The organism is Pseudomonas idahonensis (assembly GCF_037903935.1).
GTDB lineage: Bacteria > Pseudomonadota > Gammaproteobacteria > Pseudomonadales > Pseudomonadaceae > Aquipseudomonas > Aquipseudomonas danubii.
Genome location: NZ_CP149586.1, coordinates 639,706 through 1,549,996, shown reverse-complemented (window position 1 = coordinate 1,549,996; position 910,291 = coordinate 639,706). Strand labels below are relative to the sequence as shown.

828 protein-coding genes, 9 tRNA genes, 3 rRNA genes, 1 other RNA gene and 7 pseudogenes (2 of these 848 running past the window's edge) are annotated in these 910,291 nt (G+C 62.3%); 376 read left to right on the top strand and 472 right to left on the bottom strand.

Going from position 1 to position 910,291, the window contains the following annotated elements:
- From WIN67_RS07065 to WIN67_RS07050, 4 genes are all read right to left on the bottom strand, one after another.
- Positions 1–25, bottom strand: partial view of an Ldh family oxidoreductase gene (locus tag WIN67_RS07065; protein WP_339070827.1) — the 5' end (the start) only. It extends 986 nt beyond the left edge of the window; only the first 25 of its 1,011 coding nucleotides appear in the window; it begins with the start codon at positions 23–25; its stop codon lies beyond the left edge, outside the window.
- A gap of 10 nt (positions 26–35) precedes the next feature.
- Positions 36–1,655: an aldehyde dehydrogenase (NADP(+)) gene (locus WIN67_RS07060; protein ID WP_339071690.1), complete on the bottom strand. Its 1,620-nt coding sequence runs from the start codon at positions 1,653–1,655 to the stop codon at positions 36–38.
- Positions 1,656–1,687: 32 nt separating this feature from the next.
- Entirely contained in the window at positions 1,688–3,259 is a 1,572-nt protein-coding gene (locus tag WIN67_RS07055; RefSeq protein ID WP_102878697.1) for an APC family permease, read from the bottom strand.
- A 143-nt stretch (positions 3,260–3,402) separates the two neighbouring features.
- A complete protein-coding gene (locus tag WIN67_RS07050) occupies positions 3,403–4,323 on the bottom strand; it encodes a dihydrodipicolinate synthase family protein (RefSeq protein ID WP_102878696.1) in 921 nt (306 codons plus the stop codon).
- A gap of 264 nt (positions 4,324–4,587) precedes the next feature.
- Here WIN67_RS07050 and WIN67_RS07045 point away from each other — a divergent pair, with 264 nt between their 5' ends.
- From WIN67_RS07045 to WIN67_RS07025, 5 genes are all read left to right on the top strand, one after another.
- A complete protein-coding gene (locus tag WIN67_RS07045) occupies positions 4,588–5,520 on the top strand; it encodes a 4-hydroxyproline epimerase (RefSeq protein ID WP_213664868.1) in 933 nt (310 codons plus the stop codon).
- On the top strand, positions 5,517–6,638 hold the full coding sequence (locus tag WIN67_RS07040) for an FAD-dependent oxidoreductase (RefSeq protein ID WP_339070826.1): 1,122 nt from the start codon (positions 5,517–5,519) through the stop codon (positions 6,636–6,638). Before WIN67_RS07045 ends, WIN67_RS07040 begins: the two co-directional genes overlap by 4 nt.
- The gene (locus WIN67_RS07035) at positions 6,635–6,868 is read left to right on the top strand and encodes a (2Fe-2S)-binding protein (RefSeq protein ID WP_102879082.1); all 234 of its coding nucleotides are present in this window, start codon (positions 6,635–6,637) and stop codon (positions 6,866–6,868) included. The genes WIN67_RS07040 and WIN67_RS07035 overlap by 4 nt, the downstream gene beginning before the upstream one ends.
- Positions 6,865–8,133 carry an FAD/NAD(P)-binding oxidoreductase gene (locus tag WIN67_RS07030; protein WP_339070824.1) on the top strand — a complete coding sequence of 423 codons (1,269 nt, stop codon included), beginning with the start codon at positions 6,865–6,867 and terminating at the stop codon, positions 8,131–8,133. The genes WIN67_RS07035 and WIN67_RS07030 overlap by 4 nt, the downstream gene beginning before the upstream one ends.
- A gap of 113 nt (positions 8,134–8,246) precedes the next feature.
- Positions 8,247–9,023 carry an AraC family transcriptional regulator gene (locus tag WIN67_RS07025; protein ID WP_102861566.1) on the top strand — a complete coding sequence of 259 codons (777 nt, stop codon included), beginning with the start codon at positions 8,247–8,249 and terminating at the stop codon, positions 9,021–9,023.
- A gap of 7 nt (positions 9,024–9,030) precedes the next feature.
- Here WIN67_RS07025 and WIN67_RS07020 read toward each other — a convergent pair whose 3' ends face one another.
- The 8 genes from WIN67_RS07020 to WIN67_RS06985 all read right to left on the bottom strand — a co-directional run bounded on the left by WIN67_RS07020 (position 9,031) and on the right by WIN67_RS06985 (position 16,152).
- Entirely contained in the window at positions 9,031–9,804 is a 774-nt protein-coding gene (locus WIN67_RS07020; RefSeq protein WP_339070823.1) for a GNAT family N-acetyltransferase, read from the bottom strand.
- A 207-nt stretch (positions 9,805–10,011) separates the two neighbouring features.
- The gene (locus tag WIN67_RS07015) at positions 10,012–11,097 is read right to left on the bottom strand and encodes a type I restriction endonuclease (RefSeq protein ID WP_339070822.1); all 1,086 of its coding nucleotides are present in this window, start codon (positions 11,095–11,097) and stop codon (positions 10,012–10,014) included.
- Positions 11,098–11,347: 250 nt separating this feature from the next.
- The gene (locus WIN67_RS07010) at positions 11,348–11,872 is read right to left on the bottom strand and encodes a DUF4142 domain-containing protein (protein WP_339070820.1); all 525 of its coding nucleotides are present in this window, start codon (positions 11,870–11,872) and stop codon (positions 11,348–11,350) included.
- A gap of 157 nt (positions 11,873–12,029) precedes the next feature.
- Entirely contained in the window at positions 12,030–13,379 is a 1,350-nt protein-coding gene (locus WIN67_RS07005) for a sensor domain-containing protein (RefSeq protein ID WP_339070819.1), read from the bottom strand.
- A gap of 108 nt (positions 13,380–13,487) precedes the next feature.
- A complete protein-coding gene (locus WIN67_RS07000) occupies positions 13,488–14,126 on the bottom strand; it encodes a LysE family translocator (RefSeq protein ID WP_102878689.1) in 639 nt (212 codons plus the stop codon).
- A gap of 126 nt (positions 14,127–14,252) precedes the next feature.
- Positions 14,253–14,669 carry a fosfomycin resistance glutathione transferase gene (gene fos / locus WIN67_RS06995; protein WP_213664862.1) on the bottom strand — a complete coding sequence of 139 codons (417 nt, stop codon included), beginning with the start codon at positions 14,667–14,669 and terminating at the stop codon, positions 14,253–14,255.
- Positions 14,670–14,672: 3 nt separating this feature from the next.
- The gene (locus WIN67_RS06990) at positions 14,673–15,404 is read right to left on the bottom strand and encodes a hypothetical protein (RefSeq protein ID WP_213664861.1); all 732 of its coding nucleotides are present in this window, start codon (positions 15,402–15,404) and stop codon (positions 14,673–14,675) included.
- Positions 15,405–15,414: 10 nt separating this feature from the next.
- On the bottom strand, positions 15,415–16,152 hold the full coding sequence (locus WIN67_RS06985; protein ID WP_213664860.1) for a hypothetical protein: 738 nt from the start codon (positions 16,150–16,152) through the stop codon (positions 15,415–15,417).
- A 200-nt stretch (positions 16,153–16,352) separates the two neighbouring features.
- On the opposite strand from WIN67_RS06985, the gene WIN67_RS06980 reads away from it, so the two are divergent.
- Entirely contained in the window at positions 16,353–16,592 is a 240-nt protein-coding gene (locus tag WIN67_RS06980; protein WP_339070818.1) for a CopG family ribbon-helix-helix protein, read from the top strand.
- Positions 16,582–16,866, top strand: coding sequence for a type II toxin-antitoxin system RelE/ParE family toxin (locus WIN67_RS06975; RefSeq protein WP_339070817.1), 285 nt, complete (start codon positions 16,582–16,584; stop codon positions 16,864–16,866). Before WIN67_RS06980 ends, WIN67_RS06975 begins: the two co-directional genes overlap by 11 nt.
- A gap of 51 nt (positions 16,867–16,917) precedes the next feature.
- Here the strand turns inward: WIN67_RS06975 and yiaY are convergent, their stop codons facing one another.
- On the bottom strand, positions 16,918–18,066 hold the full coding sequence (gene yiaY, locus WIN67_RS06970; protein WP_102878685.1) for an L-threonine dehydrogenase: 1,149 nt from the start codon (positions 18,064–18,066) through the stop codon (positions 16,918–16,920).
- Between the two features lie 157 nt (positions 18,067–18,223).
- On the opposite strand from yiaY, the gene WIN67_RS06965 reads away from it, so the two are divergent.
- A complete protein-coding gene (locus WIN67_RS06965; RefSeq protein WP_102861727.1) occupies positions 18,224–19,243 on the top strand; it encodes a DUF4917 family protein in 1,020 nt (339 codons plus the stop codon).
- A 77-nt stretch (positions 19,244–19,320) separates the two neighbouring features.
- Here the strand turns inward: WIN67_RS06965 and WIN67_RS06960 are convergent, their stop codons facing one another.
- A complete protein-coding gene (locus tag WIN67_RS06960) occupies positions 19,321–19,863 on the bottom strand; it encodes a helix-turn-helix domain-containing protein (RefSeq protein ID WP_110651880.1) in 543 nt (180 codons plus the stop codon).
- 161 nt (positions 19,864–20,024) lie between these two features.
- Here WIN67_RS06960 and WIN67_RS06955 point away from each other — a divergent pair, with 161 nt between their 5' ends.
- Positions 20,025–20,807, top strand: coding sequence for an aldolase (locus WIN67_RS06955; protein ID WP_102878683.1), 783 nt, complete (start codon positions 20,025–20,027; stop codon positions 20,805–20,807).
- A 31-nt stretch (positions 20,808–20,838) separates the two neighbouring features.
- Positions 20,839–21,726 (top strand): dihydrodipicolinate synthase family protein, encoded by an 888-nt coding sequence (locus tag WIN67_RS06950; RefSeq protein ID WP_170002652.1) that lies wholly within the window; start codon positions 20,839–20,841, stop codon positions 21,724–21,726.
- A gap of 69 nt (positions 21,727–21,795) precedes the next feature.
- Here WIN67_RS06950 and WIN67_RS06945 read toward each other — a convergent pair whose 3' ends face one another.
- The 19 genes from WIN67_RS06945 to WIN67_RS06855 all read right to left on the bottom strand — a co-directional run bounded on the left by WIN67_RS06945 (position 21,796) and on the right by WIN67_RS06855 (position 42,821).
- On the bottom strand, positions 21,796–22,329 hold the full coding sequence (locus tag WIN67_RS06945; RefSeq protein WP_339070816.1) for a hypothetical protein: 534 nt from the start codon (positions 22,327–22,329) through the stop codon (positions 21,796–21,798).
- The gene (locus tag WIN67_RS06940; RefSeq protein ID WP_110595044.1) at positions 22,329–22,973 is read right to left on the bottom strand and encodes a hypothetical protein; all 645 of its coding nucleotides are present in this window, start codon (positions 22,971–22,973) and stop codon (positions 22,329–22,331) included. Before WIN67_RS06940 ends, WIN67_RS06945 begins: the two co-directional genes overlap by 1 nt.
- A 263-nt stretch (positions 22,974–23,236) precedes the next feature.
- Complete coding sequence (locus tag WIN67_RS06935; RefSeq protein ID WP_102878679.1) at positions 23,237–23,575, bottom strand: YegP family protein; 339 nt, start codon at positions 23,573–23,575, stop codon at positions 23,237–23,239.
- A gap of 63 nt (positions 23,576–23,638) precedes the next feature.
- Positions 23,639–24,970 carry an LLM class flavin-dependent oxidoreductase gene (locus WIN67_RS06930; RefSeq protein ID WP_339071689.1) on the bottom strand — a complete coding sequence of 444 codons (1,332 nt, stop codon included), beginning with the start codon at positions 24,968–24,970 and terminating at the stop codon, positions 23,639–23,641.
- A 13-nt stretch (positions 24,971–24,983) separates the two neighbouring features.
- Complete coding sequence (locus WIN67_RS06925) at positions 24,984–26,411, bottom strand: MFS transporter (protein ID WP_339070815.1); 1,428 nt, start codon at positions 26,409–26,411, stop codon at positions 24,984–24,986.
- A 129-nt stretch (positions 26,412–26,540) separates the two neighbouring features.
- Positions 26,541–27,290: a tRNA-dependent cyclodipeptide synthase gene (locus WIN67_RS06920; protein WP_110723695.1), complete on the bottom strand. Its 750-nt coding sequence runs from the start codon at positions 27,288–27,290 to the stop codon at positions 26,541–26,543.
- Between the two features lie 4 nt (positions 27,291–27,294).
- Positions 27,295–28,071 (bottom strand): 2OG-Fe(II) oxygenase, encoded by a 777-nt coding sequence (locus tag WIN67_RS06915; RefSeq protein ID WP_115581770.1) that lies wholly within the window; start codon positions 28,069–28,071, stop codon positions 27,295–27,297.
- A 293-nt stretch (positions 28,072–28,364) separates the two neighbouring features.
- Positions 28,365–29,351, bottom strand: a complete 987-nt coding sequence (locus WIN67_RS06910) for an aliphatic sulfonate ABC transporter substrate-binding protein (protein WP_268561205.1) — start codon at positions 29,349–29,351, stop codon at positions 28,365–28,367.
- 3 nt (positions 29,352–29,354) lie between these two features.
- On the bottom strand, positions 29,355–31,823 hold the full coding sequence (locus WIN67_RS06905) for a TonB-dependent receptor plug domain-containing protein (protein ID WP_273922346.1): 2,469 nt from the start codon (positions 31,821–31,823) through the stop codon (positions 29,355–29,357).
- 25 nt (positions 31,824–31,848) lie between these two features.
- A complete protein-coding gene (locus WIN67_RS06900; RefSeq protein ID WP_273922345.1) occupies positions 31,849–32,346 on the bottom strand; it encodes a RidA family protein in 498 nt (165 codons plus the stop codon).
- A gap of 88 nt (positions 32,347–32,434) precedes the next feature.
- On the bottom strand, positions 32,435–34,012 hold the full coding sequence (locus WIN67_RS06895) for a flavin monoamine oxidase family protein (RefSeq protein ID WP_339070813.1): 1,578 nt from the start codon (positions 34,010–34,012) through the stop codon (positions 32,435–32,437).
- Positions 34,013–34,380: 368 nt separating this feature from the next.
- Positions 34,381–35,592 (bottom strand): dipeptidase, encoded by a 1,212-nt coding sequence (locus tag WIN67_RS06890; protein ID WP_339070812.1) that lies wholly within the window; start codon positions 35,590–35,592, stop codon positions 34,381–34,383.
- A 236-nt stretch (positions 35,593–35,828) separates the two neighbouring features.
- Positions 35,829–36,791, bottom strand: a complete 963-nt coding sequence (locus WIN67_RS06885) for an ABC transporter substrate-binding protein (protein ID WP_296411115.1) — start codon at positions 36,789–36,791, stop codon at positions 35,829–35,831.
- 12 nt (positions 36,792–36,803) lie between these two features.
- Positions 36,804–37,613 (bottom strand): class II aldolase/adducin family protein, encoded by an 810-nt coding sequence (locus tag WIN67_RS06880; protein ID WP_110595036.1) that lies wholly within the window; start codon positions 37,611–37,613, stop codon positions 36,804–36,806.
- A 335-nt stretch (positions 37,614–37,948) separates the two neighbouring features.
- Entirely contained in the window at positions 37,949–38,887 is a 939-nt protein-coding gene (locus WIN67_RS06875; RefSeq protein WP_110595035.1) for a D-isomer specific 2-hydroxyacid dehydrogenase family protein, read from the bottom strand.
- Positions 38,884–40,089 (bottom strand): acyl-CoA dehydrogenase family protein, encoded by a 1,206-nt coding sequence (locus WIN67_RS06870; RefSeq protein ID WP_339070811.1) that lies wholly within the window; start codon positions 40,087–40,089, stop codon positions 38,884–38,886. Before WIN67_RS06870 ends, WIN67_RS06875 begins: the two co-directional genes overlap by 4 nt.
- Positions 40,086–40,865, bottom strand: a complete 780-nt coding sequence (locus tag WIN67_RS06865; protein WP_296411119.1) for an ABC transporter ATP-binding protein — start codon at positions 40,863–40,865, stop codon at positions 40,086–40,088. Before WIN67_RS06865 ends, WIN67_RS06870 begins: the two co-directional genes overlap by 4 nt.
- A 2-nt stretch (positions 40,866–40,867) precedes the next feature.
- The gene (locus tag WIN67_RS06860; protein WP_339070810.1) at positions 40,868–41,689 is read right to left on the bottom strand and encodes an ABC transporter permease; all 822 of its coding nucleotides are present in this window, start codon (positions 41,687–41,689) and stop codon (positions 40,868–40,870) included.
- Between the two features lie 244 nt (positions 41,690–41,933).
- Entirely contained in the window at positions 41,934–42,821 is an 888-nt protein-coding gene (locus tag WIN67_RS06855) for a LysR family transcriptional regulator (protein ID WP_016964584.1), read from the bottom strand.
- Positions 42,822–42,927: 106 nt separating this feature from the next.
- Here WIN67_RS06855 and WIN67_RS06850 point away from each other — a divergent pair, with 106 nt between their 5' ends.
- The 8 genes and pseudogenes from WIN67_RS06850 to WIN67_RS31060 all read left to right on the top strand — a co-directional run.
- The gene (locus WIN67_RS06850) at positions 42,928–43,557 is read left to right on the top strand and encodes a cysteine dioxygenase (protein ID WP_268561197.1); all 630 of its coding nucleotides are present in this window, start codon (positions 42,928–42,930) and stop codon (positions 43,555–43,557) included.
- On the top strand, positions 43,554–45,137 hold the full coding sequence (locus tag WIN67_RS06845) for a rhodanese-related sulfurtransferase (protein WP_110595030.1): 1,584 nt from the start codon (positions 43,554–43,556) through the stop codon (positions 45,135–45,137). The genes WIN67_RS06850 and WIN67_RS06845 overlap by 4 nt, the downstream gene beginning before the upstream one ends.
- A gap of 259 nt (positions 45,138–45,396) precedes the next feature.
- Positions 45,397–45,945, top strand: coding sequence for an RNA polymerase sigma factor (locus tag WIN67_RS06840; protein WP_339070809.1), 549 nt, complete (start codon positions 45,397–45,399; stop codon positions 45,943–45,945).
- Complete coding sequence (locus WIN67_RS06835) at positions 45,942–46,904, top strand: FecR family protein (protein WP_110595028.1); 963 nt, start codon at positions 45,942–45,944, stop codon at positions 46,902–46,904. The genes WIN67_RS06840 and WIN67_RS06835 overlap by 4 nt, the downstream gene beginning before the upstream one ends.
- A 120-nt stretch (positions 46,905–47,024) precedes the next feature.
- Complete coding sequence (locus tag WIN67_RS06830; protein ID WP_339070808.1) at positions 47,025–49,586, top strand: TonB-dependent receptor; 2,562 nt, start codon at positions 47,025–47,027, stop codon at positions 49,584–49,586.
- Between the two features lie 210 nt (positions 49,587–49,796).
- The gene (locus WIN67_RS06825) at positions 49,797–50,087 is read left to right on the top strand and encodes a hypothetical protein (RefSeq protein WP_306383277.1); all 291 of its coding nucleotides are present in this window, start codon (positions 49,797–49,799) and stop codon (positions 50,085–50,087) included.
- A 9-nt stretch (positions 50,088–50,096) separates the two neighbouring features.
- Positions 50,097–50,717, top strand: a complete 621-nt coding sequence (locus WIN67_RS06820; protein ID WP_265074294.1) for a hypothetical protein — start codon at positions 50,097–50,099, stop codon at positions 50,715–50,717.
- Positions 50,718–50,729: 12 nt separating this feature from the next.
- A pseudogene (locus WIN67_RS31060) lies at positions 50,730–50,852 on the top strand (GntR family transcriptional regulator); the annotation flags it as partial.
- Positions 50,853–50,981: 129 nt separating this feature from the next.
- Here the strand turns inward: WIN67_RS31060 and WIN67_RS06815 are convergent.
- From WIN67_RS06815 to WIN67_RS06785, 7 genes are all read right to left on the bottom strand, one after another.
- Entirely contained in the window at positions 50,982–51,287 is a 306-nt protein-coding gene (locus WIN67_RS06815) for a ribbon-helix-helix domain-containing protein (RefSeq protein WP_047302295.1), read from the bottom strand.
- A 14-nt stretch (positions 51,288–51,301) separates the two neighbouring features.
- On the bottom strand, positions 51,302–51,883 hold the full coding sequence (locus WIN67_RS06810; RefSeq protein ID WP_102878666.1) for a DJ-1/PfpI family protein: 582 nt from the start codon (positions 51,881–51,883) through the stop codon (positions 51,302–51,304).
- A gap of 96 nt (positions 51,884–51,979) precedes the next feature.
- A complete protein-coding gene (locus WIN67_RS06805; protein ID WP_339070807.1) occupies positions 51,980–53,197 on the bottom strand; it encodes an SAM-dependent methyltransferase in 1,218 nt (405 codons plus the stop codon).
- A gap of 281 nt (positions 53,198–53,478) precedes the next feature.
- Positions 53,479–54,096 carry a TPM domain-containing protein gene (locus WIN67_RS06800; protein WP_110595023.1) on the bottom strand — a complete coding sequence of 206 codons (618 nt, stop codon included), beginning with the start codon at positions 54,094–54,096 and terminating at the stop codon, positions 53,479–53,481.
- Positions 54,097–54,125: 29 nt separating this feature from the next.
- Positions 54,126–54,884, bottom strand: a complete 759-nt coding sequence (locus WIN67_RS06795) for a TPM domain-containing protein (RefSeq protein ID WP_102878663.1) — start codon at positions 54,882–54,884, stop codon at positions 54,126–54,128.
- Between the two features lie 33 nt (positions 54,885–54,917).
- Positions 54,918–55,844: a TPM domain-containing protein gene (locus tag WIN67_RS06790; protein WP_339070806.1), complete on the bottom strand. Its 927-nt coding sequence runs from the start codon at positions 55,842–55,844 to the stop codon at positions 54,918–54,920.
- Entirely contained in the window at positions 55,844–56,452 is a 609-nt protein-coding gene (locus tag WIN67_RS06785; protein WP_110595020.1) for a LemA family protein, read from the bottom strand. The genes WIN67_RS06790 and WIN67_RS06785 overlap by 1 nt, the downstream gene beginning before the upstream one ends.
- Before the next feature lie 240 nt (positions 56,453–56,692).
- Between WIN67_RS06785 and bglX the strand changes: the two genes are divergently transcribed.
- Positions 56,693–58,984 carry a beta-glucosidase BglX gene (gene bglX / locus WIN67_RS06780; RefSeq protein WP_102878661.1) on the top strand — a complete coding sequence of 764 codons (2,292 nt, stop codon included), beginning with the start codon at positions 56,693–56,695 and terminating at the stop codon, positions 58,982–58,984.
- Between the two features lie 240 nt (positions 58,985–59,224).
- On the opposite strand, the gene WIN67_RS06775 is transcribed toward bglX, so the two are convergent.
- The 9 genes from WIN67_RS06775 to WIN67_RS06735 form a co-directional block, all read right to left on the bottom strand.
- On the bottom strand, positions 59,225–60,382 hold the full coding sequence (locus tag WIN67_RS06775) for a phospholipase D-like domain-containing protein (protein ID WP_102878660.1): 1,158 nt from the start codon (positions 60,380–60,382) through the stop codon (positions 59,225–59,227).
- 1 nt (position 60,383) lies between these two features.
- Complete coding sequence (locus WIN67_RS06770; protein WP_102861522.1) at positions 60,384–60,965, bottom strand: YceI family protein; 582 nt, start codon at positions 60,963–60,965, stop codon at positions 60,384–60,386.
- Positions 60,966–61,065: 100 nt separating this feature from the next.
- Positions 61,066–61,836, bottom strand: a complete 771-nt coding sequence (locus WIN67_RS06765) for an IclR family transcriptional regulator (protein ID WP_102861521.1) — start codon at positions 61,834–61,836, stop codon at positions 61,066–61,068.
- Positions 61,837–62,064: 228 nt separating this feature from the next.
- On the bottom strand, positions 62,065–63,507 hold the full coding sequence (locus WIN67_RS06760; protein WP_339071687.1) for an amidase: 1,443 nt from the start codon (positions 63,505–63,507) through the stop codon (positions 62,065–62,067).
- Positions 63,508–63,524: 17 nt separating this feature from the next.
- The gene (locus tag WIN67_RS06755) at positions 63,525–64,835 is read right to left on the bottom strand and encodes an MFS transporter (protein WP_110595017.1); all 1,311 of its coding nucleotides are present in this window, start codon (positions 64,833–64,835) and stop codon (positions 63,525–63,527) included.
- A 98-nt stretch (positions 64,836–64,933) separates the two neighbouring features.
- Positions 64,934–66,109, bottom strand: coding sequence for a M20 aminoacylase family protein (locus WIN67_RS06750; protein WP_110651866.1), 1,176 nt, complete (start codon positions 66,107–66,109; stop codon positions 64,934–64,936).
- Between the two features lie 173 nt (positions 66,110–66,282).
- Positions 66,283–66,612 (bottom strand): amidase, encoded by a 330-nt coding sequence (locus tag WIN67_RS06745; protein WP_102878657.1) that lies wholly within the window; start codon positions 66,610–66,612, stop codon positions 66,283–66,285.
- Positions 66,609–67,706, bottom strand: coding sequence for a serine hydrolase (locus WIN67_RS06740; RefSeq protein WP_339070805.1), 1,098 nt, complete (start codon positions 67,704–67,706; stop codon positions 66,609–66,611). Before WIN67_RS06740 ends, WIN67_RS06745 begins: the two co-directional genes overlap by 4 nt.
- A gap of 153 nt (positions 67,707–67,859) precedes the next feature.
- The gene (locus WIN67_RS06735) at positions 67,860–68,759 is read right to left on the bottom strand and encodes an acyl-CoA dehydrogenase (protein WP_339070804.1); all 900 of its coding nucleotides are present in this window, start codon (positions 68,757–68,759) and stop codon (positions 67,860–67,862) included.
- A 140-nt stretch (positions 68,760–68,899) separates the two neighbouring features.
- Here WIN67_RS06735 and olsB point away from each other — a divergent pair, with 140 nt between their 5' ends.
- Together olsB and WIN67_RS06725 are read left to right on the top strand one after the other, a co-directional pair.
- On the top strand, positions 68,900–69,655 hold the full coding sequence (olsB, locus tag WIN67_RS06730; protein WP_102861515.1) for an L-ornithine N(alpha)-acyltransferase: 756 nt from the start codon (positions 68,900–68,902) through the stop codon (positions 69,653–69,655).
- Complete coding sequence (locus tag WIN67_RS06725) at positions 69,655–70,449, top strand: lysophospholipid acyltransferase family protein (RefSeq protein WP_339070803.1); 795 nt, start codon at positions 69,655–69,657, stop codon at positions 70,447–70,449. Before olsB ends, WIN67_RS06725 begins: the two co-directional genes overlap by 1 nt.
- Before the next feature lie 104 nt (positions 70,450–70,553).
- On the opposite strand, the gene WIN67_RS06720 is transcribed toward WIN67_RS06725, so the two are convergent.
- Positions 70,554–71,135 (bottom strand): ACP phosphodiesterase, encoded by a 582-nt coding sequence (locus tag WIN67_RS06720; RefSeq protein ID WP_339070802.1) that lies wholly within the window; start codon positions 71,133–71,135, stop codon positions 70,554–70,556.
- A 153-nt stretch (positions 71,136–71,288) separates the two neighbouring features.
- On the opposite strand from WIN67_RS06720, the gene WIN67_RS06715 reads away from it, so the two are divergent.
- Genes WIN67_RS06715 through WIN67_RS06705 form a run of 3 tightly spaced genes read left to right on the top strand, consistent with a single transcriptional unit; the run spans position 71,289 to position 73,859 of the window.
- The gene (locus WIN67_RS06715; protein WP_016965050.1) at positions 71,289–71,591 is read left to right on the top strand and encodes an ArsR/SmtB family transcription factor; all 303 of its coding nucleotides are present in this window, start codon (positions 71,289–71,291) and stop codon (positions 71,589–71,591) included.
- An 18-nt stretch (positions 71,592–71,609) separates the two neighbouring features.
- Positions 71,610–72,776, top strand: coding sequence for an MFS transporter (locus tag WIN67_RS06710; protein ID WP_110651862.1), 1,167 nt, complete (start codon positions 71,610–71,612; stop codon positions 72,774–72,776).
- Positions 72,777–72,809: 33 nt separating this feature from the next.
- The gene (locus tag WIN67_RS06705) at positions 72,810–73,859 is read left to right on the top strand and encodes an alkene reductase (RefSeq protein WP_102878651.1); all 1,050 of its coding nucleotides are present in this window, start codon (positions 72,810–72,812) and stop codon (positions 73,857–73,859) included.
- Positions 73,860–73,923: 64 nt separating this feature from the next.
- On the opposite strand, the gene WIN67_RS06700 is transcribed toward WIN67_RS06705, so the two are convergent.
- Together WIN67_RS06700 and emhR are read right to left on the bottom strand one after the other, a co-directional pair.
- Positions 73,924–74,808 (bottom strand): DMT family transporter, encoded by an 885-nt coding sequence (locus tag WIN67_RS06700; RefSeq protein WP_102878650.1) that lies wholly within the window; start codon positions 74,806–74,808, stop codon positions 73,924–73,926.
- A gap of 162 nt (positions 74,809–74,970) precedes the next feature.
- Positions 74,971–75,603, bottom strand: a complete 633-nt coding sequence (gene emhR, locus WIN67_RS06695; protein ID WP_102861509.1) for an efflux system transcriptional repressor EmhR — start codon at positions 75,601–75,603, stop codon at positions 74,971–74,973.
- A 265-nt stretch (positions 75,604–75,868) separates the two neighbouring features.
- Here emhR and emhA point away from each other — a divergent pair, with 265 nt between their 5' ends.
- Genes emhA through adeC form a run of 3 tightly spaced genes read left to right on the top strand, consistent with a single transcriptional unit; the run spans position 75,869 to position 81,630 of the window.
- Entirely contained in the window at positions 75,869–77,026 is a 1,158-nt protein-coding gene (emhA, locus tag WIN67_RS06690) for an efflux RND transporter periplasmic adaptor subunit EmhA (RefSeq protein ID WP_102861508.1), read from the top strand.
- Between the two features lie 3 nt (positions 77,027–77,029).
- Positions 77,030–80,173: an efflux RND transporter permease subunit gene (locus tag WIN67_RS06685; RefSeq protein WP_102861507.1), complete on the top strand. Its 3,144-nt coding sequence runs from the start codon at positions 77,030–77,032 to the stop codon at positions 80,171–80,173.
- Positions 80,170–81,630, top strand: coding sequence for an AdeC/AdeK/OprM family multidrug efflux complex outer membrane factor (gene adeC / locus WIN67_RS06680; protein ID WP_339070801.1), 1,461 nt, complete (start codon positions 80,170–80,172; stop codon positions 81,628–81,630). The genes WIN67_RS06685 and adeC overlap by 4 nt, the downstream gene beginning before the upstream one ends.
- A gap of 66 nt (positions 81,631–81,696) precedes the next feature.
- On the opposite strand, the gene WIN67_RS06675 is transcribed toward adeC, so the two are convergent.
- The 4 genes from WIN67_RS06675 to WIN67_RS06660 all read right to left on the bottom strand — a co-directional run bounded on the left by WIN67_RS06675 (position 81,697) and on the right by WIN67_RS06660 (position 85,661).
- Positions 81,697–83,643 (bottom strand): DUF692 family multinuclear iron-containing protein, encoded by a 1,947-nt coding sequence (locus tag WIN67_RS06675; protein WP_339070800.1) that lies wholly within the window; start codon positions 83,641–83,643, stop codon positions 81,697–81,699.
- A 15-nt stretch (positions 83,644–83,658) separates the two neighbouring features.
- The gene (locus tag WIN67_RS06670) at positions 83,659–84,819 is read right to left on the bottom strand and encodes an aKG-HExxH-type peptide beta-hydroxylase (RefSeq protein ID WP_339070799.1); all 1,161 of its coding nucleotides are present in this window, start codon (positions 84,817–84,819) and stop codon (positions 83,659–83,661) included.
- 20 nt (positions 84,820–84,839) lie between these two features.
- Complete coding sequence (locus tag WIN67_RS06665) at positions 84,840–85,310, bottom strand: GNAT family N-acetyltransferase (RefSeq protein ID WP_339070798.1); 471 nt, start codon at positions 85,308–85,310, stop codon at positions 84,840–84,842.
- 93 nt (positions 85,311–85,403) lie between these two features.
- Positions 85,404–85,661 carry an Os1348 family RiPP precursor gene (locus WIN67_RS06660; RefSeq protein WP_253127396.1) on the bottom strand — a complete coding sequence of 86 codons (258 nt, stop codon included), beginning with the start codon at positions 85,659–85,661 and terminating at the stop codon, positions 85,404–85,406.
- Between the two features lie 622 nt (positions 85,662–86,283).
- On the opposite strand from WIN67_RS06660, the gene WIN67_RS06655 reads away from it, so the two are divergent.
- Complete coding sequence (locus WIN67_RS06655) at positions 86,284–87,546, top strand: OprD family porin (RefSeq protein WP_339070797.1); 1,263 nt, start codon at positions 86,284–86,286, stop codon at positions 87,544–87,546.
- 584 nt (positions 87,547–88,130) lie between these two features.
- The gene (locus WIN67_RS06650) at positions 88,131–89,252 is read left to right on the top strand and encodes a muconate cycloisomerase family protein (RefSeq protein WP_306398311.1); all 1,122 of its coding nucleotides are present in this window, start codon (positions 88,131–88,133) and stop codon (positions 89,250–89,252) included.
- Between the two features lie 7 nt (positions 89,253–89,259).
- On the opposite strand, the gene WIN67_RS06645 is transcribed toward WIN67_RS06650, so the two are convergent.
- Positions 89,260–90,144 (bottom strand): LysR substrate-binding domain-containing protein, encoded by an 885-nt coding sequence (locus tag WIN67_RS06645; protein WP_306398310.1) that lies wholly within the window; start codon positions 90,142–90,144, stop codon positions 89,260–89,262.
- Between the two features lie 18 nt (positions 90,145–90,162).
- Here WIN67_RS06645 and WIN67_RS06640 point away from each other — a divergent pair, with 18 nt between their 5' ends.
- Together WIN67_RS06640 and WIN67_RS06635 are read left to right on the top strand one after the other, a co-directional pair.
- On the top strand, positions 90,163–91,047 hold the full coding sequence (locus WIN67_RS06640) for a class I SAM-dependent methyltransferase (RefSeq protein WP_339070795.1): 885 nt from the start codon (positions 90,163–90,165) through the stop codon (positions 91,045–91,047).
- A gap of 64 nt (positions 91,048–91,111) precedes the next feature.
- Positions 91,112–92,455 (top strand): short-chain fatty acid transporter, encoded by a 1,344-nt coding sequence (locus WIN67_RS06635; protein WP_339070794.1) that lies wholly within the window; start codon positions 91,112–91,114, stop codon positions 92,453–92,455.
- 194 nt (positions 92,456–92,649) lie between these two features.
- Here the strand turns inward: WIN67_RS06635 and pcaC are convergent, their stop codons facing one another.
- The 11 genes from pcaC to pcaR form a co-directional block, all read right to left on the bottom strand.
- Positions 92,650–93,042 carry a 4-carboxymuconolactone decarboxylase gene (pcaC, locus tag WIN67_RS06630; protein ID WP_159896427.1) on the bottom strand — a complete coding sequence of 131 codons (393 nt, stop codon included), beginning with the start codon at positions 93,040–93,042 and terminating at the stop codon, positions 92,650–92,652.
- 22 nt (positions 93,043–93,064) lie between these two features.
- On the bottom strand, positions 93,065–93,853 hold the full coding sequence (pcaD, locus tag WIN67_RS06625; RefSeq protein ID WP_102861500.1) for a 3-oxoadipate enol-lactonase: 789 nt from the start codon (positions 93,851–93,853) through the stop codon (positions 93,065–93,067).
- An 11-nt stretch (positions 93,854–93,864) separates the two neighbouring features.
- Complete coding sequence (locus WIN67_RS06620; protein ID WP_339070792.1) at positions 93,865–95,229, bottom strand: 3-carboxy-cis,cis-muconate cycloisomerase; 1,365 nt, start codon at positions 95,227–95,229, stop codon at positions 93,865–93,867.
- A gap of 48 nt (positions 95,230–95,277) precedes the next feature.
- Positions 95,278–96,573: an MFS family transporter gene (locus WIN67_RS06615; RefSeq protein WP_102878644.1), complete on the bottom strand. Its 1,296-nt coding sequence runs from the start codon at positions 96,571–96,573 to the stop codon at positions 95,278–95,280.
- A gap of 251 nt (positions 96,574–96,824) precedes the next feature.
- Positions 96,825–97,391: a protocatechuate 3,4-dioxygenase subunit alpha gene (gene pcaG, locus WIN67_RS06610; protein WP_339070790.1), complete on the bottom strand. Its 567-nt coding sequence runs from the start codon at positions 97,389–97,391 to the stop codon at positions 96,825–96,827.
- Position 97,392: 1 nt separating this feature from the next.
- Complete coding sequence (gene pcaH, locus WIN67_RS06605) at positions 97,393–98,097, bottom strand: protocatechuate 3,4-dioxygenase subunit beta (protein ID WP_102861496.1); 705 nt, start codon at positions 98,095–98,097, stop codon at positions 97,393–97,395.
- A 37-nt stretch (positions 98,098–98,134) separates the two neighbouring features.
- The gene (pcaF, locus tag WIN67_RS06600) at positions 98,135–99,340 is read right to left on the bottom strand and encodes a 3-oxoadipyl-CoA thiolase (protein ID WP_339071686.1); all 1,206 of its coding nucleotides are present in this window, start codon (positions 99,338–99,340) and stop codon (positions 98,135–98,137) included.
- Positions 99,337–100,116, bottom strand: coding sequence for a CoA-transferase subunit beta (locus WIN67_RS06595; protein ID WP_102861494.1), 780 nt, complete (start codon positions 100,114–100,116; stop codon positions 99,337–99,339). Before WIN67_RS06595 ends, pcaF begins: the two co-directional genes overlap by 4 nt.
- The gene (locus WIN67_RS06590) at positions 100,116–100,973 is read right to left on the bottom strand and encodes a CoA transferase subunit A (protein ID WP_102861493.1); all 858 of its coding nucleotides are present in this window, start codon (positions 100,971–100,973) and stop codon (positions 100,116–100,118) included. Before WIN67_RS06590 ends, WIN67_RS06595 begins: the two co-directional genes overlap by 1 nt.
- 307 nt (positions 100,974–101,280) lie before the next feature.
- Positions 101,281–102,627 (bottom strand): MFS transporter, encoded by a 1,347-nt coding sequence (locus tag WIN67_RS06585; RefSeq protein ID WP_221809234.1) that lies wholly within the window; start codon positions 102,625–102,627, stop codon positions 101,281–101,283.
- A gap of 289 nt (positions 102,628–102,916) precedes the next feature.
- Positions 102,917–103,759 carry a pca regulon transcriptional regulator PcaR gene (gene pcaR / locus WIN67_RS06580; protein ID WP_016962563.1) on the bottom strand — a complete coding sequence of 281 codons (843 nt, stop codon included), beginning with the start codon at positions 103,757–103,759 and terminating at the stop codon, positions 102,917–102,919.
- A 686-nt stretch (positions 103,760–104,445) separates the two neighbouring features.
- Between pcaR and WIN67_RS06575 the strand changes: the two genes are divergently transcribed.
- Both WIN67_RS06575 and WIN67_RS06570 read left to right on the top strand, forming a co-directional pair.
- Positions 104,446–104,646: a hypothetical protein gene (locus tag WIN67_RS06575; RefSeq protein ID WP_102861491.1), complete on the top strand. Its 201-nt coding sequence runs from the start codon at positions 104,446–104,448 to the stop codon at positions 104,644–104,646.
- 376 nt (positions 104,647–105,022) lie between these two features.
- Positions 105,023–106,498 (top strand): inorganic phosphate transporter, encoded by a 1,476-nt coding sequence (locus WIN67_RS06570; RefSeq protein WP_170002626.1) that lies wholly within the window; start codon positions 105,023–105,025, stop codon positions 106,496–106,498.
- Between the two features lie 127 nt (positions 106,499–106,625).
- Here the strand turns inward: WIN67_RS06570 and ccoM are convergent, their stop codons facing one another.
- Together ccoM and WIN67_RS06560 are read right to left on the bottom strand one after the other, a co-directional pair.
- Positions 106,626–106,742 (bottom strand): cytochrome c oxidase subunit CcoM, encoded by a 117-nt coding sequence (gene ccoM, locus WIN67_RS06565; protein ID WP_015634423.1) that lies wholly within the window; start codon positions 106,740–106,742, stop codon positions 106,626–106,628.
- A gap of 144 nt (positions 106,743–106,886) precedes the next feature.
- Entirely contained in the window at positions 106,887–107,048 is a 162-nt protein-coding gene (locus WIN67_RS06560; RefSeq protein WP_162884110.1) for a hypothetical protein, read from the bottom strand.
- Positions 107,049–107,253: 205 nt separating this feature from the next.
- Between WIN67_RS06560 and WIN67_RS06555 the strand changes: the two genes are divergently transcribed.
- From WIN67_RS06555 to WIN67_RS06545, 3 genes are all read left to right on the top strand, one after another.
- Positions 107,254–108,120, top strand: coding sequence for a LysR substrate-binding domain-containing protein (locus WIN67_RS06555; protein WP_422394720.1), 867 nt, complete (start codon positions 107,254–107,256; stop codon positions 108,118–108,120).
- A gap of 88 nt (positions 108,121–108,208) precedes the next feature.
- Entirely contained in the window at positions 108,209–108,679 is a 471-nt protein-coding gene (locus WIN67_RS06550; protein WP_102878640.1) for a RidA family protein, read from the top strand.
- On the top strand, positions 108,676–109,884 hold the full coding sequence (locus tag WIN67_RS06545; protein WP_339070788.1) for an aminotransferase class V-fold PLP-dependent enzyme: 1,209 nt from the start codon (positions 108,676–108,678) through the stop codon (positions 109,882–109,884). The genes WIN67_RS06550 and WIN67_RS06545 overlap by 4 nt, the downstream gene beginning before the upstream one ends.
- On the opposite strand, the gene WIN67_RS06540 is transcribed toward WIN67_RS06545, so the two are convergent.
- The gene (locus tag WIN67_RS06540) at positions 109,881–110,222 is read right to left on the bottom strand and encodes an aspartate-semialdehyde dehydrogenase (protein ID WP_339070787.1); all 342 of its coding nucleotides are present in this window, start codon (positions 110,220–110,222) and stop codon (positions 109,881–109,883) included. The genes WIN67_RS06545 and WIN67_RS06540 overlap by 4 nt on opposite strands.
- Positions 110,223–110,440: 218 nt before the next feature.
- On the opposite strand from WIN67_RS06540, the gene rapA reads away from it, so the two are divergent.
- Complete coding sequence (gene rapA, locus WIN67_RS06535) at positions 110,441–113,290, top strand: RNA polymerase-associated protein RapA (protein ID WP_265074284.1); 2,850 nt, start codon at positions 110,441–110,443, stop codon at positions 113,288–113,290.
- Positions 113,291–113,354: 64 nt separating this feature from the next.
- Here the strand turns inward: rapA and WIN67_RS06530 are convergent, their stop codons facing one another.
- Positions 113,355–114,701 carry a spinster family MFS transporter gene (locus tag WIN67_RS06530; protein WP_110595004.1) on the bottom strand — a complete coding sequence of 449 codons (1,347 nt, stop codon included), beginning with the start codon at positions 114,699–114,701 and terminating at the stop codon, positions 113,355–113,357.
- Positions 114,702–115,029: 328 nt separating this feature from the next.
- Between WIN67_RS06530 and WIN67_RS06525 the strand changes: the two genes are divergently transcribed.
- Both WIN67_RS06525 and WIN67_RS06520 read left to right on the top strand, forming a co-directional pair.
- A complete protein-coding gene (locus WIN67_RS06525; protein ID WP_102861484.1) occupies positions 115,030–115,398 on the top strand; it encodes a YkgJ family cysteine cluster protein in 369 nt (122 codons plus the stop codon).
- Positions 115,399–115,540: 142 nt separating this feature from the next.
- Entirely contained in the window at positions 115,541–117,817 is a 2,277-nt protein-coding gene (locus WIN67_RS06520; RefSeq protein ID WP_339070786.1) for a putative bifunctional diguanylate cyclase/phosphodiesterase, read from the top strand.
- On the opposite strand, the gene WIN67_RS06515 is transcribed toward WIN67_RS06520, so the two are convergent.
- Complete coding sequence (locus WIN67_RS06515; RefSeq protein ID WP_339070785.1) at positions 117,708–118,604, bottom strand: NAD(P)-dependent oxidoreductase; 897 nt, start codon at positions 118,602–118,604, stop codon at positions 117,708–117,710. The genes WIN67_RS06520 and WIN67_RS06515 overlap by 110 nt on opposite strands.
- A 197-nt stretch (positions 118,605–118,801) precedes the next feature.
- On the opposite strand from WIN67_RS06515, the gene WIN67_RS06510 reads away from it, so the two are divergent.
- Entirely contained in the window at positions 118,802–120,982 is a 2,181-nt protein-coding gene (locus WIN67_RS06510; protein ID WP_102878634.1) for a hypothetical protein, read from the top strand.
- A 289-nt stretch (positions 120,983–121,271) separates the two neighbouring features.
- Here WIN67_RS06510 and WIN67_RS06505 read toward each other — a convergent pair whose 3' ends face one another.
- On the bottom strand, positions 121,272–121,577 hold the full coding sequence (locus WIN67_RS06505; RefSeq protein ID WP_102878633.1) for a DUF2288 domain-containing protein: 306 nt from the start codon (positions 121,575–121,577) through the stop codon (positions 121,272–121,274).
- Positions 121,578–121,916: 339 nt separating this feature from the next.
- Here WIN67_RS06505 and WIN67_RS06500 point away from each other — a divergent pair, with 339 nt between their 5' ends.
- The 9 genes from WIN67_RS06500 (at position 121,917) to WIN67_RS06460 (ending at position 129,567) form a co-directional block, all read left to right on the top strand.
- Positions 121,917–123,044 carry a branched-chain amino acid ABC transporter substrate-binding protein gene (locus WIN67_RS06500; protein WP_102861479.1) on the top strand — a complete coding sequence of 376 codons (1,128 nt, stop codon included), beginning with the start codon at positions 121,917–121,919 and terminating at the stop codon, positions 123,042–123,044.
- Positions 123,045–123,274: 230 nt separating this feature from the next.
- On the top strand, positions 123,275–124,198 hold the full coding sequence (gene livH / locus WIN67_RS06495; RefSeq protein ID WP_102861478.1) for a high-affinity branched-chain amino acid ABC transporter permease LivH: 924 nt from the start codon (positions 123,275–123,277) through the stop codon (positions 124,196–124,198).
- Positions 124,195–125,451 carry a high-affinity branched-chain amino acid ABC transporter permease LivM gene (locus WIN67_RS06490; protein ID WP_102861477.1) on the top strand — a complete coding sequence of 419 codons (1,257 nt, stop codon included), beginning with the start codon at positions 124,195–124,197 and terminating at the stop codon, positions 125,449–125,451. Before livH ends, WIN67_RS06490 begins: the two co-directional genes overlap by 4 nt.
- Positions 125,448–126,215: a high-affinity branched-chain amino acid ABC transporter ATP-binding protein LivG gene (livG, locus tag WIN67_RS06485; RefSeq protein WP_016967588.1), complete on the top strand. Its 768-nt coding sequence runs from the start codon at positions 125,448–125,450 to the stop codon at positions 126,213–126,215. The genes WIN67_RS06490 and livG overlap by 4 nt, the downstream gene beginning before the upstream one ends.
- Positions 126,216–126,917 (top strand): ABC transporter ATP-binding protein, encoded by a 702-nt coding sequence (locus WIN67_RS06480; protein WP_025127774.1) that lies wholly within the window; start codon positions 126,216–126,218, stop codon positions 126,915–126,917.
- Positions 126,918–127,066: 149 nt separating this feature from the next.
- Positions 127,067–127,372 (top strand): DUF2282 domain-containing protein, encoded by a 306-nt coding sequence (locus WIN67_RS06475; protein ID WP_102861476.1) that lies wholly within the window; start codon positions 127,067–127,069, stop codon positions 127,370–127,372.
- 22 nt (positions 127,373–127,394) lie between these two features.
- Positions 127,395–128,288 (top strand): DUF692 domain-containing protein, encoded by an 894-nt coding sequence (locus WIN67_RS06470; protein ID WP_372820913.1) that lies wholly within the window; start codon positions 127,395–127,397, stop codon positions 128,286–128,288.
- On the top strand, positions 128,285–129,055 hold the full coding sequence (locus WIN67_RS06465; RefSeq protein ID WP_110595000.1) for a DNA-binding domain-containing protein: 771 nt from the start codon (positions 128,285–128,287) through the stop codon (positions 129,053–129,055). The genes WIN67_RS06470 and WIN67_RS06465 overlap by 4 nt, the downstream gene beginning before the upstream one ends.
- Before the next feature lie 2 nt (positions 129,056–129,057).
- Positions 129,058–129,567 carry a DoxX family protein gene (locus tag WIN67_RS06460; protein ID WP_339070784.1) on the top strand — a complete coding sequence of 170 codons (510 nt, stop codon included), beginning with the start codon at positions 129,058–129,060 and terminating at the stop codon, positions 129,565–129,567.
- Between the two features lie 71 nt (positions 129,568–129,638).
- On the opposite strand, the gene WIN67_RS06455 is transcribed toward WIN67_RS06460, so the two are convergent.
- Positions 129,639–130,547 (bottom strand): LysR family transcriptional regulator, encoded by a 909-nt coding sequence (locus WIN67_RS06455; RefSeq protein WP_339070783.1) that lies wholly within the window; start codon positions 130,545–130,547, stop codon positions 129,639–129,641.
- Between the two features lie 102 nt (positions 130,548–130,649).
- Here WIN67_RS06455 and WIN67_RS06450 point away from each other — a divergent pair, with 102 nt between their 5' ends.
- The 3 genes from WIN67_RS06450 (at position 130,650) to WIN67_RS06440 (ending at position 133,847) form a co-directional block, all read left to right on the top strand.
- A complete protein-coding gene (locus tag WIN67_RS06450) occupies positions 130,650–131,249 on the top strand; it encodes a short chain dehydrogenase (protein WP_102878627.1) in 600 nt (199 codons plus the stop codon).
- Between the two features lie 194 nt (positions 131,250–131,443).
- Positions 131,444–132,121, top strand: coding sequence for a hypothetical protein (locus tag WIN67_RS06445; protein WP_339071685.1), 678 nt, complete (start codon positions 131,444–131,446; stop codon positions 132,119–132,121).
- A 112-nt stretch (positions 132,122–132,233) separates the two neighbouring features.
- Complete coding sequence (locus WIN67_RS06440) at positions 132,234–133,847, top strand: NAD(P)/FAD-dependent oxidoreductase (protein WP_102861470.1); 1,614 nt, start codon at positions 132,234–132,236, stop codon at positions 133,845–133,847.
- Between the two features lie 132 nt (positions 133,848–133,979).
- On the opposite strand, the gene WIN67_RS06435 is transcribed toward WIN67_RS06440, so the two are convergent.
- Positions 133,980–135,074, bottom strand: coding sequence for a PLP-dependent cysteine synthase family protein (locus tag WIN67_RS06435; RefSeq protein WP_102878624.1), 1,095 nt, complete (start codon positions 135,072–135,074; stop codon positions 133,980–133,982).
- A gap of 319 nt (positions 135,075–135,393) precedes the next feature.
- Between WIN67_RS06435 and nhaA the strand changes: the two genes are divergently transcribed.
- Positions 135,394–136,581, top strand: coding sequence for a Na+/H+ antiporter NhaA (gene nhaA / locus WIN67_RS06430; protein WP_213664830.1), 1,188 nt, complete (start codon positions 135,394–135,396; stop codon positions 136,579–136,581).
- 78 nt (positions 136,582–136,659) lie between these two features.
- Here the strand turns inward: nhaA and WIN67_RS06425 are convergent, their stop codons facing one another.
- A complete protein-coding gene (locus WIN67_RS06425) occupies positions 136,660–137,124 on the bottom strand; it encodes a glycine zipper 2TM domain-containing protein (RefSeq protein WP_025127763.1) in 465 nt (154 codons plus the stop codon).
- Between the two features lie 173 nt (positions 137,125–137,297).
- Between WIN67_RS06425 and WIN67_RS06420 the strand changes: the two genes are divergently transcribed.
- Positions 137,298–137,534: a hypothetical protein gene (locus tag WIN67_RS06420; RefSeq protein ID WP_102878622.1), complete on the top strand. Its 237-nt coding sequence runs from the start codon at positions 137,298–137,300 to the stop codon at positions 137,532–137,534.
- A 10-nt stretch (positions 137,535–137,544) separates the two neighbouring features.
- Here WIN67_RS06420 and pdxH read toward each other — a convergent pair whose 3' ends face one another.
- From pdxH to dinG, 5 genes are all read right to left on the bottom strand, one after another.
- Positions 137,545–138,192 carry a pyridoxamine 5'-phosphate oxidase gene (pdxH, locus tag WIN67_RS06415; protein WP_110594995.1) on the bottom strand — a complete coding sequence of 216 codons (648 nt, stop codon included), beginning with the start codon at positions 138,190–138,192 and terminating at the stop codon, positions 137,545–137,547.
- A gap of 23 nt (positions 138,193–138,215) precedes the next feature.
- Entirely contained in the window at positions 138,216–139,460 is a 1,245-nt protein-coding gene (locus tag WIN67_RS06410; protein ID WP_339070782.1) for an OmpA family protein, read from the bottom strand.
- A gap of 140 nt (positions 139,461–139,600) precedes the next feature.
- The gene (locus tag WIN67_RS06405; RefSeq protein WP_102878620.1) at positions 139,601–140,746 is read right to left on the bottom strand and encodes a serine hydrolase domain-containing protein; all 1,146 of its coding nucleotides are present in this window, start codon (positions 140,744–140,746) and stop codon (positions 139,601–139,603) included.
- Positions 140,747–140,858: 112 nt separating this feature from the next.
- Positions 140,859–143,258 (bottom strand): beta-galactosidase, encoded by a 2,400-nt coding sequence (locus tag WIN67_RS06400; protein ID WP_306398297.1) that lies wholly within the window; start codon positions 143,256–143,258, stop codon positions 140,859–140,861.
- 93 nt (positions 143,259–143,351) lie between these two features.
- A complete protein-coding gene (gene dinG / locus WIN67_RS06395) occupies positions 143,352–145,496 on the bottom strand; it encodes an ATP-dependent DNA helicase DinG (protein WP_102878618.1) in 2,145 nt (714 codons plus the stop codon).
- A 99-nt stretch (positions 145,497–145,595) separates the two neighbouring features.
- Here dinG and WIN67_RS06390 point away from each other — a divergent pair, with 99 nt between their 5' ends.
- Positions 145,596–146,060: a CopD family protein gene (locus WIN67_RS06390; protein WP_102861461.1), complete on the top strand. Its 465-nt coding sequence runs from the start codon at positions 145,596–145,598 to the stop codon at positions 146,058–146,060.
- A 56-nt stretch (positions 146,061–146,116) separates the two neighbouring features.
- On the opposite strand, the gene WIN67_RS06385 is transcribed toward WIN67_RS06390, so the two are convergent.
- The 4 genes from WIN67_RS06385 to WIN67_RS06370 all read right to left on the bottom strand — a co-directional run bounded on the left by WIN67_RS06385 (position 146,117) and on the right by WIN67_RS06370 (position 148,799).
- Positions 146,117–146,875 carry a collagen-like protein gene (locus tag WIN67_RS06385; protein ID WP_306382884.1) on the bottom strand — a complete coding sequence of 253 codons (759 nt, stop codon included), beginning with the start codon at positions 146,873–146,875 and terminating at the stop codon, positions 146,117–146,119.
- Complete coding sequence (locus WIN67_RS06380; RefSeq protein WP_102878616.1) at positions 146,868–147,149, bottom strand: DUF1145 domain-containing protein; 282 nt, start codon at positions 147,147–147,149, stop codon at positions 146,868–146,870. The genes WIN67_RS06385 and WIN67_RS06380 overlap by 8 nt, the downstream gene beginning before the upstream one ends.
- Before the next feature lie 139 nt (positions 147,150–147,288).
- Entirely contained in the window at positions 147,289–148,017 is a 729-nt protein-coding gene (locus tag WIN67_RS06375) for an OmpA family protein (protein WP_110651998.1), read from the bottom strand.
- A gap of 89 nt (positions 148,018–148,106) precedes the next feature.
- On the bottom strand, positions 148,107–148,799 hold the full coding sequence (locus WIN67_RS06370; RefSeq protein WP_110594989.1) for an OmpA family protein: 693 nt from the start codon (positions 148,797–148,799) through the stop codon (positions 148,107–148,109).
- Positions 148,800–148,989: 190 nt separating this feature from the next.
- Here WIN67_RS06370 and WIN67_RS06365 point away from each other — a divergent pair, with 190 nt between their 5' ends.
- From WIN67_RS06365 to WIN67_RS06350, 4 genes are all read left to right on the top strand, one after another.
- Positions 148,990–149,487 (top strand): DUF6231 family protein, encoded by a 498-nt coding sequence (locus WIN67_RS06365; RefSeq protein ID WP_102861456.1) that lies wholly within the window; start codon positions 148,990–148,992, stop codon positions 149,485–149,487.
- Between the two features lie 4 nt (positions 149,488–149,491).
- Positions 149,492–149,968: a YchJ family protein gene (locus WIN67_RS06360; protein ID WP_102861455.1), complete on the top strand. Its 477-nt coding sequence runs from the start codon at positions 149,492–149,494 to the stop codon at positions 149,966–149,968.
- 63 nt (positions 149,969–150,031) lie between these two features.
- Complete coding sequence (locus tag WIN67_RS06355; protein WP_102861454.1) at positions 150,032–150,517, top strand: LEA type 2 family protein; 486 nt, start codon at positions 150,032–150,034, stop codon at positions 150,515–150,517.
- A gap of 6 nt (positions 150,518–150,523) precedes the next feature.
- Positions 150,524–150,724, top strand: a complete 201-nt coding sequence (locus WIN67_RS06350) for an SEC-C metal-binding domain-containing protein (RefSeq protein ID WP_007923047.1) — start codon at positions 150,524–150,526, stop codon at positions 150,722–150,724.
- Positions 150,725–150,773: 49 nt separating this feature from the next.
- Here the strand turns inward: WIN67_RS06350 and WIN67_RS06345 are convergent, their stop codons facing one another.
- Positions 150,774–151,322, bottom strand: a complete 549-nt coding sequence (locus tag WIN67_RS06345; RefSeq protein ID WP_102878614.1) for a cysteine hydrolase family protein — start codon at positions 151,320–151,322, stop codon at positions 150,774–150,776.
- Between the two features lie 266 nt (positions 151,323–151,588).
- On the opposite strand from WIN67_RS06345, the gene WIN67_RS06340 reads away from it, so the two are divergent.
- The 6 genes from WIN67_RS06340 (at position 151,589) to WIN67_RS06315 (ending at position 158,560) form a co-directional block, all read left to right on the top strand.
- On the top strand, positions 151,589–154,030 hold the full coding sequence (locus WIN67_RS06340) for a penicillin acylase family protein (protein ID WP_339070781.1): 2,442 nt from the start codon (positions 151,589–151,591) through the stop codon (positions 154,028–154,030).
- Between the two features lie 335 nt (positions 154,031–154,365).
- Complete coding sequence (locus WIN67_RS06335) at positions 154,366–155,148, top strand: transporter substrate-binding domain-containing protein (RefSeq protein WP_102878612.1); 783 nt, start codon at positions 154,366–154,368, stop codon at positions 155,146–155,148.
- 56 nt (positions 155,149–155,204) lie between these two features.
- A complete protein-coding gene (locus WIN67_RS06330; protein WP_339070780.1) occupies positions 155,205–155,933 on the top strand; it encodes an ABC transporter permease in 729 nt (242 codons plus the stop codon).
- The gene (locus tag WIN67_RS06325) at positions 155,930–156,640 is read left to right on the top strand and encodes an ABC transporter permease (protein ID WP_102861449.1); all 711 of its coding nucleotides are present in this window, start codon (positions 155,930–155,932) and stop codon (positions 156,638–156,640) included. The genes WIN67_RS06330 and WIN67_RS06325 overlap by 4 nt, the downstream gene beginning before the upstream one ends.
- A gap of 23 nt (positions 156,641–156,663) precedes the next feature.
- Complete coding sequence (locus WIN67_RS06320) at positions 156,664–157,782, top strand: succinylglutamate desuccinylase/aspartoacylase family protein (RefSeq protein WP_267269483.1); 1,119 nt, start codon at positions 156,664–156,666, stop codon at positions 157,780–157,782.
- A gap of 13 nt (positions 157,783–157,795) precedes the next feature.
- Positions 157,796–158,560 carry an ABC transporter ATP-binding protein gene (locus tag WIN67_RS06315; RefSeq protein WP_339070779.1) on the top strand — a complete coding sequence of 255 codons (765 nt, stop codon included), beginning with the start codon at positions 157,796–157,798 and terminating at the stop codon, positions 158,558–158,560.
- 69 nt (positions 158,561–158,629) lie between these two features.
- Here WIN67_RS06315 and WIN67_RS06310 read toward each other — a convergent pair whose 3' ends face one another.
- Complete coding sequence (locus WIN67_RS06310) at positions 158,630–158,842, bottom strand: hypothetical protein (RefSeq protein ID WP_102861446.1); 213 nt, start codon at positions 158,840–158,842, stop codon at positions 158,630–158,632.
- 105 nt (positions 158,843–158,947) lie between these two features.
- A complete protein-coding gene (dcd, locus tag WIN67_RS06305; RefSeq protein ID WP_016965530.1) occupies positions 158,948–159,514 on the bottom strand; it encodes a dCTP deaminase in 567 nt (188 codons plus the stop codon).
- Positions 159,515–159,866: 352 nt separating this feature from the next.
- On the opposite strand from dcd, the gene WIN67_RS06300 reads away from it, so the two are divergent.
- Positions 159,867–160,076: a cold-shock protein gene (locus tag WIN67_RS06300; protein WP_002554837.1), complete on the top strand. Its 210-nt coding sequence runs from the start codon at positions 159,867–159,869 to the stop codon at positions 160,074–160,076.
- 116 nt (positions 160,077–160,192) lie between these two features.
- Here WIN67_RS06300 and WIN67_RS06295 read toward each other — a convergent pair whose 3' ends face one another.
- The gene (locus WIN67_RS06295; protein ID WP_339070778.1) at positions 160,193–161,200 is read right to left on the bottom strand and encodes a DUF481 domain-containing protein; all 1,008 of its coding nucleotides are present in this window, start codon (positions 161,198–161,200) and stop codon (positions 160,193–160,195) included.
- 129 nt (positions 161,201–161,329) lie between these two features.
- On the opposite strand from WIN67_RS06295, the gene WIN67_RS06290 reads away from it, so the two are divergent.
- The 4 genes from WIN67_RS06290 (at position 161,330) to WIN67_RS06275 (ending at position 166,132) form a co-directional block, all read left to right on the top strand.
- On the top strand, positions 161,330–161,713 hold the full coding sequence (locus WIN67_RS06290) for an MGMT family protein (RefSeq protein WP_375106565.1): 384 nt from the start codon (positions 161,330–161,332) through the stop codon (positions 161,711–161,713).
- Positions 161,714–161,755: 42 nt separating this feature from the next.
- Positions 161,756–163,321: an AmpG family muropeptide MFS transporter gene (locus WIN67_RS06285; RefSeq protein WP_102878606.1), complete on the top strand. Its 1,566-nt coding sequence runs from the start codon at positions 161,756–161,758 to the stop codon at positions 163,319–163,321.
- 127 nt (positions 163,322–163,448) lie between these two features.
- Complete coding sequence (locus WIN67_RS06280; RefSeq protein ID WP_102861442.1) at positions 163,449–165,164, top strand: proline--tRNA ligase; 1,716 nt, start codon at positions 163,449–163,451, stop codon at positions 165,162–165,164.
- A gap of 17 nt (positions 165,165–165,181) precedes the next feature.
- Positions 165,182–166,132: a hypothetical protein gene (locus WIN67_RS06275; protein ID WP_102878604.1), complete on the top strand. Its 951-nt coding sequence runs from the start codon at positions 165,182–165,184 to the stop codon at positions 166,130–166,132.
- A gap of 77 nt (positions 166,133–166,209) precedes the next feature.
- On the opposite strand, the gene dinB is transcribed toward WIN67_RS06275, so the two are convergent.
- Complete coding sequence (gene dinB / locus WIN67_RS06270) at positions 166,210–167,277, bottom strand: DNA polymerase IV (protein ID WP_213664823.1); 1,068 nt, start codon at positions 167,275–167,277, stop codon at positions 166,210–166,212.
- Between the two features lie 294 nt (positions 167,278–167,571).
- Here dinB and WIN67_RS06265 point away from each other — a divergent pair.
- The 5 genes from WIN67_RS06265 to WIN67_RS06245 all read left to right on the top strand — a co-directional run bounded on the left by WIN67_RS06265 (position 167,572) and on the right by WIN67_RS06245 (position 172,865).
- Positions 167,572–167,648: transfer RNA gene (locus WIN67_RS06265), tRNA-Met, on the top strand.
- Positions 167,649–167,850: 202 nt separating this feature from the next.
- Positions 167,851–167,927 (top strand) — tRNA-Met (locus WIN67_RS06260).
- A gap of 278 nt (positions 167,928–168,205) precedes the next feature.
- Entirely contained in the window at positions 168,206–170,854 is a 2,649-nt protein-coding gene (gene mprF, locus WIN67_RS06255; protein ID WP_102878602.1) for a bifunctional lysylphosphatidylglycerol flippase/synthetase MprF, read from the top strand.
- Entirely contained in the window at positions 170,854–172,152 is a 1,299-nt protein-coding gene (locus WIN67_RS06250; protein WP_110594982.1) for a virulence factor family protein, read from the top strand. Before mprF ends, WIN67_RS06250 begins: the two co-directional genes overlap by 1 nt.
- Before the next feature lie 437 nt (positions 172,153–172,589).
- Complete coding sequence (locus tag WIN67_RS06245) at positions 172,590–172,865, top strand: DUF3077 domain-containing protein (RefSeq protein WP_339070777.1); 276 nt, start codon at positions 172,590–172,592, stop codon at positions 172,863–172,865.
- A gap of 168 nt (positions 172,866–173,033) precedes the next feature.
- Here the strand turns inward: WIN67_RS06245 and WIN67_RS06240 are convergent, their stop codons facing one another.
- Positions 173,034–174,875 carry a potassium transporter Kup gene (locus WIN67_RS06240; protein WP_372820914.1) on the bottom strand — a complete coding sequence of 614 codons (1,842 nt, stop codon included), beginning with the start codon at positions 174,873–174,875 and terminating at the stop codon, positions 173,034–173,036.
- Positions 174,876–175,256: 381 nt separating this feature from the next.
- Here WIN67_RS06240 and rimO point away from each other — a divergent pair, with 381 nt between their 5' ends.
- The 5 genes from rimO to tsaA all read left to right on the top strand — a co-directional run bounded on the left by rimO (position 175,257) and on the right by tsaA (position 179,258).
- Complete coding sequence (gene rimO / locus WIN67_RS06235) at positions 175,257–176,594, top strand: 30S ribosomal protein S12 methylthiotransferase RimO (protein WP_047284184.1); 1,338 nt, start codon at positions 175,257–175,259, stop codon at positions 176,592–176,594.
- 97 nt (positions 176,595–176,691) lie between these two features.
- Positions 176,692–177,165: a GNAT family N-acetyltransferase gene (locus WIN67_RS06230; RefSeq protein WP_102861435.1), complete on the top strand. Its 474-nt coding sequence runs from the start codon at positions 176,692–176,694 to the stop codon at positions 177,163–177,165.
- Between the two features lie 82 nt (positions 177,166–177,247).
- Entirely contained in the window at positions 177,248–177,958 is a 711-nt protein-coding gene (locus tag WIN67_RS06225) for an rRNA pseudouridine synthase (RefSeq protein ID WP_339070776.1), read from the top strand.
- A 66-nt stretch (positions 177,959–178,024) separates the two neighbouring features.
- A complete protein-coding gene (locus WIN67_RS06220; RefSeq protein WP_110594980.1) occupies positions 178,025–178,486 on the top strand; it encodes a DUF1456 family protein in 462 nt (153 codons plus the stop codon).
- Between the two features lie 76 nt (positions 178,487–178,562).
- Positions 178,563–179,258 carry a tRNA (N6-threonylcarbamoyladenosine(37)-N6)-methyltransferase TrmO gene (gene tsaA / locus WIN67_RS06215; protein WP_339070774.1) on the top strand — a complete coding sequence of 232 codons (696 nt, stop codon included), beginning with the start codon at positions 178,563–178,565 and terminating at the stop codon, positions 179,256–179,258.
- 122 nt (positions 179,259–179,380) lie between these two features.
- Here tsaA and fpr read toward each other — a convergent pair whose 3' ends face one another.
- On the bottom strand, positions 179,381–180,160 hold the full coding sequence (gene fpr, locus WIN67_RS06210) for a ferredoxin-NADP reductase (protein ID WP_016966062.1): 780 nt from the start codon (positions 180,158–180,160) through the stop codon (positions 179,381–179,383).
- A gap of 119 nt (positions 180,161–180,279) precedes the next feature.
- Here fpr and WIN67_RS06205 point away from each other — a divergent pair, with 119 nt between their 5' ends.
- The gene (locus WIN67_RS06205; protein WP_102861432.1) at positions 180,280–181,206 is read left to right on the top strand and encodes a LysR family transcriptional regulator; all 927 of its coding nucleotides are present in this window, start codon (positions 180,280–180,282) and stop codon (positions 181,204–181,206) included.
- Here WIN67_RS06205 and WIN67_RS06200 read toward each other — a convergent pair.
- Together WIN67_RS06200 and erdR are read right to left on the bottom strand one after the other, a co-directional pair.
- On the bottom strand, positions 181,203–181,565 hold the full coding sequence (locus tag WIN67_RS06200; protein ID WP_011059587.1) for a diacylglycerol kinase: 363 nt from the start codon (positions 181,563–181,565) through the stop codon (positions 181,203–181,205). The genes WIN67_RS06205 and WIN67_RS06200 overlap by 4 nt on opposite strands.
- Before the next feature lie 73 nt (positions 181,566–181,638).
- Positions 181,639–182,289 (bottom strand): response regulator transcription factor ErdR, encoded by a 651-nt coding sequence (gene erdR, locus WIN67_RS06195; protein ID WP_102861431.1) that lies wholly within the window; start codon positions 182,287–182,289, stop codon positions 181,639–181,641.
- Positions 182,290–182,526: 237 nt separating this feature from the next.
- On the opposite strand from erdR, the gene WIN67_RS06190 reads away from it, so the two are divergent.
- Positions 182,527–183,435 (top strand): DMT family transporter, encoded by a 909-nt coding sequence (locus tag WIN67_RS06190; RefSeq protein WP_170001053.1) that lies wholly within the window; start codon positions 182,527–182,529, stop codon positions 183,433–183,435.
- Here WIN67_RS06190 and WIN67_RS06185 read toward each other — a convergent pair.
- A complete protein-coding gene (locus WIN67_RS06185) occupies positions 183,419–184,129 on the bottom strand; it encodes a tRNA-uridine aminocarboxypropyltransferase (RefSeq protein WP_339070773.1) in 711 nt (236 codons plus the stop codon). The genes WIN67_RS06190 and WIN67_RS06185 overlap by 17 nt on opposite strands.
- Before the next feature lie 191 nt (positions 184,130–184,320).
- On the opposite strand from WIN67_RS06185, the gene WIN67_RS06180 reads away from it, so the two are divergent.
- The gene (locus tag WIN67_RS06180) at positions 184,321–184,746 is read left to right on the top strand and encodes a quorum-sensing-regulated virulence factor family protein (RefSeq protein ID WP_102861428.1); all 426 of its coding nucleotides are present in this window, start codon (positions 184,321–184,323) and stop codon (positions 184,744–184,746) included.
- A gap of 1 nt (position 184,747) precedes the next feature.
- Here WIN67_RS06180 and WIN67_RS06175 read toward each other — a convergent pair whose 3' ends face one another.
- On the bottom strand, positions 184,748–184,942 hold the full coding sequence (locus tag WIN67_RS06175; RefSeq protein ID WP_110594975.1) for a hypothetical protein: 195 nt from the start codon (positions 184,940–184,942) through the stop codon (positions 184,748–184,750).
- A gap of 453 nt (positions 184,943–185,395) precedes the next feature.
- On the opposite strand from WIN67_RS06175, the gene WIN67_RS06170 reads away from it, so the two are divergent.
- A complete protein-coding gene (locus tag WIN67_RS06170; RefSeq protein WP_102878593.1) occupies positions 185,396–186,514 on the top strand; it encodes an LOG family protein in 1,119 nt (372 codons plus the stop codon).
- A 40-nt stretch (positions 186,515–186,554) separates the two neighbouring features.
- Here the strand turns inward: WIN67_RS06170 and recX are convergent, their stop codons facing one another.
- The 42 genes from recX to WIN67_RS05960 form a co-directional block, all read right to left on the bottom strand.
- Positions 186,555–187,022, bottom strand: a complete 468-nt coding sequence (gene recX, locus WIN67_RS06165; protein WP_102861425.1) for a recombination regulator RecX — start codon at positions 187,020–187,022, stop codon at positions 186,555–186,557.
- An 8-nt stretch (positions 187,023–187,030) separates the two neighbouring features.
- Positions 187,031–188,083 carry a recombinase RecA gene (gene recA, locus WIN67_RS06160; RefSeq protein ID WP_011059579.1) on the bottom strand — a complete coding sequence of 351 codons (1,053 nt, stop codon included), beginning with the start codon at positions 188,081–188,083 and terminating at the stop codon, positions 187,031–187,033.
- Positions 188,084–188,166: 83 nt separating this feature from the next.
- Positions 188,167–188,667, bottom strand: coding sequence for a CinA family protein (locus WIN67_RS06155; RefSeq protein WP_110594973.1), 501 nt, complete (start codon positions 188,665–188,667; stop codon positions 188,167–188,169).
- A 245-nt stretch (positions 188,668–188,912) separates the two neighbouring features.
- On the bottom strand, positions 188,913–189,245 hold the full coding sequence (locus tag WIN67_RS06150) for a hypothetical protein (RefSeq protein WP_102861423.1): 333 nt from the start codon (positions 189,243–189,245) through the stop codon (positions 188,913–188,915).
- Between the two features lie 5 nt (positions 189,246–189,250).
- Entirely contained in the window at positions 189,251–189,445 is a 195-nt protein-coding gene (locus tag WIN67_RS06145) for a Com family DNA-binding transcriptional regulator (RefSeq protein ID WP_181433922.1), read from the bottom strand.
- Between the two features lie 77 nt (positions 189,446–189,522).
- Positions 189,523–190,029 (bottom strand): hypothetical protein, encoded by a 507-nt coding sequence (locus WIN67_RS06140; protein WP_339070772.1) that lies wholly within the window; start codon positions 190,027–190,029, stop codon positions 189,523–189,525.
- A gap of 156 nt (positions 190,030–190,185) precedes the next feature.
- On the bottom strand, positions 190,186–190,749 hold the full coding sequence (locus tag WIN67_RS06135; protein WP_339070771.1) for a glycoside hydrolase family 19 protein: 564 nt from the start codon (positions 190,747–190,749) through the stop codon (positions 190,186–190,188).
- Positions 190,750–190,796: 47 nt separating this feature from the next.
- On the bottom strand, positions 190,797–191,225 hold the full coding sequence (locus WIN67_RS06130) for a phage tail assembly chaperone (RefSeq protein WP_268561171.1): 429 nt from the start codon (positions 191,223–191,225) through the stop codon (positions 190,797–190,799).
- A 12-nt stretch (positions 191,226–191,237) separates the two neighbouring features.
- Positions 191,238–192,515 (bottom strand): phage tail protein, encoded by a 1,278-nt coding sequence (locus WIN67_RS06125; RefSeq protein ID WP_339070770.1) that lies wholly within the window; start codon positions 192,513–192,515, stop codon positions 191,238–191,240.
- A 98-nt stretch (positions 192,516–192,613) separates the two neighbouring features.
- Entirely contained in the window at positions 192,614–192,976 is a 363-nt protein-coding gene (locus WIN67_RS06120) for a tail fiber assembly protein (protein ID WP_339070769.1), read from the bottom strand.
- Positions 192,973–194,760, bottom strand: a complete 1,788-nt coding sequence (locus WIN67_RS06115) for a phage tail protein (RefSeq protein ID WP_339070768.1) — start codon at positions 194,758–194,760, stop codon at positions 192,973–192,975. Before WIN67_RS06115 ends, WIN67_RS06120 begins: the two co-directional genes overlap by 4 nt.
- A 15-nt stretch (positions 194,761–194,775) precedes the next feature.
- Entirely contained in the window at positions 194,776–195,375 is a 600-nt protein-coding gene (locus tag WIN67_RS06110; protein WP_110596503.1) for a YmfQ family protein, read from the bottom strand.
- Positions 195,363–196,403: a baseplate J/gp47 family protein gene (locus tag WIN67_RS06105; RefSeq protein WP_339070767.1), complete on the bottom strand. Its 1,041-nt coding sequence runs from the start codon at positions 196,401–196,403 to the stop codon at positions 195,363–195,365. Before WIN67_RS06105 ends, WIN67_RS06110 begins: the two co-directional genes overlap by 13 nt.
- Positions 196,393–196,791 carry a phage GP46 family protein gene (locus WIN67_RS06100; protein WP_102861417.1) on the bottom strand — a complete coding sequence of 133 codons (399 nt, stop codon included), beginning with the start codon at positions 196,789–196,791 and terminating at the stop codon, positions 196,393–196,395. Before WIN67_RS06100 ends, WIN67_RS06105 begins: the two co-directional genes overlap by 11 nt.
- A 2-nt stretch (positions 196,792–196,793) precedes the next feature.
- Entirely contained in the window at positions 196,794–197,300 is a 507-nt protein-coding gene (locus WIN67_RS06095) for a phage baseplate assembly protein V (protein ID WP_265074262.1), read from the bottom strand.
- A gap of 108 nt (positions 197,301–197,408) precedes the next feature.
- The gene (locus WIN67_RS06090) at positions 197,409–198,449 is read right to left on the bottom strand and encodes a phage baseplate assembly protein (protein ID WP_296414565.1); all 1,041 of its coding nucleotides are present in this window, start codon (positions 198,447–198,449) and stop codon (positions 197,409–197,411) included.
- 3 nt (positions 198,450–198,452) lie between these two features.
- Positions 198,453–199,697: a DNA circularization N-terminal domain-containing protein gene (locus WIN67_RS06085; protein WP_339070766.1), complete on the bottom strand. Its 1,245-nt coding sequence runs from the start codon at positions 199,695–199,697 to the stop codon at positions 198,453–198,455.
- Positions 199,687–201,408, bottom strand: coding sequence for a phage tail protein (locus WIN67_RS06080; RefSeq protein WP_339070765.1), 1,722 nt, complete (start codon positions 201,406–201,408; stop codon positions 199,687–199,689). The genes WIN67_RS06085 and WIN67_RS06080 overlap by 11 nt, the downstream gene beginning before the upstream one ends.
- Positions 201,409–201,538: 130 nt before the next feature.
- Entirely contained in the window at positions 201,539–201,835 is a 297-nt protein-coding gene (locus WIN67_RS06075; RefSeq protein WP_102861412.1) for a phage tail assembly protein, read from the bottom strand.
- Complete coding sequence (locus WIN67_RS06070) at positions 201,832–202,179, bottom strand: phage tail tube protein (protein WP_011059564.1); 348 nt, start codon at positions 202,177–202,179, stop codon at positions 201,832–201,834. The genes WIN67_RS06075 and WIN67_RS06070 overlap by 4 nt, the downstream gene beginning before the upstream one ends.
- Before the next feature lie 66 nt (positions 202,180–202,245).
- Entirely contained in the window at positions 202,246–203,742 is a 1,497-nt protein-coding gene (locus WIN67_RS06065) for a phage tail sheath subtilisin-like domain-containing protein (protein WP_102878580.1), read from the bottom strand.
- A complete protein-coding gene (locus tag WIN67_RS06060; RefSeq protein ID WP_047302105.1) occupies positions 203,742–203,924 on the bottom strand; it encodes a DUF2635 domain-containing protein in 183 nt (60 codons plus the stop codon). The genes WIN67_RS06065 and WIN67_RS06060 overlap by 1 nt, the downstream gene beginning before the upstream one ends.
- Positions 203,921–204,505: a phage tail terminator protein gene (locus tag WIN67_RS06055; protein ID WP_339070764.1), complete on the bottom strand. Its 585-nt coding sequence runs from the start codon at positions 204,503–204,505 to the stop codon at positions 203,921–203,923. The genes WIN67_RS06060 and WIN67_RS06055 overlap by 4 nt, the downstream gene beginning before the upstream one ends.
- 197 nt (positions 204,506–204,702) lie before the next feature.
- Entirely contained in the window at positions 204,703–205,203 is a 501-nt protein-coding gene (locus WIN67_RS06050) for a fimbrial protein (protein WP_339070763.1), read from the bottom strand.
- A gap of 181 nt (positions 205,204–205,384) precedes the next feature.
- A complete protein-coding gene (locus tag WIN67_RS06045) occupies positions 205,385–206,536 on the bottom strand; it encodes a glycosyl hydrolase family 18 protein (protein WP_339070762.1) in 1,152 nt (383 codons plus the stop codon).
- Positions 206,537–206,641: 105 nt separating this feature from the next.
- Positions 206,642–207,685, bottom strand: a complete 1,044-nt coding sequence (locus WIN67_RS06040; RefSeq protein WP_339070761.1) for a phage late control D family protein — start codon at positions 207,683–207,685, stop codon at positions 206,642–206,644.
- A gap of 61 nt (positions 207,686–207,746) precedes the next feature.
- Positions 207,747–207,953 carry a tail protein X gene (locus tag WIN67_RS06035; RefSeq protein WP_047302087.1) on the bottom strand — a complete coding sequence of 69 codons (207 nt, stop codon included), beginning with the start codon at positions 207,951–207,953 and terminating at the stop codon, positions 207,747–207,749.
- Positions 207,928–208,773 carry a phage tail protein gene (locus tag WIN67_RS06030; RefSeq protein ID WP_103741615.1) on the bottom strand — a complete coding sequence of 282 codons (846 nt, stop codon included), beginning with the start codon at positions 208,771–208,773 and terminating at the stop codon, positions 207,928–207,930. Before WIN67_RS06030 ends, WIN67_RS06035 begins: the two co-directional genes overlap by 26 nt.
- 9 nt (positions 208,774–208,782) lie before the next feature.
- On the bottom strand, positions 208,783–211,338 hold the full coding sequence (locus WIN67_RS06025; RefSeq protein WP_339070760.1) for a phage tail tape measure protein: 2,556 nt from the start codon (positions 211,336–211,338) through the stop codon (positions 208,783–208,785).
- Between the two features lie 141 nt (positions 211,339–211,479).
- The gene (locus WIN67_RS06020; protein WP_102878572.1) at positions 211,480–211,785 is read right to left on the bottom strand and encodes a phage tail assembly protein; all 306 of its coding nucleotides are present in this window, start codon (positions 211,783–211,785) and stop codon (positions 211,480–211,482) included.
- Between the two features lie 12 nt (positions 211,786–211,797).
- Entirely contained in the window at positions 211,798–212,307 is a 510-nt protein-coding gene (locus tag WIN67_RS06015; RefSeq protein ID WP_016965333.1) for a phage major tail tube protein, read from the bottom strand.
- Positions 212,308–212,319: 12 nt separating this feature from the next.
- The gene (locus WIN67_RS06010) at positions 212,320–213,486 is read right to left on the bottom strand and encodes a phage tail sheath subtilisin-like domain-containing protein (protein ID WP_102878571.1); all 1,167 of its coding nucleotides are present in this window, start codon (positions 213,484–213,486) and stop codon (positions 212,320–212,322) included.
- A gap of 101 nt (positions 213,487–213,587) precedes the next feature.
- Complete coding sequence (locus WIN67_RS06005) at positions 213,588–214,019, bottom strand: phage tail assembly chaperone (RefSeq protein ID WP_339070759.1); 432 nt, start codon at positions 214,017–214,019, stop codon at positions 213,588–213,590.
- Positions 214,019–215,254, bottom strand: coding sequence for a phage tail protein (locus WIN67_RS06000; RefSeq protein WP_339070758.1), 1,236 nt, complete (start codon positions 215,252–215,254; stop codon positions 214,019–214,021). The genes WIN67_RS06005 and WIN67_RS06000 overlap by 1 nt, the downstream gene beginning before the upstream one ends.
- Positions 215,251–215,859, bottom strand: coding sequence for a phage tail protein I (locus WIN67_RS05995; protein WP_339070757.1), 609 nt, complete (start codon positions 215,857–215,859; stop codon positions 215,251–215,253). Before WIN67_RS05995 ends, WIN67_RS06000 begins: the two co-directional genes overlap by 4 nt.
- Position 215,860: 1 nt before the next feature.
- The gene (locus WIN67_RS05990) at positions 215,861–216,742 is read right to left on the bottom strand and encodes a baseplate assembly protein (protein ID WP_102861400.1); all 882 of its coding nucleotides are present in this window, start codon (positions 216,740–216,742) and stop codon (positions 215,861–215,863) included.
- Entirely contained in the window at positions 216,739–217,065 is a 327-nt protein-coding gene (locus tag WIN67_RS05985) for a GPW/gp25 family protein (RefSeq protein WP_102861399.1), read from the bottom strand. The genes WIN67_RS05990 and WIN67_RS05985 overlap by 4 nt, the downstream gene beginning before the upstream one ends.
- 4 nt (positions 217,066–217,069) lie before the next feature.
- On the bottom strand, positions 217,070–217,273 hold the full coding sequence (locus WIN67_RS05980) for a hypothetical protein (RefSeq protein WP_339070756.1): 204 nt from the start codon (positions 217,271–217,273) through the stop codon (positions 217,070–217,072).
- A gap of 103 nt (positions 217,274–217,376) precedes the next feature.
- Positions 217,377–217,967 carry a phage baseplate assembly protein V gene (locus tag WIN67_RS05975; RefSeq protein WP_170001070.1) on the bottom strand — a complete coding sequence of 197 codons (591 nt, stop codon included), beginning with the start codon at positions 217,965–217,967 and terminating at the stop codon, positions 217,377–217,379.
- Entirely contained in the window at positions 217,964–218,485 is a 522-nt protein-coding gene (locus tag WIN67_RS05970) for a hypothetical protein (RefSeq protein ID WP_339070755.1), read from the bottom strand. The genes WIN67_RS05975 and WIN67_RS05970 overlap by 4 nt, the downstream gene beginning before the upstream one ends.
- A gap of 86 nt (positions 218,486–218,571) precedes the next feature.
- Positions 218,572–218,922, bottom strand: coding sequence for a phage holin family protein (locus WIN67_RS05965; RefSeq protein WP_110596488.1), 351 nt, complete (start codon positions 218,920–218,922; stop codon positions 218,572–218,574).
- 519 nt (positions 218,923–219,441) lie between these two features.
- The gene (locus WIN67_RS05960) at positions 219,442–220,188 is read right to left on the bottom strand and encodes a LexA family transcriptional regulator (protein WP_102861394.1); all 747 of its coding nucleotides are present in this window, start codon (positions 220,186–220,188) and stop codon (positions 219,442–219,444) included.
- A gap of 186 nt (positions 220,189–220,374) precedes the next feature.
- Here WIN67_RS05960 and mutS point away from each other — a divergent pair, with 186 nt between their 5' ends.
- The gene (gene mutS / locus WIN67_RS05955; protein ID WP_102861393.1) at positions 220,375–222,954 is read left to right on the top strand and encodes a DNA mismatch repair protein MutS; all 2,580 of its coding nucleotides are present in this window, start codon (positions 220,375–220,377) and stop codon (positions 222,952–222,954) included.
- Positions 222,955–223,096: 142 nt separating this feature from the next.
- Positions 223,097–223,420, top strand: a complete 324-nt coding sequence (gene fdxA / locus WIN67_RS05950; RefSeq protein ID WP_102861392.1) for a ferredoxin FdxA — start codon at positions 223,097–223,099, stop codon at positions 223,418–223,420.
- 516 nt (positions 223,421–223,936) lie between these two features.
- On the opposite strand, the gene rpoS is transcribed toward fdxA, so the two are convergent.
- From rpoS to WIN67_RS05910, 8 genes are all read right to left on the bottom strand, one after another.
- The gene (gene rpoS / locus WIN67_RS05945) at positions 223,937–224,944 is read right to left on the bottom strand and encodes an RNA polymerase sigma factor RpoS (RefSeq protein ID WP_016964675.1); all 1,008 of its coding nucleotides are present in this window, start codon (positions 224,942–224,944) and stop codon (positions 223,937–223,939) included.
- 106 nt (positions 224,945–225,050) lie between these two features.
- The gene (locus tag WIN67_RS05940; RefSeq protein ID WP_102878564.1) at positions 225,051–225,911 is read right to left on the bottom strand and encodes a peptidoglycan DD-metalloendopeptidase family protein; all 861 of its coding nucleotides are present in this window, start codon (positions 225,909–225,911) and stop codon (positions 225,051–225,053) included.
- 212 nt (positions 225,912–226,123) lie between these two features.
- Positions 226,124–226,759 (bottom strand): protein-L-isoaspartate(D-aspartate) O-methyltransferase, encoded by a 636-nt coding sequence (locus tag WIN67_RS05935; protein ID WP_170001073.1) that lies wholly within the window; start codon positions 226,757–226,759, stop codon positions 226,124–226,126.
- A 41-nt stretch (positions 226,760–226,800) separates the two neighbouring features.
- Positions 226,801–227,550, bottom strand: a complete 750-nt coding sequence (gene surE / locus WIN67_RS05930) for a 5'/3'-nucleotidase SurE (protein WP_102861388.1) — start codon at positions 227,548–227,550, stop codon at positions 226,801–226,803.
- Positions 227,538–228,596, bottom strand: coding sequence for a tRNA pseudouridine(13) synthase TruD (gene truD, locus WIN67_RS05925; protein WP_123393582.1), 1,059 nt, complete (start codon positions 228,594–228,596; stop codon positions 227,538–227,540). Before truD ends, surE begins: the two co-directional genes overlap by 13 nt.
- Positions 228,593–229,066, bottom strand: a complete 474-nt coding sequence (gene ispF, locus WIN67_RS05920; protein WP_102878561.1) for a 2-C-methyl-D-erythritol 2,4-cyclodiphosphate synthase — start codon at positions 229,064–229,066, stop codon at positions 228,593–228,595. Before ispF ends, truD begins: the two co-directional genes overlap by 4 nt.
- A gap of 52 nt (positions 229,067–229,118) precedes the next feature.
- A complete protein-coding gene (fghA, locus tag WIN67_RS05915; RefSeq protein WP_123393584.1) occupies positions 229,119–229,964 on the bottom strand; it encodes an S-formylglutathione hydrolase in 846 nt (281 codons plus the stop codon).
- Between the two features lie 87 nt (positions 229,965–230,051).
- The gene (locus WIN67_RS05910) at positions 230,052–231,164 is read right to left on the bottom strand and encodes an S-(hydroxymethyl)glutathione dehydrogenase/class III alcohol dehydrogenase (protein ID WP_102861385.1); all 1,113 of its coding nucleotides are present in this window, start codon (positions 231,162–231,164) and stop codon (positions 230,052–230,054) included.
- Positions 231,165–231,268: 104 nt separating this feature from the next.
- Between WIN67_RS05910 and WIN67_RS05905 the strand changes: the two genes are divergently transcribed.
- Positions 231,269–232,168, top strand: coding sequence for a LysR substrate-binding domain-containing protein (locus WIN67_RS05905; protein ID WP_339070754.1), 900 nt, complete (start codon positions 231,269–231,271; stop codon positions 232,166–232,168).
- A 98-nt stretch (positions 232,169–232,266) separates the two neighbouring features.
- Here the strand turns inward: WIN67_RS05905 and ispD are convergent, their stop codons facing one another.
- The 23 genes from ispD to rpsB form a co-directional block, all read right to left on the bottom strand.
- Positions 232,267–232,974 (bottom strand): 2-C-methyl-D-erythritol 4-phosphate cytidylyltransferase, encoded by a 708-nt coding sequence (gene ispD, locus WIN67_RS05900; protein WP_253083805.1) that lies wholly within the window; start codon positions 232,972–232,974, stop codon positions 232,267–232,269.
- Positions 232,971–233,249, bottom strand: a complete 279-nt coding sequence (gene ftsB / locus WIN67_RS05895; protein ID WP_102861382.1) for a cell division protein FtsB — start codon at positions 233,247–233,249, stop codon at positions 232,971–232,973. Before ftsB ends, ispD begins: the two co-directional genes overlap by 4 nt.
- 173 nt (positions 233,250–233,422) lie before the next feature.
- Positions 233,423–234,712: a phosphopyruvate hydratase gene (eno, locus tag WIN67_RS05890; RefSeq protein WP_102878558.1), complete on the bottom strand. Its 1,290-nt coding sequence runs from the start codon at positions 234,710–234,712 to the stop codon at positions 233,423–233,425.
- 157 nt (positions 234,713–234,869) lie between these two features.
- Complete coding sequence (gene kdsA, locus WIN67_RS05885; RefSeq protein WP_011059542.1) at positions 234,870–235,715, bottom strand: 3-deoxy-8-phosphooctulonate synthase; 846 nt, start codon at positions 235,713–235,715, stop codon at positions 234,870–234,872.
- Positions 235,716–235,720: 5 nt separating this feature from the next.
- Positions 235,721–237,352, bottom strand: a complete 1,632-nt coding sequence (locus WIN67_RS05880) for a CTP synthase (protein WP_102878557.1) — start codon at positions 237,350–237,352, stop codon at positions 235,721–235,723.
- 274 nt (positions 237,353–237,626) lie between these two features.
- The gene (gene tilS, locus WIN67_RS05875) at positions 237,627–238,943 is read right to left on the bottom strand and encodes a tRNA lysidine(34) synthetase TilS (protein WP_339070753.1); all 1,317 of its coding nucleotides are present in this window, start codon (positions 238,941–238,943) and stop codon (positions 237,627–237,629) included.
- 115 nt (positions 238,944–239,058) lie between these two features.
- Complete coding sequence (locus WIN67_RS05870) at positions 239,059–240,006, bottom strand: acetyl-CoA carboxylase carboxyltransferase subunit alpha (protein WP_016964689.1); 948 nt, start codon at positions 240,004–240,006, stop codon at positions 239,059–239,061.
- Positions 240,007–240,145: 139 nt separating this feature from the next.
- Positions 240,146–243,667, bottom strand: coding sequence for a DNA polymerase III subunit alpha (gene dnaE / locus WIN67_RS05865; RefSeq protein WP_123393590.1), 3,522 nt, complete (start codon positions 243,665–243,667; stop codon positions 240,146–240,148).
- Between the two features lie 69 nt (positions 243,668–243,736).
- Positions 243,737–244,369 (bottom strand): ribonuclease HII, encoded by a 633-nt coding sequence (gene rnhB, locus WIN67_RS05860; RefSeq protein WP_339071684.1) that lies wholly within the window; start codon positions 244,367–244,369, stop codon positions 243,737–243,739.
- 11 nt (positions 244,370–244,380) lie between these two features.
- On the bottom strand, positions 244,381–245,511 hold the full coding sequence (gene lpxB / locus WIN67_RS05855) for a lipid-A-disaccharide synthase (protein WP_422394661.1): 1,131 nt from the start codon (positions 245,509–245,511) through the stop codon (positions 244,381–244,383).
- Positions 245,512–245,513: 2 nt separating this feature from the next.
- On the bottom strand, positions 245,514–246,290 hold the full coding sequence (gene lpxA / locus WIN67_RS05850; RefSeq protein ID WP_102861375.1) for an acyl-ACP--UDP-N-acetylglucosamine O-acyltransferase: 777 nt from the start codon (positions 246,288–246,290) through the stop codon (positions 245,514–245,516).
- The gene (fabZ, locus tag WIN67_RS05845) at positions 246,287–246,727 is read right to left on the bottom strand and encodes a 3-hydroxyacyl-ACP dehydratase FabZ (protein WP_007924058.1); all 441 of its coding nucleotides are present in this window, start codon (positions 246,725–246,727) and stop codon (positions 246,287–246,289) included. The genes lpxA and fabZ overlap by 4 nt, the downstream gene beginning before the upstream one ends.
- 109 nt (positions 246,728–246,836) lie before the next feature.
- Entirely contained in the window at positions 246,837–247,892 is a 1,056-nt protein-coding gene (lpxD, locus tag WIN67_RS05840; RefSeq protein WP_213664805.1) for a UDP-3-O-(3-hydroxymyristoyl)glucosamine N-acyltransferase, read from the bottom strand.
- A 3-nt stretch (positions 247,893–247,895) separates the two neighbouring features.
- Positions 247,896–248,399, bottom strand: coding sequence for an OmpH family outer membrane protein (locus tag WIN67_RS05835; protein WP_102861373.1), 504 nt, complete (start codon positions 248,397–248,399; stop codon positions 247,896–247,898).
- A 44-nt stretch (positions 248,400–248,443) separates the two neighbouring features.
- Positions 248,444–250,834: an outer membrane protein assembly factor BamA gene (gene bamA / locus WIN67_RS05830; protein WP_102861372.1), complete on the bottom strand. Its 2,391-nt coding sequence runs from the start codon at positions 250,832–250,834 to the stop codon at positions 248,444–248,446.
- 74 nt (positions 250,835–250,908) lie between these two features.
- Positions 250,909–252,261 (bottom strand): sigma E protease regulator RseP, encoded by a 1,353-nt coding sequence (gene rseP, locus WIN67_RS05825; protein ID WP_110596481.1) that lies wholly within the window; start codon positions 252,259–252,261, stop codon positions 250,909–250,911.
- Positions 252,262–252,309: 48 nt separating this feature from the next.
- Positions 252,310–253,500, bottom strand: a complete 1,191-nt coding sequence (gene ispC / locus WIN67_RS05820) for a 1-deoxy-D-xylulose-5-phosphate reductoisomerase (protein WP_339070752.1) — start codon at positions 253,498–253,500, stop codon at positions 252,310–252,312.
- Positions 253,497–254,303: a phosphatidate cytidylyltransferase gene (locus WIN67_RS05815; protein WP_123393595.1), complete on the bottom strand. Its 807-nt coding sequence runs from the start codon at positions 254,301–254,303 to the stop codon at positions 253,497–253,499. The genes ispC and WIN67_RS05815 overlap by 4 nt, the downstream gene beginning before the upstream one ends.
- The gene (gene uppS, locus WIN67_RS05810) at positions 254,303–255,058 is read right to left on the bottom strand and encodes a polyprenyl diphosphate synthase (protein ID WP_339070751.1); all 756 of its coding nucleotides are present in this window, start codon (positions 255,056–255,058) and stop codon (positions 254,303–254,305) included. The genes WIN67_RS05815 and uppS overlap by 1 nt, the downstream gene beginning before the upstream one ends.
- Positions 255,059–255,073: 15 nt before the next feature.
- The gene (gene frr / locus WIN67_RS05805; RefSeq protein ID WP_102861367.1) at positions 255,074–255,631 is read right to left on the bottom strand and encodes a ribosome recycling factor; all 558 of its coding nucleotides are present in this window, start codon (positions 255,629–255,631) and stop codon (positions 255,074–255,076) included.
- Entirely contained in the window at positions 255,628–256,371 is a 744-nt protein-coding gene (gene pyrH / locus WIN67_RS05800; RefSeq protein WP_011059526.1) for a UMP kinase, read from the bottom strand. Before pyrH ends, frr begins: the two co-directional genes overlap by 4 nt.
- Before the next feature lie 207 nt (positions 256,372–256,578).
- Complete coding sequence (gene tsf / locus WIN67_RS05795; RefSeq protein ID WP_016962579.1) at positions 256,579–257,445, bottom strand: translation elongation factor Ts; 867 nt, start codon at positions 257,443–257,445, stop codon at positions 256,579–256,581.
- 203 nt (positions 257,446–257,648) lie between these two features.
- Positions 257,649–258,386 carry a 30S ribosomal protein S2 gene (gene rpsB, locus WIN67_RS05790; RefSeq protein WP_011059524.1) on the bottom strand — a complete coding sequence of 246 codons (738 nt, stop codon included), beginning with the start codon at positions 258,384–258,386 and terminating at the stop codon, positions 257,649–257,651.
- A 407-nt stretch (positions 258,387–258,793) separates the two neighbouring features.
- Between rpsB and map the strand changes: the two genes are divergently transcribed.
- The 3 genes from map to dapC are packed head-to-tail and all read left to right on the top strand — an operon-like array spanning position 258,794 to position 263,565.
- Positions 258,794–259,576 carry a type I methionyl aminopeptidase gene (map, locus tag WIN67_RS05785; protein WP_102861366.1) on the top strand — a complete coding sequence of 261 codons (783 nt, stop codon included), beginning with the start codon at positions 258,794–258,796 and terminating at the stop codon, positions 259,574–259,576.
- A 48-nt stretch (positions 259,577–259,624) separates the two neighbouring features.
- Complete coding sequence (locus WIN67_RS05780; RefSeq protein WP_123393597.1) at positions 259,625–262,327, top strand: [protein-PII] uridylyltransferase; 2,703 nt, start codon at positions 259,625–259,627, stop codon at positions 262,325–262,327.
- Positions 262,328–262,365: 38 nt separating this feature from the next.
- A complete protein-coding gene (gene dapC, locus WIN67_RS05775) occupies positions 262,366–263,565 on the top strand; it encodes a succinyldiaminopimelate transaminase (RefSeq protein ID WP_110596478.1) in 1,200 nt (399 codons plus the stop codon).
- A 72-nt stretch (positions 263,566–263,637) separates the two neighbouring features.
- Here dapC and WIN67_RS05770 read toward each other — a convergent pair whose 3' ends face one another.
- On the bottom strand, positions 263,638–265,284 hold the full coding sequence (locus tag WIN67_RS05770; RefSeq protein WP_102861360.1) for a Na+/H+ antiporter: 1,647 nt from the start codon (positions 265,282–265,284) through the stop codon (positions 263,638–263,640).
- Between the two features lie 237 nt (positions 265,285–265,521).
- On the opposite strand from WIN67_RS05770, the gene WIN67_RS05765 reads away from it, so the two are divergent.
- The 4 genes from WIN67_RS05765 (at position 265,522) to WIN67_RS05750 (ending at position 268,641) form a co-directional block, all read left to right on the top strand.
- Entirely contained in the window at positions 265,522–265,884 is a 363-nt protein-coding gene (locus tag WIN67_RS05765; protein WP_267269456.1) for an ArsC family reductase, read from the top strand.
- A gap of 33 nt (positions 265,885–265,917) precedes the next feature.
- Positions 265,918–266,952 carry a 2,3,4,5-tetrahydropyridine-2,6-dicarboxylate N-succinyltransferase gene (gene dapD / locus WIN67_RS05760; protein ID WP_102861358.1) on the top strand — a complete coding sequence of 345 codons (1,035 nt, stop codon included), beginning with the start codon at positions 265,918–265,920 and terminating at the stop codon, positions 266,950–266,952.
- Between the two features lie 76 nt (positions 266,953–267,028).
- A complete protein-coding gene (locus tag WIN67_RS05755) occupies positions 267,029–268,234 on the top strand; it encodes an aminotransferase class V-fold PLP-dependent enzyme (protein ID WP_102878546.1) in 1,206 nt (401 codons plus the stop codon).
- Positions 268,231–268,641, top strand: a complete 411-nt coding sequence (locus tag WIN67_RS05750) for a SufE family protein (protein ID WP_110596476.1) — start codon at positions 268,231–268,233, stop codon at positions 268,639–268,641. Before WIN67_RS05755 ends, WIN67_RS05750 begins: the two co-directional genes overlap by 4 nt.
- A 125-nt stretch (positions 268,642–268,766) precedes the next feature.
- Here the strand turns inward: WIN67_RS05750 and tcdA are convergent, their stop codons facing one another.
- A complete protein-coding gene (tcdA, locus tag WIN67_RS05745) occupies positions 268,767–269,576 on the bottom strand; it encodes a tRNA cyclic N6-threonylcarbamoyladenosine(37) synthase TcdA (protein ID WP_372342423.1) in 810 nt (269 codons plus the stop codon).
- A gap of 217 nt (positions 269,577–269,793) precedes the next feature.
- Between tcdA and WIN67_RS05740 the strand changes: the two genes are divergently transcribed.
- The 4 genes from WIN67_RS05740 to WIN67_RS05725 all read left to right on the top strand — a co-directional run bounded on the left by WIN67_RS05740 (position 269,794) and on the right by WIN67_RS05725 (position 274,997).
- A complete protein-coding gene (locus tag WIN67_RS05740) occupies positions 269,794–272,385 on the top strand; it encodes a glycosyltransferase (RefSeq protein WP_110596474.1) in 2,592 nt (863 codons plus the stop codon).
- A gap of 185 nt (positions 272,386–272,570) precedes the next feature.
- Positions 272,571–273,722, top strand: a complete 1,152-nt coding sequence (dapE, locus tag WIN67_RS05735; RefSeq protein ID WP_339070750.1) for a succinyl-diaminopimelate desuccinylase — start codon at positions 272,571–272,573, stop codon at positions 273,720–273,722.
- Positions 273,722–274,531: a putative RNA methyltransferase gene (locus tag WIN67_RS05730; RefSeq protein ID WP_102861353.1), complete on the top strand. Its 810-nt coding sequence runs from the start codon at positions 273,722–273,724 to the stop codon at positions 274,529–274,531. The genes dapE and WIN67_RS05730 overlap by 1 nt, the downstream gene beginning before the upstream one ends.
- Before the next feature lie 88 nt (positions 274,532–274,619).
- Positions 274,620–274,997 (top strand): hypothetical protein, encoded by a 378-nt coding sequence (locus WIN67_RS05725; protein ID WP_102861352.1) that lies wholly within the window; start codon positions 274,620–274,622, stop codon positions 274,995–274,997.
- A gap of 100 nt (positions 274,998–275,097) precedes the next feature.
- Here WIN67_RS05725 and WIN67_RS05720 read toward each other — a convergent pair whose 3' ends face one another.
- Positions 275,098–275,307 (bottom strand): cold-shock protein, encoded by a 210-nt coding sequence (locus WIN67_RS05720; RefSeq protein WP_011059510.1) that lies wholly within the window; start codon positions 275,305–275,307, stop codon positions 275,098–275,100.
- A 253-nt stretch (positions 275,308–275,560) separates the two neighbouring features.
- Here WIN67_RS05720 and plsB point away from each other — a divergent pair, with 253 nt between their 5' ends.
- Genes plsB through WIN67_RS05705 form a run of 3 tightly spaced genes read left to right on the top strand, consistent with a single transcriptional unit; the run spans position 275,561 to position 279,229 of the window.
- The gene (gene plsB, locus WIN67_RS05715; RefSeq protein WP_102878541.1) at positions 275,561–278,065 is read left to right on the top strand and encodes a glycerol-3-phosphate 1-O-acyltransferase PlsB; all 2,505 of its coding nucleotides are present in this window, start codon (positions 275,561–275,563) and stop codon (positions 278,063–278,065) included.
- A gap of 51 nt (positions 278,066–278,116) precedes the next feature.
- Positions 278,117–278,515, top strand: a complete 399-nt coding sequence (locus WIN67_RS05710) for a YbaY family lipoprotein (RefSeq protein WP_339070749.1) — start codon at positions 278,117–278,119, stop codon at positions 278,513–278,515.
- A 24-nt stretch (positions 278,516–278,539) separates the two neighbouring features.
- Positions 278,540–279,229 carry a DUF4197 domain-containing protein gene (locus WIN67_RS05705; protein ID WP_025127623.1) on the top strand — a complete coding sequence of 230 codons (690 nt, stop codon included), beginning with the start codon at positions 278,540–278,542 and terminating at the stop codon, positions 279,227–279,229.
- A gap of 365 nt (positions 279,230–279,594) precedes the next feature.
- Here WIN67_RS05705 and WIN67_RS05700 read toward each other — a convergent pair whose 3' ends face one another.
- Both WIN67_RS05700 and WIN67_RS05695 read right to left on the bottom strand, forming a co-directional pair.
- Positions 279,595–282,651: an efflux RND transporter permease subunit gene (locus WIN67_RS05700; protein ID WP_110596471.1), complete on the bottom strand. Its 3,057-nt coding sequence runs from the start codon at positions 282,649–282,651 to the stop codon at positions 279,595–279,597.
- A gap of 6 nt (positions 282,652–282,657) precedes the next feature.
- On the bottom strand, positions 282,658–283,746 hold the full coding sequence (locus WIN67_RS05695; RefSeq protein WP_102878537.1) for an efflux RND transporter periplasmic adaptor subunit: 1,089 nt from the start codon (positions 283,744–283,746) through the stop codon (positions 282,658–282,660).
- A gap of 94 nt (positions 283,747–283,840) precedes the next feature.
- Between WIN67_RS05695 and WIN67_RS05690 the strand changes: the two genes are divergently transcribed.
- Positions 283,841–284,476, top strand: a complete 636-nt coding sequence (locus WIN67_RS05690; protein ID WP_102861347.1) for a TetR/AcrR family transcriptional regulator — start codon at positions 283,841–283,843, stop codon at positions 284,474–284,476.
- Between the two features lie 148 nt (positions 284,477–284,624).
- Here WIN67_RS05690 and WIN67_RS05685 read toward each other — a convergent pair whose 3' ends face one another.
- On the bottom strand, positions 284,625–285,407 hold the full coding sequence (locus WIN67_RS05685; protein ID WP_102861346.1) for a class I SAM-dependent methyltransferase: 783 nt from the start codon (positions 285,405–285,407) through the stop codon (positions 284,625–284,627).
- A gap of 93 nt (positions 285,408–285,500) precedes the next feature.
- Between WIN67_RS05685 and WIN67_RS05680 the strand changes: the two genes are divergently transcribed.
- Entirely contained in the window at positions 285,501–286,118 is a 618-nt protein-coding gene (locus WIN67_RS05680; protein WP_213664797.1) for an energy transducer TonB, read from the top strand.
- Positions 286,119–286,127: 9 nt separating this feature from the next.
- Here the strand turns inward: WIN67_RS05680 and WIN67_RS05675 are convergent, their stop codons facing one another.
- From WIN67_RS05675 to ppc, 7 genes are all read right to left on the bottom strand, one after another.
- Positions 286,128–286,826, bottom strand: a complete 699-nt coding sequence (locus WIN67_RS05675) for an extensin family protein (protein WP_102878534.1) — start codon at positions 286,824–286,826, stop codon at positions 286,128–286,130.
- Positions 286,827–286,839: 13 nt separating this feature from the next.
- The gene (locus WIN67_RS05670) at positions 286,840–287,670 is read right to left on the bottom strand and encodes an isocitrate lyase/PEP mutase family protein (protein ID WP_102878533.1); all 831 of its coding nucleotides are present in this window, start codon (positions 287,668–287,670) and stop codon (positions 286,840–286,842) included.
- Between the two features lie 33 nt (positions 287,671–287,703).
- Positions 287,704–288,564: a DUF72 domain-containing protein gene (locus WIN67_RS05665; RefSeq protein ID WP_170001234.1), complete on the bottom strand. Its 861-nt coding sequence runs from the start codon at positions 288,562–288,564 to the stop codon at positions 287,704–287,706.
- On the bottom strand, positions 288,561–288,863 hold the full coding sequence (locus tag WIN67_RS05660) for a hypothetical protein (protein WP_102878532.1): 303 nt from the start codon (positions 288,861–288,863) through the stop codon (positions 288,561–288,563). The genes WIN67_RS05665 and WIN67_RS05660 overlap by 4 nt, the downstream gene beginning before the upstream one ends.
- A 186-nt stretch (positions 288,864–289,049) precedes the next feature.
- A complete protein-coding gene (tsaB, locus tag WIN67_RS05655) occupies positions 289,050–289,724 on the bottom strand; it encodes a tRNA (adenosine(37)-N6)-threonylcarbamoyltransferase complex dimerization subunit type 1 TsaB (protein WP_296412808.1) in 675 nt (224 codons plus the stop codon).
- Positions 289,725–289,814: 90 nt separating this feature from the next.
- Entirely contained in the window at positions 289,815–290,462 is a 648-nt protein-coding gene (gene adk / locus WIN67_RS05650) for an adenylate kinase (protein WP_339070748.1), read from the bottom strand.
- Between the two features lie 289 nt (positions 290,463–290,751).
- A complete protein-coding gene (gene ppc, locus WIN67_RS05645) occupies positions 290,752–293,382 on the bottom strand; it encodes a phosphoenolpyruvate carboxylase (RefSeq protein ID WP_339070747.1) in 2,631 nt (876 codons plus the stop codon).
- Between the two features lie 204 nt (positions 293,383–293,586).
- Here ppc and WIN67_RS05640 point away from each other — a divergent pair, with 204 nt between their 5' ends.
- The 3 genes from WIN67_RS05640 to WIN67_RS05630 all read left to right on the top strand — a co-directional run bounded on the left by WIN67_RS05640 (position 293,587) and on the right by WIN67_RS05630 (position 295,469).
- Complete coding sequence (locus WIN67_RS05640; RefSeq protein WP_102878530.1) at positions 293,587–293,931, top strand: pilin assembly protein; 345 nt, start codon at positions 293,587–293,589, stop codon at positions 293,929–293,931.
- A 285-nt stretch (positions 293,932–294,216) separates the two neighbouring features.
- On the top strand, positions 294,217–294,630 hold the full coding sequence (locus tag WIN67_RS05635; RefSeq protein WP_016967758.1) for a DUF4398 domain-containing protein: 414 nt from the start codon (positions 294,217–294,219) through the stop codon (positions 294,628–294,630).
- Between the two features lie 50 nt (positions 294,631–294,680).
- The gene (locus WIN67_RS05630) at positions 294,681–295,469 is read left to right on the top strand and encodes an OmpA family protein (RefSeq protein ID WP_110596467.1); all 789 of its coding nucleotides are present in this window, start codon (positions 294,681–294,683) and stop codon (positions 295,467–295,469) included.
- 112 nt (positions 295,470–295,581) lie between these two features.
- Here the strand turns inward: WIN67_RS05630 and WIN67_RS05625 are convergent, their stop codons facing one another.
- The 14 genes from WIN67_RS05625 to WIN67_RS05560 form a co-directional block, all read right to left on the bottom strand.
- Positions 295,582–295,908 carry a hypothetical protein gene (locus WIN67_RS05625; protein ID WP_102878528.1) on the bottom strand — a complete coding sequence of 109 codons (327 nt, stop codon included), beginning with the start codon at positions 295,906–295,908 and terminating at the stop codon, positions 295,582–295,584.
- Positions 295,905–296,819 (bottom strand): alpha/beta hydrolase, encoded by a 915-nt coding sequence (locus WIN67_RS05620; protein ID WP_339071683.1) that lies wholly within the window; start codon positions 296,817–296,819, stop codon positions 295,905–295,907. The genes WIN67_RS05625 and WIN67_RS05620 overlap by 4 nt, the downstream gene beginning before the upstream one ends.
- Positions 296,820–296,872: 53 nt before the next feature.
- On the bottom strand, positions 296,873–298,150 hold the full coding sequence (locus WIN67_RS05615) for a flavohemoglobin expression-modulating QEGLA motif protein (protein ID WP_102878527.1): 1,278 nt from the start codon (positions 298,148–298,150) through the stop codon (positions 296,873–296,875).
- Between the two features lie 243 nt (positions 298,151–298,393).
- Entirely contained in the window at positions 298,394–299,110 is a 717-nt protein-coding gene (locus WIN67_RS05610; protein ID WP_102878526.1) for a TetR/AcrR family transcriptional regulator, read from the bottom strand.
- Positions 299,111–299,215: 105 nt separating this feature from the next.
- Complete coding sequence (gene lysS / locus WIN67_RS05605) at positions 299,216–300,718, bottom strand: lysine--tRNA ligase (RefSeq protein WP_102861335.1); 1,503 nt, start codon at positions 300,716–300,718, stop codon at positions 299,216–299,218.
- Positions 300,719–300,833: 115 nt separating this feature from the next.
- Positions 300,834–301,929, bottom strand: a protein-coding gene (gene prfB / locus WIN67_RS05600) for a peptide chain release factor 2 (RefSeq protein WP_102861334.1) whose coding sequence is annotated in 2 segments (ribosomal slippage) — positions 300,834–301,856 and positions 301,858–301,929 — 1,095 coding nt in all. Because the reading frame shifts where the segments join, the coding sequence is not laid out codon by codon here.
- 236 nt (positions 301,930–302,165) lie between these two features.
- Entirely contained in the window at positions 302,166–303,167 is a 1,002-nt protein-coding gene (locus tag WIN67_RS05595) for a response regulator (RefSeq protein WP_102861333.1), read from the bottom strand.
- Positions 303,168–303,215: 48 nt separating this feature from the next.
- Complete coding sequence (locus WIN67_RS05590; protein ID WP_110652336.1) at positions 303,216–304,226, bottom strand: chemotaxis response regulator protein-glutamate methylesterase; 1,011 nt, start codon at positions 304,224–304,226, stop codon at positions 303,216–303,218.
- Positions 304,223–306,541 carry a hybrid sensor histidine kinase/response regulator gene (locus tag WIN67_RS05585; protein ID WP_339070745.1) on the bottom strand — a complete coding sequence of 773 codons (2,319 nt, stop codon included), beginning with the start codon at positions 306,539–306,541 and terminating at the stop codon, positions 304,223–304,225. Before WIN67_RS05585 ends, WIN67_RS05590 begins: the two co-directional genes overlap by 4 nt.
- Positions 306,538–307,224: a chemotaxis protein CheW gene (locus WIN67_RS05580; protein WP_339070744.1), complete on the bottom strand. Its 687-nt coding sequence runs from the start codon at positions 307,222–307,224 to the stop codon at positions 306,538–306,540. The genes WIN67_RS05585 and WIN67_RS05580 overlap by 4 nt, the downstream gene beginning before the upstream one ends.
- Entirely contained in the window at positions 307,221–308,498 is a 1,278-nt protein-coding gene (locus WIN67_RS05575) for a protein-glutamate O-methyltransferase CheR (RefSeq protein ID WP_339070743.1), read from the bottom strand. Before WIN67_RS05575 ends, WIN67_RS05580 begins: the two co-directional genes overlap by 4 nt.
- Positions 308,495–309,031 carry a chemotaxis protein CheW gene (locus WIN67_RS05570; RefSeq protein WP_110596464.1) on the bottom strand — a complete coding sequence of 179 codons (537 nt, stop codon included), beginning with the start codon at positions 309,029–309,031 and terminating at the stop codon, positions 308,495–308,497. The genes WIN67_RS05575 and WIN67_RS05570 overlap by 4 nt, the downstream gene beginning before the upstream one ends.
- Entirely contained in the window at positions 309,031–310,653 is a 1,623-nt protein-coding gene (locus WIN67_RS05565) for a methyl-accepting chemotaxis protein (protein ID WP_102861327.1), read from the bottom strand. The genes WIN67_RS05570 and WIN67_RS05565 overlap by 1 nt, the downstream gene beginning before the upstream one ends.
- Before the next feature lie 214 nt (positions 310,654–310,867).
- Positions 310,868–311,593, bottom strand: coding sequence for a tellurite resistance TerB family protein (locus WIN67_RS05560; protein ID WP_110652331.1), 726 nt, complete (start codon positions 311,591–311,593; stop codon positions 310,868–310,870).
- Between the two features lie 402 nt (positions 311,594–311,995).
- On the opposite strand from WIN67_RS05560, the gene WIN67_RS05555 reads away from it, so the two are divergent.
- From WIN67_RS05555 to WIN67_RS05545, 3 genes are all read left to right on the top strand, one after another.
- Entirely contained in the window at positions 311,996–312,406 is a 411-nt protein-coding gene (locus WIN67_RS05555) for a hypothetical protein (protein WP_339070742.1), read from the top strand.
- Positions 312,407–312,441: 35 nt separating this feature from the next.
- Positions 312,442–313,464 (top strand): hypothetical protein, encoded by a 1,023-nt coding sequence (locus WIN67_RS05550; RefSeq protein WP_339070741.1) that lies wholly within the window; start codon positions 312,442–312,444, stop codon positions 313,462–313,464.
- A 184-nt stretch (positions 313,465–313,648) separates the two neighbouring features.
- Entirely contained in the window at positions 313,649–314,842 is a 1,194-nt protein-coding gene (locus WIN67_RS05545) for a DUF418 domain-containing protein (protein WP_339070740.1), read from the top strand.
- Here WIN67_RS05545 and WIN67_RS05540 read toward each other — a convergent pair.
- A complete protein-coding gene (locus tag WIN67_RS05540) occupies positions 314,839–315,372 on the bottom strand; it encodes a GNAT family N-acetyltransferase (protein ID WP_339070739.1) in 534 nt (177 codons plus the stop codon). The two genes, WIN67_RS05545 and WIN67_RS05540, sit on opposite strands and share 4 nt — an antisense overlap.
- A 199-nt stretch (positions 315,373–315,571) precedes the next feature.
- Between WIN67_RS05540 and WIN67_RS05535 the strand changes: the two genes are divergently transcribed.
- The gene (locus tag WIN67_RS05535; RefSeq protein ID WP_102878516.1) at positions 315,572–317,191 is read left to right on the top strand and encodes a glucan biosynthesis protein D; all 1,620 of its coding nucleotides are present in this window, start codon (positions 315,572–315,574) and stop codon (positions 317,189–317,191) included.
- Between the two features lie 153 nt (positions 317,192–317,344).
- On the opposite strand, the gene WIN67_RS05530 is transcribed toward WIN67_RS05535, so the two are convergent.
- From WIN67_RS05530 to WIN67_RS05515, 4 genes are all read right to left on the bottom strand, one after another.
- Positions 317,345–318,451 carry an NADH:flavin oxidoreductase/NADH oxidase gene (locus tag WIN67_RS05530; protein ID WP_102878515.1) on the bottom strand — a complete coding sequence of 369 codons (1,107 nt, stop codon included), beginning with the start codon at positions 318,449–318,451 and terminating at the stop codon, positions 317,345–317,347.
- Between the two features lie 244 nt (positions 318,452–318,695).
- Positions 318,696–319,079, bottom strand: coding sequence for a DUF6124 family protein (locus WIN67_RS05525; protein WP_179597942.1), 384 nt, complete (start codon positions 319,077–319,079; stop codon positions 318,696–318,698).
- Positions 319,080–319,433: 354 nt separating this feature from the next.
- Positions 319,434–321,143, bottom strand: a complete 1,710-nt coding sequence (gene recJ, locus WIN67_RS05520) for a single-stranded-DNA-specific exonuclease RecJ (RefSeq protein ID WP_110596457.1) — start codon at positions 321,141–321,143, stop codon at positions 319,434–319,436.
- 57 nt (positions 321,144–321,200) lie between these two features.
- Positions 321,201–321,743 (bottom strand): YaeQ family protein, encoded by a 543-nt coding sequence (locus WIN67_RS05515; RefSeq protein ID WP_011059467.1) that lies wholly within the window; start codon positions 321,741–321,743, stop codon positions 321,201–321,203.
- A gap of 219 nt (positions 321,744–321,962) precedes the next feature.
- Here WIN67_RS05515 and WIN67_RS05510 point away from each other — a divergent pair, with 219 nt between their 5' ends.
- Together WIN67_RS05510 and WIN67_RS05505 are read left to right on the top strand one after the other, a co-directional pair.
- A complete protein-coding gene (locus WIN67_RS05510) occupies positions 321,963–323,699 on the top strand; it encodes a hypothetical protein (RefSeq protein ID WP_339070737.1) in 1,737 nt (578 codons plus the stop codon).
- A gap of 139 nt (positions 323,700–323,838) precedes the next feature.
- Positions 323,839–325,569: a hypothetical protein gene (locus WIN67_RS05505; protein ID WP_339070736.1), complete on the top strand. Its 1,731-nt coding sequence runs from the start codon at positions 323,839–323,841 to the stop codon at positions 325,567–325,569.
- A gap of 29 nt (positions 325,570–325,598) precedes the next feature.
- Here WIN67_RS05505 and WIN67_RS05500 read toward each other — a convergent pair whose 3' ends face one another.
- From WIN67_RS05500 to WIN67_RS05475, 6 genes are all read right to left on the bottom strand, one after another.
- Complete coding sequence (locus WIN67_RS05500) at positions 325,599–326,288, bottom strand: phospholipase D-like domain-containing protein (protein ID WP_102878510.1); 690 nt, start codon at positions 326,286–326,288, stop codon at positions 325,599–325,601.
- A gap of 39 nt (positions 326,289–326,327) precedes the next feature.
- On the bottom strand, positions 326,328–331,472 hold the full coding sequence (locus WIN67_RS05495) for a DNA repair ATPase (RefSeq protein ID WP_339070735.1): 5,145 nt from the start codon (positions 331,470–331,472) through the stop codon (positions 326,328–326,330).
- Between the two features lie 192 nt (positions 331,473–331,664).
- Positions 331,665–333,740, bottom strand: coding sequence for a flotillin family protein (locus tag WIN67_RS05490; protein ID WP_102861315.1), 2,076 nt, complete (start codon positions 333,738–333,740; stop codon positions 331,665–331,667).
- Between the two features lie 36 nt (positions 333,741–333,776).
- Entirely contained in the window at positions 333,777–334,418 is a 642-nt protein-coding gene (locus WIN67_RS05485) for a hypothetical protein (RefSeq protein ID WP_339070734.1), read from the bottom strand.
- A gap of 66 nt (positions 334,419–334,484) precedes the next feature.
- The gene (locus tag WIN67_RS05480) at positions 334,485–335,180 is read right to left on the bottom strand and encodes a PspA/IM30 family protein (RefSeq protein WP_102861313.1); all 696 of its coding nucleotides are present in this window, start codon (positions 335,178–335,180) and stop codon (positions 334,485–334,487) included.
- A 15-nt stretch (positions 335,181–335,195) separates the two neighbouring features.
- Positions 335,196–335,816, bottom strand: coding sequence for a YjfI family protein (locus tag WIN67_RS05475; RefSeq protein WP_102878507.1), 621 nt, complete (start codon positions 335,814–335,816; stop codon positions 335,196–335,198).
- A gap of 318 nt (positions 335,817–336,134) precedes the next feature.
- On the opposite strand from WIN67_RS05475, the gene WIN67_RS05470 reads away from it, so the two are divergent.
- Positions 336,135–337,334, top strand: coding sequence for a CaiB/BaiF CoA transferase family protein (locus WIN67_RS05470; RefSeq protein ID WP_102861311.1), 1,200 nt, complete (start codon positions 336,135–336,137; stop codon positions 337,332–337,334).
- 76 nt (positions 337,335–337,410) lie between these two features.
- Positions 337,411–338,262 carry a TIGR02285 family protein gene (locus WIN67_RS05465; protein ID WP_372820911.1) on the top strand — a complete coding sequence of 284 codons (852 nt, stop codon included), beginning with the start codon at positions 337,411–337,413 and terminating at the stop codon, positions 338,260–338,262.
- A gap of 168 nt (positions 338,263–338,430) precedes the next feature.
- On the opposite strand, the gene WIN67_RS05460 is transcribed toward WIN67_RS05465, so the two are convergent.
- Positions 338,431–338,718, bottom strand: coding sequence for a DUF3509 domain-containing protein (locus tag WIN67_RS05460; RefSeq protein WP_102861309.1), 288 nt, complete (start codon positions 338,716–338,718; stop codon positions 338,431–338,433).
- Positions 338,719–338,936: 218 nt separating this feature from the next.
- Between WIN67_RS05460 and WIN67_RS05455 the strand changes: the two genes are divergently transcribed.
- Positions 338,937–339,590: a response regulator transcription factor gene (locus WIN67_RS05455; RefSeq protein ID WP_180988524.1), complete on the top strand. Its 654-nt coding sequence runs from the start codon at positions 338,937–338,939 to the stop codon at positions 339,588–339,590.
- Between the two features lie 18 nt (positions 339,591–339,608).
- On the opposite strand, the gene WIN67_RS05450 is transcribed toward WIN67_RS05455, so the two are convergent.
- The 6 genes from WIN67_RS05450 to xerD form a co-directional block, all read right to left on the bottom strand.
- Entirely contained in the window at positions 339,609–340,874 is a 1,266-nt protein-coding gene (locus tag WIN67_RS05450) for an EAL domain-containing response regulator (RefSeq protein WP_102878504.1), read from the bottom strand.
- A 90-nt stretch (positions 340,875–340,964) separates the two neighbouring features.
- Positions 340,965–344,579, bottom strand: coding sequence for an ATP-binding protein (locus WIN67_RS05445; protein WP_268561134.1), 3,615 nt, complete (start codon positions 344,577–344,579; stop codon positions 340,965–340,967).
- A 91-nt stretch (positions 344,580–344,670) separates the two neighbouring features.
- A complete protein-coding gene (gene thrC, locus WIN67_RS05440) occupies positions 344,671–346,080 on the bottom strand; it encodes a threonine synthase (RefSeq protein WP_102878502.1) in 1,410 nt (469 codons plus the stop codon).
- Positions 346,081–346,187: 107 nt separating this feature from the next.
- On the bottom strand, positions 346,188–347,492 hold the full coding sequence (locus WIN67_RS05435; protein WP_060842565.1) for a homoserine dehydrogenase: 1,305 nt from the start codon (positions 347,490–347,492) through the stop codon (positions 346,188–346,190).
- A 135-nt stretch (positions 347,493–347,627) separates the two neighbouring features.
- Entirely contained in the window at positions 347,628–348,359 is a 732-nt protein-coding gene (locus WIN67_RS05430; protein WP_102861304.1) for a thioredoxin fold domain-containing protein, read from the bottom strand.
- 149 nt (positions 348,360–348,508) lie between these two features.
- On the bottom strand, positions 348,509–349,405 hold the full coding sequence (gene xerD / locus WIN67_RS05425) for a site-specific tyrosine recombinase XerD (protein ID WP_102861303.1): 897 nt from the start codon (positions 349,403–349,405) through the stop codon (positions 348,509–348,511).
- A gap of 107 nt (positions 349,406–349,512) precedes the next feature.
- Here xerD and WIN67_RS05420 point away from each other — a divergent pair, with 107 nt between their 5' ends.
- Positions 349,513–351,315 carry a sodium:proton antiporter gene (locus WIN67_RS05420; RefSeq protein WP_339070733.1) on the top strand — a complete coding sequence of 601 codons (1,803 nt, stop codon included), beginning with the start codon at positions 349,513–349,515 and terminating at the stop codon, positions 351,313–351,315.
- Positions 351,316–351,372: 57 nt separating this feature from the next.
- Here WIN67_RS05420 and WIN67_RS05415 read toward each other — a convergent pair whose 3' ends face one another.
- Positions 351,373–351,786, bottom strand: coding sequence for an acyl-CoA thioesterase (locus WIN67_RS05415; protein WP_102861301.1), 414 nt, complete (start codon positions 351,784–351,786; stop codon positions 351,373–351,375).
- Positions 351,787–352,113: 327 nt separating this feature from the next.
- Between WIN67_RS05415 and WIN67_RS05410 the strand changes: the two genes are divergently transcribed.
- Positions 352,114–354,240: a DUF4132 domain-containing protein gene (locus tag WIN67_RS05410; RefSeq protein WP_339070732.1), complete on the top strand. Its 2,127-nt coding sequence runs from the start codon at positions 352,114–352,116 to the stop codon at positions 354,238–354,240.
- A gap of 58 nt (positions 354,241–354,298) precedes the next feature.
- Here WIN67_RS05410 and rplS read toward each other — a convergent pair whose 3' ends face one another.
- The 5 genes from rplS to ffh form a co-directional block, all read right to left on the bottom strand.
- Positions 354,299–354,649 carry a 50S ribosomal protein L19 gene (rplS, locus tag WIN67_RS05405; RefSeq protein WP_007927677.1) on the bottom strand — a complete coding sequence of 117 codons (351 nt, stop codon included), beginning with the start codon at positions 354,647–354,649 and terminating at the stop codon, positions 354,299–354,301.
- Between the two features lie 45 nt (positions 354,650–354,694).
- Positions 354,695–355,468, bottom strand: a complete 774-nt coding sequence (gene trmD, locus WIN67_RS05400; protein ID WP_170001093.1) for a tRNA (guanosine(37)-N1)-methyltransferase TrmD — start codon at positions 355,466–355,468, stop codon at positions 354,695–354,697.
- Complete coding sequence (rimM, locus tag WIN67_RS05395) at positions 355,450–355,986, bottom strand: ribosome maturation factor RimM (protein ID WP_102861299.1); 537 nt, start codon at positions 355,984–355,986, stop codon at positions 355,450–355,452. The genes trmD and rimM overlap by 19 nt, the downstream gene beginning before the upstream one ends.
- Before the next feature lie 5 nt (positions 355,987–355,991).
- The gene (gene rpsP, locus WIN67_RS05390) at positions 355,992–356,243 is read right to left on the bottom strand and encodes a 30S ribosomal protein S16 (RefSeq protein ID WP_007927680.1); all 252 of its coding nucleotides are present in this window, start codon (positions 356,241–356,243) and stop codon (positions 355,992–355,994) included.
- 249 nt (positions 356,244–356,492) lie between these two features.
- Positions 356,493–357,869 (bottom strand): signal recognition particle protein, encoded by a 1,377-nt coding sequence (gene ffh / locus WIN67_RS05385; protein WP_339070731.1) that lies wholly within the window; start codon positions 357,867–357,869, stop codon positions 356,493–356,495.
- 208 nt (positions 357,870–358,077) lie between these two features.
- Here ffh and WIN67_RS05380 point away from each other — a divergent pair, with 208 nt between their 5' ends.
- From WIN67_RS05380 to WIN67_RS05370, 3 genes are all read left to right on the top strand, one after another.
- Positions 358,078–358,890 carry a cytochrome C assembly family protein gene (locus tag WIN67_RS05380; protein ID WP_110596447.1) on the top strand — a complete coding sequence of 271 codons (813 nt, stop codon included), beginning with the start codon at positions 358,078–358,080 and terminating at the stop codon, positions 358,888–358,890.
- A 9-nt stretch (positions 358,891–358,899) separates the two neighbouring features.
- Complete coding sequence (locus WIN67_RS05375) at positions 358,900–360,129, top strand: HlyC/CorC family transporter (protein ID WP_123393639.1); 1,230 nt, start codon at positions 358,900–358,902, stop codon at positions 360,127–360,129.
- A 302-nt stretch (positions 360,130–360,431) separates the two neighbouring features.
- Positions 360,432–361,748: an MFS transporter gene (locus WIN67_RS05370; RefSeq protein ID WP_265074221.1), complete on the top strand. Its 1,317-nt coding sequence runs from the start codon at positions 360,432–360,434 to the stop codon at positions 361,746–361,748.
- A gap of 77 nt (positions 361,749–361,825) precedes the next feature.
- Here WIN67_RS05370 and purT read toward each other — a convergent pair whose 3' ends face one another.
- From purT to WIN67_RS05345, 5 genes are all read right to left on the bottom strand, one after another.
- Positions 361,826–363,007, bottom strand: coding sequence for a formate-dependent phosphoribosylglycinamide formyltransferase (purT, locus tag WIN67_RS05365; protein WP_102878495.1), 1,182 nt, complete (start codon positions 363,005–363,007; stop codon positions 361,826–361,828).
- A 99-nt stretch (positions 363,008–363,106) separates the two neighbouring features.
- Positions 363,107–363,574: a preQ0 transporter gene (locus WIN67_RS05360; protein WP_339070730.1), complete on the bottom strand. Its 468-nt coding sequence runs from the start codon at positions 363,572–363,574 to the stop codon at positions 363,107–363,109.
- A 132-nt stretch (positions 363,575–363,706) separates the two neighbouring features.
- Entirely contained in the window at positions 363,707–363,922 is a 216-nt protein-coding gene (locus WIN67_RS05355) for a DUF1289 domain-containing protein (RefSeq protein WP_102861292.1), read from the bottom strand.
- Positions 363,919–364,443, bottom strand: coding sequence for a gamma carbonic anhydrase family protein (locus tag WIN67_RS05350; protein ID WP_102878493.1), 525 nt, complete (start codon positions 364,441–364,443; stop codon positions 363,919–363,921). Before WIN67_RS05350 ends, WIN67_RS05355 begins: the two co-directional genes overlap by 4 nt.
- A 56-nt stretch (positions 364,444–364,499) precedes the next feature.
- Positions 364,500–365,099, bottom strand: coding sequence for a CoA pyrophosphatase (locus WIN67_RS05345; protein ID WP_102878492.1), 600 nt, complete (start codon positions 365,097–365,099; stop codon positions 364,500–364,502).
- Positions 365,100–365,245: 146 nt separating this feature from the next.
- On the opposite strand from WIN67_RS05345, the gene WIN67_RS05340 reads away from it, so the two are divergent.
- From WIN67_RS05340 to nagE, 7 genes are all read left to right on the top strand, one after another.
- Entirely contained in the window at positions 365,246–365,797 is a 552-nt protein-coding gene (locus WIN67_RS05340) for an NUDIX hydrolase (RefSeq protein ID WP_102878491.1), read from the top strand.
- A gap of 49 nt (positions 365,798–365,846) precedes the next feature.
- On the top strand, positions 365,847–366,350 hold the full coding sequence (locus tag WIN67_RS05335) for a L,D-transpeptidase family protein (protein WP_102861288.1): 504 nt from the start codon (positions 365,847–365,849) through the stop codon (positions 366,348–366,350).
- Positions 366,351–366,624: 274 nt separating this feature from the next.
- Positions 366,625–367,356 (top strand): GntR family transcriptional regulator, encoded by a 732-nt coding sequence (locus WIN67_RS05330; RefSeq protein ID WP_102861287.1) that lies wholly within the window; start codon positions 366,625–366,627, stop codon positions 367,354–367,356.
- Between the two features lie 29 nt (positions 367,357–367,385).
- Positions 367,386–368,492: an N-acetylglucosamine-6-phosphate deacetylase gene (gene nagA, locus WIN67_RS05325; protein WP_110652316.1), complete on the top strand. Its 1,107-nt coding sequence runs from the start codon at positions 367,386–367,388 to the stop codon at positions 368,490–368,492.
- Positions 368,473–369,495 carry an SIS domain-containing protein gene (locus WIN67_RS05320; protein ID WP_253083721.1) on the top strand — a complete coding sequence of 341 codons (1,023 nt, stop codon included), beginning with the start codon at positions 368,473–368,475 and terminating at the stop codon, positions 369,493–369,495. Before nagA ends, WIN67_RS05320 begins: the two co-directional genes overlap by 20 nt.
- A gap of 27 nt (positions 369,496–369,522) precedes the next feature.
- Positions 369,523–372,045 carry a phosphoenolpyruvate--protein phosphotransferase gene (ptsP, locus tag WIN67_RS05315; protein WP_339070729.1) on the top strand — a complete coding sequence of 841 codons (2,523 nt, stop codon included), beginning with the start codon at positions 369,523–369,525 and terminating at the stop codon, positions 372,043–372,045.
- Between the two features lie 22 nt (positions 372,046–372,067).
- The gene (nagE, locus tag WIN67_RS05310) at positions 372,068–373,774 is read left to right on the top strand and encodes an N-acetylglucosamine-specific PTS transporter subunit IIBC (protein WP_339070728.1); all 1,707 of its coding nucleotides are present in this window, start codon (positions 372,068–372,070) and stop codon (positions 373,772–373,774) included.
- A 123-nt stretch (positions 373,775–373,897) separates the two neighbouring features.
- Here the strand turns inward: nagE and WIN67_RS05305 are convergent, their stop codons facing one another.
- Together WIN67_RS05305 and purL are read right to left on the bottom strand one after the other, a co-directional pair.
- Positions 373,898–374,209, bottom strand: coding sequence for a YqfO family protein (locus tag WIN67_RS05305; RefSeq protein ID WP_016967836.1), 312 nt, complete (start codon positions 374,207–374,209; stop codon positions 373,898–373,900).
- Positions 374,210–374,214: 5 nt separating this feature from the next.
- Positions 374,215–378,111 (bottom strand): phosphoribosylformylglycinamidine synthase, encoded by a 3,897-nt coding sequence (gene purL / locus WIN67_RS05300; RefSeq protein WP_339070727.1) that lies wholly within the window; start codon positions 378,109–378,111, stop codon positions 374,215–374,217.
- A 286-nt stretch (positions 378,112–378,397) separates the two neighbouring features.
- Here purL and mltF point away from each other — a divergent pair, with 286 nt between their 5' ends.
- Positions 378,398–379,858: a membrane-bound lytic murein transglycosylase MltF gene (mltF, locus tag WIN67_RS05295; protein WP_102878484.1), complete on the top strand. Its 1,461-nt coding sequence runs from the start codon at positions 378,398–378,400 to the stop codon at positions 379,856–379,858.
- Positions 379,859–379,922: 64 nt separating this feature from the next.
- On the opposite strand, the gene pdxJ is transcribed toward mltF, so the two are convergent.
- The 8 genes from pdxJ to lptF form a co-directional block, all read right to left on the bottom strand.
- The gene (pdxJ, locus tag WIN67_RS05290; RefSeq protein ID WP_047301928.1) at positions 379,923–380,669 is read right to left on the bottom strand and encodes a pyridoxine 5'-phosphate synthase; all 747 of its coding nucleotides are present in this window, start codon (positions 380,667–380,669) and stop codon (positions 379,923–379,925) included.
- 132 nt (positions 380,670–380,801) lie between these two features.
- Positions 380,802–381,491 carry a DNA repair protein RecO gene (recO, locus tag WIN67_RS05285; RefSeq protein WP_102861279.1) on the bottom strand — a complete coding sequence of 230 codons (690 nt, stop codon included), beginning with the start codon at positions 381,489–381,491 and terminating at the stop codon, positions 380,802–380,804.
- Between the two features lie 118 nt (positions 381,492–381,609).
- The gene (gene era / locus WIN67_RS05280) at positions 381,610–382,512 is read right to left on the bottom strand and encodes a GTPase Era (RefSeq protein WP_016967829.1); all 903 of its coding nucleotides are present in this window, start codon (positions 382,510–382,512) and stop codon (positions 381,610–381,612) included.
- Positions 382,505–383,194, bottom strand: coding sequence for a ribonuclease III (rnc, locus tag WIN67_RS05275; protein ID WP_102861278.1), 690 nt, complete (start codon positions 383,192–383,194; stop codon positions 382,505–382,507). The genes era and rnc overlap by 8 nt, the downstream gene beginning before the upstream one ends.
- A gap of 216 nt (positions 383,195–383,410) precedes the next feature.
- A complete protein-coding gene (lepB, locus tag WIN67_RS05270; protein ID WP_102861277.1) occupies positions 383,411–384,265 on the bottom strand; it encodes a signal peptidase I in 855 nt (284 codons plus the stop codon).
- 5 nt (positions 384,266–384,270) lie between these two features.
- Positions 384,271–386,070, bottom strand: a complete 1,800-nt coding sequence (gene lepA, locus WIN67_RS05265) for a translation elongation factor 4 (RefSeq protein WP_102861276.1) — start codon at positions 386,068–386,070, stop codon at positions 384,271–384,273.
- Between the two features lie 168 nt (positions 386,071–386,238).
- Positions 386,239–387,300 (bottom strand): LPS export ABC transporter permease LptG, encoded by a 1,062-nt coding sequence (lptG, locus tag WIN67_RS05260; RefSeq protein ID WP_339070725.1) that lies wholly within the window; start codon positions 387,298–387,300, stop codon positions 386,239–386,241.
- Complete coding sequence (lptF, locus tag WIN67_RS05255) at positions 387,293–388,411, bottom strand: LPS export ABC transporter permease LptF (protein ID WP_102878482.1); 1,119 nt, start codon at positions 388,409–388,411, stop codon at positions 387,293–387,295. The genes lptG and lptF overlap by 8 nt, the downstream gene beginning before the upstream one ends.
- 307 nt (positions 388,412–388,718) lie before the next feature.
- Here lptF and WIN67_RS05250 point away from each other — a divergent pair, with 307 nt between their 5' ends.
- From WIN67_RS05250 to rlmF, 5 genes are all read left to right on the top strand, one after another.
- Complete coding sequence (locus tag WIN67_RS05250; protein WP_102861273.1) at positions 388,719–390,209, top strand: leucyl aminopeptidase; 1,491 nt, start codon at positions 388,719–388,721, stop codon at positions 390,207–390,209.
- A gap of 60 nt (positions 390,210–390,269) precedes the next feature.
- Positions 390,270–390,698 (top strand): DNA polymerase III subunit chi, encoded by a 429-nt coding sequence (locus WIN67_RS05245; RefSeq protein WP_102861272.1) that lies wholly within the window; start codon positions 390,270–390,272, stop codon positions 390,696–390,698.
- Positions 390,699–390,705: 7 nt separating this feature from the next.
- Positions 390,706–391,173 carry a DNA polymerase III subunit chi gene (locus tag WIN67_RS05240; RefSeq protein WP_102878481.1) on the top strand — a complete coding sequence of 156 codons (468 nt, stop codon included), beginning with the start codon at positions 390,706–390,708 and terminating at the stop codon, positions 391,171–391,173.
- 119 nt (positions 391,174–391,292) lie between these two features.
- Positions 391,293–394,139, top strand: a complete 2,847-nt coding sequence (locus WIN67_RS05235) for a valine--tRNA ligase (RefSeq protein WP_265074215.1) — start codon at positions 391,293–391,295, stop codon at positions 394,137–394,139.
- 175 nt (positions 394,140–394,314) lie between these two features.
- Entirely contained in the window at positions 394,315–395,340 is a 1,026-nt protein-coding gene (gene rlmF / locus WIN67_RS05230) for a 23S rRNA (adenine(1618)-N(6))-methyltransferase RlmF (RefSeq protein ID WP_265074214.1), read from the top strand.
- Between the two features lie 94 nt (positions 395,341–395,434).
- On the opposite strand, the gene WIN67_RS05225 is transcribed toward rlmF, so the two are convergent.
- On the bottom strand, positions 395,435–395,716 hold the full coding sequence (locus tag WIN67_RS05225) for an HU family DNA-binding protein (protein WP_003440137.1): 282 nt from the start codon (positions 395,714–395,716) through the stop codon (positions 395,435–395,437).
- Between the two features lie 394 nt (positions 395,717–396,110).
- Between WIN67_RS05225 and yejK the strand changes: the two genes are divergently transcribed.
- The gene (yejK, locus tag WIN67_RS05220) at positions 396,111–397,115 is read left to right on the top strand and encodes a nucleoid-associated protein YejK (RefSeq protein WP_060837659.1); all 1,005 of its coding nucleotides are present in this window, start codon (positions 396,111–396,113) and stop codon (positions 397,113–397,115) included.
- Positions 397,115–397,468 carry a glutaredoxin family protein gene (locus WIN67_RS05215; protein WP_102878478.1) on the top strand — a complete coding sequence of 118 codons (354 nt, stop codon included), beginning with the start codon at positions 397,115–397,117 and terminating at the stop codon, positions 397,466–397,468. Before yejK ends, WIN67_RS05215 begins: the two co-directional genes overlap by 1 nt.
- Before the next feature lie 102 nt (positions 397,469–397,570).
- Here WIN67_RS05215 and WIN67_RS05210 read toward each other — a convergent pair whose 3' ends face one another.
- From WIN67_RS05210 to WIN67_RS05190, 5 genes are all read right to left on the bottom strand, one after another.
- The gene (locus WIN67_RS05210; RefSeq protein WP_102878477.1) at positions 397,571–398,506 is read right to left on the bottom strand and encodes a glutathione S-transferase family protein; all 936 of its coding nucleotides are present in this window, start codon (positions 398,504–398,506) and stop codon (positions 397,571–397,573) included.
- An 87-nt stretch (positions 398,507–398,593) separates the two neighbouring features.
- On the bottom strand, positions 398,594–398,914 hold the full coding sequence (locus WIN67_RS05205; protein WP_102861714.1) for a GIY-YIG nuclease family protein: 321 nt from the start codon (positions 398,912–398,914) through the stop codon (positions 398,594–398,596).
- Between the two features lie 54 nt (positions 398,915–398,968).
- Positions 398,969–399,439: a nuclear transport factor 2 family protein gene (locus WIN67_RS05200; RefSeq protein WP_110652306.1), complete on the bottom strand. Its 471-nt coding sequence runs from the start codon at positions 399,437–399,439 to the stop codon at positions 398,969–398,971.
- 99 nt (positions 399,440–399,538) lie between these two features.
- The gene (locus WIN67_RS05195) at positions 399,539–400,810 is read right to left on the bottom strand and encodes a CynX/NimT family MFS transporter (RefSeq protein ID WP_102878475.1); all 1,272 of its coding nucleotides are present in this window, start codon (positions 400,808–400,810) and stop codon (positions 399,539–399,541) included.
- A 13-nt stretch (positions 400,811–400,823) separates the two neighbouring features.
- Entirely contained in the window at positions 400,824–401,483 is a 660-nt protein-coding gene (locus WIN67_RS05190; protein ID WP_110652305.1) for a FadR/GntR family transcriptional regulator, read from the bottom strand.
- 165 nt (positions 401,484–401,648) lie between these two features.
- Between WIN67_RS05190 and WIN67_RS05185 the strand changes: the two genes are divergently transcribed.
- Positions 401,649–401,960, top strand: a complete 312-nt coding sequence (locus tag WIN67_RS05185) for a type II toxin-antitoxin system MqsR family toxin (protein WP_339070724.1) — start codon at positions 401,649–401,651, stop codon at positions 401,958–401,960.
- Complete coding sequence (locus tag WIN67_RS05180; protein ID WP_110652304.1) at positions 401,957–402,439, top strand: type II toxin-antitoxin system MqsA family antitoxin; 483 nt, start codon at positions 401,957–401,959, stop codon at positions 402,437–402,439. The genes WIN67_RS05185 and WIN67_RS05180 overlap by 4 nt, the downstream gene beginning before the upstream one ends.
- A gap of 65 nt (positions 402,440–402,504) precedes the next feature.
- Here the strand turns inward: WIN67_RS05180 and WIN67_RS05175 are convergent, their stop codons facing one another.
- From WIN67_RS05175 to WIN67_RS05160, 4 genes are all read right to left on the bottom strand, one after another.
- Positions 402,505–403,269: an amino acid ABC transporter ATP-binding protein gene (locus tag WIN67_RS05175; protein WP_102878472.1), complete on the bottom strand. Its 765-nt coding sequence runs from the start codon at positions 403,267–403,269 to the stop codon at positions 402,505–402,507.
- A gap of 10 nt (positions 403,270–403,279) precedes the next feature.
- Positions 403,280–404,377, bottom strand: coding sequence for an amino acid ABC transporter permease (locus tag WIN67_RS05170; protein ID WP_102861261.1), 1,098 nt, complete (start codon positions 404,375–404,377; stop codon positions 403,280–403,282).
- Between the two features lie 10 nt (positions 404,378–404,387).
- Entirely contained in the window at positions 404,388–405,569 is a 1,182-nt protein-coding gene (locus tag WIN67_RS05165) for an amino acid ABC transporter permease (RefSeq protein ID WP_102861260.1), read from the bottom strand.
- Positions 405,570–405,634: 65 nt separating this feature from the next.
- Complete coding sequence (locus WIN67_RS05160; protein WP_102878470.1) at positions 405,635–406,663, bottom strand: amino acid ABC transporter substrate-binding protein; 1,029 nt, start codon at positions 406,661–406,663, stop codon at positions 405,635–405,637.
- A gap of 475 nt (positions 406,664–407,138) precedes the next feature.
- Here WIN67_RS05160 and WIN67_RS05155 point away from each other — a divergent pair, with 475 nt between their 5' ends.
- The 5 genes from WIN67_RS05155 to WIN67_RS05135 all read left to right on the top strand — a co-directional run bounded on the left by WIN67_RS05155 (position 407,139) and on the right by WIN67_RS05135 (position 412,347).
- Positions 407,139–407,795, top strand: coding sequence for an alpha/beta hydrolase (locus WIN67_RS05155; protein ID WP_102878469.1), 657 nt, complete (start codon positions 407,139–407,141; stop codon positions 407,793–407,795).
- A 97-nt stretch (positions 407,796–407,892) separates the two neighbouring features.
- Positions 407,893–409,389 (top strand): ATP-dependent RNA helicase RhlB, encoded by a 1,497-nt coding sequence (rhlB, locus tag WIN67_RS05150; protein WP_102878468.1) that lies wholly within the window; start codon positions 407,893–407,895, stop codon positions 409,387–409,389.
- A 122-nt stretch (positions 409,390–409,511) separates the two neighbouring features.
- Positions 409,512–410,465 (top strand): ornithine cyclodeaminase family protein, encoded by a 954-nt coding sequence (locus WIN67_RS05145; RefSeq protein WP_339070723.1) that lies wholly within the window; start codon positions 409,512–409,514, stop codon positions 410,463–410,465.
- A 34-nt stretch (positions 410,466–410,499) separates the two neighbouring features.
- Positions 410,500–411,627, top strand: coding sequence for an NAD(P)/FAD-dependent oxidoreductase (locus tag WIN67_RS05140; RefSeq protein WP_110596429.1), 1,128 nt, complete (start codon positions 410,500–410,502; stop codon positions 411,625–411,627).
- A gap of 90 nt (positions 411,628–411,717) precedes the next feature.
- On the top strand, positions 411,718–412,347 hold the full coding sequence (locus WIN67_RS05135; protein ID WP_339070722.1) for a transcriptional regulator: 630 nt from the start codon (positions 411,718–411,720) through the stop codon (positions 412,345–412,347).
- A 93-nt stretch (positions 412,348–412,440) separates the two neighbouring features.
- On the opposite strand, the gene WIN67_RS05130 is transcribed toward WIN67_RS05135, so the two are convergent.
- The 4 genes from WIN67_RS05130 to moaC all read right to left on the bottom strand — a co-directional run bounded on the left by WIN67_RS05130 (position 412,441) and on the right by moaC (position 414,602).
- On the bottom strand, positions 412,441–413,217 hold the full coding sequence (locus WIN67_RS05130; RefSeq protein WP_102878464.1) for an ABC transporter substrate-binding protein: 777 nt from the start codon (positions 413,215–413,217) through the stop codon (positions 412,441–412,443).
- A gap of 218 nt (positions 413,218–413,435) precedes the next feature.
- Positions 413,436–413,888 carry a molybdopterin synthase catalytic subunit MoaE gene (gene moaE / locus WIN67_RS05125; RefSeq protein ID WP_102878463.1) on the bottom strand — a complete coding sequence of 151 codons (453 nt, stop codon included), beginning with the start codon at positions 413,886–413,888 and terminating at the stop codon, positions 413,436–413,438.
- 1 nt (position 413,889) lies between these two features.
- A complete protein-coding gene (locus WIN67_RS05120; RefSeq protein ID WP_103740995.1) occupies positions 413,890–414,132 on the bottom strand; it encodes a MoaD/ThiS family protein in 243 nt (80 codons plus the stop codon).
- Positions 414,129–414,602, bottom strand: a complete 474-nt coding sequence (gene moaC / locus WIN67_RS05115; protein ID WP_110596428.1) for a cyclic pyranopterin monophosphate synthase MoaC — start codon at positions 414,600–414,602, stop codon at positions 414,129–414,131. The genes WIN67_RS05120 and moaC overlap by 4 nt, the downstream gene beginning before the upstream one ends.
- Positions 414,603–414,835: 233 nt before the next feature.
- Between moaC and WIN67_RS05110 the strand changes: the two genes are divergently transcribed.
- Positions 414,836–415,282 (top strand): DMT family transporter, encoded by a 447-nt coding sequence (locus WIN67_RS05110; protein ID WP_339070721.1) that lies wholly within the window; start codon positions 414,836–414,838, stop codon positions 415,280–415,282.
- A gap of 251 nt (positions 415,283–415,533) precedes the next feature.
- Positions 415,534–416,175 carry a serine acetyltransferase gene (locus tag WIN67_RS05105; protein ID WP_339070720.1) on the top strand — a complete coding sequence of 214 codons (642 nt, stop codon included), beginning with the start codon at positions 415,534–415,536 and terminating at the stop codon, positions 416,173–416,175.
- Between the two features lie 71 nt (positions 416,176–416,246).
- Here the strand turns inward: WIN67_RS05105 and WIN67_RS05100 are convergent, their stop codons facing one another.
- Positions 416,247–417,173, bottom strand: a complete 927-nt coding sequence (locus WIN67_RS05100) for a LysR family transcriptional regulator (RefSeq protein ID WP_339070719.1) — start codon at positions 417,171–417,173, stop codon at positions 416,247–416,249.
- A gap of 46 nt (positions 417,174–417,219) precedes the next feature.
- Here WIN67_RS05100 and WIN67_RS05095 point away from each other — a divergent pair, with 46 nt between their 5' ends.
- From WIN67_RS05095 to WIN67_RS05085, 3 genes are read left to right on the top strand one after another with little or no spacing between them, the layout of a single operon-like run.
- A complete protein-coding gene (locus WIN67_RS05095; RefSeq protein WP_339070718.1) occupies positions 417,220–417,633 on the top strand; it encodes a VOC family protein in 414 nt (137 codons plus the stop codon).
- Positions 417,634–417,663: 30 nt separating this feature from the next.
- Complete coding sequence (locus WIN67_RS05090) at positions 417,664–418,815, top strand: efflux RND transporter periplasmic adaptor subunit (protein ID WP_339070717.1); 1,152 nt, start codon at positions 417,664–417,666, stop codon at positions 418,813–418,815.
- A complete protein-coding gene (locus tag WIN67_RS05085) occupies positions 418,812–421,874 on the top strand; it encodes a MexW/MexI family multidrug efflux RND transporter permease subunit (RefSeq protein WP_339070716.1) in 3,063 nt (1,020 codons plus the stop codon). Before WIN67_RS05090 ends, WIN67_RS05085 begins: the two co-directional genes overlap by 4 nt.
- Before the next feature lie 59 nt (positions 421,875–421,933).
- Here WIN67_RS05085 and WIN67_RS05080 read toward each other — a convergent pair whose 3' ends face one another.
- Together WIN67_RS05080 and WIN67_RS05075 are read right to left on the bottom strand one after the other, a co-directional pair.
- Positions 421,934–423,328 carry a PhoH family protein gene (locus WIN67_RS05080; RefSeq protein ID WP_016968495.1) on the bottom strand — a complete coding sequence of 465 codons (1,395 nt, stop codon included), beginning with the start codon at positions 423,326–423,328 and terminating at the stop codon, positions 421,934–421,936.
- 347 nt (positions 423,329–423,675) lie between these two features.
- A complete protein-coding gene (locus tag WIN67_RS05075; protein WP_102878458.1) occupies positions 423,676–424,800 on the bottom strand; it encodes a polysaccharide deacetylase family protein in 1,125 nt (374 codons plus the stop codon).
- 149 nt (positions 424,801–424,949) lie between these two features.
- Between WIN67_RS05075 and yaaA the strand changes: the two genes are divergently transcribed.
- The 14 genes from yaaA (at position 424,950) to WIN67_RS05005 (ending at position 444,067) form a co-directional block, all read left to right on the top strand.
- Positions 424,950–425,729 carry a peroxide stress protein YaaA gene (gene yaaA, locus WIN67_RS05070; RefSeq protein ID WP_102861246.1) on the top strand — a complete coding sequence of 260 codons (780 nt, stop codon included), beginning with the start codon at positions 424,950–424,952 and terminating at the stop codon, positions 425,727–425,729.
- An 814-nt stretch (positions 425,730–426,543) separates the two neighbouring features.
- A complete protein-coding gene (locus WIN67_RS05065; RefSeq protein ID WP_102878456.1) occupies positions 426,544–427,860 on the top strand; it encodes a nucleotide sugar dehydrogenase in 1,317 nt (438 codons plus the stop codon).
- A 142-nt stretch (positions 427,861–428,002) separates the two neighbouring features.
- Positions 428,003–429,484 carry a mannuronan synthase gene (alg8, locus tag WIN67_RS05060; protein ID WP_102878455.1) on the top strand — a complete coding sequence of 494 codons (1,482 nt, stop codon included), beginning with the start codon at positions 428,003–428,005 and terminating at the stop codon, positions 429,482–429,484.
- A gap of 35 nt (positions 429,485–429,519) precedes the next feature.
- A complete protein-coding gene (locus WIN67_RS05055; RefSeq protein ID WP_102878454.1) occupies positions 429,520–430,689 on the top strand; it encodes an alginate biosynthesis protein Alg44 in 1,170 nt (389 codons plus the stop codon).
- Positions 430,690–430,691: 2 nt separating this feature from the next.
- Positions 430,692–432,086, top strand: coding sequence for an alginate biosynthesis TPR repeat lipoprotein AlgK (gene algK, locus WIN67_RS05050; RefSeq protein ID WP_339070714.1), 1,395 nt, complete (start codon positions 430,692–430,694; stop codon positions 432,084–432,086).
- A 179-nt stretch (positions 432,087–432,265) separates the two neighbouring features.
- Positions 432,266–433,702 (top strand): alginate export family protein, encoded by a 1,437-nt coding sequence (locus WIN67_RS05045; protein WP_339071681.1) that lies wholly within the window; start codon positions 432,266–432,268, stop codon positions 433,700–433,702.
- Between the two features lie 41 nt (positions 433,703–433,743).
- A complete protein-coding gene (gene algG, locus WIN67_RS05040) occupies positions 433,744–435,318 on the top strand; it encodes a mannuronan 5-epimerase AlgG (protein ID WP_372342436.1) in 1,575 nt (524 codons plus the stop codon).
- A gap of 11 nt (positions 435,319–435,329) precedes the next feature.
- Positions 435,330–436,778 (top strand): alginate O-acetyltransferase, encoded by a 1,449-nt coding sequence (locus WIN67_RS05035; RefSeq protein ID WP_102879070.1) that lies wholly within the window; start codon positions 435,330–435,332, stop codon positions 436,776–436,778.
- An 8-nt stretch (positions 436,779–436,786) separates the two neighbouring features.
- Positions 436,787–437,911, top strand: coding sequence for a mannuronate-specific alginate lyase (locus WIN67_RS05030; protein ID WP_273922235.1), 1,125 nt, complete (start codon positions 436,787–436,789; stop codon positions 437,909–437,911).
- 211 nt (positions 437,912–438,122) lie between these two features.
- The gene (locus tag WIN67_RS05025; protein ID WP_339070713.1) at positions 438,123–439,688 is read left to right on the top strand and encodes an MBOAT family protein; all 1,566 of its coding nucleotides are present in this window, start codon (positions 438,123–438,125) and stop codon (positions 439,686–439,688) included.
- 11 nt (positions 439,689–439,699) lie between these two features.
- A complete protein-coding gene (locus tag WIN67_RS05020) occupies positions 439,700–440,875 on the top strand; it encodes an alginate O-acetyltransferase (protein WP_339070712.1) in 1,176 nt (391 codons plus the stop codon).
- A gap of 15 nt (positions 440,876–440,890) precedes the next feature.
- Positions 440,891–441,559 carry an alginate O-acetyltransferase AlgF gene (locus tag WIN67_RS05015; RefSeq protein ID WP_253083702.1) on the top strand — a complete coding sequence of 223 codons (669 nt, stop codon included), beginning with the start codon at positions 440,891–440,893 and terminating at the stop codon, positions 441,557–441,559.
- 176 nt (positions 441,560–441,735) lie between these two features.
- Positions 441,736–443,187 carry a mannose-1-phosphate guanylyltransferase/mannose-6-phosphate isomerase gene (locus tag WIN67_RS05010; protein ID WP_339070711.1) on the top strand — a complete coding sequence of 484 codons (1,452 nt, stop codon included), beginning with the start codon at positions 441,736–441,738 and terminating at the stop codon, positions 443,185–443,187.
- 604 nt (positions 443,188–443,791) lie between these two features.
- Positions 443,792–444,067, top strand: coding sequence for a hypothetical protein (locus tag WIN67_RS05005; RefSeq protein WP_015634231.1), 276 nt, complete (start codon positions 443,792–443,794; stop codon positions 444,065–444,067).
- 597 nt (positions 444,068–444,664) lie between these two features.
- On the opposite strand, the pseudogene WIN67_RS05000 reads toward WIN67_RS05005, so the two are convergent.
- Positions 444,665–444,799 (bottom strand): annotated as a pseudogene (locus tag WIN67_RS05000) (YhfG family protein); the annotation flags it as partial.
- Positions 444,800–445,269: 470 nt separating this feature from the next.
- Between WIN67_RS05000 and WIN67_RS04995 the strand changes: the two are divergent.
- From WIN67_RS04995 to WIN67_RS04980, 4 genes are all read left to right on the top strand, one after another.
- Positions 445,270–445,734 (top strand): multidrug transporter, encoded by a 465-nt coding sequence (locus WIN67_RS04995; RefSeq protein WP_102878445.1) that lies wholly within the window; start codon positions 445,270–445,272, stop codon positions 445,732–445,734.
- Positions 445,735–445,769: 35 nt separating this feature from the next.
- Complete coding sequence (locus tag WIN67_RS04990) at positions 445,770–446,594, top strand: SDR family oxidoreductase (RefSeq protein ID WP_253165000.1); 825 nt, start codon at positions 445,770–445,772, stop codon at positions 446,592–446,594.
- A 176-nt stretch (positions 446,595–446,770) separates the two neighbouring features.
- Positions 446,771–447,799, top strand: a complete 1,029-nt coding sequence (locus tag WIN67_RS04985) for a sel1 repeat family protein (protein WP_339070710.1) — start codon at positions 446,771–446,773, stop codon at positions 447,797–447,799.
- Positions 447,800–448,072: 273 nt separating this feature from the next.
- On the top strand, positions 448,073–449,098 hold the full coding sequence (locus tag WIN67_RS04980) for a sel1 repeat family protein (protein WP_253165003.1): 1,026 nt from the start codon (positions 448,073–448,075) through the stop codon (positions 449,096–449,098).
- Positions 449,099–449,192: 94 nt separating this feature from the next.
- Here WIN67_RS04980 and WIN67_RS04975 read toward each other — a convergent pair whose 3' ends face one another.
- Genes WIN67_RS04975 through WIN67_RS04960 form a run of 4 tightly spaced genes read right to left on the bottom strand, consistent with a single transcriptional unit; the run spans position 449,193 to position 453,984 of the window.
- Entirely contained in the window at positions 449,193–450,053 is an 861-nt protein-coding gene (locus tag WIN67_RS04975; protein WP_339070709.1) for an HlyD family secretion protein, read from the bottom strand.
- A gap of 10 nt (positions 450,054–450,063) precedes the next feature.
- On the bottom strand, positions 450,064–450,264 hold the full coding sequence (locus WIN67_RS04970; RefSeq protein WP_007930063.1) for a DUF1656 domain-containing protein: 201 nt from the start codon (positions 450,262–450,264) through the stop codon (positions 450,064–450,066).
- Positions 450,254–452,461, bottom strand: coding sequence for an FUSC family protein (locus WIN67_RS04965; protein WP_339070708.1), 2,208 nt, complete (start codon positions 452,459–452,461; stop codon positions 450,254–450,256). Before WIN67_RS04965 ends, WIN67_RS04970 begins: the two co-directional genes overlap by 11 nt.
- 11 nt (positions 452,462–452,472) lie before the next feature.
- Entirely contained in the window at positions 452,473–453,984 is a 1,512-nt protein-coding gene (locus WIN67_RS04960; RefSeq protein ID WP_339070707.1) for an efflux transporter outer membrane subunit, read from the bottom strand.
- Positions 453,985–454,250: 266 nt separating this feature from the next.
- On the opposite strand from WIN67_RS04960, the gene WIN67_RS04955 reads away from it, so the two are divergent.
- Entirely contained in the window at positions 454,251–455,219 is a 969-nt protein-coding gene (locus WIN67_RS04955) for a LysR family transcriptional regulator (protein WP_102878433.1), read from the top strand.
- A 210-nt stretch (positions 455,220–455,429) separates the two neighbouring features.
- Positions 455,430–456,404 (top strand): 2-hydroxyacid dehydrogenase, encoded by a 975-nt coding sequence (locus tag WIN67_RS04950; protein WP_102878432.1) that lies wholly within the window; start codon positions 455,430–455,432, stop codon positions 456,402–456,404.
- Positions 456,405–456,494: 90 nt separating this feature from the next.
- Here the strand turns inward: WIN67_RS04950 and WIN67_RS04945 are convergent, their stop codons facing one another.
- Positions 456,495–457,442 (bottom strand): DMT family transporter, encoded by a 948-nt coding sequence (locus WIN67_RS04945; RefSeq protein ID WP_102878431.1) that lies wholly within the window; start codon positions 457,440–457,442, stop codon positions 456,495–456,497.
- Between the two features lie 155 nt (positions 457,443–457,597).
- On the opposite strand from WIN67_RS04945, the gene WIN67_RS04940 reads away from it, so the two are divergent.
- The 3 genes from WIN67_RS04940 (at position 457,598) to WIN67_RS04930 (ending at position 461,103) form a co-directional block, all read left to right on the top strand.
- Positions 457,598–458,473: an AraC family transcriptional regulator gene (locus WIN67_RS04940; protein ID WP_110596049.1), complete on the top strand. Its 876-nt coding sequence runs from the start codon at positions 457,598–457,600 to the stop codon at positions 458,471–458,473.
- Between the two features lie 475 nt (positions 458,474–458,948).
- Complete coding sequence (locus tag WIN67_RS04935) at positions 458,949–460,223, top strand: OprD family porin (RefSeq protein WP_339070706.1); 1,275 nt, start codon at positions 458,949–458,951, stop codon at positions 460,221–460,223.
- Positions 460,224–460,338: 115 nt separating this feature from the next.
- Positions 460,339–461,103, top strand: coding sequence for a phosphatase PAP2 family protein (locus WIN67_RS04930; RefSeq protein WP_339070705.1), 765 nt, complete (start codon positions 460,339–460,341; stop codon positions 461,101–461,103).
- 34 nt (positions 461,104–461,137) lie between these two features.
- Here WIN67_RS04930 and WIN67_RS04925 read toward each other — a convergent pair whose 3' ends face one another.
- From WIN67_RS04925 to WIN67_RS04875, 11 genes are all read right to left on the bottom strand, one after another.
- Entirely contained in the window at positions 461,138–463,576 is a 2,439-nt protein-coding gene (locus WIN67_RS04925) for a TonB-dependent receptor (protein WP_339070704.1), read from the bottom strand.
- Between the two features lie 315 nt (positions 463,577–463,891).
- Positions 463,892–465,595 (bottom strand): bifunctional metallophosphatase/5'-nucleotidase, encoded by a 1,704-nt coding sequence (locus WIN67_RS04920; protein ID WP_339070703.1) that lies wholly within the window; start codon positions 465,593–465,595, stop codon positions 463,892–463,894.
- 147 nt (positions 465,596–465,742) lie between these two features.
- Positions 465,743–466,381, bottom strand: a complete 639-nt coding sequence (locus WIN67_RS04915; RefSeq protein WP_102878425.1) for a MotA/TolQ/ExbB proton channel family protein — start codon at positions 466,379–466,381, stop codon at positions 465,743–465,745.
- A gap of 28 nt (positions 466,382–466,409) precedes the next feature.
- Positions 466,410–468,650, bottom strand: a complete 2,241-nt coding sequence (locus WIN67_RS04910) for a TonB-dependent receptor family protein (RefSeq protein WP_213664759.1) — start codon at positions 468,648–468,650, stop codon at positions 466,410–466,412.
- 43 nt (positions 468,651–468,693) lie between these two features.
- Positions 468,694–469,464, bottom strand: coding sequence for an energy transducer TonB family protein (locus WIN67_RS04905; RefSeq protein ID WP_102878423.1), 771 nt, complete (start codon positions 469,462–469,464; stop codon positions 468,694–468,696).
- A gap of 4 nt (positions 469,465–469,468) precedes the next feature.
- Positions 469,469–469,876: an ExbD/TolR family protein gene (locus WIN67_RS04900; RefSeq protein ID WP_060837609.1), complete on the bottom strand. Its 408-nt coding sequence runs from the start codon at positions 469,874–469,876 to the stop codon at positions 469,469–469,471.
- A 168-nt stretch (positions 469,877–470,044) separates the two neighbouring features.
- Complete coding sequence (locus tag WIN67_RS04895) at positions 470,045–471,034, bottom strand: FecR family protein (RefSeq protein ID WP_123393713.1); 990 nt, start codon at positions 471,032–471,034, stop codon at positions 470,045–470,047.
- Positions 471,031–471,606 (bottom strand): RNA polymerase sigma factor, encoded by a 576-nt coding sequence (locus tag WIN67_RS04890; protein ID WP_102878420.1) that lies wholly within the window; start codon positions 471,604–471,606, stop codon positions 471,031–471,033. The genes WIN67_RS04895 and WIN67_RS04890 overlap by 4 nt, the downstream gene beginning before the upstream one ends.
- A 14-nt stretch (positions 471,607–471,620) precedes the next feature.
- Positions 471,621–471,947, bottom strand: a complete 327-nt coding sequence (locus tag WIN67_RS04885) for a DUF3325 domain-containing protein (RefSeq protein WP_102878419.1) — start codon at positions 471,945–471,947, stop codon at positions 471,621–471,623.
- Entirely contained in the window at positions 471,947–473,512 is a 1,566-nt protein-coding gene (locus WIN67_RS04880; protein ID WP_339070702.1) for a PepSY-associated TM helix domain-containing protein, read from the bottom strand. Before WIN67_RS04880 ends, WIN67_RS04885 begins: the two co-directional genes overlap by 1 nt.
- Positions 473,509–473,814, bottom strand: a complete 306-nt coding sequence (locus WIN67_RS04875) for a DUF3649 domain-containing protein (protein WP_102861711.1) — start codon at positions 473,812–473,814, stop codon at positions 473,509–473,511. The genes WIN67_RS04880 and WIN67_RS04875 overlap by 4 nt, the downstream gene beginning before the upstream one ends.
- Before the next feature lie 220 nt (positions 473,815–474,034).
- Between WIN67_RS04875 and WIN67_RS04870 the strand changes: the two genes are divergently transcribed.
- The 3 genes from WIN67_RS04870 (at position 474,035) to fecA (ending at position 477,991) form a co-directional block, all read left to right on the top strand.
- On the top strand, positions 474,035–474,523 hold the full coding sequence (locus WIN67_RS04870) for a sigma-70 family RNA polymerase sigma factor (RefSeq protein WP_339070701.1): 489 nt from the start codon (positions 474,035–474,037) through the stop codon (positions 474,521–474,523).
- 8 nt (positions 474,524–474,531) lie between these two features.
- Positions 474,532–475,497 (top strand): FecR family protein, encoded by a 966-nt coding sequence (locus WIN67_RS04865; RefSeq protein WP_339070700.1) that lies wholly within the window; start codon positions 474,532–474,534, stop codon positions 475,495–475,497.
- A gap of 133 nt (positions 475,498–475,630) precedes the next feature.
- Positions 475,631–477,991, top strand: coding sequence for a TonB-dependent Fe(3+) dicitrate receptor FecA (fecA, locus tag WIN67_RS04860; protein ID WP_102878415.1), 2,361 nt, complete (start codon positions 475,631–475,633; stop codon positions 477,989–477,991).
- A gap of 67 nt (positions 477,992–478,058) precedes the next feature.
- Here fecA and WIN67_RS04855 read toward each other — a convergent pair whose 3' ends face one another.
- Both WIN67_RS04855 and WIN67_RS04850 read right to left on the bottom strand, forming a co-directional pair.
- Entirely contained in the window at positions 478,059–478,466 is a 408-nt protein-coding gene (locus WIN67_RS04855; RefSeq protein ID WP_102861208.1) for an HPF/RaiA family ribosome-associated protein, read from the bottom strand.
- A gap of 213 nt (positions 478,467–478,679) precedes the next feature.
- Positions 478,680–479,627, bottom strand: coding sequence for a LysR substrate-binding domain-containing protein (locus WIN67_RS04850; protein WP_102861207.1), 948 nt, complete (start codon positions 479,625–479,627; stop codon positions 478,680–478,682).
- 135 nt (positions 479,628–479,762) lie between these two features.
- Here WIN67_RS04850 and WIN67_RS04845 point away from each other — a divergent pair, with 135 nt between their 5' ends.
- From WIN67_RS04845 to WIN67_RS04835, 3 genes are all read left to right on the top strand, one after another.
- Positions 479,763–481,139, top strand: coding sequence for an L-serine ammonia-lyase (locus WIN67_RS04845; protein WP_339070699.1), 1,377 nt, complete (start codon positions 479,763–479,765; stop codon positions 481,137–481,139).
- A gap of 63 nt (positions 481,140–481,202) precedes the next feature.
- Positions 481,203–482,498 (top strand): serine/threonine transporter, encoded by a 1,296-nt coding sequence (locus WIN67_RS04840; protein ID WP_102861205.1) that lies wholly within the window; start codon positions 481,203–481,205, stop codon positions 482,496–482,498.
- Positions 482,499–482,717: 219 nt separating this feature from the next.
- A complete protein-coding gene (locus tag WIN67_RS04835) occupies positions 482,718–483,035 on the top strand; it encodes a DUF3509 domain-containing protein (RefSeq protein WP_102861204.1) in 318 nt (105 codons plus the stop codon).
- On the opposite strand, the gene WIN67_RS04830 is transcribed toward WIN67_RS04835, so the two are convergent.
- Positions 483,032–483,532, bottom strand: a complete 501-nt coding sequence (locus WIN67_RS04830) for a phosphate-starvation-inducible protein PsiE (RefSeq protein ID WP_102861203.1) — start codon at positions 483,530–483,532, stop codon at positions 483,032–483,034. The genes WIN67_RS04835 and WIN67_RS04830 overlap by 4 nt on opposite strands.
- Positions 483,533–483,798: 266 nt before the next feature.
- Here WIN67_RS04830 and WIN67_RS04825 point away from each other — a divergent pair.
- Positions 483,799–484,053: pseudogene (locus tag WIN67_RS04825) on the top strand (YebG family protein); the annotation flags it as partial.
- A gap of 177 nt (positions 484,054–484,230) precedes the next feature.
- Here the strand turns inward: WIN67_RS04825 and WIN67_RS04820 are convergent.
- From WIN67_RS04820 to WIN67_RS04810, 3 genes are all read right to left on the bottom strand, one after another.
- The gene (locus tag WIN67_RS04820; protein ID WP_339070698.1) at positions 484,231–484,656 is read right to left on the bottom strand and encodes a hypothetical protein; all 426 of its coding nucleotides are present in this window, start codon (positions 484,654–484,656) and stop codon (positions 484,231–484,233) included.
- Positions 484,653–484,919, bottom strand: coding sequence for a hypothetical protein (locus WIN67_RS04815; RefSeq protein ID WP_272753407.1), 267 nt, complete (start codon positions 484,917–484,919; stop codon positions 484,653–484,655). The genes WIN67_RS04820 and WIN67_RS04815 overlap by 4 nt, the downstream gene beginning before the upstream one ends.
- A gap of 98 nt (positions 484,920–485,017) precedes the next feature.
- On the bottom strand, positions 485,018–486,037 hold the full coding sequence (locus WIN67_RS04810) for a Leu/Phe/Val dehydrogenase (protein ID WP_306394709.1): 1,020 nt from the start codon (positions 486,035–486,037) through the stop codon (positions 485,018–485,020).
- Between the two features lie 182 nt (positions 486,038–486,219).
- On the opposite strand from WIN67_RS04810, the gene WIN67_RS04805 reads away from it, so the two are divergent.
- Both WIN67_RS04805 and WIN67_RS04800 read left to right on the top strand, forming a co-directional pair.
- The gene (locus WIN67_RS04805) at positions 486,220–487,023 is read left to right on the top strand and encodes a SirB1 family protein (RefSeq protein WP_110596037.1); all 804 of its coding nucleotides are present in this window, start codon (positions 486,220–486,222) and stop codon (positions 487,021–487,023) included.
- A gap of 59 nt (positions 487,024–487,082) precedes the next feature.
- Positions 487,083–487,550, top strand: a complete 468-nt coding sequence (locus WIN67_RS04800) for a GNAT family N-acetyltransferase (RefSeq protein ID WP_300246425.1) — start codon at positions 487,083–487,085, stop codon at positions 487,548–487,550.
- Positions 487,551–487,562: 12 nt separating this feature from the next.
- Here WIN67_RS04800 and WIN67_RS04795 read toward each other — a convergent pair whose 3' ends face one another.
- From WIN67_RS04795 to hmgA, 4 genes are all read right to left on the bottom strand, one after another.
- Complete coding sequence (locus WIN67_RS04795; protein ID WP_339070697.1) at positions 487,563–488,933, bottom strand: aromatic acid/H+ symport family MFS transporter; 1,371 nt, start codon at positions 488,931–488,933, stop codon at positions 487,563–487,565.
- A gap of 138 nt (positions 488,934–489,071) precedes the next feature.
- Complete coding sequence (gene maiA / locus WIN67_RS04790; RefSeq protein ID WP_213664749.1) at positions 489,072–489,710, bottom strand: maleylacetoacetate isomerase; 639 nt, start codon at positions 489,708–489,710, stop codon at positions 489,072–489,074.
- Positions 489,711–489,721: 11 nt separating this feature from the next.
- Positions 489,722–491,023, bottom strand: a complete 1,302-nt coding sequence (gene fahA / locus WIN67_RS04785) for a fumarylacetoacetase (RefSeq protein ID WP_339070695.1) — start codon at positions 491,021–491,023, stop codon at positions 489,722–489,724.
- Positions 491,024–491,026: 3 nt separating this feature from the next.
- Positions 491,027–492,331: a homogentisate 1,2-dioxygenase gene (gene hmgA, locus WIN67_RS04780; RefSeq protein WP_268561090.1), complete on the bottom strand. Its 1,305-nt coding sequence runs from the start codon at positions 492,329–492,331 to the stop codon at positions 491,027–491,029.
- Between the two features lie 167 nt (positions 492,332–492,498).
- Here hmgA and WIN67_RS04775 point away from each other — a divergent pair, with 167 nt between their 5' ends.
- A complete protein-coding gene (locus WIN67_RS04775; RefSeq protein WP_102861192.1) occupies positions 492,499–493,299 on the top strand; it encodes an IclR family transcriptional regulator in 801 nt (266 codons plus the stop codon).
- Positions 493,300–493,309: 10 nt separating this feature from the next.
- Here the strand turns inward: WIN67_RS04775 and WIN67_RS04770 are convergent, their stop codons facing one another.
- The 9 genes from WIN67_RS04770 to WIN67_RS04730 all read right to left on the bottom strand — a co-directional run bounded on the left by WIN67_RS04770 (position 493,310) and on the right by WIN67_RS04730 (position 504,174).
- A complete protein-coding gene (locus tag WIN67_RS04770) occupies positions 493,310–495,865 on the bottom strand; it encodes a LuxR C-terminal-related transcriptional regulator (protein ID WP_339070693.1) in 2,556 nt (851 codons plus the stop codon).
- Positions 495,866–496,013: 148 nt separating this feature from the next.
- Positions 496,014–497,381 carry a DUF1329 domain-containing protein gene (locus tag WIN67_RS04765; protein WP_339070692.1) on the bottom strand — a complete coding sequence of 456 codons (1,368 nt, stop codon included), beginning with the start codon at positions 497,379–497,381 and terminating at the stop codon, positions 496,014–496,016.
- A gap of 24 nt (positions 497,382–497,405) precedes the next feature.
- Positions 497,406–499,196 (bottom strand): DUF1302 domain-containing protein, encoded by a 1,791-nt coding sequence (locus WIN67_RS04760; RefSeq protein ID WP_123393735.1) that lies wholly within the window; start codon positions 499,194–499,196, stop codon positions 497,406–497,408.
- A 484-nt stretch (positions 499,197–499,680) separates the two neighbouring features.
- Positions 499,681–500,040, bottom strand: coding sequence for a hypothetical protein (locus tag WIN67_RS04755; RefSeq protein WP_102861188.1), 360 nt, complete (start codon positions 500,038–500,040; stop codon positions 499,681–499,683).
- 162 nt (positions 500,041–500,202) lie between these two features.
- On the bottom strand, positions 500,203–501,114 hold the full coding sequence (locus WIN67_RS04750) for an SDR family oxidoreductase (protein WP_102879066.1): 912 nt from the start codon (positions 501,112–501,114) through the stop codon (positions 500,203–500,205).
- A 168-nt stretch (positions 501,115–501,282) separates the two neighbouring features.
- Positions 501,283–502,185: an alpha/beta fold hydrolase gene (locus WIN67_RS04745; RefSeq protein WP_102878398.1), complete on the bottom strand. Its 903-nt coding sequence runs from the start codon at positions 502,183–502,185 to the stop codon at positions 501,283–501,285.
- The gene (locus tag WIN67_RS04740) at positions 502,185–502,967 is read right to left on the bottom strand and encodes a class II aldolase/adducin family protein (RefSeq protein WP_102861186.1); all 783 of its coding nucleotides are present in this window, start codon (positions 502,965–502,967) and stop codon (positions 502,185–502,187) included. Before WIN67_RS04740 ends, WIN67_RS04745 begins: the two co-directional genes overlap by 1 nt.
- Before the next feature lie 144 nt (positions 502,968–503,111).
- On the bottom strand, positions 503,112–503,798 hold the full coding sequence (locus WIN67_RS04735; RefSeq protein WP_102878397.1) for an LrgB family protein: 687 nt from the start codon (positions 503,796–503,798) through the stop codon (positions 503,112–503,114).
- On the bottom strand, positions 503,788–504,174 hold the full coding sequence (locus WIN67_RS04730) for a CidA/LrgA family protein (protein ID WP_339070691.1): 387 nt from the start codon (positions 504,172–504,174) through the stop codon (positions 503,788–503,790). The genes WIN67_RS04735 and WIN67_RS04730 overlap by 11 nt, the downstream gene beginning before the upstream one ends.
- 98 nt (positions 504,175–504,272) lie before the next feature.
- Here WIN67_RS04730 and WIN67_RS04725 point away from each other — a divergent pair, with 98 nt between their 5' ends.
- Positions 504,273–505,169 carry a LysR family transcriptional regulator gene (locus WIN67_RS04725; protein WP_102878395.1) on the top strand — a complete coding sequence of 299 codons (897 nt, stop codon included), beginning with the start codon at positions 504,273–504,275 and terminating at the stop codon, positions 505,167–505,169.
- On the opposite strand, the gene WIN67_RS04720 is transcribed toward WIN67_RS04725, so the two are convergent.
- A complete protein-coding gene (locus tag WIN67_RS04720) occupies positions 505,150–505,605 on the bottom strand; it encodes a flavodoxin (protein ID WP_102861183.1) in 456 nt (151 codons plus the stop codon). The genes WIN67_RS04725 and WIN67_RS04720 overlap by 20 nt on opposite strands.
- 159 nt (positions 505,606–505,764) lie before the next feature.
- Between WIN67_RS04720 and WIN67_RS04715 the strand changes: the two genes are divergently transcribed.
- On the top strand, positions 505,765–506,238 hold the full coding sequence (locus WIN67_RS04715; RefSeq protein WP_102861182.1) for a PAS domain-containing protein: 474 nt from the start codon (positions 505,765–505,767) through the stop codon (positions 506,236–506,238).
- 53 nt (positions 506,239–506,291) lie between these two features.
- A complete protein-coding gene (locus tag WIN67_RS04710) occupies positions 506,292–506,897 on the top strand; it encodes a hypothetical protein (protein ID WP_102861181.1) in 606 nt (201 codons plus the stop codon).
- A gap of 18 nt (positions 506,898–506,915) precedes the next feature.
- On the opposite strand, the gene WIN67_RS04705 is transcribed toward WIN67_RS04710, so the two are convergent.
- Complete coding sequence (locus tag WIN67_RS04705; protein ID WP_102878394.1) at positions 506,916–507,875, bottom strand: MerR family transcriptional regulator; 960 nt, start codon at positions 507,873–507,875, stop codon at positions 506,916–506,918.
- A gap of 209 nt (positions 507,876–508,084) precedes the next feature.
- Between WIN67_RS04705 and WIN67_RS04700 the strand changes: the two genes are divergently transcribed.
- The 6 genes from WIN67_RS04700 (at position 508,085) to WIN67_RS04675 (ending at position 511,154) form a co-directional block, all read left to right on the top strand.
- Positions 508,085–508,654, top strand: a complete 570-nt coding sequence (locus WIN67_RS04700; RefSeq protein ID WP_339070690.1) for an antibiotic biosynthesis monooxygenase — start codon at positions 508,085–508,087, stop codon at positions 508,652–508,654.
- Between the two features lie 136 nt (positions 508,655–508,790).
- Entirely contained in the window at positions 508,791–509,501 is a 711-nt protein-coding gene (folM, locus tag WIN67_RS04695; RefSeq protein WP_110596027.1) for a dihydromonapterin reductase, read from the top strand.
- A gap of 23 nt (positions 509,502–509,524) precedes the next feature.
- Positions 509,525–510,085 (top strand): GTP cyclohydrolase I FolE, encoded by a 561-nt coding sequence (gene folE, locus WIN67_RS04690; protein WP_102861177.1) that lies wholly within the window; start codon positions 509,525–509,527, stop codon positions 510,083–510,085.
- A gap of 2 nt (positions 510,086–510,087) precedes the next feature.
- Entirely contained in the window at positions 510,088–510,468 is a 381-nt protein-coding gene (gene folX / locus WIN67_RS04685; protein ID WP_102878391.1) for a dihydroneopterin triphosphate 2'-epimerase, read from the top strand.
- Between the two features lie 58 nt (positions 510,469–510,526).
- Positions 510,527–510,823 (top strand): DUF1244 domain-containing protein, encoded by a 297-nt coding sequence (locus tag WIN67_RS04680; protein ID WP_110596025.1) that lies wholly within the window; start codon positions 510,527–510,529, stop codon positions 510,821–510,823.
- The gene (locus tag WIN67_RS04675; protein ID WP_102861174.1) at positions 510,816–511,154 is read left to right on the top strand and encodes a HopJ type III effector protein; all 339 of its coding nucleotides are present in this window, start codon (positions 510,816–510,818) and stop codon (positions 511,152–511,154) included. The genes WIN67_RS04680 and WIN67_RS04675 overlap by 8 nt, the downstream gene beginning before the upstream one ends.
- A 67-nt stretch (positions 511,155–511,221) precedes the next feature.
- On the opposite strand, the gene trxB is transcribed toward WIN67_RS04675, so the two are convergent.
- Positions 511,222–512,184: a thioredoxin-disulfide reductase gene (trxB, locus tag WIN67_RS04670; protein WP_060837566.1), complete on the bottom strand. Its 963-nt coding sequence runs from the start codon at positions 512,182–512,184 to the stop codon at positions 511,222–511,224.
- A 310-nt stretch (positions 512,185–512,494) separates the two neighbouring features.
- Between trxB and cysZ the strand changes: the two genes are divergently transcribed.
- Together cysZ and WIN67_RS04660 are read left to right on the top strand one after the other, a co-directional pair.
- A complete protein-coding gene (gene cysZ, locus WIN67_RS04665) occupies positions 512,495–513,244 on the top strand; it encodes a sulfate transporter CysZ (protein WP_102878389.1) in 750 nt (249 codons plus the stop codon).
- A 45-nt stretch (positions 513,245–513,289) separates the two neighbouring features.
- On the top strand, positions 513,290–514,570 hold the full coding sequence (locus WIN67_RS04660; protein ID WP_102878388.1) for a glycosyltransferase family 4 protein: 1,281 nt from the start codon (positions 513,290–513,292) through the stop codon (positions 514,568–514,570).
- Here the strand turns inward: WIN67_RS04660 and WIN67_RS04655 are convergent.
- From WIN67_RS04655 to WIN67_RS04645, 3 genes are all read right to left on the bottom strand, one after another.
- Positions 514,567–515,670 (bottom strand): NADH:flavin oxidoreductase, encoded by a 1,104-nt coding sequence (locus WIN67_RS04655; protein WP_102861171.1) that lies wholly within the window; start codon positions 515,668–515,670, stop codon positions 514,567–514,569. The two genes, WIN67_RS04660 and WIN67_RS04655, sit on opposite strands and share 4 nt — an antisense overlap.
- A gap of 186 nt (positions 515,671–515,856) precedes the next feature.
- The gene (locus WIN67_RS04650; protein ID WP_102861170.1) at positions 515,857–516,339 is read right to left on the bottom strand and encodes a glutathione peroxidase; all 483 of its coding nucleotides are present in this window, start codon (positions 516,337–516,339) and stop codon (positions 515,857–515,859) included.
- A gap of 122 nt (positions 516,340–516,461) precedes the next feature.
- A complete protein-coding gene (locus WIN67_RS04645) occupies positions 516,462–516,947 on the bottom strand; it encodes an FKBP-type peptidyl-prolyl cis-trans isomerase (protein WP_102861169.1) in 486 nt (161 codons plus the stop codon).
- On the opposite strand from WIN67_RS04645, the gene WIN67_RS04640 reads away from it, so the two are divergent.
- Genes WIN67_RS04640 through WIN67_RS04630 form a run of 3 tightly spaced genes read left to right on the top strand, consistent with a single transcriptional unit; the run spans position 516,916 to position 520,317 of the window.
- Entirely contained in the window at positions 516,916–517,254 is a 339-nt protein-coding gene (locus WIN67_RS04640; protein ID WP_102879065.1) for a DUF3565 domain-containing protein, read from the top strand. The two genes, WIN67_RS04645 and WIN67_RS04640, sit on opposite strands and share 32 nt — an antisense overlap.
- A gap of 57 nt (positions 517,255–517,311) precedes the next feature.
- A complete protein-coding gene (gene pta / locus WIN67_RS04635; protein ID WP_102878385.1) occupies positions 517,312–519,411 on the top strand; it encodes a phosphate acetyltransferase in 2,100 nt (699 codons plus the stop codon).
- The gene (locus WIN67_RS04630; protein WP_102878384.1) at positions 519,412–520,317 is read left to right on the top strand and encodes an acyltransferase; all 906 of its coding nucleotides are present in this window, start codon (positions 519,412–519,414) and stop codon (positions 520,315–520,317) included.
- Between the two features lie 120 nt (positions 520,318–520,437).
- Here WIN67_RS04630 and cysN read toward each other — a convergent pair whose 3' ends face one another.
- The 3 genes from cysN to WIN67_RS04615 all read right to left on the bottom strand — a co-directional run bounded on the left by cysN (position 520,438) and on the right by WIN67_RS04615 (position 524,257).
- Positions 520,438–522,336: a sulfate adenylyltransferase subunit CysN gene (gene cysN / locus WIN67_RS04625; protein ID WP_110653379.1), complete on the bottom strand. Its 1,899-nt coding sequence runs from the start codon at positions 522,334–522,336 to the stop codon at positions 520,438–520,440.
- 9 nt (positions 522,337–522,345) lie between these two features.
- On the bottom strand, positions 522,346–523,263 hold the full coding sequence (gene cysD / locus WIN67_RS04620; protein WP_102861165.1) for a sulfate adenylyltransferase subunit CysD: 918 nt from the start codon (positions 523,261–523,263) through the stop codon (positions 522,346–522,348).
- Positions 523,264–523,498: 235 nt separating this feature from the next.
- A complete protein-coding gene (locus WIN67_RS04615) occupies positions 523,499–524,257 on the bottom strand; it encodes a Nif3-like dinuclear metal center hexameric protein (protein ID WP_110596022.1) in 759 nt (252 codons plus the stop codon).
- Between the two features lie 102 nt (positions 524,258–524,359).
- Here WIN67_RS04615 and algW point away from each other — a divergent pair, with 102 nt between their 5' ends.
- From algW to WIN67_RS04600, 3 genes are all read left to right on the top strand, one after another.
- On the top strand, positions 524,360–525,514 hold the full coding sequence (gene algW, locus WIN67_RS04610; protein ID WP_102878381.1) for a Do family serine endopeptidase AlgW: 1,155 nt from the start codon (positions 524,360–524,362) through the stop codon (positions 525,512–525,514).
- Between the two features lie 85 nt (positions 525,515–525,599).
- Positions 525,600–527,705 (top strand): TonB-dependent siderophore receptor, encoded by a 2,106-nt coding sequence (locus WIN67_RS04605; protein WP_110653378.1) that lies wholly within the window; start codon positions 525,600–525,602, stop codon positions 527,703–527,705.
- A 12-nt stretch (positions 527,706–527,717) separates the two neighbouring features.
- Entirely contained in the window at positions 527,718–528,446 is a 729-nt protein-coding gene (locus WIN67_RS04600; RefSeq protein WP_339070689.1) for a DUF4198 domain-containing protein, read from the top strand.
- Positions 528,447–528,528: 82 nt separating this feature from the next.
- Here WIN67_RS04600 and hisC read toward each other — a convergent pair whose 3' ends face one another.
- The 10 genes from hisC to WIN67_RS04550 form a co-directional block, all read right to left on the bottom strand.
- Positions 528,529–529,581, bottom strand: a complete 1,053-nt coding sequence (gene hisC, locus WIN67_RS04595) for a histidinol-phosphate transaminase (RefSeq protein WP_110596057.1) — start codon at positions 529,579–529,581, stop codon at positions 528,529–528,531.
- Between the two features lie 2 nt (positions 529,582–529,583).
- Positions 529,584–530,912, bottom strand: coding sequence for a histidinol dehydrogenase (gene hisD, locus WIN67_RS04590; RefSeq protein ID WP_047283941.1), 1,329 nt, complete (start codon positions 530,910–530,912; stop codon positions 529,584–529,586).
- Between the two features lie 154 nt (positions 530,913–531,066).
- A complete protein-coding gene (gene hisG / locus WIN67_RS04585) occupies positions 531,067–531,702 on the bottom strand; it encodes an ATP phosphoribosyltransferase (protein WP_016968619.1) in 636 nt (211 codons plus the stop codon).
- A 129-nt stretch (positions 531,703–531,831) separates the two neighbouring features.
- Positions 531,832–533,097, bottom strand: coding sequence for a UDP-N-acetylglucosamine 1-carboxyvinyltransferase (murA, locus tag WIN67_RS04580; protein WP_102861160.1), 1,266 nt, complete (start codon positions 533,095–533,097; stop codon positions 531,832–531,834).
- A gap of 22 nt (positions 533,098–533,119) precedes the next feature.
- Positions 533,120–533,359, bottom strand: a complete 240-nt coding sequence (locus WIN67_RS04575; RefSeq protein WP_011059280.1) for a BolA family protein — start codon at positions 533,357–533,359, stop codon at positions 533,120–533,122.
- 117 nt (positions 533,360–533,476) lie between these two features.
- Positions 533,477–533,782: an STAS domain-containing protein gene (locus tag WIN67_RS04570; RefSeq protein WP_102878377.1), complete on the bottom strand. Its 306-nt coding sequence runs from the start codon at positions 533,780–533,782 to the stop codon at positions 533,477–533,479.
- Positions 533,779–534,432, bottom strand: a complete 654-nt coding sequence (locus tag WIN67_RS04565; RefSeq protein ID WP_102861158.1) for an MlaC/ttg2D family ABC transporter substrate-binding protein — start codon at positions 534,430–534,432, stop codon at positions 533,779–533,781. Before WIN67_RS04565 ends, WIN67_RS04570 begins: the two co-directional genes overlap by 4 nt.
- An 11-nt stretch (positions 534,433–534,443) precedes the next feature.
- Complete coding sequence (gene mlaD / locus WIN67_RS04560; protein WP_011059277.1) at positions 534,444–534,911, bottom strand: outer membrane lipid asymmetry maintenance protein MlaD; 468 nt, start codon at positions 534,909–534,911, stop codon at positions 534,444–534,446.
- Entirely contained in the window at positions 534,911–535,708 is a 798-nt protein-coding gene (gene mlaE, locus WIN67_RS04555; RefSeq protein ID WP_102861157.1) for a lipid asymmetry maintenance ABC transporter permease subunit MlaE, read from the bottom strand. The genes mlaD and mlaE overlap by 1 nt, the downstream gene beginning before the upstream one ends.
- Positions 535,708–536,517 carry an ATP-binding cassette domain-containing protein gene (locus WIN67_RS04550; protein ID WP_102861156.1) on the bottom strand — a complete coding sequence of 270 codons (810 nt, stop codon included), beginning with the start codon at positions 536,515–536,517 and terminating at the stop codon, positions 535,708–535,710. Before WIN67_RS04550 ends, mlaE begins: the two co-directional genes overlap by 1 nt.
- A 264-nt stretch (positions 536,518–536,781) precedes the next feature.
- Here WIN67_RS04550 and WIN67_RS04545 point away from each other — a divergent pair, with 264 nt between their 5' ends.
- The 10 genes from WIN67_RS04545 to WIN67_RS04500 all read left to right on the top strand — a co-directional run bounded on the left by WIN67_RS04545 (position 536,782) and on the right by WIN67_RS04500 (position 543,852).
- Positions 536,782–537,756 (top strand): KpsF/GutQ family sugar-phosphate isomerase, encoded by a 975-nt coding sequence (locus tag WIN67_RS04545; protein WP_102878376.1) that lies wholly within the window; start codon positions 536,782–536,784, stop codon positions 537,754–537,756.
- Entirely contained in the window at positions 537,756–538,280 is a 525-nt protein-coding gene (locus WIN67_RS04540; protein ID WP_102861154.1) for a KdsC family phosphatase, read from the top strand. Before WIN67_RS04545 ends, WIN67_RS04540 begins: the two co-directional genes overlap by 1 nt.
- A gap of 9 nt (positions 538,281–538,289) precedes the next feature.
- Positions 538,290–538,862: an LPS export ABC transporter periplasmic protein LptC gene (lptC, locus tag WIN67_RS04535; RefSeq protein ID WP_102861153.1), complete on the top strand. Its 573-nt coding sequence runs from the start codon at positions 538,290–538,292 to the stop codon at positions 538,860–538,862.
- Entirely contained in the window at positions 538,849–539,394 is a 546-nt protein-coding gene (gene lptA, locus WIN67_RS04530) for a lipopolysaccharide transport periplasmic protein LptA (RefSeq protein ID WP_102861152.1), read from the top strand. Before lptC ends, lptA begins: the two co-directional genes overlap by 14 nt.
- Positions 539,394–540,119 (top strand): LPS export ABC transporter ATP-binding protein, encoded by a 726-nt coding sequence (lptB, locus tag WIN67_RS04525; RefSeq protein ID WP_011059270.1) that lies wholly within the window; start codon positions 539,394–539,396, stop codon positions 540,117–540,119. Before lptA ends, lptB begins: the two co-directional genes overlap by 1 nt.
- 182 nt (positions 540,120–540,301) lie before the next feature.
- Positions 540,302–541,795 carry an RNA polymerase factor sigma-54 gene (locus WIN67_RS04520; protein ID WP_102861151.1) on the top strand — a complete coding sequence of 498 codons (1,494 nt, stop codon included), beginning with the start codon at positions 540,302–540,304 and terminating at the stop codon, positions 541,793–541,795.
- Between the two features lie 125 nt (positions 541,796–541,920).
- A complete protein-coding gene (gene hpf / locus WIN67_RS04515; protein WP_016966642.1) occupies positions 541,921–542,226 on the top strand; it encodes a ribosome hibernation-promoting factor, HPF/YfiA family in 306 nt (101 codons plus the stop codon).
- Positions 542,227–542,238: 12 nt separating this feature from the next.
- Positions 542,239–542,703 carry a PTS IIA-like nitrogen regulatory protein PtsN gene (gene ptsN, locus WIN67_RS04510; protein ID WP_011059267.1) on the top strand — a complete coding sequence of 155 codons (465 nt, stop codon included), beginning with the start codon at positions 542,239–542,241 and terminating at the stop codon, positions 542,701–542,703.
- A 2-nt stretch (positions 542,704–542,705) separates the two neighbouring features.
- Positions 542,706–543,563 carry an RNase adapter RapZ gene (gene rapZ, locus WIN67_RS04505; RefSeq protein WP_016966640.1) on the top strand — a complete coding sequence of 286 codons (858 nt, stop codon included), beginning with the start codon at positions 542,706–542,708 and terminating at the stop codon, positions 543,561–543,563.
- A gap of 16 nt (positions 543,564–543,579) precedes the next feature.
- The gene (locus tag WIN67_RS04500; protein WP_110653374.1) at positions 543,580–543,852 is read left to right on the top strand and encodes an HPr family phosphocarrier protein; all 273 of its coding nucleotides are present in this window, start codon (positions 543,580–543,582) and stop codon (positions 543,850–543,852) included.
- 29 nt (positions 543,853–543,881) lie between these two features.
- On the opposite strand, the gene WIN67_RS04495 is transcribed toward WIN67_RS04500, so the two are convergent.
- The 6 genes from WIN67_RS04495 to pmbA all read right to left on the bottom strand — a co-directional run bounded on the left by WIN67_RS04495 (position 543,882) and on the right by pmbA (position 549,246).
- Complete coding sequence (locus WIN67_RS04495) at positions 543,882–544,775, bottom strand: ZIP family metal transporter (protein WP_102878375.1); 894 nt, start codon at positions 544,773–544,775, stop codon at positions 543,882–543,884.
- Between the two features lie 33 nt (positions 544,776–544,808).
- Positions 544,809–545,420 (bottom strand): superoxide dismutase, encoded by a 612-nt coding sequence (locus tag WIN67_RS04490; protein WP_102861149.1) that lies wholly within the window; start codon positions 545,418–545,420, stop codon positions 544,809–544,811.
- A 1-nt stretch (position 545,421) separates the two neighbouring features.
- Positions 545,422–545,871 (bottom strand): hypothetical protein, encoded by a 450-nt coding sequence (locus tag WIN67_RS04485; RefSeq protein ID WP_102861148.1) that lies wholly within the window; start codon positions 545,869–545,871, stop codon positions 545,422–545,424.
- A gap of 27 nt (positions 545,872–545,898) precedes the next feature.
- The gene (locus WIN67_RS04480; protein WP_102878373.1) at positions 545,899–547,275 is read right to left on the bottom strand and encodes a class II fumarate hydratase; all 1,377 of its coding nucleotides are present in this window, start codon (positions 547,273–547,275) and stop codon (positions 545,899–545,901) included.
- The gene (locus tag WIN67_RS04475; protein WP_102861146.1) at positions 547,268–547,663 is read right to left on the bottom strand and encodes a FagA protein; all 396 of its coding nucleotides are present in this window, start codon (positions 547,661–547,663) and stop codon (positions 547,268–547,270) included. Before WIN67_RS04475 ends, WIN67_RS04480 begins: the two co-directional genes overlap by 8 nt.
- A gap of 236 nt (positions 547,664–547,899) precedes the next feature.
- Positions 547,900–549,246, bottom strand: a complete 1,347-nt coding sequence (gene pmbA / locus WIN67_RS04470) for a metalloprotease PmbA (RefSeq protein ID WP_339070688.1) — start codon at positions 549,244–549,246, stop codon at positions 547,900–547,902.
- Positions 549,247–549,354: 108 nt separating this feature from the next.
- On the opposite strand from pmbA, the gene yjgA reads away from it, so the two are divergent.
- Positions 549,355–549,876, top strand: coding sequence for a ribosome biogenesis factor YjgA (gene yjgA, locus WIN67_RS04465; RefSeq protein ID WP_102861144.1), 522 nt, complete (start codon positions 549,355–549,357; stop codon positions 549,874–549,876).
- Between the two features lie 48 nt (positions 549,877–549,924).
- Here yjgA and tldD read toward each other — a convergent pair whose 3' ends face one another.
- The 8 genes from tldD to mreB form a co-directional block, all read right to left on the bottom strand.
- Entirely contained in the window at positions 549,925–551,367 is a 1,443-nt protein-coding gene (tldD, locus tag WIN67_RS04460; protein ID WP_102861143.1) for a metalloprotease TldD, read from the bottom strand.
- Between the two features lie 26 nt (positions 551,368–551,393).
- A complete protein-coding gene (locus WIN67_RS04455) occupies positions 551,394–552,233 on the bottom strand; it encodes a carbon-nitrogen hydrolase family protein (protein WP_102861142.1) in 840 nt (279 codons plus the stop codon).
- A gap of 58 nt (positions 552,234–552,291) precedes the next feature.
- Positions 552,292–556,095 (bottom strand): YhdP family protein, encoded by a 3,804-nt coding sequence (locus WIN67_RS04450; RefSeq protein ID WP_339070687.1) that lies wholly within the window; start codon positions 556,093–556,095, stop codon positions 552,292–552,294.
- Positions 556,096–556,170: 75 nt separating this feature from the next.
- The gene (gene rng / locus WIN67_RS04445; protein WP_102861140.1) at positions 556,171–557,628 is read right to left on the bottom strand and encodes a ribonuclease G; all 1,458 of its coding nucleotides are present in this window, start codon (positions 557,626–557,628) and stop codon (positions 556,171–556,173) included.
- 56 nt (positions 557,629–557,684) lie between these two features.
- On the bottom strand, positions 557,685–558,290 hold the full coding sequence (locus WIN67_RS04440; protein ID WP_102861139.1) for a Maf family protein: 606 nt from the start codon (positions 558,288–558,290) through the stop codon (positions 557,685–557,687).
- Between the two features lie 43 nt (positions 558,291–558,333).
- Positions 558,334–558,825, bottom strand: a complete 492-nt coding sequence (gene mreD / locus WIN67_RS04435; RefSeq protein WP_102861138.1) for a rod shape-determining protein MreD — start codon at positions 558,823–558,825, stop codon at positions 558,334–558,336.
- Positions 558,825–559,919, bottom strand: coding sequence for a rod shape-determining protein MreC (gene mreC / locus WIN67_RS04430; protein WP_339071680.1), 1,095 nt, complete (start codon positions 559,917–559,919; stop codon positions 558,825–558,827). The genes mreD and mreC overlap by 1 nt, the downstream gene beginning before the upstream one ends.
- Positions 559,920–560,061: 142 nt before the next feature.
- Positions 560,062–561,099, bottom strand: a complete 1,038-nt coding sequence (mreB, locus tag WIN67_RS04425) for a rod shape-determining protein MreB (protein WP_002555108.1) — start codon at positions 561,097–561,099, stop codon at positions 560,062–560,064.
- Between the two features lie 211 nt (positions 561,100–561,310).
- Here mreB and gatC point away from each other — a divergent pair, with 211 nt between their 5' ends.
- From gatC to WIN67_RS04395, 6 genes are all read left to right on the top strand, one after another.
- Complete coding sequence (gene gatC, locus WIN67_RS04420; protein WP_011059250.1) at positions 561,311–561,598, top strand: Asp-tRNA(Asn)/Glu-tRNA(Gln) amidotransferase subunit GatC; 288 nt, start codon at positions 561,311–561,313, stop codon at positions 561,596–561,598.
- Between the two features lie 16 nt (positions 561,599–561,614).
- Positions 561,615–563,066, top strand: a complete 1,452-nt coding sequence (gene gatA / locus WIN67_RS04415) for an Asp-tRNA(Asn)/Glu-tRNA(Gln) amidotransferase subunit GatA (RefSeq protein ID WP_102878367.1) — start codon at positions 561,615–561,617, stop codon at positions 563,064–563,066.
- A gap of 10 nt (positions 563,067–563,076) precedes the next feature.
- A complete protein-coding gene (gene gatB / locus WIN67_RS04410) occupies positions 563,077–564,522 on the top strand; it encodes an Asp-tRNA(Asn)/Glu-tRNA(Gln) amidotransferase subunit GatB (protein WP_102878366.1) in 1,446 nt (481 codons plus the stop codon).
- A gap of 82 nt (positions 564,523–564,604) precedes the next feature.
- Positions 564,605–564,985, top strand: coding sequence for a septal ring lytic transglycosylase RlpA family protein (locus WIN67_RS04405; protein ID WP_110596015.1), 381 nt, complete (start codon positions 564,605–564,607; stop codon positions 564,983–564,985).
- Between the two features lie 50 nt (positions 564,986–565,035).
- On the top strand, positions 565,036–566,100 hold the full coding sequence (locus tag WIN67_RS04400) for a calcium/sodium antiporter (RefSeq protein WP_102878364.1): 1,065 nt from the start codon (positions 565,036–565,038) through the stop codon (positions 566,098–566,100).
- The gene (locus WIN67_RS04395) at positions 566,097–566,477 is read left to right on the top strand and encodes a carboxymuconolactone decarboxylase family protein (RefSeq protein WP_102861132.1); all 381 of its coding nucleotides are present in this window, start codon (positions 566,097–566,099) and stop codon (positions 566,475–566,477) included. The genes WIN67_RS04400 and WIN67_RS04395 overlap by 4 nt, the downstream gene beginning before the upstream one ends.
- 68 nt (positions 566,478–566,545) lie before the next feature.
- Here WIN67_RS04395 and WIN67_RS04390 read toward each other — a convergent pair whose 3' ends face one another.
- A complete protein-coding gene (locus tag WIN67_RS04390) occupies positions 566,546–567,487 on the bottom strand; it encodes an AEC family transporter (protein ID WP_102878363.1) in 942 nt (313 codons plus the stop codon).
- 166 nt (positions 567,488–567,653) lie between these two features.
- Here WIN67_RS04390 and WIN67_RS04385 point away from each other — a divergent pair, with 166 nt between their 5' ends.
- Both WIN67_RS04385 and WIN67_RS04380 read left to right on the top strand, forming a co-directional pair.
- Positions 567,654–569,294 carry a phospholipase gene (locus WIN67_RS04385; RefSeq protein ID WP_339070686.1) on the top strand — a complete coding sequence of 547 codons (1,641 nt, stop codon included), beginning with the start codon at positions 567,654–567,656 and terminating at the stop codon, positions 569,292–569,294.
- Between the two features lie 13 nt (positions 569,295–569,307).
- Positions 569,308–569,499: a hypothetical protein gene (locus tag WIN67_RS04380; RefSeq protein ID WP_123393756.1), complete on the top strand. Its 192-nt coding sequence runs from the start codon at positions 569,308–569,310 to the stop codon at positions 569,497–569,499.
- Between the two features lie 181 nt (positions 569,500–569,680).
- Here WIN67_RS04380 and WIN67_RS04375 read toward each other — a convergent pair whose 3' ends face one another.
- From WIN67_RS04375 to WIN67_RS04365, 3 genes are all read right to left on the bottom strand, one after another.
- On the bottom strand, positions 569,681–571,408 hold the full coding sequence (locus tag WIN67_RS04375) for an ABC transporter ATP-binding protein/permease (RefSeq protein WP_110653057.1): 1,728 nt from the start codon (positions 571,406–571,408) through the stop codon (positions 569,681–569,683).
- A gap of 97 nt (positions 571,409–571,505) precedes the next feature.
- On the bottom strand, positions 571,506–572,066 hold the full coding sequence (locus WIN67_RS04370; RefSeq protein WP_025132017.1) for a response regulator transcription factor: 561 nt from the start codon (positions 572,064–572,066) through the stop codon (positions 571,506–571,508).
- A complete protein-coding gene (locus WIN67_RS04365) occupies positions 572,059–573,321 on the bottom strand; it encodes an ATP-binding protein (RefSeq protein WP_102861127.1) in 1,263 nt (420 codons plus the stop codon). The genes WIN67_RS04370 and WIN67_RS04365 overlap by 8 nt, the downstream gene beginning before the upstream one ends.
- A gap of 239 nt (positions 573,322–573,560) precedes the next feature.
- Between WIN67_RS04365 and WIN67_RS04360 the strand changes: the two genes are divergently transcribed.
- The 11 genes from WIN67_RS04360 to WIN67_RS04310 all read left to right on the top strand — a co-directional run bounded on the left by WIN67_RS04360 (position 573,561) and on the right by WIN67_RS04310 (position 586,601).
- Positions 573,561–574,277 carry an SIMPL domain-containing protein gene (locus WIN67_RS04360; protein ID WP_273922208.1) on the top strand — a complete coding sequence of 239 codons (717 nt, stop codon included), beginning with the start codon at positions 573,561–573,563 and terminating at the stop codon, positions 574,275–574,277.
- A gap of 222 nt (positions 574,278–574,499) precedes the next feature.
- The gene (locus WIN67_RS04355; protein WP_102878358.1) at positions 574,500–575,063 is read left to right on the top strand and encodes a helix-turn-helix domain-containing protein; all 564 of its coding nucleotides are present in this window, start codon (positions 574,500–574,502) and stop codon (positions 575,061–575,063) included.
- 263 nt (positions 575,064–575,326) lie between these two features.
- Positions 575,327–575,764: a hypothetical protein gene (locus WIN67_RS04350; protein ID WP_213664732.1), complete on the top strand. Its 438-nt coding sequence runs from the start codon at positions 575,327–575,329 to the stop codon at positions 575,762–575,764.
- Between the two features lie 113 nt (positions 575,765–575,877).
- Entirely contained in the window at positions 575,878–577,503 is a 1,626-nt protein-coding gene (locus tag WIN67_RS04345; protein ID WP_273922207.1) for an ABC transporter substrate-binding protein, read from the top strand.
- 307 nt (positions 577,504–577,810) lie between these two features.
- Entirely contained in the window at positions 577,811–579,397 is a 1,587-nt protein-coding gene (locus WIN67_RS04340) for an ABC transporter substrate-binding protein (RefSeq protein ID WP_102878355.1), read from the top strand.
- A 166-nt stretch (positions 579,398–579,563) separates the two neighbouring features.
- A complete protein-coding gene (locus WIN67_RS04335) occupies positions 579,564–580,970 on the top strand; it encodes an OprD family porin (protein WP_110596009.1) in 1,407 nt (468 codons plus the stop codon).
- 78 nt (positions 580,971–581,048) lie between these two features.
- Positions 581,049–582,644, top strand: coding sequence for an ABC transporter substrate-binding protein (locus WIN67_RS04330; protein WP_110596008.1), 1,596 nt, complete (start codon positions 581,049–581,051; stop codon positions 582,642–582,644).
- Positions 582,645–582,717: 73 nt separating this feature from the next.
- On the top strand, positions 582,718–583,728 hold the full coding sequence (locus tag WIN67_RS04325) for an ABC transporter permease subunit (RefSeq protein ID WP_102861119.1): 1,011 nt from the start codon (positions 582,718–582,720) through the stop codon (positions 583,726–583,728).
- Positions 583,729–583,739: 11 nt separating this feature from the next.
- Positions 583,740–584,651, top strand: a complete 912-nt coding sequence (locus tag WIN67_RS04320; protein ID WP_011059232.1) for an ABC transporter permease subunit — start codon at positions 583,740–583,742, stop codon at positions 584,649–584,651.
- A 10-nt stretch (positions 584,652–584,661) separates the two neighbouring features.
- Positions 584,662–585,630 (top strand): ABC transporter ATP-binding protein, encoded by a 969-nt coding sequence (locus WIN67_RS04315; protein ID WP_110596007.1) that lies wholly within the window; start codon positions 584,662–584,664, stop codon positions 585,628–585,630.
- On the top strand, positions 585,630–586,601 hold the full coding sequence (locus WIN67_RS04310; protein WP_102861117.1) for a peptide ABC transporter ATP-binding protein: 972 nt from the start codon (positions 585,630–585,632) through the stop codon (positions 586,599–586,601). Before WIN67_RS04315 ends, WIN67_RS04310 begins: the two co-directional genes overlap by 1 nt.
- A gap of 106 nt (positions 586,602–586,707) precedes the next feature.
- On the opposite strand, the gene WIN67_RS04305 is transcribed toward WIN67_RS04310, so the two are convergent.
- Together WIN67_RS04305 and WIN67_RS04300 are read right to left on the bottom strand one after the other, a co-directional pair.
- Positions 586,708–586,953 carry a hypothetical protein gene (locus WIN67_RS04305; protein WP_170001157.1) on the bottom strand — a complete coding sequence of 82 codons (246 nt, stop codon included), beginning with the start codon at positions 586,951–586,953 and terminating at the stop codon, positions 586,708–586,710.
- Positions 586,954–587,288: 335 nt separating this feature from the next.
- Positions 587,289–588,872 carry a peptide chain release factor 3 gene (locus WIN67_RS04300; protein ID WP_339070683.1) on the bottom strand — a complete coding sequence of 528 codons (1,584 nt, stop codon included), beginning with the start codon at positions 588,870–588,872 and terminating at the stop codon, positions 587,289–587,291.
- 349 nt (positions 588,873–589,221) lie between these two features.
- Here WIN67_RS04300 and WIN67_RS04295 point away from each other — a divergent pair, with 349 nt between their 5' ends.
- From WIN67_RS04295 to WIN67_RS04275, 5 genes are all read left to right on the top strand, one after another.
- Positions 589,222–589,938 (top strand): ABC transporter permease, encoded by a 717-nt coding sequence (locus WIN67_RS04295; RefSeq protein WP_102878350.1) that lies wholly within the window; start codon positions 589,222–589,224, stop codon positions 589,936–589,938.
- Between the two features lie 24 nt (positions 589,939–589,962).
- Positions 589,963–590,859: a glycine betaine ABC transporter substrate-binding protein gene (locus WIN67_RS04290; RefSeq protein WP_339070682.1), complete on the top strand. Its 897-nt coding sequence runs from the start codon at positions 589,963–589,965 to the stop codon at positions 590,857–590,859.
- Between the two features lie 15 nt (positions 590,860–590,874).
- A complete protein-coding gene (locus WIN67_RS04285) occupies positions 590,875–591,528 on the top strand; it encodes an ABC transporter permease (protein ID WP_102861112.1) in 654 nt (217 codons plus the stop codon).
- Positions 591,525–592,682 carry a betaine/proline/choline family ABC transporter ATP-binding protein gene (locus WIN67_RS04280; protein ID WP_102861111.1) on the top strand — a complete coding sequence of 386 codons (1,158 nt, stop codon included), beginning with the start codon at positions 591,525–591,527 and terminating at the stop codon, positions 592,680–592,682. Before WIN67_RS04285 ends, WIN67_RS04280 begins: the two co-directional genes overlap by 4 nt.
- Positions 592,683–593,336: 654 nt before the next feature.
- Complete coding sequence (locus tag WIN67_RS04275) at positions 593,337–594,500, top strand: type III PLP-dependent enzyme (RefSeq protein ID WP_102861110.1); 1,164 nt, start codon at positions 593,337–593,339, stop codon at positions 594,498–594,500.
- A gap of 51 nt (positions 594,501–594,551) precedes the next feature.
- On the opposite strand, the gene WIN67_RS04270 is transcribed toward WIN67_RS04275, so the two are convergent.
- From WIN67_RS04270 to WIN67_RS04260, 3 genes are read right to left on the bottom strand one after another with little or no spacing between them, the layout of a single operon-like run.
- Complete coding sequence (locus tag WIN67_RS04270) at positions 594,552–594,740, bottom strand: hypothetical protein (RefSeq protein ID WP_102878347.1); 189 nt, start codon at positions 594,738–594,740, stop codon at positions 594,552–594,554.
- A 26-nt stretch (positions 594,741–594,766) separates the two neighbouring features.
- A complete protein-coding gene (locus WIN67_RS04265; protein ID WP_339070680.1) occupies positions 594,767–595,552 on the bottom strand; it encodes a tetratricopeptide repeat protein in 786 nt (261 codons plus the stop codon).
- A gap of 3 nt (positions 595,553–595,555) precedes the next feature.
- Positions 595,556–596,236, bottom strand: a complete 681-nt coding sequence (locus WIN67_RS04260; RefSeq protein ID WP_060842472.1) for a Fe2+-dependent dioxygenase — start codon at positions 596,234–596,236, stop codon at positions 595,556–595,558.
- A gap of 207 nt (positions 596,237–596,443) precedes the next feature.
- Between WIN67_RS04260 and WIN67_RS04255 the strand changes: the two genes are divergently transcribed.
- Complete coding sequence (locus WIN67_RS04255) at positions 596,444–598,696, top strand: TonB-dependent siderophore receptor (protein ID WP_339070679.1); 2,253 nt, start codon at positions 596,444–596,446, stop codon at positions 598,694–598,696.
- A gap of 155 nt (positions 598,697–598,851) precedes the next feature.
- Positions 598,852–601,383 (top strand): sulfite reductase flavoprotein subunit alpha, encoded by a 2,532-nt coding sequence (locus WIN67_RS04250; protein ID WP_339070678.1) that lies wholly within the window; start codon positions 598,852–598,854, stop codon positions 601,381–601,383.
- A 191-nt stretch (positions 601,384–601,574) separates the two neighbouring features.
- Here the strand turns inward: WIN67_RS04250 and WIN67_RS04245 are convergent, their stop codons facing one another.
- The 5 genes from WIN67_RS04245 to ptsP (WIN67_RS04225) all read right to left on the bottom strand — a co-directional run bounded on the left by WIN67_RS04245 (position 601,575) and on the right by ptsP (WIN67_RS04225) (position 610,027).
- Positions 601,575–603,116, bottom strand: a complete 1,542-nt coding sequence (locus WIN67_RS04245; protein ID WP_339070677.1) for an alkaline phosphatase D family protein — start codon at positions 603,114–603,116, stop codon at positions 601,575–601,577.
- 324 nt (positions 603,117–603,440) lie between these two features.
- Positions 603,441–603,821: a DUF6124 family protein gene (locus WIN67_RS04240; RefSeq protein ID WP_123393766.1), complete on the bottom strand. Its 381-nt coding sequence runs from the start codon at positions 603,819–603,821 to the stop codon at positions 603,441–603,443.
- Between the two features lie 646 nt (positions 603,822–604,467).
- On the bottom strand, positions 604,468–606,213 hold the full coding sequence (locus WIN67_RS04235; RefSeq protein ID WP_273922201.1) for a PTS fructose-like transporter subunit IIB: 1,746 nt from the start codon (positions 606,211–606,213) through the stop codon (positions 604,468–604,470).
- A gap of 11 nt (positions 606,214–606,224) precedes the next feature.
- Positions 606,225–607,166 (bottom strand): 1-phosphofructokinase, encoded by a 942-nt coding sequence (pfkB, locus tag WIN67_RS04230; protein WP_267269368.1) that lies wholly within the window; start codon positions 607,164–607,166, stop codon positions 606,225–606,227.
- Complete coding sequence (ptsP, locus tag WIN67_RS04225; protein WP_253083646.1) at positions 607,166–610,027, bottom strand: phosphoenolpyruvate--protein phosphotransferase; 2,862 nt, start codon at positions 610,025–610,027, stop codon at positions 607,166–607,168. The genes pfkB and ptsP (WIN67_RS04225) overlap by 1 nt, the downstream gene beginning before the upstream one ends.
- Before the next feature lie 302 nt (positions 610,028–610,329).
- On the opposite strand from ptsP (WIN67_RS04225), the gene cra reads away from it, so the two are divergent.
- Together cra and WIN67_RS04215 are read left to right on the top strand one after the other, a co-directional pair.
- Positions 610,330–611,325 carry a catabolite repressor/activator gene (cra, locus tag WIN67_RS04220; RefSeq protein ID WP_102861097.1) on the top strand — a complete coding sequence of 332 codons (996 nt, stop codon included), beginning with the start codon at positions 610,330–610,332 and terminating at the stop codon, positions 611,323–611,325.
- Between the two features lie 3 nt (positions 611,326–611,328).
- Positions 611,329–612,120, top strand: a complete 792-nt coding sequence (locus tag WIN67_RS04215; RefSeq protein WP_339070676.1) for a TatD family hydrolase — start codon at positions 611,329–611,331, stop codon at positions 612,118–612,120.
- A gap of 18 nt (positions 612,121–612,138) precedes the next feature.
- Here the strand turns inward: WIN67_RS04215 and WIN67_RS31055 are convergent, their stop codons facing one another.
- The 5 genes and pseudogenes from WIN67_RS31055 to WIN67_RS04195 all read right to left on the bottom strand — a co-directional run bounded on the left by WIN67_RS31055 (position 612,139) and on the right by WIN67_RS04195 (position 618,056).
- Positions 612,139–612,843, bottom strand: coding sequence for a methyl-accepting chemotaxis protein (locus WIN67_RS31055; RefSeq protein WP_422394719.1), 705 nt, complete (start codon positions 612,841–612,843; stop codon positions 612,139–612,141).
- 153 nt (positions 612,844–612,996) lie between these two features.
- Positions 612,997–613,200: pseudogene (locus tag WIN67_RS31050) on the bottom strand (HAMP domain-containing protein); the annotation flags it as partial.
- Positions 613,201–614,370: 1,170 nt separating this feature from the next.
- The gene (gene ampE, locus WIN67_RS04205; protein WP_102878335.1) at positions 614,371–615,207 is read right to left on the bottom strand and encodes a regulatory signaling modulator protein AmpE; all 837 of its coding nucleotides are present in this window, start codon (positions 615,205–615,207) and stop codon (positions 614,371–614,373) included.
- The gene (gene ampD / locus WIN67_RS04200; protein WP_102861093.1) at positions 615,204–615,764 is read right to left on the bottom strand and encodes a 1,6-anhydro-N-acetylmuramyl-L-alanine amidase AmpD; all 561 of its coding nucleotides are present in this window, start codon (positions 615,762–615,764) and stop codon (positions 615,204–615,206) included. Before ampD ends, ampE begins: the two co-directional genes overlap by 4 nt.
- 63 nt (positions 615,765–615,827) lie before the next feature.
- Positions 615,828–618,056 carry a DUF1631 domain-containing protein gene (locus WIN67_RS04195; RefSeq protein ID WP_110595990.1) on the bottom strand — a complete coding sequence of 743 codons (2,229 nt, stop codon included), beginning with the start codon at positions 618,054–618,056 and terminating at the stop codon, positions 615,828–615,830.
- A 363-nt stretch (positions 618,057–618,419) separates the two neighbouring features.
- Between WIN67_RS04195 and nadC the strand changes: the two genes are divergently transcribed.
- Complete coding sequence (gene nadC, locus WIN67_RS04190; protein WP_102861091.1) at positions 618,420–619,268, top strand: carboxylating nicotinate-nucleotide diphosphorylase; 849 nt, start codon at positions 618,420–618,422, stop codon at positions 619,266–619,268.
- Between the two features lie 40 nt (positions 619,269–619,308).
- Here the strand turns inward: nadC and WIN67_RS04185 are convergent, their stop codons facing one another.
- From WIN67_RS04185 to rlmE, 18 genes are all read right to left on the bottom strand, one after another.
- Positions 619,309–619,605, bottom strand: a complete 297-nt coding sequence (locus WIN67_RS04185; protein ID WP_047283892.1) for a DUF6388 family protein — start codon at positions 619,603–619,605, stop codon at positions 619,309–619,311.
- Positions 619,606–619,874: 269 nt separating this feature from the next.
- A complete protein-coding gene (locus WIN67_RS04180; protein ID WP_339070674.1) occupies positions 619,875–620,396 on the bottom strand; it encodes a hypothetical protein in 522 nt (173 codons plus the stop codon).
- Positions 620,397–620,879: 483 nt separating this feature from the next.
- Positions 620,880–620,955, bottom strand: a tRNA-Thr gene (locus WIN67_RS04175).
- Between the two features lie 117 nt (positions 620,956–621,072).
- Positions 621,073–623,178 (bottom strand): polyribonucleotide nucleotidyltransferase, encoded by a 2,106-nt coding sequence (pnp, locus tag WIN67_RS04170; protein WP_041115943.1) that lies wholly within the window; start codon positions 623,176–623,178, stop codon positions 621,073–621,075.
- A 197-nt stretch (positions 623,179–623,375) separates the two neighbouring features.
- On the bottom strand, positions 623,376–623,645 hold the full coding sequence (gene rpsO / locus WIN67_RS04165) for a 30S ribosomal protein S15 (RefSeq protein ID WP_011059205.1): 270 nt from the start codon (positions 623,643–623,645) through the stop codon (positions 623,376–623,378).
- A gap of 115 nt (positions 623,646–623,760) precedes the next feature.
- The gene (gene truB / locus WIN67_RS04160; RefSeq protein WP_011059204.1) at positions 623,761–624,678 is read right to left on the bottom strand and encodes a tRNA pseudouridine(55) synthase TruB; all 918 of its coding nucleotides are present in this window, start codon (positions 624,676–624,678) and stop codon (positions 623,761–623,763) included.
- 3 nt (positions 624,679–624,681) lie between these two features.
- Positions 624,682–625,083, bottom strand: coding sequence for a 30S ribosome-binding factor RbfA (gene rbfA, locus WIN67_RS04155; protein WP_016967778.1), 402 nt, complete (start codon positions 625,081–625,083; stop codon positions 624,682–624,684).
- A 159-nt stretch (positions 625,084–625,242) separates the two neighbouring features.
- Entirely contained in the window at positions 625,243–627,759 is a 2,517-nt protein-coding gene (gene infB, locus WIN67_RS04150; RefSeq protein WP_102878332.1) for a translation initiation factor IF-2, read from the bottom strand.
- Positions 627,760–627,786: 27 nt separating this feature from the next.
- Positions 627,787–629,268 (bottom strand): transcription termination factor NusA, encoded by a 1,482-nt coding sequence (nusA, locus tag WIN67_RS04145; protein ID WP_011059201.1) that lies wholly within the window; start codon positions 629,266–629,268, stop codon positions 627,787–627,789.
- Between the two features lie 47 nt (positions 629,269–629,315).
- Positions 629,316–629,774, bottom strand: coding sequence for a ribosome maturation factor RimP (gene rimP / locus WIN67_RS04140; RefSeq protein WP_041120545.1), 459 nt, complete (start codon positions 629,772–629,774; stop codon positions 629,316–629,318).
- A gap of 130 nt (positions 629,775–629,904) precedes the next feature.
- A tRNA-Met gene (locus WIN67_RS04135) sits at positions 629,905–629,981 on the bottom strand.
- A 96-nt stretch (positions 629,982–630,077) separates the two neighbouring features.
- Positions 630,078–630,163, bottom strand: a tRNA-Leu gene (locus WIN67_RS04130).
- 29 nt (positions 630,164–630,192) lie between these two features.
- Positions 630,193–630,576 carry a preprotein translocase subunit SecG gene (gene secG / locus WIN67_RS04125; protein ID WP_015634120.1) on the bottom strand — a complete coding sequence of 128 codons (384 nt, stop codon included), beginning with the start codon at positions 630,574–630,576 and terminating at the stop codon, positions 630,193–630,195.
- 4 nt (positions 630,577–630,580) lie between these two features.
- On the bottom strand, positions 630,581–631,336 hold the full coding sequence (gene tpiA, locus WIN67_RS04120) for a triose-phosphate isomerase (RefSeq protein WP_102861086.1): 756 nt from the start codon (positions 631,334–631,336) through the stop codon (positions 630,581–630,583).
- Positions 631,337–631,402: 66 nt separating this feature from the next.
- On the bottom strand, positions 631,403–632,740 hold the full coding sequence (gene glmM / locus WIN67_RS04115) for a phosphoglucosamine mutase (RefSeq protein ID WP_102861085.1): 1,338 nt from the start codon (positions 632,738–632,740) through the stop codon (positions 631,403–631,405).
- Between the two features lie 16 nt (positions 632,741–632,756).
- On the bottom strand, positions 632,757–633,608 hold the full coding sequence (gene folP, locus WIN67_RS04110) for a dihydropteroate synthase (RefSeq protein ID WP_110653077.1): 852 nt from the start codon (positions 633,606–633,608) through the stop codon (positions 632,757–632,759).
- A gap of 8 nt (positions 633,609–633,616) precedes the next feature.
- Positions 633,617–635,521: an ATP-dependent zinc metalloprotease FtsH gene (gene ftsH / locus WIN67_RS04105; protein WP_102861083.1), complete on the bottom strand. Its 1,905-nt coding sequence runs from the start codon at positions 635,519–635,521 to the stop codon at positions 633,617–633,619.
- 201 nt (positions 635,522–635,722) lie between these two features.
- Positions 635,723–636,352: a 23S rRNA (uridine(2552)-2'-O)-methyltransferase RlmE gene (gene rlmE / locus WIN67_RS04100; protein ID WP_047283886.1), complete on the bottom strand. Its 630-nt coding sequence runs from the start codon at positions 636,350–636,352 to the stop codon at positions 635,723–635,725.
- 104 nt (positions 636,353–636,456) lie between these two features.
- Between rlmE and WIN67_RS04095 the strand changes: the two genes are divergently transcribed.
- Positions 636,457–636,765: a YhbY family RNA-binding protein gene (locus tag WIN67_RS04095; protein ID WP_253083640.1), complete on the top strand. Its 309-nt coding sequence runs from the start codon at positions 636,457–636,459 to the stop codon at positions 636,763–636,765.
- Positions 636,766–636,777: 12 nt separating this feature from the next.
- On the opposite strand, the gene WIN67_RS04090 is transcribed toward WIN67_RS04095, so the two are convergent.
- The 8 genes from WIN67_RS04090 to grpE form a co-directional block, all read right to left on the bottom strand.
- Positions 636,778–637,182, bottom strand: coding sequence for an MFS transporter (locus WIN67_RS04090; protein ID WP_339070673.1), 405 nt, complete (start codon positions 637,180–637,182; stop codon positions 636,778–636,780).
- 28 nt (positions 637,183–637,210) lie between these two features.
- Entirely contained in the window at positions 637,211–637,687 is a 477-nt protein-coding gene (greA, locus tag WIN67_RS04085; RefSeq protein ID WP_011059193.1) for a transcription elongation factor GreA, read from the bottom strand.
- Positions 637,684–640,905, bottom strand: a complete 3,222-nt coding sequence (gene carB / locus WIN67_RS04080) for a carbamoyl-phosphate synthase large subunit (RefSeq protein ID WP_102878329.1) — start codon at positions 640,903–640,905, stop codon at positions 637,684–637,686. Before carB ends, greA begins: the two co-directional genes overlap by 4 nt.
- Before the next feature lie 130 nt (positions 640,906–641,035).
- Positions 641,036–642,172, bottom strand: coding sequence for a glutamine-hydrolyzing carbamoyl-phosphate synthase small subunit (gene carA / locus WIN67_RS04075; RefSeq protein ID WP_110595985.1), 1,137 nt, complete (start codon positions 642,170–642,172; stop codon positions 641,036–641,038).
- A 256-nt stretch (positions 642,173–642,428) separates the two neighbouring features.
- A complete protein-coding gene (dapB, locus tag WIN67_RS04070; protein WP_339070672.1) occupies positions 642,429–643,235 on the bottom strand; it encodes a 4-hydroxy-tetrahydrodipicolinate reductase in 807 nt (268 codons plus the stop codon).
- Between the two features lie 10 nt (positions 643,236–643,245).
- A complete protein-coding gene (gene dnaJ / locus WIN67_RS04065) occupies positions 643,246–644,370 on the bottom strand; it encodes a molecular chaperone DnaJ (RefSeq protein WP_102861077.1) in 1,125 nt (374 codons plus the stop codon).
- Positions 644,371–644,691: 321 nt separating this feature from the next.
- Complete coding sequence (dnaK, locus tag WIN67_RS04060; RefSeq protein ID WP_102861076.1) at positions 644,692–646,608, bottom strand: molecular chaperone DnaK; 1,917 nt, start codon at positions 646,606–646,608, stop codon at positions 644,692–644,694.
- A gap of 102 nt (positions 646,609–646,710) precedes the next feature.
- Entirely contained in the window at positions 646,711–647,277 is a 567-nt protein-coding gene (gene grpE, locus WIN67_RS04055) for a nucleotide exchange factor GrpE (protein WP_102861075.1), read from the bottom strand.
- 249 nt (positions 647,278–647,526) lie between these two features.
- Between grpE and recN the strand changes: the two genes are divergently transcribed.
- A complete protein-coding gene (gene recN / locus WIN67_RS04050; protein ID WP_339070671.1) occupies positions 647,527–649,200 on the top strand; it encodes a DNA repair protein RecN in 1,674 nt (557 codons plus the stop codon).
- Positions 649,201–649,294: 94 nt separating this feature from the next.
- Here the strand turns inward: recN and fur are convergent, their stop codons facing one another.
- Positions 649,295–649,699, bottom strand: coding sequence for a ferric iron uptake transcriptional regulator (gene fur / locus WIN67_RS04045; RefSeq protein ID WP_011059185.1), 405 nt, complete (start codon positions 649,697–649,699; stop codon positions 649,295–649,297).
- A 98-nt stretch (positions 649,700–649,797) separates the two neighbouring features.
- On the opposite strand from fur, the gene WIN67_RS04040 reads away from it, so the two are divergent.
- Positions 649,798–650,325 (top strand): outer membrane protein assembly factor BamE, encoded by a 528-nt coding sequence (locus WIN67_RS04040; RefSeq protein ID WP_102861073.1) that lies wholly within the window; start codon positions 649,798–649,800, stop codon positions 650,323–650,325.
- Between the two features lie 59 nt (positions 650,326–650,384).
- On the opposite strand, the gene WIN67_RS04035 is transcribed toward WIN67_RS04040, so the two are convergent.
- Genes WIN67_RS04035 through WIN67_RS04025 form a run of 3 tightly spaced genes read right to left on the bottom strand, consistent with a single transcriptional unit; the run spans position 650,385 to position 652,537 of the window.
- Positions 650,385–650,699 (bottom strand): RnfH family protein, encoded by a 315-nt coding sequence (locus tag WIN67_RS04035; protein ID WP_110653079.1) that lies wholly within the window; start codon positions 650,697–650,699, stop codon positions 650,385–650,387.
- Entirely contained in the window at positions 650,692–651,126 is a 435-nt protein-coding gene (locus WIN67_RS04030; RefSeq protein WP_016967218.1) for a type II toxin-antitoxin system RatA family toxin, read from the bottom strand. Before WIN67_RS04030 ends, WIN67_RS04035 begins: the two co-directional genes overlap by 8 nt.
- A 7-nt stretch (positions 651,127–651,133) precedes the next feature.
- Positions 651,134–652,537: a sodium-dependent transporter gene (locus WIN67_RS04025; RefSeq protein ID WP_102861071.1), complete on the bottom strand. Its 1,404-nt coding sequence runs from the start codon at positions 652,535–652,537 to the stop codon at positions 651,134–651,136.
- A gap of 117 nt (positions 652,538–652,654) precedes the next feature.
- On the opposite strand from WIN67_RS04025, the gene smpB reads away from it, so the two are divergent.
- Complete coding sequence (smpB, locus tag WIN67_RS04020; protein WP_047283878.1) at positions 652,655–653,137, top strand: SsrA-binding protein SmpB; 483 nt, start codon at positions 652,655–652,657, stop codon at positions 653,135–653,137.
- Between the two features lie 81 nt (positions 653,138–653,218).
- Here the strand turns inward: smpB and WIN67_RS04015 are convergent, their stop codons facing one another.
- Complete coding sequence (locus WIN67_RS04015) at positions 653,219–653,986, bottom strand: GntR family transcriptional regulator (protein ID WP_102878322.1); 768 nt, start codon at positions 653,984–653,986, stop codon at positions 653,219–653,221.
- Positions 653,987–654,247: 261 nt separating this feature from the next.
- Here WIN67_RS04015 and WIN67_RS04010 point away from each other — a divergent pair, with 261 nt between their 5' ends.
- The 9 genes from WIN67_RS04010 to WIN67_RS03970 all read left to right on the top strand — a co-directional run bounded on the left by WIN67_RS04010 (position 654,248) and on the right by WIN67_RS03970 (position 665,567).
- A complete protein-coding gene (locus WIN67_RS04010) occupies positions 654,248–655,942 on the top strand; it encodes a lactate permease LctP family transporter (RefSeq protein ID WP_273907979.1) in 1,695 nt (564 codons plus the stop codon).
- A gap of 141 nt (positions 655,943–656,083) precedes the next feature.
- Positions 656,084–656,908, top strand: coding sequence for a (Fe-S)-binding protein (locus WIN67_RS04005; protein WP_110653081.1), 825 nt, complete (start codon positions 656,084–656,086; stop codon positions 656,906–656,908).
- Positions 656,905–658,359, top strand: coding sequence for a LutB/LldF family L-lactate oxidation iron-sulfur protein (locus WIN67_RS04000; protein ID WP_110653082.1), 1,455 nt, complete (start codon positions 656,905–656,907; stop codon positions 658,357–658,359). Before WIN67_RS04005 ends, WIN67_RS04000 begins: the two co-directional genes overlap by 4 nt.
- Entirely contained in the window at positions 658,359–659,030 is a 672-nt protein-coding gene (locus WIN67_RS03995) for a lactate utilization protein (protein WP_339070669.1), read from the top strand. Before WIN67_RS04000 ends, WIN67_RS03995 begins: the two co-directional genes overlap by 1 nt.
- Positions 659,027–661,837, top strand: a complete 2,811-nt coding sequence (locus tag WIN67_RS03990) for an FAD-binding and (Fe-S)-binding domain-containing protein (RefSeq protein WP_339070668.1) — start codon at positions 659,027–659,029, stop codon at positions 661,835–661,837. The genes WIN67_RS03995 and WIN67_RS03990 overlap by 4 nt, the downstream gene beginning before the upstream one ends.
- Before the next feature lie 210 nt (positions 661,838–662,047).
- Positions 662,048–662,335 (top strand): hypothetical protein, encoded by a 288-nt coding sequence (locus WIN67_RS03985; RefSeq protein WP_016967212.1) that lies wholly within the window; start codon positions 662,048–662,050, stop codon positions 662,333–662,335.
- An 87-nt stretch (positions 662,336–662,422) separates the two neighbouring features.
- Positions 662,423–662,816, top strand: a transfer-messenger RNA (tmRNA) gene (gene ssrA / locus WIN67_RS03980).
- A 495-nt stretch (positions 662,817–663,311) separates the two neighbouring features.
- Complete coding sequence (locus tag WIN67_RS03975; RefSeq protein WP_339070667.1) at positions 663,312–664,964, top strand: ATP-binding protein; 1,653 nt, start codon at positions 663,312–663,314, stop codon at positions 664,962–664,964.
- Positions 664,965–665,189: 225 nt separating this feature from the next.
- Positions 665,190–665,567 (top strand): DUF6124 family protein, encoded by a 378-nt coding sequence (locus WIN67_RS03970; protein ID WP_306394798.1) that lies wholly within the window; start codon positions 665,190–665,192, stop codon positions 665,565–665,567.
- Positions 665,568–665,716: 149 nt separating this feature from the next.
- On the opposite strand, the gene WIN67_RS03965 is transcribed toward WIN67_RS03970, so the two are convergent.
- The 4 genes from WIN67_RS03965 to WIN67_RS03950 form a co-directional block, all read right to left on the bottom strand.
- On the bottom strand, positions 665,717–666,709 hold the full coding sequence (locus WIN67_RS03965) for a TerC family protein (protein WP_339070666.1): 993 nt from the start codon (positions 666,707–666,709) through the stop codon (positions 665,717–665,719).
- Positions 666,710–666,971: 262 nt separating this feature from the next.
- Positions 666,972–667,427, bottom strand: coding sequence for a GNAT family N-acetyltransferase (locus tag WIN67_RS03960; protein ID WP_339070665.1), 456 nt, complete (start codon positions 667,425–667,427; stop codon positions 666,972–666,974).
- A gap of 70 nt (positions 667,428–667,497) precedes the next feature.
- Complete coding sequence (locus WIN67_RS03955) at positions 667,498–669,138, bottom strand: hypothetical protein (RefSeq protein WP_339070664.1); 1,641 nt, start codon at positions 669,136–669,138, stop codon at positions 667,498–667,500.
- Between the two features lie 258 nt (positions 669,139–669,396).
- Positions 669,397–670,281, bottom strand: a complete 885-nt coding sequence (locus WIN67_RS03950; RefSeq protein ID WP_213664711.1) for an EamA family transporter — start codon at positions 670,279–670,281, stop codon at positions 669,397–669,399.
- A 115-nt stretch (positions 670,282–670,396) separates the two neighbouring features.
- On the opposite strand from WIN67_RS03950, the gene WIN67_RS03945 reads away from it, so the two are divergent.
- Positions 670,397–671,179, top strand: a complete 783-nt coding sequence (locus tag WIN67_RS03945) for a helix-turn-helix transcriptional regulator (RefSeq protein WP_339070663.1) — start codon at positions 670,397–670,399, stop codon at positions 671,177–671,179.
- Positions 671,180–671,205: 26 nt separating this feature from the next.
- Here WIN67_RS03945 and WIN67_RS03940 read toward each other — a convergent pair whose 3' ends face one another.
- Positions 671,206–671,523 (bottom strand): hypothetical protein, encoded by a 318-nt coding sequence (locus WIN67_RS03940; RefSeq protein ID WP_011059155.1) that lies wholly within the window; start codon positions 671,521–671,523, stop codon positions 671,206–671,208.
- Positions 671,524–671,890: 367 nt separating this feature from the next.
- On the opposite strand from WIN67_RS03940, the gene WIN67_RS03935 reads away from it, so the two are divergent.
- The 5 genes from WIN67_RS03935 to WIN67_RS03915 all read left to right on the top strand — a co-directional run bounded on the left by WIN67_RS03935 (position 671,891) and on the right by WIN67_RS03915 (position 675,806).
- On the top strand, positions 671,891–672,361 hold the full coding sequence (locus WIN67_RS03935) for a hypothetical protein (RefSeq protein WP_222933437.1): 471 nt from the start codon (positions 671,891–671,893) through the stop codon (positions 672,359–672,361).
- Between the two features lie 88 nt (positions 672,362–672,449).
- The gene (locus WIN67_RS03930) at positions 672,450–672,974 is read left to right on the top strand and encodes a hypothetical protein (RefSeq protein WP_213664709.1); all 525 of its coding nucleotides are present in this window, start codon (positions 672,450–672,452) and stop codon (positions 672,972–672,974) included.
- A gap of 126 nt (positions 672,975–673,100) precedes the next feature.
- Complete coding sequence (locus WIN67_RS03925) at positions 673,101–674,567, top strand: ArnT family glycosyltransferase (RefSeq protein WP_339070661.1); 1,467 nt, start codon at positions 673,101–673,103, stop codon at positions 674,565–674,567.
- A gap of 147 nt (positions 674,568–674,714) precedes the next feature.
- Positions 674,715–675,263, top strand: a complete 549-nt coding sequence (locus WIN67_RS03920) for a hypothetical protein (RefSeq protein ID WP_249735472.1) — start codon at positions 674,715–674,717, stop codon at positions 675,261–675,263.
- 84 nt (positions 675,264–675,347) lie between these two features.
- Positions 675,348–675,806 carry a hypothetical protein gene (locus tag WIN67_RS03915; RefSeq protein ID WP_102878303.1) on the top strand — a complete coding sequence of 153 codons (459 nt, stop codon included), beginning with the start codon at positions 675,348–675,350 and terminating at the stop codon, positions 675,804–675,806.
- Between the two features lie 42 nt (positions 675,807–675,848).
- On the opposite strand, the gene WIN67_RS03910 is transcribed toward WIN67_RS03915, so the two are convergent.
- Positions 675,849–676,406 carry a pesticin C-terminus-like muramidase gene (locus tag WIN67_RS03910; RefSeq protein ID WP_102878302.1) on the bottom strand — a complete coding sequence of 186 codons (558 nt, stop codon included), beginning with the start codon at positions 676,404–676,406 and terminating at the stop codon, positions 675,849–675,851.
- Positions 676,407–676,574: 168 nt separating this feature from the next.
- Between WIN67_RS03910 and WIN67_RS03905 the strand changes: the two genes are divergently transcribed.
- The 3 genes from WIN67_RS03905 to WIN67_RS03895 all read left to right on the top strand — a co-directional run bounded on the left by WIN67_RS03905 (position 676,575) and on the right by WIN67_RS03895 (position 678,352).
- Positions 676,575–676,958 (top strand): transcriptional regulator, encoded by a 384-nt coding sequence (locus WIN67_RS03905; RefSeq protein ID WP_102861053.1) that lies wholly within the window; start codon positions 676,575–676,577, stop codon positions 676,956–676,958.
- Between the two features lie 81 nt (positions 676,959–677,039).
- Positions 677,040–677,696, top strand: a complete 657-nt coding sequence (locus WIN67_RS03900) for a DUF2589 domain-containing protein (protein WP_102878301.1) — start codon at positions 677,040–677,042, stop codon at positions 677,694–677,696.
- A gap of 71 nt (positions 677,697–677,767) precedes the next feature.
- Positions 677,768–678,352, top strand: coding sequence for a DUF2589 domain-containing protein (locus WIN67_RS03895; RefSeq protein ID WP_102878300.1), 585 nt, complete (start codon positions 677,768–677,770; stop codon positions 678,350–678,352).
- Between the two features lie 38 nt (positions 678,353–678,390).
- Here WIN67_RS03895 and WIN67_RS03890 read toward each other — a convergent pair whose 3' ends face one another.
- Positions 678,391–679,065 (bottom strand): histidine phosphatase family protein, encoded by a 675-nt coding sequence (locus tag WIN67_RS03890; RefSeq protein ID WP_170001229.1) that lies wholly within the window; start codon positions 679,063–679,065, stop codon positions 678,391–678,393.
- Between the two features lie 493 nt (positions 679,066–679,558).
- Between WIN67_RS03890 and WIN67_RS31045 the strand changes: the two are divergent.
- Positions 679,559–680,437 (top strand): annotated as a pseudogene (locus WIN67_RS31045) (methyl-accepting chemotaxis protein); the annotation flags it as partial.
- Between the two features lie 42 nt (positions 680,438–680,479).
- Positions 680,480–681,343 carry a methyl-accepting chemotaxis protein gene (locus WIN67_RS31040; RefSeq protein WP_372342433.1) on the top strand — a complete coding sequence of 288 codons (864 nt, stop codon included), beginning with the start codon at positions 680,480–680,482 and terminating at the stop codon, positions 681,341–681,343.
- 262 nt (positions 681,344–681,605) lie between these two features.
- On the opposite strand, the gene WIN67_RS03880 is transcribed toward WIN67_RS31040, so the two are convergent.
- Positions 681,606–681,998, bottom strand: coding sequence for a DUF3077 domain-containing protein (locus WIN67_RS03880; protein ID WP_102878297.1), 393 nt, complete (start codon positions 681,996–681,998; stop codon positions 681,606–681,608).
- Between the two features lie 563 nt (positions 681,999–682,561).
- Here WIN67_RS03880 and WIN67_RS03875 point away from each other — a divergent pair.
- The gene (locus WIN67_RS03875; RefSeq protein ID WP_110595961.1) at positions 682,562–683,590 is read left to right on the top strand and encodes an AraC family transcriptional regulator; all 1,029 of its coding nucleotides are present in this window, start codon (positions 682,562–682,564) and stop codon (positions 683,588–683,590) included.
- Between the two features lie 6 nt (positions 683,591–683,596).
- On the opposite strand, the gene WIN67_RS03870 is transcribed toward WIN67_RS03875, so the two are convergent.
- The 8 genes from WIN67_RS03870 to WIN67_RS03835 form a co-directional block, all read right to left on the bottom strand.
- The gene (locus WIN67_RS03870; RefSeq protein WP_110595960.1) at positions 683,597–683,965 is read right to left on the bottom strand and encodes a glyoxalase superfamily protein; all 369 of its coding nucleotides are present in this window, start codon (positions 683,963–683,965) and stop codon (positions 683,597–683,599) included.
- Positions 683,966–684,081: 116 nt separating this feature from the next.
- Entirely contained in the window at positions 684,082–685,548 is a 1,467-nt protein-coding gene (locus WIN67_RS03865; protein WP_339070659.1) for a D-aminoacylase, read from the bottom strand.
- A gap of 1 nt (position 685,549) precedes the next feature.
- Positions 685,550–686,410 carry a MurR/RpiR family transcriptional regulator gene (locus tag WIN67_RS03860; protein WP_102861044.1) on the bottom strand — a complete coding sequence of 287 codons (861 nt, stop codon included), beginning with the start codon at positions 686,408–686,410 and terminating at the stop codon, positions 685,550–685,552.
- Positions 686,411–687,760: a gluconate:H+ symporter gene (locus tag WIN67_RS03855; RefSeq protein WP_102861043.1), complete on the bottom strand. Its 1,350-nt coding sequence runs from the start codon at positions 687,758–687,760 to the stop codon at positions 686,411–686,413.
- Positions 687,761–687,976: 216 nt separating this feature from the next.
- Positions 687,977–689,422 carry a SulP family inorganic anion transporter gene (locus tag WIN67_RS03850; RefSeq protein ID WP_339070658.1) on the bottom strand — a complete coding sequence of 482 codons (1,446 nt, stop codon included), beginning with the start codon at positions 689,420–689,422 and terminating at the stop codon, positions 687,977–687,979.
- Between the two features lie 212 nt (positions 689,423–689,634).
- Positions 689,635–691,302, bottom strand: a complete 1,668-nt coding sequence (gene ggt / locus WIN67_RS03845) for a gamma-glutamyltransferase (protein WP_339070657.1) — start codon at positions 691,300–691,302, stop codon at positions 689,635–689,637.
- A 217-nt stretch (positions 691,303–691,519) separates the two neighbouring features.
- On the bottom strand, positions 691,520–692,431 hold the full coding sequence (locus WIN67_RS03840) for a LysR family transcriptional regulator (protein WP_339070656.1): 912 nt from the start codon (positions 692,429–692,431) through the stop codon (positions 691,520–691,522).
- 75 nt (positions 692,432–692,506) lie between these two features.
- The gene (locus WIN67_RS03835) at positions 692,507–693,097 is read right to left on the bottom strand and encodes an NAD(P)H-dependent oxidoreductase (RefSeq protein WP_102861039.1); all 591 of its coding nucleotides are present in this window, start codon (positions 693,095–693,097) and stop codon (positions 692,507–692,509) included.
- A gap of 203 nt (positions 693,098–693,300) precedes the next feature.
- On the opposite strand from WIN67_RS03835, the gene WIN67_RS03830 reads away from it, so the two are divergent.
- On the top strand, positions 693,301–693,615 hold the full coding sequence (locus WIN67_RS03830; RefSeq protein ID WP_102861038.1) for a putative quinol monooxygenase: 315 nt from the start codon (positions 693,301–693,303) through the stop codon (positions 693,613–693,615).
- A gap of 9 nt (positions 693,616–693,624) precedes the next feature.
- Here WIN67_RS03830 and WIN67_RS03825 read toward each other — a convergent pair whose 3' ends face one another.
- Positions 693,625–694,389, bottom strand: coding sequence for a sulfite exporter TauE/SafE family protein (locus tag WIN67_RS03825; RefSeq protein ID WP_339070655.1), 765 nt, complete (start codon positions 694,387–694,389; stop codon positions 693,625–693,627).
- 238 nt (positions 694,390–694,627) lie between these two features.
- Here WIN67_RS03825 and WIN67_RS03820 point away from each other — a divergent pair, with 238 nt between their 5' ends.
- The 3 genes from WIN67_RS03820 (at position 694,628) to WIN67_RS03810 (ending at position 696,575) form a co-directional block, all read left to right on the top strand.
- Positions 694,628–695,509, top strand: coding sequence for a LysR substrate-binding domain-containing protein (locus WIN67_RS03820; protein ID WP_110653100.1), 882 nt, complete (start codon positions 694,628–694,630; stop codon positions 695,507–695,509).
- 56 nt (positions 695,510–695,565) lie between these two features.
- The gene (locus WIN67_RS03815; protein WP_102878286.1) at positions 695,566–696,141 is read left to right on the top strand and encodes an NAD(P)H-dependent oxidoreductase; all 576 of its coding nucleotides are present in this window, start codon (positions 695,566–695,568) and stop codon (positions 696,139–696,141) included.
- Between the two features lie 62 nt (positions 696,142–696,203).
- A complete protein-coding gene (locus WIN67_RS03810) occupies positions 696,204–696,575 on the top strand; it encodes a MerR family transcriptional regulator (protein WP_102878285.1) in 372 nt (123 codons plus the stop codon).
- 525 nt (positions 696,576–697,100) lie between these two features.
- On the opposite strand, the pseudogene WIN67_RS03805 reads toward WIN67_RS03810, so the two are convergent.
- Both WIN67_RS03805 and kynU read right to left on the bottom strand, forming a co-directional pair.
- Positions 697,101–698,514 (bottom strand): annotated as a pseudogene (locus tag WIN67_RS03805) (amino acid permease); the annotation flags it as partial.
- A 110-nt stretch (positions 698,515–698,624) separates the two neighbouring features.
- The gene (gene kynU, locus WIN67_RS03800; protein WP_339070654.1) at positions 698,625–699,875 is read right to left on the bottom strand and encodes a kynureninase; all 1,251 of its coding nucleotides are present in this window, start codon (positions 699,873–699,875) and stop codon (positions 698,625–698,627) included.
- 188 nt (positions 699,876–700,063) lie between these two features.
- Here kynU and WIN67_RS03795 point away from each other — a divergent pair, with 188 nt between their 5' ends.
- Positions 700,064–700,537, top strand: a complete 474-nt coding sequence (locus tag WIN67_RS03795) for an Lrp/AsnC family transcriptional regulator (protein ID WP_102878281.1) — start codon at positions 700,064–700,066, stop codon at positions 700,535–700,537.
- Positions 700,538–700,543: 6 nt separating this feature from the next.
- On the opposite strand, the gene WIN67_RS03790 is transcribed toward WIN67_RS03795, so the two are convergent.
- Positions 700,544–701,557, bottom strand: a complete 1,014-nt coding sequence (locus WIN67_RS03790) for an AraC family transcriptional regulator (RefSeq protein ID WP_102878280.1) — start codon at positions 701,555–701,557, stop codon at positions 700,544–700,546.
- Between the two features lie 348 nt (positions 701,558–701,905).
- Here WIN67_RS03790 and antA point away from each other — a divergent pair, with 348 nt between their 5' ends.
- The 5 genes from antA to WIN67_RS03765 all read left to right on the top strand — a co-directional run bounded on the left by antA (position 701,906) and on the right by WIN67_RS03765 (position 707,701).
- A complete protein-coding gene (gene antA, locus WIN67_RS03785; protein ID WP_110595949.1) occupies positions 701,906–703,294 on the top strand; it encodes an anthranilate 1,2-dioxygenase large subunit in 1,389 nt (462 codons plus the stop codon).
- Between the two features lie 2 nt (positions 703,295–703,296).
- Positions 703,297–703,788: an anthranilate 1,2-dioxygenase small subunit gene (antB, locus tag WIN67_RS03780; protein WP_102878278.1), complete on the top strand. Its 492-nt coding sequence runs from the start codon at positions 703,297–703,299 to the stop codon at positions 703,786–703,788.
- Between the two features lie 18 nt (positions 703,789–703,806).
- Positions 703,807–704,829 (top strand): anthranilate 1,2-dioxygenase electron transfer component AntC, encoded by a 1,023-nt coding sequence (antC, locus tag WIN67_RS03775; RefSeq protein WP_170004356.1) that lies wholly within the window; start codon positions 703,807–703,809, stop codon positions 704,827–704,829.
- Between the two features lie 79 nt (positions 704,830–704,908).
- The gene (locus WIN67_RS03770; protein ID WP_170004358.1) at positions 704,909–706,309 is read left to right on the top strand and encodes an amino acid permease; all 1,401 of its coding nucleotides are present in this window, start codon (positions 704,909–704,911) and stop codon (positions 706,307–706,309) included.
- A 183-nt stretch (positions 706,310–706,492) separates the two neighbouring features.
- Positions 706,493–707,701 (top strand): benzoate/H(+) symporter BenE family transporter, encoded by a 1,209-nt coding sequence (locus tag WIN67_RS03765; protein WP_339070653.1) that lies wholly within the window; start codon positions 706,493–706,495, stop codon positions 707,699–707,701.
- Between the two features lie 14 nt (positions 707,702–707,715).
- Here the strand turns inward: WIN67_RS03765 and WIN67_RS03760 are convergent, their stop codons facing one another.
- The 3 genes from WIN67_RS03760 to kynB form a co-directional block, all read right to left on the bottom strand.
- Positions 707,716–709,215 (bottom strand): PLP-dependent aminotransferase family protein, encoded by a 1,500-nt coding sequence (locus WIN67_RS03760; RefSeq protein ID WP_170004361.1) that lies wholly within the window; start codon positions 709,213–709,215, stop codon positions 707,716–707,718.
- A gap of 266 nt (positions 709,216–709,481) precedes the next feature.
- A complete protein-coding gene (kynA, locus tag WIN67_RS03755) occupies positions 709,482–710,333 on the bottom strand; it encodes a tryptophan 2,3-dioxygenase (protein ID WP_102861023.1) in 852 nt (283 codons plus the stop codon).
- Between the two features lie 105 nt (positions 710,334–710,438).
- On the bottom strand, positions 710,439–711,080 hold the full coding sequence (gene kynB / locus WIN67_RS03750; protein WP_102861022.1) for an arylformamidase: 642 nt from the start codon (positions 711,078–711,080) through the stop codon (positions 710,439–710,441).
- A gap of 276 nt (positions 711,081–711,356) precedes the next feature.
- On the opposite strand from kynB, the gene WIN67_RS03745 reads away from it, so the two are divergent.
- The 3 genes from WIN67_RS03745 (at position 711,357) to WIN67_RS03735 (ending at position 712,825) form a co-directional block, all read left to right on the top strand.
- Positions 711,357–711,701: a cupin domain-containing protein gene (locus WIN67_RS03745; protein ID WP_102861021.1), complete on the top strand. Its 345-nt coding sequence runs from the start codon at positions 711,357–711,359 to the stop codon at positions 711,699–711,701.
- Between the two features lie 123 nt (positions 711,702–711,824).
- Positions 711,825–712,310 (top strand): type II toxin-antitoxin system Xre/ParS family antitoxin, encoded by a 486-nt coding sequence (gene parS / locus WIN67_RS03740; protein WP_102861020.1) that lies wholly within the window; start codon positions 711,825–711,827, stop codon positions 712,308–712,310.
- The gene (locus WIN67_RS03735; RefSeq protein WP_102861019.1) at positions 712,307–712,825 is read left to right on the top strand and encodes an RES family NAD+ phosphorylase; all 519 of its coding nucleotides are present in this window, start codon (positions 712,307–712,309) and stop codon (positions 712,823–712,825) included. Before parS ends, WIN67_RS03735 begins: the two co-directional genes overlap by 4 nt.
- Positions 712,826–712,977: 152 nt before the next feature.
- Here WIN67_RS03735 and mmsB read toward each other — a convergent pair whose 3' ends face one another.
- Positions 712,978–713,865: a 3-hydroxyisobutyrate dehydrogenase gene (gene mmsB, locus WIN67_RS03730; RefSeq protein WP_339070652.1), complete on the bottom strand. Its 888-nt coding sequence runs from the start codon at positions 713,863–713,865 to the stop codon at positions 712,978–712,980.
- A gap of 10 nt (positions 713,866–713,875) precedes the next feature.
- On the bottom strand, positions 713,876–715,402 hold the full coding sequence (locus WIN67_RS03725) for a CoA-acylating methylmalonate-semialdehyde dehydrogenase (RefSeq protein ID WP_102878272.1): 1,527 nt from the start codon (positions 715,400–715,402) through the stop codon (positions 713,876–713,878).
- A gap of 148 nt (positions 715,403–715,550) precedes the next feature.
- On the opposite strand from WIN67_RS03725, the gene WIN67_RS03720 reads away from it, so the two are divergent.
- Positions 715,551–716,501 (top strand): LysR family transcriptional regulator, encoded by a 951-nt coding sequence (locus WIN67_RS03720; RefSeq protein ID WP_110595943.1) that lies wholly within the window; start codon positions 715,551–715,553, stop codon positions 716,499–716,501.
- Between the two features lie 46 nt (positions 716,502–716,547).
- On the opposite strand, the gene WIN67_RS03715 is transcribed toward WIN67_RS03720, so the two are convergent.
- From WIN67_RS03715 to WIN67_RS03655, 13 genes are all read right to left on the bottom strand, one after another.
- Positions 716,548–717,042: an OmpA family protein gene (locus WIN67_RS03715; protein ID WP_102878270.1), complete on the bottom strand. Its 495-nt coding sequence runs from the start codon at positions 717,040–717,042 to the stop codon at positions 716,548–716,550.
- Between the two features lie 14 nt (positions 717,043–717,056).
- Entirely contained in the window at positions 717,057–718,325 is a 1,269-nt protein-coding gene (locus WIN67_RS03710) for a diguanylate cyclase domain-containing protein (protein ID WP_267269338.1), read from the bottom strand.
- Complete coding sequence (locus tag WIN67_RS03705) at positions 718,322–718,903, bottom strand: YfiR family protein (RefSeq protein WP_102861706.1); 582 nt, start codon at positions 718,901–718,903, stop codon at positions 718,322–718,324. Before WIN67_RS03705 ends, WIN67_RS03710 begins: the two co-directional genes overlap by 4 nt.
- A gap of 116 nt (positions 718,904–719,019) precedes the next feature.
- Positions 719,020–721,101, bottom strand: coding sequence for an exodeoxyribonuclease V subunit alpha (gene recD / locus WIN67_RS03700; RefSeq protein ID WP_339070650.1), 2,082 nt, complete (start codon positions 721,099–721,101; stop codon positions 719,020–719,022).
- Entirely contained in the window at positions 721,098–724,790 is a 3,693-nt protein-coding gene (gene recB / locus WIN67_RS03695; protein ID WP_339070649.1) for an exodeoxyribonuclease V subunit beta, read from the bottom strand. Before recB ends, recD begins: the two co-directional genes overlap by 4 nt.
- Positions 724,787–728,239, bottom strand: a complete 3,453-nt coding sequence (gene recC / locus WIN67_RS03690) for an exodeoxyribonuclease V subunit gamma (protein ID WP_110653107.1) — start codon at positions 728,237–728,239, stop codon at positions 724,787–724,789. Before recC ends, recB begins: the two co-directional genes overlap by 4 nt.
- 164 nt (positions 728,240–728,403) lie before the next feature.
- Positions 728,404–728,519, bottom strand: a 5S ribosomal RNA gene (gene rrf, locus WIN67_RS03685).
- Positions 728,520–728,665: 146 nt separating this feature from the next.
- Positions 728,666–731,557: ribosomal RNA gene (locus tag WIN67_RS03680) — 23S ribosomal RNA — on the bottom strand.
- A gap of 221 nt (positions 731,558–731,778) precedes the next feature.
- Positions 731,779–731,854: transfer RNA gene (locus tag WIN67_RS03675), tRNA-Ala, on the bottom strand.
- A gap of 10 nt (positions 731,855–731,864) precedes the next feature.
- Positions 731,865–731,941: transfer RNA gene (locus tag WIN67_RS03670), tRNA-Ile, on the bottom strand.
- 123 nt (positions 731,942–732,064) lie between these two features.
- A 16S ribosomal RNA gene (locus tag WIN67_RS03665) occupies positions 732,065–733,603 on the bottom strand.
- The 16S, 23S and 5S rRNA genes sit together here with 2 tRNA genes alongside, the layout of an rRNA operon.
- 627 nt (positions 733,604–734,230) lie before the next feature.
- Positions 734,231–735,724, bottom strand: coding sequence for a CoA-acylating methylmalonate-semialdehyde dehydrogenase (locus tag WIN67_RS03660; RefSeq protein ID WP_102863050.1), 1,494 nt, complete (start codon positions 735,722–735,724; stop codon positions 734,231–734,233).
- A gap of 74 nt (positions 735,725–735,798) precedes the next feature.
- Positions 735,799–737,148, bottom strand: a complete 1,350-nt coding sequence (locus WIN67_RS03655; RefSeq protein ID WP_102881904.1) for an aspartate aminotransferase family protein — start codon at positions 737,146–737,148, stop codon at positions 735,799–735,801.
- Between the two features lie 124 nt (positions 737,149–737,272).
- On the opposite strand from WIN67_RS03655, the gene WIN67_RS03650 reads away from it, so the two are divergent.
- The 6 genes from WIN67_RS03650 to WIN67_RS03625 all read left to right on the top strand — a co-directional run bounded on the left by WIN67_RS03650 (position 737,273) and on the right by WIN67_RS03625 (position 743,954).
- Complete coding sequence (locus WIN67_RS03650) at positions 737,273–738,193, top strand: LysR family transcriptional regulator (protein ID WP_102863048.1); 921 nt, start codon at positions 737,273–737,275, stop codon at positions 738,191–738,193.
- 364 nt (positions 738,194–738,557) lie between these two features.
- Positions 738,558–739,226: a TetR/AcrR family transcriptional regulator gene (locus WIN67_RS03645; RefSeq protein ID WP_339070648.1), complete on the top strand. Its 669-nt coding sequence runs from the start codon at positions 738,558–738,560 to the stop codon at positions 739,224–739,226.
- A 5-nt stretch (positions 739,227–739,231) separates the two neighbouring features.
- Complete coding sequence (locus tag WIN67_RS03640) at positions 739,232–739,813, top strand: IMPACT family protein (protein ID WP_102881906.1); 582 nt, start codon at positions 739,232–739,234, stop codon at positions 739,811–739,813.
- 531 nt (positions 739,814–740,344) lie between these two features.
- Complete coding sequence (locus WIN67_RS03635; protein WP_339070647.1) at positions 740,345–741,910, top strand: ABC transporter ATP-binding protein; 1,566 nt, start codon at positions 740,345–740,347, stop codon at positions 741,908–741,910.
- Between the two features lie 11 nt (positions 741,911–741,921).
- Positions 741,922–743,028 carry an ABC transporter permease gene (locus WIN67_RS03630; protein WP_339070646.1) on the top strand — a complete coding sequence of 369 codons (1,107 nt, stop codon included), beginning with the start codon at positions 741,922–741,924 and terminating at the stop codon, positions 743,026–743,028.
- Entirely contained in the window at positions 743,028–743,954 is a 927-nt protein-coding gene (locus WIN67_RS03625; protein ID WP_213664682.1) for an ABC transporter permease, read from the top strand. The genes WIN67_RS03630 and WIN67_RS03625 overlap by 1 nt, the downstream gene beginning before the upstream one ends.
- Here WIN67_RS03625 and WIN67_RS03620 read toward each other — a convergent pair.
- On the bottom strand, positions 743,951–744,388 hold the full coding sequence (locus WIN67_RS03620) for a hypothetical protein (RefSeq protein WP_102881910.1): 438 nt from the start codon (positions 744,386–744,388) through the stop codon (positions 743,951–743,953). The two genes, WIN67_RS03625 and WIN67_RS03620, sit on opposite strands and share 4 nt — an antisense overlap.
- Positions 744,389–744,573: 185 nt before the next feature.
- On the opposite strand from WIN67_RS03620, the gene WIN67_RS03615 reads away from it, so the two are divergent.
- The 3 genes from WIN67_RS03615 to WIN67_RS03605 all read left to right on the top strand — a co-directional run bounded on the left by WIN67_RS03615 (position 744,574) and on the right by WIN67_RS03605 (position 747,939).
- On the top strand, positions 744,574–745,257 hold the full coding sequence (locus WIN67_RS03615; RefSeq protein ID WP_102863041.1) for an SDR family oxidoreductase: 684 nt from the start codon (positions 744,574–744,576) through the stop codon (positions 745,255–745,257).
- Positions 745,258–745,461: 204 nt separating this feature from the next.
- Positions 745,462–746,820, top strand: coding sequence for an 8-oxoguanine deaminase (locus tag WIN67_RS03610; RefSeq protein ID WP_253084190.1), 1,359 nt, complete (start codon positions 745,462–745,464; stop codon positions 746,818–746,820).
- 111 nt (positions 746,821–746,931) lie between these two features.
- Positions 746,932–747,939 (top strand): formylglycine-generating enzyme family protein, encoded by a 1,008-nt coding sequence (locus WIN67_RS03605; RefSeq protein ID WP_258010430.1) that lies wholly within the window; start codon positions 746,932–746,934, stop codon positions 747,937–747,939.
- On the opposite strand, the gene WIN67_RS03600 is transcribed toward WIN67_RS03605, so the two are convergent.
- Positions 747,936–749,024, bottom strand: coding sequence for a calcium:proton antiporter (locus tag WIN67_RS03600; protein WP_110595508.1), 1,089 nt, complete (start codon positions 749,022–749,024; stop codon positions 747,936–747,938). The two genes, WIN67_RS03605 and WIN67_RS03600, sit on opposite strands and share 4 nt — an antisense overlap.
- A gap of 327 nt (positions 749,025–749,351) precedes the next feature.
- On the opposite strand from WIN67_RS03600, the gene WIN67_RS03595 reads away from it, so the two are divergent.
- From WIN67_RS03595 to WIN67_RS03585, 3 genes are all read left to right on the top strand, one after another.
- On the top strand, positions 749,352–750,434 hold the full coding sequence (locus tag WIN67_RS03595; protein ID WP_170001541.1) for a BMP family ABC transporter substrate-binding protein: 1,083 nt from the start codon (positions 749,352–749,354) through the stop codon (positions 750,432–750,434).
- Between the two features lie 65 nt (positions 750,435–750,499).
- A complete protein-coding gene (locus WIN67_RS03590) occupies positions 750,500–751,465 on the top strand; it encodes a 2-oxoglutarate and iron-dependent oxygenase domain-containing protein (protein WP_339070645.1) in 966 nt (321 codons plus the stop codon).
- A gap of 179 nt (positions 751,466–751,644) precedes the next feature.
- Complete coding sequence (locus WIN67_RS03585) at positions 751,645–752,598, top strand: adenosine deaminase (protein WP_339070644.1); 954 nt, start codon at positions 751,645–751,647, stop codon at positions 752,596–752,598.
- Positions 752,599–752,674: 76 nt separating this feature from the next.
- On the opposite strand, the gene WIN67_RS03580 is transcribed toward WIN67_RS03585, so the two are convergent.
- Positions 752,675–754,051 (bottom strand): MFS transporter, encoded by a 1,377-nt coding sequence (locus WIN67_RS03580; RefSeq protein ID WP_265074138.1) that lies wholly within the window; start codon positions 754,049–754,051, stop codon positions 752,675–752,677.
- Positions 754,052–754,187: 136 nt separating this feature from the next.
- Complete coding sequence (locus WIN67_RS03575) at positions 754,188–755,096, bottom strand: LysR family transcriptional regulator (RefSeq protein WP_102863034.1); 909 nt, start codon at positions 755,094–755,096, stop codon at positions 754,188–754,190.
- A gap of 118 nt (positions 755,097–755,214) precedes the next feature.
- On the opposite strand from WIN67_RS03575, the gene WIN67_RS03570 reads away from it, so the two are divergent.
- The 3 genes from WIN67_RS03570 to WIN67_RS03560 all read left to right on the top strand — a co-directional run bounded on the left by WIN67_RS03570 (position 755,215) and on the right by WIN67_RS03560 (position 756,873).
- Positions 755,215–755,508 carry a putative quinol monooxygenase gene (locus WIN67_RS03570; RefSeq protein ID WP_102881919.1) on the top strand — a complete coding sequence of 98 codons (294 nt, stop codon included), beginning with the start codon at positions 755,215–755,217 and terminating at the stop codon, positions 755,506–755,508.
- 30 nt (positions 755,509–755,538) lie between these two features.
- Positions 755,539–756,552, top strand: a complete 1,014-nt coding sequence (locus WIN67_RS03565) for a zinc-binding alcohol dehydrogenase family protein (RefSeq protein ID WP_110595502.1) — start codon at positions 755,539–755,541, stop codon at positions 756,550–756,552.
- A 144-nt stretch (positions 756,553–756,696) separates the two neighbouring features.
- Entirely contained in the window at positions 756,697–756,873 is a 177-nt protein-coding gene (locus tag WIN67_RS03560; protein WP_162884107.1) for a hypothetical protein, read from the top strand.
- A 1-nt stretch (position 756,874) separates the two neighbouring features.
- Here WIN67_RS03560 and WIN67_RS03555 read toward each other — a convergent pair whose 3' ends face one another.
- Both WIN67_RS03555 and WIN67_RS03550 read right to left on the bottom strand, forming a co-directional pair.
- Positions 756,875–758,071 carry a multidrug effflux MFS transporter gene (locus tag WIN67_RS03555; RefSeq protein WP_102863031.1) on the bottom strand — a complete coding sequence of 399 codons (1,197 nt, stop codon included), beginning with the start codon at positions 758,069–758,071 and terminating at the stop codon, positions 756,875–756,877.
- A 92-nt stretch (positions 758,072–758,163) separates the two neighbouring features.
- Complete coding sequence (locus tag WIN67_RS03550) at positions 758,164–758,361, bottom strand: heavy-metal-associated domain-containing protein (RefSeq protein ID WP_102863030.1); 198 nt, start codon at positions 758,359–758,361, stop codon at positions 758,164–758,166.
- Positions 758,362–758,506: 145 nt separating this feature from the next.
- Here WIN67_RS03550 and WIN67_RS03545 point away from each other — a divergent pair, with 145 nt between their 5' ends.
- The 3 genes from WIN67_RS03545 (at position 758,507) to cueR (ending at position 761,839) form a co-directional block, all read left to right on the top strand.
- Positions 758,507–758,890, top strand: a complete 384-nt coding sequence (locus WIN67_RS03545) for a hypothetical protein (protein WP_110650842.1) — start codon at positions 758,507–758,509, stop codon at positions 758,888–758,890.
- 151 nt (positions 758,891–759,041) lie between these two features.
- The gene (locus tag WIN67_RS03540) at positions 759,042–761,438 is read left to right on the top strand and encodes a heavy metal translocating P-type ATPase (protein ID WP_110595501.1); all 2,397 of its coding nucleotides are present in this window, start codon (positions 759,042–759,044) and stop codon (positions 761,436–761,438) included.
- Positions 761,435–761,839, top strand: coding sequence for a Cu(I)-responsive transcriptional regulator (gene cueR, locus WIN67_RS03535; protein ID WP_060837378.1), 405 nt, complete (start codon positions 761,435–761,437; stop codon positions 761,837–761,839). Before WIN67_RS03540 ends, cueR begins: the two co-directional genes overlap by 4 nt.
- A 252-nt stretch (positions 761,840–762,091) precedes the next feature.
- On the opposite strand, the gene WIN67_RS03530 is transcribed toward cueR, so the two are convergent.
- The gene (locus WIN67_RS03530) at positions 762,092–762,988 is read right to left on the bottom strand and encodes a PA4780 family RIO1-like protein kinase (RefSeq protein ID WP_102863027.1); all 897 of its coding nucleotides are present in this window, start codon (positions 762,986–762,988) and stop codon (positions 762,092–762,094) included.
- 456 nt (positions 762,989–763,444) lie between these two features.
- On the opposite strand from WIN67_RS03530, the pseudogene WIN67_RS31035 reads away from it, so the two are divergent.
- Together WIN67_RS31035 and WIN67_RS31030 are read left to right on the top strand one after the other, a co-directional pair.
- Positions 763,445–764,533, top strand: a pseudogene (locus WIN67_RS31035) (cache domain-containing sensor histidine kinase); the annotation flags it as partial.
- 90 nt (positions 764,534–764,623) lie between these two features.
- Positions 764,624–765,391, top strand: coding sequence for a methyl-accepting chemotaxis protein (locus WIN67_RS31030; RefSeq protein WP_371826197.1), 768 nt, complete (start codon positions 764,624–764,626; stop codon positions 765,389–765,391).
- A gap of 84 nt (positions 765,392–765,475) precedes the next feature.
- Here the strand turns inward: WIN67_RS31030 and WIN67_RS03520 are convergent, their stop codons facing one another.
- Entirely contained in the window at positions 765,476–766,753 is a 1,278-nt protein-coding gene (locus tag WIN67_RS03520; protein WP_339070643.1) for an acetyl-CoA C-acetyltransferase, read from the bottom strand.
- 133 nt (positions 766,754–766,886) lie between these two features.
- On the opposite strand from WIN67_RS03520, the gene WIN67_RS03515 reads away from it, so the two are divergent.
- A complete protein-coding gene (locus WIN67_RS03515) occupies positions 766,887–768,239 on the top strand; it encodes a 3-oxoacyl-ACP reductase (protein ID WP_339070642.1) in 1,353 nt (450 codons plus the stop codon).
- Between the two features lie 2 nt (positions 768,240–768,241).
- The gene (locus tag WIN67_RS03510; protein ID WP_102881926.1) at positions 768,242–769,096 is read left to right on the top strand and encodes a MaoC family dehydratase; all 855 of its coding nucleotides are present in this window, start codon (positions 768,242–768,244) and stop codon (positions 769,094–769,096) included.
- 7 nt (positions 769,097–769,103) lie between these two features.
- Here WIN67_RS03510 and WIN67_RS03505 read toward each other — a convergent pair whose 3' ends face one another.
- Positions 769,104–769,553: a DMT family transporter gene (locus WIN67_RS03505; protein WP_339070641.1), complete on the bottom strand. Its 450-nt coding sequence runs from the start codon at positions 769,551–769,553 to the stop codon at positions 769,104–769,106.
- Between the two features lie 420 nt (positions 769,554–769,973).
- Between WIN67_RS03505 and WIN67_RS03500 the strand changes: the two genes are divergently transcribed.
- A complete protein-coding gene (locus tag WIN67_RS03500) occupies positions 769,974–771,662 on the top strand; it encodes a collagen-like triple helix repeat-containing protein (RefSeq protein ID WP_339070640.1) in 1,689 nt (562 codons plus the stop codon).
- Positions 771,663–771,854: 192 nt separating this feature from the next.
- Positions 771,855–773,531 (top strand): ShlB/FhaC/HecB family hemolysin secretion/activation protein, encoded by a 1,677-nt coding sequence (locus WIN67_RS03495; RefSeq protein ID WP_339070639.1) that lies wholly within the window; start codon positions 771,855–771,857, stop codon positions 773,529–773,531.
- Between the two features lie 74 nt (positions 773,532–773,605).
- Here WIN67_RS03495 and WIN67_RS03490 read toward each other — a convergent pair whose 3' ends face one another.
- Positions 773,606–774,019 carry a response regulator gene (locus tag WIN67_RS03490; protein WP_306399059.1) on the bottom strand — a complete coding sequence of 138 codons (414 nt, stop codon included), beginning with the start codon at positions 774,017–774,019 and terminating at the stop codon, positions 773,606–773,608.
- A gap of 187 nt (positions 774,020–774,206) precedes the next feature.
- The gene (locus WIN67_RS03485; protein ID WP_102863018.1) at positions 774,207–774,413 is read right to left on the bottom strand and encodes a Flp family type IVb pilin; all 207 of its coding nucleotides are present in this window, start codon (positions 774,411–774,413) and stop codon (positions 774,207–774,209) included.
- Between the two features lie 329 nt (positions 774,414–774,742).
- Between WIN67_RS03485 and cpaB the strand changes: the two genes are divergently transcribed.
- Genes cpaB through WIN67_RS03445 form a run of 8 tightly spaced genes read left to right on the top strand, consistent with a single transcriptional unit; the run spans position 774,743 to position 782,209 of the window.
- Positions 774,743–775,678 (top strand): Flp pilus assembly protein CpaB, encoded by a 936-nt coding sequence (gene cpaB, locus WIN67_RS03480; RefSeq protein WP_102881932.1) that lies wholly within the window; start codon positions 774,743–774,745, stop codon positions 775,676–775,678.
- 19 nt (positions 775,679–775,697) lie between these two features.
- Positions 775,698–776,951, top strand: a complete 1,254-nt coding sequence (locus WIN67_RS03475; protein WP_123391192.1) for a type II and III secretion system protein family protein — start codon at positions 775,698–775,700, stop codon at positions 776,949–776,951.
- A complete protein-coding gene (locus WIN67_RS03470; RefSeq protein ID WP_110595493.1) occupies positions 776,948–778,135 on the top strand; it encodes an AAA family ATPase in 1,188 nt (395 codons plus the stop codon). The genes WIN67_RS03475 and WIN67_RS03470 overlap by 4 nt, the downstream gene beginning before the upstream one ends.
- Complete coding sequence (locus WIN67_RS03465; RefSeq protein WP_102863014.1) at positions 778,132–779,412, top strand: CpaF family protein; 1,281 nt, start codon at positions 778,132–778,134, stop codon at positions 779,410–779,412. The genes WIN67_RS03470 and WIN67_RS03465 overlap by 4 nt, the downstream gene beginning before the upstream one ends.
- Positions 779,413–779,428: 16 nt before the next feature.
- The gene (locus WIN67_RS03460) at positions 779,429–780,310 is read left to right on the top strand and encodes a type II secretion system F family protein (RefSeq protein ID WP_267269321.1); all 882 of its coding nucleotides are present in this window, start codon (positions 779,429–779,431) and stop codon (positions 780,308–780,310) included.
- 1 nt (position 780,311) lies between these two features.
- Positions 780,312–781,196, top strand: a complete 885-nt coding sequence (locus WIN67_RS03455; protein WP_102863012.1) for a type II secretion system F family protein — start codon at positions 780,312–780,314, stop codon at positions 781,194–781,196.
- Positions 781,197–781,206: 10 nt separating this feature from the next.
- Positions 781,207–781,941 carry a tetratricopeptide repeat protein gene (locus tag WIN67_RS03450; RefSeq protein WP_339070636.1) on the top strand — a complete coding sequence of 245 codons (735 nt, stop codon included), beginning with the start codon at positions 781,207–781,209 and terminating at the stop codon, positions 781,939–781,941.
- A gap of 1 nt (position 781,942) precedes the next feature.
- Complete coding sequence (locus tag WIN67_RS03445; protein ID WP_102881936.1) at positions 781,943–782,209, top strand: DUF3613 domain-containing protein; 267 nt, start codon at positions 781,943–781,945, stop codon at positions 782,207–782,209.
- A 56-nt stretch (positions 782,210–782,265) separates the two neighbouring features.
- Here the strand turns inward: WIN67_RS03445 and WIN67_RS03440 are convergent, their stop codons facing one another.
- Both WIN67_RS03440 and WIN67_RS03435 read right to left on the bottom strand, forming a co-directional pair.
- A complete protein-coding gene (locus WIN67_RS03440) occupies positions 782,266–783,054 on the bottom strand; it encodes a response regulator transcription factor (RefSeq protein ID WP_110595489.1) in 789 nt (262 codons plus the stop codon).
- 126 nt (positions 783,055–783,180) lie between these two features.
- The gene (locus WIN67_RS03435; protein WP_110595488.1) at positions 783,181–783,651 is read right to left on the bottom strand and encodes an A24 family peptidase; all 471 of its coding nucleotides are present in this window, start codon (positions 783,649–783,651) and stop codon (positions 783,181–783,183) included.
- Between the two features lie 74 nt (positions 783,652–783,725).
- Here WIN67_RS03435 and WIN67_RS03430 point away from each other — a divergent pair, with 74 nt between their 5' ends.
- Together WIN67_RS03430 and WIN67_RS03425 are read left to right on the top strand one after the other, a co-directional pair.
- Positions 783,726–784,163, top strand: a complete 438-nt coding sequence (locus tag WIN67_RS03430) for a TadE/TadG family type IV pilus assembly protein (RefSeq protein WP_110595487.1) — start codon at positions 783,726–783,728, stop codon at positions 784,161–784,163.
- On the top strand, positions 784,160–786,922 hold the full coding sequence (locus WIN67_RS03425) for a PAS domain-containing sensor histidine kinase (RefSeq protein WP_110650862.1): 2,763 nt from the start codon (positions 784,160–784,162) through the stop codon (positions 786,920–786,922). The genes WIN67_RS03430 and WIN67_RS03425 overlap by 4 nt, the downstream gene beginning before the upstream one ends.
- Here the strand turns inward: WIN67_RS03425 and WIN67_RS03420 are convergent.
- From WIN67_RS03420 to WIN67_RS03400, 5 genes are all read right to left on the bottom strand, one after another.
- The gene (locus WIN67_RS03420; RefSeq protein WP_339070635.1) at positions 786,907–788,925 is read right to left on the bottom strand and encodes a pilus assembly protein TadG-related protein; all 2,019 of its coding nucleotides are present in this window, start codon (positions 788,923–788,925) and stop codon (positions 786,907–786,909) included. The two genes, WIN67_RS03425 and WIN67_RS03420, sit on opposite strands and share 16 nt — an antisense overlap.
- Positions 788,926–789,102: 177 nt before the next feature.
- The gene (locus WIN67_RS03415; protein ID WP_102881942.1) at positions 789,103–789,660 is read right to left on the bottom strand and encodes a DUF4136 domain-containing protein; all 558 of its coding nucleotides are present in this window, start codon (positions 789,658–789,660) and stop codon (positions 789,103–789,105) included.
- A gap of 41 nt (positions 789,661–789,701) precedes the next feature.
- Complete coding sequence (locus WIN67_RS03410) at positions 789,702–790,310, bottom strand: DUF4136 domain-containing protein (RefSeq protein ID WP_102863003.1); 609 nt, start codon at positions 790,308–790,310, stop codon at positions 789,702–789,704.
- Positions 790,311–790,321: 11 nt separating this feature from the next.
- Positions 790,322–791,071: a methyltransferase gene (locus WIN67_RS03405; RefSeq protein WP_110595483.1), complete on the bottom strand. Its 750-nt coding sequence runs from the start codon at positions 791,069–791,071 to the stop codon at positions 790,322–790,324.
- Entirely contained in the window at positions 791,068–791,373 is a 306-nt protein-coding gene (locus WIN67_RS03400) for a MazG-like family protein (RefSeq protein ID WP_102863001.1), read from the bottom strand. Before WIN67_RS03400 ends, WIN67_RS03405 begins: the two co-directional genes overlap by 4 nt.
- A 189-nt stretch (positions 791,374–791,562) precedes the next feature.
- On the opposite strand from WIN67_RS03400, the gene WIN67_RS03395 reads away from it, so the two are divergent.
- From WIN67_RS03395 to WIN67_RS03385, 3 genes are all read left to right on the top strand, one after another.
- Complete coding sequence (locus tag WIN67_RS03395; protein WP_102863000.1) at positions 791,563–791,856, top strand: hypothetical protein; 294 nt, start codon at positions 791,563–791,565, stop codon at positions 791,854–791,856.
- A gap of 67 nt (positions 791,857–791,923) precedes the next feature.
- Complete coding sequence (locus WIN67_RS03390) at positions 791,924–793,270, top strand: MATE family efflux transporter (RefSeq protein WP_110595482.1); 1,347 nt, start codon at positions 791,924–791,926, stop codon at positions 793,268–793,270.
- Between the two features lie 216 nt (positions 793,271–793,486).
- Positions 793,487–794,296, top strand: a complete 810-nt coding sequence (locus WIN67_RS03385) for a hypothetical protein (RefSeq protein WP_306399050.1) — start codon at positions 793,487–793,489, stop codon at positions 794,294–794,296.
- A 45-nt stretch (positions 794,297–794,341) separates the two neighbouring features.
- Here WIN67_RS03385 and WIN67_RS03380 read toward each other — a convergent pair whose 3' ends face one another.
- The 5 genes from WIN67_RS03380 to WIN67_RS03360 form a co-directional block, all read right to left on the bottom strand.
- Positions 794,342–795,217, bottom strand: coding sequence for an alpha/beta hydrolase (locus tag WIN67_RS03380; protein WP_102881945.1), 876 nt, complete (start codon positions 795,215–795,217; stop codon positions 794,342–794,344).
- 174 nt (positions 795,218–795,391) lie between these two features.
- Positions 795,392–797,305, bottom strand: coding sequence for an arginine decarboxylase (speA, locus tag WIN67_RS03375; RefSeq protein WP_102862997.1), 1,914 nt, complete (start codon positions 797,303–797,305; stop codon positions 795,392–795,394).
- Between the two features lie 222 nt (positions 797,306–797,527).
- A complete protein-coding gene (locus WIN67_RS03370; RefSeq protein ID WP_015634001.1) occupies positions 797,528–797,899 on the bottom strand; it encodes a translation initiation factor Sui1 in 372 nt (123 codons plus the stop codon).
- Positions 797,900–798,100: 201 nt separating this feature from the next.
- The gene (locus tag WIN67_RS03365; RefSeq protein ID WP_092319250.1) at positions 798,101–798,637 is read right to left on the bottom strand and encodes an NUDIX hydrolase; all 537 of its coding nucleotides are present in this window, start codon (positions 798,635–798,637) and stop codon (positions 798,101–798,103) included.
- 3 nt (positions 798,638–798,640) lie between these two features.
- Positions 798,641–799,708 carry a DUF2333 family protein gene (locus tag WIN67_RS03360; protein WP_102862996.1) on the bottom strand — a complete coding sequence of 356 codons (1,068 nt, stop codon included), beginning with the start codon at positions 799,706–799,708 and terminating at the stop codon, positions 798,641–798,643.
- A gap of 288 nt (positions 799,709–799,996) precedes the next feature.
- Between WIN67_RS03360 and WIN67_RS03355 the strand changes: the two genes are divergently transcribed.
- From WIN67_RS03355 to WIN67_RS03280, 16 genes are all read left to right on the top strand, one after another.
- Entirely contained in the window at positions 799,997–801,667 is a 1,671-nt protein-coding gene (locus WIN67_RS03355) for a response regulator (protein ID WP_102862995.1), read from the top strand.
- A 53-nt stretch (positions 801,668–801,720) separates the two neighbouring features.
- Positions 801,721–803,682 carry a methyl-accepting chemotaxis protein gene (locus tag WIN67_RS03350; RefSeq protein WP_339070632.1) on the top strand — a complete coding sequence of 654 codons (1,962 nt, stop codon included), beginning with the start codon at positions 801,721–801,723 and terminating at the stop codon, positions 803,680–803,682.
- A 235-nt stretch (positions 803,683–803,917) separates the two neighbouring features.
- The gene (aroQ, locus tag WIN67_RS03345; protein ID WP_025130565.1) at positions 803,918–804,373 is read left to right on the top strand and encodes a type II 3-dehydroquinate dehydratase; all 456 of its coding nucleotides are present in this window, start codon (positions 803,918–803,920) and stop codon (positions 804,371–804,373) included.
- Positions 804,374–804,397: 24 nt separating this feature from the next.
- Positions 804,398–804,859, top strand: coding sequence for an acetyl-CoA carboxylase biotin carboxyl carrier protein (gene accB / locus WIN67_RS03340; RefSeq protein WP_015633997.1), 462 nt, complete (start codon positions 804,398–804,400; stop codon positions 804,857–804,859).
- A gap of 17 nt (positions 804,860–804,876) precedes the next feature.
- On the top strand, positions 804,877–806,238 hold the full coding sequence (gene accC / locus WIN67_RS03335) for an acetyl-CoA carboxylase biotin carboxylase subunit (RefSeq protein ID WP_015633996.1): 1,362 nt from the start codon (positions 804,877–804,879) through the stop codon (positions 806,236–806,238).
- 250 nt (positions 806,239–806,488) lie between these two features.
- The gene (prmA, locus tag WIN67_RS03330) at positions 806,489–807,367 is read left to right on the top strand and encodes a 50S ribosomal protein L11 methyltransferase (protein ID WP_339070631.1); all 879 of its coding nucleotides are present in this window, start codon (positions 806,489–806,491) and stop codon (positions 807,365–807,367) included.
- 30 nt (positions 807,368–807,397) lie between these two features.
- Positions 807,398–808,711, top strand: coding sequence for a DUF3426 domain-containing protein (locus WIN67_RS03325; RefSeq protein WP_102881948.1), 1,314 nt, complete (start codon positions 807,398–807,400; stop codon positions 808,709–808,711).
- Between the two features lie 196 nt (positions 808,712–808,907).
- Positions 808,908–809,921, top strand: a complete 1,014-nt coding sequence (dusB, locus tag WIN67_RS03320; RefSeq protein WP_016968220.1) for a tRNA dihydrouridine synthase DusB — start codon at positions 808,908–808,910, stop codon at positions 809,919–809,921.
- Entirely contained in the window at positions 809,918–810,238 is a 321-nt protein-coding gene (fis, locus tag WIN67_RS03315; protein ID WP_007921650.1) for a DNA-binding transcriptional regulator Fis, read from the top strand. Before dusB ends, fis begins: the two co-directional genes overlap by 4 nt.
- Positions 810,239–810,320: 82 nt before the next feature.
- Positions 810,321–811,928 (top strand): bifunctional phosphoribosylaminoimidazolecarboxamide formyltransferase/IMP cyclohydrolase, encoded by a 1,608-nt coding sequence (gene purH, locus WIN67_RS03310; RefSeq protein WP_102862991.1) that lies wholly within the window; start codon positions 810,321–810,323, stop codon positions 811,926–811,928.
- Between the two features lie 189 nt (positions 811,929–812,117).
- Complete coding sequence (gene purD / locus WIN67_RS03305; protein WP_102862990.1) at positions 812,118–813,407, top strand: phosphoribosylamine--glycine ligase; 1,290 nt, start codon at positions 812,118–812,120, stop codon at positions 813,405–813,407.
- 100 nt (positions 813,408–813,507) lie between these two features.
- On the top strand, positions 813,508–816,294 hold the full coding sequence (locus WIN67_RS03300; protein ID WP_102881949.1) for a hybrid sensor histidine kinase/response regulator: 2,787 nt from the start codon (positions 813,508–813,510) through the stop codon (positions 816,292–816,294).
- 63 nt (positions 816,295–816,357) lie between these two features.
- Positions 816,358–816,954: a MarC family protein gene (locus tag WIN67_RS03295; RefSeq protein WP_003171467.1), complete on the top strand. Its 597-nt coding sequence runs from the start codon at positions 816,358–816,360 to the stop codon at positions 816,952–816,954.
- 56 nt (positions 816,955–817,010) lie between these two features.
- Entirely contained in the window at positions 817,011–817,463 is a 453-nt protein-coding gene (locus tag WIN67_RS03290; RefSeq protein ID WP_296414646.1) for a hypothetical protein, read from the top strand.
- 23 nt (positions 817,464–817,486) lie between these two features.
- The gene (locus tag WIN67_RS03285) at positions 817,487–818,032 is read left to right on the top strand and encodes a CPCC family cysteine-rich protein (protein ID WP_339070630.1); all 546 of its coding nucleotides are present in this window, start codon (positions 817,487–817,489) and stop codon (positions 818,030–818,032) included.
- Complete coding sequence (locus tag WIN67_RS03280) at positions 818,029–818,493, top strand: SMI1/KNR4 family protein (protein WP_339070629.1); 465 nt, start codon at positions 818,029–818,031, stop codon at positions 818,491–818,493. The genes WIN67_RS03285 and WIN67_RS03280 overlap by 4 nt, the downstream gene beginning before the upstream one ends.
- A gap of 54 nt (positions 818,494–818,547) precedes the next feature.
- Here the strand turns inward: WIN67_RS03280 and cobJ are convergent, their stop codons facing one another.
- The 4 genes from cobJ to cobG are packed head-to-tail and all read right to left on the bottom strand — an operon-like array spanning position 818,548 to position 822,932.
- Positions 818,548–820,269 (bottom strand): precorrin-3B C(17)-methyltransferase, encoded by a 1,722-nt coding sequence (cobJ, locus tag WIN67_RS03275; RefSeq protein WP_273907912.1) that lies wholly within the window; start codon positions 820,267–820,269, stop codon positions 818,548–818,550.
- Positions 820,269–821,000: a precorrin-2 C(20)-methyltransferase gene (locus WIN67_RS03270; protein WP_102862984.1), complete on the bottom strand. Its 732-nt coding sequence runs from the start codon at positions 820,998–821,000 to the stop codon at positions 820,269–820,271. Before WIN67_RS03270 ends, cobJ begins: the two co-directional genes overlap by 1 nt.
- A complete protein-coding gene (locus WIN67_RS03265; protein WP_102862983.1) occupies positions 821,000–821,626 on the bottom strand; it encodes a precorrin-8X methylmutase in 627 nt (208 codons plus the stop codon). Before WIN67_RS03265 ends, WIN67_RS03270 begins: the two co-directional genes overlap by 1 nt.
- The gene (gene cobG / locus WIN67_RS03260) at positions 821,619–822,932 is read right to left on the bottom strand and encodes a precorrin-3B synthase (RefSeq protein ID WP_339070627.1); all 1,314 of its coding nucleotides are present in this window, start codon (positions 822,930–822,932) and stop codon (positions 821,619–821,621) included. The genes WIN67_RS03265 and cobG overlap by 8 nt, the downstream gene beginning before the upstream one ends.
- A 131-nt stretch (positions 822,933–823,063) precedes the next feature.
- On the opposite strand from cobG, the gene cbiE reads away from it, so the two are divergent.
- From cbiE to WIN67_RS03125, 27 genes are all read left to right on the top strand, one after another.
- Positions 823,064–824,278, top strand: coding sequence for a precorrin-6y C5,15-methyltransferase (decarboxylating) subunit CbiE (gene cbiE / locus WIN67_RS03255; RefSeq protein WP_123391215.1), 1,215 nt, complete (start codon positions 823,064–823,066; stop codon positions 824,276–824,278).
- 93 nt (positions 824,279–824,371) lie between these two features.
- On the top strand, positions 824,372–825,469 hold the full coding sequence (locus tag WIN67_RS03250; protein WP_102862980.1) for a cobalt-precorrin-5B (C(1))-methyltransferase: 1,098 nt from the start codon (positions 824,372–824,374) through the stop codon (positions 825,467–825,469).
- Complete coding sequence (locus WIN67_RS03245) at positions 825,466–826,194, top strand: cobalt-precorrin-6A reductase (protein ID WP_213664658.1); 729 nt, start codon at positions 825,466–825,468, stop codon at positions 826,192–826,194. The genes WIN67_RS03250 and WIN67_RS03245 overlap by 4 nt, the downstream gene beginning before the upstream one ends.
- A gap of 182 nt (positions 826,195–826,376) precedes the next feature.
- On the top strand, positions 826,377–826,679 hold the full coding sequence (locus tag WIN67_RS03240) for a type II toxin-antitoxin system RelE/ParE family toxin (RefSeq protein WP_123391220.1): 303 nt from the start codon (positions 826,377–826,379) through the stop codon (positions 826,677–826,679).
- A gap of 3 nt (positions 826,680–826,682) precedes the next feature.
- Positions 826,683–826,973 (top strand): addiction module antidote protein, encoded by a 291-nt coding sequence (locus tag WIN67_RS03235; RefSeq protein WP_102881959.1) that lies wholly within the window; start codon positions 826,683–826,685, stop codon positions 826,971–826,973.
- A 99-nt stretch (positions 826,974–827,072) separates the two neighbouring features.
- Entirely contained in the window at positions 827,073–827,471 is a 399-nt protein-coding gene (locus WIN67_RS03230; protein WP_110595469.1) for a DUF2946 domain-containing protein, read from the top strand.
- Positions 827,472–827,520: 49 nt separating this feature from the next.
- Entirely contained in the window at positions 827,521–828,015 is a 495-nt protein-coding gene (locus WIN67_RS03225; protein WP_422394654.1) for a copper chaperone PCu(A)C, read from the top strand.
- 18 nt (positions 828,016–828,033) lie between these two features.
- Complete coding sequence (locus WIN67_RS03220; protein WP_102881962.1) at positions 828,034–828,480, top strand: DUF2946 domain-containing protein; 447 nt, start codon at positions 828,034–828,036, stop codon at positions 828,478–828,480.
- 88 nt (positions 828,481–828,568) lie between these two features.
- Positions 828,569–830,701: a TonB-dependent copper receptor gene (locus WIN67_RS03215; protein ID WP_339070626.1), complete on the top strand. Its 2,133-nt coding sequence runs from the start codon at positions 828,569–828,571 to the stop codon at positions 830,699–830,701.
- Positions 830,702–830,800: 99 nt separating this feature from the next.
- On the top strand, positions 830,801–832,183 hold the full coding sequence (locus tag WIN67_RS03210) for a PepSY domain-containing protein (protein ID WP_339070625.1): 1,383 nt from the start codon (positions 830,801–830,803) through the stop codon (positions 832,181–832,183).
- A gap of 154 nt (positions 832,184–832,337) precedes the next feature.
- A complete protein-coding gene (locus WIN67_RS03205) occupies positions 832,338–834,473 on the top strand; it encodes a TonB-dependent receptor (protein WP_339070624.1) in 2,136 nt (711 codons plus the stop codon).
- 41 nt (positions 834,474–834,514) lie between these two features.
- The gene (locus WIN67_RS03200) at positions 834,515–835,303 is read left to right on the top strand and encodes an ABC transporter ATP-binding protein (RefSeq protein ID WP_102881966.1); all 789 of its coding nucleotides are present in this window, start codon (positions 834,515–834,517) and stop codon (positions 835,301–835,303) included.
- Entirely contained in the window at positions 835,300–836,259 is a 960-nt protein-coding gene (locus tag WIN67_RS03195; RefSeq protein WP_339070623.1) for an ABC transporter substrate-binding protein, read from the top strand. Before WIN67_RS03200 ends, WIN67_RS03195 begins: the two co-directional genes overlap by 4 nt.
- On the top strand, positions 836,256–837,266 hold the full coding sequence (locus tag WIN67_RS03190) for a FecCD family ABC transporter permease (RefSeq protein WP_102881968.1): 1,011 nt from the start codon (positions 836,256–836,258) through the stop codon (positions 837,264–837,266). The genes WIN67_RS03195 and WIN67_RS03190 overlap by 4 nt, the downstream gene beginning before the upstream one ends.
- A gap of 148 nt (positions 837,267–837,414) precedes the next feature.
- Positions 837,415–837,714, top strand: coding sequence for a hypothetical protein (locus tag WIN67_RS03185; protein WP_102881969.1), 300 nt, complete (start codon positions 837,415–837,417; stop codon positions 837,712–837,714).
- Between the two features lie 268 nt (positions 837,715–837,982).
- Positions 837,983–839,248: an urea ABC transporter substrate-binding protein gene (gene urtA, locus WIN67_RS03180; protein ID WP_102862967.1), complete on the top strand. Its 1,266-nt coding sequence runs from the start codon at positions 837,983–837,985 to the stop codon at positions 839,246–839,248.
- 170 nt (positions 839,249–839,418) lie between these two features.
- Positions 839,419–840,921, top strand: a complete 1,503-nt coding sequence (gene urtB / locus WIN67_RS03175; protein ID WP_110595463.1) for an urea ABC transporter permease subunit UrtB — start codon at positions 839,419–839,421, stop codon at positions 840,919–840,921.
- Positions 840,921–842,000, top strand: a complete 1,080-nt coding sequence (urtC, locus tag WIN67_RS03170; protein ID WP_339070622.1) for an urea ABC transporter permease subunit UrtC — start codon at positions 840,921–840,923, stop codon at positions 841,998–842,000. The genes urtB and urtC overlap by 1 nt, the downstream gene beginning before the upstream one ends.
- A complete protein-coding gene (gene urtD, locus WIN67_RS03165) occupies positions 841,997–842,857 on the top strand; it encodes an urea ABC transporter ATP-binding protein UrtD (protein WP_102881972.1) in 861 nt (286 codons plus the stop codon). The genes urtC and urtD overlap by 4 nt, the downstream gene beginning before the upstream one ends.
- A 139-nt stretch (positions 842,858–842,996) precedes the next feature.
- Positions 842,997–843,695, top strand: a complete 699-nt coding sequence (gene urtE / locus WIN67_RS03160; RefSeq protein WP_102862963.1) for an urea ABC transporter ATP-binding subunit UrtE — start codon at positions 842,997–842,999, stop codon at positions 843,693–843,695.
- 30 nt (positions 843,696–843,725) lie between these two features.
- A complete protein-coding gene (locus WIN67_RS03155; RefSeq protein ID WP_102881973.1) occupies positions 843,726–844,565 on the top strand; it encodes an urease accessory protein UreD in 840 nt (279 codons plus the stop codon).
- A gap of 42 nt (positions 844,566–844,607) precedes the next feature.
- A complete protein-coding gene (locus tag WIN67_RS03150; protein WP_102881974.1) occupies positions 844,608–844,910 on the top strand; it encodes an urease subunit gamma in 303 nt (100 codons plus the stop codon).
- Between the two features lie 9 nt (positions 844,911–844,919).
- On the top strand, positions 844,920–845,453 hold the full coding sequence (locus WIN67_RS03145; RefSeq protein ID WP_110650908.1) for a GNAT family N-acetyltransferase: 534 nt from the start codon (positions 844,920–844,922) through the stop codon (positions 845,451–845,453).
- Between the two features lie 7 nt (positions 845,454–845,460).
- Positions 845,461–845,994 (top strand): GNAT family N-acetyltransferase, encoded by a 534-nt coding sequence (locus tag WIN67_RS03140; RefSeq protein WP_110650910.1) that lies wholly within the window; start codon positions 845,461–845,463, stop codon positions 845,992–845,994.
- Complete coding sequence (locus WIN67_RS03135) at positions 845,991–846,296, top strand: urease subunit beta (protein ID WP_102862959.1); 306 nt, start codon at positions 845,991–845,993, stop codon at positions 846,294–846,296. Before WIN67_RS03140 ends, WIN67_RS03135 begins: the two co-directional genes overlap by 4 nt.
- A 108-nt stretch (positions 846,297–846,404) precedes the next feature.
- Complete coding sequence (gene ureC, locus WIN67_RS03130) at positions 846,405–848,105, top strand: urease subunit alpha (RefSeq protein ID WP_213664651.1); 1,701 nt, start codon at positions 846,405–846,407, stop codon at positions 848,103–848,105.
- Between the two features lie 99 nt (positions 848,106–848,204).
- Positions 848,205–849,332 carry a sensor histidine kinase gene (locus WIN67_RS03125; RefSeq protein ID WP_102862957.1) on the top strand — a complete coding sequence of 376 codons (1,128 nt, stop codon included), beginning with the start codon at positions 848,205–848,207 and terminating at the stop codon, positions 849,330–849,332.
- A gap of 174 nt (positions 849,333–849,506) precedes the next feature.
- On the opposite strand, the gene WIN67_RS03120 is transcribed toward WIN67_RS03125, so the two are convergent.
- Both WIN67_RS03120 and WIN67_RS03115 read right to left on the bottom strand, forming a co-directional pair.
- On the bottom strand, positions 849,507–849,809 hold the full coding sequence (locus WIN67_RS03120; protein ID WP_102862956.1) for a chaperone modulator CbpM: 303 nt from the start codon (positions 849,807–849,809) through the stop codon (positions 849,507–849,509).
- A gap of 23 nt (positions 849,810–849,832) precedes the next feature.
- On the bottom strand, positions 849,833–850,771 hold the full coding sequence (locus WIN67_RS03115; protein WP_339070620.1) for a DnaJ C-terminal domain-containing protein: 939 nt from the start codon (positions 850,769–850,771) through the stop codon (positions 849,833–849,835).
- Positions 850,772–851,068: 297 nt separating this feature from the next.
- Between WIN67_RS03115 and WIN67_RS03110 the strand changes: the two genes are divergently transcribed.
- Entirely contained in the window at positions 851,069–852,334 is a 1,266-nt protein-coding gene (locus WIN67_RS03110) for an Hsp70 family protein (RefSeq protein WP_339070619.1), read from the top strand.
- 66 nt (positions 852,335–852,400) lie between these two features.
- Here the strand turns inward: WIN67_RS03110 and WIN67_RS03105 are convergent, their stop codons facing one another.
- From WIN67_RS03105 to WIN67_RS03085, 5 genes are all read right to left on the bottom strand, one after another.
- Entirely contained in the window at positions 852,401–853,411 is a 1,011-nt protein-coding gene (locus tag WIN67_RS03105) for an AI-2E family transporter (protein ID WP_102881980.1), read from the bottom strand.
- 125 nt (positions 853,412–853,536) lie between these two features.
- On the bottom strand, positions 853,537–854,409 hold the full coding sequence (locus tag WIN67_RS03100) for a hypothetical protein (protein ID WP_339070618.1): 873 nt from the start codon (positions 854,407–854,409) through the stop codon (positions 853,537–853,539).
- 11 nt (positions 854,410–854,420) lie between these two features.
- Entirely contained in the window at positions 854,421–854,885 is a 465-nt protein-coding gene (locus tag WIN67_RS03095) for a hypothetical protein (RefSeq protein WP_123391277.1), read from the bottom strand.
- A 214-nt stretch (positions 854,886–855,099) separates the two neighbouring features.
- Positions 855,100–855,399, bottom strand: a complete 300-nt coding sequence (locus WIN67_RS03090; protein ID WP_047283716.1) for a PsiF family protein — start codon at positions 855,397–855,399, stop codon at positions 855,100–855,102.
- Positions 855,400–855,470: 71 nt separating this feature from the next.
- Complete coding sequence (locus WIN67_RS03085; RefSeq protein WP_102862949.1) at positions 855,471–856,259, bottom strand: AraC family transcriptional regulator; 789 nt, start codon at positions 856,257–856,259, stop codon at positions 855,471–855,473.
- Between the two features lie 96 nt (positions 856,260–856,355).
- Between WIN67_RS03085 and WIN67_RS03080 the strand changes: the two genes are divergently transcribed.
- A complete protein-coding gene (locus WIN67_RS03080) occupies positions 856,356–857,261 on the top strand; it encodes a DMT family transporter (RefSeq protein ID WP_110595456.1) in 906 nt (301 codons plus the stop codon).
- A 3-nt stretch (positions 857,262–857,264) separates the two neighbouring features.
- Here the strand turns inward: WIN67_RS03080 and WIN67_RS03075 are convergent, their stop codons facing one another.
- Both WIN67_RS03075 and WIN67_RS03070 read right to left on the bottom strand, forming a co-directional pair.
- Complete coding sequence (locus WIN67_RS03075; protein ID WP_102881985.1) at positions 857,265–858,155, bottom strand: esterase/lipase family protein; 891 nt, start codon at positions 858,153–858,155, stop codon at positions 857,265–857,267.
- A gap of 171 nt (positions 858,156–858,326) precedes the next feature.
- Positions 858,327–858,965 (bottom strand): FMN-dependent NADH-azoreductase, encoded by a 639-nt coding sequence (locus WIN67_RS03070; protein WP_102881987.1) that lies wholly within the window; start codon positions 858,963–858,965, stop codon positions 858,327–858,329.
- 125 nt (positions 858,966–859,090) lie between these two features.
- Here WIN67_RS03070 and WIN67_RS03065 point away from each other — a divergent pair, with 125 nt between their 5' ends.
- Together WIN67_RS03065 and WIN67_RS03060 are read left to right on the top strand one after the other, a co-directional pair.
- Positions 859,091–860,014, top strand: coding sequence for a LysR substrate-binding domain-containing protein (locus WIN67_RS03065; RefSeq protein WP_185021119.1), 924 nt, complete (start codon positions 859,091–859,093; stop codon positions 860,012–860,014).
- A gap of 121 nt (positions 860,015–860,135) precedes the next feature.
- Positions 860,136–860,666, top strand: coding sequence for a ferritin-like domain-containing protein (locus tag WIN67_RS03060; protein ID WP_102881989.1), 531 nt, complete (start codon positions 860,136–860,138; stop codon positions 860,664–860,666).
- Between the two features lie 66 nt (positions 860,667–860,732).
- Here WIN67_RS03060 and WIN67_RS03055 read toward each other — a convergent pair whose 3' ends face one another.
- Positions 860,733–862,808, bottom strand: coding sequence for an AsmA family protein (locus WIN67_RS03055; protein ID WP_102881990.1), 2,076 nt, complete (start codon positions 862,806–862,808; stop codon positions 860,733–860,735).
- 384 nt (positions 862,809–863,192) lie between these two features.
- On the opposite strand from WIN67_RS03055, the gene WIN67_RS03050 reads away from it, so the two are divergent.
- The 7 genes from WIN67_RS03050 (at position 863,193) to WIN67_RS03020 (ending at position 868,423) form a co-directional block, all read left to right on the top strand.
- Positions 863,193–863,576, top strand: a complete 384-nt coding sequence (locus WIN67_RS03050; protein WP_339070617.1) for a hypothetical protein — start codon at positions 863,193–863,195, stop codon at positions 863,574–863,576.
- Positions 863,577–863,744: 168 nt separating this feature from the next.
- Positions 863,745–864,377 carry a TetR family transcriptional regulator gene (locus WIN67_RS03045; RefSeq protein ID WP_102862940.1) on the top strand — a complete coding sequence of 211 codons (633 nt, stop codon included), beginning with the start codon at positions 863,745–863,747 and terminating at the stop codon, positions 864,375–864,377.
- A gap of 282 nt (positions 864,378–864,659) precedes the next feature.
- A complete protein-coding gene (gene ureE, locus WIN67_RS03040; protein WP_170001570.1) occupies positions 864,660–865,160 on the top strand; it encodes an urease accessory protein UreE in 501 nt (166 codons plus the stop codon).
- Positions 865,157–865,831 (top strand): urease accessory protein UreF, encoded by a 675-nt coding sequence (locus tag WIN67_RS03035; RefSeq protein ID WP_213664648.1) that lies wholly within the window; start codon positions 865,157–865,159, stop codon positions 865,829–865,831. The genes ureE and WIN67_RS03035 overlap by 4 nt, the downstream gene beginning before the upstream one ends.
- Before the next feature lie 9 nt (positions 865,832–865,840).
- Entirely contained in the window at positions 865,841–866,455 is a 615-nt protein-coding gene (ureG, locus tag WIN67_RS03030) for an urease accessory protein UreG (RefSeq protein ID WP_047301379.1), read from the top strand.
- A 37-nt stretch (positions 866,456–866,492) separates the two neighbouring features.
- Entirely contained in the window at positions 866,493–867,065 is a 573-nt protein-coding gene (locus tag WIN67_RS03025; RefSeq protein WP_213664647.1) for a HupE/UreJ family protein, read from the top strand.
- Between the two features lie 218 nt (positions 867,066–867,283).
- On the top strand, positions 867,284–868,423 hold the full coding sequence (locus WIN67_RS03020; protein WP_339070615.1) for an AGE family epimerase/isomerase: 1,140 nt from the start codon (positions 867,284–867,286) through the stop codon (positions 868,421–868,423).
- Positions 868,424–868,496: 73 nt separating this feature from the next.
- On the opposite strand, the gene WIN67_RS03015 is transcribed toward WIN67_RS03020, so the two are convergent.
- The 9 genes from WIN67_RS03015 to WIN67_RS02975 form a co-directional block, all read right to left on the bottom strand.
- Complete coding sequence (locus WIN67_RS03015; protein WP_102862935.1) at positions 868,497–869,402, bottom strand: cation diffusion facilitator family transporter; 906 nt, start codon at positions 869,400–869,402, stop codon at positions 868,497–868,499.
- 236 nt (positions 869,403–869,638) lie between these two features.
- Complete coding sequence (locus tag WIN67_RS03010; RefSeq protein ID WP_123391289.1) at positions 869,639–870,400, bottom strand: SDR family oxidoreductase; 762 nt, start codon at positions 870,398–870,400, stop codon at positions 869,639–869,641.
- 895 nt (positions 870,401–871,295) lie between these two features.
- Positions 871,296–872,012: an ABC transporter ATP-binding protein gene (locus tag WIN67_RS03005; RefSeq protein ID WP_339070614.1), complete on the bottom strand. Its 717-nt coding sequence runs from the start codon at positions 872,010–872,012 to the stop codon at positions 871,296–871,298.
- On the bottom strand, positions 872,009–872,881 hold the full coding sequence (locus WIN67_RS03000; RefSeq protein WP_102862933.1) for an ATP-binding cassette domain-containing protein: 873 nt from the start codon (positions 872,879–872,881) through the stop codon (positions 872,009–872,011). Before WIN67_RS03000 ends, WIN67_RS03005 begins: the two co-directional genes overlap by 4 nt.
- The gene (gene livM / locus WIN67_RS02995) at positions 872,878–874,173 is read right to left on the bottom strand and encodes a high-affinity branched-chain amino acid ABC transporter permease LivM (protein ID WP_102862932.1); all 1,296 of its coding nucleotides are present in this window, start codon (positions 874,171–874,173) and stop codon (positions 872,878–872,880) included. The genes WIN67_RS03000 and livM overlap by 4 nt, the downstream gene beginning before the upstream one ends.
- Positions 874,174–874,175: 2 nt before the next feature.
- Positions 874,176–875,090 (bottom strand): ABC transporter permease subunit, encoded by a 915-nt coding sequence (locus tag WIN67_RS02990; protein ID WP_102862931.1) that lies wholly within the window; start codon positions 875,088–875,090, stop codon positions 874,176–874,178.
- A 161-nt stretch (positions 875,091–875,251) separates the two neighbouring features.
- Positions 875,252–876,388, bottom strand: coding sequence for a branched-chain amino acid ABC transporter substrate-binding protein (locus tag WIN67_RS02985; protein ID WP_102881998.1), 1,137 nt, complete (start codon positions 876,386–876,388; stop codon positions 875,252–875,254).
- A 364-nt stretch (positions 876,389–876,752) separates the two neighbouring features.
- Positions 876,753–878,036 (bottom strand): FAD-binding oxidoreductase, encoded by a 1,284-nt coding sequence (locus WIN67_RS02980; protein WP_339070613.1) that lies wholly within the window; start codon positions 878,034–878,036, stop codon positions 876,753–876,755.
- A 113-nt stretch (positions 878,037–878,149) separates the two neighbouring features.
- Positions 878,150–879,640, bottom strand: a complete 1,491-nt coding sequence (locus WIN67_RS02975; protein ID WP_253084231.1) for an aldehyde dehydrogenase family protein — start codon at positions 879,638–879,640, stop codon at positions 878,150–878,152.
- A 171-nt stretch (positions 879,641–879,811) separates the two neighbouring features.
- Here WIN67_RS02975 and WIN67_RS02970 point away from each other — a divergent pair, with 171 nt between their 5' ends.
- From WIN67_RS02970 to nadE, 3 genes are all read left to right on the top strand, one after another.
- Positions 879,812–880,714 (top strand): LysR family transcriptional regulator, encoded by a 903-nt coding sequence (locus tag WIN67_RS02970; RefSeq protein ID WP_110650928.1) that lies wholly within the window; start codon positions 879,812–879,814, stop codon positions 880,712–880,714.
- Between the two features lie 193 nt (positions 880,715–880,907).
- Positions 880,908–882,122: a nicotinate phosphoribosyltransferase gene (pncB, locus tag WIN67_RS02965; protein WP_102882000.1), complete on the top strand. Its 1,215-nt coding sequence runs from the start codon at positions 880,908–880,910 to the stop codon at positions 882,120–882,122.
- A gap of 3 nt (positions 882,123–882,125) precedes the next feature.
- On the top strand, positions 882,126–882,953 hold the full coding sequence (gene nadE, locus WIN67_RS02960) for an ammonia-dependent NAD(+) synthetase (protein ID WP_102862925.1): 828 nt from the start codon (positions 882,126–882,128) through the stop codon (positions 882,951–882,953).
- A 152-nt stretch (positions 882,954–883,105) separates the two neighbouring features.
- Here the strand turns inward: nadE and azu are convergent, their stop codons facing one another.
- Entirely contained in the window at positions 883,106–883,552 is a 447-nt protein-coding gene (azu, locus tag WIN67_RS02955; RefSeq protein WP_226522554.1) for an azurin, read from the bottom strand.
- 352 nt (positions 883,553–883,904) lie between these two features.
- On the opposite strand from azu, the gene WIN67_RS02950 reads away from it, so the two are divergent.
- Both WIN67_RS02950 and WIN67_RS02945 read left to right on the top strand, forming a co-directional pair.
- The gene (locus WIN67_RS02950) at positions 883,905–884,492 is read left to right on the top strand and encodes a TIGR00730 family Rossman fold protein (protein ID WP_110595446.1); all 588 of its coding nucleotides are present in this window, start codon (positions 883,905–883,907) and stop codon (positions 884,490–884,492) included.
- 68 nt (positions 884,493–884,560) lie between these two features.
- Complete coding sequence (locus WIN67_RS02945) at positions 884,561–884,737, top strand: hypothetical protein (protein ID WP_339070612.1); 177 nt, start codon at positions 884,561–884,563, stop codon at positions 884,735–884,737.
- Positions 884,738–884,829: 92 nt separating this feature from the next.
- Here the strand turns inward: WIN67_RS02945 and WIN67_RS02940 are convergent, their stop codons facing one another.
- From WIN67_RS02940 to rnr, 11 genes are all read right to left on the bottom strand, one after another.
- Positions 884,830–885,720 (bottom strand): transglutaminase family protein, encoded by an 891-nt coding sequence (locus tag WIN67_RS02940; RefSeq protein ID WP_102862922.1) that lies wholly within the window; start codon positions 885,718–885,720, stop codon positions 884,830–884,832.
- Positions 885,720–888,206, bottom strand: coding sequence for a circularly permuted type 2 ATP-grasp protein (locus tag WIN67_RS02935; protein WP_339070611.1), 2,487 nt, complete (start codon positions 888,204–888,206; stop codon positions 885,720–885,722). Before WIN67_RS02935 ends, WIN67_RS02940 begins: the two co-directional genes overlap by 1 nt.
- 87 nt (positions 888,207–888,293) lie before the next feature.
- Entirely contained in the window at positions 888,294–891,569 is a 3,276-nt protein-coding gene (locus tag WIN67_RS02930; protein ID WP_339070610.1) for a transglutaminase family protein, read from the bottom strand.
- 308 nt (positions 891,570–891,877) lie between these two features.
- Positions 891,878–894,175, bottom strand: a complete 2,298-nt coding sequence (locus WIN67_RS02925; protein ID WP_102862919.1) for a YgiQ family radical SAM protein — start codon at positions 894,173–894,175, stop codon at positions 891,878–891,880.
- Positions 894,176–894,360: 185 nt separating this feature from the next.
- A complete protein-coding gene (gene dnaB / locus WIN67_RS02920) occupies positions 894,361–895,758 on the bottom strand; it encodes a replicative DNA helicase (RefSeq protein WP_007921486.1) in 1,398 nt (465 codons plus the stop codon).
- A 123-nt stretch (positions 895,759–895,881) separates the two neighbouring features.
- Complete coding sequence (gene rplI, locus WIN67_RS02915; protein ID WP_020299422.1) at positions 895,882–896,328, bottom strand: 50S ribosomal protein L9; 447 nt, start codon at positions 896,326–896,328, stop codon at positions 895,882–895,884.
- Between the two features lie 19 nt (positions 896,329–896,347).
- Complete coding sequence (locus WIN67_RS02910; RefSeq protein ID WP_102862918.1) at positions 896,348–897,241, bottom strand: hypothetical protein; 894 nt, start codon at positions 897,239–897,241, stop codon at positions 896,348–896,350.
- 36 nt (positions 897,242–897,277) lie between these two features.
- Entirely contained in the window at positions 897,278–897,508 is a 231-nt protein-coding gene (gene rpsR, locus WIN67_RS02905) for a 30S ribosomal protein S18 (protein ID WP_002551829.1), read from the bottom strand.
- Between the two features lie 28 nt (positions 897,509–897,536).
- On the bottom strand, positions 897,537–897,962 hold the full coding sequence (rpsF, locus tag WIN67_RS02900; RefSeq protein ID WP_011058949.1) for a 30S ribosomal protein S6: 426 nt from the start codon (positions 897,960–897,962) through the stop codon (positions 897,537–897,539).
- A 249-nt stretch (positions 897,963–898,211) separates the two neighbouring features.
- Entirely contained in the window at positions 898,212–898,979 is a 768-nt protein-coding gene (rlmB, locus tag WIN67_RS02895; protein ID WP_016964328.1) for a 23S rRNA (guanosine(2251)-2'-O)-methyltransferase RlmB, read from the bottom strand.
- On the bottom strand, positions 898,976–901,603 hold the full coding sequence (rnr, locus tag WIN67_RS02890; RefSeq protein ID WP_339070608.1) for a ribonuclease R: 2,628 nt from the start codon (positions 901,601–901,603) through the stop codon (positions 898,976–898,978). The genes rlmB and rnr overlap by 4 nt, the downstream gene beginning before the upstream one ends.
- Before the next feature lie 226 nt (positions 901,604–901,829).
- On the opposite strand from rnr, the gene WIN67_RS02885 reads away from it, so the two are divergent.
- The 4 genes from WIN67_RS02885 (at position 901,830) to WIN67_RS02870 (ending at position 904,945) form a co-directional block, all read left to right on the top strand.
- Positions 901,830–901,916: transfer RNA gene (locus WIN67_RS02885), tRNA-Leu, on the top strand.
- Positions 901,917–902,081: 165 nt separating this feature from the next.
- Positions 902,082–902,168, top strand: a tRNA-Leu gene (locus tag WIN67_RS02880).
- Between the two features lie 186 nt (positions 902,169–902,354).
- Positions 902,355–903,380: an extracellular solute-binding protein gene (locus tag WIN67_RS02875; protein WP_339070607.1), complete on the top strand. Its 1,026-nt coding sequence runs from the start codon at positions 902,355–902,357 to the stop codon at positions 903,378–903,380.
- A complete protein-coding gene (locus tag WIN67_RS02870; RefSeq protein ID WP_339070606.1) occupies positions 903,380–904,945 on the top strand; it encodes an iron ABC transporter permease in 1,566 nt (521 codons plus the stop codon). The genes WIN67_RS02875 and WIN67_RS02870 overlap by 1 nt, the downstream gene beginning before the upstream one ends.
- A 64-nt stretch (positions 904,946–905,009) precedes the next feature.
- Here the strand turns inward: WIN67_RS02870 and WIN67_RS02865 are convergent, their stop codons facing one another.
- From WIN67_RS02865 to hflC, 4 genes are all read right to left on the bottom strand, one after another.
- Positions 905,010–906,944, bottom strand: coding sequence for a methyl-accepting chemotaxis protein (locus WIN67_RS02865; RefSeq protein ID WP_102862914.1), 1,935 nt, complete (start codon positions 906,942–906,944; stop codon positions 905,010–905,012).
- Positions 906,945–907,083: 139 nt separating this feature from the next.
- The gene (locus tag WIN67_RS02860; RefSeq protein ID WP_339070605.1) at positions 907,084–908,376 is read right to left on the bottom strand and encodes an adenylosuccinate synthase; all 1,293 of its coding nucleotides are present in this window, start codon (positions 908,374–908,376) and stop codon (positions 907,084–907,086) included.
- A 54-nt stretch (positions 908,377–908,430) separates the two neighbouring features.
- A complete protein-coding gene (locus WIN67_RS02855; RefSeq protein WP_339070604.1) occupies positions 908,431–909,618 on the bottom strand; it encodes an ATP phosphoribosyltransferase regulatory subunit in 1,188 nt (395 codons plus the stop codon).
- A 292-nt stretch (positions 909,619–909,910) separates the two neighbouring features.
- Positions 909,911–910,291 carry the final stretch of a protease modulator HflC gene (gene hflC / locus WIN67_RS02850; RefSeq protein ID WP_102862912.1) on the bottom strand. The gene runs 489 nt beyond the window's last position, so only the last 381 of its 870 coding nucleotides appear in the window; its start codon lies off the right edge, out of view; its stop codon occupies positions 909,911–909,913.

The window sequence follows — 910,291 nt, the reverse complement described above, 5'->3', positions numbered from 1 at the left end:
ATGACAGGGTGATGTATTCAGACATGGTGGAACCTCTATGAGCGGTGAGTGAAAGCTCCTGTGGGAGAGTGTGTTGTGGGGCTGATCGGCCCCTGGCCATCGATCAGTTGCGGTACGTGCAACCGATTGCCGCTGGACAGTTCGGCAGGCAACAGCGCCTCGGGCAGATCCTGGTAGGACACCGGACGCAGAAAGCGCTGGATCGCCAGGCTGCCCACCGAGGTGCTGCGGCTGTCGGAGGTGGCCGGGAACGGACCGCCATGAACCATGGCGTGGGCCACTTCGACCCCAGTGCCGAATCCGTTGACCAGCAGGCGTCCGGCCTTGCGCTCCAACAGCGGCAGCAGCGTGCGGACCTGGGGGTGATCGCCATCGCTCAGGTGCAGCGCAATGGTCAACTGGCCCTCCAGGCTCTGCAGCACCTGTTGCAAGGCGGCAAAGTCCGGGCACCTAACGATCAACGAGGCCGGGCCAAAGACCTCTTCCCGCAATTGAGCGCAGCCCATGAAGGCCTCGGCCGAGGTGGCGAACAACGCGCCTCGGGCCTGAGTGCCCTGCCCCGCCAAGCCCTGGGCCAAGGTCTGCACCTGGGCATGGGCCGCCAGGGCGGCAACGCCCTGGCAGTAACTGCGGTGAATGCCTGGGGTAAGCATGGTCTGCGCTGCCTGTGTGGCTAGGGCAGCGGCAGCGGCGCTTTCAAAGCGCTGCAATGCCGGGCCTTCCAGGGCCAGGATCAAGCCCGGGTTGGTACAGAACTGCCCGGCACCCTGGGTCAGCGAGGCAACGAACGCCGGGGCAATCTGCTCCGCCCGCGCCTCCAGGGCTTGGGGCAACAACAGCACCGGATTGATGGAGCTCATCTCGGCATACACGGGAATCGGCTCAGGACGTAATGCGGCGATCTGCATCAGCGCGACCCCGCCCGTGCGCGAGCCGGTAAACCCCACTGCCTTGATCCGCGGGTCCGCCACCAGTCCCTGGCCGATGGCCCGACCGCTGTCGAACAGCAGCGAAAACACCCCCTCGGGCAATCCCAGGCTCTGCGCGGCCCGGGCAATGGCCTGCCCCACCAACTCTGATGTACCGGGGTGCGCCGAGTGGGCCTTGACGATCACCGGACAACCCGCCGCCAGGGCCGAAGCGGTGTCGCCGCCGGCCACGGAAAACGCCAGGGGAAAGTTCGACGCGCCAAACACCGCCACCGGGCCCAGGCCGATATGCCGCAGGCGCAGCTCGACCCTGGGCAGAGGCTGACGCTCAGGTTGCGCCGGGTCGATCCTGACCCCGAGAAAACCACCGTCACGGACTACCTGGGCAAACAGGCGCAATTGGCCGACGGTGCGCCCCCGCTCACCTTCCAGGCGAGCCCGGGGCAAGCCGGTTTCCAACTGACAGCGCTCAATCAGCTCCTCGCCCAAGCCCAGAACATGGCTGGCAATGCTCTCCAGAAAGGCCGCCCGCTGTGCAAGCGGCAACTGGCGATAAGGATCGAACGCCGCCTCCGCCAGGGCACAGGCGCGCTCAAGTTCAGCGGCCGAGGCGCCACCGAAAGCCGGTTGCAACACCTCGCCACTGGCGGCGGCCAGCCCATGAATCGAGCCCTGGCCGCCAAGCACGGCGGTGTGACCTATCAGCATCTGTCCGGTAACAGTCATGGATAACCTCGTCTGCATGAAAGTGGTCATGGTCATTCCACCTCATCGCCGTCCAGCACCAGCTTGGCACTGGGCACTCCGGTATTGGCGCCCCAGTAGTAGATGCACAGGGCCATGAGGGTGACGGTGAGGGTGTCGTAGGGATGAGTCAGGGCGCCGATGCCGCCGAAGCTGCCCAGGTAGGAAATGACAATGGTCAGCCCATAGAAGGCGATCAGCCACAGCGATGAGCGCACCTGCTCGCCCAGGCTCAGGTGGTCGGTGGGCACCAGGCGTTTGCACAGCAGGTAGATCACGAACATCAGGATCTGCAGCCCCAGCAGCCAGGACACCGTGCCCCAGCCGGACCAGTAGACGATCAATGCCGCGATCACGAAGGACACCGGGCCCAGCACTGCAAAGGCGCGGACCCGAAACGGCCGCGCCAGTTGCGGTGCACTCTTGCGCAACGCCGCGACGCTGATGGGGGCCACTGCATAACTGAGCACCAGGGCCGCTGACACCACGTTGATCAACGCCTCCCACGAGGGGAACGGCAGGGTCCAGAACACCGACAGGCCGAAGGTCAGCCACAGCGCCGGACGCGGGATGCCGGACTCTTCATCGATGCGGGTGAAAACTTTGAAGAAGGTCCCGGTCCGGGCCCAGCCGTAGACCACCCGCGGCGTGGCGTTCATGTAGATGTTGCCGCAGCCGCTGGGGGAGATCACCGCGTCGGCCACCACCAGATAGGCCAGCCAGCCGACCCCGAGGGTCAGGGCAATGTCGCGGTACGGCAGAGAGAATTCCTTGCTGATGCCGCTCCAACCATTGGCCAGCATTTCCGTGGGAATGCTGCCCAGAAAGGCCAGTTGCAGCAGGCCGTAGATCAAGGTCGAAAGCAACACCGAGAGAATCAGCGCGATGGGGATGGTGCGCTGGGGATTACGCACTTCACTGGCCACGGAGATGATCGGCGTCAGCCCCAGGTAGGCGAAGATGATGCCCCCCGCCGAGACCGCCATCTCGATCCCCGACAGGCCGAACGGGGCAAAACCCTGGACATGGAAGTTGTCGGGCTTGAAGAAGGTGAACAGCACCGCGATCACCAGCAGCGGCACGATGAACTTGAACAGGCTGATGAAGTTGTTGGATTTGGCGAAGGTCTTGACGCTGTAGTAGTTGAGCCAGAAGAACAGGCACAACAGGGCAAACTGCACCAGCCAGCCGATGATGGTCGGGTTGCTGGAGCCTTCATGGGTCAACGCCGGGAACCAGGCCGCGGCGTATTGCCGGGCCGCCACCACTTCAATCGCCACCAGGCTGGAAAAGGCGATCAGGGTGATGAACCCCATCAAATAGCCCAGCAGCGGGCCATGGGAGAACACCGGGTAGCGCACCACCCCACCGGCCCGGGGCAGAGCGGCCCCCAGCTCGCAGTAAACGATGCCCAACAGCAGCACGGCGAACCCGCCCAGCAGCCAGGAAAAGATCCCCGCCGGCCCGGCAATCGCCGAAACGTGACTGGCCGCGAACAGCCAGCCGGAACCGAAGATCGCACCCAGACCGATAAAGGTCAGGTCCACCAGAGAGAGTTGTTTCTTGAATTTGCCTTTGCCTGACATGGGGCTGCGCCTTTTTTGAGGTTATTGGAATAGGCAAGTCGAATGTCACGTCGGCGGAGCCGCTCGACGCTTGCAGCACATGGGGTATTGCAGAAGCGGGTGCCCCCACCCAGGGCACCCGACCAAGTCCTGCAGGCCCGTTTCTACAGACCGACGTCCGGCAGGCTCGGGCGCGTGGCCAGGGCCTTGGCGACCAGGGCTTTGACTTCGGCCAGGGTTTCACCCTGCAGCGCCAGACGCGGCGGCCGGGTAATGGACGAACCACGGCCCACCAGTTCTTCACAGAGCTTGATGCACTGCACCAGGTCCGGACGAGCGTCCAGGTGCAGCAGCGGCATGAACCAGCGGTACAGGGCCAGGGCCTCCTCGAAGCGTTTTTCCTTGGCCAGGCGGAACAGGGTCTCACCCTCCTTGGGGAAGGCCACGGACATGCCCGAGACCCAGCCCTCGGCCCCCACCGCCACGCTCTCGACCACCACATCGTCGAGACCGGCGAACAGCACGAAGCGATCGCCGACTGCGTTGCGCAGGTCGATGAAACGCCGGGTATCGCCGGAGGAATCCTTGAAGCAGACGATGTTCTCGCAGTCCTGCAGGGCGATCAGCACCTCGGGGGTGACGTCATTCTTGTAGATCGGCGGGTTGTTGTAGACCATCACCGGCAGGTCGGTACCGGTGGCCACCGCACGAAAATGCGCCGCGGTTTCATGAGGCTTGGCCGAGTACACCAGAGCCGGCATCACCATCACCCCATCGACCCCGACCCGAGCCGCTTCGCGCACCGTATGGCGGGCGAACTCGGTGGTGAATTCGGCCACCCCGGCGATCACCGGCACCCGACCGCCGGCGGCGTCCTTGGCGACTTCGATCACCGACAGTTTTTCCGCGGTGCTCAAGGAGGTGTTTTCCCCCACGGTGCCGCACACCACCAGGCCGGATACGCCGTCGTCCACCAGGTTGCGCATGACCTTGTGGGTGGCCTGCAGGTCGAGGGAGAAATCGGCTTTGAATTGAGTGGTCACAGCGGGGAATACACCGCTCCATTGGATGGCTTTACGGCTCATGGTCTTGTCCTTGTTTGAGGTCGGCCGGGCCGACTGACGTTGAAAACCCAGACCAGAGTCGCCTTTTATCCCCCTTGCAGCTTGAGGCTTTTCGCCCCTGCAAGAGACGAAATCGGCACACTCGCCCCTCACCCCATTGCGGCTCCAGCGCCACAGCGGCCATCGCGAGACTGTGCTGATTTCGTCATCCGCCACAGCGAAAACCCACAAGCAACGCCGCCCCCGCCAAGGCCACTCTGTAGTTCTTTCCCGTCAGGTGCCGCCATGAAAAAAATAACCGTGATCGACTCACACACCGCAGGTGAACCCACTCGCCTGGTGATCGACGGCTTTCCCGAGCTGGGCCGTGGCTCCATGGCCGAGCGCCTGCAGACCCTGCGCAGCCAGCACGATCACTGGCGCCGCGCCTGCGTCCTCGAACCCCGGGGCAGCGACGTGCTGGTCGGGGCCCTGCTCTGCGAGCCACAGGCCAGGGATGCCTGTGCCGGCGTGATCTTTTTCAACAACAGCGGCTACCTGGGCATGTGCGGCCACGGCACCATCGGCCTGGTGCGTTCGCTGTACCACCTGGGACGCATCGACTACGGCGTGCACCGCATCGAAACCCCGGTGGGCACGGTGGAGGCCACCTTGCACGACGATCTGTCGGTGAGCGTGCGCAACGTCCCCGCCTATCGCTACCGCACCCAGGTGGCGCTGCAAGTGCCGGGGCACGGCACGGTGCATGGCGATATCGCCTGGGGCGGCAACTGGTTCTTCCTGATCAGCGATCACGGCCAGGACATTGCCCTGGACAATGTCGAAGCCCTGACCCAATTCACCTGGCGCGTGCGCGAGGCCCTGGAAGCCGCCGGGGTGACCGGGGCCGAGGGCGAAGTCATCGACCACATCGAACTGTTCGCCGACGACCCACAGGCCGACAGCCGCAACTTCGTGCTCTGTCCCGGCAAGGCCTACGACCGCTCCCCCTGCGGCACCGGCACCAGCGCCAAGCTGGCCTGCCTGGCGGCGGACGGCAAGCTCGCTCCGGGCCAGACCTGGCGCCAGGCCAGCGTCATCGGCAGCCAGTTCAGCGCCCACTACGAGCAGGCCGGCGAGCGGATCATTCCCACCCTGCGTGGCAGCGCCCATATCAGCGCCGAAGCGACCCTGCTGCTCGATGACAGCGACCCGTTCGCCTGGGGCATCGGCTCGTGAATGCCCAGGGCGAGGCCGACGTGATCGTGGTCGGCGCCGGCATCATCGGTGCCGCCTGCGCCCATGAACTGGCAGGCCGCGGCCTGCGGGTGCAGGTGCTGGACGACGCCCGTGGCGGCGCCACCGGGGCTGGCATGGGCCATCTGGTGGCCATGGACGACAATCCGGCGGAGCTGGCCCTGAGTCATTACTCCATCGGCCTGTGGCGGCAGTTGCGCGAACGTCTGCCCGAGGCCTGCGCCTATCGCAACTGCGGCACCCTGTGGCTGGCCGCCGACCGCGAGGAAATGGACCTGGCGCGAGCCAAGCAGCAGGCCCTGGCAGACCACGGCGTCACCGGCCAACTGCTCGACGGCCCGCAACTGGCGGCGCTGGAGCCGATGCTGCGCCCGGGCCTGAGCGGCGCCCTGAAGATCCCCGGAGACGGCATTCTCTACGCCCCGGCCACCGCCCACTGGCTGCTCAGCAGCCATCCACTGATCCAGCGCCAGTACGGCCATGTGCGTAGGGTGGCCGGCGATCAGCTGGAGTTGGACGACGGCCGGGTCCTGCGCGCCCCCCGGGTGCTGCTGGCCAACGGTTTCGCCGCCCGGGAACTGCTGCCGGCCCTGCCCCTGCGACCGAAAAAGGGCCACCTGCTGATCACCGACCGCTACCCGCAACAGGTCCAGCATCAACTGGTCGAACTGGGCTACGCCGCCAGTGCCCACGCCAGTGACGGCACCTCGGTGGCCTTCAACGTCCAGCCGCGTCCGACCGGCCAGTTGCTGATCGGCTCGTCCCGACAGTTCGACACCCTCGATCCACAGGTCGAACCGGCCGTGCTGGCGCCCATGCTGCAACGGGCAGTGGAATACCTGCCGGAGCTGGCAACGCTCAACGGCATCCGCGCCTGGACCGGCTTTCGCGCCGCCACCCCGGACGGCCTGCCAATCCTGGGTGAACACCCGCAACAGCCGGGCCTGTGGCTGGCCGTCGGCCATGAAGGCCTGGGCGTGACGACCGCCCCCGGCAGCGCGCGGCTGCTGGTGGACCTGATGCTCTGCGAATGCCCGGCAATCGACCCGCGCCCCTATCTGCCCGGACGCTTCGCCGCCCTGACTGGAGAATGCCCGTGATCATCTACCTGGATCAGCAAGCGCTGGAGGTCCGCGGCGGCCTCACGGTGGCCGCTGCCGTAGCCAACAGCGGCGTGCCCTATACCCGCACCGCCTGCAGCGGTGCTCCACGAGCGCCGTTCTGTGGCATGGGCATCTGCCAGGAATGTCGGATGACCATCGACGGTCGCCGTCAACTGGCCTGCCAGACCCTGTGCCGGGATGGCATGCAAGTGGAGCGCAGCCAATGAGCGCCCAACGCCTGCACTGCCAGATCGTCATAGTCGGCAGCGGCCCGGCGGGGCTCGCCGCCGCCCAGGCCGCCAGCCACAGCGCCACCTCGATCCTGATGATCGACGACAACCCGCGGCCCGGCGGACAGATCTGGCGCAATGGCCCCGGGCACCCGCCCACCGCCCTCCAGGCCGAGCGTTTCAAGATCCTGCAGCACCCGGCGCTGCGCTACCTCAGCGCCACCCGCATCATCGCCGCCCTGGGCCCGCAACGCCTGTTGCTGGAGGACGCGCAACAGGCCTGGCAGGTGGACTTTGAACAACTGATCCTGTGCTGCGGCGCCCAGGAGTTGCTGCTGCCCTTTCCCGGCTGGACCCTGCCCGGGGTCACCGGCGCCGGTGGCCTGCAGGCCCTGCTGAAGAATGGCCTGCAGGTGAATGGAGAAACCCTGGTGATCGCCGGCAGCGGCCCCTTGCTGCTGGCCAGCGCCGCCACCGCGCGCCAGGCCGGCGCCCGCGTGGTGCGGGTGCTGGAACAGGCCCCCGCAGCCTCCGTGCTGGGTTTCGCCGGCCAACTGTGGCGCTGGCCAAGCAAGCTGGCCCAGGCCCTGAAGCTGGCCACCCCGGCCTACCGCTGCAACGCCCATGTGGTGGAGGCCCTGGGGGACCGGCACCTGGAAGGAGTACGCATCCGCCAGGGCCGGCGCAGCGAGGAAATCCCCTGCGACTACCTGGCCTGCGGCTTCGGCCTGGTGCCCAATACCCGTCTGGCCAGCCATCTGGGCTGTCATCTGGAACACGGCGCCATTGCGGTCGACCAGCAGCAGCGCAGCAGCCTGCCCCAGGTCCTTGCCGCCGGAGAATGCACCGGCATCGGTGGCAGCGAACTGGCCCTGATCGAAGGCGAGATTGCCGGCTGCGTGGCCAGCGGCCAGAGCGCCCGCGCCGCCGGCCTGATCCGCCAGCGCCAGCACTGGCAGGCCTTTGCCAGGCAGTTGCAGCGTCACTTCGAGCTGCAACCGCAGATCCTCGAACTGGCCCGACCCGAGACGCTGCTGTGCCGTTGCGAAGATGTGCCCTACGCTGCGGTGGCGGCGGCAGCCGATTGGCCCAGCGCCAAGTTGCACAGCCGGTGCGGCATGGGGGCCTGCCAGGGCCGGGTCTGCGCCAGCGCCGCCCAGCGCCTGTTCAACTGGCCCACAGTCGCCCCGCGAACGCCGCTGGTGCCGGCCCGGCTCGCCACCCTGATGCTCGACGAGACCTGCCACGACGCCGCAGACTGAGCCCCTGAACCCACCCTGGCCGGGAACACCCGGTCAGCTTGCACAGCCCTTTTGTACCCCCTGGCTTTATCGACACAGATCCATCCCCCAAGCCCCCTAGAGAGAGGCCGACGATGATCGATAGCGCACAGCTCCACCACTTGCCCAGGGCCATCGCCGCCCAATCCCTCGGGGACATCAACAGCCTGCTGGCCAGCATGGCCCCGATCACCCCCCTGCTGGACTGCATTCCCAGCGCAGTGTTCTTCATCAAGGACCTGCAGGCCCGCTACCTGATCGCCAACCTGACCCTGGCCCAGCGCTGCGGCTTCAAGAACATCCGGCCATTGCTCGGCAAGACCTCCGCCGAAGTCTTTCCGGCGGTGCTCGGCCCGGTCTACACCGAGCAGGACCAGCGCGTTCTGCGCCAGGGCATCACCATCAAGGGCCAACTGGAATTGCATCTGTACGGCAGTCGCGAACCCGGCTGGTGCCTGACCCACAAACTGCCGCTGTATGGACACGACCGACAGATCATCGGCATGGCCGGCATCTCCCTGGACCTGCAGGCAGCCCGTGACACCCATCCGGCCTACGAGCGTTTGGCGGCCGTGGACCGGCATATCCGCGAGCACTACAGCGAAGCCATCCGCCTGCAGGATCTGACCCGCATCGCCAACCTGTCCACGGCGCAGCTGGAGCGCTACTGCAAGCGCATCTTCCACCTCACGCCCCGGCAGATGATCCACAAGGCACGCCTGGAGCACGCCTCACGGCTGCTGCTGACCCAGGAGCCGATCACCGAGGTGGCACTGCAATGCGGCTACACCGATCACAGCGCCTTCAGCCGGCAGTTCAAGTCCCTGACCGGACTCAGCCCACGGCAGTTCCGGCTCAACGCCACGACGTAGCCAGGACTTACGCCTGGCAGAAGGTGCAATAGTCGAACAAGCCCGTGAAGCCGACCTTGCGGTAGATCGACAGGCCGTCGAGAGAGGCCTCGAGCACACAGATTTTCGCGCCCCGGGCCTGGATCAGGCGCAGCACCGAGTGGATCAGCGCCGTGGCATAGCCTCGCCCCTGGCACTCCCGCAAAGTGCCGATATCATCCAGCCGCGCCACCCCCGGCCCCAGGGACAGCGTCAGGGCACTGACCGGACGCTGGTCGACATACAAAGTGAAATGGCGCAGTGCCCTGCCGGCCAGCAACGCCGCCCGGTGCCGCTCCAGGTACAGCTCAATGCCTCCGCCATCGGGCTCGAACGCGCTCTGCACCGGCAGCCCCCAATCTTCCAGATGCTCATCGGTGCAACGCACATCCGCCAGTGGCGCCAGTCCCTCCTGCACTTCGTAGGTCGCCAGATCCAGCACCATGCAAGTGGTCTTGTCCGCGGCCATCAGGTGCTGCTGTTGCAACTGCAGACTGACCCGCGACACCTGCGCCTGAGGGATCACCACACAGAACGGCATGCCGGTGCGCTGCAGGAACGCCACGCCCTCGGCCAGTTGCTGGCTGTTGTCGCCAGGCCGGTCCTTCATCATCAACAGATTCAGGCTGCTGGCTTCAAGCCCGGTGCAATAGGCACTCAGGTCGGCGCCGAAGCGCCGATGGAACTGCGAGATGGAAACGAAGAAATAGTCTTCCGCCTGGTGATACAGATCGATGATCGACGCGCTGGGCACCTGCACCATCTGCTACCTCCTTGAGCCTCGCGACGCGCCATGCGCCGCCTGACCCGGGCCACGTTAAGCCCACAGGCCCAGCGGCTCCAGCACAATCCTGTTTTATTGTGCGAAGGGATGTTCTGAGGTGTAAGCAAAAAGCGGAGCGCCTTGCTCATGTGGCGAGTTCCGCCGCCACATGAGCTGCAACAGTGCAGTTCTCAGCGCACGGACGGCCTATTCGTAATAACCCACAGTCTTCTTCAAGTGATCCGCATACTCGTAGATTTCGTCGACGGAACTGATCGGATGACGTGTCTCGACTTTGTCCTGGTCGAAAATGCCGATGTACTTCTGGGCTCGATTGAAATGCAAACGGCAGATGGGCTTGCGATTGTTATCGTCGAGCAAAATGCCGAAGTAGCTCTGGGTATCACGCTGGACAATACGCTTGGCATCAACCACTGAACGCACCACCGCCCGCACAATGTGATACGCCTCCAGCTCCTCCAGCGTAGTGAAGATCTTTTCCTCCGATCCGTCCGCCTCAGTGGTCTCCTGCACATCGTTGATAGGTGCCGAGTGCTGATTAATGACCACCTGGCTGGAGCCACTCATTGCCGACTTGAGACGATCATTGATCTGGTCATTGAGAAACTGCCCGAGCGCCTTGCGGGTCAATTCATAAAACTGCTCCCGCACTTTTTGGGTGATCACACCTTCATAGACCCGGGACGCAAAAACCTTCACCAAGTCGTCGTCGGGTTTGCTCACCTGAGACGCAATGACCTTCTTGATCTGGCTGACGTACTTCAACTCCCCCGCCGCACTAAGAACCGATTCAACGTCAAACGCCGACTTGGTCAACTTGATCAATTCAGGGACGGAGTATTCGTCGATATCCAGCAGATCAAGTTCAAGGAAGGGCTTTTCATCCATCTTGTTCGGCGCATCCAGATCAGTGAAGAACTTGTAGACCTGACCATTAGTAAGAATGGAAATGCGCGCACTGGTGACATGAAAATAACGAAACAACTGAGAAGCATGATTGATGTGCAGCGGCTCACCGATTTTCTTGCACTCGATGAGTATCTGCACCTCGCCATCCTTGATGATCGCGTAATCGATCTTCTCGCCCTTCTTGGTTCCAACATCACAGACGAATTCAGGGGTCACCTCCATGGGATCGAAGACGTCATAACCCAGAACCGTATTGATAAAGGGCATTACGAAAGCGTTCTTCGTTGCCTCTTCAGTTTGAATGGCTGCGCCTTGCAAACGCACCTTGGCAGCAAGATTGGTTAGTTTTTCGAAAAATTCCATGAGCGACCTCTGACTGATTCCGATCCGTGAGTTAGCGTGCTGGCACTTTGACCGCCAGTAGATACTAGACACAAACCGTCACCTAGACAGACATCCACATCAAGTGAGGCGCACTTCAGTCAAGGGCAGCACTAAACCGCGGACGACATCAACGATGCTTCAGCAAGTCTCATAAACAGACAGAGGTGCGGGAGGAACGCTGAACAGCCGCTTTGCGCTCCTCCAACAATCAGGAGTGGCTGATCATCACTCAACCATCCATACGCTCGGTGTGACGTCCGGCCTGGATGGCCTTGGCCATTTGCAGGTGGTTCTCCAGCTTGGGCAGGGTTTCCTCGGCGAAGGCCTTGAGTTGCGGCACGTCACTGGTTTGCGCCTGTTGCTGGATCTGTCGGATCGCCGCTTCAGTGGCCTTGATCTGGTTGGCGGCATAGGCGCGGTCGAAATCCGTCCCCTCGGGTAGCTGCGGCATCAAGCGCTTGGCCTGGTCCATGACCTGCTCTCGGGGGGCCACCGGCAGGTCCAGTTGCCTGGCGATTTTGGCCAGGTGCTGGTTGGCCGTGGTGCGATCGTTGATCACCTGAATGGTGTATTCCTTTACCGCCCTGGACGAGGTGTGCCGATGCGCCAGGCGGCTGGCTTCGATATCGGCCATGCCCTTGGCCGAGGCGTCGTCGATAAAGGCCGCGGGGGACTGGGCCAGGGCGTTGCTGGCGCCAAGGCCGAGCAACAGGGCCAGGCCGGCACGACCGAGGATGGTGGCCATGGGGTTCATGCTGGGAGTCTCCTCTTGCAAGTCAGTACGGCGGGAGCCACAGCACCCGCCTGCATAGGGAAAACCCGAAGCCGCAAAGGTTTAGAAAAATCGCCAGTGGAACGACGAATGGCGAGTCGTTCAGGCCAGAAGCAGAGCCTCGCCCCTGGCCAGGACCTCAGGCGCTGGAGCGGCTTTTGCGCTCGCGCTTGACCGCGTACATCGCCTCATCGGCGTGCTTGAACAGCTGCTTTTCTTCCAGGCCATGTTCGGGGTACAGGCCAATGCCGATACTCGGCAGAATATTCAGCGAATGGCCATCCAGGCGCAGCGGCTCGTTGAGCGCGCGGCGAATCTTCTCGGCGACATGCTGGGCATCGTCGCTGTGCTGCACGCTCTCCAGCAGCACCACGAATTCATCGCCGCCCATGCGTGCCACGGTGTCGGTTTCCCGTACGCAGCCTTTGAGGCGATTGGCCACCGCTTGCAGCAGCATGTCGCCTACAGCATGCCCACAGGTGTCGTTGACCTCCTTGAACTTGTCCAGGTCGACATACAGCAAGGCCATGCGTCCCGAGTCGCGCCGGGCCCGAGCCAGGGCTGAACGCAAGCGCTCGCGCAGCAGCTCGCGGTTAGGCAGGTGAGTCAGTTGATCGTACTCAGCCATGTAATGCAGGCGCGCATGCAATTGCGCCCGTTCGATGGCCGCGGCGAGCTGGGCGCTGACGTACTGCAGCAATTCCAGCTCTGCCTCCCCGTAGCCCTGGGCACCGGGTGCACTTTTGACCATGAGCACGCCGATGGTGCCCTTCTGCGAATTCAGTGGCACGCCCAACCAGCAGCGAGGACCTTGAACGACGGCGAACTGGTTCCACAAATCCCGGCTCAACGGACACTCCGGTGCCAGCAGCAAGGACTGGCCGTGCCGCAGCACCTGCGCGCAGAAACGCCCGATCAGGGTCCCGGGCAGTTCCGGGCTGCTTTCGCAGTCATCGACGTGATAAGGAAAGTTCAGGCTATCGCTGCGCTCGTCGTACAGCGCCAGAACGAAATTGAGCGCCGGCAGCCACTCACCGATGATCCGATGCACATGCTTGAACAGCACCAGCAGGTCCTCGGTGGCGTGGGCCGCTTCGGAAATGGCATACAACGCCGCCTGTTTCGATTCGGCCTGTTTGCGCTCGGTAATGTCCCGGGCCACGGCGATGCGCAACTGGTCCACTTCCGACCAGCGCGCCGACCAGAGGATGTGCGCCACCCGCCCGTCCTTGCGCAGGTAACGGTTCTCGAAATTGGGCTTGGGCACGCCCCCCATGATTTCCCGGGCGGCCTCCAGGGTGCGCTCACGATCGGCCGGGTGCACCAGCTCGATCATCGGCCGGCCGATCAGCTCGTCGGCGGTGTAGCCGAAGACCCGCTCGCAGGCGGCACTGACAAATACGAAACGACCCTGGCTATCTACGGCGCACACGACGTCCAGAAGCAGATCGATGAAACTCGCCAGAGGCGCGGAGTTCTTGGTTGCCATCAGAGAAAGCTACTACCCATGAAAAATGCACTGAGTACCCATCCCTTGAGCCCGGTCAGCCAGTGACGAACACCGGCTGAACACCACCCTCGCACTCCGCGAGCGGCGTTATGCCTTGTTGCCGATCAGCCCCGGCACCGCATGCAGCAGGGCATTGATCGCGAAACCGATGAACATCACCCCGCAGACCCGGGTGATCGCCAGCTCGTGACGCTGATACCAACTGCGTACCTGCCGCGCACCCACCACGCCGATGAGAATAGCGTAAGCGCCGAGGCCGCCCAGGAAGCTCAGGGCAATCAGGCCGGGAAGCATGGACCAACTGAGCAGCTCCGCACGGCTGGACAGCAGGGCGGTGAACGTCGCCACCGCCACCGGATAAGCCTTGGGGTTGGTCAGGCCGAAGATGATCCCGTGCCAGAACGGATTGCGCGCTGCTCCCTGAGGCTCATCGCCATTGCCACCACGACTGCGGATCGCCCGCAGCCCCAGCCAGAACAGGTACAGACCGCTGAGCACCCCGAGAATGTTGAAGGCGTCGCTGCCGATTTCCCGGGCGCCGACAATGGCGATCAGTGCCGTACTGCACCAGACCACATCCCCCAGCAAGTGCCCGCAGAGAAACCCTGCGCCAGCCTGTCGACCACGGGAAGCGCCAATACCGAAGACCGCCAGGACCCCGGGCCCGGGGGTGATCGCGTAAATGAAACCCGAGGCGATAACAGCCAGCAACAGCGATGAGGTCATCAGCAAGACTCCAGAACGGATGCACCTCACGGCAACGCCAGGCACAGAACGAATCTGGCGGATTCTGCACGATCAAGGCACCTTGCCACCAGCGGCTTTCGTCAGCTGCTTCCCGGTAGCGGCGCCTCAGTCGGCGGGGTAAAAGCGCATTCCTGCGTAAGGATGTTCGCGACAGGCCCGTAATCGCGAAGCCAAGTCACCGACATGAGCCTCCAGTCGATGCCCATCGGGATCGAGAAAATAAAACGACGCGCCCTCGCTGCGGTTGTCGCGCCACTCCGGCACTCGCGCCTCACGCAGGCGCTGAATCAGCGCTGCAAAATCTGCAGCGCCGACGCCAAAGGCGTAATGGGTGTAATCGGCAACTGCCGGTGCCTGCCGTTGCGGGTCCAGGGACAGGCACAGCCACAGTCCCGGCAGTGACAGGTAGGCTCCCGTATCCCAGGTGGCCTCCAGACGCAGTTGCAACAGCGAGTGATAGAAGGCCAGGCTGCGGGGCAAGTCGCTGACCGCCAGGGTCAGGTGATTGAGGCCGGTGAGCATCGATTACTGTCCTTTCAGGGCTTTGCTCAGTGCATAGCGCTGGCCGTCATAATGCAGGGTCGCCACCGTGTTCCTGGGCGGCAGATCACGGCTTTCACAGCCATCACGGCCCTTGAAATGCTTGGTGCTGACTTCACGGGTACGCACGATCAGATCGGCGTAACCGTTGCGCTGGCCACTGCCGACTTCCAGGGTCCGGTGCAGGGTCCGGGAGCGGCCCTCGCACTCACTGCCCCAGCCAAACTCGCCGTGGCTCTCATCCATCACCAATCCTTCCAGCAGCGGCAGGACTTCCTTGTCTTCATGTCGATACAGGGTCAGCACGCTTTTCTCGTAGGGCATGGCACTGGAGCTGTGGTGATAGAGAACCCGCAGGCCAAAGGCTCGCTGCTCTTTATTCAAACGGTAGCGCCCGGTGTCGATCTGCAGCCCCTGCAGGGCCACGGCATCGGAGAACAGAGCAGAATCCTTGTAGTTGCTGGCCAGGGTCCAACCGGAGTCGATGTCCTGCAGCGATACGTCCAGGCTGTAGCTGCTGACGTCGCCAGTCTGGCTCCCGGGCATGGGCGTCGCCCGGGCACTGATGCTCAGCTCCGGCTCCGCGGGCCAGGGCTTGCAGACATAGAACTCTCCGGGAACCCCCGTCGTGTTGTCGCACCCCGCCTGCGCCGCCGTGACACCCCCCAACCCGGCACAAAGGGCCAGGCCCAGGCCGCATGATTCAAGCCATTTCATCAAAACTCCCTCAGATACCGCTGTAGCCATTGGGCAGCACGTAACGCTGGCCGTCGTAATGCAGAGTGATGAGCACCGGCTTGGCGGTCACGGACTTGGACTGGCACTCCTCCCCGACTTTTTCGCTCCGGGTACTGACGCTGACCGAACGCACGATCAGGTCGGCATAACCATGGCTGCGGGTCTTGGCGATCTCCAGGGTACGCGTGGTTTCAGTGCCCTCGCCGGCGCACTGGCCATCCCATTCGCCGTTGTAGGAATGGGCCAGGAACTTCTCCAGCACCGGGCGCAGGGTGCTGCCTTCGCGCACATATAGGCTGAGCCAGATCTGATTGAAAGGGTTGACCCGGGACGAGCCCTCGAACCCGGCCCGAACCCCGAAGGCCCGCACTTGTGGCGCCAGTTGGAAGCGCCCGGTGTCGAGCTTCACGCTTTCCAGGCGGAAGGCGTCGGAGACGAAAGCCACAGGCTGCCTGTAACTGGCCAGGGGCTTGCCGCTGTTGCGGTCCAGCACCGCCAGTTGCAGGTTGTAGGTGCCGTCACCGTCGCCGGTGTCGCTGGGGTCCGGAACCTGTTCCGACAGCAGGCTGATGCTCTGGTCGTCAAAGGCCGGCCAGTCCTTGCACAGGGAAAAGCCCGGAACCTCGGCGTTGCGTGGCGGCGGCAGGCACTGGGCCGCGACGGATGTGGTGCCGGCCAGCAGCGCCAGGCTGCCCAGAAGCGGGATCAAAGAAGAGCGACGGAACATTCACGACTCCTTGTGACAGGCGGATACAGCGCGATTTCAGGTCGCACTATCCTCTGCCCCGTCGACGCTTTCAACGCTGGGAGCACGCGCGTGGGAGTGACCTTGCCTTGTAACAACTGCAGGCCTGACGAATGGCCGGACCTGGGCTAGGGTATGACGAGGTAATATGTTGTATTACACATCACTACAACGAGACTGCCATGTCCATCATGTCCCTGCGCTTGCCCGATGAACTTGCTGAAACTCTGGCCCTGCTGGCAAAAGCCACCGGACGCAGCAAGTCGTTTCTCGCCGTGGATGCCCTGCGTGAATATCTGGCGCGGGAAGCCTGGCAAATCGAGGAAATCCAGAAGGCCCTGAACGAGGCCGACGCAGGTGACTTCGCCAGTGCCGAAGAAGTGGCGGCCATCGCCGGCAAGTGGACCGACAATGAGCATTGAATGGCTACGCAGCGCCCTGAACAACCTGGACGCTGAGGCCCGTCATATCGCCCAGGACGATCCCCGGGCCGCCGGGGAATTTGTCAGGGCGCTGTTGATCAGTATCGAGCAACTGGCCAGGTTCCCCTCAAGTGGCCGCGAAGGCCGCCTGCCCGGCACCCGGGAATGGGTAGTGCCGGGCTGGCCTTACCTAATTCCCTACCGGGTGCGCGGGGACCGGCTACAGATTCTGCGAATTTTCCATACCCGCCGTCAGCCCCCGGCACGTTGGTGAACGCTTCACTTGTAGGAGCTGGCTTGCCAGCGAAACGGACCTACCCGTTCCTCAAAACGCGCTACGGAAAATCTCTTCGATCTGCCGTTGCTCCGCCGGACGCGGGTTGGTCAGGCCGCAGGCGTCTTTCAGGGCATTGGCCGCCAGCAGTGGAATGTCCTGCAACTTGGCGCCCAGTTCCCGCAAACCGGCGGGGATTTCCACGTCCCGAGCCAAAGCGCGAATCGCCGCGATTGCCGCCTGGGCCCCCTCCTCCGGACTGAAGCCTCGAATATCCGCCCCCAGGGCGTGGGCCACATCGGTCAGGCGCTCGGCACAGACGCTGGCGTTGAAGCTCTGCACATGGGGCAACAGCACCGCATTGCACACACCATGGGGCAGATCATAGAAGCCACCCAACTGGTGAGCCATGGCATGCACGAAGCCCAGGGAAGCGTTGTTGAAGGCCATGCCGGCGAGGAACTGCGCATACGCCATGTTCTCCCGGGCCAGCAAATCGCTGCCGTCGTGCACCGCCTGGCGCAAGTTCGCGCTGATCATGCTGATGGCTTTGAGCGCACAGGCATCGGTGATCGGGTTGGCGGCGGTGGACACATAGGCCTCCACCGCGTGGGTCAGGGCGTCCATGCCGGTGGCGGCGGTCAACCCCTTGGGCATCGCCACCATCAGCGCCGGATCGTTGACCGACAGCAGTGGCGTGACGTTGCGGTCGACGATGGCCATTTTCACGTGGCGCGACTCGTCGGTGATGATGCAGAAGCGGGTCATCTCGCTGGCGGTGCCAGCGGTGGTGTTGATGGCAATCAACGGCAGTTGCGGCTTGCTCGACTGGTCGACCCCTTCGTAGTCGCCAATGTGTCCGCCGTTGGTTGCACACAGGGCAATGCCCTTGGCGCAGTCATGGGGCGAGCCGCCGCCCAGGGAGATGACGAAATCACACTGCGACTGCTGCAACTGCGCCAGCCCTTGCTCGACGTTGGCGATGCTCGGATTGGGCTTGGCGCCATCGAAGATCACCGAATCGATGTCCTGCATGGCCAACTTCTCGGCGATCATGCCCGCCACCCCGGCCTTGGCCAGGCCGACGTCAGTGACGATCAGCGCCTTGCGAAACCCATAATTGCGAATGGCGCTCATGGCCTCGTCCAGGCAATTGATGCCCATGATGTTGACGGCTGGGATGAAGAAGGTGCTGCTCATGAGGAAGTCTCCAGGCGAATGCCCAATGCGGGGTGTCGATTCATGTCTGCCCGACAGGATCGACTCATCGGTCACGGGCGATCTTGATCTGGCTCAAGGGTCGGTCGTGATAAAGTCGGCGCCCTGATGACCTTCTGCCTTGAGACCAATGACCGCGATGACGGATTTCCAGGAATTTGACGCCGAACTTGAAGACTGGAACGCCCTGGGCACGAGCACACCGTTCAATGGCCTGCTGATCGGCAACGGTGCCAGCCGTGCCGTCTGGGAAGACTTTGCCTACGACTCGCTGTTCGAAAACGCTCGCACAGTGGAAGAAAAGCCCCTGAGCCAGTCCGAGCTCAGCGTCTTCGAAGCCCTGCAGACCCGCAGCTTCGAACAGGTACTGGGCGCGTTGAAAACCACCAGCCGGGTCAACAAGGCCCTGGCGGTCAGCTCGGCGGCGCCGCGCAACCGCTACTACGCCATCAAGGAAGCCCTGATCAACACCGTGCATGCGGTGCACATCCCCTGGCGCCTGGTACAGCCGCAAAGCCTGGCGGCGATCAACCAGGAACTGCGACGCTATCCCACGGTGTTCACCAGCAACTACGACCTGCTCAACTACTGGGCGGTGCAGCACGACAACCAAGGCATCGATGACCTGTTTCACGGCGCCGATCCGGCCTTCGCACTGGGCACCACCTCCAGCGCCGCTACTCGCTTGCTCTACCTCCACGGCGGCCTGCACCTGGTGCGCAACCTGGACGGCAGCGCGCGCAAGCTGAGTTCCACCGAAGGCACCCTGCTGGGCAGCTTCGCCATCAACAACACCCTCAAGACCCTGGATGACGTGCCGCTGTTCGTCAGCGAAGGGCCCCTGGCGGACAAGCTCAAGACCATCCGCAGCTCGGACTACCTGTCGTTCTGCTACCAGCAACTGCTAGACCACAGCGGCGCCCTGTGCATCTTCGGCCACAACCTGGGGCCCCAGGACCAGCACCTGGTGCAGGCGATCCGCCAGTCGGCCGTCACGACCCTGGCGATCTCCATCTACCCGCGCAGCGCGGCGTTCATCCAGCACCAGAAGCGCCACTACGCCAAGCTGTTCGAAGGGTTGGAGTTGAACCTGCGCTTCTTCGATTCCAAGACCCACGCCCTGGGCAACCCGGCCCTGTCGGTGCCCGTGGAACGCTGATTGCGCCGGGCTTGGGCGTCCTTGGGATCGTTGCGGGCCTGCGGCCCGTTCGCAGCCTGCGGCAGCGGCTACAGGGCTCATTCTTCGTTGCTGTGTACCACCACTAGCAGCTGCGCCTGCTCGTCGCCCAGGGAGCGGATGCGATGGGGCTTCTGGGCATTGAAGTGCAGCGCGTCGCCACGGTTGAGAATCACCCGCTCGGTCATGAAGTCCACTTCCACCTGGCCTTCATGGACAAACAGGAACTCCTCCCCCAGGTGTTCCTTGAAGGTCTTGTCACTGAACTCTTTGGCCGGGTAGATGATGAACGGCAGCAGGTTGCGCTCGCTGACCTGATGGGCCAGCACCGCATATCCCGGCGTCTGGTCGTTGGCCGCCAGTGACTGGCGCTCATCGCTGCGCACCAGGCTGTAGCTGTCCAGGCTGATGCTGTCCTCGGCGAACAGTTCCTCGACCTTGACGTTCAGCGCCTTGGCCAGCTTCAAGGCGGCGGCGATCGACGGGGTGTTCAACCCGCGCTCGACTTTCGACAGGTAGCTCTTGGTCATCCCGGATTTTTCGGCCAGGGCCTCCAGGGTCACGCCAAGTTTTTTTCTCAGTAATTTCAAACGGATAGACATGTGGAGCGATTAATCCATCTAGAAAACAACGATTGGCGCTTGCCAATGACACAAAGTGTCATATAGCATCTTTAGTGTCATAAGCGCTCACCCAACGACCTTGCAAGTAACAGGTGAAGTGCAGACCCGACGTCCATTGCAGCCTCACCAAGGACCCCGATATGGCCAAGACATTAGCACTGCCCAAGGACCAACTGATCAAGCAAGCCCTGACCCAGATGCAAAACACCCTGGCGGATAATACGTGGACCGACCGGCAAAAGCTGGCCCTGACCTGTCGCATTCTGTTCGAGAACGGTCACGACTCGGGCCTCGCCGGGCAGATCACCGCCCGCGGTCCGCAGCCAGGCACCTACTACACCCAGCAACTGGGCCTGGGTTTCGATGAAATCAGCGCCAGCAACCTGCTGCTGGTCAACGAAGACCTGGAAGTCCTGGAAGGCCACGGCATGCCCAACCCGGCCAACCGCTTCCACAGCTGGGTGTACCGCGCCCGGCCGGACGTGAACTGCATCATCCACACCCACCCGACCCACGTAGCCGCGCTGTCGATGCTGGAAGTGCCGCTGGAGGTATCGCACATGGACCTCTGCCCGCTGTACGAGGACTGTGCCTTTCTCGAAGCCTGGCCCGGGGTGCCGGTGGGCAACGAAGAAGGCGAAATCATCTCCGCGGCCCTGGGCGACAAACGCGCGATCCTGCTTTCCCACCACGGTCAGCTGTCCACCGGGGCCAGCATCGAGGAAGCCTGCGTCATCGCCCAACTGATCGAGCGCGCAGCCAAGCTGCAACTGCTGGCCATGGCGGCCGGCACCATCAAGCCGATCCTCCCGGAGCTGGGTCGTGAAGCCCACGATTGGATTTCCAAGCCCAAGCGCCACGGCGCCGCCTTCAACTACTACGCGCGGCAGAACCTGAAAAAACACGCCGACTGCCTGAACTGATTCCCCCTTATGCCTTGCTAGGAGTTGCACCATGTCCACACCCGATATCCACGGCATCATCGGCTACACCGTTACCCCTTTCGGCGCCCATGGCGAAGGCCTGGACCTGGACGCCCTCGGGCGTTCCATCGACCGCATGATCGACGCCGGTGTCCACGCCATCGCGCCCCTGGGCAGCACCGGCGAAGGCGCCTACCTCAGCGATGCGGAATGGGACCAGGTCGCCGAGTTCAGCATCCGCCACGTCGCCAAGCGCGTGCCGACCATCGTCAGCGTCTCCGACCTGACCACCGCCAAAGCCATCCGCCGCGCGCGCTTTGCCGAAGCCCAGGGCGCCGACGTGGTGATGGTGCTGCCCACCTCCTACTGGAAACTCAGCGAAGCCGAGATCCTCACCCACTACCAGGCCATCGGCGCCAGCATCGGCGTGCCGATCATGCTCTACAACAACCCGGCCACCAGCGGCACCGACATGTCGGTGGAGCTGATCCTGAAGATTTTCCACACCGTGGAGAACGTCACCCTGGTCAAGGAAAGCACCGGCGACATCCAGCGCATGCACAAGCTGCACCTGCTGGGTGAAGGCCAGGTGCCGTTCTACAACGGCTGCAACCCCCTGGCCCTGGAAGCCTTCGCTGCCGGTGCCCGCGGCTGGTGCACGGCGGCGGCGAACCTGATCCCCCAGCTCAATCTCGATCTGTACCAGGCCGTGCTGGAGCATGACCTGCAACGAGCCCGGGAGCTGTTCTACCGCCAGCTGCCGCTTCTGGATTTCATCCTCAAGGGTGGCTTGCCGGCCACGGTCAAGGCCGGGCTGGAACTGGCCGGACTGAACGCCGGCGAGCCGCGCCGGCCGGTGTTTGCCCTGAACGAGGGCGCACGCCAACAGTTGCAGGCGCTGCTGCAGACCCTGGGTTGAAGCCCTGACAAAAAAGCCCGGGCGGCTGACACCGTCCGGGCTTTGGCATGGGCCGCGTTCACGCGTGGCTCAGTGACTGTTCTGCACCACTGGGGCCTGGGCCTTGAACTGCGGGTCCTGCAACATCTGCGCGATGAAGTCGTCGGTGATGCGCTGCACATGCTGGTATTGGCCACCATCGGGATTGGCCCAGCCGCGCCAGGAGCGGGTCTGATTGCTGACCCGATACTTGGCCAGCGGCTGGTCACCACGGCTGACATGGAACATCACCTGGCTGTCCCAGGTGGCCCGGCCCGGCACGATAAACAAGGTCATCGCACTGAGCAGCCCCATGGGAATGTTCTGCCAGCCAAAGTAATCACTGTTGGCCATTACGATCACGTTGTAGCCATCGACGCTGAACCCCGACTGCACCTGCTCGAAGGTGCCGCGACGACGCAGGTTGTCACGGATCAGGCCGGCGGGGATGGCTCCCATCACACTGACGCTGATCGCCGGCAACCGCTGCTGATAATCCACCTCGGCCGGCTTGAGACTATGGCTGGTCTGGCAACCGCCAAGTCCCAGCATCAGCACCAGCAACAACCACAACCGACCGCTCATTACAGATCCCCCGACAGCATGGCTTTGAGCATCGACGCCTTGGGCCCCTGCTCCTTGACGATCAACGACGTGACGTCTTCCATCTTCTCTAGATCGACCCGCTGCAGGCTCGGCACCTGCGGGTACTTGGCGCGTACCAGGGCGGCGTCGCGCTCCAGGTGGTCACTGTGCAGAAACACGCACTTGGCCCCTGCCGCCGACAGGCAGCCGGCGCGGAAATCACCGACGTAATAGGCCTTGCCGGCTTCCAGTTCCAAGGGGATGGAGAAGTCTTCGCGGCTCCAGGCGGTGGCGTTACCGCGGTCGAAGTGCAGGTTGTAGATCTCGTAGCGCCCGGGTTTGAGCGGCATCACGAACAGGCTGCCGATGCCGTGCCAGGTCTCGCGCACATCCCGTGGCGTGCGGCCGTAGATCTGGTTGTACAAGCGTGCCGAGGCGAATCCCTCACCACCTCGTGGGCGAATCAGCAGCATCTGTTCGTTGGCGGTGTGCACCGCCTTCGGCCAAATGCCCACCACGCCCACCACATAGGCCACCCCCGACTGCGAATCGGGGCGCATGCTCTCGGCGATTTTCGTGGAAGGCAGGCTGTAGCAACCGCTCAGCGCCAGCAGCGCAGCGAGTAATACGAGAGGGCGAATCATGAGGTCGCAGATCCCTTGGACAATGATCGATAACGTCACCCAAGGTGCCTGGCATGCCGAGCGCCCGGTGACGGGCGCGGAGGATAAAGCAAGTAATATCATTTCGCCATAATTCAGTCGCCAAACGGCTGGCGTCCGCCAGGGGCTCGAACCAAAGCTTGCCGCCATCACGGGCGACAAGCTTCAGCTGGGCAAATGGCGGCGCAGCCGTGCGGCCTTGCCCCTGATCAGGCCGAGCGGCCTCAGGCATTACCGAACCGGGTTCAAACGGCTGTCAGGTCCTTGATGTTGTGGCTCGGACCGTTGGCCTTGACGCTGGCGATGCCCTTGTCCCGGGCCGCTTCCGATGAATAGGCTTCACTGCTGCCGATGATCTGGTGATTGGCCGCCTTCAGCGTGAAATAGGGCTGGCCGTCCTTGGTGCTCTTGCGCTCGTAGCGCTCCTCCAGGGGACTGTTGGCCTGCACCGAGGCAATGCCGTTCTCCGCGGCCGCGCGAGTGGTGTATTGCTCGCTGGTGAGAATGGTCTCGGCGTTGGCCGCCTTGAGCACGAAACGAAATTGACCGTTGCTGCTTTTCTTCAACTCATACCATCCGGACATGCTGTTGTTCCTTGCGTTGATTGATGGGCGTTGCGCCTTGAAAGTAAAGACTCTTTGCGCGATTCAGCCATTGCCCCGATGACTGAAAAATCGGTTTTCCACTCGCGCAAGCCCCAGGTGTTCGCGCAGGGTGTGTCCCGTGTAGCGCTGGCGAAACAGGCCCCGGCGTTGCAGCTGCGGGGTGATCAATTGCACGAAATCCTCGATGGCTCCCGGCAAATGGGTAAACAGCACATTGAAGCCATCGGCGGCGTACTCCTCGTACCAGGTCGCCAGTTCATCAACGATCTGCCCTGGCGTCCCCACCAGTACCTTGTGTCCGCTGGCGGACAGGCTGCGCAGCAGCTGCGCCAGGGTCGGCCGCTCCCGGCGGACCAGCTCCACCACCAGTTGCCGGCGGCTCTTGTGGCGCTCGGTGGGCGCCGCGTCCGCCAACAGCGGCACTGGGGCATCCAGGGGCAGTGTCGACAGGTCGATGCCCAGGTCCAGCAAGTAGGACAGCGCCCTGAGCTGGGCCTCCGGGTCCTGCAGCTCCTGCAACTGCTGATACTTCTCCTCGGCCTCGTTGAGGGTCCGGCCAACCGTGGGTGCAATCCCCGGGAAGATCTTCAACTGCCCGGCATGGCGACCGTAATGGGGAAGTCGTTCCTTGAGCCCGACGTAGAAATCCTTGGCCTGTTGCAGGTCGGTCTGGGCGGTGAACACCAGCTCGGCACAGCGGGCCGCCAGCTCACAGCCCGGGCCCGAAGACCCGGCCTGGGCGATCACCGGCCAGCCCTGCAGCGGACGCGGCGCATTCAACGGTCCCTGCACCTGGAAGTGCCGGCCACGGTGCTCCAGCAGGTGCATCCTGTGCGGTTGCAACCACTGGCCGCTGGCCTTGTCCCGGGGGAAGGCGTCATCGGCCCAGCTGTCCCACAGGCCGCTGACCACCGCGAAAAACTCCTCGGCCCGGGCATAACGTTCGGCATGGCTGGGGGGCTCGGGGTGATTGAAGTTCTCCCCGCCGATCAGCCCCGTCACCAGGTTCCAGCCGGCCCGGCCCTCGCTCAAGTGATCGAGCGAGGCGAACTTGCGTGCCAGGTTGTAGGGCTCGTTGTAGGTGGTGCTGGCGGTGGCGATCAGGCCGATGTGCCGGGTCACCACCGCCAGGGCCGGCAGCAGGGTCAGCGGGTCCCAGCGCAGGCTGTGGGAACTGCGAGCCAGCACCCGCGGATCGAGATCCCCCACGGCCACGTTGTCGTTGAGAAACAGCGCGTCGAAACAGCCCCGCTCCAGGGTCTGGGCGTAGTGTCGGTAGCGCTGGAAATTCAACGAGGCATCGGCATCCGCCCGGGGATGGCGCCAACTGCCGCCATGGGCGCCGGAGCCGGAGAGAAAGGCCCCCAGCCCCATCTGCCCGCCGCGCTCAGCCACGGCTGGCGCCCTCCTCGGCCGCCGCCACCGGCAGCGGCGCGGCGCGCAGCAACAGGCTCACCGCAGTCCAGACCAGCAACGTCGCCAATGCCAAGAACAGCATCACCCCGCGATAACCGTTGAGAAAGGCGCCCTGGGCATCGTCCAGCGGCGTCGCGGAAAAGTAGTGAAACAAGCCCACCCCCACCGCCAGCCCTACGCCACCGCCGACGTTGTGCAGGGTCATCAGCGAACCCATGGCCACCGAGCCCACTTCCTGGGGCACCGAGGAAATCCCCAGCACCGTCGACGGCCCGAGAATGCTGGCCCAACCCAGGCCCATGATGACGAAGGCCCCCAGCAGATAAGCCAGCGACGTCTGCCGATCGAACCCGGCCTGCAACAGCGCCGACAGCACGAACAGCAGCAACCCAGTCTTGATCAAGAGCGCCGGACCCTTGCGGTCCACCAGCCGTCCCACCAGCGGCGACAGCAACGCCACCCCCAAGGTGGTGGGCAGTAACAGCAAGCCGCTGGCCTGCACCGACTCGCCACGGATCTGCGCCAGATACAGCGGCATGACGAAAAACGCCACGCAGTAGAACAGCGCCAGGCCGAAGCTTGCCGCGACCCCGGCGACAAAGCGCCGATTGGCGAACAGCTTGAGATCGATGATCGGCGCCGCCACTCTTTTCTCTACCGCCAGGAACGCCACCAGAGCCAGCAGCGCCAAGGCGATCAGGCTCAGGGTCAGGCGTGAACCCCAGCCCCAGGCTCCGCCCTGGACGATCACCAGCACCAGGCTCGGCAAGCCGATCAGCAACAGCAAGGCGCCCCAGCCATCCAGCCGCGCACCGACCTCGGCCGAGCGCGATTCCTTCACACTGAAACTGCAGATGCCCAGACTCAGCAGCACGAAAGGCACGTTGATCAGGAAGATCCACTGCCAGCCAAAACCACTGGTGATCAGCCCGCCCAGCACCGGCCCGACAGCCAGCCCCACGCCGTTGACCCCGAACAGCACGCCAAAGGCCTTGCCCTGTTCGGCGCTGTCGAAGGTACTGGAGACAATCGCCCCGGAGGCGGTGTAGAGCACCGCGCAGGCCAGCCCCTGGATCACCCGCGCGCCGATCAGGGTGTCGATCTGCGTCGCCAGTCCGGCCGCCAAGGACGCCAGGCCGAACAGGCTCAAGCCGATGAACAGCACCCGCTTGCGTCCATGCAGGTCGGCCAGGCGCCCCACCAGCACCATGAAACTCGACAGCGTCAGGATGAAGCCGTTGATCACCCACTGCAGGCTGTCCACCGAGGCCCCGAGATCGGCCTGCAGCGCCGGTAGCGCGGTGTTGACGATGGTGAAATCCACACAGCCGAGAAAACTGGCGATGCTCACACCGAGCAATGCCCACCACTTGCGTTGCTGTTGCGCAAAAACGCTCATGGAAACTCCTTGTCAGTCAAAAAAATCGCTCTGTAGGCGCCCGCTTGCCGGCGAACAGGCCCTTGAGTCCTGCATCGCCGGCAAGGGCGCTTTCGCTGGCAAGCCAGCTCCTACATTGATCGCGGTGGGTCAGATGGCAATGGCGCCGCTGGTCCAGTTGGGGTGGATGGCGCCGGGCAAGGTGAACGGAATCGGAATCCCGCGCTTCTTGAACTTCAGCGGCAGCCAGCGCACCCGGTCCGGGCTGTGGGGCTCGATCAGCAGCTCGCGGCTGGTGGCCATGGCCGTGGTCATCTGCTGCGGATAGAGCACGTAGTGGTAACCCTCGTCGGCCCACAGCGGCAGGATGATGGGGATCTCTTCCAGGATGTATTCCCGGCACTGGGCCGCCGCCCGTTCGATGTCCGCCTGTTCATCCCGCAGGCGCAGACGCTCGGTGAACACGCCGATGGTGCTGTCGATGGCCTGGCGCAATTCCTCGCGCTGCTGATAGATCTGGTCCAGTTGCTGGCGCAGTTCGGCATAGCGGTCGCTGGCCAGTTCCTGGTTCCAGCGGGTGATGTGGTACGGCACCCGCAGGCCATCGAGGATGCTCTGGTTGCGCGCCAGCCAGGCATCGCCGTCGCGGATCGACGCCGACAGCGCCTCGCCGGGGGATTTGCCGTGCTTGTTGTGGCGTTGCAGGGTGTCGGCCACCACCACCTTGACGTGGCTGAAGCCGGACTGGTTGATCAGGTGAATGGTGGACCGCAGCTTCTGGTCCTCGTGGTATTCCTGGCCGACGCTGACCGCCAGGACCACGCGCTTGCCATCGAATTCGTGCTCCTCGCCGCCCTTGTTGAAGTAGGCCTTGAGATTGATTTCCTGCACCTTGCTCATGAGTTCAGCTCCAGTAGGCCAAAGGCTGGTGTTCGCCGTAGTAACCGATAAAGACCCCGAGGGTGACCCGGGTGCTGCTGGCCGAGGGGCGTACCGCGTGGATCAGCCGCGGATTGAGCAGGATCAGGTCGCCGGGCTCGGGCTTGACCACGAAGTCCGGCGGCGGCAGCAGGTGGCGCTCGATGCCGTAGGCCCGCTCGCCCTTGAGGCGGTTGTACTCCTCCTCGTCCGGCTCGATGCCCCAGATCTCCAGCTCTCCGCCGTCCTCGGGGATTTCCAGGTAAATGTTGGTGGACAGTTGGGTCAGCAGTGGCGGGCTGTGGCCCTCCGGCGCGTTGCGTTCGAGCTTGTCGGTGTGGGGCGTGAGATCGACCCCCGAACCCTGGAAGCGGGCGATGCCGACAAAGCACTTCTGCCCGTCCACCTGCAGCAGGTGCGCGCCCTGGGGCCAAACCTCGTCGAGCAACAGGCGCAGCTCGTCGATGGGCGAGGCCAGGGGCCGGAACAGGTTGCGGATCTTGCGGATGTTGGGCAGGGCCAGGGCGTGGTATTCGGCCCGGCTCTGCTCGTCCTGAATCTCGATGTAGGCCTTGCCGACGCGGACGAACTCCTGCTGCTGGCTGAAAGCGCTGCGCAGCTCCTGCTGGTACAGATGATCCCGCGCCACCTGCAAGGTGTCCGGCGGACAGAAACCTTTGAGTTGGACGCCATAAGAGCGTTTTTCAACGACATCGAGGATATGCCGCGCTTCAAGTTTGTCGGCCGTAGTGACTGTGAACATGCAAGCTCCCTTAATTCCCTGGAAGTAGCGACGAAGTTGTGGTTTTGCAGAAGGTAATAATTTGTTTCAAGGCCACCTTAGGCAGTTGCGAAAGCCTTGTGAAATATCCTTTACCTCTAATCTCCAAACTTAAAAATGTATCGAAAAACAGGCGAATAGCGGCCATTACCGGCACTTTCACAAGTACCGACAGAGGATTATTAAATTCGCTGATAGTTAACTTAAAAGAAGCACATCATTGCTATTTATTTATTCAACACCTCCCGAGCTTAATTAATAAAAGTGCCATCACTTCATTCAACTTCATTGAATGAAGCATCCATGTAAGCTGCCGCATCGAACGACTGGTGGATGATGCCTTCTTCACGGTACAGATCGGCGGTGTGCTGCACGTCCTCGACCACGGCCGGGCCCACGGCGATACGCCGGGGCAGCGAGTAGCGATTGGAGCGTTCATGCACCTCCAACGGCAGGCCGCTGTAACCGGCCTGGATCTTTGAAAACTCGCGCTGGTGCTGGTTGGCCCAGGCATAGGCACGGTCCAGGCGCCGGAGGAAATCAGCGATCTGCCGTGGTTTTTCACGAATCGCCTGGTCATTGGCCACCAGCAGCATGTGTCCGGCAAACAGCCCCTCACCACTGACCAGCACCCGGGTTCCACCTTCCATCTGCACCATGCTGGTGTAGGGGTCCCAGGTCGACCAGGCATCGGCCTGACCGTTGCTCAGCAAACTGCGGGACTCGGCCGGCTGGAGAAAGATGAACTGCGCATCCGCGCCGTGCAGGCCCACCGAACGCAGCGCCGCCAGGGCCAGGAAATGGCCGATGGAGCCGCGCGTGGTGGTGATGCGCTGGCCCTTGAGGTCGGCGGCGCCCCGTAGCGGCGAGTCGTCCTTGACCAGCATCGCCACTGCCGTCGGCGTGACCTTGAGCTTGATCACCCCCACGGTCTTGATCGGCGCCCCGGCGGCGGCAGCGAACACGAACGGCGCATCCCCCAGGCTGCCGATATCCACCGCCCCGGCGGCCAGGGCCTCGGCGGTGGGCGCGGCGGCGGCGAAAGAGGCGAATTCGATGGGGTACGGCACCTGCTCCAGCTCACCGGCGGCTTGCAGCAGGATCTTCAGCGACTGCTTCTGGCTGGACACCCGCAGCGCCGGCTGCGCCAGGGCATGGCTGCCGAACAGAAGCAGCGCCAGGATCGCCAGCCGCCGTCTGCTGCGCAGCCGATCGCAGCCTGCGGCAGCGGCTACAGGGTGCTCGTTCGCCTGCTTGATCATCGTTCAGAACGCCAGGCTGACGCGGCTGTAGTAATAGCCACCGCCCAGGCCATAGGGCGAGAACATCCCGTACTCATAGGTCCCCGCCCAGGCCTTGAGGCCGATCTTGTCCGGGTACACGTCGAACAGGTTGTTGGCCCCCACCGCCACGGTGAGGTTCTGGGTCACGTCGTAGGCCACGTCCAGGTCGGTGATCCACTTGGCGCTGTAGGTGCGGTCGTTGGCCGGGATGTTCGAGCCTTCGGTGTACTCGCCAAAGCGGGTCAGTTGCAGATTGGTGGTCCAGTCGCCGACCTTGTAGTTAGTGGAGAGGATCCACTTGTCCTTGGGCGTGGATTTAGTCAGGTCGATCTGCTGCTGGCGGTCGAACAGCACATAGCCGGCCCCAAGGCGCGACAGGGCCGCGGGGGTGTCCGCCAGGTCGCGGATGGTGGTCTTGTTGTGGTTGTAGGCGACGCTCCACTTGGCCGTGCCGTACTCGCCGAACGATTGGCTGTAGTCCGCCACCAGGTCGACGCCCTTGGTCCGGGTGTCCGCGGCGTTGGTGTAGTACTGCCCGGCGAGGTTCGGCGACAGGCCGTTCTCCACCAGGATCTGCGACACCGCCGGGCCCTTGAGGATGCCGGTCTGGAGGATGCGCTTGTCGATATCGATCAGGTAGAAGTCAGCGGTCAGGCGCAGGCGCTCGGTAGGCTCGGCGGTGAAGCCCAGGCTGTAGTTGCGCGAGGTTTCCGGCTCCAGGTCCTTGGCCCCCAGGGCGATGGCTTCCGGCGAGTTGGGGCGCATCTGTTTGGTGCGCACTGAGCTGGTGGTGCCGCCGGCGCCGAACTGGGTCACGGTGCTGGTGGTGGAGAACACGCTCTGGGCCAGGGACGGCGCGCGGAAGCCGTTGCTCACCGCCGCGCGCACCGCGTAGCCGGGGAGGAACTCGTAGCGCGTGGTCAGCTTGCCGCTGGTGGTATCGCCCACCCCGAGGTTGTACTTCTCATAGCGCGCCGCCGCGCCGACGTACCAGTTGGGGGTGATGTTCAGGCCGAAATCCACATAGGCGGCTTCACTGTGGCGCTTGAGGCTGTAAGCGTCTTCCGGCGTGGTGCCATTGACCGAGAACAGCCCCGGGTCCGGCACCACGCCGGCAAAGGGACCGGTGGCCGGGACGTAGCTACCCTGGTTGTAGGAGTTGGGTTCGCCCTCCTCCAGCGCGTATTTCTCCCAGCGGTATTCCACGCCGAAGGAGGTTTCCAGCGGGCTGCTCCAGCCGATGTCCAGGGCCCGGGAGAAGTCCAGGTTGTTGGTCCACTGGTCAAACACCAGATTGCCCAGGTGGAAGTCGTGCTGGCCGTAAGGACCGTTGGAAATGTTCAGGTTGTTGGCGGTATCCAGTACCCCGCGATCCTTGCCATAGGTGCTGGACAGGTCCCAGTCCCAGCCGCCCAGCAGGCCCTTGGCCCCGCCGGCGACCTGGAAGTCGGTCTCGCGGATCTCCCGCCGCGCCTGGCCGCCATTGGGATACGGCGCGTTGGGTACTCCCGCCAGGCTGGTGATGTCGGTGGGTTTGCGATGGCCCAGGTTCTTGTTGCTGTTGCGGTAGCTCAGGGTCGAAAACGAATACAACTTGAGGTCGTCGGCCAGGGGCAGCTCGGCGTTGTAGGCCAGGCTGGTGGTGCGGTCGCGGCCCAGGCCGTATTCAGTGCCCCAGCCCTGGCGATTGCTTTCCCGAGGGTCCGGCGAGCCATTGGGCTGATTGAAGTACAGCTGGCCGCTGGCCGCGCTGGAGCGCTCGTAAGGCTCCTGGAGCTTGGCGTCCCAGGACAGGTTGATGAAGCCGCCGTTCTCCCCCAGCTTGCTGCCCCAGTTGAAGGCTTCGTGGCCGGTGGTGCCGTCGCCGTCGTAGTACTGGCCCAGGGTGGTGTCCGAGGTCAGGCCCTCGGCGTTGCGCTTGAGGATGATGTTGATCACCCCGGCGATGGCGTCGGAGCCGTACTGCGCTGCAGCACCGTCGCGCAGCACTTCGATGCGTTCGATGGCGGCCGTGGGAATCAGGTCCAGGTCCACCGGCACCGAGGCGTTGCCGACTCGGGCCCCGTTGTTGATCAGTGCCGAGTTGTGCCGACGCTTGCCGTTGATCAGCACCAGCACTTGATCACCGCCCAGGCCACGCATGCTCACCCCACGCACCAGGAACGCCGTGCCACCGCCGTTGATGGTGGGCACGTTGAACGACGGCAAGAGGCGCCCGAGCATTTCTTTCAGGCCGTTCTGGCCGATGCTGCGCAGCTGTTCGCTGTCGATCACATCGATCGGCGCCGGGCTGTTGGTGACGGTACGTTGCTGGCTGCCGCGCACGCCGGTAACCACCACCGTGCCCAGGGTTTCATCGGCGGCCAGCAGCTCCACCGGGGTTGCCAGGCTCAGCAGGCCAAGGCTCAGGGGCGCGGCGCCGCGAACGATTTTATGCAAGGAAATACTCATGACTTCAGATCCTTTGACAGGCGCCTCAGCGCGCTCGGGCGGCGACGGTTTCGACTTCGATCAAGGCGCCGGGCAGTACCAGCCCCGCCACTTGCACCGTGGTCCGGGCAGGTTTGAGCGGCTGTTTCTCGGTGCCGAAGAATTCGCGAAAGGCCACTTGCAGGCCGTCGAAATCCAGCTTGCCGCCCAGGGCCGGGTCGCCCACCAGGTAGATCCGCAGTTGCACCACATCCCCCAGGGTCAAACCCTGGCTGGCGAGGATCGTTTGCACCTTGCGCAGCACCTCCCGGGCTTGGCTCTCGGTGTTGCCAGCGGCGTGGATCTGCTCCTTGGGCGCCTTGGGGTCCACCGGGTCCGGCAACAGGCCGGAGAGGTAGGTCAGCTCGCTGTTGGCGGGCAAGGTCACCGATTGCAGGATCGGTGAATTGGGATAGGTGGACGGCACGCGCTGGATTCCCGCAGCCCAGCTGCTGCTGGCGGCGCACAACAGGCCCAGCCCTACGACGGTGTTTTTCAAAGACATGCAAAGACGCTCCAAGGTTGTGTTTGCCAGCCTCGGAGGTCCGCTACCCGGCAATGGGTGACTGCTGTTTTATGAGTGCTCGGCTTTTTCAGGCCGTTTGCTGTAGCGACGAGCCTTGCGCCCGTTGAAAAAGTTGCCGCACCACCCGCCGCGCCGCACCGGCAGCGGCTTCCTGCCAGATGCCCACGCCGCTGTGGGCCAGGCCGTCGCTGGTCAGGTAGACCCGCCCCTGGGGCTGGTTGAGCAGGCTGTAGTCCGGCTCGGCCACTTCATGACTGATCCAGGGGCCGAAGTTGTAGGGGATCTTGCCCCAGGCAATCACCAGTGGCTTGCGCAGTTCATGGCTGTGGCCGGGGTGCAGCAGCTCCACCGCCTGACGGGAAATCTCGATCTGCTCGGCCAGGGTTTTCTCCCCGAACTTGCGCGCGGTTTCACCGTTGTTGTAGGCCGCCACCAGCACCCCCTCGGCCTGGTTGAAACCACCGCTGGGGTACCACAGCCCAGAGGCTTCCTGATTGATGAACGACAGCCCGCCGTAGATCTGATACTGGCTTTCCCAGAAGCGCCGCGACTGCCAGGCCACCTTGTTGGCGTAGCCGAACTGCACCGCAGCAATAGCTTCGCGTACCGGTGCGCTGAAGTTGTTCTGCACCTTGGCCAACAGCGGCAGGGGCAAGGAACTGATCACGTAGTCGGCCTTCAGGCTCTGGGTGCGGCCGCTGCGGCGATCCAGGTAGACCACCTCGGCACCGTCGGCCCGGTTGGTGATGGCGCGCACCTCGCTGTGCAGCCGCAACTGCCCTTGTAGGCGCCGGGCAAAGGCCAGGGGAATGCGGTCCATGCCACCCACGGGCTGGAACATGGTGGGCGAGAATTCCGGGTATTCATCGATCATCAGCGCGGTGGTCAGCGCCGGGTTGAGCAGGGTCTGCAACGGCAGCGGATCGTTCTTCTGCGCCAGTTGGTCACCGGCGCCGGGCCAGACCTTGTAGCCGGAGCGGGCCGATCCCAGGTATTCCAGCTTGTCCGAGAGATCGCCCCAGGTTTTCAGGAAACTCAGCAGGTTGCTGCGATCGGCCACCGTCAACTCCTGGTCCAGGGCATGACGATTGACTGCCTTGGCCAGCAGCTCGGAAAAGTGCCCGCGGCTGTCATTGACCGCTTGGCGGATCTGCAGGGCCGGCTGGTTCAGGTCCGGACGCACCAAGGCATTGCGACTGGTGTTGACCAGCACCTCCAGTTCGACCCCCAGCTCGCGGCAGTAGCCGAGCATCAGTTGATGGTGACTGGGCAAGCGACCGGCCCCGGCATTGAGATAGAAACCGTCATCGAACTCGGCGACCTGCGCGCTGCCATCGCTGTATTCCACCCGATCGCCACCGCGCACCGTCCAGTTGCGCCCGCCGACCCGGTCCCGGGCTTCCAGCAGCGTGACCTTGAACCCGGCCTTGTTCAGCTCATAGGCGCTGACCAGGCCACCGATCCCGGCGCCGATCACCACCACCGAAGCGCCCTTGCCCACGGCGGCTGTGGGCAGCGACGCATAGTTCTCCTCGAAGGCCTCGGCGTTGCCCGGCACGCCGAACAGGCCCATGACCGCACTCGCCGCCTGCACCCCGCCGACAGCGGCGATACGGGTGATCAATTGTCTTCTGGTCAGTGGCATGCCAGCGCTCCCTGCTGCGGATGGATAGTGCGTTCGGTTATAGCCCGTGGACTTATGCAGTCACTTGGGTCTATGGGAAGCCATCCTAGGGGCGCTCATTTAATAAGAGAAATACATTTTAAGCATATGCAAATATTACTTTGTTTCATATTCAAGCCAGAAGATTCTGCGCTCTGCGCATAGCCCAAAAAGACCAGACACTCCCCCTCCCCCGGTAGGAGCTGGCTTGCCAGCGAAGACCATCTCCAGCACCCCGCAAGCCTCAGGGCCCCTTCGCCGGCAAGCCGGCTCCTACAACAAGGGGTATCCCCAGCTTTTCTGTAGGTGCTGGCTTGCCAGCGAAAGCCTTCTCCAGCCCCCCTCAAGCCTCAAGGCCCATTCGCCGGCAAGCCGGCTCCTACCCGTTGGGCGGCGTTGAGGACTCGCAGCAGATTCCCACCCCAGATCTTCGCCAGATCCGTTTCGCTGTAACCCGCCGCCAGCAGGCGTTCGGTGATTCGCGCCAGTTGCGTCACATCCTCCAGCCCCTGCACCCCGCCGCCGCCATCCCAGTCGGCACCAATGCCCACATGGTCCGGCCCCACCACGTCCAGGATGTGCAGCAGGTGGCGCATGTAGTCGTCCAGGCTGGCCCTGGGCTGCGGGTAACGCGCCTCGACCTGACGAATCCGCTCGGCCAGGTCCGCCACCTGCGCGGGGCTCAGGCTCGCCGCCAGGCGAAACTCGCGGTACAGCGGTCCCAGGGCCTTGTCGCGTTCGGGGTTGGGCGGGCGGTCGATCAGGTCGCTGGGGAAACTGTTGACCTGCACTACTCCGCCCTTGGCCGCCAGCTGGCGCAGGCGCTGGTCATCCAGGTTGCGCGGATGGGCGGTGATCGCCCGGCTGCTGGAGTGCGAGGCAATGATCGGCGCCCTGGACAGGGCCAGGACCTGGTCGAATACCTGATCCGAGGCATGGGACACATCCAGCAGGATGCCCAGGCGATTGGTCTCGGCCACCAGTTCGCGTCCCGCCGGGCTCAGGCCGTGCCACTGCGGCAAGGCGGTGGCCGAGTCGGCGAAATCGTTGTTGGCCGAGTGCACCAGGCCGAGCATGCGCAGGCCCTGGCGATGGTAAGTGAGCAAGCGCCCGGGATCGGCTGCCAGGGGCTCGGCGTTTTCCATGCTGATAAACACCACGCGCTGGCCACGGGCGATGATCGCCGGCACATCGGCGGCGCTCAGGGCCAGGGCAAAGTCCTCGGGGTGGGCGGCGATCAGGTCGCGAATCCGCGTGAGCACCGCCAGGCCATGCTCGCTGGCCAGGGTCCGGCCTTCGGCATTGAGCGGGCCCTGGGGGGTGAAGATGGCCCAGAACCCGCCGTCCAGGCCGCCCTCTTTCATCCGTGGCAGATCGACCTGGGACAGATCATCCCGGTAGTCATGGCGCTGGGTGATGTCCCAGCCAGGGCGGGCCAGTTGCATCGGGGTATCGAGGTGGCTGTCGAGCACCGTCAGGCGCTGGTGCAACGATTGCGCCGGGCTCGCGGCCAGCGCCCAGGGGCTGACCAGCGCCAGGCACAGCAAGGTTCGAGAAAACATCGGGCCTCCTGGCCAATCAAAGAAATCGCCCCATCGGACCGTAGGAGCCGGCTTGCCAGCGAAGGCGGCCCAGAGATCGACGCAAGGCTCAAGGGCCTATTCGCCGGCAAGCCGGCTCCCACGGAAATATCAACATGGGCGTGAACCTGTAGGAGCTGGCTTGCCAGCGAAGGCGGCCCCGAGATCGTTGCAGGGCTCAGGGGCCTATTCGCCGGCAAGCCGGCTCCTACAAGGGGTCAGGACCAGTGGAAACTGCGGTCCCACAAGCCGGAAACATCCAGTTGCTGGGGCAGGACGCCGGCTTCGAAGAACAGGTCGGCAACGTCCTGCTGGGATTTCACGGCCGCGTCGTCCACCGGTTGCAACAATCGTGGGCCGCTCTGGGCGCGGTATTGGGCCAGGAACACTTCCCGGGGCATGCCAAGAATCTTGGCGCTCTTGGTGGCCCATTCCTCGGGGTGGCTGGCGATCCATTGCCAGGCGCGGTACTCGCGCAGGATGTAGTCGGTGATCGCCGCGTGCTTGAGCGGATCGGCAATGCTCTGCTGATTGGCGGCAATCACATAGTTGCCGGACAGGTAGCCCTGGCCGGTCTTCAGCACCCGGGCCCCGGCCCGCAGTTCCGCCAGTTGGATGAAGTAGCCGAAGCTGACCCAGGCATCCAGGGCGCCGTTCTGGAAGGCGGCGAAACCGTCTTGCGGGGTCAGCGCCATGGGCACGATGTCGGCAAAGCCCAGGCCCTGTTCCTTCAGCGCCTTGAGCAGAAAGTAGTGCGAGCTGGTGGAGCGGATATAGCCGATGCGCTTGCCCTTGAGCTCGGCCACCGACTGCACCGCAGAGCCCTTGGGCACAATGAAGGCCTGGTTGTTGACGTCGCCGGTGAGCACCGCGATCAGTTTCACCGGGGCGTGGTTCTTGATGCCGAAGATCGGCGGGATCTCGCTCATCGGCGAGATGTCCAGGGTGCCGCTGACCAGGGCCTCGAAGCTCAGGTTGCCGCCGGTGAACTCGGCGTACCTGACCTTGTAGGGCGGCGGCTCGATGCCCGCCTCGGCGAAGAAGCTCGGCGCCGCGCCCTTGTAGGTGGCGACATTCAGGGTGACCCCGGACAGGTCCACGGCGGCCCCCAGGCCCAGACGCGGCAAGGCGGCGGCCAGGCCGGCCAGGGCCGAGAGTTGGAGAAAGTGACGACGCTGCATGGGCAAGGATCCTTAATCGAGAAAATCCGGTTCTTCGCGCACGATCCGCTCGCGGTAAGGCTGGAAACTGAACCAGCCACCGAACTCGCTGCCAACCTGGCGCGCGGTGTGGCGCGCCACCTCGTGGGGAATGAGTCGCGGGGTGCCGGCGGCTTGCGCCAGCAGTTGGGTCTGGGCGGCGTTGTCCATGGCGATGAAACGCCACACCGCCGCCTCGACGGTTTCACCCACGGTGAGCAGGCCATGGTTCTGCAGGATCAGCGCCTTGTGCCCCTGCAACGCGGCGGCGATCCGCGCGCCTTCGCTGGCCTCCAGTACCACCCCGGAGAAGTTGTCGAACAGCCCGTGCCTTTCATAGAAAGCGCAGGCGTCCTGGGTCAGCGGGTCCAACAGACGCCCCAGGCTCGACCAGGCCTTGCCATGCAACGAATGGGCATGGGCTGCGGCCACCACTTCGGGATGGGCTTCGTGCAACGCTGCATGAATGGCGAACGCGGCGAGGTTCAGCGCGCCCTCGCCTTCGATCACCGCGCCTTCGGGATTGACCAGCAGCAGGTCCGACACCCGCACATGGCCGAAATACACCCCCACCGGGTTGACCCAGAAATGGTCCGGGCGCCCCGGGTCGCGCACGGTGATATGCCCGGCGCCGCCCATGTCGAAGCCCAGCCGGGCGAACACCCTAAAGGCCGCGGCCAGGCTTTGCTTGCGCTGCCGGCGCTCCAGCTCGACCGTGGCCTGCTGGGGCGGGTGCTCCCAGCGAAACACCGTATGGCCATCGCGGGGCAAGTCATACACCGCGGGACGAAAATGTGCGGTCATGTCCGCTCTCCTTGAAGTTGTCTTCAACACCCTGTGCGAAAAGGCCCGCAGGGCCTTGCTTGGCGATCTCCCGCCGAACCTTCAGCGACCTTGAGAACCTCGCGTCCCTTCGGGCCGTTCGCAGCCTGCGGCAGCGGCTACACAAATCCCGTCCCGGCACTGCACCTGTAGCCGCTGCCGAGCCCGCGAGGCTGCGAAAAGGCCCGCAGGGCCTTGCTTGGCGATCTCCCGCCGAACCTTTAGCGACCTCAAGCCCCCTGCGTCTCCTGAGCAGCCGTGCGCAGCCTGCGGCAGCGGCTACACGAAGCGCTGCAGGCCAAGGCTGGAACCGTGTGTTAGTAGCCACGCTGGATCTCCACCGGGTTTTCCAGGGGTAAACCATCGCTCCAGCGCTGCAGATTGCGCCCCAGCAAGCGGGCGATATTCAGGTAGACCCGTGGCGAATTGGCCGAGGTGTGGGGCGAAAGGCGAATCCGCGGGTGGCGATAAAACGCGTGGCCCGCGGGCAGCGGTTCGGGGTCGGCCACGTCCAGGCTGGCCAGGCCGATGCGCCCCGTATCCAGGGCTTGCACTAACGCCGGCTGATCGATCAGCGCGCCACGGGCGATATTGATCAGGTGCAACCCCGGCTTGGCCGCCGCCAGGACATCGGCGTCGATGATCCGCCGGGTCTGCTCGGTCAACGGCACCGCCAGCAGCAGGTGATCGGCCCGGGCGAACAGTTGATGCAGGTCGGCCACCGGTTGAACCCCGGGCACCTCGAAAGGCTGCGCCGAACGGCGCAGGGCCAGCACCTGCATGCCCAGGGCCTGGGCCTTGGGTGCCAGTTCGCGGGCGATGCTGCCAAAGCCGAACAGCCCCAGGGTGCTGCCGGCCACCGAGGCCAGCGGCCGTTGCTGCCAGTGTTCGGCGTGCTCGATCCACACCTGGGGCAGTTGCTTGGCGGCGGCGAAGATCGCCGCCAGGGCAAACTCGGCAATGCTCTCGGCGGTGCTGCCCCGGGCGCTGGCCACCGGCAGATCCTGGAACAGCCAGCGGGGGAAATAATCCAGGCCCGAGGTCACCAATTGCACGAAGCACAAACCGAAGGGCCAACCCGCAGGCGGCTCTGGAGCATCACGAAAATCGGCATGGGGCGCCGCCAGCAGCACCTGAATATCCCCGGGCAGATCACTGGGCAGCCCTCGGGGCAAGCTCAGCACCTCGACGCCTGGCAGCGACTGGCGCAGTTGCTGGTTGAAGCCCTCGTCGAGCTGGCTGGCAATACGCGTCACACCTGGGCTCCCCGGCTGGGCAAGGCAAAGGCGGCGCGGCCCACGGCGCCAAGGATCGCGTCGTTCTGCGGCGTGTGAATCCGGCTGCACAGCACATCACGGTAATGCCGCTCGATGGGGTTGCCCCGGGCCAGCCCGGGATTACCGATGGCCTCGATGCCCAGCTCCACGGCGCTGATGGCGTTACTGGTCACCAGGTACTTGATCTGGGTCGCCTCCCCCGGGGCGATCCGCCCTTCGGCGGCCGCATCCAGCAGCACCCGGTTATTGAACAGCAAGGCATCGATGCGCCCGATCAGTTCCTGGAAACGCGGCAGGCTCGACAGCGGCGCACCAAGGTTGGCCGGGGTGCGCTGGGCCAGCCAGCCCAGCAGCCAGTCGCGGGCGGCCCGGGCCACGCCGTCATAGATCGCCGACAGCAGCACCGCCAGCCAGAGCACACCCTTGCTGTCCAGTTCGGAAGGACGAGGAACGTTGGCCGGCTGGATGTCCACCGCCTGCTCCAGGGGCACGAACACCTCGTCGAAGATCACGTCGTGGCTGCCAGTGGCGCGCATCCCCAGGTGGTCCCAGGTTTCCTCGATACGAATCCCGGGGCTGTCGCGGTGCACCAGCCAGGTGCCCACCTGCGGTTCCGGGTCATCGCTGCGGGCCCAGACCGCCAGCCAGGTCAGCCCGGGAATGCCGGTGGAGTAGATCTTGCGCCCATTGAGCCGCCAGCCACCTTCGACCCGCCGCGCCAGGGTCGCGGGCAAACCGCCGCGGGCCGGGGTGCCCAGATCCGGCTCGACCCGCAGGGCATTGATCAAGGCGCCGTCCTGTACCGCTTCACGGGCCAGTTGCTGACGCAGATGCAGGGGCCAGGCGTTGTTCTGTTGCAGCCGCGTGTGCTGCAGGTACTGCATCACCAGCACCAGCGCGGTGGAAGGTTCGCCCTGGGCCACGGCGCCGATCACCCGCCGCGCCTGGGCCAGGGTCGCCTCACTGCCACCCAGGGCCCGGGGCACGGTCAATGCCAGCAGGCCATGCTGGTGCAGGCGCTGCAGGTTGGCGTGGGGAAACTCGCTGTGGCGATCGTAATGGGCCGCAGTGGCGGCGAACTCTTCGCTCAACTGCTGCAGCAGATCGGCGAACTCGCTGGAATCCGGATCAGGCACGCGACGGAACACGGACGGAGACGGTTGCACGCTGGAAAGGCTCATCGGCTGGCAGTCCTGCTCAAGGGGTGGGAGACGCTGACGGCCGGCTCGGCCTCGGTTTCGACCCCCAGCAGTTGCAGCAGCCGCGCGCGCAGTTGCTGGAACCCCGGGGTGGACGCCTGACGCGGACGCGGCAGGCGGATCGGCAGTTGTTCGGCGATTTGCCCGTTGGCCAACACCAGCACCCGGTCGGCCAGCAGCAAGGCCTCGTCGACATCGTGGGTCACCAGCAACACGGCCGGGGTATGCACCCGCCACAGGCGGATGATCAGTTGATGCATGCGGATCCGGGTCAGGGCGTCGAGGGCGGCAAAGGGTTCATCCAGCAGCAACAGCTGCGGTTCGCGCACCAGGGCCCGGGCCAGGGCCACGCGCTGGGCTTCGCCGCCGGACAGGGTGCCGGGCCAGGCGCCCAACCGATGGGCCAGCCCGACCTCGCCCAGCGCCGCCTCGGCCCGCTCGCGGACCCCAGCCCCGCGCACGCCCAGGGCAACGTTGCGCCACACGCGCTTCCAGGGCATCAGCCGTGGCTCCTGAAACACCGCGGCCATGGCCGCGGGCACCTGCAACTGCCCCTCATCGATGGGCTCCAGCCCGGCCAGGGCCCGGAGCAAAGTGGTCTTGCCCGAACCGCTGCTGCCTAGCAGGGCGACGAACTCCCCCGGGGCAATGTCCAGGTCCAGGCCGTCGAGTACCGCCTGCCCGGCAAAACGTCGGGTCACCCCACGGCATTCAACGGCGGCGCGCACGGGGCGCGGCTGGGGCAATGACACAGTCATGGTCAGTTCCTGATAAAGGTCGGGCGCCAGGCCAGGGCGCAACGTTCGAGGCCGCGCACCAGCCCGTCGATGCCCAGGCCGAGCACGCTGTAGACCAAGAGGCAGATGACGATCACGTCGGTACGCATGAAGTCCCGGGCGTCGTTGACCAGGTAGCCGATACCGGCGCTGGCGTTGATCTGCTCCACCACCACCAGCCCCAGCCAGCTGATGCCGAAGGCGTAGCGCAGGCCGACGAAGAACGCCGGCAAGGCCCCGGGCAGGATCACGTGGAGAACCAGCTCCCAGCGCTTGAGGCCGAGCAGGGTAGCCGCCTCCAGCAGCTTGGGATCCAGGCTGCGGATACCGGAGAACAGGGTGAGGTAGATAGGAAAGGTGGTGCCCAGGGCGATCAGCGCGATCTTCGGCGTCTCGCCCACGCCGAACCAGAGAATGAACAGCGGCACGATGGCCAGGAATGGCAGGGTGCGCAGCATCTGCATCGGCGAGTCGATGGCGATCTCGCCACGCCGGGACAGGCCCGCCAGCAGGGCCAGGACAGTGCCCAGGCTGACGCCGATGGCCAGTCCGCTGAGGGCGCGCTTGAGGGACACCCACAGATGCCCGCCCAACTCGCCACTGCCGAGCATCTGCCACAGGGTGTCGCCGATGGTGCTGGGAGCGGCGATGATCCGCGCCGGCAACAGCCCGCTGCGGGAAGCCAGTTCCCAGAGCAGCAGCAACAACAGCGGGCTGATCAGGCGCAGCGACAGATTGCCCAGGAACTTCACTCCGGGGCGCTCGGTCCAGCGGGCATACAAGGAGAGCGGGGCTTGCGCAGGCATTTCAACATCCCTATTTCAGCGCGTTCGAGCCCCATGCTAACTACATAAAAAACGTCCGTGAAATTCGTTTTGGTTCTAACTTAATATACAAAAAATGCATTCATCAAATAGATATATATGCAAACAAAGGATAAACCCGTAGGAGCCGTCTTGCCGGCGGAAAAGCCGTAGAGCCTTGTGCCGCCCTTGCCGGCACCTTCGCTGGCAAGCCAGTTCCTACCGCCGATTTGCGCCGCACCCTTGGCTAGCCGACGCGAGCTGCGACCATTTCGCCGAACAGACTCACCGGCTCCTGCAGGTTGCCAAGGAAGCGCGGGTGCACCAGCCACAGGTCGATCACCGGCTTGAAGTCGCTGACCGGGACGATCTCCAGCTTGTCCCGGTGGCTGCTGTTTTCCAGCAGCGGCAGCGGCACCAGGCCGTAACCCAGGCCATTGGCGATCAGCCCCAGTTGCAGCTCGGTGCCGAAGGTTTCCAGGTTGATCTGCAAGGTCAGGCCCTGGGCACTCAACGCTCGTTGCAGTCCCGCCCGGAAACCGCAGCCATCGGGATTCAACACCCAGCCGCGCTGGTAACAGTCGGCCAGCTTGCAGGAGCGCTTGCGCACCTCGCCCTTGGCCGCTACCACCACCAGATTCATGCTGCCCAGGGAGCGCCCCACCACCCCTTCGGGGAACACCTTGCCGGCGGGAAACAGCGCCGCCACCACGTCCAGCTCACCGTTCTCGACCTTGCTCAGCAGGTGGCTGCCCCACCCCGTGGCCACCGAGGTCTGCAACTGCGGATAGAGGTTCTTCAGCTGGCTCAGGGCATCCAGCAGCACCACATCGCCAATGGTCTGCGGCACACCGATGCGCAAGGCGCCGCTGGGGGCGCCGTCATTGGCCACCAGCTCGTTCAGGGCATCGATGCTGCGCAGCACTTCCAGGCACTGGCCGTAAACCCGCAAGCCCATGCTCGTGGGCTTGAGCGGCTTGGTGTTGCGGTCCAGCAACTCCACCCCCAGGGCTTCCTCGAAATTCTGCACCCGGCGGGTGATGGCCGGCTGGGTCAATTGCAGGGCATCGGCCGCCTGGCTGATGGTCTGGCAGCGGATCACCGCCACGAACGCGTTCAGATCATCTATCTTCATTCTTTTTTCGCATAATAAATGACTGGAAAAATGTTCGAGAAGAATAATACCTTTTAGCTCGCCCGTGTAGTTCGCGTCATTTGCCTTGTGTCCACGGAGGGAGCCCATGCCCCACAACGCTGCAACAGTCGCTATCGATACACCCAACTTCGCCCGCCTGCGGGACTTCATCGCCGCCCTGGCCGAGCTGCTGGACGGCCATCCCGACGAGGCCCGGATACTGGAGCACGGCGCCGACCTGCTGCAGCGCCTGGTGAGCCAGGACGACTGGCTGCCCGATGATTTCGCCCAGCCCGACCCGCAGCGCTACCAGCAATTCCTGCTGCATGCCGACTCGCGCCAGCGCTTCTCCATCGTCAGTTTTGTCTGGGGTCCGGGGCAGCGCACGCCGATCCACGATCACCGGGTCTGGGGCCTGATCGGCATGCTCCGCGGCGCCGAAGACTCCCAGGGGTTCGAACGCCTGGCGGACGGCCGCCTGCAACCTGCGGGGGCTCCGATTCGCCTGGTACCGGGGCAAGTGGAAGCGGTGTCGCCGCGCATTGGCGACATCCATCAGGTGAGCAACGCCTACGCCGACCGGGTGTCCATCAGCATCCATGTGTACGGCGCCAATATCGGTGCGGTACGCCGTGCCGTATACGATCCGGACGGTCACGAGAAGCCCTTTGTCTCCGGTTATTCCAACCGCTTGCTGCCTAACCTCTGGGACTTGTCGAAGGAGCCCCTGCAATGACCGATTTCCCTACCCGCAGCCCGGCGCAGATCCGTCAGGCCCTGCTCGAGCGCCAGGAACTGGCGCTGATCGATGTCCGCGAAGAGGCGCCTTTCGCCGAAGCCCACCCGCTGTTCGCCGCCAATATCCCGCTGTCGAAACTGGAGCTGGAGGTCTATGCGCGCATCCCCCGGCGCGACACCCCGATCACCCTCTATGACCAGGGCGAAGGGCTGGCCCAGCGCGCCGCGACCCGCCTGGGGCAACTGGGCTACCGCGACGTCGCCCTGCTCGAAGGCGGCCTGGAGGGCTGGCGCGCCGCCGGTGGCGAGTTGTTCAAGGACGTCAACGTCCCCAGCAAATCCTTTGGCGAACTGGTGGAAGCCGAACGTCATACCCCATCCCTGGCCGCCGAAGAACTCCAGGCGCTGCTCGACCAAGAGGCCGACCTGGTGGTACTGGATGCCCGGCGCTTCGACGAGTACCAGACCATGAGCATCCCCGGCAGCACCAGCGTGCCCGGCGCCGAACTGGTGCTGCGGGTGCGTGAGCTGGCCCCCGATCCACGCACCCGAGTGGTGGTCAACTGTGCCGGACGCACCCGCAGCATCATCGGCACACAGTCCCTGGTGAACGCCGGCATTCCCAATCCGGTGGCGGCCCTGCGCAACGGCACCATCGGCTGGACCCTGGCCGGACAGAAGCTGGAGCACGGCCAGAACCGCCGCTTCAAGGCGGTGAATGAGGACCAGCGGGCGCAGGCGCAAACAGCAGCGCGGGCGGTAGCGGATCGGGCTGACGTGGCACGCATCGACCTCGCCCAGTGGCGGCGCTGGCAAGCCGATCCCAAGCGCACCAGCTATCTGTTCGATGTACGCACTCCGGAGGAATTCGCCGCCGGCCACCTGCCGGGAGCTCGCTCCACGCCCGGGGGACAACTGGTGCAGGAAACCGATCACTTCGCCAGCGTTCGCGGTGCGCGCCTGGTGCTGGTGGACAACGACGGCGTGCGCGCCAACATGAGCGCGTCCTGGCTGGCCCAGATGGGCTGGCAGGTGGCGGTGCTCGACGGTCTGCGCGACAGCGACTTCAGCGTGCGCGGTCCCTGGCAGGCGCCGCTGCCGGATACCTCGCCGGCCGAAGAAATCAGCCCTCGGACCCTCGCCGCCTGGCTAGAGAAACCCGGCACCCTGGTGCTGGATTTCACCGCCAGCGCCAACTACGTGCAACGTCATATCCCCGGCGCCTGGTGGGCCCTGCCCAGCCAACTGCAGGAATCCCTGGCCCGGTTGCCCCAGCCCGAGCGGTTTGTCCTGACCTGCGGCAGCAGTCTGCTGGCGCGCTTTGTGGTGCCGCAATTGCAGGCCCTGACCCAGCGTCCGGTGTTTCTCCTGAGCGGTGGCACCGCGGCCTGGATCGAAGCCGGCCTGCCCCTCGAGGAAAGCCGTCAGCAACTGGCCTCGCCGCGGATCGACCGCTACCGCCGGCCCTATGAGGGCACCGACAACCCCAGGGAGGCCATGCAGGGTTACCTGGACTGGGAGTTTGGTCTGGTAGAACAACTGCGGCGCGACGGCACCCACGGTTTTTTCGTGATCTGAGCCTTAGTGGGGGCTTTCGCTGGCAAGCCAGCTCCTACAGGCCTGCTTCCCCTTGTAGGAGCCGGCTTGCCGGCGAAGAGGTCGCAAGCCTGGCATCGCTCGCAAGGTCGCCTTCGCTGGAAGACCGCTCCTGCGAGGAGGGGTATTTCGGACGCTTAGGCGGTGCCGGTTGATCGTCAATCTGCCCAAGTGACAAATAGCAATAATTCTCGATATCATTCGCGACCTTGTGCTCACCGCGTCGTCAAGAAGGATATCCATGTCTCGCTCCAAGACCGACTCTGCGTTGGCGGACTCTGTTCGCGGGTTCTATGCGGACATCCTGCATTTCCTGCGTAAACGCACGGACAACGCCAGCGACGCGGCGGACATGACCCAGGACGTGTTCACCCAATGGCTCGATTACCGTGATCGGGCCCAGGTCGAGCAGCCCCGGGCCTTCCTGTTCCAGATGGCGCGCAATCTGTTGCGCGATCATTGGCGGCGCCAGCAAGTGCGCTCCAAGGTGCACCACGAGGCCCGCCACGAGGAAAATTTCGACAGCGAGCCCCTGGCCGACGAACAGCACGAGCCGCTGCCCGCCGCCCAGCGCCTGCAACGCCTGGAACAATTGAAAGAAGTCCTCGCCCAACTCTCGCCGCGCCGCCGCGAAGCCCTTATGCTGCACCGCTTCGAAGGGCTGAGCCAGGCGCAGATCGCCGAACGCATGGGGATTTCCGTGAGCATGGTGGAGAAACACATCGCCTTTGCCCTGCTGCACTGCAAGCAGCACCTACAACGAGAAAATGGCAAGGAGCAGCCTGAATGACCCGCTTTCCCGGCACCCACGACGACCTCGACAGCGAGCAGATCGATGCCCAGGCCGCCAGCTGGTTCGCCCGTAACCGCAATGATCCGGACCGTGCCACGCGCAAGGCCTTCGAGAGCTGGGTCAGTGAACCGGCCCATGCCCGGGCCTACGCCGAATTCGAGGAGCTGTGGGACGACCTGGCGCAGCTGCAACAACTGAGCCGCCCGGTGCCACTCCCCCGGCGCAAGGCGCCGCTCTGGCGCCCGGCCCTGGCAGTGGCCGCTGCTCTGCTGTGCGCGGTACTGGCGGCCAACCTGGGCACGCCCCAGGCCCCCTACCGGCAGCAGATCGCGGCCCAGGAACAGGGAGCGCGAGCCTTCAAGCTGCCGGACGGCAGCACTTTGTACGTCAATGCCAATACCCAGGTGAGCGTCGATTTCAGCGCCCATCAGCGCAACATCTACTTGCAGGCGGGCCAGCTGTACCTGGAAGTCGCCGCCGACAAGGAGCGTCCGCTGTGGGTGCACAGCGGCGAAGCCAAGGTGCGGGTGGTGGGTACCGCTTTCGACGTGCGGCGCGGCCAGCGCCAACTGGTGGTCAGCGTAGCCCACGGCCAGGTGGCCTTCAGCCCGGACGGCAAGCCCGGGGAGCTGACCCTGCTGGGCGCTCGGCAACAGGCCACCTATGACCTGCAAAAAGGCACCTTGCGCCAACAGACCCTGGACCGCGACGAGGTGGCCGACTGGCGCAGCGGGCGCCTGGCCTTTCGCAACCGCGACCTGGCCAGTCTGGTGGACGAGCTGAACCTGTACCGCCAGCAACCGGTACAACTGGCCGAGGGCCCGCTGGGTGCCTACAAGGTTTCCGGCAACCTCGACGTCAACGATCCGGATGCCCTGGTCAAGGCTCTACCGGCCCTGATCCCGGTGAAAACCCGGGTCCAGGCCAACGGTCAGCTGAAGATCGAAGCCCGCTAATTTTTTATATGAGAATATTTTGCATTCGCATATGAGGTTTTTTTTCACTGCCGCGTCTTCCTCCTGTCTGCGATCTGTCCGCAGCGCCTTTTTGGCCTTTAAGCCGCTCTGGGGGAAGTCATGTTTCGCGCGTTCTTGCCTGTTCCGTTAGTCCGTACCCGCCCGACCCTGCTCGCCGCCTGCCTGGCATTCAGCCTGCAGGCCCATGCCGGGCCGCTGCATTTCCAGTTGCCGGCGCAACCTCTGGCCGCCTCCCTGAGCCAGATCGCCCAGCAGGCGAAAATCCAGCTGCTGTTCGATGAACAACTGCTGCGCAATGCCAAGGCCCCGGCCCTGCAAGGCGACTACAGCCCGGAAGAGGCGATCCGCGCCCTGCTGCAGAACGGCCAGTTCAATCTGATGAAGGTCGACAACACCTACATCGTGCGCCCTGCCGAGACCAGCCTCAGCAGCGGTTCGGCCCTGCAGTTGGGGGCCATGAGCGTGATCGGCAACGGCACCGAAGTGGACGCCGCCAGTGTTGGCCGCTCGACCTTGAACCAGGCGGAAATCGATCGCCATCAGTCCAACAACGTGGTCAGTCTGATCGACACCCTGCCCGGGGTCAGCCTGGGCGGCTCGCTGAAACCCGGCGGCCAGACCATCAACATCTGGGGCCTGGGTGATGCCGAGGACGTGCCGATGAGCGTCGATGGCGCCACCAAGAGCGGCTTCGAACGCTACCAGCAGGGCTCGGTGTTCATCGAGCCGGAACTGATCAAGCGCCTGGAGGTGGAAAAGGGCCCGCACTCCCCCGAGACCGGCAATGGCGGTTTCGGCGGCACCGTGCACATGGAGACCAAGGACGCACCCGACCTGCTGCAAGACGGGCGCAACAGCGGCGCCATGCTCAAGTACGGCTACAGCAGCAACAGCCACGAACAGGCCTACACCGGCGCGGTGTACGGCCGCACCGATGATCAGCGCTTCGATGCCCTGGCCTACTGGACCAAGCGCGACGGCGATGACATGAAGATCGCCAGCGCCCAGCCCGACCCGAAGAATGCCTACCCGATCAACCCCAAGCGCCTGCCCAACACCGCTCAGGACATGGAGGGCGAGCTGTTCAAGCTAAACATGCAACTGACTGACGAGCATCGCCTGGGCTTCAGTTACATGCGTTCCAACAGCGACATCTGGGCGCCCTTCTCGGCCAAGAGCTACCCGACGCCGCCGAGCCAGAGCGACATCGACAAGTACGGTTATGACGGCGCCACCCGCCGTTTCCTGGCCCAGCGCAATACCATCGACACCACCTGGATCGCCAAGTACCAGTACACCCCCGTGGACAATCCCTGGATCGACTTCGAGGCCAAGTACTCCGACTCCACCACCGACCAGACTGACGAACGCGGGCCGAACGCCTATTTCCAGCCGACATCCGGTGGCCGCAAGATCACCGTGGGCTATGACGACAAAATCCTGGCCCTGAAAAACACCAGCCGCTTCAGCACCGGCCCGCTGGAACACGCGCTGACCAATGGCATCCAGATCCGCAAGCACACCCGCGAAGTCGACATGTGGATGCCGGGCAAGACCTATGAAGTGCCCAAGTACAACTACGGCCACTACCAGCCGGGCTTCATGCCCCACGGCAAGGTCGACAACAATGCCTTCTACATCCAGGACGCCATCACCCTGGGGAATTTCACTCTGACCCCGTCCCTGCGCTACGACCATGTGCGCAACCGCGGCCAGAAGAACGACGCACCGTTCTACAACAGCCCCGACCCGGTGGCGGGCCATGATTACGGCGACAAGACCTACACCGGCTGGTCGCCTCGGCTGTCGGCATTCTGGACGGTAACCCCGCAATTCGCCCTGTTCGCCGACTACAGCAAGACCTGGCGTGCACCGGTGATCGACGAGCAGTACGAGGTCCAGTCGGCCGCCTCCACCCGCTCCGCCACCAGCCGCGACCTCGACCCGGAACGCATCACCGCCCTGCGCGCCGGCAACATCACCAGCTTCTCCGATGTGTTCAGCAAGACCGACCGCGTGCAGGTGCGTACCACGCTGTTCCACAACACCATCAAAGACGAAATCATGAAGAACCTCGGGATCGGCTGCCCCGAGCAACTCACCAGCGGCAAGAACATCGGCCAGGTGTGTAACCAGCCGACCATCGGCGTCTACCGCAATATCGGCGACCTGACCATCAAGGGCTTCGAGGTGGAAAGCTTCTACGACTCGACCTACCTGTTTGGCTCGCTGTCGTACTCGTGGATCACCGGCAAGCATGAAGGGGCCTACACCAACCCCTGGGGCCCGAATGTCTGGGCCCGGGACATTCCGCCACGCAAGTGGGTGGCCAGCCTGGGGGTGAAGATTCCACAGTGGGATGCGCAAGTGGGCTGGCAGGGCCAGTGGGTGCGCCAGACTGACCGGGTACCCAGCGACATCTATGCCGGCGGCCCGGCCAGCGTCTTGGGCGACTCCGCCTGGGACCAGTACAAGAACGACCGCTACAACGTGCACGGCCTGTTCGCCAACTGGAAACCCCAGCAGCCTTACCTCAAGGGCACCGAAGTCAACTTCACCCTGGACAACATGTTCAACCGTGACTATCGCCCACCGCTGAGCGGCGAGAACGCCTCCAGCCTGGGACGCAACGCCAAGATCAGCGTGACCCGCTTCTTCTGACGGCAACTGGCTGCGGTGCATCGGACGCACCGCAGCAGGCCAGCCGTTGGCCATCACGGATGTATTGCAAGCCTTTAGCCAAGCCCTGCCGCCCGCTCCTGCCGGGCTAAGATCGGCTCCCCCCTGAAAACCGCTGAAATGCCTTTGGGCGCTTTCAGTCGACTTCCCATTGATTGCGTACGACATCTGTCGTACAACCGAGAAAGCATCATGGACAGAGGCTTCAGGAAGGTCAGGCGTGACCTGATCAATGCACTACAGAATGGCGACTATCTGCATGCCGCGCGCGGCTCGATCGAGGTCAAGAACCTGCTGGCCACGGGCGAAGTCTCGGTCGGTCAACTGATCGAGGTCATAGGCGCCTGCAAGGGCCAGAACCACAGTTGCAGCGCACATCACAGCGTCCCGGGCATCGCGGTCCACGTGCTGAAAAAGGCCGGCTGGTACATCAAGTTCTACTTTATCGAGCCAGATGTGTGGTTCATCAGCGTTCACCGATGAGGACAACCCATGAAACTCTTTCTGCAAGGCGACCGGGGCAAGGCGCTCTGCGAGCATTGCCAACAGATCGTCGGCATTACCTACCTGCGGCGCGACGTCCCCTTCAGCGACGGCAACGGCCTGGCCCGGGACATCCTGGTGGGAGTCTGCGATCAGTGCGCCACCACCGTGGCCATTCCGCCTCAGTCGACGCCGGCGATCAAGGACGCGCGCCAGCACCCGTTGACCTCCATCGAGGCGCGGCTGCCCGCGGTCTATCTGGATGTTCTGGATGCCGCCATGCACTCGGTGATCCAGGACGCCGGGGTGCAAATGCGCAAACTGTTCTTCAGCTACTACTTCAGCGCCCGGGTCGCCCCGTGCCTGGAACGGGTGCATAGCACTTTCACCGCCTACCTGGCCGAACAGGCCGAGGCCCGCCAGCTGCCGGCGGTCCATTCAATGAAACGCCTGTCGCTGAAGGTCAACCATTATGTGGCCGAGGATCTCGCGCGCCTGCTGCAGGCGACGCGGATGACCCAGACCGAGCTGCTCAAATCGCTGATCGCGCAAATGCGCCTGGATGTGCTCGAAGGCGGCAACCCGGCGGTGATCGCCGACCTGCGCCAGCTGGCACGCCTGGGGCTCTAGCCCTCAGCCTTTGCCGCGGCCCTGAACCTTCGCGAACACCTGCAACGCGCCCGCCAGCGGATGCTGAAATGCCTCAAAGTGCTGTCGGTGCTCCCGGAACCGGAACTACCAGGCTTCCTCAGCAAAATCAGCTGAGCCCTGTAGCCGCTGCCGAGCCCGCGAGGCTGCGCAAAGGTCCGACCTTGCTTGGCGATCGCCCGCCAAACCTCCGGCGCCCTGCAGAACCCCGCGTCCCTGCGGGCCGTTCGCAGCCTGCGGCAGCGGCTACAGTGCGTTGCGCCGTACCAGGCTGAGGTCAGGGGCGGCGGTGCGCCGCTGGCTCAGGTAGCGGGTGCAGCTGACCCGCAGGAAGGAGGCGAAATTCACCACTTCGCCGCGGTAATCCATGACCTCTTCATACAGCTTGGCGATCAGCTGGTTGGTGGTCATGCCGTCCACTTCGGCAATTTCGCTGAGGATGTCCCAGAACTGGTTTTCCAGGCGCAAGGTGGTGACCACGCCACAGATGCGCAGCGAGCGGGAACGGGATTCGTAGAGAATCGGGTCGGCCTTGACGTACAGCTCGCACATGGCGTGGTCCTCGCTTACAGGGTGATCTGGGTGCCCAGCAGGCCGAGGAAACCCGCCAGCCAGCTGGGGTGCGCCGGCCACGCTGGAGCGGTGGCCAGATTGCCCTGGACGTGGCCTTCGGTCACCGGGATATCGATGTAGGTGCCACCGGCCAGCCGCACTTCCGGGGCACAGGCCGGGTAGGCGCTGCACTCGCGGCCTTCGAGGATGCCCGCCGCCGCCAGCAGTTGCGCGCCATGGCACACCGCGGCAATCGGCTTGCCGGCCTGGTCGAATTCCTTGACCAGTTGCAGCACCTTGGCGTTCAGGCGCAGGTACTCCGGAGCACGTCCGCCGGGGATCAGCAGGGCGTCGTAATCAGCGGAGCTGACCTGGGCGAAGTCGTAGTTGAGGGCAAACAGGTGACCCGGTTTCTCGCTGTAGGTCTGGTCGCCCTCGAAGTCGTGGATCGCCGTGCGCACCGTCTGCCCGGCGATCTTGTCCGGGCACACGGCATGCACCGTATGACCGACCATCAGCAGGGCCTGGAACGGCACCATCGCTTCGTAGTCTTCGACGTAATCGCCAACCAGCATGAGGATCTTTTTCGCGGCCATGGAGTGGACTCCTTTCAGGGAAAGACGTGGGCGGAAGGAGTACTCAAGGTAGTCCCATTGCGCCAGCCCGGGTAATAGCCTGGTACTACAGCGGCTTCAACCCAGATAGCCGTCGGCCTTGAGCAGGGTTTCCAGGCAGTGTTCGCTGATCTGGTAGAAGGCCTTGAGTTCTTCGATCCTGGCCAGCAACTGGGTCGGGTCAACCGGCTCGGCGCGCTTGACCGCCAGGATCATCTTGTTCTTGTTGGTGTGTTCCAGGGAGATGAACTCGAAGACCTTGGTTTCATAACCGCAGGCTTCGAGGAACAGCGCCCGCAGGCTGTCGGTGACCATCTCCGCCTGCTGTCCCAGGTGCAGACCGTATTGCAGCATCGGCTTGAGCAGCGCCGGGCTCTGGATCTGCAGGCGGATCTGCTTGTGGCAGCACGGCGAGCACATGATGATCGCCGCGCCGGAGCGGATGCCGGTGTGAATCGCGTAGTCGGTGGCGATGTCGCAGGCATGCAGGGCGATCATCACGTCCAGCTGGCTGGGGGCCACGCTGCGCACGTCACCGCACTTGAATACCAGGCCCGGGTGTTCCAGGCGGTGCGCGGCGGCGTTGCACAGGGTCACCATGTCCTCGCGCAATTCGACGCCGGTGACTTCGCCCTCGGCCTTGAGGGTGTTGCGCAGGTAATCGTGGATGGCGAACGTCAGGTAGCCCTTGCCGGAGCCGAAGTCCGCGACCCGCACCGGCTGATCGAGCTTGATCGGCGAGCTGCCCAGGGCGTGGCTGAAGACCTCGATGAACTTGTTGATCTGCTTCCACTTGCGCGACATGGCCGGGATCAGTTCGTGCTGCTTGTTGGTCACCCCAAGATCGGCGAGGAAAGGCCGGCTCAGGTCGAGAAAGCGGTTCTTCTCGCGGTTGTGCTCGGCCGACGGCACATCGCGCTGGGTTTGCGGCTTGCCCTTGAACAGCGAACTCTTGCCCTTCTTGCTGTATTCGAGCTGCACTTCGTCGGTCAGGGTCAGCAGGTGGGCGTTCTTGAACGAAGCCGGCAGCAGCCCAGCGATGGCGGCGATGCCTTCGTCCAGGGAGAAGTTCTTGGTGATGTCCCGGGTCTTGTAGCGGTAGACGAAGGACAGGCACGGCTGCTCCTTGACCGTCAGTTGCTTGATGATCAGGCGTTGCAGGTCCGCCTCCGGGCCCACGTGCTTGGCCAGTACCAGCTTGATAAAGGCGTTTTGCGTGAGGCTGGTGTCGAGCAATTGCAGGAACTGGGCGTGATGATCCGGCGCGGGACGGGCGGAAGGTGCGGTCACAGACATGGGGGCAGGTGCCTCGGGCGATGCGGGGTGTGAATCAGGGAGTGGCAGGTATTTTAGGGAGCTAGCCCCGTCGGGGCACGAAGTTATTCACTCGACGGTAAAAAATCCTCGCCCGAGGGCGGTGCAAGGCTCAGGGGCCATTCGCCGGCAAGCCGGCTCCTGCATGAACAACAGCGATATCGCACCGCTGTAGGAGCTGGCTTGCCAGCGAAGGCGTCCTCAAGGGCGGCGCAAGACTCAGGGGCCTGTTCGCCGGCAAGCCGGCTCCTACGGCGGTGGGCTCAGTTGAGCACCACCAGGCGGTTGGGCAATTCGTTGCGTATCTGGGTCAGGGGCACATGGGTCTTGAGCAACTCGCCGCTGGCTTCAATACAGTCGAGGAAGCCCTGCAGGGTCTGGCCCTGGCGGACTTGCTGGGTAAAGTTGCGCACGATGCCATTCCACTGCTTGTTATCCAGACGCTTGGAAATGCCCTCGTCCACGAGGATTTCCACGTAACGCTCGGCTTCGCTGACAAAGATCAGCACCCCGGTGCCGCCCACGGTGTGGTGCAGGTTCTGTTCGAGAAACTGCCGTCGGGCCAGGTTGGAAGCCCGCCAATGGCGCACCGAGCGCGGGATCAGCCGGGTGGTGATCCAGGGTAGGCGAAACACCAGGCACAGCACGATAAAGGTCGCCCATTGCGCCAGCAGCAACAGGTGCATGTTCAGCCAGCCAGTGGCGTAGTGCACCAGCCCCGGCACCACCAGCGCCAGCAGGCTGGCCCAGAGCAGCGGGATATAGGCGTAGTCGTCGGCCCGGGCGGCCAGCACCGTCACCAGTTCGGCGTCGGTCTGCTGTTCCACCCGGGCAATGGCTTCGGCCACTTGCCGTTGTTCGTATTCACTGAGTAATGCCATGTCGTTGGATTTCCGCTTCTTATTTTGAGTTACCAGCCGCCGGAGGAACCGCCGCCGCCAAAGCTGCCACCGCCACCACTGAAGCCGCCACCGCCGCCGGACCCACCACCAAAACCGCCGAAGCCACCGCCTCCGTCACCGCCGCGCCCGCTGGTGGTGGTGATGAACCCGAGCGCCTGCGCCACTATCACCACCAGGATGAACAGCAGCACCATGAAGATGAACAGCCACGGGTGACGCTGGACAAAATCGTCCTGGTCGCTGCTCTCGCCGCCGCTGTCATAGGCCGTGGCCGGCTCGTCCAGCGGCGTGCCGCCGAGCACCAGGAGCATGGCCGAAACCCCGTCGCTGATGCCCTTGCTGAACTGCCCGGTCTTGAACGCCGGGGTGATCACCTGGTTGATGATCACCGAGGCCTGGGCGTCGGTCAGGCGCTCCTCCAGGCCGTAGCCCACTTCGATGCGCAGCTTGCGCTCGTCCCGAGCGACGATCAGCAGCGCGCCGTTGTTCTTGTCCTTCTGGCCGATGCCCCAGTGGCGCCCCAACTGGTAGCCGTATTCCTCGATGCTGGCGCCTTGCAGGTCCGGCAGGGTCACCACCACCAACTGTTCGCCGGTGGCCTGTTCGTGGGCTTGCAGTTGCCGAGTCAGCAGGGCGCTGATGGTCGGCTCGATCATCTGCGCGTCGTCCACCACCCGCCCGCTCAGGGCCGGAAACCTCAGCTCGGCCTGGGCCGTGACCGCAAAGACCCAGAGCAACAGCACCAGGCCGATTTTATAAAGTCGCATCAGCACCTCATCCTTAATGTTTGTCCGCGTGTGCTACCAACTGCCGGACGCCCCGCCACCGCCAAAACTGCCGCCGCCCCCGCTGAAGCTGTCCGAGCTTGAACTGGAGCTGGAGCTGGAGCTGCTGGAATCGAACCAGTCGAACGCACTGCTGCTCGAACCTGCGTCGCGCTCGACCCTGGTTTCGCGCCTGGCCGAATCGCCGCTGGCAACAACCGGCGAATCATTGCCGCTGCGCCATTGGGTCAGGAACCCGAACAACGGTACACCGACGAACACCAGGTAGAACAACCTCTCGAACCACCACATCCACTCGATGTCCTGGTACCAGCTTTTCTCCACCGAGCGGTACACCAGCCTCGGCCGGTCGGTGGACGACAGCACGTTCACGATGGACGTGGCCCCGGCAATGATCCCCGAGGAATACAGGTCGTCCTTGAAGTACGGAATGATCGAACCATCGATGATGAAGTGGGCCACTATGTCGTTGAGCCGCCCCTCCAGGCCGTAACCGACCTCGATCCGCACCTTGCGATCGTCCTTGGCCACCAGCAGCAGGACGCCGTTGTTCTTGTCCTTCTGGCCAATCCCCCAGTGCCGGCCCAACTGCAGGCCGAACTCCTCGATGCTGTGGCCACCCAGGCTCGGCACCGTGGCCACCACCACCTGGTCGGTGGTGGTCTGCTCGAGCCGTTCCAGCATCTGCGCCAGGTAGACCTGCGCGGATGGCGTGAGCAACTGCGCGGTGTCCACCACCCGCCCGGTCAGCTTGGGAAACAGCCGTTCGATCGGTGCCGCTGTCGCAGTGGTCGGTGCGGGCTCGACCTGGACAGCGGGTTGCGACGAACGCAACGGCACCCCATCCGTGGGTGTGGGCCCGGGTTGTTGCGCCAACACGGCGCCACTCACCAGCCATAGCCACAGCAGCGCGCCTCGCAGCACGCGCCGCCCGTGGCTCATCAGAATTTCACTTGCGGCGCTTTGTCGGCGTCGGGGCTGGTGGCCTCGAAGGATTCACGCACCGGCAGGTCGCTGTACATCAGGCTGTGCCACAGGCGGCCGGGGAAGGTGCGGATCTCGGTGTTGTACTTCTGCACCGCCAGGATGAAGTCGCGACGGGCCACGGCGATGCGGTTCTCGGTGCCTTCAAGCTGGGATTGCAGGGCCAGGAAGTTCTGGTTGGCCTTGAGGTCCGGATAACGCTCGGAGACCACCATCAGACGGCTCAGGGCTCCGCTCAACTGGTCCTGGGCCTGCTGGAACTGCTTGAGTTTTTCCGGGTTGTCCAGGGTGCTGGCGTCCACCTGGATCGAAGTGGCCTTGGCCCGCGCCTCGATCACCGCGGTCAGGGTGGCTTCCTCGTGCTTGGCGTAGCCCTTGACGGTCTCCACCAGGTTGGGGATCAGGTCGGCGCGGCGCTGGTACTGGTTCTGTACCTGGCCCCAGTCGGCCTTGACCTGCTCGTCCAGGGTCGGAATGTTGTTGATGCCGCAGCCGCTGAGCAGGCTGGTAAGCAGCAACAGGGCAGCGATGGGCCAACTCGAGCGCAGGCTTTGGGTGATGTTCATGGGTGGGGCTCCTTGCACAACCTGATGGAAAAGAATCTTTTGCCCGGTTTCACACATCCTGTGGGGCAAAATCTGCCTGCGCCACTGGAATGCATCGGGCTGATGGGCTAAAAGATGCCCAGCGCGAAAAAGAGTTCAGAAGTGTGCTGGATTTATCTGAACAACAATAGCCGCTCCCTAAATTTTGGCTGTTCGACGCGTCACTCATGCGTCGGTCTTGAGCCCTTGAGAACACTATTCATGAATAAGCTGTGTTTGCTGGGCCTGCTGGTCAGCCTGGCCAGTCACCCTGTGTTGGCCGAATCTGCCCCGGTCCCCCTGGAAAACAAAGAAGCCTTTATCAGCGATCTGCTCAAGCGCATGACCCTGGAAGAGAAGATCGGCCAGTTGCGCCTGATCAGCATCGGCCCGGAAATGCCCCGTGAGCTGATCCGCAAGGAAATCGCCGCGGGCAATATCGGCGGCACTTTCAACTCCATCACCCGCCCGGAAAACCGGCCGATGCAGGACGCGGCCATGCGCAGCCGGCTGAAGATCCCGATGTTCTTCGCCTATGACGTGATCCACGGCCACCGGACCATCTTCCCCATCAGCCTGGCCCTGGCGTCCAGCTGGGATATGGACGCCATCGGCCGCTCCGGGCGCATCGCCGCCAAGGAGGCCAGCGCCGACAGCCTGGACATCACCTTCGCGCCGATGGTGGACATCTCCCGCGATCCTCGCTGGGGCCGTACCTCCGAAGGCTTCGGCGAAGACACCTACCTGGTCTCGCGCATTGCCAAGGTCATGGTCAATGCCTACCAGGGCCAGAGCCCGGCCTTGCCGGACAGCATCATGGCCAGCGTCAAGCACTTCGCCCTGTATGGCGCAGTAGAGGGCGGTCGCGACTACAACATCGTCGACATGAGCCCGGTGAAGATGTACCAGGACTACCTGCCGCCCTACCGCGCCGCCATTGACGCCGGTGCCGGCGGAGTGATGGTGGCCCTGAACTCCATCAACGGCGTGCCGGCCACCTCCAACACTTGGCTGATGAACGACCTGTTGCGCAAGGAATGGGGCTTCAAGGGCCTGGCGGTGAGCGACCACGGGGCGATCATCGAACTGATCCGCCACGGCGTCGCCAAGGACGGTCGCGAGGCCGCCAAGCTGGCAATCAAGGCCGGCATCGACATGAGCATGAACGACTCGCTGTACGGCAAGGAACTGCCGGGGCTGCTCAAGTCCGGCGAGATCGAGCAGAAGGACATCGACAACGCGGTGCGTGAAGTGCTGGCGGCCAAGTACGACATGGGCCTGTTCAAGGACCCTTATGTGCGCATCGGCAAGGCCGAGGACGACCCGGCCGACACCAACGCCGAAAGCCGCCTGCACCGCAGCGACGCCCGGGACATCGCCCGCCGCAGCCTGGTGCTGCTGAAGAACCACAACGACACCTTGCCGCTGAAGAAAACCGCGAAGATCGCCCTGGTCGGCCCCCTGGCCAAGGCCCCCATCGACATGATGGGCAGCTGGGCCGCCGCTGGCGTACCGGCGCAGTCGGTGACGCTGTACGACGGCATGCGCAACGTCCTGGGTGACAAGGCCCAACTGGTGTACGCCCGGGGCTCGAACATCACCGCCGACAAGAAGGTGGTGGACTACCTGAACTTCCTCAACTTCGATGCCCCGGAAGTGGTGGACGACCCGCGTCCGGCGCAGCAGATGATCGACGAAGCGGTCAAGGCGGCCAAGCAGGCGGACGTGATCGTGGCCGCTGTGGGTGAGTCCCGTGGCATGTCCCACGAGTCTTCGAGCCGCACCGACCTGCACATTCCCGCCAGCCAGCGCGAGCTGATCAAGGCCCTCAAGGCCACCGGCAAGCCTCTGGTGCTGGTGCTGATGAATGGCCGGCCGCTGTCACTGCTGGAAGAAAACCAGCAAGCCGACGCCATCCTGGAAACCTGGTTCAGCGGCACCGAGGGCGGTAACGCCATTGCCGACGTGCTGTTCGGCGACTACAACCCGTCGGGCAAGCTGCCGATCACCTTCCCCCGCTCCGTGGGCCAGATTCCCACCTACTACAACCACCTGACCATTGGCCGGCCGTTCACGCCGGGCAAGCCGGGCAACTACACCTCGCAGTACTTCGACGACACTACCGGCCCGCTGTATCCGTTCGGCTATGGCTTGAGCTACACCAGCTTCAGCCTATCGGACATGGCGCTGTCCTCCACCACCCTGAACAAGAGCGGCAAGCTCGATGCCAGCGTGACCGTGAAGAACACCGGCAAGCGTGACGGCGAAACCGTGGTGCAGCTGTACATCCAGGACGTGGCCGGCTCAATGATCCGCCCGATCAAGGAATTGAAGAACTTCCAGAAAGTCATGCTCAAGGCCGGCGAAGAGAAGTCCATTCACTTCACCATCACCGAGGACGACCTGAAGTTCTACAACGCGCAGCTCAAGTACGCCGCGGAACCGGGCGACTTCAATGTACAGATCGGCCTGGATTCCCAGGACGTGAAGCAACAGAGCTTCGAACTGCTCTGATGCCTGTCAGCGGCCGGCGCAGGACCTGCGCTGGCCGCCTCCTTCTGCAATCCCCGCAATCCCCACAATCGCTGCAATATCTGTAGCCGCTGCCGAGCCTGCGAGGCTGCGCAAAGGTCCGCAGGACCTTGCTTGTCGATCTACCGCCAAACCTCCATCGGACTCACGACCGCCGCGACCGCTTCGCGCTCGTTCGCAGCCTCCGGCAGCGGCTACAGCCAGCCATGTCAGCCGTGACGGTCAGCCGCGCCGGTCCAGCAGGTTGACCACCAGGCGGTCGACCCAACCCCAGATCCGCTGCTTGACCCGCCGCCACAACGGCCGGTTGCGCCACTGTGCCAGGCTGATCTCTTCACTCTGGGCGAAGTCCGCCTCGAAGCTCGCCGCCACGGAGTGGGTCAGTGGCGGGTCCAGGGCCTCCAGGTTGGCTTCCAGGTTGAAGCGCAGGTTCCAGTGGTCGAAATTGCACGACCCCACACTGACCCAGTCGTCCACCAGCACCATCTTCAAATGCAGAAAACACGGCTGATACTCGAAAATCCGCACACCGGCCTTGAGCAAGCGCGGGTAGTAACGGTGCCCGGCATAGCGCACGGCCGGATGATCGGTGTGCGGCCCGGTCAGCAACAGGCGTACGTCGACACCCCGGGCGGCGGCTTTGCGCAATGAGCGCCGCACCGACCAGGTTGGCAAGAAGTAAGGCGTGGCCAGCCAGATGCGCTGCTGGCCGCTGTGCAGGGCACGAATCAGTGAATGCAGGATGTCGCGATGCTGACGCGAGTCGGCATACGCCACCCGGCCCATGCCCTCTCCCGAGTCAGGCACACGGGGCAGATGGGGCAGGCCGAAATCCACGTCAGGCCGCCAGGCGCCCTTGCGCAGGTTGGCGCTCCACTGGCGATCGAACAGCCTTTGCCAGTCCAGCACTGCGGGCCCGGCGATCTCCACCATCACTTCATGCCAGTCGCAGCTGTTGTCCTCGGGCCGCCAGAATTCATCGGTAACCCCAGTACCGCCCACCACGGCCAGGGACTGGTCCACCAGCAACAGTTTTCGATGGTCGCGATACAGATTGAGAAAGCCCTGGCGCCACTTAAGGCGGTTGTAGAAACGCAGCTCGACACCAGCCGTGGTCAAGCGCAGGCGCAGGGCCTGGGTAAAAGCCAGGCTGCCATAGTCATCGAACAGACAGCGCACCCGCACCCCGCGCTCGGCAGCCTGGACCAGGGACTGGACCAGAGCGTCGGCACATGCGCCGGCTTCCACCAGATACAGCTCCAGCTCCACCTGCTGCCGGGCGCGGGCAATGGCCACCAACATGCGCGGAAAGAACTGGGGACCGTCGATCAACAGCTCGAAGCGGTTGCCTTCACGCCAAGGGAACACCGCTCCGCGCATTTCAGCGCGCCGTGAAGATCAGTACCGCACCCACCGGTACCGAGAAACTGATGGCCGACAAGCCAGCCACTTTGCGCAGGCTGTCGAGGCCCGGTGCCAGGTTGAAGTCTTCGGCATTGAGAACCAGCGGTTCCAAGGTCACCACCTGGAAACGCCGCTCATCCAGGCGAGTGGCCAGCAGCTCGGCGTTGTAGGTGTGTTCCTGGCCGTGCAGGGCCACGGTGACCGGCAACAGCAGCTCGATCTGCGCCCCGGGGGCCAGGTCGTTGATCGGCCGCAGGTTGATCTGCGTCGTGATCTGCGCCTCGGGAAACTGCTGGACCTGGAACAGCTCCTGGCGCATGCGCTCATCGCGCAGGGGAATGCCGCTGCTGATCGAGTCCAGCTCGATCTGCAACCGGGCCTGACCCTTGGCGTCGACCTTGCCGTGCAACACCAGAAAGCGCTGGACCTCGGAAATACTGGCGTTCTTGGTGGTCACGAAGGACACCCGGGAAGACTCGTTGTCCAGGTACCAGTTGGCCTGGGCCGGCAGGGCGAGTACCCCGAGCAGGCTGATAAGAAGGCGGATCGGCGTACGCATGCAAGCTCCCGTGAACAGAAGGCGCCACCTTAACCGGCTGCCAGGGGGCTGGCAAACACCGCGCTCAAGTGGGGCCCAGCCGTTGCAGACGGGGAATGGCTCAGGCAATGGACTTCTGCAATTGCTCGATGGTGTCGGCCAGCAATCCCAAGTGACGATTGCGCACCTGCTCGACACAGCTCAGATCCATCGGCCAATGCAGAGCGATGCTGCCGATCACCCGGCCTTCGGCCTGCAACGGCAGGGCCACGGCACGAATCAGAAAAGGCAGGCGCACCGGATATTCCCAGTGGCCCTCGGTACGCTGACCGAAGCCCAGATGCTGGGACTGGGCGCAAGCTTGTTGCTGGTCTTCGGCCGGTACTCGCTCACGCTCGGCCAGACGCTCGACTTCATCACTGGCCAGGGCCCCCAGGCAGGCCTTGCCCATGGCCGAATGAAACAGGCTGGCATGCTGGCCGACAATCCGGCTGTTGTTCGGGTAGCGCTTGCGCAACACCGCAGGCACCGCACTTTCCAGGACCTCAAGGTGCTCACCGTCAAAACTCGACAGGTCGCTGACCAGTCCGGTGCGTGCACTCAACTCCAGCATCCAGGGCGCCGCCTGCTCCACCAGATGGCGCTTGAAGCGTTGCCGGCTGTCGCCGAACAGGCTGCGGGCGCTCAGGCGATAACGCCTGTCGCTCAGGCCACGGTAGATCCAGCCCTGCTCCTGCAGGGTCAGCAACATGCGCGACACCGTGGCCTTGGCTAGCCCCGTCAGGTAGTGCAACTCCTCCAGGCCCAAGGCCTGGTGCTGGCCCAGCAACTCGACGATGGCCAGGGCCCGTTCCACGGAACGCACGCTGCCGGTTTCTACCTTGCTGGCCATAGTCCGAACTCCCTGACTGAAGATGGGTAAAGGTTTTTCCCAGCAAGATGCGGGCCTTAGGCTCTGTACGAAAAGTTTTGAGACGAAGGTCAGGCAAGGCGAAAACGGTCGAGGAAGCGGAGTTTACGGGTTGTAAATGAGCATTCCGAGACCGTTTTCAACGCAGCATCACCGAGTATCAAGGCTTTTCGTACAGAGCCTAGAACCCTATCAACGGCATTTGCCTGGTTACAGCAGGTTACCCGGAGGGCATTGCCGCACCCAGTGCGTCAGTTGTTCGTGGGCATAGGCCAGTTGCAGCACGGCGTGGTCGGCCTGGGCCGGCCCGATGATCTGCAAGCCCATGGGCAGGCCCGCCAGATTGAACCCCACCGGAATGCTGATACTGGGCAGGCCGGCCAGAGTCGGACCGATCACCACTTCCATCCAGCGGTGATAAGTGTCCATTTCCTGCCCATCGATCTGCCTTGGCCAGGCCTGCCGTGCATCGAAAGGGAACACCTGGGCCGTGGGCAGCAGCAGAAAATCGTAACGTTCGAACAGCCGCAGCAAGGCGCGATACCAATCGCTGCGACTCTGGGAAGCGCGATACACGTCCGCGGCACTGAGGCTGGCCGCGCCCTCCACTTCCCAACGCGCCTCGGGCTTGAGCCAGCGGCGCTGGTCCGGGTCGTTGTGCAACAGCCCCAGGGAACCCTGGACCAGCCAGTGCCGGTGCACCAGCCAGCAGTCCCACAATTGCGCCATGGAAAACTCCGGCTGGCAGCTTTCCACTTCACAGCCCAGATGGGTGAAGTCGGCCAGGGCCTTTTCGCACAGGCTCAGGACGCCCTGCTCCATGGCCAGGTAGCCGTTGTAGTCACCCAGCCAGCCCAGGCGCAGGCCGCGTACATCCCGTTGCAGAGGCGCCTGCAACAGCGCCGGATCGTCCTTGAGGGACAAGGGCACTCGCGGATCGTATCCGGCCTGGGTGCTCAACAACCGCGCCACATCAGCCACCGTGCGCCCCATCGGCCCTTCGGTAGCCAGTTGCTGCACGAACAACTCAGGGGTCGGGCCGAATGGCACCCGCCCCTGGGAGGGGCGCATGCCGAACACGTTGTTGAAGGCCGCCGGATTGCGCAGCGAGCCCATCATGTCGCTGCCATCGGCCACCGGCAGCATGCGCAAGGCCAGGGCCACCGCCGCCCCGCCGCTGCTGCCGCCGGCGCTCAGGCTGCGGTCATAGGCATTGCCGGTGGTGCCGAACAGCTGGTTGTAGGTATGGGAGCCCAGGCCGAACTCCGGCACGTTGCTCTTGCCGACAATGATCGCGCCGCTGGCACGGACCCGGGCCACGCTGATGGCATCCACCTGGGGTACCTGATCGGCGAACAGCGGCGAGCCCATGCTGGTGGCCAGCCCTGCGGTGGCTGCCAGATCCTTGATCGCCTGGGGCATGCCATGCATCCAGCCCATGGACTGTCCCCGATCCAGTTGCCGATCACGCTCATCGGCCTGGGCCAGCAGATCCTGCGGATCGCACAGTGAGACCAGGGCATTGACGCCCGGGTTGTAACGCTCGATCTGCTGCAGATAAGCCAGCATCACCTCGCGACAGGACAGCTCGCGCGCATGGATCGCCCGGGATAGTGCCAAGGCATCCAATTCGACGATGGACTCGTTGGCCATTGCTTCGCTGTGCTTGATCAAGACTCGCCTCCCAGGGTCACGGCATCGGGTTTGTCGTCTCTGACCGCGTCATGCATGCAGTAGATACCCAGCAGGCTGAGGATCGAGGTCAGCAAGACATAGAAGGATGGCGCCACCGGCGTGGCCATGACCTTGCTCAGCCAGGTCACGATCAAGGGCGCAAAGCCACCGAACAGCATCACCGTGACGTTATACGCCACCGACACCCCGGTGGAACGCACCTCGATGGGAAACTGCTCGGCCAGGGCCGTAGGACCGGGACCGAAAAAGCCGCCAATGGCACCGCACAGCAACATTTGCATCACCAGCAGGCGCTCAATGGACGGCGCCGCGGCGACCCACACATACAAGGGATAGACCATGACGAAAAACGCCAGGGTGAAGGCCATCAGCACTGGGCGCCGGCCGATGCGGTCCGACAGCGCCCCGGCAAAGGGAATCACCACGGTCATCAGGGCCACGGCGAACATCTGCACCAGCAGCACCTGATCCAGGGGCAGGCCGAGGTTGGTGTGGGCGAAGGTCGGCATGTTCACCAGCACCACATAGAAAGACACCGTGCTGCCGCAGCACAGGCCCATGGAGATCAGGATCGCCCGGCGATGGGCCGACACCACCTGCCACAGCCCTGGCCCCTTGCCACCTGCCTGCTTGCGCGCCTCGATGAAGGCCTCCGGCTCCTCCATGTACTTGCGAATCCACAGTCCCACCGGACCGATCAGCAGGCCGATCACGAACGGCAGGCGCCAGCCCCAGAGATCCAGGGTCTGCGGCGAAAAGAGGTGGGTCACCGCCGCCACCATCGCCGCTCCACTGAACACCGCCAGGCACTGTCCTACCAACTGCCAGGAGCCATACAACCCCTTCTTGTCCACCGGGGCACTTTCCACCAGGTAGGCCGTGGCGCTGGCGTACTCCCCCCCGGTGGCAAAGCCCTGGAGCATCCGCGCCACCACGATCAGCAACGGCGCGCCCAGGCCAATAGCCGCGTAGTTGGGGGCAAAGACGATCATCGCAATGGCCACAGTCATCAGCTGGATGATCACCAGCATCGCCGCCTTGCGGCCTTTGCGGTCGGAATACATGCCCAGCAGCACGCCGCCCACCGGGCGCATGAAAAAGCCCACGCCGAAGGTGGCCAGGGCCATCAGCAGCGAGGTGTACTCGTCTTCAGCCGGGAAAAACTGGCGGGCGATAAAGCTGGCGAGAAAGCCATAGACGATGAAGTCGTACCATTCCAGGGCGTTGCCAACAACGGCGGCAACCACTTGCCGGGTCTTGGAAACAGCAGGTGTCGAGACGCTCATGGGAGGTTCCTTGATACTTTTGAGCCTTCTTGCGGGCTCGGAAAAGTGCCGGACGCATGGCACGCCCGGGCCGCACAGCGCTACAGGAACAGGAGGGCTCAGACGGGCTTGAGCCAGCTCTCCGCCAGGGCGCCCCAATAGGCCGCACCGGTGAGCAGGATGTCGTCGTTGAAGTCGTAACCCGGGTTATGCACCATCGGTTGCGCTACGCCATTGCCGATGAACAGGTAGCTGCCGGGGCAGCGCTGCAGCATCCAGCCGAAGTCTTCGCTGCCCATCAGCTTCGGCGTATTGCCATTGACCGCCTCGGCCCCCACCAGCTCGACACCGACCCGCCGGGCAAACTCGGTTTCTTCCGGACTGTTGACCAGCACCGGATAAGCCGGGCGATGGTCGATGCTGGCGCTGCAGCCAAAGCTTTCGGCCTGGGTGCGGATGATCGACTTGACTCGCTCCAGCATCTGCTCGCGCACCGGTGCGTTGAGGGCCCTGAGGCTCAGGCGCAGTAACGCCTGCTGGGGAATCACGTTGGCCGCCTCACCCGCCTGCAAGGCCCCCACCGTCACCACCGCCGCTTCCTGCGCGTCGATATTGCGCGCCACCACCGTCTGCAAGGCCATGACCATGCTGGCCGCGGCCACCAAGGGGTCCACCGCCAGGTGGGGCATGGAGCCGTGACCGCCGACGCCTTCGACAATCACCTCAAGCAGGTCCTGGGACGCCATCATCGGCCCCTCGCGAAAGCCCAGGTGACCAGCCGGCAGCCCAGGCATGTTGTGCAGGCCGAACAGCGCATCACAGGGGAAGCGTTCCAGCAGGCCATCGGCAAGCATCGCCTCGGCACCGCCCTGGCCTTCTTCCGCGGGCTGGAAGATCAGGTTCAGGGTGCCGTCGAACGCTCGGGTCGCCGCCAGGTAGCGCGCCGCCCCCAGCAGGATGGTGGTGTGGCCGTCATGCCCGCAGGCGTGCATGCAACCGCCATGGCGGCTGCTGTAGGGAACCCCGGTGTTCTCGATGATCGGCAAGGCGTCCATGTCCGCCCGCAGGCCCAGGGTGCGTGTGCCCGTGCCGTTGCGCAGAACACCCACGACCCCGGTTCGGCCGACGCCGGTGTGCACTTCATAACCCCACTCCTGCAGACAGCGAGCCACCAGCGCCGAAGTGCGTTGCTCTTCGAAACCCAGTTCCGGGTGGGCATGAATATCCTGGCGGATGGCCCGCAGATCGCTGGCAATGTCGTTGAGCCAGGCAAGGATGTGCTGGTGTCGGGTCATGGCGTATCTCCTCTGGGCCGGGTGGCTTCCCGTTCTTTTTTTCGGAGCGTTGCACGAGGCGCCGGAGCGTGCTCGAAGCTCGGCGTCAGATAACCGCGAGCCGGAGCACAGGACAATCAAATGTGGTTCCACTGGATGGAACACATAATCTGCAGCGCTGCCTGATCCAGGGATCAGGGGGCGAGGCGACAGCCTTCCCGGGGGCCTAGCCAGAGCGCGCTGTGGGTACGCCCCAGGGCGCTGGCGGTAACACGTCGGCTCTGCGGCTCATCGCTGAAACCGTTGATGGGCAGGTACTGGCGCACATAGGCGCGGCAGTAGTCGGCAGGTTGTTGCATCACGTAGCGGCAGGAGCAGTACTCCTTGGCGGTGTAGGCACCGAGGATATCCGGGAAGGCTTGCAGGGCCACCCGGTGCTGCCAGCTCCAGCCCAGCAGCAGGAGCAGCGCCACCAACACCAGGCCGAGCAGCGGATGACGGCGGAAAAAGGCCCGACGCTTCATGGCCGCCCCTGGCTGGAAAACGCCGCCAGGACTCGCTTGAGCAATTCATTGTGCCGATAGCAGCCATCGCGATCATCGCCGTAACGCACGATCACCAGGCGCTGCGCCGGCAGGACATACAGTGCCTGTCCCCAGTGCCCCAGGGCCGCATAGGTATCCGCCGGAGCATCGGGCCAGGGCTGAGGAGCACCGTCCACCGAGCGGTTGAGCCACCAGTGCCCGCCCGCCACCGCCTCATCCTGGTTGGCCCGATAGCCGGCAAAGGGCGTGCGGCTGAACTCGACCCAGGCCCTGGGCAGCAACTGCCGATCACGCCAGCGACCCTCGCGCAGCATCAACAGGCCGACACGGGCCAGATCGCGGGCCGTCAGGTAGAGGTAGGAAGACGCGACGAAGGTGCCGGCGGCGTCGCGTTCCCACACCGCCTGGGTGATGCCCAGCGGTTCGAACAGGGCCTGCCAGGGGTAGTCCGCGTACTGGTCTGCCCCGACCATCCCCCGCAGGCTGGCCGCCAGCAGGTTGCTATCGCCGCTGGAATAACGGAAGACCTGCCCCGGTGGGGTGGAGCGCGCCTGCTGTGCAGCAAATGCCGCCATGTCCCGATGCCCGCGGGTGTAGAGCATGGCCACCACTGAGGAATTGAGGGGGGCGTACTCGTAGTCTTCCTGCCAGTCCAGACCCGAGGCCCAGTGCAACAAGTCACCCAGGGTGATGGCCGGATGCGGCTGCAGCGCCGGGTAATATTTTGCCGCGGGGTCCTGGAGCTGGAAGCGGCCTTCACCGTAGGCAACGCCCAACACCACCGCCAACAGGCTTTTGCTGGCGGACCAGATGAGATGGGGCGTCTGTGGTCCGGTGGCGCCGGCGTAGCGCTCGTAAATCACTTGGCCATCGCGGATCACCAGCAAGGCGTCAGTGCGAATGCCTTTTTGGGACTGGTCGTCCCTGGGCACAAAGGCATAGTCCTCCAGAGCCTTGAGCGCCGGGCCACTGACAGTCGGCCCCCGACTCCATTGCTGCGCCGGCCACTCCTCGGCCCAGGCCGGCAAGCAGAGGTACACCAGTAACGCCAGCAGAATCGGAGCCTTGACCATGGATGACACTCGAACAACGTCAGTGGCCGAGCCTAGTCCAGGCTGATGACAATTTCACTGCAAGTGGCCCCGTTTGTTGGAGCTGGCTGGCCAGCGCAGACGTCATCGAGCCTTGTGCGAGGCCCTCGGGCCCTTTCGCCGGCAAGCCGGCTCCTACGCAAGGGGAGGCCGCTGCTGAAACGAGGCCAGGGCTTTGGCCAGGCGTTGTTCCCGGGCGCTGGCCGCCAGGTCCAGCAGGGCCTGGTCACGGGACCATTGGTTGCGCCAATGCTCGGGGCCATTGGCGAATGCGACGTCGATTTCAGGCCGCAATACCTGGAACTGCGTGAACAAACCAGCCAATAGAATGTGCCCGCCACTCAAGGAGGGATTCTGCCGACTGACTTCGGCACAACCTGCAAGCAACCCCAGCACCTGCAGTTGCAAGGGCTGCGGCCAGCCGCTGTCCTGCCCCACGCCATACAGCCAGGCGAGCATGGCGCTCAGGACATAGATGTCCTCCAGGGTGCGGAAGGGTTTGACATAGGCGTCCCAGCCATCGCCGGCCAGCAGTTCGCAGGCGGCGTTTTCCAGCAACAGGCAGCCGTGGCTGATCTCTGGCATCAGGGCGATGGCGGGCAGGGTCTGGACCTTGACCCCAGGTTCCCCGGTATAGACCACGGTCAGGCGCAAGGCCGCCCGCTCACCCGGGGCCTCGCTGCGGGCCGCCACCAACAGCCAGTCGGCGGCATCGCCGGCAGTCACGAAATCCTTGCGCCCCTGCAGGCGCAGATCCTCCAGCCGGGTCTGCATGTCCGCCGGACGCAGACTGCGGCGTTCGGTCGCGCACATAGCACCCAGGCTTTGCGGCGCACTGGGCCACAACATGCGCAACGCCGCCTGGTAACCCACCAGGAACGCCAGCCCCGGAGTCTCCATCAGGCGGCCGCCGAGCACCGCCAGTTCGAAGGGCGTAACACTGCCCAAATGGGCCAGCAAAGCCCCGTAGCCCTCGGCCAGATCGGGGTTGACGGGCAGTCGGTCACGGCTCTCGAGCAAGGCTTGCCAGGGCATTCGAAGATCCTCAGGGGCTGTCATATAAGCATCACCAAAGCTTCATGGCGATGACACCGGGGCTACATAGCCTGACTTTGCACAACAAAGTCGATTGGCTGCAACCCAAGGCGGGTCGGTAGCCCGCACGGAGATTCACGATGACTCAGATCGCCCGCATCAGCGACACCGGCACTGAACGCCGCCTGCAAGCCGAACGCCTGATTGGCGCCCAGGCCCTGCAAGAAGCCCAGGCCCTGCGTTTCAACGTCTTCAGCGGCGAGTTCAACGCCAAGCTCAAGGGCGCGGAATGGGGTCTGGACATGGATGACTATGATGTTCACTGCAGCCACATCGGTGTACGCGACTTGAACACCGGGCGTCTGGTGGCCACCACCCGCCTGCTGGACCATCAGGCCGCCAGCAGCCTGGGACGCTTCTACAGCGAGGAAGAGTTCAGCCTGCACGGCCTGGCGCACCTCAAGGGCCCCATCCTGGAAATCGGCCGCACCTGTGTCGACCCGGCCTATCGCAACGGCGGCACCATCGCCGTGCTCTGGGGCGAGCTGGCCGAAGTGCTCAACCAGGGCGGCTACAGCTACCTGATGGGTTGCGCCAGTATCCCCATGCAGGACGGCGGCATCCAGGCCCAGGCCATCATGCAACGGCTGCGCGAGCGCTACCTGAGTACCGAACACCTGCGGGCCGAGCCGAAGCACCCGCTGCCCAGCCTGGATATTCCTTCCAATGTCATCGCCGAGATGCCGCCACTGCTCAAGGCCTACATGCGCCTGGGGGCGAAGATCTGCGGCGAACCCTGCTGGGACCAGGACTTCCAGGTCGCCGACGTGTTCATCCTGCTCAAGCGCGACGAGTTGTGCCCGCGTTATGCCCGGCACTTCAAGGCGGCGGTCTGATGCGCCGGCTGCGGGTCTACGGGCGCATCGCCCGGGTACTGCTGGTGGTCGCGCTGGGCCTGAGCATGGCCAGTATCTTCGGCTTGCTGGAACGCCTGGGGGTCGCCAACTCCATGGTTCGGCGCCAGCGCTGGTCGCGGTTCTTCATGGCTCGCCTGAGCAATGCCCTGCCGTTTCGGGTCACGGTGCACGGCGAGTTGCCTCACCAGCCGATGCTCTGGGTCAGCAATCACGTGTCCTGGACCGATATTCCGCTGCTGGGCATGTTGACGCCGCTGTCGTTCCTGTCCAAGGCCGAGGTGCGCACCTGGCCGGTGGCGGGCTGGCTGGCAGCCAAGGCCGGCAGCCTGTTCATCCGTCGTGGGGCCGGTGACAGCCAGCTGATCCGCAAACAGATGACCCGCCACCTGCAAGAGCAGCACCCGCTGCTGCTGTTTCCCGAAGGCACCACCACCGACGGCCGTGGCCTGCGCACCTTCCACGGGCGCCTGCTGGCCAGCGCCATTGATGCCGAGGTGTCCCTGCAACCCGTGGCGATCCGTTATTTGCGCGATGGCCAGATCGATACCCTGGCCCCCTTCATTGGCGACGACGACCTGCTCTCGCACCTGATGCGGCTGTTTGCCAACGATCAGGGCCGAGTGGAAATCCATGTGCTCAAGCCCATTGCCTGCCAGGGCCAGGAACGTGCGGCGCTGGCCTTCCAGGCTCAGCAAGCCGTGCAGAAAGCCCTGTTCGGTGATGTCGTGCAGCCCGCCGAACCACGCCGCAACGGCGAACTGGTCGCCGCCTGAAACTCTCTGTAGGAGCCGGCTTGCCGGCGAAAAGGCCTTCAAGCCTGGCGCCATTCATGAAGGCGCCTTCGCTGGCAAGCCAGCTCCTACCGGGGGAACGTTCGTCAGGGTAACTGGGTGTGCTGCGCGGCGAATGCCTGCAACTGCGGGTAGAAGGCACGGAAATCTTCGCTCAACGGCTGATACAGCCGCTCCAATTCGCCCATCGCCGCGGTCAGTTCCTCTGGCCGTGACAGGCGCCGGGCAATGCCCCGCAAGACCTGCTCCAACACCGCGAAATCCCGATAGGAACCCAGCCAGTCATCAGCAGCCATGTACGGCGCAATCTGTGCCAGGCGCGCCGGCAGTTGCGGCTCGGCCGCCAGCACCCGGTACACCTCGGCGGTGAACAGCGGCAAGGGACGATCGGCGTAATGAGCCCAGTCACGGGCCAGGCAGTGGTCGAAGAACACGTCGATGACGATGCCGGCATAGCGCCGCCGGGTCAGGGAGAAACGCGACAGTGCCGCCGTCACCAGAGGATGGCTGTCGGTGTAGGTATCGATGCGCCGATGCAGCTGGATCGCCGCCTCGACCTCGGGGGCAAACTGCCCTTGCAGGCGGCCTTTGACGAAATCGCCATACAGGCTGCCGAGTAATTGACCCGGACGCTGGCCGCCAAGGTGTAGATGTGCGAGATAATTCATTCGCGCAGCTTAGCACCGCGCCCAACATATCGTTATAACCCGATATACCGATAAGTGATGATTTAAGATCAAAATCATATTGGTATATCGCGAAATAACGATTTAAATTTCGCCTCATCGCGATACAACGTTTTATGGAAAACGAGCACCGCCATGTCCCTCGACCTCGACGAAATAATAAAAGCCCTGGCACATCCGGTTCGCAGGGAAATCCTGCACTGGCTGAAAGACCCGACAGTCGAATTTCCCGATCAGGCTCACAGCAATGAGCACGGCGTCTGTGCCGGACAAATCGATCAACGCTGCGGCCTGTCGCAGTCGACCGTGTCCGCCCACCTCGCCACGTTGCAACGCGCAGGCCTGATCAGCAGCCGGAAAGTCGGCCAATGGCATTTTTTCAAACGCAATGAGGAAGTCATCCAGCAGTTCCTCACGCAAATGAGCCAACAGCTCTGATCTGACAAGGACCCGACAATGCCCCTTTCACTCATCATCCTGGCCTTGAGTGCCTTCGCCATCGGCACCACCGAGTTCGTCATCATGGGGCTTTTGCCCGATGTGGCGGCGGACCTCGGGGTGTCGATTCCCGGTGCTGGCTGGCTGGTGACCGGCTACGCCCTGGGCGTGGCCATCGGCGCGCCGTTCATGGCCCTGGCCACCGCACGGCTGCCGCGCAAGGCAGCCCTGGTAGCACTGATGGGGATCTTCATTGTCGGCAACCTGCTGTGTGCACTGGCCAGTGATTACAACGTGCTGATGTTCGCCCGGGTAATCACGGCGCTGTGCCACGGTGCCTTCTTCGGTATCGGTTCAGTGGTGGCCGCCGGCCTGGTGCCCGCCAACAAGCGCGCCTCGGCCGTGGCCCTGATGTTCACCGGCCTGACCCTGGCCAACGTACTCGGCGTGCCCCTGGGTACTGCCCTGGGCCAGGCAGCCGGCTGGCGTTCGACCTTCTGGGCGGTGACGGTCATCGGTGTGGTGGCGCTGATCGGCCTGCTGCGCTTTTTGCCGGCCAAGCGCGATGAGGAAAAACTCGATATGCGCGCGGAACTGGCGGCCCTCAAGGGCGCGGGGATCTGGCTATCCCTGAGCATGACCGCACTGTTCGCCGCGTCGATGTTCACCCTCTTCACCTACGTTGCGCCGCTGCTCGGCGATGTCACCGGCGTCTCGCCCCGGGGCGTGACCTGGACCCTGCTGCTGATCGGCCTGGGCCTGACCCTGGGCAACATCATCGGCGGCAAGCTGGCGGACAAGCGCCTGGGCGCCACCCTGATCGGCGTGTTCGCGGCCATGGCCGTGGTCTCCACCGTACTGACCTGGACCAGCGTGGCGTTGATTCCCACCGAGATCACTCTGTTCCTCTGGGCCACCGCTTCGTTTGCTGCGGTGCCGGCCTTGCAGGTCAATGTGGTGACCTTCGGCAAAGCCGCACCCAACCTGGTTTCGACCCTGAACATCGGCGCTTTCAACATCGGCAACGCCCTGGGCGCCTGGGTCGGCGGCAGCGTCATCGCCCACGGTTTCGGCCTGACCAGCGTACCCCTGGCGGCGGCGGCCCTGGCGATCCTGGCCTTGCTGGTGACGCTGATTACCTTCCGCCAGGGCGGCAACGCCGAACTGGCTGCTGCAACCCACTGATCCGTTCCTTTCCTATATAGAAGGCTGTATTCCATGACCACTCTCTTTGATCCGATCAAGATCGGCGACCTCGAGCTGTCCAACCGCATCATCATGGCCCCACTGACCCGCTGCCGCGCCGACGCCGGCCGCGTGCCCAATGCGCTGATGGCCGAGTACTACGTGCAGCGGGCCTCCGCTGGCCTGATCCTCAGCGAGGCCACCTCGGTGACCCCAATGGGGGTGGGCTACCCGGATACCCCCGGCATCTGGTCCAACGACCAGGTGCGTGGCTGGGCCAATGTAACCAAGGCCGTGCACGGCGCTGGCGGCAAGATCTTCCTGCAGCTGTGGCACGTGGGGCGGATTTCCCACCCGTCCTACCTGGACGGTGAAACGCCAGTGGCGCCAAGCGCCATCCAGCCCAAGGGCCATGTCAGCCTGGTGCGTCCACTGGCCGACTACCCAACCCCGCGAGCCCTGGAAACCGCTGAGATCGCCGACATCGTCGACGCTTACCGGGTCGGTGCGGAAAACGCCAAGGCCGCCGGTTTCGACGGTGTGGAAATCCACGGCGCCAACGGTTACCTGCTGGATCAGTTCCTGCAAAGCAGCACCAACCAGCGTACCGACCAGTACGGCGGTTCTCTGGAGAACCGTGCCCGCCTGCTGCTGGAAGTCACCGACGCCGCCATCGAGGTCTGGGGCGCTGGCCGAGTGGGCGTGCACCTGGCACCCCGTGCCGACTCCCATGACATGGGCGACGACAACCTGGCAGAGACGTTCACCTACGTAGCCCGCGAGCTGGGCAAACGCGGCATCGCCTTTATCTGCTCCCGCGAGAAAGAAGGCGCCGACAGCCTGGGCCCGCAGTTGAAAGCGGCTTTCGGTGGCCCCTACATCGCCAACGAGCGCTTCACCAAGGACAGTGCCAATGCCTGGCTGGCCGCCGGCAAGGCTGACGCCGTCGCGTTCGGTGTACCTTTCATCGCCAACCCAGACCTGCCGGCCCGCTTGAAGGCCGATGCTCCCTTGAATGAGGCGCATCCGGAAACCTTCTACGGCAAGGGCCCAGTGGGCTACATCGACTACCCGGCGCTGTAAGCCTGCCTCTGTAAATAGAAAGCCCCGACTCTCGCGAGCCGGGGCTTTTCTTTGAGTGCCAGGATTAACGCTTGCGTTGAGTCCAGGCCACCGCCAGCCCGCTCAGGCAGATCACCGCAATCCCGATAAGGCCGTAGCGGTCCGGGGTGTGGTCGAAGATCAGGTAGCCATAAAGGCCAGCGAACAGTATCTGTCCGTAGCTGAAAGGCGCCAGCATCGCCGGGGCGGCATGACGGAAGGCCTGGGTCAGCAGCATATGGCCAAGCATGCCGCAGGTGCCGAGGCCGATCATGAACAGGCCGTGGACAAAGCTTGGCGTGCTCCAGAAAAACGGCAACAACGCGCTCATGATCAGGCTGTTGAAGATCCCGGTCAGGAAGTTGCTGGTGGTCGGGCTGTCGATGCCGCTGAGCTTGCGGGTGAGCAACTGATAAAAGCCGAAGCACAGCGCCGACCCCAGGGGCAGCAGGATCGCCGGAGTGAAGAGAACGCCACCAGGGCGCACCACGATCAGCACCCCGACGAAGCCCGCGAGCACCGCCAGCCATTGCCCGCGGCTGACCCGCTCGCCCAGGAACGGCACAGACAAGGCCGTGACCAGCAAGGGCGCAAGAAAGTTGACCGCGGTAGCTTCCGCCAGGGGGATATAGCGCAGGCCAGTGGTGAACAGCAGGCTGGTGCCGATCAGGCACAAGGCCCGGAGCAGTTGCAGGCCGGGACGCTTGGTTCGTACCACCGCGGAAAAACCGCTGCGAGGGACGAACACCACCAGCATCATCAAGGTATGAACCACGTAACGAGCCCAGACCACCATGACGATGGGGTAAAAGGCCGAGAGATATTTGGACAGCGTGTCGTGACTGGCGAAGAGCAGAACCGCCAGACAAATCAGGGCGATCCCCTTGATTGGCTGTTCTGCGCCTTTGAACGGTGAAGGGTTCACACTCATTCACACACCCGCAACAAAATCACTACAAAATACGTAGCTCGCTATCTATCAAGATGCAGCCAGCCCGTATATAAAAGCACCCCATCGCGATCCGGCGAGCGGGGTAATGAATCTCCCTCGCCGTAAATCTTGACATAACTGGACTCAATTACGCATTTTGTCTTAATGACGCAGGTTCGGGCTCAAGCGCAGCATGTCCAGCCCGATGTCGATCCAGCGCTCTGCCTCGGTGTGCAGAGCGAAGCTGTCAGGGGCCAGCAGCCATTGATAAAGGATGCCATCGATAAAGGCCCGCATGCTGATAGCCGCTCGCATAGTGTCGAGGTTTTCGGGCAATTGCCCACGATTCACTGCATTGGTCAGCGCCAACTCGATACGCAGGTTGCAGTCCAGGCTGGCGGCACGACGCTGGCGACGCAGGTCGCACATTTCATCGGTGAATTCGCACTTATGAAACAGAATTTCATTAATGCGTCGGGTTTTCGGGTCCAGGGCAACTTGATGAAACAAATGAATGAGCAACTTGCGCATCCAGCCCAACGGATCCATTTCATCTACATTTTCACTGGCGGCAGCCATCTCATCCAAGGGTTCACGCAGGCTGTCGAGCATGGCCTGTACCAGATCGGCCTTATTGCTGAAGTGCCAATAGATGGCACCCCGAGTCACCCCTGCCAGCGCCGCGATATCGGCCAGGGTGGTACGCGCCACGCCACGCTCGTAAAAGGCCTTTTCGGCGGCCTCGAGTATCTGGCTGCGAGTTTCTTGAGCTTCCTCTTTGGTACGACGGACCATGGCAGTAAAACCTCGATCAGGATCTTTCAGCGATGCGTGAAGACCTTCTGAATAAATATGGAACGGCATCTCGAGTGCCGTTTGCCCAACCTACAATTCAACACCTACAGGGGCTTTTGTAACCGGATGGGTACGCCGCCAGGGTATTTACAAACAACCATGAACGTAAGTATATTCCTTAGCAAGCTACTAATCCACTCAGCCAACTCTTTTTACCCTTCCACTTTTCTTGTGCGCATCTTGCGTGCCTGACCCGAGGATCTTCATGCAACTCAAGCCAGCTGTTACCGCTCTGGTCACTGCCGTCGCCCTGGCATCGCTGCTCAGCGGATGTAAAAAGGAAGAGGCGGCGCCAGCCCCTCAAGCCCCTCAGGTCGGCGTCGTTACCCTGCAACCACAAGCCTTTACCTTGACTTCCGAACTCCCGGGCCGGACCACTGCTTTCCGCATCGCCGAAGTTCGCCCACAGGTAAACGGGATCATTCTCAAGCGTCTGTTCAAAGAAGGCGGAGATGTTAAGGAAGGTCAGCAGCTTTATCAGATCGATCCATCGGTCTATGAGGCAACGCTGAAGAGCGCCGAGGCCAATCTGCAATCGACCAAGTCAATTGCAGATCGCTACAAGCAATTGGTCGATGAGCAGGCCGTGAGCCGCCAGGAATACGACACCGCCGTGGCCAACCGTCTGCAATCGGAAGCCTCCCTGCAAAGTGCCCAGATCAACCTGCGCTTCACCAAAGTGCTGTCGCCCTTGACCGGCCGCATTGGCCGCTCCTCGGTGACCGAAGGCGCCCTGGTCAGCAACGGCCAGGCCAATGCCATGGCGGTGATCCAGCAGTTGGACCCGATCTACGTCGACGTCACCCAGTCCTCGGTTGAGCTGCTGGAATTGCGCCGCGAGCTGGAAAGCGGTCGCCTGCAGAAAGTCGGCGACAACGCCGCCAAGGTCAAACTGACCCTGGAAGACGGCAGCCAGTACAAGCTCGACGGCAAGCTGGAGTTCTCCGAAGTCTCGGTGGATGAAACCACCGGCTCGGTGACCCTGCGCGCCGTGTTCCCCAACCCCCAGCACACCCTGTTGCCGGGCATGTTCGTCCACGCCCAGCTGCAAGCTGGGGTGAACAGTGCGGCGATCCTGGCCCCACAACAAGGCGTGACCCGCGACCTGAAAGGCACCCCGACCGCCCTGGTGGTTGGCCCGGACAACAAGGTCGAACTGCGCCAGCTCAAGGCCAGCCGCACCGTCGGTAGCCAGTGGCTGGTGGAAGATGGCCTGAAAGCTGGTGATCGGCTGATCACCGAAGGCCTGCAATTCGTCAAGCCAGGCATTGAAGTCAAGGCCAGCGAAGCGACCAATGTAGCAACCAAGAACCCGGCCCCTGCACAGGCAACTGACAAAGCTGCAGGCGGCAAAGGGGAGTAAACCATGTCGAAATTTTTTATCGACCGTCCGATTTTCGCCTGGGTAATTGCCCTGGTGATCATGTTGGTCGGGGCTCTATCGATCCTCAAATTGCCGATCAACCAGTACCCGAGCATCGCCCCTCCGGCGATTGCGATCTCCGTGACCTACCCAGGCGCTTCTGCACAGACCGTGCAGGACACCGTGGTCCAGGTGATCGAACAGCAGCTCAACGGTATCGACAACCTGCGTTACGTGTCCTCGGAAAGTAACTCCGACGGCAGCATGACCATCACCGCCACCTTCGAGCAGGGCACCAACTCGGACACCGCGCAGGTCCAGGTACAGAACAAGCTCAACCTGGCCACCCCGCTGCTGCCGCAAGAAGTGCAGCAACAGGGTATCCGCGTAACCAAGGCAGTGAAGAACTTCCTGCTGGTGATCGGCGTGGTTTCCGAGGACGGCAGCATGTCCAAGGACGACCTGTCGAACTACATCGTGTCGAACATGCAGGACCCGATCTCGCGGACCGCGGGTGTGGGTGACTTCCAGGTGTTCGGTGCCCAGTACGCCATGCGGATCTGGCTCGACCCGGCCAAGCTGAACAACTTCAACCTGACCCCGGTGGACGTGAAGACCGCGGTTGCCGCGCAGAACGTCCAGGTGTCCTCCGGCCAGCTCGGTGGCCTGCCCGCCCTGCCCGGCCAGCAGCTGAACGCCACCATCATCGGCAAGACTCGCCTGCAGACGGCCGAGCAGTTCAAGGCAATCCTGCTCAAGGTCAACAAGGACGGTTCGCAAGTACGCCTGGGTGATGTTGCCGATGTAGCGCTGGGCGGCGAAAACTACGCCATCAGCGCCCAGTTCAACGGCAAGCCGGCTTCCGGTCTGGCGGTGAAACTGGCCAACGGCGCCAACGCCCTGGACACCGCCAAGGCGCTGCGCAAGACCATCAGCGACCTGGAACCCTTCTTCCCGCAAGGCATGAAGGTGGTGTTCCCGTACGACACCACGCCAGTGGTGACCGAATCCATCAAGGGTGTGGTTGAAACCCTGGTGGAAGCGATTGTCCTGGTGTTCCTGGTGATGTTCCTGTTCCTGCAGAACTTCCGCGCCACGGTGATCACCACCATGACGGTGCCGGTGGTACTGCTGGGGACCTTCGGCATCCTCGCGGCGGCCGGCTTCAGCATCAACACCCTGACCATGTTCGGCATGGTACTGGCCATCGGCTTGCTGGTGGACGACGCCATCGTCGTGGTGGAAAACGTCGAACGGGTGATGCACGAGGAAGGTCTGTCACCCAAGGAAGCGACGAAGAAATCCATGGGCCAGATCCAGGGCGCCCTGGTGGGTATCGCCCTGGTGCTGTCCGCGGTACTGCTGCCGATGGCGTTCTTCAGCGGCTCCACGGGCGTGATCTACAAACAGTTCTCGATCACCGTGGTGTCGGCCATGGCCCTGTCGGTGCTGGTGGCCCTGATCTTCACCCCGGCCCTGTGCGCCACCATGCTCAAGCCTGTGGTTGCGGGGCAGAATCACGAGAAGCGCGGCTTCTTCGGCTGGTTCAACCGCACCTTCGATCGCAGCGTGAAAAGCTACGAGCGCGGCGTCGGCAACATGCTTCGCCACAAGGTCCCGTACCTGCTGGCCTACGTATTGATCGTCCTGGGCATGATCTGGCTGTTCACCCGCATCCCGACCGCGTTCCTGCCGGAAGAAGACCAGGGCGTTCTGTTCGCCCAGGTACAGACCCCAGCCGGCTCCAGTGCCGAACGGACCCAGGTGGTGGTGGACGAGATGCGCGCCTACCTGCTGGACAAGGAAAAGGACACCGTGGCCTCGGTGTTCACCGTGAACGGCTTCAACTTCGCCGGTCGCGGCCAGAGCTCGGGCATGGCCTTCATCATGCTCAAGCCCTGGGGCGAGCGCTCCGCAGAAAACAGCGTGTTCAACCTGGCGGCCCGCGCCCAGCAGCACTTCTTCAGCTTCCGTGACGCGATGGTGTTCGCCTTCGCCCCTCCGGCGGTACTGGAGTTGGGTAACGCCACCGGTTTCGACGTGTTCCTCCAGGATCGCGCCGGTATCGGCCACGAGAAACTCATGGCGGCACGCAACCAGTTCCTCGGCATGGCCGCCCAGAGCAAGGTGCTGTCCCAGGTACGTCCGAACGGTCTGAACGATGAACCGCAGTACCAGTTGACCATCGATGACGAGCGCGCCAGTGCCTTGGGCGTGACCCTCACCGATATCAACAACACCCTGTCGATTGCCCTGGGCAGTAGCTACGTCAACGACTTCATCGACCGCGGTCGAGTGAAGAAGGTCTACATCCAGGGTCAGGCCGGTGCTCGCATGAGCCCTGAAGACCTGAAGAAGTGGTACGTACGCAACAGCGCCGGGACCATGGTGCCGTTCTCCGCCTTCGCCAAGGGCGAGTGGATCTACGGTTCGCCGAAACTGGCCCGTTACAACGGCGTGGAAGCCATGGAAGTCCTCGGTGCTCCAGCCCCTGGCTACAGTACCGGTGAGGCCATGGCCGAAGTCGAAGCCATTGCCGCCAAGCTGCCGCCGGGTGTGGGCATTTCCTGGACCGGTCTGTCCTACGAGGAACGCCTGTCGGGTTCCCAGGCCCCAGCGCTGTACGCCTTGTCCCTGCTGATGGTGTTCCTGTGTCTGGCAGCCCTGTATGAAAGCTGGTCGATTCCGATCGCGGTCATGCTGGTGGTGCCTCTGGGGATCATCGGTGCACTCATGGCCACCAGCCTGCGGGGTCTGTCCAACGACGTGTACTTCCAGGTGGGGCTGTTGGTGACCATCGGCCTGGCGGCGAAAAACGCCATTCTGATCGTCGAGTTCGCCAAGGAACTGCACGAGCAGGGCCGCTCCCTGGTGGACGCGGCGGTGGAAGCCTGCCGCATGCGTCTGCGGCCGATCATCATGACTTCCCTGGCCTTCGTCCTCGGGGTTGTGCCACTGGCCATCTCCACCGGCGCCGGCTCGGGCAGCCAGCATGCGATCGGTACCGGGGTGATTGGCGGTATGCTCACCGCGACGATCCTGGCGATCTTCTGGGTGCCATTGTTCTTCGTCACCGTGTCGTCCATGGGCCGCAGGAAAGCGGACCAATCAGAAACTACTGCAACTGCTAATGAGGCTGGCCAATGAGCAAGTCGCTACTCTCCCTGGCAATCACCGCCATCGCGCTAAGTGGTTGCTCGCTGATACCGGATTATCAGCAACCGCAAGCGCCGGTGGCGGCGCAATTCCCCCAAGGTCCTGCCTACTCGCCCAAGGAGGCCGCCAACGTGGCGGCCGCCGAACAGGGCTGGCGGCAATTCTTCCATGACCCGGCGTTGCAGCAGCTGATCCAGACTGCACTGGAAAACAACCGCGACCTCAAAGTCGCGGCGCTGAACATCGATGCCTACGCCGCGCAGTACCAGATCCAGCGGGCTGACCTGTTCCCTGCGGTTTCGGCCAACGCCAGCGGTAGCCGCCAGCGTACTCCAGCACGCATGTCGCAGACCGGCGAAGCCGGGATCACCAGCCAGTACTCGGCCACCGTGGGCGTCAGCGCCTATGAGCTGGACCTGTTCGGCCGGGTACGCAGCCTGAGCGAACAAGCCCTGCAGACCTACTTCTCCAGCGAAGAGGCCCGGCGCAGCACCCAGATCAGCCTGGTGGCCAGCGTGGCCAATGCCTACATGACCTGGCAGGCCGACAAGGAACTGCTGAAACTGACCCAGGACACCCTCGCTGCCTACGAGGAAAGCTACCGGCTGACCTCCCGCAGCAACGAAGTGGGCGTGGCCTCGGCACTGGACCTGAGCCAGGCGCGAACCTCGGTGGAAAACGCCCGGGTTCAACTGGCCCGTTACACCCGCCAGGTGGCCCAGGATGAAAACAGCCTGACGCTGCTGCTGGGCACGGCGATTCCGAGCAATCTGCCGGCGGCCCAGCCGCTGTCGGCCAATCTGTTGAGCGAGCTGCCGGCCGGTCTGCCGTCGGAACTGCTGCAACGGCGTCCGGACATCCTCGAAGCCGAGTACAAGCTCAAAGCAGCCAACGCCAATATCGGCGCGGCGCGGGCGGCGTTCTTCCCGAGCATCAGCCTGACGGCCAACGCCGGCACCTTGAGCCCGGACCTTTCCGGGCTGTTCAAGGGCGGTTCGGGAACCTGGCTGTTCCAGCCGCAGATCAATCTGCCAATCTTCAACGCCGGCAGCCTGCGGGCCAGCCTGGACTACTCGAAGATCCAGAAAGACATCAGCGTCGCGCAGTACGAGAAGTCCATCCAGACCGCCTTCCAGGAAGTCTCCGATGGCTTGGCCGCACGCCAGACCTACAACCAGCAGTTGCAGGCCCAGCGTGACTTCGTCAACGCCAACCAGGACTACTACCGCCTGGCCGAGCGTCGCTATCGCATCGGGGTCGACAGCAACCTGACCTTCCTCGACGCCCAGCGCTCGCTGTTCAGTGCCCAGCAGGCCTTGATCACCGATCGCCTGTCGCAGCTGACCAGCGAGGTCAACCTGTACAAGGCCCTCGGCGGCGGCTGGAGCGAACAGACCGCGAAGAACGAGCCACTGGCTAAAAAGGCCCCGGCGCTGCACCTGTTCTGAAGCACAGTCTGCCTGTATGAAAAACCCACCTGACGGTGGGTTTTTTATGCCTCGCGCGCCCTCCCCTCAGCCGCCGGCACCATTGAGCAGGAACACCGGCTCGCGCAGGTAATCCAGGCCCAGTCGGGTTTCGAAGGTCTCGTCGCGCAAGGCTGCCGTGGTGCAGCTCTTGAGCCCCAGCGCCGTGGCCACCAAGGCGAAGCTCTGGCTCAGGTGGCCGCAGTCCATCAAGGCCACGCGCAAGGCCCGGCTGCCCGGGTATTTCCAGGCCAGGCGCTCAAGCCGCGCGGTGGACAGAAACACCACGGCGGCCTTGCTGATCCAGTCCTGCTCGCCACAGGCTGCGCCAATCCACGCCCTGGGGTCCTCTCGCGACAGCAGTTCAAGCCCGTGCCGACGCACCGAATAGTGGTACAACCCTGCCTCGAAGCCCTGCACATTGAGCAGGATCGGATAGACCTCGATAGCATGCAGAGAGCCGCCGGAGGCCGAGGTTTTCTTCAGGAAGAAGTCGCCCATGGGGTTGCGGCGCATCTGGGTAGCGCCCCAGGTGTAATACAGCAGCAGGGACAACTGCCGGGCGCTCAAGGGCGAACCGTCGAAGGTCCGGCAAGTCTCGCGATCGCTCAAGGTATCCACCAGGCCCTGCTGACCCAACGCCGGTGCAGATGCCAACAGAGGATTGTCCAGGGCAAGGAACGGGTGTGAAAAGTAGTCCTTGAACGCCGATGGCTGACGCTGCTGCAACGCCTTGCCAGCCAGCTGTTCTTCCATCTGCGCCACACTGATGTAGGGCGTAGCGGTTTGAGTGCGAGTCCCCAGGTAGAAATCCAGGGCGTCCTGCCAATGGGCCCAGATATCGCCGGCGTCCTCGGGCTCGGCAAGGCCCTGGGACTGCCCGGGCTGCAACAGGCCCAACTCAATCAGCTCCTGGAGTACCGCCAGGCTCTCGCCCTGCAACGCGCCGGGTAGCAAGAGTGCGCTGTCCAGGGTCCGCGGGCAGAGAAAATGCCGTACCAGCGGCAAAAACTCCGTCGATAACTCCAGGTCCAGGCCGCGCCGACGATCGCGCAGGGAAAAGACCTGATGGGCGAAACCGAGCCAGGTCCCCGGCCGCAGTTCGAACAAGCTCTGGCCATCCACCGCGCCAACCGTCGGGGCCGGCGCGCTGGCAACAGGCGCGGCCTGCCAGAACAGAGGTTCGGGCCGCAGGGCCTTGATCTCCTTGATCAGCGCCGACAACTGCGGGTCCTCGGCTCGATCGGCAATGTCCCACTCGATGGTGACCGCCTTGAGCGGCGCACACTGCAAGAGTTGGCGCAATATGTCCCAGTCCCGGCGCGGATCGCCGATATGCACCTCAATCAGACGTTGCAGCGGCAATGAGCGCAGGTAATCGCGCAAGTCGTAGCCCAGGGCCCTGGCCGTGCTGATGGCGCTGTCCAGGTCCAGAAGAAAGCCACTGTCACTGCGCTCGACCACACTGCAAATGAACCCGCCTTCGGAGAGTTCCTGGCCAATGTCCATGGAAAACAGCCGGGGGGCGTTCTCCAGCACCAGGGGGATCCGGGTGAAGGCCTGCAGCTCGATAGCATTGGCCACCACCGTATCGGCCACTTCACGGGCCAGGCTCGGCAGAATGAAATGCTGGGTATCACCACCCTGAAACCGTGACCAGGAAATATGCTCGGCCAGCCAGGGGGATGAGGTTCGGTCGCACAGACGACGGGTCATGCGCAAAAACTCCCGGTCCATCTCAATGCCGACGCTGCCCAGGGACAGGCTGGAAGAATGCAGCAGCACCGGCACCCGTCCGCCCAGCTCGTTCAGCCGCGGCTGCAGAATGCAGTGGGTGGGCTGGAACTCCAGGTAATCGAAGTACGGCAGCCCTTCATCCAGAATCCGCTCGATGGTGGGATCAAGCCCTGCTGAGCCGGCCCCGGCGCCATGTGGCAAATGGTATTCCAGCCCCACCCCGGCTTCGGGGAAACGCGAAGAATCGAAGTTTTGCATGTCCGCCTCCCTGGCTCAGGCCGTCAGGTGCAGGGGCGCGGCAACGGTGCTGGCACCCTCGCCCCGACTCAGCAACCCGGCATGACGACGCTCCAGCCGATGCACTTCCTGCATCAGGTTGCCCAGCAGTTCCCGCCCTTGCGCGGTGAAACCCGGTGCGGTTTCGAAATCTGCCAGCGCCTTGCTCAAGCCCCGCAGGATAAACAGCATGCGCTGCTCGGCCCGGCGCAATTCCTCTGCCGGACGGGCCTGGACCCGCTCCAGGTACTTGACCAGGGCGATGTAGACGTAGAAGGCGTGGAAGTAGCCATACAAGTCCCGCTGCTGCCCCGACCAGGGCAAGGAATACAGGGCCTCTTTGGAGGCGTGGGGCTCCACCACCGCAGCGACTTCGACGATGTTGTACAGCAGCTGGTGGGTCGCTTCATGCACCAGCGACTCTTCCATGTCGAGTATCGAGTTGTCCCGGCTCGACAGCAGGATCACCCCGGTATAACGGGACGCCGAGCAACTGCGAAAACTGCCGTCGGGCAAATAGCACACGGCCTTGACCAGCACTTGCCACTGTTCATGACAGGCCGGCCAGGTGTGCTTGATCCGCAGCAGGGCAAGCTGCATGACGTCCTTGAAAAAGGCTTTGGAATAACCCGCCCGCTCCAGCTGACGCCGGGTTTGCTCATCTGGCGGATAGTCATAACTGGGCGGCGTGACCTGGGTGATCAGCGGGTCGACATCGAATCGATAAACCGGCGGGTATTGCTCATCGACCTGTGCATCCTGCGAAGCTTCGATCCGTTGCAGTACTTGCGCAAACTCCAGCAGCCTGGCTTTAACTTCAGCATCATCCAGCGTCGTTCCGGTCAACAGATAGTTAACATCACGAAACGTCAGAATGTTCCAGATCTGAAACACTGGATGGGCGATAAGTTTGGCGCGAACACTGGGTGGAGACAGAATGATATCCAGCGCCTGTTTAAAAAAAAGATTCAACGCAGAATCGGCAGCAAACAACTTTGACAGCTCGGCATATAACGCGACAAACATCGTATAACGATTCTTTTCGACTTGCTCCTGTAACTTTAAAAAACGTTCCGGCTCGCTGTCCGGGAGAAAAGTAGTGCCCTGAAATAGCTCATCAATGGAAAGTTCTGGTTGCTGACTGTTAACACTGTCCATGGTTCAACCTTCCCTTAAGGTCACGGCAAGGGCTTGCTCATCGTCAGGCTGGCGACTTCATAGCCCAGCAGTTCATAAAGACGACGCGCCCCTTGGTTGTGCCCGAAGACATGCAAACGCATCTCGTCACACCCCCACTCACGCGCCGCCGACTCACCGGCCAGCAGCGTCTGCCTGGCGTAACCCCGGCGACGTTCGATCGGTTCGATATAAAGATCGAGGATGAAGGCAATCCGTCGAGAGCCCACCTGGCGCTCGGCGATCCACAACTCACCCACCGCCCGTCCCGCACACAGCGCCCGCCACAAGTGATTGTGCATACTCAGACGCCCCTGCGGCAGCAACTGACGGAACACCTCTGCCGCCTGGAGCGACGCCTGCTCAGGCAACCATTCCCCGGCCGCCACCATGCCGGTGGCGTATTCATCCAGGGCTCGCTGGGCGAAACGACTGAAGTCGGCTTCCTGCATCGACACCAGGGTGATGGACACGGACAGGCACTCCACGATGACCTTGAATCCCGGTTCCGGTGTGCCGCACTGATGAAAACTTGAGCGCGGCACACCGGACTGCACACGCCTGGCTCAGTCCATGCGCGCCTGTTGCTGTTGAGTGTCAAAGATTGCCGCGACACCAATTTTGTCGCGAATCGCCGAACCGGCGCTGGTCAGTTTTGCCGTATCGATACTTTTCACTGCACCCACTTCGGTAACACTCAAGTGCACACCGATGCCTTTGGCCGCGGCCTCTGGGTCCTTCTGCAACTGTGCGGCGAACTCCTTATCCAGAAGTGCGCGACCGACTACCGACGCCAAGCGTTCCTGATTGACTTTCGTACTCATGGTGTTTCTCCTTGTATATTCACAACACGATAAAAAACCCTCTCCCGACGAAACTTTAAACTTATCCTTGTCCGCCTTGAGGAACTTCAATATAGCAAGGCAAACCTGCTTTTCCAGCGAGCACAAACCTTTCACTTAAACCTTTTTACGATAATCGATAACACCGAATATCAAGTTTAACTGGCGATTAGTCCTATATCCTTTTATATAAGAACAACACCCAACAACAAGGATTTATTACTAAAGCAATATGTCCTTTTTATTAACTAGTTGATGCCGCCCGCTGCGTCATGAAAATAGCGCAACTTCCAGCATTGATCGCCCAGCGAGGACAACCTCAGGATTCATCAGGGATATATCCCCTGGCGCCCCACCACATCCAGCCCGATAACTGTTCGTTAATCGCCCAGAACCCGCATTCGCCAATTGATCGGCCCTGATCCGCGACGCACCATTCCCGGCACCCGAACACACCAATAACAACAGGTTCGATGCCATGCCCTCACGTCCTGCCCGCTCCGGCTGATCCTGCAAGCGCCACCTCCCAGACCTTGAAAGCTGTCCGCATGGGCTTTTTGCGGCAGTGGATCGTTGCACCCCTAACAATTAGAGAGACCGACGAATGAAGCCAATCACCCCGCCGCAACACCTTCTGCCCAGCCTTCTGGCCCTGGCGCTGACCAGCGCCGCCCTGCCGGTCATGGCCGCAGAGTCGGGCTTTCTCGAAGACGCCCAGGCCAACCTGAACCTGCGCAACTTCTACATCAACCGCAACTTCACCAACCCGAGCAAGGTCCAGGGCAAGGCTGAAGAGTGGACCCAGAGCTTGATCCTCGACGCCAAGTCAGGATTCACCCAGGGCACGGTAGGCTTCGGCATGGATGTATTGGGCCTGTACTCGCTGAAGCTCGATGGTGGCAAGGGCACCGGCGGCACCCAGCTGCTGCCCCTGGACCACGACGGGCGCCCGGCGGACAACTTCGGGCGCCTGGGAGTGGCCTTCAAGGCCCGGCTGTCGCAGACCGAGGTCAAGGTTGGCGAATGGATGCCGGTGCTGCCGATCCTGCGTTCGGATGACGGTCGCTCGCTGCCGCAGACCTTCCGCGGCGGCCAGATCACCTCGAAGGAAATCGCCGGCCTGACCCTCTACGGCGGTCAGTTCCGTGGCAACAGCCCCCGCGACGACAGCAGCATGAGCGACATGACGATGTTCGGCAAAGCGGCCTTCACCTCGGATCGCTTCAACTTCCAGGGGGCCGAATACGCCTTCAATGACAAGCGCACCCAGATCGGCCTGTGGAATGCCGAGCTCAAGGACATCTACAGCCAGCAGTTCGTCAACCTGATCCACACCCAGCCGCTGGGCGACTGGACCCTGGGGGCCAACCTGGGCTTCTTCTACGGCAAGGAAGACGGCAGCGCCCGGGCCGGCGATCTGGAAAACCGCACCTGGTCCGGCCTGTTCTCGGCCAAATACGGCGGCAACACCTTCTACGTCGGCCTGCAGAAACTCACCGGCGACAGCGGCTGGATGCGGGTCAACGGCACCAGCGGCGGGACCCTGGCCAACGACAGCTACAACGCCAGCTACGACAACGCCAAGGAAAAATCCTGGCAACTGCGCCATGACTACAACTTCGCCGCCCTGGGCGTGCCTGGTTTGACCCTGATGAACCGCTACATCAGCGGCAGCAACGTGCACACCACCACCGTCAGCGATGGCAAGGAATGGGGCCGGGAAAGCGAGCTTGGGTACACGGTGCAGAGCGGCACCTTGAAGAACCTCAACCTGAAATGGCGCAACTCCACCATGCGCCGTGATTTCAGCAACAACGAGTTCGACGAGAACCGCCTGATCGTCAGCTATCCGCTGAGCCTGCTATGACCTCGCCTGGCTGATAGATCCATTCCACCAGCAAGCCGGCTTCTGCAACAACAGAAAAACTCGATCCGTATTTTGCAGGAGGAGCCCCAAATACGATTGCAGACGATTTTTTCACGCCCGTACGCTGGAGTTATGACGGAGTGTGCAAGCTCCTCTTGGGAAGGTCAGGCTCTATGTCCCTGGCCCTCCGGCCCTCCCTCCTTCCTTGCTTGGTTTTCCGGCACAGAGTGATGGCTCTGCTTGATACAAGGTCACAGCAGTTCCCGGTAGTGCCCAAACCAGGAACAGGCCAAGACAGGGTGCCAAGTGAGACTCTGAACTTTTCCCTTCAAGGCTAAAGACTCTACTTAATAACCGACAGAATATTCTTAATAAGTTTGTGTCTATTGCTCTAAAAAAGCCTTGAGCAGCTTATTTAGCCTCACGATAAATCTCTCGCCCCCTGTCTTTCCCCAATCAATCCAGAGCATTGCGTGCCCTGCATAGTTTTTTACCTGCCCGGTAGGCTGTTGACCCTGGCCGAAGGTCAGCAACAACATTGCCCGGCGATTCAACAGCCCAATAACCCAAGGAACGGGAAAGCCATGTCCTCTCATCACATCGAACATGTCGAGGCCCATCTCGTCGGCCTGCCTCTACTGCGGCCGCACAAATTAGCCATGCACACCATAGAAACCCAATTGACAGTGATTCTGCGCATTCGCTGCAGCGACGGAGTTAGCGGAATCGGCGAAGCAGCCACCATTGGCGGCCTGTCCTATGCCGGAGAGAGTCCGGAGAGCATCAAAGTCAACATCGAGCGCTACTTCACTCCACTGCTGATCGGACAGAATCCCTACAACCTCAACGCATTGATGGAGCGCATAGACAACTCGATAAAGGGCAATACCTTCGCCCGCTCTGCAGTTGAAAGCGCATTGCTGGATGCTCAAGGCAAGCACCTCGGCCTGTCGGTGGCCGAAGTGCTCGGAGGACCGCTAGTCGACGCCCTGGAAGTCGTCTGGGTCCTGGCCAGCGGCGATACACACCAGGACATCGATGAAGCCGAAAAGATGCTGGACCTACATCGCCACCGGCACTTCAAGGTCAAGCTGGGAGCGACCTCGCTCGCCCGGGACGTCCAGCACGCGGCCACGATCAAACAAGCATTGGGCAATCGTGCCAGCGTGCGCGTCGACATCAACCAGTCCTGGAGCGAGTCGCTGTGCATCGGTGCGGGTGCCCAGTTGGCCGCAGCCGGCGTCGAGATGATCGAGCAGCCCGTCCCCCGTCACGACTGGCGGGCCTTGGCACGGCTGAGCCGCCACCTGCCCATTCCATTGATGGCCGATGAAGCAATCGAATCCGTAGCCGACAGTTTCAACCTGGCTAGCGCCGCCTGTGCGCCAATCTTTTCCCTGAAGATCGCCAAGACCGGCGGCCCCCGTGCAGTCTTGCGTACGGCAGCTATCGCTCAGGCCGCAGGAATCGATCTGTATGGCGGCACGATGCTCGAAAGTAGCATTGGCACACTGGCCTCTGCCCATGCATTTGCAACCTTGCCACCACTGGCTTGGGACACTGAACTGTTCGGCCCCTTGCTGCTGGCCGAGGACGTGGTCAGCGAGCGCCCGCAATACCACGACTTCAAGCTGTGGTTACCCAAAGGGCCGGGGCTGGGGGTGCAGATTGATGAAAACCAATTGGCGCGGCTCATCCAACGTTGAAACCTGCTCAAACCTGACTGGAAACGGCCTGAATCAATCTCGATACCTCTTGCTGGAGGGCCGTCTCCCGGCGCTGCGGATGACGCATCAGAACAGCCGTACGGGTGGCATCTGGATTTTGAATAGGAATATGCACCAACAATGGGTCTACACGCAGCTTGTGTTCGAAATGCACCAAGGCAATCTGCGGGTTCGACCGTACAAGACTCAACAAACAGTCAAGAGAACCTAACTCGACCTTTATACTTTCGTCGATAAAATGCCCAAGCAATTCATCGATCAGTTTCCTTGAGTGATAACGCGAGGTCTGCAACGCTAGGTTCATGGATGTAAGCTCAGTGGCATCAACAACTGTTCTAGATGCAAAAACATGAAGAGTCGATACCGTCAGCACCAAGGATTCGACAAATAGTGGCAACACTTGAAAATCGAGCTTAAATGATTCCGAGAATGAAATACCCAAATCGATCCCACCGGACAACAATGCTTCTGCAACCTCACCAGCCGATAGTTCCTCGGCAACTACTCGAACATTTGGATATCGCCTATTCAAAGAGGAAACCACCTTGGGCAACAAGCTATCGATATAACTACTGATACCACCTATGCGTATAAGACCGTGGGCTGGAGAGTCTATGTCGCGCAGCGCCAGCGCCCCCTCCTCGACCTCCCTCAATGCGCGAATGGCATATTCCAGAAACGCTTTTCCGGAAAAGCTCAACTCAACCCCACGGCCAACTCGATCGAAAAGCTGTACCCCCAACAATGTTTCCAACTGTTTTATTTGATGCGAAAGAGTGGACTGGGTCACACATAAAGATTCTGCCGCACGAGTCATATGCTGAAACTTGGCAATCGCAATAAAATAACGAAGATGCCTTAACTCAATCATGATCAATCACCAGCATCGATGAATATGATGGAAATATACCATTGGTTGTCTTCTACAACGCTGCCATACCATTTCCAGCCGCTGCGCAACTGTGCGCAAAGTCAGGAATATTTTCCAGGAGGAACGACGGCAGTGAACAATCATCCACGTATAGAAAAACATAAGAACTTCCTTCCCATAGAAACTCAAAGCAACCACATCTCGCATTTTAATTACCCCAATGAGTTTTACGATTTCATCCGGGACCAAGTACCAACCTGTGGCCATGCCTGGGACTGTGCCACTGGCCGAGGCCAGGTAGCAATCAACCTGGCAGTGTTCTTCGAAAGGGTGACTGCTACCGATATCAGCGCGCATGAAATTCACAATACCCCCTATATCTCCAACGTGAACTTTCAGGTTCTCGCAGCAGAAGACGCCTGCTTCGCAGCTAATCTCTTCGACACTGTGTGCGTGGTCCAGGCCATTCACTTGATCGATACGCAAGCCCTCTATCGTCAGGTCGATCATTGCCTGAAAAGCCAGGGGCTGTTGCTCATCGCTGGCTATACCTTCAACAAGCCGTTGAGTACCGCATTGGAACAGGTAGTCGAGCATTTCCGCTGTGTAGTCCTGCAGAAATACTGGCCAGCAAATCACCTGCTATTGCTTGATGGGCTGCAGCACCTGCCCTTTCCCTACGAACGCATTCACACCCCCAAACTCCTTATTCGCCAACGCTGGAACCTACAGGACTACCTCCGTCACATCCGAACCTGGTCGGCGACCCAACGCTATGTCGAACGCTGCAGGCTGGACCCGATGCCAAGACTGGCCAGGGAACTGGCGGCCGTGTGGCCGGCAGGCCGGGAATACCTGGAATTCGAATGGGAGTTGTCCCTGCTGGCAGGCAAGAAGCCCTGAACAGGACAGCCCCGAAAGTGCCTGGCAATACCTCGAACAATAGGTCCACACTCAAGGAAGAACCATGAACTCAATCGTCTCTTTTTTCACCGAACTGATGCGGCGTTTCCTGCCAGATCCGTTTGTCTTCGCCATCGTGCTGACCTTTCTGGCACTGCTGTTGGCGATACTGGTCGAGGGCGTTCCTGCTGTTGAGTCACTGCTGCAATGGGGCGATGGTTTCTGGAACCTGCTGGCCTTTACCACCCAAATGGCGGTGATCCTGGCGATGGGCTATGTGCTCGCCACATCACCTCTGGTGAACCGTACCCTGGACGCCATAGTGCTACGGGTGAGTACGCCACGGAACGCAATCATCATCGCCACGCTGGTGGGAGGCCTTGGCAGCTATCTGAACTGGGGATTCGGCCTGGTGGTAGGGGGCATCGTCGCGCGCAAACTGGCAGTGCATATCCGCGGCATTCACTATCCATTGATCATCGCCTCCGCCTATAGCGGCTTCACTCTCTACGGACTTGGCCTGTCGGCAACCATTCCAGTGCTGATCTCCACCCCAGGGCATCCGATGCAGCACAACCTGGGGCTGATCAGCCTTAGCCAGACCATATTTTCCTGGCCAATGCTGCTCACGGCACTGGCCGTGCTGATCACCTTGCCGCTGCTCAATGCCGCACTACACCCCGCACCTGGCACCCCGATAGTTGAAATCGATATTGGTCAATTCGAGTCGCAGCAAACACAAAAGCAAGGCGCGCCCTTGCTTGGAGACCACACTCTGGCGACCCGCCTCAACAACAGTCGGCTGCTGAGCCTGGGTATCGGCCTACTGGGGCTGAGCTATCTGGCCGTAAGCTTCTATCGTGGTGCGAGCCTGGACCTGAACAAGGTCAATGGACTGATTCTGTTTCTCGGCATACTGCTGTTGCGTACGCCCGCGCAATACATCATCCGCCTCAACGACGGTATCAGAACCATCAGCGGCATCATTCTCCAATACCCCTTCTACGCGGGAATCATGGCGATCATGGCGGGGTCTGGCTTGGTGGACAGCATCTCCAGGGTCTTCGTGGATATCTCCACTCAACAGAGCCTGCCCTTCTGGGGACTGATCAGCTCATTCCTGATTAACTTCTTTGCCCCTTCGGCCGGCGGACATTGGGCAATCCAAGGCCCCTTCATGATCGAAGCCGCTAAAGCCCTGGACAGTTCCCTAGCGCAAACCTCGATGGCGGTGATGCTGGGCAATGCCTGGAACGATCTGGTACAGCCCTTCTGGATATTGCCCGCCCTGGCGCTTTCCCGCCTGCAGCTCAAAGACATCATGGGTTACACCGTGATCAGCATGTTCTGGGTAGGTCTGATCTACATCACCAGCGTGCTGCTCTGGGGCTATATGGGCCAAGGCTGAGAGGACTCGACCCAATAGCCTAGGCGTCGGGCCACCGTGCCTGGACCTGGTTGTTCTCGGCCAAACACGCTGCCAACAACGCCCATAGCTAACGGCCCTTTTCGCCGGCAAGCCGGCTCCTACAACGACAGCATCAGCACCATCTGCTCTGCGTAGGAGCGAGCCTGCTCGCGAACAGCAGCAAAGCCGTTCGCCTACAGCCGCGACTCGATGCCCAGTTCATCCCAGATCGATTCAGCCAGATGGAAGGTACTGTTGGCTGCCGGGACCCCGCAGTAGATCGCGCTGTGCATGATCAACTCCTTGATTTCTTCACGCTTTACACCGTTGCTCGCCGCAGCCCGCAGATGCATTTTCAGTTCGTCATTACGATTAAGGCCGATCAGCATGGCAATGGTGATCAGGCTGCGGGTATGCCGCGGCAGGCCCGGACGGGTCCAGATATCACCCCAGGCATGGCGGGTGATCATTTCCTGGAACTCCGAGTTGAACTCGTTCAGGGCATTCAGGCTGCGGTCCACATGGGCGTCGCCCAGTACGGCGCGGCGGACCTGCATGCCTTCGTCATAACGTTGTTTCTCGTCCACAAAGGGCTCCTTGAATCCGGGGTCAGGCCAGCAGGAATTCCACGACACGGTCGCTGAACGCGTCACCGGCCTGGACGTTGGACAGATGCGCGGCATAGAACTCGGCGTACTCGGCGCCGGCCACGTGCTGCTGGATAAAGTGACTGCCAGAAGGCGGCGTCACCGCGTCTTCGCTGCCGGCAATCACCAGGGTCGGCACCTTGATCGCTGCCAGTTGCTCACGGAAATCCGCATCCCGCACCGCTGCGCAGTTGGCGGCATAACCCTGGGGCGAGGTGGCGGCGAGCATGTCGGTGATCAGTTTGGCCTGATCAGGACGCGCGGCGGCAAAGTCCTCGGTGAACCAGCGGGCAATGGAGGCATCGCGTAGCGCCACCATGGCGGCCTGGCCGTCACGCAGCACGGTCTCGATCCGTGGGTTCCAGATGGACGGGTCGCCGATCTTCGCCGCGGTGTTGCACACCACCAGCTTGTGCAGACGCTCGCCGGCATTGATCCCCAGCCACTGGCCGATCAGGCCGCCCATGGACAGACCGCAGAAATGCGCCCGGCGGATATCCAGGGCATCCAGCAGTGCCAGCACATCCTGGCCCAGTTGCTGGATGCTGTAAGGCCCCTCGGTCACCAGCGAACGGCCATGGCCGCGCGTGTCCATGCGCAACACCCGAAAGTGCCGGGTGAACGCCGCGATCTGCTTGTCCCACATGTGCAGATCGGTGCCCAGGGAGTTGGACAGCACCAGTACCGGCGCGCCCTCTGGTCCTTCGAGTTGATAGTGCAGATCGCCCTCGGCGAGTTTCACGAATCCCACAGCAGTCTCCTTCAGGCCTTCAAGGCAAAATGTTCAGCCACGGCGCGCTCGACCCAGGCCTGGGCCTGACCGAGGTAATGCGCCGGGTCCATCAGACGATCCAGCTCTGGCGCCGACAGCTCGGCGCTGACCTGGGCATCGTCCGCCAATACCTCGCGCAGATGGCGTCGTTCGGCCACCGCACGCTTGCAGCATTGTTCCAACAGGTGATGGGCCGTCTCCCGCCCCAGGCGCTGGGCCAGCTCAATGCTCACCGCTTCCGCCAGAACCAGGCCCTGAGTCAGGTCAAGGTTGCGCGCCATGCGTGCGCTGTCGACCTCCAGGCCCTCGGCGACCAGCAAGGCCTGCTGCAGGGCTCCAGACACCAGGCAGCAGATCTCCGGCAGGGTTTCCCATTCGGCGTGCCACAGGCCGAGGCTGCGCTCGTGCTCCTGGGGCATGGCGGCAAACATCGTCGCCAAGAGGCCCGGAACCCGGGTCGCGGCGCTGATCAATACCGCCGCGCCCACCGGATTGCGCTTGTGCGGCATGGTGGACGAACCGCCCTTGCCCGGCGCCGAAGGCTCGAAGACTTCCGCCGCCTCGGTCTGCATCAACAGGCTGACATCCCGCCCCAGCTTGCCCAGGCTGCCAGCCAGCAGGCCCAGCACCGAGGCGAACTCCACCAGACGGTCGCGCTGGGTGTGCCAGGGCTGTTCCGGCAGGCTCAGTTGCAGTTCTTGCGCCAGGGCCTGGGCAATCGGCAGGGCCTGTTCGCCCAGGGCCGCCAGGGTTCCGGAGGCACCGCCGAACTGCAGCACCAGCAGACGCGGCTTGAGTTGCTGCAGCCGTTCGCGGCTGCGGGTCACGGCCCCCAGCCAACCGGCGATCTTCATGCCCAGGGTCACCGGCGTGGCATGTTGCAGCCAGGTACGGCCGGCCAGGGGCGTGTCGGCATAGCGCTGGGCCTGGGCCGCGAGTATGCCGCCCAGACGGTTCAGGTCCTGCTCCAGCAAGTCCACGGCGCGGCGCAATTGCAGCACCAGCCCGCTGTCCATCACGTCCTGGCTGGTGGCGCCCAGGTGCACATAACGCTCGGCCTCGGCATCGGTCCGGGCGATCTGCTTGCCCAGGGCCTTGACCAGAGGAATCGCCGAATTGCCGGCCGTGGCGATCGCTTCACCCAGGGCCTGGAAGTCATAGAGATGGGCGTGGCAAGCCGCCTCGATGGGGGCAACCGCCGCGCTTGGAATCAACCCGGTGCGCGCCTCGGCCCGGGCCAGGGCAGCCTCGAAGTCGAGCATGGCCTGGACTCGCCCCTGGTCACAGAACACCCCACGCATTTCCCGGGCAGTAAAGTAGGCATCGAACAACTGGTTGCTCGCAGGTAAGGTCATAAACAGTCCTTGGTGCGCCTGTGCCCTGGGCGGGCACAGGCGTACGGGTCAAAGGTCATGGTGCAAGTATGCAGCCTGTTTCGGCAGACGCAGGCTGAACAGGAAAGCAATCGCCATCATCGCCGTGACATACCAGTAGAAGGTGTTTTCCATGCCCATGTTCTTGAAGTTCAGGGCCACCCATTCTGCCGAGCCACCGAAGATCGCATTGGCCACCGCATAAGCCAAGCCTACCCCCAGCGCCCGCACTTGTGGCGGGAACATCTCCGCCTTCACCAGACCGCTGATGGAGGTGTAGAAACTGACGATGGCCAGGGCCAGGGTGATCAGTACAAAGGCCAGGAACGGACTGGTGACGGTCTTGAGGGTCATCAGAATTGGCACCGTGAACAGGGTGCCCAGGGCGCCGAACCAGAGCATCGAGTTACGCCGGCCAATCCTGTCCGCGAGCATTCCGAACAGCGGCTGCATGCACATATAAAGGAACAGCGCGCCGGTCATGATGTAGCTGGCGGTCTTGGCGTGCATGCCCGCGGTGTTCACCAGGTACTTCTGCATGTAGGTGGTGAAGGTGTAGAAAATCAGCGAGCCGCCAGCGGTGTAGCCCAGCACGGTGATAAAGGCCGCCGAGTGATGCTTGAACAGCGCGGCGATGCTGCCGGCGTCCTTGTTCTCACGCATTTCCTTGCTGGTGGTTTCCTTCAGCGAACGCCGCAGCAGCAACGAGATCACCGCCGCGATGGCGCCGATCACGAAGGGAATGCGCCAACCCCAGGCCTTGAGCTCGGCCTCATCGAGGAACTGCTGGAGGATCACCACCACCGACACCGCCAGCAGTTGTCCGCCGATCAGGGTCACGTACTGGAAGGACGCGAAGAAACCGCGCTGGCCCTTGAGCGCCACTTCACTCATGTAGGTGGCGGTGGTGCCGTACTCGCCGCCCACCGACAAGCCCTGGAACAGGCGCGCCACCAGCAGCAGGAACGGCGCCCAGGCACCGATGCTGGCGTAGGTTGGCAGGAAGGCGATGACCAGGGAGCCGGCGCACATCATCAGCACCGAGATCATCATCGAGTTCTTGCGCCCATGACGATCGGCAACCCGGCCGAACAGCCAGCCGCCGATGGGACGCATCAGGAACCCCGCAGCGAATACCCCGGCCGTGTTGAGCAGTTGCACGGTGGGATCGTCAGAGGGGAAGAAAGCCGGAGCGAAGTAGATGGCACAAAAGGCATAGACGTAGAAGTCGAACCACTCCACCAGGTTGCCGGAGGACGCACCGACAATGGCAAAGATCCTTTTGCTGCGCTCCTCTGCGGTGTAGTGACTTGTCGTTGTAGTCATGGTTTTTCACTCATGGGGGACAGTGCGAATCTAGACACACTTTGCAACAACCCCGTTCCCTACGGGACGTGGGCCCTGTGGTTCTGCCCTGTAGCCGCTGCCGAGCCACGGCGAGGCTGCGAAAGGCCGGGCCGCGTTCGGTACGCAGGGCCTTGCTCGGCAATCTCTCGCCAAACTCGCCGCAACCTTGAGAACCCCGCGCCCCTTCGGGTTGTTCGCAGCCTGCGGCAGCGGCTACACAGTGCTCCGGCTCAGTAGTCGAAGAACACGGTTTCGGCGTCGGTGCCCTGGAGGATCACGTTCCACTGATAGCGGCCCTCGGCATCGGACTTGGCCAGCAAGGTGCTGCGGCGTTCCTCGGGTACACAGGCCAGCAAGGGGTCAGTGGCATTGGCCGGTTCACCCTCGAAATAGATCCGGGTCAGCAAGTGCTTGACCAGGCCCCGAGCGAACACCAGCACCACCAGGTGCGGCGCCTGGGTCGTGCCCTTCAGACCCGGCACCGCGCCCGGCTTGATGGTGGTGAAGCGGAAGCGCCCTTCGCCATCCACCGGGACCCGGCCAAAACCCTGGAAGCTCGGGTCCAGAGGTTTGTCCTGGTCGTCCTCGCAGTGGCGGTACTTGCCGGCAGCGTTGGCTTGCCAGACTTCCAGCATGGCGTCGTTGACGAAGTTGCCGTTGCCGTCCACCACCTGGCCGGTGATTGCCACTCGCTCGCCCAGGGTGCCTTCTTCGGTCAGGTCTTCGCGGTTCAGCCAGGCCAGGCCGATGTGGTAGTAGGGGCCGACGGTGTGGGAGGTAGTCGCGGTCAGGCTCATGTTATTTCTCCATCGGCGTGGCATCGCGGCCGCGCAGGACAATGTCCCAACGGTAACCGAGGGCGTAGGAAGGAATGGTTTTCTCCAGGTCGAAGCGGGCGATCAGGCGTTCCTTGGCACGGGTGTCCGGCACGCAGTTGTAGATCGGGTCATATTCCAGCAGCGGGTCCCCGGGGAAATACATCTGGGTCACCAGACGGGTGAGGATGCTCGGGCCGAACAACGAAAAATGGATATGCGCCGGACGCCAGGCATTGTGGTGGTTGCCCCAGGGGTAGGCGCCGGGCTTGATGGTCTGGAACTGATACCAGCCCTCAGCATCGGTGACGGTACGCCCGGTGCCGGTGAAGTTCGGGTCCAGGGGCGCGTCGTGCAGGTCGCGGTCGTGGTTGTAGCGACCGGCGGCGTTGGCCTGCCAGATCTCCACCAGGATGCCCGGCACCGGCAGGCCGTTCTCGTCCAGCACCCGGCCGTGGATGATGATCCGCTCGCCCTGGGGCTGGCCTTGGTGCTGGGCCGTCAGGTCGTTGTCCCGCTCCTGGATCGACTCGGCGCCGATGCTCGGGCCAGTGATTTCCGACAGCGAATGGGGCAGGAACACCAGCGGCTTGGACGGCGAGCGGGTGTTGGTCGACTGGTAGGCCGGGTGCAGGTAATCAGGCTGAGTACCCGCTTGCGGGCGCCGGTAACCGGGCTTGTCACTCATGGTGGTTCCTCGTTCTCTTCTTATATAGGGCAGGCATTCAAACCCGCTCGATGGCCAGTGCCAGCCCTTGGCCGACGCCCACGCACATGGTGGCAAGGCCTTTTTTACCGCCGCTCTTTTCCAGCTGATGCAGGGCTGTCAGCACCAGGCGCGCGCCGCTCATGCCCAAGGGGTGACCCAGGGCAATGGCGCCGCCATTGGGATTGACCTGCGGCGCATCGTCGGCAAGACCCAGCTCCCGCAGTACCGCCAAACCCTGGCTGGCGAAAGCTTCATTGAGTTCGATCACATCGAAATCGCTGACGGCCACACCCAGGCGCTCGATCAGTTTGCGCACCGCCGGCACCGGGCCAATGCCCATCACTCGTGGCGCCACACCGGCGCTGGCCATGCCCAGCATTCGCGCACGTGGAGTCAGGCCGTGTTTCTTGACCGCCTCGGCCGACGCCAGAATCAGTGCGGCAGCACCATCGTTGACTCCGGACGCGTTGCCGGCGGTGACGGTCTTGTCCGGGCCGTTGACCGGCTTGAGTTTGCCCAGGGCTTCCAGGGTCGTGTCGGCCCGTGGATGTTCGTCCTGTTCCACCACGCTCTCGCCCTTCTTGTGGGCAATGCGCACCGGGACGATTTCCTCGGCGAAGAAACCGGCGGCCTGGGCCGCGGCGGTGCGCTGCTGGCTGCGCAGGGCGAAGGCGTCCTGGTCGGCGCGGGACACTTTATAGTCGTCGGCCACGTTGTCCGCGGTCTGGGGCATGGCATCCACACCGTACTGGGCTTTCATCAACGGGTTGATGAAACGCCAGCCGATGGTGGTGTCTTCCAGCTTCATGTTGCGCGAAAAGGCGGCATCGGCCTTGCCCATGACAAAGGGCGCACGGGACATGGACTCGACGCCGCCGGCAATCGCCAGTTCCATCTCGCCACTGGCAATGGCGCGGAAGGCGGTGCCGATGGCATCCATGCCCGAGGCGCAGAGGCGGTTGAGGGTGACGCCCGGCACGCTGTCCGGCAGGCCCGCCAGCAGCAGCGCCATGCGCGCCACGTTGCGGTTGTCTTCACCGGCCTGGTTGGCGCAGCCGAGGAATACCTCGTCCACGGCAGTCCAATCCACCGTCGGGTTGCGCTCCATCAGCGCCTTGATCGGCACCGCCGCCAGGTCGTCGGCGCGCACCGCCGACAGGCCGCCGCCAAAGCGGCCGATGGGGGTACGAATGGCATCACAGATGAATACGTCGCGCATCAGGCTTCTCCAGGTGCTTGGCCGTGGGCCGCAGCGGTACGTGCTTCCAGCTCACGCAGGGCGGTCAGTTCGACTTCAGTAGGCGCGGCCGTCTCGGCCACATGCTCGGCAAAACGGATCGCCCAACCGGTAGCGGCCACCACCTGCTCGCGGGTCACCCCCGGGTGCAGGGAAGTGACGACGAATTCGTGGGTACCGGCTTCCGGCTCCATGATGCACAGGTCGGTGATGATCCCCACCGGCCCGGCGCCGGGCAGGCCCAGACGCTTGCGCGAGTCGCCGCCCTCGCCGTGGCCGACGGAGGTGATGAAGTCCAGCTTGTCGACAAAGGAACGGGAAGACTGCTTGAGGATGATCAGCACGCTTTTCGCCGAACCGGCGATCTCCGGAGCGCCGCCGGCCCCCGGCAGGCGCACCTTGGGCCGGTGGTAATCACCCACCACTGTGGTGTTGATGTTGCCGAAGCGGTCGACCTGGGCCGCGCCGAGGAACCCCACATCGATGCGCCCGCCTTGCAGCCAGTAGCGGAAAATCTCTCCGGTGGGGACTACGGTGTCGGCAGTTTCCGCCAGTTCACCGTCACCGATAGACAGCGGCAGCACGCTGGGTTTGGCGCCAATCGGGCCGGATTCGTAGATCAGCACCACGTCCGGCGACGAGGTCAGGCGCGCCAGGTTGGCGGCCTTGGACGGCAGGCCGATGCCGACGAAGCATACCGAACCGTTCTGCAGGCGACGGGCCGCGGCCACGGTCATCATTTCATTGGTGGAGTAGGTCATTACTGGGCCTCCGAAGCTGCGGCCAGCTTGGCCTGGAATTCGCTGAAGTCGGCACTGCCGTGGATGTATTCGTTGATCCACGCGGTGAAGGTCTCACGGTCGCGGGCGATCGGGTCCCAGGCCTGGTAGAAACGGTTGTCGCGCTCGGAATAACCATGGGCGTAGGACGGATGGGCGCCGCCGGGCACATGGCACACCGCGCTCAGGGCCCAGGTCGGCAGCACGCAGGCGTTCATCGGCGCATTCAGGTCGTCGACGATTTCCTCGACGGTAACGATGCAGCGCTTGGCGGCCAGGGCGGCCTCTTTCTGCACCCCAAGGATGCCCCACAGCAGGACGTTGCCCTTGCGATCGGCTTTCTGCGCGTGAATCACCGTCACGTCGGGACGCACCGAAGGCACCGCCGCCAGCACTTCACCGGTGAAGGGACAGGTCACGGTCTTGATCAGTGGGTTGACCTTGGGCAGATCAGAGCCGGCATAGGCCCGCAGTACCGCGAATGGCAGGCCGGAGGCCCCGGCCACATAGGCGTTGGCCAGGTCGGCGTGGCTGTGCTCTTCAATTTCCAGGGGCTGTGGCCACTGCTTTTCCACGGCGTCGCGCAGACGATGCAGGGAGCCGACACCCGGGTTGCCGCCCCAGGAGAAAATCAGCTTGCGAGCGCAACCGGCACCGATCAACTGGTCGTAGATCAGGTCAGGCGTCATCCGTACCAGGGTCAGGTCTTTCTTGCCCTGGCGGATGATTTCATGACCTGCGGCCGTAGGAATCAGGTGGGTGAAGCCTTCGAGTGCGACGGTGTCACCGTCGTTGACGAATTGCTTCACCGCGTCGTGCAGCGAAAGGATTTCAGCCATGGATGGGGTCTCCCGATTGTTATTCAGCGACTGGAGAAAAAGGCGCTCTAGGCGCGCCGCAGTGACTGAAGATTAAGCCGGAGCAATACCCCAAACAATCCGATAATCGACTGAGCGTTCGATTATCGAACGGATTGTTGCGTGGCTATCGATTACCGCTCCTGCGCCCCGAAACAGCCTTGCGGGCCGGCTGTGCGTGCTGCCGCAGGCTGCGATGCACTTCGAGGCACCTTGCGATGGGCCTTCAGGAGCAGCGGGCCCTCCGGGCCCGGTCGCAGCCTGCCAGCGGCTACAGGGCGAGATAGCCTCAGGTCGCGTCCGCATGGCTGACCATGCCCTTGATCACCACCGCCGTGGTGGCCAGCGCCGCCGGGATCACCAGGGCGGTCAGTACCTGTTCGAAGTTCCAGCCCAGGCCCAACAGGGTGGCGCCCATCCAGGCACCGAGAATGGCGCCGAATCGACCGATGCCGAGCATCCAGGACACCCCGGTGGCCCGTCCCTGGGTCGGATAGAAACGCGCCGCCAGGGAAGGCATCGCCGATTGCGCACCGTTGACGCACATGCCGGCGATCAGCACCAGGGTGGCGAGCACGGTGATATTGCCCAGGCTTTGTCCCACGGCGTAGGCGAAGACCCCGGCCAGCAGGTAGAAACAGCCAATCACCTTGTGCGGATTGAAACGGTCCATGGCCCAGCCCACGGCGACTGCACTGAGCACTCCGCCAAACTGGAACAAGGCGCCGATAAAGGCCGCCTGCTCCATGCTCGCGCCACTGTCGCGCATCAGGGTTGGCAGCCAGCTGGTCAACAGGTAGACAATCACCAGGCCCATGAAATAGGTGAGCCACAGCAGCAGCGTGCCGACGCTGTAAGTGCCGGAGAAGATCACGGCAAAGACGTTGCGCGCCTTCACCGTCTTCTGTTCCGGCACGCTGAAACTGCCGGCCTCGCTGACGATGGCCGGAGCGATGGGGGCCAAGGTCTTGCGCACCTTGTCGGTGCCACGATTGCGCACCACCAAGTAACGCGCCGACTCCGGCAGCCAGACCACCAGCACCAGGGTCAGGATCAGCGGCAGGACGCCGCCGATCAGCAGCAGGCTGTGCCAGCCGAAGGCCGGGATCAGCTTGGCGGAAATGAAACCACCGCCCGCCATGCCCAGGTTGAACCCACAAAACATGCTGGTCACCAACAGCGACTTATGGCGCTCGGGGGTGTACTCCGAAAGCAGCGTGGTGGCATTGGGCATCCCCGCCCCCAATCCCAGGCCGGTGAGAAAGCGCAGCACCAGCAACTGGTCGACGTTGGTGCTGTAGGCCGAAGCCAGGCTGAAGGCGCCAAACAGCAGCACCGCCCCTACCAGCACCACCTTGCGACCAAAACGGTCAGCCAGGGGCCCGGAACCCAGGGCACCGAAGACCATGCCGATCAGCGCCGCACTCATCACCGGGCCCAGGCTGGCACGGTCGATGCCCCAGTCCTGGGACAGCGCCGGGGCGATGAAGCCCATGGCCGCGGTGTCCAGGCCATCGAGGAAGACAATCAGGAAACACAGGATCACGACTCGCCACTGGTAACGCGACAGCGGCTGGGAATTGATGAAGGACTGCACATCGAGGCAGTTCCCTACAGCGGATTGGGGTTGATTCATTGTTTTTATTTCCACACTAAAACGCAGGCGCGCACAGGCCGCCAAGGGCTGATCAGGTCACGTAGAAAAGGTGGCGAAAATCAGGCGATTCGAGCGGGACGGCAGGAACGGTCACGGCAACGACGCAGGGAGAGCATGCTCATGAGTTGGCCTCTTCATTATTATTGGACGGGTCATCGGCAGCAGGCTGGCAATGCCGGCTGGCCGCCGATGACGCTGGCGCGACATTAATGAGCCAGGGGAAAGAGCGTCAATTCGTCAAAGGCGGATCTGTGCGTTTATCGAACGCTTAAGCAAACAGCTGGGCGCTGAGATCGCGGCTGGCGCTCAGCAGGCCGGGGAGAAAACGCTGCTCCAATTCGGCGCGGCTGACCCGACCCGCGTGGGTGCTGACGTTCAACGCCGCCAACACCTGGCCCGAGGCGTCGTACACCGGCACCGCTATGGAGCGCAGTCCCTGCTCCAGCTCCTGGTCGACGATGCACCAGCCCTGCTGACGAACTTGCTGCAGGCACTCCAGCAATGCCTCCGGGGTGTGCAGGGTGCGGCTGGTCTTGGCCTGCAGATCGGCGTGTTCCAGATACTCATGCAGCGAGGAGTCATCCAGCGCGGCCAACAGAATCCGCCCCATGGACGTGCAATAGGCCGGTAGCCGGCCGCCCACCGAAAGATCGACGGAAATCAACCGCTGGGTAGTGGCCGAACGGGCGATATAGAGGATGTCGTCGCCTTCCAGGGTGGCCATGTTGCAGGCTTCATGGAGTTGCTCGCTCATGCGGTCCAGATAAGGCTGCGCGGAAACCGCCAGGGGCGTCGACGACAGGTAAGCGTGACCCAGGGTCAGCACCTTGGGCAGCAGCGAATAGGTACGCCCGTCGGTGGTGGCGTACCCCAGCTTGATCAGGGTATGCAGGCAGCGGCGCACTGCCGCTCGGGGAATCTCCGTGCGGTGGCTGATCTGGGCGATGGTCAGGTGACGCTTGCGTTCCTGAAACGCCTGCACCACCGCCAGGCCACGGGCCAGAGACGTCATGAAATCCGGGTCACCGGTCAACGCCTGAATCCTCTTCGCTGCCGAAGCCACGATAGGCGGCGCCACTGAGGTGAAGGAATTACGCATCTGATCGTTCATTTCAGGGTCTCTGCGATGAAATTCTTCCGTATTACAAGCCGTATTGGAGAGGCAGCACAAGTCAGCCCCTGCAAGATTGGGCGATTATCGAACCGTCGACCGATAATCGCAATCTGCGGTGCTTGCCGCTGCCAACCACTCGCCCACTCTTTTATTGCAAAAACTCATGGTAATAATCACCAGCAGGCGGTGGACTCAGTGACCATCTTCAGACCTGCCACTTGTATCAAGAGCGGATTAGCCCCATATAGATTTCTGCCAACGGAGTACGAAGACGGGAAGCGCCGTGTAGGAATTCATTAGAACTTCCGTGTCACAAAACGCTCACAATAAAGTTGACAGTTTTAAACTTGCCGAGCGTAGAGTTATTCTTTGCCGAGGCTATACTGCCGAAGTGAGTAACGCGCAATCAGTCCCGCTCGTACCTCGCTCAGGTGACCTAAGGCTGCAATCGGTCACCTGTCGCAAGCGCTTGACCCCTAACCAGATTCGGCCAATCCGCTTGCAACAAACAACACTGTTGCTACGACAGTCGTTTTCATCCGGTGACGTGGCCGCATGCAACAAAAGGCTGGCTGGAAAGAGCAGGCCCCAAGGCTTCGGCAGGCAATCAGTCTGCTTTCTTGATAGTCGCCCACAAGCAATGCGATGCACCGGAATGGACCCTTACTCAATTAGGTAACACTGTGACGAAAGACGAACTGCGCGCGGAACTTGAGCGCCAGGAACAACGTTACAAGGAAGTTTACGGCGGCGAGATCACCCGTTATGCCGCCCAACCGGAACCTGAACGCAAACCTTGGCGCAAACGCGCAAGTATTCGCGACCAGGCGTTCACCCAAGAACTGCAAAAGATGGAAAAAGAGCTCAAGGCCGAACAGCCATAATGCCGGCGGCCTGAGCTTCTCAGGGCTTGCTCTCTTGTCCGCTCGATCACCCCAGCGGCCAGGCAGACCATTGATGCTCGCTACCCCGGGCCCCTCACCGCCTCGCCCCACCCACAGCGAGAAACGGTACCCGGCAGGCCCTTTCGTTGAAATTTCATACAAGCGTTTGAACCTTCTCACTCCCGGGCTCAAACCCTCGTCATCGTGCTTTGGCCCAATAAACTCAATGACTTGCCACATTTGGCGAGAATTGGCGAAAACTCTGCTCCCGGTCAGTTTTTTCGTTGAAGAATGTTACCGGTTAGCACCTTGTGCATTGATTAGCAGGGTTTTCTGGCATAATCGCGCCCCCTTATGACCGGGTCAGAAAACCTTCATGATCGATTTATTCAGCGGACTGGATGCTTGGGTGCTTGTGAGCCTCTTGCTCGCCCTGGCTTTTGTCCTCGCCTACGAGTTCATCAACGGCTTTCATGACACCGCAAACGCGGTTGCCACTGTCATCTACACCAAAGCCATGCCGCCACACCTGGCCGTGTTCTTTTCCGGTGTCTTCAATTTCCTCGGTGTGCTGCTGGGCGGCGTCGGCGTGGCCTATGCCATCGTTCACCTGCTGCCGGTCGAGCTGCTGATCAATGTCAACACCGGTCACGGTCTGGCCATGGTCTTCTCGCTGCTGGCCGCGGCCATCGCCTGGAACCTGGGCACCTGGTACTTCGGCATCCCGGCTTCCAGTTCCCACACCCTGATCGGCTCGATCCTCGGTGTCGGCCTGGCCAACGCCCTGATCAACGACATTCCCCTGGGGGACGGCGTGAACTGGCAGAAAGCGATCGATATCGGGGCCTCCCTGGTGTTCTCGCCGATGGCCGGCTTCCTTATTGCTGCGCTGGTACTGATCGGTCTGAAATGGTGGCGTCCGATCTCGAAGATGCACAAGACCCCGGAACAGCGCCGCAAGGTCGATGACAAGAAGCACCCACCGTTCTGGAACCGCCTGGTTCTAGTGATCTCGGCGATGGCCGTGAGCTTCGTCCACGGTTCCAACGATGGTCAGAAAGGCATTGGCCTGATCATGCTGGTGCTGATCGGCATCGTGCCTGCGCAGTTCGTGCTGGACCTCAACAGCACCACCTACCAGATCGAGCGTACCCGCGACGCGACCCTGCACCTGAGTCAGTTCTACGAGCGCAACCACGACTCCCTGGGCGAGTTCCTGGCCCTGGGCAAGAGCGTGAAAGACGACCTGCCGGGCAAGTTCCGCTGCAACCCGCAACAGACCGAGCCCACCATCAGCGCCCTGCTGAGCAGCCTCAAGGGTGTCGCCGACTACCACTCGCTGTCGCCGGAAAGCCGCATCGAAGTGCGTCGCTACCTGCTGTGCCTGGATGACACAGCGAAAAAAGTGGGCAAACTGCCGAACCTGTCGGCCCGTGAAAAGGCTGACCTGGACAAGCTGCGCAAGGACCTGACCGCCACCACCGAGTACGCACCGTTCTGGGTGATCCTGGCCGTCGCCCTGGCACTGGGCCTGGGCACCATGATCGGCTGGAAGCGTGTGGTGCTGACCATTGGCGAGAAGATCGGCAAGCAAGGCATGACCTACGCCCAGGGCATGTCGGCACAGATCACCGCGGCGGGCCTGATCGGCCTGGCGAACATCTTCAGCCTGCCGGTCTCCACCACCCACGTACTCTCCTCCGGCGTGGCCGGGACCATGGTCGCCAACAAGAGCGGCCTGCAAGGCGGTACAGTGAGAACCATCCTCCTGGCCTGGGTCCTCACCCTGCCGGCGACCGTGGCCCTGTCTGCCGGTCTGTTCTGGGCGGCCTCCAAAGTCCTGGGTAGCTGATACCCCAGCGCCAACAAAAAAGGTGCGCCCCTCGGGACGCACCTTTTTTTATGCCTTTTCCACAGGCAAAAAAAAGGGCAACCGAAGTTGCCCAAAATGCCTTGCGTGCTCGTTGCTCTGGAGAGACTTAAGGTTTTTTACGCTTATTCGCGTCTTTCCAGATGAAGAAACCAAACCCTGCGAAAAACAGAACCATGAGGCCGACAGTCAGCACTCCGGCGATCACCACATTGTCGAAAAACATGACTGGCCTCCTGCTCTTGCCCTGTTGCGATGGGGCTAAGTTAACCAAAGAGGCCGCGGGGAAAATTGACCGGGGTCAATGTCGCCCAAGACTGGGCGCGAGGAAGGGGAAATAACTGACCTGTATCAACAGAAAGCGCCCAGTTCAGCGCTTTTTCGGTTTGTTTTTCGGCTTTTTCTTGGCCTTGCCCAAAGGCATGGCCTGCTCGAATGCCTGGCGTACTTCATTCAGGCGTTTCTCGTTCAGGTCATGCACACGCTTGGCGCGTTCGGCATTCAGGTCGATCAGCTTGTCGTCTTGATTCATGGCTTGGCTGGCATCACTGGGAGGTCAATATCAACCGCACTGCTACAGGATGCAGAGCGGCCCTGGCGGATAGGCCAATAATGCGGCGTGCCGCCGCACCTGACCAGTGATCAGACCGGCACAAAGGCAATAAAGTCGCTGCCGTGAAGAGTTTTTATCCGCACAATGGCCCTTTGCAAACCGCCCCACGGAGCCTGATGTGGAAATGCCCAAGCACCTGCCGCCACTGCTGGCCCTGCGCGCATTCGAGGCCGTGGCCCGCCACCTGAGCTTTATCAAGGCGGCTCGGGAACTGTGCGTGAGCCAGAGCGCGGTCAGCCATCAAGTGCAGAAACTCGAACAGCACCTGGGCCAACGCTTGTTTGTTCGCCGTACCCGCGCCATCGACCTGACCGCCACCGGCGACACCTATTACCGACAGATTCGTCCGGCCCTGGAGCAGATCGCCCAAGCCACCCAGGCGCTGCTTGCGCCCGCTGGGCAGCACGTGCTGCGCATCGGTCTGCTGGCGTCCTTCGCCACCTTGTGGCTGGCGCCTCGCCTGGCAGACTTCAACCGCCGCCATCCAAAGATCCAGTTGGAATTGCTACCGGCCATCGACCTGGCGGATGTCGCCGGCGCCGAGGTCGACCTGGCTATTCGCTACGGCAAGGGCAACTGGCCAAAGGTCCGGGCCACGCGTTTTCTCGCCGAGCAGCTATCGCCAGTCTGCAGCCCTGCCTTCAAAGCCACCTCCCTGGCCAATGGCCCCTTGCTGATGGCTCGCTCCCATCAACCCTTCGAGTGGGATGACTGGAGCAGGCAACAGGCTATGGACCTTGCCTCCCACCCCAGGGTGATGCTGCACGACTACAACATCGTGGTAGAGGCCGCGGTGGCCGGCCAGGGCATTGCCATGGGGCGTCGCCAGTTGATCCAACGCCATCTGGCCCAGGACAGCCTGGTGGATGCCTTCGACCTGCCGCCCTTGTGCAGTCAGATCGGCTACTGGCTGGTGACCGCTGAAGGAGCGTCGAACCCGGCTCTGGAGTGTTTTGCACAGTGGCTACTGGAGCAAGGCCTCGACCCATGAGAAATTCAGATACGTCGAATTAGATCTATCCGTTTGTCGCTCCTGGACTGAACGCGGATGCTGCAGGCCTTGCATCCGAGGACTTCCCATGAGCGACTCCCTGAAACACCGCGTGCAGCAACTGGGGCTTGAACTACCCGCCCCCAGCCAGCCAATCGCCAACTACGTCAACCATGTACGCAGCCAGAACCTGCTGCTGATCTCCGGACAGATTCCCTTGTTGCAAGGTCAACCGACCCTGCAGGGCCGTCTCGGCGAGAGTCTGACAGTGGAGCAAGGCACCCAGGCCGCCGAGCTCGCGGCCCTGGCCTTGCTGGCCCAGTTGAGCGCGGCGCTGGACGACGACCTGTCGCGGCTGCAGCGCATCAGCCAGCTCGGTGTATTCATTGCCGCCAGTGCCGATTTCCAGAGCCATGGCATCGTGGCCAATGGCGCTTCCAACCTGCTGGTCAACGCCCTGGGCGAGAAAGGCCGGCATGCACGCACCGCGGTGGGCGTGGCCAGCCTGCCCGCCGGGGTCGCCGTGGAGGTCGACGCGATTTTCGAACTCAAGCCATGAGTCCCCTGGACCCAGCGCACCTCGCCCGTCTGCGCGAGGCCACACCCGGCTGTGCCCAGGTCTGCCACTTCAACCACGCGGGTGCCTCATTGCCCAGCCAGGGCACCCTGGACGCGATGCTCGGGCAACTGCAACGGGAAGCCCGTGAAGGGCCGATGGAGGCCGCCATCACCGGCGCACAGCTGCAGGAACAGGCCCGTGAGGCCGCAGCCCGGATGCTCAATACCAGTCCCGCTGCAATCGCCTTTGCCAGCAGCGGCTCGGCGGCCTGGAGCATGGCCTTCAGCGCCCTGCCCCCGTGGCAAGCGGGAGACCGGATTCTGGTGGGGCGCCACGAATGGGGGGGCAACCTGGCCTGCCTGGCCCAGGCGGTAAGTGCCGGCGCCCAACTGGAAGTCATCCCCTGCGACCGCCATGGCGCGGTTTCGGTGGAGGCGCTGGAATCCATGCTCGACTCCCAAGTGCGCCTGATCGCCCTGACCTGGCTGCCGGCCAACGGCGGCTTGATCAATCCGGCCGCCGCCGTCGGCCAACTGGCCCGAAATAGGCGCATTCCCTATTTCATCGACGCCGGCCAGGCCCTGGGGCAACTGCCCTGTGATGTACAGGCGCTGGGGTGCGACGTGCTCAAAGGCGCGGGACGCAAATACCTGCGCGGGCCACGGGGCACGGCCCTACTCTATGTCAGGCCGGGTTTTCTGGAACAGTTGCAGCCACTGCCGCGGGATGTCTTGTCTGCTCCCTGGAACGGCCAGGGCTTCAGTTTGCGAGACGATGCACGGCGCTTCGAAACCAGCGAAGTTTCGCTGGTGCTGCTGGCGGGGCTGGCCAATGCCTTGCAGGAACTGAACAGCATCAGTATCGACGCCATACACCAGCGGATCAAGACCCTGGCCGACACGCTGCGTCAGGACCTCGACCGCCTGCCCGGCCTGCAGCGCCAGGACCTGGGGGTCGCCGGGCAGCAGTCAGGCCTGATTGCCTTCACCCTCAAGGGCTGGGACTGTTTTGCACTGAAGGAAGCGTTGGCTCGAAGGGGCATCAATATCGGAGCCAACGGCGTGGCCTACACCCCGCTGGACATGCAGGCCCGAGGCCTGACCCAGATTGCCCGGATAGCCCTGAGCTATTTGAATACCGAAGCGGAAATCCAGTGCCTGCTGGAGGCGCTGACGGAACTGGCCGAACACGGCCCCGCAGGCTAGACCTGCACGTCCACCCACAGGCCCTGGCGCGGGGCATCCTCGATCAGCGGTGCCACCGGCACGGTGTTGTCGGCGTTCAATTCGTCGCCGGGCACGGCCAGGTGCTGCTCCGGATCGTCATCGGCCTCACGCTTGCTCCGCTGCTTTTCCTGTTGGCGCTGCTGCTCCTCGCGCAAGAGCAGGGCCGACTGCTCGGCATCGCGCTTTTGCAAGTCGATGGTGCTTTCGTTGGAGCTTTCCTGCACCGGCACCACTGGCGGGATATCCGGACGCTGCCGGATCGGGTCCTGCTGGGCGGTGATGGGCACGGCACTCAAGGGGAGCATCGGTGGCAGCATGTTATGGGTCTCCTGTCGGCAGGCTGTCGGCTGCGGCACGGGCGACTTGAGCCATCGGTCGCAAAACTGTGACCCGGTCGTCAGCCGATAGTGCCCTCGGGGCCGACGAACGCCGCTGTACGCTACCTTTTATTCCAGGGGTTTTTATCAGAGTTCTTTGGACTGGAAGCGTCGTTCCGTTAAGATAGTCGGCTTTTTCAAAGCGGGAGTCAGGCAGCATGGCGCAGCAGTATCAACCGGGGCAACGCTGGATTAGTGACAGCGAAGCCGAGCTAGGTTTAGGCACCGTTCTGGCACAGGACGGTCGCTTGCTGACCGTGCTCTATCCGGCCACTGGCGACACCCGCCAGTATGCGCTACGGAATGCGCCCCTCACTCGCGTGAGGTTCTCTCCAGGGGACAGCATCACCCACTTCGAAGGCTGGAAAATGACTGTTCAGGAAGTCGACGACGTCGACGGCCTGCTGGTCTATCACGGCCTCAACGGGCAGAACGAAGCCGTTACCCTGCCGGAAACCCAACTCTCGAACTTTATCCAGTTCCGTCTGGCCAGCGACCGTCTGTTCGCCGGACAGATCGACCCCCTGGCCTGGTTCTCCCTGCGCTACCACACCCTGGAACACACCAGTCGCCAACTGCAGTCCTCGCTCTGGGGCCTGGGCGGCGTGCGCGCCCAACCCATCGCCCACCAGTTGCACATTGCCCGTGAAGTCGCCGACCGTATCGCGCCACGGGTCCTGCTGGCGGACGAAGTGGGCCTGGGCAAGACCATCGAGGCCGGCCTGGTCATCCATCGCCAACTGCTTTCGGGCCGCGCCAGCCGGGTGCTGATCCTGGTTCCGGAAAACCTCCAGCACCAGTGGCTGGTGGAAATGCGCCGGCGCTTCAACCTGCAAGTGGCACTGTTCGACGAAGAACGCTTTATCGAAAGCGATGCCAGCAACCCGTTCGAAGACACCCAGCTGGCCCTGGTGGCCCTGGAATGGCTGGTGGACGACGAGAAGGCCCAGGACGCGCTGTTCGCTGCCGGCTGGGACTTGATGGTGGTGGACGAAGCCCACCACCTGGTGTGGCACGAAGATCAGGTCAGCCCGGAATACGCCCTGGTGGAACAGCTGGCCGAGACCATCCCTGGCGTACTGCTGCTGACCGCGACCCCGGAACAACTGGGCCAGGACAGCCACTTTGCCCGCCTGCGCCTGCTGGACCCGAATCGCTTCCATGACCTCGCGGCCTTCCGCGCCGAGAGCGAGAACTACCGCCCGGTGGCCGAAGCCGTGCAGGAGCTGATGGATAAAGGCCGCCTGTCTCCCGAGGCGCACAAGACCATTCACGGTTTCCTCGGCAACGAAGGCGAAGCCCTGCTGGCAGCGGTCAACGATGGCGACAGCGAAGCCAGCGCACGCCTGGTGCGCGAGCTGCTGGACCGCCACGGCACCGGCCGCGTGCTGTTCCGCAACACCCGCGCCGCCGTACAGGGCTTCCCGGAGCGCAAGCTGCACGCCTATCCGCTGCCGTGCCCGGACGAATACCTGGAACTGCCCCTGGGCGAACACGCCGAGCTGTACCCGGAAGTCAGCTTCCAGGCCCAGCCTGAAGCCAGCGACGAAGAACAGCGCTGGTGGAAATTCGACCCGCGGGTCGAGTGGCTGATCGACCAGCTGAAGATGCTCAAGCGCACCAAGGTCCTGGTGATCTGCGCCCACGCGGAAACCGCCATGGACCTGGAGGACGCCCTGCGCGTGCGTTCCGGCATCCCGGCCACGGTGTTCCATGAGGGCATGAACATCCTCGAACGCGACCGCGCCGCCGCCTACTTCGCCGACGAAGAGTTCGGCGCCCAGGTGCTGATCTGTTCGGAAATCGGCAGTGAAGGCCGCAACTTCCAGTTCGCCCACCACCTGGTGCTGTTCGATCTGCCGTCGCACCCGGACCTGCTGGAGCAGCGGATCGGCCGTCTCGACCGGATCGGCCAGAAACACGTGATCGAACTGCATGTGCCGTACCTGGAAACCAGCCCGCAAGAGCGCCTGTTCCAGTGGTACCACGAAGCCCTGAACGCCTTCCTCAACACCTGCCCGACCGGCAACGCCTTGCAGCACCAGTTCGGCCCGCGCCTGCTGCCGCTGCTGGAAAACGCCGACGACGGCGAGTGGCAAGCCCTGATCGACGAAGCCCGTGGCGAACGCGAGCGCCTGGAAGCCGAGCTGCACACCGGCCGCGACCGCCTGCTGGAGCTCAACTCCGGCGGCGCCGGTGAAGGCGATGCGCTGGTGGAAGCGATCCTCGAACAGGACGACCAGTTCGCCCTGCCGATCTACATGGAAACCCTGTTCGACGCCTTCGGCATCGACAGCGAGGACCATTCGGAAAACGCCCTGATCCTCAAGCCCAGCGAGAAGATGCTCGATGCCAGCTTCCCCCTGGGCGACGACGAAGGCGTGACCATCACCTACGACCGCAACCAGGCGCTGTCCCGCGAAGACATGCAGTTCATCACCTGGGAGCACCCGATGGTGCAGGGCGGCATGGACCTGGTGCTGTCCGGTTCCATGGGCAACACCGCCGTGGCACTGATCAAGAACAAGGCGCTCAAACCCGGCACCGTGCTGCTTGAACTGCTGTATGTGAGTGAAGTCGTGGCCCCGCGTTCGCTGCAACTGGGCCGCTACCTGCCGCCGGCCGCCCTGCGCTGCCTGCTGGACGCCAACGGTAACGACCTTTCGGCACGGGTGGCTTTCGAGACCCTCAACGACCAACTGGAAAGCGTGCCCAAGGCCAGCGCCAACAAGTTCATCCAGGCCCAGCGCGACCAGCTGGCGCCGAAGATCAACGCTGGCGAAGCCAAGGTCGCACCGCGTCACGCCGAGCGCGTGGCCGAGGCCCAACGTCGCCTGGCGGCCGATACCGATGAAGAACTGGCGCGCCTGACCGCCTTGCAGGCGGTCAACCCGACCGTCCGTGACAGCGAGCTGGTCGCCCTGCGCAAGCAACGGGAACAGGGTCTGGCGATGCTGGAAAAAGCCGCCCTGCGCCTGGAAGCGATCCGGGTGCTGGTGGCGGGCTGATTGCCCGACGCCAAGCGCTAAACAAAAGGCCCGCATCGTGCGGGCCTTTTTTTCATCTGCCAGATCAGACCGCCAACGCCGTCGCCGCAGGCTCAGCCAGCGCCAGCCCCTCCTTCATGCGCTGGGCATCGCGGACAAAACAACGAGCGGCCTGGAACAGAAACAGCAGGGTCAGGAACAGCGCCACCGGAATCAGGTACATGGCGTCGTGCAGGCCGATGGCCTTGAACTCCTCGGTCATCAGCTCGGCACCGGCGGCATACATCGCCGAGTGGGCGAAGTGATCCGACAGCGCGCCGACCACCACTGGCCCCAACCCGCCGCCCAGCAGGTACAGACCGGCGAAAAACAAGGCCATGGCCGTGGCCCGCAAACGGGGTTCGACCACGTCCTGCAAAGCGGTATAGACACAGGTGTAGAAGTTGTAGGCAAACAGCCAGCCGACGCTGAACACCGCAACAAATACCCCGATCTCGACGCGCCCGGCATGCAACGCCCAGCCAGTGGCCAAGGTCGAGATGATCAGGCTGCAGGCCGCAAACAGCAGGCGGCCGTTGGCAACCCGCTGATGAATCTTGTCGGCGACCCAGCCACCCAGGGTCAAACCCACCAACCCGGTAACACCGACAATCAGCCCCGTCGCCATGGCCGCCTCCTGCAAGGGCATGAGGAAGTAACGCTGCAGCATCGGCACCAGGAAGGAGTTGCAGGCGTAAGTGGCGAAGTTGAAGGTCAGCCCGGCCAAGGTCAGCCAGAGAAAGGTCGGAATCGCCAACACCCGGCGAATCGGACGGTCGACAGGCACTTGCGCCACCTTCACCGCTTCCGCCGCGCCGCGCTTGGGCTCCTTGATGAAAAACATGAACACCGCCAGCACCAACCCGGGTACCGCAGCGATGAAGAACGGTGCCCGCCAGCTGTCGAAAGCCTTGACCATGGCCCCGATGGTGAAGAAGGCCAGCACCAGCCCCAGGGGCAGCCCAAGCATGAAGATACCCATGGCCCGGGCCCGGCGGTGCGCGGGGAACAGGTCGCCGATCAGCGAGTTGGCCGCCGGTGCGTAGCTCGCCTCGCCAATGCCCACCCCCATGCGCACCAGCAGGAAACTCCAGAAACTGCCGACCATGCCGTTGACCGCCGTCAGCCCGCTCCACACCGCCAGGCCCCAGCCCATCAGCTTGCTCCGCGAGCCAGTATCGGCCAGGCGCCCGAGGGGCAGGCCGGCGATGGCGTAGACGATGGTAAAGGCGGTGCCGATGATCCCCAGCTGGAAGTCACTCAAGTGCCATTCCATGCGGATCGGCTCGATGATGATGGCGGGAATGGTGCGGTCGAAGAAGTTGAACAGGTTTGCCAAAAACAACAGGAACAGAATGCGCCAGGCATTTGCCGCTTGAGTCGAGTTATCCATGGGGTCGATCTCTTTATTGTTATTCGGCCAGACGCGAGCGAGCCTGGAAGCTGCAATCTAGTCAGGCCCGGCCTGGCTGTCTGTGATCATTCGTCAGCCTGATATCAAACCATCGCATGCAGGCCCCGGCCGCAACCTTCAAAACCCTCACCACGCGGCGCGGCGAATTCGCCACAGCCCCCAGTACCCGGGGCTTTCCCAGTCTTTTCAAGGGCTTGGCCGGCACTGAAAAAATACCTGGCGCCCCCCCTTCCCAAGGCCGATGGGAAGCCTAGAATAGCCGCCTTGCCTGCCCCCCTTACCCTTCCCTCTCCCTTTGAATACGCCTATGTCCGAAGCCAGTCCGTGTCTGAATTGCGGTGCCTGCTGTTCATACTTTCGTGTGTCTTTTTTCTGGGGTGAATGCGCCTCATCCGGTGGCACGGTCCCCGACGATCTGGTGCAGAGCATCAGTCCCACTCGGGTAGCCATGCTCGGCACCGACTGCAAATCGCCGCGCTGCATCGCCCTTGAAGGCGAGGTCGGCCAGGGCGTGAGCTGCTCGATTTATGAGCAGCGTTCCAGCCCCTGCCGGGAGTTCGAAGCCTCCTGGGCCGACGGCCAGCACAACAGCGACTGTGACGCCGCCCGGGCCGCCTTTGGCCTGGCGCCCCTGGAGCCGCTGGATCACGAGCCCTGGTTCGAGAAAAGCGCATAGCACCATTGGCGATAGGGCTCATAAGCAAATCATTAGAGCCAGATTGCCACCTCCCATTGCAGCCAACGGGTGCCTTCTATACTGCAAGCACTTGTTGGCGCGCGGGTCCGCCGACACCACATGACTCAGAGATGGGCATGCTATGGAATGGCTGGGTCTGCATTTCCTCACCGAGCTTCCAGATAGCGGGCAAGTGGTTCTGCAATGCAGTCACAACCCGGTCCTGGTGCTGCTGGCTTATCTGGTGGCCTGTGCCGCCAGCTTCGCGACACTGGATATGGCCGAACGTGTCAGCCACGTCGAACAAGCCACCCATCAACGCCTGTGGCGCTGGGTCGGTGTCTGCTGTCTGGCCGGCGGTATCTGGGCCATGCACTTCATCGCCATGCTGGCGCTCGAAGTGCCCCTGGAGATCCAGTACGACCTGCCACTGACCCTGGTTTCCCTGCTCCTCGCCCTGATCGCCGCCTGGCTGGCAATGAACACTTTGAGCCATATCGAGCTGCCGCTCTGGCGCTATGGCGTGGCTTCGGTGTGGATTGGCCTGGGCATCTGCTGCATGCATTACGTGGGCATGGCCGCTATGCGCTCCAGTGCCAGCCTGTACTACGAACCAATGCTCATGGGGCTGTCGCTGCTGGTGGCGATCGGCGGCAGCCTGGCCGCGCTGCTGCTGTCCCGGCACTTGCGCGATGGCAGCGGGATGTTCCATCAACTGCTCAAGTACGCCATCAGCCTGGTGCTGGGTGGCGCCATCGTGCTGATGCATTTCACCGGCATCTGGTCCATGACCCTGGTGCTGCCCGCAGGCAGCCTGCCGACCTCAGTGGCACCCAACGGCCACATGCAACTGGGCCTGACCCTCAGCGTGATCACGCTCCTGATCATCGCCAGCGGTATAAGTGCGGCCCTGGCGGACAAGAAGCTGCAACACAAGGAGCGGGACCTGCGTCGGGTCAACGCCTTGCTCTCGCAACTGGACCAGGCCAGGGTCTCGCTGCAGCAGGTGGCTCATTACGATGCCCTGACCAACCTGATCAACCGCCGTGGCTTCAACCAGCTGTTCGCGGAAAAACTCATGGAGAAAAACACCTTCGGCGGCATGCTGGCGGTGATGTTCCTCGACATCGACCACTTCAAGCGAATCAACGACAGCCTGGGCCACGATGCCGGCGACGAGTTGCTCAAGGTCATCGCCGGGCATATCAAGAGTTCCACCCGCAGCCATGAAGACGTGGTGGCACGCCTGGGTGGCGATGAATTCTGCATTCTCATCAACCTCCATGAGCGAGATGAGGCGCGGCTCATGGCCCAGCGCATCATGCAGAAGATGAAGGAACCGATCGAACTGGGGGGCCGGCGCATGGTGATGACCACCAGCATCGGCATCAGTGTCTTCCCTGACGACGGCAAGACCTGCGAGGAGCTGCTGAAGAACGCCGACCTGGCGCTCTATCAGTCCAAGGGTGCCGGGCGCAACAGCCTGCACTTCTTCAGTTCCGGCCTGAAGACCCGCGCCACCCTGGAGCTGCAACTGGAAGAAGAGCTGCGCAATGCCCTGCGCGACGATCAAGGGCTGCTGCTGTATTACCAGCCGATCTACGACCTCAAGCTCGGCAGGGTCACCAAGCTCGAAGCCCTGGTCCGCTGGCAACATCCGCAGCATGGATTGCTGTTACCGGATCGCTTCATCGACATTGCCGAAACCAACGGCATGATCGCCGAGCTGGACAACTGGGTATTGCGCAAGGCTTGCGAGGACCTGGCCTACCTGTCCCAAAACGGCAGTGGCGAGTTGAAGATCGCAGTCAACTGCTCGGCCCTGAACCTGACCCGTGACACCCTGGCCGAGGAAATCGCGGCCGCCCTGCGTGACGCCCAGGTAGCCCCGCAACGCCTGGAACTGGAGGTCACGGAAAACGCCCTGATGGGCAACATCGCCAGTACCCTGGCCCTGCTCCAGCAGATCCGCGACCTGGGTGTATCCCTGTCGATCGACGACTTCGGCACCGGTTACTCATCCCTGGCCTACCTCAAGCGCCTGCCGCTCAATACCCTGAAGATCGATCGATCGTTCATCCAGGACATCCCCAAGTCGACCCAGGACAGGGAAATAGTCCAGGCAATCATCGTCATGGCCCACACCCTGCACCTGCAGGTGGTCACCGAAGGGGTCGAGACCCTGGAGCAGCAGCAGTTCCTCGAACACTACGGCTGCGACTACCTGCAGGGCTACCTGCTCAGTCGCCCGGTGCCGCTGCAGGACCTGGGTCGGGTACTGGATGAACTGAACCAGCGCCACGACAGGCTCAATCTGCGGATGCCGGGTCTCGATAGAGGCGAACCAGGGTCGCCGGGTCCTGCTCCAGATAGCCCTGACCACCATGCAGACGCATCAACTGTGCAGCTAATCCGCTGATCGGCGTAGCCGAACCCTGCTCCCGGGAAAACTTCACCGCACCGTCCAGATCCTTGAGCAGGGTCCGCACATGCCACTTCACCGGTTCGAAACGGCTCTCAGCCATCTGCGGGGCCAGGATCTGCAGCGGCTTGGAGTCAGCGAAACCGCCGGCCAGAGCCTCGGCAATCAACCGTGCATCCACGCCGGAACGCTCCGCCAGGGCCACCACTTCGGCAATCACCAGGGCATTGCAGGCGACAATCATCTGGTTGCAGGCCTTGGTGACCTGGCCTGCCCCCACAGCCCCCATGTGCGTGACCCGCTGCCCCAGGGACAGCAACACCGGACGGACCCGTTCGATATCCGCCGCCTCACCGCCCACCATGATCGCCAGGCTGCCGGACTCGGCGCCGGGGGTTCCACCGGAAACCGGGGCATCGACCCAGGCCATGCCGGTGTCGCGAGCCAGCATCGCGGCCATCTCCCGGGTGGCGGTGGGTTCCAGGCTAGACAGGTCCAGCAGCAGTTGCCCGGCCCGGGCGCCCTGGGCGATGCCATCGGCAGCAAACACCACCTGGCGCACCACGTCAGTGTTGGCCAGGCACAGCAGCACCAGATCCGCGTGCTCGCACAGCTGCGCGGGTGTGGCCACTTGTCGCGCCCCGGCGGCCACCAGGGGCGCGCACTTCTGCGGATTGCGGTTCCACACCGTCAGCGGATAGCCCGCAGCCAGCAGGCGCCGGCACATGGGCAGCCCCATCAGGCCGATCCCGGCAAACCCGAGTGAAGGTAACGCTGACATCATATTGCCCCCATTTGATTAAAGATCATCGAATACTGGCCGATTCATCATGATTCAGGAAAGGATTCCCCCGAGCGACGCTCAGTAAATACCCTGACGCCTTGGGCAAAATTCGCGCTCCACGCAGCGGCGAGGTCCCATTCCGTGATGGTTCGCTGACACCTCGTCTCGAGCCAACCAGACCAGGCATATGGCGCACAATGACTTCTAAAAACAATCCTGCCAACGCAGTCTCCGAGATGACGCTGACCTCCCCCACATCAAGCCACTCAGATACGAAGCCATTGTCCAGTTCACGCCCCCTGTCGACCCAGCAGTACCTGTATTTCACCGAAACCAACACCGACCGCATCCTCGACAACCTCGATGGCCTGCGCGACTCCGTGTTCCCGCGCCCGCCGCACCTGGAAGACGAGCAGGAAAATCGCCGTGACCAGGAATTCCCGTCGGTGTGCCTGATCGGCCTGGGCCGCTGCGGCTCCAACATCGCCCTGGATGTGGCGGAGCTGGTGTACAACGCCCGCAAGTTCTACCTCAACGAATTCAATAACGAAGACAAGGCCTACGAAGGCGGCTACAGCCCCGGCCAGTGGATCCGCCAGAACCTGCGCCTGGGCCAGAGCAAGGCCAGCAAGCCAGTATTCCTGGTGGAGCCCCTGGTGATGCTCGGTGACCTGGACAAGGACATCGCCGGGCGCATCCGCTTCTCGCGCAAGGGCGAGAAAAGCGGCTTCATCCGCGACTACAGCAAGATGAAGATCATGGACCTCTCGGAAGTCCACGCCGGTGGCGCCGGTAACGCGCCGATCCTCGGCCAGTACCTGGCCAAGATCATCCTCAACAAGGACACCCAGCGTTTCTCCAGCCCTGACTGGAAAATGATCCACTCGTACCTGATCGATTCCTGCGGGATCAAGGCCAACCAGTCGCGCCTGTACTTCTCGATCTTCAGTGCCGGTGGCGGTACCGGCTCGGGCATGGCCTCGGAATTCGGCCTGGCCCAGCAGTACTCGTACATGAACAAGACCTTCGACACCAAGCCGATGGACGAGCACGACAGCAAGAGCGGGCACTCCTTTGTCTTCGAGCCGATCTTCACCAGCGGCATCTGCGTGCTGCCGAACATCTCGGACCATCGCAGCGAAATGTCCGAGGCGCTGCACATCAACGCCGGCCGCCTGCTGTGCAAATACCTTTCGGAAGAGTGGGACTTCTCCTACAACTTCGACAATGAAGACAGCAGCGAAGCCAGCGTCATGGGGCGGATCCGCCCCTGGAACGCGATGATGCTGATCTCCAACGACATCATGCGCTACGCCGAAGAAAGCGATGACGGCAACATCCAGAACATTGACGTCAACGCCATGGAGAAGCACGCCAACCAGTACATCTCCCAGCAGATCTTCAACATCCTCACTGCCCAGGCAGTGACCACCGACTACGACCAGAACTACTTCCGTCGCGCCGGCATCGACATCGGCGAGACCATCCGCCTGGACGCCAACGACCTGTTCATGAGCCTGGCCGGCCCGGTGGCGATCGCCTACGCCGAATCCGTGGTGCCGGAGCAGCCGGTGCCCAGCGGCGACAAGTTCAAGGTGTTCGAGAAAGAGCCGCAGCGCCTGAACATCGACGACCTGTTCTTCCGCTCCATCGACCTGCCGCACTTCAACAAGGTGACCCAGGCCATTGAAGGCATCAGCCTGCTGCCCATCGAGTCCAAGCGCTATCGTGCGGCCCTGGAGCAGTACAAGGCCTCGGGGTATGACGCCGCGGCGCTGCACGACCTGCATTTCTTCAAGAACTGCTCGTCGGTGGTATCGATTGTGTCCCTGCCCAAGGACTACAAGCTGTCCTACATGGACCTGAACCGGCTCAAGACTCACCTCAACAGCCTGTTCCCCAACACCACCCTCAAGCGCTACGCGCTGGTGATCGGCGCCTCGGCCAACCTGTCGCTGACCACCCTGATTGCCAAGAGCCCGTGCCTGTCGGATGACTTCCTGACCCTGATCGTGGCCTTTATCAAGCGTTGCTTTGCGCGCAATCCGTACCGCTTCGACGACACCCTGGACAACTCGGTGCTGGATTTCATCGTCAGCGAGCAATTCGACGAAGACCGCATCGACGATCTGCTCAACGAATTCGAGAACCCGGCGAAGATCCTCGATACCAACTGGTACGCGATCAAGCCGATGTACGAGAAGAAGTACCGCGAGCTGATCAACGACAAGGACAAGTTCGTCTCGATCAACGACATCCGCCTGTCCCGCGATTGCGTGAAGAAGGCCATCAAGTACCTGCGCGAGATCTACCGTCACCGCATCGGCAAGACCCGGGTCATCTCCCTCAATAGCCACACCGGCAAGACCGCCTATTAAGAAGGGCTTCGCCAGCGAGCCGGCTCCTACACAGCAGGGAAAAAACCTGCTGCCCTGTAGGGGCGGCCGGGCGGCGTTCCGCTCGCCGGCCAATGGTCTATTTGTTCACACCGCGAAACAATTAAGCAGCTCGTCGGACCGACTTGAAACTGTGCCCCTTCCGTGAACGTCACCCTGGCTGAAATCCCTGTGGGGCCTTTCTCCACGGCAAGATGCCATCACTGGACTTACGGTTACTCGGCTACACACTTTTGTCCGACAAAATAGCGCACCAGATTGGCGCGCACCTTCAGCGCGACGCCCTCTCCTGGGTCAGAATCCAGGGCGAGACCACCACGGCCCACAGCTGCGGATCACGCTCCAACAGATCGGACGCCCGCGTCGCAGACAGCTTTTCAACCTTCCCTTCGGCCAGCCAGGCCGCGACTTTTTGTGCCTGATTCTCCGCTACCGCCTGGGCCGCCTCGATCAGATCCAGGTCGGCGTCGACCCACAATAGGGCACCCTTGGCAAAGAACGGCTCCAGTTCCTTCCAGCTGATAGATGCGGTCTCACCAAGCAGCTTGGCATAGAGGGTGCTAGGTTCTTGAGTCATGGGACTGTCCAGAAATGAAATCGGCGCAATCATAACGTCGGTGCTCTGGCAGAAAAACCCAGAAGCAAATGCATCACCGATCGAGAAGCTCAGAAGCGCCAGGGACTGACGCCGAACCGGGCGCAAGCCACGCCGCAAATCTGTCTTTTTCTTTCGATTAAGCGACACCCCGCGTTTTTGCCCCCAGCCGCCAGCTTTTCAAGCGAACAACCGGCGCTCTACACTGTACCGGTACAGTTGCCAGGGGCACTTCCGACGGATATTCGCGATATATCTGATTCGGTTCTGCGACCAAGGCCGCCGGAACTATAAAAATTACAACAGTAAGAGTGGAGCACTATGAATAAGGCTACTAAGCAGATTTCCAAACTGTTTGCCGCTATGGTCCTGGCCGGTGTTGCCAGCCATTCGTTCGCAGCTGACACCATCAAGATCGGTATCGCCGGCCCCAAGACCGGCCCGGTAGCCCAGTACGGCGACATGCAGTTCAGTGGCGCGAAAATGGCCATCGAGCAGATCAACGCCAAGGGCGGCGTCAACGGCAAGAAGCTCGAAGCCGTTGAATACGATGACGCCTGTGATCCAAAACAAGCCGTGGCGGTGGCCAACAAAGTGGTCAACGATGGCGTCAAGTTCGTGGTCGGCCACCTGTGCTCCAGCTCCACTCAACCCGCTTCCGACATCTACGAAGATGAAGGCGTGATCATGATCACCCCGGCAGCCACCAGCCCGGACATCACCGCCCGTGGTTACAAAATGGTGTTCCGCACCATCGGCCTGGACAGCGCCCAGGGCCCTGCCGCCGGTAACTACATCGCCGACCACGTGAAGCCAAAAGTCGTTGCCGTCCTCCACGACAAACAGCAGTACGGTGAAGGCATCGCCAGCGCCGTGAAGCAGACCCTGGAGAAGAAAGGCACCAAGGTTGCCGTGTTCGAAGGCATCAACGCCGGCGACAAGGACTTCTCTTCGCTGATCGCCAAGCTCAAGCAAGCCAACGTCGACTTCGTCTACTACGGCGGCTACCACCCGGAGCTGGGCCTGATCCTGCGTCAATCCCAGGAAAAGGGCCTGAAGGCCAAGTTCATGGGGCCGGAAGGCGTGGGTAACGACTCCATCTCGCAGATCGCCAAGGACGCGTCCGAAGGCCTGCTGGTGACCCTGCCCAAATCCTTCGACCAGGACCCGGCCAACGTCGCCCTGGCTGACGCATTCAAGGCCAAGAAAGAAGACCCGAGCGGTCCTTTCGTATTCCCCTCCTACTCCGCGGTTGAAGTGATCGCTGGCGCCATCACCAACGCCAAGAGCGAAGACGCGGCCAAGGTGGCTGAAGCCATCCACGCCGGGACCTTCAAGACCCCGACCGGTGACTTGAGCTTCGACGCCAAGGGCGACTTGAAAGACTTCAAATTCGTGGTCTACGAGTGGCACTTCGGCAAACCTAAAACCGAAGTCTCTCCTCAGTAAGGCGCGCCCTGACTGACTGCCAATAAAGCCCACGGCTCGCCGTGGGCTTTGTTTTACGAATGTATGGGCCTGTGTTCCGTGATCCGGAATCCCGCCCACCTGAAAATCTCAAAACCGTCATCAGCGGTTCGCTGGCAAAACCCAGCCCGAAGTGGGTGCAGATCCACGGGGCCTGGGCGGGAAAATGACTCCACCAGTGAAATGCGTATCAGGTTTTTAGGAGCGTTGTAATGCCTGACCTCTATCACTTTTTCCAACAGCTGGTTAACGGTCTCACCGTTGGCAGCACGTATGCCCTGATCGCCATCGGCTATACGATGGTTTACGGCATCATTGGAATGATCAACTTCGCCCACGGCGAGGTGTACATGATCGGCTCCTATGTGGCGTTCATCGCCATCGCCGGGCTGGCCATGATGGGACTCGACAGCGTGCCGCTGTTGATGACCGCAGCCTTTATCGCGAGCATCGTCGTCACCAGTGCCTACGGCTACAGCATCGAACGGATCGCCTACCGCCCCTTGCGGGGCAGTAACCGCCTGATCCCGCTGATCTCGGCCATCGGCATGTCGATCTTCCTGCAGAACACCGTTCTGCTGGCGCAAGACTCCAAGGACAAATCCATTCCCAACCTGATCCCGGGCAATTTCTCCATCGGGCCAGGTGGCGCACATGAAGTGCTGATTTCCTACATGCAGATCGTGGTATTCGTGGTGACCCTGGTCGCCATGCTCGGTCTGACGCTGTTCATCTCCCGTTCTCGTCTGGGTCGCGCCTGCCGTGCCTGTGCCGAAGACATCAAGATGGCCAACCTCCTGGGGATCAATACCAACAACATCATCGCCCTGACCTTCGTGATCGGCGCCGCACTGGCTGCCATCGCCGCCGTGCTGCTGAGCATGCAATACGGTGTGATCAACCCCAACGCCGGTTTCCTGGTGGGCCTCAAGGCCTTCACCGCAGCGGTCTTGGGCGGCATCGGCAGTATCCCGGGCGCGATGCTCGGCGGGCTGGTGCTGGGGGTGGCCGAAGCCTTTGGCGCCGACGTGTTCGGCGACCAGTACAAGGACGTCGTGGCGTTCGGCCTGTTGGTTCTGGTGCTGTTGTTCCGTCCGACCGGCATTCTGGGCCGTCCGGAGGTTGAGAAAGTATGACTAGGAATCTTAAATCGGCGCTGTTCAGCGCCTTGCTGGTCTGGGCCGTCGCCTACCCGGTACTGGGCCTGAAACTGACCATCGTCGGCATCAACCTGGAAGTCCACAACACCAGCCCGACCATCCTGGCCACCATCGCGGTGTGCTCGGTGCTGATGTTCTTGCGGGTGCTGTTCCATAGCCAGATCAGCGCCGCCTGGAAGTCTTCTCCCAGCATGCCGCTGATTCCGGCCAAGGCCAGCAACTTCCTGACCCTGCCGGGCACCCAGCGCTGGATCATCCTGGCATTGATCGTTGTTGCCCTGGTCTGGCCATTCTTTGGCTCCCGCGGTGCGGTGGACATTGCCACGCTGATCCTGATCTACGTGATGCTGGGCCTGGGCCTGAACATCGTCGTCGGTCTGGCCGGCCTGCTGGACCTGGGTTACGTGGGGTTCTATGCCGTCGGTGCCTACAGCTACGCGCTGCTCTCGCACTACTTCGGCCTGAGCTTCTGGATCTGCCTACCGATCGCCGGGATGATGGCGGCCACCTTCGGCTTCCTGCTGGGCTTCCCGGTGCTGCGCCTGCGCGGTGACTACCTGGCGATCGTGACCCTGGGCTTTGGCGAGATCATCCGTCTGCTGCTACGCAACATGACCGATCTCACTGGCGGCCCGAACGGCATCAGCAACATCGACAAGCCGACCTTCTTCGGCCTGACCTTCGAGCGCAAGGCAGCAGAAGGCATGCAGACCTTCCATGAGTTCTTCGGCCTGCAATACAACTCAATCAACAAGGTGATCTTCCTCTACCTGGTGGCCCTGCTGCTGGCGCTGGCGGCGCTGTTCGTCATCAACCGCCTGCTGCGCATGCCCATCGGCCGTGCCTGGGAAGCCTTGCGTGAAGACGAGATTGCCTGCCGCGCGCTGGGCCTGAACCCCACCGTGATCAAGCTCTCGGCCTTTACCCTGGGCGCCGCGTTCGCCGGTTTCGCCGGCAGCTTCTTCGCCGCGCGCCAAGGCCTGGTGACCCCGGAGTCCTTCACCTTCATCGAGTCGGCGATCATCCTCGCCATCGTCGTGCTGGGTGGCATGGGCTCGCAGCTGGGTGTGATCCTGGCGGCGATCGTGATGATCCTCTTGCCTGAAATGATGCGTGAATTCAGCGAATACCGGATGTTGATGTTCGGCGCCATGATGGTGCTGATGATGATCTGGCGTCCTCAAGGTCTGCTGCCCATGCAACGTCCTCACATGGAGCTGCGCAAATGAGCCGTGAGATCCTCAAAGTAACCGGCCTGTCGATGCGCTTCGGCGGCCTGCTGGCGGTCAACGGCGTGGCCCTGACCGTCAAGGAAAAACAAGTGGTGGCATTGATCGGCCCGAACGGCGCCGGCAAGACCACGGTGTTCAACTGCCTGACCGGTTTCTACCAGCCCAGCGCTGGCAGCATCCTCCTGGACGGTGAGCCGATCGAAGGCCTGCCGGGCCACCAGATCGCCCGCAAGGGTGTGGTGCGAACCTTCCAGAACGTGCGCCTGTTCAAGGACATGACCGCGGTCGAGAACCTGTTGATCGCCCAGCACCGTCACCTGAACACCAACTTCCTGGCCGGTCTGTTCAAGACCCCGGCGTTCCGCAAGAGCGAGCGCGAGGCCATGGAGTACGCCGGCTACTGGCTGGACAAGGTCAACCTGCGGGAATTCGCCAACCGTCCCGCCGGCACCCTGGCCTACGGTCAGCAACGGCGTCTGGAAATCGCCCGCTGCATGATGACCCGCCCGCGGATCCTCATGCTCGACGAGCCGGCCGCCGGCCTCAACCCCAAGGAAACCGAGGACCTCAAAGCGCTGATCAGCGTGTTGCGTGAGGAGCACAACGTCACCGTGCTGCTGATCGAGCACGACATGAAGCTGGTCATGAGCATTTCCGACCACATCGTGGTGATCAACCAGGGCACGCCCCTGGCCGACGGCACGCCGGAACAGATCCGCGACAATCCCGAAGTGATCAAAGCCTACCTGGGGGAAGCGTAAATGCTGCAGTTCGAAAACGTTTCCACCTACTACGGCAAGATCCAGGCGTTGCACAGCGTCAACGTCGAGATCCGCCAGGGCGAAATCGTCACCCTGATCGGCGCCAACGGCGCCGGCAAATCCACCCTGCTGATGACCCTCTGCGGCTCGCCACAGGCCCACAGCGGCAGCATCCGTTACCTGGGTGAAGAGCTGGTGGGGCAAAGCTCGGCGCAGATCATGCGCAAGAGCATTGCCGTGGTGCCGGAAGGCCGCCGGGTGTTCGCCCGCCTGACCGTGGAAGAAAACCTCGCCATGGGCGGTTTCTTCACCGACAAGGGCGACTATCAGGAGCAGATGGACAAGGTCCTGGAGCTGTTTCCACGGCTCAAGGAGCGCTTCACCCAGCGCGGCGGCACCATGTCCGGCGGCGAGCAGCAGATGCTCGCCATCGGCCGGGCGCTGATGAGCAAGCCCAAGCTGTTGCTCCTGGACGAACCGTCCCTGGGCCTGGCGCCGATCATCATTCAGCAGATCTTCGACATCATCGAACAGCTGCGCCGCGACGGCGTGACGGTGTTCCTGGTGGAGCAGAACGCCAACCAGGCGCTGAAGATCGCCGACCGCGCCTATGTGCTGGAAAACGGCCGGGTGGTGATGCAAGGCACCGGCGAAGCGCTGCTGACCGATCCGAAGGTGCGCGAAGCCTATCTGGGCGGCTAAACACCTGCGTCACAAAAAACGGCCCTTCGGGGCCGTTTTTTTTTATTCCGGGATAAAAAACTGTCCCGGGCTGTAACGAATGCCAATGAGCCTTCTCTAGAGGGGTAAGCAAGCACAAATGCTTCCTTACCCAACCGATCTGGAGAAACATCATGAGCACCACTCGCACCCTGTCCGCCACCGCCCTAGTCCTGGCCCTGGGCTCCGCCCTGAGCATCGCTGCCGTCTCCACCACCGCCCACGCCGCCGACGACATGGAGAAATGCTTCGGCGTGGCCATGAAGGGCAAGAACGACTGCGCCGCGGGCGCCGGCACCAGCTGCGCCGGCACCTCCAAGGTCAACGACCAGGCCAACGCTTGGAAACTGGTGCCCAAGGGCACTTGCGAAAAAACCGCCAGCAGCACCTCGCCCACCGGTTTCGGCCAGCTCGAAGCCTTCAAAGCCAAGTCCTGATCCTGCGCCAGCCTGAGTGTCGATGATGAACACAGCCTTGATCCCACGTCCCCGCCACGACATTCAGGCGTCCACCCCGAGCCTGCCGCCCTGTGCAGGCCTGGGGCTCAAGAGCCAACACTTCAAGGACGTCCTCGAACAGCGTCCCGACATTGGCTTTTTCGAGGTGCATGCCGAGAACTACATGGTGGCGGGCGGGCCCTTCCATCATTACCTGGGCCTGATTCGCCAGGAGTATCCGCTGTCGCTGCACGGTGTCGGTCTGTCCATTGGCGGCGAAGGCCCCCTGGACAGCGAGCATCTGCGACGTCTGGCGGTCTTGATCGAGCGCTATCAACCCCAGTCCTTTTCCGAACACCTGGCCTGGTCCAGCCACGGCCCGGTGTTTCTCAACGACCTGCTGCCCCTGGCCTACGATGTGCCGACCCTGCAGCGGGTCTGCGACCACATCGACCAACTGCAGAATCATCTGGGGCGAACCATGCTGCTGGAAAACCCCGCTACCTACCTGCAGTTCCAACGCTCGACCCTGGACGAGACGGACTTCATCCGCGAAGTGATCCAGCGCAGCGGTTGCGGCCTGCTGCTGGACGTCAACAACCTCTACGTGTCCTGCATCAACCACCAGCGCGATCCCCTGGCCTATCTGCAGGCACTGCCGCTGCAGGCCGTGGGCGAGATCCATCTGGCCGGGTTCGCCGAAGACCGGGACAACCTCGGCGACCGCCTGTTGATCGACGACCACGGCGCCCCGGTGGACCGGGAAGTCTGGGCCCTGTACCAACAGGTGCTGGGGCGGATAGGCCCCATGGCCACCCTGATCGAACGGGACAATCAGGTGCCGAGCCTGACCACACTGCTGGGGGAGGCCGCTCAGGCCCAGGCGCTGTTACACCAGGCGCGGGTGCAGCCATGAGCAACCACGCCCTCTTTGCCCAGGCGCTACTGAGCGCCGAATCCATCTGCCCAGAGGGGCTTTGCAGCAGCAACGGCGCCGATCCGGCCAGTCGCTTCGCGGTCTATCGCAACAACGTGCAAGGCTCGCTGATCAACGCCCTGGCGGAGGCCTACCCAGTGCTGGCGCAACTGGTGGGGCAGACATTCTTCAACGCCATGGCCCGTCTGTATGTGCAGGATTTCCCTCCACACAGCCCGCTGCTCAACGACTACGGCCAGGACCTGGCGGACTTCATCCAGGGCTTCGCTCCGGCGGCGGCCCTGCCCTATCTGGCCGATATGGCACGCCTGGAACGGCTGCGGGTCGAGGCTTATCACGCCGCCGACGCCGAGCCTCTGCAACCGGCCCAACTGCTGGCGGCGATGAACCAGCCCGATCGCCTCGGCCAGCTCTGCCTGCAGTTGCATCCGTCACTGCGCACCCTGCACTCGGCGTTCGCCGTCGTCAGCCTGTGGGCCGCTCACCAGAGCGACGCTGCCTGGCCGGCGTTTGACCTGCACCAGAGCCAGCACGCCCTGGTGCTGCGCAATGCCATGGAAGTGCGGGTGATCGCACTGGACGCCGGCAGCGCCACCTTCATCGACAGCCTGCGCCACCACTGGCCGCTGGAAATCGCCGCCGCTTATGCCCTGGACGCCCAGGCCGACTTCGACCTGGGCCAGTGCCTGGGCCTGCTGCTGGCCCACGGCGCCCTCATCGACCTGCAACCTCACCAGAAGGCTTGACCATGAACACCCAGACACCTGCCCCCGTTAGCGGACTGCTGCACCGAATCATTCAAGGGTTCGAGCGTATTCCCTACAGCCTGATCGCCTTTATCGCGCGCTTTTCCATCGCCGCGGTATTCTGGAAATCCGGCCAGACCAAGGTCGAGGGACTGGCCATCGACCTGGTCGACGGCACCTTCGAACTGGGCTGGCCGCGTTTGGCGGACTCCACCATTCCCCTGTTCCAGAGCGAATACCACGTACCCCTGCTGAGCCCGGAAGTGGCGGCGCACCTGGCGGCCTATGCCGAGCACTTTTTCCCGGTGTTGATCCTGCTGGGACTGGCCACGCGCTTTTCCGCACTGGCGCTGCTGGGGATGACCCTGACCATCCAGCTTTTCGTCTACCCCGACGCCTACCCGACCCACGGCACCTGGGCGGCGATCTTGCTGCTGTTGGTGGCCCGTGGCCCGGGCATGTTTTCCCTCGACCACCTGCTGGCCCGGCATTTTCACCACCGTCCTCTGTAGCCGCTGCCGCAGGCTGCGAAAAGGGCCACAGCCCCTTGAACCGATTCAAGTTCGCACCCCACTGGCCGCGGCTACAGACGATCCAGCGCCTCACCGCTGCGGCGGAACCAGTCCATCAGGTAATCGGCCAGCACCTGGGTGCGCCTGGGTAGGCCGCCCTGATAGGGATGCACCAGGTACATCGGCATGCTGCGGGTCTGGTAGTCCCGCAACAGCCAGCGCAAGCGGCCATCGGCCAACTCGCTGTGCAGCATGTAGGAAGGCAGCCGGGCGATTCCCGCCCCCACCAGGGCGGCCTTCTTCAGCAGGTTGTAGTGATTGCTGGCAAAAGGACCGCTGACCCGCACCCGCAGCAGCTCGTGGCGCTGGTGATAGAGCCACTCTTCCCGCCCGCTGTAGTGGCTGTTGAGCAGGCAGCGATGCTCGGCCAGCTCCGCGGGAGTCTGCGGCTCACCGTACTGCTCCAGATAGGCCGGGCTGGCGCAGGTCATCTCATGCCAGGCCAGCAGCGGCCGGGCGACCAGGCGCTGATCGTTGGCCACTTCCGAGCGCACCGCCAGATCAAACCCCTCCCGGGCCAGGTCGCGGTAGCTGTTGTTCAGGTCCAGCTCGATCTGCACCTGGGGATAGTGCCGGGAGAACTCCAGCAGCAGGCCGTCGAAAAAGGTTTCGCCCAAGGACACCGGCACCGTCAGGCGCACCGGGCCGGCCATGTCGCCCTTGAGCCGCGCCAGGGCCTGATGCGCTCGCTCAACTTGAGCCACCAGCGCCTGGGCCTGAGGCAAAAGCGCCGCGCCGGCGGCGGTCAGGTCCAGGCGCCGAGTGGTGCGTTGCAATAGCACCACGGCGAACTTGGCTTCCAGAGCACTGATGCGCTTGGACAGCTGGCCCTTGCTGCACCCCAGTTGCTGGGCCGCCAGGGTAAAGCTGCCCGCCTCCACCAACACTGCAAACGCCACCAGATCATCCATCTCGCTCATGGATTGTTTCCATTTGAAAACCAAAGGTTGCCTATTAGCGCGTTAATCCATGGAAAAAACCACTCTAGACTGCAACCTCCCCCCCTTTTCGAGGAACAGCCCATGAAGATTCTCTTGATCGGTGCCAACGGCACCATTGGCTCGGCGGTAGACCGGGAACTGTCCCAGCGCCACGAAGTGATCCGTATCGGCCGCACCAGCGGTGACTTCCAGGTGGATATCAGTGATGCCCAGTCGATCCGCGCACTGTTCGAAAAGACCGGTCGCTTCGATGCGCTGGTCTGTGCCGCAGGCAACGTCACTTTCGCCCCCTTGGCAGAAATGACCGCCGAACACTTCAGCCTGGGCCTGCACGACAAACTGATGGGCCAGGTCAACCTGCTGCTGATCGGCCGCGAATACGCCAACGACGGTGCGTCCTTCACCTTCACCACCGGCGTGCTGAGCCACGACCCGATCCGCAGCGGCGCTTCGGCCGCCCTGGTCAACGGCGCCATCGACAGCTTCGTGCGGGCCGCCGCCATCGAGCTGCCGCGGGGCCTGCGAGTCAACTCCATCAGCCCCAACGTGCTGCAGGAAGCCATGGGCAGCTATGCCCCGTACTTTCGCGGCTTCAAGCCGGTGCCGGCGGCCGACGTGGCCCTGGCCTACGCCAAGAGCGTGGAAGGCCTGCAGACCGGCCAGACCTACCACGTCGGCTGATCCGGCTTGTGTAGGAGCTGGTTTGTGTAGGAGCTGGCTTGTCAGCGAAGGCGTCCTCCCGAACCACACAAGGCTCCAGGGCCTCTTCGCCGGCAAGCCGGTTCCTACGGTTGATGGCGCTGCTGCGTTCAATCCGGGGTTGTGGTGACCGGGCGGGCTGCGTAACGTGTCGGCTTCCGCTTGGAGGCCCCATGATGCGCACCGCCCGTTCACTGCTTTGCTTCGCCCTGTTACCGCTGTTTGCCGGCTGTCAGATGTTGCCGATGTTCAACTCTCAACCCGAGGCGCCCTCCATGGCCGGGCTGACCCGGATGCAGGGTGAACTCAGCGCGGCAGACGGCAAGTTGCTGTTCAAGCCCTGCGCCGAAGATCGCCGTTATGTGGTCAGCGATGGCGGCGACACCAGCGTGCTGCAAGAGGCCGCTACCCTGGCTGAAAAACAGGGCAAGCTGTTCGCCGACCTCCGGGGCAAGTTTTCCGCCAGCGGCAGCAGCGACGGGCAGCTGGACCTGCGCCAGCTGTATCGCATAAAACGTTCCGGCAATGCCTGCAACGACCCGAATTTCCAGCGTCTGATCCTGCGGGCCGGCGGCAAGAATCCGGCCTGGAATGTCGATGTCAGTGCCAAGGGCATGATGATCGAGCGCGCCGGCCAGCCAAACCTGGCCCTGCCGTATCTCGAAGAGCAACTGGGCGACGGCCGTTTCAACCTCAGCAGCGAAGCCAATCACCAGCGCGTGGAGCTTTGGGTCGCACCGCAACGCTGCGTCGACCCCGTTACCGGCAGCGTCCAGCACCTGAGCGCCGAGCTGCGGGTGGATGGTCAGGTGCAGCGCGGTTGCGGCTATTTCGGCGGCTCGCGCAACGACTGATTCGACGAGCAGCGGTTTTAGCCTCACGGCGACGGTGGATTGCGGCTTATAATCGCCGGTTTGTGCAAAGCAAGCCGGCGCACTGTTGCGCACCGCCTACCCGGATCCTGTCATGTTACGAATCACCGAACTCAAGTTGCCGATCGACCATCCCGATGAAGACCTGCGCGCCGCTATCGTGCAGCGCTTGGGGATCGCCAGCGATGACCTGCTCGATTTCACCTTGTTCAAACGCAGCTACGATGCGCGCAAGAAATCTTCCGAGCTGTGTTTCATCTACACCATCGACCTCAACGTGCGCGACGAAGCGGCGCTGCTGCTCAAGTTCGCCGACGACCGTAACGTCAACCCGGCGCCGGATGTCAGCTACAAGGTGGTGGGCCAGGCCCCGGCAGACCTGAGCGAGCGACCGATCGTGGTGGGTTTCGGCCCTTGCGGCATCTTTGCCGGCCTGTTGCTGGCACAGATGGGCTTCAAGCCGATCGTCCTCGAGCGCGGCAAGGAAGTGCGCCAGCGCACCAAGGACACCTGGGGCCTGTGGCGCAAAAGCGTGCTCAACCCCGAGTCCAACGTGCAGTTCGGCGAAGGCGGCGCCGGGACCTTCTCCGACGGCAAGCTCTACAGCCAGATCAAGGACCCGCAGCACCACGGCCGCAAGGTGCTCCACGAGTTCGTCAAGGCCGGTGCGCCAGACGAGATTCTCTACGTCAGCAAGCCGCACATCGGCACCTTCCGCCTCACTGGCGTGGTGGAAAACATGCGCCAGCAGATCATCGCCCTGGGCGGTGAAGTGCGCTTCGAGCAGCGGGTCACCGACGTGCTGATCGAAGACGGTCAATTGCAGGGCGTGGAACTGGCCAGCGGTGAACAACTGCATTCCCGGCACGTGATCCTGGCCCTGGGCCACAGCGCCCGCGACACCTTCCGCATGCTTCACAGTCGGGGCGTGTACATGGAAGCCAAGCCGTTCTCGGTGGGTTTCCGCATCGAACACCCGCAATCGCTGATCGACAGCGCGCGCCTGGGCAAGTACGCCGGCCACCCGAAACTCGGCGCCGCCGACTACAAGCTGGTGCACCACGCCAAGAACGGCCGTTCGGTCTACAGCTTCTGCATGTGCCCGGGCGGCACCGTGGTTGCCGCCACCTCTGAGCCAAACCGGGTGGTGACCAACGGCATGAGCCAGTACTCGCGCAACGAGCGCAATGCCAACTCGGGCATCGTGGTAGGCATCACTCCTGAAGTGGACTACCCGGGCGGGCCGTTGGCGGGTATCGAGTTGCAAGAGCGCCTGGAGTCTCACGCCTTCGTTCTGGGTGGCAGTAACTACCAGGCCCCGGCGCAGTTGGTGGGCGACTTCATCGCCGGCAAACCCACCACGGCACTGGGCAGCGTCGAGCCGTCCTACAAGCCCGGCGTGAGCCTGGGGGATCTGGCGCTGGCCCTGCCGGACTTCGCCATCGAGGCCATTCGCGAGGCGCTACCGGCCTTCGAACGGCAGATCAAGGGCTACTCGTTGCACGATGCGGTGCTGACCGGCATCGAGACCCGCACCTCATCGCCACTGCGCATTACCCGTGATGCCTCGATGCAGAGCCTGAATGTGAAGGGTCTGTACCCCGCTGGCGAAGGCGCCGGTTATGCCGGGGGAATTCTTTCCGCCGGAGTGGACGGGATTCGTATTGCCGAAGCCGTGGCCCGCGACATCCTCGGCATTCAGGCCTGACGCACCGGCCCTTTCGCCGGCAAGCCGGCTCCTACCGCCTGCCGTAGGAGCTGGCTCGCCAGCGAAGATGTCATCCAGGACAGTGCAAGGCTCAAGGGCCTCTTCGCCGGCAAGCCGGCTCCTACGACAGGTTCAGATGCCGGCGCGCAATACGCTGGCCGGGAGTGCCTCGCCACGCTCGACGCTGGCCGCTACCGCATCGATCAAGGCATCCAACTCATACCCCTGCTCCGCCAGCCACTGCTCATCGTAGTAAGTGGTCGCATAGCGCTCGCCACCGTCACAGAGAATTGCCACGATCGACCCCGTCTCACCCGCGGCGGCCATCTGCTGCGCGGCCATCAGTGCGCCAATCAGGTTGGTGCCGCTGGAGCCGCCAACCCGTCGGCCAAGGCGCTGGGCCAGGTAATGCATGGCCGCCAGGGACAAGGCATCCGGCACCTTGACCATGGCGTCGATCACTTTGGGCAGGAACGAAGCTTCGACCCGCGGCCGGCCGATGCCTTCGATCCGCGAACCGCAGTCCAAACGCAAACTAGCATCGCCGCTCAGGTAGTAGTCGAAGAACACCGAACGCTCGGCGTCGGCACACAACACCCGGGTGCCGTGCTGGCGATAACGCACGTAGCGACCCAGAGTCGCGGTAGTGCCGCCGGTACCAGGGCTGGAGATCAGCCAGCTGGGCTCGGGATAACGCTCGAAGCGTAGCTGCTGGAAGATCGACTCGGCAATGTTGTTGTTGGCCCGCCAGTCGGTGGCCCGCTCGGCGTAGGTGAATTGATCCATGAAGTGGCCGCCACTCTCCCGGGCCAGGCGCTCGGATTCGGCATAGATCTGCGTCGGGTCCTGCACCAGATGGCTCTTGCCACCATAGAAGGCGATCTGCGCGATCTTTTCCTGGGAGGTGGTGGCTGGCATCACGGCAATGAAAGGCAATCCCAGGAGACGGGCGAAATAGGCCTCGGAAATCGCCGTGGAGCCACTGGAGGCCTCGATCACTGGCGCACCGGGCTTGAGCCAGCCGTTACACAGGGCATAAAGAAACAGCGAGCGAGCCAGGCGGTGCTTGAGACTGCCGGTGGGATGGCTGGATTCATCCTTGAAATACAATTCAATGCCCGGCAGTCCCGGCAAAGGCAGCGGAATCAGGTGGGTGTCGGCGCTGCGCTGGAAGTCGGCTTCGATGATGCGGATGGCCTCACGGGCCCACTGGCGATTGTCACTCATGTTCTATTCTCGTCAGATCGAACGCCGTACCGGCGCAAGAAGATGAAATGCACCCGGCGGAGATGATCCGGGTTCGTGGCTGACTGGCGTTTTCCCGGGAAAAACAGCTCGGAACGGCCCTGAAAAGACATGTTATGAAATAACTTTCGGACCTTACAGGTACAGCTGGGAAGCAATTGGAAACACAACTGCAAAAGCGCATTTTCAAGCAGGCCCTTTAGCCTCTGCATATAACAAAAAAGAATATAATTTTTGTTTTAACAACTATCTGTACGGGTTAGGGTGTGCCACCTTTTTTAGATTTAGATGGAGAGCGACCTTGCCTCTGCGTAGCACTTTCACTCGTTTCTTTGCCATGGAAGCTGCCAGCGGTCTGTTATTGATCGCCGCTGCCATCCTGGCTCTCATCATCAACAACTCGCCACTGTCCTGGCTGTACAACGGCCTGCTGGAAACCCCGGTGGTGGCCCAGATCGGCGCCTTGAAGATCGCCAAACCGCTGTTGCTGTGGATCAACGACGGTCTGATGGCGCTGTTCTTCCTGCTGATCGGCCTTGAGGTCAAGCGCGAAGTCCTGGAAGGGCAACTGTCCAAGCCTTCGCAAATCGTCCTGCCGGGCATGGCGGCCATTGGCGGCATGCTGGTCCCGGCGCTGATCTACTGGTTTCTCAACCGGGACAATCCGGCGGCACTCAATGGCTGGGCGATTCCCACCGCCACCGACATCGCCTTCGCCCTGGGGGTCCTGGCCCTGCTGGGCAAGCGGGTGCCGACATCGCTGAAACTGTTCCTCATGACCCTGGCGATCATCGATGACCTGGGGGCCATCGTGATCATCGCGATCTTCTATTCCGGCGCCCTGTCGACCCTGTCACTGATGCTGGCGGCCGCCTGTATTGCCGCCCTGGTGGCGATGAACCGCATGGGGGTGGTGAAACTCGGGCCGTACATGATCATCGGCCTGATTCTCTGGGTTTGCGTGCTCAAGAGTGGTGTCCACGCCACCCTGGCCGGCGTGACCCTGGCCTTCTGCATTCCCTTGCGTACCCGTAATGCCGAACCCTCGCCCTCGCTGGCCCTGGAACATGCGCTGCATCCCTGGGTGGCGTTCGGCATCCTGCCACTGTTCGCCTTCGCCAACGCCGGCCTGTCCCTGAGCGGCGTGACCCTTGAGAGCTTCACCCACCATGTCCCCATGGGCATCGCCATCGGCCTGTTGCTGGGCAAGACCATCGGTGTGTTCGGCCTCAGCTGGTTGGCGGTCAAAGCCGGACTTACGGCCTTGCCTGCCGGCGCCAACTGGGGCCAGATCCTCGGGGTGGCAATTCTCTGCGGCATCGGCTTCACCATGAGCCTGTTCGTCGGCTCCCTGGCCTTCGTGCCCGGTAGCAGCGAATACGCCGGCATGGATCGCATGGGGATTCTCACCGGCTCGTTGCTGGCCGCACTGATTGGCTATGCGGTTACCGCCGCCGCCAGCCGCAAGAACACGGCGCCGGCCTCCTGATCCACACCGATCCGACCGCCTGAAAACACAAAACCCCGACCAGTTGCCTGGCCGGGGTTTTGTTTTGTAGCAGAAATATCAGCGGGTAACGCGGCTGGTACCGTTGACGCTCATGATGCGTACGCGATCGCCAACCCGGAACACTTCGTTTTCCTGTACCTGCTGTACATAGGCACGCATGCTGCCATCGTCTTCACGCACGGTGATTTCCACGCCCTGGGTACGGGTCAGACCTTCTTCAGTGGCCGAACCCAACAGACCGCCAGCTACCGCACCGATCACAGCGGTGACGATGCTGCCACGGCCGCCGCCGATGGCGCTGCCACCCACGCCACCAATCACAGCGCCAGCAGCGCCGCCGATGGGGGTCTTGGTGCCTTCGATTTTCACCGGACGCAGGGACTCGATGGTGCCCATACGCACGGTTTGCACACGACGTGCTTCATCACGGGAGTAGGAGTCACCGGTCAGGTTAGAGGCACAACCGCCGAGCAACATTGCCATCGTGGTGAAAGACGCAACCAGCAAAACAGACTTACGCATAGGATCAACTCCAAAGGACAGATAGCCATTAGACTCCGCAGCTTGACGCCTGTCACGGCACCGCCCGGATAAAATTGGTTTCATTCAGCCAAAGTACAGACTGCAAAAAAGCCAAACCGTCTCAATACGGTAACGCCGATTTCCAGCATAGCGCCAACCAGCAAGGGATTTTCATGGATTACTTCATCATCATCGTGACCACCATCGCCGGTCTGTATTTCCATTGGTGGCTCTACGTGCGCATCAAGCGTTGGGTGGACCGGGACCTGGCTTTGTCCCTGGCCGGAACCGATGAACAGAAGAAACAATTCATGCTGCAACAGCTGGCCGAGGCCCAACGCCAGAAAGTAAAACGCCGGGACCTGCCGCAATGGCTGGAAGCCGCTGCGGCCGGTTATCCCGGCGACTGACCTGCGCGCTTCAGGGGGCCAGGCGCTCCCGGCTCCACTGCCCCGCCTGCAGGCGATAGTTCAAACGGTCATGCAGGCGGCTGGGGCGACCCTGCCAGAACTCGATGCGCTCCGGCAGCAGGCGATAACCACCCCAATGTTCCGGGCAATCGGGCTGACTATCACTGAAACGCGCCTCGGTGGCCTTGAGCAATTCCTGCAACTCGTTGCGATCGGCGATCACCCGGCTTTGCGGTGAAGCCCAGGCCCCCAACCGACTCCCCAGAGGGCGCACCTGATAATAGGCATCAGACTCCTGGGGAGTGACCTTGACCACCCTTCCTTCGATCCGCACCTGACGCTCCAGGGTCGGCCAGAAGAAGGTCATGGCGGCAAAGGGCCGTGCGGCCAGTTGCTCGCCCTTGGCGCTTTCGTAGTTGGTGAAGAAGGTGAAACCCTGTTCATCCAGCCCCTTGAGCAACAAGATGCGGCAGTGGGGACGACCGTCGGTATCGACAGTCGCCAGCGTCATGGCATTGGCCTCTACCGGCGGTTGCTCGGTCTTCACCGCTTCGGCAAACCACTGATGAAACAGCGCGAAGGGTTCACCCGGGGCCTGAGCCTCGGACAAACCATCGCGGGTGTAATCCCGGCGCATATCAGCCAGAGACTGAGTCATGCCTGCTTCCTTATCCTTGAGAATCAGTTTTTAGCCTGAGCGGTAGCCGTTGTTTTCTTCGCTGGAGCTGCGGCCTTCTTCGCTGGAGCCTTCTTGGCGGCAGGCTTCTTGGCAACGGTGGACTTCTTCGCTGGCGCTGCGGCCTTTTTGCCGGAGGCGGCAGGAACGGGCGGCTTGGCGTCCTGCACGGCAACCATTTCGGTCTCGGACGGTGTCGGCTGGTTGTACTTGCTCAACAGGCCCAGCATGGTGCTGCGCTGAGTCAGCATGATTTCCACTCGACGGTTCAGCGAACGGCCTTGAGGGCTGTCATTGGCTGCACGCGGCATGACCGCACCCATGCCACGCAGCATCAGGCGGTCCTGCTTCAAGCCGCTGAGGCTGAAGATGGCAGCAACAGACTGGGCGCGATCACGGCTCAGCTTCTGGTTGGCCAGGGTCGGGCCAGTCGCATCGGCGTGGCCGAGAATCAGTACGGCGGTCTTGGGGTCACCTTCAACAGCCTTGGCCACGCGGGTGAATGGGCCCAGGGTCACCGGCAGCAGCATGGCTGGACGGTCCGGGTTGAAGGACGCATCGACCAGCGCAGTCACCACCAGCACGTTTTCACGACGTTCTACTTGCAGCTTGCTGTCCTTCACCGCTTCACGCAGGCGCGGCTCGTAGTCGTCCAGCCAGGCCTGGGTGATTTTCGGGTCGGGCATTGGAATGTCCGCCACATTGACCTTGCTCAGGGGCTTGGGCTGGCTCTTGGCAAACGGCCACCACCAGTGGGTCTCGGAGTCGGCGGCCTTGGCGACCTCTGGAGCTGGAGTCGGCTCGGCTTTCTTGGTCTCAGCCACAGGCTTGTCGGCGGATTCCTTGGAGGAGAACGGCCACCACCAGTTGCTGCTCTCGGCCTTGGCGGCAGGAGCGGCAGGTGCTGCGGCTACAGGGGCAGGAGCTGGAGCTGGCTCGGCTGCTGCCGTCTTGGCGGCAACCGGAGCTTTGCCTGCCGGTGCTGCCTGCTTCGCGGAGGCGGTGGTTTTACCGGCAGCGGCCGCAGGAACTGCGGGCTTGGCCGCCACTGCCGGCTTGCCTGCTGGAGCGACAGGAGCTGGCGCTTCAGCTGCGACGGGTTTTTCAGCGGCCTGCGGGGCTTCCTTGCTGCTGGCCTTATCGGACCCGAACGACCACCAATGGCCGCCATCCGCTTCATTTTGTGGGGTTTGTGCACAACCGGTGACGGTCAGGCAGATGGCCAAGGCTAGAGACTTGTTCGACGACATGGGATATCCACAAAATGAGATAAAAAATTCGGTCTACATGACCGGTACAAACAGACGCTTGGAAATTATAAAAGCCACAGGGTTCCGTCCTGCAGCTTTCCAAGCATGTTTAAGCAAAAAAGTGCTTAACAGCAACCTTTTTACAGACAATCCGACAAAGCCCGCACCAGCTTCTGTGCCCGTGGATCCATCAATACATAAGGCCCCAGGGTATTTGTCACAAAACCGAACGCCACATCATGCTCCGGGTCAGCAAAACCGATGGAACCCCCGGCCCCCGGATGCCCGAACGCCCGAGCCCCCAGGCCAAAAGTGGCATTGGCGACCTGGGGTTGATCAAGCATGCAGCCCAGGCCGAATCGGGTCTGGGTCAGCAGGGTCTTGTCCATGCCCAGGCTGTGTTCGCGGGTCAGCTCTTCGAGCATATCGGCCTCCAGCAAGCTGCCATCGAGCAGGCCGCTGTAGAACCCGGCGAGACTGCGTGCGTTGCCATGGCCATTGGCGGCCGGCTGCTGCATGCGCCGCCATTCGGGTTTGTTGGTGCTGGTCATGATAGACGGTGGATTGGTGAAGGCCCGGGTGGTCATGGCCGTCGGCTCGCGCAGGGTCACCTGCAGCAAGCGCTGGGCTGCTGCGTCACCCACATTGCCCTTGCCACGGGCGATATGCGCCACCCGATGGAACTCTTCGTCGGCCAGGCCGACATGGAAGTCCAGCCCCAGGGGTCTTGCCACCCGGGCCGCAATGGACTCTCCCGGACCGCGTCCATCGGCGCGTCGGATCAGTTCACCCACCAACCAGCCATAGGTGATAGCGGCATAGCCATGCCCGTCACCCGGCGTCCACCAGGGCTGCTCGGCGGCCAGGGCATCGACCATGGTCTGCCAGTCGTAGAGGGCCTCGGCAGGCAGCAACTCGCGCAGGGCCGGCAAGCCCGCCTGATGACAGAGTAATTGGCGCAAGGTAATGGCAGCTTTGCCTGCTGCGGCGAACTCCGGCCAGTAACTGGCGACCGGCGCATCCAGCCGGAGCTTGCCTTCGGCCACCAGTTGCAGGGCAGTGACCGCAGTGAAGGTCTTGGTGCAGGAGAACAGATTGGCGATGGTGTCGCTGTGCCAGGCCTCGGCGCCGTCCTTGTCGGCGGTGCCGGCCCACAGGTCGATGACGGTTTCTCCGCCGATCTGGATGCACAGCGCCGCGCCGCGCTCCTGGGGATCGTCGAACAGTGCCGCGAAGGCTTCGCGTACCGCCTCGAATTTAAGTTCGTAATGACCCTGAATCTGCACCCTGACTCCCCCAGCACATTTGATCGACAACGAGGCGCGCATTGTTCCAGCCCGAAACGGATTTGGGAACAGCCAACAGGGCTCTGCGCATGGCGGCAGAGCCCCGGATCGGTCAATGACCGTTAGCGGAATGGCCGCCAGCGTGCTCACCCGCGCCCTTGCCTTCGTGGCCCTTGCCCGCTTCCTCGCTGCCATGCTCGGCGGCTTCAGCCTGCTGCGCCTGAACCCGGGCCTTCTGTGTTTCCTTGGCCAGTTGTTCAATCGCCTGCAGGTTGCTCTTGCGCACATTGTCGACAAAACCCTGGAAGGGCACATCGGTAATGCCCACCAGGCCAAAATGGCCATTTTCACCGTCCAGCAGACGTCCGGTTACCGGTTGGTCGAGATACTGGAACCAATGCACACCGACAATCGATGGCTCACTCACGGCCTGTTTGAGGAAGTTGGCGTAGGCCGGTCCACGATCTTCCTCCCGAGCCAGCTCGGTCACCCCGCCCCAGAACGGGCCACGATCCCGGGAGCCGAAATTGAACTCGGTCACCAGCACCGGCTTGTCCAGGCTGCGCAGGTACGCAAAGTCCTGACCGTCCTGAGGCTTGAGGGTGTACATGTTGAAGCTCAGCACATCGCAGTACTGGGCACAGGCCGCCACCGCCTCGGGATTGCTGACGGCAAAGCGACCGCCCAGCAGCAGATGGTTGGGGGCATGCCACTTCAGCGAGTCGGCGATGGTCTTGAAATAGGTCTCGGCAAAGACTTTCTGGAAATACTTGAAGTCAGCCTCGATCTCCGGGTGTTCGGGACTTGGCTGTGGCGGCACGAAACCCGGGTCTTCCATCAACTCCCAGGCCGGCAGATCGATGCCCCAGGCTTTCGACAGGCCCGCCTGGTTACGATATTTGTCCCGCAGTTGCTTGAGGAAGGCCCGTTTGGCCGGCACATCGGTGGTCAGGCGCAGGGTGCCGTAGGCCAGGGCATAGCGGGCTTTTGGATCATCACCGGGACCGGCCCAGGCCAGCTCGTTGTCGGCAAAATAACCAATCAGCCAGGGATCATCCCGATGGTCGCGGGCGGCGATGGCCACGGCGCGCTCGGTGGCCATGGCAAAGCGCGGATCGAAGGGGTCCGGCATGCCGCCCCACCAATCACTGCCCGTACTGATGCTGGCGTAATCACCCACGATGGACAGCGGCAAGGTGTAGGGCACCCGGTCGGCAGCCCCCAGCGCCGGGGCGCTCCAGTTGCCGATGGTGTTGAACCCCCAGGCCTGCAAGCGGTCCAGGGTGTGGCTGACCCAGCGTCGCTCATCGAAGGTCGGTGTCGCGCATGGGGCTGCGGCGGCTTCAGGCGCCGCTGGCTTGGGCTCGGTACTGGAGGCTTCGGCCGGAGCTTCGCTGGCCATTGCACAGGGGGCGCTGTAGGTACGTTGCAGGTTGGCCCGATAGAAGTCGTACCAGCGGCCGGCGTTGTAACCACGTCCCCGGTCGGCGCCGTTGCCGCCACGGTTGTCGCCCTCACCGTAATGGCTCGCCAGGGGCTCGCCGTCCTTGGGCAAGGCGCTGAACATCCACTCACGCCCGGCGACATAGGTCTGGCTGTTATCCGGGGCCACGGTGTTGACGCCCAGGGAGTAGAACGGGTGACCTTGCGGAGTCACCAGGAACCAGCGCCCGTCACGCTTTTCCGTGCGGAAGAAGCCGCTGGCCTTGAAGCTCGGGCCCTTGTCCCAGCCGCCAAACTTGTCCAGGGAAGTCTTCTCGCGCTCGCCAAGCCACGCCTTGAGTTGCTGCTGTTCCTTGGCATCGGCCGCCTTGAGCTGATCGTCGCTGGTAATCTTTTCCGGCCAGCGGGACCGGGTCGACTGGCCATAGCCATCCACCAGGGAACCGTAGACCGCCTTGATCACGCCCTCGCCGTCCTGCACGCCAAAGCGCTCGAGGAGGATACTCTGAGCGGCCTTGGGGCTATCCAGGGACAAGGTCACCGACACCACCTGGCTGCGGTCCAATTGTCCCTCGCTGCTGGCCAGCAGGATGCGTTGGCCGTCCACGGTCATCGGCATCGGCGGCGCGGCCTTCATGCCCTGGCTCAGGGGAGTGTTGGCCACCAATGGCACCAGCAGGGTCTGCGCCGGCCCCGCGGGCAGATCGACGCGGCTGACCAGGGTCTTGCCGTCGTTGCTTTGAATGGTCACATAGAGGGTCAGGGCCCAGTTCATCGCGCTCTGGATGCGCAGGCTCATCATCCCCGACTGCGACCAGTCCCAAGCGCCGCTCTGGGGCGTCAGGGTCAGGCTGGGCCGACTGGTCGGGTTGAAGATGATGCGCCGCAGCACTTCGCCTTCGGCCGTTTGCTCCGCGTTGGACTGCGGCAGGCTGGCATCTTGTGTCGCCACCTGCACCACAGCGGCAGGCCGGACAAAGTTGAACAGCGTCTGTTGTCCGGTCGGGGCCGCCCACACAGGCGCGGTAAACAACAGGGCAAATACAGCGGGCAACGAACGGCGAATCATATGAACCTGGCTCTCCCTAAAGACCGATAAACGGCCGGTGCTGAAGCGGTGATATGAAATAGACAGCAAGGCGCGCAAAGGTGCGCGCCTTGCTTATGATATTTCTCGGCGAAATGGCGGCAAGGCATTGAGGATAGCCTTGCCATAGCGCTGGGTGACCAGGCGGCGGTCCAGCAGGGTGATGGTGCCGCGGTCCTGCTCGGTACGCAGCAGACGGCCGCAGGCCTGAACCAGCTTGAGAGAAGCATCCGGCACCGAGATTTCCATGAATGGATTGCCACCCCGGGCCTCGATCCATTCCGCCAGCGCCGCTTCCACCGGATCATCCGGCACCGAGAACGGGATCTTGGCGATCACCACGTGCTCACAGTAGGCACCGGGCAAGTCCACCCCTTCGGCAAAGCTCGCCAGGCCGAACAGCACGCTGGAGTCGCCACCGTCGACCCGGGCCTTGTGCTTGTTGAGGGTTTCCTGCTTGGACAGGTTGCCCTGGATGAACACCTGCTTGCGCCAATCCCGATCCAGACCGTCGAACACGTCCTGCATCTGCTTGCGCGAAGAGAACAGCACCAGGGTGCCCCGGGAGCCTTCCACCAGTTCCGGCAGGTCGCGGATGATCGCCGCCGTATGCGCCGGCGCATCCCGCGGATCGGCACGCAGGTCAGGCACTCGCAACACCCCGGCATCAGCGTGATGGAACGGGCTGGGTACCACCGCAGTCACGGCTTTCTTCGGCAGCCCGGCACGCATGCGGAAGCGGTCGAAGGTGCCCAGGGCGGTCAGGGTCGCCGACGTCACCAGGGCGCCGTAGGCCACGTTCCACAAATTGCGTCGGAGCATCTCCGCTGCGAGGATCGGGCTGGCGTTGACCTCGATGTCGAACAGCGAGCCGCTCTCGGCCAGGGTCAGCCAACGGGCCATGGGCGGATTGTCTTCCGGGTCCTCGATGGTGAACGCGGTCCACAGTTCCCAGTTGCCCGACGCCCGCGCCAGCAGGCTACCGAACAGCGGATACCACTCTTCGGCCTGGTTGCTGGCGATGCCAATATTGACCTCGCCATCCATGCCTTCCTTGAGCAGCTCAGTGAGGCGGGTGAACAGATCGGTGAGACGGGAGAAGCCCTTCTTCAACTCGATGCCCATCTCGCGCATGTGGTCGGGAATCAGCCCGCCGACGAAGCGATGGCGTGGCCGTTCGCGGCCTTCCATGTCTTCGCCGGTCTTGAAGTCGGCGATCTGCTCGCAGGCGCTGAACATGAACTGCTGCTGGGTCTTGATCTCCCGCGCCAGCTCCGGCACTTGCTCGATCAAGCGCCCCAGATCCCCCGGCAGCGGGTGCTGGGCCAGCAACTTGGTGAGGTTCTTGGCGGTCTGCTCCAGCCAGTCGGCGGTGGAGCGCAGCCGGGTGTAATGGGCAAAGTGGCCGATGGCCTTGTCCGGCAAGTGGTGGCCTTCGTCGAACACATAGAGGGTGTCGCGCGGGTCCGGCAGCACCGCGCCGCCGCCCAGGGCCAGGTCGGCCAGGACCATGTCATGGTTGGTGACGATCACGTCCACCTTGCCCATGCCTTCCCGAGCCTTGTAGAAGGCGCACTGGCCGAAGTTCGGGCAGTGTCGATTGGTGCACTGGCTGTGGTCGGTGGTCAGGCGTGCCCAATCGGCGTCTTCCAGGGCGGTGGGCCAGCTGTCGCGGTCACCGTCCCATTTATTCCCGGCGAGCTTCTCGATCATGCTGGTGAACAGCTTCTGGCTGGCTTCATCCACTTCGATCTTGAAGCCTTCTTCCTCGAACAGCTGGGCCGTGGCGGTCTGCGCGTGGCCTTCCTGAAGCAGCATGTCGAGCTTGGACAGGCACATGTAGCGCCCGCGGCCCTTGGCCAGGGAGAAGCTGAAGTTCAGCCCGCTGTTGCGCATCAGGTCCGGCAGGTCCTTGTAGACGATCTGTTCCTGCAGGGCGACGGTGGCGGTGGCAATCACCAGGCGCTTGCCGGCGGCCTTGGCCGTGGGAATGGCCGCCAGACTGTAGGCCACGGTCTTGCCAGTACCGGTGCCGGCTTCCACCGCGACGACCGCCGGGTCGCCACTGCGCCGCCCCTCGTCGTCGGTGTCGATATCACCCAGGACCTTGGCCACTTCGGCAATCATCAGACGCTGGCCGTAACGCGGCTTGAGGCTCTTGGCTTCGAGAAAACGCGAGTAGGCGCCCTGGATCGTGGTTTTGAGTTCGTTGCTGATCATGGTTTTTCGGGCGCACAAAACGCTGGATAAATTTTCAGTGGTTCGAATCGGCCGCTATCATACCCCGCTAATTCATGTCGCGCAGAACGGAGTACCCGAATGACCGCTTTCGCCCTTGCCTACACCTTGCATGTACTGGCCGCCCTGGTCTGGGTCGGCGGCATGTTTTTCGCCTGGATGGTCCTGCGCCCGGCAGCCGTGGCGGCCCTTGAGGGGCCAGCGCGACTGCAGCTCTGGGTGCAAGTGTTTCCGCGTTTTTTCGTCTGGGTCTGGGTCGCCGTGGTGCTGTTGCCGATCAGCGGTATCGGCCTGCTGCATTTGCGCTTCAGCGGCTTTGAAACCGCGCCGAAGTATGTGCAGATCATGATGGGGCTGTATCTGGTGATGACCGCCCTGTTCATCCGCATCCAGTCCCTGCAACTGCCGGAGCTGCGCAAGGCCGTCGCGGCGCAGGACTGGCCGGCCGGCGCCGCGGCGCTGGGCAAGATCCGCCGGCTGGTGGGCAGCAACCTGATCATCGGCCTGGTACTGGTGGCCCTGGCAGCGGCCCGGCCAAGCTTCTGAAAGCAACCGCCCGCTACAGGAGCGGGCGGCTGGAACAATCCATCTTTCGAGGTTGACTACAAGCGCTGGACCGTCAGCGACCCCGCCTCGCCCACAGGGCCCGGCTGCCCCTGAGCACCGGGACGCCCGCTTTTGCCGCCGTCGGTTCGGTAAACCAGGCAGCCCTTGGACTTGCCCCCAGCCCCCGGTTTGCCGCCAGCACCGGCCAGGCCGCCCGCGCCACCATCGACCAGGACCTTGATCTGCTCGCTGGGGTAATCACGGGGCAACTCCAGCCGGACCACGGCGCCCGAAGCCCCGGGCCGGCCGTCACCGCCGTTGTCACCATCGGCACCGCGCCCGGCCTGCCCCCAGGTGCAACCCGGCTCCTGGCCATTGGCGCCATCAAGGCCGACGTAACCGGGAGCCCCCTTGCCACCGCGGGCGTCCACGAACAATTGTTCGGCGTTCAAGGACTCGATTCGCAGGTTCAGATTGCGCCCCGGCTTGGCCACCTTCTCATAGGTGCCCGGTGCACCACGGGAGCTGATCTGGCTGCCGCTCTCCAACTGCGCATGGCGGACAATCAGTTGCAGGCTTTGCCCGGTAGGCACGATGGCGATCCGCGCGTCACGTCCCAGATGCAGGTCGTCGACCTTGAGTTCGGTGACATTGGCCGGAATCAGCAAGGTGCCGTAGTCCGCAACGTCCAGACGCTCCAGCTGCAGGGTGCTGGCGGTATTGGGCAGGCGCATGAAGGAGTTGGTTTCAACCTGGACCACCTGGGCCACGGCCAGAGGACTGCAGAACAGGGCCAGCAGGCAAAGCTTACGCATGGTCGGTCTCGGCAACAGGAGCAGCAGCGGGAAGGGTTTGCAGGTGGAAGATCCCCACCAGCAGGATGTGTAAACGATCACGCCAGGGATGTGGACGCTCCTTGAGGCTGCCATTGAACAGCAGCAGTTCCAGCAAATGGGTCAAAAGCAACAGGCTACCCGCCAGGTTGACCAGCAGGTGCAACGGATTGATCAATGGATTGACCAGATTGATCAACACCACCAGCCAAAAGACCAAGGTCAGAAACTTCCCCGCCCCCCATAAGACCTTCATAGGCTCCCCTTGTGAATTATTCTTTGCGCGCACAGTAACGACTTACCCCGGGGATACGCCAGAGGTCGATGAAAATTCTTCCCGAAGCGTCTGTTTAGCGGCCCGATCGGCGAGGATCGCCGACCCGGACCGCCTCGTTTCAACGTTGGAGATGCAGTTCCACGCGACGATTCGTTGCTCGCCCCTGCTCACTGTCGTTATCCGCTACCGGCTGACTTTCTCCCAGGCCCTGGCTGCTGATTTTTTCCGACGCCACGCCCTGGCCAACAAGAAAGGCGACGACACTGCTAGCGCGGCGCTCCGAGAGCTTCTGGTTATAGGCATCGGAACCCTGGCTGTCGGTATGCCCGAGCACCTTGATGCTGACCACATCGGCATTGGCCAGCTTGGCCATAAGTCCCTGCAGCTGGCTGCGCGCCTCGGCGGTCAACTCCGCGGAGTCGAAGGCGAACAGCACATTGCCCTGGTCACTGAGGGTGATCACTTCCGCAGGCGCTGCTACCTCAGGCTCCGGCGCCTTGACCACTGCCGGATACTCGGGCATCGGGCAACCGCGATTATCCACCGCCGTGTTGGAAGGCGTGTCCGGGCAACGATCGCGACGATCGAATACCCCATCGCCATCCTCGTCGCCATCCTGGGCGTAACAGATCAGGCCACCACCGATCAGCCCCAGGGCCGCGCCTCCAGCCGCCCAACTACCACTCTCGATCGCTCCCAAGCCACCGCCGGCCAGCCCGCCGAGCAGACTACAGAGGGGCCAGGTGCGTTGGTTGAGGGGAGCAGTGCCATCACTGTGGGTTGCGCAACCTGTCAGTAGGCCGCCGAGCAACAGGACCGGGAAAACGGCCCGAGGAAGAAGGTTCATCATGAATGCTCCTGTGTCACCGGCAAGACCGGTCACACAGGAGTAAAGACTGCCATCGACGGCTGCACAAGCCGCGCAGGCAAAGGGTTTCAGCGGTTGATCTGGATCTCCGTACGACGGTTCATCGCCCGACCCGCGGCCGTCTTGTTGTCCGCCACCGGCTTGCTTTCACCGGCTCCGGTCACTGACACGAAACTGTTGCGGGGGATGCCGTTGCTGATCAGATAGTCCACGACCGAGTGGGCACGCTTGTCCGAGAGTTTCTGGTTGTAGGCATCGCTGCCGACGCTGTCGGTGTGTCCGGTCACGCGCAGCTGTGCAGTCGGCGCTTCCTGTTTCAGGCGGCTCACGATGGTGTTGAGCTTGGTCTTGTCGGCGTCGGTCAACTTGGCCGAGTCGAAATGGAAGTAGACATCGCGGATGACGATGGTTTCCTCCTTGACCACCACGACTTCTTCCACCACCGGTGGTGGCGGCGGTGGGCAACCGTCGGCATCGACCTGTACACCTTTGGGGGTATGCGGGCACTTGTCGCGGCTGTCCGGCACGCCATCGCCGTCTTCGTCGCCATCGCCTTTTACCCAGCAGTAGGCACCTGCCAGACCACCGACCAACAGTGCGCCACCACCCGCCCACGAGGCGCTTTCGGTGGCGCCCAACGCCGCGCCCGTGACGCCGCCGACTGCGGCACAGGTTGGCCAGTCGGTTTTCTGCAAACCTGCACAACCAGTCAACACACTGGTTAACAGAACCAAGGGTACTGCCGTCCGAATGATGCTCATCTGATTTCTCCTGAGGGATCGGCTCGAGGCCGATTCACGGAGTAAAGACTGCACATTTCATCTGCGCCAGCACCGGGCTATCAGTGATTTCGCCCCGTAAATACGGGAGGTTCGCCGATTTAGTGGCGAACCGCTCTAGGCCCGAGGGTGCCAGCACGCTAGTCTTGGGCGTTCTGATCGAGGAGCTACGATGAGCGCCGGAATTTCTACCCGTACCCCCCAGCAGGCTCTGGCGGCCTTGCTGGACCGTTACGCCCCCCAACAGCTGCTGCTGATCGGCGCCAGCGACTTCCCCGCCCTGGCCGCATTCAAGGAGGCTCATCCCGCTACCGAGGTGGCTCAGGCGGCCCCCGGCCCCTTGCCTGCGGAGCTGGCTGCACGGCGTTTCGACCTGGCCCTGGCGGTGGATTGCCTGGAGCACCTGCCCAAGCGCGATGGCCTGAACCTGCTTGGGGGCATTCGCAACCTCAATGCCAGCCGGATTGCCGTGCTGGCCGACCTGAGTGCCTGCGGCTGGCAGGAGACCGACTTTTTCTCCCTGGCGCTGCAGGCCAGTGAACGCTTCCAGCGGGACGAACAGGTGCTGACCCTGTTTACCTATGATCTGCTTGAATACAAACAAGTGCCCGACTGGCTCAACGCCCGCTTCTGGGCGAACCCGGAAAACTTTGGAAAGTATTGGTGGTAACACAATGAGCGCCTCGATTTGTCCTTGTGGCAGCGGCAACCTGCTGGACGCCTGCTGCGGCCACTACCACGCCGGTCATCCCGCCCCTTGCGCCGAAGCCCTGATGCGTTCGCGCTACAGCGCCTACGTGCTGGGGCAAGTGGACTACCTGCTGGCCACCACACTGCCCGTACAACAGGCAGGCCTGGATCGCCAATCCATCAGTGACTGGAGCGCACAAAGCACCTGGCTGGGGCTGGAGGTAGAAAGCTCGGAGGTCTTCGGCGGTCAGCCCGAACATGCCTTCGTCACCTTCACTGCGCGCTGGCATGACAACCAGGGCGAACACAGCCATCGCGAACGCTCGTCCTTCGTGCAGAATCATGGACGCTGGTATTTCATCGACCCCACCGTGCCCCTGAATGCCGGACGCAACGACGCCTGCCCCTGTGGTAGCGGGCAAAAATTCAAGAAGTGCTGCGCCGGCTATTTCACACGCTGAGCCTTTGCAGGCCAGGCACCCCATGCCCAGGACGGGTACAGGGGGTTCAAAGGGAGTCTTGCAATGATCGGTGAACTGCGCGCACTACGGGCCGTCTGCCTGTTCGGACTATTGAGCCTGTCGGGATGCGCGTCCTGGTTCACCGATGAGGACCTGGCCCCTGCGGTCCACCTGGTCAAGGTCGAGGTGGTCAAGGCCAACCTGCTGGAGCAGCGCTTCACCCTGCACCTGCGGGTCGACAATCCCAATGACAGCGACCTGACCGTGCGCCGCTTGACCTACCGGGTCTACCTGGAGCGTTTTCTGCTCAGCGAGGGCGAGCATGAACACTGGTTCACCGTCACGCCCCACAGCAGCCGCTACTTCAAGGTGCCGGTGCGCACCAATCTCTGGCCGCAGATCCGGGATGTGGTGAAACTGTTGCGCAAGCCCGAACGGCCGATCCCCTATCGCCTCGAAGGGGAGCTGGAAATCGGATTATTCATCGGCCAGGACGTGCACCTGAAGCGCAATGGCGTGATAATTCCCGGCGATTTTATCCCGGAGTAACCCGCAATGACCCAGCAACCTCATGTCCATGGCCCGGACTGCAACCACGATCATGACCACCACGATCATGACCATGGCCATGTTCACGGTCCGCACTGCAACCACGCCCACCAGGAACCCGTGCGCAACGCGCTGAAAGACGTTGGCCGCAACGATCCTTGCCCATGCGGCAGCAGCAAGAAGTTCAAGAAGTGCCACGGCGCTTGATCTGATTGCGCAAGAGGCCTGTCCGCGCCACGTCGCCGTCCGGCCTCTCCTAAAAAAGCTGCGCCAGGTTCAACACCGTGGCGTACTCGCCGTGCAGGTTGGCCAGCGACATGTCATGCACCTCCTCGGCAGAACGGGCTCGACCGGCAAAGTCGCGCTTGTCGAAGGTGAAGCAGGCGTCGGCCACCACCCATACCGCAAAGCCCAGGTTACCGGCGGTTCTCGCCGTCGACTCCACCGAGTTGTTGGTGGCCACACCGACTATCACCAACTGCCCGATCCCCTGCTGGCGCAGATCCGCCTCCAGCGAGGTGCCACAAAAGGCATCCGGCACCTGTTTCTGAATCAGTCCCTCCGCCGTTTGCGGACGAAAACGCGGCTGAAACTCCACGCCGGACTGCCCGGGCCAGAACACCGAATCCGTCGAGCGCGACAGATGCTGCACATGGATCACCGGCCAACCCCGGGAGCGCCAATGGGCCAGCAACTCGAGCATCCGCTCCTCTGCCTCGGGATTGTTTCGTGGGCCGAGCCGGGGATGCAGGATGCCTTGCTGTTGATCGATGATTAGCAGCGCCGTGTCGGCCGGAATGGGCATGCAACATTCTCCGTTGGAACGTCATTGAATTTTGCCAACTTCAACATCACCTGCTGTGACAGGCAAGCCACTCATTACACACCGCACGACCTAATGCAGACGCTTGCTGTCGTGCCATCGTCGAGCATGAAACGACAGATGACGGCGCTCCGGCGCTGGCTATTTGTGGCGCGGTCAAGAAATACCTCCAGCCCCCGCTTGCGCGGCACTCGCCTGCTCACTAACGTAGCGCCTTTATCGACGCTACCCCCCGCAGGAGCTTTGCCATGGCCTCGCCAGCCCTCTCACATTTTCTTCCCCGGTTCGGCGTTGCCGCGGCAGTGGCCGGTGCTCTCACCCTGGCCGGTTGCCAGTCCTGGAACACTCAAAACAGCCTGCCACCCACCTCCGGCGTACAGCCCCTCAAGGGCCTGGCGCAGAATGTTTCGGTTAGGCGTAGCGTCGTCGGTGTACCGCTGATCGAAAGCAACAGTTTCCACGACGCGCTGTTCACCCTGGGCTATGTACACGCCAGCGATCGTATCGAGCAGATGGTCACCCTGCGCCTGCTGGCCCAGGGCCGCTTGGCGGAGATGTCCGGCGCCGAGGTGCTAGACGTCGACCGCCTGATGCGCGCGGTGAATCTGAAGAAAAGCGCCGACGAGCTGTACAAGGCCTCATCACCACGGATCAAGCGCTTCTTCGAGGTCTACGCTCGAGGCGTCAACGCCTACCTGTTCCGCTACCGCGACAAGCTGCCGCCAGACCTGGCCGCCCGCGGCTACATCCCTGAATACTGGAAGGCCGAGGATTCGGCACTGATTTTCTGCCTGCTGAATTTCGGCCAGTCCGCCAATCTGCTGGAAGAGATCAACAGCCTGGTACTGGCACAAAAGGTCGGCAGCGACAAACTGCCCTGGCTGACCCCGAGCTACCCCGATGAACCGCTGCCCACGGCCGAGGCCGACAAGCTCAAGGGGCTGGCCTTGCATGTGCCGGGCTTGAGTGAACTCAGCCTGGCCGCCAAGCAGATGTCGACCCTCAACTCACTGGGTGTCACGGCCGGCAGCAACCTGGCCGTCGCCCCGCAGCGCGCTCGCAGCGGTCGCAGCCTGCTGGCCAGCGACAGCCAGATCGGCGCCTGGTACTACGCACAGATCCGCGCGCCGAAATATCAGGCGGCCGGGGCCTCGATCGCTGGTCTACCGGCCATTCTGCAAGGCTTCAACGGCAAGCTGGCCTGGAGCATGAGCTCGGCGATGGGCGACAACCAGGACCTGTTCCTGGAAAAACTCAAACGCCAGGGCAACGCTCTGTACTACCAGAACAATGGAAAATGGCAGCCGGTCATCGTTCGCAACGAGACCTACTTCATCAAAGGACAGCGGCCAATTCGCGAAGCGGTGTACGAAACCCGCCACGGTCCGCTGCTCAACAGCACCCTGGGGATCAACGCCAACAATGCCCTGGCCAGTGGCTACGGCCTGGCGCTGCAAATGCCGGAGCTCAAGGACGACAGGAGCCTGGATGCGTTCTTCGATCTGTCACGGGCCCAGAATGTGGAGAAGGCCTCCGACGCCAGCCGCGAGATCCGCGCCATTGCCCTGAATATGGTCTATGCCGATGCCAGCAACATCGGCTGGCAGGTCACCGGGCGCTTCCCCAACCGCCGCGAGGGCGAAGGCCTGCTGCCCTCTCCCGGCTGGGACGGACGCTATGACTGGGATGGCTACGCCGACCCGATGCTCCACCCTTATGACCAGGACCCGGCGCAAGGCTGGATCGCCACCGCCAATCAGCGGGTCATCCCCCGCGGTTACGGCATGCAGCTGTCCAACTCCTGGGACGCTCCGGAGCGGGCCGAGCGCATCGGCCAATGGCTGTCGGGCGGCAAGCAGGACAACCGCAGCCTGATTGCCCTGCAGTACGACCAGACCACCCTGTTCGCGGCCAAGTTGAAGAAGATGTTCGAGGCGCCGGGCATGGCCCAGCCGCTGAAAAACGCCATCGACGCCCTGCCCGATGCAGACCGCGCCAAGGCCCGTGAAGCCTACAGCCGACTGATGGCGTTCGACGGCAAGCTCAGTGCCGGCTCTGCCGACGCCGCGCTCTACGAACTGTTCCTCCAGGAAAGCGCCAAGCAGACCTTCCTCAAACAGCTTGGTCCAGAGTCCGGCGTTGCCTGGCAAGCCTTCGTCGCCAATGCGGGCCTGTCCTATCCGGCCCAGGCCGACCATCTTCTGAGCCGGGAAGACAGCCCGTTCTGGGGCGACTCGCGCAACGGGCAAAAAGAGGACAAGCCGGCCATTCTCGCCCGCAGCCTGGCGGCGGCCGTCAGTTCGGGCGAGCAACTGATGGGCACGGACCGCAAGGCCTGGCAGTGGGGCAAGTTGCACAGCTACCGCTGGACCAGCAACAGCGGCCAGGCGATACGCGCCCCCTTGCAGGCCGGTGGCGACCAGAACACCGTCAACAGCGCCGGCTATCGCTGGGGACAGGACTTTGCCATCACCACGACCCCGGCCCTGCGTTTCGTCGTCGACTTCGCGCTGAGCGAGCCGCTGATGGGCCTCAACAGCAGTGGCCAATCCAGCAACCCGGTGAGCCCGAACTACGCCAACGGCATCGACGGCTGGCTCAAGGCCCAGTACCTGAGTTTCCCGATGCAACCGCAGAACTTCGAACGCAGCTACGGCAAGACCCGCCTGACCCTGGTCCCGGGCAAGTAACCTCCCTCCTGCCGAACCCGCTGGCGCATCCTGCGCCAGCGGCGTCGCCCCATAACGATCACTCCGCTCTGCAGACGCCAGCGCACAAACCAGCGGACATCCGCTCTGCAGCGCCTCGTAGTCCGCTCCCCAGCATCGCCGCCCCCTCTTGGCGCCGCGCCGCCCACACGCCTCCTTTCAGTGCACAACAGGCCTTGCCCAAGTGTTGCCAACTGCTTTTAAAACACTTGTTCGGGGCTCTGGTTCGGAAATTGCTACTTTCAATAAGTCTTATGCGTTCCAGTAACAGTACTCATGCGCCACAAGCGCTCATATTGGTTCTTAGGGATTGAATAATGAAAAAAGCATTGCTGACCCTTTCCGCACTGGCTCTCTGCATGGCCGCCGGCTCCGCGCTGGCCAAGGAATACAAGGAACTGCGCTTTGGCGTCGATCCGTCCTATGCCCCCTTCGAGTCCAAGGCCGCCGACGGTAGCCTGGTGGGCTTCGACATCGACCTGGGCAACGCCATCTGTGCCGAGCTGAAGGTCAAGTGCAAATGGGTCGAAAGTGACTTCGACGGCATGATTCCCGGGCTGAAAGCCAATAAATTCGACGGTGTGATCTCGTCCATGACCGTCACTGCGGCCCGGGAAAAAGTCATCGACTTCTCCAACGAGCTGTTCTCCGGTCCCACCTCGTTCGTGTTCAAGAAAGGTTCGGGCTTGAGCGCAGACACCGCCTCGCTCAAGGGCAAGACCGTGGGCTATGAGCAGGGCACCATTCAGGAAGCCTATGCCAAGGCCGTACTGGACAAGGCAGGAGTCAAGACCCAGGCCTATCAGAACCAGGATCAGGTCTATGCCGACCTGACTTCAGGGCGCCTGGATGCCTCGATCCAGGACATGCTGCAAGCCGAACTGGGCTTCCTCAAATCGCCGCAGGGCGCGGGCTACGAGGTCAGCAAGCCGGTAGATGACCCACTGCTGCCGTCCAAGACCGCCATCGGTATCTCAAAAGGTAACAAAGAGCTGAAAGCGCTCCTGGATAAAGGTATCAAAGCGTTACACGATGATGGCACCTACGCCACCATCCAGAAAAAACACTTCGGTGACCTGAACCTCTACAGCGGTAAATAACCTGCCGGCGCCCATCCTCGATGGGCGCCTTTTTTATCGCCACGGGTCATTGATCAATGCTCGAAGAACTTCTAAAAAACCTGGGGCTTTCCGCCTTCAGCCTGAAGGGTTTCGGCCCTCTACTGCTGGAAGGCACCTGGATGACCATCAAGTTGTCGGTGTTGTCGCTGCTGGTCAGCGTCTTGCTCGGCCTGCTCGGCGCCAGTGCCAAACTCTCCAGCGTTACCTTGCTGCGGGTCCCCGCCCAGCTCTATACCACCCTGATCCGCGGGGTGCCGGACCTGGTACTGATGCTGCTGATTTTCTACAGCCTGCAAACCTGGCTGACCTCCTTCACCGACTTCATGGAGTGGGAATACATTGAGATCAACCCTTTCAGCGCCGGGGTGATCACCCTGGGTTTCATCTATGGCGCCTATTTCACCGAAACCTTCCGCGGGGCGATCCTCGCCGTGCCCCGGGGCCAGGTAGAAGCGGCCACCGCCTACGGCCTCAAGCGCGGCCAGCGCTTTCGCTTCGTGGTCTTCCCGCAGATGATGCGCTTCGCCCTGCCGGGCATCAGCAACAACTGGATGGTGATGCTCAAGGCCACGGCCCTGGTGTCGATCATCGGCCTGGCCGATCTGGTCAAGGCCGCCCAGGATGCCGGCAAGAGCACCTATCAGCTGTTCTACTTCCTGGTCCTGGCGGCACTGATCTACCTGTTGATCACCAGCGCCTCCAACTTCGTCCTGCGCAAGCTTGAACGGCGCTATGCCGCCGGCGCCCGGGAGGCCGTGCGATGATCGAACTCCTGCAGGAATACTGGCGTCCCTTCCTTTACAGCGACGGTTACCACATGACCGGGCTGGCCATGACCATGTGGCTGCTCACGGCCTCGATCTGCATTGGCTTTTTGGTGTCGATCCCGCTGTCCATCGCCCGGGTCTCGCCCAAGCGCTACATCCGCTGGCCGGTGCAGTTCTACACCTACCTGTTTCGCGGCACACCGCTCTATATCCAGTTGCTGATTTGCTACACCGGGATCTACAGCATCGCCGCGATCCGCGCGCAACCGCTGCTCGACGCGTTCTTTCGCGACGCGATGAACTGCACCATCCTCGCGTTTGCCCTGAATACCTGCGCCTACACCACGGAAATTTTCGCCGGGGCGATCCGCAGCATGGCCCACGGCGAAGTGGAGGCAGCCAAGGCCTATGGTTTGAGCGGCTGGAAGCTGTATGCGTACGTGATCATGCCTTCGGCCCTGCGCCGCTCGCTGCCCTACTACAGCAACGAAGTGATCCTGATGTTGCACTCCACCACGGTGGCCTTTACCGCGACCATTCCCGACATCCTGAAAATCGCCCGGGACGCCAACTCGGCGACCTTCCTGACGTTTCAGTCGTTCGGTATCGCCGCCATCATCTACCTGTGCGTGACCTTCACCCTGGTGGGCCTGTTCCGTCTCGCTGAACGCCGCTGGCTGGCCTTCCTCGGGCCGACCCACTAGGACTTGCTGCCGGGAAATCACCAATGCGCCACGAGATCCACGACCTGCTCGCTCCGCTGCCGGGCACCGCGCGCCAGGTCCACAGTTTTCATTTCGGCCCCGCCCAGGCCCAAGGCAAGGTCTACATCCAGTCCTCCCTGCATGCCGACGAATTGCCCGGCATGCTGGTGGCCTGGCACCTCAAGCAACGCCTGACGGAGCTGGAAGCCGCCGGTCGCCTGTTGCATGAAATAGTCCTGGTGCCGGTGGCCAATCCGGTGGGCCTGGAACAGGTGTTGATGGACGTTCCACTGGGGCGCTACCAGCTGGAAAGCGGGCAGAACTTCAATCGCGGCTTCGTCGACCTCAGTGAAGAGGTCGGCAACGCCATCGAAGGGCTGCTCACTCACGATCCGCAGCACAACCTCGACCTGATTCGCCGACACCTGAGCGATGCCCTGAGCCGTCAACGACCACAGACGCAATTGCAGTCCCTGCAACTGGCCCTGCAACGGCTGGCCTGCGATGCCGACATGGTGCTGGACCTGCACTGCGACTTCGAAGCCGTGGCGCACCTGTACACCACCCCCGAAGCCTGGCCCCAGGTAGAGCCATTGGCCCGCTACCTCGGCGCCGAAGCCTGCCTCCTGGCCACCGACTCCGCGGCCTGGTCGTTCGACGAGTGCTTCAGCCTGCTGTGGTGGCAACTGCAACAGCGCTTCGGCGAACACTTCGCCATTCCCACGGGCACCTTTGCGGTCACGGTCGAGCTGCGTGGTCAGGGCGACGTCAACCACGGCCTGGCCAGCCTCGACTGCCAGGCCATGCTGGACTACCTGACCCGCTTCGGCGCCATTGCCGGCCAGGTTCCGCCGCTGCCTGAGCTGCCCTTTCCGGCCACGCCGCTGGCGGCGGTCGAACCGGTGGCGACGCCGGTGGGCGGGCTGCTGGTGTTCGCTGCGCTACCGGGGGAGTACCTGGAGGCCGGGCAGTTGGTGGCTGAAATCATCGACCCGATCCATGACCGGGTTACCCCTATCCATTGCAACAATGCCGGGCTCCTGTATGCCCGCTCGCTGCGGCGCATGGCCACCGCCGGCATGGTGATCGCCCATGTCGCCGGCCGCGAGGCCTATCGCAGCGGCTATCTACTTTCGCCTTGAGGATGCAAGCCCCATGTACAAACTGACCGTTGAAGGCCTGCATAAATGCTACGGCGACAATGAAGTGCTCAAAGGTGTGTCTCTGAAGGCCAAGACCGGTGACGTGATCAGCCTGATCGGCGCCAGTGGTTCGGGCAAAAGCACCTTTCTGCGTTGCATCAACTTTCTCGAAACCCCCGACGACGGCGCCATGAGCCTGGATGGCCAGCAGATCCGCATGGTCAGCGACCGCCACGGCATGCACGTGGCCGATCCTGCCGAGCTGCAGCGGATTCGTACGCGCCTGGCGATGGTGTTCCAGCATTTCAACCTGTGGAGCCACATGACGGTGCTGGAAAACATCACCATGGCCCCGCGTCGGGTGCTGGGAGTCAGTAACAAGGACGCCGAAGAACGGGCCCGGCGCTATCTGGACAAGGTCGGCCTGCCAGCCCGCGTCGCTGGCCAGTACCCGGCCTTCCTCTCCGGCGGCCAGCAGCAGCGAGTGGCCATCGCCCGGGCATTGGCCATGGAGCCGGAAGTCATGTTGTTCGACGAACCCACCTCAGCCCTGGACCCGGAGCTGGTGGGCGAGGTGCTCAAGGTGATCCAGGGCCTGGCCGAGGAAGGCCGGACCATGATCATGGTCACCCACGAGATGAGCTTCGCCCGCAAGGTGTCGAGCCAGGTGCTGTTTCTGCACAAGGGCTTGGTGGAAGAGGAAGGTGCTCCTGAGGAGGTGCTGGGCAACCCGAAAAGCGAGCGCCTGCAGCAGTTTCTCAGTGGCAACCTGAAGTAGCGGCCGCGTAGAACGCCACCGTCCGCGCAAGATTGTCGCGGACGGGGCGACTGACGGTATCCAGTGAGTTCAAGCCACAGGCGCGGGCGGCGGCTCGTCCGGCAAAGTGGGCTCACCAGGTTCGGTAGGTTCTGGGGGTTGCGGAGAGTCCGGGTCGGGCTGACCGGGAATGCCGCCTGCCATGTTGACAGGCGGATGTGCCAGCAGGGTCCAGGCCAATACCCCAACCTGATTGGGTTCCAGCCTGGCCAAGGTGGCGCTGATTCGCGGATCTATCTTCATGGGGTACTCCTGAGCTGTGCCCGGTACGCCTTGCGCATACCGGAAATACACCCAATAGAGTGTGGGTGTGCTCAGGAATTCCCGCTATTTGTCAGACGGACGCAATCAGGTACGCGGCAGGGTCACGCCACGCTGGCCCTGGTATTTGCCGCCACGGTCCTTGTAGGAAACTTCGCACTCTTCATCCGACTCCAGGAACAGCATCTGCGCCACGCCTTCATTGGCGTAGATCTTGGCCGGCAAGGTGGTGGTGTTGGAGAACTCCAGGGTCACGTGGCCTTCCCACTCGGGTTCCAGCGGAGTCACGTTGACGATGATGCCGCAACGGGCATAGGTGCTCTTGCCCAGGCAAATGGTCAGCACGTTGCGCGGAATGCGGAAATACTCGACGGTACGGGCCAGGGCGAAGGAGTTTGGCGGGATGATGCAGACGTCGCTCTTGATGTCGACGAAGCTCTTTTCATCGAAGTTCTTCGGGTCGACGGTGGCCGAATTGATGTTGGTGAACACCTTGAATTCATCGGCGCAACGCACATCGTAACCGTAGCTCGACACCCCGAAAGAGATCAGCCGATCCGGGCCTTCGCCACGCATCTGGCGCTCTACGAAGGGCTCGATCATGCCGTGCTCTTGCGCCATGCGGCGAATCCACTTGTCCGATTTGATGCTCATGGCGGGTGTCCTGAAATAACGAGGTGAAAAAAATCTGTCCGGCATCTTACCGGGGCGCGGGGTCGGGTTCAAAGTCCGGGACGTTTTTCTCGCCCGACACCAGGATTTTCAAGGGTTCGGCGACGAACGACGGGCCGTCAGTCACGAAAACCGAGAAACCTTGGCCCTAGCCATTGGCACGTTCAGGAAAAAGGGTTAAGGTGGCGCCACTGTGCTGCTTGTGTCACTGAGAATCTCTACACGATGTTGAATTTCGATCCAACCATCTCCAAGAATTTTTCCTGCTCTTTGCACTCAGTCTCGGCCAGGGCTTTTCCTGAGTCGCAGTTAACTTTGTCCAAGGAGATACACCATGTCTAATCGCCAAACCGGTACCGTTAAGTGGTTCAACGATGAAAAAGGCTTCGGCTTCATCACTCCACAATCCGGTGACGACCTGTTCGTACACTTCAAAGCTATCCAATCCGACGGCTTCAAAAGCCTGAAAGAAGGCCAACAGGTTTCTTTCATCGCTACCCGCGGTCAGAAAGGCATGCAAGCTGAAGAAGTTCAAGTTATCTAACTTGTACTGATCCAGTAAAAAGCCCCGCCCTCAACAGCGGGGCTTTTTTGTGCCCGCAGGTTTTTGCGGCGTGCAGCCAAGGCGCATCCTCGCGAATGCACCTGGCTGGTACCCCGTTACCAGGTCACGCCAAAGCCCACGGTATAGCGGGTCTTATCCAAGTCGCTGTCCTCGGTACCGCGGATCAGATCCTTTTCCGCCTTGAGGTTGAGCGACGCCCAGTCCGTGACCTTGTAGCGCAGCCCCATCTCCGCATCCAGCGCGTAATCGGCGACGCCGGAAAACGGTCTGCCCACTTCGCCATTAGTGAAGAACTCCACCCGCTTGCCAATCAGGTAACGGTTGTAATCCCACTTCATCGCCAGTGAGTAGAAGCTGTCCTTACCGCCATCGGCGTACTCGTAATCCGTGCGGTTGAGCAGCGAGCCCAAGGAGAACGCCCCAAGCTCATCGTCCCAGAACTGGTAGCCGGGACCCGTACCCACCACCCGTTGCCGCGCAAGATCTTCTACTTTGTCGCGCTTGTAGGTCAGGCGTCCTTCCCAGAACCACTTCTCGGTAATGAAGCGGTCCAGAGCGTACTCGGCATTCCAGTTGTCGGTAGTCACCACCTGATCCTGGAACTCACGGTTGTACTCACCCTGGGCGTTGTGACGCCAGGCACCATGGCGCGCCGAAGTCTTGAAGTCGATGTCATAGTCATCGGTGTCCTTTTCAGCACGCTTGTAATCCATGGCCACGTCGACATTGCCCTTCCAGACCACATCCTCCACCAGCGGCTTGGGTTTCATGATCTGCTGGATACTGGCCAACTCCACGGTCTTGGGCGCCTCGCCGTTGGCCAGGACAACCTTGCCCTCCTCCGCCGCCTGCAGCGACTTGGCCTTTTCCCCGGTGTAGGCATCCTGTTTGACCAGCAACTCCTGATCGCTTTCCAGGGTCTTGACCTGCTTCCAATCAATGGAAATGGCGCCACCGTAATCGGTCTGGATCAACAGCTTACCGCCGTCGAAAACCTTGATCTTGCCGCTCAACCGGTCACCGTTCTTCAACCAGACGGTATCGGCCAGAGCAGGCATGGAGGCGCTGAGCACCGCGAAACACAGCAACGTTCTAGGCAACATAAGCAATACAGGACTCGATCTTGCGAAAAAAAACGGCATTATTCCTGCTGAACAAGCCTTAGTCAGGACTGACCCGGGTATCGAGAGTGAGTTCAATACTCACAAGACTTTCATCCTCACAACCGCCCCGTGCCCCTGCCCCTATCTGGAACCGCGAATGTGACCGAACACGGCGAAGACTCGCAAACCCCCGCGCAAATCCGACGCACGGCGCTGTACCTGACCCTGGCCCAAGTCCCCGAAGGCAAGGTCGTCAGCTATGGCCAACTGGCAGAAATGGCCGGCCTGGGCCGGGCCGCGCGCTGGGTTGGACGCACCCTCAGTCAGCTACCCGCCGATACCAGCCTGCCCTGGCACCGGGTACTCGGTGCTGGCGGCCGCATCAGCCTGCCCGTCGGTAGCCCATCAGGCGACGAGCAGCGCGCCAGACTGCGCGGCGAAGGTGTCTCTATCCTGAACAATCGCGTGGATATTCAGCGCCATGGCTGGCGCCCGGTAGAGCACAGCGGTTAGAGTGCGCGCTTTGTTTCCGTAATCTGAGGCAGACTTCAGCCCATGCCCCGTAAAACCTGGCGCGCCGCACTTGCCGCCTATGCCAGCCCCTCGACGCTCGTGCTGTTGCTGCTTGGTTTCGCTGCCGGCATGCCTTACATGCTGGTGTTCTCGACTCTTTCGGTGTGGTTACGCGAGGCCGGTGTGGCCCGCGAAACCATCGGCTACGCCAGCCTGATCGGTTTGGCCTATGCCTTTAAATGGGTGTGGTCGCCACTGCTCGATCAATGGCGCCTGCCTCTATTGGGCAAGCTCGGCCGACGCCGCTCCTGGCTGGTACTGGCCCAGGTCCTGGTGATACTCGGCCTGATCGGCATGGGCTTCTGCGATCCGCAAAAACACCTGTCCTGGTTGATCGCCATTGCGGTGGTCGTGGCCTTTGCCTCGGCGACCCAGGACATCGCCATCGACGCCTATCGCCTGGAAATCGCCGACGACAGTCGACAGGCCGCGCTGGCCGCCAGCTACATGTCCGGCTACCGGGTCGCGGTACTGCTGGCCACCGCCGGCGCGCTGTTCTTCGCCGAAGGCTTCGGCTCCACCGGTTTCAGCTACAAGCATTCGGCCTGGACCGGTACCTACGTGCTGTTCGGCGTGCTGATGATTCCAGCACTGCTCACCACTCTGCTGATGCGTGAACCTGCAGTGCCATTGCGCACTCAACTGTCGGCTGGGCGCTACAGCTTCGCCCACCAGTTGATCTCGGTATTCGTCCTGATCGTGCTCCTGGTTTCAGTGCCTGCCACCTTTACCCAGCTGTACAACACCGACTTCGCCAGCGTGATCTTCGACGGCGTCAGCCTGCTGGACCTGCTGCTGGAAGACCGGGCCTTCCTGCGGGCGATCCTCTACATCACCCTCAGCACCCTGTGCCTGTCGGCCATGGGCCGCCGGGGCCTGGCGCCGGTGCTGACCCCGGTGAACGACTTCATCCTGCGCTACCGCTGGCAAGCCTTTCTGTTGTTGGGTCTGATCGCCACCTATCGCATGTCGGACACGGTCATGGGCGTGATGGCCAATGTTTTCTATATCGACCAGGGTTTCACCAAGGACCAGATTGCCGGGGTCAGCAAGATCTTCGGCCTGATCATGACCCTGCTTGGGGCCGGCATGGGCGGCCTGCTGATCGTGCGCTTCGGCATCCTGCCGATCCTGTTCATCGGTGGTGCCGCGTCTGCCGGCACCAACCTGCTGTTCCTCATGCTCGCCGACATGGGCCCGAACCTGAAAATGCTGATTGCCACCATTTCCCTGGACAACTTCAGCTCGGGAATGGCCACTTCCGCCTTCGTCGCCTACCTGTCGAGCCTGACCAACCTCAAGTTCTCGGCCACTCAGTACGCCCTGCTCAGCTCCATCATGCTGCTGCTTCCACGCCTGATCGGCGGCTATTCCGGAGTCATGGTGGAAAAATACGGCTATCACGACTTCTTCCTCATCACCGCCATACTCGGGGTGCCGACCCTGATTCTGATCGCCATTCACTGGTTCCAGGAGAGCCGCCGCGCCGGACCGAAAGACCCGTCGGAGCAGCCCGCCAAGGGCGCTGTCGTGGGCGAGGAATCCTAGAAAATCCCGGGAGTTGCGGCTTTTCTCCGCGGCTCCCGTCCCCTCAAAGCGCAATCCTGTACGCCAGCGGAACTCGCCCGTACAATGCTCCGTCACTTCCAGTCTCAGCAACCGACAACGGCCTACCATGCGTACCAGTCAATATTTGCTCGCCACACAGAAAGAAACGCCTTCCGACGCGGTCGTGATCAGCCACCAGCTGATGCTGCGCGCCGGCATGATCCGTAAACTGGCTTCCGGCCTGTACACCTGGCTGCCGATGGGCTTGCGAGTGATGCGCAAGGTTGAAGCCATCGTTCGCGAAGAAATGAACGCCGCGGGCGCGCTTGAAGTGTTGATGCCGAGCACTCAACCGGCTGAGCTGTGGCAGGAATCCGGTCGCTGGGAAGAGTACGGCCCTGAGCTGCTGCGCTTCAAAGACCGTCACGGTCGCGATTTCTGCGCCGGCCCGACCCACGAAGAAGTGATCACCGATCTGGCCCGCAACGAGCTGAGCAGCTACAAGCAGCTGCCGCTGAACCTGTACCAGATCCAGACCAAATTCCGCGATGAAATCCGCCCACGCTTCGGTCTGATGCGCGGCCGCGAGTTCATCATGAAGGACGCCTACTCCTTCCACGCCGACCAGGCGTCCTTGCAGGTCACCTACGACCGCATGCACCAGGCTTATTGCAACGTTTTCACCCGCCTGGGCCTGAAGTTCCGCCCGGTTGAAGCAGACAACGGCTCCATCGGCGGCGCCGGCTCCCACGAATTCCACGTACTGGCCGAGTCCGGCGAAGACGATATCGTCTTCAGCAACGGTTCCGACTACGCAGCGAACATCGAGAAGGCTGAAGCCGTGCCGCGCGAAACCTCGCGCCCGGCTCCAACCGAAGAGATGCGCCTGGTTGACACCCCTGACGCGAAAACCATCGCCCAGCTGGTGGAAGGCTACAACCTGCCGATCGAGAAGACCGTCAAGACCCTGGTGGTGCATGCCGAAGAAGCCGGCAAGCTGATCGCCCTGATCATCCGTGGCGACCACGAACTGAACGAAATCAAGGCCGCCAACCAGCCTGGCGTTGCCAGCCCACTGGTCATGGCCTCCGAAGCCGAGCTGCGTGACGCCATCGGCGCCGGCGCCGGCTCCCTGGGCCCGGTGAACCTGCCACTGCCGATCATCATCGACCGCTCGGTGGCGCTGATGAGCGACTTCGGCGTCGGCGCCAACATCGACGACAAGCACTACTTCGGCGTCAACTGGGAACGCGACCTGCCGGTTCCGACTGTTGCCGACCTGCGCAACGTGGTGGCCGGCGACCCGAGCCCGGACGGCAAGGGCACCCTGGAAATCAAGCGCGGCATCGAGGTCGGGCACATCTTCCAGCTGGGCAACAAGTACAGCAAGGCGATGAAGTGCGAAGTGCTGGGCGAAAACGGCAAGCCAGTGACCCTGGAAATGGGCTGCTACGGCATTGGCGTGTCCCGCGTGGTGGCGGCCGCCATCGAGCAGAACAACGATGAAAACGGCATCATCTGGAGCGATACCCTGGCGCCGTTCCAGATCGCCCTGGTACCGCTGCGCTACGAAACCGAGCAGGTTCGCGAAGCCACCGACAAACTGTACGCAGAACTGACTGCCGCCGGTTTCGAAGTGCTGCTGGACGACCGCGACAAGAAAACCAGCCCGGGCATCAAGTTCGCGGACATGGAGCTGATCGGCATTCCTCACCGGATCGTGGTCAGTGACCGCGGCCTCGCCGAAGGCAACCTGGAATACAAGAGCCGTACCGAAGCCCAGGCACAAGCGCTGCCCGTGGCCGACGTCCTGTCCTTCCTCCAAGCCCGTATCCGTCGCTGAAACCAGATAGAGAAGTCATGTTCAAGCGAAACACCTTAAGCCTCGGGGGCGCCGCCTTGTGCGGCGCCCTGCTGGTCAGCGGCTGCGCCAACCAGATGTCGCAACGCAGCGAACACGAGGAACGCGTCGAGCGCAAACTGCTCGACCACAGCCTGCAGATCGATGTCGGTGAGCCTAAGGTGCTTGAGCTGCCGCAACGCCGGGTACGCATCCACGAGCAGAAGACCTTCGAAGTCACCGAATTCGAGGTCACTCGCCGCTACGATCGCTATACGCCCTACCAACCCTGGCGGGAAATCTACGAGATCCCGCTGGGCGCGGTGGCCCTGGTGGCCGGCGTCGGCGCCAATGTGGTCAACGTGTTTGCCCTGGGCAACCTGCCGGACAGCGTCACCAAGGACTGGGTCAGCTATGGCGTGTCCGGGCTCAACCCGTTCATGAACATGCCGTCCCACGGTCGTGCCCAGCAGAACCTGGCAGCCATCGATGAAGTCCAGCGTGACAAGCGCCTGGAGTATTCGAGCCTGCCCTGGAGCGAGCGCCCGGTGCAGGTCAAGGCCGGTAAGCAAACCTACGACATGAGCACCGATCGTAATGGCGTGCTGCGCTTGAACCTGCTGGACGCGCCATTCTCCGAACAGGATCTGAACCACATCGGCAAGTTGCAGATCAGTGTCGAGGATGCTCAGGACGAAGTGCATTCCGACTCGTCCCTGAGCCTGAGCAGCACCCTGCGCGGCAAGCTGGTGGAAGCTCACGCACTGATCTACGACGACCTGGAAGATGACGAAGTGAGCCAATGGGTACACCGGGTCAAGCGCCTGTCGGAGTTGGGTCTGGAAGAAGAGGCCAGCGAGCTGGAGCAGAGCCTGATCGAGCTGACACGCAACGATCCGGAATTGCAGAGCGAGTTTCTAAAGTCCCTGACCAAGAACGCCGGCCGCCTGGTCGCCGATCCCGGTCACTGATTGACAAGGAGCCGGCTTGCCGGCGAACACCACGCCGCGGATCGATCGCGACGCCCAATTCGCCAGCCTGCCAGCGCCTACAACACGCCCCGAAACAGCTCCAGCTGTTCGTGACCACCGCGTAGATCCTGCAATCGCACGCCAATCCCCAAGAGCCGCACTGGCTTGCCGCCACGCTTGAAGGCCTGGGTCAGCAGTTGCCGATAACTCTCCAGATCCCGTCCGGCCCCCGCCTGCTCAAGAGTGGTCTGGGTAAAGTCGTGGAACTTCACTTTGACGAAGGGTTTGCCCGGCCGATAACTGCTGTCGATACGCGCAATGCGCCCTGCCAGAGTCTCCATCAGCTCCGGCAGCTTCTGCAGGCAGCTATCCAGATCGGGAAGGTCCACGTCGTAAGTGTTTTCCACGCTGATGGACTGCCGCCGGCTGTCATTCTGCACCGGCCGCTCGTCGATCCCCCTGGCCAGACTCCACAGGCGTTCGCCGAAACTGCCGAACTCGCGCACCAGGGCTAGCTTGTTCCATTCGCGCAACTGCAGGCAGTCGACAATCCCCAGGCGACCCAGTTTGTCCGCCGTGACCTTGCCCACCCCATGCAACTTGCTCACCGGCAGTTCGGAGACAAAATCCTCCACCTGATCCGGAGTGATCACGAACAGGCCGTTGGGCTTTTTCCAGTCGCTGGCAATCTTGGCCAGAAACTTGTTGGGCGCGACCCCGGCCGACACCGTGATATGCAACTGGTTGGAAACCCGCCGGCGAATGTCCTGGGCAATGCGCGTGGCGCTACCGGCGAAGTTCGGGCTATCGGAAACATCCAGATAGGCCTCGTCCAGCGACAAGGGTTCGATCAGATCGGTGTAGTCACGAAAGATCGTATGAATCTCTTTCGACGCCTCGCGATAGGCATCCATGCGCGGCTTGACGATCACCAGGTCCGGGCACAGGGTCAACGCGTGCCGCGACGACATGGCAGAGCGCACGCCATAGGCCCGCGCCTCGTAGTTGCAGGTGGCGATCACCCCCCGCCGATCTGCGGAACCACCCACTGCCAGCGGCTTGCCGGCCAGTTGCGGGTCGTCGCGCATTTCGATGGCGGCGTAGAAGCAATCACAGTCGATGTGGATGATTTTGCGCTGCATCATATAAAGGCAGTGATCATTGAAAGCCGAAGTTGGAATCAAAGCGGGCAGCCAGTATCTACCGACACCTGTATATAGCACCAGTACCTTGCATCTCGGATCAATCGGCAAAGCGCCATGAGAAATTTATTCTCTTAATGGGCACCAAGCGTTCCATAGAGCTGAAAGCCACGTTCTACCTGGGCCCAAGCCTCGAAAAACGCTCCTGGAAGCACGCTAAGCGATTGAACAGGAAGCCTTTTTTAAAAATTAATGATTGACAGACGCCAGCGACGCTGTAGAATCCGCCCACACAGACGCGGGATGGAGCAGTCTGGTAGCTCGTCGGGCTCATAACCCGAAGGTCGTCGGTTCAAATCCGGCTCCCGCAACCAAACATCAAAAAAGGCTACTCGAAAGAGTGGCCTTTTTTGTGCGCGCCTGTTTTGCACTACTCCCTCTCAAACACGGCATAGGCAAAACTCTTTAGCTGTCGATGACTTAAGAGACGGAACCGGCCATTCGACGTTTATTTGACCTGTCGAACCATTAATGGTTGACACTCAGTCGTTCGCCTGTAGAATGCCGCCACACAGACGCGGGATGGAGCAGTCTGGTAGCTCGTCGGGCTCATAACCCGAAGGTCGTCGGTTCAAATCCGGCTCCCGCAACCAAACATCAAAAAAGGCTGCTCGAAAGAGTGGCCTTTTTTGTATCTGTTGAAAAAGTCCTTTCGCAACAATGACCTGGCAAAGTGTTGCGAGCCTTTTAGCGATGCTTCGACCCTTCAAGATGCGAGCTATGCTCTGTCTCGAGCAACCACCCGGCGGCCATCGCCCAGGGTCGCCGGGCCACGGTGAGACGCGTTAATATTTGAAACTATTTTTTCTACAGGGATTGGTAACTTGGCCGGATACCCCCATCCTGTCGCGCACAATCCACGAGGTGATTGATGCGCGCCAACACGTCTGATTCGCAAGACAGCGATACCACTACCGCCACTCAACCTGTGACAACCACTCGCCTGCGCTGGCTGGACCTGTTGAGCAAGTACCGCCAACCCCTGGGCCTGGCCATAACCCTGCTGCTGTTCGCCATTGCCCTGATCGCTTGCCGTCACCTGCTTAGCGAGCTGGATTTCTACGCCCTGCACGACTCGATCCTCGAAGTACCCAAGCCCGCCCTACTGGGCGCCCTGGGCGCGACCATCGTCGGCTTCATCATTCTGCTGGGGTACGAGTGGTCCGCCAGCCGCTATGCCGGAGTCAACCTGCCCGGCCGCACCCTGGCTCTGGGCGGCTTCACCGCCTTCGCCATCGGCAACGCCATTGGTCTGTCGCTGCTGTCCGGCGGCTCGGTACGTTATCGCCTGTATGCACGTCATGGGCTGGGGGCCTCCGACGTCGCGCACATGACCCTGTTTGCCAGCCTCTCTCTGGGTTGTGCCTTGCCACCGCTGGCGGCCCTGGCCACTTTGAGTAACTTGCCGGCAGCCTCGGCGGCCCTGCGCCTGCCCGAAAGCCTGCTGGCCGGCATTGCCCTGGCTATCCTGCTGCTGGGTGCAGTACTGGCCGTCGGCATCTATCGCCGACGCCTGCCAGAGCAGCCTCTGCGCGACAACCTGCTGGTACGGGTCGGACGCCGCACCCTGCGCCTGCCTGGACGGCGCCTGACCTTCCTGCAACTGATCATCACCGCCCTGGACGTCGCCGCAGCCGCCACCGTGCTCTACCTGCTGCTGCCCGAGGCACCGCCGTTCGGCGCCTTCCTGCTGGTGTACCTGCTGGCCCTGGCCGCCGGTGTGCTCAGCCACGTGCCTGGCGGCGTCGGGGTGTTCGAAGCCATCCTGCTGGCGGCGTTTGCCGACAAGCTCGGGGCCGCGCCCCTGGCGGCCGCCTTGCTGCTGTATCGCCTGATCTACGTGGTGCTGCCGATGCTGGTGGCCTGCGTCCTGCTGCTGATCAACGAAGCCCAGCGCCTGTTCCAGACCCGACAATCCCTGCGGGTAGCTTCCGGCCTGGCAGCGCCGATCCTGGCGGTGCTGGTGTTCCTCTCCGGCGTGGTGCTGCTGTTCTCCGGCGCCACCCCGGAAATCGATACCCGCCTGCAGCACATCGGCTTCCTGATTCCCCACCGCCTGGTGGACGCTTCGCACTTCGGCGCCAGCCTGATCGGCGTGCTCTGCCTGCTGCTGGCCCAAGGCCTGCGCCGGCGCCTGTCCGCCGCCTGGATGCTCACCACCATTCTGTTGCTGGTGGGCGCCCTGCTCTCGCTGCTTAAAGGCTTTGACTGGGAAGAAGCCTGCCTGATGACCCTCACCGCCAGCCTGCTGGCCGTGTTCCGGCGCTCGTTCTATCGCCCCAGCCGCCTCACCGAACTGCCCTTCTCGCCGCTGTACCTGGTGGCCAGCGTCTGCGTGCTCGGCGCCTCCACCTGGCTGCTGCTGTTCGCCTATCAGGACGTGCCCTACAGCCACCAACTGTGGTGGCAGTTCACCCTCGACGCCGACGCCCCCCGGGGCCTGCGTTCGCTGTTGGGGGCTGCGGTGCTGTTGCTGGTGGTGTCCTTGACCTGGCTGCTGCGTACCGCACGCCCGGTCATCCACCTGCCCACCAGCGACGAGCTGGACAAGGCTGCGAAGATCCTCATGGCCTCGTCCCAACCTGACGGCGGCCTGGCCCTGACCGGCGACAAGGCGCTGCTGTTCCACCCCAACGACGATGCCTTCCTGATGTACGCTCGCCGCGGCCGCAGCCTGGTGGCGCTGTACGACCCCATCGGCCCGACCCAGCAGCGCGCGGAAATGATCTGGCAGTTCCGCGACCTGTGCGACCTGCACCACGCGCGCCCGGTGTTCTACCAGGTACGGGCGGAAAACCTGCCCTACTACATGGACATCGGCCTGACCGCGATCAAGCTCGGCGAAGAAGCCCGGGTCGACCTCAAGCGCTTTGATCTGGAAGCCAAGGGCAAGGAGATGAAGGACCTGCGCTACACCTGGAACCGCGGCACCCGCGACGGCCTGTCGCTGGAGATCCACGAGCCGGGGCAAGCGCCGATGGACGAGCTGAAAGTGATCTCAGACGCCTGGCTGACCGGCAAGAATGTCCGCGAGAAAGGCTTTTCCCTGGGCCGCTTCAGCGACGACTACCTCAAGCACTTCCGCATCGCCATCATCCGTTTTGAAGGACGCCCGGTGGCCTTCGCCAACCTGCTCGAGACCTACAGCCATGACCTGGCCAGCCTCGACTTGATGCGCGCGCACCCGGACGCCCCGAAGCTGACCATGGAGTTCATGATGGTCGGCCTGATCCAGCATTATAAAAATCATGGATACGCCCGCTTCAGCCTGGGCATGGTGCCGCTGTCCGGCCTGCAACCCCGGCGTGGCGCGCCGCTGACCCAACGCCTCGGCTCGATGGTCTTCCGCCGTGGCGAGCAACTGTATAACTTCCAAGGCTTGCGCCGCTTCAAAGACAAGTTCCAGCCCGACTGGGAACCCCGTTACATGGCCGTGCCGGCCGGGCTCGACCCGCTGGTGGCACTGGCCGACACCGCCGCCCTGATCGCAGGCGGCCTGACTGGATTGGTGAAACGCTGATGATTCAACGCTCTTGGCGGTATCTGCTGGCCACACTGGTGGTACTGGCTTTGCTTGCGGGTGGTGGCTACTGGTGGTGGAACCGCCCCGCCCCTGAACCGACCCTGGAACAACTGACCCAGGCCGATGGCTCGACCCTGACCCGAGTGACCCCAGGCGCCAAGGCCAAGGCCCGGGTGGTGGTGGCGGTGCTGCCTGATTCGACCCTGACCGATAAACAACTGCTGGCCCTGAGCCGCAGCGGCGCGGCGCAGATCGTCCAGGTGATCCTGCCCAAGGACGATTGCAAACTGCAGGAACAAGCCCTGCAAAGCGCCCTGCCCCAGCTCAGTGGCCCGGCCACCCTGGTCAGCGGCATCGGCCCTGGCGCCGCCCTGGCCTGGCGCTGGGTCGCCACCCAGAACGACGACAAGGCCCAAGCCGTGTCGGTAGGCTTCACCATCAACCCGGCGCCCGGCTGCACCGATCCACTGCCCAAGACCCTGGCCCACGGCCACTGGCTGGTGGCCTGGAACGACAACCCGGATGACGAAAGTGCCGGCTTCGTGCGTGATACCCCCAACGCCACCACCAGCATCAGCGACTACGACATCCACCTGCCCCAAGTGCTGAACAACGAGCTGCGCAAGCTGCTGGTCGGTTCGGAAAACGGCGGCCTGAACATTCCCGTGGTGGAAGTCCCGGCCGGCCAGGCCAAGGACACCGTGACCCTGTTCCTCTCCGGCGACGGCGGCTGGCGCGACCTGGACCGCGACGTGGCTGGCGAGATGGCCAAGATCGGCTACCCGGTGGTGGGCATCGACACTCTGCGCTACTACTGGCAGCACAAGACGCCTGAGCAAAGCGCCGTTGACCTCACCGAACTGATGCAGCACTACCGGCAGAAGTGGGGCACCAAGCGCTTCGTGCTGACCGGCTACTCCTTCGGCGCCGACGTGCTGCCGGCGATCTACAACCGCCTGCCGGAAGCCGAGCAGCAGCGGGTCGACGCCATTATCCTGCTGGCCTTCGCCCGTACCGGCAGCTTCGAGATCGAAGTCGAAGGCTGGCTGGGCAATGCCGGCAAGGAAGCTGCCACCGGCCCGGAAATGGCCAAGCTGCCCGCCGCCAAGGTGGTGTGCATCTACGGTGAGGAAGAAGTCGACGAAAGCGGCTGCACCGACAAGACTGCGGTCGGTGAAGCCATGAAGCTGCCGGGCGGCCATCACTTCGATGAGAACTACCCGGCACTGGCCAAGCGCCTGGTGGATGCCATCGAAAAGCGCCAGGTCAAGGATCAGGCCACCGCTCAAGAGTGAGCTGAGCCTCGCCCCATCAAAGCCCCCGCAGCCTCAGGTTGCGGGGGCTTTTTTACATCAGCGGCCTGAGCTTCCTCGCTGAAGACCGCGTAATGGCGGATGACTCCCGCGCAGGTTGTAGGCAAACTCCGAGAGTTGTGTAAGGGGTGCGTTTTGGGCACTTTGCTGCCTTGTTGGCCTGCGCTTCGACGGGCTAGGCTCCGGGTGTCGCTGAACTTCAGCGACCGGGCTTGGAAACCCGAAGAGTCTGGGCAACTAACACCCCATAGTGATTGCAGGCGAATTTAACACCTGTAATCCATCTGTTATGGCGGCTGTGCGTGGGAGACCTTCGGGTCTGCCGGTTTCCTGGATTACCGGTTTTCCAACCTGCGTACAGCTGCCACCCATTCGCTTGGAAACGAACGTGGTAGCTCCTCAAATTCAGGAGTTGGACCATGAACAATGCGAACCCGCCTCAACTGTCAGATCTGAAAACTATCGGCTTAAGCACTTTCCTTTACTGCTCGGAACGCCCGCTGTTCCAGGTCAGCCCCGGCCTGCCCATTGGCGACGCCCTGGCCCAAGCTTCCGATATGCTGTCCCTGACCAAGGCCTTTGCCGAAGACGCCGCCTACAGCAAGGACAGCGATCGTCACGCCTGGGCCGCGCACTACCTGACCGCCATGGGCAAGGCGGTGGTGGACGATGTGGTGCAGGCGCTCGCCGCGTAAAGACCAAGGGCGATCTCGGGGCCGGTGGGCTCCGGGAGAAACCGTCCTGTCATCAGCATCGATGTCGATGGTCGGTCCGTTATCGCGAGCAAGCCCGCTCCTACAGAACCGTAGAAACGAAAAAGCCCCCGCTGCCGCAAGGCAACGGGGGCTTTTGTCTGGTCAGGATTACATCTCGACCTGAGTACCCAGTTCGATCACCCGGTTCACCGGCAGCTTGAAGAAGCGCAGGTTGCCGTTGGCGTTCTTCAACATGAAGGCGAACAACGCTTCGCGCCAGCGGGCCATGCCCACCAGCTTGGAGGCGATCACGGTTTCACGGCTGAGGAAGTAGGTGGTGCGCATGGGGCTGAAGTCCAGCTCATCCAGGTGGCACAGTTTCAGGGCTTCCGGGACGTCCGGTTCGTCGGTGAAACCGAAGTGCAGGATCACCCGGAAGAAACCTTCGCCGTAGGAGTCCACCTCGAAGCGCCGATTTGCAGGCACCCGCGGAATGTCCTCGTAGACCACCGTCAACAGCACCACTTGTTCGTGCAGCACCTGGTTATGCAGCAGGTTGTGCAGCAAGGCGTGGGGCACGGCGTCTGGACGGGCCGTGAGGAACACGGCAGTGCCCTGCACCCGATGTGGCGGCTGTACGCGGATGCTGCCGATAAAGATTGGCAGCGGCAGCCCGCCTTCGTCCAAGCGATCCACCAGCAATTCCTTGCCGCGCTTCCAGGTGGTCATGAGCAGGAACAGCACGATCCCCGCCAGCACCGGGAAGGCGCCGCCCTGGAAGATCTTCGGCACGTTGGCGGCGAAGAACAGCCCATCCACCAACAGGAATCCCAGCAGGAGCGGCACCACCAGCATCGGCGGCCACTTCCACAGCAGCAGGATCACCGCCGACACCAGGATGCTGGTGATCAGCATGGTTCCGGTCACCGCCACGCCGTAGGCCGAAGCCAGGGCACCGGAGGACTCGAAACCGAGCACCAGCAGGATCACACCCACCATCAGCGCCCAGTTCACCGCGCCGATGTAGATCTGCCCCTGCTCGGCGCTGGACGTGTGCTGAATGTGCATCCGCGGGATGTAACCCAGCTGGATTGCTTGGCGAGTCAGGGAGAAGGCTCCGGAAATCACTGCCTGGGACGCGATCACCGTGGCCAGGGTGGCCAGCACCACCAGCGGAATCAAGGCCCAGCTCGGCGCCAGCAGGTAGAAGGGGTTGCGGGCGGCTTCAGGGTTTTCCAGCAGCAACGCGCCCTGGCCGAAGTAGTTCAGCACCAGCGCCGGCAGCACCAGGGCGAACCAGGCCCGGGCAATGGGCTTGCGCCCGAAGTGCCCCATGTCGGCGTACAAGGCTTCGGCACCGGTCAATGCCAGAACCACCGCCCCGAGGATGGCGACCCCCATGCCCGGATGGACAATGAAGAAGCGCACGCCCCACATCGGGTTCAACGCCTGCAACACCTCGGGGTGCTGGAGAATGCCATTGACCCCCAGCCCGCCCAGAACCACGAACCAAGCCACCATCACCGGGCCAAACAGCTTGCCGATGCGATCAGTGCCGTGTTTCTGGATCAGGAACAAGGCCACCAGCACCACCAGCGCCATCGGCACCACCCAGTGTTCCAGGCCGCTGAATGCCAACTCCAGGCCCTCGACCGCCGACAGCACGGAAATCGCCGGGGTGATCATGCTGTCGCCATAGAACAGCGCCGCCCCGATCAGGCCCAGAATCACCAGCATCGAACGCAAGCGCGGATAGGAACCGGACGCCCGTCTGGCCAACGCGGTCAAGGCCATGATGCCGCCCTCGCCCTGGTTGTCGGCCCGCAGGACGAACAGCACGTACTTGATCGAAACGACCCAGATCAACGACCAGAAAATCAGCGCGAGGATGCCAAACACCCCGTCATGATTGACCTGAACCCCATAATGGCCGGCAAACACCTCCTTGAGGGTGTAGAGCGGACTGGTGCCGATATCGCCATACACCACCCCGACCGCCGCCACCAGCATCCCCAGAGGCTTGCCCCCGGAGTGCTCGCCACTCGCCGCCTGACTACTTGCCTGACCCATCAATGACTCCTACTACTCAAGACCGGGGCTTCTTATATAGAAAGCGCAAGGTTATACAAGCGCTATTCTCTTAAGTTGCGCAGTTTGCCATGTAATTTGCAGATTCTTATTACCACTAAGGCGCCAACTAACGTCGTATGAAAGCAACCGGGCATAACGGGAAGAAGCATAGTCCAGCGCTGGTCGTATTTCCCCCGTATAAAGCTGGTCAAGCGCGTCGACCATCGCTAGAATTGCGCACTTTTTGATCAGAGGCGCAGCCAGCGCCCAAGCGTCGCACTTGCCCCCCAAGTGATTCGACACCCAATACCGAGGTTAGACATGTCCACCCCCTCCGCGCCGGCCAACCCGAAAGTCGGCTTCGTATCCCTGGGTTGCCCAAAAGCTCTGGTCGACTCCGAGCGCATCCTCACTCAACTGCGCATGGAAGGCTATGACGTGGTGTCCACCTACCAGGACGCCGATGTCGTGGTGGTCAACACCTGCGGTTTCATCGATTCGGCCAAGGCCGAATCCCTGGAAGTGATCGGCGAAGCCATCAAGGAAAACGGCAAGGTCATCGTCACCGGCTGCATGGGCGTGGAAGAAGGCAATATCCGTGACGTGCACCCAAGCGTGTTGGCAGTGACCGGCCCGCAGCAGTACGAGCAAGTGGTCAACGCCGTGCACGAAGTGGTGCCGCCGAAACAGGACCACAACCCGCTGATCGACCTGGTGCCGCCGCAAGGCATCAAGCTGACCCCGCGCCACTACGCCTACCTGAAGATTTCCGAAGGCTGCAACCACAGCTGCAGCTTCTGCATCATTCCGTCGATGCGCGGCAAGCTGGTCAGCCGCCCAGTGGGCGATGTGCTCGACGAGGCCCAGCGCCTGGTCAAGTCCGGGGTCAAGGAACTGCTGGTGATCTCCCAAGACACCAGCGCCTACGGCGTCGACGTCAAGTACCGCACCGGCTTCTGGAACGGTGCGCCGGTGAAGACCCGCATGACCGAGCTCTGCGAAGCCCTGAGTACTCTGGGTGTGTGGGTGCGCCTGCACTACGTGTACCCGTACCCGCACGTGGACGAGCTGATCCCGTTGATGGCCGCCGGCAAGATCCTGCCGTACCTGGACATCCCGTTCCAGCACGCCAGCCCGAAAGTGCTCAAGGCCATGAAGCGTCCGGCCTTCGAAGACAAGACCCTGGCGCGGATCAAGGCCTGGCGCGAGATCTGCCCCGAGCTGATCATCCGCTCGACCTTTATCGTCGGCTTCCCTGGCGAAACCGAGGAAGACTTCCAGTACCTGCTCAACTGGCTGACCGAAGCCCAGCTGGACCGCGTCGGCTGCTTCCAGTACTCGCCGGTGGAAGGCGCTCCGGCCAATGACCTGGACCTGGAAGTGGTCCCGGACGAGGTCAAGCAGGACCGTTGGGAGCGCTTCATGGCGCACCAGCAGGAAATCAGCTCGGCACGCCTGCAACAGCGCATCGGCAAAGAGATCGAAGTGCTGATCGATGAAGTCGACGAGAATGGCGCCGTGGGCCGCTGCTTCTTCGATGCGCCGGAGATCGACGGCAACGTGTTCATCGACGGTGCGGGCGACCTGAAGCCGGGTGACAAGGTCTGGTGCCGGGTCACCGACGCCGACGAATACGACCTCTGGGCCGAGACCCTGTAAGGCGTAAAAAAACTGCCAAGCCCCGCTCTCGCCACGAGATGCGGGGCTTTTTTCGGTCTATCGTTAGCCCTTGCCAATCACTTCAGGGACAAGCGGCATGCGCCACCACTCGGTCATCCACACCCCCAAACTCAGCGACTACCCGGAACTGGTCCGCGTCTGGGAAGACTCGGTGCGCGCCACCCACGACTTTCTCCCGGACAGCTATATAGAGCTGCTGAGAAACCTGGTACTGACCCGCTACCTGGATGCGGTGATGCTGATCTGTACCCGGGATCAGCGGCAACGCATCACCGGTTTCGCTGGCGTGGCAGCGGGCAAGATCGAGATGCTGTTCATCGACCCGGCTCATCGCGGCCAGGGCCTGGGCCGGCAACTGCTGCATTACGCGGTGGAACACCTGAATGCCCAGCAACTGGACGTCAATGAACAGAATCCTCAAGCGCTGGGCTTCTACTTCAAGCAGGGCTTTGAGGTGGTCGGCCGCTCCGAACAGGACGGCATGGGCCAGCCCTACCCGTTGCTGCACATGCGCCTGAAACAACCACAACTGCAGGCCCGACGCGGCTAAAAGCCACAGCGGGCAAATGGACCCGCGATTAACCGGCGCCAGGCAGGTACAATAGCCGCCCTCTTTTGATACGGCCCCTGACATGACTGACCCGATTCGTCTCTCCAAACGCCTCATCGAACTGGTCGGCTGCTCCCGCCGGGAGGCTGAGCTGTTCATCGAGGGCGGCTGGGTCACCGTAGACGGCGAAGTCATCGACGAACCGCAGTTCAAGGTCGGCGCGCAAAAGGTCGTCCTCGACCCCGAGGCCAAGGCCACCGCCCCGGAGCCGGTAACCATCCTGCTCAACGTTCCCGCCGGCCAGGATCTGGACAGCGCCCTGGCATCCATCGGCGCCGACAGCCTGTCGGACGAGCACCGCTACGGCAAACGTCCGCTGCGCGGGCACTTCCTGCGCCTGACCGCCAGTGAAGACCTGCAGCCCAACGCCAGTGGCCTGCTGGTGTTCACCCAGGACTGGAAAGTGCTGCGCAAGCTGACGGCCGATGCGGCCAAGATCGAGCAGGAATACGTGGTCGAGGTCGAAGGCGAGATGATCGACCACGGCCTCAACCGCCTGAACCACGGCCTGACCTACAAGGGCCGCGAGCTGCCGCCGGTCAAGGCCAGCTGGCAGAACGAAAACCGGCTGCGCTTCGCCATGAAGAACCCGCAGCCGGGCGTGATCGCGCTGTTTTGCCAAGCCGTCGGCCTCAAGGTCGTCGCCATTCGGCGCATTCGTGTCGGCGGCGTGTCCATCGGCAAGGTGCCGCTGGGCCAATGGCGCTACCTGTCGGCCAAAGAGAAGTTCTAAAACCGCCCCCATTCAGACGCCGTGCCCTGGCGCGGCGCTCAACGCGCATTGATCAGGACTGTAACCATGATTCATAACGATGTACTGCGCAGCGTGCGCTACATGCTCGACATCAGCGACAAGAAGGTCGTGGACATCATCAAGCTCACCGGCTTCAAGGTCAGCCTGGACGACATCGTCAGCTACCTGAAGAAGGACGAGGAAGAAGGCTTCGTGCACTGCCCGGACGAAGTCATGGCGCACTTTCTCGACGGCCTGGTGATCTTCAAGCGTGGCAAGGATGAAAGCCGTCCGCCGCTGCCGATCGAACTACCGGTGACCAATAACATCATCCTGAAGAAGCTGCGCGTGGCCTTCGAACTCAAGGAAGATGACATGCACGCCGTGCTCAAGGCCGCCGACTTCCCGGTGTCCAAGCCTGAGCTGAGCGCGCTGTTCCGCAAGTTCGGCCACACCAACTACCGCCCTTGCGGCGACCAGTTGCTGCGTAACTTCCTCAAGGGCCTGACCCTGCGGGTTAGAGCTTAAGGCAGCTGCAAGCTTCAAGCTGCCAGTTCAAAGCTTGTAGCTTGCGGCTTGTAGCTCAAAGCTTGAGGCTTGCCAAATGACCTACAGCGTTTCCCCCATCGGCTTCGTGCGCTCCTGCTTCAAGGAGAAGTTCGCCATCCCGCGCCAACCGCAACTGGCGCCGGCCGCGCGCGGGGTGCTTGAGCTGGTGGCACCCTTCGATCAGGGCGAGGCGGTGCAAGGGCTGGAGCAGGTCAGCCATGTCTGGCTGCTGTTCCTGTTTCACCAGGCCCTGGAAGACAAGCCGCGGCTCAAGGTGCGCCCGCCGCGCCTGGGGGGCAACAAGTCCATGGGGGTCTTCGCTACCCGAGCGACCCACAGACCCAACGGCATCGGCCAGTCGGTGGTCAAGCTGGACAGGGTCGAGGCCAACCGCCTGTGGATCTCCGGCATCGACCTGCTGGACGGCACACCGATCCTCGATATCAAACCCTATGTGCCTTACGCCGACATCATTGCTGCGGCGAGCAATGAGATCGCCAGCGCTGCACCACAGTTGATACCAGTGCAGTGGCAGGACATTGCCCTGCACCAGGCTAAGACCCACGCTCAGCGCCTGCAGGAGCCCTTGGTGGAGCTCATCGAGCAGTGCCTGGCCCAGGACCCGCGCCCGGCCTATCAGGTGCCCACTGCCGAGCGGGAATACGGTGCGCAGTTCTGGGACCTGGATGTGCGCTGGCATTACCCCGAGCCAGGGCTGATCCGGGTGTTGGAAGTAGTCCCGGCGGGCTGAACCGCAGAAACGAAAAAGCCCGCGTTGCCTTGATAGGCAACGCGGGCTTTTTTGCGTTCGGGAGATCGTGCCCAATCAGCACCAATGCGCTGCTTGGGCGATCTTCGCGAGCAAGCTCGCTCCTACTTCTCGACGAAGGCGCGCTCGATCAGGTAGTCGCCCGGCTCGCGCATGCGCGGCGAAACGGTCAGGCCGAAGCTGTTGAGCACTTCGCTGGTTTCTTCCAGCATGCTCGGGCTGCCGCACAGCATGGCGCGGTCGTCCTGCGGGTTGATGGGTGGCAGACCGATGTCGCGGAACAGCTTGCCGCTGCGCATCAGATCGGTCAGGCGGCCTTCGTTCTCGAACGGCTCGCGGGTCACGGTGGGGTAGTAGATCAACTTCTCACGCAGCGCTTCGCCGAAGAACTCGTTCTGCGGCAAGTGCTCGGTGATGAACTCGCGGTAGGCGACTTCGTTGACGTAGCGAACGCCGTGGCACAGGATCACTTTTTCGAAACGCTCGTAGGTTTCCGGATCCTGGATCACGCTCATGAACGGCGCCAGGCCGGTGCCGGTGCTGAGCAGGTACAGGTGTTTGCCCGGCTTCAAGTCATCCAGCACCAGGGTGCCGGTAGGCTTTTTGCTGATGATGATCTCGTCGCCTTCCTTCAGATGCTGCAACTGGGAAGTCAACGGACCGTCTGGAACCTTGATGCTGAAGAATTCGAGATGCTCTTCCCAGTTCGGGCTGGCAATGGAGTAGGCACGCATAAGCGGACGGCCATTGGGCTGTTGCAGGCCGATCATCACGAACTGACCGTTCTCGAAGCGCAGACCCGGGTCGCGGGTGCACTTGAAGCTGAACAGAGTGTCATTCCAGTGATGAACACTGAGGACACGCTCGTGGTTCATGTTGCTCATGTACGGGGGCTCCTAGAAATTGCCTGCGCTAACCATGAGCGCAATTGCACAGCATTCTAATGGCGGCGACAATATCTGTTAACTGGATTATTAAGATAAGGGTTATCGGTTATATCGATATGCGATTTACTCTCCGTCAACTGCAAGTCTTCGTCGCCGTCGCCCAGCAAGAGAGCGTTTCTCGTGCTGCCGGGCTTCTGGCCCTGTCGCAATCGGCGGCCAGCACCTCGATCACCGAACTCGAGCGCCAATCCAGTTGCCAGCTGTTTGATCGCGCCGGCAAGCGCCTGAGCCTCAACGCCCTGGGCAAACAGCTTTTGCCACAAGCGGTGGCACTGCTGGACCAGGCCAAGGAGATCGAGGACCTGCTCAATGGCAAGTCCGGATTCGGCTCGCTGTCGGTGGGCGCGACCCTGACCATTGGCAACTACCTGGCGACCCTGCTGATCGGCAGCTTCATGCAGGTGCATCCGGAAAGCCAGGTGAAGCTCCATGTGCAGAACACTGCGCATATCGTGCAACAGGTGGCCCATTACGAAATTGATCTGGGTCTAATCGAAGGCGACTGCAGTCATCCGGATATCGAGGTGCAAACCTGGGTCGAGGATGAGCTGGTGGTGTTCTGCGCGCCCCAGCACCCTTTGGCCAAACGCGGCCACGCCACCATGGAGGAGCTGACCCACGAAGCCTGGATTCTCCGGGAGCAGGGTTCCGGGACACGCCTGACCTTCGACCAGGCCATGCGTCATCATCGCAGCGCGCTGAACATCCGTCTGGAACTGGAGCACACCGAGGCCATCAAGCGTGCAGTGGAGTCTGGATTGGGGATTGGTTGCATCTCCAGGCTGGCGCTGCGAGATGCCTTTCGTCGTGGCAGCCTGGTGCCAGTGGAAACACCGGGCCTGGATCTGGCTCGGCAGTTCTACTTCATCTGGCATAAGCAGAAGTATCAGACTTCAGCCATGCGCGAGTTCCTCGAACTGTGCCGTTCCTTTACCGCCGGGGTACAGCGCAGCGACGAAATCGTCCTGCCGAGCATTCCTTAGATCAGGATCACGGCCCACACGATGGTGATCATGCTCAGGGCGACAAACTGCGCCGCGCTGCCCATGTCCTTGGCGTTCTTCGACAACGGGTGACGATCCAGGGAAATCCGGTCGATCGCTGCCTCCACCGCCGAGTTGAGCAATTCGACGATCAGCGCCAGCAGGCACACGGCAATCAGCAGCGCGCGCTCGACCCGGCTGACGTTGAGCAGGAAGCTCAAGGGAATCAGGATCACGTTGAGCAACACCAACTGACGAAATGCCGCCTCGCCGGTGAAGGCGGCGCGCAAGCCATCGAACGAATAGCCGGCGGCGTTGAGGATACGTTTGAGACCGGTTTGACCTTTGAAAGGCGACATAAGCTGAGCAACTGAAAAAAGGAGTGGGGAAACTAGTTCAACCAAAGTCAAAAAAGCGTGAACAACCCGTAGGTTAATGGCTGGAAATTGACTCAAGTTGTTGCAAGAGCAAGGCCGCCTGGGTACGGGTGCGAACCCCGAGCTTGCGGAAAATTGCCGTCACGTGAGCCTTGATCGTCGCCTCGGAAACACTCAGCTCATAAGCGATCTGCTTGTTCAACAACCCCTCGCAGACCATGGTCAGTACCCGAAACTGCTGAGGCGTCAGGCTTGCCAGGCCTTCACTGGCGGCCTTGGCTTCCGCCGAAACACTGACTTCTTCAAACGCTTGCGGCGGCCACCAGACGTCACCATCGAGGACACTACGCACCGCCTGCTGAATGACTTCCAGAGAACTGGACTTGGGAATGAAACCGCTGGCCCCGAACTCGCGGGAACGAACCATGACGGACGCTTCTTCCTGCGCCGAAACCATCACCACCGGAATCTGCGGATACTGCCCGCGCAACAGCACCAGGCCAGAAAAACCGTAGGCACCAGGCATGTTCAGGTCCAACAGCACCAGATCCCAGTCAGCTTTTTCGGTGAGGCGGGCTTCCAGCTCGGCGATGCTCGCCACTTCCACCAGACGCACATCAGGACCCAAGCCCAGAGTGACAGCTTGATGCAGTGCGCTGCGAAAAAGCGGGTGGTCATCGGCAATCAGGATTTCGTATGTGGCCATTTTTCAAATGATCCTGTTTTTCATGGCAGGACTGATGCATTCAGCCCTCACCCAGCAACATGGGGGCTCGCCAGAATGCGATACCCAAAGAGCACGAACACCGCGAAAAGCCTGAGCAAAACGGTGGTTCAAACAGTGCTGGCGCCCTAATCGGCGCCAAGCATGCCGAGCGAAGCCAGGGTGGTCAAGCGTGAAGCTTTGCGGCATCTTAGCCAGCTAACTAATAAGAGAGCCCTCATGCGAAGCCAAGCCTTGCGTGCCGATGTCCTGATGCTGATCACCGCTGTCATCTGGGGGGCTGCGTTTGTCGCACAATCCTCCGGCATGGATCATATCGGCCCCTTCCTCTATTCCGGCCTGCGTTTTGCTCTGGGCTCACTCTGCCTGCTACCACTGGTACTACGCAGAACGCCCGCTGATCGACACCCCGCCCCCCTGCTCAATCGTGGCCTGTTGCTGGGCGGCGTACTCATGGGCCTGGCCCTTACTCTGGGGATCAACCTGCAGCAGGTCGGTCTGATGTTTACCAGCGTAACCAATGCCGGGTTCATCACCGGGCTCTACGTCATTGTAGTGCCGCTGCTGGGACTGCTGATTGGCCACAAGACGGGACTAGGTACCTGGCTCGGCGCGGTGCTGGCCGTGGTGGGCATGTTCCTGTTGACCGTCAGCGACAGCTTTCACGTTGCGTCCGGCGACTGGCTGCAATTGATCGGCGCCTTTGTCTGGGGCGCACACGTGATTCTGGTGGGAGTATTCGCCAGCCGCCACGACCCGATTCGCCTGGCCTTCCTGCAATTTGCCACCTGTTCGGTGGTGAGCCTGATCCTCGCGCTGTGCCTGGAGCCGATTCACTGGAACGCGATTGTCGCCGCCGGTCCGGCCATTCTTTACGGAGGCGTGATTGCTGTCGGCATCGGCTACACCCTGCAAGTGATTGCCCAGAGGGACGCGATCGCCTCCCACGCGGCAATCATTCTGTCCCTCGAAGCCGTGTTTGCCGCCATCGCCGGGGCCTGGCTGCTGGATGAATCACTGCAGCTGCGCGGTTACTTCGGCTGCGCACTCATGCTCAGCGGCATGTTGGTGGCCCAGCTATGGCCGCAAAAACCCCAGGCCAGCGCCGCCACTACACAAAGGGCTTGAGCCGGGAGTGCACTTCATCCAGAGGATCGATGGCCTTCTGGAACTTCGCCGACAGGTAATGAGTGCTGAATACGTCAAGGTAGGCGTCCATGACCTGGCTGACCTGCTCGTCCCCCGCCAACTCCAGGCACAGGGCAGCTACCTCGGCGGTACAGAAATGGTCGTCACGCTTGGAGCGCCGCAACTTGTAGCGCGAGAGCTTCTCCGATGACAGGCTCAGCACCGGCAAGTGCTCAAGATAGGGGCTCTTGCGAAACATCTTGCGGGCTTCGCTCCAGGTGGCATCCAGCAGAATGAACAGCGGGCGCTTGCTTTCCTGCTGCCGGACCTCGCTGACCACCCGCTCGGGGGCCACGAACTCTCCGGGAAAGACGATATAAGGCTGCCACTGCGGATCAGCCAGTAAGGCCAGAAATTGCGGATCGACCTCGGTACGGGACCAGTGAAACGCCCAGGTATCGGCAATCACATCAGCGATCAACCAGCCGGTATTACTCGGTTTGAGCGGCTCCACATCGTGCATCACCAGGCACATGGCCGACTCGGCGCTGACCTTGGGCCGCCAGGCACACAGGCAGTGGCTGGGAATCACTCGGCAACGCGGGCAGCGCTCAGCGCGTGAGCCCCGCGCAAAAAAGGGTTTGACCGCACGAGCCATGCGCAGATCACGTAGACGGGATACAGCATGGCTCATCGCTGAGCACACCGGCAAAGGACAGGAATCGACACGGAAATAACTCGAAGGGGTAAAAAGTCGGACAAGTTTATCAGAGCCATCTGTTCAAACCTGTACCGCCTTCCTAGCTCTCCCCCTATAATTCGTCGCCACTGAACGCACAGTCGAGTGGCTGGTCGAAGCATCAGTCACTGCACCAGGAGAGTTTCATGTTGCGCTTTACCATCCCTACCGTCGCCCTTCTGCTGGCCTTGCCCCTGGGTGTCCAGGCTGCGTCCTTGCAAGAGTTCGAACTGAGCAAAATGCTGGAGAAGGTCGCTGCGGAAAGCAACGTCGGCACTCCCCGGGAAGTCAACGAGAACATTCTCGATCAGGGTTATACCGTTGAAGGCAAGGAGTTGATCAATCACCTCAGCGTCCAGGCCGGCCACGCCGAACAAATGCGCGCCAATCCCAAGGCCGTCTACTTGCAGCTGGGTGCCAGCGTCTGCCGCAACCCCAACTACCGCAAGCTGATGGCCAAAGGCGCAGTCATGCGCTACGAGTTCACCGAAAACCGCACCAATCGCCCTGTAGCCTCGGCGCGCTTCCAGGAATCGGATTGCCCTTCCCAAAACACGCCCAAGAAGAAGTGAATCAAGAACGGGACGCGCGCCGCTGCTGATCATCGGCGCGCAACTCCGCTACCAGGGCCTGCAGATATCGCGAAGGCCGCTCCTCCCCCGCCAAGCGACGCCGGCACTCTTCCTCAAGACTCAAATGATGGGCTGCCGCCGCAGCTTGCAACAGCTGGTACAACTGCGGATCGACTTCCAGCACGACAGTGGTCATCCCTTGCCTCCCTGCCCTCGGCTTGCACGGACGGATGGCCGCGCCCCCTTCCTGGAGCCGGCTCCTGAACCAAGCGCTGCACTTTAGTAAATCAGAGGCTCGAGCCCTTGCCGCGGCGCCTGACCAATGGTGCCAAGGCCGCTAAATTCACTAAGAAGCGGTTGCCAGCCAAGACTTTATGGGCACATGATCAAGTCATGTCCGAAGGTTCCCATCGATTGTTCCAGGACGGTTCAGGAGGCCGTTCTTGTGCGTCTTGCAGTGCAATTTTTTCTTAATAAAGGAAAGCAGAACCTCTGTGGATACCTCGATTGCTGCCCAGCGACGGTCAGCGGTGATCGGGTCAAGAGAGTTGCTCACACGCTGGGCTGAGCTGGCAGCGACACAGGCTGTGTCGTGGCACGTTCGAATACCTCGGCCGTGCACAAGGTTCTGTGCAGAAGGAGAAGCTGAATGCCTTACCAATCGAATGACCTGTTAACTCGTCATTTCCAAAGCAAGGGCGTCGACCTCACAAGCCAGGTCGAAGCGCAACTCAACCAGATTGCCCCCAACAGCCCGAATATCCCCCTCTACCGCGACATGGTTCTCACCGTCCTGCGCATGGCCGAGGACGACCTCAACCGCTGGAACGCCAAGATTACCCTGCAAGCGCTGCGCGAGCTGGAACATGCCTTCCGGGTACTGGAACAGTTCAAGGGCCGGCGCAAAGTGACGGTATTCGGCTCGGCGCGAACGCCCAGCGAACATCCGCTTTATGCCATGGCCAAGGAACTGGGAGCAGCCCTGGCCCGCTCGGACCTGATGGTGATCACCGGCGCTGGCGGCGGCATCATGGCAGCGGCTCATGATGGCGCAGGGCTGGAGCACAGCCTGGGTTTCAACATCACCCTGCCCTTCGAACAGCATGCCAACCCCACCGTGGGCGGCACGGAAAACCTGCTGTCGTTCCACTTTTTCTTCACCCGCAAGCTGTTTTTCGTCAAGGAAGCCGATGCCCTGGTGCTTTGCCCTGGTGGTTTCGGCACCCTGGACGAAGCCCTGGAGGTCCTGACCCTGATCCAGACCGGCAAAAGCCCTCTGGTACCGGTGGTATTACTGGACGCACCTGGCGGGCAGTTCTGGCAAGGCGCCCTGGACTTCATCCATAACCAGTTGGAGGCCAATCGCTACATCCTGCCCAGCGACATGAAGCTGGTGCGCCTGGTACACAGCACCGAAGAAGCAGTTAAGGAAATCCAGCAGTTCTACGCCAACTTCCACTCCAGCCGCTGGCTAAAACAGGAGTTTGTCATCCGCATGAACCACAGCCTCAATGAGCAGGCGCTGGAACACATGCAGACAGCATTCGCCGACCTGTGCCTGAGTGGCCAGTTTCGGCAACATACCTACAGTGGAGAGGAGCACGACGAAGTTCAGTTCAGCCATCTGACGCGGCTATCGTTCGTTTTCAACGCTCGTGACAACGGCCGTCTGCGGGAACTGATCGACTTTATCAACCTGCCGGAGAACTGGACCCGGCAACAATCCGAGACCCGCCAGCGCGCACGAGAAACCAGCAAAGTCAGCTGACCTGCACCATCACCCGCTGCACCAGGCAGCGGGTACAACCTCAGTCATCCATCCCTCGGCCGCTCAACAGACGGCCGATCATGTCCATGGAATACCCGCGATAACTCAGAAAGCGCCCTTGCTTGGCCCGTTCACGGGCATCCACAGGAAACTGCCCGGCAAACTTGCGCTGCCAGACGTCTCGCAACTGCTCTTGCCAGTCGATACCGCACTCGCGCAGAGCAAGATCGATATCACCTCGCTGCAAGCCACGCTGGCTGAGCTCTTCGCGAATACGCATCGGCCCGTAACCTGAGCGCGCACGATAGGAAACAAAACTTTCGAGATAACGGGATTCGGACAGCAGCCCCTCTTCCGTCAAACGGTCCAGGGCGACTTCGATCATTTCAGGAGGAGCGCCGCGCTGACGCAGTTTACGCGTCAGCTCGACTCGACCGTGCTCGCGTCGCGCGAGCAGGTCCATTGCAGTTCGCCGCACCGCGACGAGGGTATCGAGTACGGCGGTCATTGGATCAATCAGATATCAGCGTCGGCCATATCGTCTTCGGTCTCTTTCACCGGATTGGCTTTGACGTCTGGCGAAGCGGTCAGCAGCTTCTCGCGGATCTGCTTCTCCAGCGCGTTGCCGATTTCCGGATTGTCCTGCAGGAACTTGGCCGAGTTGGCCTTGCCCTGGCCGATCTTGTTGCCCTGGTAGCTGTACCAGGCACCGGATTTCTCCAGGAAACCATGCAGCACGCCCAGATCGATGATTTCGCCGTTGAGGTAGATACCCTTGCCGTAAAGAATCTGGAACTCGGCCTGACGGAACGGCGGAGCCACCTTGTTCTTGACGATCTTGACTCGGGTTTCGCTACCGACCACCTCGTCGCCTTCCTTCACCGCACCGGTACGACGGATATCCAGACGAACCGAAGCGTAGAACTTCAGCGCGTTACCACCGGTGGTGGTTTCCGGGCTGCCGAACATAACGCCGATCTTCATACGGATCTGGTTGATGAAGATCACCAGGCAGTTGGCATTCTTGATGTTACCGGTGATTTTACGCAGCGCCTGGGACATCAAGCGGGCTTGCAGGCCCACGTGCATGTCACCCATCTCGCCTTCGATTTCAGCCTTGGGCACCAGGGCCGCCACGGAGTCGACGATGATCACGTCAACCGCGTTGGAACGCACCAGCATGTCGGTGATTTCCAGGGCCTGCTCGCCGGTATCCGGCTGAGAAACCAGCAGGTCGTCGACGTTGACACCCAGCTTGCCGGCGTATTCCGGATCCAGCGCGTGCTCCGCGTCGACGAAGGCACAAGTGGCACCGGCTTTCTGCGCCTGGGCAATGACCGACAGGGTCAGAGTGGTCTTACCGGACGACTCAGGGCCGTAGATTTCAACGATACGGCCTTTTGGCAGACCGCCAATGCCCAGAGCAATGTCCAGACCCAGAGAGCCAGTGGAAATGGCCGGGATCGCCTGACGGTCGTGATCGCCCATACGCATTACGGCACCCTTGCCGAATTGACGTTCGATCTGACCCAGGGCCGCAGCCAAGGCTTTCTTCTTGTTGTCGTCCATTAAAGTCCTCACGTAATCAATAAGGCCTGACGGCCAACACCTGTATAAGTAGCCAGTATTATTCCACAGCGCTCGAGGATCGCCTACCCCTGATTTGCGATTTCTGCTGCAGCGTGTTGCAGCAACCCCTCTAGCGCGGCCTTCACCGTTTGTCGGCGAACCTCATCGCGATTCCCGGGGAAGTGTCGGCACTCGGAGGTCAACGTCTCTCCCGCGCCCCAGGCCAGCCAAACCGTACCCACCGGCTTCTGCGCAGAACCGCCATCCGGCCCAGCGATGCCACTGACCGCCACCGCAAAATGCGCATGACTCTTGGCCTGTGACCCACGGACCATGGCCTCTACCACTTCACGACTGACCGCACCAACCGAATTGAACAAATCGGCCGGCACATTCAATTGAAGGGTCTTCTGGCGGTTGGAATAGGTGACATAACCGGCCTCAAACCAGGCCGAACTGCCCGGGATCCGCGTGATCGCCTCGGCAATCCCGCCGCCAGTGCAGGATTCCGCCGTGGTGACGTGGGCATTCAGAACCTGCAGACGCCGGCCGAGTTCAGCGGCAAGCTGGGTAATTTCTTTCACAGTTCTCTCCTGATGGGGCTGGCGTGTGCTTACCGTACACCAGGAAAGAAGGCTTGCAAGTGACAAGCTGTCAGGAAAACCAACGGCTCTGGAACAAGGCTTCAGAGGATCTGGCGCGAACAGTCCATCATTGCGCCAGGAACAGCGCCAGCCACCAAGCTGACGCGGCTAGTCCAGCGACCAAAGCCTGCCGAAATGAGCAAAAGCACCGACGCCTGTTGATCTAACTTCTCTGCGCAGACAGGTCAGGCCAGCAAGTCCCAAGTCAAAGCTATCGCGCCACCCGGAGTGGATGCGTATGCCCACAATGCCTGGCCTGCGGGAATACGGATCGGGTACGGCATGACAATCTCGGAGTCGCTGCCGGAAATGCTAGAGCCGTTGCCAGAGAAGATGACGGCCGAATTGGAGATGGAAGAGCCGGTCGGTCCCACATACAGGTCGACAACACCGGTCGAGGTCTTGATCAACCCCGTCTGGATGATCAGGCCACCGGTGTTTTGAGCTGCCGAAACGATCTCCACAATCCCTTTTGGGAATACGGTAATAAAGTGCTTGCCCATGGTTACTGCGTTCATATTTTTCACCTTTGAGTGGAATGGTCGGTCACTGAGAGTGCCGTTTTCATGTCGCTCAAAGGCGATTGCCCAAGGCTCGAGGCCTTCACATGATTCAAGGTTCCGCAGCGGGAACATTTGATCTGGAGCTCGGTAAACTCGCCCACACGGGCGAGCAGTCGTTTGCAGTTGCCGCATCTGCATTCTTTTAACATCTGCAAGTCCATTTGATTTCAGTCACTCCACGCACCTACACAAACCGCGGCAGCGATCCATTTTCATACACGCCTCAAGGCCCTCAGCGCATCGCCGGGGCACCTTGCAGCAACGCCTGAGACTCCCGCACCCACTGCTGCAACGCTTTCAGTTGTTCGGCGTTTGCGTGGCATTGGCTGTAGTTGTCGACGACGCTGGCGGCGACGGTAGAGAGTGCAAGGCCCGAGGCGGCGTCATCAGCGACGCCGGGGCCTGCGGCCATGGGCAGGTTGGCGGCGCCGGCGTCGTGCACCCAGACAAAACCAGCAGGTACAACGCAGGCGTTATCAGCCGCTTTCGAAACATAGATAGGAACCTCCTTGGTGATAGTGGTGCCCGCCTGATAGACCTTGACGACGCGATCGACGTACTCGACCACCACCTTCTCCTTGACCGTGCCCAGGGCCTGGCCTTGTTCGAAGGATTGCTGCAGTCGTGCCTCGTCCAGGCGCTGCTGCTTACTGCGTTCGCTGCCGGCACCGCTGACGAAGCCAAGGGCATAGAGCAACCCAGCTACGACGGCGAGAGCCAGCCAACTGCGGATATTCATCACGCCCTCCCTTGACCGATGTGAAATGCATCAAGTGGCCTGCAAAAATCCCTGTAGCCGCTGCCGCAGGCTGCGAAAAGGTCCGCAGGACCTTCCCTCCAGGTCCAATCGCAGCCTACGGCAGCGGCTACAGAAGGTGCCCGCCTCCCCATGAACTCAGACCACGGGCAGGCACAGCACCGCCCGCGCCCTGGCCCAGAGTTGCAGGCGATCCTGCAAGCCGTTCAAACCGCCATTGATACGGCGGGTAATGCTGTTGAACTCATCGCGATCGGCCAGGGCATTAAGCCCGCCGCGCTCCCAGAACCAAGCCGCCGACTCAGCGGCCCATTGCGGCTGCTCCAGCAACTGCGGCAACTCCAGCAGGCGCTCATCGCCAAACAGCCCGAGGCTGCAATGGCGATAATTGCTGCGCCCAGTGATCTGGATCAGCCCACGCCCGCGATACCGCTGGCCGTCGCCATCGGCCTCGGGGGTGTTGCCCAGGCGTGCCGCGAACGTGCCGGTGTCGTACTTGCTCAGGTATTGATCACTGCCCAGCTCGCGCACGTATTGCAGTTGCCCGGACTCGTGGCCGATCTGAGCCAGAAAAGCCGCCTGACGCTTCGGCGTATCGATCTGCCGATGAGCCATGGCGGTGTTGAGTGGAGAAACAAAAACGCCCGCTTGGCGGCGGGCGTTAGGCATGATTTGTTGCAGTTGTTGTTCGGTGATTGGCATACACAATCTTCAATCAAAAAAGAAAACACCCCATTGAAAAGGAGCGTCTATTGGGTCTGTTCAGTGATCCATGGCGGTGCAACCGGGCGACATTGGCTATCGGGAAAGTTGGGAGATTGCGGCCAATCGCGCAGAGCCTGAAGGTAAGCAAGCAACTCGTTGAACTCCTGTTTGTTAAGCGCTGTAGATACACCAGCTTCAGTTTGGTCACGATGGCGCTCACGGAGCCACATAACCTTTATTAACGAAGTATCACGCCAAACTCGCTCCTGAGCCGATAGATCGATATCTGGCTCAGGTGCATCTACTAGGTAAGGCAACCCATCTTCATCATGAACACGAACTTTTCCTGGCGCTGGATTACCAATCACAGATAGATATTGAGCTTCGGTTATTTCAACCACATCTGTTGGCAACACTGAGTGCATACCAGCGAGATAAGTTGTTGCGGTACTTTGGCTATAAAAGCGTTTCATCCATACCCCCTTTCAAAAACCGATTGCAATATAGTTTGCAGGCTGATTCGCAGACCCACCATTATAGGTTTTACAAACAGCATTAAACGACGATGATGTTTTCGCCGTAACTGTCAACCCGTATTCATTCATCGCCGACACTGAAACAATATTAGAAACAACAACGAGACATACATTGGGAAATGCAAGTGGGTAATTTGTAGTCTGGGCTGTTGCACTCAATGGATTGGTATTCCCCCACTGGATAATTAAGCCGCCCAACCACGACGGAAAAGCCAAATAGCCATTCGTAGCAAGACTTATCGAAAATCCGAGCCGAAGCTGTTTAGGCGTGACAATTTTCGTAGCATCACTCCCTAAATTCATATCAGCCTGGCTAGCAATTAATGCAGTTCCTCTCTTGGTTTCAGTCGCTTGATTCGCCAACGGAGTTAGTGCCGCTATGTCGACACTTCCTTGATTAAGAGGCGCATTCCAAGCTTTTATGCACCACATAACCGCTAGGTTGCGAGGGCGGGTTTCCGCAGCCGTTCTGGCCACTCGGCTTGCATCAAAATCAATGGATGCGGAACTCCAAGCCCCTCCTCCAGCGATACCAGTAGGTACAAGAGATCGAGCATTCGTTTTGAAAGCCCCCGAACTGCTTAACGGCGCGGTGCTCCCTATTGGAAACGTTGACGATTCCCCCGTGATGTTCTGCAGTGCGTCAGTTTGGCTAGCGCCCAACGCTCTTCCCGCATCCACCCCCCGACCATGATCCCAACCCCGCAGGAACTCCCCCCGCGACTCCGGCAAACGGAAGTTACCCGCGCCCTCGCCCCCGGTGTTGAAGGTCGTCCCCAGATAAGCCGCCAGATCAGGATAGGTCGCAGCACTCTGCACACTACCATCCACCTCCAGGAATCCCGGCGGCACCGTACCCTTGGGAAACGGCACCATGGCCCCCACCGGCAAGGCCGACATGTTCTTCAGCAACGCTTCGATCTCGGCCTTGGTGTAGGTCACCGACTTGGTGTACGCATCGGTGATCCCATACTCGGCCAAGGTCGTGCGTATCTTTTCCGGCGGAATCGAATCACGCACGATCGCCTTGATCGCCGCCAACAACTGGTCATGCTCGGCCTCGGCCGGCTCCTTCCCACCCGCACGAATCACGTTGAGCAATTCATCGGTCACCGCATTTCCCCAGTCGGAAGAAATCAGTGAGCCGACTTGCCCCGTGACCGGGTTCTCGTCGACAAACTTCCCATTAACCAACCCAACACTTGGCACACTCTTTGGATAATCCACTCGTCTGTCCTCTCGTTGTCATTCATCCACGCCGACACAGCTCGGCGTGGACATAGTTAGAAAACTGGAAAAGAAAACGCCCCGGCGGTGCGGGGCGTTTATTGAGTCAAAATTTCATCTGGAGATAGAGGCCACTGAAATTCACTCGAAAAGAAATCCTGCTCCTCAATTCTGTTAAGACTGATTCGATAGTTTTTCCACAATAAAAGTTGCTTTTCTTCTACGTCTGTAATGCAACCGATATCCATTGCATCCTGTAACGGGCCCATTCTGTGTGCTGCAAACGTCAGCAATTCACTTCGCCGCACCTTCACTAGAGCAGAAAGATCTTCAATACTGTGTGGGGAAGGCATCACCTGCACGGGCTCAAATTCTGAATAAACTTCATTCGGAAAAAGCTCATCAGCACCCTCTATCGCACGCCACCCCTGAACACCATCATTTCGTACAGCCCAACTCATACATCGTCCTCCCAGCCATAACACATCAGCCCTGCGGCGCCTGCTCCCCAGTAGTAAACTCTTGGCTCCTCCAGCACAAACCGCCCCTGGGTATTGTGCTGCGTATTAGTAGAGCCGGTGCTATTGAGCGGTGGACTATTGGGCCCAATGTAACCACCGATGTAACTTGCGTTTGGCGCAGCTGAAGAGTTGCTGTTGGTTGCCCCAAGTAGTTGAAGGCAGATACCTGTGGCCGTTGGCGGAACAAACTGAAAAATGCTGACAGCAACAAGAGCTGTGGCAGTCCCCATGGCCCCCGACGCCATCATTGGAAGTGATACCAGGTTCGAACCTGACGCAACTTTGTAACGACTGCTCCGACCAGCCTGTACATATGACAGTGGGTATCGGTTTGCCGTGGTGTCTGTGAAAAATGCGCTCACGCGTGTTGCAATGAAACCTGCTGGAATAATCGGTTCAAACACAAACCTCAGCGTTGTATCTACGGCGGTGATGAGCGCAGGCACGCTCGCCGTGATCTGACTCGACGAGTCAACAGACTTGATGAAAGTTCCTGGCGGAAAGCTTGCTCCACCGAACGGCATTCCAACACGCATTGAAGAAGTGCTGGCAATGCCGGTTACGACTGCCGAACCGACGATGGTCGAACACTGGACTGCCGGCATCAAGGCAGCAATACCGGCAACTTGAGTGCCATTGGATACAACCCAGGCGCTGTACCAACTGGAAGCCGCAAGCACACCGCTATCGAGACCGTTCAGACCTATGGTTTGCAGGTTGATACTCAGGTCCACGGCATTCAATGCCTGTGCCGCACTACCCTTACCGACAATCAGGCTGCGAGCCTTCACCGAGATCAGTGCATTGGTTCCCGAAGCAGAAACGTAGAGTCCCTGATAGCTGCTACCCGATAGAGCTTTGAGCTTCTGAACTTCGGCAGCTAGAGCAGCGACATCGATGTTTCCCTGATTGATCGGTGCGTTCCAGGCTTTGATGCACCACATGACTGCCAGGTTGCGTGGCCGAGTCTCTGAAGCTGTTCGCGGCGTACCATCGACGCCGTTATTGATTGCGTCTCGTACTCCGTTTGTTGTTGGATTCCCCGTCCCGAAGCGGGCGAGGTAGTCACCAACAGTTCCGCCAGTCGAATACGGTCTAGCTGTATCGGCAGCACTAGCGTGGTAGTGCCCCTGAAACGCATCCGCCTGCCAACTGCCAGGAGAGCGCCCCGCATCCACCCCCCGCCCATGATCCCAACCCCGCAAAAACTCCCCCCGCGACTCAGGCAAACGGAAGTTCCCCGCGCCCTCACCCCCGGTGTTGAACGTAGTCCCCAAATAAGCCGCCAGATCCGGATAAGTCGCAGCGCTCTGCACACTGCCATCCACTTCCAGAAACCCCGCCGGCACCGTGCCCTTGGGAAACGGCACCATGGCCCCCACCGGCAGGGCCGACATGTTCTTCAACAGTGCCTCGATCTCCGCCTTGGTGTAGGTCACCGACTTGGTGTAGGCGTCGGTGATGCCGTACTCGGCCAAGGTGGTGCGAATCTTCTCTGGCGGTATCGAATCACGGACAATCGCCTTGATCGCCGCCAGCAACTGGTCATGCTCGGCCTCGGCCGGCACCTTGCCACCCGCACGAATCACGTTGAGCAATTCGTCGGTAACCGCGTTTCCCCATTGCGAGGAAATCAGTGAGCCGACTTGCCCCGTGACCGGGTTCTCGTCGACAAACTTGCCGTTCACCAGCCCTACGCTGGGAACACTTTTCGGATAATCCACTTGTTCTTGTCTTCTCTAGTCATAGTTGATGTACACCTGGGTATGCGCCGGTGCACTGCGATGGATCAGGCACTCCAGGGCGCTGCCCGGGTTCATGCCAAAACGTTCGCCCCAATAGCTCGCGCCGAAGCGCCGGCCCAGTTGCAAGCGGCCGCCGGTATTGAGGGTCCACATGAAATTCGCCCGCCAGGTGCCGAAATGCGCGTGACCAAAACGTGAGCGGCCCATGCGCGGAGTGCTCAGTTCGGTGACGCTGGCATTGGGGTAGCCCTGGCTGCGGGCGATTTCGACGAAGTAGGCGGCGCGCTGGCTGCCCACCGCCAACAGGCGGCGGCGCACGGCCAGGCGCCGGTCTTCGAACAGCGGGGTCAGGCCCAGGCAGGGATCGGGCAGATTCATGACCTTTTCCCAATCGGTCACCAGTTCGCTGACGCTGGCCGGGTCCATTTCGTTTTGCAGGTCCACGGCCCGGGCGTCGATGCGCGCCAGCTCCTGGGAGATGCCCTGCAACACTCGCTCAAGCTCCGGCACCCGCTCCGGGTCCCAGGCCGGGCCGCTGGGCAGCAGGCTGCGCAACTGATCCTGGTACTGGGTGGCGCTTCTTATTGCTGCCATTGGCAACCTCCGAATACCAGCAACTGATTATTCGCCGCCAGAACATCGGCCAAGGGCGCCAGCAGTTGGTGATCCTGCTCGCCGGTGGCGCTGCTGATGGCTTCGCGGATATGGCTGAGCAACAGGGTCTGGCCCAGGCCCGCCTCGCGGCTGTGCAGATCGCGCAGCTGGTCCTCGACGGCGGCGCGCACCGCGCTGGTGTCGGGAGTCAGGCGCAGTCTGTAGGTCACCGGCAGCATCACCGGGGCCAGCACATGCACCTCGGCAGTGACCGGGCGCAGCGGCTCGATATACGCCTGAACCTGCGCCAGTTGCTCGGCGTTGGGGATCGGCTGCGGGTCATCGTCACGCATGACGAACAAGCCCACCGTGCCCGGCCCCAGGTAATTGCGCCGGCACCAGGCGCGGGTGATCCCCGGGCATTCCAGGGCCCAGGTTTCGTAGTCGTCCGCCGAACCGCCGTGGGGAATGATCCGGTAGGAGCGAATCACCCGGGAGCGCAGGGATTCGAGGCTTTCCCGGGCCACACCACCGCTCAGCCCCGGGGCCAGGACGGTGAACGCGTTGCCGATGCCTTGCACCGGCTGCACCGCGGTCAATTCCAGGCCCGCATCGGCATTGCCCAGGGTCCCGCCATCGACCGCCTGGATCGTGGTGCTGTTGAGCCCCGCGATGGTGGTGCGGGCGGCCGTCACCTTGTAGCTGCGGCCGTCGCTGCTCTGCAGCAGGGTGTCGACATCCAGCACGGCGCCGGCCGCGGCGTTGAAGCTGACGCTGCCACGGGCCGCCTGAGCAGCCTTGCGCGGCTGGTTCAGACGCAGCGCGGCGATGCGTTCCAGGGTCGACTCATCGGCCTTGTCCGGGAGGATCTGCTCGGCGATCCAATCCAGGTAGCCATACAGGCCAAAGGCGGCACCGCTCAGGGTGCGGGCCAGCACTTGGGCATCGGACTGGCGCAGCGAGTCGCTGGCCAGGTCGCTTTGGGTGCGCTGAATCAGCACCGGCAGCGAAGGGGTTTCAAACGGCATAGGTCACCTGCCAACTGTGAGTGGGGTTGAGGTCCAGGCGTTCGCCGTCGGCCAGGATCAGCACCGTGCGCAGGTTCAGTCGCTGGGCGTCGAGGCGCTCGGTCATGATCTCCACGGCGTTGCAGTGGCCATCGTCGATCAGCCACTGCAAGGCCTCGCGGGCATAGAACTCGGCGTCGAGCTGGGTCTGCCGGCTGAGCTTGACCCGGCGCAGCAGCCACAGCCGCGAGCCGATGCGGTCGTCGGCCACCGTGGGAAAGCTGTCGCCCCACCAGCCGTAGCGCTGGTCGTCGTCCAGGGCGTCGTCATCGGCGGCACGGCGCCAGGTGAACAGGCTGATTTCCACGGCCCGGGTCAGGGCGTTCTTCAGGTCATAGGTGGCAAACATGCTTAACCTCCCACCGGCACGCCGGTCTGACCCGGGCCGGGTTGCACGCCGCTGTGGACGTGGTTGATCTGGCTGATACCGGCGGCGACCTGATCGCCCTGGGAGACGATCTTGCCGCTCATGCTCAGGGTCGGGCTGTCGATGTTGACGCCGCTGCTGGCGCGGATATTCAAGGTCGCGGTGTCGATGTCGATGACCCGACCGCGCTTGAAGTGGATCTTGTCGCCCTCGTCGGTGTAGATCGCCACTTCGCCGGCGGCCAGGGCCTGCAAGCGGTAGCGCCGGTCCGCCACCACCAGCACCACCGCGTGGGAACGGTCGCCACCGAGGAAGGTGGCAATCCCCTCGGCGCCGGCCAGGGGATTGCTGGTGAACCCGTAAGGCTCGAAATGCTCCATGTCGTCGTTGACCTCGCCGGCGGTGAGGCGCATTTGCAGCGATTGCAGTTTGTTGGCCGAGTTGGCGAGCACCACGGTGCCCCGCGCCAACAGGCGTGTCAGTAGGCTCATGCTGAGTTCCTTGGAGGGTAGGAGCCGGCTTGCCGGCGAACAGGGGTTGCGCGGTTTCGTGCCGGATGCCTTCGCCGGCAAGCCGGCTCCTACGGATGGGCGCGGGTTTCAGGTTTTGCCGGGTGTCGGGTTGGCGTCGAAGGTGTGAGGCGGGGCCACCTGCAGGGTGGTGATCGAGCCCTGCTCGGACAGCGACCAGGTGACCTTGGAGATCAGCATGTCCTGATCAAACCCCAGCACCGGATCGATCACTCGCACCAGGGTGTTGTGCCTCCACAAGTCGCCATTGCTCTGGCGCCAGCCCTGCACCTGATAGGTGGTGGTCAGGGCCTTGCCGGTGCGGGTGCCGCGCTCCCAGTCAGCGCGCTGCTGAGCCAGTTCCGCACTCAGTTGCGCCGCCTCGCTGATCACCGTCACCCGTTTGCGTGAAGCACTGGCATCGCTGGACTGGCCGGATACTTCGCTGACTGCAGCCCCACTGCTCTGGTCGCTACCCTTGTGCTGGCCGATCACCCGGTACTCGGAAAACACCGCGGAAAAATCCATGGCGGCATTGGCCGAGAGAATGTTCTTGCCCAGCTCCAGGGCATCGCTGGCGCGCCCACCACTGCCCGGCGCCGCCAGCAGCAGGTAACCGTCAGCGTCGTCGGTGGAAAATACTCGGTACAGGGTCAGCAAACGGTCGATGGAGGCGAACACCGTCTCCCCCGGCACGATGCTGTGGGTGTGCAGCTTGCTGGTTGGAGCGATCTCGCTGCGCACCCCGACCCCATAGGAGCCGGCCAGGGCGCGGACGATGCTCAGCACGTCCTGCTGGCGCCACTGACTCGGCCGGTTGATGGCCGCGCAATCCACCAGATCCTGGGTCAAGGAACTGCCCTGGATGCTCAGGCTGATCTGCTGGCCGTCGTAACTGATCGGCGCCTTGTAGACATGCCCGGTGAGCACCAGATCGCAACCGATGCGCACCTGGCAGCGAGCGCCCGGGCGGATGCGTACCTGCACATCCTGCCCCGGCCATTGCCAGGTGATGTTGAGGCTGAAGGTACGGAACTGACGCTCCAGGTCCGCACTGATCTCGACGCTTTTCCAGCCGCTGTAATCCAGTCCGTCCACCGTCAGGGTGACGATATTTGCCAATTCGTCCATGGGTCACTCCCGAGCGATTTGCAGATCAGCCGGCGGCAGGAAGCCCGGATGAGCCACCCGGTTGCGCTGCACCACTTCGCCCACCCGCGTCGCATCGGCAAACCGCTGATAGGCCAGCACCAGCGCCGGCAGGCTGCTTTTGGGGCTGAGGCTGACCAGCCGCACCCCCGAGGACGCCACCGCATTGAGGTGCCCCTGCACCTGCTGACGCAGGGTGTTGAGCGCCTGGTAATGCACCGCGTCGGCCTTGAGCGCGGCTTGCCAGATCAGCTCATTGAACTGATCGCGCAGCGCCAGTACATCGTCGGCCACCGGCACTTCAAGGCGCTGCACCGGCCCGCTGGCCTGCTGCGCCAGGGGCGGCGTGTTCTTGAGCTTCACCACCGGGGTAGCTACCGGCAACGCCGACACCAGCCGGGCGATCTGCACCAGCAGCGCATCCTGCACCAGATTGGCCACCGCCTCGGCCGCCGCCGTGGTGTCCTTGCCGGTGGTCAGCTTCGGCGCATCGATGCGCCGGGCCGCCTCCACCTGCTGGGAAATATCGGCGAGCATCTGCCGATAGCCGGTACGGGCAAAGTCCTTGAGCCCGCGTACATCGTCCAGCAACCCCTTGAACTCCGTGCTCAGCTCCTTGGGTATTTCCTTGACCGCTTTGACCAGGGTGTTGAGATCGCCATAGAACTCGATCAACGGCTTGAACTCGTGCTCGATGACCTGATACACGTCCGCCAGCCCCTGGCGCAAAGACGCCACGCCGATCCGTGCCTGCTTGATCAGGTTGGTGGCAAATTCGAACCGCAGCACCGCCGCCCCCAGCAAGGTATCGCTGGCCACCAGCACCTGCTGCTGGGTATTGACCACCGCCGAAGGAAAGCGCAGCGGCTGGTCCGGGTAGAACTTCAGGCTGAAGGTCACCAGGCCGCCCTCCTGGCGGCTCTGGGTCATCTCGCATTCGCCCACCTTGACCTGCATCCGCCCAAGCCAGGGGTGCACCAGCTCGCCGCTGCCCTCCTCCAGGGCCTTGAGCAGCTTGTCGCGCTGCTCCAGGCAATCGGCACCGACGATAAAGGCCGTCAGATCGTGGACTTTCGCCTGCTGGCCAAGGCCCTCGAAGAAGGGCTGGTCACGCTGCGGGTACTCGTGCAACTGGCCTTTCTGGCCCACCGGGGTTTTCGCCTGATCGACCCAGAACGGCACGCCGCGAAAGGATGCGGGCAACAAACGATCACGCCAGTTATCCGCCATTGGAACCTCCTAGGGAAAGTGAGCGATAGCCCAGGGTCGAAGCCACGTTCAGGCCTGGTTGATTGGTCTTGGCCTGTTCGGCACGCAGGCCTGCCGGGGCGTTTTCGAAACGTACGGTCAACCCGCCTTCGAGTTGCGTGCGGTTGTTGGCAGCGTTCTGTTGAATCAGGGCACTGGAGTGCTGGGTCAGCGAGCTGCCCTGGGTTGCGGCAAAGGGTGATGCCAGCCCGCCTTTACCCTCGGCGTTGATTTGCCTTTGCGCCTCGGTAAAGCCTTCGACCTTGCCGGTGACAGTCGCAATCAGCCCTCCGAAACCGCCCTCGAACAGCTCCTTGATCGGCACCATCAACTCTTGAAGCTTGCTCCACAGCCCGGAAAACCAATCGGCGATGGGGGCCCAATTGGTCATGATCAGCTCCATCGGCGACCAGTCGAACAGGGCTTCAATGGCCTTCCTGATCGAGTCGATACCCGGTTGCAACTCGGCCCAGATCGAACTGAAAAAGCCCGTAACCGCGCCCCAGTTGTTGTAAAGAATCACCAGCGGAGAGAAGTCGAATAGCGTTTGCAGGACCTTCTTGATCGCATCGATACCCGGTTGCAGCGCCGCCCAGATCGAGCTGAAGAAGCTGCTGACAGCCCCCCAGTTGTTGTAAAGCAACACGGACGGAGAAAAGTCGAACAGCGTCTGGAACACCGTTTTGATCGCCTGGATGCCCGTTTTCAACGCTCCCCAGAGCGACGCGAAGAAGCCGGTGACCGCGCCCCAGCTCTTGGTGATCATGTCCATCGGCACCCAGTCGAACAGGCCTTTTAGAAAGGCCATCGCCGGTACCGTCAAGGCCTTGAGCGACTCCCAGATGGATGCGAACAGGCCCGTCAACCCAGCCCAGTTATCGATGATCAGTCCCAGAGGTGACCAGGAGAACACTTCTTTGAGGAAGCCGACGACCGAAGCCGTCATCGCCTTGATACTGTCCCAGAGCCCGGCAAAGAACGCCGTGATGGTCCCCCAGTTGCCGATCAGCATGCCCAAGGGCGTCCAGCTGAACAGGGTCTTCAGTCCTTCCAGCGCCTGCGCCGCAAGATTCTTTACGCCCTCCCAGAGACTGACAAAAAAGGCCGAGATCGGCCCCCAGTTGGCAATGATCACACCGGCCGCCAGGGCAATGCCCATAGCAATCAGCATCACCGGGTTGGCCTTGGCCACGGTGCCCATCAGGTCGAGCACCTGGGTCGCACCGGTCACGGCGGTTTGCATCGCCGAAAAGGCAATGGCACCCATCGCCAGCCCCTCAACCAGCTTGGGGTTGTCGTCGAGCAGCGTCCCCAGGCTGTTGAGCATGGGCTCCAGACCGACCACCAGTGCCCCCACCGCCGGCGCCAGCGCAGCATCAATGGCCGAGGACACCTTGGCCATGGACTGACTGAATACATTCATGCCTTTGGCTGCATCAGTCGACGCGCTGGAATCGCCAACCTCGGCCAGTTTGCCCTTGAACGCGTCGCAGGCCTTGATCCCGTCGAGAAACGGGGTGATCAAGCTGCCGCCCTTGAACAGACCACTGATATCCAGCTTGCCCAGCCCGGTCTGCTCAAGTTTTTTCTTGAAAGAGTCGACCTTGCCTTGAAGGGCGACGAGTTTGGGTGACAGTTCGTCGATGCCGGTCAACAGCACCGACTTCTTCTCTACGGTTTGTGTGTCTGCCATCACTGCACCTGCTGCATCGCATTGATCCGTTGCGCGTGCTCCAGGGATTCCCGGAGCACATCCAGTGGCCTGGCCATCATCTGTTCGGGGTCGACCTTCCAGAACCAGGCCAGGTCATAGGCGACAGCGATCAGGTCGGCGATGGCTGCGATGCCGCACTCATGAAAAAACTCGCCACCGCCCAGCTCAGGGCGTTGAGGTCCACCAGGTCAAGCTGGTTCACCGAAGACGGAGGAATGCCGGCGCAGACCGCGATGTATTTGGCCGCGACGTCCATGTCGAGGCTGACTTCTTCGCTCTTGTCGATCTTGTACGGCAGCGCCTTGATCGCCCGCACTTCCTGCACCGTCGGACGGCGCAGGGTGAGTTCGGCCAGGGGCTCGCCGTGGGCCTCGATGGGCACTTGCAGCTTCACCGTGTTGCTCATTGCCAGGTCCCCTTCTGCCCTTCGAAGTTCAGTTCGATGCTGGCGTCGTCGCCCTTGGCAATAGGCTCGTCCACCAGGTAGGCGCCAGCCAGCACGTAGACCTTGCCGTTGGCGAACTCGCAGGTGACGGTCATGTCGACACCTTCGATCAGCTGCTTGAGCGGAAAGTCCGGGGTGTGCAGCGCGGTGACTTTGAACGACGGGGTGAGGTCGGTTTCCTTGTAGAAACCCGGAACCACGGTTTCCCGCTTGACGGCCATCAGCGGTGCTTCGCAGCCACCGCTGATGGTCAGTTGAGCGCCGTCCACTTTGACGTAGCAGGTGCCCGCAATCAGTTGACCCATGATGTTTCTCCCAAAAAATAAGCCCGCTCAAGGCGGGCTGAAAAAGCGCAGTGATGCAGGTCCGGCTCAGGCCGCGGCGTCGTACTGCAGACGGAATTGGTTGAGCAGCGCGAACACCCGCAGGCCGTTGATGTAGTCCGGCGGGAACAGCACGTTGACCCGGCTCGGGTCCTGCACGTCGCGCTCGACGATCAGGTGCTCGGCGAACAGCTCGGCGTTCTCCACATGGCCTTCCAGCTCCAGCTTGGCGTACTGGGCGATCAGCTCACCGCGAATGGTGCTCGGGGTCACGATTGGCTGGCCGGCGCCGAAGCGGGTGCCGTCGGCGGCCAGCTTGTGGCGCCCGTACTTGCTGGTGATCACGCTTTGCAGCCGGCGCACGATGAACGCCGACTGGTGCATGGTTTCGCTGTCCAGGTAGGAGTTGTCGGCCTGGCCGTAAGCGTTCTTCTGGTAGGTGGTAATCGCCCGCTGAATGCGCATGTAGCCGCCTTCGTAGTAGGCAGTAGCAATGCCGTAGCTGAGCAGCGACTGGCGCTCGGTCAGGGTAAAGCGTTCGCTGGCCGGCGCCGGATCGATACCCGGCAGGCTACCGCTCTGAGTCGGACGGCTGGCGTCAGCGGAGATGAACACCGAAGTCCGCGCCGCCAGGGCTGCGGCCTGAACCCACACGGGCTGGGGCACACCGGTTTCCAGGGCCTGGATGGTGATGTGCTGGTCGTTGCGCGCCTGACCGGCCGCCACCAGGGTGCCGACGGTGCCGCGCTTGGCGCTGTAGACATGACCGAACAGCTGCTTGGCCCAGGACCAGCGGCCGGTGTTGTCGTCCATCACCGCTTGCCACGCATTGAGGCTGGCGGTGTCGGTCCAGGGCATGCAGATGAACTCGAACGGCTCATCGCCCAGGGCCGCCAGGGCCGCGACCTGATCCGGCACGCCGGTGCCGCCGGCCATCTTGCCCAGCACCAGGGTCAGGCCTGCCGGGGTTTCTTCACCATTGCTCTTGCCCAGGCGATTGAGTTGCAGGCTGATGTCATTGCCGCTGTCGCCGGTCCACTTGGCACTCAGGGTCACCGTGCCGTCGACGGCTGCTGCGGTCACCGGCAGATCCACTGCCGCATTGACCTTCAGCGCCAGGGCGCTGGCCGCCTGAGCGGCAGTGGCGCCGCTGACGATCGAGGCCTGCACCCGCACACCGCCGACGTACAGATTGAGCAGACCGGCGGCGCTGGCGCTACCGGTGAGCTTCAACTCGGCCTTGGCCACGCTGCCTTCGGTGCTGTGCAGCGGCAGGCACCAGATCTCGCCCACCGGGTCGGTCTTGCGCCAGGTTTCATACATCGAGGCGAGCATCGAACCTTGCCCGCCGATGCTCTTGGCCAGGGCCACGCTGGACACCAGCACCAGCTTGCCGAGGTCATCGCCGGTCTGGTTGTCATTGACTTGGGCGACGATCAGACGGCGCATGGCCGAAGACGCGCTATTGGCCGCCGAGTTGTCCATCTCGGCGTAGAACAGCGGAACACGGATGTCCGCCGGGATATTGCTGAAACCGATCGCCATTATTTGGCTCCTTGAGATTTCGCCGCTTTCACGGCTTTGCTAGTGATATCGCCATCGGCCAGACGCCGGCGCCACCAGGCGTTGTCCGGCACTTCACGGCCGGAGGCGGGCAGCAGATCGCCTGCTTCCGGGTCCGGTACGGCGCGGCCAGCGACCGGCAGCACGGTGATGCGTTTGCTCATTGCTTCAGCTCTCCTGAAAAAGTCAGCTCCAGGCGCCCATCGGGGCCCGGTTTCTTCAAATTGGGGTCCGCCGGATCGATGGCATCGACCCGCACCGTAACCCCGGTCAAGGACGGCAAGCCGTCGAGTTCACGCTCATGCCAGGTTTCCGCCGGCTGCCCGGGCAGATTGCGCCCCAGCTGGAACTCGGCGAAGAAGCGCAGGCGGTAGAGCAGTCGGGTGGCGTTGAGCGACACCAGCTCGCCACCGTCGTATTGGATCGGGTTGTACTCGGCACCGGGCTTGAAGCCGACTAGGGCGCGCCAGAGTTCGGCGCGCAGGTCGTGGAGTTGGTCCAGGGCTTGTTGTGGGTTGCTGGCGTCGAGGAGCAAGGCGACTTCGAAGCGGTCGCGGATGGTCTGGCGGTGGACGTTCTGGGCAGTGTTGCCGGAAGCCAAGTCGTTGATCGGAGCCCAGTACGCAGCCGGTAGGGGTTGGCTGGTGTTACCGCCCAGAGTATCGAGGTTGATGCCCGCCAGAATGCGCCCGCTGAGACGGGGACACTGGCTTTGCAGTTGGTTGATAACAGCACTGAGTTTCATCGAGTGGCTCCGGGACCGGGGCTGATCCAGGTCCGTTGCGGGCTGCCACGATCGAGCATCAGGGCCTCTCGGGAAGCAGTTGCCATAGGTTTCTCCAAGGCACAAAAAACCCGCCGCAGCGGGTGGGAGAGAAGTAGCCTGAAGCATCCACCCCAGGCCGATGACAGGGTCCTGCGAATGCCCGCAGGACCGCAGGTTCAGGCATAAACGATCACGCACTCGGACAGCGCGGCGTAGAGTCCGGCCGTGACCGGCCCTTGAGTTCCGACCAGTCGAGCCATGAACTGCAACCTGTCGGTATCCGCGGGGTAGTGCGCAGCGGCTTGCCCCAGGGTCAGGGCATTGCCGAACGCGTCCAGGATCTGCACACCGACATTTCGCGCCGCGCTCGCTCCGCTGCGCTCGTTCTCCAGTGTCACGCCGTCATGGGTAATACCATCGAAATAGACCTGAACCGTCTTCGCGCCGTGGCACTTTTGCGGGTCAAGCAAGACCTCGAACATGACCGCCGGGACGCCCCCCTGGTCAATCTGCGAGGCCGATGTCGCTCCCAGATCGACAAACCGCTCCCACTCCACGGCGCGAGCACGCAATGGCAGAAGCTCGACATCGGTACACAGGTCGTCGTCGATGCTGCAGGTAGGCGCGACAACCGTTGCCAGGAAGTTCATGAACTGAAGATGTTTTTGCGAAGTCATTGATCTGTTCCTTCAAGTCGACAGGAGCCGATAGACATTGATCCGGCACCTGTATGGTTAAAGCGCAGGCTCCCGGCAACCCCCAGGACATTACGCGCAACGCATAAACTCCCGCCGGCAAGGACTGCGATGCCGCAGGAAACGCGGTTCTACGGCCGCTGTTTTCTCGCTAATCGGCCTCTCACTCCTGCCCGACAGGCAGCAGTGCTCGACCTTCATTGAGCCCCGCCTGCAGCGCCGTCCAGAACTCGGCATTTTCATAGCCCATGGCCCAGACGCTGGTGCCGCCCAGGCCCAGCTTGGTCACCAGTGCGGTCTTGGTCTTGATGCTCGTGGCATCGTCGTACCAGAGCACCGGTTGCGCGCGCTCCGGGGTCCACTCCACGCCATCGGCGAAGCTCTTGACCGGCCCCCAGGTGGCGTAAGGCGTTGCGGAAGCGGCGTCCCGGTGGGTGACGGCGCGGTGCTCGGCAATCACTTCCTGATAGGCCGACCAGTGCACTCGGTTGCCAATGCTGTAGTCCTGACCGTAGGCCGGCAGCCCGGCCAGGACCTTGCTCGGCGCAACTTGCGACACGGCGTAGCTGAGCAGCACCTGCTGCCAGTCGGCACCGGACACGGGGCCGGGCCAGACTTCGCCATGGAAACCGCCACTGCTCCAGCCGGGGCCGACCTGGTCGTAGGTCATGACCTGGAAGTAATCCACCGCCGCGCCCAGGGCCTTGTAGTCGTAGCCTTGCAGGTACTCGGGCTCGCGGTCGCTGGACTTGGGCGGGACGCTGATGATCAGTTTCTTGCCGCTGGCATGCAGGGCGTTGCCCAGGGCTTTGACATAGGCGGAAAAGGCCTTGGCGTTCCTTGGCTCGACCTGTTCGAAGTCCAGGTTGATCCCGGCAAAACCGCCCTCCTTGGCCAGCCTCACCAGTTGCTTGATGCTGCCGGCACTCAAGCTCTTGTCGTTGACGATGGAGTGGGAAATGGCCGGGTCGAAATCAGCAATGCCTTCGTTGTAGTCGGAGACGGTGGGGTACAGCGGCAGGGACTTGGACTGGGCGAAGCGAATGATGTTTTCGCTGGTTGGGTTCATCCCTTCCTGGTGCAACTGGCCGGTGACGGTCAACCCGTAGATGCTGCCCAGACCGACAGCAGAAAGGTGGCGGTGGAACGCTTGCAGGTTGCCGTAGGACGCTTCGACCTGGCCATCGGTGTAGGCCAGAACAAAGGGCCCGGCATGGACTGCGGTTGCCAGCAACAGAGTGCAGCCAGCGATCAATGCCTGAAAAAAATGCCGGATGCCTCGCTTCGAGGCCGAGCTGCTGATGCCTGGATTCATGAATGCTCCTGCGGACTTTCCGCGTGGATTGAAAGGAAGTGAATGCTGGATCGGGGACGATCCGAATGAGCCGCTCGCGAGGATGCTCGCGGCGCCATTGAAGGGTTAAAGCTGCACCACCCTGAGTGGTTTTTTGACGGGGGGGTTCTTCGCCTTGGCTTTGGCCTTGCCTTGTTTGCCGCCGTTACATTCGACCGTGGTGCTCCACCCCGACGGGTTGAACAGTTGCTCCACCGAGTCCACCAGGTACTCGCCGTCCAGGCCGGCCTTGAAGCCCTGGGCATTGATCAGGCGCTCGGCAAACAGATCGGTGCGCCCGGGCATTTCCAGGCGCAGGCTGGCGCTGCTGCGGTTGAAGGCTGCCAAGCGGGCCTTGGCCGCTTGCTCGGCGGCGGACTTGTTGGGGTACAGGTGCCGATCGGTGTGCACCGCCGGCACGCTGGCCGGTGAGTCGCTGTTGCCCAGGTCGATGACCTTGAGCGTGCCGCTCTTCGGGTCCTGATGCTTGGTCTGCACCGCCTTGTGGGTGCTGCTGTCACTGAGGCGGAACTGATAACGGCTGACGTCGCGACGGCTGAGGCTGACAACGCCCAGGGCCTTGCCGCTGGCACTCAATCCAGACTGACGGGGCAGCACCAGCAACCTGCCTTCGGCCACCTTGGCGGTACAGTCGTACTGCCGGGCCAGGCGGGTGATGAAGTTGAAGTCGGACTCGTTGAGCTGGTCGATCCGCGGCACCTTGGTCGCCACCGGACAGACCGGCTGCCAGCCGTTGCGGGCCGCCAGATCGCGGACTATCTGCGCCAGTGCCACGTTCTCCCAGCTGCCGCTGCGGGTGGTCTTGCCACTGCCGCGCATGTCGCTGGCCTTGCCGCGGATCTCGATGGAATCCGGCGGTCCGTTGACCACCACTTCATCCACCGTGTAGCGCCCCAGGCGGGTCAATGCCTGCCCGGCATAGCCGAGGAACACTTCGATGGCGGCGCCACGACTGGGCAAGGCGACCGCACCGTCACGATCATCGATGCGCAGTTCGAACTCGTCCGCCTCCATTCCCGGCTTGTCCAGGGTGCGCAGGGTCAGCAGCCGGTCATTGATCTGCGCGGTGATGTCGCGGCCATCGGCGAGGATGCGAAAGACCGGGGTCATGGCCTGTGCTCCAGAAAATGAAGACCCCGCACGCAGCGGGGTCTGTTGAGTGGAGGCAAGGTCAGTCCCATAGCTGAACCATCGCCTCTGTGCGAATAGGCAGCTCCGGTAGCAGGATCAGTACCCCGGCCCGAAAGGGTTGTGGCTCATCGGCCAGGCCCTGGTTGGCGTCCAGCACTGCCTCGACGCTGCCATTGAGGTGCCCGTAGTAGCGATGACACAGGGTGTCGAGCAGATCACCGTCAGAGGTTCTGCAGGTCGTTGCCATAGCTCACAAACTCCAGTGAAAACCCTTGTTTGCGGGGAATACCACCCGCCAGCAGGTGGCTCTGTTCCTCGTCGATGCTGGTGAGGCACCAGGTGCCCAGCACTTCACCGTAGCCCGTGGTCAGGCTCAGGGGCTGCAAGCGCCGGCCAATGCTGCGCAACGCCTGCAACTGCCCCAGCCCGCCCTTGAACCCGGGAAAGATCGCGCCCTTGAGGGAGATCTTGTCGTCGCCCTGCCCCACCGCCTGCTGCGCAATGCTGCGGCTCAGGCGCTCCTGGGCCGCCCAGCGAAAGCCGGTTTGCCGGCGCAACTCATCGAAGGCCGCGGTATCGAGGTTGAAGTAGAACGGCTCGGCCGCGGCCCCAAGGGGCTGCAGGATCAGCAGGTGCGGGAAGGGTTTCACCGCCTCCGCCGCCGGGGTGTCCTGAGGCGCCAGCGCGCCGGAAGGAAAGATATTGCCCAGGGCCGGGCTGATCTGCCCGCCGATGCGGTTGATCGCCGCGCCGGCCTTGGCCACCTGCTCCTGCAAGGCGCCAAGACGCTGCTGCATCTGCCCCGCCACGGTCACGGCCTGGCTGTACTTGGCCGCGACTTCACCCACCGCCGACTGCGCCGCGCCGATGCTGCGCATCGTGCGTTGCAGCTTGGCGCCCAGCACCGGGCCGACCCAGGGCAGATTTTCCAGCTCCGAGGCGGCGCCGGTGATGTCGCTGATGGCGCCGTTCATGGGCCCCAGCATTTCATCGGCGCTGCGCCGCCCCGCCTCCGCTGCCGCCACCAGGGACGTGAGCCCCGATTGCAGCTGTTCCATATAGGCCATGCCGCCTCCTTAAACGTGTGCCGCGTCGAACAACTGACGACCCGCCGCCTGACGGCTGTATTCGTCGAACTGAAAGCGCAGATAGGGTTCCAGCTCCCGGGCCAGTTGCGCCGGATCTCTGACATCGCCCTGCACCGAAATCGACAGGTAAGGCGCGAAGCTGAACTGCTGTTCGATCGCCGGTGGCGTCGCCGATTTGAACGGCTCCGCAGGATTACTCAGCGAAAGGCTCGACGCCGACGGTGCCGGACTGGCCAGCGAACGCACGGCCTGCCCCATCAGCGGAGGCGTCTGGCCCGGCTGGAAGGACTTGGCGATATCGCCCATCACCGGCGGGATGTTCTGCCCGGCGTTGCGCATCATCAGCGGACCGGCTGCGGGCATTTGCTTGAGCGAGTCGTCGGAGCCGAACAGTTTTTTGCCCAAGGCCCCACCGGCGGCAGAACCGCCCCAGGCGCCCAGTGCACCGCCCACCAGCCCACCAATAACAGTACCGATGACCGGCACCACGGAACCAATGGCGGCCCCTGCTGCTGCTCCGGCAGCGGCGCCTGCAAGATTGCCTGCCGCCTCGCCATAGCCTTCGGCTTTTTCATCCTGGGTCTTGGCATTCAGATAGGTGTCCGCAACCTGGAAACCGGCACCGAGCACCGATAGGATCGCGCCGCCCTTGAGCAAAGGTGCGAACCCTTTGGCCACAGAGCCAGCGCCTTTCAGTGCGGCACCGGCCACGCCAGACCTGACCGCCCCTCTGGGCATTTTTTCCAGACCACTGGGCGTCATCGGGCTCTTGCCACCTTGAATGCCCGCCACCCTCGCAGGTGGCTTGCGCCTGTCAGCCTTACGCCCACCACGGCCCCGACGGCGTTGCTTGTCCAAGCCGCAGTCGATCATGGGCTCGCAACAGTCAATGCCTCCCGCACTGCGGCCAGGCGCTCGCTTTACCGCCTTGGGGTCAACCTTCAACCCACCACGCAAGACATTGATCAGGCCCTTGCCCATGGTGTAGACCGCCATGAGCTTTTTCACCGCGACATAAGCAGCGCCCAGGGCAACCACACCCTGCACCAACGATGGGTTCTGCTCTGCCAATTCGCTCAGCTTGCCGACCACCACGGTGATGCTTTTGGCCACCAGATCCGTCACCGGTTGCAGGGCCTGCCCCACGACCCGCTGGCCTTCATCGATGGCTTGACCTGCTTCAGCCCACAACTGCTTGGAGGCTTCTCGACGCTCCGCGAGGTTCCTGGCGAGAACGCCAGAGGCGCTCAACGAGTCCTTCTTCACTTGCTCATACTGCTGCCGGCCCTGGGTCTGGGCCAGCAAGGCCGCCTTGATCTGCATATCGGTAAACAGGTCACCGGTACGCAGGGACTCTTCCAGAGCCTCAAGCATGGCCTTGGCCTTGGCCGGGTCGGTTTCCTGGCTGATCTTCGCCTGGGCCTCGGCCATCTTCGCCGCCTTGGCCGGGTCGATGGCCCTGACGTAGCGCATGGCCAGGGCAAAGCTCGCCTCCAGGCTCGACATGCCCTTCTGGATACCGGTATTCAGCGAAGCCTGATAATCAATGCCGGCGTCTTCATAAGCCTTGACCGCCTCGCTGGAGCCGATTTTCTCGATCCAGTTCTGCAATTGGCCAGCGGCCTGATCAGCACTGCCCGCAGTGTTCATCTGCACTTGCAGCATGGACCCCAACTGACTCACCGCCTCCATGCCGGTGAGTCCTTCCGCGCTCGCGCTCTTGAGCAGCGCCGGGAGCAAGCGCGCCATGTCGGCCGCCTCGAAATTGCCGGCCTGCCCCTGCAGGGCGATGGCCTCAAGAGCCTGCTCCATAACCTTGGGATCGCTGATCCCAGCCTTCAGCTCCAGGGCCCGCATCAGCTTCGCGGTGTCGTCGACACTCGCGCCCTGCCCCACCGCAAACTTGGCGGCCAACCCTGTGTAGCCTTGTGCCTTGTCCAGCGACATGCCGCTGGCCATCATCTGGCTCACCAGAGCCGCCACATCGTTACGGGCCATGCCCGTGTCACGGGAGGTCTGAATCACCGTGCGGCTCAGCTGCGCTTCCTGAGGCTGGTTGACCACATTGGCCTTGATCGCCATGTCGCGGATCAGTGCTTGATAATCAGCACTGATCTTGACCGGGGCGCGGAGCTTATCGACGCCAAACTTTGCCCAGTCATAAGCCGCCTTGAAGTCGGCCTTGCCCTGGGCAACCTGCTGCAGTCCTCGGGCCTGAAGCGCCGAGCCCCGCGCTACATTGCCCAGCGCTTGATATTCCTGGCGCAGCTTGTGCACCTCAATACCCTGCTGGCGCAGTCCGTTGCGGCTCTCTTCCAAGCGGCGCAACAGCCCGGCCGCGGAAGCGGCGCCGGTGTCATGGACCTTTTTCCATTCATCCTGCAGGCGCAGGGTCTGGCCGATGGTCTTTTCCAGCACCCTGGCCTTGCTGCCCTGCTGCTCCAGCTGCTTGATCCGGTCTTCCACCGTCTTGAAGGCGGCGTCCCAGGTCGAACTGAGGGCAGTACCCACTACCACCAGCCCCGATACCAGTTTGTTCGCCATGTGCTTCTCCTGATCCTTGGGTGACGGGCTCAATCCGTGAGCCACCAGACCATGTCGGAAAACCTCATGGTCATGATTTCCTCAGCGGCGAAATGCAGCTCGCGAGCGAGCCGTTTCGCCGCCACTTTCATCACCGCAGGATCAAAGCTCGTCGTCTTGCACCAGGCGAAAATAGCCGGCCTGCAGGCGTTGATAGTCCTTGAGTGCCATGCTCTCCAGGTCCTTGGTGCTGATTTGCGCGAGGCTGGCAAACAGCATCAGCTCGCGCTGTTCATCGTCACCAACGCCGGCCGCACTGGCGGCGCGCACATCACGCACCGTCGGCGCTCGCAGGGTGAGCCGGTCGCAGACCACACCGTTCATCTCCACCGGCTTGCTCAGCGCCACCACCACGCTGTCGCTGCTCAGGGTCATCCAGGCCGGGGTCTTGTCGATTACTTGAGACATGAGGTGTCTTCCTTACAGGCCCAGGGCCGAACGTTGAGCGGCGAGCTGGTCGACGCCGTTGATCACACGCTTCATGCCCAGGGCATCAATCTCGTAGATCAGGCGACCGTCGACTTCCAGCTTGTAGTAGGTCAGGGCCACGTTGTGCTTGATCTCGGCCTTGTCGCCGGACTTCCAGTCGCCCATGTCGACCTCCTTGAGCAGGCCGCGCAGGGTGACGATCACCGGGGTGACCTTGCCCTTGAGGCCCTTGAAGGCGCCACGGAACACACCGTTGAAGCCGCTGCCATCGGCCAGGCCGAACATCTTCAGCGACTCGCGGCGCACGCCGGTGGTGGTGAAGCCGGCCTCTTGTTTCTCCATGCCCATGTCCAGTTCCACCGGCACATCCATGCCACCGACGCGGTGTTCCTCGGTCTTGAGGGTCAACTTGGGCAGGGTCAGGCTCGGCACGTCGCCTTGAAAGCTGATGCCATCGACGAACAGGTTCATGTTCGCCAGGGTTTCGGGAATCATTGCCATTACTGCGGCTCCTTAAGCGGCTTGGTCGAGGACTTCGGTCAACCACTGGTTGGTGACCTCGACCCGGAAGTTGGGGTTTTCGGCGGGCGGTACGTCGGTGAAGCGGATGTTCCAGTACACCTTGCCCTGCTCCAGCTGGCTGGCGGTGTTGAGCTCGGTGTCGGCGTAGACCTCGAAATTGATGATCGCGCCCTGGTTCTTCAGATCACGCATGAACGCCTGCAGGCCTTCGGTGACGTCCTTGACGTAGGTCGCGGTGATCGAGCGGTCCACGGCCCATTTGTGGCCGAAGAGGATGGCGTCCATGACGATGTCCATGGTCCGCACCCGGGTGACGAAGGCCCATTTCGGATCGCTGGACAGCGTGCGGTTGCCCCACAGGCGGAAGCCCGCATCACGAATGATGGTGGTGATGTTGGCGTTGTTCAGCAGGTTGGCGCGGCAGGTTTCATCGCCGTCGAGGAACTCGATCGGCCGCTTGGTGCCGGTGATGCCGACGAACTCCTTGTTCGACGGCGAGGCCCAGAAGCCGTACTCGTTGTCGGTCCAGGCGAACAGACCGGCAACCCAGGCCGAGGCTGGCGCATCGACGGTGGCATTGGCGCCGTTGTCCCAGTGCTGAACACCCGGGTCGACCATATAGGCGCGCTTGGCGCCGAAGTTCTTGGCGTAGGCCATGGCCGCTTCGTCGGTGGTATTGGGACCATCGAGAATGGCCAGGCCACGCAGCTTGTCCGCCAGGGCCACCAGGGCGGTGCCGATGGCCAGGGTCGAGCTGTGCTTGGGGGTAACCAGCAGACGTGGCTGGGCGTTGAAACGGCTCTTGCCGTCCAGCAGCGCCTGCAGACCGGTACGCTTACCGTCGGCCAGCACCCCGCCGATGATCGCCGAAGTCTGCTCGGCCGCGTCGGTCATCTTGGCCACGCCACAAGCGACGATCACCGCCTTGGCCCGCTGGTAGATGGCCTGGCAGGCCTTGGTGATGGCCGCATCCGGGCCCCAGGCCGCGATGGCCTCGCGCTCGTTGGTGATCAGCAGCAGGTCATTGACCTTGGCAGCGGCGGTCGGGCCTTCGGTGAAGGTGTCCACCAGGCCGATGATCGAAGACGACGGCAGCGAAATAGTGCGCGTGCCGGTGTCGACGTTAGTAACGGTAACGCCGTGGAAAAAACCACTCATGGATAAACTCCAGACATGAAAAAGCCCCGGGTGAAGGGGGCTGTAAGGGATGTTGAGTTAAGGGAAAGCGGGAAAGAAAACGCCCCGGCGGTGCGGGGCGTTTACTGGGTTTGCTCGGCGATCCAGGGCGGCGCCACCGGACGATGTTCAATCTGTGGAAAGTCCGGGGATTGCGGCCAGTCGCGTAGGGATTGCATGTACACCAGTAGCTCCTTGAATTGCTCACCTGTCAGCGTCCTGGGAGCTTCAATTTCCAGCTGATCTCGATGCCGCTCGCGCAGCCACATAACGGACGTCAACTCAGCATCACGCCATCTGCGTTCCTTAGCCATGAACTGAGCAGGGGACACGGGTGGGCGCGGGCCAAGTTCTGGTGTTCCGTCTTTCCCCTTCACGATCACCGTGTTTATGCCCACACCTGCAAGCAGTTCATCTCGCAAGCGCTGCTCCACTTCGACCGCATCCGCTGGAATCTCTGAGTTGTAATCAGGGTGATACCAAGACGCCGTTTCAAAGCTGTAGAGGAATCCCATCAGTTACCCCACGCAAAGTAATAAATCGTTTGATTGCCAGCACCACTAGATGTCGAGACATCTTGCGTCAATCTGATAACCCCATTTGAAATCGGAACCGCGTAGGCGCTGTAGTTGCCTGTAGTGTTCCAACCAGAGACACCCATGCCTGCGATTACCCCGCAAATTGTGTTGAAGGAAACCGGCAAGCTCACATTAAGGCTCGACTCAGGCGAAACCACCACTGACCCCATCTGAATTATCAGGCCTCCCGGTACGTCAGGAATTCGGATTGAGTCGTTGTATGTATAGTTTCGCTTTGGCAGCAGCGCAGTTACCGCCTGATTGATCAGATACTCAGTGTCAACTTTTTTGTAAGCATCGGTAATACCGTATCCGGCCAGGGTTGTGGCAGACTTCGCCAGGCCTATTAGTGCCTGATTGATCAGGGAGTCCACGTCACTACGCTTGTAGGCATCGGTGATGCCATAACCCGCCAGGGTGGTCGCTTTCGTGGCTAGGTCTTTCACCGCTTGGTTGATCAGATAGTCCACATCGCCACGTTTGTAGGTATCGGTGATGCCATAGCCCGCCAGTGTGGTCGCTTTCGTGGCCAGGTCTTTCACCGCCTGATTGATCAGATAGACCACATCGACTCGGTTATAGGCGTCGGTAATCCCATAGCCCGCTAAGGTGGTTGGATTTGCACCAGCAACGACAATGCCACGCTTGCTGACGCTGACCTGGGTGTAGGTACCAGCAACCTTGTCCGCAGGCAGTCTACTGTCGAAAGCGAGGTCAACATACTCGCGAGTGGCGAGCACTATGGACGGATCGATCTTCAGTTGTACCGAGGTCGTACTGCTTACGATCAGGACCATTCGCAGCACTTGAGTCCGGCCAGAGCCCTCCGCCATCTGCGGCTTGTAGCTTGGCGGACAATTGCTGACCGCTATCAGGTCGCCTGCAGCATCGTAAAGCCCCATCTCGCGAATCCACCACCCGCCCTCTGTTTCGGGAATGACCATCTCGGCCATCACTTGGCTGGTGTTCGTTGGATCTACGCTCAACGTATTGAGACTGGCGCGGTAGCGTTCGTTTGCAAGGATGGTTTGGGTTCGGGTGGGGGTTGGCAAGGTTCCATTGCCATCACCCACTGCCATCTTGCTGATTTGTAGTTTTGTGTCGAGGGCAGCGGCATTGGCCAGCTTGGCCTCGCCCACGGCGGTCAAAATTGCGAAGTAGGTCTGGCTCATGGATAGACGCTCAGTGTGTCAGTTGAATGCTCAATACCGGAGAACAGCAACGCTGGGCTGCTGACCTCAATGGGACCGGGCGAGTAAGGGTAAACAGTCAGGATTTCGCCATCGGTTGCGCAGGCTCCAACCCAGGCTGTGCCACGTGTTTCTAAGCTGATGAGCAGTCCGGTTAGGTGCCGGCTGACGGGCCTGGCGTCGTCGATCAGCCGGGTCAGCTCCTGGTACATTTCCTCAGTGATACCGGTGTCCAGAACGCCGACTTTCAGGGCAAAGGTGGCCGGTTCGCCTTCAGGGACCGTCTGCCACCATTCGACCACTTCGATCAGGTAGCCCAGCGGTTCCACCACCCGACGCAGTGCACCGATGGTGCCTTTGCGAGCGTGGATGAAGTACGAGGCACGAATGGCGTTGCGCTTGACCGTCTCGGACCAGCGCGGGTCCCAGCGATCCACCGACCAGGCCCAGGCCAACTGCGGTAGCAGATGCACCGGGCAGGTGGACGGGTTGTACAGGGTGCGCAGCATGATGGCGGTATCGCCTGCGCTGGCCGCCTCAAGGGCGCGCTCCAGCGGCGTGCTATTGATCGGCAATAGGCTGGTCATTTCAGCTCCCCAGCGTGACGCTGTAACCGGTGCAATACGCCGCTTGAGCCTTGGTCGGGGTGATGTCTTGCCAACCCGCCAGATCGACCCGAGCCACGCCGGCCACATGCAACTGCGCATCAATGGCCGAACGGGCCACCTCGATGCCCAGGCGCCGGCGTGGGTTGACCCAGGCAGCCAGCTTGCGCTCGGCTTCTGCCAGGGCAGCGTCACCTTCCGGGCCGGAGCCCTTCATGTGCAGCACCGCGTCGATGCGATACGGCAAGACTTGGGCACTCTGGACCGTGACCCGGTCGCCGAGCGGTCGCACGTCTTCATCGTTGAGGGCTGCGGCAACGGTAGCCAGCAAGTCAGGACTGGCCGCGCCATTTCCCTCCAGGCTCAGCACCGTGACCGTCACCCGGGCCGGTGCCGGGCTTTCGGCCTCGGCGTCTGCTACCAGCGCAGAAGCGTTACGGGCATGCAGGATGTAGCTGTTGCGCGGGCCGGCCGTGGTCAGTCCTTCATAGGCCAATTGCACGCGCTCGCGCAGAGCGTCGTCAGCTTCCTTGACCTCCTCCACCGGCGGCACCGCCTGCGGGTCACCCTGCAGGATCACCAGGCGCTGCAGTTTGACGTTGGCCGCCAGGTGATCCAGGTCCGTACCCTTGGCATGGGCCAGCAGCAGCGCCTTGGCTGCATCGTTGACCCGGGCCCGCAATTGCATATCGCCGTAGGCCGATAGCTCCAGCAGTTTGCTCACCGGGTCGCTTTCCAGGTTGGCCGTCCAGTTATCGCCCATATGCCGGCGAAAGGTGGCCAGCTTGCCTTGGTACAAGGCCTCAAAATCCAGGGCCTCAAGTACCTGCGGCGCCGGCAGCGCCGACAAGTCCAACGTACTCATGCCGTCACCTCCAAAACCGCGCTATCACCCAGGTACTGGCCGGTCAGTTGAAAGCTGATCTGACCACCCACTACCGCTACCACCCTGACCCGTTCCAGCTTCAGCCGGGGCTCCCAGCGCAACAGCGCTCGGGCCACTTCGGCCTGCACCGCACTTTTCCAGCCACCAGTTACTGGCAAGTCGACGTAGCGGCGCAGGTTGCTGCCGTACTCCGGGCGCATCCGCCGACTGCCCAGCGGCGTGGTCAGGATGTCCTCGATGGACTGCCGCACATGCTCGATGCCGGACAGCGACAGGCCGGTACGGCGATCCATTCCGATCATCGTGTCACTCCTGCGCTTGCAGATCCGGGTGGGCGTTCAGGTAGTCCAGGGCGACAAGGTCGCCGGCCTTTACCGACACCTGTCCCTGGGCAACCCGCAACTGGCGGTCATCCGGCAGGATCAAATTGCGCGAGGTGTAAAGGGTGTCGCGAAACACCACAGTGCCGGCGCCCACAGGGCGACCGGGAGTTTTTTTAGGGGGGGCCATAGGTATCTCCGGGTACAAAAAAACCGCTCGGGGCGGGTTGATGGGGTGTTCGGTGATAGGTGAGACGTGAGCGCTGAGTCGTGAGGGCCACGACCCGCATGGGTCACTGCGGCGTTGCAGTTGAACCGGGCCCCGGCATCACACCCAGATGGGTATGGGTCGAGCCGACGTTGACCCCGTTGTGCTTCAAGCTCCCACCGTTGATGTGCACATCGCCATTCAAGGTGATCGCTCCGGTCAGGGTGATGCTGTCGGCCTTGCCGGTCAGGGCGCTGTCGGTCACCACCGCCGAGCTGCCGCCGACCTGAATGGTCACCGTGCCGCTGGGCAGGCTGATACTGTAACTCTTGGCCTGCCAGTCATAGACCAGCGAGCCACCATCCTCGAAACGCCAGACCTCGACGTGGTCACGGTTGTCCGGCTGGGGACCGGCGTTGCCATACAGGCCGGGAACGAAGGTGCCCTGGGCCGGCTCGCCGCTGGGGCTGATCAGCACGCCCTGCTCCCCCAGGCTCGGCGCCCGCCAGTGACGGGCCTTGCCGGCGGCCTGGCTGTGCCAGCGCACCCAGGCGCTGGTCCAGCCGGCGCCATCGGATACCCGCACCAGGCCGGCAGCCAGATCCACGCCGACCACGCTGCAAGGCAGGATCAGGCCGGCAATCATGCGGTCGTGGGTTGCAGACACGTAACTCACGCCATGTGCTCCGGCGACTGGTAGCCGCCCTCATGACCGGAGCCAGTGTCGGGACTGAAACCCAACACCAGCGTGCCCGGTGGTTGATTCGGCCAGGGCCATTGCTCCTGACCCAGGTAGATAAGCTGCTGCCACTGCACGATCCACTCGGCGCGGTAAACCGACTCTGCAGCCGTACCAACAGGCTTGGCCCACACGGCCGTCGCGCCTTCGACAAAGTCCAGATCCCACTGCTGACAACGCAGCAGCTCGATTAACTGAGCCGCCAGAATGGCCGCCTGCAAAGGTGCCTGTGCAAGCTCGGGGTCAACCCGTACCCGGGCCTCCAAAGTGGCCCGCATGCAACAGCGACCGTCGCCCGGGTCGGCTGCCTGGTCCAGGCCGGTGAGGGCAAAGTAGAGCGCCGGCTCAGTGGCGCCTTCAAACGCCTTGGGGAATGCCTCAACCGTCTGCAGATGGGGCATCGCCAGCTTGATCGTGGACGTGATGGCGTCTTTTAGCTGGGTCAGTTCGTTCATTGTCTAGTTCCAGAATAAGAGCGAGGCAGCCTAGTCACAGGGGCCTGGGCCGGTGGACCTTGTTGAGGGCCGAAGCCGATCGGGACTCAAGGCCGATCCGAGTTCGAATCCCGTGAAGGCGGTTCGCAAACCCCGATGCGCTTGGCCGCCCAGCGCTCATAAAGGCCGATGGCGACGTCGGCGCCGGCCATGGCGGTCAGGCAGCCGAAGGCGCAGGCGGTCCAGATCGAGACGCCGGCGGCATACAGCAGCATGATCGCCGAGACCCCGCAGACCACGCAGGCTCCGGAGCGCAGCGCCAGGCGCCGCAGCAGCGACCAGCCACGAGCGCCCTCCTTGTCGGCGCGCCACATTTCGCCGGAAACGCCACCGACCAGCGCCAGGACGATGACCAGCCAGATCGGCATGTCCAGCAACGCTTGTTGCTCGTTTGTCATTCACGTCTCCCGTGCGGATTGAGGCCAGCGAGATGGCCAGTTGATAGAAGGCTGATAACGATGTTTCAAGGGGTACCTGTCTGTTGGTGGCCCACGTTAGGCAGGCATTCCAAAAAGCCCGGTCGCCCGGGCTTTTCAGTAATGCAAACCTTGGTCTTTCGGCACGACTGGTGCGGTACGGACCCATTCAAATTGTTCCTCCGACCGCGACCCTGTCCGCCGGATAACTGCTTCTGGTGCTTTACGCTGCACACCCGGGTCAGTTGCCAACCCTCTGAACCGTCGAGGCCGGTTCATCGCTGCCTTTGCTTTGCCACTAAAGAGCGTCGTTGCAGCCGTTGTTGAACGGCTTGAGACGGATAATATGCATTCATGCATATGCAGTCAATGCGTAAATGCATTTATTTATGCATGCGAATTGCGCGAATGCATGAGCACCGCATAGATGCAGGGCGGGGGGGATTTTTCGAGGGCGAAAAAAAGCCCGCTCAGTGGCGGGCTTTGTCTGACAGTGATGGCTTAGCGGGCGTACATGCCCCACCAGAAGACGTGACCGAGGATGCTGATCTGCTCCTCCTGGATTTCCTGGAAGCTGTAGTCCTCATCCGGATGCTCATCGCGGTTGAAGCTGCGCAGGCGAATCCCGGTGGGCAAGCGATACAGCTGCTTCACTCGCAGTTGGCCATTGTGGTTGATCGCATACAGGTCGCCATCGACGATATCGCCGATGGCACACTTGCCGGCATTGACCCCGACCGTGGCACCATCGCGCAGCACCGGCAACATACTGTTGCCCCGCACCGTGACGCATTTGGCCTGATCGAACTGCACGCCGTTGTGCCGCAGGCTGCGCTTGCCGAAGCGCAGGCTGGCGCGCTCGCTCTCCTCGATGACGAATCTTCCTGATCCAGCAGCCAATTCAACCTCACGCAGAAAAGGAACCGACACCTCGTCGTCATCGACAGGGGTATCGTCGTCCCACAGGCTTATGTCCTTGAGTTCCGAATGAATCTCGTCGCGGGGCGCAGCAACCCGGGCAGGCGCGATATCCACGCGCCCACGCAATTGGTCGGTGCTCACCTGGAAGTATTCAGCGATCCGCGAGATGTGTTTATCCGAAGGATCGACGATCTTCCCGCTGAGAATCCGCGAGAGGGTGGATTGAGGCACACCAGTCCGACGGTGAAGCTCCGTGGGGGAGATTCCATCACGATCCAGCAGCTCTCTTAAGACGGTAGAAACATTGCGTATTTGCATAGAACGCATAGTGCTCGAACTTTTAGCCCATGACAAATGCTGTTTTGCATATTTGTGCTGCATTTACCGGACAAACGCAGTAGTGCCTTGGTGTCTGCGAGGCCAGGGCGCCCATGGTAACCTTGCCGCCATCTGCAAAAAGCCGGGCCCAGCGCTCCTTTGCTTCACCCATTCAACGAATCCGCCTAAATACCAATGAGTAAAAATACCTCCGATCTGTCCTCCCACACGCCGATGATGCAGCAGTACTGGCGCCTCAAGAACCAGCACCCTGATCAGTTGATGTTCTACCGCATGGGCGACTTCTACGAGATCTTCTATGAAGACGCAAAGAAGGCCGCCAAGCTGCTGGACATCACCCTGACGGCACGCGGACAGTCGGCGGGACAGGCAATTCCCATGTGTGGCATTCCCTACCACGCCGCCGAAGGTTACCTGGCCAAGCTGGTGAAGCTCGGCGAGTCGGTGGTCATCTGCGAGCAAGTGGGTGATCCGGCCACCAGCAAAGGCCCCGTGGAACGTCAGGTGGTGCGTATCATTACCCCGGGCACCGTCAGCGACGAAGCCCTGCTGGACGAACGCCGCGACAACCTGATCGCGGCCGTGCTGGGCGATGAGCGCTTGTTCGGCCTGGCGGTGCTGGACATCACCAGCGGCAATTTCAGCGTCCTGGAAATCAAGGGTTGGGAGAACTTGCTGGCGGAGCTGGAACGCATCAATCCAGTGGAGCTGCTGATCCCTGATGACTGGCCACAAGGCCTGCCGGCGGAAAAGCGCCGGGGTGTTCGACGTCGCGCCCCCTGGGACTTCGAGCGCGACTCGGCCCACAAGAGCCTCTGCCAGCAATTCTCCACCCAAGACCTCAAGGGCTTTGGTTGCGAGACCCTGACCCTGGCCATCGGCGCCGCCGGATGCCTGTTGAGCTACGCCAAGGAAACCCAGCGCACCGCCCTGCCCCACTTGCGCAGCCTGCGGCACGAACGCCTGGACGACACGGTGGTGCTGGACGGTGCCAGTCGCCGCAACCTGGAGCTGGACACCAACCTGGCCGGTGGACGCGACAACACCCTGCAATCGGTGGTCGATCGCTGCCAGACCGCCATGGGCAGCCGCCTGCTGACCCGCTGGCTGAACCGCCCGCTGCGGGATCTCAAGGTCTTGCAGGCGCGTCAGTCCTCGATCACCTGCCTGCTGGACGGCTACCGTTTCGAACGGCTGCAGCCGCAGTTGAAGGAAATCGGCGATATCGAGCGGATTCTCGCGCGAATCGGCTTGCGCAATGCCCGTCCGCGGGACCTGGCTCGCCTGCGTGATGCCCTGGCAGCCTTGCCAGAGCTGCAAGAGGCGATGACCGAACTGGAGGCAGAGCACCTCAAGCAACTGGCAGTCACCACCAGCACCTACCCGGAACTGGCCGCGCTGCTGGCCAAAGCGATCATCGACAACCCGCCGGCGGTGATCCGCGACGGCGGCGTGCTCAAGACCGGCTACGACGCCGAGCTCGACGAACTGCAATCCTTGAGCGAGAACGCCGGGCAATTCCTGATCGATCTGGAAGCCCGGGAAAAAGCCCGTACCGGTCTGGCCAACCTCAAAGTCGGCTATAACCGCATTCATGGCTACTTCATCGAGCTGCCGAGCAAACAGGCCGAGCAGGCACCGGCGGATTACATTCGTCGCCAGACCCTGAAGGGCGCCGAGCGCTTCATCACTCCGGAACTCAAGGAGTTTGAAGACAAGGCGCTGTCGGCCAAGAGCCGCGCCCTGGCCCGGGAAAAGATGCTCTACGATGCGCTGCTGGAAACCCTGATCAGCCATCTGCCGCCGCTGCAGGATACCGCCGGTGCCCTGGCGGAACTGGACGTGCTGAGCAATCTGGCCGAACGCGCGCTGAACCTGGACCTCAATTGCCCGCGTTTTGTCAGCGAGCCTTGCATGCGCATCACCCAGGGCCGTCACCCGGTGGTGGAGCAAGTATTGACCACACCTTTTGTGGCCAACGACCTGAATCTGGACGACAACACCCGGATGCTGGTGATCACCGGTCCTAACATGGGCGGTAAATCCACCTACATGCGCCAGACTGCGCTGATCGTACTGCTGGCCCATATCGGCAGTTTTGTCCCGGCGGCGAGCTGCGAGCTGTCCCTGGTGGATCGGATCTTTACTCGGATCGGCTCTAGCGACGACCTGGCCGGCGGTCGCTCGACCTTCATGGTAGAAATGAGTGAAACCGCGAACATCCTGCACAACGCCACTGAACGCAGCCTGGTGCTGATGGACGAAGTGGGCCGCGGCACCAGTACTTTCGACGGACTTTCCCTGGCCTGGGCTGCGGCAGAACGTCTCGCCCATCTGCGGGCCTACACCCTGTTCGCCACCCACTATTTTGAACTGACCGTACTGCCGGAAAGCGAGCCGCTGGTGGCCAACGTGCACCTCAATGCCACTGAGCACAACGAGCGCATCGTCTTCCTGCACCATGTATTGCCCGGCCCTGCCAGCCAGAGTTATGGCCTGGCGGTAGCCCAGCTGGCGGGGGTTCCCAGCGCGGTCATCGGGCGAGCCCGTGAACATTTGAGCCGCCTGGAGACCACCAGCCTGCCCCACGAAACGCCACGACCCGCGCCAGGCAAAGCCTCAGTTCCGCAGCAAAGCGACCTGTTTGCCAGCCTGCCGCACCCAGTCCTCGAGGAACTGGCCAAACTGGATCTGGATGACCTGACGCCACGCCGGGCACTGGAAATGCTCTATACATTGAAGACACGCATCTAACGCGAACGCCTTCAAGCTGTTAGAATCTTGCGCGGTTTGGGATGCTGCGGACTATTAGCCTGGTTCGCAGACTATCGCTCCCAAACCTGGCGACCCCGTCATGTAGGGGCTCCGCTGCCGCCGCCTGAGGAGAGAATTAGAAATGACCTTCGTCGTCACCGACAACTGCATCAAGTGCAAGTACACCGACTGCGTAGAAGTCTGTCCGGTGGACTGCTTTTACGAAGGGCCGAACTTCCTGGTGATTCACCCGGATGAGTGCATTGACTGCGCGCTGTGCGAGCCTGAATGCCCGGCTGTAGCCATTTTCTCCGAGGATGAAGTCCCGGAGGAGATGCAGGAGTTCATTCAGCTGAACGTCGAGCTGGCAGAGATCTGGCCGAATATCACTGAAAAGAAAGAATCGTTGCCGGATGCCGCAGAGTGGGATGGCGTCAAAGGCAAGATCAAAGACCTCGAACGCTGATTGCCCCCGCGTTCCTGAAAAGGCCCCTTGCGGGCCTTTTTGCATTTCTGGGAATAGGGCTCTTGTCCTCGGGACTTTTCGACAGGCAAAAAAAGGGGCGGTATGACCCGCCCACATTTTTCCCTAGTCCCTGTGTTCCTTTTCATCGTCCTGATGAATCGCTTCCTGCGATGTCCTGACCATCGTCCTTGATGGCTGTGTCTATCCGTCGACACAGGGCTGATATTAGAGAATTCCCTGGTAAGAGCAATCGCACTATTCCCCGGAAAACTTGTCGAACACAAACAGAAAGACTTAAAAAATACTTATAAATCAACAATATAAAAAATCACTTAAACCATTTCAGGCAAGTCTGAAGCAATCGAGAACCGAACACTTACGGAAACGTAATCTATTGCTTACACGCCAGTGAAGAGTAATCCCAACCCTGACCAGAATCCCAGAACTCAGAGTCAAAATAATCACGCAATAAAAAGCCCCGAATAGATCGGGGCTCTTGCGAGTCAGTTCCAGAAGCTACTGAAATAGAGACTCACTGGACAACCCATTCTTCTCAAGGATCTCTCGCAGGCGCTTGAGGCCTTCAACCTGGATTTGTCGAACCCGCTCACGGGTCAGGCCAATCTCCAGGCCAACATCTTCAAGAGTGCTGCTCTCATGACCTCGCAGGCCAAAGCGGCGGACCACCACTTCACGCTGCTTTTCAGTCAATTCGGACAGCCATTGATCGATGCTTTGCGACAGATCATCGTCCTGCAACAGTTCACAAGGATCCGTTGGACGATCGTCAGTCAAGGTGTCCAGCAGGGTTTTATCCGAATCCGGTCCCAGCGAGACATCAACCGAAGAAACCCGCTCATTCAGACCGAGCATGCGTTTGACTTCAGCCACCGGCTTCTCCAGCAGGTTGGCGATTTCTTCGGGAGAGGGTTCATGATCGAGTTTTTGCGTCAACTCACGGGCGGCGCGCAAGTAGACGTTAAGCTCTTTGACCACATGAATCGGCAACCGGATGGTCCGGGTTTGATTCATGATCGCCCGTTCGATGGTCTGGCGAATCCACCAGGTGGCGTAGGTCGAAAAACGGAAGCCGCGTTCCGGGTCGAACTTCTCCACTGCCCGGATCAGGCCGAGGTTGCCCTCTTCGATCAGGTCCAGCAGCGACAATCCACGATTGACATAGCGTCGGGCAATTTTCACCACCAGTCGCAAGTTACTTTCAATCATGCGCTTGCGCCCGGCGGGGTCGCCACTCTGCGACAAACGCGCAAAGTGCACTTCCTCTTCGGGAGAGAGCAATGGAGAAAAGCCGATTTCATTGAGGTACAACTGCGTTGCATCGAGGGCACGCGTGTAATCAATGTACTTGTGTTGCTTAAGTGAAGCGGAGCTTTTGGATTTGGCGCGAACGGAAGGTGGAGTTGCCCCCTCATTATTCGACATCGAATCCATATCGATGCTGCTCTCCATAAGGAGAACTTCATCGTCGATGTCAAACTCCGGCACTTCTTTACTGAGAGCCATTGTTATAGTCCTTTGGTGAGTTCGACCTCAGGCTCAAGCGGCGCCTTAATCCTTGGCAACGCTGGAGCCTGTTCCCTCTACGTGAGCGGAACAGGCTGGTAACGGATCAACGACGTGGCAGGAATTGCAGCGGATCTACAGGTTTACCTTGTCGGCGAATCTCAAAGTGCAGTTTCACCCGGTCTGTACCAGTTGATCCCATCTCGGCAATTGTCTGTCCGACTTTGACCTGCTGTCCCTCCCGAACCAATAGCTTGCGGTTGTGGCCGTAAGCACTGACGTAGGTTTCGTTGTGTTTGATGATGACTAATTCGCCGTAGCCCCTTAAGCCACTCCCGGCGTAAACCACCGTCCCATCAGACGCAGCTAAAACAGGCTGTCCCAAATCCCCGGCGATATCAATGCCTTTATTCAAACTACCGTTTGAAGAGAATTTTCCAATCAGAACACCGTTGGAAGGCCAGCCCCAGCCCGTCGGAGCGGGGCCTGCAGGCGTAACCGGAGCGGGCGCCGGCTTGCTTGCAGTAGCTGTAGAAGTGCCCGTTGCGGTGGCTGTCGTTGCCCCCGCCGGACGACGAATAACCGTGGTCTTGCTGGAGGACGATGCACCAGACTGGGTGCTGGTAACCACAGTTGTCGGCGCAACACCCGTGCGACCATCAAAACGAATGGTTTGCCCCGGATGGATGGTATAGGGCTCGGCAATATTGTTACGAGCAGCCAACGCCTTGTAGTCCCAGCCGTAGCGAAACGCGATGGAGAACAGCGTATCCCCGCGACGTACTACATATTGTCCCGTGGTCACAGTTGGACGCTGAGGCGCCGCATTATTACTGCGTTCAACCACACCCACACTGCTGGACTTGGTGCTGGAGCAACCGACCAACAAGGAACTCAAGACAAGGCCAATCATCAGTCGCTGAAAGCTTGTTATACCCATACGCTGCGCAATGACTGTGAGACTCACCCGCCGCTCCCTTTATGGTGGTTGACGATATTAATTGCCTGGCTCAGGCATGAAATGACGCAAGTATAACTGGAGGCAGGCGCTTTACGGCTGGCAAAGCGCAACACACAGTCACAAGAGGTTGCCATTGATCGCCGTCCCACTCATTGCCGATCAATACGGCACTAAGACACAACCCGGCAAACAGAATTCACCCAGGCGGCGATAAATGCTCAGGCCAGTGGCCCATTGAGCAACGGTACAAACCGCACCGCCCCCAGGACATGTCGGGCAAAGCCATGTTCTTCACGAATGATCAGCATCAACTGCTGTACTTCTCCGGCTCCCACTGGAATGACCAGGCGCCCACCAGGCGCCAGTTGATCAAGCAGTGCCTGAGGAATATCGGTAGCCACGGCGGTGACGATGATGCCGTTGTAAGGCGCCAACGCTGGCCAGCCCTCCCAACCATCGCCCCAGCGGAACACCACATTACGCAGGTTCAATTCCTGCAGACGCTCCTTGGCCCGATCCTGCAGGACCTTGATCCGCTCCACCGAAAACACCCGCTCAACCAACTGCGACAGTACTGCCGTCTGGTAGCCGGAACCGGTACCGATCTCCAGCACTTTGTCCAGCGGGCCTGCCGCCAACAGCAACTCGCTCATGCGAGCCACCATATAAGGCTGGGAGATCGTCTGGTTATGGCCGATGGGCAGCGCTGTGTCTTCATAGGCACGGTGCGCCAGAGCTTCATCAACGAACAGATGCCGTGGTGTACGACGAATGACTTCCAATACCTGGGGATTGGACAGGCCCTCATCGTAAAGCCGTTGGATCAGGCGCTCGCGGGTTCGCTGGGAAGTCATGCCTATTCCCCGTCGTAGCAAATCGTCCTGCTCACGAGCCATCAGCGCAGCCCCTCCAACCAACCATCCAGACTCCTGAACGCCTCATTGAAGGTGCGATCGAGCTGCAACGGCGTGATCGACACATAACCTTGCATGACAGCATGGAAGTCAGTACCTGGACCGCCATCTTCGGCGTCCCCTGCGGCGGCAATCCAGTAACCCGACTTGCCACGGGGATCGACGACCTTCATGGGCGCCGCTGCGCGCGCGCGATGGCCCAACCGGGTCAGCTGTATGCCACGGATATGATCAAGCGGGAGGTTGGGAATATTCACGTTCAACACCGTCCGTGGTGGCAAATCCAGCAAGCCCTGAGCCTGTACCAGCTTGCGCGCGAAATGGGCAGCAGTGGCGAGGTTTTCTACCTGCCTCGACACCAGCGAAAAGGCAATCGCCGGGCGCTGCAGGAAACGTCCTTCAAGCGCAGCGGCGACGGTTCCGGAATACAGCACGTCATCACCGAGGTTGGCCCCCAGGTTGATTCCCGACACCACCATGTCCGGCTCATGCTCCAACAGGCCGTTAAGCCCCAGGTGAACGCAGTCGGTCGGTGTGCCATTGATACTGATGAAACCATTGCCGAGGGTATGCGGATGCAACGGACGGTCGAGCGTCAGCGAACTGCTGGCGCCGCTTTTGTCTTGATCCGGTGCGATAACCACACACTCGGCGTAATCCGCCAACGCAGCATGCAGCGCGGCGATACCGGGTGCAGTTACCCCATCATCGTTAGAAATCAGAATACGCATGAGCTGTCCGTCTGCCCCACCGGCACCAGATCGACGAGTTCACGCACCAATGCGGTGGCGAAACACCCGGCCGGCAGGACGAATTCCAGTTGCAGAATGTCAGGCTCGGGATAATGCCACGTCAAACCGCCAATGGGCAGCCGCAGGATGCGTCGTTCGTGGCTCATGCCGGCTTTAATCAGCCAATCACAGAGTGCCGCCTCACGACCGGCAATCTGTTGCTCAAGCTCATGGGATACACCGCCCGCCGGAGAAACACCCTCCCCCCACAGCGGACCGGTGGGGTGCAGGTCGAGAATCGCCAGGCGTGGGTCCGAGCATTCATCAGGCCCGGCCATGAAAAAGCTGCGACTGTCGGTAAACGCCAGCAGGTCACCTATCTGCGCCTGCTGCCAACTACCGTTCGCCACCCGTGCTGCCAGCACCTGGTTGAACAAGTAGCTGCGGGCCGTAGACAACAACCGCGAACGCACATTGCGCTGCTCTGGCAGTGCCTGGCGCGCGGCCCAGCCGCGGGCATCCACTAGATTGCCGCCGTCGTGGCCAAAACGCTGGGCGCCGAAATAGTTGGGAATCCCAAACTGGGCGATCTGCTGCAAACGCTCATCAATGGCCGAATGGTCCGCCGTAAGCTCTGTCAGACGCAGGGTAAAACCGTTGGCCGCATGGGCTCCACGCTGTAGCTTGCGCTTGTGGCGGGTGGCCTTGAGGATTTTCAGGGTGTGGTTTTCCGCCGCGCCAAGATCCGGATCAGCCTTGCCCGGCAGTTGCACACTGAACCATTGGCGAGTCAGCGCCTGGCGATCCTTGAGCCCGGCGTAGCTCACGGTGCGCAACGACACTCCGGCGGCCTTGGCAATCCGCCGCGCGGCCTCTTCGGTATTCAAGCCACGCTTTTCCACCCACAGCCACAGGTGCTCGCCTTCACCGCTCAGCGGGATATCGAGCACTTCATCGACCTGGAAATCTTCGGCAGTGGCCTTGAGCACCGCGCTGCCCAGGGCATCGCCATAGGCCCGCGGGCCCAACAGTTGCAGTTCATTCATGGGCGCAGCAACAAGGCTACGGAGTGCACCGCGATACCTTCCTCGCGACCGACGAAACCGAGTTTTTCGGTGGTGGTGGCCTTCACGTTCACTTGATCCAGTTCGACTTGCAGGTCCTCGGCAATCAAGGCCCGCATGGTTTCAATATGAGGCGCCATTTTTGGGGCCTGGGCGACGATGGTGTTGTCGACGTTGCCGACCTTCCAGCCTTTGGCATGGATCAGCGCGACAACATGACGCAGCAGGACGCGGCTGTCGGCACCTTTGAACTGCGGATCGGTGTCCGGAAAATGCTTGCCGATATCCCCCAGCGCCGCGGCGCCCAGCAGGGCATCACTGAGTGCATGCAACAACACATCACCGTCGGAGTGGGCGAGCAACCCAGAATGATGGGCGATACGCACACCGCCCAAAGTAATGAAGTCGCCCTCAGCGAAACGGTGCACATCGTAGCCGTGGCCAATACGCATAAAAAAACGCCCCGAAAAAGTCAGGGCGTGATTCTACCTGCTTTGGCGGGTATTAGGCGTTAAGAGCACGTGCATGGTGCTGCAAGTGATCGTCTATAAAGCTGGCGATAAAGAAGTAGCTATGGTCATAACCGGGCTGCATGCGCAGCGTCAGCTCATGCCCGGCATTCTTTGCCGCTTGCTGCAGAACTTCAGGCTTGAGCTGGCCGGCGAGGAAATCGTCGCGATCCCCCTGATCCACTAGCAACGGCAGCTTTTCCGTGGCCTCGGCGATCAATACGCTGGCATCCCACTCGCGCCAGCGTGAGCGCTCTTCCCCCAGATACCGGGAAAACGCTTTCTGCCCCCAAGGACAATCCATGGGATTACTGATAGGAGCGAACGCCGAAACCGACTGATAGCGACCGGGATTACGCAACGCGCAGACCAACGCCCCGTGACCGCCCATGGAGTGGCCGCTGATCCCACGTTTCTGCGACGCGGGAAAGTGCGCCTCCACCAACTCCGGCAGTTCGTTCACCACATAGTCATGCATCCGATAATGCTGGGCCCAGGGCTCCTGCGTCGCGTTCAGATAGAACCCCGCGCCCAGGCCAAAGTCCCAAGCGCCCTCCGGGTCACCGGGCACGCCTGCGCCGCGAGGGCTGGTGTCCGGAGCGACGATGATCAGGCCCAGTTCCGCCGCCAGGCGCTGGGCGCCGGCCTTTTGCATGAAGTTCTCGTCGGTGCAGGTCAGGCCGGACAACCAGTAAAGCACCGGCAGCTTGCCCCCCTGCTCCGCCTGGGGCGGCAAGTACACGGCGAACACCATGTCACAGCCCAACACCTGGGAATGATGCTTGTAGCGTTTGTGCCAGCCGCCGAAGCTCTTCTGGCAGGAAAGGTTTTCCAGACTCATGGCAGACCTCCAGCCACAAGCCGCAAGCTACGAGCCGCAAGTGGGAATCCCTTCTTGGTGCTTGTGGCTTGCCGCTTGCCGCTGCTCTTAGAAATGAATGACCGAACGAATGCTCTTGCCTTCGTGCATCAGGTCGAAAGCCTTGTTGATATCTTCCAGGCCCATGGTGTGAGTAATGAAGGTATCCAGCGGGATTTCGCCGGTCTGGGACATTTCCACGTAGCTTGGCAGCTCACTGCGACCACGCACGCCACCGAATGCCGAACCGCGCCAAACGCGGCCAGTCACCAGCTGGAAGGGACGGGTCGAAATTTCCTGGCCGGCACCGGCCACACCAATGATCACCGATTCGCCCCAGCCCTTGTGGCAGCATTCCAGGGCTGCGCGCATCAGTTGCACGTTGCCGATGCATTCGAAGGAGAAATCCACGCCGCCGTCGGTCATGTCGACGATGACCTCCTGGATCGGACGGTCGAAATCCTTGGGGTTGACGCAGTCGGTGGCGCCCAATTGCTTGGCGATCTCGAACTTGGCCGGATTGATATCGATAGCAATAATGCGCCCGGCCTTGGCCTTGACCGCACCGATTACCGCCGACAGACCAATGCCGCCCAGGCCGAAGATGGCCACGGTGTCACCGGCCTTGACCTTGGCGGTGTTGATCACCGCGCCAATACCTGTGGTCACGCCGCAACCCAGCAGGCAGACCTTCTCCAGAGGCGCGTCCTTGGGAATCTTGGCCACGGAGATTTCCGGCAGAACGGTGTACTCGGAGAATGTCGAGGTACCCATATAGTGGAAAATGGGCTGACCCTTGTAGGAAAAACGGGTAGTACCATCAGGCATCAGGCCTTTGCCCTGGGTAGCGCGAATGGCCTGACAGAGGTTGGTCTTGCCCGACAGACAGAATTTGCACTTGCCACATTCTGGGGTGTAGAGCGGGATCACATGATCGCCGACGGCCACCGAGGTCACGCCCTCGCCCACCGCCTCCACTACTGCACCGCCTTCATGGCCGAGGATCGCCGGGAAGATGCCTTCCGGGTCAGCACCGGACAGGGTGTAGGCGTCGGTGTGGCAGACGCCGGAAGCGACAACCCGCAACAGCACTTCGCCGGCCTTGGGCATGGCAACATCCACTTCGACGATTTCCAGGGGCTTCTTGGCCTCGAAGGCTACGGCAGCACGTGACTTGATCATCCTGACTCTCCAGCGAATAAAAACGAGGCAGTGAGTGTAAAACAGCGCAAGGCGATGAATAATCCAGGCAAAAGCAAAACATTATTGCCATGCAGGGATAATCAATGAGCGAAAACCGTTGGGAAGGCATCGACGAATTTGTCGCAGTCGCCGAATGCAGCCAGTTCACTGCCGCTGCGGAACGCTTGGGGGTGTCCTCATCTCATATCAGCCGCCAGGTGGTGCGCCTGGAAGAGCGCTTGCAGACCCGCCTGCTGTATCGCAGTACCCGCCGCGTCACCCTGACCGAGGCCGGGCAGACCTTTCTCCAGCATTGCCAACGCTTGCAGGACGGGCGCGAGGAAGCGTTGCGAGCCGTGGGGGACCTGACCAGTGAGCCCAAGGGCATGCTGCGCATGACTTGCGCAGTGGCCTATGGCGAGCGTTTCATCGTGCCGCTGGTCACGCGTTTCATGAGCCTTTATCCGCAATTGCGGGTGGACATAGAACTGAGCAACCGTCCCCTGGACCTGGTGCACGAGGGGCTCGACCTGGCCATTCGCCTGGGACGCCTGCAGGACTCACGCCTGGTCGCCACTCGCCTGGCACCACGCCGCATGTACCTATGTGCATCGCCGTCCTATCTGGAACGCTATGGCCGCCCTCACAGCCTTTCGGAATTGAGCCGGCACAACTGCCTGATCGGCAGCTCGGATATCTGGCAATTGGAGGTCGACGAGCGCGAATTTTCGCAAAGGGTGCAGGGCAACTGGCGCTGCAACAGCGGACAGGCAGTGCTGGACGCGGCATTACAAGGCGTCGGACTCTGCCAACTGCCGGACTACTACGTTCTGGAGCACCTGCAGGACGGTACGCTGGTTTCCTTGCTGGAAGCTCACCAGCCGCCCAACACCGCAGTCTGGGCGCTCTATCCACAGCAACGGCATCTGTCGCCGAAAGTGCGCAAGCTGGTGGATTATCTCAAGCAAGGCTTGGCCGAACGCCCGGAATACCGCGATGTGTAGCCGCTGACGCAGGGCCTTCGGGGTTTCAGGAGCGGCGCCTCCTTCGGAGTCGTTCGCAGCCTGCGGCAGCGGCTACAAGGTTCAGCGCCCGCCCGCGATCAGCGCCGATTGGACCAACGCTGGCGCAGCCACTCAAGATCCTCGGGGCGAGTGACCTTGAGGTTGTCGGAACGGCCTTCGATCAGGCGTGGCGCCTGCCCGGCCCATTCCATTGCCGAAGCCTCATCGGTGATCGCCACATCGGCCACCAGGCTGTCGGCCAAGGCGCGGTGCAGCGCGCCAAGACGGAACATCTGCGGTGTGTAGGCTTGCCAGATCAGGCTGCGATCCACGGTTTCCAAAACCCTTCCGTGCTTGTCGATCCGCTTCAGGGTGTCCCGGGCCGGCACCGCCAGCAGCCCGCCCACCGGGTCATGCGCCAATTCACTCAGCAGCTTGTCCAGGTCATCTCGGGAAAGATTGGGGCGTGCGGCATCGTGAACCAGAACCCAATCCTCATCGGCCGCGCCCTGAGCATGCAGATGAAGCAAGGCATTGAGTACCGACCCGGAACGCTCGGTGCCACCTTCGACCCGCTGAATACGCGAGTCATGGGCACAGGCCAGGGTTGGCCAGTAAGGATCGTCCAGCGCCAGGCTGACCACCAGCCCCTTGAGGCCAGGATGGTCGAGGAAACAGCCGAGGCTGTGTTCGAGAATTGTGCGTCCGCCCAGTTGCAGGTACTGCTTGGGACGATCCGCGGCCATGCGGGCACCGACGCCCGCGGCAGGAATCACGGCCCAGAAGGCCGGCAATCTATCGCTCATTGGGCCAACTGGTAGAGGGTTTCACCCTCCTTGACCATGCCCAACTCGTGGCGAGCCCGTTCTTCAACGGTCTCCATGCCCTTCTTCAGTTCCATGACTTCCGCATCGAGTACGCGATTTCGCTCCAGCAAACGCTCGTTTTCAGCGTGCTGGTCGGCAATCTGCTGAGTCAGGTCAGCTACCTGGGCCAAGCTGCCGCTCCCCACCCACAGGCGGTACTGCAAGCCAGCCAGCAGCAAGAGCAAGACCAGGAACAACCAATTGGGACTGCGCATCGAATATCGGGTATCCAGTGAAAAAAGACAGCCATGCCAACAACTTCGGACCTACTGATAGCACGAAGCCTGGAAGAACCAGGCTTCGTGCTCTTAAGGCATCAGATTAGTGGCAAAAAACTCGCTGTAGCGATTTTCCCGACACAATCCGGTGTCTTTTTACCATCTACGGCTTAGCCGCGAAACTCGCTGCGACCGTTGTACTTGGCCTTGCCGTTCAATTGCTCTTCGATACGCAGCAATTGGTTGTACTTGGATACGCGGTCGGAACGGCACAGGGAGCCGGTCTTGATCTGGCCAGCCGAGGTGCCCACAGCCAGGTCGGCGATGGTCGAGTCTTCGGTTTCGCCGGAACGGTGCGAAATCACGGCGGTGTAACCGGCAGCCTTGGCCATCTGGATGGCTTCCAGGGTTTCGGTCAGGGTGCCGATCTGGTTGAACTTGATCAGGATCGAGTTGGCGATCTTCTTGTCGATGCCTTCTTTCAGGATCTTGGTGTTGGTCACGAACAGGTCGTCACCGACCAGTTGCACCTTGTCGCCGATCTTGTCGGTGAGGATCTTCCAGCCCGCCCAGTCGGACTCGTCCAGGCCGTCTTCGATGGAGATGATCGGGTAGCGCTGAGTCAGGCCTTTGAGGTACTCGGCAAAACCTTCGGCGGTGAACACCTGGCCTTCGCCGGACAGGTTGTACTTACCGTCTTCGTAGAACTCGCTGGCGGCGCAGTCCAGAGCCAGGGTCACGTCGGTGCCCAGGGTGTAACCGGCATTGGCCACGGCCTCGGAGATGACTTTCAGCGCATCTTCGTTGGAAGCCAGGTTGGGCGCAAAACCACCTTCATCGCCCACAGCGGTGTTCAGGCCACGGGCCTTCAGCACGGCTTTGAGGTGATGAAAAATCTCGGTGCCCATGCGCAGACCTTCCGAGAAGGACTTGGCGCCAACCGGCTGCACCATGAACTCCTGGATGTCGACGTTGTTATCGGCGTGCTCGCCACCGTTGATGATGTTCATCATCGGTACCGGCATCGAGTAGACGCCTGGGGTGCCGTTGAGGTTGGCGATGTGAGCGTACAGCGGCAGGTCCTGGTCCTGGGCGGCAGCCTTGGCCGCGGCCAGGGACACGGCGAGGATGGCGTTGGCACCCAGGGTGGCCTTGTTCTCGGTACCGTCGAGCTTGATCATCGCCTGATCCAGCGCTTTCTGGTCGATCGGGTCTTTACCCAGCAACAGGTCGCGGATCGGACCGTTGATGTTGGCTACCGCCTTGAGCACGCCCTTGCCCAGGTAACGGCTCTTGTCGCCATCACGCAGCTCCAGCGCTTCGCGCGAGCCGGTGGAGGCACCGGACGGCGCGCAAGCACTGCCGATGATGCCGTTGTCGAGAAGCACGTCCGCTTCGACAGTGGGGTTGCCACGGGAGTCGAGAACTTCACGACCTTTGATGTCGACGATTTTTGCCATTGTTGTAAACACTCCAAAGTTGACGAAAACGCTGAGTACCGCTCGATTTATAACTTGTGGGTCAAATTGCATTCTTGTAGGAGCCGGCTGGCTGGCGAACGGGCCCGCGAGGACACCTTCGCCGGCCAGCCGGCTCCTACAGAGGAAGTCGCCGGTTTTACGCGGTTTCTACCGTGGGGAAACTCTTGACCAGCTCGTCCAGAGCCTTGAGCTGAGCCAGGAACGGCTCAAGCTTGTCCAGGCGCAAAGCACAAGGGCCGTCGCACTTGGCGTTGTCCGGATCTGGGTGGGCTTCCAGGAACAGGCCGGCCAGGGACTGGCTCATGCCGGCCTTGGCCAAGTCGGTGACCTGAGCCCGACGACCACCCGCGGAGTCGGCGCGACCGCCCGGCATCTGCAGGGCATGGGTCACGTCGAAGAACACCGGGTATTCGAACTGCTTCATGATGCCGAAGCCGAGCATGTCCACCACCAGGTTGTTGTAACCGAAGCTGGAGCCGCGCTCGCAGAGGATCAACTGATCATTACCCGCCTCTTCGCACTTGCTCAGGATGTGTTTCATTTCCTGAGGCGCGAGAAACTGGGCCTTCTTGATGTTGATCACCGCACCGGTCTTGGCCATGGCCACCACCAGGTCGGTCTGCCGCGAGAGAAACGCCGGCAGCTGGATGATGTCGCAGACTTCGGCGACCACCGCGGCCTGGGCCGGCTCGTGGACATCGGTGATGATCGGCACGCCGAAGGCCTGCTTCACGTCTTCGAAAATCCGCATGCCCTCTTCCAGGCCAGGACCACGATAAGAAGTCACCGACGAACGGTTGGCCTTGTCGAAGCTGGCCTTGAACACGTAGGGAATACCGAGCTTCTCGGTAACCCGTACGTACTCTTCACAGACCTGCATCGCCATGTCGCGGCTTTCCAGCACGTTCATGCCGCCGAACAGCACCATCGGCTTGTCGTTGGCGATCTCGATGTTGCCTACGCGGATGATCTTCTGCGCCATCAGGTTCAAGCCTTCTTCTGGTGTTGAGCCAATGCTGCTTTGACGAAACCGCTGAACAGTGGGTGACCGTCACGTGGCGTCGAGGTGAACTCAGGGTGGAACTGGCAAGCGACGAACCATGGATGATCCGCAGCTTCGACCACTTCAACCAGCGCGCCGTCGCCCGAGCGACCAGAGATCTTCAGGCCAGCCTCGATCAGCTGTGGCAGCAGCTTGTTGTTCACTTCGTAACGGTGACGGTGACGCTCGATGATCACGTCCTTGGCGTAGCAGTCGTGGACCTTGGAGCCCGCTTCAAGCAAGCATTCCTGGGCGCCCAGACGCATGGTGCCGCCCAGATCGGACGCTTCGTTACGCACTTCGACAGCGCCCGTGGCGTCTTCCCACTCGGTGATCAGACCGACGACCGGGTGACCGCTGGTGCGATCGAATTCGGTGGAGTTGGCATCTTTCCAGCCCATGACGTTGCGGGCGAACTCGATGACCGCCACTTGCATGCCCAGGCAGATACCCAGGTACGGCACCTTGTTCTCGCGGGCGTATTGCACTGCAGTGATCTTGCCTTCCACGCCACGCAGGCCGAAACCGCCCGGGACCAGGATCGCATCAACGCCTTCCAGCAGCGCGGTGCCTTGGTTCTCGATGTCTTCGGAATCGATATAGCGCAGGTTGACCTTGGTGCGGTTGGTGATGCCGGCGTGACTCATCGCTTCGATCAGCGACTTGTAGGCGTCCAGCAGTTCCATGTACTTGCCGACCATGGCGATGGTGACTTCATGCTCAGGGTTGAGCTTGGCGTCTACCACCTTTTCCCACTCGGACAGATCGGCGCCGTTGCATTGCAGGCCGAAACGCTCGACGACGAAATCGTCCAGACCCTGGGCGTGCAGTACGGCCGGGATCTTGTAGATGGTGTCGACGTCTTCCAGGGAGATCACCGCACGCTCTTCAACGTTGGTGAACAGCGCGATCTTGCGACGCGAGGACACATCCACCGGATGGTCGGAGCGGCAGATCAGCACGTCAGGCTGCAGACCGATGGAGCGCAGTTCCTTCACCGAGTGTTGGGTCGGCTTGGTCTTGGTCTCGCCAGCGGTGGCGATGTACGGAACCAGGGTCAGGTGCATCAGCATCGCGCGCTTGGAGCCGACTTCGACCCGCAGTTGGCGGATGGCTTCGAGGAACGGTTGCGACTCGATGTCGCCCACAGTACCGCCGATTTCCACCAGGGCCACGTCGGCATCGCCGGCGCCCTTGATGATGCGACGCTTGATCTCGTCGGTGATATGCGGAATCACCTGGATGGTGGCGCCCAGATAATCACCACGGCGCTCCTTGCGCAGTACGTGCTCGTAGACACGGCCAGTGGTGAAGTTGTTGTTCTGGGTCATGGTGGTGCGGATGAACCGCTCGTAGTGGCCCAGGTCCAGGTCGGTCTCGGCGCCGTCGTGGGTGACGAACACTTCACCGTGCTGGAACGGGCTCATGGTGCCCGGGTCGACGTTGATGTACGGGTCCAGCTTGAGCATGGTGACCTTAAGCCCCCGCGCCTCCAGGATGGCCGCCAATGAAGCCGAGGCAATGCCTTTCCCCAATGAAGAAACAACACCGCCCGTGACGAATATGTAGCGCGTCATGAAAAACCCTAGAAGTCTGCGTTAAAGCGGTCAGTGCCGCCGGGGAAAGCGAAGGAAGGCCGAAGCCCCCGATCACCTGCATTAATCACAGTGCACCTTTCAAAAAAACCGCCGCGTGGTGACAGACCGGATGCAAAAACACCGGTAGGTTGCTCGCTACACATTTTTTGGAATCGCCCAGCAAAGACTGCTTGGTAATCGGCAACTCCTGCAATTCAGGCGAATCCACAGAAGTTGTATCAAGAAGGGAGCGTAGTCTACCGGAAAGCCCCTTTCAGCTCAAACCTTGATCGCTGGTCAGTGGTCGCCAATGCAATTGCCAGCCTGCCTGGGGATTTGCCGCAAGCGCCGGCAGGTTTGCCACTGCCAGCAACCGCTCATCCTGGTACAGCAGCGGCAATCTGCCACGGACGAAGCTCGGCAGTCCGGCCTCGTTGAGCAGACGCTTCAGGTCACGATTACCACGTCCGGCCACCTGCATGACTTCCCCACCCTGCCGATAACGGATGTGCAACGGGCCCTGGGGCGCCGGACCGACGAAAAACACCTGGCCATTGTTAGGCAACTGCAACGGACTGCCCGGATCCTGCCATTCGATCCCGCTTTTCACCTGCTGCAACCAGGCACCAGACAGCCACCAGATTCGCCTTCCCGCGCGATGCACTTCGCCGTCGGCCAGGCACCATCGAGGATGCCCCTGCGCGCTGGCATCCCGCAGACTCTCCCAGCCGGCCCAATGATCGGTGTCCGGCAAACGGCCACGCTTGCTCAGCCAGTAACTCAAGACGTTGCGCTGCCGAGCCGGGGATAACGACTGCAAAGGGGCAAGGGCCAGTGAAGGCAAGTCCAGCCAGGGAAAGTCGCTCTCCCCCTCGGCGGTCGCCAGATCCATCATCGCCAGTTCATCGAGCAGCCCCTGTGCTTCTCTCAGGTGGGCGGCGCTGCGACTTATGCTGGTCGCGGCCTGAGGCCAGCGAGCAATCAACGACGGCATCACCTGATGCCGCAGATAATTGCGCGAATATTGATGATCGGCATTTGAAGGGTCCTGGACCCAGCTCAGGCAATGCTCGGCGGCGTAACGTTCAAGTTCGGCACGGGACACACCAAGCAAGGGCCGCATCAGGTGCCCTGCGCCCAAAGGTCGGCTTTCCGGCATTGCCGATAGCCCCCTGACGCCAGCACCGCGCAACAGTCGAAACAACAGGGTTTCGGCCTGATCATCACGATGCTGCGCTGTCAGCAGCAACTCATTGGCTGCGGTCAAGCGCTCGAATGCCCCATAACGCGCCTCCCGGGCAGCCCCTTCGAGACTGGAACCGGCCCGCACCTGGACATGAATCACCTGCAACGGCACACCCAGGGCAGCACAGATCGCCTGACAGTGGGCCGGCCAAGCATCCGCCGCCGCTTGCAGCCCATGATGAACATGCACAGCCGTGAGCCGTGGAAGGCCATGTTGATGCGCCAGATCGACAAGGAGATGCAGCAGGACAGTGGAATCAAGTCCACCGGAGAAAGCGATGCGCCAATGAGCGGCTTCACGCCAGGGCGCCAGGCTTTTTAGGAGTTTGGCGGAGAGAGAGTTCATGAAGCTTCAAGCCCCGCAGGAGCATGTGCTCGACAAAGGACGACGCCGCAATCTGATCGATTGCGGCGCCTGGGTCGCGAGCAAGCGTACCCCTACAAGGGGGAACAGTGCTCGATCAGAGACCGTAGCTCATCAGGCGGTCATAACGACGGGCCAGCAGGGTGTCGTTATCCATTTCCTTGAGCATTGCCAGCTGCGAGCTGAGTTCGGCACGGATCGAGGCAGCCGCGGCGGCTGGATCACGATGGGCGCCACCCAGCGGCTCACTGATGACCTTGTCGACAATGCCCAGGCCTTTCAGACGCTCGGCGGTGATGCCCATGGCCTCGGCTGCATCGGCGGCCTTTTCCGAGGTTTTCCACAGGATCGAGGCGCAGCCTTCCGGCGAGATCACCGCATAAGTGGAATATTGCAGCATGTTCAACTGGTCGCAGACGCCGATGGCCAATGCGCCGCCGGAACCACCCTCACCGATCACGGTGGCGATGATCGGGGTCTTCAGGCGTGCCATGACCCGCAGGTTCCAGGCAATCGCCTCGCTCTGGTTGCGCTCTTCAGCGTCGATGCCCGGGTAGGCGCCCGGGGTGTCGATGAAGGTCAGGATCGGCATCTTGAAGCGTTCGGCCATTTCCATCAGGCGGCAGGCCTTGCGGTAGCCTTCCGGACGCGGCATGCCGAAGTTACGGCGTACCTTCTCGCGCACTTCACGGCCTTTCTGATGACCGATGATCATCACCGGCTGCTCATCCAGGCGAGCAACGCCGCCGACGATCGCGGCGTCGTCAGAGAAGTGGCGATCGCCATGCAGCTCGTCAAACTCGGTGAAGATGTGCTGGATGTAATCCAGGGTGTACGGACGACGCGGGTGCCGCGCCAGACGTGCGATCTGCCAGCTGGTGAGCTTGCCGAAGATGTCTTCGGTCAGGGTATTGCTCTTGTCCTGCAGGCGGGAAATCTCATCGCCGATATTCAGCGAATTGTCATTACCGACCAAGCGCAACTCTTCGATCTTGGCTTGCAGGTCGGCGATCGGCTGTTCGAAATCAAGAAAATTCGGGTTCATAGGCGTCCGTCTGGGCTCGACGTCCAAGGGGGCTTGGGCCGGCCGATTGTCTATTCGCGTCCTACCTTAAGGGACGGACGCGTTGAGGTCGAGATTAAAAATTCATGTGGCGATGAGGCGCAATGATGGCACCTCACCGTCAACGGTATTGGAGGAAGACGTTGTCTCGCCCGAACTGGTCACGCAGGGCTTGAATCAAGCTGTCTGCCGGGTCGATCCGCCAGTTCTCGCCAAACTGCAGCAAGGCCTTGGCGTCGTTACGGGTGTACTCCATGGTAATCGGGCACGCACCGCGGTGACGCTTGAACAAGTCCCCCAGCCAGCGTAGCTGATCGCCCTTGAGGGCATCGGTATGGACTTTCAGGCGCAGGCTTTCCGCCAGGTTGGTCCGCGCGTCTTCCATGCTCATCACCCGCTTGACCCGCAAACGCAGGCCGCCGGAGAAGTCGTCGTTGCTCACCTCGCCTTCCACCACCACCATGGCGTCGGTCTGCAACAGCGACTGGGCCGAATGGAAAGCATCGGCAAACAAGGAGGCCTCGATCCGCCCCGAACGGTCGTCGAGGGTGATGAAACCCATCTTGTCGCCCTTTTTGTTCTTCATCACCCGCAGGGCAATGATCATGCCCGCTACCGTCTGGGTATCCCGGGCCGGTTTCAGGTCAATGATGCGCTGACGGGCGAAGCGGCGGATCTCGCCTTCATACTCATCAATCGGGTGCCCGGTCAGGTACAGGCCGAGGGTATCTTTCTCGCCTTTAAGGCGCTCCTTGAGGGTCAGCTCCTTGGCCTTGCGATGGTTAGCGTAGACATCCGCGTCCTCATCGACGAACACCCCGCCAAACAGGTCGGCGTGGCCGCTGTCGTGGGTACGAGCAGTTTGCTCCGCCGCCTTGATCGCCTCTTCCATGGCTGCCAGCAGTACCGCGCGGTTCTGGTCGATGTTGGCCTGGTAGGCCTTGGGCTCGTCGAAGAAGTGCGGGCCGAGACGGTCCAGGGCACCACTGCGAATCAGACCATCCAGGGTCCGCTTGTTAATGCGCTTGAGGTCGACCCGGGCACAGAAATCGAACAGGTCCTTGAACGGCCCCTCAGCACGGGCTTCGGTGATGGCTTCCACCGGTCCCTCGCCCACCCCTTTGATCGCACCAAGGCCATAAACGATGCGACCTTCATCGTTCACCGTGAACTTGAATTCGGAAGTGTTCACGTCTGGCGCATCGAGGCGCAGTTTCATGGTCCGCACTTCCTCGATCAAGGTCACGACCTTGTCGGTGTTGTGCATATCCGCAGACAGTACCGCCGCCATGAAGGGCGCCGGGTAGTGAGCCTTGAGCCAGGCAGTCTGGTACGACACCAGGCCGTAGGCGGCGGAGTGGGATTTGTTGAAACCGTAACCGGCGAATTTTTCCACCAGGTCGAAGATGTTGCCCGCCAGGTCCGCATCGATGTTGTTGCTGGCGCAACCCTCAATGAAACCGCCACGCTGTTTGGCCATTTCCTCGGGCTTTTTCTTACCCATGGCCCGACGCAGCATGTCCGCACCACCGAGGGTGTAACCGGCCATGACCTGGGCAATCTGCATCACCTGTTCCTGATACAGGATGATGCCGTAGGTCGGCGCCAGAACCGGGCGCAGGCCATCGTACTGATAGTCGGGGTGCGGGTAGGCCAGTTCGGCGCGACCGTGCTTACGGTTGATGAAGTCATCCACCATGCCCGATTGCAGCGGCCCCGGACGGAACAGGGCCACCAGTGCAATCAAGTCTTCCAGGCAGTCGGGCTTGAGCTTCTTGATCAGCTCCTTCATGCCCCGGGATTCAAGCTGGAATACCGCAGTGGTTTCAGCTTTCTGCAACAGGCTATAGGTCGGCTTGTCGTCCAGCGGGATAAAGGCGATATCCAGCGGTTCCTCGCCGACCTTGGCGCGGTCGCGGTTAATGGTTTTCAGCGCCCAATCGATAATGGTCAGGGTCCGCAGACCGAGGAAGTCGAACTTCACCAGGCCAGCAGCCTCGACGTCATCCTTGTCGAACTGGGTCACCAGGCCGCCGCCTTCTTCGTCGCAGTAGATCGGCGAGAAGTCGGTGAGCTTGGTCGGCGCGATCACCACACCACCGGCGTGTTTACCGACGTTACGCACCACACCTTCAAGCTTGCGCGCCATCTCCCAGATTTCCGCCGCCTCTTCATCGACCTTGATGAAGTCCCGCAGGATCTCTTCCTGCTCGTAGGCTTTTTCCAGGGTCATGCCGACTTCGAAGGGGATCATCTTCGACAGACGGTCGGCCAGGCCATAGGACTTGCCTTGCACCCGCGCAACGTCGCGCACCACCGCCTTGGCCGCCATGGAACCAAAAGTGATGATCTGGCTTACCGCGTTGCGGCCGTACTTCTCGGCCACGTAATCGATCACCCGGTCGCGACCGTCCATGCAGAAGTCGACGTCGAAGTCGGGCATGGAAACCCGTTCCGGGTTAAGGAAACGTTCGAACAGCAGGTCGTATTCCAGCGGGTCGAGGTCGGTGATCTTCTGCACATAGGCCACCAGGGAACCGGCACCCGAGCCACGGCCCGGACCCACCGGCACGCCGTTGCTCTTGGCCCACTGGATAAAGTCCATAACGATCAGGAAGTAACCGGGGAATCCCATCTGGATGATGATATCCAGCTCGAAATTCAGCCGATCGACGTAGACCTGGCGCTTGGCTTCATAGTCCTCGGTGGTGTCCTTGGGCAGCAGCACGCTGAGGCGCTCGTCCAGGCCGTCGAAGGAAACCTTGCGGAAGTATTCATCGATGGTCATGCCATCAGGAATGGGGTAGTCGGGCAGGAAGTGCTTGCCCAGCTTGACTTCGATATTGCAGCGCTTGGCGATCTCGACCGTGTTTTCCAGCGCCTCGGGCAGGTCGCTGAACAGCTCGGCCATTTCCTCGGCGCTTTTCAGGTACTGCTGATCGCTGTAGTTCTTCGAACGGCGCGGATCGTCCAGGGCCCGGCCTTCGCCGATGCACACCCGGGTTTCATGAGCCTCGAAATCTTCCTGCTTGATGAAACGCACATCGTTGGTGGCCACCAGCGGCGCACCGATCTTGTCAGCCAGGGCCACGGCGGCGTGCAGTTGCTCTTCATCATTGGGCCGGTTGGTACGCTGCACTTCCAGGTAGAAACGGTCCGGGAACACCGCCATCCACTCCCGGGCCAGGGTTTCGGCGACCTCCAGGTCACCGGCGATCAGCGCCATGCCAATCTCGCCCTCCTTGGCCGCCGAGAGCATGATCAGGCCTTCTGCGGCCTCTGCCACCCACTCGCGCTCGATGATGATCTGGCCATTGCGCTGACCATCAATGAAGCCCCGGGAAATCAGCTCGGTCAGGTTGCGGTAACCCACGGCGTTCATCACCAGCAGGCTGATGCGGCTCAGGGGGTTATCCGGGTCCTTGTTCGACAGCCAGAGGTCGGCGCCGCAGATCGGCTTGATCCCCGCACCCATGCTGTTTTTGTAGAACTTGACCAGGGAACACATGTTGTTCTGGTCGGTGACCGCCACCGCAGGCATGCCCATGCCGGTGAGAGCCTTGACCAGCGGCTTGATCCGCACCAGACCGTCGACCAGGGAGTATTCAGTGTGCAGGCGCAGGTGAACGAATGAAGCCGGCATAGTGATCCTGTAATAAGCGCGAAAACAACAAGGCCCGGATTGTACCGGGCCTCGACTAAAACATCAGCCTCAGGACTGAATCTCGCCCTGCGCCTCACGGCCTTCATAAGCTTGCCGCACAGGGGCGAAGGAACGCCGGTGAATCGGCGTCGGCCCCAGGCGGGCCAGGGCCTCCAGGTGCACTGGCGTCGGATAGCCCTTGTGGCCACCGATACCGTAACCCGGGTAGATCAGCTCGAAAGCGGCCATTTCCCGGTCGCGGCTGACCTTGGCCAGAATCGACGCTGCAGCGATTGCCGGAACCTTGCTATCGCCCTTGACCACAGCTTCCGCCGGCATCGCCAGCTTCGGGCAACGGTTGCCGTCGATCATCGCCAGCTTCGGCGTCACGCTCAGGCCTTCCACCGCTCGCTGCATCGCCAGCATGGTGGCGTGGAGGATGTTCAGCTCGTCGATCTCTTCGACTTCAGCCCGAGCAATGCACCAGCTCAGGGCCTTCTCACAGATTTCATCGAACAGCTTCTCGCGACGGGCCTCAGTGAGTTTCTTCGAGTCGTTGAGGCCCAGAATCGGCCGTTGCGGATCAAGAATCACCGCAGCAGTGACAACCGCCCCGCACAAAGGGCCACGGCCAACTTCGTCGACACCGGCCACCAGGTCCTCGGCATCGGCCACCAGGGTGAAATCCAGGCCCATCTGCATCTTTGAATTACTCACAGGGTTTTGCCGATCAACCCAAGCACCGCTTGCGCGGCCTGGTTGGACGCATCACGGCGCAAGGTTCGGTGGATCTCGTCAAAGCCACGGGTCTGCTCTTCACCGCCATCGATCAGCGGCGACAGCGTCTGAGCCAGGGCCTCGGCAGTAGCGTCGTCCTGCAGCAACTCGGGCACCAGCAAACGCTGGGCCAGCAGGTTCGGCAAGGAAATATACGGACTCTTGACCATGCGCTTGAGAATCCAGAAGGTCAGCGGCGCCAGGCGATAGGCCACCACCATCGGCCGCTTGTAGAGCAAGGCTTCCAGAGTCGCGGTACCGGAGGCGATCAGCACCGCATCACAAGCGGCCAGGGCCTTGTGGGACTGACCATCGAGCAAGGTCAGCGGCAGGTCGCGACTGGCCAGCAGCTCTTCCAACTGGACCCGACGCTCCGGGCTGGCACACGGCATGATGAAGCGCACACCGGGACGCATGGCTCGCAAACGCTGGGCGGCATCGAGGAACAAGGCACCCAGGCGCCCTACTTCGCCACCACGACTGCCGGGCAGCAAGGCCACCAGCGGACCATCGGGCAAGCCCAGCTCGGCACGCGCTGCGGCGCGATCGGCTTGCAGCGGAATGGCATCGGCCAGGGAGTGGCCGACAAACTTCACCGGTACGCCCTTCTCTTCATAGAAGCGAGCCTCGAAGGGAAACAGGGTCAGCATCAGATCGCAGCCTTCGCGGATCTTCAGTACCCGCTTCTGCCGCCATGCCCAGACCGACGGACTGACGTAGTGCACCGTCTTGATCCCGGCCTGACGCAACTTGAGTTCGATATTCAGGGTGAAATCCGGGGCATCGATCCCGATGAACACATCCGGCTTTTCAGCAATCAGGGTCTGGATCAGCTTCTTGCGCCGCGCCAACAGCTCACGCAGCCGCCCAAGCACCTCCACCAACCCCATGACCGCCAAGCGCTCCATGGGAAAGTAGGAAGTGAGGCCTTCGGCCTCCATCAGCGGACCGCCGACGCCAATGAATTCAACGGCCGGGTGCTGAGCCTTGAAGGCTCGCATCAAACCGGCGCCGAGAATGTCGCCGGAGGCTTCGCCAGCCACCAGCGCAATACGCAGAGTGTTCATGATTAACGGGTGATGCCGCGAGTCGAAGACTGGATCGAGTCACGAAACACCGCGACTTCGGGGAACTGTGCAGCCGGCTCGGCCAGCTCGGCCAAGGCCTGATCCACCGTCAGCCCTTGACGATAGACCGTCTTGTAGGCACGACGCAGTGCATGGATTGCATCTTCGCTGAAGCCACGACGGCGCATGCCTTCGAAGTTCATGCTGCGGGCTTCGGCAGGGTTGCCGAACACCGTGACGAATGCCGGCACATCCTTGCCGATGGCGGTGCCCATGCCGGAGAAGCTGTGAGCGCCGATATGGCAGTACTGATGCACCAGGGTGAAACCGGAAAGAATCGCCCAGTCATCCACGTGCACATGCCCGGCCAACGCAGTGTTGTTGACCAGGATGCAGTGGTTGCCAATGACACTGTCATGGCCGATATGGGCATAGGCCATGATCAGGTTGTGATCGCCCAGTGTGGTTTCGGAACGGTCCTGGACGGTGCCACGGTGAATGGTCACGCCTTCGCGGATCACGTTGTGGTCGCCAATAACCAGGCGGGTTTCCTCGCCTTTGTACTTCAGATCAGGCGTGTCCTCACCTACCGAGGAAAACTGGTAGATGCGGTTGTGCTTACCGATCCGGGTAGGGCCCTTGAGAATCACATGGGGCCCGATCACTGTACCCTCGCCGATTTCCACACCAGCGCCGATGATCGACCACGGGCCAACCTCAACGTCGTCGGCCAGGATGGCCGTCGGATCGATGATTGCGCGAGGGTCAATCAAACTCATAGTTTGCGTTCCGCACAGATGATTTCAGCGGAGCAGACAGGCTTGCCGTCTACCGACGCCTGGCACTCGAACTTCCAGATCTGACGCTTGCAGCTGATGAACTTGGCTTCAAGAATCAGTTGGTCGCCCGGCAGTACTGGCTGACGGAAGCGCAGCTTGTCGGAACCGACGAAGTAATAAAGGGTGCCGTCGGCTGGCTTCACGTCGAGCATCTTGAAACCGAGAATGCCCGCAGCCTGAGCCATGGCCTCGATGATCAACACGCCCGGCATGATCGGATGCGCCGGGAAGTGACCATTGAAGAACGGCTCGTTGATGCTGACATTCTTGTAGGCACGAATGCACTTGCCCTCGACATCCAGGTCCACTACCCGATCCACCAACAGGAAAGGGTAACGGTGAGGCAAGTATTCGCGAATCTCGTTGATGTCCATCATTTCGGGGGGAAGCCTGTAGTAAAGAGTGGGAGCGCGCGACTAACGCACGCCCCTCTAGCAAATCAAGGAGGCAGTCTAGCGGCTGTGCACACTTGATATGGAAATGGTATCAGCCATCTGATGAAGCATTGCCGTCAGGGGTCACGTCCCCAACGCGCTTTTCCAACTGGCGCAAACGCCGCGCAAGGTCATCGAGCTGACGGATGCGTGCCGCGCTTTTGCGCCACTCGGCAGCAGGTTGCATGGCCGTACCGGAAGAGTAAGCGCCCGGCTCGGTAATCGAGTGGGTCACCATGGTCATTCCAGTGAGGAATACGTTGTCACAAATCTCGATGTGCCCTACCAGACCCACACCGCCGGCGAGCATACAGTGCTTGCCGATCTTGGTGCTGCCGGAAATTCCCACACAAGCCGCCATCGCTGTGTGATCGCCGACCTGGACGTTGTGGGCAATCTGAATCTGGTTATCCAGCTTCACACCGTTGCCGATGACGGTATCGGCCAGGGCGCCGCGGTCAATCGCCGTATTGACGCCGATTTCCACATCGTCACCGATGGTCACACCGCCAATCTGCGCGATCTTCTGCCAGATGCCTTTTTCATTGGCAAAGCCGAAACCTTCACCACCGAGCACCGCCCCCGACTGGATGACCACACGCTGACCAATGCGCACATCGTGGTACAAGGTCACCCGCGGGGCCAGCCAGCCGCCTTCGCCGATTTCGCAGCGAGCGCCGATAAAGCAGTGGGCACCGATGGTCACTCCAGCCGCAATCCGCACACCAGACTCGATCACTGCAAACGGACCAATGCTGGCCTCCGGGTGCACCAGCGCATCGGCGGCAATCACCGCTGACGGATGGATACCCGCTGGCGCCTTGGGCTTGGGATCGAACAGATGGGAAATACGGGCGTAGGACAGATAAGGATCAGCCACCACCAGTGCATCGCCGGCATAAGCCTCAGCATCAGCGGCCTTCAGCAATACCGCGCCGGCCTGGCAGTCCACCAGGTACTTGCGATATTGCGGATTTGCCAAAAAGCTCAACTGAGCTGGGCCAGCCTCCTGCAAGGTGGCTAGCCCAGTGATTTCCTTCTCCGCGTCGCCACGCAAGGTGGCGCCGAGGAACTCGGCCAATTGGCCGAGTTTTATGGTCGCGGTCATGGCTTACTTCAGCTGATTCATGCGCTCGATAACCTGGCGGGTGATGTCGTACTGAGGTTTGACATCGATCACTGCGCCACGCTCGAAAACCAGGTCGAAAGCACCTTTCTTGATGACTTCTTCAACGGCGCTGTCCAGCTTCGGCTTCAATTGCTTGAGCATTTCACGGTCAGCAACAGCCTTGGCTTCGTTCAGTTCCTTGGACTGGAACTGGAAGTCCCGAGCCTTTTGCTTGAACTCGAGCTCCAGACGCTCACGCTCGCCTTGCTGCATCTTGTCGCCACCCGCAACCAGGCGATCCTGGATGCCCTTGGCACTGCTTTCCAGAGTCTTCAGCTTGGTCAGTTGCGGGCCGAATTTCTTCTCGGCATCCACTGCGTACTTCTTGGCTGCGTCTGATTCCAGCAGAGCCATCTGATAGTTCAGAACAGCGATTTTCATTTCGGCAAACGCCGGGCTCGCGACCAGTACGGAGGCCAGGAGAACCAATTGAGTCAACTTACGCACGATGCACTCCTACAAAATCCATTGTCGTTATCTTGGGTAGACTATTAGAAAGTCTGACCGAGAGAGAATTGGAACACCTGAGTTTCAGCGTCATCCGGTTTCTTGATCGGCATCGCCAGGGCAAAGCTCAATGGCCCCAAAGCAGTGACCCAAGTCACACCAACACCCACCGAACTGGCCAGATTGCTCAAGCTGATATCGTTGCACTGCGTTTTCACATTCGACGCCGCAATGGTGTTGGACGTGCTTTCACAGCGAGAGTTGAAGACGTTACCCACATCCCAGAACAACGAAGTGCGCAGGGAACGCTGATCTTTGACGAACGGCAGCGGGAACAGCAACTCGGCACCGCCCTGGATCAATACGTTACCGCCGAATGGCAGTGGATCCTGGTCTGGGTCGGCAGCTGTACCGGCGTTACCGGTTACACCAGCACCACGACTCGGAGTACTGCGCGGACCCAGGGTACTGTCCTTGAAGCCACGTACCGAGTTGAAACCACCAGCATAGTAGTTCTCGTAGAACGGCAAGCCCTTGGTATCACCAAAGCCGTCGCCATAACCCAGTTCGGTATGGAAGCGCATGGTGTAGTTCTCACTCAGCGGAGTGAACAACTGACCACGGTAGTCGAGCTTGAAGAACGACAGGTCGCTACCTGGAGTAGTGGTTTCCAGAACCAGGCTTTGCGAATGGCCGCGAGTGGCCAGCACACCTTTGTTCAGGGTCGACTCGGACCAGCCGGCCGACGCCTTGAAGTTGAGGTAGCTGTCGCCCTGTTTATTCACGAAGTCGAAGATTTCGTCGACGGTGTACAGGCCGGTCTTGATCTTGTCCTGCTGCGCGGTCAGGCCGAAGGTCAGACGCGAAGTCTCACTGATCGGGTAGCCCACGCTGACGCCGGCACCGAGGCTGTCCACCGCATAGCTGGCCACGTCGACGTCGAGGTCTTTGTAGTCAGTGGTGCGATAGAAAGCGTTGTAACCCAGGCTCACGCCGTCGGCGGTCCAGTAGGGGTCAACGTAGCCGAAGTTGTAGCGGCTCTGGTATTCGCTGCGGGTCAGACCGATGCTGACCTTGTTACCGGTGCCCAGGAAGTTGTTCTGGGTAATGGAACCACCGAGGATCAGACCAGCGCTCTGGGCGAAACCGACGCTGGCGGTGATCGAACCGGATGCTTGCTCTTCAACCGCGTAGTTCACGTCAACCTGGTCATCAACACCCGGTACAGCCGGTGTCTCGACGTTGACTTCCTTGAAGAAGCCCAGGCGCTCAAGACGGGTCTTGGACTGGTCGATCAGGTAGGTCGAAGCCCAGCCGCCTTCCATCTGACGCATTTCGCGACGCAGCACTTCGTCCTCGGACTTGGTGTTGCCACGGAAGTTGATACGGTTGACGTAGGCACGTTTACCCGGGTCTACCACGAAGGTGATGTCCACGGTGTGGTCTTCATCATGAGGCTGAGGCACGCCGTTGACGTTGGCGAAGGTGTAGCCCTCGTTACCCAGACGGCGGGTAATCAATTCGGACGTGGTGGTCATCAGCTTGCGCGAGAACACCTGGCCCTTCTCCACCAGCAACAGTGCCTTGACCTGATCTTCAGGTACTTTCAGGTCGCCGCTGAGCTTCACGTCACGAACGCTGTACTTCTCGCCTTCGTTGACGTTGACGGTAATGTAGACGTGCTTTTTGTCCGGGGTGATGGACACCTGGGTCGAAGCAATATCCATATTGATATAGCCACGGTCCAGATAGTAGGAACGCAGACGCTCCAGGTCACCGGAGAGCTTTTCACGGGCGTACTTGTCGTCGTTCTTGAAGAACGACAGCCAGTTGGTGGTCTTGAGCTCGAACAGGCCGATCAGGTCTTCGTCTGGAAAGACAGTGTTGCCCACCACGTTGATGTGCTGGATGGCTGCGACCGTGCCTTCGTTGATATTAACCTTCAGGCCGACACGGTTGCGTGGCTGCGGAACCACTTCAGTCTCAACGGTGGCCGAGTAACGGCCCTGAGCGACATATTGGCGCTGCAACTCGTTACGAACGCCTTCGAGTGTCGCACGCTGGAAGATCTCACCTTCGGCCAGACCGGACTGTTTCAGGCCCTTCATCAAGTCTTCGGTGGAGATCGCCTTGTTGCCTTCGATCTCGATACTGGCAACCGACGGCCGCTCGACTACCGTAATGACCAGGACGTTGCCATCGCGGCCCAGTTGGATGTCTTGAAAGAAACCGGTTTTGAACAGCGCACGAGTGGATTCCACCAGGCGACGGTCGTCCGCCTGCTCGCCGACGTTCAACGGCAAGGCACCAAAGACGCTACCCGCGGAAACGCGCTGAAGGCCGTTGACGCGGATATCGGAGATAGTGAAGGACTCGGCGTGAACTTCGGCGATCATCAATACGGTGAGAACCGCAGTTAGCAGCAGACGTTTCATGAAGTCCTTTCTTATTCCAACTGGCAATAAACAAACTGCCGCAAAATGCGGCAGATTCGCAATTCAGCGAAGCGTTACAGACGACCCAGATCGTTGACCAGAGCAAGCAGCATGACTCCGACCACCAAGCTGATACCGATCTGTATCCCCCAACCTTGCACCCGATCCGACAAGGGACGACCACGCGCCCACTCGATCAGATAAAACAACAAATGCCCCCCATCCAATACCGGGATGGGCAACAAATTCAGAACACCCAGGCTAATACTCAGATAAGCAAGGAAATTCAAGAAATCAGCAATGCCCGACTGGGCAGAAGCGCCCGCCACTTTAGCAATGGTTATCGGTCCACTCAAGTTTTTTACCGAGAGCTCGCCGAACAACATTTTCTTCAGTGATTCGAGGGTCAGGACACTCATGGTCCAGGTCCGTCGAGCCCCTTCGCCAATCGCCTCCAGCGGGCCATAACTGACCTCGCGAAGCATCTCCGCAGGCCAGTCGACAGCTTTCACCCCAGCCCCCAGGTAGCCATTGGGCGCTTTGTTTTCGCCACGGCTGGCCAAGGTCACGGGGACGTCGATTTGAGCACCATCGCGCTCGACTTGCAGCACAATTTTCGTATCAGGGTGCACACGGACCCAATCAACCACCTGCTGCCAGTCACTGAGCGATTGCCCATCGAGCGCCAGCAGACGGTCGCCGGTTTTCAGGCCGGCAGCCTGGGCCGGGCCTTTCGGATCGAGTTCAGCCAGCACGGGGGGCAATGCCGGGCGCCATGGGCGAATCCCCAGGGAGCGGATCGGGTCCGGCTCGTCGGCGCCCTTGAGCCATTTGTCCAGCACCAACTGGCGAGAGGAGTCAACCGTCGCACCCTGCTCGCGCACCTGCACCTGCAGCGTTCCACTTTCACCCAGACGGCGCACCAGTTGCAGATTCACCGCCGCCCAACCGGAAGTTGGCTCACCATCGATGGCAACGATTTCCTCGCCTGCACCGAGACCGGCCTTGGCGGCTATGCTCCCCGCCTCCACGCCACCGATGACCGGTCGCACCTGCTGACTGCCCAGCATCGCCAGGGCCCAGAAGAACACCAGGGCGAGTAGGAAGTTGGCGATCGGGCCGGCGGCAACAATGGCGATACGCTGGCGTACGGACTTGCGATTGAAGGACTGGTCGAGCTCATCGGGGGCCACTTCGCCTTCACGCTCGTCGAGCATCTTCACGTAGCCACCCAGGGGAATGGCGGCGATCACAAACTCGGTACCGCGACGATCATGCCAGCGCAGCAACGGCATACCAAAGCCCACGGAGAAACGCAGCACCTTGACGCCACAGCGACGCGCGACCCAGAAGTGACCGAATTCATGGAAGGTGACCAGCACACCCAGGGCTACCAGGGTGCCGACAATCATATAGAGCGCGCTCATCTACTTTCTCCGCAATCCTATTCGCCGCCACTCGCCCGGTCGCAAATCCTATCGCCCGTTACGCTGCAACCATTGTTCTGCCAGGCTTCGGGCCTTGGCATCCGCCGCAAACACTGCATCGAGCTCATTGACTGCAACTACAGACTCAAGGACCAAAACTTCTTCGATGATACTCGCGATCTCCGGGTAACGGATGCGCCGATCAAGAAAGGCCGAAACAGCCACCTCATTGGCCGCATTGAGCATCGCCGGAGCGCTGCCCCCCGCCTCGGCAGCTTGACGCGCCAGACGCAGGCAAGGGAACCGCTGCTCGTCGGGTGCCTGGAAGTCCAGACGGGCGATCGCGAACAGATCCAACGGGGCTACACCGGAGTCGATACGCTCCGGCCAGGCCAGGGCGTTGGCGATAGGCGTGCGCATATCCGGATTGCCCAACTGGGCAAGCACCGAGCCGTCGACATAATCCACCAGGGAATGGATCACGCTCTGCGGATGCACCACCACCTCGACCTGGGAAGGCTTGGCATCGAACAGCCAGCAGGCCTCGATCAACTCCAACCCCTTGTTCATCATGCTCGCCGAATCCACGGAGATCTTGCGCCCCATGGACCAGTTCGGATGGGCACAGGCCTGTTCCGGCGAAACATGTTCGAGCTCGGCCAGAGGCGTCTGACGGAATGGACCGCCCGAAGCGGTCAACAGAATCCGTCGCACCCCGACCTGACTCAAGCCCCGAGAAAAATCCCCAGGCATGCATTGGAAAATCGCGTTGTGCTCACTGTCGATAGGCAGCAGCACCGAGCCACTCTTGCCTACCGCCTGCATGAACAGTGCGCCGGACATCACCAGCGCTTCTTTATTGGCCAGGAGGATCTTTTTGCCGGCCTCCACCGCCGCGAGGGTCGGACGCAGGCCCGCCGCCCCGACAATAGCCGCCATCACCGCATCGACTTCAGGCGCCGAGGCGACTTCACACAACCCCTGCTCCCCCACCAGCACCCGAGTCGACAGGCCAGCGGCTCGCAGATCGTCCTGCAAAGTCCTCGCCGCAGCGACCTCAGGCACCACGGCAAAACGCGGCACATGGCGTACGCACAACGCCAGCAACTCGGCCAGACGACTGAACCCGCTAAGGGCAAACACCTGATAGCGATCCGGATGACGAGCAATCACATCCAGCGTACTCAGGCCAATGGAGCCCGTAGCCCCCAGAACCGTGATCTGTTGCACACGACTCACAGTGCAGCCATCCACAGCAGCACCGCAAACACTGGAATCGCTGCCGTCAGACTGTCGATCCGATCAAGCACACCGCCGTGCCCCGGCAACAGATTACTGCTGTCCTTGATGCCGGACTGACGCTTGAACATGCTCTCGGTCAGGTCACCGACCACCGAAATGAAGACCACAATGGCCGCACCCAACAGCCCCAACAGGATCTGTCCGAAGGACCAATCACGCACCAGCCCAACCACTGCAGTGATCACCAGGCTCAACGCCAGGCCGCCATAGACGCCCTCCCAGCTCTTGCCAGGACTCACCTGTGGCGCCAACTTGCGCTTGCCGAAGGCCTTGCCGGAGAAGTAGGCACCGATATCTGCCCCCCAAACCAGCACCATTACCGCCATGATCAACCAATTGCCCAGTGGCAACTGCTTGATGAACACCAAGCCCTGCCAGGCCGGCAACAGGATCAATAGACCGATCAGCAGCTTGGGGGCCGCCCCGGACCATTGCTCACTGGTGCGCGGATAGGTCAGCACCAGGAAAGTCGCCAACCCCCACCACAACACCGCAGCACCCAGCACCCAAGGCGCAACACCCGGGACCAGATGCATCAAGAACAGCAGCGCCGCCACTACCAGCGCGTAAGCCACCCGAGCCGGCTGCGCCTCGAAACCCGCCAGACGCGCCCACTCCCAGGCCCCCAGGCTCACCACCACACCGATGAACAGGGCAAACCCTGAACCTTCGAGCAGGAAAAACCCGCACAAGGCGATCGGCAGCAGGATCAGCGCAGTAATGATTCGTTGTTTAAGCATTAAACCCGGGCTCCAGCCTCGACCTGCTCGCTCGTTTTACCGAAGCGCCGCTGTCGAGATGCGTAATCGGCCAGCGCGTTGCGCATGGCTTCGTGTTTGAAGTCCGGCCAGAACAGGTCGGAGAAATACAGCTCGGCATAGGCCAGCTGCCACAGCAGGAAATTACTGATGCGATGCTCACCACCGGTGCGGATGCAGAGGTCAGGCAACGGCAAGTCGCCGGTTGCCAGACAGGTCTGCAACAGGCCCGGAGTGATGTCCTGGGGTCGCAGATGGCCGGCCTGAACTTCACGCGCCAGGCGCTGGGCAGCCTGGGCAATATCCCATTGACCGCCGTAGTTGGCAGCAATCTGCAGAATGAAACGATCACTGCCCGCGGTAATCGCTTCCGCCTCGCGCATCGCCGCCTGCAACTCGGGATGGAAACGCGAACGGTCGCCAATGATCCGCAGACTGATGTTGTTCTCGTTAAGACGCTTGGCCTCACGCCGCAGCGCCTTGAAGAACAGATCCATCAAGGCACTGACTTCGTCGGCCGGGCGCTGCCAGTTTTCACTGGAAAAGGCAAACAGGGTCAGGACTTCAACCTTGGCCTCAGCGCACACTTCGATCACTGCACGTACCGCGTCAACGCCCGCTTTATGCCCGGCAACACCCGGCATAAAGCGTTTTTTTGCCCAGCGGTTATTACCGTCCATGATGATCGCCACATGGCGCGGCACCGAGGACAACACGGACTGCTTGGTCTTTTCCATGAAAACGCCTGACCCTTATACGGCCATCAAGTCCTTTTCTTTTTCCTCAGTCGCCTTGGCGATCTGAGCTTCAAAGTCCTTGATCAACTTGTCGATTTCGGCGCTGCCACGACGCTCTTCGTCTTCGCTGATTTCCTTGTCCTTGGTCAGCTTCTTCAACTCGCCCAAGGCATCGCGGCGAATGTTGCGCACAGCAACCCGCGCATCCTCGGCGGCGGCACGCGCCTGCTTGGTGAAGCCCTTGCGGGTTTCCTCGGTCAGCGGCGCCATCTTGATCAGCAGCAGCTCGCCCAGGTTGGTCGGATTGAGGTTAAGACCGGCACTGCCAATGGCCTTGTCGATGGCTCCGAGCATGTTGCGCTCGAACGGCACGACCTGCAGGGTCTGGGAGTCCTTCACGGTCACGTTGGCAACGCCGCTCAACGGCGTGTCGGTACCGTAGTAAGGCACCATCACGCTGCCCAGAATGCTGGGGTGCGCCTTGCCGGTGCGGATCTGGCCGAATGCATGCGCCAGAGACTCCAGGGTTTTCTTCATGCGCTCTTGAGCGTCTTTCTTGATTTCGTTGATCATTGCTCGCCTTCCTCGATCAGGGTTCCTTCAGCGCCACCATGCACGATATTCAGCAGGGCGCCGGGCTTGTTCATGTTGAATACCCGCAGCGGCATCTTGTGGTCGCGGCACAGGCAAATGGCCGTCAGGTCCATCACTCCCAGCTTGCGATCCAGCACTTCATCGTAAGTCAGATGATCGAACTTCTCGGCATGCGGGTCTTTGAACGGGTCTGCAGTGTAAACACCGTCGACCTTGGTTGCCTTGAGCACGACATCGGCATCGATCTCGATGGCGCGCAGACAGGCTGCGGAGTCGGTAGTGAAGAACGGGTTGCCGGTACCGGCCGCGAAAATCACCACTTCTTTGGAGTTCAGGTGGCGCATGGCCTTGCGACGATCATAGTGATCGGTCACACCCACCATGGAAATAGCGGACATCACGATGGCCGAGATATTCGCACGTTCCAGCGCGTCGCGCATGGCCAGGGCGTTCATCACAGTGGCCAGCATGCCCATGTGGTCGCCTGTGACCCGATCCATCCCGGCAGCGCTCAATGCGGCGCCACGGAACAGGTTGCCACCACCGATCACCAAACCTACCTGGACACCGATGCCAACCAGTTGGCCGACTTCCAGCGCCATGCGGTCCAGCACCTTGGGGTCGATCCCGAACTCTTCCGAGCCCATCAGGGCCTCGCCGCTAAGCTTGAGTAGAATGCGTTTATAGCGAGCTTGATAACCACTGCCCTGCTGAGCCATTGCGAATCTCTCCTGCGGCGTATTTAAAAATTCTTTGCGGGCTGTTTGCAGCCTGCGTTCACTCTAGCTTGACGCTGTCACAGCGCCATCAGAACACGACTTTGTAAACCGGTTCCGAGGTAAAGCAACAAAATTGCCCTGCCCATTTGAAAAGAGGCTGCGCGCGTGAGCGGGCAGCCTCTTCTGGGCGACAGTTGAAAAACCGTCTTACTGTTGCTTGGCAGCAGCCAGTTGTGCAGCAACTTCTTCAGCGAAGTTGTCTTCTTTCTTCTCGATGCCTTCACCTACTGCGAAACGGGTGAAGGAAACGATTTCAGCGCCGCCTTTCTTGGCCAGAGCACCTACGGTGACTTCTGGATCCTTGACGAAAGCTTGCTCAACCAGGCTGGCTTCAGCCAGGAACTTGCTGATACGGCCAGCGATCATTTTCTCGACGATTTCGGCTGGCTTGCCTTTCATCTTGTCTTCGTTCAGCTGCAGGAACACAGCTTTTTCGCGCTCGATGGCTTCGGCAGAAACCTGCGAAGGCAGCAGGAACTCAGGGTTGCTTGCCGCTACGTGCATGGCGATGTCTTTGGCCAGCTCAACGGAGCCGCCCTTCAGGACAACCGCAACACCGATCTTGTTACCGTGCAGGTAAGTACCGACCACGTCACCTTCAACGCGAGCCAGACGACGGATGTTGACGTTCTCACCGGTCTTGCCCACCAGGATCAGACGGTCAGCTTCTTGAGCTTCGATCAGCGGAGCGGCGTCGGTCAGTTTGTCAGCGAACGCTTTTTCAACGCTGGCAGCAACGAATGCCTTGAAGTCGTCCTGCAGAGCCAGGAAGTCGGTCTGCGAGTTCACTTCCAGCAGGACAGCGGCTTTACCGTCGTCCTTGATGGCGATAGCGCCTTCAGCAGCCACGTTGCCTGCTTTCTTGGCAGCCTTGATGGCGCCGGAAGCACGCATGTCATCAATGGCTTTCTCGATGTCGCCGCCAGCCTTGGTCAAGGCCTTTTTGCAATCCATCATGCCTTCGCCGGTACGCTCGCGCAGTTCTTTGACCAACGCTGCAGTAATCTCTGCCATTTTCAAAATCCTCTTGGATAGGTTTTCAACCATTCCACCCGACCGAACGGGCGTTCAATTCTTGGGCGCTGCCCCGAATTCACTTCATAACAGCCCCGCATTACAGAAACTGTCGGGGCGCAACGACGAAATGATTTTCGAGTTGGCAAAAAGGGGGCCAAGCCCCCTTTTTGCGTACTGAGTAAACGCTAAGCGTCAGTTACTCAGGCTTCAGCCGCCGGTGCTGCAGCTTCTTCGAACACTTCGGTGCCGCCAGCAACGTTGTTGCGACCACGGATCACAGCGTCAGCCATCGAACCCATGTACAGCTGGATGGCGCGAATGGCGTCATCGTTGCCTGGGATGATGTAGTCAACGCCTTCCGGGCTGCTGTTGGTATCGACAACGCCGATGACCGGGATGCCCAGCTTGTTGGCTTCGGTGATCGCGATGCGCTCGTGATCAACGTCGATCACGAACAGTGCGTCAGGCAGGCCGCCCATGTCCTTGATACCACCCAGGGAACGATCCAGCTTTTCCAGGTCGCGAGTGCGCATCAGCGCCTCTTTCTTGGTCAGCTTGGCGAAGGTGCCGTCTTCTGCTTGCACTTCAAGGTCACGCAGACGCTTGATGGAAGCACGGATGGTTTTGTAGTTGGTCAGCATGCCGCCCAACCAGCGGTGATCGACGTACGGCGAACCGCAACGTGCTGCTTCTTCAGCAACGATCTTGCCAGCGGAACGCTTGGTGCCGACGAACAGAATCTTGTTTTTGCCCTGGGCCAGACGCTCTACGAAAGTCAGAGCTTCGTTGAACATTGGCAGGGTTTTTTCAAGGTTGATGATGTGAATCTTGTTACGCGCACCAAAAATGTACTTACCCATTTTCGGGTTCCAGTAACGGGTTTGGTGACCGAAGTGCACACCGGCCTTCAGCATATCGCGCATGTTGACTTGGGACATGATAGTTCCTTAATAAGTCGGGTTAGGCCTCCACGTATCCCAATGACCAACCAACAGCATGTGCTGAGGGCACCCAGGTCATCGTGTCGACACGTGTGTGGGTTTGAGCTTTTCGGGGCATCCCCGGAAAGCGGCGCATTTTATACCACAGCAAGGGCCAAAACGGAACCCGGATTCACATCCGTCGATCCTTGCAGTTTTCGCCCTGACCTTGGAATCAACCCAGAATGCACCATTGTATGGAGACAAGCGCCAGCAGAACCTCAGATTTACGCTGAGCCTCTGTTAGAATCGCACCTTTGCGGCTTCCGAAAACCTCACCGGTTCCATCCCGGTTCCAGCCTTGCAGGGGCAGGTTTTCAAGCCATTCCGTGTATATCGCGCCATTGAGCGTCAAGAGAGCCTGTATGACCGTCACCCTCAAAACTCCCGAGGACATCGCCAAAATGCGTGTCGCCGGCAAACTGGCCGCCGAAGTCCTGGAAATGATTGCCGAGCATGTCAAACCCGGTGTCACCACCGAAGAACTGGACCGCATCTGCCATGACTACATCGTCAACGTGCAGGGCGCTATCCCGGCCCCGCTGAACTACAAGGGTTTCCCCAAGTCCATCTGCACCTCGATCAATCACGTGGTGTGCCACGGCATTCCCAACGAGAAGCCCCTGAAGGACGGCGACACCCTGAACATTGACGTCACCGTCATCAAGGACGGCTACCACGGCGACACCAGCCGCATGTTCCACGTCGGCACCGTGCCGGTCTGGGCCGAGCGCCTGTCGCAGATCACCCAGGAATGCATGTACAAGGCCATCGAACTGGTCAAGCCGGGCTGCCGCCTGGGCGACATCGGCGAAGTGATCCAGAAGCACGCGGAAAAGAACGGCTTCTCGGTGGTTCGCGAGTTCTGTGGTCACGGCATCGGCAAGGTGTTCCACGAAGAGCCGCAGATCCTGCACTACGGCCGCGCCGGCACCGGCATGGAACTCAAGGCCGGCATGACCTTCACCATCGAGCCGATGATCAACCAGGGCAAGGCCGACACTAAGGTACTGGGCGACGGTTGGACCGCCATCACCAAGGACCGCAAGCTCTCGGCACAGTGGGAACACACCCTGCTGGTGACCGAAACCGGCTACGAGATCTTTACCCTGCGCAGCGATGACACCATCCCCCGGGTATCTGCCTGATCCACAACGCCGCGTCCCGACCTTATAGATAGAAAGGAAAGCCAATCGATGCCGCAGGTGGATCCCGAACTCTTCGACCGTGGCCAGTTCCAGGCGGAACTGGCACTGAAGGCCAGCCCTATCGCCGCCTTCAAGAAAGCCATCCGCCAGGCACGGGAAGTGCTCGACAACCGCTTTCGCAGCGGACGGGAAATCCGCCGGCTGATCGAGGACCGCGCCTGGTTCATCGATAACATCCTGCAAAAGGCCTGGGACCAGTTCACCTGGAGCAACGAAGCCGACATCGCCCTGGTGGCGGTCGGCGGCTACGGCCGCGGCGAGCTTCACCCCTATTCCGATATCGACCTGCTGATCCTCCTGGACAGCGCCGATCATGAGATCTTTCGCGACTCCATCGAACGCTTTCTCACCCTGCTCTGGGACATCGGCCTGGAAGTCGGGCAAAGCGTGCGTTCGGTGGATGAATGCGCCGAGGAGGCCCGGGCCGACCTGACGGTCATCACCAACCTGATGGAAAGCCGCACCATCGCCGGCCCCGAGCGCCTGCGCCAGCGCATGCTGGACGTCACCAGCACCGCACATATGTGGCCGAGCAAGGACTTCTTCCTGGCCAAGCACGCCGAGCAGAAGGCCCGCCACCACAAGTACAACGACACCGAATACAACCTGGAGCCCAACGTCAAAGGCTCCCCAGGCGGCCTGCGGGATATCCAGACCATTCTGTGGGTCGCCCGGCGTCAGTACGGCACCCTGAATCTGCGAGCCCTGGCCGGCGAAGGCTTCCTGGTGGAAAGCGAAAACGCCCTGCTGGCCTCCTCCCAGGAGTTCCTGTGGAAGGTCCGCTACGCCCTGCACATGCTCGCCGGCCGCGCCGAAGACCGCCTGCTGCTGGACCACCAGCGCTCCATCGCCGAGCTACTGGGTTTCAGCGGTGAAGACGTCAAGCAGTCGATTGAAAGCTTCATGCAGCAGTACTACCGGGTGGTGATGAGCATCGCCCAGTTGAGCGACCTGATCATCCAGCACTTCGAAGAAGTGATCCTCGCCCCCGAGGACGAAGCCCCGCCACAGCCGATCAACGCCCGCTTCCAACTGCACGACGGCTACATCGAGGCAATCAACGACAACGTGTTCAAACGCACGCCGTTCGCCATGCTGGAAATCTTCGTGCTGATGGCCCAGCACCCGGAGATCAAGGGCGTACGCGCCGACACCATCCGCCTGCTGCGCGAGCACCGGCACCTGATCGACGACGACTTCCGCCACGACATCCGCAACACCAGCCTGTTCATCGAGCTGTTCAAATGCGAGATCGGCATCCACCGCAACCTGCGGCGGATGAACCGCTACGGCATCCTCGGCCGCTACCTGCCGGAGTTCGGCTTCATCGTCGGACAGATGCAGCACGACCTGTTCCACATCTATACCGTGGACGCCCACACGCTGAATCTGATCAAGCACCTGCGCAAGATGCAGTACACGCCGATCTCCGAAAAATTCCCCCTGGCCAGCAAGCTCATGGGCAAGCTGCCCAAGCCCGAGCTGATCTACCTGGCCGGCCTGTATCACGACATCGGCAAGGGCCGCCACGGCGACCACTCGGAGATCGGCGCGGTGGATGCCGAAGCCTTCTGTGTGCGCCACCAACTGCCTCTATGGGACACCCGGCTGATCGTCTGGCTGGTGCAGAACCACCTGGTGATGTCCACCACCGCCCAGCGCAAGGACCTGTCCGACCCGCAGGTGATCCACGATTTCGCCCAGACTGTGGTCGACCAGACCCGCCTCGACTACCTCTACGTGCTGACGGTCGCCGACATCTACGCCACCAACCCGACGCTGTGGAACTCCTGGCGCGCCAGCCTGTTGCGCCAGCTCTACACCGAAACCAAGCGCGCCCTGCGCCGCGGCCTGGAAAACCCGGTGGACCGCGAAGAGCAGATCCGCCAGACCCAGAGCGCCGCCCTGGACATCCTGGTGCGCAACGGCACCGATCCGGACGAGGTCGAGCAACTCTGGTCGCAACTGGGGGACGACTACTTTCTGCGTCACACCGCTGGCGATGTGGCCTGGCACAGCGACGCGATCCTCCAGCAGCCGGCCGATGGCGGGCCACTGGTGCTGATCAAGGAAATCACCCAGCGCGAGTTCGAGGGTGGCACCCAAATCTTCATCTACGCCCCGGACCAGCACGACTTCTTTGCGGTGACCGTGGCCGCCATGGACCAGCTCAACCTGAACATCCATGACGCGCGGATCATCACCTCCAGCAGCCAGTTCACCCTCGACACCTACATCGTCCTGGACAACGACGGCGAGTCCATCGGCAACAACCCGCAGCGGGTCGAGCAGATCCGCAAGGGCCTGACCGATGCCCTGCGCAACCCCGACGACTACCCGACCATCATCCAGCGCCGGGTGCCGCGACAGCTCAAGCACTTTGCCTTCGAGCCCGAGGTGACCATCCACAACGACGCCCAGCGCCCGGTCACCGTGCTGGAACTCAGCGCCCCGGATCGTCCGGGCCTGCTGGCGCGGATCGGCAAGATCTTCCTGGAGTTCGACCTGTCGCTGCAGAACGCCAAGATCGCCACCTTGGGCGAGCGCGTGGAAGACGTGTTCTTCATCACCGACGCGCACAACCACCCTCTTTCCGACCCACAGCTGTGCAGCCGCTTGCAGGATGCGATCGTCGAACAGTTGAGTGTCAGCCATGAACCGACTATCGAAATGACCCGCCTGAGCATCTGAAGGGTCCGAACCGCCGCTTTGAGTGAGAAAACGCACCGATGAACAACGCTCTGAACCAGTTGCAGCCCTACCCGTTCGAAAAGCTGCGGGCCCTGCTCGGCACCGTGACACCCAACCCGGACAAGCGCCCGATTGCCCTGTCCATCGGCGAACCCAAGCACCGCTCGCCGAGCTTTGTCGCCGAAGCCCTGGCCAGCAACCTCGATCAGATGGCGGTCTACCCCACCACCCTGGGTATACCGGCCCTGCGTGAAGCCATCGCTGGCTGGTGCGAGCGACGCTTCGGCGTGCCGACCGGCTGGATCGACCCGGCGCGCAACGTCCTGCCGGTCAACGGCACCCGCGAAGCCCTGTTCGCCTTCACCCAGACAGTGGTCAACCGCGGCGACGACGCCCTGGTGGTCAGCCCCAACCCGTTCTATCAGATCTACGAAGGCGCAGCCTTCCTTGCCGGGGCCAAGCCGCACTACCTGCCGTGCCTGGATGAAAACGGCTTCAACCCGGATTTCGACGCCGTACCGGCCGAGATCTGGCAGCGCTGCCAGATCCTCTTCCTGTGCTCCCCGGGCAACCCCACCGGCGCACTGATCCCGCTGGACACCCTGAAGAAACTGATCGCCCTGGCCGACGAACACGACTTCGTGATCGCCGCCGACGAGTGCTACAGCGAGCTGTACTTCGACGAACAGACCCCGCCGCCGGGGCTGCTCAGCGCCTGCGTCGAACTGGGCCGCAAGGACTTCAAGCGTTGCGTGGTATTCCACAGCCTGTCCAAGCGCTCCAACCTGCCGGGCCTGCGCTCCGGCTTCGTGGCCGGCGACGCCGACATCCTCAAGGGTTTCCTGCTGTACCGCACCTACCACGGCTGCGCCATGCCGGTGCAGACCCAACTGGCCAGCATCGCCGCCTGGAACGACGAAGTGCACGTGCGCGCCAACCGCGCCCTGTATCGCGAGAAGTTCGACGCGGTGCTGGCAATCCTCGCGCCGGTAATGGACGTGCAGCGCCCGGACGGCAGCTTCTACCTGTGGCCCAACGTGGCCGGGGATGACGCCGCCTTCTGCCGCGACCTGTTCGAGCAGGAGCACGTGACCGTGGTTCCGGGTTCCTACCTGTCGCGGGATGTGGACGGCACCAACCCGGGCGCCGGACGGGTGCGCATGGCGCTGGTCGCGCCGCTGGCGGAGTGCGTGGAAGCCGCCGAGCGGATTCGCGATTTCGTTCTGCGTCGCGCGTGAGCCCCTTCGCCGGCAAGCCGGCTCCTACACCCTCCCAGTAGGAGCCGGCTTGCCGGCGAAAGCGTTATTCGCTCACTTCACCTGCCCCAAATTCGCCTCGCTCAAATCCAGGTCCGCCAACACCTCTCGCAGCACATCGTCACCGATCTGGTGATGCCGGCTCAGGCGGTACAGCTCAAGCCGTTGCGCGCGCAGGGCCTTGAGCCGCAGGCGGCGTTCCAGCAAGTCCATCTGCAATGCCAGGGCCTGGGCCTCCGCGGAATCGTTGTAGACCTCCAACTGATGCCGGTACTCAGCCATCAAACGGCCCTTGAGCTCGGTGGCCAGTGCCGCCTGGGCCGCATCGGGGGCCTCACTGGTTTCAGCCACTTCCTCGGCTTCCAGGGCATGGATCGCCGCCTCGGCGGTCTTGCGCCAGGCGTCGCGGACTTCTCCACGGCGTTTGTCGTCGGGGCTTTTGACGATACCGCGCAACAGCAGCGGCAGGGCAATGCAGGCCGCCACCAGGGACAGCAGGATCACTCCAGCGGCGATAAAGATCAGCAGATCACGTTCGGGGAAGGCCTCCCCGGCGCCCAGGAACAAGGGCACCGACATCACGCCGGCCAGGGTCACAGCCCCACGCACCCCGCCCACCGTCAGCAGCCAGCAGGAGCGCGCCGTGGGCACCAGGGTCAGCTCGCCCTTGCCGCGCCAACGCCGCAGCAGCCCGGACAGGCGCCAGATGCTCTGCACCCAGATAAAGCGCAACACCAGCAGCACCAGGAAGATCGCCAACACATCCAGGCAGCGGTAGAACAGGGTCGGCCAGAGTGAAGTTTCATGACTGACCACGGCCTTGATGATGTCAGGCAATTGCAGCCCCAACAGTAGGAAGATCAGGCCATTGAAGGCGAACTCCAGCAGCGACCAGACACTGCGATTGAGCAGTCGGGTGCTGGTCTGGCGCGGCAGCAGGTCGAGCCAGCTCTGCATCATTCCCGCCGCCACCGCCGAGAGAATGCCCGAGGCCCCCAGGCGCTCGGCCAGGACGTAAGCCGCGAAGGGCAATAGCAACATGAACACCACATGGGTCGCCGGATCGTCCCAGCCGCGGGCGATCATCCAGGCCCGCAGGCGCCCGACCAGCCAGCTCAGGGCCACGCCGACCGCCAAGCCACCCACCGCCACCAACACAAAGGTCAGGCTGGCATTGGCCAGGGAGAACACCCCGGTAACGGCGGCCACCAGGGCGAACTTGAAAGTCACCAGGCCCGAGGCATCGTTCATCAAGGCCTCGCCCTGGAGCATGTGCATCAGCGGGGTTGGCAGGCGGTTCTGGGAAATGGCCGACACCGCCACGGCGTCGGTGGGTGACAGCACCGCAGCCAGGGCGAAAGCCACCGGCAACGGGATGGTCGGCAACAGCCAGTGAATGAAATAACCGGCCCCGACCACGGTGAACAACACCAGGCCCACCGCCAAGGTCAGGATCGGGCCACGCAAGCGCCAGAACTCGCGCTTGGGCATGCGCCAACCGTCGGAAAACAGCAACGGCGGCAGGAACAGGAAAAGGAACAATTCCGGGTCCAGGGCCACATGCAAACCCAGGGTCGGCCAGGCCAACAGGGCTCCGGCGGCGATCTGTACCAGAGGCAAGGGCAGCGGAATCACCCGTCCGACCAGTCGCGAAAGACTCACCAGCATCAGCAGGATGAGGACGGTATAGGCGGTTTGCATAAAGCGAAAATCCAAGGCTCAACAGGAAAAATCGTACGCATCTCAGCTGAGAATCGCCGACGAAGTGCCATATTAGCCGCTTAAACTCGGTACTGACCGCTGCACAAAAGTCGCAAGCCCCATGACCTGCCATGCAACAACCTGCGACAAAGCCGATTTCAGGCCGACGCTGAAGCGCTGCGGTCGTGGCATAATCCGTGACCTTTCATCTCCAGCATCTCCAAAGGGGGCAATTCCTTGACCGCTTCAAGCAAAACGTTGCACCTTTTCGGCATCAAAGCCTGTGACACCATGAAAAAGGCGCGCACCTGGCTCGATGAAAACGCTGTCAGCTATGACTTCCATGATTACAAAACCTCCGGCATTGACCGTGAGCACCTGAATCAGTGGTGCAACGAGCACGGCTGGCAGGTGGTGTTGAACCGCGCGGGCACGACCTTTCGCAAACTCGATGACGAAAGCAAAGCCGATCTCGACCAGGCGAAAGCCGTTGAACTGATGCTCGCGCAACCTTCGATGATCAAGCGCCCGGTGCTCGACCTCGGAGACAAGACCCTGATTGGCTTCAAGCCAGACCTTTACGCAGCGGCGCTCAAGTAAGCCTGCTCACTCTATTTCGCAAGAGGTAACTGCATGTCCACTACTCTGTTCAGCCTGGCATTCGGTGTCGGCACCCAAAATCGTCAAGGCGCCTGGCTGGAAGTGTTCTACGCATCGCCACTGCTCAATCCTGCCGCCGAAATCGTTGCCGCTGTCGCACCGATCCTCGGCTACAGCGAAGGCAACCAGGCCATCACCTTCACCACCGCCCAGGCCGCGCAAATGGCCGACGCGCTGAAAGGCATCGACGCCACCCAGGCTGCCCTGCTGACCCGCCTGGCCGAAAGCCACAAGCCGCTGGTAGCCACCCTGCTGGCCGAAGACGCTCAATTGACCTCCACCCCAGAGGCTTACCTGAAGCTGCACCTGCTGTCCCACCGCTTGGTCAAGCCGCATGGCCTGAGCCTGGCCGGGGTGTTCCCACTGCTGCCGAACGTAGCCTGGACCAGCCAGGGCGCCATCGATCTGGGCGAGTTGGCCGAGCGGCAACTGGAAGCCCGCCTGCGCGGCGAGCTGCTGGAAGTGTTCTCCGTGGACAAGTTCCCGAAAATGACCGACTACGTGGTGCCGAGCGGCGTGCGTATCGCTGACAGCGCGCGGATTCGCCTGGGCGCCTACATCGGCGAAGGCACCACCGTGATGCACGAAGGCTTCGTCAACTTCAACGCCGGCACCGAAGGCCCGGGCATGATCGAAGGCCGTGTATCGGCTGGCGTGTTCGTCGGCAAAGGTTCGGACCTGGGCGGTGGCTGCTCCACCATGGGCACCCTGTCGGGTGGCGGCAACATCGTGATCAAGGTCGGCGAAGGCTGCCTGATCGGCGCCAATGCCGGTATCGGCATTCCCCTGGGCGACCGCAACACCGTGGAGTCGGGTCTGTACGTGACCGCTGGCACCAAGGTGGCGCTGCTGGACGAAAACAACCAGTTGGTCAAAGTGCTCAAGGCCCGTGAACTGGCCGGCCAGCCGGACCTGCTGTTCCGCCGCAACTCGGAAACCGGCGCCGTGGAGTGCAAGACCCACAAGTCGGCCATCGAGCTGAACGAAGCGCTGCACGCTCACAACTAAGCAGCGATTCGGTTTCACTGGAACCGGCCGGGCGCTTATCATCGGCGCCCGGCCTGTTCAAACGAGTTCTGCCACCATGCTTGTACCCTCCCCCTGGCGCGCCGACTTCCCGGCCATCGCCGCACTGCATCGCCAGGACCAGACGTACCTGGACAACGCCGCCACCACGCAAAAACCCCAAGCCCTGCTGGACGCCCTGGCCCACTACTACGCCAATGGCGCGGCCAATGTGCATCGCGCGCAGCACCTGCCCGGCGCCCATGCCACCCAGGCCTTCGAGGACAGCCGCCGCAAGGTCGGCCAATGGCTGAATGCCGGTGACAGCGGACAGATCATCTTCACCCACGGCGCCACCAGTGCGCTGAATCTCCTGGCTTATGGCCTGGAGCAGCAATTTGAAAGCGGCGATGAGATCGTCATCAGCGCCCTTGAACACCATGCCAACCTGCTGCCCTGGCAACAGTTGGCCCAACGTCGCGACCTCAAGCTGCTGATCCTGCCCCTGGATGCCGACGGACTGATCGATATTGATGCGGCAAGCCGTCTGATTGGCCCGCGCACTCGCCTGCTGGCAGTGAGCCAGTTGTCCAATGTGCTCGGCGCCTGGCAACCCTTGACGCCACTGCTGGCCATGGCCAAGGCCCAGGGCGCACTGACGGTGATCGACGGCGCCCAGGGCGTGGTCCATGGCCGTCACGATGTGCAGGCCCTGGGCTGCGACTTCTATGTGTTCTCCAGCCATAAACTCTATGGTCCGGACGGCGTCGGCGTGCTGTTCGGCCGTCATGCCGCGCTCAAGCACCTGCGTCATTGGCAGTTCGGCGGAGAAATGGTCCAGGACGCCGACTACCAGCACGCCAGCTTTCGCCCGGCGCCCCTGGGATTCGAGGCCGGCACCCCGCCGATTGCCGGAGTCATTGGCCTGGGGGCGACCCTGGATTACCTCGCTGGCCTGGATCAGCAGGCAGTGGCCACGCACGAAGCCGCGCTGCATGCCTATCTGCTGCAGGGCTTGCAGGCACGCAATGGCATCCGCCTGCTGGGCACGCCGCAACTGGCCCTGGTCAGCTTCGTCGTGGACGGCGTGCACAACGCCGACCTGGCCCACCTGCTGACCGAACAGGGCATTGCCGTGCGGGCCGGTCATCATTGCGCCATGCCGCTGATGAAAAGCTTCGGCCTCGTCGGGGCGATTCGCGTATCCCTGGCGCTGTACAACGACTCCGAGGACTTGGAGCGTTTCTTCGAAGCCCTGGATCAGGCCCTGGAGTTGCTGCGATGAGCCTGCCGGCGGACGCCGTGGCCGCCCTTGAAGTTTTCCAGGGGGCTGCCGGCTGGGAACAGCGGGCCCGCCTGCTGATGCAATGGGGCGAGCGCCTGCCGCCCCTGAGCGAGGACGACAAGGTAGACGCCAATCGAGTCCATGGCTGTGAAAGCCAGGTCTGGCTGGTGGCGGCCCTGGAAAATGGTCATTGGCAGTTTGCCGCCGCCAGCGACGCACGGCTGATTCGCGGCTTGGTGGCCTTGCTGCTGGCCCGGGTCAACGGCCTGACGGTGCAGCAATTGCAGGAAGTGGACCTGGCGGACTGGTTCAACCAGCTGGGCCTGTCGCGCCAGCTCTCGCCGTCGCGCAGCAATGGCCTGAACGCCGTCTTGCAACGCATGAACGAACTGGCCAGCGCCCTGTAGCCGCTGCCGAGCCTGCGAGGCTGCGAAAAGGTCCGCAGGACCTTGCCTGGCGATCTCCCGCCAGCCCCCCCTAGCGGCCTCAAGCCCCCACGGCCCGCCGGGCCGCTCGCAGCCTGCGGCAGCGGCTACAGGGGCTTGCTGCGTTCAGATGGGCGACGCACGCCGGCAACGATCTTGTCCACCGCCTTGGTCGCCGCCACCATGCCAAAGGTCGCGGTCACCATCATCACCGCTCCAAAACCGCCGGCGCAGTCGAGCTTGACCCCGTCGCCGACAAAGCTCTTCTGCAGGCAGATGCTGCCATCGGGTTTCGGATAACGCAGCTGCTCGGTGGAAAACACACAGGGCACGCTGTAATGGCGGGTCACGGTGCGCGAGAAGCCATAATCGCGGCGCAAAGTGGAACGCACCTTGGAGGCCAACGGGTCATTAAAGGTGCGGTTCAGGTCACAGACCTGGATCAGCGTCGGGTCGATCTGCCCGCCGGCACCGCCAGTGGTGATGATCTGGATCTTGCGCCGCTTGCACCAGGCAATCAGCGCCGCCTTGGCATTTACGCTGTCGATGCAGTCAATCACGCAATCAATGTCCGAGGTGATGTATTCGGCCATGGTGTCGCGGGTGACGAAATCCGCTACCGCATGCACCTTACAGTCTGGGTTGATGCCCCGCAGGCGCTCGGCCATGACCTCGACCTTGGGCTTGCCCACGGTGCTGTCCAGGGCGTGCAACTGACGGTTGCTGTTGCTGACGCAGACATCGTCGAGGTCGAACAGCGAGATCTCCCCGACCCCGCAACGGGCGATGGCTTCCGCCGCCCAGGAACCGACTCCGCCGACGCCAACGATCGCCACATGGGCCGCCCGCAGCCGCTCCAGGCCTTCAATGCCATACAAACGGGCGACGCCGGCAAACCGTGGATCTTCTGTACTCATGACCATCACCTAAAAAACCGGCGCGCATTATAGAGCTGGGAAGCGACAAGTTTTAAGCCGCCAGCTACAAGTAAAGAACTTAAACGCAATTACAGTGCCCAAGGTCTGGCTTTCCTCTGTGCGCTGTACGCTCAGTTGAGGGCCGGTGTAGGATGCCCGCCGTTTGGCGCCTGCCAACCCTTCCCTCGTTCCACACCTTTTGGAACCCGAAATAGCTATGTCATCGCGTAAATTTGGACTCAACCTGGTGATAGTGCTGGCCATTGCCGCGCTGTTCACCGGTTTCTGGGCGCTGATCAATCGCCCGGTCTCGGCCCCCGACTGGCCGGAACAGATCTCCGGTTTTTCCTACTCGCCTTTCCAGCAGGGCCAGTTCCCGCAGAAGGAGCAGTACCCGTCCGACGATGAAATGCGTCGTGACCTGGAGATCATGAGCAAGCTGACCGACAACATCCGTACCTATTCGGTGGACGGCAGCCTGCAGGATATTCCCAAACTGGCGGAAGAGTTTGGCCTGCGAGTGACCCTGGGGATCTGGATCAGTCCGGACCTGGAGCGCAACGAGCGGGAAATCATGCGCGCCATCGAACTGGCCAACAGCTCACGCAGCGTCGTCCGCGTAGTGGTGGGCAACGAAGCGATCTTCCGCAAGGAAATCACCGCCGACCAGTTATCGGTGCTTCTCGACCGGGTCCGCGCTGCGGTGAAAGTTCCGGTGACCACTTCAGAACAGTGGCACGTCTGGGAAGAACACCCGGAACTGGCCAAACACGTCGATCTGATCGCCGCGCACATCCTGCCCTACTGGGAATTCATCCCGATGGACAAGGCCGGGCAGTTTGTCCTCGACCGCGCCCGGGACCTGAAGAAGATGTTCCCGAAAAAGCCGCTGCTGCTGTCCGAGGTGGGCTGGCCGAGCAACGGCCGCATGCGCGGTGGCGCTGACGCCAGCCCCGCGGACCAGGCGATCTACCTGCGGACCCTGGTCAACAAGCTCAATCGCCAGGGCTACAACTACTTTGTCATCGAAGCCTTCGACCAACCGTGGAAGGCCAGCGACGAGGGTTCGGTAGGCGCCTACTGGGGCGTGTTCAACGCTGCGCGCCAACAGAAATTCAACTTCGAAGGCCCTGTGGTGGCGATCCCGCAATGGCGGGTGCTGGCCATCGGTTCGGTGGTGCTGGCGCTGCTGTCGCTGACCCTGCTGATGATCGACGGCTCGGCCCTGCGCCAGCGCGGCCGCACCTTCCTGACCTTCATCGCCTTCCTCTGCGGTTCAGTGCTGGTGTGGATCGGCTACGACTACAGCCAGCAATACAGCACCTGGTTCAGCCTGACGGTGGGCTTCCTGCTGGCCCTCGGCGCGCTGGGGGTGTTTATCGTGCTGCTGACCGAGGCCCATGAACTGGCCGAGGCGGTGTGGGTCCGCAAACGCCGGCGCGAGTTCCTGCCGGTGGAAGGAGACTCCAGCTACCGGCCGAAAGTCTCGATCCACGTGCCCTGCTACAACGAGCCGCCGGAGATGGTCAAACAGACCCTCAACGCCCTGGCCAACCTCGATTACCCGGACTTCGAAGTCCTGATCATCGACAACAACACCAAGGACCCGGCGGTCTGGGAACCGGTGCAGGCCTATTGCGAGACCCTGGGTCCACGCTTCAAGTTCTTCCACGTCGCGCCCCTGGCCGGTTTTAAGGGCGGCGCCCTGAACTACCTGCTGCCGCACACCGCCAAGGATGCCGAAGTGATCGCGGTGATCGACTCCGACTACTGCGTCGACCGCAACTGGCTCAAGCACATGGTGCCGCACTTCGCCGATCCGAAGATCGCCATCGTGCAGTCGCCCCAGGACTACCGCGACCAGAACGAAAGTACCTTCAAGAAGCTCTGCTATGCGGAATACAAGGGCTTCTTCCATATCGGCATGGTCACCCGCAACGACCGTGACGCGATCATCCAGCACGGCACCATGACCATGACCCGGCGTTCGGTGCTGGAAGAATTGGGCTGGGCCGACTGGTGCATCTGCGAAGACGCCGAGCTGGGCCTGCGAGTGTTCGAGAAAGGCCTGTCGGCGGCCTACCATCACGAAAGCTACGGCAAGGGCCTGATGCCCGACACCTTCATCGACTTCAAGAAGCAGCGCTTCCGCTGGGCCTATGGCGCGATCCAGATCATCAAGCGCCACACCGCCAGCCTGCTGCGTGGCAAGGACACCGAACTGACCCGTGGCCAGCGCTACCACTTCCTGGCGGGTTGGCTGCCGTGGGTCGCAGACGGCATGAACATTTTCTTCACCGTCGGCGCCCTGCTGTGGTCGGCGGCGATGATCATCGTGCCGCAACGGGTCGACCCGCCGCTGCTGATCTTCGCGATCCCGCCGCTCGCGCTGTTCGTGTTCAAGGTGGGCAAGATCATCTTCCTCTACCGCCGGGCAGTGGGGGTCAACCTCAAGGATGCGTTCTGCGCGGCCCTGGCCGGCCTGGCCTTGTCCCACACCATCGCCAAGGCGGTGCTGTACGGCTTCTTCACCAGCAGCATCCCGTTCTTCCGCACCCCGAAGAACGCCGACAACCACGGCTTCTGGGTAGCCATCTCGGAAGCCCGGGAAGAGTTGTTCATCATGCTGCTGTTGTGGGGCGCGGCGCTGGGGATCTTCCTGGTACAGGGGCTGCCCAGCAACGACATGCGCTTCTGGGTGACCATGCTTCTGGTGCAGTCGCTGCCCTATGTGGCGGCACTGATCATGGCGTTCCTGTCGTCACTGCCAAAACCTGCGGAACACCCCGAGCCGGCTCCAGCCGCCTAAATCGATGCAAAGCACTAAACGGCGGCCTCAGGCCGCCGTTTTGCTTTAAGATATCCGCCATTTTGCGCGCCCCGCCCAACCCTGTAGGCGCTGGCTGACCAGCGAACCACGCGACGCGGTGTAACCAGTAAACCGCCATCGCCGGCCAGCCGGCTCCTACACAATGCCTTGCACCGGAGTTCCCCATGACGGCCCCTGCCGAGCTTTCGCCGACCCTGCAACTTGCCTGTGATCTGATCCGTCGCCCCTCGGTGACGCCGGTCGACGCCGACTGCCAGAAGCTGATGATGCAGCGCCTGGGGGAGGCCGGCTTCAAGCTGGAACCGATGCGCATCGAGGACGTGGACAACTTCTGGGCCACCCATGGCCAGCATGAAGGCCCGGTGCTGTGCTTCGCCGGCCACACTGACGTGGTGCCCACCGGCCCGGTCCAGGCCTGGCAGAACGACCCGTTCGAAGCCCTGATCGACGAGCACGGCATGCTGTGTGGCCGTGGCGCGGCGGACATGAAAGGCAGCCTGGCCGCCATGCTGGTGGCCGCCGAGCGCTTTGTCGCCGATTACCCGGACCACAAGGGCTCGATAGCCTTCCTGATCACCAGCGACGAAGAAGGCCCGGCGCACCATGGCACCAAGGCGGTGGTGGAACGCCTGGCGGCACGCAAGGAGCGCCTGGACTGGTGCATCGTCGGTGAACCTTCGAGCACCAGCCTGGTGGGCGACGTGGTCAAGAATGGTCGCCGCGGCTCCCTCGGCGCCAAGCTCACGGTGCGTGGGGTGCAAGGCCACGTGGCCTACCCGCATCTGGCCAAGAACCCGATCCACCTGGCGGCACCGGCCCTGGCGGAACTGGCGGCCGAACACTGGGACGACGGCAATGCCTTCTTCCCGCCCACCAGCTTCCAGATTTCCAACCTCAATTCCGGGACCGGCGCCACCAATGTGATCCCGGGGGATCTGGTGGCGGTGTTCAACTTCCGCTTCTCCACCGAATCCACCGTTGAAGGCCTGCAACAACGGATTGCAGCGATCCTCGACAAGCACGGCCTGGACTGGCACGTGGACTGGGCCCTGTCCGGCCTGCCGTTCCTCACCGAACCCGGCGCCCTGCTGGACGCGGTCTCGGCCAGCATCAAGCAAGTCACTGGCCGCGAGACCCAGGCGTCCACCAGCGGCGGCACGTCCGACGGGCGCTTCATCGCCACCCTGGGCACCCAGGTGGTGGAATTGGGCCCGGTCAACGCAACCATCCACCAGGTCAACGAGCGGATCCTGGCCAGCGACCTGGATGTGCTGACCGAGATCTACTATCAGACTCTCGTCAAGTTGCTTGCCTGATGCTTGCCTGTCCTCTTTGCAACGCACCGCTGAACGCGGTGGACAACGGCGTGGTCTGCCCGGCCGGGCATCGCTTCGACCGTGCCCGCCAGGGCTACCTGAACCTGCTGCCGGTGCAGCACAAGAACAGCCGTGACCCGGGCGACAACCAGGCCATGGTCGAGGCCCGCCGCGACTTTCTCAACGCTGGGCACTACGCCCCGGTGGCCCGGCGCCTGGCAGAGCTGGCGGCAGAACGCACGCCCCAGCGCTGGGTCGACATCGGCTGCGGCGAGGGTTACTACACCGCGCAGTTGGCCGACGCCCTGCCCGACGCCGACGGCTACGCCCTGGATATTTCCCGGGAGGCCGTGAAACGCGCCTGTCGTCGCGCGCCGCAACTGACCTGGATGGTCGCCAGCATGGCGCGCATCCCGTTGGCCGATGCCAGCTGCCAGTTTCTCGCCAGCGTCTTCAGCCCCCTCGACTGGCAAGAGGCCAAGCGCCTGTTGAGCCCGGGTGGCGGCCTGATGAAAGTCGGCCCTACCAGCGGCCACCTGATGGAGCTGCGCGAACGCCTGTACGACGAAGTGCGTGAATACACCGACGACAAGCACCTGGCCCTGGTGCCGGAGGGCATGGCCCTGGCCCACAGCGAAACCCTGGAGTTCAGGCTGCGCCTGGAGCGCCCGGAAGATCGCGCCAACCTGTTGGCCATGACGCCCCACGGCTGGCGCGCCAGCGCCGAACGCCGGGCCGCAGTGATCGAGCAGGCCGAGCCTTTCGAGGTCAGCGTGTCGATGCGCTACGATTACTTCGTGCTGCAGTAACCCCCCACTTAACCCAACGACCGCGGGCATGGGCCCGAGGTCGAAGAAATCCGCGAATGGATTTTTCAGACCGGCAATGAGGACATCCATGCGCCAGCCCGATATCGAGATTTACCTGAAAGACGCCGACGTCGACTACAAGGCCATCGCCACCTGGCTCGGCGCCGTGCTCGGCCCGTGCAGCGACTGGGTGCAAAAGGGCCAGACCTACAAATGCACCGCAGGCTCAGTACCCGTGACCTGGCTGCCCAAGGCCGTGGGCAAGTGGAACAGCCTGTACCTGGAAAGCGACCAGACTCCGTGGGACGACGACATTGCCTGTGCCCGCGCCGCCTTTGCCGCGCTGAATGTGGAAGTGCGCTGCGCACCGGGCAGTTGGGTCGAGGAAGAAGGTGAAGAGACCGCCGATCGCTGGATTCGCATCAGCACCGACGGCGAAGAAGAGATTACCTGGCGCACTGCCTGAACAGCGCAATCCGGTAGGAGCCGGCTTGCCGGCGAAAAGGCCCCTGAGCCTTGCATCGCCAGCGCCCCGTTCGCTGGCAAGCCAGCTCCTGCAGGGTTGGTTACAGGCCGACGACGTCTTCGGCTTGCAGACCTTTCTGACCTTCGACCACGGCGTATTCCACCTGCTGGCCTTCGGTCAGCGAACGGTGGCCTTCGCCACGGATCGCTCGGTAATGGACAAACACGTCCGCCCCACCTTCACGCTGGATAAAGCCGTAGCCCTTGGCGTCGTTGAACCACTTCACGTTGCCGGTCTCACGAGTAGTCATGAATCCACACCTCATTTTTTTATTATTGGCTGGGCGCACTGCCACCCTGCCTTGAGAACTTTCCCTCGAGCTGCCTCTCTATGACTGGAGGCAATACGACCGCGGGAGAGTCGGCCGAGTATATGACAGGCGTAAAAACTCTCAACTCAATCTTGTTTGGGTGCTTTTTTGCCGATTTTCGGCGAATCCGGCACACTACCGGCCCCGAGCAGGTGCTCGGTTTTGATTTCTTATTCACTCACGCAGAAGCCGTATGACCCGCTCCCCGATCCGTCGTCTTGTGTTTGGCACCTTGCGCCGCCTGCTGTACCTCTGGGTGCGCTCGGAAACCATCAACCAGTCGTCCTTCACCCTCGACCTCGACCGCAGCCGGCCGGTGTTCTACGTCCTGCAAAACCCATCCCTGACTGACCTCGCCGTGGTCGATACCGAATGCACCAAGGCCGGCTTGCCACGCCCGGTACTGCCGGTGTCGGTGGGCAACCTGCTGGAGCCCGCGGCGTTCTTCTACCTGACCCCGGAACCCGACTGGCTCGGTCGCCAGGACAAACGCGGCGCACCGCCAACCCTGACCCGACTGGTCAGCGCCCTGACCCAGAACGCTGCCGAAGATGCGCAAATCATTCCGGTCAGCGTGTTCTGGGGCCAGTCCCCGGACAGCGAGTCCAGCCCCTGGAAGCTGCTGTTCGCCGACAGTTGGGCGGTCACCGGACGCCTGCGCCGGCTGCTGAGCATCATGATCCTGGGGCGCAAGACCCGGGTGCAGTTCTCGGCCCCGATCAACCTGCGCGAACTGATCGAGCACAACAAGGGTCACGAGCGCACCGTGCGCATGGCCCAGCGCATCCTGCGGGTGCACTTTCGCAACCTCAAGGCCGCGGTCATCGGCCCGGACATCTCCCACCGGCGCAACCTGGTCAAGGGCCTGCTCAACCAGCCCCTGGTGAAACAGGCGATCCTCGACGAAGCCGAGCGCGAGAAGATCTCCCCGGAAAAGGCCAAGGCCCAGGCCCTGCGCTACGGCAACGAGATCGCCTCGGACTACACCTACACTGCAATCCGCTTCCTGGAAGTGGTGCTGAGCTGGTTCTGGAACAAGATCTACGACGGGATCAAGGTCAACCACCTCGAAGGCGTACAGAAAATCGCCCAGGGCCACGAAGTGATCTACGTGCCCTGCCACCGCAGCCATATCGACTACCTGCTGCTGTCCTACCTGCTGTTCCGCAATGGCCTGACCCCGCCGCACATCGCCGCCGGGATCAACCTCAACATGCCGGTGATCGGCAGCCTGTTGCGCCGCGGCGGGGCCTTCTTCATGCGCCGCACCTTCAAGGGCAACCCGCTGTACACCTCGGTGTTCAACGAGTACCTGCACACCCTGTTCACCAAGGGTTTCCCGGTGGAGTACTTCGTCGAAGGCGGCCGCTCGCGCACCGGGCGCATGCTGCAGCCCAAGACCGGGATGCTGGCCATCACCCTGCGCAGCTTCCTGCGTTCCTCACGCATGCCCATCGTTTTCGTGCCGGTGTACATCGGCTACGAACGGGTTCTGGAAGGCCGCACCTACCTGGGCGAACTGCGCGGCGCGAGCAAGAAGAAGGAGTCGATCTTCGACATCTTCAAAGTCATCGGCGCCCTCAAACAGCGCTTTGGCCAGGTGGCGGTGAACTTCGGCGAACCGATCAAACTGGCGGAATTCCTCGACCAGGAACAACCGGACTGGCGCACCCAGGAACTGGGCCCGCAATACCGCCCGGCCTGGCTCAACGAAACCACCAACCGCTTGGGCGAGCGTGTGGCTCAGCACCTCAATGAAGCCGCGGCGATCAACCCGGTGAACCTGGTCGCCCTGGCCCTGCTGTCCACCAGCCGCCTTGCCCTGGACGACCGAGCCATGGCCCGAGTCCTGGACCTGTACCTGGCGCTGTTGCGCCGCGTGCCCTACTCGCCCCACACCACCTTGCCGGAAGGCGACGGCCAGGCGCTGATCCAGCACGTCAAGGACATGAACCTGCTGGCCGAGCAGAACGACGCCCTAGGCAAGATCCTCTACCTGGACGAGCAGAACGCCGTCCTGATGACCTACTACCGCAACAACGTGCTGCACATCTTCGCCCTGCCGGCACTGCTGGCGAGTTTCTTCCAGAGTTCGTCGCGCATGAGCCGCGAACAGATCCTGCGCTACACCCGCGCGCTGTATCCCTACCTGCAGTCGGAGCTGTTCATTCGCTGGTCCCTGGAAGAACTGGACGGCGTGGTGGATCAATGGCTGGAGGCCTTCGTCGAACAGGGCCTGCTGCGCTTCGAGAAAGACCTGTACCTGCGCCCGGCGCCCAGCTCGCGGCATTTTGTCCTGCTGACCCTGCTGTCCAAGAGCATCGCCCAGACCCTGCAGCGCTTCTACATGGCCATTTCCCTGTTGCTCAACAGCGGCCAGAACAGTATCAGCGCCGAAGAACTGGAAGACCTGTGCACGGTCATGGCCCAGCGCCTGTCGATCCTGCATGGCCTCAATGCCCCGGAGTTCTTCGACAAGAGCCTGTTCCGCCACTTCATCCAGACCCTGCTGGATCAGGGCGTACTGCGCCGCGACGAAGCCGGCAAGCTGAGCTATCACCCACTGCTGGGGGAACTGGCCGAGGGCGCGGCCAAACGGGTGCTGCCGGCGGAGATTCGCCTGTCGATCCGCCAGGTCGCCCTGCACCGCAGCGAAGATGCCGCCGACCAGCTCGCGGCACCGGCGCAAAGCGACTAGATTCTTATCGGCGCCGCAGAACCTGCGGCGCCCTCGATACGGAGATCCGTCATGAAAAAACTCACCCTGCTGGCAGCCACTGCGCTGCTTGGAGCCTGCCAGGCCATGCAACCCGCAGCCAAGGCCAGCCTCGATGGCGAAGTCTTCTATCTGCAACGCATCGCCCTGCCGCCTGCCGCCACCTTGAGCGTGAGCCTGCAGGACGTCTCCCTGGCGGACGCTCCGGCGGTGGTCCTGGCCGAGCAGAGTGGCCCGGTCAAAGGCCAGGTGCCGCTGCCCTTCCACCTCAGCTACAACCCGGCCCAGGTCAAGCCCGGCCACCGCTACGCGGTCAGTGCGCGGATCGAACTGGACGGCAAGCTGATGTTCATCACCACCGAACACAACGGGGTCAACCTCGACGGCAAAGATCCCCAGCCGTTGAAACTCCGTGTCGACGCTGTACGTTAATTTTCATTGCCCAAGGAAGCCGCCATGCTCCGTACCTCGCTCCGTTTCACCAGCCTGTGCGCTGGCCTGCTGATCTCCGCCAGTGCCCTGGCCCTGTCCCTGAGCGACCTGTCCCAGGGTGACGCCAGCGGTGGCCTCAAGGACGCCCTGACCCAAGGCGCACAGATCGCCGTCAAACAGCTGGGGACGCCCGGCGGGTTCAGCAACAACCCCGATGTGCGTATCGAACTGCCGGGCAACCTCGGCAAAGTCGCGAAGAAAATGAAACAGTTCGGCATGGGTGATCAGGTCGATCAGCTGGAAACCAGCATGAACAAAGCCGCTGAGGCCGCCGTGCCGCAAGCGCAGGCACTGCTGGTGGACGCGGTGAAGAAGATGACCGTGGCCGACGCCAAGGGCATTCTCGCCGGTGGCAAGGACTCCGCCACCCAGTATCTGGACAAGAGCAGTCGCGAGCAGATCCGTGCCAAGTTCCTGCCTATCGTCAAGCAAGCCACCGATCAGGTCGGCCTGGCCAAGCAGTACAACTCCTTCGCCGGCCAGGCCGCGACCCTGGGTGTGCTGGATGCCAAGAGCGCCAATATCGAGAGTTACGTGACCGAGCAAGCCCTCAATGGTCTGTTCGAAATGATCGGCAAGCAGGAAGAAACCATTCGCCAGAACCCGGCGGCTGCGGCCACCAGCCTGGCCAAGAAAGTCTTCGGCACCCTCTGATCCGCCCTACGGCCTTGCCCACTGCCTAGCGGGCAAGGCCGCGAGTGCCGGCGAAAGTACAGCAGGTTGCCCTGACGGTGCAGGTCCCATTGGCTCTTGGGCAAGCCCCGCAGCTCCTACTGAAGGCAGACTCCCTGGCTAGAAGGCAGCCCCCGGATGAAATGCCAGAGCTGGCGGTCCGGTCATGCCCCCCCTGCGGCCTGCTGTCCATTGACGACCTTGCGGTCCAGGCCTGCTCCCCCTAAGTCCCAGGCAGCAGATGCTCGAAGAGCACGCTGCCCAATTGCTGGAAAACCTGCACTGCGGAAAAACCAGGCCGGGTAATCTCTACCCGGCCCAGGTTGATGCCTTGCGAGCTGCCCGGATCAGTCCTTCCTGACCCGGAACCAGGCCGCATACAACGCCGGCAGGAACAGCAGGGTCAAGACCGTGGCGATAATCAGGCCGCCCATGATGGCCACCGCCATCGGTCCGAAGAACACACTACGCGACAGCGGAATCATCGCCAGTACCGCCGCCAGGGCAGTCAGCACGATGGGACGGAAACGCCGCACAGTGGCTTCGATGATCGCATCCCAGGGACGCAGGCCAGCCTTGATGTCCTGTTCGATCTGGTCCACCAGGATCACCGAGTTGCGCATAATCATCCCGGACAGGGCAATGGTGCCGAGCATGGCCACAAAGCCGAAGGGCTGGCGGAACACCAGGAGGAACAGGGTGACCCCGATCAGCCCCAGGGGCGCAGTGAGGAACACCATAGCGGTGCGCGAAAAACTGCGCAGCTGAATCATCAGCAAGGTCAGCACTACCACGATGAACAGCGGCACGCCGGCCTTCACCGAGTTCTGGCCACGGGCCGAATCCTCGACAGTGCCGCCCACCTCCAGCAAGAAGCCGTCCGGCAGTTCGGCGCGAATCGGCTCCAGGGTCGGCAGAATCTGCTGCACCAACGTCGCCGGTTGTTCCTTGCCGTAGATATCGGCACGCACGGTGACGTTGGGCAAGCGGTTACGGTGCCAGATCACCCCTTCCTCGAAGCCGTACTCCAGGGTCGCGACCTGGGACAGCGACACGCTCTGGCCGTTGTCGGTGGGCACTGCCAGGCTTGGCAACAAGGCCAGCTCAGTGCGCTCCTGCTGGGTTCCGCGCAGGAGAATCTCGATCAGTTCGTTGTCCTCACGGTACTGGCTGACGGTGGAACCGATCAGCGAGCTCTGCAGGAACTTCGACAGGTTGGCCGTGCTGACACCTAGCGCCCGGGCCCGGTCCTGATCGATATTCAGGTAGACCACCTTGCTCGGCTCCTCCCAGTCCAGGTGAACGTTGACCACATGGGGGTTCTCCCGCACCTTGGCCGCCACCTTGCGCGCCAGGGCGCGAACCTCCTCGATGTGCTCGCCTGTGACCCGGAACTGCACCGGGTAACCCACTGGCGGACCGTTCTCCAGGCGCGTGACCCGAGAGCGCAAGGCCGGGAACTGTTCATTGAGGGTCGCGATCAGCCAACTGCGCAGGCTCTCGCGCTCCTCGATGGTCTTGGCCAGCACCACGAACTGGGCAAAGCTGGTGGCCGGCAGTTGCTGGTCCAGCGGCAGGTAGAAACGCGGCGAGCCGGTTCCCACGTAGGCCACGTAGTTGTCGATGCCTGGGTGGTCCTTGAGCATCGCCTCCAGGCGCTTGACCTCATCGGCGGTGTTGCTCAGGGAAGCACCTTCCGCCAGTTTCAGGTCGACCATCAATTCCAGGCGGCCCGAGGCCGGGAAGAACTGCTGCGGGACAAAACGGAACAGCATCACCGAACCGACGAACGCCAGGATGGTCAGGACGATCACGGTCTTGCGCCGCTCCACGCACCAGCCCACCACCCGGCGCACGCGCTGGTAGAAAGGCGTGCCGTGGGGATTGGACTCGGCGCCGTGCTTGGCGGCGTGGATCTTGGCCAGGTCCGGCAGGAGCTTTTCCCCCAGGTAGGGAACGAAGACCACGGCGGCAATCCAAGAGGCAACCAGGGCGATGGTCACCACCTGGAAGATCGAGCGGGTGTACTCGCCGGTGCCGGACTGGGCCGTGGCAATCGGCAAAAAGCCCGCTGCGGTAATCAGGGTGCCGGTGAGCATGGGAAAGGCGGTACTGGTCCAGGCAAAGCTGGCGGCCTTGATCCGGTCGAACCCCTGCTCCATCTTGATCGCCATCATCTCCACCGCAATGATCGCGTCATCCACCAACAGCCCCAACGCCAGCACCAGCGCGCCCAGGGAAATCTTGTGCAGGCCTATCCCCAGGTAGTACATGGTGGCGAACGTGATCGCCAGCACTAAGGGAATCGCCAGGGCCACCACCATGCCGGTGCGCACACCCAGGGAGAAGAAGCTCACCAGCAGGACAATGATCAGGGCCTCGGCCAGCACCCGGACAAACTCGCCGACCCCGGTTTTCACCGCCGCCGGCTGATCGGACACCTTGCGCAACTCCATCCCCGCCGGCAGGCTTTTCTGCAGGCGGGAGAACTCGCCTTCCAGGGCCTTGCCCAACACCAGGATGTCGCCGCCGTCCTTCATCGCCACGGCCAGGCCGATGGCGTCTTCCCCCATGAAACGCATGCGCGGTGCCGGTGGATCATTGAAGCCGCGACGCACATCCGCCACATCACCGATGCGGAAGGTGCGATCGGCGACCCGGATCGGGAAATTGCGGATCTGCTCCACCGTCTGGAAGTTGCCGGATACCCGCAATTGCACCCGCTCGCTGGGGGTCTCGAAGAACCCCGCAGTGGACACTGCGTTCTGCTCCTCCAGCGCCTTTTGCACCGCTGCCAGGGGCAGGCCCAGGGTTGCCAGCTTGACGTTGGATAGCTCGATCCAGATCTTTTCGTCCTGCAGGCCCAGCAGATCGACCTTGCCCACGTCCTTGACCCGCTGCAGCTGGATCTGGATACGGTCGGCATAGTCCTTGAGCACGGCGTAGTCGAAGCCCTGCCCTGTCAGCGCATAGATATTGCCGAAGGTCGTACCGAATTCATCGTTGAAGAAGGGTCCCTGGATGCCCGGCGGCAGGGACTGGCGAATGTCGCTGATCTTCTTGCGAACCTGATACCAGAGTTCGGGAATCTCGTTGGAGTGCATCGAATCCCGGGCAATGAAGGTCACCTGGGATTCCCCGGGGCGGGAGAAGGAAACGATGCGATCGTATTCGCCGGTTTCCATGAGTTTCTTTTCAATGCGCTCGGTGACCTGGCGCGATACTTCCTGGGCCGTGGCCCCCGGCCAGTTGGTGCGGATCACCATGGCCTTGAAAGTGAAAGGCGGGTCTTCGCTCTGGCCCAGCTTGGTGTAGGACAGCGCACCGACAATGGCCAGCAACAGCATCAGGAACAGGACGATCTGGCGATTGCGCAACGCCCATGCAGAAAGGTTGAAACCCATCGGGGACTACTCCTTGACCGCCAGATTGACCACACGGTTGGAGCGATCCACCGGGCGCACCTGCAAGCCCTCATGGAGCACATGCACCCCGGCTGCCACCACCCAATCGCTGGCGCTCAAACCTTCGAGCACCGGCACTGTCTTCTCACCGAAGGCACCGACCCGTACCGGCGTCTTGTGCAAGGTGTTGTTGGCATCGACTCGCCAAACGTAGGTCGCGCCCCCTTCGGCAGTCAGCGCCGACAACGGCACCGACAGCGACAGGGCATCAGCGCTCTGGATGAACACCCTGGCGCTCTGGCCCAACTCCGCTGGAACCTTGCCGGCACTGAAGGCAATGCGTGCGGCAAAGGTCCGGGACTTGGGATCGGCAGCCGGGGACAGCTCGCGGATGCGCCCGTCGAAACGTTGGCCCGGCTGGGTCCAGAGTTCCACCGAGACTGGCTGGCCGACCTTGAAGCGACCGTAGTTCTGCTCGGGGAAGCTGATCAGCACCTCACGCTCACCGTCAGTGGCCAGGGTAAAGACTGTCTGCCCGGCCGCCACCACTTGCCCCACTTCCACTGCGCGCTTGGCCACCACGCCATCCTGCGGGGCACGCAGCACGGCATAACCGGCCTGGTTGTTGGCCACGTCGAACTCGGCCTTGATCTGCTTCAGGCGTGCTTCACCAGCACGGTAGAGGTTTTCGGCGTTGTCGTATTGGGAATGGCTGACCATCTGCCGCTCCAGCAGGGTCTTGTAGCGATCACGCTCGGCGCGCACCAGATTGAGGTTGGCAGTGGCCGCCGTGACTTGGGCCCGAGTGGCCTCCAGTTGCAGGCGAACATCCTGGGGATCGAGTTCGGCCAGGGGCTGATTGGCCTTGACCCGCTCGCCTTCTTCCACCAGTCGTCGACTGACCTTGCCACCGATACGGAACGCCAGGTCGGGTTCGTAGCGGGCTCGCACCTCGCCCGGATAACTGTCCGAAACCCGCGCCGAAGGCTCTGGCTGAACCACCATGGCCGGTCGAACGCCAATTTGAACGGGCTCTTCGTGCCCACAAGCAGACAGAAAAAAAGCCAGGCTGACTGGCAAGGCATAGCGGAACATGGCGGCGACCTTTCGCTAATGGTGCTTGGAATAATTATACTGGCCGGTATGTTATTAATAGCAAACTCACCAGTCCAGTATTAACAGCGAATAAATGTCCGACAATCACTCCGCAAACGTTGGGCCAGGCAGGCCCAAGGATCTGGCCAAGCGCCAGGCCATTCTCGAAGCAGCGAAAAACCTGTTTCTGAGCAATGGCTACGCCAGTACCAGCATGGATGCGGTCGCCGCCGAAGCCGGCGTTTCAAAACTCACGGTCTATAGCCATTTCAACGACAAAGAGACCCTGTTCACCGCCGCCGTGGTGGCCAAGTGCGAAGAGCAGCTGCCCACGCTGATCTACGAACTGACGCCCGACACACCGGTGCGAGGCGTCCTGTTGAACATCGCACGAGGCTTTCATCAGCTGATCAACAGCGACGAGTCGGTGAACCTGCATCGCTTGATCATGGCCCTGGGCAATCAGGATCCCAAGCTCTCGCAAATGTTCATTGAGGCCGGCCCCGAACGCGTACTGCAGGGTATGGAGCGGCTGCTGGGGCGAATCAATCAGTTGGGCACCTTGCACATCGACAAGCCGCGCAATGCCGCCGAGCATTTCTTCTGCATGCTCAAGGGCGGGGCGAACTTCCGCCTGCTCTATGGTTGCGGCGAGCCCTTGAGAGGCCCCGCTGCGGAAGAGCACGTGCAAGAAGTGGTGGATCTGTTCATGCGCGCCTACCGGCCATAGAAACCGGCATGTGCGGGAGCAGACTGTTGTAGGAGCTGGCTTGCCAGCGAAGAGGCCCTGAGATCGCCTTCGCCGGCAAGCCGGCTCCTACAACCAGGAGCCCTCCCCTGAAACCGCTTTTGCCAGCAAGCCGGCGCCTACATCGGGTTCAGGCCTTGAGGGCCTTCTTCGGGTAGATATCGTAGCGACTGGATTTGCCTTCCAGTCCATGGCTTGGCTTCGGCCCTTCAATGCACGGAGCCTTGCGCGGGCGCTTGACCACCACTCGATGGCTGGCCAGGGCCAGGGCTGCGGCCAGCAGTGCCGGAGCGTCATTGTCGTCCCCCACCAACGGCCGGAACAGACGCATTTCCTTTTTCACCAAGGCGCTTTTCTCCCGATGGGGAAACATCGGATCGAGGTAGATCACCTGAGGCGGCTCGCCCTCCCAGTTGCGCATCAGCTCGATAGAGTTGCCCTTGAGCAAGTGCATGCGGGCAACGATAGGCGCCACCTCGGCGTCCAGCGCCCCCCGGGCCAACCCGTCCTCCAGCAGCGCACCAATCAATGGCTGGCGCTCGATCAGACTCATCTCACAGCCGAGGGTAGCCAGGACAAACCCGTCCTTGCCCAAGCCTGCCGTGGCATCCAGCACCCGTGGCCGCACGCCCTGAGCAACGCCCACCGCCTTGGCAATCATCTGCCCGCTGCCACCACCGTACAGCCGCCGATGGGCCGCACCGCCTTCAACAAAGTCCACCCGCACCGGCCCTGGTGCATCGGCGCCCAGCTGTTGCAATTGCAGCCCCTGCTCACCCACCTGCAGGGCAAACTCGGCCTCGTCGATCTGCAACGGCAGTCCCAGGCGTTGTGCCCATTGCTGAGCCTGCGGCGCGAATCCAGCGTCCAGGGCCTCGACTTTGATGCGGCAGGCCGCGGGTTGCTCATTCATCTGAAAACACACTCAAAAAATTAATGATCGGCAAAAACTGCCGATAACAGAACTATCGGCCATTTTGCCAGAGCTCAGCGTCGACCGAGAGCAATGTCAGACATTCAACGCACATCGATAGGTTATATCTCTCGCCACGGCGACTATGGCCTACGCAACTCCCAGGCACTGAGCGGCGTCAGCCATCTGTGGCAGGACTTCTTTGCCCAGGCCCTGGCCGAGCAACAGGGAGAAGGCACGAGCGTTGAAGGGCTGCCCGCGGTGGCCATCGATGGTCCCGTGGAACCGGTTGGCGGCACCGATGTACTGACGCAGATCGTCAACCAGCGCCATTGCGATGTTCAGGACACCGAGATTCGTCCCCCTGAGCCGCTGTTCCTGCCGATCGCCGAATTCGAAATGGAGCTGCTGGACAAACCGGCTCCGCCCTTCCCTCCAGAAGAAATCGTTGCCCAGCAACGTCAGCAGGACTTTGAGAGTGGCTGGGTCCGCCCGATCGTGCTCAATGCCGGTCAGCCGCTGCCGGCCCCCGGCCCGGCGCCAGAACCACGTCCGCTGCACCTGCCCATCGCCGAATTCGAACTGGACCTGCTGGATAAACCGGCCGAACCGTTCCCGCCGCAGGAGCTTATCGAGCAACAGCGGCAGATGGACTTCGACATCGGCTGGGCACGTCCACTGATTCTGCAGAACCTGCGCATCGCCGCCTGAGCCGGCTCCTCAGCGACATATCCACCAAGGCCCTACATCCAGATGAAAATGGTTGCGATGGGCGCTGTTGTAATCCGGCCCCAGTACCACATTGAATGCATCGCAGGCACCGTCCCGGGCCAGCCGCAAAAAACGTCCCGCATCGCTGTCCTTCGGCCAATCCTTGAGCACACTGATGCTGCGCCCGTCCGCCAGTCGAAAACCGGCAATATCCAGGGCGTTGGCACTGGCGTGCTGACTGCGAGCACCATTCTCACGACTGTACATATTGCGGCAGGCAAAACTGCCCAGATGATCGACCCGCGCCACGCGCTGCCCATACACCGCCTGTGCCGCGGGCTGCAGCCCGTGGCGCTCATAAAGGGCAAAGGCCACCGCCAGTGGGCAACTGGCAAGGAAGCTGCTGCTCAAGGCGACATCACCACCTTGCACGCGCAAGGTATTGCTCAATGGGCAGGCCACATCACCACGACTGTCGGGCTGGCGACTGGTGCGCAAGCCGGAACGGCCAAGCACCTCGTCGCACAGCTGCGGATCGTCCCGCAGCCGCGCCAGCTTGAAGCGGGTCAACAGATTCGGCTTGGCCCTTACATCCAGCGGCGCCCAAGGGTTCCAGGCATCCGCCAGCGGCACCCAGCCCAGGCGTATACCAATCAACAACAAGGCGCCCAGCAACAACAGGACGCCCAGAATTCTCACCACCCGCACAGAATGTCCCGTTTTATGGCTGTTTGAACAATTGATTGATCTGCCGAAACGGCATCGCACGATCGGCAAAATCAAAGCGACCATGCTCGCGGATATCCTCCGCAGCCCGGTAGAAAGCACCATAGGCGGCCCGGGCCAGGGCCGAACCGACACTGATGCGCTTGACCCCCAGCTCCGCCAGTTGCGCCACGCTCAGGTTGAGGCCACCGGACATCAGCACGTTCACCGGCTTGGGCGCCACAGCCCGCACCACCTGCACAATCTCCTCGGCGCTGCGCAGGGCCGGAGCATAGAGTACATCGGCACCGGCTTCGGCAAAGGCCTGCAAGCGGCGAATGGTGTCTGGCAGATCATCACGACCGTGGAGCAGGTTCTCCGCCCGGGCAGTCAGGATGAAGGGGAACGGCAAGCTGCGCACGGCGGCAGCACAGGCCTCGATACGCTCCACCGCCAGGTTGAAGTCATAGATAGGGTCGTCGGCGCGACCGCTGGCGTCCTCGATCGAGCCTCCAACCACACCACTGGCTGCCGCCAACAACAGGGCTTGGGCGCAACCTTCAGGACTGTCGGAAAAGCCGTTTTCCAAGTCCACCGCCACCGGCAGGCTGCTGGCACCGACTATGACCCGCACATTGTCCAGGGTGTCTTCCAGGCTGACGGCGCCCTCGGCATCCGGACGCCCCAGGGAGAAGGCATAACCGGCGCTGGTGGTGGCCAGGGCCTCGAACCCGAGACCGGCCAGCATCTTCGCGGAACCGGCATCCCAGGGGTTGGGAATGACAAAGGCGCCGGCACGTTCATGCAGGGCCTTGAAGGCATTGGCTCGAAGGGTTTGCGCGTCCATTTGCTCGCTCCGGAAGAAGGCAATGAAGACGCCTCAGAGCAAGCCGAGCTGCTCCGCGGCGGGCTCTCTGTATAACTCAGGCAACGCGGGCAAGCCAGGCAAACGTTGCATCAGCTGGCTATGAAAACGGCGGGCCAGTTCAGCGGCCAGTCGGTTGTCCGAGGTATGCAGGAAGACATAAGGGGTACGCCCCTCTTCGATCCAGCCGGCGACCTTGTCGATCCAGGGCACGAGAAATGGATCGTTGGCCTCAAGCTCCGGATGACCGATGAAGCGCACTTGCGGAAACTGGGTGAACGCCGCAGGTCGCGGCGGCACCTTGGGCTTTTTCGACTGGGCGTGCAGCACCGCGGGAGCAGTGGACGTGCAACTGAACAGGGCCCGTGGATCAAGGCAGATACGCTCGACGCCACGCTCACGCAACAGTCGGTTGAGCATGCGCTCCGCATCGCCCTTGGCAAAGAACTCCGGATGCCGGACCTCCACCGCCAGCGGCCGCTCCAGACCCTCGATAAAGCCCGCCAATTCCCCCAGACGCTGCGGTGCGAAGCTGGCCGGCAATTGCAGCCACAAGGGCGACACACGTTCCCCCAGGGGGCTGAGCAACTGGATAAAGGTCTGGGCAGCGCTCAGTTGTTCGCGCAGGTCACCGCCGTGGCTGATGTCACCGGGAAACTTGGCGGTGAAACGAAAGTGCTCGGGCATGATCTGGGCCCAGCGCTGCACAGTGCCGGGCGCGGGCCGTGCATAGAAGGTGGTGTTGCCTTCAACGGCATTGAAGACCTGGGAATACAGGCCAAGGAAATCAGTGGGTCGCGCATCCTCCGGGTACAGGTACTCACGCCAGGCGTTTTCGCTCCAGGAAGGACAACCCAGGAAATAAGGCAGCATCAGATGTACAGGTCGAGCCCCACCACTTCCAGATCCCAATCGACAAAGCCGGCGGTGGTCAGGTAGCTGGCCAGGGCATTGGCCACGCTCTTTTTCATCGCGCGCTGAAAGATCATGTCCTGAGGACGGGCGGGGAGATTACCGGTGCGGGGGGCAGATGCCTGGGAACGGCTTTGAGTCGCAGGTTCGGACTGGACTTCAATGGCGTCGTCATCGTCCAGAGACTCGTCTACCAGCGCCAGGCCTTTACGAGGCTTGCGCTTGATGGGGTAGGACTGAGAGGAGATGCCGTCTATGCGCATACTGAAAAGCCCGGGGTCAATGATGGCAATTTAGCGGCACCGCTTCGACTTAGCAAATGCCCAAGTGATAACTAGAACACAGAAAAGCCAAAAGGTTTAAACCCGAGCAGAATCGACTCCGAAAACCAGACGATTGGCCGGTTTACACCGGAAAAATCTGAACCCCCGCAAACACTTGGACCACCCTCAACGAGCTTTGGGCGTGGCCACCTTGTCGCGCAGATAGACCGGTTGTGCGTCGTCGGCAACTATCGCTTCGCCCCGCTCCCAGGCAAATTTCGCCAGGGTCAGCAGGTCTTCGGCGTGGGGCAGCATGCCCGCGTCCTGACCACTGAGAGGGACCGCGATGCGCACGCCATAACCCCAGCCGGTGCCCGCGCCGAACCAGTCGCCGCTGGCCCCTTCCGGCAAGGCCGCGACTTCCGGCGGCAGCACCGCTTCGGCGCCCACCAGACGCATCTCGCCAGCCGTTTCCCGGTAGCAGCCCCAATAGACTTCATCCATGCGCGCATCGATGGCCGAGGCCACCTGGGTCGCACCGTGCTCACGCAAGGCGCGCTGGGCCAGCACCGCCAGGTTGGACACCGGCAGCACAGGACGCTCCAGGGCGAAGGCCAGCCCTTGCACCACGCCAATGGCGATCCGCACGCCGGTGAAAGCGCCGGGGCCACGGCCAAAGGCAATCGCATCCACCGCCTGCAAGGTGGTGCCGGCATTGGCCAGCAGCTCCTGGATCATCGGCAACAGCTTCTGTGCATGCAGGCGGGGGATCACCTCGTAATGGCTCGTAACCTTGCCGTCATGCAGCAAAGCAACGGAGCAAGCTTCAGTCGCGGTGTCCAGGGCCAGCAAGGTGCTCATCGGGGGTTCCATCGGCATTGAAAAAAGTGACGCATTATAAACAGCAACGGCCCGCAAGCGGGCCGTTGAACGATCAAACGATCAGGCAACTCAGCTCAGGGCTTCGAGCACCTTGGCGGTGATCACGTCCACCGAACCCACGCCAGGGATATGGCTGTACTTCGGTTTGCCTTGAGCCGCGGCCAGTTGCTGGTAGAACTCCACCAGCGGCTTGGTCTGGGAGTGATAGACCGACAGGCGATGACGCACGGTTTCTTCGGTGTCGTCCTTGCGCTGCACCAGGTCTTCACCGGTGATGTCGTCCTTGCCGGCAATCTTCGGCGGGTTGTAAACGGTGTGGTAGACCCGGCCCGAAGCTTCGTGCACCCGGCGGCCGGCAATACGCTGGACGATCTCTTCGTCGTCAACAGCGATTTCTACTACGTTGTCCAGCTCAACACCGGCTTTGACCAGCGCTTCGGCCTGAGGAATGGTGCGCGGGAAGCCGTCGAACAGGAAGCCATTAACGCAGTCGGCCTGGCTGATGCGTTCCTTGACCAGGTTGATGATCAGGTCATCGGACACCAGGCCACCGCTGTCCATCACGCTCTTGGCCTTCAGGCCCAGCTCGGTGCCGGCCTTGACCGCAGCACGCAGCATGTCGCCGGTGGAGATCTGTGGAATGCCGAACTTTTCGGTGATGAACTTTGCCTGAGTACCTTTACCGGCCCCGGGAGCTCCCAGCAGAATTACGCGCATCGATGTGCTCCTCAATTTTTTATTTAGAAACGCTCAGATTCGCCTCGTGGGGCCAATCTCAAAAATAGGATAGTGGCCGCCCAAACGGCCAAAGGCTGATCAAGATACACAGCCGACACAGCGCACACAAGCAGTCGAAAGTCGGAGGAACCCGGCCCTTTTGTGCCCCCTCGGCACGGTAGAACAAGTCGCAACCCCATAACAAAGTGTCGCCAGATGAATCTGAGCGACACCTTGGGATTGTCCCGATCAGGGCCGTGCCAAAGCAGGCCGACAGCCCTCTGCAACCTCAGCCGGTATTGCGCAAACCGGCGGCGATACCCGCTACGGAGACCAGCAGCGCCTGTTCCAGGGGGCTTCCTTGCGGCGCCTCCTGTTTGCGCGAGCGCGCCAGCAACTCCGCCTGCAACAGATGCAGCGGGTCGAGGTAGGTATTGCGCAGGCGGATGAACTCCAGGGTGTCGGGGCTGTGGGCCAGCAGTTGCGACTGCCCGGTCAGGCCCAGGACCACCGCGCAGGCCTGCGACAATAGGTCGCGTAAATGCGCACCCAATGGCAGCAGTTCCGCTTCCACCAGGCGCTCGTCATAAGAACGGGCAATGTCGGCATCGGCCTTGGCCAGGACCATCTCCAGCATGTCGATGCGAGTGCGGAAAAACGGCCATTGCTCACGCATCTGCCCCAGCAACTCACCCTCGCCTCGGGCCAGCGCCTTGCTCAAGGCCGCTTCCCAGCCGAGCCACGCCGGCAGCATCAGGCGCGTCTGAGTCCAGCCGAAGATCCATGGGATAGCCCGCAGGCTTTCAATGCCACCGGCACGGCGCTTGGCCGGCCGACTGCCCAGGGGCAGGCGCCCCAGTTCCTGCTCCGGGGTGGACTGGCGGAAGTACTCGACAAACTGCGGGTTGTCCCGCACCACCGCGCGATAGGCCTGGACCCCGTCGCTGGCCAGCTCGTCCATCAGGTGACGCCAGGCTGGCTCCGGAGGCGGCGGCGGCAGCAAGGTGGCTTCCAGTACCGCAGCCAGATAGAGGTTGAGGTTCTGCTCGGCGATGTCCGGCAGGCCAAATTTGAAACGGATCATTTCCCCCTGCTCGGTGGTGCGGAAGCGCCCCGCCACCGAACCCGGAGGCTGCGACAGAATCGCCGCGTGGGCCGGACCGCCGCCGCGCCCCACAGTACCGCCGCGGCCATGGAACAACAGCAGTTCCACCTGCTGTTCACGGCAGATATCCACCAGCCGTTCCTGAGCCCGATATTGCGCCCAGGCCGCAGCGGTGGTCCCGGCATCCTTGGCCGAGTCGGAATAACCGATCATCACTTCCTGAGGCCCTTGCAGGCGTGAGCGATAGCCCGGCATGTGCAGCAGTTTTTCCATCACCGGCCCGGCGTTGTCCAGGTCCGCCAGGGTTTCGAACAGGGGCACCACACGCATCGGCCGCAGCACCCCAGACTCCTTGAGCAGCAACTGCACCGCCAGTACATCGGAGGCCGCGCCCGCCATGGAAATCACGTAGGAACCCAAGGAAGCCGCCGGGGCGACGGCGATCTCGCGACAGGTAGCGAGCACCTCCGCCGTGTCAGCCGAGGGTTTGAAATAACCCGGCAGCAAGGGACGGCGACTGCTCAGCTCGCGCATCAGGAAGCTGATGCGATCTTCCTCGCTCCAGTCCTCATAGCGGCCCAGGCCCAGATAGTCAGTGATTTCGGTCATGGCCGAGGTGTGCCGACTGGAGTCCTGACGCACATCGAGACGCACCAGGAACAGGCCGAACGTCACCGCCCGCCGCAAGCAATCGAGCAATGGGCCATCGGCGATCACCCCCATCCCGCATTCATGCAGCGACTGGTAGCACAGCTGCAGCGGCTCCAGCAGGTCGCGGTTGTTCTGCAATACCTCGGCCCCCGCCGGCACCGGAGCGCCAAGCGCTGCATGCGCCCAGTTACGGGTGGCCCGCAGACGCTCGCGCAATTGCTTGAGCAGCGCCCGATACGGCTCGGCACTGTCCCCGGCCCTGGCCAGCAAGGCCGCGCTGGCCTGTTGCATGGACAGTTCGGCAGCCAGGTGATCGACGTCCCGCAGGTACAGGTCGGCAGCCATCCAGCGCGCCAGCAACAGTACCTCCCGGGTCACGCTGGCGGTGACATTGGGGTTGCCGTCACGGTCGCCGCCCATCCAGGAAGCGAAGCGGATCGGTGCCGATTCCAACGGCAGGTGCAGCCCGGTAGCCTCGAACAACGCCTTGTCGGCCTTGCGCAGGTAGTTGGGAATGGCCTGCCACAAGGAGTGCTCGATCACCGCGAAACCCCATTTGGCCTCATCCACCGGCGTCGGCCGAGTACGGCGGATTTCCTCGGTGTGCCAGGCTTCGGCAATCAAGCGCTGCAGGCGTTCCTGGATCTGCCCGCGCTCGGCGCTGGTGAGATCGCGATGGTCCTGGGCCGCCAGTTGCCCGGCGATGGCATCGTATTTCTGAATCAGGGTGCGGCGCGCCACTTCGGTGGGGTGAGCGGTGAGCACCAGCTCGATCTCCAGGCGCCCCAACTGCCGGGCCAGAGCATCGGCAGAATGCCCAGCAGCCCGCAGCCGAGCCAGCAGCTCCGGTAGTACCCGGGCCTCGAACGGCGCCGGCTGCGACTCGTCGCGGCGGTGGATCAACTGATACTGCTCGGCGATGTTCGCCAGGTTGAGGAACTGGTTGAAGGCCCTGGCCACCGGAAGCAGTTCGTCCTCGCTCAACTGGTCGAGGCTGGCACTCAATTCGACCCCGGGCGAGCCCCGTCGATCGGCCTTGGCGCCCTTGCGAATCTGCTCGATCTTGTCGAGGAAAGCCTCCCCGTACTGATCACGGATGGTATTGCCCAACAGTTCTCCCAAGAGGTGAACGTCTTCGCGCAAGCGCGCATCAATATCGGTCATCGAGGTGTTCTCCAGCAGACTCAAGGCGGCACGGAAGGCTCAAGAGTGCCGCTTGCAGGCATCCCTTAGCAAGCACGTGGCAAACCGGCGCCCAACCTTCGGCGATGGAGCTAGTCTCAACAGTAGACCGCACAAGGGCCACGCACCGGCCCGTGCCGGTCACTCAACCCAACTTGCCACAAGCAGGTGTTCATTGAGGTCATCATGAAAATCCGTGAACTTGCGCAACACTGGGAAGAAAACGCCAAGGGTCGCCTGACCAAGACCGGCTACCGGATTCACCTGGATGTGGAAGCCGCCGCGCGCCTGGCCGCACTCTCCGAGATGTACCCCAAACGCCAGACCGAGGAACTGCTCGGCGAACTGATCGGCGCCGCCCTGGAAGAGCTGGAAGCCAGCTTCCCCTACATCCAGGGTCAGCACGTAGTGGCCACCGACGAGGAAGGTGATCCGCTGTACGAAGATGTCGGCCCCACCCCACGCTTTCTGGCCCTGTCACGTCAACATCTGCAGTTGATCTCAAGCCAGGCCGACAAGCCCAAACACTGAGTCCACCGTCTCTCGTTTCCCTTGAGAAAACCATCGCTCCCGGTCCTGAAAAGGGCCGGGGATACCCCTGCGCACAGCAAAAGTTCCCGATTTAGAGCCCTGACCAAGGCGTCAGATTTTTTTCCGGCCAATCGCCATCTTTCTCTGAACTATTCAAAAAAGCCTCGGGTCACACCCATTAGCCATCACTGGAACGGCCGTTTCAAATTTTGCCATCAGCGCCCGTCACTCAGCGTCACGGCGCCAGGACCGGGATGGATATTGATGTTTTTCAGGAGTTACCCAATGGAGTTGAAGACCATGAAGATCAGCACTGCCAAATCCTCGTTCACCTCTCTGCGCGGGCTGAAACTGGCCGCGCTGGCCCTCGGTAGCAGCATGGTACTGGCCGGTTGTGCCGGTAACCCGCCTTCCGAGCAGTACGCGGTCACGCAATCTGCGGTCAACAGCGCAGTGAGCGCAGGCGGCACCGAATTCGCCGCCGTGGAAATGAAATCGGCCCAGGACAAGCTCAAGCAAGCCGAGATTGCCATGCACGACAAGAAGTACGACGAAGCCCGTCGCCTGGCTGAACAAGCCGAGTGGGATGCCCGTGTCGCCGAACGCAAGGCCCAGGCCGCCAAGGCCGAACAGGCGCTGAAAGATTCGCAGAAAGGCGTTCAGGAACTGCGTCAGGAAGGTATGCGCAGCGTGCAGTAAGCCGCCGCCGATTCCCACGTACTCGTATTTGATTGAAAGGACGAACCATTATGCGCAAACAACTGATGATCCCTGCCCTGTTGGCCATGAGCGTAGCCCTGGCGGCGTGCTCCACCCCGCCTAACGCCAACCTGGAAAACGCCCGGACCAACTTCTCCGGCCTGCAAGCCAACCCGCAGGCGAGCAAAATCGCGGCCCTGGAAACCAAGGATGCCGCCGACTGGATGGACAAGGCCGACAAGGCCTACCTGAACAAGGAAGACGAGAAGAAAGTCGACCAACTGGCCTACCTGACCAACCAGCGGGTTGAAGTGGCCAAGGAAACCATTGCCCTGCGCACTGCCGAAGCCAAGCTCAAGGACGCCGGCGACCAGCGCGCCCGCGCCATCCTCGATGCCCGTAACGCGCAGATCAAACAACTGCAGGACAGCCTCAACGCCAAGCAGACCGATCGCGGCACCCTGGTGACTTTCGGTGACGTGCTGTTCGCCACCAACAAGTCCGACCTGAAATCCAATGGTCTGGTGAACATCAACAAGTTGTCGCAATTCCTCCAGGAGAACCCGGACCGCAAGGTGATCGTCGAAGGCTACACCGACAGCACCGGCAGCGACTCCTACAACCAGTCCCTGTCCGAGCGCCGTGCCGGCTCGGTGCAGATGGCCCTGATCCGCATGGGCGTCGATCCGGCGCGGATCGTCAGCCAGGGTTACGGCAAGGAGTATCCGGTGGCCGATAACGGCAGCGTTTCCGGTCGTGCCATGAACCGTCGTGTGGAAGTGACCATTTCCAACGACAACCAGCCGGTGGCGCCACGCTCGGCCATCAGCCGCAACTGATGGAGCGCCCTGCTTATATAGGCAGGTAAAACCAAACGCCGCCGACCTCTTCAGGTCGGCGGCGTTTTTTTATGCGGTTATCCAGATGGGAACCGGCTGGCCGGCAAACCGATCACTGCTGCAGTTGCGGCGTCTCTTGCCCCATGCAGCGCACGGCCTGCTTCTTCTTGTTCACCAGCACCCCGGTCAAGCCCTTCTGCTGGGTGTCGAACAACACCAGCACGCCATCGATGCACTGGGCCACTTCATCGGCCGGTTGCAGGGAGATCTTGTAGTCCTCGCCGGGCACGGTCTTGAGCATGGTGAAGTCGCTGAGCAGCAGCGCGTCCTCCGGTTTGGCGAAGTGCAGGTAACCGTAGTACCACAGGCAGGCCACGGTGCCGATGATGCTGCAGATACCGGTGATGATCATTGGAATGGCGTTACGTTCTTCACTCATTGCGGACTCTCTGGAGGTTCAACTGCTGAATTCGGCGTCGCCGGGTAGTTGGGGATTTCCCCCAGGCGGCGCAACCCGTCGAAATGCTGCGGATCGTCGAGGTAGCGCAGCATCACGCGGCGCCAGGTCGGATCGGCAAAGGTTTGCACATGGCCGCCGCGGGTCAGTTGCAGGACCCGCGGTGGCGGCGCAGCTTGATACACGCGGATGCCGTTGGAAAGGGGCACGATCGGATCGTCGATGCTGTGGTAAATGAGTTTCGGCACGCCGGTCAGGCGCGGCAGCAGGTGAACCGCGCTGTCGGCGTCTGGCACCAGCCACGACAAAGGCACCTGCAACGGCCAGATCAGCCAGGACGTGCTCAGGGCATAACGCCCGACATCACGGTAGCTGGCCGGCACGCCGTCGAGGACGATGGCCTTGAGTTGGGCCTGACGCTCGGGGTGCTCCACCAGATAATGAATGGCCAGGGCGCCGCCAAGGCTTTGTCCGAGGACGATCAAGGGTTTGCCTTGAACCTCCGGGGCCTGGTCCAACCACTTGAACGCGGCATCGACGTCCTGGTAGATCGCCGGCAGGCTCGGCGCACCTTCGGACAAACCATATCCACGGTAGTCCAGCAGCAACACCTGATAGCCCTGCTCCGGCAACCACCAACTGCCCCCCAGGTGCCAGGCCAGGTTGCCGCCGTTGCCGTGCAGGTGCAGCACCGTGCCCTTGACGGCCACCCCCGGTTTGGCCGGCAGCCACCAGCCGTGCAGCTTGAGGCCATCGGCGCTGGTCAGGGTAATGTCACGGTATTCGAGCTTGGCCCGTTCGGGGGTGAAGGGCAGCCCGGGCTCGGGATAGAACAGCAACGAGCTGCAGCCGGTGAGGCACAGCAGCAACGTCAGTGCGGCCAACAAACGCATCATCGGCCCATCCGTGCATCTATGAATACGTCCATGTGCGCCCCCGGAAAAATTCAAAGGATATTGGAGTAGTCCGCCTCGATCCGATCCAGGCTCAGGTGGTTGAGGAAGTTGGAGAAACACATCCACGCCGACAGCGCATTCATGTCGCGGAACTGGTCGGGCAGGTACTTGGGTGGCACCACCAGGCCTTCATCCACCAGTTGGCGCAAGGTGCGCATGTCTTCTAGGGTGGTCTTGCCGCAGAACAGCAAGGGGATCTGTTCCAGCTTGCCCTTGCGCACAGCCAGCTGAATGTAGTTGTAAACCATGATGAAACCCTTGAGATAGGACAAGTCTTTGGTAAACGGCAGCCCGTTGGGCACCGAACCGCGGAACACCCGGCTGGCGTTGCCGTAGCTCTCGGCCATCTCGAAACCCTGCTCACGGAAGAACTCGAACACCTGCAGAAAGTCCGCGCCCTCCTCCACCATGTGGATGGCTCGGGTGCGGTTGGTCAGCTTGCGCAGGCGGCTGGGGTAGGAGGCAAAGGTGATGATCTCCATCAGGATCGCCAGGCCTTCCTGGGTCACCGTGGACGACGGCGGGCCCTTGGCCAGGAAGGTGCAGATCGGCTGGTTCAACCCGTTGAGGGTGGTGCCCACATGCACCAACCCCTCATGGACTTCCAGCGCCCGCACGTCCCGGTTGTTGAACATCGCATCGCTGCGGATCTTGATGTAGTCGGCACCCGCCGCCGCGTCGGCGACAATGCCGTCGGACTCGAATACGCGGATGGTTTCCTCGGCCTCGCCGAACACTTTGTTCAACCGGCTTTGCAGCAGGCTCACCGCCTCCTTGGCGCTGAGAATCTTGGGTTCGTCCTTGAGATCGCCACGCCCGTCGATGTTGTTCAGGTAGTCGGACATCATCAGCCCGAGGTCTGCCAGAGTCGGATCACCGGCGTGGAAGGCATCGGACGCGGCGCCATAAAGCTCCTGGGAAATCAGCCCGAAATCAGCGGTCCCCCGGGCTTCGAGCATGCGCACCACCATGCGGTATTCCTTGCACATCCGGCGCATGATCTGCCCCACCGGGTTGAACTGGCCCAACTGGCGGGTGATGTCGCGCTCAATGTTCTGGAACTCCAGTTTCACCGCGCCAGAGTCGAAGGACAGCGGCCGCCCTTCGTAATAGGCGCGGTCCACCGCCGGCATTTCCTTGCCCTTGGCCTTGAGAAAGCCCTTGCGGATGTTCTCGTCCCACTTCACCGCATCCAGCACCCGGATCGGTGTCTGGGCCAGCACTATGCGATCGGACAAAGTGCGTATCGTCTGCTGGTAATCGTCCACCCGAAACTCCTATTGAATGGGTCTGTAGCGCGGGGTCACTTGCCCAGCAATTGGGTAGGCGCCGCCTGTTCAGCCGGCAGCGGGTCCTTGAAGAGCATCTGGCAACCGCTGAGCAGCGGGAACGACGGGGCAATCAGAATGCGCCAGGCTTGCATGCAACTCTCCTTTGAACACCAGAATGACTGTAGCCGCTGGCGTGGGCCTCGGCCGACAGGCCGCAGCCGGTCAGCCGTGTGGGGCGCGTCAGACCGAAGCCAGAACCAGATGCATGTAGCGCGTGAGGATACCGAGCATCTCTTCCTCCGCCAGCGGCTCAGCGCCGTTGAGCAGGCCCTGATACTCCATCCGGCCGATTATAGACGTCAACACCTTGGCATCCTGCTGCGGCTCCCGCGAGCCCAAGACCTGAAAGAACTGACAGGTGCCGTGGAGCAGGATCTGCTGGTGCGAGCGCACCAACTGCGCCAGGCGCGGGTTGAGCAAGGCTTCCTGGCGGAAGGCCTGCTCGGCCATCAGGTGCTCACGGCGGGTACTCAACTGGCGCTGCACATAGTCGGCGGTCAGCCGTGCGATGTCGTCGGCCAGCTGCGAGCGAGACGCCGGACTGCCATCACCGTAGGCGACCATTTCCCGCAGCAACCCTTCGTTGTTGGCCCACAGCTTGCCCATGAACGCCGCGCTGCGTTCCACATACTGAGCGAAGGTATCGGTGAGCAGGTCATCGATATCCTTGAAGTAATAGGTGGTGGCCGACAAGGGCACACCGGCTTCGGCGGCCACCGCGCGATGGCGCACGGCCCGCACGCCGTCACGCACCACAATGCGCATGGCGGCATCAAGAATGTCCTGTCTACGCTGCTCACTGCCCTGCCGGCTGGCCTTGCGCCCCTGGTACTGAACACTTTCAGCCACCGCAGTGGCGATGCCGGCTGCACCTTCTTGAGCAATTGCGCGGTTCACGACAGATATTCCCTCTTGAAAATCACACAGAATTAGAAGCGGTACGTCAGTTCCAACCAGACAATAAAAAGCCGCCTGTTAAAGGCGGCTTCTTATTCACAACACTTAAGCTTGCGGCCGCATGTGCGGGAACAGGATCACGTCGCGAATCGACGGCGAGTTGGTCAGCAGCATCACCAGACGGTCGATACCGATGCCTTCACCGGCGGTGGGCGGCATGCCGTATTCCAGGGCACGGACGAAGTCGGCGTCGTAGTGCATGGCTTCGTCGTCACCGGCGTCCTTGTCGGCCACCTGGGCCATGAAGCGCTCGGCCTGATCTTCCGCGTCATTGAGCTCGGAGTAGGCGTTGGCGATCTCGCGGCCGCCGATGAACAGCTCGAAACGGTCGGTGACGTTGGGGTTCTCGTCGTTGCGACGGGCCAGCGGCGACACCTCGAACGGGTACTGGGTGATGAAGTGCGGCTGTTCCAGCTTGTGCTCCACCAGCTCTTCGAAAATCATCACCTGCAACTTGCCCAGACCTTCGAAGCCCAGAACCTTGGCGCCGGCCTTCTTGGCGATGGCGCGAGCCTTGTCGATGTCATTCAGGTCATCGGCCGTCAGCTCAGGGTTGTACTTGAGGATCGAATCGAACACCGAGAGACGGGCGAACGGCTCGCCGAAGTGGAACACCTTGTCGCCGTAAGGCACGTCGGTGCTGCCCAGCACCAGCTGCGCCAGTTCACGGAACAGCTCTTCGGTCAGGTCCATGTTGTCTTCGTAGTCGGCGTAGGCCTGGTAGAACTCCAACATGGTGAATTCAGGGTTGTGACGAGTCGAAACGCCTTCGTTACGGAAGTTGCGGTTGATCTCGAACACTTTTTCAAACCCGCCAACCACCAGCCGCTTCAGGTACAGCTCGGGCGCGATGCGCAGGAACATTTCCATGTCCAGGGCGTTGTGGTGAGTCTCGAACGGCTTGGCCGCGGCGCCGCCAGGAATGGTTTGCAGCATCGGCGTTTCGACTTCAAGGAAGTCGCGCTTCATCAGGAAGCTGCGGATGTGGGCAATGACTTGCGAACGCACGCGGAACGTCTGGCGCACGTCTTCGTTGACGATCAGGTCAACGTAACGCTGGCGGTAGCGCTGCTCGGTGTCGGTCAGGCCGTGGTGCTTGTCCGGCAGCGGACGCAGCGATTTGGTCAGCAGGCGCACGTGGGTCATTTCAACGTACAGGTCACCCTTGCCGGAGCGGGCCAGGGTGCCTTCGGCGGCAATGATGTCGCCCATGTCCCAGGTTTTCACCGCGGCCAGGGTTTCTTCGGACAGGGTCTTGCGGTTGACGTAGACCTGGATCCGCCCGGTCATGTCCTGGATCACCATGAACGAGCCACGGTTGAGCATGATGCGACCAGCAACCTTGACCGGGATCGCCGCCTCTGCCAGCTCTTCCTTGGTCTTGTCGGCGTACTTTTTCTGCAGATCTTCGCAGTAGTTTTCGCGGCGGAAGTCGTTCGGGAAGGCATTGCCCTTGGCGCGCTCGGCAGCAAGCTTTTCCTTGCGCAGGGCGATCAGGGAGTTTTCTTCCTGTTGCAGGGCTTGCGGGTCGAGTTGTTGGTCGCTCATGTCTTTAGATATTCCATCAGGTTCGTTGCCCCCGGGCCTTGCGGCCCGGGGATCGCCAGCAGAGCTGGCTCCTACAGGGATCGCGTTGAATCAGCCGATCCTGTATCGCGTCTTTTTACAGTCCGGATTTCAGGCTGGCTTCCAGGTATTCGTCGATGTCGCCGTCGAGCACCTTGTCGCAGTCGCTGCGTTCGATGTTGGTGCGCAGGTCCTTGATCCGCGACGCGTCGAGCACGTACGAGCGAATCTGATGACCCCAGCCGATGTCCGACTTGGTGTCTTCCAGGGCCTGGGAAGCCGCGTTGCGCTTCTGCATTTCCTGCTCGTACAACTTGGCCCGCAGCATTTTCATGGCGGTGTCCTTGTTGGCGTGCTGGGAGCGTTCGTTCTGGCAGCTGACCACGGTGTTGGTCGGTACGTGGGTAATACGCACGGCCGAGTCAGTGGTGTTTACGTGCTGACCACCGGCACCGGAGGAACGATAGGTATCGATCCGCAGGTCGGCCGGGTTGATCTCGATTTCCACCTTGTCATCGATCTCTGGCGAAACGAACACTGCCGAGAACGAGGTGTGGCGACGGTTGCCGGAGTCGAACGGGCTCTTGCGCACCAGGCGGTGCACGCCGATCTCGGTGCGCAGCCAACCGAAGGCGTATTCGCCTTTGATGTGCACGGTCGCGCCCTTGATCCCGGCCACTTCACCGGCCGACAGCTCCATGATGGTCGCTTCGAAACCGCGCTTGTCGGCCCAGCGCAAGTACATGCGCAGCAGGATGTTGGCCCAGTCCTGGGCCTCGGTGCCGCCGGAGCCGGCCTGGATGTCCAGGTAGGCGTTGTTCGGGTCCATTTCGTGGCTGAACATGCGGCGGAATTCTAGTTTGGCGAGGTTTTCCTCGAGACGGGCCAGTTCGGCGACGACATCGCCCACTGCACCTTCGTCGTTTTCTTCGACGGCCATGTCCAGCAGATCGCGGCAATCGGCCAGACCGCCGTTCAGCTCGTCCAGGGTCTCGACGATCTGTGCCAGCGCGGCGCGCTCGCGGCCCAGTTCCTGGGCGTATTCGGGTTTGTTCCAGACACTCGGATCTTCAAGCTCGCGATTGACCTCGGTCAGACGCTCATGCTTTTGATCGTAGTCAAAGATACCCCCGAATAGTTTCGGAGCGCTCGGACAGGTCCTTGATGGTGTTAAGGATCGGGTTGATTTCCATGGGGGGCGGCACTCGTTGGCGAACTTTTGAAAGCCGGAGATTATAACGGAATCACCGAATCACGGCAGCCCGCTTAGCGGCTTTAGCGGCCAATCGGCCATCTAATTTCAGTGAGCGAACCACTGAGATTCGCGCACAGGCGCCATTTTACCGCCCTGATCCATCTGCGCCCGGGTCCGAAAGGCAGCCGGGGCCAGCCCGCTACCCGCAGGCCATGAGCCGCCCCCCCAGAGCCGCTACTCGATCCCTACCTGGTTGCGACCGTTGTTCTTCGCCAGGTACAGCCCCTTGTCCGCCGCCGAAATCAACTGTCGACAATGGCTGTTGGGCTGCGGCGTTACGGTGGAAAGGCCGATGCTGATGGTCAGGCTGGCGCCCTCCACCGGCACGATATGAGGGATTTTCAGGGCTTCCACGGTCTGGCGCAGCTTCTCCGCCACCAGTCGCGCCCCGCCCGGCGAAGTATTGGGCAGCACCAGCACGAACTCTTCGCCGCCGTAACGCGCCGGCAGGTCGGAAGGCCGGCTGCTGGCCTCGCGTATCGCCGTGGCCACCTTGCGCAGGGCTTCATCCCCTTCCAGGTGGCCGAAGGTATCGTTGTAGGTCTTGAAGTAGTCGACGTCGATCATCAACAACGACAGCTGGCTCTGCTCTCGCATCGCCCGACGCCATTCCAGTTCCAGGTATTCGTCGAAGTGCCGACGGTTGGACAGCCCGGTCAGGCCGTCGGAGTTCATCAGTCGCTGCAGCACCAGGTTGGTGTCCAGCAATTGCTGCTGGCTGACCCGCAACGCACGGTAGGCCGCATCGCGCTGCAACAGGGTCATGTAGGAGCGCGAGTGATAGCGGATGCGCGCCACCAGCTCGATGTTGTCCGGCAGCTTGACCAGGTAGTCGTTGGCCCCGGCGGCAAAGGCCGCACTCTTGATCAGCGGGTCTTCCTTGGTCGAGAGGACAATGATCGGGATGTTCTGGGTCGCCGGATGATTACGGTACTCGCGCACCAGGGTCAGGCCATCCAGCCCTGGCATCACCAGGTCCTGGAGGATCACCGTGGGCTTGATGCGGATGGCCTGGGCGATGGCCTGGTGAGGATCGGCGCAGAAGTGGAAGTCGATGTTTTCCTCATTCGCCAACCCACGCCGAACGGCCTCGCCGATCATGGCCTGGTCATCCACCAGCAACACCATCGCGGCGTTTTCGTCGGTCTTGAATTCGTCGAGCTGTAAATCATTCATGGGTTGTCACCTGAGTTGCTACCTGGCCAGGACAGCTGCGTTTTTCAGTCATTTGGCAAATATCTCCAGCAAACGTGGAGCGATCTTGTCCAGTGGGCGAATCTCTGCGGCGGCACCGATGGCAGCGGCCGCCTTGGGCATGCCATACACCGCGCTACTGTTCTGGTCCTGAGCGATGGTCAAATAACCCTGATCGCGCATCAACTTCAAGCCCTGGGCACCATCGCGACCCATGCCGGTCAGCAGCACCCCCACCGCATCGCCATTCCAATAGCTGGCGACACTCTCGAAAAACACGTCGATGGAGGGCCGGTAGATTTCATTCACCGGTTCGGCGGTGTAGGCCAGGGTGCCGTTCTTCAACAAGCGGATATGGTGGTTGGTGCCTGCCAGCAATACGGTGCCGCTTTGCGGCGGCTCGCCTTCACGGGCCAGCCGTACCTGCAAGCCGGACGCGCTGCTGAGCCACTCGGCCATGCCGGCGGCGAACACCTGGTCAACATGCTGGACCAGCACGATGGCGGCGGGAAAGTCCTTTGGCAAGCCCTTGAGCAGCACTTCCAGGGCCGCCGGGCCACCGGCGGAAGAGCCAATGGCCACCAGGCTCTGGCGTGGCGCCCCGCTGCGCAGCGGCACCGGCGCCGAGCGCACCCGACTGCCGCGCTGGCCGATCAGCCAGCCGATATTGAGGATCTTGCGCAGCAGCGGCGCCGCCGCCTCCTGGGCATTGCCCGCGCCCAGGGCCGGGGTGTCCACCACGTCCAGGGCGCCATGGCCCATGGCCTCGAACACTCGGTGCACATTCTGCTGACGGTCGACGGTGACGATCACAATGGCGCAAGGCGACTCGGCCATGATCCGCCGCGTGGCCTCGACACCATCCATGACCGGCATGATCAGGTCCATGAGAATCAGGTCCGGCGTCAGTTCGGCGCAGTATTTCACCGCCTCGGCGCCATTGGTGGCGACCCACACCACCTCGTGGCTGGGGTCGAAGGCCAGGGCCCGGCGCAACGCCTCCACGGCCATGGGCATGTCGTTGACTATCGCTATCTTCATGCCCGCGCTCCTCCAATCAGCTCAACCACTGCGTCGAGCAGGGCGTCGTCATGGAAACTGGCTTTGGCTAGATAGTAGTCGGCGCCGGCATCCAGTCCACGGCGCCGGTCTTCCTCACGATCCTTGTAGGACACCACCATCACCGGCAGGGATTGCAGGCGATTGTCGCGACGCAAGAGTGTGACCAATTCAATTCCATCCATTCGCGGCATATCGATATCGGTGATCAGCAAGTCGAAGCTTTCCGAACGCAAGGCATTCCAGCCATCCATGCCGTCCACTGCAACGGCCACATCGTAGCCGCGATTGATCAATAGCTTGCGCTGCAACTCTCGCACCGTCAGTGAGTCGTCCACCACCAGAATACGCTTGCGCGCAGCCTGTGCATGCTGCTGGTGATGACGTGCGATGCGCTCCAGGCGGCCGGTATTGAGCAGTTTGTCCACCGAACGCAGCATGTCCTCGACATCCACGATCAGCGCCACCCGACCATCATCGAGCAAGGCCCCGGCGGAAATATCCTGGATCTTGCCCAGGCGGTCATCCAGCGGCAGCACCACCAGGGTGCGCTCGCCGATAAAGCGTTCCACGGCGATCCCGTACACCGCATCACGCTCGCGAATCACCACCACCTTGAGAGTCGGCGCGTTGGTCTCGGTCGCCGGCCGCTGCAACAGTTGACTGGCAGCCACCAGCCCCACATGCCGCCCCTCGTGCCAGAAATGCTGGCGCCCCTCCACCTGGACGATGGACTCAGGCTCCAGGTCGCACATGCGTTCGATATGGGCCAGCGGAAAGGCGTAGGCCTCGTCGCCGACCTCCACCACCAGGCTGCGCACCACCGACAGGGTCAAGGGCACTTCCAGGTGGAAACGGCTGCCCTGGCCGCTGGTCTGCTCCAGCTCCACCGCGCCACGCAGCTGCCGCACCATATGCTGCACGGCATCCAGGCCGACGCCGCGTCCGGAAACCTCGGTGACTTTGTCCCGCAGACTGAAACCCGGCAGGAACAGGAAAGTCAGGAGTTCTTCCTCGCTGAGCTGGGCGGCGGTCTGGGCCGGCGACAGCTGACGCTCGACAATGCTCTGGCGCAAGCGCTCAAGATCCACGCCGTTGCCGTCATCACTGAGTTCCAGCACCAGAAGACCGGCCTGGTGCGAGGCCCGCAGACGAATCACCCCTTCGGCCGGCTTGCCCGCCAGCAGGCGCTGCTCGGGCAGCTCGATACCGTGGTCGACGGCATTGCGCAGCAGGTGAGTCAGCGGTGCTTCGAGTTTCTCCAACACATCGCGGTCGACCTGGGTTTTCTCGCCTTCGACTTCCAGGCGTACCTGTTTACCCAGGCTGCGCCCCAGATCGCGGACCATGCGCACCTGACCGGTGAGGACATCGGCAAAGGGCCGCATGCGACAGGCCAGGGCCGTGTCATAAAGCACCTGGGCCCGTTGACTGGCCTGCCAGCCGAACTCATCGAGCTCGGCGGTCTGCAGCGCCAACAGTTGCTGGGACTCGGCCAGCAAGCGTCGCGCGTCGGCCAGTGCTTCCTGGGCCTCCAGGCTCAGCGCATGCTCCTTAAGGTGCAGGTTGAGGTTTTCCAGGGCGGCCAGGCTGTTGCTCTGAATCCGTTTCAGGCGCTGCATCGTGACCAAGTAGGGCTTGAGCCGCTGGGTTTCCACCAGGGATTTGCTCGACAGGTCCAGCAAGCTGTTGAGGCGCTCGGCGGTCACCCGCAGCACCCGCTCGCCGCCTTCGGTCATGCGCTTGCCTGGGCGCCCGCTGCTCACTGCCGGCTCCAGGGCCGGATCGCTCGGTGGCGGCAAGGGCTCCAGTTCCTTCGGCAACTGCGCCATGGGCGCCACTGGTGCTTCCAATTGCGGCTCTGGCGGGGCGCTGTCCTGGGCCGGCACGCTTGGCGTTCCCGGTCCTTGAGTCAGCAGGCGCTCCATCAAGGCCACATAGGCCGGAATATCCGGCGCCACGGTCTCGGCGCCCCCGGGACTGGCAATCCGCATCAACAGGTCGGTGCCCTGCAACAGGGCGTCGATATGCTCGGGCTGCAGGTACAGTCGCCCTTCCTGGGCACTGACCAGGCAATCCTCCATCACGTGGGCAACGCTGACCCCGGCATCGACCCCGACAATCCGCGCCGCGCCCTTGAGCGAGTGGGCGGCGCGCATGCAGGCTTCCAACTGGTCGGCCTGGGTCGGATTGCGCTCCAGGGCCAGCAGCCCGGTACTGAGTACCTGGGTCTGGGCCTCGGCTTCCAGGCTGAACAGTTCCAGCAACGAGGCATCGCGCATTTGATCGGGGGTCATGTCAGGCTCCGGGTCACGGCCAAGAGCAGTTGCTCTTCATCCAGCAAGCGCAGGCTGCGTCCCTGCCATTGCAACACGCCACGGGTGTACTTGGCATTGGCCTGTTCTCCGGAGAGCGAGGCACCGTTGAGAAGGCGTTCGTCGATGGCATGGATGCCGTGCACCTCATCCACCGGCACCACCACCGGGCCGCCCTCGGCCCCAATGATCAGCATCCGCGGCATGACCCGCCCCGCGGCAGCGACCACCGGTGTGCCATCCAGGCCCAGCAGTTCGGTCAATGACAGACAGGCCACCAGGGCCCCGCGCACGTTGGCCACCCCCAGCAACGCCCGGGAACGCTGGTGAGGCAAGGAATGGATTTCCTGCAGCGGTGCCACCTCCAGCAGGCACCGGGTCGCCAGTCCCAGCCACTCCTCGCCGAGACGGAACATCAGCAGCGAACGGGTAACCACATCGCTGTCGGCCTCCAGGCTCAGCGCGTGTTCCCGGTCCTCCTGACGCAACGAATAGCGGTCCAGCAGGCGCGTAGCAGCGGCGGAGTAGACCGCGCAGTTACGACAATGGATATGCTCGGCGAGCAAAGGGCAGGACTTGTCGCCGTGGATGCCGATGCGGTTCCAGCAATCGTCGATGGCCTGCGCATCTTCACGGGTCACGTCCAATGAGTAGGAATGGCTCATCGTTTCAACTCACTGTCGGCAGTGCGAGTGCTGCGGGCAGCGCGCTCCTGCAATCGTTGGGCTCCGGCGACATCGCCCTGGGATGCCAGCAGCGCCGCCAGGTGCGCCAGGGCTTCAGGGTGCTGGGGAGCCAGGTACAGGGCCTTGCGGTAGAAACCCTGGGCTTCCATGGCGTTGCCGGCCACATCGCTGAGCAGCCCCAGCCAATAGAACACCTGGGCCACAGGTTCATGCTGCTGCAGATAGCGCTCGCAGGCGGCACGGGCTTGCGCGCTCTTGCCCTCATTGGCCAAGGCGGCAATGTTGGCCAGCAGGCTCGCGGCATCGCTGACCGCCAGCGTGTTCTCGGCCACCGGGGCCTGGGCCGCGCGGGCGGCAAAGGGGCGCTGGCGCGGCGCTACAGGCGGCGGATTGCGCGGTGGCAGCGGCAAGGACAAGGGCTGGGGCAAGGCCACCGGAACCGCTGCAGGCTCGGGTTCAGTGTGCCGGCTGAAGGCAAAGGACTGGGGAATACCGATGGAGCGCATGCCCAGACGCCCCAGCAGGCTGCCCTCGGCAGGCCCGATGAACAGCACCCCCTCTTCATGGGTCAGGCGCTTGAGCACCTCGAACACCTGGTGCTGGGTCGGCTGGTCGAAATAGATCAGCAGGTTGCGACAGAAAACAAAGTCGAAAGGCGGCTCGCTGGCCAGCAAGCCCGGGTCCAGGACATTGCCCACTTGCAGCCGTACCTGCTCGCGAACCCGCTCGCTCAAGCGATAACGATCACCCTCGGCGCAAAAGTGCCGCTCACGGAACTCGGTGTTCTGGCCACGAAAGGAATTCTTGCCATAGACCGCCCCCCGAGCCCGTTCCACCGACAACGGACTGACGTCCAGGCCGTCGACCTTGAACTGGTGGGGAGCCAGGCCGCCATCCAGCAGGGCCATGGCAATCGAGTAGGGCTCCTCGCCGGTGGAGCACGGCAGGCTCAACAGGCGCAAGGCGCGCATGCCCTTGATCTGTGACAGACGTTCCTTGGCCAGCTTGACCAGGGTGGCGAAGGATTCCGGATAACGGAAAAACCAGGTTTCCGGAACGATCACGGCCTCGATCAGTGCCTGCTGCTCATCCCGGGAACCTTGCAGCTTTTGCCAGTATTCGTCGCTGCTGAGGGCATCCAGGGAGTTGCGGCGCTGGCGCACCGCGCGTTCGATGATCGCCGGGCCCACCGAGGCGACGTCCAGGCCGATTCGCTCTTTGAGAAAGTCGAAAAACCGTTGTTCGTCGCTCATCGAGGCTCCTCAAGCGACGCCGGGTCCAGAGGCTCGGCCGGAAACAGCAACTCCCGCACCTGCGCGCTCAGCAAGTCATCGACCCGCACCCATTGCAAAAGCCCCTGGGCGTCTTCACGCACCGGCCCCAGATACGGCGCCTGACGGTTGTCCAGGCCATAGGGCTGGAATTCCTGGGGGTCGCAGCGCAACGTGTCGTTGGCCTGCTCCAGCAACAAACCCAGCACTCGGGGTGGCTGGGAGCCGTCGCCACGGTAGTGCACCAGCACCAACCGGGTACTGGTACGCAACTGCGCCGCACGCCCGAACGTCAGCTCGCACAGGTCGATGACCGGCACCACCACCCCGCGATAGGCAAAGACCCCGGCGACCCAGGACGGTGCCTGGGCAATGGGCTTGAGCTGCAGGCGCGGCAACACCTCCACCACGTCAACGGCCTGTAGTGCATAGCGCTCCTGACCGATGCGGAACACCAGGAACAGAGCACTGCGCGCCCCGGCTGCGGCGCTGCGCTTGTGCGCGAACTCATCCATCAGACTTTGAAACGCGAGACGCCGCTGCGCAGGCCCACGGCCACCTGGCTCAGCTCATCAATGGCAAAGCTGGCCTGGCGCAGGGACTCGACGGTCTGGCTGCTGGCATCCCCCAGTTGCACCAGGGCATGGTTGATCTGCTCGGCGCCGGTGGCCTGGGCCTGCATCCCTTCATTGACCATCAGCACCCGAGGCGCCAGGGCCTGAACCTGATGGATGATCTGCGACAGCTGCTCGCCCACCTGCTGCACCTCGGCCATGCCGCGACGCACCTCTTCGGAAAACTTGTCCATGCCCATCACCCCCGCCGACACCGCCGACTGGATCTCGCGGACCATCTGTTCAATGTCGTAGGTGGCGACGGCGGTCTGATCCGCCAGACGTCGCACTTCAGTGGCCACCACGGCAAAGCCGCGACCGTACTCGCCGGCTTTCTCCGCCTCGATGGCGGCGTTCAACGACAGCAGGTTGGTCTGGTCGGCAACCTTGACGATGGTCACCACCACCTGATTGATGTTGCCGGCCTTCTCGTTGAGGATCGCCAGCTTGGCGTTCACCAGGTCCGCGGCGCCCATCACCGAATGCATGGTGTCTTCCATGCGCGCCAGGCCCTGCTGGCCGGAACCGGCAAGCACCGAAGCCTGATCGGCGGCGCTGGATACTTCAGTCATGGTGCGCACCAGATCCCGGGATGTCGCGGCGATTTCCCGCGACGTGGCACCAATTTCCGTGGTGGTGGCGGCGGTCTCGGTGGCGGTGGCCTGTTGCTGCTTGGAGGTGGCGGCAATCTCGGTCACCGATGTGGTGACCTGCACCGACGAACGCTGGGCCTGCGATACCAGGGCAGTGAGCTCGGTCATCATGTCGTTGAAGCCGGTTTCCACCGCGCCGAACTCGTCCTTGCGCTCCAGGTTCAAACGGCCGCTGAGGTCACCGGTGCGCATGATTTCAAGAATGCTCACGATGCGATTCATCGGCGCCATGATCGCCCGCATCAACAGCAGGCCACACAGACCAGCGACGAAAATCGCCACCAGCAACGACACGCCCATCCCAACCTTGGCTGCGGCCACGGCATCGTCGATGGCATGGGTGGCAGAATCGGCTATGCGCTTGTTGAAACTGATGAGCTCGTTGAGCTTGATGCGGCCCTTGATCCAGAGCGGGGTCAGTTGCTCGTTGAACAAGCGGATCGCCTCAGCACTCTGGTTCCGCAGGTGCAGGTCCAGCACCTGGGCCATGACGCGATTGAACTCTTGATGGTCTTTCTCGAAGGCCGCGAACGCAATCCGATCCTCCTCAGCGGTGATGGACTGCTGGTAACCGGCCATCTGAGTCTGCAGGTTTTCTTCATATTTCCTGAAGTTTTCCTGGTCTTGGGCGCTGATGCCCTGGTCCCGCTTGAGCCCGATGATTTCCATCGTCTGTCGGTAGTTGTCGACCCAGGCTCCGCGAATCATCGAACTGAAATAAACCCCGGGCACTGCGTCATTGCGCATGCGCTCTTCACCGGCTTCGATCTTCAACAGGCGCGAGTACGAGACGACGACCATCAACAACATGATGGCAATAATCACCGCAAAGCTCGCCAAAATGCGTTGGCGCAACGTCCAGTTCTTCACAGTCAGTCCTCGAAGCCATTCAAAAATGGAAGGAGTATAGCCGAGGACGATGCAGGTTTTATGGGTGGTTTAAGAACCCGAATGGCACTTTCGGCATCTTTGTGCGCCCGCTCTGGATGGTGGCTTAGCGGGCACTTTCAGGCTTGCAGAAGGTATTTCGGCAATACCTTCCGGCAGAACCGCCATCCTTGGCAAACGACAAGTCCCAGGTGCTTCAGAGAACGCTCTGGCGCACCTGGCTTTCCAGTTCCGCCTTTAGCCCCGGCGCCAGTTTCAACTGACGCGCCAGTTCGTCCAGGTAGGCCTTTTCCATGAAGTGTTCTTCATCCACCAGCATCACGCTGGCCAGGTACATCTCGGCCGCCATCTCCGGGGTGCTGGCAGCACGGGCCACGTCCGCCGGGTCCAGGGGTTTGTTCAACTCGCTGTGCAGCCAGTTCTGCAATTGCGGATCGTTGTCCAGCTTGCGGAACTCGCCTTCGATCAGTGCCCGCTCACGCTCATCCACGTGACCATCGGCCTTGGCTGCCGCCACCAGGGCCTTGAGGATTGCCTGGCTGTGCTGCTCCACCTGCTGCGCCGGCAGCCGGTCAAGGGTCTGCGGCTCGTTGCGAGGAGCAGTGCCCTGTTGCGCTTGCCAGTTGCCGTAGGCTTTGTAGGCCAGCACTCCGAGAGCCGCCAGGCCGCCATAGGTCAGGGCCTTGCCGCCAAACTTGCGGGCCTTCTTGTTGCCCAGCAGCAAGCCCATGGCGCCAGCTGCCAGGGCCCCGCCGCCCGCTCCGGACAGCAGTCCACCCAGCCCGCCGGCCTGGCCGCCGAGCAAACCGCCAAGACCACTGGAATCGGGCCGGGCCTTGTCCGTTGGCGCCGCGCCTGCCTTGTTCTGCAGCAACTCCTGACCGGACCTGAGTAATTGATCGAGCAATCCACGGGTGTTCATCTGCCGCCTCCGGAAAATTGGGTGTCACATCGACACATAAGGCCGTAAGCCTAGAGAGAAGTGCCCAGGTTCAGGGGGACGATAGTGCTTCTGAATGTTGCTTTCACAGGAACCGGACAAAGGACCGGACAACGGGCCAGACACATGACCTGCACCACGAGCAAGATCGCCTTGCAGGAGCCGGCTTGCCAACGAAGCCCCCCACGCGCGCGAAATGCCTGCATCAAGGGTCCTCGATCTGCACCCACCCAGGCTGCCAGACTGGATTAGCGCCCCGAGTTACGGCACTATCGCCCGCCTGAAAAAACCCGGCGCCACCGACCGGAATCGCTGAAGACCTTCCGGCAGCAAGGATGCGCCCATGCCCCGACAGAACTGTGCCACCGCCCACGAGTGCCGCCCATGAGCCTGGACACCGTAGGCCGTTATCACCTGATACGCATCATCACCGGCCTCGTGCCCCTTTCGCTGCCGGCGCCGCTGTTCTATCTGGCACATGTCTGGGGCATAGCGGTGTATCGCAGTCACTTCGGTTCCATCGCCAAGGGCTTCGGCCTGGGAATGATGGTGGAACTCCTGCTCCAATTGCTGATCCTCGTCAGCGTGCTGGTGGCCCTGGTGCCCAACCTGAAGGCCAAGCTGGGCCTGGTCGGCGCCCTGGTGCTGTTCACCGCCTGGGCGATGTTTCCCGACCATCCGATACGTGGCTACGTCTATTGCTTCCTGATGAGCGTGCCGCTGCTGCTGGCAATCTGGCTGGCGCAGTGGCTGTGCCGCTGCTGCGTGCCGACACCCCCGCCGGACACGCCATGACCCGCGCTCCGCCTCCAACCTCGATGAGTTCGCCGATGCCCGCCCTTCGTCATCTCTTGCGCCCGTTGCTCGCCGCCCTGTTGCTTGGCGCCGCCACCCAGGCGGCCCAGGCCGCTGCCCCAGCCTGCCCGTCCAGCGACCTGCCGACCTTCGCCAAGGCCTTTGCCAGCAGCCCGGAGCTGCAGCAGGCGTTCACCGATTCGCCGCTGATCGAACAGCGCCCGAGCCATGACGAGTACGGCCGCGAGATCACCACCCGGCACAAGCTGACGGGCGATACCCGCCACCTGCTGACCCTGCTCGATCCACAGGCCCAGGCTCGGGCCGGACTGCAAGCCTTCTGGGAGAGCCAGACCCTGGTGGTGCATGATCCGCTGGGCGACGTGGTCCAGGCCTTCGTCTTTCAACAGGGCGCCTGCTGGCAACTGGTGCGGGTGGAGCAGTGGTCCATGGACGGCCTGCTCAACCAGGACGCCCCGGCCAATGAAACCGCCCTGCAGCGACAGATGCGCAAGGCCGATCTGTTCCTGGGCTACGGCGGTCGCGAGCAGTACCTGTTGACCCAGTACTTCTTCGAGCTGGGCCAGCAGCTTCTGCTGGACGCCGCCCGGCATGGCTCGGCCACGGCGGCGGTGCGGGCAGTGAGCCTGGGTTACTCGGGCATGGCACCGGAGCTCAAGCCCGGGGAGCCGGAAGAACTGCTGCTGCCTTACGCCCAGACCGATGCCGAGGCGGCGTTGATGCTGTCGATGTACTACTGCGACCCCCGCGGCGATGGCTCCGTCAATGAGTGCCAGCAACCGCGCAAGTCCGAAGAGCTGGTGCAGCGCACCGCCCGGGAACTGGACTCGGCCGACGCCTACTACTACCTGGGCAGCGGCTACGCCGAGGGCAAGTGGGGCACCACCGATGGCCCCCGGGCCCTGGCTTGCTACCGGGAAGCGATCAAGCGCGGCGACCTGAACAGCCTCCGGCCCCTGACCTGGTGGACGAAAAAAGGCCAAACACCCGCCGGTGAAGCCCAGTGCCTGCCAGCCACGGCGCCGGCGGGGAGCTGACCCCGGAGCGGCGTGCCGGCCCTGGGGCGGACACGGCGCCGCAGGTTTGTTGACTTTTTTTCACAAGAGTTTGATTGCCCGCACACCGCCTGATCGCGTTAATTGAGCCTTCACTCCATTCACCGACAGGCCCGCCCATGCACCTCGCCGCTCTGGAACACGCCCCGCAGCCCAGGTCCCGGAAATGAACGCGCCGTTGCCGCGCAAGGCGTCACGCCTGCAGCAGGTCGACGCCCTGCGCGGCTTCGCTCTGCTGGGCATCCTGGCGGTGAACATCTGGTCTTTCGCCGACCCCTACTACGCCTCGCCGGTCAGCAACCCGGCCTACGCCAGCGACCTCGACCACCTGATCCGCTGGCTGGTGTCGGTGCTGTTCGAGGCCAAGTTCTACCTGCTGTTCTCCTTCCTGTTTGGCTACAGCTTCACCCTGCAGATGGCCTCCGCCGAGCGGGCGGGCGAACGCTTCGTGCCGCGCATACTGCGGCGGCAACTGGCCTTGCTGGCCATCGGCCTGGTGCACGGCGCACTGCTGTTCTACGGCGAGATCCTCATCCTGTACGCCCTGCTGGGCCTGGTGCTGCTGACGCTGCGCGGATTGTCGGCAAGGTGGGCCGCGACCCTGGCGCTGGTGCTGATCACGGGAACCGCCGTGCTGATCCTGCTGTTGGGTGTCCAACTGCTGAGCGCCGGTCTCTACACCGGCGCCGCCGACGGCGCAGCGGTGCTCAAGGACATGGCCCTGGGCGGCGATGCCCTGGATACCCTGGCCTACAACGCCTCTCACCTGCTGGAGACCGCTTCTGCCCTGTGGCTACTGCAGGGCCCCAGCACCCTGGCGATGTTCCTGCTGGGCTATGTCGCCGGGCGCAAAGGCCTGCTGGTGGCGCCTTACCGCTTTGAACGCAGGCTGCCAGGGCTGCTGGCCCTGACCCTGCCCCTGGGCCTGGGTGGCGCCCTGCTTTACGGATACTGGGCAGCCTACGCCCCCGGTGGTGGTCTGGAAGTCATCGGCTACGGCATCAGCCAACTGACCGCGCCGCTGCTCTCGGCCAGTTACGCCATGCTGCTGCTCAGGGCCTTTCATTCCCCTCTGGGCCAGCGTCTGTGCCAACGCCTGGCCCCTCTGGGCCGGATGTCCCTGAGCAACTACCTGCTGCAATCACTGATCCTCTGCCTGCTGTTCACCGGCTACGGACTGGGGCTGATCAACCATCTGTCGCCGCTGTGGATGCCCGTCCTGGTAATCGCCATCTACTTGTTGCAGATGCAACTCAGCGCCCTGTGGCTGCGTTCTCATCAGTACGGCCCTTGCGAGTGGCTGCTGCGGGCGCTGACCATCGGTGCCTGGCCGAGCTGGCGCAAGCCCCTCCAGGCTTAAACCAGACGCAGATAGAGGTGGATATCCTCGGGCTCCAGGCGCAGCAGCTCCGGGTCCGGGATGGCCAGCAGCTCACAGCCCAGGCCGGTGTAAAAATCCACGGTGAGCCGCGACGGCGTGGCCGACACGTACAAGCCCTGGGCGCCCATCAACAGGGCCTGCTCCCGAGCCAGGGCGAAGAGTTGCCGGCCCAGGCCAAGGCCGCGATAAGCCCGGCTCACATGCAGGAACTTCAACTGCCGCAAGTCCAGCCCAGCAGCCTCGATAGGCAGGCAATCCACCACCGCCGCGGCCACCAGAGCCGGGCCATCGAACACCCCATGCAACCAGCCGCCGCGCTGGTAACACTGCTGCAAGATCAGCGCGTCATGCTCGGCCTCGCCCTCCGGCCAGCCCTCCACCACTTCATGCTGGGCATAACGCAGCAGAACCCCCTCCTGCAGGCGGTAGAACTCATCGATGACCTCGGCACGGTCGATCAATTTGAGCCGTTGGATATCGTCTTCGCTGAGCAGGCGCGGGTGCAGCATGGGACAGGTTCCTAGAGCTGATCAGTGGTTACCAATGGACACAAGCTAATCATTTTTCTGCCCCTGGCGAACCGTTTATTCTATCCGCCGTCTGTTCACATTCAGTTGCGTTTGGCCGATGGCTTGACCGAACCTCACCTCGCGATCCCCTCATACAGCCAGGAACGGCTGGGGATCTTTCCCCGTATAAGGTTCACCTATGCACCGCAGGAATCTCCTCAAAGCCTCCATGGCCCTGGCGGCCTACACCGGCCTCTCGGCCAGCGGTCTGCTGGCAGCCAGGGCCTGGGCCGGCGCCGCTGATGGCCAAGCCCAGGCATTCGATTTCGAGCGCCTCAAGGCCCAGGCCAAGCAACTGGCCGGCCAGCGATACGTGGACACCAAGCAGGTGCTGCCACCGACCCTGGCGCAGATGACGCCGCAGAACTTCAACGCCATCCAGTACGACAGCCAGCACTCGCTGTGGAATGACCTGAACGGCCAGCTGGATGTGCAGTTCTTCCATGTGGGCATGGGCTTCAAGCAACCGGTGCGCATGCACAGCGTCGACCCCAAGACCCGTCAGGCGCGGGAAGTGCACTTCCGTCCCGCGCTGTTCAACTACCAGAACACCAGCGTCGACACCGCCCAGCTCAAGGGCGACCTGGGCTTTGCCGGCTTCAAGCTGTTCAAGGCTCCGGAACTGGACAGGCATGACGTGGTGTCCTTCCTCGGCGCCAGCTATTTCCGTGCAGTGGACGCCACCGGCCAGTACGGCCTGTCGGCCCGGGGCCTGGCCATCGACACCTACGCCAAGCGCCGCGAGGAATTCCCCGACTTCACCCAGTTCTGGTTCGAGACCCCGGACAAGGACAGCACCCGCTTCGTGGTCTACGCCTTACTGGATTCGCCAAGCGCCACCGGTGCCTACCGCTTCGACATCGACTGCCAGGCCGAGCGCGTGGTGATGGAGATCGACGCCCACATCAACGCCCGTACCGCCATCGAACAACTGGGCATCGCACCGATGACCAGCATGTTCAGCTGCGGCACCCATGAACGGCGCATGTGCGACACCATCCACCCGCAGATCCACGACTCCGACCGCCTGGCCATGTGGCGCGGCAATGGCGAATGGATCTGCCGCCCGTTGAACAACCCGGCCAACCTGCAGTTCAACGCTTTCGCCGACAAGGACCCGAAGGGCTTCGGCCTGGTGCAGACCGACCACGAGTTCGCCAGCTACCAGGACACCGTGGACTGGTACAGCCGTCGTCCGAGCCTGTGGGTCGAGCCCACCACCGCCTGGGGCGAAGGCAGCATCGACCTGCTGGAAATTCCCACCACCGGCGAAACCATGGACAACATCGTGGCCTTCTGGACCCCGAAAAAACCCGTGGCCGCCGGCGACTCCCTGAACTACGGCTACAAGCTCTACTGGAGCGCCCTGCCGCCGGTAGGCACGCCACTGGCCCGGGTCCACGCCACCCGTTCCGGCATGGGCGGCTTCGTCGAAGGCTGGGCCCCGGGCGAGCACTACCCGCCAGTCTGGGCCCGACGCTTTGCCGTGGACTTCACCGGCGGCGGCCTCGATCGTCTGCCCGCCGGCACTGGCATCGAACCGGTGGTCACCGCCTCCAACGGCGAGGTCAAGGACTTCAGCATCCTGGTGCTGGACGAGATCAAGGGCTACCGCATCCTCTTCGACTGGTACCCAACCAACGACAGCGTCGACCCGGTGGAACTGCGGCTGTTCATCCGCACCCAGGACCGCACCCTGAGCGAAACCTGGCTGTACCAGTACTTCCCCCCGGCGCCGGACAAGCGCAAATACCCCTGATCGGCTGACCGCCCCCGGCACGCCCCAGGGGCCTCTTCGCCGGCAAGCCGGCTCCTACAGCCTCCGTAGGAGCTGGCTTGCCAGCGAGGGCGTCCTGAAGCCAGGCACAAAAAACCGGCCCAAGCGGGCCGGTTTTTTTACATCGGCACAACCTTAATCGCGCAAGTCCGACTCATGAATCGGCTGGTCCCTGTGGGTCGCCCGCTGATACTGCGCCGGCCAGATTGCCTTGCGCCCGCCCAGGTCATCATCGGCATGCAGCGGCCAGTAAGGATCGCGCAGCAGCTCCCGGGCGAGGAAGATGATGTCCGCCTGACAGGTGCGCAGAATGTGCTCGGCCTGGGCCGGCTCAGTGATCAGCCCCACGGTGCCGGTGGCCATGCCCGACTCCTTGCGCACCCGCTCGGCAAAACGCGTCTGATAACCCGGCCCGGTGGGAATCTCGGCATTGGCCGCGGTGCCGCCGGACGACACATCGATCAAATCCACCCCCAGATCCTTGAGGCGCCGCGCCAGCTCGACGGTCTCGTCCGGGTTCCAGCCGTCCTCCACCCAATCGGTGGCCGACACCCGCACGAACAGCGGTAGCTCTTCGGGCCAGACTTTTCGTACCGCCTCGGTCACTTGCAACACCAGGCGAATGCGATTTTCGAACGAACCGCCGTACAGGTCCTGACGCTGATTGCTCAGGGGCGAGAGGAACTGGTGCAGCAGGTAGCCGTGGGCGGCATGCACCTCCACCACCTTGAAACCAGCCTCCAGGGCGCGTTTGGCGGCCGCGACGAAGGCCTGGATGATCTCGTCGATCTGCCCTTGGTCCAGTTGGGTGGGCGGCGTGTGCTGCGGATCGAAGGCAATCCGCGATGGCCCCACCGGCACCCAGCCGCCGTCCTCGGGCTTGACGCTGCCGGACTTGCCCAGCCAGGGCCGATGGGTACTGGCCTTGCGCCCGGCATGGGCCAGCTGGATACCCGCCACCGCGCCCTGGGCGGTAATGAAACGGGTGATGCGCTGCAAGGGTTCGATCTGCGCGTCGTTCCACAGGCCCAGGTCCTGGGCGGTGATGCGGCCCTCGGCGGTGACCGCCGTGGCCTCGGTGAAGATCAACCCGGCGCCGCCGACGGCGCGGCTGCCCAGGTGCACCAGATGCCAGTCGTTGGCCAGCCCGTCCACCGACGAGTACTGGCACATGGGCGACACGGCGATGCGGTTGAGCAGGGTCAGTTGACGCAAGGTATAGGGTTCAAGCAGCAGACTCATGGGGCACCTCTCGATCAATGGTCAGGCTCCAGGGTTCTGTTTGAACGGTCGACGAGTGACTGCGAAGTGAAGCGCCCGCCCCCGCGGGAAGATGGATGACAAAAGGTCACAAGGCCAATCAGACAGTGCTTAGAGACTAGTCGACAACAGTGTCGCTGGCAGGGTTCCTGATGGGTGCCGGGGTAAAAACTTGCCTCCGGACCCAAGCGCTAGCCGCTGCGGCGGGGCAGCGGCTAGCAGAGCGTCAGATTGCAGGCCCCCTGCGATTGCCATCGAGCAAGGCTTCCACCACGCCGCGGGCCATCTCCACCGAATGCACCAGCGACCAGATCAGGCCACGCTCGATGCCGCTGGCGTGCTCGGTGATTTCATCGGACACCTCCTCGGCGGCCTTGAGCAGCATGGACACATGAATCAGCGCTTCTTCGGCACTGATACCGGGGCGCACAGTGAAGGGGTTATCGGGGCCCGCAGAACCAGCAGCGGTGGGTTGCAGCGTCGCGATCAGCGAGCCCTCTACGCCGATATTGGCCAGGGCATGGCGAACCCTTTCATTGGCCAGATCGTGGGCAGGATTACGACGGGAAGAAGGAGGGGAAACAGGCGGATCGGGGACGATCTTTTTCATGGTGTAGCTCCTCGACGATGAAGCCTCCACACCTAACGCTGCTAGACGTTTAAAAAGGGTGGCGGCTGTACGCGGGCTAGCAGACCGGGTCGAGGAACCGGTGCGCCCGAAAGCGCCCCCACGCACAGCCGCCATAACAGCACACTGCAAATCTGAATTGCAGTGCTGATGGCATCGCTTGCGTTCGACCCGGGCTGCTATTCCCGATCACTGATAGGCAGTGATGAACCGAGACTAGTCAGCTGAGTAGATCGCCACAAGCGCCCGGGAGTGTCTCGGAAACCCCTTACAAAAGAAAGAGACATACCGCCATCCCGCTTTCCAAAAGTCTGGCGAAACCAGCCACAGCGTCCCTTAACGCGGTTCGATATGGGCAATCATCAACTGTACGGTTTCCTGGCCACGGAACTCGTTGAGGTCAAGCTTGTAGGCCAGCTCCACCCAGCGGATGGTCGGGTTGGGCCAGACTTCGCGGTCGATGCCGAAGGCGATGCCGTCCAGCTTCAGCGAGCCGCACTCGCTGCGCAGCACCACTTTCAGGTGACGCTCGCCGACGATGCGTTGCTCCACCAGTTCGAACACCCCGTGGAACATCGGCTCGGGGAAGTGCTGGCCCCAGGGACCGGCGTGGCGCAGGGCACGGGCCAGTTCCAGGTGGAACTCTTCCACCGCCAGGGTGCCGTCCGACAGCAGGCGCCCGGTGAGGTCTTCTTCGCGCAGCTGGCGCCGCACTTCTTCGTCGAAGGCTTCGGCAAAGGCCGGGAAGTTCTGCTCCGGCAGCGACAACCCGGCGGCCATGGCATGGCCGCCGAACTTGCTGATCAGTTGCGGATGGCGCGCGGCCACAGCGTCCAGGGCGTCGCGGATATGGAAACCCGGCACCGAACGCGCCGAGCCTTTGAGCATGCCCTCGCCAGCGTCGGCAAAGGCGATGGTCGGCCGGTGGTAACGCTCTTTCAGGCGCGAGGCGAGAATCCCGATCACCCCCTGGTGCCACTCGGCGTCGAACAGGCACAGGCCGAACGGCATGGATTCCACCGGCAGCTCCTTGAGCTGGGCCAACGCTTCGCGCTGCATGCCCTGCTCGATGGACTTGCGGTCCTGATTCAGCTCGTCGAGCTGGGCGGCCATGGCCCGGGCGGCGGAAACGTCGTCGCTGAGCAGGCATTCGATGCCCAGGCTCATGTCGTCCAGGCGTCCTGCAGCGTTAAGCCGCGGGCCGAGGATAAAGCCCAGGTCGGTGGAGGTGATGCGCGAGTGATCGCGCTTGGCCACTTCGAGAATCGCCTTGAGCCCCGGCCGCGCGCGACCGGCGCGAATCCGCTCCAGGCCCTGGTGCACCAGGATGCGGTTGTTGGCGTCCAGGGGCACCACGTCTGCCACGCTGCCCAGGGCCACCAGATCCAGCAGCTCGCCGATGTTCGGCTGCGGCCGGGTTTCATAGCGACCCAGGCTGCGCAGGCGCGCACGCAGGGCCATCAGCACATAGAAGATCACCCCGACCCCGGCCAGGGCCTTGCTGGGGAACTCGCAGCCCGGCTGGTTGGGGTTGACGATGGCGTCCGCCGCCGGCAGTTCATGGCCGGGCAAGTGGTGGTCGGTGACCAGCACTTGCAAGCCTGCTGCCTTGGCCGCCGCCACGCCTTCGACACTGGAGATGCCGTTGTCCACGGTGATCAGCAACTGCGGCTCGCGCTGCAGGGCCACGGCGACGATTTCCGGGGTCAGGCCGTAGCCGTATTCGAAGCGGTTGGGCACCAGGTAATCGACGTGGGCCGCGCCCAGCAGGCGCAGGCCCAGCACGCCCACGGTGCTGGCGGTGGCACCGTCGGCATCGAAGTCGCCGACGATGAGGATGCGCTGGCGCTGGTCCAGAGCGGTCACCAGCAGGTCCACCGCGGCGTCGATGCCCTTGAGCTGCTGATACGGGATCAGCCGCGCCAGGCTCTTGTCCAACTCCTCCACCGATTGCACGCCACGGGCGGCATAAAGGCGGGTCAGCAGTGGCGGCAGATCGCCAAGAAAGGGCAGGACGGCGGGCAACTCACGGGGTTCGATACGCATGGGCTAACAGCAACTTCTCTTGGAGGACGGTGGATCGTTCAGGGGCAGAGCGGGCGATCAGCCGCGCTCACCCAGCAGCCATTCCAGCTGCACTTCGTGCTGGCCGCGATCGTCGGTGACGAAGATCGTGCCTTCGCTGATCATCACGTCCCACTTGATGACGCGTGGCATGTCCTTGGCCAGGGTCTCAAGGACCTCCTGGGGCACGCCGGCGATGTTGAGGTTCTTCAGGTTCTTCACCGCATCCAGCACCCGGGTCTGCCAGACCCGCAGGCTGCCGTAGGCCAGCAGGCTGGTGCGCTCGGTGCGGCGCGAGCACCAGGTCAGGCGATCGGCGTCCGGCTGGCCGACTTCGATCCAGTGCAGGACGCGGTCATCCAGGCTCTTTTCCCACAGGGCGGGTTCATCCACATCCGACAGACCCCGACCGAACGACAGGTGCTCGTTGTACCAGAAGGCGTAGGCCAGCAGCCGCACTGTCATGCGTTCTTCAGTTTCCGAAGGGTGACGGGCGATGGTCTGCTTGACGCTTTCATAGACCCCGCGGTCGAGGTCGGTCAGGTTCAGTTCGAATTTGTAGGTGGTGGACGGCTGGGCCATGTGCGGGCTTCTTGAGTGTGCGAAAAGGCGGCAAGTCTAACCCGAAACCTGCCGCCCTGCCCGACCACTGACCGGGCCAACCCTGCTCTGGATGACATCCGCTGAAACGCATTGGCTGGGTAAAGTCGGTTGCCAGCCTGTAGCCATGGCTTTATAACCCCGCGCAAACCGGCTGGCGCGTAACGCGCCAGAGCCGCAGTTCAATAGAAAAGGACGTCCATGACCCTCTTTGTCATCCTGCTTGTCATCGCACTGGTGTTCATCGCACTGATTCTGTACTCCCGCCGGAAAATCGCCGAACAGAGCGAGGGTCTGGTAATGACCAGCAACCTCACCGCCCAGATCAATCAGACCCTGCTGCTGAGCAAGGCCGAGCCGCTGCTGGCGCTGAAACTGGCAGAGACGCTACCCGGCGAGGCCCGGGAACTGGCCTTGCAGTTGGTGGCCAGCGAGCTCTACCTGGCAGGACACAAGGCCCAGGCCCTGGCGATCTACCAGCAACTGCCGCCCCACGCCCGGGACTACGTGCTCAATACCCTGATCGAAACACTGCTCGACACCGACGATACCCAAGCCTGCCTGGAACTCCTGGAGAACTGGGGTGAAGCCCTGCCCAGCTGGCCGCTGCTGCAAGTGCGTATCCTTCAGGCCCGCGGCGAACAGGACCAGGCTCTGGCCGTACTGGGCGAACTGAGCGACCCGCGCCAAGCGGCCGCCCAGGAACGCCAGAGCATCGGCAACCTGCTGATCCTGGCGCGCCTGCAGCATCAGGCCGGGATGCAGGATGCGGCGCTGGCCAGCGTTGAGCAGGCGTGGTCGGCGTTTGAAGAAACCGAAGAGGGCCATCGCCAGTCGACGCTGCGCAGCCTGTTCGAAGCCTGCGCAACCCTGGGTCAGTTCGACACGATCCTGACCCGGGCCGCGCCATTGCCGGCAGAAGAACAGGCCCAGGCAGTCGCCGCCCTGATCAAGGCCGCTCAGCTGGACTCAGCCCTCAACCTGCTGGCCCCCATCAACGACGCGCTCTACTCCACCACGTACAGCGAACTGATGGACCTGACCCTGGCCCTGCCGCCGATCGATAACGCCCTGCGCCTGCTGGACAAAGCCCCCGACCGGGATCGCTACAGCCTTCTGCTGAGCCTGCTGAACCATCTGGCAGCACAAGGCCAGACCGCAGAAGCCGAAGCACTGCTGCTGACTCTGGAACCTGAACCGAGCCAGCATCCCGGCCTGATGCTCAGCCTCTGTGAGCAGCACCACGCCACACAGCCGCAATGGGCCGAGGCACTGCTGGCCAAGGCGCTGCAACAGATCGACGGTTACAAGAATGACCATGAGTTCTGGAGCGGCATACGCATGCAGGCCCTGCGCACCCAGCTCCAGCTGCAAAGCCGGCTGCCGGCCCATCGCCGGGACAGCTGGCTGGTACGCAGCAGCCTTGAGGAGTTGCACCGCCTGCACCAGCAGCAAGACGGCGAACAGCAATTGCTGTGCATTCGCGAGCAGACCAAGTTGCTGCACGACCTGGGGCAGACCGCCCAGGCCAGGACCCTGTTGGAGCAGGCCCTGGCATTGCTGGACAGCGACAGCCTGCCGGAGGTCGATGAGATGGACACAACCTTCTACCTGGAGGACATCGCCAGCGCCTACCTGAGCATCGACGAAGCAGAGCAGGCCCAGGCCCTGCAGGATCGATTGCACAGCCTGGAGGCCGGTAGTCGCGACCTGGAAGAGGACCTGCTGCTCAATCACATCGAGCACCAGCGTTACGCCCAGGCCATCGAGGCCCTGACCCTGAGCGTCTTGCTCAGCGACAAGAAGCCTCTGTCACGCCTGTATCAGGCCCTGGAGGAGCTGCAGCAACGGGCCCCCGAGCGGGCCAGCGAACTCCAGCAACAGCTGCTGGAACGGTTTAGCAGCGGGATGGCCTGGCGCGCCTTCCAGGCGAACTGACCCAGCGGCCTTTTGCGCGCCCCCAACGGGGCGCTATTGGCGTCCAGGGGCTTGACCATCGGCTCCAGCCGTTTCAATGCCGGCAGCACATTGCCGCGGTCCGCCAGGCTCAGTTCTCGCCCCCAAGGAAAACCGAATCATGGAAGTGTTTATCATCCTGCTGCTCATCACCGGCGTGATCTCGCTGCTGGTGGTCTATGCCCACAAGGGCAGCAGCAATGACCAGGGCACCAGCCTGGGCATCAACCTGGACGAGGAGGCGCAGATCTATCGCTCGGCGTACCTGAGCGCCGTCGAACCGCAGGTGGCCCTGCAACTGGCCCAGCGCCTGACGGGCAAAGCCCGGCAACAGGGGCTGCTGCAGATACCCGCCGCGCTGTACCGGCAAGGCAACCAGGCCCAGGCCCTGGAAGTCCTGGCCGAGCTCGATGAAACCTACCAGCCCATGGCGCTGTACCGACTGCTCGAAACCCTGCTCGACAAGGACGGCCCGCAGGCGGTGCTGAGCCTGTTGGAGCGCCTGCATCAGCCCCTGCCGTCAGCGCCCCTGCTGCGCATCCCGCTGTTGGTGGCCCGCGGTGAACTTGAGCAGGCCCGCGCCTTGCTGGTGACCTTCGGTGTCGAGCAGTTGAACCAGGGCTGTGCCAGTGAGCACCGAAAGTTGGCGACCCTGCAACGCAGTGTGGGCCTGGCCGAGCAGGCCGCCATCAGCCTCGGCCTGGCCTGGCAACTGCTGCTCAAACAGCCGGCCGACGAACTGGACCCGTATGAAGTGGAACAGACCCTGCGCGAGTTCCGTGCCCAGGGGCAGGACGCGCAGTTCCCGGCCATGGCCGCGCAATTGCCCGCGTCGGCCCAGATCATCGTTGTGGTCTTGCTGATACAAGCCGGGGAATTCGACGCCGGATTCGAACTGCTGGCGCAGAACCCCGAGCCCGAGGACTACTGCGGCTACCCACCGCTGCTCAAGCTGATCCTGGACGCCAGCCGCCCGGATCTGGCGGCACCGCTGATCGCCCAGGTGCCAGTGAGACACGCCAGCGAGATGCTGCTGAGCCTGTTGCACTGGCATGTCGCACGCCATGAGTTGGCCGAGGCCGAGGCGGCCTTGCAGGCCTGCGCGGTCGCGCCCTCGCAGCGTCTCTGGTGCCTGCTCTCTGTGTGGCGCACCTACCTCGAGGAGCACCCGCATTGGTGCGCCCACCTGCTGGAGCAGGCCCTGCTGACACTGGAGACCTGGCGTGGCGCTGAGCAATGGCCGTGGCATCGCCTGCTGATCGTGGAAACCCAGTTGTGGGTGCAGGCTGCCCTGGCGCCCCAGCGCCGCGACAGCGAGCTGATCCGCAACGGTCTTGAGGAAGTGGCGCTCCTCAACACCCAGCTTGAATACGCCGATCGCCCGGTGAAACAGGCAGCACAGGCCAAATTGCTGCATGACCTGGAACAGACCCGGCAAGCCATCGAACTGCTGGACCAGACCGTGCAAGCGCTCGACGACGAAGCTCAGAATGCGGCGATGGACCCAGCGGAAAAAAACTACCACCTGGCACAGCTGGCACTGGTCTACCTCTACATCGACGAGCAGGCAAAAGCCGCCGAGCTCAAGAGCCGCCTGGAACAGAACCTGTCCTATGCCAGCCAGTTGAGCCACGCCACGCTGCTGAACCATATCCGTCAGCAACGTTTCGAAGAAGCCATTGCCGGCCTGGAACTGGGCAGCCTGTTTAACAGCGATAACCCGCTGCAGCAGTTGCACCTGGCCCTGGAAACCCTAAGCCAGAACGCCCCCGAACAGGCCCATAGGTTGCGCCAGAAACTCCTCGACAGGCTGGCCGACGACAGCCTCTGGAGTCAGCCGAGCGCCGCCTGAGGCCGAGTACTGGCCCGCCGCGGCACGCCTTAACGCGGCGCGTAGCGGGCCCAGAGTTCGTTGAACTCCTTGAGGTAACTGACCACCAGTTGCGGGTGATCGATCACCAGCAGATTTTCCTCGTTGCCGGTGGTGGCGCTGCGGGTCCAGTTGAAGCTGCCGTTGAGCAAGGTTCGGCCATCGAACACGGCGAACTTGTGGTGCATGTGGAACGGCGTGTCGTCGATCCGCACCGGCACCCCGGCCTCGCGTAGCACGGCGATATCGCTGCCGACATCGAACTGCTTTTCACTGTCGCTGATCACCCGCACGGCCACGCCGCGCTGGTGGCAGGCGCGGATTTCGTCGCTCAGTTGATCGTCGGAAATGGTGAACACGCAGATATCCACCGAGATCCGGGCCTGGCGGCACAGGTCGCGGATCTTGCGTCGGCAGTCTTCACCGGGGCTGAAGTGGGCGCTGGCCATGTCGCGCACCGGGGCGCTGTTGGCGTCCAGGGTCTTGACCACCTGCTCCAGCCATTTCAACGCCGGCAACACATTGGCGCTGTCCGCCAGGCTCAGTTCCCGTACCAGATCGAAAGCCCGATTGCGCAGGTAACGCACTTGATCGGCACTGAGTTCGCTGCCCAGTTGGCGCAGCTCGTCCCGCTCTTCGTTGCTCAGTTTCAGGTCCTGCAGGCTGTCGCGCAACTGCTGGTCCAGGTGGGCAAAATCCATGTTGTGATCCTTGGCTGTTCGCCGGCAAGCCGGCTCCTACTATTGGGAGTCCTTGAGGGTGGGCACATCGCCGTGGCTGAGCATGCGGCTCAGTTCGTCCACACGCGTGGCGATGTCACCGATGCGCTGGTGGCTGTGCAGATCGACGTCGATCTTCTTGTGCATGACCTTGATCAGCGGCAGGAAGCTGTTCTCCAGATGCTCGGAGAGGTTTTCCAGCACCGCGCGCAGGTCATGCTGCTGCGCGGGCCGGGCCAGGCCGCGTACGCCTTCCACCAGATCGTTGAGCTGGGCCACGACCCGGGTGCCGACATCGCTGTCGCTGCCGCCCATGGAGCGGTTACGCACGAAGTCGCGCTTGATCTGGGTCCAGCGTTCGCTCTGCTCCGGGGTCTGGTTACCGCGCAGTTCGGCGAGCTTGAGCAGGTTTTCCTCGGCGCCAGTGGTCAGCAACTGGGATTCGCCCTGGTAGTGGTCGGCCAAGAGTTGCAGGAGCTCGGCATCGTTCATCACCGCCGAGATCTTCTCGGCCATCTTGTTCATGTTGCGGTAGCTGCCCTGCAGCTTGAACGGTGGCTCGCTGCGGTACTGGTCGGCCTGGGCAGCGCTGGCGATGTACTGCTGGTTGACCCGCAGCACCACGTCGCGCACCTGCATCAGGCGTTGCAGGGTGGTGGTGATTTCGTTGATCTCGGCGCCGCTGTAGCTGTGGCTCAGTTCGTTGCTGGAGAAGGCCTTGCCTTCGGCCTTGGCGACGAAGCGGTAGACGTCGGCCATGTCGCGGGTGGCCAGGGGCGCCAGCACCGGGTTGGAAGTCAGGCCGTTCTCGATGTAACTCAGGGCGAAGGCTTCCTGCATGCCACCCAAGGTATCGCCGAGGTTATAGATATCGGCCCGGTTGGCCAGCATGTCAGGGATCTTGAACACCTCGCCGGACTCGGTGTACGGGTTGCCCGACATCACCACGCAGAACTTCTTGCCGCGCATGTCGTAGGTCTTGGTGCGGCCTTTCCATACGCCTTCGATGCGCCGGGTGCCGTCGCACAGCGAGATGAATTTCTGCAGGAATTCCGGGTGGGTGTGCTGGATGTCGTCGACATAGAGCATCACGTTGTTGCCCATCTCCAGGGCCAGGTTGAGTTTCTCCAGTTCCTGGCGCGAAGTAGCGTCCGGTGCCTGGGCCGGGTCCAGGGAACGCACCTGGTGACCCAGGGCCGGGCCGTTGATCTTCATGAAGATCAGGCCCAGGCGGTGCGCCACGTATTCCATCAGGGTGGTCTTGCCGTAGCCCGGTGGCGAAATCAGCATTAACAGGCCCATCAGGTCGGTGCGCTTGTTCTCGCCCACGGTGCCCATCTGCTTGGCCAGGTTGTCGCCGATAAAGCCCAGGTACACATCGTTGATCAGCTTGTTGCGCACGAACGAGCTCAGCGGCCGCGGCTTGAATTCGCTCAGGCGCAGGGCCGAGCGCTCACGGTTGATGATGCCCTGGCGCAGCGCCTGGTAGCGCTGCAGGCCGGGTAGGAACTGTTCGCGGTGGGCCCGCAGGCGAGCGAAGAAACCATCCACGGTGAGTGACAGGCTGCGCTCCTGGATGCGCGGGTGTTCGCCCATCAGGTTGTCGACCTTGAACCGCAGGTCGACTTCAGTGATGCGTTTGGCAAAGTCTTCCCGCAGCAGCGACAGGGCCACCGCCTCGGGCACGTAGTCGGCCCACTCGGCGAACTCGCCCTCGGCGCACAGGGCCGAGAGCCAGTTCTCGGTCAATGCCCACTGAGCAGCAGGCCGCTCCACCAGCCGCGCCAGGGCCTGCTGGTAGTCGTCCCACATCCGCGCGCCCTGCAGACGCAAGGTCAGGGCTTCCTGTAGTTGCTTGGCGTATTTGCTGAAGGTGAATTCGATGCGTTCTGCGGCCAGTTCCTGAACCAGGTACTCGGCGGCCTCCGGCAACAGCTCGGCGGCCAGGGTGAAGGCGTGCTGCTGATGCCAGTCACTCAGTGCCGCGAGGATTTCCTCCTGCAACTGCAGCAAGCCTTCACGACGCCCGAACAGCTGCTGAATATGCCGGCTGGTGCGCGCCCGCTCGACCCATTGCTGCGGTTGCGGCTGGTGCTGCTGGCGGCCCCAGAACAGCGTGGCGAAGGCCCGCGCCGCCGCGCCGAAGCGCAGCAGGCCGGCGCTGTCGCGCAGCGGTAGCAGTTGCAACAGGATCACCGCCGCATCGTGATCGTGAATACCCTTTTCGTAGCCTTCCTTGTAGCGCGGCGCGGCGAAGTCGCGGATCACCCGCGCCAATTCCTCAGGCTGCGCCAGCAAGGGTTTCAGGCTTTCCAGGCTCAGCCCTTCCACGCCCCGGTCGGCAGCGTCCAGCACTTGCCCGGCCAGGTACTCGGCGCGGTACAGCTGGGCCGATTCCGACTCCAGGGCCACCTGCCAGAAGTCGCGCAGGGCTTCCAGCTCGGGGTCGCGCAGAGGTTCGAGGAAATCCGTGCCGGTGAGGTGCAGGTGCAGTTCGTCGCCCCGGGGCATCAGGGTCAGGTCCAGCTCCTGGGTGTTGACGCTGAAACGGTGGCGCGGCCCCAGCTTGATGACGTTGCCGCCCTCTTCGAACAGCTCGGTCTTGTCGCGCAGGGCCCGTACGGCCTGATCCCGGGCGCCCTTGAGGCGTGACTCGACGTCGTCAGCCTTGACGCTGTCCTTGAGCTCGCGCAGGCGCTCGGCCAGCTCCCGCAGCTTGAGGATCAGCGGGTCGGCGGCGAAGAACGCATTGAGCTCCTCGGCCTGGGTGAACTTGGCGGTGCGCCGGCCGAGGCTGTCGAGAATCCGCCGCGCCGCATCCAACAGGCCCTGGGCCTTGCGCTGGCGCTCATCGAGCAGCGATTGCTTGTGGGCCTCGAAGGTTTCCAGCAACTCCTCGCGCTTGCCGAGGATGTCGCCGAGGAATTGTTCGTGATCGCCGAAGCGGCTTTCCAGTTCCTCAAGCTGCACCAGCAGCCGCGACAGCTGCTCGTCGCAACGCTCGGGGTCCTGGGCCTGGGCCAGGGCGTTGGTGATGCCCTGGCTGAAGAGTTTGAACTGGGCCCCGAACTGGGCCACGGTTTCGGTCGAGCCCAGGCCCTTGCGCCGCTGTTCGGCGCGGGCCTTGGCCTGGTTCAGGCGGGCGTAGATCTGCGAGATGGATTCGATGATCCGGGTGCGCTGGGTGGCGTCGTCGATCTGCAGCGAGGCCATCAGGCTCGACAGCATGTCCAGGTCGCCAGCCATGGCTTGCAGAGCGCCCAGGGGCTCGCTGAGCTGGGCCACGGTTTCGGCTTTCTGCGCCTGGGCGTCGAGGGTTTCCAGCTGAGTGACGAAGGGTTGCAGAGCCTGGTCGCTGGCAAGGAAGGTCGCGGTGCCGGCGGCGGTGCGTTCCTGGGCCTTGAGCAAATCGGCTTCCATGGCGTCGATGCGCGCCACGTCGATGTAGCGGTAGTCGCGAATGGTCAGCAGCAGACCGCGCTGGGCGGTGATGCCGTTGAGTGCATCGACAAAGCTCTGCACCTGATCCCAGCTGTCCACCAGCAGGCTGTCGAGCAGGGTTTTCTGCTTGGCCTCAGCGGCCACCATGGCCTGGTCCGACTGACGGCGGATGCTTTCGACTTTCTCGTACTCATCCAGCACCAGCTCAGAGGTGGAAGCCACCTCGCGCAGCAGCGGCGCCAACCCGTCAAGTTCGGCACTGCCCAACCAGTGGTACACATCGAACAGGCGCCGGGTGTTCTGGCACAGCAACGAATAACGCTGCACCGACACCGCCGGGGTGTCGATCTCGCGGCACAGATCGTAGAGATCGGAGACGCTACGCACCAGTTCGGCATTGCCAATGCGCCCCAGGAAACCGCTGCGGGTCGGTTGCCGCGCGGCGTATTCCTCGGTGAAGAACGGCGTCTGCCAGATCTGCATCGGATGCACCCGGGTCGGCTCTTCGCCCTCAGCGGCGAAGATCACCATGCGCCCGTCTTCCAGGCGTGCGTAGCCGTGGCCGAACAGCGGGTTCTGCAACTGGCGGTTGATCATGTTGTAGGTCAGCAGCACCGAGCGTCCCTGCTCCGGGTGGTAGAAGATGTACTGCACATCTTCACCGTTGGGCGAGCGCACCGAGCGCTTGAAGCGCATGCCTTCCATGGACTGTTCGAAGGTCTTGTACTCGCCGCTTTGCAGGTAGTAACCGCCGGGGAAGATGATCCCGTGGTCTTCCGGCAACTGCACGCAGGCCAGGCCGATGGCGTCGATGCGCTCCACCTGGCGAGTCAGGCTGTTGAACACCAGGTAGCGCCACTGCTCTTCGCGGTACGGCAGGACCTTGAGCAGGATCAGGCTGCCCAGGCGGGCGAATTCGATCTGCGAGTCGTCCAGGGACTGGGTCTTGTCCAGCACCTCTTCGCGGTAGATGCCCAGACCCGACTCGGTGTTGTTCTCGACCTTGATGGTCAGGTCGCCGCCGATGGTTTCGACGAACACCGTGTCGAGGATGTTCAGGTGCGGGAAGCGGCCTTCGACCACCATCTCGCGGGTGGCCTTCTTCCATTCGAAATCGAAGGGCGCCGGCAGGGCGATATCCCGCTCGCCGCGGTTGTCGATGTAACGGACATCCCGTCCGTCCACCGAGATCGACCAGCGGAACACCCGCACATCGGTGACGCGCTCGCCAATCTGGAAACTCGCCAGCAGCTTGCCGTCACGGATCGCCAGTTGCAGCAGGCGGGTGTTCTTGTAATAGGTGTAGAGCTCGTTGAAATCATTGAGGAAGCCCTGGGCAGAAAGGAAGCTGCCTTCCAGGGGCACGGGCTCGGCTTCGTAGCCTTCGCCCTCTTCCACCAGACGGTAGAGGGAAAACACGTCGGCGACGCTGGTTTCCTTCTTCAGGCCGATAAATACGTTGTAGCCGAACAACAGGCAGTCGCCGACCTGGACGATGTCCCGGGCGATGCAGTTGTTCTCGGTACGGATGCGCACCCGCCCGACCACTTCCATGCGGCTGTTGCCGAACTCGTCGAGACGCCTCTGGTTGAGGTCGTCGGTGGTGGCCCGCAGGCGCTGGCCCTGGTCCAGCAGGCGCTTGTGCAGCACCTCATAGGCGCCGCCTTCGGCGACGGCCTTGTCCAATACGTCCTGCGGGGGAGTTGCGACTTGAGCGTCCGACATCGTGGCCTTCCTGGATCTACGGCGGTGTGCAAAAAAAGCGGGCTCCTCAAACCTGGAGCCCGGTACCCGACACAAGGCCAGTAGCCGCTGCCGCGGGCTGCGTGCTTGAGGGCCCGAAGGCCCTCAAGGGCTGCGCCTCCTACGGAGTCGGTCGCAGCCTTCGGCAGCGGCTACAGGTGTGTCAGGTGTGGGTCAGGCTTCGGCAGACGGCGCCTCGGCCTTGCGCGAGACGGCAGCGGCTGCCAGTTCAGCGGCAACGGCCGGGGCACCCTTGCCGTTGAGCAGGCGTGCCAGGACGTCCTGGACTACCGGGCTCTTGCCCACCACGCCCTCGATGGCCTTGCCCACCGACAGCGATTTGGCGAAGGAATTGAAGAAGTCGCCTTCGCCGCCGACGATTTCGATCTTGGCCTTGCTGAGGGCGGCGGACAGCACTTCGGCCTGGTCCTTGGCGATGTCCTTGTTGGCGGCGATGGCGGCCATCGCTTCCTCGAAGTTCTTCTCCAGTTGCATGCGGAACTCTTCGTGCTGGCGAGCGCTGTCGCTGAGGGAATCCAGGGCACCGAACTTCTTGCCCAGGCCTTCGGCTTCGGCGTTCAGGCGCTGCAGCAGCACTTCGGCTTCGGCCGAACCCAGGTCCTTGGTGGCCTTGGCCTTGGCCGCGCCCAGTTGCTCTTCGCCACGGGCTTGAGCACCGAGCTTCTCTTCCATGACCTTGGCTTCCGCCAGGCCGTCCTTCTCTTTGGCAGCCGCCTGGGCTTCCATGACGCGGGCGTCGGCCAGGCCTTTTTCCTGCTCGCCGCGAGCTTCGGCAATCAGCTGCTCGGTGCGTACGCGGGCTTGAGCCAGGCCTTCTTTTTCCTGGGCCGCTGCGGTGATTTCCAGCACGCGGGCATCGGCCAGACCAGGCGCGGCGCGCTCGGCTTCCAGGCCTTCGGCCAGGCGCTTCTTGGCTTCGGCCTGTTTAGCCGCCGCTTCCAGTTCGGCCTGGGCCAGGTTGTTGATCTCCACGGCCTTGTGCTTGGAGCGAGTCTCGTCGGCTTCGGCCTGTTTGACCTGACGCACCAGATCCTGCTCGGCTTCGGCCTGGGCCTGGATCACCACCACTTGCTTGGCGCGTTCGGCTTCGGAAATTTCGCGCACCTCCTTGATCCGCTCTTCTTCCTGGGCCACGGTCTTCTCGACCGCTACCCGCTCACGAATCACGGTGGCGATGTTCTTGCGCTGCTCTTCCAGAGCCTTTTCTTTCTCGATGCGCTGCAGTTCCACTTCACGCTCACGGGCCACTACTTCCAGGTCCTTGGCGCGGGTGACTTTCTCCACTTCGATGACCACCGCACGCTGACGGTTCTGCTGGGCCACTTCGACTTCGCGCTGATGGTTCTCGGTGCGCACGTCGATTTCCTGCTGCGACTGAATGCGTGCTTGCTCGGCTTTCAGGCGCTCTTCTTCCTTGACCTTGGCGGTCTCGGCTTCCTCGCGGGCGCGGATGGTTTCGATCTCGCGCTTCTGCCGCGCTTCGGCGTCGGCCTGCTGGCGTTCGAGGGACAGCGAGGCTTCGCGGGTCTCGACGTTCTTCTTCTGGATCGCCAGTTCCTGGTTGCGCTCCAGTTCGTTGGTGATGACGTTCTGCGCCGCGGTCAGCTCGGTGATCTTGCGGATACCTTCGGCGTCGAGGATGTTGCTCGGGTCCAGGGAGTGCTTGGCGGTCTGCTCCAGGTAGTCGATGGCCACGTCTTCCAGCACGTAGCCGTTGAGGTCGTTGCCGATGATCTCGATGATGCGGTCGCGGAAGTCCTGGCGGTTCTCGAACAACTGGACGAAGTCGAACTGCTTGCCCACGGTCTTCAGCGCTTCGGAGAACTTGGCGTTGAACAGCTCGTTGACCGCGGCGCGGTCGGAGGCACGGTCGACACCGATGGCCTTGGCCACCTTGAGCACGTCTTCCTGGGTTTCATTGACCCGCAGGTAGAAGGCCACGGTGATGTCGGCGCGCATGTTGTCGCGGCAGATCAGACCATCCTTGGCCCGACGGTCGACTTCCAGGGTGATCAGCGAGATCCGCATGAACTCCTTGAGGTGGATGACCGGGTACACCAGGGCGCCGGTGAAGTGCACCTTGGGCGTCGAGGACATGTCGTTGACGATCAGCGCCGTGCCTTGGGGGACCTTGATATAGAAGGCCTTGAACAGGGCCAGCAGGCCGAAGACCACCAGAACGACGAGGCCGATCCCGAGCAGGATGGGCAGCAGCGACGGTAAATTCATGCAATCAATCTCCTTTGATTCTGAGGAAGCCCGGGCTCAGAGGCCGCGAAACTCGTCCTCGGTAATGACCCGATAGGCGTGTTGCGCCTCCAGATACTCCAGTAACACGACGCGATCGCCGCGTTTGAAAGCTCGCGCCTCATCGGCACGCACACGCAGGATCAGGCCCGCGCCGCCGTTCTCGAGCACGGCTTCGCCGTGTTCCAGGGTGACTCTGCCGCTACGCACCACAGCCGTCTGCCCCAGCACCGACTGGCTGCTGGTGGCTTCCATCTTGTGAAACAGCGGACGCAGCGGGCTGCAGATGGCCGCGCTGATGGGCGCCGCCAGGAACAGTGCAAGCACTGCCAGCAACAGGCCCAGGGGATAACGCAGCCAACCCAGGGGCAGGTGGCTGAGAACATAGAGTTCGGCGAAATAGGTCAGGAACCAGCTGAAGAACATCAGCAGGGTCAGCACCAGGGTGACCGGCACCCCGTTGAGCTTGAACTTGATCAGCAGCCCGGCCAGGCCTTCAGTGGCATGGCCGCCTTCGAGCAGCGAATCAGCCTCGAAGTCCAGCAGATCGACCTCGAGCATGCCCATGGCCACCACGGCCCAGTAGATCACCGCCAGGCAGAGCATGAAGCTGAACAGCACTGTGGGGAACGACAACACTGTCTGCAGGAAGATTTCCATTGCTTTCCTATCCCTGAAAAAGCCGGGCAAGGCCCATCGGCCCCGCCCCTACAACACAACGATGAATCAGGACTTGTTGCGATCCTTGAGGCGCGCCAGCACGCTGTCGGCGCTGGTGCTGCCGGCGACGATCCCGGCCTCGCGCAACTTGGCGTCCAGGGCATCGTCGGGGTTGCTGGTGCTGGCCAGCTCCGCTGCGGCTTCCATCTTCGCCGCACGCTCGGCCTGCTTCTGCTTGATCCGCTCCAGGGACTCCACCGCGGTGTGCAGCTTGCTCTGCGAGCCGCCGTAGCGCTGGGCCACGGCCTGCTGAGCCTTCTGCACGCTCTCGGTGGCCTTGACGGTATCCACCTGTTGTTTCAGATGTTTGATATTGCCTTCAGCCTGGGTCACGGCCTTGCGCAACTGGGCCACGCTGGCGGCAAAGCCATCGGCCTGCTCGCGCTCGACCGCCAGGTCATTTTCCAGATTGGCGATCTTCTGCGCCACTTCCTGGGCAAGATTTTCATTACCCGCCTCCAGGGCCTTGAGGGCGTAGCTTTCATACTCGGCGATCTTCGCCGCGCTGCCGTTGGCGCGCTCGGCGGCGAGTTTCTGCCGGGCCATGATCTCGGCCAGGGCTTCCTTGGACTTGCGCAGTTCCTGGTCGGCGTCGCGGATTTCCTGATCCAGAATCCTCAGGGCCTGGCTGTCCACCATGGCTTCGCCCGCCTCATTGGCGCCACCGCGCAGGGCGGTAAGCAACTTGCTCCATACGTTCATGTGCATTCCTCCAGGTCAGGCCTGAGCCTTCAGGTAGCCTTCATAGGCCTCGGTAGCCCTGATCACGTTGCTGGCCAGGGTTTCGATCTCGTAAAGCACGTTGGAGAGGATCGAGGTGGCGCTGAGCGCACCGAACATCATGTAGAAGCGCTCGCCGCCCAAGCCGGTTTCCAGACCGATGCTCGACAGCGGGAACAACTGGCGGCTGAGCAGCACTTCTTCATTGAAGGCTTGCACATCGGTGACTTCGCTTTGCGGCCAGAGCAGGGCTTCGACCAGGATCTGCTCGCCGGACAGGGCGACAAACAGCGGCAGGTCGCCGTATTCGCGCATGGTCACGTGCAAGCTCGGTTCGGCGCCTTCAAGCAGTTCAATGCTGGCTTCGCCGCTGCTGAACAACTCGGTGGCCATCAGGGCCTGGCACAGCGATCGGGCATTCCAGATCTGCGGCATGCTCATTTCTCCATCCTTTTCCACAGGAGCCAGCCCCTCGGAGGGCTGACGCAGTTTGCGTTCAACCGCCAGCAACGCCTGGGCGTTCTCGGGCAGTATCCAGACTTCCTTTTTCACCAAGCCCTGATCACGCAGGCGCTGGCGGAATAAACGTTGGTAATGGGCTGAGGATTTGTTTTCCATGGCGCACAGACTAGAGCATCACATGTAAGACTTTCAATTCATCACATGTAATTTTTTAAAGGGGCATTTGTAACAATAGTTTTCTATCGACCAGCTCGGAACAAAACGTCGAACCTGTCACGGGGCATAGACCAGATCGAAGGATTTGCAACCGCCCTTCTCATGAAAGGCGCCATTAAACCCGCCACCCCAGAGAATGAGAAGCACAATTATCCCGCCATCGACCTGCAAATAATGAATGAAGGCCACCGTCCAGCGCTGCCTTAATGGCAACCAATGGTCTAGGCTAGGCGGATTTTCCTGCCCAGCGGATGCCCCATGAACAGCCTCAGCAAGCCCCTCGCCGGATTGAAAGTGATCGAACTCGGCACCCTGATCGCCGGCCCCTTCGCCTCGCGTATCTGCGCCGAGTTCGGTGCCGAGGTGATCAAGGTCGAGTCTCCGGACGGCGGCGATCCGCTGCGCAAGTGGCGCAAGCTGTATGAAGGCACTTCGCTGTGGTGGTTCGTCCAGGCCCGCAACAAGAAATCCCTGACCCTGAACCTCAAGCATCCCGAAGGCCTGGCGGTGCTCAAGCAACTGCTGGCCGAAGCCGACATCCTGATCGAAAACTTTCGCCCCGGGGTCCTGGAAAAGCTCGGCCTGGGCTGGGACGTGCTGCACGCCCTCAACCCCAAACTGGTGATGGTGCGCCTGTCGGGCTTCGGCCAGACCGGCCCGATGAAGGACCAGCCGGGCTTCGGTGCGGTGGGCGAATCCATGGGCGGCCTGCGCTATATCACCGGCTTCGAGGATCGTCCGCCGGTACGCACCGGGATTTCCATTGGCGACTCCATCGCGGCCCTGTGGGGCGTGATCGGCGCGCTGATGGCCCTGCGTCATCGCGAGGTCAACGGCGGCCAGGGGCAAGTGGTGGACGTGGCGCTGTACGAGGCGATCTTCGCCATGATGGAAAGCATGGTTCCGGAGTTCGATGTGTTCGGTTTTATCCGCGAGCGCAGCGGCAACATCATGCCCGGCATCACCCCGTCTTCGATCCACACCAGCGCCGATGGCAAGCATGTGCAAATCGGCGCCAATGGCGATGCGATCTTCAAGCGCTTCATGCTGCTTATCGGTCGCGACGACCTGGCCAACGATCCCGCCCTGGCCAGCAACGACGGACGCGATACCCGCCGCGATGAACTCTATGGCGTGATCGACCGCTGGGTGGCCTCCCTGCCCCTGGACCAGGTACTGCAGCAGCTGAATCAGGCTGACGTCCCGGCGAGCCGCATCTTCAGCGCCGAGGACATGTTCCACGACCCGCAGTTCCTCGCTCGGGAAATGTTCCTCCAGGCCAAACTGCCCGACGGCAAGCCCTTCAAGATGCCCGGCATCGTGCCGAAACTCTCTGAGACGCCCGGCTCCGCGGACTGGGTCGGCCCCGAGCTCGGCGAGCATTCGACAGAAGTCCTGGCGAGCCTGGGCTACAGCAGCGAACAGATCCAACACTTGCGCAACTCTGGGGCGATCTAAGCTGAAAAACCGGTTTTCCATCAGCGCCCTGTCCGGCGCCCATCCACCCTTCCCACGCCGTCGCCTTAGGTGCTGCGTGACGTTTCTGCTCGCCCTGCTGTGGCTGCCGAACGCCTTCAGCGAACCCAAGGAGACGCTGTTCTGGCTGCTGCGAGACCTGCCGCCACTGAGCATTTTCGAGGGCGAGCAGAAAGGACAAGGGGTTATCGACCTGCTGATGCCGCAACTGATCGCCAGCCTGCCGGAGTACCAACAACAGATAGTGCGGGTCAATCGCGCCCGGGGCATGCAGATGCTGCGCGAGCCGACCTTCGTCTGCGACCCGTCGCTGATCATGAACAAGGAACGCGAACAGTGGGTGACCTTCTCCATCACCAGCTTCCGGGTCCTGAGCAATGGCCTGGTGATCCGCCGCGCCGACCATGAACACCTGACCCCGTTCGTCCGGGAGGGCAAGGTCGATCTGCGCGCCCTGCTCGCCAGCGGCCAGGAAAAAGTCGGAGTGGTTGCCGAGCGCAGCTATGGCCAGCAAGTCGATAACCTGCTGCATGCAGCCCCCGCGGACTCGGTCAATGCCCACCACGGCAACGACGCCCTGGGCAGCCTGTTGCAGATGCAGCGCCTGGGGCGCCTGCGTTTGTTGCTGGGCTACTGGCCGGAGATTCGCTACCAGGCAATGCAGCAAGGCATGGACCCGCAGGAGCTGGAGTTCTACCCGATCCAGGGCACCCAGCAGTATCAGGAGATCCATATCGGCTGCAGCAAGACCGCCCAAGGGCGACAAGCCATAGCCCGGATCAACCAGGCCCTGCTCAAGCTGCGTGAAGATCGTCTGGTTGAGCTGTACGCCGCCTGGCTGGAGCCCGAGATGCGCGACCCATACCGTGCCGACGCCCGGGCCTATTTCCGCGATCTGCACGACCACTGACAAATCCCGGGCAAAAAGAAACCCCGAGAAGTGGGGAGACGACTCGGGGTTAAACGCGGTCTTTGACGACCGGTATCAGCCGGCTACAAGCACCGGAGCACAATGCCTGATCCTGCTGATACTGAGTCTGACTGACCGGGTGACAGGAAGGTTCCGCAAAAATTTGCATCAGTTGCGCTGATCGAACACCTTGCCTTCAGCTGCATGGCGCAACGCGGCGATCACACAGGGTTCCAGCCGGCCTTCGGCGATCAGCACGTCACGGTGCAGACCATCGACTACGTCGGTAAGCAGGCGCTTGTCGGTGAGCTGGGCCTGATTGACCTCACGCTCCAAGACCATGGCGCCAGCCGCGTTCTTCAGGGTCACCAGGCATTCGCCATGGCCGCCGCAAGGCGTCAGTGTGACCTGGTACGGACTCAGCGACTCGCTCAACAAAAGACTGATACTTTCCATCTAGATCACCACTCAATAGCTCGAATTAGAGGTTCGAAAACAAAAATGCCGGTAGTTTTCTGACATTCAAGTGACCATCGCTCAGAGAAGAAAGTTCGCCACACCTACTGCTGCCGACCTGAGTCATTCGAGCATGCACGGGTAACATGACAGATATAAAACGGCCGACCAGGCGCAAACCACGCCGCCGTTGCATTGGAGCCCAAGCTTTGAAAGCAATGTCGAACAACAAATTGCGCATCATCCTTGCCGACGATCACCCGATCTTCCTGATTGGCTTGCGTGCCGTGCTGGAGCAGGACGACAGCCTGGCCATTGTCGGTGAAGCCCGCTCGCCTTCCGCCCTGAGCCAACTGATGCAGGAAGTCGAGTGCGACGTGCTGGTAACGGATTTCATGATGCCCGAGGAGCAGCAGAACGACGGCCTGCGCCTGATCGAGCAATTGCGCCGGCATCATCCCGACCTGCCCATCGTGGTGGTGACCATGCTCAATCACGCCGGGCTGTTTCGCTCGATCCTCGACCTGGGGGTGATGGGGTTGCTGAGCAAGGCCAGCCTGGCCGATGAACTGCCGTCAGCGATTGCCCATGCGCGACAGCACAAACGCTATGTGGCCCAGGCCATCAAGCGGGCATTGAGCCTTGCCGGTGAAGTGGGACCGGATCGACTGGTCTCCAAGGATCAGTTGTCGCCCCGGGAACTGGAAGTGATCCGCCTGCTGGCCGCCGGCCATGCGGTGGGAACCATCGCCACTCAGCTCAACCGCAGCAAACAGACGGTCAGCGCGCAGAAAGTCAGCGCCATGCGCAAACTGGGCCTGGCCAGCGAAGCCGCGCTGTACATCTATGTCCAGGAACACGGGCTGTCTTAGGCGCCACGGGCAGCGACCTTAAGCACACAAACCGGCGGCCTGCCCATCCAGGCCGTTGCTGCCCACGCCTGGGGTCTCGGCCAGCCATTGGCGCATCTGGGCGGCACTCATCGGCGGGGCGATGAAACAACCCTGCAGATGAGCCGCCCCCAGGCCCCTGGCCGCCACACAGTCGGACTCGGTCTCGATACCGGTCACCACCACCCCCAGGGACATGCGTCGCGCCATGTTCATCGCACCGCCGACCAGCGCCCGCTTGCGCTCATCCGCGGCCATGCCGGCGACAAACACCGGAGGGATCTTCAGCTCGGTGAACGGCAACTCCAGCAAGCGCTGCAGGCTGGTTCCTCCGGTGCCGAAATCGCCGATGGACAACTTGCAACCAATCATCCGCAGGCGCAGCAGCGCCTCCACATGGGCGGTATCGGTCTGCAGTTGCGTGGTGTCGATGACTTCCAGGGTCAGCATCCGGGCCGGCACTTCGAAGCGCCTCAGCAACGCCTCCAACTGACGGGGGAACAACGGCCGCTCAAGGATGCCGGTGGGAATGTTCACGGCAACCGGCAGCCAGTAGCCCAGCACCAGTTTCACCCCGGCCACCAGTTCCAGTGCCTGCTCCAGCATGTGCCAGGTGAAGACCTCTTGCAGGCCAGCGAACTCGATCAGCGGAAGAAATTCGCCAGGCATCAGCAGACCCCGCTCGGGATGCTGCCAGCGCGCTAGCGCCTCGACACCTTGAAGCTCGCCATGCTCATGGATGACCGGCTGAAAATGCGCAACCCCACAACCCAGCACCGCCGCCAGCCCCTCATCCTGAGTCACGTCCTCGAAGACAAAGGGCTCAAGGCCCAGCAAGTCCCGGAGCAATGTCTGGTTCAATTCGGGGCCGGCTGCCCTGGCGTGCTGTTGATAGGCACAGAGCAAGTCGCCGAGCACCGCAGCCGAAGCCGGCTTGGGCAGGCATGCGAGCACTTTCAAGCCCAGCTCGCGAGCCATGCCGGCTGTACCTTCCAGGACATCCGGCTCTGCGTCGCTGAGAATGATCAGGGCCTTGGCCAGTTGCTGCTGGGCCAGTTCGCGGATCAACTCCAGGCCATCGGTCTGCTCCAGGTACAGATCGCAGATGGCGATATCCACCGGCCCCTTGCTGTCCAGCGAGCGCCGCGCGGACTCCTGGTTCTCGGCGGTCAGCACGTTGAAGACACCATTGGCGTTGAGCATCTGGTGCAAGGCCATCAATTGGAACGAGTTGTCTTCGAGAATCAGCACTTTTAGCGAATGCATGGGGGCAACCTCCGATCGGCGCAGGTGGGAACAGTCCACTACGGGCCGACACGGTAATCAGACAAGTCCTAATCACACATAGGACAAGTCTTATTCGTCCAGAGCCATCTGAATATCGCTGCGCAAAATCCCCATGACCTCAAGCAGCAGCGGCCATTGACGGCCCAGCGCCTGCTCCTGACGCTCCTTGACCAGCACCTCCAGCTCGATACAGGCCTTGGCCAGGGGCAAGGCGTCGATCAGGCAGCACACACCCTTGAGCCGATGCAAGGTGCCTCTCAGGCGCTCCCAATCCAGCACCGCCAAAGCCTCTTCCAGTGCTTGCTGCTCTTGGGCAAGGTTGCGCAACAGCTCCTGCAACATGCGCTGCAACACGTGTTCGTCGGCCTGGGTCATGCCGCGCAAGGTCTGGATGTTGAAGGATGGCGACGGCAGGAAACGGGCCAGAGACTGGGCCAACTGATCCAGGGTCACCGGCTTGACCAGCAACTGATCCATGCCGGCGCGCTCACAACGCTCGCGCTCGTCTTCGAACGCGTTGGCCGTGCAGCCGATCACCGGGCAGGGCGAACGCCCTTCCTGCGACTCGATCTGGCGGATGGCCTCGGTCAGGGCGTAGCCACTCATGCCCGGCATGTTGCAATCGGTCATCAGCACATCAAAGGTCCCGGAGCGCCAGCGCTGCAACGCCTCACGGGCGTTGTCACAGGCCACGACCCGATGCCCGAGAAACATCAGCTGCTGGCTCAGGACCATGCGGTTGGCGCTCAAGTCATCCACCACCAGCACTTCGATGCTGCGGCTCGGCGGACGCTCGGCAGGCGGCGAGACTTGCGGATCGAGATCCTCGCTGACCCGCTCCAGATACAGCTCGATGACAACAACGGTTCCGGCTCCTGGCTCACTCAGCAGGTGAATGCGCCCGCCCATCAACTCGATCAACTGCCGGCAGATGCTCAGACCCAGCCCGGTGCCGCCATAGGTTGAAGAGGTCATGGCATCGGCCTGGACAAAGGGCGTGAATATCCTCGCTTGCTGCTCGGCACTGATTCCCGGGCCGGTATCCGCGACGCTGATACGCAGACACGGAATACCGGACTCATCCGGCTGGCGCTCTACCGTCACCCGCACTTCACCTTCAGCGGTGAACTTCAAGGCGTTGCTCAACAGGTTGTGCAGCACCTGGCGCAAGCGCAACGGATCAAAGAGATAACGCCCCCGGGCTTCCTCGTGGAAGACCAGTTGCAAATGCACGCCCTGGTTGCGCGCAGTCACCTCGAAGAGCTGCCGGACGCTGTCGAAAAAGGGCTTGAGGGCGGTGACCTGCGGCACCAGCTGCATATGGCCGGCCTCGATCTTGGCCAGATCAAGACTGTCCCCCATCAGGCTGATCAACTCCTGGGCAGACTGATAAGCCACCCGCAGAGCCTCGGAAAAAGGCGCGCCACGCACCCTGGCCTGCTCTTTCTCCAGTTCCAGCAAGCCAACGATGGCGGTCATCGGCGTGCGGATCTCATGACTCATGGTGGAGAGAAAAGCGCTCTTGGCGGCATTGGCCTGGTCGGCGGACTGACGCGCCTCCACCAATTGGTTCTCCAGACGCTTGCGCTCGGTGATATCGATCCAGCCACCCAGCAAGCCCTGCAGACGGCCCTCGGCACTGTAGAACGGCACCGTCCATTGATAGGCGTGGATCGATCCGTTGCGCGTCTGCACCTGGCGGTCGGCGAATACCGACTCCTCGGACGCCAGCAACTGCATGATCTCGCCATGCAGCTGGCGCGCGGTGGCTGCAGGCAGCAGATCCAGCTCTGTCAGTTGTCGCCCCTGAATCTGTTCCAGGCTCGTCCCCAACTGCTGCTCATAACTCTTGTTGCAGGTGATCAGGCGCCCTTGCAGATCACGGACAAAGATCGGGTTGGGAATGCCGTCAAGCAGGGCCCGCATAAACACCAATTGATCGTTGAGCCGTTGCTCGGCTTGCAATCGCTGCTGAATCTGCAGTTTGAGCCGACTGCTCCAGGCCAGGGAAATCAGACCGAACAGCAGCGCGGTGGAAATGGCCCAGTACACCCAGGTCGGCACCCGCTGCCAGACCGGCATCGGCACCGGCGTGGCCCCCAGCCACTTGAGACGGATGGCGCTAAGCTCCGCCACGGGCAGCGCCTCCAGCGACTTGTTGAGGATACTCAGCAGCTCGGGTTGATCCTTGCGCACGGAAAACTCGTCGGCCGACCAGGTACCTTCGACGCTGCGTCCCACCCGCAACCCATCGTCAGCGGGCCCCAACCCCAGCGCCTGGACCTGGACCTCGTTCTGAATGGTGGCCATGGCTTCACCACTGCTGACCAGAGCCCGGGCTTCCTCATAGCTGGCAACGCTGCGCAGCCGAATGTCGGGATAGTAGCGCCGGATGTAGCTCTCAAGGGTATGCCGCGCCGGCAACGCCAGGACCTCACCGGCCATCTGCTCCAGGCTGCTCAGGCGGCGATCCTCGGGACGCACGACAAAGACCCAGGCGGCACCACCGAAGGCATGGGAGAAATTCAGGAACAACCGCCGGTCCTCACTGGCCGTGAGGGTAGAAGTCATCTGCGCCTGCCCACTCTCCAGCCACTCAAGGGTCTGTGCTGTGGAAAGGCTCTCCTTGTGCACAAAATGCAGGCCGGTCATGCGCGAGATACGGTTGAGCAAATCGATATTCAGGCCGGCCCAGCGCCCTTCCTTGTCCTTGAACACATGGGGCGGATATTGCTGGGAGGCGACCATGACATGGGGATGCTGGAGAATCCAGGCCTGCTCCTCGGCGCTGAGCTCAATGCGCTCACCGGAAATATTCGCCCCCAGACCGGTGGTCCAGCGGGCCTGTATTTCCCGTTGCAGGGATTCGTCGATGCTCTGCAGCGCCTGCTCCAGCATGCCTGCCAGCAACGCATTGTCGTCACGAGTGGCAAAGGCGAAACCAGTCGGTGGCAAGCGGCTTTCATCCTGGATGTGCACCGCCAGATAAGGGCGCAGGGCCTTGTACGCGCGCACGATGACCTCATTACCAATGAAGGCGTCGGCATCGCCCTGATTCAATGCCTCCAAGCCGCTGTAGAGGTTAGGCGAAAGCATGATCTGACTATTCGGATAGGCCGCATGAACCTGCTCGGCGTTGGCATAGCCATCCAACAACACCAGCTTCTTGCCGGCCAGATCACCACTGGGGCTCGACCCGTCACGGCGAACCACCACCACGGCCCTATCGGGCATGTAATCGCTGGTGAAGCGCAGCCCCGAGAGGCCGCGCTCATAGCCATTGGCGCTGGTCAGCACATCGATGGTGCCGTTGCGCAGCGCTTCAACCGCCTGCTCGCGCTCGGAAAACCCCAGGACTTCCATTGTCACGTCCAATCGCTCGCCCACCAAACCGAGGTAATCGGCGCTGATGCCCTGATAGCGATTGCGGTCACGGGTGATGTCGATGGGCTGGTAGTCATCAATGGCGATCCCCACCCTCAGGCGTGGATGCGTCGCCAGCCATTGCTGTTCGGCAGGCGCCAGGGCCAGAGGCTGCAGATCGGCGAACGCCGGCACCAGTTTGAAGGGCAGGTTCTTCACCGTGCCGGCCAGCGCGACACCCCAGAGCACGGCCCAGGCCAGCAGGCCCGCCAGTAGCAGGCCCAGGACGCGCCCTACCCTGTACGTTTGTCGAAGCATCATCCGGGCCTCCCTGCCCCTGGCGGGCCAAGCTTGCGCATGAAAAAACAAAGCCCGTCAGGAGACGGGCTTCGTGGACGACAAGACCAAGGGATCAGAGTGGCTTGCCACGATTGCCGTGCTGGCTGACAAAAGCCTGCACCGCTTTCAGGTCATTGGCCAGGACCGTGCAGCGTTCTTCGCGCTGGAACAGGTCGGACAAGTGCGCCGGCAGTTCCAGAGCCTTGCCGACACCGGCCTTCTCCACCGCGTCCGGGAACTTGACCGGGTGCGCCGTGCCCAGGATCACCATCGGTGTATCCAGGCTGCGACGGCACTCACGGGCGGCCTTGACGCCAATCGCGGTATGCGGGTCGAGCACCTCGCCGGTCTGCTCGAAGACTTCGGCGATGGTTTCGCAGGTCTGCTCGTCGTTCACCGCCAGGGAGTCGAACAGCTTGCGCGCTTCGGTCCAGCGATCTTCTTCGACGCTGAAACCGCCGCCTTGCTTGAAGCTCTCCATCAACCCCGCCAGCGCCGCACCATTGCGACCGTGCAGGTCGAACAGCAGGCGTTCGAAGTTCGACGAGACCATGATGTCCATGGACGGCGACAGGGTCGCGTGCAGGGTTTCCTTGACGTACTGATTGCCGCTCATGAAGCGGTGCAGGATGTCGTTGCGGTTGGTGGCGACGATCAGCTGGCTGATGGGCAGGCCCATGTTGCGTGCCAGGTAGCCGGCGAAGATATCGCCGAAGTTGCCGGTGGGCACCGAGAACGCGATGGAGCGTGCCGGACCGCCCAACTGCAGGGCCGCGTGGAAGTAGTAGACGATCTGGGCCATGATCCGCGCCCAGTTGATCGAGTTCACCGCCACCAGACGGGTGCCCTTGAGGAAGCCCTGGTCGGCGAAGCTGGCCTTGACCATTTCCTGGCAGTCGTCGAAGTTGCCTTCGATGGCGATGTTGTGGATGTTCTCGCCGAAGATGGTGGTCATTTGCCGGCGCTGCACTTCCGAGACACGGTTGTGCGGATGCAGGATGAAGATGTCGACGTTGTCGCAACGCTTGCAGCCTTCGATGGCCGCCGAACCGGTGTCACCGGAAGTGGCACCAATGATCACCACGCGCTCGCCACGCTTCTCCAGCACGTAGTCCAGCAGGCGACCCAGCAGTTGCAGGGCGAAGTCCTTGAACGCCAGGGTCGGGCCATGGAACAGCTCCAGCACCCACTCATTGCCGTTCAGCTGACGCAGCGGGGCAATGGCGTTGTGAGAGAAGGCCGCGTAGGTTTCTTCCAGGATCTTCTTGAAGTCGGCATCCGGAATGCTGCCGGTGACGAACGGGCGCATGACCCGGAACGCCAGCTCGTGATACGGCAGACCGGCCCAGGAAGCGATTTCTTCCTGGGTAAAGCGCGGCAGGTTCTCCGGCACATAGAGACCGCCATCACTGGCCAGACCGGCCAGCAGCACATCTTCGAAATTCAGGGCCGGTGCCTGGCCACGAGTACTGATATAGCGCATGGGGACAAACCTTCGGTTTGAGCCTCAAGCCGCAAGCTTCAAGCCTCAAGTCAAAGCACATCAGCTTCTGACTTGGCGCTTGCCGCTCGCCACTTGCGGCTGCTTCATTAATTCAAATGTTCGACGCGGATACGGACCACTGGGCCGACAACGCCCTGCAGGGCCTCCAGCGCGGTAATCGCATCGTTGATGTGCTGCTCCAGAACGCGGTGGGTCAGCAGGATCATCGGCACCAGGCCATCCTGTTCTTCCACTTCCTTCTGCATGATCGATTCGATGTTGATGCCGCGCTCGGAAAGAATGCTCGCCACCTGGGCCAGTACGCCCGGGTGATCCTTGGCCTGGATGCGCAGGTAGTAGGCACTCTCGCAGGACTCGATCGGCAGGATCGGGTGATCGGACAGGGAATCAGGCTGGAAGGCCAGGTGCGGCACGCGGTTTTCCGGATCGCTGGTCATGGCGCGAACCACGTCCACCAGATCGGCCACTACCGAGGAAGCGGTCGGCTCCATGCCGGCGCCAGCGCCGTAGAACAGGGTCGAACCGGCAGCGTCGCCATTGACCATCACCGCGTTCATCACGCCGTTGACGTTGGCGATCAGGCGGTCAGCCGGGATCAGGGTCGGGTGCACTCGCAGCTCGATGCCCGCCTCGGTGCGGCGCGCCACACCCAGGTGCTTGATGCGGTAGCCCAGGGCTTCGGCGTAGTTCACGTCAGCCGTGGTCAGCTTGGTGATGCCTTCGGTGTAGGCCTTGTCGAACTGCAGCGGGATACCAAAGGCGATGGACGCCAGGATGGTCAGCTTGTGCGCGGCGTCGATACCTTCAACGTCGAAGGTCGGATCGGCTTCGGCATAACCCAGGGCCTGGGCTTCAGCCAGCACGTCTTCGAAGGTACGGCCCTTCTCGCGCATTTCCGAGAGGATGAAGTTGCCGGTGCCGTTGATGATGCCCGCCAGCCAGTTGATGCGGTTGGCCGAGAGCCCTTCGCGGATTGCCTTGATCACCGGAATGCCACCGGCCACGGCAGCTTCGAAGGCCACGATCACGCCCTTCTCCTGGGCCTTGGCGAAAATCTCGTTACCGTGGACGGCAATCAGCGCCTTGTTCGCGGTAACCACATGCTTGCCATTCTCGATGGCCTTGAGTACCAACTCACGGGCCACGGTATAGCCGCCCACCAGCTCGATAACGATATCGATTTCAGGGTTGGTGGCCACGGCGAAGACATCGTTGGTAATCGCAATACCGGTCGTCTGGAACTGAGGCTTTGGCGTACGGGTAGCAATTTGCGCTACTTCGATTCCACGCCCGGCACGGCGGGCAATCTCCTCGGCGTTGCGCTGAAGTACGTTTAGGGTACCGCCACCGACAGTACCCAGCCCACAGATGCCTACTTTGACCGGATTCACTCTGAACTCCCCATAAAACGGCCGACTCAAGGCCGGCCGTGGAAAACAGCCGCAAACAGCGCGGCTCTCTATTAATGCCCCTCCGGTTGCACCCGGAGGAGCATGATCGTCAAAGGCTAGCGTGACGATGCAGGATTATTTCGCACCCAGGGCCAGTTTGGCGATCTGCGGTGCCGGCTGGTAGCCGGGAATGACTTGGCCATCAGCCAGGACGATGGCCGGCGTGCCATTGACGCCGATCGACTGACCCAGGGCGAACTGCTTGGACACCGGGTTATCGCACTTGGCGGCCTTGATTTCCTTGCCGTCGACCATTTTGTCCATGGCGGCTTTCTTGTCCGCCGAACACCAGACCGCCTGCAGCTGCTCATCACCCGGCGAACCCAGGCCCTGACGCGGGAACGCTACATAGCGCACTTCCACACCCTGCTTGTTCAGTGCCGGTATTTCCGCGTGCAGCTTGTGGCAGTACGGGCAGGTGGTGTCGGTGAACACGGTGATATGGGTCTTGGTCTCGCCGATGGCCGGATAGACCACAGTTTCTGCGACCGGAATACCGTTGATCAACTTGGAAATGCCCAGGCGTTCGGTTTTTTCCGTCAGGTTCACCGGTTTGCCGTCCTTGAGCTGGAACAGATAGCCCTGGACCACGAACTGGCCATCGGCGCTGGCATACAGCACGCGACTGCCCTTGAGCTTGACCTCGTACAGCCCGGCCAGAGGACTGGCGGTGATGCTCTCCACCGGCACTTCGAGCTGCAGCGTCTCGAGGCTCTTGCGGATGGCTTTCTCGGCACTGTCATCGGCCACGGCGAAGGTGCTGAGCAACGCCAGGGAGGCGGCGGCAAAAATCTGGGTCAAACGCATGGGAACTCCTGAAGGCGGGCAAATGGGCAACTGGGAGCGGTCGCAATGGCAACGGCCCGCAAACACCCGTTTTGCAAACCGGCAAAGCCTACCACATCTGTTTGCCGGCACCGACTACGGGCGACGCAAAGCGCCACCCGGGAGCCAAATCAACCCCGCGGGTGATGCTTGGCGTGCAGATCCTGGAGGCGGGCACGAGCCACATGGGTATAAATCTGGGTGGTGGACAGATCACTGTGGCCCAGCAACATCTGCACCACTCGCAGATCGGCCCCGTGATTGAGCAAGTGCGTGGCGAAGGCGTGGCGCAGGGTGTGAGGCGACAGCGCCTTGCCGATCCCGGCGACCTTGGCCTGGTGCTTGATCCGGTGCCAGAAGGTCTGCCGCGTCATCTGCTCGCCACGCAAGCTGGGAAACAGTACATCGCTGGGCCGCCCGCCCAGCAGCTCGGCCCGGGCATCACGCATGTAGCGCTCGACCCAGACAATCGATTCCTCGCCCATGGGCACCAGGCGTTCCTTGCTGCCCTTGCCCATGACTCGCAACACGCCCTGGCGCAGGTTGACCTGTTCCAGGGTCAGGCTGATCAGCTCAGTCACCCGCAGGCCGCAGGCGTAGAGCACCTCCAGCATGGCGCGATCGCGCTGGCCGATGGCCTCGCTCAAGTCCGGCGCCGCCAGCAACGCTTCGACATCGGCCTCCGACAGGGACTTGGGCAGCGGGCGTCCCAGTTGCGGCATATCGATCTGCAAAGTCGGATCGATCTCGATCAGTTTTTCTCTCAGCAAATAGCGATAGAAGCCCCGCACCCCAGAGAGGAATCTGGCCGTAGAACGGGGCTTGTAGGCTTGCTCCACGCGCCAGGCCAAATGATCGAGGATCAGCTCGCGTCCGGCCTGCGGCAACTCCACCCCCTGCTCCTGCAACCAGCCGTTGAACAGCGCCAGGTCACTGCGATAGGCATGGCGGGTGTTGTCGGACAGGCCTTTCTCCAGCCACAGGGCATCGAGAAAACGGTCGATCAGGGGGTGGTCGATGGCGGGCATAAAGACTCGAAAGGCACGGCCCAGGGGCCACGCGTAAAAAAATAGTGAACTGCGCAGAGGGTCGCTAGTCTTTCATAGCCAGCCATTTCAAGGAACAGGGTGCATTGATGAGTGAACAACAGATTCTGCTGGCCTTCGGCGGCATCGGCGCGGCAGCACTGGGCTGCCAATGGCTGACCTGGAGGCTGAAACTGCCAGCCATTCTGTTCCTGCTGCTGAGCGGCATTCTTGCCGGTCCCGTGCTGGACTGGCTCGATCCCCAGGAGATGTTCGGCCCGCTGCTGATGCCCCTGGTGTCCCTGGCGGTAGCGCTGATCCTGTTCGAAGGCAGCCTGACCCTGCACCTCTCGGAATGGCGTGAAATCGGCAGCGTGGTGCGCCGCCTGGTGACCATCGGCGCGCTGTCCACCTGGGCGGTGATCACCCTCGCCACCCATTGGCTGCTGGGCTTCGACTGGATGCTGGCCCTGCTGTTCGGCACCCTGACGCTGGTCACCGGGCCGACGGTGATCGTGCCCATGTTGCGAGTGGTGCGACCCAAGGCCTCGATCGCCAATATCCTGCGCTGGGAGGGCATCGTCATCGACCCTATCGGCGCCCTGCTGGCCGTGGTGGTCTACAGCTTCATCATCGCCAGCGCCGCCGGCGAGGGCCTGAGCCACAGCCTGCTGACCTTTGGCGGGGTGATTCTGTGCGGCAGCCTGTTCGGCATCGCCGGCGGCTGGGTCCTGGGCACCATCATGCGTCGCCAGTGGCTACCGGAGTACCTGCACAACCTGGCGACCCTGGCCGCAGTCCTGGGAATCTTCATCGCGTCCAACCAAGTGATGCACGAATCCGGCCTGCTGGCGGTGACGCTGATGGGCATGTGGATGGCCAACATGAAGGGCGTGGATGTCCGGCACATCCTGCACTTCAAGGAAAACCTCAGCGTGCTGCTGATTTCCGGGCTGTTCATCCTGCTGGCAGCGCGCCTGGACCTCAAGGCACTGATCGCCCTGGGGCCGCTGGTGCTGATCCTGCTGCTGGTGATCCAGTTCATCGCTCGCCCGCTGAATGTGTTGCTGTCCACTGCCGGCTCCAGCCTCAACTGGCGTGAACGCGCCTTGCTGGCGTGGATTGCGCCACGGGGGATTGTTGCGGCAGCGGTGTCGGCCATCTTCGCCATCCGCCTGGATGAAGCCGGTCACGAGGGGGCGTTGCTGCTGGTGCCACTGACCTTTGCCGTGATCATCGGCACCGTGGTCCTGCAAAGCGCTACTGCCCGGCCCTTGGCGCGCCTGCTCAAAGTCGCGGAGCCCGCTCCCAGCGGCTTCCTGATTGTCGGCGCCAATGGCCCGGCCCGCACCATTGGCAAGGCCTTGCAGCAGTTGGGCAGCCGAGTGCTGCTGACCGACTCCAGTTGGGAGAATATCCGTGCAGCACGCATGGAAGGCCTGCCCACCTATTTCGGCAACCCGGCCTCGCAGCACGCCGACGCGCATCTGGATCTGGTGGGATTGGGGCATTTGCTGGCGCTCTCACCTTCAGGCGAACTCAACACCCTGGCGGCCATGCGCTTTCGACACGACTTTGGCCATCAGCGCCTTTATGCCCTGGCCAACAGCCAGGAAAGCCGACGCACCGACAAGCACCGCGCCAGCCACGAACATCGCGGCCAGCTACTGGGCAGTGAGGCCCTGACCTACACCAAGCTGGCCAGCCTGCTGGGCCAAGGCGCCGAGCTGTACAGCACGCACCTGACCGAAGCCTTTGGCTGGAACGACTACCAGACTTTGCACGGCGAACGCGCAACCCTGCTGTTCGCCCGCGACAGCAACGGCTGGGTGCATGTAATCACCCCGGAAAGCGGCCTCAAGCCGACGGCTGGCTGGACCCTGCTGGCACTGATCCAACCCGAGTCACTCTAGGAAGCGGGTTTGCCGGCGAAGGGGCCCGCAGGAACGCCTTCGCCGGCAAGCCGGCTCCTACGCTGCGAATCCCGGAAGCACCGGCACCGGGCGCTTGTCGTCATCGATGGCGACGAAACTGAACAGACCATGAATGGCCTTTTCCCGTCCGTCGCAACTCATGCTCTCGACAAACACCTCTACCTCAACCTTGAGGCTGGTGTTGCCCACCTTCACCACCCGCCCTACCAGCTCGACAATAGAACCGGCGGCAATCGGATGATTGAAGTCGATACGGTCGGTGGAGACTGTCACCAGTGGCAACCGGCAAAAGCGCGTGGCGGCGATAAACGACACTTCGTCCATCCAGGCCAGGGCGGTGCCGCCGAACAGGGTGTTGTGATGATTGGTGGTGGACGGGAATACCGCCTTGGTCACACGGGTCACCGAGAGTTCGGTACGACGCTGGATTTCTTGCTCACGAAGGGTCATCGGACTACTGCCTGAATGGATAGATCCGCGCAGGGGCACGCTGCGGGCATGGAACGCCGATGAGCGCTGCAAGGCAGCGACCAAAGGCTTGATGGGAACAATCGGGGGCCGCCTGCCTGTGGATAACAACAGGCCAGGAACGCCGGGAGGCGTGTGACGCACCCTGGGCGTTCCGTGCAGGCTGCACGGCGCGGGCGATCACACTTTATTGGGTCGGCGAGTATATCGCCGCCCGGCAGGGGCCGAAAGAACCCGGCAGGGGTCAGAGGTCACGATCGGCGATAAAAAATGCGATCATCCGCGCCCCCAACAAGGAGAATCGCCGTCATGGATGCCCTTTCCGCGCCTTCGCTCGTCGAGCACCTGCAGCAACGCCTGAGCGCCGCGACAACGGATCATCCGAGTTTCATTGGCGCGCCCATCGATATCAGCTCACTGACACCCGCTCAACTGGGCAGCCTGTGGCCGGCTATCCGCCGAGCACTGCGTACCCCTGAAAACCCGGCTGCGCAGCAACTGGCGACATCGATTGTGCAGCAGGCCGCACAGCTGGAACTGTGCCCAGCCCTCGATCAAACCACCCTGCTGGAGGTGCTGCGCACTTGTCTGAGCGGGCAGGAGGCGGTGGAGCAACTGGCCTATCACAGCGGCAAACCGAGCAGTGCACTGAGCAGCGAGTTACATAGAATCCTCGGCGAACCCTCGATACGCTGGGCTGCGGACTACCACCAGACGTACGTATTGGCGCAATGGCTGGATGCACAAGCCCAGGCAGCCCTGCACCGTTGCGTGGAACAACACTACGCCGATGCTCCCTACGTCCGACAGGAGTTCGAACTGCTTGAACAACTGGAACCGCAATCCCGACTGGCCCTTGCCAGCAGCGAGTACTGGACCGGTCATCACTCACTGAGCAGCGACCCCGCCACGGCGCTGGCCGACGATGCTGCCTACGTCGAGTTCTCCCAGCAGATCCTCAACACCGCCGCCCAGCGCCTGGAAGATATTCACAGCGGCGCCACCCCCTATGTGGCCGATGGCGCCTTCAGCACCCATGACACGCCAGTAATCGCCCGTGCCGCCCGGATCGCCCTGCGGCGCGATGCGCCCTGGCTACCGCCACTGATGGACACTTTGCTGACCAAGGCTTGCGTCGCCCCAACCCAGGCCAAAACCGCGCCGTCGCAATCCCTGGCCATTGCCCTGGGTCATTGCATCGAACAGATACCAACGCCGGAAAGCGTGCAAACGCTGCGCAGCGCCCTGAGCCTGGTGCGACATGCCGGCCTGCAGAAAAAACTCATGCGCAATCTCAAACCCGCCGAGCGCGGACTGGCCCAACGCCCCGAGATTGCCCTGCGCCTTGCCCCAATCAGTGCTCCCGGAAAAGCCCAGCACGCGCTTCTGGCCAGTTGCCTGGAGTCAGGACTGTGGCAACACTTCGAGCTGTCTTTGAGCGACTGGAGAAGGCAACTGGTGGATTCTGCCGTGGGCGCGCCCTTTGCCCACTCGTTGATATGGGTGGCTCACAACGACTGTGGCCAACGCTGCAGTTTCCTATTGACCCATAACGCGCAAGCTCTTGACGTGCGGGGTCAGCCGCTGCCCCTGGACGCCGGATGCCGGATTTCGCTGTGGCACCCCCTGTCGAGCGACGAAGCAGAGCGCCAAGCGTGGCAAGCCGTGATCACCGAACGCCAGATCAGGCAACCACTGCGCCAGGTATTTCGCGAGCACTACCAGGCACCCGACCATGAGCTGGAAAGCCCCTCCTACCAGGCATTCGCCGGGTACAGCCTATCCATTCGCCCATTGATCGGCCTGGCACGCCGCGAGGGCTGGAAGATCGACAGAGACGGTAGCCTGAGCCGGAACCTGAGCGACATCCGAGTGACTCTGAATGTCGACGTGCCACTCTATCCCGGCTTACAAGGGCACTGCTTGTCCGGCGCCACGTGCTTCGCTCGTCGCACCGAGAAACACTGGCAGCCTGTGCTGCTGAAAAATGTGCCGGTGCAGGTTTTTTCAGAGGCTTGCCGAGCCATCGATCTGCTGGTCAGCATCAGCGCTTTCGCCGTTGAAGAACTGACGCAGACCGCCGCTGGCATTCCTCTTCCCCAGGCCTCGCCAGGCAAGCGCGAAGAGCGCCTGAATCGACTGGCCGGGCACAATCTCACGCAAATGACATTGATGCGCCAACAGGTGCTGAATACAGCCTTTGCGACCCACATCAAAGCAGGAAAGCTGAGTATGGATGAGCGCCATGTGCGGGTCGGTGACTACGCCGTGCACTTGGTGACCGGGCGCGTGTCACGCGATGGAGGCGCGGTGGACCTGCCACTGGCGGCACAAAGTGGCAAATTGGCCGCCCTGCCCTGGCTGCCTTATGACGAGGTACTGCTGGAACGGATCGCCAACACGGTCTGCGCCCTGCTGAACCGCTCCGGGCATTAAATGACAGGCAACAAAAAAGCAGCCCGTAGGCTGCTTTTTTCTGCATCGGAAGCTGGACTTAAACCAGTTTTTCCTTGATGCGAGCTGCTTTACCCGACAGGTCACGCAGGTAGTACAGCTTGGCTTTACGCACGTCACCGCGACGCTTGACAGCCATGCTGTCGATCTGCGGGCTGTAGGTCTGGAAAGTACGCTCTACGCCAACACCGTTGGAGATTTTACGTACGGTGAACGCGCTGTTCACACCGCGGTTGCGCTTGGCGATAACTACGCCTTCGAACGCCTGCAGACGGGAACGATCGCCTTCCTTCACTTTCACCTGAACGACAATGGTGTCGCCCGGGGCAAAGGCTGGGATCTCTTTGGTCATCTGCTCTGCTTCGAGTGCAAGGATGATTTTGTTGGTCATGCTGTGCTCCTAAGGTAAATCGTCGGATCTACCATCGATACGTTGTTAACTATCGTCCCGCTCGCGGAGATATTCCTCGAGCAGCTTCTTCTCTTCTCCAGAAAGCGAGCGGCTTTCCAGAAGATCGGCGCGTCGTTCATAGGTCCGACCAAGGGACTGCTGTAAACGCCAACGCCGGATGTGTGCGTGGTTGCCACTTAGCAACACGTCGGGAACACGCTGATCCGCATACACCTCCGGTCGGGTGTAGTGCGGGCAATCCAGCAGACCGTCCGTGAAGGAATCTTCCTCCGCGGAATCCACATGCCCTAAAGCTCCGGGCAGCAGTCGCGTAACCGCATCAATCAGGACCATCGCCGGCAGCTCGCCACCGGAGAGTACATAGTCGCCAATCGACCACTCTTCATCGACATGAGCTTCAATAAACCGCTCGTCAATGCCTTCATAACGACCAGCAATCAGGATCAATGCATCCTCATTCGCCAACTCGCGTACCGCCGACTGATTCAGTTGACGGCCTTGGGGCGACAGGTAGATCACCTTCGCACCCTCCCCGGCTGCGTTTCTGGCCTGAACCAGTGCATCCTCCAGGGGCTTGATCTTCATCACCATGCCAGGGCCACCGCCAAACGGGCGATCGTCCACAGTGTGATGTCGATCCGTGGTGTAGTCTCGCGGATTCCAACAAGTGAGCTGCAAGAGCCCCTGTTTCACCGCGCGGCTGGTTATGCCATATTCGCTGATGGCGGAAAACATCTCGGGAAACAAACTGATCACTTCTACGCGCAAGTTAGCCACGCTTAGAAGTCCGCATCCCATTCCACCTTCATCTCGCCCGCTGCCAGATCGACGGCCAACACGCATTGCTCGGTATAGGGCAACAGGCGTTCGCGATCATCCAGGCTGCCAGCGCAAGGCTTGACCACCATTACATCGTTCGAGCCGGTCTCCAACAGGTGATCGATCTGCCCGAGCAGTTGCCCGAGGGTGTCGATGACCTTGAGACCTTGCAGCTGGTACCAGTAGTACTCGCCGTCGGTCAGTTCAGGGAACAGGTTGCGCGGCACGCAGATCTCGTAACCGGCCAGAAGACGAGCTTCTTCGCGATCATCAAGACCCTTGAGCTTTGCGACCAGGAACTTGTCGTTCCCGCGTCCGCTGACCAGCTCAACCTGTTTCACGCTACCTTCGCGCTTGAGCGTCCAGGTTTTGTAGTCCAACAGGTTTTTAATCGGATCAGTAAAGGAAAAGACCTTCACTTCGCCGCGAACGCCATGAACAGAGTAGATTTTGCCGATAACGATCAAATCATCAGCAGGAGCTGGCGTCGCGTTCATAGGGTTCAGGCTGCAGCCTTAGCCGATTCCTTCAGCAACTGAGCAACGCGCTCAGAAGGCTGTGCACCAACGCTCAGCCAGTAGGCTACGCGCTCTTGGTTCACGGACAGGCGGACTTCTTGACCACGAGCGATCGGGTTGAAGAAGCCAACTTGTTCTTTGTGCGAACCGTCGCGTGGGTTACGGCTGTCGGTCACGGTCAAGTGGTAAAACGGGCGCTTTTTGGAGCCGCCAAGGGCAAGACGGATTGTTAGCATGTGAACATCGTTCCTGTAGTCGGTGCTGCAAATCTAAATGCACAGCGGGCATGGGTGCCCGAAAGGCCGCATATTCTAAGGAATATCCGGACTTTTGCAAATGACTTTTTCCGGCGCCTATCGGCTGCCACTCAGATTTGCTATGGAGCCGCCGCAAGCGGCAGCGAGTGAGCGCACCCCAATCGAGGGTTTGCTCGAGATTCCACGTCCCCGTGGAATAGCGCCGACATGACTGCCGGCGCGGATTCTTCACATTTTCGGCATGCCGCCGCCGGGCAACATGCCGCCCATGCCGCGCATCATCTTGGCCATCCCGCCCTTGGCGGAGAACTTCTTCATCATCTTCTGCATCTGCTTGTGCTGCTTGATCAAGCGGCCGATGTCCTGCACCTGGGTACCGGAACCCATGGCGATCCGGCGCTTGCGCGAACCGCTGATCAGCTCAGGGTCGCGGCGCTCGGCCGGGGTCATGGAGTTGATGATGGCTTCCATCTGCTTGAACTGCTTTTCAGCGGCGCTCTGTGCGTTGCCCATCTGCGCCAGATTGACGCCGCCGATGTTCGGCAGCTTGTCCATCAGGCCGCCCAGGCCGCCCATGTTCTTCATCTGTTGCAGTTGGTCGCGGAAGTCTTCGAGGTCGAAGCCCTTGCCCTTCTTCAGCTTCTTGGCCAGCTTGTCGGCCTTTTCCTTGTCGAGGGTCTGCTCGGCCTGTTCGATCAGGCTGAGCACGTCACCCATGCCAAGAATCCGCGAAGCGATACGTTCAGGGTGGAATGGCTCCAGCGCCTCGGTCTTCTCGCCCATACCGATGAACTTGATCGGCTTGCCAGTGATGGCCCGTACCGACAGTGCGGCACCGCCACGGGCGTCACCATCGACCTTGGTCAGGATCACCCCGGTCAGCGGCAGCGCGTCACCAAAGGCCTTGGCGGTGTTGGCAGCGTCCTGACCGGTCATGGCGTCGACCACGAACAGGGTTTCCACCGGCTTGATCGCCGCATGCAGCGCCTGGATCTCGTCCATCATCTCGCCGTCGACGTGCAGGCGACCGGCGGTGTCGACGATCACCACGTCGATGAACTTGAGCTTCGCTTCCTTTATAGCTGCTTCGGCGATGGCCACCGGCTTCTGGCTCAGGTCCGACGGGAAGAAGGTCACACCGATGTCGTTGGCCAGGGTCTCCAGCTGCTTGATCGCCGCCGGGCGGTAGACGTCGGCGGACACCACCATCACGCTCTTTTTCTTGCGCTCTTTAAGGAAGCGCGCAAGTTTGCCGGCGGTGGTGGTCTTGCCCGCACCTTGCAGACCGGCCATCAGCACCACGGCTGGCGGCACGGCGCTGAGGTTGAGGTCTTCGTTGGCCGCGCCCATCAGGCTTTCCAGCTCGGCCTGGACGATTTTCACAAAGGCCTGGCCCGGGGTCAGGCTGCGGGACACTTCGGTGCCGACCGCACGCTCCTTCACCGAGTTGACGAAGTCCTTGACCACCGGCAATGCGACGTCAGCCTCAAGCAACGCCATGCGCACTTCACGCAGGGTGTCTTTGATGTTGTCCTCGGTCAGCTTGGCCTTGCCGGTGACATGGCGCAGCGTCTGCGAGAGACGGTCGGTTAGGTTTTCAAACATGCTCGATCCTTTCAGGCCCAAGGTAGACCGGGGTAATGGCGGCCCAGAGCTTAATAAACAAGAGCTCGATGAGCCTGCGGCGTGGGCAGGTCGCGGATTATAGCGAAGACTGTGCGTGGCGGACACCTCGCCGTCTGCTTGCGTGGTCTTTCAGGGCTGTGGGTTCTATGCCAAACTCAGCGACTTTCGGGCTTGCCTAACAGGATTTATGCTCCCCTTGTCACCCAGCTTGCTACCCACCCTCGCCGCCGCCGTCCTTTATGCCGCTGCGACCCTCTATCAAGGCTCTCGCCTGGCCACAGGCGCCAAGGCAAACAAGCGCCTGCTGGTTATGCTGGGCATCCTGGCCCTGCTCGCCCACGGCATCAGCCTGCTGACCCATTTGCTGACCCCGGCCGGCCTGGGCTTGGACTTCTTCAGCGCCGCCAGCCTGATCGCTGCCGCGGTCATCGCCCTGACCTTGCTGGCCTGCTGGCGGATTCCCGTGGAAAACCTGCTGGTGCTGCTGTTCCCCCTCGGCGCCCTGACTGCGCTACTGGCGCAGTTCGTACCTACCGGAACCGTGCCGGTGATCGATGAGGAACCGGGAATTCTCGCCCACATCCTGCTGTCGATCCTGGCCTACGGCATGTTCACCATTGCGGTGTTCCAGTCCCTGTTACTACTGGTGCAGGACCATCAGTTGAAGAACAAGCACCCCTCCGGGCTGATCAGGAACTTCCCGCCCCTGCAAACCATGGAAAGCCTGCTATTCGGTTTTCTCTGGGCCGGTTGGACCCTGCTGTCGCTGTCGCTGATCTCCGGCTGGCTGTTCGTCGAGAACCTGTTCGCCCAGCACCTGGTGCACAAGACCCTGCTGGCCTGCCTGGCCTGGGTGGTGTTCAGCGTGCTGCTGTGGGGCCGCAACCGCCTGGGCTGGCGCGGACACAAGGCGATTCGCTGGACCCTGGCAGGCTTCTGCCTGCTGATGCTGGCGTACTTCGGCAGCAAGCTGGTTCGTGAATACATCCTGCACATCTGACGACCGGCCATGACCGACTCCTTGCCCTCCGGGCCCATGCTCGCGGTAATCGCCCTACTGATCGTCTGGTCGGGGCTGTTCACTGCCATCGATGCCGCCCAGCAGCACCTGCTGACCCAACGCAACGGCTCACGCTCAGGCGACAAACCGACGGCACAGCTGGCCTTCCCCAAGGAAAGCCTGATCCTGTGCAACACCCTGTGCCGAGTCCTGGCGGTGATCATCAGCACCTTGCTGGCGCTGTTCTACTGGGCGGAAAACGGCCCCTGGCTGGCCTGCCTGATCAGCACCAGCGGCTTGCTGGTGCTGGCCGAGTACTTGCCCCGCACCCTGGCTTTGCGCTACCCGGAAAGCACTCTGAGCTTTGGCAACAGCCTGCTGGCCATCCCCATGAAGCTTGTCTATCCCCTGGCCTGGCTGCTGCAGGCCATCGGCCAGTTGCTGTTGCGCCCGTTCGCCGCCAAGGCCAGCGCGGTCAAGCACAGCGAAGACGATCCGGCACGGCTGGACGATGAGCCCGCGCCCCAGGAACACCACGCCCTGTCCGGCATCCACGCCCTGGACAAGATCACGGTCAATGACATCCTGGTGCCTCGCAGCGAAGTGGACGGCATCAACCTGGACGACTCCATCGACGAGATCATCGCCCAACTGCGCCTGAACAAACGCACGCGCCTACCGGTGTTCCACAGCGATATCAACCAGGTGGAGGCTGTCCTTAATACCCGCCAGATCCGCCACCTGCTGCCGGACGCCAGCCTGACCAAGGAAACCCTGCTGGCCGCCTGCCACGAACCCTACTTCGTCCCCGAAAGCACCCCGTTGCAGTTACAGCTGCTCAATTTCCACAAGCAGCAGCGGCGCCTGGGCATGGTGGTGGACGAATACGGCGAAGTGCTGGGCATCGTCACCCTGGAAGACATCCTCGAAGAAATCGTCGGCGAGTTCGAAAACGAGCACAGCCTGGACAACCCCCATATCCACCCACAGGCCGATGGCCGTTATGTGGTGGAGGGCGCGGCATCGATCCGTGAACTGAACAAGAGCCTAGGCTGGCACCTGCCCAGCGACGGCCCCAAGACACTCAACGGCCTGGTCACCGAAGCCCTGGAAACCATTCCCGACAGCGCCGTGTGCCTGAAGATCGGCCGCTACCGCCTGGAAATCCTCGAAACCGAGGAAAACCGTGTCAGCCGCGTACTGCTCTGGCACACCAGCAGCGTTCCCGCCCGGACCTGACTCGATGCTGATGCCTGCGCCTTGAACCTCTGCAACGGGAGTTTCGGGGCCTGGCGCAGTCACGCAAGACCACCAACGACCACAGCCCTTGTTGGATCGTTAGCAGCCTTTCTATAATCGCGCTGCTTACCCAAGCCCCGCAGATCCGCGTGCTACCCGCACCGAGAACGATCCTGCATGCATCACCCGCCACTGTTCGACGCCACTCCCATCCCGAGTGACGACCGCGCCAAACCCACATCCCTGGGTGCTCGACCATAATAATTCGCTCCACTGGAGCACAGACTGTCAGGGATATCCGCATGACGACCAACACCGCCTACAGCGCCTGCGCGCCCGTTCAACCGAGCAATTCCACCACCCGGGTGGCCACCGCCAGCTTTATCGGCACCGCCATCGAGTTCTACGACTTCTACGTCTACGCCACCGCCGCTGCGCTGGTGATCGGGCCGGTATTCTTCCCCCAGACGTCCGGCACCGCCCAGATGCTCTCGGCCTTTCTGACCTTTGGCATTGCCTTCCTCGCCCGCCCCCTGGGCTCGGCACTGTTCGGCCACTTTGGCGACCGTATCGGACGCAAATCGACCCTGGTCGCCTCCCTGCTGCTGATGGGGGTGTGCACCACCCTGATCGGCGTGCTGCCGGGCTATGCCAGCATCGGAGCCTGGGCGCCGATCCTGCTTTGCGTATTGCGCTTCGGCCAAGGGCTGGGGCTGGGAGGCGAATGGGGTGGCGCAGCACTGCTGGCCACGGAAAACGCCCCGCAAGGCAAGCGCGCCTGGTTCGGCATGTTCCCGCAACTGGGCCCCTCCATCGGTTTTCTCGCCGCCAACGGCCTGTTCCTGGCCCTGGCCATGGGCCTGGATGACGAACAGTTCCGCTCCTGGGGCTGGCGCATTCCGTTTCTGCTCAGCGCGGCGCTGGTGATGGTGGGCCTGTATGTGCGCCTGAAGCTGCACGAAACCCCAGTATTCGCCAACGCCGTGGCACGCCAGGAACGGGTGAAAATGCCACTGGTGGAACTCTTCAGCCAGTACTGGCTGCCAGTGCTGCTGGGCGCCGCGTCGATGGTGGTGTGCTACGCGCTGTTTTACATTTCCACGGTATTTTCCCTGAGCTACGGCGTCGCGACCCTGGGCTACAGCCGGGAAACCTTCCTCGGCCTGCTGTGTTTCGCAGTGCTGTTCATGGCCGCGGCCACGCCCCTGTCGGCCTGGGCCAGCGACCGTTTCGGGCGCAAGCCCGTGCTGATTGTCGGTGCCGTGCTGGCTATTCTCTCCGGCTTCACCATGGAACCCTTGCTGACTCAGGGCTCCACCGCCGGTGTGGCGCTGTTTCTGTGCATTGAGCTGTTTCTGATGGGGGTGACCTTCGCCCCGATGGGCGCGCTGCTGCCGGAACTGTTTCCGACCCATGTGCGCTATACCGGCGCATCGGCGGCTTACAACCTGGGGGGCATTGTCGGTGCTTCGGCCGCACCCTTCTTCGCCCAGAAGCTGGTGGCGATGGGTGGGTTGAGCTGGGTAGGCGGGTATGTGTCGGGGGCGGCGATCCTGAGCTTGATCGCGGTGCTGTGCTTGAAGGAAACGCGCAATAACGATCTGAATCGGGTCGTCTGAGCGACCGCTTCGCGAGCAAGCTCGCTCCTACAGGTTCAATGCAAACCTTGTGGAAGCCAGCTTGCTCGCGATGTTTCTCAGAGTTCGACCACTACCGCTTGCGCAGCGCGGGTCGCCTTGGCCCGGGCGGCCTCGATCGACTCATCACGAGCCAGAGCCACGCCCATGCGGCGCTGGCCGTTGACCTCAGGCTTGCCGAACAGGCGCAGCGCAGTGTCCGGCTCGCTCAGGGCGACGCCGAGGTTGGCGAACGCGGTCTGGGTGGATTTGCCTTCTACCAGAATCACTGCCGAAGCCGATGGACCGAACTGACGGATCAGCGGAATCGGCAAGCCGAGGATCGCCCGCGCATGCAGGGCGAACTGCGACAGATCCTGGGAAATCAGGGTCACCAGGCCGGTGTCATGGGGACGCGGCGACACTTCGCTGAACCATACCTGATCGCCCTTGATGAACAGCTCCACGCCGAACAGGCCGCGGCCGCCCAGGGCTTCGGTCACTGCCTTGGCCACACGCTCGGATTCGGCCAGGGCTTTGGGGCTCATGGCCTGAGGCTGCCAGGATTCCTGGTAGTCGCCCTTTTCCTGACGATGACCGACCGGCGCACAGAAAGTGGTGCCGCCTACGTGGCGCACGGTCAGCAGGGTGATCTCGTAGTCAAAATCGATGAAGCCCTCGATGATCACCCGGCCCTTGCCGGCACGCCCGCCTTCCTGAGCGTAGTCCCAGGCTTTCTGTACGTCATCGACACTGCGCAGCAGGCTCTGGCCCTTGCCCGAGGAGCTCATCACCGGCTTGACCACGCAAGGGAAACCCAGGTCTTGCACCGCCTTGGAATAGTCTTCGAAGGTATCGGCGAAATGGTAAGGCGAGGTCGGCAGGTCCAGCTCCTCAGCCGCCAGACGACGAATGCCTTCACGGTTCATGGTCAGCGAAGTGGCCCGGGCGGTGGGGATTACGGTGAAGCCTTCAGCTTCCAGTTCCACCAGGGTCGCGGTAGCGATGGCTTCGATTTCCGGAACGATGAAGTGCGGCTTCTCAGCCTCGATCACCGCCCGCAGGGCCGCACCGTCGAGCATGTTGATCACGTGGCTGCGATGGGCCACCTGCATCGCCGGCGCATTGGCGTAGCGGTCCACGGCAATCACCTCGACACCCAGGCGTTGCAGCTCGATCACCACTTCCTTGCCCAACTCACCACAGCCACAAAGCAAGACGCGGGTCGCGGTTGGCGACAATGGAGTTCCGATACGAGTCATCTGAAGGTCCTCAAAGGAGCGGATCATCGAGGGCCGAGCGCCAGGCGGGCGACCCATGGGGAAAGAGCGCGGCATTTTACATGAACCGCAGCCTTTGGCTCAGCCGGCGCACGCCGCTTTGCGCAAACGCCAGGCCATCGCCAGCCAGACCACGGTGACCCCGGCGAACTTCGACCCCAGGGCGGTCAGCACGACCCCGGGGGTCAGCGCATCGATCATGCCGTAGAAGATGAAGGTATCCAGGGGAATGCTCAGGGCCGAACTGATCCACAGGCGATCATGCAGGGACCGCTTGGTGATGCTGAACACCAGCCAGTCGATGCATTCCGAGACGGCGAATGCCGTGGCACTGGCCAGAGCAATGGTCGGGTCGGAGGTGACATAGGACAACACCAGGGCTGCCAGCATGGCGACGATGGCGCCATGGCCGAAGCGAGTCTGCACCATGTCCCTCAGGACAAACACCAGCCCGCCCCAGGCCGACCAGACGATATCCAGTTGCGGCGCGACGGAAAAGGCGTAATTGATCAGCACGACGCTGCTGATATAGGCGATCAGGAAAAGCATGGGGGCCAAGGGTACCTATCGGGAAGGAGCACAGGTTACTGCAGGCCCGGGGTTGGGCCAAGAAACCCTTGCGCCGGCAAGCTGGCTCCTAAGCATCGCCTGCGGGAGCTGGCTTGCCGGCGAACGGGCGGATCAGCTCGCCGAGCTGGAGCCGATCATCCACAGCAAGCCACTGGATTTGGCTCGCTCATGGCACAGGGCCAGGACTGCGCGGCGCTCGCTGTTGTCCATGCGACTCCAGCGGGTGATTTCATCCACCGTGCGCTGACAGCCGGTGCAGATGTCCTGCTCATCCAGGGCACAGATGCTCACGCAAGGCGAGGCGACGGGTCTTTCAGGGGCGGTCATTGTTCTTGCTCAACCAGGTCTCGGGCATAACGTTGAGCATTATGAACGTAGTGGGCGGCGCTGGCTTCGAGCATTTTCTTCTGTGCCTCGGTCAGTTCGCGAACCACTTTGCCCGGCGAGCCCATGACCAGCGAACCGTCAGGTATTTCCTTGCCTTCGCCGATCAACGAATTGGCGCCGATGATGCAGTTCTTGCCGATCTTTGCGCCATTGAGAATGACCGCGTTGATACCAATCAGGCTGTAATCGCCCACGGTGCAGCCATGCAGCATGGCGTTATGGCCGATGGTCACGCCGGTGCCCAGGGTCAGTGGAAAGCCCATGTCGGTGTGCATCACGGCACCGTCCTGGACGTTGCTGTGCTTGCCGATCAGGATCAGTTCGTTGTCGCCACGCAGCACGGCGTTGAACCACACACTGGCCCCCTCTTCCAGCTTGACCTTACCCACCAAGGTGGCGTTCGGGGCCACCCAGCTCTGTGGATGGGTGTCGACTCGGGCGTCGCCCAGGCGGTATTTCATCTTGTTGTCCTTATGGTTCAGGCAGCCGCGGGTTTATGCCATGCCAAGCCATGGCTTCAGGTGTCGATAAAGGTTTTCGGCGGGTGATGCAGGCTGATCTTGGCGTCGTACAACAGGTTGACCAGTTCGACCACCATGATCGCGGTCAGACCCCAGATCTTGTACTCGCCGAAGCGGTAGCTTGGGACGTACCAACTGCGGCCCTGATAGTCGATGCGGTGGGTGTGTTCACGGGGGTCCTGGCGAAAGAACTCCAGAGGGACGCTGAAAACGGCAGCGATCTCGGCATCATTGGCCTGGTATTCGACATAGTCGGGAATCACCCCGACGTAGGGTGTGACCTTGATCCCGTGCAGGGAAATCAGTGGGCTCAAGGGGCCGATGACTTCCACCAGTCCCGGCGGCAGGCCGATCTCTTCTTCGGCCTCCCGTAGCGCGGTGAAGATCAGGTCCGGGTCTTCCGGATCGCGCCGGCCACCGGGGAAGGCCACTTCACCACCATGGGTCGAAAGCCCGCTGGCGCGCAGGGTCAGCACCAGCTCCGGTTCATCGCTGCGGGTGATGGGCACCAGCACCGCAGCCTCGGGAAAACGTCGGTCGGTCTCCAGCGTTCTTGGCGTGTAATGGCTTACCCGATGAAGTAGCTCGTCCAGCATGAGGCATCTCGATCTGTTGGCTACCGTGCATCATGCACCAATCCAATCGGTGGCCCAACCCCTGCTCTCGGGCATGTCGCTTAACGACAACTTGCCGACAATCGGGCGGCGCGCCAAGATAGCCCCAGCCTTTTCGGATACCCCACATGAAATTTTGCAGCCAGTGCGGCAACCCGGTGATCCAGCGCATTCCCGAAGGCGACTCGCGCCTGCGCTTCGTCTGCGATCACTGCCAGACCATCCACTACCAGAACCCCAACATCGTCGCTGGCTGCCTGGCCACCTGGGAGGGCAAGGTATTGCTCTGCCGTCGCGCCATCGAACCGCGCCTGGGCTACTGGACCCTGCCGGCGGGTTTCATGGAGAACGGCGAGACCGTGGAACAGGCGGCCATCCGCGAAACCTACGAGGAAGCCTGTGCCCGGGTACGCAACCTGAACCTCTACACCTTGATCGACGTGCCGCACATCAGCCAGGTGCATGTGTTCTTTCGCGCCGAACTGGCCGACCTGGACTTCGCCGCCGGTCCCGAGAGCCTGGAGGTGCAGCTGTTCGACGAAGCCGATATCCCTTGGTCCGAGCTGGCTTTCCGCACCGTCGGTCGTACCTTAGAATGCTTCTTCGCTGACCGGCGGGCACAGGCATTTGCCGTGCGCTCCGAATCCATTCCGCCGCTCTCTCAGCCTGCCATCAGTTAAACAATAAAAACGTGCACGGACTCTGTGCGCGCCTGGGGATATCGTGTCAATGCGCTGGTTGCTTGCCCTGCTGTGCTGTTCCGTCGTCACTCTGTCTCAGGCCTCCACGGTGGAAACCCTGGACGGCAAGGTCATCGAAAAGGTCCTGGTGCTCAAGTCCGCCCATCAACTGCAGTTGATCAATGGCGGCAAGCCACTGAAAACCTATCGGATTTCCCTGGGCAAGAAGCCCAAGGGGCCCAAGCTCATGGAAGGCGATAAACGTACCCCCGAAGGCCTCTACTGGCTCGACTGGCGCAAGACCAGCGACCGCTACAACCTGGCCATGCACATCTCCTACCCGAACATCACCGATGCCGCCCGCTCGCGTCGCGAAGGGGTCAATCCCGGCGGCATGATCATGATCCATGGCACTCCAGACACCGAAGAGTTTCCCGAGCAGTACTTCCACACCCTGGACTGGACCGACGGCTGCATCGCCATGCGCAATGTCGACATGCGCGAAGTCTGGAGTCTGGTCAAAGACGGCACCCTGATCGAAATTCGCCCTTAATCCCTCCAGCACAAAAAATATTTTCCTCCCCGCCGCCCTCCCCCGGCGCGCATACCACTTGGCGACCCGCCCCGGGTCGCCACCTCGAGCTATAGCCTTCGCGGCCAGACCTGCCTAATACCACTTCAATCCTTTATCCTCCTAAGCACCCCGAAAGCGCCCGATCTACTGCACCTCCACCTGATAGGTGGCGTTGACATGGTATTTAAGTGGTATTAGTTTTTCGGCATTACCGGGCGACAACAACCTCATAACCGCATCGGAAAACCTACAGATGAATCACCTCCTGACCCTGCGTCCCGACGACACTCAGCCGACCCCGCTGTACCTGCAACTGGCTCGCAACCTGGAAGCGGCGATTCACTCCGGCCAATGGAAAGCCGAGCAGGCGCTGCCTTCGGAACGCAACCTCAGCGAACTGCTGGGCATCTCCCGGGTGACTGCGCGCAAGGCCCTGGAAGTCCTCTTCGAACGAGGCCTGATTCGTCGCAGCCAGGGCTCGGGCACCTTTATCACTCCACGCCTGGAACAACCCCTGTCGCGCCTTTCCGGGTTCAGCGAAATGCTGCGCCTCAAAGGTTTCGTCCCCGGCTCGCAATGGCTGGAACGCACACTGACCCCGCCGACCCACGAAGAGCTGATCCGCCTCGGCCTGTCGCCCAACGACAAGGTGGCGCGCCTCAAGCGCCTGCGCAAAGCCGACGATGCGGTCATGGCGATCGAGATGAGTACCTTGCCGGCCAGCATCATTGCCCAGCCCGAGGCCGTCGGCGATTCGCTCTACGAGTACCTCGACAGCATCGGCCGTCCCGTGGTCCGGGCCCTGCAGCACATCCAGGCGATCAACGCGTCAGACGAATTCGCCGCCCTGGTGGGCATCGCCCCCGGCACCGCGATGCTGCTGATGACCCGGGTCGGCTACCTGGAAGACAACACGCCGATCGAAGTCACCGACACCTATTGCCGCAACGACTACTACGACTTCGTCGCCGAACTGCGACGCTGAATCCGCCCCCTGGAGCCAGAGAAACGCCCATGTCCGAAGACAACATCCTCACGCCCCAAGGCTGGGTCCGTGGCCGCCTGATCCATGAGCACGGCAAAGTCGTCGCCATCGAAGGCAGCCCCTGCGACCCGGCGGACAACGACCTGCCCTACCTGCTACCGGGCTTCATCGACCTGCACGTCCACGGCGGTGGCGGCAAGGACGTCATGCAAGGCCGCACAGCCTTCGAGACCATCACCCGTACCCATGTGCGTTTCGGCACCACCTCGCTGCTGGCCACCACCATGACCGCCCCCAGCGAAGAAATCAGCCAGGTTCTGGCTGAGCTTGGAACCTACGCCGAGCAGCGCCCCCAGGGCTGCGCCCGGGTCCTCGGTGTGCACCTGGAAGGCCCGTACATCAATCCCGGCAAGCTCGGTGCACAACCCAACTTCGCCCACACCGCGCTCATGGCGGAAGTGGAGAAGTACCTGCAACTGGCGCCCATCCGGGTGATCACCATTGCCCCGGAAATCGCCGGCCACGACGCCCTGATCCGTGCTCTCAGCGCGCGTGGCGTGCGCATGCAGATCGGCCACACCCTGGGCAGCTACGAAGAAGGCGTGGCCGCCCTCGCCGCCGGCGCCACCAGCTTCACTCACCTGTACAACGCCATGAGCCCGCTGCATCACCGCGAACCCGGCATCGTCGGTGCGGCCCTGGCCCACGCCCAGTACGCCGAGCTGATCCCCGACCTGCTGCACGTGCACCCCGGCGCCATGCGCGTGGCCCTGCGCTCGATCCCCTGCCTGTATTGCGTCACCGACTCCACCGCGGCCGCCGGCATGCCCGACGGTGAGTACAAGCTGGGCAGCCACACCGTGACCAAGTGCCTGGGCGGCGTGCGCCTGCCGGACGGCACCCTGGCCGGCAGCACCCTGACCATGGACCAGGCCCTGCGCAATCTGGTGAAGATCGGCCTGCCCCTGGCGGACGCTTCCCAACGCCTGTCGCAATTTCCCGCCGACTACCTCGGCATCCCTGAACGCGGCCGTCTGCAACCTGGCAGCTGGGCCGACAGCGTGCGCCTGGACCGCGCACTCACACTGACCGCCGTCATGGTCGAAGGAGAAGACATTGACTTCAAAAATGCTTGAAGAGGCCCTGTCCTCGCACGCTGCCGTAAGCAGTCAACTGCAGCACCTGGATGCGTCGCTGCTCGAAGTCGCCGGCCGCCTGCGTCGCCAGCCGCCACAAGTGGCCATGACCGTGGCCCGGGGCAGTTCCGACCATGCCGCCAGCTACTTCGCCTACCTGACCATGCAACAGGTGGGCATCCCGGTGGCCTCATTGCCGATGTCCGTGGTGACCATGCAACAGGCCCCCCTGCGGGTCAGCGGCCAGGCGGTGTTCGCCTTCTCGCAATCGGGCCAGAGCCCGGACCTGGTGAACAGCGTGCGCCTGCTGCGCAAGCGCGGTGCCCTGAGCGTGGCCATGGTCAATGCGCAAAACAGCCCTCTGGAGGCCGCCAGCGAATTCTCCCTGCCGCTGTACGCCGGTGCCGAACAGAGCGTGGCCGCTACCAAGAGCTTCATTGCCACCCTCAGCGCCAGCGCCCGCCTGATCGGTCACTGGAACGAGGACAGCCATCTGCTGGAAGCCGGCCTGGCGCTGCCCGAAGGCTTGCAGCAGGCCGCGACCCAGGACTGGGACCTGGCGGTCAACGCCCTGCGCGATTGCCAGCGGCTGATGGTCATCGGCCGCGGTGCCGGCTTCGCCATCGCCCAGGAAGCCGCGCTCAAGCTCAAGGAGACCTCGGCGATCCAGGCCGAAGCCTTCAGCAGCGCCGAAGTGCGCCACGGCCCGATGGCCCTGATCGACCACAACTACCCGTTGCTGGTGTTTGCCCCCCGGGGCGCGGAACAGGGCGGTTTGCTGAGTCTCGCAGCCGACATGCGCCAGCGCGGCGCCAAGGTGCTGCTGGCGGCACCGGATGACATCGGCGAACGGGACCTGACCCTGAGCCGCGCGGAACACCCGGCGCTGGACCCGATCCTGGCGATCCAGAGTTTCTATGTGATGGCCGCCGGCCTGGCCGAGGCCCGCAGCATGGACCCCGACCAGCCGCGTCACCTGAGCAAAGTGACCCGCACGCACTAAGCCCTTTTGATCGATGAGTACTGCGCCATGCACAACAACAATAACGACCTGACGCTCAGTGCCCCCCTCAGCGGGCCTGTCCTGCCGCTACACAGCGTCCCCGACCCGGTATTCGCCAGTGGCGCCATGGGTGACGGGATTGCCATCGACCCGCTCAACGACACCCTGCACGCCCCTTGCGCCGGTGAAGTGATCCAAGTGGCGCGCACCGGGCACGCCGTGACCCTGCGGGCAGCCAATGGTGTCGAACTGCTGCTGCACCTGGGCCTGGACACGGTCGAACTGCAAGGTGAAGGGTTTGCCCTGCTGGTGGAGCAAGGCCAGCAGGTCTGCGCCGGCCAGCCCCTGCTGCGGGTTGACCTGGACTATGTGGCGCAGCATTGCCGAAGCCTGATCAGCCTGTTGATCCTGACCAACGGCGAGAGCTTCGACCTGCGCCCCCTGCCCCTGTCCGCGGTCAAGGTGGGCGAGCCCTTGCTGCACATCAGCCGACGCGCCAACGCTGGCCCTCAGCCGCTGGCGCAAGAGCCATCCGAGCAGCAGGCCAGCGCCCGGATCAAAGTGGCCCATCGCGGCGGCCTGCATGCCCGCCCAGCCGCCCTGGTGCGCCAGACCGCCCTGGGTTTCAACAGCCATTCGCAACTGACCTTCAAGGACAAGAGCGCCCCCTGCACCAGCCTGATCGCCCTGATGAGCCTGGGTATCGGTGAACAGGATGAAGTGCTGGTCAATTGCCAGGGCGCCGATTGCCAGGACGCCTTGCAGGCGATGCTGCTGACCCTCGGTACCGCCATGGCCGCAGATGCCCATGGCGAAACCCCGGCACCGGCACCGGTCGCCCAACGCCCCGTGGAAGAGGGCGTGCTGCCGGGCGTCTGCGCCGCGCCGGGCCTGGTGTGCGGGCCATTGGTGCGGCTCAACGCCATGGTCCTGGCAGAGGATCATGACCAGCATCCGCCCGGGCCCCAACGGCAAGCATTGAGTGCTGCCCTGGAGCAGGTGCGCGGAGAAATCCGCCACACCCTGGAGCAGGCCCGGCAACGCCGCGACCAGCAGGAACAGGACATCTTCAGCGCCCACCTGGCCCTGCTCGAAGACCCGACCTTGCTGGACGCCGCCGAAGCCGCCATTGCCCGGGGCCGCGCAGCCACCCACGCCTGGAGCGCGGCGATTGCCGAGCAATGCCAGATCCTGCAGCAACTGGGCAGTGCACTGCTGGCCGAACGCGCCAACGACCTGCGAGACCTGCAGCAACGCGTGCTGCGGGCCTTGCTGGGCGAAGACTGGCACTACGACCTGCCACCCGGAGCGATCGTCGCCGCCGAGGAGTTGACCCCCTCCGACCTGCTGCAACTCAGCGCCCAGGGCGTAGCCGGGCTGTGCATGGCCGCCGGCGGCGCCACCTCCCATGTGGCGATCCTCGCCCGCGGCAAAGGCCTGCCCTGTCTGGTGGCCATGGGTCCGGAAGTGCTGGGCCTGGACGGCGACCACCAGGTGGTGCTGGATGCCGACGGCGGGCGCCTGGAACTGGCACCCGGCCCGCAGCGCATCGCACAGGTGCAACAGGCTGGTGAAACCCTACGCCAGCGCCGTGCACTGCAACAGCAAAAAGCCCATGAGTCCGCCCTGACCCAGGACGGCCAGCAGATCGAGGTGGCAGCCAACGTGGCTTCCAGCAATGAAGCCAGGGACGCCCACCAGGGGGGCGCCGATGGCGTCGGCCTGCTGCGCACCGAGTTCCTGTTCGTCGATCGCCTGACCGCTCCAGATGAAGCCGAGCAGCTACAGGCCTATCAAGCGGTGCTGGATGCCATGGGCGACAAGCCGGTGATCATCCGCACCATCGATGTTGGCGGCGACAAGCAACTGGACTACCTGCCTCTGCCAGTGGAAGCCAACCCGGTGCTGGGCCTGAGGGGCATCCGCCTGGCTCAGGCCCGCCCGGAACTGCTGGACCAGCAACTGCGGGCGCTGCTCCAGGTTCGCCCAGTGCAGCGCTGCCGGATCATGCTGCCAATGGTCACCGAAGTGGCCGAACTGCTGCATATCCGTCAGCGCCTGGATCGGCTCGCGGTGGAGCTGGGACTGAGCCAGCGCCCGGAGTTGGGGGTGATGATCGAAGTACCGGCTGCCGCGCTGATGGCCGAGCAACTGGCGGAACACGCCGACTTCCTGTCCATCGGCACCAATGACCTGTCCCAGTACACCCTGGCCATGGACCGCGACCACGCTGGCCTGGCAGCCCGGGTCGATGCCCTGCACCCCGCCCTGCTGCGGCTGATCGCTCAGACCTGTGCCGGCGCCAAGCGCCACGGACGCTGGGTCGGGGTTTGCGGTGCACTGGCTTCCGATCCGCTGGCCACCCCCGTCCTGATTGGCCTGGGGGTCAGCGAGCTGTCGGTCAGCCCGCCTCAGGTCGGCGAGATCAAGGACCGGGTTCGCCAACTGGACGCCGGCCAATGCCGCCACCTCAGCCAACCGCTGCTCAACCTGCCCGGCGCCACCGCAGTCCGTCAGGCCTGCGAACGGCTTTGGCCTCTGCACTCATAACAAGAATTCCAGGAGAGACGCCATGTACCAGTATTTCATCGAGGGCCTGCAACGCCTCGGCCGGGCGCTGATGCTACCCATTGCCATCCTGCCGATTGCCGGCCTGCTGCTGCGCCTAGGTGACACCGATCTGCTGAACATTCCCATCATCCACGATGCCGGACAGTCGATCTTCGGCAACCTGGCGCTGATCTTCGCCATCGGCATCGCCGTGGGCTTTGCCAAGGACAACAACGGCACCGCCGGACTCGCCGGGGCCATTGGCTACCTGGTCATGATCTCGACCCTCAAGGTGCTGGACGCCAGCATCAACATGGGCATGCTCGCCGGGATCATCAGCGGGCTGATGGCCGGCGCGCTGTACAACCGCTTCAAGGACATCAAACTGCCGGAGTACCTGGCGTTCTTCGGCGGTCGGCGCTTCGTGCCCATCGCCACCGGCTTTACCGCCGTGGGCCTGGGGGTGGCGTTCGGTCTGATCTGGCCGCCAATCCAGCACGGCATCAACAGCTTTGGCCAATTGCTGCTGGAGAGCGGCAGCTTCGGCGCCTTCGTCTTCGGTGTGTTCAATCGCCTGCTGATCGTCACCGGCCTGCACCACATCCTCAACAACATGGCCTGGTTCATCTTTGGCAGTTTCACCGACCCGAGCACCGGCGCGGTGGTCACTGGCGACCTGACCCGCTATTTCGCCGGCGACCCCAAAGGCGGCCAGTTCATGACCGGGATGTTCCCGGTGATGCTGTTCGGCCTGCCCGCCGCCTGCCTGGCGATGTACCGCAACACCCGGCCGGAGCGGCGCAAGGTGATGGGCGGGATCTTCCTGTCCATGGCCCTGACCTCCTTTCTGACCGGGGTCACCGAGCCCATCGAATTCGCCTTCATGTTCCTCGCGCCCCTGTTGTATCTGGTGCATGCACTGCTGACGGGCGTGGCCATGGCCCTGACCAATCTGCTGAACATCCACCTGGGCTTCACCTTCTCCGGTGGCGCCATCGACATGGCCCTGGGCTGGGGCCGCTCCACCAATGGCTGGAAGGTGTTTCCGGTGGGGCTGCTGTATGCAGTGGTGTACTACCTGGTGTTCGACTTCTGCATCCGCCGCTTCAACCTGAAGACACCGGGACGCGAAGACAGCCCCTCCGGCGAGAAGTCCGAACTCAACGCCGATCAGCGTGCCGCGGCCTACATCAAGGCCCTGGGCGGTGCGAGCAACCTGATCACTGTCGGCGCTTGCACCACGCGCCTGCGCCTGGAACTGGCGGATCGCAGCCTCGCTGTGGACGCCGAACTGAAAACCTTGGGCGCCATGGCTGTGGTACGCCCCGGCAAGGGCGGCAGTTTGCAGGTGGTGGTGGGACCGATGGCCGACAGCATTGCCGACCAGATCCGCCTGGCGCTGCCAACCTCGGCCACTGTCAGGGTGACGCCGACGCCTGTAAAAGCCGCACAGCAGATCGACATTTCCAACCAGGAAGCCCAGCAGTGGCTCAGTGCTCTGGGTGGTCGGGAAAATCTGTTGCAGATGGATTGCGTGGCCCTGACCCGGTTGCGGGTGCAACTCAGTGACAGCCGCAGCCTGTCGGAGTCGGCGCTCAATGCCCTGGGCTGCCAGGGTACGCGGCGCCTGGAGGGGGATGTCTGGCACGTGCTGATTGGCGAGAAGGCCGAAGGATTGCAGGCCGCTCTGCAAACGCTGCTGCACGAGAAGGTGGAGGCGAGCGCCTGAAGCCGTCTTCGCCGGCAAGCCGGCACCTACACCGTTCCTATAGGTGCCGGCCTGCCTGAAAAGGCCCACAAAAAAGCCCGCTGACCGTCTCCGGTGCAGCGGGCTTTTTATCGGTGGATAACCTCAGAACGCTTCCAGACGCCAGACTTCATAGGCCGGCGTCTCGTAGGGATGGCTCTGCTTGAGGGCCGCCACTGCATCAGCAATCAGTTCATCGGCCACCACCAGCTCGACTTTCCATTCCTCCACTCGCTCCACCTGCCCGGTCTGTCCGAGAAACGGCTGGCTGCCGTCCAACGGGCGAAACTGGCCCTGGCCGAGCACCTGCCAGGCGCACTGGTCATAGGCGCCGATACGTCCGCCACCGGCGGCAAACACGGCACTCTTGACCAACTCCACATGGCTGGGAGGGACGAAGAAGCTGAGCTTGTACATCAGTCTCAGTTCACCCAGGCGCGAGCGTTGCGGAACATGCGCATCCACGCCGCGTCTTCGTTCCAGTCATCCGGACGCCAGGAGTTCTGCACGGCACGGAACACCCGCTCAGGGTGCGGCATCATGATGGTGACGCGACCGTCGCGGCTGGTGAGGCCGGTGATCCCGCGCGGCGAGCCGTTCGGGTTGGCCGGGTAACGCTCGGTGACCTTGCCATGGTTGTCGACGAAGCGCAGGGCCACGCAACCGGACAGATCGGCTTCCAGCAGCGCCTCTTCGCTTTCGAACTCCGCATGACCTTCACCGTGGGCGATGGCAATCGGCATCCGCGAACCGGCCATGCCCTGGAGGAAGATCGAGTTCGACTCCTGGACCTGGACCATGGCCACCCGGGCTTCGAACTGCTCGGAGCGGTTGCGCACGAAGTGCGGCCAGAACTCGCTGCCCGGGATCAGCTCGTGCAGGTTGGACATCATCTGGCAACCGTTGCACACACCCAGGGTGAAGCTGTCGGTACGTTCGAAGAAGCCCTGGAAGGCATCCCGCGCGCGGCTGTTGAACAGCGCCGACTTGGCCCAGCCTTCACCGGCACCCAGTACGTCGCCGTAGGAGAAGCCGCCGCAGGCAACCATGCCCTTGAAGTCGTTGAGATCGACACGACCGGCGAGGATATCGCTCATGTGCACGTCGATAGCGTTGAAGCCGGCGCGGTCGAAAGCCGCAGCCATTTCCACCTGGCCGTTGACGCCCTGCTCACGCAGCACCGCCACCTGGGGACGCACGCCTTTCTTGATGTAAGGCGCGGCGATGTCCTGGTTGACGTCGAAGCCCAGCTTGACGCTCAGGCCCGGGTTGTCTTCTTCCAGCAGGACGTCGAATTCCTGCTCGGCGCACTCGGCGTTGTCCCGCAGGCGCTGGATCTGGTAGCTGGTTTCTGCCCACTGACGCTGCAGCAGACGACGCTGGCCGGTGAATACGCTTTCGCCGTTGTAGGAGATGCTCACTTCACCGTTGTTGATCGGCTGGCCGATCACGGCCACGCAGTCGCCCAGGCCGGCAGCGCTGAACTGGGCCAGCACGTCAGGAGTGGCGTCCTGACGCACCTGGATAACCGCACCCAGTTCTTCGTTGAACAGGATGGCGGGGATTTCCGCAGCGTTTTCCGCGACAGCGTCGAGGCTCAGGTTCAGGCCGCAGTGACCGGCGAAGGCCATTTCCACGGCAGTGACCAGCAGACCGCCATCGGAACGGTCGTGGTAGGCCAGCAGGTGACCGTCGGCGTTGAGGCCCTGGATCACTGCGAAGAAGGCTTTCAGGTCTTCGGCGTCATCGACGTCCGGCGCTTGCTTGCCGAGCTTGCCGTGGGTCTGGGCCAGGATCGAGGCGCCCATGCGGTTCTGACCGCGACCGAGGTCGATCAGGATCAGGTCGGTGGTGCCCTTGTCCATGCGCAGTTGCGGGGTCAGGGTCTGACGAATGTCCGCGACTGGTGCGAAGCCAGTGACGATCAGCGACAGCGGCGAGGTGACGCTCTTGTCCACGCCCTCTTCGTTCCAGCGGGTGGCCATGGACATCGAGTCCTTGCCCACCGGGATGGTGATGCCCAACTCTGGGCACAGCTCCATGCCCACCGCCTTGACGGTGTCGTACAGACGCGCATCTTCGCCCGGGTGGCCGGCAGCCGACATCCAGTTGGCGGAGAGCTTGATGTCGCTGATCTTGTTGATCCGCGACGCTGCGATGTTGGTCAGGGTCTCGCCGATGGCCATGCGGCCGGACGCCGGGGCATCCAGCAGGGCCAGCGGAGTGCGCTCGCCCATGGCCATGGCTTCACCGGTGTAGACGTCGAAGCTGGTGGCGGTCACGGCCACGTCGGCCACCGGCACCTGCCACGGGCCGACCATCTGGTCGCGAGCCACGAGGCCGGTGATGGTGCGGTCACCGATGGTGATCAGGAAGCTCTTGCTGGCCACGGCCGGGTGGTGCAGGACGCGCTCGATGCTCTCGGCGATATCCAGGGTGCTTGGATCGAAATCATCACCCAACTCGGTTTCCCGAACCGCCGAACGGTGCATGCGCGGGGCCTTGCCCAGCAGCACTTCCAGCGGCATGTCCACCGGGCTGTTGCCGAAGTGGCTGTCGGTCACGGTCAGCTGTGGCTCGGCAGTGGCTTCGCCGACCACCGCGAATGGGCAGCGCTCGCGCTCGCAGATGGCCTTGAAGCGCTCGAAGTCTGCCGCGCCCACCGCCAGGACATAACGCTCCTGGGATTCGTTGGACCAGATTTCGTGCGGGGCCATGCCCGGTTCGTCGTTGGGAATGTTGCGCAGTTCGAAGCGACCGCCACGGCCGCCGTCGTTGACCAGTTCCGGGAAGGCGTTGGACAGGCCGCCGGCACCCACGTCGTGGATGAAGCTGATGGGGTTGTTGTCCCCCAGTTGCCAGCAACGGTCGATGACTTCCTGGCAACGGCGTTCCATTTCCGGGTTTTCACGTTGTACCGAAGCAAAATCCAGGTCCGCCGAGCTGGTGCCGGTGGCCATGGAGGATGCCGCGCCGCCGCCCAGGCCGATGAGCATGGCCGGGCCGCCGAGGACGATCAGCTTGGAGCCGACGGTGATCTCGCCTTTCTGCACGTGTTCGTCACGGATATTGCCCATGCCGCCTGCCAGCATGATCGGCTTGTGGTAACCACGAACTTCATCGCCACGAGGCGTGGTAATGGATTGCTCGAAGGTACGGAAATAACCGGTCAGGGCCGGACGGCCGAATTCGTTGTTGAACGCAGCGCCGCCCAGTGGGCCTTCGATCATGATGTCGAGGGCGGTGACGATGCGCTCTGGCTTGCCATACGGCACTTCCCACGGCTGCTCGAAGCCCGGGATCTGCAGGTTGGACACGGTAAAACCGGTGAGGCCGGCTTTCGGCTTGGCGCCGCGACCGGTAGCACCTTCGTCACGGATTTCGCCGCCGGAACCGGTGGAGGCGCCAGGGAATGGAGCAATGGCAGTCGGGTGGTTGTGGGTCTCGACCTTCATCAGGATGTGCACCGGCTCCTGCACCGCGCCGTACTGGCGGGTTTCAGGGTTCGGGTAGAAACGCCCGGCAACCGAACCGACGATGACCGCCGCGTTGTCCTTATAAGCAGAAAGCACACCTTCGCTGTGCATCTGATAGGTGTTCTTGATCATGCCGAACAGGCTTTTTTCCTGGCTCTGGCCGTCGATGTCCCAACTGGCGTTGAAAATCTTGTGGCGACAGTGCTCGGAGTTGGCCTGGGCGAACATCATCAGTTCGATGTCGTGGGGATTACGCTTGAGGCCCTGGAAGGCGTTCATCAGGTAATCGATTTCGTCTTCGGCCAGGGCCAGGCCCAGTTCGCTGTTGGCTTTTTCCAACGCGGCGCGACCACCGCCGAGAATGTCGATGGCCGTCAGCGGCTTGGGTTCGGCGTGGCTGAACAAGCCGGCAGCCTGCTCCAGGTTACCCACGACGATCTGAGTCATGCGATCGTGCAGCGCTTCGGCGATCAACTGCGCGTCAGCGTCGCTGAACTCACCGGCGACGTAGAAAGCGATACCACGTTCCAGGCGCTGGATCTTCGCCAGGCCACAGTTACGGGCGATGTCGCTGGCCTTGCTCGACCAGGGCGAGATGGTGCCGAAACGCGGCAGGACCAGGAACAGACGGCCGGTCGGCTCTTGTACCGGAACACTTGGGCCGTACTTCAGAAGGCGCGCAAGCACCTGCTGTTCGTCGCCGGTCAGGACGCCGGTGACTTCGGCGAAGTGAGCGAATTCAGCATACAAGCCACTGACAGCCGGAACCTTCTGGCTCAGTTGCTCAAGGAGTTTGCTGTGGCGAAAGGCAGAAAGGGCAGGAGCGCCGCGCAGGATCAACATCTTCGGGACAGCCTCGGGAAGGGGGTGTGCTTTGAGGCCGTGCATTCTAACGTAAACCGTTGGCATCGGCACTCGAAACGCAAACCGGGGTGCCCCCGGACGTCGGCCCAGACCCGACGGCCTATAACAAAGGCTCATCAAGGTCATTGCCGTAGGTTATTTTAATCGTCATATAGACGGCCGAAGCCCCATTCTTGAGGCCTCCAGCCCAGGCCACCCGGCGCTAGCAGACAAGCCCTTCGCTGTCGAGATATGGCGGCCGTTATCCTTTGCGTATACTGCGCCAATGTTTTCCCCTATGGCTTTACGTCCGCGCTGCGCCAAGTGGCTCATCGTAACCGGACTCTTCCTGATGCTCGGCGCCTGTGTTGAGAAACCCAGCACCCTTGAGCGCGTAAAGGAGGATGGCGTGCTGCGGGTGATCACCCGTAACAGCCCCGCCACCTACTTTCAGGACCGCAACGGCGAAACCGGCTTCGAGTACGAGCTAGTGAAGCGCTTCGCCGATGATCTGGGGGTGGAGCTGAAGATCGAGACCGCCGACAACCTCGACGATCTGTTCAACCAACTGGGTCAACCCAAGGGCCCGGTGCTGGCCGCCGCCGGCCTGGTCGGCAGCGAAAAGCGCAAGCAGCAAGTCCGGTTTTCCCATCCGTATCTGGAAGTCACCCCGCAAGTCATCTATCGCAATGGCCAGTCCCGGCCCACCAGCGCACAGAACCTGGTGGGCAAGCGCATCATGGTGCTCAAGGGCAGCAGTCACGCAGAGCAACTGGCGGAGCTCAAGCTCAAGTACCCCGGGATCGAATACGAAGAGTCCGACGCCGTGGAAGTCGTGGACCTGCTGCGCATGGTGGACGAGGGACAGATCGACCTGACCCTGGTGGACTCCAACGAACTGGCGATGAACCAGGTGTACTTCCCCAAGGTGCGGGTGGCCTTCGACCTCGGGGACGCCCGCAGCCAGAGTTGGGCCGTGGCCGCCGGTGACGACAATAGCCTGCTCAACGAAATCAACAGCTTCCTCGACAAAGTCGAGAAGAACGGCACCCTGCAACGCCTCAAGGACCGCTATTACGGTCACGTGGACGTGCTCGGCTATGTCGGCGCCTACACCTTCGCCCAGCACCTGCAGCAGCGCCTGCCCAAGTACGAGAAGCACTTCAAGGCCTCGGCCAAACAGGAAAAGGTCGACTGGCGACTCCTGGCGGCCGTGGGTTACCAGGAATCCATGTGGCAGGCCGAGGTCACCTCCAAGACCGGCGTGCGCGGGCTGATGATGCTGACCCAGAACACCGCCCAGGCCATGGGCGTGTCCAACCGCCTGGACCCCAAGCAGAGCATCAGCGGCGGCGCCAAGTACCTGGCCTACATCAAGCAACAACTGGACGACAAGATCGAGGAGCCGGACCGTACCTGGTTCGCTCTCGCCGCCTACAACGTCGGCACCGGCCACCTGGACGACGCCCGCAAGCTGGCGGAACGGGAAGGCCTGAACCCGAACAAGTGGCTGGATGTGAAGAAGATGCTGCCGCGGCTGTCGCAGAAGCAGTGGTACAGCAAGACCCGCTATGGCTATGCCCGAGGCGGCGAGCCGGTGCATTTCGTGGCCAACATCCGGCGCTACTACGACATCCTGACCTGGGTGACCCAGCCGCAGCTGGAAGGCGATCAGGTCGCCGAGGGCAACCTGCACGTCCCAGGGGTCAACAAGACCAAGCCGACGGAAGACAATCCGCCGCTCTGAAAACCTTCGCCGGCAAGCCGGCTCCTACAGAGGTTGCAGGAATCAGCTTGCCGGCGAAGAGCACTCAGGCCTTGGCTGCAGCCGCCAGGATCAGCGCTTTCATCTCGGCTACCGCTCCCTTGAAACCGACGAACAGGGCATGAGCCACCAGGGCATGGCCGATGTTCAGCTCATTGATGCCCTTGATCGCCGCCACCGCTTCAACGTTGTGGTAATGCAGGCCATGGCCGGCATTGACGATCAGCCCCTGGGCCAAACCTACGGCAACCCCGTCGACGATACGCTGCAGCTCATCGGCCACTTCACTCGGCGTCTGGGCATCGGCATAACGCCCTGTGTGCAGCTCGATGGCCGGCGCGCCAACGCGCTTGGAGGCCTCGATCTGACGCTCGTCAGCGTCGATAAACAGGGACACTTCGGCACCGATTTTCGACAAGCGCTCCACCGCCGCCTTGATCCGCGCTTCCTGCCCGGCCACGTCAAGCCCGCCTTCAGTGGTCAGCTCCTGGCGGGTTTCCGGCACCAGGCAGATATGCGCCGGGCGGATGCGCTCGGCAAAAGCCATCATTTCTTCGGTAACACCCATCTCGAAATTCATGCGGGTCTGCAGCACGTCCTTGAGCAGCAGCACGTCGCGCTCCTGGATATGCCGACGGTCTTCGCGCAGGTGCACGGTGATGCCGTCGGCGCCCGCTTCTTCAGCGTCCAGCGCGGCCTTGACCGGGTCCGGGTAACGAGTGCCGCGGGCCTGACGCAGGGTGGCAACGTGATCGATGTTCACGCCGAGAAGAATGCGATTGCTGGTGGTCACGAAAGCGCTCCTGAGTAAATGAAGATTCGGCGCACAGCATACGGGGAGAACAGGGTCCGTTGCCATTTGCGCGAACGCACAATGGCGGCGCCAGATGGACTACCGATGCCGACGGCCAAACAACAGCCAGGCTCAAGGCTTGCGAAACAGCTCGCGACTGACCAGGGGCCGGCCGCCCAGATGCACTGCCAGGGCCTGGCGCATCAGGCGCTTGGCTGCCGACAACGCGCCAGGAGCGCTCCAGTCGGCCTCGGCCATGGCCAACAGCTCGGTGCCATTGAACAGACCCGGCTGCAGCAGGAACACCTGCTCCAGTCCGGCATCCACCTGCAGGCGATACAGCCCATCGGCAGCGATGGGCGCGCCGTGGATGTCGCTGTCCAGGGCGAAGCCGTAGCCCAGATCGTCCAGCAGGCGCCACTCAAAGGCCCGCAGCAGGGGCTCCAGGGGCCGGCCTTCGGCCAGGGCCAGCAAGGTGGCGGCGTAGTGGTCGAATACCGCCGGATGGGGATCTTCCGCCGGCAGCAGGCGGATCAGCAGTTCATTCAGATACAGACCACTGAACAGCGCTTCGCCATTGAGCCAGGATGCGATGCCGGCACTTTCCATGCGCCCGACGTTCTTCAGCTCGCCGCGGCCGCGAAACTCGACTTCCAGAGGAACAAAGGGGCGCGCCAGGGTACCGGCCTTGCCCCGTGCGTTGCGCAGCACAGCGCGCAGGCGACCTTGGGGGGTAAGGAAATCCACCAATGCACTGCTTTCGCGGTAGGCGCGGCTGTGCAGGACGTAGGCAAGTTGGCCGACTGGAGCGGTGCTGGACATGGTTGCGAGGGATCTCAGGGGCAGAGAGGGAACCGGGTCCGAAGAAGGGGTTGTAGCTGTTCGCCGGCAAGCCGGCTCCTACAGGGCGCTGCAGGAGCCGGCTGGCCGGCGAAGGGCGTCAGAGGTCGCCGTAGCCCAGGGAGCGCAAGGCGCGCTCGTCATCGGACCAGCCGCCCTTGACCTTGACCCAGAGGTTGAGCATGACCTTGGAGTCGAACAGCAGCTCCATGTCCTTGCGCGCTTCCATGCCGATGCGTTTGATCCGCTCACCCTTGTCGCCAATGATGATTTTCTTCTGTCCGTCGCGCTCGACGAGAATCAAGGCATGAATATGCAGGGTCTTGCCCTGCTGCTTGAACTCTTCGATTTCCACGGTGATCTGGTACGGCAGCTCGGCACCCAGCTGGCGCATGATCTTCTCGCGCACCAGTTCGGCCGCCAGGAAACGGGAACTGCGGTCGGTGATCTGGTCTTCCGGGAAGAAGTGGTCGTTCTCCGGCAGGTGCTTGGCGATCAGGCCTTCCAGGGCTTCGAGGTTGTGCCCCTGCTGCGCGGAAACAGGCACGATCTCGGCATTCGGCAGTTGCTCCTGCAGCCAGGCCAGGTGCGGCATCAGCTCGGCCTTGTCCTCGATGCGGTCGGTCTTGTTGATCGCCAGGATCACCGGCCCCTGCACGTACTGGACACGCTCAAGGACCAACTGGTCCTCGTCGGTCCACTTGGTGCGGTCCACCACGAAGATCACCACGTCCACGTCTTTCAAGGCCGCCGAAGCGGTCTTGTTCATGTAGCGGTTCAGCGCCTTCTCGTTGCTCTTGTGCATGCCGGGGGTGTCGACATAGATCGCCTGGATGGCGCCTTCGGTCTTGATCCCGAGCATGTTGTGGCGTGTGGTCTGAGGCTTGCGCGAGGTGATCGCCAGCTTCTGGCCGAGGATATGGTTGAGCAGCGTCGACTTGCCCACATTGGGGCGGCCGACGATGGCGACATAGCCACAGCGTGTTGCGGTTGAATCAGTCATGGCCATTCTCCACGCCCAGGGCAATCAGTGCTGCGGCGGCCGCTACCTGTTCGGCAATACGACGGCTCACACCCTGACCTCGGCTTTTTTCATTCAATAAGGTGACTTCACATTCAACGAAGAATGTCCGGCAGTGCGGTTCGCCCTGGATATCCACCACTTCGTAGCGTGGCAGTTCACAGGCGCGAGACTGGAGGAACTCCTGCAGCCGGGTCTTGGGGTCCTTGTTGGTGTCCACCAGGGTCAGGCTCTCGAACTCCGAGGCCAGCCAGGACAACACGCGGTCACGGGCGGTTTCCATGCCGGCGTCCAGGTAGATCGCACCAATCAGGGCTTCCAGGGCATCGGCGAGGATCGACTCACGACGGAAACCGCCGCTCTTCAATTCGCCGGAGCCCAGGCGCAGGTATTCGCCCAGGTCGAAACCACGGGCCAGTACTGCCAGTGTTTCACCTTTCACCAAGCGTGCGCGCAAACGCGACAGCTGGCCTTCGCGGGCCTGGGGGAAACGCTCGAACAACGCCTCGCCGGCCACGAAGTTGAGGATGGCATCACCGAGGAATTCCAGGCGTTCATTGTTGCGCCCGGCAAAGCTGCGATGGGTGAGGGCCAGAAGCATCAGTTCCTGGTCCTTGAAGGTATAACCGAGCTGACGCTCGAGACGGCTCAAAGAAACGCTCACGGTTTACCCACGCTGATTTCGTTGCCGAAACTCACCATCCTAGGGGCCGCGCACGAGGTGCGGGTGGCAATTAACGCTGTGTTCAAATCCACATCCTGAATATCGTTGACTGCATGCTTCTGGTCACAAAGCTGTTACGCGATGCCCGAGGGCAAGGGCGTTTTATACAAGAGCCAGAAAAGCATTCGGCGCTGTGTTCAACAGCGCCGTGTGTGATTACTTGATCAGGCCAACCCGCGAGAAGTTCGGCAGGTGGCTGAGTTTCGGTTCGGGCCAGCTCATCCAGACTGCGAAGGCCTTGCCGACGATATTCTTGTCGGGAACCATGCCCAGCAGATCCTTGGGAATACTTGGATCGTCCCAGTAGCGACTGTCGTTGGAGTTGTCGCGGTTGTCGCCCATCATGAAGTAGTGCCCGGCGGGAACCACCCAGCGCCCGTCCGGAGCGGGCCGATAGCGACTCATTTCCTTGCGGATCAAGTGCTCGGCGGCACCGAGTTTTTCCTTGTACAGCTCAGCGCTGCCCAGGGTGCCGGGTTCAGCCCCGACCAACTGCTCCGCCACCGGCTGACCGTTGACGAACAAGCGTTTGTCGCTGGTGTAGCGCACTTCATCGCCCGGCAGGCCGACCACACGCTTGATGTAGTTGACGTTCGGGTCGCTTGGGTAGCGGAACACCATCACATCGCCGCGCTGCGGATCACCGACTTCGATGACTTTCTTGTCGATCACCGGCAAGCGAATCCCGTAAGAAAACTTGTTCACCAGGATGAAGTCGCCCACATCCAGGGTCGGCTTCATCGAGCCCGACGGAATCTGGAACGGTTCCACCAGGAACGAACGCAGCACCAGGACGATGAACAGCACCGGAAAGAACGACTTGCCGTACTCAACCAGCAGCGGTTCCTTGCTCAGCTTTTCGACCACCAGCCCATCCGGCTGGCTGACGCTGCCCTGATAGTTGGCGATGGCCGAGCGCCGACGCGGTGCCAGAAACACCAGGTCGAGCAACGCCAAGAGACCGCAGACAAAGACAGCGATGACCAGCAACAGCGGGAAATTTAGTGACATAGGACCTAACTATCCAACCTGAGCACGGCAAGGAAGGCTTCTTGTGGAATTTCCACGTTGCCCACTTGCTTCATGCGTTTCTTACCGGCCTTCTGCTTTTCCAACAGCTTGCGCTTACGGCTGACGTCGCCACCGTAGCATTTGGCCAGTACGTTCTTTCTGAGCGCCTTGACGGTTGTCCGCGCCACAATCTGCCCGCCAATGGCGGCCTGGATTGCCACGTCAAACATCTGCCGAGGAATCAGTTCCTTCATCTTCTCGGTCAACGCACGCCCTTTGTAGTGGGCGTTGTCACGGTGGACGATCAACGCCAGGGCGTCGACTTTCTCACCGTTGATCAATACATCCAGCTTGACCAGATTAGCCGACTGGTAGCGATCGAAATGGTAATCCAGCGAAGCATAGCCGCGGCTGGTGGATTTCAGGCGGTCAAAGAAGTCCAGTACCACTTCGTTCATCGGCAGATCGTAGGTCACCTGGACCTGGCTACCCAGGAACAGCATGTCGTGCTGCACGCCACGCTTCTCGATGCACAGGGTTATGACGTTGCCCAGGTGCTCTTGCGGCACAAGAATATTGGCCCGCACGATCGGCTCGCGCATGTCTTCAATCGCCGACAGATCCGGAAGTTTGGACGGGTTGTCGACATAGATCGTTTCACCGTTCTTCAACTGCAGCTCGAAGATCACCGTCGGCGCGGTGGTGATCAGGTCCAGGTCGTATTCGCGCTCCAGGCGCTCCTGGATGATCTCCATGTGCAGCATGCCGAGGAACCCGCAACGGAAGCCGAAGCCCAGGGCGTCGGAGCTTTCCGGGGTGTACTGCAGCGACGAGTCGTTGAGGGTGAGCTTCTGCAAGGCTTCGCGGAAATCCTCGAAGTCGTCGGAGCTGACCGGGAACAGGCCGGCATAGACCTGCGGCTGGATGCGCTTGAAGCCTGGCAGTACTTCCACGTCCGGGGTCGAACTCAAGGTCAGGGTGTCACCCACCGGTGCCCCGTGAATGTCCTTGATGCCGGCGATGATGAAGCCCACTTCACCGGCCTTGAGGTCAGTGGTGGCGGTGTGTTTCGGGTTGAAGACGCCGACGCTGTCCACCAGGTGGATCTTGCCGGTGGATTTCACCAGGATCTTGTCGCCCTTCTTCACCCGGCCGTGACGCACACGCACCAGGGACACAACGCCCAGGTAGTTGTCGAACCAGGAGTCAATGATCAGTGCTTGCAGTGGGTCTTCGATATTGCCGGTAGGAGCCGGGATAGTGGCGACCAGGCGCTCAAGCACCTCATCCACGCCCAGGCCGGTCTTGGCGCTGCAAGTCACGGCATCGGTGGCATCGATACCGATGATCTTCTCGATCTCTTCCTTGACCCGCTCCGGATCGGCCTGTGGCAGGTCGATCTTGTTCAGCACCGGCATGACTTCCAGGCCTTGCTCAATGGCGGTATAGCAGTTGGCTACCGACTGGGCCTCAACACCCTGACCGGCGTCCACCACCAGCAGAGCACCTTCACAGGCCGCCAGGGAGCGACTGACTTCATAAGTGAAGTCCACGTGGCCCGGGGTATCGATGAAGTTCAGCTGGTAGGTGATGCCATCTTTGGCTTTGTAATAGAGGGTGACGCTGTGGGCCTTGATGGTGATCCCGCGCTCACGTTCAAGGTCCATGGAGTCCAGAACCTGGGCTTCCATTTCGCGATCGGCCAGGCCGCCGCACATCTGGATAAAACGATCGGCCAGAGTCGACTTGCCATGGTCAATGTGGGCGATGATGGAGAAATTGCGGATATGACTCAAATCACTCACGGATGAACACTCAAAAAGGCTGCAGGCAGGGCCCGCCGAAAAATAGCCGGGAATTGTACCTGATACTCGGCACGAGCGTCACGCTCGCCTATCAGCGTTTGTCAAATGCAAAAACGCCCCGATTCAAGGACCGGGGCGTTGCGCTAATCGCCTGGTAGAGCCAATGAATCAGCCGGCTCGGCGCAATAGCCAGAAACCAGCAATGGCACAGATACCCGCCGGCACCAGCACCGCGAACAGCGGCGAGAAGCCAAACACCAGGCTCGAAGGGCCCAGCAGGTCCTGGGCGATACGGAAGGTGAAGCCCACCAATACGCCGGTGAATACCCGCTGCCCCAGGGTCACCGAACGCAGCGGTCCGAAAATGAAGGAAATCGCCATCAGCACCAGGGCCGCCGTCACCAACGGCTGCAGCACCTTGACCCAGAACGCCAGCCAGTAGCGGCCATTGTTCAAACCCTGGTCGGCCAGATAATGGATATAGCCCCACAGACCACTGATGGACAGGGACTCCGGCGCCATGACCACGGTGCTCAGCAGTTGCGGGCTCAGGGCCACATCCCAACGCTCATCGGGCACGCTGATGACCTCGGTGTGACCGTCACGGAAATAGGTGGTGGTGACATCAGTCAACTGCCAGTAGCTCTCGTGGAACCGTGCCTGACGGGCAAAACTCGACGACAACATGTGGTGACTGTCATCGAAGTGATAGCGAGTCACGCCATACAGCAGGCCATTGGGCTGCACTGCGTTGATATGGATGAACTCCTCGCCCTGGCGGTGCCACAGGCCGCGCTTGGAGCTCTGGGCATCGCCGGAACCCTGGGCCAGGGCGCGACTGGCCTGGGCCTGGGTCTCGGTGGCCGGCGCCACGTACTCGCCCACCAGCACGCCCACCAGCATCAGCACCAGCATCGGTTTCATCACCGCCCAGACGATACGACCGACAGAAACGCCGGCAGCACGCATGATGGTCAGCTCGCTGTTGCTGGCCAGGGAGCCAAGACCGATCAGGCAGCCGATCAGGCCGGCCATCGGCAACATTTCATAGACCCGGCGCGGAGCAGTGAGCGCCACGTAGCTCATCACGTCCATCACGGTGTAGGTATCGCTGACACTGCCCATCTCATCGATGAAGGCAAACAGCGAAGCCAGCCCGAGGATGATCCCCAGGACCGCGAGAATAGCCATGAACACACTGCTACCGATATAGCGATCGAGCTTAACCACGAGCCATCTCCTTCATGCTGCGACGACTCGCCATCTTCAAACGCAACGGTTCCCAGTACATCAAACCCAGACCAATCGCCAGGAACATCAGGTGAACCCACCACAGCCCCAGGGTTGGCGAGATCTTGCCTTTCTCCATGGCGCCACGTACCGCGATCAGGATAGTCAGGTACGCCATATACAGCAGGATGGCCGGGATCAGCTTGAGGAAGCGGCCCTGGCGCGGGTTGACCCGAGACAACGGCACCGCCATCAAGGTCACGATAAACACCAGCAATGGCAGAGACAGGCGCCATTGCAGCTCGGCACGGGCCCGCAGGTCATCCTTGCCGATCAGATCAGCAGTGGGCATGGCATCGCGATCGGTGACTTCGTCGCTGACATCAGGCCGCTCCAGCAGCACGCCGTAGGTGTCGTACTTGATCACCCGGTAGTTGGCCTCACCTGGATTGCCGTCATAGCGATAGCCGTTTTCCAGGATCAGGTAGCGATTGCCATCGGGACGAATGTCCTGGTGCCCCTTCTCGGCCACCAGCACCGAAATGCCCTGGTCCTTTTTCTCCCGGCTCAGGCGTTTTTCGGAGATGAACACTCCGGAAAGATTGGTGCGGTCCTCGGAAAGCTGCTCGGTATAGGTCACCCGAGTGCCATCATTGAGCGCCTGGAAGCGCCCGGCCACCAGGGTGTCGAACTCGGTCAGTGCATCCTGTTTGTTCAGCAGCAACTGGAACTGATTGGCCCCCTGCGGCGCCAGACTCAGGCTCAACCAGGCCACCAGCAGGGCCACAAGGGCCGCCGGGATCATGGTCATGCCCAGCAAACGCTGCTGACTCATACCGGTAGCCGACAACACGGTCATCTCGCTTTCGAGATAGAGCCGGCCGTAAGCCAGGAGAATGCCCAGGAACAGTCCCAATGGCAGGATCAGTTGCAAAAAGCCCGGCAGACGAAAGCCCATGATCAGGAACAGCGAGCCCGGGTCCAGGGCGCCCGAGGCGGCTTGTGCGAGGAACTTGACGAAGCGTCCGCTCATGATGATGACCAGCAGCACCGCACTCACGGCACTCAGGGTCAACAGGACTTCGCGGGATAGATAACGAAAGACGATCAAACCAGACACTCCAGGGTTGTCAGGCTAAGGCGGCCGAACAAGCAAACGTATCGAGCCGGCCCCAGAGACAGGGCCGCCGAAAAAAAGATGGCGCATTATCCTGTGATTGCGCGCGCCTGTCACGGAGGATGCTCACCCGACGCTCTAAAGCAGCGAACTTGGCCAAGACGAGGGTTGTCAGCCGCAACGGGCGAGGTTCAAACTGGCGGCTTTGTCGTCGGCAGCACGCGACGCCTTCTTCTATATAGATAAGCCCCGCGCCGGAGTCTTTCCTGCGCTCTTTGACCATTCATTCAGGGACCCAGACATGGAACTGGTTGTAAAAAGCGCTAGCCCGGAAACGTTGAAGACCGCCACCCTGGTGGTCGCCGTCGGCGAAGGCCGCAAACTCGGCAACGTGGCCAAGCAACTCGACGAACTCAGCGGCGGCGCCATCAGCGCCGTACTCAAGCGCGGCGATCTGGCCGGCAAGGTCGGCCAGAGCCTGCTGCTGCACGGCGTGGCCAAGCTGAAGGCGGAACGCCTGCTGCTGGTGGGCGTCGGCAAGGATGAGGAACTGGGCGACCGCCCGTTCCGCAAGATCATCAGCGGTGTACTTGCCACCCTCAAGGGCCTGGGCGGCAGCGATGCCGTGCTGGCTCTGGACGAAGTCGTGGTCAAAGGCCGCGACAGCTATGGCAAGACCCGTCTGCTGGCCGAAACCCTGGTGGACGGCGGTTACGTATTCGATCGCTACAAGAGCCAGAAAGCCGAACCCCGCGCCCTGAAGAAAATCACCCTGCTGACCATCAAGGCCGCCCAGGCTGAAGTCGAGCGCGGCGTGACCCACGCCCAAGCCATCGCCAAAGGCATGGCTTTTACCCGCGACCTGGGCAACCTGCCGCCGAACGTCTGCCACCCGACGTTTCTGGGTGAACAGGCCAAGGCCCTGGGCAAGGAGTTCAAGGGCCTGAAAGTCGAAGTCCTTGACGAGAAGAAGATCAAGGAACTGGGCATGGGCTCGTTCTATGCCGTAGGCCAGGGCAGCGACCAGCCGCCGCGCCTGATCGTCATGCAATACAACGGCGGCAAGAAATCCGAGAAGCCGTTTGCCCTGGTGGGCAAGGGCATCACCTTCGACACCGGCGGCATCAGCCTCAAGCCGGGCGCCGGCATGGACGAAATGAAATACGACATGGGCGGCGCCGCCAGCGTGTTCGGCACCCTGCGCGCCGTGCTCGAACTGCAACTGCCGATCAACCTGGTATGCATCCTGGCCTGCGCCGAGAACATGCCCAGCGGCGGCGCTGCACGGCCTGGCGATATCGTCACCACCATGAGCGGCCAGACCGTGGAAATCCTCAATACCGACGCCGAAGGCCGTCTGGTGCTGTGCGACGCCCTGACCTACGCCGAACGCTTCAAGCCCCAGGCCGTGATCGACATCGCCACCCTGACCGGTGCCTGCGTGGTCGCCCTGGGCGCCCATACGTCCGGCCTGCTGGGCAACAACGACGAGTTGATCGGCCAACTGCTCAGCGCCGGCCAGCAAGCCGACGACCGCGCCTGGCAACTGCCGTTGTTCGATGAGTACCAGGAACAACTGGACAGCCCGTTCGCCGATATCGCCAACATTGGCGGGCCAAAGGCCGGGACCATCACTGCCGCGTGCTTCCTCTCGCGCTTCACCAAGAACCTGAACTGGGCGCACCTGGATATCGCCGGCACCGCCTGGACCAGCGGCGGCAAGGACAAGGGCGCCACCGGCCGCCCCGTACCCCTGCTGACCCAATACCTGCTGGACCGCGCCAAAGCCTGAAAACCATGACCGCGGAGGGTGTCGCTTGAAGGCGGCGCCCTTTCCGGCTCAGGAATCCCAATGACCAAAGTCGACTTCTACATTCTTCCCAGCGCGGACCCTGCGGCGCGCCTGGATTTTGCCTGCAAGCTCACCGACAAGGCCTGGCGCATGGGCCATCGCATCTACCTGCATTGCAGCGACGCCCAACAACGGGACGAGCTCGATGCCCGCCTGTGGCGCTTCAAGGGCGAAGCCTTCGTTCCCCACGGCCCGGCAGAAAGCGAAGCCGACGGCCTGATCGTGCTTGGCTTGGGCCAAGACCCTGGCGAACACAACGACCTGCTGGTGAACCTGGACCTGAAAGTACCGGCCTTTGCACCGCGCTTTGCCCGAATTGCCGAAGTGGTGGTGGAAGACCCGACTATTCGTCAGGCGGCCCGCGAGAGTTTCCGTTTCTATCGCGAACAGGGCTATCCTCTGCAAGATCACCGTTTACAGCGACTCTGAGCACCCGATGGACACTCCCAACCCACTGCAAAAGCCCGCGCATCTGCTGGACGACCTCGAGTCGATCCGTCAACTGCTCGGCGATGACAATCTGCAACCGCCACTGCTGACCGAAACCGTGAGCGGCGAAGTGCAAATCCCCCTGCTGTTCGACATGGTGGGCAGCCAGCAACCTGACGAAACCGAAGCTGCACCCGCAGCGCAAGCCAAACCGCAAGCTGCACCGGCACCCATTCAAGTGACGGCACCAGCCCCTGTTCCAGCTCCAGCGACCGCCCCCGCAGCCAAACCCGCCCCTGCCAGCAACAGCGCCGATGCCCTGCTGCACCTGGATACCGAACTGCGTGCCGCTGCCCAGCTGATCATGCAAGACGTGATCGACGATTTCGCCCCGCACATCGAAACCGAAATCAAGCGCCGCCTCGACGCCCGCCTGGAACGCCTGCTCGCGGCAGCCACCAACGGCAAACCATAAGCCACACGCAAAAGCCGGGCATGGCCATCTTGTCGCTTGCCGCTTGTGGCTTGCTGCTGCCCCCCTCCGCTATACTTCCCGGCTTTTCCTGAATAAATGCCAATAGGGTCCCGCCGCGCATGGATAAGACCTACCAGCCGCACGCCATTGAAACTTCCTGGTACCAGACCTGGGAGTCCGAGAACTACTTCGCCCCGCAAGGCGCGGGCGACTCCTACACCATCATGATCCCGCCGCCGAACGTCACCGGCAGCCTGCACATGGGCCACGGCTTCAACAACGCGATCATGGACGCCCTGATCCGCTTCCGCCGCATGCAGGGTCGCAACACCCTGTGGCAGCCGGGTACCGACCACGCCGGTATCGCCACACAGATGCTGGTGGAGCGTCAGATCGAAGCCCAGGGCCAGAATCGCCATGATCTGGGCCGGGAAAAATTCCTCGAAAAAGTCTGGGAATGGAAGGATCAATCCGGAGGCAACATCAGCCGCCAGATCCGTCGCCTGGGCTCCTCCGTGGACTGGAGCCGCGAGCGCTTCACCATGGACGACGGCCTGTCGGAAGCGGTGAAGGAAGCCTTCGTGCGCCTGCACGAAGATGGTCTGATCTACCGCGGCAAGCGCCTGGTGAACTGGGACACCAAGCTGCACACGGCGATTTCCGATCTGGAAGTGGAAAACCACGACGAGAAAGGCTTCCTGTGGAACCTGAAGTATCCACTGGCCGACGGCGCCAAGACCGCTGAAGGCAACGACTACCTGATCGTCGCCACCACTCGTCCGGAAACCATGCTCGGCGACTCCGCCGTCGCGGTGAACCCTGAAGACGAGCGTTACAAGGCGCTGATCGGCAAGTTCGTCGAACTGCCCCTGGTCGGCCGGCGCATCCCGATCATTGCCGATGACTACTGCGACCCTGAATTCGGCACCGGCTGCGTGAAAATCACCCCGGCCCACGATTTCAACGACTACGAAGTCGGCAAGCGCCACAACCTGCCGCTGCTCAACATCTTCGACAAGAACGCCGCCGTGCTGCCGGCCTGCCAGGTGTTCAACCTGGACGGCAGCCTCAACGAAACCGTCGACGGCAAGATCCCGGCCGAGTACGTGGGCCTGGATCGTTTCGAAGCGCGCAAGCAGATCGTGGCCGCCTTCGACGCTGCCGGCCTGCTGGTCAGCGTCGACGACCACGCCCTGAAAGTGCCGAAGGGCGACCGCTCCGGCACCGTCATCGAGCCGTGGCTCACCGACCAGTGGTACGTCTCCACCAAGCCGCTGGCGGAACCTGCCATCGCTGCTGTGGAAGACGGCCGCATCGCCTTCGTGCCCAAGCAGTACGAGAACATGTACTTCTCCTGGATGCGCGACATCCAGGACTGGTGCATCAGCCGCCAGCTGTGGTGGGGCCACCGGATTCCGGCCTGGTACGACGAATCGGGCAAGGTCTATGTCGGTCGCGATGAAGCCGAAGTCCGCGCCAAACACAACCTCGGTCCGGACGTTGCCCTGCAGCAGGACAACGACGTACTCGACACCTGGTTCAGCTCGGGCCTGTGGACCTTCTCCACCCTGGGCTGGCCGGAACAGACCGACTTCCTCAAGACCTTCCACCCGACCGACGTGCTGGTCACCGGCTTCGACATCATTTTCTTCTGGGTCGCCCGGATGATCATGCTCACCATGCACCTGGTGAAGAACGAAGACGGCACGCCGCAGGTTCCGTTCAAGACCGTGTACGTGCACGGTCTGGTCCGCGACGGCCAGGGCCAGAAGATGTCCAAGTCCAAGGGCAACGTCCTCGACCCGCTGGACATCATCGACGGTATCGACCTCGAAACCCTGGTGCAGAAGCGCACCACCGGCCTGATGCAGCCCAAACTGCAGAAAGCCATCGAGAAGCAGACCCGCGCCGAATTCGCCGACGGCATCGCCAGCTACGGCACCGACGCCCTGCGCTTCACCTTCTGCTCCCTGGCCACCACCGGCCGCGACATCAAGTTCGACATGGGCCGCGTCGAGGGTTACCGCAACTTCTGCAACAAGATCTGGAACGCTGCGCGCTACGTGCTGGATAAGGGCGAGGACTGCGGTCAGAACGGCGAGGCCTATGAGCTGTCCCTGGCGGATCGCTGGATCATCTCGCAACTGCAGCGCACCGAAGCTGAAGTGACCCGTCAGCTCGACCAGTTCCGTTTCGACCTGGCCGCCCAGGCCCTGTACGAGTTCATCTGGAACCAGTACTGCGACTGGTACCTGGAGCTGTCCAAGCCGGTGCTGTGGGACGAGAACGCGCCGGTTGAACGCCAGCGCGGCACCCGTCGCACACTGGTGCGGGTACTGGAAGTGGCCCTGCGCCTGGCCCATCCGTTCATGCCGTTCATCACCGAAGAAATCTGGCAGCGCCTGGCGCCGCTGGCAGGTAGCACCGGCAAGACCATCATGCTGCAACCTTGGCCGGTGGCTAACGAAGCCCGCATCGACCAGGCCGCCGAAGACGACATCGAATGGCTCAAGGGCCTGATGCTCGGCACTCGCAACATTCGCGCGGAAATGAACATCGGCCCGGGCAAGCCCCTGGCCCTGTTCCTGAAGAACGTCAGCGCCGAAGACCAGCGTCGCCTGACCGAGAACGAAGCCTTGCTGAAGAAGCTGGCCCGACTCGAATCCATCACTGTGCTGGGTGCCGGCGACGAAGCGCCGCTGTCCGCCACCGCCCTGGTGGGCGAGATGGAAGTGCTGGTGCCCATGGCCGGCCTGATCGACAAAGGTGCGGAACTGGCCCGTCTGGACAAGGAAATCCAACGCCTACAAGGCGAAGTGCAGCGAGTGGGCGGCAAGCTGTCCAACGCCTCCTTCGTCGACAAGGCTCCGGCCGAAGTGATCGAGAAGGAACGCGCCAAACTGGCCGAAGCCGAACAGGCTCTGGGCAAGCTGGCAGAGCAGCACGCACGGATCTCCAGCCTGTAACGGCGATTCGCGCAGTGTGAAAGAGGGAGGCCCGTACAGGCCTCCCTTTTTTATGCGCGCTGTCTTATGTAGCGAGAAGGCACGCTTGCATCACTTGTCGCTCGCCGCTTGAAACTTACCGTTGCTCCTGTGTGACAATGCCCGCCACTTTGAACCAGCCCCGAATCGATCCCCCATGACCGCCCCCAACACCCCAAAGCCTGCGCGCAAAAAGCCCAAAACCGCCTCCCCGGCCAAAAACGCCGCACCCCGGGAAAAGGCCAGCCTGCATCCGCGCAATCGTCACCAGGGGCGTTACGACTTCCCGCAACTGATCAAGAGCACCCCGGAACTGGGGCAGTTCGTGATCCTCAATCCCTACGGCAAGGAAAGCATCGACTTCGCCGACCCGGCGGCCGTGCGGGTGTTCAACCGCGCCCTGCTCAAGGCCTTCTACGGCATTGCCCACTGGGACATTCCGGCGGACTTTCTCTGCCCACCCGTGCCCGGTCGCGCCGACTACGTGCATTTCCTCGCCGACCTGCTGGCCAGCCACAACCAGGGTGAAATCCCTCGTGGCGCGGCGGTACGGGTGCTGGACGTCGGGGTCGGCGCCAACTGCATCTACCCGCTGATCGGCTACAGCGACTACCGCTGGCAGTTCCTCGGTTCGGACATCGACAGCACTGCCCTGGCCGCGGCCAAGGCCATTGTCCAGGCCAACGGCTTGAACAAGACCATCAGCCTGCGCCAGCAGGGCAATCCCAGGCAGATCCTCAGCGGCCTGCTGGAAAGCACCGAGCGTTTCGACCTGACCATGTGCAACCCGCCCTTCCATGCCTCCCTGGACGAGGCCACCCGCGGCAGCCAGCGCAAGTGGCGAGCTCTGGGCAAGGCCGATCCCAAGCGCAAGCTGCCAGTGCTGAATTTCGGCGGCCAGGCCCGGGAACTCTGGTGCGAGGGTGGCGAGATCCGTTTCGTCAGCCAGTTGATCAGCGAGAGCGCCGGCGTCGGCCAACAAGTGCTGTGGTTCAGCACCCTGGTGTCAAAGGCCTCGAACCTGCCGGCGATTGAAAGCGCGCTGAAAAAGGCCGGGGCCCTGGAAAGCCAGGTGGTGGAGATGTCCCAGGGACAGAAACAGAGCCGCTTCGTCGCCTGGACCTTCAAAGACAAGGCACAGCAACAGGCCTGGAGTCAGGAACGCTGGGTTAGGAAGAGCTAGAGAGGCGGGAGATTCAAAGACGATTCACCTTGCGTGAATCGGTGTCACACAAACCGTGCCCGGAGTACTTCTGAGCACGGTTTCACTGCAAGTCTTACTTGTTAACAGCGTCGGTCAGGCCTTTAGCCACAACCAGCTTGATAACTTTCTTGGCAGCGATTTCGATGGCAGCGCCAGTCGATGGGTTACGGCCAGTACGGGCAGGACGCTCGGTCACTTTCAGTTTGCCGATACCTGGCAGAGTGATTTCGCCGCCATTTTCCAATTGATCAGCAACGATCTGGGCCAGTTGGTCCAGGGCGTTACGCGCGGTGGTTTTCGGCGCGTCGATAGCTTCAGCGATATCAGCGATCAGTTGGTCTTTAGTAATAGCCATTGTGGTGTTCCTTCCCTATCAAATTCATTTGGATTGCAGAGTGCAGTGTCAGCCATCGAGCCAGATCTTGTGAATCTGGCACCCCGGTTACAACCACGACAGATCGGGGTTATAGATACCGAAATCAGGGTTTGGTTCGACCCAACAAATGCTGAATGCACGCTTAACGCTGAGACATCGCGTAAGACGGGGCAAAACTAGCACACAGACGGGGAAATATCCGCCTCTACCTAGCCATTTGGTCAGCTTTATTGCTCTAAATCGGTAAAAAAATGCATAAGCGTTACCGACAGGCCGTTCATCGCCTGGCAAACCGCGCCAAAACCAACGGGTGCGGTACACTGGGCACTTTTTCGGGGAGTCCGCCCTCCCCCTTCAATCAGCCGAGAAGCCCATGCCGATCCGTCATTGCATCGTCCACCTGATCGACAAAAAACCCGACGGCAGCCCCGCAGTTCTGCATGCCCGAGACTCCGAACTGGCAGAGTCCGCGGCCATCGAGAACATGCTCGCCGATCTCAATGAAAGCTATAACGCCAAACAGGGCAAAGCCTGGGGCCTGTTCCATCCCGAGTCCGGCGCTTTCCCCTTCAGCGGCTGGCTGAAGGAGTACCTGGACGGCGGCCAGGACTTCACCGCATTCAGCCGGGTGGCGGTGGAGCATCTGCAGAAGCTGATGGAGGAATCCAACCTGTCGGTGGGCGGCCACGTGCTGTTTGCTCATTACCAACAGGGCATGACCGACTATCTGGCGATCGCCCTGCTGCACCACAGCGAAGGCGTGGCGGTGACCGACCAACTGGACGTGACCCCGTCGCGCCATCTGGACCTGGGCCAACTGCACCTCGCCGCGCGGATCAACATCTCCGAGTGGCAGAACAACAAGCAGTCCAAGCAGTACATCTCCTTTATCAAGGGCAAGAACGGCAAGAAGGTCTCGGAGTACTTCCGCGACTTCATCGGCTGCCAGGAAGGCGTCGACGGTCCGGGCGAGACCCGCACCCTGCTCAAGGCCTTCAGCGACTTCGTCGAAAGCGAAGACCTGCCGGAAGAGTCGGCCAGGGAAAAGACCAAGACCCTGGTGGACTACGCCAGCAGCCAAGCCAAGCTCGGCGAACCCATGGGCCTGGAAGAACTCTCGGAACTGATCGACGAAGACCGCCCCAAGGCGTTCTACGACCACATCCGCAACAAGGATTACGGGCTATCGCCGGAAATTCCTGCGGATAAACGCACCCTCAACCAGTTCCGCCGCTTCACCGGTCGCGCCGAGGGCCTGTCCATCAGCTTCGAAGCCCACCTGCTGGGCTCGAAGATCGAGTACGACGAAGAAGCCGGGACCCTGATCATCAAGGGCCTGCCGACCCAGCTGACCGACCAGCTCAAGCGCCGCAACTGATGCTCCAGGGAGTACTGAAGAAGTTCCTGCTGATCCTGCTGGTGGTGGTGGTCTATCAGAACTGGGGCAAGATCGAGCGGCTGTTCAACCCTTCGGCGGTGGTCAGCGAAGAGATCCGTAGCCAGGCCCGGGTGGTGCTGTACGCCACCGACTGGTGCGGCTACTGCAAAGCTACCCGACGCTTTCTCGATCAGAAGGGCATTCCCTATCGGGAGTTCGACATCGAGAAAGACGCAGAGGCGCGTAAGGCCTATACCGCTCTGGGCGGTGCCGGGATTCCGATCCTGGATGTGAATGGAACCCTGCTCCGCACCTATGATCCCGATGCCATCATGGCGGCGCTGCAACCGTAGGAACCGGCGAGCCGACGCGGCGCTTGCCGGCGAAGGGGCCGGCAGATCGTGCACCGATCTTGAGGACGCCTTCGCTGGCAAGCCAGCTCCTACAGGTGTGAGTCACTGCGCCTGGATACGGAAACCCAACCGCGGGAAGTGCACGTGGACCACGCCGGCACGTGGATCTTCACGGCGCAGGATCAACTCTTCAGTACCGGCAAACAGCAACTCGCCCGCCACCGGATCGACTCCATAGTCGGTCGCAGCAATCACCACCTGCTGCCCTGCCACAAAGCCATTGGGGTCGACAAACCGCTCATCCGGCAGCGGCGCCGGGGTCGCACCGCGCGACACCTCAAGGGCCTCTTCAGCGCTCATTTCAGTGAAGGAGCCGTGACCAAAGCCCAGCACTCGCGCCAACCAGGCTGATACCGCCGGATACTCGTCCACCAGCGGCGCCGTCACCGGCGTACCCTTAAGGAACCACAGCGGGTGCGCCAGGGCGATATCGGCAATCGAGGGCTCACCAAACAGGAAGTCCCCCGGCTCACGCTGCAGTTGCTGCTCCAGACGCGCCATGATGGTCGGCCACTGATGCTTGGCCACTTCCAGGGGCAGACGGCTGGCGCTGCCGCCACTGAACAACCCGGCGCGGTCGGCCATGAAGGCCTTGACCACCTCCGGCGGCATCTTGCCGAAACGTGCTGCGGCAGACTCGGGCTGGAACACCAGGGTCACCGCATGCTGGAACACCACCGAGTCGACCCAGGCGGCGAAGGTCGCGCTGATCATTTCCTGGCCTTCGGGGAACAGCGCCGGCGAGGCCTTTTCCCGCTCCAGACGCCGGGCGATCAAAGCCGTGTCGCAGTAGATATCAGCACCGACCTGCAGTACCGGCGTCTTGCGATAGCCACCGGTCAGGGCGGTCAGATCAGGCTTGGGCATCACCGGGGAAATCTTCACGGAGCGCCAGGACAGGCCCTTGAAGCCCAGGAGCAAACGGGCTTTTTCCGCGAAGGGAGAGGTCGGGTAATGGTGCAGGATCAACTCTGACATGCTGGGGTCCGCCGGAAGAGGGAAAGCGCTGAGCTTAGCGCGCAATCCATGGACGGCCTACCGATCCGACTGATGAGCGCCTATCAGTCAGATTGATGCTGCTGCCCCGGCAGACGCCACCAGACACTCCTTGGCGCTTTTCCTGAGCTTCTTGATCAACCGCTCCTGACGCAGAGCCTCGCTCTTGTCCCGACAAGCTTCGGTATAGACCAGGGCCACCGCCGGGCTGGAGAGAAAGAAACGCGCGCCCTTGCCACTCTGGTGCTTGGCGAAGCGCTTCACCGGGTCGTCGCTGATGCCGCAATAAAGGGCGCCATTGGCCGCACGCACCAGATACACAAACCAGGGTTTGCTGGCAGGCGCGGGCAGTTCGCCGGCAATCACGGGGTTTGGATCGGGGCTGCTCACAAAAACCATCGGGGCCTGTGGATAACAAGCCGCGATCTTAGCAGAGGATGGCTTTCAGCGACCGCTCTGGAAGGCCTTGAGGCCTTTACGGGCCTGGGCGCGAACGGCATTTTTCAGCAGCGGCGTCCAGCCCAGCAAAAGCCCCTTGGCCCCCAGGGCCTGGCGCGCCCAACGCCACAGGTCGAAATGGTCGTGGTGCTCACAGATCTTGCCATCGCGAAACACGAAGCGCGCCTGGATATCGTTGACCACCGTGTTGCCGGTCTGGCTGAACAGGTAGGTGGCGACCCAGTGCGCGCCACCCGAACGCTCGTCGGCACGCACCTGATCGAAGGTCAGGGAAAAGTCCTTGGCCCGCGCGGTGAGCATGCGCCACATGTCGCCGGCGTCACGTCCGCGCAATTCGCCGAAGGCCGGATCACTGAATACAACGTCCTCGGTATAGCAGGCGCTCATGGCCTCGGCATCGAGCCGCTGGAAGGCCTGGTAGAACTCAGTGATCAGGACGCGGTGGGCATCACTCATGGGCGGACTCCGGAAGGACAAAGGGATGCCAGCACAATAATCCGCACGCCCAGAGAAGACTATCGGCATTTGCCGTGCAAATACCGACAGTGACGCTCCTCAGATCCTCTCGCTTTGCGCCTGCACATACAGCGAGCGGCCGGCGCCCAGCCCGGCAATGATCGCCCCGCTGCCCAACACCGCGAAGATCCAGCCCACGGCGTTCCAGCCGCCGGTCCAGTCATGCACCAACCCCACGGCAAACGGCCCCATGGACGCCAGGGTGTAGCCGATGCCCTGGGCCATGCTCGACAGGTTGGCGGCCACATGGGTATCCCGTGAGCGCAGGACGATCAGCGTCAGGGCCAGGCTGAAAGTGCCTCCTTGCCCCAGGCCCAGCAGAATGGCCCAGCCCCACAAGCCATCAAGCGGTGCATACAGGCAACCGAACAGGCCGCCCAAGGTCATCAACATGACGATCACGATGGCCAGACGCTGGTCCTTGCCGCGAGTCGCCAGCCAGGGCGCCGCCAGGGAGCTGGCCAATTGCACGATGACCGAACCCGACAGCACCAGTCCCGCCTGGGTCGGAGTCAGCCCACGACCGATCAGGATCGATGGCAACCAGCCAAACACGATGTAGGCCAGGGACGATTGCAAGCCCATGTACAAGGTCACCTGCCAGGCCAGGCGATCGCGCAGCAACCCGCGCACACGGAAAGCGACATGGTGGGCACCGTGTTTCTGCCCCACTTGAGGCAACCAGAACAGCGCTGCCATCAACGCCGGCACCACCCAGAAGCCAAGGCCCATGGCCCAGCTGTCATCGAAGTGGTGGCTCAAGGGCACCGTCGCGCCTGCCGCCATGGCTGCCCCCAGGCACAGGGCCATGGTGTAGACCCCGGTCATGCTTCCCGCATGCCGGGCGAAGTCGCGCTTGACGATGCCCGGCAGCAGCACCCCGATCACGCCGATGCTGGCCCCGGCCAGGATGCTCCCGGCAAAGACCCCGAACTCACCGAGCGAGCTGCGCAGGACAATGCCCAGGGCCAGGGTCAGGAGAATCCCCAGCACCACCCGTTCGGCGCCGAAACGCCGGGCCAGCAGCGGCGCCAAAGGCGCGAACAGCCCCAGGCACAACACCGGCAAGGTGGTCAGCAACCCCGCCTTGGCCGCCGACAGGCCCAGGCTCTGGGATACGTCACTGAGCAACGGCGCCATGCTCGACAGCGCCGGACGCAGGTTCAACGCCACCAGGATCAGCCCCAACAGCAACAGCCAGGGCCGCCGCAAAGGTGGCGGGGCCTGCTGGACTTCTTCGTCATCGGCCTCGGCATCGATCAACAACTCGGGAGGCGACGGGGTGTTCGGAGGGGACTGCTGGTTGGACATAAAGGTCTCGGATTCAGGATTCGTTGATCAACTGGCGGGACAGGTGCTTGGCCCGCTCGGGGTCGCCCTGCTCGATGGCGTCCAGCAGATGCTGGTGGAGATCGAAGACGTCCTGGCGGCGCGGAGTGACCGTCAAGGCCTGGCGCAACTGAGCGCCCACCACACTGGAGAAATAGCGGTACAGCTGGCTCAGGGTCGGATTGTGCGCGGCATCCACCAGGCCCTGATGAAACACCAGGTCGCAGGCGATGTAGCTTTCCAGATCGCCATGAAAATGCCCGCCGCTGGCCTGCAAGGCTTCGCTCAAGGCGCGCAGGTCCTCGTCGGTGCGACGCAGGGCCGCGAGGCCAACCGCCTCCACTTCAAGGATCTGCCGGGTTTCCCGGGCCTGCTCCAGAGAGCATTGGGACAGGGCCTGGAGCATGTCCAGGGGATCAGCCACGGCTCGCAGGTAGCTGCCATCGCCCTGGCGTATCTCGATCAACCCGGAAAACGCCAGCACCCGCATGGCTTCACGCACGGTGTTGCGGCTGATGCCCAGCTCACTGGCCAGCTCCGGCTCGGTGGGCAGGCGCTGGCCGACGGCCCAGACGCCCTTGGTGATGCGCAGGCGCAACTGTTCCAGGGCCTGGTCAACCAGGGAACGTTTGATCAGGGGGGAAATTTCGCTCATTGAACTCACTCTTTCATCCAATCATCGGACGAATTGCCCGACATGGTATTCAGGCTTTTCCGAGAGTTCAACGATTTAGGCTGGAGGAGGCACTTTCGCCATTGCAATCAGGCCTTGACAAAAAACCCTATAAGGGTAATTTCGATCAAGCATCAAGGGTGTCTCATGGAAAAGAAAACACCTCATTACGACCTGTCGCTGATCAAGGCACAGGTCGTTCGGCAAGGAGCACAAGCCTTCACTCGAAGCGCATTGCGCTGCGGCAGGGAACTCGGATTGTCCCTGGCCGCCATGCAACGAGTAGTAGCCGGACTCCAGGGCAGCCTGTTCTACAAATCGATGACAACCTATAGCGATCATCGGCTGTGGCAGGACGTGTATTACACCTGCATCGATAACTGGACGCTCTACATCAAGGTCACCGACCGCCCCGGTGCAGGGCCTCCCGTGATCTCCTTCAAGGAGGCAGAGACATGAAACGACAACAATGCTACAGCTGCGGCGCTCCGACCGGCATGCTGGCGTTCGAGCAGCGCAGCGAGCTCGTCGACTACCGGCACCTACAGCGTCACCTTCATGGCCTGGCGGGCTGGGAATGCCAGGAATGCGGTGAAATCGAATTCGACGCCGCCAGTGCACAACGCTACGCCGCCGCGGGCGATCAATTGCTGGAAGAGTACCGGCAGAGCGTCGCCGCCGACATGAAGCGCATCCGCCGCCAGTTGCACCTCTCGCAGAAAGAGGCGGTCAAACTGCTGTCCGGTGGCGGGCACAACGCCTTTTCCCGTTACGAGCGCGGCGAAGTCGGCGTGCCCCAACCGCTGTACGTGCTGATGCGCCTGCTGGATCGCCACCCACAGTTGATGAAGGACGTACTGGAACTCAGCGCACCACAGCGGGCGCCTTCTGCCTCCAGCGACCACCCCGAACAACAGCTCGGCGCTGCCGGCGGTTGAACGCCGGGCAAAAATAAACCCGGAACCAGTCCGGGTTTATCGTCAGCGCGGGCCCTGCATCAGGATCAATGCAGGATCTGGCTCAGGAACAGCTTGGTGCGATCATTTTGCGGGTTGTCGAAGAAGTCATTCGGTGCCGCCTGCTCGACGATCTCGCCCTTGTCCATGAAGATCACCCGGTTGGCCACGGTGCGAGCAAAACCCATTTCATGGGTCACGCAGAGCATGGTCATGCCGTCTTCGGCGAGGCCGATCATGGTGTCCAGCACCTCCTTGACCATTTCCGGGTCCAGGGCCGAGGTGGGTTCATCGAACAGCATGATCTTGGGCTTCATGCACAGCGCCCGGGCAATCGCCACCCGTTGCTGCTGGCCACCGGAAAGCTGGCCCGGGTACTTGTGGGCCTGCTCCGGAATCCGCACCCGTTCCAAGTAATGCATGGCAATTTCCTCGGCCTTGCGCTTGGGCATCTTGCGCACCCACATCGGCGCCAGGGTGCAGTTCTGCAGGATGGTCAAGTGCGGAAACAGGTTGAAGTGCTGGAACACCATGCCCACTTCCCGGCGAATGGCCTCGATCTGCTTGAGGTCGTTGGTCAGTTCTACCCCATCCACCACGATGCGTCCCTGCTGGTGCTCTTCCAGACGGTTGAGGCAACGGATGGTGGTGGATTTGCCCGACCCCGAAGGCCCGCACAGGACGATGCGCTCGCCCTGCTGGACGTTGAGGTTAATGTCCTTCAACACGTGGAACTGGCCATACCACTTGTTCACACCCTGCATCTGAATAATGCCTTCAGGGCCCACAGGCTTTTTGTTCGCTTCACTCATGGAGGTACTCCTAACGCTTGTGGCCTGTGTCCAACTTACGCTCCAGATGCATGGAGTAGCGGGACATACCAAAACAGAAAATCCAGAACACCAGGGCCGCGAAGACATAGCCTTCGGTGGCCATGCCCAGCCATTTGGGGTCGGCGGCGGCTTGCTTGACGCTGTTGAGCAGGTCGAACAGGCCAATGATGATCACCAGGCTCGTGTCCTTGAACAGGGCGATGAAGGTGTTGACGATCCCGGGGATCACCAGCTTCAGGGCTTGCGGCAGAATCACCAGGCCCATCGCGCGCCAGTAACCCAGGCCCATGGCGGCAGCCGCTTCGTACTGGCCCTTGGGAATGGCCTGCAAACCGCCACGCACCACCTCGGCCACATAGGCCGACTGGAACAGGATCACCCCGATCAACGCCCGCAGCAGCTTGTCGAAGTTCATGCCCTCAGGCAGGAACAGCGGCAACATCACCGACGACATGAACAGCACCGTGATCAGCGGCACGCCGCGCCAGAACTCGATGAAGGTCACGCAGACCACGCGGATCGCCGGCAGGTTGGAACGTCGTCCCAATGCCAGCAGGATGCCCAGGGGCAAGGCCCCGGCAATGCCCACCGTGGCAATCACCAAAGTCAGCATCAGGCCGCCCCACTGGCTGGTGGCGACGGTGCTCAGGCCCAGGTAGCCGCCGTGCAGCAGGGTGTAGGCCAACACCGGGTACCACACCAGGAAACACAAGCCGTAGATCGCTTTGCGAGCAAAGCGCGAGATGAACAAGGGAGCCACGCCGATCACCGCCAGCCACACGGTCAGGTCCACCCGCCAGCGCAGTTCCACTGGGTAGTAGCCATACATGAACTGGCCGAAACGCTGCTGGATGAACACCCAACAGGCACCGTCCTTGGTGCAGTCGGCACGGGTGGTGCCGACCCAGTTGGCGTCGAGGATCGCCCACTGCAGGATCGGCGGCACCACCAGGTAGATCAGGTAGAAGGCAAACAGGGTCAACAGGGTGTTGAGCCAGTTGGAGAACATGTTGGCGCGCATCCACGCCAGCACGCCGATACTGCGGCTGGGCGGCGGCATATCGGGTTTGAAGGTATGAGTCGTCATGGGCGCTTCCTCACCGCTCGATCAGCGCAATGCGCTTGTTGTACCAGTTCATCAGCAGGGAAATGCTGATGCTGATTGCCAGGTACACGCTCATGGTGATGGCAATGACCTCAATGGCCTGGCCGGTCTGGTTGAGCACCGTGCCGGCGAACAGCGAAACCATTTCCGGGTAACCGATACCGGCGGCCAGGGACGAGTTCTTCGCCAGGTTCAGATACTGGCTGGTCAATGGCGGAATGATCACCCGCAAGGCCTGGGGAATGATCACCTTGCGCAGGGTCGGACCGTTGCGCAGGCCCAGGGAACGGGCTGCCTCGGTCTGGCCGTGGCTGACCGACTTGATCCCGGAACGCACGATTTCGGCAATGAAAGCCGCGGTGTAGACGGTCAGGGCCAGGGTCAGGGCCAAGAGTTCGGGGATCAGTACCCAGCCGCCGACGAAGTTGAAGCCTTGCAGCTTCGGCAGCTCCCAATGCACGGGCGAGCCGAAGACCAGCGCGCACAGCGCCGGAATCACCAGCAACAACGCCAGGCCAGTCCAGAACTTGTGGAACGGCACCCCGGTGTCTTCAAAGCGTTTGTTGGCCCAGCGGCACATCAGCACGATGGCGACGATGGCCAGCACCACACTCGCAAAGAACGCCCAGAACCCTGGAGCCATCTGCGCCGCCGGCATGTTCAAGCCACGACTGCTGACGAAGAAGGTGTCGCCGAAGTTATGGCTGTTGCGCGGCCCCGGCATGGTCAGGAACACCGCGAAGTACCAGAACAGGATCTGCAGCAGCGGCGGAATGTTGCGGAACACTTCCACATACACCGTCGCCAGCTTGCTGATGATCCAGTTCTGCGACAGCCGCGCCACCCCGATGATGAACCCCAGCAAGGTCGCCAGGATCACCCCGATAAAGGTCACCAGCAGCGTATTGAGCAGACCGATGACGAAGACCCGGGCATAACTGTCCGCTTCGGTGTAGGCAATCAAGTGTTGAGCGATGCCGAAACCGGCGCTGCGCTCAAGAAAGTCGAAACCCGAGGTAATACCCCGGTGCTGGAGGTTGGTTTGCGTGTTGTCGAACAGAAACCAGCCCAGCGAAACCACCGCCACAAGGGTGATGATCTGGAACAGCCAGGCGCGCACACGCGGATCGCTGAGGCTAAGCCTCTGCTTGGGTGCGCCGATTGAATTTTGCATGAAGTGCCCCAGGAATAATGGAACAGAACATCACCCGGCGGTTGGCCCGCCGGGTGATAGAACCATCAGCGCACAGGTGGTGCGTATTGGATGCCGCCGTTGTTCCACAGCGCGTTCAGGCCGCGGTCGATGGCCAGTGGCGTGCTCTTGCCGAGGTTTTTCTCGAACACTTCACCGTAGTTACCTACTTGCTTGACGATCTGTACTACCCAGTCCTTCGGCAGTTTCAGGTCTTTGCCGTATTCACCGTCCGCGCCCAGCAGACGTGCTACATCAGGGTTCTTGGTGGACTTGGCTTCAGCTTCGACGTTTTTCGAGGTGATGCCCGCCTCTTCGGCGTTGAGCATGGCGAACAGGGTCCACTTGACGATGCTGAACCACTCTTCGTCGCCCTTACGCACCACCGGGCCCAAAGGCTCCTTGGAGATGGTTTCCGGCAGTACGACGTATTCGGTCGGAGTCGCCAGCTTGCTGCGCTGTGCGTAAAGCTGGGACTTGTCGGAGGTCAGCACGTCGCAACGACCGGACTCCAGGGACTTGGCGCTTTCATCGGAAGTATCGAAGGTGATCGGGGTGTATTTCAGACCATTGCCGCGGAAGTAGTCCGACACGTTCAGCTCGGTGGTAGTACCGGCTTGAATACAGATGGTCGCACCGTCCAACTCCTTGGCACTTTTCACACCCAGTTTGTTGTTCACCAGGAAGCCAATGCCGTCGTAATAAGTGACGCCGGCGAACATCAAGCCCATACCCGCGTCACGGGAACTGGTCCAGGTGGTATTGCGCGACAGCACGTCGATCTCGCCGGATTGCAGCGCAGTGAAGCGCTCCTTGGCGTTCAACTGGCTGAACTTGACCTTGGTCGCATCGCCGAATACGGCTGCGGCCACGGCACGGCAGACATCGGCGTCAATGCCGAGAATCTTGCCGGTAGCGTCCGGTACCGAGAAGCCCGGCAGACCATCGCTGACGCCGCACTGTACGAAACCTTTCTTCTGTACTGCATCGAGGGTCGCACCCGCCTGTGCGAAACCGCTTGTAGCCAGTACCGTGGCCGCCGTAACGACGGCCAGGGTGGATTTCAACATCTTCATTCAAACCTCCAGTTTTGCTCTTGTTGTGTCGGAGCTTGAGTCCTGCCGCACCCTCATGAGGCGCTGTTGACCCGCGTCGGCTTTTTATAGGGTCAAGCGGCGTAAGACCTTCGCTATGAGTCTAGTAGGAGAAATCCACGTAATGGGGGACCTACATCTCACCAATCGGCCGAACGGGCTTTAGCCCTTTGCAGTTCACAGAGCCCGTAGCGGCCGTAGGCGAACCGGTATCAGAGGAGGTGGGGTATGCCATCGCCCGCGGTAGCCTGTTAGTGTTACCGCCGGCAGAGCGTGCTATCACATCCGCTCCTCTTTCTGAGCCATAGCAAAGCCCGTACCACAGTTTCGGCTAAAGCGTTTCAGCCAGTGGTCAATAGCAAAACGTTCAACCGTGCGACATCTTCTTCACCGATCAACCGGGCGCGCCCCTTAACCTCGCACTCAATCAGCGCGCACGCACATAAATGGAGCAGCCATGACCGAGCCCTTGATTCTTCAGCCCAGCAAGCCCGCAGATGCCTGTGTGATCTGGCTTCATGGCCTGGGAGCGGACCGTTACGACTTCCTGCCGGTGGCCGAGATGCTGCAGGAAAAACTCTTGAGCACCCGCTTCGTCCTGCCCCAGGCGCCGACCCGTGCCGTGACCATCAATGGCGGATACGCCATGCCCAGCTGGTACGACATTTTGGCCATGAGCCCGGCTCGCGCGATCAGTCGCGAACAGCTCGAAGAATCATCTGACGAGGTCATCAGACTGATCGAAGAGCAACGCGCAAGCGGAATAGACGCATCGCGCATTTTCCTCGCGGGTTTCTCCCAAGGTGGCGCCGTGGTACTGCACACCGCCTTCCTCAAATGGCAGGGTCCCTTGGGTGGCGTACTTGCCCTCTCCACCTATGCCCCGACCTTCAGCGATGAACTGCAACTTTGCGCCAGCCAACAGCGGATTCCGGTGCTGTCCCTGCACGGCCAGTACGACGAAGTGGTGCAGAACGCCATGGGACGCACCGCGTACGAGTACCTGAAACAGCACGGTGTCACCGTGACATGGCAGGAATACCCAATGGGACACGAGGTGTTACCGGAAGAAATCCGTGATATCGGCACCTGGCTGAGCGAGCGTTTGCGCTAGAAAAAGTGCCTCGCGCCAGGACCACAAGCAACAGACTACGCCGCGCCCGTTTCTTGCATTACACTGGCCGGCGTACATTCCTTAACCAATTGATGAGATGACCGTGCTCAAAGCACTCAAGAAAATCTTCGGTAAAAGCGAGGCTGAGCCGCTCGCGCCAAGCCCCAGCGCCCCTTCCCCCAGTTCCAGCAGCCGCAATGACGGCCGTCAGCCGGAGCGGAGCGCACCTGCTACCGCAGCTAAAAAAGAACCGGTGAACACACCGGCCGCCCCTTCCGCTCCCAAAGCACCGCGCCAAGAGAAGCCCAAGGCCGAGCAACCCAAACCTGAGCAAGCGCAGCGCCCGCGGCCGCCAAAACCAGCGGTCAGCACCTGGAAACTCGAAGACTTCGTGGTGCAACCCCAGGAAGGCAAGACCCGTTTCCACGACTTCAAGCTCGCTCCGGAACTGATGCACGCCATCCAGGACCTGGGCTTTCCCTACTGCACGCCGATCCAGGCCCAGGTACTGGGCTTCACCCTGGCGGGCAAAGACGCCATCGGCCGTGCCCAGACCGGCACCGGCAAGACCGCCGCGTTCCTGATCTCGATCATCACCCAGTTGCTGCAGACCCCGCCGCCGAAAGAGCGCTACATGGGCGAACCACGGGCACTGATCATTGCCCCGACCCGGGAACTGGTGGTGCAGATCGCCAAGGACGCCGCGGCCCTGACCAAATACACCGGCCTCAACGTCATGACCTTCGTTGGCGGCATGGATTTCGACAAGCAGCTCAAGCACCTGGAAGCTCGCCACTGCGACATCCTGGTGGCCACCCCGGGCCGCCTGCTGGACTTCAACCAGCGCGGTGACGTGCACCTGGACATGGTCGAAGTGATGGTGCTGGACGAAGCCGACCGCATGCTCGACATGGGCTTCATCCCGCAAGTGCGGCAGATCATTCGCCAGACCCCGCCCAAGAGCGAGCGCCAGACCCTGCTGTTCTCCGCCACCTTCACCGAAGACGTGATGAACCTGGCCAAGCAGTGGACCACCGACCCGGCGATCGTCGAGATCGAGGCCGAGAACGTCGCCAGCGAAAACGTCGAACAGCACATTTATGCCGTGGCCGGGGCCGACAAGTACAAGCTGCTGTACAACCTGGTCACCGACAACGGCTGGGAACGGGTCATGGTCTTCGCCAACCGCAAGGATGAAGTGCGGCGCATCGAAGAACGCCTGGTGCGCGACGGCGTGAACGCCGCCCAGCTGTCCGGCGACGTGCCCCAGCACAAGCGGATCAAGACCCTGGAAGGCTTCCGCGAAGGCAAGATCCGGGTCCTGGTGGCCACCGACGTGGCCGGCCGAGGCATCCACATCGACGGCATCAGCCACGTGATCAACTTCACCCTGCCGGAAGTGCCGGACGACTACGTGCACCGCATCGGCCGTACCGGGCGTGCCGGTGCCGACGGCGTGTCCATCAGCTTCGCCGGCGAGGACGACTCCTATCAGTTGCCATCGATCGAAGCCCTGCTGGGGCGCAAGATCAGCTGCGAGATGCCGCCGGCCGAGCTGTTGCGCCCAGTAGAGCGCAAACGCCCGCAAGCCTGATAGCAGACGCGCCGAAAAAAACGCAGCCCATCACCGGCTGCGTTTTTTTTCGCCTGGATGTTGCCCAAGCAAACTAAAAGTCCATAATGGACAAATAAGTTTAATTCCTTGGGAACGCCTACATGCCCAGCACGCCCTACCTGATTGCTCAGACCGAAGCCCGCCAGTTGCTCGCGCAAATCGACGTCCCGCAGATCCTGCGCAAACTGTTTCGCGACCTGGCCGCCGGACTCGCCGTACAACCGCCACAACAGCTGGTGGAGTTTCCCCAGGGCGCCGGCGACTTCATCAACTACCTGGGCGTGCTGGCTGAAGATCGGGTCTACGGGGTCAAGACCTCGCCCTACATCATTCGCGCCGAAGGCCCGCTGGTCACCGCCTGGACCCTGCTGATGTCCATGGACAGCGGCCAGCCGCTGCTGCTGTGCGACGCCGCCGAACTGACCACCGCACGCACCGCCGCCACTACGGCGGTCGCCGTCGATGCACTGGCCACGCCCGAGGCCCGGCACCTGGCAATCATCGGCAGCGGCGCCGTGGCCCAGGCTCACCTGCACTACGTGAAAGACCTGCGCCCCTGGCAGAGCATCCGCCTCTTTTCCCCAAGCCTGGCGAGCAAATCCGCCGAGGAGCTTGCGCATCTCAAGGCCCTCGATCCGCGCCTGCAAATCGTCCCGCAGCTTGAAGAGGCTGTCGAAGATACCGACGTGATCATGCTCTGCACTTCGTCCGCCGGACCGGTCATCGACCCACGCACCCTCAACAAGCCGGCGCTGATCACCTCCATCAGCACCAATGCGCCACGGGCCCATGAAGTGCCGCCCGCCGCACTGCAGCAGATGCAGGTCTATTGTGACTATCGCCGTACCACCCCGGGCTCGGCCGGCGAGATGCTGATTGCCGGTGAACAGCACGGCTGGGACAACGCGGCGATTCTCGGCGACCTGCCGGAGCTGCTGAGCAACCAGGCTCAACGCCCCAGCACCGAGCGCCATGTGTTCTTCCGCTCCATCGGCCTGGGCCTGGAAGACATCGCCCTGGCCAATGCCCTGTACCACCTGCGGCACCCGCACTAAGGGCCTGTCACTTGCACTTTTCCAGGAGCCTTGAATGATCCAGGCAGATTTCATCATCATCGGCGGCGGTATCGCCGGAGCCTCCACCGGTTACTGGCTGTCGCGCCACGGCCGCGTCATCGTGCTGGAGCGCGAATCCCATCCGGCCTATCACTCCACCGGCCGCTCTGCCGCGCTCTACACCGCCGCCTATGGCACCGCCCAGGTGCGGGCCCTGACCCTGGCCAGCCGGGACTTTTTCGACCATCCGCCGGAGGGCTTCTGCGACCACCCGCTGCTGACGCCACGAGGGGAAATGACCGTGGACTTCACTGGCGATCCGGCCGAACTGAACAACCAGTACCTGAGCGCCAAGGCCACGGTGCCGGAGATGCAACTGCTCAGTGCCGACGAAGCCTGCGCTCGCCTGCCAATCCTGCGTCGCGAAAAGGTCCACGGCGCCCTCTACGACCCCAGTGCCAGCGACATCGACACCGACGCCCTGCATCAGGGCTACCTGCGGGGCATCCGCCGCCATCAGGGCCAGGTCTATACCGACCATGAAGTGCTGGGTCTGCACCGTGATGAACAAGGGCTGTGGCAGGTCCAAACCAGCGGCCAGGGCTTCAGTGCGCCGGTGCTGATCAACGCTGCCGGGGCCTGGGCCGACCAGATCGGCGCGATGGCCGGCGCCCGCCCCCTGGGCCTGCAACCCAAGCGCCGGGCGGCCTTTATCTTCGCCGGCCCGGAAGGGGTCGATACTCACCGCTGGCCGATGTTGGTGAGCCTGGACGAGTCCTTCTACATGAAGCCCGACGCCGGCATGTTCCTCGGTTCGCCGGCCAACGCCGACCCGGTGGAACCCCATGATGTGCAGCCCGAAGAACTGGACATTGCCCTGGGCATCTACCAGATCGAAGAAGCCACCACACTGAGCATTCGTCGTCCGACCCGGACCTGGGCCGGCCTGCGCAGTTTCGTCAGCGATGGCGACTTGCTGGCCGGTTTCGATCCACAGGTGCCCGGGCTGTTCTGGGTCGCCGGACAAGGCGGCTATGGCATCCAGACCTCTCCGGCCATGGGCCAGGCCAGCGCCGCCCTGGTGCGTGGCCAACCCCTGCCGGAGCAGTTGACCCGCTTCGGCCTGGAGTCCGCCATGCTCTCCCCTGCCCGCCTCGGTTGAACCCGCCTGCGGGGTGACGCGCCCAAACGATTGCGGCACACTCCCAGCGCCCGCTAACGGCGGGCGCTGAAGCCGCCTGGAGTACGACCCATGACCTCACTCGCAAAGGCCCCAGCCCTGGATAATTTCCGGGCGATTGCCGACGCCATTGCCACGCTGTTCTTCCCCCATGCCGAGGTGGTGCTCCACGACCTGCGCACCCAGAAGATCGACTACATCGCCAATAATCTGTCCAAGCGCGAAGTGGGCGACGATGCGGCCCTGGAAGACCTGCTCAGCGGCGACAGCAGCGAACGCAATATCGGTCCCTATGAAAAGCTCAACTGGGACGGCCAGAAGATCCGCAGCCTCAGCAGCGTGCTGCGCGACAGCCAGGGCCAGCCAATGGCCGTGCTGTGCATCAACCTGAACATCTCGCTGTTCGAAAATGCCAAGGCCGCGCTGGACCTGTTTCTCTCACCCAGCAAGCTGATTCCCCAGCCCGATTCACTGTTTCGCGACGACTGGCAGGAACGCATCAACACCTTCCTGCACAACTGGCTGCGCGAGCGCCAGCTGGGCCTGAACCTGTTGACCCGCGAACACAAGCGCGAACTGGTACTGGCTCTGCACGCCGAAGGTGCCTTCAAGGGCAAGAGCGCCTCCAACTACGTGGCCAACGTACTGAGCATGGGCCGGGCGACGGTGTACAAGCACTTGAAGGAATTGAAGGGACAATAAAGGTTCGCGAGCAAGCTCGCGCCTACACGGCTTGCACAACACCTGTAGGAGCGAGCTCGCTCGCGAAAGCGTCCTCAAGAACGCCACAACGTCTCAATCCCCATAAATATCCGACTTGAAGTACTTGGCCTGGATCTTCTGATATTCACCATTGGCCCGAATATCATCGATGGCCTTGTTCAACTCGCCCACCAGTTCACTGTTGCCCTTGCGCACTGCAATCCCGGCGCCTTCCCCAACGTATTTGGGATCTTTCAACTCAGGCCCGACAAAGGCGTAGTCGGCGCCCCGCGGCATCGACAGGAAATCCTCCAGGGGAATGGTATCGGCGAAGATCGCGTCCAGGCGCCCGGCCGCCAGGTCCATGTAGATCTCTTCGTTGTTGCTGTAGCGCACCACCTTGATGCCCTTGGGCTCGAAGACCTCGGTGGCGAAACGATCTGTAGTGGTGGAGCGCTGCACGCCCACGGTCTTGCCCTTGAGGCTGGCGTACTGGTCATCCACCACCGCGCCCTTCTTCATCACCAGGCGCGACGAAGTGAAGTAGTACTTGTGGGTGAAATCCACGGATTTACGCCGTTCCGCGGTGATGGTCATGGAGGACAGCGCGGCGTCGATCTTTTTCACTTTCAACGAGGGAATCAGGCCGTCGAACTCGCCCTCGATCCACTCGCACTTGACCTGCATCTGCGCGCACAAAGCATTGCCGATGTCGTAGTCGAAGCCACCAATCTTGCCGTCGGCGGTCTTGAAGGCGAACGGCGGATACGCCGCCTCGATACCCAGGCGCAAGGTTTTCTCGGCAGCCATCAGGCTGCTGCACGCCAACAGGCTCAAGGCCAGGCCACTGATGAGGGGGAATTTTTTCATGTTCGTTCTCTCGCGGGTTGTTGTTGGTTTGGCAAGACAGAAAGAAAGGATGAAACGGAGGACGCTGTATTTGTACTTGTAAATCCATACTGGACTTTTACGTACATATCGTCAACGGCGCGCACAGCGACTTATCCCCAGCGGTCGGCGGGAACAGTCGCAGTCGATTACAGGTTGAATTGGGGCGGACTCAGGCGCCGCCGGCCAGCATCAGGGGATCAGTCTTTCCAGCGCGCGGCCGCCGCGTGATCGCTGTCGCGGCCTTCCACCCAACGGGGGCCGTCGGCGGTGTTTTCCTTTTTCCAGAACGGCGCCCGGGTCTTCAGATAATCCATGACAAAGGCGCAGGCTTCGAACGCCGCCTGGCGATGGGCACTGGCTGCGCCGACGAACACGATGGGCTCGCCCGGCTCCAGGGCGCCGATGCGGTGCAGCACCTCCAGTTGCAACAGCGGCCAGCGCTGCTCGGCTTCAGCCGCAATCTTGCCCAGGGCCTTTTCGGTCATGCCCGGATAGTGCTCCAGGAACATGCCGTGCACGTCCTGGCCGTCATTGAAGTCGCGCACGTAGCCGACAAAGCTGACCACCGCGCCAACCCCGGTATCGGCGGCGTGCATGGCGTTGACTTCGGCGCCGGGATCGAAGGCCGCGGATTGCACACGGATCGCCATCTCAGCCTCCGGTCACTGTGGGGAAGAACGCCACTTCATCGCCGTCCGCCAGGGGCTCGTCCAGCTGGCACAGCTCTTCGTTGCGGGCGCACATCAGGTTCTGTTCGGCGAGCACGGCGGCCCCGTCACGGGACAACAGCGCCTGGCGCACATCGTCGACACAGGCAAAGTCGCCCTCGACAAGCACGCCATCGAGCCCCAGGGCCTCACGGTAGCGGGCAAAGAACTTCACCGAGATCCTCATGCGTCAGCCACCCGGTAATCGCCGCTCTTGCCGCCGGACTTCTCCAGCACTCGCACGCCTTCGATGATCATGCCGCGGTCCACGGCCTTGCACATGTCATAGATTGTCAGCGCGGCGACGCTGGCGGCGGTCAACGCCTCCATCTCCACCCCGGTCTGCCCCGACAGCTTGCAACGCGCCACGATGCGCACACTGTCCTCGCCTTCGGCACTGAGCTCGACCTTGACGCTGGTGAGCATCAACGGATGGCACAGGGGAATCAGCTCACTGGTTTTCTTCGCCGCCTGGATTCCGGCAATGCGCGCCACGGCAAACACGTCGCCCTTGGGGTGACCACCACTGACGATCATGTGCAGGGTTTGCGGGAGCATGCGCACCCGGGCTTCGGCCACTGCCTCGCGGAAGGTCACGGCCTTATCGGTGACGTCGACCATATTGGCGCGACCTTGGGAATCGAGATGAGTCAGCACGGTGTTACTCCTGATCAGGTGGGCCGATTGTAAACCTGCGGGTCAGTTTTTCGCATCCTCGTCTCCCTAGCTTCCCACAAAGAAACATTGTCGCCGGTAACCCTCACACCCGCTGTCTAGAGCAAAAACAAGAGGAACAATCAGCGTGGCGAATACCGGCCATAAGAACAAAGAATTGGCCTCAACACATTATTAAAAGTACAAATCCCTGCGAAAAATAGAGTGAAAAAAACATGGCATTTTTAATATCAATTTTATTGAGCCTTCTAGCCGGCTTCGCCGTACCACTTCAAGCAGGAACAAATTCAAAACTTGGAAATTTACTAGGCCACCCACTGTGGGCAACCGGAGTTTCTCTAGTTGTCAGCTTACTGGCAGTTACTGCGGTAATCGTATTTATAAAAGTTCCGCGACCCAACTTTACCGCTGCCCAGGAGGGGCCTTGGTGGATCTGGATGGGTGGGATCGCTGGAGTGTTCTACATCACCGTCGCCTTGCTTATGGCACCGCGTCTCGGGGCCCTGAATTTCATTATGACGGTGATTGTCGGACAGTTGATCATTTCCTTGCTGATCGACTACTTCGGTTTGGTCGGTCTGCCCCGACGGGAAATAAGCTTACAAAAAATAACCGGAGTACTGGTTGTCGCCGGCGGATTCGTGATTACCGTTCACGCATGACTAAAATAAACTTACGGCAGCGCATATAAATATATTTACTCGCCTCACCCCATTGAAAATTCAGACATAAGCAACAGGCCAAAAAGAACACGACGAGTTGTCGAGCACCGTTTACAAAGTCATCGAAAACTTCAGCCGCAGCAAATTGAGCTCCTTGGTTAAACCACGGGAAACAGTGAAGGAAGCTGCACAGAACCTGATTACAAAATCGAAAACTGCCAATGGAGGGCCTCGATCGAGGCTTGATTGACATGCAAGGATTGCACGATGAGCTAATCATCCATATCTCCAACGCCCTGGTCGCCGCAGACCTGTTAAGACTCAAACCGCAACTGCCGGACCTGATCGAGGCAACTGCTCAAAAGATCATCGAAGACCTGGCGGCATTCGCCAGCCGTGATCCAGCGACCCAGGGGCGGCTTGAGCTGATCCTGCAGAACCGCTGCTCGTTCAAGGCCGTGATGTATTACCGGCTAGCACACTGGATCTGGCACTTACCACCTCGAGCAGGTCACGACTACCGGCTGATTGCCGAAAGATTGAGCCTGCAGGGCAAACTCATCAGCGGAGCACATATCCATCCAGCGGCACAGATTGGCCGACGCTTCGTCCTCGAACATGGCTACGGCACAATCATCGGTCCGACCTGCAGGATCGGCGACGATTGCCACCTTCTGTGTGCAGTCATCCTAGACACTCAGTTGGCTGCAGATGACCCCGAAGTTCGCCGCCACCCGAGGCTGGGCAACAATGTCGAGGTCGGTGCCGGCGCCAGGCTGATTGGCTACGTGATCGTCGACGACAACGTGCTCGTCAGTCCGGCCTGCGTCATTACCCACACACTGCCTACAGACACTTGGCTCAAGATCGTCAGCTCGACCGAATCGCAATGAACCAGTGCGTACCAACTGTCAACTCCGAGGTTCGCCTTGCTCGAAGCCCATGGAGAAAGGCCTGGTCGCTATCAAGCGATGGTAGGCGCCTGATCGACTACCTGCCTGATCTGTTCACGCAGCCAGGCATGCGCAGGCTCATCCTTGAATCTCCGATGCCAGATCTGCACAAAGGGAAAGGCTGGAATCGGCAGCGGCGGCTTCAACCGCACCAGATCCGGATCAAGCCGGACATCGTCCAGGGTACGGGTGGCCACGGTAAGGATCAGGTCGGTGTTGTGAATCATGCTGGGGGCGGTCCCCCAGTGGGGCACGTTAACGGCTATCCGCCGTTGCAAGCCCTGCTCGTGTAACAGGCAGTCGACCTCACCATTGGCCGCACCATCCACAGACACCAGGATATGCGGCCGTGCCAGGTAGCTGTGCAGATCAAGCACGCCATCGGCTGGCAGAGTACGACGATCGAGTAGACAGGAGAAGGTTTCCTCAAACAGCACCTCGGTGGTGAGATCCTCCGTGAATTTGGGAAACACCCCCAGCGCCAGGTCGATCTTGCCCTGGGCCACCTGTTCGAACATCCCGTGCCGGCTGTCCTGGGTCACCTGCAGGGTGGTGTTCGGCGCATCCCGACGCAGGCGTACCAACAGTCCGGGCAGGATGATCGCCGCCCCGTAGTCGGACATCGCCAGGGTGAAGGCACGCTGGGAACTGGCCGGATCAAAATCGTTCGACTTGCCGAACAGGGTTTCGATCTGGCTGAGAATTTCCCGCAACGGCTGCTGAATGTTCTGGGCAAGGGAACTGAGCACCAACTCGCTACCACGACGAATCAGGATCGGATCGTCCAGCAGCCCCCGCAGCTTGCTCAAGGAGTGGCTGACCGCCGGCTGGCTCAGGTGCAGGCGCAAGGCCGTGCGGGTGACGTGCTTTTCCGTCAGCAGGGCATCAAGCACCACCAACAGGTTCAAATCGATATTGCGCAGTAAGACCGTGACCATCCTGTCATTTCCAACTCAGGGAGCAAGGTCCCAAAAGGAGCAACACATGCTGCAGCTCAAACGGATTATTGAAACAGCCCTTTATGTGAACAATCTCGATATTGCGAAGGAATTCTACGCAAAAACCTTCCAGCTGGAAGTCATGGTCGAGAGCGACGTACTAGTGGCACTGAACATCGGCGACCAGAATACCCTGTTGCTGTTCAAGCGGGGCGCCTCGCTGCACACCAAGTACCTCAGCGGCGGAGAGATCCCGCCCCACGACGCCAACGGACGGATTCACGTCTGCTTTGCCATCGACAAGCAAGACCTGCCCGACTGGAAGGAACGGCTGGCCCGTTGCGGCATTCCCCTGGAGGGCCGGACCGAATGGCCCAAGGGCGGTTCCAGCATCTATTTCCGCGATCCGGATGAAAACCTCGTCGAGCTGCTCACGCCCGGGTGCTGGCCGATCTACTGAAACTGCAACAGACGTCAAGGAGTGAATGTCATGGTGTCCGTCGGTGTAACCAAGCACCCATCCCCGCGCGCGCGACTGGTGCTGATCGCCGCCCTGTTGATCCTTGGCCTGCTGGCCGGCTGGCTGTGGCAGGGAACCCGGCCCGGCCCCCAGGCCTACGCACAGGCTCCGGTCAAGGTTGCAGTGGCCACAGCCAGCACCCAGCCCTTCCCGCGGTACCTAGAGGCCATCGGCGAGCTGGAGGCGATCGAGCAAGTCAGCGTGCCAGCGGAAATTGGCGGACGCATCGTCAGCCTGCCGATCCAGTCCGGGCAGCGGGTCGAGCACGGCCAGGTCCTGGTCCGGCTCAACGACGCGCCCCAGCGCGGCAATCTGCTGCGCCTGCAAGGGGAAATGGAAAACGCCAAGGTCAGGCTCGAACGCTCACGGCGCCTGCTGTCGGTCAACGCCACGTCCCGGGAGGCTTTCGACAACGCCCAGACCGAGCTGTCCACCGCCAAGGGCGCCCTACTGGCCCTGACAGCGGAAATCGAACAGCGCACCATTCGCGCCCCCTTCGCCGGCACGCTGGGTATCCGCAAGGTGCACCTGGGCCAATACGTGAACCCCGGGGACGTACTGATCAACCTGATTGGCGACAAGGGCCTCTACGTCAACTTCAGCGTGCCGGAGCAAGCGCTGTCACAGGTCACCCCAGGAGCGACCTTAGAAGTGTTCCTCGACGCCTTGCCCGGACAGTTGCTGAAAGCCAGGGTAAGCGCCATCGATCCGTTCCTTGACCAGTCTCGCACCCTGAATATTCAGGCACGCCTAGAAGACCCGCCGCCCAGTGCCCTGCCCCACATGTTCGCCCGCGTGCGCCTGGCCCAGCCAATGCCCAGTGGCACCTTGAGCGTGCCGGAAACCGCCGTGACCTATAACGCCTACGGTGAGGAGCTGTTCGTGGTACAGCCGGCCACGGACGCCCAGGGCGCGCCAACCGTGCAGCGGGTCTCGGTCAAGACCGGCGCACGTCATGCCGGTCGGGTGGTGATCGACAGCGGCTTGGCCCCGGGGACGCAGGTGGTGACTGCCGGGCAGCTCAAGCTCAGCGATGGCGCCGCGATCGAAGCCGTGCCGCACAGCGTGCTCGGCGATGCCCCCGACAATGCGCTGCCCCTCGCCGCAGGAGAACGACCGTGAAGTTCACCGATCTGTTTGTCCGCCGCCCGGTATTGGCGCTGGTCGTCAGCCTGTTGATCCTGCTGGCGGGCCTCAAGGCCTACAGCAGCCTGCCCGTGCGCCAGTACCCACTGCTGGAGAGCTCAGTTATCAGCGTCACCACCGACTATCCCGGGGCCCCGGCGGAGTTGATGCAGGGCTTTGTCACCCAGCCGATCAACCAAGCCCTGGCGTCAGTGGAGGGAGTTGATTACGTCAGTTCGTCCTCGGTCCAGGGGCGCAGCCTGATCACCCTGCGCATGGCCCTCAACCAGGACTCGGCAAAGACCCTGAGCGAGGTGATCGCCAAGGTCAACCAAGTTAAATACCGCTTGCCCGAACAAGCCTACGACCCAGTGATCGAACGTTCCGCCGGGGACGCCACCGCCGTGGCCTACGTTGGTTTCGCCAGCCGCTCGCTGTCGGCCTCGGCGCTCAGCGATTACCTGAGTCGAGTGGTACAACCGCTGTTTTCCAGCATCGAGGGTGTGGCCAAGGTCGATACCTTCGGCGGCCAGCGCCTGGCCATGCGCCTGTGGCTGGACCCGCAGCGCATGGCCGGCCATGGCATCAGTGCGCGCCAGGTGGAGCAGGCGATCCGCGCCAACAATTTCCAGGCCGCTCCCGGGCAGATCAAGGGTCACTACGTGGTCTCATCGATCCAGGTCAACACCGATCTGGGCAGCCTGGACGAGTTTCGCGACATGGTCATCAGCAACCGCGGCGACCACCTAGTGCGCCTGCGGGATATCGCCCGGGTCGAACTGGGATCGGCAGCCTATGAAACCAGTGCGCTGATGAACGGCAAGCCGGCGGTGCACCTAGGTCTGTACGCCACGCCCAAAGGCAACCCGCTGCTGATCGTCGCTGACATCAAACGCCTGTTGCCGCAGATACAGAAAACCCTGCCGCCAGGCGTGGAGGTGGCCCTGGCCTTCGAGACCGCCCACTTCATCCAGGCCTCGATCATTGAGGTCATCGAAACGCTGATCGAAGCCATCCTGATCGTCGTGGTGATCATCTACCTGTGCCTGGGCTCGGTGCGCAGCGTGCTGATCCCGGTGGTCAGCATCCCGCTGTCGATGGTGGGAGCCCTTGCGCTGATGGACCTGTTCGGTTTCAGCATCAACCTGCTGACCCTGCTGGCCATGGTACTGGCCATCGGCTTGGTGGTGGACGATGCCATTGTGGTCATGGAAAACATCCACCGCCATCTCAAGGAGGGTCGTACTCCGCTACAGGCCGCCTTTGTGGGAGCTCGGGAAATCGCCTCGCCGGTGATCGCCATGACCATCACCTTGGCCGCGGTGTACATGCCCATCGGCCTGATGAGCGGGCTGACCGGCGCGTTGTTCAAGGAGTTCGCCCTGACCCTGGCCGGGGCGGTGCTGATCTCCGGGGTAGTGGCCCTGACCCTGACACCGGTGATGTGCGCCAAGCTGTTGCCAGCGGGCCAACAGGAAGGCCGTATGAGCCGCTGGGCCGAACGGTTTTTTCAGCACCTGGCGCGCCTCTACCAGCAAGCCCTGGTGCGTTCCCTGCGCTGGCGCGGCGCGGTGCTGGTGTTTGCCGCTCTGGTGCTGGTCAGCCTGCCGTGGCTCTATGGCCACGCCAGCAAGGAGCTGGCGCCTAACGAAGACCAGGGCAACCTACTGCTGGCGATCAAGTCACCGCAGCACGCCAACCTGGATTACGTCGAGCGCTATGCCTACCAGTTGGATGCGATCCTTCAAGGACTGCCGGAAACCGTCAGCACCTGGATCATCAATGGCAGCGATGGGGTCGCGGCCAGTTTCGCCGGGGTCAACTTCAGCGAGTGGTCGCAGCGCCAGCGCAGCGCGGCCAGCATCCAGCAACAACTGCAACAGGAGGTCGACGCGGTCGAAGGCAACTCGATCTTCGTCTTTCAGTTGCCGCCCCTACCGGCCTCCACTGGCGGCCTGCCGGTGCAACTGGTGATCCGCAGTACCGAGGACTATCGCTCGCTGTTCCAGGCCATGGAAGAGATCAAGCAGCAAGCTCGAGCCAGTGGGTTATTCGCCGTGGTGGACAGCGATCTGGAGTTCAACAACCCCGTGACCGAGGTGCGCATCGATCGCAGCAAGGCCAACAGCCTGGGCATCCGCATGCAGGACATTGGCACCACCCTGGCGGTGCTGATCGGCGAAAACTACACCAACCGCTTCGCCCTCCAGGGCCGCTCCTATGACGTGATCCCGCAGAGCGCGGCCGCCCAGCGCCTGACGCCGCAAGCCCTGAACGGTTTCTATGTCGACACCGACCGTGGCACGCAGGTGCCGCTGTCCACCGTGGTCAGCCTGCATGACAGCATCCAGCCCAACAAGCTCAAGCAGTTCAACCAGCAGAACGCCGCGACCTTCCAGGGCATCCCTGCCCCGGGGGTCAGCCTGGGTCAGGCGGTAGCCTTCCTGCAGCAGCAAAGCCGGGCACTGCCCGCCAGTTTCAGCCATGACTGGCAAGCCGACTCTCGGCAATTCATCCATGAAGGCAATGCCTTGCTGCTGACCTTCCTGTTCGCCCTCATCGTGATCTACATGGTGCTAGCCGCTCAGTACGAAAGCCTGAGCGACCCACTGATCATCCTGATCACCGTACCGCTGTCGATCTGTGGCGCACTGATTCCCCTGGCGCTGGGGCTGGCGACCATCAACATCTATACCCAGATCGGCCTCGTGACCCTGATCGGCCTCATCAGCAAGCACGGCATCCTGATGGTGGAGTTCGCCAACGAACTACGAACCACTCAGGGTGGCAGCGCGGCCCAGGCGATCATTCGCGCGGCGAAGATTCGCCTGCGGCCGATCTTGATGACCACCGCCTCCATGGTGGTGGGGCTAGTGCCGTTGCTGTTCTCCTCCGGCGCCGGTGCCAGCAGCCGCTTCGGCCTGGGCCTGGTGATCGTCATCGGCATGTTGGTGGGCACCCTGTTCACCCTGTTCGTGTTGCCTGCGATCTACAGCCTGATGGCCCGTGCCCATCACCCCTCTCGCGAACTGGAGGAACTGCAACAGCTGGCCTGAGCCAGCCCCGAATGCAAAACGGGCGACCCGAAGGCCGCCCGTGCTGGAAGGAATTGACGTTACAGATGGCTTTCCGCGTACTCCGCCAGGATCGAGCGCGGCACCCCTTGCAGGGTGATGTGCACGCCGTTGGGGAAGTCCTTGAAGCGTTCGGTGAGGTAGGTCAGGCCCGAGCTGGTGGCCGACAGGTAAGGGGTATCGATCTGTGCCAGGTTGCCCAGGCACACCACTTTGGAACCGGCGCCGGCACGGGTGATGATGGTTTTCATCTGGTGCGGGGTAAGGTTCTGGCATTCGTCGATCAGGATCAGGCTCTGCTGGAAGCTGCGACCGCGGATGTAGTTCAGGGATTTGAACTGCAACGGCACCTTGCTGAGGATGTAGTCGACGCTACCGTGGGTGTTCTCGTCATCCATGTGCAGGGCTTCGAGGTTATCGGTAATGGCGCCCAGCCAGGGTTCCATCTTCTCCGCCTCGGTGCCCGGCAGGAAGCCGATCTCCTGGTCCAGCCCCTGCACGCTGCGGGTGGCGATGATGCGCCGGTAGCGCTTGCTGACCATGGTCTGCTCGATGGCGGCAGCCAGGGCCAGGATGGTCTTGCCGGAGCCGGCGGCGCCGGACAGGTTGACCAGGTGGATGTCCGGGTCGAGCAGCGCGTACAGCGCCAGGCCCTGGTAGATGTCTCGCGGTTTCAGGCCCCAGGCTTCCTGATGCAGCAGGGGTTCCTGATGCAGGTCGAGGATCAGCAGCACATCGGCGCGGATCTCCTTGATCCAGCCGACAAAGCCCTGTTCGTCGATGATGAATTCATTGATATGCACCGCCGGCAGGTTGTCGATCAACTGCACCTGGTGCCAGGTGCGGCCGTGATCCTGACGGGTTTCCACCTTGCTTACGCGGTCCCAGAACGAGCCGCTCATGTTGTGGAAACCATTGGGCAGCAGGGACACGTCGTCCACCAGCTGGTCGGTGCTGTAGTCCTCGGCGGCAATCCCGCAGGCCCGCGCCTTGAGGCGCATGTTGATGTCTTTGGTTACCAGCACCACGGGCAAGTCCTTGTTGCGCGCGTGCAGGTCGATCAACTGGTTGATGATGATGTTGTCGTTGAGGTTCTCCGGCAACAGGCTGTTGGGCTCGTTGCGCTTGCTCATCAGAATCGACAGCAAGCCCTTGGGCCCGCTCTTGCCGCGCTGAATCGGTACGCCCAGTTCAACATCCTCGGGGGAAGCCTCGCCCAGGGTCTTGTCGATCAGGCGGATCGCCTGGCGGCATTCGGCGGCAACGCTGTGATGCCCGCTCTTGAGCTTGTCCAGCTCTTCAAGGACGGTCATGGGGATGGCGACGTGGTGTTCTTCGAAATTCAGTAAGGCGTTGGGATCGTGAATCAATACATTGGTATCGAGTACATAAAGGATTGGCTGGTTGGAGGAAGCGCTACGTCCGTGGTCATCCATACTCGGTCACCTTATGTGGGAGCCAGTCGACGCAATACCATGAGGTATCGCGCCTCGAATGACCACCGAATTCACCCGCAGGGGTTCAGGTGAGCTGCACACACGAGGAGTCTTGGGAGACGCCACCTGTGTCGCAGGTTTCGGCGGTCTGAGTTCGTAATACTCCAAAAACCGTGACAGGAAAACGCACTTTGACGCTTTTTTGATGTTTATTTTTCAGGGTGACGAAAAGCCCTTGGCGCACCGCCCGCTCACCGTTAAAGTCGGAAGTCCGCCTGCCTCGAAATCCCGCCGAAATCCGCCCCCTTTTTCCGCTCACGCCCCGTGTTTACGGGCACTTGGCCGTTTCAGCGGAACGCGTCCTGACAATCCTCCCAACCGATGCCACTTTGCGCGGTCTGCGCCAGCAGCCAGGGCAAGCTGCTCTTGACCCCGTCCTGTTTGGCATTGAAAGCGATCACCCCACGCCGCCATAGCAACATCAAGGTCAGCACCCGCTGGCCACTGTCCTCGGCCTTGAGCTTGCCGGCACCGTCCTGGGCGTCGATGTCCCACAATGCCACCTGCATGCCCTGGGCATTGAAGAAGCCCTCGGCATCGGCACGACGCTGGCCAAAGGGCGGGCGGAACAAGGGCACATAGTTTTCCGGCAGTTTGCTCTTCACCAGATCGGCGCTGCGCTGGATCGAATACTGCCAGTCCTGCCAGTGGCTGTGGGAGCGGAACTCCCAGCCTTGCACGCCAACGCACTGCCTGGAGTACAGCGATTGCAGGCTGGCCACCGAGGCCTTGTCGAGGCGATTCTGGATGTCGTTGCCCAGGACAAAGAACGTCCCACTGAGATTGGCCTTGCGCAGGTAGTTGGTGAGCCAGGGCGTGTTGTCCGGCGCCAGGTTGGCGGCGCTGTCGAAGGTCAGCAGAAACAGCCGGTCGTTGAGTTCGTCGCCATTGCGCTCGTAGTCGCCGTAGCGCAGCACCTCGCTGCTGGTCTGGGGAGCCAGCGCCGCCTTGCGCAGCAATTCGTCCAGGTACTGCTCATGGAAGGTCCGGCTCGGCTCGCCCCAACGGGCGTAGTAGGAATCCTCCGCCAGGTGGAACTTGCCGGCCTGCTTGCGCAGTTGCTGCATGTTTTCCACCAGGTAGCAGAACGAAGCGTCCTGGTCGCAGCTCTGCTGGGCGAAGTTGTAGTTGTCCAGCAGGCGTTTCCAGAGATGCTCGCGTAGTTCGTTGATCGCCTCCATGTTGATCATGCGCAAGCCCAGGCGCTGCTTCAGGGACGCCTCGTCCCAGGCCTCGCTGACCAGCAAGGCGCGGGCAAAGGTCAGGATCTCGGCCCGCGAGGCGACGTCGAACAGGGTCGGATTGTCGAGCTTTTCCGGCCAGGTGCTGCGATCCAGGGTCGCCACATCATTGGGCGCCGCCAGCACACTGAGACTCAGAAGCCAGGCCGAGAAGAAAAACGCGATACGCAAAAGAGACGCCTCCAGAACAAAACCCGCGCGGCACTATAGCCGATATGCCGCGCAGCGAAGGCATCCGCCACGCGTCAGCTATCGCCTTGATAGGTGGAGTCCGAACGCCCGAGCCAATAGAATCCCCCGACGCTAAAAGGAGACGACTCATGCTGATGGTGATTTCACCCGCCAAGACCCTCGATTACGAGACGCCGCCGGTCACCCCGCGCTTTACCCAGCCGCAATACCTCGACCATTCCCAGGAACTGATCCAGCAACTGCGGGAACTGAGCCCGGCGCAGATCAGCGAACTGATGCACGTGTCCGACAAGATCGGCGGCCTGAATGCCGCGCGCTTCGGCAGCTGGACCCCAGCCTTCACTCCGGACAACGCCAAGCAGGCGCTGCTGGCCTTCAAGGGCGACGTCTACACCGGGCTCAACGCCGAATCCTTGAGCGAAGCGGACTTCGACTACGCCCAGCAGCACCTGCGCATGCTCTCCGGCCTGTACGGCCTGCTGCGCCCCCTGGACCTGATGCAGCCCTATCGCCTGGAAATGGGCACCAAGCTGGCCAACGCCCGTGGCAAGGACCTGTACGCCTTCTGGGGCACGCGCATCAGTGAATGGCTGAACGAGGCCCTGGCCGATCAGGGCGACGATCTGCTGCTGAACCTGGCCTCCAACGAGTACTTCTCGGCAGTCAAGCGCACGGCCCTGAACGCGCGGATCATCAACACCGAGTTCAAGGACCTGAAGAACGGCCAGTACAAGATCATCAGCTTCTATGCCAAGAAGGCCCGGGGCCTGATGAGCCGCTTCGTCATTCAGGAACGCATCAACGATCCCGCACAACTCAAGCAATTCGACGTCCAGGGCTATCGCTTCAGCGCGGAGCAATCCAAAGCCGACAACCTGGTATTCCTGCGCGACCACGCACCGGAGTAAAACGTTCCCCTGCCGCGCTCGTTGCCACCCGGCGAGCGCGCCAGAATGTGATCACTCGCACATTCCCCGTCTCCTTTTAGCCATTTTTTTGGCGCCATAAAATCTTCATCTATTTCTATAACTTTTCTTTCACTCGACAACAGTGTTTTTTTTTCAGTAGTGGCACCACTTTTTTTATTAGGTAGTGGCACAAAAGTATCCCCGCGCTTCAACTCCCCACAACTAAAGGCCCAAACCTTAAGTGCTATCAGTTTGAAAGCAGTGCCATCTTTCTCAATATTTCAAGAAATTTCGCAAAACAGGATGAGCGGGCCGGAACTATGCCTGCGGACACCGCTCATACCACCGGTAACGATTCTCAACGAGCTTGTAGGAGATGACTTACACGGACTCAAGTGAGACTAATCAAGTTACGTCCACCTTTGACCAATGAGTCACAAACTTGAACTAAAGGGTAAACAACAGGAGATAAGGCACCACAACTATCCCCTAACGAGCCAAGGAACAGCTGGCCTTCAAGGACCGCGAAAAACAACTGAAAAGCCCGTATTACGTGGCATTCAGCCATTCGAAGGATACCGGATGGTTTTACTCGCGAACCCTGCAGCAGGAGCCGCCGGCAACATTCAAGGGCAAATCAGAACAACAAGGATCGGTTGCGCACAACTTGAGTGCATATATTTAGACACTCGGAACTTAGTCTGCCTGCACGCGGCCATACAACGTACTTCGTTGTACTTCCGAGTGCGCAATAACAGCTGGCAAACATTAACTCCGGCCATCTAATGGCGTGAATAACACAGAGGTAAATGCGATGCGCATCAGCATATTTGGTTTGGGTTACGTCGGTGCAGTCTGTGCCGGTTGCCTGTCCGCACGGGGCCATGAAGTGGTTGGCGTAGATATCTCCAAAGACAAGATCGACCTGATCAACGCCGGTAAATCGCCGATCGTTGAACCGGGTCTGGGTGAACTTCTGGCGCAAGGGATTCAGACCGCTCGTCTGCGCGGCACCACCAACTTCGCCGAAGCCATCCGCGATACCGACCTGTCGATGATCTGCGTCGGCACCCCGAGCAAGAAGAACGGCGACCTGGAACTGGACTACATCGAATCGGTGTGCCGCGAGATCGGTTTCGTCCTGCGCGACAAGGCCACCCGCCACACCATCGTGGTGCGCAGCACGGTGCTGCCGGGCACGGTGAAAAACGTGGTGATCCCGATTCTCGAAGACTGCTCGGGCAAGAAGGCCGGGGTGGATTTCGGCGTGGCGGTGAACCCGGAGTTCCTGCGTGAAAGCACCGCGATCAAGGATTACGACTTCCCGCCCATGACCGTGATCGGCCAGTTCGACCAAGCCTCCGGTGACGTGCTGCAAGCGCTGTACGAAGAGCTCGACGCGCCGATCATCCGCAAGGACATCGAAGTCGCCGAGATGATCAAGTACACCTGCAACGTCTGGCACGCCACCAAGGTCACCTTCGCCAACGAGATCGGCAACATCGCCAAAGCGGTGGGTGTGGACGGTCGTGAAGTGATGGACGTGGTCTGCCAGGACAAGACCCTCAACCTGTCCCAGTACTACATGCGCCCCGGCTTCGCCTTCGGCGGTTCGTGCCTGCCCAAGGACGTGCGCGCCCTGACCTACCGCGCCAGCTCCCTGGACATCGAAGCGCCGCTGCTCAACTCGCTGATGCGCAGCAACGAATCCCAGGTACAGAACGCCTTCGACATCGTGTCCAGCCACGACAAGCGCAAGGTCGCCCTGCTGGGCCTGAGCTTCAAGGCCGGCACCGACGACCTGCGCGAGAGCCCGCTGGTGGAACTGGCGGAAATGCTCATCGGCAAGGGTTTCGACCTGAGCATCTACGACAGCAACGTCGAGTACGCCCGAGTCCACGGCGCCAACAAGGACTACATCGAGTCGAAGATCCCCCACGTCTCGTCCCTGCTCAACTCGGACTTCGACGCGGTGATCGGCAAGTCCGACCTGATCATCCTCGGCAACCGCGACGAGAAGTTCCGCGCCCTGGCCGAAGACGTGCCCCACGGCAAGCAGGTCATCGACCTGGTGGGCTTCATGTCCAAAGCCTCCAGCGTCCAGGGCCGAACCGAAGGGATCTGCTGGTAAAGGCATGCGCCTGTAGCCGCTGCTGCAGGCTGCGATCGTCCCCGAAGGGGCGTGCTCCCGAGGGCATCTCGAGGCCCTGCGGACCTATCGCAGCCTGCGGCAGCGGCTACAGGGTACCGCTTAGAATTTTAGGACGCAGATTATGCACAGGCTAAAGCACGGCCTGCTTCAGGCCGCCGGTTGGCTGTTTTACTTGAGTTTGCTGATGGGCATGGCCTTGCTGCTGCCCGCGTCGACCTTCGACTCGCAGTCCAAGGACTTCATTTTCCTGATTGGCGCCGTGGGCATCTGGCGCTACTCCATGGGTGCCACGCACTTCGTGCGCGGCATGCTGTTTCTCTACGTGGTCTACCCGCACCTGCGGCGCAAGGTGCGCAAGCTGGGCAGCGCGGCCGACCCGTCCCACGTGTTCCTGATGGTCACCAGCTTTCGCATCGATGCGCTGACCACCGCCCAGGTCTACGGCTCGGTGATCCGCGAAGCCATCGACTGCGGCTTCCCCACCACCGTGGTCTGCTCGATCGTGGAAATGTCCGACGAGCTGCTGGTGAAAAGCCTGTGGGCACGGATGAACCCGCCGGAGCGGGTCAAGCTGGACTTCGTGCGCATCCCCGGCACCGGCAAGCGCGACGGCCTGGCCTTCGGCTTCCGCGCCATCTCCCGCCACCTGCCGGACAACCGCGCCGTGGTGGCGGTGATCGACGGCGACACCGTGCTCGGCGAAGGCGTGGTGCGCAAGACCGTGCCTTGGTTCCAGTTGTTCGGCAACGTCGGTGGCCTGACCACCAACGAATTCTGCGAAGTGCGCGGCGGCTACATCATGAGCGAATGGCACAAGCTGCGCTTCGCCCAGCGCCACATCAACATGTGCTCCATGGCCCTGTCCAAGCGCGTGCTGACCATGACCGGGCGCATGTCGGTGTTCCGCGCCACCGTGGTCACCGACCCGGACTTCATCGCCGACGTGGAAAGCGACTCCCTGCAGCACTGGCGCCTGGGTCGCTTCAAGTTCCTCACCGGCGACGACAAGTCCAGCTGGTTCAGCCTGATGCGCCTGGGCTACGACACCTTCTACGTGCCTGACGCGGCGATCAACACCGTGGAACACCCGCCGGAAAAGAGTTTCATCAAGGCCAGCCGCAAGCTGATGTTCCGCTGGTACGGCAACAACCTGCGGCAGAACGCCCGGGCCTTGGGTCTGGGAGTCAAGCGCTTGGGACTGTTCACCAGCGTGGTGCTGTTCGACCAGCGCGTGTCGATGTGGACCTCGCTGCTGGGCCTGACCGTGGCGATCATCGCCAGCGTCAAGTACGGCACCGCCTTCATCCTCGCCTACCTGCTGTGGATCGGTATCACCCGCCTGATCCTGACCCTGTTGCTGTCCTGCTCGGGGCACCGCATCGGCCCGGCCTACCCCTTGATCCTCTATTACAACCAGATCGTCGGCGCCCTGGTGAAGATCTACGTGTTCTTCCGCCTCGACCAGCAATCCTGGACCCGCCAGGACACCAAGCTGACCCGCGACCTGGCCAGTTTTCAACGTTGGTTCAACACCTGGTCGTCTCGGACCATGACCTTCTCGGCCGGCAGCGTGTTCGTCGCTGTCCTGCTGCTGATGGTCTGAACCGCCTTGCCTGAATTAACTAGGAAATCGACCCTATGAACACCGCCGTGAACGTCAATGTAGTGCATGAATCCGAAGCCCAACGCCAGCACGCCCGGGTCAAGATCCCGGCCAAGCTGCGCTTCTTCGGCAACGAAGCCAAGCCCCTGGAAGTGCGGGTCCACGACCTCTCGGCCGGCGGCCTGAGCTTCAACGCCGGGCAGCAGATGCTGACCGTGGGTGCCGTGCACAAGGGCCGCCTGCAATTTGTCATCGACAACCTCGGCCTGGCCATGGATGTGGAGCTGCAAATCCGCTCCTTCGATCGCCAGAACGGGCGCGTCGGTTGCCAGTTCCAGAACCTCGAGCCCCAGGACATTTCCACCCTGCGCCACCTGATCACCTCGCACCTGGCCGGCGACATCGTCAGCATGGGCGACGTGCTCGCCACCCTCCAGCGCGACAACTTCACCAAGGCGCGCAAGGTCAAGGACAGCGGCAGCGGCATGACCGCCATGGGCCGCCTGCGGGCCGTGACCTTCAGCGCCGGGATCTTCGTGGTGGGCCTGGCGGCGTTCGGCTTCATCCTCAAGTCGGTGTACGGCATGTACTTCGTCAGCCACGCCCAGGCCGGCCTGGTCAGCGTCCCGGGAATGAACGTCACCATGCCGCGCGACGGCACTGTGCAAAGCCTGGTGCAGAGCGACGGCATCGCCGCCAAGGGCGCGCCACTGGCCACCTTCAGCACCAGCATGCTCGACGTGCTCAAAGGCCACCTGGCTGAAGACCAACTGCAACCGGCCAAGGTCGAGGAACTGTTCGGCAAGCAAATGACCGGCACCCTGACCTCCCCTTGCGACTGCACCGTGGCCCAGCAAATGGTCGCCGACGGCCAGTACGCCAGCAAAGGCGACGTGATCTTCCAACTGGTGCCCCGCAACAGCCAGGCCAACGTCGAGGCGCGCTTCTCCTACCGCCAGTTCGGCGACGTGCGCCCGGGCACCCGGGTCAACTTCCAGATCGCCGGCGAGGATGAAGTACGCACCGGCACCATCGTCAGCAGCACCAGCCTCAACAGCAGCGACCTGTCCTCCGACATCCGCGTGCAGATCAAGCCCGACGCGCCGCTGAGCAGCGCCTTCGCCGGCCGCCCGGTGGAAGTCAGCAGCGACCGCGGCCCCTCGATGAACTGGCTGATCGACAAAGCCATGGCTGCGGGTCTGTAACCATGACAGCCCCTAACCAGCTCTCGGTGTTGCCCTTGGTCGCCGCCCTGGCCCTGGCCGGTTGCGCCGGCCTGCCGGACCAGCGCCTGGCCAACGAAGCCCTGAAGCGCGGCGACACCGCGCTGGCCGAACAGAACTACCGGCAACTGGCGGACCTGGGCTACAGCGAGGCCCAGGTAGGCCTGGCCGACATCCAGGTGGACAGCCGCGACCCGGCGCAGATCAAGCAGGCCGAGGCCACCTATCGCGCCGCAGCCGATGTGTCGCCCCGGGCCCAGGCGCGCCTCGGCCGCCTGTTGGTGGCCAAGCCCGGTTCCACCGAGGCCGAGCAGCACGAAGCCGAAGGCCTGTTGAAAAGAGCCTTTGCCAACGGTGAAGGCAACACCCTGATTCCCCTGGCGATGCTGTACCTGCAATACCCCCACAGCTTCCCCAACGTCGACGCCCAGCAGCAGATCAGCCAATGGCGCAGCGCCGGTTACCCGGAAGCCGGCCTGGCCCAGGTGCTGCTGTACCGCACCCAAGGCAGCTACGACCAGCACCTGGCCGAGGTGGAAAGCATCTGCAAGGCCGCGCTCAACAGCACCGACATCTGCTACGTGGAACTGGCGACCGTTTATCAAAAACGCGGCCAGCCGGAGCAACAGGCCGAGCTGCTCAAGCAGCTGCAGGCCGGCTACAGCCGTGGCACGGTCAGCGCCCAGCGAGTCGACAGCGTGGCCCGCGTGCTGGGCGATGCAAGCCTGGGCAAGCCGGATGAAAAAACCGCCCAGGCCCTGCTGGAGCAGGTCGCTCCGGGTTACCCGGCGTCCTGGGTCAGCCTGGCCCAACTGCTCTACGACTTCCCCGAGCTGGGTGACGTCGACAAGATGATGCAGTACCTGGACAACGGCCGCGCCGCCGACCAGCCCCGCGCCGAACTGCTGCTGGGCAAGCTCTACTACGAAGGCAAATGGGTGCCGGCCGACGCCAAGGTCGCCGAAGCACACTTCCAGAAAGCCGTGGGCCGCGAAGTCGCCGCTGACTACTACCTCGGCCAGATCTACCGCCGTGGCTACCTGGGCCAGGTCTACCCACAAAAGGCCCTGGACCACCTGCTGACCGCCGCGCGCAACGGCCAGAACAGCGCCGACTTCGCCATTGCCCAGTTGTTCTCCCAGGGCAAGGGCACCAAGCCCAACCCAGTCAACGCCTACGTCTTCAGCCAACTGGCGAAGGTCCAGGACACACCGCAGGCCAACGAACTGGCGCAACAACTGGAAAGCCAATTGCCGCCTGCACAGCGCGCCGAAGCCCAACGCCTGCTGCAACAAGAGCAGGCCGTGCGTGGGGCCTTGAGCCAGAACGCGCTGCAACTGCACGCCCTGCAAGAAGAAGACGGCGAGGAAACCCTATGACGCTCCCCCCACTCAATACACCTCCTGTAGCCGCTGCCGCAGGCTGCGATCGAGTGCAAAGCGCTCGCCACCCCCGCCCCCGCGAATCGCGGCCGCTGCGCGACCGGGCGCAGCCTGCGACAGCGCCTACAGGCAAGCGCTTCAGCCTGTCGAAACTGGGCATAGCCCTGGGTTTTGCCATGCTCTGGTCCAACCCGACCCTGGCGGCAATGACCGATACCCAGAACTTCGGCCTGGAAGTGAAGATCACCGGCCAATCCGAAGATGATCGCGACCTGGGCACCCTCAGCGGCGGCGACGTCAACGGCCTGGGCCTGGACCTGCGGCCGTGGGTCTACGGTGAACGCGGTGCCTGGAGCGCCTACGCCATGGGCCAGGCGGTGACCTCCACCGACATCATCGAAACCGATACCCTGCAGCAGTCGGACGCCGACGGTGCACAGCAGTCGAGCAACGACGACCGCAAGACCCAGAAAAACTACCTGGCCCTGCGCGAGTTCTGGATCGGCTACAGCGGCTTCACGCCCTACCCCGGCGAGCAGTTGAAACTGGGCCGCCAACGCCTGCGCAACGACGACGGCCAGTGGCGCGACACCAACATCGAAGCCCTGAACTGGACCTTCGACACCACCTTGCTGCGGGCCAACGTGGGCGCCGCCGAGCGCTTCAGCGAGTACCGCACCGACCTCAAGGAACTGGCGCCCAAGGACAAGGACCGCCTGCACGTCTACGGCGACGCGGCCTACCAGTGGACCCCAGGCAACTGGGTGGGGATTCGCGGTCATCACACTCACGATGACGGCAAGCTCGACTATCCGGTGCCCGGCGAAGCCGCCGATTCCCTGGACAAGAAAGAGAACGGCGACCTCACCTGGCTCGGCCTCACCGCCGACAGCGACGCCTATAACTGGCGCAACACCAACACCGTCAACTACTGGGCCAGCCTGACCGGCATGCGCGGCGAGCGCGACACGGTCAACGCACTGGACGCCAATGGCAACCGCCCGACCCAGGCCAAGCGCAGCGACAACCTCGACGGCTGGGCCACGGACCTGGGCGTACGCCTGCGCCTGGACCCCAACTGGCAAGTCGGCGCCGCCTATGCCCGCGCCAGCGGCGACTACGAGCAGAACGGCCTGGAAAGCAACCGCTCCAACTACACCGGCACCCGCTCCCGCGTGCACCGTTTCGGCGAAGCCTATCGCGGCGAAATGAACAACATGCAGACCGCCACCCTGTTCGGCTCCTGGATGCTCAACGATGAATACGACGCCAGCCTGATCTACCACAAGTTCTGGCGCGTGGACGGCAACAAGCCGGTGGGCAGCAACGGCATCAACGCCGTGGACAACGACTATGACGGCAACGGCAACCTGCTCTCCAGCACCGCGCTGCCCCTGCAAGACGGCAAGAAAGACTTGGGGCAGGAAATGGACCTGGTGGTCACCAAGTACTTCAAGCAAGGCCTGTTGCCGGCGGCCCTGAGCCAGTCCATCGATGAGCCGTCGGCCCTGGTGCGTTTTCGTGGCGGCGTGTTCAAGCCCGGCGATGCCTATGGCAAAGACGTCGACTCGTACATGCACCGCGCCTTTATCGACGTGATCTGGCGCTTCTGATGCGAACCGCGAAGGGAGTGCCCGAAATGAACTGCTACCCCATGAACAGCCCCGCTGCGAAAGGCGCCATCAGCCTGTTGGCTGGCGCTCTGTTGCTGGCCAGCAGCTCGGCTTTCGCCACTGTCGAGCCGGCCAAGGCGCCGATCGTCGCCAAGGAACTGCAACAGGCCAAGACCTACACCGTCAGCAGCGCGCCCACTGAGCCGTTGAACCTGGCCACACCGACCCTGCCCGACCTCTCCGGCTACACCGCCGAGGCCGTTGCGGCGAAGATCGTGCGCAGCCAGCCGGGCAAGATCAGCGTGCGCCGGATGATGCAGGAAGACGCCCTGAAAGACTTTATCGGCGGTGACAACAAGATGGCCGAATGGGTGGTGCGCCAGCACGGCATTCCCCAGGCGATCTTTATCGACGACGGTTACATCAACCTCAAGGACCTGGCCAAGAAACTGCCCAAGCAGTACATCAGCGAAACCGCGCCGGGTGTATTCCTCGCGCGCCTGCCGATCGTGGTCGGGCGCAAGGGCATCCTGGAAATCGACAAACAGACCCAGGAGCTGCGCCTGTCCCAGGAAGGCGGTTCGTTCCTGGTCAACGATGGCCAGTTGTTTGTGCGCGACACCAAGGTCACCGGCTGGCGCGAGAAAGACAACGGCCCGGCGACCTTCCGCTCGCCCAAGGAATTCCGCCCGTTCCTGCTGGCCTGGGGCGGCACCGAGACTTACATCGTCAACAGCCAGATGGCCAGCTTCGGCTACGCCAACTCCAAGTCCTACGGCGTGAGTATTTCCCAGTACACGCCGAACATGGCCAAGGTGCTCAAGCGCGATGAACCCACCGGCTGGATCATCGGCTCGGATTTCTCGGACATGTGGTACGGCTTCTACTGCTACGAAACCCGCGACTTCGTGGTCAAGGGCAACACCTACAAGGACAACATCGTCTACGGCATCGACCCCCACGACCGTTCCCACGGCCTGATCATCGCCGACAACACCGTCCACGGCACCAAGAAGAAGCACGGCATCATCATTTCCCGGGAAGTGAACGACAGCTTCATCTTCAACAACCGTAGCTACGACAACAAACTCTCGGGCCTGGTGATCGACCGTAACAGCGTCAACAACCTGATCGCCTACAACGAGATCTACCGCAACCACACCGACGGCATCACCCTCTACGAGAGCGCCGACAACCTGCTGTGGGGCAACAAGGTGATCAGCAACAAACGCCACGGCATCCGCATTCGCAACAGCGTGAACATCCGCCTGTACGAAAACATCGCCATGGCCAACGGCCTGACCGGCGTCTACGGCCACATCAAGGACCTTTCCGACACCGACCGCGACATCAAGCTCGACCCGTTCGACGCTCAGGTTTCGCTGATCGTGGTCGGCGGCGAGCTGGCGGCCAATGGCAGCGGCCCGCTGTCCATCGACTCGCCGTTGAGCGTGGAGCTGTATCGCGTGTCCATGCTCGCGCCCACCAAAAGCAGCGGCATCAGCTTTTCGGGGATCCTTGGCGAACGCCAGGATGAAATCCTCGACCTGATGGTGCGCCAGCAAAAAGCCGTGCTGATCGACCCTGTCGAACGCCAGACCGAAATGCGCGATTGAGGATGACTGTCATGCCCCCACACCTGATCAAACTGTTGAGCCTGTCGGCGCTGACCGCCGGCATTCTCGCCGCCAGCGCCGGCGCCCGGGCCGATGAGCCCCAGGCGCCGAACTTCACCGCCGAGCCGTGCTGCAACCTGTGCCCGGCCGCCCATGATGCGAAGAACTACACCACCCGCTACCAGCAGAACTTCACCACCCTGGTGCAAGCCCAGGGCGACTGGCTGTTCCGCACCCAGGAAGACCTGCGCACCGAATTTGACACCACGCCACAAGGCTATCGCCGCCTCAAGCAACTGCACCAAGCGTTCAAGAGCAAGGGTGTGGAACTGGTGCTGGTCTACCAGCCGACTCGCGGCCTGGTGAACCGCAACAAGCTCAACCCGGCAGAGAAAGCCCGCTTCGACTACGACAAGGCCCTGAACAACTACCAGGCCATGCTCGGGCGCTTTGCGCAGATGGGCTACGTGGTGCCGGACCTGTCGCCACTGACCAACGAACAACTGCCCGACACCCTGCCGGCCCACGATTTCTACTTCCGTGGCGACCAGCACTGGACCCCTTACGGCGCCCAACGCACCGCCAAGATCGTCGCCGACAAGGTCAAGCAACTGCCGGCCTTCGCCGACATTCCACGGCGTGAATTCGAGACCCACAAGTCCGGGCGCATGGGCAAGACCGGCACCCTGCACAACATGGCCGGGCAACTGTGCGGCACCAGCTACGCCATCCAGTACATGGACCAGTTCACCACCGAGCCCAAGGGCGAGGCCGGCGACGGCGACCTGTTCGGTGATTCCGGCAACCCGCAGATCACTCTCGTAGGCACCAGCCACAGCGGCAAGAACTACAACTTCGCCGGCTTTCTGGAAGAGGCCATCGGCGCCGACATCCTCAACGTCGCCTTCCCCGGCGGTGGCCTGGAAGGCTCGATGTTGCAGTACCTGGGCAGCGACGAATTCCAGAAGAGCCCGCCGAAGATCCTGATCTGGGAGTTCTCGCCGCTGTACCGCCTGGACCAGGAAACCATCTACCGGCAGATGATGGCCCTGCTGGACAACGGCTGCGAGGGCAAGGCTGCGCAGATGAGCGCCAGCACCACCCTCAAGCCGGGCAAGAACGAACTGCTGGTCAACAGCCAGAACCTGGACCTGCGCAACAGCGGCCATCAGGTCGACATCCGCTTCGCCGACCCTTCGGTGAAAACCCTGCAAGCCACCCTCTGGTACATGAACGGGCGCCACGAGGACATCAAGATCGACAAACCGGAAACGTCCGACACCGACGGGCGCTTCGCCTTCGAACTGCGCACTGACGAAGACTGGGCCTCGCAGAACCTGCTGGCAGTCGAAATCCAGGGCCCGGAAGCGGGCACTGCCGGGCAGAAGGTCGAAGCGAAAATTTGCAAACGCAACGTATTCCCGAGCGCCGAGCAACGCACCGCGCAGATCGGGCAATGAGGTTACCTATGCAAAGCACACACCTGAAACACTGGTTGCTCCCCAGCCTGCTGGGGCTGGCCATGGTCACCGGCAGCGCCCAGGCCGCCGCGCCGCTGCGTCCACCCCAGGGCTATTACGCCCCGGTGGACAAGTTCAAGAGCGGTGACGACAGCGAAGGCTGCGACGCCATGCCGGCGCCCTACACCGGCGCCCTGCAGTTTCGCAGCAAGTACGAAGGCTCGGACAAGGCCCGGGCGACCCTGAACACCCAGTCCGAACAGGCCTTTCGCGACACCACCGCGGACATCACCAAGATCGAGCGCGGCACCAGCAAGCGGGTCATGCAGTTCATGCGCGACGGCCGCCCGCAACAGCTGGACTGCACCCTCGCCTGGCTCAGCGCCTGGGCCCAGGCCGACGCGCTGATGTCCAAGGACTTCAACCACACCGGCAAGTCCATGCGCAAATGGGCCCTGGGCAGCATGGCCTCGGCCTACCTGCGGCTGAAGTTCTCCGACTCCCACCCGCTGGCCAGCCACCAGGAACAGGCGCAGAAGATCGAGGCCTGGTTCAGCAAGATGGCCGATCAGGTAGTCAGCGACTGGGACAACCTGCCCCTGGACAAGACCAACAACCACTCCTACTGGGCCGCCTGGTCGGTGATGGCCACCGCCGTGGCCACCAACCGCCGCGACCTGTTCGACTGGGCCGTGAAGGAATACAAGGTCGGCGCCCACCAGGTCGACGCCGACGGCTTCTTGCCCAACGAACTCAAGCGCCAGCAACGGGCCCTGGCGTACCACAACTACGCCCTGCCGCCCTTAGCGATGATCGCCAGCTTCGCCCAGGTCAACGGCGTCGACCTGCGCCAGGAGAACAACAGCGCGCTCAAGCGCTTGGGTGACCGAGTGCTGGCTGGGGTGAAAGACCCGGAGCTTTTCGAGCAGAAGAATGGCAAGGAACAGGACATGACCGACCTCAAGGTCGACTCGAAATTCGCCTGGCTGGAACCCTACTGCAGCCTCTACACCTGCGCTCCGGAGACATTGGAGCGCAAGCACAAGATGCAACCGTTCAAGACTTTCCGCCTGGGTGGCGACCTGACCAAGGTCTACGACCCGGCCCATGAAAAGGGCAACACAGGCCCGTAACACCTACACCTGTAGCCGCTGCCGAGGCACGAGGCTGCGACGCGGTCCGCAGGACCGCCCCCAGGGGCCGCTTCGCAGCCCATCGCAGCCTCGTACCTCGGCAGCGGCTACAGAGAGCGTCATGAATGCAATACGCCTCCCACGGTTTTTTCAGTGGGGGGTTTGGGGGGGCTCCGGCCTCTGACTATTGGTTAAACATGGAGAGATCGGGATGGTTTTCTCGTCCAATGTGTTCCTGTTCCTGTTCCTGCCGATCTTTCTCGGCTTGTACTACTTGAGCGGGCAACGCTATCGCAACCTGCTGCTGCTGATCGCCAGCTATGTGTTCTATGCCTGGTGGCGGGTGGACTTCCTGGCGCTGTTCGCCGGGGTCACCCTGTGGAACTACTGGATCGGCCTGAAAGTCGGCGCCGCCGGTGTACGCACCAAACCGGCCCAACGCTGGCTGCTGCTCGGCGTCGGCGTCGACCTGTGCATCCTCGGCTACTTCAAGTACGCCAACTTCGGCGTGGACAGCATCAACGCGATCATGACCTCCTACGGTCTGGAACCGTTCATCCTGACCCACATCCTGTTGCCGATCGGCATCTCGTTCTACATCTTCGAGTCCATCAGCTACATCATCGACGTCTACCGCGGCGACACCCCGGCCACCCGCAACCTCATCGACTTTGCGGCGTTCGTGGCGATCTTCCCGCACCTGATCGCCGGCCCGGTCCTGCGCTTTCGCGACCTGGCGGACCAGTTCAACAACCGCACCCACACCCTGGACAAGTTCTCCGAAGGCTGCACCCGCTTCATGCAGGGTTTCATCAAGAAGGTGTTCATCGCCGACACCCTGGCAGTGGTCGCCGACCATTGCTTCGCCCTGCAAAACCCCACCACGGGCGATGCCTGGCTCGGCGCCCTGGCCTACACCGCGCAGCTGTACTTCGACTTCTCCGGCTACAGCGACATGGCCATCGGCCTGGGCTTGATGATGGGTTTTCGCTTCATGGAAAACTTCAAGCAGCCCTACATCAGCCAGTCGATCACCGAGTTCTGGCGGCGCTGGCACATCAGCCTGTCCACCTGGCTGCGCGACTACCTGTACATCACCCTGGGCGGCAACCGCAAAGGCACGCTGATGACTTACCGCAACCTGTTCCTGACCATGCTGCTCGGTGGCCTGTGGCACGGTGCGAACATCACCTACATCGTCTGGGGCGCCTGGCACGGCATGTGGCTGGCCATCGAAAAGGCCCTGGGCATCAACACCACCCCACGCAGCCTGAACCCGATCCGCTGGGCCCTGACCTTCCTGCTGGTGGTGATGGGCTGGGTGATCTTCCGTGCCGAGAACCTGCACGTGGCCGGGCGCATGTACGGCGCCATGTTCAGCTTTGGCGACTGGTCGCTGTCGGAACTCAATCGCTCCAGCCTCACCGGCCTGCAAGTGGCGACCCTGATCCTGGCCTACGCCACCCTGGCGTTCTTCGGCCTGCGTGACCTGTACCGCAACCCGGCACCGGTCAAGGCCAAGCCCGACGTCGCTACCCCCGCCGACGGCCCGGCCACCGCCCAGCCCGGTCTGATCAAGGCAGTGCCCGGGGACACCCCCGGCAGCGTTCACCAGCCAGGCTACATCGTCGGCACCGAGGCCCAAGTGCAACCGGCCTACTGGAGCGCCGACTGGTCGCGCTACGTGATGCGCGCCCTGGTGCTGCTGCTGTTCATCGCCTCGATTCTCAAACTCTCGGCGCAAAGCTTCTCGCCGTTCCTTTACTTCCAGTTCTGAGGGATCTGCCCATGACCCGCTCATTACGTGTGTTCTACATCGCCCTGTTCCTGGTGACCCTGGCGGTCCTCGGGCTGTGGTCGGTGCGCAGCTTCTTCGGCTTCAGTACCAACAACGACGCCACCGTGCTCAACGGGCGCTGGGCCAAGGCCGTGGAAACCCACTACGACGACCAGTTCCCGATCAAGCGCCTGGGCACCAACCTGTGGGCCGCCCTGGACTTCAAGCTGTTCAACGAAGGCCGCCCCGGGGTGGTGCTAGGCCGCGACCAGTGGCTGTACAGCGATGAAGAGTTCAACCCGGTGGTCAACGAGGAACTCAACCTGCAGGGCAACTACGCCCTGGTGGAAGGCGTGCGCCAGACCTTGAAGGCGCACGGGGTGAAACTGGTGATGGCCATCGTCCCGGCCAAGGTCCGGCTGTACCCGGAACACCTGGACGAGGTACGCCCGGCGCGAATCCACGCCAACCTCTACCAGGACTTTCATGCCCGGGTCGCGGCCGACAAGATCCTTGCCCCCGACCTGCTGGGCCCCCTGCAACAGGCCAAGCAACAGGGCCAGCAAGTGTTCCTGCGCACCGACACCCACTGGACCCCGGCCGGCGCCGAAGTCGTCGCTCGCCAGTTGGCCCAGGCCATCGCCGCCAAGACCCCGCTCAGCGGTCAGCCACAACGCTTCGTCACCGAGACTCAAGAGACCGTGAAGCACCAGGGCGACCTGCGGCGCTTCCTGCCCCTGGACCCGCTGTTCGAAAACCTGATGCCGGCCGAAGAGCCGCTGCAAAAGCGTGTGACCCGCGCCAGCGAGGAACAGCCAAGCGCCGATGACGCGCTGTTCGCCGACCACGAAGTGCCGGTGACCCTGGTGGGCACCAGCTACAGCGCCAACCCCAACTGGAACTTCGTCGGCGCCCTGAAACAGGCCCTGCACAGCGACGTGCTGAGCTACGCCGAAGACGGCCACGGCCCGATCCTGCCGATGCTCAGCTACCTGAAAAGCGACGACTTCAAGAACAACCCGCCCCAGGTGCTGATCTGGGAATTCCCTGAACGCTATCTGCCTGTGAACAACGAAATCGGCGATGCCGACCCGCAGTGGGTCGCAGAGCTCAAGCAAGCCGGTGCTCGCCAACAGAACGTAGCTGCACTCAACAAATCCGAGACGCCCGACCGGGCGCAAAACTGAAAAGAGGTAACACTCATGACTTTCACTACTACTCCTCGCCGTCTCGCTGCCAAATCCCTGAAAGCTGCCGTATTGGCCGCGAGCCTGGGCCTGCTATCAGCCCCGGTATTCGCCGGTGGCGACGCCGCCCTGTACGGTCCCACCGCGCCCAAGGGCTCGACCTTCGTGCGCCTCTACAACGCCAGCAACAGCGAAGTCAGCGCCACGGTGGGCAGCACCAACGTCAATGACGTCGCGCCCCTGGCCAGCAGCGACTTCAGCTTCATGCCCGGCGGTGACTACACCGCCAAGGTGGGCAGCCAGAGCGTGCCGGTGAAACTGGCCGCCGATCACTATTACACCCTGGTCAACAACGCCAGCGGCCAGCCGCAACTGATCGAAGAACCGCCGTTCAAGAACAAGCAGAAATCCCTGGTGCGGGTGCAGAACCTCAGCGACCAGGCCCTGACCCTGAAGACCGCCGACGGCAAGACCGACGTGGTCAAGGCCGTGGCTGCCAAAGGCCGCGGCGAGCGCGAAATCAACCCGGTGAAGGTCAGCTTCGCCCTGTATGACGGCGATAAAAAAGTCAGCGACCTCAAGCCCGTGGCCCTGGAGCGCGGCGAAGCGGCGGTGCTCTACGTCACCGGCAACGGCAGCAACCTGTCGCCGGTGTGGGTGAAACGCCCCGTCTCCACCCGCTAAGACCTGTAGCCGCTGCCGAGGCCCGAGGCTGCGACGCGGTCCGCAGGACCGCCCTCAGGGGCCGCTTCGCAGCCCATCGCAGCCTCATACCTCGGCAGTGGCGCACCGAGACAAAAACAAGAGTGAAACGACAAACCCTCGTAGCTCTAACCCAAACAGATTCAAGGAGAAACACCATGATCCCAGTAATCCTTTCCGGTGGTAGCGGCTCACGTCTTTGGCCGCTTTCGCGCAAACAATTCCCCAAGCAATTCCTCGCCCTGACCGGCGAACACACCCTGTTCCAGCAAACCCTGGAGCGCCTGGTGTTCGAAGGCATGGACACCCCCATCGTGGTCTGCAACAAAGACCACCGCTTCATCGTCAACGAGCAGTTGGCCAACCGTAAGCTCGAATCCCAACGCATCCTCATGGAACCCTTCGGCCGCAACACCGCCCCGGCCGTGGCCCTGACCGCGATGATGCTGGTCAACGAAGGCCGCGACGAGCTGATGCTGGTGCTGCCCGCCGACCACGTCCTGGACGACCAGAAAGCCCTGCAACGGGCCCTGGCCCTGGCCACCGTGGCCGCCGAACGTGGCGAAATGGTGCTGTTCGGCGTCCCGGCGACCAAACCGGAAACCGGCTACGGCTACATCAAGTCCGCCAACGACGCCCTGCTGCCGGAAGGCATCAGCCGGGTCGCGCAGTTCGTCGAAAAGCCCGACGAAAAACGCGCTAACGAATTCGTCCAGGCCGGCGGCTACTTCTGGAACAGCGGCATGTTCCTGTTCCGCGCCAGCCGCTTCCTCGAAGAGCTGAAGAAACATGATCCGGACATCTACGACACCTGCCTCTTGACCCTGGAACGCAGCCAGCAGGACCCGGACACCGTGACCATCGACGAAGCCACCTTCGCCTGCTGCCCGGACAACTCCATCGACTACGCGGTGATGGAGAAGACCCAGCGCGCCTGCGTGGTGCCCCTGAGCGCCGGTTGGAGCGATGTCGGCTGCTGGTCGTCGCTGTGGGACGTGCATGAAAAGGACGCCAACGGCAACGTCAGCAAGGGCGATGTGGTGATTCAGGACAGCCACAACTGCATGATCCACGGCAACGGCAAACTGGTGTCGGTGATCGGCCTGGACAACATCGTGGTGGTGGAAACCAAGGACGCCATGATGATTGCCCACAAGGACAAGGTCCAAGGGGTGAAACAGATGGTCAACACCCTCAACGAACAGGGCCGCAGCGAAACCCAGAACCACTGCGAGGTCTACCGCCCGTGGGGCTCCTATGACTCGGTGGACATGGGCGGACGCTTCCAGGTCAAGCACATCTCGGTCAAGCCGGGGGCGTGCCTGTCGCTACAGATGCACCACCACCGCGCCGAACACTGGATCGTGGTCAGCGGCACCGCCGAAGTCACCTGTGACGAGAACGTGTTCCTGCTCACCGAGAACCAGTCCACCTACATCCCGATTGCTTCGGTGCACCGCCTGCGCAACCCGGGCAAGATCCCGCTGGAGATCATCGAAGTGCAATCGGGCAGTTATTTGGGCGAGGACGATATCGAGCGGTTTGAGGATATCTACGGCCGCTCCACCCCGGTGGAACGTGGCGTCTCGGTGAAGACCATTGCGCAGTAAGCGCAGCGGCGAGTTTCAAGCGGCAAGCTGCAACTAAAAGCAGGGAGTCGTGCTAGCAAGACCTTTGTGCTCCCCCTTTCCAGGTGTCTGCGTCCCCTATCCGCAGGCACTTGGCCAGGGGGATTTTTGTAGCCGCTGCCGCAGGCTGCGAAAAGGGCCGAAGGACCTTCAGCGGTCTCAAGCCCCCTGCGCCCGCTGCGCGGTCGTTCGCAGCCTGCGGCAGCGGCTACAAGAAGCAGCGATAAATAGGAGCAACCGTAAGCTTCAAGCGGCAAGCCAGATCAACAGCCATCTGTGGATACAAAAGGTCGTTTCAGGCTACACATATCGGGTTGACCGCCCTCTCACTGCTCCCTATCCTCGCGCCTGTCACGACTCATTCGTGATCGGGTTTGACGGCTCGGTAACACTTTCAGGACGCATAGTTCCTCGACTCTGCTTGCGCTCTTCTGCGCTCGCAAAAAAGTCTTATGGCGACTGTGCGTGGGGCATCTTCGGATGCGCCGGGTTCCTGAAACCGGTCCGTCAACCTGCGTACAGTTGCCACCCAACTCGTTTGACGGCGATCAAGTGGCAGCTCTATTTATTTCAGGAGCAACACACCATGACGGACCGTATCGCGCTAACCAGCAACGAATCCTCCACGCCCACCCTGTTTATCGACACCCGCGCGCCTTTGGACGAACTGCATGCCAGCGCCGCCTACCGCATCCTCGCGGTGACTCAACTGATGGAAAGCATCGTGCACATGGACAGCCGCCACGCCGATGCCACCGACCTGACACAGATCGCCCACGCCAGCGCCATTCTGTTGCGCGATGGTTGTGATCTGCTGGACGTGTTGGGGCGGCGGATTCGTGGCAGTCAGTACCTGAACTAAGACGCCCCGTGATCGTTCCCCTTCAAACACGGGGGAACGATCGGCACGCCTGTCCCCTCTCCTTCATCTAGAACCCGCCTCATCGATCACTGCCGTCCCCATCTTCGCCAGAAGATGCGCAGCCCTGTTGTGGGTGGCACCCGTGCGCGGATTGGTCGACCGGAGATACAGGAACCCGGCAGGGACGCAGCCCTTCCACGCACAGCTGCCATTGCACGAATGCGCAGGCGCACAACCCACCTGCCATAGCGAAATGGGGCGCTGCTGCAGCTGCATCAAAACGGGTTACCAAGCGGAGGGGTGGCAGCTGCGTGCAGGTTGGTAAACCGGAGATACAGGAACCCGGCAGGGACGAGCCCTCCCACGCACAGCTGCCATTGCACAAGTGAAATGCGGCGCTGTTGCGCCTGTATCAGAACGAGTTACCAAGCCCGGTCGCTGAATGTGCTGCGACGCTCAAAGGCTAGTCCGGGTTCGACACGCAGCAACGACGAAGGCGTCGCAGTTTATGTCCAGGCCAAGGGAGTTTAGGAATGTTCAGGATGGCGGCACGCCGAGGAGGCGGGGTAGCAGTCATGATCATGAGAAGCGTCGTATTTATCCATTCAACGGTCTTCCATGCTTGGCCAAGATTTTTTCCAACGAGGCTTTTTCGTCGAAGATCGGTATGTCTATGCCTTCCAGTCTTGAACTGCTGACAAAGTTTTTAAGCTTGTTCTTTTCGAAACGCTCAATCGCTGATCTGTGCAGTTTGCAAAATCTGCTGCAGTGATACGTCCATCATCGCCCCATGATTGATGCCAAAGCCCGGAGATTATCACCTCATAGAACGCCACCACGGGCACGTCTCGTCCTTGGCACCAGCACTCTTCACAGTCGAAAGCGGAGCCCACCCCTTCAGCTAGCATTCGCCTCGTTCGATGTTTGTAGCCCTGAGAACCTGAGCATTTTCCAGTCCCGGTAAAGGTGTTCCAGGAATGGATAGATGACCCCGGAGCATGCCAGCCACCTGCTCGGGCGGGCACCAGAGTGGACCACATGATGTCCACTATCGGCATAAATCCGCTTTAACAGACCTTCTGTTGTCCCTAACGCCCCCATCAAAACCTGGCCTGTGGATAACGTCACAACAGCCATCCTCCATCGCCAACCCCACCTACGCTTAGGTAGGATGTCTCCTCCTTTTCCCCGAGGCTCACCTCATGTTCATCGGCGTTCTGCTGGTCATCACCTGGCTGATCCTGCTTCTGCGCTACCCCGCCAAAGCCCTTCCCGTGTCCCTGGCCGCTGCGTTCGGCCTGGCCCTGGTGGCCTGCTGGGTGGTCTGGCTGGACAACCGCGAAGCACAGCAACTGGCGCGCCTGGATCTGCGCCTGAGCTACGCCCCCGAACACTGCCCTGCCGACCGCCCGCTGCAGGTCAAGCTGAACAACGGTAACAAGGTGCCCCTGATCGAACTGCGCTGGCGGGTCGCCGCCTACGCGCCGGGGGACACGGTCAACCTCGCCGACAACCAGTACAGCGCCCCGCGCTACCGCGGCCCCGGCGAGTTGCAGGCCGGCGCCAGCTGGGAAGACTGCCTGCCGCTGCCACCGCTGCGCTCGGGCTATCGTCCGCAAACCCTGGAGTTTCGTGCCGAGCGTTTGCAAGGTAGCTTCTCCGACTGATTTCCCCTTCCCCCTCACAGCACAAGGACCGCGCCATGCCCGTAGCGTTGATCACCGGTTGTTCCAGCGGCATCGGCCGCGCCCTGGCAGATGCCTTCAAGGGCGCCGGTTTTACCGTGCTCGCCAGCGCCCGCAAGGCCGAGGACGTCACGGCCCTGCAAGCCGCCGGTTTCAAGGCCGTGCAACTGGACGTCAATGACGGCGCTGCCCTGGGCGCCTTGAGCGAGGAGATCAACCAGCAGTACGGCGGCCTCGATGTGCTGATCAACAACGCCGGCTACGGCGCCATGGGCCCGCTACTGGATGGCGGCGTGCAAGCCATGCAGCGCCAGTTCGAAACCAACGTGTTCTCGGTGGTCGGGGTGACCCGGGCGATGTTCCCGGTGCTGCGTCGCAGCCGCGGCCTGGTGGTGAATATCGGCAGTGTCTCCGGGGTGCTGGTGACGCCGTTTGCCGGCGCCTACTGCGCCTCGAAAGCCGCGGTGCATGCCTTGAGCGATGCCCTGCGCATGGAACTCTCGCCATTCGGCATCCGGGTCATGGAAGTGCAGCCCGGGGCCATTGCCTCAAGTTTTGCCAGGAACGCCGGGCATGAAGCCGAACAGTTGCTCAACGAGCAATCGCCCTGGTGGCCACTGCGCGAGGGCATCCGCTCCCGGGCCAAGGCCTCCCAGGACAAGCCGACCCCCGCCAGCGAGTTTGCCGCCGGCTTGCTCAAGGCCGTGCAACAGGACAAACCGCCACGCCTGCTGCGCCTGGGCAATGGCAGCCGCGCCCTGCCGCTGCTGGCCAACCTGCTGCCCAAGGGTTTGCTGGAGAAGGGACTGATGAAGCGGTTTGGCCTGAGCGCCAAGCTCTGACACCCACGTATGCAAGCCATCTAGGGTGTACCGCGTGCCTCCGGTAGGAGCCGGCTTGCCGGCGAAGAGGCCCGCGAGCCGAGAGCAAACGTTGCGACCGCCTTCGCTGGCAAGCCAGCTCCTACAGCGGTGGCGCGGTGCGCCTTTGTTCAGTCGCCGATCAGAGATCTGCCCCATTGAAATGTCGTAGAGCACTACCGTTGACCCTGTTCGCCTTGCTGCTGGGCTGCAATGCCTCGTCACCGGACGAAAAACTCAATGCCACCCTGCCGGACCTGAGCCTGGAACAGATCCTGCCCAAGGTCGAAGCCAACCCGTACTGCTCGCCGGAGATGGACAGCGAACGGCTGGTCGGCCTCGGCATCCGACTGATGAATGAGGACGAGGTACTGCATGGCGCAAGCCGTACCTTGCTGGCGAGCAAGGCCATACAAATGGCCCGCGCCTGCCTGATCATGGCCGCCCCCCGCGACACCATGAGCCTGTGCATCCTGGGCGGGATTGTTGGCTCCAGGCAGAAGGACTATGACAAAAGCGAAGCCTTCAACTACATCGCTTACGCCGCCCAGCACAATGAATCCTGCGCGGAAGCGGGCCTGTACGACATCTACAACCTTGGCAAGTTGGACCAGCCCGCGAACAAGGCATTGGCCATGGCCTGGCTGGAACGCGCCGCTCGGCACGGCGACGAGGACTCGCAACAAGAGATGCTGCGCAGCAGCGAACAGGACAATTTGCCACTGGCCTACGCCTGGGCCCGAACCCTCGATGACGCCCAAAGGCTCGAAGCGCTGAAACGCAAGATGAGCCCTCAGCAGATAGCTGAAGGCGAACAGCACTACACCCGGCTACTCAGCCAGCTCCCCTCCAAAAAGGATCTGGAGCAGGCGCTGCGCCAGAACGTCATCCTCCTGGGCACAGGGGATATCTACTACGACTACCCGGAGGTGTTCGCGGGCATGTTGCCTGAGCAACAGCATGCTTTCGTCGCCCAGTTGGTGGACATGCAGGACCGCTACCCGAAGTTCCACACCCGCGGCCAACTGGTGGCCTACGCCTTGATTTCCCGCCTGGTGCAAAGCACCGGGCCGGCCGTGGACCTGTGGCAAGACCCGGCGCTGCAGGCCGTGCTGGAGGACGATGACCTGAGCGTGGAAGATAGCGTGGCCAAGGCCAAAATCCTCCTGACCAAGCGCAAGCCATAGCAGCGGCTGGCGCTACGCCTTTTGCAGCCGCCGCCGAGGTGTCGCGCGCAAGGCCCAAGGGCCCTTTGCCGCAGCCAAACAGGCGCTGCGGTTTGGGTTGTACGCCCTCTCAAACCCCGTAGAATGCGCAACCTTGAGCCCTTGGGCCCATGCAGCATGGAATCGCTGGTGTCGACACCCAAGCACGGAATGGCTAACGCTCCACCCTCTCCCGTCCTGTCCCTGCCTGATTTCATGCGCGTCTTTTTTCATTCGCCGATCAGGGAATACCCATTGAAATTGTTCAACGTGCTGCCACTGGCCTTGGCTGTCTTGCTGGCGGCTTGCGCCTCCACGACGCCGGAAAACACCGCACCGAAAATCCCCGAACTGAATGACACCCTGCCCAAGCTGACGCTGGAAAGTGTCTTGCCCAAGGTCAGCACCAACGAATACTGCAACCCGGCCATGGAGGCCGATCTGCTGTTCGGCATCGGTTACAAGCTGAACGAGATCGAGGACTACAAGAACGCCAAGGGCTGCTTCGCCATGGCCGCGCCGCACTACACCCGGGCCTTCTGCTACCTGTCCACCACCACCGATCAGGAAACGGACAAGCCCAAGGCCGAGCGCGACCGCGAGTCCTTCAACTACATCGCCTACTCGGCGTCGCAGAACGATTGGTGCGCCGAGTACGGCATGTACGCCACCTACTGGTTCGGCGACAAGGACATCCCCAAAGACCGGGACCTGGCCCTGCGCTGGCTGGAACGCTCGGCGCTGCACGGCAACCCGGAACCGCAGCAGAGCCTGGCCGACGCCGCCGAAGAGTCCGGCGATCTGGTGAAGGCCTACGCCTGGCTGAAAGTCATCGACAACACCGAGGACACCAGCCAGTTGGATGCCCTGAAAGGCAAGATGAGTCCTGAGCAACTGGCCGAAGGCGAACAGCGCTTTGCCGACCTCAAGAAGCGCGTAACCAGCAAGCAGGTGATGTACGACGAGGCGCGGGATGAGGAGGTGGCGATTTTCTCGGCCGAGATCCATTTCGATCTCCCCGACCTGTTCCAGGGCATGACCACGGCCCAGCGCCAGGCCTTTGTCAAAGCGGCCATCGCCAAGGCCCGGGACAGCGGCAAGTTCGATCTGCATTACGCGGTGACCCAGTACATCATCGTCTCGCGCCTGGCCCAACAGCGTTACCCCGGTGTCGACGTGCTGCAGAACCCGAAGCTGGTGGCCGCGATCAACCACGTCAACGACGGCCTGGAAGCCACGGCGAAGAAGTCCCTGGCGATCATGCAGAAAAGCTACAAATAACCGCCCCCCCACTGTCGTAGGAGCCGGCTTGCCGGCGAAGAGGCCCGCGAGCCTTGCATCGCCCCTGCCGGCGCTTTCGCTGGCAAGCCAGCTCCTACAGGGGCTCGGGGTTGACGATGACGGTGCAGGTGATGCCCGCCGCCAGCAGCACGCCTTCCGGCACTTCATCAATGTGGATGCGCACCGGCACGCGCTGGGCCAGGCGCACCCAGTTGAAGGTCGGGTTGACGTCGGCGATCAGTTCGCGGCTTTCCGGGTTGTCGCGGTCGTAGATGCCGCGGGTAATGCTTTCCACATGCCCCTTGAGCACTTCACCGCTCATCAGTTGCATGTCGGCCTTATCCCCCACGCGCACGTGGGGCAGCTTGGTTTCTTCGAAGAAGCCGTAGACCCAGAACGAGTTCATGTCGACCACCGCCATCTTCGCCTCGCCGATGCGTGCGTAGTCGCCGCGGTGCACGTTGAGGTTGGTGACGTAGCCGTCCACCGCCGCCCGTACCTGGGTGCGTTTGAGGTTGAGCTCCGCCGCTTCCAGCTGCGCCTGGGCGTGCTGGTAATCGGCCAGGGCCGAGTCGGCGATGTTGCCGGCGTCGTCGCGGTTTTCCTTGGAGATCACCAGGTTGTCCATGTCGGCGCGGCGTCGGGCGTTGACCTTGCGCATCTCCCAGGTGGCCTTCTTCGACGCCACCAGCGCTTGCGCCTGCTTGACCGCGATCTGGTAGTGCTCGGGGTCGATCTGCATCAGCAGATCGCCCTTGCGCACCAGCTGGTTGTCCTTGACCGGCACGTCCACCACTTCGCCGGTAACGTCGGCGGCGACGTTGATGATGTCCGCGCGCACCCGGCCGTCACGGGTCCAGGGGGTGTACATGTAGTGCTCCCACAGGGTGCGGCCGATCCACAGGGCCAGGGCCAGCACGAGCAGGGTGGCGAGCAGGCTGAAAAACTTTTTCATTGCGGGGGTCTCAACGGTAGACAGTGAGCGCCATGGCGCCGAACAGACAGCAGAACAGGCTCAGGCGCAGCAGCGCCGGGTGCCAGAAGAAGCGATACAGGTCATAGCCGGAAATGAACCGGTCCAGGGCCCAGGCCAGGGCCGCGGCGATGAAGAACATCAGGGTCATGGTGGGCATGTAAACGCCGTGGAAGGCGATTTCACGAGGCATGGTCAAGTCCTTGGGGTGCAGGCGCCGTTGGCTTGGCCACGGCATAGGCCGCCAGCGGCGATTGCGGGTCGAGCAATGAAGTGCGGATGAAGTGCAGGTAGCTCTTGACCCGGCGCAGGGCCGAAGTGTCGAAGTGCGGGGCAAAGGGTTCGTCGGTGGCCTGGACCCGGCTGATGGCATGGTCCACGGCGATCAGGCCGCGCTCCAGGTTGCTCTGGCTGGGCTGCAGGAACAGCCGCACCAGGGAGCGCCCCATGACCCGGATCGCCTGGCGCCAGGGCTGGGATTCGGCATAGGCCGGGTGCACCGGGAGGATGGCCTGCTCCTTGCGCAACTCGATGATGGCGTGGCCGACTTCCAGCACCACGAACATCCAGCGCAGCAGTTCGCTCTGCACCTTGGGCTGACCCACCGCCAGGCCGTAGGCCTGGTGCAGCAGGTCACGGGTGCGGCTTTCGAAACTGGAGGCCAGGCCCTTGAGCTTGCCGCTGATGGCGTACACCACCTGGCCGCGCAGGTCCTGCTCCAGGCGCCGCCACAGCCAGCGGCTGTTGGGCGGCAGGATGATCGCCCCGGCCGCGGCGCAGACCAGCATGCCCATGACCATGGCGATGTAGTCGTTGATGAAGGTGTAGGGGTTGTAGACGGTCAGGTTGTCCGGCACCGAACCGGTGCTGAAGAAGATCAGCAGCCCCAGGCCGACCCCGGCGTACTTGGGCCTTGAGGCGAGGAATGAACCGAGCACGATCACCGGCGCCAGCATCAGGCACAGCAGCGGGAAGCCGTCGATCCAGGGGAACACGAAGAACATTTCGACGAAGCCCACCAGGGCACCGATCAAGGTCCCGCAGGCCATCTGGAAGGCCATGCGCTTGGGGTTCGGCGTCGCGGCCGAGAGGCCGATGGTGGCGGCGGCAATCAGGGTCATGGTGGCACCGCTGGGCCAGGCGGTGGCCACCCAGTAGCTGCCCAGCACCACCAGCACAAAGGCCGCGCGGATGCCCGAAGCGGCGCAGGCCAGCCAGTTGGTCTGCGGCGTGTAGGGCTCGTCCCAGCGCTCGCGTTCGTGACTGTGGTCGGCCAGGGACGCGTGGGTTTGGGCGTAGCTGTGCATCTCGTCGACGAAGCGGTAGAGCAGCTCGTAGGCGGTGTGAAAATCCAGCTGCTCGGCGTCGCTCGGACCGCTCTCCTGGAAGGTCGCCCGCAGGCTGCGCACCCGTGCTGGCAGTTCGGCCTTGTAGGCCGCCAGGGCCGTGGCCAGGCGCGCCGCATCGGGGCTGGTCAGGGCCCGGCCGGAGAAACCGTCCAGCAGTTCCGCCAAGTCCTGCAGGCCCGGCTTGATCGCTGCCACCACATGGTCGGCGCCACTGCTGCGCAGGCGTTCGAGCAACTGGTGCAGGGCGTTGAAACGCGTGGTGATGCCCATGAATTCGCTGTTCAAGCGGCTCAGGCGGCCATTGCGCCGGCGCATGTGCGGGTCTTCGAACACAGTGACGCTGCGCAGCCCTTCCAGGCCCACGGCCTCGGCGATGAAGCGCACGTTGCTGCTTTCAAAGCTGTCGCGCTGGCTGCGCCCGCGCAGGCCGTCGGTGACGAACAGGGCGAACACCCCGAAGCGTTGGTACAGGGCGTTGCGCATGGCGGCGCTGGCGGTCTGCGGCAGGATCGCGGCGCTGACCAGGGTCGAGCAGAGAATCCCCAGGGAGATCTCCAGTACCCGCCACACCGCCGCCATGAAGGCGCCTTCCGGGTGAGCCAGGGCCGGCAAGCCGACCATGGCCGCGGTGTAGCCGGCGAGGACGAAACCGTAGGCGCGAAAGTTGCGATAACGCGCGGCACCGGCCGAGCAGATGCCGACCCAAATCGCCAGGGAGCCGAGGAACAGCTCGGTGTTCTGGGCGAACAGGGCGATCAGCGCCACCATCACCGCCGAGCCGGTCAGGGTGCCGAGAAAGCGATAGAAGCTCTTGGCGAACACCTGGCCGCTCTGCGGCTGCATGACGATGAACACGGTGATCATCGCCGTGCGCGGTTGCGGCAACTCCAGGCGCATGGCCAGCCACAGGGTGAGGAACGCGGCGGCCAGGACCTTGAAGATGTACACCCAGGTCACGCCGTCGCTGCGCGCCCAGTCGAAGAAACCCCGGCGCCATTCCAGGGAGTACAGCCAGCGCAAAGGGGCGGGCAAGGAAGTCATGAGGGCCTGCTTCAGTGGTCGAACACGGCCAGGGCCGCGGGGGTCTTGGGTGCCTGGGTGCGATTTTCCGCGGGGACGTCACGGCCGGCTTCAAGCCCGCCGCCCAGGGCCGTCACCAGGTCCGCCTGGACGGTCAGGCGCGCGGCCTGCACCTGTTGCTGGATCTGCTGCTGGTGGAACAGCAGGCTCTGGGCGTTGAGCACGTTCAGGTAGTCGGTCAGACCGCGCTGGAAGGCCACGGTGGCGATGTCGTAGGTCTTCTGCGCCGCGGCCACCGACTCGGCGGCGAAGGCTTGCTGCTTGTCCATGGACTCGCGGCGGATCAACTGGTCGGAGATGCTTTTCAGCGCGTCCACCAGGGTCTGGTTGTACCTGGCCACGGCCAGGTCGTAGCCGGCCGCGGCGTCACCCAGCTCCGAGCGCAGCCGCCCGCCGTCGAAGATCGGCAGGCTGATGGCCGGGCCGACGTTGTAGTTGAGTTTCTTGCCGGTGAGGAACTCCAGGGCCCCGCCGCCAGTGGCCATGAAGCCGAGGCTGCCCACCAGGTCGACGTTGGGGTAGAAGCCGGCGTGAGCCACATCGATGCCACGGGCCTGGGCCGCCACTTGCCAGCGGCTGGCGACCACGTCCGGGCGCTGGCCCAGGAGTTCGGCGGGCAGGGCCGAGGGCAGTTTCAGCGCGGCGCCCAGGGACAGGCTCGGTCGCTGCAGTTGCGCGCCCTCCCCCGGGCCCTTGCCGGCCAGGGCCGCCAGTTGATTGCGGGTCAGGGCGATTGCTTCGTCCAGGGCGTCCAGCTGGCGATGGGTTTCCGGCAGCGGCGCCTCGGCCTGGCTGACTTCGAAATGGGTGCCGAGGCCGCCGTCCAGGCGTCGTTGCGCCAGTTCGAGAATCTGTTGCTGCTGCTTCAGGGTGGCGGCCACGATATCGCGCTGGGCGAAGTGCAGCGACAGCTGGATATAGCTGCGCACCACGTTGTTCACCAGTTCCAGCTGGGCCTGGCGGGCTTCGGCCACGCTCATGTGGGCCAGGTCGACGGCGCGCTCGGTGCTGTTGCTTTCCCGGCCCCAGAGGTCCAGGGCATAACTCAAGCCCAGGGCGGCGTTGTTGTCCCAGGTGGTGGTGTTGGCCAGAGCGCCGGGGCCGTAGAACTGATCGGTGGGCCAGTTGTGGCGCTTGAGGGTGGCGTCGCCCTTGATCTGCAACGACTCGGCCGACTCGGCGATACCGGCCAGGGCCTTGGCCTGGCGCACCCGGGCGGCGGCCATGGCCAGGCTCGGGCTGCCTTGCACGGCGAGGCTGATCCAGCGGTTCAACTGCGGGTCGCCGTAGGCCTGCCACCACTGGGCACTGGGCCAGTGGGCCTCTTGCGCGGCGCTCTTGATCGCCTCGTCGGTGGCCAGTGTATTAGCGGGAAGTGTCTTGCCTTGTGGGGCAATGCCTCCGGTTCCGATGCAGCCGCTGATTGCTAACGATAAAGCCCAAACACTGAGGGTCTTGAACCCTCTGCTGATGCGACGCGGCACTGCTGCGAATTCCTGAAGATCGGGGGGGAGTATTTCTCTCGTAGGCATCGGCTGGCCGGCGCAGCGATGCGCCTGCTAAACCGCGTTGCGCGGATCGCCGGCAAACCGGCTCCTACGGATCGGCGCAATTCTAGGGGGCGGCCGGGGCGGCGATAAGGTGGGATTCCTGTGAATCTTTGTTACCGTAAACGCGATAATCCCTTGGTCGCCTATCCAAGCCCCCGTAACTTCGTGTCACAATTTGCCATCTCCCCAGAGAGCACCCCATGGACACTTTGCAAAACATGCGCGCCTTCAGTTGCGTCGCCGAAGCCGGTAGTTTCACCGCCGCGGCAGTGCAACTGGACACCACCACGGCCAACGTCTCGCGCGCAGTCTCCAATCTTGAGGCTCACCTGCAAACCCGCCTGCTCAACCGCACCACCCGCCGTATCGCCCTGACCGAAGCCGGCAAGCGCTACCTGCTGCGCTGCGAGCAGATCCTGGCCTACGTCGAAGAAGCCGAGGCCGAGGCCAGCGACGCCCACGCCCGCCCCGCCGGGCAATTGAAAGTGCACACCATGACCGGCATCGGCCAGCACTTCGTGATCGACGCCATCGCCCGCTATCGCAAGTCGCACCCGGACGTGACCTTCGACCTGACCATGGCCAACCGCGTGCCGGACCTTCTGGACGAGGGCTACGACGTGTCCATCGTCCTGGCCAGCGAGCTGCCGGACTCGGGGTTCGTCTCCCAGCGCCTGGGGATCACCTACAGCATCGTCTGCGCCTCCCCGGCCTACGTGAAAGCCAACGGCTGCCCGCACAAACCCAGCGACCTGCTCAACCATGCCTGCCTGCGCCTGGTGAGCCCGGTGATACCGCTTGAGAAGTGGGCTTTCGACGGCCCGGAAGGCCAGGAGATGGTGACCATCAACAGCTCGCCGTTCCTGGTGAACTCTGCCGACGCCATGAAGACCGCGATCATCAGCGGCATGGGCGTTGGTGTGCTGCCGGTGTACGCCGCCATCGAAGGCCTGCGCAACGGCACCCTGGTACGGGTCATGCCCAAGTACCGCTCCCAGGAGTTGAACCTGTACGCCATCTACCCGTCGCGCCAGTACCTGGACGCCAAGATCAAGACCTGGGTCGAATACCTGCGCGGCTCCCTGCCGGAGATCCTCGCCGCGCACCAGGCGGAACTGGCGGCCTATGAACTGAGCGGCAGCCTGAGCGGCGCACGCCTGAGCACTTGAGCCCGCCCCCTTGAACCGGGGGCCTGTAGCCGCTGTCGAGCCAAGGCGAGGCTGCGCGGGCTCAGCCTGAGCAACTCTCGCCGAACCCTGCAGAGCGGCCACCAGGCCGCCCCTGTGCAAGCCATCGCAGCCTGCGGCAGCGGCTACAAAAAGCCGGTGGGGAATGTTAGCTTGCTTGGCATTCTCTCCCGCCTGATGAGTCTCCCCGCAATGAAAAAGACGGTACTTGCCTTCAGCCGCATCACCCCCGAGATGACCGAACGCCTGCAACAGGACTTCGAGGTCATCGTCCCCAACCCCAAGCTCGGGGACATCGCCGCGCAGTTCAATGAAGCCCTGCCCCAGGCCCACGGCCTGATCGGCGTCGGCCGCAAACTGGGACGCGCGCAGCTGGAAAACGCCGCACGACTGGAAGTGGTGTCGAGCATCTCGGTGGGCTACGACAACTACGACCTGGACTACTTCAACGAACGCGGGCTGATGCTCACCAACACTCCCGACGTGCTCACCGAAAGCACCGCCGACCTGGCCTTTGCCCTGCTCATGGGCAGCGCCCGCCGGGTGGCCGAGCTGGACGCCTGGACCAAGGCCGGGCAATGGCAGGCCAGCGTCGGCCCGGCGCTGTTCGGCGGCGATGTGCACGGCAAGACCCTGGGCATCGTCGGCATGGGCAACATTGGCGCGGCCATCGCCCGGCGTGGGCGTTTGGGCTTCGGCATGCCGATTCTCTACAGCGGCAACAGCCGCAAGACTGCCCTGGAACAGGAACTGGGGGCGCAGTTCCGGAGCCTGGAGCAACTCTTGGCCGAGGCGGATTTCGTCTGCCTGGTGGTGCCGCTGAGCGACAAGACCCGACACCTGATCAGCCACCGCGAACTGGCGCTGATGAAACCCAGCGCGATCCTGGTGAACATTTCCCGGGGGCCGGTGGTGGATGAACCGGCGTTGATCGAAGCCTTGCAGAAGGGCCAGATCCGCGGCGCCGGCCTGGATGTGTACGAGAAAGAGCCGCTGGCAGAATCGCCGCTGTTCCAACTGAAAAATGCGCTGACCCTGCCGCACATTGGCTCGGCCACCCATGAAACCCGCGACGCCATGGCCAACCGCGCCATGGCCAACCTGCGCAGCGCCCTGCTGGGCGAACGCCCGCAGGATCTGGTCAACCCGCAAGTGTGGAAGGGCTGACCAGCCACTGCCTATCCCCCCCTGTAGCCGCTGCCGAGCCTGCGAGGCTGCGACAAGGTCCGCAGGACCTTCAGCGATAGCCCGGCAGAATCAGGTCGCCTGGTTTTGCGACGGCTGCGCCGCCGTTCGCAGCCTCGCGAGCTCGGCAGCGGCTACAGAGGCTGGCGCAGCCTTGGGTTTACGGAACACCAGCACGTTGCCCAGCATCACCAGCACCAGTCCAGCCAATGCCGGGGCGGTCCACTGATAGCCTTCGGCAAAGGCCGAGACGTTCAGCGCCACCACCGGGAACAGCACCGTGCAATAGGCTGCGCGTTCCGGGCCCATGCGCCCGACCAGGGTCAGGTAGGCGGTAAAGCCGATCACCGAACCCGGTATCACCAGGTACAGCAGCGAGCCGATGTAGCGGGTGGTCCACTCCAGGTCGAAGGCAATGCCCTGGAACAGGCAATACACCGCCAGCATTGTCGCGCCGTAGGCCATGCCCCAGGCATTGGTGGTCATGGGCTTGAGTCCGGCTTTCTGCTGCAGGCTGGAGAGCATGTTGCCCGCCGAGAAACACAAGGTGCCCAGCAGGGCCAGGCCCAGGCCCAGCAGGGTTTGCGGACTGGCGCTGTGGCCTGCCAGTTCCGGCCAGAACAGCAGCCCCAACCCCAGCAGGCCCAGACCGCCGCCCAGCAGCACGTTGCGGGCAATCTTCTGGCCAAAGAACACCCGCGCATTCAGGGCATTCCACAAGGTCGCGGTAGAAAACACCACCGCCACCAGGCCGCTGGGAATCCACTGGCTGGCGTGCAGAAAGCACATGAAATTGATGCAGAACAGGCACAGGCCCTGGGCCAGGCAGATCAGGTGGCCACGGCGGTTCATCGGCTGCAGCTTGCGGCTGAGCAGCAGCAAGACGAACAGCACCAGGGCCGCCAGGGCGAAGCGATAGACGATGGACACCGGAATCGCCACCACCCCCAGTTGCAGTTTCAGGGCGATCCAGGTGGTGCCCCAGATCAGCACGGTCAACAGGTACAGCGATAGGTTCATGGCGCGACTCCTTTATCAGGAGTGCAGTGTCCCGCCCGCCCGACCTTGGACGCTTGCATAAACTTGCGCTTTTTATCGGCCCGGGGCTGGCGGCGAACCGGCGAGGGAGTAGCATGCGAACCACCGGAAACCGGACCCTTGCCGACTCGAACAGCATGCCCGCACTGGATACCCTGCAAGTCTTCCAAGCTTTGAACCGCTCGCCCCATGCTCGCCTGGAGCACAGCGCAGAGCTCGGAGACGGCTTGTCCGCAGCCTTGTGGAGCAACCATCACGACGCCCAGGAATATGAGGCGCCCGGCCACCACACCCTGTCCTGCTACCTGGCCGGTGGCACCGGCACCTTTCGCCGCGATCAGCCGGGTAGCAAAGGCGGCCCGGGCAAGCTGTGCATCCTGCCCGCCGAGCACCAGTCGGCCTGGGTGATCAACGGCGATATCCGCCTGGCCCACGTGTATTTCAGCCCCGAACAATTCGCCCTGGGTTGCGTCACCCTGCTGGACCGCGAACCCCGGGCAATGCAACTGCGCGAAAGCACCTTTGTCGACGACCCCGAGCAGACCCGGCGCTTTGCGCAACTGGTCCGCCTGAACTGGGACGAGCCCGGCGAGCGCCTGCTCACCAGCAGCCTGGCCCACGAGATGCTCTGCCATGCCCTGCTCAATCAAGTGGGCCTGCGCCAGGGTGCCCGGCTCAAGGGCGGCTTGGCCGCCCACCAGCGCCGCCTGCTGGTGGACTACATCGACAGCCAGCTGGACGCGCCCCTGAGCCTGGGCCAACTGGCGGGGTTGTGTGCGCTGTCGGAGTACCACTTCGCCCGCATGTTCCGCGCAAGCTTCGGCCTGCCGCCCCATCAATATGTGCTGGCCCGGCGCCTGAGCCGGGCCCGGCACCTGCTACGCAGCACTGCCCAGCCCCTGGGGGAGATTGCCCTGGCCTGTGGTTTTGCCAGTGCCAGCCACTTCAACAATCGCTTCCGCCAGGCCCTGGGTGGAACACCGGGGGACTACCGCCTGGCATTCCTGCGCTGAGGTTCGGCTTAATCCTGACCCGCCTCTGTAGACCCCTTCTTATGCCAAAGTCCGCATCGGCACGCCTGAATAAGTAAATTACTCAAATTCTTTACCTAAACAGGACAACTCTTACCAAACAATTAATAAACTCCTACGCCGCCCTCTATAAAAGAGCACTTCCAACAAGTACCTGTATGACAAACAAAAATATAAACAGGTAATTATTTTAAAACTTCAGTTATCACCCCATTCACAGAACTGATGATTCTTGTTTAACCCCAGACCCAACTTAGTCTTTAGGCATTGAATCCCCGGCATTACGCAAAGATTCAACAAACAGCCACACGCCTTCACCCCCATTAACTTCAACCCCAAAAAAGCCACACCCACAACTTCACCCACCCTTCATCACATTTAAACAAAGCTGCAAAGACTCAACACATCAGCCCCCAATCGCCTTTCTCCTAAAACAACAAAAACAGAGGACGATGAAATGCCTTCAAGACACTGGCCACGACAATGGCTCAACCGCTCTACCCTACTTTGCGCCGGGCTGCTGGCCATCCCGGTAAAAGCCGAACTGCTTGAAGACAGCAGCGCGCGCCTGGAACTGCGCAACTATTACTTCAATCGGGACTATCGCGAAGGCACCGCGCCCAGCCGTGAAGAATGGGCACAAGGTTTGCTCTTGCGCCTGGACTCGGGGTTTACCGAGGGCCGCCTGGGTGTGGGGGCCGACGCCATCGGCATGCTCGGCATCAAGCTGGACTCCGCGCCTGGCCGAACCGGCACCGGGCTGCTGAAGGTGGGACGCGATGGCCGGGCAGAGGATGACTATTGGAAACTGGCCCTGGCCGGGAAGCTCAAGGCCAGCAAGACCCTGTTCAAGTTCGGCGCGCTGGTGCCACCGGTACTGCCCACCTTGAAACCCAACGACGGCCGCCTGTTTCCGCAGATTTTCGAAGGCGGGCTGCTGACCTCGAATGAAATCGATGACCTGGAGTTGACCGCCGGGCGCCTGAGCCGGGTCATGCAGCGCAACGCCACGCAGTACACGCCGCTGACCTTGAGCCCCTTGAACCGGCGCTTCCAGGGTCAGGGGGCAACGGCAGAACACTTCGACATGGCGGGCGTCGACTATCGATTCCACAAGCAATGGCTGGCGCGGGTGCATGTCGCCCAACTGGAGGACATCTACCGCCAGCAGGTCTTCACCCTGGTCAACAAGAGCCCCTGGGGAGTGGGGACGTTCAGCAGCGATCTGCGCTTGAGCCTGATGAACGACTACGGCAATGCCAAAGGCGGCAAGATCGACAACCGCGCTCTGCAGGGGCTGCTCGGCTATGCCTACAAAGGCCACAGCCTTGGCCTGGCTTATCAGCGAATGTTGGGAGACACCGGTTATGCCAACATCCTGGGCGCCGATGCCAACTTGATCAACTTATCGGTACTGGGTGACTTCGCCAATGCCAAGGAACGTTCCTGGGCACTTCGTTATGGCTATGACTTCGCCAACCTGGGTTTGCCGGGCCTGAGTTTCAACAGCCGCTATATATCCGGCAGCCATGCCGAAATCACCGGCACCCGAACCATTGGCAAGTCATGGGAGTTGGATAACGAACTGCGTTATGTCGTGCAACAAGGCCCACTGAAAAACTTGAGTGTGCGCCTGCGAACCGCACACTATCGCTCCAACTATGCCAAGAACTTCATTCGCGACACCGATGATACACGGCTGATGTTCAATTACGCCTGGAACATCAAATAACCCAACAAGCAGAACCCATGTAGCGAATCAAACTCCTAGAGGTGATATCCACATGCAACGCCTACTATCGAACTGTTTGGCCGGTCTATTGTTTTCAAGTCTGATCCACTCCGCCGTGGCCAAACAAACCAGCCAAGCGGAAAACGTCCCGGAGTTCCGAACGGGTTACTTGATCGGTTATCTGAAACAGCAGGATCTGCCCAATAGTCTGTTGCTGTTACCACCACCTCCTGCGGTGGGCACGCCAGCCTTCGCGCTGGACCAGAGCATGGCTGAAAAGAGCCAGGCTTTGCGTGGCAGCAAACGCTGGGCGTTGGCCATCAGCGATGCCAACCTGAAGTTCCCCGCCGCCGCTGAGACGTTTTCCTGTGCGCTGGATGCGCCAATCAGCGAACAGCAAACACCTGCGCTGTACAGAGTCTTGCGCCGGACCCTAACCGATGCCGGGCTGGCCACCTATAGCGCAAAGAAGCGCTACCAGCGCCCCCGGCCCTTCGTCTACAACCAGCAGCCCAGCTGCACCCCGGAAGATGAAGCCAAGCTGGCCGCGGATGGTTCCTACCCATCGGGCCACAGCGCCATCGGCTGGGCCTGGGCGCTGCTGTTGAGCGAACTGGCCCCCGAGCACGGCAACGCGCTCTGGGCCCGTGGCCGGGCCTATTCGGAAAGCCGCATGGTGTGCAACGTGCACTGGTACAGCGATGTCCGTGAAGGCCGCGAGATTGGCGCGACCACCGTGGCACGCTTGCACACCGATCCGACCTTCCAGGCCGACTTCGCCGTCGCCCGGCAAGAGCTGCTGGCCGTTCGCGCCAAGGGCCTGACTGCCAGCGGCGACTGTGCGGCGCAAGCGCAAGCCCTGGCGCTGGGCGCCGACTAAGGCGCCACGGCCACGTCCAGGACCAGGGTGCTCATCAGAACTCCAGGGTGCTGGACAGCGACACCTGGCGGGCATCCCCCATGGACACGAAGAACTTGCTGGCCGACGAGGTGTAGTAAGTCTTGTCGAACAGGTTCTTCACGTTGAGCTGGAACTTGACCTTCTGCCCTTCGACCCGGGTGTCGTAGGTGGCAAAGGCATCGGCCACGGTGTAGCCCGGCAGGTCGAAGCTGTTGGGCGCATCCCCGGCGCGCTCGCCGACATAACGGGCCCCGGCGCCGACGCGCAGGCGGTCGCCACCGATCAGGCTGCCGAAGTCGTAGACCGCCGACAGCGAGCCGGTGTTCTTGGCCACGTTCTGCAGTTGCTTGCCCTTGTACTGGGTGTCCTTGGTCACCTCGGTGTCGGTGTAGGCGTAGCTGCCGATCAGGCTCCACTGATCGGTGAGCTGCCCGGTCAGGTCCAGTTCCAGGCCCTGGGAGTGCACTTCGCCGGCGACGCTGGTGACCGTCTCGGTAGCGGTGGCGGTGGTCACCAGCACATTGCGCTTGGTGATATCGAACAGCGCCGCGCTGGCGGTGACGCGCCCGGGAATGTCGAGCTTGGCCCCCAGCTCCCAGGACTTGGCTTCTTCCGGGGCGATGGAGCCGTCGAGCACCGCGCTGCCACCGGCCAGATCGGCGATGCTGGAGTTCGGCTTGAACGACTCGGTGTAGCTGCCGTAGAGCGACAACTGGTCGGTGTAGCGATACACCAGCCCGGCCCGCGGCACGAACTTCTGCCCGTTGCTGTTGGTGTTGACCCGGAACGGCCGGCCCTTGCCGGCGAACTGGTCGTATTCCTGGAAACGTCCGCCGCCCACCAGAATCCACTGGTCGGTAAGGTGGATGGCGTCCTGGAAAAACAGCGAGTCGCTGCGCAACAGGTCGGTCTGCGCACTGTCGTTGGCGCTGACTGTGGTTCCGGCCACTTCCCGGCCGTAGACCGGGCTCAGGTAGTTGAAGGTGGTCCGGCTTTTCTGCCGGATCAGATCGGCGCGGTAGATCTTGCGGTACTCATCATCCAGGCCAAACACCAGATCGTGGCGCATGCCGCCCAGTTGCACCTGGCCTTCCAGGCTAACGGTGGCGTAGCGGTCGGTGGTCAGGGCGTCCTGGGTGCCGTCCATGGCCCGGGTCAGGGTGCCGTTGGCATTTACCGCGGTCAGGCGCACCTGGCTGGCGTCGTAGGTCTCACGGTTCCAGCTGTAGCCGAAGTGGGCCTTCCAGTCGTCGCTGAGCTCGTGGTCGACTTCAAAGCGATACAGGTCCGAGCGCCCTTCCATATTGTTGAACGGCTCGTCCAGGCGTCGGGTGGCCGGGATGTCCAGCGGGTGATTGGTCTTAGGATCGATGGCGGTGCCACGGTCGAAGGGGGTCAGGAACTCGCGGTGCTCATAGGCCAGCAACACCTTGGTGCGCTCGCCGTACCAGGCCAGGGACGGCGCCACCAGGGATTCGCGATGGGTGCCGAAGTTGCGCCAGTAGTCTTCGTCTTCATGGTCGACGATCAAGCGGTAGGCCAGCCCGGAATCACCCAGCGGCCCCGTGGTGTCGAGGCTGCCGCCGCTGCCGTTCTTGCCCGAGCCGTAGGTCGAGCCACGCACGGTCAGGGCCGTGGACTGCTGCAATTCAGGCTTCTTGCTGACAATGTTGATGACCCCGCCCGGGTCCTGGATGCCGTACAGCAGAGACGACGGGCCCTTGAGCACTTCCACCCGCTCCGCCGTGGCATTCAGCGCCCGGCCCTGCACCACTGGCATGCTGTCGCGCATGATCGAGCCGTTGCGGTTGTCACCGAAGCCGCGCAACAGCGCCGCATCCTGGGTGCCGCCCAGGGTGTTGGTCTGGGTGATGCCGCTGACGTTCTTCAGGGCATCGTCCAGATTGCGCGGGGTCTGGTCCCGCAGCACCTGGGCCGGCACTACGTTGATGATCTGCGGGATTTCCTGGTTCAGCGCCTGGGAACGGGCCACCGAAGTGGTGGCCGGCGGCTGGTAGCTGGTGCTGTCGTCGAGGCCCGGGGTGGTGATGCTGGTGGCCCCCAGGTTCAGTGCGCCACTGCTGGGCAAGGGTTCCAGGACCAGGGTGTGCGCGTCGCTGCGCCGGTAGGTGAAGCCGGAACCGCCCAGCAGACGCTGCAGGGCCTGTTCGGCGCTGAACGGGCCGCTCAGAGCCGGTGCCTTGAACGCATAAGGCGCTTCGTCGGTGTAGACCACGCTGATCCCGGTGACCCGGGTGAAATCGCTCAGGGCCTGGGGCAGCGGCTTGGCCACGATGGCAAAGTTGAACAGCGCGCCGTGTTGCGCACTGCCGGCCTCGGCCGCCTGCGCCACGCTCAGGGGCAGCCACGCCAACCCCGACACCACCAGCGCCGAAGCGCCGAACCACCGTTTGACCGAAGCGTTTGCCGCCGAATGTGCCCTGGACTTCATGCTTGAGACTCGCGTGTAAAAAAGCCATGAATGCGAATTAGTCGCACTTTCAAGCACTACACGTGGCTCGAACGCAAAGACCTCACCTGTTTTTTGAAAATATTTTCACGATGGCGAAAACGCCCCCCCGCCCGATGCATTCCTTGTAGCCGCTGGCGCAGGCTGCGAACGAGCAGGGCGGCACTCCGACGAAGTGGGCGCGGCGGTCTTGAGGCCGCTGCTGGCTTGGCGGGAGATTGCCAAGCAAGGTCCTGCGGACCTTTTCGCAGCCTCGCAGGCTCGGCAGCGGCTACAAGGATCGGGGCGATTCTGGTGTCAGTTGAGGCGCTGGATGCGCCCGGCGCTGGTGCTGGAACCCACCGGCTGGCCCTGCTGGTCCATGGCCTTGAGGTACTGCAGCATCGCGTCCAGATCGCTGAGGCCGAGGTCGCTGCGGTTGCGGCCGCTCTTGAACAGGCTGAAGCGGTCGCCGCCATCGGCCAGGAAGCCATTCATCACCAGTCGGTAGTTGCCATCGGCCTGCAGCGGCTTGCCGTTGAGGCGCAGGCTGCCGGGCACTACGCGGCTGTCCAGCGGGCGCTGGGCGTCCCAGCGATAACTGAAGCCCTGGGACACTTGCAGGATGTTGGCATCGTCCGCGCCCTTCCATTGCTGGTTGAGCACCTGTTCGATCTGCCGCCCCGTGAGGTCGAAGGCGATCAGGTTGTTGTTGAACGGCTGCAGGGTCGCCAGTTGCCCATAGTTCACCTGGGGCTGCCCCGGTTCCAGGGCCAGGTCGCTGCGAATGCCGCCGGTGTTCATGAAGGCGATTTGCGCACCGTTGGCCCGGCCACCCGCCAGATGGGCATCGGCGATCAGGTCGCCGATGGGCATTTCCCCGGCGTTGTCAGCGCGCCGGGCAATCGGCGAGGCGGCAATCGCCCCTACCGGCTGGAGCAGCACCTGATTGCTGCGGGCCTCGACCTCCTGTTGCAGCTTCGCCAAGCCCTGGTCCTGTGGATAACGGGCCGGATCGGCCAGCAGGTTAAGGGCCTGGATGCTTGTCACCCGGTGCTGGCCCGGGGTCACTTGCAGGGTCAGGTGGGTCAACAGATGGCCGTAGGCATTGCCCTGGGTCACCAGCAATGGCCCGACCTTGCACAGGTAGCCCTGGTGCGAGTGAGCGCTGATCAACACGTCCACCGCCGGGTCCAGGCGCTTGGCCACGTCGACTATATCGCCACTCAACTGCGAGCAGTCCTGCTTATCGAAAGGTTCCGGGGTCGCGCCACCCTGGTGCACCACGGCGACGATGGCGTTGACCCCCTTGGCGTTGAGTTCGGGAATCAACTGGTTAATGGATTGGGCTTCATCGGCCACCTGCAAACCGCGCATGCCCTTGGCGCTGACCACCGAAGCCACGTCCCGCAGCACTGCGCCGACGAAGGCCACCTTGACCCCGCGCACCTCTTCGATGCGGTAGGCCGGCAACAGCGGCTGGCCGGTGTCGCTGTCCAGCAGGTTGGCCGCCAGGTAGGGGAAACCGCTGCCGGGGTAGTTCGGGCGGAACTGGCAGGCCTTGTCCGGCCGCGATGACTGGCAGCCGCCATTGAGCTGGCGCAGGAACTCGGCCTTGCCGTTGTCCAGTTCGTGGTTGCCGATGGCGCTGAGTTTCATGTCCATGTGGCGCAGGGCTTCCAGGGTCGGCTCGTCGGCCCACATGGCCGACAGCGGCGGGCTCCCGCCCACCAGATCGCCGGCGCCGATGAACAGCAGTTGCGGGTCCTGCTGGCGCAGCTGGCTGAGCATGCCGCCCAGGGTGGCGATACCGCCGGCCGCAAGCTTGCGCACCCCGCCGGGGGCCTGGGGGTCCTTGTAGCTGAAGGGGTTGGCCTGCAAATAGCCGTGCAAGTCGTTGATGGCGACGATGTTCACCGCCACCGGTTGCGGCTCGCGCGGCAGCGAGCTGCAACCGGCCAGAGTAACCAGGGCCAGGGTCAGTGCACCCAGCACCCGGGGCATGGGACGAAGACGGGACATGAAAGAAATCCTTGGCAGATCAGCAAAAAAAAGGCCGCTGACACAGGCCTGGATCGGACAGAGACGAGCGCTGGGGAACAGCGCTCGCCGTCGATCGTCCGAACGCGGCCCGAGCCTACGGCAGCGGCTACAGGTCACGTCAGGTCATCAGGCCGGTTGCAGATTGCCCTGGACCGTGGGTGCGGGGGCCTTCAGGGCGGTGCCCATGCCGGCGCGCAGCAACAGGATCTTCAGGTGGTCGGTGATGCGCTCGACCCGGTCCTGGAAGTGGTTGTGGAAAATCATGCTGCCCAGGGCGATGGCGATACCCAGGGCCGTGGCGTAGAGCGCGGTGCCGATGCCCTTGGACACTTCACCGGGGTCGCTGACGCCGGTCTCGGCCAGGGCCTTGAAGGTGTCGATGATCCCCAGGATGGTGCCCAAGAGGCCCAGCAAGGGCGCGGCGGTGACCACGGTTTCCAGCAGCCACAAGCCATGCATCAGCTTGCTGCGGGTGGCGATGTAGATCGACTCGCTGAGGTCTTCCAGGTCCTTGTGGCTGGCCAACCCCTGCTTGTGGGCGAACAGCTCGGCGACCATCTCCAGGGGCAGGCTGTTGCGCTGGCGCAGCTCGGCGGGCAGGTCGTCGACGCTGTGCATTTTCGGGTTGAGCACGGCCTCCAGTTTCTTCGCCTGGCGCAGGCTGAAGCTGAAGTAGATGCCGCGCTCCACGGCGATAAAGGCGGCAATCGCGGCGGCGCCGTACATGGTGTAGAAGGTGATGTCGTGCAGCAGATTCATGTCCATCGTCATTTCCTCTTGGGCCCGAAGGCCATCAGAACCCGGCTTCCAGGGAGACCATCGCGGTGCGTTCCTCACCGACGTTGTAATAGGCGGTGCTCGGTGCCAGGCCATTGGTGCGCTGGGTGTTGAACGACACGGTGCGGGTCGAGGCCAGGTATTCCTTGTCGAACACGTTGAGCATGGAGAAGCGCAGGGTCGCGGACTTCAGCACTTTCTTATCCACCGGCAAGTGGATACCGGCATTGAGATCCACCACGGTGCGGCCGGCGATCTTCTCGTCGTTGGTCAGGTCGCCGTAGAAGGCGCCGACGTACTTGCCGACGACGTTGCCGTAGTAGCGCGAGTCGTCGTAGCCCAGGCTCAGGTTGAACATGTTTTCCGGCACGTTGGCCAGTTGCTTGCCGGAGGTGGGCAGCAGCACGTTCTTGTTGCTCAGGTCGTCCATCTGCTCGGACTGGGTGTAGGTGTACGAGGCGTAGTAGTTGAAGTCGTGGGGCAACTTGCCGCTCCACTCCAGCTCTAGGCCGCGGTTCTTCACTTCACCGACGTTGGCCACCACATAGTCGCCGTTGACGTCGGTGGTGGAGATCTGCCGGTCCTTGAAGCTGATGTAGAACAGGGTCGCGCTCAGGGCCATGTTGTCTTCGCTGTAGCGCCAGCCCAGTTCCTGGTTCCAGCTCAGCTCGGGTTTCAGGCTGATGGAATCGCCCTTGTTGTAGAGCACGTAGTTGGGCGGCGTGCGCATGTTGCGGGTGACGTTGTAGAAGGCCTGGTTGTTCGGGTCGATCTGGTACTTGGCGTTGAAGCTGGGCAGGAACTCGTGGTACCTGGCGTCGCGTTTTTCCGGCTTGTCGGTGAGGCTGCCGAGGTTGTTGCCGTCACGTTCCACGTACTGGTAGGCCAGGGCTCCGGTCAGGGTCAGGTCCGGGGTCGCCTGCCAGGTGTCCTGCACCCAGAGTTTCTGCGCCGGGGTCACGGTGTATTGGTGACGGCCCTGGACCGTGGCGCCGTTGCGGTCCACCAGTTGGTCGGAACCGTTGTAGTCGCCCCAGACATTTTCCGGAGCGCCATTGCCCTTGATCCCGATGAAGGGCTGGGTCTGGCGCTGGCGGGCGCGCTCGTACCAGTAGCCGACGTCCAGGCTGTGCTCTTCGTTGAGATCCCACTTGAGCTTGGTGGTCATCCCGGGGCGCCAGGTTTCAGTCCACGACGGCCGGTAGTAGGTGCCGGCAGGCAAGCCGCTCAGGTCGTAGTTGCCGGCCTTGTTCGAGCTGGCGGACAAGCTGGTGGCGGTCTGGCCGCTGAAGCTGCCGCCGTTGGACCACACGTAGTAGGGGTTCAAGGTCAGGCTCAGGTCGTCGCGCAGCTGGAAGCGCTGGGTCACCGAGGCGGTCAGGCTTTCAAAAGGGTTGCGGTTGAGCTTGTAGGACTGGGACACGCTGCCGTTCTTGAACACGGTGCTTTCCGAGTAGTCCAGGCGCCGGCCCTGGTTCTGGAACTGGGCCTTGCTCAGGCTGTTGTAGTTGTAGTTTTCCTGCTGGTTGTACTTGACGATGGCGTTGGTGGAGTTGCCGTTGCCGTCTTCGAACAGGGTGTTCCACTCGACCTTGTCAGCCCGCAGGGTGCCCTTGCCGCGCCACTTGTCGCCCTCGGTGTGGGACGCCGAGACCCAGGTCTTGAAACCGCCCAGGTCACCGGTGTTGAGACGGGCGAAGCTCTTGCGCACGTTGTTCGAGCCGATGGACTGCTTGGCGAACACGCCGAAGTCCTTGGTCGGGCGCACGGTCACCAGGCCGATGTTGCCGCCGCTGGAGCCGATGTGCGGGCCGTCGGCTTCGGACGAGCCCTGGGTGACGAAGACTTCGCTGAAGTTCTCCGGGTCGCCCATCAGGTTCGGGTAGATGCTGTAGTCCCCCGAATCGTTGATCGGGAAACCATCGGCAGAAAGCCCGACCTGGTCGGAGTTCATCCCGCGCATGGTGAAGTTGGTGCCGCTCAGGCCGGTGGCGTCGGTGCTGGAAACGTTGATCCCCGGGGTGTACTTGAGCTTGTCCACGGCGTTGGCAGTGGGGGCCATCTGGTCCATGGCCTCCTTGGTCACGGTGGAACGTCCCTTGGCGCTTTCTTCCTTGATCATGTGGCCGTTGCCCAGGGTCTGTTTACCGGCAACGTTCACCGAACCGACGTCAACTGTATCGTCGGCCAAAACCAATGGCGCAAAACTGCCCAGGCCCGATGCCAGAAGCAGGGCATAAAGTTTATTGATCTTCACGGGTCAATCCCTTGCTTACAACTTTCGTTAATAGGTGATGGGTTTATTCCACGTTGTAACTAAAGGTCGCGGTAAAACGTTGCTTGTTCTTGCCGGAGAACGCGTCCGAGGGAAACGGTGAAACTTTCTCCACGCGGCGCAAACTGGTTTGCGCCGCGCGATTGAGCAACATGTTCGGCGCCTTGTTTTCGATGCCACTGTCGAGCACGTTGCCGGCCCGATCGACTTCCAGCCAGATCACCACATCGCCCTGGGGACGTTGCAGCGAGGCCTCGCGGCCGCTGGGGTATTGCTTGTGCTTTTCCAGTTCCTTGCGCAAAGCGGCGGTGTACAGGCTTTCCTTGATTGCACTGGCGGGCGCCGCAGGTGCGGGGGCCGGAGCCGGTGCGGGAGCCGCTGGCGCCACCACCGGTTGCGGTGCTGCAACCACCGCCGGCTGCGGCGCGGGGGCACTCCTGGCCACCTGAGCCGGAGCCGGCTTGGGTGGCTGCGGCTTGGCCAGCAACGGCTTGGGCGCTGGGGGCTTGGGCTTGACCACCGGCTTGGGCTTGGGCGGCTCGATCACCAGCGGCTCTTCCTCGGGCACCACCAGCGGTGGCTCGGGCTCGATCGGCAGCGGCTCGGGCTCAGGCGGTGGTGGCTCTGCCGCGGCCACCAGTTCCGCCGCATCCACCAGGGCAATTTCCACCGTGCTTTCGTCGTACACCGGCTTGATCTGCAACTGTTGCAACTGACTGGCATAGATCACCAGCAACAACAGGCCGGCCGGCAGCAGGCACGCCAGCCACTTGCGAGTTCTATATAAACCGAACATGGCGTCAGGACTTGCGCGTAGCGATGGAGACGGAAGAGAAGCCATTGCCCTTGAGCAAGTCCATCACCGAAACCAGGCGTTTAACTTCCACGCCCTGATCGCTGTTGATAATGATCACCAACTTTTCGCTGCCGTTGTTCAGCACTTTAAGTTGTGCCAACAGCGCCCCTTCATCCAGGTCCTGACCGTCGAGTTGCAGGCGCTCTTGCAGACCCAGGGTAATCACCGCCTTGTTTTGCGGCTTCAATTGTTGCGCGGTACTGGCCACCGGCAACTGCGTCTTGATTCCCACGGCGGGAATCACGTTGAGACTGATCAGTACGAAGAACACCAGGAGAAACATCATCACATCGATCATCGGAATGATTTCGATGTGGGCCTTCTTCTTTTTTGCGACATCCCAGCTGCGCATCGTCTTGCTCCCGCTTCAGCCTTCCCTCCCTTGTGAGAGCTGAATCACAACCCTCGCCGATCCTGACCATGTGCTCAGGAATCCGCAGATCATCCGCGCCTGATATAACGGTTTGGTGACAGAAAGGTGTGATATCGATGAATGTTCGGGAGCTCTGGGACGGGCCTTTCAGCGCAGGACTATGAACCTGCCGAGGACTTGGTGCTGTTCGAACCCTAAGGCCGCCTGCAGGGAATCGAGGACCGCCTGAGGGTCCTTGCTGGAGAAACTGCCACTGACCCGGCGCGCTGCCAGTTGGTCATTGAGCAGCAGGATGCGTCCGGGGAAATAGCGCCGCAGGTCCTGCACCACCTCGGCCAGGGGCGCGTGGTAGTAGTTCAGCCAACCCTGGCGCCAGGCCAGTTGCGCTTCGCTGTCGACACCCTGCAACGGGGTCGCCTGGCCATGACCGTACGCCACCTGCTGGCCGGCACCGAGCACCTGCTGCGCCGCGCCTTTGGCGGCGGTGACCGCGACACGCCCGGACAGCACCGTGACCTGGGCACCGTCGGCTTGCAGACGCACTTCGAACTGGGTGCCCAGGACCCGCGCTTCGCCCTCCCCGGCCGCCACCACAAAGGGCGCGCCCGTGTGGCTGACGCTGAAGAAACCAGCGCCACGACGCAACTGCACATGCCGTTCGCCGTGGCGGAAGTCCACGGCAATGGCGCTGTCGGCGTCCAGGGTGACCTGACTCTGGTCGGCAAGAATCACCGTGCGTACCTGACCCGGCGCGGAAACGTAATCGGCGCCCAGGTCATCGAGCCAACGGCCCGGTTGCCAGCCGGCGCCCAGGGCGATCACCAGCAGCACACTGGCGGCCATGGCCAACCCTGCCGACCAGCGCCGTCGGGCCCGAGCACGGGCTCCGTCCATGGCACGCAGCAGGCCCTGCAGGGCCAAGGCGTCTTCATCCGCCAGGGTCCGCGCCGGCTGTTCACTCAACTCCCACAGCACCTGGGCCTGGGCATAGGCTTCGACGTGGGCCGGATCGGCCTGCAGCCATTGGCTGAAGGTGGCCTGGTCGCCACTGCTGGGCTGATCGTGGAGCAGGCTCAGCCAGGCCAGGGCGGCCTGTTCCTGGGCCGGCGTCGGGATGACACGGGAGCGCTGATTCACGGTGCATTCCTTGGCGTGCGCGGGGGCGCAGGTTCCCGCAGGCTGGCCTTGCAGGCTTCGAGGGCGCGCATCATGTGTTTTTCCACGGCGCTTTGGGACAGGCCCATGACCTTGGCGATCTCGGCGTACTTGCGCCCGTGGATACGGTTGAGCAGGAAGATCTGCCGGGTTCGCTGCGGCAGGCTGCGCAGGGCGGCCTCCACGTGTCGCAAGTCATTGCCGGCTTCCAGGGCGGCCTGGGGCTCGCTGCCCTGGTTGTCCTGCTGTTCCGGTAGCCAGCCTTCACTGACCCGCACCCGCGCGCCTTCGCTGCGCAAGTGATCGATGGCAATGTTGCCGGCGCAGCGCAGCAGGTAGGTGCTGAGCTCTTCGACCTGCACCAGGGGCCGGCGCCAGAAGCGCAGGAACAGGTCCTGCACCAGGTCCGCGGCGGTGGCCCGGCAGCCGACCCGGCGGCTGACCAAGGCTTCCATCTGCGAACGCTGGGACAGGAACACCTGCAGAAAATGCGCACGACTGCCCCGCAGATCGGGGTGATCCAGGTCGCTGGGTTCCGGTGGCAGGGCGCTCATCACGGGCCGCTCCCTCAGAACCGGGCCAGGGCCGCGAGGGGGCAGGCCAACAGACTGGCCCCCGCCATCGACAGCACCAGACGCGGGCGATAGGGCAGCAGCAACACCAGCAGCAAGGCACTGCACATCAGCACGGCGCACCACTGCACCAGCCCCAGGCTCCAGCCGGTGCCCTGCACTGCCGCCGCCAGCGACAGGCCCAGCAACAACCAGCCTCCCAGGCGCAGGCCCTGTTGGCGCCGAGTCGTGGGCTTGTGCCCCAGCAGTTCGCCGTGATGCCGGTCCAGGGACAGGCACAGGCCGGTGAATCCGCTAAAACACAACAGCAGCGCCAGCAACATCAGTTCACCTCGGTGTCAGGGGGCAGAGGCCGCTGCCGGGCCGGTGCTTGCTGGCCGCGATGCAGCTTGCGCGCAGCCCAGGCCAGGAACAGGCCACTGCTCAGGCAGGCCAGGTCGAAGCCCGCCAGCATCCAGTCGCCACGCACCATGAAGCCGTCCATCAGGCTCGGGCTGGTCACAGCGTCCAGCAAGGGGATGCTGGAGAACAACAAGGCGGCGAGGCTCAATTGCTCGACCCAGGCACGCCGCCCGGGCCGGACCACGGCATGCACCAGGCTCAGGCCCCACAGGATGAAGAAGCTGTTGACCTCCCAGTCGGCGCGCTCGGCGAAGGCTGCCGGCAACAGCCGGTTGGCCCAGAAGAAGCCGGCCACCGCCAGCACCAGCCCGGACATGCTGGCAATGTTCAGCACTTCCACCAGGCGCAGCTCGAAGGGCATGACCCCGCTCTTGGCGTGCTTGAGCTGGCGCTTGCCCAGCCAGATCACCAGCCCGGTGCCGATCATCGCGGTGCTCGCCAGGCCGCAGATAAAGTACAGCCAGCGCAACACCGGACCGGCGAACAGGCCCATGTGCAGGCCATAGAAACTGCCGCCGATGGCCATGGGCAGGGACTGTTCGGGGCTGGCGTCCAACGGCTGGCCAGTGACCCCGTTGAACGACACGCTGCTGCCAAGATCCCGGGCCACCCGGTCGGCGCTGTGGCGCATGACGTGCACCGACGCATTCACATCCCCCGGGTGGTTGACCACCAGGCGCTGCGCATGGCCCCCCGGCCACTGTGCCAAGGCTTGCTTGAGCAGCGGGTCCAGGGCCGTCAGCGCTGCCGGCTGCCCAGCCGCCGGGATGCTGTTGCTGGCCGGCCGCAAGTCCTTGAAGAACGCATTGCTCTCACCCTTGTAGGCCACCAGGATGCTCGCCGGCATGACCATGGACATGAAGATCACCAGGCTGCTGTAGGTGATCATCAGGTGGAATGGCAGCACCAGCACACCCACCGCGTTGTGCCCGTCGAGCCAGGTGCGCTGGCCCTTGCGGGGCCGGAAGGTGAAGAAGTCCTTGAAGATTTTCTTGTGGATGATGATGCCGCTGATCAGGGCCACGAACATCACCATGGCGGCCAGGGTCGACAACCAGCGGCCCCAGGGATAAGGCATTTGCAACTGGAAGTGGAAGCGGTAGAAGAACTCGCCGCCACGGGTATCGCGCACCTGCAGTTCGCTGCCGGTGCTGGGGTCCAGGAGTTTTTCCGTGAACTCGCCGCGCTCGCCCGGGGCGCTCGGCGCCTGCCAGGCCACCGACAGCAGCGGCTGACGCGCATCGGGCAGGGTAATGAACCAGCGCTGCGCGCCCTGGCCGTGCTGTTCCAGGTAACGCTGGGCCAAATCCAGGCTGATATCGGCATGCACGGCCCGAACCGGGGCCTCCGGCTGCATCCAGTGGGTAATTTCTTCCTTGAAGTAGGACAGGGTTCCGGTGAAGAAAATCGCGAACAGCAACCAGCCGAACACCAGCCCGGCCCAGGTGTGCAGCCAGGCCATGGACTGACGCAAACCTTCCTTCATGGCAAGGCCACCCAATAGGCGCTGCCGGCGACCAGCGCCAGCACCAGGCTTGGCAGCAACAGGCCGAACCAGGCCTGCCAGGCAGTGCGACAGGCGAAGCACCAGAGCACCGCCAAGAGATAGAACACAAAGGAGGCCATCATCCCGCTGAGCACGGCGTCGGCCCGGGGAATGGGCAGCAGCAGCGTCAGGCAGACGCTGGACAGCGCCGCCAGCAGGTAACCACCCAGGACCGCGGCACAGACCCGCGAGACCACTGCCAGACGATAGGAAGCGGGAACTCCGCCGGCCTTGCTTTTCATGTTTGAACCTTGCAGCGAGGGGATGCCCGGGGCACTGCGCAGGCCGTCGGGGAGAAACAGGCGCACAATACTAATGATAAATATTCTCATGTGCAAAAAAACACCGACAACGCGGCCCATTTCTGTCGGTACGGGCTGATTGCCGAATGCCCTGTCGCAACACTACAATGCGAACAATTCTTGTTCTCTTATGCACCTTGTGGGTGCAGGAGCGTCCGACTTGTCCCATTGCGCTACCGTCGAAGGCCTCTACCAAGCCCATCACAGCTGGCTGAACACTTGGTTGCGGCGCCGGCTCGGCTGCCCCCACAGTGCCGCCGACCTGGCCCAGGACACCTTTATTCGTGTGCTCAGCGCCCGGGAAACACTAACCCTGATCGAGCCCCGGGCGTTTCTCACCACCATCGCCAAACGGGTGCTGTTCAACCACTACCGACGCCAGGACCTGGAGCGGGCCTATCAGGAAACCCTGGCGCAGATGCCGGAACAGGTGGCCCCCTCCGAGGAGGAGCGGGCCATCATCCTGCAGACCCTGATGGAGCTGGACGCCTTGCTCGACGGCCTGCCACGCCCGGTCAAGCGGGCCTTTCTGCTGTGTCAGCTCGATGGCCTGACCTACGGCCAGATTGCCGAGCAATTGAACATCTCCATCGCCACAGTCAAACGTCATCTGAACAAAGCCGCCATGCGTTGTTATTTCGCCCTGTGAGCCCCTCGATGAATCCACACCTCAATGGCCAGCCCGACTTCAGCAACGCCGTGGCCGAACAGGCCGTGCACTGGCTGATCGAAATGCAAGGCGGCCCCTTGAGCCCACGCCAGCAAGCGGCCTGGCAGCAATGGCACGACGCCCATAGCGAACACCAGCGAGCCTGGGCGCATATCCAACGGGTCAATCAGCGCTTGCGCGGCTTGTCCTCGCCCCTGGCCCACGCGGCCTTGAATGCACCGAAATCCGCCAGCCGGCGCCAGGCCCTGAAGCTGTTGCTGATTCTCGGTGCCGGCTCGGCCGCCGCCTGGGGCCTGCGGGAACACAACCCCCTGCCGCCGCTGTTGGCGGACTACCGCAGCTCCCTGGGCCAGCGGCGCACCTTGCAACTGAGCGACGGCAGCCAGTTGCAACTCAACACCAGCAGCGCGGTGGATGTGCGTTTCGATGGACAGCAACGACTGATCCGCCTGCTGGAGGGCGAGATCATGCTCAGCGCCGGCCAGGACGCCCGGCCGCTGGTGGTACAGACTTCCCAGGGGCAGGTCCGCCCCGCTGCCGCACGAATCAACCTGCGCCAGTTCAAGGAGCACAGTCAGTTGGCGGTGTTTTCCGGAACGGTCAGCGTGACGCCGGCGCACTACAGCGCAATGCCGCCTCAGGTAGCGGCCGGACAACAATTGGATTTCACCCACAGCAGCTGGCAGTCGCCCCAGGCCCTGGATGCCGGCAGCGGTGCCTGGAGCGAAGGCATGCTGGTGGCGGCCCATATGCGCCTGGCGGATTTCCTCGACGAGTTGGGGCGCTACCGTCGTGGCCAGTTGAACTGCGATGCCCAGGTGGCGGACCTGCTGATCTCAGGCAGTTATCCCCTGGATGACAGCGAGCGGATTCTCGACCTGCTGGCCATCAGCCTGCCGGTCAGGGTGCGGCGCTTTACCCGCTATTGGGTCACGGTCGAGGCCCGGGCCTGATTGTCGGGAACCACCATCCGTCGCTGGTTCTTTCGCTCAGGAAGATTTTTTCATGGCCGTTGAGCCGTTTTGCCCGGCTCGGGTGACAGAGAGGGAAAGCCACCTTGATTCCCCCTTCTCAGGATCGCCGTTCATGACCGAGCAACCCATCCGCCTCACGCCCCTGGCCCGTACCCTGCGTCACCTGTTGCTGGGCGCCAGCCTGAGTCTGGCCAGCCTGCCCCAGGTCCTGGCCGCCACCACCGAGACCAAGCCTTACCACATTGCCCCGACCAGCCTGGAAAGCGCGCTGAACCAGTTCGGTCGTGAAGCCGGGGTGCTGATCTCCTTCGGCTCAGAGGTCACCCGTGGCGTGCAAAGTCGTGGCCTGGAAGGTAACTACAGCCCGGAACAGGGCCTCAAAGCCCTGCTGCAAGGCACCGGCCTGCAAGCCCGGGCCGAGGGCCAGAATGCCTTCAGCCTGCAACCGGCCAACCCCGAGGCAGCCCCGGCGTCAGTGCAACTGGAGACCTCCAGCGTGGTCGGTGACTGGCTCGGCGATGCCCAGCAGAGCGATGTCTTCGAGCACCCCGGCGCCCGGGACGTGATTCGGCGGGAAGAGTTCGAGCGTCAGGGCGCGACCCAGGCCCGGGATGTGCTCAATCGGATTCCCGGGGTCAATGCACCGGACAACAACGGCACCGGCAGCCACGACATGGCCCTGAACTTCGGCATTCGCGGCCTCAATCCGCGTCTGGCCTCGCGTTCCACGGTGCTGATGGACGGCATCCCGGTACCGTTCGCCCCCTACGGTCAGCCGCAACTGTCGTTTGCCCCCATCAGCATGGGCAACATGGATGCCGTGGACGTGGTGCGTGGCGGCGGTGCCGTGCGCTACGGCCCGCAGAACGTCGGCGGCATCGTCAACTTCGTGACCCGGGCGATTCCCGATGCGCCAACGGTCAAGGGTGGTTTTCAGACCGAGACCAGCCCCTCCTCCAGCCATGACGGTTTCAAGACCAGCGCCAACCTGCTGGCCGGCGGCACGGCCGACAATGGCCTGGGTGGCGCCCTGCTGTACTCCGGCACCCGCGGCGGCGACTGGCGCGAACACAGCGACACGCAGATCGACGACCTGATTCTCAAGGGCAAGTACCAGCTCGACGAGGCCAACAGCTTCAATGCCATGGCCCAGTACTACGAGGGTGAAGCGGACATGCCCGGCGGCCTGAACGTGGCGGACTACAAGGCCGATCCGTATCAGTCCACCCGTCCCTATGACAAATTCTGGGGCCGGCGCACGATGTTCAATGTCGGCTATCGCTATCAGGAAGATCGCCGGGAGTTCACCGTCAACAGCTTCTTCACCAAGACCCTGCGCAGCGGCTATCTGGACCAGGGCAGTTTCCTCTCCCTGTCACCCCGCGAGTACTGGGTGCGCGGCCTGGAAACCCGCTTCGCCCAGGGCTTCGACCTGGGGGACAGCAGCCATGAAGTGGGCGTCGGCTACCGCTACATCAACGAAGCCGGGCATGAACTGCGCTATCGCACACCGCTGACCGCCAATCAGCAACTGCCCACCAGCAACAGTCGCAACGACCGGGATACCCGCGGCGGCACCGAGGCCCACGCATTTTTCGTCGACGACCGGATCGATATCGGCAAGTGGACCCTGACCCCGGGCATCCGCTACGAGATGATCGAGTCACAGCAGAGCAACAACCTCACCCACGTCAAATACCAGGGCGACTACAACACCGCGCTGCCGGCGCTGAATGTGCTGTATCACCTCAACGAGAGCTGGAACCTCTACGCCAATACCGAAGGCTCCTTCGGCAGCGTGCAATACAGCCAGATGCCCAACCGGGTGGCCAGCGGCGAGGTCAAACCGGAAAAAGCCCGCACCTGGGAACTGGGCACCCGCTATGACGATGGCAACCTGCGGGCGGAGATCGGCGCCTTCCTGATCAACTTCGACAATCAGTACGACAGCAACCAGACCAACGACACGGTGATCGCCCGGGGCGAAACCCGCCACCAGGGCATCGAGAGCAGCATCAACTACGCCCTGGACGGCCTCGATCCTGCGCTGGCCGGTTTCAATGTCTACGCCACCTATGCCTACGTCGATGCCACGATTCGTGAGGACGGTCCGAACAAGGGCAACCGCGTGCCCTTCTCCTCCAAGCACAAGGGCACCCTGGGGGTGAGCTACACCGAAGGTCCGTGGAAGCTCAACCTCGACAGCAGCTACCAGAGCAGCCAGTTCGCCGACAACGCCAACACCTCGCGTGAAAGTGCCGACGGCAGCAACGGCCGCATCCCCGGCTACATGCTGTTCAGCACCCGTGCCGGCTATGACTTCGGCCCGCAGCTGTCTGACCTGAATGTCGCGGTGGGCGTGAAGAACATCTTCAACCACCAGTACTTCACCCGCTCCTTCGACGACAACAACAAGGGCAAGTACGTGGGTGAACCACGCACGCTCTATGTACAAACGTCAGTGGCGTTCTGACTTTTCTCGCCACAAAACAAAACGGGCCTGCAATGCAGGCCCGTGGGTTGGGGGAGAAACTCAGCCGTCAGCTATTGAGCGCGGCCTGTTGGTTTTCCAGGAATTCTTCTTCGAGCAGGGCATCCGCCTCGGTGCCGTCGCTGCTGGGCACGGCCGCCGCACGTTTGCCGCGCAATTTACCGAACATGTGCTCCAGGGCACTTTCCAGCTTGATGGTCGCCCCATCAATGGCCTGTTCCAGGGTGTCGGCCTTATGGGTCACGGAAATCGGCTGGTGACCTTTCGGACGGGCTTCCAGCTGGCAGCGCATATCGTCCGGACCTGACTTGCCACCGTTCTCGTCCCGCAGGTGGACCACGACCCGGGTCAGGTCTTCTTCGTAGCGTTCGAGCGTGCTTTCAACGGTGCTGCGCACCCACTCCTCCAACCGAAGGCTGCTTTGAATATGGTTATCGCTATGGACTTGGATTTGCATAGTTCTTCCCTTATTTCAGCTTGCTCGTAAGAGGGTCAAGGCAGGACGTTTGGACCTGCATTTCGTGACCTCTTGATTACACAATTAGGCACGGCGGCGAACATTTCAACCCCTTAAAAAAGATAAATATTCATACGCAAATAAAGCCGGACAAACTGCAAAGGCGCTGTTAAGGTCGGGAGTTAGCTCGATTCGGCCCCCTCGCTCAAACCCTCACAATTGCCCCTCTCCCAGGGGGTGCAGACCGCGAAAGATCTCCGCTTCTTCCACCAGCCAGTCATGCACCGCACGCACACCCGGATGGCTCAGGGCGCCCGGTGCATAGAGCAGTACATAACGCTTGTGATTGGGCACCGCCAGGCCGAAAGGCACGATCAGGGTGCCGCGCTCCAGTTCGTCATTGAGCAGGGTGCGCCGGGCAATCGCCACGCCCATGCCGGCGATCGCCGCCTCGATGGTCAGGTGGTTGCGGTTGAAGGTGTGGCCACGACGCACATCCGCGCCCTCGAAACCGATGGCATTCAGGTAGAACTCCCATTCGGCGTATTCAAAGCTGCCGCGCCAGGCGGTGATGTCGTGCAGCAAGGGGAAATGCGCCAGGTCCGCCGGCCCGTGCAGCGGCGGACGGCCCCGCAGCAGACTCGGCGCGCAGACCGGGAAGATCTGCTCGTCCAGCAACGCGGTGGACTGCAAGCCGGGGTAGCTGCCGTCGTTCAGGTCGATGGCCAGGTCGAAGTCGCCTTCGTGCAAGGCCACGCTGCTGTCTTCGGCCACCAGCCGCAGCTGGATCTCCGGATAACGCTGTTGCAGCCGCGGCAGGCGCGGGGTCAGCCACTTGCCGAGAAACGAGGGGATCGAACGCAGACGCAGGGTGCCACTGATCATTCCCGCGTCCAGGCGCCGCAGCTCCGCATCGATGCTGCCGTAGGCCTCGCTCACCGTCAGCGCCAGGCGCTGGCCTTCGGCACTCAGTTCCACACCCCGGGGCCGACGGTGAAACAGGCGCAGACCCAGGCGCTCTTCCAACTGACGGATCTGCTGGCTGACCGCGCCGGGCGTGATGTGCAGTTCTTCAGCACAACGGGTAAAGGACAGGTGCCGCGCGGCACAGGAAAACACATGCAGCCAGACATAGGTCTGGGCATGAAACTGACGGCTCATCGTTTAGTCCTGCTAAAGGATCTCTTAGGAAGTTTCGTTGGTCAGTTCCGACCGACCCGGGCAGTATCGCCGACATTGCGCTTGGCCTACAAAAAATGGCAGCGATCCACCTTCCATTGCTTGTAAGGCTTTAGCATGGCTATCAGTGTTTTCGATCTTTTCAAAGTCGGTATCGGTCCCTCCAGTTCCCACACCGTGGGCCCGATGCGCGCCGCCGCCACCTTCGCCCAGGCGCTGTTCGACCTGGGCCTGGAGGATCAGGTACAGCGGGTGCAGATCCGCCTTTACGGCTCCCTCTCCGCCACCGGTGTCGGCCATGCCACCGACCGCGCCAGCGTCATGGGACTGATGGGCGAATGGCCCGACAGCATCGACCCGGGCAGCATCGGCCCACGCATCCAGCAACTGCGCGACAGTGGCCAATTGCGGCTGGGTGGGCGCACGAACATCGCCTTCGACTGGCAACAGGACCTGCTCCTGCTGGACCAAAGCCTGCCCTACCACCCCAACGCCATGTCCCTGACCGCCTCAGGCGAGCAAGGCACGCTGCTGGAACAGACCTACTACTCGGTAGGTGGTGGTTTCATCATCGAGGCCGCCCAGGTCGAGGCCGGAACTGAAGCCGGCGCCAGCGTCGAATTGCCTTACGACTTCAACAGCGCTGCTGAACTGCTGGTGCTGTGCAAGACCCACAAGCTGCGGGTCGGCGAGCTGATGCTGGCCAACGAAAGGGCTTGGCGCAGCGACGCCGAAATCCGCAGCGGCCTGCTGCATATCTGGTCGGTGATGCGCGAATGCGTCGAACAGGGCCTGCGCCACGAAGGCATCCTGCCTGGCGGCCTCGATGTCCCGCGGCGCGCCGCCAAGCTGCACCGCAGCCTGCTGGAAATCGGCAAGCCGAATGTCATCACCTCGACCCTCTCGGCCATGGAGTGGGTCAACCTCTACGCCCTGGCGGTAAACGAGGAAAACGCCGCCGGCGGGCGCATGGTCACCGCTCCTACCAACGGTGCGGCGGGGATCATCCCGGCGGTGCTGCACTACTACATGAAGTTCAATCCCCAGGCCTCTGACGACGACGTCGTGAACTTTTTCCTCGGTGCCGCGGCAGTGGGCATCCTGTGCAAGAAGAACGCCTCTATTTCCGGCGCCGAAGTCGGCTGCCAGGGCGAAGTGGGCTCGGCCTGCGCCATGGCCGCCGCGGGTTTGGCGGAAGTCCTCGGCGCCACCCCCGAGCAACTGGAAAACGCCGCCGAGATCGGCCTGGAACACAACCTCGGCCTGACCTGCGACCCGGTGGGCGGGCTGGTGCAGGTGCCCTGCATCGAGCGCAACGCGATTGCCGCGGTGAAAGCGATCAACGCCACCCAGATGGCCCTGCGCGGCGACGGCAAACACTTCATTTCCCTGGACCGGGTGATCCGCACCATGCGCGATACCGGCGCCGACATGCATGACAAATACAAAGAAACTTCACGGGGCGGCCTGGCAGTGAGCTGGGTGGAATGCTGAGGAGCCTTCCCTGACCGTCCGTAACACGTGAGCCCGAGCAAAAATAATAACGAGGCGATACCGATGACCGATGTACCCACACCTGCTGCCGAAAATCCCGCAGTAGCCACACCCCGCGACACCGCAACAGCCCGGCAAGGCTGGAGCAAGCACGACACCACCTGGATGCTCGGCCTGTATGGCACCGCCATCGGCGCTGGCACCCTGTTCCTGCCGATCAACGCCGGGGTCGGTGGCTTCTGGCCATTGATCGTGCTGGCGCTGCTGGCCTTCCCCATGACCTTCTTCGCTCACCGCGGCCTGACCCGTTTCGTCCTCTCCGGGCGCTCCGGGGACATCACCGAGGTGGTGGAAGAACACTTCGGGGTCGGTGCCGGCAAGCTGATCACCCTGCTCTACTTCTTCGCCATCTTCCCGATCCTGCTGGTGTACAGCGTGGCCCTGACCAACACCCTGGGCAACTTCATGGAGCACCAGCTGCACATGACCCCGCCGCCTCGGGCGCTGCTGTCGCTGCTGCTGATCCTCGGCCTGATGGCCATCGTGCGTTGTGGCCAGGACGTGATCGTGCGGGCCATGAGCCTGCTGGTCTATCCGTTCGTCGCCGCCTTGCTGCTACTGGCCCTGAGCCTGATTCCCAACTGGAACGGCGCGTTCTTCGCCTCGGCCAGCGAGGGCATGCCCCTACCGCTGTTCTTCAAGACCTTGTGGCTGGCGATTCCGGTGATGGTGTTCTCCTTCAACCATTCGCCGATCATCTCGGCCTTCGCCCTGGATCAGAAACGCCATTACGGCGCCCAGGCCGAACGCAAGAGTAGCGGCATCCTGGCCACGGCCCACGCCATGATGGTGCTGACGGTGATGTTCTTCTGCTTCAGCTGCGTGCTGGCCCTGTCGCCGGCGGACCTGGTGGCGGCCAAGGAACAGAACATCTCGATCCTGTCGTACCTGGCCAACCACTTCCAGACCCCGGTCATCGCCTACGCCGCACCGCTGATCGCCCTGGTGGCCATTACCAAGTCGTTCCTGGGCCACTACATCGGCGCCAGCGAAGGCTTTCAGGGGCTGATCGTAAAAAACCTGCGGGGGCGCTCGCTGTCGTCCACCCGCCTGGAAAAGATCACCGCGCTGTTCATGATCCTCACTTGCTGGGCCGTGGCCACCTTCAACCCGAGCATCCTGCACATTATCGAGACCATGGGCGGACCGGTGATCGCCTGCCTGCTGTTCCTGATGCCGATGTACGCGATCCAGCGGGTGCCTTCGCTGCGCCAGTATTCGGGCCAGTTGTCGAACCTGTTCGTGGTGCTGATCGGCCTGATCGCACTGTCTGCGATCATTTACTCGGTCGTGCCCTGAAACGGGCAGGAATAAAAAAAGCGGACCTTGTGGTCCGCTTTTTTGTCCCCGCAATCATTGCCCGGCGAGGTTCCCGGCATGCCCCTTGCTTTGTTCATCCTTGAGCAACACGGACGTAGGCAAACCTCGGCAAACGACCGGCCAGCGGTCTGGAATCGCGAACTAATTCCGCGCCCTGCCAGTCAATGACTGCACGATCCAATCAGGCGGTGACGCATCATGGACAACCCCTTTCAACTGATTACCGACACCTTCACCCCGGATTATCAGGTCAACCTGAGCATCCAGGGCCTGGACGGCAGCATCATGCTGACCTTGTCCCAGGCCGGCCGGGTGGTGGCCAAGCGCATGATCAGCGCAGCCCAGCGCAATGACCCGCAGCGCATCAAGCGCCTGGTGCAAAGCATTCAATTCGGCATCGCCATCGAGCAAGGCCACAGCGCCGTAGCCATCCTCGAAGCCATGACCAACGGCGACAGCCTCGCACTGCTGCCGTCCGCTGGCCATAAGCCCGCGCCCCAGGCCTTGCGTTTCTAGAGCTCGCCCTTCTCCACTTCCGGGTGCTCGCCGGAGCCCGCGCCGATCTTGCGTTGCGGATGTTCGATCTTCACCGAGGGAAACTGCGACGAGGCGTAGCGCACCACCAGAATGGCGAAGGCCAGCAGCAGGATGCCGCCACACAGGTAGATGATCCCCAGGTCCGGCGGGCTGTGGTGCGAGACGTTGGAAATCAGTAGCCGGGTCAGCGCGGTGATCGCCACGTAGATCAGGAAACGCACTGGCATATGGTTGGTCTTGAAGTAGATACCGACCATCGCCCCCAATTCCAGGTAGATGAACAGCAGCAGGATGTCATCGATCTTGATGTGGCCTGCCTCGAGCATCTGCAGGAATTCCATCACCGCCGCCCAGGCAGTCACCGCGCCAATGGCGAACAGCGCCAGGTAATGGAACGACTCGACAAACAGGTTGCCCAGGGACTCGGCCAGTTGATGGACGTTCTGCCGTAGGTTCTCGGCCCAATTGATTTTCACGATGGTTCTTCCTTAGGTCGGTTCGACCGGATGATGCGGATTGGACGTGACGGTTGTTCTGCATGCAGAAAAAAGGCCAGGAGCCGTCAATGAGATGGTGGCCGCCCGCAACGAGGCACGGCCCCATCACAATCGACCCGGGAAAAAAATTCCGTCTACATTAAAAAGCCACTATCCAAGGGAAAAGGATTCGCCTATTCTCTCGACCTGTATATAGATACAGTATTTATACAGACCCATTATCGTGAAGGCATGTGAGGTGGTGAATGGCCGTCGAAGTGGTATACCGCAGCAGCCGAGATCTGGAGCGCTTGTTCATGGATAAAGCCGAAGCTGACCGTCATGACAAAATGCTCGAACTGGCTGAAGTGCTGGCGCAAGTGTTGCAAAAAGCCGTGCCGTCGCTGAGCGAGCAACAGGTGGAAGAAGCCGGGATCTACATGGCGAAGAACCGCGATGTATTCGCCAGGGCCTTCAAGAGCCAGCCGGATGCGTTGTCCGAATTGCTCAGCGCCCCCGCTCCCGCGCTGGAGGTGGTTGAAGCGCAGCAACCTGCTGAAGTCGAGGCGCCGACCAAACCGGCGAAAGCGGCCAAGGCAGCGAAATAGGCTTTACGCGAATTGAATAAGCTCTGTGTCCATGGCACAGGGCTTTTTTCATGTTTGCCGATCAAGGAGTGCCCGTGATGCAGCCGCCGGTCAAACGACTGCCGCGCCTTTCGGCTCGGGCAAATCGATCAGGTTGCGACGCAATATCGCAGTGATCTTGCCCATGAAAATCACGGGCAAATCGGTCGCGCCTCCATACAGGTCGACCATTCCAACCTCAACCGCGCTGTCGACGATACTGGAGAACGCCTCGATATCTTCAGGCGCTATCAAAGCAATAAGGCTTTGTGGCAAATCATCTCCTCGACCATTCAATGCCAGTTGCGCTCCGGCCCTGTCCCAGGCCAGTAAACGATCTTTTTCCGGATAGTTCTCAAGGTACTTTAGCAAGTCATCAACAGCAGGATGGGCAATACCTTTGCTCAGGCAGTAAGCCTCCAGGCACGCCGCAGCGTACAACTGCAGGTCCCTGACAGAACACCCGATCAATGGTTTGTCGGTATGGGCCTGGGTCATGGCACAACCTCCCACACCCTGCAGCCTGGCGAGCAGTATCCGGACGCTATATCCATGGCTTCCAGGATTCTGTCTTCAAGTTCTTCAGATGCGTCGTGCCTGAGCAACGCCAGATAGTTGTACACCGCCTGCGCGCCAAAGCCCCGATCCCGGTACCGCTCAAGAAGCTGGCGTATCGATTGAATATCCGCACCTTTGCGCAACAGCGAAGCCAACTGCTCATCCAGGCCACTATCCAGCACTTGAGGCATCGTCGAATTCATTCCTTGTCGTTGGCCTTTGAGGGATCAGGCTCAGCCCTGCAACCTTTCCCGTGCCCTGATACTACAGAGGGCGAGCCAAAGGGATAAGACACAGATACCTAGCGGTACAGCACCCGCTCCGCCAGTTCGTCCGCGACCCGCGCCGGAGAGCGTTTTTCCGCCTGGGCGTGGGCGAAGATCTCCGTCAGCCGCAGGCTGATCTTCGACAGGTGCGCGGTGATCACCGCAAGCTCCTCATTGCGATGCTTGAGGGACACATAGATCAGGCCACCCGAATTGATCACGTAGTCCGGCGCATAGAGAATCCCGCGCCGCTCCAGTTGATCGGCCACTTGCAGGTTGGTCAGTTGATTGTTGGCCGATCCGGCCACCGCCGCGCAGCGCAACTGGGCCACGCTGAGGCTGTTGAGCACGGCGCCCAGGCCACAAGGGGCGAGAATGTCGCAAGGGGTGCTGAGCAACGAATCGTTGGCGACGGGATGCGCCCCGAGTTGCTCCATGGCCAACTGCACCTTGCCGGCATCAATGTCGCTGACCAGCAGCTCGGCACCGGCGGCGTGCAGTTGCTCGGCCAGGGCAAAGCCGACGTTGCCCAGGCCCTGGATTGCCACCCGCAGGCCTTCCAGATTGTCGCTGCCCAGGCGGGCCATGGCGGTGCTGCGAATCCCGGCGAATACGCCCATGGCGGTGTGGGGCGACGGGTCTCCGGCGGCGCTGGTGCTGGTGACGTAGCGGGTCTGCTGAGCGATGCAGTCCATGTCGGCCACCGAAGTGCCGCTGTCGATGGCGGTGATGTAGCGCCCGTCCAGTTGCTCGATGCAACGGCCAAAGGCCTCGAACAGCGCCGCGCGGTTTTCCACATGGGCGGGACGGATGATCACCGCGGTACCGCCGCCTTGAGGCAAGCCGGCCAGGGCCGCCTTGTAGCTCATGCCCTGGGCCAGTCGCGCAGCGTCTTCCACGGCACTGGTGGTGTCGGGATAGGCCAGATAACGGCAACCGCCCAGGGCAGGCCCCAGGCGGTTGTTGTGGATGGCGATCACTGCCTTCAACCCGGTGCTGGGGTCGACGCTGAGGTGCAGCGATTCAAGGCGAGTGCTGTGCATGAGAGCGAACATCGACGGGCTCCCGAATCACTTCTTGTAGTCGCCAGTATAGGCTTGCGCCTGGAATTTGCTGCGCCACGCAGGAATAAGCCGCGGGCTTTTACAGGCTTTGGGAAATAACCTGCTACCACCTGTGTCAGCACTGGACGAACCTGCGCCACGAGGCTAAAACGAGGCATCCGTCGGAGGTTGAGATGAACCCGCGCCAAGCCTTTTTCGCCTGCCTGCACCGCTCGCCACCAGCCCTGCTGGAAGCGGCCCTGTGGATTGCCGCCGAGCACGCACCAAAACTTGTGCCCGAGCGTCACTTGGAAGCCTTCAAGGAGATCCAGCTGCAGATCGGCAGCAGCCTGCCTCATCTACCGCCGAACGAACTGGGCCAGCCACTGTTGCGGCGCATGAACGACCTGGGCTTCCAGCAGGACGAGCACCTGCCCCTGCGCCCCCAGGCGGCGCTGATGGACAAGGTCCTGGAATCGCGCCGCGGGCAACCCCTGGCCCTGGCCCTGATTGCCCTGGAGCTGGCACAACGGCTGCAGATTCCCCTGGTGGGGGTGAACTTCCCCGGGCACTTCCTGCTGCGGGTGCCCGGCGCCGACCATCTGCTCGATCCCTGCGGCGGACGCCGACTGTACCCCGCCGACTGCCGGGAACTGCTGCAACGCCAGTACGGCGCCCATATCAAGCTCAGTGCCGAACACCTGGCCAGTGCCGAGCCGCTGCAGATGTTCCAGCGCCTGTCGCGCAATCTGCGCCAGTTACACCTGTCCTACGACGACAACCTGGCGGCCCTGATCAATGCCGAGCGCGTGCTGGAACTGGGCAACGGCAGCGCCGCCGACTACCTGGCCCGGGCCAGCCTCTATCAACGCCTGGAGTGCCCGAATGCCGAGCGCTTCGACCTGGAGCACGCCTTGCTGCTCAGCGACGACCCGATCCAGCGCCTGCGCCTGACCGAGCGCCTGGGGCACCTGCCGCCCAACACCGTGGTCCACTGATCGCATCCCGGACCGGGCTCTGGCAGGATGCTCGGCTCACTCCACGGAACGGGCACAGCATGCTGATCAGAAAAGCACATAGCGGCGACGCGCAACGGGTCTTCGACATTCGTAACCAAGCCATCAACCACCAGTGCCGCGGCCACTACCCCGACGCCGACTTGCAGGTATGGACCGCCGGCAGCCTGGCGGACTACTTCATCGAAGTGGTGGAAAACACCGGCTACGTGGCCGTCATCGACAACCAGGTAACCGCCAGCGGCCTGCTCGACCTGGAGACCGGACAGGTCGACGCGGTGTTCGTCGACCCGGCCTACATGGGCCAGGGGATTGGCCGGCAGATGATGGCCTACCTTGAGGAACGGGCCCTGCAAGCCGGGCTGCCGCACCTGATCCTGGACTCGACCTTGAACGCCGCCCACTTCTATCGTCAGTGCGGTTTCGTCGGCGAGCGGATCGCCCAGTACCAGTCGCCCCGGGGCCTGACTCTGGCCTGCGTGCCGATGATCAAGCACCTGGCACGCTGAACCGACAGCACATCAGGACTTGAGGGCTTCCTGCAGCTCGGGGGCCACTCCCGCACCACCTGCGGGAGCCTCGGACGGCGAGCGCACCTGAATGATCAGCAAGGCCGCCAGTACCGCCGGAATCGCGCAGAAGAAGAAAATCTGCTGCACCGGGATATGCATCGCCAACAGCAGGCTGCCGAACAAGGGCCCGAGGATCGAACCGAAGCGCCCCACCCCCAGCGCCCAGCCAGTGCCGGTGGCGCGCACCTGAGCCGGATAGAAATTGCTGGCGAAGGCGTTGAGGGTCAGCTGGCCGCCGATGATGCAAAAACCGGCGGCGAACACGAACACCACCAGATAACGCGGATTGTCGTGATTCAGGCCGAGCAACACCGTGCACAGGGCCGCGGCGCCGAGCACGGCCGCCAGCAAGCGCACCTTGCGCTTGAGGCGGTCGGCGAACCAGGCCATGCAGATCGCCCCCAGGGTGCCGGCGAAGAGGAACATCGAGGTCACCAGATTGGCCTGTTTCAGGGCCAGGCCACTTTCCAGCAGCAAGGTCGGCAACCAACTGATCATGAAGTACAGGAGGATCAGGCTGACAAAAAACGTCGACCAGATCAGCAGCGTTGGCCGCGCATAGCCCTGGCGGAACAGCTCCAGCACCGTGAGCTTGCTGCCTGCCGGTGCTTCACTGGCGTCGCTGACAACCGGCGGTGGCTGCCAGTCCGGGAGCATCTGCGCAGTGACCTTGCGCAAGCGCGCATAAGGTGGCGCATCCCGCAGCAAGCGCGGCAGGGATTCGGGCAGGCGCCAGACCAGGAACGGAAACAGCAACAATGGCGTGATCCCACCGGCCAGGAACACCGCCTCCCAACCGAAGCGGTCGATGAAACCGGCAGCGACAAAACCACCGGCAGCACCACCAAACGAGAAACCGCAGGCGGCCAAGGTCACCATCAAGGTGCGCAAGCGTGGCGGCGAATACTCGGACATCAGGGCCATGGCGCTGGGCATGGCGCCGCCCATGCCAATCCCGCAGATAAAGCGCGCGGCCATCAGGCTGTCGAGGGAATTGGCGAACACCATCAGCACCGTCAGGCTGGCGTAGATCAGCACGCAACCGAGCAGGATCCGTCGCACCCCGAACCGGTCTGCCAGAGGTGTCACTGCCAGAGAGCCGAGAGTCAAGCCCAGCAGGTTGGCGCTGAACACCGGGCCGAAGGCGGACTTTTCCAGGCCCCAGTCCTGGGCCAGGGCCGGCACCACATAACCCAGGACCTGGGCATCGTAGCCGTCAGTGACCAGCAGCAAGGCGAGAAGCAACAGGAGCAACCACTGATAGCGGGACACCGGGCGGGCGTCGAGCGCAGCACGAAAGCTGGCAATCTGATTTTGCATCGCAAGGTACCTGTTCATTTTTTATGGTTATGAGCAGCAGTGTTGCGCAGGTCACAGGCGGTGACCGCTCAAGCCCCGTTGCGGGGCTCGGGTGATACGGATGCCACGCTGCCCCGCACGCCGGGGCAGCGTGCAGGTTCAGGCCGGGGTGTCCGGCTGGTTGGCCGGGTGCGCAGCCTGGAACGCCGGGTGCGCCGCAGCCAGGGCTGCGACTCGGAGAATCCGTGGATACTCATCCAGAGACACCTTGAAGCGCTCGGCGGCATACAGCTGGGGAATCAGGAACACATCGGCCAGCCCCGGCTCATCGCCGAAACAGAAGCCGTGGTCACCGATCAGTTGTTCCAGGGCCGCCAGGCCCTGGCTGATCCAATGGTCGATCCACACCAGCAACTGCTCTTCTTCATGCCCCCATTCCCGCAGCAGGTTCTGGGTGCTGGAGTTGTGCAGCGGGTGGATGTCGCAGCCGATGATCGCCGCCACCGCACGCTCCCGGGCGCGACTGACCAGATCCTTGGACAGCAGCGGCACCTGTGGATAACGCTCTTCCAGGTACTCGATGATCGCCAGCGACTGGATCAGCAGGTCGCCGTCGTCGGTGCGCAGGGCCGGCACCCGTCCCTGAGGGTTGATCTCCAGGTACTCCGGCTGGCGGTTGGCGCCGCCCTTGGGCACCAGCAGATTGACCGGGATGGCCTGGAATTCCAGGCCCTTGAGGGCCAGGGCGATGCGCACCCGATAGGAGGCGGTGGAACGGTAGTAGGTATAGAGCTGCATGGGGCTCTCCCTTAACGTGCCGGTTGGACCATGCCCCGGCATTCGCCGAAGCCGATGGAGGCGAAACCTTCGCGGCGGCAACGCCCGCGCAGAATGATTTCATCGCCGTCTTCGAGGAACTTGCGCACCTCACCGGAAGCCAGCTCGATGGGCTTCTTGCCGCCTTCGGTGATCTCCAGCAGGCTGCCGAACTGACCGCTCTGCGGACCGGACAAGGTGCCCGAACCAAACAGGTCACCGGCCTGCAACTGGCAGCCGTTGACGCTGTGGTGCGCCACCATCTGCGCCACGGTCCAGTACATGTACTGGGTGTTGCTCAGGGTCAGGCGGTGGGCCGGCAAGCCCTGCTCGCGCATGGCCTGGGTGATCAGCAGCACTTCCAGCTCGATGTCGAAGCCGCCAGCGGCCTGATCGCGCTTGTCCAGCAGATAAGGCAAGGGTTGCGGGTCGCCTTCAGGACGCTGGGGCTGGGCCTGGCGGAACGGCTCCAGGGCTTCGGCGGTCACCACCCAGGGCGAAATGCTGGTGATGAAGCTCTTCGACAGGAATGGCCCCAGCGGCTGGTATTCCCAGGCCTGGATATCCCGCGCCGACCAGTCGTTGAGCAGGCAGAAACCGGCAATGTGCTCAGCGGCGTCGCCAATCGCGATGGGCTCGCCCATCTCGTTACCCTGGCCAATCCAGATGCCCAGTTCCAGTTCATAGTCCAGGCGTGCGCAGGGGCCGAAGGTCGGCTCGCTCTGCCCGGCCGGCAGGGTCTGGCCCTTGGGCCGGCGCACATCGGCACCGGAGACGCGGATGGTCGAGGCGCGACCGTGGTAGCCGATGGGCACGTACTTGTAGTTGGGCAACAGGGGGTTGTCGGGACGAAACAGCTTGCCGACGTTCTGCGCGTGCTCGATGCCGACATAGAAGTCGGTGTAGTCATTGATCTTGGCCGGCAGGTGCATCTGGCAGTCCGCCGCCAGGGGCAGCAGTTTCGCGCCCAGGGCCTCGATCTTGCCGCGCAGGCTGCTGCCCTCGCCCAGCAGTTCCAGCAGGCGCTCACGCAGGGCGACGCGGGCCGGACGGCCAAGCTGGAAGAAAGCGTTCAACTGACCACCACGGGCAGCTTGCACCGCGGCCTTGGCCTGGCCTTCGAACAGGCCGGCGTCCAGCGCCGCTTCCAGGTCGAAAATCTGTTCGCCAATGGCAACGCCACTGCGGGGCGCCGAACCCTGGGTGCTGAAGACCCCCAGGGGCAGGTTCTGCAACGGGAAGTCGGGGTGACCGTTGGCGGACTCGACCCAGCTACGGGTGATGGTTGAGGTCATGGGTTATCTCCGATTCGGGTTGAAGGTGGCGGGCAGCGAGGCCCAGCAAGCATCGTAGTCGTTCTGCAGTTGCGGGCATTCCAGGGCGAACTGGCTCGGGCGCAGCACCTGGCTGGTCTCGAACATGAAGGCCATGGTGTTGTCGATCTTCGAAGGTTGCAGCTCGACGTTGATCGCCTTGGTGCAGGTCTCGCCGTCCGGACCGTGGGCGCTCATGCAGCTGTGCAGGGACGCGCCGCCGGGCAGGAAGCCTTCGGCCTTGGCATCGTAGGCGCCCTGGATCAGGCCCATGAATTCGTTCATCAGGTTGCGGTGGAACCACGGTGGACGGAAGGTGTTCTCGGCCACCATCCAGCGCGGCGGGAAGATCACGAAGTCGAGGTTGGCCAGACCCGGCACGCTGGTGGGTGAGGTCAACACGGTGAAGATCGACGGGTCCGGGTGATCGAAGCTGACAGTACCGATGGTGTTGAAGCGGCGCAGGTCATATTTGTAGGGCACGTTGTTGCCGTGCCAGGCCACCACGTTGAGCGGCGAATGGTCGAGCTCGCAGCCCCAGAGTTCGCCGAGGAACTTCTGCACCAGGGTGGTGGGCTGCTGGAGGTCTTCGTAGTGGGCCACCGGGCTCAGGAAGTCCCGGGGATTGGCCAGGCCGTTGCTGCCAATGGGGCCCAGGTCTGGCAGGCGCAGCGGCGCACCATGGTTCTCGGCAATGTAGCCACGGGCTTGCGGGTCCAGCAGTTCGACGCGGAATTTCAGGCCGCGAGGCAGCACGGCGATTTCCAGGGGTTCCAGCTCCAGCACGCCCAGCTCGGTGGCAATGCGCAGGCGGCCCTGTTCCGGCACCAGGAGCATTTCCCCGTCGGCGTTGAAGAACACCCGCTCCATGGAGCGGTTGGCGCGGTAGTGATAGACGCTGATGCCGGAAGGACTCTGCGCTGCAGAGTTGGCCACCATGGCCACCAGGCCATCAATGAAATCGGTGGGTTCGGCAGGAATCGGCAACGGGTTCCAACGCAGGCGGTTGGGGGTCACCTCTCCCAAGGAGCCGCCCGCCAACTGGCGCTCGAGCTTGGCGAACGCCGGGTGATTGGCCGAGGGCTGGATGCGGTACATCCAGGTGCGCCGGGCTTCGCTGCGGGTCATGGTGAAGGCGGTGCCGGAAAACAATTCGGCGTACAGGCCGTAAGGGGCTTTTTGCGGGGAGTTCTGGCCGACGGGCAGTGCGCCCGGCAGGGCTTCGCTGGCGAATTCATTGCCAAAGCCCGATTGGTAGCTGAGGGCCGACGCCGAAGAATCGAGGTTCATGGAGCCTCCTGGAAGTTGGAATAGGCAGGGGCCCACCACTCCTTCACAAGAGTTATCGGCACGCCTGGGTTATTTTTATCGTAATCCAATTACGCATAACGTAATTTGATTGCCTATGAGCGTCAAGCTATAAAGACCGCCACTTGTCACGGGACCCCGACACCTCCATGGAAAAGCCGCGCAGCACCAGCGACAGCACCGGTAAACAGAAAGTCCGCTCGGCCGAAGTCGGCACCGACATCCTCAAGGCCCTGGCCGAACTGTCACCGGCCACTTCTCTTTCGCGTCTGGCCGAACATGTGCAAATGCCGGCGAGCAAGGTACACCGTTACCTGCAGGCGTTGATCGCCAGCGGTTTTGCCGAGCAGAACACCGCCACCAATCACTACGGCCTGGGCCGTGAAGCCTTGCGGGTGGGGCTGGCGGCCCTGGGCAGCATGGATGTCTTGAAGGTAGGCGCCCTGCCCCTGGCGGAACTGCGGGACGAATTGAACGAAACCTGCTTCCTCGCGGTGTGGGGCAATCAGGGCGCGACCGTGGTGCACATCGAGCCGGCGGTGCGAGCGGTGACCGTGGTCACTCAATTGGGCTCGGTGCTGCCCCTGCTCAGCTCATCCACCGGGCTGGTGTTCAACGCCTACCTGCCACAACGGGAAACCCTCGATCTGCGCCAGCAGGAACTCTCCACAGGTGCCCCCCATGCCCTGGCCGACCCGCAGGTCCACGACGCACTGGCCGAGCAGATCCGCCAGCGCGGCTTGCACCATGTCCACGGTTTACTGATGCCTGGGGTCGATGCCCTGTCGGCGCCGGTATTCGATGCCACCGGCAAGATCGCCGCGGTGCTGACCGTGGTAGGGCCGACGTCGCTGTTCCACGCCGATGAACATGGACCCGCGGCCCAACGCCTGCTGGCGGCCAGCTCTGCGGTGAGCTGGCGCATGGGTTATCAACCGCAGCCCGAGTAACCGGCGCGCCTCAACTCATCAGCCCCAGGGCCTGGGCCTTGGCCACCGCCTGGGTGCGCCGCTCGACCCCCAGCTTGCTGTGAATCCTGCGGCCGTGGGTCTTCACCGTGTGCAGGGAGATGAACAACTGCTCGGCAATCTGCTGGTTCGAGCAGCCCTGGGCAATCAATTGCAGCACTTGCAACTCCCGCAGGCTGAGCAGGCTGTCGTGATCCTCCTGCGGCGCCGCCGCGAGCGTGGTTGGCGGACTGTCCAGTGCTTGCAACAACGCTGGTTGTCGCAGGCGCAACTCGTGCAGGGCCTGGGGCAGATTGCAGCGCGCCACCCGCTCCTGCCCGGCCTGCAACGCCTGCGCCGCCAAGGCTTGATCGCCGAGGATGAAAGCCACCTCGGCCAGGGCCAATTGCACCTGTGCCTCCAGCCCCAGCATGCCGTGGCGCTGGGCCCGTGCCAGCAGCCCCTGCAACGTGGCCACCGGTGCCTGGGCCCGCCCCAGATGGACCTCGGCCAGCACCAGCAGGTACTCAATGCTCGGGATCAATTCCAGGGAGGCCGGCGGCGCCTGCAGGGCCTGGGGCCCACGAAAGTGCCGGAGCACCCGGCTCAAGGCTTCGTGAGCCAGTTCCGCTCGGCCCTGCTGCAGCCAGAGCTGGCTGCTGACCTGCAACAGCACGCCACGGTAGACCGTGTCCGGGATCTGCCGTTGCTGCATCAGCCGCTCGGCGTCCCGCAGGCGCACGAACGCCTGGGCGTAGTCGCCCTGGTTGGCCGCCAACTGGGCCTCACCGAGAAAGCCATACAAGGCGCGCTTGTCATGACTGACCAGGCAATCCTCAAGCCCTCGGCGAAAATACTCGGCTGCTTGCCCATCGTTTCCCTGGCGCAACGCCAGCCGGCCGAGGCGCAAGGCCAGGCGCCCGAGCAAGGGCGTGGCGCGCAGCGCTTGCCCGGACAGACGCTCGATCACCTGCTCCAGCAAACTTTGCGCCCGATGGGGCGCGCCGCGTTGTTCCAGCAATTGGGCATGATCGAGCTCCAGCAAGCCTTCGAACAACAACGCATCCTGGGCCCGGGCCAGACACAACGCCTCACGATTGAGGGACTGGGCCACCTCCAGCTCGCCGCACAACAGCGCTTGCTGGGTCAGGCCGGACAGGCACAGCAAACGGGTGGTCCAGGCGCCGTCCTCCAACTCGTTCAAGGCTTCGCGAAAGTGCTGCCGCGCGGCCTCCATCCGCCCGCCCAGGTGCAACAGCCACCCTTGCTGCGCCTGCCAGCGAGCCAGCAGCTGACGTTGTTCAACCGCCGAAGGTTGCGGTGCAAACCGTGCCATCTGGGCCATGCATTGCCCGGCCTGTTCGAAGCGTCCGGCAAACAGCATGGCCGCCACCAGCAACCCCAGTAACTGCGGACTGCCCAGCAGCAACTCGGCGCCCTGGCGCTCATGCAGTTGCAACAGCAACAAGCCATTGTGCTGCTGGAACAGGAACTCAATATTGAAATGCTCCAGCAGGCTGACCGCGACTTCGTACTCCTGGGCCAATAGCGCCTGCTCAAAGGCCGATTGCCAATCCTCCTGAGCGGTAAACCACTGGCACGCCCGCCGATGCCAGGAGCGCCCGGCGGGCCAGGCCTCATGCCGCATCAGCCGGGCCAGGGGTGCAAACACCTGCAGCCAGTCGGCACCGCCTTCCCAGGGTTCGATAAAGCAGCCCAGGTCCTGCAGGGTACGCAGGTACTGGGCCCCTTCTCCGGCGCCGAACAGGTGCTCGCACAACTCGGCATTGAACCGCGGCATCTGGGCCAGCACTTGCCAGACTTCCGCCAGTTCCGCCGGTAACACGCTGAACAGCTCATGCTCCAGGTATTCGAGCAAGGTATTGGGGCGCCCTGGCTTGCAGGGTTGGGTCACCCGCTCGCTGCCATCGAGCAAGGCGATGCGCACCCCGGCACACCAGCCGCCACTGCGCTGCAGGATGCTGCTGGCGGTCTGGGCACACAAAGGTTGCGGCAAACGTTGCAGCAGTTGCTCGATATCACGCTGGCTGAAGGCCAGGGCGCTGCCGTCCAGTTCGTAGAGCTGGTCGTCCAGCAACAGGCGTGGCCAGTTGCATTGGGGGCGGCGGCGACTGCCGATCCACCAAGTGAGCAAGGGGTTGTCGATGCTCAGCAAGCGGTCCAGCAGCCCGTCCAGCTCCGGAGCCGGCAAACGGCAATAGTCATCAATGCACAGCCAGGCCGGACTGGGCAGATGAGCCAGGTGTAACAGCAGCGCGGCGGGATCGGCATCGGCCTGGTCCAAGGCGTCGGCCAGGACACGACACAAGTCTTCAGGACTCTGGCACGCACCGCCCAGGGGCAACCAGATGACCCGGCACGAAGCGGGGGCCTGCTGCAGGCATTCGCTGAGCAGGGCGGTCTTGCCGCTGCCGGCAGGGGCACACAACAACTTGACCCGCGCACTGGAGGCCAGCAACGGCGTACTCAGGTGGTCGCGTGGAGAATGATGGGAAGACAAACGGGGCATGACCCCGGGACGCTCTGGACAACGAGTCATGGCAGTCATTGCGGCGAGCCTTTTTATAGTTTTAGCCAGCGTGCCCCCACCCTAGCCTCGACCTCCCGACCTGTTGAAGAAGTATTCAGCGGGCTGATCCTCTGCCATAAAAAAGGCGACCGGGCGGTCGCCTTTGCACCTCGTGCGTCACTGCTGCCTAGCGCACCCCGCTGGCGCGCAAGGCGGCCGGGGTGTAGTCGGCCGCCTTGGCGGCAAAGCCGAATTCCAGGCTGTGCTTTTCCTCGTTCTTCATGCCCAGGGCCAGGTAGCGACCGGCGTTGAGGTCATACAGGGCTTCCAGGGTGTAGGCCGGGACCTGATGGTCGTAGTAGTACTGCGCATGCCCTTCGGCGACCCGCCACAGCTGGCCACGACCGTCGTAGTGATCCACCAGCGCCACCTGCCAGCTGTCCTCGTCGATGTACATGTGGCGGGTGGCATAGATATGCCGCTGGTTGGGCTTGACCGTGCCCACCACTTCCCAGACCCGGTGCAGTTCGTAGCGGGTCAGGTCCTGGTTGATGTGCCCGGCCTTGATGATGTCGTCGTACTTGAGGCTCGGCGAGTCCAGCTTGTAGCTGTTGTAGGGGATGTACATCTCCTTCTTGCCCACCAGTTTCCAGTCGTAACGGTCGGGGGCGCCGGAAAACATGTCGAAGTTGTCCGAGGTGCGCAGGCCGTCGGCGGCGGTGCCCGGACCGTCGTAGGCCACCTGCGGGGCGCGGCGTACACGGCGCTGCCCGGCGTTGTAGATCCAGGCCGAACGGGGCTCCTTGACCTGATCCAGGGTTTCATGGACCAGCAGCACGTTGCCCGCCAGCCGCGCCGGGGCGGTCACCGACTGCTTGAAGAAGTTCTGCACGTTGGCACCCTTGGCCGGGTCCAGGTCGGGGATCAGTTGCGGCGCCGCCACTTCCTCTTCAAAACGGATCGAGGTGTAGCTGCCGTTGGTCTGCGGGGTGGCCTGGGTGATGATGCGTTTCTGATTGCCACCGTGATAGCGGGTCAGGTGGTTCCACAGCACCTCGATGCCGCTCTTCGGAATCGGGAAGGCGTAGTAGCGGTTGCCGGTGAAGTTGGCCAGTCCGTTGCCGTCGTTGGTGGTGGTCACGTTCAGCGCGCTGCGCTTGGCCGACTCGTAGATTTCCGGTGGCAGGCCGACGCTGCGATGGGTCGGGTAGACCGGAATCCGGTAGCTGTCCGGGTAGCGCTTGAACATCGCCAGTTGCCCTGCGGACAGCTTGTCCTTGTGCTTGTCGGCCGTGGCCGCGGTGATGATGAACAACGGTTTCTCATTGGCGAAGGGATCGGCGAGAAAGCCCTTGCTGTCCACCGCCCCGGCGTTCTTCGGGATGCCGCCGGTCCAGGCCGGAATCGAACCATCGGCGTTGCCGGCCTTCTCCGCCCCCACGGGAGTCAGGCTGGTGCCCAGCTTGGCGGCTTCTTCCGGACTCACTGCAGCCATCAGGTTGGCCGCCCACAGGCCCAGTGCCAGGGCGCTGCATTGCAGAATCATCTTGCGCATTCAAGTGCTCCTTCTTGTGCCGGTTCAGAAGTTCACGCCAAAGCTCAACGCGAGGAAGTCCCGGTCGGTGAGGGTGTTGTAGCGCCCGCCAAAAAAGTCGGTGTAGCTGAGGCTGGCGGTGTAGGTGTTGCGGTAGTCGGCGTCGACACCAACGCTGAGGGCCTTGGCGCCCTGGTTGAACAAGCCGTTGGGGCCGTAGCCGTTGACGTCATGGGACCAGGACAGGTTGGGCTTGAAGTTGATCCCGCCGATCACGTTGCTGTAGTCGAGGATGGCCCGGGCCCGATAACCCCAGGAGGTGGCGGTGACGAACCCATCGGTGTCGCCGCCATAGCCGTACTGGCCGTAGACCGAGTCGCGGCCGTAGCGCAGCTTGCTTTTGTCCTCCAGGCCACCGACCCGGACGATCGCCGCCTCGCCCACCAGGGTCAGGCGATCGGCCCCCAGCACCTGATCGAAGAACTGGGTCATGCTGCTCTGGATCTGGGTGATTTCCTTGCGCCGGTAGCCGGTGTTGTCGGCGCCCATGGCGGTCTTGATCGGTGAAGCCGCACCCCCGGCAATGGGGTTGAGCAGGGCCAGGGTCAGGTCGTTGGTGTTGACCTGCACCGGGGCATTGGGCCGGTAGCTGATCTCGCCGGTCCAGGCGGTGCCGGTGGGCAGCGTGGTAGAGAAGCTGGCGCCATACAGGCGGATGTCCTCCGGGTATTCGAGGTAGTACTGGCCACGGCCGAGCATCACGCTTTGCACCAGGCCGCTGCCGGAACCGGGAACGATGCCGTTGGCGGCGCCGGCAATCGCGCCCAGGGTCGCCGGGCTGACATTGGCGGTGGTGGTGCTGACCACGGGGCTGCGGGCGTGGTAGTTCATGAAATACAGGCCGTACTCGGTGTCATCGCCGAGCCAGCGCAGAGCGGCGCCCCACTGCCCGGAGTCCCGGGCGTCGCGGTCACCGCCGCGGGGCAGGATCACCCCCTCGCGGGCCACCTGAAAGCCCTGGCCGAAGGCCGCTGCCACCGGTTGTAACGGTGCGATCGCCGGGTTGCCGACGGTGTAGCCGGTGGTGCAGCCATCGGCCACCACATCGTTGCCGAAGAAGGTGCCGCAGTTGTCCACCACGGTCTGGTCCCACTCCAGCTGATAGAAGCCTTCCACGGTCAACTGGTTGGTCAAGCCCTGGGAGGCGAACAGCATGTTCACCGGCACCAGGCCTTCCTTGATCTCGGCCCCGGGGCGGCGAAAGGCCGAGACGTCCACCGGGTTGATGCTGTTGATGGAGTTGCCGATGAAGGTGCTCTCGCCCCAGCTGACCACCTGCTTGCCGGCGCGCACGGTACCCGGCAGGTTGGCAATCGAGTAGTTGTGGTAGACGAAGGCGTCGAGAATCTGTGCGCCAGAGGACTTGGCGCCTTCCTTGCGGTTGTGGTCGCTGATGGGTTTGAACTGGCGATCCTCGTCCTTGAGTTCGAAGTCGTACCAGTACTTGCCGCGCACGAAGACGCCGGTGTCGCCGTACTTGAGTTCAAGGTCGTGCAGGCCCTTGAAGATCTTCGAGAAAGTCTCGCCCTTCTTGAAGTTCAAGCGGCCATCGTCACCGGTGGAAGACTGCGCGGTGCCGCCGTTGATGGTGCCGACAAACGCAGGGTCGGCATTGCGCATGCCCCAACTGGCGCCAACGGACAAGGACGAGTCGAACTGCCCTTCAATTTCCCCAATATTGAACGAAACCGCCTGCGCCTGAGCGCTGCAGCCCAGCGCTACCGCGACAGCCAGCGCCTGCGGTTTGAAGATGGCGCGCATTGTTGTTCTTGTCATGCGTCTTCCCCGGTGAGTGACAGGAGGCCTCACCCTACTGCCGGGGTACCACGGCCGATAAGCGCACCAAGGAGGTATTCGAGTTGTCGCCCGAAAGGATTAGCGCCCTTGCCACCGGGACCGTTCAGAGATGTATCCACGGGCTGGATACGCGACCATCAAGTGCATCGATACAGGTGCTATGCCCCTCTGGACTGTTGCTCAAGCTGTAACAGTCCTTGTCCTGAATGGCTATTTTTCCAGGTCATGCCAGGGCTTATTCTTACCTCGCAGTCACGGCAAACAACGCCACGCCACTGCCGCGCAAAGAGCCCGCCGCCCGTTGCCCGAAACAGACTTCCAGTTGGCTTGAAAAGATTCAGTCCAGGCCACTACCCCAGGTTCACCGACGTTGATTTTGTAGCTCCTTGATCTAACGTCTTACCTTGGCCGCTGCTCTTGCAGCGGCCTTTTTTATGCGCGCAAGACAACGGCCAAGTTGGCCTTACAAGGTGTCGTCATCACCATCGTCGTAATGAAACTTGTGCAACAGACGATGCGCCACCGGTGACAGGATCAAGCCCAGAGTGGCGGCGAACACCAGGTTGGTGTAGAGCCCGTAGGTGGCAAAAAACAGTTTGCCGCCAGGGGTTTGCGGCATGTTGATGGGCCCGATGCCGCCGAGGATCATGGCTGCGTCATACAAGGCGTCGTGAAAGGAAATGTCCTGCTCGAAGTACAGCAGACCGCTGATACCCAGCAACACCGAAAAGCTGATCAGGGCCAGAACCACCAGGCCGTGAACACATAGACGCCGGATAAACAGCAGTCGCGACAGTACCGGCTGATCCTTTGACTCATACATCTCAAGCGCTCCTTGTGCGTTCGCCAGCCGTCGAGCATAGAGACGAACGCCACAGGAGTAAAACCGCCGGAGCCCAGGCTCCGGCGGGTCATTGCCTGGCGGCTTTCAAGCCTGGAAAAAGCGCCCGCCGATCAGCGCCGGACAAGGCTGACCCACGCAGCGTCAGAGGGCGTACTTTTGCAGATTCTGCATCATCTCCTTGAGCGCCTCGATGTTGTCCTTGGGATGCGCCGCCCCCTCGAAATCGCAGATCTGCTGCCAGTGCGCCGCCACATCGTCGGGCGAAAAGCCCTGGCGCGGATCAAAACCGGCGCCCAGGCTGCGCTCCCAGCGCACCTTGCCGATCCAGCCGCCGCCCACTTCGAACAGGCCGGAGGTTTCCTCGCACTGCTCGCTGCCCAGGTACACCACCAGCGGGCTCACCAGTTCCGGCTTGAGCTGCTCGAACACCTGTGGCGGGATCAGGCCCTCGGTCATCCGCGTGCCACCGGTCGGGGCAATGGCGTTGACCAGGATGTTGTTCTTGCGCCCTTCGATGGCCAGGGTCCGGGTCAGGCCGTACAGGCCGAGCTTGGCCATGCCGTAGTTGGACTGGCCGAAGTTGCCGTAGATGCCTGATGTGGACGCGGTGAAGATCACCCGTCCGTACGCCTGGTCCCGCAGATGCGGCCAGGCGGCGCGAGTGACTTTGTAGGCGCCTTCGACATGCACCCGGTACACCAGGTCCCAATCGGCATCGTCCATCTTGTGGAAGGTCTTATCCCGCAGGATGCCAGCGTTGTTGACCACCACATCGACCCGACCAAACACATCCAGGGCGTTCTGCACGATCTTTTCGCCATCGGTGACCGAGTCGTGGTTGGCCTCGGCGATGCCCCCAGCCTCGCGGATCTGCGCCACCACCCGATCGGCCGCCGAGGCACTGGCGCCCTCGCCCTGGGCCGAGCCCCCCAGGTCGTTGACCAGCACCTTGGCCCCGTGCCTGGCGAACAGCAAGGCATGGGCCCGGCCCAGGCCGCCGCCGGCTCCGGTGATGATCACTACTTTGTCTTGCAAGCGCACAGATTCACTCATACCGAACTCCAGCAGGGCCAATGGACAATTCTTCGAGTGTCGGACAGCCGGCCGGCGGTCACAATAAAAACGTCCGGACCTGAATGGTGCCCAATAAGACAGCGGGATAATCGCCCCGCCCGCACCAGAGCGCGCCCCTGCCTTGGGCCACACAGTGACCCAAGGCGCTCAGGAACCCATTGCCTGGCGTGGCGGCGCGAGCAATGTGTCGCGAAACCCCAGGTAATGCTTGAGCACCGGCAACGGCGCTTCGATCTGTGGGTAATGGCCGATACCCGGTAGCAGCACCGTGTCCGGCTCGGCGATCAACTGGCGATAGCGCTCCACCATGTGCGCCCCGGAAATCGGGTCCTGGGCGCCATCGATCACCCGCAGCGGCACCTCGCCGCGTTGCATGGCGCCGACCCAACGCTCGCGCTGGGCCCGTCGCTCGGGGATATAAGCGATCAACTTGTGCAGGATGCGCGGCCCGTTGTTGCTGTGCACCAGGCTCCAGAAGTCATCCAGGACCGACTCGCTGGGACCGGTCTGGGGGCCGAAGATCTGCCGGAAACTGTTCGCCAGCCCCTGGCGACTGAACACCCGCCCGAGCATCCAGCCCACGGGGCTGAGCAACAGCTTCTGGGTCAGCACCGGGCGATGGGTTTCCGGAAACAGACCGCCATTGAGGAACACGCAGCTGGCGATCTCGATCCGCGCTTCATAATGCCGGGCCAGCAGTTCCTGGGCGACGCTGTCGCCGTAGTCATGGGCCAGCAGGTGCAGCGGCTCTTGGATCTGCAAATGGGCCAGCAACGCCTGCTGCAAGTCTGCCTGCTCCAGCAGGCTGTACTCATGGTCCAGCGGCTTGTCCGAGTCGCCGAAGCCGAGCATGTCGCAGGCGATCACCTGATAGCGCCGCGCCAGGGGTTGCCACAGGTAATGCCAGTCCCAGCTGGCAGTGGGAAACCCATGGATCAACAGCAGCGGCTCTCCTTGCCCCGCCACCCAGTAACGAATGCGCTGGCCGCGAAACACAAAGTCCTTGCCGCGCTTGCGCCAGACACACAGAGGAATCTCGGCGATAGGCATCAGACTTTATAACCCGGGTCGAGTTGATCGAGTTTGCGCAACAGGGCCGGCCAGGCCAGTGCGCCCCCCATCCCCTGGGCACTGCGGGTGACGCCGGCGATCATCGCCTTGGCCCCCGCCAGGATCGATGCAGGAATGGTGATCAGCTCGGCGCCACCATTCTGCGCCAGCACCTGGATCTCGCAGGCACGCTGGAAGGTGAACATCATCAGGAAGGTATCGGCGATGCTGGCGCCGCAGGTCAGCAAGCCATGGTTGTGCAGCAGCAGGAAGTTGTTGTCCCCCAGGTCGGCCTGCAGCCGCTCTTTCTCCTCGGGGTTCAGGGCTACGCCCTCATAAGGGTGACGGCCCAGGCTCGACAGCACGAACAGCGACTGCTGGCTGATGGGCAGCACGCCCTGCTTCTGCGCCGACACTGCGACCCCGGCGGCCGTGTGGGTATGCAGCACACAGAGCACATCGTGGCGCACCGCGTGCACGGCACTGTGAATGGTGTAGCCCGCCGGGTTGATCTCGTAGGGGCTGTCCATCAGCTTGTTACCAGCCTGGTCGACCTTCACCAGGCTAGAGGCGGTGATCTCGTGGAACATCATGCCGAAGGGGTTGATCAGGAAGTCTTCGGTGCCCGGCACCTTGGCGGAGATATGGGTGAAGATCAGGTCGTCCCAGCCGTGCATGGCCACCAGACGGTAGCAGGCGGCGAGGTCCAGACGGGTTTGCCACTCAACGGCGCTGACTTGTTTTTTTACACTCGGTGTCGATTGAACGGGGGCTAGGCTCACGGCAAGGACCTCGGTGATGGTTCTTATTGGATGAGGGAACCCTCAGAGTCTAGACAGCTTGCATCGACTGCGGAGTTGCATTGACAGCCAGCTTGATGACCGTACGGGTCAGCCGGAGAGAAGGCTCTGATCCGCGGCTTTGCGTCAAAGCACAGACGCCAGCAAAGGGGCCGCGAAGAGGTTCAGCAACCCGGTCAACACCATCACCAGACCGGCCACCGAGCCCTCTTCACCCCCGACTTCATGGGCCCGGCTGACTCCGGCTCCGTGGGCGCCGACACCAAACAGCGCGCCCCGGGCCAGGGCACTGCGCAAGGGCAGCCAGCGCAGCAGCACACCGCCGAGCATGGCACCGAACACCCCGGTGAACATCACGAACACCGCCGTCAACTCAGGCACGCCGCCCAGGTCATGGGCCAGGGGCATGGCGAACGGCGTGGTAATGGAACGTGGCACCAGGGACAGGGTCACCGAGCTGTCCAGGGCCAGCATCTTCGCCAAGCCGAAGGAACTGCCGATGGACGCGGCGCTGCCCGCCAGCATGCCCAGCAACAGGGCCGACCAGTGGCGCATCAGCAACTGGCGCTGCTGCCAGATGGGAATCGCAAAGGCCACCGTCACCGGCCCCAGCACCAGCATCAGCCAGTGGGTGTTGGCGGCGTATTCGGCATAGGCGGTGTGCAGCGGCACCGCAATTGCCAGCAGCAGGGCCGGCACCAGGATCAACGGCGACAGCAGGTAGCGCCCGGTGCGCCGGTAGATCCAGCGGCTGAACAGATACGCCCCCAGGGTCAGGACCAGCCAGAACATCGGCATCAGTTCAAGCTTCATGGCGCATCCTCCAGCGACAGACCATCTCCACCGTGAGTGCGGTCACCAGCATCACCAGCAGGGTGCTGATACCGATCACCAGCAGAATCCGCCAGCCGTCCTGACGCAGCAGGCTGCCGTAGTCCAGCAAGCTCATCAGCGCCGGAATGAAGAACAGCAGCATCTCCGCCATCAGCAGGCCGGCCCCCAGTTGCAAGGCCGCCGGCTTGACCCAGCCCAGGGCGAAGGCCAGCAGCAACAGCGCAAGGCCAATGACCCCACCGGGAATCGGCCAGGGCAGCCAGGTAGCCAGTTGGCAACCGAGAAAATAGATGGCCAGCAGCACTGCCAATTCGCCAATCAGGCGGCCCAGGCGTTTACAGGTGGAAATGTTCATGGTGGTTGAGTCCTCTTAGGGGCCCATTTTATGAAAAGCCCCTGCATCACCGAAGCGAATTGTTAGACTTGAAACCATTCCAATCTGGAATCACCACCATGGATTTCAAACAACTGCGCAGTTTTGTCGAAGTCATCCGCCAGGGCGGTTTCACCCAGGCGGCCAGGACCCTGCACATCAGCCAGTCGGCGGTCAGCAAGCAGATCGCGCAGCTGGAACAAAGCCTGGGCACGCCCCTGCTGGAGCGCCAGGGCTCGCACATTCATCTCACCGCCGCCGGCGGCGTGGTGCTGCAGCGGGCCGAGGACATGCTGCGCCTGCGCCATGAACTGCTCAGCGAACTGGATGACCTGAGCCAACTGGCACGGGGTGAACTGCGCCTGGGTCTGCCGCTGCTGGGCAGCGATGCACTGTTCGCCAGCCGTTTCGCCGAATACCGCCGGCGCTACCCGAATATCCAGGTGCAACTGCTCGAAGGCGGCAGCCTGAATGTCGAGCAGGCCGTGCGCAGTGGCGAGCTGGAACTGGGAGGCAGCCTGACCCCCAAGGACCCGGCGTTTGCCTATCAACCCTTCTGCGATGAACCCCTGGATGCCTTGTTGCCCGCCGATCATCCCCTGGCGCTGAACGCCCAGGTGCGCCTGGAAGAACTGGCCGATACGCCCTTCCTCCTCTATCAGCGCAGCTTTGTGCTCAACGACCGGCTGCTCCAGGCCTGCCAGCAGGTGGGCTTCACGCCAAAGGAAGGGGGACGTAGCGGCCAGGCAGACTTTCTTGCGGCGCTGGTGGCCGCCGGTCAAGGTGTGGTGTTGCTGCCCAGTGTGGTGGCCCGCGGCCTGGTGCGGCCGGGGGTGGTGCGCCTGACGCTGAAGGCCCCGGACTATCTGCGCTGGGACATTGCCTTCATCTGGCGCCAGGGCGCGTATCTGTCCAAGGCAGCGCAAGCCTGGCTGGCGCTGCTAAGGGAACAGCCGGTCAACCCCGCAGGGCGCTGATCAACTCGGCCAGCCAGGGCTCGGCATCGGTTTCCGGGGTCACGCTCTCGCTGGCGTCCAGGCGCAGCATCGGCAGCACTTCTTCCACTCCCAGCTCGGCAAACAGCTCACGCATCTGCTCGCCACCGCCACAGAAGGTATCGCCGTAGCTGGAATCCCCCAGGCCGATTACCGCTCCGGGCAGCCCACGCCAGGCGGCGGGCAACTGATCGCGAATGCTCGAATACAGCGGCAGCAGGTTGTCTGGCAGTTCGCCCATGCCGGTGGTCGAGGTCACGGCCAGCAACGCCTGCGGTGCGAAGGCCTGAAGCTCGGTCAAAGTGGCCCGCGAGTTGTGCCAGGCCTCGAAACCTGCGGCGTTGAGGAGCTTGGCGGCGTGCCGGGCGACTTCTTCAGCCGTGCCGTACACCGAGCCGGAAAGGATGGCGACTTTCATCAATCTGTTCCTGAAGCTGACTAAAAGACTGGGATATTACCAGCTACGGAGTAAAATCCCGCTTCTGCTGCCCGCACCGCTCAAAAGCGCCTGTGGACAGCGTGCCAGCGTGACTTAGAATTCAATTCAACACTTGCTGATTGATAGCGGAACTTCGGGATGATCAACGCTCATCTGCTGCAAAAGATGATCAACGCCTCCAACGACGGGATTGTGGTCGCGGAACAGGAAGGCGAAGACAACATCGTGATTTACGTGAATCCGGCTTTCGAGCGACTGACCGGCTACAGCGCCGACGAAGTGCTGTATCAGGATTGTCGTTTCCTGCAGTCCGGAGACCGTGACCAGCCGGGGCTGGAACGGATTCGCCAGGCCCTGAGCCAGGGGCAGCCTTGCCGCGAGGTGCTGCGCAACTATCGCAAGGACGGCAGCCACTTCTGGAACGAACTGTCGATCACCCCGGTATTCAACGACAGCGATCAACTGACCTATTTCATTGGTGTGCAGAAAGACGTCAGTGTGCAGATCAAGGCGCAGCAACGCTTGCTCCAGCTGGAGCAGCAACTGGCCGCAGTGCAAGCCGAGCTCGCCGCCCTCAAGGCGACCGACGGCTCTAATAAGTCGCAGATTTAGTGGTCTGTAGGGATATTCCCCACCGATTTGTCCTTCACCCTTCGAGCAACATCATGCAGCGTGACGCTCTCCTCACCCAGGATGAACTGGACTTCATCCAAACCATGCAGCACAACCCGCAGCTCAATGTGCGCGATGCCACATCGAGCCTGCTGGTCAATGGCGGCTCGCAGATCCGTGACCTGCTGACCCGTCTGGCTGCCAATGAAAAGGTCACCATCCAGGCCCATTTCGACAACCAGCAGATGACCTTCCCCCTGCATCTGGTGGAAGACGAATTCCATGCCCTGCATCTACGCCTGGGGGTGCCGAGCATCTTCGAGGACGGCCCCATGATCCGGCCCTGGCGCCTGACGCTGGAAGAGCCGGTGGCCCTGGAAAACTCCAGGGGCCAGCCTGGACGCCTGTGGGTGCGGGAGGTGTCGTTCAAGGGCGTATTGCTGGAGATCCGCAACCGGACCCGGCCCCCCAAGCAGTTCGCCCAGTGGTTCAGCCCTTCGGGATATGAACGGATTGCCCTGCACGGGCGCTTCGAGCGCCAGACCGAAGCCGGTTTCTATGCCTATCGCCTGGATCAGAGTGACGCGGAAGAAACCGAACGCCTGCGCCAGTTCATCCTCCAGCAGCACCGCCATACCCATCCGGCCCTGCACGCCTGAAGCTGACCGAGAGCCGTTTCAGGTATCCAGGCGACCGCTGAGGAACTGCCGCAGGCGCTTCTGCATCAGGCGCCCCTCATTTCCCAGGCACGCCACCGGCGAACCGCTGAAGCTTTCCTGAGCCAGGTCCGCCGCATCTCCGGCAAGCATCAATGGACAGTCCAGAGTCAGCGCCAGACGCTTGAGGCGCTTGGGCAACTCCGCCGTCGGCGCGTGATTGGAGAACACCACCAGGGCCACAGGCTTGAGTTTTTCGCAGACCAGGGTCAGTTCATCCAGCGGTGCTCCCGGCCCCAGCAGGCGGACACCGACCTGGTCATGCCCGAGCATCAGTGCCGCCACCAGCAGCTCCAGTTCGCGGCACTGCGGGCTGAGCGCCGTCAGCAGCAGTTGCCGGTTCTGAGTGGCACGCTGCAACAACAGCCTTTGCGTGATCCGCGCCCGCAAAAAACCATCCAGAAACAACCACTCGCTGGTCTGACCGAAAGTCTCCCGGTCCTGCAGCAGTTGCTTCCAGAACGGCAGGAAAATGTCCTGGAATACCACCGGCAAGGCGTAGCTGGAGAAGACCTGGCCGTAGAGACGCTCCAGTTGCTCTTCATCGAAAGCGCTCACCGCCAGCTTCAACTGATCGCGCCACTGGCCATATTCACCTTGCAGGCCGTCATCCACCGCCACCTTGGCCTGAGCCTGGTCTGCCCGGCTCTTGGCTAGAATCTTGCCGACCTTGCTTACCGCCACACCGCGCTCGATCCAACCCAGAATCTCCCGCACCGCCTCAACATCGTGCATGGAATACAGGCGATGCCCGCTTTCGGTGCGCGTCGGCTGGATCAGACCGTAGCGTCGTTCCCAGGCCCGCAGGGTCACCGGGTTGATTCCGGTCAGGCGCGCCACTTCACGGATCGGAAACAGCTCATCCTGACGGGCAGGGTCAGGCGCCGGAGCAACAGGGACAGGTTCAGTCATGACGGGCATCTGGGGAGAAAACACCAGTAAACAAAGTGGCGGCCATTCTACTCTCCCCAGGTGCAAATGCTTCAAGCGCGAGAAAAACCGACCGGTGTCATTGGTAGCCTCGCGCCAATCAGGAATAATCCTTGCTTGATTCAGGCGCGGCCCACTACCCCGGTGCCACGTCAGCGACTGCCTTACCCAGGCCGCGCATTGGTTTACGGAGATACATAATGTCTACCTCACCCGTCACCCTGATGGTTGCCCGGCGCGTTGCCGACGGCCGTTACCAGGACCTGATCGCCTGGCTGCGCGAAGGCGAACAACTGGCCACCGACTTTCCCGGCTACCTGGGTTCCGGCGTTCTGGCCCCACCACCTGACGACGACGAATTCCAGATCATCTTCCGCTTCGCCGACGAACAGACCCTGCACACCTGGGAACACTCCGCCTCGCGCACCGCCTGGCTGGCCCGGGGCAGCGACTTGTTTGCCCACCCATCGGAACATCGCGTCAGCGGTATCGATGGCTGGTTCGGCGCAGTCGGACAACGACCACCGCGCTGGAAACAGGCCGTGGCCATCTGGCTGGCGTTCTTCCCGGTGTCGCTGCTGTTCAACTTCGTCTTAGGTCCCCTGCTCAGCGACCTGAGCCTGCTGCCCCGAGTGTTTGTCAGCACCCTGGCGTTGACCCCGTTGATGGTCTACTTCTTCATTCCGATGTCCACCCGCCTGCTGGCTAACTGGCTCAACAGCACACCTGCGCGCCCGCTGCCGACCAGCGCCTCGACGCAGAATCCGTGATTCGCCGGTAAGCCGGCTCCTGCACACTGCGCAGGAGTCGGCTGCTGATCTGGCTTGCCAGCGCAGCCCCCGAGCAACAGGCACAACCCGTCCCACCGCTGGTATAGTTTTCCCCTACCCGCGACGCGAGCCCTTCATGAACACCTCCTCCGCTCCGATCCTGATCACTGGTGCCAGCCAGCGTGTCGGCCTGCATTGCGCCCTGCGCCTGCTGGAAGACGGGCAGCCGGTGATCGTCACTTACCGCAGCGACCGCCCGGGCCTGCAGACCTTGCGGGAAAAAGGCGCGATCCTGCTGCATGCCGACTTCTCCAGCGAAGCCGGAATCCTGGCCCTGATCAGCGAGGTGAAACATCACACCGACCGCTTGCGGGCCATCGTCCACAACGCCTCAGAGTGGCTGGAAGAAAGCCCAGGCGAGGAAAGCGCCGCCTTTACCCGGATGTTCAGCGTGCACATGCTCGCGCCCTACCTGATCAACCTGCACTGCGCAGAGTTGCTGCAGCGATCGAGCCCGGCGGACATCATCCACATCAGCGACGACGTGACCCGCAAGGGCAGCAGCAAGCACATCGCCTACTGCGCCAGCAAAGCCGGGCTGGACAGCCTGACCCTGTCCTTCGCGGCAAAATACGCCCCGGCAATCAAGGTCAACGGCATCGCTCCGGCCCTGCTATTGTTCAACCCCGACGACGACGCGGCGTACCGCGCCAAGACCCTGGCCAAATCCGCCCTGGGCATCGAACCCGGCAGCGAAGTGATCTACCAGAGCCTGCGCTACCTGCTGGACAACCCCTATGTCACCGGCACCACCTTGACCGTCAACGGCGGGCGGCACGTCAAATAAGCCGGCCCCCACGAGGACCTTGCATGAGCCTTTCCCTGCCCCAACACTACCGCGAGATCCTCAAGGGCCTCGGTGAAGACCCCGAGCGCGAAGGTTTGCTCGACACCCCCAAGCGCGCGGCCAAGGCCATGCAGTACCTGTGTCATGGCTACAGCCAGTCGGTGGACGAGATCGTCAATGGCGCACTGTTCGCCTCCGACAGCGACGAAATGGTGATAGTCGCCGACATCGAGCTGTACTCCCTGTGCGAACATCACCTGCTGCCCTTCATCGGCAAGGCCCATGTGGCTTATATTCCTACCGGCAAGGTGCTGGGGCTGTCGAAGATCGCCCGGATCGTCGATATGTTCGCCAGACGCCTGCAGATCCAGGAAAATCTCACCCGGGAAATCGCCGACGCGGTGCAAAGCGTGACCCAGGCCGCGGGCGTCGCGGTGGTGATCGAAGCCAAGCACATGTGCATGATGATGCGCGGCGTCGAGAAACAGAATTCCACCATGCACACCTCGGTGATGCTCGGCGCCTTTCGCGACTCGAGCACCACTCGCCAGGAATTCCTGCAATTGATTGGACGGAGCAAGTAGCAATGCCACAACTTCAGCCAGGAATGGCTCGTATCCGAGTCAAGGACCTGCTCCTGCGGACCTATATCGGAATCAACGAGGAAGAGATCCTCAACAAGCAGGATGTGCTGATCAACCTGACCATCCTGTACCCCGCCCATGATGCGGTGCGCGACAACGACATCGATCACGCGCTGAACTACCGCACCATCACCAAGGCAATCATTGCCCACGTCGAAGGCAATCGCTTCGCCTTGCTGGAGCGCCTGACCCAGGAACTGCTGGACCTGGTGATGTGCAACCTCTCGGTGCAGTACGCCGAAGTCGAAGTCGACAAACCCCACGCCCTGCGCTTTGCCGAATCGGTATCGATCACCCTCGCGGCCAGCCGCGCTGGCTCATAGAGAACAGCCATAGCGGCAAGCGCCTGTCTTGGCGCTTGCCGCTGCATTGGAGAGTCACATGACCGAACAACAACGCCTGGAACTGGAAGCCGCGGCCTTTCGCCGCCTGGTGGCCCACCTGGACAACCGCAAGGACGTGCAGAACATCGACCTGATGAACCTGGCCGGGTTCTGCCGCAACTGCCTGTCCAAGTGGTACAAGGCCGAGGCCGACGAACGCCAGATCGAGGTCAGCCTCGATGACGCCCGTGAAGTGGTGTACGGCATGCCCTACGCCGAATGGAAAAATCTCTACCAGAAAGAAGCCAGCGCCGAGCAGCAAGCGGCGTTCGCCAAAGGAAAGTCCCATGACTGATCTGAACACCCTGCGCGCCAGCCTGAACAGCGGTGAACACGCTTTTGCCGACACCCTGGCCTTTGTCGCCGCCGGTTACGACTACCAGCCTCAGGCCTTCAACAACGGTGGCGTGGAAAACGCCGCCGGGCAGAACGAAGGCTCGTGCAAGACCCTGGGCCTGGCCCTGTTGGAAGGCCTGAGCGACACAGAAGCCCTGCTGGCCTTCGGCGAGCACTACCGCTCGGTACTGGCCACCCCCGAAGGCACTGACCACGGCAATATCCGCGCCCTGATCGCCCACGGCCTGGCCGGGGTCAAGTTCGCCGCCCAGCCGCTGACTCGCCGCTGATCTGGCTCCGACAAAACCATCACCCATAAAAAAACCGGCTTGCGCCGGTTTTTTTATCGCCTGGAAATCAGTGTGCAGCGTTCTGCAGACCGTCCAGGTAACGCTCGGTGTCCAGTGCCGCCATGCAGCCGGCGCCGGCCGAGGTGATGGCCTGACGGTAAACGTGGTCAGCCACGTCGCCAGCGGCAAAGATGCCCTCGACGCTGGTGGCCGTGGCATTGCCGTCACGACCACCCTGCACCACCAGGTAACCGTCCTTGAGGGTCAACTGGCCTTCGAACAGCGAGGTGTTCGGGGTGTGGCCGATGGCGATGAACACGCCGTCGACTTTCAGCTCGTCGAAGCTGCCGTCGTTGTTCTTCAGGCGCGCACCGGTCACGCCCATGTTGTCGCCCAGGACTTCGTCCAGGTTGGCATTGAGCTTGAGGATGATCTTGCCTTCGGCCACGCGGGCGTTGAGCTTGTCGATCAGGATCTTCTCGGCGCGGAAGGTTTCGCGACGGTGGATCAAGGTCACGGTGCTGGCGATGTTGGCCAGGTACAGGGCTTCTTCGACAGCGGTGTTGCCACCACCGACCACCGCCACCGGTTTGTTGCGATAGAAGAAACCGTCACAGGTAGCGCAGGCCGATACACCCTTGCCCATGAACGCTTCTTCCGAAGGCAGGCCCAGGTAACGGGCGCTGGCGCCGGTGGCGATGATCAGGGCGTCGCAAGTGTAGGTCGCGCTGTCGCCGGTCAGGGTGTAAGGCTTGGCAGCGAAGTCCACGGCATTGATATGGTCGAAGACGATTTCGGTTTCGAAACGCTCGGCGTGCTCGCGCATCCGCTCCATCAGCGCCGGGCCGGTCAGGCCGTGCACGTCGCCAGGCCAGTTGTCGACTTCAGTGGTGGTGGTCAGTTGGCCACCGGCCTGCATGCCGGTGATCAGCAGCGGCTTCAGGTTGGCACGGGCGGCATAGACGGCGGCGCTGTAACCGGCAGGGCCGGAACCGAGAATAATCACACGCGAATGGCGTACTTCAGACATGACTCACTCCTATCGACCGGCCCGGGTGCCCTGGCGCGGAACGCCGGATTGCCGGCTGGAATAAAAAAGGACGGCGAAACCTTGGGGAAGGCTTGAACTCGACCGTCCAAAAAATAATGGGTGAAGCGTATAGAGGGGGCGAAGATTAAGGAAATACGGTTTAACAATCCAGCTCATAGGCGGTCTCTATCCTCAGCAGGCCCATTTGAAAGGGTCTTTGTTACCGTTGATGTCGACCTGTTCACGGTGCTTTCGCCCCCCGGGCAAAGCCGGTAAGGTCGGCGCGTTTTCCATCTGCTCGGAGCGTTCTATGCCCGCCCCCGTACTGTCCGGCCCGCAATACCTGCGTGAAGGCCTGAAGCTGGTCCTCAGTCCCGGCCTGCGCCTGTTCGTGCTACTGCCCCTGGTGATCAACCTGGTGTTGTTCGTCGGATTGATCTATTTCGCCGGCCACCAGTTCAGCCTGTGGATCGACACCCTGATGCCGACCCTGCCGCAATGGCTGAGCTTTCTGAGCTACATCCTCTGGCCGCTGTTCATGGTGCTGGTGGTGTTGATGGTGTTTTTCACCTTCACCATGCTGGCCAATATCATTGCCGCCCCCTTCAACGGCTTTCTATCGGAAAAAGTCGAAATCGTGGTCCGTGGCACCGACGATTTCCCGCCCTTCAGCTGGGGCGAACTGATCGCCATGATCCCCCGCACCCTGTCCCGGGAAATGCGCAAGCTCGGCTACTTCCTGCCCCGGGCCATCGGCCTGTTCATCCTGTCGCTGATCCCGGTGGTCAACCTGATTGCCGCGCCGCTGTGGCTGCTGTTCGGCGTCTGGATGATGGCCATCCAGTACATCGACTACCCGGCGGATAACAACAAGATGAGCTGGCAGGAGATGATCGTCTGGCTGCGGCAGAAGCGCTGGCAGAGCCTGGGTTTTGGCGGCATCGTCTACCTGGCGCTGATGATCCCCTTCGTCAACATCCTGATGATGCCCGCCGCCGTGGCCGGGGCGACGCTGTTCTGGGTGCGTGAGCGCGGGATGGAGAACCTGCCGGCCAAATAAGGCTGGCGTGTCATAAATCCATCATCCAGGCGTCACAATGACGACATGGCCTCAGTCGACACTGAGGTCATGACGACAGCTCTGCACATCACCCTCATCACTGAAACCTTCCCACCGGAAATCAATGGCGTGGCCAATACCCTTGGCCGCCTGTGTGATGGCCTGCGTGCCCGTGGGCATCAGGTGGAACTGGTGCGTCCGCGCCAGGGTTGTGATCAGAGCCGCCCCAGCGACGAGGCCCTGATGCTGTGCCGCGGCTGGCCACTGCCGGGATACCCGGGGCTGCAATGGGGCCAGTCGTCGATGCACAAACTGCTGCGACGCTGGAAACGCCAACGCCCGGACGTGCTCTACATCGCCACCGAGGGCCCGCTGGGGCTGTCCGCGCTGCGGGCGGCGAAACGTCTGGGGATCTCGGTGGTCAGTGGCTTCCATACCAACTTCCAGCAGTATTCCAGCCAGTACGGCCTGGGTTTGCTGACGCGCTTGCTGACCCATTACCTGCGCTGGTTCCACAACCGTTCGAAGCTGACCCTGGTGCCCAGCGCCAGTCAGCGCCTGGAGCTGGAGCGTCGGCACTTCGAACGCCTGGCCCTGCTGTCCCGGGGCGTCGACAGCCAACTGTTCCATCCGGCCAAACGCCTCAATGAGCTGCGCACCCGCTGGGGCCTGGGCAACGATGATCTGGCGGTGATCCATGTCGGGCGCCTGGCCCCGGAGAAGAACCTGAGCCTGCTCAAGCGCTGCTTCGAGCAACTCAAGGCCACTTATCCACAGCGGAAGATGAAACTGATCGTGGTGGGTGACGGCCCACAACGCGCCGCCCTGGAAAAAAGCCTGCCCGAGGCCCTGTTCTGTGGCAGTCAGCGGGGTGAAGCCCTGGCGGCCCATTACGCTTCGGGGGATGTGTTCCTGTTTCCCAGCCTCACGGAAACCTTCGGCAATGTGGTGCTGGAAGCCCTGGCTTCCGGGCTGGCGGTGGTGGCCTACGATCAGGCCGCTGCCGCCCAGCATATCCGCCATGGCTACAACGGCGTGCTGGCCATGCCCGGGGATGAAGGCGCGTTCTGTGAGGCCGCCGGCTGGCTGCTGGAGGAAGCGGAAACCCTGCGCCGGGTACGTCTCAACGCCCGGCAACACGCCAGCCGCCAGGGCTGGCCGGCCGTGATCGCACAGTTTGAGGATCAGTTGCGCAGTGTCTGCCAGCCAGCACCGGTCGTGGATTACGAAGGGATGATCGAAGCGGCGCTGGAACCACGCAGCGCCACAGAGACACTTGGTGCGGCAAGGAGGCTGCCCCCCTCATCGCCCGGGGCCAGAAGTTAAACCAGGGTCGTCAGTGCTTCACGGCTGAACGGCAGGATGTCCTGCTCACGGCCTTCACGGACTTTCTGCGCCCAATCCGGGTCCACCAACAGTGCCCGACCCACGGCCACTAGATCGAACTCGTCGTTGTTCAAGCGCTGCAGCAGGTTTTCCAGGCTGGCCGGCTGCGCCACCTTGTCGGTGTTGACCATGAACTGCAGGAACTCGCCGTCCAGGCCGACGCTGCCCACGGTGATGGTGGGTTTGCCGGTGAGCTTGCGGGTCCAGCCTGCCAGGTTCAGGTCCGAGCCTTCGAACTCCGGCTCCCAGAAGCGTCGCGTCGAACAGTGGAAGATATCCACACCTGCATCTGCCAACGGCTTGAGGAAGGCGCCCAGAGCTTCCGGGGTCTGCACCAGACGCGCGCTGTAATCCTGCTGCTTCCACTGGGAGAAACGCAGGATGATCGGGAAATCCGGGCCGACGGCAGCCCGCACCGCCTGGATCAACTCGATGGCGAAACGCGAGCGCTGCGCCAGGTCGCCGCCGTATTCGTCGGTGCGCTGGTTGGTGCCCTCCCAGAAGAACTGGTCCACCAGGTAACCGTGGGCACCATGGATTTCCACACCGTCCATGCCGATGCTCTGGGCATCCTTGGCGGCCTGGGCAAAGGCTGCGATCACTTCCTGGATGTCCTGGTGGGTCATGCCGTGCACCAGCACCTTGCCGTCCTTGAGCTTCTCGGTCGGGCCATAGCCGGGCACGCTGGCGTCCGGCTCGGTGCCCAGGCGCCGCACATTACCCACATGCCACAGTTGCGGAACGATCTTGCCACCTTCGGCGTGGACCGCATCCACCACCTTCTTCCACCCGGCCAGGGCCGCCTCGCCATGGAACTGCGGCACATTGGGGTAACCATTGGCGGCCTGGTGCCCCACCGTGGTGCCCTCGGTGATGATCAGGCCGACACCCGCAGCAGCGCGGCGACGGTAATACTCGATGACCTTGGCGTTGGGCACGCCACCCGGAGAAAACGAACGGGTCATCGGCGCCATCACTACGCGGCTCGGCAGCTCCAGCGCGCCGAGTTGAAAGGGTTTGAACAAGGCTTGAACAGGCATGCTGCACTCCGACAAAAAGGCTCGAGTCGATACTCGACGCACAAGACTGCGCCGGGTACCTGCCCCGGCGCACTTATGATGAGGATAATATGGCCCCCTCACAGTGCTGCACAGCATTATTGATTTGAGTGATTTAGATGCAAAAACGCCGCATTGCAGCGGCGTGAAAGAGGGGCCCGGCAGTGCTTAGCTCAGGGCTTTTTCGATGGCCTGGACCACAGTCGGATCATCCGGAGCGGTACGGGGCGAGAAACGCGCCAGTACCCGACCGTCCTTGCCCAACAGGAATTTCTCGAAGTTCCAGGTGATATCCCCGGGAAACTCCGCGCCCTCGCCCGCCAGCAAACGGTACAGCTGATGACGCTCGGGACCGTTCACGTCCAGTTTGCTGCTCAAGGGAAAAGTCACCCCGTAATTGAGGCTGCAAAACTCCTGGATCTCCTGCTCGGTGCCCGGTTCCTGCCCGGCGAACTGGTTGCAGGGCAACCCCAGCACGCTGAATCCCTGGGCCTTGTATTGCTGGTAGAGATTCTCCAACGCCGCATATTGTGGTGTCAGACCACATTTGGAGGCGACGTTGACCACCAGCACGACTTGCCCCTTGAAGGGCGCGAGCGGCAGCTCCTGACCATCCAGGGCTTTCAATTTAAGGTCGTGAAAAGCACTCATGACGAACTCCAAATTCCTGTGTTCTTACAGAAAAACAGCCTCTCGACAGTACAGCCAAAAGCCGCGGACTAAAAAGGCGCCCTCGGGCGCCTCTCCAGTAAGCTTGAGCTTAGCGCAGAAAATCAGTGGTGATGGCCACCTTCGCCATGGACGTGACCATGAGCGACTTCTTCCTGGCTGGCATCACGGATGGCAACGATCTTGACCTGGAAGTTCAGGCGCTGACCGGCCAGCGGGTGGTTGCCGTCTACGGTCACGTCGTCACCGTCCAGATCACGGATGGTCACGATCTGCATCTGGCCGTCCGGAGCGGACGCGTGGAACTGCATGCCCACTTCCAGTTCGTCGACGCCTTCGAACATGCTGCGGCTCAGGGTGCTGACCAGTTCGGCAGCGTATTCGCCGTAGGCATCTTCAGGTTCCACGGAGACGTTCAGTTCGTCACCGACTTGCTTGCCTTCCAGAGCCTTTTCCAGACCAGGAATGATGTTACCTGCGCCTTGCAGGTAAACCAGCGGGGCGCCGCCGGCAGAGCTGTCGATGACCTCACCAGCATCGTTGGTGAGGGTATAGTCGATGGAGACAGCCTTATTGGCGGCGATCAGCATGGGGCGGGACCTTTTGCATAAGAATGAAGAACGGGCAAGTTTAGCGAAGCAATCGCTCGAAAGCGAACGGAACCCGGACCAACGGAACGTGAAAAATCACTCGACAATCTGCGGTTTCCATCAGGACGAAGAGGGTCATTGGGTGGCCGAACTGTCCTGTGGGCATACCCAGCACCTGCGTCACTTGCCGCCCTGGCAATCCCGGGCCTGGGTACTGGACCCGCAGTCGCGGGCGGAAAAAATAGGCCAGCGCTTTGACTGCGGCTGGTGTGCTCAAGCACCGGATAACGATAACCTTAGCGCCTGACGACCAGGCAGACGGCTGCAGACCGTCGCCTTTGCCATGCACCTTCTGAGAACTCGCATGCAAACTTTTTTTATCGCGCCCACCGATTTTGGTGTGGGTCTGACCTCCATCAGCCTCGGGCTGGTGCGTACCTTGGAACGGGCCGGCCTCAAGGTCGGCTTTTTCAAGCCCATTGCCCAGCCCCACCCCGGTGATACCGGCCCCGAGCGCTCCACCGAGCTGGTAGCCCGGACCCACGGCCTGAAGCCGCCACAACCCCTGGGCCTGGCCCATGTGGAGCGAATGCTCGGCGACGGCCAGCTGGATGAATTGCTAGAGGAAATCATCACCCTCTACCAGCAGGCCGCCATCGGCAAGGACGTGCTGATCGTCGAAGGCATGGTGCCGACCCGCAGCGCCAGCTACGCAGCCCGGGTCAACCTGCACCTGGCCAAAAGCCTGGATGCCGAAGTGATCCTGGTCTCTGCTCCGGAAAACGAAGTGCTCACCGAGCTGTCGGGACGGGTCGAGTTGCAGGCGCAGTTGTTCGGCGGCCCGCGAGACCCGAAAGTGCTGGGGGTGATCCTCAACAAAGTGCGTACCGACGAAAGCATGGAGGCGTTCTCCGCCCGTTTGAAGGAGCACTCGCCCTTGCTGCGCAGCGGCGACTTCCGCCTGCTGGGCTGCATTCCCTTCCAGCCGGAACTGAACGCACCGCGCACCCGCGACGTAGCCGACCTGATGGGCGCCCAGGTGCTCAATGCCGGGGACTATGAAACCCGGCGCATGACCAAGATCATCATTTGCGCCCGCACCATGCGCAACACCGTGGAACTGCTCAAGCCCGGCGTACTGGTGGTGACCCCGGGGGATCGCGACGACATCATCCTCGCCGTGAGTCTCGCGGCGATCAACGGTGTGCCCCTGGCCGGCCTGCTGCTGACCAGCGACACCCTGCCCGACCCGCGCATCATGGATCTGTGCCGTGGTGCCCTGAACGCCGGCCTGCCGGTGCTGTCGGTCAGCACCGGGTCCTACGACACCGCCAACCAGCTCAATGGCCTGAACAAGGAAATCCCCATCGATGACCGCGAGCGCGCGGAAATCATCACCGACTTCGTCGCCAGCCACCTGGACGCCAACTGGCTGCACCAGCGCTGCGGCACTCCGCGGGAAATGCGCCTGTCGCCGGCGGTGTTCCGCTATCAGTTGATCCAGCGGGCACAGGACGCCAACAAGCGTATCGTCCTGCCCGAAGGCAGCGAACCCTTGACCGTGCAGGCCGCTGCCATCTGCCAAGCCCGGGGCATCGCCCGTTGTGTACTGCTGGCCAAGCCAGAGGAAGTGCATGCGGTAGCCCGGGCCCAGGGCATCGAGTTGCCCGAAGGCCTGGAGATTCTCGACCCGGACCTGATTCGCGAGCGCTACGTGGAGCCCATGGTGGCCCTGCGCAAGAGCAAGAGCCTCAACGCCCCCATGGCCGAGCAGCAACTGGAGGACCCGGTGGTGATCGGCACCGTGATGCTGGCCCTGGATGAGGTGGATGGCCTGGTATCGGGGGTCATCCATTCCACCGCCAACACCATTCGCCCGGCCCTGCAACTGATCAAGACCGCCCCGGGCTGCACCCTGGTGTCCTCGGTATTCTTCATGCTGTTCCCCGAGCAGGTGCTGGTCTACGGCGACTGCGTGATGAACCCGCACCCCAGCGCCAGCGAACTGGCGGAGATCGCCCTGCAGAGTGCCGACTCGGCGGCGGCGTTCGGCATTACTCCAAGAGTGGCCATGATCAGCTACTCCAGCGGCGACTCGGCCAGCGGCGAAGAAGTGGAGAAAGTCCGCGAGGCGACCCTGCTGGCCCATGAAGCCCAGCGTTCGCTGTTGATCGACGGCCCGCTGCAATACGATGCCGCGGCCAACGAAAACGTCGCCCGGCAACTGGCCCCCAACAGCCAGGTGGCAGGCAAGGCCACGGTTTTCGTGTTCCCCGACCTGAACACCGGCAACACCACCCACAAGGCCGTGCAACGCAGTGCCGATTGCGTGAGCCTGGGGCCGATGCTGCAAGGCCTGCGCAAGCCTGTGAACGACCTGCCCCGGGGCGCCCAGGTGGATGACATTGTCTACACCATCGCCCTGACCGCGATTCAAGCCGCCAACCGACCCATGGATGCCTAAATGCTGGAATTTCTACCTGCCGCTGTGCGCGGGATCATCGCCTCGATCCTGCTGGCGCTGAACACCATCCTGCTGTGCTCGTTCCTGTTCTGCGTGGCGATCTGCAAGGCCCTGCCCTTCGCCCTCACCCAGCGCTTCACCCACTGGCTGATGAACCACACCCACGAAGCCTGGATCAGCAACAACAAGGCCTGGATGCAGCTGGTGTGCCGCACTCGCTGGCACCTGCAGGGCCTTGAAGGCCTGGATTACCAGCACTCCTATCTGGTCACCAGCAACCATCAGAGCTGGGTCGACATCATGGTGCTGCAGTACGTGCTCAACCGCCGCATCCGCCCGCTGAAGTTCTTCCTCAAGCAGGAACTGATCTGGGTGCCGGTGATTGGCCTCGCCTGGTGGGCCCTGGGCTTTCCGTTCATGAAGCGCTACTCCAAGGCCTACCTGGAAAAGCATCCGGAGAAAAAGGGCAAGGACCTGGAAACCACCCGCAAGACCTGCGCGAAGTTCCGCAACAACCCGGTGGGGATCTTCAACTTCGTCGAAGGCACGCGCTTCACCGAAGGCAAGCATGCCCAGCAACAGTCGCCGTTCCGCTACCTGCTCAAGCCCAAGGCCGGCGGCATCGCCTTTGTCCTGGATGCCATGGGCGAGCAATTGCAATCGATCATCGATGTGACCATCCACTACCCCGCTGGCCGGCCCGGTTTCTGGGACCTGCTGTGCGGCAGGGTCAAGGAGGTGGTGGTGCGCTTTGAGGAGGTGCAGATTCCACCGCAGTTCATTGGCAAGAACTACGAGCAGGACACGACCTATCGCCAGGCATTCCAGGGCTGGATCAACCAGCAGTGGCTGGACAAGGACGCGCTGCTGGAAGAACTGCATCGCGAGTATCCGGCAAAGCCCTGAGGGCCTGTTCGCTGGCAGGCCAGCGCCTGCGTAGCTGCACCGTCCTGGCCGGCTAACGCTATCTGCAGCGCACAAAAAAGCCCGCAGCCGATCACTCGACTGCGGGCTTTTGGCTACGGCTTAGATCGCGCCGCGGCTACGCAACAGGTCCAGCACCTGCTTGACGCTCTCTTCCACCGACAGCGCCTGGGTGTCGATCACCAGATCGGCATTGAGCGGTACGTCATAGGGGAAGGATTCGCCCGGGATGTTGTCCCCAGCGGCAGCGTACAGGCCTTGAGGATCACGCTCGGCACACACCGCAGGCGATGCCTGGACGTAAACCGTCAGCAGACGATCCTTGCCGATCAGGTCCTTGGCCTGCTCGCGCCCTTCGGCACTCGGCGCCACGAACGCGGCCAAGGTCAGCAGGCCAGCTTCGTTGAACTGACGGGCCACGTGAGCCGCACGGCGCCAGTTCTCGGTACGCCCGGCACGATCCTGTGGCAGGCCTTTGTTCAAGTCATGCCGCAAGTTCTGGCCATCGAGCACATACACCGCACGGCCCATGTCGAACAGCTTGCGCTCCACCGCATAAGCCAGGGTGCTCTTGCCAGCGCCCGACAGGCCGCTGAACAGCACGGTGGCCGGTTGCTGGCCGAAACGCAGGGCACGCTCCTCAGTGGCCACATGGGCCAGCTTGCCGTGATGGGTGACGCTGCCATGGGCCACTGGCTGGGCGATGATCATGCCGGCGCCGACGGTGCCGTTGGTCAAGCGGTCGATAACGATGAAAGCACCGGTGGTGCGGTTGCTTTCGTAGCCATCCAGGGCAATCGGCGCGTCGAGGCTGATCTTGACCTTGCCGATCTCGTTCAGTTGCAGCGCGCTGGCCGCCCCCTCTTCCAGGGTGTTCACATCAACCTTGTGAGTGATGCTGGCAATCGAACCCGGCACGTAGCTGGTGGCGCGCTTGATGTCGTATTTCTTGCCCGGCAGCATCGGCTCTTCGGCCATCCACACCAGCATGGCTTCGAAGCTGTCGGTGACCGGCGGCACGTTGTCGGCATGCACCAGCAGGTCGCCACGGGAGATGTCGATCTCGTCTTCCATGGTCAGGGTCACGGCCTGGCCTGGACCTGCCTGCTCCAGCTCGCCCTCGAAGGTGACGATGGACTTGACCCGGCTGCTCTTGCCCGACGGCAGCACCACGACTTCGTCGCCCTTGTGCACGATGCCGCTGGCCAGGGTGCCGGCAAAACCACGGAAGTTCAGGTTCGGACGGTTGACGTACTGCACCGGGAAACGCAGGTCGGTGAAGTTGCGGTCACCCGCCACTTCCACAGTCTCGAGAATTTCCATCAGCGACTGGCCGGTGTACCAGGGCGAACGCTCGCTCTTGTTCACCACGTTGTCGCCCTTGAGGGCCGACATTGGCACGAAGTGCAGGCTGGTGGGCTGGATCTTCAAACCCTGGGCAAACTTCAGGTAGTCGGCCTTGATCGACTCGAACACGCCCTGGTCGAAGTCCTTGAGGTCCATCTTGTTGATGGCCACGACGATGTGTTTGATGCCCAGCAGGGAGGCGATGAAGCTGTGACGACGGGTCTGGGTCTGCACGCCGTAGCGGGCGTCCACCAGGATGATCGCCAGGTCACAGGTGGAAGCACCGGTGGCCATGTTGCGGGTGTACTGCTCATGGCCGGGGGTGTCGGCGATGATGAACTTGCGCTTGGCGGTGGAGAAATAACGATAGGCGACATCGATGGTGATGCCCTGCTCGCGCTCGGCCTGCAAGCCGTCGACCAGCAACGCCAGGTCGATGTCGTCACCGGTGGTGCCGACCTTCTTCGAATCCCGGGTAATGGCTTCCAGATGGTCTTCGTAGATCATCTTCGAGTCGTGCAGCAGACGCCCGATCAGGGTGCTCTTGCCGTCGTCGACGTTACCGCAGGTGAGAAAGCGCAGCAGCTCTTTGCGTTCGTGCTGGCCCAGGTAAGCGAGGATGTCCTCGCTGATCAAATCAGATTGATGCGACATGACAGCCCCTTAGAAATAACCCTGACGTTTTTTATCTTCCATCGAGCCGGCGCCATCGTGGTCGATGACCCGACCCTGGCGCTCGGAAGTTCGCGTCAGGAGCATTTCCTGGATGATGTCCGTCAGGCTCTCGGCCTCGGACTCCACCGCGCCCGTCAACGGGTAGCAGCCAAGGGTACGGAAACGCACTTTCTTCTTGACGATGCGGGCTTTCTCTTCATCGGACAGATGCTCGAGGATGCGCTGGTCATCGATCATGATCAGGGTGCCGTTCTTCTCGATCACTTCACGCTCGGCGGCGAAGTACAGCGGCACGATCGGGATGCCTTCCAGGTAGATGTACTGCCAGATGTCCAGCTCGGTCCAGTTGGACAGCGGGAACACGCGGATCGACTCGCCCTTGTTGACCTTGCCGTTGTAGACGTTCCACAGCTCGGGGCGCTGGTTCTTCGGGTCCCAGCGGTGCTTGCTGTCGCGGAACGAGTAGACGCGCTCCTTGGCGCGGGACTTCTCTTCATCACGACGGGCACCGCCGAATGCGGCGTCGAAACCGTACTTGTCCAGAGCCTGCTTGAGGCCCTCGGTCTTCATGATGTCGGTGTGCTTGGCACTGCCGTGGGTGAACGGGTTGATGCCCTGGGCCACGCCATCCGGGTTGACGTGGGTGATCAGGTCCAGCCCCAGCTCCTCGACCATGCGATCGCGGAACTTGTACATTTCCTGGAATTTCCACTGGGTATCGACGTGCATCACCGGGAACGGCAGCTTGCCGGGGAAGAACGCCTTGCGGGCCAGATGCAACATCACGGCGGAGTCTTTACCGATGGAGTACAGCATCACCGGGTTGTCGAACTCGGCGGCCACCTCGCGGATGATGTGGATGCTTTCCGCCTCCAGCTGTTTCAGATGCGTCAGTTTGTCGACCATGGCTACTCACGAAAGCTTTCTTATGGACGGCCAGCGGGCCGTGTTCGAGCGGGGCATGCTAGCACAGCGACCTGCTTCTAATCAGGACGCCAACTAGAACGAAACGGTATATGAATATACCGCTCCGTTAGCCTCCAAACGCCCCTCTGTAGGAGCTGGCTTGCCAGCGAAGGCGCTTGCAAGCGCACCTCAGGGCTGAAGATCTTTTTGCCGGCAAGCCGGCTCCTGCACGGGGTCAGATCGGGTTGGGGCAGTCGATGAACAGGTGCTCCAGGGCGAAGCGCCGGGCCAGGTAGTCGCCCAGGGCCTGGACGCCATAACGCTCAGTGGCGTGGTGACCGGCAGCAATGAAGCTGATGTCGTTTTCCCGGGCGCTGTGGAAGGTCTGTTCCGAAGCCTCACCACTCAGGTACAGGTCAACGCCGGCCTGGACCGCCTGGTCGATATAGCCCTGGCCGCCGCCGGTGCACCAGCCGACCCGGCGAATCATCTCGCTGCCTTCGATCAGCAAGGGTTCGCGGCCCATCACTTCTTGCACCCGCCGGGCAAAGTCCCGCGCCGTCATGGGTTCGCTGAGGGAACCGACCAGACCGACGACCTTGGGGTTCTCCGGGTCCAATGGGCCTTCGACGGTGATATCCAACTGCCGGGCCAACTGCACGTTGTTGCCCACCTCCGGGTGCAGGTCCAGGGGCAGGTGATAGGCCAAGAGGCTGATGTCGTGCCTGAGCAGGGTTTTCAACCTACGCTGCTTCATTCCGGTGATGCAGGGGTTTTCGCCTTTCCAGAAGTAGCCGTGATGCACCAGCACCAGATCGGCCTTGGCCTCCACGGCTGCGTCCAGCAACGCCTGGCTGGCGGTCACGCCACTGACGATGCGCATCACCTGCGGGCGTCCTTCGACTTGCAAGCCATTGGGGCAATAGTCGGCGATGCGTGAACTGCCCAGGTAGCGGTCCGCTTCTTCCACCAGTGTGCTCAGGGCAACGGCCATAAAAGACTCCTAAATATCCCGTTCAGAGGCGCGCGCGGCCTCGTATAATGCGCGACATTATGGGCCGTGCGCAGCCCTTCGTAACCACCCAGGACTTGCTCAATGCTCAAGGCTCTGCGTTTTTTTGGCTGGCCGCTACTGGCCGGCGTGCTTATCGCGTTGTTGATTATTCAGCGTTATCCGCAATGGGTCGGGCTACCCAGCCTGGACGTCAACCTGCAGCAAGCTCCGCAAACCACCAGCACCCAGCAGGGGCCAGTCTCCTACGCCGATGCGGTACTGATTGCCGCGCCCGCGGTGGTCAACCTGTACACCACCAAAGTGATCAACAAACCCGCGCATCCGCTGTTTGAAGACCCGCAGTTCCGGCGTTTCTTCGGCGACAACCTGCCCAAGCAGCAGCGCATGGAGTCAAGCCTGGGTTCCGGGGTGATCATGAGCCCCGAAGGCTACCTGCTGACCAACAACCACGTGACCTCCGGCGCCGAGCAGATCGTGGTGGCGCTCAAGGATGGCCGTGAAACCCTGGCAAGGGTCATCGGCAGCGATCCGGAAACCGATCTGGCGGTACTCAAGATCGACTTGAAAAAACTGCCTTCGATCACCGTCGGCCGCTCGGAAAACGTCCGTGTCGGTGACGTCGCCCTGGCCATCGGCAACCCGTTCGGGGTCGGCCAGACCGTGACCATGGGCATCATCAGCGCCACCGGGCGCAACCAGCTGGGCCTGAACAACTACGAAGACTTCATCCAGACCGATGCCGCGATCAACCCAGGCAACTCTGGTGGTGCACTGGTAGACGCCAACGGCAACCTGACCGGGATCAACACCGCCATCTTCTCCAAGTCCGGCGGTTCCCAGGGCATCGGCTTCGCGATCCCGATCAAACTGGCCATGGAGGTGATGAAATCGATCATCGAGCATGGCCAGGTGATCCGTGGCTGGCTGGGCATCGAAGTGCAGCCGCTGACCCAGGAGCTGGCAGAGTCCTTCGGCCTGGCCGGGCGGCCTGGAATCGTGGTGGCCGGGATCTTCCGCGACGGTCCGGCGCAGAAGGCCGGTATGCAGCTGGGTGATGTGATTCTCAGCATCGACGGCGAACCCGCCGGCGATGGTCGTCGTTCGATGAATCAGGTGGCGCGGATCAAGCCGACGGACAAAGTCTCGATCCAGGTCATGCGCAACGGCAAGGAACTCAAGCTGACCGCAGAAATCGGCCTGCGTCCGCCGCCCGCACCGGTCAAAGAAGAAGAGTGAATGTGCGCCCGGCCATGCCGGGCTAACAACATACATTCTCATCAGTCATGTTATATTGTTTCAATATTGCTATTGGAACAGCCCGATGACGTCCCGAAAAATCCTCCCCTTGGCAGGCCTGACCCTAGGCCTGCTGGCAGACCCGCTGCTTGCCGAAGAACCGCAGTCGCTGGAACTTGAAACCACCCGCATCACCACCGAATACGAGTCTGCCAGCGGCCCGGTCAAAGGTTACCGGGCCACTCGCTCGGCCAGCGCCACCAAGACTGACACGGCAATCCGCGATATCCCGCAGTCCATCAGCGTGATCCCCGCCAGCGTGCTCAAGGACCTGGGCAGCAGTAACGTCGAGCGGGCCCTGGAGTTCGCCGGAGGGGTCTCCAAGCAGAACAACTTCGGCGGCCTGACCCTGTATGAATACAGCGTGCGCGGCTTCACCACCTCGGAGTTCTACAAGGACGGTTTCAGCGCCAATCGCGGTTATCCCAGCACCCCGGATGCGGCCAATATCGAGCGCATCGAAGTGCTCAAGGGACCGGCGGCCAGCCTTTATGGCCGGGGCGATCCCGGCGGCACGGTGAACATCGTCACCAAGAAACCTCAGCCCGAAGCCTTCGCCACCCTGCAGACCAGCGCCGGCAGCTGGGACCGCTACCGCACCGCCCTGGACCTCAACACCCCGCTGGATGACCAGGGCAACCTGCTGTCCCGGGTCAACCTGGCGGTGGAGGACAACCACAGCTTCCGCGACCATGTGGACAGCCGCCGGTTGTTCGTCGCCCCTTCCTTCAGTTGGCAGCTGAACCCGGACACCAGCCTGCTGGTGGAGAGCGAGTTCGTGCGCCACAGCTCGACCTTCGACCGCGGCATCGTCGCGCCCAACAATCGCTGGAGCGGCGTCTCGCGCTCGACCTTCCTCGGTGAACCCAACGACGGCAACATCGACAACCACAACACCATGCTCCAGGCCGCCCTGGAACATCACCTCAACGACAGCTGGAAGCTGCGCCTGGCCAGCCACTACAAGGAAGGCAAGTTGTGGGGCTTCGCCTCGGAAACCCGCCCCCTGAATGCCGACCAGCACACCGTCAACCGGCGCTATCGCGAGCGCGACAACAACTGGCACGACAGCATCACCCAACTGGAACTGCGCGGCCTGTTCGACATCGGCAGTTGGCAGCACGAGCTGCTGATCGGCAGCGAATACGAGAACTACCGCAAGAACGAGCGGGTCACCACCATCGCCGGCGGCGCCTACGCTGTCGACATCTACGACCCGATCTACGGCCAGGCCAAGCCCAACGGCAAACGTTCCGGCACGGACTTTTTCGAACATGTCGAAAGCCAGGCCCTCAACCTGCAGGACCAGATTGTCTTCAACGACCGCTTGCGCGGCATGCTCGGCGCACGCTTCGAACATTTCGAGCAACGGATCGACGACCACACCACCGGCAAGCGCAGCCGCCAGAGCCACGACGCCCTGACCCAGCGCGCCGGCCTGCTGTATCAACTGACTCCGCAGTTGGGGCTGTTCGCCAACGCCTCCACCTCGTTCAAGCCCAACAACGGACTGGATGCGGCCGGCAAGACCTTCAAGCCCGAGGAAGGGGTCGGTTATGAAGTGGGGATCAAGAGCGAGCTGTTCGACGAACGCCTGAGCGCCACCCTCGCCGCCTTCCATATCGACAAGGAAAACGTCCTGGCCCTGGACCCCGGCACCGACTCCAGCCGCGCCGTGGGCAAGGCCCGCAGCCAGGGCTTCGACGTGCAAGTGACCGGCCAGTTGACCGATGCGGTGCGGGTGATTGGTGCCTATGCGCTGATCGATGCCGAGGTCACCAAGGGCGATCGGGCGATCCCCGCCGGCAGTCGCATACTCGGCGTGGCCAAGCACAGTGGCAGCCTGTTGGGCGTCTATGAGTTCCAGGACGGACGACTCAAAGGCTCGGACGTCGGCGCCGCCCTGACCTACGTCGGCGATCGCTCGGGCGAGGCCGGAGGCCGCTTCGAGTTGCCCGCCTACCGCACCCTGGACCTGCTGGCCCACTACAAGGCCAGCGACAACCTGACCCTGGGCCTGAACCTGAACAACCTGTTCGACGAGAGGTACTACGAGCGCTCCTACAGCAACTACTGGGTCAACCCCGGCGAGCCGCGCAACTTCACCGTCAGCCTGACACTCAACCTGTAGCCGGAAATCGCCATGCACAACCTCAAATCAATCGCCCTGCTGGGCCTGCTCGCCACCCTGGGTACAACCCAGGCCTCGGCCCACGGTCTATGGACCGAACAGCGCCGCGGCAATATCGAAGTGATCTACGGCCACGGCGCCGAAGACGACGCCTTCAAGGCCAAGAAGGTCAGTGGTGCCTGGGCCTACGACGCCGCAGCCAGAATGATTCCAGTGACCGTGCAACGCCTGGCCGACCACGCGCGCCTGCAACCACTCAAGCCACCGGCGGTGCTGGCCGTGGCGCTGGACAACGGTCCGTGGTCGCAAACGGCGGACAAACGCTGGGTCAACCAAGGGCGCAGCAAAGTCCCGGGGGCCATCGCCTCGACCCACACCTTCAAGTACAACCTGGCGATCTATCAAGCGGGGGCGAAGCTGCCCAAGCTGGAACAGCTCAAGCTACTGATCCTGCCGGAAGTCGACCCGCTGACCGTGGGCCAGGGCAACAGCCTGCCGGTGCGGGTACTGCTGGATGGGCAGCCCGTGGCTGGGGTCAAGTTGATCGGCGATTACCGCAATGCACCGAGCACCCTGAGCACCGAAACCGATGCCCAGGGACGCGCTCAAGTGTTGGTGAGAAATGAAGGCTTGAACGTGATTGCCGCAGAGCTTGAAGTGCCGCTCAAGGACGACCCGGATGTAGCTTCACGCGGCCTGTTCAGCTCCCTGACCTTCCTCGGCGAGCCGCACCACGAGTGAGAGCAGCCGGGGGCTGCAGCTACAAGCGGCAAGCTTGTAGCTGCAAGCGAGAGGCTCCAAGCATTGGCTCTGGGCTTCTAACTTAAAGCTGCCCCAATCCGTCGATCAGCGCCTGGTTCTGCTCCGGCGTGCCGATGCTGATGCGCAGGAATTGGGCGATCCGTTCCTGCTTGAAGTGACGCACTATCACCCCTTGCTCACGCAGCTTGGCCGCCAGGCCGGCTGCGTCGTGCTGGGGGTGGCGGGCAAAGATGAAGTTGGCCGCCGACGGCAATACTTCAAAACCCTTGGCCTGCAACTGCGCCACCACCCACTCACGACTGTCGATCACCCGTTGGCAGGTCTTGGCAAAGTACTCGCGGTCCTCGAAGGCCGCCGCTGCACCCACAATGGCCAGGCGATCCAGAGGGTAGGAGTTGAAGCTGTTCTTGATCCGCTCCAGGGCCTCGATCAGGTCCGGATGCCCCACCGCCAGGCCCACCCGCAGGCCGGCCAGAGAGCGCGACTTGGACAGAGTCTGGGTCACCAGCAGGTTGGGGTAGCGGTCCACCAGACTGATGGCAGTCTGGCCACCGAAGTCGATATAGGCTTCGTCCACGACCACCACCGAATCCGGGCTGGCCTGGAGGATCTGCTCCACCGCGTCCAGGGCCAGCAAGCAGCCGGTGGGCGCATTCGGGTTGGGGAAGATGATCCCGCCGTTGGGCTGGGCGTAGTCGGCCACACGGATCTGGAACTGTTCATCCAGGGGCACCGCCTGGTAGTCGATGCCGTACAGGCCGCAGTACACCGGGTAGAAGCTGTAGCTGATGTCCGGGAACAGCAGCGGCTTATCCTGCTGCAGCAGGCCATGGAAAATGTGCGCCAGGACTTCGTCGGAACCGTTGCCGAGGAATACCTGATTGCCCTGCACCCCGTAATAGCGGGCCACCGCCTGCTTGAGCAGGTCGCTGTTGGGGTCGGGATACAGGCGCAGGTTGTCATTGAGCTCGGCCTGCATCGCCGCCAGGGCCTTGGGCGACGGGCCATAGGGGTTTTCGTTGGTGTTGAGCTTGACCAGCTTGGTCAGCTTGGGTTGTTCGCCCGGCACGTAGGGCACCAGGTTCTTGACGAACGGACTCCAGAATTTGCTCATGTTCATTGCCCCTGATCTTGGTCGTCGACGATGCGGTATTCGGCGCTGCGGGCGTGGGCGGTCAGCGACTCGCCACGGGCCAGCACCGAGGCGGTCCGCCCCAGCTCGGACGCGCCCTGCTCGGAGCAGAAAATGATCGACGAGCGTTTCTGGAAGTCATACACCCCCAGCGGTGAGGAGAAACGCGCAGTACCGGACGTCGGCAGCACGTGGTTCGGCCCGGCGCAGTAATCGCCCAGCGCCTCGGAGGTGTGACGGCCCATGAAGATCGCCCCGGCGTGGCGGATCTGCGGCAGCCAGGCTTGCGGGTCGGCCACCGACAACTCCAGGTGCTCGGGGGCAATGCGGTTGGCCACGTCCATGGCTTGCTGCATGTCGCGAACCTGGATCAGCGCGCCACGGCCGTTGATCGAGGTGTTGATGATTTCTGCGCGCTCCATGGTCGGCAGCAGCTTGGCGATGCTCGCCGCCACCTTGTCGAGGAACTCGGCGTCCGGGCTGACCAGGATTGCCTGGGCGTCTTCGTCGTGCTCAGCCTGGGAAAACAGGTCCATGGCGATCCAGTCCGGATCGGTCTGGCCGTCACAGACCACGAGGATCTCCGACGGGCCGGCGATCATGTCGATCCCGACCTGGCCAAACACGTGGCGCTTGGCGGTGGCCACATAGATGTTGCCCGGGCCGACCACCTTGTCCACCTGGGGCACGCTTTCGGTGCCGTAGGCCAGCGCGGCCACGGCCTGGGCGCCACCGATGGTGAACACCCGGTCGACCCCGGCGATGCAGGCAGCGGCCAGTACCAGCTCGTTGACTTCACCACGGGGGGTCGGCACCACCATCACCACCTCGGTCACGCCCGCCACCTTGGCCGGGATCGCGTTCATCAGCACCGATGACGGGTAAGACGCCTTGCCCCCCGGTACATACAGGCCGGCGCGGTCCAGCGGGGTGACTTTCTGGCCCAGTACCGTGCCGTCGGCCTCGGTGTAGCTCCAGGAGTCCTGTTTCTGCTTCTCGTGGTAGCTGCGCACCCGCGCCGCGGCCTTTTCCAGGGCTTCGCGCTGGGCCACGGTGATTCGGGTCAGGGCCAGTTCCAAGCGCTCGCGAGGCAGGATCAGGTCGGCCATGGAGGCCACTTGCAGGCCGTCGAAACGCTGGGTGAACTCCACCAGCGCCGCATCGCCGCGCTCGCGCACGGCCTTGATGATGTCCAGCACCCGCTGATTGACCGAATCGTCAGAGACACTTTCCCAGCTCAGCAGATGATCCAGATGACGGGCGAAATCCGGGTCGGCAGCGTTGAGTCGGCGAATTGCAGTCGGAGCGGTCATAGCGAAGGCCTCAATGATTGGCGAGTGCACAAAAGGGCAAGCTTGGATTTGCAAAGCTCAGGCGCCGCAAGACTACCAAGCCATCCGCGTGGGCACCTGAGCATTCTGGCTATGACGCGGATAGATGGGCGCGGCTCAAGGCCACGCATGTGAATCAGCCGCGGTGTCGCGATTCCACTGCCTTGCGCAGGGTATCGATCAACGCCTGGATACGGGCGTGCTGCATCTTCATCGATGCCTTGTTGACCACCAGGCGGGAGCTGATGGTGGCGATCAGTTCCTGGGGCTCCAGACCGTTGGCCCGCAGGGTGTTGCCGGTGTCGACCACGTCGATGATCTTGTCCGCCAGACCGATCAGCGGCGCCAGTTCCATCGAGCCGTAAAGCTTGATGATGTCGACCTGACGGCCCTGCTCGGCGTAATAACGCTTGGCGACGTTGACGAACTTGGTGGCCACGCGCAGGCGCCCCTTGGGTTCGACGGCGCCAATCGCACCGGCGGTCATCAGCTTGCACTGGGCAATCTGCAGGTCCAGCGGTTCGTACAAGCCCTGGCCGGAGTACTCCATCAGGACGTCCTTGCCGGCCACCCCGAGGTCGGCGGCGCCATGCTCGACATAGGTCGGTACGTCAGTGGCACGCACGATCAGCAGGCGAACGTCGTCCTGGGTCGTGGGGATGATCAGTTTGCGGCTCTTGTCCGGATTCTCGGTTGGCACGATGCCCGCTTCAGCCAGAAGCGGCAGCGTGTCGTCGAGGATACGGCCCTTGGACAGTGCGATGGTCAACATGAGTAACGTAAGTCCTTATGCGGCGACTGATGCCCGGACGCAAACGGCGCCAGACATGCGTCGAGCCTGAAGACAGGCTCGACGTGGAACTGATTCAGCGTTGGGCACCTCCCTGTGCCCGTCATGCAACTAGCCCGGTACGCGGCGGATCTTGGCGCCGAGCATCTGCAGCTTCTCTTCGATGCACTCGTAACCACGGTCGATGTGGTAGATGCGGTCGATCAGGGTGTCGCCTTCGGCCATCAGGGCCGAGATCACCAGGCTGGCCGAGGCCCGCAGGTCGGTGGCCATCACTGGCGCGCCCTTGAGGATCTCGGTGCCGGTAACGATCGCGGTGTTGCCTTCGACCTGGATCTTGGCGCCCATGCGGTGCAGCTCGTACACGTGCATGAAGCGGTTTTCGAAGATGGTCTCGATGACCGCGCCCGTGCCTTCGGCAATCGCGTTCAGGGAAATGAACTGCGCTTGCATGTCGGTCGGGAACGCCGGGTACGGAGCAGTACGCACGTTGACCGCCTTGGGGCGCTTGCCATGCATGTTGAGCTCGATCCAGTCGCTGCCGGTGGTGACTTCGGCGCCCGCTTCCTTGAGTTTTTCCAGAACGGCTTCAAGGATGGTCGGATCGGTGTCCTTGACCTTGACCCGGCCGCCGGTGACGGCTGCGGCCACCAGGTAGGTACCGGTTTCGATACGGTCAGGCATCACTTTGTAGATCGCCGAATGCAGACGCTCGACGCCATCGATGGTGATGGTGTCGGTGCCAGCACCGGAAATCTTCGCACCCATGGCGATCAGGAAGTTCGCCAGGTCGACGACTTCAGGTTCGCGGGCGGCGTTCTGCAGCACGCTGCGGCCCTTGGCCAGGGCAGCGGCCATCATGATGTTCTCGGTACCGGTCACACTCACGGTATCGAAGAAGAAGTTGGCACCGCGCAGGCCGCCTTCAGGCGCCTTGGCCTTGATGTAGCCGCCCTCGACATCGATCACCGCGCCCATGGCTTCCAGGCCGCGAATGTGCAGGTCCACTGGACGCGAACCGATGGCGCAACCGCCTGGCAGGGCCACTTCGGCTTCGCCGAAACGGGCAACCATCGGGCCCAGTACCAGGATCGAGGCGCGCATGGTTTTCACCAGCTCGTATGGCGCCACCAGGGTCTTGATGGTGCGTGGATCGATTTCGACGCTCAGTTTCTCGTCGATCACCGGCTCGATGCCCATGCGACCGAACAGTTCGATCATGGTGGTGATGTCGTGCAGGTGCGGGAGGTTGGCCACGGTGACCGGGCCATCGCACAGCAGGGTTGCTGCCAGAATCGGCAGCGCGGAGTTCTTGGCCCCGGAAATGCGGATCTCGCCATCAAGGCGAACGCCGCCGGTAATAATCAATTTATCCATAACAGTCTCGACGCCCTTGGGCTCAGGTGCGCTCGGCCCAGGCCGCGCGGCTGAAAAATTTCATAGTGATCGCGTGGATGCTGCCATCGGCAATCCATGGATTCAAATGGGCATAGATGCTCTGCTGACGCTTCACCGGGCTCAAGGCCGACAGTTCGTCGCTAATCACGTTCAGCTGAAAGTTGCAGCCTTCGCCCTCAACTTCTACCTGAGCTCCGGGCAGCTTTCCCTCAAGAAAGCTCTTCACTTCGTTGGCCTGCATGCTCAACCTCAATCGGCGCCCTGTGCGCGCGGGTCGGACATCATACAAAAAAGCCCCGCGCCTGCGAACCCCGCATAGCAGGACTCTGACGGGGGGCTTCTATATAGATGTGGGTTACTACGGATGGAGAAGGATCTCGGTGACCCCGGATACTTCGGCAATTTCTCGCATGTCTTCGGGCAAGGCACGAACACTCACTGCCTTGCCCAGGTCCTGGGCATCACGCATGAAGGCCAGCAGCAGGGCCAGGCCGACACTGCTGGACTTTTCCACCGCCGAGCAATCCAGCACCAACGCCGCAGCGGTGCTGGACTTGATCAATGCCTGGCCCTGCTTGCGCAGACCCGGGCCGCTGCGGTAATCCAGCACACCGCTGATCAGCAACTCCCCGGCGTCCCCGAGGCGTACGGCGGACTCGCTCATTGCGCAACCTTATCTGCGGCGTCTTCGGTCACTTCCTTGGCCTTGGCCACTTCGCCGGCCCAGCCGTCGATGGTCTTGTCCAGGTTGTTGCCGTTACGCTGCATGGCATCGGCGAACTGATCACGGAACAGCTTGCCGATATTGATGCCGTTGATAATCACGTTACGCACTTTCCACTCGTCGTTGATCTTCTCCAGGGTGTAGGACACCGGGTAGATCGCGCCGTTGTTGCCTTTGACCTGCATATCCACGCTGGTACGGGTACCGCTTTCATCCTTGGCCGGAGAAACAGTGATGCCCTGGTTGTTGTACTCCAGCAAGGCATTGCCATAGAACTGCATCAGGCTGCGCTTGAAGTTTTCCTGGAAGCGCGCCATCTGCTCCGGGGTGGCCTTGCGCGAATACTTCACGGTCATGATGCTGCGGGAGATGCCATCGGCGTCCACCACCGGACCGACAATACCGTTCAAGGCGTTGTAGAAGTCGTTCGGGCTTTGCTTGTACTTCTCTTTATTGGCCGCCAGATCCGCCAGCAGACGGGTGGTCGTGTCCTGCACCAGATCATGCGCGGAAGGCGTGCTTGCCGCATTGGCCAGCAACGGCAAGGCCGCCAGCAGGACCAACAAGCCACGTCGCAAGATAGAGATCATCGAAAAACTCCTCATTTGGCGTCTTTGCTAACGGTATTGAGCAGGAATTTACCGATCAGGTCCTCCAGCACCAGCGACGACTGGGTGTCGTGGATGGTTCCACCATCCTTGAGCAAGGCTTCTTCCCCGCCCACGCTGATACCGATGTACTTCTCACCCAACAGGCCAGCCGTCAGGATAGATGCAGTGGAGTCGGTCGGCAGATTATCCACACGCTTTTCCAGTTGCATCGTCACCCGGCCGGTGAAGCTGTCACGGTCCAGATCGATCGCTGTAACCTTGCCGATGGTCACACCGGCCATGGTCACCTTAGCTCTGACCGTCAAACCGGCGATATTGTCGAAGTAGGCGTAAAGTTTATAGGTATCGGTGCTCGCAGTCGGAGACAAGCCACTGACCCGCAGGGCAAGCAACAGCAAAGCCAGGATGCCGGCCAGCAGAAAAAGGCCGACACCGATTTCCAGGGTGCGGTTTTGCATCAGAAATCTCCAAACATCAAGGCGGTCAGAATAAAGTCCAAGCCGAGTACGGCCAACGAGGCATACACCACGGTCTTGGTAGTGGCACGGCTGATCCCTTCTGAAGTGGGCTCACAGTCGTAGCCTTGGAATACGGCGATCCAGGTCACTACAAACGCAAAAACAATACTTTTGATCACACCGTTGAGCACGTCACCGGTGAAGGTCACGCTGTTCTGCATGTTCGCCCAGTAGGAACCGTCATAGACGCCCAGCCAGTCGACAGCCACCCAGGAACCGCCCCAGATTCCCACCACGCTGAAAATCATCGCCAGCAACGGCAGGGAAATGAAGCCGGCCCACAGGCGCGGCGCAATGATGTACTTGAGTGGATCGACCCCGATCATCTCCAGGCTGGAGAGTTGCTCGGTGGACTTCATGTTGCCGATTTCCGCGGTCAGCGCCGACCCGGCACGACCGGCGAACAGCAACGCAGTCACCACCGGGCCCAACTCCCGCAGCAAGGTCAGGGCAACCATTTGCCCGACGGCCTGCTCCGAACCGTAGCTGGACAGAATGTTGAAGCCCTGCAGCGCCAGCACCATGCCGATGAAGATCCCGGACACGACGATGATCACCAGGGACATCACGCCCACCGAATGCAGTTGCTTGACCAGCAGGCCAAAACTGCCGCCAATGCCGCCGCGCCCCAGCAACGCATGAAACAGAAACAGCGTGGAGCGCCCCAGTACCGCCAGGACATCGATGCCTGAGCGACCGAAGAGGCGAACCCTCTCGATTAGCGATATTTTGCGCATCAGCGCTTCCCCAGAAGATCTGCGCGGTAGTCCGTCGCTGGAAAGTGAAACGGCACTGGGCCGTCGGGATCGCCCTTCATGAATTGACGGATACGCGGATTGTCGGAGTCCATCAGTTCGTCAGGAGTTCCCTGCCCCAATACCTGGCCATCGCCGACCACATAGAGGTAATCGGCAATGCTCGCGGTTTCCGCAAGATCGTGGGACACCACGATGCTGGTAATGCCCAGGGCATCGTTGAGCAGGCGAATCAAGCGCACCAGGACGCCCATGGCAATCGGGTCCTGGCCCACGAAAGGCTCGTCGTACATGAGAATCTGCGGGTCCAGGGCGATGGCCCGGGCCAGGGCGACCCGACGCTTCATGCCACCGGACAGCTCGTCGGGCATCAGGTCGACGGCACCGCGCAGGCCCACCGCCTGTAGCTTGAGCAGCACGATGTCACGAATCATTTCATCCGGCAGCTCGGTATGTACCCGCAGCGGAAAGGCCACGTTCTCGAACACGTCCAAGTCGGTGAACAGCGCGCCGCTCTGGAACAGAACGCCCATTTGTTTGCGTGCATCGAACAGATCGCTGCGCGAGAGGGTCGGCAGATTCTGGCCGTTGACCCACACTTCGCCGCTGCTGGGCCGCAATTGCATGCCCATCAAGCGCAACAGGGTGGTTTTTCCGCAGCCTGAAGGCCCCATGATGCCGGTGACCTTGCCCCGCGGAATACGGATATCCACGTTATTGAAAATGCTGCGCGTACCGCGCTTGAAGGACAGTCCCTTCAGCTCGACCGCGTAGGCGTTATCGGCACTCATCTAAACTCCTTGCGATGCAGCCTATCACTCGGACGCTTGGCTCCCTGCCGGGAGTACGTGCCCCTGGGCAGGCCGAACTGGCGGCGAACTATATCACTGCTGATACGGAGCCCCCAAGGCCGAAGCCGTGAACGTTCAGGTCCAAGACAGGCAAAATCGGAGGAATCCTAATACCGGCCAGATAAAGGCTGACGAACTTGCGTGAGGGATTTGTTCATTACCGCTATAATCGCCGCCTTTTCATCGGGCTATACGATTTCAGACATGAGCCAATCCAGCGACCTGATTCAATCAGCACAACGCACCATCCGCCTCGAACTTCAGGCCGTAGAAGGCTTGCTGCCCCATATCGATGCAGATTTCGTACGCGCTTGCGAGATGATTCTGGCCAGTAAAGGCCGCGTGGTAGTGGTCGGCATGGGCAAGTCCGGGCACGTCGGCAACAAGATCGCCGCCACCCTGGCCAGCACCGGCACCACGGCTTTCTTTGTCCACCCGGCTGAAGCCAGTCATGGCGACATGGGCATGATCACTCGCGACGACGTGATCCTGGCCCTCTCCAACTCCGGCTCCACCAACGAAATCGTCACCCTGCTGCCCTTGATCAAGCGCCTGGGCATCCAGTTGATCAGCCTGACCGGCAACCCTGACTCGCCGCTGGCCAAGGCCGCCGACGTCAACCTCAATGTGCATGTCGAACACGAGGCCTGCCCGCTGAACCTGGCGCCGACCTCCTCGACCACTGCCGCCCTGGTCATGGGCGATGCCCTGGCCGTGGCCCTGCTGGAAGCTCGCGGGTTCACCGCCGAAGACTTCGCTTTCTCCCATCCCGGAGGCGCCCTGGGCCGCCGCCTGCTGCTCAAGGTGGAGAATGTGATGCATGAAGGCACCGAGTTGCCGCACGTGCAAAGGGGCACCCTGCTCAAGGACGCGCTCATGGAGATGACCCGCAAGGGCCTGGGCATGACCGTGATCCTGGAGGCCGATGGCCGCCTGGCCGGGATCTTCACCGACGGCGACTTGCGCCGCACCCTGGATCGCGCCATCGATATTCATCACGCCACCATCGACTCGGTCATGACCCCTCACGGCAAGACGGCACGCGCCGATATGCTGGCAGCCGAAGCCCTGAAGATCATGGAAGACCATAAAATCAGCGCCCTGGTGGTGGTGGACAAGGAAGACCGGCCGATCGGCGCCTTGAACATGCACGATCTGCTGCGCGCGGGAGTGATGTAATGAGTGCCGACCTGCTGCAACGCGGTAAAAACATCAAGCTGGCGGTTTTCGACGTCGACGGCGTACTGACCGACGGTCGCCTGTACTTCCTTGAGGACGGCAGTGAGTTCAAGACGTTCAATACCCTCGACGGCCAAGGCATCAAGATGCTCATGGCCGCCGGGGTGCAAACGGCGATCATCAGCGGGCGCAAGACCCCTGTGGTGGAGCGCCGGGCCAAGAACCTGGGGATTCCCCACCTGTACCAGGGTCGTGAAGACAAGCTGGTGGTGCTGGACGAACTTCTTGCCCAACTGGGCCTAAGCTATGAACAGGTCGCCTATCTGGGCGACGACCTGCCCGACCTGCCGGTGATCCGCCGTGTCGGCCTGGGCATGGCGGTGGCCAACGCAGCCGGCTTTGTCCGCGAACACGCCCATGGCATCACTGTAGCCCGCGGTGGCGAAGGCGCTGCCCGGGAGTTCTGCGAGCTGATCCTGCAAGCCCAGGACCGCCTTGAAGCAGCCAACGCCGCTTATTTATAGAGCCCTCCCATGCTGAGTAAAAAGATTCGCAACATCCTGATATTCGGGATCATCGCCCTGCTGTTCGCGGCGGTCGGTTACTGGAACATCAGCCCTGAGCGCTTCCTCGACAAGCCGGTAGTGCAGGTCGACGACAACGCCATCGACTATTACGTGATCAACGCTCGCAGCGTGCAGTACCTGCCTGACGGCAAGCTGCAGTACGAAATGACCTCGGACAAAGTGGAGCACGTCAAGGCCAGCGAAGTGACGCTGCTGACCAAGCCGGACCTGCAGATGTACCGCGGCACCACTTTCCCCTGGCACGTCCAGAGCGAGCGCGGCGAAGTCAATCCGGACGGCACCGAGGTCGAGCTGATCGATTCGGTACGGGTTTCCCGCACTGATGAGCGCAACCGCAACCTGCTGATCACCACCAGCCGCATGACAGTATTCCCGCAGAAGCAATATGCGCAGACCGAGCAAGCCGTTAGAATCGACGGCGCCGGCGGCGTGACTACGGCCAAGGGAATGAAAGCGTATTTGAAAGACGGCAGGATGAACCTGCTATCGAACGTAAGAGGACAGTATGAGGCTCGTTAAAACCCTCCCTATTTTGCTCAGTCTGGGCGCAGCACTGGGAAGCGTGAGCGCCTGGGCTCTGCCGAACGATAGCCAACAGCCAATCCGCATCCAGGCCGACGACGCCCAGTTGGACGACAAGAACGGCGTAGCCACCTACAAGGGCGATGTGATCATCACCCAGGGTTCGATGAAGATCACTGGCAACACCGTGACCATCACCCGAGCCCAGAGCGGCGAAATCGACGTAGTGACGTCGGTGGGCAACCTCGCCTACTTCGAGCAGCTGCAGAAGCAGACCGACCCGAAACCGGTTCAGGCCTACGCTGTGACCATCCAGTACCACGCTCAGCAGAATCGCATCGTGCTGATCGACAAAGCCAAGGTCATCAACGACGGCAACACCACCGAAGGCGAGAAGATCGTCTACGACACCGTCAAGCAAGTGGCTAACGCCGGTCGCGCCAATGGCAGCTCGGTCACCGCGCCACGTCCGCGGATCGACATGGTCATCCAGCCGAAAAAGAAAACCGACGAGCAAAAGGCCCAGTAATGGCAACTCTGAAAGCTCAGCACCTGGCCAAGAGCTACAAGAGCCGTCAGGTCGTGCGTGATGTCAGCCTGTCCATCGACAGCGGCCAGATCGTCGGCCTGCTCGGCCCCAACGGCGCCGGCAAGACCACCTGTTTCTACATGATCGTCGGCCTGGTCCAGGCCGATCAGGGCCGCGTCCTGATCGACGACCTGGATGTCAGCCACCAGCCGATGCACGGTCGCGCCCGCGCCGGCATCGGCTACCTGCCACAGGAAGCCTCGATCTTCCGCAAGCTGTCGGTGGCCGACAACATCATGGCCATCCTCGAGACCCGCAAGGAACTCGACAAGGCCGGCCGTCGCCAGGAACTGGAAAGCCTGCTGCAGGAGTTCCACATCAACCATATCCGCGACAACCTCGGCATGAGCCTGTCCGGTGGTGAGCGCCGTCGCGTGGAAATCGCCCGCGCCCTGGCCACCGCGCCCAAGTTCATCCTGCTGGACGAACCCTTCGCCGGCGTGGACCCGATCTCGGTCGGCGATATCAAGCAGATCATCCATCACCTGAAGGCCAAGGGCATCGGGGTGCTGATCACCGACCACAATGTCCGCGAAACCCTGGACATCTGTGAAACCGCCTATATCGTCAATGACGGGCAACTGATTGCCGAAGGCGACTCCGAGACCATCCTGGCCAACGAATTGGTCAAGGAAGTCTACCTGGGCCATGAGTTCCGCCTGTAAAGGCTGAGGTGTCGGGCTAGATGCCAGAGCGCCAGGAACAATAAATCCCTACTGATTTTATTGTTACAGCGCTCTAGGCAAACACTTCAGTTTCAGGCATATAATTTGCTTATGTTTGGCGCTCCGGCGCCCTGTAGTGGATGGCGCATGTGCGCCGGCAAATAAGGTGTTAAGCCCCTGCCATGAAACCATCGCTAGTCCTGAGAATGGGCCAGCAGCTGACGATGACACCGCAGCTGCAACAGGCCATCCGCCTGCTCCAATTGTCGACCCTGGACCTGCAACAGGAAATCCAGGAGGCCCTGGAGTCCAACCCGATGCTCGAACGCCAGGAAGATGGCGAAGACTTCGACAACAGCGACCCCTTGGCCGACAACACCGAGTCCAAACCCAACACCGAGATTCAGGAACCCTCCTACCAGGAAACCGCCCCCACGGTGGATAACCTCGAGGAAGGCGAATGGAACGAACGCATCCCCAACGAGCTACCGGTGGACACCGCGTGGGAAGACGTCTACCAGACCAGCGCCAGCAGCCTGCCCAGCAGCGATGACGATGAATGGGACTTCACCACTCGCACATCGGCCGGCGAGAGCCTGCAAAGCCACCTGCTCTGGCAACTGAACCTGGCGCCAATGTCGGATACCGACCGCCTGATCGCCGTGACCCTGATCGATTGCATCAACAATCAGGGTTACCTGGACGAAACCCTTGAAGAGATTCTCGAGGCCTTCGATCCGGAGTTGGACATCGAGCTGGACGAGATCGAAGCCGTCCTGCACCGCATCCAGCAATTCGAGCCAGCCGGCATCGGCGCCCGCAACCTGGGTGAATGCCTGCTGCTGCAACTGCGCCAACTGCCAGCGAAAACTCCCTGGCTGAGCGAAGCCCAGCGCCTGGTCAGTGACTACATCGACCTCCTGGGCAGTCGCGACTACAGCCAGCTGATGCGCCGCATGAAGCTCAAGGAAGACGAGCTGCGCCAGGTCATCGAACTGGTGCAAAGCCTCAACCCGCGCCCGGGCTCACAGATCGAATCCAGCGAAGCCGAGTACGTGGTACCGGACGTCATCGTGCGCAAGGACAACGAGCGCTGGCTGGTGGAGCTGAATCAGGAATCGGTGCCACGCCTGCGGGTCAACGCACAGTACGCCGGCTTTGTTCGCCGCGCCGACACCAGTGCCGACAACACCTTCATGCGCAATCAGTTGCAGGAAGCTCGCTGGTTCATCAAGAGCCTGCAGAGCCGCAACGAAACCCTGATGAAAGTCGCCACTCAGATCGTCGAGCACCAACGAGGCTTCCTGGAGTACGGCGACGAAGCCATGAAACCTCTGGTTCTGCATGACATCGCTGAAGCTGTGGGCATGCACGAATCGACCATTTCCCGTGTAACCACGCAAAAATTCATGCATACCCCCCGGGGCATATATGAACTGAAATACTTTTTCTCCAGCCACGTCAGCACCTCCGAAGGCGGCGAATGCTCGTCCACGGCGATCCGCGCGATCATCAAAAAACTGGTGGCTGCGGAAAATCAGAAAAAGCCGTTGAGTGACAGCAAGATCGCTGGTTTACTGGAGGCACAAGGCATTCAGGTAGCCCGTCGTACCGTCGCCAAGTACCGCGAATCCCTTGGGATCGCGCCTTCCAGCGAACGGAAGCGGTTGATGTAGCCGCAGGGCTGGCCACAGCGTTTCAGAGTGTGTTTGAAACAGGCCGAAAGTCGGTTTCAAACGCGGTCTAGGTGGCAGGCAACCCAGCCTGTCGCGTTATGCACTGGCAACGAAGGAGAAGCTGTATGCAAGTCAACATCAGTGGACACCAACTCGAAGTGACTGAACCTCTGCGCGCTTACATCGGCGAGAAACTCGACCGGCTGGAGCGGCACTTCGACAAGATTACCAATGTGCAGGTCACCATGGCTGTCGAGAAGCTGAAACAGAAAATCGAAGCCACCCTGCACATCCACGGTGGGGAGGTCGTCGCCAATGCAGAACATGACGATATGTATGCCGCAATCGACCTGCTCACGGACAAGCTTGACCGCCAACTGAAAAAGCATAAGGAAAAGCAACTCCACCTTCTCCAAGGCACGGGTCGCTAACACTCCCCTCTCATGATCCGACTTGAAAGCATCCTGACCCCCGGCCGTTCCCTGGTGAACGTGCCGGGCGGCAGTAAAAAACGCGCCCTCGAACAAATTGCCAACCTGATCAGCCGCGAAGTGCCTGATCTGGAGATGCAGGATGTCTTCGAGAGCCTGATCGCCCGTGAAAAACTCGGTTCCACCGGTTTTGGCAACGGCATCGCCATTCCCCACTGCCGCCTCAAAGGCTGTGAGTCGCCTATCAGTGCATTGATGCACCTGGACGCTCCGATCGATTTCGACGCCATCGACGGTGCACCCGTGGATCTGCTGTTCGTCCTCCTGGTTCCGGAAGCCGCTACCGACGCACACCTGGAACTGCTCCGGCAGATCGCCAGCATGCTCGATCGCAAGGAAGTCCGTGACCGGCTGCGCAGTGCCACCAGCAATGAAGCCTTGTATCAGGTTGTCCTGGACGAGCAAAACGGTCAGTAACCATGCGCTTGATCATTGTCAGCGGCCGCTCCGGCTCAGGTAAAAGCACCGCCCTCGATGTTCTTGAGGACCACGGCTACTACTGCATCGACAACCTTCCCGCCGGCTTGCTGCCCGAGCTGGCCGAGCGCGCTTTGATTCACACGGAACTGGCACAACCTCTGGTAGCGGTTTCCATCGACGCCCGAAACCTACCCAGCCATCTGTCGCGCTTCCCCGAGTTGCTGGAAGAAGTGCGCAGCCGGCATATCCAGTGCGACGTGCTCTATCTGGACGCCGATGAGGAAACCCTGCTCAAGCGTTTCTCGGAAACCCGGCGGCGCCACCCGCTGAGCAGTGCCAATCGCTCGCTGGCTGAAGCCATCCACGATGAGACTCAACTGCTGGGGCCGATCGTCGATCTGGCCGACCTCAAGGTCAACACCACCAATCTGAACCTCTACCAATTGCGGGACACCATCAAGCTGCGCCTGCTGAACCAACCCGAACCCGGGACCGCATTCCTGGTGGAGTCTTTCGGTTTCAAGCGCGGCATGCCGGTGGACGCCGACCTGGTGTTCGACGTGCGCTGCCTGCCCAATCCGTACTGGAAGCCCGAACTGCGCGCCCAATCCGGTCTGGACGCTCCCGTGGCCGAATACCTGGCCGCACAGCCCGATGTCGAAGAAATGTTCCAGGACATCGAAAGCTATCTGCTCAAGTGGCTGCCACGCTTCGCTGCCAGCAACCGCGCCTACGTGACCATTGCCATTGGCTGCACCGGCGGACATCACCGCTCCGTGTACCTGACCGAGCGCCTGGGCAAGGTGTTGCAAAAAACCCTGAAGAACGTCCAGGTTCGCCACCGCGACCTTAGCTGAAAGGATCTACCCCGCGATGCCAGCTCTGGAAATCGAGATCATCAACAAACTGGGTTTACACGCCCGCGCCTCAGCCAAATTCGTCGGTGTAGCGGGACAGTTCCCCTGCCAGATCCGCGCCGGCAGGAGCCCGGATTCAATGGTGGACGGCAAAAGCATCATGGCCATGATGATGCTTGCCGCAGGCAAGGGCACCAAGATCCATCTGAAGACCGAAGGCGAGCAAGAACAGGAAGCGCTGAATGCGCTGGTGGCATTGATCAACAACTACTTCGACGAGGGCGAGTAAGCCCCTGCGGGCCACTCGCCAAACGGCCCTCAGGCAAGCGCCGTGTCCATCACCATCATCAGGCAAAAGCCGATGCACAATCCGAGGCTGGCAAGCTTTTCGTGACCATTGCGACGGGACTCGGGAATGACTTCGTGAGTCACCACCAACAACATGGCTCCCGCCGCCAGGGCCAACCCCAGCGGCAGCAGCACCTGCGCCAGACTGACCAACCAGGCACAGAGCAAGGCAAAGACCGGCTCCACCAAGCCTGAAGCGGCGCCAATCAGAAATGCCCTGACCCGCGACATCCCCGCCCCCGCCAGCACCAGAGCGATCACCAGCCCCTCCGGCACATCCTGCAGGGCAATACCCATGGCCAAGCTGTCCGCATCCGCCATGCCGCCCCCTGCCGACACCCCCACCGCCATGCCTTCCGGAATGTTGTGAGCAATGATGGCAAAGACAAACAGCCAGATGCGTGGCGCAATCACCGGATGCTCCGCCGTACCTACCAGCACTTCGGGGCTGGCTCCCGACACCTTGCGATCCACCAGGAACAAGCCAAAAGCCCCCAGCATGATGCCGGCGCAAACCAGGCCACTGGAGCCCCAGGCAGACAAGCCCAAGTCTTGAGCAGCGGCAATACCGGGAACGATCAGCGAAAACGCCGTCGCCGCCAGCATCACCCCAGCGCCAAAACCCAGCAACGTATCGCTCACGGCCATCGGCATTCTGCGGATCACCAGCACCGGGACCGCCCCCAGCGCCGTGCCCAGCGCGCAGATCGAGCCACCCTGCAAGGCGCGCAACAACCTTGGTTCCAGATCCAGCCAGCTCAGCCCTTGAGCCACCAGCAACGCGGTACCCGCCAACAGCAACAGCGAACCGAAGGCATAACGAAACATCCGTCCGCTGCTGATCGCCAGTGTTTCAGTGCCCATAGTCGGCCTTAGGTCTTGTTATGAATGGAGGTATCAGGCCATCGCGGCCTGATAGCGTTGAGCGACTTCCGGCCAATTGATCACGTTGTAGAACGCATTGATGTATTCCGGCCGACGGTTCTGATAACGCAGGTAGTAGGCGTGCTCCCACACGTCCAGACCGAGAATCGGCGTATTGCCATTCATCAGCGGGCTGTCCTGGTTACCGCTGCTTTCCACCAGCAGCTTTTTCTCCGGAGTCACGCTGAGCCAGGCCCAGCCACTGCCGAAACGGGTCAGCGCAGCCTTGGTGAACGCCTCCTTGAAGCGCTCGAAACCACCCAGTTGCTGCTCGATTGCCTGAGCCAGGGCACCCTCGGGCTTACCGCCGCCGGCCGGGGTCATCACCGCCCAGAACAGCGAATGGTTGGCGTGGCCGCCCCCTTGGTTGATCACCGCGGCCCGAAGTTTTTCCGGCAGTTGCTGGACGCTGGCCACCAGTTTTTCGACTTCCCAGCCCGCCCATTCAGTGCCTTCTACAGCGGCATTGAGATTGTTGATGTAGGTCTGGTGGTGCTTGCTGTAGTGAATCTCCATGGTCTGCGCATCGATGTGCGGCTCCAGGGCGTCGTAGGCATAAGGCAGTGCAGGCAAGGTAAAGGACATATCAATGGGCTCCGTAAGAGGGGCTGTCGGCTAGCGGGCTGTCGGCTGAAAGGCCCGCGACGTTGCTGTCCAGCAAGCGATGAGTACGGGGGTACTCACCGTGATCACCGATGAAATTCAGCAGCTCGACGTAGGTCTTGCTGCTCTGGCGCAAAGCCGCTTCGCGCAAGGCAGGGCTGAGGCGGCTGTCCTGCATCGTCTGCAGCAGGCGCTGGTGGATCGCGCAGAGGTACTCTGCGCTCTCCTCCGGCTGGTTCAGGCGCAAATGCAGATCCGCCAGGTTGTGATGGGAAATCACACAGGCTGCCACCGCCTCGTCGGCATCCCCCCAGCGCTCGAACAACACCTGAGCCAAGGCCAGTGCCTGCAGGTAGAACTCGCGAGCATCCACCAGTTCGCCCTGCATAAAGAGGCGATTGGCCCTTTCGATCGTGCGTTTCCAGTGCTCCATGGTGAGCCTCCAAAGCGGTGTTGGGAGTTACACGCCGCCTGCGGTGAGTTTTTCCGGGTCCAGCAGGACCTCAAGCTGGCTGCGTGGTAGATCAGTGAGTTCAAGTGCCACGTCGATCACCGGGCGACCTTGCCTGTAGGCAGTCTTGGCAATTTCTGCGGCCTTCTGATAACCAATGATCGGGTTCAGAGCAGTCACCAGGATCGGGTTGCGTGACAGTGCTTCCTTGAGCTTGGGCTCGTTGACCTTGAAGCTGGCAATGGCCTTGTCCGCCAACAGGCGACTGGAGTTGGCCAGCAGTTCAATGCTACCGAGCAGGTTCTGGGCAATGATCGGCAGCATCACGTTGAGCTCGAAGTTGCCCGATTGCCCGGCCACGGTGATGGTGCTGTCGTTACCAATGACTTGGGCCGCGACCATCGCCACGGCTTCCGGAATCACCGGATTGACCTTGCCCGGCATGATCGACGAGCCCGGCTGCAGCCCCTCCAGCTCGATCTCGCCAAGCCCCGCCAGTGGACCGGAGTTCATCCAGCGCAGGTCGTTGGCGATCTTCATCAACGACACCGCAGTGGCCTTGAGCTGGCCGGACACCGTGACCGCCGTGTCCTGTGAGCCGATCAGGGCGAACAGGTTCTTGCCCGGGGTGAACTGCACCTGGGTCAGCTTGCTCAACTGCCGGCTGAAGCGCGCAGCGAACTCGGGGTGAGCGTTGATTCCAGTCCCCACGGCGGTGCCGCCCTGAGCCAGGGCCTGCAGGCTCGGCAGCAGATCCTGCAAGTGAGCGATATTGGCCTTGAGCTGCTGCGCCCAACCGTCCAGCACCTGGCTCATTCGCACCGGCATGGCATCCATCAGGTGGGTACGACCGGTCTTGATGAAGGGATGTACCTGTACCGCCTTGCGTTCGATGACCTCCACCAGGTGCACCAGTGCCGGCAGCAGTTGCTCATGCAGGGTCAGGGCTGCGCTGACGTGAATGGTGGTGGGAATGATGTCGTTGCTGCTCTGACCACAGTTGACGTGGTCATTGGGATTGACCGGCTCGCCCAACAGGCGGCTGGCCAGGGTCGCCAGCACTTCGTTGGCGTTCATGTTGGAACTGGTACCGGAGCCGGTCTGGAAGATGTCCACCGGAAAGTGCTGCATGTAGTCGCCTTCCAACAGACCCTGGGCGGCATCGACAATGGCCTTGCCCTGGGACGCGCTGAGCTGCCCAAGCTCGACGTTGGCCTCGGCCGCTGCAGCCTTGGCCAGAATCAGGGCACGAATGAAGGCTGCCGGCATACGTTGCCCGCTGATGGGAAAGTTATCCACCGCGCGCTGAGTCTGCGCGCCATACAAGGCCTGCTCAGGGACCTGCAGTTCGCCCATGCTGTCTCGTTCGATACGGGTATTACTCATCGGGAAATCCTTGCACCAGTTCAATCAGAGGAATGGAAGGCAGCAGCGAACAGGTCGCCAGTTGCCAGGCATGGCTTTGCCAGCGCTTGAGCCGGCACTTGCACAAAGACAACCGCTCCATGTCACGCAATGGCCGCCAGGCCTGATCCAGGCACAGGCTGCGCCAGTGCCAGGGCAGCGCAGTATCGGTAGCGGTATCGATCAACAAACGGAAGGAGGTTTCAGCGACGGTCCAGGCCGACATCGCGGTGCAGCAGGCCAGGTAGCGGCCCTCGGCGAGGTAATGCTCGATCAGACGCGGTTCGTCCGGTTCCAGTGCGCAACGGATCTGGCGACTCATCCAGCGCCAGCTTTCGAGGTAGGGCTGCTCGTGCAAGGCAGAACTCATGACCTGGGCTCATTGAATAATGATTTTCATTATTAAATGATATTGAGAATCAAATCAATCTGACTTGTACGAATTTTGCCCAACTCTGTAGGAGCCGACTTGGCGGCGAATGAGCCCTTGTGCCTGGTGCCGGGCGTCCGGACGCCTTCGCTGGCAAGCCAGCTCCTACAAAGCGCCAGGCATAAAAAAACGCGCCACCCGGGGAGGTGGCGCGTTTGGGTGACCCAGGAGGGCGGTCAGCTACCAGCGACAGTCATGCGTTCGATCAGCACCGAGCCAGTGCGGATGTTGCTGCGCAGTTCCAGGTCGTTACCCACGGCAATGATCTGCTTGAACATGTCCCGCAAATTACCGGCAATGGTGACTTCCTGCACCGCGAACTGGATCTCGCCATTCTCGACCCAGAAACCCGCCGCACCACGGGAGTAATCCCCAGTGACCATGTTCAGGCCATGCCCCATCAACTCGGTCACCAACAGGCCACGCCCCATACGCCGCAGCAGCGCCGCCTGGTCTTCATCGCCATGGGTGACGAACAGATTGTGCACGCCACCGGCGTTGGCGGTACTCGGCATGCCCAGCTTGCGACCGGAATAGGTGCCCAGCACATAGGACACCAACTCCCCGTCCTTGACGAAAGGCTTGGCGTAAGTGGCCAGGCCGTCACCATCGAACGCCGAACTGCCCATGGCGCGCATCAGGTGCGGACGCTCATCGATGGTCAGCCACTGGGGAAACAGCTGTTGGCCCAAGGCGCCTTCAAGGAAGGATGACTTGCGATACAGATTGCCGCCGGAAATCGCGCCGAGAAAACTGCCGAACAGGCCGCCGGCCAGTTCCGCGGAAAACAGCACCGGCACTTCGCAGGTCGGCACCGGGCGGGCGCCAAGTCGACTGGCCGCGCGTTGGGCAGCACGCTGACCAATGCTCGCAGAGTCGGCCAGCAACTGGCCCTGGCGATTGACGTCATACCAGTAGTCGCGCTGCATCTGGCCGTCAGCCTCGGCAATCATCACGCAGCTCAGACTGTGGCGAGTGGAGGCATAACCACCGATAAAACCGTGACTGTTGCCATACACCCGGCAGCCCTGATGGGTGCTCAGGGTGGTGCCGTCGGCATTCTTGATCCGGCTGTCGGCGGCAAAGGCCGCAGCTTCACAGGCCAGGGCCTGCTCGATGGCTTGCTCTGGGGTGATGTCCCAGGCATGGAACAGGTCGAAGTCCTGCAGGTCCTTGGCCATCAAGGATGCATCGGCCAACCCCGAGGCTTCGTCTTCGGAGGTGTGCTTGGCGATTGCCAGGGCCGCGGCCACGGTTTCACGAATGGCCTCGGGGCCGCTGGCAGAGGTGCTGGCCGAACCCTTGCGCTGGCCCACATAGAGGGTGATGCCAAAGCCCTGGTCGCGGTTGAACTCCACGGTTTCCACTTCCCGCTGGCGCACCGAAGTCGACAGGCCCTGCTCCAGAGACACCGCTACTTCGCAGGCACTGGCCCCCTGGCGCTTGGCCTCGGCAACGATCTGCTCGACTTGCTCCTGCAGGGCCGGCAAAGCCTGTGGGCCGACGCTTTGTGCTGCACTCATGCTGTTCTCCACTCAAATTCTGCTTTCGATTAAGGCCGGCGAGCGACCGGGCCGGACAAGCGGCCCTCGACTGGTTATCATGGCGGCGTTTCTTTGCGGACTGCCACCATGGTTGATTCTTACGACGACTCCCTCGATGGGGAGAAAAGCAAATCCCAGGTCAAACGCGAGCTGCATGCTCTGGTTGATCTCGGCGAGCGCCTTACCACTCTCAAGCCTGACTTGCTGAACAAACTGCCGTTGACCGACGCCTTGCGCCGGGCCCTGGCGGATGCGCCCAAGCACGTCGCCCATATCGCCCGAAAGCGCCACCTGCAATTCATCGGCAAGCTGATGCGTGACCAGGACACCGACGCGATTCTGCAACTGCTCGACCAACTCGACGCCTCCACCCGGCAGTACAACGAACGTTTCCATAACCTGGAACGTTGGCGTGACCGCCTGATCGGCGGCGGCGATGACGTTCTGGAAAAGTTCGTCAGTGAATACCCGGACGCCGATCGCCAGCAACTGCGCTCCCTGATTCGTCAGGCCCAGCACGAGGTGGCCCATAACAAGGCGCCGGCCTCCAGCCGTAAAATCTTCAAGTACATCCGCGAGCTGGACGAGACCCAACGCGGTCTGCGTTGAGCCCTCCACGGGTGAGCTGCCCAGCAGTTCACCCGGCGCCCTCTTCTCTTATGCCCCTGTACCACCCACGGTGATCGCATCGATCTTCAAGGTCGGCTGACCGACGCCTACCGGCACTGACTGCCCGTCCTTGCCACAAGTGCCAACGCCGCTGTCCAGGGACAAATCATTGCCCACCATCGACACTCGGCTCATCGCTTCAGGACCGTTGCCAATCAGGGTCGCGCCCTTGACCGGTGCGGTGATCTTGCCGTCTTCGATCAGATACGCCTCGCTGGTGGAAAACACGAACTTGCCGCTGGTGATGTCCACCTGGCCGCCACCAAGGTTGGCGCAATAGATGCCTTTCTTCACCGAGGCGATGATTTCCGCCGGATCGCTTTCGCCAGCCAGCATGTAGGTGTTGGTCATGCGCGGCATCGGCAAGTGCGCGTAGGACTCACGACGCCCGTTGCCAGTGCGGGCCACGCCCATCAGGCGGGCATTGAGTTTGTCCTGCATATAGCCCTTGAGCACACCGTTCTCGATCAGGGTGGTGCATTCGGTCGGGGTGCCTTCGTCGTCCACGCTCAGGGAGCCGCGACGCCCAGCCAGGGTGCCATCGTCGACGATGGTGCAGAGCTTGGAAGCCACCCTCTCGCCCATGCGGCCGCTGTAGGCCGAGCTGCCCTTGCGGTTGAAGTCGCCTTCCAGGCCGTGGCCCACGGCTTCGTGCAGCAGCACACCGGACCAGCCGGAGCCGAGTACCACCGGCAAGGTGCCCGCCGGTGCCGGAATGGCTTCGAGATTGACCAGGGCCTGACGCAGCGCTTCACGGGCATAGCCCATGGCCCGATCCTCAGTGAGGAAATAGCGGTAATCGGTACGCCCGCCGCCACCGTGACCACCGCGCTCGCGGCGACCATTCTGCTCGACGATGACGCTGACATTGAAGCGCACCAACGGCCGCACATCCGCCGCCAGGCCGCCGTCCGTCGAGGCCACCAGAATCCGCTCCCAGACCCCGGCCATGCTCACGCTGACCTGTTGGATACGCGGGTCCAGAGCACGAGTCGCCGCGTCCACTCGCTTGAGCAGTTCGACTTTCTCGGCCCGGCTGATGACTTCCAGAGGATTGTCCGGCGCATACAGTTGCGCCACGTCCTGGCTGGTGAATGCCTGCACCGTACCGTTCTGTCCGGCCCGGGAGATCGATCGCGCAGCACGGGCCGCCAGCCCCAGGGCTTCCAGGGTGATGGCGTTGCTGTAGGCAAAGCCGGTCTTCTCCCCGGACTGCGCACGCACACCCACCCCTTGGTCGAGGTTGAAACTGCCTTCCTTGACGATCCCGTCTTCCAGGGACCAGGACTCGGAAATCTGCCCCTGGAAATACAGGTCGGCGGCATCGATGCCCGGGCCGGCCAGATCCCCCAGCACGCCCTGCAAGCTTTCGATGGTCACGCCGCCAGGGGCTAGAAGATGTTCACTGACTGAGGACAACAACCCGCTCATATGCTTTGGCCTTAAATTCGTCGTACTTATGCAAGCCGTTGAACGCCTTGCGAGAAAATGCGCCGGTGACTGACCACCGGCATCCGCGCCCGGATGGACGCCTGTTCACTGCTGTCGCGCTCGGCCAACAGCACGCCCTCACCTTGATCCTGCTCCGCCAACACGCGTCCCCATGGGTCGACGATGGCCGCGTGGCCGTAGGTTTCCCGTGGGCCGGGATGCACGCCACCCTGGGCCGCCGCCAGCAGGTAGCACTGGGTTTCAATGGCCCGGGCCCGGATCAGCACCTCCCAATGGGCGGCGCCGGTCACCGCGGTAAAAGCCGAAGGCGCAGTAATCAATTCAGCGCCGGCGGCGCGCAATTCGCTGTACAGCTCGGGAAAGCGCAGGTCATAACAAACCGTCAGCCCCAACCGACCCACCGGCGTATCCGCCACTACCACGCGGTCTCCATGAGCATAGTCATCGGATTCGCGATAGCGTCCGCGATTGTCCGCCACGTCGACATCGAACAGATGCAGCTTGTCGTAGCGCGCCACAATCTGTCCCTGATCGTCCACCAACAAAGAACAGGCGTTGGCCTTGGCCTCGGGCTGATCCTCGGGGGGCAGCGGCAAGGTGCCGGCCACTATCCATAACCTGAGGTCGCGGGCGGTCTGTTTCAACCATGGCAGGATCGGACCTTCGCCCAGGGCTTCGGCGCGACCGATGGCCGCCATGTCGCGGCGGCCCATGGCGGCGAAGTTTTCCGGCAGCACGGCCAGCTTGGCACCAGCAACGGCGGCTTGCTCAAGCAGGCTCCGAGCCTGGTTCAGATTGGCCAGCACATCGCTCTGGCTGACCATTTGAATCACCGCAAGAGACATGGCGAACTCCTTGTAGGGTAGGCCGCCATGCTACTCCATAGGCACGAATCGAGGATTCTCAAAACGGCTTGTCGAAGGTGATTTGGGGATCTTTCCACGGGCCTTTGACGTTGTATTTGACGCTGGCAAAGCGCGCCACGCGGTCTCCGATCAGCTTGTCGATCAGGAACAACGCCCCGCCCACCGCAGGCGCCCCGACGATCAGCGCGGCAATCGGCAGGTTGTTGGTGACCGGCAGGGTCACCAGCAGCTTGGCGTCCACCTGATCGGCCACCATATCCAGGGTGCCATTGAGCTCCAGATTGCTCGACGGCCCCGTGAGGGTGATCGGCTCGCGAGTGACATACACGCCATTGCTCGCCGCCAGCACGCCCTTGACCCGGTCATAGCTCAAGCCCTTGCCGAACAGGTCGGAGAAGTCCAGGCGCAGGCGCCGGCCGATGGAGTTGAAGTTGAGCAGGCCGAATACCCGCAGGGCCTGGGCCCCGCCTTCGACTTCAACGAACTGCCCCTTGCGCAGGGTGGCGTCCAGGCTGCCGGAGAAGCGCTTCAAGCCCACCCAGGCCGGTGAGCCCGGCCAGCGGCCATCTACATCCAGGTGAAAGTCTTCACTGGTCACGGTCGGTGCGAAGCCCCAGCCCTTGAGCACATCCGCCAGGTTCTTGCCACCAATACGGCCACGGTACCAACTGCTGCTGGCACCGGCCTGACCTTCCCAGCCACCCTCGCCTTGCAACTGCATGCCCTTGAGGCCCAGGTTCAGGCCATTGAAGACCATGCCCTTGGCCGTCGGCCGAACCTTGAGCGCCCAGCGACCGATCAGGTCCTGGCCCTGGAACAATTGGGCAATGGATATATCCAGTGGCGGAACGTTCTTCGGGTCCACCGAAGCCAAAGGATCAGGTGCATTTTCATCGGTCTGGGCCATCGGGTCGGCGGCCGGCAGGCGCACATACGCCATGTCGATGACCATTGGCGCCACCTTGGCATCGGGAATCCCGACTTTGCCCTTGGCCTGTTGACTGTCGATCTGCAGCTCCCAGGCAGTGGGCTTGCGGCTCAGCAGCAGGTTGACCTGATCCAGCGAGGTGCCGAAGGCGCTGAGCTTGCCGACCTTGAAGTCCGCACTGCTGAGCAACTGCTTGGCGCTGCCCCCCGGGTCCTTTCCGGCATAGCGATCCACCAGAGCCTTCCACGGTTCCACATCCAGCTCGGAGAGAATCCCCCGTACCCGCAGCCCTTTGCCAGGAGGCAGCAAGGCCGCACCATCGCCGAGGAACAGTTCGCCCCGACCCTCGGCGAGCTTGCCGCTGGGCGCCGCGAAAGTGAAGTCGGCCAACTCGCCGTATTTGAACCAGTAGCGCCGCTCGGCCCCTTGCAGGGTCATGCGAAACACACTGTTGCGCCCGGTGCTGGCAGCCATGCCAAACGGCGCCGGCAGGTCCACCGCCATGCCCTTGAGGCTGGAGTTGACCATCAATTGACTGTCGGCACCGTCAAGGTTCAGTTGCAACTGAAAGGGCACTTCGCCGGACACCGGCAACGGCTGGCTGACTTTCAACCAGTCGGTGAGTTTCTTCACCGTAACCTGACCCTTGGCAACCACTCGGGTATTGGGCTTGCCTGGCTTGCCATCGGCAAAAATCTGCGCCGTGACCGGCCGATCGAAAGCCTGGGCGCTGATCCCTGAGCCACTCAGGCCCCTGGCACTGTCAAAGCGGAAGTCGCCCTTGAGCTGGGTCAGTTCCAACTCGGGTTCGCTGAGTTTGAGGCGCGCCTTGTCAGTCTTGAAGTCCACCAGGATCTTCGGTTCCTCGCCCTTGACCAGGGGGATGTCCAGGTTCAGCTTGCCTTGCAGGTCGCCCTCGCCCTGCCAGCCGGCAAAGGTCGATGCGGTGCCGATCGGCGCTTCCTGCAGAATCTTCACCCCGTCACCCAGGCCGCCGGCAAAACTGCCGTCGATGAACATGTGGCTGCTCTGACCGGCAACGGAATGGGGAATGTTGACGAAAACATCCCGCACCTTGGTATCCAACAGCTGCCCCTTGCTGGCGACGATGCGTACGCCGCTGTCTTCGACAAACACATCGCCGCTGATCTTGCTCAGGTGCGGCCAGCCCGGCTGGAACGCCAGTTCGGCGTCATGCACCTTGAAGAACAGGCTGATGCTGCGAGCCGCCTCGATAGCGTCATGGTTCAGCGAACCCTGGTATTGGAAGAAGCCCTCATCCACCGCGCCCTTGAGGATCGCCGTGCGCAGCCATTCATCCAGCGCCGGACTGAGCACCTGGGGCAGGTACTTGGCGGTGTAGCGCCCATCGCCGTCCACCAGGCCGACCCGCAGGTCCATGTAGTCTTCCTGACTGTGGTCGAAGTGCAGCCGGATCAGGAAATCGCCGGCAATCTTGCCCTCTTCCCCCAGCACCTTGAGGTAGGGCGCGATCAGGGTGAAACCTTGTTTGTCGAGTTTCCAGGTCAGGGTGGCGTTGGCCTGGATGTACTGCCAGGGCTTGGCGAAGATCGGGTACAGGTGCAGGGAGAAATCCTTGCTGTCCATGCGCAGCTCGCCCTTACCCAGGTCGCCACTGATGCTGCCACTGACGTTTCGCGCCGCCGGAGCGCCGTGATAGGCGTCGAAGCCCACCCGATCAAGGTTGGCGGCAAAGCTCAGCCGCTGGTCGCCGGTGTTCTGGGGGCGATAGTCGAGCAGCACATTGCGCAGCCCGCCGCTAACCTTCAAGCGCTCGATGGTGGTGGCCAGGCCTTGCGGCAAAGGTGCAAGGGCATTGAGGATCGGCGTGAGCGGCGTCAGGTCCAGGCGGTCGGCTTGCAGATGCCAGAGTTCTTCACGGTTATCGCCGGCCTGGGTTTGCTGCAGTTGCAGGCGCGATTCCCAACGGGTTTCGCCAAGGCTCAGCGCCAGGGAATCGAGTTGTACCTGCAGGCCCTGATCGCTGCGCTGGAAGAAGGCATTCAACGCCAGATTCTTCAGGGTGACTGGCGTGCGCTCGGCATAGGCGCCGCTGAGCTGTGGCGCATTCAAGCGCAGCGCCGCGCTCTGCACTGTGCCCTTGGCCCAGGTCAGCCACAGCTCGCCACCGGCCTTGAGTTCGGAGAGTTTCCATTGCTGAGTGACACGGGCCGGCAGCCAGCGCGACCAGTCACTTTGCGGCAGGCTCAGGTACAGCTCGGCCCGAGCGTCGCGCCATGCATCCGCCTGGATGCGTGTGCGCAGGTTGACGGCCAGGGGCTGCCCATCCGGCAGGGTCAGGCGCAGGTCCAGGCGCTGGCGGCTGGGACCGGTGCGCAGATTGAGTCCGACATAGGTCAGGGCCAGCGGCGAATGATCCTGCGGCAGCAAAGTGACTTGGCTGTCCAACAGGGAGAGTTCCGCGACTTGCTGCAAGCGAGTCAGCAGTTGTCCCGGATCCATGGGTTGGTCCTGCTGCATTGGCAGGCCTTGCAATTGCCATTGGCCGTCCGCGCCTTCCTTGAGGCTCAGACTCAGACCGCTGAGCTCCAGGCGCCCTATGCGCAGGTCACGGGCCAACAGGCTGCCGAGCATGTCCGGGGCCACGCTGACCTGGTCCAGGCGCAGGGCGTTGGCCCCCTCGCCCACCATCACATCGTGTGCCAGGAGAATCGGCGACAGTCCGCTCCAACGCCCTTCCAGGCTACCGATATGCACCGGCAGCCCCACGGCCTGCTGCACCTTGGCTTCGACCTCGGCCTGGTACTCAGCCACCAGCGGAGTCAGTTCCCGACCCAGGCTGACGTACAAGGCCGTCACCACCAACAGCAACGCGCAGGAACCCAGCCCCCAGCGAATCAGCGTGGTGAACAAGCGGATCAGCCGCTCCATCTCAGTTGGCTCCCATGGCAAAAGTCATGCAAAAAGCTGAAGCCAGCCGTTTCCAGTGGTGTAAAACACGGGAAATCAGAGCAGCACCACGTCGTATTGTTCCTGGGAGTACATGGTTTCGACCTGGAACCTGATGGTACGGCCGATAAAACCTTCCAACTCCGCCACATTGCCCGACTCTTCGTCCAGCAGACGATCCACCACTTTCTGATTGGCCAGCACTCGATACCCTTCTGCCTGATAAGCCCGGGCCTCACGGAGGATTTCACGGAATATTTCGTAACAGATGGTTTCCGGAGTCTTCAGCTTGCCCCGTCCCTGACAACTGCTGCAGGGCTCGCAGAGCACCTGCTCCAGACTCTCGCGCGTGCGTTTGCGGGTCATCTGCACCAGGCCCAGTTCGGTGATGCCGATGATGTTGGTCTTGGCGTGATCGCGCTCCAGCTGCTTCTCCAGGGTCCGCAGTACCTGACGCTGATGCTCCTCGTCTTCCATGTCGATGAAGTCGATGATGATGATCCCGCCCAGGTTGCGCAGGCGCAGTTGCCGGGCAATGGCGGTAGCGGCTTCGAGGTTGGTCTTGAAGATGGTTTCCTCAAGATTGCGATGACCGACAAAGGCCCCGGTGTTGACGTCGATGGTGGTCATGGCTTCCGCTGGGTCCACCACCAGATAACCACCGGACTTGAGTGGCACCTTGCGCTCCAGGGCCTTCTGGATTTCATCCTCGACGCCGTACAGGTCGAAGATCGGCCGCTCACCGGGGTAGTGCTCCAGGCGATCGGCGATTTCCGGCATCAGCTCGGCAACGAACTGAGTGGTCTTCTGGAAGGTTTCCCGGGAGTCGATGCGGATCTTCTCGATTTTCGGGCTCACCAGATCCCGCAGGGTACGCAGCGCCAGGCCCAGGTCTTCGTAGATCACATTGGGCGCGCCAATGGTCTTGATCTGAACGCCGATCTGATCCCAGAGCCGACGCAGGTAGCGAATGTCCATCAGGATCTCATCGGCACCGGCGCCCTCGGCGGCAGTACGCAGGATGAACCCGCCCGCCTCCTTGATGCCTTCCTGGGCCACGCAGTCGCTGACCACCTGCTTCAAGCGCTCACGCTCGGCTTCATCCTCGATCTTCAGCGAGATGCCGACATGGGCGGTACGGGGCATGTACACCAGATAACGTGAAGGAATCGACAACTGGGTGGTCAGTCGGGCGCCCTTGGTGCCGATGGGGTCTTTGGTGACTTGCACCACCAGGCTCTGTCCTTCATGCACCAGGGCACTGATGCTTTCCACCGCCGTACCTTCACGGGTGGAAATTTCCGCAGCATGAATAAACGCTGCGCGGTCCAGGCCGATATCGACGAAGGCGGCCTGCATGCCGGGCAATACCCGCACCACCTTGCCTTTATAGATGTTGCCAACGATACCGCGGCGCTGGGTCCGTTCGACGTGAACCTCTTGCAGCACTCCGTTTTCGACCACCGCCACCCGTGATTCCATCGGCGTGATGTTGATCAGAATCTCTTCACTCATGGCAGTGTCTCGTTCAGGCGTGTTCATAGAAGGCCGCAGCAGTCGGGTACGGCGCTTTAGCGCACTGGAAGGTTTTGCCAACAGGGTATGCCGAAATGGCCAAGCAGTTCTGCGGTTTCGCACACCGGCAAGCCAACCACAGCGGAGTAACTGCCATTGAGCCCTGACACAAACACCGCCGCAAGCCCCTGGATTGCATAACCACCGGCCTTGTCCCGAGGCTCGCCGCTGGCCCAGTAGATGCTCGCTTCCTCAGGGGAGATGGCGCGAAACCGCACCAGGCTGCGCACCACTCTCGACTCGCAGCGCTCTCCGTCGAGCAAGGCAATGGCGGTCAATACTTCGTGCTCGCGCCCGGCCAGCGCCATGAGCATCGCCAGGGCGTCGGCCTGGTCCAACGGTTTGCCGAGGATCCGCCCATCCAGCACCACGGCCGTATCGGCTCCCAGCACACAGGCCGGGGCCCGGGATTCGCTGCTGGTGATCAGGGCGCGCCCGGCCGCCGCCTTGCCACGGGCAAGACGCTCGACATAAGCCGCAGGGGATTCATCAGCCAGCGGAGTTTCATCGATGTCCGCGCTGATGGCGGTGAAGGGCACACCGATCTGGGTGAGCAGCTCACGCCGACGGGGCGAACCGGAAGCGAGGTAAAGCGGATTCATCAAGACATCTCCCTGTCGAGGTGCGGGCCAATGCCTGACCGAATTAATTGATTTTGAAACGTCGGCGCAACCCACGCAGGCCAAAGCTGACCCACGGCCACAACAGCGCACTGACCAGGGCTGGCAGGACCAGCGCCAGGGTCGGCTGGCGATTACCGGTCAGGGCGCTGAGCCAGAGTTGGACCAACTGCGCCAAGCCAAAGATCACCAGGATCACCAAACTCTGCTGCCACATCGGGAACATCCGCAGACGCTGTTGCAGGGATAGCACGAGGAAGGTGATCAGAGTCAGGATCAAGGCGTTCTGCCCCAGAAGCGTGCCGTAAAGCACATCCTCCGCCAGCCCAAGGCACCAAGCCGTGACCATGCCCACCTTGTGCGGCAGGGCCAGGGCCCAAAAGGCCAGTAGCAGGGCCAGCCATAGCGGGCGCAGGATTTCCATGAACTGAGGCAAAGGCGACACACTCAGCAGCATGCCAATCAGAAACGTCAGCCAGACGATCCAGCCGTTTTGCGAATAGGTGCTACCCGCCATTATTCTCTTCCTCCGGTGGTGGCCGGTGCCGCAGCCGGAGGCTGGGCCGCCGGTTTCACCACAGGTTTATTGACCGGCTTGACCGGCGCATGGGCGGCCGGCTTGACCGGAGTCGCCGGTGCAGCAGTGGGGGCAGTGGCAGGCACGGCAGTGGCAGCTGGAGTCACCGCAGGCTTGGGCACCGTGGTCGGCACCACCGGGGTGGTATTGCCACCCTGCTGGTCCTGGGCCTCCTGAGCCTGGGCCGCATCATTGGCCCGCTCTTCGGCCGTGCGCGGATCACTGAATACCAGTAACAGGTAACGGCTGCGGTTCAGCGCAGCAGTGGGCACCGCTCGCACAATGGCGAATGGCTGACCGGAATCGTGGATCACTTCCTTGACCGTGGCCACCGGATATCCAGCGGGGAAACGCTGGCCAAGGCCCGAACTGACCAGCAAATCGCCTTCCTTTACATCGGCGGTGTCGGCCACGTGGCGCAACTCCAGGCGCTCCGGGTTGCCAGTGCCACTGGCAATGGCCCGCAGGCCGTTGCGATTGACCTGTACCGGAATGCTGTGGGTGGTGTCGGTCAGCAACAGGACGCGCGAGGTATAAGGCATCAACTCCACCACCTGCCCCATCAAGCCACGGGCATCGAGCACCGGCTGGCCGAGGAACACACCGTCACGCTCACCTTTATTGATGATAATGCGATGGGTAAAGGGGTTGGGGTCCATGCCGATCAACTCGGCCACTTCAACCTTCTCGTTGACCAGTGCCGAAGAGTTGAGCAACTCGCGCAGACGCACGTTCTGCTCGGTCAAGGCGGCAAGCTTTTGCATGCGTCCCTGCAGCAGCAGGTTTTCGGTCTTGAGTTTTTCGTTTTCAGCGACCAGCTCGGTGCGACTGCCGAACTGACTGGCAACGCCCTGCCATAGCCGCTGCGGCAGGTCGGTGATCCAGTAGGACTGCATCAACACCAGCGACATCTGGCTACGCACTGGCTTGAGCAGTGTGAAGCGGGCATCGACCACCATCAGTGCGACCGACAGCACGACCAGCACCAGGAGGCGCACGCCCAATGAGGGGCCTTTGGCGAAAAGCGGTTTAATAAGCCGCTCCTCCCAGGCAAATGTTGTGTTTATTCATACGGCATCAAACCGGCCTGGATGCAGATTGACAGAAGATAAACGCCACAGGCAGCACTGCAAAGTGCTGCCTGTGAGCGCAACAGCATAGATGCAACCGGCGAAGTTACTCGCTGGAGAGCAGGTCCATGGTGTGTTTGTCCATCATTTCCAATGCACGGCCACCGCCGCGAGCAACACAGGTCAGCGGATCTTCGGCAACGATCACCGGCAGACCGGTTTCCTGGGCCAACAGCTTGTCCAGATCACGCAGCAGAGCGCCACCACCGGTCAGCACCAGGCCGCGCTCGGCGATGTCCGAAGCCAGTTCCGGAGGCGATTGCTCCAGGGCACTTTTCACCGCCTGAACGATGGTTGCCAGGGACTCCTGCAGAGCCTCCAGCACTTCATTGGAGTTCAGGGTGAAGGCACGTGGCACACCTTCAGCCAGGTTACGGCCGCGTACGTCGACTTCACGTACTTCGCCGCCTGGGTAGGCAGTACCGATTTCCTGCTTGATGCGCTCAGCGGTGGACTCACCGATCAGGCTGCCGTAGTTGCGACGCACGTAAGTGATGATGGCCTCGTCGAAACGGTCGCCACCAACACGTACGGATTCGGCGTAAACCACACCGTTCAGGGAGATCAGGGCGATTTCAGTGGTACCACCACCGATGTCCACGACCATCGAACCACGGGCTTCTTCAACCGGCAGGCCGGCACCGATCGCAGCGGCCATTGGCTCTTCGATCAGGAACACTTCACGGGCACCGGCGCCAAGGGCCGATTCACGGATCGCACGACGTTCAACCTGGGTGGACTTGCATGGAACGCAGATCAGCACACGAGGGCTGGGCTGCAGAAAGCTGTTTTCATGAACCTTGTTGATGAAGTACTGCAGCATCTTTTCGCAGACGCTGAAGTCGGCGATCACGCCGTCCTTCATCGGACGAATGGCGGCAATGTTGCCCGGAGTACGACCGAGCATGCGCTTGGCCTCAGTACCAACCGCAACAACACTTTTCTGATTACCGTGGGTCCGAATGGCCACAACCGATGGTTCATTCAGGACAATACCGCGCTCGCGCACGTAAATAAGGGTGTTGGCAGTGCCCAGGTCAATGGAAAGATCGCTGGAAAACATGCCACGCAGTTTCTTGAACATGGGAAAGGGACCCTAGGCAACGCGTGGGTAAAAAAGTGCGGCAAACTCTAACAACGACAGGGATTTTGGGCAAGGCGCCAATATGTTAAATTGGCCGCTTTTCTGTGCACCAAACCCCACAATCGCGGCCATAAGACCGTAGAAATGCGGTAGTGTTCCGACAATCTAACACGCGGACGAAATCCGTTTTTGTTTTCCACTGGAGAATCCCATGGCGCTTGAACGCTCCGACGTGGAAAAAATCGCTCATTTGGCCAGCATCAAGCTCAATGAAGGCGATCTTCCACACATCACCTCCGCCCTTAACAGCATTCTCGGGCTGGTGGATGAAATGCAGGCAGTCGATACCGATGGTATCGAGCCCCTGGCCCACCCTCTGGAAGCCAGCCAGCGCCTGCGCGCAGACGTTGTGACCGAGTCCAATCATCGCGAGGCCTATCAGTCCATCGCACCAGCGGTCGAAAGCGGCCTGTATCTGGTTCCGAAAGTCATCGACTAAAGGGAAAGAGCCTGCAATGCACCACATGACTCTGGCCGAGATCGCCCGCGGCCTCGCCGACAAGAAGTTTTCCTCTGTAGAACTGACCCAGACCCTGCTGGCGCGCATCGCTCAGCTGGATCCGCAGATCAACAGTTTCATCAGCCTCACCCAAGACCTGGCCCTGGGCCAGGCCAAAGCCGCCGACGAACGTCGCGCCAACGGTGAGAGCGGAGCCCTGCTGGGCGCACCGATCGCCCACAAAGACCTGTTCTGCACCCAAGGCATCCGCACCAGCTGCGGTTCGAAGATGCTCGACAACTTCAAGGCGCCCTATGACGCCACCGTGGTCGCCAAGCTGGCCGCTGCCGGGGCCGTGACCCTGGGCAAGACCAACATGGACGAATTCGCCATGGGCTCGGCCAACGAGTCGAGCTGGTACGGCGCAGTGAAAAACCCGTGGAACCTGGAGCACGTGCCTGGCGGTTCGTCCGGTGGTTCCGCCGCCGCCGTAGCCGCGCGCCTGCTGCCTGCGGCCACCGCCACCGACACTGGCGGTTCGATCCGCCAGCCCGCCGCCTTCACCAACCTCACCGGCCTGAAGCCGACCTACGGTCGCGTTTCCCGCTGGGGCATGATCGCCTACGCTTCCAGCCTCGATCAGGGCGGCCCGCTGGCACGCACCGCCGAAGACTGCGCGATCCTGCTGCAAGGCATGGCCGGCTTCGACCCGAACGACTCCACCAGCATCGATGAACCGGTGCCGGACTACAGCGCCAGCCTCAGCGGCTCGCTGCAGGGCCTGCGCATCGGCGTGCCGAAGGAGTACTTCAGCGCCGGCCTCGACCCGCGCATCGCCGAACTGATCCACAACAGCATCAAGGAGCTGGAAAAGCTCGGTGCGGTGATCAAGGAAATCAGCCTGCCGAACATGCAGCACGCGATTCCCGCGTACTACGTGATCGCCCCGGCGGAAGCCTCCTCCAACCTGTCGCGTTTCGACGGCGTGCGCTTCGGCTACCGTTGCGAGAACCCGGCCAACCTTGAAGACCTGTACAAGCGCTCCCGTGGCGAAGGCTTCGGCAGCGAAGTGCAGCGCCGGATCATGGTCGGCGCCTACGCGCTGTCCGCCGGCTACTACGACGCCTACTACCTCAAGGCGCAGAAAATCCGTCGCCTGGTGAAGAACGACTTCATGACCGCTTTCAACGAAGTCGACATCATCCTCGGCCCGACCACGCCCAACCCGGCCTGGAAGCTCGGCGCCAAGAGCAGCGATCCGGTCGCCGCGTACCTGGAAGACGTCTACACCATCACCGCCAACCTCGCGGGCCTGCCGGGCCTGTCGATGCCGGCCGGTTTCGTCGACGGCTTGCCGGTCGGCGTGCAACTGCTCGCCCCGTATTTCCAGGAAGGCCGCTTGCTCAACGTTGCGCACCAGTATCAGTTGAACACTGACTGGCACACCCGCACCCCAACCGGCTTCTGAGGAGACACACATGCAATGGGAAGTCGTGATCGGGCTGGAGATTCATACCCAGCTCACCACTCAATCGAAGATTTTCTCCGGTAGCTCCACCGCCTTCGGTGCCGAGCCCAACACCCAGGCCAGCCTGATCGACCTGGGCATGCCCGGCGTACTGCCAGTGCTGAACCAGGAAGCGGTGCGCATGGCGGTGATGTTCGGCCTGGCGGTAGACGCCGAGATCGGCCAGCACAACGTGTTCGCCCGCAAGAACTACTTCTACCCTGACCTGCCCAAGGGCTACCAGATCAGCCAGATGGAACTGCCAATCGTCGGCAAGGGCCACCTGGACATCCCTCTGGAAGACGGCACCATGAAACGCGTCGGCATCACCCGCGCGCACCTGGAAGAAGACGCCGGCAAGAGCTTGCACGAAGAGTTCAACGGTGCCACCGGCATCGACCTGAACCGCGCCGGCACGCCGCTGCTGGAAATCGTGTCCGAGCCGGACATGCGCAGCGCCAAGGAAGCCGTGGCCTACGTCAAGTCGATCCACGCGCTGGTTCGCTACCTGGGCATCTGCGACGGCAACATGGCCGAAGGCTCGCTGCGTTGCGACTGCAACGTCTCGGTCCGCCCCAAGGGCCAGGTCGAGTTCGGCACCCGCTGCGAGATCAAGAACGTCAACTCGTTCCGTTTCATCGAGAAGGCGATCAACAGCGAGATCCGTCGCCAGATCGATCTGATCGAAGACGGCGGCAAAGTGATCCAGCAGACCCGCCTGTACGACCCGAACAAGGACGAAACCCGTCCGATGCGCAGCAAGGAAGAAGCCAACGACTACCGTTACTTCCCCGATCCGGACCTGCTGCCCGTGGTTATCGAGGATTCCTTCCTCGACCAGGTACGCGCCACCCTGCCAGAACTGCCACCGCAGAAACGCGAGCGCTTCCAGGAGCAGTTCGGCCTGTCGGTCTACGACGCCAGCGTCCTGGCCACCAGCCGCGAGCAGGCGGACTACTTCGAGAAGGTCGCCAGCATTGCCGGTGACGCCAAGCTCGCCGCCAACTGGGTCATGGTCGAACTGGGCAGCCTGCTCAACAAGCAGGGCCTGGAAATCGACGCAGCCCCGGTCTCGGCCGAACAACTGGGCGGCATGCTGCTGCGGATCAAGGACAACACCATCTCCGGCAAAATCGCCAAGACTGTGTTCGAAGCCATGGCCAATGGCGAGGGCAGCGCCGACGAGATCATCGACAAGCGCGGCCTCAAGCAAGTCACCGACAGCGGTGCGATCTCCGCGGTGCTGGATGAAATGCTCGCGGCCAACGCCGAACAGGTCGAACAGTACCGCGCCGCCGACGAGGCCAAGCGCGGCAAGATGTTCGGCTTCTTCGTCGGTCAAGCGATGAAGGCTTCCAAGGGCAAGGCCAACCCGCAACAGGTTAACGAGCTGCTGAAAAGCAAGCTCGAAGGCTGATCGAAAAATGCAGCCTTGGCTTGTCAGTCGAAATCGCGGGGATGCAAGCCCGTCTTCGCTGGCAAGCCAGCTCCTGCGAATAATGACTCCCCGTCCCTGGTTCGTGGCCTGTGCCCTGCTCGCTCTGCTCACGGGCTGCGCCAGCAGCCATATCATCGACCCTCGAGGTTATGACCAGACCGGGACAGCCTCCTATTACGGCGCCCGCCATCATGGCAAACGCACCGCCAGCGGCGAGCCCTTCGATCAGAACGGCCTCACTGCGGCCCATCGCGAACTGCCGTTCGGCACCCGAGTGCAAGTCACCAACCAGGGCAACGGCAAAAGCGTCGTAGTCCGTATCAACGATCGTGGCCCGCACACCCGCGGCCGCCTGATCGACTTATCCCGCGCTGCCGCGCAACAGCTGGGCATGCTGCGCAGCGGCACCGCCAAAGTACGCATCCAAGCCCTCAGCGACTGACCGACGGAGCCCGAGCCATTACCGCCTTTGCCGAACTGCCCCTGCTCAGCCTGATCCAACTCATCAGCGGCCTGGTGATGCTGATCGCCGGCGCCGAGTTGCTGGTGCGTGCCGCCGTACGTTTGTCCGCGCGCCTGCATGTACGTCCGCTGATCATGGGCTTGAGCATCGTCGCCTTCGGCAGCAGCGCGCCGCAGATGGCCATCAGCCTGCAGGCGACCCTGGCCGACAACACCGATATCGCCGTGGGCAGCGTGATCGGCAGCAGCATCTTCAACATCCTGGTGACCCTGGGTCTATCGGCCCTGATCATTCCGCTGCGGGTATCGCGACAGCTGGTGCGCCTGGACATCCCGTTGATGATCGGTGCCAGCCTGCTGGTATTCATCCTGGCCTATAACGAGCGTCTCACCCCCTCCGACGGTGTCATCCTGCTGGCGGCCCTGGTGCTGTACCTGCTCCTGCTGTTGCGCCAGTCGCGGCACTCGGCACGCCATCACCTGCCCGCTCCAGCCGGCCAGCGCGGTTTCGCGCCCAGGTTCAGCAGCATGCTGATGGTGCTTATCGGCCTGGGGCTACTGGTCTTCGCCGGACACTTGCTGCTAGGCGCCGCCGTCACCGTGGCCGACGACCTGGGCTTGTCGGAGCGAGTCATGGGACTGACGGTGATTGCCGTCAGCACCTCCCTGCCCCAACTCGCCACTTCCCTGCTCGCGGCCCTGCGGGGCCAGCGGGATATCGCCGTGGGCAATGTCATCGGCAGCAATCTCTTCAACTTGCTGGGGGTCCTGGGGTTTACCGCCCTGGTGGCACCGACGCCGCTCTCGGTTTCGCCCAACGCCCTGGATTTCGACTTGCCGGTGATGCTTGGCGTCGCAGTGCTGTGCCTGCCGGTGTTCTATTCGGGGTATCGCGTGACCCGGGCCGAAGGCTTGCTGTTTCTCGGCCTGTACCTAGCCTATGGACTGCACGTGGTGTCCTTCACCACGGGCATGCCCCTGGCGGGCAAGCTGGAACACTTGATGCTGTTTTTCGTCCTGCCAGCGCTGGTGGCGTTTCTGCTGTTCAGTTCGCTACGGGCCTGGCGCCGCCAACACAAGAGAGAAGCGCCATGAGCGAAAACAAGAAAAGCGGACTGCAAATGCGTCGCCAAGTGATGGGCGACGCCTTCGTCGACCGAGCTCTGGGCAACGCCACCGAATTCACCCAGCCACTGCAGGAGTTCGTCAACGAACACGCTTGGGGCGGCGTGTGGAACCGTGATGGCCTGCCGTTGAAAACCCGTAGCCTGATCACCCTGGCAACGCTGACCGCGCTGAAGTGTCCCCAGGAGTTGAAGGGCCACGTGCGTGGCGCCCTGAACAACGGCTGCACCGTGGAAGAGATACGTGAAGCGCTGCTGCATTGCGCGGTGTATGCCGGAGTGCCGGCCGCCATCGATGCGTTTCGCGCAGCCCAGGAAGTGATTGACGCTTATCAGCAGCCGCAGTGAACCCGTTGTTCGCCGACAAGCCGCCTCCTAGCGCCGCCTTATAAGAGCCGGCTTGACGGTGAACAGCTTCAGATCCACCCACCCCACTGCAAAACAAAGATCCCAATGTTGGTGGTCACTGCCGCCATCACGGTGGTGATGACGATAATGGCCGCCGCCAGCTCATGATTGCCATTGGCCGCCCGGGCCATGACATAGCTCGCTGCAGCAGTCGGACTGCCGAAATACAGAAACAGAATCCCCAGTTCCGCCCCGCGAAAACCGCATAACCAAGCGCCAAAGGTTGCCAGCGTCGGCAGGCTGACCATCTTCAGCAGGCTGGAGCTCATGGCCATCCGCCCACTGTTGCGCAAGGCCGCCATGGACAACGTGCCACCGATGCAGATCAGCGCCAGAGGCAGACTCATCTGTGCCAGGTATTTTCCCGAAGTCTCCAGCCAGCCGGGAAGGCTGATCTGCCAGTAGGCAAACGGCGCAGCCACCAGCACGCTGACAATCAACGGATTGCTGAACACACTTTTGCAGATGCTCCAAGGGTCGGACTTGATCGCCGGGCTGTAGACCGCCAGGACCACCGTCGACAGGGTGTTGTAGTAAAGAATCACCAACGCGGCGAGCAGCGCCCCCAGGGAAATCCCGTAATCCCCATACATGCTGGCCGCCAGGGCCAGGCCGATGATCGCGTTATTGCCGCGAAACGCCCCCTGGGTATAGATCCCCCGATCCACCTTCGGGCAACGCCAGATGGCCCAGCCCCAGGCCAGGGCAAAACAGACCAGGGTGGCCACCGAAAAGTAGATCAGTACACCAGGCTTCAGTGAGGCATGCAGGTCGGCATGGACAATGCCGAGAAACAGCAAGGCCGGCATGGTGACGTTGAACACCAGGGCCGACGCCGTATGGATGAAGTTGTCGTTGATCCACCCCACCCGCTTGAGCAGCAGCCCCAGAAACAGCATCGCAAACACCGGCGCAGTGATCGCCAGGGTTTCGAAAAAAATAGCCAGCATGCGCGGGGGGACCTTGAGCCTGTCGTTAGGGCGCTAATGATAATCCAATCAACCCGCCCTCACGTAACCGTCTTCTTGACGGCGTGTCATTTTCAATTATGCTCACGATAACTGTATATACATACAGTTAAACCAAGCATAACCATGACATATCAAGGAGCTAGAAATGTCAGGACTCTCTGCACAGATGCAGCAACAGCCACAACAGGCCGGCAAGATCATTGCCGATCTGGACCGTTTGTTCACTGAACAAGGCATCGCCATTTCCGGCGATGGCGACACCCTGGTGCTGGTCACCGACGGCCACCACACCATCAAGTACCACCGCCCGGAAGACCTGCCCCACACCCCGCAAAAGTCCTCCAGGGGCCTGCCTCAATTGCGTTTTGAGGGCGGTGAACACACCGCCATTGGCGACAGCACTCTGCTGCGCTTCGTCAAGGATGCCCCGGCCATTCCCGCGTGGCAGGTCGAACTGCACCTGCCCAACGGCCTGGCTCTGACCTATGGCCAGGTGGTTGCCCTGGGCGGCGATTTCTACGGCATTCCCGAGCAGCCGATCTGCGAAGGCGCGACGCCGGCTGATCGAGTGCAACGTTTTACCGCGGCCTTCAACTCCCTGGCAGTACTGCCGGCGGCGAAAGACGAAGCCCGACAGATCCTCGCGGTGATGCAGAAGGAAATCGTTGCCGCCAACCAGGCGATCCGCGACGGCAAACAGCCCCACGAAGCCTATGACGCCCTGGGCGATACACTGTCTGAAGAGTGGAACCGGATCACCGGTGGCGGCAGCGCGGTCTCCGCCCTGTTCCCTCTGGGGCGCTACCTGAAGCTGGCGGCCAACAATGCCGACCACTTTGGCGAATGGGCCCTGGCGGCTTATATCGCCGGGCACACGGCCGCCCTGCAACAAGCGGTACTGGCGGGTAAGACTGCCGACGACAAGCAACTGGAACTGGCCTATGCGATGAACGCCTTCGCCGACCACTTCCTCACCGACCTGTTTTCTGCCGGCCATGTACGAGTGCCACGCAAACAGGTGGCGGCGGTGGTCACCCCCAGCGACCTGGGCTCGCTGATTACCCGTTTCATGCACGACGAGGACAGCAAGTTCGGCCTCAATGTCAGTAACGCCCAGGGCGACCGCTGGCACGCCTACGGCGACAAGCGTTATTTCGACAGCGTCGATCATCGCAATCGCCAGCAGGTGAAACAGGCGGTGCAGCGTTCGGCAGACGAGATCTTTACCTGCTACCTCAGCGGCAACCTGCCGGCGCCCGCCAGTTACGCGGCTCTCAAGGCCTTACCGGATCTGAATGCCGCCAAGAGCGGCAATTTCTCGCCACTGTTCGTGATGAGCGGTGACAAAGTGCTGCGCCGCAGCGACGTCAACAATCTCAATGACAGCAAGACCATCGACAACTGGTGGGGCTGGAGCACCTACCTGCTGCTGAAGAACTACAGCCCGAACAAGCCGACGGGCTACCTGGAAACCCCAAGCGCGGTCCCGACAATCCTGGTCGATGGCTGGCAAAGCCACACCCCCAGCGAGCCCAACTGGCTCCCTGGCCAGGCGGTGCGCTACGCCCTCAGCGAAACCAACGGCTTGAACGAGTCATACATCGGTCCCTGGTCGGCCTACATGGAACTGAGCGACAGCTTCCAGCCGACCTTGAGCATCCCGGCCGGCACCAGCAACAGCAGCGCCACCGGACGCAATGTGTTCCGTCAGTTCCGCGGTGGCTCGCCGGAGCTGATCGGCTCCATCGACAAGAACGCCAGCCGCTTCATCGACCGTAACGCCTGATAAGGAAATCACCATGGCTATCAACCTAAAACTGCAACTGGCCTCCGGGCAATCCCTCAAGGACGCACCTCTGGAACTGCTGCTCAACGGCGCTCCCATTGCCCGCGCCTGCGTGGATGAACACGGCAACGTGGCCTTCAACGCCAAGCCGGGAACTGGCCAACTGGCCGTACGAGTTGACCGTTCGATCCTGCACAAAGCCTAACCGCGCGCTGTAGGAGCGGGCTCACCCGCGAGCAGGCCTCCTGCTCCGCTGCGCCAGCGCCGGTTCATGGCCCTGGCGCAGCCGACGTCATTGCCCTCAATGATCGCCAACCCCTGATTTCACCGAGACGTCCTCCCGAACCTCGCACTCAAGCCAAGCGGCAAGGCTTACCTGGCCAGCGTCATACGGTCACCGTCTGTTCCAGCAAATGCCCCTGCTCAATGCGTACATGGCGGGGATGGAAGCGCTTGAGGCTACTGCGATGGCCGACGCTGACAATGCTCAGCCCCGGCAACTGATCGATCAACGCCTGGTACAGATTGGCTTCATCTTCTTCATCCATGGCCGAAGTCGCCTCATCCATGTACAGCCATTGCGGCGCATAGAGCAGCGCCCGGGCAAACGCCAGCCGCTGCTGCTCCCCCGGCGACAACATGCGCTGCCAGTGATTGCTCTCGTCCAGACGCGCCACCAGATGGGGCAGGCGGCAAGTTTCCAGGACCTGTGCATAACGCTCCTGGGGATAGCTGTCGCCCGACTGTGGATAACTCAAGGCTTCCCGCAGGCTGCCAATGGGCAGGTAGGGCTTCTGCGGCAGGAACAGGTAGCGCTGGTTCGGCAGCAAGATGCTCCCGTGCCCCGCCGGCCACAAGCGTCCCATGGCTCGCAACAGGGTGCTCTTGCCACTGCCGGAGCGACCACTGAGCATCAGTCGCTCGCCAGGATTCACGGTCATCTGGGCACCGGCCAGCAAATGACGGCCATCCGCCAGATCCAGACCCAGATCACGCACCTGCAATTGTTCGCCCTGGTGCTGCACGTCAATCGCCGGAGGACGCTCCTCGTTTTCACTCATGGCCTGGCGGAAGCTCAACAGACGGTCACAGGTGGCGCGCCAGGCAGCGAGGTCCGAATAAGCGCTGATAAACCAACTGAAGTTCTCCTGGACATTGCCGAACGCCGAGTTGATCTGCATCAGCTCTCCCAGCTCGATCTTGCCGGCGAAGTAACGCGGCGCGGCGACAATAAACGGGAAGATGATCGCGATCTGGCCATAACCGGCGGTGAAGAAGGTCAGGCGCTTGGAGACCTTCATGATGTCCCAGAAGTTGTGCCAGACCTTGCTGAAACGGCTGCTCAGACGCTGGTTCTCATTCTTCTCGCCGTCGTAAAGGGCAATGCTCTCGGCGTTCTCCCGGACTCGCACCATGGAGAAACGCAGGTCGGCTTCAAAACGTTGCTGTTGATTGTTCAGGCCGATCAAGCGACGCCCGATCAGGTGGGTCAGCCAACTGCCGACCACCGCATACACCAGGGCGCACCAGAACATATAGCCGGGAATGGTATAGCCCATGACCTCGATACTGCCGGATACACCCCAGAGGATGATGGAGAAGGACACCAGACTGACCACGTTGCGGATCAATCCCAGGCCCAGGGACAAGGTGTTGGTGGTGAAGCCGTTGAGGTCTTCGGAAATCCGCTGGTCGGGGTTGTCGGTGTAGCCGCCCTGCTCCAGCTGGTAGTAGTTCTTGTTGCCCAGCCAACGGGCAAAGTGTCTTTCGGTCAGCCAGGCGCGCCAACGGATGGTCAGCATCTGGGTCAGGTACAAGCGATACACCGCACCGAGAATGGCCACCGCGGCGATCCCGCAGAAATACAGGATCAGGCTCCAGAAAGCCGCCTCGTCCTTCTTCTGCAAGGCGTTGTAGAAGTCCTTGTACCAACTGTTGATCCATACCGAAATGGCGACACTGAACAGCGACAGGCCAATCACCGCGATCAGCAGCAGCCAGGCCTTGCCCTTCTCTTCACTACGCCAGTAAGGGGTAATCATGGCCCAGACCCGGCGAAAGAATTGACCGCGCACAGCATCGTTGACCGCGGAGTACTCAGCGTTCTGATTCATCGTTGTGGCTCGATAGGGAGAAGGACAAGCGTTGAGCCGATCTTAGTAGATCGGCTCGCTTTTTCACGGTGTCCAGCGACATTCATTCAGTCGCGGTTCAGCGACGCACGGGACGCTTCTGCAGTTTGCGCTGCAAGGTACGGCGATGCATGCCCAGGGCCCGGGCAGTGGCGGAGATATTACCTTCGTGTTCGGTCAGCACGCGCTGGATGTGCTCCCATTGCAGACGGTCCACGGACATCGGGTTTTCCGGCACCAGGGTGTCCAGGTCCGCATGTTCGGAGAGCAGAGCGGCCAGCACATCATCGGCATCCGCGGGTTTGCACAGGTAGTTGCAGGCACCGCGTTTGATGGCTTCCACCGCCGTGGCGATGCTCGAATAACCGGTGAGGATCAGGACGCGCATTTCCGGGTCCAGCTCCAGCAGCTTGGGCAGCAGCACCAGCCCGGAGTCGCCATCCATCTTCAGGTCCAGCGCGGCGTAGTCCGGCAGATCCTGCTGGGCGATGGTCAGGCCCTCTTCCGCGGAACCTGCGGTACTGACGCGAAAGCCCCGGCGGCTCATGGCGCGTGCCATTACCCGGGTAAAGGTGGCGTCATCATCCACCAGCAACAGATGCGGCAGTTCTTCGCCTTCGACTTGGATCTCTTCACTCATGGTCGTCTCCTCGGGCGGCACGGGGCAGGCGCAGCTCAGTGAGCGTTCCGCCTTCCTCATGACTGTAGAGTTTCACTGAGCCACCGGCGCGGGTCACGCTGGCCTTGCTCAAAAACAGGCCCAGGCCGAAGCCTTTGCCCTTGGTGGTAAAAAACGGTTTGCCGATCTGCTCGGCGATGGCCAAGGGTACTCCGGCGCCGTGGTCACGAATACTGATGGTGAGGTTTTCCGCATCCCAGTCCAGGCGCACTTCCAGACCTTCGGCACAGGCATCGGCTGCATTGTTCAACAGATTGAGCAAGGCCTGGGTCAAGTCCGGCGGCGGCGCCAGGCGCGGCACTGGTCCCTCTCCCAGCAGATGAAAGCGGTAGCTGGCCTCGGGACGCATCAGGTGCCAGCGATTCAAGGCTTCGTCCAGCCACTGGGTGACTTCCTGCATCTCCACCGCCATACGGCGATTGGCCTCGGCGGCGCGCACCAGTTGCTGCAGGGTTTCCTTGCACAACTTGACCTGGTCCTGGAGCACGCTGAGGTCGTCCTGCAACAGCGGATCGGGATGGTCCTGGCGCATCTCCTTGAGCAATACGCTCATGGTCGCCAGCGGCGTGCCCAACTCATGGGCGGCACCGGCGGCCTGGGTCGCCACGGCCAGCAATTGCTGATCGCGCAGGCCTTCTTCACGGCGGATCGCCCGCAACTCTTCCTGACGGCGCAACTCTTCGGCCATGCGTGCAGCGAAGAAGGTGATCACCGCGGCCGCCAGGGCAAAACTCAGCCACATGCCATAGACCTGCAGGTTTTCCCGGGCGATGGGGAAAGTCTGCAAGGGATAGAACCGCGCCAGCAACAAGGTGTAGAGGGTCAGGGCAATACCCGACAGCACCACCGAATAGCGCCAGGGCAAGGTCACGGCGGCGATCGTCAGGGGTACCAGATAATAGGAGACGAAGGGGTTGGTAGAGCCGCCGGAGAAATACAGCAGCACACTGTGGATAAACAGGTCACAAGCCAGTTGCAGGGCATATTCCAGCTCCGTCACCGGCCACGAGGTTCGCAAGCGGATGGCGGTGAAGGCACAGAGCACCATGGAAAACATCAAGGTGACGCCCAGTTGCAACCAGGGCAGTGGCAACAGTTCCAACCAATAGGCGAGCCCCACCGAACCGGCCTGAGCAGCCAGAACCAGGGTACGAATAAAGGTCAGGCGCCAGAGGTTCTGACGAGTGGCAGACAATAATTTTACGGGGGCGAGCATGAGCTCTCCTGATGAGCGCTCCAGGGCAATCGGCGGGAGTATAACCAAGCAGCCCCCGCCACAGGCAAAACTGCGGCAAAGCGTCACAGAAAAACAGTGGCAAGCTGCACGCTTTGAGCTACAAGCGTATTGGCTCTCAACATGCAGCTTGCGGCTTGAAACTTGCCGCAGCCCCACACTGTCTGAATGTTTCACGCAGGCTCTGAGCTGATCCTGCGGACCGCACTCAAGGAGTTTCCATGCAGCATTTCAGTCGCAGCCTCGCCCTTCTGGCCCTCAGCGCCGGCACCCTCTCCAGTCTGCCCGCCCTGGCCGCCGATGAATTGCACTACAACCAGATTTCCCTGCGTGCCGAAGTCAGCCAGGAAGTGGCACGGGACCTGATGATCGTGACTCTCTACAGCGAGTCGCAGAACAGCGACCCAGCCAAGCTTGCTGCAGAAATCACCAGCACCATGAACAAGGCCCTGGGTCAGGCCCGCCAGGTCAAGGATGTGACGCTGCGCCAGGGCAGCCGCAACAGCTACCCGATCTACGACGATAAAGGCCAGAAGATCACCGGCTGGCGTGAGCGCGCCGAACTGCGCCTGGAAAGCTCCGACTTCGCCGCCTTGTCCAAGCTCACCGGCGAACTGCTGGGCGACCTGAAAATGGCTGGCATGGACTTCGCCATCGCCGACCCGACCCGCAAGGCCAGCGAAGATGCCCTGCTCAAGGACGCGGTCAAGGCGTTCAAGGCCCGTGCTCAACTGGCCACCGAAGCCCTGGGTGGCAAGGGCTACAAAATCGTCAACCTGAACCTCAACAGCAACGGTTATCCACAGCCCTACCTGCGTGCGCCAATGATGATGAAGGCCGCCAGCATGGATTCGGCGCCCGTGACTCCGGAAGTCGAGGCTGGCACCAGCCAGGTCAGCATGACCGCCGACGGCGCCATCGAAGTGCTGATGCCGTAAACCTCTCCCAGCGTCCCCCAACGGCGGTAACCTCCAGCGCAAACCGAGGTCACCGCCGTTTTTCGTGACCAGGCATTTCAACCGGCACCCGACGAACTCGGCTCAGGGTAGGTGCGTTCGGCCACCAGGGTGATGCTAAAGTTACGCACCTCGGTATTGCGCCTGCCAGGCGTCATGGGTGTGTGCCGGGTATACTGCTTCTTTCCTATAAGAGTCTCTCTAATGACCGCAGATCGCATCGGCGAACGCCTGCGCCGCTATCGCCGCGCCGCCAAGAAAACCCTGCGCCAAATTGCCAGTGAATCCGGCCTGACCGCCAGTTTCCTCTCCCAAGCGGAACGCAATCTCACCGGTGTATCGATCTCGTCTCTGGTCAACATTGCCAAGTCGCTGAACGTTCCGCTGAACGCTCTGTTCGACCAGCCGACCCAGGCGCAACCCGACTCCCACGACGGCAAGCGCGTGCGCTACACCATCGAAGGTCAGCCACTGGCCTACGAACGGCTGTCCAGCTCCTTTCCCGGCAACCTGATCAACGCGGTGAAAATGAACATCCCGGTGGGCTATCAGTCGGAACTGATCTCCCACGATGGCTCTGAGTTTTCCTACGTTCTTTCGGGACAGATCGTCTACACCATCGAAGGTCAGCAATATCCACTTGGTGCCGGCGACTCGGTGCACTTCGACTCGACCAAGACCCACTGCCTGGCCAATGTCGGCAACGGCCCGGCGGAAGTCCTGACGGTCACGACCATGGGCCTGTTCGACGACCATTCGGCGGCGTAAGCCCCACCCGCAGTCGCCTGCCGAACCTTACAGAGGTACCTGTGCGCAAGAGAAATGTTAGTCAGGCTTAATTTTCGTTGACCACGATTTCAGCATGACTTAATTTCGGCATCGGCGAATTGACAAACAACAACACAACAAGTGATCGCCATCGCCGCACAGGGTCCATGGGGCTGCATTCACGCCCCATAGAAAGGCGAGTTACCGCGGCCCACAAGGCCAATCCTCAGATATGCCCTAGAAAAAGAAAAAATGAGGTTTGCATGCGTAAGACCTTTCCGCTTCAGGTTTGGCAGACAGCGGGGCTGATCCTCGACACGCCACTGTCACGCGCCACCAGCAACCTCCACAGTGACAACTTCACTGCGAGCCGCGACTTCAACACCGCCGACGATGCGCTGTCCATTCGCCATCGCCTGCAAGGTCCCGGGCAACCGTCTCCAACGGCCTCCCCCACACCGTCGTTCTACGCCATCCGGTCAACCGGATGCGTCGAAGATTTGCGCCTGCCTGAAAAGGTCTGGCGGCTCAAGCACAAGCCGGTCGGCACCCGTTCCATTGATGCACCAAGCGGGGGCGCGAACAGCCCTGTTTGCCCAATAGAAAAGCAATGCATGCACCAGAAAAGACCTGCGCAAACGGTCAAATGCGTCAATATTTATACAAATGCGTCATTCGTGTACGTTCGTTCCACTCTTTGAGACTTGTGTCGGCCCTGCATCTTGCAATGGGTATGAGGGCTGCATAAGTATCGGCGGGTCGACTCACAAGGTCGCCCTCTACTCCAAAAATGACAACAAATCATGAGGCCACCATGTTCAAAAAAGCAGTCCTTCCGTTTTTAGTCAGTGCCGGCTTGCTGGCCAGCACCCCCTTCGCCCACGCGGCGACTAACCTGGTGTTCTGCTCTGAAGGGAGCCCGGCCGGTTTCGACCCTGGCCAGTACACCACCGGAACCGACTTCGACGCCTCAGCCGAAACCCTCTACAACCGCCTCAGCCAGTTCGAACGTGGCGGCACCGCAGTCATTCCGGGCCTGGCCACCAGTTGGGACATCTCGGACGACGGTCTGACCTACACCTTCCACCTGCGCGAAGGGGTCAAGTTCCACACCACGCCGTACTTCACCCCGACCCGTACCTTCAACGCCGACGACGTGCTGTTCACCTTCAACCGCATGATCGACAAGGACATGCCGTTCCGTAAGGCATACCCGACCGAATTCCCGTATTTCACCGACATGGGGATGGACACCAACATCACCAAGGTCGAGAAAGTCGACGACAAGACCGTCAAGTTCACCCTGAAAACCGTTGATGCCGCATTCATCCAGAACCTGGCCATGAGCTTTGCCTCCATCCAGTCCGCCGAGTACGCCGACAAGCTGCTCAAGGAAGGCAAGACCAGCGATATCAACCAGAGGCCGATCGGCACAGGTCCCTTCGTTTTCAAGAGCTACCAGAAAGACTCCAACATCCGCTACACCGGCAACAAGGACTACTGGAAACCTGAAGACGTGAAGATCGACAACCTGATCTTCGCCATCACCACCGACCCATCGGTGCGCATCCAGAAGCTGAAGAAGAACGAATGCCAGATCACCCTCTTCCCGCGCCCGGCCGACCTCAAGGCGCTCAAGGAAGACAAGACCCTGAAGATGCCTGAACAGGCAGGCTTCAACCTGGGCTACATCGCCTACAACGTGATGCCGGTGCTCAAGGGCCGCACCGACGCCAACCCGCTGGCTGACCTCAAGGTTCGCCAGGCACTGGACATGGCCGTCAACAAGCCGCAGATCATCGACTCGGTCTACCAGGGCGCCGGCCAACTGGCGGTCAACGCCATGCCGCCGACCCAATGGTCCTACGACACCAGCATCAAGGACGCCAAGTACGATCCCGAGAAAGCCAAGCAGTTGCTCAAGGAAGCGGGCATCAAGGAAGGCACCCAGATCACCCTCTGGGCCATGCCGGTACAGCGTCCGTACAACCCGAACGCCAAACTGATGGCCGAGATGCTGCAGTCCGACTGGGCCAAGATCGGTCTCAAGGTCAACATCGTCAGCTACGAGTGGGGCGAGTACATCAAGCGCTCCAAAGGCGGCGAGAACCAGGCGATGATCATCGGCTGGAGCGGCGACAATGGTGACCCCGACAACTGGCTCGGCACCCTGTTCGGTTGCGATGCAATGAACGGCAACAACTTCTCGAAATGGTGCGACAAGCCTTATGACGCCCTGATCAAGCAAGCCAAGGCAACGTCGGATGTGGCCAAACGCACCGAGCTGTACAAGCAGGCGCAACACATCCTCAAAGATGCCGTTCCGATGACACCTATCGCTCACTCGACGGTGTTCCAACCCATGCGCGCCAACGTGCAGGATTTCAAGATCAGCCCCTTTGGCTTGAACTCCTTCTACGGCGTAGGCATCGGCAAATAAGGTTCTGCAACGGCGACGTCCCTGGCGTCGCCGTTGTTTTACCGCCCCCCCTGAAAGCGTCCGGCCCTGGGGTCGAGATTGCGTCCTTTTGGACGTGATCTTTCGAATTTAGAGCCGATTCCTACAAGCCTTTCAGGTACAGCGCATATACGACCCAGCCTTCGGCTCCTAACGTCGAGGCATGGCAAAACTGCGTCTATCGGTGGGCATTTGCTGCAGCCATGGTTGGGCATCAATGGCCTGTACAGGCTCCAGGAAGGAGCCAGGGTCCATTGATCATCACAACAAAAAATGGAGATGGACCGTCATGCGTCATTCGTTGATTTTCTCGGCCCTGCTGGCCACCAGTTCGATCTGCAGCGCTGCCGACCGCAGCCTGGTGTTCTGTTCCGAAGGCAGCCCCGCAGGCTTTGACACCGCGCAGTACACCACCGCCACCGACAACGATGCCGCCGAGCCGTTGTACAACCGCCTCGTGGAGTTCGAAAAAGGCGCAACCAACGTACTGCCGGCCCTGGCCAAGAGCTGGGATATTTCCGAGGACGGCCTCAAGTACAGCTTTCACCTGCGTGAAGGGGTGAAGTTCCACAGCACTCCCTACTTCAAGCCCAGCCGTGACCTCAACGCCGACGACGTGCTGTTCACCTTCAATCGCATGCTCGACGCCGAACATCCGTTCCGTAAGGCCTATCCGACGGAGTTTCCCTACTTCAACGGCATGAGCCTGAACAAGAACATCGCCAAGGTCGAAAAAACCGCCCCCATGACCGTGGTCATGACCCTCAACACCGTGGACGCGGCGTTCATCCAGAACCTGGCCATGAGCTTTGCCGCGATCCTCTCCGCCGAATACGCCGAGCAACTGCTCAAGGCCGGCACGCCCAGCCAGATCAACCAGCAACCCATCGGCACCGGACCTTTCGTGTTCCAGCGCTACCAGAAAGACTCGCAGATCCGCTACGCCGCCAACCCGCATTACTGGGACCCGAGCCGGGTCAAGCTCGACAGGCTGATCTTCGCCATCAACACCGATGCCTCGGTACGCGTGCAGAAGCTGCGCGCCGGCGAATGCCAGGTGACCCTGCACCCGCGTCCCGCCGACATCGATGCCCTGAAAAACGACCCGAAACTGCAAGTCATCGAGAAGCCCGGCTTCAACCTCGGCTACATCGCCTACAACGTGCAACACAAACCCTTCGACCGCCTCGAAGTGCGCCAAGCACTGGACATGGCGGTGAACAAGCAGAGCATCCTCAATGCCGTGTACCAGGGCGCCGGCCAGTTGGCGGTGAACGCCATGCCGCCCACCCAGTGGTCCTACGACGAGACGATCAAGGACGCTGCCTACAACCCGGAAAAGGCCCGCGAGTTGCTCAAGGCTGCCGGGGTCAAGGAAGGCACGGAAATCACCCTCTGGGCCATGCCCGTGCAACGCCCCTACAACCCCAACGCCAAGCTGATGGCCGAAATGCTCCAGTCCGACTGGGCGAAGATCGGCCTCAAGGTGAAGATCGTCAGCTACGAATGGGGCGAATACATCAAGCGCACCAAAAACGGCGAACACGACATCAGCCTGATCGGCTGGACCGGAGACAACGGTGACCCGGACAACTGGCTCGGCACCCTGTACAGCTGTGACGCCATCGGCGGCAACAACTACTCCATGTGGTGCGACCCGCAATACGACCAGTTGATCAAGCAAGCCAAGGTCGTCACCGACCGTGAACAGCGCACCGAGCTCTATAAGCAGGCCCAGCAGTTGCTCAAGCAGCAAGTGCCGATCACGCCTGTGGCCCACTCGACGATCAACCAGCCGTTGAGTGCGAAAGTCGAGGGCTTCAAGGTCAGTCCCTTCGGCCGCAACTCCTTCTCAGGTGTCAGCCTGACCCCATAACCGATGAGCCAGAACCCTGAGGGCGACTCTCGCCCTCACGCAGGCGCTTTGCCTGAATTCGGCGATTGAGCCGCGTGCAAACGTTTGCGATGCCATGAATGAGTTCCAAAAACCAGCCGGCCCAAAAAAACCGGCATCTAAAAAAGAAAACAAAGGAGCTTCACCCATGAAACTGAGCAGCAGCGCATTGTTAGCCTTGGCTATCAGTAGCATCACCGCCACGGCCTATGCGGAGAACGTCAGCCAGGACTTCGTCCCGACTGTACAGAACAGCACCAATGCCCAGGCGGAGGCCAAAGGCTTCATCGAAGGGCAAAGCCTGTCGGGTACCACCCGCAACTGGTACGCCAACGAACTGAAACGTCGCAATGACCGTTTTTCGTACCAACACAATGGTGTAGATACCTCGACCCCACGCCGCATCAACTGGGTCCAGGGCACCATTCTCAACTACAGCTCCGGCTTCACCGAAGGCACCGTGGGCGTCAGCACCGAAGTCGCGGCCTACAACGCCATTGCCCTGGATCGTGACCGCAAGCACATCGCCGGCAAGAACAACCGCACCCTGACCCATTCCGACGGCGATGCCGTGGGCCAGTGGAGCAAGCTGGGCCTGGCCAACGTCAAATTCCGCGTGTCCAACACCACCCTGACCGCCGGCCGGCAGAACTTCAGCACGCCAATCGTCGATGTCATCGGCAACCGTGCACTGCCTTCGAGCTTTGAAGGGGTGAGCATCCACAGCGAAGAGTTCAACAACCTGTCGTTCGATGCCGGCACCTTCGACCGGGTATCGCCACGGACCGAACAGAGCCTGTCGAAATTCCGCTCCGAGTACACCAGCAACACCGCCGAGACCGACCGCGTGAGCATCGTCGGCCTCAACTACCAGCCGCTGAAAAGCCTGAAGACCAGCCTCTACGCCTCCAAGGTGGAAGACTTCTGGAACCAGTACTACTTCGGCGCCACCCACGAGCTGGGCGACAGCTCGGTGCTGAGCCTGACCACCGGCCTGAACTACTACAAGACTGTCGACACCGGCAAGAAAGACATGGGCAATATCGACAACGATACCTACTCCCTGTCTCTCGGCCTGACCCACCAGGCCCATAGCCTGACCTTCTCTTACCAGGAAGTCAGCGGCAACGAATACTTCGACTACCTGCACGAAACCAACGGCATCTACCTGGCCAACTCCCTGCTCTCGGACTTCAACGGCCCGAACGAGAAATCCTTCCAGATCGCCTACGGTCTGAACATGGCCGAATACGGCGTGCCCGGCCTGAAGTTCAACATCTACCAGGCCCGTGGCTGGGGCATCGACGGCACCCATTACAACGGCAGTGCCTACGGCGGCATCAACTCGGAAGGCAAACTCTATGGCGTACGCACCATGGACGGCGAACACCACTACGAATACGGCATCGGTGCTTCCTACGCCGTGCAGAGCGGCCCGCTGAAAGCCACGGCGATCCGCGCCACCTACACCACTCACCGCGCGAGCGAGAACCAGGCCGACGGCAACATCAATGAATTCCGTCTGGTCACCACCATCCCGTTCAATATTCTCTAACCCACCAGTTGAAGGGCGGACTCATGACGAATCCGCCATTCAAGCTAATCTGGTTCAATTGATTGCAGAGGGTTCTTGATGAAAATGCTTCCCCTGAGAGCGGCCATGGGCGCCGCACTGCTGAGCGTCGCCATGGGCGTCGCAGCCAAACCCTTGGTGGTCTGTACCGAAGCCAGCCCGGAAGGCTTCGATATGGTCCAGTACACGACTGCAGTCACTGCCGATGCGGTGGCGGAAACCATCTTCAACCGCCTGGTGGACTTCAAGCCCGGCACCACGGACATCCAGCCCGCCCTGGCGGAGTCCTGGGAGATCAGCCCGGACGGCCTGCAATACACTTTCCACCTGCGCAAAGGCGTCAAGTTCCACACCACCGACTACTTCACCCCAACCCGCGACATGAACGCCGACGACGTGCTCTGGAGCTTCCAGCGTCAACTGGACCCGAAGCATCCCTGGCATGACAAATCCAGCGTCGGCTTCCCCTATTTCGAAAGCATGGGTTTCAAGGAACTGCTCAAAAGTGTCGAGAAGACTGACGACCACACCGTGGTCTTCACCCTGACCCGCCGCGAGGCACCGTTCCTGGCCGACATCGCCATGGCCTTCTCTTCCATTTTCCCGGCGGAATACGCCGACAAGCTGCTCAAGGAAGGCAAGACAGCCGACCTCAACAGCAAGCCCATCGGCACCGGCCCGTTCATTTTCACGCGTTACGCCAAGGACGCCCAGGTCCGCTTCAAGGCCAACCCGGACTACTTCCGGGGCAAGGCACCGGCGGACCCGCTGGTGCTGGCAATTACCACCGATAACAACGTTCGCCTGCAGAAGCTCAAGGCCAACGAATGCCAGATCGCCCTGTACCCCAAGCCCGATGACATCCCCAGCATCAAGGCCGACGCCAACCTCAAGGTCGACGAGCTGGCCGCCATGACCACCGGCTACATCGCCATGAACACCACGCGCAAATACATGAGCGACGTGCGGGTACGCAAAGCCATCGACATCGCCTTCGACAAAGAAGCCTACGTCAACAGCCTCTACGGCAAAGGCAACGCCCTGGTGGGTACCGGCCCTTATCCTCCGACCTTGCTGGGCTTCAACACCAGCCTGCAGAACCCGGCCCGGGACCTGGACAAGGCCCGTGCACTGCTCAAGGAAGCTGGCGTGCCGGATGGCACGGTCATCACCCTGTTCACCCGCAATGGCGGTGGCCCAACCAACCCCAACCCTTTGCTGGGGGCCCAGATGATGCAGGCTGACCTGGCCAAGATCGGCCTCAAGCTCGAGATCCGCGTCATGGAGTGGGGCGAGATGCTCAAGCGTGCGAAAAACGGCGAACACGATATGGTGTCGGCCGGCTGGGCAGGTGACAACGGCGATCCGGACAACTTCCTGACCCCGAACCTGAGTTGTGACGCCGCCAAGAACGGCGAAAACTACGCCCGCTGGTGCAACAAGGAGTTCCAGGACCTGATCGACCAGGCCCGTTCCGACGCTGAACCTGCCAAACGCGCAGAGCTCTATGAAAAGGCGTTGCTGATATTCCAACAGGATCAACCGTGGATTCCCATGGCCTATCCGAAGATGTTCACCGCCATGCGCAAGAACGTCGAGGGTTACCACCAGAGCCCCCTGACCACCAACAACTTCGCGACCACCCAAGTGAAGTGATAAGAAACGCCCGCCGCCCTTGACCCCAAGGGCGGCGGGAACGCCTAACCGGCTGATTGAGGTACTTCAGAAGATGTTTAGTTTTATTGCCCGCCGTGTGGGGTTGTTGATCCCCACATTCTTCGGCATCACCTTGCTGACCTTCGCCTTGATACGCATGATTCCCGGCGACCCCGTGGAAGTCATGATGGGCGAACGTCGGGTCGACCCCGAGATGCATGCCCAGGCAATGGAACGCCTTGGATTGAACAAACCGCTGTATGCCCAATACCTGGACTACATCGGCAAGCTCGCCCACGGTGACCTGGGCGAATCCCTGCGCACCCGCACCAGTGTGTGGAGCGAATTCACTTCGCTGTTCCCCGCGACCCTGGAACTGTCCATGGCCGCCCTGCTGTTCGCCGGCATCCTCGGGCTGCTGGCCGGGGTGATCGCCGCCCTGAAGCGAGGCTCCCTGTTCGACCATGGGGTCATGGGCATCTCGCTGGCGGGTTACTCGATGCCGATCTTCTGGTGGGGCCTGATCCTGATCATGTTCTTCTCGGTGAGCCTGGGCTGGACCCCGGTGTCCGGACGCATCGACCTGCTCTACGACATCGAGCCCAAGACCGGCTTCATGCTCATCGACACCCTGCTGGCCAAAGACACCGACGCCTTCTTCGACGCCCTGCATCACCTGATCCTGCCGGCCATCGTGCTCGGCACCATTCCCCTGGCGGTGATCGCGCGGATGACTCGCTCCTCGATGCTCGAAGTGCTCCGTGAAGACTACATCCGCACCGCCAAGGCCAAGGGCCTGTCGCCGGCCCGGGTGGTATTCGTCCACGGCCTGCGCAACGCACTGATTCCGGTACTCACGGTGGTCGGCCTGCAAGTCGGCACCCTGCTGGCCGGCGCCGTGCTGACCGAAACCATCTTCTCCTGGCCGGGAATCGGCAAGTGGCTGATCGAAGCCATCGGCGCCCGGGACTATCCCGTGGTGCAGAACGGCATCCTGCTGATCGCCTGCCTGGTGATCATGGTCAACTTCGTGGTGGACATCCTCTACGGCTTTGCCAACCCACGCATCCGTCACCAGCGCTGAGATCAAGACTAATGAGCACTCCAACTTCCTCAGTAGCAGTCGATCAAAGCCTGCTCTATCCGTCCGTTTACAAAGAATTCTGGCAGCACTTCTCCCGCAACAAGGGGGCGGTGGCTGGCCTGCTGTTCATGCTGCTGATCGTGTTCTGCGCGCTGTTCGCCCCTTGGGTGGCGCCGCACAACCCCAGCGAGCAGTACCGCGACTTCCTGCTGACGCCGCCGGCCTGGCTCGAAGGCGGGCAGATGCAGTTCCTGCTGGGCACCGACGAACTGGGCCGCGACCTGCTGTCGCGACTGATCCAGGGTTCGCGGCTGTCGTTGCTGATCGGTTTGTCATCGGTGGTGATGTCGCTGATCCCGGGCATCCTCCTGGGGCTGTTCGCCGGTTTCTTCCCGCGCTTGCTGGGCCCGACCATCATGCGTTTGATGGACATCATGCTGGCCCTGCCTTCGCTGCTGCTGGCCGTAGCCATCGTCGCCATCCTCGGCCCAGGCCTGATCAACACCGTGATCGCCATTGCCGTGGTGTCCCTGCCGTCCTATGTGCGCCTGACCCGTGCCGCGGTGATGGGCGAACTGAACCGCGACTACGTGACCGCCGCGCGCCTGGCCGGTGCCGGCCTGCCGCGCCTGATGTTCATCACCGTGCTGCCCAATTGCATGGCGCCACTGATCGTCCAGGCCACCTTGAGCTTCTCCTCGGCGATCCTCGACGCCGCCGCCCTGGGCTTCCTCGGCCTGGGTGTGCAACCGCCGACTCCAGAGTGGGGCACCATGCTGGCCTCGGCCCGGGACTACATCGAACGCGCCTGGTGGGTCGTGAGCCTGCCGGGTCTGACCATTTTGCTCAGCGTGCTGGCAATCAACCTGATGGGCGACGGCCTGCGCGATGCGCTGGACCCGAAACTCAAGAACGCCGCCTGAGGAGATTCCCATGTCATTGCTAGAAATCAAGAATCTCAACGTACGCTTCGGCGATGCCACGGCGGTGCCGGTGGTGGACGGCCTCGACCTCAAGGTCGACAAGGGCGAAGTGCTGGCCATCGTCGGCGAGTCCGGCTCCGGCAAATCGGTGACCATGATGGCGCTGATGGGGCTGATCGAGCACCCCGGCATCGTCACCGCCGATGCCTTGAGCTTCGACGGCCGCGACATGCTCAAGCTCAGCGCCCGCCAGCGCCGGCAAATCGTCGGCAAGGACCTGGCCATGGTCTTCCAGGACCCGATGACCGCGCTCAACCCCAGCTACACCGTGGGCTTCCAGATCGAGGAAGTGCTGCGCCTGCACCTGAAGATGTCCAGCAAGGCCGCGCGCAAGCGCGCCATCGAACTGCTGGAGAAGGTCGAGATCCCCGGCGCTGCCAGCCGCATGGACGCCTACCCGCACCAGCTGTCCGGTGGCATGAGCCAACGGGTGGCGATCGCCATGGCGATTGCCGGCGAACCCAAGCTGCTGATCGCCGACGAACCCACCACCGCTCTGGACGTGACCATCCAGGCGCAGATCATGGACCTGCTGCTCAACCTGCAGAAAGAGCAGAACATGGGCCTGGTGCTGATCACCCACGACCTGGCCGTGGTGGCCGAAACCGCCCAGCGCGTCTGCGTGATGTACGCCGGACAAGCCGTGGAAGTCGGCCAGGTGCCGCAGCTGTTCGACATCCCCGCGCACCCTTACAGCGAAGCGCTGCTGGCGGCAATTCCCGAGCACAGCCTGGGCGCCACCCGCCTCTCGACCCTGCCGGGTATCGTCCCCGGGCGTTATGACCGCCCACAAGGCTGCCTGCTGTCGCCACGCTGTCCCTATGCTCAGGACAACTGCCGTCAGCAACGCCCCAGCCTCGACCCGAAAGCCGCCAGCCTGGTGCGCTGCTTCTACCCGCTCAATCAGGAGGTGGCGTAATGGCCGTCGTTCTTACCGCCCGCGACCTGACCCGTCACTACGAAGTGTCCCGTGGCCTGTTCAAGGGCCATGCCACCGTGCGTGCCCTCAACGGCGTGTCCTTTGAACTGGAAGCCGGCAAGACCCTGGCCGTGGTCGGCGAGTCCGGCTGTGGCAAGTCCACCCTGGCCCGGGCCCTGACCCTGATCGAGGAACCCTCTTCCGGCTCGCTGAAAATCGCCGGCCAGGAAGTGGCCGGCGCCGACAAGGCCCAGCGCAAGCAACTGCGCAAAGACGTGCAGATGGTGTTCCAGAGCCCTTATGCCTCGCTCAACCCACGGCAGAAGATTGGCGATCAACTGGCCGAGCCGCTCTTGATCAACACCAAGCTGTCCGCCGCCGAACGCCGGGAAAAAGTCCAGGCGATGATGAAGCAGGTGGGCCTGCGCCCCGAGCATTACCAGCGCTACCCACATATGTTCTCCGGCGGCCAGCGCCAGCGCATTGCCCTGGCCCGGGCGATGATGCTGCAACCCAAGGTGTTGGTGGCGGATGAGCCAACCTCGGCCCTGGACGTGTCGATCCAGGCCCAGGTGCTGAACCTGTTCATGGACCTGCAGCAGGAATTCAACACCGCCTACGTGTTCATCTCCCACAACCTGGCGGTGGTGCGTCACGTCGCCGACCAGGTGCTGGTGATGTACCTCGGCCGGCCGGTGGAAATGGGCCCCAAGGAGGACATCTACACCCGCCCCCTGCATCCCTACACCCAGGCGCTGCTGTCAGCGACCCCAACCATCCATCCGGACCCGGACAAGCCGAAGATCAAGATCGTCGGCGAATTGCCCAACCCGCTGAACCCGCCACCCGGCTGTGCCTTCCACAAGCGCTGCCCCTACGCCACCGAGCGTTGCAGCACGCAAGAGCCGGCCCTGCGCCAGCTCGACAGCCGCCAGGTGGCTTGCCACTACGCCGAGCAGTTTGTGGTTTAAGCGGACATGAAAAAGGCGCTCCCGAAACACTCCGGGAGCGCCTGTACAGTGTTCCACTCGCCCCTGGCAATGGATTGCGCATCAGTCCGTGGCCAGGGGTTTTCTTTTAGCTCTGGCTGTCACCCTCGTCGTCATCGTCGGTGGTCTGATCGTCATCGCCCGAACTGCCCCCCTGCCCTTCATCCCCCGGTTCCGACTCGGACTGGGCGAGCATCTGTTCCGGTTCGCCTATGGTCGACGAAAAGCCCGGCTCCTTGACCTCCAGCAGATTGTGAGCCCAGGCCGCCGAGGTTCCGAGCGACAGCATCACCAGCACTTTGATCAGCAACAGCGTGCGTTGAAAAATATTCATAGCCGATTCCATCCTTCACAGGTGAATCATCAAAGGCTGCGCCCAAGCTTGCGAAGGTCACAGCACTGTCTGAAACCTAGTCCCGATATCCCGGCTTTTCCAGATAGCAGACTATCGACAGCCAAACCTGCCGGGCCCTTCCGACTAACGGCGCTCCCTGAAATACACCACAACCGGTAGGAGCCGGCTTGCCGGCGAAGAGGCCCGCAAGCCATGCACCGCCGCTTCCGCCGCCTTCGCTGGCAAGCCAGCTCCTACGGGGCGGCAGGCCTATCCTGCGCGCAACAAAAAGCCCCGCTGTCTGCACAGCGGGGCTTGGGGTGTCACAGGCGAGCTTAGTGGTGTTCGCGGGTAGCGCGGAATTTCACGTCCGGCCAACGCTCTTCCATCAGCGCCAGGTTGACCCTGGTCGGCGCCAGGTAAGTCAGGTGACCACCGCCGTCCAACGCCAGGTTTTCCACCGCCTTGTTGGAAAACTCTTCGAGCTTCTTCTTGTCGTTGCATTCGATCCAGCGAGCGGACCACACGGTGATCGGCTCGTAGGAGCACTCAACCTTGTATTCCTCCTTCAGGCGGCTGGCCACTACGTCGAACTGCAGCACACCGACGGCGCCGAGAATGATGTCGTTGCTGCGCTCGGGGAAGAACACCTGGGTCGCGCCTTCTTCGGCCAGCTGTTGCAGGCCCTGGCGCAGTTGCTTGGACTTGAGCGGGTCTTTCAGGCGCACGCGGCGGAAGAGTTCCGGGGCGAAGTGCGGGATACCGGTGAAGCCCAGGGCCTCGCCTTCGGTGAAGGTGTCGCCGATCTGGATGGTGCCGTGGTTGTGCAGGCCGATGATGTCGCCAGCGTAGGCTTCTTCCAGCTGTTCACGCTCGGAGGAGAAAAAGGTCAGGGCGTCGCCGATGCGCACGTCCTTGCCGATGCGCACGTGGCGCATCTTCATACCCTTCTCGTACTTGCCCGAGCAGATGCGCATGAAGGCGATACGGTCGCGGTGCTTGGGGTCCATGTTCGCCTGGATCTTGAACACGAAACCGCTGAATTTCTCTTCCTGGGGCGCGACGCTGCGCTCGTTGGCAACACGAGCCAGCGGCAGCGGCGCCCAGTCCACCACGGCATCGAGTACGTGATCGACACCGAAGTTGCCCAGGGCGGTACCGAAGAACACCGGGGTCAACTGGCCGTCGAGGAACTCCTGCTGGTTGAACTCGTGGCAGGCACCCTGCACCAGTTCCAACTGCTCGATGAAACGCTCGTACTCGTCACCCAGGTGGGCACGGGCTTCGTCGGAGTCGAGTTTCTCGATGATCTTGGTTTCGGTACGTTCGTGGCCGTGGCCCGGGGTGTAGACGATGATGTAGTCGCCCGCCAGGTGGTACACACCCTTGAAGTCGCGGTAGCAACCGATCGGCCAGGTGATAGGCGCGGCCTTGATCTTCAGCACCGCTTCGATTTCGTCCAGCAGCTCGATCGGGTCGCGAATATCGCGGTCGAGTTTGTTGATGAAGCTGACGATGGGCGTATCCCGCAGGCGGCAGACGTCCATCAGGGCGATGGTCCGTGGCTCAACACCCTTACCGCCGTCGAGCACCATCAGCGCCGAGTCCACGGCAGTCAGGGTGCGATAGGTATCTTCCGAGAAGTCTTCGTGGCCCGGGGTGTCCAGCAGGTTGATCATGTGTTCGCGATAGGGGAACTGCATGACCGACGTGGTAATGGAAATACCCCGCTGCTTCTCCATCTCCATCCAGTCGGAAGTGGCATGGCGGTCGGACTTACGCGATTTGACCGTACCCGCCACCGCAATCGCCTTGCCCATCAGCAAGAGCTTTTCGGTGATGGTGGTCTTACCCGCATCCGGGTGGGAAATAATGGCGAAAGTGCGGCGTTTCGCGACTTCGGCGGCCTGGTTGGTCATGGGAAATCGCCTGGCGGTGATCAAAAAAGGGCGCAGATTATAGCCCACACAAAGCCTTGCGGGCCACCGCTGCCCCCGTCGCCCAGGCCACCGCGCGGCAGATAAACGGTGGCTAAATGCTGCCAAGTATGGAACCTTTTAAAACGTGGAGACGTCCACTCCCCTGTCACGCGCTGTCGTCAGGGGCTGAAATATCAGCACGTTAGCTTGACGAAGCTGCGCTCATGGCTCGTTCACCCGCCGCTTTGCCGGCACTCGACGAGCTGCTTTTCGCGCGTACTTTCGCGGCAGCCAGGAATGGCCTTGCCACACGGGAAAGTGCCCGCCGACTGAAAAAAGGAGTCCGCCTGTGGCTATTCGCTATGGCAAAGGGCTGATAGGAGGCGCTGCGGTAATCGCCCTCCTGGCCCTGCTGGTCCACTGGATCGGCATCACGACGATCGAACACTACCGCGACGATCTGTTGTTCTACCTGCAAGCTCATCTGTTCCTGGTCCTGGCGTCCATGCTCGCCGCACTGCTCGTGGGCATCCCCGCCGGCATCTTCCTCAGCCGCCCGAGCATGGTCGGACGCGCCGAACGCTTCATGCAAGTGTTCAACATCGGTAACACCGTCCCCCCTCTGGCCGTCCTGGCCATCGCCCTGGGGATTCTCGGCATCGGCAGTGGCCCGGCCATCTTCGCGTTGTTCCTCGCCTCCTTGCTGCCCATCGTGCGTAACACCTACGAAGGCCTGAAAAACGTCCAGGGTTCCCTCAAGGAAGCCGCCGTCGGCATCGGCATGACCCCGCGCCAGGTGCTGTGGAAAGTCGAATTGCCCAACGCCGTGCCGATCATCATCGGTGGCGTGCGGGTGGCCCTGGCGATCAACGTCGGCACCGCGCCCCTGGCCTTCCTGATCGGCGCCAACAGCCTGGGCAGCCTGATCTTCCCCGGCATCGCCCTGAACAATCAGCCGCAATTGCTGCTCGGCGCCGCCTGCACTGCGCTGCTGGCCTTGCTCCTCGACGGTCTGGTCACCCTGGCCAGCCGCCTCTGGCTGGAACGTGGTCTGCGCCCGTCCTAAGTCCGTAAGCGCCAAGGAATGAACATGAAAAAAACAAGCCTGATACTCGGCTGCATCCTGCTTTTCGCTGGATGGGTGCAAGCCGCGGAAAAACCACTGATCCGCATTGGTGCCCGGGTCTTCACCGAACAGACCCTGCTGGCGGAAATCACCTCCCAGTACCTGCGCAGCAAGGGTTACGACACCCGCGTCACCGGCGGCCTGGGCAGCAACCTGGCGCGCAGCGCCCAGGAAAGCGGCCAGCTGGACCTGATCTGGGAATACACCGGGGTCTCGCTGGTGGCCTACAACCACATCGACGAGAAACTCGACAGCCAGCAGTCCTACGCCCGAGTCAAAGAACTCGACGCGAAAAAAGGCCTGGTCTGGTTGGCGCCGTCCAAGTTCAGCAATACCTACGCCCTGGCCCTGCCGGAGAACGTGGCCAAGGAACATCCGCAGATCAACAGCATCAGCGACCTGACCCGAGCCCTGGCCGAAAGCCCCAAGGAAAACCGCCTGGTGGCCCTGGACACCGAGTTCGCCAACCGCTCCGACGGCCTGGCCGGCATGGTCAAGCTGTACGACATGAACCTGACCCGCAAGAACACCCGGCAGATGGATGCCGGCCTGGTCTACACCGCCTTGCGCAATGGCCAGGTATTTGCCGGTTTGGTCTACACCACCGACGGTCGGCTCAACGCCTTCAAGCTCAAGCTGCTAGAAGACGACAAGCATTACTTCCCGGACTACACCGCAGCCCCCGTGGTGCGTCAGGCGTATCTCGACGCCCACCCGCAATTGGCGGCCGATCTCAAGCCACTGGCGGCGCTGTTCGACGACGAAACCATGCGCCAGCTGAACGCGCGGGTCGACGTCGACCATGAAAGCCCTTCCGCCGTGGCCGCCGACTTCCTGCGCCAACATCCGATCAACCACTAATAGAGAGGAGAAGACATGGAATTCTTGAACGCCTTTTCCCATCTCGATTGGGCCCAGGTCCTGCACCTGACCTGGCAGCACATCACCCTGGTGGGCATCGCCGTGACCCTGGCGATTGTCTTCGGTGTGCCCCTGGGCATCCTGATGACCCGCTTCCCGACCCTGGCCGGCCCGTTGCAGGCCAGTGCCACCGTGCTGCTGACCATTCCCTCCATCGCCCTGTTCGGCCTGCTGCTGCCGTTCTACTCCAAGTTCGGCCAGGGCCTGGGGCCGCTGCCGGCCATCACGGCGGTGTTCCTCTATTCCCTGCTGCCGATCATGCGCAACACCTACCTGGCCCTGACCGGCGTCGAGCCGGGCATCCGCGAAGCCGCCCGCGGCATCGGCATGACCTTCGGCCAGCGCCTGCGCATGGTCGAACTGCCGATCGCGGTGCCGGTGATCCTCGCTGGGGTGCGCACCGCCGTGGTGATGAACATCGGCGTCATGACCATCGCCGCCACCATTGGCGCCGGCGGCCTGGGCGTACTCATTCTTGCTTCCATCAGCCGCAGCGACATGTCGATGCTGATCGTCGGCGCGCTACTGGTCAGTCTCCTGGCCATCTTCGCCGACCTGCTTCTGCAATGGCTGCAACGCTCGCTGACACCAAAAGGACTGCTCAAATGATCGAACTTCAAAAGCTGACCAAGACCTTCCAAAGCAACGGCAAGACCATCACCGCCGTTGACTCCGTAAGCCTGACCGTCAATGAAGGCGAAATTTGCGTATTCCTCGGCCCTTCGGGCTGCGGCAAAAGCACCACGCTGAAGATGATCAACCGCCTGATCAAGCCCACCTCGGGCAAGATCCTGATCAACGGCGAAGACACCACCGACCTCGACGAAGTGACCCTGCGCCGCAACATCGGCTATGTGATCCAGCAGATCGGCCTGTTCCCCAACATGACCATCGAGGAAAACATCGTGGTGGTGCCCAAGCTGCTGGGCTGGGACAAGCAGAAATGCCACGACCGCGCCCGTGAGCTGATGAGCATGATCAAGCTCGAACCCAAGCAGTACCTGCATCGGTATCCGCGGGAACTGTCCGGCGGCCAGCAACAGCGCATCGGGGTGATCCGCGCCCTGGCGGCGGACGCCCCGCTGCTGCTGATGGACGAGCCCTTCGGCGCGGTGGACCCGATCAACCGCGAGATGATCCAGAACGAGTTCTTCGAGATGCAGCGAGCGCTGAACAAGACCGTGATCATGGTCAGCCACGACATCGATGAAGCCATCAAGCTGGGTGACAAGATCGCCATCTTCCGCGCTGGCAAGCTGCTGCAGATCGATCACCCGGACACCCTGCTGGCGCACCCGGCGGACGATTTCGTCAGCAACTTCGTCGGCCAGGACAGCACCTTGAAACGCCTGTTGCTGGTGAAGGCCGAAGACGCCGCGGACAACGCACCGTCGGTGAGCCCGGAAACCCCGGTAGCCGAGGCCCTGGACCTGATGGACGAACACGACCGCCGCTACGTGGTGGTGACCTGCGCCGAGAACAAGGCCCTGGGTTATGTACGCCGTCGCGACCTGCACCGTCAGACCGGCACCTGCGCCCAGTTCCTGCGCGAATTCAACGCCACCGCCGCCTACGACGAACACCTGCGGATTCTTCTGTCGCGCATGTACGAGTTCAACCGTTCGTGGCTGCCGGTGCTGGATGCCGAGCGGGTATTTCTCGGTGAGGTGACCCAGGAATCCATTGCGGCCTACCTGAGCTCCGGGCGTTCGCGGGGGATGAAGACCAACATCGTCTCGCCGGCTGAGGCAGTGGTCGCCTGATCAATAAATAGCCAATAACGAACCTGTGGCGAGGGCGCTTGCTGCACCTGGGCCGTGAAGCGGCCCCTCTTTGCCAAAAAGAGTGGAACTGCTGCGCAGTTCACCGGGAGCAAGCGCCCTCGCCACTGGTTTTTCGGCCCACTGACATGGCGGAAAAAAATATCAACAGCCGCCCCCGCGAACGCCGTCCGGCGACACCTTCCGAAGCAGCCAAGATCCCCCTCTGACCAGCCTCTCGTCGCTAACGTCGCCGATGTTGACGCCTTCATACTTTCCAGACACTTGGCGCGCAAAAGCGTCGAACGTGCAGGTATTTTTAACACCTGGAAAATCTTCGGGAACATCTGTCCGTCATCTGTGTCGGCTACAAAGAGAGGTGTCGTTTACGCACGTCAGACAAGTGCAAAAACGCGACATTTTTTGTTGATCTCAGGCCCCTCACCACCTAAAGTTCGCGCCGAACGTCCATGCTGGAAACGATCCATCCGGCTCAAGTACTGACGACGAGACAGCAAGGCCAAGGGAAACTTTCCCATGGCCTTTTTGCTTTCGGCGACATGCCTTGGGAAGTAGGCGAACCAAAGTGGGGATACGGAGGACGTTCTGATTTGCACCCATTGATTTCTAACGTTTGCCAGTAGGAGCTCCCAACGCATGTCGATTAACGTCGAAGACTATTTCGCGCGCGAAACCTTTCAAAAAATGAAGGCGTTCGCCGACCAGCAAGAAACCCCGTTCGTGGTCATCGACACCCAGATGATCGCCCAGGCCTATGACGACCTGCGCGCCGGTTTCGAATTCGCCAAGGTCTACTACGCGGTCAAGGCCAACCCGGCCGCCGAGATCATCGACCTGCTGCACGAAAAAGGCTCCAGCTTCGACATCGCCTCGATCTACGAGCTGGACAAAGTGCTGGGCCGCGGCGTCAACCCGGCCAACATCAGCTACGGCAACACCATCAAGAAATCCAAGGACATCCGCTACTTCTATGAGAAGGGCGTGCGTCTGTATGCCACCGACTCCGAAGCCGACCTGCGCAACATCGCCAAGGCCGCCCCGGGTTCGAAAGTCTATGTGCGCATCCTCACCGAAGGCTCCACCACCGCCGACTGGCCACTGTCGCGCAAATTCGGCTGCCAGACCGACATGGCCATGGACCTGCTGATCCTCGCCCGCGACCTGGGCCTGGTGCCTTACGGCGTGTCGTTCCACGTGGGTTCGCAACAGCGCGACATCAGCGTCTGGGACGCGGCGATCGCCAAGGTCAAAGTGATCTTCGAACGCCTGAAGGAAGAAGACGGCATCGAGCTCAAACTGATCAACATGGGCGGTGGCTTCCCGGCCAACTACATCACCCGTACCAACAGCCTGGAAACCTACGCCGAGGAAATCATCCGCTTCCTCAAGGAAGACTTCGGCGACGAGCTGCCGGAAATCATCCTTGAGCCTGGCCGTTCGCTGATTGCCAACGCCGGCATCCTGGTCAGCGAAGTGGTGCTGGTGGCGCGTAAATCCCGCACCGCCGTGGAGCGCTGGGTCTACACCGACGTGGGCAAATTCTCCGGCCTGATCGAAACCATGGACGAGTCCATCAAGTTCCCGATCTGGACCGAGAAGAAAGGTGAAGTGGAAGAAGTGGTGATCGCCGGCCCGACCTGCGACAGCGCCGACATCATGTACGAGAACTACAAGTACGGCCTGCCGCTGAACCTGGCCATCGGCGACCGCCTGTACTGGCTGTCCACCGGCGCCTACACCACCAGCTACAGCGCGGTGGAATTCAACGGCTTTCCGCCGCTGAAGGCGTTTTACCTGTAAGGACAGTGGCTAGCTGCTAGCGACAAGCTGCAAGAAAAAGCCCATGACCTGTCATGGGCTTTTGGCTTTTTGTGGCGGCGGTTTTGGCAAAGGACAAGGCTGACTCAAGCTCGCAGCCCACGCCACGACTTGCTGATGGTCGATCACTCTTGCGCAATCGACATCGGCCATTGCTTCCAGTGTCCTGCGAGTGGCGACATTGAAAGACGGCAGGCCAAAAGAGACCTGGGAATCACTCATGAGGCTTTTCCTTGCGTCATCCCCACTCAGGCCAAGTCTGCAAGCTGCTCGCCATCCCGTTCATCAGCCAATTGCGTTGCGCGCCGCTGATAGGCCTGGGCCAGTTCGCGAATCTTTGGATGCGTGGCATTGAGCAACGCAGCGCAAGCCACCCGCAGGAAATTCAGATTGCCGCCAGCTAACGCCTGCTGCAGCCAATCCACGGCTTCGTCGATACGACCGGCATCGGCCAGCACCGCCGCATAGCTGAACTGCCCACGGAAATCCCCGCCTTCGGCCGAACGTCGATACCATTCATGGGCCGCTTGCGGGTCGGCCGGACACACCAGTCCCTCCTCCAGATAACGCCCCAGCAGGTTCATCGACTTGGCATGCCCCAGCTCCGCCGCACGGCGGTAGCAAGCCAGGGCCAGGGCGTGGTTTTGCGCCACGCCACGGCCGGTGGCCAGCAGGTTGGCGTAGTTGTACAGGCCCCAATCCAGCCCCGCTTCGGCGGCCAATCGATAATGCCCGGCAGCGCGGGCGGCATCCGCCGGGCAACCCCAGCCATGCTCATGGCAGCGGCCGAGCATGTTGCGCGCCATCAGGTGCCCACGTCGCGCGGCGATGTCGAACCAGCGCAAGGCCAGGGGTTGATCCTGCTGGATGCCGTGGCCGTCGAGGAGGATCTGCCCCAGCAGCGCCTGGGCCTCCACCAGACCCTCTCGGGCCGCCACCAATATCGCCTGGGCCGCACGGGCCGGACTCTGTTGGAGCATGGCGCTCAGTTGCGCGCCGTCGAGGACTTCCTCGCGGCGAAGTTGAACAGTCACCGCCTACACCTCGACCCAGCGCCGCAGCAGGTTGTGATAGGTGCCGGTCAGGCGGATCAGCGAAGGATGCTCGGGCACATCCCGGGTCAGCTCCTGGATCGCTCCGTCCATCTCGAACAGCAAGGCGCGCTGGCTGTCTTCGCGCACCAGGCTCTGGGTCCAGAAGAAGGAGGCATAGCGAGCGCCGCGGGTCACCGGGTTGACCTTGTGCAGGCTGGTGCCGGGGTACAGCACCATGTCCCCCGCCGGCAGCTTGACCCGCTGCAGGCCGTAGGTGTCCTGAATCTCCAGTTCGCCGCCGTCATAGTCCTCGGGGTCGCTGAAGAACAGGGTCGACGACAGGTCGGTGCGCACCCGCTCCGCGCTGCCCTTGGGCTGGCGCACGGCGTTGTCGATATGGAAGTCGAAACTGCCGCCGGCGGTGTAGCAGTTGATCAGCGGCGGGAACACCTTGTGCGGCAAGGCGGCGGACATGAACAACGGGTTCTGCCACAGGCGATCGAGCATTGCCGCGCCGATCTCCTGGGCCAGCGGATGCCCTTCGGGCAGCTGCAGGTTGTGCTTGGCCTTGGCCGACTGGTAACCGGCGGTGATCTTGCCATCCGCCCAGTCCGCCTGCTCCAGGGCTTCACGGATGCGCCCTACTTCATCACGGGTGAACACGCCGGGGATGTGCAGCAACATGGCCAGGTACCTGAGCAGCGGAAGATCCTCAATGGTATTGATTCTTATTGACTGTGTAAAACCCAGTGACGAATGAGCGCGCAAAAACCGTAAGGATAAATTGTAAAGATTGTAAATTCAGTGCGAATAGTAACGTTTCGCAATTGATAACGATTGTTTCTTTCCCCTATATTCCGCGACCTCAAATCCTTGGGGAGGGGAACCACCATGTCACGCCAACAACCACCATCCGCTGTCAGTTCACCACGCCTGCTGGCCTCCGCCATTGGCGTGGCGATTACCGCCGGCTCCGCGGGCCATATGGTCCAGGCCGCGCAAGACACCCAGCAAAAGACAGCGGGCAAGGCCATTGCCCTGGATGCCACCAGCATTACTGGTGAGGCCCAGGAGCAGACGTCTTACAAGGTCGACTCCTCCTCGAAAAAATACACAGCACCATTGCGGGAAACGCCGAAAAGCGTGACGGTGATTCCCCAGCAAGTGATGCGCGACACTGCTGCCACCAGCCTGGTGGATGCCCTGCGCACCACACCCGGGATTACCTTTGGTGCCGGTGAAGGCGGCAACCCGGCCGGTGATCGCCCGATCATTCGCGGCTTCAACGCCGAAAGCGACGTGTTCATCGACGGCATGCGTGATCCTGCCTCGCAAAGCCGGGAGATCTTCAACGTCGAGTCCATCGAAGTCAGCAAGGGCCCTGGCTCGGCCTTTACCGGTGCCGGTTCCACCGGCGGCAGCCTGAACCTGGTGTCCAAGACCGCCAAGCTGGGCAACTCCTACAACGGTGGGTTCACCTGGGGCTCGGACCAGACCAAACGCACCACCCTGGACCTCAACCAGCAGATGACCGACAGTTCGGCCTTTCGCCTGAACCTGATGAAGCACGAGGCCAACGTGGCCGGTCGCGACGCCGTGGAAGTCAGCCGCTGGGGCGTGGCGCCCTCCTTCGCGTTCGGCCTGGGTACCGACACCCGGGTCACCGTGGGCTACTACCACCTCAACACTGACGACATCCCGGACTACGGCATCCCGTTGACCAACAGCGGCACTCGCCGCAGCAAGTACAACGTCGACAAACCGGTCAGCGTCAATCGTGACAACTTCTACGGTCTCACCGGCCGCGACTACCGCAAGACCAGCGAAGACAGCGGCACGATCAAGATCGAACACGATCTGAACGACAACCTGACCCTGTCCAACAGCTTCCGCCTGTCGCGCTCGACCCTGGACTACATCGTCACCAACCCGGATGACAGCCGTGGCAACGTGGCCAATGGCACCGTCTACCGCAGCCCGAAAAGCCGCAACTCGACCTCCAAGGGCTGGACCAACCAGACCGACCTGAGCGCCAAGTTCGACACCGGTTTCATCGAGCACAGCCTGGTGACCGGTATCGAGTTCTCCTACGTGGATACCCACAACCGTGCCTACGACGTGACCTCGGCGGTCAACGGCAGCACCTGTAACGCGGCCCTGATCGCCAACGGCGACTGCACCAGCCTCAACAACCCGACGCCGGGCGCCGGCTGGAACGGCACCATCAAGGACAGCGCGGCCTACACCGACACCGACACCAAGACCGCTGCGGCCTACGTGTTCGACACCCTGAAGTTCAACGAACAATGGTCGCTGAACCTGGGCCTGCGTTTCGACGACTACCAGACTCGTTCCAGCGGCTTCGCCACTCGGGCCCCGGCGGGTGAATTTGCCCGCGAGAACAACTCGCAGCTGTGGAACTACCAAGTTGGCGTGGTCTACAAACCACTGCCCAACGGCAGCGTCTACGCCGCCTACTCCACCTCCAGCAACCCAGCGGGCGAGACCAGCGGCAACGGCGGCCTGGACTTGGCCGCGAACAACAGCAGCCTGGACCCGGAAAAGAACCGCAACTACGAAGTGGGCACCAAGTGGGACTTCTTCGATGACGATCTGTCGTTGACCGCGGCCCTGTTCCGCACCGAGAAGACCAACGCGCGGATCAACGACCCGGATGGCGGCGCCACCCAGGTGCTGGACGGTGAACAACGGGTCAACGGCCTGGAACTGACCTACAGCGGCAAGCTGACTCGCAACTGGAAGGTCTACGGCGGCTACACCTACATGGAAAGCGAAGTGGTGAAAACCACCCTGGCGGTGGACGAGGGCAACCACACCCCGAGCACACCACGGAACAACTTCACCCTGTGGTCGACCTATGACCTGATCCCGGAACGCCTCACTGTCGGCGCCGGCGCCACCTTCGTCGATTCGCAGTTCGGCAACATCGCCAACTCGGTGGAGATCCCGTCCTACTGGCGCTACGACGCCATGGCCAGCTACAAGCTGACCAAGAACGTCGACCTGCAGCTCAACGTGCAGAACCTGACCGACAAGCGTTACTTCGACCAGGTGTTCCAGACCCACTACGCCCACGTAGCCGCCGGCCGTACCGCCCTGATGAGTGCCAACTTCCACTTCTGACCCAGCACCCAACCGCCTGTGGCCCCCGCCACAGGCCGCCAAGCCCCACGCATTGCAATGCCTGGGGCTTTTGCGTGTAAAAAAGAATGCTTCTCGACAACCCACGGCATACTGCGCGCCGTGTTTTCTCTCTCTGGACGAACAAGGCGAGTGACGTGTTGAAGAAAACCCTGTTCCAGCTGCACTGGTTCTTCGGCATCAGCGCGGGGCTGATCCTGGCCCTGATGGGCATCACCGGGGCGACGGTGTCGTTCCAGGACGAGATCCTGCGCGCCCTCAACCCATCGGTGCTGCAAGTCGACAAGCTGCCCGCCGGGGTGCTGCCACCCGCCGAACTGGTGGACAAAATCCAGGCCGCCGAAGGCAAGACCGTGTCCATGCTCTGGGTGGAAACCGACAGCGGCAACGCCGCGCGGGTGTTCTTCACCCCGCCGCCAGGGGAGCGCCGCGGGCAGATGCGCTACTTCGATCCCTACACCGGCGAGTTCCTGGGCGACGCGGTCGGCCAGGACTTCTTCGGCTTGATGCTGCAACTGCACCGTTTCCTGGCCATCGGCGACACCGGCCGGCAGATCACCGGCGCCTGCACCCTGATCCTGATCTTCTTCTGCCTGTCCGGCCTGTACCTGCGCTGGCCGCGCCAAGTCGGCAACTGGCGCGTATGGCTGACCCTGGACTGGGCCAAGAAAGGCCGCGGCTTCAACTGGGACCTGCACGCGGTATTTGGCACCTGGTGCCTGCTGTTCTACCTGCTGTTCGCCCTCACCGGCCTGTACTGGTCCTACGACTGGTACCGGGAGGGACTGACCAAGCTGCTCTCCGACGCGCCACACAGCGAACGCCAGCGCGGCGGTCGCGGCGGCCCACCGCCCAAGGGCCCCGCCCCCGTGGCGGACTACAACGCCCTGTGGAGCAGCATCTACAGCGCTGCCGGCAAGGACCTCAGCGGCTACAACATCCGCATGCCCGCCGTGGCCGGCCAGCCGGCGACGGTGTTCTACCTGCTCAAGGATTCGCCCCACGATCGAGCGCTGAACCAACTGACCCTGGACCCCGCCACCGGGGTCATCAGCCGTCATGAGCGCTACGCCGACAAGAGCCTCAAGGCGCAGTTGCTCACCAGCGTCTACGCCCTGCACGTGGGCAGCTACTTCGGCCTGATCGGACGCATCGTCCTGACCCTGGCCTCACTGAGCATGCCGTTGTTCTTCGTCACCGGCTGGCTGCTGTACCTGGATCGCCGGCGCAAAAAGCGCCAGATCAAGAACGCACGCCAAGGCCTGGAAAGCAGCGCCGACGATGGCTCGGCGTGGCTGATCGGCTTCGCCAGCCAGAGCGGCTTTGCCGAACAATTGGCCTGGCAGACTGCCGGGCAATTGCAAGCTGCCGGGGTCAGCGCCAAGGTCCAGTCGCTGGCCAGCCTCAGTGAACAGGATCTGCGCAGCGCCCAACGCGCGCTATTCATAGTCAGCACCTTCGGCGACGGTGAAGCCCCGGACAGCGCCCGCGGCTTCGAACGCAAACTGCTGGGCCGCGAGCTGCCGCTTGCGGGCTTGCAATACGCCGTGCTCGGCCTCGGCGACCGCCAGTATCAGCACTTCTGCGGCTTTGCCCGGCGCCTGCATGACTGGTTGTCGAGCCAGGGCGGCAACACCCTGTTCGCCCCCATCGAAGTGGACAGCGGCGACAGCTACGCCCTGCGCCACTGGCAACAGCAACTGGGCCAACTGACCGGACAGGCTCCCGTGGACCTGTGGCAGGCCCCGGCCTTCGACAACTGGACCTTGAACACCCGTACCCTGCTCAACCCTGAAAGCAGCGGTTCCGGGGTCTACCTGCTGCAGTTGCTGGCCCCCAGTACCAGTAGCTGGCTGGCCGGGGATCTGGTGGAAGTCATGCCGCGCAACAGCCGCGGCGCGGTGGTGGATTTCCTCGCCGGCCTGGGCCTCTCCGGCAATACCCCGGTGCAACTGGATGGCCTGCAAGAAAGCCTGGAACAGGCCCTGGGCAGCCGCCAGCTGCCAGACAACCGCAGCCATCTGGTGGGGCTGCATGCCCAGGCCCTGGTGGACGCCCTGGTGCCCCTGAGCATGCGCGAATACTCCATCGCCTCGATTGCCGCCGACGGCTGCCTGGAACTTCTGGTGCGTCAGGAATGCCACCCCGATGGCAGCCTGGGGATTGGTTCCGGCTGGCTCACCGAGCATGCCGCGGTGGGTTCCAGCATCAGCCTGCGGGTGCGCCGCAACAGCGGCTTCCACCTGCCGGCCGAACCTTGCCCGCTGATTCTGCTGGGCAACGGCACCGGGTTGGCGGGCCTGCGCAGTTTGCTCAAGGCACGGATCGCCGACGGCCAGCAACGCAACTGGCTGATCTTTGGCGAGCGCAACGCCGAGCATGATTTCTACTGCAAGGATGAACTGCAGGAATGGCGCACCCGGGGCGACCTGAGCCGCCTGGACCTGGCGTTCTCCCGGGACCAGGCCGAGAAGATCTACGTCCAGGATCGCCTGCGCCAAGCGGCCGACGAGCTGAAAAAATGGCTGGCCGACGGCGCCGCAATCTACATCTGCGGCAGCTTGCAGGGCATGGCTTCAGGGGTGGATCAGGTGCTCAACGAGGTACTGGGCGCAGACCAGGTCGAACGCCTGATCGAACAGGGGCGCTACCGCCGCGACGTTTACTGAGGCGTCAGGCGCTTCGCCGGCAAGCCGGCTCTACACCACTCCTACGGCCCCCTCCTGCGTAGGAGCTGGCTTGCCAGCGAAAGCGCCCGCCCGAACAGCGCAAGATTCAAGGGCCTCTTCGCCGGCAAGCCGGCTCCTACATCGATCCTGCGGCCCCCTCCTCCTACGGAACGGGATGCTGGCGAGGAGGGTTACACCGCTTGCAGGTTGTGCTCGTACACCGCCACGCCATCCAGGTCCCGCAGGATCACTTTCAGCTCTGCCGTCTGCCCGTCGATCTGCACTTCGCCAAAGAACTGGAAGCCGGCAAAGGGCGAAGTGTTCTGCGCAGGCGGCGCCTTCTGAAACACCACTTCCGGGCCGAAGGTTTTATCCAGCACATTGGGCCCGAAACTCCCGGCATTCAGCGGGCCCGCAACAAACTCCCAGAACGGCTCGAAATCCTGGAACGCCGCGCGATCCGGGTGGTAATGGTGAGCGGCGCAATAATGCACGTCCGCCGTCAGCCATACATGGTTGCGCACCTGATGCTTGCGCAGATGCGCCAGCAGTTCGGCAATTTCCAGCTCACGCCCCTGAGCCGGTCCCGGGTCGCCGTTGGCAACGGCCTCCCAACGCGCCACACCGGGGCTGACTTCACCATCGGGCACGCCGAGGCCAATGGGCATATCCGCTGCCACCACTTTCCACTGGGCCTGCGAATCCTTGAGTTCACGCTTCAACCAATCCAGCTGCTCACGGCCCAGAAAGGGTTTCTCGCCACCGAGGTTGTCATCGTTGGCCCCGCGATAACTGCGCATATCCAGCACGAACACATCCAGCAGCGCCCCATAGCTGAGCTTGCGGTAAATCCGCCCGCCGCCATCGGCGCTCTGCCGGCGCATCGGCGCATACTCCAGCCACGCCTGCCGCGCGCGGCCCACCAGGGTCTGGATGTCCTTGACCGCGTAGCGCTCGTCCAACTGCTTGCCAGGCGACCAGTTGTTGACCACCTCGTGGTCGTCCCACTGCCAGATCTGCGGCACCTCGGCGTTGAAGCGACGCAGGTTCTCGTCCATCAGGTTGTAGCGGTAATTGCCCCGGTACTCGTCGAGGGTCTCGGCCACCTTGCTCTTGGCCTCGGTGGTGATATTGCGCCAGACGCGCCCGTCCTCCACGGTCAACTGCGCCGGCACCGGGCCGTCGGCGTAGATGGTGTCGCCGCTGTGGATAAAGAAGTCCGGCAAACGCAGGCGCATAGCCTCATAAATGCGCATGCCGCCGATGTCCGGGTTGATGCCGAAGCCCTGGCCCACCGTGTCGCCGCTCCAGACGAAACGGATATCCCGGCGTTGCGTCGGCGCACTGCGCAAATGGCCGAACCACGGCTCACTGGCCACACCGCTCTGGGCATCCTCGAACCTCACCCGATAAAAGATCGCCTGATCGGCCGGCAACCCGGTCAACTCCACCCGCGCGGTAAAATCCGTGCGCGCATCGGCCAGCGGCGAGATGAACCGCCGAGGGTTGCCGAACAGGCTTCGCGTATCCCACTCCACCACCATCCGCGCCGGGCGATCCGTGCGACTCCAGATCATCGCCTTATCCCCCAGCAGATCCCCGGACTGCACTCCATCGGTGAGCTGCGGCCGGTCCTTGACCGACGCAATCACCGCCGGCGCTAGGCTCGGCAGCAACAGCCCCGCCCCGGCGATTTGCATGATCCGACGACGGCCGAGGTTGAACTCGCTCATGGTGACTCCCTGACAATGGTCAAAAGGCAACCTTAGTCAGCGGGGATGAAGGGGGTGTGACAGCAAGGACATACGACCGCAATGCAGGGTGGCAACTCGACGCGGACTAGCAGAACCGGCCTCAGGCAACCGGCGCATCCGTAGATGCTCCGCGCCGAGCCGCCCTAACGATCCGAAACTAATCAACTGCTACTCCAGACTCAAGCCAGTCAGAACGGTTTAGACGGGTCTTACACAAGAGATAGAGCAAGCTCACAACAGTTGATGCCGAAGGCGCGCTGAAGCGGCCTTCGGCAGTGAAAATCCGTACTAGCGAACGGCGACTCAACTGGGAGAACGACGATTGCCATCAAGCAAGGCATCCACCACGCCGCGGGCCATTTCCACCGAATGCACCAGGGACCAGATCAGGCCACGCTCGACGCCACTGGCCTGCTCGGTGATCTCGTCGGACACCTCTTCGGCGGCTTTGAGCAGCATGGAAACGTGGAGCAAGGCTTCCTCGGCGCTGATGCCGGGGCGGACGGTGAAGGGCGAGTCGGTGCCTGCAGGACCCGCGGCGGTGGGGTGGAGAGCCGCAATCAACGAGCCGTTTACGCGGGTGTTGGCCAGCGCATGGCGAATGACTTCATTGGCCAGATCGTGGTCTGGATTACGACGGGAAGAAGGATGGAAAACAGGCGGATCGGGGACGATCTTTTTCATGGTGTAGCTCCTTGGGATGGAGCCACCACCTGACGCTGCTAAACGTAAGGTGGCAGCTGTACGCGGGTTAGCAGACCGGTCCAAGGAATCCGGCGCACCCAAGGGCGCCCCACGCACAGCCGCCATAACAGAACTCGGCAGGCCAAAAGCCAACCGGGACAGGGGCAATACTTGCGTGTCTTGGAATCAGGCTGCTAAACCCGATCACTGAACATTCAGTGACGAACCGAGCCTAGTGAGCCGAGTACCCAGCCGCAAGCGCCAAGGAGTGTCTCGGAAACGCCTTACAAAAGAAAGAGACTTGGCCGACCGTTAACACCACCAAAGGCTAAGATCGACCAAGATTCGGACGCATGATTTCCAGCGACCTTGAGATCGCCGCGTCTCCTACGACGGAGTGCCGCCCAGAGCGTTCGCAGCCTGCGGCAGCGGCTACACCAAGCCGTGCCCTGTAGCCGCTGCTGAGCCTGCGAAGCTGCGAAAAGGACCGCAGGGCCTTGCTTGGCGATGTCCCGACGAACCTCGGGCGGGTTTGGAATCGCCGCGTCTCCTGCGACGGAGTGCCGCCCAGAGCGTTCGCAGCCTACGGCAGCGGCTACAACGGGTGCCGTTGCGGGATTGCGCCGCAACGGATGTGCCGTGGAGGTCAGGCCGCCTTGGCCGGTTCCAGGGCCAGTTCGACGGTCTCTGGTCGTTTCACTAGCGCATAGACAACCGCCGTCAGCAGGCTGCCCGCGACAATCGCCAGCAGGTACAGCAGCGCATGATTGATCGCATTCGGAATCAACATCACAAACAGGCCGCCATGGGGCGCCATCAGTTTGCAGCCGAAGTACATCGACAAGGCCCCGGTCAGGGCGCCGCCCGCAATGCTCGCCGGAATCACTCGCAGCGGGTCCTTGGCGGCAAACGGAATCGCCCCTTCGGAGATAAAGCACAACCCCAACACCAGCGCCGCCTTGCCGGCTTCGCGTTCGGTCTGGGCAAATTTGCGTCGGGCAATGAAGGTGGCAATCCCTAAGCCAATCGGCGGCACCATGCCCGCAGCCATGGTCGCGGCCATCGGTGCATAACTCTGGGAGGCCAGCAGCCCCACCGAAAACGCATAGGCCGCCTTGTTGATCGGCCCGCCCAGGTCGACGCACATCATCGCGCCCAGCAGTACCCCCAGCAGAATGGCGTTGGTGGTGCCCATGCTGTCGAGGAAGTGGGTCAGCGCCGCGAGCATGCCCGCCACCGGTTTGCCCACCACGTAGATCATCACCAGCCCGGTAAACAGACTGGCCAGCAGCGGGATGATCAGGATCGGCTTCAACGCCTCCAGGCTTTGCGGCAGTCGCACATATTGGCTGATCGCCTTGGCCGCATAACCGGCCAGAAACCCGGCGACGATGCCGCCGATAAAACCCGCGCCCAGGGTGCTGGCGAGCAGGCCGCCGATCATCCCCGGCGCCAGACCCGGCCGGTCGGCGATGGAGTAGGCGATGTAACCGGCCAGCAGCGGCACCATCAACTTGAAGGCGGTCTCGCCGCCGATCTGCATCAAGGCCGCGGCCAGGGTGCCCTCTTCTTTGAAGGCGGTAATGCCGAAGACGAAGGACAGGGCAATCATCAAGCCGCCCGCTACCACCATCGGCAGCATGAACGACACGCCAGTCAGCAGGTGTTTGTAGACCCCGGTCTTTTCCTGCTTGGCCGGTGCCTGGGCGCCTGCAGCCGTGGACTCCAACTGGCCCTCGGCCAAGGCCTTGTTCAGGGTCGCCTCGGACTGTTTCAAAGCCACGCCGGTGCCGCAGCGGTAAATGCGCTTGCCGGCAAAACGCTCGGTGGCCACTTCGATGTCCGCCGCCAGCAGCACCACGTCGGCGGCGGCGATGGCTTCGGCGCTCAGCGGGTTACGGGCGCCCACCGAGCCCTGGGTTTCCACTTGCAGGTCGTAGCCCAGGCGCTTGGCGGTCTGCTGCAAGGCCTCGGCGGCCATGAAGGTGTGGGCCACGCCGGTCGGGCACGCGGTGATCGCCACCAATCGCGGCGCGCGTTTGCCCGCCTCGACCACAGGCTCGGCACTGGCCTCGGTGGCGACATGGATCTGGGCCTCTTCGGCGCCGCGACGCAGCACCGCATCGACGTCCTGCAGAGCCTGGGACGGAGTGCTGCGGTAGACCCGCTTACCGACAAAACGCGACAGGTCCACAGGCCCGGTGCTGACCACCAGCACCCACTCGGCGGCCTCAATGGTGGCCGCTGACAGTTGGCGCTCGGGGTGTGCGTCATCGTGCACTTCAACGCTGGTACTCCAGCCCTGGCGCTGGGCCGCAGCGTCCAGCAGGCGGGCACAGAGCACGCTGGTGACCATGCCGTTGGGGCAGGCGGTAATAATGGCTAACTTCATACGCAACCCTCTTATTGTTCTAGGAGGGGATGCACGCGCACCCCCTGCTCCAGCCGGGCCAGTTGGGCCCTGTCGCTGATGCCGAAACCGATCTGGGTCACGGCCATGGCGGCAATCGCCGTGGCGGTGCGCAGGGTCTGTTCGAACGGCTGGACGCCGAGCAGGCCGTGGAGCATGCCCGCCAGCAGCGAGTCGCCAGCGCCCACGGTGCTGACCACGCTGACCTTGGGCGGCTGGGCCTGCAAGGACAGTCCGGCGCTAAACCAGTTCACCCCTTCGGCGCCGTGAGAAATCACCACGTGCTCGACGCCCTGGGCCTGCAGAAGACGCGCCGCCTCGGCCTGCACCGCCACGCCAAGCACCGGGCTGCCCAGGGCATCTGCCAGTTCTTCAGTGTTGGGCTTGATCAACCAGGGGCCCGTCGTCAGGCCGGCGCGCAAGGCGGCGCCGCTGGTGTCGAGGGCGACCTTCAGGCCCAGGCTTTTCAGGCGCAGCAACAGCGCCTGGAACCATTCGGGGCTGACGCCTCGCGGCAAGCTGCCGGCCACCACCACCGCGTCATGCCCGGGAGCGATCTGTTCCAGACGCTCAAGCAAGGCCTGTTGCGCCGCCTCGCTGACCTCGGGCCCAAGGCCGTTGATATCGGTAATGCGCCCGTCGCTTTCGGCCAGCTTGATGTTGCTGCGGGTGTCGCCGGGCACGCGGATAAAGGCATCGACAAACCCGCGCTGGGCGAACAACGCGTCAAACGCCTGTGGATTGTTTTCCCCGAGAAAGCCACTGACGGTCAGTTGATGACCGAGGTCGGCCAGCACCTGGGCCACGTTCAGGCCCTTGCCTGCGGCATGGGTGTGCATGGCATCGCTGCGGTTGACCTGCCCCGCCTCCAGGTGCGCCATCTGGACGGTGAGGTCCAGCGCCGGATTGAGGGTCAGGGTGAGAATCTTTGCCATTACATGGCCTCCACTAGGGCACGCACTTCGTGGGCGCTGCCGACGGCCAAAGCCTGTTGAGCAAGGGTTTGCGCCTGGGTCAGGCTGAGTTCGCGAATCCGCGCCTTGACCTCGGCGATGCTGCGCCCGGAGACGCTCAGTTCATCCACCCCCAGGCCCACCAGCACCGGCACCGCCAGCGGATCGGCCGCCAGTTCGCCGCAGACCCCGACCCATTTGCCGTGGGCATGGGCGGCACGCACGGTGATGTCGATCAGTTGCAGCACCGCCGGGTGCAGGCCATCGGCCTGGGCAGAGAGCGTCGGGTGGCCACGGTCGATGGCCAGGGTGTATTGGGTCAGGTCGTTGGTGCCGACGCTGAAGAAGTCCACTTCCTTGGCCAGCACCGGCGCCAGCAGGGCGGCGGACGGCACTTCGATCATGATCCCCAGTTGCAGGTCGGCCACGGGAATTTCCTGGCGCAGGCGCTCGGTCATGTCCCGGGCCTGGCGCCATTCTTCGACGCTGCCGACCATGGGGAACATGATCCGCAGCGGGCGGTTGTCCGCCGAGCGCAGCAGGGCGCGCAATTGCGCTTCCATGATGAGCGGCCGCTGCAGAGTCAGGCGGATGCCGCGCACGCCGAGGAAGGGGTTTTCTTCCTTGGCGATCGGCCAGTAAGGCAGCGGTTTGTCACCGCCCACATCCAGGGTGCGCACCACCAGCGGACGCCCGGCAAGGCCGTCGAGTACGCGGCGGTATTCGGCTTCCTGGGTGGCTTCGTCCGGGGCCTGGGGATGGGCCATGAAGATCAGTTCGGTGCGCAGCAGGCCGATGCCTTCGGCGCCGTTTTCCACAGCGGCGGCGACACCGGCGCTTTCACCGATATTGGCGAACACCTCGACGGCATGACCGTCCGTGGTATGGGCCTGTTGATGGCGTTGCTCGGCGGCGGCCTTGAGGCGTTGCTCGCGGGTGTCACGTTCCTCGGCGGCCCGCTGCAGGGTGTGGCTATCAGCGTCGACATGCAGGCGACCGCGCTGGCCGTCCAGCAGCAAGGGCGTGCCGGACTTGATCAGCAGCACGCTGGCGCCCGCGCCCACCAGGGCCGGAATGCCCAGGGCCCGGGCAACGATGGCGCTGTGGGCGGTGGCGCCGCCGCGGGCGGTGAGAATGCCGGCGACACGGGCCGGATCGAGGCGCGCGACGTCCGAGGGTCCGACTTCGTCCATCACCAGGATGTAGGGCTGGTCCGGCTCGGCCGGGGTTTCGATGCCGCACAGTTGCGCCAGCACCCGACGGCCAATGTCCCGCAAGTCGGCGGCACGCTCGGCGAGCAAGGCGTCCTGCAGGGCTTCCTGCTGTTTGGCGGCGGTTTCGATCACGGTCATCCAAGCCGCTTCCGCGCTTTCGCCCTGCTTGAGGCGGGTGTCCACCTCGTCGGTCAGCTCGGGGTCGTCGAGCATTTCCTGGTGGGTGATGAAGATCTCGCGAATGGCCTTGGACTTGCTGCGCTGGACCAGCCCATCGATGTCCTGGCGCACGTCGGCCAGGGCCTGCTGCAGGCGCTGGCGCTCGATGGCGGTGGACTCACCCCGCAGCGGGTAGTCGATGGCTTGCTGAACCTGGATATGGGCCGGGCCGATGGCGATGCCGGGAGCGGCGGCGATGGCCTGGATCAGGCTGCCGGAGGCCGGGGCGCTGAGCGGCACCACGACTTCCTGCGGTTCTTCCCGGGGAGCGCTGGCCGCCGGCAGGGGCTCAACGGTTTCCCCGAGGCCGGCTTCGATGGCCGCCAGCAGGGCCGGCAAGGCATCAGCGGCAATGCTCGGTTCAGCAATCAGCTCCAGCACCTGGCCGCGTCGAGCACCGAGGCTCAGCAGCTTGCTCAGGCTTTTCACCGAGACCGCCGAAGCTGCGCTATCGGCGATACGGATGCGGATCTCGCCCTCGAAATTCTTCGCCAACTGCGCCAATTCCTTGGCCGGGCGCGCATGCAGGCCGTGGGCATTGGCCAGGGCGATGCGGGCGCTGGGCCAGTCCGCCGGCAACTCACCGCCGAGCACTTCCAGCACCGCGCGACGGCTGGTGGCGCGGCCCAGTTCCTGGCCCCGGCCTTCGATCAACAGCGCGCACAAACGCTCCAGCAAGGCTTGATGAGCTTCTCCCAGGCTGGCCAGGCAGAACAGGCCGCTCAGGGGCTGGCCCAGGTAACGAATGGGTTTGTCCGGGGTGACGAACGCCAGCCCCGGGCGCAGCACAGTCTGCTCGCTGTGCAACCACCACAGGCCGTCGCCCAGGGGCAGTGCATCCACCTGTTGCAGCACCGCGGCAAAGCCGTTGCTCACGCATTCGGCCTGGCGCAGCAGGCGCGCGCCGCGCCAGACCAGCTCTTCGAAGTCTTCCGCCGCAACCCCGAGGCCGATCATCTGCGCGTCCAGCGCCAGTTCCTGGGGCGCGCCCTGCAACAGCTTGAGCAGGGCCTCCGGGGAACTGGCACGACGCAGGGCCTGGCCCAGGTCGGTTTCCCCCAGGGCCCGGGTCAGCAGTTGCAGCAGGCGCAAATGCTCGTCGGATTTGGCCGCGATGCCGATGGCCAGGTAGACGATCTGCCCGTCGCCCCAGTCCACGCCGTCGGGAAACTGCAGCAGGCGCACGCCGGTGGCAAACACCTGATCGCGGGTTTCCGGGGTGCCGTGGGGGATGGCGATGCCTTGACCGAGAAAGGTCGAGCCCTGGGCTTCGCGGGCCTTGAGGCCGGCCAGATAACCTTCGGCCACCAGGCCGTCAGCCACCAGTTTGTCGGCCAGCAAATGCAGCGCCGCGGACTTATCCACAGCCGTTTGGCCCATGGATATCTGCTCTACAGTGAGCTCGAGCATGGCTTCTCCTATTTAGCGCGGCAGGGGGCGGCGCTAGGTATTGTTTTAAGTAAGCAGCGTAGGCGTGTTTAGGGCCACAAACGGGACTTGTTACCGGGCAGGGGCAGTTTTCCGTTTATGATCTAGCCTAGAAAATACGCCTGCTGAAACGTTTAATCTAGCAAGTTTGCTAAGTTACTCGATAATCTCGGCGCCTTGAAGTCCTTCTGCTCGATGGCCGGTTCCGACGTTGGTCGCCTGCCCAGATCAGGTAGGATTGGCGAAAATGTCGGGGCAAGCACCAAAAACAAGGAAATCCCGGGTTGAAACTCAGTGATATCGCTCGCCTGGCCGGTGTGTCCGTCACCACCGCCAGTTACGTCATCAACGGCAAGGCCGAACAACAACGCATCAGCAACGCCACCGTGGAACGGGTGCGCGCGGTGGTGGAGGAACACGGCTTCACCCCCAATCCCCAGGCCGCCGGCTTGCGCAGCCGCCACACCCGGACCTTGGGGTTCATTCTTCCGGACCTGGAAAACCCCAGCTACGCGCGCATCGCCAAGCTGCTGGAGCAAGGTGCTCGGGCCCGGGGTTATCAGTTGCTGATCGCCAGCTCCGACGATGCGCCGGACAGCGAGCGGCAATTGCTCCAACTGTTTCGCGCGCGGCGTTGCGATGCGCTGTTCGTCGCCAGCTGCCTGCCGCCGGAAGACGACAGCTATGAGCAATTGCAGGCCCAGGGCTTGCCGATCATCGCCATCGACCGGGTGATGCCGTCCGAGCTGTTCTGCTCGGTGATCAGCGACGACCTGCACGCCAGCCTGCAGCTGACCCAGAGCCTGCTTGAGCCCGAGCCCAAGCAGATCGTGCTGATCGGCGCGCGCCCGGAACTGAGCATCAGCCAGGAGCGCGCCGCCGGGTTCCGCCAGGCCTTGCAAGGCTTCGGCGGTGAGGTGCTGATCGAGCACGGCGAAGCCTTCAGTCGTGATTGCGGCCGGCAGTTGATGGAAGAGTTGCTACAGCGCCTGGGGCACCTGCCGGATGCCCTGGTGACCACCTCCTATGTGCTGCTGCAGGGTGTGTTCGACGCTTTGCACGACTTCCCGCTCAAATCCCGGCCGCTGCGCCTGGGCACCTTCGGTGATACCCAGTTGCTGGACTTCTTGCCGCTGCCGGTCAACGCCATGGCCCAGCAGCACCAGCTGATCGCCGAGAAAGCCCTGCAACTGGCCCTGGCCGCCATCGAAGAAGGGCAATACCAGCCCGGCGTCCAGGCCATCGCCCGGACCTTCAAACAGCGCATCCGGCAGGCTTGATCCGTGGAACTGATCGACACCCACACCCATCTGGACTTTCCGGATTTCGACGATGACCGTGAGGCGCTGCTGGCCGACAGCCGCGCCCGGGGCGTCTCGCGAATGGTGCTGCTGGGGGTCTATCAGACCAATTGGCAGCGCGTCTGGGACCTGGTGCAGAGCGATGCCAGGTTGTACGCGGCCTTTGGCCTGCACCCGGTCTATCTGGACGCTCATCAACCCGCCGACCTCCAGCAACTGGGGGACTGGCTGATGCGATTGGCAGGGCATCCCCAGCTGTGCGCGGTGGGCGAGATCGGCCTGGATTACTTTCTTGCGCAATTGGACCGCGAGCGCCAGCAATCGCTGTTCGAGGCCCAGTTGCAGCTGGCGGCGGACTTTCATTTGCCCGCCCTGCTGCACGTGCGGCGCAGTCACGCGGCGGTGATCGCCACCTTGAAGCGCTTCAAGCTCAAGCGCGGCGGCATCATCCACGCCTTTGCCGGCAGCCGCGAGGAAGCCCGGGAATACATCAAGCTGGGATTCAAGCTGGGCCTGGGCGGCGCCGCTACCTGGCCTCAGGCATTGCGCCTGCGCAAGGTCCTGGCCGACCTGCCCCTGGACTCTGTGGTGCTGGAGACCGATTCGCCGGACATGGCGCCCGCCATGTTTCCCGGCCAGCGCAACAGCCCGCAGCATCTACCGGCGATCTGCAGCGCCCTGGCAGACATCATCGGCATCGCTCCCGAGCAACTGGCCAGGGCCAGCACCGGTAATGCCTGCGAGCTGTTCGGCTGGCCCTCAGGCACGCCGTAACGATCGCCTCCTCCCAGGTCAGACGCGGAAAGCCCCAATCAGCTGTTTCAACTGCACCACCTGGGCCGACAGCTGGCGGCTGGCATCCTCGGTCTGGTGCGCGCGTTCGGCAGTGCGTTCACCGGCACGATTGATCTCGACAATGTTCTGGTCAATGTCGTGGGCCACTGCCGTTTGCTGCTCCACGGCAGCGGCGATCTGCTGGTTCTGGTCGACGATCATGCCTACAGCACCCAGGATGTTTTCCAGGGCCTGCTGAACCTTTTCCGACTGGTCGACCGTGCCATTGGCCATGGCGTGACTGCTGCCCATGGCCTTGACCGCCGCGCCGACGCCGCCGTGGAGCTTGCCGATCATTTCCTCGATTTCTTCGGTGGATTGCTGAGTGCGCTTGGCCAGGGTCCGCACTTCATCGGCCACCACGGCAAAGCCCCTGCCTTGCTCGCCGGCGCGGGCGGCCTCGATGGCGGCATTCAGGGCCAGCAGGTTGGTCTGTTCGGCAATGCTCTTGATCACTTCCAGCACCCGACTGATGGACTGGCTGTCGCTGGCCAACTGGTTGATCACCCGCACCGACTGATCGATCTCGCTGGCCAGGCGAGCAATGCTGTCTTGCTGGGACTCCACCAGCCCACGGCCGCTGATGGTTTCGTCGTTGACGCTGTGGGCACTGCTGACCGCAGCCGCCGCGCTGCGGGCCACTTCCTGGGAGGTGGCGGACATCTGGTTCATGGCCGTGGCCACTTGTTCGATCTGGCTGCGCTGGCCGGCCACGGCCTGGTTGCTCTGGGCCGAGACGCTTTCCACCTGTCCGGCCTGGCGCTCCACTTCGCTGACGGTATGGCCGACCCGTTCGATCAGGTCGTGGATCTTGCGCACCGTGCCGTTGAACACACTGCCCAGTTCGCCCAGCTCATCACGGCTGTGGGCGGTGAAGGTGACGGTCATGTCCCCCGCCGCCACCTTGTCCATCATCGCTCCCAGTTGGCGCAGGGTGGTGCGGGTGGAGGCATAGAAGCCGCCGTACAGATAAACGATGGAGAGAAACACCAGGGCCAGGGCCGCTACCAGCAGCACCATGTGGCTGCGGTTCTGCTCCAGGCGTTTTTGCAGCTCGACATCAAGGAACTTCAAGGTGCCTTCGTTGAGTTGATAGGTCTGCGCCATCAGGCTGCTGACCTGGTCGTAGAACCCCTGCCAGGGCGCGTCCAGGGTATCGGCCATCACCACCTGTTCTTCGAACAGTTCGCTGGCCTGCTTGAGGCTGCCTTTGCTGGCACTGGCCAGGCTGTCCAAAGCGTCGTGGGCGGCGCGGCTGGAGCCCAGGGCATCCTGCAGCTTGAGTCCGTACTCGGCCTGAAGCTTTTCGATCTGCACCAGCAGCTCGTCGAAGCGGGTGCTGGATGAAGAGTTGAGAAAACCCTGGCCCAGGGAATAGGCGCCCATGGCCCGACCTTCTCCCAGGGTCTGGGTGACTTGCGGGGTGACGCTGGTGATCAGCTCGCTGAGCTGGCGGATATCGCCCTGAGCATCGCGGCTCAGGCCCGACTGGCTGGCGATGATCTGGCTGAACAGTTGCGCGCTGCCCAGCAGCTTGCCGATCAGCCCGCTCTTGTTCAGCAGCGAGCTTTCCACCTGCTGGGCCTTGAAGGCCGCCACCAGCTCGTCGCGCTTGGCATTGAACACCTCGACCTGCTGGGGATCGACGGTGACGGCCTCAAGAGCCTGCATGCGCTCGAGCACGGACTTTTCCAGGGCGACTATCTTGCCCTCCAGATCCCCTGCCTTGCCGGACTGACCAAGGCTGGCGTTGATCTGCACCAGGTTGTTGAGGGTCTCCAGGTCCCGGCGCAGGGCCAGGCTGCTGCCCAGCAGGTCGAGACTTTGCAGTTCGACCCGGGTGCCCTGGAACTCCCGGTAGGAGTCGCGTACTAGATAGAAGTTGGTCACCAGCATGGGCACAAAGAACAGCACGCTGATCAGGCTGAACTTCATGCCGAAGCTCAGGCGGTTCATCAGCGCGACAGCGGGATAGAGCAAGCTCTTCACAAGGAAGTCTCCCTTTTCTTTTATTGTTATGGGCCGGCAGGCGAAGGCAGCAGAAAGCCACTATTCGGCGCTCCGTCTGTATAGCTCAATTTCGGGGGAGGTTTTGTAACTTAAAGTTAACCGCGCATGGGCGGTGGATCGAGCCCGTGGCCCGGGCTGGCGCAGCGAGCCAGACTGGCTCGCTGCGCCAGGGGCACAGATTCAGGCGAGAACGGTCCACAGAGCAAAACCGGCGTACCAGAGCACGGCCGCCCGCAGCTGCAGCTCCCAGATGCGGTCCAGGCTATTGATGCCTTCGGGCCCGGCCAAAGGGGGAGGAATCTCGGCGGCCACCAGGCCGACCTTCTCTACCAGTTGCGCGGCGCTGATGTGCCAGTTGAGCAACTCGTGGAGCATCACCCGGCTCACGGCCACGAAGTTGCCCACCAGGGCGAAGCTCGCCGCCAGCAGGCGCACCGGCAACCAGTCGAAGGCATGGCGCAACTGCGCCGCACGCTCCACCAGAGCGGGATTCTTGCCGTGCTCGGCAGCCAGCGCCAGCAGGCGATAGCTCAAGGCCGCCACCGGGCCCAGCAGGAAGTACCAGAAGATCACCACGAAGAAGCTCTGGAAGGCCTGCCACAGCAGATAGCCCTGGACCCGTTCCAGCAGTTGCTCGCCATTGTCGGCGTCAATGTTCAGGTCACGCTTGGCCACATGCACCGCCGCTTGCAGGTCTTCACGGCGCCAGGCGTCGCGAAACGGCCCGAGGCCACCGAGCAGATCGCCCCGACCCAGAGCGTAGATCACCACCAGCAGATGCACCGGCAGGGCCAACAGTCCATAGGTGACCGGCTCCAGCACCAGCAGCAAGAGACCGAGCAAAGCCACCGGCAGCAACACCAGCACCAGCAACAGGCACCATGGATGCCCCGCCAGACGCGGGCTGGCCTCCAACCGCGCCAACTCCTTCAGCCACCAACCGTCGCGCTGCACCCGCTGGCGCAAGGCCGAGAATTTCTCGATCCACACCGCCAGCAGCAACACCAGAAAACTCATTGTCCTTCTCCCTTCTCCAAGGCGGCACGATAACGTGCCCAGTCAAAAGCCTGGCCCGGGTCGGTCTTGCGCCCGGGAGCGATGTCGCTATGACCACAAATCCGTTGTGGCGTGATGGCGCAGAAAGCCGCCTGTAATTGTTTGGTCAGGGCACTCAGGGAACGGTACTGGGCGTCGGTGAAAGGCAATTCGTCAGTGCCCTCCAGTTCGATGCCCAGGGAAAAATCGTTGCACGTGTCCCGCCCCTCGAAGCTCGACACTCCGGCATGCCAGGCCCGATCCAGACAAGAGACAAACTGAGTGACCGCGCCGTCACGTTCGATCAGAAAATGCGCAGACACGCGCAAGTCGGCGATCCCGGCAAAATAGGGATGCTCTGTGACATCAAGGCGATTCTGGAAGAATTCCTGCACCTTGCCGGTGCCGAACTGCCCCGGCGGCAGACTGATGTTATGAATCACCAACAGGGAGATCTCGCCTGCCGGGCGTTCATTGAAATTGACTGACGGGCAGTGCCGTACGCCGTGACACCAACCCGTGGCAGGGTCCAGCCGCATACCGATTCCTTCAACTAAAGCCTTGAGTGGCCCAGTATGCCGCGTTACCCCCTCGGGTTGCGATCACTTGCCGTGATTGAGTCGCTGCAGATTGCCGATCACCGATTCCAGGGCCCGATCGAACAGCAAGGTATCGTCCAGCGCCCGCACCGCGCCGCGATGAAACTCCAGGGCCAGGCCCATGCGCGTGCGCTCCAGGACTTTCATTCCGGTGCGGTTGACGAATACGTACTTGGCCACGGGATGGGGAACAATCGCCGCCAGTTTGCAACGCAAGGTATTGTCCTCGTCCTCCTGAAACTCAACCCAGGCCCCCAAGCGCAGTTGCTCCACTTGCAACACACCGGGGTCATTGGCCGGCAGAGCCAGCGGAGCAGCCTCCAGGGGGCCTTCTTCGGCGCTGGGCAGGACGATCTCCTGGGCCACCACGATCAGATCGCTAGGCTCGGCCCCCAGGGGCACCACTCGCTGTTGCGGTGCCTGGGCTTCACGCTCGAATGCCTGCAGGTGCAGAAGCTCCAGCTGACTGAAGAATTCGCTAGTGGCAAAAGGATCGAAAGCTGCGCTGCTCAAACCGTCTCGCAGGCCCTTGAGCAGTCCCGGCACCAGGGCCAGCAGGCGCATTGCGGTGTCCGGCTGCTCGTGGCGTTGCACACTCCAGATCAGCTCGCGCATGACGCCCTCAGCAGTGCGCCATTCGGCAGAGTCATCACCGTGCTTCAGGCAACTGAGCAACAGCACCTGGCTCCAGGCATCGCGAACAAAATCCACCACTGTGTGCGGCAGCACCTTGCCCAGCAGCGCTTCATTGAGTGCCTGTTCCACCCGCCGTCTCGCCAGCTCCGCCTTGGCCCGCCCCTCCTCGGCGTCTCGGGTGCGCTGCTCCAGCAACTCGGCACGACGTCGTTCGTCGGCGGTAAAGGCGAGAAAATCGGCCAGCAGCTCGGAAAAGATCGCCGGGTCGTCGGTGAATTCGCTCAGCAGGCGTTGCACCACTTGTTCGATTCGTAGATACAGGCTGTCGCGCTGATGGTCATCGCAGCCGCCCCAGCCCATCGCTGCGGCAGCGATTTCATTGAGCAGGCGCCGTGCCGGGTGGTTGCCGCGACTGAAGAAACTCTTGTCCAGCACCGCCACCTTGAGCATGGGAATCTGCAGGCGGCCGATCAGCGCCTTGAGGGACTCCGGCAGGTTACGGTCGTCGAGGATGCACTCGAAGAGCATGGCAATCAGGTTGATCACATCCTCGTCGGCAACATCCACGACCCGGGACTTGCCGCTCTTGACGCTGACCCGGGTGAGCAGTTGTTCCAGCTGATTGCGCAGGTCGAAATCTTCCTGGGCACTGGGGGCCGGCACGTATTGCTGCAGATGGGACAGCAGGCGCATGAGGTCACGGGTCGAAATCGGTTGGGTTTCGGCGCTGGCCTCAAGGGTCGGGGCAACGCTGCCACGCACATGCAAAAGCAGTGTCTGCAAGGCCGCGAAGACTTCCTGCACGCTCTCGTCGAGCGGGCTCTGACCCGGTTTGTGCGCACCGCCATCGGCAGTGGCGGTCTGGGCTTCAGCCTGGGCTCGATCCGAGGCCCGGCGCGCCGGGGCCGGCATCAGCTCCGGCAGGATTCCAGTGGCGATCAACAGTTGGTTGGCTTCGCCATAGAGCAGTTCGGCATCGCTGAGCACGTACCGCTCGAACAGCTTGAGGATGATCAACTTGACCTTGATCTCCACCCCCAGGCTGCGTCCGGCCTGGAGGAAGTACTCACAGAGCAGCGCCGGAGCCAGAGGGTTTTCCGCATCCGCCAAGCGCCGGCCCAGCAGCACGCCCAGGCGCGCCGTCAGTTGCCCGAGGGCGAAGCCGTCCCGGTTGAGAACCTTGGCCACCATGGCATCCACGGCCACGGTCTTTTCCAGATCATCCCGGGAAGGGTCAAGAGAAGGGTCGTAAGCCACCGAATGGGGAATGACCAGGGCCGGGTCGTACTGCACCAGGCCAGCGAAGGCTTCGAAAAACTTTTCCAGAAAACCGCGTTCGATGCTTTTGCGCTTCAAGCGCAGATCGCGCATGGCCTCAAACAGGGTGTTCTGCTCGACATTGTTCTGCGCCCGATCGGCCATTTCGAACAGCGTGTCGTCGGCGTTATCGAACAGTTCCTGTAAACCGTGACGCAGCTGCTGGGCGGCCTTGTCTCGAACCTGAAGCAGAATCACCGGCAGGCGGGCAAGCGGCGAAGCGGTCGCCTGATCTGTAGCCGCCTTGTGCAAAGGCACTACATTCCCGTCGTTGTGCATCCAAGCCTCCTGGAAAGGTGTTTCTTCGGTTCGAAATCAAGGTTCAGTCAAGCCGACGGCGCTCACAGTCGGCTCTCAGCGGAGGCAAATGCATTCCGCTGCACTTTATTTAAGGGGGAGCCAAAGACACGTCAAAGCTATGACGTCAATTACAAGTCATATTATCTTGTAAAAGTCCCCTCTTGCGCCAGCAGACTCTGCCACCTATCCGGAAATAACCCTCAGGCAAACTAGAAAAATCACTCTTGCTCATCAGACAAATCGACGAAAGACAGGTTCGTCAAAGACTCGCCGAGATTTGCCACCTTGGGTTCGCCGATCCCATGCCCCTATAATCGGCGCACTTAGTTTGTGGAGCCCGTTATGCCGAATCTACGCCTCGCCGACCTGACCGCCGAAATCGAAGCCAACGTGCGCCGCGCGTTGCTGGAGGACATCGGCAGCGGCGACATCACCGCGCAACTGATCCCGGCCGAACGCCTGGCCAAAGCCACCATCATCACTCGCGAAGCGGCGGTCGTCGCTGGTACAGCCTGGGTGGATGCGGTGTTCCGCCAACTGGACCCGCGGGTTGCCGTGCACTGGCAAGTGGCTGACGGCGAGCGGGTGGTACCCAACCAGGCGCTGTTCCACCTGGAAGGCCCGGCCCGCTCACTGCTCACCGGCGAACGCAGCGCTCTGAACTTCCTGCAACTGCTGTCCGGCGTGGCCACCCGCGCCCGTTATCTGGCCGACTTTGTCACCGATACCCAGGTCAAGCTGCTGGATACCCGCAAGACCCTTCCCGGCCTGCGCCTGGCACAGAAGTACGCGGTTACCTGCGGCGGCTGCCACAACCACCGTATCGGTCTGTATGACGCCTTCCTGATCAAGGAGAACCACATCGCCGCCTGTGGCGGCATCGCCCAGGCCATCAGCGCCGCCCACAAGATCGCCCCGGGCAAGCCGGTGGAAGTGGAAGTGGAAAGTCTTGGGGAGTTGAAGGAAGCCCTGGCAGCCGGTGCCGACATCATCATGCTCGATGAACTGAGCCTGGACGATATGCGCGAAGCCGTGCGTCTGAATGCCGGCAAGGCCAAGCTGGAAGCCAGCGGGGGAATCAACGAAAGCACCTTGCGCCCGATTGCCGAAACCGGGGTGGACTACATTTCCATCGGTGCCATGACCAAGGATGTGAAAGCCCTGGACCTGTCCATGCGGCTGAGCATCTGATCCATGAAAAACGCCAGCCTGATTAAGGCTGGCGTCAGGCTCAACTGTCGATCTCGTTGAGCTGCAGATAATCCTCAAGGTCCATGCCCAGCGCTTCAGCAACCTCCTGATGCACCTCCAGGCGCATAGCCTTCAGTTCCTCCGGTGTCTCGGCCACCAGATCGAGCACCAGTTCCCACGGCTCGATGCCGCGAGACTCTGCCTCGTCCTCAAACGCCCATTGCGCTTGCTGCTTCTGTTCTTCGGGGCTCAGGGCGCTGATTTCCTCTTGCAAGGAAGGCGTGGCAGCCAGGTACCGTTCAAGCGCTACGTCGATTCTTGCCTCTTTAGGAATCATCTCGTTCTCTCTGATCATGGGAATGGAAGATGGATCTGGATCGTTGGGATCTCTCTGCCGCAAAAAACCGTTACAACCGTCGATTTATCTGGCCTTCAGAACCATTCGGGATCATCTGAAAACAGCATGCTGGTACTCAGACAGCAACCGAATATAGGACCTTTGGGCGACGATTTATATGACCTGATGCACCGATGAGCGAGAAATCGGCGGATTTCCGGGCCATCACCAGACACAGACTCGCCAGAAACCTCAGGAAACCAGGTTGATCAGCCGGTCGTTGTTCCTTTTCTCAAGCAAACGCCTGCCTTGCCGAGTTCGAAAAATCTTCTGAGATTTTCCAGGATGTCGTACTGCTGAACTGTCCCATCGCGGGCAATATTCATTTCAGCCCTGGTCACCCACAAGTGCCCGTCCTTGCTTTGATTAGGAATAACGGAGAGCACGATATTGAACTTTGTAGCCTCAGGAGGGGTCCCGGCTGACTTAGGTTCATAAAAATTGAAAGTCAGCTGGTTATCATCATTGGGCGAGACGCTTTGCGCACTGACAACAGGCAGTCCAGCCTTCGCAGCTGCTGGAAAATGAGCCGAGAACAACACGCTTCTGCCCCGCACTTCTTTGGTGATCTCCAGATAATATTGTTCAGCATCTTTCACATTCGCTGGAGTCGTGCACTCTTCGCCCTCCATTGCAAAATACTGCCCCTCAAACTCATACGTGGGGGCCTTCTCACAGGCTGCGAGGGACAGCGATACTGCGCTGATTAACGCCAACTTCCACTTCTTCACGCTGAACACTCCTTGATTTCAGGCCGTCATTATGGGCAAGGCCGTTCGCTGGCACCACTTGATTCATGAGCAGCATCAAGTACTTGCACAAGCAACCCAGTACGACTCCCTTCTCATTACGAAAGCATCGACTTTAAATAGCATCGGCCAAACTCTTAGAAGCACGATACGCACTAGCGAATATAGAAAAGTGAAGTCTTAGTTCGGCTTACTATTTGCCTGCCATAAGAACCTATAAAAACACACCATTCAACAATCAACCCCAGCAGCGCCCGGCTCAATAGAACAGCAGCTCCTGAAACTTTCAGAGCAAACTCTGGCAATTATCAATAATGAGTCATGAATACAACCGACAAACTCAACACCAGTTGAAGCTGGCTGCCGACCTTTCTTGGGGAGGTATCTTTCGAGGGCGCTCATTCAGCGCTAGAGGGACTTTGCTGGCGGGGCCAAACACTGGCAAACCGCCCCAAACTCGATATCTGGTGCCGGAGACAGGAATCGAACCTGCGACCTTCGCGTTACGAGTGCGCTGCTCTACCGACTGAGCTACACCGGCGTGGATTAAAACCTAGCACCGGCGCCCAAGGCCGGCAACCAGGAGCCTTTGCGCACATAGCAAAACGCCCCGAACCAGTCGGGGCGTTTGCTTGTTCAGCGTAAGGCTAGGGGACTATTAAACGCCCGAAGCTTTGGCTGCTGCCACGTCTTTGATGGACAGCTTGATACGACCGCGGTTGTCCACGTCCAGTACCAGCACTTCCACTTCCTGACCTTCTTTCAGGATGTCGGTGACTTTCTCAACGCGAGCGTCGCTCAGCATGGAGATGTGCACCAGACCGTCCTTACCCGGCAGGATGTTGACGAAGGCGCCGAAGTCGACGATGCGCTCAACCTTGCCGACGTAGATCTTGCCGATCTCGGCTTCCGCGGTGATGCCCAGAACGCGCTGACGCGCGGCCTCTGCAGCTTCCTTGGTTTCGCCGAAGATCTTGATCGAACCGTCGTCTTCGATGTCGATCGACGCCTTGGTTTCTTCGCAGATCGCACGGATGGTGGCGCCACCTTTACCGATGACGTCACGGATCTTGTCGGTGTCGATCTTCATCGCAATCATGGTCGGTGCGTTGGCCGACAGCTCGGTACGGGACTGACCGATGATCTGGTTCATCTGACCGAGGATGTTCAGGCGAGCTTCCAGGGCTTGGCCCAGGGCGATCTCCATGATTTCTTCGGTGATGCCCTTGATCTTGATGTCCATCTGCAGCGCGGTGACGCCTTTGGCGGTACCGGCTACCTTGAAGTCCATGTCGCCCAGGTGGTCTTCGTCACCCAGGATGTCGGTCAGGACGGCGAACTTCTCGCCTTCTTTAACCAGGCCCATGGCGATACCGGCAACCGGCGCCTTCATCGGTACACCAGCGTCCATCAGCGCCAGGGAAGCACCGCACACGGAAGCCATGGAGCTGGAACCGTTGGATTCGGTGATTTCCGATACTACGCGGATGGTGTAAGGGAACACGTCAGCGGCTGGCAGCATGGCCTGGACCGAACGACGGGCCAGACGGCCGTGACCGATTTCACGACGACCAGCGCCGCCCATGCGACCACACTCGCCCACCGAGAACGGAGGGAAGTTGTAGTGCAGCATGAAGGGGTCTTTCTTCTCGCCTTCCAGGGTGTCCAGCAGCTGTGCGTCACGGGCAGTACCCAGGGTCGCAACCACCAGGGCCTGGGTTTCGCCACGGGTGAACAGGGCCGAACCGTGAGTCTTCGGCAGGACGCCGACTTCGATGTTCAGCGGACGTACAGTGCGAGTGTCGCGGCCGTCGATACGTGGCTTGCCGTTAACGATGTTTTCGCGAACGGTGCGGTATTCGATCTCGCCGAAAGCGGCTTTGACGTCGGCAGCCGAAGGCTGGCCTTCTTCACCGGAGAGCTTGGCGACCACCTGGTCTTTCAGCTCGCCCAGGCGAGCGTAACGGTCGGCCTTGACGGTGATGGTGTAAGCCTGGGAGATGGCTTCGCCGAACTCGGCACGGATAGCGCCCAGCAGTTCGGTGGCTTCTGGGGCAGCAGCCCAGTCCCAGGTAGGCTTGGCAGCTTCGGCAGCCAGCTCTTTGACAGCCTTGATCACCGACTGGAATTCGTCGTGGGCGAACAGTACAGCGCCCAGCATCTGGTCTTCGGTCAGCTCTTTGGCTTCCGACTCAACCATCAGCACGGCTTCTTCGGTACCGGCCACAACCATGTCCAGGCTCGAAGCAGCCAGTTGTTCGTAGGTTGGGTTCAGCAGGTAGCCAGTGCTTTCATGGAAAGCCACGCGAGCGGCGCCGATCGGGCCGTCGAAAGGAATGCCGGAAATCGCCAGGGCAGCCGAGGTACCGATCATCGCAGCGATGTCCGGATCGGTCTTCTTGCTGGTGGAAACCACGGTGCAGACAACCTGCACTTCGTTCATGAAGCCTTCTGGGAACAGAGGGCGGATCGGACGGTCGATCAGACGCGAGGTCAGGGTTTCTTTCTCGGAAGGACGGCCTTCACGCTTGAAGAAACCGCCAGGGATCTTACCGGCAGCGTAAGTCTTTTCCTGGTAGTGAACAGACAGAGGGAAGAAGCCCTTGCCTGGATCGGCTTGCTTGGCGCCAACCACGGTCACCAATACGCTGACGTCGTCGTCAACGGTGACCAATACTGCGCCGGAAGCTTGACGGGCGATACGGCCAGTCTCGAGGGTTACGGTCGACTGACCGAACTGGAATTTTTTGATTACCGGGTTCACGGTGTCCTACCTTCTTTGTGGCTCTTGGGGAAACTTGATTCTTGCGAAATTCTTGGGCAATGCGGGGAATCGGCCCAGCCTTTATTGTCCAGGTAAAACGGTGCAGCAGATAAAACTTGAGGCTGGGAGCCTGCCATACGCCGACGGAAAAACCGCTGACGCATGGCAAACAACCAACCTCATAGCGCAATCGCTGATTAGCGACGCAGACCCAGACGACCGATCAGGGTGCTGTAACGGCTCAGGTCTTTGCCTTTCAGGTAGTCCAGCAGCTTACGACGCTGGTTTACCATGCGGATCAGGCCACGACGGGAGTGGTGGTCTTTACCGTTGGCTTTGAAGTGACCTTGCAGTTTGTTGATGTTGGCGGTCAGCAGTGCAACTTGCACTTCTGGCGAACCAGTGTCACCAACAGCTTGCTGGTAGTCGGTTACGATCTGAGCTTTTTCTTCAACGCTGAGTGCCATGTGGGCAATCCTTATATCAGGAAACTGTTCAAGAACAGTTTCAACAGGCCAGGGACAAATCCCTGTATCTATAAATGAGTAGTGACCGTGCCTGTTAACAGCCACCCTCGTCCGGTCATTCTGACCGAATCAGTCGACGCGGCGCGATGCGCCCGTCTTCGCTCACTTCACCGATACCGATGAAGCGACCGTTGTGATCCTGTACCCGCACCATGCCGAACTTCGGTGCATCCGGGGCACGTACCGGCTGGCCATTGAGCCAGTAGAACGCGCTGTGCTCCGAGAACTGCAGCAGTGGCCAATCCAGCAGGCCGCTGTCCGATGGCATCAGGAAGCGATCTACCGCTTCATTGCCGCCTTCGGCGTGCACGGCTTCAAGCTCTTCCAAGGTGACCGTCTGGGCCAAGCTGAAAGGTCCGGCCTGGGTCCGTCGCAGTTCTGCAACGTAAGCACCGCAGCCGAGCTTTTCACCAATATCTTCCACCAGGGTGCGGATATAGGTGCCTTTGCTGCAGTCCACCGCCAGGCGCGCAGTGTCGCCTTCAAAGGCGAGTAATTCCAAGCGCGCAATAGTAACAGAACGCGGTTCGCGCTCCACCACTTCCCCTGCACGAGCCAGTTTGTAGAGTGGCTGGCCATCACGCTTGAGGGCCGAGTACATCGGCGGTATCTGTTTGATTTCGCCACGAAATTCCGGCAATACCGCTTCGATATCGGCACGACCAACGGTCACTTCGCGGGTCTGCAAAACTTCGCCTTCAGCATCCGCAGTGGTGGTGGTCTTGCCCAACTGCGCCAGGGTTTCGTAACCCTTGTCGGAATCGAGCAGGTATTGCGAGAACTTGGTGGCTTCGCCGAAGCACAGCGGCAGCACACCGGTGGCCAGGGGATCGAGGCTGCCGGTGTGACCAGCCTTCTCGGCATTGAGCAACCAGCGGACTTTCTGCAGCGCCGCGTTGGAGGTGAAGCCCAGCGGCTTGTCCAGAAGGATGATGCCGCTGACGTTACGACGGATACGCTTGACCTGAGCCACCGCTTACTCCTTGGCGTCTTCAGGGGCAGGCGCGTCGCCATGCTGGCTGTCTTCAGCCACGGCGCGCTCGATCAGGGCCGACAAGTGCGCCCCGCGGGCCACGCTTTCGTCGTAATGGAAGTGCAGTTGCGGCACGCTGCGCAGCTTCATTTCCTTGGCCAGTTGCATGCGCAGGAAACCTGCCGCCGAGTTCAGCACCTTGATGCTCTGGGCGATCTCTTCGGCGTTTTCCTGGCCCATCACGGTGATGAAAATCTTCGCGTGACCGACATCGCGGCTGACTTCCACGGCGGTGATGGTCACCAGGCCGACGCGTGGATCCTTGACTTCGCGACGGATCAGTTGCGCCAGTTCGCGCTGCATCTGATCACCGATGCGTTGGGTACGGCTGTATTCTTTTGCCATGTCTTGTTACCTGTTACTGCCTCACGGTGAAACCCGTGTGGTCTGAAAGCGGCAAACGCCCGGCCTGGCAGGAGCCAGACCGGGCGTTGCGTTTAGAGGCCGCTGGCGGTGCCGTGCATGAACATGCTACGGGCCACCAGGGCTCTTGAAGTGCGCGAGTTAGAGGCTGCGAGCAACCTGGACCTTCTCGAAGACTTCGATCTTGTCACCGACTTTGACGTCGTTGTAGCTCTTAACGCCGATACCGCATTCCATGCCGGCACGTACTTCGGACGCGTCATCCTTGAAGCGGCGCAGGGATTCCAGCTCGCCTTCGAAGATAACGATGTCTTCACGCAGTACACGGATTGGACGGTTACGGTGCACGACACCTTCGATGACCATGCAACCGGCGATCGCGCCAAACTTCGGCGAGCGGAACACGTCGCGAACTTCGGCAACACCCAGGATGTTCTCCCGAACGTCGCTGCCCAACATACCGGTCAGGGCTTTCTTGACGTCTTCGATGATGTCGTAGATCACGTTGTAGTAACGCATATCCAGACCTTCCTGCTCGACGATCTTCCGGGCACCGGCATCGGCACGCACGTTGAAGCCGAACAGTACAGCGTTGGAGGCCAGTGCCAGGTTGGCGTCGCTCTCGGTGATACCACCGACGCCGCCGCCCACTACGCGCACTTGCACTTCGTCGTTGCCCAGGCCGTTCAGAGCGCCTTGCAGAGCTTCCAACGAACCACGGACGTCGGATTTGAGGACGATGTTGAGCGTCTTCTTCTCTTCCTGGCCCATGCTTTCGAAGATGTTTTCCAGCTTGCCGGCGTGAGCACGAGCCAGTTTGACTTCGCGGAACTTGCCTTGACGGAACAGAGCCACTTCACGGGCTTTCTTCTCGTCGGCCACTACGCTCATCTCGTCGCCAGCGTCCGGGGTACCGTCCAGGCCGAGGATCTCGACCGGGATGGAAGGACCGGCTTCCTTGATTGGCTTGCCGTTCTCGTCGAGCATGGCGCGCACGCGGCCGTAGTTCGAACCGACCAGCACCATGTCGCCTTGACGCAGAGTACCGTCTTGAACCAGCACGGTAGCTACCGGGCCACGGCCCTTGTCGAGACGGGATTCCACCACGACGCCACGGCCAGGAGCCGAAGGAGTCGCCTTGAGTTCCAGTACTTCGGCCTGCAGCAGAACGGCTTCGAGCAGGTCGTCGACACCGGTACCCATTTTCGCGGAGACCGGTACGAACGGCGTATCGCCACCCCAATCTTCCGATGTCACGCCGTGAACCGAGAGCTCACTGCGGATACGGTCCAGATCAGCGCCTGGCTTATCGATCTTGTTCACCGCAACCACCAGCGGCACGCCGGCAGCCTGTGCGTGCTGAACGGCTTCAATGGTCTGCGGCATCACGCCGTCGTCCGCTGCAACCACCAGGATCACGATGTCGGTAGCCTTGGCACCACGGGCACGCATGGCGGTAAACGCGGCGTGACCTGGGGTGTCGAGGAAGGTGACCATGCCGCGCTCGGTTTCTACGTGGTAGGCACCGATGTGCTGGGTAATGCCACCGGCTTCGCCCGCGGCCACTTTGGCGCGACGGATGTAGTCCAGCAACGAGGTCTTACCGTGGTCAACGTGGCCCATTACGGTCACGACCGGCGCACGAGCAACCGCTTCACCTTCGAACTTCAGGGACTCGGCCAGGGAATCTTCCAGGGCAGTGTCGCTGACCAGGGTCACTTTGTGGCCCAGTTCTTCAGCAACCAGCTGGGCAGTTTCCTGATCCAGAACCTGGTTGATGGTGGCTGGAGTGCCCAGCTTGAACATGAACTTGATGACTTCGGCCGCCTTGACCGACATCTGCTGGGCCAGTTCGCCCACAGTGATGGTCTCGCCGATCTGCACGTCACGTACCACTGGCCCGGTTGGGCTCTGGAAACCGTGAGCGTTGCGCTTCTTCAGCTTGGCCTTGCCGCGACCACCACGACGGAAGCCATCGCTTTCTTCGTCGGTGGTACGTGGAGCAACGCGCGGCGCTGGCGCCTTTTCCTTGACCGAAGCACGATGAGGAGCGTTTTTGCGCTCGCCATCGCCGCTGCGACGGTTGTCGTCGTTGCGGGACTTGTCCGGACGGCGCTGCTCGTCTTTCTTGCGCTCGGCAACCGGCGCCGGAGCGGCCACTGGTGCTTCTTGCACAGCTTCGACCACAGGCGCAGGTGCAGGGGCTGCAGCAGCTTGCGCGGCAACAGGCTCGGCAACCGGAGCAGGCTGGCGACGCGCTTCTTCTTCGGCGCGACGCTTGGCTTCTTCTTCAGCCTTTTGACGAGCAGCATTTTCTACTGCGCGGCGTTCTTCCAGTTCGCGTTGACGCTCGGCTTCGATTTCTTCCGGGCTGCGCTGCACGAAGACTTTCTTCTTGCGCACTTCAACGCTGATGCTTTTGCTACCAGCAACACGCAGGGTGCTGGTGGTCTTGCGCTGCAAAGTGATCTTGCGTGGTTCTTCCACTTTCGCCTTGTGGCTGCTTTTCAGATGAGTCAGCAACGACTGCTTCTCACTGTCGCTCACATGTTCCTCGGCGGCGGTGTGCGGCAGACCTGCCTCACGCATCTGCTGCAGCAGGCGCTCTACCGGTGTTTTGACCTCATCGGCCAGTTGTTTCACCGTGACTTGCGTCATGCACTTCTCTCCTCAGGCCGCGCCTAATTACTCGAACCAGTGGGCTCGGGCGGCCATGATCAACTTGCCGGCACGATCATCGTCAATGCCGTCGATGTCGAGCAGGTCGTCAATAGACTGCTCGGCCAGGTCTTCGCGGGTAATTACGCCGCGCACCGCCAGTTCCATCGCCAAATCCTTGTCCATACCCTCAAGCGAGAGCAGGTCTTCGGCCGGATGGGCGTCTGCCAGCTTTTCCTCAGTAGCGATGGCTTTAGTCAACAAGCGATCCTTGGCCCGAGCGCGAAGCTCGTTGACGATATCTTCGTCAAAGCCGTCGATGTTGAGCATTTCTTCCAGCGGTACGTAGGCAATCTCTTCCAGGCTGGTGAAGCCTTCATCAACCAGAACCTGTGCCAGTTCTTCATCAACTTCCAGCTCGTCGATGAAGTTGCGCAGGATGTCGCCGGTTTCTGCTTGCTGCTTGGCCTGGATGTCCGATTCGGTCATCACGTTCAGGGTCCAGCCAGTCAATTGGCTGGCCAGACGCACGTTCTGACCACCGCGACCGATGGCCTGAGCCAGATTGTCTGCGCCAACGGCGATGTCCATGGCATGGGCATCTTCGTCAACGATAATTGCCGCGACCTCAGCCGGCGACATGGCATTGATCACGAACTGCGCCGGGTTCTCGTCCCACAGGACGATGTCCACGCGCTCGCCGCCCAACTCACCGGATACGGCCTGGACGCGCGAACCGCGCATACCAATGCACGCGCCCTGCGGGTCGATGCGTTTGTCTTTGGAGCGGACTGCGATCTTGGCGCGCGAACCCGGATCACGGGAGGCGGCCATGACTTCGATCAGGCCTTCGGCAATTTCCGGCACTTCGATACGGAACAGCTCGATCAGCATTTCCGGTGCGGTACGCGACAGGATCAGCTGCGGGCCGCGGTTCTCGGTGCGGATTTCCTTGAGCAGCGCACGCAGACGCACGCCAACCCGGAAAGTCTCACGGGAGATGATGTCTTCACGGGCCAGCAACGCTTCAGCGTTGTTACCCAGGTCAACGATCACGTTGTCACGTGTCACTTTTTTCACGGTGCCGGAGATGATTTCTCCCAGGCGCTCGCGATAGGCATCAACCACCTGTGCGCGCTCGGCTTCGCGAACTTTCTGCACAATGACCTGCTTGGCGGTCTGGGCAGCGATGCGGCCGAACTCGATGGATTCGATTTTCTCTTCGATCACATCACCGACTTTGGCGTCGGGATGGGTTTCACGAGCCTTGCTCAACCAGGTCTCGACCGCTGGATCATCCAGATCGGCTTCTTCAACCACCGTCCAGCGACGGAAAGTTTCATAGGAACCGGTGTGGCGATTGATTTCCACACGCAGGTCCACTTCGTCTTCAAAACGCTTTTTGGTAGCAGTGGCCAGGGCCAGCTCCAGCGCTTCAAAAATCACGCTTGCCGGTACACCCTTTTCATTGGATACCGACTCAACAACCAGCAGTACTTCTTTGCTCATCGTACGCCTCGCCTTTCGCAAGCCATTGGATCCGCGGGATCCGCGTCTCAGTCAAAACTGGGAATAATGTTGGCCTTGTCGATCATATCGATCGGCAACAGGAACTCGTGATCATCCACCTGCACCACGACGTCCTGCTCCTCCACCCCGCGGAGAAGGCCCTGAAAATTACGCCGACCTTCGAAAGGCGAGCGCAGCTTGATCTTCACTTGCTCACCGACATACTTGGCAAACTGTTCAAGGGTGAACAGTGGGCGTTCCATGCCAGGAGAGGAAACCTCAAGGGTGTATTCAACGGAAATTGGATCTTCTACGTCGAGAACACCGCTGATCTGACGGCTGACGATGGCGCAATCGTCCACCAGCACGCCGCCTTCTTTATCGATATAAACGCGCAACAATGAGTGGCGACCCTGAGCCGAAAACTCAATACCCCAGCATTCATAGCCAAGGGCCACGACCACCGGGGCCAACAAGGCCTGCAACTGTTCTAGCTTGCTCGACACCTGAACCCCCTCGTGCATGCTTGTGCAAATAAAAAATGGGCGAAGCGCCCATCCCGGAAACGCCGTTGAATAGCGGCGTTATAAAGTGTCCAGCTAACAAAAAGCCCCTGAAAAGGGGCTCCGCTAAAACTGGTTGCGGGGGCCGGATTTGAACCGACGACCTTCGGGTTATGAGCCCGACGAGCTACCAGACTGCTCCACCCCGCGACAAAGCTGGGGCGGAAGTATACGACTGATCCCTTTTTGGGTCAATGTAACCTTCCACCTACAAGAAAGCCCGCAACCGCGGGCTCTCCTGACAATTGGTACCGAGAAGGGGACTCGAACCCCTACACCCTATGGGCACAACCACCTCAAGGTTGCGTGTCTACCAATTCCACCACCTCGGCATAGACTACGTTACTGCGTGAAACTCTTCTTACTTCTGCTCTGGAGCTGGAGGTACGTCAGTCGCACTATTGGCCGACTTTTGCTCTTGGAGCACCGGGACATCGTCAGAAGCCGGTTTTTGCTTTGGTACTTCAAGTACTGCTGGATCTGGCAAACCTACTTGAGTCAGCTGATGAGCTTTCTCTTTAGCAAAGTAACCTAACCCCAAGCTGGTTATGAAGAAACCGGCGGCAAGTATAGCAGTAAACTTACTAAGAAAGGTAGAGGAACCTTGGCTTCCGAACACAGTATTTGAAGCACCTGCACCGAAAGACGCGCCAGCATCCGCACCTTTACCCTGCTGCAGCAAAACCAGAGCAACTACGCCCAGGGCACCCAGCAGATGAAAAACGACTACGACTGTTTCCAGCATTTTTTCAGTTTCCCGCGGCGCGACAGATCGCACCGAACTCATCTGCATTCAGGGAAGCTCCACCAATGAGCCCCCCATCGATATCCGGCATGCCGAACAGTTCGACCGCATTGGCCGCCTTCACGCTGCCGCCGTATAGAAGCCGCACTCCTCGTGCCACTTCAGAATTCTCTGCCGCCAACTGCGCGCGAATGGCTGCGTGCACATCCTGCGCCTGTTGCGGTGTTGCAGTCAGCCCGGTACCAATGGCCCAGACCGGCTCGTAAGCGATAACAGCACTGGCGAATGCGCCAACACCCAACTCTTCAATGATGCTGCCCAGCTGACGCCCGACAACTTCCAGAGTCTTCCCCGCTTCGCGCTGCTCGAGGGTCTCCCCCACACACAGAATCGGCTTCAGGCCACAAGCCTGTGCTGCCGCGAACTTGCGGTTAAGCGTCGCGTCCCGCTCGCCCATGATCATGCGGCGCTCAGAGTGCCCAACCAGCACCAAGGAACAACCTGCGTCCACCAATTGACTCGGGGCGATTTCGCCCGTCAACGCACCTTGCATGGATTCCACCGCAGAGTTCTGCGCGCCGACCTGAATCGACTTGCCTTTCAAGCCATCAATCACTTGATTGATATACAAGCAAGGCGGGAATACCGCGACATCAACACCGCTTGGCAAGGCCAGATGACGAAGGCCGTTGATCAGCTCAGCGACGCTGGCGCGGGTACCGTGCATCTTCCAGTTACCAGCTACCATAGGGCGACGCATGCTGTACCTCGTCGGTCAAAGTGGGCGCAGATGTTACCCAACCAAAACAACACTGGCAAGCCGAAATCAGGCAGAAACTTCAGCAACCAGTTTTGCCAGCTCATCAGCATAAGCGCGAACCTGTGCTTCATCGTCACCTTCGACCATGACACGCACCAGCGGCTCAGTACCGGACTTGCGCAACAGAACCCGACCACGCCCCGCCATAGCGGTCGTAACGCGCTCGCAAGCCTCTTTCACAGCAGGATGCTCAACCGGGCTCTCGCCACCACCAAAACGGACATTGACCAGCACTTGAGGGCATTTGCGCAGTCCTTGGCGTGATTGCGCCAGACTTTCACCACGCGCCTTGAGCGCCATTAGCACCTGAAGCGCGGCGATGATCGCATCACCAGTGGTCGCGTGGCGGAAGCACACGATGTGGCCGGAATTCTCTCCACCCACCAACCAGTTGCGCTCAAGCAGCTCAGCAATCACATAACGGTCGCCGACATTGGCCCGGACAAAAGGAATACCCAGATCCGCCAGAGCCAGCTCCAGCCCCAGATTGCTCATAAGCGTCCCGACCACACCGCCTTGCAACTTGTCACGCTCATGCAGGTCCCGGGCAATGATGAACAGCAGCTCATCACCGTCAACAATTGCACCGGTCTGGTCGACCATCAGCACCCGGTCACCGTCGCCATCAAAGGCAATACCCAGATCCGCGTGCTCAGCCAGGACCGCCGCCTGCAGTTGCGACATATGAGTCGAACCGCAGTTCTCGTTGATGTTCAAGCCATTAGGCTGCGCAGATAGAACCGTGACTTGCGCACCCAACTCGCGGAACACACTCGGCGCGACCTTGTAGGTGGCGCCATGAGCGCAGTCCAGGACGATCTTCAAGCCTGCAAAACTGGTGCTCGATGGCACGCTGCTCTTGCAGAACTCGATATAGCGTCCCGATGCATCGTTGATCCGCGACACCTTGCCGAGCTTGCTCGACTCCACCACGGTCATGGGCGCATCCAGTAACTCCTCGATCATCAACTCCACCTCGTCAGGCAACTTGGTGCCCTCACCCGAGAAGAACTTGATGCCGTTGTCATCATGGGGATTGTGCGAAGCACTGATGACAATCCCGGCCTCCGCATGGAAGGTGCGCGTCAGATAGGCGATAGCCGGAGTTGGCATCGGCCCCAACAGCATGACATCTGCACCGGCAGCAGATAGCCCCGCCTCGAGAGCCGACTCGAACATGTACCCAGAGATACGCGTGTCCTTACCTACCAGCACACGGCAAGCCCCCATGCTGCGGAAAGCCATGCCCGCCGCCCAGCCGAGCTTGAGCATGAAGTCTGGAGTAATAGGGTATTCGCCCACACGACCACGAATGCCGTCGGTGCCAAAATATTTCTTAGTCATAAGTACTCCATCGTTCTTATTCAGCGGATTCCACTGCCGCAATCATTCGCACCACATCCACCGTTTCGGCGACATCATGGACGCGGATAATCTTCGCGCCCTTGGTCACCGCCAGTGCCGCCAGTGCCAGGCTACCGTGCAATCGCTCGGCTACAGGCCGATTCAGGGACTGGCCAATCATGCTTTTGCGCGACACCCCGACCAGCAGGGGACGCCCAAGGGCATGCAAGGCCTCCATATGCTTGAACAGACTCAAGTTGTGCTGCAGGGTCTTGGCAAAACCAAAGCCCGGGTCAAGAACAATCCGCCCAGCCTCGATTCCCACCGACGCACACGCCGCCATCCGCTCAACCAAAAACTCACTCACTTCCCGAGTGACATCCTGGTAATGCGGGTTGTCTTGCATATCGCCAGGCTCACCGAGCATATGCATCAGACATACAGGCAAACCAGTAGCGGCCGCCGCATCCAGGGCACCATCACGGCGCAGTGCGCGCACATCATTGATCAACCCCGCTCCCAGGCGAGCAGTTTCACGCATGACGGCCGGCGTCGAGGTATCAACGGAAATAACCACATCCAGCTCGCGATTAATTCGCTCCACGACCGGAGCCACACGCTCCAACTCTTCCAGGGGCGATACCGCACGAGCACCCGGCCGCGTCGACTCGCCACCGATATCGATCAGCGTAGCACCAGCAAGAACCATGGCCTCGGCATGCCGCAAGGCGACATCCAGTTGACTGAAGCGACCGCCATCGGAGAAGGAATCGGGGGTGACATTGAGAATGCCCATGACATGCGCACGGGCCAAATCAAGAACCCGGTTGCCGCAAGGCAACCGGGTGGAGGAAGGAACAGAAGTCATTTAAAACCTTAGTGGTCGGCAGCAGGGCCGCCGATGGGTGTTTCCGGACGTTCGTTTTGCACTACTGGAGGAGTAGTACCCGAACCGCCCTCCCAATCACGAGGTTCACGCGGAGTACGCCCAGCCATGATGTCGTCAATCTGATCAGCATCGATGGTTTCGTACTTCATCAAGGCATCTGCCATGGCGTCCAGTTTGTCGCGGTTATCAGTGAGGATCTGCTTGGCGGTGCCATAGCACTGATCAATGATGCTGCGCACTTCGGAGTCGATCAGTTTCGCTGTTTCAGCGGACAAACTGGCATGCTGACTGCCTGCACTGCGACCCAGGAACACTTCGCCCTCTTCTTCCGCATACATCAGCGGGCCGAGTTTTTCGGAGAGCCCCCACTTGGTGACCATGTTCCGAGCAATCTGGCTGGCGCGCATGATGTCGTTGGATGCACCGGTGGTCACACCGTCAAAACCCAGCGTCATCTCTTCTGCAATACGACCGCCATAGAGCGAGCAGATCTGGCTGATCAGGGCTCGCTTGGACAGGCTATAGCGATCCTCTTCCGGCAAGAACATGGTGACGCCCAATGCTCGACCGCGAGGAATGATCGAGACTTTGTAGACTGGGTCATGCTCAGGCACAACTCGACCAACAATGGCGTGGCCAGCTTCGTGATAAGCGGTGTTCTGCTTCTCTTTCTCGGACATGACCATGGATTTGCGCTCTGCGCCCATCATGATCTTGTCCTTGGCCAGTTCAAATTCCTTCATTTCGACAATGCGCTTACCGGTACGAGCCGCGAACAGCGAGGCCTCGTTCACCAGGTTTGCCAAGTCGGCACCGGAGAAGCCCGGCGTACCACGCGCAATCACCGCCGGAGCAACATCTTCGCCCATCGGCACTTTGCGCATGTGGACCTTGAGAATCTGCTCACGGCCGCGAATATCCGGCAGACCCACCACCACCTGGCGGTCGAAACGACCGGGCCGCAGCAGCGCTGGGTCAAGCACGTCAGGACGGTTGGTGGCGGCGATAACAATGATGCCGTCGTTCATTTCAAAGCCGTCCATCTCAACCAGCAATTGGTTGAGAGTCTGCTCACGTTCATCATGACCGCCGCCCATGCCGGCACCACGGTGACGACCGACAGCGTCGATCTCATCGATGAAAATGATGCATGGAGCATGTTTCTTGGCCTGTTCGAACATGTCGCGAACACGGCTGGCACCAACACCAACGAACATCTCGACGAAATCGGAACCGGAGATAGTGAAGAACGGTACCTTGGCTTCGCCCGCAATGGCCTTGGCCAGCAAGGTCTTACCGGTGCCCGGTGGCCCTACCATCAGCACGCCGCGAGGAATACGGCCACCCAGGCGCTGGAACTTGCCTGGATCACGCAGGAATTCAACCAGCTCGCCAACTTCCTCTTTGGCCTCGTCACAACCAGCAACGTCAGCCAGCGTGGTTTTCACCTGATCTTCAGAGAGCAGACGCGCCTTGCTCTTGCCAAAGCTCATCGGCCCGCCCTTGCCACCTGCGCCACCCTGCATTTGCCGCATGAAGAACATGAAGACGGCAATGATCACCAGGATCGGGAAACTGGCTACCAGCAGTTGGGTCCAGATACTTTGTTGCTCGGGCTGCTTGCCCTCGACCACGACATGGTTGTCCACCAAATCGCCGATCAGACCATTGTCCTGAATGGCAGGACGGATGGTTTTGAAGGTATCGCCATCGCTGCGCTTGCCGGTAATAACGTAGCCATCAACAGCTACGCGCTCGACCTTGCCATCCTTAACTTGCTGGATGAAGTCGGAGTAGTTGAGGGTTTGCGGCTCGTTAGGGCTGGAGAAGTTGTTCATCACCGTCACAAGGACGGCAGCGATGATCAACCAAAGGATCAGATTCTTTGCCATGTCGTTCAATTAACTACCCTCTGAAGCAAGCGCCGCTACTGGCGCGCGCTTCGCATGATATTCACCGGCCTAACTTACTACATTACCTACAGCTCTGGCAGGCGCTGTCTGTAACCCTATGTGAAACTTAGACTACACAATATGCGTTTAATCTGACGGGGCGAAATACGAAAATCCTATCACCCCAGTCAAAAACCTTACTTACTCGCTGCGACCACGAAAGCCCCGCCCCAGCAGATATTGCTCCCGAGAACGGTCACGGGAAGATGTCGGTTTGCGCATCTGCACTTTCTCGAACATCTGCCGAACGCTTTTGTGGTACTCATCAAAACCTTCACCTTGGAAAATCTTGATCAGAAAATCACCACCTGGCCGTAGTACCCTACCAGCAAGATCCAGCGCCAATTCGCACAGGAACATCGCCCGAGGCATGTCCACGGCTGCTAACCCACTCATATTGGGGGCCATATCGGAAATCACAAGGTCAACCTCTGAATTTCCGACAGCTTCGAGAATCTGCGCCAGCACCGCATCCTCGGTGAAGTCCCCTTGAATGAAGGTCACATCGGGGATGCTGTCCATTTCCAGGATATCCGAGGCGATCAATCGCCCCTGACCACCAATCAGACGACTGGTCACCTGCGACCAGCCCCCCGGGGCAGCCCCCAGGTCGATAACACTCATGCCAGGACGGATAAGGCGGTCCTTTTCCTGGATCTCCAGCAGTTTGTAGCTAGCACGGGAACGGTACCCATCTTTTTGCGCCATTTTGACGAATGGGTCGTTGAAGTGCTCTTTCAGCCAGTTATGGCTAGTTTTGGAACGGGCCACGGGCCACCTCAAAATAAAACGGGTCGTGATTAACTGGGCGGTCCCGGACTCGCTCGGGTAAACTGGCCGCCGCTTTTTACAAGATCAGACGCAGGGGTCAGATTATGCCGCTCACTCAAGAGCAGAAGAAACAGTACAAATCCATTGGCCACCATCTGAAACCAGTATTGACTGTGGCTGACAACGGTTTGACCGAAGGTGTGCTAGCCGAACTTGAACGCGCCTTGAGCGATCACGAGCTGATCAAGATCAAGCTCAACATCCTCGAGCGCGAATCGCGCCTGGAAGCCATTGCCGAACTGTGCAAGGCCGGCAAAGCGGATCTGGTGCAGGTCATCGGCAAGATGGCGCTGATCTACCGCAAGAACACCAAGGTAAACAAGCAATTGTCGAACGTCCATCGTTTCAACTGACGTCGACTCGGGTTAAGGGTGTGCCTGGCGCACCCTTCCACCCCATCCTGGCACCGGCTGCAATACCAGTATCAAGCCGGAAAATCCCAGAACCAGGTAGCTGAACAACTGCCAGCGTTGAGCTTCCGGCAACAGAATACGCACGGCGAAATACATGCCGCACGCATACATTGCCATCAACAGCAGTTGCCCCCGAATATCCCGCCAAAGACTTCTCAGTCCTTCGGACTGAATCAGTACCAGCGTCTGTAGAACCAGGCACGCCCCCGAAAAGCCCACCAACAAAGCACTGAGCAGGGTAGAAACCTCTTCGATCAGCAAGGGAGCAAGGCCAATCTGGCCCAGGACGGGAAACAAACCGAGATGCAACAGCCATAAGCCGCCGACCCACAGCATCTGGGTCAGCTGCCAAAGCATGGCGCCCGCATGCAGCGGGCGCCTTCTTTCAGATGTGACGGACTTCGACAATCTCATACTCGATTACACCGCCAGGCGTTTTGACCGCCACCACATCACCCTCTTCCTTGGCAATCAAGGCACGAGCAATCGGCGAGCCGACGGAGATTTTACCGAGCTTGATATCAGCCTCGTCCTCACCAACGATCTGGTAGGTCACGCTTTCGTCAGTCTCGACGTTGGCGATCTCGACCGTGGTGCCAAAGATCACCTTGCCGGTATGAGGAATGGTCGTGACATCGATGACCACCGAGTTTTGCAGACGGCCTTCGATATCACGGATCCGAGCCTCGACCATGCCTTGCTGTTCACGCGCAGCATGGTATTCAGCGTTTTCCTTCAAGTCACCCAACTCGCGGGCCGTACCGATGTCCTGGCTGAGCTTAGGACGAACGACCTTGGTCAAGTGAGCATGCTCTTCTTCCAGGGCGCGAGCGCCCTGGACGGTCATTGGGTATTTATTCATGCCTTCAATCCTGCGTGTAGATCCTGCAAGCGACGCACGGTTTTTTCTGGACCGAACTTCAACGCTTCGCAGATAGCTTCGCCAGCAGCAATGGTGGTGGTGCAGTAGATCTTGTGCTGCAAGGCGTTACGACGAATGGAGTAAGAGTCAGCAATCGACTGACGACCTTCAGTGGTGTTGATGATCAGGGTGACTTCGTCGTTCTTGATCATATCGACCACATGAGGACGACCTTCAGTCACCTTGTTCACACGACGCACTTTCAGGCCGGCCGCTTCGATCAGCTTGGCGGTGCCCGCAGTAGCGACCACTTCGAAGCCCAAGTTGATCAGATCACGGGCCACGCCTGCAACCAGAGGTTTGTCATCGTCACGAACACTGATAAATGCAGTACCGCCAGTCGGCAGCACTTCGCTGGCGCCCATCTGGGCCTTGGCGAAAGCCTCACCGAAAGTATCGCCCACACCCATGACTTCACCGGTGGACTTCATCTCTGGGCCGAGGATCGGGTCAACACCCGGGAACTTGGCGAACGGGAACACCGCTTCCTTGACGCTGTAGAAGTTCGGGATGATTTCCTTGGTAAAGCCCAGCTCTTTCAGAGTCTTACCAGCCATCACACGAGCCGCGATCATCGCCAGGGAGACGCCGATGCACTTGGACACGAAAGGCACGGTGCGGGAAGCACGCGGGTTCACTTCAATGACGTAGATCTCATTGCCCTGCAGGGCCAACTGTACGTTCATCAAGCCAACCACGCCCAACTCCAGGGCCATTTTCTTGACCTGCTCACGCATCTCATCCTGGATGTGCGCCGGCAGCGAGTACGGCGGCAGGGAGCACGCGGAGTCACCGGAGTGAACGCCGGCCTGCTCGATGTGCTGCATGATCGCGCCGATCACCACGTCGGTACCGTCGCAGACCGCATCCACGTCCATCTCGATGGCGCAGTTGAGGAAGTGGTCCAGCAGCACCGGACTGTCGTTGGACACTTGCACCGCTTCACGCAGGTAGCGCTTGAGCTCTTCTTCCTCGTAGACGATTTCCATCGCACGGCCGCCCAGAACATAGGACGGACGCACCACCAGCGGATAACCGATCTTGGTCGCGGCACGAATCGCTTCGTCTTCGCTGCGCACGGTGGCGTTTGGCGGCTGACGCAGGTTCAGGCGCTCAACCATTTGCTGGAAGCGCTCACGGTCTTCTGCACGGTCGATAGCGTCTGGGCTGGTGCCGATGATTGGCACGCCGGCCGCTTCCAGGGCACGAGCCAGTTTCAGAGGCGTCTGGCCGCCGTACTGAACGATCACGCCTTTTGGCTTCTCAACGCGGACGATTTCCAGCACGTCTTCCAGGGTTACCGGTTCGAAGTACAGGCGATCGGAGGTGTCGTAGTCGGTGGAAACGGTTTCCGGGTTGCAGTTGACCATGATGGTTTCGTAACCATCGTCGCGCAGTGCCAGTGCAGCGTGCACGCAGCAGTAGTCGAACTCGATACCCTGGCCAATACGGTTTGGACCGCCGCCCAGGATCATGATCTTGTCGCGGGTCGATGGCGCGGCTTCGCACTCTTCTTCATAAGTCGAGTACAGGTAAGCGGTGTCAGTAGCGAACTCGGCGGCGCAGGTGTCGACGCGCTTGTAGACCGGGAACACTTCCAGCTTATGGCGGTGAGTGCGCAGGTTCTTCTCGGTCACACCCAGCAGCTTGGCCAGACGCTGGTCGGAGAAGCCTTTGCGCTTCAAGCGGAACATCAGGTCGCGGCCGATAGCCGACAGCCCCAAGGTCTTGACCTTCTCTTCTTCCTTGATCAGATCTTCGATCTGCACCAGGAACCAAGGATCGATCATGTTCATGCCGAAGATCTGCTCGACGGTCATGCCGGCACGGAAGGCGTCAGCCACGTACCAGATACGCTCGGCGCCTGGCACGGTCAGCTCGCGCTTGAGCACGTTCATGCTTTCCGGATTGCTCAGGTCGAGCTTCGGATCCAGCCCGCAAACGCCAACTTCCAGGCCACGCAAAGCTTTCTGCAGGGATTCCTGGAAGGTCCGGCCGATGGCCATGACTTCACCCACAGACTTCATCTGGGTGGTCAGGCGCGCGTCAGCCTTGGAGAATTTTTCGAAGGCGAAACGTGGCAGCTTGGTCACGACGTAGTCGATGGACGGCTCGAAGGAGGCTGGAGTCTTGCCGCCGGTGATGTCGTTGGACAGCTCGTCCAGGGTGTAACCCACCGCCAGCTTGGCCGCGACCTTGGCGATCGGGAAACCCGTGGCTTTCGAGGCCAGCGCCGAGGAACGGGACACCCGCGGGTTCATCTCGATCACGACCATGCGGCCAGTGTTCGGGCAGATGCCGAACTGCACGTTGGAACCGCCGGTTTCCACGCCGATCTCACGCAGTACCGCCAGGGAGGCGTTACGCAGGATCTGGTATTCCTTGTCGGTCAGGGTCTGTGCCGGAGCCACGGTGATCGAGTCACCGGTGTGCACACCCATCGGGTCGAAGTTTTCGATGGAGCAGACGATGATGCAGTTGTCCTTCTTATCGCGGACCACCTCCATCTCGTACTCTTTCCAGCCGATCAGCGATTCGTCGATCAACAGTTCCTTGGTCGGCGACAGGTCCAGACCGCGGGCGCAGATCTCTTCGAACTCTTCCCGGTTGTAAGCAATACCGCCACCGGTGCCGCCCATGGTGAAGGACGGACGGATGATGCAAGGGAAGCCCAGCTTGTCGAGGACTGCATTGGCCTCTTCCATGCTGTGAGCGATACCGGAACGTGGGCACGCCAGGCCGATGGACTTCATGGCAGCGTCGAAGCGCGAACGGTCTTCAGCCTTGTCGATGGTGTCGGCATTGGCACCGATCATCTCTACGCCGAACTTCTCCAGAACGCCTTCGCGCTCCAGGTCCAGAGCGCAGTTCAGAGCCGTCTGGCCGCCCATGGTTGGCAGCAGCGCATCCGGACGCTCTTTCTCGATGATCTTGGCAACGGTCTGCCACTTGATCGGCTCGATGTAGGTGGCGTCGGCCATGGCCGGGTCGGTCATGATGGTGGCCGGGTTGGAGTTCACCAGGATGACCCGGTAACCCTCTTCGCGCAGGGCCTTGCAGGCCTGGGCGCCGGAGTAGTCGAATTCGCAGGCCTGGCCGATCACGATCGGGCCAGCGCCAAGAATCAGGATGCTTTTAATGTCTGTACGTTTTGGCATGGGTTGTCACTCAAATCCGCAGGTCAGTCGGCAAGCCGTCTTGAACATTCTCTGAGGCGCCTGAGGGGATTCCGCCGGACTCGCCGGGGCCACCCTCAAGCGCTGCTCGCTACACTTTCAAGGCGAGCGCTTAGCGTCGCTTGGCCATCTCGTTGATGAAGCGGTCGAACAGCGGCGCCACATCGTTCGGGCCCGGGCTGGCTTCAGGGTGGCCCTGGAAGCTGAACGCGCTCTTGTCGGTACGCTCGATACCCTGCAGGGTGCCGTCGAACAGCGACTTGTGGATCGCCCGGACGTTACCCGGCAACGTGGCTTCATCCACCGCAAAACCGTGGTTCTGGCTGGTGATCATGACCACGCCGGTGTCCAGGTCCTGGACCGGGTGGTTGGCACCGTGGTGGCCGTGGCCCATTTTCAGGGTCTTGGCGCCGGAAGCCAGGGCCAGCAATTGGTGACCCAGGCAGATGCCGAACACCGGAATCTCGGTCTCGAGGATTTCCTTGATGGCCTTGATCGCGTAGTCGCAAGGCTCGGGGTCGCCAGGACCGTTGGACAGGAACACGCCATCCGGCTTGAGGGCCAGGACGTCGCTCGCCGGGGTCTGAGCAGGCACAACGGTCACGCGGCAGCCGCGCTCCACCAGCATGCGCAGGATGTTCAGCTTGACCCCGAAGTCATAGGCAACCACGTGGTACGGCAGATCGGCGGCTTCGATGGTGGCGTGGCTGTCGGTTTTCAGATCCCAGACAGTCGAACGCCATTCGTAGCTTTGCTTGGTGCTGACGACTTTCGCCAGGTCCATGCCTTTCAGGCCCGGGAAGCCGCGCGCTGCTGCAATCGCCGCTTCTTCGGAGATGTTGTCGCCGGCCATGATGCAGCCGTTCTGAGCACCTTTTTCACGCAGGATGCGGGTCAGGCGACGGGTGTCGATACCGGCGATCGCCACGACGTTGTTGGCTTTCAGGTAATCGGACAGGGACAAGGTGTTACGCCAGTTGCTGGCCACCAGCGGCAAGTCACGGATAACCAGGCCAGCCGACCAGACGCGGTCGGACTCGGCGTCTTCCGGCGTGGTGCCAGTGTTGCCGATGTGGGGATAGGTCAGGGTAACGATCTGTTGGGCGTAGGAAGGATCGGTAAGGATTTCCTGATAGCCGGTCATTGCGGTGTTGAACACCACCTCACCAACGGTTTGACCGTCGGCTCCAATGGCTTCGCCGCGAAAAATGCTGCCATCAGCAAGGGCGAGTATGGCTGGCTTAGTCAAGAAGACCTCCCGTAAATAGAGCCTGAAAGGGCGATCGCAGGTTGCAAAAAAGCGGAATGACGTATAGACACGTCACCCCGCTTCTTCGTCGAATTATCTGCGCGCTTTTAGTGGACACACTAAAGCTGTAGCTTACAGAAAAAGGCTTTTTCGGTCCACCGCTAATGAGCCTTAAAGGCAGAGGAATGCGACAGAACATCGCCTAGCGGTGCGAAGCGGGGCTGAAGGACAGCCTCAACCCCACTTCAGATGCATCTCAACGCAAATCCAGCACATCCTGCATGTCGTAAAGACCGGCCTCGCGACCATCCAGCCACAGGGCAGCACGTACCGCCCCCTTGGCGAAGGTCATGCGACTGGAGGCCTTGTGGGTGATTTCCAGGCGCTCGCCCTCAGTGGCAAACAGCACAGTGTGATCCCCCACCACATCACCACCACGCACAGTGGCGAAACCGATAGTTTCGCGCTCACGCGCACCGGTATGCCCCTCGCGACCATAGACCGCAACCTGTTGCAGGTCGCGCCCCAAGGCATTGGCAATCACCTCACCCATGCGCAGGGCAGTACCCGAAGGCGCATCGATCTTGTGACGGTGATGAGCCTCGATGATTTCGATGTCCGCATCATCACCCAGCACCCGAGCCGCCATATCCAGCAGCTTCAGCGAAAGGTTCACCCCGACACTGAAGTTGGCAGCGAAGACAATGGGAATATCCTTGCCCGCCTCGGCCAGCAATTGCTTTTCCTTGGCGCCCAAACCCGTAGTACCAATCACCATGGCCTTGCCCGCCTTACGGCAGAAGACCAGGTTCTTGAGCATCACTTCCGGCAAGGTGAAATCGATCAGCACATCAAACTCATCGACAACCTTCTCCAGGCTATCGGACATCGACACGCCAAGACGCCCCAGGGACGCCAGCTCACCTGCATCCGCACCCACCAGCGAACTGCCAGGACGAACGATCGCCGCCGTCAACCCAGAGAGCGGCGAGCGCAGCTGCACAGCCTCGACCAAAGTCTTGCCCATGCGCCCCGCGGCGCCCATCACTGCTATACGTCGCATGCATTACTCCTTACAGATCGCCGAAGAAGCGCTTGACGCCCTCGAACCAACCCGTGGTTTTCGGCGAGTGCGAATTGTCGCCATCCAGCGAACCGCGCAACTCTTCCAGCAGCTCGCGCTGACGACGACTCAGGTTCACTGGCGTTTCCACCGCAACCCGACACATCAGATCGCCAGCACCGCCGCCACGCACCGGAGCAACGCCCTTGCCACGAATCCGGAACTGCTTGCCGGTCTGAGTCCCCTCAGGAATCTTCAGCTTGACCCGACCATCCAGAGTCGGAATCTCCAGCTCGCCGCCCAAGGCCGCATCAACAAAGCTGATAGGCACTTCGCAGAACAGGTGCTTGCCGTCACGCTGGAAGATCGAGTGCTCGCGCACATTGATCACCACATACAAGTCACCAGTCGGCCCACCCTGGGTTCCCGCCTCACCCTCACCGGACAGACGGATACGGTCACCAGTATCGACACCTGCCGGCACTTTTACCGACAGCGTCTTATACTCTTCGACGCGGCCTTCGCCGTGGCACGAATCGCACGGATCGGAAATGATCTTGCCCTGACCATGGCAACGCGGGCAGGTCTGCTGCACCGAGAAGAAGCCCTGCTGCATGCGCACCTGACCAATACCACCGCAAGTCGGGCAAGTGACAGGCGACGAGCCCTTCTTGGCACCCGAACCATCGCACGGCTTGCAATTGACCAGTGTTGGCACACGAATGTTAACCGTGGTGCCCCGCACCGCCTCTTCCAGATTCAGCTCCAGGGTGTAACGCAGATCGCTACCGCGCTGCGCGCCGCCACGAGAACCGCCGCGACCGCCACCAAAGAAATCACTGAACACATCACCGAAGATATCGGAGAAGTTCTGACCGCCAAAACCGGCGCCACCACCACCCATGCTCGGATCGACACCGGCATGACCATACTGGTCATAAGCTGCGCGCTTACTGGAGTCGGACAGCACTTCGTAGGCCTCGTTGGCCTCCTTGAACATGTCTTCCGACGCTTTGTCGCCGGGATTACGATCCGGGTGATGCTTCATCGCCAGGCGACGGTAAGCCTTTTTCAGCTCCGCTTCGCTGGAGCCACGCTCCACACCCAATACTTCGTAATAGTCACGCTTTGCCATAAGTCTTTGCACTCTTAAGGACGCCCGGCAAACCCTCCTGAGCTCTGCCAAACTCGCTGAGCCCCAATACAGGCCCGGACCCAACTCACGTCAATTCAACGATCCTGGTCTTGGATAGACGACCCGGTTGCAGGTCGATCATTGCGGTCATCGCAGCCGGAAAGCAGGAGCTTCTCCGACCCGACCGCCAGTGCACAAACGGAAGTTGCACACCATCAAAATTCGCTGACTCCAGACACGCCAACGCGGGAGCAAGCTCCCGCGCGGCGACATCCTACCAGTCACCGCCCAAAGGCAGTCAACCGGCCGACCAACAAGCCATTACTTGTGGTCTTTTACTTCTTCGAACTCGGCATCGACGACGTCGTCGGCTTTTTCAGCAGACTCAGCGTGCGGTGCTGCACCCTCAGCAGGCTGAGCCTGTTCGGCGTACATCTTCTGGGCAACCGGGGCCGAGACTTTCGACAGCTCTTCGACCTTGGCGTCGATGGCTGCCTTGTCGTCGCCTTTGACAGCGGCCTCCAGAGCAACCACAGCAGCTTCAATCGCGGTCTTCTCTTCCGCAGTCACTTTGTCGCCGGCGTCAGCCACCATCTTGCGAGTCGAGTGCACCAGCGCGTCACCCTGGTTACGGGCAGTGGCCAGCTCTTCGAACTTGCGATCCTCTTCCGAGTTGGCTTCAGCGTCACGGATCATCTGCTGGATTTCTTCATCCGACAGGCCGGAGTTGGCCTTGATCACGATCGACTGAGTCTTACCGGTAGCCTTGTCCTTCGCACCTACGTGCAGGATGCCGTTGGCGTCGATGTCGAAGGTCACTTCGATCTGCGGCACGCCACGTGGAGCAGGTGGAATGTCGGTCAGGTCGAACTTGCCCAGGGACTTGTTCTGCGCGGCTTGCTTACGCTCGCCCTGCAGTACGTGAATGGTCACGGCGCCCTGGTTGTCATCGGCAGTCGAGAACACCTGGGATTTCTTGGTAGGAATCGTGGTGTTTTTCTCGATCAGCGCGGTCATCACGCCCCCCATGGTTTCGATACCCAGGGTCAGCGGGCTAACGTCCAGCAGCAGTACGTCTTTCACGTCACCGGCCAGAACCGCACCCTGGATCGCAGCACCCATGGCAACCGCTTCGTCCGGGTTGACGTCCTTACGAGCTTCTTTACCGAAGAAGTCGGTTACGGCTTTCTGTACCAGCGGCATACGAGTCTGGCCGCCGACCAGGATCACGTCGTTGATCGCGCCAACGTCGATACCGGCGTCCTTCAGAGCGATGCGGCATGGCTCGATGGTGCGCTGAACCAGATCTTCAACCAGAGATTCCAGCTTGGCGCGGGAGATCTTCACGTTCAGGTGCTTAGGACCAGTGGCATCTGCTGTGATGTACGGCAGGTTGACGTCGGTCTGCTGGCTCGAGGACAGCTCGATCTTGGCTTTTTCGGCAGCTTCTTTCAGACGCTGCATGGCCAGCGGGTCACCCTTGAGGTTCATGCCGCTTTCTTTCTTGAACTCATCAACCAGGTAGTCGATCAGACGGATGTCGAAGTCCTCACCACCCAGGAAGGTGTCACCGTTGGTGGCCAGTACTTCGAACTGATGCTCACCGTCGACTTCAGCGATCTCGATCACGGAAACGTCAAACGTACCGCCACCCAGGTCATAAACGATCACGGTGTGATCGCCCTTGGCCTTGTCCATGCCATAAGCCAGAGCGGCTGCGGTTGGTTCGTTGATGATGCGCTTGACGTCCAGACCAGCGATACGACCGGCGTCCTTGGTGGCCTGACGCTGGCTGTCGTTGAAGTAGGCCGGAACAGTAATGACCGCTTCGGTCACTGCTTCGCCGAGGTAGTCTTCGGCGGTCTTCTTCATCTTTTTAAGGATTTCAGCCGAAATCTGTGGCGGAGCCATTTTCTGGCCGTTCACTTCAACCCAGGCGTCGTTGTTGTCAGCCTTGACGATCTTGTAAGGGACCATCTGAATGTCTTTCTGCACAACTTCTTCGTCGAAACGACGACCGATCAGACGCTTAACTGCGTACAGGGTATTGTGCGGGTTGGTAACAGCCTGACGCTTGGCCGACTGACCTACCAGAATCTCGCCATCGTTGGCGTAAGCGATGATCGACGGCGTGGTACGCGCGCCTTCAGCGTTTTCGATAACTTTTACGTTGCCGTTTTCAAGAATGGAGACGCACGAGTTGGTGGTCCCCAAGTCAATACCGATAATTTTGCCCATGTTAACTCTCCCGAAACTTTGGATTTGGATGCCGCAGTTGTGGTGGCAAACTGCGGTAGCACTTAAACGCTTGACTGTTAGATGGGGGCTCTACAGCCGTTTTCAAGCCTTTTCGTCAATCGAAGGCGAAACCGGTGCAGGCGCCTTGCTGACCACGACCATGGCCGGGCGCAGCAGGCGACCATTGAGCTGGTACCCCTTCTGGAACACTTTGAGAACACTATTGGGTTCTACATCCGCGCTTTCCTGCATGGCCATGGCCTGATGCTGTTCAGCGTTGAACGGTTCGCCGTGAGGATCGATGGCTTCCAACTGATAACGCTTGAGGGTGTCGTGGAACATCTTCAAGGTCAGTTCGATACCTTCACGCATTGGGCGAATGCTTTCGTCGTCCGGATTGGACAGTTCCAGGCCACGCTCCAGGCTATCGATCACCGGCAACAGGTCACCGGCGAACTTCTCGAGAGCAAATTTGTGAGCCTTTTCCACATCCTGCTCGGCGCGGCGGCGGACGTTTTGCAGATCGGCCGCAACACGCAAAGCCTGATCCTGCGCACCAGCCAGTTGCTCTTCGAGCACTTGTACACGAGCCGCCAGGTCTTCACCCGAAGCCTCGGGGGCCTGATTGGCGTCTAGATTTTGCGTATCCAGCGTCTGTTCGTCAGCCATGAAATTCTCCTTTCAATATCGTCTGTGAGCCAGGCTCACTCTTCTGCACAGCTATATGGGGTCGCATTTTCAGGGTTCAAGCCCGCAGCCACAGCAAAAGTTGTTCCGACCGGATAAATCCTGTACGCGGGCACTCCCGAGGCACTAAAAAGCCAGAATGACCAAGCAAATCGAGCTAAGGGAAAGCATTGTCAGCCCGAAACAAAACACTGTATAAATAACCAGACATCTAGTTTGGGAGCGGCCTTAATGCTGGTGCACCTGTCCGTACACAATTACGCCATCGTCGAACACCTGGATCTGGAACTGGATCGCGGAATGAGCGTCATTACCGGCGAAACCGGCGCCGGCAAGTCGATCATGCTCGACGCGCTCGGCCTGACCCTGGGCGATCGCGCCGACAGTGGCGTGGTACGACCCGGCGCCGACAAGGCCGACATCCTCGCCACCTTCGACCTGTCGGACATTCCCGAGGCCCACAGTTGGCTGGCCGAGCGCGATCTGGATAACGACGGGCCGTGCATACTACGCCGGGTGATCACCGCCGAAGGACGCTCCCGCGGCTATATCAACGGTACGCCCTGCCCGCTCGGTGACCTCAAGGCCCTGGGCGAACTGCTGATCGACATCCACAGCCAGCACGAGCACCAGTCACTGCTCAAGACCGATACCCATCGGCGCCTGCTGGATGAATATGCCGGCGCCACCGATCTCGCCCGCCAGGTGCAGCTGGCCGCCCAGCGCTGGCGCCAGACACGCCAGGAACTGGAACGTCTGTCCAACTCCGGCGATGAGCAACGAGCTCGTCACCAACTGCTCAGCTATCAGCTCGAGGAACTGGAGAACCTCGGCCTGGGGGAAAACGAACTAGAGGAACTGGAGCAGGAACACAAGAACCTGACCAACGCTGAAACCCTGCTGGGTATTTGCCGACAGGTGGTGGAGCAATGCAGCGAAAGTGATTCCGGCAATGTCCTCAACGCGCTGACCGTCAGCCTCAACCGTCTGTCCAGTATTGGCAATTCATCGGGCTCGCTGGGTGAGGCCACCAATCTGCTGGCCAGCGCACAGATCCAGGTTGAAGAGGCCGTGGGCGAACTAAACCGCTTCCTCGATCACTTCGACGCCGACCCGGCACGCTTGCAACAACTCGAAGAACGCCTCGACGCCATCTATACCTTGGCACGCAAGCACCGCATCCAGCCCTTCGAACTCGCAGCCATGCAGCAAACCCTGCTAGATGAGATCGAGACCCTTGACGCAAACGATGAGTCCATCGAGCAGCTCGGCGAAGAGCTGCAGTCCTTCGCCAGGCATTACCATGAAAAAGCCTTGGAGCTTAGCCAACTGCGTCAGCAAGCCGCGACCGGTCTGGCCAGTGCAGTAGAGCTGGAAATTCAGCGCCTGGGTATGCCTGGAGGGCGTTTCACCATCGAGCTTCGCGCCAACACCAGCGATGAGCTGCTACCCAATGGCCTGGAGCAGGTTGAACTGTTGGTCAGCGCCAACCCCGGTCAGCCGCTCAAGGCCCTGGCAAAAGTTGCCTCCGGCGGCGAGCTGTCCCGTATCAGCCTGGCGATCCAGGTCATTACCGCGCAGACCTCGCGGGTTCCCACTCTGGTGTTCGATGAAGTCGACGTGGGGATTGGCGGACCGACAGCGGAGATCGTCGGCCAGTTGCTGCGCCGTCTCGGCGAACGCGGCCAGGTGCTGACTGTAACTCACTTGCCTCAGGTCGCCGCCCAAGGGCACCAGCACTTGTTCGTGCACAAGGTACGAGGCAGCGATGCGACACATACAGCAGTATCCAAGCTGGGCAAGAGCGAAAGGGTCGAGGAAGTTGCGCGGATGCTCGGCGGCATCGACCTGACCAAAGAGTCCCTGGCCCACGCCAAAAAGATGGTGATCACCGCCAAAGCCTGAAGCCTCAGCGCTTCTTTTATATAGACAGAAAGCACGAAGGCGACCCTTAGGTCGCCTTCGATCGTTTCACGACTTTAAAAGTCGCGTGAGGGGCTTACTTCTTCTTGCGCACATACAGCACAAGATTGTGATCCACCAACTCGAAACCGTGCTTTTCGACAATCGCCTTCTGAAGCTTTTCGATTTCTTCGTCGAAGAACTCGATCACTTCGCCAGACTCCACGTTGACCATATGGTCGTGGTGACCGCCATCCGCCAGCTCGAATACAGCGTGACCGCCATCAAAGTTATGGCGCACCACCAGTCCGGCTGCTTCGAATTGAGTCAGTACACGGTAAACCGTGGCCAGACCCACATCCTCACCAGCTTCCATCAGCGCCTTGTAGACATCTTCAGCGCTCATGTGCCGCTGCTCGGTGGAGTCGAGCATTTGTAGAATTTTGACCCGTGGCAGAGTCACTTTAAGGCCGGCTTTACGTAGTTCGCTATTTTCAACCATGGTCAGCTTTCTCGCCGATGCTGCTTCGCAGCTTCTCTTAATGCGGGTATGATCGGGGTTTACGTTGTCCCAGCCAAGATAGTGGAAGTCGCCCACCGATGCAAAACACCAAGCTCTTGCTAACCAGTTTCACCTTCGTGGGACTGCTCGCACTCGCCGGTTGTTCATTCCCCGGGGTTTACAAAATCGACATCCAGCAGGGCAATGTCGTGACGCAGGACATGATAGACCAGTTGCGCCCGGGAATGACCCGACGGCAAGTAAGGTTTATCATGGGCAACCCTCTGTTGACCGACACGTTCCATGCCGATCGCTGGGATTATCTCTACAGCCTGCAACCTGGTGGCGGTGAACGCCAACAGGAACGCGTCAGCCTGATCTTCAACGGCAACGACCAACTGGTTAGCTTGGCCGGCGACTTCATGCCAGGCGTAAGCCGCGACGAAGCCCTGTTGGGCAAGGAGAGCGGCAACACCGTTACCGCCCCTGCCGAGAACGCCGAGAAGCCAAAAGCCGAGAAACCGGTCAAACCGGGTTCGCTGCTGGACCAGATCCAGAAGGATGTGGATGGCGTCGAAACCGTACCAGTGCCTACACCTGAACCACTGGACACTTCTCCGCAATAATTTGTGGCGAATAAAAAAGCCCGGGCATGCCCGGGCTTTTTATTGGCTGTCGCTAACGATCACTGCTCACGCTTACGAGCCTCGGCCGCCTTGGCGGCACGCAGACGCCGCACCTCTTTAGGATCGGCCAGCAGCGGACGATAGATTTCAATTCGATCTCCGGCCTGAACTACATATTGCCCAGGATCGGATACCTGCTTTCCGAAGATTCCCACCGGACACGCCGCCAGATCCAGCTCCGCAAAATGCTCCTTTATAGAAGAAGCCTCCAGCGCTGCAAGCAGGGTCGAACCCTGGGGCACTTGCACACTGACCAGCACCTGGCGGTCGACGGCAGCGTGAACCACCTCGATGGTAATCAGAGGCTCAACCATGCAGTTGCTTGGCCCGCTGGCAGAATGCATCCACCAGAGTATTGGCCGCCTGATTGAACAGAGGCCCCAGAGTGGCACGCACCAACGGCCCGGCGTAGTCGAACGACAGATCGAGGCTGATCTTGCAGGCCTTCTCCCCCAACGGTTTGAACACCCATAACCCATGCAGTTGGTTGAACGGCCCCTCTTCCAGGTTCATCTCGATCGACTGTCCCGGCACCAAGGTATTGCAGGTCACGAAACGCTGGCTCATGCCGCCCTTGGCCACCGCCAGGCTGGCACGCATCCGTTCCTCGCTGTTTTCCAGCACCTCGGCCGAAGAGCACCAGGGCAGAAACTCCGGGTAACGGGCCACATCATTGACCAGGTCATACAGAAACTGCGCCGGATAGGGCAAAAGGGCCGAACGTTGAATATGGGTCGTCATGTGAGCTTCATTTCCACAACTGGGCGGCAAACACCACAAGAATGCCGACGGGCGCCACATAGCGCATCAAAAACAAGGCCAGGGTGAACAACAACGGACTACGCAACGACAACTCATCACGAACAGCCTCACGGCCCATCACCCAACCTGCAAACACCACGAAGCACAAACCGCCAAGAGGCAACATGATCCGCGAGGTGAAAAAGTCGATCACGCCAAAGAAATCCAGACCGCCGGCCGCGCCCCATCGATAGAGATGAAAAACACCGCCTTCGTTCACGAAGAATTTGGCCTGCTGCCAGATGTTGAAAGAGAACACCGTTCCCAATCCCACGAACCAGCAACTGAACGCCAGCCAGAATGTCACCCAGCCGCGGCGGATTTTAGTCCTCTCGACGAGATAAGCCACCATCGGTTCCAACAAGGAAATCGCCGAACTCCAGGCAGCAATCGCCACCAGGATAAAGAACACTACGCCCATAAGCTGGCCGAACGCCACATTGCCGAAGGCAAACGGCAGGCTGATGAACATCAGGCCCGGCCCCTCGCTGGGATTCAGCCCGGCAGCAAATACGATGGGGAACAGAGCCATCCCCGCCACCAGCGAAACGAAGGTATCCAGCAGCGCCACACCGACCACGGTGCCAGCCAGTGACGAATGCTTGGGCATGTAGGCACCGTAGATCATGATCGAACCAACCCCCACGCTGAGGGAAAAGAACGCATGCCCCATGGCCGGCAGCAGCCCGTCCAACAAGCGGTCCAGGCTGAAGTCGAACATGAAATGCAGGCCCTGCATGAAATGCCCGGTGGTCATGCTGTAGCCCAGCAGCACCAACAGCATCACGAACAGCAGCGGCATCATGATCCGCAAACTGCGTTCAAGCCCAGCGACCACTCCCTTGGCAATCACCAATGCCGATAGCAGCATGAACAGCGTGTGCCAAAGCGTCAGTCGCCACGGGTCGGCCGTCACCGCGGAGAAGTACACACTGACCTGATCCGCCGTGACACCCTGAAAATCGCCGCGCCCCATGTCGATGATGTAGTCCAGGGACCAACCACCCACCACGCTATAGAAGGAGAGAATCAGCAGCGCCGTGATCATTCCGGCGAAGGCGCCCCAAGACCACCTGGCCGAATGCCCGGCCTCCAGAGCCAGCACCTTCAGGGCATTGGCCGGGCTCTGCCGTGCCCGACGACCGATCAGAGTTTCCGCCAGCATTACCGGCAACCCAATCAGCGCGATACACGCCAGAAACACCAAAACAAAGGCACCACCACCATAGACGCCGACCATGTAGGGGAATTTCCAGATACTCCCCAGGCCCACGGCCGAACCAGTTGCAGCGAGTATAAAGACCCAGCGGCTTGCCCAGCCGCCGTGGACAGAGACCCTGTCTGTCGACATCGTTAACGCGCCCAACCGAAAAAAAAGAGGCCGCATTGTCCGGGATTCAATCAACCTGCTCAAGCACGCTGCGTCACCGTAGCCGACGCGCGCGCAACTCCCTATAATGCCGCCCCTATGGCTAAACAGAAGAAACACCCAACAGGGACCATCGCGCAAAACAAAAAGGCGCGTCACGATTACTTCATCGAACATCGGTTCGAGGCTGGACTGGTCCTGGCCGGCTGGGAAGTAAAGAGTCTGCGGGCGGGCAAGGCGCAACTGGTGGACAGTTACGTGCTGCTCAAGGATGGCGAGGCCTGGCTGTTCGGCAGCCATTTCACCCCGCTGACCACTGCAAGTACCCACGTCATTGCCGACCCGACGCGCTCGCGCAAGCTGCTGCTCAACCAGCGCGAGCTGGAAAAGCTGTTCGCCGCCGTGCAGCAAAAGGGTTACGCCTGTGTGTGCCTTTCGCTCTACTGGAGCAAGCACCTGGTCAAGTGTGAAATTGCACTGGGCAAGGGCAAGAAGGAATACGACAAGCGTCATACCGAACGCGAGCGCGATTCCGATCGCGAGCTGCAGCGTGCGGTGCGGACCAAGGGCAAGGAAGACTGATCTTCCTGCCTTGAGGTCGTTTTCGCCGGCAAGCCGGCTCCTACAACACCCAGGTAGGAGCCAGCTTGCCGGCGATTTGCATTACATGCCCTTGCGCCGTTCGGCCCGGGCTACTCGCTGCACTTCCTGACGCACTTCCTCAAGCACCTCTTGCACATAGAGAATGTGCCGACTGGAAACTTCCCGAGCCTCCTCAGCGCGTCCTTCAATAATCGCCAAGTACAGATCGCGGTGCTGCCTGATCAGCATGTCGCGAGTTTCAGTGCGCTGCTTGTACATGCCGCCGATGTTGGTCACCACGTTGCGCTTGAGCAGGTCGAACAGGCCGCGAATGGTGTGCAGTAACACCGCGTTATGGCTGGCCTCGGCAATCGCCAGGTGGAACTTGGCATCCGCCGCCCCCTCCTCGATACGACTGACATCATCGGAGCGAGAATAACAATCCTGCAGCTCCTCGAAAGCTTGAGTCAGCCGCTCACGATCCACCGCCGTCGCGCGCAACGCCGCGTAATAAGCGCAAGACGCCTCCAGGGTATGGCGGAACTCCAACAGATCGCGCTGGGCATCCGTGTTGTTTTCCAACAGGTGCAGCAGCGGATCGCTGAAGGTCGAGCCCAGGGATTCCACCACATAGTTGCCGCCGCCCTGACGGCTGATCAGCAAGCCCTTGGCCGTCAGCTTCTGGATCGCCTCGCGCAGTGAGGGCCGGGAGACACCGAACTGCTCGGCCAAGGCACGCTCGGCCGGCAGCCGCTCGCCAGCCTTCAAGGTGCCTTCAAGAATCATCCCTTCCAGACGCTCGACAATATCGTCGGACAAACGGCGCTGGCGTATCTGATCAAACCCCATAATTCACTCTCCACCCTCCCGACCCTTCGCCGGGGGGCTCTATTCTGGCCTATTCACGGCGCGCCAACACCTAGCAGAAGGAAGCCTTTTGCACCGATCAGATGCCCGCGCCATAGCGCATTCGACAAAAGTTTTAGGGCGGCAAATTGACACACCGCGCACAACGCTTTTACCCTAGCCAACAGCGATTGTAAATTGGTCTTACCAATTAACCAATACGCTAGCAGTGCCTGACCAACAACAATTAGGGGCCACCCCATTATGCAAACCTGGCAACAGCTCTATAGCCCGCTTGGCAGCCTCGGCCTGTCCGCCCTCGCCGCCGTTATCCCGATCGTGTTCTTCTTCCTGGCTCTGGCCGTGTTCCGTCTCAAAGGACACGTCGCCGGGAGTATCACTCTGGCCTTGTCGATCCTGGTGGCGATCTTCGCCTTCAAGATGCCCGCCGACATGGCCTTCGCTGCCGCTGGCTATGGATTTGCCTACGGTCTGTGGCCCATCGCCTGGATCATCGTCGCCGCCGTGTTCCTCTACAAACTGACGGTGAAAAGCGGCCAGTTTGAAATCATCCGCAGCTCGGTACTGTCGATCACCGACGACCAGCGCCTGCAGGTGCTACTGATCGGCTTCTGCTTCGGCGCCTTCCTCGAAGGTGCGGCCGGCTTCGGCGCACCGGTGGCGATCACCGCCGCCCTGCTGGTGGGCCTGGGCTTCAACCCGCTGTACGCCGCCGGCCTGTGCCTGATCGCCAACACCGCGCCCGTGGCCTTCGGCGCCCTGGGGATTCCGATCATCGTTGCCGGCCAGGTGACGGGCATCGACGCCTTCAAGATCGGCGCCATGACCGGCCGCCAACTGCCGCTGCTATCGCTATTCGTGCCGTTCTGGCTGGTGTTCATGATGGACGGTATGCGCGGCGTCAAAGAGACTTGGCCCGCCGCGCTGGTGGCCGGTCTGAGCTTTGCCATCACTCAGTACTTCACCTCGAACTTCATCGGCCCGGAACTGCCGGACATCACTTCGGCCCTGGCCAGCCTGATCTCCCTGACCCTGTTCCTGAAAATCTGGCAGCCCAAGCGCACCGCCGGTGCGCAGATCGCCGGTGCCACCTCCAGCGCGGCCGTCATCGCCAGCGTCGGCGGCTTCGGTCAGCCACGCAACACCGTCGCTTCGCCCTACAGCCTGGGGCAGATCTTCAAGGCCTGGTCGCCGTTCCTGATCCTCACCGTGCTGGTGACCATCTGGACCCTCAAGCCCTTCAAGGCGATGTTCGCCGCCGGCGGCTCGATGTACGGCTGGGTGTTCAACTTCGCCATCCCGCATCTGGATCAGTTGGTGATCAAGATGACGCCAATCGTGGCCACCCCGACCGCCATCCCGGCGGTGTTCAAGCTCGACCCTATCTCCGCCACCGGCACGGCGATTTTCTTTTCCGCGCTGGTCTCCATGCTGGTGCTGAAGATCAACGTTAAAACTGGTCTGACCACTTTAAAAGAGACCTTCTACGAGCTGCGCTGGCCGATCCTGTCCATCGGCATGGTGCTGGCGTTCGCCTTCGTCACCAACTACTCGGGCATGTCTTCGACCATGGCCCTGGTCCTGGCGGGCACCGGCGCGGCGTTCCCGTTCTTCTCGCCGTTCCTGGGCTGGCTCGGGGTGTTCCTCACCGGTTCCGATACCTCGTCCAACGCCCTGTTCAGCTCGCTGCAGGCCACCACCGCGCACCAGATCGGGGTCAACGACACCCTCATGGTCGCGGCCAACACCAGCGGCGGCGTGACCGGCAAGATGATCTCGCCGCAATCGATCGCCGTGGCCTGCGCCGCCACCGGCCTAGTGGGCAAGGAGTCGGATCTGTTCCGCTTCACCCTCAAGCACAGTCTGTTCTTTGCCACTATTGTCGGCCTGATCACCCTGGCCCAGGCCTACTGGTTCACCGGCATGCTGGTGCACTAAGCAACACCGAAAGAACCGACGCCGCCCTTACCCGCGGCGTCCGCATTCACCACCCGGTCTGCAAGGCTGCTGAAAGCTTGCTGGTTTATCTTTCAGCCGCCGCGACGGACGAATAACCGGGACCACCCGGAGACACGCCTGATGAGCGAGCTTTTCTACAACGCCGTGCCCAATGCGACCCGTGTCGCGCCACCGCTGGCCGAACCCCGGCAGTACCCCAGCGCGAAGCCGTCGCGGGTTTACCTGTTCGGCACCTGCGTGGTCGATCTGTTCTATCCCGAAGCCGGGATGGACGCGATTCACCTGCTGGAGCGCGAAGGCATTCGCGTGGAGTACCCGCAAGGGCAAAGCTGCTGCGGACAACCGGCCTACACCTCGGGTTACACCGAGCAGGCGCGCACCGTGGCCCGCTCGCAACTGGCGCTGTTTGCCGGCGACTATCCGGTGGTGGTGCCGTCGGGTTCCTGCGCGGGCATGCTGCGCGAGCATTACGCGGACTTGTTCAAGGACGAGCCCGAAACCCTGAAACAGGTGCAGGCCCTGGCCGCCCGCACCTACGAGCTGGCCGAGTTTCTCCTGCACGTGTGCAAGGTGCAGTTCAAGGACAGCGGCGTCCCAGTCAAGGTGGCGCTGCACACCTCCTGCTCGGCACGTCGGGAAATGAACACCCACCTGCACGGCCGTGAGTTGCTGTCACAGCTGAGCAACGTGGAACGGGTAGAACACAGCCACGAAAGCGAATGCTGTGGCTTTGGCGGGACTTTCAGCGTCCGAATGCCGGACATCTCCGGCGCCATGGTTGCGGACAAGACCCGGGCGCTGAAGGAATCCGGCGCGCATCAGGTACTGAGTGCCGATTGCGGCTGCTTGATGAACATCAACGGCGCGCTGGAGAAACAGCAAGAGGCATTGCGCGGCCAGCACCTGGCGAGCTTCCTCTGGCAACGTACCGGAGGTGCACAATGAGCACCCCCGAGCTGATTCCGACCACCAACGTGGCGGACGATTTCCGAACCCGGGCCCACGAAGCCCTGGGGGACAAACAACTGCGAAACAACTTTCGCAGCGCCATGGACTCACTCATGGCCAAGCGTGCGGCCTCGTTCAGCGATGCCCACGAAAGAGAACACCTACGCGCCCTGGGCAACGCGATTCGCGCCCGGGCGTTATCCAAGCTGCCCGACCTGCTCGAGCGCCTGGAACAGAACCTGACCCGCAACGGTGTGACAGTGCACTGGGCGGAAACGGTGGACGAAGCCAATGGCATCGTCCTCTCGATCATCCGCGCTCACGAGGCGCGGCAAGTGATCAAGGGCAAATCGATGGTCAGCGAAGAGATGGAAATGAACCATGTCCTCGCTGAACAAGGCATTGAATGCCTTGAGTCGGACATGGGCGAGTTCATCGTCCAGCTCGACCACGAGAAGCCTTCACACATCATTATGCCGGCGATCCACAAGAATGCCGGTCAGGTCGCGTCCTTGTTCCACGACAAACTCGGCGTGGAGTACACCAAGGACGTTGACCAACTCATTCAGATCGGTCGCAAGGTCTTGCGGCAGAAATTCTTCGAAGCCGATATCGGCGTCTCAGGCGTCAACTTCGCCGTGGCCGAGACCGGCACCCTGCTGCTGGTGGAAAACGAAGGCAACGGGCGCATGTCCACCACCGTGCCGCCAGTGCACATTGCCGTCACCGGGATCGAGAAAGTCGTCGAGAACCTGCGCGATGTGGTGCCGCTGCTTTCACTGCTGACCCGCTCGGCCCTCGGCCAGCCCATCACCACCTACGTCAACATGATCTCCGGCCCGCGCAAAGAGCATGAGCTGGACGGCCCCCAGGAAGTGCACCTGGTGCTGCTGGACAACGGCCGCAGCCAGGCCTTTGCCGACAGCGAACTGCGCCAGACCCTGAACTGCATCCGCTGCGGCGCCTGCATGAACCACTGCCCGGTCTACACCCGGGTCGGCGGCCACACCTACGGCGAGGTCTACCCGGGGCCGATCGGCAAGATCATCACCCCGCACATGGTCGGCCTGGCCAAGGTTCCCGATCACCCCAGCGCCTCGTCGCTGTGCGGCGCCTGTGGCGAAGTCTGCCCGGTAAAGATCCCGATCCCGGCGCTGCTGCGGCGCCTGCGGGAAGAGAACGTCAAGGCCCCGGACAGCCCCCATCAAGTGATGCGCGGTCAGGGCAGCAAGTACTCGCGCAAGGAGCGTTTCATCTGGAACGCCTGGGCCCGCCTCAACAGCTCGCCGACCCTGTATCGCCTGTTCACCCTGGCCGCCACCCGCCTGCGCGCCCTCACCCCGAGCAAGGTCGGCCCCTGGACGCAGAACCACAGCGCGCCAAAACCCGCCGCCCGGTCGCTGCATGACCTGGCCCGTGAGTACCTGGACAAGCAGGGAGACCGCTGATGAGCGCGAAACACAATATCCTCGCCAAGCTGCGCAACAGCCTCGCCGGCACCACGCCGATTGTGGATAACTTCGACGAGGCGCTGGTCACCCAGCCTTACAGCTACACGGCGGAACAACGCATTCCGCAACTGCGCAAACAGATGGAAGCGGTGCACACCGAAATCCACCTGAGCACCGGCGCCGACTGGCCTGAACTGCTGGCCCGGCTGCTGCAGGAGCGCCAGCTGCCCAGCCTGCTGATCGCCCCGAGCACGCCCCATGGCCAGCGGGTCACCCAGTACTGGGCCGAGCACCCGCAACTGCCGACACTCAAGGCCTACGACCGCCCGGTGGAAGAGTGGAAAGTCGAGCTGTTCAACGACACCCCGGCCAGCCTCACCACCACCCTGGGTGCCATCGCCGCCACCGGTAGCCTGATCCTCTGGCCAACCCGGGAAGAACCGCGGCTGATGAGCCTGGTGCCGCCGGTGCATTTCGCCCTGCTCAAGGCCAGCGAAATCCGCGACAACTTCTATCAGGTGCAGCAACAGATGAACTGGGCCGCCGGCATGCCGACCAACGCGCTGCTGGTGTCCGGCCCGTCGAAGACCGCTGATATCGAACAAGTCCTGGCTTACGGCGCCCACGGCCCGAAAGACCTGGTGGTGCTGATCCTGGAGGACCAATGAGCCTACCGGCCGCTTTTCTACGTGATGCCCAGCAACTGATTCCCCAGGAGCGGCGTTTCGACGACCCGCTCTCGACCCTGGCCTTCGGCACCGATGCCAGCTTCTACCGGCTGATCCCCAAGCTGGTGATCCGCGTCGAATCCGAAGATGAAGTGGTCGCCCTGCTCCAGCTGGCCCAGCGCGACCGGGTGCCGGTGACCTTCCGCGCCGCCGGCACCAGCCTGTCCGGGCAGGCCATCAGCGACTCGGTGCTGATCGTTCTGGGGGATAACTGGAACGGCAAGGAGATTCGCCATCAGGGTACGCAGATTCGTCTGCAGCCCGGGGTGATCGGCGCCCAGGCCAATGCCTGGCTGGCGCCGTTCGGGCGCAAGATCGGCCCCGACCCCGCCTCGATCAACGCCTGCAAGATCGGCGGCATCGTCGCCAACAACGCCAGCGGCATGTGCTGCGGCACCGCGCAGAACACCTATCACACCCTGGCCGGCATTCGCCTGGTACTGGCCGATGGCACGCGCCTGGACACCGAGGATGAGGCCAGCATCGCCGCCTTCCGCGCCAGCCATGGTCCGTTGCTGGAGCGCCTGGCCGAACTGGGCCGCAGCACCCGCGCCAACAGCGAGCTGGCAGCGAAGATCCGCCACAAATACCGGCTGAAAAACACCACCGGCTTGTCCCTCAATGCCCTGGTGGATTTCGACGAACCGCTGGACATCCTCAGCCACCTGCTGGTGGGCTCCGAGGGCACCCTGGGCTTTATCAGCGCGGTGACCTACGACACGGTAATCGACCACCCGAACAAGGCCTCGGCGCTGATCGTCTTTCCCGATGTAGAAACCTGCTGCAACGCGGTGACCTTGCTCAAGAGCCAGCCGGTGTCGGCGGTGGAACTGCTGGACCGCCGCAGCCTGCGCTCGGTGCAGGACAAGCCCGGCATGCCGGCTTTCGTCCAGCAACTCTCGGCCAACGCCTGCGCGCTGCTGATCGAGTCCCGCGCCGCGTCCTCGTCGCTGCTGCACGAGCAACTGGCGCAGATCATGAATTCCCTGGCCGCCTTCCCGGTGGAAAAACAGGTGGACTTCACCGAAGACCCACAGGAAAACGCCAAGCTCTGGGCGATCCGCAAGGACACCTTCCCGGCGGTGGGCGCAGTGCGCAAGACCGGCACCACGGTGATCATCGAAGACGTAACCTTCCCTGTGGAACAGCTGGCCATCGGCGTCAACCGCCTGATCGAGCTGTTCGACAAGCACCACTACGACGAAGCGATCCTGTTCGGCCATGCCCTGGAGGGCAACCTGCACTTCGTCTTCACCCAGGGCTTCAACAGCAGCGAGGAAGTGAACCGCTACCAGGCGTTCATGGACGACGTGGCGCAACTGGTGGCGGTGGAATTCGGCGGTTCGCTGAAGGCCGAGCACGGCACCGGACGCAACATGGCGCCCTTCGTCGAGCTGGAATGGGGCAGCGATGCCTACCAGCTGATGTGGCAACTCAAGCGCCTGCTGGACCCCAACGGCATCCTCAACCCGGACGTGGTGCTCAGCGAAGATCCGCAGATCCACCTGAAGCATCTCAAACCGCTGCCGGCGGCCGACGAGATTGTGGATAAGTGCATCGAGTGCGGTTTCTGCGAACCGGTGTGCCCATCCAAGGGCCTGACCCTGAGCCCGCGCCAGCGCATCGTCATCTGGCGCGACATCCAGGCACGCAAACGCGCCGGCATCGACACCTCCGAGCTAGAGGCGGCCTATCAGTACCAGGGCATCGACACCTGCGCCGCCACCGGCCTGTGCGCCCAGCGCTGCCCGGTGGGCATCAACACCGGCGAGCTGGTGAAGAAACTGCGCAGCGAGCACGCCACTCACACCGGCACCGCCGACTGGCTCGGCTCGCATTTCGCCAGCACCTTGCAGGGCGCGCGCTTCACCCTGCACGTGGCGAACGGTGCGCGCATGCTCCTGGGAGCGCCGCGCCTGAGCAAGCTGTCGGCGAGCCTGACGCGCCTGTCCAAAGGCCGGGTGCCGCAGTGGAACAGCGCGATGCCGCAACCGGAAAAGGCCATTCGCTTCAGCCCGAGCGTCAGCGACGCGCGCCCGCGAGTGGTGTACCTGGCGGCCTGCGTGTCCCGAGTGATGGGCCCAGCAGCAGGCGACAAGGAACAATCGTCGCTCTACGAAAAAACCCGCGGCCTGCTGGAAAAGGCCGGCTATCAAGTGGTGCTGCCGGACAACCTGGACAACCTCTGCTGCGGCCAGCCCTTCGCCTCCAAGGGCTACGCAACCCAGGCCGAAGACAAGCGCCAGGAACTGATCGGCGCCCTGCTTCACGCCAGCCGTGGCGGCCTTGACCCGATCTACTGCGACACCAGCCCCTGCACCCTGCGTCTGGTGCAGGACCTGGGGGATGTGCGCCTGGACCTCTACGACCCGGTGCGCTTCATCCGCACCCACCTGCTGGAGCGCCTGGAGTTCACCCCCCAGGAAGCGCCAATCGCCGTGCACGTCACCTGCAGCACCCAGCACCTGGGCGAGAGCCAGGCGCTGATCGAACTGGCCCGGCGTTGCAGCAACAACGTGGTGATCCCCGAAGGCATCCACTGCTGTGGTTTCGCCGGCGACAAGGGCTTCACCACCCCCGAGCTCAATGCCCACTCCCTGCGCAGCCTCAAGGACGCGGTGCAGTATTGCAGCGAAGGCATCTCCACCAGCCGCACCTGTGAAATCGGCCTCAGCCAGCACGGCGGGATCGACTATCACGGGCTGGTCTACCTGGTGGACCGAGTCACCCGGGCCAAGACGGTCTGACTTCAGGGGCGGAACAACAAGGGGCGTTTTCGCCCCTTTTTTGTGCCTGCTTGAACGCGATAACGGCGGCTGCGTTCATCGCAAAAAAAACCGAACCCCGGCACGCGGCCAGGGTCCATTTTCCAGGCCCGCACAAAAAGGGCTTAGCCCCACTCGGCCGCCCGTCCTGTTGACCGGCAGCACCGAGCCCCTGCGATCAAGGAGATCACCATGAAGCGTTCCGCACTGGCTGGACTGTTCATTACCGCCGCGATGCTGGCCTCCCCGGTGTTTGCCGCCGGGCAAGAGGACCTGTGCCAGATCAACCTGCAAAAAATCAGAGACGCCAAGGTCAGCACCGAAGCCATGAGCTCGGACCTGAGCAGCGACATCGACGCCACGGTGCAGCAAGCCACCGCCGAGCACGCCAAAGGCACCGAGCAAGGCACCAAGAACTGCATCTCCCTGACCACCCAGGCGCTCCAGCGCTTGCAGAACAACACCAAGGGCGATCAGTAGCTCAATGCATTGGCCAACCTTCGGGTTGGCCTTCTGCGCTCGCTTAGCGTAGAATCCGCCCACCTGTTGGTAATGCACAACAGGTTCGGGGCCGTTTAGGATTCGACGCCGGTTGCGAAACTTTAGGTGCATGCCGAGTTGGTAACAGAACTCGTAAATCCACTGTTGCAACTTCCTATAGTTGCCAATGACGAAACCTACGGGGATTACGCTCTCGCTGCGTAAGCAGCCTTAGCCCTTCCCCCCTGGTACCTTCGGGTCCAGCAATCATCAGGGGATGTCTGTAAACCCAAAATGATTGTCATATAGAACAGAATCGCCGTGCAGTACGTTGTGGACGAAGCGGCTAAAACTTACACAACTCGCCCAAAGCACCCTGCCCGTCGGGTCGCTGAGGGTTAACTCAATAGACACGGCTAAGCATGTAGTACCGACAGCGGAGTACTGGCGGACGGGGGTTCAAATCCCCCCGGCTCCACCAAATGAAGCAGTACAAAAAAGGCACTTAGCGTTTATCGCAAGTGCCTTTTTTTGTGCCTGGATGGCCTAGTTTGGCTCCGCAATGCCAGCTCAATGACAGCCTGCTAGGCATAGCTCAATAGCCGTACAGATCCTGGAGTGAGCTTCCATGACTGCCTCATCAGACCGAACACGTCAGACCCTCCCTCTTCCCAGTCTCTAAGCAACGGCTAAGCAAACAGCTTCTCTGAGTGTCTGACTCGATGGTGCAAACCTTACTGCAACCCCGCGCGCCCTCAGCGGGTGCAGCGCATCGCTTGGCTTGGGATACAATCACCGCCAATTAATCGGCACTCGCTCCTTGGGTGCCCACAAGGGATTGCGCAATGCCCCTCACGCTGCCGCAACTGGAACACCATCTGTTCAATTCTGCGCGGCAAGATGCTAACCGGCAGCGTCCGTGTAATCCCGTTGCTGAAATCCGCACGGTAAGCGACTGCACAGATGGGAACCTGACATGACCCCGTACCTGCCACCCCGAGAATCCCTCACCGTCGAATTCAAGAGCGACCGCAGCAAGCTCCCCGACCGGGAGTTGATCGAGGCGCTGGTCTGCCTGGCCAACGCCGAGGGCGGCGAGCTTTGGCTAGGCGTCGAGGACGACGGCACACCCACCGGCCTACATGCCGAGCACCGCCTGCTGGAGGGACTGGCCGGTATGGTGGCAGCGCGCACCTCGCCGTCACTGAACGTACGGGCCGAAGCGGTCGAATTGGACGGGGTAACCGTGGCATGCATCCATATACCCAAGTCCCAGGGCGAAGTGGCTACCACCAGTGGCGTGTACCTGCGCCGCCGCTTGAAGCACGACGGCACACCCGAATGCGTGGCGATGCTGCCCCATGAGCGCAGCAGCCGCGCAAGTAGCTTCGGCCTGCTCGATGTCTCCGCCCAGCCAGTAGCCGGTGCAACCCTAGCCGACCTCGATCCACTGGAGCGTGAGCGCCTGCGCCAGGCCGTGCAACAGTACGGCGGCGACCGCGTGCTGCTGGAACTGGACGACGAAGCCCTCGACGGCGCGCTGCTGCTCACCGTACGCCAACCCGACGGTTCGCGGGTGCCAACCCTGACCGGCCTGTTGCTGGTTGGCCGAGAAACCTCTATTCGCCAACTGGTGCCCACCCACGAATTCGCCTTCCAAGTGCTGGCCCAGCAGGCAGTGCGCTTCAACGAGTTCCGCCGCTTCCCGTTGCTCAAGGCGCTGGACTGGCTGGAAACCAACTTCCGCCCTTACAACCCTGAGGAGGAGCTGCAGGTCGGCCTGTTCCGCGTGCCAGTGCCCAAGGTCGACCTCGGCGCCTTTCGCGAAGCCGTGGCCAATGCCCTGGTCCACCGCGACTACCACGGTCGCGGCGCGGTGCATGTGCGCCTGGAAGACGATGCCCTGGTGATCAGCAACCCCGGTGGCTTAGTCGACGGCGTAACTCTGGCCAACCTGCTGGTGACCGAACCGCGCCCGCGCAACCCGGCCCTGGCCGACGCCATGAAGCGTATCGGCGTGGTCGAACGCTCCGGCCGCGGCGTGGACAAGATCTTTCGCGGCATGCTCAAGTTTGGCCGCCCGGCACCGGATTACAGCTACACCAATGCCCAAAGTGTGGTGCTGCGCCTGCCCACCGCCGAGGCCGACCTGGATTTTCGCCGCCTGGTGGTCGAACACGAACGCGCCACCCACGCCGAGCTGCCTATCGACAGCCTGATCGCCCTGGCCGCCCTGCGCGAAAGCAAGCGCGTCACGACCGATGAATTGGCTGTGCTGATCCAGCGCGACGCCACCAGTGCCAAACGCACCCTGGAAGCCCTGACCGAAGCCGGTTTGGTGGAAGCCCATGGCTCCACCCGAGGCCGCAGCTATACCCTGTCGGCCAGCCTGTATCAGGCCGCAGGTGACAAGGCTGCCTATACCCGCCAGGCAGGCTTCACAACCATTCAGCATGAACAGATGGTGTTTAACTATGTGCAGCAGCATGGGCAGATCCAGCGTGCGGAAGTGATGGATCTATGCCGACTCTCGCCTGATCAGGCGGCAAAGCTGCTTAAACGCATGAAAGACAAAGGCGCTCTGATACAGCAAGGTGAGCGACGCTGGGCGATCTATAAGCTCGGCTAAAAATTCTATGAGCCGCTATGAGCCGCTATGAGCCTGTATGAGCTCATACACGCCTTGTAATGGTCTACTGACGCAGCGTTAAGTCTCTTTCTAATGTGCGAAACGTCCTAGTTGTACCTAGCCCCCTTGTTTCGAGAATCCCTGCTGACTAGCCTCGACCTGTCACCGAACATTCGATGGCCGGGTTTAGCAGCTCGATGTTGACTAGGCGCTTGGAGTTACGCCATGAAAAAGCTCGTTCCCGATCAGTCCAAAACACCCGCCCGCAACAGCAGAAGCCCTGAACTAGACCAAGCCAATAAAGAGTTACTTCAAAAACTGGCTCTTCGGCCTACCGGTACACCTCTGGCCAAATCCATCAAACACACCACAGGTATCCCCGTTAGCAGCAATTCATTGTTTGCCATCCGAGAAGGCATCAACGCCGAAGAAGCCCTGCTCCACGTCTCCCTGCTGCTCAAAAGCGCCGAAGAAGTCTCCGATGAAATCACCGAGCGCGGCAGTGGCATCGAGCGCGGTCTGATCTGGTCCCTGGTGCACTCGGTGGAGATGGCGCGAGCGGTGGTAGATGCCTTGCTCGATGGCAGTCGCCACAGGCCCTAGAGGTAGCAGGCCTCGTAAAAGCACAGCGCGGCAGCACGACCTACCGCGCTGTTTTGTAGCGGTCGGATGAAACCGGACACGCATTCAGTCGAGAATACGCGCCCGGTCCAGGTGTCTGATGCCCCAACAAGGCTACTGTCCATCGGGATCTAAACCTGCGGACCAGCAGACACCTGCCCGCGGGTTTTCCACAGCGACACCAGCACTCCGCCCAGCAGCAAGGCCAGGGTCACACTCAAGGAAATGACCGCTGGAATCTTGCCGATGATGCCGACCATGAAGATCTTGCCGCCGATAAACACCAGCACCAGCGCCAGGGCGTACTTGAGATAGGCGAAGCGGTGAATCATCGCTGCCAGGGCGAAATACAACGCCCGCAGACCGAGGATGGCGAAGATGTTCGAGGTGTAGACGATGAACGGGTCCTGGGTGATGGCAAAGATCGCCGGGACGCTGTCCACCGCGAACACCAGGTCGGCGCACTCGATCAGCACCAGGGCCAGGAACAACGGCGTGGCCCAGACCACAGACTGGCCACTGGCATCGGCCTGGCGGACGAAGAAGCGCCCTTCATGCAGGCGATCGGTCACCCGCATGTGCTTGCGCAGGAACTTCACCAGCAGGTTTTCGCTGAGGTCGGGGTGATCATCGAGCTTGCTGAACAGCATCTTTACCCCAGTCAGCAGCAGGAAGACGCCGAACCCATAGAGAATCCAACTGAACTCGGCGATCAGCGCCGCACCGAGGCCAATCATGATGGCGCGTAGCACTATCACGCCGAGAATTCCCCAGAACAGCACCTCATGCTGATACTGCCGCGGAATGGACAGAAAGCTGAAGATCATCGCCATCAGGAACACGTTGTCCATCGACAACGATTTCTCGATCAGAAAGCCGGTGTAGAAATCCATCCCCGCGTCACCGCCCTTGACCTGCCAGACCCAAAGGCCGAACAGCAAGCCAGCCGCGATGTAGCCCGCAGACAGCAGCAGACTTTCACGAACGCCGATTTCTCGATGCTCACGGTGTAACACCCCAAGGTCGAAGACCAGCAGGCCGACAACGATGCTGATAAACGCGAACCAAAGCCACGTAGCGGTGCCGAGAAACTCAGCAAAAAAGAAGGATTCAAGGGCTGTCATGAGTGCGCCTCCCAGTGTCGAAGTTGTACAAACTGCAACTCCGACATGGCAGCGATTAGCTGTCAGAGGGGCCCGGCGTTGTGAGGAAAAAACTAAATAGCCGCATGGGGTTTCGCAACAATGCAAGAGTTGCAAGTTATGTCTATTTGCAAGACCTCAGTGGCGCTCATCACCTGGCGCCAGCGCACTCGGCGGTCGCCAGTCTGCGGGCTCAATTCGCAGCGGCATCAGCACCGAAGAAGCCCGCCCCGCGTGTTCTTCCTCAAGGGCTCAGGGCCCGCTCCATGATCAGCGTCAGCTCCTCGCCCTCGTAATGCTCGCGCACCCGGACAAAACCCAGGCGTGCATAAAAGCCTTCGGCGGTGATCGATGAGGGCACCACCAGCGAGGTCAAACCCGAGTCCAGCGCCGCCTGCTCGACCGCGGCCATCAGTTGCCGGCCCAGGCCATGGCCGTGGTACGCCGGATCGACAAACACCGAACGCACCGCGCGCCCGTCGAGGCTGGCGGTGCCCAGCAATTCCCCGTCCACCAGGGCGACGAACATCTGCCGGCGCTGCATCAGTTGGCGCACGGAATCGGTGGTGAAGCTGGCCTGGACCCGCTCGATCACTCTGGCGGGATAGTCCTGGGCATTGCTGGTGAGCAAGGCCGCCAGGATCACTTGGCTGACCCTCGCGGCATCGGCCTCTAGGGCCGGACGAACCTGGCATTCCATGACCACTCCCTGGTTTCAACGCGGATCGCAGGGGCCAAAAATACGACCCGCACCACTCGCTGCCAAGGACTTACTGCAACTGAAACACCAAACAGGGATTGTCATTCAAGCGCCCCTCGTACACCGGCTGCTGGTTTTCCAGCGAGGTGCCCTGGAGCTTCTCTCGATCCTTGCGCGCCACGATCACCCAGGAGCCGTGGGGCAATGTGTCCAGTTGTCCGGGGGCGTCGCCGCTGACAAACAGCGGCTGTTCGTCGTGGTCCAGGTTCATCATGTAGCGCACGGCCCAGGTGTCCTGGCCCAGATTGAAGAACACCAGGGGGCCGTGTTCGGCTGCGCGCCGTTGCTCCACCTGGGAAACAAAAACCTGGGTGTCGAATTGCAGGTCCTTGGCCGGGTCCACCACCGCCACCAGCAGCGTCCATTGCGCCGCCAGGGCCAGGGCACTGAGCAGTACCAGGCGCCGCCCGAAACTGCCCAGGGTCTTGCGCCAGCAGTACAGCGCCAGCAGCTGCAACAGGACAAAGATCGCGATCAGCAACGGCATGGACACCGGCGGCCAGTAACCGTGTTTGTGCCAGCTGTGTTTAAGGACGAACAGCACCAGGATGCACAACCCCGGTAGCGCACCCACCAACCAAAGGTAGGCGCTGCGCATCTTGCCCATTCTGCCCCGGGCCATGAGCAGGCCGTAGGCGGCCACCGCAGCGAACATCGGCACCATGGGCAAGATGTAATAAGCGCGTTTGAAATGCGGCACCGACAAGCCCAGCAGGATCATCAGGCCGCAGGCGCCAAAACGCAGTACCAGGCGCAGCTGCGGGTCGGCATGGCGCCGGAACACTTGGTGGCGCAGCATCCACAGCGTCACCAGGGCCAGGGGCACCACAGGGAAGTAGCGGTACAACGCCAACTGAAAGTAGAAGTAGAACGGCTCGCCACTCTCATCCAGACGCCCGCCCACCTGCATGTGGTAGACCTGCTGCACAAAGGCCTCGCCACCGCTGAGATAAGCCAGCTTCAGCAGCAGCCACCAACAGGCTGCCAGCAACAGCAGGCCGCTGAAGCCGTAGCCGAGCACGCGCTTGAACAAGATACGGCGCGCCTCCTGGGTACGGCTCTCACCCAACAGCCAATAGGTGCAGACCACCCCGCAGACTTCCACCAGCCCCAAGGGCCCGCGAATGGCGAAGGCCAGGACAAACAGCGGCAGCACCATCAGTGGCCGCAGCCGCGAGCCACGCTGTTCGCCGCTGTGCAACAGGTAGAAAGCCCCCAGGCACAGCAGTGAAACCATCTGGTCCAGGCACACCGAGCGGGACTTGTCCAACAGCTGGCTGGTCAGCGCCGTCAGCAGTACCGCGAGCAGCGCCCAGGTGCGCCCCGAAGGCGCCAGCAGGCGATACAGCAACGCCAGCACCCCGGCCGAGGCCAGCGCAGTGGGCAGGATATTGGCCAAGTGATTGGGGGCGCCGAAGGCCTGGGCAAACAGGTAGCTGAAGAAGGTCGCGGTAGCCGGATAGTCCGGATAGGGCTGGCCGTAAGTGGTGGGGAATAGGCTCGGCCCGTGACGGAACATCTCCTGCAGAAACAGCGCCCAACGGCCGTCGAAACCCTGGGGCTGCTCGTCCCAGATGCCAAAGGTGAACAGCAGCAGGGCCACCAGGTAGATACCCCAGGACTCAATCCCGAAACGCGTTTCTCGAACCATCTTCGCCCCACCAGAAAGTGCCGTGCCATAAGCTCGGCGTAAGACTGGACATGGTGCGCGCGATACCCCTGAACGGTGACTGAACGAGGATAAGAAACCCGCCTGCGCCACCGACTGTCACCGACTGTAGCCGCTGCCGAGCCCGCGAGGCTGCGAAAAGGCCCGCAGGGCCTTGCCTGACGGTTTCCACATAAACCTGTGATGGCGCGCCTCCTGCGACGGAGTGCCGCCCAGAGCGTTCGCAGCCTGCGGCAGCGGCTACAGGGACCGGCGCCCCAGGGCCGAAAACCGGCGCCAGTCGAACTGCCCCACTGCCAGCGCCAGCAGGATCAGGCCCATGGATACAGCCTCATCGACCCCGACCCGCTGCCCCAGGATCAACACCGACCCGGCCATGCCGAACACCGGGATCAGCAACGACAAGGGCGCCACCCGAGAGACCGGATACTCCCGCAGCAACAGGTTCCAGCCCCAGTAACAGAAGTGCGTTGCCGCATAGACCTGGAACATCAGGGACAAGGCCGCGCTGGCGGACACCTGCCCGGCCAGTTGCAGAAACGGCGCACTCCCATGGCTTATCCAGGTCAACGCCAGCAGCGGCAACGGCGCAAACAGGCTGGCCCAGACCACGAAGGCGAACACCTCGCGAACCCCACAGCGCTTGATGATGACGTTGCCCACACTCCAGCTGAAGGCGCTCACCAGCAGCAAGGCGTAACCCAGGCTGGTGGCGTGCCCGGGGCTGTCGCCGATGATCCGCAGCAGCCCCCACAAAGCAATGGCCGTGGCCAGAACCTGCTGCCAGCGCAGGCGTTCGCCGAACAGCAACACGCCCCAGCCCAGGGAAAAAAAGGCGCTGAACTGGATCAACAGCGAAGCCGTGCCCGGAGCCACGCCCTGCTCGATCCCCAGGTTGATCAGGGCCCACATGGCCACGCCGAAAATCAGCCCGTAGGCCGCCAACCAGGCGAATGCCACCGGCGGGCGAGGTATCAGCCATACCCAGGGCAACGCCGCCAGGGTGAAGCGCAGGGCGGTGAGCAGCAATGGATCGATACTCGCCAGCCCAAGCTTGGTGATGGGGAAGTTCAGGCCCCACAAGGCCGTCACCAGCAAAGCCAGGAACAGGTGTTTTTTCTGCATGTCGCGCGGTCCAGGAAAGGCGGCCGCGAGCAAATCCCCGGCCGGGGCCGAACTATCGCCGGAGCAGGCCATGGCCCGCTTGCAGTATCAGGTCAACTATCAGTAGATTCGGGCCATGCGACCTATCGATATCGATCCCTACGAAAACATCTCCCGAGACGCGCTGGTCACGGCCATCGACTATGCGGACGGCCAGTACTTCGCCGAACACCAGCATCGACGCGGGCAATTCGCCTACGCCGCTACCGGGGTCATCAGCGTCTACACCGAACAGGGCAACTGGGTGGTGCCGCCACAGCGGGCCATTTGGGTGCCGGCCGGGGTGACCCATGCCATGCACATGAGCGGGCCGGTGACCATGCTCAACACCTATGTGCGCCCCCGGGCAGCAAAGCGCCTGGGCTTACCGGAGCAATGCGAGGTGCGGGAAGTATCCGAGTTGCTGCGCCAGCTACTGCTGCGGGCCATGCACCTCCCCACGCTCTACGCCAGGGACGGTGTGCCGGGGCAGTTGATGAACCTGCTGCTGCATGAAGTCGCCAGCATGCCGGCCTTGACCCTCAACGCCCCGCTGCCGGACGAGCCGCGGCTGGCCAGGGTCTGTCGCGAGCTGCTGGAACAGCCATCGCTAGAGTTGGGGATCGATGCCATAGCCGAGCGCGCCGGCATGAGCCGTCGTACCTTCACCCGGCTGTTTCGCCAGCACACCGGCATCAGTTTCGTCGAATGGCGCCAGCAGGCCTGCCTGTTGGCGGCCGTGGTGCGCCTGGGCCAGGGCGAGGCCGTGACCCGGGTTGCCAGCGACCTGGGCTACAGCAGCCCGAGTGCCTTCAGCAGTGTGTTTCGCAAGGTCCTGGGCGAGGCGCCCAGTCGTTACTTTGCCCGGGCCCGGGCCTGAAGGACCCGAGCCTGAGCGAGGCCGTGCTACAGGAACACGGCGGACAACATCCCCAGCGCACCGAGGCAGAAGCCGATCAAGGCACCGCGCCCGGGCGCCTGCTGGAACAGCGCCCAGATCACCAGCGGCTCCAGAAGCAGCAGCGACGTCACCGAGACCACGGTGATGATCCAGATGTCGCCAACCGCCACGTAACCCAGCCAGTAGGCCGCCAGCAGGCAGATACCGCCCAGGCACATGATCAGCACCGGCAACGCCAGTTCGGCACCGGAGGTGTTGCCGGAATGGGCCAGCCGCGCCACCACCACTTCACTGTAGATGGCGCAAAACTCGCCCAGCACCATCAGCCCTACAGCAGAAACTCCGAGTAATTCTTTGGACATGTAACAAACCCCTTGGTATTGAGAGCCCGATTTTTCAGCTCCCAGGCATTGATCGCTCCGCTAACGGAGCCTGTATCTCGATGCGCAGGGGTACGGGGCAACTCGGTAATAGTCAGGAACTTGAACATGTCCATCTCCTTCTGGGTGGGTGACGCAAGCCGGGCCCGTGAACAGTCGACGGGCCGCTGCCTGTATAAGGGATTTTCTGCCCCGACGTCATCCACCAGAGAACATTGACCGCGAAAAAACCACGCAAACTCCACAATCAAACCGCCTGCTTGCCGATAGCCTGGGTCCGGTCATCCTCAGCCTGAAGCCCGTGCCCACCATGCCCCAAACGTCCAATTCCGTTCGCACCCTGAGCCCCTATCACTGGATCGCCACGTACTTCATCGGCGTTGCGGGACTGGCCTTGGCCCTGATGCTGGTGGTCAATCTGATCCTGCTGAGCACCAGCCAGACGCCGTGGCAATCGCTGCTCAACTCCCTGTCGTTCAGCGTGGCGGTGCTGATGGTGAGCCTGGTGCTGATTACCCTGATCGCCGCCTTGCCGTGCATCCTGTTCTTCTGGCTGGCCCAGCGCTTTACCTGGCGCCGCCTGTGGATCTACCTGGTGAGTGGAGCCCTGGCGGCGCAGTTCGCCATTCCCGTGATGACCCAGCTGCTCCCCGAACTCTTCAACCTCCCGCACGGCGTCAGCGCTGCGCTGCACTATTTACAGCTGGCATCGATGTTCGGCGGCTGCGGGGTGTTTCTGGGGGTAGTGTTCTGGTGGCGCAGCGGGCGTCACTTGCGCTGAGCCGAGCCTTTATTCACCACCGGCCCGACGCCAAGCAACCCGCCCCTTGAGCAGGGCCAAAGCAGCCACCCATATAGCGATCTTTTCCATGTCCGTAACAACTCCACCCCAACGCAGCGTGCAGCCAGAAGACTGGTTCGCCGCCTACTTCATCGGCGTCACGGCCATGGCCGTGATCCTGGCCTTGCTGATCATGCTGGCGATGCTGGCCAGCGCCGGCTCGTTGAACGCAGACATCATTACCCAGACGCTGTTCGTGGGCCTGCTGACCCTGGTGGTCAGTGGCGTGCTGATCGGCATTATCACGGCCCTGCCCTGCGCCCTGTTCTTCTGGCTGGCCCAACGGTTTGCCTGGCGCAATGTGCTGATCTACCTGTTCTGCGGTGCACTGGCGGCGATGCCGACCATTCCCGTGGTAGCCAGCCTGGTGCCCTCCAGCTTCTATACCGACCGCTACGAGGATGAACCGCTACCCGACGGTTTGCCGCGCTACCTGCCGCTGGCGCCATTGTTCGGCTGCTCGGGGGCTTTTCTGGGGCTGGTTTTCTGGTGGCGCAGCGGCCGTCATCTGCGCAGATCAACTCCCCAACACCGCGCGAACCGGTCCGCCTGAGCCCTCAAGACCGAACCGCACCTTTTCCCCCTACTTGTTCACAATTTGTTAAGAGTTGCCTCCGTATACTTTTGCGCTTGCCCGCGGCCTTCCGGCTGCGTCCCTCGATCTGCCGGCGCAAAACTCATGTCACGACCCGCTCCGCTGTTGTTCCTGCTGGCCTGCCTGCTGTTCTTCTTCGCCCTGGGCAACCACCAGTTGCAAGGTTCCACCGAAGCCCGGGTCGCCGGGATCGCCATGGAAATGCACCTGGATGATGACTGGGTCACGCCGCGCCTGTTCGGCACGCCGTTTCTGGAGAAACCGCCCCTGAGCCTGTGGCTCGACGCCGGCGCCATCCGCGCCTTGGGCGGCACGCCGCTGGCGGTGCGCCTGGCCTCGGCCTTCGCCGGGCTGATCAGCGTGATGCTGCTGTACGCCATGCTGCGCCTCTTCGGCCGGCCGGCCACCCTGGCCGCGGTGGCCGGGCTGATGCTGGCGACCATGGCCAGTTACTGGAGCAACGTGCGCGGCGTGGGTGAAGATGCCCTGCTCAGCCTGGGGGTGACCCTGGCCCTGCTGGCGTTCTTTCAGGCCCAGCGCCGTCAGGCCGAACGGCAACCGGCGCTGCTGGCCTGGCTGGCGTTTGCCGTCGGCATCGCCATCGCCACCCTGAGCAAGGGCGTGCTGGGCCTGGCCATGCCGGGGGTGGTGATCTTCACCTACCTGCTGGCCGACAGCCTGATCGAAAAACGCTTCACCCTCAGCCACTGGTTGCGCCCCGGGTTGCTGACCCTGCTGGGCCTGGTACCGCTGATGATCTGGCTGTCCCTGCTCTACCAGCGCGGCGGCCTGCAAGCCCTGGGCGAAGTGCTGTGGACCAACAGCGTCGGGCGCTTCGGCGGCTCCTTTGTCGAAGCCGGGCACTACGAACCCTTCTATTACTACCTGGCCAAACTGCCCCAGGCCTTCCTGCCGTGGAACATCCTGGTCTACCTGGGGTTGTGGCACTTTCGTAAAACCCTGGTGCAGAACCGCTACCTGCTGTTCTTCAGCCTCTGGTTGCTGGCGCAGTTCACCCTGCTGTGCCTGGCCTCCAGCAAACGCACGGTGTACCTGATGTCCCTGACCCCGGCGGCGGCGGTGCTGGCGGCGGAATATGGCGCGGTGCTCTACCAGCGCCTGGCCCAGCGGGCCCTGGGCACGGGTTTCTGGAGTGCCGTGGGGCGCCAGCGCAAGGGCTTGCTGATAACGCTCATGGCCCTGGTGATCGGCGGCTATCTGGCCAACGCTCAATGGGCTGCGCCCAAGGCCGACCGCAAGCTGTCGTTCGTCCCGGTGACCGACCGGATCATGGCGTTGCAGGGGAGCGGGCACCAGCTGGCGCTGTACCAGGCCAACGAGCGCATCGCCGGCGCCAGCGTGTTCTACACCCAGAGCCTGCTCAAGGACCTGCAGACCGAGGCGCAGTTGCTGGCCTTTCTCGCCGAATCGCCGCAGCACATGGCGGTACTGGGCGGCGCCGAAGCGCCCAAGCCGCCGCTACAGATCCAGCAGACCCTCATGGTCGGCCGCCAGGCCTACTACTTCGTCAGCCTGGCGCCCGCCGGCTGAAGCGCAAAAAAACGGCACCTGAATCAGGTGCCGTTTGCCCATCCCCGCCGCCCACACCCCTTGAACCCTTTCCCGCTGATACCCGCACGCCGCCCTTGAAACCATGACTCCTGCCCAACGACGGGCAATCCCCCCAAGGAGTCAGTCATGAGCATCACTGTTACCACCTCCACCCTGGACCAGGCCGTCGCCCAGAAGCGCTTCGACGATGCCTGCCGCTACCTGCGCCAATCCGATCTGGCCAACTTCCTCCTCGACGAGCTGATCGCCGTCAAAGAGGAACTGACCGTGGAAGTCACCAACTCCTCGGCGGCGGACAAGACCGACCGCTGGATTCCTCCGGCCGCCAACTCCACCACGTCCGCCGGACGCGTGGTGTGGAACCTCAAGTCCCAGGTGTACGCCATCGAGAAACAATACAAACAGCCGGACCTGAGCAACTTCCAGAAATTCCTCGCGCTGTTCGCCAGTGACCGGGTCGAGCGTCTGTCCCCGGCCCTGGTGCTGATGCATGAGTTGGGGCACGCCTGCCAGTTCCTCACCAACAAGGCCGAGTTCCGCAAGCAACTGGCGGACAAAAACATCCTTGAAGTGGAAAACATCAACGTCAACGCCATCGAGAACACCGTGGCCAAGGAGCTGACGGCGAAAAACAACAAGGAAGGCCTGCGCTGGGACTACCTCGACGCCCGCTGAGCCTTGTCCCCCGGCGATGCCCTGTCGCCGGGGTCCTCCCTGTGTTCGTGTCAGGCCCTAGCGGCCTGCAAAAGGAGTTGCCCCATGTTGATTCTGCGTTCACTGATCATCGGCCTGAGCCTGTTGGCCAGCGCCGCCCACGCCCTGGAAACCACCAGCACCCCGGCCGAAACCCTGAAGGCCTACGCCGCCACCCTGGGGAGCACCGCCGGCAGCAGCCAATGGCAGCAGCTGTGGAAACGCGCCCGGGACCAGGGCGCTTTCAATACCGCGGGCGAACAACCGCGCTTCACCATCACCCAGGACAAACTGCCGGACATGGCTCGCACCACCTTGAGCAATGCCAGCAGCGTAACCGCGCAAAACACCACCCAGGCGCTGTACCGCCATGAGTTTGCCACGCCCATCGGCCAGGCCCAGGGCAAGTCCCTCAAGGCGCTGTGCCTGTTGGTGGATTGGCGTTCGCTGCCCACCGGCACCCGGCCCGATGACACCAGCCACATGGGCAGTGCGAGCCTGCTGCAAATCATCCCCTGCCCCTGAAACCGACAAGCCGCCCAGGCCGTTAGCCTGGGCGGCAAGGGCTCATGAAGCGATCTGCGAGCTCAGCAGATCGGCCTCCTTGCGCCGACGAGTGCCGTAGCTGTCGCCAAAGTTACGCAGGTTGGCCAGGGCACTGGACCAGTCGCGGGCCACCACCTGGGCCCAGAACTTCGGCGTGCGGCTGGCCAGGTCGCCGTACTGAAAAGCCACCGAGGCGATCACGGTCTGCATCGGTGCCGGCAGTTGGGCGAAATCCACCCCGCTGGCCTTGGCGTAGTTCGCCGCCAGGCGATCGACAAAGGGCGCCTTGAACGCCTCATCGATCAGCTCGGCCTCGTCACTGCCGATGCTCAAGGGCTGGCCATCGAGAAACGCCTTGGCCTTGAGCCCTGTCAGGCCCAGGTAGGGCGTCAAGCGCCGCACCAGATCTGCCGGCAGATTGAGCGCCTGCAAATCCTTCACCCCTCGCTGCCCCAGATCGAAGCCCGTGCCCACCGTGACCCCGCTCTTGCTGTTGGCCGCATCAGGCACATAACCGCGGGTCATGGCACCGCCTTCCAGAGCGGCGATAAAACTGAAATCAATCGCATAGCGTGACATGGATATTTCCTCCTCCAGTTGAAGAAAATCCAGTGCATCACCAGCGACCGATACAACATCAGAATGTAATAGTTCCCTTTAATAGGGGGGAAATTTCCCACTGAACAGAGGACGACACACCTCCTTAGGATCGAACCAGCTGTATTCATAATTCCAAGGAGGTACCAAATGGACGTGAAAGACCTCAGTCTTATCGATATTCGCCAGCTACCCCATTCACTCCAGGCCCTCATCGACTGCATCGGCCTGGAAAACGCCTACCGCCTGACACGTGAATACGGCGGCCGTCCTAAGTACATCCCCAAGCACGCCGAGCGCACTTCGCTGGCGCTGATCCTGCCTCCCGATGCTCTCAACGCCCTGATCGAACGCTTCGCCGGACTGGCCCTGGAGATCCCCAAGGCCGACCACTTCTGTCGGCAGATCCGCAACCAGCACATCCAGCTGGAAAGCCTGGGAGGCATCTCCCGCAGCGTCCTGGCAGACAAGTACGGCCTGAGCCTGCGGCAGATCGGCAACATCCGCCGCCTGGAAGCCAACACTCACCGGTAATCGATTCCCGCTGAATCGGCGGCGCGGGCTTGCTTAAGGTGCAAGGGCGCAACTCGCGCATAAACGATAAGGAGATTGACCATGCCAGATATCGACAAGGGCTTGATCGGCGGCGTGATTGCCGCCCTGCCCCTGGACAAGATGATCACCGGTCCGTTGATGGCAATGATCCAGGCGCAGGTCGCCGCGAGCAAAGCCTATGCGGACTTCCTCATGGGTGTGTGTATCCAGAACGGCCAGGCGGTATCGGTGCAGTTCGACTACGACGAAACCCTGGTGGATGACCAGGGCGTCTACAAGGGTACGGTGAAGAAGTCGATGCGCATCCCGCTGCTGGCGGCCATCAGTCACCCCAACATCACCATCGAGGAAGGCTCCATCGAGTTCGAGCTGACCATCAGCCAGATGGCCGAGGACACCAGTTCCACTGAAGCCTCCGGCAGTTTCGAGGCGAAGATGGGCTGGGGCCCGTTCAGTGTTTCGGTCAAGGGTGCGGCGAGCCACAAATCCACGCAGACCCGCAAGACCGACACCCGGGCACGCTACGCCATCAGCACCAAGATCGTCCGCCAGGACCCACCGGAAGCCCTGATGCGGGTGATCGACTTCCTCACCGACGCCGCCACCAAACCGGTGATGCTGCCGAGCGCCACCGCCACCGACACCGACAAGCTGCCCACCGCCAACGCGCTGAAAATGCCCGATGCTCCGGCGGAAAACAGCGGCAACAAGCCCTGACAACCACGCTTGACCCACCCGCCCCGCCGCCACGGCGGGGCACTTCAGCCATCGAACAAGGAGCATGATCCATGGCGTTTTTTTCCCGTCGCAAGGAGCCCATGTCCGCCAGTGACCTGAGCCACATCACCCGTGGCATGCACCAGGCCGCCGCCGCGACCCACAACCTGATCGCCCAGCAATACATCAAGTTGTTCGACCAGTTCTTCGACTACAACGTCAACGACCTGGGTACGCCGATGAAGGCCAAGATGGTCGAGGTGGCCCTCAACGAACAGCACATCATCAACGTCCCGTTGATTGCCCTGGTCTCGCCCAAGGGCCTGGCCCTGCACAAGATGACCGTCGACCTGTCGGTGCGCATGCAGGGCACCGAACTGCAGAAGGCCAGCCACGACCTGGAGAATGGCGAGCTGCAGAGCGAGAAGTTTTTCGTCACCTTCGGCAGCGGCAAACGCGAAGGCCAGGAGCGCGACCCGGACGAAGTGCAGATCTGCATGGAGTTTCGCGACTGCGAGCCGCCGGAGGCGATCCAGCGCCTGATCGAGGAGTTCACCAATCTGATCAGTCCACAACGGATCAATGAAGGTCCTGCGCCCGGCGCGCTGGCTACTGCGGCAACCCCTCCCGCCGATCCGGACCTGCTGGCCCCCTGAGCCTGATCACCGGCCGCGACGGCCGGCCCCGGGGGCCGTCAGGGCTTGAGGTTTACCGAACGCCAGTCACTGGCCTCGATCATCCCGAGCATCTTCGGCGCCCCGTTGAGGGTATCGGTAGACACAAACAGCGAGGCGCCGTAACCCAGGGTCGGGGTCGACAGTTTCAGTTCCTGCTCCAGTTGGTCCATGCATTCACTGTGGGTCACCAGCACCAGATTGCGGCCAGCGACCTTATGCGCCAGCACGTCGCGCAGCAGGCCGTTCTTGCAGTTGTACAGCCAGTCATCGCCACTGCTGACCTTGCTGAACATATAGCCGGCCGTCTGCGCGGTACGGGTCAGGGGGCTGTTATAGAGGTCGGTGCGTTCCAGGCCCAACTGCTCGAACTGCGCGCCAATGCTCACCGCCACCTCCCGCGCTCGATCGGTAATGCCATCGGCGGGCCCGAGACAGGTGGCACTGGAGCGATCGCAGCGCTCCACGTGGCGCACCAGGACAATCATGTCGCCCTTGGCCCAACTGCGGGTCAAGGCCCTGATCCCGGCCACGTTGCCGTGGGCCAGGTCCGGCACCGCCGCCGGCTTGAGCAGGTACAAACTCAAGGGGAGCAGCAGCAACACGCCCAGCAGCGCCAGTGCGTTCTTGTAACGGACCAGGGAACGCCTAAAGGGCGGACGCTTGGCCACCGCCAGCACGAGTCTTGTAGCCACAGTCCTGCCGCCCTTTGAGGGTGATCCGGTTTTTTGAGCAGCGCGTAGCGAGGCTACAGAACCCGGATGACAATTGAGCGCTGCCGGGCACGCTGGCAGCAACCGGACCGACTCTAGGGCGCACACCGTGGGGGAGCGGTGAAATCAATGTGAAAAAAAGCTCAACGCACGGGCGGTTCATCCCGCAAAATAACCATCCATCGCCGAAAACATTGTCTTGGGACAATGCGGACGAAATCGTTTCAGCTATGGCACATCCCGCCGATACACCCCCTACAAAACACCTTGCTGGTCACCAACAACAACAATCTTCCAGCCAACTCAAGATCAAGAAGAGCTATGTTCCTGGAGGAATTCAATGAGTAGTTGGTTTGCCAACATCAGCGTCAACCTTAAGCTGGGCATGGGTTTCGGCCTGGTCCTGGCCCTCACCGGCATCCTGGCACTGACCGGCTGGACCAGTCTGGGCAACCTGATCGACCGCAGTAACTGGATGAGCGACATCACCCAGCTCAACAGCGGCCTGACCAAACTGCGGGTCACCCGTCTGCAGTACATGCTGGCCAACGGCGACGAAACCGCCGCCCAGGGCGTGCAGAAGACCCTGGATGATTTCAGCGCCCAGCAGAAAAAACTCCTGGCCACGTTCCAGAGCCCGGAAAACATCAAGCTCCTGCAAGGCCTGGGCGCGACCATCAGCGCTTATCAGGACTCGCTGAACAAGATGCGCAATGCCTACCGCACCGGCGACGCTGCGCGCCTGGCGATGAACCAGAACGCCGAACGCGCCAATGACCTGATCAATGGCATCAACACCTGGGTCAAGCAACTGCCCCTGAGCGACGAGCGCTTTACGCAGTTCCAGGCCATCACCCAGGCCAAGGAAGCCTTCCAACTGGCGCGCTATGAAGTGCGCGGCTATGTCACCACCAACAACCCGGACACCGAACAGAAAGCCGTCACCCAGCTCAACGCGGCCATTGCCGAAATGGATCAGCTCAAGAGCCATTTCAGCAGCACCCAGCGTGATGCCCTGCAACAGCTGGAAACCGCACTGAGCGGCTACCGCAGCTCGCTGCAGGCCTTCAAGGTCGCCTTCACCGACGCCGTGCAGGCGCGCAAGGAAATGACCGAGCAGGGCGCCGACATCGTCAGCCGCAGCGACGCCCTGTACCAGATCCAGCTGGAGCGCCGCGATATCGAAAGCGCCCAGGCCCGCAGCCTGCAATTGATCAGCACCCTGCTGGCCCTGCTGGTGGGCGTACTGGCTGCCGTGATCATCACCCGGCAGATCACCCGTCCGCTGCGGGAAACCCTGGCCGTGGTCGAGCGCATCGCTTCGGGCGATCTCACCGAAAACCTGCGGGTGACCCGTCGCGATGAACTGGGCGTGCTGCAACAAGGCATCGTGCGCATGGGCGTGACCCTGCGCGAACTGATCGGTGGCATCCGCGACGGCGTGACCCAGATCGCCAGCGCCGCCGAAGAACTGTCCGCGGTGACCGAAGAAACCAGCGCCGGGGTCAACAGCCAGAAAGTCGAGACCGACCAGGTGGCCACCGCCATGCACGAGATGACCGCCACCGTGCAGGAAGTCGCGCGCAATGCCGAAGAAGCTTCCCAGGCCGCAGCCGCCGCCGACGGCGAAGCCCGCGAAGGCGACAAAGTGGTGGCCCAGGCCATCGAGCAGATCGAGCGCCTGGCCAGCGAAGTGGTGCGCTCCACCGATGCCATGACCGTGCTGCAACAGGAAAGCGACAAGATCGGCAGCGTCATGGACGTGATCAAGGCCGTGGCCGAGCAGACCAACCTGCTGGCGCTGAACGCCGCCATCGAAGCCGCCCGTGCCGGTGAAGCCGGTCGTGGTTTCGCCGTGGTCGCCGATGAAGTGCGGGCCCTGGCCCAGCGCACCCAGAAGTCCACCGAAGAGATCGAAGAACTGGTGGCCGGCCTGCAGAACGGCACCCAGCAAGTGGCCACGGTGATGAACAACAGCCGCAGCCTGACCGACAGCAGCGTCGAGCTGACCCGCAAGGCCGGTGCCTCGCTGGAAAGCATCACCCGCACCGTGTCCAACATCCAATCGATGAACCAGCAGATCGCCGCTGCGGCCGAGCAGCAGAGCGCCGTGGCCGAAGAGATCAGCCGCAGCATCATCAACGTGCGCGACGTCTCCGAACAGACCGCCGCCGCCAGCGACGAAACCGCCGCCTCAAGTGTTGAACTGGCGCGCCTGGGCGGCCAGTTGCAGATGATGGTCAGCCACTTCCGCGTCTGATTCGCCGCGCCCCTTCGGTCCTGTAGCCGCTGCCGCAGGCTGCGACAAGGACCGAAGGGCCTTCCTAGGCCCTCAAGAGCTTGAACAAGGGTGGCGGCTGCGTGCAGGCCTGCAATGCCAGGAAGAAGCAAACCTGGTGGATCCGAAAATCCGCCAGCACGCAACCGCCATTAATTGACACGGCTACAAGCGTGATTGCAAACACGCTTGATGTACCACTACCGGTTTAGGTTAGCCCGGTCCCTGCCGGCGACGTCCTGCCCTACCCCGCCGGTTTACTAGCGCCATCCAACAGCGCATCCACCACCGCCCGCGCCATCTCCACCGAATGAATCATCGACCAGATCAGCCCGCGCTCGATGCCGCTGGCGCTGGTGATTTCGTCGGCCGTCTCTTCCGCGCACTTGAGCAGCAATGAAACGTGCAGCAGCGCCTCTTCGGCATTGACCCCTTCACATACCGCAAACAGCGGACGGCCCTCGCCATCCCGACAACCAAAGCGGGTGCTGCCAGTGGCAGTGAAGTGCTCATGCAAAGGGGGCGAAAGCGCGGTGTTTTGCAGCGCCTGTAGCAAGGTCTTGTTGGGTTCTTCCAGCGCAGTGATCAACTCACGGCTGGGTTGCAGAACGGGTGGGTCGGGAACGATCTTCTTCACGGCAAAACTCCTGGAGAAGTTGAACCGCCACGCATCGCTACCAAACGATCAAGGTGGCGGCCATACGCAGGTTGGTAGACCGGGACTCCAGGAAACCCAGCGCACACGAGGTGCCCTGCGCACAGCCGCCATAACACGTCGACAGATTAAGGCCTGTCGAAAGTCAGCGGCGCTTGTGCCTGAAGTGATGCGGGCTACCAAACCCGATCGCTGAAATGCAGCGACGGCCGAAGACTAGCCCTGGACATTCGATAGGCACAAGCCATGCAAACAGTTGAAATGTAACGGGTGGATTCTCGCGGAAATGCCCTACAAATCAAAGCGAAAATCCGCCATCAGAGGCAAACTTTATCGCATCCCTGTAGCCGCTGCCGCAGGCTGCGACAAGGCCCGCAGGGCCTTCCGAGGCCCTCAAGGGCGGCGTCCCCTTCGGGGCCGGTCGCAGCCTGCGGCAGCGGCTACAAGAAGCGGGGTCGCCGGCCATTTACAGCGCTTGGGGTTTGCCCTTACCTTTCCCGGTCCGCGTCCTGCTGTCCGAAGGATCTGTCACCAGGAATATCTCGATGCCCAGCCTCGGTTTTACCTCGGTCCCACCCTTGCTCAAATATCTGCTCTATGCCGAGCAGCTGGGTATTGCCACGGCGCCGGCGCTGGCGGCGGCGGGGCTTGAGGCCGCGCAGTTGAACGACACCAGTCTGCGCCTGCCAGTGGAGGTGCATGAGCGGTTGCTCGACTACTTCTGCCAGCATTCCGGCGATCCGCTGTTCGGGCTCAATTCGGCGCGCTTCGTCAAACCCAGTTCCTGGAATGTGCTGGGCTACATCACCATGAACTGCGCCACCCTGGGCGAGGCCATGGGCCGCATCATGCCGTTCGAGAAGCTGGTGGGAGACATGGGCACCAGCCGGGCCGAGGTGGCGGGCGATCAGGTGCGGCTGATCTGGAGCTGTCGTCATCGGCGCCCGGACATTCGCCGGCATCTGGTGGAAAACGTGCTCGCCTCCTGGCTGTTGTATGCGCGCTGGATCGCCGACTCGCAGCTCTCCCCCACTGCGGTGTGGTTCGAGCACTCGCTGCCGGAGCAGGCCGAGGTGGCGCAGTACGAGGCCCTGTTCGGCTGTCCGGTGCTGTTCGGGCAAGCCTGCTCGGCCCTGGTGGCACCGCTGCACTACCTGCAGTTGCCCCTGCGCCAGGCCGATGCGCGGCTGCTCAAGACCCTGGAGGATCACGCCCAGGCGATGATGGCCTCGTTGGCCGATGCGCCCCTGGCGTTGCAGGTGCAGAACGTGTTGCGCCAGTTGCTCAAGGACGGCCTGCCGCGCAAGGAGCAGGTGGCGGAGCAGTTGCAGATGTCCGAACGCACGCTGCAGCGCCAACTGCAACAGGCCGGCACGTCCTACCAACAGATTCTTGATGACTTGCGCCAAGAGCTGGCCGAGCACTATCTGCGCCACAGCGAGCTGTCGATCCAGGGGATCGCCGATTGCCTGGGCTTTACCGAATCCCGTTCATTTCACCGCAGCTTCAAGAGCCGCACCGGGTTGACCCCGGGGCAGTTTCGTCAGACCGCGCTGAACGCCGGCAAGGCCTGAGCCCGCTCAGACGCTGATGGCGTTGGTGAACACCAGCCGATTGCCGAACGGATCGCTGATGGTCATGTCCTGGCTGCCCCAGGGCATGGCCTGGATCTGCGGATGGGAAAAGCGGTACTGCTTGGCCAGCAATTGCTGCTGGAAGGTTTCCAGTTCATCGGTCTCGATCCGCAGCGCCGCGCCCGGGGTGCAATCGCCGTGATGCTCGGACAGGTGCAGCACGCAATCGCCCCGGGACACCTGCATGTACAGCGGGAAATTGTCCTCGAAGCGGTGCTGCCAATCGAGGTTGAAGCCCAGGAAGTCCAGGTAAAACTCCCGGGCCTTGGCTTCATCGAAGATCCGCAGGATGGGGGTGGTTTTGCCAAAGCTCATTGCATGACTCCCTGACTGAATTAGGCCGACTCTACAGGTGGCGATTCCCAGCACTTCGGCGCCGCGCAAGGATTCTTTAATGGCACAGCGCCATCACTGTGATGAAGATCAAAGAATCAGACTACGGATGTGAAGCCCCGGCGCAAATCCCCCTCTCGCGGTAAGAAACGTCCCGAGCGTTGACCGTTGGCCTGGCCCTCGGCGTAGCTGCGCACGCCATTGACCCAGACCCCGTCGATCCCTTGCGCGGCTTGCTGCGGGTGCTTGAAATCGGCCACGTCGCGCACCCGCGCCGGATCGAACAGCACCAGGTCGGCCCAATGCCCCTCGCGGATTTCGCCGCGCTGGTGCAGGCCAAATCGCGCCGCCGAAAGCCCGGTCATCTTGTGCACCGCGGTGTGCAGCGGGAACAGGCCCAGGTCGCGGCTGAAGTGGCCCAATACCCGAGGGAAGGCCCCCCACAACCGTGGATGAGGGAAGGGATCTTCCGGCAGGCCATCGGAGCCGATCATCGACAACGGATGGGCGAGGATGCGCCGCACGTCGCTTTCATCCATGCCGTAGTACACCGCCCCCGCCGGTTGCAGGCGCTCGGCGGCGACCAGCAGGCTGACGCCCCACTCGTCGGCAATCTCGTTCAGATCACGACCGCCCTGTTCGGGGTGCGGCGTGGACCAGGTGATGGTGATGCGGTACGCATCGGTGACTTGCTTGAGATCCAGGGTCGAGGAGCTGGCGGCGTAGGGATAACAATCGCAGCCCACCGGATGATCCTGGGCCGCCTGTTCCAGGGCCGCCAGCAGTTGCGGACTGCGGCCCCAGTTGCCGGCGCCGGCGCATTTGAGGTGGGAGACGATCACCGGCGCCCGGGCCGCGCGACCGATCAGGAAGGCTTCGTCCATGGCCTCCAGCACCGGCTCGAACTCGCTGCGCAGGTGGGTGGTGTACACCGCCCCGAACGCCGTCAGTTCCTGGGCCAGTTGCAGCACTTCATCGGTCTCGGCGCAAAACGCGCTGGCATAGGCCAGCCCGCTGGACAGGCCGAGGGCGCCGTCCTCCAGGCTTTCGCGCAGTTGCTCGCGCATGGCCGCGATTTCGCCAGCGCTGGCGGTGCGATACAGGTCCGAAAGGTGGTTGCTGCGCAGCGCCGTGTGCCCCACCAGGGCCGCGACGTTCACCGCCGGGCGCGCCTCATCCACCGCCGCGCGATAGTCGCGAAAGTGCGGATAGACAAACATCGAGCGCTCGCCCAGTAAGTTCATCGGGTCCGGCGGATCGCCCTTGAGGCTCACCGGCGCAGCGCTGATCCCGCAGTTGCCGACGATCACTGTGGTCACACCCTGGCTGAGCTTGGGCAACATCTGCGGCTGGCGGATCACCACGGTGTCGTCGTGGGTGTGCACATCGATGAAACCCGGGGCCAGGACCCGGCCGCCGGCATCGATCTCGTGCTCGGCGGTGGCGGCGCACAGGTCACCGATGCGCTGGATGCGACCGTCGCCGATCGCCAGGTCGGCGGGATAGCCCGGGCGGTCGCTGCCGTCGATGATCAGGGCGTTGCGGATCAGCGTGTCGTAGCGCATATCAGTCTCCCAGGGGCAGGCAGTCGTCGCCGCCCCGGTAATGGTCCAGGGCCAGCTTGATTCGCCGCAGGCGCTCCTGGCTGTCATCGGGCAGGGCCAGGGCCAGCTCGGTGGCCAGCACATCAATGGCCAGCAGCATGCCGTAGCGGGCCGCGGTGGGTTTGTAGATGAACGAGGTTTCGGCGCTGTGCAGCGGCAGCACCACGTCCGCCAGTTGGGCCAGGGGTGACTCCGGCAGGGTAATGGCGAGGATGCCGGCACCGTAGTTGCGGGCCAGGGCCACCGCGTCCAGCAATTCGGGGGTGATGCCGGTCAGGGAACAGGCGATCACCGCATGTTGCGGCCCCAGGGCGGCGGCGGTCACCCGCATCATCACCGGGTCGTGGCAGGCGGCGATGGGGTAGCCCAGGCGCACCAGGCGCACCTGCAGTTCATCGCTGCACAGCGTCGAGCAGCCGCCCATGCCGAAGGCGTGGATCATCCGTGCGCGCCCCAGCAAGCGCACCGCATCGGCAAACTGCGTTTCCTCGAAACCGGCCAGGTGCTGATGCAGCGCAGACTCGATATCGCCCAGGATCTGCCGGTAGAAGCCGGACTGCTCGGGCGCCCCGGCCGGGTCGAGAAAGCGGCTGCCGACACCGCTGGCCTGGGCCAGCTGCAAGCGCAGTTGGCGCAGGTCGCGGCAACCGACACTGCGGGCAAAGCGCGACAGGGTGGCGGCGCTGACTTCGGCGCGCTGGGCCAGTTCGTCGAGGCTGGCGGAGGCGGCAAAGCCCACGTCGTCGAGCAGCAAGCGGGCGATCCGCCCTTCCCCGGCGCTGAAGTCATCCAGGCGCGAACGGATCTGATAAAGAATGTCCATCTACAACAGCTCCGCGAGTCCCAGGGTCAGGCCGAAGGCGATCAGCGAAATCAGCGTCTCCAGCACGGTCCAGGTCTTGAAGGTTTGAATGACGGTCATATTGAAGTATTCCTTCACCAGCCAGAAGCCACCGTCGTTGACGTGGGACAGAATCACCGAACCGGCCCCGGTGGCAATCACCAGCAGTTCCGGGTGGGGATACCCCAGGCCGACGGCTACCGGCGCCACCACCCCGGAAGCGGTGGTCAGGGCCACGGTGGCGGAACCGGTGGCGACCCGCATCAACACCGCAAACAGCCAGCCCATCCACAGCGGCGAGAGCTGGAATTCATGGGCCAGGCCGACGATCTGCTCGGTGACCCCGGAGTCGATCAGAATCCGGTTGAGGCCACCACCGGCTCCCACCAGCAAGGTGATGCTGGCGGTGGGCGCCAGGCACTCGTTGGTGAATTTGAGGATCGATTCACGGTTGATGCCCTGGGCCAGCCCCAGGGTCCAGAAACTCACCAGGGTGGCCACCAACAGGGCGATCACCGAGTTGCCGATAAACAGCAGGAACTGATTGAGCCCGGTGCCGGGCTCCGCCAGCAGGTTGGCCCAGCCGCCGATCAGCATCAGCACCACCGGCAGCAGGATGGTGAACATGGTCAGGCCAAAGCTGGGCAGGCGCGCCCGGGGTTCGCGGGCAATGAACTGACGCTCCAGGGGGTTCTCGGCCGGCAGATGGATGTGCGGCACGATAAACCGGGCATACACCGGACCGGCGATGATCGCCGTGGGCACGCCGATCAGGATCGCGTACAGCAGGGTCTGCCCCACCGACGCCTGATAGGCCTGCACCGCCAGCATCGCCCCCGGGTGCGGCGGCACCAGAGCGTGGACCACCGACAGCCCGGCGACCATGGGCAGCCCCACCATCAGCAGCGACACCCCCACCCGCCGTGCCACGGTGAAGGCAATGGGGATGAGCAGTACAAAACCCACTTCGAAAAACAGCGGCAGCCCCACCAGGAAGGCAATGCACACCATCGCCCAGTGGGCGTTGCGCTCGCCGAAGCGGTCGATCAGGGTCCGCGCCACTTGTTCGGCGCCGCCGGATTCGGCCATCAGCTTGCCGAGCATGGTGCCCAGGGCCACCACCAGGGCGATATGGCCCAGGGTCTTGCCGACCCCGGCTTCATAGGCACCCACCACACCGGACGGCGGCATGCCGGCCATCAGCGCCAGGCCGACGGACACCAGGGTGATGACGATAAAGGGATTGAGTCGGTAGCGGGCGATCAACACGATCAACGCAATGATGGCGACTGCGGCGTAGCCCAGCAGCCAATAACCCGTTGCGGGAGCCATGGTGTTCTCCTTGAAAACAGCGTCACTTTCGAATGGTTGTGAAACTCTTTAATCACTTAAGGAGTTTTGTTTCAAACCAAGTGAAACTAATTTTCGTAAAGAGGCAGGCCTTGTCGCGAACAGCTATGCAAAAGCGCGAGCGATGAAAATCGGTAGTGGCTATTTTCATCCCCGCGCATTGAAAAACGGGCGAGCACTGCCACTCGCCCCCGGGCTTCAGTCGTGTTGCACCCGGGCTCGTTTCAGCAGCTTCTTGCAACGCTCCGACAGGTGCAGCACCCGCAGTTGCTTGCCGGCCTTGGCATAGCGCTCGCGCAAGGTTTTCAGGGCGGCGATGGCCGAGTAGTCGACAAAGCTCAGGTGGCGACAGTCGACGGTGACCTGCTGCGGATCACCCGCCGGGTCGAACTGATTGAGAAACGGCGTGGTGGAAGCAAAGAACAACGTGCCGTGCAAGTGATAGCGCTTGCTGCCGTCGGCCTCCAGGTGAGCGTCGGCGTACAGCTCCCGGGCCTGCTGCCAGGCGAAGTTCAGCGCCGCGATCACAATGCCGCAGAACACCGCTATGGCCAGGTCGGTGAACACCGTGATCACGCTCACGGCGAGGATCACCAGCACATCGTTCATCGGCACCTTGTTGATCACCCGCAACGAGGCCCAGGCAAAGGTCTGCTGCGACACCACGAACATCACCCCTACCAGGGCCGCCAGGGGAATGCGCTCGATCAGCGGCGACAGGAACAGCACGAACACCAGGATCAGCCCCCCGGCCACCACCCCGGACAAGCGCCCGCGACCACCGGAGCTGAGGTTGATCACCGTCTGGCCGATCATCGCGCAGCCGCCCATGCCGCCGAACAGGCCCGACACCACATTGGCCGCGCCCAGGGCCACGCATTCGCGGTCCGGGTAGCCACGGCTCTCGGTGATTTCGTCGGTGAGGTTCAAGGTCAGCAGGGTTTCCAGCAGGCCGACCATGGCCATCAGCAATGCGTAGGGCGCGATGATGCCCAGGGTGTCCAGGTTCCACGGCACCTGGGGCAGCGCCAGGCTCGGCAGGCCGCCGGCGATGTGGGCCATGTCCCCCAGGGTGCGGGTCGGCAGGCCCAGCAGGTACACCAATGCGCCGACGCCGAGGATCGCCACCAGGGCCGGTGGCACCGCCCGAGTCAGGCGTGGCAGCAGGTAGACAATGGCCATGGTCAGCGCCACCAGCCCGGCCATCAGGTACAGCGCCTGGCCGCTGAGCCAGTGCTCACCGCTCTTGAAATGCTCCAGCTGGGCCAGGGCAATGACGATCGCCAGGCCGTTGACGAACCCCAGCATCACCGGGTGCGGCACCATGCGCACCAACTTGCCCAGGCGCAGCAGGCCAAAGGCGACCATGACCAGCCCGCCCAGCAACACCGTGGCCAGCAGGTACTGCACCCCGTGCTGCACCACCAGGGCGACGATCACCACCGCCATGGAACCGGCAGCGCCGGACACCATGCCCGGCCGACCACCGAACAGCGCGGTCAGGGTGCAGATGAAGAAGGCGCCGTACAGGCCCATCAACGGGTTGAGATGGGCCACCAGGGCGAAGGCGATGCATTCGGGGAGCAAGGCGAAGGAGGTAGTGAGTCCGGCCAGGACATCGGCGCGCAGACGTTTTGCTTTCATGGTTGACCTGATAGGCGGACCGGCAGGCGCGGCCCTGGGAAGAGCGGAAAGAAGGCGGGGAATGTTACGGAATTGAGCCATCGACGACCAGCCGGCCGTCGGAGCCTGCACAACGAATGTAGGAGCTGGCTTGCCAGCGAAGACGATTTCGCGGCTGGCGCAAAACCCGGAGGCCTCTTCGCCGGCAAGCCGGCTCCTACAGGGGGCAGCGGTTATTTGACGACCTTGCCGACGCCACGACCGCGGGGGTCGGAAGCGGTTTCAAGCTGGGTGCCGTTGACCCGGATCGCCTGGATGTCGCCCATCTCCCAACCCTGGTCTTCCAGGGTGTAGCCCATGGTTTTCAGCTCATCGGCGACCTTGCCGGTGAGCGGCGCATAGGCGTCGTAGTAGATCGTGTCCTTGGGCAGCAGCTGGTGATGCACGCGCTGCGCGGCCACGGCTTTTTCCAGGGGCAGGTTGTAGTCATAGAGGTTGTTCAGCACCTGGAAGATCGAGGTGAAGATCCGCGAACCACCGGGTGTGCCCAGCACCAGGGTGACCTTGCCATCGCGGGTCACCAGGCTCGGGCTCATGGACGACAGCATGCGCTTGCCCGGGGCGATGGCGTTGGCATCGCCACCCACCACGCCGAAGGCGTTGGCTACGCCGGGCTTGGCACTGAAGTCATCCATCTCATCGTTGAGCAAAAAGCCCGCCCCCTTGACCACCACGCCACTGCCGTAATCCCAGTTCAGGGTGTAGGTGTTGCTCACCGCGTTGCCCTGGGCATCGACGATGGAGAAGTGGGTGGTCTGGTGCGGCTCAAGCCCGGGACGCACTTTCTCGGTGGCCGAGATGGCATTCGGGTTGACCTCGGCGGCGCGTTTTTTCAGATAGGCCGGGTCGGTCAGTTGCTTGACCGGCACGTCGGAGAACGCCGGGTCGCCCAGGTAGTCGGCTCGGTCGGCGAACACGCGCTTTTCGATTTCCGCCAGCAAGTGGATGTACTTGGCCGAGTTCAGCTCGACGCCCTTGAAGTCCGCGGCACGTTCTTCCTTGATGCTGATCAACTGCGCCAGGGCCACCCCACCGGAGCTGGGTGGCGGTGCGGTGTACAGGGTGTTGCCACGGAAGCTGACCTGCAGCGGCTGGCGCCACTGGACCTTGTAGTCCTGCAGGTCCTGTTTGGTGATCAGGCCTTTGTCGGCCTGCATCTGCGCCACCAGCAAGTCGGCGGTCTTGCCGCTGTAGAACTCTTTGGCGCCCTGGTCGGCGATGCGTTCCAGGGTGGCGGCCAGCTCCGGCTGACGGAAGGTTTCACCGGGTTTCATGCTGCCGAAGTAATCGCCGAAGTTGGTGCTGCCGTTGAACAGCTTCAACGCATCCTCGCGGTACTGGTACTGCTTGTCCGCCACCTTGAAACCGTTTTTCGCGTAGCCCACGGCCGGGGTGATCAACTCGCTCCACGGCAACTTGCCGAACTTCTGGTGAGCTTCCCACAGGCCCATCACGGTGCCCGGCACCCCGGCGGCGCGCGCGCCCACCAGGCTCAGGTTCTCGATCACCTCGCCCTTTTCATTCAGGTACATGTCCCGAGTCGCGGCCTTGGGCGCGGTTTCCCGGTAGTCGAGGAAGTAGGGTTTGCCGTCGATGAACATCGTCATGAAACCGCCGCCGCCGATGTTACCGGCTTCGGGGTAGGTCACTGCCAGGGCAAAGGCCGTGGCCACCGCGGCGTCCACCGCGTTACCGCCTTTCTTCAGGATCTGCGCCGCGACATCGGCGCCGTACTGGTTGGGCGCAGCCACCGCGCCGCCTTCCAGGGTCACGGCGAACGCCGAACTGCTGGCGGCGATGGCGGCCGTCAGGGCCAGGGTCTTGAACAACAGGATGCGCATAAAGTCCTTCCTTTTCTTGTTTTTGAACGGCAAGAACATAGGCCCGGGATCACGGTTTGAGCAATCGTCAATTGCAGTACGCGCGTACCAACCCACAAACATAAATGACCGTAGGAGCTGGCTTGCCAGCGAAAGCGATTTCAAGACTTGCGCAAAACCTGGGGGCCTCTTCGCCGGCAAGCCGGCTCCTACGGTTGATTGGCGGGGAACGGGGCTTTCAGCCCTGGAACTCGGGGTGGGCGTAATCGGCCAGCTTGCCCTGGATGAAATCCAGGAAGCACTGGATGCGCAGGGCCAGTTGCGAGTTGCGGTAGTACACCGCGTTGATCGGCTGGCGGTAGCCGCTGTTGAACGAGGCCAGCACCGGTTGCAGGCGCCCGGCGCGGATGTCGTCGATGGTCATGAAATGCGACAGGCAGGCAATCCCCTGCCCCTCCAGCGCCAGGTGGCGCAAGGTCTCGCCGCTGGAGGCACTGATGCCCGGCAGGATCTGCCAGCGATCACCGTGCAGATGGCGCAACGGCCAGTGGTTGAGGGTTTCGGTCTGGGTGAAGCCGAGCAAGGTGTGTTCGGCCAGTTCGGCCACGCTGTGCGGCGTGCCGTGGCGGGCCAGGTAATCGGGGCTGGCGAGGATATGCAGCGGGCTACAGCCCAGGGAGCGGGCATGCAGGGTCGAGTCCGCCAGCACGCCGATGCGGATGGCGATGTCGGTGCTCTGCTCCAGCAGGTCGATGATCAGGTCGTTGCTGTTGAGTTCCAGCTGGATGTCCGGGTACAGGCGACGGAACTCGGCCACATGGGGAACGATGGCGTGCAGCATGAAAGGCGACGCGGCGTTGATCCGCAAACGCCCGGACGGATTGCGCTGGCGCGAGGACAGGCGCTCTTCGAGTTCGTCCATCTGATCGAGAATCAGCTTGGCCTGCTCGAAGAAGTAGCGCCCTTCTTCGGTCAGGTCCATGCGTCGAGTGGTGCGGTTGATCAGCGTGGTGTCGAGCTTGGCCTCCAGCCGCGACAAGGTGCGGCTGACTGCCGAAGGGGTCTGGGCCAATTGCTCGGCGGCAGCGGAAATCGAACCGCACTCGATGACGCAAACCAAGACTTGCAACTCGTCGGATCGGGCTTTCACAGGAGTCCTTTATCGGCGCGGGTGGGCCCTGGATAAACCGCAGGCCCGCTTCAAGGCGCTCAATAGTAGCCGGATTCAGCCCTGAAGATTGAACACCGCCTTGAGGTGCTCCGCGTAGCGCTGTACGTCGGCTTCGATGTTCGGGCGCTTCATCACGTCGACACAGAGGAAGGTCGGCAAGCCGCGCATGCCGAGGAACTGGTTGGCCTTGTGGAACGGGAAGTACACCGCGTCCACGCCCTTGGCTTCGAAGAAGTCGGTCGGATCGTCAAAGGCCTGCTGCGGCGCGTTCCAGGTCAGCGACAGCATGTACTGCTTGCCCTGGATCAGGCCGCCGCTGCCGTATTTCTGTGAGGCGTCGGAACGGGTCCGGCCATCGCTGGCGTAGAGGCTGCCGTGGCCTTCGGTGAAGACTTCGTCGATGTACTTCTTGACGATCCACGGCGCGCCCATCCACCAGCCGGGCATCTGGTAGATGATCACGTCGGCCCAGAGAAACTTCGCCACTTCTTCCTGAATGTCGTAGCCCTCGTCGATATGGGTGACCTTGACCTCCAGGCCACCGCGATCCAGCACCGCCAGGGCGGTGTCGTGCAGGGTGGCGTTGTAACGGCCATCGGAGTGGGCGAACTGTTTGGCGCCATTGAGCAGCAGTACTTTTTTCATGATCCGGCCTCATCGGGGACAGCCCATCGCGCATCAGCAGCGACGGGTTGTGAAGGTTGCAAACGATGGCGGCAGGTTAATCAGGCCGGGAGCGGAGAATAAGCCCGGGTCGCTCAAAATACATTTGACTAAAACGCACGAATCGATAGCCGATCTTTGCCTTAGGATTTTCAGCACCTTCCCCGTCAATGAGTGTTTTGCGCATGTCCACGCCCCAGGCCTTTATCCTTCACGCCAAGACCCGTCCCGAACGCGCCGACGCCTTCCAGGCGTTCTTCCTGAGCCATGTCGCCGCCAGCCGCGCTGAAGCCGGCTGCATCGAGTACCACATGCTGCGGGACCGGGAAGACCCGAGCCTGTTCATCTTCTACGAGGTCTGGGCTTCCCAGGAGGCGCTGGATAGCCACTCTGGCCTGCCGCACATGCAGCAGTTTCTCGACGCGCGCATGGACTACCTGGAGCGCGACTTCGAGATCCGCGCCATCGACATGCTCAGCCCGGCCGCGGCTGGCCGCTGAGCCAGAGGTCTAGCCGCTGATCAACAGATGCCCACCCAGCAGCCCCAGGCCGATGAAGAACACCCGCTTGAACAGCAAGGCGCTGATGCGCTGGCGCAACCATTGCCCCAGCCACATGCCCAACAGCGCCGGGGCCAGGGTCAGCAAGGAAGCCCCCAGCTCGGCGCTGCCCAGGGCGCCACGCCACAGCAGACCGGCGGCCAGGGCCAGGGTTGAAACCGTGAACGACAGGCCCAGGGCCTGCACCAACTGATCCCTGTTCAAGCCTAGGGCCTGCAGATAGGGCACCGCCGGGATCACGAACACCCCGGTGGCCGAAGTGATGACCCCGGTGACCAGCCCGCATAGCGGCGCCAGCCAGCGCTCCTGGGCCGGCGACACGCGCAGGGTCGGCAACAGCAGGCCGCTCAGGGCATACAGCAGCAACGCCGCGCCCAACCCCCGCACCACCCAATGCCCGCCCTCGATGGCCAACCACAATGAACCGGCGGCCGTGCCGACGAAGATCGCCAGCAACATCGGCCACAGGCGCTTGAGCAAGGCCGGCAGGTGCCCGCCAAAGGCCAGTTGCCAGAGATTGGTCAGGGTCGCCGGAATGATCAGCAAGGCTGCAGCCTGCGCCGGAGCCATAGCCAGCCCCAACAGCCCCATGGCGATGGTGGGCAGACCGAGGCCGATCACCCCCTTGACCATGCCGGCCAGTACGAAGGTGCCGATGACTAGCAGAGAAAGGGCCAGTCCGAGGTTTTGATAAAACGCGAGAGAGCTGTTCATGGGCCTATCCTGCGCCCTGCCCGCCGAGCTGAAAATCTGCCATATACTGAGCCAGCCTCTTGCCAGGCAATAGGCACATACCAAAACCTATTGCCCGTACCTCCGTAGGAGCTGGCTTGCCAGCGAAGGCGCACTCAAGCCCGATGCAAAATCCTAAGGCCCCTTCGCCAGCAAGCCGGCTCCTACAAAAACATCTGCACGGCCTCCGTAAGAGACCCCGTTCCCCGAGGAATGCCCCATGCACTTCGACCTGATCGACCTGCGGCTGTACCTGAACATTCTCGACGCCGGCAACATCACCGCCGGGGCCGCTCGCAGCCATCTGTCCCTGGCCGCCGCCAGCGCTCGAATCCGCGCCATGGAAGCCTCCCTGGGCATCGAGTTCCTCGAACGCGGGCGCCGCGGCATTCGCCCGACGCCCGCCGGCAAGGCCCTGGCCCAACATGCCCGGACGCTGTTGCTATACGCCGAACACCTGCAACAGGACCTCGCCGAATACGCCAAGGGAATCAAGGGCCAGGTACGCCTGTTGTGCAACACCACCGCCCTCAGCGAGTACCTGCCGGAGTTGCTGGCGGACTTCCTGCACAACCAGCCCCAGGTGGATATCGACCTGCAGGAATTGCCCAGCCAGCGCATCACCCACGCCCTGCGCCAGGGTGCGGCAGACCTGGGTATCGTCTCCGACGCGGTGGACATTCAGGGACTGATGAGCCGGCCTTTCCGTGATGATCCGCTGGTCCTGGTGATGCCCCAGGATCACCCGCTGAGCCTGCAGCCCAACCTCAGCTTCAACGACACCCTGGCCCACGACTACGTTGGCCTGGCCAGCCATAGCGCCCTGGCGGTGTATCTGGAGGAACAGGCCCTGCACCTGGGACGACGCATGCAATTGCGCATCCGCGCCGAAGGCTTCGACGCCCTGCTGCGCATGGTGGCCCGTGGGGCTGGGCTGGCGCTGGTGCCCCTGGCGGCCCTGGAGCGCAACCGTCACCTGCCGTTGCAGTCCCGCCCGCTTAGCGAAGCCTGGGCCCGGCGCCGGTTGCTGTTGTGCGCCCGTGACTTCGCAACGCTGCCGCTGTATGCCCAAGGTTTGTGCGCGGCACTGCTGCCGCCTTGACTCTCCCCTTAGGGGCAGACTTTAGCCTTGGGGTTTATCCCTCAAGGACCACGGCAATGAGCAAACGCATCCTGGTGATTCTCGGCCACCCCTCGCGCAACAGCCTGTGCGCGGCATTGAGCGAGCGCTATGTGAAGGCGGCGCAGGAAGCCGGGCATGACGTGCGCCAGCTCAGGCTCGGCGACCTGCGCTTCGATCCGGTGCTGCGCGAAGGCTACCGGCAGATCCAGCCTCTGGAGGAAGACCTGCAACGGGCCCAGGCCGACATCCTCTGGGCCGAGCACCTGACCTGGGTCTTCCCCATCTGGTGGGGTGGGATTCCAGCCCTGATGAAGGGCTTTCTCGACCGTGTGCTGCTGCCGGGCTTCGCCTTCAAGTACCGCCCCGGCAAGGCCTTTCCCGAGCAACTGCTCAAGGGCCGCACCGCCCACCTGATGGTGACCATGGACACCCCGCCCTGGTATTTCCGCTGGTTCTATCGCATGCCCGGCTTGCAGCAGATGCGCCGCACCACCCTGGCCTTCTGCGGCATCAAGCCGTTGCGCACCCTGACCTTTGGCCCGGTGCTGGACGCCAGCGAAGAACGCAAGGCGGATTGGCTGATGCAGGCGCAGTACCTTGCCAGGCAGTGAATCCACCGGATAATGCGCAACGCTGTCCACCGCCCGAAACCGGTACTGAACAAGGAGTTTTCATGTACATCGGCCAAGCCGCGCAACTGTCCGGGACCACCGTCAAGAGCATCCGCCACTACGAAGCCATCGGCCTGTTGCCCGAAGCTCCGCGTCAGGGTCGCTACCGTCTCTATGACGCCCAGAGCGTCGAGCAACTGATGTTCATCAAATGCGCGCAGCAGTTGGGGTTCAAGCTCAAGGAATTGCAGCAGGTGTTCGCCACGCACCAGGGCCAGGCCTTTCCCTGGGACCGCGCGCAGGCCGCCCTGGCGCAAAAGAGGCGCGAGCTGCAACAACAGATCGATGACTTGCAGCAGTTGCAGAGCCGGCTCGAAGTCTTCGAGACCAGCCTGCAACAGGCTCGCGAAGAGTGCCCCCTGGGCAGCCTCTAGCGGGTCGTTGAGAAAGGAGCGGAAAGGCGCATTCCGATAGAAAAATCAATTAATCAGTGACGCCAATCAGGCTCAGCGGCTCGCACGAACAAGTACGCTGGCACCGTCCAGACCTCCGGACTCGCTCCACCGGCTCCGCCCTTAGACTTTCGGAGGCAACTTGGGGCACCAAACCAAACTGCGATGTGTTCCTCGGGGACATTGGGGTCCCCCTCAATGCCGACCACGACCGCCAGAAGGCCGTCCAGCTCGACTAAGTCACCACGTTGCCAATTTGTCATGCACAGCACCTTTGAAGGCTTTCGATTTTCAAGTCGGCTCGTTCGCCGCAAGCGCGACACTCACCACAACTCAAGTCGGGGATGACTGCCACCACCCAGCGATTGCGCCCAGGCGGATCGCATTGTAAGCCGCTAAGGCCCAGGAGACCCAGCCTCGCAAGGTGGCGAGACCTCGCCACCCTCCTTAGTCGCTCACTACGCACGCTATACACAACCTGCACCAGCGATGCCCGGAGAATCCGGGAGGCGTGGCCTCAGACCTCGGACAGTCCGGCGACCGTCCTGGGCTTACGGAAGCACAGGTAGTAGACCAGGGTCAGTAACAGCAGGAAGGGCACGCCGAACACCAGGGTCATCTTGAACGCCTCGGTGAAGAAGGTGGTGATCATCACCGCCCCCATCAGCACCAGTCCCAGCAGGGTGCTGTAGGGAAACAGGCGCATGCGGAACGACAGTTGCTGTTCACCATGACGCTGGTGATAACGGCGGAAGCAGTAGTGGGTGAGGAAGATCATGAACCAGGTGAAGATCGCGCCGAACATCGAGATCGCCATCATCAGGACGAATGAGCTCTCCGGGTACAGCACGTTGATCAAGGTGGCCAGGGCAATACCGGAGCTGGACAGCAACAAGGCATTCAGCGGAATCCCGGTCTTGCTCAGGGCGCCCATGGACTTGGGCGCAAAGCCGGCGCGGGACAGGCTGAACATCATCCGCGTGGTGATGTAGAGCTGGCTGTTCATCGCCGACAGGGCCGCGATCAGGATCACGAAGTTCATCACCCCGGTGGCCCCGGGAATGCCGATGGTCTGCATCACCGTGACGAACGGGCTCTGGGCCTTGCCCGCCTGGACCCAGGGCACGATGGCCAGCATCAGGGCCAGGGTCAGCAGGTAGAACACCACCAGGCGCACGATGGTGGCGCGAAACGCCTGCTTCACCGCGCGCTGCGGGTCCTTGGCCTCCCCCGCCGCCACCGCGATCATCTCCACGCTCAGGTAACTGAAGATCGACACGATCACCGCGATCCACATGCCCTGGAAACCATTGGGAAAGAAGCCGCCGTGGGCGCTGTAGTTGTGCACGCCGTAATCGGGGTTGCCGGAGCCGAACACCACATACACCGCAAGGATGATGAAACCGACGATGGCGGCGATCTTGATGGTGGAGAACCAGTATTCGAAGTTGCCGAAGGTCTTCACGCTGATGGCGTTAAGCAGAATCAGCACGCTGGAGAAGGATATGATCCACACCCATTCCGGAACGTTGGCGAACCAGTACTTCATGTACATGGCGATGGCCGTGACTTCGGCGCCCACCGCCAGAACGATGGCCGCCCAGTAGGCGTAGCGCACCAGGAAACCGGCCAGCGGGCTGACGTAGAACTCGGCATAAGCGCCGAAGGAACCGGAGGTGGAATGGGCCACGGTCATTTCCGCCAGGCAGCCCATGAGGATCAGGGTGATCAGCGCACCGATGGCGTAGCTCAGCAGCACGCTGGGGCCGGCATAGCCGATGGCATAGGCGCTGCCCATGAACAGGCCGGTGCCGATGGCCCCGCCGATGGCGATCATGCTCATCTGGCCGGCGGTCAACTGCCGCCTGAGGCCGTGCTCGCGATTGGAAATCGCTTCGAAACCCTTGTTGGAGGTGGTCACTTTGAGTGCCTCTTTATTGTTGTGTGCACGTATGAATCGTTGTGACGGCCCGTCCTTGTGCCGCTGCCCTGGTCGCCGCATGCAGCAGCAACCAGGGGATAAAACGCGTCTCAGGTCACGCTGTGACGCACCTGGAACTGCGCCTGGGCCCAGGTTTTCTGATCAAGGATTTCACCGAGAATCTGCACCGCGTCCCAGACTTCGCTGAAGCGGGTGTACAGCGGGGTGAAGCCGAAACGCATGATGCGCGGCTCGCGATAATCACCAATCACGCCCCGGGCGATCAGGGCCTGGATCACGGCATAACCTTCAGGGTGTTCGAAGCTCACGTGACTGCCACGCTTGGCGTGATCGCGTGGGGTCACCAGCTTCAGGTCGTGGCCGGCGCAACGCTGTTCCACCAGTTCGATGAACAGGTCAGTCAGGGCCAGGGACTTGCGCCGCAGGCTCTGCATGTCGGTCTGTTCGAAGACCTCCAGGCCGCACTCGACCATGGCCAGCGAAGTGATCGGCTGGGTGCCGCACAGGTAGCGGGCGATACCGCTGGCGGGCTCGTACTGGGTAGCCATGTCGAACTGCCGGGCATGGCCGAACCAGCCGGACAGTGGCTGGGTCACCAGATTGCACAGGGCAGGAGCAACCCAGGCGAAGGCTTGCGAACCCGGGCCGCCGTTGAGGTATTTGTAGGTGCAGCCGATGGCGTAGTCGGCGCCGCTGCGATTCAGCTCCACAGGCACTGCGCCGGCCGAGTGGGCCAGGTCCCAGAGGCTCAGGGCGCCGGCTTCGTGGATCAGTCGGGTGACGGCCTGCATGTCGTGCATGTAGCCGGTCTTGTAGTTGACGTGGGTGAGCATCACCACCGCCACGTCCTGGTCGATCGCTGCCGGCAGTTGGTCCGGGCTGTCCACCAGGCGCAGGGAATAGCCCTGCTCAAGCATCTGGGTCAGTCCCTCGGCGATGTACAGGTCGGAAGGGAAGTTGCTGCTTTCGGAAACGATCACCCGCCGTTCGGGGGCGCGTTCGGCCTGCACCCGCAAGGCCGCGCTGAGCACCTTGAACAGGTTGATGGTCGTGGTGTCGGTGATCACCACTTCGCCGCTGCCGGCGCCGATCAACGGGGCCAGACGGTCCCCCAGGCGCTGGGACAGGTCACGCCAGCCGGCGCTGTTCCAGCTGCGGATCAGGCCATCGCCCCACTCCTGCTCGATCACTTGCCGGGCCCGTTCCAGGGCGGCCACAGGGCGAGCACCCAGGGAGTTGCCATCGAGGTAGATCACGCCCTCGGGCAAGGCGAACTGTTGGCGCAGCGGCGCCAGTGGGTCCTGTTCATCGAGACGCAGGCAGTGGTTTTTATCGATCATTGGAAGTCCTGTCTTGGTCAAGGTCATGTACGCCTGGCGCGGGCCGGGCACGGGGTCTGGGCGACCCGCAAACCCAGGAAATAATGGACGAAGCCGCAGAGAATTTTCGTGCAAAGTGCAGCGCGTTATCGTACTAATCTCGAATAAAATTCTAATCCTTCAATAAAAAACGCGGATTTATGCCAGCCATGACCCTCGACTCCACCGACCTGCGCATCCTGCACTTCCTGCAACAGGATGGGCGTATCAGCAATCAGGAACTGGCAGAGAAAGTCGCCCTTTCACCCTCCGCCTGCCTGCGCCGCCTGCGCATGCTCGAAGGCGACGGGATCATCAGCGGCTATCGCGCCCAGCTCAACGCCGAGCGCCTGGGGATCGAACTGGAAGCCATCGTCCACGTGTCCCTGCGCCAGGACGTGGAAGGCTGGCACGAGACCTTTATCAGCAAGGTCCAGCAATGGCCGGAAGTGGTGGCCGCCTACGTGATCACCGGCGCCAGCAACTACGTGCTGCGCATCCGGGCGCGCAACCTCAAGCACTTCTCGGATTTCATCGTCAATCACCTGAACCGCGCGTCCGGGGTTACCGACATCCGCTCGGAAATCGTCCTGCAGAAGATCAAGGAACAGGACGGCCTGCTGGATCTGGTGCTGCGCAAGTAGTACGTCCTAGAACCCCACCGGGCGCCGCGCCTGGTGGCGCTGAGCCGTGGCGCTCGGCGCCTCGTCGAACAGCTTGCGGTACTCCGCGGAAAACCGCCCCAGGTGGGTAAAGCCCCAGGCCAGGGCAATCTCGGAAATATTGCGCGCCGCGCCGTGTTCGAGAATGTCCTGACGCACGCCATTGAGCCGATAGCGCTTGAGATAAGCCATGGGCGACAGGGCAAAGTACTTGCGGAAGGCCTCGAACAGCTTGAAGCGTGAAACACCGGCGGCGGCTTCCAGGTCCTCCAGGTGTACCGCCTCTCGGGCATGCTCGTGCAGGTACTGGCGGGCCCGCACCAGGTAATGCGGCAGCTTGACCCCGAGCATCGCCTGCAGCTCCGCGGAGTAGTTGTTGGGTTGGGCCAGGATCAGCCCCTTGATCAGGGAGCTCTCGATTTCCCGGGTGAAGGCCAGTTGCTCGTAAAGTTCGTTGCCCTGGGCCAGTTCGCCAATGAAGTGATGCGCCATGCGCCACCAGGCCGCGGCGGCGCCCTGCCGTGCGTCCATGGCAGGCTCGAAGCGCAGCGGCTGCTCGACCGGGCGTTGCAGCAATGCCTCCAGGGCTTCGCTCATGGCCGGCCGGGAAATCACCACCTGCAACTTGCGGCAGTCGCCGGAGATGGCCAGCACCTGGCTTTCGTTGGGGGCAATGATCACCCCCTGGTCAGGGTCCGAACGCAGCAGGCGACCGTCCTTGCTCAGCTCCTGCTCGCCGCACAGGGGCAGGCTCAGGCTGTAGCTGCTGAAGCGCTCGGTGTCCTCGATATCGACGACCACGTCGGTGCCGTATTCGATGATGCCCAGGGTCGTAGCGCGTGACCTGAGGACGTTGGCACTGTGGTGGAAACGAATGCGTTCGGGGTTAGCGGTTTCCAGGCGGTGCGGCCCACAGATACCCGCCATCCAGCTCCTGGCCCCTTCAAGGTCATAGCGATCGATACGAATCTCGCGAAACAGCCCATCAGCCTTGCTATTCATCACGGCGCACCCACGGCAATTATTATTCAGCGCGCTCTGACGGCGCGTCTTGTGTGACAGGGCAAGTTTTGCGCCAGCCGGCAACGCTGCCAACCCAGTGGATAGCAATCGCCCACTAAGTGGATAACCCGCCCCCATCGTCCTCTCTGGCCGGGCTCACAGTAGCCCATCGGCGCCCCGTGGTGCAGCTGTCGATCGCTTATCCGCTCGAAGGTGGGTCGCAGCTGGGTCGCAACTACCCAGGCAATTTTATGGATGGCCTTGGCCGACTAAGCGGATAGCCACCGGCGCCCCGCACTCTCTCTAATGAATGCACCCGATTGACCTGAATAAAAAAGGTACCGACTCATGAGTGGTGCAAGAAGCGTCGAGCAGTGGCAAGACTTCATCCACGGCTGCCTGGACTTCCGCCCCGCGGACGGAGTGTTCCGTATCGCCCGGGAGATGTTCACCGAGCCCGAGCTGTTCGATCTGGAGATGGAACTGATCTTCGAGAAAAACTGGATCTACGCCTGTCACGAAAGCGAACTGCCCAACAACCACGACTTCATCACCATGCGCGCCGGGCGCCAGCCGATGATCATCACCCGCGATGGCGAGGGCCGACTCAATGCCCTGATCAACGCCTGCCAACACCGCGGCACCACCCTGACTCGGGTTGGCAAGGGCAACCAGTCGACCTTCACCTGCCCGTTCCACGCCTGGTGCTACAAGAGCGACGGGCGCCTGGTGAAGGTCAAGGCGCCGGGGGAATACGACGAAGGCTTCGACAAGGCCACCCGCGGCCTTAAAAAGGCTCGCATCGACAGCTACAAGGGCTTTGTCTTCATCAGCCTGGACGTGGCCGCCGACAACAGCCTGGAGGACTTCCTGGGCGACGCGCGGATCTTCTTCGACATGATGGTCGCCCAGTCCCCCAACGGTGAGCTTGAAGTGCTGCCGGGCAAGTCCGCCTACACCTACGACGGTAACTGGAAGCTGCAGAACGAGAACGGCCTGGACGGTTATCACGTCAGCACCGTGCACTACAACTACGTGGCCACGGTGCAGCATCGCCAGCAGGTCAACGCTGACAACGGCACCGGCAGCAGCGCCACCCTGGACTACAGCAAGCTCGGCGCCGGCGACGCCAGCACCGACGACGGCTGGTTCGCCTTCAACAACGGCCACAGCGTGCTGTTCAGCGAAATGCCCAACCCGGCGGTGCGTTCCGGCTACGCCAGCATCATGCCGCGCCTGGTGGAGGAGCACGGCCAGGCCAAGGCCGAGTGGATGATGCACCGCCTGCGCAACCTGAACATCTACCCCAGCCTGTTCTTCCTCGACCAGATCAGCTCCCAGCTGCGGATCATCCGCCCCATCGCCTGGAACAAGACCGAGATCATCAGCCAATGCATCGGGGTCAAGGGCGAGAGCGACGCCGACCGGGAAAACCGCATCCGCCAGTTCGAGGATTTCTTCAACGTCTCGGGCATGGGCACGCCGGACGACCTGGTGGAGTTTCGCGAGGCCCAGCGCGGCTTCCAGGGGCGTCTGGAGCGCTGGAGCGATGTCTCGCGCGGCCATCACCGCTGGGCCACCGGCCCCACCGCCAACAGCGAGAACCTGGGCATCCAGCCGGCCATGACCGGCACCGAAATCACCCATGAAGGGCTGTACGTCAACCAGCACCGCAACTGGCAGAAATTCCTCCTCGACGGCCTGCAGCGCCAGTCCCTGAAACTGCGTGAGGTATGAACATGAATGCGCAATTGCAGTACCAGATCGAGCAATTCTTCTATCGCAAGTGCGAACTGTGCGACGCCCAGGACTGGGACGCCTACCTGCAGCTGTTCGCCGTGGACAGCGAGTTCCACCTGCCGCAATGGGACTCGGAACACGTCTACACCCGGGACCCGAAACGCGAGATGTCGCTGATCTACTACGCCAACCGTTCGGGCCTTGAAGACCGGGTGTTCCGCCTGCGCACCGGCAAGGCGGCCTCGACCATTCCCATGCCGCGCACCCTGCACATGGTCAACAACCTGCGCATCGCCGAGGGCGACAACGGGCTGCTGCAGGTGCGCCTGAACTGGCACACGCTGTTCTATCGCCTGGCCACCTCCGAGGACTTCTACGGTCACGCCACCTACGACCTCAAGCCCCATGGCGACAGCTGGCTGATCCAGCGCAAGCACGTGCTGCTGCTCAACGACACGATCAACTCGGTGCTCGACTTCTACCACCTCTGACTCGACGGACATCTCTTCATGACGCACAAGGTCGCGTTCAGCTTTGCCGACGGCAAGACCCTGTTCTTCCCGGTCAAGGCCAATGAAATACTGCTCGACGCTGCCCTGCGCAACGGCATCAAGATCCCCCTGGACTGCCGCGAAGGCGTCTGCGGCACCTGCCAGGGCCGTTGCGAGTCGGGCCAGTACAGCCAGGACTATGTGGACGAGGAAGCCCTATCGCCCCAGGACCTGGAGCAACGCAAGATGCTCACCTGCCAGACCCGGGTGCAGTCCGATGCGGCGTTCTATTTCGACTTCGATTCCAGCCTGTGCCACAACGCCGATCCGGTGCGACGTACCGGCTCGGTGATCGACGTGCGCCAAGTCTCGGACAGCACCGCCATCCTGCACCTGGACCTGGGTAGCAGCGAGGCACCGCTGGAGTTTCTCCCCGGCCAGTACGCACGCCTGCAAGTTCCCGGCACCGACAGCAGCCGGGCCTACTCCTTCGCCAACCGGCCAGGAGCGGACAACCAGTTGCAGTTCCTGATCCGCCTGCTGCCCGACGGGGTGATGAGCAACTACATCCGCGAGCGTTGCCTGGTGGGCGACAGCATCGAAATGGAGGCGCCGCTGGGGGCTTTCTATCTGCGCCAGATCAGCCGGCCGCTGCTGCTGGTGGCCGGCGGCACCGGGCTGTCGGCGCTGCTGGCGATGCTCGAACAGATCGTCGAGCAGGGCTGCCAGCAACCGGTGCACCTGTACTACGGCGTGCGCCAGAGTGCCGATCTGTGCGAACTGGAGCGTATCCAGGCGCTGGGCGAGCGCCTGCAAGGGTTTCGCTTCACCCCGGTGATCAGCGACGCCGACCCGGATTGGTCGGGCAAGCGCGGCTACATCACCGAGCACTTGGACAGCAGCGAACTGCGCGACCAAGACAGCGACCTGTACGTTTGCGGACCGCCACCGATGGTCGATTCGATTCGAACCTGGCTGCAAGAACAGCAACTTAACCGCGTTCAGCTGTATTACGAGCGGTTTACCGAGAGTAATATCTGATCCCGTCAGCATTGAGCCGCGATCGGTCCCGTTCACCACGGGATCGGTCCTGATAACAACTAGAAGAGAGCGCACATTAGTGGATCAAACCTTGCAACAAGGTGAACTCAAGCGTGGCTTGAAGAATCGCCATATTCAGTTGATCGCCCTGGGCGGGGCGATCGGCACCGGACTCTTCCTCGGCTCGGCCGGGGTGCTCAAGTCCGCCGGACCTTCGATGATCCTCGGCTATGCGATTGCCGGGTTCATTGCCTTCCTGATCATGCGCCAGTTGGGGGAAATGATCGTCGAAGAGCCGGTGGCCGGCTCCTTCAGCCACTTCGCCCACAAGTACTGGGGCGGCTACTTCGGCTTTCTCGCCGGCTGGAACTACTGGGTGCTGTATGTCCTGGTGGGCATGGCCGAGCTCACCGCAGTGGGCAAGTACGTGCAGTTCTGGTGGCCGGAAATCCCCACCTGGGTCAGTGCGGCGGTGTTCTTCGTGCTGGTCAACCTGATCAACATGATGAACGTGAAGTTCTTCGGTGAAGCCGAGTTCTGGTTCGCCATCATCAAGGTGGTGGCCATCGTCGGCATGATCGTCCTCGGCTGCTACATGTTGTTCAGCGGCAGCGGTGGCAGCCAGGCGTCGGTGAGCAACCTCTGGTCCCACGGCGGTTTCTTCCCCAACGGCGGCACCGGCCTGCTGATGGCCATGGCCTTCATCATGTTCTCTTTCGGCGGCCTGGAACTGGTGGGCATCACCGCTGCCGAAGCCGCCGAGCCGCGTAAAGTGATTCCCAAGGCCATCAACCAGGTGGTCTACCGGGTGCTGATCTTCTACGTCGGCGCCCTGGCCGTGCTGCTGTCGCTGTATCCGTGGGATGAACTGCTGGTGAGCCTCAACGCCGGCGGCGACGCCTACAGCAGCAGCCCTTTCGTGAAGATCTTCTCGCTGATCGGCAGTGATGCGGCCGCGCAGATCCTCAACTTCGTGGTCCTGACCGCGGCACTGTCGGTGTACAACAGCGGTGTGTACTGCAACAGCCGCATGCTCTACGGCCTGGCCGAACAGGGCGACGCGCCCAAGGCGCTGATGAAGCTCAACAAGCAGGGCGTGCCGATTCTGGCCCTGGGCATTTCCGCGCTGATCACGCTGCTCTGCGTACTGGTCAACTACCTGGCGCCCCACGAAGCGCTGGAGCTGTTGTTCGCCCTGGTGGTGGCTGCACTGATGATCAACTGGGCGCTGATCAGCCTGACCCACCTGCGCTTTCGCAAGGCCATGGCCGAGCAAGGCGTGGTGCCGTCGTTCAGGGCGTTCTGGTCGCCACTGAGCAACTACCTGTGCCTGGCGTTCATGCTGATGATCATCGGCGTGATGTGGATGATCCCGGGCATCCGCGCCTCGGTGTATGCGATTCCGGTGTGGGTCCTGGTGATTTGGGGCTTCTACCGCCTGAGTCATGCACGCAAGGCCGGACAGCCCGCCCTGCACTAAGGCTCAAGGTTGCAACACCCGAAAGCCCGGCCGGGATCAAGGCCGGGCTTTTTTGTCGGCGGCGTAAAAGCGGTCTGCCAATTAGGGTGAATGCGGCCTGAAACAACAGTCCGCCCTCTCTCTAGAATCGACTCCCTCCCGGCACCTGAGCCTGGGAGCCTGTTTCTGGATGGAGAGCGGCTGATGAACAGAACGGCGACAAGCCTGCGCTGGACCGATGTTTTCTCGCCCACCGTGGCGGCGCTGATTTCAGTGCTGGTGAACTACGGCGGAACCTTTGTCCTGGTGTTCCAGGCCGCCGAGCTGGCACGGCTGTCACCGGCCCAGACCGCGTCCTGGGTCTGGGCGGTGTCGGTCGGTGTCGGCCTGACCGGGCTGTGGCTGAGCCTGCGTTACAAGGCGCCAATCATCACTGCCTGGTCCACACCCGGCGCGGCGTTCCTGGCCACGGTGATGCCGTTCACGCCCTATGCCGAGGTGATCGGTGCCTACCTGATCTCGGCCCTGGGGTTCATCATCCTCGGCGGCTCCGGGGCCTTCGACAAACTGGTGCGGATGATCCCCAAGGGCATCGCCGCCGGCCTGCTGGCGGGCATTCTGCTGCAGTTCGGGATCAATGCCTTTGGCGGCGCCAGCGCCGACCCGCTATTGGTGACAGTGCTGTTGGTGTCCTACGCCCTGCTGCGGCGTTTCACCTCGCGCTTTGCCGTGGTGGGCATCCTGGTCATCGGCCTGGGGCTGCTTATCGCTCAGCAGCGGATCGACTTTTCTGCAGTGCACTTGAGCCTGGCCGTGCCGGCATTCACCGCGCCGCAGTTCTCCCTGCAGGCCTTGCTCGGAGTGGCCTTGCCGCTGTTCGTCATCACCCTCACCGGCCAGTACATGCCCGGCATGCTGGTGTTGCGCAATGACGGCTACAGCACCAGCGCCAATCCAGTGCTCACGGTCACCGGCCTGGGTTCGCTGCTGATGGCACCGTTCGGCGCCCATGCCTTCAACGTGGCGGCCATTACCGCGGCGATCTGTACCGGCAAGGACGCCCATCCTGACCCGAAAAAACGCTACATCGCCGGTATCGCCTGCGGGCTGTTCTACATCCTGGTGGGCACCTTCGGCGTGACCCTGGCCAGCCTGTTCATGGTGCTGCCCAAGACCTTTATCAGCGCCCTGGCGGGCCTGGCGCTATTGGGGACCATCGGCGGCAGCCTGGCCAATGCCATGGCCGACGCGGCCACTCGGGAAACCGCGCTGATCACCTTCCTCGCCACCGCGGCCAACGTCACCCTGCTCGGGGTCGGCGGTGCCTTTTGGGGGCTGCTGGCCGGCTTGACCGCGCACCTGCTGATCCATGGCCGGGCCACTCTGTTGACCGCCCGTACCGTCAAACCCTGAAGGCCAGCGCCTGGCTAGGCCTTTCTCAGGGCCTGGGCCAGGCGTGCCATGGTCGTTTCGATTTCATGGGCGCTCAGCGAGGCGTAGCCCAGCAACCAGCCTGGCTGCTTGTGCTCCCCGGCATACAGCCGGCCGAGCCCCGGCAACTGGATGCCGGCCCTGGCGGCTCGTTGCTGGGTCAACGCTTCGCTCCAGCCGGGCTCCAGCAGGCAAGGAATCTGCAACCCGCCCGGTGGCGGCAAGGCCACGGCAATGCCCTGCAAATGCCGCCCGATGGCATCGAGCATGGCTTGCCGACGCTCGGCGTACAGCTTGCGCATGGCCCGCACATGGGCGTTGTAGTGCCCCTCCTCCATGAACCGCGCCAGGGTCAGCTGGAGGATCTGCGGCGTGTGCCCGTCCATGATGCTGCGGGCCGCGCTGAAGGCGCTCACCAGCTCGCTGGGCAGGGCCATGTAGCCCATGCGCAGGCCAGGGTAGAGGGTCTTGCTGAAGGTGCCGATGTAAAGGGTGCGCTGATACGGGTCCAGGCCCTGGACACAGGCGGTGGGCAAACCGTCGTAGTGGAACTCGCTGTCGTAGTCGTCCTCGATGATCCATTTCTCCTGCTCGGCGGCCCAGCGGGTCAGTTCCAGGCGGCGCTCCAGGGACAGGGTGACGCCCGTGGGGTACTGATGGGACGGCGTCACATAGACACAGCGGGCGCCACTGCGGTCGGCCCGCAGCAGGTCGGTGCGAATGCCCTGGCTGTCGACATCGATGGGCACGATGCGCGCCTCGGCGGCCTCGAATGCCTTGCGTGCGCCGAAGTAGCCCGGGTTCTCCAACAGGATCGGCTTGCCGGCGTCCACCAGCAGTTGCGCGCACAGAAACAGCGCCTGGCGGGTACTGCTCAGCACCAGGATCTGCTCGGGCTGCACCTTGGCTCCGCGCTCCAGGTTCAGGTAGGCGGCAATGGCCTTGCGCAGAGGCAGCGCGCCCTGGGGATCACCATGCAGCAGTACATTGGCGCGGTAATCCTTTAGCGCCTGGCGTTGCAGGCGTTCCCAGACGTCCAGCGGGAAGCTGCGGGTTTCCGGCAGCCCGGTAGCAAAGGCGGTGACGGCCTGCTGATCGCTGACGCCGCCCCTTTGCAACAGCAGCGCGCCGCGCCGGCTCAGGCCCGCCCCAGGCTCTCGGCTGTGCCCAGGCTGCCCCTGCAACTGCTGGCGGCGGCGGACCGAGCCGCGCAACTGGGCACCGATGGCTTCACAGACATAACTCCCCGAACCTTCGCGGCGCTGGATAAAACCGTCGCGCTGCAACTGCACATAGGCGTTTTCCACGGTGTCCCGGGAGACCGCCAGCGACTTGGCCAGGGCCCGACTAGCCGGCAACTTCACCCCAGGCCCCAAGGCGCCATCGAGGATCAGCCCGCGCAACGCACGCTGGATGCGCTGGTGCAGATCCAGAGGGCGGAACTCAGGGTCGCTGAGGCGCATCTTGAGGGTTTCAAGCTCGAAGGTCCGGGACATGTGGTCTGCCTGGGAGAGTAAAAAATCTGCGCTGAAGGCAGCCACTTTATCTCCAGAGCGCAACTGTCGCCAATGCCTACCGCTCTGCAACGACCTCTGTAGCCGCTGCCGCAGGCTGCACTAAGGTCCGCAGGACCTTCCAGACCTCAAGAGCGCGTCTGCTGCGCAGGCGATCGCAGCCTGCGGCTGCGGCGACATTAGGGATTCAGGCAATCAGACGCCGGCAGGCAAATGAAAACGCCCCGGCAGGCGGAGCGTTTTGCGGATCAGAGCGAGGATCGCACTCGCCACAACTCGGGGAACAGCACGGTGTCGAGCATCTTGCGCAGGTAGCCCACGCCTTCGGTGCCGCCGGTGCCAGGCTGGAAGCCGATGATGCGCTCCACGGTGGTCACGTGACGGAAGCGCCACTGGCGGAAGGAGTCCTCCAGGTCGATGAACTTTTCCGCCAACTGATACAGGTCCCAATAGGCCGAAGGGTTGGCGTATACCTCGCGCCAGGCCGCCTCCACCGACGGGTCATGCTGAGTCGTGGTGGTGCTGTTCAGGGCCAGGCGCGCGGGGTCGATGCTCAAGCCGCTGCGAGCCATCAGGGCAATCGCTTCGTCATACATGGACGGCGTGGCAATCGATTCTTCCAGGGACTGCAGCAGCTCGGGACGGTGGGCGTGGGGCCGCAGCAGGGCCGCGCTCTTGTTGCCGAGGATGAATTCGATTTCCCGGTACTGGAACGACTGGAAGCCCGAGGACTGGCCCAGGTACGGGCGGATCGACTTGTACTCGGACGGCGTCATGGTGGCCAGCACGGCCCAGGCGTGCACCAGTTGGTCGAAGATCCGCGACACCCGCGCCAGCATCTTGAACGCCGGGGGCAACTGGCCCTGGCGCACCTGCTCGCGGGCGGCCTTGAGCTCATGAAGCATCAGCTTCATCCACAGCTCCGAAGTCTGGTGCTGGATGATGAAGAGCATCTCGTTGTGGTCCGGCGACAGCGGATGCTGGGCGCTGAGAATACGCCCCAGGTCCAGGTAGTCGCCGTAGCTCATGGAATCGGAGAAATTCAGCTCGGCGTTATGCCATTCATCCGGTGGGTTGCTTGAAAAAGGACATTGGCTCATGGCGTGGGCTCCTCGCCTCAGGCAGCGGTTACCACCCGCAGGCTGTGCAACCCGGGGCGGGATGCACAACGGCGCGGACGGCCAGCTGTGTATTTATTGTAGGAATCAATCGGCCAGGGGGCGCAGGATCGCCCGCACCGGACTGGCATCCAGGTGGGCAAAGCGCAGTGGCAGGGCAATCAGTTCGTAGTCGCCTTCGGCAACCTCATCCAGGACTATCCCCTCAAGGATCGCCATGCCGTGGCGGGCCACGGTGTTATGAGCATCCATGGTCTTGGACTGCTGGGGATCGAGGGACGGGGTGTCGATGCCGATCAGGCGCACGCCGAGGCTGGCCAGCAGTTCGATGGTGGCTGGAGCTACCGCGGTAAAGTCCGGGTCCCACGTGCTCAGCGGCGCCTGTGGATAAGTGCGTAGCAAGACTCGCGCAGGCAAGTTGTCCAAGCGTCCGAGCACGGCTTCGGGCTGCACCAGGGCGCCGCTGTCCAGGCAATGCAGGACCCGGCACGGGCCCATGTAGACATCCAGCGACACTTCGCCGATGGGCAAGCCGTCCGGCCGGTAATGCAGGGGTGCGTCGACATGGGCGCCAGTGTGGGGCGACAGGGTTACGCGCCCGACATTCACCGGGCATTCGGGCCCGAACTGCCAGACGCGCTCCTCCTGGAACGGCGTGTCCCCCGGCCAGGTCGGGGTCGCGGTACTCAAAGGCGGGCTGATATCCCACCAGCGTGGTGTATTTTCCATTCGTGCGGCTCTTGGTCACTCCGGACTGAATGATACGAGCGATACCAGTAAAGATTCTTGCGAAATAACTCGGGCATCATCAGATATTTCGCAAATCCTGCTAAAAAACTGCCCTTTGTCGAGGGAATGTTTCAAGCGCCAGCCGCCCGTTATCCCCCAGCCGGCAGCAACTCTCGCATTGCGCTTCTGGATACCCCGAGGTCGAGAACAGACATCCCCCTGAACGTGGGGCGCTATAGGGTGCGTCTTCAGTTCTCTGCCCGCTAGGAGCACAGCATGTCGCAACCCATTACCGTTCTGCGCGATACCCACCCACTGCCCGTCCTCGACGCCTGCAAGTGGGAAAAACTCGAGGGCGATCCCCACACCGTGAACCTCAACGCCTACACCAGCGAGGACGGCAGCAAGATCATGGGCACCTGGATCTGCACCCCGGGCAAGTGGCGAGTGGCCTATGAGAAGTGGGAGTACTGCCATTTCCAGGAAGGGTACTGCGTGATCACCCCGGATGGCCGCGATCCCATCCACTTGCGTGCCGGCGATATCTTCGTGGTGGAACCCGGGATGAAAGGCACCTGGGAAGTGGTGGAAACCGTGCGCAAATACTTCGTGTTTGCCTGAGTCAGAACACACCGGGGGGCCCCTTCGACCTGGGCTCCCCTTCCGGCATTGCCATTGAACACAACGCGCTCCGCCAAATGTCTATATAATCACTGCCAAATGGCAAAGGCAGGAGTAGCACTCATGGTTGCGCTGACAGGCACCGGCATTGCCCCCAAGCGGCGGGGCAAACTGGTATTGAAAGAACAGTCTGCGGACATCCTCCTGGGTGGCCGGGCACGGTTTGACGACCGCATTTCGATCTATCGCTTGACCGAGGAAGGCATCCCTCTGACGGCGATCATCAAGTTCGTCTCCTCGGTCCCCATGCTCAAGGACGAACAGGTCCTGGCCAAGATCATCGGCCTCTCCGAACGCACCCTGCATCGGCGCCTGAAAACCCCGGACGAACCCCTGAACCCGGAGCAGAGTGCCCGCGCGGTACGCTTTGCCCAGGTGCTGGCCAAGGCCCAGGACGTCTTCGGCAGCAGTGAAGAGGCACAGGACTGGATGGCCAAGCCGGTGATGGGCCTCGACGGCCATAAACCGGTGGATCTGCTGACCAACCCCATCGGCTTCGAACTGGTGGACGAGTTCCTCACCCGCCTGGAATACGGGGTCTATCAGTGATCAGTATTCCGGGCAGCAGCGAGATTCATTTCTGGCGACTGGACGCCGCCCGGCACGCCGATAGCTGGGACAGTGGCATCGGTGCCGAGCTGTGCGGCGGCCGCTGGAACTCCAAAGGGGTCAAGGCCGTGTATGGCAGCGCCGATCCGGCCACGGCGATTCTGGAAGTGGCGGTGCACAAGGGCTTTGCCGCACTGGATAACGTGCCCCATGTCCTCACTGGCGCCCTGATCCAGGACCCGTCGGCCATCTACCGCGTGGATGAGCGCAGCCTGCCCAATCCCAACTGGCTGATCCCGGGCATTCCCAGTGCCGGCCAGCAGAAATTCGCCGACCAGTTGCTGGCCGACCATCCATTCGTGCTGGTGCCCTCATCGGTATCCCGGCACAGCTGGAACATTCTGATCAATCCATTGCTGGCCAAAGGGCTGTATCAGGTGGTGATCCAGGAACGCTTCGGCCTCGACACCCGTCTCAACCCTCCCCCGCACACCGCTGCCAATCGCCCGAACTGAACTCACAAAAAAGCGGGAACCTGCCCGACGCAGATTCCCGCAAACGCCCCGGCTGAAGGGGCCGCGTTCAACAACAAGCTTCGCCAGACTTGAAATCGCTGCGGCCCTTCGGGCCGTTCGCAGCCTGCGGCAGCGGCTACACAATCTTTGCCTTACTGCGGTTTGCGGTAGCTGTTGACGATGGCCGAGAAGTCCTTGCCGCCTTCCCCACGCAGGCTCATGGCCTGGTACAGCTGCTGGGCCACGGCGCCGAGCACCACCGGCTGATGCGCCTGGCGCGCGGCCTCGGTGGCCAGCCCCAGGTCCTTGAGCATCAGCTCGGCACCAAAGCCGCCGGTGTAGCCCCGGGAGGCCGGGGCGGTTTCAATCACTCCAGGCCACGGGTTGTAGGTATCGGAACTCCAGCAACGGCCGGTGGAGCTGTTGATGATCCCGGCCAGCACCTGGGTATCGATGCCCAGGGCATCCCCCAGGGCCATGGCTTCGCTGACGCCGATCATCGAAATCCCCAGCAGCAGGTTGTTGCAGATCTTGGCAATCTGCCCGGTGCCCACTTCGCCGCAATGCACGATGTTGCGCCCCATCTGCGCCAGCACTGGCTGCAGGGTGGCGAACAGCTCGGCACTGGCGCCGACCATGAAGGTCAGGGTCCCGGCCTGGGCACCACCGGTGCCGCCGGACACCGGCGCATCGGCCATGGCCACACCTTGCTTGGCAGCCACAGCGGCCACTTCACGAGCGGTCTGCGGGTCGATGGTGCTGCAGTCCACCGCCGGGACGCCGCGGCCAATCCCCGCCAGCACCCCGTCTTCACCCAGCCACACACTGCGCACATGGGCGGCGGCCGGGAGCATGGTGATCACCAGTTCGGCGCCTTCGGCGGCCGCCTTGGGCGAGGCAGCAACACGCCCGCCCAGTTGCGCCAACTCCGCCAACACGCTCTGGTTGAGGTCGAACAGGTTCAGCTGATGCCCGGCCTTGATCAGGTTGCGGGCCATGGGTGCGCCCATGTTGCCCAGGCCGATAAATGCAATGTTCATGTCAGGCTCCTCAACGCAGGCTGATGGTGGTGTTCACACCGTCATTGACGCTGTCATCGTCGAACCAGCGGGCGGTGACGGTCTTGGTCTGAGTGTAGAACTGCACCACTTGCTTGCCGTACGGGCCCAGGTCACCGAGCTTGGAGCCGCGGGAGCCGGTGAAGCTGAAGAACGGAACCGGCACCGGAATCGGGATGTTGATACCCACTTGGCCGACGTCGATTTCGCTCTGGAACTTGCGCGCCGCCGCACCGCTCTGGGTGAACAGGCCGGTGCCGTTGCCGAAGGGGTTGGCGTTGACCAGGGCGATGGCCTGATCCAGGGTGTCCACCTCCAGCACCACCAGCACCGGGCCGAAGATTTCCTGGGTGTAGATCTGCATAGAGGGGGTTACCCCGGAGAACAGGGTCGGGCCGATGAAGTTGCCTTGCTCGTAGCCCGGGACCTGGATGCCGCGGCCATCGAGCTCCAGCTTGGCGCCTTCTTTCACGCCGCTTTCGATCAGTTCCAGAATCCGCGCCTTGGCGCGCTTGGACACCACCGGGCCAACATCGGTGCCCGGCTCGCTGCCGGCGTTGACCTTGAGTTTCTGTGCCAGGGCCTTGAGGTCCGGCAGCCATTGTTTCGAGGCGCCCACCAGCACCACCACCGAGGTGGCCATGCACCGCTGACCAGCAGCGCCGAAGCCTGCGCCCACCAGGGCATTGAGGGTCTGTTCGCGGTTGGCGTCGGGCAGCACGACGGCGTGGTTCTTGGCGCCCATCATCGATTGCACACGCTTGCCGTGCTTGCCCGCCAGGTCATAGACGTGAGTGCCGACCGCGGTCGAACCGACGAAGGACACGGCTTTGATGTCCTTGTGAGTGCACAGCGCATCCACCACGTCCTTGCCGCCGTGCACCACGTTGAGCACGCCGGCCGGGACCCCAGCTTCCACCGCCAGCTCCACCAGCAGCATGGTGGACAGCGGGTCCTGCTCGGAAGGCTTGAGAACGAAGGTGTTGCCGCAGGCGATGGCCATCGGGAACATCCACAGCGGGATCATCGCCGGGAAGTTGAACGGGGTGATCCCGGCGCACACACCGATCGGCTGGCGCAGGGTATAGGTGTCCACACCGCCGGCGACGTTCTCGGCGAACTCGCCCATCTGCAGGGTGCCGATGGAGCAGGCATGCTCCACCACTTCCAAGCCGCGGAAGATGTCACCCTCGGCGTCGGCGAGGGTCTTGCCCTGTTCGGCGCTGAGGACTGCGGCAATGCGCTTGGAATGCTCACGGATCAAGGCCTGGAGCTTGAGCATGATGCGCATCCGCGCGCCGATCGGAGTCAGTTTCCAGGTCTGGAAAGCGCGCTGGGCGGCGGCGATCGCGGCATCGACTTCAGCGGCCGTGGCAAAGGGCACCTTGGCCAGCACTTCCTGGGTCGCCGGGTTGACGATGTCGTGCCATTCCTGGCTCTGGGACTGGACCCATTCACCGTCGATCAGCAGTTTGACCTGTTGCAGGGTGGTGCCGTCGGGCTTGAGGGATGCGTTCATGGGGTCTCCTGACTTCTTGAGTTCTTATGCAGGGAACCAAGGCGGGCAAGCGCCTTGAAAGAGGGGCTGTCGCGAGTTGGTGTCGGACGGTTTTTGGAGTATAGATGTGCAAACTTCTAATAAGAACGCACATAAAAACCGGTCCATCATGCAAAAAAACATCACCTCGCTAAGCACCCTGAACTGGGACGACCTGAAGTTTTTCCTCGAAGTGGCGCGCACCCGCAAGGCCAGCAGCGCGGCCAAGCGCCTGGCGGTGGACTACACCACGGTGTCGCGACGCATCGGTTCGCTGGAAACCGCCCTGGGCACCCTGTTGTTCGAAAAGTCCCGCACCAACGGTTTTGTTCTGACCGCCGAGGGCCAGCGCCTGCTGGGTTATGCCGAGTCCATCGAAAGCACCCTGCACATGGCGTGCGAGCAGGTCTCGGGTTCTGGCGTGGCGCTGTCCGGACACGTACGCATGGGCTGCACCGAGGGCTTCGGCAGCTTCTTCATCACCCCGCAGTTGAGCCACTTCCTCGATGAGTACCCGGCGATCTCAGTGGACATCCTGCCGCTGCCGCACTTCATCAGCCTGTCCAAGCGCGAGGCGGACATCGTCATTGCCCTGGAACGCCCGGAGCACGGCCCCTACGTGTGCTGCAAGCTGTGCGACTACCGCCTGCAGCTGTACGCCACCCAGGAATACCTCGACCGCCACCCGCCGATCCGCCGCCCCGGCGACCTGAGTGAGCATCAATTCATCAGCTACGTGGACGACCTGGCGTTCAGTTCCGAGCTGCTGTACCTGGCCAATGTGGTGCCCGGGGCCAGCGCCAACCTGCGCAGCACCAGCGTCATTGCCCAGTACGTGGCGGCGCAGCAGGGCCGCTCGCTGGCGATCCTGCCGTGCTTCCTGGCGGCCCAGGACCCGCGCCTGCTGCCGGTGCTGCCCAAGGAGATCAACCTGACCCGGCAATTCTGGATGTACTGCCGCGAAGACCTGCGCAAACTGAAGCGGATTACCCTGTTGTGGGATTACATCCGCGAGGTGACCGAGCAGAATCGGCCGCTGCTCATGGGGGACAGTCGCAGCATGCTGTTCGCCGCCCCCTGATCTTTAGCGGCCACAAAGCTAAAGCCGCAAAAATGTGGATCGCCGATCAGTCGGCGATCACCACGATCGACACCCGGCGGTTCTCGGTGCGCCCGGCTGCGGTGCTGTTGGAAGCCACCGGCTCGCTGCTGCCCAGACCGCGCAGCTGGATGTTCTCTTCACGCATGCCGACCTGGGTCAGCACCTTGACCACGCTCTTGGCCCGGCGCACGGAAAGCTGCACGTTGTAGGCCTCCTTGCCCGAAGCGTCGGTGTGGCCATCGACCCGGACCTTCTGGATATCCACACTGAGCAGGGCCTTGCCGATGCGCTGGACGATCTCGGTGCTGGCCTGGTTCAGGGTTTCCACATCGCTGCCAAACAGCACCTTGCCCGACAGGCCGAAGGCCCAGCCTTCATCCGTCAGTTCGAAGCCCTCCTGTTTCAGTACCGCGATCTGCTGTGGAGTCAGACCTTTGGGCGGCACGCTCTGGCAGCCGGTCAGGGCCAAGAGGGCCATCAATACCAGGGTGCTGAACAGTCGAACCGTACGTTGCGTCATTGAGAACAAGGGAATTAGCTCCTGTTTTGAACCTGAACGATAGGGAGCTCCGCCCCCACTGTGTGTTGCCCGCCTCGCGAGCCGCGCTTGGCGTGGTACATGGCCTCATCGGCAGCGTTCAACAGGCTGCCGGGAGTCACGCCATGATCCGGGTACACGGCAATGCCGATGCTCAGCGACGTCATGATCGACAGGTTGCCAGGCAATTGAATCGGCATGTCCATGCTGTGGATGATTTTGTCTGCGATGCGCTGGGCATCTTCAACCCGGTGCAGCGGGCTGAGCAGCACGGCGAATTCGTCGCCGCCCAGCCGGGCCACCAGATCCTCTTCACGCAGCTGCGCGCGAATTCGCGTGGCCACCGCCACCAGCACCGCATCACCCGCGGCGTGGCCGAAGTTGTCGTTGATTTCCTTGAACCGGTCACTGTCGAGAAACAGCACCGCCATGCGCTCGTTGAGCTTGTTGGCGCTGCGCAGTGCACGAATCAGCCGCCCCTCGAAAAACGCCCGGTTGGGCAGGCCGGTCAGGCTGTCGTGACTGGCCTGGTGAGCCAGGGTCTCATTCTCGCTTTGCAGGTGAGTCTGCCAGGCTTCCAGCTCATCGAGCAGGGCATTGAAGTCGTTGCCGAGGTTGTCCAGTTCGGCGATTTCCGCCGGCGGCACCCGCTGATCAAAGGCCCGCTCGCGCCGCGCCGCGTGGGCCACTTCCGCCAGGCTGCGCAAGGGTCCGGTGATCCCCCGCAGTTGCCGGCGTGCCAGGTACAGCGACACCCAGGCACTCAAGGCGGTACAAAGCACGATACCCACCAGACCACTGAGCAGAAAGCGCAACAAGCTGCCGCCATGGCCGGTGACATTGACGCTGCCCACTTCTCGGTTCTGATGAAGAATCGGCAAGCTGATGGGCTTTTCCAGGATCGCACTGGCAACGTGCATTTCCAGACGGGTCAGCAGACCGCTTTCCGGACGTTGCCAACTGGCCAGCAGACGGCCCTGGTTGTCATAGACCTTGGCATCGGCCACCTCTTCGGTTGAGGCAATCAGGGCCAGGGCCTCGGTGGCCACCACACTGTCGTTGAACACCACCGCCGCTTCCACGGTGTAGCTGATGGACCGGGCAATCAGGTGCAGGTTGTGATCGGCATAGACCCGCAATGCCAGGACCCCGAGGAAGGTCAGGGACAGGCTGGCCATGGAGATCGCCAACAGGGCGACGATCAGGTGACCGCGACCTATAACCGACCGCAGGGTCGGGCGGGCGTTGGGCTTGAACAGCTTCATGGCGCCGCCGGGCGACGACGCGACAGTTGCAGCACGCTGGGATGGATCTTCACCCCGCTGCGGGCCACTGAATCCAGGTTGACCTCGAACGACACTTGGTTGTCGCTGACCCGCAGGCAGAACAGGCTACCAACGGTGCACTGGTCGCCCCCCTCGCTGATGCTCAGCACGGGTTGGCCGATCAGCGAATTGAACAGGCGGCTCCGTTCATCGTTGCTCAGTTTGCCGACATAGACCGAGTCGCACTCACTGACGATTGCCGGGCTGCTGGCCAACAAGCGACGCACCAGCACCGGACGGCCGGTAGCCTGAGTAGTGCCCTTGAGCAGATCGTCGGTGTATTCGGTCGGGCCCACCACGCACAGGCGCAGTTCTGCAGGCTCCACGGGCCAGCGAGCGTAGCTGAGGATACCCAGCACCACTTGCGTCACTGCCTTGGCCCGCTGTTCCGCCAGGCTGGTAGAGGCTGACGGCTCTGGCTGCGCAATGGCAAGCAGACTGAACAGGCAAAGAATGGTCGACAGTACACACTGCCTCCACCCCAAAATGCGCTCTGTCCTGAAGACAGCCACGTCCATGCAGGGATTCTCTTTGAATTTCACGGAAATGATGCCGCAACGATAGCACAGCCCGGGAAAATGCAGCGAGCCCAGCGCCCCAAAACGGTGCTGGGCACTGGACAGCAACGCAGTGCTCAGTCCAGTTCCAGCATCAACCCGCTAAGGCGCTTGACCTTGCGCCGCACCGCCTCTTCAAACACCCCGGCCCGAGGCTCGATCAGGCTGAACCAATCCTTGGCCCGGGTGATTCCTGTATAGATCAATTCCTTGGTCAGCACCGGGTTCAGGGCGTCGGGCAGGATCAGCGCAGTATGGGCGAACTCTGAACCCTGGGACTTGTGCACGGTCATGGCGTAGACCGTTTCCACATCATTGAGCCGGCTCGGCAGTACCAGGCGTACCCCGCCCTGGCCATCGTTGCGCGGGAAAGCCACCCGCAGCACCTGACGCCCGGCTTGCGGCCCCTCATGTTCCGGCAGCTTGAGGGCGATGCCAATATCGCCATTCATCAGGCCCAGACCATAGTCGTTACGGGTCATCAGCACGGGGCGACCTTCGTACCATTGCTGGTCGCTGTCGATCAGCCGAGCCTTGAACAACGCCTGGGTGATCCGCAGGTTCAATCCTTCGACGCCCCACGGCCCCTTGCGCACGGCACAGAGCAACTGGAAGCGATCGAAGGCCTGCAGGACGTTGCGCGCCCAATCAGTCCAGCGGCGGTCTTCCAGGGCGGTGTCCGCGGGTGGACGCTGACTGCGAAGCACATTCAGGTAATGCCGATAGCCTTGTGGCCCCTCGCCGTGGCCTTCCAGCAACAGGCGCTCAAGGGCTCGGTCCTGCTCGCCCTTGAGACTCAAGCTGTACAAGTCCGCATGGCTGCGAGCCGCCAGCAGGCGCCGGGCCTCCTCGGCCTGTTGTTGATTGACCCAGCGCGCCAGCTGGCCAATGCCACTGCCTTCGCCGAAACGCCGGGAGTGGCGCAGCATCACCACCTGCTGCGCCAGGGGATGCTGGTGCCCGGTGTCTTCCTGCAAGCCGCTGGCGCCCAGGTTCTCAGCGCTGACGGCTTCCAGCCAGGCGCGAGTCTGCGGGTTGTACCAGCCGGCCTCGGCATCGCGACACAGGTCACCGAGCACCGCCCCCGCCTCCACCGACGCCAGTTGATCCTTGTCTCCCAGCAGCACCAGGCGGGCATGAATGGGCAAGGCGTCCAGCAGATTGGCCATCATTTCCAGGTCGATCATCGAAGCTTCGTCCACCACCAGCACATCCAGGGGCAGACGGTTGCCAGCGTGGTGGCGGAAATGCCGGGTGCCCGGGCGATTGCCCAGCAAGCGGTGCACCGTGGTCACCTCGCTGGGGATCTTTTCCCGTACCTCGTCGGCGACTGCCAGGGACCGCACTTGCAGGCTGATGGACTCGGTAAGGCGGGCCGCGGCCTTGCCAGTGGGCGCCGCCAGACGAATGCGCAAGGGTTTGCGCGCCTCCACCGCCGGGGCCTGGAGCAACGCCAGCAGACGCACCACGGTGGTGGTTTTGCCCGTGCCGGGGCCACCGGTGATGATGCTGAAGGCACCTCGGGTCGCCAGGGCACAGGCGAGTTTCTGCCAATCGATGGGCCCGGCAGCCTTGGCCGGGCCAAACAGCCCGTCCAGGCGCTGGGCCAGATTCTCCGGAGTCGCTTCCGTCGACGCCAGGCGCTGGCGCAGGGCATTGTCGATCCGCCGTTCATAGGCCCAGTAGCGCCGCAGGTACAGGCGCTTTCCGGACAGCACCAACGGCCGCTGCTGGGACGCCTCGCCGTGATCAGCCGACAGGGCCACCAGCCGGCTGCCGGCCAGGACCTTGCACCAGTGCGCCCCCTCCAGATTCGCCAACACCTGGGAAGGCAGCACCGTGGCACCGCCTTGCGAATCCCCTTCCGGCGGCAGCGACAGAGCGAAATCCGGCTCCTTGAGGGTTTCGAACAGGTCCAGGCAGACATGCCCATGACCCAACTGGTGACTGGTCAGGGCCGCGGCCATGAGCACCAACGGATCGCCGCCGGGGTCCAGCTCATGGAGGAAGCCGACAAAGGCCTTGTCCAGGGCCCGCAGCCAGCCACGCTCGACCCAGCGCTCGAGCAACAACAGCAGGTCTTCGGCGCGAGCCAGGGGCGCCAGCTCTAACTGGGGCGCTGGCGGCTCGGCCAACTGGGCAAACAGATCCTGGGTCATAACAGCACTCCCTGTTCCCAGGCAGGCTCGGCCTTGGGCGGCTCGGGCTGGCCCTGGAACATGCGGTCGAGGCGTTCGATCAACTGCCGTGGCGGCCGGGCAAAGTACGCGCCCTGGCTCGCGGAGCGGCTACCGCGTAAGAACAGGTACAAGGCGCCGCCGATGTGCCGATCGTAATCGTAGTCCGCCAACCGGGCCTTCAACTGCCGGTGCAGCGCCAGCAGGTAGAGCACGTATTGCAGGTCGTAGCGGTTGTCGAGAATCGATTGTTCCATGGCCTGCTCGGTGTAGGCCGCGTCGTCCACGCCCAGCCAGTTGGATTTGTAGTCGGCCACGTAATAGCGGCCCTGATGTTCGAATGTCAGGTCGATGAAGCCCTTGAACATGCCATTGAGCAGCACCGGCTCGGCGGTGACCCGAGGCGCGCCCTGGTGGGTCTGCTGACGCACCAGCTCGTCGAGCTTGAGCACGTCAACCTTGTGGCTGGCAAACCAGAACTCCATTTCGACCCGGTACTGGGTCAGTCGCCCCAGCACCACTGGCGGTTGCCCATCCCCCACAGGCAGGGGCGCCTGCAACAAGTGCTGCAGCCAATCGCTGAGGGTCAAAATCCAGCCTTGCCAGCCGCGACGATTGCAACGGCGGGCGATGGCATCCTCGATCACCGCGGGGGCGGCGGCAAAACCCTCCTCCCCGGCCCATTCCAGCAGACCGTGGAGGAAAGTGCCGGGGTTCGGCCCCCGGGGAAACCGGTGAATATCGCCACCACTGGCGACGACTTCCCGAGGGGCCTCGGGGTCCAGCCGCTCATCGTCGAAGAGCTTCTGTGCCTGGGGATTTTCCGGTGCTTCGGTGCTGCCGCTGCCCAAGGTATCGCTGATGCGCAAGGCACTGTAGGAGGCGATCCACCAGTTCTCCGCCGCCCGTCGAATCGGCTGCAACGGGGCCAGCAGCCTGGCGTCATTGCGCGGTGGGTAAAAGCGCTGGTCATCGGCCGCAGGCAGCTCGCTGACACCGATGGCCTCACAGCCTTGCTGCAAGTCCAGGAGCCAGCGCAGCAATCCCTTGGACTCGCCCAACAGGGCACCGCCGCCAAGCAGGTAGCCCAGGGCCGACAAGTGCAACACCGAGCTGCTGTGGTTGCCGCGCTTGAGGTCGGCCACTCCCAGCCAGCAGGCATGCTGGGCCCGGGTCAGGGCCACGTAGAGCAGACGCAGATCTTCCGCCAGACGCTCCTCATCGGCTTGGGCGATCAGCTCCGGCGTCGGTCGCAAACTGACCTGGGCCTTGCCGGCAGCATCGTGGTAATGCAGCGGCAGGCGACTGCCATCCACCGGTTTGGTGGAGCAGATGAAGGGCAGGAACACCAAGGGGTATTCCAGGCCCTTGGACTTGTGGATGGTCACCACCTTGACCAGTTGCTCGTCGCTTTCCAGGCGCAGGATCTGCTCTTCACCGGCCTGCCCGGACAACGCCAGATGCTCGGCCAGATGGCGGATCAGCGCCTGCTCACCGTCCAGTTCCGCAGCGTTCTGCTGCAACAACTCAGACAGGTGCAGGAGGTTGGTCAGCACCCGCTCGCCGTCGCTGCGGGCCATCAGCGCCTGGGGCAGCTGGAAGTCATGGAGCAAGCGTCGGAGCATCGGCAGCACGCCCTGGCTGCGCCAGATCGTGCGGTATCCGCGGAACTGCATGACTCGGGCTTCCCAGGCCAGTTCGTCCTGGTTCAGCCGCTCCAGTTCCACCAGGGACAGGTTCAGGGTCAGGGAGGCCAGGGCGGCCCGCAGCGGACGCTCCACATCCGGTTCGGCGCAAGCCTTGAGCCACACCAGCAGGTCCCGGGCTTCCTGGGCGGCGAACACCGAGTCCTTGTCCGAGAGGTACACGCTGCGCACCCCGCGGGCGGCCAGTTCACCGCGCACCGCCTGGGCCTCCTTGCCGTCGCGGACCAGGATGGCAATATCCGCCGGCAACAAGCCCTTGAGTTCCTGCTGGTCGCGGACAAAGCCACTGCGCCCCTGCTGACCGCCATTGAGCAGATCGACAATGGCACTGGCACAGGCCGCGGCCTGCTGCTGGCGATACTGGGCCCCGGACAGCGGCTGCTCCGAGGGCAGTTGCCAGAAGTTCAGCGCTGGCACCGCTTGGCCATCCACCAGCAGGCGCTCCTTGCGGCCCTGAGCGGCTACCGCCAGGAAGGGCACCGGGTTCTCGCCATCCTCTTCACGAAACAGGAAAGCCCCCTGCCCTTGCTGGCGCTGTTCGGCTTGCAGGAACACATGGTTGACCGCACTGACCATGGCCTGGCTGGAACGAAAGTTGGTGCCCAGGGTATGCAAGCGTCCCGCGGTGGCCTGGCGGGCCCGCAGGTAGGTGTAGATGTCGGCGCCACGGAAGGCGTAGATCGCTTGCTTGGGGTCGCCAATCAGGAACAGCCCGGTTTCGGGGTCGTTGGCCTCGATGCGGTAGATGCTTTCGAAGATCCGGTACTGCACCGGATCGGTGTCCTGGAACTCGTCGATCAGGGCCACCGGGAACTGCTCGCGGATCAGAGTCGCCAGGCGCTCGCCGCCATCGCTTTGCAGGGCGCTGTCCAGACGCAGCAACATATCGTCAAAGCCCATTTCGGCGCGGCGACGCTTCTCTTCTTCAAAACGCGCACCGACCCACTGCGCAGCATGCTGCAGGACTGCGGCGTCCGGGCTGGGCAAGGCGTCAAGGCTGGCCTTGAGTCCAGCCATGGCATCGAGCCCCGGGTGCTGCGGAGCTTCACCTTTCCAGGCCTCGCTCATTCCGTCTGGGGTCAGGCGGGTGAAGCCGGTGCCAATATCCAACTGCTCAACGGATTCGTCCTCGGCCCAGGCAATGATCTTTTCAAACCAGGGCTCGAAGAAGCGGGCCTGCATCTTGCGGCCGTCGACACTCTTGCTGGCAACGCCTTGCAGACAGATCTCCCGCAACTCCACCGCCCATTGCCGCCAGGGCGCCTTGAGTTGCACCAGCGCTTCCCGACGCTCCTGCAAACAGGCTTCGATCAATTCACTGGGGGTCTGTTCCGACGGCTCACGACGCTCGCTGCCGAACATTGCCCGCACCCGGGGCAGCAATTGGGCCGGGCCGACCCAGTTGGAGCGCACCCAGTTGAGCGCATCGCCCTGCATCGGATAGCAGAACAAGCGCCAGTAATCGCGCAGCACCTGACCCAGCAGATCGCTGTGGTCGGTTTCCAGGGTCTGGGTAAACAGGCTGCCGCTGTCGAAAGCGTGCTCGCGGAGCATGCGTTGGCACCAGCTGTGAATGGTGGAGACGGCGGCCTCATCCATCCACTGCGCGGCGATGTCCAGGCGGTTGGCGCAGGCGGCCCATTGTTCGGCGGGGTACTGCTCCCGCAGCTCGACGATCAGGCTGTCGGGGGCGCTGGTTTCGTCACGGAAGAAACGTGCGGCCTCCGCCAGACGGGTGCGGATGCGTTCGCGCAATTCCTTGGTGGCGGCATCGGTAAAGGTCACCACCAGGATCTGCGGTGGCAGCAATTCGCGACCAAAGCCTGCGGACTCGCCACCGTGGCCCAGCACCAGACGCAGATAGAGCGCGGAGATGGTGAAGGTCTTGCCGGTGCCGGCACTGGCCTCGATCAGTTGGCTACCCCGTAGCGGGAAGGCCAGGGCCAGAGGGACTTGTTGAGTCATGCGCCGGCCTCCTCGCCGAGGGCTGAACGCCAGGGGGCGTCCAGCAGGGGGCGATAGAGTGTCTCGGCCCAGCCGCTGAAGGTTTCATCAGCGATCAGGGCGTTGTAGTCGGCGAATTGCCGAGCCAATGCCGGGCTTTCTCGACGCTCGCCTTCACTGTTCTGACCATCGCCATCGTAGGTCTTGCGGGCCGCGGCAGCGGCTTTGTCAGGATCGGTCTGGCCCAGCCAGGCGAAGGCAGTCTTGACGGCCACCGGCAGTGGCTGACGCATGCCCGATTGCCAGGCCAGCAGCAGATTGCCGAGGATCGCCCGAGCCTGATCCTGTTCCAACGGCGGCAACAGCAGGCTGTCATCGCTGGCCACCAACGCGGTGGTCAGGGAGTAACCGCTGGCGCAGGCCAGCAGATGGTTGATCCAGGGCTTGATCAAGCGGTGCCATTTGCGGGTTTTGAGCGAACCTATGCCGTTGGGAATGGTGGTCACGGCCAATAGCCCGCCATCCGCCCGTTGATGCAGGTGGCTCAACCAGCCTTCCAGGCGCACGCCCTGCAACTCCAGGCTGACAGGCAATGCACTGGTGACCGGGGTTGGCCACAGATCCAGCAGTTGCCGGTAGCGCTGCAGCAAGTCAGGCAGGGGCTCCATGAGTTCGCGCTGCAGGCACTCGCCGAAACCGGCCATGGGCAACAGGCCGCTGGCTTGCAGCCTTTGCGCCTGGGCCTGCAAGGCCTGATCCGGGTGTGCGGCATCGCTCAATGCGGCCTCCAGCAAGCTGTCGCTGAGGCTGTAGCGTTGCAGGGCGTCGAGGACAAAGGGCTCCTCGTCAGCCAGTGGTGCTTCCATGGCTTCAAAAAACACCTTGAGCCGTTGGCTGAAAAAGTGCCGTACCGGGTTGCGCAGAAAATCCTGCAACTGGGCCAGGCTCAAGGGCTCATCCTGTACATAAGGCTCGAGGCGTTCGGTGGTGCTGGTTTCTGCCGGGGCCTGATGCAGCACCTGCCACTCCCGGGCGTAACTGAACAGGACGTCATTGTCATGAAAGTAGCGGGCACTGAAGGGCTGCAGCGGGTGCTCCTGGGTCAGGGCCTCAAGCAGGGACTGCTGCGCATCGGCCAATCGCCAGCCACCGGCCAGATGATCGCGCAACTGGCCGATCAGCACCGAGGCAGGCCGTTCGCTGTTATCGCGGATGCTGCGGCCAACCCAACTGACATAGAGTTGGTCCCGGGCTGAGAGCAACGCTTCGAGCAGCAGATAGCGGTCATCTTCGCGTCGGGAACGGTCGCCGGGGCGGTAGTCGCTGCCCATCAGGTCGAAGTCCAGGGGCGGTTGCGCCCGTGGGTAGTCACCGTCATTCATGCCCAGCAGGCACACCAGCTTGAAGGGGATTGCACGCATCGGCATCAGGGTGCAGAAATTCACGGCGCCGGCGAGGAAGCGCTGGGACAAGCGGCCCTGATCAAGGCCCGCCAGCCAGGCTTCACGCACCACGGTCAGGGGCAATTGATCTTGCAGACCGACGGAGTCGCAGGTTTCCAGCCAGTTTTCCCGAAGGTCCTCGAGCTGGCCCAACAGGTAATCGTCATGCTCGGTGCTAGCCAGGAAGAACTGTTCCAGCAAGTGCTGCAGGCGCTCGCCCCATTGGGCTGGCACAGCAGGCTGGGTGAGTTGCTGGTAGGCAATCTGCAGGGCATCCAGCAGTGCGACCAAGGGGCCGATCAGCGCGGCATCCAGGCCGCCGATTTCGTCATAAGGCTCAATGCCGTCGCAGGCATCGGAGCGGCCGACCGCATATCCCAGGAGCATTCGGCGCAGGCCGAAACGCCAGCTGTTTTGCTCAAGCTCCTGGGGCAGTCCCAATTCGGCACGTTGTTCGGCGTTCATGCCCCAACGGATGCCGGCACCTTCGATCCAGCGGTGCAAGGTAGGCAGGTCGGCTTCATCGACACCAAAACGCGCACGCAATGCCGGGACGTCCAGCAGGTCGAGAATCTCACTGACCGGGAAGCGGCTGTCTGGGAGTTTGAGCAGGTGTTCGACGGCGATCAGCAACGGGTCGCGACCGCGCTGTCCCTGGTCGGTGAGGGTAAAGGGAATGAAACGTCGGTCATCACGCTCCAACTGGCCGAATACCGCACGGATATGCGGGGCGTAGCTGTCGATGTCGGGGACCATGACGATCACATCGCGAGGTCGCAGGTCGGGCTCGGCGCTGAAGCGTGCCAGAAGCTGGTCGTGGAGGATTTCCACCTCGCGCTGGGCACTATGGGCAATGTGAAAACGGATCGACTGGTCCTGCTGGAGATCGACTTCGGGCCACAGTTCGCGAGTCTCGTTGAGGGGACGCAGCTCGAGGATATCGTCCTGCAGCTGCTGAAGCATGGTGCGTGGCTGGCTGTCGCTGAACAGGTCGATGCGGCCATCACGGAAAGCCGCGCGATAACTGTTGGGGTCGTCGTAGCTGTCCAGCAGGTTGATGTAGTCACGGCCCTGCTTGCCCCAGGCGGCCAGCAACGGATGGGCATGCTGGTGCAGGGTTTGCGGGTCCAGGGCCAGTGGCATACCGGCTTTGCGCGCCTGGCGTTTGTACTGATGGCGCAGCAGATCCTTGTCGGCAACGATGTCCGCCCAGTGATGGCGACAGGGGTTGTGCACACAGAGAAGGACTTGGCTGAAACGGGCCAATCCGGCCAAAGCCTCCAAGGCCTGGGCCGGCAAGGAAGAAATACCGAAAACGATCACCCGTGACGGCAGGCCAGCGGGAGCTTGATCCAGGTTATTGATCCGCTCGATAAAGCGTTGGTGGACTCCGGCTCGGCTCTGGGCCATGCCCTCGGTACCCACATCCAGAAGCAGTGCTCGCCACAGTTCGGCTTGCCAGCAGTTGGCGGGGGTCAGGGCTTTGGCTTCGCCACGAACGTTACGCAGTGAATGGCGTCCAGCGGCCCAGTCCTCCAGCCAATCGGCCCGATAGACCTGGTACTGGTCGAACAGGTCGGCAAGGCGCTCTGCCAGTTGGTAGCGTTTACGCAAATCACTGTCGTGGGTCAGGAAGCGCTGCAGGGGTTCGAAGTGGGGCTCATCGATCAGTTCTGGCAGCAGGCGCATCAGACGCCAGGTCAGCGGGGCTTTGTCCAAAAGGGATTTAGGCGGGATTTCATCGCGTCCCAATACCAGGCGATAAAGCTGCCACATGAAGCTGCCAGGCAATTGCACATCGATGGCGGCGGCAATGCCGCAACCGCCGGAGTCGTCCTCTTCAGGATCTTCAGCCAGGGCCAACTTCAGCCATTGCGCGATGCCATTGCTCTGCACCAGGGCGATTTCATTTTCCAGAGGGGCCAGCGGGTAGCGCCGCATCCAGCTGACCACCAGGCTGCGCAACTCGTCCAGGCGGTTACCGTGAACCACCATAAAACCTGGGGTGAGGGACGAGGCGTCCGGCATAAGGGCTTCCTTGGAGAATACAAAAAGCTAGGCCGGAACCTTAGCACTGTCACGAGGTGGTGGCAGCCGGAGCGAGCAAACAGCACAAGAGAAACCGCTGCAGCTTTTCTGTCGCGCAAAAACAAAACCCCAATTGCTTTCGCAATTGGGGTTTCGGAATTTAATCTTGACGATGACCTACTCTCACATGGGGAAACCCCACACTACCATCGGCGATGCATCGTTTCACTTCTGAGTTCGGGATGGGATCAGGTGGTTCCAACGCTCTATGGTCGTCAAGAAATTCGGTAGCCAGTCCGTTGCTCATGCAACGTGCCAGCGAATGGGTATGTAATAGATTTGTGTGTTGTGCAAACTTTCGGTTTGTTTCGTCTTCACACACCGCAATCTGGTCTCTTTCGAGTTCGCAAATTGCTTGGGTGTTATATGGTCAAGCCTCACGGGCAATTAGTATTGGTTAGCTCAACGCCTCACAGCGCTTACACACCCAACCTATCAACGTCGTAGTCTTCGACGGCCCTTTAGGGGATTCAAGATCCCAGTGAGATCTCATCTTGAGGCAAGTTTCCCGCTTAGATGCTTTCAGCGGTTATCTTTTCCGAACATAGCTACCCGGCAATGCCACTGGCGTGACAACCGGAACACCAGAGGTTCGTCCACTCCGGTCCTCTCGTACTAGGAGCAGCCCCTCTCAAATCTCAAACGTCCACGGCAGATAGGGACCGAACTGTCTCACGACGTTCTAAACCCAGCTCGCGTACCACTTTAAATGGCGAACAGCCATACCCTTGGGACCGGCTTCAGCCCCAGGATGTGATGAGCCGACATCGAGGTGCCAAACACCGCCGTCGATATGAACTCTTGGGCGGTATCAGCCTGTTATCCCCGGAGTACCTTTTATCCGTTGAGCGATGGCCCTTCCATACAGAACCACCGGATCACTAAGACCTACTTTCGTACCTGCTCGACGTGTCTGTCTCGCAGTCAAGCGCGCTTTTGCCTTTATACTCTACGACCGATTTCCGACCGGTCTGAGCGCACCTTCGTACTCCTCCGTTACTCTTTAGGAGGAGACCGCCCCAGTCAAACTACCCACCATACACTGTCCTCGATCCGGATAACGGACCTGAGTTAGAACCTCAAAGTTGCCAGGGTGGTATTTCAAGGATGGCTCCACGCAAACTGGCGTTCACGCTTCAAAGCCTCCCACCTATCCTACACAAGCAAATTCAAAGTCCAGTGCAAAGCTATAGTAAAGGTTCACGGGGTCTTTCCGTCTAGCCGCGGATACACTGCATCTTCACAGCGATTTCAATTTCACTGAGTCTCGGGTGGAGACAGCGCCGCCATCGTTACGCCATTCGTGCAGGTCGGAACTTACCCGACAAGGAATTTCGCTACCTTAGGACCGTTATAGTTACGGCCGCCGTTTACCGGGGCTTCGATCAAGAGCTTCGCGTTAGCTAACCCCATCAATTAACCTTCCGGCACCGGGCAGGCGTCACACCCTATACGTCCACTTTCGTGTTTGCAGAGTGCTGTGTTTTTAATAAACAGTCGCAGCGGCCTGGTATCTTCGACCGGCATGAGCTTACGGAGCAAGTCCTTCACCCTCACCGGCGCACCTTCTCCCGAAGTTACGGTGCCATTTTGCCTAGTTCCTTCACCCGAGTTCTCTCAAGCGCCTTGGTATTCTCTACCCAACCACCTGTGTCGGTTTGGGGTACGGTTCCTAGTTATCTGAAGCTTAGAAGCTTTTCTTGGAAGCATGGCATCAACCACTTCGTCACCTAAAAGGTAACTCGTCATCAGCTCTCGGCCTTAGAACCCCGGATTTACCTAAGATTCCAGCCTACCACCTTAAACTTGGACAACCAACGCCAAGCTGGCCTAGCCTTCTCCGTCCCTCCATCGCAATAACTAGAAGTACAGGAATATTAACCTGTTTTCCATCGACTACGCTTTTCAGCCTCGCCTTAGGGACCGACTAACCCTGCGTCGATTAACGTTGCGCAGGAAACCTTGGTCTTTCGGCGTGGGTGTTTTTCACACCCATTGTCGTTACTCATGTCAGCATTCGCACTTCTGATACCTCCAGCAAGCTTCTCAACTCACCTTCACAGGCTTACAGAACGCTCCTCTACCGCATCACTTACGTGATACCCGTAGCTTCGGTGTATGGTTTGAGCCCCGTTACATCTTCCGCGCAGGCCGACTCGACTAGTGAGCTATTACGCTTTCTTTAAAGGGTGGCTGCTTCTAAGCCAACCTCCTAGCTGTCTAAGCCTTCCCACATCGTTTCCCACTTAACCATAACTTTGGGACCTTAGCTGACGGTCTGGGTTGTTTCCCTTTTCACGACGGACGTTAGCACCCGCCGTGTGTCTCCCATGCTCGGCACTTGTAGGTATTCGGAGTTTGCATCGGTTTGGTAAGTCGGGATGACCCCCTAGCCGAAACAGTGCTCTACCCCCTACAGTGATACATGAGGCGCTACCTAAATAGCTTTCGAGGAGAACCAGCTATCTCCGAGCTTGATTAGCCTTTCACTCCGATCCACAGGTCATCCGCTAACTTTTCAACGGTAGTCGGTTCGGTCCTCCAGTCAGTGTTACCTAACCTTCAACCTGCCCATGGATAGATCGCCCGGTTTCGGGTCTATTCCCAGCGACTAGACGCCCTATTAAGACTCGCTTTCGCTACGCCTCCCCTATTCGGTTAAGCTCGCCACTGAAAATAAGTCGCTGACCCATTATACAAAAGGTACGCAGTCACAGAACAAAGTCTGCTCCCACTGCTTGTACGCATACGGTTTCAGGATCTATTTCACTCCCCTCTCCGGGGTTCTTTTCGCCTTTCCCTCACGGTACTAGTTCACTATCGGTCAGTCAGTAGTATTTAGCCTTGGAGGATGGTCCCCCCATATTCAGACAAGGTTTCTCGTGCCCCGTCCTACTCGATTTCATGACTAAGAGATTTTCGCGTACAGGGCTATCACCCACTATGGCCGCACTTTCCAGAGCGTTCCGCTAATCTCAAAGCCACTTAAGGGCTAGTCCCCGTTCGCTCGCCACTACTAAGGGAATCTCGGTTGATTTCTTTTCCTCAGGGTACTTAGATGTTTCAGTTCCCCTGGTTCGCCTCTTGCACCTATGTATTCAGTACAAGATAACCATCTTATGATGGCTGGGTTCCCCCATTCAGAGATCTCCGGATCAAAGTCTGTTTGCCGACTCCCCGAAGCTTATCGCAGGCTACCACGTCTTTCATCGCCTCTGACTGCCAAGGCATCCACCGTATGCGCTTCTTCACTTGACCATATAACCCCAAGCAATCTGGTTATACTATGAAGACGACATTCGCCGAAAATTTGCAATTTAACTCACAAATTTTACCTTAGCCTGATCCGTTACCAGTGAAAGTAACGTTCAGTCTATCTTTCTATCACATACCCAAATTTTTAAAGAACGATCTAATCAAAAGACTAGAAATCAACATTCAAGCAGAATGCTCATTTCTAAGCTTTCAGAAGCAGTTTATGGTGGAGCCAAGCGGGATCGAACCGCTGACCTCCTGCGTGCAAGGCAGGCGCTCTCCCAGCTGAGCTATGGCCCCATAACAAAATTGGTGGGTCTGGGCAGATTCGAACTGCCGACCTCACCCTTATCAGGGGTGCGCTCTAACCAACTGAGCTACAGACCCAATTTCGAGCTTGTAACTGTTAGCTTGGAGCTATCAGCTTGGAGCTTAAAGCTGCTTCTATCGTCTTCTTCAATGAATCAAGCAATTCGTGTGGGAGCTTATGAAGCAGCTGATGTCGTCGATTAAGGAGGTGATCCAGCCGCAGGTTCCCCTACGGCTACCTTGTTACGACTTCACCCCAGTCATGAATCACACCGTGGTAACCGTCCTCCCGAAGGTTAGACTAGCTACTTCTGGTGCAACCCACTCCCATGGTGTGACGGGCGGTGTGTACAAGGCCCGGGAACGTATTCACCGCGACATTCTGATTCGCGATTACTAGCGATTCCGACTTCACGCAGTCGAGTTGCAGACTGCGATCCGGACTACGATCGGTTTTATGGGATTAGCTCCACCTCGCGGCTTGGCAACCCTTTGTACCGACCATTGTAGCACGTGTGTAGCCCAGGCCGTAAGGGCCATGATGACTTGACGTCATCCCCACCTTCCTCCGGTTTGTCACCGGCAGTCTCCTTAGAGTGCCCACCATAACGTGCTGGTAACTAAGGACAAGGGTTGCGCTCGTTACGGGACTTAACCCAACATCTCACGACACGAGCTGACGACAGCCATGCAGCACCTGTCTCAATGTTCCCGAAGGCACCAATCTATCTCTAGAAAGTTCATTGGATGTCAAGGCCTGGTAAGGTTCTTCGCGTTGCTTCGAATTAAACCACATGCTCCACCGCTTGTGCGGGCCCCCGTCAATTCATTTGAGTTTTAACCTTGCGGCCGTACTCCCCAGGCGGTCAACTTAATGCGTTAGCTGCGCCACTAAGAGCTCAAGGCTCCCAACGGCTAGTTGACATCGTTTACGGCGTGGACTACCAGGGTATCTAATCCTGTTTGCTCCCCACGCTTTCGCACCTCAGTGTCAGTATCAGTCCAGGTGGTCGCCTTCGCCACTGGTGTTCCTTCCTATATCTACGCATTTCACCGCTACACAGGAAATTCCACCACCCTCTACCATACTCTAGCTTGCCAGTTTTGGATGCAGTTCCCAGGTTGAGCCCGGGGCTTTCACATCCAACTTAACAAACCACCTACGCGCGCTTTACGCCCAGTAATTCCGATTAACGCTTGCACCCTCTGTATTACCGCGGCTGCTGGCACAGAGTTAGCCGGTGCTTATTCTGTCGGTAACGTCAAAACAATCACGTATTAGGTAACTGCCCTTCCTCCCAACTTAAAGTGCTTTACAATCCGAAGACCTTCTTCACACACGCGGCATGGCTGGATCAGGCTTTCGCCCATTGTCCAATATTCCCCACTGCTGCCTCCCGTAGGAGTCTGGACCGTGTCTCAGTTCCAGTGTGACTGATCATCCTCTCAGACCAGTTACGGATCGTCGCCTTGGTGAGCCATTACCTCACCAACTAGCTAATCCGACCTAGGCTCATCTAATAGCGTGAGGTCCGAAGATCCCCCACTTTCTCCCGTAGGACGTATGCGGTATTAGCGCCCGTTTCCGGACGTTATCCCCCACTACTAGGCAGATTCCTAGGCATTACTCACCCGTCCGCCGCTCGCCACCAGGTACAAGTACCCGTGCTGCCGCTCGACTTGCATGTGTTAGGCCTGCCGCCAGCGTTCAATCTGAGCCATGATCAAACTCTTCAGTTCAAACATCTTTGGGTTTTGAGAAAACCCTAAACTTGGCTCAGCAATCGTTGGTTACATCTTTGATTTCTCGCGGAGTAACTTGTGATGCTGATAATCTTTTTGACTATCAGTCTGACTCCACAAGCACCCACACGAATTGCTTGATTCAGTTGTTAAAGAGCGGTTGGTTAAGATCTTTCGTCTCAACCGAGGCGCGCATTCTACAGCAGCCTCACTTGCTGTCAAGTGATTTTTTTAAGAAGTTTTCAAAGTTTCCTTTTTAACTTCAACCACTTGCGCTTCCGATCTCTCGTTAGCGGGAGGCGAATTCTACAGCGTTACACGCTGCTGTCAACACCTCTTTTTAACCGCTTTCGACCGAGAGGATCGAATCGTTAATAAGGCGAAAACACACTGCCTTACCAACTGCTTCTGGCTTCGATGAACTGAAGCGTAACCGCTGCCGAAAACCGCGTAACTCGTTGAATCTCAAGGAGTTTTCCGTTTCGACTGCGCCGGAAGTGGGGCGAATTATAGACCTGTAGATTCTGCCGTCAACACTTATTTTCATAAATCTGTCATATCGATCAGAAACGCCCATAAAAGCAAAGGCCGGCCCATCAGGGCCGGCCTTTGTTGTCTCGCTACTTACAAGCTAGGGAAGGCGAACTGCGACGCTTCGTGACTGGCACGTTGCGGCCAACGCTGGGTAATAGCCTTGCGGCGGGTATAGAAACGCACACCATCAGGACCATAAGCATGCAGGTCGCCGAACAGCGAACGCTTCCAGCCACCAAAGCTGTGATAAGCCACTGGCACTGGCAGCGGTACGTTGACGCCCACCATGCCCACTTCAATCTCGTCACAGAACAGACGCGCCGCTTCACCGTCACGGGTAAAGATGCAGGTACCGTTGCCATACTCATGGTCGTTGATCAGTTGCATAGCCTCTTCCAGGCTATTGACCCGAACGATGCACAGCACCGGACCAAAGATCTCTTCTTTATAGATGCGCATCTCAGGTGTTACGCGATCGAACAGGCAGCCACCCAGGAAGAAGCCCTCTTCATGACCGGCAACGCTCAGGCCACGGCCATCCACCACCAGTTGCGCACCGGCAGCGACGCCCTCCTCTACATAACCACTGACCTTATCGCGAGCCTGGGCAGTCACCAGCGGCCCCATGTCCAGGCCACAGGAAGTGCCGGCACCAATCTTCAGCGCCTTGATCTGCGGAACCAACTTGGTCACAAGAGCATCCGCCACTTGATCACCCACGCACACAGCTACCGAAATCGCCATGCAACGCTCGCCACAGGAACCATAGGCTGCGCCCATCAAAGCACTGACGGCGTTATCCAGATCGGCATCAGGCATCAGCACCGCATGGTTCTTCGCCCCGCCCAATGCCTGAACCCGCTTGCCGCGCTTGGTGCCTTCGGCATAGATGTACTCGGCAATGGGAGTCGACCCTACAAAACTCAGCGCCTTGACTTCCGGCGCCTCGATCAGCGCATCCACCGCAGCCTTGTCACCATGCACTACGTTCAGCACGCCCTTGGGCAGACCGGCCTCATGCAGCAGCTCGGCAATCAACAGGGTGGAGCTTGGATCGCGTTCGGACGGTTTGAGGATAAAGCAGTTACCGCAAACGATCGCCAGCGGGTACATCCACAGCGGAACCATGGCCGGGAAGTTGAACGGGGTGATACCGGCCACCACGCCCAACGGCTGGAAGTCGGACCAGGCATCGATGTTCGGGCCGACATTACGACTGTATTCGCCCTTGAGGATTTCCGGCGCGGCACAGGCATATTCGACGTTCTCGATACCGCGCTTCAATTCACCAGCCGCGTCCTCCAGCGTCTTACCGTGTTCTTCACTGATCAGTTGGGCAATGCGTGCCTCGTTCTGCTCCAGCAGTTGTTTGAAGCGAAACATCACCTGGGCGCGCTTGGCCGGTGGCGTATTACGCCAGGCCGGGAACGCGGATTTGGCAGAGTCAATGGCTTGCTGGATGGTTTCACGGCTGGCCAACGGCACTTTATGAATCGCCTTGCCAGTGGAAGGGTTGAATACGTCGCTGCTACGACCGTTGTCGCTGACCAGTTCGCCGTGGATCAGGTGTTGAATCAAACTCATGCGGGGACTCCTGAAAAGGGGGAAGGCGCAGGCACGAAACGCTTCATGCCTGCCTCTATATAAGAAGGATCGAATCAGTCGAGCTTGTTCAGCACTTCGCCAACCGCATCGAACAGACGATCGAGGTCTTGCGGCTTGCTATTGAAGGTTGGGCCGAACTGCAGGGTGTCGCCGCCGAAGCGCACGTAGAAACCAGCTTTCCACAGAGCCATGCCGGCCTCGAACGGACGCACGATCGCATCACCGTCCCTGTGCGCGATCTGGATCGCACCGGCCAGGCCGAAGTTACGGATGTCGATCACGTTCTTCGCGCCCTTGATGCCGTGCAGCGCATTCTCGAAATGCGGAGCAACTTCAGCCACGCTCTGCACCAGGTTTTCCTTCTGCAGCAGATCCAGTGCCGCCAGACCCGCAGCGCACGCCACCGGGTGCGCCGAATAGGTGTAGCCGTGGGGGAATTCCACTGCGTACTCAGGCGTCGCCTGGTTCATGAAGGTCTGATAGATCTCGGAGCTGGCAATCACCGCGCCCATCGGAATGGCGCCGTTGGTGACCTGCTTGGCCACACACATCAGGTCCGGGGTTACGCCGAAGCTGTCGGCGCCGAACATCGCACCCGTACGACCGAAGCCTGTGATCACTTCGTCGAACACCAGCAGGATGTTGTGCTGATCACAGATTTCCCGCAGACGCTTGAGATAACCCTGTGGCGGCACCAGTACGCCAGCCGAGCCAGCCATCGGCTCGACGAAGACCGCAGCGATATTGGAAGCATCGTGCAGTTCGATCAGCTTCAGCAGCTCATCGGCCAGGGCAATACCGCCCTGCTCCGGCATGCCACGGGAAAACGCGTTACTGGCCAGCAGAGTGTGCGGCAGGTGGTCCACATCCATCATTGCCTGGCCGAACAGTTTACGGTTGCCGTTGACCCCGCCCAGACTGGTGCCGGCGATGTTCACACCGTGATAGCCACGGGCACGGCCGATCATCTTGGTCTTGGTCGACTGGCCTTTCAGGCGCCAGTAGGCACGCACCATCTTCACTGCGGTATCAGCGCACTCGGAGCCGGAGTCGGTGAAGAACACGTGGTTCAGGTTGCCCGGAGTCAGGTCGGTGATTTTTTCCGCCAGTTGAAACGACAGCGGGTGACCGTATTGGAAGCCTGGGGAGTAATCCAGGGTGCCCAGTTGCTTGGATACCGCTTCCTGGATCTCTTTGCGCGAGTGACCGGCGCCGCAGGTCCACAGACCGGACAGCGAGTCATAGACCTTACGGCCCTTGTCATCCACCAGCCAGCTGCCTTCGGCGCCGACGATCAGGCGCGGGTCGCGTTGGAAGTTGCGATTGGCGGTGTAGGGCATCCAGTGAGCGTCAAGCTTGAGCTGACTGGCCAAAGATGGAATCGCGGTTTCCGGCATGTTCATGAGCAAAACCTCGCAAGGCAATGAAGCGGCGTAGGAATAAAAGCGTTGTTGCGACTAAGTTGCCACGGCTATAAAGTCGGTGAAATCCAACTTTAATAACCTTCAGTCTGGCATCCACTAAACTATGAGCAGCCGTCGCGCCGACCCGCTGGCGCAAGTCAGCGACTTTGATATCCGCCTGCTGCGAATCTTTCGCAGCGTTGTGGAGTGCGGTGGTTTCTCCGCCGCAGAGACCGTGCTCGGCATTGGCCGCTCGGCCATCAGCCAACAGATGAGTGATCTGGAGCAACGGGTCGGCCTGCGCCTGTGCCAACGCGGACGCGCCGGCTTTTCCCTCACCGAAGAAGGCCGCGAGGTCTATCAGTCGAGCCTGCAACTGCTCAGCGCCCTGGAGAGCTTCCGCACCGAGGTCAACGGCCTGCACCGCCACCTGCGGGGCGAGTTGATCATCGGCCTCACCGACAACCTGGTGACCCTGCCCCACATGCGGATCACCCACGCCCTGGCGCAATTGAAGGAGCGCGGCCCGGACGTGCAGATCCAGATCCGCATGATCGCCCCCAACGAAGTCGAGCAAGGGGTACTCGACGGTCGCCTGCACGTCGGCGTGGTGCCCCAGGCCAGCGCCCTGTCTGGATTGGAGTATCAGCCGCTGTATGACGAACGTTCGTTGCTGTACTGCGCGGTGGGCCATCCCCTGTTCTACGTGGACGACAAGCAACTGGACGATCAGCGTCTCAATGACCAGGACGCCATTGCCCCGACCTTCCGCCTGCCCGCGGAAATCCAGGCCCACTATCAAGCATTGAACTGCACCGCCAGCGCATCCGACCGCGAAGGCATGGCCTTCCTGATCCTCACCGGACGCTATATCGGCTACCTCCCTGACCACTACGCCACCCTCTGGGTGCAGCAGGGCCGGTTGCGCGCGCTCAAGCCCAAGTCGCGCTTTTATGACCTGAGCCTGGCATCGGTCACACGCAAGGGCCGGCGACCCCACCTGGTGCTGGAAAGCTTCCTGGAGAGCCTGGCGGCGACCCGCTAAAAACCGGCAAAGCCCCGTACTCGCATGGCCGCATCGACAACCAGACAAAATGGCCTGAGCACCTGGACCGCTTTTTTGCAAAGACCTCGGCACCTAGAACCTTCAGCCCGAGCTCCACGCCCTGCAGCCAGATGCTTCCCACAGCGGTGAACTGATCCACGGACTCAACGACCGCCGCCCCCCTGGCAGCCCTGCTGATGCACCTGCTGCCGGAAGGTAAAGCCTGCCAAACGACATAAATCCGGCGCCGGAAAAACACAGCCTGAAGGCCCGCTGAAGCTTTTGTCGCGCCAAGGCTTGTCTGATCAACCTGGGTGCGCTATCAACGCACAGGTTGCACCCACAGACTTGCTCGGAAACCTCCATGACCTTTGAAGTCCCCGCCCACAGCACTCCTCACCCAGGCAAACCCGCCAGCCGCATTCGGCAGAAGAATGAAGAGGCCATCATCCAGGCCGCCGAGGACGAGTTCGCCCGTCACGGCTTCAAAGGCACCAGCATGAACACCATCGCGCAGAAGGCCGGCCTGCCCAAAGCCAACCTGCACTACTATTTCACCAACAAGCTGGGGCTGTACATCGCGGTGCTGAGCAACATCCTCGAACTCTGGGACAGCACCTTCAACACCCTCACCGCCGAGGATGACCCGGCGGAGGCCCTGACCCGCTACATCCGCGCCAAGATGGAATTTTCCCGTCGCCAGCCACAGGCCTCGCGGATCTTCGCCATGGAAATCATCAGTGGCGGCGAATGCCTGAGCGAATACTTCAGCCAGGACTACCGCGCCTGGTTCCAAGGCCGGGCCAATGTGTTCCAGGCCTGGATCGACGCCGGCAAGATGGACCCGGTTGACCCGGTGCACCTGATCTTCCTGCTCTGGGGCAGCACCCAGCACTACGCCGACTTCGCCACCCAGATCTGCCGCGTCACCGGCAGCAGCCGCCTGACCAAGCAGGATTTCGAAGAGGCCGGCACCAACCTGATCCGTATCATCCTCAAAGGCTGTGGCCTGACTCCCGCCCAGAAAGACTGACGCTCATGCCCTTTACCCTGGCCGGCCTTTGCGAGTACCGCGAAGAGATTCGCAAAAGCCGCTTCATCACCTTTGCCGCGCCCATCACCAGCGCGGTCGAGGCCCAAGCCTTCATCCAGCAATACAGTGACCTCAACGCCTCCCACAATTGCTGGGCATGGAAGCTGGCCGATCAGTACCGCAGCAACGACGACGGCGAACCTGGCGGCACCGCCGGACGGCCGATCCTTGCGGCCATCGAGGCCCAGGATTGCGATCAGGTAGCCGTGCTGGTGATCCGCTGGTACGGCGGCATCCAGCTGGGCACTGGTGGCCTGGCCCGGGCCTACGGCGGCGGTGCCAACAAATGCCTGCAAGGCGCCGAACGCATCGCCCTGGTCAACCGCATACCGCTGCGCTGCGCCTGCAGTTTCAGCGAGCTGGCCCTGGTCAAGTTGCGGATCGCCGAGCTGGGCGGACTACTGGTCCAGGAAGACTTCACCGCCCATGGCGTGGAGTTGCAACTGGCCCTGGGCGAAGAGCAGATCGATACCCTGCAACAGCAGTTGGCCGACCTCAGCCGCGGACGCATCCTCTTGCAGCGCTGAGCGCACCAACCCGGCCCGAGCACCTTGTGCATAACCCGGCAGAGCCTCCCGCAGTTGCCCACATCTGCTGTGCACCCGACTGTGGATAACCTGAGCACATAGCGCTGTAACCCTTCTGTAACGTGGCTTTGCGAGCTTTGTTCATTTTTTGCCCAAAGTTCCTCCAGTGGACTTTTTTGCAACGTAAAACAGCAAGTTAGAGTGGTTTATCGCGGTTGGAAGGCAAGGCTGCCGGGCTTATGCCCAAGTTCCAGGCTTGCACACAAATACTGTGGAGCAAGCTGTGGATAACCCGTGCAAGGCTGCTCCAGCCGCTGACGGCACAGGGCCTGCAGGCCACTGGTCATTTTTTGCTCAGTTTGCCGCGGACAAAAACAGAGCCCTTTCAAACACTTTGCCCCGAAGTGGTGCCCGGTATCCGCCTTCTCCGACAGTTCAAGGGGCACTCCAGGGCGGCGCCTGAGCTTTCCTGACCTACTGGCCAGGAAATTGCTTTATCCACAGCAACAACTCCAATCCCCTGAGCCCGTCATGCCAAATTCCGCTGTGCCCATCGCACAAACTCCGCGCCTGCAACTGCGCCAGATCAGCAAGCGCTATCCCGGTTGCCTGGCCAACGACGCCATCGACCTGAGCATCGCCCCAGGTGAAATCCAGGCCCTGCTCGGCGAGAACGGCGCCGGCAAAAGCACCTTGATGAAGATCATCTACGGGGTGATCCAGGCCGACTCGGGGGAGTTGATCTGGCAAGGTCGGCGTCAGCTCATCAGCAGCCCGGCCCAGGCTCGCGGCCTGGGGATCGGCATGGTGTTCCAGCACTTCTCATTGTTCGAAACCCTCAGCGTCGCGCAAAACATCGCCCTGGCCATGGGTTCGGCGGCCGGCACGCCGGGCCAGCTGGAAGGCAAGATCCGCGAAGTGTCCCAGCGCTACGGCATGGCCCTGGAACCCCAGCGCCTGGTGCACAGCCTGTCCATCGGCGAGCGCCAGCGAGTGGAGATCGTGCGCTGCCTGATGCAGGACATCCGCCTGTTGATTCTCGACGAACCCACCTCAGTGCTGACCCCGCAAGAGGCCGAAGAACTGTTCGTCACCCTGCGCCGGCTGGCGGCCGAGGGCTGCAGCATCCTGTTCATCAGCCACAAGCTCGCCGAAGTCCGCGCGCTGTGCCACAGCGCCACAGTACTGCGGGGCGGCCGGGTGGCCGGCCACTGTCGGCCGGCCGAATGCTCGAACCAGGAACTGGCGCGACTGATGGTGGGTGACACGGCGGCCCTGCTCGCCGACTACCCCAAGGTCAGCGGCGCTACCGAATTCCTGCAGATCCGCGAGTTGAGCTGGCACAACCCCGATCCCTTCGGCTGCTCCCTCAAGGCCATCGACCTGAGCCTGCGCAGTGGCGAAATCGTCGGCATCGCCGGGGTCGCCGGCAATGGCCAGGACGAACTGCTGGCCCTGCTCAGCGGCGAGCAACGCCTGGCTCCCGGTGAGGCCCAACGCATCTGCCTGGCCGGCCAGGCCGTCGGCCATCTCTACCCCGATGCAAGACGCCGAAAGGGGCTGGCCTTCGTCCCCGCCGAACGCCTGGGGCAAGGTGCCGTGCCGGAACTGAGCCTGGAAGACAATGCGCTGCTCAGCGCCTTTCAACAGGGACTGGTCCGCAATGGCCTGATTCAAAGAGCCAAGGTCCGCGCCTTGGCCGAGAAAATCATCCAGCGCTTCGGGGTCAAGACCGGTGATGCCCAGAGCCCGGCCCGCAGCCTGTCCGGCGGCAATCTGCAGAAATTCATCCTCGGCCGCGAGATCCTCCAGCAACCGCGCTTGCTGATCGCCGCGCACCCGACCTGGGGCGTCGACGTGGGTGCCGCTGCCACCATTCACCGGGCACTGATCGCCCTGCGCGATGCCGGCGCGGCGATCCTGGTGATCTCCGAAGACCTGGATGAACTGCTGCAGATCAGCGATCGCATTGCTGCCCTCTGCGGCGGTCGTCTCTCGACGCCCAAAGCCTGCGCCGACACCTCATTGGTCGAAGTCGGCGCCTGGATGGCCGGCCACTTCGAAGCCGTCCCTTCTACCCCCGCCCCGGCGGTTTAACGGAGTCGTCCATGCTGCTTTCACTCGAACCTCGCGGCCGCCAGTCGCGCCTGATGCTCTGGTGTTCCCCTCTTCTGGCCGCGCTGCTGACCCTGAGCTGTGGTGCCCTGCTGTTCATGGCCCTGGGGCATGACCCGCTGCTGACCCTGCACACCCTGCTGATCGCCCCGGTCAGCGACCTGTACGGCGTCTCGGAACTGCTGGTCAAGGCGCTGCCGATCCTGCTCTGCGCCCTGGGCCTGGCAGTGGCCTACCGGGCCCGCATCTGGAACATCGGCGCTGAAGGCCAATTGCTGCTCGGGGCCCTGGCCGGCAGCGCCCTGGCGGTCAACCTCATCGAGTTGCAAAGTCGCTGGGCGCTGGTACTGATCCTGCTCACCGGCCCCCTGGCCGGAGCCGCCTGGGCCGGGCTCACCGCCTGGTTGCGCACGCGTTTCAACGCCAACGAAATCCTCACCAGCATCATGCTCAACTACATCGCCCTGAACCTGTTGCTGTATTGCGTACACGGCCCATTGAAGGACCCCGCCGGGTTCAACTTCCCCGAGTCGGCGATGTTCGGCGACGCCAGCCGCTTGCCACAGTTGATGGAAGACGGTCGGGTCCACGCCGGGGTGTATTTCGCCCTGCTGGCCCTGGTGGCAGTCTGGGTACTGCTGCAGAAAAGCTTCGTCGGTTTCCAGATCAAGGTCCTCGGGCTGGACACGCGCGCCGCAGGTTTCGTCGGCTTTCGCCAGCAGCGCCTGATCTGGCTGGCGCTATTGATCAGCGGCGCCCTGGCAGGGCTGGCCGGGGTCTGTGAAGTCACCGGCCCCATCGGCCAACTGGTGCCGCAAGTCTCCCCCGGCTACGGCTATGCGGCGATCACCGTGGCCTTTCTTGGACGCTTGAACCCCATCGGCATCCTGTTCTCCAGCCTGCTCATGGCCCTGCTGTACATCGGTGGCGAAAGCGCGCAGATGAGCCTCAACCTGCCCCAGGCCATTACCCAGTTGTTCCAGGGCATGATGCTGTTCTTCCTCCTGGCCTGTGACGTACTGATTCTCTATCGGCCGCGCCTGAACCTGCGCTGGGCACGCCGCGACACGCCCCTCAGCGCAACCGCCGGAGCCCTGTAATGGATATCGATCTGCTGAGCAATATTCTCTACGCCATGGTGCGCTGCGGCACGCCCTTGCTGCTGGTGGCCCTGGGGGAACTGATCTGTGAAAAGAGCGGCGTCCTCAACCTCGGCCAGGAAGGCATGATGCTGTTCGGCGCGGTGATAGGTTTTATCGTCGCCCTCAACAGCGGCCATTTGTGGCTTGGCGTGCTGCTGGCAATGGCGGCGGGAATGCTGCTCTCGGCGCTGTTTGCCCTGGTGGCTCTGCTGTTCAACGCCAATCAGGTGGCTACCGGGCTAGCGTTGACCATCTTCGGGGTCGGCCTGTCGAGCTTTGTCGGTGCGGCCTGGGTCGGCAAGCCACTGGCCGGGTTCGAACCGCTGGCGCTGCCATTGCTCAGCGACATCCCGCTGATCGGCCGCATGCTGTTTGCCCAGGATCTGCTGGTGTACTTGTCTTTCGCGCTGTTCGCCCTGGTGGCCTGGGTGATCCTCAAGAGCCGGGTTGGCCTGATCATCCAGGCCGTCGGCGAAAACCCCGACGCCGCCAGCGCCATGGGCCTGCCGGTGCTGCGGGTGCGCACGCTCGCGGTGCTGTTCGGCGGCGCCATGGCCGGGTTGGCCGGGGCCTACCTGTCCCTGGCCTACACCCCGATGTGGGCCGAGAACATGAGCGCCGGCCGCGGCTGGATTGCCCTGGCCCTGGTGGTGTTCGCCAGTTGGCGCGTGTGGCGACTGTTGCTCGGCGCCTACCTGTTCGGCCTGGCGAGCATCCTGCATCTGGTGGCCCAGGGCCTGGGGCTGGCGATACCCTCCAACCTGCTGGCGATGCTGCCGTATGCCGCCACCATCCTGGTGCTGGTGCTGCTATCGCGCGACGCCTTGCGCACCCGTTTGTACGCACCGGTTTCCCTGGGGCAGCCGTGGCAGGCGGGGCATTAAATGACCGGCGCACGCCCGGCTGCAGCCAGCTTGCCGACGTCGCCTTTGACCGGCAGCAACTGCGCCACGCACCAGGCCAGCTCGAAAACCAGGAACACCGCGATCAATGCCGTGGCGCCGTGCATCAGGGCGTACCCCAGCCAGGTGGCAAACAGGAGGCGCCCCACCGCGTCATAACGACCAAACGCCTGCTGCGGATCACGAATCCGCAGCACCGACCATACGCAGACAATCGACCCCATGAGGTTGGCCATCAGCAGGTGCATCGGCTCGAACGGAGGCAGGCTACCGGGCAGATTGAAGGCCTGGACCGCGCCCTGCAGCAACTCGTGCAGGGCCATGAAACTCCAGGGGGTGACAAAGGCCAGCGTCACCAGCAAGTCGTACCAGCCGCTGGCGCGGACCAATTTTCGGTAGTGTTCGGTCGTCCACATAGGAAGTGCTCCATCAACTCAAGGAGCGCGCAGGCTAAAGCCTGGAGTATGCTCCAGGGTCAAGCCCTTTCGAGCCCCATGCATGTGCATCGGAGAACTGGGCCAGTTGCGCCACGAGCTGCAACTGCGGCTGGGACAAGCCTGTCCATTGAATCCGTGATCCTCATTTATCAAGGAACCTCATCATGTCCACGGCAAAAACCGCACTGATCATCGGCGCCTCCCGGGGCCTGGGCCTCGGCCTGGTACAACGCCTGCTGGAAGACGGCTGGCAAGTCACCGCCACCGTGCGCAACCCGCACAAGGCCGAGGCCCTGCAGGCACTGGGCAAGGTGCAGATCGAACAACTGGACATGGACGATCAGCAAGCGGTGATCGCCCTGAGCCAGAAACTCAAGGACCAGGTGTTCGACCTGCTGTTCGTCAATGCCGGGGTCAAGGGCCCGGACAACCAGCTGCCGGGCCACGCGACCCTGGCCGAAGTCGGCCAGCTGTTCTTCACCAACGCGGTGGCGCCGATCAACCTGGCCCAGCGCTTTGTCGGGCAGATCCGCAAGGACAGCGGCGTGCTGGCGTTCATGAGTTCGGTGCTAGGCAGCGTGACCATGCCGGACGCTCCGGAGCTGGCGCTGTACAAGGCCAGCAAGGCGGCGCTGAATTCCATGACCAACAGTTTCGTGACTCAGTTGCAACAGAAGCTGACCGTGCTCTCGCTGCACCCGGGCTGGGTAAAGACCGACATGGGCGGCGAAGGCGCCGACATCGACGTGCAAACCAGCACCCGTGGGCTGATCGCCCAGATCAACGCCTACACCGGCAAGGGCGGCCATCACTTCGTCAACTACAAGGGCGAAACCATTCCCTGGTAAGCCCGAAACCTCTGTAACCGATGCCCCTGGCAGCGCTTGCACAGCGCGGCCAAGGCTCTGCAACGGGGGGCAAACCGCAAGTTTTGTCCCCCGGCACATCTTTCGCTAGACTGCGCACCTCGCCCCTTGCGGCGACCCTGGATCAGCAGACAGGGCAACACTGAGCTGGCTAACCTGAACCCACTTTCAGAGGAGCCGGCCACCATGCCTGCGACCCGTACCTGGTTAAAAAATCCCCTGGCCATCTTTACCGGCAATGCCCTCGACGCCCGTGGCGGCCTGGTCGTGCAAGACGGTCTGATCGTTGAAGTCCTGGGCCTGGGCCAACAGCCTGCGAGCCCTTGCCAACAGGTCTTCGATGCCCGCGAGCACGTGTTGCTGCCGGGCCTGATCAACACCCACCATCACTTTTACCAAACCCTGACCCGGGCCTGGGCGCCGGTGGTCAACCAGCCGCTGTTCCCCTGGCTCAAGACCCTGTACCCGGTCTGGGCGCGGCTGACCCCGGAAAAACTCGCCCTGGCCACCAAAGTGGCGCTGGCCGAACTGCTGCTTTCCGGTTGCACCACCGCCGCCGACCATCACTACCTGTTCCCGGACGGTCTGGAAAACGCCATCGACGTACAAGTCGAAAGCGTGCGTGAACTGGGCATGCGCGCCATGCTCACCCGCGGTTCCATGAGCCTTGGCGAAAAGGACGGCGGCCTGCCACCGCAACAGACCGTGCAGGAAGGCCAGGTGATTCTCGACGACAGTCAGCGCCTGATTCACCAGTACCACGAGCGTGGCGACGGCGCGCAAATCCAGATTGCCCTGGCGCCGTGCTCGCCGTTCTCGGTGACCCCGGAAATCATGTCGGCCAGCGCCGAACTGGCCAACGGACTCGATGTGCGCCTGCACACTCACCTCGCCGAGACCCTCGACGAAGAAGACTTCTGCCTGCAGCGCTTCGGCCTGCGCACCGTGGATTACCTGGACAGCGTCGGCTGGCTCGGTCCGCGTACCTGGCTGGCCCACGGCATCCACTTCAACCCGGATGAAATCGCCCGCCTGGGCGCTGCCGGCACCGGCATCTGCCATTGTCCGAGTTCGAACATGCGCCTGGCCTCCGGCATCTGCCCCAGTATCGAGCTGACCGATGCGGGGGCGCCGCTTGGCTTGGGCGTGGATGGCTCGGCATCCAATGATGCCTCGAACATGATCCTCGAAGCCCGTCAGGCGCTGTACATCCAGCGTCTGCGCTACGGCGCCGAGAAGATCACCCCGGAGCGCGTATTGGGCTGGGCGACCCAGGGTTCGGCAAGCCTGTTGGGCCGCACCGACATCGGCGAACTGGCGGTGGGCAAGCAGGCGGACCTGGCGTTGTTCAAGCTTGATGAGCTGCGTTTCTCGGGTAGCCATGATCCGGTTTCGGCGCTGCTGTTGTGCGGCGCGGATCGAGCGGACCGGGTCATGATTGGTGGCAAGTGGCGGGTGATTGATGGCCAGGTCGAAGGGCTGGACCTGAAAAACCTGATCGCCGATCACAGCCAGGCGGCCCGGCAGTTGATCGCTGGTAGCTGATCGTTGACTCCAACGGCGAGGGACCCGATCCCTCGCCTGCGCCTTAAGCGGAATCGGATTGAGGAAACATGTTAGTTTCCGCCCTCGAACGAACCGCTATAGGGACATTACGTGAAACAAAAGTACGGACTGGCGCTCTGCGTCGCGCTGCTGATTTCAGGCTGCGAGAAACAGGAGGTTGCTGGCCCGCCCAGCAAAGTGCTGTCCCCTGAAAAAGTGGCAGAAATTGCTTCGACCATCAGCCGCAAATACCCGAATCTGTCCCCACAAAACCGCGATGCCGTACTCAACACAGTGATCCGCTCGCTGGACAACATGGTGTTGATTGAAGGGGGCGAATTCCAGATGGGCGATTTCGGTTGGCCCCATGGCTTCGACCCACTTGCCTTGTGCCAATGGCCCTGCGGCGTGGACCCGGCAAAAATGGAGCGGATCAGTCTCGACGTCGATGACGATTTCGTTCACCCGGTCAAATTGAGCAGCTATTACCTGTCCTCGCTGCAAACCACCTTGGGCGATTTTGATCTGTTCTTCCTGGCCCAAGGCAAGCCGCCATTCGACGCTGAACTTCGTAAACGCGAAGACATGAAGCACCTCTACCTTGAAAACCTGCCCGCCCCGGCCTCTCGATCATGGCAAGAGGCCAAGGATTACTGTGGCTGGCTGGCAGACCTCAGCGGCTATCGCGTCGATCTGCCGACCGAGGCGCAATGGGAATATGCGGCGCGCAACCGCGGCCAGCCGGTGATGTTCGCCACCGACAACGGCAATCTGGATTACGGCCGCAACTTCCCGGCCCCTGATGACAATGAAACCTTCGCCGTGGACAGGTTTGTGCCCAATCCGCTGGGCCTCTACAACCTCACCGGCAACGCCAGTGAATGGGTCAACGATTGGTACGATAAACACTACTATCGCGAGTCTCCCGTGGAGAACCCGCAAGGACCTGAAACAGGCATCTATCGGGCGCAACGCGGCGCCAACAACAAGTTTGCCAACGACCCGACCTTTTCTCCTTCGGCCAGCACCGTGCGCCGTTGGCGTTGGGGGGCACTGGCGGCCTGGAATGCCCCCGGTGTCAGCTTTCGCTGCGCCATCCAGTCAGCCCAGCCGCTTTAAAGGCCCAGCAGCGACAGCATGATGAAGGTGGCAAACAGCACGAAGTGAGTCATGCCTTCTATGGCATTGGTTTCACCGTCGTTGAGGTTGATCGCGCTGACGATCAGGGTGATGAACACCATCACTGTCTGCACCGGAGTCATGGCCATCTGGAACGGCTGGCCGGTGTACAAGGCCATGGCCTCCATCACCGGCACCGTGAGGATCACCGTCGACAGGGAGGCGCCCAGCGCCACGTTGACCACCGACTGCATGCGGTTGGCCAAGGCCGCGCGCAGGGCGGTGAGAATCTCCGGCGCGGCGGAAATCGCCGCCACCAGGATCGCCGTGATCACCGGCGGTGCGCCCGTGCCTTCCAGGCCCAGGTCAAGGGTCTTGGACATCACCTCGGCCAGGGCGCCGATCACCACCACCCCGAACACCAGGATGCCGATGCTCCAGGCCAGGTTGACGGCATGGGGCTGTTCCTGGGCCTCTTTAGCACGGCGCTTTTCCGGGTAGCTATAGCTGAAGAAGTAACTGTGCGGCCCGACCTGCATGCGCAGGAACAGGGTGTAGAGCACCACCATGGCGCCGATGGTGAAGGCCGAGTAGATCTTCCAGTCGGCTTCGGGGATGAACTCAGGCACCACCATCGACACGCCCATGGCGGTGAGGATCATCACGCTGTAGGTGCGCGCCGAATCGTCGTTGTAAGGCTGCTCGCCGTGCTTGATGCCGCCCATCAACGCGGCCAGGCCGAGGATGCCATTGATGTCCAGCATCACCGCCGAATAGATGGTGTCGCGCACCAGGGTCGGCGAGGCTTCGTTGCTCATCATGATGGCCAGGATCACCACCTCCACCAGCACCGCGGCCAGGGTCAGGATCATGGTGCCGTAGGGGTCGCCGACCTTTTCCGCCAGCCGTTCGGCGTGGTGGGCAACGCGCATCGAGGCGATGACGATAAAGCCGATCAGCACCAGCCCGGCCATCAGGGCAATGCCTTGGCCGCTATTGAGCAACAGGTGTTCCAGGGGATAGGCGGCCACGGCAGCCAGCAGCGCAAGCAGCAGAAACTGTTCTTGCTTGAGGGAAGTGAGCATCGCAGTCCTTTGACGGAAATAAAAACCAGTACAGGAGATGAGTAAAAGACTGCTTCGGGTCACTAACGTTTCGTTACATGTCAGTGCACCAGGCTCAGGCGCCGCGCACCGGGATGGATCTTGAACAGCCCTTCGCCGGCAAGCCGGCTCCTACATTCCAACGCCGTAGGAGCTGGCTTGCCAGCGAAAAGCGCGCCCCAAAGCCCCCGTAGAAACCGCCTCGCCGGCGCAACCGCCCTCTTTGTTGTCCTGTTGGTCAGCTATTTGCATTGCCCTTAAGCGCTTGCCGACCCAGTCCTCCCCCACAACAAGATGGAGCTCCAATTCATGCATACACGCCCGTTGCACAAGCTGCTCTGCGCCCTGGCCGCCGCTGTCGGCCTGAGTGCCAGTCTCGCCGCCAGCGCTGCCGATCCGCTGAAGGTCGGCTTCGTCTACATCGGTCCCATCGGTGACCACGGCTGGACCTATCAGCATGAACAAGGACGCAAGGCACTGGCGGAAAAATTCGGCGAGCAGATCAAGACCAACTACGTCGAGAACGTGGCCGAAGGCGCCGACGCCGAGCGGGTGATCCGCAACATGGCCAAGGATCATTACGACCTGATCTTCACCACCTCCTTCGGCTACATGAACCCCACCCTGAAAGTCGCCAAGCAGTTCCCCAAGGTGACCTTCGAACACGCCACCGGCTACAAGCAGGACAAGAACCTCGGAACCTACCTGGCACGCACTTACGAGGGCCGTTATGTCGGCGGCTTCCTCGCGGCAAAGATGACCAAGACCAAGAAGATCGGCTACGTCGCCTCCTTCCCGATCCCGGAAGTGATCCGCGACATCAACGCCATCCAGCTAGCCCTGAACAAGTACAACCCGGGCACCGAGATCAAAGTGGTGTGGGTCAACTCCTGGTTCGACCCGGGCAAGGAAGCCGACGCCGCCAACGCCCTGATCGACCAGGGCGCCGACGTGATCTTCCAGCACACCGACAGCCCGGCGCCGATCCAGGCCGCAGAACGCCGTGGCGTGTATGCGGTGGGCTACGCCTCGGACATGGCCCACTTTGGCCCCAAGGCGGTGCTGACCTCCATCGTCAACAACTGGGCCCCCCATTACATCCAGGCCACCCAAGGGGTGCTGGACCACAGCTGGACATCCCAGGACTACTGGGGCGGCCTGAAAGAAGGTACGGTTGAGCTGCCCCTCAGCGACCTGCTGCCGGCCCCGGTGAAAGCCGAGGCCGAGCAGATCATCGCCAGCATCAAGAGTGGCCAGTTCCACCCGTTCACCGGCCCGATCAAGGACCAGGGCGGGACAGAAAAAATCCCTGCGGGGGTCAGCGCCAGCAATGCCGAACTGGCCTCGATGAACTACTACGTCGAAGGCCTGAAGGCAGACCTCCCCAAATAAGCTGGTCGTCGCTGCCGGAGCACCCGCCAGCGACGACGGACCGCCAACAGGATGGGAGCCTTTTCATGCATCAACTGCCGATCATCGATATCAGCCCGCTGTATCAGGAGGCCCAGCCAGGCTGGGACAGTGTCGCCAAACAGATCGACCGCGCCTGTCGCGAATGGGGCTTCTTCTACATCAAGGGCCACCCGATCAGCGCACAACGCATCGAGCAATTGCTGGCCATGGCCAAGCACTTCTTCGCCTTGCCCAGCGCCGAGAAACTCAAGATCGACATCACCCAGAGCCGCCACCATCGCGGCTACGGCGCCATCGCCACCGAGCAGCTGGACCCGGGCAAGCCCAGCGACCTCAAGGAAACCTTCGACATGGGCCTGCATCTGCCGAATGACCATCCCGAGGTAGTGGCGGACAAGCCCCTGCGCGGCCCCAACCGCCACCCGGACCTGTCCGGCTGGAAAGACCTGATGGAGCAGCACTACCAGGACATGCAGGCCCTGGCCCAGACCCTGCTGCGGGCCATGACCCTGGCCCTGGGCATCGAACGCGACTTCTTCGACCGCCGCTTCCAGGACCCGGTCAGCGTGCTGCGGCTGATCCACTATCCGCCGCGCCACACCGCCAGCAGCACCGAGCAGCAAGGCGCCGGCGCCCACACCGACTATGGCTGCATCACCCTGCTCTACCAGGACGCCGCCGGTGGCTTGCAGGTACGCAACGTTCAGGGGCAGTGGATCGACGCGCCGCCCATTGCAGGCACCTTCGTGGTCAACCTGGGCGACATGATGGCGCGCTGGAGCAACGACCGTTACCTGTCGACTCCGCACCGGGTCATCAGCCCGCTGGGGGTGGACCGCTACTCGATGCCGTTCTTCGCCGAACCGCACCCGGACACCCGCATCGAATGCCTGCCCGGCTGCCAGGACGCGGAGCATCCGGCCAAGTATCCGCTGACCACCTGCGCCGAATTCCTGCTCTCGCGTTTTGCCGATACCTACGCCTATCGCCGGGAGCTGGAGCAGGCCTGATCGCCCACTCGGTCAGGTTTTGCCGAACAATCGCGCCGCCAGATGTAGAATGGCGGCTTTTTCGGGCCCGGTGAAAACCTGGCGATCGCCGCAACCGCCGCCAGTTCCCCAGAGAAGGGCACGGCCCCGGCAGCGCATCACACTTCGCAGCGCCCACCTGCACCTGATGAGACAACACCATGTATGACTGGCTGAACGCCTTGCCCAAGGCCGAGTTGCACCTGCACCTGGAAGGCTCCCTGGAGCCGGAACTGCTGTTCGCCCTGGCCGAACGCAACAAGATCGCACTGCCCTGGAGCGACGTCGAAACCCTGCGCAAGGCCTACGCCTTCAACAACCTGCAGGAGTTCCTCGACCTGTATTACCAGGGCGCCGATGTGCTGCGCACCTCACAGGACTTCTACGACCTGACCTGGGCCTACCTGCTGCGCTGCAAAGAGCAGAACGTGATTCACACCGAGCCGTTCTTCGATCCGCAGACCCACACCGACCGTGGCATCCCGTTCGGAGTGGTGCTCAACGGCATCGCCGCCGCGCTGAAAGACGGCGAGCAGCAACTGGGCATCACCAGCGGCCTGATCCTCAGCTTCTTGCGTCACCTGAGCGAAGAAGAGGCACAGAAGGCCCTCGACCAGGCGCTGCCGTTTCGCGATGCGTTCGTTGCCGTCGGCCTGGACAGCTCGGAAATGGGCCACCCGCCGAGCAAGTTCCAGCGGGTCTTCGACCGTGCGCGCAGTGAAGGCTTCCTGACCGTCGCCCATGCCGGCGAGGAAGGCCCGCCCGAGTACATCTGGCAAGCCCTGGACCTGTTGAAGATCCAGCGCATCGACCACGGCGTGCGCGCCTTCGAAGACGAGCGGCTGATGCAGCGCATCATCGACGAACAGATCCCGCTGACCGTGTGCCCGCTGTCCAACACCAAGCTCTGCGTGTTCGACCACATGTCCCAGCACAACATCCTGCAAATGCTCGAGCGCGGGGTGAAGGTCACGGTCAACTCCGATGACCCGGCGTACTTCGGCGGCTACGTCACCGAGAACTTCCACGCCTTGTACACCGACCTGGGCATGACCCAGGACCAGGCCCAGCGCCTGGCGCAGAACAGCCTGGATGCGCGGCTGGTCAAGCCGTAACAGCCTTCGCCGGCCAGCCGGCTCCTACACGAACCTGTAGGAGCCGGCTTGCCGGCGAACAGCTCCCCCCTCTCTATCACCCCCCCGCCTCGCTCAACGCCTCCAGCGTCTTGCCCCGGGTCTCCATCCCGAACAGCCAGACCACTCCCGCCGCCACCACAAAGCACGCCGCCCCCAAGGCAAACACCCCGCCCTGCCCGGTGATGGGAAACACCAGCCCGGTCACCAACGGCCCCAGCAGCGAACCGATCCGGCCAACGGCCGAAGCAAAGCCCGAACCCGTAGCCCGGGCAGACGTCGGGTACAGCTCGGGCGTGTAGGTGTAGAGCACCGCCCACATGCCGAACAGGAAGAACTGCATCAGCAGGCCGGTGCCGATCAACAGGCTGACGTTGCCGCCAAACACCGCGCTCTGCCCGTAGAAGAAGGCCATGATCCCGCCGCCGAGCAAGGTGACGATGCACACCGGCTTGCGCCCCCAGCGCTCCACCAGCCAGGCGGCCATGAGGAACCCGGGAATCCCGCCCAGGGAAATCAGCACCGTGTAGTACACCGACTGGGTCACGGCAAAACCGGACTGTTGCAGCAAGGCGCTGAGCCAGGACGTCAACCCGTAGAACCCCAGCAATGCGAAGAACCACAGGCTCCAGATCATCATCGTGCGTTGCCGATACAGGGGCGACCAGATCTGTTTCAGCGCGGAGAAAAAATGCCCCGGCGCACTGTCGATGCGTGGCAGGCGTACCGGTTCCGGCAACGGGGCGCCACCCAGGGCAGCCCGCACCTTGTCCTCGATGCCCAGCAGCACCCGGTCGGCCTCGGCATGGCGCCCAGCCTGCTCCAGCCAGCGCGGCGACTCGGGAATGAAGAAGCGGATCACCAGCACGAACACTGCCGGAATCGCCAGCACCAGGAAGATGTCGCGCCAGCCGATCAGCGGCAGGAGGAAGTACGACAGCGCACCGGCCGCCACAAAACCCAAGGGCCAGAAGCCGTCCATCAAGGCGATGTAGCGCCCGCGTCGTTGCGCCGGAATCATCTCCGAGAGCATCGATTGGGCGATGGGAAACTCCATGCCCATGCCGATGCCCAGCAGCACCCGGAACAGGGTCAGGCTGTCCACGCTCTGGGCGGTGGAACACAGGTAACTGGCCACGCCCCAGAGCACGATGCTCCATTGGAACACCGGCTTGCGCCCGAAGCGGTCAGCGAGCATGCCCGACAGCGAGGCGCCGAGCACCATGCCGAAGAAGCTGGAGCTGGCCAGCAGGCCGGCCTGGGCCGAGCTCAGGCCGAACTCGGTTTTGATCGACCCCAGCAGGAAGGTCATCATCGCCAAATCCATGGAGTCGAAGAAAAACGCCAGGGCAATGATGATGAAGATCACCCGGTGATAACCGCTGATGGGTAAGCGCTCCAGGCGCTCTGCGGCGCTGTATCCCTGTATGCCCATGCCCTGTTCCCCCGATTGAATGCACGACCCGTCGAGTGTGCGGGATCGAAGCGGGGGGTGATGGCTGAGGGCGACCTGTTCGCGTCCGGCAGCGACGCCGAGGGCGCGGCACCTGGGTTCGCCGGCAACCCGGCTCTTACGGGCGGCGGGCGCTGATCTGGGCGCAGCGCTCCTGGAGCATGTCCCGCAGCAGCTTGACCGGTTTGCTCAAGTGCGCGCGATGGGTGCACAAAAGGTTCAGCGACGCGCCTTCGCAACGCAACTCCGGCAACAGCACCTGCAAGCGGCCGGCCAGCACGTCGGCGGCCACATCCAGCCAGGACTTGTAGGCAATCCCTTCGCCGGCCACCGCCCAGCGCCGCACTACATCGGCATCGTCACTCAGGCGGTCGCCGCTGACGGTCAGGCTCACCTCGCGCTTGCCGTCATAAAAACTCCAAAGGTCGTGGGCCCGGCTGTCGAGCATGTACAGCAGGCAGTTGTGCTGGGCCAGTTGCTCCAGCTGGCGCGGCTCGCCGTGCCGGGCCAGGTAGCTGGGGGCCGCACACAGGACCCGGAGATTGTCCGGGGCTATCGGCAGTGCCACCAGACTGGAGTCCTCCGGCTCACCGTAGCGCAGGGCAATGTCCACCGGCTGGCGGAACAGATCGGCAATCCGGTCCCCCAGCAGCAGGCGCACGCTGAGCTTGGGATGCTCGCGCTGGAACTCGTCGAGCCAGGGCAGCAGCAGGTTGCGACCAAAGTCAGAGGGCGCGGAAAGCTGCAACACGCCGCTGACCTGATCCTGTCCGCTGGCCAGCAAGCGCCGCCCTTCATCCAGGTTGCTCAAGGCGGCGCGGGCGTATTCAAGAAAGCCCTCGCCCTCGGCCGTCAGACGCAGGCTGCGGGTGGAACGGGCCAGCAAACGCGCCCCCAAGTGTTCTTCGATGCGCTTGAGGGCGGCGCTGGCCACCGCCGGCGACAGGTCCATGACCCGGGCCGCCGCCGACAGGCTGCCCAGGTCCGCGGCCCGCACGAACAGTTGCAGGTCATCGAATCGCAGCATGGATCCACCCCTGGATTATCAAAAAAATATTGAAAGAGACTGCTCTTTTAGCCGGTTTTATCTTCAGGAGAAATAGCCAATTATCTGCCCATCACCTGACAGCCCAAAGGTAAACACCATGTCCCAAGCCTTTACCGCCATCGCGACCCTGATCGCCAAGCCTGACCAGCACAACGTCCTCAAGCACGAACTCAGTGCCCTGGTACACCCCAGCCGTGCCGAGACCGGCTGCCAGTACTACCAATTGCATCAGGACGCCGAACAGCCGGGCACCTTCTACGTTCTGGAACGCTGGGACGATGAGGCCGCCCTGGAGTTTCACAACAACACCCCGCACTTCCAGCATTTCCTCAACCAGACCCGCGAGGCGATCGAGCACTTCGAACTCAAGCGCCTGCAACTGATCGTCTGACCCTCACTCTGCACTCAACAGGAATTCAGCATGAAAGCCATCGCCTACTACACATCCCTACCAATCGACGACCCCAAGTCCCTGCAAGACATCGAGCTGCCGGAGCCGGTCGCCGGCCCTCGCGACCTGCTGGTGGAGGTCAAGGCCATCTCGGTCAACCCGGTGGACACCAAGGTCCGCCAGAACGTCCAGCCCGAAGGCGGCGCCGCCAAGGTGCTGGGCTGGGACGTGGCCGGCGTGGTCAAGGCCGTGGGCAGCGAGGTCAGCCTGTTCAAGGTCGGCGACCGGGTGTTCTACGCCGGCTCCATCGCCCGGGCCGGAGGCAACAGCGAGCTGCACACCGTGGATGAACGGATCGTCGGCCATATGCCCAAGAGCCTGGGTTTTGCCGAAGCCGCGGCCCTGCCGCTGACCGCGATCACGGCCTGGGAACTGCTGTTCGAACGCCTGCAAATCAGCCAGGACCGCAGCGACCAGGGCCAGAGCCTGCTGATTGTCGGCGCCGCCGGCGGGGTCGGTTCGATCCTCACCCAACTGGCCCGGCAACTGACCGGCCTCAAGGTGATCGGCAGCGCCTCCCGGGAGCAGACCCAAGCCTGGGTCCGCGAGCTGGGCGCGCATGGCGTGGTGGATCACCGTCAGCCACTGAGCGCCGAGCTCAAGCGCATCGGCATCAATCAGGTGACCCACGTCGCCAGCCTGACCCAGACCGACACCCACCTTGATGAGTTGGTGGAAGCCCTGGTGCCCCAGGGCAAACTGGCCTTGATCGACGACCCGAAAAGCCTCGACGTGACCAAGCTCAAGCGCAAGAGCCTGTCCCTGCACTGGGAGTTCATGTACACCCGCTCGCTGTTCGAGACCGCCGACATGCAGGAACAGCACGTGCTGCTCAACAAGGTCGCCGAGCTGATCGACGCCGGCACCCTGAAGACCACGGTGGGCGAGCATTTCGGCCAGATCAATGCGGCCAACCTGCGCCGCGCCCACGCCTTGCTGGAGAGCGGCACGGCCAAGGGCAAGATCGTCCTGGAAGGTTTCTAAGGGCTGAACGCACGGCGGCCATCGCGCACAAAAGCCCGATGGCCGCCGTCAGTCCGAGAGTTGATTTCGGTCATATTTGTGACCGTATTCGGGTCTACACTGGCAGCCCTTGCATCGCACTCTTTTACCGTTAGGAGGTCAGCAATGAAGATCCTGATAAAAGAATTGGCAAACCCTCAAGGCTCCCAATGGCAGGTCCGTCTCGACCAGCACGCGGTGACTTTCCGCAGTGAAGCCGAGGCCCGGGCTTTCACCCAGACCCTGCAAGCACGCCTGCAAGCCCCTCACCCGATTCCCCAGAGTCAGCGCGCCGTCGGCTGACTCAGAGCTCGGCGGCTTTCAAGGCCCGGGCATTCTGCAAACGCCGGGTCATGACCGCCATGCTCACCGCCAGAACACCACACAGGCTGATGACCATGGCCATCGGCATGGCGCTGCCATCGTGCAACACACCCACCAGATAGGCAGCGCCCGCAGCGACGCTGAACTGCAGGCAACCGAGCATCGCCGAGGCGCTGCCGGCCCGCGCGCCCTGGCCGTTCATGGCACAGGCCGCCGCGTTGGGAATGATGCAGCCCAGGCTGGCGATGCACACGAACAAGGGCAGCAACAGCGGCCAGAGCTCACTCGTATGCAGGGCGCTGACTGCCAGCAAGGTCAACCCGGCCGCCAGGTAGATCCACACGGTACGGGCCAGCAGGAAGGCCGGACCACGCTTGGCCAACAGCCGCGCATTGATCTGCGCCACCAGGATAAAACCGCCGGCATTGATCCCGAAGAACCAGCCGAAATGCTCCGCCGGCACGCCATAAAGCTTGATAAAGACAAAGGGCGAGCCGGCGATATAGGAAAACATCCCGGCGATGGCGATGCCGCCGGTCAGGGCGTGACCGAGAAAGACCCGGTCCGCCAGCAACAGGCCGTACTGGCGCAACGCGCCGGACAACGGTAGGCGCGGGCGCGTGGCCGGCATGCTCTCCGGCAGACCCAGGGCCACCGCCAATCCCGACAGGGCGCTGAACACCGTGAGCATGATGAAGATCGATTGCCAACCGTAGAGGTTGACCAGCAGGCCGCCGAGCATCGGTGCCAGGATCGGCGCCAGGCCCATCACCAGCATCAACTGGGAGAACACCTTGGCCGAACCCACGGCATCGCACTTGTCGCTGACCACTGCGCGGGATATCACCATCCCGGCGCAACCGCCCAGGGCCTGGACGAAGCGCGCGCCAATCAGCCACTCCAGGTTGGGCGCATAGGCGCAGGCCAGTGAGGCCAGGGTGAACAGCCCCACTCCCACCAGCAACGGCAGGCGCCGACCAAAACGGTCGGCCACAGGACCATAGGCCAGCTGCCCAATGGACAATCCAAGGAAATAGGCGGCCAAGGTCAGTTGGACGTGTTTTTCATCGGTGCCGAAAGCCAGGGCCATCGAGGGAAAGGCCGGCAGATAAAAGTCGATGGCCAGAGGGCCAAAAGCGCTCAAGGCGCCGAGAATCAGGATTGTGCGCAGGTTCATGGCATCCAAGCGAGCGTTGGTCAGCGGTCGCACAGTCTAGCTGCGCTTGGACGCCTTGAACATTCCGATAGGTCGCTAACTATTAAAAAGACTCAAGCAACCTGGACGGCGTAGCCTTCCTCGCTGATCAGATTGATCACCTCTTCGCTGGACAGGCGACTCTCGACCCCCACTTCCTTGGCCGCCAGATCCACCCGCACGGTGGCCGCCGGGTCCTTGCTCTGCAGCGCCTGAGTGATGGCCCGCACGCAGTGGCCGCAGGACATGCCTTGAACATTGAATACTTGCATCGCGCTTCTCCTGTATTGGGATGCACGCAGTCTTGTCCTTGCCACCGTGGCAAGGTCAAGTTCCGGATTGAACTGCCGGGCTGGAAATCGGCGCCGCGCTCCGCCAAGCTGCACGTCTTATGACATCACAGCAGGAGATTCAGCCATGCGCTGGTCAACTTTCAGCTTCGTCGGCCTCCTTGGTCTGTTGGCGGCAACGCCACCGGCACTGGCCGCCGGAGAAGACTACGGCGTACTGATCATTTCCCGGGAGCGGCTGGAAGTCGCCACCTCCTGCGAGATCGGCCTGTACATCCAGGACCAGCTCGCCGGTCGGCTGTTCCAGGAACAGAGCGCCTCCTTCAACCTGCCGCCGGGCAAAGTGTCCCTGCGCCTGAAACTGCTGCCGGGCCAGGCGCCGGGCTGCAACCCTGGCCTGCTCGCCCCGGGTTCCCAGGACATCAGCGTGCGGGCCGGCGACGTGCTGAAGTTCCGCATCGCCAGCAACGCCTCGGGCATGTACCTCAAGCCCACCGCCCTGGACTACTGACGCTGCGCCCTCCACACGCCTTGCGTCCTGCAGCGCAAGGCGTGCTCCTGCTCCCCCCTGGGACAAAATGAAGCACCCTGGCAATGCCCGCTTGACCTTGCCTGCATGGCAAGGTTGATCCTGTGGGCAACATTTACAGGGAGTGTCAGCCATGCCTGAATCAACCACCTTCGACCTGCCGATTGCCGGCATGACCTGCGCCAGTTGCGCCGGTCGTGTGGAGCGTGCCTTGGCCAAGGTCGCCGGTATACGCGCGGTCAGCGTCAACCTCGCCACGGAACAGGCCCGGATCGAAGCCCCCGGGGACAGTCTGCCGGCCCTGCTGGAAGCGGTGGAAAATGCCGGTTACAGCGTGCCGGTGCAGTCCATTGAATTGACCATCGGCGGCATGACCTGCGCCACCTGTGCCGGACGCGTAGAACGCGCCTTGAACAAACTTCCCGGGGTCCGCAGCGCCAGCGTCAACCTGGCCACCGAGCGCGCCCACGTCGAACTGCTGGGCCAGGCCGACCCAACGCTGCTGATCAATGCCGTGACCCAGGCCGGCTACTCAGCCAGCCTGTGGCAGGCCGAGCACAAGCACGGCAACGACCAGCAGCAGAACCTGCGCCGCGAACGCTGGAGCCTGGTCCTGGCGATCCTCCTGGCCCTGCCCCTGGTGCTGCCGATGCTGGTGCAACCCTTTGGCCTGCACTGGATGCTCCCGGCCTGGGCCCAGTTCGCCCTGGCCACTCCGGTGCAGTTCATCTTCGGCGCACGCTTTTATGTCGCCGCCTGGAAAGCCGTGCGCGCCGGCAGCGGCAACATGGACCTGCTGGTGGCCCTGGGCACCAGCGCCGGTTATGGCCTGAGCCTGTATGAATGGGCCACGGCCGCCGCCGGCAGCATGCCGCACCTGTACTTCGAAGCCTCGGCGGTGGTGATCGCTCTGGTGCTGCTGGGCAAGTACCTGGAAAGCCGCGCCAAGCGCCAGACCGCCAGCGCCATCCGCGCGCTGGAAGCCCTGCGCCCCGAGCGGGCAATCCAGGTCATCGATGGGCGCGAGCAGGAAGTCGCCATCAGCGCCCTGCGCCTGAACGACCTGGTGCTGGTCAAACCCGGCGAGCGCTTTCCGGTGGACGGCGAAGTCATCGAAGGCCAGAGCCATGCCGACGAAGCGCTGATCAGTGGTGAAAGCCTGCCGGTGCCCAAGCAGCCCGGGGATAAAGTCACCGGCGGCGCCATCAACGGCGAAGGCCGCCTGCTGGTACGCACCCTGGCCCTCGGCGCGGAAACCGTGCTGGCACGGATCATTCGCCTGGTGGAAGACGCCCAGGCCGGCAAGGCACCGATCCAGAAGCTGGTGGACAAGGTCAGCCAGGTGTTCGTGCCCACCGTGCTGGTGCTGGCGCTGATCACCCTGGTGGGCTGGTGGCTGTATGGCGCGCCCCTGGAAACCGCAGTGATCAACGCCGTCGCCGTGCTGGTGATCGCCTGCCCTTGCGCCCTGGGCCTGGCCACGCCCACCGCGATCATGGCCGGCACCGGCGTGGCCGCCCGCCACGGCATCCTGATCAAGGACGCCGAAGCCCTGGAACGAGCCCATGAAGTCAGCTCGGTGGTTTTCGACAAGACCGGCACCCTGACTTCCGGTACGCCACGCATCGCCCATATGCAGGCCCTGGAAGGCGACGACAACAGCGTGCTGCAACTGGCCGGTGCCCTGCAGCGCGGCAGTGAGCATCCCCTGGCCAAGGCGGTGCTGGACCTGTGCCAGGAACGCCAACTGCCGGTGGCCGATGTCAGCGCCAGCCAGTCCCTGACCGGACGCGGCATCGCCGGCACCCTGGACGGCCGCCAACTGGCCCTGGGCAACCGCCGCCTGCTGGAAGAAAGCGGCCTGACCCCGGGCAGCCTGGCCCAGGCAGCCAAAGACTGGGAACACGAGGGCCGGACCCTGTCCTGGCTGATCGAGCAGAGCCCGCAATCCCGGGTACTGGGCCTGTTCGCCTTTGGCGACACCCTCAAGCCCGGCGCCTTGCAGGCGGTGCAGCAACTGCGCGCGCGGCATATCAGCAGCCACCTGCTGACCGGCGACAACCGTGGCAGCGCCAAGGTCGTGGCCGACGCCCTGGGCATCGACGATGTGCACGCCGAAGTACTGCCGGCGGACAAGGCCGCCACGGTGACAGCACTGAAAAAGACCGGCGTGGTGGCCATGGTCGGCGACGGCATCAACGACGCCCCGGCCCTGGCGGCGGCCGACATCGGCATTGCCATGGGCGGCGGCACCGACGTGGCCATGCACGCGGCCGGCATCACCCTGATGCGCGGCGATCCACGACTGATCCCCGCGGCCCTGGAGATCAGCCGCAAGACCTACGCGAAAATCCGCCAGAACCTGTTCTGGGCCTTCGTCTACAACCTGATCGGCATTCCCCTGGCCGCCTTCGGCCTGCTCAACCCGGTGCTGGCCGGGGCGGCCATGGCCCTGTCCAGCGTCAGCGTGGTGAGCAATGCGCTACTGTTGAAAACCTGGAAACCCAAAGACCTGGAGAACGCCGAATGAACATCGGCCAAGCGGCGCGCAAGAGCGGCCTGAGCGCCAAGATGATCCGTTACTACGAGTCCATCGGCCTGCTCAAGCCGGCCCATCGCAGCGACAGCGGCTATCGCCTGTACGGCGACGAAGACCTGCACAGCCTGGCCTTCATCAAGCGCTCTCGCGATCTGGGCTTTTCCCTGGAAGAAGTGGGCAAGCTGCTGACCCTGTGGCAGGACCGGCAGCGAGCCAGCGCCGATGTAAAGGCCCTGGCGCGCCAGCACATCGATGAGCTCAACCAGAAGATCCGCGAACTGGCCGGGCTGCGCGACACCCTGCAGGACCTGGTGGAGCACTGCCACGGCGACCATCGCCCGGACTGCCCGATCCTCAAGGAACTGGCTTCGGGCAGTTGTTGCGGGTCCTGAGTATTTGCAAGAAGCGATCTCTGTAGCCGCTGCCGAGCCCTGGCGAGGCTGCGAAAAGGCCCGCAGGGCCTTGCTTGGCGATCCCTTGCAAAATTTCAGCGCCCTCAAGATCCTCGCGTCCCTTCGGGCCGTGCGCAGCCTGCGGCAGCGGCTACAAGGTGCCAGGTGCCAGGTGCCAGGTGCCAAGGTGCCAAGGTGCCAGGTAGTTTGCAGGCATAAAAAATCCGGCCAAGGCCGGATTTTTTTATTCCATCACTGCATCCAGGGCGGAGGCGGTGGTTCTTCGGATTTGCCTGGCGGCGCATCGTCCGCCGCCCGCACTGCCTGCCGGCGCTCCTCGTCGAGACGTGCCGCTTCGATCTCGCGGATCACGCTGCCAACATCCGCCAGTTCTTCGGGGTCGTCGAACTCGCCGGTCAGCACACTGCCCGGATGCAAGGTGCCAGCCTCGTACAAGGCCCACATTTCCTTGGCATAACGGGTGTGCTTGAGCTCCGGGGCAAAACGCCCGAAGTAGGACGCCATGTTGCCCACGTCCCGCTCCAGCATGCTGAACGCGTGGTTGTTCCCCGCCGCGTCCACCGCCTGGGGCAGGTCGATGATCACCGGACCGTCCGGCGTCAGCAGCACGTTGAACTCGGACAGGTCACCGTGCACCAGCCCGGTACACAACATCAGCACGATCTGGGAAATCAGGAAGGCGTGATATTCACGAGCCTGGTCCGGTTCCAGCACCACATCGTTGAGCCGCGGCGCCGCGTCGCCGTACTCGTCGGCCACCAGCTCCATCAGCAACACGCCTTCGAGAAAGTCGAACGGCTTGGGCACCCGCACCCCGGCATTGGCCAGACGGAACAAGGCCGCCACTTCGGCGTTCTGCCAGGCGTCCTCGGTTTCCTTGCGACCGAACTTGGAGCCCTTGGCCATGGCCCGCGCCTGTCGGCTGTTGCGAACCTTGCGCCCCTCCTGATATTCCGCCGCCTGACGGAAACTGCGTTTGTTCGCCTCCTTGTAGACCTTGGCGCAACGTAGCTCGTTACCGCAGCGCACCACATACACAGCTGCCTCTTTACCACTCATGAGTGGGCGCAGCACCTCGTCTACCAGACCGTCTTCGATCAGGGGTTCAATGCGTTTTGGAGTCTTCATCAGCTTTTATTGGGGGTCCCTTGTTACCAAACACGCGAAAGTCACTCGTTATACGGCAATCCTCCCACCACGGGAAAGGGCTGCCGAGCGCCGGACGACAGCAATGCACTCAATGTGCCAGATCCCTGAAGCGCTGCCGCCGAAGATCATAGCCGAGTGGCCAGCGAACAACGTCCGCCATGGCTTGAGAGATTGCCGCCATCCGTCGCACGCCCTTGGCGTCTTCAAGGAGGTTTTTTCTCTGCGCGACTCAATTTTCCGCCGTCCCAGCCGAAGTCATCAGAGACAAAGGGATTTTGTCCGACAATCCAATAAAGACGTCAGCCGCCGGCCAAGGTTCGATCGCTGCCTGCTCGACTTCTGCCTCAGGGACTGCAATCAGCGCCATCTTTCAAGCTGCCAATAATCCGCGAGTCGCCTGCACTTCGTGGTCATACAAGAAAATCTGGAGCGCGGATGAATATCAAACAGAAACTCACCTGGGCCTTCGCCGCCATTGCCTGCCTGCCCGTGGTGCTGGTGGCCACGCTGGTGGTGATCAACCTGCGCAGCGAAGCGCAAAACACCTTTGTCGACGGCAGCGGCCGCGAGATCCGCCAAGTGGCCAATGCCATGCAGCTGTTCTTCGAAGGCATCAGCCAGAACATCGACTACCTGGCAGCCCAACCCTTGCTGACCCAGGCCGGCGGCGATCTCAAGACCTGGATGAGCGCCGATGCCGCCAAGATTCCAGAAGGCGAGCAGGACAAACGCATCTTCGAACTGTTCGCCGCCATGGCCGCCAGCCACCCCGCCTATGCCTATGTGTCCTATGGCGTGAGCAACGGCGGTTACGTCTCCTGGCCCGCCGACCTGAAGCTGGCCAACTACGACCCTCGCGTGCGCCCCTGGTACAAGGCCGCGCTGGCCAGCCCGGGCAAGACCCTGCGCACCGATGCGTACTACTGGGCCCCGGACGATGCGGTGCTGGTCAGTACCGTGCGCTCCCTGGCCAACCAGTTGGGCCCCCAAGGCGGCGTGGTCGCGGTCGATGTGTCGCTCAAGCAGCTCACCGAAATCGTCAAGCAGATCAAGCTGGGCGAGTCCGGCTACCTGATGCTGATGGAAAACAACGGCACGGTGCTGGTGGACCCCAAGCAGCCGGAGCATAACTTCAAGGCCCTGGACAGCCTCGGCGAGGGTTACGCGCAACTGGCCAAGACCGGCAAGGGCCTGGTGCAAGTGGAACTGGGCGGCGAACACTACATGGCCAACGTCTGGCCTTCCGAACAACTGGGCTGGACCTTCATCGGCCTGATCAAGCAGAACGAAGTCATGGGCTCGGCCACCCAGCTGACCTGGATCATCGCCGTGATCGCCGGGGTCCTGGCCGTGTTGTTCGCGGTATTCGGAGCCAGCTTCGCCAGCCTCATCGTGCGGCCGATCCGCAGTGTCGCCAGCGGCCTGGAAGGCATCGCCCAGGGTGAAGGCGACCTGACCCGCAACCTGAATATCCGTGGCAGCGATGAAACCGCGCAACTGGCCAACTGGTTCAACCAGTTCCTCGCGGCGATCCGCAGCCTGATCCAGCACATCGGCCAGGCGGCACAGAAGATTCTCGCCACCTCCCATTCCTCGACCCAAGTTTCCAACGACATGGCCGAAGCCGCCGGACGCCAGCGCGAAGCGGTGGACATGGTGTCCACGGCCTTCCACGAAATGGTAGCCACGGCCAACGAAGTGGCTCGCTCCTGCAGCCAGGCCGCCGAATCGGCAGACAGTGGCCAGCGTCAGGCCCAGGAAGGCCAGCAGCAGATCGACGACGCGGTGCACAGCGTCGACCGCCTGAGCCAGGAGATCGAGCAGTCGGCGCAATCGATGCAGCAACTGGAACGCGACAGCAACGACATCCAGTCGATCCTCGGCACCATCCGCTCCATCGCCGAACAGACCAACCTGCTGGCCCTCAACGCCGCCATCGAGGCCGCCCGGGCCGGAGAGCAGGGGCGCGGTTTTGCCGTGGTGGCCGACGAAGTCCGCGCCCTGGCCAAGCGCACCGCCGATTCCACCGCCGAGATCGACGGGCTGCTGGGCAACCTGGCCAAGCGCACCAGCGCCGTGACCCAGCAGATGCACGCCAGCCTGGAAGTGTCCCAACAGTCGGTGAACCGCATAGGCCTGGCGCGCAACAGTTTCGGACAGATCCGCGAGTCGGTGGACGTGATCCGCGACATGAACACTCAGATCGCCACCGCCGCCGAGGAGCAGCATCAAGTGGCGGAAGACATCAACCGGCACATCAGCCAGATCCATGGCGATGCGCAACGGGTGGCGGAACTGGCCAACGCGGCACGCCTGGACTCCCAGAACTTGGCGGGGCTGTCCAATGAGCTGGACAGCCTGGTACGGCGCTTCAAGACTTGAGGCCCCTTTCGCCGGCAAGCCGGCTCCTACGGATTTGGAGGCACTTCTCTGTAGGAACCGGCTTGCCGGCGAATGCCACGAACCTCAGCGTTCGATGATCGCCGTCACACCCTGCCCACCCGCCGCACAGATCGAAATCAGCCCGCGCCCCTGCCCTGCCACACTCAACAACTTCGCCAGGTTGGCGACAATGCGCCCGCCGGTGGCGGCAAACGGGTGCCCCGCCGCCAGGGAGCTGCCTTTGACGTTAAGCCGGGCGCGATCGATGCGGCCCAGAGGCGCGTCGAGGCCCAGGCGGGTCTTGCAGTAATCCGCGTCCTCCCAGGCCTTGAGGGTGCACAGCACCTGGGCGGCAAAGGCTTCGTGGATCTCGTAATAATCAAAGTCCTGCAGGCTCAGCCCGTTGCGCGCCAGCAAGCGCGGCACGGCATACACCGGGGCCATCAGCAGGCCTTCGGCTCCTTTGATGAAATCCACCGCGCCAGCCTCACCGTCGCGCAGGTAGGCGAGGATCGGCAGGCCGCGCTCCTGGGCCCATTGCTCACTGCCCAGCAACACCAGGGAGGCGCCATCGGTCAGAGGCGTGGAATTGCCCGCGGTGAGGGTGCCCGCGGCACTGCGATCGAAGGCGGGCTTGAGGCTGGCGAGTTTTTCCAGGGTCAGGTCCGGGCGCAGGTTGTTGTCCCGGGTCAGGCCGAGGAAGGGGGTGAGCAGGTCGTCGTGCCAGCCTTCGGCATAGGCGGCGGCCATCTTCTGGTGGCTCTCCAGGGCCAGTTGGTCCTGCTCGCCACGGGGAATGTTCCAGGTCTTAGCCATCTGTTCGCAGTGTTCGCCCATGGACAGGCCGGTGCGTGGCTCACCGTTGCGCGGCAGTTCCGGCTTGAGGTGATGGGGCCGCAACTGCAGCAGGATCTTCAGCTTGTCGCCGGTAGTCTTGGCCCGATTGGCCTGCAACAGGATCTGCCGCAGCCCCTCGTTGACCCCGATCGGCGCATCCGAGGTGGTGTCGACGCCACCGGCGATGCCGCAGTCGATCTGCCCCAGGGCAATCTTGTTGGCCACCAGCAAGGCCGCTTCCAGGCCGGTGCCACAGGCTTGCTGGATGTCGTAAGCCGGGGTGGTGGGCGACAGCCGCGAACCCAGTACGCACTCCCGGGTCAGGTTGAAGTCCCGCGAATGCTTGAGCACCGCCCCCGCCGCCACTTCGCCAAGGCGCAGGCCGTGGAGCTGGTAACGCTCGATCAGGCCCTCCAGGGCGGCCGTGAGCATGGCCTGGTTGCTGGCCGTGGCATACGGGCCGTTGGAGCGGGCGAAGGGAATGCGGTTACCGCCGATAATCGCGACGCGACGCAGCTGTGTCATGGAAAGCTCCCTATTCTATGAGTGCGACTTCGGTGAGTACCTCTCCCACTAGCGTAGGAGGCTTCTCGCAGATCGAACGACTCGGGGCCATTCGTGGTCCACACTTTGAACCCCAGCCTGCGGAGTGCGTTCCATGTCCGACCGTTATATCGACTTCGCCAATTCGTCCATCGGCCAGCGCCTGGTCGGGGCCCTTGGCCTGCCGTCACCGGTACGTCTGGAGCGCTGGCAGGCCGGCCGCCTGCGACCCATCGAAGGCGCTCTGTTGATCGGCGGCGGCGCCATGGCCCAACAGGTGAGCGCCCTGGCACCGCGCCTGACCGATTCGGTCTACAGCTACGGCACCGACCCAACCCTGGCCACGCCCTGGATTCCCGGCCATGGGCCCAAGCTCAAGGCCGTGCTCTTCGATGCCAGCGAACTGCGGCATACCGATCAGCTCAAGCAACTGCGGGAGTTCTTCCAGCCGCTGCTGCGCAGCCTTGAGTCCAGCGCCCATCTGCTGATCCTCGGACGTGCTCCGCACACCCTGGCAGAGCCCTTTGCCGCCAGCGCCCAGCGTGCCCTGGAAGGCTTCAGTCGCTCCCTGGCCAAGGAGCTGCGCAACGGCGCCACCCTGCAACTGCTGTACGTGGCCGAGGGCGCCGAAGAGCAGTTGGAAGGCGCCCTGCGATTCTTTCTCTCGCCCAAGAGCGCCTATGTTTCCGGGCAGGTGATCCACTTGCAGCCCTGCGCCAGTCAGGTCCAGGACTGGAGCCGGCCGCTGGCCGGGCGCAAGGCCCTGGTCACCGGCGCGGCCCGGGGCATTGGCGCGGCCATCGCCGAAACCCTGGCCCGGGACGGGGCCCAGGTACTGTTGCTGGATGTGCCCCAGGCCAAGGCCGACCTGGACGCTCTGGCGGCCCGTCTCGGCGCACGCGCCATCGGCCTGGATATCTGCGCCGAGGACGCCCCGGCCCAGTTGCTCGAACAACTGCCCGAGGGCATCGACATTCTGGTGCACAACGCCGGGATCACCCGGGACAAGACCCTGGCCAACATGACCGCCGAGTTCTGGGACGCCGTGCTGGCGGTGAACCTCAACGCCCCGCAGGTACTGACCCAGGCCCTGCTGGACAGCGGCCGGCTGCACGATCACGGACGCGTGATCCTGTTGGCCTCCATCAGCGGCATTGCCGGCAACCGCGGGCAGACCAACTACGCCGCCAGCAAGGCCGGGCTGATCGGCCTGGCCCAGGCCTGGGCACCGCTGCTCAAGGCCCGGGACATCAGCATCAACGCCGTGGCGCCAGGCTTCATCGAGACCCAGATGACCGCCAAGGTGCCCTTCGCCTTGCGCGAAGCCGGACGCCGCATGAGTTCCCTGGGCCAGGGCGGCCTGCCTCAGGACGTCGCCGAGGCCGTGGCCTGGCTCGGCCAGCCGGGCAGTGGCGCGGTCAGCGGGCAAGCCTTGCGGGTGTGTGGCCAAAGTGTCCTGGGAGCCTGAAGATGACAACGCACTGGCATGAACTGAACCTGCCTGCGCTCTTGCCGCCGCTGTTTCTCAAGGCGGCGCTGAGACGGCGGAGCAATGGCACCGAGTTGCCCGAAGATGGCCTGCGCTGCTGGATCAGCCTGGAGCCCAAACGGCTGGCGGCCTATCGCAAGGTCTGCGGTTTTGCCGACAACGGCCTGCTTCCCGCTACCTATCCCCATGTGCTGGCCTTCGCCCTGCAAATGCAGCTGCTGACCGCCCAGAACTTCCCCTTCCCGTTGCTGGGGCTGGTCCATCTGGCCAACCGGATTCGAGTGTTGCGCCCCATGGGCAACGTCAGTAGCGTGCGCATCGGCGTCCGGGTGGACAACCTGCAACCTCACGCCAAGGGGGCGGTGTTCGATCTGGTGACCACCGTGGACGATCTGCTGGGGCCGCTCTGGGAAGCCGAAAGCCAGATGCTCTGTCGCACAGTCAAGTTGCCCGGAGAACCTGCCGCGCCGCTTCCAGCATTGGGCGAAGGCCTGAACGAGGTGAGCCGCTGGCAGGCCGAAAGCAATATCGGCCGGCGCTACGCCAGGGTCTCTGGTGACTACAACCCTATCCACCTCAGTGCCTGGAGTGCCCGCCTGTTTGGCTTTCCCCAGGCCATAGCCCACGGTCTGTGGAACAAGGCCATGACCCTGGCAGCACTGAGCGAGCACCTGCCGGCCGCGAATATCGAAGTGTCGGTGCATTTCATCAAGCCCGTGCTGCTGCCCGGAACCGTCCGCTTGCTGGCCAGCGCTGCAGGGTCCAGTGGCGAACTCCAGCTACTGGGCAATGGCGATCTGCAACATATGCAGGGTCGCTGGCAGCCCATCGCCTGAGACGTCATCAACCACGGCGAATAAGCACTACACCGGCGACGATCAGCAGCAATCCGGCAATCTTGCCGAGGCTCACCGGCGCCTCGCGAAAGCCCACCCAACCAAAGTGGTCCAGGGCCAGGGCCATGCTCAACTGACCCGCCAGCACCAGAGCCATGAACAGCAAGGCGCCGATCCGTGGCCCGGCAAAAGCTGCGGTGGTAATGAAAAAGACCCCCAGCAAGCCGCCACACCAGTGCCACCAGGTCAGGCCCTTGAGGGCACTCAACGAGGGCATCTCACGCTGCATCAACACCAGGATCAACAAGGCTGCAGTACCGACAAAAAAGGAAATCAGTGCTGCGGCCAGCACACCGCCGACCTGCTTGGCCAACTGACCATTGATTCCGGCTTGCAGGGCCAGAAAGGCCCCAGCGAAAAACGGCAGGCACAACAGCCACCAGATTGGAATAGGCATCACAGGCTCCAACAGCAATTCGGCCGCGCAGTATAGGCCAGCGCAGATTTGAAAGTCCTCGACACCCATTAACAGAATCTTAGAAAACTGCCGTTCTCTTGAGCAGAAAACAAAATAGATCCCATTAATTGTATATATATAACTTTCGTTTAGAGCTCACGAGCAGTCGCTCCAGACAGAGATACAAGATATTGATTAATAACAACTTATAAAACACAAACTTCACAAACAATACTTTCAAACTAGTCACTTTTAAAGCAGTAGAAAACCAAGAATAAAACTCATTAATACCAAGTTCATAATTGTTCAAAAAGTCTCTCGCGCCTTTCATGTAGACAACGGACGAAGGTATCTCCAGCAATAGAACTGGAGAGCTATCGAAAACAACGAACGTTGTAATAGGTGCAAGGGATACCTCTCATGAAAACTCAATTCGGATGGAAAGCGTGTACAGCACTGGCGATGATCCTGACCCTCAGCCTGGCGGGCTGCAGCGGCGGCGGTGGTGGTCATAAGAGTGGTTCGAGCAGTTCATCTCCAACCAATGCTGACGGTGGCACTGGTGGCGGAACGGGTGGTGGTACTGACGGAGGCACCGGTGGCGGAACGGGCGGTGGTACCGGCGGAGGCACCGGTGGCGGAACGGGCGGTGGTACCGGCGGAGGCACCGGTGGCGGAACGGGCGGTGGTACCGGCGGAGGCACCGGTGGCGGAACGGGCGGTGGTACCGGCGGAGGCACCGGTGGCGGAACGGGCGGTGGTACCGGCGGAGGCACCGGTGGCACGACCAGCACCCTGGTGACCGCCGACGTGGTGGCCGGCGTGGGCACTACCGTAAGCGATGTCGGCGACGGCATCAGCGACCTGGGCGACTCTCTGGCAACCGTTCCAGTGGTCGGCAGCCTGGCCCGCAGTGCCGTCAACACTACCGGTAATGTGGTGGACAGCGTTGGTGAGGGCTTGACCAACGGCCTTGGCAAACTGGGGAGCGATCCCAAGGCCCTGAGCAAGACCACGGCCACCGTCGGCAACGTGGTCGGCGATGTGGGCACCGGAGTCAAGGATCTCAGCGGGCAACTGGCGACGACCACCCAAAGCGTTCCGGTCGTCGGTGGCGTGGTGACCAGGGTGGCCCCGGTACTCAGCGGTGTCGGCACCCGGGTGACCATGCTGGGCAACACCTTGAGTACCGTCACCAGTAGCGGCCCAGTAGGCACCCTGAGCGATGGCGTGGGTGACAAGGTACTGGTACCGGTAGTGAGCATGACAGAAGGCCTGACCGGCAAGGTGGGTAGCACCACCGGCCTGGGCGCACCGGTCAGGGGACTGATCAAAGGCATGACCGATGCTGTGGGTAATACCGGCGATAAGGTCAGCGATATCGGTAATGGCAACCCTGTGACCCACCTGTTGGGCAATACCCTGAGCAACGCCAGCGGCGCCATAAACAGTGCAAGCGGCTACGTCGGCACATCCGGAAGCACTGGCGGTGGTACTGGTCTGAGCGGCACGGGCATGCTGGAAGTCGCAGGCGGTGCAGTGGCCAACCTCGGCAACGGCATCAATACCGGCAACACCAATGGCACGGTCAGCGCAGTGAGCGCCGCCGGCACTGCGGTGGGCGGCCTGGTTGCCTCGGTGGGCGGAGCCCTGGGCGGCCCAGGCACTCCCAACCTGGTAGTCACCGCGCCCCTGGCCAGTGTCGGCGCGAACCTGGGTTCGGCGTTGAATCCGGTCACCAGCTCCGTCACCGGTCTGACCCAGCAAGTGGGCGCAGCCGGCGGCCTGGGTGGCCAGGTCAGCGGTCTGCTGGGCCAAGCGGGCGGGGCTGTGAGCAATGTGGGTACCACTGTTGCCGGTGGCATAGGCGGCAATCAGGTCGGCGGCGCCCTGGGCGGCACCCTCGGCGCAGTGGGCAGCACCGTGGCCTCGGTCGGCGGTCTGGTCAACGGCGGCACTGCCCCCAGCGGCGGTCTGCTCGGTGGGGTCGGAGTCGGGATCGGCGTCGGAGCCAGCGCCAGCGGCAGCGCTTCTACAGGAGCAGGTCTCAACGGTGGCCTGGGTGGTGTGCTGGGTGGTTTGACCGGCGCCCTGGGCGGCCAGAAATAATTTGCACCTGGCCGATTCGACGGCCTCACCTGCAGCGCCTACGCTTGGTTGAGGGCGAGAGGTTCAGATGAATCTCTCGCCTTTTTGTTTATCCAGAGCATCACCCTCCAGCACCTGATCAGGGCTCAGACCTTGAACGGTGCATGGAATGAGGACTTTTAGCATCGCTGCGGCTTGACCATGGAGTGTCCTATGCGCACGTTGGCCAGTTTGTTGTTGATTGGATGCTGTACCTCCGCTTACGCCGACTCCCTTCCCCGTTTTCTCAACAGTAACGACAGCATTACCAACCTGCCCCAACCCAACCTGCCAGTGGACGCCTACCGCCCGGCTACACCGCAGTTGCAGACGCCTGAGCAACCCGTCGCCCCCCAAGGGCAGCAGCCGCTGATGATGGGCACCAAGGTTACGGTGCGTCAGGTCCAGATCGAGGGTGGCACGGTCTACCCTCTTGAGCAGTTGGCGGCGATCTACCAGCCATTGATCGGCCATGAAACCAGCTTCGCTCAATTGATCGAAACCACCCGAGAGATCACCCGACGCTACCAGAACGACGGCTACCTGCTGTCCTACGCCTTCATGCCGCAGCAGAACTTCAACCAGGGTGTCCTGCGGGTGGTGCTGGTGGAGGGCTATATCAGGGACTACCAGCTACAGGGCGACATCGGCCCGGTGTCCGCCTATCTGGACAAGCTGGTGAGCAAGCTAAAGGCCGAACGCCCGCTGACCCGCAAGACCTTCGAGCGCTATACCACTCTGATGAGCCGGGTACCGGGCGTGACCCTGCAAGCGGTGGTGCCACCACCGGGAACCACCGACGGTGCGACCCAATTGGTCGCCGTGGCCAGCCGCAAATCCATCAGCACCACCCTCAACAGCACCGACGACAATCGCAAAGGTCTGCAGGCCCTGGTGGGTATTACCAGCAGCTCGCAAACGGCCTGGGGCGAACAGCTGAGCCTCAGCGGACTGTTTCCCCCGGGCAAGGACAAGGAACACTACTACCGCCTGGACTACAGCCAGTTGCTGGGTTCCGAGGGCACGCAGTTGAGCCTCTACGGTGCGCGCTACCGCAGTGATCCGCGAAGCAACGTGCAATTGGGCAATGGCCTGGAGCTTGAGCCCCATCGCGCAAACGACCGTTTCTCCATCGGCGTCAGCCACCCCTTCATCGCCTCGCCCAATGAGATGCTCACCGCCGGTACACGCCTGTATGCAGTGAACGACAAGACCCGCTATCGGCTGAACAACGCCCCCCTGACCCTGGAAGAGAAAACCGATATCCGCGCCCTGGCGCTGGAGAGCGACTGGAGCAAATCCGATCAGCGCCAACTGCGAATCCTCAGCGCCGGTCTCTACCAGGGCCTGGACAGCATGGGAGCCAAGACCAACAACGCACTCTACGATCTGGATTTCTTCCGCCTGCGTGTGGCGGGAGTACAGAGCGACCGTCTCTTCGACAATTGGCAGGGGGTGCTTTCCGCAGCCCTGTACTGGAGCGATGACAATCTGCCAGACAGTGAACGGGCCAGTTTTGGCGGACAGAACTTCGCGCGGGGTTATCCCGATGACCAGGCCACCGGTGACAAGGGTTGGGGTGTGGCTTATGAGGTGAACTACAGCTTCCGTCGCGAGGGGCCTTGGGTCCGGGTACTGCAACCCTATGTCGTGCTGGACCGCTCCAAGACCTGGTTCAACCAGTTGCCGGTCAAGGGCAGCAACCTGTCATCGGCGGCTGTGGGTCTGCGCTTCGGCGACACCAAGCACTACAACATCGCCCTGGAGGCCGCCAAGCCCATGTCCGATGAAGCCCTGGACACCTACAACCGCCGTCCGCGCTATACCTTGAGTTTCAGCTATCAACTCTGAACAGTTGGGTGATTTTGACCTGCTCCCCAGCGGGTCTTTTTTTGCCGGTAAAAAAGACCGAGCAAGCCTGAAGGTCAAGGACCGACGACATGCAGCCGGGGTTGGGGAAACAGATTATTGAGGGTTTCCAGCAGGCGCACGTAATAGATCGGCTTGCGGAACAGATCCAGGACCTGCAGACGCAACAGGTCACTGACGTCATCCATGTCGGCGTGCCCCGACATGACGATCACCGGCAAGTGCTGGCGCGAGGTGTGCTCGCGCAGACGCTTGATCAGCGACAGGCCACCCTCTTCCGGCATGCGCAGGTCAGTGATCACCAGGGCAATGTCCGGATGCTGGGTGAGGTGTTCCAGAGCACATTTCACCGAGGTGGCGGTAAAGCAGCAAAAGCCCTCGCCTTCCAGCAGCTCGGCGAGTTCCATTAGCGCATCTTCTTCGTCGTCCACCAGCAGCAATTGCTGACGTGTAGGTTGAGGGAAGGTCATGGACAGTACCCTGGAGTGAGCGTCACGCCCGTGGTTGAACGCAGCCATCGAACATCAGGCTACCGGTGGCGTAACCGCAAACAGGCCTTCGGTTCTAGAAAACCGAAGGCCTGCACGGAACCGGGGGTAGCTTGAAGGTCTGTCGAAAGCGCTGCCCAGCGGCTGCTCACCTGGGCCACTCCGCTGATCAAGGGTCAGGCCGGGTGACGGCGTCGCCTCCAAGGCTGGTCAGGATGTTGTTGAAGATGGCCAGTACACGATCACCCAGAGGGGTAACGAACGCTACGACCACCACTGCCACCATCGCTACGACAATCGCGTACTCGATCGCGGATGCGCCTTCGGTGCGGTCAAAAAACAGGCGCGCCCTGAGCAACAAATATTGAAGAATCATCCTAGCTCTCCTTTGCGCCAGACGGCGCCACTGGAACAGCACTGGGCAAAATTCCCCGGTGCCACCTGAGCATTGTCAACAAAGCCCGGCCCAGCAACTGTAAGAACTGATTAATCACAAAGTATTAATCGGATGGTTGGCGCCAAAAAACTCGCCCCATTGAATCAACTCATACTTTTGTTCGCTATTTTTCGACGACTTAATGGCATTTCGTCCTAGCTCTACTACCTTCACATAGCGAAATAGTTGCATGTTCATAGCTGCCTGATTGCGAAATTAACTCGTTTGGAATCACGGGCTGGTGGTGCAGCAGGATAGGGAGAGCCTTCATGAACAGTCGCGTCACCATGGGTCTGGCTGGACTTCTGCTGCTGGGTGCGGTGTTTTTCGGTTACTGGGGCCTGGTCCTCAGCCGTCAACCCGAACCGGCACCACCGGCTCAACCGGTGGCCCCCCGCGTCGTCGAACAAGTCACCAGCAATGCCGAAGACCAGACCCGCCAACCCGTGGTGGTACTGGTGCGCGATGTGCCGCCTTTCGTTCCGCTCACCGCCGCGGATCTGGCGCTGGAAAAACTGCGCACCGCGCCTGCCGGCAGCCTCAGTGCCATTGACCAGGCGGTGGGCCGTACGCCCTGGCGACAACTGAGTGCCGGCACCTGGCTCAACGCCCAGAGCTTCGAGACCGGTGGCACCCTGGCACGAATGATTCGCAGCGATGAGCGAGCCCTGGCGGTAGCGGTGGATGAAGTCATCGGCGCCGCCGGGCAACTGAGCCCCGGGGACTATGTCGACGTGCTGTTGTTCCTGCGTCAGGACACGACCAATCCACAGCAATCGGCACAGATCGCCGTGCCCGCCATGCGGGTATTGGCAGTGGGCGAGCAACTGGGACTGACCAATGACGGACAGCCCGCCGCCCCAGCGGTGACCCGCGAGGAGAAGCTCAAGCAGGACCAGCGCCGGATCGCCGCCCGCACGGTGGTTCTGGCCGTACCCGAGCAGCTCTTGAGCCGGTTGATGCTCGCCACCCAGGTCGGCGTGCTGCGACTGGCCGTGCGCAGCAGCGATGAGCAGCGCCTGGCCCACTACTGGGCCGGCAATGAGGACGCCATCGGCCACCTCGATGCAGCCAACAGCAACCTGTTCCAGTTCACTCAACTGGCCCTCGGCAAAGCTCCCCGTAGCCCGCTCGCCCAAGGTGGCGGACCACGCTCGGCGGTGGAGGTCATCCGGGGCAACCAGGTCTCTCAACAAACCCCCTGATCGAGCAAGGATGCATGACATGCGCAGTCGTTCCATGCCGCTGTTCACCACACTGCTGACGCTGAGTCTGGGCCAATGGCTCTGGAACCCGGCCATGGCCGCGCCAATGTCGGGCTGCTCGAGCCTGGCGCCGTTGCCGGCCGTGCTGGAAGTCGGCGAAGGTTTGCAACAGGAGCTGCAGTCCCCGGTGGTCATCACTCGCTTGGCGGTAGGCGATCCGAAAGTCGCCGATGTCCACGCCAACGGCAACAAGGCCTTTCTGCTCACCGGCATGGCTCCCGGCGCCACCAGCCTGATGGTCTGGACCTCCTGCTCCAGCACTCCACGCCAGAGCATGGTGTTCGTCCGCGGCCGGGCCACTGCCGACATGACCGCCAGCCGCTTGCCAATCAGCGACGATCCGTTGCTGCCCAGCCAGGTACAGACCGACATCCGCTTCGTCGAGGTCAGCCGCACCAAGCTCAAGGAGGCCAGTGCCTCGATCTTCGGCCGCGGAAACAACTTCCTGTTCGGCTCCCCTGGCACCGCTCCCGTCACCACCGGCACCGCCGGCAGCGTCACCCCGACCTTCGGTGGCCGGCGGACCAACATCCCCCTGGACAACGGCACCTTCAACATCGGCTTCGGCAATGGCCGGGTACTGACCCTGATCAACGCCCTGGAAGGCAGCGGCTTCGCCTACACCCTGGCCCGGCCCTCCCTGGTGGCCCTCAGCGGCCAGAGCGCAAGCTTCCTGGCCGGTGGCGAAATCCCTATTCCGGTGCCCAGCACCGCTAGCAACAGCGTGACCATCGAATACAAGGAATTCGGTATCCGCCTGACCCTGACCCCCACCATTGTCGACAGCGGTCGCATTTCGCTGAAAGTGGCGCCGGAGGTCAGTGAGCTGGACTACAGCAACGGCGTGACCATCGCCGGGACCGTAGTACCGGCGCTGATCGTACGACGCACGGACACCAGCATCTCCCTGGCCGATGGCGAGAGCTTCGTCATCAGCGGCCTGATCAGCACCCGCAACAGTTCCCTGGTGAGCAAGTTTCCCGGGTTGGGGGACATCCCGGTACTGGGGGCCTTTTTCCGCGACTCGACGATCAATCGCGAAGAGCGCGAGCTGCTGATGGTGGTCACTCCGCATCTGGTCCAGCCCCTGGCCGCCGATGCCAAGCTGCCGGCCTTGCCCGGTGAACGCCTGCGCAGCTACGACCCGAACTTCTATCGCATGTTCTTCCTCGAGAACGGCAACTTCGACAAGCGCAGCGGGCTATCGCAATGAGCCAGAACATGAGCCAGACGTTCCTGGCCATCACCCGCAACAGCACCGATCTTGAATGGCTGCAAGGCGCCCTGGCGCCCCTGGGCCAGGTGGTAGGGGCCGATGGCAGCCTCGACGAGTTGCTGGCGCTGGTGGACGTGACTTTCGCCAACCTGGTGTTCGTCGGCCTCGACCGCGAGCATGTGGTGGCCCAGGCCGCACTGATCGAAGGGGCCCTGGAAGCCAAGCCGATGCTGGCGATCGTCGCCCTCGGCGATGGCATGGACAACCAGTTGGTCCTCAACGCCATGCGTGCCGGCGCCCGGGACTTCGTCGCCTACGGCTCGCGTTCCAGCGAAGTTGCCGGTCTGGTCCGACGTTTGAGCAAACGCCTGCCGGCAGTGACGCCCAACACCCAGATGGGCGGCCTGACCGTGCTCTACGGCGCGCAAGCCGATAGCGACGGCGCACTCCTGTCCGGGCACCTGGCCCTGGTGGTGCAAAAGAGTGGCCAGCAGACTCTGCTGCTGGACCTCGGCCTGCCCCGTGGCGACAGCCTGGCACTGTTGGGGCTGGAAAGTTCGTTCCACTTCGGCGATGCCCTGCGCCACCTGCGGCGCCTGGATACCACCCTGATCGACAGCGCCTTCACCAGCACTGAAGCCGGCTTGCGCATCCTCGCCTACGCCAGTCACGACGAGCCCCTGGAACACACCAGTGCCGCCGAGCTGTACATGTTGCTCAGCGCCTTGCGCCAGCACTTCCAGCACATCGTGGTGAACCTTGTTGGCCAGCCCGACAGCGAGGCTCTGCGGACCTTCGTCAGTCATTGCGACAAGCTGATCTGGTGCACCGACCAGAATGTCCTCGACTGCCGGCGCAACCTGGCGGTCCTCAATCACTGGCGCGAAAAGGGCATGAAACTGGAGCACGCACGCTTGCTGGTGGACCGCTACCTGCGCGCCGTCACTCCGGATTCCGAAACCCTGGGCAAGACTTTCGGCCTGGAAGTGATCGCGGTGCTGGCCTACAGCCCGGAGGTGCGCCTGAACGCCAAGAACCAGGGAGTCACCCTGTTTGAAATGGCCCCCCGGGAGAGCCTGACCCAAAGCATTCGCACCTTGGGCGAACGCCTGGCCAAGCGCTCCGAAGGCCTGACCAAGCCCAAGGCCGGCTGGCTCAACAGAATCATGGGGGGCAGATGAGCGGCGAAAAACTCTTTGGCGCCCCGGCTCGTCCGGCACCGGGCAATAGCGATCACGAAGGCCTGAAGCTGGTGCTGCATCGCTACATCATCGATGCCATCGAAGACTCGGGGAAAAACCTGCTGGAAAGCTCCCGGCAGAACCTCTCGCAGTTCGTCACCGACAAAGTGGCGGAGTACATCGCGCGCATGCACCTGGCGATTTCCCGCTACGAAATGGAACGGCTGGCGGAGGAAATCGTCGATGAGCTGACCGGCTTCGGCCCCCTGGAAGTGCTGCTGCGCGATCCGGCGGTGACCGAGATCCTGGTCAACGGCCCGCACCGGGTATTCGTCGAGCGCGACGGCGTGCTGCACCAGAGCGACCTGCGTTTCATCGACGCCCACCATGTTGAGCGGGTCATGCAACGGATCCTTGCCCCCTTGGGCCGACGCCTCGACGAGTCCTCGCCGATGGTCGATGCGCGCCTGCCGGACGGCAGCCGGGTCAACGCCATCATTCCTCCCATCGCCCTGGACGGCCCCTGCCTGTCGATTCGTAAATTTCGCAAGGACATGCTCAAGAGCAGCGACCTGATCGCCATGCAGACCATCGACCTGGCGATCTTCGAGTTCCTCCAGGAGGCCGTGGGCAAACGCTGCAACATCCTGATCAGCGGCGGCACCGGTACCGGCAAGACCACCCTGCTGAACATCCTCAGCCAGTTGATCAATCCCCACGAACGGCTGGTGACCATCGAAGACGTGGCCGAACTGCAACTGGGGCACCCCCATGTGGTGCGTCTGGAAACCCGCCCGCCCAATGCCGAGGGCCATGGCGAGGTCAAGGCCAGCGACCTGATCCGCAACGCCCTGCGGATGCGCCCGGATCGGATCATCCTCGGTGAGATCCGCGGCGTGGAAGTACTGGATGTACTGACCGCGATGAACACCGGCCACGATGGTTCCATGAGTACGGTACACGCCAACAACGCTCAGGATGCCCTGTTGCGCCTGGAGACCCTGGTGGGCCTGACCGGTCGCCAGATCGCCGAGCGCACCTTGCGGCAGATGATCTGCGCGGCCCTGGATGTGGTGATCCAGTTGACCCGCCTGCCCGATGGCCGGCGCTGCGTCAGCGAAGTGGTGGAGGTGGTGGGCATTCGCGATGACATCTATGTCACCAACACCCTGTTCCGCCTGGATCGCCGCAGCGGCTTTGGCTTCGGTTTCCTGCGCGAGGCGCTGCACCCGGCGGGGGACAAACTGCGCCGCGAGAGCGGGCTGAGCGTCAATTGAACCGGCGAGGTAGCCCATGATCGGCCTGCTGCTTACCTTGATCTGCCTGATTCTGCTGGGGCTTTCCGGCTGGCTGTTCTACCACGGTGTGCGCAAGACCGAGCGTGAGCGAGTGCTCAACCGGCTGGCCGAAGGGCAACCCGAGCTGAGCCCGCAACGCAGTCCATGGATCGGCCTGGAGCGCGCCTTTGCCCGCGCCGGCCTGGGCCAGCCCAGTGAGCGCCTGGGCCTGTGGCTGGCGGTGTGGGCTGTGCTGATGTTGTTGGGCTACCTGCTGGGGAACTGGCTCGGACTGCTGGGCTGCCTCTTCGGCCCACCGCTGCTGTTGCGGCTGTATATCGCCTGGCTGTACCAGCGCCGGCTCAAACGCATGATCGAGCAACTGCCGCCCTTGCTGGATCACAGCGTGCGCAGCCTGAAGTCCGGACGCACCCTGGCAGACGCCGTGCTGGGAGCCATCGAGGCCAGTAACGATCCGCTGAAACAAGCCATGGGGCGTATCCAGCGCAACGTGCAACTGGGGGTCAATCTGCCGGACGCGGTCAACGATTTCGCCGAGTTCTACGAACAGGACGAGTTACGCATGTTCGCCCTGGGCCTTAAGGTCAATCACCGATATGGCGGCAACGCCAGCGAGCTCCTGGAAAACCTGATCAAGCTGATTCGCGAGCGGGAACAAGGGGCCCGACAACTGAGCGCGATGACCGGCGAAACCCGCATGACCGCCTGGGTCCTGGGAACCCTGCCGCTGCTGCTGGTGGGCTACTTCATGCTCACCAACCCGGGCTACATGCTGGGCATGTGGCACGACCCTTCCGGACAGAAAATGCTGATCACTGCCGTGTGCTTGCAGATCTTCGGCTGCCTGGCCCTGTGGCGCATGTTGAGGAGTATCTGAAATGCTTCTGCTGGCCGCTGCGATGCTGTTTTTAGGTGCCTTGCTGCTGCTTGGCAACGGCGTGCTGGAGCAACGCCGGCGCGAGCGCCAGGTTGCCCAGCGCCTGCAAGGCAACCTGACCCGTGACAACCGCCTGGGCAGTTGGCTGCGACAGTTGGGCGACAGCCGCTTCGGCCAGCGCGCCGTCAGCATGGACAGCGAGACCCAGACCCTGCTCAACCGTCTGGGCTGGCGTCGCGCCAGCCAGCGCTCGCTGTTCGCCGCCAGCCAGATCGCGACCCCGGTGCTGGCGGTGTGCCTGGTGATCTTTGTCCAGGAAGTGGCATTCCCCAACGCGCAAAGCAAATGGCTGGTACCGATGCTGGCGGCCGGGGCCGGTTATCTGCTGCCCAAGCGCGCCCTGGCCTACGCCGCTCACCGCCGGCAGAAGCAGATCGCCCTGGAGATTTCGACCTTCATTCCCTTGCTGCGCATTCTGTTCGAGTCGGGCATGGCCGTGGAACAGGCCCTGCGGGTCCTGAGCAACGAAGCCGGGAAGCTGCTGCCGGAACTGACCCACGAGTTGCGCCTGATCCTGGCACGGGTCGATTCGGGCCTGGAGCTGGGCCAGGAGCTCAGCCAGACCGCGACCCTGCTGGCGGTGGACGAATTCACCGACACCTGTGTGATTCTCCAGCAACTGGTACTGCAAGGCGGCGGGGCGATGAAATCCCTGCAGGCCCTCAAGCAGTTGCTCGACGACCGGCGCCTGACTCGCCTGCAGGAATACATATCGAAAATGTCGGCCAAAATGTCGGTGGTGATGATGCTGTTTCTCTTCCCCGCCTTGTTGATCGTGCTGGCCGGGCCGGGCTTCACCGCCATCGCCCGGGCCTTTGCTGCCTAGAGGGAATTTGATGAAAGCCATGATTGTCGCCACCAGTTTGTTGCTGCTCGGCGGATGCGCCAGCAACGGCCAGGTGCCGTGGGCAGCCCTGACCCAATCCGCCAGTTGTGCCAAGCTCAGCTCAGAGCAGGAGCTGGCGGTGAACCTCGCCGATGAGATGGCCAACGACGGCAAGCTGCACGCCAGCCTGGCCAACCTGCAGAACCTGCCGGACAACCTCGCCGAAGTGCGGGTGCGCAAGGCCCGGGTCTACCGCCTGCTGGGCCGTAATGAGGCCGAGCCGCTGTACCGCAGCCTGCTGGGCTCCTGCCTGGCCGCCGAGGGCGAGCATGGCCTGGGCCAATTGGCGGCGGCCCGGGGGGACAACGGCCAGGCTCAGGCTCACCTGCAAAGGGCGGCGCGACTGGCACCGACCAATGAAAAAATCCGCAACGACCTGGGGGTCGTCTACCTCAACCAGTTGCGCATCGAAGATGCACGCTTCGAATTCCTCACCGCCATCGAGCTCAAGCAGTCCGAGCCGCTGGCGGCCATCAACCTGGTGACCCTGTTGCTTTATCAGGACAACTGGAAGCAGGCCGCCGAAGTGGTCAGCCAGGCCAACCTGAATCCCCAGCAATTTTCCCAGGCCCAGGCCCGCGCCGAGGCGCTGGGGAAACCCGCGACAACCACGGCCTCCGTGCCCAAGGTGGCGAAGGGTTCCACGACCCTGCAGCCCGAGGCCACGCCGTCCAAGGAGCGCTGAAATGAAACTGCCCATGCTCTGCTGCACCGCCCTGCTGACGATGCCTCTGGCTGCCCAAGCCATCGATGCAGGCCCCGCCTCGCCCCAGCAGCAGGAGACCGAAGGCTGGCTGCTGTTGCAAAGCCGCAACCTGGCCGCCTCGCCGCAGCCACAGTCGGCGACCCCCACGGAACGTGAGCTGGCGTTGCAGCGCTGGTTGAAAAAATACCACTACGAAATTCCGGACCTGTACGACCCGGATGCCGGTGGCAAGGTGGAAACCAAGTAGCCAGGAGGGAATCGAGCGGCGGTGAGCTCATCACCGCCGCCATGCACTGCTCGTTATCAGTGGGCGGTGACCCGCTGGCGCAGCCCCGAATTGCTCGGTGACAAGGCCAGGGCCAGTTGCGTGCGGTTGTGCATGTGGGTCAGCCGCAGGACCTGGGAAACGTAGAGTTTTACGGTGTTTTCGGTGATCCCCAGTTCACAGGCGATCTGGTAGTTGGTCTGCCCCTTGCCCACCAGTCGCGCCACGTCCAGTTGTCGTGGCGACAGCTGGTTGAAGATGGCCGGAATCTCGATGGCATCAGCGTCTGCGCTGTCGCCCTGAGACTCCTCGCTGCGACTGGCGGCGGGGGTACGCCGGACCTTGTCCAGGTCCTGGTAGAGATCGTCTATGGACTCCGAAAGAAATTGCAGCTTCTGGTTCAGGTGCCCCAGGTGCAGGTTCTTCTGCCGCTCCTGCAAGGCGACTTCCTGACGCTGCAGGCCTTCGAGGAGTTCGTCCAGGTCGATGGGTTTCTGGTAGTAATCGGCAATGCCGGCGCGCAGGGCCTTGATCACGTCCTGTTTGTCCGCCTGCCCGGTGAGCATGATGGCTTCGAACACCCGATGCTTGCCGGCCAGTCGCTGCAGTTCCTGCACCAGCTGGATGCCGTCCATATCCGGCATGTGCAGATCGCAGAGCACCAGGGAGATTTCCGGGTCCTTGTTGAAGCACTCCATCGCCTGGAGGCTGGACTCGCAAGGAACACAACGGTAACCACTGCTTTCAAGAAACTCGCATAGTTCTTCGACAATCAGTGGCTGATCATCGACCACGAGCACTTTCATCTGTGAGGTGAGCTTGTTCACGTGCTACTCCGTGCGGGCCATTCGTCGACTGGCCACTCCTGTCCTGCCTCGCATGATCCAGGCAGCTACACATAAAAACCTAGACCCACTTTCCGACTATGTACATCGCATTAATCAGTCCGGCGACTAATGGATCACGCTCACAGTTAAGACCATTCCAGCCAGTACAAAGGGGGCAAATGGGTATTTTTTTGACAAGCGCCTGCCGGTCCCTCCCGCTTGGGGGTCAAGCCCTTGTTTCTGCTGAAACCAGAGCCTGGGCGCGATCAGCAACCACACCAGGCTGCAGAGCCCAGCGCCGATAAAGGCCCCCAGTAAGTGCTCTGGGTCGCAGAGCAGCCCCAGGGCCGCCATCAACTTGACGTCCCCCGCCCCCATCCGCCCCATGGCATACCCGGGCAAAGTGAACAGCAGGGCCAGCAACAATGCCCAACCACCCTGTGCGGCACTGGCCCCCAGCCAGGTACTGCCGGTCCACAACAGGTACAGGCCGGCCAGCAGCGCGACGCCCAGAGTCAAGCTGTTGGCGATCTGCCGCTGACGCAGATCCTGCAGCGCACAGATTGCCAACCAGATCCACAAAACCCAGAAATGCATCGCCGAAGAGGGTTCCTTTTGCCGGATTGATCCTATGCTCAATGGACATAGTGGTTGTCAGGGTAGACGCACTCATGAAACCGGGCCTCCCTAGAAAGCAGAAAGGTGCTGTGGCGATCGAATTCGCCGCCGTGTTCGTGATCTTCTTCGCGGTGTTTTACGGCCTGGTCAGCTACAGCCTGCCGCTGCTGCTGATGCAATCCTTCAACCAGGCGACCGCTGAAGCGGTGCGCCGGGCCGTGGCGGTCGACCCCAATATCGACGACTACGCCACCACGGTGCAGGACCTGGCCAACACCGTGGTGCAGAACCAGACCAACTGGATTCCGCCGGCCTTCAACTTCGCCGCCGCCGACCACAGCGCGGTGTACGCCAACGGCGTACTCACAGTACGGATCGACTACCCCACCCAGAAACTCACCCAGGTACTGCCGCGCCTGGTATTACCGGTGGTCGGCCCGGTGCCCAACCTGCCCACCAACCTGAGCGCCATCTCGAGTGTGCAATTTTGACCTCTGGTGACAAGCTGCTTGGACGCTTGCTGGGCCGTCAGCCACTCCCCGCCGACGAGTCCCGGGTCCCGCCCCAGGCTGTTGGCCTGCAACTGGTACTCGACCCCCAGGGCCGGGTCCTCACCAGCAGCGGGCCATTGCGTCATGGGCTGGCCCAGTTGCCCCCCAGCGCCGAACCACCGCACCTGCTGGACTACATCTTGCCCGGCAGCACCCTGGCCCTCGAAGGCCGTCCCGCCGACTGGAGCGGACAAGTGCTGGACCTGGACCTGCGCGGGCTGGGTGGCAAGACCTTGCACCTGCGCGGCTGGCTCCAACCCTGGGGCTCGCAATGGTTGCTGCATCTGCTGGACATCGGCGACCTGATCCAGCAACGCCAACAGGCCCTGAGCCGTGAGCAATGCCAGATCTTCGCCGCGCAGATCAGCGAACAGATCCGCCTGTGCAACCTGACCCGCCTGCCGGACGTGCTGCACGACCAGCTCGCCGACCTGGCCCGCTACTGGCACATCCCCTGCCTGGGCCTGGCCTTGCTCGACGAACAGGAACAAAGCTGGGTCATCCACAGTTGCTACAGTGCCCATGACTCACCCCGGTTGTGGCATGACGACCAGGACCTGGGGACTGGCCTGGATAGCCTGAGCGGCAATACACCGCTGCATCTGAATCAAATCCAGGGCCTGAATGAACACCCGCGATTGCAGGGCATCTTCGGTCATCGCGAAGGTTTTCTGGTGCCCTACCGGGACGACCATGGCGTCGCGGCCTGGCTGCTGTGCGGCTGTTACGCCGTACAGCAACACGCGCCCAACCTGCTGGACCGCGACTGGCTGGCGCTCACTGCGGCCCTGGCCGGACCGCTGCTCAGCCGCCTGCGGGAACAGCGTCATCACCTGCACCTGGAGCGCCTGGAAGCCCTGCAAGGGCTGCTGGGCACCGGTTGGTGGGAACTGCGCGCCGACACGGCCGAGGTGTTGCTGGCCAAGCCACTGGCCGCCAGCCTGCAACTGCCCGCCGACAGCAACAGACTCAGCGTCCAGGATTGGCTGGAACTGATTCACCCCGCCGACCGCGCCGAACTCAACAGCCGCCTGCAGGCCCTGAAGCTGGGCAAGCCGCTGCTGCTCTGCGTCCGCCTGCACGAAGCTGACCCGAGCGCAGCAACGCGCTGGTACCGTTTGCAGGGCCAGGCCCTGGGACGAGGGGAACAGCAACGGCTGGTGGGGTTCATGCTGGATATCAGCGATATCAAGAACCAACAGCAACAAGCCGCTGCCGCCCATGCCCGCCTGGATAACCTGATCGCCAGCTCGCCGGCGGTGATCTATGTCCAGCGCTACCTGGAAGGCGCCCTGCAACCGAGTTTTTTCAGCGCCAGCCTGCAACCGCTGCTGGGCTGGAGCCTGGAAGACTGCAACGAAGGCGCCGTGGCGGACTGGGTCCATCCCGAGGACCGCGACCTGTACTTCCAGCGCTGTCGCCAACTGCTGCGTGAGGGCAATGTCCATGCCCGCTACCGACTCCGGGATCGCCAGGGGAACTTTCACTGGGTACTGGACGAAGCCCGGCTGCTGCGCAATGACCTGGGCCTGCCGGTGGAAGCGGTTGGCCTGTGGCTGGACGTCACCGAAGCCACCCTGGCCGCCGAGCACGTGCGCCAGAGCGAAGAGCGCTACCGGATTCTGGTGGAAGACTCACCGGCGATGATCTGCCGCTACCGCCCGGACCTGACCCTGACCTTCGGCAACCGGCCGCTGGCGGCCTACCTGGAGTGCGCCGCCGAAGATCTGCCGGGGAGCAATCTCGGACAGTGGCTGTCCGCCGAGCAGCGCGAGGGTTTTGAACGGCGGCTCACGTTGCTGAGCCCGGAGTTTCCGGTCAGCACCGCCGAGATCAACCTGCAACTGCCAGGGCGTGAACACGCCTGGTGGGTCTGGTCGGATCGTGGGGTATTCGATGAACAGGGGCAGTTGCTGGAAATCCAGGCCGTGGGCCGCGACAACACCGAAGTGCGGCGTTCCCAGCAGCAACTGACGCAAAGCGCGAAAATGGCCACCCTGGGGGAAATGGCCACCGGCCTGGCCCATGAAATCAACCAGCCGCTCAACGTGATGCGCATGGCCATCGTCAATGTGCTCAAGCGCCTGAACAGTGGCGATATCCAGGTCGACTACCTGACCGAAAAACTCCATCGCATCGACGCTCAGGTCCAGCGGGCCGCTCGAGTGGTGGACCACATGCGGGTATTCGGCCGGCGCTCGGAGGTGGAGCAACAGCCCTTCAATCCGGCCCAGGCCATCGAGGGGACCCTATCGCTGCTGGCCGAGGGCATGCGTGGCAAGGGGCTGGAACTGCGTATCAGCGAGCTGGGTTTCGAGGTTCAGGTGCTGGGCTTTGTCGACCAGTTGGAACAGGTGCTGATCAACCTTTTGGTGAATGCCCGGGACGCCCTGCTGGGCAAGCAAGGGCAGCAGAAGGATTTCAAACCCTGGATTGCCGTACATGGCCAGCGCGACGAACAGTGGGTGCGCCTGTGGGTCGAGGACAACGCCGGTGGCATCGACCCGCGGCTGCTGGAACGGATTTTCGAACCCTTCTTCACCACCAAGCCGGTGGGCGTCGGCACCGGGCTCGGTCTGTCGGTGAGCTACGGCATAGTCCAGAACATGGGCGGCCGCCTGAGTGTCAGCAACGGCCAGGACGGCGCGCGCTTTTGCATCGAGCTGCCAATTGTCCAGGCGGATCAGATCACCAGATAGGCCCTGCCCGTCTGCCCGCAGGTGAGGTTGGCACCGACCTGGACGTCCATCAGGCTGACCCCCAATGCCGCCAGCAGGTTGTTCAACAGCGGATCGAGCAAGGGGCTCAGCAGATTGCTGATCAGCGGCATGATCAGGCTGGTGACACCATTGATCAGCCCTCCCGCGCCCGCCACTACCGAACCCAGGAGGTTGGCGCTGACCGGCTGGTAAACCTGCAGGCTGATCCCGGAGATAGTGCCCGACAGGCTGTTGACGAGGTTGTTGGTCGGGGCAGCGTTCTGGTAGCTCGGCGCTTGGTTGACGTTCGGGGGGACAGCAAAATCCGGCGCACCGCTTGAGTAAGTCAGGTCCCGCCCCACGTTCGGCCCGGTCTGGCTGCGCCCCAGCGAAGCGTCGACCATGATGCCGATGCCCCCGGCGGCGAAGGCCGTGCGCGCCGGCCCGCAACTGCCGATCCCGAGAATCTTGCGACAGGTCCAGATGCCCAGGTCGATGATCGGCAGTGGCGTCACCACAGGTTGCGTCGAGGAAGAGAACGTCGTGTTGGGATCAATCTTCCCGACCTTGATGTCGGCCAGGGACGATTTGCTGTGCGCCGTGAGGCTTTTGGTTCCAGTGTTGCCCGTCGGACAGCTGTAGTTGGTGACGTAGGCCTCGGCGCCGCCCAGTTCCAGGTTGATGTCGATTCGCGGAGAAGGCAGCACTTGCGGGTCAATTTGCTGGCAGCCAGCGCCCAGCAGGCAGCCCACGGAGTTGATGGTGGCCGCCAGGTTCAGGCTCAGGACACTGTTGAGGGTTGGCGTCAGCGAACCCACCAGGCCCAGCACGGCATTGGCCAGGCCGGTCACCCCGGACAGGCCGGTGAGGTCGACTGAAATCAGCGTCCTTACCTGGGCCGTGCGCACGTAGATGCTATTGGCCCCCTGCGGATCAAGGACGGCCAACCGAGGGTCACCGACCGCCGAGAACTGCGGTGGCTCGATGACCTTGACCCTGACCGTCACACTGGCCAGGCCCAGCAGGTTGGCCGGTATTACCGCCGCCACCGCGCTCTTGCTGTTGGCCAGTTGAACCATCGCTTGCAGCAGTTGGAACAGCTGCACGTTGGCATCCAGCGCGGTGGACACGGCACCGGTCTGCAGTTTCAGGATGTCCCCCAGTTCCAGCTCCGGTATCTGAGCACTCACCGCCGCCTGCAGGCTCCCCAGGGCCGCCAGTATGTCGGCGGTCGCGCCATTGGCCTGAACCACGGTGGCGGCAGTCTGGATCAGTTGGGTCAGGCTCGCCTGGGTGTTGAGCAACTGGGTGTAGTTGCCGGCGGCGACGCCCAGGTCGATCGCCAGTTGGTCGAGGTAGCTCAGCAAATTGATATCGCTGTTGAGCAGGCCATTCCAGCCCACGGCACTGATGTTCACGCTGCCGCCGAGCATGTTGCCCACCAGGGCATTGAGCAACGCTGAGTTGGCGCTGTTGACGGTGGCGATGGTGCTGCGAATGCTCAGTTGCGCCAGCGGCGGCGTTGGTGCAGCCGCAACGGCTGTGGCCGTGAGCTGCGTGGTGAGGTTGATCGGACCTGGCGAGAACAGCGCAGCAACACCCGAGGCCACACTGATGGGGACGGTGTTAGTGGCGATTACCTGCACAGCCGCCGACTGCGCCGGGTTGGCATTGAATGTACGCAAACCGTCGGCTCTGGTGCTCAGGAAGCCGCAGTTGGTGGTCAGGGTATTGCCGGCGGCGACGACGAAGCCATTGCGCACTGCACTCTGCCCGACATAGGTGGCGGCCGTCAGGCCGGCCAGGCAATTGCCGCCACGGCTGACGGCTTCCAGCGCCGCGTTGTCCGCTACCCGCTGCAACTTGCGCTGCTCCATGTAGAGCCGGCCGCTGTCTACCACCAGCAGCATCAGCAACAGCGCCAGGCCCAGGGTCGTTGCCGCCATCAGGCCAATGGCGCCACGTTGACGGGCCGGGCCGGTAAACCGCTTCAGAGGAGACATCGGGGCACTCCTTTACCGGCTCGCAGCCGAGCGCACTCTCCATCGATGCACAGCAGTGTAGTCAAAGGCCCGGGCCTGCGCTGGCAGACTGCCAGCTCGCCTAACTGTCGGCGCAAAGGCGCGCCACAGGCTGCCTGCGGCGCTTGCCAAAGCCGGTGCTCCTGCCTGGTAAAGGCCTCAGTGCGGCGGGTAGTTCTGCAGGATTCGCATCACTGTAGTACGCACCGCAGTCGTGCGGTCGGCAGGATTGGGCGAGCTGCTGAGCATTTGTTCATCACTGCCACGCCACACCAGCCTGCCGTCCTTACCGTCCAGCAAGTCGATCTGAAGGGTCGCCACCTTGTAGGTGATGTTACGGGTCTCGTTGTACATCGGGCCGCCCCAGTAGCCATTCCATGGGCCACCCCAGCCTCCACCATAGTGGGTGGTGACCTGTTGCTGACGGTCCTCGACGATCAGATACGCCTGGACATTCAGGTCTGCCCGGCTCCCGCCCTGGGCCGGGCGCAGACCCCGCTGGTCCAATTGCTCGGCCACCGCCTGACGGATGCGCTGCTCGGTCAGGTCACTCTTGATGCGCGGATCGTCGGGGCGATATTGCAGGGCGGGTTCTTTCCAGCTCCAGCTGCGGTAGGCGCCAAAGTCCCGGCTGGCGTCAAAGTCATGATTGATCTGGTCAGCAGCGCAAGCACTGAGCAAGGCGGCACACACCAGTAACGCGATTCGATGGAACATGCTGTTTCTCCGCGTGAAGAGCAAAAACGGGCATCGTTCAACTAACTGGGAGGATAGGCGGCCATGGCCTTTTGCACTGCCTCACGCAGCGAATCGGCACGTTCACTCAGGCTGCCCCTGCTGCTGGTCTCGGCGCTGGCGCTCCACACCGGCTGGCCGCTGGCGCCGTCAAACAGATTGACCCGGACCACCACGACCTCCACCTCGTAGGTGCGCACCACCGGCACGCTGCCGTACATGCCGTAACCCGGCCCGTAGCGGTTGTACCCCCCGTACCCGCCATAACCATAATCGTCCCGGACCTGGCGCAAACGCTTCTCCAGGTGCAGGTCAGCGCTGACCCACAGGTCCGCCGGACGCAGGTCTTGCACCGGTCGCAAACCCTGCTGATCCAGGGCATTGCTGACCGCCTCGGCGATCTGCGCCGAGTCGGCCCAGGCCGAGCCGTTGGGCAGGCGCCCATTGAGCCAAGCCCAGTTGCGGTAGCGCCCATAGTCCCGTTGCGGCGCCGGATAGGCGCTGCGGTCGAAGGTGTTGGCCGCTTGCGGTGGCGCCGGTGGCAGGGGCTTGCTACTGGCGACGTAGGGATTGCTGCCCTGACAGGCGGCAAGCCCGGAACACAGGAAGATCAGACCCAGGCGGCGTTTCATTGCGCACTCCGTTAGACCGGCCGGCACAGCCAATGCAGATAACGCCCAAGCCCGGCAAAACCTGGGTGTCGGCGGTGAGCCAATTCCATCTCCAGCAAATCCGTCAGCTCGGCGCGAGCCTGGAATTCCACCGGCATGTAATCGTGGAAAACCCGCACTCCGCTCTGGGTTTCGACTCGCCACAAGCCCTCAAGTTGCGCCGCCAGCTCGCGCGGATCAAGCGGTTGTTGCGGGGTCAGGCTCTGCTTCTCGCCGGCCATGTCGTTCTTGCGCAGCTTGCGAAAGTGGCCCTTGAGCAGATTGCGATAAACCAGGGCATCGCGGTTATAGAACGCCAGGGACAGCCAGCCATCGGCACTGGTCAGTTGGTGCAATACCGGCAGGATCGCGTGTGGCTCGGCCAGCCATTCCAGCACCGCATGGCAGAGCACCAGGTCGTAGGGCTCGGTCAGTTGCCCCAGCAGTTCCTGCCAGGGCGCCTGGATGAAGGTCGCCTGCTGCCCGGCCTCGGCAAAGCGCTGGCGGGCGCCTTCGAGCATCGGCGCGGCGGGCTCGGCCAGGGTCACCTGATGCCCGTGCTGGGCCAGCCACAGAGACATGTGCCCAAGGCCGGCACCGATATCCAGCACCCGCAGCGGCCGCTCGGGCAGGCATTCCTTGAGGTCGGCCTGGAGCACCGCAAGGCGGATCGCGCCCTTGGCGCCGCCATAGATCTTCTCGGCGAAACGAGTGGCCAGTTGGTCGAAATGCCGATCGCTCATGAGCAGAACCGCCGTTCGCTGTCCGCCAGCTTGCTGCGCACCACCTGGTCCATGTCCAGCCCCAGCTCGCTGCACAGCAACAGCAGGTAAAGGACGATATCGCCTACCTCCTGTCCGGCGTGAGCCAGCTTGTCCGCGGGCAGTTGCCGCGACTGCTCCTCGGTCAGCCACTGGAAGATTTCCACCAGCTCCGCCATCTCGACGCTGGCGGCCATGGCCAGGTTCTTCGGGCTGTGAAATTGCCGCCAATCGTTGTGGTCACGAATGGCGTGCAGGCGTTGGGTCAGTTGCTCTAGATTCATCGGGGTCTCCTGAAGGCGTATAGCTTCCGGGGGATAGCCGTGGGACGCAAGAGTGCTTTCGCCGGCCGGTCGGCTCCTACAGAATGAGCGGCCCCGGCAGCTTCTATGCTTAACAGGGAACTCGCTGCGGGCATTCATGGCCCAAGGTTGAGCTCGGGCACCCGCCCCCTCTTTCATCAGGACGCACACATGCAGGTAGAAAGTTTCTTCGAGTGGCTTGGCCAGGCCATAGGTTCGGTCATCCGGTTTATCGTCGACCTGCTCAGCGGGTTGTTCAATACCCTGACCCACGCCGGTGGCAACTTCGTCGACGGACTGTCCCGGGCCCTGGGGATGGACACCTCCATTGTCAGCATCATTGGCCTGATCATCGGCCTGATGTTCCTCTACTCGGCGATCCGCGCCTTCATGCGCGCCTCGATCATCCTCGGCATCATCTGGCTGGTGCTCGGTCTCTGGCTGCTGAGCTGGATCATTCACTGATCCCCTTCTGAAACCTCGGCGCCTCTCGTCGCCGAGGCTACAATGCCGGCTCTCGCAAGGAGCCCGCATGTCCCCCCTGATCACCGATTGGCATCATCGCCCCACCCATCGCCGCGTCTGGGCCCTGGCCGCGCCGATGATCCTGTCGAATATTTCCGTGCCCCTGGTGGCCCTGGTGGACAGCACCGTGATCGGTCACCTGCCCCACGCCCATCAGTTGGGGGCCGTGGCAGTAGGCGCCAGCCTCTATACCTTCCTGGCCTGGGCCATGGGTTTTCTGCGCATGGGGGCCACCGGGTTTGCCGCCCAGGCCGCCGGCCGCGGCGACGGTGCCGCCCTGCGCCAGATCCTCCTCCAGGGCCTGTTGCTGGCCCTGGGCCTGGCACTGCTGCTGGGGGCCATCGGCGTGCCGCTGAGCGGCGCGGCCTTGCACCTGATGCAACCCTCGGCGGGCCTGGACCAGATGACCCGGGCATTTTTCCACACTCGATTGCTGGGCCTGCCAGCGGCCCTGGCCAGCTTCGCCCTGGTGGGCTGGTTCCTCGGCACCCAGAATGCCCGGGCACCGCTGGCCATCCTGCTCAGTACCAACCTGGTGAACATCGCGCTCAACCTGTGGTTCGTCCTGGGACTGGACTGGGGCGTGGTGGGCTCGGCCCGGGCCTCGGTGATCGCCGAATGGACCGGGGCATTGATCGGCCTGGCCATGACCCGGCCGGCCCTGCGCGCCTATCCGGGACGGATCGTCTGGGCCGCGCTGCGCCGCTGGCAGAGCTGGCGCCCGCTGCTGGCAGTGAACCGTGACATCTTCATCCGCAGCCTGGCCCTGCAATCGGTGTTTTTCCTGATCACCGTACAAGGCGCCCGCCTCGGGGATGCCACGGTGGCAGCCAACGCTCTGCTGCTCAACGGCCTGTTGCTCACCGCCCATGCCCTGGACGGACTGGCCCACGCGGTGGAAGCCCTGTGCGGCCACGCCATCGGCGCCCACGATCGCCAGGCCCTGCGCCGTTCGCTGGTGGTGGCCGGTGGCTGGTCATTGCTGGCCAGCCTGGGATTCGCGCTGATGTTCTTGCTGGGCGGCCACCTGTTCATCGAAATGCAGACCAACATTCCCGAGGTCCGCCAGACCGCCTTCAGCTATTTGCCCTACCTTGCCGTACTGCCCCTGATCGCCGTCTGGAGCTACCTGCTGGACGGCCTGTTCATCGGTGCCACCCGAGCCCGGGAAATGCGCAACGGCATGCTCCTCACTGTGCTCCTGCTACTGCCCTTCGCCTGGGGCCTGCAAGGCTTCGGCAACCACGGCCTGTGGCTGACCTTTCTGCTGTTCATGCTCCTGCGCAGCCTGACCCTGGCAGCCTTCGCCTGGCACCTGGAGCGGCGCGACGGCTGGTTTGCCGGGGCTCACTGAGCCACCCACAACCCTTGGCCGAACGCCATAACCGGTCTGTCGAAGTCTTTTCGCCTTCCCACTGCAGCGAAATCGACGAGGTTGCCGGTGACTGACCTGGGTGTTGTACTTGCCCACGCCTAGTTCTTTCGCAAAGCAGAACAAACGGTCAAACAGCTATCGCAGCACTCAAATTAATTCCGAAGTCTCGCGACTGCCTTTGAGGTAATTCTGACTATGGCCAATCGCTCCTATCTCTACAGCCTGAGCAATCGACCCACTACATACGAGGACCGTCCCGAGAGCATTTGCGGCCTGTCTGAATGTCCCTACTACGTCCCCTTCATCTACCGTCTGCTGTTGTCTGGCGATCCGCAGCTGTGTGCCTCGCTGGTGGCGGACGGGTTTGAGGACGACGAGCCTGGCCACAAGTCCAAACTCTATGCGATCAGCAGTCCCTTCGATCCCGGCTTTGAACGAGTGCGGCGCTTCGCGGACATTGTCCGAGCAGCTGTATCCTTGCCCCCCTCAATCGAACTTCAGGTTAACGCGCCGCAACCTAAGGGATCCTTACTGGAACGCCTCAAACGACTCTTCTTTGCAAAGCCGGCGATAGCCACGACCGAGTCGCCAGCCAAGCCTGTGGCAGTAGCCGAGCTTCTCGCCGCCCTGGACGAAAGCATTGCCTTTCTCGAAGCTCATCGTGACTGTTATCTGCTGCTGGAAACGATCGAACTAGACTCCATGCTCCTCTTCGAGGAAGCGGAGCTGAAAGACTCCGTGGAAGAGGAAATCGCCAGATGCCGCTACATCGGCAGGGCCATCGACGCACTACCAAACGACCTCATGCAGGCAGGACAAGTACTCAAAAGAGCGGCCACGCAAAAGTCGGCGCCGCCCTTTGACGCGCTCTTCGGGCTTCACCTGGACGACGACTACGACAGCACGTACAACGACGCAACCCAATACCCGCTGGGCTTGGAATGGGACGAAAACCTGTACTTCGAGGTATTGAACCTGAGCGAATTCCAGGCGCAGAAAAACTAAACGTGGTCACCAGCAGCAAGGCGGTGAACACAGCGCTGCACGGGCTCACTGAGTCGGCGTCGACTCGACAAACCCACTGACCCGATCCAGTACCGGCGCCAGCCCACGCAAGGGTCGGGACAAGGCGGCCACCAGCGTGGCGTGGCCAGTGCGGGAGAAATAGAACTCCTGCACCGGTACTCCTGCCGCTCGCAGCTTGCTGGCCAGGCCACCGGTATTACGCTGTGGGTTGACCAGCGAATCATCATCGGACGCTATCAGCAGCGCCGGCGGCGCGCCGCGGCTGACGTGGTTGATCGGCTGCGAGTCCGGCGGCGAATCAGGGTAGAAAAACACCGGGCGCACCTCAGGGTTGCGGATCGGCAGAAAGTCATAGGGCCCGGCCAGGCCGATCCAGCCCTTGATGATCTGCGGCGTCAGCCCGACTTGCCCCAGCAAGCGCGAGTCCAGGGCGAGCATGGCCGCGTTGTAGGCGCCAGAACTGTGCCCCATCAGATACAACCGCCGCGGGTCGGCGCCAAACTCGCCGATATGTTCATGGGTCCAGGCCACGGCGCGGGCCGCGTCTTCAAGAAAGGCCGGATAGCGCACCTGTGGATACAGCCGGTAGTCCGCCAGGACCGCCACCATGCCCCGCGAGGCCAGGGCCTCGCCGACAAAGTCGTAGTCGTTGCGCGAGCCGCTGTTCCAACTGCCACCGTAAAAGAACACCACCACCGGTGCACCGGGAACCGCCTGCCGGGGCTGATAGACATCCAACTTCTGCCGTGGATCGCTGCCATAGGCAATGTCCCGGGTCTTGATAAAGGTGCTGTCGGGGGTCAGGGAATTAAGCGCCTTGAGCGGTGAACAGGCCGCCAGCAGGCTGAGCACCAGGGTGCCGAACAGCAGACGCCAGGCGCCTTTCGATGTATTGAGCATCAGCAAGCCTCGTTGCGCCCACCATGGACGCCTCTTTGCAGGCTAGCTGAAATGGAACGGGGCCCCCTCTTGCGTGGCGAACCTGGAAACAGTTCAAAAAAAAGCCGCGCCCTCCATCGCAGGGCGCGGCTTTGTGCCGGGACGGAACAGGCATCACTGGGGATGCCCGGGCCTTCAGGACGACAGGTAGGACGAGCGGGTCAGGCCCAGGCGCAAGGCGTCGAGGAACTGGGTGCGCTCGGCGGCGCTGATCTTGGCGCTGGCCACTTTATCGCGGTAATGAGTCATCAACTCCTCCGGCGACAAGTGCACGTAACGCAGCATGTCTTCGATGGTGTCGTGGGTCTCGATCCCGGCGTGGTACACGCTGCCATTGGGCCGCTGGTAGATGTTCACTGAGTCGGTGTCACCGAACAGGTTGTGCATGTCGCCGAGGATTTCCTGGTAGGCGCCCACCAGGAAGATCCCCAGCAGGTAGTCCTCGCCCTCGTTGAGGCCATGAACCGGCAGGCTGGTCTCGATGCTCTGCTCATCGACGTACTGCTTGATCTTGCCGTCGGAGTCGCAGGTCAGGTCTTGCAGAACCGCGCGACGCAGCGGCTCTTCGTCGAGACGGTGCAACGGCAGGATCGGCAGCACCTGGCCGATGGCCCAGGTGTCCGGCAGGCTCTGGAACACCGAGAAGTTGCAGATGTACTTGTCCGCCAGCTTGTCGTTGAGTTCGTCCAGCACCTGGCGGTGGGAACGCTGACGTGCCTTGAGCGAGTTGTGCAGGCGACGGCACACGGCGAAGTAGCACTGCTCGGCCAGGGCTTTTTCGGCCAGGGTCAGCTTGCCGTCGGCATACTGGGCCGCCACGTCGCTCATGTAGTGCGTGGCGCGCCAGTAAGTTTCGGTGACCATCTCGATGTCGGTCGGACCCAGCAGGTCCACCAGCCACTGCACGGTTTCCGGCAGCTCTTCCTTGTTTTCGATCTTCGGCACGTCGTCGTTGTGTTTCTCGACGTCGGTCACCTGCACCACCAGCATGGCGTGGTGGGCGGTCAGGGAACGGCCGCTCTCGGAGAAGATGTGCGGGTGCGGCAGGTTCTGCGCATCGCAGAATTCCTTGAGCATGCCCACCACCACGCCGGCGTAGTCGTCCATGTCGTAGTTGATCGAGCTGGCGTTGCGCGAGTGGGTACCGTCGTAGTCCACGCCCAGGCCACCACCGACGTCGATGTGATCCACCGGCAAGCCGAGGTTGCGCAGTTCGCCGTAGTAGCGGATGGCTTCCTTGAAACCGTGCTGGTAGTCCGCCAGGTTGGCGATCTGCGAGCCCATGTGGAAGTGCAGCAGGCGGATGCCCTGGTCCAGGCCGGCGGCGCGGAAGCGCTCCACCACCGACAGCAGTTGCGCCGCCGACAGGCCGAACTTGGATTTCTCGCCGCCGGTGTCGGCCCACTTGCTCGACGCCAGGGACGACAGACGCACCCGCAGGCCCACCTGTGGCTTGACCTTGAGGGAGGCCGCTTCCTCGATCACCAGGCCCACTTCGGACTCTTTCTCGATGACGATGAACACGTTGTGGCCAAGCTTCTGGCCCATCAGCGCCAGGCGAATGAACTCACGGTCCTTGTACCCGTTGCAGACGATGGTGCCGCCCTTGGGCGCCAGGGCCAGGACCGCCAGCAGTTCCGGCTTGGAGCCGGCTTCCAGGCCGATGGAGACGTTCTGGGTGGCGATGATGTTCTCGATCACCGCTTCTTGCTGGTTGACCTTGATCGGGTACAGGGCGGTGTACTTGCTCTGGTATTCCAGGCGCGCGATGTTGGCGTCGAAAGCGCCGGTCAGCTGGCGTACACGGTCCTGGAGGATGTCCGGGAAGCGCACCAGCAAAGGCAGGGACAAGCCGCTCTTGCGCAGCTCCTCGACTTGTTCGAACAGATCGATGGGCAAACTGCTCGGGCCATTCGGACGAACTTCGACGCGACCGGCGTCATTGATCGCGAAATACCCGGCCCCCCAATGGCGAATCCCGTAGACACTGCGGCTGTCCGCAACGGTCCATTGGCTGCCATCGTCTTTACGTGTGCGTCGTACGGACATCGAAGTCCCCTATAAAGAAGTCATAGAGCGCCGCCCCAATCCGGGGTCGGCGCAGTCTAAAGAATGAAAATGACGATTAGCCTGCAAGCGCAATAGACCGCGCCTGCCGTGCTGAGTTTAGAAACCGTTCATGAACAGGCTCTGTGAAAACCATGGAGACGACACCTGCGTCCTGAGCCAATCAAGACAGCGTCCAGTCAGAGGTGGTTTTCACAGAGGCTGCTAGCCGCCGGACTTCTTCGCCTTGAAACCGTGCTTGACCAGTTCGGCCAAGAGTAGCTCGACATGGTCACCCTGGATTTCAATGACGCCGTCCTTCAAGGCGCCACCGGTGCCACAGCGTTTCTTCAACGTGGTGGCAAGCTCCTTGAGGGCGTCTTCGGCCAGAGGCACGCCGGTGATGGTGGTCACCGTCTTGCCGCCACGACCCTTGCTCTCGCGACGCACGCGGGCAATGCCGTCGCCGGCCGGAATCACGGTTTGTTTGCAGATACAGGCGGCCACCGGCTGGCTACAGTCCGGGCAATGTCGACCTGCGTCGGTGGAAAACACCAGGCCACCAAGGGCGGCGAAGGATGCGGCTTTTTTGGCCACCGGCAATCCTCTTGGGAGGACAAAGACTGGTCGAAGCACATGGCGGTGCCATCGACCGCGAAGCCCCACTCAGGCAGGGGCAGCGCTACTGAGCCGGGCGCCCTTGTTTAAGAAGCAGCATCGGTTCAGCTTGAAAAGTCGCGCAGTGTAACGGCAAAAAGCCCGGTTGCTAAGAGCCAATCAGCGTCAATTTATGCAACTTTAACGACGTCGGGCCAGATAACGTTGCAAGGCGGCCAAGGAGTCCGGGCAATAGGGCTTTTCGTGGATTTCCCGCAGCACCTGATCCAGGGGAATGAAGTGCGCTTCCAGGACTTCTTCCGGCTGCAAACGCAGCGGACCGTCCCACACGGCAGAGAACGCCGAACACCAGAGACGGTTGCCGGTGTCCTCGAAAAAGAAGTGATCATGGGCAGTCAGTTCGACGCCGCTCACCCCCAGTTCCTCTTCCAGTTCCCGGGCCGCGGATTCGGCATAGCTTTCAGTCGCCAGGACCATGCCACCGGCGGCAACATCCCAATAGCCCGGGTAGATGGCCTTGCTCAGGGTACGCCGGTGCACGCACAGCTCACCGGCAGAATTGAACAGCATGATGTAGGTGCCACGCCCGATCAGGCCGCGCTCGCGCAGCTCCGAGCGGACCATGGCCCCCAGCAGTTGGTCTTCGCCATCGACCCAGGCTATTTCTTCAGCGTCGGAGGCGGCGCGATGGGCCGCCTCATTGGTGGTCGCAACCATGGATCAGCCTTGATTGAGCAGTTGGCGCAAGTCGATGACTGCCGCGTTGGCTCGGGAAATATAGTTGGCCATGACCAGCGAGTGGTTGGCCAGGACGCCAAAGCCGCTGCCATTGAGAATCATCGGGCTCCAGACCGGCTCCTGGGAGGCCTCCAGTTCGCGGATGATCTGACGCACGCTGACCGTGGCGTTCTTTTTCGCCAGCACGTCGGCGAAGTCCACTTCAATCGCACGCAGCAGGTGCGACAGCGCCCAGGCCTGGCCACGGGCCTCGTAGAAGACGTTGTCGATCTGCATCCATGGGGTTTCCACCACTTCTTCATCCACCTGCGGGCCCTGGCCCGGGGCCGGCACTTCGGTTTTCAGCGCGGTGTTGAGCTTGACCCGGCCCACACTGGCCGACAGCCGTTGCGACAGCGAGCCCAGGCGCGTCCCTACATCACCCAGCCAGTTGTTGAGGTTGTCGGCACGGGCATAGAACTGCGCGGTCTTCTGGTTTGGATCGGAAAGGCGAGCCTGGTAGCGGCTAAGGGAATTGATGCCGTCCTGGTACTCGGACTCGCTGGACGGCAGCACCCAGCTCTTGTTGTCGAAGTTGAAGCGCGGTTCGGCCTTGGCCAGGTCGGAGTCTTCAGCGGACTGCGACTGGGAGCGGGCGAAGTCCTTGCGCAAGGCGCGGGTCAGGTCGCGGACCTGGACCAGCACGCCATATTCCCAGCTTGGCATGTTGTCCATCCACAGGCCCGGTGGAAAACGGTCGTTGGAGATATAGCCACCCGGTTTGTCCAGCAAGGTACCGACCACGGTCTTCAGGGTTTCCACGGTGGTGTAGCCCACCACCATCTGCCGGCCTTCCTTCTCGGCAGCGATCTGGGCGTTCTGCTGGACCGGGAACAGCGCAGGTTCCTGACTCCAATACCAGCCCAGGCCGCCCGTGACCAACAGGTACAGGCCCAGCAAGGTGGCCAGGGCACGACTGAACAGCAGGCCACCGAAATAGCTGCGTGTCGCCGACTTGGGTTCGGCAGCACGATCCGGCGCGCTACCTGCGCGATTCTTCCAATCCAGCATGGCTATGTCCTTTCAATCACTTGGGTTCATCGGTTCGACCACAACCCTACTCCATCGTGCCTTGCCTTGACGGGATATATCTTCCGGCAAATGCGCGCCGCGCAATGATTGCGAATCAGGCGGTCACTATAAATGAAGCACACTCCAGAGCCTATGCGACCAGTGGGTCAGGAACTGAATAACCCCGCCTTGCACATTATTGACGTACGACACTCATGGGACACAAAAGTGGTGCTAGCATAGAGCCACCAGTCGACCTCAGCATGCACCCTACCTAGTAGTCAGGATATGACCGAGCCAGAAGACCCCAGCCGTGAGCGCCTCAAGCACCACTTTGCCCAGCGGGTAATTCATCAGGCACGTCAGATTCTTGAGATATGGCAGCGTCTGCAACGCAGCGAATGGTCCACCACCGACATGTCGGAACTGTGCGAAGCCAACCTGCGCCTGCTGCGTTTCGCTGAACGCTTCGAGCAACCCGAACATACCCAACTGGCCCGCAGCATCAGCCAATCGCTGGAGGCTGTAGATGCCAATCGCGGTCGCCTGAGCAGCAACCTGATCACCGACCTCAATCGCTTGATGCAGCGTTTGTCGCGCACCGGCCTGCGCCACGGCGACCAGTTGGAACAGACCTTCCTGCCGCCGTTGCGCAAACCTATCTACGTGATGTTGCAGGATCACGACCGGGCCGAGCGCCTGGCCAAGCAACTGGAATTCTTTGGTCTCACGGCCCAGTCCCTGGACAGCATCGCCGCCTTTCGTTCGTCCATGGTCGAGCGCTTGCCGGCGGCCATCGTCATTGATGTGGACTTCTGCGGCCCCGGCATGGGCCTGACCCTGGCAGCCGAAGCCCAGGTCGGCCTGGAGCAGAAACTGCCGCTGCTGTTCTTCAGCCTGCATGAAACCGACACCCCGACTCGCCTGGCGGCAGTACGCGCCGGCGGCCAGGAGTTCCTGACTGGCACCCTGGAAGCCTCCAGCCTGCTGGAAAAGATCGAAGTGCTGACCTGCGTCGCCCAGTACGAGCCTTATAAAGTGCTGATCATCGACGACTCCCGGGCCCAGGCGCTGCATACCGAGCGCCTGCTCAACAGCGCCGGGATCGTTACCCGCACCCTGATCGAGCCGATCCAGGCCATGGCCGAGCTGGCGGACTTCCAGCCGGACCTGATCATCCTCGACATGTACATGCCGGCCTGCACCGGCACCGAGCTGGCCAAGGTGATCCGCCACAACGACCGTTATGTCAGCGTGCCGATCATCTACCTGTCCGCCGAGGACGACCTGGACAAGCAACTGGACGCCATGAGCGAAGGCGGCGATGACTTCCTCACCAAGCCCATCAAGCCGCGGCACCTGATCACCACCGTGCGCAACCGCGCCGCCCGGGCCCGCAACCTCAAGGCACGGATGGTCCGCGACAGCCTCACCGGCCTGTACAACCACACCCACATTCTGCAACTGCTGGAAGACTGCAGCTTCCGCGCCCGTCGCGAGGGCAAGCCGCTGAGCTTCGCCATGCTCGACATCGACCACTTCAAGCGGGTCAACGACAGCCACGGCCACCCCATGGGCGACCGGGTGATCAAGAGCCTGGCGCTGTTTCTCAAGCAGCGCCTGCGCAAGACCGACTTCATCGGCCGCTACGGCGGCGAAGAGTTTGCCATCGTCATGCCCGACACCGATCAGGACGCCGCCTGCAAGGTCCTGGACGAAATCCGCCAGCGCTTTGCCGAGATCCATTACCCGGCCCAGCCTCAAGACCTGTGGTGCACCTTCAGCGCCGGCGTGGTGGAGATGCAGGAAGACTCCGACAGCCTGATGATGGCCAGCCAGGCGGACGAGGCGCTGTACCGCGCCAAGCACGGCGGACGCAACCGAGTGCAGGCCGCACGGCAATCAAGTCAAAGTGCCATCTTTTCATCCGAATCCACAGATTCGGTCATAACCTTGTAATACAAACGCAATAAATTCAGGCGCTTACCATTTTTGCCGTTGGTAGAGCCCTGATGCGCCTGAAGCTGCTGACCAATCTCAATACTCTGCTGTTAGTTGCCGTCTGCCTGGCCCTGGGGGCCACGCTCTGGTGGTCGCAACGAGCCCTGGAGCGCCCCTATCTGCTGATGGAGCGCTACCTGGGACTGTCCCAGCAGTTTCAAAACCAGGTAGCGCGCAATATCGAAGACTACCTGGCCAGCGGCGACGCCCTGCGCCTGAGCAGCGCAGCCCAGGCCATCGAGGCCCTGCAAGGCGAACTGACCGAGCTGCCGCCGCAACTCGCGCAAAGCTTGCGCCCGAGCCTGGCCAGCCTCGATGACTTCAGCAAGACCGACCTGCTGGCCGCGGGCAAGCTGGCCGGCGATCCCCAGGCCCTGCTGTTGCAGGCCGAGCGGGAGCTGGGGGCCAACCTGGAACAGCTCAGCCAGTACGCCAGCGGGACCAAGACCGCAGAAGGCGCCACTTACCTGCCCTTGCTGCTCACCGCGGCGCAGCACCTGGGCAAACTGTCCCTGGCCCGGGACAAGTTGGTGAGCAGCGGCCGCAGCGAACTGGCCGCCGATGTCGAACGCGAAGTCAACAACATCAAGGCCCAGGCCGACCGGCTCGAAGCCCTGCCTTTATTAGGGGTGGCCGCCAGCAGCGAATCGGGCACCGATGACTTTGCCGCCCTGATGGGCCTGGAAAACACCCAGAAAGCCACTGCTGAAGACGCCGGCATCGGCCTCAAGCGCGAACTCCACAGCCTGCTCAACCGCTACCCGGCGGAACTGCAGCGCACCCGCGAGCAGATCCAGAAACGCGCCGACCTGAGTGCCGCGACCCTGCTGAAGATCACCGCCGTGCGCCAGGCCATTGCCGAGCTGGAGCCGGCGGTGCGTGCCCAGCACGGTCAGATCCAGGGCGAGGTACGGCTGATCCAGGGGCTGATGATCGGCCTGATCCTGCTGATCGCCCTGGTCATCGACACCTTGCAGCGCAAGCTGGCCCGGGTCCTGACCAACCTGGCCCCGGCGCTGTCGACCTGGGCCGAAGGCGACTTCAGCCGACCGATCCAGCTGGGCAAGACCAACCGCGAACTGCACGCCATCGAAGAATCCCTCAATCGCCTGCGGGCCTACCTGGTGGATCTGGTGGGCACCATTCGCCAGAACGCCGAGCAAGTGGCTGGCAGCAGCCGCGCCCTGGCTGACCTCAGCAGCGGCCTGCACAGCGGGGCCGAGCGCCAGGCCGGCGATACCGCGCAGATCCGCGATGCCCTGGGGGAGCTGGAAGCCACCATCCAGCAGGTTGCCGGTGACGCCAGCCAGGCCGCCGATGCCAGCCGCAGCGCTGGCCTTGCGGTGCAACAGGGGCAGAAAGTCATAGGCCTGAGCCTGACCGGGCTGCACGCCCTGGTGGGCGAGGTACAGGGCAACGCGCAGATGATCGAGCACCTGGCCCAGGAGTCCGCCACCATTGACGGCGTGCTGACCGTGATCCGCTCCATTGCCGAACAGACCAACCTGCTGGCGCTCAACGCCGCCATCGAAGCCGCTCGCGCCGGGGAAATGGGCCGTGGCTTTGCCGTGGTCGCCGAAGAAGTGCGCTCCCTGGCCCAGCGTACCGCCGGCGCTACAGCAGAGATCCAGACCCTGATCGCCGGCCTGCAGGCCGCCGCGCAACAATCGGTGCAAGGCATGCGTGCCCAGGTGGAACACGCCGAAGCCACCGCCAGCCAGGCCCAGGCCGCCGACGGTGCCCTGGACGAAATCGTCGGGGCGATCCAGACCATCGCCGACACCGCCGTGCGCATCGCCGATGTCACCGCCCAGCAAAGCGGCGCGGTCAGCGAGATCCGCGACCACAGCGAGCGCATCCATCAGTTGGGCGGCGACAACCTGCTGCGCATTGGCGAAGGCCGGGCCCAGGGCGAGAACTTGCTGGACCTCGGGGGACAATTGCATACGGCGGTGCAAGCCTTCCGCGTCTAAGCTCTGCCTGTGCCCCGGTTTTCCCTGACAAACGCCCCATCATCGGCGAAACGGCTGGCCGGGAGTGCAGCGCTCTCACCCTGCAGGCAAATGACCGGATTTAAGTGCTTGGTCACATATTTTGCGCAAACATCGGTCATCGTGCTGGCTATTGCAGAGAACTGGACAGTCATAAAGTCTTTCCGGCATAGTCGCCGGGTTCTGACAACAGCACCCCGATAACAAGGAACAACCGATGGCCACCCTACTGGTGCTTCACGGCCCCAACCTGAACCTGCTCGGCACCCGTGAACCGGGGGTCTACGGTGCAACCACCCTGGCCCAGATCAACCAGGACCTGGAGCAGCGGGCCCGTGATGCCGGGCACCATCTGCAGTATCTGCAGAGCAATGCCGAGTACGAATTGATCGAACGTATCCATGCCGCCCGCGATGAAGGCGTGGACTTCATTTTGATCAATCCAGCAGCTTTTACACATACAAGCGTCGCATTACGTGACGCGCTGCTGGCAGTGAGCATCCCATTCATCGAAGTGCATTTGTCCAACGTGCACAAACGCGAACCTTTCCGCCATCACTCCTACTTCTCCGACGTTGCGGTGGGAGTGATCTGCGGCCTTGGCGCCAGCGGTTACCGACTGGCCCTGGAGGCCGCACTAGAGCAGCTTGAACAACAAGCTAAACGCCCCTGACCGACCCTTGGGAGTTGATGATTCATGGATATCCGTAAAGTTAAGAAACTGATCGAACTGCTGGAAGAGTCCGGCATCGACGAGTTGGAGATCAAGGAAGGCGAAGAGTCCGTGCGCATCAGCCGCCACAGCAAGACTCCAGCCCAGCAGTACTACGCACCGGCTCCGGTTGCCGCCCCCGTAGCTGCACCAGCCGCTGCCGCCCCGGCCGCCGCCGCTGCTCCTGCCGCCCCCGCCGCACCTGCGCTGAACGGCACCGTGGCCCGCTCGCCAATGGTCGGTACTTTCTACCGCAAATCTTCGCCTACCTCGCCAGCCTTCGTTGAAGTCGGCCAGAGCGTGAAGAAGGGCGACACCCTGTGCATCGTCGAAGCGATGAAGATGATGAACCACATCGAAGCTGAAACCAGCGGTGTGATCGAATCCATTCTTGTCGAAGACGGCCAGCCGGTTGAGTACGACCAACCGCTGTTCACCATCGTTTGAACCGCGGAGAGTCTTTGATGTTGAAGCCTGCGAAGTTGGAAAAAGTCCTGATCGCCAACCGCGGCGAAATCGCCCTGCGGATCCTGCGTGCCTGCAAGGAAATGGGGATCAAGACTGTCGCCGTCTACTCCAAGGCCGACAAGGAGCTGATGCACCTGGGCCTGGCGGACGAATCCGTCTGCATCGGGCCTGCGCAAGCCGCGCAGTCCTACCTGCACATTCCGGCCATCATCGCGGCCGCTGAAGTCACTGGCGCTACGGCAATCCACCCTGGCTACGGCTTCCTGGCGGAAAACGCCGACTTCGCCGAACAGGTGGAAAACTCCGGCTTCGCCTTCATCGGCCCGAAAGCTGAAACCATCCGCCTGATGGGCGACAAGGTTTCCGCCAAGCACGCCATGATCGCCGCTGGTGTTCCTACGGTTCCAGGTTCCGACGGCCCACTGCCGGAAGACGAAGAAACCGCCCTGCGCATTGGCCGTGAAGTCGGCTACCCGGTGATCATCAAGGCCGCTGGCGGCGGCGGTGGTCGCGGCATGCGCGTGGTGCACAAGGAAGAAGACCTGATCGCCTCGGCGAAGCTGACCCGTTCCGAAGCCGGCGCGGCGTTTGGCAACCCGATGGTCTACCTGGAGAAGTTCCTGACCAACCCACGTCACGTGGAAGTTCAGGTGCTGTCCGACGGCCAGGGCAACGCCATCCACCTGGGCGACCGCGACTGCTCGCTGCAGCGTCGTCACCAGAAAGTCCTCGAAGAAGCGCCGGCACCGGGCATCGACGAGACTGCGCGCCAGGAAGTCTTCGCCCGCTGCGTCAAGGCGTGCATCGACATCGGCTACCGCGGTGCCGGTACGTTCGAGTTCCTTTACGAGAACGGCCGCTTCTACTTCATCGAGATGAACACTCGCGTGCAGGTAGAGCACCCGGTTTCGGAAATGGTCACTGGCATCGACATCGTCAAGGAGATGCTCAGCATCGCCGCCGGCAACAAGCTGTCGTTCACCCAGGATGACGTGGTCATTCGCGGTCACGCCCTGGAATGCCGGATCAACGCCGAAGACCCGAAAACCTTCATGCCAAGCCCAGGCACGGTCAAGCATTTCCATGCTCCGGGCGGCAACGGCGTGCGCGTCGACTCGCACCTGTACAGCGGTTACGCGGTTCCACCGAACTACGATTCGTTGATCGGCAAGCTGATCACCTACGGGGCGACCCGTGACGAAGCCATGGCGCGCATGCGCAATGCGCTGGACGAAATCGTCGTCGACGGAATCAAGACCAACATCCCGCTGCACCGCGATCTGACCCGTGACGAAGGCTTCTGCAAAGGGGGCGTGAACATTCACTACCTCGAGCACAAGCTGGCCGAGCAACACTGATCGGCACTCGCCACACCGACAAGGCCGCTTTCGAGCGGCCTTGTCGTATCTGTCATTTGCCCCTGCACTCCCCTGTTCAAGCGAGCTTGCCCGCCAACCGCACAACGGCCATTGCGTGCCCTCCCCGATCAACGGCCAACGCGAGCAAGAACTAGGCGTCCCCCTCGCTCCTGCGGGTCGTCTCGCGTAAACTTGCGCGCTTCTCGCGGCCCGCTAGGCTGCACATCACATATTTTCAAAGGTGCCCGCCATGCCTTGGCTGCAAGTCCGTCTCGCCATCAGCCCAGAACAAGCCGAAACCTATGAAGACGCTTTTCTTGAAGTCGGTGCCGTCTCGGTCACCTTCATGGACGCCGAGGATCAGCCGATCTTCGAACCCGAACTCAATACCACGCCACTTTGGTCCCACACTCACTTGCTGGCTCTGTTCGAAGGCGGCACTGAAGCCGCCAGCGTGCTCGCTCACCTGGAACTGCTGACCGGCAGCCCGTTGCCCGAGCACCACAGCGAAGTCATCGAGGACCAGGACTGGGAACGCAGCTGGATGGACAACTTCCAGCCGATGCGTTTCGGCCAGCGCCTGTGGATCGTTCCAAGCTGGCACGCCGCACCGGAGCCTGACGCGGTCAACCTGCTGCTGGACCCGGGCCTGGCCTTCGGCACCGGCACCCACCCGACCACCGCGCTGTGCCTGGAGTGGCTGGACGGCCAGGACCTCAAGGACTGCAACGTGCTGGACTTTGGTTGCGGCTCGGGAATCCTCGCCATCGCTGCCCTGCTGCTGGGCGCCAAGCAAGCGGTCGGCACCGATATCGATGTCCAGGCACTGGAAGCCTCCCGCGACAACGCCGGGCGCAACGGTATTGCCGACGAACTGTTCACGCTGTACCTGCCCGAGCAACTGCCACAAGTACAGGCCGATGTGCTGGTGGCCAATATCCTGGCCGGCCCGCTGGTCTCCCTGGCCCCGCAACTGTCCGGTCTGGTGAAGTCCGGAGGACGCCTGGCACTCTCCGGCATCCTCGCCGAACAAGGCGAAGAAGTGGCTGCGGCCTATGCCCAGGACTTCGATCTGGATCCGATCGCCACCCTCGATGGCTGGGTGCGCATCACCGGCCGTCGGCGCTAGAATGGCCGCCTGCATAATCCGGATGGCCGCATGACCGACAGTTTCGTCACCCAGTGCCCGCATTGCCAAACCAGGTTCCGTGTCAGCCATGCTCAGTTGAGCGTGGCCCGCGGGGTGGTTCGCTGTGGCTCCTGCCTGCAGGTGTTCAACGCCGCGCGGCAGTTGCTTGAGCAGCGCGCCGCCAAGGAAAACGCAACGTCCAGGCCGGCGGCGAAACCGGCAACCGCACCCGCGCCCGCGCCAGCTGCGACGCCTAAACCCGAGCAGCCGCCCGCCCCCGCACCAACGCCGGCGGCGGCACCTCCCCAGCGCGCCATCAGCCAGAAACAATGGTCGGCCGCCGAGATGGACCTGGATCACCTGGACCTCGACGAGGAATTGGCCAAGCTCGAGCAACGGGAGATCCAGCCGGCCAAGGCCTTTGGCCAGGAACGCGAACACCAGGAAGACAGCCTCAGTGCCCGTCGCGACCCTCAGGGCGCCGATGAAGCCCACTGGCCCGACGGCCTGTTCGGCAGCGCCAGTGAACACGATGAGTCCGAGCCCGCCCCCCTCAAGGCCCAGGCGCATCAGGACGACATCGCCCCCGAGCCGGTCCGTCCCAGTCGCACCGAGCCTTCGCTGTCCTTCAACCTGGCGGATCTGGATGACGAGCCAAAGACGCCGAAACTGCGCCATGACGACGACCTGGAACCCTTCGAGGCCCAGGTGTCCACAGACGCTGACGAACACGACGAACCATCGCCAGCAGCCTCCCCCGGCAAGAAGCGCCGCGAACGCAGCGAGCCCGGAGTCAAGGAGGATGTACTGCTGGACCTGGTGGACGATCCGATCCACCTCGATTGGCAGAAACGCCGCTCCCCCTGGGGCCGGCGCCTGCTCTGGCTGCTGCTGATCCTGCTGGCCGCCGGCGGCCTGGTCGGACAATACGTCGCGTATCACTTCGACGAGCTCGCACGCCAGGACCAGTACCGGCCGTGGTTCCAGGAGTTGTGCCCGGAGCTCGGCTGTACGGTGCCATCCCGGGTGGATATCGCCCGAATCAAGAGCAGCAACCTGGTGGTGCGCAGCCACCCGGAATTCAGCGGGGCGCTGGTGGTGGACGCCATCATCTATAACCGCGCGCCCTTCTCCCAACCCTTCCCTCTGCTGGAGCTGCGCTTCGCCGACCTCAACGGCCACCTGATTGCCAGCCGCAGTTTCAAACCCGGGGAGTACCTGGGCGGCGAGATGCAGGATGTGGCGGAAATGCCACCGCAGACGCCGATTCACATCGCCCTGGATATTCTCGACCCAGGACCGAAAGCGGTGAACTACAGTCTGAGTTTCCACTCGCCCGAGTGAATCGGCTGATCAGACTAACGGACAACTCTGGATTGACGACAGATTTATGACTGTATCGCTCAGATTGATCACCGGGCGATAACGGAAGAACTGTTCAGATTTTATCCAATTCAGCCTTTATCCGGTCATCGAGAGCGGGTATCATGCCAACCCTTTTTCGAACTCTCATGATCCGGCCCCACAACAGGGAAGTCCTATGTCGGCGGTACGCATCGGCCCATATACATTGCACAACGGCTTGATTCTCGCCCCGATGGCGGGGGTCACCGACCAGCCCTTTCGTCAGCTTTGCAAGCAGTTGGGCGCGGGCCTTGTAGTCTCGGAAATGGTCACCAGCGACATGAGCTTGTGGAACAGCCGCAAATCGCGGTTGCGCATGATCCACGAAGGCGATCCCGAGCCACGCTCGGTACAGATTGCCGGTGGCGATGCACAGATGCTGGCAGACGCCGCCCGCGCCAACGTCGAGTTGGGCGCACAGATTATTGATATCAACATGGGTTGTCCGGCGAAGAAGGTCTGCAACAAGGCTGCCGGTTCCGCGTTGCTGAAAGACGAAGCCCTGGTCAACGAGATTCTCCAGGCGGTGGTGGCCGCAGTGGATGTACCGGTCACCCTGAAGATCCGCACCGGCTGGGACCGGCAGAACAAGAACGGCCTGACGGTGGCGAAGATCGCCGAGCAGGCGGGCATCACGGCACTGGCGGTCCACGGTCGGACCCGGGCCGACCTGTACACCGGTGAAGCCGAGTACGACACCATTGCCGCGATCAAGCAGGCGGTGTCGATTCCGGTCTTTGCCAACGGCGATATCGACTCGCCCGAGAAGGCCCGGCAGGTATTGCACGCCACCGGGGCCGACGGGTTGTTGATCGGCCGGGCCGCCCAGGGGCGGCCATGGATTTTTCGTGAAATCGAGCACTTCCTGCGTACCGGTGAAACCCTCCCGGCACCAGAGCTGTTCGAGGTGGAACGTATTCTGCTAGAGCACCTGGCCGCGCTGCATGCCTTCTATGGGGAGGTCATGGGCGTCCGCATTGCGCGCAAGCATGTGGGCTGGTATCTCGCAACCCTGCCGGGCGCCAGGGAGTTTCGCGCCCACTTCAATCGTTTGGAAGATACGGAAGCACAATGCGCCAACGTTCGTGAGTTCTTTGCCGGACGTTACAAGAGCCTGGAAACAGGGGACGGAGAGGGGGTGGCCGCATGACGATGATGACCGAGACTTTAGTGAGTGGAACTGCACCCGTGAGCGACAACGTGAATTTGAAACAGCACCTCAATACCCCCAGCGAAGAAGGCCAGACCCTTCGCGGGAGTGTCGAGAAGGCGCTGCACAATTATTTCGCCCACCTTGAGGGCGCTGCCGTCACGGACGTGTACAACCTGGTGCTCTCCGAAGTCGAGGCTCCGTTGCTCGAAAGCGTGATGAACTACGTCAAGGGCAACCAGACCAAGGCCAGCGAACTCCTGGGTCTGAACCGCGGCACCCTGCGCAAGAAACTCAAGCAGTACGATTTGTTGTAAGCATTCAATCAAACCAGAAAGGCGCCCGCGTAAAAAACGGTCGCCTTTTTTGCTGACTCCTTTGCTTTTGATGGAAATTGAGATGACCGACCAGACTACCCGCCTGCCGATCCGCCGCGCCTTGATCAGTGTTTCCGACAAGACCGGGATCCTCGAATTCGCCAAGGAGCTGGAAGCCCTCGGTGTGGAGATCCTCTCCACCGGCGGGACCTTCAAACTGCTGCAGGACAACGGCGTGGCCGCAGTGGAAGTCGCGGATTACACCGGTTTCGCGGAAATGATGGACGGCCGGGTCAAGACCCTGCACCCGAAAATCCACGGCGGTATCCTCGGTCGTCGCGGTATCGACGACGCCATCATGAACGAGCACGGGATCAAGCCCATCGATCTGGTGGCGGTCAACCTCTACCCCTTCGAAGCCACCATTTCCAAGCCCGGCTGCGACCTGCCGACCGCCATCGAGAACATCGACATCGGCGGCCCGACCATGGTCCGCTCGGCGGCCAAGAACCATAAGGACGTGGCCATCGTGGTCAATGCCAGCGACTACGCCGGCGTCCTGGAAAGCCTCAAGGCCGGCGGCCTGACCTACGCCCAGCGTTTCGACCTGATGCTCAAGGCCTTCGAACACACCGCCGCCTACGACGGCATGATCGCCAACTACATGGGCACCGTGAACCAGGCCGCCGAGACCCTCTCGACATCCGGCCGCAGCGAATTCCCGCGGACCTTCAACAGCCAGTTCATCAAGGCCCAGGAAATGCGCTACGGCGAGAACCCGCACCAGAGCGCGGCGTTCTACGTGGAAGCCAAGCCTGCCGAAGTCGGCATCGCCACCGCCACCCAGCTGCAAGGCAAGGAGCTGTCCTACAACAACGTAGCCGACACCGACGCCGCCCTGGAATGCGTGAAGAGCTTCGTCAAGCCGGCCTGCGTCATCGTCAAGCACGCCAACCCGTGCGGCGTGGCGGTAAGCCCGGACGCTGAAGGCGGCATCCGCCAGGCCTACGAACTGGCCTACGCCACCGACACCGAATCGGCCTTCGGCGGCATCATCGCCTTCAACCGCGAACTGGATGCCGAAACCGCCAAGGCCATCGTCGAGCGTCAGTTCGTCGAAGTGATCATCGCCCCGAGCGTCAGCGAAGAAGCCCGCGCCATTGTCGCCGCCAAAGCCAACGTGCGCCTGCTGGCCTGTGGCCAGTGGTCGGCAGACCGCGTACCGGCCTGGGACTACAAGCGCGTCAACGGTGGCCTGCTGGTGCAGAGCCGCGATATCGGCATGATCAGCGCCGATGACCTGAAAGTGGTGACCAAACGCGCCCCGACCGAGCAAGAGATCCACGACCTGATCTTCGCTTGGAAAGTCGCCAAATACGTCAAATCCAACGCCATCGTCTACGCCAAGAACCGCCAGACCATCGGTGTCGGCGCCGGCCAGATGAGCCGCGTGAACTCGGCGCGGATCGCTGCGATCAAAGCCGAACACGCCGGCCTGCAAGTCCAGGGCGCAGTGATGGCTTCCGACGCCTTCTTCCCGTTCCGTGACGGCATCGACAACGCGGCCAAGGTCGGCATCACGGCGGTGATCCAGCCAGGCGGCTCGATGCGTGACAACGAAGTGATTGCCGCAGCTGACGAGGCTGGCATTGCGATGGTGTTCACCGGCATGCGCCACTTCCGTCACTGATACGACAACGGTCGCACTGACACCGGCATCTGCTGCGTTGGAGCCCACCCCGATGATGCTCATTGCCAACAGGCAACTGCGCTCATCGAGGTGGGCTCCGCCTTGCATCTACCACTGTCATTGCAACCTCCTGAGGCGTGCAGCGCTTCAGGTTCCAAAACAGAATTAGCGTCATCCGAGGTTTTTGAAATGAATGTACTGATCATTGGTAGCGGCGGTCGCGAACACGCCCTGGCCTGGAAAGTCGCTCAGGACCCACGGGTCGAAAAAGTATTCGTCGCCCCCGGCAACGCCGGTACCGCCATCGAAGCCAAGTGCGAGAACGTCGCCATCGACGTCCTGGCCCTGGAGCAGTTGGCGGATTTCGCTGAGAAGAACGTCTCCCTGACCATCGTCGGTCCGGAAGTACCGCTGGTGGCCGGCGTGGTGGATCTGTTCCGCTCCCGTGGCCTGGACTGCTTCGGTCCGACCGCCGGCGCCGCGCAGCTGGAAGGTTCGAAAGCCTTCACCAAGGACTTCCTGGCACGCCACAAGATCCCGACGGCCGACTACCAGAACTTCACCGAGATCGAGCCGGCCCTGGCCTACCTGCGGGAAAAAGGCGCGCCGATCGTGATCAAGGCCGACGGCCTGGCCGCCGGTAAAGGCGTGATCGTCGCCATGACCCTGGCCGAAGCCGAAGAAGCCGTGCGTGACATGCTGGCCGGCAATGCCTTCGGTGATGCCGGTTCCCGCGTGGTCATCGAGGAGTTCCTCGACGGCGAGGAAGCCAGCTTCATCGTCATGGTCGACGGCAAGAACGTGCTGCCCATGGCCACCAGCCAGGACCACAAACGCGTCGGCGACGGCGACACTGGCCCCAATACCGGTGGCATGGGCGCTTACTCGCCAGCACCGGTGGTCACTTCAGAAGTGCACCAGCGGGTGATGGATCTGGTGATCTGGCCCACCGTTCGCGGCATGGCCGAGGAAGGCAACGTCTACACCGGCTTCCTCTATGCCGGTCTGATGATCGACAAAGCCGGCAACCCGAAAGTCATCGAGTTCAACTGCCGCTTCGGCGACCCGGAAACCCAACCGGTGATGCTGCGCCTGCAATCGAGCCTGGTGCTGCTGGTGGAAGCCGCCCTGGCCCAGGCCCTGGACAAGGTCGAAGCCCAGTGGGACCCACGCCCAAGCCTGGGCATCGTCCTCGCCGCCGGCGGCTATCCTGGCGACTATGCCAAGGGCGCGGCCATCACTGGCCTGGACGCCGCCGCTGCACTGGAAGGCAAGGTGTTCCACGCCGGCACCGCACTCAAGGACGGTCAGGTCGTGACCTCCGGCGGCCGGGTGCTCTGCGCCACCGCCATGGGTGACAGCGTCGATGCCGCCCAGCAACAAGCCTACCGCCTGGCGGCCAAGATCGACTGGCAGGGCTGCTTCTACCGCAACGACATCGGCTACCGTGCCATTGCTCGTGAGCGCGGCCAGGAGTAAAGCTGCCAGCGCCCCCCGGCAAGGGCCTCGCGCCCTTGCCGTGCGGTGATCACGCCGCGCATAGTTATAATCAGGCATCAACCAATGAAGGGATTTCGCCGTGCGCTGGCTCAGGACCGCCCTAGGCTTCACCGTCACATTGCTGACCTTGCTCTGCTTGAATCCGGCCCTGGCCGCTCAAGGCAGTGGCTGGGCGGTTTTGCTCGACGAACAGGCCGACCTGCAGCTCAGTGATATCCGCTCCCCGCGCTACACCAACCAATTCAGCCCCATCGAACTGGACAAGCTGACCGCAGCCGAACCCGACGGCGCCCTGTGGTTGCGCTTCAAGCTCCAACCGGGAACCCACGAGCAGATCCTGCGGATCTTCGCCCCCGACCTGTCCCACCTGAATCTCTACGTGCTCGACGGCGACAAGCTGATCGAACAAGTGAACACCGGCGCCAGCCAGTCGCAAGCCCAAAAGCCTTTGCCCAGCAGCGACTTCATGCTGCCACTGCCGCAAAGTGCCAAGCCGCTGGACGTCTATCTGCGCCTGGTGTCCGAACATGAACTGCGTCCCTACATCACCCTGCAATCGGCTGTGATGGGCGCCGCCGACCAGAGCCAGACGCTGATCTACGGCCTGTTGTTCGGCTGCCTGGCGATGCTGATCCTGCACAACCTCACCCGCTTCGCCTACACCCGTTCACGCAGCAGCCTGTGGCTGGCAGCCTGTGAAGGCCTGCTGACCCTCAGCCTGTTGATGCTGCTGAACCTGCTCGGTCCCTGGCTACCGGACTGGCAAGCGTTGCAGACACCGGGCGCCTACGTGGCCCTGCTGCTGACCGCGCCCTGCGGGATGATGTTCGCCTACCGCTTCTTCGCTCCACTGGGCCCGCACCCGCTGAACCGCTTGCTGCTGGGCAATATTCTGCTGATCGGCCTGTTCGGTCTGTTGCTGCTGTTCGTCAACACCCTGCCGCTGAACATCATCACCTACGGCCTGGTGGCCCTGGCCGGCCTGAGCATGCTGTTCGTTGGCGCCTACCACTGGCACCAGGGCTATCGTCCGGCCCGGCTGTTCGTCACCGCCATGGTGATTTTCAACCTCGGCACCCTGGTGATTCTCCCGGCGCTGCTGGGCCTGACCCTGGTAGCGCCGCAAGGGTTGATCGTCACTCTGCTGAGCGTGGTGTGCATCGCCGGGTTGCTGATGAGCATTGCCTTGGGCGAACGCCAGCGCAACATCACCGAGAACCGCTTCAGTGTCAGCCGCGACCTGGCCGCCAGCACCGCCGAGATCAATGCCAAGGCCGAGTTCCTGGCCAAGATCAGCCACGAGATCCGTACGCCGATGAACGGTGTTCTGGGCATGACCGAGTTACTGCTGGGCACCCCGCTGTCGGTCAAGCAGCGTGATTATGTGCAGACCATTCACAGTGCCGGCAACGAGCTGCTGACCCTGATCAACGAGATCCTCGACATCTCCAAGCTGGAGTCCGGGCAGATCGAACTGGACGACGTGCAGTTCGACCTCAACGCCCTGATCGAGGATTGCCTGAGTATCTTCCGGGCCAAGGCCGAACAGCAGAACGTCGAGCTGATCAGTTTCATCCAGCCCCAGGTGCCGCGGGTCATCAGCGGCGACCCGACGCGCCTGCGCCAGGCCCTGCTGAGCCTGTTGGAAAACGCCCTGAAGAAGACCGACGAAGGCGAAGTGCTGATCGTCGTCGCCCTCGACGAGCGCAGCAGCAAACCGCGCCTGCGCATTGCCGTACAAGACAGCGGCCAGCCCATGGATACCGAGGAGCGCGAAGCGCTGCTGCACACCGAACTGCACAGCAAGAACTTCCTCGCCACCACCCGCCTGGGGGGCAACCTGGGGCTGGTGATCGCCCGCCAGTTGATCCTGCTGATGCACGGCGAATTCGGCATCAAGAGCGGCACCAACCAGGGCAGCACCCTGTGGCTGACCCTGCCCCTGGACGCCGAGCGCCTGGAACATCCCACCGCCGACCTCGACGGCCCCTTGCAGGGCGCGCGGGTGCTGGTGGTGGACGATAACGACACCTGCCGCAAGGTGCTGGTGCAGCAATGCAGCGCCTGGGGCCTGAACGTCAGCGCCGTGCCTTCGGGCAAGGAAGCCCTGGCCCTGCTGCGGACCAAGGCGCACCTGCGGGACTACTTCGACGTGGTGCTGCTGGACCAGAACATGCCCGGCATGACCGGCATGCAGCTGGCGGCGAAGATCAAGGAAGACCCGAGCCTGAACCACGACATCCTGCTGATCATGCTCACCGGCATCAGCAACGCGCCGAGCAAGGTGATTGCGCGCAATGCCGGGATCAAGCGCATCCTCGCCAAGCCGGTGGCCGGCTACACCCTCAAGACCACTCTGGCCGACGAGCTCAGCCAACGCGACAAAGCCCCCACCGCGCCCTACAACATGCCCCTGAACCCGGCACCGGGTCCGGCGCCGATCACCGTTCCCAGCGACTTCAGCATCCTGGTGGCCGAAGACAACAGCATCTCCACCAAGGTCATCCGCGGCATGCTGGGCAAGCTCAATCTGCAGCCCGACACCGCCAGCAACGGCGAAGAGGCCTTGCAGGCAATGAAGGCCAAGCGCTACGACCTGGTGCTCATGGACTGCGAAATGCCGGTGCTCGACGGTTTCTCCGCCACCCAGCAGTTGCGGGCCTGGGAAGTGGGCAACCAACGGGTGCGCACCCCGGTGGTGGCGCTGACCGCGCACATCCTCGCCGAGCACAAGGAGCGCGCGCGCCAGGCCGGCATGGACGGGCACATGGCCAAGCCGGTGGAGTTGTCGCAACTGCGCGAGCTGGTGGAACACTGGGTCACCCAGCGCGACCTGCGCGAGCGCAGCACCGCGCACACCAGTTGAGCCGACAGCCTGCGCGGCGCCTGTTAAACTCTGGCTCGCCCTCCCTAGTCGTGAGCTCCCGCCATGCTCCACGTGCTGTTCAGCGTTTACCTGAAGATGCTGGTGCTCTATAGCCCGTTCTTCGTCCTCTCATGCTTCATCAGCCTGACCCGCGGCTACTCCTCCAAGGAGCGCCGACGCCTGGCCTGGAAAGTCGCCCTGGCCACCCTGGTCTCCAGCGTCTTGCTGTACCTGTTCGGGCGGGTGATCTTCAGCGTGTTCGGCATCACCGTGGACGCCTTCCGCATCGGTGCCGGCAGCGTGCTGTTCATCTCGGCCCTGGGCATGGCCCAGGGCAAGTCGGCTGTACAGACCGACAACGTGCAACAGGACGTGACCATCGTGCCGCTGACCATTCCCCTGACCGTGGGCCCGGGCACTATCGGCGCCCTGCTGGTGATGGGGGTCAGCCAGCCCCACTGGGACGACAAGCTCACCGCCATTCTCAGCATCGCCCTGGCCAGCCTCACCGTGGGCGTGGTGCTGTACCTGTCCAACCGCATCGAGCGCATCCTTGGCGACCAAGGCTTGCAGATTGTCAGCCGGCTGATGGGACTGTTCGTCTGTGCCCTGGCAGCACAGATCATCTTTACCGGGGTAAGGGGTTACCTGGTCCCTTAGGTCCGCCAAGTCTCGAACCTGTAGGAAACCTTCCCAGCAGGAGCAGGAACCGCACCATGCCCTACAGCGCCGACACGGCCTTTATCCAGGAACAATGGCAGGCCGGGTACTTCCCCCGGGAAAACACCCTGGTCCTCAACAGCGGGTTCTACTGCCTGTTCGACCTGCCCTACGAACATCCCCGGCTGAGCAACAAAGTCTGGATGCCGGCCCTGGACTTCCCAGGCAGGGATGAGCCTGATTTCGTCACCACCCTGGGGTTTGCCGCCGAAGGCCCGCAGCCCTTTCATGCCCAGTGCGGTGAGACCGCCGGGCACGGCGGCGACGGCTTCCTGGCCTTGCTGGAAAAGGACACGGATGCACTGATCTGGCTGCTTGTCCTCAGCGAAACCAATCCCTTCTGCCGAGTCGAGATCCACGACCAGCAGATCCATGCCGAGTCGACCTCCGGCGTCACCGTGCGGGTCCCTGTCGAGCGCCCCGATCAGTTGACCCTGGTCTGGCCATGAACCGCCCGCCCACACCGAGCCCAATGAAAAAACTGAGCGCCACCGCCGCCATCGACCTCCTGAGCACACACAGGCTGCCCGGCCTCGACCTCGCCGCTCGGGCTTCCCTGCTCCTGGACTGGTGGGGGATCGACAGCGACAACCTTGAATTCGCAACACTGCCACCCGACCTGCAGCAACAGCTCATCTCGCAACCGGAGCCCCCGGACGATGCGCAAGACCCGCGCTACGACGCCCTGCTGCTGGTCGCCCTGCGCGCCGAATACCGTGGCGTCACCCAGCTGTACCTGAGGCGCTGCCTGCGTGAAGCCGGGCTGGGCGACTACGCCGTCAGCGCGGACATCGAGTACCTTGAGGCCTGTCCCTGCTGCGGTTATCGAACCCTCTCGGCGCGGGGCGACTACCAGATCTGCGACCTCTGCCATTGGGAGGACGACGGCAGCCAGGCGCTGGATGTGCTGAGCGGACCCAACCACAAAACCCTGGGCCAGGCCCGGGAACACTTTGCCCAGCAGCAGGGCCGCCTGCCCTTGGACAAGTGGCCACACATCAGCAAGGAGCACCCATGATTCCCCCGCAGTTGATCGCCCTGATCGAAGCCCAGCCCCGCTACTGCGCGCCCCCCGACACCGTCGAGGTCACCCGAGCGCTGGCAACATTGGGGATTGCCCTGGACAGCGAGTTCGCGCAGATCTACCTGACCTGTCACCCCGCCAACTTCTTAGACCGAGTGAGCTACGGAGCGCTGATGAACATCGACGGGCCCAGTGATGAAATCCTGATGTGCACCGAGTTCATTCATGAAGTCTGGGAGTTGCCCAGGAACTTCATCGCCTTCACCTCACTGCAAGGTCAAGGCGGCTACTTGCTGGACAAGGACAGCGGTGGCGTCTGGGATTTCGACCTGGGCGACAGGGAAGCTTTTATCGCCGGCCGCATTCCCGCCAGATGGGCCAGCTTCTTCGAATTCATGACCTGGCTGCTGACCGCCACGGACAAGGATGAGGACGAGGAAGACCTCGCGCGCTAGAAGCCGCTGCCGGCGATGGCGATCTTACGAGCGCCTTCGCCGGCAAGCCGGCTCCTACAAGGGTTTATTGCCGTACCAGCGCGGCGTGTAGACCCACTCGCCACCCTCGGCCCGGGGGAAGACGCAGGTGGTGGAAGAGCCCACCAGCACCATGGTGCGCATGTCCACCTGCTCCGGGGTCAGCTCGCCCAGGGTGATGACCCGCAAGGTCTGGCCCGGACGGCCAATGTCGCGCCCCAGCACCACCGGGGTTTGCGGCGTGCGGTGCTGGCGCACGATCTCCAGGGCCCGGCCCAGTTGCCAGGGTCGGGAACGGGAGATCGGGTTGTAGAAGGCCAGGGCCAGATCGGCCTGGGAGGCGAGGTCCAGGCGCTTCTCGATGATGTCCCAGGGCTTGAGGTTGTCGGACAGCGACAGCACGCAGAAGTCATGACCCAGCGGCGCGCCGGCCTGGGCGGCGGTGGCCAGTGAGGCGGAGACGCCCGGGAGGATCTCCAGGTCGACACGATGCCAGGCCGGATCGCTGGATTCGTGCAGGGCTTCCAGGACCGCCGCGGCCATGGCAAACACCCCCGGATCACCGGACGACACCACCACCACCGAACGGCCCTGGGCCGCCAGTTCGAACGCGTGCCGGGCGCGCTGCATTTCTTCGCGGTTGTCAGTGCAGTGCATCACCTGATCGGCGCGGAAGGGGCCGGCCATGCGCACGTAGGTTTCATAACCGAGGATGTCGTTGGCCCGGGCCAGTTCGGCTTTCACCGCCGGCACCATGAGTTCGGCAGCACCAGGACCGAGGCCGATGACTGCCAGGCGTCCGCGGGGACGACCGATCCGCTCAGGGTCCAGGGGCTGGCTGGCCACGGCGATGGCGATGTCGTCCCCCACCTTCAGCGGCGGCAGCAATTGCGGCACGGCTTGCTGTGCCAGTTCGACGACACTGCCGGCGGCCGGCAGGAAACGCAGCGGCACACCCAGTTGCGCAGCCGCCTGATGCAGGGCGCGGTCAGCCATGTCACTGTCGGCCGCCAGCAGGCAGGCGACGGACTGCACGGCAATTCGCGCCTGATGCAGGGCCTGACGGATGTGGGTGGCGAGGCCGGTATCGCTTTCGCCAGCAAGCTGGCCGCTGCGGCAAGCGACCAGGACGCTGCGGGGGTAGATCAGCAGCTCATTGGCCGCAGGCTCGCGCTCGGCAGAGCCGACCCGGATGGTCAGCCGGGCCTGATCGTTCTCGGGCAGCTTGGCCGCGGCCAGCCAGGGCGCGGCGCCTTCGATGCGCACGCTTTCGCCACCCAGCAGGTCGGAAACGAAACGCTTGCCCAGCTCCAGGTCGCCCAGGGCATAACCGCTGGGCGGGTTGAGCAGGCAGGTACCGAAGCGCAGTTCGCCACTGGTGGTAATGGCCGCAGCCACACCAAGGCCCGCGGCGATTTCCCGGGCCATGACGTTGACGCCGCCCAGGCCACCCAGCAGCGGCACCACGGCGCTGCCATCTTCGGCAACGGCCAGCACCGGCGGTTCGGCGCCTTTTTCCAGCAGCAGCGGGGCCAGGGTGCGGATGACGATCCCGGCCGCGCACAGGGCGATGATGGGCGTGTCCTGTTGATACAGCTGGCGCAGGGTGGCGCCGAATTCGTGGTAGATCCGATCAGCGCCTTCGACCCGTTCCGCCAGACCGTGGATCAACGAATCGGGATACAGCCGCTGGATCTGCCGTGCGGTGTCGAGACTGCCTTGGCCAAGGATGACGATGGCCGGAATTGGACGGGCCATCAGCCTTGCCACCTTTCGCCGGGCACGATGATCAGCGAGAAGTACGGCGAGGACATCGGCTCCACGTCATCCAGCGGCACGATCTTCTGGTTGGCCATGGTGGCGCGCTCGACGTACAGCGCACGCTGCGCCAGCCCCAGCTCTTCCAAGACCTGGCGCACCTTGGGGAAATTGCGCCCCAGCTTCATCACCACCGCCGCGTCGGCGTCCGCCAGACGCCGCTTGAGTTCGTCATGGGGCAGCACGCCCGAAAGCACCGACAGGCTCTGGTTGCGATACACCAGCGGCGCGCCCAGCACCGACGCGCCGCCCAGCATCGAGCACACCCCGGGCACCACTTCGGCCTGGTAACGCTCGGCCAGACGATCGTGCAGGTACATGTAGGAACCGTAGAAGAACGGGTCGCCTTCGCAGATCACCGCCACATCCCGACCGGCATCCAGATGCAGCGCCAGCTCCTGGCTGGCGCTGTCGTAGAAATCGCTGATCACTTGCTCGTAGGACAGCGGCGCCGGCAGCACTTCGGTGGTCACCGGGTACACCAGCGGCAGCAGGGTCTGGGCCTGTTGCAGGTGCCCTTCGATGATGCCGAAGGCGTTACCTTTCTTGCCCTTGGCCACGAAGTAGGCCACCACCGGCGACTCGCGCAGCAGGCGCAGGGCCTTCAGGGTAATCAGCTCCGGATCACCAGGACCCACGCCAAGGCCGATCAAACGTCCAGGTTGCTGCATCATTCGATCTCCGTGGCCAAGGCGTTGACGGCGGCGGCGGCCATGGCGCTACCGCCCAGGCGACCCTGCATGATCACAAAGGGCACGCCGCGGCTGTCGGCGGCGAGCATCGCCTTGGATTCGGCGGCGCCGACGAAGCCCACCGGGAAGCCGAGGATCAGCGCCGGTTTCGGCGCGCCGGCGTCGAGCATTTCCAGGAGGTAGAACAGGGCGGTGGGCGCATTGCCGATCACCACCACGCTGCCTTCCAGGTGCGGACGCCAGAGCTCCAGAGCCGCCGCCGAGCGGGTGTTGCCCAGCTCTCGGGCCAACTCCGGGACGCTGTCATCACGCAGGGTGCAGATCACTTTGTTGTTGGCCGGCAAGCGTGCCCGGGTAATGCCTTCAGAGACCATCCGCGCATCGCAGAGGATCGGTGCCCCGGCGGCCAGGGCATCACGCCCGGCCTTGCCGGCGCCCGCGGAGAATTGCAGGCCATCGATGGCCTCGACCATGCCGCAGGCGTGGATCACCCGTACCGCGAGTTTTTCCAGGTCGGCGGGAATGCGATCCAGCTTGGCTTCTTCGCGGATGATCGCGAAGGAGTTGCGATAGATCTCCTGACCGTCGCGGATGTAATCAATCATCTAGGTGGCTCCGTGGGCGGGCATCAAGCAGTGCCTCTGCCGCTTCAATAGAAAGGTTGCGTGCGTGCAGCGCGCCGAAACCCGGCTGCGCTGCATCGCGTAGATACAAGTCGTAACGCCCTGGGGCCGTCGCCAGCAGGGTGGCCGGCGCCACATGGGCGGCGGCGCAGGAACGGGAGCAGGCCGACAAATGCACCGCCTGCTGACGGCCATGGCCCTGGAGCAGGGCTGCCAACTTCAACGCATCGCTCTTGGTGTCGGCCAGGGCTTTGCCGCAGCCACTGGAGCCGGTACAGGCAATCAGGTGGGCCAGGGACTGTTCAGGGCTGCACAACAGGCCCAGTTGGCCCAGACGTGCCGTGACCCCGGGAGCATCCGCCGGGGCAATGCCGGGCAGCAGCAGGCTCTGCCAGGGTGTGAAGCGCAGGCTGGCATCGCCGTACTGTTCGGCCAGTTGCGCAGCGCCCTTGAGCATGACGGGATCAAGGCGCCCCAGGGGCGCAACCGCGCCGACATAGACCTGTCCGCGTTCACGCTGTGGATAAGTTCCCAGGTGCAGCCCAGCGACCGAGGCCGGACGCTGCCAGCCGTCGATACTCAACAAGGGCCGGCTCAGGCGCAGGTTCAGTTGGGCAAGAAAATCCGCCACCGGCACCTGCGCCAACAGGTGGCGCATCCGCGTCTGCTCGGGCGTGGCCAGCTCGAGAAACAGCTCCAGCACCGCCACCAGCAGTTCATGGCCCAGTTCCTGGGGCACTGCCGCCAAGGGTTTATCCACAGGGCTGCCCGCCAGGCCAAAGGCCAACAGCAACTGCCCCTCCCGCACCAAGGCGGCCAGCCACAGATCGTGATGATGTTCGAGCATGGCCAGGGCTTCGCCGCCATCGAGCTGCACGGCGAACTTGGCCGACAGTTCATGGAAGCGCGAGTGGCTCTGCAAGGTCTCGAGGATCTGCCCGGCCAGGGGCCGGGTGTCCATCAGCAATTGCCGGTCGATGCCGGCGCTGGGGCTGAGCATCAGGTTGCGCACATCGTCGCCGGCGGCGGTGGTCGGTCCCAGGCCGGCCGCCAGCAGTTTGTCGATCAGTGCCTGGTGCTCGGCGCCGATCCCGCGAATCTGCAGGTTGGCGCGGTTGGTGGCCTCGATCACACCGCCGGCATAAGCCTGCGCCGCCTCGGCCACCGCCGCTGCCTGAGCTGCACTGATGACGCCGCCCGCCAGCTTGATCCGGCAGATGCCGCCGTCCAGCGCCGGGACAATGCGCAGCAACCCCGGGCAGGCCGAGGGGCGGATGGCGGTGGACATAGGACGTTCGTTCAAAGGGGCGACCGGCAGTGTGGGAAAAGCGCTTCGTCAACGAAGGCGCGGTATTATGCCTGCTTTGTCCGAAGGCATGAAAAGCCTGCCGGTCGGAACCTTAGGTTTGAGGAATATAGATGTCGCCCTGGCTGACAGTAGTGGGAATCGGTGAAGACGGCTTCAAGGGCCTGGGCAGGAACGCCCGCCATGCCCTGCTGGGCGCTTCGCGGATCGTCGGCGGCCAGCGCCAGCTGGATCTGCTGCCGGCGTGCATCCGTGGCGAACGCCAGTTGTGGCCCAGTCCGTTCTCGCTGGAGCCGGTGCTGAGCCAACGCGGCACGCCCGTCTGCGTGCTGGCCAGCGGCGATCCGATGCTGTTCGGCGTAGGGGCCAGCCTGGCCCGGCAACTGCCGGCCGAGGAGCTGCAGGTACTGCCCTTTCCTTCCTCCTACTCCCTGGCCGCCGCCCGCCTGGGCTGGGCCCTGCAAGAGGTGGTCACGCTGTCGGTGGTGGCACGCCCGATTGCCGCGCTCAACGCCCAACTGTTCAGCGGCGTGCGCCTGCTGGTGCTGAGCAATGACCGCCACAGCCCGGCGGCCATCGCCGGACTGCTGCGCGAGCGCGGCTTCGGCCCGAGCCGGATCACGGTACTGGAGCACTTGGGCGGGCCCTTGGAGCGACGCCTGGACAGCACTGCCAATCAATGGAGCGATCCATCGATCGCCGACCTCAACCTGCTGGCCATCGAATGCCGGGCGGCGGCCGATACGCCGCAACTGTCCCGTCTGGCTGGCCTGCCGGACTCGGCCTTCCGCCATGACGGCCAGTTGACCAAGCGGGACGTGCGCGCCATCACCCTGGCCCGCCTGGCCCCGGTGCCCGGTGAACTGCTCTGGGATGTGGGGGCCGGCAGCGGTTCCATCGGTATTGAATGGATGCGGGCCCACCCCAGTTGCCGGGCCCTGGCCATCGAAGCCGATGACGGCCGCCAGCAGTTGATCGAACACAACCGCGACGTGCTCGGGGTGCCCGGGCTGCAACTGATTCGCGGCAGTGCGCCCCAGGCCCTGGCCGGACTGGAGCGTCCGGATGCGGTGTTCATCGGTGGTGGGGTGACCCGCGAAGGCGTGTTGCAGACCTGCTGGGAGCAGCTCAAGCCCGGTGGGCGCCTGGTGGCCAACGCGGTGACCCTGCAAAGTGAAATGACCCTGATGCACTGGCGCGACCAGTACGGCGGTGAACTGACCCGCATCCATATCGCCCAGGCCCAGCCCCTGGGGGAGTTCGACACCTGGCGCCAGGCCCTGCCGATCACCCTGCTGGAGCTGCACAAACCCCGGGACCTGCCATGAACCTTGCAGGAGCGGGCTTGCCCGCAAAAGCATCCAGCAAAGAGACCGCAGCGCGCCCTTCGCGAGCAAGCTCGCTCCTACGGGAGCAAGGGCATGCGTGAGGAAACAGCGGAACAACCCGCGCCCCTGCGCAGCGGCCTGACCACCGGCAGCTGCGCCACGGCCACCAGCCTGGCCGCCGCTCGCCTGCTCTTGGGGGGTGTCAATGCGGACGCGGTGGATATCGTCCTGCCCAAGGGTAAACAGGTACAGATGCGCCTGGAGTTCTGTCGCCGCACCCACGACGGCGCCGAGGCCGGAACCCTCAAGGATGCCGGCGACGACCCGGACGTGACCCACGGCGCCCTGCTCTACTCCCAGGTGCGCCTGACTCCCGAGCCGGGAATCCGCTTTATCGCCGGCCAAGGTGTGGGCACCGTGACCCGCCCCGGTCTGGTGCTGGCAGTGGGTGAGCCGGCGATCAATCCCGTGCCGCGCCGGATGATCAGCGAACACCTGCAACGGCTCGCCGAGGAACAGGCCTACCCCGGCGGGTTCGAAGTCACGGTGAACGTCGAGGGCGGAGCGGAACTGGCCCTGAAAACCATGAACCCGCGCCTGGGGATTCTCGGCGGGCTGTCGATCCTGGGCACCAGCGGCATTGTCCGGCCCTTCTCCTGTGCGGCCTATATCGCCTCGATCCACCAGGGCATCGATGTGGCCAAGACCAATGGCTACCTGCACATCGCCGCCTGCACCGGCAACGCCAGCGAAGACACCATGCGCCGGGTCTACGAACTGCCGGAAATCGCCCTGATCGAAATGGGCGACTTCGTCGGCGCAGTGCTCAAGCACCTGCGCAAAGTGCCTGTGGATAAACTCAGCCTGTGCGGCGGCTTCGGCAAGATCAGCAAACTGGCCGCCGGGCACATGGACCTGCACAGCCGCCACTCCAGCATCGACCTGCCACAACTGGCGCGCTGGGCCGCCGCGGTGGGTGCCGACCCGGCGCTGCAACAGGCCATCCGCGAGGCCAATACCAGCCAGCAGGCCCTGGCCATGGCCAGCGCCGCCGGGATCGCCCTGGGCGACGCGGTGTGCCAGCACGCCCTGGACTTCGCCCGCAGCGTGGTGCCGGCCCAGGTTCAGGTGGAAGTCTTCGCCATCGATCGCCAGGGCGGCATCGTTGGCCACGCCGGAGTCTTGTCATGACCCGTATTCTGCTGCTGGGCGGGGTCACCGAAGCCCTGGCCATCGCCCGCACCCTGGGCCCAACACATATCTACAGCCTGGCCGGAGTCGGACGGGTGCCCACCGACCTGAACTGCCAGGTACGGGTCGGCGGCTATGGCGGTGCCGAGGGCCTGGCCCGCTTTATCCGCCAAGAGCGCATCGGCCTGCTGCTCGATGCCACCCACCCTTACGCGGCGCAGATCAGCGCCAATGCACAGGCCGCCGCGCAACTGGCCGGGGTTGCCTGCTGGGCCTTGCGGCGGCCGGCCTGGCAGCCGCAGCCCGGGGATGACTGGCGCGAGATCACGGACTGGCCGCACTTGGTGCAGGCCTTGAAACCCTTCAAGCGGCCCTTGTTCACCCTGGGTCGAGAACCCTTGCAGCATCTGGATGAGATTCCTGCCGGCCAGTTCTGGACCCTGCGCGCCCTGGATACCTACCCGGGCAATCCGCGCTGTGAAGTGATCGGGGCCCGCGGGCCGTTCCTGATCGAGGACGAACAAGCGCTGTTCGAGCGTCGGCAGATCGATGTGCTGATCAGCAAGAACAGTGGCAGCAGCGCCACCGAACCCAAGCTGGAAGTGGCCCGCGAGCGGGGCATACCGGTGCTGGTGCTCAAGCGTCCCGAGCTGCCCGAGGTCGACCGCCACTTTGCCAGCGTGGCCGAGGTGTTGAGTGCCCTGGGGCAGCTGTCTCACGCCTGACAGACAAAGTCGCCAAGCCCCACAGACTCTTGGGATTCCCCTGGCAGCGAGCGATAAGACAGTGCTTTAGCCTCCTTGGAACGATTCAGTGGCGACCGGCTCATCAATGGCCAGTCGTCGCGCCAATCGACTTCAGTCTGGCAAATGACTTGCCAGCCCGTATCCCAAGGAATACAGTCGCCATGTTCGTCTTTGAGCAGACTCAGGCGTTCACCCACTGGCTGCTACGCCTAAAAGATCCCCAGGGAAAAACCCGCGTGCTGGCCCGGATCAGGGCGGCGCAACTGGGCCGATTCGGCGACTGCGAACCGGTGGGCGAAGGTGTCTATGAAATGCGCATCCATCGCGGCCCCGGCTACCGGGTGTACTTCTCGCGCCGGGACACCGTGATCTACCTGTTGCTGATCGGCGGTGACAAGGGCACCCAGAGACGCGATATCCAACGCGCCAGGCAACTGGCCCATGACCTCAAGAGCGAGGGCTGAAACATGCGTACCCCAGTGACCCGCTTCGACGCGGCAGAGTACCTCAAGACCCCGGAAGACATGGTGGCCTACCTCGACGCCTGCTTCGAGGAAGATGCCGGCGACGGCAAGCTGATCCGCGCCGCCCTCAACGACATCGCCCGCGCCCGGGGCATGACCCAGGTGGCCCGCGACACCGGCCTGGGTCGCGAGAGCCTGTACAAGGCCCTGGGCAGCCAGGGCAATCCCGAGTTCGCGACTATCATCAAGGTCATGAAGGCACTGGGACTCAAGCTCCACGTCAGCCCGGCCTGAACTGGCACTGCGACACCACACCGCATACGCTGCTTTTTTACTTATCCACAGCGATCAGGCTAAATACCCGCCTGATCGCTCAACCGACGGATCGTCCCCATGTCCCGACAACGGCTCGCATTTGCCTGGATCGCCTGCTTCGCAGTGCTGTTCAACATGCTTGCCATGCCGCTTTCCGGGACCATGCAACGCAACGATTCGGGGCTGGACGAACAACTGCTGTGGGGCAGCTTCTGCTCTTCCAGCGGCACCAAAATGGTGGCCATTTCCCTGGGCAAGCTTGAGCAGAAAGCCCCGCAGAACGACGAGCACTCGAACATGCAGCACTGCTGGTGCTGCTCAGGCTCGGCGCCGCTGGTGGCCCTGCCCGGTCATGTACCCCAGCTGAATTTCATTCGTTTCGCCGTCCAGCCGGGCGCGCCGCAACCGAAGATCGCAATGCTCACCCTGCGCCAGCAATGGCCCAGCCTGAACCCCGGTGCCCCGCCTCTGGCATGATTCCCTTTCGCAAGTGATCTGCGTTTTTGAATCGTTCTGGAGAACCGTCATGTCCAAACCGTCCCTGATCAAGCAATCCCTGCTTATTGCCGCACTGCTGCTGCCCGCCTGTTTCGCCGCCGCTCACGACTACAAGGCCGGTGAGTTGCAGATCGCCCATCCCTGGTCGCAGGAGCTGCCGCCGAACGCGCCGACCGTCGCGGCTTACTTCGTGGTGCACAACCCAGGCAAGAACGCCGACACCCTGCTCAGTGTCGACTCGCCGATCTCTGGCCGGGCCGAACTGCATGAACACGTCATGCAAGGCGACATGATGAAGATGCAGCAAGTGGCCAAGGTTGCGGTGCCCGCCGGCGGTGAGGTGACCTTCGCCCCCATGGGCTACCACGTGATGCTGATGGAGCTCAAAGACCGCAGCCTGCTCAGCGACGGCAAGCGCTTCCCGCTGACCCTGCACTTTGAAAAAGCCGGCGACGTCACCGTCGAAGTGGCCGTACAGAAGCAGCCACCGGCCGCCATGCACGAGTCCAAGCACGCTCACTAAGCTGACCGGCTCGTTACCGTGAACACCCCGCACGCGCCTGGCCGCAGGCGGTCCGCGCCGCGTCGCAACTCCCCGGGAGTGCGCCGCGGCAGCTGGATCAGCCTGTTCGCCATGCTGATGATCTTTATCGGCCCGCTGATTTCTCAGTCGATGCCGATGGATCACGCGATGCCGATGAACATGTCCGTCTCCATGGACATGGGCGACGGCGCGCCCGGCTGTCACGGTGAAAGCCCGCATCACGCCCAACAGGGCAAGTCCCAGGGCGAACAACACGTACTCTGGGAAAAATGCGGCTATTGCAGCCTGCTGTTCAATTGCCCGGCACTGCCTTCGGGGCTGTCGTTCGCCGCCCTGTCCGCGCCGCCCACACAGTATTTCCTGATCCCCGCCACGCGCCTGGGCCACGCCCGGCAGACCGTGTTCCCCGGCGCCCTGACCCGCGCCCCGCCGATCCTCGTCTGAGTCCCCTGCTCATCTCACACGGCCGACTGTCATTGCGACAGCCGCGTAGTTACGGCCGTGTCATTCAAGACCGATCGATGGAACATCTATGTTTTCTGCTGACACTCGCCTGGGCGCTGCCCAGCCATCCAAGCCCTTTGCCCTGAACCCGTCGCGCCTGCGTTTCAACCATGCCCTGGCGGTGCTTTGCGGCGTGCTGCTGACCCCCCTGGCCCTTGCCGACGAGGCCCCGACGGATCACTCCCGACACGGCATGCAATTGAGCCCGACGGTGATCACCGCCATCGCCCCCAGCTCGCCGCTGACCGTGGTCACCAATCCCAAGGACCCGCGCCAACCGGTCCCGGCCAGTGACGGCGGCGACTACCTGAAGACCATTCCCGGCTTCGCCCTGGTACGCAATGGCGGCACCAACGGCGACCCGGTACTGCGGGGCATGTTCGGCTCGCGCCTGAACATCCTCACCAACGGCGGCATGATGCTCGGCGCCTGCCCCGGCCGCATGGATGCACCGACCTCCTACATCTCTCCGGAAACCTATGATCGCCTGACCGTGATCAAGGGCCCGCAAACTGTGCTCTGGGGCCCCGGCGCCTCGGCCGGCACCGTGCTGTTCGAGCGTGAGCCGGAACACTTCGGCGAGCTCGGCACGCGGGTCAACGCCAGCCTGCTGGCGGGCTCCAACGGCCGCTTCGACAAGACCCTGGATGCTGCTGCCGGCGGCCCCCTGGGGTATGTGCGGGTGATCGGCAACACCGCCCACGCCGACGACTACAAGGACGGCAACAACGACACCGTGGCCTCGCGCTACGACAAGTGGAACGGTGACGTGGCCCTGGGCTGGACCCCGGACGCCGACACCCTGCTGGAGCTCACCGCCGGCAAGGGCGACGGCGAAGCCCGCTACGCCGGCCGCGGCATGGACGGCTCGCAGTTCAAGCGCGAAAGCCTGGGCCTGCGTTTCGAAAAATCCAACATCGGCGAGGTGCTGGACAAGGTCGAGGCCCAGGTCTACTACAACTACGCCGACCACGTGATGGACAACTACAGCCTGCGTACCCCGTCCGGCACCGGCATGATGGCCGGCCCCATGGCCTCCAATGTCGACCGTCGCACCCTCGGTGCGCGGATCAAGGCCACCTGGCGCTGGGCCGACCTGCAGTTGATCGGCGGCCTGGATGCCCAGACCAACGAACACCGCACTCGGGCCAGCAACGGCGTGGATACCTACAAGCAACTGCCCCGTACCAAGGACGCCGACTTCCACAACTATGGCGCCTTCGGCGAACTGACCTGGTACGCCGCCGAGCGCGACCGCCTGATCACCGGGGCCCGCCTCGACCGTGCTTCGGCCAAGGACTACCGGCAGAGCACCGGCTCGGGAATGATGAGCCGGCCCAACCCCACTGCCGGCGATACCCGGGCCGATACCCTGCCCAGCGGCTTCGTGCGTTACGAGCATGACCTGGCCGACAGCCCGACCACGCTGTACGTCGGCCTTGGCCACACTCAGCGCTTCCCCGACTACTGGGAGCTGTTCTCGCCGAAAATGGGTCCGGCGGGCTCGGTGAACGCCTTCGATTCGATCAAGCCGGAAAAGACCACCCAATTGGACTTCGGCCTGCAATACCAGAGCGAGGACCTGGAGGCCTGGGCTTCGGGCTATATCGGCCAGGTGCGCGACTACATCCTCTTCGACTACAACACGAAAATGATGGGCATGAGCACCTCTCGGGCCGAGAGCATCGACGCACGGATCATGGGCGGCGAACTGGGTGCGGCCTACAAGCTGACCTCCAACTGGAAAGCCGATGCGACCCTGGCCTACGCCTGGGGCAAGAACAGTAGCGACGGCAAGGCCCTGCCGCAGATGCCGCCGCTGGATGCGCGCTTCGGCCTGACCTACAGCGAGGACGACTGGAGTGCCGGGGCCTTGTGGCGGGTGGTGGCGGCGCAAAACCGCGTCGACCTGAACAAGGGCAACGTGGTCGGCAAGGACTTCGGCAAGAGCGGTGGCTTCGGCGTGTTCTCCCTCAACGGCGCCTACCGGGTCACCAAGAACCTCAAGCTCAGCACCGGGGTCGACAACCTGTTCGGCAAGGCCTACGCCGAACACCTGAACCTGGCGGGCAACGCCGGCTTCGGCTACCCGGCCAGTGATCCCCAGGCAATCAAGGAGCCGGGGCGCACCCTCTGGACCAAGGTCGACCTGAGCTTCTGATCCGCCTTCGCCGGCACGCCGGCTCCTCACCGCAGGAGCTGGGGTGCCAGCGAACAGCCCCTATAAGAAAAGATTCACTGCCCTGCGGAGCGTGCCCCGATGAACCGACCCAAAGTGTCTTTCTACAACCTGGCCTGGCGCTGGCATTTCTACGCCGGGCTGTTCGTGGCCCCTTTCATGGTGATGCTGGCCCTGACCGGCATCATCTACCTGTTCAAGCCACAACTGGACCCGTTGATGTACCCCAGCCTGCTCAAGGTGCCCGCCGCTCATCACCTGCTGAGTGCCGACGACTTGCTGCAAAGGGTGCAATCGGCCTACCCCCAGGGCCATATCAAGCAGTACCTGCCACCGATTGATGCCGAGCGCAGCGCGCAGTTCGTGGTGCAGGACAAGGGTCAGGAGCTGAATGTCTTCATCGACCCCTACCACGGCGATGTGCTCGGCGAGCAGGATGCCAAGGCCAACCTGCAGGCCGTGGCCCGGGCCATTCACGGTGAGCTGATGATCGGCACCGTCGGTGACCGACTGGTGGAACTGGCCGCTGGCTGGGGCATCGTCCTGGTGGTGTCCGGCCTGTACCTGTGGTGGCCACGGGGCAAGTCGTCGGCGGGCGTGCTGTGGCCGCGTTTCAGCGTCCGCGGCAGGCCGTTCTGGCGCGACCTGCACAGTGTGCTGGGCTTCTGGGGCGCGGCATTCCTGCTGCTGATGCTGCTCAGCGGCATGACCTGGACCGGCTTCTGGGGCAAGCAGTACGCCGACCTGTGGAACCGCTTCCCGGCGGCCATGTGGAACGACGTGCCGACCTCCGACCAGCAGGCCCGGGAGCTCAACAGCGCCACGCGCCAGACCGTGCCATGGGCGGTGGAAAACACCCCGATGCCGATGTCCGGCGACCACGCCGAGCACATGGCCCACAACGCCGCGGACACGGCGCCGGCAGCCCCGTCCATCAGCCTGCAAGCGGTGCAGGACATCGCCCGCCAGCGCCAGGTCGAACCGGGCTACAGCATCACCTTGCCGAAGACCGCCACCGGCGTGTTCACCATCGCCGTGTTCGCCGACGATCCGCGCAACGATGCCACCCTGCATGTCGACCAATACAGCGGCAAGGTCCTGGCCGACGTGCGCTGGCAGCAGTACAGCTCCGTGGCCCGGGCCACGGAGCTTGGGGTGATGCTGCACGAAGGCAAGATGTTCGGCCGCGTCAACCAGATCCTGGTGCTGGTGGTGTGCCTGATGATCCTGCTCAGCGCCGTGAGCGGCATGGTCATGTGGTGGCAGCGTCGTCCCCAGGGCCGACTCGGCGTGCCCCCGCTGCGCCACGACCTGCCGAAATGGAAAACCGCGATGCTGATCATGGCGCTGCTGGCCTTGGCATTTCCTTTGGTTGGAGCCTCGCTGATTGGGGTGTGGCTGCTCGATCGCCTGCTGCTTTCACGCTTCAACCGCGGGCCTGAATCTGCTTCATCTTCAACATGAATCAGCCGAGATGCGCGTTCCAGAGGGCTCTGTAGAATCTCGGCGCCTTAGCCATGCACAGTTATAATGTTACCTTATAACACTAAAGTGTAAGATCCCTGCCCGCAGTCCCCCACTGCGGGCAACCCCCTCGAAGAAGTGATTCACCGTCCCGATGAACAAGTACTTGCTGCCCAGCCTTTGCCTGATGGCCTTGCCTTCCCTGGCTCAGGCGGATGATTCCGCCGCCTCCCTGACCCTGCCCACCGGCACCATTTCGGCTCCGGCCAGCGCGGCCGACGACAGCGTCAGCCTGAAGACCCCGACCAGCGCCGGCTCGCGCTTGGGCCTCAGCGCCCTGGAAACCCCGGCCAGCACTGACAGCCTGAGCGGCGAACGGATTCGCGCCCGGGGTGACCGCAGCATTCAGGACGCGGTCTCCCGCAGCGCCGGCATCAGCCGCACCGGCACCCCAGGCGACGGTGGCACTTCGTTGTCGGCACGGGGTTTCACCGGGCAGAGTTCGGTGATGCAGCTGTATGACGGCAACCGCATCTACACCGGCATGGGCACCGTGACCTTCCCAGTGGACAGCTGGGCGGTGGAGCGGGTCGACGTGCTGCGCGGCCCGGCCTCGGTGCTGTATGGCGAAGGCGCCACCGGCGCGGTGATCAACACCCTCCCGAAAAAGTCCTTCAGCGGCGCAATCGAAAACCACCTGCGCCTGGGCTACGGCTCCTTCGATCGCCAGCAGCAGGCCCTGGACAGCGGTGGCTCCCTGAGCGACACCTTGAGCTACCGGCTCAACCTCAACCGCGAGCGCAGCAACGGCTGGATCGACCGTGGCGACTCCTCCGGCGATTTCGTCAGTGCCGCCCTGCGCTGGCAGGCTCGCGACGACCTGACCTTTACCCTGGCCCACGACTACGGCGACCAGAACCCGATGAACAACTTCGGCACGCCGCTGATCAACGGGCGCTTCCACAAGAGCCTGCGGGACAAGCACTACAACGTGCGCAATGACCAGCAGCACTACAACGACCAGTGGACCCGCCTGACCAGCGAATGGCAGATTTCCGACCAGGTCAGTGCCAGCAACGAGCTGTATTACCTCAAGGCCCAGCGTCGTTGGCAGAACGCCGAGAACTACAACTTCAACCCGACCACCGGCCAACTGAGCCGCAGCGGTTACTACGCTATCGGCCACCAGCAGGAACAGGTCGGCGACCGCCAGACCTTCACCTTCAAGCACTCGCTGCTGGGCCTCGACAGCCAGACCCTGACCGGCGTCGACTACAACCGCATTCGCTTTCACCTGAAAAGCAATTCGCCCTTCACCGACAGCTTTACCAACGGTCAACCGCTGGACCTGTATCACCCGGCCCCGGGCGACTTCACCAGCAACAGCCCCTACCGCGATCAATTCAAGACCACCACCAAACAGATGTCGGTGTTCGCCGAAAATCGCCTGCAGCTCAGCGAGCGCTGGTCCCTGGTGACCGGTGTGCGCCGCGACTATGCGCACATTGATCGGGATGACTTGAAGGACGACAGCCGCAGCGACAAGACCCTGACCGGCAACAACTGGAAGGCCGGGCTGGTGTTTGCCGTCACTCCGGATACGTCCGTGTACGGTCAGTACTCCACCAGCACCGACGGCGTCGGCGGCCTGATTTCCCTGAGCCAGAGCCAGCAGCAATTCGACCTGTCCAGCGCCAGGCAGAGCGAGATCGGCCTCAAGCAGGCGTTCTGGGACCAGCGTGGCGAATGGACCCTGGCCGCCTACCACATCGTCAAGAAGAAGCTGCTGACCGATGTTCCCGGCGACCCGGGCCAGAAACAGCAGGTGGGCCAGCAATCCTCCAACGGCCTGGAGGCCAGCCTGGACCTGCAACTGCCCCACGCCTGGCAACTGCAAGCCAACGCCGCCCTCGTTCGCGCCCAGTACGACGACTTCAAGCAGGACGTCAACGGCGTGCAAGTCTCACGCGACGGCAAGCGCCCGGTGGACGTGCCCCGGCGCACCGCCAACCTGTGGCTGAGCAAAGCCCTCAACGATGACCTGCGGGCCGGCGCCGGAGTGCGCTACGTGGATGCGCGCTACGCCGATATGGCCAACCGCAATGAGTTGCCCAGCTACACCGTGGTCGATGCCAACCTGTCGTGGAAAGCCCTGCCCAATACCACCCTGGGCCTGCAATTGAACAACCTGTTTGACCGCCAGTACGCACAAAGCCAATACAATGACGGCCAGCAATGGATACTCGGCGAGCCACGCTCGTTCTTCGTCACCGCTGACTACACCTTTTAACCCCACCTGGCGCTACGGCACGGGGATCACACGGACACCGCATGACCTCGCTGAACCTCACCAACCTGGCCTGGACACCCCTGGGCCAGGGCCACTGCCATCACCAGTTCCAACTGCGTGAGGCCAGCCTGCACGTGGCGGCCGGCGAGTTCGTCGGCCTGATCGGGCCCAACGGCAGCGGCAAGACCAGCCTGCTGCGCTGCGCCTATCGCTTCAGCAAGCCGCAGCAGGGCGAGGTGCAGCTTGAGCATCAGAATGTGTGGAAGCAATCGCCACGCTGGTGCGCGCAACGCATCGCCGTGGTGCTCCAGGAGTTCCCCGACGCCTTCGGCCTGACGGTGGAGGAAGTGGTCGCCATGGGCCGCACGCCGCACAAAGGCCTGTTCGACGGCGACACCGAACAAGACCGGCGCATCGCCCGCGAGGCCCTGGAGTCGGTGGGCCTGCTGGGCTTCGAGGACCATGCTTTCGCCACCTTGTCCGGGGGCGAGAAACAACGGGTGATCCTGGCCCGGGCCCTGGCCCAACGCCCGCAACTGCTGATCCTCGATGAACCGACCAACCACCTCGACCCGCGCTACCAGCTGGAGCTGTTGCAACGGGTCAAGCGCCTGGGCATCGGCACCCTGGCGAGCATCCATGACCTGAACCTGGCCGCGGCCTTCTGCGACCGGCTGTATGTCCTCGATCACGGACGCATCGTCGCCAGCGGCACTCCCACCGAAGTGCTCACGGTCGATCTGCTGCGCAACGTCTTCGGCGTCGAGGCGCTGATCGACGCCCACCCCCTGTCCGGCTACCCACGAATCACCTGGATCACTCAACCATGACCTTGCGCTCCCTGCTCCGCTCCGGCCTCGCCCTGACCCTGTTCCTGGGCACCGCCCAAGCCTTCGCCGAAGCGACCCACTACCCGCTGACCATCAACAGCTGCAACCGTGAAGTGACCTTCAAGCAAGCGCCGCAACACGCCCTCAGCCATGACATCAACATGACCCAGATGATGCTCGCCCTGGGGCTCAAGTCGCGGATGGTGGGCTACAGCGGCGTCAGTGGCTGGAAGGCCGTGACCCCGCAAATGAGCACCTTGCTCGACGGTCTGCCGGAGCTGGCGGCCAAGTACCCGTCGGTGGAAACCCTGCTCAACGCCAACGTCGACTTCCTGTTCGCTGGCTGGGACTACGGCATGCGCGTCGGCGGCGACCTCACGCCGCAGACCCTGGCGCCGCTGGGGATCAACGTCTATGAGCTGACCGAGTCCTGTGCCTTCGTGATGAAGCGCCCGGCGGCCAGCCTCGATGACACCTACAACGACCTGCGCAACCTGGGGCGGATCTTCGACGTGCAGGACCGGGCCAACGCGCTGATCGCGCAGATGCAGGAGCAGGTCGCCGAGGTACAGAAGGACCTGCCCAAGGACCCGCCCCGGGTGTTCCTCTACGACAGCGGCGAAGACCGGGCCATGACCTCGGGCCGCCTGGGCATGCCCCAGGCCCTGATCGATGCCGCTGGCGGGCGCAACATTCTCGATGACGTCGAGGCCAGTTGGACCCGGATCAACTGGGAGACGGTGGTCGAGCGCAACCCGCAAGTGATCGTCATCGTCGATTACAGCGAAGTCACGGCCGAGCAGAAGCAGCAGTTCCTGCTGAACAACCAGGCCCTGCAAGGAGTCGACGCGATCAAGAACCAGCGCTTCATCGTCATTCCTTATGTGCAAGCCACCCCGGGCATCGACAACGTGCTGGCGGTGGAAACCCTGGCCAAGGGTTTCCACGGCGAATGATCAAGGGTCGTTATGCCTGTCTGTTACTGACCCTCGGCGCCCTGCTGCTGGTGTCCTGCGTGCTGTCCCTGGGGTTTGGCCCGGCGCGGGTGCCGGCGGAGGTGGTCTGGCGGATTCTCCTGCACAAGGCCCTGGGCCTGGGTACGGTGGACTGGAGCCCGGGCCAGGAGCATATCGTCTGGCTGATCCGCGTCCCGCGCATGCTCCTCGGTGCTTTGGTCGGCGCCGGGCTGGCGCTGATCGGCGCGGTGCTGCAGGCCGTGACCCGCAATCCCCTGGCCGACCCGCACCTGCTGGGGGTGACCTCCGGCGCCACCCTCGGCGCGGTGATCGTGGTGCTGCACCTGGGGCAGGTCATCGGCCTCTTGACCCTGCCCCTGGCGGCCTTTATCGGCGCCCTGGCGAGCATGCTCCTGGTGCTGGGCATCGCCGCGCGCAACGGGCGCCTGGACAGCGACCGCCTGCTGCTGTGCGGGGTGGCGGTGTCCTTCGTGATGATGGCGGTGGCCAACCTGCTGCTGTTCATGGGTGATCACCGGGCCAGCTCGGCGGTGATGTTCTGGATGCTCGGCGGCCTGGGCCTGGCGCGTTGGGAACTGCTGGCGATTCCTGCCGCCAGCGTGCTGCTGGGGCTGGGGTTGCTGCTGGGCATGGCACGGCCGCTGAATGCCTTGATGGCCGGGGAACAGACCGCCGTGACCCTGGGCCTGAACGCACGCAACGTCCGTCTGAAGGTGTTCCTGATCGCCTCGCTGATGACCGGGGTGCTGGTGTCCATCAGCGGCTCCATCGGCTTTGTCGGGCTGATGGTGCCGCACATCGCCCGGCGCCTGGTGGGCGCCGAACATCGCCGCTTGCTGCCAGCGTGCGTGCTGCTGGGCAGCCTGTTCCTGGTCTGGGTCGACGTCGCCGCGCGTACCCTGATCGCCCCTGAGGACCTGCCCATCGGCGTGGCCACCGCGGCCATTGGCGGGCTGTTCTTCATCGGCCTGATGCGCCGCCGCTGATCCACCCGCCGCTGTAGGAGCCGGCTTGCCGGCCAAGGCGCCCGTTAGGCTTGTGCCAGGTTCGAGGGCCTCTTCGCTGGCACGCCCGCTCCTACAATCGTCGTCCTTGCTTTAAGATCGCGCGCTTGGATCTCTCAGGATGAGTCTCATGTTCAGAACCGCATTCTTGGCCTTGCTGCTCGGCACCTCCCTTGGCGCCCAGGCCGGCACCTCGGTCGATGTCTCGAAAATCTACGGCAACATCCAGATCGTCAACAGCTTCCCCGACTACAAGGTCAAGGTGGTGAACTCCTTTCCCGATCTGAAGGTCAAGCAGGTCAACTCCTTTGCCGACGCGCCGGGCAAGTGGAAGATCGTCAACAGCTTTCCCGATTACAAGATCCAGATCGTCGACTCCTTTCCCGATTTCACCATCAAATACGTCGACTCCTTCCCTGGGGTTAACTGAAGCCCCTGGCTGACCCAGGCTGCCGCTCTGCGGCAGCACCACAATGACGCATCCCTGCGCACCATCCTCTGCGCAAAGCCTCCTCTTGGGGCATCACCTAGCCGCTCACTGCCGCTAAGACCGACGTTTTCATGCCCTGCGGCGACTCGGCACATCCCTTGCAAAACAGCCCTTCAGCACAGGCGGAGTGAAAACTACTGCGTTTTCGCTGCGCCTGAGAAGTCGCATCTACCACCTGAAAAAATCAAGAGTTCATGGAGATCGCACAATGAAGCGTCGTAGTTTGCTCAAGGCTTTCACTCTCTCGGCAAGCATTGCCGCGATGGGCATGACCTGGACCGTCCAGGCCGCCGAGACCATCAAGGTCGGTATCCTGCACTCCCTGTCGGGGACCATGGCGATCTCTGAAACCTCGCTCAAAGACATGGCGCTGATGACCATTGACGAGATCAACGCCAAGGGCGGGGTCAACGGCAAGCTGCTGGAACCGGTGGTGGTGGACCCGGCGTCCAACTGGCCGCTGTTCGCCGAAAAGGGCCGGCAGTTGCTGACCCAGGACAAGGTGGCGGTGGTGTTCGGCTGCTGGACTTCGGTGTCGCGCAAATCGGTGCTGCCAGTGTTCGAAGAACTCAACGGCCTGCTGTTCTACCCGGTGCAGTACGAAGGCGAAGAAATGTCGCCCAACGTCTTCTACACCGGCGCCGCGCCGAACCAGCAGGCGATCCCGGCGGTGGAGTACCTGATGAGCGAAGACGGCGGCAGCGCCAAGCGCTTCTTCCTGCTGGGCACCGACTACGTCTACCCGCGCACCACCAACAAGATTCTGCGTTCGTTCCTGCACGCCAAGGGCGTGGCCGACAAGGACATCGAAGAGGTCTATACCCCCTTCGGCCACAGCGACTATCAAACCATCGTCGCCAACATCAAGAAGTTCTCCGCCGGCGGCAAGACCGCGGTGATCTCCACGGTCAACGGCGATTCCAACGTGCCCTTCTACAAGGAACTGGCCAACCAGGGCCTGAAGGCCACCGACGTGCCGGTGGTGGCGTTCTCGGTGGGCGAAGAAGAACTGCGCGGCATCGACACCAAGCCGCTGGTGGGCAACCTCGCGGCGTGGAACTACTTCGAATCGGTGGATAACCCGGTGAACCAGAAGTTCGTCGCCGCCTGGAAGGCCTACGCCAAGGCCAAGAACCTGCCGGGGGCAGACAAGGCGGTGACCAACGACCCGATGGAAGCCACTTACGTCGGCATTCACATGTGGGCCCAGGCGGTGGAGAAAGCCAAGTCCACCGATGTCGACAAGGTCCGCGAAGCCCTGGCCGGGCAGACCTTCGCCGCGCCCTCGGGCTACACCCTGACCATGGACAAGACCAACCACCACCTGCACAAGCCGGTGATGATCGGCGAGATCCAGCCGGACGGTCAGTTCAACGTGGTGTGGCAGACCGAAGGCCCGATCCGCGCCCAGCCCTGGAGCCCGTACATCCCGGGCAACGACAAAAAGCCGGACTACGCGGTCAAGAGCAACTGATCGCCGGATGGACGCCAAGCCTTCAGGCCCGGCACACCCCCTGTACCCGCTGCCGCTGGCTGCGATCGGCCTCGAAGAGCACGTGCTCTTGAGGCCGTTGAAGGTCCTGCGGACCTTATCGCAGCCTGCGGCAGCGGCTACAGAACCACGCTACGCGCAAGGCCACTGATATGCCCACTGCCCTCTACCGTTTGATCCTCGCCTGCCTGTTGCTGCTGCCCATGGCCGCCCAGGCCGGCGACGCCGAAGACTTCGTCGCCGGCAACTCCAGCGAACAGGCCCGGCTCCTGGAAAGCTGGGCCGCGCAGCCCGACCCGGCGCGCCTGGAACTGCTCATGGCCCTGCAACAAGGCCAACTGAGCATGGCCGGCGAAACCAAGCCCCTGCGCCTGAACAACCGCTTGCGGGGCCTGATCGACAGCGCCCTGGCCAGCCACCAACTACTCGCCGCCGACGCCCAGAGCCGGCTGGCCGCCGCCCGCCAATTGCAGAAAAGCGCCAAGCCGGCGCAATTGAAACTCCTCGATGCCCAGCTCGCCGCCGAGCAAGACCCCGGCGTGCACGCCGCCCTGAGCCTGGCCCTGGCCAACCTGCAACTGGTGGACAGCGACCCGGCGGTGCGTCTGGCCGCCGTGCGCCTTTTGGGGGAAACCGGCGACCCACTGGCCCGCACCCGCCTCGAAGGCCTGCTGCAACCCGGGGTCGAGGCCGATGCCAATGTGCGCACCGCCGCCGAAACCAGCCTGGCCCAGGTCAAGCGCAAGCTGCTGGTGGGTGAAGTCCTCGGCCAGGCCTTCAGCGGCTTGTCCCTGGGTTCGATCCTGCTGCTGGCGGCCCTGGGCCTGGCCATCACCTTCGGCCTGCTGGGGGTGATCAACATGGCCCACGGCGAGATGCTGATGCTCGGCGCCTACGCCACCTACGTGGTGCAGCTGCTGTTCCAGCGCTACGCCCCACAAGCCATCGAGTACTACCCGCTGCTGGCACTGCCGGTGGCGTTCTTCGTCACTGCCGGGATCGGCATGGCCCTGGAACGCACGGTGATCCGTCATCTGTATGGCCGGCCCCTGGAAACCCTGCTGGCCACCTGGGGCATCAGCCTGATGCTGATCCAACTGGTGCGCCTGCTGTTCGGCGCGCAGAACGTCGAGGTGGCGAACCCGGCCTGGCTCTCCGGCGGCATCCAGGTATTGCCCAATCTGGTACTGCCCTACAACCGCATCGTGATCATCGCCTTCGCGCTGTTCGTTGTCGTGCTCACCTGGCTGCTGCTGAACAGGACCCGCCTGGGCCTGAACGTGCGAGCAGTGACCCAGAACCGCAACATGGCCGCGTGCTGCGGCGTGCCCACCGGCCGCGTGGACATGCTCGCCTTCGGTCTCGGCTCGGGCATCGCCGGCCTTGGTGGCGTGGCCCTGAGCCAGGTCGGCAACGTTGGCCCGGACCTGGGCCAGAGCTACATCATCGACTCGTTCCTGGTGGTGGTGCTCGGCGGCGTCGGGCAACTGGCCGGCAGCGTGCTGGCGGCCTTTGGCCTGGGGGTGGCGAACAAGATCCTCGAACCGCAGATCGGCGCCGTACTGGGCAAGATCCTCATCCTGGCGCTGATCATTCTGTTCATCCAGAAACGCCCGCAAGGACTCTTCGCACTCAAAGGACGGGTGATCGACTGATGAATCAACCACTGCTCATTACCGCCAGCCAGAAAGCCGGGCCCAAGGTCACGATCGCCGTCGGCGCGCTGCTGCTCCTGGTGCTGCTGGCCTTGCCGCTGTTGTCACTGCTGCCGGCGGACAACCCGCTGCAGGTCTCGGCCTACACCCTGACCCTGGTGGGCAAGATCCTCTGCTACGCCATTGTCGCCCTGGCCCTGGACCTGGTCTGGGGCTACGCCGGGCTGCTGTCCCTGGGCCACGGCCTGTTCTTCGCCCTGGGCGGCTACGCCATGGGCATGTATCTGATGCGCCAGGCAGCAGGCGACGGCTTGCCAGCGTTCATGACCTTCCTTTCGTGGAGCGAACTGCCCTGGTACTGGACCGGCACCAGCCACTTCCTCTGGGCCCTGTGCCTGGTGGTGCTGGCGCCGGGTCTCTTGGCCCTGGTGTTCGGTTTCTTCGCCTTCCGCTCGCGGATCAAGGGCGTGTACTTCTCGATCATGACCCAGGCCCTGACGTTTGCCGGGATGCTGCTGTTCTTCCGTAACGAGACCGGTTTTGGCGGCAACAACGGCTTCACCAATTTCCGCAGCATCCTGGGTTTTGGCATCACCGAACCCGGCACTCGCGCGGTGCTGTTCCTGGCCACGGTGCTGCTGCTGGTGGCCAGCCTGTACCTGGGCTGGCGCCTGGCCCGGAGCAAGTTCGGCCGGGTGCTGACCGCCCTGCGCGATGCCGAGAACCGCCTGATGTTCTGCGGCTACGACCCGCGTGGCTTCAAGCTGTTCGTCTGGGTCTTGAGCGCGGTGCTCTGTGGCTTGGCCGGGGCCCTGTATGTGCCCCAGGTGGGCATCATCAACCCCAGCGAGATGTCCCCCACCAACTCCATCGAGGCTGCCGTGTGGGTGGCCCTGGGCGGACGCGGCACGCTGATCGGACCGCTGCTGGGCGCCGGGCTGGTGAACGGCATGAAGAGCTGGTTCACCGTGGCCTTCCCCGAATACTGGCTGTTCTTCCTAGGCGCGCTGTTCATCGTGGTGACCCTGTACCTGCCCAAGGGCGTGATCGGCCTGCTGAAGAAACGAGGTGAACAATGAGAGTCACAGCCACCGCGGACTTCATGCTCGAACCCATTCTCGACGCCAACAAGGACGCCGGCGCCAGCCGCGACGCCATCGGCCTCGGACACGCCGCCGGCAAGGGCCTCAACACCCGCCACGGCACCCTCCTGACCCTGGAAGACATCAGCGTCAGCTTCGACGGTTTCAAGGCCCTCAACGACCTCAACCTGTACATCGGCGTCGGCGAGTTGCGCTGCATCATCGGCCCCAACGGCGCCGGCAAGACCACCCTGATGGACGTGATCACCGGCAAGACCCGCCCCACCCAGGGCAAGGCCTGGTTCGGCGAAACCCTGGACCTGACCCGGATGAGCGAAGTGCAGATCGCCCAGGCCGGGATCGGCCGCAAGTTCCAGAAGCCCACGGTGTTCGAGGCCCTGAGCGTGTTCGAGAACCTGGAGCTGGCGCAGAAGACCGACAAGTCGGTGTGGGCCAGCCTCGGGGCGCGCCTGAGCGGCGAACAGAAAGACCGCATCGCCCAGGTGCTGGAGACCATTCGCCTGAGCCCTTCGGCCCAGCGCCAGGCCGGCTTGCTGTCCCACGGTCAGAAGCAGTTCCTGGAGATCGGCATGCTGCTGATGCAAGACCCGCAACTGCTGTTGCTGGACGAGCCGGTGGCGGGCATGACCGACGCCGAGACCGAGTTCACCGCCGAGTTGTTCAAGACCCTGGCGGGCAAGCATTCGCTGATGGTGGTGGAGCACGACATGGGCTTTGTCGGCTCGATTGCCGACCACGTCACCGTGCTGCACCAGGGCAGCGTGCTGGCCGAAGGGTCGCTGGAGCAGGTGCAGGAAAACGAGCGGGTGATCGAGGTGTACCTCGGCCGCTGACCCAACCAACCACCTTTGTAGCCGCTGCCGCAGGCTGCGATCGGCCTTGAAGAGGACGTGCTCTGCAAGGCCCATGAAGGTCCTGTGGACCTTGTCGCAGCCTGCGGCAGCGGCTACAGGTTTTTGAAGGAATCCGAACATGCTGCAAGTCGACCAGCTGCACCAATACTACGGCGGTAGCCACATCCTGCGCGGCCTGAGTTTCGAAGCCCGGATCGGCGAAGTCACCTGCCTGCTGGGACGCAACGGCGTGGGCAAGACCACCCTGCTCAAATGCCTGATGGGCCTGCTGCCGGTCAAGGAAGGCGCGGTCAACTGGGAGGGCCGGACCATCACCGGCTACAAGCCCCACCAGCGGGTCAACGCCGGGATCGCCTACGTGCCCCAGGGCCGGGAAATCTTCGGCCGCCTGAGCGTGGAGGAAAACCTGCTGATGGGCCTGTCCCGCTTCCCCGGCTCCCAGGCCAGGGAAGTGCCGGCCTTCATCTACGAACTGTTCCCGGTGCTGTTGCAGATGAAGCAGCGCCGTGGCGGCGACCTCTCCGGCGGCCAGCAGCAACAGCTGGCCATCGGTCGCGCCCTGGCCAGCCGCCCCCGGCTGCTGATCCTCGATGAGCCCACCGAAGGCATCCAGCCCTCGGTGATCAAGGAGATCGGCGCGGTGATCAAGCAACTCGCCGCCCGGGGCGATATGGCCATTGTGCTGGTGGAACAGTTCTACGACTTTGCCGCCGAACTGGCGGACCAGTACCTGGTGATGTCCCGGGGCGAAATCGTCCAGCAGGGCCGCGGGGAAAATATGCAGGCAGAAGGTGTACGCGGCCTGGTTACGATCTAATCTGTAGCTTCCTAACGATAACGACCCAGCATGAACTCACCTGCCGCCACCGCCCTGTTCACCCCCAGCTGGCACGCCGAGCTGGAACTGGCCTATGCCCGTTTCGGCGCCACCACGCGCCCGGTGCTGCGTCGCCACCTGGGCCCGCTGCGGGTGCAGAAGCACCTGTATGCCGAAGGCCCCGAGGTCTGCCAGCACATCATCGTCCACCCACCCGGCGGCATCGCCGGCGGCGACCGGCTGGCCATCAGTGCCCGGGTCGAGCGCGGCGCCTGGGCACAGCTGACCAGCCCCGGTGCCGCCAAGTGGTACCGCGCCACCGGTCCTGCCAGCCAGACCCTGAGGCTGCAAGTGGCGCCGGGGGCGACCCTGGAATGGCTGCCCCAGGAAACCATTGTCTTCAGCGCCGCCCAGGCCGAACTGACCACCCTGATCGAACTGCAAGGCGATGCCCGGCTGTTCTACTGGGATGTCGTGGCCCTGGGACGCCCGGCCAGTGGCGAGCGCTTCGAGCAAGGGCACTTCCAGGCTCACCTGGATATCCAGCGCGACGGCCGACCGCTCTGGCATGAGCGCCAGCGCATCAAAGGCGGCGACGGCCTGCTGGATTCCCCCATCGGCCTGGACGGCCAGCCAGTGTTCGCCACCTTGCTGGTGACCGGTGAAATCGACAGCCAACTGCTGGAGCGCTGCCGTGCCCTGGAACACCCGGTACGTGGCGATCTGAGCCAACTGCCGGGCCTGCTGGTGGCCCGCTGCCTGGCCAGTGAAGCCCTGCAGGCCCGGGCCTGGCTGATCGACCTGTGGCGCCTGCTGCGCCCGGCGTTGCTGGGCCGCGAGGCCGTGCCGCCGAGGATCTGGAACACCTGACGCCGACTCTTTTTTCAACTGCCCAACAACGGATTGATCACGATGGACCTGACCCCACGCGAAAAAGACAAGCTGCTGATCTTCACCGCCGGCCTGGTGGCCGAGCGGCGACTGGCTCGCGGCCTCAAGCTCAATTACCCGGAAGCCATGGCCTTTATTTCCGCGGCGCTGCTCGAAGGCGCCCGGGATGGCCAGACCGTGGCTGAACTGATGCACTACGGCACCACGCTGCTGAGCCGTGAACAGGTGATGGAAGGCATCCCGGAGATGATCCCGGAGATCCAGGTCGAGGCCACCTTCCCCGACGGCACCAAGCTGGTCACCGTCCACCAACCCATCGCCTGAGGCCGCGCCATGACCTATCGCATCCGCGACGCATTGCACGCCGACCTGCCGGCGATCCGCGACATCTACAACGACGCCGTGCTCAATACCACGGCGATCTGGAACGACTCGCCGGTGGACCTGGGCAACCGCCAAGCCTGGTTCAGCGCACGCCAGGCCCAGGGCTACCCGATCCTGGTGATCGTCAACGCCGAGGAGCAGGTGCTCGGCTACGCTTCCTTCGGCGACTGGCGACCCTTCGACGGCTTTCGCCACACCGTGGAACATTCGGTCTATGTCCGCCGCGACCAGCGCGGCAACGGCCTGGGTCCACAGCTGATGGCGGTGCTGCTGGAACGCGCCCGTGGCTGTGACAAGCACGTGATGGTGGCCGCCATCGAAAGCGCCAACGCCGCCTCGATCCGCCTGCACCAGCGCCTGGGCTTCATCAGCACCGGACAGATGCAGCAGGTGGGCACCAAGTTCGGCCGCTGGCTGGACCTGACCTTCATGCAGCTGATTCTCAACCCTGGGGCACAACCGCCCGCCCCTCACAAGGAGTGACCTCTCGATGAACGCCGCCCAACTGCGCCGAGTCCATGGAGAAAGCTTTGCCCATTACCGTCAAGGATTGATCGACCTGCTGCTGGATTCGGTGCACCACGGCGCGTCCATCGGCTTCATGGCCGATCTGGACGACAGCCAGGCCCGGGATTACCTCGGCAGCGTGCAGGCAGGCGTCGAGGACGGCAGCCTGATGCTGTGGGTGGTGGTTCACGATGAGAAGGTCCTGGCCAGCGTGCAACTGGCGCTGTGCATGAAGGCCAATGGGCGCAACCGCGCCGAGGTGCAAAAGCTCCAGGTGCTGCACAGCGCCCGGCGCCGCGGCCTGGGCCAGCAACTGATGAACGCCCTGGAGCAGGCCGCCCGCCAGCACAAGCGCGGGCTGCTGTACCTGGACACTGAGGCAGGGTCGGCGGCCGAGGACTTCTACCGCTCACTGGGCTACACCCGGGTTGGCGAGCTGCCCAACTACTGCCAGAGCCCGGACGGCACCTACACCCCCACCGCCATCTACTTCAAGACCCTGGGACAACCCCTATGATTCCTGGCCAATACCAGATCCAGCCCGGCGAGATCGAACTCAATGCCGGGCGCCGCACCTTGACCCTCAGCGTGGCCAACAGTGGCGACCGACCGATCCAGGTCGGCTCCCACTATCACTTTTTCGAAACCAACGACGCCCTGACCTTCGACCGCGCCGCCAGCCGCGGCATGCGCCTGAACATCGCCGCCGGCACCGCGGTGCGCTTCGAACCGGGACAGACCCGGGAAGTGGAACTGGTGGATCTGGCCGGCAAGCGCCGGGTGTTCGGTTTTGCCGGACGCATCATGGGCGACCTCTGATCCCTCGCCCCCACGCACATAGGAGCCAGCTTGCTGGCGAATGCGGTCTTTCGGGCCCCTTCGCCGGCAAGCCGGCTCCTACAAGACCTGTTTCTGTAAGGAGCTGCGATGAAGATTTCCCGTGAGGCCTACGCCGATATGTTCGGCCCTACCGTGGGCGACAAGGTGCGGCTGGCCGATACCGAGCTGTGGATCGAAGTGGAGCAGGACTTCACCACCTACGGCGAAGAAGTGAAGTTCGGCGGCGGCAAGGTGATCCGCGACGGCATGGGCCAGAGCCAGCTGCTGGCGTGCGATGTGGTGGACACCCTGATCACCAACGCGCTGATCATCGATCACTGGGGCATCGTCAAGGCTGACGTCGGCTTGAAGGACGGGCGCATCGCCGCCATCGGCAAGGCCGGCAATCCGGATATCCAGCCCGATGTGACCATCGCCATCGGCGCCAGCACCGAGGTCATCGCCGGTGAAGGCATGATCCTCACCGCCGGCGGCGTCGACACCCATATCCACTTCATCTGCCCGCAGCAGATCGAAGAGGCGCTGATGAGCGGGGTCACCACCATGATCGGTGGCGGCACCGGGCCGGCCACCGGAACCAACGCCACCACCTGCACCTCCGGGCCTTGGCACATGGCGCGCATGCTCCAGGCCGCGGACGCCTTCCCGATGAACATCGGTTTTACCGGCAAGGGCAACGCCAGCCTGCCGGAGCCCTTGATCGAGCAGGTCAAGGCGGGGGCCATCGGCCTCAAGCTGCACGAGGACTGGGGCAGTACTCCGGCCAGCATCGACAACTGCCTGAGCGTGGCCGATGAGTACGACGTGCAGGTGGCAATCCACACCGACACGCTGAACGAGTCCGGCTTCGTCGAAACCACCCTCGGCGCCTTCAAGGGCCGGACCATCCACACCTACCACACCGAAGGTGCCGGCGGCGGCCATGCTCCGGACATCATCAAGGCCTGTGGCTTCGCCAATGTGCTGCCCAGCTCGACCAACCCGACCCGGCCCTTCACCCGCAACACCATCGACGAGCACCTGGACATGCTCATGGTCTGCCACCACCTGGACCCGAGCATCGCCGAGGACGTGGCTTTTGCCGAGAGCCGCATCCGCCGCGAGACCATCGCCGCCGAGGACATCCTCCATGACCTGGGGGCGTTCTCGATGATCAGCTCCGACAGCCAGGCCATGGGCCGGGTCGGCGAGGTGGTGACCCGCACCTGGCAAACCGCCGACAAGATGCACCGCCAGCGCGGTCCGCTGCCGGGCGACGGCTCGGGCAACAGCAACTTCCGGGTCAAGCGCTACATCGCCAAGTACACCATCAACCCGGCCATCACCCACGGCATCAGCCATGAGGTGGGCTCCATCGAAGTGGGCAAGTGGGCCGACCTGGTGCTCTGGCGCCCGGCCTTTTTCGGGGTCAAGCCGACCCTGATCCTCAAGGGCGGGGCCATTGCCGCGAGCCTGATGGGCGACGCCAATGCCTCGATCCCGACCCCGCAACCTGTGCACTACCGGCCGATGTTCGCAAGCTTTGGCGGCAGCCGTCACGCCACCAGCCTGACCTTTATCAGCCAGGCCGCACTGGATGCCGGCGTACCGGAGCAATTGGGGCTGAAGAAGCGCATCGCCGTGGTCAAGGGCTGTCGCACCGTGCAAAAGAGCGACCTGATCCACAACGACTACCTGCCGAACATCGAGGTCGACCCGCAGACCTATCAGGTCAAGGCCGATGGTGTGCTGCTGTGGTGCGAACCGGCGGATGTGCTGCCCATGGCCCAGCGTTACTTCCTGTTCTGAGGCGTGCCCGGCCACTGGGCAGGCGCGATGTTGAAGCCGTGGATAAGGCGCTAAGATGCGTGTCGGTTTTCCACTCTCTGCCCAATAAGGTGCCCGGCTATGCGCCTGTCCGATTTCATCGTGCAGCACGTTGATCGAATCGTTGATGAATGGGAACAATTTGCCAGGACCCTGGCCGCGGACACTCTGACCCGCAGCGACCTCCGGGATCACGCCACCTCGATCCTGCTGGCGGCCGCCCGGGACATGCGCATCACCCAGAGCCCGGGTGAACAGCTGGCCAAGGCCAGGGGCGAAGGCCCGGAGAAATCCCCCAGTCTGGATGCGGCCGCCGCCAGCCATGGCGAACTGCGCCATCACGTGGGTTTCGATCTGGTGCAGATGACGTCCGAGTTCCGCCACCTGCGGGCCTGCGTGATCCGCCTGTGGGTCGCCAGCCTGGTAACCCCGGACCTGGAACACCTGCAGGACATGATCCGTTTCAACGAGGCCATCGACGAAGCCCTGGCCGAGTCCACCTGCGCCTATGCCGAGCAGGTCAGCCGCTCACGGGACATCTTCCTGGCGATTCTCGGCCACGACCTGCGGGCACCGTTGCAGGCGGTGAGCATGTCCACCGAGATGCTGGCGCGCAAAGTACCGCTGGATGGCGACGCCCAGGCCTTTGTCTCACGCATCAAGACCGGCACCCGACACATGGGCGCCATGGTCAGCGACCTGCTGGAGTTCGTCCGCAGTCGCCTGGGCAATGGCCTGCCCATCGATCCCGCGCCCATGGACCTGGCCAGCGCCGCCAAGGCGGCCATGGACGAAGCCTGCGCCGGACAGCCCGATTGCACGCCGTTACTGAGCTTCGAAGGTGACAGCCATGGCATCTGGGACCGGGGACGTATCGAACAGATGCTGCAGAACCTGATCGGCAACGCCCTGCAACACGGCAGCAACCGCCGTACCGTGACCGTGACCATTACCGGCGGTGCGGAGCAGGTGCTGTTGACCGTGCACAATTACGGCACGCCGATTCCCAAGGAAGCCCTGGGCACCCTGTTCGATCCTTTGGTACGCAGTGCCGATGAGGAACTGGGCAGCACCAGCACCAGCCTTGGCCTGGGTTTGTTCATCGTCAAGGAAGTGGTGACCGCGCACCAAGGCAGCATCGAGGTCAGCTCCAACGAAAGCGACGGCACCACCTTCACCGTCACCCTGCCGCGGGTCTCCCGCGCCTGAGGCTCGCTATAACTGCTGCTGCCCTCTGTAGCCGCTGCTGAGCGCCAGCGAAGCTGCGTACGAGGACGCAGTCCTCGCAACCTGCTTTTTCCTGACACGCCGCAGCGGCCTGTTTTTACGGCCGCTGCACGCCCGGTCGCAGCCTCGCTGGCGCTCGGCAGCGGCTACAGGTCATCAGTCCAGCAGCAGGCGGCCCAGGCGCTGCTTGAGCATCTGGTTCTCCGCCCGCAGTTGCCGCACCTCGTCCAGCAGGTCCAACGCCAGGGCGACGCCTTCCCACTCCAGGTCCAGGTCGCGGCGCAACTTCGCCGCGCGCTTGGCCAGGGCCAGTTCGACATCATTGAAGCGCCAGTCCTTGGGCGCCGTCCCCTGAGGTTCGAGGATGCCGTGTTCGACGATTTCGATCACGTAGGCCGCCGACAGGTCGGCCACTTCACAGAACTCTTCCATGTCCAGCTGAACGATCAGGGTGCTCATGATCAGCGCCTCCTAGTGTCGAATCAGAAATTTTCCCGAGGGTCGAACGCGGCCTTCTTCGCCAGTTCCTGCCACAACGCCTTGACGTCGTCGCCGGTCTGCTTGGGCATCACCGCCTTGAGCTGGACGAACAGGTAGCCACGCTGGCCGGCCTTGTTCAGCAGGCCATGCCCCTTGGCGCGCATGCGCTGGCCGTTCTGGCTGCCGGCCGGGACCTTGAGATTGATCTTGCCGGTCAGGGTCGGCACCGCCACCTCGGTACCCAACGCCAGCTCCCAAGGGGCCAGCGGCAGGGTGATGATCAGGTTTTCGCCTTCGACATCGAATTTCGGATGGGGCGCAAAACGAATGGTCAGGTACAGGTCGCCATTGGCCCCGCCGCCCAAGCCCGGCGCGCCCTGGCCCTTGAGGCGGATGCGCTCGCCGTCGGTGACCCCAGCCGGAATCTTCACGTTCAGGCTTTTGCTGGTATTGCTGACGTGCTGCCCGTTGGCGTTGTATTGCGGCACCTGGAAGCTGATCTTCTTCGACTCGTTCGACAGGGTTTCTTCAAGAAAGATCGGCAGTTCCATTTCCACATCCTGTCCACGACGACCGCTGCTGCGGCGCTGCTCCGGGCCGCCGAATCCTGGCCCCCGGTTTCCAAAGATCGAACTGAAGAAGTCCGAGAAGTCCCCACCGTCGCCGCCACCAAAGCCGCCACGGCTCTGCCAGCCCGGTGGCCCCTGGAACGGCTGGCCGTGCTGGCCGTACTTGCGCAGGTCGTCGTACTCGGCGCGCTTGTCGGCGCTTTTCAGCGCTTCATAGGCTTCCGAGGCATCCTTGAACTTGGCCTCGGCATCCTTTTCCTTACTGACGTCGGGGTGGTATTTGCGCGCCAGCTTGCGATAGGCGGCCTTGATCGCCTTGTCGTCCGCCGTCGGCTCCACGCCGAGAATCTTGTAATAGTCTTTGAAGTCCATCGAGGGAATCACCATCCGTTATCAAAGTCGCGCGGCGTGCAGCACAGCATGCTCGGTCTGGCAGCATGAGAATTGATCAATCTCAATCCTCTGACTGAACGGCGCATCAGAAGTTTATCGGCAGCCGCGGGCGGATCTTGTGATCCCTGGTGGCTGCTCGGCCCATGCCTGCAAGTTTGGGGGTCAAGGATAGTCTTTCAAGGCACGACAGGGGGTGATTTAGCAGATAGTCGGCCTTTGCAACGCGCGAGGACTGGCGTACGCTTCGCGGCCGTTTTTTTCACCGGATCCAAAGACATGAATAACGCCACCCCGGCCCGTGCCTGCGGCATTGACTTCGGTACCTCCAACTCCACCGTCGGCTGGCTGCGCCCCGGCGAGGAGACGCTGATCGCCCTGGAGGACGACAAGATCACCCTGCCTTCGGTGGTGTTCTTCAATATCGAGGAGCGCCGTCCGGTGTACGGCCGCCTGGCGTTGCACGAATACCTGGAAGGCTACGAAGGCCGGCTGATGCGCTCGCTGAAGAGCCTGCTGGGCTCCAAGCTGATCAAGCACGACACCAGCGTGCTGGGCACCGCGATGCCGTTCAAGGACCTCTTGGGGCTGTTCATCGGCCAGCTGAAAAGCCGCGCCGAAGCCACCGCCGGTCGGGAATTCGAGCAAGTGGTACTGGGCCGCCCGGTGTTCTTCGTCGATGACGATGCCGCCGCCGACCAGGAAGCCGAAGACACCCTGGTGGAAGTGGCGCGCAAGATCGGCTTCAAGGAAGTGTCCTTCCAGTACGAACCCATCGCCGCGGCCTTCGACTACGAATCCACCATCGAACGCGAAGAGCTGGTACTGATCGTCGACATCGGCGGCGGTACTTCGGACTTTTCCCTGGTGCGCCTGTCCCCCGAGCGCCGTGGCGTCGACAACCGTCACGACGACATCCTCGCCACTGGCGGCGTGCACGTCGGCGGTACCGACTTCGACAAGCAACTGAGCTTGCAGGGCGTGATGCCGTTGTTCGGCTACGGCAGCCGGATGAAGAGCGGCGCCTACATGCCCACCAGCCACCACATGAACCTGGCGACCTGGCACACCATCAACTCGGTGTACTCGCAAAAGTCCCAGCTGGCCCTGGGCAGCATGCGCTACGACATCGAGGACACCGGCGGCATCGACCGTCTGTTCAAGCTGATCGAACAGCGCGCCGGGCACTGGCTGGCCATGGAAGTGGAAGAAACCAAGATCCAGCTGACCCACGCCGAGAACCGCCTGGTGGCCCTGGACCGCATCGAGCGCGACCTCAGCGTCGAGCTGAGCCGGGCCCTGTTCGAATCCTCCATCGACGGTTTGCTGGAGCGCATCCGCACCAGCGTCACCCAACTGTTGAGCGATGCCAATGTGGGTGTGGCCCAGGTCGACACGGTGTTCTTCACCGGCGGTTCCAGCGGTATTCCGGCGCTGCGCCAGAGCGTGGCGGCCATGCTGCCCAACGCCCGGCATGTGGAAGGCAATATCTTCGGCAGCATCGGCAGCGGTCTGGCCATCGAGGCCAAGAAGCGTTACGGCTGAAACCGCCTCGCCGGCCAGCCGGCTCCTACAGACCGTTGTAGGAGCCGGCTGGCCGGCGAACAAGATTCACACCAATCCCGCCAGCTTCAACTCGCTCTTCAAGTACGCGTAATAGATCGGCCCCGCCACCACCCCGGGCAGGCCGAAGGCGGCCTCGAACACCAGCATCGCCAGGAGCAGCTCCCAGGACTTGGCACTGATCTGCCCGCCAACGATCCGCGCGTTGAGGAAGTATTCCAGCTTGTGGATAAAGATCAGGTAGCCCAGCGCCGCCACCGCCACCCAGATCGACAGCGACAGGCCGACGATGGTGATCAGGGTGTTGGAGATCAGGTTGCCGATCACCGGCAGCAGGCCCAGCAGGAAGGTCAGCACGATCAGGGTCTTGGTCAGCGGCAGCTTGACCCCGAACAGCGGCAGGATCAGCGCCAGGAAGATCCCGGTGAAGAAAGTGTTGAGCAGGGAGATCTTGATCTGGGCGAAGACGATGTTGCGAAACGCCTGGACCAGCAGGTGCAGGCGGTCGAACAGCGCCGCTGCCAGGGGCTTGCGCTTGGTCAGGTCGGGGATGCGCTGCAAGGCGATGATCGCCCCCAGGACCATGCCGATCAGCAAGGTCACGAACATGTGCGCCGCGTCCTTGCCCACCAGTTGCAACTCGCTCAGGTGCTTGCTGGCCCAGGCGCCGATGGCGGTCTGGAACTCGGCCGCACTGGCCGGCAGGTAGGAATCGAGGAACGGCGGCAACTGGCCGCGGGCCTTGTCCACCACCACCATGAACTTGCCCAGCGAAGCCCCGGGGTTTTCCGCTTCATGCAACAGGAAACTGATGGCCCCGGCGAACAGCAGGGTCAGCAGACTGACCACCAGGGTGCCCAGCAGGGCCACCGCCAGCCAGCGCGCGCGCCGACCTTCGATCAGCCGCTGCAGTTGCGGGGTGAGCATGTTGACCAGCTCGAACACCAAGAGACCGGCCAGCAGGCTGGGCAACAGACGCATGGGCAAGGCCAGCAACAGGCCACCGAAGATGATGATCCAACTGATGAACAACAGATGACGCTGTGAAAACGCTGGCATAAAGCCTCAAGACAAACAGCGGGAAAAGACCGGCAGTCTGCCAGCCTTCACCCCGGAGGAATAGTGGCAGGCGCCCCAAGGGCATGGGCTTACATGGGTACTTGAGTCTTGTGACAGGCGAAGGTTCAGTCGCTTTTGGCCTGAGGCAGCGGGGCTGAAAGGTCGGGCAGCGGCACGTTGTAACCGCAGTAATGCAGGTGAGTCAGGGTCAGGCGCTTGTCAGGGTAGTCATCGCCCCATCTCAGGTTCTGGTCGTAGCGCGATTTGACATGGGCACACGCCTTTTGAATACCGGCTCGGGCCTTGGCCAGCACCGGCTCTGGCAGGGGATTGATCTTCAGACTCTGGAACCACGGCAGGATAAACACCTGATCCAGGTCGTAGCCCTTGCTCCCAAGGGGCAGGCGCTGCCCGGCATGCACATAGAAAGGTTGTTGCAGGCCGCTCTCCTGTTCCCAGCACCAGTACTTGACCTCATCCTCGAAGATGCCAACCGCGCGCCCCTCCCAACGCTCGTAGATGCGTAGACATGAGTGCCCCTGCATGCTCACCCAGTCGATGCTGCTGGGCTTGACGCCGTGATAGGAAGGCAACGCCTGCCTGGCCAGCAAATCATCAAGAAAGGCCTGCTTCGAGTAGAGCAGCCCCACGCCTTGACCATCGAGAAAGCTGTCGACCCGCATATAGAGCCCGGACGTCGTCACCTGGGTGTCGCCATAGGAAAAGGACCCGGAAGTTCCCACAGACAGTGAGTCACTGGCCTTTTCATAATAAAACCCTCCGGTAACGGTTCCGCATTCGGCATGCCGGTAAGGCCCTGGCAAATCGAAGGAGTAGCGCTGCATCAGGGTGACCCGCTTAGCGCCTTCCTGGCAGAGCAGCCGGTTGTCGAAGCGAGCGTTTTCATAGACCAGGGGCGGCGACATGCAGCCGCTGACGATCACCAACAGTCCGCCTACCAGTAGGTGCCCAAGGGCGCGGCGAAGGCTTTCGGCCAACCTGAGCCTGCTCATTCCTGGTATTTGCTGATAAACGAGTACTTGCTCCCCGCCGTTTCGACGATGGCCCGCATTTCTTGCTCCTGCGCCGGCTCGCCGACAAAGAACACCCAGACCCGAGGAAACTGCTGATCACTCAGTGCGCCGCCGACAATCGCCTTGTCCAATGCCGGGTTGGCGCCGAATATCACCAGCTTTCTGTTCAGCTCTGCAGACACCATGCGGAACATGTCGCGCATGCCAAAGCGCTCCATGCCGCCCCCCGCCACGATCATCAGGCGATCGGGAAGCACGCCGTGACTGTTGATCCGGGTAACGGCGAGCGGCAAGGCATCCTGGAATTGCGGGGAGCCATCGCGGCCCTGTTGTATAGCTGACGCCACGTCAGAGAAGACCTCCTCCTGGCTTTTTTGACGGGGAGCAGAAGCACACCCGGCAAGAACACAACACAGCAGAACCCACAGAACTATTTTCACCGTCACTTCCCTATGCAATTGCTGGCCAGCACCAGGCGCTGCTCCTCCATTAAGGCGTCGAATATCCGCCCCCTCGCTTCGGACGAAGCGCCAAGGATCATAAACACAATGACGGAATGCGGCCGAGAAAAAGCCGCCATGAGCAACGAGACGCGCGGGAGATGAGCCTCCCCAAGGCATGACGGGGAGGCGCAATGGCAGTATTGACCGGGGTTTATTTCTTCTTCAGGCAATCACTCATGAACGCCTTGCGCGCATCGCCCTTGAGGGCCTTGGCGGTGGCGTCGGCGTTGCAGCTCTTCATTCTTTCCTGAGGCGTGGAAGGTGTCGCTGCTGCCGCCGGAGCCGCCTTGAGGCAGGTGCTCATGAAGGCCTTGCGCTCGTCGCCCTTGAGGGCCTTGGCGGTGGCCTCGGCATTACAGGTGGTCATCTTGTTTTGCTGGGCAGTGGCGGCAAAACCTTGGGAGCAAAGCAGCAGGCCCACCATCAACAAAGGGATACGCAACATCTTCATGGAGTTTTCTCCTGGTCACCGCACCGATGGGCACGGCCTCCTGCGCAGTGTAGACAAAGCCTGTTACACCTTCACCTGTTCTGCAGGCTGGCCCGGCGGTACTGCTCGGGGGTGCAGCCGGCCTGGCGCTGGAACATCGCGATAAACGCCGAGGCGCTGCTGTAGCCCATGTCGAAGGCGATTTCCTGGACGCTGCGGGTGCTTTCCAGGGCCTCGATGGCCGCGAGGAAGCGCTGGCGCTGGCGCCATTCGCCGAAACTCATGCCCAGCTCGCGAACGAACTGGCGGGCCAGGGTCCGTTCACTGACATGGGCCTGCTGCGCCCAGTGGGCCAGGGGCTGGTGGTTGCCCGGTTCGGCCTGCAGGGCCTGGAGTACCCGCAGCAGCTCGGGGTTGCGGGCATAGGGCAGGTAACAGTCTTGCACCGGGGCCTGGCGCAACTGGTCCAGCGCCACCTGGGCCAGACGCTGGTCGGCCTCGCCTTCGGGGATCTGCACGTCCCGGGCGGCGAAGTCCTTGAGGATCGCCTTGAGTATCTCGCTGATGGCCAGGGTGCTGCCCTGCTTCGGCAGGTCCGTGCACAGTTCCGGCGCCAGCAGCACCGCTCGGTAGTTGATCGGTTGCGGAGTGTAGAAACTGTGGGGCGTCTGCGGCGGCACCCAGACCGCGTACTGTGGCGGCGACATGAAGCGCCGGCCGGCGATGTCCATGCGCATCACACCATGGGCCGAATACTCCAGGCAGCCCCAGGGATGCCGGTGCTCCAGGGCGTGGCTGTCGGCGGCGAAGTCGGCATAGCGGAAGTACACCGGCGCGGGCAGGCCGTGGAAGTCCAGGAGATCGATGTGTTTTTTGCTCATGCTGTCCGGATGTCGGGGCAGGTTGTCCGGTTCGAAGTATAGGCATTGATCCGGACAGGAGGATAATCAGCCCTCATCAACTGTCTGGCTGTTTCCATGCAATACGCTTATCCACTGCTGGCCATCTTTATCTGGGCCGGCAATACCGTGATCAACAAACTCGCAGTGGGTGCGATCTTCCCGGCAGAGATCGGCTTCTACCGCTGGCTGCTGGCGGGCCTGCTATTCACTCCGTTCATGCTCAAGCCGGTGCTACGGCACTGGCCGGTGATCCGCCCCAACCTGGGCCGGATCTTCATCCTCGGGGTGTTGGGCATGGCGGTGTATCAAAGCCTGGCCTACTTCGCCGCGACCCTGACCTCGGCCACCAACATGGGCATCATTCTTTCCCTGATGCCGCTGATGTCCCTGGCCATGGCCATTGCCGCCCTGGGCCAGCGCCTGACCGCCGGGGCCCTGGTAGGCGCCGTGCTGTCCTTTGCCGGGGTGCTGGTGGTGGTGTCTTCCGGCAGCCTCGCTGCGCTGCTGCAACACGGGGTCAACCTGGGTGACGCGATGATGCTGATCGCCACCCTGGCCTATGCGATCTACAGCACCTTGCTGAAGAAGTGGCAACTGCGCCTGCCGCCGCTGGTGCTGCTGTACCTGCAGGTGCTGGTGGCGGTGCTGGTGCTGCTGCCGTTGTTCCTGGCCTCACCCAAGGTCGGCCCGACCCTGCAGAACATTCCGCTGGTGCTCTATGCCTGCCTGCTGGCGTCGATGCTCGCGCCCCTGGCCTGGATGCAGGCAGTGGTGCGCCTGGGGCCAAGCCGGACCACGCTGTTTTTCAATCTGCTGCCGTTGATCACGGCGCTGATTGCCGCGGTGGTGCTGCATGAGCAACTGGCCTGGTTCCATCTGGTGGGGGGCTTGTTGACCTTGGGCGGGGTGGTTCTTTCCGAACGCTGGACCAGGGTGCTGGGGCCGGTCGCCGGCAAGCCGGCGGCTACAGGACAACAGTGAGGGTCAGAGGTTGGCGGCCTTGAGGCGCCGGGCATGTTCGACGAACAGGCGGATCGGTTCGGCGCCCTTGCCCACCAGCCCCAGGGATTGGTTGACGATATCGAAGTGGTCCAGGGGGTAGTCGTCGCCGATGACCTGCCCCAGGTGCGAGCTGTAGCGCCCGACCATGCCGTCGCACTGGCCGGCCTCGCGGACGAAGGTGCGGGCGAACAGGCGGCAACTGCGGTTGGTGCCGTCGAACAGGTTGCGTCCGCGATTGGTCTTGCCCGGCTGCAAGGTGCCGGACCAGGAGTAGTAGCGCACGCCGCCGACCTCTTCCGCGCCCTGGCCGCCCCAGGTGGACGGCAACCCTTGAGGGTATTGGCGGTTGAACAGGGCCACGCCCTCGGTGGTCAGCGACTGATGCGAAGCGTGGATATCCACCGGCAGTTTCGGCCCGCGATAGCCGGTTTCCAGCAGCGTCATCAAGGCCGCGACGCCCCGCAACAGCCAGCTCAGGACACGCCCCTTGAGGCTGTGGGCCGGGGAATGCCGTGCCAGGTAATCCGCCAGTTCGGAACCGTGGTTGGGACCTGCTACCGAAGTCACCGAGGCGACCCAGTCAGGGCGTTTGGCCGCCGCGTAACGGGCGGTAAGCGCGCCCTGGCTGTGGCCGATCAGGTTGACTCGGGGCGCACCAGTCTCGGCCATGATCCGCTGGACCTGGGCCAACAGTTGTTCGCCGCGCACCTCGCTGGAGTTGAGCGGCGACACCTGTATCGCAAACACCTGGGCGCCACCTTGGCGCAAGGCCGGAATGATGCCGTACCAGTAGGGATACAGCAGCAGGCGGACAAAACCGAGCATGCCGGGCACCAGTACCAGGGGGTAACGCGTGGCAAGCTCTTGGGACATGCGGGGACATCCTTGTGCGAAGGCGGCGGGGCTGGCTGAAAGCTAGACCATAACCAAGGCCGTCGTCAGCCCCTATGACGCTTTGGCGACAAACCGATGACAAGCCATGGCGAACGTGACCTCGAAGGCCGCTGCCAGCAGCAGGAACATCCAGGCCATGGCGCCGCCTCCTCAGAAGGTCTGCGCCAGGGCCAACAGGCGCTGCCGGGCTTCGCCACAGGACTCCGCGAAACGCTCGGGCGCCGACTCCTCGCCTTCCGCCGCAACCACCGTCACATCCTCGATCCCGATGAATCCCAGGGCCGTGCGCAACCATGGATCGGCGTGATTCATCGCTTCATGCTCACCCCCGGGCCCAAATCCACCGCCGCCACGGCTGGTGACGATCAACACCTTCTTGCCCTGCACCAAGGGCTGGTACTGGGCCACGCCGTTGTCCAGCTGGGTGTTGAAGGTCAGCCCCAGGCGCACGATGTGATCGACCCAGGCCTTGATCCCGCTGGGCACGCTGAAGTTGTGCATCGGCGCCGAGATCACCAGGCGCTGATGGCCGAGCAACTCGCCGACCAGCTCGTCACTCAAGGCCAGGTCAGCCTGCATCGACAGCGGCCGCGCTTCGGGCTGTGGATAAAACGCCGCGGCGATAAAGGCTTCGCTGACATGGGGCAAGGAGCCCCGCCCGACTTCGCGCCGGGTCAGGATGGCCCCGGGATTGGCCTGTTGCCAGGCTTGTAGAAAGTCATCGGTCAGACGCCGACTGTGGGAGCGCTCGCCTCGGGGGCTGCCGTGAATCGCAAGAACTGTGCTCATCTGCTTTCTCGTGTACGAATTGACTGTAACGGCCTTGAAATCAGCCCTGTTCCGCGTTAAAGCTAGAGCTACCGCGAATCACCCACAAATGAGTAAACATTCACTTGGATGAGTTCAATTCATCCATGGAGCCCGTCATGTTCGCCCACCTGCCCCTGACCGCCCTGCGTACCTTCGAGTCCGCCGCGCGCCTGCTGAGCTTCAAGGCCGCTGCCGAGGACCTGTCGGTGACACCCACCGCGGTGTCCCACCAGATCCGCAGCCTGGAACACTGGCTGGGGGTGCCACTGTTCGAACGACTGCCCCGCCAGGTACGCCTGACGGAGGCTGGCCGCCGCCTGTTCCACAGCCTGCATGGCGCCCTGCTGGATGTGGCCCAGAGCGTCGACACCCTGCGCCCCAGTCCCAGCGCCGCGCAGTTGACCGTTTCCACCACTGCGGCCTTCGCCGCCCTGTGGCTGGTGCCGCGCCTGGGGCGCTTTTACGCCCAGCACCCTGGCATCAACCTGCGCCTGGACACTCAGTGCGAGGTGGTGGACCTGCAACAGGACGCCAGCATCGACGTCGCGATCCGCTACAGCCAGGACGGCTACCTGAATCTCCATGGCCTGTGCCTGTTCGACGAGCGCTTTGCGGTCTATGGCGCGCCGCAGCAGGTGGCCCTGGCCCGGCAGCAGCCACCGTCCCTGATCAGCGTGCATTGGCGCAATTCCAGGTTGTATGCCGATGGCTGGCAGGCCTGGTGTGCCCAGGCCGGGGAAAACTGGCTCGACGCTCAGTTGCCAATCCGTTCCTACGACGAGGAGCAGTACGCCCTGCAAGCCGCCATTGCCGGTCAGGGCCTGGTGCTGGCGAGCAACATCCTGGTGTCCCAGAGCGTGGCCAACGGCCTGCTGCAAGCCTATCGGCCGGAGGTCCAGGTGGACGGCGCGGGCTATAGCGCCCTTTGCGTGCCGGGACGGGAGCGGCACCCTCCGGTGCGGGCCTTCCTCCAGTGGCTGCAACAGGAAGCGCTGCTGGCCGGGCATCCGCCCCTGGCCCGCAGTTGACCCCGGCGCAGACCACCGGGCACATCCGATAAAACTTTTTGCCACGCCCGGGACTCACAACCCAGGCAGTGATCAGGCCGAGAGAGCCTGGCGCAAAACGGATTAGCCCCAGGAGAGAGACATGAGCGACAAGCATTTATCCGATGTGAACACCCTGCGCGAACGGGCCCGCCAACACGTGGAGAACGGAGCCGTGACCGAGGGCTACAACGCCGACCGCGAGCAGGTGCTGCGGCTGCTCAACGAATCGCTGGCCACCGAGCTGGTGTGTGTCTTGCGCTACAAGCGCCACTACTTCATGGCCAACGGCCTCAAGGCCAGCGTGGCGGCCGACGAGTTCCTCGAACACGCGACCCAGGAAGCCGAGCACGCCGACAAGCTGGCGGAGCGGATCGTCCAGCTCGGCGGCGAACCGGAGTTCAACCCGGACCTGCTGTCCAAGCACTCCCACGCCCAGTACGTGGCCGGCAACACCCTGAAGGAAATGGTCTACGAGGACCTGGTGGCCGAACGCATCGCCATCGACAGCTACCGCGAGATCATCCAGTACATCGGCGACAAGGACCCTACTACCCGCCGCCTGTTCGAAGAGATCCTGGCCCAGGAAGAGGAACACGCCGACGACATGGCGGACATCCTCAACGACCTGTAATCCCCTCCTCCAAGCCCGCCCCTGCCTAACGTAGGAGCGGGCTTGTCCGCGAAGCCCCAGTCCTTCCTACTGGCTCGGCTTGACCGTCACCGGCGCCTTGCCCGAGCGCATCTGCTGCAGCAGCGGCGCGCACTGATTGGGCTCGTCACCGCTGGGCGCCACCAGCGCCAGCAAGCCTGCCGCCGGCCCGGCGATCAACCCCAGCGCCACCATCCCGGCACCGCGCAGCACCAGCGGCACCGCCTTGACCCCGGCACTGGGCTTGATGAACTTGCCCTGCACATAAAGCGGTGAACGCAGGGAGAACAGGCGCAGCCCCTTGGACTCCGGCGTGATGGTCAGGTCCAGTTGCTCGGAGGCCATATTGGCGGTGCCATCGATGTAGATGATGGCGTTCTCGGTATCGAAGACGAACAGCCGTGACGTAGCCAGACCGCTCTTGATGCCAAAGTCGGCGGCGGCGCAATTGATCTTCACTTCCTTGTCGCCAAACATCTTGCCGACCACATAGTTGCCGACGTTGAGCCCGGCGATTTCCATGAGGCTGCGGCTGATGGCGCCATCGTTGATCAACATCTTCAGGTCGCCGTTGGCGCTGCCCAGCAAGGCTGCCACCGAGTTGCCGCGTCCGGTGATATCGGCATCGCCGTTAAGTTCGCCGAAGCTGGTCTTCATCGGCTCGAAGGTCGGAAACAACTGCTTGAGCTTGAAGTTGCGCGCCGTCAGCCTGGCCCGGCCTTCCAGCGGCGTGGTGTGACCATTGAGGCGCACCTGGGCATCCAGCTTGCCCCCGGCCACGCCGAAGCGCAGGGGCTCCAGGCTGAGCTGGCCGTCGTTGAGCACCAGATGCGTGTAGAGATCGGTGAACGGCAACTCGGCGCTGTGGACAATGCGCTTGCCGGTGAACTCCACATCGGCGTCCATGTCACGCCAGCGCTCGGTGCGGAACTCCTCCACCGGCAGCACCTTGTCCGCCGGCTGCTTGCTCTCGCCGCCCCGGGCCTTCTGCTTGGCGTTGGAGTCGGCACCAATCAGCGGCGCCAGGTCGCTCATCAGCAACTGGTTGGAGACCAATGCACCGCTGAGCTTGGGTCGCGGCTGGCTGGCCACGTAGGTCAGGTTGCCGTGGATATCGCTGTCGCCGATCTTGCCGTTGAAATCCTGGTAGCTGAAGGTCGCACCCGCCGGGTCGCGGAGCTTGGCGGTCAGATGGCCGTCGGTGGCATAGGGCGGCGAGTCCGGCAGGGTCACCCCGGTCAGCGGGTAGAGATTGCCCAGGCTGGTGCCGGCCAATTTCAGGCGCAGGTCCAGGGCGCCCAGATTCAGCGGGTCGGTGAGGCTGCCCCGCAGCTCCACCTTGGTGTCGCCGATCTGCGCCTGGGCCTGCAGTGGAAACGGCTTGCGTCCGTCCTGCAGGGCCAGCAAGCCGCCGATCTTGCCGGTGCCGGCGAGCTTCTGCCCGTGGTACTGGCCCTTGACCTTGAGGGCGAAGGCATAGGCTTGGGCCGCGGCGCCTTTTTCACTGATTTTCTTCGCTTCGCTCTCACCGACTATGTCGCTGAAGGGAATGGGTTTGCCGAGCAGCTCTACCTGCAGGTCAAGCTGGGTTTTCAGGCTCTGGTCGTCCAGGGTCACATGGCCCTTGTCGAAACCGATGGCGCCGATGTCCACCGTCCAGTTGGAAGGCTCGGCCTCGGGGTCCTTCGGGTCGAACTTGAAGGTCCAGTTGGCGCGACCGTCCGCCAGCCGCTGCAGCGCAGCATCGGGCTCGGTCAGATCGATACGCGGGATGCTGACCCGCTGGGCCAACAGGGCCAGGGGCGAGATGCGCAACTCGACCCGCTTGAGGCTGACCATCTGCGGCGCCTTGGACCACTCCGGGTTGCCCAGGGTCAGGTCCTGGGCCACTACGTGAGGCCAGGGCACCCAGGCCCGCCAACCACCCTCGTCGGGCTCGCGCTGCCAGGCCACGGACAAGTCGCCATTGATCGCGAAGGGCCGATGCAACTCCTCGGACACCTTGGCGTTGAGGGTCGGCTTGATGCGGTTCCAGTCGAAGAACGCGATCACCAGCACCAGCACGGCCAGTAGCAGGATCAGGCTGGCGACGGACCAGGCGAGGATTTTACGAGTGCGCGTCATTGCACGAGGCTCCTGAAGACAACTGAGCGCCAAACTGCGACGCATCGATGAAATGCCGATGGAAAATCACCGGCCATGAAAACTACGACTGACAAAGCCCACGCAGGTTTAATCCGGCGGCTCGATGCGGCGAAAAAACCTGAATTGCTGATCGCTTGGACAGCTTTGTGTTACCTCGAACCGCCCCTTCCTGAAGCGGGAGTGGGTCGAAAATACCCACCCTGGTGCAAAAGCCATCGGCGCTAAAGCCCGAGCTAGAGCCTTCGAGGCAAACAATCAATTCCGTTGATTATTACCATTGTGTTTATGAACTTTTATATCGATTTTGCGGCGGTAACATTAGCTCCGTACCCACTTTATCGCCCTACCAAGGAGCAACCCATCATGAAACGCCACCTCTTACTGAGCCTGACCTTATCCGTTCTGGCTGCCAACGCCTTCGCCCTGCCAGCCGCTGAACAAGCCACTCCACAGGTCAAGGCCAGCCACAGCGTGTTCACCCAGACCCTGGCCGAAGGCGGTTCGGACCGTCTGATCGAACGCAACAAAGTCGCTGCCGACGGTTACGAACGCACTCCACAAGGCCAGAGCGTTGCCGAAGATGGCTACGACCGCACCCCCCAAGGCCAGAACGTAGCTGAAGGCGGCCGTGATCGCCTGGAAGAGAAAGGCCTGGTTGAAGACGGCTATAGCCGCACGCCTCAAGGTCAGACCGTTGCCGAAGGCGGCGCTGATCGCCTGGCTGAACGTCATCAAGCAGCGAGCTGAGGCCATGCTGGCCCTTAAAAAAAGCCCGATCCCTGGATCGGGCTTTGGCTTTTATGGCCCCGGCATTTTAGCCCTGACCTTCCCCGCTCTCGCCTGACTCCAGTTCGACTCCGGCAAAGTTGATTTGCTAGAGTGCGCCGCTCCCATTGAGCAAAGAACGCCCCGCCGATGCTGCCCCGCGCCGAACAGAAGCAACAGACCCGCAACGCCTTGATGGATGCCGCCCGGCACCTGATGGAGTGTGGTCGTGGGTTCGGCAGCCTGAGCCTGCGGGAAGTGGCCAAAGCCGCCGGCATCGTGCCCACCGGCTTCTATCGGCACTTCAGCGACATGGACCAACTGGGCCTGGAACTGGTCAGCGAGGTCGGCCAGACCTTCCGCGAAACCATCCGCCTGGTACGCCACAACGAATTCGTCATGGGCGGCATCATCGACGCCTCGGTGCGCATCTTCCTTGATGTCGTGGAAGCCAAGCGCGCGCAATTCCTGTTTCTGGCCCGTGAGCAATACGGCGGCTCGCTGCCGGTGCGCCAGGCCATCGCCACCCTGCGCGAGAACATCAGCTCGGACCTCGCCGCAGACCTGACCCTGATGCCCAAGCTGCAGCATCTGAATGCCGCCGACCTGAGCGTCATGGCCGACCTGATCGTCAAGAGCGTGTTCGCCACCCTGCCGGACATCATCGATCCCCCGGCCCAGGCCCTGCCTGAACACCTGACGCCGCAGGCGAAGATCACCCAGCAACTGCGCTTCATCTTCATCGGCCTGAAGCACTGGCAAGGCCTGGGCAGCACCGAGTAATACAGCCTGCCCCTCTCCCCCTTTCAATCGGCGTGCCCCGCTCTGGGTAGCGTGTTTGCGCCTGCTCGTCGGCCCGGCACCGGATTGCAGCAAAAATATTTCCAGCGCACCAACTCAGTGCTATAAATCAGCTCAGCGCGCCATTTTGTAACAAGATAAAACAAGGTTTTGCCCCTTTTTCAGGCGCAGTTCCGGTGTCGACAAAGGGTTTTTCCTCTCCTCCGGGCGATTGGCAAGGCCCTTGCTCTGGCTTGTGTATCGCTCATAGCTGGAAGCTTTCCGATGCTGGTGATCCACCGCAGAACCGAACCCCAAGCCACCTGGTCCGCCGAGCTGCACCTGACCTATGAGGCTCGCAGCAAAAGCCGTCTGCGCTGTTTCAGTGCCACAGGCGAAGACGTCGGCCTGTTTCTGGAGCGCGGCCAGCCGCCCCTGCACGACGGTGAGTTCCTGGCGGCCGAGGACGGACGCATCGTCAAGGTCTGCGCCCGCCCGGAAACCCTGCTCCATGTCACCTGCCGCAATGCCTTCGAACTGACCCGCGCCGCCTATCACCTGGGCAACCGCCACGTGGCCCTGCAGGTGGGCGACGGCTGGCTGCGCCTGCTCGATGACTACGTGCTCAAGGCCATGCTCGAACAACTGGGCGCCAGCGCTGAAACCATCGAGGCGCCGTTCCAGCCCGAACACGGCGCCTACGGTGGCGGCCACCATCATTCGCGCCACGGCGATGAAGACTTCAACTACCCGCCGCGCCTGCACCAGTTCGGCGTCCGTCAATGAACCCAGCCTGGGCCCTGCTGCGCCTGGCCAGCCCACAGCTGCCGATCGGTGGCTACAGCTATTCACAGGGACTGGAAATGGCAGTGGAGCAACAACGGGTGAACGACCCGGACAGTGCCAGGCGCTGGATCAGCGATCAGTTGCTGCTCAACCTGGCGCGCTTCGAGGCTCCGCTGCTGCTCGCCCACTGCCAGGCCGCCGCAGATCAGGACTGGGCCAGGCTGCAGCAACTCTGCGAAGAACATCGGGCCAGCCGTGAAACCCGCGAGCTGTACCAGGAAAGCCGGCAGATGGGCTATTCCCTCAAGCAATTGCTCGAAGGCCTGCCGGAACTGGACGGTGGCGCCCGGGAGCTGCTGGCGCACCAGGACGAACCGCACCTGGCCCTGGGCTGGGCCCTGGCCGCCCGCGCCTGGCACATCAACCCCGAAGACGCTCTGGCGGCCTGGCTCTGGAGCTGGCTGGAAAACCAGCTGGCGGTGCTGATGAAAACCCTGCCCCTGGGCCAACAGGCGGCCCAGCGCCTGACCAGCGAGCTGCTGCCGCTGCTGCAAGAGGCCCAGCGCCACGCCACCCACCTTGACCCCAACCACCTTGGCAGCGCCGCTTTCGGCCTGTCCCTGGCGAGCATGGCCCACGAGCGCCAGTACAGCCGCCTGTTCCGTTCCTAGGAGAAACTCATGAACGCACAACCTCTGCGTGTCGGCATCGGCGGCCCGGTGGGCTCCGGAAAGACCGCCCTGACCCTGGCCCTGTGCCTGGCCCTGCGCGAGCGCTACAACCTGGCAGTGGTGACCAACGACATCTACACCCGCGAAGACGCCGACTTCCTGGTACGCAATGAAGCCCTGGCGCCGGAGCGGATCATCGGCGTGGAAACCGGCGGCTGCCCGCACACCGCGATCCGCGAAGACGCCTCGATCAACCTGGAAGCGGTGGACCAGCTGAACCGGCGCTTCCCGGGGCTCGATCTGATCCTGGTGGAGTCCGGCGGCGACAACCTTTCAGCCACCTTCAGCCCGGAACTGTCGGACCTGACGATCTATGTGATCGACGTTTCCGCTGGCGACAAGCTGCCGCGCAAAGGGGGCCCGGGCATCTGCAAATCCGACTTGCTGGTGATCAACAAGATCGACCTGGCGCCGCTGGTGGGCGCCTCTCTGGAGATGATGAACAGCGACACCCAGCGCATGCGCGGCGGCAAGCCGTTCGTCTTCAGCAACCAGAAGACCGGCCAGGGCCTGGAAGACATCATCGCCTTCATCGAACGCCAAGGGCTGCTGACCGCGGCCTGAAACCGAACCTGAAAAACGCTCAACAAGGAAGCCACTCATGACCCTGAAATCACTCTTCGGCGCCCTGGTGCTGCTGCTGACCCCGGCCCTGGCCTTCGCTCACCCGGGCCACGGCGACAACGGCCTGATGGCCGGTATCAGCCACCCCATCGGCGGCCTCGACCACTTGCTGGCCATGCTTGCGGTCGGCCTGTGGGCCGCCCAGCAACAAGGCGCGGCGCGCTGGGCACTGCCCTGCACCTTTGTCGGCACCATGCTGATTGGCGGCCTGCTGGGCTTCGAAGGGCTGAACCTGCCGGCCCTGGAAAGCGGCATTGCCGCTTCGGTACTGGCCCTGGGCCTGGCCGTGGCCCTGGCGGTGCGCCCGCCACTGAGCCTGGCGCTCGCCGCCACTGCGCTGTTTGCCCTGTTCCATGGCGTGGCCCATGGCCTGGAACTGCCAGACATGTCCAGCCCCTGGGCCTATGCCGCCGGTTTTGTCGCAGCCACCGCGGCCCTGCATGCCGCCGGTTATGCCGTGGTGCGGGTACTGCCTCAGGCGGCGGCGCCGCTGGTGCGCGTGGCCGGTGCGGCCTCGGCCGCCACAGGCGTGTGGTTGCTGGCGGGCTGATCCCTGCCCTCTTCTGTAGGAGCCGGCTGGCCGGCGAAGGCGGTCTTGCGGGCCTCGTTCGCTGGCAAGCCGGCTCCTGCAAGGCTGAGGTGATCTTTAGGCCGTCTTTGCTGGCAAGCCAGCTCCTATCAGTACGCCCTGCTCGGCGGGCAAGCCGCCTTGTGGGGCTTCTCTGGTAACATGTCGCGCACTCAAACCTGCCGTGACGACGCCAGCCAATGCCCGATGTATCCCGCTCCGCCACCTCGCCTGAATCGAGCGCTCTGTTCAACGCCATGCAGCAGCATTTCCACAAGGTGATAGTGCCGCTGTGGCAAGGTCCGGGCTGGAATCCGCAGTTGGCACTGCCCTATGAGGCGCTGGACGCCGAACAGCGGCCATTGCCGCCGCAACGCTATCGAGCCATGGCCTGCGCCCGGCAGCTGTACCTGTTCTCCCAATTGATCGGTGATGCCGCCGCCCCCTTTGCCGAGGAGCGGGCCGCCGCGCTGTTCCGCTCGCTGCAGCGGCACTTCCACGATGCCGAGCACGGTGGCTGGTTCTACAGCATCGATGCCGACGGCGCGCCGCTGGATCGGCGCAAGGACCTCTACACCCACGCCTTTATCCTCTTCGCCTGCGCTCATTACTGGGCCAAGGTCCGCGAGCCGCTGGTGGAGTCGGTGCTCAATGCCGCCCTGGAAGTGGTAGCCCTGCGCTTTGCCCGCGGCGATGGACTCTACGAAGCCAGCCTCGCCGAGGACTGGTCCGTACTGGGTTCCGGGCCCCTGCAGAATCCGCTGATGCACCTGGCCGAAGCCTTTCTCGCAATCCTGGCAGTGCGCGAAGACGCCGCGGTACAAACCGCACTGCTGGAGCTGTGCCAGGCCATGCAGCAGCAGTTCATCGACCCGCAGCACGGAGTGATGCTGGAGAAGCCCCTGGGGGCTGTGGATAACTGGTTCGAGCCAGGGCATCAGTTCGAGTGGTTCTTCCTCCTCGACTCTTCGCCGTTGCTGCGCAGCAACCCGCTGCACGCCTCATTGAGTCGTGCCTTCGCGTTTGCCGAGCAGCTTGGTGTCGACCCGCAGAGCGGCGCGGTGTGCGCCATGCTCGACCTGCAACCGGGTGCCCCCATCAAGGACGCCACCCAGCGCATCTGGGCCCAGGCCGAGTACTTGCGTGCCCTGACCTTGCGTGCGGACAGCCAGGCGCCCCTGCTGCGTCAGCTCAAGGCGCTGCACGCGCATTTCCTGCATGCCGGGGGCTGGAATGAATGCCTGGATGCCAGTGGCGCGGTCAGCCGGCGGGATATGCCATCGACCACGCCTTATCACCTGGCGACCTGTTATCGCGGGCTGGCGGAATATTTTGCCTGAAGCCTCTGCCGGCCAGCCGGCTCCTGCAAGCCCCCTGTAGGAGACGGCTGGTCGGCGAAAAGCGCACCGCCCATCAAACGATCCACTTGCGATCTCCGGTAAAGCTGATGGTCAGCCAGCGCGCTGCGTCGGCCTCTCCCAACTCACTGGAAATCTCCTCGCGCAAGCGGTCCAAAGTCGCCACATCCTGCAGCGGATAGTCCGCCGGCAGCACGATATGGATCTCGATGAAACGCGCCCGGCCGTGCTTCTGCACGTAGGAAATGTATTCCTGGAAGCCATAGGCAACCATGGCCTCTTCCATCACGCTGCGCACCTTTTCATCCAGCTGGTCCGGAGCGATGCCCAGCACATCACGCAACGCCGGCCGCAGGATCTTCAAGGCCGGCGGCAGCATGCTCAGGGCCAGCAGGATCAGGATCGCCGGGTCGACATACACCGCCCACTGGCCATGCCCGTACTGCTTGAGCAGCAAGGCGATGATGAAACTCACCAGCAGCCCCACCGAGAGCATTGCGTCCACCAGCCAGCTGATGTTGTCGAACTGGATCAGCGACGATTTGAGCTTGCGGTTACGCCGGCGCACATAGAAGAAGTAGGCGAACTCCGTTACCGCAAAGAACCCGGCGTAGAAGATCACCATCCCCAGCTCGACCTCCCGGCCGCCATTGATGATGCCGAACACACCGTTAAGAAAGGCGTAGATGGCGATCAACAGCAGGAAGCTGCCTTCGATCAGCAGCACCATGGGTTCCAGGTGCCAGAAGCCGAACTGGAAACGGTGGTTGCTTTCCTTGGCAATCAGCTTGGCAGTGATCAGCATCAGGACCTTGATGAAGGTCGCGATCAGGGAAAAAAACCCATCGAACAAAATGGATTGGGCGCCAGAAACAAAACCCGTGACGATACCGGCGATCGCCACGGCGAACATCAGTACAGTCGATTGTTTGAGCAGAACCTGCTCACCTCGGTTACTCACAACTCCTCCTATCGAACTTCAAAAACACCGCCTTGAGTGAGGCGGCAGTGAAATTTCGGGGCGGAATTCTACCCTGCCAAGGCTGACCTTCAGCTGAAACGAATCAGCTTATGTGTTTCCAAGTACAACTGTAGTCACTGCCGAGCCATGGCGGAGCTTGCGACTAACTGCGTAGCAGGCCCAGGTCTTGCAACCGCTGGAGGGTCTGGCGGCCCTGTCGCAGCCTGCGGCAGCGGTTACACCTTGCGCTCGATGGCGAAGCCGGCCCAGGTCTGGCTCACCGGCATCAGCTCCAGGCTATTGATGTTGACGTGGGCAGGCGTATTGAGAACCCAGAAGATGGTATCGGCAATGTCCTCGGGCTGGATCGGCTCGGCCCCGGCGTAGGTGGCGTCGTAGCGCGCCTGATCGCCGGCGAAACGCACCAGGGAGAACTCGCTTTCGCACAGGCCCGGCTCAATGTTGGTGACCCGCACGCCAGTGCCCTGCAGGTCGCAGCGCAGGTTCAGGGAGAACTGTTTGACGAAGGCCTTGCTCGCGCCATAAACGTGACTACCCGGGTACGGGTAGTTGCCGGCAATGGAGCCCAGGTTGACGATCCCGGCGCCCCGGCCATGGGCGATCAGCCGCGGCAGCAGCAGACGGGTGCTGTACATCAAGCCCTTGATGTTGGTGTCGACCATGGTGTCCCAGTCATCCAGGTCGCACTTGGGCGCCGGGTCGACGCCCAGGGCCAGGCCGGCATTGTTGATCAGGCCGCGCAACTTGCCAAAGGACGGCGGCAGGTTGGTGATGGCCGCTTCCATGGCCTTGCGGTCCCGCACATCAAGTACCAGGCCGTGCACTTCGGTCTGCTTGGAGAGCTCTGCGCACAGCGCGTTGAGGCGCTCCTCGCGGCGGCCGGTGAGCACCAGCGACCAGCCGGCCTCGGCAAAACGCCGGGCGCAGGCTTCGCCAAAACCGGACGTCGCGCCCGTAATGAACAGTGTGGAAGTCATGGTGTTCTCCTTGCTGGGTGGCGAGCCGCCGTTACGATAAAAAAGCGTTTCGCAGCATGCCCGGCCCGGCTCTGGGCGGCAACAGAAGCGCTGGATATCCGCTATCACTGTACAAAAAACGCTCACATGGCTGAAAGCTATGGCCGGCAAGGCCTGCAGCCACATGCCCGCACCTTATCCACAGGCCGGTCCACAGTCTTTGGGGGCAAGTGCAAATCGCGCAAAGCCGCTGTACACAGGGCTTGCAGCGGATCATGGGAAGTTTTTTGCTTGACCCGCAGAGGCTGTCCATGCAGGTGGCCGCAAAAAAGATGACCGAGCGGTCAAAGTGTATAAGGCCAGAGGCCAGTAACTACGCCGCCCAGAGCAGTCTTTCCAGAGTTTAGTCACAGACTTATCCACAGGCTTATCCAGAGTCTTTTGCAGGTACGGCTGCGACAATAAAAAGGTTGACAAGCGCGTCTTCGAGTTGCTCAAAAAGCCATGATCAAAAAACAATCAATTGCTTGCAGGCCACGTAAACAAAGGCTTCCAGCCAGCTACTCCCACGTTACCCACAGCCCGCTCCACAGCAAACGGGGACAAGTCAAAACGGTGGAAAAACAACTGTTTGCAGCGTCTTTATGCCGCGCTTTGCCAGCTTGGGAATAATGTTTTCCACAATTGTCGGACGCCGGCTGCCCTTCTGCGCACCCGCGGTTGCCAATGCCCGCACTCAGTCCGCAGGAACCGGCTTGCCGGCAAATCCCGGACGCACAACGGAATCTGAACAGCTGCCATAGGCAGGGGGCGTTCCGCTGGCAAGCCAGCGCCTACGGGGCGGGTGAAAACTGTGGATAAAAAATGCCCCGGCGGCGTGAACCGACGGGGCATGGTTTATCCACAGACCGGGCCGTCAGTGACCGCCCAGGTAAGCGTTGCGCACCTCCTCGTTGACCAGCAGCTCCTTGCCGGTGCCGCTCAGGCGGATCTCGCCGTTGACCATCACATAGGCGCGATCAGAGAGCTTCAGCGCATGGTTGGCGTTCTGCTCCACCAGGAAGATGGTCATGCCGGTGGCCGCCAGCTCCCGCAGGGTGGTGAAGATCTGCTTCACCACGATCGGCGCCAGCCCCAGGCTCGGTTCATCCAGCAACAGCAGCTTGGGCCGGCTCATCAGCGCCCGAGCGATGGCCAGCATCTGCTGCTCACCGCCAGACATGGTCATGGCCCGCTGGGTACGCCGCTCCTTGAGCCGTGGAAAGAGTTCGAACATACGCTGCATGTCCTCGCTAGCGTACTGGTCGCCAATGGGAATGGTGCCCATCAGCAGGTTCTCTTCCACGGTCATGTCGGGGAACACCCGGCGCCCTTCCGGCGACTGGGCGATGCCGTTGGAGGCAATGTAGTGGGACGACTTGTGGGTGATGTCCACGCCGCGATAGAGGATCTGCCCGGACTCCGCCCGGGGCTGGCCGAAGATCGACATCAGCAGGGTCGACTTGCCGGCGCCGTTGGAGCCGATCAGGCTCACGGTTTCCCCTTCGTTGATGTGCAGCGAGACTTTCTTCAGGGCCTGGATCGGGCCGTAGTACACATCCAGATCCTTGAGTTCGAGTATGGGTTGACTCATACCAGTTCCTCTTCGTCGGCACCCAGGTAGGCGGCGATCACCTTCGGATCGTTGCGGATCGCCTCCGGCCCGCCCTCGGCGATCACGTTGCCGTGGTCCAGCACCACGATGTGGTCGGAAATACTCATCACCATGCCCATGTCGTGTTCAATCAGCACCACGGTCAGATCGTGCTCGTCGCGCAGCAGCCGGATCATCGCGCTCAGCGCTTCGGTTTCCTGGGGGTTGAGGCCGGCGGCCGGTTCGTCGAGGCAGATGATCTGCGGCCGGGTGCACATGGCCCGGGCGATCTCCAGGCGCCGCTGCTGGCCGTAGGACAGCTCGCCGGCCAGGCGGTTGGCACAGTCCACCAGGTCCACCACTTCCAGCCAGTAGAAAGCGTGGTCCAGGGCGGCGCTTTCCGCCTGGCGGTAGCCCTTGGTGTTGAGGATGCCCGCCAGCAGGTTGCGGTTGACCCACATGTGCTGGGCCACCAGCAGGTTTTCCACCACGGACATTTCCTTGAACAGGCGAATGTTCTGGAAGGTCCGCGCCAACCCGGCGCGGTTCACCAGGTGGGTGCCGCCAAACATCTTGTAGTACAGGCGACTGGCGAAGCTTTTCGGCGACACCAAATCGGTGGCACGAAATGGCTCGCCCAAGAGCTTGATGACGTTGGTCTGCTGGCCCCGGGTATTGAGCTCGATGCGCCCGCCGGAGGCCTTGTAGAAGCCGGTCAGGCAGTTGAACACCGTGGTCTTGCCGGCGCCGTTGGGGCCGATCAGGGCGAAGATCGAGTTGCGCTTGACCTTGAGGCTGACGTCGCTGAGGGCCTTGATGCCACCGAAGTGCATCATCAGGTTCTCGACCGAAAGAATGTATTCGCTCATGGCGCGTTCCCCTCAGTCAGAGCACCTTTGCGTGGCGTCACCCCGGTACGGCTGATGCGGATCAGCCCCCGCGGTCGCCAGATCATCATCAACACCATGAGGATGCCGAACAGCAGCACCCGGTACTCGGAGAAGCTGCGCAGCAGCTCCGGCGCCACGGTCAGGACGAAGGCCGCGATCACCACGCCCACCGTGGAGCCCATGCCCCCCAGCACCACGATGGCGAGGATCAGCGCCGACTCGAAGAAGGTGAACGAGGACGGGTTGACGAAGCCCTGATAGCTGGCGAAGAACACCCCGGCCAGACCGGCGGTGGAGGCACCGATGGTGAAGGCCGAGAGTTTCACCAGCACGTGGTTCAAGCCCATGGCGCGGCAGGCGATCTCGTCTTCACGCAGGGCTTCCCAGGCCCGGCCCACCGGCATGCGGGTCAACCGGTGCTTGATGTAGAGCACCAGCAACACCACCAGGAACAGCACGATGTAGATGAACAGGAACTTCAGGTTGGGGTTGTATTCCAGGCCGAAGAACTCATGGAACGGCACCCCACCGTCCTTGGCCCTGCGACCGAACTCCAGGCCCAGGAACGTCGGCGATGGCACCGGCATACCGTTGGGGCCGCCGGTGAAGGACAGCCAGTTGTTAAGCACCAGGCGGATGATCTCGCCGAAGCCCAGGGTCACGATGGCCAGGTAGTCGCCATGCATTCGCAGCACCGGGAAGCCCAATATGCACCCCGCCAGCGCGGCGGCAATCGCCGCCAGGGGCAGCACGCTCCAGAAGCCCAGGCCCAGGTACTGGTAACCCAGGGCCAGGCCGTAGGCGCCGATGGCGTAGAACGCCACGTAGCCCAGGTCCAGCAGCCCCGCCAGGCCCACCACGATGTTCAGCCCCAGGCCCAGCAGCACGTAGATCAGTCCGAGGATGACCACGGTCAGCAGGTACTTGTTGGCGAAGAACGGGAACACGATGGCGATCACGATCAGCGCCGGAATGATCCAGCGCAACCGCGACTTGTAGTCCGGCGCCAGCACATGCACCCCGGAGCCTGTGGTCTCGAAGCCCTGGAGAATCTTCAGGCCCTTGGGGGTTTGCAGGAACAGGCTCAGGGCCAGGCGGCCGGCCATGACGATCGCCACCAGCCAGGCGACCCGGGTCGGTTCCAGGTTGAAGCTGTAGCCATCCAGGACCACGCCCACGATGGGGCCGAACACGATCAGCGAGATCAGCCCGGCCAGTACGGCGTCGATGACGCTCTTCTTGATATCAATCGGTTTATTGGCAGCAGACATACTTATACCTTCGCCACGAGTGGGCGACCCAGCAGGCCTTGGGGACGGAAAATCAGGATCAGCACCAGCAGCGAGAAACTGAACACGTCTTTGTAGTCGGAGTTGATCAAGCCGGAGAACAGCGACTCGGAGATCCCGAGGATGATCCCGCCGAGCATCGCTCCGGGCAGCGAGCCAATGCCGCCGAGCACGGCTGCGGTGAACGCCTTGATGCCGATGACGAAGCCGGCGTAGAAGTCGAAGGTGCCGTAGTTCATGGTGATCAGCACACCGGCCAGGGCCGCCATGGCCGCGCCGATGACGAACACGTAGGAGATCACCCGGTCAGTGTTGATCCCGAGGATCGAGGCCATCTTGCGGTCTTGCTGGGTGGCCCGGCACATGCGCCCCAGCTTGGTGTACTTGATGATGTAGGTCAGCAGCGCCATGCCGGCGAACGCCGCCACCAGGATGAAGATCTTGGTGTAGGTGAGCTGCACGAAGCCGGTGCCGATATCGACTTTCCAGGCGCCGGCCAACAGGGTCGGAACCCCTTGCTGCTTGGCGCCCTGGCTGATCTGCGCGTAGTTCTGCAGGATCAGCGAGATACCGATGGCGCTGATCAGCGGTGCCAGGCGGGTGGAGTTGCGCAGGGGTTTGTAGGCCACGCGCTCGATGACCCAGCCATAGATCCCCGTCACCACCACGGTGAAGACCAGGGTGCCGAGAATGAGTAGCGGGAAGGATTCAATGCCGAAGTAGGCCAGCAGAGCCAGACTGATTGCCGCGAGGTAAGCGGAAATCATGTAAACCTCGCCGTGGGCGAAGTTGATCATGCCGATGATGCCATAGACCATTGTGTAGCCGATGGCGATCAGACCATAGACAGACCCGAGGGTCAGTCCATTGATCAGTTGCTGCAGGAAAATACCATCCATAACGCAATCTCACGGACTTGAGAGACGGCACAGGGCGTCAGCGACGGACAGGGATCACCGGTCCGCGCAACACGTCCGTTGTGCAGCTCTACGAGAAAAGGCAAGTACTGCACGAGTACGAACCGGTACCAGGGGGTAGTACCGGTTCGTTCGGACTCATGTCACTTCTGTTTTTCCAGCTGGTGGTACTTGCCGTCCTTGTCCCACTGATAGACCACGTAGTCGGAGATCTTCAGGTCGCCCTTGCCATCCCAGGACTTCTCGCCCATCACGGTTTTCACCGGGTTGGCCTTGAGCCACTTGGCGGCGTCTTCGCCTTTGTTGGATTTGGCGCCATTGAAGCCGGCGGCCAGGGCCTGGACCGACGCGTAGGCGTACAGGGTGTAGCCTTCAGGCTCGGTGCCGGCCTTGCGGAAGGCATCCACCACGGCCTTGCTGTCCGGCAGCAGGCGTGGGTCGGCGCCGAAGGTCATGTACACACCGTCGACGTATTGCGGGCCGCCGGCGGTGGTCACCAGCTCGTCGGTAACGATGCCGTCGTCGGACATGAACTTGACGTCCTTCAGGCCCTGCTCACGCAGCTGGCGTACCAACGGACCGGCTTCCGGGTGCAGGCCGCCGAAGTACACCACGTCGGCACCGGCAGCGCGGATCTTGGTCACCACGGCGCTGAAGTCCTTCTCGCCACGGGTCAGGCCCTCGTACAGCACCGGGGTCACGCCGCGCTTGGTCAGCTGTGCCTTGGTGGCGTCCGCCAGGCCCTGGCCGTAGGTGTCCTTGTCGTGCAGCACCACGACTTTCTTGCCTTTGAGCACGTCAACGATGTAGTCGCCGGCGACGATGCCCTGCTGATCGTCACGCCCGCACATACGGAACATCGCGGACAGGCCACGCTCGGTGACCTGGGGGTTGGTGGAACCCGGGGTGATGGCAATCACACCGGCGTCGCTGTACACCTCGGAAGCCGGAATGGTCGACGAGGAGCAGAAGTGCCCCACGACGCCCGCCACCTTGTCCTGGTCCACCAGGCGGTTGGCCACGGCCACGGCCTGCTTCGGTTCGCAGGCGTCATCGCCCTTGACCAGGACGATCTTCTCGCCGTTGACCCCGCCCTTGGCGTTGATCTCGTCAGCCGCTGCCTGTGCACCCTTCATGTACTGCTCGCCAAATGCCGCATTGGCGCCTGTCATGGGACCCGCTACGCCGATCTTCAGGTCGGCTTGAGCAAACGCAGAAACACCCAGCGCAGTTGCCACTGCGAGGGCCAGAAAGCCTTTCTTGTAAAACGTCTGGGACATGAGGTGGTGCTCCAAGGTTTTTTTAGTTGGCACTGCGACTTCACTAGAATTGCTCAGAGCAAGCGCCGTGCCAGTGGTTTTTTATTCTGAAAAAAGTCGCTGTCTTATTGTTATTTCGACTGTTTCGAGCCCATTTTTATTGGGCGTGCAACCGTCTAAACCGCGGAAGGTAAAACCCTGCTTTTTAATGGGCGCAACCCATGCGTGCCATCATTGCAACCGCGACACAATTCAACGTGCAACCCTGCTGTAACAGCCCGCGTCACCGAACTGCACACTGCTGGTGCGAGACTGCTACGAGCCGCACCATTACAGGCTAGTCGCTGCATCGAAAAGCGTCGTCCCCGACTGTTTATTTCCTTGTTCAGATGACGATCCGCAGGCACTGGCCCGCGTGGTAGAGGGAGAATCCGGCCTCGTACAGACAACTGCGCAACCCCACTCCGACCAAGGGCTGCATGGGGGCAAAAGGAATCGGCAGGGCCTGGGGATTGCCGTTACACAGGTAGTCGGCGAACGCCTTGCCGACCACGGTGCCGGTGGTGACGCCACGGCCGTTGTAACCGGTGACCGCCACCAGGCCGGGCGCCGGTTCAAACAGGCGCATCAGGTGATCGGGGGTAAAGGCAATGCAGCCGGTCCAGGTGGATTCCCACTCCACCGGTTTGAGGTAGGGGAAGTAATGCTGCTGCACCCGATCGGCCCAGGCCTTGAGGAACCACAGGGGTTTCTGGTTGCCGTTGCCCAGGCTGCCCAGCAACAAGCGGCCATCGGCATCCCGGCGAATGCTGCTCAGCACCTGGCGGGTATCCCAGGAGCCCTGGCCTCCGGGCAGGATCTGCCGGGCGGCCTCTTCGGTGAGCGGCGCCGAGGCCACCTGGTAGTAGTAGCCGGGGAAGAAGTTGCGCCGCAGCTCGGTCCAGTCGCCTTCGGTGTAGGCGTTGGAAGCGATCACCACCTGCTCGGCCAGCACCGAACCCTGGTCGGTCTGCACCGACCAGCGCTGACCCTGGCGCTCAAGGCGGGTCACCGGGGAATGATCGAACAACTGGCCGCCGAGCTTGATCGCGGCCTTGGCCAGCCCGGTGGTGTAGGCCATCGGGTTGAGGGTACCGGCGCGCCGGTCGAGCAAGGCGGCGGCGATCTTCCGGGTGCCGGTGGCGGTTTCACAGGCGTCACCGGTCAACAGTTCCACCGGCGCACCACGGCGCTTCCATTGCTCCTCGCGGCTGCGCAGGTCGGCTTCGCCCCGGGCGTTGTGGGCCATGTGCAACGTGCCTTCGCGGCGTAACTGGCAATCGATCTGGTATTTGTCCACCAGGCTGAACACCAGGGACGGCGCGGCCCCGAGCATGCGGTTGAGCTGGCTGCCCACCTGCTCGCCGAAACCGGCCTCGATCTCGTCCGGTGGAATCCACAGGCCGGCGTTGACCAGCCCGACGTTGCGCCCAGAACCGCCCTGCCCGGCGCGGTGGGCCTCGACGACACAGACCCGTTTGCCTTGCTCCAGCAGATGCACGGCCGCCGACAAGCCGGTGAAGCCGGCGCCGATGATGCACACATCCGCCGTCAGCTCGCCCTTGAGCGGCGCATTGTCAGGCCTTTGTGGGGTCAGTTTTTCCCATAGACATTGTTCTTGTAGCGCCATTGCCAGACTCCGAAATCAACCCACCACAGACGCTGAAACGCATTGACCGCTGTTCGCCAGCAAGCTGGCTCCTACAAACCTCCCCGTAGGAGCGAGCCTGCTCGCGAAAAGACTCAATCGAAGGTGATGCCCTGGGCCAGCGGCAGTTCCTGAGAGTAGTTGACGGTGTTGGTCTGGCGCCGCATGTAACCGCGCCAGGCATCGGAACCGGACTCGCGGCCGCCACCGGTTTCCTTCTCGCCACCAAAGGCGCCGCCAATCTCCGCGCCACTCGGGCCGATGTTGACGTTGGCAATCCCGCAGTCGCTGCCCACCGCCGACATGAACTGCTCGGCTTCACGCACGTCAGTGGTAAAGATGCACGACGACAGGCCCTGGGGCACGGCGTTGTTCAAGCGCAGGGCCTCTTCGAAGTCGTTGTAGCCGATCACATAGAGGATCGGGGCGAAGGTTTCGCTGCACACCACATCGCTCTGCTCCGGCATTTCGACAATCGCCGGCGACACGTAATAGGCATTGGGGAACTGGTCCTGCAACTGGCGTTGGCCACCGAACACCCGGCCGCCCTCGCTCAGGGCCTGTTCCAGGGCGTCCTGCATGGCGTCGAAGCTGTGCTTGTCGATCAGCGGGCCGATCAGGTTGCCCTGCAGGGGGTGGCCGATGCGCACCTTGGCATAAGCCGCCTTGAGCCGGGTGACGATTTCCTCCTTCACCGACTCGTGGGCAATCAACCGGCGCAAGGTGGTGCAACGCTGGCCGGCGGTGCCGACAGCGCTGAACAGGATGGCGCGCACGGCCATGTCCAGGTCGGCGCTCGGGCCGAGGATCATGGCGTTGTTGCCACCCAGTTCGAGAATGCTGCGGGCAAAGCGTGCGGCCACTTTCGGCGCCACTTCACGGCCCATGCGGGTGCTGCCGGTGGCGCTGATCAGGGCCACTCGTGGATCGTCCACCAGGGCGGCGCCAGCGTCGCGACCACCGATGATCACCTGGCTCAAGTACTCGGGAGCATCCTGGAAATTCTTCAGCACCCGCTCCAGCAACGCCTGGCAGGCCAGGGCGGTGAGCGGGGTCTTCTCCGAGGGTTTCCAGATCACCGGGTTGCCGCAGACCAGCGCCAGGGCGGTGTTCCAGGCCCAGACCGCCACCGGGAAGTTGAAGGCACTGATCACCCCCACCACACCCAGGGGATGCCAGGTTTCACGCATGTGGTGACCGGGACGCTCGGAGGCGATGGTCAGGCCATAGAGCTGGCGCGACAGACCGACGGCGAAGTCGCAGATGTCGATCATCTCCTGCACTTCCCCCAACCCTTCCTGGGTGATCTTGCCGGCTTCCCAGGAAACCAGTTCGCCCAGATCGGCCTTGTACTCGCGCAGCACCTCACCGAATTGCCGCACCAGCTCGCCACGACGGGGGGCCGGGACTTTGCGCCACAGGGCGAATGCATGCTCTGCGCGACTGACCTGCTGCTCCACTTCGGCGGCGCCCTGCCAGTTCACGGCGGCGATCCGGCTGCCGTCGATCGGCGAATGCACAGGCTGGGTGCCCGACTGGTACAGGGCCGGGTTCACACCCAGACGATCAAGCAATGCGGCAACCATGGGGTCACTCCTTACAGATGAAAAGCCAAAAAAACCGACCGCTGCGACGGTCATCAAGGCCTGTAGTTGTAGCTGGCCTGAGACTTGCCAACAAACGACCTTTAAGCGAGATATCATTCCGTTTATTCATGCTGAGCCGGCATCCAGCACCGATAAGAACAAGGACCACCCATGCTCAACAAACGCTACCTGCCGTCGATCACTGCCCTGCAGTGCTTCGAGGCCGTTACCCGGCACCTGAGCTTCACCCGCGCCGCCGAGGAACTCAATCTGACCCAGAGCGCGGTCAGCAAGCAGGTGGCGCAGCTGGAAGAGCTGCTGCAGCACCTGTTATTCCGTCGGGTCCGCCGCCGCCTGCAACTGACCCCGGCCGGCGACCTGTATCTGGTGGAAGTGCGCAAGATCCTTACCCAGGTGGAGATGTCCACCCACTACCTGCGCTCCTACGGCGGCGAGACCGAAGTGCTGCGGGTGTCCACGCCCTACACCTTCGGCGCCCGCTGGCTGGTGCCGCGCCTCAAGGGCTGGCGCCTGCGCCATCCGCATATCCACCTGGACCTGTGCAACGAGCAGGAGCCGGACGAACTGCTCCAGGGCCACGCCGACCTGGCGTTCTACTTCGGCCAGGGTTCGCGCCCCGGCACCGAGAGCCTGAAGCTGTTCAGCGAAGAACTGGTGGCGGTCTGCGCCCCGGATAGCCTGCCCACCGAACCCTTGACCGACCCGCGGCAACTGACCGATCTGGTATTGCTGCAAAACGCCTCACGGCCCCAGGGCTGGCACGAATGGTTCGAACAGCAGGGTTATCAGACCGAACACAGCTATCACGGCCCGCGCTTCGAAACCTTCTATATGTGCATCCGCGCCGCCCAGGTCGGTTGTGGCGTGGCGCTGCTGCCACGCTTCCTGGTGGAAGAGGAACTGGCCGAGGGCAAGCTGGTGATCGCCTGGAAGTACGCCATGCCCAGCCAGGATGCCTACTACCTGGCCTACCCCGAACACTCGGCGGAAGTGCCCAAGGTCCGCGACTTCGTGCGCTGGATGCTCGAACACAACGATGCTCCCCTCGCATAGGAGCCGGCTTGCCGGCGAATGGGGCCCAGGCACGGCCGAAGCCCCATTCGCTGGCCAGCCAACACCTATCGCAGGAGAATGGCCCGCCGCAAAAATCGCTGGTCAAGCGCAGGACGTCTATGCGCCACTAGCGCCTTCATTGAAAGAGCTGAAGCCGCCGCTGTCCGTCGCGGCCAGCATGGAGATTCCCGTTATGAGCGAGAGTGTGTTTGCCGATCGCATCGTGCAGAACCTGCTCGACACCGACTTCTACAAACTGACCATGATGCAGGCGGTGCTGCACAACTACCCCAACGTGGAAGTGGAATGGGAGTTTCGTTGCCGTAACAGCGAGGATCTGCAGCCGTACCTGGCGGAGATCCGCTATCAGTTCGAGCGCCTGGCAGAACTGAGCCTGAGCGCCGACCAACTGGGCTTTCTCGAACGCATCAGCTTCCTCAAGCCGGACTTCCTGCGCTTTCTCGGGCTGTTTCGCTTCAACCTGCGCTACGTGCACACCGGCATCGAGAACGGCGAGCTGTTCATCCGCCTGCGCGGTCCCTGGCTGCACGTGATTCTGTTCGAAGTGCCGATGCTGGCCATCATCAGCGAAGTGCGTAACCGCTACCGCTACCGCGAGATACAGCTGGTGCAGGCCCGGGAGCAGCTGTACCGCAAGTTCGACTGGCTCAGCGCCAACGCCAGCAGCGAAGAGTTGTCCGAACTGCAAGTGGCGGATTTCGGCACCCGCCGACGCTTTTCCTACCGGGTCCAGGAAGAAGTGGTGAACGTGCTCAAGCACGATTTCCCCGGGCGTTTTGTCGGCACCAGCAACGTGCACCTGTCCCGGGAGCTGAACATGAAACCCCTGGGCACCATGGCCCACGAATGGATCATGGCCCACCAGCAGTTGGGCCCCCGGTTGATCGACAGCCAGATCGCCGCCCTCGACTGCTGGGTCCGCGAATACCGCGGGCTGTTGGGCATTGCCCTGACCGACTGCATCACCACCGACGCCTTCCTCGGTGACTTCGATCTGTTCTTCGCCAAGCTGTTCGACGGCCTGCGCCACGACTCCGGGGACCCGATCCTCTGGGCGGAGAAAGCCATCGCCCATTACCACAAGCTGGGCATCGACCCGATGAGCAAGACCCTGGTGTTCTCCGACAGCCTGACCCTGCCGCGCTCCCTGGAAATATTCCGTGCGCTGCGGGGGCGGATCAACGTCAGCTTTGGCATCGGCACCAACCTGACCTGTGATATTCCCGGTGTCGAGCCGATGAGCATCGTGCTTAAAATGGCCGCCTGCAATGGCCAGCCCGTCGCCAAGATCTCCGATGAAGCGGGCAAGACCCATTGCAAGGATCCCAACTTCGTCGCTTACTTGCGCCACGTTTTCCAAGTACCTGCCCAACCTGGCAAGGAGTGAATCATGCAAGCCGCACAGCGTGAGATTGCGCAGCAGCTGAAGGTCCAAGCACCTTTTCCCGACCAAGCTGCCCTGGAGGCGGAAATCGCCCGGCGCGTCCGTTTCATCCAGGATTGCCTGGTCAATTCCGGTCTCAAGTCCCTGGTCCTGGGTATCAGCGGCGGTGTCGACTCGCTGACCGCCGGCCTGCTGGCCCAACGCGCCATGCGTGAGCTGCGCGAGCGCAGCGGTGACGACAGCTACCGCTTCATCGCCGTGCGCCTGCCCTACGAGACCCAGTTCGACGAACACGATGCCCAGGCTTCGGTGGACTTCATCAACCCCGACGAACGCCACACCGTGAACATCGGCCCGGCGGTCAAGGCCCTGGCCAATGAAGTCGCGGCCTTTGAGGGGCAGCACGCGGTGTCCCGGGACTTTGTCCTGGGCAACACCAAGGCGCGGATGCGCATGGTGGCCCAGTACACCATCGCCGGCGCCGCCCAGGGCCTGGTGATCGGCACCGACCACGCCGCCGAAGCGGTGATGGGTTTCTTCACCAAGTTCGGTGATGGCGCCTGCGACCTGGCGCCACTGAGCGGCCTGGTGAAGAATCAGGTGCGTTCGATTGCGCGCTACTTCGGCGCTCCGGAATCCCTGGTAGAGAAGGTGCCCACCGCCGACCTCGAGGACCTGTCCCCGGGCAAACCGGATGAAGCCTCACATGGCGTCACCTACACCGAGATCGACGCCTTCCTGCATGGCCAGCCGGTGCGTGAAGAAGCCTTCAAGATCATCTGCGACACCTACCGCAAGACCCATCACAAGCGCGTCATGCCCTTCGCCCCGTGACCCACCACGTTCTGTAGGAGCCGGCTTGCCGACGAAGCGGCCGCTATGCTGCACAAGGTTCAATGGCCTGTTCGCGGGCAAGCCCGCTCCTACATACACACACAAAAAAAGCGCCCCTAGGGGCGCTTTCTTGTTGCAGCCGGGCCTGATGTTTACTTCAGGACCACAGCGCCTTTCATCATCGAGTTGTGGCCTGGGAACGAGCAGAAGAACTGGTAGCTTTCGCCAGCAGTCAGCTTCGATACGTCGAAGGTCACCGAGTCTTTCTCGCCAGCACCGATGATCTTGGTGTGGGCGATGACGCGGGTGTCGCCTTCTTTCAGGTAGCTCTTGTCGATGCCAGCGGCCATGCCGTCGGCGGCGATGCCAGCCATGTCTGCGGTTTTGCTCAGGACCCAGTTATGACCCATGACGTTCTTCGGCAGGCTGCCGGAGTGAGTCAGGTTCACGGTGAAGGTCTTGCAGCTCTTGTCGATGGTGATTTCCTTAGTGTTGAAGGACATCTGGTCGGTAGAGTCGACATCGACCTTGCATTCGGCAGCCATCAGTTGGCTGCTGGCCAGTGTCAACAGGGATACCGCAACGAGTTTGGCAAACATGGTGAATCTCCAAGGCAGGGTTAACAAAATCCATCTGAATCCATGGGACCGAAGACTGCCTGAATTTCTGCCAAGTTCCTATGATTTGCATCAAAAAACTGTATACAACTCTCTGCTATCGGGCCGATCAAGACAATCAAACAGTCCCCTGCGAAACCGCCCTCTAAGATCTGCCCATCAACATCTTTTAGGAGCCTTGGTCATGCCTCTCAACAGCCTGTTTCGCAGCTTGCTCGCCGCCTACGCCTGTGGCGCCAGCGGCACCCATGAAACCCCGCAACGCGAGGTTTAATGCTTGGAGCCAGATCTTTCAGCCTTTACTCTGAGGCCATCAATGACCACGGAGTAAGGCATGTCGTTAACTTCTGTCTGTGTATTTTGTGGCGCCAGTACCGGCAGCCATCCCCTCTATCGTGAAGCAGCCCAGGCCCTGGGCCGGGCCCTGGCCGAGCGCAAGCTGACCCTGGTCTATGGCGGCGGCGCGGTGGGCCTGATGGGCATAGTGGCCGACGCGGCCCTGGCAGCCGGCGGTGAAGTCATCGGGATCATCCCGCAAAGCCTGAAAGACAAGGAAATCGGCCACAACGGCCTGACCCGCCTGGAAGTGGTGGACGGCATGCACGCACGCAAGGCGCGCATGGCTGAACTCAGCGATGCCTTCATTGCCCTGCCTGGGGGCCTGGGCACCCTGGAAGAGTTGTTCGAAGTCTGGACCTGGGGCCAACTGGGCTATCACCACAAGCCTCTGGGCCTGCTGGAAGTGAACGGCTTCTACGAAAAACTCAGTGGATTTCTCGACCATATCGTCGGCGAAGGCTTCGTCCGGGCCCCGCACCGTGACATGCTGCAAATGAGCGAATCGCCAGCCAGCCTGCTGGATGCCCTGGACGCCTGGAAGCCTTCGGTAGCGGACAAGTGGGCCGAGAGCAAACCCAGTTAACCGTCAGCACCCGATAACAGGCAGAATACGCGCCGCTCAACCTCACCTTCGACCCCAGAGGATCGCCCATGGCTAAACCCAACTACTCCTTCGCCAAACGTCAACGAGACTTGGCCAAGGAACAGAAGAAAGAGGAAAAGCTGCAACGCAAGAAAGCTGCTGCAGAAGAGGCCAGCGCACTGACCCCGGATACTGAAGGTGAAGTGAGCGTCGATGACGCCGAGTCTCAGCCCCCCCAGGCCTGACCTGAAACTGTAGGAGCTGGCTTGCCAGCGAAAGCGCTCTCCAGCCCTACGCAGTATCCGCCGGCCTCTTCGCCGGCAAGCCGACTCCAGCTTTATTCCAGAGGCATGACGGTGACCCGGACCTCCGGGTCATGGCTGCCCCCGCCAAGAATCACTCCACGCAACGGCGAGACATCGGAAAAATCACGGCCCCAGGCCAGGGTGATGTGTTCCAGTGCCGGCTGCACGTTGTTGGTCGGATCGAAATCCACCCAGCCCAGCACCGGGCAAAACACCGAAACCCAGGCATGGGAAGCGTCGGCACCGATCAGCCGCGGCTGCCCCGGCGGTGGCTGGGTCAGCAGGTAGCCGCTGATGTAGCGCGCCGCCAACCCTCGCGAACGCAGGCACGCCAGCATCAGGTGGGCAAAGTCCTGGCACACACCCCGTCGACGCTCCAGGACTTCCACCAAAGGTGTCGCCACTTGGGTCGCTTCGGCATCGAAGGTGAACTCGCTGAAGATCTTCTCCATCAAGGCCTGGACGCCCTGCAACAGTGGCCGGCCCGGAGCAAAGCAGCTTGCGGAAAACTCGACGAAGCGCTGCTTGAGATGCACATAAGGTGACTCGAAGCGATAGCGGCTGGCCTCCAGCAACGCCACCGGCAATGGCCGACCGCTGTAGGTCAGGGCTCCGCGGGCGACATCCCACGCCATGGACGCGGCAAAGTCCAAACGCGGCCGATCCAGCACCTCGACGCTAAGCTGGGCGTTGACCTGCAATTCATCATGGGGCCGCTCGAAGGCCAGACGGGTCAAAGGGTTACCAAACACATCCTGCTCGTCACGGCGGGAGGTGGGCTCGGGACTGATCAGCAACTGCCGCTCGCTGCACTGTTGCCAGGCGCAAACCCGGGGCCACAGGTGCGCCAGCTGCTGGGCCAGGGACACCGGGCTGTCGTAGCGATAATGGGTGTCATGGAAAATCTGGTAGCGCGCGCTCATTACACCGACACCGTTTGCTGGCTGACATCATCCACGTGGGCGAAATGCCGCAAGGCCAGGCGATCGGACACCTGGCCGCTGACCTCGGCGATCTCTTGCAACAGGTCCGCCAGCCCGGCCACGGCGGCTCTCACGCTGGCCTCGCCAAACAGGGAGTTCTCCAGGCAGCCCAGGTCGACATGGGCCAGGCGCTCCACCAGCCCCGGCAACGCCACCTCGCGGGGCACGCCGAAGTCATCGTTGAGGCGCTTGAGGGTTCGGGTCACCAGCTTGAGCTGGAACAGCACCGCGTGGGGGTTCTGCTCATCCAGCAGCAACAGGTCGAGGACCGGGATCAACTGCGCCACCGCCAGGTAGCGGGAGCGATAGGTGATGCTGCTGTTGCCCAGCTCCAGCAGCCACTCCAAGCCCGCCTGATCGAACACCGCAGTGCCCCGCAGGAAGGCCGCCAGGCTGCTGCTGAGAAATTGCAGGCGCTCGATGCGCCGGCCAATCATCAGGAAGCGCCACCCTTCGTCCCGGGTCATGTCGTCCAGGGCGAATCCCGAGAGCGCCGCCAGGGACATCACCAGACGATTGAGAAAATCCAGCAGCTCGCCGAAGTCCGGCTCTGCGGTGTCCAGCTCCTGGGCTTCGCGCTGCAACTCCACCAAGGCCTGCCAGTTTTCCCGGGACAGCTTGCCGCGCACCTGGGAGGCGGCCCACTGCAGGCGCTGCAGGTTGGAGCGCAAGCTGAACGACCAGTCCTCCCCCAGCAGGGCCGCCAGCAGACGCTCGGGCAACTCGCCCTCATCCGGCAGCAGCATCAGGCTTTCCCCCAGGTCCACTGCGGCCAGCAAAGCTCGCGGATCGTCGCCATCGACGTAACGGGCCAGCATGATCCGCAACAGCCGTGCACTGTCGTCACAGCGCTCACAATAACGACCGAACCAGAACAGGTTTTCCACCACCCGCGACGGCAAGTAGGGATCACGACGGACCAGGTCATAGACACCAATGGTGCGCTGGGCTTTCCATTGCTCGCCGCTGGGGGCGCGCTCCCCCAGCACCCAAGTGTCCTTGCTGGCGCCACCGCGCTGCATCGACACCACTTCGGCGTCGGCGTCGGCGGCGACCCGGGTCAGGCCGCCGGGCAGCACCCGATAGCCGTCGTCGCTGGCCACCGCGTACACCCGCATACCGATGGCCCGTGGCTGCAAGCCACCGTCCTCGGCCTGCCAGACCGGCGCCTGGGACAGTTGCGGCAACTCCTGGGCGACATAAGCGTAGGGCCGCGCACGCATACGCTCGGCGAGGCTGGCGCGCTGTTCGGGACTCAGGTCGCGCCCCAGCACCGGGGTGAAACTCTGGGATGGAAACGCCGGTTTGATCAGCAGCTCTGGGAGTTTCTCCAGGGCCTGTTGCAGCACGGGCGCCTCGCCACACCACCAGGTGGCGATGGAAGGCAGGAGCAATGGCTCCCCCAACAGGAACTGGCTGATTTTCGGCAAGAAGCCCAGCAGCCCTGGAGACTCCAGCACCCCGCTGCCCAGGGCATTGGCCACCAGCACCCGGCCCTGACGCACCGCATCCAGCAGGCCGGGCACCCCCAGAGCGGAATCGGTACGCAGCTCCAGAGGATCACAGAAATCATCATCCAGGCGACGCATAATGGCGTGCACCCGACGCAGGCCACTGAGGGTCTTGAGATAGACCGTGGCATCGCGCACCGTCAGGTCGCCGCCCTCCACCAGCGGGTAACCCAGCTGGCGCGCCAGGTACAGATGCTCGAAATAACTCTCGTTGAAACGCCCCGGAGTCAGCAGCACGATCAGCGGCGCTTCGGCATCCCGGGGCGCCTGCCGGGCCAGGGTTTCCTGCAGGGCACGGAAGAAGCCGGCCAGATGCTGCACGTGCAGGTCGCGGTACATATCCGGAAAGGCCCGGGACACGATCATGCGATTTTCCAGGGCATAGCCGGCCCCGGACGGCGCCTGGGTACGATCGGCAGTGACCCACCAGCGACCATCGGGGGTGCGCGCCAGGTCCACTGCATAGAGGTGCAGAAAGGTCTGCTCGGGCGGCTGGATGCCCTGGCATGGCCAGAGAAAGTTGTTGTGCCCGAACACCAGTTCAGCAGGCAACAGCCCTTCGCTGATCAGTCGCTGCGGGCCGTACAGGTCCGCCAGTACGGCATTGAGCAGGCGCGCCCGCTGGGCGATCCCGGCGGACAACAGTTGCCACTCCTCCACCGGGATCACATGGGGCAGCAAATCCAGCTCCCAGGGCCGGTCCGCGCCCTTGGGGTCGGCATAGACGTTGTAGGTAACACCGTTCTCGTGGATCTGCCGGGTCAGCAGCGCCTGGCGCTGGGCCAGTTGCGCGGGGCTGCTGCGTTGCAGTTGTTCAAGCAGGCGCTGCCAGTGCGCCCGGACCGCACCCTGGTCATCCAGCAGCTCATGGTAGGTACCCGCCGTCAGCGGGTAACGGTCTAGCAAGTCAGGCATGGAACACTCGGCAGACGGCAGGGAAAGTCAGATTAACCCACAGCCCCGACGCCCGGATATGGCTATATCGCGGGCGTCGCAGGTGGATTAGAAGCGTCGCAAATCCAGGGTCATGGGCAGCTCGTCATTGATGATCAAAGGCGGCACCGCGAGGCTACCGGGGCTGTGTCCGAGGCGAAAGAAACGCGCCATGCGTCGGCTTTCCGCTTCATTGGCATTGACCGGCAGACTGTCGTAGTTGCGCCCCCCAGGATGGGCCACATGGTATTGGCAGCCCCCCAGGGAGCGCTGCATCCAGCTGTCCAGCAGATCGAACACCAGCGGTGCGTGTACCGGGATGCCGGGTTGCAGGCAGTTGGCCGGCTGCCAGGCGCGATAGCGCACTCCGGCGACAAACTCCCCTACCCGCCCCGTGGGCTGCAAGGGGACCGCCACACCGTTGCAGGTCAGCACATGGCGCTGCGGCGTCAGCCCGCTGACCTTGACCTGCAGACGCTCCACAGAGGAGTCGACATAGCGCACCGTGCCCCCGGCCCCGCCCTCTTCCCCCAGCACGTGCCAGGGCTCAAGGGCCTGACGCAACTCCAGCTCGATACCGCTGACCGCGTAATCGCCGACCTTGGGAAAGCGAAACTCCAGGTGCGGGGCAAACCACTCGGCCCGCAGCGGATATCCGGCGGCATTGAGCTCTACCAGCACATCGGCGAAGTCCTGCTCGATGAAATGCGGCAGCAGGAAGCGATCGTGCAGCTCGGTGCCCCAACGCGCCAGCTTGGCCGGGGCATAAGGTTCGCGCCAGAACCGCGCCACCAGCGCCCGCAGCAGCAACTGCTGGACCAGGCTCATGCGCCCATGGGGCGGCATTTCAAAGGCCCGCAGTTCCAGCAGGCCGAGACGCCCGGTGGCGCCGTCCGGCGCATAGAGCTTGTCGATGCAGAACTCGGCGCGATGGGTATTGCCGGTGACATCGATCAGCAGGTTGCGCAGCAGGCGATCCACCCGCCACGGCGGGCACTCCTGGCCCGGCGCGGGCATCTGTGCAAAGGCAATTTCCAGTTCATAAAGCGAGTCGTTGCGCGCCTCATCGACCCTGGGTGCCTGGGAGGTGGGGCCGATGAACAATCCGGAAAACAGGTAGGACAACGACGGATGATTGTGCCAATAGCTGATCAGGCTACGCAGCAGGTCGGGGCGGCGCAGGAACGGCGAATCCGCCGGCGTCGCGCCACCGAGGACGAAATGGTTGCCGCCGCCAGTACCGGTGTGGCGCCCGTCGATCATGAATTTCTCACTGGTCAGGCGGGTCTGCCGGGCCTGCTCGTACAGGAACTCGGTGCGCTCCACCAGCTCGTCCCAACTGACCGAAGGCTGCACGTTGACCTCGATCACGCCCGGGTCCGGCGTCACCCGGAAGTTGCTCAAGCGCGGGTCGGCGGGCGGCTCGTAGCCTTCCAGCAGCACCGGGCAATGCAGCTCTGCCGCAGTGGCTTCAATCACGCTGACCAGTTGCAGGTAATCCTCGAGTCGCTCCAGGGGCGGCATGAACAGGTACAGCCGCCCTTCTCGCGCCTCGGCGCAGAGCGCGGTGCGGGTCAGCCAATCCGCGGACTGATCAATCTCTGGCACGCGCTCATCCGCAACCGCCGACTCAGGGACTTCTGCGAGCTGCGCCCGGTCCGGCAGCTCAGGGAAATCCTGGTTCGGATCGTTGGGGTGAATGAAGGGGTACTCCGCCGCTGTCACCCAGGGTTGGGACGCCAGGGGCAGGCGATAGCCCAGGGGGGAATCCCCAGGCACCAATCGGCAATGACTGTCTCGCAAATACCAGCGGCCGCTCTGCCATTGATCACCCTTGGCGCTACGGGCCAGGGGCAGCACCTGGCCAATGACTTTATCCAGACCCTGGCTGAACACCTTGCGCAACCGCTGGCGCTCCAGGGCATCCTCCAGCCGCGAGTCCTCGGCACTGACATTGAGGGGCAGGCGGCCCTCGCGCCACAGGTAATAGAAGTGGTCTTCGTAGGCGGGAAACACAAAGCGCCCGGGCAGCTTCAGGCGCTCGGCGACACTGGCGAGAAAGCGCCCGGCCAATGATGCGTCAGCGCCATAGTCCTCGTGCTCATCGGCAACCAAGGCGCTGTTGTGCCAGATCGGCACACCGTCAACTCGCCAATAGCAGTTCAGCGACCAGCGCGGCAATTGCTCCCCCGGGTACCACTTGCCCTGGCCGAAATGCACCAGCCCCTGAGGCCCGTAGCGCTGGCGCAGGCGCTGGAACAGCTCAGCGGCCAAACGCCGCTTGTTCGCGCCCAGGGCGGCGGTGTTCCACTCGGCGCCGTCGGGATCGTCGATGGCCACGAAGGTCGGTTCGCCGCCCATGGTCAGGCGCACATCGTTCTGCAGCAAGTCCACATCGATCTGCCGACCCAGGGCCTGGATGGCCAGCCACTGCTCGTCGGTGTAAGGCTTGGTGACCCGGGGCGCTTCCCAGATCCGCTCCACACTCATTTCATGGCTGAACTGACACTCGCAAGGTTCCACAAGACCCGTGATAGGCGCCGCTGAAGAGGGATCGGGGCTGCAGGCCAGGGGAATGTGACCTTCTCCGGCAAACAGCCCTGAGGTGGCGTCCAGGCCGATCCAGCCGGCTCCGGGGAGGTAGACCTCGCACCAGGCGTGCAGGTCGGTGAAGTCCACCTCAGTACCCGAAGGACCGTCCAGGGATTTGACGTCGGCCGTGAGCTGGATCAGGTAGCCGGAGACGAAACGCGCCGCCAGTCCCAGGTGGCGTAACAGCTGCACCAGCAGCCAGGCCGAATCGCGACAGGAGCCGGAGGCATTGACCAGGGTCTGCTCCGGGCTCTGCACCCCCGGTTCCAGGCGAATCAGGTAGGCGATGTCTGCGCTGAGTCGCTGATTCAACGCCACCAGGAAGTCCACCGCAGGCAACGGCGTACGCGAGATACCGTCCAGGTAGGCCTGGAACTTGGGCGTCAGGGGCAGGGTTTCCAGGTAGGGCGCCAGCTCGCGCTGCTCATCGGCGGCGTAGGCGAAAGGGATCTGCTGCGCGTAGGGCTCAAGGAAAAAGTCGAACGGATTGAACACCGCCATCTCCGCCAGCAGATCCACTTCGATCCGCAGCTCGGTGGTTTTCTCCGCAAAGACCAGGCGCGCCAGATAATTGCCCTGGGGGTCCTGCTGCCAGTTGATGAAATGCTGCTCGGGCTGGACCTTCAGCGCATAGGAGAGGATTCGCGTGCGGCTGTGGGCAGCCGGGCGCAGGCGGACGATCTGCGGGCCAAGTTCGACGGCGCGGTCGTAGCGATAGTGCGTGACATGGTGCAATGCGACATGAATCGACACGGCGTGCCTCCTGCGAGCCTGAGCGGTGGATGAACCCGCGCAAGACTTGTGCCAGGGCCCAAGTCCGGGGGGTTGTTCAACGACTCGGGGCAGTACAGCACCAAAACCGCGCAACCGGTGCATCCCTGTGCAGCTCACTGCACAGAAATGTGCCAGACGGCATGACCCGAAGCGGCTGCGCTCGCACTGTTAATGCAGCGCCAGCTCAATGCGCCAACGCTGACAACGGACCGCCAACAAGACCGGCTTGCACCGCGATCGGCAGCCAAAACAAAAACGCCAGCTCCGAGGAGCTGGCGTTCTGTTGTCTAGCGCGGTACCACCGGCTTGCGGGTTGGCTTCTTGCCTTTGCCCTTGGCCGCATCGGCACGCTCCTTGGCGGCCTGCTTGTTGCGGGCAAAGGCGGCGGCCTTGGCCTGCTCACGCTTGTCCCAGGCATTGCCACCGTCACTGCCACGCGGCGGCAGGCCGGTGTGCTGGGTCAGGATCTTGGTTTCCTTGGCCACCTTGTGGCTGCCGGCCGGTGTCGAATTCTTGCGGCGGGCGCTCTGGTAGCTGTCGGTGGCCGGCTGATGGGTCGGAATCAGCTGGTGCTTGCCCGGGCCGATCAGGTCGCCACGCCCCATGCGCAGCAGGGCCTCGCGCAGCATCGGCCAGCCCTTGGGATCGTGGTAGCGCAGGAACGCCTTGTGCAGGCGACGCTGCTCCTCGCTCTTGACGATGGTCACGCCGTCGCTCTTGTAGGTGACCTTGCGCAGCGGGTTCTTGCCCGAGTGGTACATGGCGGTGGCGGTGGCCATCGGCGACGGATAGAACGCCTGCACCTGGTCGGCGCGGAAACCGTTGCCCTTGAGCCACAGGGCCAGGTTCATCATGTCTTCGTCGGTGGTCCCCGGGTGGGCGGCGATGAAGTACGGAATCAGGTACTGCTCCTTGCCCGCTTCCTTGGAGTACTTCTCGAACATCCGCTTGAAGCGGTCGTAGGTACCGATGCCCGGCTTCATCATCTGATTGAGCGGACCTTCCTCGGTGTGTTCCGGAGCAATCTTCAGGTAGCCACCCACGTGGTGGGTCACCAGCTCCTTGACGTACTCCGGCGATTCCACCGCCAGGTCATAGCGCAGGCCGGAAGCGATGAGGATCTTCTTCACCCCGGGCAAGGCGCGAGCACTGCGATACAGCTGGATCAACGACGAATGGTCGGTGTTCAGGTTCGGGCAGATGCCGGGGAACACGCAGGACGGCTTGCGGCACGCGGATTCGATCTCCGGGCTCTTGCAGGCAATGCGGTACATGTTCGCGGTCGGGCCGCCAAGGTCGGAGATCACTCCGGTAAAACCGGGAACCTTGTCGCGGATTTCTTCGATCTCGCGAATGATCGACTCTTCGGAACGGTTCTGGATGATCCGCCCTTCGTGCTCGGTGATGGAGCAGAAGGTACAGCCACCGAAGCAGCCGCGCATGATGTTCACCGAGAAGCGGATCATGTCGTAGGCCGGGATTTTTTCCTTGCCATAGGCCGGGTGCGGAACGCGCTGGTAAGGCATGCCGAACACGTAGTCCATTTCCTCGGTGGTCATGGGAATGGGCGGCGGGTTGAACCACACGTCCACTTCGCCATGTTTCTGCACCAGGGCGCGGGCGTTGCCCGGGTTGGTTTCCAGGTGCAGCACGCGGTTGGCGTGGGCGTACAGGACCGGGTCGTTGCGCACCTTCTCCATGGACGGCAGGCGGATCACGGTCTTGTCCCGGGTCATCCGCGGGCTGGCAAGGATCTGCACCACCTTGGCTTCGCTCGGATCTTCAACCGGGCCCTTCTCCTGCTCGATGGCGCAGGCCTGGGTGTCCTGGGTATTGACGTAGGGGTTGATGATCTTGTCGATCTTGCCCGGGCGGTCGATACGGGTGGAGTCCACTTCGTACCAGTCTTTGGGCGTATCGCGGCGGATGAAGGCGGTGCCGCGCACGTCGGTGATGTCTTCGATCTTGTGGCCATAGGACAGGCGCTGAGCCACTTCAACGATGGCCCGCTCGGCGTTGCCGTACAGCAGGATGTCGGCGCTGGCGTCGATCAGGATCGAGTTGCGCACCCGATCCTGCCAGTAGTCGTAGTGAGCAATACGGCGCAGGGAAGCCTCGATGCCGCCCAGGACGATCGGCACATGCTTGTAGGCTTCCTTGCAGCGCTGGCTGTACACCAGGCTGGCGCGGTCCGGACGCTTGCCCGCCAGGCCGCCCGGGGTGTAGGCGTCGTCGGAGCGGACTTTCTTGTCGGCGGTGTAGCGGTTGATCATCGAGTCCATGTTGCCGGCGGCGACACCGAAGAACAGGTTCGGCTCGCCGAGCTTCATGAAGTCGTCTTTGGACTGCCAGTTGGGCTGGGCGATGATCCCCACGCGAAAGCCCTGGGACTCCAGCAGCCGGCCGATGATCGCCATGCCGAACGAGGGGTGATCGACGTAGGCATCACCGGTGACGATGATGATGTCGCAGGAATCCCAGCCGAGCTGATCCATCTCCTCCCTGCTCATGGGCAGGAATGGTGCTGGCCCGAAACATTCGGCCCAGTACTTTGGATAGTCAAATAACGGCTTGGCTGCTTGCATGTCGATGACCGGTGTTGGCTTGGATAGGGACGCGTTGATTCACAGGGAAATTCGCGGGCGCGGAATATAGCACAAAAAATAACCAATTCCGACCATTATGGTCGGAATTCGGTGCAGCCCGATTCGCCGGCGAGCCGGCACCTACAGCTGGGCGCCGGCAAGCGAATTGCCAGCGAACGGGCGGGTTATTCGTCGTCGTCGAAGTTGTAACTGCCCGGCGCAAGGTTCTCGAAGCGGGTGTACTTGCCGATGAACGCCAGGCGGATAAAGCCGATGGGGCCGTTCCGCTGCTTGCCGATGATGATCTCGGCAATGCCCTTGTGCTCGGTCTCGGGGTGATACACCTCATCCCGGTACACGAACATGATCACGTCGGCGTCCTGCTCGATCGCTCCGGATTCCCGCAAGTCGGAGTTCACCGGGCGCTTGTTGGGACGTTGTTCCAGAGAGCGGTTGAGCTGGGACAGGGCCACCACCGGGCAGTTGAATTCCTTGGCCAGGGCTTTGAGGGACCGGGAGATCTCGGAAATCTCGTTGGTCCGGTTGTCACCGCTGGACCCCGGGATCTGCATCAGCTGCAGGTAGTCGATCATGATCAGCGCGATGTCGCCATGCTCACGCACCAGGCGACGGGTCCGCGCACGCATCTCCGAAGGGCTGATACCCGCGGTGTCGTCGATGAACAGCTTGCGGTCGTTGAGCAGGTTGACCGCCGAGGTCAGGCGCGGCCAGTCGTCGTCTTCCAGCTGGCCGGAACGGACCTTGGTCTGGTCGATGCGGCCCAGGGAGGACAGCATACGCATGATCAGCGATTCGCCTGGCATCTCCAAGGAGTACACCAGCACCGCCTTGTCGCTGCGCAGCACCGCGTTCTCCACCAGGTTCATGGCGAAGGTGGTCTTACCCATGGACGGACGGCCGGCGACGATGATCAAGTCGGCCGGTTGCAGGCCGCTGGTCTTCTCGTCGAGGTCGGTGTAGCCGGTGGACAGGCCGGTGATGGCGTTGTCGGTGTTGAACAGGGTATCGATGCGGTCGATGGCCTTGGTCAGCAACTCGTTGACGCCCACCGGACCGCCGGTCTTGGGCCGCGCCTCGGCAATCTGGAAGATCTGCCGTTCGGCCTCGTCGAGGATCTCTTCGGCGGTGCGACCTTCAGGGTTGAAGGCGCTGTCAGCGATCTCGGTACTGATGCCGATCAGTTGGCGCAGGGTCGCCCGCTGGCGAACGATCTGCGCATAGGCCTTGATGTTGGCCACCGACGGGGTGTTCTTGGCCAGCTCGCCGAGATAGCCCAGGCCGCCGACCTGGGAGGTCTGGCCTTCCTTGTCCAACTGCTCGGACAGGGTGACCACGTCGATGGGCATGTTCTGATCGGCCAGCTTGGCGATGGCGCGGAAGATCAAACGGTGGTCATGCCGATAGAAATCGCCGTCGGACACTTGATCCAACACGCGTTCCCAGGCGTTGTTGTCCAGCATCAGACCACCGAGCACGGCCTGTTCGGCCTCGATGGAATGCGGCGGCACCTTCAGGGCAGCGGTTTGCAGATCGTATTGCTCGGGAGCGGAAATATCGTTCATGGCCACTTGGAATTCGGGGGTGAAAATCAGGATCAGCAGAAAGACAAAGGGCACGACCTGTAAACAGGATCGTGCCCGATGTTAACCGTCAGCCACACAAGGTGCCAGACGATTTGGTACTGCTTAAGCAGCCACCACGACAACGCGTACGGTTGCTTCAACTTCAGCGTGCAGGTGCACGGCTACGTCGAATTCACCTACGTTGCGGATGGTGCCGTTCGGCAGACGAACTTCGCTTTTTGCAACTTCAACGCCGGAGGCGGTCAGTGCATCAGCGATGTCGTGGGTGCCGATCGAACCGAACAGCTTGCCTTCGTCACCGGCGGTGGCAGTGATGGTCACTTCCAGCTCGGCCAGTTGGGCAGCGCGGCTTTCAGCCGAAGCTTTACGGTCTGCAGCCAGTTTTTCCAGCTCAGCACGACGCTCTTCGAACGCAGCCAGGTTGGCAGCGGTAGCAGCGGTGGCTTTGCCGTAAGGCAGCAGGTAGTTACGGCCGTAACCAGCCTTAACGTTCACTTTGTCGCCCAGGTTGCCCAGGTTGGCGACTTTTTCCAGAAGGATCAGTTGCATGTGAAAATCCTCTTAACTTTTAACCTTCACCGTTCGCGTTATCGGCGTCTTTCGGCGCCAAACGACCGCGAAAATCAACCAGACTGTCGACAATGGCCAGGACCACTAGCAACGGATAGATCAGCTGCATGAATGGCAACAGCGTGACGTACAACCCCACCAGCCAGAATCTGGCCAGTCGCCCTTGCGCCACCAGCCCGTGAATCAGGGCCAGCCCGGCAAAAGCCAGCGGGACACTGCACATCGGCGTGAGCATGGCCAGTTGAGGTCCGAAGTTCGGCCCCACCAACATGCACGCCAGCAGCAACATCGCTGGCCCAAGAGGGATTCTGATGGCGCGAAACTCGCGACCAAAACCACCCGGGTTATACAACACAGCCTGCCAGTAACGCCCAAGAATCAGGCTCAGCACGCTGATGGCTTGCAACAAGGCCGCTATCAGGCCGGTCAGGATCGGTGCAATCAGCGTGGCAAGACGAGCTCGCTCTTCAACCGATAACTGCTGGTAGACCTCACCCAAGGCCATCGGCAGGATCTTTATCAATTCCTGCGACAACGCTTCGATCTGAGGGCGGAAAGCCGCACCCAGGACTCCAGCAAACACCAACCCCATCGCTATGCTGACCAGCAGCACGCGGCTCCAGGACTCGCCTGCGCGCAAAACCAACGCAAGACTCGAAGACCCCACCAGCACCAGAAATGCTCGCGGGTCATCGAACGCCAGCCACCAGAACAAAGCCGGCAGCATTCCCAGAGCGAGGACACCAAGGGCATCCTTCAACCCGCGCCGCAGAAGCACCAGGCTCCCCGCGGCAGCACCCAACCAATACAACAACGGCAATGCCGAACAGCCAGCCACTACCAGAGTGGCCTGCATACGACCGCGCATGATGAACTCAGCTAAGGCGCGCATGCATTCAATCCCTTACTACTTGTCGACTGCCCGGTCTCAGCGGCCGTGGCTGTCGGTGTAGGCCAGCAGGGCCAGGAAGCGGGCGCGCTTGATAGCGGTGGCCAGCTGACGCTGATAACGAGCTTTGGTACCGGTGATGCGGCTTGGAACGATTTTGCCGGTCTCGGATACGTAGGCTTTCAGAGTGTTGAGATCTTTGTAATCGATCTCTTTCACGTCTTCAGCGGTGAAGCGGCAGAATTTACGACGACGGAAGAAACGTGCCATGTAATTGGCTCCTCAAAAGGTCCGTGGATTACTCGTCAGCGTTATCGCTGGCGTCGCTGTTGTCGCTGTCATCGCCATCGGCGCTGTCAGCATGCTCAGGACGGTCACGACGCTCACGGCGCTCACTGCGGTTTTCTTCAGCCTTGAGCATCTCGGATTGGCCAGTGATGGCTTCTTCGCGACGGATGACCAGGTTACGGATCACAGCATCGTTGTAACGGAAGTTGTCTTCCAGCTCAGCCAGGGCTTTACCGGTGCACTCAACGTTCAGCATCACGTAGTGAGCCTTGTGAACATTGTTGATTGCGTAGGCCAGTTGACGACGGCCCCAGTCTTCCAGACGGTGGATTTTGCCGCCGTCTTCTTCGATCAGCTTGGTGTAACGCTCAACCATGCCGCCGACTTGCTCGCTTTGATCCGGGTGGACCAAAAAGATGATTTCGTAATGACGCATGAATGCTCCTTACGGGTTGTAGCCTGCCGCCTATAAGCGGTCAGACAAGGAGTGAATGACACTGGTGTGTCTTGCCTGTTAGTAGGCACATATGCGCCTGCCGTCACGGCAAGGGGCGCAATTGTAGAGAAGGGGGAACAGCGGCGCAAGGCAATTGGTGATTATTTGAACAATCACCTGCAGGAGCCAACGAGCCGGCAATGGACGGCAAGGCGTGGTTCGCCGGCAAGCCGGCTCCTACGGGATAGATCAGGCTTTCTTGGCGACGGCCTTGGCCTTGGCGCCGCGCTGGCGCATGGCTTCGAACAGGCAGACACCCGTGGCCACGGAGACGTTGAGGCTGCTGACGCTGCCGGCCATTGGCAGGCGCACCAGATAGTCGCAGTGCTCGCGAGTCAGGCGACGCATGCCCTTGCCTTCGGCCCCCATGATGATGATGGTCGGGCCGGTCAGGTCCTGATCGTACAACTCCTGCTCGGCCTCGCCGGCGGTACCGACGATCCACAGGCCGCGCTGCTGAAGCTTTTCCAGGGTACGGGCCAGATTGGTCACCGCCACCAGCGGAATCACTTCGGCAGCGCCGCAAGCCACCTTACGTACGGTCGGGGTCAGAGTGGCCGACTTGTCCTTGGGCACCAGCACCGCCAGGGCACCCGCCGCATCGGCGGTACGCAGGCAGGCGCCAAGGTTGTGCGGATCGGTCACGCCATCCAACACCAGCAACAGCGGCGCGCCCTCGGTGCGATCCAGCAGCTCGTCGAGCATGGCTTCGCCCCACACCTGGCTTGGGCTGACTTCCGCCACCACCCCCTGGTGCACGCCCTCAACCCAGGCGTCCATCTCGCGTCGCTCGGCCTGGCCAACCGACACACGGTTCTGCGCAGCCAGATCCACCAGCACCTGAACCCGTGGGTCACTGCGCCCTTCAGCCAACCAGATCTGCTTGACCCGCTTGGGATGGTGACGCAGCAACGCTTCTACAGCATGCACGCCGTAGATCTTTTCCAACTGACTCATGACTTGGCCTTAGGTTTGCGCGCGCCGCCGCTTTTCGCGCCGGAAGCGGAGCCCGCCTTGGGCGGACCTTTACGATGTTTGCTCGGTTTGGCTGGCCGGTCGCTGTCTCTGGCCGGAACCGATTTGCCGGACTTTCCCCCAGACGCCGCTTTACCACCGCCTTTGGCTCCCGCTAGCAGCGCCTGTTTCATTTCACGACTTTTGCGTACTTCGGCGTTTTTTGCCGCCGCATCGCTCGGACGGTAAGCCTCGACCGCTTTCTCCTTGGCAGAGCTGCGACGCCCCGCCTTCGCTGGAGCTGGCTCTTCGACGGCCTTGCTCGCCGGCACGTCCGCAGCCCCCCGCTTTTTGCGGCCAATAGGTGCAGCAATGGTCTTTTCGGCCATCTCGAAATCGATTTTGCGCTCGTCCAAATCTACGCGCATGACCCGCACTTCCACGGTGTCGCCCAAGCGGAAGCTGCGACCGGTGCGCTCGCCCGCCAAGCGGTGATGCACAGGATCGAAGTGGTAGTAGTCACCTGGCAGCGCAGTGACATGCACCAGGCCTTCGACGTAGATATCGGTGAGTTCGACGAACAGACCAAAACCGGTGACCGCGGTGATCACGCCAGGGAAGGATTCGCCGACGCGATCCTTCATGAACTCGCACTTGAGCCAGTTCACCACGTCACGAGTGGCTTCGTCGGCGCGACGCTCACTCATCGAGCACTGCTCGCCGAGCTGCTCGAGGATGGCCTCGTCGTACGGATAGATACGCGCTTTCGGAATACTCATCGCTCCGGCTCGACGCACGTGCGGCGTGTCTTGCTTGGAGTGGATGACACTGCGAATGGCCCGGTGGGTCAGCAGGTCCGGGTAACGACGGATCGGCGAAGTGAAGTGGGTATAGGCTTCGTAATTCAGGCCGAAGTGGCCCTGATTATCAGCGCTGTACACCGCCTGGCTCAGCGAGCGCAGCATCACGGTCTGGATCAGGTGGTAATCCGGACGATCCTTGATGGTTTCCAGCAGCGCCTGGTAGTCCTTCGGCGTAGGACCATCCTTGCCTTTATGCAGGGACAGGCCCAGTTCACCAAGGAAGGCACGCAGCTTCTCCAGACGCTCCGGCGGCGGACCGTCGTGCACCCGGTACAAGGCCGGAATCTCGTGCTTCTTGAGGAACTCGGCGGTGGCCACGTTGGCCGCCAGCATGCACTCCTCAATCAGTTTGTGAGCATCGTTGCGCGTGGTTGGACGAATTTCGGCGATCTTGCGCTCGGAACCGAAGATGATCCGGGTTTCCTGGGTTTCAAAGTCGATGGCGCCACGGGTATGACGAGCACCGAGCAGGACCTTGTACAGCGCATACAATTGCTTAAGGTGCGGTACGACATCCGCGTACTCACCGCGCAGTTGCTTGGCTTCGGTGGTTTTCGGCTGCTCGAGCATGGCGCTGACCTTGTTGTAGGTCAGTCGCGCCTTGGAGTGGATCACCGCTTCATAGAACTGGTAATCGGTCATTTCGCCGGACTTGGAGATGGTCATCTCACAAACCATGGCCAGGCGATCAACTTTCGGGTTCAGCGAGCACAGGCCATTGGAAAGCTGCTCAGGCAGCATCGGGATAACCCGCTCGGGGAAATACACCGAGTTGCCACGCACCTGGGCTTCAGCATCCAGAGCCGAACCAATCTTCACGTAGCTGGAGACGTCGGCAATGGCCACGTACAGTTTCCAGCCGCCGCCGAACAGGCGCAGCTTGCCGGGCTTGGCTTCGCAGAACACCGCGTCGTCGAAGTCGCGAGCGTCTTCACCATCGATGGTGACAAAAGGCAGGTCGCGCAGATCAATGCGCCTCTCCTTGTCCTTCTCCTCCACTTCCGGCTTGAGCTTGGCAGCCTCTTTGAGCACGGCCTCGGGCCAGACATGGGGAATATCGTAGGTGCGCAGGGCAACGTCGATTTCCATGCCCGGCGCCATGTAGTTGCCAACCACTTCAACTACGTCGCCTTGTGGCTGGAAGCGCGGCGTCGGCCAGTGAGTAATCTTCACTTCAACGAACTGACCGACCTTGGCATTGGCATTACGCCCCGGCGTCACCAGCACTTCTTGCTGGATCTTCGGGTTATCTGCTACCACAAAGCCAATACCGCCCTCTTCAAAGTAACGCCCCACGATGCTTTCATGGGCACGAGATACCACTTCGACGATCACGCCTTCGCGGCGACCACGACGATCCAGGCCGGAAACTCTGGCCAAGGCGCGGTCACCATCGAATACCAGGCGCATTTGCGCCGGACTCATGAACAGGTCGTCGCTGCCATCATCCGGCACCAGAAAGCCGAAGCCGTCGCGGTGGCCGCTGATACGACCGAGGATCAGGTCGAGCTTGTCCACCGGCGCATAAGTGCCGCGGCGGGTGTAGATCAGTTGAGCGTCGCGCTCCATGGCGCGTAGGCGGCGGCGCAAAGCTTCAAGTTGGTCCTCTGTGGTCAGACCGAACTCTTCTACCAACTGCTCGCGACTAGCAGGCGAACCCCGATCAGCAAGGTGCTGGAGGATGAGTTCGCGGCTAGGAATAGGGTTTTCGTATTTTTCCGCTTCACGAGCGGCCTCGGGATCGAGGGACTGCCAATCGGCCATTAGATAAATTTCACCTTGTCTATATGCGGGTTAGTTTGGCATACGCGTATTGAAACGGGAAATTTCAGGCTCAGACAACGCTGGAAAAATCCTCATCGCCGCCTCAGAAACATCCTCACGCCTGCCACCGGAGACTTTTTTCAAACTTTTTTGAAATCGGGGGTTTACAGCTTAAAAGAGCCTCCGTATAGTGCGCGCCATCGACGACGGAGACGTCAGCGATACTGCCCAGATGGTGAAATTGGTAGACACGCCAGCTTCAGGTGCTGGTGACCGCAAGGTCGTGGAAGTTCGAGTCTTCTTCTGGGCACCAATTCAAGAGCTTGAGATTAGATCAATTTCAAGACTCAAACAAAAACCCGCGAAAGCGGGTTTTTGCATTCTAAGTGTTTGATTTAATAAAACCAAAACAGGGGTTTACAGATCAAAACACGGTCCGTATAGTGCGCTCCATCGACACGGCGACGACGTCGATACTGCCCAGATGGTGAAATTGGTAGACACGCCAGCTTCAGGTGCTGGTGACCGCAAGGTCGTGGAAGTTCGAGTCTTCTTCTGGGCACCAATTCAAACTTGAGAGCATCGCTTTCAAGTCTCTCAAAAACCCGCGAAAGCGGGTTTTTGCGTTTCTGCCTCCAGGTATTCCCTCGCCTCATCGCCCCCGCCGTCGTACCCGCAAAGCGCACATGAGAAACGATATCGTTTATGATTGTTACAAGTTTTTGCGGCACTACAGTGAGGAAACCTGCGAATGATGTTCAGAAACACCCTCCCTCCAACATCCCTTCTGCGTGGCTTGACCATCACTTTGCTGGGACTGACCCTGGCATCTCCACTCACCCAGGCAGCCGATCCGGTTTCCCTGACCCTGTATAACGGCCAGCACAAGGAAGTCGGCGATGCCGTTGCCAAGGCCTTCGAAGCCAAGACCGGCATCCACGTCAACGTGCGCAAGGGCAGCAGCAATCAGTTGGCCAGCCAGGTCGTCGAAGAAGGCGATCGCTCCCCCGCTGATGTGATCTACACCGAAGAGTCCCCGCCCCTGAACAAACTGGGCGAACAAGGCCTGCTTGCCCAGACCGATGCCGCGACCCTGGCCGTCCTGCCCAAGGAATACGTAGCCAGCAACGGCACCTGGATCGGCATCACTGCTCGAGTGCGAGTGGTGGCTTTCAACCCGAAACTGATCAATGAGAAAGACCTGCCCAAGTCGGTGATGGAGTTCTCCCAGCCACAGTGGCAAGGCAAGGTCGGTTTCGTACCGACCAGCGGCGCCTTCCAGGAACAAGCCGTGGCCATCATCAAATTGCACGGCATGGATGCAGCAGAAGAGTGGCTGACCGGCCTGCGGGCATTCGGCAAGGTCTATAGCAATAACATGGTAGCCCTCAAGGCCGTGGAAAACGGCGAAGTGGCCAGCGTCCTGGTGAACAACTACTACTGGTTCGCACTGCAACGGGAAAAAGGTCAACTGGACTCGAAGCTGCACTATTTCACCGGCGGCGATGTTGGTGGCCTGATCACGGTCTCCAGCGCCGCAGTGCTCAAGTCCAGCAAACACCCGAAAGAAGCTCAACAGTTCCTTGCCTATATGGCCAGCGAAGAGGGTCAGCGGGTGATCACCCAGACCACCGCCGAGTACCCACTGCATAAAGGCATGGAGTCGGATCGCGGCCTCAAGCCATTCAGTGAACTGCAGGCTCCGAAAGTAACCCCGGCCGACCTCGGAAATGCCGAGGAAGCACTGGACCTGGAACGCGACGTCGGCCTGAACTGATGAGTCCACCACTCTGCGCCCCCGCCTCGCGCACGCCTTACGTGCCGAGGCGCAAGCGACCATCGATCTGGCTGCTGCTGCCGGTATTGCTACTGGTTTGCCTGAGCCTGCTGCCTCTGCTGTATGTCGGGCTCAAGGCCTGGCAAGCCGGCTGGGCCGAAGCGCTGCACCTGCTGTGGCGCCCTTATGTATTCCGCCTGCTAAGCAACACCTTGCTACTGATGCTGGGAGTCACCATCGCCTGCGCAATGATCGGCCTATCCCTGGCTTGGCTGCTGGAACGCAGCGATCTGCCAGGGCGACGGATCTGGGGCGTAGTGCTGTGCCTGCCCTTCGCCGTACCGGCCTTCATCAGCAGCTTCACCTGGGTGTCCCTGAGCGCCGGATTCGAAGGACTGGGCGGTGCGATCCTGGTGATGACCCTGTCCAAATACCCTCTAGTGTTCCTGCCAGTGGCAGCCACCCTACGCAATCTTGACCCCTCCCTCGAAGAGTCCGCACGCACCCTTGGGCAAAATCGCTGGGGCGTGTTCTTCAAGATCACCCTGCCCCTGCTCTGGCCATCGTTACTGGCAGGAGCCCTGTTGATTGCCCTGCACATGCTGGTGGAATTCGGCGCCCTGTCGATCATCGGCCTGCAAACCTTTACCACGGCGATCTATCAGCAATTCGAGCTGGAGTTCAGCAACGCCAACGCAGCCATGCTCTCGGCGGTACTGCTGGTGCTGTGCCTGATACTGCTGGGTCTAGAGCTGCGGGTTCGTGGCAAGGGGCGTCACGTACGCACCGGCCAAGGTGCAGCGCGACATGCAGAACAGGTACGCCTGGGACGCTGGTCCGCAGGCGGACAAATCTACTGCCTGCTACTGGCCTTGATTGGCAGCGGCGTTCCCCTGGGCATGCTTGCCTACTGGCTGGCCGTGGGTTCATCGGCCGCTTTCCCGGTGGCAGCCATCGGCGAAGCACTGCTTTCCTCCCTGGCGCTGTCCCTGGGCGGTGCCGCCCTGTGCCTGGCGCTGGCGGTTCCTGTGGGACTGCTAGTGGTGCGTCACAAGGGACGACTGGCCATCTGGGCCGAGCGTCTGCCCTACCTGTTGCATGCCCTGCCCGGCCTGGTGATCGCCCTGACGCTGGTGTACTTCGCCCTGCACTATGTGCCGGTGCTGTATCAAACCTCGGCGCTGTTACTGATCGCCTATGCCTTGCTGTTCCTGCCCCTGGCACAGGCGCCCATCCGCACCGCCCTGAACAAGGCTGCGCCGCAACTGGAAGAAGCGGCAAGAACCCTGGGAGCATCGTCATTCAGTGCTTTTTGCCGGGTGACGTTGCCGATCATCTTTCCAGCACTGGGCGCGGCCTTCGCCCTGGTGTTTCTGGATGCGATGAAAGAGCTGACTGCAACCTTGCTGCTCAGCCCGACCGGGCTCAATACCCTGGCCACAGAGGTCTGGGCCCATACCGCGAATGTGCAGTTTGCGGCCGCGGCACCTTATGCAGCACTGCTGATTCTGGTGTCTGGGCTGCCGGTGTATCTGCTGACGACGCGGATGTATCTGAGCCGTTGAGAAGTGCTTCGCCGGCACACCGACTCCTACAAAGCAACGTAGGAGCCAGCCGGCCAGCGAAAGATCAAGCGCGGAACTGCCCCAGACTGGCCTTGAGCTGCGCCGCCAGGCTGTCCAGCACCTTGCCGCTGGCGGTGGTCTCCACCACAGCCTGAGCCGCTCGCTCGGCCTGGGCATGAATGGTTTCCACCCGCCCCCGCACCGCTTGCGCACCCTGAGCCTGATGCGCTGCAGCCTGGGTGGCCAAGCCAATTGCGGCATGCACCTGTTCGACCGAAGACTGCACCGTCTGCTGCAGGCGGACACTGTCACGCAGCACCAGCAAACCCTCGCTGGCCTGACGGCCGGCCTGGCCAATAGCCGCCACCGCCTCCCGCGCGCCCTGTTGCAACGCGCCGATATGGGCCTGGATATCGCCTGTGGAACTCTGGGTCTTGCTGGCCAGGGCTCGCACCTCATCCGCCACCACGGCAAACCCGCGCCCGGTTTCACCGGCGCGCGCTGCTTCGATCGCCGCATTCAGCGCCAGCAGGTTGGTCTGTTCGGCAATGCCATGAATCACCGTCAGCACCACCTCGATCTGCTCGCTCTGCTGAGCCAGGCGCTCGATCACCTTGGCCCCGGTATCCACCTGCCCGGCCAGGGCTTCGATCAGGCTGCCGACCTGCTCCGAAGTGCGGGTGTTCTCGTCAGTGGCCTGACGGATCTCCACCACCTGCTGCAGCGCCGCCTGCATCGCCTGGCTTTCCGCCTGGGCCTCATCAGCCATCTGCGATAGCGCCCGCAAGCTTTCGGCCACTTCGTCACGCTGCGCCTCAGCCGCTGCATCCGCCCCAGCATTGCGCAGGCTCATAGCCCCAATCTCCACACCGGTACGCTGCGCCACATCGCCCGCTTCACGCACAATGGGCTGCAACTTATCCACAAAGCGATTCACCGCCGAGGCCATATCACCGATCTCATCATTGCTGTTGAGGGGCACGCGCTTGGTCAGATCCCCTTCGCCTGCTGCCAGATCGTTGAGAGCCGTGATCAACAGATGCAGTTTGTTCACCACTCGCCGCCCCAACACTACCGCCAGCAACAGCAGCAGGGCCAACCCCACCAGCGCCAGGCCAACACCGATCTGCCAGCGCAAGGTGGCCGCAGCCTCCTGCACCGTGCTTGCGGTATTGGCCTGCATCTGCGCGGCAGTGGCCTGAGCCGATTGCAAGCGCGAGCGCATGGCCGCCGAACTGTCGGCGGAGGCTCCCTTGAGACTGTCTCCAACCAACTGGTCACTGCTGGCGATCAATGCCCCGAAGCGCTGATCCAAGGCGGCGATATCTGCCTCTACCGAGGCCGTGGACACCCCCATCAGCACCTTGCCGATTTCCACTCCATTAGGATTGATCGACGCCTCAAGGTAGTAGACAGAAGGATCGTTCTTGGCGGCATCCAGAACCTTGTCCAAGGCCCGATCGCCCTTGCCCTTTTCCAACAGGGCCTTGTTGATCGGATTCTCACGATTCAGATAGCGAGTCAGATGCTCACCTGCTGCATCGTCATAGACCACGAACAGTACGTTGGGGTTACGCTGGGCACGCCGTGCGAACTCGGACAGAGTCGGCACATCACTGTCCCACATGGCACGAGGCGCCACAGAGGCCAGCAACTGGGCCATATCATTGGCGGAGTCCTTAAGGTCCTTCTCCAGCGCTGCACGCAGCTGGACCTGCTCCTCCTTTAGACGCGAAGATAGCCCCGCCGTCAGACGCTGACGCGTACTGCTGGACAGGCTTTCCAGACTGGAAGTGACTTCCTTGCCCGCCTGTTCGAGTTCGCCAGACAACTTCTGGCTATCAACACCCAAACGCGCAGCCAGATCGGCCTCCAGGGCAGTCACCGTGCTCCGAGTCAGGGCAACGGCGAGCACTACCTGCACCAAAAGGGCGATACCGAGAGTAACGAACACAGGCCGCAGTAAACGGCTTTGTAACAGTGAGAGAACGGCCGACACAGGAAATCCCTCTACTTTTGGCGCCATTATTCTGATGGCACTCTAGAAGCGAGTTTCACAGCAAGGGTCGTGCCGCACGGCGGACAGAAACGACAAAGGGCCCAATCAAGGGCCCTTTGGTTTTTACATCAACGACTTATCAAGCAAACGGATGGCGCAGAACGATGGTTTCGTTGCGGTCCGGGCCCGTCGAAATAATGTCGATCGGCGCGCCGACCAACTCTTCGATGCGCTTGATGTAGGCCTTAGCAGCGGCAGGCAGCTCTTCCAGGGTCTTGGCACCCAGGGTCGATTCGCTCCAGCCCGGCATCTGCTCGTACACCGGCTCCAGGCCGATGTAGCTATCGGCGTCGGTAGGCGCGTCGATGACTGCACCATCCTGGTTCTTGTAGCCAACACAGATATTGATGGTTTCCAGGCCGTCCAGTACGTCCAGCTTGGTCAGGCACAGGCCCGAGATGCTGTTGACGTCGATGGCGCGACGCAGGATCACGGCATCGAACCAGCCGCAACGACGGGCACGACCGGTAGTCGCACCGAACTCGTGGCCACGCTTGGCCAGGAAAGCGCCGACGTCATCGAACAGCTCAGTCGGGAACGGACCCGAACCCACACGAGTGGTGTAGGCCTTGGTGATGCCCAGGATGTAGTCCAGGTACATCGGGCCCACGCCCGAACCGGTGGCGATGCCGCCAGCGGTGGTGTTGGAGCTGGTGACATACGGATAGGTGCCGTGGTCGATGTCCAGCAGCGAACCCTGGGCGCCTTCGAACATGATGTCCTTGCCGGCGCGACGCAGCTGGTGCAGCTCGGCGGTGACGTCGAGCATCATCGGCTTGAGCAGCTCGGCGTATTCCATGCACTCGTCCAGAGTCTTCTGGAAGTCGATGGCCGGCTCTTTGTAGTAATTGACCAGCACGAAGTTGTGGTAGTCCAGCAACTCGCCCAGCTTGGCGGCGAAACGCTCGCGGTGGAACAGATCACCGATGCGCAGCCCGCGACGGGCAACCTTGTCTTCGTAAGCCGGGCCGATGCCGCGACCGGTAGTACCGATCTTCTGCTCGCCACGAGCCTTCTCGCGGGCCTGGTCCAGGGCTACGTGATAGGACAGGATCAGCGGGCAGGAAGGGCTGATACGCAGGCGCTCACGCACCGGTACGCCTTTCTCTTCCAGCTTGACGATTTCACGCATCAAGGCATCCGGTGCTACCACTACGCCGTTACCGATCAGGCACTGCACGCCTTCGCGCAGCACGCCAGACGGAATCAGGTGCAGGACGGTCTTCTCACCATCGATTACCAAAGTGTGGCCAGCGTTGTGGCCACCTTGGTAGCGCACTACGGCGGCGGCATGTTCGGTCAGCAGATCAACGATCTTGCCTTTGCCCTCATCACCCCACTGGGTGCCCAGGACTACGACATTCTTACCCATAACACTTGTCCTCATTCGCGCAAACTTGGTGCCGGCAGCCGCCGGCAGGAAAACTCAAGAAGCCAGCGGCAATACTTGCCAAAGCCCATTCTGCTGAATCAATTGCCGGTCGCAGTCCGCTTCACGGGCGGCGGCCAAAGGTTGTCCAGGCAGAGCCTGAACGACACGCTGACCCTCACTGCGCAACTGGCAGACGGTCTGCCAGAGTGCCGCGTCAGTGCTGTCAGGCATCCAGATACCGCCAGACGGCAGCTCGACCTCAGCACGCCCCAGGGTCACCAGGGTTTTCAAATCGGTAGAAAAACCGGTCGCTGGACGGGCACGTCCAAAATCGGCTCCGATGTCATCGTAGCGACCGCCCTGGGCGATGGATTGACCCACGCCCGGTACAAACACCGCGAACACCACACCCGTGTGGTAGTGATAGCCCCGCAGCTCGCCCAGATCGAAGTACAAGGGCAAATCAGGGAAACGCACCGACAAGCGCTCGGCGATCGTCAGCAATTCATCCAGGGCCATCAGCACCGAGGTCGGCGCACCCGCCAGGCGACGGCGAGCATCGCCCAATACTTCGCGGCCACCACACAACTCCACCAGGGAGCGCAGCATGTCGGCCAGATCGGCCGGCAGGCCCTGGGTCAGGCTGATGACTTCATCGATCGCCTTGCGCTGCAGGGCATCGAACAATTGTTGCTCCACGGCACCGGACAGGCCGGCAGCCTGGGCCAGGCCGCGGTAGATGCCCACATGCCCCAGATCCATGTGCACATCCGGCACATCGGCCAACTGCAGCATGGCCAACATCAGACTGATGACCTCAACGTCGCTGCTCGGGCTGGCGTCGCCGTACAACTCGGCGCCCAACTGGATCGGGCTGCGCGAGGACGACAAGGCCCGCGGCTGAGCATGCAGCACGCTGCCGGCATAGCACAGGCGGCTCGGCCCTTCGCGACGCAGGGTGTGGGCATCGATTCGCGCCACTTGTGGCGTAATGTCGGCACGAAACCCCATCTGCCGACCCGACTGCGGGTCGATGACCTTGAAGGTACGCAGGTCCAGGTCCTGGCCGGCACCTGTCAGCAGGGATTCCAGGTATTCGATATGGGGAGTCACGACAAACTCGTAACCCCAACTCTGAAACAGATCCAACACCTGACGACGCGCCACTTCAATGCGCGCCGCTTCCGGCGGCAATACTTCTTCGATGCCATCTGGCAGCAGCCAGCGGTCTACCGTTGCCATTACGCCATTCCCCTATGGTCCGGGCGGCAAGCCTGGGGCCAGCCTTAGAGTGAAGCAGAAAACAGTCGCATCCGACGCGAGCTCAGCCGGACAGGCAGCCAGGAATCAGCTGTACAGACTATTTTCCTCGAAAAATCTTGCCGAGCTCTTGAACGAGCCACGGCCAATCAAAGATGCAGACGCAAAAAAGCCGGGAATTTCCCGGCTGCCGCATCATACACCCGTTTTCCCAAAGGATCACCCCGCGAGGCATTTTAGCCGCCCGGCGGGGTGCCCAAGGATCAGGGCCTGATCAAGGCTTGGACTTTTCCAGGTAGTGGAAGAAGTCGCTGCTTGGGTCCAGAACCATGACGTCGGATTTGTTTGCAAAGCTTTCACGGTAGGCACGCAGGCTACGGTAGAACGCGTAGAACTCCTGGTCCTGGCCGTAGGCCTTGGCGTAGATCGCCGCCGCCTGAGCATCACCATCACCGCGCGCCTCTTCAGACTCGCGATAGGCTTCAGCCAGCAGCACGCGACGCTGACGATCAGCGTCAGCACGAATACCTTCGGCCAACTCGTTACCCTTGGCACGGTGCTCGCGAGCCTCACGCTCACGCTCGGTGCTCATGCGCTCGAACACGCTGCGGTTCACTTCCTTCGGCAGATCGATGGCCTTGACCCGGACATCGAC

What these genes read in the sequence shown, in the direction of transcription:
- WIN67_RS07060 (WP_339071690.1), bottom strand. Translation starts at nt 1,655, where the DNA reads ATGACTGTTACCGGACAGATGCTGATAGGTCACACCGCCGTGCTTGGC.
- WIN67_RS07055 (WP_102878697.1), bottom strand. Translation starts at nt 3,259, where the DNA reads ATGTCAGGCAAAGGCAAATTCAAGAAACAACTCTCTCTGGTGGACCTG.
- WIN67_RS07050 (WP_102878696.1), bottom strand. Translation starts at nt 4,323, where the DNA reads ATGAGCCGTAAAGCCATCCAATGGAGCGGTGTATTCCCCGCTGTGACC.
- WIN67_RS07045 (WP_213664868.1), top strand. Translation starts at nt 4,588, where the DNA reads ATGAAAAAAATAACCGTGATCGACTCACACACCGCAGGTGAACCCACT.
- WIN67_RS07030 (WP_339070824.1), top strand. Translation starts at nt 6,865, where the DNA reads ATGAGCGCCCAACGCCTGCACTGCCAGATCGTCATAGTCGGCAGCGGC.
- WIN67_RS07025 (WP_102861566.1), top strand. Translation starts at nt 8,247, where the DNA reads ATGATCGATAGCGCACAGCTCCACCACTTGCCCAGGGCCATCGCCGCC.
- WIN67_RS07020 (WP_339070823.1), bottom strand. Translation starts at nt 9,804, where the DNA reads ATGGTGCAGGTGCCCAGCGCGTCGATCATCGATCTGTATCACCAGGCG.
- WIN67_RS07015 (WP_339070822.1), bottom strand. Translation starts at nt 11,097, where the DNA reads ATGGAATTTTTCGAAAAACTAACCAATCTTGCTGCCAAGGTGCGTTTG.
- WIN67_RS07010 (WP_339070820.1), bottom strand. Translation starts at nt 11,872, where the DNA reads ATGAACCCCATGGCCACCATCCTCGGTCGTGCCGGCCTGGCCCTGTTG.
- WIN67_RS07005 (WP_339070819.1), bottom strand. Translation starts at nt 13,379, where the DNA reads ATGGCAACCAAGAACTCCGCGCCTCTGGCGAGTTTCATCGATCTGCTT.
- WIN67_RS07000 (WP_102878689.1), bottom strand. Translation starts at nt 14,126, where the DNA reads ATGACCTCATCGCTGTTGCTGGCTGTTATCGCCTCGGGTTTCATTTAC.
- fos (WP_213664862.1), bottom strand. Translation starts at nt 14,669, where the DNA reads ATGCTCACCGGCCTCAATCACCTGACCCTGGCGGTCAGCGACTTGCCC.
- WIN67_RS06990 (WP_213664861.1), bottom strand. Translation starts at nt 15,404, where the DNA reads ATGAAATGGCTTGAATCATGCGGCCTGGGCCTGGCCCTTTGTGCCGGG.
- WIN67_RS06985 (WP_213664860.1), bottom strand. Translation starts at nt 16,152, where the DNA reads ATGTTCCGTCGCTCTTCTTTGATCCCGCTTCTGGGCAGCCTGGCGCTG.
- WIN67_RS06980 (WP_339070818.1), top strand. Translation starts at nt 16,353, where the DNA reads ATGTCCATCATGTCCCTGCGCTTGCCCGATGAACTTGCTGAAACTCTG.
- WIN67_RS06975 (WP_339070817.1), top strand. Translation starts at nt 16,582, where the DNA reads ATGAGCATTGAATGGCTACGCAGCGCCCTGAACAACCTGGACGCTGAG.
- yiaY (WP_102878685.1), bottom strand. Translation starts at nt 18,066, where the DNA reads ATGAGCAGCACCTTCTTCATCCCAGCCGTCAACATCATGGGCATCAAT.
- WIN67_RS06965 (WP_102861727.1), top strand. Translation starts at nt 18,224, where the DNA reads ATGACGGATTTCCAGGAATTTGACGCCGAACTTGAAGACTGGAACGCC.
- WIN67_RS06960 (WP_110651880.1), bottom strand. Translation starts at nt 19,863, where the DNA reads ATGTCTATCCGTTTGAAATTACTGAGAAAAAAACTTGGCGTGACCCTG.
- WIN67_RS06955 (WP_102878683.1), top strand. Translation starts at nt 20,025, where the DNA reads ATGGCCAAGACATTAGCACTGCCCAAGGACCAACTGATCAAGCAAGCC.
- WIN67_RS06950 (WP_170002652.1), top strand. Translation starts at nt 20,839, where the DNA reads ATGTCCACACCCGATATCCACGGCATCATCGGCTACACCGTTACCCCT.
- WIN67_RS06945 (WP_339070816.1), bottom strand. Translation starts at nt 22,329, where the DNA reads ATGAGCGGTCGGTTGTGGTTGTTGCTGGTGCTGATGCTGGGACTTGGC.
- WIN67_RS06940 (WP_110595044.1), bottom strand. Translation starts at nt 22,973, where the DNA reads ATGATTCGCCCTCTCGTATTACTCGCTGCGCTGCTGGCGCTGAGCGGT.
- WIN67_RS06935 (WP_102878679.1), bottom strand. Translation starts at nt 23,575, where the DNA reads ATGTCCGGATGGTATGAGTTGAAGAAAAGCAGCAACGGTCAATTTCGT.
- WIN67_RS06930 (WP_339071689.1), bottom strand. Translation starts at nt 24,970, where the DNA reads ATGGGGCTGGGGGCCTTTCTCTCCGGCTCCGGCGCCCATGGCGGCAGT.
- WIN67_RS06925 (WP_339070815.1), bottom strand. Translation starts at nt 26,411, where the DNA reads ATGAGCGTTTTTGCGCAACAGCAACGCAAGTGGTGGGCATTGCTCGGT.
- WIN67_RS06920 (WP_110723695.1), bottom strand. Translation starts at nt 27,290, where the DNA reads ATGAGCAAGGTGCAGGAAATCAATCTCAAGGCCTACTTCAACAAGGGC.
- WIN67_RS06915 (WP_115581770.1), bottom strand. Translation starts at nt 28,071, where the DNA reads ATGTTCACAGTCACTACGGCCGACAAACTTGAAGCGCGGCATATCCTC.
- WIN67_RS06910 (WP_268561205.1), bottom strand. Translation starts at nt 29,351, where the DNA reads ATGATCAAGCAGGCGAACGAGCACCCTGTAGCCGCTGCCGCAGGCTGC.
- WIN67_RS06905 (WP_273922346.1), bottom strand. Translation starts at nt 31,823, where the DNA reads ATGAGTATTTCCTTGCATAAAATCGTTCGCGGCGCCGCGCCCCTGAGC.
- WIN67_RS06900 (WP_273922345.1), bottom strand. Translation starts at nt 32,346, where the DNA reads ATGTCTTTGAAAAACACCGTCGTAGGGCTGGGCCTGTTGTGCGCCGCC.
- WIN67_RS06895 (WP_339070813.1), bottom strand. Translation starts at nt 34,012, where the DNA reads ATGCCACTGACCAGAAGACAATTGATCACCCGTATCGCCGCTGTCGGC.
- WIN67_RS06890 (WP_339070812.1), bottom strand. Translation starts at nt 35,592, where the DNA reads ATGTTTTCTCGAACCTTGCTGTGCCTGGCGCTGGTCAGCCCCTGGGCG.
- WIN67_RS06885 (WP_296411115.1), bottom strand. Translation starts at nt 36,791, where the DNA reads ATGCAGCGTCGTCACTTTCTCCAACTCTCGGCCCTGGCCGGCCTGGCC.
- WIN67_RS06880 (WP_110595036.1), bottom strand. Translation starts at nt 37,613, where the DNA reads ATGACCGCACATTTTCGTCCCGCGGTGTATGACTTGCCCCGCGATGGC.
- WIN67_RS06870 (WP_339070811.1), bottom strand. Translation starts at nt 40,089, where the DNA reads ATGAGCCTTTCCAGCGTGCAACCGTCTCCGTCCGTGTTCCGTCGCGTG.
- WIN67_RS06865 (WP_296411119.1), bottom strand. Translation starts at nt 40,865, where the DNA reads ATGACTGTGTCATTGCCCCAGCCGCGCCCCGTGCGCGCCGCCGTTGAA.
- WIN67_RS06860 (WP_339070810.1), bottom strand. Translation starts at nt 41,689, where the DNA reads ATGCCTGCGCAAGCCCCGCTCTCCTTGTATGCCCGCTGGACCGAGCGC.
- WIN67_RS06855 (WP_016964584.1), bottom strand. Translation starts at nt 42,821, where the DNA reads ATGAAGATAGATGATCTGAACGCGTTCGTGGCGGTGATCCGCTGCCAG.
- WIN67_RS06850 (WP_268561197.1), top strand. Translation starts at nt 42,928, where the DNA reads ATGCCCCACAACGCTGCAACAGTCGCTATCGATACACCCAACTTCGCC.
- WIN67_RS06845 (WP_110595030.1), top strand. Translation starts at nt 43,554, where the DNA reads ATGACCGATTTCCCTACCCGCAGCCCGGCGCAGATCCGTCAGGCCCTG.
- WIN67_RS06840 (WP_339070809.1), top strand. Translation starts at nt 45,397, where the DNA reads ATGTCTCGCTCCAAGACCGACTCTGCGTTGGCGGACTCTGTTCGCGGG.
- WIN67_RS06835 (WP_110595028.1), top strand. Translation starts at nt 45,942, where the DNA reads ATGACCCGCTTTCCCGGCACCCACGACGACCTCGACAGCGAGCAGATC.
- WIN67_RS06830 (WP_339070808.1), top strand. Translation starts at nt 47,025, where the DNA reads ATGTTTCGCGCGTTCTTGCCTGTTCCGTTAGTCCGTACCCGCCCGACC.
- WIN67_RS06825 (WP_306383277.1), top strand. Translation starts at nt 49,797, where the DNA reads ATGGACAGAGGCTTCAGGAAGGTCAGGCGTGACCTGATCAATGCACTA.
- WIN67_RS06820 (WP_265074294.1), top strand. Translation starts at nt 50,097, where the DNA reads ATGAAACTCTTTCTGCAAGGCGACCGGGGCAAGGCGCTCTGCGAGCAT.
- WIN67_RS06815 (WP_047302295.1), bottom strand. Translation starts at nt 51,287, where the DNA reads ATGTGCGAGCTGTACGTCAAGGCCGACCCGATTCTCTACGAATCCCGT.
- WIN67_RS06810 (WP_102878666.1), bottom strand. Translation starts at nt 51,883, where the DNA reads ATGGCCGCGAAAAAGATCCTCATGCTGGTTGGCGATTACGTCGAAGAC.
- WIN67_RS06805 (WP_339070807.1), bottom strand. Translation starts at nt 53,197, where the DNA reads ATGTCTGTGACCGCACCTTCCGCCCGTCCCGCGCCGGATCATCACGCC.
- WIN67_RS06800 (WP_110595023.1), bottom strand. Translation starts at nt 54,096, where the DNA reads ATGGCATTACTCAGTGAATACGAACAACGGCAAGTGGCCGAAGCCATT.
- WIN67_RS06795 (WP_102878663.1), bottom strand. Translation starts at nt 54,884, where the DNA reads ATGCGACTTTATAAAATCGGCCTGGTGCTGTTGCTCTGGGTCTTTGCG.
- WIN67_RS06790 (WP_339070806.1), bottom strand. Translation starts at nt 55,844, where the DNA reads ATGAGCCACGGGCGGCGCGTGCTGCGAGGCGCGCTGCTGTGGCTATGG.
- WIN67_RS06785 (WP_110595020.1), bottom strand. Translation starts at nt 56,452, where the DNA reads ATGAACATCACCCAAAGCCTGCGCTCGAGTTGGCCCATCGCTGCCCTG.
- bglX (WP_102878661.1), top strand. Translation starts at nt 56,693, where the DNA reads ATGAATAAGCTGTGTTTGCTGGGCCTGCTGGTCAGCCTGGCCAGTCAC.
- WIN67_RS06775 (WP_102878660.1), bottom strand. Translation starts at nt 60,382, where the DNA reads ATGCGCGGAGCGGTGTTCCCTTGGCGTGAAGGCAACCGCTTCGAGCTG.
- WIN67_RS06770 (WP_102861522.1), bottom strand. Translation starts at nt 60,965, where the DNA reads ATGCGTACGCCGATCCGCCTTCTTATCAGCCTGCTCGGGGTACTCGCC.
- WIN67_RS06765 (WP_102861521.1), bottom strand. Translation starts at nt 61,836, where the DNA reads ATGGCCAGCAAGGTAGAAACCGGCAGCGTGCGTTCCGTGGAACGGGCC.
- WIN67_RS06760 (WP_339071687.1), bottom strand. Translation starts at nt 63,507, where the DNA reads ATGGCCAACGAGTCCATCGTCGAATTGGATGCCTTGGCACTATCCCGG.
- WIN67_RS06755 (WP_110595017.1), bottom strand. Translation starts at nt 64,835, where the DNA reads ATGAGCGTCTCGACACCTGCTGTTTCCAAGACCCGGCAAGTGGTTGCC.
- WIN67_RS06750 (WP_110651866.1), bottom strand. Translation starts at nt 66,109, where the DNA reads ATGACCCGACACCAGCACATCCTTGCCTGGCTCAACGACATTGCCAGC.
- WIN67_RS06745 (WP_102878657.1), bottom strand. Translation starts at nt 66,612, where the DNA reads ATGAAGCGTCGGGCCTTTTTCCGCCGTCATCCGCTGCTCGGCCTGGTG.
- WIN67_RS06740 (WP_339070805.1), bottom strand. Translation starts at nt 67,706, where the DNA reads ATGGTCAAGGCTCCGATTCTGCTGGCGTTACTGGTGTACCTCTGCTTG.
- WIN67_RS06735 (WP_339070804.1), bottom strand. Translation starts at nt 68,759, where the DNA reads ATGCCCTGGCAAGCCTTGCTCGAGAGCCGTGACCGACTGCCCGTCAAC.
- olsB (WP_102861515.1), top strand. Translation starts at nt 68,900, where the DNA reads ATGACTCAGATCGCCCGCATCAGCGACACCGGCACTGAACGCCGCCTG.
- WIN67_RS06725 (WP_339070803.1), top strand. Translation starts at nt 69,655, where the DNA reads ATGCGCCGGCTGCGGGTCTACGGGCGCATCGCCCGGGTACTGCTGGTG.
- WIN67_RS06720 (WP_339070802.1), bottom strand. Translation starts at nt 71,135, where the DNA reads ATGAATTATCTCGCACATCTACACCTTGGCGGCCAGCGTCCGGGTCAA.
- WIN67_RS06715 (WP_016965050.1), top strand. Translation starts at nt 71,289, where the DNA reads ATGTCCCTCGACCTCGACGAAATAATAAAAGCCCTGGCACATCCGGTT.
- WIN67_RS06710 (WP_110651862.1), top strand. Translation starts at nt 71,610, where the DNA reads ATGCCCCTTTCACTCATCATCCTGGCCTTGAGTGCCTTCGCCATCGGC.
- WIN67_RS06705 (WP_102878651.1), top strand. Translation starts at nt 72,810, where the DNA reads ATGACCACTCTCTTTGATCCGATCAAGATCGGCGACCTCGAGCTGTCC.
- WIN67_RS06700 (WP_102878650.1), bottom strand. Translation starts at nt 74,808, where the DNA reads ATGAGTGTGAACCCTTCACCGTTCAAAGGCGCAGAACAGCCAATCAAG.
- emhR (WP_102861509.1), bottom strand. Translation starts at nt 75,603, where the DNA reads ATGGTCCGTCGTACCAAAGAGGAAGCTCAAGAAACTCGCAGCCAGATA.
- emhA (WP_102861508.1), top strand. Translation starts at nt 75,869, where the DNA reads ATGCAACTCAAGCCAGCTGTTACCGCTCTGGTCACTGCCGTCGCCCTG.
- WIN67_RS06685 (WP_102861507.1), top strand. Translation starts at nt 77,030, where the DNA reads ATGTCGAAATTTTTTATCGACCGTCCGATTTTCGCCTGGGTAATTGCC.
- adeC (WP_339070801.1), top strand. Translation starts at nt 80,170, where the DNA reads ATGAGCAAGTCGCTACTCTCCCTGGCAATCACCGCCATCGCGCTAAGT.
- WIN67_RS06675 (WP_339070800.1), bottom strand. Translation starts at nt 83,643, where the DNA reads ATGCAAAACTTCGATTCTTCGCGTTTCCCCGAAGCCGGGGTGGGGCTG.
- WIN67_RS06670 (WP_339070799.1), bottom strand. Translation starts at nt 84,819, where the DNA reads ATGGACAGTGTTAACAGTCAGCAACCAGAACTTTCCATTGATGAGCTA.
- WIN67_RS06660 (WP_253127396.1), bottom strand. Translation starts at nt 85,661, where the DNA reads ATGAGTACGAAAGTCAATCAGGAACGCTTGGCGTCGGTAGTCGGTCGC.
- WIN67_RS06655 (WP_339070797.1), top strand. Translation starts at nt 86,284, where the DNA reads ATGAAGCCAATCACCCCGCCGCAACACCTTCTGCCCAGCCTTCTGGCC.
- WIN67_RS06650 (WP_306398311.1), top strand. Translation starts at nt 88,131, where the DNA reads ATGTCCTCTCATCACATCGAACATGTCGAGGCCCATCTCGTCGGCCTG.
- WIN67_RS06645 (WP_306398310.1), bottom strand. Translation starts at nt 90,144, where the DNA reads ATGATTGAGTTAAGGCATCTTCGTTATTTTATTGCGATTGCCAAGTTT.
- WIN67_RS06640 (WP_339070795.1), top strand. Translation starts at nt 90,163, where the DNA reads ATGAATATGATGGAAATATACCATTGGTTGTCTTCTACAACGCTGCCA.
- WIN67_RS06635 (WP_339070794.1), top strand. Translation starts at nt 91,112, where the DNA reads ATGAACTCAATCGTCTCTTTTTTCACCGAACTGATGCGGCGTTTCCTG.
- WIN67_RS06620 (WP_339070792.1), bottom strand. Translation starts at nt 95,229, where the DNA reads ATGACCTTACCTGCGAGCAACCAGTTGTTCGATGCCTACTTTACTGCC.
- WIN67_RS06615 (WP_102878644.1), bottom strand. Translation starts at nt 96,573, where the DNA reads ATGACTACAACGACAAGTCACTACACCGCAGAGGAGCGCAGCAAAAGG.
- pcaG (WP_339070790.1), bottom strand. Translation starts at nt 97,391, where the DNA reads ATGAGCCTGACCGCGACTACCTCCCACACCGTCGGCCCCTACTACCAC.
- pcaH (WP_102861496.1), bottom strand. Translation starts at nt 98,097, where the DNA reads ATGAGTGACAAGCCCGGTTACCGGCGCCCGCAAGCGGGTACTCAGCCT.
- WIN67_RS06595 (WP_102861494.1), bottom strand. Translation starts at nt 100,116, where the DNA reads ATGACCTACTCCACCAATGAAATGATGACCGTGGCCGCGGCCCGTCGC.
- WIN67_RS06590 (WP_102861493.1), bottom strand. Translation starts at nt 100,973, where the DNA reads ATGGCTGAAATCCTTTCGCTGCACGACGCGGTGAAGCAATTCGTCAAC.
- WIN67_RS06585 (WP_221809234.1), bottom strand. Translation starts at nt 102,627, where the DNA reads ATGAATCAACCCCAATCCGCTGTAGGGAACTGCCTCGATGTGCAGTCC.
- pcaR (WP_016962563.1), bottom strand. Translation starts at nt 103,759, where the DNA reads ATGAACGATCAGATGCGTAATTCCTTCACCTCAGTGGCGCCGCCTATC.
- WIN67_RS06570 (WP_170002626.1), top strand. Translation starts at nt 105,023, where the DNA reads ATGATCGATTTATTCAGCGGACTGGATGCTTGGGTGCTTGTGAGCCTC.
- ccoM (WP_015634423.1), bottom strand. Translation starts at nt 106,742, where the DNA reads ATGTTTTTCGACAATGTGGTGATCGCCGGAGTGCTGACTGTCGGCCTC.
- WIN67_RS06560 (WP_162884110.1), bottom strand. Translation starts at nt 107,048, where the DNA reads ATGAATCAAGACGACAAGCTGATCGACCTGAATGCCGAACGCGCCAAG.
- WIN67_RS06555 (WP_422394720.1), top strand. Translation starts at nt 107,254, where the DNA reads ATGCCCAAGCACCTGCCGCCACTGCTGGCCCTGCGCGCATTCGAGGCC.
- WIN67_RS06550 (WP_102878640.1), top strand. Translation starts at nt 108,209, where the DNA reads ATGAGCGACTCCCTGAAACACCGCGTGCAGCAACTGGGGCTTGAACTA.
- WIN67_RS06545 (WP_339070788.1), top strand. Translation starts at nt 108,676, where the DNA reads ATGAGTCCCCTGGACCCAGCGCACCTCGCCCGTCTGCGCGAGGCCACA.
- WIN67_RS06540 (WP_339070787.1), bottom strand. Translation starts at nt 110,222, where the DNA reads ATGCTGCCACCGATGCTCCCCTTGAGTGCCGTGCCCATCACCGCCCAG.
- rapA (WP_265074284.1), top strand. Translation starts at nt 110,441, where the DNA reads ATGGCGCAGCAGTATCAACCGGGGCAACGCTGGATTAGTGACAGCGAA.
- WIN67_RS06530 (WP_110595004.1), bottom strand. Translation starts at nt 114,701, where the DNA reads ATGGATAACTCGACTCAAGCGGCAAATGCCTGGCGCATTCTGTTCCTG.
- WIN67_RS06525 (WP_102861484.1), top strand. Translation starts at nt 115,030, where the DNA reads ATGTCCGAAGCCAGTCCGTGTCTGAATTGCGGTGCCTGCTGTTCATAC.
- WIN67_RS06520 (WP_339070786.1), top strand. Translation starts at nt 115,541, where the DNA reads ATGGAATGGCTGGGTCTGCATTTCCTCACCGAGCTTCCAGATAGCGGG.
- WIN67_RS06515 (WP_339070785.1), bottom strand. Translation starts at nt 118,604, where the DNA reads ATGATGTCAGCGTTACCTTCACTCGGGTTTGCCGGGATCGGCCTGATG.
- WIN67_RS06510 (WP_102878634.1), top strand. Translation starts at nt 118,802, where the DNA reads ATGACTTCTAAAAACAATCCTGCCAACGCAGTCTCCGAGATGACGCTG.
- WIN67_RS06505 (WP_102878633.1), bottom strand. Translation starts at nt 121,577, where the DNA reads ATGACTCAAGAACCTAGCACCCTCTATGCCAAGCTGCTTGGTGAGACC.
- WIN67_RS06500 (WP_102861479.1), top strand. Translation starts at nt 121,917, where the DNA reads ATGAATAAGGCTACTAAGCAGATTTCCAAACTGTTTGCCGCTATGGTC.
- livH (WP_102861478.1), top strand. Translation starts at nt 123,275, where the DNA reads ATGCCTGACCTCTATCACTTTTTCCAACAGCTGGTTAACGGTCTCACC.
- WIN67_RS06490 (WP_102861477.1), top strand. Translation starts at nt 124,195, where the DNA reads ATGACTAGGAATCTTAAATCGGCGCTGTTCAGCGCCTTGCTGGTCTGG.
- livG (WP_016967588.1), top strand. Translation starts at nt 125,448, where the DNA reads ATGAGCCGTGAGATCCTCAAAGTAACCGGCCTGTCGATGCGCTTCGGC.
- WIN67_RS06480 (WP_025127774.1), top strand. Translation starts at nt 126,216, where the DNA reads ATGCTGCAGTTCGAAAACGTTTCCACCTACTACGGCAAGATCCAGGCG.
- WIN67_RS06470 (WP_372820913.1), top strand. Translation starts at nt 127,395, where the DNA reads ATGATGAACACAGCCTTGATCCCACGTCCCCGCCACGACATTCAGGCG.
- WIN67_RS06465 (WP_110595000.1), top strand. Translation starts at nt 128,285, where the DNA reads ATGAGCAACCACGCCCTCTTTGCCCAGGCGCTACTGAGCGCCGAATCC.
- WIN67_RS06460 (WP_339070784.1), top strand. Translation starts at nt 129,058, where the DNA reads ATGAACACCCAGACACCTGCCCCCGTTAGCGGACTGCTGCACCGAATC.
- WIN67_RS06455 (WP_339070783.1), bottom strand. Translation starts at nt 130,547, where the DNA reads ATGAGCGAGATGGATGATCTGGTGGCGTTTGCAGTGTTGGTGGAGGCG.
- WIN67_RS06450 (WP_102878627.1), top strand. Translation starts at nt 130,650, where the DNA reads ATGAAGATTCTCTTGATCGGTGCCAACGGCACCATTGGCTCGGCGGTA.
- WIN67_RS06445 (WP_339071685.1), top strand. Translation starts at nt 131,444, where the DNA reads ATGCGCACCGCCCGTTCACTGCTTTGCTTCGCCCTGTTACCGCTGTTT.
- WIN67_RS06440 (WP_102861470.1), top strand. Translation starts at nt 132,234, where the DNA reads ATGTTACGAATCACCGAACTCAAGTTGCCGATCGACCATCCCGATGAA.
- WIN67_RS06435 (WP_102878624.1), bottom strand. Translation starts at nt 135,074, where the DNA reads ATGAGTGACAATCGCCAGTGGGCCCGTGAGGCCATCCGCATCATCGAA.
- WIN67_RS06425 (WP_025127763.1), bottom strand. Translation starts at nt 137,124, where the DNA reads ATGCGTAAGTCTGTTTTGCTGGTTGCGTCTTTCACCACGATGGCAATG.
- WIN67_RS06420 (WP_102878622.1), top strand. Translation starts at nt 137,298, where the DNA reads ATGGATTACTTCATCATCATCGTGACCACCATCGCCGGTCTGTATTTC.
- pdxH (WP_110594995.1), bottom strand. Translation starts at nt 138,192, where the DNA reads ATGACTCAGTCTCTGGCTGATATGCGCCGGGATTACACCCGCGATGGT.
- WIN67_RS06410 (WP_339070782.1), bottom strand. Translation starts at nt 139,460, where the DNA reads ATGTCGTCGAACAAGTCTCTAGCCTTGGCCATCTGCCTGACCGTCACC.
- WIN67_RS06400 (WP_306398297.1), bottom strand. Translation starts at nt 143,258, where the DNA reads ATGATTCGCCGTTCGTTGCCCGCTGTATTTGCCCTGTTGTTTACCGCG.
- dinG (WP_102878618.1), bottom strand. Translation starts at nt 145,496, where the DNA reads ATGATCAGCAACGAACTCAAAACCACGATCCAGGGCGCCTACTCGCGT.
- WIN67_RS06390 (WP_102861461.1), top strand. Translation starts at nt 145,596, where the DNA reads ATGACCGCTTTCGCCCTTGCCTACACCTTGCATGTACTGGCCGCCCTG.
- WIN67_RS06385 (WP_306382884.1), bottom strand. Translation starts at nt 146,875, where the DNA reads ATGCGTAAGCTTTGCCTGCTGGCCCTGTTCTGCAGTCCTCTGGCCGTG.
- WIN67_RS06380 (WP_102878616.1), bottom strand. Translation starts at nt 147,149, where the DNA reads ATGAAGGTCTTATGGGGGGCGGGGAAGTTTCTGACCTTGGTCTTTTGG.
- WIN67_RS06375 (WP_110651998.1), bottom strand. Translation starts at nt 148,017, where the DNA reads ATGAACCTTCTTCCTCGGGCCGTTTTCCCGGTCCTGTTGCTCGGCGGC.
- WIN67_RS06370 (WP_110594989.1), bottom strand. Translation starts at nt 148,799, where the DNA reads ATGAGCATCATTCGGACGGCAGTACCCTTGGTTCTGTTAACCAGTGTG.
- WIN67_RS06365 (WP_102861456.1), top strand. Translation starts at nt 148,990, where the DNA reads ATGAGCGCCGGAATTTCTACCCGTACCCCCCAGCAGGCTCTGGCGGCC.
- WIN67_RS06360 (WP_102861455.1), top strand. Translation starts at nt 149,492, where the DNA reads ATGAGCGCCTCGATTTGTCCTTGTGGCAGCGGCAACCTGCTGGACGCC.
- WIN67_RS06355 (WP_102861454.1), top strand. Translation starts at nt 150,032, where the DNA reads ATGATCGGTGAACTGCGCGCACTACGGGCCGTCTGCCTGTTCGGACTA.
- WIN67_RS06350 (WP_007923047.1), top strand. Translation starts at nt 150,524, where the DNA reads ATGACCCAGCAACCTCATGTCCATGGCCCGGACTGCAACCACGATCAT.
- WIN67_RS06345 (WP_102878614.1), bottom strand. Translation starts at nt 151,322, where the DNA reads ATGCCCATTCCGGCCGACACGGCGCTGCTAATCATCGATCAACAGCAA.
- WIN67_RS06340 (WP_339070781.1), top strand. Translation starts at nt 151,589, where the DNA reads ATGGCCTCGCCAGCCCTCTCACATTTTCTTCCCCGGTTCGGCGTTGCC.
- WIN67_RS06335 (WP_102878612.1), top strand. Translation starts at nt 154,366, where the DNA reads ATGAAAAAAGCATTGCTGACCCTTTCCGCACTGGCTCTCTGCATGGCC.
- WIN67_RS06330 (WP_339070780.1), top strand. Translation starts at nt 155,205, where the DNA reads ATGCTCGAAGAACTTCTAAAAAACCTGGGGCTTTCCGCCTTCAGCCTG.
- WIN67_RS06325 (WP_102861449.1), top strand. Translation starts at nt 155,930, where the DNA reads ATGATCGAACTCCTGCAGGAATACTGGCGTCCCTTCCTTTACAGCGAC.
- WIN67_RS06320 (WP_267269483.1), top strand. Translation starts at nt 156,664, where the DNA reads ATGCGCCACGAGATCCACGACCTGCTCGCTCCGCTGCCGGGCACCGCG.
- WIN67_RS06315 (WP_339070779.1), top strand. Translation starts at nt 157,796, where the DNA reads ATGTACAAACTGACCGTTGAAGGCCTGCATAAATGCTACGGCGACAAT.
- WIN67_RS06310 (WP_102861446.1), bottom strand. Translation starts at nt 158,842, where the DNA reads ATGAAGATAGATCCGCGAATCAGCGCCACCTTGGCCAGGCTGGAACCC.
- dcd (WP_016965530.1), bottom strand. Translation starts at nt 159,514, where the DNA reads ATGAGCATCAAATCGGACAAGTGGATTCGCCGCATGGCGCAAGAGCAC.
- WIN67_RS06300 (WP_002554837.1), top strand. Translation starts at nt 159,867, where the DNA reads ATGTCTAATCGCCAAACCGGTACCGTTAAGTGGTTCAACGATGAAAAA.
- WIN67_RS06295 (WP_339070778.1), bottom strand. Translation starts at nt 161,200, where the DNA reads ATGTTGCCTAGAACGTTGCTGTGTTTCGCGGTGCTCAGCGCCTCCATG.
- WIN67_RS06285 (WP_102878606.1), top strand. Translation starts at nt 161,756, where the DNA reads ATGCCCCGTAAAACCTGGCGCGCCGCACTTGCCGCCTATGCCAGCCCC.
- WIN67_RS06280 (WP_102861442.1), top strand. Translation starts at nt 163,449, where the DNA reads ATGCGTACCAGTCAATATTTGCTCGCCACACAGAAAGAAACGCCTTCC.
- WIN67_RS06275 (WP_102878604.1), top strand. Translation starts at nt 165,182, where the DNA reads ATGTTCAAGCGAAACACCTTAAGCCTCGGGGGCGCCGCCTTGTGCGGC.
- dinB (WP_213664823.1), bottom strand. Translation starts at nt 167,277, where the DNA reads ATGATGCAGCGCAAAATCATCCACATCGACTGTGATTGCTTCTACGCC.
- mprF (WP_102878602.1), top strand. Translation starts at nt 168,206, where the DNA reads ATGCGCGCCAACACGTCTGATTCGCAAGACAGCGATACCACTACCGCC.
- WIN67_RS06250 (WP_110594982.1), top strand. Translation starts at nt 170,854, where the DNA reads ATGATTCAACGCTCTTGGCGGTATCTGCTGGCCACACTGGTGGTACTG.
- WIN67_RS06245 (WP_339070777.1), top strand. Translation starts at nt 172,590, where the DNA reads ATGAACAATGCGAACCCGCCTCAACTGTCAGATCTGAAAACTATCGGC.
- WIN67_RS06240 (WP_372820914.1), bottom strand. Translation starts at nt 174,875, where the DNA reads ATGCTGGTGGCGGCGGTCGGGGTGGTGTATGGCGATATCGGCACCAGT.
- rimO (WP_047284184.1), top strand. Translation starts at nt 175,257, where the DNA reads ATGTCCACCCCCTCCGCGCCGGCCAACCCGAAAGTCGGCTTCGTATCC.
- WIN67_RS06230 (WP_102861435.1), top strand. Translation starts at nt 176,692, where the DNA reads ATGCGCCACCACTCGGTCATCCACACCCCCAAACTCAGCGACTACCCG.
- WIN67_RS06225 (WP_339070776.1), top strand. Translation starts at nt 177,248, where the DNA reads ATGACTGACCCGATTCGTCTCTCCAAACGCCTCATCGAACTGGTCGGC.
- WIN67_RS06220 (WP_110594980.1), top strand. Translation starts at nt 178,025, where the DNA reads ATGATTCATAACGATGTACTGCGCAGCGTGCGCTACATGCTCGACATC.
- tsaA (WP_339070774.1), top strand. Translation starts at nt 178,563, where the DNA reads ATGACCTACAGCGTTTCCCCCATCGGCTTCGTGCGCTCCTGCTTCAAG.
- fpr (WP_016966062.1), bottom strand. Translation starts at nt 180,160, where the DNA reads ATGAGCAACATGAACCACGAGCGTGTCCTCAGTGTTCATCACTGGAAT.
- WIN67_RS06205 (WP_102861432.1), top strand. Translation starts at nt 180,280, where the DNA reads ATGCGATTTACTCTCCGTCAACTGCAAGTCTTCGTCGCCGTCGCCCAG.
- WIN67_RS06200 (WP_011059587.1), bottom strand. Translation starts at nt 181,565, where the DNA reads ATGTCGCCTTTCAAAGGTCAAACCGGTCTCAAACGTATCCTCAACGCC.
- erdR (WP_102861431.1), bottom strand. Translation starts at nt 182,289, where the DNA reads ATGGCCACATACGAAATCCTGATTGCCGATGACCACCCGCTTTTTCGC.
- WIN67_RS06190 (WP_170001053.1), top strand. Translation starts at nt 182,527, where the DNA reads ATGCGAAGCCAAGCCTTGCGTGCCGATGTCCTGATGCTGATCACCGCT.
- WIN67_RS06185 (WP_339070773.1), bottom strand. Translation starts at nt 184,129, where the DNA reads ATGAGCCATGCTGTATCCCGTCTACGTGATCTGCGCATGGCTCGTGCG.
- WIN67_RS06180 (WP_102861428.1), top strand. Translation starts at nt 184,321, where the DNA reads ATGTTGCGCTTTACCATCCCTACCGTCGCCCTTCTGCTGGCCTTGCCC.
- WIN67_RS06175 (WP_110594975.1), bottom strand. Translation starts at nt 184,942, where the DNA reads ATGACCACTGTCGTGCTGGAAGTCGATCCGCAGTTGTACCAGCTGTTG.
- WIN67_RS06170 (WP_102878593.1), top strand. Translation starts at nt 185,396, where the DNA reads ATGCCTTACCAATCGAATGACCTGTTAACTCGTCATTTCCAAAGCAAG.
- recX (WP_102861425.1), bottom strand. Translation starts at nt 187,022, where the DNA reads ATGACCGCCGTACTCGATACCCTCGTCGCGGTGCGGCGAACTGCAATG.
- recA (WP_011059579.1), bottom strand. Translation starts at nt 188,083, where the DNA reads ATGGACGACAACAAGAAGAAAGCCTTGGCTGCGGCCCTGGGTCAGATC.
- WIN67_RS06150 (WP_102861423.1), bottom strand. Translation starts at nt 189,245, where the DNA reads ATGAACGCAGTAACCATGGGCAAGCACTTTATTACCGTATTCCCAAAA.
- WIN67_RS06140 (WP_339070772.1), bottom strand. Translation starts at nt 190,029, where the DNA reads ATGAATATCCGCAGTTGGCTGGCTCTCGCCGTCGTAGCTGGGTTGCTC.
- WIN67_RS06135 (WP_339070771.1), bottom strand. Translation starts at nt 190,749, where the DNA reads ATGCCAATCACCGAACAACAACTGCAACAAATCATGCCTAACGCCCGC.
- WIN67_RS06130 (WP_268561171.1), bottom strand. Translation starts at nt 191,225, where the DNA reads ATGAAACGCTTTTATAGCCAAAGTACCGCAACAACTTATCTCGCTGGT.
- WIN67_RS06120 (WP_339070769.1), bottom strand. Translation starts at nt 192,976, where the DNA reads ATGAGTTGGGCTGTACGAAATGATGGTGTTCAGGGGTGGCGTGCGATA.
- WIN67_RS06110 (WP_110596503.1), bottom strand. Translation starts at nt 195,375, where the DNA reads ATGGCAGCAATAAGAAGCGCCACCCAGTACCAGGATCAGTTGCGCAGC.
- WIN67_RS06105 (WP_339070767.1), bottom strand. Translation starts at nt 196,403, where the DNA reads ATGCCGTTTGAAACCCCTTCGCTGCCGGTGCTGATTCAGCGCACCCAA.
- WIN67_RS06100 (WP_102861417.1), bottom strand. Translation starts at nt 196,791, where the DNA reads ATGTTTGCCACCTATGACCTGAAGAACGCCCTGACCCGGGCCGTGGAA.
- WIN67_RS06095 (WP_265074262.1), bottom strand. Translation starts at nt 197,300, where the DNA reads ATGAGCCTACTGACACGCCTGTTGGCGCGGGGCACCGTGGTGCTCGCC.
- WIN67_RS06090 (WP_296414565.1), bottom strand. Translation starts at nt 198,449, where the DNA reads ATGGACGAATTGGCAAATATCGTCACCCTGACGGTGGACGGACTGGAT.
- WIN67_RS06085 (WP_339070766.1), bottom strand. Translation starts at nt 199,697, where the DNA reads ATGGCGGATAACTGGCGTGATCGTTTGTTGCCCGCATCCTTTCGCGGC.
- WIN67_RS06080 (WP_339070765.1), bottom strand. Translation starts at nt 201,408, where the DNA reads ATGGCAGACACACAAACCGTAGAGAAGAAGTCGGTGCTGTTGACCGGC.
- WIN67_RS06075 (WP_102861412.1), bottom strand. Translation starts at nt 201,835, where the DNA reads ATGAGCAACACGGTGAAGCTGCAAGTGCCCATCGAGGCCCACGGCGAG.
- WIN67_RS06070 (WP_011059564.1), bottom strand. Translation starts at nt 202,179, where the DNA reads ATGGGTCAACTGATTGCGGGCACCTGCTACGTCAAAGTGGACGGCGCT.
- WIN67_RS06065 (WP_102878580.1), bottom strand. Translation starts at nt 203,742, where the DNA reads ATGGCGATCGGTTTCAGCAATATCCCGGCGGACATCCGTGTTCCGCTG.
- WIN67_RS06060 (WP_047302105.1), bottom strand. Translation starts at nt 203,924, where the DNA reads ATGAGCAAACGCATCACCGTGCTGCCGGTCGCTGGCCGCGCCGTACCG.
- WIN67_RS06055 (WP_339070764.1), bottom strand. Translation starts at nt 204,505, where the DNA reads ATGAAACTCAGTGCTGTTATCAACCAACTGCAAAGCCAGTGTCCCCGT.
- WIN67_RS06050 (WP_339070763.1), bottom strand. Translation starts at nt 205,203, where the DNA reads ATGACTTCGCAAAAACATCTTCAGTTCATGAACTTCCTGGCAACGGTT.
- WIN67_RS06045 (WP_339070762.1), bottom strand. Translation starts at nt 206,536, where the DNA reads ATGAATCCAGGCATCAGCAGCTCGGCCTCGAAGCGAGGCATCCGGCAT.
- WIN67_RS06040 (WP_339070761.1), bottom strand. Translation starts at nt 207,685, where the DNA reads ATGACCCCGGTCTTTCGCATCCTCGCCGATGGCCGCGACATCACCGCG.
- WIN67_RS06035 (WP_047302087.1), bottom strand. Translation starts at nt 207,953, where the DNA reads ATGGCAACGACCTGCAGAACCTCTGACGGTGATCTGCTCGACACCCTG.
- WIN67_RS06030 (WP_103741615.1), bottom strand. Translation starts at nt 208,773, where the DNA reads ATGGCCTATATGGAACAGCTGCAATCGGGGCTCACGTCCCTGGTGGCG.
- WIN67_RS06025 (WP_339070760.1), bottom strand. Translation starts at nt 211,338, where the DNA reads ATGGCGAACAAACTGGTATCGGGGCTGGTGGTAGTGGGTACTGCCCTC.
- WIN67_RS06020 (WP_102878572.1), bottom strand. Translation starts at nt 211,785, where the DNA reads ATGTCTCAAGTAATCGACAAGACCCCGGCCTGGATGACCCTGAGCAGC.
- WIN67_RS06015 (WP_016965333.1), bottom strand. Translation starts at nt 212,307, where the DNA reads ATGGCAATGATTCCCGAAACCCTGGCGAACATGAACCTGTTCGTCGAT.
- WIN67_RS06010 (WP_102878571.1), bottom strand. Translation starts at nt 213,486, where the DNA reads ATGAGTGGTTTTTTCCACGGCGTTACCGTTACTAACGTCGACACCGGC.
- WIN67_RS06005 (WP_339070759.1), bottom strand. Translation starts at nt 214,019, where the DNA reads ATGGGATTCCTCTACAGCTTTGAAACGGCGTCTTGGTATCACCCTGAT.
- WIN67_RS06000 (WP_339070758.1), bottom strand. Translation starts at nt 215,254, where the DNA reads ATGAGCCAGACCTACTTCGCAATTTTGACCGCCGTGGGCGAGGCCAAG.
- WIN67_RS05995 (WP_339070757.1), bottom strand. Translation starts at nt 215,859, where the DNA reads ATGACCAGCCTATTGCCGATCAATAGCACGCCGCTGGAGCGCGCCCTT.
- WIN67_RS05990 (WP_102861400.1), bottom strand. Translation starts at nt 216,742, where the DNA reads ATGAGTACGTTGGACTTGTCGGCGCTGCCGGCGCCGCAGGTACTTGAG.
- WIN67_RS05985 (WP_102861399.1), bottom strand. Translation starts at nt 217,065, where the DNA reads ATGATCGGAATGGATCGCCGTACCGGCCTGTCGCTGTCCGGCATCGAG.
- WIN67_RS05980 (WP_339070756.1), bottom strand. Translation starts at nt 217,273, where the DNA reads ATGGCCCCCCCTAAAAAAACTCCCGGTCGCCCTGTGGGCGCCGGCACT.
- WIN67_RS05970 (WP_339070755.1), bottom strand. Translation starts at nt 218,485, where the DNA reads ATGAACGAACTGACCCAGCTAAAAGACGCCATCACGTCCACGATCAAG.
- WIN67_RS05965 (WP_110596488.1), bottom strand. Translation starts at nt 218,922, where the DNA reads ATGACAAACGAGCAACAAGCGTTGCTGGACATGCCGATCTGGCTGGTC.
- WIN67_RS05960 (WP_102861394.1), bottom strand. Translation starts at nt 220,188, where the DNA reads ATGCGTTCTATGCAAATACGCAATGTTTCTACCGTCTTAAGAGAGCTG.
- mutS (WP_102861393.1), top strand. Translation starts at nt 220,375, where the DNA reads ATGAGTAAAAATACCTCCGATCTGTCCTCCCACACGCCGATGATGCAG.
- fdxA (WP_102861392.1), top strand. Translation starts at nt 223,097, where the DNA reads ATGACCTTCGTCGTCACCGACAACTGCATCAAGTGCAAGTACACCGAC.
- rpoS (WP_016964675.1), bottom strand. Translation starts at nt 224,944, where the DNA reads ATGGCTCTCAGTAAAGAAGTGCCGGAGTTTGACATCGACGATGAAGTT.
- WIN67_RS05935 (WP_170001073.1), bottom strand. Translation starts at nt 226,759, where the DNA reads ATGACTTCCCAGCGAACCCGCGAGCGCCTGATCCAACGGCTTTACGAT.
- surE (WP_102861388.1), bottom strand. Translation starts at nt 227,550, where the DNA reads ATGCGTATTCTGATTTCTAACGATGATGGGGTAACTGCACCCGGTATC.
- truD (WP_123393582.1), bottom strand. Translation starts at nt 228,596, where the DNA reads ATGAATGAACTGCAACTGTTGGGCCCGCGGGCCTATGGCGATGCCCTG.
- ispF (WP_102878561.1), bottom strand. Translation starts at nt 229,066, where the DNA reads ATGCGTATTGGCCACGGCTACGATGTGCACCGTTTCGCTGAGGGCGAC.
- fghA (WP_123393584.1), bottom strand. Translation starts at nt 229,964, where the DNA reads ATGAGTCTGGAAAACCTTTCCTGCCAGAAGAGCTTCGGCGGCTGGCAC.
- WIN67_RS05910 (WP_102861385.1), bottom strand. Translation starts at nt 231,164, where the DNA reads ATGATCAAGTCACGTGCTGCCGTAGCCTTCGAGGCCAAGAAGCCCCTG.
- WIN67_RS05905 (WP_339070754.1), top strand. Translation starts at nt 231,269, where the DNA reads ATGAGCGAAAACCGTTGGGAAGGCATCGACGAATTTGTCGCAGTCGCC.
- ispD (WP_253083805.1), bottom strand. Translation starts at nt 232,974, where the DNA reads ATGAGCGATAGATTGCCGGCCTTCTGGGCCGTGATTCCTGCCGCGGGC.
- ftsB (WP_102861382.1), bottom strand. Translation starts at nt 233,249, where the DNA reads ATGCGCAGTCCCAATTGGTTGTTCCTGGTCTTGCTCTTGCTGCTGGCT.
- eno (WP_102878558.1), bottom strand. Translation starts at nt 234,712, where the DNA reads ATGGCAAAAATCGTCGACATCAAAGGTCGTGAAGTTCTCGACTCCCGT.
- kdsA (WP_011059542.1), bottom strand. Translation starts at nt 235,715, where the DNA reads ATGGCGCAGAAGATCATCCGCGTAGGCAACATCGAGATCGCCAACGAC.
- WIN67_RS05880 (WP_102878557.1), bottom strand. Translation starts at nt 237,352, where the DNA reads ATGACGCGCTACATATTCGTCACGGGCGGTGTTGTTTCTTCATTGGGG.
- tilS (WP_339070753.1), bottom strand. Translation starts at nt 238,943, where the DNA reads ATGAACTCTCTCTCCGCCAAACTCCTAAAAAGCCTGGCGCCCTGGCGT.
- WIN67_RS05870 (WP_016964689.1), bottom strand. Translation starts at nt 240,006, where the DNA reads ATGAACCCGAATTTTCTTGATTTCGAACAGCCGATCGCCGACCTGCAA.
- dnaE (WP_123393590.1), bottom strand. Translation starts at nt 243,667, where the DNA reads ATGCCGGCTTCATTCGTTCACCTGCGCCTGCACACTGAATACTCCCTG.
- rnhB (WP_339071684.1), bottom strand. Translation starts at nt 244,369, where the DNA reads ATGCAGATGGGCCTGGATTTCACCCTGGTGGCCGATGCCGAGGACCTG.
- lpxB (WP_422394661.1), bottom strand. Translation starts at nt 245,511, where the DNA reads ATGAACACTCTGCGTATTGCGCTGGTGGCTGGCGAAGCCTCCGGCGAC.
- lpxA (WP_102861375.1), bottom strand. Translation starts at nt 246,290, where the DNA reads ATGAGTTTGATTGACCCTCGCGCAATCATCGATCCGACGGCCATCCTG.
- fabZ (WP_007924058.1), bottom strand. Translation starts at nt 246,727, where the DNA reads ATGATGGACATCAACGAGATTCGCGAATACTTGCCTCACCGTTACCCT.
- lpxD (WP_213664805.1), bottom strand. Translation starts at nt 247,892, where the DNA reads ATGACCGCGACCATAAAACTCGGCCAATTGGCCGAGTTCCTCGGCGCC.
- bamA (WP_102861372.1), bottom strand. Translation starts at nt 250,834, where the DNA reads ATGAAACGTCTGCTGCTAACTGCGGTTCTCACCGTATTGATGATCGCC.
- rseP (WP_110596481.1), bottom strand. Translation starts at nt 252,261, where the DNA reads ATGAGCGCGCTCTATATGATTGTCGGCACCCTGGTAGCCCTGGGTGTG.
- WIN67_RS05815 (WP_123393595.1), bottom strand. Translation starts at nt 254,303, where the DNA reads ATGCTTAAACAACGAATCATTACTGCGCTGATCCTGCTGCCGATCGCC.
- uppS (WP_339070751.1), bottom strand. Translation starts at nt 255,058, where the DNA reads ATGGAAAAGACCAAGCAGTCCGTGTTGTCCTCGGTGCCGCGCCATGTG.
- frr (WP_102861367.1), bottom strand. Translation starts at nt 255,631, where the DNA reads ATGATCAACGAAATCAAGAAAGACGCTCAAGAGCGCATGAAGAAAACC.
- pyrH (WP_011059526.1), bottom strand. Translation starts at nt 256,371, where the DNA reads ATGGCTCAGCAGGGCAGTGGTTATCAAGCTCGCTATAAACGCATTCTA.
- tsf (WP_016962579.1), bottom strand. Translation starts at nt 257,445, where the DNA reads ATGGCAGAGATTACTGCAGCGTTGGTCAAAGAACTGCGCGAGCGTACC.
- rpsB (WP_011059524.1), bottom strand. Translation starts at nt 258,386, where the DNA reads ATGTCCCAAGTCAACATGCGCGATATGCTGAAGGCCGGTGTGCACTTC.
- map (WP_102861366.1), top strand. Translation starts at nt 258,794, where the DNA reads ATGACCGTCACCCTCAAAACTCCCGAGGACATCGCCAAAATGCGTGTC.
- WIN67_RS05780 (WP_123393597.1), top strand. Translation starts at nt 259,625, where the DNA reads ATGCCGCAGGTGGATCCCGAACTCTTCGACCGTGGCCAGTTCCAGGCG.
- dapC (WP_110596478.1), top strand. Translation starts at nt 262,366, where the DNA reads ATGAACAACGCTCTGAACCAGTTGCAGCCCTACCCGTTCGAAAAGCTG.
- WIN67_RS05770 (WP_102861360.1), bottom strand. Translation starts at nt 265,284, where the DNA reads ATGCAAACCGCCTATACCGTCCTCATCCTGCTGATGCTGGTGAGTCTT.
- dapD (WP_102861358.1), top strand. Translation starts at nt 265,918, where the DNA reads ATGTCCACTACTCTGTTCAGCCTGGCATTCGGTGTCGGCACCCAAAAT.
- WIN67_RS05755 (WP_102878546.1), top strand. Translation starts at nt 267,029, where the DNA reads ATGCTTGTACCCTCCCCCTGGCGCGCCGACTTCCCGGCCATCGCCGCA.
- WIN67_RS05750 (WP_110596476.1), top strand. Translation starts at nt 268,231, where the DNA reads ATGAGCCTGCCGGCGGACGCCGTGGCCGCCCTTGAAGTTTTCCAGGGG.
- tcdA (WP_372342423.1), bottom strand. Translation starts at nt 269,576, where the DNA reads ATGAGTACAGAAGATCCACGGTTTGCCGGCGTCGCCCGTTTGTATGGC.
- WIN67_RS05740 (WP_110596474.1), top strand. Translation starts at nt 269,794, where the DNA reads ATGTCATCGCGTAAATTTGGACTCAACCTGGTGATAGTGCTGGCCATT.
- dapE (WP_339070750.1), top strand. Translation starts at nt 272,571, where the DNA reads ATGACGGCCCCTGCCGAGCTTTCGCCGACCCTGCAACTTGCCTGTGAT.
- WIN67_RS05730 (WP_102861353.1), top strand. Translation starts at nt 273,722, where the DNA reads ATGCTTGCCTGTCCTCTTTGCAACGCACCGCTGAACGCGGTGGACAAC.
- WIN67_RS05725 (WP_102861352.1), top strand. Translation starts at nt 274,620, where the DNA reads ATGCGCCAGCCCGATATCGAGATTTACCTGAAAGACGCCGACGTCGAC.
- WIN67_RS05720 (WP_011059510.1), bottom strand. Translation starts at nt 275,307, where the DNA reads ATGACTACTCGTGAGACCGGCAACGTGAAGTGGTTCAACGACGCCAAG.
- plsB (WP_102878541.1), top strand. Translation starts at nt 275,561, where the DNA reads ATGACCCGCTCCCCGATCCGTCGTCTTGTGTTTGGCACCTTGCGCCGC.
- WIN67_RS05710 (WP_339070749.1), top strand. Translation starts at nt 278,117, where the DNA reads ATGAAAAAACTCACCCTGCTGGCAGCCACTGCGCTGCTTGGAGCCTGC.
- WIN67_RS05705 (WP_025127623.1), top strand. Translation starts at nt 278,540, where the DNA reads ATGCTCCGTACCTCGCTCCGTTTCACCAGCCTGTGCGCTGGCCTGCTG.
- WIN67_RS05700 (WP_110596471.1), bottom strand. Translation starts at nt 282,651, where the DNA reads ATGGGTTTCAACCTTTCTGCATGGGCGTTGCGCAATCGCCAGATCGTC.
- WIN67_RS05695 (WP_102878537.1), bottom strand. Translation starts at nt 283,746, where the DNA reads ATGTTCCGCTATGCCTTGCCAGTCAGCCTGGCTTTTTTTCTGTCTGCT.
- WIN67_RS05690 (WP_102861347.1), top strand. Translation starts at nt 283,841, where the DNA reads ATGTCCGACAATCACTCCGCAAACGTTGGGCCAGGCAGGCCCAAGGAT.
- WIN67_RS05685 (WP_102861346.1), bottom strand. Translation starts at nt 285,407, where the DNA reads ATGAATGAGCAACCCGCGGCCTGCCGCATCAAAGTCGAGGCCCTGGAC.
- WIN67_RS05680 (WP_213664797.1), top strand. Translation starts at nt 285,501, where the DNA reads ATGTCAGACATTCAACGCACATCGATAGGTTATATCTCTCGCCACGGC.
- WIN67_RS05670 (WP_102878533.1), bottom strand. Translation starts at nt 287,670, where the DNA reads ATGGACGCGCAAACCCTTCGAGCCAATGCCTTCAAGGCCCTGCATGAA.
- WIN67_RS05660 (WP_102878532.1), bottom strand. Translation starts at nt 288,863, where the DNA reads ATGCGCATAGACGGCATCTCCTCTCAGTCCTACCCCATCAAGCGCAAG.
- tsaB (WP_296412808.1), bottom strand. Translation starts at nt 289,724, where the DNA reads ATGAGCACCTTGCTGGCCCTGGACACCGCGACTGAAGCTTGCTCCGTT.
- adk (WP_339070748.1), bottom strand. Translation starts at nt 290,462, where the DNA reads ATGCGCGTAATTCTGCTGGGAGCTCCCGGGGCCGGTAAAGGTACTCAG.
- ppc (WP_339070747.1), bottom strand. Translation starts at nt 293,382, where the DNA reads ATGACCGATATTGATGCGCGCTTGCGCGAAGACGTTCACCTCTTGGGA.
- WIN67_RS05640 (WP_102878530.1), top strand. Translation starts at nt 293,587, where the DNA reads ATGAAAATCCGTGAACTTGCGCAACACTGGGAAGAAAACGCCAAGGGT.
- WIN67_RS05635 (WP_016967758.1), top strand. Translation starts at nt 294,217, where the DNA reads ATGGAGTTGAAGACCATGAAGATCAGCACTGCCAAATCCTCGTTCACC.
- WIN67_RS05630 (WP_110596467.1), top strand. Translation starts at nt 294,681, where the DNA reads ATGCGCAAACAACTGATGATCCCTGCCCTGTTGGCCATGAGCGTAGCC.
- WIN67_RS05625 (WP_102878528.1), bottom strand. Translation starts at nt 295,908, where the DNA reads ATGAGTGAAGAACGTAACGCCATTCCAATGATCATCACCGGTATCTGC.
- WIN67_RS05620 (WP_339071683.1), bottom strand. Translation starts at nt 296,819, where the DNA reads ATGCGTTTGTTGGCCGCACTGACGTTGCTGCTGTGCCTCACCGGCTGC.
- lysS (WP_102861335.1), bottom strand. Translation starts at nt 300,718, where the DNA reads ATGAGCGACCAACAACTCGACCCGCAAGCCCTGCAACAGGAAGAAAAC.
- WIN67_RS05595 (WP_102861333.1), bottom strand. Translation starts at nt 303,167, where the DNA reads ATGAATGATTTACAGCTCGACGAATTCAAGACCGACGAAAACGCCGCG.
- WIN67_RS05590 (WP_110652336.1), bottom strand. Translation starts at nt 304,226, where the DNA reads ATGAAGATAGCGATAGTCAACGACATGCCCATGGCCGTGGAGGCGTTG.
- WIN67_RS05585 (WP_339070745.1), bottom strand. Translation starts at nt 306,541, where the DNA reads ATGACCCCCGATCAAATGCGCGATGCCTCGTTGCTGGAACTGTTCAGC.
- WIN67_RS05580 (WP_339070744.1), bottom strand. Translation starts at nt 307,224, where the DNA reads ATGAGCCATTCCTACTCATTGGACGTGACCCGTGAAGATGCGCAGGCC.
- WIN67_RS05575 (WP_339070743.1), bottom strand. Translation starts at nt 308,498, where the DNA reads ATGAGCGACGAACAACGGTTTTTCGACTTTCTCAAAGAGCGAATCGGC.
- WIN67_RS05570 (WP_110596464.1), bottom strand. Translation starts at nt 309,031, where the DNA reads ATGGATGAGTTCGCGCACAAGCGCAGCGCCGCAGCCGGGGCGCGCAGT.
- WIN67_RS05560 (WP_110652331.1), bottom strand. Translation starts at nt 311,593, where the DNA reads ATGAACACCCGTGGATTGCTCGATCAATTACTCAGGTCCGGTCAGGAG.
- WIN67_RS05555 (WP_339070742.1), top strand. Translation starts at nt 311,996, where the DNA reads ATGAGCCTGGACACCGTAGGCCGTTATCACCTGATACGCATCATCACC.
- WIN67_RS05550 (WP_339070741.1), top strand. Translation starts at nt 312,442, where the DNA reads ATGCCCGCCCTTCGTCATCTCTTGCGCCCGTTGCTCGCCGCCCTGTTG.
- WIN67_RS05545 (WP_339070740.1), top strand. Translation starts at nt 313,649, where the DNA reads ATGAACGCGCCGTTGCCGCGCAAGGCGTCACGCCTGCAGCAGGTCGAC.
- WIN67_RS05540 (WP_339070739.1), bottom strand. Translation starts at nt 315,372, where the DNA reads ATGCTGCACCCGCGCCTGCTCAGCGAAGACGATATCCAACGGCTCAAA.
- WIN67_RS05535 (WP_102878516.1), top strand. Translation starts at nt 315,572, where the DNA reads ATGCACCGCAGGAATCTCCTCAAAGCCTCCATGGCCCTGGCGGCCTAC.
- WIN67_RS05530 (WP_102878515.1), bottom strand. Translation starts at nt 318,451, where the DNA reads ATGAGTCTGCTGCTTGAACCCTATACCTTGCGTCAACTGACCCTGCTC.
- WIN67_RS05525 (WP_179597942.1), bottom strand. Translation starts at nt 319,079, where the DNA reads ATGAAAAAGATCGTCCCCGATCCGCCTGTTTCCCCTCCTTCTTCCCGT.
- recJ (WP_110596457.1), bottom strand. Translation starts at nt 321,143, where the DNA reads ATGCGTATCGAACCCCGTGAGTTGCCCGCCGTCCTGCCCTTTCTTGGC.
- WIN67_RS05515 (WP_011059467.1), bottom strand. Translation starts at nt 321,743, where the DNA reads ATGGCCCAGCCGTCCACCACCTACAAATTCGAACTGAACCTGACCGAC.
- WIN67_RS05510 (WP_339070737.1), top strand. Translation starts at nt 321,963, where the DNA reads ATGACCCTCTTTGTCATCCTGCTTGTCATCGCACTGGTGTTCATCGCA.
- WIN67_RS05505 (WP_339070736.1), top strand. Translation starts at nt 323,839, where the DNA reads ATGGAAGTGTTTATCATCCTGCTGCTCATCACCGGCGTGATCTCGCTG.
- WIN67_RS05500 (WP_102878510.1), bottom strand. Translation starts at nt 326,288, where the DNA reads ATGGATTTTGCCCACCTGGACCAGCAGTTGCGCGACAGCCTGCAGGAC.
- WIN67_RS05495 (WP_339070735.1), bottom strand. Translation starts at nt 331,472, where the DNA reads ATGTCGGACGCTCAAGTCGCAACTCCCCCGCAGGACGTATTGGACAAG.
- WIN67_RS05490 (WP_102861315.1), bottom strand. Translation starts at nt 333,740, where the DNA reads ATGAATTTACCGTCGCTGCTGCCCATCCTGCTCGGGATCGGCCTCGTC.
- WIN67_RS05485 (WP_339070734.1), bottom strand. Translation starts at nt 334,418, where the DNA reads ATGGAAATCTTCCTGCAGACAGTGTTGTCGTTCCCCACAGTGCTGTTC.
- WIN67_RS05480 (WP_102861313.1), bottom strand. Translation starts at nt 335,180, where the DNA reads ATGAACGTATGGAGCAAGTTGCTTACCGCCCTGCGCGGTGGCGCCAAT.
- WIN67_RS05475 (WP_102878507.1), bottom strand. Translation starts at nt 335,816, where the DNA reads ATGGAAAACAAATCCTCAGCCCATTACCAACGTTTATTCCGCCAGCGC.
- WIN67_RS05470 (WP_102861311.1), top strand. Translation starts at nt 336,135, where the DNA reads ATGAACAGCCTCAGCAAGCCCCTCGCCGGATTGAAAGTGATCGAACTC.
- WIN67_RS05460 (WP_102861309.1), bottom strand. Translation starts at nt 338,718, where the DNA reads ATGGAAAGTATCAGTCTTTTGTTGAGCGAGTCGCTGAGTCCGTACCAG.
- WIN67_RS05455 (WP_180988524.1), top strand. Translation starts at nt 338,937, where the DNA reads ATGTCGAACAACAAATTGCGCATCATCCTTGCCGACGATCACCCGATC.
- WIN67_RS05450 (WP_102878504.1), bottom strand. Translation starts at nt 340,874, where the DNA reads ATGCATTCGCTAAAAGTGCTGATTCTCGAAGACAACTCGTTCCAATTG.
- WIN67_RS05445 (WP_268561134.1), bottom strand. Translation starts at nt 344,579, where the DNA reads ATGATGCTTCGACAAACGTACAGGGTAGGGCGCGTCCTGGGCCTGCTA.
- thrC (WP_102878502.1), bottom strand. Translation starts at nt 346,080, where the DNA reads ATGCGCTATATCAGTACTCGTGGCCAGGCACCGGCCCTGAATTTCGAA.
- WIN67_RS05430 (WP_102861304.1), bottom strand. Translation starts at nt 348,359, where the DNA reads ATGCGTTTGACCCAGATTTTTGCCGCCGCCTCCCTGGCGTTGCTCAGC.
- xerD (WP_102861303.1), bottom strand. Translation starts at nt 349,405, where the DNA reads ATGCCCGCCATCGACCACCCCCTGATCGACCGTTTTCTCGATGCCCTG.
- WIN67_RS05420 (WP_339070733.1), top strand. Translation starts at nt 349,513, where the DNA reads ATGAGTGAACAACAGATTCTGCTGGCCTTCGGCGGCATCGGCGCGGCA.
- WIN67_RS05415 (WP_102861301.1), bottom strand. Translation starts at nt 351,786, where the DNA reads ATGACCCTTCGTGAGCAAGAAATCCAGCGTCGTACCGAACTCTCGGTG.
- WIN67_RS05410 (WP_339070732.1), top strand. Translation starts at nt 352,114, where the DNA reads ATGGATGCCCTTTCCGCGCCTTCGCTCGTCGAGCACCTGCAGCAACGC.
- rplS (WP_007927677.1), bottom strand. Translation starts at nt 354,649, where the DNA reads ATGACCAACAAAATCATCCTTGCACTCGAAGCAGAGCAGATGACCAAA.
- trmD (WP_170001093.1), bottom strand. Translation starts at nt 355,468, where the DNA reads ATGGGATGCGGACTTCTAAGCGTGGCTAACTTGCGCGTAGAAGTGATC.
- rimM (WP_102861299.1), bottom strand. Translation starts at nt 355,986, where the DNA reads ATGAACGCGACGCCAGCTCCTGCTGATGATTTGATCGTTATCGGCAAA.
- rpsP (WP_007927680.1), bottom strand. Translation starts at nt 356,243, where the DNA reads ATGCTAACAATCCGTCTTGCCCTTGGCGGCTCCAAAAAGCGCCCGTTT.
- ffh (WP_339070731.1), bottom strand. Translation starts at nt 357,869, where the DNA reads ATGTTTGAAAACCTAACCGACCGTCTCTCGCAGACGCTGCGCCATGTC.
- WIN67_RS05380 (WP_110596447.1), top strand. Translation starts at nt 358,078, where the DNA reads ATGCTCCCCTTGTCACCCAGCTTGCTACCCACCCTCGCCGCCGCCGTC.
- WIN67_RS05375 (WP_123393639.1), top strand. Translation starts at nt 358,900, where the DNA reads ATGACCGACTCCTTGCCCTCCGGGCCCATGCTCGCGGTAATCGCCCTA.
- WIN67_RS05370 (WP_265074221.1), top strand. Translation starts at nt 360,432, where the DNA reads ATGACGACCAACACCGCCTACAGCGCCTGCGCGCCCGTTCAACCGAGC.
- purT (WP_102878495.1), bottom strand. Translation starts at nt 363,007, where the DNA reads ATGACTCGTATCGGAACTCCATTGTCGCCAACCGCGACCCGCGTCTTG.
- WIN67_RS05360 (WP_339070730.1), bottom strand. Translation starts at nt 363,574, where the DNA reads ATGCTTTTCCTGATCGCCTATATCAGCAGCGTCGTGCTGATCAATTAC.
- WIN67_RS05355 (WP_102861292.1), bottom strand. Translation starts at nt 363,922, where the DNA reads ATGACCGCCCCTGAAAGACCCGTCGCCTCGCCTTGCGTGAGCATCTGT.
- WIN67_RS05350 (WP_102878493.1), bottom strand. Translation starts at nt 364,443, where the DNA reads ATGAAATACCGCCTGGGCGACGCCCGAGTCGACACCCATCCACAGAGC.
- WIN67_RS05345 (WP_102878492.1), bottom strand. Translation starts at nt 365,099, where the DNA reads ATGCTGGACGAGCTACTTCATCGGGTAAGCCATTACACGCCAAGAACG.
- WIN67_RS05340 (WP_102878491.1), top strand. Translation starts at nt 365,246, where the DNA reads ATGAAATTTTGCAGCCAGTGCGGCAACCCGGTGATCCAGCGCATTCCC.
- WIN67_RS05335 (WP_102861288.1), top strand. Translation starts at nt 365,847, where the DNA reads ATGCGCTGGTTGCTTGCCCTGCTGTGCTGTTCCGTCGTCACTCTGTCT.
- WIN67_RS05330 (WP_102861287.1), top strand. Translation starts at nt 366,625, where the DNA reads ATGAATCACCTCCTGACCCTGCGTCCCGACGACACTCAGCCGACCCCG.
- nagA (WP_110652316.1), top strand. Translation starts at nt 367,386, where the DNA reads ATGTCCGAAGACAACATCCTCACGCCCCAAGGCTGGGTCCGTGGCCGC.
- ptsP (WP_339070729.1), top strand. Translation starts at nt 369,523, where the DNA reads ATGCACAACAACAATAACGACCTGACGCTCAGTGCCCCCCTCAGCGGG.
- nagE (WP_339070728.1), top strand. Translation starts at nt 372,068, where the DNA reads ATGTACCAGTATTTCATCGAGGGCCTGCAACGCCTCGGCCGGGCGCTG.
- WIN67_RS05305 (WP_016967836.1), bottom strand. Translation starts at nt 374,209, where the DNA reads ATGTACAAGCTCAGCTTCTTCGTCCCTCCCAGCCATGTGGAGTTGGTC.
- purL (WP_339070727.1), bottom strand. Translation starts at nt 378,111, where the DNA reads ATGTTGATCCTGCGCGGCGCTCCTGCCCTTTCTGCCTTTCGCCACAGC.
- mltF (WP_102878484.1), top strand. Translation starts at nt 378,398, where the DNA reads ATGTTTTCCCCTATGGCTTTACGTCCGCGCTGCGCCAAGTGGCTCATC.
- recO (WP_102861279.1), bottom strand. Translation starts at nt 381,491, where the DNA reads ATGTCCAGCACCGCTCCAGTCGGCCAACTTGCCTACGTCCTGCACAGC.
- era (WP_016967829.1), bottom strand. Translation starts at nt 382,512, where the DNA reads ATGACTGATTCAACCGCAACACGCTGTGGCTATGTCGCCATCGTCGGC.
- lepB (WP_102861277.1), bottom strand. Translation starts at nt 384,265, where the DNA reads ATGTCACTAAATTTCCCGCTGTTGCTGGTCATCGCTGTCTTTGTCTGC.
- WIN67_RS05250 (WP_102861273.1), top strand. Translation starts at nt 388,719, where the DNA reads ATGGAACTGGTTGTAAAAAGCGCTAGCCCGGAAACGTTGAAGACCGCC.
- WIN67_RS05245 (WP_102861272.1), top strand. Translation starts at nt 390,270, where the DNA reads ATGACCAAAGTCGACTTCTACATTCTTCCCAGCGCGGACCCTGCGGCG.
- WIN67_RS05240 (WP_102878481.1), top strand. Translation starts at nt 390,706, where the DNA reads ATGGACACTCCCAACCCACTGCAAAAGCCCGCGCATCTGCTGGACGAC.
- WIN67_RS05235 (WP_265074215.1), top strand. Translation starts at nt 391,293, where the DNA reads ATGGATAAGACCTACCAGCCGCACGCCATTGAAACTTCCTGGTACCAG.
- rlmF (WP_265074214.1), top strand. Translation starts at nt 394,315, where the DNA reads ATGACCGCCCCCAACACCCCAAAGCCTGCGCGCAAAAAGCCCAAAACC.
- WIN67_RS05225 (WP_003440137.1), bottom strand. Translation starts at nt 395,716, where the DNA reads ATGGCTATTACTAAAGACCAACTGATCGCTGATATCGCTGAAGCTATC.
- yejK (WP_060837659.1), top strand. Translation starts at nt 396,111, where the DNA reads ATGCCGATCCGTCATTGCATCGTCCACCTGATCGACAAAAAACCCGAC.
- WIN67_RS05215 (WP_102878478.1), top strand. Translation starts at nt 397,115, where the DNA reads ATGCTCCAGGGAGTACTGAAGAAGTTCCTGCTGATCCTGCTGGTGGTG.
- WIN67_RS05210 (WP_102878477.1), bottom strand. Translation starts at nt 398,506, where the DNA reads ATGTCAGAGTTGATCCTGCACCATTACCCGACCTCTCCCTTCGCGGAA.
- WIN67_RS05200 (WP_110652306.1), bottom strand. Translation starts at nt 399,439, where the DNA reads ATGAGTGATGCCCACCGCGTCCTGATCACTGAGTTCTACCAGGCCTTC.
- WIN67_RS05195 (WP_102878475.1), bottom strand. Translation starts at nt 400,810, where the DNA reads ATGTCCAACCAGCAGTCCCCTCCGAACACCCCGTCGCCTCCCGAGTTG.
- WIN67_RS05190 (WP_110652305.1), bottom strand. Translation starts at nt 401,483, where the DNA reads ATGAGCGAAATTTCCCCCCTGATCAAACGTTCCCTGGTTGACCAGGCC.
- WIN67_RS05185 (WP_339070724.1), top strand. Translation starts at nt 401,649, where the DNA reads ATGGAAAAGAAAACACCTCATTACGACCTGTCGCTGATCAAGGCACAG.
- WIN67_RS05180 (WP_110652304.1), top strand. Translation starts at nt 401,957, where the DNA reads ATGAAACGACAACAATGCTACAGCTGCGGCGCTCCGACCGGCATGCTG.
- WIN67_RS05175 (WP_102878472.1), bottom strand. Translation starts at nt 403,269, where the DNA reads ATGAGTGAAGCGAACAAAAAGCCTGTGGGCCCTGAAGGCATTATTCAG.
- WIN67_RS05170 (WP_102861261.1), bottom strand. Translation starts at nt 404,377, where the DNA reads ATGACGACTCATACCTTCAAACCCGATATGCCGCCGCCCAGCCGCAGT.
- WIN67_RS05165 (WP_102861260.1), bottom strand. Translation starts at nt 405,569, where the DNA reads ATGCAAAATTCAATCGGCGCACCCAAGCAGAGGCTTAGCCTCAGCGAT.
- WIN67_RS05160 (WP_102878470.1), bottom strand. Translation starts at nt 406,663, where the DNA reads ATGAAGATGTTGAAATCCACCCTGGCCGTCGTTACGGCGGCCACGGTA.
- WIN67_RS05155 (WP_102878469.1), top strand. Translation starts at nt 407,139, where the DNA reads ATGACCGAGCCCTTGATTCTTCAGCCCAGCAAGCCCGCAGATGCCTGT.
- rhlB (WP_102878468.1), top strand. Translation starts at nt 407,893, where the DNA reads ATGACCGTGCTCAAAGCACTCAAGAAAATCTTCGGTAAAAGCGAGGCT.
- WIN67_RS05145 (WP_339070723.1), top strand. Translation starts at nt 409,512, where the DNA reads ATGCCCAGCACGCCCTACCTGATTGCTCAGACCGAAGCCCGCCAGTTG.
- WIN67_RS05140 (WP_110596429.1), top strand. Translation starts at nt 410,500, where the DNA reads ATGATCCAGGCAGATTTCATCATCATCGGCGGCGGTATCGCCGGAGCC.
- WIN67_RS05135 (WP_339070722.1), top strand. Translation starts at nt 411,718, where the DNA reads ATGACCTCACTCGCAAAGGCCCCAGCCCTGGATAATTTCCGGGCGATT.
- WIN67_RS05130 (WP_102878464.1), bottom strand. Translation starts at nt 413,217, where the DNA reads ATGAAAAAATTCCCCCTCATCAGTGGCCTGGCCTTGAGCCTGTTGGCG.
- moaE (WP_102878463.1), bottom strand. Translation starts at nt 413,888, where the DNA reads ATGGCGATCCGTGTGCAATCCGCGGCCTTCGATCCCGGCGCCGAAGTC.
- WIN67_RS05120 (WP_103740995.1), bottom strand. Translation starts at nt 414,132, where the DNA reads ATGAGGATCTCGGTGAAGTTCTTTGCCCGCTACCGTGAGGCCCTGGGG.
- WIN67_RS05110 (WP_339070721.1), top strand. Translation starts at nt 414,836, where the DNA reads ATGGCATTTTTAATATCAATTTTATTGAGCCTTCTAGCCGGCTTCGCC.
- WIN67_RS05105 (WP_339070720.1), top strand. Translation starts at nt 415,534, where the DNA reads ATGCAAGGATTGCACGATGAGCTAATCATCCATATCTCCAACGCCCTG.
- WIN67_RS05100 (WP_339070719.1), bottom strand. Translation starts at nt 417,173, where the DNA reads ATGGTCACGGTCTTACTGCGCAATATCGATTTGAACCTGTTGGTGGTG.
- WIN67_RS05095 (WP_339070718.1), top strand. Translation starts at nt 417,220, where the DNA reads ATGCTGCAGCTCAAACGGATTATTGAAACAGCCCTTTATGTGAACAAT.
- WIN67_RS05090 (WP_339070717.1), top strand. Translation starts at nt 417,664, where the DNA reads ATGGTGTCCGTCGGTGTAACCAAGCACCCATCCCCGCGCGCGCGACTG.
- WIN67_RS05080 (WP_016968495.1), bottom strand. Translation starts at nt 423,328, where the DNA reads ATGGATGACCACGGACGTAGCGCTTCCTCCAACCAGCCAATCCTTTAT.
- yaaA (WP_102861246.1), top strand. Translation starts at nt 424,950, where the DNA reads ATGCTGATGGTGATTTCACCCGCCAAGACCCTCGATTACGAGACGCCG.
- WIN67_RS05065 (WP_102878456.1), top strand. Translation starts at nt 426,544, where the DNA reads ATGCGCATCAGCATATTTGGTTTGGGTTACGTCGGTGCAGTCTGTGCC.
- alg8 (WP_102878455.1), top strand. Translation starts at nt 428,003, where the DNA reads ATGCACAGGCTAAAGCACGGCCTGCTTCAGGCCGCCGGTTGGCTGTTT.
- WIN67_RS05055 (WP_102878454.1), top strand. Translation starts at nt 429,520, where the DNA reads ATGAACACCGCCGTGAACGTCAATGTAGTGCATGAATCCGAAGCCCAA.
- algK (WP_339070714.1), top strand. Translation starts at nt 430,692, where the DNA reads ATGACAGCCCCTAACCAGCTCTCGGTGTTGCCCTTGGTCGCCGCCCTG.
- WIN67_RS05045 (WP_339071681.1), top strand. Translation starts at nt 432,266, where the DNA reads ATGCTCTGGTCCAACCCGACCCTGGCGGCAATGACCGATACCCAGAAC.
- algG (WP_372342436.1), top strand. Translation starts at nt 433,744, where the DNA reads ATGAACAGCCCCGCTGCGAAAGGCGCCATCAGCCTGTTGGCTGGCGCT.
- WIN67_RS05035 (WP_102879070.1), top strand. Translation starts at nt 435,330, where the DNA reads ATGCCCCCACACCTGATCAAACTGTTGAGCCTGTCGGCGCTGACCGCC.
- WIN67_RS05030 (WP_273922235.1), top strand. Translation starts at nt 436,787, where the DNA reads ATGCAAAGCACACACCTGAAACACTGGTTGCTCCCCAGCCTGCTGGGG.
- WIN67_RS05025 (WP_339070713.1), top strand. Translation starts at nt 438,123, where the DNA reads ATGGTTTTCTCGTCCAATGTGTTCCTGTTCCTGTTCCTGCCGATCTTT.
- WIN67_RS05020 (WP_339070712.1), top strand. Translation starts at nt 439,700, where the DNA reads ATGACCCGCTCATTACGTGTGTTCTACATCGCCCTGTTCCTGGTGACC.
- WIN67_RS05015 (WP_253083702.1), top strand. Translation starts at nt 440,891, where the DNA reads ATGACTTTCACTACTACTCCTCGCCGTCTCGCTGCCAAATCCCTGAAA.
- WIN67_RS05010 (WP_339070711.1), top strand. Translation starts at nt 441,736, where the DNA reads ATGATCCCAGTAATCCTTTCCGGTGGTAGCGGCTCACGTCTTTGGCCG.
- WIN67_RS05005 (WP_015634231.1), top strand. Translation starts at nt 443,792, where the DNA reads ATGACGGACCGTATCGCGCTAACCAGCAACGAATCCTCCACGCCCACC.
- WIN67_RS04995 (WP_102878445.1), top strand. Translation starts at nt 445,270, where the DNA reads ATGTTCATCGGCGTTCTGCTGGTCATCACCTGGCTGATCCTGCTTCTG.
- WIN67_RS04990 (WP_253165000.1), top strand. Translation starts at nt 445,770, where the DNA reads ATGCCCGTAGCGTTGATCACCGGTTGTTCCAGCGGCATCGGCCGCGCC.
- WIN67_RS04975 (WP_339070709.1), bottom strand. Translation starts at nt 450,053, where the DNA reads ATGAAAAAGTTTTTCAGCCTGCTCGCCACCCTGCTCGTGCTGGCCCTG.
- WIN67_RS04970 (WP_007930063.1), bottom strand. Translation starts at nt 450,264, where the DNA reads ATGCCTCGTGAAATCGCCTTCCACGGCGTTTACATGCCCACCATGACC.
- WIN67_RS04965 (WP_339070708.1), bottom strand. Translation starts at nt 452,461, where the DNA reads ATGACTTCCTTGCCCGCCCCTTTGCGCTGGCTGTACTCCCTGGAATGG.
- WIN67_RS04955 (WP_102878433.1), top strand. Translation starts at nt 454,251, where the DNA reads ATGGACACTTTGCAAAACATGCGCGCCTTCAGTTGCGTCGCCGAAGCC.
- WIN67_RS04950 (WP_102878432.1), top strand. Translation starts at nt 455,430, where the DNA reads ATGAAAAAGACGGTACTTGCCTTCAGCCGCATCACCCCCGAGATGACC.
- WIN67_RS04945 (WP_102878431.1), bottom strand. Translation starts at nt 457,442, where the DNA reads ATGAACCTATCGCTGTACCTGTTGACCGTGCTGATCTGGGGCACCACC.
- WIN67_RS04940 (WP_110596049.1), top strand. Translation starts at nt 457,598, where the DNA reads ATGCCCGCACTGGATACCCTGCAAGTCTTCCAAGCTTTGAACCGCTCG.
- WIN67_RS04935 (WP_339070706.1), top strand. Translation starts at nt 458,949, where the DNA reads ATGCCTTCAAGACACTGGCCACGACAATGGCTCAACCGCTCTACCCTA.
- WIN67_RS04925 (WP_339070704.1), bottom strand. Translation starts at nt 463,576, where the DNA reads ATGAAGTCCAGGGCACATTCGGCGGCAAACGCTTCGGTCAAACGGTGG.
- WIN67_RS04920 (WP_339070703.1), bottom strand. Translation starts at nt 465,595, where the DNA reads ATGTCCCGTCTTCGTCCCATGCCCCGGGTGCTGGGTGCACTGACCCTG.
- WIN67_RS04915 (WP_102878425.1), bottom strand. Translation starts at nt 466,381, where the DNA reads ATGGACATGAATCTGCTGCACGACATCACCTTCTACACCATGTACGGC.
- WIN67_RS04905 (WP_102878423.1), bottom strand. Translation starts at nt 469,464, where the DNA reads ATGTTCGGTTTATATAGAACTCGCAAGTGGCTGGCGTGCCTGCTGCCG.
- WIN67_RS04900 (WP_060837609.1), bottom strand. Translation starts at nt 469,876, where the DNA reads ATGCGCAGCTGGGATGTCGCAAAAAAGAAGAAGGCCCACATCGAAATC.
- WIN67_RS04890 (WP_102878420.1), bottom strand. Translation starts at nt 471,606, where the DNA reads ATGAGCGCCCTGCCACCGGAACCCAGCGACCTGGATCACCCCGATCTG.
- WIN67_RS04885 (WP_102878419.1), bottom strand. Translation starts at nt 471,947, where the DNA reads ATGTTGCTGGCGCTGCTGTTGTGTTTTAGCGGATTCACCGGCCTGTGC.
- WIN67_RS04880 (WP_339070702.1), bottom strand. Translation starts at nt 473,512, where the DNA reads ATGAAGGAAGGTTTGCGTCAGTCCATGGCCTGGCTGCACACCTGGGCC.
- WIN67_RS04875 (WP_102861711.1), bottom strand. Translation starts at nt 473,814, where the DNA reads ATGAAAAGCAAGGCCGGCGGAGTTCCCGCTTCCTATCGTCTGGCAGTG.
- WIN67_RS04865 (WP_339070700.1), top strand. Translation starts at nt 474,532, where the DNA reads ATGAATCCACACCTCAATGGCCAGCCCGACTTCAGCAACGCCGTGGCC.
- fecA (WP_102878415.1), top strand. Translation starts at nt 475,631, where the DNA reads ATGACCGAGCAACCCATCCGCCTCACGCCCCTGGCCCGTACCCTGCGT.
- WIN67_RS04855 (WP_102861208.1), bottom strand. Translation starts at nt 478,466, where the DNA reads ATGCAAATCCAAGTCCATAGCGATAACCATATTCAAAGCAGCCTTCGG.
- WIN67_RS04850 (WP_102861207.1), bottom strand. Translation starts at nt 479,627, where the DNA reads ATGAGCCGTCAGTTTCATGCCCAGACCTATGTCTGGCTGCATGTGTTT.
- WIN67_RS04845 (WP_339070699.1), top strand. Translation starts at nt 479,763, where the DNA reads ATGGCTATCAGTGTTTTCGATCTTTTCAAAGTCGGTATCGGTCCCTCC.
- WIN67_RS04840 (WP_102861205.1), top strand. Translation starts at nt 481,203, where the DNA reads ATGACCGATGTACCCACACCTGCTGCCGAAAATCCCGCAGTAGCCACA.
- WIN67_RS04835 (WP_102861204.1), top strand. Translation starts at nt 482,718, where the DNA reads ATGGACAACCCCTTTCAACTGATTACCGACACCTTCACCCCGGATTAT.
- WIN67_RS04820 (WP_339070698.1), bottom strand. Translation starts at nt 484,656, where the DNA reads ATGACCCAGGCCCATACCGACAAACCATTGATCGGGTGTTCTGTCAGG.
- WIN67_RS04815 (WP_272753407.1), bottom strand. Translation starts at nt 484,919, where the DNA reads ATGAATTCGACGATGCCTCAAGTGCTGGATAGTGGCCTGGATGAGCAG.
- WIN67_RS04810 (WP_306394709.1), bottom strand. Translation starts at nt 486,037, where the DNA reads ATGTTCGCTCTCATGCACAGCACTCGCCTTGAATCGCTGCACCTCAGC.
- WIN67_RS04805 (WP_110596037.1), top strand. Translation starts at nt 486,220, where the DNA reads ATGAACCCGCGCCAAGCCTTTTTCGCCTGCCTGCACCGCTCGCCACCA.
- WIN67_RS04800 (WP_300246425.1), top strand. Translation starts at nt 487,083, where the DNA reads ATGCTGATCAGAAAAGCACATAGCGGCGACGCGCAACGGGTCTTCGAC.
- WIN67_RS04795 (WP_339070697.1), bottom strand. Translation starts at nt 488,933, where the DNA reads ATGCAAAATCAGATTGCCAGCTTTCGTGCTGCGCTCGACGCCCGCCCG.
- maiA (WP_213664749.1), bottom strand. Translation starts at nt 489,710, where the DNA reads ATGCAGCTCTATACCTACTACCGTTCCACCGCCTCCTATCGGGTGCGC.
- fahA (WP_339070695.1), bottom strand. Translation starts at nt 491,023, where the DNA reads ATGACCTCAACCATCACCCGTAGCTGGGTCGAGTCCGCCAACGGTCAC.
- hmgA (WP_268561090.1), bottom strand. Translation starts at nt 492,331, where the DNA reads ATGAACCTCGATTCTTCGGCGTCGGCCCTCAGCTACCAATCGGGCTTT.
- WIN67_RS04775 (WP_102861192.1), top strand. Translation starts at nt 492,499, where the DNA reads ATGGAAAAGCCGCGCAGCACCAGCGACAGCACCGGTAAACAGAAAGTC.
- WIN67_RS04770 (WP_339070693.1), bottom strand. Translation starts at nt 495,865, where the DNA reads ATGACTGCCATGACTCGTTGTCCAGAGCGTCCCGGGGTCATGCCCCGT.
- WIN67_RS04765 (WP_339070692.1), bottom strand. Translation starts at nt 497,381, where the DNA reads ATGCGCAAGATGATTCTGCAATGCAGCGCCCTGGCACTGGGCCTGTGG.
- WIN67_RS04760 (WP_123393735.1), bottom strand. Translation starts at nt 499,196, where the DNA reads ATGACAAGAACAACAATGCGCGCCATCTTCAAACCGCAGGCGCTGGCT.
- WIN67_RS04755 (WP_102861188.1), bottom strand. Translation starts at nt 500,040, where the DNA reads ATGTATGAGTCAAAGGATCAGCCGGTACTGTCGCGACTGCTGTTTATC.
- WIN67_RS04750 (WP_102879066.1), bottom strand. Translation starts at nt 501,114, where the DNA reads ATGAGTGAATCTGTGCGCTTGCAAGACAAAGTAGTGATCATCACCGGA.
- WIN67_RS04745 (WP_102878398.1), bottom strand. Translation starts at nt 502,185, where the DNA reads ATGCCTATCGCCGAGATTCCTCTGTGTGTCTGGCGCAAGCGCGGCAAG.
- WIN67_RS04735 (WP_102878397.1), bottom strand. Translation starts at nt 503,798, where the DNA reads ATGAAGCTTGAACTGATGCCGATGTTCTGGCTGGTCCTGACCCTGGGG.
- WIN67_RS04730 (WP_339070691.1), bottom strand. Translation starts at nt 504,174, where the DNA reads ATGAACATTTCCACCTGTAAACGCCTGGGCCGCCTGATTGGCGAATTG.
- WIN67_RS04725 (WP_102878395.1), top strand. Translation starts at nt 504,273, where the DNA reads ATGGATTTCAAACAACTGCGCAGTTTTGTCGAAGTCATCCGCCAGGGC.
- WIN67_RS04720 (WP_102861183.1), bottom strand. Translation starts at nt 505,605, where the DNA reads ATGAAAGTCGCCATCCTTTCCGGCTCGGTGTACGGCACGGCTGAAGAA.
- WIN67_RS04715 (WP_102861182.1), top strand. Translation starts at nt 505,765, where the DNA reads ATGATCAACGCTCATCTGCTGCAAAAGATGATCAACGCCTCCAACGAC.
- WIN67_RS04710 (WP_102861181.1), top strand. Translation starts at nt 506,292, where the DNA reads ATGCAGCGTGACGCTCTCCTCACCCAGGATGAACTGGACTTCATCCAA.
- WIN67_RS04705 (WP_102878394.1), bottom strand. Translation starts at nt 507,875, where the DNA reads ATGCCCGTCATGACTGAACCTGTCCCTGTTGCTCCGGCGCCTGACCCT.
- WIN67_RS04700 (WP_339070690.1), top strand. Translation starts at nt 508,085, where the DNA reads ATGTCTACCTCACCCGTCACCCTGATGGTTGCCCGGCGCGTTGCCGAC.
- folM (WP_110596027.1), top strand. Translation starts at nt 508,791, where the DNA reads ATGAACACCTCCTCCGCTCCGATCCTGATCACTGGTGCCAGCCAGCGT.
- folE (WP_102861177.1), top strand. Translation starts at nt 509,525, where the DNA reads ATGAGCCTTTCCCTGCCCCAACACTACCGCGAGATCCTCAAGGGCCTC.
- folX (WP_102878391.1), top strand. Translation starts at nt 510,088, where the DNA reads ATGCCACAACTTCAGCCAGGAATGGCTCGTATCCGAGTCAAGGACCTG.
- WIN67_RS04680 (WP_110596025.1), top strand. Translation starts at nt 510,527, where the DNA reads ATGACCGAACAACAACGCCTGGAACTGGAAGCCGCGGCCTTTCGCCGC.
- WIN67_RS04675 (WP_102861174.1), top strand. Translation starts at nt 510,816, where the DNA reads ATGACTGATCTGAACACCCTGCGCGCCAGCCTGAACAGCGGTGAACAC.
- trxB (WP_060837566.1), bottom strand. Translation starts at nt 512,184, where the DNA reads ATGTCTGAAGTACGCCATTCGCGTGTGATTATTCTCGGTTCCGGCCCT.
- cysZ (WP_102878389.1), top strand. Translation starts at nt 512,495, where the DNA reads ATGCCCGCCCCCGTACTGTCCGGCCCGCAATACCTGCGTGAAGGCCTG.
- WIN67_RS04660 (WP_102878388.1), top strand. Translation starts at nt 513,290, where the DNA reads ATGGCCTCAGTCGACACTGAGGTCATGACGACAGCTCTGCACATCACC.
- WIN67_RS04655 (WP_102861171.1), bottom strand. Translation starts at nt 515,670, where the DNA reads ATGCCTGTTCAAGCCTTGTTCAAACCCTTTCAACTCGGCGCGCTGGAG.
- WIN67_RS04650 (WP_102861170.1), bottom strand. Translation starts at nt 516,339, where the DNA reads ATGAGTGCTTTTCACGACCTTAAATTGAAAGCCCTGGATGGTCAGGAG.
- WIN67_RS04640 (WP_102879065.1), top strand. Translation starts at nt 516,916, where the DNA reads ATGGAGACAGCCTTATTGGCGGCGATCAGCATGGGGCGGGACCTTTTG.
- WIN67_RS04645 (WP_102861169.1), bottom strand. Translation starts at nt 516,947, where the DNA reads ATGCTGATCGCCGCCAATAAGGCTGTCTCCATCGACTATACCCTCACC.
- pta (WP_102878385.1), top strand. Translation starts at nt 517,312, where the DNA reads ATGCAAACTTTTTTTATCGCGCCCACCGATTTTGGTGTGGGTCTGACC.
- WIN67_RS04630 (WP_102878384.1), top strand. Translation starts at nt 519,412, where the DNA reads ATGCTGGAATTTCTACCTGCCGCTGTGCGCGGGATCATCGCCTCGATC.
- cysN (WP_110653379.1), bottom strand. Translation starts at nt 522,336, where the DNA reads ATGTCGCATCAATCTGATTTGATCAGCGAGGACATCCTCGCTTACCTG.
- cysD (WP_102861165.1), bottom strand. Translation starts at nt 523,263, where the DNA reads ATGGTCGACAAACTGACGCATCTGAAACAGCTGGAGGCGGAAAGCATC.
- WIN67_RS04615 (WP_110596022.1), bottom strand. Translation starts at nt 524,257, where the DNA reads ATGGCCGTTGCCCTGAGCACACTGGTGGAAGAAGCGGACCGCTACCTG.
- algW (WP_102878381.1), top strand. Translation starts at nt 524,360, where the DNA reads ATGCTCAAGGCTCTGCGTTTTTTTGGCTGGCCGCTACTGGCCGGCGTG.
- WIN67_RS04605 (WP_110653378.1), top strand. Translation starts at nt 525,600, where the DNA reads ATGACGTCCCGAAAAATCCTCCCCTTGGCAGGCCTGACCCTAGGCCTG.
- WIN67_RS04600 (WP_339070689.1), top strand. Translation starts at nt 527,718, where the DNA reads ATGCACAACCTCAAATCAATCGCCCTGCTGGGCCTGCTCGCCACCCTG.
- hisC (WP_110596057.1), bottom strand. Translation starts at nt 529,581, where the DNA reads ATGAGCAAATTCTGGAGTCCGTTCGTCAAGAACCTGGTGCCCTACGTG.
- hisD (WP_047283941.1), bottom strand. Translation starts at nt 530,912, where the DNA reads ATGACCGCTCCGACTGCAATTCGCCGACTCAACGCTGCCGACCCGGAT.
- hisG (WP_016968619.1), bottom strand. Translation starts at nt 531,702, where the DNA reads ATGTTGACCATCGCACTGTCCAAGGGCCGTATCCTCGACGACACGCTG.
- murA (WP_102861160.1), bottom strand. Translation starts at nt 533,097, where the DNA reads ATGGATAAATTGATTATTACCGGCGGCGTTCGCCTTGATGGCGAGATC.
- WIN67_RS04575 (WP_011059280.1), bottom strand. Translation starts at nt 533,359, where the DNA reads ATGCAGGCCAACGAAGTGAAGAGCTTTCTTGAGGGAAAGCTGCCCGGA.
- WIN67_RS04570 (WP_102878377.1), bottom strand. Translation starts at nt 533,782, where the DNA reads ATGAGCGAGTCCGCCGTACGCCTCGGGGACGCCGGGGAGTTGCTGATC.
- WIN67_RS04565 (WP_102861158.1), bottom strand. Translation starts at nt 534,432, where the DNA reads ATGATCTCTATCTTGCGACGTGGCTTGTTGGTCCTGCTGGCGGCCTTG.
- mlaD (WP_011059277.1), bottom strand. Translation starts at nt 534,911, where the DNA reads ATGCAAAACCGCACCCTGGAAATCGGTGTCGGCCTTTTTCTGCTGGCC.
- mlaE (WP_102861157.1), bottom strand. Translation starts at nt 535,708, where the DNA reads ATGCGCAAAATATCGCTAATCGAGAGGGTTCGCCTCTTCGGTCGCTCA.
- WIN67_RS04550 (WP_102861156.1), bottom strand. Translation starts at nt 536,517, where the DNA reads ATGAGTGCCGATAACGCCTACGCGGTCGAGCTGAAGGGACTGTCCTTC.
- WIN67_RS04545 (WP_102878376.1), top strand. Translation starts at nt 536,782, where the DNA reads ATGAGCCAATCCAGCGACCTGATTCAATCAGCACAACGCACCATCCGC.
- WIN67_RS04540 (WP_102861154.1), top strand. Translation starts at nt 537,756, where the DNA reads ATGAGTGCCGACCTGCTGCAACGCGGTAAAAACATCAAGCTGGCGGTT.
- lptC (WP_102861153.1), top strand. Translation starts at nt 538,290, where the DNA reads ATGCTGAGTAAAAAGATTCGCAACATCCTGATATTCGGGATCATCGCC.
- lptA (WP_102861152.1), top strand. Translation starts at nt 538,849, where the DNA reads ATGAGGCTCGTTAAAACCCTCCCTATTTTGCTCAGTCTGGGCGCAGCA.
- lptB (WP_011059270.1), top strand. Translation starts at nt 539,394, where the DNA reads ATGGCAACTCTGAAAGCTCAGCACCTGGCCAAGAGCTACAAGAGCCGT.
- WIN67_RS04520 (WP_102861151.1), top strand. Translation starts at nt 540,302, where the DNA reads ATGAAACCATCGCTAGTCCTGAGAATGGGCCAGCAGCTGACGATGACA.
- hpf (WP_016966642.1), top strand. Translation starts at nt 541,921, where the DNA reads ATGCAAGTCAACATCAGTGGACACCAACTCGAAGTGACTGAACCTCTG.
- ptsN (WP_011059267.1), top strand. Translation starts at nt 542,239, where the DNA reads ATGATCCGACTTGAAAGCATCCTGACCCCCGGCCGTTCCCTGGTGAAC.
- rapZ (WP_016966640.1), top strand. Translation starts at nt 542,706, where the DNA reads ATGCGCTTGATCATTGTCAGCGGCCGCTCCGGCTCAGGTAAAAGCACC.
- WIN67_RS04500 (WP_110653374.1), top strand. Translation starts at nt 543,580, where the DNA reads ATGCCAGCTCTGGAAATCGAGATCATCAACAAACTGGGTTTACACGCC.
- WIN67_RS04495 (WP_102878375.1), bottom strand. Translation starts at nt 544,775, where the DNA reads ATGGGCACTGAAACACTGGCGATCAGCAGCGGACGGATGTTTCGTTAT.
- WIN67_RS04490 (WP_102861149.1), bottom strand. Translation starts at nt 545,420, where the DNA reads ATGTCCTTTACCTTGCCTGCACTGCCTTATGCCTACGACGCCCTGGAG.
- WIN67_RS04485 (WP_102861148.1), bottom strand. Translation starts at nt 545,871, where the DNA reads ATGGAGCACTGGAAACGCACGATCGAAAGGGCCAATCGCCTCTTTATG.
- WIN67_RS04480 (WP_102878373.1), bottom strand. Translation starts at nt 547,275, where the DNA reads ATGAGTAATACCCGTATCGAACGAGACAGCATGGGCGAACTGCAGGTC.
- WIN67_RS04475 (WP_102861146.1), bottom strand. Translation starts at nt 547,663, where the DNA reads ATGAGTTCTGCCTTGCACGAGCAGCCCTACCTCGAAAGCTGGCGCTGG.
- pmbA (WP_339070688.1), bottom strand. Translation starts at nt 549,246, where the DNA reads ATGAGTGCAGCACAAAGCGTCGGCCCACAGGCTTTGCCGGCCCTGCAG.
- yjgA (WP_102861144.1), top strand. Translation starts at nt 549,355, where the DNA reads ATGGTTGATTCTTACGACGACTCCCTCGATGGGGAGAAAAGCAAATCC.
- tldD (WP_102861143.1), bottom strand. Translation starts at nt 551,367, where the DNA reads ATGAGCGGGTTGTTGTCCTCAGTCAGTGAACATCTTCTAGCCCCTGGC.
- WIN67_RS04455 (WP_102861142.1), bottom strand. Translation starts at nt 552,233, where the DNA reads ATGTCTCTTGCGGTGATTCAAATGGTCAGCCAGAGCGATGTGCTGGCC.
- WIN67_RS04450 (WP_339070687.1), bottom strand. Translation starts at nt 556,095, where the DNA reads ATGGAGCGGCTGATCCGCTTGTTCACCACGCTGATTCGCTGGGGGCTG.
- rng (WP_102861140.1), bottom strand. Translation starts at nt 557,628, where the DNA reads ATGAGTGAAGAGATTCTGATCAACATCACGCCGATGGAATCACGGGTG.
- WIN67_RS04440 (WP_102861139.1), bottom strand. Translation starts at nt 558,290, where the DNA reads ATGAATCCGCTTTACCTCGCTTCCGGTTCGCCCCGTCGGCGTGAGCTG.
- mreD (WP_102861138.1), bottom strand. Translation starts at nt 558,825, where the DNA reads ATGGCGGGTAGCACCTATTCGCAAAACGGCTGGATCGTCTGGCTGACG.
- mreB (WP_002555108.1), bottom strand. Translation starts at nt 561,099, where the DNA reads ATGTTCAAGAAACTGCGTGGCATGTTTTCCAGCGATCTTTCCATTGAC.
- gatC (WP_011059250.1), top strand. Translation starts at nt 561,311, where the DNA reads ATGGCGCTTGAACGCTCCGACGTGGAAAAAATCGCTCATTTGGCCAGC.
- gatA (WP_102878367.1), top strand. Translation starts at nt 561,615, where the DNA reads ATGCACCACATGACTCTGGCCGAGATCGCCCGCGGCCTCGCCGACAAG.
- gatB (WP_102878366.1), top strand. Translation starts at nt 563,077, where the DNA reads ATGCAATGGGAAGTCGTGATCGGGCTGGAGATTCATACCCAGCTCACC.
- WIN67_RS04405 (WP_110596015.1), top strand. Translation starts at nt 564,605, where the DNA reads ATGACTCCCCGTCCCTGGTTCGTGGCCTGTGCCCTGCTCGCTCTGCTC.
- WIN67_RS04395 (WP_102861132.1), top strand. Translation starts at nt 566,097, where the DNA reads ATGAGCGAAAACAAGAAAAGCGGACTGCAAATGCGTCGCCAAGTGATG.
- WIN67_RS04390 (WP_102878363.1), bottom strand. Translation starts at nt 567,487, where the DNA reads ATGCTGGCTATTTTTTTCGAAACCCTGGCGATCACTGCGCCGGTGTTT.
- WIN67_RS04385 (WP_339070686.1), top strand. Translation starts at nt 567,654, where the DNA reads ATGTCAGGACTCTCTGCACAGATGCAGCAACAGCCACAACAGGCCGGC.
- WIN67_RS04380 (WP_123393756.1), top strand. Translation starts at nt 569,308, where the DNA reads ATGGCTATCAACCTAAAACTGCAACTGGCCTCCGGGCAATCCCTCAAG.
- WIN67_RS04375 (WP_110653057.1), bottom strand. Translation starts at nt 571,408, where the DNA reads ATGAATCAGAACGCTGAGTACTCCGCGGTCAACGATGCTGTGCGCGGT.
- WIN67_RS04370 (WP_025132017.1), bottom strand. Translation starts at nt 572,066, where the DNA reads ATGAGTGAAGAGATCCAAGTCGAAGGCGAAGAACTGCCGCATCTGTTG.
- WIN67_RS04365 (WP_102861127.1), bottom strand. Translation starts at nt 573,321, where the DNA reads ATGCTCGCCCCCGTAAAATTATTGTCTGCCACTCGTCAGAACCTCTGG.
- WIN67_RS04360 (WP_273922208.1), top strand. Translation starts at nt 573,561, where the DNA reads ATGCAGCATTTCAGTCGCAGCCTCGCCCTTCTGGCCCTCAGCGCCGGC.
- WIN67_RS04355 (WP_102878358.1), top strand. Translation starts at nt 574,500, where the DNA reads ATGACCGCAGATCGCATCGGCGAACGCCTGCGCCGCTATCGCCGCGCC.
- WIN67_RS04350 (WP_213664732.1), top strand. Translation starts at nt 575,327, where the DNA reads ATGCGTAAGACCTTTCCGCTTCAGGTTTGGCAGACAGCGGGGCTGATC.
- WIN67_RS04345 (WP_273922207.1), top strand. Translation starts at nt 575,878, where the DNA reads ATGTTCAAAAAAGCAGTCCTTCCGTTTTTAGTCAGTGCCGGCTTGCTG.
- WIN67_RS04340 (WP_102878355.1), top strand. Translation starts at nt 577,811, where the DNA reads ATGCGTCATTCGTTGATTTTCTCGGCCCTGCTGGCCACCAGTTCGATC.
- WIN67_RS04335 (WP_110596009.1), top strand. Translation starts at nt 579,564, where the DNA reads ATGAAACTGAGCAGCAGCGCATTGTTAGCCTTGGCTATCAGTAGCATC.
- WIN67_RS04330 (WP_110596008.1), top strand. Translation starts at nt 581,049, where the DNA reads ATGAAAATGCTTCCCCTGAGAGCGGCCATGGGCGCCGCACTGCTGAGC.
- WIN67_RS04325 (WP_102861119.1), top strand. Translation starts at nt 582,718, where the DNA reads ATGTTTAGTTTTATTGCCCGCCGTGTGGGGTTGTTGATCCCCACATTC.
- WIN67_RS04320 (WP_011059232.1), top strand. Translation starts at nt 583,740, where the DNA reads ATGAGCACTCCAACTTCCTCAGTAGCAGTCGATCAAAGCCTGCTCTAT.
- WIN67_RS04315 (WP_110596007.1), top strand. Translation starts at nt 584,662, where the DNA reads ATGTCATTGCTAGAAATCAAGAATCTCAACGTACGCTTCGGCGATGCC.
- WIN67_RS04310 (WP_102861117.1), top strand. Translation starts at nt 585,630, where the DNA reads ATGGCCGTCGTTCTTACCGCCCGCGACCTGACCCGTCACTACGAAGTG.
- WIN67_RS04305 (WP_170001157.1), bottom strand. Translation starts at nt 586,953, where the DNA reads ATGAATATTTTTCAACGCACGCTGTTGCTGATCAAAGTGCTGGTGATG.
- WIN67_RS04300 (WP_339070683.1), bottom strand. Translation starts at nt 588,872, where the DNA reads ATGACCAACCAGGCCGCCGAAGTCGCGAAACGCCGCACTTTCGCCATT.
- WIN67_RS04290 (WP_339070682.1), top strand. Translation starts at nt 589,963, where the DNA reads ATGAAAAAAACAAGCCTGATACTCGGCTGCATCCTGCTTTTCGCTGGA.
- WIN67_RS04285 (WP_102861112.1), top strand. Translation starts at nt 590,875, where the DNA reads ATGGAATTCTTGAACGCCTTTTCCCATCTCGATTGGGCCCAGGTCCTG.
- WIN67_RS04280 (WP_102861111.1), top strand. Translation starts at nt 591,525, where the DNA reads ATGATCGAACTTCAAAAGCTGACCAAGACCTTCCAAAGCAACGGCAAG.
- WIN67_RS04275 (WP_102861110.1), top strand. Translation starts at nt 593,337, where the DNA reads ATGTCGATTAACGTCGAAGACTATTTCGCGCGCGAAACCTTTCAAAAA.
- WIN67_RS04270 (WP_102878347.1), bottom strand. Translation starts at nt 594,740, where the DNA reads ATGAGTGATTCCCAGGTCTCTTTTGGCCTGCCGTCTTTCAATGTCGCC.
- WIN67_RS04260 (WP_060842472.1), bottom strand. Translation starts at nt 596,236, where the DNA reads ATGTTGCTGCACATCCCCGGCGTGTTCACCCGTGATGAAGTAGGGCGC.
- WIN67_RS04255 (WP_339070679.1), top strand. Translation starts at nt 596,444, where the DNA reads ATGTCACGCCAACAACCACCATCCGCTGTCAGTTCACCACGCCTGCTG.
- WIN67_RS04245 (WP_339070677.1), bottom strand. Translation starts at nt 603,116, where the DNA reads ATGAGCGAGTTCAACCTCGGCCGTCGTCGGATCATGCAAATCGCCGGG.
- WIN67_RS04240 (WP_123393766.1), bottom strand. Translation starts at nt 603,821, where the DNA reads ATGAAAAAGATCGTCCCCGATCCGCCTGTTTTCCATCCTTCTTCCCGT.
- WIN67_RS04235 (WP_273922201.1), bottom strand. Translation starts at nt 606,213, where the DNA reads ATGAAGTTAGCCATTATTACCGCCTGCCCCAACGGCATGGTCACCAGC.
- pfkB (WP_267269368.1), bottom strand. Translation starts at nt 607,166, where the DNA reads ATGGCAAAGATTCTCACCCTGACCCTCAATCCGGCGCTGGACCTCACC.
- ptsP (WP_253083646.1), bottom strand. Translation starts at nt 610,027, where the DNA reads ATGCTCGAGCTCACTGTAGAGCAGATATCCATGGGCCAAACGGCTGTG.
- WIN67_RS31055 (WP_422394719.1), bottom strand. Translation starts at nt 612,843, where the DNA reads ATGTCCGCCACCTCCCAGGAAGTGGCCCGCAGCGCGGCGGCTGCGGTC.
- ampE (WP_102878335.1), bottom strand. Translation starts at nt 615,207, where the DNA reads ATGAGTTTTCTGGTGTTGCTGCTGGCGGTGTGGATCGAGAAATTCTCG.
- ampD (WP_102861093.1), bottom strand. Translation starts at nt 615,764, where the DNA reads ATGCGGCTGGACCCTGCCACGGGTTGGTGTCACGGCGTACGGCACTGC.
- WIN67_RS04195 (WP_110595990.1), bottom strand. Translation starts at nt 618,056, where the DNA reads ATGCACAACGACGGGAATGTAGTGCCTTTGCACAAGGCGGCTACAGAT.
- nadC (WP_102861091.1), top strand. Translation starts at nt 618,420, where the DNA reads ATGCCGAATCTACGCCTCGCCGACCTGACCGCCGAAATCGAAGCCAAC.
- WIN67_RS04185 (WP_047283892.1), bottom strand. Translation starts at nt 619,605, where the DNA reads ATGATTCCTAAAGAGGCAAGAATCGACGTAGCGCTTGAACGGTACCTG.
- rpsO (WP_011059205.1), bottom strand. Translation starts at nt 623,645, where the DNA reads ATGGCACTCAGCGTTGAAGAAAAAGCTCAGATCGTAACCGACTACCAG.
- rbfA (WP_016967778.1), bottom strand. Translation starts at nt 625,083, where the DNA reads ATGGCAAAAGAATACAGCCGTACCCAACGCATCGGTGATCAGATGCAG.
- infB (WP_102878332.1), bottom strand. Translation starts at nt 627,759, where the DNA reads ATGACGCAAGTCACGGTGAAACAACTGGCCGATGAGGTCAAAACACCG.
- nusA (WP_011059201.1), bottom strand. Translation starts at nt 629,268, where the DNA reads ATGAGCAAAGAAGTACTGCTGGTTGTTGAGTCGGTATCCAATGAAAAG.
- secG (WP_015634120.1), bottom strand. Translation starts at nt 630,576, where the DNA reads ATGCTGGAAACAGTCGTAGTCGTTTTTCATCTGCTGGGTGCCCTGGGC.
- tpiA (WP_102861086.1), bottom strand. Translation starts at nt 631,336, where the DNA reads ATGCGTCGCCCTATGGTAGCTGGTAACTGGAAGATGCACGGTACCCGC.
- glmM (WP_102861085.1), bottom strand. Translation starts at nt 632,740, where the DNA reads ATGACTAAGAAATATTTTGGCACCGACGGCATTCGTGGTCGTGTGGGC.
- folP (WP_110653077.1), bottom strand. Translation starts at nt 633,608, where the DNA reads ATGACTTCTGTTCCTTCCTCCACCCGGTTGCCTTGCGGCAACCGGGTT.
- ftsH (WP_102861083.1), bottom strand. Translation starts at nt 635,521, where the DNA reads ATGGCAAAGAATCTGATCCTTTGGTTGATCATCGCTGCCGTCCTTGTG.
- WIN67_RS04095 (WP_253083640.1), top strand. Translation starts at nt 636,457, where the DNA reads ATGCCGCTCACTCAAGAGCAGAAGAAACAGTACAAATCCATTGGCCAC.
- WIN67_RS04090 (WP_339070673.1), bottom strand. Translation starts at nt 637,182, where the DNA reads ATGCTTTGGCAGCTGACCCAGATGCTGTGGGTCGGCGGCTTATGGCTG.
- greA (WP_011059193.1), bottom strand. Translation starts at nt 637,687, where the DNA reads ATGAATAAATACCCAATGACCGTCCAGGGCGCTCGCGCCCTGGAAGAA.
- carB (WP_102878329.1), bottom strand. Translation starts at nt 640,905, where the DNA reads ATGCCAAAACGTACAGACATTAAAAGCATCCTGATTCTTGGCGCTGGC.
- dapB (WP_339070672.1), bottom strand. Translation starts at nt 643,235, where the DNA reads ATGCGACGTATAGCAGTGATGGGCGCCGCGGGGCGCATGGGCAAGACT.
- dnaJ (WP_102861077.1), bottom strand. Translation starts at nt 644,370, where the DNA reads ATGGCAAAGCGTGACTATTACGAAGTATTGGGTGTGGAGCGTGGCTCC.
- dnaK (WP_102861076.1), bottom strand. Translation starts at nt 646,608, where the DNA reads ATGGGCAAAATTATCGGTATTGACTTGGGGACCACCAACTCGTGCGTC.
- grpE (WP_102861075.1), bottom strand. Translation starts at nt 647,277, where the DNA reads ATGGCTGACGAACAGACGCTGGATACGCAAAATCTAGACGCCAATCAG.
- recN (WP_339070671.1), top strand. Translation starts at nt 647,527, where the DNA reads ATGCTGGTGCACCTGTCCGTACACAATTACGCCATCGTCGAACACCTG.
- fur (WP_011059185.1), bottom strand. Translation starts at nt 649,699, where the DNA reads ATGGTTGAAAATAGCGAACTACGTAAAGCCGGCCTTAAAGTGACTCTG.
- WIN67_RS04040 (WP_102861073.1), top strand. Translation starts at nt 649,798, where the DNA reads ATGCAAAACACCAAGCTCTTGCTAACCAGTTTCACCTTCGTGGGACTG.
- WIN67_RS04035 (WP_110653079.1), bottom strand. Translation starts at nt 650,699, where the DNA reads ATGGTTGAGCCTCTGATTACCATCGAGGTGGTTCACGCTGCCGTCGAC.
- WIN67_RS04030 (WP_016967218.1), bottom strand. Translation starts at nt 651,126, where the DNA reads ATGACGACCCATATTCAACGTTCGGCCCTTTTGCCCTATCCGGCGCAG.
- WIN67_RS04025 (WP_102861071.1), bottom strand. Translation starts at nt 652,537, where the DNA reads ATGTCGACAGACAGGGTCTCTGTCCACGGCGGCTGGGCAAGCCGCTGG.
- smpB (WP_047283878.1), top strand. Translation starts at nt 652,655, where the DNA reads ATGGCTAAACAGAAGAAACACCCAACAGGGACCATCGCGCAAAACAAA.
- WIN67_RS04015 (WP_102878322.1), bottom strand. Translation starts at nt 653,986, where the DNA reads ATGGGGTTTGATCAGATACGCCAGCGCCGTTTGTCCGACGATATTGTC.
- WIN67_RS04010 (WP_273907979.1), top strand. Translation starts at nt 654,248, where the DNA reads ATGCAAACCTGGCAACAGCTCTATAGCCCGCTTGGCAGCCTCGGCCTG.
- WIN67_RS04005 (WP_110653081.1), top strand. Translation starts at nt 656,084, where the DNA reads ATGAGCGAGCTTTTCTACAACGCCGTGCCCAATGCGACCCGTGTCGCG.
- WIN67_RS04000 (WP_110653082.1), top strand. Translation starts at nt 656,905, where the DNA reads ATGAGCACCCCCGAGCTGATTCCGACCACCAACGTGGCGGACGATTTC.
- WIN67_RS03995 (WP_339070669.1), top strand. Translation starts at nt 658,359, where the DNA reads ATGAGCGCGAAACACAATATCCTCGCCAAGCTGCGCAACAGCCTCGCC.
- WIN67_RS03990 (WP_339070668.1), top strand. Translation starts at nt 659,027, where the DNA reads ATGAGCCTACCGGCCGCTTTTCTACGTGATGCCCAGCAACTGATTCCC.
- WIN67_RS03985 (WP_016967212.1), top strand. Translation starts at nt 662,048, where the DNA reads ATGAAGCGTTCCGCACTGGCTGGACTGTTCATTACCGCCGCGATGCTG.
- WIN67_RS03975 (WP_339070667.1), top strand. Translation starts at nt 663,312, where the DNA reads ATGACCCCGTACCTGCCACCCCGAGAATCCCTCACCGTCGAATTCAAG.
- WIN67_RS03970 (WP_306394798.1), top strand. Translation starts at nt 665,190, where the DNA reads ATGAAAAAGCTCGTTCCCGATCAGTCCAAAACACCCGCCCGCAACAGC.
- WIN67_RS03965 (WP_339070666.1), bottom strand. Translation starts at nt 666,709, where the DNA reads ATGACAGCCCTTGAATCCTTCTTTTTTGCTGAGTTTCTCGGCACCGCT.
- WIN67_RS03960 (WP_339070665.1), bottom strand. Translation starts at nt 667,427, where the DNA reads ATGGAATGCCAGGTTCGTCCGGCCCTAGAGGCCGATGCCGCGAGGGTC.
- WIN67_RS03955 (WP_339070664.1), bottom strand. Translation starts at nt 669,138, where the DNA reads ATGGTTCGAGAAACGCGTTTCGGGATTGAGTCCTGGGGTATCTACCTG.
- WIN67_RS03950 (WP_213664711.1), bottom strand. Translation starts at nt 670,281, where the DNA reads ATGCAGAAAAAACACCTGTTCCTGGCTTTGCTGGTGACGGCCTTGTGG.
- WIN67_RS03945 (WP_339070663.1), top strand. Translation starts at nt 670,397, where the DNA reads ATGCGACCTATCGATATCGATCCCTACGAAAACATCTCCCGAGACGCG.
- WIN67_RS03940 (WP_011059155.1), bottom strand. Translation starts at nt 671,523, where the DNA reads ATGGTGCTGGGCGAGTTTTGCGCCATCTACAGTGAAGTGGTGGTGGCG.
- WIN67_RS03935 (WP_222933437.1), top strand. Translation starts at nt 671,891, where the DNA reads ATGCCCCAAACGTCCAATTCCGTTCGCACCCTGAGCCCCTATCACTGG.
- WIN67_RS03930 (WP_213664709.1), top strand. Translation starts at nt 672,450, where the DNA reads ATGTCCGTAACAACTCCACCCCAACGCAGCGTGCAGCCAGAAGACTGG.
- WIN67_RS03925 (WP_339070661.1), top strand. Translation starts at nt 673,101, where the DNA reads ATGTCACGACCCGCTCCGCTGTTGTTCCTGCTGGCCTGCCTGCTGTTC.
- WIN67_RS03920 (WP_249735472.1), top strand. Translation starts at nt 674,715, where the DNA reads ATGAGCATCACTGTTACCACCTCCACCCTGGACCAGGCCGTCGCCCAG.
- WIN67_RS03915 (WP_102878303.1), top strand. Translation starts at nt 675,348, where the DNA reads ATGTTGATTCTGCGTTCACTGATCATCGGCCTGAGCCTGTTGGCCAGC.
- WIN67_RS03910 (WP_102878302.1), bottom strand. Translation starts at nt 676,406, where the DNA reads ATGTCACGCTATGCGATTGATTTCAGTTTTATCGCCGCTCTGGAAGGC.
- WIN67_RS03905 (WP_102861053.1), top strand. Translation starts at nt 676,575, where the DNA reads ATGGACGTGAAAGACCTCAGTCTTATCGATATTCGCCAGCTACCCCAT.
- WIN67_RS03900 (WP_102878301.1), top strand. Translation starts at nt 677,040, where the DNA reads ATGCCAGATATCGACAAGGGCTTGATCGGCGGCGTGATTGCCGCCCTG.
- WIN67_RS03895 (WP_102878300.1), top strand. Translation starts at nt 677,768, where the DNA reads ATGGCGTTTTTTTCCCGTCGCAAGGAGCCCATGTCCGCCAGTGACCTG.
- WIN67_RS31040 (WP_372342433.1), top strand. Translation starts at nt 680,480, where the DNA reads ATGGGCGTGACCCTGCGCGAACTGATCGGTGGCATCCGCGACGGCGTG.
- WIN67_RS03875 (WP_110595961.1), top strand. Translation starts at nt 682,562, where the DNA reads ATGCCCAGCCTCGGTTTTACCTCGGTCCCACCCTTGCTCAAATATCTG.
- WIN67_RS03870 (WP_110595960.1), bottom strand. Translation starts at nt 683,965, where the DNA reads ATGAGCTTTGGCAAAACCACCCCCATCCTGCGGATCTTCGATGAAGCC.
- WIN67_RS03865 (WP_339070659.1), bottom strand. Translation starts at nt 685,548, where the DNA reads ATGCGCTACGACACGCTGATCCGCAACGCCCTGATCATCGACGGCAGC.
- WIN67_RS03860 (WP_102861044.1), bottom strand. Translation starts at nt 686,410, where the DNA reads ATGGACATTCTTTATCAGATCCGTTCGCGCCTGGATGACTTCAGCGCC.
- WIN67_RS03855 (WP_102861043.1), bottom strand. Translation starts at nt 687,760, where the DNA reads ATGGCTCCCGCAACGGGTTATTGGCTGCTGGGCTACGCCGCAGTCGCC.
- WIN67_RS03850 (WP_339070658.1), bottom strand. Translation starts at nt 689,422, where the DNA reads ATGAAAGCAAAACGTCTGCGCGCCGATGTCCTGGCCGGACTCACTACC.
- ggt (WP_339070657.1), bottom strand. Translation starts at nt 691,302, where the DNA reads ATGCGCATCCTGTTGTTCAAGACCCTGGCCCTGACGGCCGCCATCGCC.
- WIN67_RS03835 (WP_102861039.1), bottom strand. Translation starts at nt 693,097, where the DNA reads ATGAAAAAAGTACTGCTGCTCAATGGCGCCAAACAGTTCGCCCACTCC.
- WIN67_RS03830 (WP_102861038.1), top strand. Translation starts at nt 693,301, where the DNA reads ATGTCCACGCCCCAGGCCTTTATCCTTCACGCCAAGACCCGTCCCGAA.
- WIN67_RS03825 (WP_339070655.1), bottom strand. Translation starts at nt 694,389, where the DNA reads ATGAACAGCTCTCTCGCGTTTTATCAAAACCTCGGACTGGCCCTTTCT.
- WIN67_RS03820 (WP_110653100.1), top strand. Translation starts at nt 694,628, where the DNA reads ATGCACTTCGACCTGATCGACCTGCGGCTGTACCTGAACATTCTCGAC.
- WIN67_RS03815 (WP_102878286.1), top strand. Translation starts at nt 695,566, where the DNA reads ATGAGCAAACGCATCCTGGTGATTCTCGGCCACCCCTCGCGCAACAGC.
- WIN67_RS03810 (WP_102878285.1), top strand. Translation starts at nt 696,204, where the DNA reads ATGTACATCGGCCAAGCCGCGCAACTGTCCGGGACCACCGTCAAGAGC.
- kynU (WP_339070654.1), bottom strand. Translation starts at nt 699,875, where the DNA reads ATGATCGATAAAAACCACTGCCTGCGTCTCGATGAACAGGACCCACTG.
- WIN67_RS03795 (WP_102878281.1), top strand. Translation starts at nt 700,064, where the DNA reads ATGACCCTCGACTCCACCGACCTGCGCATCCTGCACTTCCTGCAACAG.
- WIN67_RS03790 (WP_102878280.1), bottom strand. Translation starts at nt 701,557, where the DNA reads ATGAATAGCAAGGCTGATGGGCTGTTTCGCGAGATTCGTATCGATCGC.
- antA (WP_110595949.1), top strand. Translation starts at nt 701,906, where the DNA reads ATGAGTGGTGCAAGAAGCGTCGAGCAGTGGCAAGACTTCATCCACGGC.
- antB (WP_102878278.1), top strand. Translation starts at nt 703,297, where the DNA reads ATGAATGCGCAATTGCAGTACCAGATCGAGCAATTCTTCTATCGCAAG.
- antC (WP_170004356.1), top strand. Translation starts at nt 703,807, where the DNA reads ATGACGCACAAGGTCGCGTTCAGCTTTGCCGACGGCAAGACCCTGTTC.
- WIN67_RS03765 (WP_339070653.1), top strand. Translation starts at nt 706,493, where the DNA reads ATGAACAGAACGGCGACAAGCCTGCGCTGGACCGATGTTTTCTCGCCC.
- WIN67_RS03760 (WP_170004361.1), bottom strand. Translation starts at nt 709,215, where the DNA reads ATGTCCCGGACCTTCGAGCTTGAAACCCTCAAGATGCGCCTCAGCGAC.
- kynA (WP_102861023.1), bottom strand. Translation starts at nt 710,333, where the DNA reads ATGAGCCAATGTCCTTTTTCAAGCAACCCACCGGATGAATGGCATAAC.
- kynB (WP_102861022.1), bottom strand. Translation starts at nt 711,080, where the DNA reads ATGGAAAATACACCACGCTGGTGGGATATCAGCCCGCCTTTGAGTACC.
- WIN67_RS03745 (WP_102861021.1), top strand. Translation starts at nt 711,357, where the DNA reads ATGTCGCAACCCATTACCGTTCTGCGCGATACCCACCCACTGCCCGTC.
- parS (WP_102861020.1), top strand. Translation starts at nt 711,825, where the DNA reads ATGGTTGCGCTGACAGGCACCGGCATTGCCCCCAAGCGGCGGGGCAAA.
- mmsB (WP_339070652.1), bottom strand. Translation starts at nt 713,865, where the DNA reads ATGAACATTGCATTTATCGGCCTGGGCAACATGGGCGCACCCATGGCC.
- WIN67_RS03725 (WP_102878272.1), bottom strand. Translation starts at nt 715,402, where the DNA reads ATGAACGCATCCCTCAAGCCCGACGGCACCACCCTGCAACAGGTCAAA.
- WIN67_RS03720 (WP_110595943.1), top strand. Translation starts at nt 715,551, where the DNA reads ATGCAAAAAAACATCACCTCGCTAAGCACCCTGAACTGGGACGACCTG.
- WIN67_RS03715 (WP_102878270.1), bottom strand. Translation starts at nt 717,042, where the DNA reads ATGACGCAACGTACGGTTCGACTGTTCAGCACCCTGGTATTGATGGCC.
- WIN67_RS03710 (WP_267269338.1), bottom strand. Translation starts at nt 718,325, where the DNA reads ATGAAGCTGTTCAAGCCCAACGCCCGCCCGACCCTGCGGTCGGTTATA.
- WIN67_RS03705 (WP_102861706.1), bottom strand. Translation starts at nt 718,903, where the DNA reads ATGGACGTGGCTGTCTTCAGGACAGAGCGCATTTTGGGGTGGAGGCAG.
- recD (WP_339070650.1), bottom strand. Translation starts at nt 721,101, where the DNA reads ATGACCCAGGATCTGTTTGCCCAGTTGGCCGAGCCGCCAGCGCCCCAG.
- recB (WP_339070649.1), bottom strand. Translation starts at nt 724,790, where the DNA reads ATGACTCAACAAGTCCCTCTGGCCCTGGCCTTCCCGCTACGGGGTAGC.
- recC (WP_110653107.1), bottom strand. Translation starts at nt 728,239, where the DNA reads ATGCCGGACGCCTCGTCCCTCACCCCAGGTTTTATGGTGGTTCACGGT.
- WIN67_RS03660 (WP_102863050.1), bottom strand. Translation starts at nt 735,724, where the DNA reads ATGAGTTTGATTCAACACCTGATCCACGGCGAACTGGTCAGCGACAAC.
- WIN67_RS03655 (WP_102881904.1), bottom strand. Translation starts at nt 737,148, where the DNA reads ATGAACATGCCGGAAACCGCGATTCCATCTTTGGCCAGTCAGCTCAAG.
- WIN67_RS03650 (WP_102863048.1), top strand. Translation starts at nt 737,273, where the DNA reads ATGAGCAGCCGTCGCGCCGACCCGCTGGCGCAAGTCAGCGACTTTGAT.
- WIN67_RS03645 (WP_339070648.1), top strand. Translation starts at nt 738,558, where the DNA reads ATGACCTTTGAAGTCCCCGCCCACAGCACTCCTCACCCAGGCAAACCC.
- WIN67_RS03640 (WP_102881906.1), top strand. Translation starts at nt 739,232, where the DNA reads ATGCCCTTTACCCTGGCCGGCCTTTGCGAGTACCGCGAAGAGATTCGC.
- WIN67_RS03635 (WP_339070647.1), top strand. Translation starts at nt 740,345, where the DNA reads ATGCCAAATTCCGCTGTGCCCATCGCACAAACTCCGCGCCTGCAACTG.
- WIN67_RS03630 (WP_339070646.1), top strand. Translation starts at nt 741,922, where the DNA reads ATGCTGCTTTCACTCGAACCTCGCGGCCGCCAGTCGCGCCTGATGCTC.
- WIN67_RS03625 (WP_213664682.1), top strand. Translation starts at nt 743,028, where the DNA reads ATGGATATCGATCTGCTGAGCAATATTCTCTACGCCATGGTGCGCTGC.
- WIN67_RS03620 (WP_102881910.1), bottom strand. Translation starts at nt 744,388, where the DNA reads ATGTGGACGACCGAACACTACCGAAAATTGGTCCGCGCCAGCGGCTGG.
- WIN67_RS03615 (WP_102863041.1), top strand. Translation starts at nt 744,574, where the DNA reads ATGTCCACGGCAAAAACCGCACTGATCATCGGCGCCTCCCGGGGCCTG.
- WIN67_RS03610 (WP_253084190.1), top strand. Translation starts at nt 745,462, where the DNA reads ATGCCTGCGACCCGTACCTGGTTAAAAAATCCCCTGGCCATCTTTACC.
- WIN67_RS03600 (WP_110595508.1), bottom strand. Translation starts at nt 749,024, where the DNA reads ATGCTCACTTCCCTCAAGCAAGAACAGTTTCTGCTGCTTGCGCTGCTG.
- WIN67_RS03595 (WP_170001541.1), top strand. Translation starts at nt 749,352, where the DNA reads ATGCATACACGCCCGTTGCACAAGCTGCTCTGCGCCCTGGCCGCCGCT.
- WIN67_RS03590 (WP_339070645.1), top strand. Translation starts at nt 750,500, where the DNA reads ATGCATCAACTGCCGATCATCGATATCAGCCCGCTGTATCAGGAGGCC.
- WIN67_RS03585 (WP_339070644.1), top strand. Translation starts at nt 751,645, where the DNA reads ATGTATGACTGGCTGAACGCCTTGCCCAAGGCCGAGTTGCACCTGCAC.
- WIN67_RS03580 (WP_265074138.1), bottom strand. Translation starts at nt 754,051, where the DNA reads ATGGGCATACAGGGATACAGCGCCGCAGAGCGCCTGGAGCGCTTACCC.
- WIN67_RS03575 (WP_102863034.1), bottom strand. Translation starts at nt 755,096, where the DNA reads ATGCTGCGATTCGATGACCTGCAACTGTTCGTGCGGGCCGCGGACCTG.
- WIN67_RS03570 (WP_102881919.1), top strand. Translation starts at nt 755,215, where the DNA reads ATGTCCCAAGCCTTTACCGCCATCGCGACCCTGATCGCCAAGCCTGAC.
- WIN67_RS03565 (WP_110595502.1), top strand. Translation starts at nt 755,539, where the DNA reads ATGAAAGCCATCGCCTACTACACATCCCTACCAATCGACGACCCCAAG.
- WIN67_RS03560 (WP_162884107.1), top strand. Translation starts at nt 756,697, where the DNA reads ATGAAGATCCTGATAAAAGAATTGGCAAACCCTCAAGGCTCCCAATGG.
- WIN67_RS03555 (WP_102863031.1), bottom strand. Translation starts at nt 758,071, where the DNA reads ATGAACCTGCGCACAATCCTGATTCTCGGCGCCTTGAGCGCTTTTGGC.
- WIN67_RS03550 (WP_102863030.1), bottom strand. Translation starts at nt 758,361, where the DNA reads ATGCAAGTATTCAATGTTCAAGGCATGTCCTGCGGCCACTGCGTGCGG.
- WIN67_RS03545 (WP_110650842.1), top strand. Translation starts at nt 758,507, where the DNA reads ATGCGCTGGTCAACTTTCAGCTTCGTCGGCCTCCTTGGTCTGTTGGCG.
- WIN67_RS03540 (WP_110595501.1), top strand. Translation starts at nt 759,042, where the DNA reads ATGCCTGAATCAACCACCTTCGACCTGCCGATTGCCGGCATGACCTGC.
- cueR (WP_060837378.1), top strand. Translation starts at nt 761,435, where the DNA reads ATGAACATCGGCCAAGCGGCGCGCAAGAGCGGCCTGAGCGCCAAGATG.
- WIN67_RS03530 (WP_102863027.1), bottom strand. Translation starts at nt 762,988, where the DNA reads ATGAAGACTCCAAAACGCATTGAACCCCTGATCGAAGACGGTCTGGTA.
- WIN67_RS31030 (WP_371826197.1), top strand. Translation starts at nt 764,624, where the DNA reads ATGGCCGAAGCCGCCGGACGCCAGCGCGAAGCGGTGGACATGGTGTCC.
- WIN67_RS03520 (WP_339070643.1), bottom strand. Translation starts at nt 766,753, where the DNA reads ATGACACAGCTGCGTCGCGTCGCGATTATCGGCGGTAACCGCATTCCC.
- WIN67_RS03515 (WP_339070642.1), top strand. Translation starts at nt 766,887, where the DNA reads ATGTCCGACCGTTATATCGACTTCGCCAATTCGTCCATCGGCCAGCGC.
- WIN67_RS03510 (WP_102881926.1), top strand. Translation starts at nt 768,242, where the DNA reads ATGACAACGCACTGGCATGAACTGAACCTGCCTGCGCTCTTGCCGCCG.
- WIN67_RS03505 (WP_339070641.1), bottom strand. Translation starts at nt 769,553, where the DNA reads ATGCCTATTCCAATCTGGTGGCTGTTGTGCCTGCCGTTTTTCGCTGGG.
- WIN67_RS03500 (WP_339070640.1), top strand. Translation starts at nt 769,974, where the DNA reads ATGAAAACTCAATTCGGATGGAAAGCGTGTACAGCACTGGCGATGATC.
- WIN67_RS03495 (WP_339070639.1), top strand. Translation starts at nt 771,855, where the DNA reads ATGCGCACGTTGGCCAGTTTGTTGTTGATTGGATGCTGTACCTCCGCT.
- WIN67_RS03490 (WP_306399059.1), bottom strand. Translation starts at nt 774,019, where the DNA reads ATGACCTTCCCTCAACCTACACGTCAGCAATTGCTGCTGGTGGACGAC.
- WIN67_RS03485 (WP_102863018.1), bottom strand. Translation starts at nt 774,413, where the DNA reads ATGATTCTTCAATATTTGTTGCTCAGGGCGCGCCTGTTTTTTGACCGC.
- cpaB (WP_102881932.1), top strand. Translation starts at nt 774,743, where the DNA reads ATGAACAGTCGCGTCACCATGGGTCTGGCTGGACTTCTGCTGCTGGGT.
- WIN67_RS03475 (WP_123391192.1), top strand. Translation starts at nt 775,698, where the DNA reads ATGCGCAGTCGTTCCATGCCGCTGTTCACCACACTGCTGACGCTGAGT.
- WIN67_RS03470 (WP_110595493.1), top strand. Translation starts at nt 776,948, where the DNA reads ATGAGCCAGAACATGAGCCAGACGTTCCTGGCCATCACCCGCAACAGC.
- WIN67_RS03465 (WP_102863014.1), top strand. Translation starts at nt 778,132, where the DNA reads ATGAGCGGCGAAAAACTCTTTGGCGCCCCGGCTCGTCCGGCACCGGGC.
- WIN67_RS03460 (WP_267269321.1), top strand. Translation starts at nt 779,429, where the DNA reads ATGATCGGCCTGCTGCTTACCTTGATCTGCCTGATTCTGCTGGGGCTT.
- WIN67_RS03455 (WP_102863012.1), top strand. Translation starts at nt 780,312, where the DNA reads ATGCTTCTGCTGGCCGCTGCGATGCTGTTTTTAGGTGCCTTGCTGCTG.
- WIN67_RS03450 (WP_339070636.1), top strand. Translation starts at nt 781,207, where the DNA reads ATGAAAGCCATGATTGTCGCCACCAGTTTGTTGCTGCTCGGCGGATGC.
- WIN67_RS03445 (WP_102881936.1), top strand. Translation starts at nt 781,943, where the DNA reads ATGAAACTGCCCATGCTCTGCTGCACCGCCCTGCTGACGATGCCTCTG.
- WIN67_RS03435 (WP_110595488.1), bottom strand. Translation starts at nt 783,651, where the DNA reads ATGCATTTCTGGGTTTTGTGGATCTGGTTGGCAATCTGTGCGCTGCAG.
- WIN67_RS03430 (WP_110595487.1), top strand. Translation starts at nt 783,726, where the DNA reads ATGAAACCGGGCCTCCCTAGAAAGCAGAAAGGTGCTGTGGCGATCGAA.
- WIN67_RS03420 (WP_339070635.1), bottom strand. Translation starts at nt 788,925, where the DNA reads ATGTCTCCTCTGAAGCGGTTTACCGGCCCGGCCCGTCAACGTGGCGCC.
- WIN67_RS03415 (WP_102881942.1), bottom strand. Translation starts at nt 789,660, where the DNA reads ATGTTCCATCGAATCGCGTTACTGGTGTGTGCCGCCTTGCTCAGTGCT.
- WIN67_RS03410 (WP_102863003.1), bottom strand. Translation starts at nt 790,310, where the DNA reads ATGAAACGCCGCCTGGGTCTGATCTTCCTGTGTTCCGGGCTTGCCGCC.
- WIN67_RS03405 (WP_110595483.1), bottom strand. Translation starts at nt 791,071, where the DNA reads ATGAGCGATCGGCATTTCGACCAACTGGCCACTCGTTTCGCCGAGAAG.
- WIN67_RS03400 (WP_102863001.1), bottom strand. Translation starts at nt 791,373, where the DNA reads ATGAATCTAGAGCAACTGACCCAACGCCTGCACGCCATTCGTGACCAC.
- WIN67_RS03395 (WP_102863000.1), top strand. Translation starts at nt 791,563, where the DNA reads ATGCAGGTAGAAAGTTTCTTCGAGTGGCTTGGCCAGGCCATAGGTTCG.
- WIN67_RS03390 (WP_110595482.1), top strand. Translation starts at nt 791,924, where the DNA reads ATGTCCCCCCTGATCACCGATTGGCATCATCGCCCCACCCATCGCCGC.
- WIN67_RS03385 (WP_306399050.1), top strand. Translation starts at nt 793,487, where the DNA reads ATGGCCAATCGCTCCTATCTCTACAGCCTGAGCAATCGACCCACTACA.
- WIN67_RS03380 (WP_102881945.1), bottom strand. Translation starts at nt 795,217, where the DNA reads ATGCTCAATACATCGAAAGGCGCCTGGCGTCTGCTGTTCGGCACCCTG.
- speA (WP_102862997.1), bottom strand. Translation starts at nt 797,305, where the DNA reads ATGTCCGTACGACGCACACGTAAAGACGATGGCAGCCAATGGACCGTT.
- WIN67_RS03365 (WP_092319250.1), bottom strand. Translation starts at nt 798,637, where the DNA reads ATGGTTGCGACCACCAATGAGGCGGCCCATCGCGCCGCCTCCGACGCT.
- WIN67_RS03360 (WP_102862996.1), bottom strand. Translation starts at nt 799,708, where the DNA reads ATGCTGGATTGGAAGAATCGCGCAGGTAGCGCGCCGGATCGTGCTGCC.
- WIN67_RS03355 (WP_102862995.1), top strand. Translation starts at nt 799,997, where the DNA reads ATGACCGAGCCAGAAGACCCCAGCCGTGAGCGCCTCAAGCACCACTTT.
- WIN67_RS03350 (WP_339070632.1), top strand. Translation starts at nt 801,721, where the DNA reads ATGCGCCTGAAGCTGCTGACCAATCTCAATACTCTGCTGTTAGTTGCC.
- aroQ (WP_025130565.1), top strand. Translation starts at nt 803,918, where the DNA reads ATGGCCACCCTACTGGTGCTTCACGGCCCCAACCTGAACCTGCTCGGC.
- accB (WP_015633997.1), top strand. Translation starts at nt 804,398, where the DNA reads ATGGATATCCGTAAAGTTAAGAAACTGATCGAACTGCTGGAAGAGTCC.
- accC (WP_015633996.1), top strand. Translation starts at nt 804,877, where the DNA reads ATGTTGAAGCCTGCGAAGTTGGAAAAAGTCCTGATCGCCAACCGCGGC.
- prmA (WP_339070631.1), top strand. Translation starts at nt 806,489, where the DNA reads ATGCCTTGGCTGCAAGTCCGTCTCGCCATCAGCCCAGAACAAGCCGAA.
- WIN67_RS03325 (WP_102881948.1), top strand. Translation starts at nt 807,398, where the DNA reads ATGACCGACAGTTTCGTCACCCAGTGCCCGCATTGCCAAACCAGGTTC.
- dusB (WP_016968220.1), top strand. Translation starts at nt 808,908, where the DNA reads ATGTCGGCGGTACGCATCGGCCCATATACATTGCACAACGGCTTGATT.
- fis (WP_007921650.1), top strand. Translation starts at nt 809,918, where the DNA reads ATGACGATGATGACCGAGACTTTAGTGAGTGGAACTGCACCCGTGAGC.
- purH (WP_102862991.1), top strand. Translation starts at nt 810,321, where the DNA reads ATGACCGACCAGACTACCCGCCTGCCGATCCGCCGCGCCTTGATCAGT.
- purD (WP_102862990.1), top strand. Translation starts at nt 812,118, where the DNA reads ATGAATGTACTGATCATTGGTAGCGGCGGTCGCGAACACGCCCTGGCC.
- WIN67_RS03295 (WP_003171467.1), top strand. Translation starts at nt 816,358, where the DNA reads ATGCTCCACGTGCTGTTCAGCGTTTACCTGAAGATGCTGGTGCTCTAT.
- WIN67_RS03290 (WP_296414646.1), top strand. Translation starts at nt 817,011, where the DNA reads ATGCCCTACAGCGCCGACACGGCCTTTATCCAGGAACAATGGCAGGCC.
- WIN67_RS03285 (WP_339070630.1), top strand. Translation starts at nt 817,487, where the DNA reads ATGAAAAAACTGAGCGCCACCGCCGCCATCGACCTCCTGAGCACACAC.
- WIN67_RS03280 (WP_339070629.1), top strand. Translation starts at nt 818,029, where the DNA reads ATGATTCCCCCGCAGTTGATCGCCCTGATCGAAGCCCAGCCCCGCTAC.
- cobJ (WP_273907912.1), bottom strand. Translation starts at nt 820,269, where the DNA reads ATGGCCCGTCCAATTCCGGCCATCGTCATCCTTGGCCAAGGCAGTCTC.
- WIN67_RS03270 (WP_102862984.1), bottom strand. Translation starts at nt 821,000, where the DNA reads ATGCAGCAACCTGGACGTTTGATCGGCCTTGGCGTGGGTCCTGGTGAT.
- WIN67_RS03265 (WP_102862983.1), bottom strand. Translation starts at nt 821,626, where the DNA reads ATGATTGATTACATCCGCGACGGTCAGGAGATCTATCGCAACTCCTTC.
- cobG (WP_339070627.1), bottom strand. Translation starts at nt 822,932, where the DNA reads ATGTCCACCGCCATCCGCCCCTCGGCCTGCCCGGGGTTGCTGCGCATT.
- cbiE (WP_123391215.1), top strand. Translation starts at nt 823,064, where the DNA reads ATGTCGCCCTGGCTGACAGTAGTGGGAATCGGTGAAGACGGCTTCAAG.
- WIN67_RS03250 (WP_102862980.1), top strand. Translation starts at nt 824,372, where the DNA reads ATGCGTGAGGAAACAGCGGAACAACCCGCGCCCCTGCGCAGCGGCCTG.
- WIN67_RS03245 (WP_213664658.1), top strand. Translation starts at nt 825,466, where the DNA reads ATGACCCGTATTCTGCTGCTGGGCGGGGTCACCGAAGCCCTGGCCATC.
- WIN67_RS03240 (WP_123391220.1), top strand. Translation starts at nt 826,377, where the DNA reads ATGTTCGTCTTTGAGCAGACTCAGGCGTTCACCCACTGGCTGCTACGC.
- WIN67_RS03235 (WP_102881959.1), top strand. Translation starts at nt 826,683, where the DNA reads ATGCGTACCCCAGTGACCCGCTTCGACGCGGCAGAGTACCTCAAGACC.
- WIN67_RS03230 (WP_110595469.1), top strand. Translation starts at nt 827,073, where the DNA reads ATGTCCCGACAACGGCTCGCATTTGCCTGGATCGCCTGCTTCGCAGTG.
- WIN67_RS03225 (WP_422394654.1), top strand. Translation starts at nt 827,521, where the DNA reads ATGTCCAAACCGTCCCTGATCAAGCAATCCCTGCTTATTGCCGCACTG.
- WIN67_RS03215 (WP_339070626.1), top strand. Translation starts at nt 828,569, where the DNA reads ATGTTTTCTGCTGACACTCGCCTGGGCGCTGCCCAGCCATCCAAGCCC.
- WIN67_RS03210 (WP_339070625.1), top strand. Translation starts at nt 830,801, where the DNA reads ATGAACCGACCCAAAGTGTCTTTCTACAACCTGGCCTGGCGCTGGCAT.
- WIN67_RS03205 (WP_339070624.1), top strand. Translation starts at nt 832,338, where the DNA reads ATGAACAAGTACTTGCTGCCCAGCCTTTGCCTGATGGCCTTGCCTTCC.
- WIN67_RS03200 (WP_102881966.1), top strand. Translation starts at nt 834,515, where the DNA reads ATGACCTCGCTGAACCTCACCAACCTGGCCTGGACACCCCTGGGCCAG.
- WIN67_RS03195 (WP_339070623.1), top strand. Translation starts at nt 835,300, where the DNA reads ATGACCTTGCGCTCCCTGCTCCGCTCCGGCCTCGCCCTGACCCTGTTC.
- WIN67_RS03190 (WP_102881968.1), top strand. Translation starts at nt 836,256, where the DNA reads ATGATCAAGGGTCGTTATGCCTGTCTGTTACTGACCCTCGGCGCCCTG.
- WIN67_RS03185 (WP_102881969.1), top strand. Translation starts at nt 837,415, where the DNA reads ATGTTCAGAACCGCATTCTTGGCCTTGCTGCTCGGCACCTCCCTTGGC.
- urtA (WP_102862967.1), top strand. Translation starts at nt 837,983, where the DNA reads ATGAAGCGTCGTAGTTTGCTCAAGGCTTTCACTCTCTCGGCAAGCATT.
- urtB (WP_110595463.1), top strand. Translation starts at nt 839,419, where the DNA reads ATGCCCACTGCCCTCTACCGTTTGATCCTCGCCTGCCTGTTGCTGCTG.
- urtC (WP_339070622.1), top strand. Translation starts at nt 840,921, where the DNA reads ATGAATCAACCACTGCTCATTACCGCCAGCCAGAAAGCCGGGCCCAAG.
- urtD (WP_102881972.1), top strand. Translation starts at nt 841,997, where the DNA reads ATGAGAGTCACAGCCACCGCGGACTTCATGCTCGAACCCATTCTCGAC.
- urtE (WP_102862963.1), top strand. Translation starts at nt 842,997, where the DNA reads ATGCTGCAAGTCGACCAGCTGCACCAATACTACGGCGGTAGCCACATC.
- WIN67_RS03155 (WP_102881973.1), top strand. Translation starts at nt 843,726, where the DNA reads ATGAACTCACCTGCCGCCACCGCCCTGTTCACCCCCAGCTGGCACGCC.
- WIN67_RS03150 (WP_102881974.1), top strand. Translation starts at nt 844,608, where the DNA reads ATGGACCTGACCCCACGCGAAAAAGACAAGCTGCTGATCTTCACCGCC.
- WIN67_RS03145 (WP_110650908.1), top strand. Translation starts at nt 844,920, where the DNA reads ATGACCTATCGCATCCGCGACGCATTGCACGCCGACCTGCCGGCGATC.
- WIN67_RS03140 (WP_110650910.1), top strand. Translation starts at nt 845,461, where the DNA reads ATGAACGCCGCCCAACTGCGCCGAGTCCATGGAGAAAGCTTTGCCCAT.
- WIN67_RS03135 (WP_102862959.1), top strand. Translation starts at nt 845,991, where the DNA reads ATGATTCCTGGCCAATACCAGATCCAGCCCGGCGAGATCGAACTCAAT.
- ureC (WP_213664651.1), top strand. Translation starts at nt 846,405, where the DNA reads ATGAAGATTTCCCGTGAGGCCTACGCCGATATGTTCGGCCCTACCGTG.
- WIN67_RS03125 (WP_102862957.1), top strand. Translation starts at nt 848,205, where the DNA reads ATGCGCCTGTCCGATTTCATCGTGCAGCACGTTGATCGAATCGTTGAT.
- WIN67_RS03120 (WP_102862956.1), bottom strand. Translation starts at nt 849,809, where the DNA reads ATGAGCACCCTGATCGTTCAGCTGGACATGGAAGAGTTCTGTGAAGTG.
- WIN67_RS03115 (WP_339070620.1), bottom strand. Translation starts at nt 850,771, where the DNA reads ATGGACTTCAAAGACTATTACAAGATTCTCGGCGTGGAGCCGACGGCG.
- WIN67_RS03110 (WP_339070619.1), top strand. Translation starts at nt 851,069, where the DNA reads ATGAATAACGCCACCCCGGCCCGTGCCTGCGGCATTGACTTCGGTACC.
- WIN67_RS03105 (WP_102881980.1), bottom strand. Translation starts at nt 853,411, where the DNA reads ATGCCAGCGTTTTCACAGCGTCATCTGTTGTTCATCAGTTGGATCATC.
- WIN67_RS03090 (WP_047283716.1), bottom strand. Translation starts at nt 855,399, where the DNA reads ATGAAGATGTTGCGTATCCCTTTGTTGATGGTGGGCCTGCTGCTTTGC.
- WIN67_RS03085 (WP_102862949.1), bottom strand. Translation starts at nt 856,259, where the DNA reads ATGAGCAAAAAACACATCGATCTCCTGGACTTCCACGGCCTGCCCGCG.
- WIN67_RS03080 (WP_110595456.1), top strand. Translation starts at nt 856,356, where the DNA reads ATGCAATACGCTTATCCACTGCTGGCCATCTTTATCTGGGCCGGCAAT.
- WIN67_RS03075 (WP_102881985.1), bottom strand. Translation starts at nt 858,155, where the DNA reads ATGTCCCAAGAGCTTGCCACGCGTTACCCCCTGGTACTGGTGCCCGGC.
- WIN67_RS03070 (WP_102881987.1), bottom strand. Translation starts at nt 858,965, where the DNA reads ATGAGCACAGTTCTTGCGATTCACGGCAGCCCCCGAGGCGAGCGCTCC.
- WIN67_RS03065 (WP_185021119.1), top strand. Translation starts at nt 859,091, where the DNA reads ATGGAGCCCGTCATGTTCGCCCACCTGCCCCTGACCGCCCTGCGTACC.
- WIN67_RS03060 (WP_102881989.1), top strand. Translation starts at nt 860,136, where the DNA reads ATGAGCGACAAGCATTTATCCGATGTGAACACCCTGCGCGAACGGGCC.
- WIN67_RS03055 (WP_102881990.1), bottom strand. Translation starts at nt 862,808, where the DNA reads ATGACGCGCACTCGTAAAATCCTCGCCTGGTCCGTCGCCAGCCTGATC.
- WIN67_RS03050 (WP_339070617.1), top strand. Translation starts at nt 863,193, where the DNA reads ATGAAACGCCACCTCTTACTGAGCCTGACCTTATCCGTTCTGGCTGCC.
- WIN67_RS03045 (WP_102862940.1), top strand. Translation starts at nt 863,745, where the DNA reads ATGCTGCCCCGCGCCGAACAGAAGCAACAGACCCGCAACGCCTTGATG.
- ureE (WP_170001570.1), top strand. Translation starts at nt 864,660, where the DNA reads ATGCTGGTGATCCACCGCAGAACCGAACCCCAAGCCACCTGGTCCGCC.
- WIN67_RS03035 (WP_213664648.1), top strand. Translation starts at nt 865,157, where the DNA reads ATGAACCCAGCCTGGGCCCTGCTGCGCCTGGCCAGCCCACAGCTGCCG.
- ureG (WP_047301379.1), top strand. Translation starts at nt 865,841, where the DNA reads ATGAACGCACAACCTCTGCGTGTCGGCATCGGCGGCCCGGTGGGCTCC.
- WIN67_RS03025 (WP_213664647.1), top strand. Translation starts at nt 866,493, where the DNA reads ATGACCCTGAAATCACTCTTCGGCGCCCTGGTGCTGCTGCTGACCCCG.
- WIN67_RS03020 (WP_339070615.1), top strand. Translation starts at nt 867,284, where the DNA reads ATGCCCGATGTATCCCGCTCCGCCACCTCGCCTGAATCGAGCGCTCTG.
- WIN67_RS03010 (WP_123391289.1), bottom strand. Translation starts at nt 870,400, where the DNA reads ATGACTTCCACACTGTTCATTACGGGCGCGACGTCCGGTTTTGGCGAA.
- WIN67_RS03005 (WP_339070614.1), bottom strand. Translation starts at nt 872,012, where the DNA reads ATGAGTCAACCCATACTCGAACTCAAGGATCTGGATGTGTACTACGGC.
- WIN67_RS03000 (WP_102862933.1), bottom strand. Translation starts at nt 872,881, where the DNA reads ATGAGCGAATACATTCTTTCGGTCGAGAACCTGATGATGCACTTCGGT.
- livM (WP_102862932.1), bottom strand. Translation starts at nt 874,173, where the DNA reads ATGTCTGCTGCCAATAAACCGATTGATATCAAGAAGAGCGTCATCGAC.
- WIN67_RS02990 (WP_102862931.1), bottom strand. Translation starts at nt 875,090, where the DNA reads ATGGATGGTATTTTCCTGCAGCAACTGATCAATGGACTGACCCTCGGG.
- WIN67_RS02985 (WP_102881998.1), bottom strand. Translation starts at nt 876,388, where the DNA reads ATGTCCCAGACGTTTTACAAGAAAGGCTTTCTGGCCCTCGCAGTGGCA.
- WIN67_RS02980 (WP_339070613.1), bottom strand. Translation starts at nt 878,036, where the DNA reads ATGGCGCTACAAGAACAATGTCTATGGGAAAAACTGACCCCACAAAGG.
- WIN67_RS02975 (WP_253084231.1), bottom strand. Translation starts at nt 879,640, where the DNA reads ATGGTTGCCGCATTGCTTGATCGTCTGGGTGTGAACCCGGCCCTGTAC.
- WIN67_RS02970 (WP_110650928.1), top strand. Translation starts at nt 879,812, where the DNA reads ATGCTCAACAAACGCTACCTGCCGTCGATCACTGCCCTGCAGTGCTTC.
- pncB (WP_102882000.1), top strand. Translation starts at nt 880,908, where the DNA reads ATGAGCGAGAGTGTGTTTGCCGATCGCATCGTGCAGAACCTGCTCGAC.
- nadE (WP_102862925.1), top strand. Translation starts at nt 882,126, where the DNA reads ATGCAAGCCGCACAGCGTGAGATTGCGCAGCAGCTGAAGGTCCAAGCA.
- azu (WP_226522554.1), bottom strand. Translation starts at nt 883,552, where the DNA reads ATGTTTGCCAAACTCGTTGCGGTATCCCTGTTGACACTGGCCAGCAGC.
- WIN67_RS02950 (WP_110595446.1), top strand. Translation starts at nt 883,905, where the DNA reads ATGTCGTTAACTTCTGTCTGTGTATTTTGTGGCGCCAGTACCGGCAGC.
- WIN67_RS02945 (WP_339070612.1), top strand. Translation starts at nt 884,561, where the DNA reads ATGGCTAAACCCAACTACTCCTTCGCCAAACGTCAACGAGACTTGGCC.
- WIN67_RS02940 (WP_102862922.1), bottom strand. Translation starts at nt 885,720, where the DNA reads ATGAGCGCGCGCTACCAGATTTTCCATGACACCCATTATCGCTACGAC.
- WIN67_RS02935 (WP_339070611.1), bottom strand. Translation starts at nt 888,206, where the DNA reads ATGCCTGACTTGCTAGACCGTTACCCGCTGACGGCGGGTACCTACCAT.
- WIN67_RS02925 (WP_102862919.1), bottom strand. Translation starts at nt 894,175, where the DNA reads ATGCAAGCAGCCAAGCCGTTATTTGACTATCCAAAGTACTGGGCCGAA.
- dnaB (WP_007921486.1), bottom strand. Translation starts at nt 895,758, where the DNA reads ATGAACGATATTTCCGCTCCCGAGCAATACGATCTGCAAACCGCTGCC.
- rplI (WP_020299422.1), bottom strand. Translation starts at nt 896,328, where the DNA reads ATGCAACTGATCCTTCTGGAAAAAGTCGCCAACCTGGGCAACCTGGGC.
- WIN67_RS02910 (WP_102862918.1), bottom strand. Translation starts at nt 897,241, where the DNA reads ATGCGCGCCTTAGCTGAGTTCATCATGCGCGGTCGTATGCAGGCCACT.
- rpsR (WP_002551829.1), bottom strand. Translation starts at nt 897,508, where the DNA reads ATGGCACGTTTCTTCCGTCGTCGTAAATTCTGCCGCTTCACCGCTGAA.
- rpsF (WP_011058949.1), bottom strand. Translation starts at nt 897,962, where the DNA reads ATGCGTCATTACGAAATCATCTTTTTGGTCCACCCGGATCAAAGCGAG.
- rlmB (WP_016964328.1), bottom strand. Translation starts at nt 898,979, where the DNA reads ATGAGTCAGTTGGAAAAGATCTACGGCGTGCATGCTGTAGAAGCGTTG.
- rnr (WP_339070608.1), bottom strand. Translation starts at nt 901,603, where the DNA reads ATGGCCGATTGGCAGTCCCTCGATCCCGAGGCCGCTCGTGAAGCGGAA.
- WIN67_RS02875 (WP_339070607.1), top strand. Translation starts at nt 902,355, where the DNA reads ATGATGTTCAGAAACACCCTCCCTCCAACATCCCTTCTGCGTGGCTTG.
- WIN67_RS02870 (WP_339070606.1), top strand. Translation starts at nt 903,380, where the DNA reads ATGAGTCCACCACTCTGCGCCCCCGCCTCGCGCACGCCTTACGTGCCG.
- WIN67_RS02860 (WP_339070605.1), bottom strand. Translation starts at nt 908,376, where the DNA reads ATGGGTAAGAATGTCGTAGTCCTGGGCACCCAGTGGGGTGATGAGGGC.
- WIN67_RS02855 (WP_339070604.1), bottom strand. Translation starts at nt 909,618, where the DNA reads ATGGCAACGGTAGACCGCTGGCTGCTGCCAGATGGCATCGAAGAAGTA.